This is a genomic window from Thiomicrorhabdus hydrogeniphila, assembly GCF_054656895.1.
In genome coordinates this window covers 230,685-1,153,430 of sequence record NZ_BAAHXL010000001.1, presented here as the reverse complement: position 1 = coordinate 1,153,430, position 922,746 = coordinate 230,685, and the positions used below count along the sequence as shown (strand labels likewise).

Below are 922,746 nucleotides of genomic sequence, written 5' to 3'. Positions count from 1 at the left end.
ATTGAACGTATTTTTAAACTGCTTTTGCCAAACCATTTTCTTGTTTTATTCGTTTATGGTCTAACAACTCTACAAGCTCCAATGCATGATTAAAATTATGCAGCTCTACCTGTTTTTTTAACTCTTGCTTGAATTCAGATGGGGTTTCATAACCATATTGCCTAGGAGTAAACTTCATTAACTCAGCCTCACTTGTAAAACACATCACATCACCATTAACTTGAACAACCAAGTCTTTGAAGTAATCATGATAGCCCACCATTTGCTCTGAAACTTTAGGTGTCATTATTTTTGCAAGATTCATCTGGTCTGGACCACACATAATTAGTCGTTTATTAAATTCGTTATAAGCAGGCTTATATTGTTCTCCTTGAACCCTAAATAAACCTTTTTTACAAAGGACCATACCCCTTAAGTCAGCCCCAACTCGAATCATCAAACCATATTGTTCATACTCATCTATGGTCTTTTTATCTTTATCAAATGTATCTTTACGCTCAATTTCATAATGATAGTTAAATACCGTTATGTCATCAGAACCATAGGCATAGTTGATAACATTTTTATGGTTACCACGTTTAAACCCATCATAAGAATTTTGCATTTCCTTAATATCAAGAGGCCTTTCTTCAAGACCATAGTTGATTAGAATATTTTTAAAATAAGCATGATCTGATAACTTACCAAGCCTCTGAGTTCTCTCATAGGCGTAAGCAATTAAAGCAAAAGCAATTCCCCCTGAACCAATCCAATACCACCACTCATAACCTTGGTTAAAAAATAAGTATGCCAGACCAGCAAAGGCTAGAAAAAAAGCATAAAGAGTCCAATTGTTATATTTAAGCTCACCTTTATAGTTAGACACTAAATCTGTTGTAGATTGGATTTCTCGCGATGAAGTAGCCGCTGCAACGTCATGATCGATAATATCTAGAAGTGCTGTGAATTCTTTATTACTCATTACATTTACCAAAGATGTTTAATTTTAACTTTTGAAATGCAATAAATTCATACTATAAATTCAACTTGCACCATTTTTAAATAAGCAACTATACCACCACCAGTAGCGATTGTAACCAATAAATAATAACGAATTTTCCTCAATAATCTCTCTTACAAATGCCTTATTGAAAAAAAGCTTAAATATCCAAACTCTCATAAATTTCCTTATAAATGAATTGACTCAATCGCATTGCCGCTTACAATGGCTAAATCAAATAATAAGCAAAATAATAAGTAAATATGAGCAAACCAATTCAGCAAGAAGAAAACCAATTTTTAGCCGACCTAGAGAAAAAACTTTGGACGAGCGCCAATAAACTCCTGCCCTCGTTAGATGCCTCACAATACAAACACGTTATGTTGGGTTTGGTGTTTTTAAAATACGTTTCTGACTCGTTTGGTATTCGTCGTGAAGAACTCACCGCGCAATTTAAAAACCCAGAGCATGATTACTATTTAGACCCTGCGGATTTTGGTGGTGCAGACAGTTCAGAATACCAAGATGAAATAAACACCGAACTTGAAGAACGCGACTACTACGCCGAAGCCAATGTATTTTGGGTGCCAATTCAATCCCGTTGGGAATTTTTACAAAACCAAAACAAAGTCGTCATTACCGGTGAAATTGAAGTTAAAGACGGCAACCACACCAAAAAAATCCGTTCGGTCGGTCAACTGATAGATAACGCCCTAGACGCCATTGAACTAGACAATCCAAAACTTAAAGGTGTGCTCAACAAACGCTACACCCAACTGCAAATAGACCAAGCCAAATTGGGCGAACTGATTGACCTGATCGCTACCATTCCTTTTGTACATAATAGCCTCAGCAGTAAAGACATTCTGGGTCATGTGTACGAATACTTTTTAGGCCAGTTTGCCCTAGCCGAAGGTAAAAAAGGCGGTCAGTTCTACACACCAAAATCCATTGTGAGCTTAATGGTGCAAATGATGGAACCGTTTAAAGGTCGGGTTTACGACCCTGCAATGGGTTCGGGTGGATTCTTTGTGCAGTCCGAACACTTTATTCGGGAACACCAAGGCCGCATTGGCGATGTCTCTATTTACGGTCAAGAATACAACCACACCACTTGGCAACTTGCCGCCATGAACATGGTGATTCGTGGTATCGACTTTAACTTTGGTAAAGAACCTGCCAGCAGTTACACCAACGACCAACACCCAGACTTACGTGCCGACTTTGTCATGGCCAACCCACCTTTCAACATGAAAGAGTGGGACACTGGCGTAGACGACAATGACCCACGTTGGGTTTACGGCAAACCGCCAACAGGCAATGCCAACTTTGCATGGTTACAACACATGCTCTACCACACCGCGCCTAATGGCAGTGTCGGGCTATTGCTGGCCAACGGCTCGATGAGTTCCAATACCAGCGGCGAAGGCGATATTCGCAAAGCCCTAATAGAAGCCGACCTCATCGAATGCATGGTCGCCCTACCTGGTCAACTGTTTACCAACACCCAAATTCCCGCCTGCATTTGGTTTTTAAGCAAAAATAAAAAAGCCAGAACCGCCGCCAGTGGTCGTGAATTACGAGATAGAAGTGGAGAAGTTTTATTTATCGACGCTCGTAATCTCGGTTATATGAAAGACCGAGTCTTGCGTGACTTTACCCAAGAAGACCTAACGCTCATTACCGATCTATTCCATAATTGGCGCCGGGCAGGAGCCCAAGTGTCGCGAAGTCCAGGGATGGACGAGAGCGACCAGACAAAAGTCGACTTTGAAAACCAAGCAGGCCTGGTAAAAAGTGTCAAACTTGACGAGATTCAAAAGCACGATTATGTGTTAACCCCTGGGCGTTATGTCGGTGCTGCAGAACAAGAAGACGATGGCGAACCCTTTGCAGAAAAAATGACCAGACTCACCGCACAACTCAAAACACAATTTGAAGAAAGCGACAAACTAGAAGCCGAGATCAAAAAGAACTTGGCGGGGTTGGGTTATGAGTAATGATTGGAATACTAAACCACTCGGTGAGTTAGCTGAGAATATTTCACGCCGTTTCGATTTTTCAAATAAAGAAAAAGTAATCTTCATAAATACTGGTGATGTATTGGAAGGTAACTTTTTACATCGCGAATATTCAGAATCTTCAACATTACCTGGTCAGGCAAAAAAAGCGATTAAAAAAGGGGATATTCTTTACAGTGAGATAAGACCTGGAAATAAGAGGTATGTTTTAATTGATTTCGATGCGGACGATTATGTAGTATCCACTAAATTCATGGTCATAAAAGCAAAAGAAAAAATCCTTCCTGAGTATTTATATCTAATACTTACAAGTCAAGAATGTGAACAAGAATTCAAATTAATAGCTGATTCCAGATCAGGAACATTTCCACAAATTACTTTTGATTCAGTGACTTATTATCCTATTAAATACCCTGTAAAAGAAGAACAACAAAGGTTAGTTAATATTGCAGGGAGTATTACAGGTAAAATCGAACTCAACCGCCAAACCAATCAAACCCTTGAACAAATCGCTCAAGCACTATTTAAAAGCTGGTTTGTCGATTTCGACCCCGTAAAAGCCAAAATCGCCGCCAAACAAGCAGGCGGCACCGCCGAACAAATAGAACGCGCCGCCATGGCCGCCATCAGCGGAAAAACCGAAGAAGAACTAGACAAACTGACCCTAGAACAATACACAAACCTAAAAACCACCGCCGCCCTCTTCCCCGAAACCATGAAAGACTCAGAGCTCGGTGAAATTCCAGAGGGGTGGGAAGTGAAATCATTTGGAAATTATTTAGATACTATTTCTAAAACTTACCCTCTAAAAGGTACGAATGAAGTTGTGTTCTTGAACACTGGTGATATTCAAGATGGTAAATTTCTGCATGAGAATTATTCTTCCTCAGAAAGTTTGCCTGGCCAGGCCAAGAAATCAATCCAAAAGCATGACATTCTTTACAGCGAAATTAGACCAATAAACCGTCGTTTCGCCTATGTGACTTTTGACGCCGATGATTATGTGGTCTCGACAAAGTTAATGGTGCTTCGATCAAATGGAAAAATTCCTTCAGAGGTACTTTATTTCTTACTAACGAGACAATCTGTTTTAGATGAATTGCAAATTGTTGCGGAATCACGGTCTGGAACTTTTCCGCAAATTCGTTTTGAAAACATATCTAAAACGGAGTTTATTGGCCCTGAAGACAATAAGCTTTTTGCATTCTTTAATCAGAATTTACTTTTGAATAATTTTGAACTCCAAAATACAAACAATTCAGAATCAAAAGAACTAGTGGCGGTAAGAGATGCGTTATTACCCAAACTATTATCTAACAATATTATTCGGAAGGTATGTGCGTAATGAAGAATGGATTTATTTACCCAATGGTTGATTCATTAGTTAAGTTTCTTTACTACTGTAACTTAGTTGAGCTTTTTAAATACATTGGAAGATATTACACTCACCTTTCTAATGCTCGTTCTGGTGAGAAAGTGTCAAGAGATGATTTAATTCAAGGTAGTAATATTGCCATAGACATATTCCAGGTTTCAAAATGGGTGTTGCTTATTTATTTGTGGGTAACTAACAACAATAGCACTACATCTTTCTTGATTATCGCCTATTTGATGTTCACTAATTTATTCACTTATTTTTACTATCATGTATGGGGAAGTAAGTTTTCACAAAGACTGGATAAAGATACTTTAAATAGAAAGTTCGTAAATTTTTTACTTGCAGTATCTTTTTATTTAGCTTGTTATGCGTATTTATATCACTGTCATTACAGTGATTTTATTAGTTGGCCCGATGGTCAAATAGACTGGGTAAATGCTACTTATCTCAGTGTTTCAACGACTTTTACTCTTACTTATGGAGGGTTCTCTCCTCTTACTCAACAAATCCGAATTATATTCATGACCGAGCTGGTCACAACGTTCTTATTTTTAGCAATTATTATAAGTAATTCAGTGCCCAACCATGCTCAACACCAAGCTAACCAACATGATACTCAGGAGAATGTAAAGTGAGTTATAGAAACAAAACATATATCATTTTTGATGCTGACAGTGATATGCACTACTACAGGTTGATGACCGCATGGAATAATAATGATAAGTTTGTTTTTAATTTCCATAATGCACACGATCTGAACAGTCTCACGTATCGAGCTTCTGAAGAACAAATAAAAAGGAAATTGCGTGAAAGAATGGCTCAAACTAAACAGGTTATAGTTTTAGTTGGTGAAAGTACAAAGAATTTACATAAATTTGTACGATGGGAAATAGAAGTGGCTATTAGCATGGATTTACCAATCATCGCTGTCAACTTAGACAAATCAAATTCTGCAACTGCTAAGACGCCCCCAATCCTCAAAAATGAAAGCTATTTTGTAAGCGTTCCTTTTGAAGTATTAAAAGTTAAATATGCGCTTGATAATTTTCCTTCAGAGTATCACCGTGAAAAAAATAACGTTCCAAGTTCAAGGAATTATGACTGGTCAAATAGAAAGCTATCATAGTAATTGAATGACAAAAGTTGAGAACAAATAAATGATCACTGAATGATTAGGGTAAGAGTTAAATTAATTTTATCAGCCACCAGGCCTGGTGAAATTTATTGAATTTAAAAGGGTTTTATATGCGTTTTACCGTGGGTTTAATTTTAGTTGGTTTTGTTGTTTTATGGGCTTTAGCCATTGCGTATTTTTCGGGTGGTTTGAGCCTGATTTGGTTACCTGAAAGTATTACTAAACTCAGCTTGCCTGCCAGCACGGCGGATTTAGGAAACTCGTTAACCGTGTTAGATGGTTTGTTTACGTCTATCGCCATCGTGCTTGGTTTAGTGGCGATTTTGTTTCAGGGTAAAGAACTTAAAGCCTCGACCGATGCTCAGACTTTACAGGCAAAGGCCCTGACTGAACAAATTAAACAACAAGAAGCATCGAATCAACTAGGTGCTTATTCGGCACGACTACAATTTTTATCGTCAGAAATTGAGCACATGGAAAATAGAGTTCCAGATATGGTACTCAAAGCAGAATCCTTAAAACAAAGTAATAAACCGGATGATGCCTCAGAGCAATGGAAGTTAATCAAAAATACCCGTGCAAAAATTGAACGCTTTCGTAAACAGGCAAACGAAATAGATACTCATATTCAATCGCTTTTAGAAGCTAAATAGATTAAGTCAGTACTAATTTAGTTATTTAATAAACTTACGTATTAGAACATAGAGAAATCGCATGAAAATCAGAACGATACTTGAAAAAATAGATGAAAAACAATTATTTGTACCTGCTTTCCAGCGAGAGTATGTATGGAAACGAAACGATGCCAAACAACTCATTGACTCTTTAATTAAAGAATACCCAACGGGTACTATGCTCACTTGGGAAACCTCTAATCCGCCTGAATTAAAGGGGCCTCATAAGTACAGCGAAACACAAGGTTCGGTTAAATTACTTCTAGATGGACAGCAACGTATTACGACGCTTTATATGCTTATACGTGGCGAAGTTCCTTCTTACTATGCTCTGCCTGAGATTCTAAATGATACTCGTGGGCTGTTTGTAAACTTAGACACCTTAGAGCTGTCTTATTACATGAAGACTAAAATGGAGAACAACCCCTTTTGGCAAAATATTACTGATATTTTTCAAAGAAAAATCCGTACAAGAGATATTGTTAGAGCTCTTGAAGAACAAGATGAAGATGTAACTAGAGACCTTGAAGATCGTATTGATGACAATACTAGATCAATAGAAAATGTTGTTGAAAGAGAGTTTCCAGAACAAATAATACCTGCTAAAGCCGCGATTAAAGAAGCCATTGATATTTTTTACAAGGTCAATGCAAGCGGGGTAGCTTTGACTGAAGCAGAATTAGCTTTAGCTCAAATTTCTGGTTATTGGCCAGAGGCTAGAGACCAATTTAAATCTAAGTTAAAAGATCTAGCACAACAAGGTTTTGTTTTTAAACTGGACTTTATGGTGTATGCATTACTTGGCTGTATGTACCACTTAGGCTCGGATATGCGTAAGCTACATGGCCCTGAAAATTTAACGTCTCAGGTTAACGAAAATGGTGATGTGGTCAGAGAAGGAATTAAAGAGGCCTGGGGTAAATTAGACAAATATATTCTTGATTACGTAATGAATTTAATGCGAACTAAAGCATACGTGGATCACTCCTCTGAAATTAACTCGGTTTACGCACTCATTCCTATTATTTCATTTTTTTATCATAAACACGGTGAAACGGTTGGTGAACCGCAATTGTGGCGGATTGTAAAATGGTTCTATTATTCTCAAATTAGAACTCGTTATGTCAGTCAGTTGCCTCAAAAACTGGATTTTGATTTACGCATAATAAAAGAAAGTGACCGTCCATTTGAACAGCTACTTGGCGTTATTGCTGAAGAACGTAGACTAGAAATAACGCCTGATGAATTTGTTGGTCGATCTATTTCTCACCCTCTATTCGGTTTAACAAAGTTTTACTTAAAAAGCCGTGGGGCAACCTGTTTTACAACTGGATTAGGCCTGCATAAAAACATGGGCGAGAAATACCAACTGGAAAACGATCATATCTTCCCTTCTGCCATTTTAAAAATCCATGGCTATGGTCGCGACAATCGACTTAAATATGCATTGGCACAAGAGTTAACAAATCGTGCTTTTTTAACTCAACTTGCCAATAGAAGAAAATCTGCAACACCAGCCGTTGACTACCTAAAAGAGATTAAAGAAAAATCTCCAGGTGCTCTAGAAAAACAGTGCATACCAACTGATGAGTCTTTATGGGAAATTGAAAATTATGAACAGTTTCTTGCTACTCGCCGCAATTTATTAGCAACAAATTTAAATAAATACCTAAGCGATTTGGCTAACATCACCGAAGAACAGTATGGGTCTGCGACTTTAGAAGAAATGATTTCTGATGGCGAAAGTGAAGAACTTGAGTTTAAATCTTCTTTAAGATGGGATTATAAAGAAGGTTGCATCAACAAGGTCTTAGAAGCTGTCATTGTTAAAACCGTTTCTGCTTTTGCTAATTCAGAAGGCGGTACGTTATTAATAGGTGTTGATGACGATGGTAATGCACTGGGATTGGAAAATGATTACGCGTCCCTTAAAGCCGATAAGGATAAATTTGAATTACATCTTAGAAATTTACTTAATGAAAATATAGGTGTGTCTTTTATTGCGAGCGCAGTAAAAATTCAATTCCCTTTAGTAAATAATATTGAAATTTGCCAGGTGGATATTGCTATGTCCAAGACCCCAATTGTGTTAAATGTTAAAGATAAAAATGGCATGAAGCACGAAAAAATTTATGTAAGAAGCGGTAATTCATCTCTAGAGTTGACCATGAGTGAATTTAATCATTACCGTAAAGGCCGATTTGATTAGGATATATGATGATTACCGAAGACCAACTAGAACAACTTAGCCTTGAATGGTTTAAATCACTAGACTATGAGTACGCCAATGGCTATGACATTGCACCCGATGGCATCACACCTGAACGCAGTGACTATCGCCAAATTGTTCTATTTGGTCGGTTATTAAATCAACTGCAAATCATTAACCCGCACATCCCTGCTTCGGTTTTAGAATCAGTCGCTCATCAAATCGCTAAACCTGAAACCCCAATACTGATTAAAAACAACAAGACCTTTCACCAATGGTTATTAGAAGGCGTTAAGGTCAGCTTTAAAGATCAAGGCGAAGATAAAACCGATTATGTGCAGCTAATTGATTTTAGCCACACTACTAATAATCAGTTTTTGGTGGTGAATCAATTTACCATTATGGGCACTAAAGGCAATCGTCGTCCCGATGTGATTGTGTTTATTAACGGCTTGCCATTGGCCGTTTTGGAATTAAAAAACCCAGCTGATAGCCATGCAGATATTTGGCAGGCTTACCAACAGTTACAAACCTATAAAGATGAAATCCCCGATCTATTTACCTTTAACGAAGCGTTAGTAGTCAGCGATGGTTTAAATGCCCGTATTGGGTCTTTAACCGCGAATAAAGAGCGTTTCTTACCTTGGCGAACAGTAGCAAATGAAGACGACCAACCTTTGTTTGAATATCGCTTAGAGACTTTAATAAAAGGTTTTTTTAACCCTGATCTATTTTTAGATTACATACATTTCTTTGTGTTGTTTGAACAAGACGGCGATAAAACCATTAAGAAGATTGCGGGTTATCACCAATTTCATGCGGTGCGTGAAGCTGTTAAAGCCACAATGATTGCCGCACAAGAAGTGAAAAGCAGTGTTGCTGAACCAAGAGCCAACTATGGGAATGAAGTGGTGCCTGGGTCTCGTAAGGCGGGTGTGGTTTGGCATACGCAAGGATCGGGCAAGTCGATTTCTATGGTGTGTTATGCAGGTAAATTATTAGCCCAACCCGAAATGAACAACCCAACCATTGTGGTGGTCACCGACCGTAATGATTTAGACGGTCAGCTCTTTAACACGTTTAAAATGGCCTCTGAAACCTTAAAGCAAACACCTATTCAGGCAGGTGATCGTGATGAATTGCGTGACATTTTAGCGTCGCGTCAATCGGGCGGAATTATTTTTACCACCATCCAAAAATTTGCGTTACTGGCAGAGGAATCACACCACCCTATTTTAAGTCAACGCCACAACATTGTGGTCATCAGTGATGAAGCACACCGTAGCCAATATGGTGACAAAGCCAAACTAAACACCAAAACTGGCGAATATACGTTTGGCTATTCCAAACATTTACGCGATGCCCTACCACAAGCCTCTTTTATTGGTTTTACAGGAACCCCAATTTCTGCCGACGATAAAGACACCCGAGCGGTATTTGGGGGTTATGTCTCTATTTATGACATTCAAGATGCCGTGGATGATGGGGCAACGGTTCCAATTTATTACGAATCACGCTTAGCAAAACTGGACATTAACGAAGCCGATATTGAGACCTTAAATGAAGATGTCGAAGAAGTCATGGAAGATGAAGAAGACATCCCTACCCGTGAAAAAACTAAATCTAAATGGGCGGCTTTAGAAAAGTTGGTAGGCAGTGCTCCTCGAGTGGAGCAAGTAGCTAAAGATTTAGTTCACCACTTTGAAAACCGGATTGCGACCATGCCAGGTAAAGGCTTAATTGTAAGCATGAGCCGTGAGATTTGTGTAGATATATATGATGCGATTGTGGCGATTAAACCGGAGTGGCATGATAGCGACCCGCATAAAGGTGCCATTAAAATTGTAATGACAGGTTCGGCTTCTGATAAAGCGAAACTGCAACCGCACATTTATAATAAAGAGATAAAAAAACTGTTTGAGAAACGGTTTAAAGACGTTAACGATCCACTGCAATTGGTGATTGTTCGCGATATGTGGCTAACAGGTTTTGATGCACCCAATTGCCACACCATGTATATCGACAAACCAATGAAAGGCCATAATTTAATGCAGGCCATTGCCCGCGTGAACCGAGTGTTTAAAGATAAGCCTGGCGGTTTAGTGGTGGACTACATTGGCATTGCTAGTGAATTAAAACAAGCTCTAAAAACCTATACCGACTCTAAAGGTAAAGGCACCCCTACCTTAGATACTCACGAAGCCTTTGCTATTTTGCTGGAAAAAATGGATATTGTTCGCGGTCTGTTTCATGGCTTTGATTACAGTGATTATGAAACCAAAGCGTTGCATTTATTACCTGGTGCCATGAACCATATTCTAGGATTAAACGATGGTAAAAAACGCTATTTAGATGTAATGGCGGCCATTAGTAAAGCCTTTACATTATGCGGCACCATGGATGAAGCAGAACCACTGAAAAAAGAAATCGCTTTTCTGTCTGCGGTTAAAGCGGCGATTACCAAATTTACTGTGGTGGATAAACGTCTAACTGACGAAGACAAAAATTCTGCCCTTAAGCAGATCATAGACAATGCGATTGTGGCTGATGGCGTGGCCGATGTCTTCGATTTAGCAGGCCTGGATAAACCCAATATTGGTTTATTATCGGACGAGTTTTTAGAAGATGTAAAAAACCTACCACAGAAAAACTTGGCAATGGAACTCTTAGAAAAGCTATTGCGTGATGAAATCAAAGCCCGTATGAAAACCGATATCGTTTCTGAAAAGAAATACTCTGATCGCATTATGGAAACGTTACGTAAGTACCATAACCGAGCGATTGAAACAGCTCAAGTTATTGAGGAACTGATCGCCCTAGCTAAAGAGATGGAAGCCGATTTGGAGCAAGCTGATAAACTTGGACTGAATCCCGATGAAATCGCCTTTTACCGTGCCTTGATTCAAAACGAATCGGCAGTGCGTGAATTAGGGGATAACAATTTACGAGACCTCGCCAAGTACATCACCGAGCATTTACGCAAAAGCACCACGGTAGACTGGCAGGTAAGAGACAGTGTAAGAGCCAAATTACGCAATCTAGTACGACGAGCCCTAAGAAGATGGAAATACCCACCCGATAAAGCCGAAGAAGCCATAGAGCTTTGTTTAAGACAAGCTGAGGCGTTAAGCCAGAGATGGAGTGCTTAAACAGTCCAAGAAGAAGGTCAAATTGAGTAACGGTCAGATTAATTCTGAAGGCTTCACTTTATTTAAATATTTCTAAATATATTTATAGTTCACTGCCATATTACTTTTTTCTTTTTTCGAGATAAGTCATAACGGCTAAATAGACCGTTAAGATAAATAATGGCCAAAACAAATTTGAATCTAGTATTTCCTGAAACATACACCCTCCTTTATTTTCGAGTTAAACTTGATGAGCACTTAGGACACGAAAGAACATAGTTAAAAATTTAATTTTCTAGATATTATTAATTGCAAGCATTTTGCATTTTGCAAAAAATGCATTTACATTCAAAAAAATGCTCTGCGAAAATTTGTTTTTGTCGAAGAGTTACTTCTGGAAACGCTTTAACTAATGCAAGAGAATCTTTAACTGAAAACTCAGAACCCAAATATGAAATTGTAATTTCTTCGCCTTCGCCTATATCCTCTAAAGCATGAATTTTCCCTATGCAGCTTGTTTCTGTTAGTTCATTTGTTACATAAGCATTTGGAATGCAAGAATGGTTCATTGCTGAAATAAACTCATATAGAACGCAGCCAAAATTATTTAATTTGTAGGTTAAAAAAAAGTTATTGGTTACGACTTTGTAATAAAGTTTTAGTACTTCGTTTATCCTATACCCCAGTTTTTGTTCAAGACTTTTTAAAATTTTTTTGTCTGTTTCATCCAATACAAACCCTGTGTTGGAATGAAGTTTCAGGAGTTCAAACCTATGTTTAAATTGGTGGTTCGAAATCATATTAAATAGTTCAAAAGTTAATACCCAGGGCCATCCAAATCTTTGTGCAAGTTCAAATTGAATTTGATGTTTTGAACTAACAATAGCAAAAGGTGATTCCTCAAGAATAATTTGCCCTTTTTTAATCGACGATTTTGCAACCAGACTTCTATAGCCTTTATTTATTTGAATCGATACTGTTTGTAACATTTTTTATTCCAGGAACTTAAACAATACAAAAGAAGTTAATTAGCAACCTTTTTAACACCCACAGGTACCCCCTTAAACCGACATATGCTTTGAAGAAATTTGAAAGATTTATTAGAAAGAAACTTTGGCTTATACATTCGGATTTGATTTTTGGGAGATGTGCTCCGTTCCATTAAGTATTCACAGATTTCAGTTTTTTGTTCAAGGGAACAATTAGGGTATTTAATGATAAACCGCTCATACGCTAACAGTAGTGCCTCCCATAATGCTAGTTCACCTTCTAGCGATTCTATTGGTTCTTGTGCAAAATCTGACACCCATTCAGAAAAACTCGCTGGTGGAATAAATTCACCGAAAGTTTGAAAAACTTTTTCTATTCGCTCGACTATTTCTGAAGATAGCTCATGTTCGTTTAAAGCTGGAACATAGATTTTATCAACTGGTAAATAAATCGAACCAGGTGTTTCAACACATCCTTCTGAAGGTTCTTCTATTACTGTATCGATTATTGTAGGAAGTATTTTTCCTAGTTTATCTAATGTGTTTCGATTACAACTAGACCCTGTTTCAATTCTCTTGATAGTGCGTTCACCAACACTTGAAAGCTTTGCTAATTTCTCTTGAGAAATTCCTTTTTCATTTCGAACATTCTTTAAACCTTTAATAAAATAGAGCATAATTTTCACCTAACCTATTGTTTTATATATATTTATTAATCATTTACTAGATTTACATTCTAAATCTAGAATCCTGTTTATGTCTAGGGCCACTTTTTTAAATAACAAATAAAGTGTAGAAAATGTATCCAATAAATTGCTCTGAATATATGGCCATTTTTTTCAACATCTACACTTTTATCTTTTTAATCTATTGCTTCTTTAACTCATATTGAGTTGATTGAAAATCTAAAACGACGAATGGCGTAAATTGCTCGTCAAATAGTACGATGAGAAGTTCGCCTTTTGCGTTAATGTAATATTCATCCTTTGTCATAAGTTGTTCATAACGTTCACGATTGAGACATTTCCTCATAATTTTGGGAAAACCCTTTACTAAAGCAAGCTGCCCCGAGTCGTTTAAATTAAAATCCACTGCCTGTATCTGAATTACAGGCTCTTGTGAAATGAATTCAATTTCTTTATTCGTTAGATTGCATACATCTATAACCATGTTTTACCTCCTTCAATTAATGTTTTGTTTCAATACGAAATTGAGTAGAATCGAAACGCATGATATCTATAACATTCCCTTCCGAATTCAGAATTTGAACTGTTAAACTGCCATCTTCGTGAAGATATGCTTTTTCCGAATAAACGGTATCTACTGACGTTTTTCCATGGTGGTTAGAAACGAGTTCTACAGCACTTTTGCTATAGTGTTTAAACCCTGATAAATTAAATGCAATTGTTGATAATGAAATTAACTTTACGTTTTCCATTGCTAGCTCCTTGGCTTTTTATTAGTTAATAAATACTCAAGATTAGAATGATTTTTTTATTATTGAATCAATCTCATCTCTTAAAGAAATAACGGAATTTCGCCCGGAAATACGACCCTAAATATGAAAGAAATTTAAAAAAATTAATGTTTTTTTCACCTTGATTGAAAGAATATAAATAAACTTAATTCAGATAAAAGCCGTTGTATTTTTTGATGGATGCTTAATCTCATACTCGGATTTTTACACCCTATTATTTTGCAGATAGATTATGTTTTACCTTTTAATAATCAGCCGATTTATGTACAAAGAGATGCTAAGAAAAAAGCTATTTCAAACTTTTTGTAATGTTTGTGAGATTAGTGAATGGCTTTAGCCATTCACTAATTGAGAGCATGAAATATTAAGATTAATATTGCATGCGGTTGTGAACAAAGTTAAGTGACGTCCAGGAACTTAAACTTTGTGAGAGTCAAAATAAAGCGTATGTTCAAGTAGCGTTTTTTGACGGTCGTGACGAACGAACAACCCCACGTTGTGAGAAGCCTTATTCCTCCCCCAGGCGGAATAAGGGTGTTGAGGAGAGCATAAAAACATCCCCAAGGATGTTTTAGCAGGTTTGTCGCCCACGACAAAGCTAGCGTTATGCAGAGCGCCCCTCGGCAAGCCGAGTCCGTTAGTCTGCAATAGGCTGAAACTTGCTCGTTTTGCCTCGCAAAAAAGAGCTAAGACTATCCATGGATATGGATGTCGGGTTGAAGCATTGCGGAGTAATGGACTCGGGTTGAAAACCCGAGGGGCGCCGGCAAAGGCGCACCCCGTTCAGAGGGTGCGACTGCGCAGATTTTTTGCTCCCAAAGCAGAAAATCGGAGGCAAAGGTTAAATTGTTCAAATTTAAGCTGCGCAGGCCTAGATTTATCTCGCACCCACTGTGCGAATAATCTCGGCCGAAGTTCAGGCTTTTTGTATTTTTGAATAAAAATCAAAAAGCTGTTTTTACAGGGCTAGCCAGAATATCTTCGGTGCACTGTATCTGACTTCACTATTTTCTAAATAAAGAAAATCACCACCCCGAATTTCCGAAACGAGAACCGGTGCGAGTAAGAATGAGGTATCTTTTCTCCAGTACTTATAAGAAAAATTCAATGACATTGGATATTTTCACCCTAATCCATTTTATGAAAACAATCAAAACACGGTGCGAACATTTAATGCACCGCGTTTTTTTGAAAAAAATGGAGAAAATAACTGATGAGATTGATTGGAGATAAACTTTTAAATTACGATGAATATTTAGACTTACAAACTAAACAAACTAAAACCTTTAATGAAAATCAAAGGCAAGGATTTCTAGCTAAGCAACTAGTTTGTGACAGCATATTTAGATTCAAGTTTTTAGATAAACCTGTATTGATGACCCTACTCAACTTTGATAAAAGCAATAATGGTGGGTTTTATCGCATTATGAAAAACCTACAAAAAGAAAACGTAGTTAAAGCATTAGAAAGCAAATACACAACATCCAAAACTGTTTACGCATTAAAACCAAAAGCATTCAGAACATATCTAAAAAATAAAGAACCATTTTTTTATCCTAAAAGTAATGACAAGCTTGGCATTGGGGTAAAAGCTACGCACAACTTAACTACAGCCAATATGATGATTCGAATGACTAGAAATACATATCTAAAATATCAATATTTGCCTAATTTTGTGACAGAACGCGAACTACGTGCAACCGCAGATTACCTTCCAAGAATGCCTGATGGCTTTATCAATATTAGTGAAAATGATAGCTATTTTATAGAATACGAATTTTCAGAAAAAAATAGAAGAGATAGGATAAATGCTTTGGTCAATGCCGACCGTAATGTTAGCTATTTACTTGATGACAAATATGAGTCTGAAGAATATACCGTAGAAACGATTTGGTACGTAAAAAATCAGCGTATGAAAAATCTTTACGAAAGAGAGATTAAACAACTAGCTTACAATGGTATTAATGTTCTCAACTTCGACAATATTCTCGAATTTTATCAACTAAACAAAAAGTACCATCATGTTTATGTTATGACTTAAGATTAACTAAACCTGTAATACTCAATCGTTAAAAAATTGCTAATCTTTGATTAGTGAATAGATAAAAAGAGCGCTCAAACGAATCAAGAAATGAAATTTTATTAAAAGAAAATTTCATCAAGCATGATTAAAGAAAAATAATAGATATTCTAAAGTTAAGAATAGAATGCACTGTCAGAATTATCGGTTTTAAACTTCCGTACTCCTGCTCATATATGTCGCTAAAGACATAATATGAGTAGGAGTATCGAGCATCATATACCAGATTTATAAAACATCTCTTTCTTGAGGGTGAGAAACTTCTAGGCCATTCACCATAAAATCATTCGGCATTTCACCCAAAAGTTTAAAGGCGACTCCGAGATTTTTAGCTCTTGGCTTAAGAATAAGCTCATCTCCACGCTTAAAAATTTCGACTTCTTTAACATCAAACTGAAACTCTTTTGGAATTCTGATGGCTTGACTATTTCCAAACTGAAAAATCTTAACTTCCATAATCACTCCTTTTATCGAAGTATACCCATGTAGTGATCAACTAATTCCGAACCTGAAAATACTAAACACTTTTCATTTTAAACATAATACAAAAATCAGAAGGAATCAAATAAAGCTTAAGGCCATTGAGCAAAATAAAGAGCCAAATCTTTCCGTGATTTACTCAATCAAGTTATTGCATTGGTGAGTTTTTATTGAATTATCTGTTTTCGTATTTAGTTACGTTTATGTCGTCCTTTATTCCTTGAATTAATTAAAAATCGAGGAATAAACTATGAATTCTGAAATGAAAACATTACTAAAATTAAACGCCATGAAACAAATTAAAGAAAACATAAACGATGAAACAATTAACGAACTCATCAAACTATTAGCGAGAATAACAGCTGAGAAATACATAAATGCTAAAGAAGAATAAGGAAAATAATTTGATTCTCCTTATTAACGGCAGTTTATATGTTTAGGTAGTTTATCTTAACCTCTTTCCGTTAGTGTTAAACCACACCTATCAAAACAATTAATTAAATTAGCCATATTAAGCTCTAACTAATTGAAATAAAACGATAAAAAATATAATTTCATACACAGGGTAATATTTCCGACGATTTTTCCGTTAATTAGATGAATGATTATCATTCTCTTACAATTCAATATAATAAGGAAATTTCACAATGGGAAATAGAGCCGTAATATACGCTAGATATAGCAGTGACATGCAAGATAAATCTTCTATAGATATTCAAGTTCGAAATGGAACAAAACATGCACAGAATAATAATCTAGAAATAATAGATATATATTCTGATGAAGCTATTTCTGGAACTACAACAAACCGCCCTGCTTACAAAAAAATGTTTGAAGATGCGGACAAGAGAAAATTTGACGTCATCATCATCGATGACCTCTCTAGATTTGGAAGAAGTGTTGAAAACAATGCTAAGGGTTTAAATATATTAGCCTGTTCAGGAGTTCGCGTTTTATGCGTTCAGGATAATTATGATTCTTTTGCATCTGACCCATCCAAAAAAATGTTGCTGCAATTCAAATCTGTTATTGATGAAGCATACATTGACAACCTGGCTTATAAAACTAGAAATGGCCTTGAGGATAAGTTTTTAAATGGGTTTGCGACAGGTGGTCGAATTTATGGGTATAAGACTGAGCCTGTAGGGGGTTACACAAAAAAAGGTAATCCAGAAGCTTATAAGTATGTAATAAATGAAACTGAAGCTGAGATAGTTAAAAGAATATTTAATTTATATATCAATGGATATTCATCCAGACAAATTGCAAAGCTTTTAAATGAAGAAGGCATTCCGAGTCCAACAGGTAAAAAATGGAATGGATCAACCATTCAACCTAATCTTAAAAAAGAATCAGGTCTTTTACTACAAACTATGTACATAGGAATAAGAGTTTGGAACAAACGAAGATTTATAAAGAATAATGAAAAAAACACACGAGTCCCAATAATGAATCCTAAAGAATCATGGCACACAATGAGCATGAAAGAACTTGCTATTATTGATGACGAAACATGGTCTAGGGCACAAAAAAGAATTCGGGCAACACACGAAGCTTCACACAGCATCAGAGAAGGTATAGACAAATCACAAGGAAAGAAAAGAGCTGGTCATTTATTAAGCGGATTATTAAAGTGCCCAGAATGTAAAAGCAATTTAATAGTTTCCGGTAGGAATCATTACGCATGTGGTACAGCAATTAATAAAGGTACTTGCACAAATAAAGAATATATTAAAAGAACCGATATTGAAGAAAGTATCATTGAAGCAATAATCAGCATCATTAACACTGATGAAATCTTAAATTCTTTTAAAACAGAAACATTAAAAATTGCTAAAGACATAGAAAATAAAGTATCTCCTCAAGTTGATTACGATCATGAAATTGAAAGTCGTAATTTACAAATAGAAAACCTTATTGATGCTATTGCAAATGGAACAGCAGTCGAACGTTTAAATCGAAAAATCGAACAGCTAGAAAATGAGATAAAAGATATTCAAACTAAAATGATTTCTGAAGAGCGTCATCAAAAGCAGAAAATCGAATTTGATGAATTGATATATAAGGAAGAACTAGAAAGTGCTATTTTAAAACTAAACCAATATAAAGAACATTTGCCTATTGCACAAAAACTTATGGCCTCGCTTATTGGAAAAAATGGAATAATTTTAGACAAAAAAAAAGCTTCTGAAATAGAAGCTTCTTTAGAAGTTGACCCGACAATTTTACTAGAAAATCAATCGTGTCAAGAAATAGTGGTAGCGGGGGCTGGATTTGAACCAACGACCTTCGGGTTATGAGCCCGACGAGCTACCAAGCTGCTCCACCCCGCGACAATTTGTAAACCGTAACGTTTCCGTTTCGATGTGGCGTATTATAGGGAGTTACAGAAATATTACAACCCTAAATAGTAAGTTTATTTAAGTTTTTTCTAATACCCTTTTTGGCTGCTACTTTTATAGGCTTTAAAACAAAAAAAGGGAGCTTTTAAAGCTCCCTTTTTAAATATTTATAATAGCGGTTATGCTGTAGTTTTTTTAATAAACTGTCTAAGATTATAACGGTAAATAAAACCAGGGAAAGCAAAGATCATAAACATGAATAAGGTAATTGTATAGAATTCCCAGCTTTGCTGAGTTACATGTCCCATGCTTTTGTTTTCAAGCATATAGGCAAAGAACCCTGTTACGATAAAGTATAGGAACCATTCTAGTAGGTTTATCCAAATTGATTTTTCTGGGACTTTTATAAAAACAAACAATCTGTTTGATAATATAAATGGAATATTAGCTAAAACAATTGCTGTAACAAGTAATAACCATACTGCTTGGTTGATATCCATAACTTTACCCTTAAACGTAAAAAGCCCGTTATTCGGACTTTATTTATTATTTATAATGCTTTTAAACTGTTGTAGCAGAGATCTATTAGCGAACTTGGCACTAGACCTAACACTAATAGAGCAATAGCAAACAAACTAACTGCAATATTTGAACTTGAGCTTGTAGTTTCAATAAGTGAATTATCTTCTGGTTTATCAAAATACATGGCTTTAACAACTTTTAAATAGTAGAAGGCACTAATAACAGCCATAATAACTGCAATAACCGCTATCCAAGTAAAGCCTGCTTTAATAACTTCTTCAATCACTATAATTTTTGCCCAGAACCCAATAAATGGTGGAATACCGGCCATTGAAAATAGTACTATAAACATCATAAAGGCTAGCCACGGATTACGTGCATTTAAGCCAACAAAGTCTGAAATCTTATCGAATTCATTACCTGTTTTAGATAGTGACACTATCATACCAAATCCTGCAACACCAGTTAATGCGTAAACTATGACATAAAACATGGCGGCTGAATAACCTTCTGGCGTAGCGGCAATGACACCTAGCAATAAGAATCCAACATGTCCAATACCTGAATAAGCTAGCATACGCTTGAGGTTATCTTGCACAATAGCAATCAGTGAACCCACAACCATTGATAGGATTGAAATCATAATAATAAGTGATTGCCAATCTTCTACCAGGCCTGGTAAAGCTTCTTCAAGAAGACGATATAGCATAGCGAAACCAGCTATTTTAGGTGCAGTACCTAAATAGAGTGTAACGGCTGATGGTGAACCTTGATAAACGTCGGGCATCCACATATGAAATGGTACAGCACCTAGTTTAAAGGCTAGACCAATGACAACAAAGACAACGCCAAAAGAGAGGACGACTTTATCAACATTACCTGATGCAATTATTTTTGCCATTTCTGGAAAGGTAATTGAAGCCGTTGCACCATAAATCATTGAGAAACCATATAGCAACATACCCGTTGCTAAAGCCCCTAATACGAAGTATTTAATCGCGGCTTCTAGTCCTAGACTGTAGTCTTTTCTTAATGCAATCATTGCATACATGGCTAATGACATGATTTCTAAACCAATGAACATAGTTATCATGTTATTGGCAGAAATCATAACGAACATACCTAATACACCAAACAGCCCTAGAATAAAGAACTCGCCAGTGTAGAATTTATGTTGTAGTAAATATTCACGAGAGAATAAGAAAATACCTAAACTCACAATAATAGTAAATAACTTGAGTACATCTGCAAAACTATCACGTACAAAACTACCGTCAAAGGTAATGATTTGGGTTGTTGTAAAACTTGATAGAATCAAATAACCTACAACGATCAGTGAAATTTGCGTAGCATAATATGTTGCAAATTGGAAACGTTTAGACCAAAAGGTATCTGCAACCAAGATAAAAGAAATGAGTCCTAAAAGCACCATTTCTGGAATAGCTGGTGCAAATGACGGAATAACAAAATTCATAAAATTAACTCACCTATATCCGATTAAAGTTTAGAAGTTGTGGCTTGAACTAATAAGTTCGCTACAGAAGTATGCATAACGTCCATAACTGGACCTGGATAAACACCTAGTCCAACAACCGCAACGGCTAACACAGCCATAATGGCAAATTCACGTTTGTTCAAATCGGTCAATTTTTCAACATTTTCATTGGTAACAGCACCAAAGTAAACGCGTTTAACCATCCATAATGTATAGGCAGCACCAATAATAAGTGTTAATGCAGCTAGAGTACCGTACCAAAGATTTGCTTTAAAGGAGCTAATGATAACCATAAACTCACCTACAAACCCTGATGTACCAGGTAAACCTACGTTAGCCATTGAGAATAGAACCGCAAAGAATACAAACCATGGCATTTTATTTACAACACCACCATAGGCAGATATTTCACGAGTATGCATGCGGTCATATAAAACACCAATTGCTAAGAACATGGCACCAGAAATGAATCCGTGAGAAATCATTTGCACCATGGCTCCTTCCATACCGATTTGTGCACCTTGCATAGAACCTGTATTTTGTACAATGTCATAGACCAAAAACATACCTAATGTAACGAAACCCATGTGCGAAATCGAAGAATAGGCAACGAGTTTTTTCATGTCACTTTGTACCATTGCCACAACACCAATATAAACAATAGCAACAAGAGACAAGGCTATAACTAACCAATCAAGAGTCATAGAAGCATCAGGGGTTATGGGTAAACTGAAACGAACAAAACCGTAACCACCCATCTTAAGCATAATTGCTGCTAGAACAACTGAACCTGCTGTTGGCGCTTCCACGTGAGCATCTGGCAACCATGTATGTACTGGAAACATTGGAATTTTTACAGCAAATGCGATAAGGAAAGCCAAGAAAATTAAGATTTGTACTGTCATGCCTAATTGCATTGACTGGAAATCTAAAATGCTAAAGCTTCCAGATTGGTAATACATGTAAATAAAAGAAATTAGCATGAATACCGAACCAAAGAAGGTATATAGGAAGAACTTCATGGTTGCATAAACACGGCGAGGCCCACCCCATTTACCAATAACGATAAACATAGGTATTAACAAGGCTTCCCAAAATACGTAGAAAAGAATGGAATCTAGTGCAACAAAAACACCAACCATAATACCGCCCATAATTAGGAAAGCACCAAAGTATTGCTCAACACGTTCTTTAATAACATCCCAAGCCGAAGCAATAACTAATACCTGTGTAAAGGTTGTTAGTAAAACTAAAGGCATAGATAAACCGTCTACCCCTAAATGGTAACTAATGTTAAACATTGGTACCCATGGGATATTTTCTTCAAACTGCATAGCCGCCGTTGTGACATCAAAATTAAACCACAAAGGAAGTGAAAGAATAAAGGTGAGGCCCGCAATTGCAAGTGATAACCACTTAGCAACTGTGTCGTTGTTACGACCAGCAAATAATACTAGTAGGCCACCAATTATTGGTAACCATACTAGTGTGCTTAAAATAGGATAGCTTGATAGCATGTAGTCTATTCCCTTCTTCTTATTCTTTTAATTACCACAGAGTCCAAACTAGCATTGCTAGCAGACCAAAAATCATTACAAACGCGTAGTGATACATAAAACCAGTCTGAGACTGACGTAAAGCAGAAGCTGAATTAGCAACTGCCATAAAGGCATTGGTTACCATACCTGTGTCAATTAATTTAACATCAACAACACGCGTAAAGAACTTACCTAATTTTTGACCACCTTCTACAAAAATGATTTCATTTAATCGATCAAAGCCGTAGGCGTTATCTAAAACATAATAACCACGAGGACACATGTTTTTAATTTTTCCAGGAATGGTTGGTACTTTTAAGTACATTAACCAAGCCAAGAAAACACCTGATAACGCTAGGATTACTGGCAATGTAACAAAGCCATGTAAGATTAGATTAATCACGCCATGGTAGTAATCATTGAATACCGCCAACATTACGTCATTTTGAGGAAGTATAGTAATGGATTCACCAAAATAAGTACCTGTTAACATTGATTCAATCATAGGCATACCCATTAATAATGCTGGGATTGCAAGTAATACTAATGGCACAGTAACCACCCAAGGTGATTCTTTGATTTCATGGCTACGAACATAGTCACTTTCTTTACCGTGGAAGACCAGGAAGAACATACGGAAACTATAGAACGCTGTTACAAAAACTCCCATCAATAAAAGAATATAGGCAAAACTAGCACCATATCTATCTGATTCGCCAACCGACATTAAGATACTCTCTTTTGAAAAGAAGCCTGAGAAACCTGGGAAACCAATCAAAGCAAGAGAACCAATTAACATAGTGATGTAAGTGATTGGCATATACTTTTTCAAACCACCCATATCACGGATATCTTGCTTGTGATGCATAGCAATAATCACTGAACCTGCCGCTAAGAAAAGCAATGCTTTGAAAAAGGCGTGAGTCAATACATGGAACATACCTGCTGCATAAGCCGAAGCTCCCATTGCGGCAGTCATATACCCTAATTGTGATAAGGTTGAATAGGCAACGACACGTTTAATATCATTTTGAATAAGCCCTAATAAGCCCATCATAAATGCTGTTAGAGCACCAATAATTAGCACAAAACTTAATGCCGTTTCAGAAAGCTCAAACGCTGGTGATAAACGCGCAACCATAAAGATACCCGCTGTTACCATTGTTGCAGCGTGAATTAATGCTGAAATAGGGGTTGGACCTTCCATCGATTCTGGAAGCCAAACGTGTAATGGCATTTGCGCTGATTTACCCATGGCACCAATGAACAATAAGATCAACATTAAAGTAATCATTGACCATTCAACACCTGGAACGATTTCAATCATGACATCTTTATTAGCCGCTAACTGAGCAAAAAACTCGTTATAGTCCATTGTATTAAAGTAAACAAACACAACGGCAATACCTAAAATAAAACCAAAGTCACCTACTCGGTTAACCAAAAAGGCCTTAAAGTTTGCTTGAATCGCAGACTCACGCTTCATATAGAAACCAATTAATAGGTAAGAGACTAAACCTACCGCTTCCCAACCAAAAAATAGTTGTAGGAAGTTATTAGCCATAACCAATGAAAGCATTGAGAATGTAAATAATGAAATATAACTAAAGAAGCGTTGGTAATAAGGATTGTCATGAACATAATCTTCATCATGATCCATATAACCCACTGTGTAGATATGAACCATTAATGAAACAAAGGTAACCACTAACATCATCGTTGCTGAAAGTTGGTCAATCATAAAACCAATTTCAAACTTAATACCATCACTAACTAACCAAGTATATAGACTTGCGTTATAGGCACTTGCCCCTTGTAAAACAAATTCATAAAACACATAAGCCGCTAAGACGGTTGATATACCAACACCAATAATAGTGGCAAAATGCGCACCCTTACGACCTACTTGCCTTCCAAATAAACCAGCAATAGCAGAACCAACTAAAGGGGCAAGTAAAATAACAATTAAAATTGTATGCAACATCAACAACTACCCCTTCAGTGATCCAAGATCATCAACATTGATGCTCTTACGATTACGGAATACTAAAACAATTATAGCCAAACCAATTGCTGCTTCAGCAGCGGCAACCGTAAGGATAAAAAACACAAAAATCTGACCCGTTACATCATTTAGATAATGCGAAAACGCAACCAAATTCGTATTGACAGCCAGCAGTAATAATTCAATGGCCATTAATAAAACAATAACGTTTTTTCTATTTAAGAAAATACCCGCCATACTGATCATAAATAGCACTGCACCAAAGATCAGATAATCCGATAAAGCGATCATTTGTCACCCTCCTCTTTAGTTACAATATCTTTTTCAGTTACGGTTTCCATTTTTACTATACGTACACGGTCAGAAGCTTGAGTTTTAACTTGTTTATCAATATTTTGATATAGAACTTCTGTAGTAGGACGGCGACGTAAGGTCAATGCAATTGCAGCAACAATACCTAGAAGTAACAACACCGCTGCCAATACAAACGCATAAGCATGCGTGGTATATAAAGGTATCGCAATAGCAACTGTATTACTGTAATCAGCGGCATGATTAACAGGATTCCCTGTAACTTCTAAACCAAAATGTTCTGGTCCTAAAACCATATACATCATGGCAAATATAGCAATTGCTGCCATAGCGCCTAAAGGCAAATACTTTGTAAAACCTTCTTTAAGAATGGCTAAGTTAATGTCTAACATCATGACCACAAATAAGAATAAAACCATTACAGCCCCAACATAAACTAAGATAAGGACTAATCCAAGAAACTCAGCTTGAGCTGTAATCCAGATACCTGCAGTAGATACAAAAGCAAGCACTAACCAAAGCGCTGCCTTTACTGGATTTTTTACAGAGATCATCATTAATCCTGCAACGGTAGCTATCGTTGCAAGGAGATAAAATATAAATTGTTCAAATGTCATAACTATCTATTTTCCTATTAACGATACTTAGCATCTGCAGCCCTATCGGCGGCAATTTGCTCTTCATGCTCATCACCAAAGGCTAATAAATCTTCTTTGGTACGAATGTGTGGCCCGCGTTCATGAAATTCATATTCAAATACACGTGTTTCAACAATGGCATCTACTGGACATGCTTCCTCACAGAAACCACAGTAAATACACTTGAACATATCAATATCATATTGTGTAGTACGACGTGTACCATCTTCACGTTCTTCTGATTCAATGGTTATCGCATTGGCAGGACAAACTGCTTCACATAATTTACAAGCAATACAACGCTCTTCGCCATTCTCATAACGTCGTAAAGCATGATGCCCTCTAAAGCGAGGTGAAATTGGAGTTTTTTCTTCTGGATAACGAACGGTTATCTTTCTTTTGAAAAAATATTTACCTGTTACTGAAAGCCCTTTAAATAGCTCAGTTAGACCCCAGGTTTTAATTTGATGTTTTAAAAATTTACCCATGTAAGCCTCTATTTAATTAAACCAAGGACCAAAGCTAAAGTATTTCATTGCGCCAACAACAAATACCCAAACAATAGTTACTGGGATTAATACTTTCCATCCTAAACGCATTAATTGGTCATAACGGTAGCGAGGAAATGTTGCTCGCAACCATAAGAACACAAATAGTAAGAACGATACTTTAAATGCTAACCAACCTAATTGAGGTACCCAAGCAAACATTGCATCTAAAACTGGAATACCTTCAAAGGGAGATAACCACCCACCTAAAAACATAATAGAAGTCATGAATGAAATCAAAATCATCATGGCATACTCAGCAAGCATAAATATACCAAAGGTCATTCCTGAATAATCAACATGAAAACCAGCTACGATTTCTGCTTCACCTTCTACTACATCAAAAGGCGTTCGGTTTGTCTCTGCTAACCCTGAAATAAAGTACACAAAAAACATTGGTAATAACGGCAATAAATACCAGTTAAAAACACCACCTTTTTGACCGTTAACAATGTCTGTTAGGTTCATGCTGCCAGCAATCATCAATACCGTCACTAAAGCAAAGCCCATTGCAATTTCATATGAAATTTTTTGTGCAGAACCACGTAAAGCACCTAAAAAAGCATACTTAGAGTTAGAAGCCCAACCTGCAATAATTACACCGTAAACTAAAATGGATGACACGGCTAATACGTACAAAATACCTGCATTAATGTCAGAAACAACAACCCCTTCTGAAAACGGAATAACAGCCCATACTGCTATAGCAGGCGTTATTGCTAATACTGGAGCAACAATAAATAAAAATTTATTTGATTGCGTTGGGAATATAACCTCTTTGGTCATTAACTTTAAGGCATCTGCAATAGGTTGTAACAACCCAAGTGGACCAACACGGTTTGGCCCCATACGAACTTGCATAAAGCCAATAACTTTACGTTCAGCATAAGTTAACCAGGCAACCACTAGCATAATAGGCAGTACAACGGCTACTGCTTGTAAAACTAGGGTAATCAGAATTGCTAACCAGTCAAATAAAAAGCCTGACAAAAAGGCTTGAAGTGCATCAAACATCGACTTTATCCTCTACCCATTGTTTCAACATTTGCATCAGGAGTAGCCTGAAGCGATGGTGAACGACGTACAATTGAATCTATCTGGTATGGAGAGACCATTTGCACCTCATTATCATTATTTGTTTTAGGCAATGAACACTTAAGAGTAAATAAATCAGCCTTATTAGCTACATTGTCTAATACTTCACTGAGTACTTCGTTTGAATGCGTGAAGTCAAAACCATCAACATTAAACATATTTCCTAATACACGCATTACCTTCCATGCGGCTTTTGCATCACCTTTTGGTTCAACGGTCATTTTAAATGACTGCTTTGAACCATTTGCATTTACAAATGTTCCTGCTGTTTCTGTAAATGTTGCAATCGGTAACATAACATCAGCGTAACTACGCTGTATTTCGCTATCAAAAGCAGTAAGATTTACAACAAACGCAGCATCTTGCATGGCTTTTATAGCTAAATCACTCTGATTAAAATCAGCTTCAGGTTCAATATTCATATTAATAAATGCTTGCATGCCATCAGCGATCATTTGTGAACTATTTTTACCATTAATCGGTAAAAAGTTAACCAAATGCGCGCCAACTTCGTTTGCTGCTAATGGCAGAATATTCAACTTAGCTTCCGTTGCCATTGAGATAATTGCGGTTAGCTTTTGAATAACTGCAAAATCAGAATGGTTTTGAGCTAACTGCCCAACCATAATTGATGGATTAGCTGAATCAATTAATTTTTGTGCAATTTCTTTATGCTGTTCATTAACCGTTACATCATTTAACCAGGCCTGGTCGATATTTTTAATATCACAAGCGGCTTTAGCAATACTTGCCAATGTAAACACCAAACCAGTGTCATTAGAAAGATCCGTTATTTTATAGTTAAACTCATATTTAGCAGGGTTAATAACAAACGCTTTTGCTCCTGCTTGAACAGCTTTACGAACACGATGATTTAAAATAGGTAATTCTTTACGAAGATAGGAACCGACAAGTAAAACTGAATCTATTTTTTCAACTTCACTTAATGAATGCTCTAAAGAAGGAGCATTAAAACCTGCTGTATCTGCCGTAAAGTCTGTTTGGCGATGTCTATAATCAATGTTCTCTACACCTAAACCACGAGCCAGCTTTTGAAGCGAATGTAACTCTTCTAATGTTGAGTTTGCAGAAGCCAACACACCAATATTTTTTGATGTTTTAAGAACCTCTTGAATGCCCGTTACGGCAAATGCAAGTGCGGTTTCCCAATCTGTTGCTTGCCATTCACCATTTGTTTTAATTAATGGTTGAGTTAGACGTGATTCACAGTTAATACCTTCATAAGAAAAACGATCTCTATCTGAAAGCCAAACTTCATTAATCTCTTCATTTTCGCAAGGTACAACACGTTTTACGTCATTACCTTTAGTATGAACAAGAATGTTTGAACCGATACTATCGTGTGCTGCAATTGATTTGTGTGCTTTTAGCTCCCATGAACGAGCGGTATAGCGGAATGGCTTTGAAGTCAAAGCACCAACTGGACATAAATCAATCATATTACCCGACATTTCTGAGGTAATTGATTTTTCAATATATGTCCCTATTTCCATCCATTCACTACGTCCTGTCGCACCTAATTCCATCATTCCAGCCACTTCTTGGCCAAAACGCACGCAACGGGTACAGTGAATACAACGAGTCATATCGGTTTTAATTAAAGAACCTGCCTCACGATCACTTACCACTCGCTTAGATTCTGAATAACGAGAAACGTCATCTCCATAATCCATTGCTACATCTTGAAGTTCACACTCACCACCTTGGTCACAAATAGGACAATCTAACGGATGGTTAATTAATAAAAACTCCATAACGGATTTTTGAGCTGCAATTGCTTTTGCTGATTTGGTATGAACTTTCATACCATCTGTTACAGGAGTTGCACACGCTGGAAGCGGTTTCCAAGCACCTTCAACTTCTACAAGACACATACGACAGTTAGCCGCAATAGACAATTTCTTGTGGTAACAAAAACGGGGAATCGCAATTTGAGCATCATCAGCGACATCTATTAACATGTCCCCTTCATGTGCTTCAATAACTTGACCGTTTATTTCAACTTTTACCATAATTCTATAACCTAAGTTTTCTAACTTATTTTACGCAATAATCTATATAGATTATTTACGTTCTAAAATACTGCAACCATGTTCAATATAGTGCTGGAATTCATGTTCATAATGTTCTAGTGCGCTAGTAAGAGCGATTGTCGCCGCATCACCTAAACCGCAAATAACATTACCCATAATTTTGCCCGTTACATCTTTTAATGCGGCAATATCTTCAGGACGACCTTTACCATTAACAATGCGAGTTAAAACACGGTATAACCACCCTGTTCCCTCTCTACAAGGTGTACATTGACCACAAGATTCGTCCCAATAAAAATGTGCTAAATTTTGCATTACTTTTACGATGTCGGTCTGATCATCCATAATAATGACGGAACCGGCACCTAAAAAAGAACCTGCTTTGGCAATTGAATCGTAATCCATATTCATTGCCATCGCTTTTTCAGCTGGTAAAATCGCAGTTGAAGCACCACCAGGAATAACCGCTTTTAATTCACGCCCCTTCCAAATACCACCAGCAAGTTCAAGTAAATCTTTAAAAGGTGTACCCATTCTTACTTCAAAGTTACCGGGTGAATTAATATGACCAGATACTGAATAACATTTAGTACCACCTGCGTTTTCAACGCCTAAGTCATTAAACCATTCACCACCTTTAGCTAAAATCATTGGGATAGAAGCCAAAGTTTCCGTATTATTAATGGTTGTTGGCTTTCCATATAGACCGTAACTAGCAGGGAATGGCGGTTTAAATCTTGGCTGACCTTTTTTACCTTCAATTGACTCTATTAATGCAGTTTCTTCACCGCAAATATAAGCGCCCGCACCTAAATGCGAATACAGATCAAAATCCCAACCTGTACCTAAAATATCTTTACCTAACAACCCAGCTTCACGAGCTTGGTTGATTGCGTTGTTAAAACGCTGATAAGGCTCCCAAAATTCACCACGAATATAGTTATAACCTGCAGAAGCGCCAATTACATAAGCGGCTATTGCCATACCTTCAACTAAGGCATGTGGATTGTAGCGAAGAATATCTCTATCTTTGAAGGTTCCTGGTTCACCCTCATCAGAATTACAAACAATGTACTTCTGACCAGGAGCAAAACGGTTCATAAAACTCCATTTTAAACCTGTTGGAAAACCAGCTCCACCACGCCCACGAATATTTGAAGCTTTAACTTCTTCAATAATTTCATTTGGTTCAATTTCACCTGCAACGACTTTTTTCCAAACATCGTAACCACCATTGGCGATATATACATCAATATCCCAAGAGCGATCTAAATGGTTTAAGCGGTAACAGTTTTCGTTTTGTACGACCATTTATTTTCCCCACTCTTCTAAAAGTAGATCAATTGAGTTTTCGGTTAGATTTTCGTAATACGTTTTACCAACCTGCATCATGGGTGCACCACCACAAGAACCTAAGCATTCCACCATCTTAATCGTGAAACGACCATCTTCCGTTGTTTCACCAGGCTTAATACCTAACTTAGTTTCTAAGTATTTAACAATGTCGTCTTTACCACGTAACATGCAAGAAATACTGTTACAAATACATAGTTTAATTTCACCCACTGGAGCATGTTCATAGTTACCGTAAAAGGTGGCTACTTCATACACTTCCATTGGCGTAATTTCTAAATATTCAGCAATTTGATCCATTAAATCATTTGTTAAATAACCGTTGTGGCATTCTTGAACAATTCTTAAGGCTGGCATAACTGCAGACTTCTTTTGATCTTCTGGATAATTTGATATCCATTTATCAATACGCGCCTTAACATCACCTTGAATAAAGTTAGCTGTATTAGTTTCTATCGAACTCATCGATCTACCTCTCCGAATACAATATCTTGTGTACCAATGATTGACACAACATCCGCTATCATGTGGCCTTTAACCATTTCATCCAAAGATGCTAAATGGGCAAAACCAGGTGCTCTAACTTTCATACGATAAGGCTTGTTAGCCCCATCAGAAACCATATAAATACCAAATTCACCTTTTGGGTGTTCTACGGCAGAATAGACTTCACTTTCAGGAGTTGTATATCCCTCAGTGTAAAGCTTAAAATGATGGATTAATGCCTCCATATTAGATTTAGCATCCTCTCGCGATGGAGGAGCCACCTTATGGTCATCCGTCATGACGGCGCCAGGATTTTCTTTTAACCAATCAACACATTGTTTGATGATTTTATTTGATTCACGCATTTCAGCAATTCGTACTAAATAGCGATCATAGCAATCACCAGTAACACCGACTGGAATATCAAAATTCATTCGATCATAGACTTCATAAGGCTGTTTTTTACGAAGATCCCATTCAATACCAGAACCTCTTAACATTGGTCCTGTAAAACCGAGTTGCAAGGCACGTTCTGGCGAAACAATACCGATATCTACAGTACGTTGTTTCCAAATTCGGTTATCTGTTAATAAGGTTTCATATTCATCAATATAACCAGGAAAGCGCTCAGTAAAGGCTTCAATAAAATCTAATAAAGAACCTTCACGAGTTTCATTTAACTGGTCTAGCTTTTTACCTGAATTCCATTTTGATTTTTCATATTTAGCCATAGTGTCTGGCAGATCACGATACACCCCACCTGGACGGTAATAGGTTGCATGCATACGCGCACCAGAAACCGCTTCATAGCAGTCCATTAAGTCTTCACGTTCACGAAATGCGTAAAGGAAAACTGTCATAGCACCAATATCTAACGCGTGAGCACCTAACCACATTAAATGGTTAAGAACACGAGTAATCTCGTCAAACATAACGCGGATATATTGTGCTCGCTCTGGAACCTCAAGCTCTAACATCTTTTCAATCGCCATAACATAAGCGTGTTCGTTGGACATCATTGATACATAGTCCAAGCGATCCATATAGCCAATTGATTGGTTATAAGGTTTATATTCAGCTAATTTTTCAGTACCACGATGCAATAAACCAATATGTGGGTCAGATCTTACAATGGTCTCACCGTCTAGTTCTAATACTAGACGTAATACACCATGAGCTGACGGATGCTGTGGACCAAAGTTTAAAGTATAGTTACGAATTTCAGGCATATTTGATTCCTAATTACACGTTATTTTGTGATTTCTTACGAATCACACGTGGGACATTAACTCTATTTTCAATAGAAACTGGCTCATAAATTACGCGGCCTTTTTCTGCGTCATAACGCATTTCCACGTGTCCAGTAAGAGGAAAATCTTTTCTTAAAGGGTGTCCAACAAAACCGTAGTCTGTCAAGATTCGACGTAGGTCAGGATGCCCTTTAAAAATAATACCGAATAAATCAAATGCTTCACGTTCAAACCAATTTGCAACACTCCATACATCGATAACACTATCAACCACTGGCATTTGTGTTGTTTCAGGGAACACTTTTACGCGAATACGTAGATTATTTTTTACTGACAATAAGTGATAAACAACAGCAAAACGTCGCTCCATAGAATCCGCTTCAGAGACTTCTTCCTCTTCAGCAAAGTCAAAAACCCCACGGCTAAAACCGCTGTTTACTGCGGTCATTGTTTCCCAGTTAGCTTGACCATAATCTAAATAATCAACACCGCACAAATCGATAAGTTGCTCAAAACCAAGACCATCTTTAAGTGTCGTAAACGCTTCTATAGCTGCATTTGGCAAAAGCTCAATCGTAAGTTCATCTAATTCTATTTTAGAAGAGACTATATACTCTCCTAAAGCTTGATTAACTTTGCCTTGTAAATCTAATACTGACTGTTTCATAGGTAATATTTCTTTTTCTTATCTAGCAATCGTATTGGTACGTTTGATTTTATTCTGTAGCTGAATAATTCCGTAAAGAAGTGCTTCAGCAGTCGGTGGGCAACCTGGAACGTATACATCAACAGGCACAATACGGTCACACCCTCTCACCACTGAATAAGAGTAATGGTAATAACCACCACCATTGGCGCAAGAACCCATTGAGATTACCCAACGAGGTTCTGCCATTTGATCATAAACCTTGCGTAAAGCAGGAGCCATCTTATTCACAAGTGTGCCCGCTACAACCATCACATCAGATTGACGTGGGCTTGGTCTGAAGATTATTCCAAAACGGTCTAAATCATAACGAGAAGCACCAGCATGCATCATTTCAACGGCACAACAAGCTAGTCCAAATGTCATTGGCCATAAAGAGCCTGTTCTCGCCCAGTTGATAAGTTTATCTGCAGAAGTGGTTACAACCCCTTCTTTTAAAACGCCTTCTACTCCCATTCAAGCGCTCCTTTTTTCCACTCGTAAATAAATCCAACGACAAGTAATGATAAAAACACACCCATAGCAAGTAAACCAAAAGTACCAATCTCATCTAATACTATTGCCCATGGAAATAAAAATGCTATTTCAAGGTCAAAAATAATAAACAGAATTGCGACAAGATAGAAACGTACATCAAATTTCATACGTGCATCTTCAAAAGCTTCAAAACCACACTCATAAGGTGAGTTTTTTTCTGAGTCGGGCTTTTGCGGCCCTAAAAGGTAACCGAGTAATATTGGTCCAACCCCAAATAGGGCTCCTAGAACAATAAAAACTAGGACAGGAAGATAATTTTCTAGCATGGGTTTTAGGCCTCGTCTAGCGTTTGATTAATGACTGCAACTTTGCAGTAATATTAAATATGGTGCCGATGGCCGGAGTCGAACCGGCACAGCTTGCGCCACTACCCCCTCAAGGTAGCGTGTCTACCAATTTCACCACATCGGCTGATGTCTTTATTCAGGCACAACAGGTGCTGTTGGAGTATTTGGCTTTTCTTTTATCTGTGTTTCAACAGGTGCTTTAGTCACACTTTGATAACCTTTTGATTGCTGACTACCGATATAAGCCAAAACCAGACTGGTAATAAAGAAAATAGTTGCTACAACAGCCGTCATTCTTGATAAAAACGTGGCTGAACCAGAACTACCAAATACTGACTGCGATGAACCACCGCCAAAGTTAGCCCCTGCATCAGCACCTTTACCATGCTGAACAAGAACAAGCACTATAAGAATAAATGCAATAATTAAATGTATTGTTAATACAATCCCAAACATGATTAGCCCGCCGCTTTACAAATTGCGATGAAATCGTCAGCGTTTAATGAAGCTCCGCCAATCAACCCACCATCGATGTCCGCTTGACCAAACAATTCTTTTGCATTGTCTGGTTTAACACTTCCACCGTATTGAATAATAACTTTTTCTGCAACAGCTGAATTTAACCCAGCCAATTTGCCTCGAATAAATGCGTGTACTTCTTGTGCTTGTGCAGGAGAAGCTGTAACACCTGTACCAATAGCCCAAATAGGCTCGTAGGCAATTACAATCTTGCCAAAAGCATCAATACCAACAACATCAAGTACGGCATCTAGCTGTGTAGCAATAACTTGCTCCATCACACCTGACTCACGTTCTTCTAATGTTTCACCAACGCATAAAATAGGCGTTACATTTGCTGATAATGCAATTTTTACTTTATTTGCAATTTCAGAATCGGTTTCACCATAAATGGCTCTACGCTCTGAATGTCCTAATATGACATAACCGCAATCAAAGTCTTTTAACATTTCAACTGAAACTTCACCTGTAAAGGCTCCTTGAATAGGCTCTTCTGCCATATTTTGAGCCCCTACAGAAATACCGTTACCAGTCAGTGTACGGTTAGCATAATCTATATAGATAGCAGGAGGACAAACAGCAACGTCAACATTACCTAGTTGATCTATCTGATTGTTTAAACCTGTTACCAAGCTCAAAATAGACGCTTTTGAACCATGCATTTTCCAGTTCCCTGCGACAAATGGCTTTCTCATTACTAATCTCCAACACAAAAGTTTTACAATATTAGCGTTTTCTTGACTGAAAAACAATATTGCAATTTTACGAAATTTCTGATTTCACTACATTAATTAATTCTTTTGCAATAGTTTCAACAAGCTCTTTATCCGCTCCTTCAACCATTACTCTAATCAACGGTTCAGTACCTGATGCGCGAACTAAAACCCTGCCTTTATCTGCAAGACGTTGTTCTGCCAAAGAAATTGCTTCTTTCAAACCCTTTGACTGCATAATAGTGGATGCATTATCTACCTTTTGATTCATTAAAACCTGTGGGTAAAACTCCACTTCTGACGTTAATTCTACTAATGTTTTTTGAGCCGTCACAAGCGCTGACATAATTTGTAACGCAGCAACAATTCCATCACCTGTTGACGTTTTATTTAGACATAAAACATGTCCAGAAGGTTCTGCACCAAAATTCCAGTTATTTTCTACGAGTTTTTGCATGACATAACGATCGCCAACAACAGATCGTTCAAATTTTATGCCTTTTTCTCGTAATGCATTTTCAACACCCAAATTACTCATAACCGTACCGACCACACCAGGTACTGGCAAAAGTGATTGTGTCGCTAAAATATAAAGAATCAAATCACCATCAACAATATGGCCATTTTCATCTACCATCATCACACGGTCACCATCACCATCAAACGCAATACCCAAATCAGCTTTTTGTTTAACAACTTCTAACTGCAGTGCATCTAGATGCGTGGCTCCGCATCCTTGGTTAATATTAATACCATTTGGCTCAACCCCAATCGTTATCACTTCAGCGCCAAGCTCTTCAAAAACATGAGGGGCAATATGGTAAGTTGCGCCATGGGAACAGTCGAGTACAATTTTAAATCCATCCAACTTAGTACTTGCCTGATAGGTGCTTTTACAAAATTCTATATAACGACCAGGAGCATCTTCAATTCGTTTTGCCTTTCCAAGCAACTCAGATGGTACAACTTCAATATTTTCTTCAAAAGCGGCTTCTACTGCCAACTCAACTTCATCACTAATTTTTTTACCTTGGGCAGAAAAAAACTTAATTCCGTTATCATGATGTGGATTATGTGAAGCACTAATCACAATACCAGCATCTGCATGAAAGGTTTGAGTGAGATAAGCAACAGCTGGCGTTGGCATAGGGCCAAGCAACATAACATCAATTCCTGCAGCAATAAAACCCGCTTCAAGTGCAGACTCAAACATATAACCAGAAATACGAGTATCTTTACCAATCATCACCCGTGTTTCACCACGCGCTTTCATAACCTTTCCTGTTGCCCAACCCAATTTCAAGATGTGGTCTGGACTAATCATTCCCGAACCCACTCGGTTACGAATACCATCCGTTCCAAAGTATTTTTTTTGTACTACATTCATACATAAACCTAATTTATAAACCTGGAGCTTATACCAAGTGAGCAATAACTTTTAGGGCGTCTACTGTAGGGGCTACATCATGCACTCTAACAATAGTGGCACCTTTCATACCAGCAAGAGCTGCTGCAGCAACACTTCCATAGATACGTTTCTCTAGCGGTGCATTATCAAGAAGTTCAGCTATCATTCGTTTACGAGATACGCCGACTAAAAGAGGATAGTCTAATTCTACAAATTCTGATAAATCTGTAAATAGCAGGGTATTATGCTCCAAAGTCTTGCCAAATCCAAACCCTGGATCAAGAATAATCTTATTTTTTGCAATTCCTGCTTTTTCACAAACCTGTGCACGCGTGAGTAAAAATTCTTTTACCTCTTTTACTACATCATTATACTCGGGTGCCATTTGCATATTTTCTGGCTCACCTTGTTTATGCATTAAACAAACTGAAACACCAAGTTTAGCAACCAGTTCAACAGCCCCTTCTGAACGTAATGCATTCACATCATTAATAATATCCGCCCCTGCGGCAACGGCTTGTTTCATTACCTCAGTTTTATATGTATCAATTGAAACGGGAATATCATAATGAGCTTTAATCCATTCAATAACAGGAATAACTCTTTGCAACTCAAGCTCTAATGAAACTTTATCTGCTCCAGGCCTAGTTGATTCTCCACCAACATCAATGATATCAACACCTTCCGCAATGATTTGTGCCACTCTTGATTCAATAGCAGCCTTATCTAAAAAATCACCACCATCTGAAAACGAATCTGGCGTTACATTTAAAATCCCCATAACCAACGGCATACCAGGCCTGGTAAAATTACTTTTTTGCATCTCTTCTTGTAAATCAAACATTACAAATTACTCGCTTCGCTTTTATAAATTTACCAGGCCTGGTAAATACTTTTTAGTTCAAAAAAAAACCCCGAAAACGGGGTTTTTTTATAATAACACAGTCTTTTTAATGAAGTTTTGGTTCACCAGATTCAGTTTCTTTAACTGAATCATCACCACTTAAATCATCTTTAACCATATCATCTTTTTTGACAGTTTCCACTTCTGCATCATCTGAAGCAGACATTGAAGAACCTGAATCTTTATCAACATCTTTGTCATCATCATGCCAATCGTGTGGCTCACCAGCCGGACGACCTTCCATAATATTTTTGATTTGATCTGCATCAATCGTTTCGTACTGCATTAATGCGTCTGTCATCAATTCTAATTCTTTAGAATGCTCAGTTAAGATATCAGTTGCACGTTTGTAATTGCGGTCAATTATGTTACGGATTTCTTTATCGATCTCTTTTGAGATTTCTCCAGAAACATTGGCATTACGAGAAGACCCCATAAAACCACCCTTATCTTCCTCTTCATACATCAAAGGTCCAAGGTTGTCAGACAAGCCCCATTTAGTAACCATATTGCGGGCAATCATCGTCGCTCGTTCAATATCGTTACTCGCCCCAGTTGTTACCGCATCTGGACCATAAATAATTTCTTCAGCAATACGTCCACCATATAAGCTTGATAACTGACTTTCAAGTTTACGTTTACTGTAACTATAACTGTCTTCTTCAGGTAGATACATAGTGACACCTAAAGCTCTACCACGCGGCATAATACTCACTTTATATACAGGATCATGCTCTGGAACTATCCAACCAACAATAGCGTGACCAGCTTCATGATAAGCCGTCATACGACGTTCTTTTTCGCTCATGACCATACTCTTACGTTCAACACCCATAAGAATTTTGTCTTTTGCTTTCTCAAAATGTCTTTGCGTTACTACTTTATCATTAGCTCTTGCCGCAAAAAGTGCCGCTTCATTCACTAAGTTAGCTAAGTCTGCACCTGAAAAACCAGGTGTACCGCGTGCAATATATGATGGTTCAACATCATCCGCTAATGGTACTTTACGCATATGTACTTTTAGAATTTGTTCACGGCCACGTATATCTGGTAGACCTACCGTTACCTGTCTATCAAAACGACCAGGACGTAATAAAGCAGGGTCTAAAACATCAGCACGGTTAGTTGCGGCAATAACAATAATACCTTCATTACCATCAAAACCATCCATTTCAACCAACATTTGGTTTAACGTTTGCTCACGCTCGTCATTACCGCCACCCATACCCGAACCACGGCTACGACCAACTGCATCAATTTCATCAATAAAGATAATACAAGGTGAATGCGCTTTGGCTTGTTCAAACATGTCGCGCACTCGAGAGGCACCAACACCCACAAACATTTCAACAAAGTCAGAACCAGAAATGGTAAAAAATGGCACTTTTGCTTCACCAGCAATCGCTTTTGCTAGTAAGGTTTTACCTGTTCCAGGAGGCCCCACCATTAAAACACCACGTGGAATACTTCCACCTAAGTTTTGGTATTTACTTGGGTCTCTTAAAAAATCAACAATTTCACCAACCTCTTGCTTGGCTTCATCTGCACCCGCTACATCGTCAAGAGTCACTTTGTTTTGGTCATCAGTAAGCATTCTGGCCTTACTTTTACCAAAAGACATTGGACCACCTTTACCGCCCATTCCACCACCAACAGAACGCATAAAGAATATCCAAACACCAATCAATAGAAGCATTGGGAACCATGAAATAAAGATTTGCATCAATACACTTTGTTGCTCTGGTGCTTTAGCACTGACTTTTACATGATAATCAAGTAAGTCACCCATAAGCCCTGGATCACCAGGATTATAGGTTGTAAAGGCATCACCATTCATAGAAACGCCACGTATTGTAGAGCCTTCAATAGAAACTTTACTCACTTGGCCTTGATGAACTTGCTCAATAAAATCAGAGTAGTCTAAACGACCTGAAGAGCCTTGGCCCTGTGTACTAAAATGATTAAATACTGACATAAGCACCATTGCTACGACAGTCCAAATCAGTACATTTTTTAACATATCATTTTTCATGATTAACCTTACTTCCTATTTGCCCTGTGACTATTTAACCACAAGTACATTCCTACAATTATGTATTGCACTACTTTAACACATTCTGCCATAAATTAAGCTTATAGACAAATAAGCTTAATTACTATTCATTACATTTTTTTGCCACGTGCCAAAAGATAAATTTCTTTACTACGAGCTCTTGAGGCTTGGGGTTTACGGGTAATAACTTTGCTATATTTAGATTTTAAATTTGTCATTAATTCATTGTAGCCTTCGCCTTGAAAAACCTTCATTAACAAATCTCCATCCTTCTTTAAGACTTGATCTGCTAACTCGACACACAATTCAACCAAGTACATAGCTCTTGGAATATCCACCCCTTTATTACCGCTCATATTAGGTGCCATATCCGACATGACTACATCCACATCACGTCCATTTAAGGAATTTAACAGCGAATCATATACATCATCTTCACGAAAATCACCTTGAATAAACGTAACCCCGGCAAAAGGTTCAACGGGTAAAATATCTAAAGCAAATACTTCACCATGACTGCCTGTTTTATGTGTTGTCCACTGCGACCAACCACCAGGAGCGGCGCCTAAATCGACAACACACATACCAGGCTTAAACAATCGGTCTTTATCATCAATCTCTTGTAGCTTATAAACCGCACGTGATCGCCAACCTTCTTGCTTTGCCTTTAATACATAAGGGTCGTCAAAATGTTCTTTTAACCAACCTGCACTCGATTTACTTCTCGCCATAATAAGATTTCAACTACAATATACAAAACTATAAATTATTAATAATGACTTCAACTGGAAAATTCAATGAGCCAACCTGAAAAACTAACAACTTCCCAAAAGAAATATCTGCGAGGAATTGCTCACAATATTAACCCTATGATAATTATTGGGGCTAACGGCGTAACTGAAAGCTTAATGAAAGAGCTAGAAAGTACACTTGAGCACCATGAAATTCTTAAAATAAAAATGGCATCTGCAGACCGCGATGATAGGAAACAAATTGTAGATTACATCTTAGAGAAAACTGGGGCTTTACTTGTGCAATCTATTGGTAAAATTTGTGTCATTTATCGTCAAAGCGATGAAACCGAACTGCCATTACCACGCTAAAATTACCAGGCCTGGTAAAATCTATTTAACCAGGCCGTTTATTTATACTAGCTGTGATAACCCTCTTTGCAAATCTTTCTTTATATCTTCAATTGACTCTAAACCAACTGATATACGTATTAAATTTTCAGTAATACCTATTTTTAACCTTACATCAGGTTCTACACGACAATGCGTTGTTGTAGCCGGATGAGTGATACTCGTTTTTACATCACCTAAATTAGCCGTAATAGATAGCATCTCTGTACTATCAATAACTTTCCAGGCTTCTGCTTGAGCCCCTTTAACTTTAAAGCTTACTAATCCACCGCCAGCTGATTGCTGTTTATTTGCTAAAGCAAACTGTGGGTGAGATTCTAATCCTGGATAAAAAACCTGTTCTACGGCTGGATGATCAGACAACCAAAGCGCCAGATTCATTGCGCTTTCGCAATGCGCTTTCATTCTTATTGAAAGCGTTTCCAAGCCTTTTAAAAACATCCAAGCATTAAAAGGACTCATTGTTGGCCCCGCCGTCCTCATAAAACCACGAACGTGCTCTTCAATAAAGTCTGCAGAACCCACAACCGCACCACCAATACCTCGGCCCTGGCCATCAATAAACTTTGTGGCCGAGTGAATAACAACGTCTGCCCCCTGCTCTAATGGTCTTTGAAGAATAGGGGTACAAAAACAATTATCAACAATTAACAAACTATTATGTGTTTTGGCAAGTTTACTGAGCGCGCTTAAATCAGCGATTTCTGTAAGAGGGTTTGATGGTGTTTCTAAAAAAAAGGCTTTAGTATTTGATTTAACGGCAGATTCCCATTCAGAAACATCTGTTTGTGAAACAAAACTTACCTCAACCCCAAATTTGGCTAAGTATTTAGTAAATAAAACCTTAGTTGTACCAAAAATACTCTGCGAAGAGACAATATGATCACCGGATTGACAGAACCCCATAAAGGTTGAAAGAATAGCTGACATCCCTGAAGCGGTACCCACACAAGCTTCTCCACCTTCCATTGCAGCAAGACGGTTTTCAAAGGCACGAACCGTTGGGTTAGTAAAACGTGAATAAACGTTTCCCTTATCCTCGCCACTAAAACGTGCCGCCGCCTGCGCGGCTGATTGATAACAGAAACTTGATGTGGTGAAAATCGCTTCACCATTTTCTTGTTCCTGTGTTTGCTTATAACCCGCTCTAATTGCTAGGGTTTCTATATCTAATTCATTCATGAATCCATTCCAAAAGGTTCATTATGCAAACCAACCGATTCTTGACCTTGTTCTTTTTTGTTTGATTGCGCTTCGTCATTACGACTTGTATCTAGGGATGCTAAATACTCTGGTGAAATATCACCTGTAATATATTCACCACTAAAACAAGATGTATCGAATTTAGGTATTTTTTCATTCCCAACACAAACGGATTCAATAAGATCTTCTAAATCTTGATAAATAAGTTTATCGGCACCAATAAATTCTGCAATTTCTTCTGTTGTACGACCATTGGCAACTAATTCCGAAGCCGAAGGCATATCAATACCGTATACATAAGGATAACGAACCGCTGGTGCAGCTGAAGCAAAATATACTTTTTTAGCCCCTGCTTCTCTTGCCATCTCGACAATTTGTCCAGATGTTGTACCGCGTACAATTGAGTCATCAACCAACAAAACATTTTTACCTTCAAACTCTAAGTTAATAGGGTTTAATTTTTGACGTACTGATTTTTTACGTTGCTGTTGACCTGGCATAATGAATGTACGCCCGATATAGCGATTTTTGATTAAACCTTCACGGTAAGGAAGGTCTAATTTAGAAGCGAGTTCAAGTGCTGAGGTACGGCTTGTATCAGGAATTGGCATAACAACATCGATGTCGTGTTCTGGCCATTCTCGTAAAATTTTCTCTGCCAGTTTTTCACCCATACGTAGACGGGTCTTATAAACAGAAATATCATCCATCATAGAATCTGGACGTGCAAAATAAACATATTCAAATATACATGGTGAGTATTGTGGGTTTTCAGCACATTGTTTGTAGTAAATATCACCCTGCTCAGTAATCACAACGGCTTCACCAGGCGCTAAATCTTTTTCTAAAGTAAACCCTAAGCCACTTAACGCAACGGACTCTGAAGCAATAATATAGTCAGTTCCCGTTTTAGTTACACGCTTACCAACAACAATTGGACGTAAGGCAAATGGATCACGAAAACCGACTACACCAATATTTGAAATAATGCCGACAGCAGCATAACCACCCTTTACACGTTTATGAACGGCTCGCACCGCATTAAAAACATCTTCATGATCAATAAACAACTTTTTACGTTGCATCAATTCATGAGCAAAAACGTTAAGCAAGACTTCAGAATCTGAATTGGTATTTAGGTGACGTAAATCAGTGCGATAAATTTCTTCTGCGACTTCTTCGGCATTGGTTAAATTACCGTTATGCCCCATAGCAATTCCGTATGGTGAATTCACATAAAATGGCTGGGCTTCAGCGCTCGATGAAGAACCTGCTGTTGGGTAACGAACATGACCAATTCCCATATTTCCGTGTAAATCACGCATGTGTCTGGTACGAAACACATCTTTAACCATTCCATTATCTTTACGTTGGTAAAAACGCCCATCTTTACAGGTAACGATTCCTGCAGCATCTTGACCACGATGCTGCAAAATGGTTAAAGAATCATAGATTTCCTGATTAACATAATTTCCAGATCCCGACACAATCCCAACAATACCGCACATTTTTGTATACTCTCTTAACTTACTAAATAAAACCTATGCACGAGTAAGGGACAGAAAAAATAAGATAAAATTGCCTGCTTAATGCAAAAGACTGAGCTACTTAGCAAAGTTTTTTAAAATAATCAGGCGATTTTAACGATTTTTATCTATTCATTTGTCTCATGTAAGGGTATCTAAATAACTTTAATTAACCATAATTTTATGGGAAGCCCACAATACAGGCTTTAAGGTAATTGCACAACCTCACCATTGGTATGCAACATTTTATCTAATTTTGCTTTGTCTTTGTCAGCTTTGACCTTAGAAAGATAAGGCCCAGTTCTAACTGAATAAATTTGAGTTTTTTCATAAAACTTAATATAAACCGCATAATTCGGCTGTAATTGCTTTAATAACTTCTTAGCTTCGTTAATATCACTAAAGGCTAAAAGCCTAACAATCCACTGACCTTTGTACTGATCATCATTGGCGATAGCATCGGCTTTTTTAATTATTTTTTGCTGCTGCTTAAGTTCATTAGTTGAAAGATTTTGTGACGATTCTGCCTTTTGCGGATGAATTTCATTATTTTTTAATATATCACGCTTAGATGCCTGGCCATCTGTAAGAGGCTCCTCATCACTATGTGGCAATCGATATGCATGATCAACCAAAGGTAAAGTGCTCTTTGATTCAGTTTGCGCCTTACCATCTGGCACAAAATTCACAGGATGGCTATACCATTGTGGAACAATCAAAACCAATAAAAACAACCAAATAGCTGCACCAATTAAACGATTTTTACTTATTGAATCCATGAACCTAATAACAACCTTTCATGTTTATTCACTGCCTTTAATAGAGGCAATCGCTTGTGAAACAGTAAAGAATGAACCCCAAACCAATACATCGCTATTACACATTTCTTTTACCGCAATAACCGCAGAATCAATAGAATTAAACTCAATTATATTTGCTTGATTAATACCTGCCGCTAACAAAATAGTTTTAAGATTTTGTAGTTTAGTCGCTCTTGGGATACCTAAATCAGCAATGGCCCAAGTTTTAACAAAAGGTACCATCGCCTCAACCATTGGCAGCATATCTTTATCATTTAAAGCTGAAAATATTGCAATACGATTTTGAGGTTGCACTTTTTGAGATTTTAAATAATCCGCTAACACTTGTGCTGACTGTGGGTTATGCGCTACATCAATTAACCAGGCCTGATCATTTATTTTTTTTGATTCTAACCGACCGGGGTGCTTAACAGCCTTTAAGCCGCTATTTATCTGCTCATCAGTTACCGGAAGTTGCTCTTTAATATTAAGCAAAAGAGCAACAACACCTGATGCATTTTGTAACTGAAAACGACCTAGCAAAGCGGGTTTTGCAAATAAATGTGCCGAACGATCATGGGCTAACTCTTTAAAAGACCAGGCCTGGTCTTGTGCGTTTTTCATTTCATATTCATAGTCGAGTGATAAACACGAAAAATTAACGCCAAGTTTTTTTGTAAACTCTAATAAAGTTTTTGGTGGATTAGGATCAGAACAAACTGAAACCTGACCTTTTCTCATAACCCCTGCTTTCTCTAAAGCAATCACATTACGATCATCCCCCAGCCAATCAATATGATCAACATCAATAGCAGTAATTAAAGTGGCATTTGCATCAACAATATTCACAGCGTCTAAACGGCCACCTAAACCAACTTCTAAGACAACTACATCCAGTTTAGCTTCTGTAAAAATAGATAATGCTGCTAGCGTAGAAAACTCAAAATAGGTAAGTTTTGTTTGTTTACGTTGTTTTTCAATCAAATCAAACGCATTGACAATCGTTTGGTCATCTACTGCACAATTGTTTATTTGTATACGCTCGTTAAACTCTAAAATATGAGGTGATGTGTAAGTACCTACTTGGTAACCGGCCTCTTTTAAAATAGCAGAGAGCATGGCGACACTAGAACCTTTGCCATTGGTACCAGCAACGGTAATTACATAAGGTGCGGGCTGATTAACGTGCATTTGATTGGCGACTAAACGTATACGGTCTAGCCCCAAATCAATTTCATCAGCATGCAGGTGAAGCAACCAATCTATCCACTGTTCTAGTGAAGATTGACTATTTGGAGTTTTCATCTATTAATTAAGATTCACTTGTAAGGTTCTTAGTCTCAAATTAGGCTGGTTTGTTTTGTAACATTTTACAAATATCTGCCAATTCATTTCGTAAATCATGGCGATGAATAATACGGTCAATTGCACCATGTTCTAATAAAAACTCACTGCGTTGAAAACCTTCAGGTAACTTTTCACGTACTGTTTGTTCAATAACACGTGGACCAGCAAATCCGATTAAGGCTTTAGGTTCAGCCACGTTTAAATCGCCTAACATAGCAAAGCTAGCTGAAACACCACCCATAGTTGGGTCTGTTAATACAGAAATAAAAGGCAATCCTTGAGCTCGTAAACGTCCTAAAGCGGCACTGGTTTTGGCCATTTGCATTAAAGAAAATAAAGCCTCTTGCATACGCGCTCCACCACTTGCTGAAAACACAATAAATGGTGTTTTACGCTCAATCGCTTCGTTAACTGCACGCACAAATTTTTCACCCACAACAGAACCCATTGAACCGCCCATGAATTTAAACTCAAAAGCGCCAACCATCACGGGTAATTGATTGATAGTTCCTGCACCAGTAATAAAAGCATCTTTTTCGCCAGTTGCTTTTTGAGCCTGTGAAATACGGTCTTTATATTTTTTAATGTCTCTAAATTTTAAAGCATCAACAGGTAATATATTTGCGGCTGTTTCAACAAAACTTCCCTCATCTAGAAAAACTTCTAAACGCTGACGACCACCTAAACGCATATGGTGATCACACTTAGGACAAACTTCTTGATTACGTGCTACTTCAGAACGATACAAAGTGTTTTCACACTTAGGGCATTTAGTCCAAAGCCCTTCTGGAACAGATTTTTTACGTTCTGTTACTTGCTTAATACTTGGTAAAATTTTCTCAAACCAGTTCATACTTTCTCCTGTTGAAATACCGTTGAATGGCACTTCAATTTAAATCTTTTAGGCTATTTATGTTCATCAGCGCGATCTAAAGCATCGCGGAATTCAGTCATTTTTTTGCCAATTTCTAAATAAATATCATAAATCCCTTTAGACTCGTTGGCTTCAATTAAAGTCACTAAAGCAGATCCAACAATAACGGCATCACCCAATTTAGCCATTTCATAAGCTATTTTACCGTCTTTAATGCCAAAACCGATTCCAATAGGCAAATTCAGCTGCGTGTTTAATCGCTCTAAGTGCTTAGCAACATCTTTAACATCAAGTTCTTTTGAACCCGTCACCCCTTTTAAAGAAACGTAATAAACAAATCCACTGCCTTTTTCATTAACCGCCGCTAATCGGTTTGTTGGTGTCGTTGGTGAGACTAAAAATATACGATCTAACCCATGAGACTCTAATGCTTCTTTATAACCTAAAGACTCTTCAGGAGGCATATCTACCGTTAATACCGCATCAACACCAACCGAACTTGCCGCATTAGAAAAAGATTCATATCCCATGGCTTCAATAGGGTTTAAATATCCCATTAACACAATCGGTGTTTTTTCATCTTTCTCACGAAACACTCGAACAAATTCTAAAACGTCATCCAAACTTACATTATGTTTTAAAGCACGTTCTACTGCTTTTTGGATAACAGGTCCATCGGCCATAGGGTCTGAGAAAGGGACTCCTAACTCAATAATATCCGCCCCCTTTTCTACCAATAAATGCATTAAATCAATAGTGGCATTTGGCTCTGGATCCCCTGCTGTAATATAAGGTATTAAGGCGGTTTTTCCGTTGGCTTTTAAATCTGTTAAGGTTTTTTGTAATCTACTCATGACTTATCTCTTATTAAAAATAACAATATATTTAATTCCTTTAAATCACTGTTATTTTTAAACTTCATAACCTTCAATTTGTGCAATGGTATTCATATCTTTGTCACCACGGCCAGAGAGGTTAATAATTATAGTTTGATCTTTGCGCATTGTTGGAGCAAGTTTTGTAACATAAGCAAGTGCATGGCTAGATTCTAAAGCCGGAAGAATCCCTTCAAAACGTGTTAAGTCTCTAAATCCTTGCAAAGCTTCTTCGTCATCAATAGCCACATAATTTACTCGACCAATATCTTTTAACCATGCATGTTCTGGCCCGACACCTGGGTAATCTAAACCTGCAGAAATTGAGTGAGTTCCTAAAATCTGGCCATTTTTATCTTGCATTAAATAGGTGCGATTACCGTGCAACACGCCTGGTGTACCTTTACATAATGGCGCAGCATGCTCACCTGTTTCTAAACCATGTCCAGCAGGTTCAACACCGTAAATTTCAACTAATTCGTCAGCAAGAAATTTGTGAAATAAACCAATCGCATTAGAACCACCACCTACACAAGCGACTAATGCATCAGGTAACTTACCTTCTTTTTCTAAAATCTGTTCACGAGCTTCTTGGCCAATAACAGCCTGAAAATCTCTGACCATTGCTGGATATGGATGAGGACCTGCTACCGTTCCAATAATGTAAAAGGTATCGTCAACATTGGTAACCCAATCACGCATCGCTTCATTTAAAGCATCTTTTAAAGTACGAGATCCTGATTCAACCGCCACGACTTTTGCGCCTAGCATTTTCATACGCATAACGTTAGGCGCTTGACGAATTACATCGTCTGCCCCCATATAAACGACACACTCTAAACCAAGTCGTGCTGCTACAGTTGCGCTTGCCACACCATGCTGGCCAGCGCCAGTTTCTGCAATAATACGAGTTTTACCAAGACGTTTAGCAAGCAAAGCCTGGCCAATGGTATTGTTTACTTTATGAGCACCCGTATGATTTAAGTCTTCTCGTTTTAAATAGATTTTGGCACCACCTAACTCTTTAGACCAACGCTCTGCATAATAAAGAGGAGTGGGACGCCCCACATAATCTCTTAAATCATTAGCAATTTCATCTAAAAATTCAGGGCTATTTTTTACACTTTCATATTCCTGATTTAGTTGTTCTAGCGCAGCCATTAAAGTCTCTGGCGCAAAAATACCACCATAAGGCCCAAAGTGTCCGTGCTTATCTGGAAATTTCGAAAAATCTACTGTCATTCAACTGTACTCATTACTTGTTGCATAAAATGCTTAATTTTTTCTGGTGATTTAATACCTTTTGAGGCTTCCACACCACCACTTACATCAACCGCCCAGGGTGATGCTTCATTAATCGCTTGTTTAACATTACTGGAGGTTAATCCCCCTGCAAGAATGATTGGTAAATCAAATTCCTTTGGAATCCATTCCCAATTAAACTTCTCGCCAGTGCCACCAGGAGTACCAGCAACATAAGCATCTAACAATAATCCACTCGACTTTTTAAATTCTTGTGCTAAAGCTGGCAAAGACGTTGTTGCCTGCATTCGAACCGCTTTAATATAAGGTTTACCAAACTGTTCACAAAACGTCGCAGTTTCATCACCATGAAATTGAATCAAATCAATAGCAACTGAATCTAACACCTTACGAACATATGCTTCACTTGGATTTACAAATAAAGCTGTTTTTGTCACAAATGCAGGAATAGATTGCGCAATTTCACAGGCCTGGTCAATCTCAACATATCGAGGACTCGGCTCATAAAAAACCAATCCTATCGCATCTGCACCAGCATTTATGGCTAATTTTGCATCTTTGGACGACCTTATACCACAAATTTTAACACGGGTTCTTATCGACATTTTATTGTGCTCTTGATTTTATTTTCATACTGCAAATCTACTGCCACAATACTTCATCTACCGCGACTCTGGGAATATTAAATTTATTTGGATAGATAGCATTTACAAAATACAAACCATGTGCCGGCGCTGTCGGTGCTGCAAGTCTTCTATCTTTGGCGATAAGCAATTCGGTAATCCACTCAACAGGTTTATGTTTTTTACCTATTTCAAGCAAAGTACCCGCTATATTTCTGACCATGTGATGTAAAAATGAATTCGCTTGAATATCAATAAATATCATATCCCCTTTACGAGATACTTTAATAGATTGAACTTCACGAACGGCATGATTCGCTTGGCAACCTGATGCTCTAAAAGAGCTGTAATCGTTCTCACCTAGTAATTTTTGCGCCGCCTCATTCATGAGGGCAACATCAATATCATATGGATCCCAAGTTACTCGACCATTTAAAATGGCCGAATTAACTTTGCGATTATAAATCACATAACGATACTGGCGCGCAATAGCTGAAAATCTGGCATTAAAATCTTCATCAACTTCTTGCGCCCAGCGAATCCGTATGTCGTCAGGCAACTTAGTATTTACACCGCGTATCCAGGCTTTATTAGGCCTGGTTACAGGTGTCTCAAAGTGTATAACTTGCCCAATAGCGTGTACACCTGTATCGGTACGCCCTGCACAACGCACTCCAACTTCATGAACGGCAATACTACTGAGCGCCTTTTCTACTTGAGCTTGTACAGAATCACATTCAAGCTGACGTTGCCAGCCACAATAATTAGTGCCGATATATTCAACACAAAGAGCAACTTTATTCACGAATTAAATGTAATCTTTAATTAAAACTTCGGCAATTTGTACGGTATTTGTGGCCGCACCTTTTCGAACATTATCTGCAACCACCCAAATATTTAAACCATTTGGAATGGTAATATCTTCACGTACACGACCAATATAGACGGGGTTTGTATTTGCCGCATCACTTACTGCGGTTGGGTAACCACCATCTTCATGCTTGTCAATCAAAACAATGCCTTCAGATTTTTCAAACAACGCTTTGGCTTGTTCAGCCGTGATTTTTTCTTTTGTTTCTATGTGAACCGCTTCACTATGACCATAAAATACAGGTACTCTTACCGCTGTAGGGTTGACTAAAATAGATTCATCACCCATTATTTTTTTAGTTTCCCACACCATTTTCATCTCTTCTTTGGTGTAGCCGTTATCCATAAATACATCAATTTGCGGTATGCAGTTAAATGCGATTTGTTTTGGATAAACCTTGGTTTCTACTGGTTTCATATTAAGCAAACTGGCAGTTTGTTTGGCTAATTCCTCAATCGCTTCTTTACCTGTACCAGAAACCGCTTGATAAGTAGCAACGTTAATACGGTCTATACCCACTGCATCGTAAATTGGCTTAAGGGCAACTAGCATTTGAATGGTTGAACAATTTGGATTAGCAATAATTCCACGGTTTTTATAATCTGCAATCGCCCCTGGATTCACCTCTGGTACAACTAAAGGGATATCATCGTCATAACGAAATTCAGATGTATTATCAATAACAATACAACCTGCTTCAGCGGCTTTTGGAGCATAAATTTTAGACACGCTTGCACCCGGTGAAAACAAACCAATCTGTGCTTGTGAAAAATCAAACGTTTCTAAATCTAATACTTTAATCCATGCGCCATTAAATTCAATTTTTTTACCTGCTGAACGGCTACTTGCAAGTGGATATAAGGTTCCAACTGGGAAATTACGTTCTTCTAAGACTTTTAAAATTGTTTCACCAACGGCACCTGTCGCACCCACTACTGCAATGTCATATAATTTTGTCATTTCTTTTCCTTAAAACGTTAAGAACTTAGCTTAACGTGACACTTAATTTTTAATATTTTTGATTTAATCTAAATTTTCGGCAATCGCAATTTAGTCCTGCAAATTTTCTGTCGCTTCAGCATCAATCATTTTTGATTCCACTGACTTTTGCCCACTCTTATCTTGATGTTTGGTTGGATTATTAAGTTGTGCAAATGTTTCAGGCAAGCTAACCACCATACCGCCTTCTGTCATCTCATGACTTTGGCCAATAAACTTACCACCGGTTTCAACCGTAAGTTCCCCACTAATTAGCTCACCAATTAACTTACCAGTTTTTAAAATATCTAATTTTTCGCAAGCCACTTTACCTTCAAGCACTCCGCTTAAAACAATACTTCTGGCTTTGACTAAACCTACCACGTGTCCAGACGTACCAACCGACACATCATATTCACTATCAATAACCCCGTCTACTCGGCCATCAATATGCAAAGAGCCTTTTAGTTCAGTGATTTCGCCGCTGATTTTACAGTTTTCGGCAATAATTGTTTTTCCACCTTCTGCACGACTTTTTTGACGTTTTGACTTAAAGATGCCCATGGTACCCCTTTAACCTTCGTAAAAATTCCATCATAATTTTTAATTGTCCATTTATCGAAAGGTAATGGATTTAATCTATGATGCAAAAACCAAACTTCATAATGTAAATGTGGACCTGTTGAACGACCGGTAGATCCAATTTCACCTATTTTTTGACCCTTTTGAACAATGTCACCTTCTTTAACTGAACGCTGACTTAAATGACCGTAACGAGTTCTAAATCCATTTGAATGTAAAATAGTAACCAAATTACCATAGCCACTTTTTTCGCTATACGCTGAATATTGTACAACCCCTTCAGCCGTTGCAAGCACAGGCTCACCAATTGGACCTCTAAAGTCTATCCCGCCATGAAACTCGCGTTTTCCAGTAATGGGATGAGTTCGATAACCAAAGGGACTTGTTATCCCTTCGTACTTAGAAACAGGATGCCCACTCGGCACCATATTTAACATTAAATTTTTACCTAACGTATTTAGCTGGACTAACTTTACACGCTCTTTATAAGGGAGTTTTTCAGGTTCTTCAGGATCAATACCTACTAAACTCTCTAAATCTTGTAAAGATTGGTCTAAAAAATCGACCTGTGCACTCTTCTTATCCAAATCTTTTTCAATATCACTTTTTTCACCTAGAAGACGTTCATAATCACTTTTTGTTTTTAACAAAACCTGATTATAAGTCTCAACCATTTGCTTATTATGCCTTTCCATTTGGTCAGCTTGGTATGTTAGCCACCATAAAGAAACCGCACCAACACTCCATATTAATAAAAATATTAATAGAATTAGCCAGGCAAATTTGCGAATAAAATACTTAAATGAGTAGTGGCGCGATCCATGTACATCACTAATCGTTACGGTAAAATAGTTTCTCATCTTTAAAGCTTAGTTCTTTTTAGCTTACAAAGCAGCTAAAACGGCATCACCCATTTCACTACACGATACACGTGTCATACCATCTGAATAGATATCACCCGTTCTTATTCCCTGGTCTAATACCTTACCAACGGCTGTTTCAATTTTAATTGCTAAATCTTCGCGATCTAAAGAGTAACGTAACATCATAGCGGCAGACAGAATCGTGGCTAATGGATTTGCCAAGTTTTTACCTGCAATATCAGGAGCCGAACCATGACTTGGTTCGTACATACCTTTATTGTTTGCATCTAAAGAGGCTGAAGCTAGCATTCCAATTGAGCCAGTCAACATAGACGCTTCATCCGATAAAATATCACCAAACATATTGCCCGTTACCATCACGTCAAATTGTTTAGGGTTAAGCACAAGTTGCATTGCCGCGTTATCCACATACATGTGATTTACTTCAACTTCTGGATATTCTTTAGCAATGTCATCAACAATTTCACGCCAAAGCTCGGTCACTTCTAACACGTTAGCCTTATCTACCGAAGTCAATTTTTTATTTCGCTTCATTGCGGCTTGAAATGCAACATGAGTAATACGCTTGATTTCTGATTCTGAATACACATAAGTATTGAAACCTTGGCGCTCACCATTTTCTAAAGTGCGAATTCCGCGAGGTTGACCAAAGTAAATACCACCCGTTAACTCACGTACAATCAAAATATCTAAACCGGCAACGACTTCTGGTTTAAGTGTAGAAGCATCAGCAAGTTGTGGATATAAAAATGCAGGACGAAGATTAGCAAACAATTCCATTTCTGAACGTAAACGTAACAAACCTTTTTCTGGGCGAACTGAAATATCTAACGATTCCCATTTATAACCACCTACAGCGCCAAGAAGCACGGCATCAGCCGCATGCGCTTTAGCCATTGTTTCATCTGCCAAAGGTACGCCGTGAACATCATAGGCAGCACCACCTACAAGATCTTCTGCCATATTTATATCTAAACCATCCGATACTTTTAAAGCTTCTAATACTCTTACTGCTTCTGCTGTAATTTCAGGACCAATACCATCACCAGGTAAAATCAATACTTCTTGTGTCATTTTTAAATACTCTTAATAATTTCAATTTTTTGGCATTTTACCAGGCCTGGTAAAATGCTTTTTATAACTTAACTCAGCCTTTAACCTGCAAATAACCACGGTGCCGTTTTTTTACGTTTCTCTTCATAGGCTTTAATGTCGTCTTGATACTGCAATGTCAAACCAATATCATCCAAACCGTTCATTAAGCAATGCTTACGAAAACTATCTACTTCAAAAGCAATGGTTTCGCCGTTTGGCTTAATAATTTGCTGGTTTTCTAAGTCGACCGTTAATGCATAACCTTCTTGAGCATGCACTTCATTAAACAGGCCATCAACAATAGATTCGTCTAAAATAATCGGCAAAATACCATTTTTAAAACTATTGTTAAAAAAGATATCGGCATAACTTGGAGCAATAATTACATCAAATCCGTAATCTTTTAATGCCCAAGGTGCGTGTTCACGACTTGACCCACAACCAAAGTTTTCGCGCGCTAATAAAATATTTGCACCCTGATAACGAGGCTGATTCAATACAAAATCTTTTCGTAATGGACGTTGTGAATTATCTGAATCTGGCTCACCTACATCTTCATAACGCCATTCATCAAATAGGTTGGGACCAAAACCACTGCGTTTAATTGATTTTAAAAACTGCTTTGGAATAATCGCATCTGTATCTACATTTGCACGATCCATAGGCGCCACAATGGCGGTTTTTTGTATAAATTTATCCATAATATTTCTCCGCTACAGTGTCTTAAAGGTAATCACGAACATCAACAAAGTGACCAGCAACCGCTGCAGCAGCTGCCATTTCTGGGCTTACTAAGTGAGTACGTCCACCAGCTCCTTGACGACCTTCAAAGTTACGGTTAGAGGTTGATGCGCAATGTTTTCCTGTTGGTAGTTTATCGGCATTCATTGCTAAACACATTGAGCAACCAGGGTTACGCCATTCAAAACCGGCTTCAATAAAGATTTTATCTAGCCCTTCCGCTTCCGCTTGTTGTTTCACTAGACCAGAACCTGGCACCACTAAAGCTTGTTCTACTTTATCTGAAACCTTTCTACCTTTTAATACTTGTGCTGCGGCACGAAAATCTTCAATACGAGAGTTTGTACATGAGCCAATAAAAACGTAATCTACTGGAATATCTTTAATAGGCATATCAGCCTGTAAACCCATATATTTTAAAGCGCGTTCAATACCGCCTGCTTTAACAGGGTCACTCTCATTCGCTGGATTAGGTACTGTACCATTTACATCTAACACCATTTCTGGTGATGTTCCCCAAGATACTTGAGGTTCTATTGTTGCACCGTCAAGTTCAACAACCTTGTCAAAATGCGCACCTTCGTCTGTTTTTAAATCTAGCCAAGCCGTAACAGCGGCATCCCAGTTATCACCTGTTGGTGAATATGGACGTCCTTCAACATACTCAACAGTTTTTTCATCAACTCCTACAAGACCAACGCGCGCACCCGCTTCAATCGCCATATTACAAACGGTCATACGGCCTTCAATCGACATATCACGGAAGACTTGGCCACCAAACTCAATGGCATGACCGTTACCACCGGCTGTTCCAATTTTACCAATAATGGCTAAAACCACATCTTTTGGCGTAACACCAGGTCTAAGCTTGCCATCAACCTTAATCAACATATTTTTCATTTTTTTCTGAATCAAACACTGAGTAGCCATAACGTGCTCAACTTCTGAGGTACCAATTCCGTGTGCCAAGGCACCTAAAGCACCGTGGGTTGCGGTATGTGAATCACCACACACTACGGTCATACCTGGCAAAGTCGCGCCTTCTTCTGGCCCAACAACGTGCACAATACCTTGACGAATATCGCCCATTCCGAACTCTGTAATGCCAAACTCGCGTGCATTCATACCCAAAGTCACCACTTGAATACGAGAAACAGGGTCTTTAATAGTCTCTGCGCCACCTGTTAATTTGGTTGTTGGCACATTATGATCGCAGGTTGCCAAGTTAGTCTCTACACGCCAGGGTTTACGATTCGCCAAACGCAGACCTTCAAACGCTTGCGGTGAAGTTACTTCGTGCAGTAACTGACGATCAATATAAATTAACGCCGTTCCATCATCTTCCTGACGCACAACATGTGCATCCCACAATTTATCGTATAAAGTCTTTGCTGACATTGCTGTAAACCCTACTGTTGTAAAATTAAAAAATAGTGCGAAATTATATCACTTCATCCCTTATCTGACATAGTAAAATAGCCACAGAAATTATCAATTTAAGGTAAAAGGAAACAAAAATGAGCTATTCGGTCAAAGAAGTATTCTACTCACTGCAAGGAGAAGGGTTTCATAGTGGGCGACCAGCTATTTTTTGTAGAATGAGTAAATGCAACCTTTGGACAGGCCGTGAAGCCGACAGAGCCGAGGCGATTTGCCAATTTTGCGATACCGATTTTATAGGTACTGACGGTCAAAACGGCGGTAAATTTAGTGATGCCGAAGCACTTTGCCAACACTTATTGCAATTTTGGCCTGCTAATAGCACACAACATCCATTTGTGGTGTTAACGGGCGGAGAACCTTTATTGCAAGTGGATGAATCGTTAATACAACAACTACATCAACATAATTTTGAAATTGCGGTTGAAACCAATGGCACTAAAGCAGCCCCAGACAATATAGATTGGATTTGCATGAGCCCAAAGGCCAATGCGCCCATTATTTTAGATTCTGGCCACGAACTCAAATTGGTATTTCCACAACCTGATTTATTGCCCGAAAAAGTTGTTGATTTAGATTTTGACTATTTTTACCTACAACCTATGGACGACCAAGATCCAAAAATAACCCAAAACAATATTAAACAAGCTGTGGCTTATTGTTTAGCTAATCCAAAATGGAAATTAAGCTTACAAACACATAAGTTTTTAGGGATTGATTAACTGCTTAAAGCCATTTAAAGCTAAGATAAATTTTATCAACTACAGGTTTTACCAGGCCTGGTAAAACCTGGGGCGATCATAATTTTTAAACCTAGAGCAGATTGATAAAACTTAAACACTTAAACACTTAAAATATCCAATCATCTACAAACACCTAAAAGGCATCAAATGCAAAACCAATCGCACAATCAAATACAAATCGAAAGCTTAAGCCACGACGGCCGAGGGGTTGCTCGCATAGATGGCAAAACAACTTTTGTGGCTCATGCCGTACCTGGTGATATTGTGAGTTTACGCATTACCAAACAGCAAGATAAGTTTGATGAAGCCAGTATTATTAATATTGAAAGCCCATCTAAAGACAGAACCACCCCGTTTTGCCCACTTTATAATGAGTGTGGCGGTTGCCAGTTACAACATGTCAATATTGATACACAACGCCATTGGAAAACGGAGAATTTTATTACCCGTTTAACTCAAGCCGTAAACGCTAAAAAAATTCGTATTGCTGAACCATTAATTGGTAATGACACAGGTTATCGTCGCCGTGCACGTTTTGGTTTATCGATTAGCAAGCAAGACAAAATAGCCCGTTTAGGTTTTAGAATAGAAGCCACTAATGAGTTGGTTGATATTGAACAATGCCCAATCTTAACGCCAAATTTAAATAAAACCTTACAAGAAAATCGCCCAAAATTACTGGAACAAGCAAGCCGTGCCTATAAAGAAATAACTTTTGTAGAAGCCGATAACGGCGTTTTTATGACCAATAGTGCGACAGATAAAACGAACGACTTAACACCAAAATACCAACTTAACGACTTAGAAATTCATTTTCCTGCTGATGGTTTTGTGCAAGTAAATGCACAACAAAACCAACGAATGGTCAATCAAGCAATCGACTGGTTAGAGTTAGATAAAAACCATACAGTACTTGATTTGTTTTGTGGTGTGGGCAATTTCACCTTGCCTATTGCTCAAAAAGCAAAAAGCGTTACGGGAGTAGAAGGTTTACTTGAACTGACGCAAACTGCACAACAAAATGCACTAACCAATCACATTGAAAATACCGAATTTTATAAAGCTGACTTATTTGACGAGTGTGTTAAATCGCCCTGGTTTAGACAAAAAAAATACAACCGAGTATTACTAGACCCAGGCAGACAAGGTGCATTTGAAATCAGTAAAAACCTACATTTAGTTAAAGCAGATATCATTGTTTATGTTTCTTGCAATGCGGCCACCTTAATAAGAGATATTAAAGAACTTGAAAAACAGGGTTACCAACTGCACAAAGTGGGCTTAATTGATATGTTTCCACATACCGTACATACCGAAGTAATGGTGCAACTTAAATTAGCCAAAAAACCAAAGAAAAAACCACGTGGTATTTTCAAAATTTAATTTAACGCGTAATAAACGTTAAAACTTAACTTAACGTAACGTAACGTAAAACAGTTTTCGACTTTAATTACAGTTTTACCAGGCCTGGTAAATCTGTAAAGCCACCCCTCTTTTAGAAAACACAGACAAACCAATTAATTTATTAGCCTTGACTAAGTTTTTATTTAGATTAAACTAATGTTTAAAATCATCAAAACCAGAATATTAAAACACCAAATTAAAACAACAACATACTAGGCAATAAATAAGCATGAGCACTTTTAAACACCTTTCACTACTTCTTTTTTTAAGCGTAGGCTTACTAACAACTAGCTTAAATACTCAAGCACAAACTAAATTTAATGTGGTCACCACCACGGGCATGATTGCCGATTTAGCTAAAAACATTGGTGGCCAATATGTTGACGTAACCGCTCTAATGGGTACAGGCGTTGACCCTCACCTATACAAAGCCACTCAAGGAGATCTTCGTAGGTTAACCAAGGCTGATATTATTTTTTATAACGGCCTACACCTAGAAGGCAAAATGCAAGATGTGTTTAATAAATTAGCTCGTAAAAAAGCCGTTTTTGCGGTGGCCGAAAAAATAGCCATTAGTGATTTACTTGAACACGGCAAACACCCTGATCCACATATTTGGTTTGATGTGAATTTATGGCACCAAGCTGGTCAGCGTGTTTTAGAAGTTCTGCAACTTGAAGACCCTGCCCACAAAAACTATTATCAAACACAAGCCGATAATTATTTTGCCAAAATGGATAGCCTAAATAACTGGGTAGCTGCTGAAGTTAAGAGTATTCCTGAAAAACAGCGAATTTTAATTACAGCACATGACGCTTTTGGTTATTTTGGTAAAGCCTATGGTATTAAAGTAATGGGATTACAAGGCATTAGTACCGCCGCAGAATTTGGCTTACAAGACATTAAAAGCCTAAAAGATGTGATTGTTCAAAATGAAGTTAAAGCCGTGTTTGTAGAAACCAGTGTTTCACCACGTTTTATTGAATCACTTGTTGCTGGCGTTAAAGCGGAAGGTCATCAACTTAAAATTGGTGGTGAACTGTATTCCGATGCCATGGGTCCAGAAAACTCTGCAACGGGTGATTATTTTGGTATGGTTAAACATAATGTAGAAACCATTGTTAACGCCTTAAAAAACTAAGAGATTTATATTTAGCTAGCATTACAAAGAATCAACCACGAAGACACGAAGATTTAATAAGGCTTAAAATGGTGTAACACATGGTAATTAGCCTGCTTATTCGCCCAACAAATAAATGTTAAATTTTATAATTCTTCGTGCTTTCGTGTCTTCGTGGTTAAATATTATTTCTATCCATTAAAATACAATTTACTCAAAAACTCACTTTAAAACTCAAAACCCAAAAAATATGACAAACCAAAACAACAATATATCCCCTCTTACGGTTGAAAACCTAAGCATGCGTTATCATCATAAACCAGTGTTAACTGACGTGAGTTTTAGTATTCCGGCAGGTAAAACCATTGCCATTGTTGGCCCAAATGGTGCAGGTAAATCGTCATTGCTAAAAGGCATTATGGGACTAGAACCGATTATTGAAGGCCAAGTGAGTTTCTTTGGTGAACCATTAAAACAAAAACGTTTATCTACCGCCTATGTTCCGCAACGAGAAGAGATTGATTGGGACTTTCCCATTAACTTAATGGATGTGGTTTTAATGGGCAGGCAAGGCCACTTAAAAGTGTGGCAACGCCCCAGCAAAATTGACATAGAAATTGCCGAACAAGCCTTAAAAGACTTACAAATGTGGGACTTTAGAGACCGTCAAATCAGTCAGCTTTCGGGCGGCCAGCAACAGCGTGTATTTTTAGCACGTGCGCTCGCCCAGCAAGCCACCTTATACTTAATGGATGAGCCTTTTGCTGGAGTAGACGTATCTACTGAAAAAGCCATTATTGAACTTTTTAAAAACCTAAAATCTCAAGGTAAAACGATTGTATGTGTCCATCATGATCTCAATACCGTGGGGGAATATTTTGACTGGATTATTTTTATTAATGCGCGTTTAGTCGCAGCCGGCCCTGTTGAAGAGGTGTTAACTAAAGAAAACCTAAACAAAACCTACGGGGGTCGTTTATCTCTACTTAATGACTTAACGGAAGAAATGTACCGCACCAAACTTAACCAAGCCCACGATACGGATTAACGATAATGGATGGTTTTACCTTAATTCAATCTAATTCTGCCTGGGATAATCTAGTCACCTTTTGGCAATTTGAAGATATGAATGCCTTATGGGTGTTAATTGGCGGAGTATTATTAGGTATGAGTGCTTCTGTTATTGGTGCTTTTGCTTTTTTACGCCGACGTTCACTCATTGGTGATGCGCTTGCACATGCGGCTTTACCAGGCGTAATGATGGCATTTTTGTTGTTTCAAACACGTGATCCATTAGTGATGTTTTTAGGTGCTGTAACCAGTAGCTTTATTGGCTTTTTTATTATTGATTGGCTCCCTAAAAATACCAAAATCAAACCCGATGCTGCCCTTGCCATTACCCTCTCTTTTTTCTTTGCGTTAGGCTTAATGTTGCTCTCTTATATTCAAGGTTTAAACGTTGAAAATAAAAGCGGTCTAGATAAAATCTTATTTGGTCAAGCCGCAGCAATGACGCAAGCCGACATAAAATTATTAGGCTATGTGGCCATTATTATTTTAATCAGTGTTGCCCTGTTTTTTCAAAAATTACGCTTAATAGCCTTTAACCGAAACTATGCAAAAACCCTTGGCGTAAATGTAGACGCTTATGAACTCTTACTGGCTTTACTGATTGTAATGTCCGTTGTGGTTGGTTTGCAATTAGTGGGCGTTGTATTAATGGCTGCAGTATTACTCACTCCCATTGCTGCGGCTCGGTTTTGGAGCAATGAGCTCAAATTTTTATTAATTTTATCTGCTATTATCGGTGGTTTTAGTGCACTTATTAGCACGCAAATTTCTTATCTTGCACCTGCTATGCCCACAGGGCCTTGGATGGTCGTCAGCTTATCGGGATTATTCTTTATCTCTTTATTATTTGCTCCTAATAAAGGCTTAATTAAAAACTTTTTAGAGCATAAAAAATTGCGTCAAAAAGTGGCCGAAGAAAATATTTTGCGCACACTCTTTAAACTCGTTGAACGTAATAATATTGACCAACAAGATTTTAATATCGCAGATATTCAAGCGTTACGTAGTATGCCGTTTTCTATCCTACAAAAAACCTTAAGATTACTGTGTAAAAAACAACTCATTAAATCATCTGCAAGAGGGTTTAGACTAACCAAAAAAGGGTTAGAAATGGCCACACAATTAACTCGCCGTCACCGTTTATGGGAAAACTACCTTAATGAACAAGCGCAACTCACACCAGAACAAGTACACAAACAAGCTGAACGTATAGAACATATTTTGACAGAAAGCCAAGAGCAACAATTACAAGATGAATTAGACAACGCCCATTTAGATCCGCATGGAAACCCAATTCCATTGCAAGGAAAATCAACTCCATCTAATAATGGAGGCATGGCGTAATGGAAAGTTCTGCAATGTTTAGTCAGTTAATACAACACATCAGCGAACTTGGGATGAATGATCTTTGGATTATTGCCACCGCTAGCTTGGTGGCGGCCTCTTCTGCATTGGTGGGTGTATTTTTAATTTTGCGCCGTCAAGCTTTAATAGGCGATGCCATTAGCCATTCTGTTTTATTAGGTATTGTTTTGGCATTTTTAATCACGGACAGTCGCTCATTGCCTATTATGCTGGCGGGTGCCGTTATTATTGGTTTGCTTACTGCTTGGTTAAGTACCACCTTACATCAAGTTAGTAAATTACAAAGTGATGCCAGTATCGGCATTATTTTTACACTGTTTTTTGCCACGGGTGTCATATTAATTTCACTGTATGCAGGGCAAATTGACCTAGACCAAGAATGCGTTCTTTATGGTGAAATTGCTTTTGTACCTTTTGATACCATCTCATTTGGAGGACTTGAACAAGGTGTCGATCTTGGCCCTAGAGCCTTTTGGGGTATTGGTATTGTCTTTTTAATTGTATTGGTCAGTATTGTTATTGGTTTTAAACGTTTAGAAACGATTGCATTTCACCCTGTTTTAGCCGCTTCATTAGGCATTAATGTCGTATTTTGGCACTACTTTTTAATGACATTGGTTTCTATGACTACGGTGGCTTCATTTGATGCCGTAGGCGCTATTTTAGTAGTGGCTTTATTGGTGATACCTGCCAGTACGGCTTATCTTTTGGCTTCAACATTAAAAACCATGTTATGGATTGCGGTAGCCTATTCACAAGCGGCCGTTCTTATAGGTTATAGCATCGCTTTTATTCTAGACAGCTCAATTTCAGCATCGATTGCGGTAAGCGCTGGATTATTACTGTTAATAACTGTCATAATTCAACAAGTCAAAAAAAGCACTCAACGGAAACGCCTAATTACTACGGCTTAATACAACGATTTAATATTAGTTAAAGCCAATTTATTAACCACGAAGACACAAAGACACGAAGGTTTAAAAAAGTAGACAACATTCCTTTAAACAAATGTATCTATTAGAGTTTTCGTTTTTACCAGGCCTGGTAAATCCAGCGGGGATTTGCAAAATATTTACTGCTTTAATATAGTGGCATTTAGATATTGGGCTACGCCATCTTCGGCATTTGATTTTGCAATGGGTAAATGTTCAAGTAAAGACTTCACCATATCACTGGCATTATCCATAACCACGCCATGACCAACTAAAGCTAACATTTCTTTGTCATTCATTCCGTCACCTAAAGCCATCACATTTTTAGATTGAATTTGTTTTTGTTGCAAAATCATTTGCAAGGCCTGGCCTTTTGATACACCTAAATTCATTACTTCAAGATACTCGGGTGAGGTAAAAGTAATCGTTAATTTATCACCAAGTTGTTTGGTTAACGTTTGTTCTAAATCCACTAAATTGTTGTGTTCTGCCGTAAAGTAAATCTTATCAATATGATTCAAATCTATATCAGAAAAATCTCTTAATTTATACTCAAAACCAGAAGTTTCATGTATTGCCAATAAGGCTTCGTGCGGTTCTTCTACTAACCATAAATCTTGTTGGTAAAGGTTACGATGAATATCAAAATGTTGTGACAACGCTAAGACCTGTTTAACCAAGTTAGCAGGCATATGATTTTCATATAACAAATCCCCTTTATGGTCATGTACTCGTGCGCCATTAGAGGTAATTAGGCACATCTCAATGTCAATTTGCTCTGCAATTAAATACACATCTTGGTAATGTCGGCCCGTTGCTAACATCACCTGAACCCCCTGCTTAACCAAGTCTTGTAAAACCTGTTTATTTTTTGAGGTTAATTTATGTTCTGGATTTAATAAAGTGCCATCGAGATCACACACAACCAAATGAATATTTTGATGGGAAGTTGACGTTATTAAGGGATTAACAGGCACAATCCTGTTTTTAGATTGAGGTTTTTTCATAGGGCAACTTTTATTGGTGTATTTCATTACCAAAGTAAGCTTGAATACCTCAAACAAACTTTCAATAGTAATAAATAAACAAAATGGCTAACGTCTTAATGTTCAGTACAATAAACGTTAAATTATGCCATTCATTCTGCTTTATTTAATTCAGTGATAAGGGTCTCTTTATGCTCTTTTGTAAGTTCAATTAACCGTTCCACTTGCATAATACAGCAACCACTTCCTTGACAAGCATAGGTTTGGTTACTCACTTCATCCAGTGTTTTAGCCCCGTTTAAAACACTGTTAATAATTTCTTGTTTAGGCACGTCATAACAAACACAAACGTTTCTAGACAAGTTTTTACTTAATTCTCTTGGTAAACTATCCTGCTCTACTTTAGAGTCTTTTTTATTAAGCATACTGTTTTAATCTTGATTAACTTGATGAAAAGCTAATTCTTGCGCCATTAAATATCTCACGATATGCGCTCTATCTTCTGAACTAATTTCTTGAAACTCAAAAGCCGTTCTATTATAACCTAAGTCATCACTTGGCTTGCTTTGATAAACACACAGCGCTTTAGCAAAAATAAGGGTCTCATCTAGTTTTAATAACAGACAGACTTTTTGGTTTAACGTAAAGTTTTGTTGGCTAAATATAGCCAAACCACCTTCACCTAAATTGACCTTTTCATGTGGCCAATTTTCAGTATCCGACAATTGACTATGCAGCTTTTTAAGTCGGTCTAGCATGCCTTCATAAGTATTTAATTTTTGTGTTAAATCCACAATAATTTTGGCTAACCAGTTACCTGATTCTGCTAAAGTTTCTAAACCACCAACGTAACTACGAACATTAAAAGGTTTAACCTCAGAATGACTGTAGATAAAAACACGGTCTGAAATAGAGTGCTTCATAACCAAACTTAACTCATCAATATATAAGTCTATACGATTAGATAAAGCCTGTAACAGTGGTAGTACCTTAGATGATTTATTAGAACTTGGGATAATAAATCGATGTTGATCTTGTAAGTGTTGCTGATATCTATCTGACTGTAACACATTAAGATTATTCATTAATGAATCTAAAAGCCAAACAAAAAAATCAAGTTTGTTATTAAGGCCTGTAAACACATCAACACTACCATTGTCGATGTGTTTGGCATCATGAAACAGCGTATCAATCGATTGATTTAATGCTTCAATTTTTTGTTTTTCTAAAGCAGAAACAATTTGACCACTTGCCACGTGAAAACAAGCAGAATCTTCATCTCTAGCCTCTATATAAAAAGGTAAAGTGACATCAAAACGAAAAAACATTCTCTTTTCTGCCGTCATTTTATTTCCTTCTTAATTGCATTTTAAAGTTTAGCAATACGATTATTGATACTTATAAATTTTATTATCTGCGCTTTCAGAGGCTCTATTTAAAGAAATGTGTAATGCCTTAACCAGCTCACTTAAATTTTGGCCTTTCTCATATTGCACAACCCCAATTCTTAGCGCTAGAGGATAGTCTAGATTAAAGTCATTTGTTTTAATTGCATAATGAATCTTTTTAGCTCGTAAATAGGCATCTTCTATTAGAGTATTTGGCATCACAATTAAAAACTCTTCGCCAACATAACGTCCAAATAAATCAACACTTCTGAGTTGGTTACCAATAATTACAGCACTCGATTGTAAGATTTCATCACCAAATGGATACCCTTTTTCTTCATACACTTTTTTTAAGTTTTCAATATCTAAAATCAATACCGAAAAAGGCTCATTAAATCGATTTGTACGGTTCATGACCTCAACAATACGACTCATTAATAATGATCTATTTGCTGTTTGCGTAACATCATCTTTTGCAGCCATCACATCTAATTTTAGCTTAAGTCTATTTAACTCTTTGTTTTTTTCTAAAACCTGATTTTCTAATTCAATATTATTGTCTTTTAATTCATTATTTATGTGTAACATTCCATCTTGGTAATTTATAAATACACGATAAAACATCAATGACATAAATACAGAAACAATGACTGCAATCAACATAGAAAACCACGTTATTTTATTCAAATGACGTAATATCTGTTCATGCTGCATTTTGATGTAATAGGCTCGAGTATCAATCTTATTTTCTATTGAATCTGGATAAAATCCACTGCCAATAATCCAATCACTATTAGGAACTTTTTTAACATATGCCATTTTTTTTTCAATTAAACCAGTGGCCGGATTAATCCAATGATAAGAAATAAAATTACTTTTTTTACTGTTCGCCCGCTTCAATATTTTGTGGTATATGCCTCGTATACTTAATTCAGTAGACTGGAGTGCATTTTGATTCACAATTCCTGTATTACCGTTATTAGCCAATACATTTCCTTGGGAACCTACAACATAAAAATAACTCGAATCTCCTTTACCAACTTGATTTATCGCTTCTAATAATTCTCTATTTGTATGTTTTCGAGCTGTATCTAAATATTCCGCTGACCCTAAATACCAATTGTAAATTCCAAACTTTTGAACATAAGCAAGTTGTTTAAACTGTTTTTTAGTTGACTCATTTGGCTTTGTAAACGTATCCCAAAGAAAACCGCTGCCTCTATTTTTGGTTATCGCAATTTCTTCTCGTATTATCTTTCGCCCTGTCGCATCTTTAAAATCAAGAATAGAAGTGCCTTCTAAATCCGTTAAATACTCTGGTGCTAGTTGAAAATTCCCATCAAAATCGAGTATCCATATAAAACTCTCACCGCTATTCCAAACCAAAGGCCGCAAAGCTTCAACAATCATCTTTTTAACTTCAGCTTCAGGCAGCTTATTGACATAATAATGATATAGAGAAAGACCTATTCTACGGGCATCATCCACTCTACTCTGAATACGATCATGAAGTTTTTGATTGATAATAGACTGTCTATAACTGACTAAATCAACCATATTGTCTACCTTGGACCGAATACGAGATTTTTCTGTTTCAAGATAATCGACCTTGACCTGCTCCATAGCCCTTTGATAGGTATTATTTTCAGATTCAATAATTAAACTTGATACAAAAAACACAATGGCCGGAATGATGATAACGGGCCCAATAGCCAATAGCTGAATGATTTTTTTGCTATTTTTCATTCCAAACCTCTTCAGCTAGATAAATTGAATACAGATATAGTTTGTTAAAGATATGCAGATGTATGTGTTGTGACATATTCAATATTAACTTTCATCTTTCTTAAAGATAGTCATCACGCATTAAAATACATTGATGCTATTTATAGAGACCTTTGCACGAGATCATAAACAAGTAAAAATGGCTAAAATTTCACTGCTTTTCGTTCTAAAACTTGTCAATAGCTAGCTATTAACTGCGTTTCAGGCCTTAAGTAGTAAAAATTTTCGCTCATTTTTCTTTTGCCCATGACTCGTGCAAAGGTCTCTTATAATAAATTCATTATCATTCAATCATAAAATAATAATATTCTTATCTATTTTATCGATAAATAACCCATAAGTAATAAAAAAGCACCCTAAGGTGCTTTATGCCACAATTAAATAAACGCTAAGCAGGCTACTTGTCTTCTTTACCGCTAATTGAAACATGGTAATGCGGATCTTCAGAAACATTTACTTCAATTAAATCTTTGGCATTTTCTAAAAGCACTTGGCATTCAGGACTTAAATGCTTAAGAGTTAATCTTTTACCTGCTTTTAAATACTTTTTGGTTAAGTTATTAATCGCCTCAATACCAGTATGGTCGTACACTCGAGAATGCATAAAATCAATCTTTACACAATCGGGATCATTTTTTGGGTCAAACATATCTATAAAATTTTGTGCCGATGCAAAAAATAACGGACCTTGCACTTTATACGTTTTAATTACCTTACCATCAATTTCTTCGGTTTTTTCTTCCAAAATAACGCGCTGTGCGTGCTGCCAAGCAAATACCAAAGCCGCCACAATCACACCCACAATAACCGCTATCGCTAAATCATACATAACGGTAAGAACGGTTACTAAAACCATAACAAAGGCATCCATTTTGGTCATGCCGCGCATAATATTCCAGCTTGACCAATTAAATGTGGCAATCACCACAAAAAACATTAACCCAACCAAAGCCCCAATGGGTACCATTTCAATCCAAGAGGAAGCGATTAAGACAATCACTAATAACCCAAGCGCGGCTGAAATACCTGACAATCGTCCAGTACCACCTGAATTTACGTTAATCATTGATTGGCCAATTAATGCACAACCACCCATTGTTCCAAATGCACCAGCTGTACAGTTTGCAGCCCCTAATGCAATACACTCTTTATTAGCCTTACCACGTGTTTCAGTAATATCATCAATTAATGTCATGGTTAATAAAGATTCAACCGAACCAACAATGGTTAAAATTACGGCATATGGCAATACAATCCACAATGTTTGCAGTGACCAAAAACCATCAGGCAACGTTGTAAACCAGCTTAACCCCTGAAAACCACCTTCAACACCATCGCCATAAATAAGCGATTCTAAAGTTCCAGATACCGAAGCTTTGTCACCAACTGTAACCGCATTAATATCAAAAAAGACCACCGCCAAAGAAACCAACACTATAGCAGCTAAAGCAGATGGGACTGCTTTGGTAATTTTAGGTAACAAATAAATTATCGCTAAAGTCGCAACAATAATCATAATCATAATATTTAAGCTGTCACCGCTCAACCAAGCACCAGAAGCATCTTTAAACTGCGTAAATTGCGCAAACAATATAATAAGCGCTAAACCATTTACAAAGCCAAGCATAACCGAACTGGGCACCATTCTAATAAACCGCCCCCACTTCATTAAGCCTATAAATATTTGCATTAACCCCATTATAATGACGGCTAAAAACAGAAAGTGAACGCCATGTTCCATGACTAAATGCATCATCACAACGGCTAAAGAACCCGCAGCGGCTGTAATCATCCCTGGGCGACCACCAAAAATTGCCGTAATCATTCCCACAATAATCGCGGCATAAAGGCCAACTAAAGGATGTACACCGGCAACAAATGAAAATGCCACCGCTTCTGGCACCAGTGCTAATGCAACCGTAATACCAGAAAGCGTGTCATTTTTATAAGTTCGCCAATGAAAAGACTGACTTGGACTGTCCATAAAAACTCCTAAAATTTAATGTGTGCAAATTCTATCAAAAAGACAGTACAATTGTCGGATATTCAACGCCTTAGTTGGCCAACTTACTTGTGTAAGAGAGATAGAGGATAATTTTTATGTGGATTCACCATATTGGCGAAATCGCCATGGGATTTTTTGTACTACTGATTTTGATTCATTTTGGTTTACATTTTCTTTTTAAATATCAAAAAAAGAAAAAAGATAGTCAACAGAAACAAAGTTAAGAATTTTTAACACCACTCAATGCATGACTACTACTGTAAAAACTTATAGAATAAGCGTTTTTACATAAAACACGGATATACCATGTCTAGCGAAACCTACCTTTCAACTTCAGCATTAAGTAAAAAAGAAAACATTAGTACTAAAGAGCTTTTTAGCTTACTTGAAAAAGCACAATGGATACAAAAAGCCAATGACTCCTGGGAATTAACAGATTTAGGCATTTCCCAAGGTGGCCGTTACCAAGAAAGTAAACGGTTTGGTAAATACATTGTATGGCCAGAGAACTTTTCAAGCGTAACTGCACAACCTCAACAAACAGCTCCCCTACAAGAATCACAATTAACATCTAAAACCATTGGTCAACACTTCCAAATCTCAGCTAACAAGACAAATCAAATCCTCTCTGAACTTGGCTGGATTAAAAAAGCTCTAAAAGGTTGGCAAGCAACAGCACAAGGTCTTAAATTAAAAGCAATTCAATCGGAGGACTATCGCTCTGGTATTCCCTATGTTCGTTGGCCGCAAGCAATTATTGAAAATAAATCTCTAATAGAGACTATTGAACAATTGAAAGGTAATAACAAAGAACCAAGTTCATTAGAAGAAACCAAAAAAGAATTTAGAGATAAGTTCAAAGCCACTCACAGAACAACAGATGGTCACATGGTACGTTCAAAAGCAGAAATGCTTATAGATAATTGGCTATATATGGCAGAAATTGTACATGCCTATGAAAGAAAACTTCCGATAGAAGAAGATGTGTATTCTGATTTTTATATACCAGCAGGAAAGGTCTATATTGAATACTGGGGGCTTGAAGATCAACCAAAATATTTAGAGAGAAAAAAGAAAAAAATAGAAATTTATAAAAAATATGGTTTTAACTTAATTGAACTAAAAGATTATGAAGTTCAGAATTTAGATGACCACCTACCAAAACTACTTTTAAAATACGGTGTTCAAGCTTATTAAAATTAAGAGTTAATGAAAAAAACGGGGGTCTGATACCATTATTTTTGTAAGGTATTTAGAAAGTCATCTATCAGCTTTTTTCTTAACTCAAAATTCATTCCTTTATGCGCACTAAGTAAGTTTTTTAATGGTGAAAATACCCCGCCATCAAGTCCATTTGTGGTGGTTGGGATTTGAAGCCGTTTGCGTTTTTGATAGGTAAATATAAATGCTATATTTGTTTTCAAACTTCGATAAGCGGATCTTACTCTACGATGTTTATAACTCCATCGATTTGAATGCTCATGAAATGTTTTTTCTTTTAAAAATGCTTCGTGTTTTGAAAACCATTCTTCCAACATTTCTTTAAATAAATCTTCGTCAACATATTGAATATATCCAGCGATTTCTTTTAAATCTTTTGCAGGTATTAGCTTGGGATTTTTTGTTAAATAACGGGTGATAGTCGCCTGTATGTGGAATAAACATAATTGAACAGGAATTCCTTCAAACGCTTGAATTAAGCCTCTTCGTCCATCGAGTACGACACCTTTTATATTGAATCCTTGATCCTCTAATTCTTGTTTTAAAACGATGTAATCTTGAATTGTTTCTGTTTGAATATAACGCCAGCAGAGTACCTTAGATGTGATGGCATCTTTAAACACAAGTACGCCAAACTTATCGATGCGTTTACCAAAAAAAGTCGCATCTGCAATGAGGATGATGTCACTTGGAATTGCGGTTGCTTTTGTTGGGGTATATTGTGAAATCCATGACCGAATAGTGGGGATGCTTACTTTGTATTTATCGGCCAAACATTGAAGTGTCTGTCTTTGATAGAAGTATTCCTTAAAGACTTTATCGATGTGTTTTTTAGGCTTTCGTTTGAGCTGGAATTTTGATTGGCAGACGTGACAAAAGTAACGCTGGATACCGTTACGCTTGCCTGCCTTTTTGGTTCTATTTGAGGTGCATTTAGGGCATTTTTTCGCAAACTTTTAAAACTCATTTTAAAACTTTACCTAAAAACCCTTTATTTTAAACAGGTTACATCTAAAAACAGACCCCTATTTTTTTCATTAACTCAAAATTAAATATAAACGCAATTTACCAGGCCTGGTATGCCCTGTGACCTGGATCGCAATGTAAACAGAAGATAAATTGCGTTTTTAATACCATTAATACTTAGAAATAACTATTGAATTACTCTGCAAAATAAGAGCAGCAGTAATCAGCAATATTATTCACTTTAATACCAAACTTAGAGTTTGCTGGTACATCAAAACTGGTACCATTTGGAATGGCTTTCCAGTTTGTTTCACCTGGTAATAATACTTCTACATCACCAGATTGCATTTCCATATTTTCTGCTAATTCCGTCCCAAATTCATATTCACCAGGCATCATAATACCTAATGTTTTTTTAGAGCCATCAGCAAATAAAACAGTACGGCTTGTTACTTTACCGTCAAAGTACACAGACGCTTCTTTTAATACGGTTACATTTTCAAATTTAGACATAATTATTCTCTTATTTTAAAACTAAAATCGGCCGAATTATAGCAAACAAGATTACAGCAATTCTATTTTAATCTTGGTTTATAAAAGACCGTTATTTGATGATTTATTTTCTAACGTGGTTTTCACCAATAAATTCAATTTGGTAGCCATCAGGATCTTCAGCAAATGCAATAATGGTATCACCCCCGTTCATAGGCCCAGCTTCGCGAATAATTTTACCGCCGCCATTTTTAACCGCTTCGGCAGCTTTATACACATCAGGGACTTCAATAGCAATGTGTCCGTAAGCATTGCCTAAATCATACGATTCTGTTCCCCAATTATAGGTTAACTCCAAAACAGTATTTTCATCTTCATTGCCGTAACCTAAAAACGCTAAGGTAAATTCCCCTTTTGGGTATTCTTTTTGGCGTAATAACTGCATGCCCATTACTTCTGTGTAAAACGCAATGGATTTTTCTAAATTGCCAACTCGTAACATGGTGTGTAATAAACGCATGAGGTTTCCTTTTTATTTTTTATAAATTTCAAACAGGTAAATACCATAATTTACAATGGTTCTTTTGTCCATTTTAATGCAATCAAAAATGCTACTATCACCATAATCACACTTAAACCATAAGCCAATGGTGCTCCGCCGTATGTCCAGGTGTAACCTGCCAACAACATCCCTAAAGCTCCGCCCAAACCATGGCTTGATGCAGCAAATATTGCTTGGCCTTTACCGTGATTATTGCCCTTAAAATAAGTATCAATTAAATAAATGGCGGCGGCATGAAACAAACCAAAACTGGCCGCGTGTAACAACTGAGCAAATAACATCCAAAAAACAGAATCGGCCAGTGAACCAATTAATGCCCAACGAATTATCGTTAAACCAATACTGAGTAAAATTAGCATACGAATTTTATAGCGCCTAAAAATTTGGCTCATCCAAAAAAATACCGCAATTTCAGCTAATACACCTAATGCCCACAATAATGAAATAATGGTTTTTTCATAACCTAATCCCGATAACTGAATGGTATAAAACGCATAATAAGCACCATGCGATAACTGCACTAAAAAGCTTACTATCAATAAACTCAAAACTTCAGGACGTTTTATTATTTGCATAAAGCCGTGACTTTCACCGTCATGTGGTTGACGCTTACCATCTTTGACTAAATAGCTACTGCCCCAAACAACCAATAATATAAGCAATAAATCTATTGGCACCCATTTGACTGAAAAGTGTTCTATTTGCCAACCAATGGCAACCACCGCCGTAATAAACCCAATGGAACCCCATAATCGGATTTGCCCGTAACGATGCTTATCTTTTTTGCCTAAACAGTTAAACGTGTACGACTCAAACTGCGGTAATGAAGAGTGCCAAAAAAAACTAAATACCATTAAGGTAAAAAATACCGCCCAATAGCTTTGAAACACAATTAAACCAATTGACGCTATTGCTGCTAATACTGTCGCTAACCGTACCCAGTAAATTGATTTACCATTGCGGTCTGCTAACCACCCCCAAATATTGGGGGCAATCACTTTGGTAAACATCATAATGCCAAGTAATTGCCCAATTTCTATGGCGGTAAAATGCAATGACTGCAAGTAATACCCCATATAAGGCACAGTGGTACCCAATACCGCAAAGTACAAAAAATAATGAAATGACAACTGTTTATAAGCTGTTTGATAGGAACAATTTTTCATATTGTTTTTACGACTAAACTCACTGTAGTATTTAGCTATCTATATTAAGTAGATATTGTGCCAGTATTGTAAAAAATTAACCACGAAGGCACAGAGACACGAAGGTTAAAAAATAAGTTTAGATTTTCTAATGCTTTGTATTTTCGTAGTTAAATTTTTTATCTATCTTAAAACAGGTTTACCCAAATATTTTTACCAGGCCTGGTAAATGGCTCTATTTAATATGTATGAAAGATGGTTAAAATGATAATTTAAGCCAAATAAATGTTAAATAAGGCATAAATAAAAACGGAGTATAAGATTTAGAAAATTAGACGTCACCCGCTTAGTGAAAACAAAATTAATTATTTGTTATCACATGCAATGTTTATTCGTTTAAAACTATAACCCACAATTAAGCTTTGTGTTTATGGCTAATTAAAACGGCAAACACCTAAGTTCCCCTTGTAATAAATGGTGCAAAGTTCTTAGCGTAGAGAACGGTTAAACAATCTCGACTGTTCGAAGCTGGGCTTGCTCAGCAAGTTGCGAGATTGTCAGTGAACAGCTTAGAACTTGCCCATTTATGGAGCGGGGTTTGTTTTTTGGTTACTTTTTGCCAAACTGCAAAAAGTAACGGGAAGCCTGAGTGAAGAAAACAAGGCAAAGTTATTTGATTAAAAAGGCTTCTCAACTTCTGTAAAAAGATTATGTTAAAAGCCCCTTACTCCGCTTTGGGTTTTACAGCCATTACTTTATTTATAACGAGCCTATTTATATGGCCTACAGCTAATTACATTACTGACCCGCGTGTGCTAAATCCATAATAGGTGCAATCACATCGCCGTTTTGTGCTCGGTTACGCATAAAATGGTCTAGTAACACAATGGCCATCTGCGCTTCGGCAATAGGTGTAGCTCTAATACCAACGCAAGGGTCGTGACGACCTTTAGTGACCATATCAACCGCTTCACCATCGGCATTGATACTTTTGCCTGGTGTCATAATACTTGAAGTCGGTTTTAAGGCGATATGCGCCACAATATCTTGGCCAGTTGAAATACCACCCAAAATACCACCAGAGTGGTTTGAATCAAATCCTTTTGGTGACATTTCATCACGGTGCTCTGTTCCACGTTGTGCCGCCACAGCAAAACCATCGCCAATTTCAATGCCTTTTACCGCATTTATGCTCATTAAAGCGTGGGCTAAATCGGCATCTAAACGGTCAAATACTGGCTCACCTAACCCAACCGGTACATTTTTAGCCACAATGGTAATTTTGGCACCCACTGAATCTTTTTGTTTAAGCAGGTTATCCATGTATTCACGAATTTCTTCACTCTTTTCTGGATTTGGGCAAAAGTATTCATTTGAGTTGTCAAATGGCCAGGTTACGTTTTCTACCGTTATTGGCCCAAGCTGTGAAAGATAGCCTTTTACTTCAACACCCAAACGCTCTTTTAAATACTTTTTAGCCACCGCACCAGCTGCTACTCGCATTGCGGTTTCACGTGCTGATGAACGCCCGCCACCACGGTAATCACGAAAACCGTATTTTTGGGTATAGGTGTAATCGGCATGTGACGGTCTAAAGGTTTGTGCCACTTTTGAATAATCTTGAGAGCGCTGGTCTTTATTGTGAATAATCATACCAATTGGTGTGCCTGTGGTTTTGCCTTCAAACACGCCAGATAAGATTTGCACTTCATCGTCTTCACGACGTGCCGTAGCATGTTTTGATGTACCAGGCTTTCTGCGATCAAGCTCTACTTGAATATCCGCTTCACAAAGTTCCAGGCCTGGTGGGCAACCATCAATAATACAACCCAACGCCAAACCGTGACTTTCGCCAAAGGTGGTGACTCTAAAATTTTGACCTAAAGTATTACCAGACATAAACCTGTTCTCAATATTCGTTATAATCGGACTATTCTACCTAAAAACCGCTTAAATTGCATTTTCACAGCGTTGAGTTTTAAATTGAGTAACCCCAAAATGACACAATTAAATTGGCAATACCCCAACCCTTTTATTTACCAACATATCGTTAGCCAAGATGACTTAGATTTTTTAGGCCATGTGAATAATAAAAGCTATTTGGCTTGGATAGAAAAAGTGGCTTGGGAACACGCAAAATCCGTTGGCATAAACCATGAAAAACAGCGTGAATTAAACCGTATTATGGCGGTGTATGAAAATGCTATGCAATATAAAGCGAGTTGTTATTTAGGCGATATATTGCATATTGCAACGTGGGTGGGCGAACAACAAGGCTGTTGTTTAAGAAAACGTGAATTTCAGATAATAAGAGAACAAGATTTTAAAACTGTATTTACGGCACAAGCCACTTATGTGTGTATTGATTTAGCCAATCATAAACCCAAGAAAATACCTAAAGCGTTTATAGAACCTTATCAAATATAAGAATAGGTATTCATTCTAAACTAAGATTCCGCTCTTACTAAAAAACCAACGACTTTACGAACCATAGGTGCAACAAAAATCACTATAGGAAACGCCACAACAAACGCCATTATCCAAGCTTTCATCCACATATGTAAAAAGTGTGGTGGAATACCAACGTTAAAAAAAGTGATAACTGCTGACATTAAAAACGACATAAAAAGAGCCATAAAAAAGGCAAATAAAATCGAATGGTATTTTGGATGGAACATGTAAATCTCTTTGTGGTTATTAAATTTGTCAAACACCAAAAGCACAAAATCCAAGTTTGCTTTTAGCAAACTTGGATAATACAGAATTGAATACAATCTGGCTATTAAAGTTAAACAAATTTATTTATTTTTTAACACCTTCAATATTTAAATCTAATTCTACAAATGCAGAAGCAGGCCCTAAGTTTTTAGTAATATTGTAATCCGCTAATTTAATTTTGGTACTACCACTAAAACCTGAGCGATAACCACCCCATGGATCTTTGCCTTCACCAATTTTATGGGCATTAATAGTAATGGCTTTAGTCACACCGTTTAACGTAAAATTACCATTCACTTTCATATTGGCGTCAGTACCTGTAATAGACGTACTTACAAAAGTCGATTTAGGGTGTTTATCTACATTTAAAAAGTCAGCACTACGCAAATGTTTATCACGCTCAGCATGGTTACTGTTTACACTGTTGGTATCAATTGTAATGTTGATTTTGCTGTTTGCTAAGTTCTCTTTATCGTAAACATAATTACCTGAAAAATTATTAAAACGCCCAGTTAACCAGCTGTATCCTAAATGTTGAATTTTAAAATTAATAGATGCATGCATGCCTTTGGTATCAACAACATAATCTACAGGTGCTGAAACGGCTAAACCAGAAACGGATAATAAAGCGGCTGATAAAAAAAGTTGCTTAATTCTTGTCATAATATTTACTCCAAATTTGTGTTTGTTATGGTTTTTAGTTACTTTGAGGTTTAAACATACGTTTTAAAGTATTATTTTTATTTACAAAATGATGTTTTAAAGCGGCTAAAGCATGCAGTAAAACTAAGCCTATTAAGGTAAAAGCAATCCATTCATGAATCTCTCCTGCTCTGTCAGCTTGATCAGCAATTGGCTCAAAAATGGCGGGGATTTCAAACCAATTAAAGACATAAACTGAATGAGATTCAGCCGTTGAAATCAAATAACCACTTAACCCTAAAGCAAATATTAAAAAATACAGAACCAAATGTACGGTTTTAGCAACTGCATTCAATTTAGGCGTGTCTTCTAAAGGCTCTGGCTTGGGGTTAAATGCGTTCCAAATCAGTCTAGCCAACATGGCCGCAACCAAAATCACACCAATCGACTTATGAATATTAGGTGCGGTGTGGTACCAGGTAGAATAGTAATCTAATGAAACCATCCACAACCCTAAAGCAAACATTGCCAATACACCAATGGCAATAGTCCAATGAAAAGCAATGGACACCCAACCGTATGATTTTGTATTGTTTATGAATTGCATTAGCGTACTCTTGCTTCAAAATATATTGTTTTCTTGAGCACAGTTTACAAAGAATTAACGTGACAAAAAACAACCAAAACAACAAAAGACCATTGCCTAAATAAGAACAATAATTAATAAGATTTGAAATAATGAAATATTAACAAAGAATAAATTTACCAGGCCTGGTATAGCCTGTAACGCTTTAAAGAATATAAGAGCGTAAGATTAGATTAGATCAAAATAAGAATTACCAGGCCTGGTATCTCCTGCGCCATATCTGCTATATAGGCACAGAATAAAATGAACTAATAATATTCGTATAAAGGCTGTTCTTCTTGAGGTTGCACAGACCAAGACTTAAGTAATGAACGTGAATGAATGTCTTGAATAGGCCTAGCATTTTCACCCATAACTTGTTTTAGTTGTTCAATCTGTTCAAACGAAGCTTCAATTGGATTTTTAAACACCATCCAATAAACACCTTCAGAACAAGGTGGCGTAGTTAAGGAACCACTGTATTTATAAAAATCGGTATTGCCAGGTATAAACATCATAGGGTTAATACTCGCTCCTCTATGAACTTCTTGTTTACCAATCTCTCTAGGCAAATTATCCAGCAGCGTTTGCACTTCAGGATTGGCTTCACCCTCTTTAAATATCATGGCCAAAACGGCTAAATTACCGTCGCCATCCTTATGAACTAAATGCACTTCCATTGGGTAGTTAAAGCCATTTATTTGATGTTCGCTTGGTGTATGAAAATGAAATTGCAATAATTCATAACGATGCCCGCCAATCTCAATATAGCTTCCTAACGGATAATTAACCTGCACGGTATGGCCGTTATTAATGATTTTAAGTGGCACATCTTGATAACGAATATCTAACTGTGGCAAACCATTTGTACCCACCCCTTCTTTATCATTTAAATTAATGGGCGACTGGTTTTTACCTATCTTGCATTGAATATTATCTGCAGATAAATCACCCCAATGCTCTGGACCCTCATCCCCTGTATAAGACCAATGTGCATTATGGTTATCTGCATGAACTGACTTGCTATTTGTTTTTTGAGTTGGTTGATTTGTGTCTAAGACAACAGGTGCTGGATTATGAGTAGTTGGAGCATGCTCTATTACAGGAGTTGTTGAAGTATTTACAGAAGAGGTTTGTGAACTTTTAATCCCTGATTTTGCTTTTAACTCTGCACCTAAATCAACCAATGGAGTTTTAGATTTAGTAGGACCGTGATCTTCGGACATTGCAGGCAAAGAACATAAACTCATTGCCACAATCAATGACTTTAAAAAAGGGTGCTTCATAAGGTACTCCAAGTGCTCAAACTGACAATAAATTGCTATTAAAATTAATATTGGAAGTAAGTAGCAATAAATTTGCCAGGCCTGGTATAACCACAAAGAATTAACAAAATAAATATTAAATTTTCGGTTAGAACTTAGTTAATCAGAAAGCCAAACAAAATAGAGTAACAATTAAACTACTCTTTCATCGAGTATGTCTTGAAACAATTCTAATTCATGTTTTTGAATAGCAAACACCCCTTCGCCACCATGTTCAAACTCAAACCAATACAAAGGCAGTTCAGGATATTCTTGTTCTAGAAAATATTGAGAAACCCCCACTTCTACCATTAACACACCATCTTCTTTTAAGTATTTAGGCGCTTCGGCTAAAATTTTGCGTACTAAGTCTAAACCATCATGTCCAGCGGCCAAACCAAGTTCAGGTTCTTGCTTAAACTCTTCTGGCAAAGCACCCATTTCAATCTCATCCACATAAGGCGGGTTTGAAACAATTAAATCGTATTTTTTACCTTCTAAAGCTGAATATAAATCCGATTGAATCGCATGCGCAAAATCATTTAAACCATATTGTTCAATATTAAGTTGTGCGACTTCTAAAGCCTCGGGCGATATATCCACCAAATCGACTTCGGCATTTGGAAACGCTTTAAGAGACGCAATACCAATACAACCACTGCCAGTGCATAAATCTAATACACGGGTAACGTTTTCTGGCTCTTCTATCCAGGGCGAATAGTTTTTGGCAATTAACTCTGCAATAGGCGAACGCGGTACCAGTGTGTTTTCATTAACAATAAAACGTAACCCAGAAAACCAAGCCTCGCCTGTTAAATAAGCGGCAGGTTTTCGGGTTTCGATACGGCGTTGAAACAGCTCAGTAACAGTATGCTTTTCTTGCGATGTTAATCTCGCTTTCCAGTAATTTTCTGGAATTTCAAAGGGCAAATTAAGCGCATAGAATACTAAAACACGGGCTTCATCAAAGGCATTATCTGTACCGTGACCAAAAAACAAATTAGCCTGTTTAAATAAAGTACCACCCCAACGTACAAAATCTAATACGTTTTCTAAGCCTTCGCTTTGATAGTTAATTTTGCTCATAATATCTTCCCTAAATGAGGTTACTGGCCACGGTGTTATTAAGTATGGCGTTACTTGCCTTGCTAAGCATTCGGTTTTTTAGCGTGTTTAGGTCTAAACCCTTTAACAAAACTGTCGTCTGTTTCTAGGTAAGGGCCTTCAATTAAATCAACACAATAAGGTACAGCAGGAAAAACAGCCTCTAAACATTCACCAATTGCAGAAGGTTTACCTGGTAAATTAATAATTAAACAACTACCACGTGTACCCGCTATTTGGCGTGACAATATCGCGGTTGGCACATATTTTAACGAGACTGCACGCATTTGCTCAGCAAAACCATCTAAAATCTTATCGCACACGTTTTCGGTCGCTTCTGGGGTAACATCACGTTTTGCTGGGCCTGTACCACCGGTGGTTAAAATCAAGCCGCAACCGTGGTTATCCACCATATCGATTAAGGTCGCTTCAATAACCTCTTGTTCATCTGCAATGATCTTAGCAACAGGTGACCATGAGTTTGTTAAAGCCTTAGTCATCCATTCTTGCATGGCTGGCCCACCTAAGTCTTCATATTCGCCTCGACTTGCTCTGTCGGAAACCGTTACAAACCCTATTTTAATTTCGTTATTTTGCATCTTTCGCTCTTGAATCTCTAAATTTATGTCCACATATAATACCGTATTATTCCTACTTTTAAAGTTTCAACGCCGAGACATAAGCAAAAAGATATGACAGACAAAACCAACAACAATGAATTACTAGACCAAACTGAAGTGGATGTAACAAACTCAACAAATGATGAGTTTGATCATTCAACGTCAAAACACGAAGTTGTTTTTGACGAGGCTGCAGACATTGAACTTATTGATGAAGAAGATGATGACTTTGAAGATAGCAATGTGAATGATGAAATTGATGAAGAACAAATCAAAATCGAAGTGAATGAAGCCTTGGCAAAAAAGCTAATTCAAACCGCTAATGCGGTACTTGAAGGCGAACATATTGTGCATAATCCTGGCAGTATTTTTGGTCAATTAGCCAAACCTGAGCTCACCATTCCGCGTGAAATCTTTTTGTTACCTGTAAAAGAACGTCCGTTTTTTCCTGGTCAACAGTTACCTGTTTTGCTAAATAAAGAAAGCTGGGGCGAAACCTACGAGGCGATTAAAGCAGGCAAATGTAAATACATTGGTATTATTTTTGTTAATACCGAAGACCATGACAAAGCCGAACCTAGCGACTTTTGTAAAATGGGTACGCTGGTCAAAATTCATGATCCAAAGGTTAAAGAAGATTACATTCAGTTAATTGCTGAAGGTGTGCAGCGTTTTGAAATTGACCAATGGATTTCTGGCAAAGCCCCTTATCGTGCTTTAGTGAATTATCCAAAAGACGTGATTGATGGTTCCGATAAAGAGTTTAAGGCGTATGGTTTAGCCATTATGAATGCCTTTAGAGAACTGTTGCCTTTAAACCCTTTATACAGCGAAGAATTAAAGTATTTCTTAAACCGTTACAGTGCCAGTGAACCTTCTCAATTAGCCGATTTTGCTGCTGGCTTAACCACCGCTGAAAACGAAAAACTACAAGATGTACTTGAGACCTTAAATCTGTCTGAAAGAATGGAAAAGGTACTGGCGTTATTTAAGCACGAGATTGAAGTCACTAAACTACAGTTTAATATTCGTGAACGAGTCGAAGAAAACCTATCGGATCATCAACGTGATTTCTTTTTACGCCAACAACTCAATGAAATTCAAAAAGAATTGGGCATGGTTAAGGACGATCAAACCTTAGATACTGATCGTTTTAGAGAACGTATTGAAAAATTAGCGTTATCAGAAGAAGCCACAAAAAAAGCCGAAGAAGAACTCAGCAAACTCAATTTATTAGACCCACAATCGCCAGAATATAATGTGGCGCGTAACTGGTTAGATTGGCTAACGCAGTTACCTTGGGGCAAACACAGCAAAGACCTATTAGATTTAAAGCGCGCTAAAAAAGTGCTTGATAAAGGTCACGATGGTTTAGAAGATGTTAAAGATCGTATTCTTGAATTTTTAGCCGTTGGTTCATTAAAAGGTGAAGTGGCAGGTTCCATTATTTGTTTAGTTGGCCCTCCAGGTGTGGGTAAGACCTCTATTGGGCGTTCTATTGCCGAATCTTTAGGGCGAAAATTCTATCGTTTCTCGGTAGGTGGAATGCGTGACGAAGCTGAGATTAAAGGTCATCGACGAACTTACATTGGTGCTATGCCAGGTAAATTTGTGCAAGCGTTAAAAGACTGCCAAACCGCCAACCCTGTCATTATGTTAGATGAAGTCGATAAAATTGGAGCCTCTTTCCAAGGTGATCCAGCGTCAGCACTATTAGAAGTATTAGATCCAGAGCAAAACTATGAGTTTATGGATCACTTTATGGACGTGCGTTTTGATTTATCAAAAGCGCTATTTGTCTGTACAGCCAACACTTTAGATTCCATTCCAGGCCCTTTATTAGACCGTATGGAAATTATTCGTCTATCTGGCTACATTACTGAAGAAAAAGTACAAATTGCTAAACATCATCTATGGCCAGCTTTATTAAAAGAAGCGGGATTAACCCGAGAACAAGTACAAATTACTCCTGCAGCCATTCGCCATGTTATTGAGGGATATGCTCGTGAATCGGGTGTACGAAACCTTAAAAAACAGTTGGCTAAATTGGTACGTAAACTGGCCTTTAAATTTGTGACAACGGATTTACAAACCACCAAAATTCACGTAAATGAACTGGAAGAAATGTTGGGACAACCACGTTTTGTACCAGAGAAAGTCAATCAACAAATTGGTACCGTAACAGGGTTAGCTTGGACTTCTATGGGCGGCGCAACTCTAACCATTGAAGCCAGTCGTGTGCATACTCTAAACCGTGGTTTTAAGTTATCAGGCCAATTGGGTGATGTGATGCAAGAATCGGCGGGTATTGCTTACAGTTTTATCTCTTCTAATTTAGAGAAATACAAAGCAGATCCAGAATTTTTTGACAAGGCCTTTGTGCATTTACATGTACCTGATGGCGCAACACCAAAAGATGGACCAAGTGCGGGCGTAACTATGGCAACCGCCCTACTGTCATTAGCACGCGATGAGCCGATAAAAACGGCTTTAGCCATGACCGGTGAACTGAGTTTAACAGGCCTGGTATTGCCCGTTGGTGGTATTAGAGAAAAAGTCATTGCGGCACGCCGTATTGGCATTAAAGAGTTAATTTTGCCAGAGGATAATCGCAAAGATTATCAAGAATTACCTGACTATTTACAAGAAGGTATGACCGTACATTTTGCCAAACACTTTGATGAAGTTGCGCGTATTACTTTTAATATTCGCAGCAAGTCATTGGCGTTAAAAACCTACTTGGCAAATAAACCTGTGGCAGAAGATATTAATACACAACACTAAACAAGTTGTTTGATTGCCTGTGTAAATACCCTGTTTTTACAATGATGTAAATACGGGGTTTTCTTTTTTATTCTATGCTCACAAACATTTATTGGCCACAGCACATGCCAGGCCTGGTATCTCTTTTGACCAACTAAAATCTAAAATTGTATAAACATAGAAATCAAATTCGTCATTATCGGGCTTGACCCGATAATCTTTTAAGAAAATAACAGATTCCCGTGTCAAGCACGGGAATGACAACTGTTTGTATATTTAGTATTAAACAACTAATAAAATAATTTACCCAATGCTCACTAAATTTAAGTGTGTTTTATGCTGTATAAGCACCGAAAAAAATCAAAAGTTGAATATTTTTCTTAGCTTTTGAGAAGCCCTTTTTAATATTTATAACTCTCCAAACTCATATTTTGGGCTTCCCGTTACTCTTTTTACTTGCCTAAAAAGAGTAACCAGAAAAAAGGCACCCCGCTCCATATATTGGCAAGTTCTAAAACTCATTCACTGAAAACGCTGAACTCGCTACGCTCAAACAGCAGCGTTTTTTAATCGTTCACTTCGTTAAGAACTTTGCACAATCTATTCCAAGGGGAATCTTGGCGTTCGTGGTTGGCTTTACTGAATAAAATAGAACTTACCCTATGCTCTCCATGTATCAATGACCACAGGACATGCCAAGCCTGGTAAAAAATACAGCACAATAATATCTAAACAATAGAAATACGGAATTAACGTAGTAAAACCTCCCTTTTGTAAGCAATCGTTATTTCACTTAGCGTAGAGGGCGTTAAAACGTTTCAACTGTTTGAGCGTAGCGAGTTTTGAAACGTTAGCCAGCAAGCTTAGTGAAATAGATTGTGTCAGCAGGGGGCCTTTTCTTTGCTTACTTGCTTTGGGCAAGCAAAGAAAGTAAGGGGAAGCCAGGGCCATTAAAACGAAGACCTATAAATATTAAAAAGGCTTCTCAATAGCTAAGATAAATTAAACCTTAAAACACAATTTACCAGGCCTGGTATGCCCTGTTAACAATCATATTATGATAAATCAACGATACAACTTGTGGTAAGTGCCGCCTTGTTCTAGTAGTTCGTCATGACTGCCTGATTCAATAATGTGTCCGTCTTCAAAGACCATAATTCGGTCGGCCTGGCGTATTGAGCTTAAACGATGCGCCACAATCAATGTCGTTCGGTTTTCTAGAAACTCCGCTAAATCTTCATAAAGACGTCTTTCAGTTTCCATATCTAAAGCTGATGTTGCCTCATCCATAATCACCACTTTAGGGTCTTGTAAAATCATACGTGCAATGGCCAAGCGCTGTCTTTGTCCGCCTGATAACTTAATACCATTACGCCCAACAATTGACTCTAATTGATCATCTAACGCTTTAATCGTATCTGCAAGCTGTGCTTGTTTTAAGGCGTGCCACAACTGTTCTTCAGGCAAATCTTGACCTAATGTTAAATTAAAACGAATGGTTTGGTGAAACAGCGCTGGGTGCTGTAAAACCGTAGCGACATTAGCACGCACCACTGACTGACCAATATTTGTAATGGGGATATCGTTATATAATACCTCACCTGCGGATGCTTCATAAAAGCCAAGTAGCAGTTGTACTAAGGTGGTTTTACCGCCACCACTGGCGCCAACTAATGCTAATTTTTCACCCGCTTCTATTTTAAAATTGAGACTTTTTAAAACCGATTCTGTTTTACCAGGATAATGAAAAGCCAAATCTTTAACCGCAACCGATACCGCTTTTTGATTTTTAAATGGATCAATTTCTTGCTTATATTTAGGTTCTTGTTTTAAATCTAAGACTTCATTAATACGCTGCAAAGCACCACTTGCCGCACTGTAACCATATTGAATAGCCAGCAGTTCTTGTACGGGCCCCATCATAAACCACAGGTAACCAAATACGGCCATCATCTGCCCAATTGATAAATCTGAGAACACCACCATCAGCATTCCCACACCACGAAATAAATCAAAACCGACCAAAAAAATCATAAATGAAAAACGGCTCATCGCATCACTTTTCCAAGTAAAAGCTTCTGAGTGTTTTTTAATAGAATGGGCGTTATTTCTTACTCGGTCAAAAAAAGTGGTATCTTGATTGGCGGCACGCACTTGCTGTAACGCATCTAGCGTTTCGGTTAACGATTGTTGAAAAGCGTCGACGGCACTGTTTTCATCTTTTTTAAGCGTTTTAACCTTACGCCCCATTATCATGGTGAAATACACCACCACAGGGTTAAACAGTAAAATAAAGACCGCCAGTTCCCAGTTTAGCCAAAACAGAATGACGCTAACCCCTACTAAAGAGAATAACGCCACAATTAATTTACTGACAGTTGTGCCTAGAAATGTGTCTATGGTATTTACGTCATTAAGCATGGTGGCCGATACACTGCCACTGCCCATTGTGGCGTATTGTGCCATAGAGACTCCTTGCACTCTGGACAGCAAATCTTTGCGAATTCTATAGGTGACATCTTTAGCAATGACCGTAAATTGTTGCATTTGCCATACACCTAAAATCAATCCCATGCCACGTAACCAAATGGTAATTAGCGTAATTGCGCCAATATAATACAGTGGTCCATACCAATCCGCTGGGGCTAAATTTTGTAAAAAGCCAACAATAACTCCCGGTTTATCAAGCAAGACTTCATCCACCAAAATAGGCAGTAATAAGGGTAGTGGCACCGTAGCCAACATAGCAAATAAGGCGATAATATTGGCTTTAACCAATTGTGCTTTATGCTGAACAACTAATTCATAAATACGTTGCCAAGTATATGAGCGGTCTGACAATGCCGTGACTTTTACTTTACCTGGTTTTTCCATTGCCATACTGCGCATATTGGTGCTCTTTTAGTTTGCTTTGATTTCGATTGTGAGTTTTAGTTCAGCTTGAACAATCTATTAAAATTATCTGTAGTGGCTTTAGCGACCGTTTCAAACGGCAAGGCTTTTAAATCGGCAATTTCTTGCACCACATATTTTGTGTAACCAGGCTGATTGGTTTTTCCTCTAAACGGCATTGGTGCTAAATACGGTGAATCGGTTTCGACTAACATTTTGTCTAACGGCACGACCTTAGCCACTTCTTTTAAGTCTTTGGCATTTTTAAAGGTCACTATGCCTGAAAACGAGATATAAAACCCAATGGCCATAGCACGTTCTGCGGTAGCTAAATCTTCAACAAAACAGTGCATAATGCCACCTGTTTCTTGCGCACCATGCTCTTCTAAAATGGTTAAACAATCTGGGGTTGAGTGTCTAGTATGAATAATTAATGGTTTATTAAGCTGTTTGGCTATTTTAATGTGCTGTTTAAAACGATCATGTTGCCAAGTCATATCTTGTTCACCTTCAAAGTGAAAATAATCCAAGCCCACTTCGCCAATGGCAATTACTTTTGGGTGCGAAGCAAATTTAATCAACTCTTCATCACTCACCACCACCTCTTTATCTTCGCATGGGTGTACGCCAATAGAGGCGTAAACACAGTCATATTTTTCAGCTAAATCAATGACCTCTTGCCATTGTTGTGGATTAATGGCTACACATAAAATGCGCTCAACACCTAACTCTTTCGCTTTATTAATAACGTCGTCGATGGTGCCTACTTTATCTTCGGGCAAGATATTAAGATGACAATGCGAATCTACTATCACGCTAACATTCCTTTTTGAATTTTGGTTGTAAATACGGTTTGCAAAGGCTCTTCACTTTGCTGAATACTTAACCATTCCAAACAAAGACTTTCTAATACCAACTCTTTATTGGCATTGGCAAGCCAGTTTTGTTTGGCGGTTAATACTGCCTGCTGAAAACGGAGCCAATTTTGTACTTGCGCATCTGAAACGGTTTGTTCTTGCGATGATTTTTGATACATCACTGAACGAACGGCCGATACCGTCCATTGATAAAAATAATCAAACACACGCTCTGGCTCTTTAAATTTTAGCCATTCCGCCACCGCTTGAGAAGCGGTTTTACGCCCTGTTTGAATTTGCTTTAAATCATTGCGCCATTGACCATCTTCTTCAAACAAGCCTTTTTCAATCCAAGCCAAAGCTTGCAAAGGTGCGCCCCAATTTAAACGTAAAGCACGTTTTACCAAAGCTTCATCCGCTTGTGGGGCTTGTTGATGTACCCAAGCAATGGCTTCTGGCATGGCTGGAGGTGTAAAGTTTAATAATTGGCACCGGCTTTTAATGGTGGCAGGCAATCTATCTATTTGGTGTGTGCTTAATAAAAACAGCGTATTTTCAGCAGGTTCTTCAAGCGTTTTGAGCAAGGCATTAAAAGCCGATTGGTTCATATATTCAACGCCGTCTATCCAGGTGACTTTATAACCACCTTGGTGTGATGTTTCGTTTAGCTTGTTAACAAGTTGCCTAACTTGATCAACTGAAATATCTTTTTTATCTTCCAAACGGGCTAGTTGATAATAATCTGGATGTTGTTGTGTCATAAATAAATGACAAGCTGAACAGCTACCACAAGCCTGGCCTGTTTGATTATTTTTACAAAAAACCGATTGAGCGACAGCTTGAATAAAAGCCTCAATACCAATTCCGCTTGGCCCTGAAAACAAATAGGCATGCCCCAATCGCCCAGAAAGTTGCTGCCACTGTTGCCACTGTTGACTTAACCAAGGATATTGATTTGTAATGGGGTCTATTGCAGACATTTATTGGCCTCGCATTTGTTGTAAACGCTTAACAATATCGGATTGCACCTTCTCTAAAGGCTGACTGGCATCTAAGACGGTATAGCGTTCAGGCGCCATCTCAGCACGTTTTAAATACGCAGAACGCACCTTTTCAAAAAAGTCTTGTTTTTCTTGTTCAAAACGGTCAGTTTCACCGCCACGAGAAGCCACTCGCGCCATACCAATCTCAATGGGTAAATCAAAAATAAACGTAGTATGTGGAAAAAACCCTTGTTGAACCCAGTGCTCAATCTCGGCAATGCGTTCAAAAGCCATGCCTCTGGCAGCACCTTGGTAAGCATAGGTTGCATCGGTAAATCGGTCAGATATAACCCATTTACCGGCTTGAATCGCCGGTAGAATTTTTTCTTTAAGATGTTGAGCACGGGCAGCAAACATAAGCAGTAGTTCAGTTTCGGCATGCATGGCGGTATATTCTTTGTTTAGTAAAACTTCACGAATGGCCTCTCCGATTTCTGTACCACCTGGCTCACGCGTCACAATATGCTCTATACCTTGTGCAGTTAACCACTCCTGAATAAACACTAAATTGGTTGATTTGCCTGCACCTTCGGTACCTTCTAGAGTAATAAACTGACCTGACATAATATGGTTTCCTACAATCTTGTAATTGGTTTTATTGGTTTAGGATTTATTGATTAACGTTTCAATAAATACTTTTGAACTGCTCGGTTATGTTCTTGCAAGGTGTTTGAAAAATAGTGTTGACCACCACCTTTAGCCACAAAGTATAACGCTTTGGTATGTTCTGGGTTTAAGGTGGCTTCTATTGCCTCTAAACTTGGTAAAGCAATCGGTGTTGGCGGCAAACCATCAATTTTATAAGTATTATAAAGCGTGGTTTTTAATAAATCTTTTTTGCGTATATTGCCATCGTAGTTGACACCAATCCCATAAATAACGGTTGGGTCAGTTTGTAAACGCATACCCTTTTTCATTCTTCTAACAAACACGCCCGCAATTAATGGTCGTTCTGGCGCATAACCTGTTTCTTTTTCAACAATTGAGGCCATAATCAACGCTTCGTACGGTGTTTTATAAGGTAAATTCTTTTCTCGTTTTTGCCAGGCCTGGTCAAGCTCTTGTTGTAATGATTTTGCCGCTCTTAAAACAATTTGTTTGTCACTATCACCCGCTTGATAATAATAAGTTTCGGGTAAAATTCGCCCTTCAAGAGTGGCGTATGGATAGGTTTTATTTACTTTTTTATCAATACCAAATAAAGCCTGTAAACTTTTAATATCGGTAATATCGAGTTCTTTTTTAATTTTAGGTAAGGCCTGAATCGTTTCTAAGGCTTGTTGAATGGTTTGCCCAGCCACAATGGTTACTGGGTATTGAATGGCTTTGGCGTTTTCTAAACCAGAAATTAATTCATCCACCGTCCATTGTGGCTGTATTTCAAACTCACCCGCTTTAACTAAATGTTGTTTTTGCAAAAAACGCACATATAAACTAAACCATTTAGGGTGAGCCATAAAGCCTTGTTGATGTAATTGTTGAGCCACTTTAGCCACTGAACTACCCGGCTTAATGGTTAATGCTATGGGTTGTTGTTGCTGTGAAATAGGCTCCGTTACAAAGGCATTATATTGATAATAAGCTACGCCTGCCAAGATTAGACCAGTAACATTTAAAACCATTAATAAACGCATAAACCATCTAACTTTTTTAATCGTAATCGGTGAATTATCGGATGATGAAGTTTGACTCATGTAATACTCTTTAAATTTTTGACAGCAACGGCATTATTTTTTTGCCAATTAGACCAGGCCTGGTGAATTTTTTTAGATTGTTCTGTGGAATATTCAATATCTAAGTACGCTTTAACAGGTTGTACACCCCTTACTGCATTGGTAAAAAACACTTCATCGGCCTGTTCAATATCAACCAGTGTGAGCCTTTGCTCTTTAAACTCAAAACCTAACGATTGTACTAAATTATTTATTTGAAAACGGGTTGTACCCGCCACACCACTTTGCTGAATTTTAGGGGTAAAAATCGTATTGGATTTAATCATATACAGATTAGATTGTGTACCGCAAATAACCTCATTATTGGCATTTAACATTAACCCTTCTGCATACCCTTTTTTAGCTATCTCAGTCCTGGCCATTACATTTTCAAGACGATTTACACTTTTAACCCCTGCCAAAGAACCAATGCTGGCCAACGTATTGCATAAGCCGATGGTCATTGGTTCAATGGCGGTAAGTTGATTTCGTTGTATTTGAATAGGACTGGGTTTTATATAAAACAGATAATTAGGTTCAATCTGTTCAGGCATTTGATAACCCATTCCACCTGAACCACGCGTAATGACTATTTTTAACACACAATCTTTTGCGCTATTTTTTTTAAAAAACGTATTTAAAGCCTGCTTTAGCCAATCGCTTAATTCATCCAGATTAGGCTGCGGAAACATTAACACTTCACAACTGTGTTTTATGCGCTGACAGTGGGCTTGCCAATTTAATACAGACTTATCCACAACCAAAATGGTAGTAAAAAAACCATCACCGTACTGCACCGCACGGTCTTGCAAGCTCAGTTGCGATTGCTCGATTCCATTAATCCAATACCCGTCCAATTGCTCCATTAATCGCACCCTGTTTGTAATGCATTAACCAATCCTTTGGCTTTATGGCGAGTTTCGATTAATTCACTTTGCGCTTGTGAATCGGCCACAATACCCGCACCAGCTCTAAACTGAACAATGGGCTTGCCCTCTTTCTCAAACTGAATCATAGTGCGAATTAAAATATTTAAATCCAACGAGCCATCTAAGTTTATATACCCCAAAGAACCGGTATAAGCTTCTCTTGGCATTTGCTCTAATTCTGCTACGATTTGCATACAACGAATTTTAGGGCAACCGGTAATGGTTCCACCAGGAAACAGCGCATGCACAATATCTAAGGGCGTTAAACCTTCTTGTAACTGGCCACGAACATTGGACACAATATGATGAACATGTTCATAAGTTTCCACCACCATCAACTCATTGACTTCAACCGTACCAGGCCTGCAAATTCGCCCTAAATCATTACGTTCTAAATCAATTAACATAATATGTTCAGCACGTTCTTTAGGATGTTCTATTAGCTCTGTAACCAACTCTTTATCAGCTTGTGGCGTGTTACCGCGTTTACGCGTACCTGCGATTGGACGAGTGTCTACCCAAGGAGATTTGTATTTTACTAGACGTTCTGGTGATGAACTTATAATTTGCCAGGCCTGGTCGGCGTTATTTGATTGTTTTGAACCTGTTTCAAAATATGCCAAAGCTGCAAACGGGGCTGGGTTAGATTTTCGCAAAGCGTGGTAAACATCTAAATAATGGGTATTTTTTTCTAACTCAACTTGCCACTGGCGCGATAGATTTACCTGAAAAACATCCCCTGACAAAATATATTCTTTAATGGCTTCTACACCACTTAAATATTTTTGTTCAGGTTCTTCTTGGTCTTTGGTTACAACAACAGGAACGGCCTGATTATTTAGACTTATTGCGGCGGCGATATCCGCTTCAACTTGCTGTAAACAGCTTTTAAAATCTGACTCAGCCACTAAATACACAGATTGACTTGCATGTTCAACAATAATACCAACAGGAATACGAGTAAGATTCGCTAATGGGAACTGTGATTTTGGTAACTGTAAAACAGGTTCAACCACTTGCGCATAGTCATAACTAAAATAGGCAAACCAACCACCAATAAAAGGCAAGTTTTTGCTATTTTGAATATTAGGATTAATCTTGGCAAACTGAGTCTGAACTTTGTGAATAAAAGCTTGTGCATCTGCTGGATTGTCTAGCTGGATGGTTTCTTGGGGATAAGCCATTAATACATCAAATTCACCCAAACCACCTTTAGCCACACTTTCTAATAAAAATGGGTAACGTGAAGGGTTTATCTTATGTAAGAGAGATAAATCAAGGTCATGAAAATTAGATTTTACCAGGCCTGGTAAATCCGAAAATTCAATCTTTTTTATAATAGGTGATTGAGTGCCTGTTGTGGCACTCGCCTGGCTATTAGCCGAAATAGTCATTAGTCTACAAACCGCTTAAATTCTGTTATTAAGAAAAGATACAGTTTACTTGAGTTTTAAGCTGTTTAACCAATAAAATTTAGACTTTTTTATATACAACAGATTTTAAACTTTACCTAAAACTAAGGTTGCGTTTGTGCCACCAAAACCAAATGAGTTTGATAAGGCGTAATCAATTTTTGCTTCACGTGCACCAGTAGACACATAATCTAAATCACAACCCTCTTGTGGGTTTTCTAGATTAATAGTCGGCGGTAGAATTTGATTTTGAATCGCTAAGGCGGTAAATACCGTTTCCATCGCACCCGCCGCACCTAAAGCATGACCCGTCATAGACTTGGTTGAACTCATGGTTAAGTTATAAGCATGATCGCCAAATACATCTTTAACGGCACTGGTTTCACATAAATCACCCGCTGGCGTTGAAGTACCATGCGCGTTAATGTAGTTCACTTTACTTGGGTCTAATTTGGCATTATTCAGCGCGGTTGTCATACAGCGAGCAGCGCCTTCTCCACCTGCGGCCGGCAAGGTCATGTGATAAGCGTCACCACTCATACCAAAACCTAATACCTCTGCGTAAATGGTTGCACCACGCGCTTTAGCGTGTTCATACTCTTCTAATACCACCGCACCAGCACCATCGGCTAAAACAAAACCATCACGATCTAGGTCCCAAGGACGACTGGCCGTTTGTGGGTCATCATTGCGGGTAGATAAAGCACGTGCCGCAGCAAAACCGGCTAAACCCAGTTCAGTCGTTGCATACTCTGCGCCACCGGCAACCATCACATCAACATCGCCATATTGAATCATACGGGCAGAATCACCAATGGAGTGTGTACCTGTTGCACAAGCGGTTCCAATGGCCATATTTGGCCCTTTTAAGCCAAACATAATAGAGAGGTTACCAGAGATCATATTAATAATTGAACTGGGTACAAAGAAAGGAGAAACTTTTCTTGGTCCACCTTTTAACATGGCATTATGTTGCTTTTCAATGGAACCAATACCGCCAATCCCAGAACCCATTGATACACCAATGCGTGGAGCGTTTTCTTCAGTAATTTCTAACCCTGAATCACGGATAGCTTGTGCACCAGCGGCAATTCCGTAATGAATAAAAGGATCCATTTTTTTGGCTTCTTTAGGAACAATATATTCAGAGACATCAAATCCTTTTACTTCACCACCAAATTTTACGGAAAAAGCATCAGTATCAAACTTAGTTAGGTAATCGATTCCACTTTTACCTGCCAATATATTTGACCAATTTTCTTCAACATTTAAACCAACTGCTGATAGAACTCCCAACCCTGTAATCACAACGCGACGCTTTGACAAAATAGCACCCTCTTAGACTTTAAACATATAGATCAAGACCTGATCTATATTTAGATTCATTTATAAACCGCAATCTTGTTCGTTTATTGTACGATTCAAAATTGGTTAACCGGTATTTAAATATAAAATTAAGACTTTTACACAAGTAAGGCGATAAATAAAAAACGTAGCAAGTACCCTAGATAGAAAAAGACATAAATTTATCTCATTCTCAACGTTACTCTATGGACTTAAAACGCTTTATTTAAGGCTGAAACCTTGTACAACACATCTACACATATTCAAATACAAAAAAAGCCGTTAAAAACGGCTTTTTAGCGTTTGACTGCAAAAACAGTCATACCTTACTCACTAACTTATAGGTTAGCTTCAACGTAAGAAGTCGCTTGAGCTAGAGTAGAGATTTTCTCTGCTTCTTCATCAGGAATTTCGCAATCAAACTCTTCTTCTAGAGCCATTACTAATTCAACTGTATCTAAAGAATCCGCACCTAAATCATCTACAAAAGAAGCATCTGCTGTTACTTGATCTTCTTCTACACCTAATTGCTCAACTACGATTTTCTTTACGCGATCTTCAATACTGCTCATGGAATTCTCCAATTTGTTTTTTTATGATAAAAATGAATGTGTTAAATTTGGACGTATTTTCCTCTTATCTTGTAAGATTTTCAAGCATTTAATGCATTTTTGATGAATTTGTCTTACGCCCAATAAATTTTAAACTAATAACCTTATGATTTTTAAGCTTTTTAATCAGCTTAAACCATATACATACCACCGTTCACATTTAGTGTTTGACCGGTAATATAAGAACCTCCATCACCTGCTAAAAAGGTAACTGTTCTTGCAATGTCTTCTGGTTGCCCAAGACTTTGCAATGGAATTTGTGCTGTTAAAGCCGTTCTTTGATCTTCTGGTAGACCTTTAGTCATATCAGTATCAATAAAACCTGGTGCAACGGTATTAACAGTAATATTGCGTGCGCCCACTTCACGAGCAAGCGATTTACTGAAACCAATAATACCCGCTTTAGCAGCAGCATAATTAGTTTGCCCAGCATTACCCATAACGCCAACCACAGAGGCGATATTTATAATACGGCCGCCTTTTGCTTTCATCATGCCACGTAAACACGCTTTACTCATACGATAAACAGAACTTAAGTTGGTTTGAATAATATCATCCCACTCATCGTCTTTCATACGCATTAATAAGTTGTCACGAGTTATTCCCGCGTTGTTTACCAAAATTGTTGGCACACCAAACTCTTTAGTGGTGGCCGCTAATACTTCAGTAATGGCTTCTGCATCCGTTACATTTAAACACTTGCCCGCACCTAAAGCACCTGCTTCAGTTAAATAAGTTGAGATTGCTTCAGCACCCTTTTCTGATGTTGCTGTACCGATTACAGTTGCACCTTGCGCTGCTAAATCTAAAGCAATGGCTTTACCGATTCCTCGGCTTGCACCCGTTACAAAAGCCACTTTTCCTGTTAACATTTTTTCCACCTTGTTTATTGCATGCTTTATTAAAAGCACATGAAACACGTTTATAGCTGTGCTTAATTCTGAATCATTTTATAAAGTTATTTATATAGTTGCCAGTGCTTTTTCTAGCGAGGCATTATCAAATACGGCTTGCATACCCATTTTGCGATCAATACGGCGATTTAATCCCATAAGTACTTTACCAGGCCCTAATTCATATAATGAATCAACGCCTTGTGATTTCATGGCATTCACTGTTTCTACCCATTGTACTGGGCGATATAACTGTTGAACCAACAATGTTTTAATGTCTTCTGGTGATTGTGCCTGACTAAAGTTTACATTATGTAAAACAGGCACACTTGGCATAACAATCTCTATTTCTGCTAGCTTTTCAGCTAATTGGTCAGCGGCAGGTTTCATTAACGAACAATGCGATGGCACACTAACAGGAAGTGGTACAACACGTGATGCACCTGCTTCGGTAGCCAGTTCCATAGCGGTATTTACAGCCGCTTTATTTCCTGCAATTACTACTTGACCTGGAGAGTTAAAGTTAACCGCTTCAACCACGCCATCAACTTGTTCGCAAACCGCAACAACTTGAGCGCCTTCAAGACCAAGCACGGCTGCCATAGCGCCTTCACCAGCGGGTACAGCAGACTGCATTAATTGGCCACGCAAAGCAACTAAAGAGACACCTTGTTGCAATGTCATCGCGCCACTGGCAACTAACGCGGTATATTCACCCAAAGAGTGTCCGGCCATAAAAGCAGGCGCAACCTCTTTCTGGGCACTTAATACGCGGTGTACGGCAATACCAGAAGCCAACATCGCTGGCTGTGTAATATCTGTTTGGTTTAACTTACCTTCAGAATCATTTTGCACAACATCCCACAAATCGTAACCTAAAGCGTCAGATGCTTCGCTAAAGACTTCATTAACTTGAGAGTGAGATTCAGCCAATTCTGCCAGCATACCTACTGATTGAGAACCTTGACCGGGAAAAACAAATGCATATGACATATTTTAAATTCCTATAACTTCTTGCAATCTTTACCGTTGTTTATGTAAAGATTTTTACACTTTTAAGACAGCTTACAAAACTAACTTAAAAGGCCACTGTTTTTACCAGGCCTGGTAAAAGGCATCGATAAAATCAGCGACCTATAAATTTGATTCAATCAATATAGTTAAACATGATTAAAATTAATATTTAATTAAAGCAGAACCCCAAGTAAATCCGCCACCAAAGGCTTCTAACAAGATGGTTTGTCCGCGTTTAATACGACCATCACGCACCGCTTCATCTAACGCTAAAGGTACTGAAGCACTTGAAGTGTTGGCATGTTTATTCACAGTAACAACCGTTTGTTCTTCTGTTAGTTTTAGCTTTTTAGCTGTCCCTTTAATAATTCTTAAATTCGCTTGATGCGGAACCAGCCAATCGATATCTTCTTTTTGAATATTATTCGCTTCTAAGGTTTCTGTAGCAATACGGCTTAAAGTATTTACCGCCATTTTAAACACTTCATTGCCTTTCATTTGCATTGAACGTTCTGCAATAGCATCAGTCGTTGGTAATTTAGATGGCCCAGAAGGTACATGCAATAACTCATCATATTGACCGTCGGCATGAATGTGTGTAGATAAAATACCCGCTTCTGCTGACGCTTCTAAAACAACGGCACCAGCACCATCACCAAATAACACGCAGGTGTTACGGTCAGACCAATCGGTAATTCTAGATAAGGTTTCAGCGCCAACGACTAAGGCACGTTTTGCCATGCCTGTTTTAATAAATTGGTCGGCAACACTTAACGCATACACAAAACCAGAACAGACCGCTTGCACATCAAAGGCAGGACAACCATGAATATCTAATCGGCTTTGTAGCAAACAAGCGGTACTTGGGAATATTTTATCTGGCGTTGTCGTTGCCACCACGATTATATCGATGGTGTTAGCATCAATACCTGACATCTCAATAGCGCGCAGTGAAGCTTGCTCGGCTAAATCACAGGTAGTTTGCTCTTTGGCTGCAATATGACGCTGCTCAATACCGGTACGCTCTCGAATCCAAGCGTCACTGGTATCGACCATTTTTTCTAGGTCAGCATTTGTAAGAATTTTTTCTGGTAGGTAGCCGCCCGTACCAATAATACGGCTGTAGATTTTTTGATTCATATTTTTATTTTCTGCTTAACAGTCAACGTAACTGCTCACAATACAACAAAAGACGGGGTTAAGTCACCAAAATTAAAGAAAAACCTTGGTAAACCAACACACCGTCTTTGGATTATGCCTGAACTTCTGCGGGGTTAACTTGCTTTTTAAGAAAAGTAGAAACTTCGGCAGAAATTAACTCAGGAACGTTCTTAATCACTTCTAAACGAGCTTCAGTGATTGCATGGAAAAATGAGAACTGATCCGCACCACCGTGACTTTTAATCACAATTTTACGAAGTCCCAATAAAGACGCCCCATTATAGCGACGTGGATCAACCTTGCTTTTAAATGACTTTAAAACGGGATAAGCAAGAACGGCCACCAACTTAGTTAATAAGTTTTTGGTAAAGGCCTCTTTAAGATAAAAAGAGATCATCTTTGCTACGCCTTCGCTGGCTTTTAAGGCAATATTGCCGTCAAAACCATCACAAGCCACAACATCGGTGTCACCTTTATAAATATCATCCCCTTCTACATAACCAATATAGTTAATAGAAGTACCATTTAAAAGTTGATGAGCATCTTTAATACGCTGATGCCCTTTAATTTCTTCTTCACCAATATTGAGTAAACCAACACGAGGGTGTGGATTATCGTCAACGGCTTGTGCCAATACAGAACCCATTAAAGAAAACTGCATTAAGTTTTCACCCGTACAGCCTACATTAGCGCCTAAATCTAACACATGAACATGACCTTTCATGGTTGGCATAGACGTACAAATAGCTGGGCGGTCAATACCTGGAATGGTTTTTAACACAAACTTAGCCGTTGCCATTAAGGCACCCGTATTACCTGCACTTACGCACGCTTGAGCCTCATCATCCTTAACTAAATTTAAGGCGAGACGCATCGAAGATTGACGTTTATTTCTGAGTGCTTTGGAAGGTAAATCATCCATTTCAACCACTTGTTCAGCATGTTGAACGGTAATGCGAGAAGCATCATATTGATGTTTGGCGAGTTCAGCCTCAACAAGAGGTTTTTGGCCAACTAAAACGATATGTAAATCAGGGTATGCGTTGATAGCATCTATTGACGCAGGAACAGTAACCACTAGACCGTGGTCACCACCCATTGCATCAATGGCAATTTTAATAGCCAAGATATATTACGCCTTATCTTGAACTACTTTTTTACCTTTGTAGTAACCGTCAGCCGTTACGTGATGACGACGGTGAACTTCACCAGTAGTTTCATCTACTGTTAAAGTAGGTGCATCTAGTGAGTCATGTGAACGACGCATACCACGTCTTGAAGGTGTTTTACGACTTTTTTGAACTGCCATGGCAATCTCCTAAGTTTATCTATCTTAAATTCTATTTTTTTAACTCTTGCAACATCGCAAAAGGATTCGGCTTTTGGGTGCTATCATCGATTTCACCCTGCTGATTGTTAGCATCTGCTTTATTTGAAGCACCCTTAATCTTAGGAAGAGAACGGCTTTCATCAATAGGCGCCAAAGGCACTGTTAATAAAAGCTCTTCTTCTACCAACTCAAACAGTGAAATATTTTCACCGTCAAGTTCGTAAACTTCAACATCTGCTGGTAAATCCTGTGTTAATGCCAGCGTTTCTGTAAACACTCCTTTTACTTCAGAGGTTACAGGCAAGTCAAATAATTCTAAAGAACGCTGACATTGCAAATTCAAACTGGTTTCTATTTTCATGGTAAAGGCCGGAAACCTTAAGACTTTATCATAAAAAAATTCTATCTGAACATCGACCTCACGATCGGCTTCATTTACCACTTCAACCAAACGCTTTAGGCGGCTTTGATTGACTCGCCCATTAAATCGTTTATTATGATTTACGGCGTATATAGGATCAATGAAATCAGGTAGCTTATTAAACATAGGCGCGAATCATACTCGGACAGCTTTAAGAAGTCAAAAAAAACTCTTTAAATATTCTAAAAAAATGGATATTTTTTAAATGCTTAGCCCATTTAGGTTTTTAGTGAGTGTTTACGATTAAGATGTGCCGAATTATTTTGGCTTTTTTAACCAAAAAAGCACCTATTAATATGTGCCAACCATTAAACAAAAAACAGAACTTTAAATTAAAACATGAATATAAAAAACACGACTAACACCAAAACGTTACCGCAAATTGTTCTTGGTTCAACCTCCCCTTTTAGAAAATTCCTACTTGATAAACTGCATATTCCGTTTATTCAAGATGCACCGAACATTGACGAAACACCACTCAACGCAGAGTTACCACAAGAAATGGTGTTAAGGTTAGCCAATCAAAAAGCCAAAGCATTTACAGACCAATATACACAACACATTATTATTACCTCTGACCAATGTGCGGTTTTTAATAATCAACCTATTGGTAAACCGCATACTGTAGAAAATGCAATCGCTCAACTTAAGCAGTTCAGCAATAAACAAATTACCTTTTTTACAGGCCTGGTAGTTACCAATACGCAAACAGGTAAAAACTATCAATACCTTGATACCACCGTGGTGCATTTTAGAGAACTTACGGATGAGGTGATTAAAAACTACATTGATATTGAGCAACCACTTAAATGTGCAGGCAGTTTTAAATCTGAAGGTTTAGGCGTCACACTCTTTAAACAAATAGACAGCCGTGATCCAAATGCACTTATTGGTTTACCACTTATGGCTTTAACAGATATTTTTTATGAAATGGGTTTTGCTTTACCGCTTGCAACAAACGCCAATAAAACAAACATATAAAATCAATACAGTAAATATAAAACGTTTTACCAGATACTGTGTTCAACATTAGATGTCAAGCACAGTTCTTATATTCTGGATCAAAAGGTTTGCCGTGCTTTAATACGGCAAACACAATATGAATAAGTTTTCTCATTATTGCCACCACTCTTTTCTTTCCTTTTACGCCGTTGGCTTTTAACCGTTCTGAAAAACGCTTAATGACAGGGTTATGCTGAATGGCACTTAATGCTGGCATATACAATGCCTTTCTGAGTTCGGCATCGCCCATTTTGGACATCTTTGAGCTATTCAATGAGCTACCTGACTGACGAATTAACGGAGCAAGTCCCATAAAACTGGCCATGTGCTTGGCTTTGTCAAAATACTTTATATCACGAATTCCAACTAACAACCGAGTGGCGGTGGCTTCAGCAATACCGGGTATGGTTTCGAGTAGCTTAACTTGGCTCAGCAATTCATCGTCTGAGCGTAAGCACTTTTTTATTTTGGTTTCAATTTTTTTAAGTTGTTGACTCAAATGCGCAATCTGTTCTTGTTCAAACTCTTGAATCTCTAACTCTAGGCTGCTACCCATTTGATTTTTAAGTTGAATCTCTTGTTTTATTAGTAGAGATTGTACTCTGTGCCATTCTTGCAGTTTACGCAGTGTTGGCGACGGTGGTTGCCATGGCTTTGGGCGTTGTGTCATGGCAAAGTCAGCAATAAGTTTGGCATCTTCTTTATCGGTCTTGGTTCGATTCAGTTGCGATTGTGCATATCGCTTGATTCGGGTTGGGTTAACGACACTAACCGAAATCTTTTGTTCATAAAGTACCAAAGCTAAGCCAAGCGAGTATTTGCCAGTGGCTTCCATGACAATGGCACAATTTTGATTAGGCATCCATTGGATTAGGGCTTTATAGCCAAGTTCATCATTTAAAAAGCGTTTAACATCGTTTGTTTGAGCAATAGCGACATCAAAGTATTCTTTTCCTATATCAACACCAATATATGTTGTCATAATTTACCACCTTTATGTTTTGTGATAAGGTAATTATTGCTTGGTAAAATCACACTATGAGCAGACTAACCTTATGAATACAGGCTAAACGACGGTTTGCCTAAGATACTGTTCAGTTTATAGTGTGTGGGGATAAAGGTCTTAATCTGATAACCTGGATCACTTCGGTGTCCTTGGCCTGGTAACAAGATCTCTCTATCCCTTTACTAAGCGTCCCTAGTAAATTCTCCATTTCTGAAGAACACTTTCAACATATAAGGCCTGGTAAAACCCATTACCAATAGAATCTCATTAATAATAAATTGGTAATGTGGTCAGTTATAAATTTACTTTACAAGACTTAATTAAATAAGTGGATTAAATATGATTCATTAACCACATATTTAATTCATTAAGAGAATCTAACGTAGCCACTGGATTATAAGTGTTTAGCACTTCTGTTTGATGCACGCCATGACTTAACGCCACTCTGTCCATATTTATATTTTGTGCCATTTCCATATCAAATGAGGTGTCACCAATCATGACCGCATCATCTACCGTTAAGTTAAATTCTTGTAAAATTTGCGTTAGCATTAATGGATCGGGTTTTGATGCTGATTCAATCGGGGTTCTTGTCATATCAAAATAGAGACCAAACCCCGTTTCTGCCAAAACCGCATTTAAGCCTTTTCGACTTTTACCTGTTGCAATAGCAAGCTTTAGCCCTTGTTGTTTTAAATTTAGCAACAAGGCTTCAGCACCGTCAAAAGGCACCATTTCTACATTGCTTTCTTCTAAAAAACATTGCGTATAGGCTTCTGACATTCTAACAACTTGCGATTGATCTAAATTTGGGTACAACCCTAATATAGCGTTTTCTAAACTTAAACCAATAATTTGTTTAGATTCATCATACGGCAACACAGGCAAGCCACACTCTTTTGCTGCCGTTTGTATCGCATCAACAATACGTGCTTCAGAATTCATTAAGGTGCCATCCCAATCAAAAATAATGGCTTTATATTGTTTAGTATTTTGCATAAATGTCGTCCGGTTTTACATTCTTTAAAATGAATAAAGCGCTATTTAAGCACTTTTTTATTTAATCTTTAACGTATCAATAATTTTTATAAAATCTGGCCAAAGTGGCGCTTCAAATAACATTCTCTCTTCGGTATTAGGGTGAGTAAATCCTAAAAACTGTGCATGTAAAGCCAAACGTTTCATACCAAGTGGTCGATATTTTTTATTAACCTCTCTATTACCATATTTATCATCACCCATTAAGGCACAGCCTTGTGATAAAGCATGCACACGAATTTGATGCGTTCGGCCAGTTTTTAGCTTTACCGAAACTAAATCAGCACCTTTTAAGTGTTGCTCTACCTTAAAATAACTAATGGCCTGTTTACCGTCTTGTGCGACTTTTACATGCCAACCGCCATCGGCAAGGTGATCTTTACGTAAGGGTAAATCTATTTTAGGTTTATTTTTGGGCCAAGCCCCCATAACAATAGCCAAATAACGTTTATCAAATTGATCGGCACGCATTTGGGCATGTAAATGCTTTAATACCGAAGCCTTTTTGGCGATTAATAAACACCCTGAAGTATCTCTATCTATACGATGCACCAACTCTAAACGTTTTGCTAAAGGGCGAAGCACTCTCATCACTTCAATTAAGCCCCAGTTAATGCCACCACCACCATGCACCGCAACACCCGAAGGCTTATTCACAACAATTAAATCGTTGTCTTCATAAAGAACACTCTCTTCAATTCGCTTTAGTTGCGCCACAGGAATATCAGAATCTAAAACCACCACTTTTTCAGGTACTTTAACGGGCGGAATTCTCACCACATCACCCGCTACTAAACGGGTACTGGCTTTAGCTCTACCTTTATTAATACGCACTTCACCTTTACGAATAATTCTATAAATAAGCGTTTTAGGTGCTTTACGCAAATGTCGCATTAAAAAATTATCTAATCGCTGACCTTCGTCTTCTGTTCCTACATCAACAAACTGTACTTTTGCATTCATAACCTAACCAACACTAAAAAACCTTTTAGGCATCTGCCTGTTTTATTTAAGATTTATCTAATAAAAAGAGAAGAACAAACTGGAGACAAGCCAATAACTCTTAATTTTTTTAGCCAAAAACCATCATTTTAACCATTTTCGGCACAGTTTACCCTTATATAGTAAAGTTGTCATTGCCAACACCTATAATGAATGATATATTTGCCGAGCTTATATTTTTAAGTTATGAACTCGTAGCACTCGATTAAGTGCAAGAATTTTTACGCCGATTGTGGTGAATAATAAAATATACATTATTCCCCACGATCAGATTTAGAAAAACTCTGAGCCATACATTTTAAATAAAAGACGATACAGCCCTACCCAATGACATGATAAAACATTCAAACTCATTGAGTACCTTAGCTTTAAACGCAAAGTTTAAAAGTGCAGTGCAAGTATGACTTCTTAACTCAGGTCAAAAACCTTTTAGTACAAGAACAAATCGCCATAAGACACTTTTAAATGATACGAGCATACTGGCTGAAAGAGGATTTTAAATTCAGGTAACCAACACTACCTGACGGCTAGAGCAAATTGGCCACAATAAACAATAAAAAAACACCAATTTGCTCGATAACAATGTTACACAAAACTGATGATGACCCCTTATTGCAATACGGCAGTAATTCAAAATTAAACCGGATAAAAAACACGTTTTAAATACGTTAGAGAGCCAACAAAGTTGTTGGCCATATTCAGCCTAACCTACGGTTTTAATCCACTTGTGCTAACAATTTGCCTTACACTTTCACCAGGCCTGGTAAAATCAGACACTCGTTTGCATTCGTCTATTTAAAATGTCGCTCAGCTCAATTATAAAGAGAAGAGCATGAAAAGAATGCTAATCAATGCGACTCAAGCAGAAGAGACGCGCATTGCCCTTGTAGATGGTCAAACCCTCTACGATCTAGATGTTGAAACACCAACACATCAAAAGAAAAAAGCCAATATCTATAAAGGTAAAATTACCCGTATCGAGCCTAGCTTAGAAGCGGCGTTTGTTGACTATGGCGCAGAGCGTCACGGTTTTTTACCTTTTAAAGAAGTCGCCGACGAATACTACCCTGACCAAAAACCCGATTCTGGTCGTTTTTCTATCAAAGACGTTCTAAAAGAAGGTCAAGAAATTATTGTTCAGGTTCAAAAAGAAGAACGTGGCAATAAAGGCGCGGCTTTATCAACACAAATCACCTTAGCAGGTCCTTATGTTGTCATGATGCCAAACAACCCAAAAGCCGGTGGTATTTCTCGCCGAATTGAAGGGGATGACAGAAGCGATATTCGTGATAACTTACGTGATTTAGAAACACCAGAAGGTATGGGTTTAATTATCCGCACCGCAGGTGTTGGCAAAAACACCGATGAATTACAATGGGGTGTTAACTACCTTATTCAACTTTGGGATGCCATTAAAACAGCCTCTGTTGAACAAGAAGCACCATTCTTAATTCATCAAGAATCTGACATTGTTATTTTGGCAATTCGTGATTACTTGCGTCAAGATATTGGTGAAATCATTATCGACAATATGGATGTATTCCATAAAGCGCGTGATTTTATTCAACACGTTATGCCGCAACAGGTTTATAAAGTTAAACCTTATCAAGATACCATTCCACTGTTTACCCGTTTTCAAATTGAATCGCAAATTGAATCGGCCTACCAGCGTGAAGTTACCTTACCGTCTGGCGGATCCATTGTTATTGATATTACTGAAGCCTTAACCGCCATTGATATCAACTCAAGTCGTGCCACTAAAGGTACCGACATTGAAGACACCGCATTTAGCACCAATATGGAAGCCGCTTGTGAAATTGCACGCCAATTACGTTTACGTGATTTAGGTGGTTTAGTGGTTATCGACTTTATTGATATGCACTCAAACCGACACCAGCGTGAAGTTGAAAACAAAATGCGTGAAGCGGTTAAAACAGATCGTGCTCGTGTGCAAATTGGCAAGATTTCTCGTTTTGGTTTACTTGAAATGTCACGCCAAAGACTACGCCCTTCTATTGAAGAATCTACGCAAATTGTTTGCCCACGTTGTCATGGTGTTGGGGTTATTCGTGGTGTTGAATCATTAGGTCTTTCTATCTTGCGTTTGCTTGAAGAAGAGAGCATGAAAGAAAATACCCGCCGTGTTACTGTGCAACTTCCTGTTGATGTAGCGACTTTCTTATTAAATGAGAAACGTAACCAAATCACTAAAATTGAAGACCGTCATAGTCTGCATATTTTAATTGTACCAAACGAGCATTTAGAAACACCGCAATACATTATTGAACGTACCCGTGTAGGCGAAGAAGCACCACAAAGTGCCAGCTATGAAATCAAAGAACTGTCTATGCCAGAACTTGACGTAACAGCCGAGCCTGAGAAACAAATCAAAAAAGAAGAACCTGCGGTTAAAAATTTACAACCAACCGCCCCAGCACCTACACCAACTGTAGCGGCTGCTCCGCAAACAACTGAAGCAACCGCAAGCAAACCTGGTTTATTTACTCGTGTATGGAATGCGTTATTTAGTAAAGGTGAAACAGAAGAGGAAGAAGTAAAACCTCGCCCTCGTAACCCTCGCCGCAATAACAACAACCGTCGTCGTAATAACAATGGTGAATCTCGCAACGATAATCGTAATAACGATAGTGAAGGACGTAACGATAAACGTAACAACCGTAATCGTAACAACCGTAACAACCGCAACGATGACAACCGTAAATCGCGTAACAACTCTCCAGAAGAGAATAATGTGGACAACACAACCACTCAATCTCAAACAGAGAAAACGCGTAAGCCAAAACGTAACAATCGTAATCGCCGCAACCGCGATGAAGAAAACAATGTGAATGATGAGGCGCTAAAAAATACCTCATCAAACATTGATGATAACTCTAATGAGAATAACGACTCAACAGAAAACAAATCATCAGAAGACAAAGGTAACAAAGGCCGCAATAAAACGACAGACAACAAACGTCGTCGTAGTCGTTATAACAGCCGTAGTTACAACAGTCGTAGACGTGCTCCAGCAGGTGCAGCAGAATTATCTGTTGATTCTCCAGCACCAGGTACAGAACACAGCAAAAACGAAACGGCTACAAAAGTAGAAAATACGACTGAAACCGCAGAAACAAATGTAGCAACGACTCCTGTACAAGCCCCAGAAGCCGTTAAAACGACTGAAGCGGTAGCAACAAGTAACGTTAGCACAGAAGAAACAACGCCAGTTGTTGTTGATACTCAGGCAACGATTCCAACGGAAACGATTACTGAAGCTGTAACTGAAGTAACGGCCACAGATACAGCTTCAAATACAGAAACTGAAACGGCCAATGACACAAGTTCAGATGTTGACGGTAATGTAGCGGTTTCAAAAACCGATACAGATAAAGAAGAGAAACCAAGACAAAGAAGACGCCCAAGAACACGTCGTCCTCGCCCTTCTGGTCCTCGTGGCGCTAAAAAAGCATCTTCAGAATCTTCGGAAAACACCCCGAAAAACACTGAAAATGCTGAACCAGCAAAACAAACAAGTACTGAAGAGTAGTTTTAAACTCTTTTCACCAAATAAAAAGCACCCTCAATATGTAAAATATTTTGGGTGCTTTTTTTTGCCTAAAATAACTGAATTTAGCTTAACGAAAACATCTACCAGGCCTTATATGTTGAAAGTGTTCTTCAGAAATGGAGAATTTACTAGGGACGCTTAGTAAAGGGATAGAGAGATCTTGTTACCAGGCCAAGGACACCGAAGTGATCCAGGTTATCAGATTAAGACCTTTATCCCCACACACTATAAACTGAACAGTATCTTAGGCAAACCGTCGTTTAGCCTGTATTCATAAGGTTAGTCTGCTCATAGTGTGATTTTACCAAGCAATAATTACCTTATCACAAAACATAAAGGTGGTAAATTATGACAACATATATTGGTGTTGATATAGGAAAAGAATACTTTGATGTCGCTATTGCTCAAACAAGCGATGTTAAACGCTTTTTAAATGATGAACTTGGCTATAAAGCCCTAATCCAATGGCTACCTAATCAAGATTGTGCCATTGTCATGGAAGCCACAGGCAAATACTCACTCGGCTTAGCCCTGGCGCTTTATGAACAAAAGATAGCCGTCAGTGTCGTTAACCCAACCCGAATCAAGCGATATGCACAATCGCAACTGAATCGAACCAAGACCGATAAAGAAGATGCCAAGCTTATTGCTGACTTTGCCATGACACAACGACCAAAACCATGGCAACCACCGTCGCCAACGTTGCGTAAACTGCAAGAATGGCACAGAGTACAATCTCTACTAATAAAACAAGAAATTCAACTTAAAAATCAAATGGGTAGCAGCCTAGAGTTAGAGATTCAAGAGTTTGAACAAGAACAGATTGCGCATTTGAATCAACAACTTAAAAAAATTGAAACCAAAATAAAAAAGTGCTTACGCTCAGACGATGAATTGCTGAGCCAAGTTAAGCTACTCGAAACCATACCTGGTATTGCTGAAGCCACCGCCACTCGGTTGTTAGTTGGAATTCGTGATATAAAGTATTTTGACAAAGCCAAGCACATGGCCAGTTTTATGGGACTTGCTCCGTTAATTCGTCAGTCAGGTAGCTCATTGAATAGCTCAAAGATGTCCAAAATGGGCGATGCCGAACTCAGAAAGGCATTGTATATGCCAGCATTAAGTGCCATTCAGCATAACCCTGTCATTAAGCGTTTTTCAGAACGGTTAAAAGCCAACGGCGTAAAAGGAAAGAAAAGAGTGGTGGCAATAATGAGAAAACTTATTCATATTGTGTTTGCCGTATTAAAGCACGGCAAACCTTTTGATCCAGAATATAAGAACTGTGCTTGACATCTAATGTTGAACACAGTATCTGGTAAAATCAATAATTACCAGGCCTGGTAATGTTAAACAACGCCTAATATCATATAAACAATGTCATATGCACGATATCACCTAAAACTAAGACAAATGCTTACTTTTAATATGATTAAGCAATCCTTCAGAAGCCGAATCTACTAAATCAAAAACATGTTCAAAACCTTGTGAACCGCCATAATAAGGATCTGGCACTTCTCTTTCTTCAAAATCTTGCGTGTAATCTAAAAACATTTGAATTTTTTCATGATGCTCAGGTAGCGCCATATCCAGCAAATTATGATAGTTTTCATCATCCATAGCCAAAATATAATCGTATTGGTAAAAATCACCAAAATCCACTTTACGCGCACGTAAATCCAGCATTTCAATACCACGATCTCTGGCCGTTTGCATAGAGCGTGTATCTGGGTGTTTACCAATGTGATAAGCGGCAGTTCCTGCAGAATCAATATCAATCAAATCTGCTAACCCTTGGTCTTGAACCATTTTTCTAAATACCGCATGTGCCGTAGGTGAACGGCAAATATTGCCTAGACAGACAAATAGAACAGAGACTTTGCTCATAAGTAATAAACCTTTTTCTTATTCAAGAAGCATTCGTATAAAATAGGCTCATTAGTTTACAAGGCTCACAAACAAAATGCACTCTTTGCCAACCCAACCCACTCTTCAATTTCAATTTGACCCAAGTTGGGTTTTGTATGTTGATGAGCACCTTATAATGGTTAACAAACCCAGCGGATTGCTTTCTGTACCAGGAAGAGGCCCTGATAGACAAGAATGCTTGGGTTACCATCTTGAACCACATTACCCTGACATAAAAATTGTACATCGTTTAGATATGGATACTTCTGGCCTTATGGTCTTAGCTCGTTCTGCAGAGGTACACAAATTATTAAGTCGTCAATTTCAAGAACGTCAAACCCATAAAACTTACCACGCAATTTGTAGCGGTAAACCCAGCCTACAATCAGGCCATATTAATCTGCCTATGCGTTGTGATTGGGAAAAACGCCCCCTACAAATGATTGATTTTAAACAAGGTAAAGGTGCACAAACTTTTTGGCAAATCCTGACTCAAGCAGCAGATCAGTTCTTAGTTCAACTTACCCCTATAACAGGACGTTCCCACCAACTTAGACTACACATGAAATCTCTTGGTCATCCTATTCTAGGAGATAATCTTTACGCAGATACGACAAGCCTAAATCAATCTAATCGTCTTATGCTACACGCTAAAACACTTAACTTTACTCATCCAATCACTCAACAACTCATGCAATTTGACTGCCCAAGCAATTTTAAAATTTAAACCCAATAGGCAAAATTAACTTAAAACGCTTCAAATAGACAAGCCAACCTATCGATGGCATGTTCCATGCTTATTCTTTACCATAATTTTATAAAACTAGATCATCAAAGCACGTATTAACAATAACTTTGAGTCACTTTAAAGAATAGGAAAACTCGTCATGTCAGAAATAGATTTAGCAAAAGATGACAAAGCCACTCAAGAAATGCTGTCCATGATGGGCGATTTGGATGAAAAAAATGCCGATTCTTTAGATGACTTAGAAGATTTTGATGCTGATGAGTTACTGAATGCACTTGATAACCTACCTGAAGATTCAGAACAACCCGCCATTACAGAAGCTAATAACGATGATTCATCACTTGAACTTGGAGATTCTATGGAAGATTTAGGCATTGATTTAGATGATTTAGATTCTTTAATGGCACAAACCTCTGATGAAGTAGAAACAGAAGTTGAAATCCAAAATCCAGAACCTGAAGATATGTCATTAGATGACATTGACCTAGATAACCTTGATGATTTAGACGAATTAACCGCTGACATGGCCGAGGTGTCTGAAAATAGTCCTTCTGCTGAAAATGAAATTGATGATTTAGATATAGATTTAGATGAACTTAACGAAATGGCAAGTTCTTTAGAAGAAGACAATACAGAAATTAGCCATACCAAAACAGAAGAAGCCGTTGATTTAAGTGATTTAGACGATATTGATGATATCCCTGACTTAGAAAGCCTGGATACATTAGATGACCTTGACGACATTGACCTAGAAGGCATTGATGACCAAGACATGACGAGTGAAACAGAGAGTAAAGCACCGATAGAATCTGATGAAGTACTTAATGACGAACTCAACGCAATGGATGAAGTTGAATCTTTGGATGAACTTGAAGCCATGGCCGAACTGAATGATATTGATTCAGAAGATGATATACAAACATTAATGCCAACTGAACCATCTGACGAAATGATAGCCGAACCAACCGATGCCCCTGTTGTTGAAGATGTGCCAAACTCTACAAGCGAAAACGACTCTAATGATGATATTGCTCTAATTAATCAAGCAAGTGACTCAGTCAGTACAATGGAAGAATCTATTGAAATTGACCAATCTATTCAAGAAATTGCACAACAAGTTAAAACAACAGCACAAGAGGCAACTCAACTGGCTATGGCAACATCGCAGCAGGCTCAAGCCTCTGCTGAAAAAACTCAACAAGCCATTGAAGCCACATTTGCCGCTGCAGAGCGCGCATTTGAAGCGGCTAAAAAAGCAGGTTATAGTGTCGATATGTCAAGCTTAAACTTGAATGAAAGCAGTGATGAGATAGCCGCAAAACTTGCTGAAATTCAAGAAAAAAATACCCAATTAAAATCCGTTAATGAAAGCATTAAAGCTAGAATTGCAGAGTTAAAAGCAGAATAAGGTCTTTCTATGAGCGATATTATGGACGATTTACTTGAAGAAGTTGAACAGCTTGAAAACTCTACTCAAGCGTTAGAATCAGCGACTCAAAATACCGCCAATCAAAAACAGAAATTGGTTGAAGCAAATAACACCGTTTCAGCTGAAGCAAACCTGTTAGCTTTAGAAACCGCAAAAACGGCACAAGATGCCGCAAACCAAAGTCATCAAGCAGCCAAAGCTGCAATTAAACAAGCTGAAACACTCAAAGAACAAGTATTAGAACTAAATGAATCCAACTTTCATTGGCGCCAAGCTGTACGTAATGCCAATAAAGAAATTGAGACCATAAAAGGGAAATTCTCTATTATGCTTATTATCTCAATTTTATTCAGTTTAATTGCTACTGGTGCAATGGGCTACTTGCTTTACGCTATGCAAAACAAAGAGGCCCAATTTAAAGGTGAAGTGTTTGATATGTTATCAACTGAAAACACCCTGCTTGATAAAAAAGTTACGCTTAAAATGGATGAGCTTGCTTCTGTTATTGAAATACTTACACACAAAGTTGCTCAAGGTGCAAACGTTAAAAATATCTCTGATGTAAGAAATCATAAAGAAGAAAGTATTGAAGAAATTGCCAATACAGATCAACAAGCGAATGAACACGTAGCCAATCTTGCTAAAGAGCTTAATACAGAACAACCTACAGAAAAAGCTACCGAACCAAAAACGGAACACGCTACAGAACAATCTGTTTCAAAAAATACAGATGAAAAAAATACGAATGCAAGTCTATCAAAAGAAGAATATACCGAGTTAAAACAACTGATAGAACAGGTTCTAACCGCACAAAAAAGTTTACAAAATCAAACCCATGTTACTAATACGGTAGGATTAACAAAAGATAATGTTAAAAAACTTAATGACATAAGCTGGTTAGTTAGAAAACAAGATAAAACACTCAAAACCATAGAATCGAAAATTGGCATAAACCAAAAGCAAAGCAACAAGCAATCAAACTCTAACAGTATTGTAAATGAACTTAAACAGCTTCAAAAACAACAAACCGCTTTGCAAAACCAACTTAACAATATGCAAGCGGCTATTAAAAAAATAGACAATCAAACGAAAGAACCAAAACCTTATAGTTACAAAGCGAAATAAAGGCCTGTCAAAAGGCCTTATTTAAGTGTAGAAAATTAGACTTAATCTGACAGTACAGGATAAATTAGTCGTTTTTATTAGAAGGATTCTTCTGTTGAAAACCTATAAGCCACAATTAATCTTTGTTCTTAAGTAAGTGCTTGGGCAAATACCCAAACTCCCCTTGGAATAAATGGCGCAAAGTTCTTAGCATAGAGAACGGTTAAACAATCTCGGCTGTCCGAAGCTGAGCTTGCTCAGCAAGTTGCGAGATTGTCAGTGAACAGCTTAGAACTTGCCCATTTATGGAGCGGGGTTTGTTTTTTGGTTACTTTTTGCCAAATTGCAAAAAGTAACGGGAAGCCTGATAGGAAATATCAAGGCGAAGTTATTAGATTACAAAGGCTTCTCAACTACTGTGTAATGTAAGATTAAGTTGAAATTTTTACAATTTAAGCTATCTAGCCCTATACATATCATATCCACTCATTCCACCCTACCCCCATTATCCAATCAAATTTAAGACAAATTCGCATAGTGGAAACACAGCAAAAAAATAATGAATTATTTCGTAGTTTATTAAAACTACCTTTTTAAAGACATAAAAAAACCCCGTATTAGCGACCTAATACGGGGTTTTAAAATTTGGCGATGGACTAGGGATTTGAACCCCAGGTGGGCTACAAACCCACAACAGTTTTCAAGACTGCCGCCTTAAACCACTCAGCCAGTCCACCTTGTTTTGATGTGGCGTATTATAGAGGTCTGAGCATTTTTTGCAAGACGTTTTATTAAGTTTTATTAACTTTTTTTTGTACAATGGAATGAATTCACCAGGCCTGGTAAAAATAAAATGATAAAACAACTTAAAAACAAGAGCTTAAGTTTTAATGAACAATGTTATGCACTGCTTATGTTAATACCTAAAGGTAAGGTAACAACCTATAAAGCGATTGCTAACGCTTTAAATACTAGGGCTTACCAAGCGGTGGGCAATGCTATGAATAAAAACCCAAACCCAATTACAGTGCCTTGTCACCGTGTAGTGAATAGCAACGGTGATATTGGCAATTATGCTTTGGGGGTTGATAAAAAAATTGCGTTATTAAACTTAGAAGGCGTAAAGACTGAAAACGGCAAAATAGCGGATTTTAAAGATTGTTTGTTTGAATTTAAAGCTGACTAAGACATAAAGCTAAAGCTTAAAATTAAGATATAAAAAAAGCATCAGGCCTGATGCTTTTAACGATGTTATTAAGGTTTGTTGAATATTACAAAACCTCAAGACCACCTAGGTATTTACGTAACACGGTTGGTACAGTAATCGTTCCGTCTTCATTTTGGTAGTTTTCTAGTACGGCAACTAAAGTGCGCCCTACTGCTAAACCGGAACCATTTAAAGTATGTACAAGCTGTGGTTTGCCTTCACCTGATCGGTAACGTGCCATTAAGCGACGAGCTTGAAAGTCTTCAAAGTTTGAGCATGATGAAATTTCACGATAGGCTTCTTGACCTGGTAACCACACTTCTAAGTCGTAAGTTTTGCAGGCTGAAAATCCAATATCACCGGTACAAAGACTCATAACACGATACGGTAGTTCTAATTCTTGTAGAATTTTTTCAGCATGCCCTGTTAAATCTTCTAACGCTTGGTGTGATTGTTCTGGGTGTACAATTTGTACCATTTCTACTTTTTCAAACTGGTGCTGACGAATCAAACCACGTACATCACGTCCGTAAGAACCTGCTTCTGAACGGAAACATGGCGTGTGGCCGACCATACGTATTGGCAGGTCTGCTTCATCAATGATTTCATCACGTACCAGGTTGGTAATTGGCACTTCTGCCGTAGGTATTAAATATAAATCACGGTCATTGGTATCGTGTTCATCGTTTTTGCTGATTTTATATAAATCGGCTTCAAACTTTGGTAATTGCCCAGTTCCACGCAAGCTATCTTGGTTGACTAAATAAGGAACGTACACTTCTTCGTAACCGCTCTGTGAGTGCGTATCTAACATAAACTGCGTTAAAGCACGTTGTAGCTTAGCCATAGGCCCTTTAAGTACAGAGAAACGACCTGATGTTACTTTTACTGCGGCATCGTTGTCATACCATCCACGTTGTTCAGATAGCTCAACGTGATCTTTGACTTCAAACCCAAATGACTTTGGTTCACCCCATTTGCGAATTTCTACGTTATCGTCTTCATTTAAACCAACAGGAACAGATTCATGCGGCAGGTTTGGAATACCTGCATAAATATCTTCAATTTGAGTTTGCACTGCTGCCGATGCTTTTTCAGCTTCGTCTAATTGTGATTTTAGGTTTTCAACTTCGGCCAATAAAGGTGCAATATCTTCACCTTGCGCTTTGGCTTTACCAATGCCTTTTGATCGACTGTTACGCTCGGCTTGTAAGTTTTGTGCTTTAACTTGAAGCTCTTTACGTTGCGCTTCTAATGCTTGTATTTGAGCGGTATCTAACTCAAATCCGCGAGTTTTAAGTTTAGTAGCAACCGTTTCTAAATCGGTTCTTAGTAGCTTGGCGTCTAACATGGTTTGTCTCTATTTTTTGTTTACTATATCGAATATGTTTTAAATGTATTTTGGATTATCTAATCAAAAGAGGGCAATTATATTTTAACCAATGCGTCTTTAACCCAAAAACATCTATTTAATTTGCGGACTATTTTATCATTTCTTTATTGGGTTTATGCGCCCTCTTCAAGCAAATCTATATCCACAATTAATTCATTGGCAAGTTCTTCTAAAATAGTTCTAATCTCGCTGGTTTTTACCGCTTGCGCAATGTGTATTTTTATATTGGCTTTAAATAGACGTTCACCCGACATGGACGCGTCTATTATTTCGGTTTCCAGTTCATCTACATTGGCGTTAATTTGCGTTAAGGCTGAAGAAATTCGGTGAATAATACCTGGCTGATCTTGACCAATAAGTTCTATTTCAAATTGATTTTCTTTGGAGCCTTTCGGCTCGTCTAAAACCTCTTCAAACAATACTTTTAAACCTAAACTTGTGGCATTACATAATTCTTTTTGAAAACTTGGGTATTCATCGGCTGGCAAATCAACACGTAAAATACCCGCAAACTTGCCCGATAAACTCGCCATTTGGCTTTCAACCCATTGCCCTTGGTGTGCCACAATAATTCTTGAAAGTGTTTTTACCAGGCCTGGTGAATCGTTGCCTAATACGCTAATAACAATTGATTTATTCATGTTTAGCTCTCCACTTGTTGGTTGGCATTTTTCTCACTGTTATCGTGTTCACTATTACCGCCTTCATTATCGCCGTGTTCATAAGCTGTTATAGGCGGACAAGAGCAAATTAAATGTCGATCTCCATACACATTATCGACTCGTCCAACGGGAGCCCAATATTTAACACTGCGTAAACTGTCTACGGGATAAGCCGCTAATTCACGGGAATAACTGTGATTCCAATTATTGCTGGTCACCACATTGGCAGTATGCGGTGCGTGAATAAGCGGGTTATCATGTTCATCCAACACACCATTCACCACATTAACCACTTCTTGTTTAATAGCAATCATGGCATCACAAAAACGGTCTAGTTCACTTTTAGATTCTGATTCGGTAGGTTCTATCATTAAGGTGCCAGCAACGGGAAACGACATGGTTGGCGCATGAAAACCATAGTCAATTAAACGTTTGGCAATATCATCAACACTAATGCCCGACTCTTCTTTAATAGGACGTAAATCAATAATACATTCATGGGCAACTAGGCCATTATCATCACTGTATAAAATGGGATAATGTGGCGCTAAACGTTTGGCAATATAATTGGCATTTAAAATAGCCACTGAGGTCGCTTGTGTCAGACCATCACGCCCCATCATGGCAATATAACTCCAACTAATGGGTAGTACGCCTGCACTACCCCAAGGCGCGCCAGAAACTGCACCTACGTGTTTTGGTTCATTCTTTTCTTCAATAACGGCATAACCTGGTAAAAATGGCGCAAGATGTTTGCCTACACCAATTGGCCCAATACCTGGTCCACCGCCACCGTGCGGAATGGCAAACGTTTTGTGTAGGTTTAAATGCGAGACATCGCCCCCAAAATGGCCTGGAGCGGCAACGCCTACCATCGCATTCATATTGGCGCCATCTATATACACTTGCCCACCGTGTTGATGAACCCATTCACATACCGTTGTCACGTTTTCTTCAAACACTCCGTGAGTTGAGGGATAGGTAATCATAATTGCCGCTAGTTTTTGCGAGTGTTTTTCAAGTTTGGCTTGCAGATCATCTAGGTCGATTTCACCTTTGGTATTGGTTTTTACCACCACCACATTCATACCTGCCATTTGCGCTGATGCGGGGTTAGTACCGTGAGCCGAGGCGGGAATTAAGCAAATATTACGATGCCCTTCTCCGCGACTCTTATGATAAGCACGAATGGCTAATAACCCAGCGTATTCACCTTGCGCCCCTGAGTTGGGCTGCAAAGAAACGGCATCGTAACCGGTTGCTTGGCAAAGCATCTCTTCAAGTTCAAGGCGCATTATTTGATAGCCTTTTGCTTGGTCTAAAGGCACAAACGGATGAATATTGGCAAATTCGGGCCAAGAGATTGGCATAAGTTCAGCGGTTGCATTGAGTTTCATTGTGCAAGAACCTAATGGAATCATGGCTCGATCTAAGGCCAAATCTTTATCCGCCAACATGCGCATATAACGCATCATCTCAGTTTCTGAGCGATAGTCATTAAATACAGGATGAGTTAAGAATTCTGACTCTCTAATCAATTCAGTGGGAATGACTTCTTTAAGACTTTGTTGAATGGTTTCTAAGTCAAGCTCGGCTGAACTTTGACCAATAATAATTTTCCATAGTTGTTCAATATCGGCTAGCGTGGTGGTTTCATCAAACGAGATACCAAGCGTGTCGTTATCAATGTTTCTTAAGTTATAACCTTTTTCAACCGCTTGTTGATGAATGGCTTTTACCCTATGCTCACAAGACTCTATTGCCACAGGGCTTACCAGGCCTGGTAATTTGATTTTTAAGGTATCAAAAAAGGCTTGGTTTTCTACCTGAACACCCTGATTTTTTAACCCTTGAGCAAATACTTGAGTGTAACGATGTACACGGTAGGCAATTTTAGTTAAGCCTTCAGCACCATGATAAACCGCATACATTCCTGCCATAACCGCCAGCAACGCTTGCGCGGTACAAATGTTACTGGTGGCTTTCTCACGGCGTATATGTTGTTCACGCGTTTGTAAGGCTAATCGATAGGCTTTTTGGCCATTGCTATCAACCGAAACTCCAATTAATCGCCCTGGCATAGAACGTTTAAATTGGTCTTTAGTTGCCATATAGGCAGCATGCGGGCCACCATAACCTAGCGGCACACCAAAACGCTGTGTATTGCCTATTGCCACATCAGCCCCCATTTCACCGGGTGGTTTTAGCAGTGTTAAAGCCAATAAGTCCGCCGCTACGGCTACCAAGGCTTTTTTGGAATGCGCTTGTTCAATTATTGAAGTTAAATCGGCCACATCGCCATAGGTGGTTGGGTACTGCAACAGCACACCAAATAGGTCGTAATTATCAAACCCAAGTTCTGGCTTACCGACTACAACTTCTATGCCTAAAGGTTCGGCACGGGTTTTAACCACTTCAATATTTTGCGGATGACAATCCTCGGCCACAAAAAACACCTGGCCTTTTGATTTACTCATGCGCTGACATAGCGTCATGGCTTCGGCACAGGCGGTGGCTTCATCCAACATTGAGGCGTTGGCAAGCTCTAACCCTGTTAAATCTGAAACCATGGTTTGAAAGTTAAGCATGGCCTCTAAACGGCCTTGAGATATTTCGGCCTGATAAGGTGTATAAGCGGTATACCAGGCGGGATTTTCTAAAATATTACGTTGAATGGTAGGCGGTATGAGCGTATTGTAATAACCCATACCTATATAAGATTTAAGCACTTTATTTTGACTGGCAATGGCTTTTAATTTGGCCAGCGATTGGTGCTCGGTTAAACCTTCGGCAATATCCATAGGTTGCTGGCGACGAATGGATTTGGGTAACACTTTATCTAATAAATCATTTATGGAATTTAGACCGAGCAACTTCAACATCTGTTGTTGCTCGGTACTGTCTGGCCCTAAATGACGTTTTGCAAACGATTCACTTTGTTGCAATTCATGTAATGAACAGTTTGCCAGTTTAGATAAAGTGCTGTTTACCATATTCAAATCTCCGTTGATTCTTTAATCTTTACTACAAAATATTCACCGTTCAATATTTTTATTACTTTGCGTTTAATATTGGCTATGCAATAGTCTGACCTTTAGAACTTACTCTTCAGTTAACAAGTCATAAGCGTCTTGATCCATTAAATCATCCAAGTCTGCTGGGTCAGAAAGCTCTACTTTTAAAATCCAGTTGGCCATTGCATCTTCATTGATTAACTCAGGCTCATCATCTAACGCATCGTTAACTTCAATAATGGTACCGTCTACAGGTGCATATAAATCACTTGCGGCTTTAACAGATTCCACCACGGAAATTTCTTCACCTTTGGTGATTTCGGTACCAATTTCAGGTAATTCTACAAACACTAAATCACCGAGTTGTTCTTGAGCAAAATCAGTAATACCAATCAAGACTGTGCCATCACCGTTATCTTGAATCCATTCGTGTTCTGCGCTAAATTTAATATTGCTCATTGAGTTTCTCCTCAGTGGTTTTTAGTTTGTTTAGTTAGTTAAGTGTTTATTGTTTGGTACTTTTAATGTCTGGTTTTAAAGTTGTTTTAAGCTTATTTTTAATCTTAATTTATTAAATTTACCAGGCCTGGTAAGTTCAAATTACAGTGAATGTTACCGTTTATCCACGATAATAATTTTGTTTTACAAAAGTTAATTTAACGATTTTTACAGGCACTTTTTTACCTCTAACCAAAGCGTTAAGCTCTGTGTTTTCTTGTGCTAAATCTGTAGCAATATAACCGATAGCAATTGGGCCACCAAAACTGGGACCAAAGCCACCGCTAGTGACCGTGCCAACTACGGTATCGTTTTCATCAACAATCTCAGCACCATCTCGCACGGGCATTTTACCCAAAGCTTGAATGCCTACCCGTTTACGACTTACGCCGTTGGCTATTTGTTGCATAATAATATCACCGCCCAAATAACCGCCAGGTCTAATACCATCGGCTCTTCTAGACTTAGATAACGCCCAAAGTAAACTGGCTTCTACGGGTGTGGTTTGGTTATTCAGCTCATGGCCGTATAAACATAACCCGGCTTCTAAACGCAAAGAATCTCGTGCGCCTAAACCAATCATTTCAACATTTTCATTAGCTAACAAAACACGGGCTAATGATTCGGCTTGATGATTAGCAACAGAAATTTCAAAACCATCCTCACCGGTATAACCTGAACGAGTTACAAAACATTCAATGCCATTTAAGGTTAATATTTTAGCGGTCATAAATGTCATTGTGGCTGAGTCAGAGTCTAATTCTTTCATCACCTCCGCCGCCTTTGGCCCTTGCAAAGCAAGTAAGGCTCTGTCTTCAAGTACCTCAATTTCACACTGGTTTGCTAAGTGTTGTTTTAGGTGGGCAATATCTTGTTCTTTACAGGCGGCATTTACTACCAAAAATAAGTGATCTCCCGCATTAGTAACCATAAGGTCATCCATAACGCCGCCTTGTTGATTGGTAAATAAGGCATAACGTTGTTGCATGGCAGGTAAATCAACAATATCTACAGGCACTAATGTCTCTAAAGCTAAAGCGGCTTGTGAACCTTTTAAGATAATTTGACCCATATGTGAGACATCAAATAAACCGGCTTTTGTTCGGGTATGAAGGTGTTCTTTTTTAATGCCGAGTGTATATTGAACAGGCATTTGATAACCTGCAAACGGCACCAATTTGGCACCTAATGATTGATGTAAAGCAAACAAGGCCGTTTGCTTTAAAGGGTGTGTAGCTTGGTTTTCAGTTTCAGAAGACATAAATTCCCTTTGCTATAAAAGGTAAAGCCTAACCATAAAGCTTAAAATTGTTTTGCGGCTAACATTCCTAGCCAAACGGCCACTAAACAAGTGATAACACTCACGCCGATATTGAGCATGGCTTTACTAAAATCGCCAATTTCAATGTACTGCATGGTTTCGTAAGAGAAAGTAGAAAAGGTGGTAAATGCACCTAAAAAGCCCACCATAATAAAGGCGCGCCATTCGTTAGAAACGGCCAGTTTTTCAACTAATAAAACAGCGGTTAACCCCATAATAAATGAACCAATGACGTTTACCGATAAAGTACCCCAGGCAAATTCTCGACCAAATATTTGGTATACCTGATGAGACACCGCAAAACGAGACATGGCGCCTAATGCTCCGCCCATCGCTATTGCAAACCATCCCCATGTACTTATCATTGTTATCACCTTTTGTTGTCGTTGTAACTTATTGATTACTAATTATTAATATCTTAATGATTCAAAATCACTCTAACAGATTTAGCAGGCCTGGTAACCTTATGATCGATAATACCTTGAAAGCCTACACTAAATTAAATTCATCGGCTACGGCGTTTATAAATCGCATTTTTATTCAGCGTTTGTAGATGTTCCATTTTGGCAGAAATTTTAATTTCTAACCCTCTATCAGCGGGTTGGTAGTACTCTTTTTCTAACATATCGTCTGGAAAGTAACACTCGCCAGCGGCAAAGGCTTCGGGTTCATCGTGTGCATAGCGGTAGCCTTGACCGTAATCTAACTCAACCATTAATTTAGTGGGAGCATTGCGTAAATGTAAAGGTACATCGTGCGAGCCATGTTCTTTAATATCGGCCAATACGGCTTTATATGCCATATACACGGCATTTGATTTTGGGGCTACGGCTAAATAACTAGCGGCATGGGCTAACGCTAAATCTCCTTCTGGTGAACCTAATCGTTCATAAGCTTCGGCCGCATTTACCGCTAATTGCAACGCTTTAGGATCTGCATTACCAATTTCTTCACTGGCCATTCTAATTAAACGCCTGACTAAATAACGCGGGTCGGCGCCACCATCTAGCATTCTAACCAACCAGTACAAAGCGGCATTTGCGTCTGAACCACGTATGGATTTATGCAGTGCTGATATTTGGTCATAAAAGGCTTCGCCACCTTTATCAAAACGTCTAACGCCACCTTGAATGACCTCTTTGCAGTTTTCAGTGGTTAATACAATTTGACTGGTATATTTTTGTGTAGATTCACCAGTGGCATCGGGTAAATGTTCATTTACGTCATACTCTGCAAAATCCATGGCTTGTTCTAAACTATTTAATAACCTGCGAGCATCGCCGTCTGCGGATTCTATTAAAAGTTCTCTGGCTTTTTCTTCTAGCTGAATACTGACCGAATTATTATCTTGCAATCCGCTTTCGCGATTAATATCTGCTTCTAATAGTTCTCTACCCCGCTCTAAAACTTGTGCAAGTTCATCATCTTCTAGCACTCTAAGCACATACACTTTGGCTCTAGACAATAAGGCATTGTTTAATTCAAAAGAGGGATTTTCTGTGGTGGCACCAATAAAAACAAAGGTACCATCTTCTACAAAAGGCAAAAACGCGTCTTGTTGCGCTTTATTAAAGCGGTGAACTTCGTCCACAAAAAGTAAGGTACCTTGCTTAAATTGCTCGCGGTGCAGTTTGGCTTTTTCAACCGCGGCTCTTACCTCTTTTACGCCATCTAATACAGCCGACAAGTTAATAAACTGTAAGTCAGACTGCAAAGCAATTAAACGTGCCAGTGTGGTTTTGCCCACACCTGGTGGCCCCCAAAAAACCATAGAGTGTAAACGACCCGAATTTAACATACGCGATAAAGCGCGTCGTTCACCGAGCAAGTGCGTTTGCCCAACATACTCTTCAAGTGTTTTGGGGCGTAATCGGTCAGAAAGTGGCTGGTAAACGGACATTACTGTGGCGTACCTACTAAGTCAGCACCTTCTGGCATTTTAAATTCAAAATTTTTGTATGGAATCACTTGATTAGATTGAATGTTTTTAAATTTTACATTTGTGACATTCGTAGGGCTTTGATACATTTTCACTTCAATCATTTCACCGTCTTTCATGCCTACGTCCATACTTTGAAAATAGGTTGGCGCTTTAGGTGTTAAGTTAAACCATTGCAAACCACTTTTGTCACCCGATTCAATAATGGTAAATTTATCTTGAATAGGGTCACGATATAGCAACCAGCTTAACGGAATTTCGGCTTTAATATCATTAATTGGGCGCACCGTTACTTGGTCTAAATCTTGGTCATAAACCCAAAGATTACGGCCATCGACTACTATTTTCTGTTGCTCAGGTTGAAAATATTCCCAAGTCAATTTACCAGGCCTGTTCAATTCAAAATGCCCGGTTGATTGGTTCGTTTCAAACAACTCTTCGTCTGGCTGAGTTTGCACAAAATCGGCATTAAAGGTTTGTAATTGATTTACATAATCTTGCAATGCTTTGCCTGTATTTTCTTTAGCATAAACTTGACTACTTATTGCCAAACTGCAGGCCATTAAAGCGGTAGAAAATAGTTTAAAAATTGATTTCACAGTGTAAGCCCTTTTATATTTTTGTATCTTAAATAGATTTATATAAACCTATGACTCTTGTGGTTTGGGTGCTAAAACTTCTCGATTACCATTTGAACCTGCGGTAGAAACAATGCCCGCTGATTCCATGGCTTCTACAATACGTGCCGCCCGGTTATAACCAATTTTAAAACGGCGCTGTATAGATGAAATTGAAACACGACGACCTTGTACAACAAATTCTACGGCTTCGTCATATAAAGCATCTTGTTCAGCATCACCATCTGTTGCACCACCATTTCCATCTGCAGCATTATTGGCTTGGGTAATACTTTCTAAATATTGTGGTTTGCCTTGAGATTTAACAAACTCCGCAACTCTATGCACTTCTTCATCACTCATAAATGCACCATGCACACGTCTTGGCGAACCTGAACCCGGTGGCATAAAGAGCATATCCCCCATACCCAATAACTGTTCTGCGCCACCTTGGTCAAGAATGGTACGTGAGTCAATTTTTGTATTGACCATAAATGAAATTCGGGTGGGAATATTGGCTTTAATTAAACCGGTAATAACGTTAACCGATGGTCGCTGAGTAGCTAAAATCAAATGAATACCAGCGGCACGTGCTTTTTGGGCAATACGTGCAATAAGTTGTTCTACCTCTTTACCAACCACCATAATCATATCGGCAAATTCATCAACCACAACCACAATGTATGGCAAAGGTTCTAAGGTAGGTGGCGCTTCGCTCATTTCATGACCAAAATTTGCCGCTTGCTGATACAGAGGATCAATAATAGGCTCACCTTTAGCAATGGCTTCATTCACTTTTAAGTTGTAGCCTGCAATATTTCTGACCCCAAGTTTGGCCATTAACTGATAACGTCTGTCCATTTCAAAAACACACCAACGCAAGGCATTGGCGGCATCGCTCATATCGGTCACAACGGGGGTTAATAAATGTGGAATGTCTTCGTAAACAGACAGTTCCAACATTTTTGGGTCAACCATAATCAAGCGCACTTGCTCTGCAGTACTTTTATAGAGCAGGCTTAATATCATGCTATTAACCCCTACTGATTTACCAGACCCTGTTGTACCCGCCACCAACAAATGTGGCATTTTACCAATATCAGCTACCACAGGTTTACCTGCAATATCTTTACCTAAAGCCACGGTTAATGGTGATGAAGCTGATTGAAAGGCTTCAGAAGCCAAAACATCTCTAAAACCAACTATTTCACGCTGTTCATTTGGAATTTCAATCCCTACTACTGCTTTACCAGGAATAACATCTACCACACGTACTGACTGTACCGAAAGTACACGCGCTAAATCTTTTGCTAAGTTGTTAATTTGACTGACTTTAACACCCGGTGCTGGCAGTATTTCAAAACGGGTTACTACTGGACCAGGTTGAACCGATTCAACTTGCACGGTAATACCAAACTCTAATAGTCGTTGCTCTAACAAGCTAGACAATGCTGTTAGCTCATCTTTACTAAACCCTTCATCATAACTTGGTGGCATATCAAGTAGATCTAATTTTGGAAGTTCAGCCTTTTCAATAATGGATGTAGCGGTTGAACTCGTTTGTTTTGTACCAACTGTTAAACCTTGTGCTGGCGCAGGTTTATTTTCAAGATTAGTAGGCTGAGAAGGTGTTGTATTAGAAGTCTGATTAACGGGTTTTGACTGGGCAACAGGCGCTTCATCATTAATTAGAGGTGTAATATGAATGGCTTCTTCAGCAACGGGTGAATTTGATGTCTCAGAAGCTGCACTTGTTGAATTTTTATCTTTAGATGGGAGTACTTTGGCTAGCCATTTTTTTCTGGCTTCTGCCGCATCATTATTAGAAGTATTGCTGGCTAAGTTACTAACCCCTTGTTTAACTTGGTTTTGAATTTTTTGCACACGATCTTTAACTTTATCGGATTCGATCACTTTATCTTTAAATAGGCCAGTTAGTTTATCGTAAATTTTAACCGCTGCTTCGCCCGTAAACTCAATAATCGTTAACCAAGAACAGCTGCTTAACATACTAAAGGCAACCGCAAACATCACCAGTAAAATTAAGGTACTGCCTAATAGATCAACAGAATGGACTAAAGCTGTACTTAATTCATAACCTAAAACGCCCCCGGCAGAGTACGGTAGAGCAATTAATGCGTCTGGTTGCATATATAAATTTGCCAGGCCTGCCCCAGACGTAATCATCAATAACAAACCAAATAAACTTAATATAAAGCGTAAATAATCTAATTCATTACCGGTTCTAATTTTAAGGGTGACCCAGCCTGCCAACAAAATACCAAACGGAATTAAAAAGCCAAATACGCCAAAAACATACAGCAACATAGAAGAAATCCAAGCACCTGTTTGCCCACCATAGTTGGCGAACTTTTGGCTTTCGCCCGCAGAATCGAACCCTGAATCACTCGGTGAAAAACTAAACAATACAATAAATAAGAAAAAAGCCAAGCCAATACAGCTTAAAACTACGCCGTCTTTTAAAATCCAACCAAACCGCTTTAGCGTAGTGACTTTGTCAGCGCTTTTCTCACTATTTTCTGTCATGGTTTTTCTCTGAAGTTTTACTGATTTAAAAGACATTTAAAATTGCTTGCACCTTAGTTAGATTATGTAACACTTAGCACGAACTTATTACAACAAACAAACCGTTATACCGCCAAACACCGAACATAACACCGTTTATATAAAGTTCACTTTATACTTAAAAACAAACCAGATATTTATCTCGTTTAGCTTTCAAAAACTGCTAAAATTTTAGCATAGAAAAATAAGAGAATCTGAATATAACCTTGATTTCATAGCAATCAAGGGTGTAACCTTCTCAGTTCTTATTCACAATACAAGCGATTCATATTTTATAAAAGGAAATTGTTATGGCCACAAAACATTGCAAATTATTAATTTTAGGTTCTGGACCTGCAGGTTATACAGCAGCCGTTTACGCTGCTAGAGCAAACCTAGATCCTGTTATGATTACCGGTATGCAGCAAGGTGGTCAGTTAACAACCACAACAGAAGTGGATAACTGGCCAGGCGACCCTGAAGGATTAACAGGGCCAGATTTAATGGTTCGTATGCAACAACATGCTGAACGTTTTGGTACTGAAATTTTATTTGACCATATTCATACTGCCGAACTTGGACAAAAACCTTATAAATTGATTGGTGACTCAGGTGAATACACTTGTGATGCTTTAATTATTGCTACTGGTGCTTCGGCTAAATATTTAGGGCTAGACTCTGAAGAAGCCTTTAAAGGTAAAGGTGTTTCAGCTTGCGCTACGTGCGATGGATTCTTTTATCGTAATCAAAAAGTTGCCGTAATTGGTGGTGGTAATACCGCTGTAGAAGAAGCTTTATACCTTTCTAACATTGCTGCAGAAGTTACTATCGTTCACCGTCGTGACTCTTTCTCTTCTGAAAAAATCTTAGCAAAACACCTTCAAGAAAAAGCCGACAACGGCAATATAAACATTGAGTTTAACTCAACACTTGATGAAGTTCTTGGTGATAACATGGGTGTTACAGGTTTACGCCTAAAAGACATGCACTCAGGTGAAACAAAAGAAATTGATGTTGCTGGAGTATTTATTGCCATTGGCCACACGCCAAATACAAGCATTTTTGATGGCCAACTAGAGATGGATAATGGTTATTTAAAAGTACAAAGCGGCTTACAAGGTAATGCCACACAAACATCAATTCCAGGCGTTTTTGCTGCTGGTGATGTAATGGATCAAATGTATAAACAAGCGATTACATCAGCAGGTTCTGGATGCATGGCAGCCTTAGATGCTGAAAAGTATCTAGATAATCTGTAAAACTTTAATACGAATGGATTCGTGAATAAGGCATCCCCCTCTAGCGGGTTATAACAATGCTCAAGACTCAACTAATTTGTATTCAGTTGAGCTTAATAACTTAAGTATGAGCTGTACTTGTATCTTGAGCATTTTAAATTTATCCATACTCCTTTCATACTCTGCTCGTAACAAAGTCTAGAATAAAACATTAATAAATTTACCCTGTGATCATCTTAAATTGTGTGAGCACAGGGTAGAATTATTAAAACCCATAATATTTCATATAAAATCAAAGGCAATTCTATGAAAAAGGTTCTTTTTTTATCATTAGGTTTACTTGCATCACAAAACGCATTCTCTGCAGACCCTCTCGCCACAACAGATCAAAAAGCTAGTTATACTTTAGGTACTGATTTAGCTAAAAACTTCACTCGACAAGGTTTAAATATAGACGTTAAAGCCTTTTCTTTGGGTTTAGAAGACGCTTTAAATAATCATAAACTTCGTTTAACTGAAAAAGAAATGAAAGATGCCGTTGAAGAAGTTAAAAAACGCATGATGCAAAAGCAGCTTGAAGAACGTAAAGCTGAAGGAAAATCTAATGCAAAAGAAGGTAAAGAATTTTTAGCCAAACACGCTAAAGAAGCCGGTGTTAAAACATTAAAAGATGGTATTCAATATAAAGTCATCACTAAAGGTAAAGGGAGTTCTCCAACCGAAGATGACACTATTTTTGCTAATTATGAAGGTCGCTTTATTGACGGTACAATCTTTGATAGCTCATACAAACGTGGTTCACCACTGAAGTTCCAAATGAGCAATGTAATACCTGGTTGGGGTGAAGTGCTTAAACACATGAAACCTGGTTCTAAATGGGAAGTTGCCATTCCTTCTAATCTAGCCTATGGCGAAAAAGGTGCTGGCCGTACAATTGGGCCAAATAAAACATTGTTATTTACAATTGAATTAATTCAATTTGCAAAAGATGATGCTCCTGCCAAATAAATCTAAAAAGTGACTTCACTTTATTTTAGGCAAAAAAAACCCCAGTTAAGACTTGCTTAAGCTGGGGGGTTCCATAATAAGGGGAACAATCTTAGCTCTTTTAGAGGAGTGTTGTAATGAAACAACAAGCCCATATTAATCTAACAAGAAAGACATATCAATAGTTTCTAATATAAAAGTATTACTATATTGTGATGCGTTACGTAGAAGCCATATGCCTTTTGTTTACCCTATACTATTTCGATTCCATAAATTGACTGCATAACGTAATCACATCAAACGCTGGCGTTTCATAAGGGTGTGCATCTTTTAGTGCCTGAATAACTTTATCAATATTCGATTTACTCACCACCATCTCAACTCTAAATTCATCCACTATTTCAATAGAATCTGTTTTGCCAAGAAAAGGGTTACTTCCTTTAAGAGGTCTAAACTGTCCTTGACCTTTTACTTGCCAACAACAACAATCATAATGACCAATATGCCCTGCTCCAACTTTAAACATGGCCGTTTTTACTGAGTCTAAATGAGATTCCGGTACATAAAATGTCACTTTATACATAATTACTCCTAAAAAGCTTTCTTAAGATTACAGAAATTAACTACAATATAACCAAATTCTTAAATCATACTAATTATAAAGGGTAAAAAATATGCGCTTAATTCTGGTTACCTATGCCGTCATTTTATTTCTAGGTATTACAGCCATGGTGACAGATTGGTATTATCTTGCCAATATTGCCGGTTTTATTTCTGCCGTTGGATTTATGCTTGTTTTCTTTAAAGACCGTCCAGATGATGAAAGCGAATACGCTATTAAGTTACGCCGTTACTGGTACGTGGTATTTGCTACAGGAATTCTTTTTAGTTTAATTTTTGGCAGCCTTTGGAACAATCAAATGGGCAACATGGCCTCTTAAACTACTTGAACTCAGTATAAAATCTATGCAAAAAAAATCCCCATATTAATACGTTAATATGGGGATTTCTTATTGAACAAATTCAAAACTGTCTGTTCAATAGCGTAAAATCTTTCAATTAATTTTAAGCATTAAAACAGTTCAATTTCACCTTCATCCATGCTTTCAGTATTAACACGGCTCATTCGATTTTGCTCAATCTCTTGACGTTTTTCATTTAAACGTAATCTAAACTCTTCTATACGTTGTTTATACTCTTCTTCTGACTGAGCCGGGTTTTCTTTATTGTCAGATAAAAATTCGCCTAGTTCACTTGAAAATTGGTTTAGATTGTCTAAATGACTCATTACCTGCTCTACTAGCTGTCTTACAATATCTTCAAACTGCAAAGAACGAACGGCATTAGATACACTGTGCTCAATTTCAGAAATCATACCTGATACATCGCCCAATTTAGATGAAATACCGCCATTCATTTCTTCAAGATCACCAAGCATAGTGCTCACTTTATTTTGTGATGAAACAGCGTGTTCCATATCTTTGCTTGCTGTCTCACTAACGATATTGCGAACTTGGTCAACAGTAACGCGTGCCTGTTCAGCTTGTTTACGAATTTGATCATTAAGTACATTAGAGTTTAAAGAAAGTTTGCGCACTTCATCAGCTACCACGGCAAACCCACGACCAGCTTCACCTGCTCGTGCTGCCTCTATGGCGGCATTTAATGCAAGTAAATTTGTTTGGTCTGCAATACCTTTTACATCTTCTAATAGATGGAAAATTGATTCAATTTGAACCACCATTTCATCAATTTTAGATACGGTTTCATTACTACGCTGGCTGGCATTGGTAAGCAGATCGATTAAATACTGTAAAACCACTTTAATTTCAGCTGAGAATTTTTGAATACTCATCTCATTAGAGTCTTCTCCACCCCCAAGATTATCTAACAATGAAACCACTAACTGATATTCTGCTTGCGTTTGTTCATGTAATCCAGAAAAGCTTCCATTAAGCGTATCAATAGCTTCTGCAACCAAGGTTTTAACTTGAATTAACTCTTCGCCGACCACTGAAACTTCTTGTTCAATAACGGTATCGACATCATTCATAATAAGCTGCATTGACTCATCAACCGTTTTTACACTAATTGAAGGCTCTTTTGAAAATGAGCTCAGCGATCGAGGAACAGCAACCTCTTGGATAGCTGGAACCTGAGTTGCTGACTGGGCAAGTTTTGCCACTTGCAGTGTCCAAACAATTGAAACAAGTAAAAGCATTATGCTCCCTATAAAGGGAATGTCCATAAAGCCTAAAATCACGCCTATAAACGTGATTAACCAGGCTAGCCAATATGTTTTTATGACATCAAGCATGAGATTTTTCCTTAATTTGTCTATTTAAGAGACTCAAAGCCCCTTAAACAACGGATAGTTAAATGTTGTTATCGCTATTAAAGCATTTAATATGCCAAGCATTTTTTTAATCATTTGTTTAAAACAATGATTAAACCATTTACTATAAATTCATCTATTTATAAAGTAAAAAAGCCTATGAAAGCGTAGTTTTCATAGGCTTTATGGGAATATCTAAATGTGCTTTTCCTGTACTTACAATAAAAATGGTTAAGAGTAAAAAACTAGGCAAGTTCCATAATTCTTGCAGCAACTTTATCTAGTGGAAGAACATCAACTGCAGCCCCTATTTTAACAGCTTCTCCAGGCATTCCCCATACAACGCTGGTTTTTTCATTTTGGGCAATCGTTGGTACACCACTGTCTTTTAGGGCTTTTAATCCTACAGCACCATCGGCTCCCATTCCTGTTAATAGAACACCAATTGCTCTATTTGCCCCTATATTCTGTAAAACGCTTTTAAACATTACGTCAACGGCAGGTTTATGGCGATTAACCGGATCACTATCATCTAAGCGGCATATTAAACCAGCACCACTTTTGGCAATCACCAAATGTTTATCACCAGGGGCAATATAAACATGCCCTGGATGAATTTCTAAACCATCTTCAGCGTGATGCACGGTCATTTCTGAGATTGAATCCATTCTTTTTGCAAAAGGTAAACTAAATGCCGCCGGAATATGCTGAGTAATTAGAATAGCTGGGGCGTTTGCCGGCAGACGACTTAGTACTTCTTTTATGGCCTCTGTACCGCCTGTTGATGCGCCTAAAGCAACAATTTTGGTACTATGTCTACCATTTGATTTTACTACGGCTGTCGCTTTTGCTTGGCTTGTTATACTGCTTCTTGATGGTGTATTCAATGTGGCCACAGCAGGTTTTTGTGTTTGTCTTGCAACATAACGTGCATACTGCTGTTCTAGCATAGAACGGCGGACTCGAGAGGCTGTTTTAACTTTACTGCAAATCTCAAGCGTGTAATCTTCAAAGGTATTAACCAAATCAAATTTAGGCTTTGTTACAAAATCTACCGCCCCTAAATCCATAGCTTCAAAGGTAACATCAGCACCTTTTTCCGTTAAGGTAGAAACCATAACCACAGGTACAGGGTGCAACCGCATTAGATTTTTTAGAAAGGTAACGCCGTCCATTTTGGGCATTTCAACATCCAAGGTTAATACATCTGGACGCAGTTGCTTTATTTTTTCTCGTGCATCAAACGGGTCAAATGCCGTACCAACGACGGTTATCATAGGGTCTGTTGATAACATTTCTTGTAACATTTTTCTGACTAAAGCTGAGTCATCAACAATTAAGACTTTAATGGGCGTAATCACTGTAATCCTTTTAATGCTTACTGAAATAGAAAGCTTATCTTGCTATTGTGGTCATCTCATACGAATGAGATTAATATATTTTTCTATAAATGGTTTGTCCAAGCAACTCAAATTGATCACTTACTTTATAAAGTGATTCTGAATGCCCTATAAATAAATGGCCATTTTTAGGTAAACGATCAGCATATCGTTTAAATAATCGGCTCTGCGTCGGTTTATCAAAATAAATAACCACGTTACGACAAAATATTACATCAATTTCGTCTTTTATAGGCCATTCTTCCATTAAATTTAATTGGCCAAATTCAATAATGCGTTGTAACTCAGGTTTGACTTTTACAAACCCTTCTTGAGCTCCAGAACCTTTTAAAAACCATCGTTTTTTGCGTTCTTCACTGACCCCTTTTAAGCGGTCTATTTTATAAACCCCCGCCTTACCCGTTTCTACAACATTTGAGTCTAAATCGGTTGCAATCACTTTAACGTCCCACCCTTGCGGTATAGATTCTTTTAAAGTTATGGCAATAGAATACGGCTCTTCTCCTGTTGAACAGCCTGCTGACCAAATCCTTATTTTCTTTTTAGCTTGGTTTGCTTTTACCAGGCCTGGTAAAACGGTGTTTGCAAGAAAGTCAAAATGATGATTTTCTCTAAAAAAGAAGGTTAAATTCGTGGTAATGGCGTTAATAAGGTGTACAAATTCAGCTTCACCTTGCGCTTCAACATAGCTTAAATATTCTGTAAAGGTGTGCATATCTAAAAATCGAATTCGTTTTGATAAGCGGTTATACACTAGATTTTTTTTAGATTCGTTTAAATCAATCCCTGCATAATCATACACAATCTTTTTTACACGATTAAAATCGCTGTCTTTAAAGTCAAATTCACGTTCGCTCATTGGTTTTGATACTCTATATAAAGTAGATATAATCTAATTAAGCAAAAAAGTAACCTAGTTGCTCGATTATGCTTTTTTATTGTACCTTTTTAGTCTTGGTAACGATTATATAAAACACTATTGATAGGGTTATTTACCATATTGGAGTAAATATTGTTTATATAAACGACTCTCTCATTCTATAATTGAATAACGCTTATTTATCTGTTTAAGGTCAGTATGGTTACTATAGTCAACAATACAGCTCAAAATGCACTATTAACGACCAGGCCTGGTAATTCTATTGATAGTTTATTAAAGGTAGGTCAAACGCTTACTGCTAACATTCAGCCTTTAAATAGTACTCAAGTTCAATTAACCATTGGTAGTCAAACGTTATTGGCAACAACCAAAACGCCTATTCAAGAATCTGGTTCTGTACAAGTTAAAGTAAGCCAAGTAACACCTGAATTAAAACTCACTATTATTGATAAACCCGTTCAAGCAACCAATTCCAGTAATATTTCTCAGACTGTGCAATCAGCATATAGGCAATTTATTCCATTACAGTCTCCTGTTACTCAAGTTTTTCAACAAATAAGCTTATTGCAATCTTTGCCGCCTAGTTTGCAAACATCGGTACAAGAGCTGATAAACTCTGTCACTAAAAACCAACAAGATGTAAATGGTCAGTGGTTAAAACAAAAGTTAATGGACAGTGGACTATTTTTAGAAGCTAAACTTGGTAAAAACCAATCGGCTACCGCCCCATCATTCAAGCAAGATGTTAAAGCACAAATTTTACAGTTACAACAACAAGTTAGCACTATTCAACAACAGTCAAATAATGCCAGTATTGGTAAATTATCCACTTTATTAGACCAAGCGTTAAGTCGCATTACTGTACAGCAGGTTCAATTGTTTGAGAATCCAAATATTACACCTTTAGAACTGCCATTTGAACGTCACAAAAGTACACACAATGACAGTGTTGAAATTAGAAAATCAGAACAAAAAGATGAAGAAAAATGGGAAGCCTATATTGATTTAAACCTCCCTCAAGGTATGCTATCCGTTAAGCTGAATTTAAATAGCGACAATCTGCTCGACTGCTTTGTCTGGACTGAAACGGACGACCTAAAAGAAAACGTTGAACAAAACATGAACTTACTAAAACAATCCCTGCAAATTGAAGACCTCACCCTTAACACTTTGCAAGTTGCGGTAAATAAACCCGTCAAAACAGATAAAACCAAAAAAATGGCCTTAATCGATATCAAAATCTAATTTTCATCCTTTTTGGCAACGTTATTGCTTGTTTCAAGAAAAGATTAAAAGTCGATTATTACTGTACAGTGGTGAATCCCTGTAACATTTATATTGATCTGCTTACAACAATTAAATTAACAGACATGTTTATTTTAATTGTTAAAAATAGGCTAACCAAAGAGAGACAACCAACATGGAAAACAGCTTGGATGCCATTCAAGAACACATTGAACAAAACGAATCGGTTGACGATCAAGTTTTGAGTTTTGTATTAGGCGCTGAAGAATACGGTGTAGATATCTTGCGAGTTCAAGAGATTAAAGGTTGGGAAAAGACCACAGCCATACCAAATAGCCCTGCTTATGTCATGGGGGTAATTAATCTACGTGGTTCAGTGGTACCCATTGTTGACTTGCGAGTACGCTTTGGCTTAGAAAATGTGACCTATAATGATTCTACAGTGGTAATCATTGTACGCTCTGAAGATAACAGTGGATCACAAAAAATTATTGGTTTAGTTGTTGATGGCGTATCTGATGTATACGCTTTAAACAAGTCGGAACTGCAAATTGCACCTGAAATGTCTGGCACAATTCATACAGACTATGTTAATGGATTAGCCACGGTTTCAGACAAAATGCTTATTGTTCTTCATGTTGATCAATTAATTAACGATGGCATCCTTGCATCGATTAAAAAAGCCTTAAATGTTGAATAGCCGTATGTATAATAAACGGCAATTAGCAAACATCCAAATAACAAATTAATCTAAAAGTGAGAGTATTAAGATGGCAAAGATATTAGCTGTTGATGATTCTAAATCGATGAGACAAATGGTAAGCATGTCGCTTAAATCTGCGGGGCATGACGTTACTGAAGCTGAAGATGGCGCGGTAGCTTTAGGTATTGCTCAACAAAATCAATTTGATTTAATCGTTACAGATATCAATATGCCAAATATGAATGGTATTGAACTTATTACAGCATTACGCGCTATGCCTAATTTTAAATTCACACCGATTCTTTGTTTAACGACTGAGTCATCTGGTGACATGAAAACTAAAGGTAAAGAAGCCGGTGCAACAGGTTGGATTGTAAAACCATTTAGTCCAGAAAAGCTTTTATCTGTTATTAACCGAGTATTGTAATTCACTCAACAATTTAATATAGAGTGCCGAGGTAAATATGAGTAATATAATTCAACTTCCTGAAAGCTTAACCATTCATCATATTGAAAGTCATTTCAATGAGTTAAATACAAAATTCAATGAGATAGACGATGAAATTATCATGGGTGCTTCTGCCGTTGAAAATGTAGATACCTCAGGCCTACAAACTTTACTTGTTTTAGTACAGACTGCCGTAAGTAATGGCAAAAGCATAACCTGGCAAGATGTTCCAGACGTATTAAAAACCGGTGCTGAAAAACTCGGCATTAAACAAGAACTCTCTATCTAATCTTTATTTAATAAAAAACGGCTTTAAGCCGTTTTTTTATATTCTTTTTTCACAACCGTATTTTTATTACCTAAAACTTTTACTCGTATTCATTTGTTCTAAAGGTAAATATGTCTCAAAAGAAAAACTTATCTGATTCATTTGCTGTTTCATTAGAATACCAAGGTTCTGGCGCGCCTAAAGTAACGGCAAAAGGTAGAGGTTATGTTGCTGAAGAAATCATTAAAGCGGCAAAAAAACATAATATCCCTATTCAAACGGATGCTGATTTAGTCAATCTTCTTAGCCAGGTAGAGCTTGACCAAGAAATACCTGAAGTACTTTATGAAGCCGTTGCTCAAGTGCTTATCTTTGCATATCAAATTAGTGGCAAATCACCATTAGACAACGTTAAAAGCCAGCCTGAAACACAATCCGAATAAAACCTAATTTTTGATTACGATAAAAAAGCCTTATTTAACTTAGTCATTTTAAACTAAGCTAAATAAGGGTTTTAAATGTAATGAATAAGGGTTACATAAACATATTATCAACATCAATTAAGATAATAACATTATCTTCAAAATGGGCTATTCCCTGAATATAAGGTGAAGTATGATCTTTAGTCGTCGACAAAGCTTCAAATTTATTTTCTGGGATATCTTTTACTTCCATAACAAAATCAACAAGCATTCCAACTGTTTTTTCGTCGTCTAACTCAACAATAATAATACGAGATAAATCATTGATTTCTTTACTGGGCATGCCATACATGACGCGTGCATCAATAACAGTAACAATGACCCCTCTCACATTAATTACACCAAGAATATTATGATCTGAACCCGCTACTTTTCGGATCGTACCAACTCTTAGCACTTCACGTATTTTTTTTACCTGAATACCATAAATTTCATTTTCTAACGTAAATAAAACACAGCGTGCACTCGGCCCGTTATATTCATCTTCATCATCTAAAGCAAGCGCACCACGCGAGGTAGATGAAAGTGATTGTTTAGCTAATGCCACTTTTTTCTCCTTACTGAAAACGTTGAACAACGCCTGGTAAATCTAAAATAAGAGCAATATTACCATTACCTGTAATGGTTGCTCCTGCGTAGCCGTATACATGTTTTAAACCAACACCTAATGGCTTAATCACCACCTCTTCTTGACCATTTACTTGATCAACCACCAAACCTGCACGCTGGTTTCCAATTGAGACAATAATAACCTTATCACCTCGATAATCATCTTTAACCGAACCTGGTGCTAGCCAATCGGATAAAAAGTATAACGGAACGCTTCGCTCTCGAAGCCTAACCATCATTGAACCATCAATCTTATTGGTTTTACTACTATCATAATCAAAAATTTCTTGCACGCTCGTTAGTGGAATGGCGTAACTATCGTTATCAAAAGAAACCATTAAGGTTGGTAAGATAGCAAGCGTTAAAGGCACTCTAATACTGATTTCTGTACCTTGACCTAAAACAGAGTGAATATCAATACTACCATTAAGCTTGGTAATCATATTTTTGACCACGTCCATACCTACGCCGCGGCCAGATATATCACTAATTTGTTCTGCCGTTGAAAATCCAGCCGATAAAATAAGCTCAAAAGCCGATTTATCATCCAATTGATTGGCTGTCATTTCATCCATCATGCCTTTCTCTACTGCTTTACGGCGCAACATGTCAGGATCCATGCCTTTACCATCATCAGTAATAGATAATAAAATATGATCACCTTCTTGTTGAGCAGAAAGCACAACCGTTCCATTTTTAGATTTACCGGCAGCCACCCTATCTTCAGGCATCTCTACACCATGATCAACCGAGTTACGAACTAAATGCACTAAAGGATCTGCTAGGGCTTCAACCAAATTTTTATCTAAATCTGTCTCTTCACCACGTAATTCCAGATCAATTTCTTTGCCTAATTTTCTTGCTAAATCACGTACAACACGAGGGAAGCGACCAAAGACTTTTTTAACAGGCTGCATTCGAGTTTTCATAACTGAAGCTTGTAAATCGGTTGTTACATGGTCTAAGTTGCCCACTGCATTTGAGATGGCTTCAATATCTGCTTCGCCACCTCTTAACGTGAGTAAACGGTTTCTCACCAATACCAACTCACCAACCAAGTTCATAATTTCGTCTAAACGTTTGGTATCAACTCGAACGGTAGATTCTGTATTATTTTTTGCTGGCGCTTTGGCTTCTGTTTGCATGGCCGATTTAGGTTGGCTTTGAGCGTGAACCACGGGTGCCTCAACTACTTTGGGCTCAATTTTAGGTTCTATATGAGGTATTGATGTTTCTGGTTCAGGTTCTGTTCCATAAATTTCAGCTTCTAAACTATCACGCTGGCCTAGAAGTGCTTCAAACTCTTCATCGCTCATATCGCCATCAGGATCAACCCCTTCTGCAAGAGTAAGTTCCTGCGTAGTTTCTTTTTCGGCTGAACCAGACATATCTCTTTGGTTTAGTAAGGCCTCAAACTCTTCATCGGTCATATCCCCATCAGGGTCAACACCTTCTGCTAAATGAAGAGATGGTTGTTCTACAGATTCTTCTGCCTTGTTATCACGCTGATTTAATAATGCTTCAAACTCTTCATCAGTCATATCCCCATCAGGATCAACCCCTTCTGCAAGATGAAGACCTTCTTCTTTTTTAGGTTCTTCAATAGGCGCTTCAGGCAAACTTTGCCCTTTTTTGGTCAGCGCATCTAGTTCGATAAGCAATTTCGGATCATTTTCAGGTAATTCGCGTTCGCCATCACTTAATAATTCAATTGAATCACTAATTACGTCAAATGCTCTTAAGATAACATCGGCTGCCACAGCATCGTAGTCAACGTCACCATTACGGATTTTGTCAAAAACGTTTTCTGCTCTATGGCAAACTTCAATCAGAGGAGTAATGCCTAAGAAGCCTGCCCCACCTTTTACGGTGTGAAAACCTCTAAAAACTGCATTGAGTAAATCGGAATCTTTAGGTGAGTGCTCTAGGTCGACCAACTGTTCATTAAGTTGGTCAACCAGTTCCGATGCTTCAACTAAAAAGTCTTGTAAAATCTCTTCATCCACAGCTTTTACCTCTTGGCTATTCTGGACACAATGCCTTTTAAAGCACCGCAATAATATTCAAGTAAAAGCAATCCTTATGCCATTTAGGACTGACAAATAGAATTCGGATGAGAAAGAAAAAGGCAAAGAAGTTTAAAATAAGAAATTTAGGTCTTAAATACCTAAATCACTTAATAGATCATCTATATCATCTTGCGATTCTACGATGTCTTTTTTAGAATTTTTTGTGACATTAGGCCCGACACCGTGCATTTCTTTAGACTTTTGTTCATCATTATTTACTGCACGATCAGGAATTGCATGATAGTCATGACCTGAGTTTTCGATTAATTGAATTAAGCTATGTTCAAGTGAGCTAATCACTAAAATAACTCGGTTTAAGACCTGGCCTGTTAAATCTTGATACGATTGTGCCAACATAATGTTGGTTAAAACTTCACTCACTTTATTGAGTTCTTCTTGAAGTTGCTGCATATCATTACTGGCTAACATTTCAGAGATTTTGTCTACACTTTGCAGAGCTTGCTCTGCAGCATCAAGAGTTTGGTTACTCGCTTCTTCTGTGGTTTGTATCACATACTCTAAACGTTCAGTTGCATCGGGTATATCATGTTTGGTTTGCATTAACAGTGAGTCACCGTCAATTTCATCAAGTGTTAGATGTAAATTAGTCGTTAATACATTCAGTTGTTGAAATAGTTCTGACTCTCTAATTTTGGTCATTTCATCAATTAATTTTGCAGCCTGCTCATGATCATTACTTTCAAGTGCTTCAACAAGCAGCTTGGCTTGATTAAGATCAATGTGGTTTGAGGTTGGCATATTGGCTGCTCCTTAAAAGGTATAAATATTCACTAAAAACTTAGTGGTTTTCTCTTTGTTTAAAAATACTATGAATTTTTTGATTCAATATGTCGGCGGTAAAAGGTTTTACAATATAGCCATCGGCACCAGCATCGGTTGCTTCTATAATTTGTGAGCGCTTTGCTTCTGCACTAATTAAGATAAATGGAATGTCTTTTAAAGAGTCTTTGTTACGAACCATTTTTAATAAGTCAACGCCACTCATATTTGGCATATTCCAATCACTAACGATTAAATCAAATTTGTGTTCATTTAACTTTTGCCAGGCATTTTCGCCATCGAATGCCTCATCAAAATGACAAAAACCAAGTTCTGACAACAAGTCTTTGACAATTTTTCTCATGGTAGAAAAATCATCTACAATCAAAATTTTTATTTCTTGATTAACTTGCACGGAAATTTTTCTCTTTTCTATAAGGATAGGTGCATAGAAGGTTTTGTAACATTAGACAATCAAATCCAATCAGTCATTCTTGAACGAATTCGTTTAATGGCTTGACTGTGAATCTGACTAACTCTGGATTCACTAACCTCAAGAACCTCTCCAATTTCTTTAAGATTAAGTTCTTCGTCATAATAAAGCGCCATTACAAGCTTTTCTTTTTCAGGTAAACTACCTATTTCTTTCGCTAAAGCGTCTTTAAAACCACTTTCTGAAAGCTCTGCAAATGGCGTGTGGCTTTTGCCAATAATTTTACCTTCAGAAAGTTCTTCATGATCTGGTTCGTCAATAGAAAGCAATTGTGCGGAATTAGTGTCTTGAAGAATCGTATGGTATTGTTCAATCTCTACCCCCATTTCAAGAGCTATTTCACTATCTTTAGCTTCACGGCCCTCTCTGGATTCTACACGTTGAATAGCACCACTTACTTCTCTTGATTTTCTATGAACAGATCTTGGTGTCCAGTCACCTTTACGCATTTCATCAAGCATGGCACCACGAATACGAATCCCAGCATAGGTTTCAAAACTGGCACCTTGATTGGCATTAAATTTTTGCATAGCTTCAATCAAACCGATAATACCTGACTGAATTAAATCATCTACAAACACACTATCGGGCAATCGCCCTTTAAGATGATAAGCAATACGCTTAACTAATGGCAAATATGACTCTAAATCAAGTAAGTCATTACTTGACTGTTTTTGAACCTGCTCATAAACGTGTGTACCACTCATGCTATTTTTGCCACCTTACTTAGTGCCCTGAATTAAACAGGTTTTCAACAAAAAACTGCAAATAACCTGTTATCCCTTTAGGGACAGGCCATCTTTCAATTTGTTTTGCCATTTGGTTAAATGACTGTGATGCAATACTATTAGGACGATAAACTGTTACAGGAACTTGTTTTTGTACAGATTCTCTTAAATCGTGGTCAAAAGGTACCGTTCCTAAAAAGTCGATACTAACATCTAAAAACTGCTCACAAACTTTAGCAAACTTTTCATAAAGCTGTCTGCCATGTGCCTGTGATTTACTCATATTTGCTAATAATCTAAACTGACTCAATTGATAATCTCTACTCAATACCTTAACTAAAGCATAAGCATCGGTAATTGAAGCTGGCTCATCCGTTACCACAACAACAACTTCTTGCGCGGCGCGACAAAAACTAATTACACTGTCGGCGATACCTGCAGCGGTATCCACAATCAAAATATCAAGATCATCACTTAGTTCTGAAAAGGCATTAATAATTCCTGCATTTTCCATTGCATTTAATTGTGCCATTCTGCGTACACCTGACGCCGCCGGAATAATTTTTAACCCACCAGGACCTTCAACTATAATTTCATGTAAAGTCTTTTCTCCATCAAGTACATGGGACAAATTATATTTGGTTTGCAAGCCGAGCATAATATCAACATTGGCTAAGCCCATGTCGGCATCCATCAACAAAACTCTATGACCTAATTTAGATAAAGAGACCCCTAAATTAACAGAAACATTCGTTTTACCAACGCCACCTTTACCGCTGGCTACTGCAATGACTCTAACGGGTTGCGTACCGCTTTTTGTAGGTGTTTTATTTGTTTGCATTGCACGTAATCCCGCTGCCTGATCATTGAGCATCTGAAACCTCCTTTCCCATTCCCAATCGGAAGGCTTGCTCATGTTTATTATGTTCTTTATTTTGTTGACCTAATACAATAAATCGATCAATAAATTCTCTGGTTCTCACCGATTCTAAATCCTCTGGCACTCTTTGCCCATTTGATAAATAGGCAATAGGCAACTGGTCTTCAATTAAAACAGTAAGCACATTACCTAATTGTACGGCCTCATCAACTTTGGTCAAGATGCAACCCTGTAAAACCACTTGGCCAAATGATTTTACGACATCTTTCATAACCGATAACTGAGTTGCCGCTGACATGACTAAATAATTTCTAACGGTTACAGCGCCTTCGTGCCCCGAAGTTACTTGTTGTGATAGCTGTAAATCTCGCTGACTGGTACCTGCCGTATCAATTAATATTAATTTTTTATGCGATAAAGATGCTAACAAAGCATATAACTCACCTTGTGTTTTGGCTACATGCACAGGTACATTAATTAAATCTGCAAACGTCTTTAACTGTGCTTGAGCGCCAATTTTATAACAATCGGTAGAGATTAATGCTAGTTCATTAGGGCTATTTCGCATAACAAATCGGCTGGCAATTTTTGCTATGGTCGTGGTTTTGCCAACACCTGTTGGCCCCACCAGTGCAAAAATACCACCTCGGTCAATAATGTCTCTATCTGCAGTCGGAATTTGTTCTTCCATTTGCATTAATATTGCTGACCAGGCCTGGTTATTTATGTGTGGTAATCCATTAACTAACTTTTCACTTAAATCCCAACCTACGCCTAATTTAACTAAACGTTTAATTAAATCAATTCGTGCAGGGTCATTTTGTTCTGTTTGGCTCCAAGCTAAACCAGAAAGCTGGTTTTCTAACATAGCTCTAACCGCTTTTAATTCTTCTGCCATTTGGCTAATATCAGGATTTTCTTGCTGTATTGACGAAGCATTAAACTGGTTTTGTGGCATGTCGGGCGCGTTATATGTGCTCCCTGCTGTACTTTGTTTTGTTTGTTGGTTCTGGTTTGAATCTGGATCTAAAGCCGCCACAATTTCAATACCATTACCAGTGTCTTTAGTCGATAAAATAACCGCATCATCACCGTGTTCTTCTCTGACAAGGTTCATAGCTTGACGCATGTTAGGAGCAAAATATCGTTTTATTTTCAACCTATCCTCCTTGCCCTACACTAGCAACCACACTAATCTGTCGGTTTTCTGGCACCTCTGAGTAAGCCAATATAGTCAAGCTGGGTAAACTGTATCTAAATAGCCTAGCTAACTGTGCTCGTATTTGCGGAGCGACCAGTAAAACCGCTGATTGACCAGACATTTCCATCTTTTGTGATTCTTCTTTTAATGTACTATGCAAACGTTCTGCCAAGCCTGGTTCAATTGCAAGTTGACCTTCGGGAGCCCCTTGAGTAGCTTGGAGCAATAACTGTTCCAAACTAGGCTCTAATGTAATGACTTTAAGCTCCTCATCTTGACCAACAAGATCTTGAATAATAGATCGCCCTAAAGCCGTGCGAACAGATATGGTTAATTCTGCTGCATCTTTTGTGGTATCTACTTTTTTAGTGAGCGTTTCTAAAATAGTACGCATATCTCGTATAGAGACTTTTTCTTGCAGTAAATTTTGTAAAACTTTGACTAAAATAGCTAATGAAAGCCTATCTGGCACCAGCTCTTCAACTAACTTAGGCGACACTTTTTTGAGCTTATCAAGTAATTTTTGTACTTCATCATGCCCTAATAAATCAAAAGCATAATCTTGAATAAGTTGACTAACATGGGTTGCTACAACGGTACTGGCATCAACAACCGTATAACCAAGTGCCTGAGCTTGATCTTGATCTGATGGAGTTATCCAAACCGCATCTAGACCAAACGTTGGGTCTTTAGTTTGAACACCTGCAATTTCGCCAAAAACTTGACCCGGATTAATTGCAAGTTCTTTATCAGGAAACACCTCGCCCTCACCTGAAGAAACACCCATTAACATGACACGATATTGATTTGGTTTTAAATCAAGATTATCTCTGATATGCACCGGCGGAACTAAGAAACCTAACTCTTGAGAAACTTTTCTTCTAACCCCTTTTACACGATCTAAAAGCTGTCCATTTTGTGCTTGATCAACCATAGGAATAAGTCTGTAACCAACTTCTAACCCCAAAACATCAACATTTTGTACATCATCCCAACTTAAATCAGCAGGCCTGGTATCTACTTCTTCGGGTATTTCTATTGGCTTTTGCTCCTCTTCTAATTTTTGATTCTGCTTAAAGATCAAAAATGCGCCGCCACCAGCCACACTAGCAAAAGCTAAAAAAGCAATATTAGGCATACCAGGAATTAATCCTAAAAAACCTACTACACCGGCAGCAGTAGCCAATGCCTTTGGATTTGCAAACATTTGAAGTTGAATTTGCTCACCCATGTCTTTCTTATCACCACCCGTAACACGGGTCACAATAATTGCAGTGGCAGTAGAGAGTAATAAAGCAGGTATTTGAGCAACTAATCCATCACCCAATGTTAATATGGTGTAAACCTGAGCGGCATCACCAAACGATAAATCGTGTTGTCCAACCCCTATGGCAAAACCACCAATGAGGTTAATGAAGAGAATAATAATCCCTGCAACTGCATCGCCACGAACAAATTTACTTGCCCCATCCATTGAACCATAAAATTCAGCTTCTGTAGCAATCTCAGAACGTCTTAGTTGAGCATCTTCTTGAGTAATTAAACCCGCGTTTAAGTCTGCATCAATTGCCATTTGTTTACCTGGCATTGAATCTAATGTGAAACGTGCTGAAACCTCGGCCACACGACCCGCACCTTTAGTAATAACCACAAAATTGATTACGACTAAAATGGCAAATACAACCAAACCGACAGCGTAATTTCCGCCGATAACAAATTCACCAAATGCTTCAATTACCTCACCCGCTGAAGCTGCACCTGTATGCCCTTCAAGCAAAATTACTCGAGTGGAGGCTATATTTAAAGAAAGTCTAAAGAGGGTTGCTAAAAGAATAATGGTTGGAAAAACCGCAAAATCTAATGGTCTTTTGGCATACAAAGTAACCATTAATACGACTAATGAAAGAGCGATATTAAATGTAAAAAATATATCTAATAAAAATGGGGGAAGCGGAATAGTAACCATACCCAACAGAACCAAAACCGCAATGGGTACACCTAAACTGCTCGAGAGACTCGTTTTAGCTTTATTGATAAGTTGAGTAAAGTTCATTAACGGATTACATTACCTGAGTGTATTAAATTCATTTATTCTGTTTTCATGTCAGGCGGAATTGGTAAATCACCAAAATCGACCTTGTCTGCTTTGCCAGATTCTTTAAGCTGATATACATAAGCTAGTACCGCGGCCACGGCTTTAAATAAATCAAACGGTATAGGCCGATCTATTTCTGCATTATAGTACAAAGCCCGCGCTAAAGGGGGGGCTTCTACTAAGGTAATATTATTCTCTTTTGCTATGGTTCTAATCTGGGCTGCCATAAAGTCTACACCCATCGCTAAAACAACCGGTTCTTGCATGGTTTCGGGGTTATATTTTAACGCAACAGCATAGTGTGTTGGGTTGGTAATAATCACATCGGCTTCTGGTACTTTTTGCATCATACGGCGTTGAGACATTTCTCTTTGCACTTGACGAATACGCCCCTTAACTTCAGGGTTACCTTCTTGTTGTTTATACTCTTCCTTGACTTCTTGCTTGGTCATTTTAAGTTGTTTAGTGTGATCCCATAGCTGAAAAGGAACATCAATAGCCGCCACAATCAATAACGATAAGCTTACAAAGATAAATGCTTGAACAATTAAACTACCTGAATGCGCCATTGCAAACTTTAAAGGTTCAATTCCAAGACCAATCACTTCATCAAATGTTGTATATAAAAAGTACGTTGCCATTATCATAACCAAAGAAAACTTAGCAAAAGCTTTTGTTAACTCTAACAAAGCTTTCACTGAAAACATTCTTTTTATTCCAGCAGCGGGGTTTAACTTACTAAACTTTGGTGCCAAGGCTTTAGTACTAAAAGACCAACCGCCAAGTAATGTTGGTGATAATAGAGCAATAATCACCATCACTAAAATAAAAGGCAGAATAAGAAAAATGCCTTGTACTGCTAAAGCAATCATTAAATCAATCATCTTTTGAGTATCAAACGCTACATTGCGGTCAAAACTAATACCCTTGGTGACCAAATCAATAAATTCCTGCATCATGACCCCACCATACATCAGCATAAAAATCGCAGCCGAAAAGGTCATTAATAACGTAGTTAATTCTTTTGAGCGTGGCACCTGCCCTTTTTCTCGAGCATCATCTAATTTTTTCTGGGTGGGTTCTTCGGATTTTTCACTGCCGTCAGCATTTTCAGCCATGATTTACTCCGTTAAACGTAATTGACTAAGTACATCAACTGCACTATGAATAAGTTCTTGAAGATGTGGCAAGACTAATGGGGTAGTCAGTGACAACATGACCAGGCCTGCTAATAATGTAACAGGGAAACCAACTGCAAAAATATTAAGCGATGGCGCCGCTCTGGTAACCACACCAAATGAAACGTTAATTAATAATAAAGCGGTAATGGCTGGCAATGCAATTAAGACACCTGCTGTAAACATGTAGCTTCCAAATTTAACCAATGTCCAAAGACTATCCGGGGTTAAGAAATTTGAACCTACAGGTAAATAATCAAAACTGTTTGCCACCACCTGTATAACTAATAAGTGACCATTTAAGGCCAAAAATAGCAAAGTAACAACAATGGTAAAGTATTGTGAAACCACAGGCGAGTTAACACCTGTACCAGGATCAACCATTTGTGCAAACGCTAAACCCATACCCATTGATATTAAATGCCCTGCTATAACAAAAGCTTGAAAAACAACAAGAAAGACTAAGCCCATGGCTAGACCAATAAGCACTTGTTGCACTATAAATAACACGCCTTGATTGGTAAAAGGATCGACAGGCGGTGGCAATGAAAGTGTTGGGGCAATAATTAGAGTTAGAAAAAAAGACAAAATAACTTTAGAGCGTACAGGTACGGAACTTAATCCATATAAAGGGATAATTGAGAGCATAGTCCCAATTCTGACAAATGGGTAAAAATATAGCCCTACCAGCTGTAAAAATTCTGGATAGCTAAATGACATATCGTTACCCAATCATGGCTGGAATATTTTGGTATAACTCACGGGTAAAAGAAATTAACGTTGTTAACATCCAAGGACCAGCAACCACCAAAACAACACCTACAATAGCAAGTTTTGGAATAAAACTTAAGGTCATTTCATTAATTTGTGTTGCCGCTTGAAACATACCGACTAATAAACCAATAATCAAAGCTGGAATCAATAAAGGTGCGGCTAACATGGCTGTCACTTCAAGCATTTTTTGACCAAGTGTTAATACAAATTCTTCTTGCATCATATACCTCCAGGTACAACAAAACTATTTGCCAAGGTACCAACAACTAAAGCCCACCCATCTATTAAAACAAATAACATGAGTTTAAAAGGTAACGAGATAATCATCGGCGATAACATCATCATACCCATGGACATTAACAAACTAGCCACAACTAAATCAATAATTAAAAATGGAATAAATAACATAAAACCTATTTGAAAAGCGGTTTTGAGTTCGCTAGTCATAAAGGCGGGTATCAATACTTTAAAAGGAACGGCCTCTGGATCCGTTAGGGTAACATCGGCCATTTCGGCAAACATGCCTAAATCGTCTTCTCTCGTCTGTTGTAGCATAAATTGATGCATCGGTTTTGCACCGAGCTCTACTGCTTTTTGAAACTGTATTTTTTCATCAAGGTATGGCGCAACAGCGGTGTCATAAACTTTGTCTAAAACAGGAGCCATAATAAAAAGCGTTAAAAAAAGCGACAAACCAATCAAGACTTGATTGGAAGGTGTTTGCATCGTACCTAATGCTTGTCTTAATAAGGCTAATACAATAATAATACGTAAAAAAGAAGTGGTGGCAATAAGGGCCGCAGGCAGTAATGTAAGCCCGGTCATTAAGAGTAGAATCTGAATGGTTAGGGTATAATCTTGATTACCAGTAGCATCTGTTTCTACTGAAAAAGCTGGAATACCAGGCATTGCCCAAGTCAATAGTGGAAATAATGAAAGAGCAAGAAATAGAGATGGTTTTAATATTTTCACGTGAAGGCCAATTACTTTCTTTTAGGTTTTAAGGCTTCTTGAAGCCGTTGTGAAAATTGACTTGATACAGGAATATTGTCTTTTACCTCTACAAGCTCTTCAAGCTGATGTAAACAACTGATTCGACTTGATGTCACACCGACCAATATTTGTTCTTTACCTACTTGTAGTAATAAAATACGCTCTCTTTGTCCAACAGATAACGCGCCTAATACTTTAAGATTACCATCAGCCACCCCCGGAAACCGGCCATAACGCCTTAGCAACCATGCCGCAATAAAGATAATAATCAATACTAAAGCTAAAGACAAAATAATCTGGCCAAAGTATTGGCTGGGCTGAGTTACTTTTTCTCCAATCATCGGTGCTTTATCTTCTGCAAACGCCCAAGTCATTTGCAATAATAAAAATAAAGTTAACCAACCCTGCTTAATTCGTTTCATTGAAAATCTTTGTTTAATAGAAACTTTACATTTTGGATAAAAAAGAAAATTAAACTCGCTTTAGCTCTTTTATACAAATTTGTTAATGCAAAATCTCTTAGTTATTTTAATTTTTTAATACGTTCTTGCGGACTAACGACATCAGTTAAACGCACACCAAATTTATCATTAATTACCACAACTTCACCGTGTGCAATCAAAGTGCCATTAACTAATAAATCTAAAGGCTCGCCAGCTAAACGATCCATTTCAACCACTGAACCTTGAGTATAAGACAGTAAGTTACGAATTGACACCTTTGCACGACCAATTTCTAGTTGCAAAGTGACTGGAATATCCATTAAGACATCCAAATCCACTTTATCTTTATTGCCACCACGTTCAGCATTAAGTTCATCAAAAGCTGCTGAGCTAATCGATTCGGCCTTTAATGCGTCAACGCTCGCTTGTTCAGATAACGCATCACCCCAACCATCATCTGCAGGTGCTTCCGTTTCTGCATCGGCTTGTTCTGCTAAGGCGTCGCCCCACGCACTTAAATCTTCTTCTTCACTCATCGTACCACTCCTTAACATTTTCTATCGTTCGCTCTTGATAAGCGGGGTGACGTAAAACTTGTTCAATTTTAACGGCTTTTTTATCATGACTTTCGCCAAGTTTGCCATGCATAATGGCAATATCTTCGGCTTTTACCGTGACTTGTTTTGGCATTTCTAATGGAATAATATCGCCTTTTTCCATTTTTAATAAATCATCAACATTCATTTTTAATTCAGCTAATGAAACACTTAATTCAATTTCAATATTTTTCGCTTCTTCTTTAAGCGTTCTAGACCAACGGTTATCACTTTCACCCTGAAGGTTTTGCATACCTTCTTCAAGTTTATCTCTAACAGGTTCAAGCATGGCGTAAGGCATAACAATGTCAACACGCCCTTCAACACCTTCAAAACGTACGTTAATTGGACTCACAACAATCATATCTGTTGGGTCAACAATTCCAGCAAACTTTGGATTCATCTCAGAATGCATGTATTCAATTTCAATATCCATTACAGGACCCCATGCTTTACGCATGTTCTCAGAAGTGATATCAAGAATACTTCTTACCATACTCATTTCAACGGGCGTATATTCTCGCCCTTCAATCTTAAATGGTAACAAGCCTGTTCCACCGAAGTAGATATCTACTGCGGTAAAAATAAGCTTAGAGTCCAGCGTAAATAAAGATACGCCATTTAAGGGGTTTATACGATAGATATTTAAACTGGTTGGAACAAATAGATTTCGTAAATAATCAATCATTTTAATGATTTTAACTTCACCAGCGGTTACTTCAACGCTGGCCATAATCATTTCATTAAAATGTCGTTGAAAACCACGAGCAAAGCGTTCATTAATAATATCTAAAGCTGGCAATCGCCCACGAACAATGCGCTCTTGGTTTGTAAAGTCGTAGACTTTGGCACTCTGTCCCCCTGAAGTATCATCACCTTCAGTTTCAACATCGCCGCCGCCCATTCCTTTTAAGAGGGCATCAACTTCATCTTGGCTTAAAATATCATCCATTTAAATCGCCTTACTGCATGACAAAACGAGTCATATATACATCTTCAACCAAATCTGGATAGATGTTATGTTTTTCGAGTACTTTACGCGTTACGTCTAAAATTTCTGCACGTAATTTATCAGGTCCATCAGGTTTATTTAATTCATTGTAGTGTTGATTTCTTAACAAACGTTCAATGTCATTTTTTAGAATTGGACGCAAGTTTTCCATTTCACCTGTATCGCCAACAACCTGTGGATAATAAGATAAGAACTTTAAATCAACCGCTAAAAATTTGGCTTGTCCATCACCATTGAAGTTCACAACAAATTTATCCATCGTAAAATAAACAGGATTAGCATCAGCGGCTGGTGGTTCAAATTGTTTATATTTTGGCGAATATTCTTTAGCATGCCCAACAGGTTCAGCATCACCATGCTCTGCAGAACCATGTACTTCTGCTTCAGCCGCACTAGCTTCTGAATGTTTATCACCACTTAGTAACATAAATGCCATTACGCCAATGCCTACCAATAGAAGAATAACAACAACAAGAAGAACTATAATCAGTCCCTTACCACCGCTTTTCTTTTCTGATTTAACTTCTTCTTCAGACATGGTTCATTTCCTTTATATTTTCTTCAGATTAATGAGGCGTAAGTTGCAATTGTTTACTTAAGTCTTCAACTGGAATAGCATCACTTAAACTTTTTAAACGTTGCTCTGCTTCTTTATTTAAAACAATAATACTAATTCTTCTATTTCTGGGATTATACGGATTTTCTTTATCAAACGGCACAGTATCAGCCATTCCTACTGCTTGTGCAATACGACTACCGTCTACACCGCCCTTAAGTAGCAACCTTCTTGCTGCGTTAGCACGGTCTGCAGACAGTTCCCAGTTAGTGTAATCGGAGCTATCATGATAACCCGATGAATCAGTATGCCCTGTAATACTAATTTTATTCTTAGTTGTAGACAAGACCTTACCCACCTCTTTTAAGAGTTTGGAAGCATAAGTTTTTGGTAAATCAACACCCGATTCAAACATAGGGCGCTTTCTATCATCTAAAATCTGTACCTGTAAACCATTAGGGGTTACATCTATTTTTAATTGGTCTTTAAGTTCATTTAAAGAAGCGTTTTCTGAAATTTGCTTTTCCAGTTTTTGCTTCATCGCTTCCATTTGAGCAATTTCTTCGGCCTTACCTGAACCATCTTCATCACCTTCTGTGCCTTTAGGGGAGTCTTTAAATCCGCCCATATCAATCACAGCATCTGAAGTACGTCCGGCTTCTTTTGATTCAACCAACGTCATTGGCGATGATTCTATTACCGATGGATCTCTAAAGAATTCAGCCATTGCTTTCATCTCTTCATCATTGGTTCCGCCTAATACCCATAACATTAAGAAAAATGCCATCGCTGCCGTCATAAAATCAGCAAAAGCGATTTTCCATGCTCCGCCATGTGCTGAGTGCGGGCACTTATTAAGGCGTTTTATGATTATGGATTGTTCATCACTCATGAATATTCAACTAACTTATTAATAACTATTTTTGACTTTGTAAAAATTCATCTATTTCTAAAAACGTAGGTCTGTCATGGCTTGGAATCGCTTTACGTCCAAATTCAACCGCTACTTGAGGAGCATATCCATTTAAGTTTGCCATTAAACACGTTTTAATTACCCCAAAAAAAGCACCTTCTGCATCCGCACGGTTAGCCAATTCTGACGAAATAGGCGCGATAAAACCATACGCAATTAAAATACCCAAGAAAGTTCCAACTAAAGCTACCGACATATGATGGGCTATTTCCATAGGCCCTGCATCTAAGTAGCTCATGGTTACAACAATCCCCAATACCGCAGCTACAATACCAAAAGCAGGCAGTGCTTCTGAGACTTTTCCAATGGCCGCACTGGGCATCATCGCTTCATGGTGGTGAGCATCTAATTCCATAATCATTAAATCTTCTAATTGATATGGGTTGCTTGCTCCACTGATCATTAATCTTAGATAATCGCAAATAAAATCTACCGCATGATGGTCAGCCGCGACTTTTGGCGCGCTATTAAAAAGCTCACTTGAATGTGGCTCTTCTACATCAGCCTCAATAGACATTAAACCTTCACGTCTGGCTTTGTTAAAAATCTGAAACATTAAACCAAGCAACTCCATAAAAAGTTCTTTATTCACATGATGTGGTTTTGCGAGCCCTAAACTTTTTGCAAAACCCGCTTTTACAACCCAGCCTGGATTAGCAATAACGTAGGCACCAATAGCTCCACCGCAGATAATAACCATCTCTAGCGGTTGAATCATTATACCTATACTACCGTGGGGCAAGTAACCACCCAATAAGGTACCAATTACGACTAATGTACCTACTATTGCCTTCATGTGTTTATCCTATTTTTACTGCTTAACATTAAGATTTTTGTCATTTAGCTACGTTGAATTACGCTCGCTAATTCTTCTTGAGCAGATTTTAACTCAGAAAGGTCTGCGACTATACCATTAAATATCTCATTTACACGGCTAGCTTGCTGTTGTGTTGAGTCAACTCGGGTTTGACCACTCTCCATAACTTGCACAGCATTACGAGCACGTTGTTGAAGTTCTTCAATAATCGTTTGAATTTCAGTCGTAGCTTGTTGTGTTTTACCAGCTAATATTCTTACTTCATCTGCAACAACAGCAAACCCTCTACCATGTTCACCGGCACGAGCAGCTTCGATAGCGGCATTTAATGCCAATAAATTGGTTTGTTCAGCAATGTCACGAATCAAGATCAAAACAGTTCCAATATTGCTACTATCTTCTTCAAGACGTTTTATAACACCCGAAGCATGAACAACTTCATCTGTGAGTCCACTCACTTCACTAATAACATTTCCTGCAGACTCCATCCCTTGACTTGAACCCATATTTAAATTTTGAAGTTTTGCAGACAATTTTTGAGAAAGAGCCACCAATTCACTATTATCAAAATGTGTTGGCATACTTGACGCTGACATTTCATTTTGTTGTGAATAACAAGCGGCTAAGGTTTCATTAAGCTCTTCCATTTGCCCTTCTAAATCCATAATTTTTGACTCGGCAGTAGATTTTTCAATCATCTCCTTAGTGATTTCGTTAGAAGCAAATTCTAAAAGGTCATTAATTACATTCAGTAATTTAGGATCGACACTGGCAAGATTTACCGTTGTTGCCAATTCTTTGTCATTGATTACTTTTTGCAACGCATTCACTAATTCTGTCTGATCGCAACTCCCCGCCTTAGCACAAGTTAATAAGTACACCAAAGAACCAGCAACTAATCCTGCAACCACCATTGCTATAGCCACAAAACCGCCAGTAGGAAGCCCGGCAATGGTTGAGCCTGCATAAGCATTTGTTGCTCCTAATGCAACAAATAAGGCAATACTTTTTACAAATTTCATTTCTCGCTCCTAGGCGTAAAAGTCAACGATATTATCGCTAATAATGGTAGTTTGGGCAGCTGGCTGTTCTATTAAATCGGGCTCAACATCACCTTGTGATAACTGAATATTATCAGAATCATTTTCTTGATTACTTTGGGCAAAGTTAGAATTATCTCCTACATCAACTGATGCTAAATTAATACCAGATTGTTCAAGCATTTCTCTCAATCGAGGAATGGCACTTTCCATCGCTTCTCGCGTTGTTACATGCTGTGCCGTCATTGTCACATGAGCTTGCTGATCTTTGTCTATATGTAATTTAACTTGTACAGGGCCTAATTTTTCAGGGTTAAGAGTAATTTCTGCTTTTTGAACTTGGTTATTGGCCATATAAGTGACACGTTGCCCCAAAGCTTGTCCCCACTGTGGCGATCTAACAGGGACGGCAATCGACTGTAAACCAGATGGCAATAATGAACGATTTTCTCCAGAAACAGGATTGGTAAGCAAACTTTCTTTGCCATCTGTTTTAGCAATAGAATCTGTTAACGTTTTAACCGCCATTTGCTGCTCTAAACCCTGTGCTCTCTTCTCTTGAAACTGATTAGATTGAACGGCAGCGACAAATTGCTGTAAACCACTTTGTGAATTATTACCTTGTGATTGACTATTTTGTGAACCTGTTTGAGCATTAGACTGATTATTTTGGCTAAAACTGGATGACTGAGAGGTATCAGAACCAGCAGTAGACCAATGTGTTGATGCATTCGCGTTAGTCGCACTAGAAATGGTAGGCGCAACTGTTTGAGCTGTAGGTTGAGTAGTAGGTTGAGTAGTATTTAAAGTTGCCGCTTGCTGTGTCGCTGCAGTATTACCGGTACTAGACATAGTGGCCTGAACCATTGATGTCGCGGTTTTATCCGAACTAATATTTTCAGCAACACTAGCAACAGAATTATTTTCTACCACTGTGGGTTGGTTACCCAATAATTCTGATGAATTTTGGCTAGCACTTTGCACTGTATTATTAATATCTACTGGTTTTAAATTTAATTCACTTTCCTCTACAGAAGTATCGTTAACAGTAGAAGTATCGTTAACAGTCGAATCCTTCGTCGCTTCTGTTAAAGAACTTGCTAAAGGCATTGTTTCAATTGCCATTTCATCGTTTGCAATATTATCAGTACCAAGCGGTGTTAATTCAGGGGAAAAAGGCTCTAAAGATGTTTGTGTTACAGATTCTGTTAGTTCTTCTGCCATTGGTGTATTAGCAGAATCTAGCTTAATTTGTTGCACTTTATCTACGGAGTTTTGAATAGGTATATTCAATGAAGCTTGGCTCAAACTTACATCTGTAGGTTCTGTACTAGGCAATTCAACACTCTGATTTTTAGCAAACTCTTGATAATTTAAATTTACCAGGCCTGGTAAATTAAGCGAATCATCTGTATTTTCTGTATTTAAAGAATCAAAATTAACGTTATCCGTCGAAGAATCGACTAATAAACTGTCTCCATTAAGTACATTTTCACCATCTATTGTTAGTGATGTTATAGGTGTTGATTGCAATAAATCTGAAGTATCGACAGGCTTAGTTAACTCTTCAATATTCGAATGTATCGATTTGTTTTTCAAGCTACTTACATCAACCGTTTTTGTTTCAGGTGACGTATACATTGAACTAAAAAGTTCTGAAAAAGACTTACCTTTAGGTAAACCTTGCTCAGCGCCTTCATCATTCATGACATCTACTGGCTGATATATTTGGGAAGTATTGGCATTAATAAGCATAAGCTGTCTCATTTATTTGCATTGCATCGTGAACTAATCAAAAGCAATTTACATGCCTAAGGGTAAAAAATGATTTGTAACAAGAGAAGACTAATGCGTATTTTGTTTATTTTGGATATATTTTTGTGCAGATAATTCATCAAGCATTTTTTGTTCTTGTTGGTTTAACTTAACTTGTTCACCATTAGAAATACGCTTAAACAAGGCTTCTAAAGATTTAACTCTAACCCGTTTTTCCATCCATGCTTTATTTGCTAACTCACACAATCTTTCAGATTCAACTACCTGTTTACCTTGGGCAACCAATGCTTGACTGAGTTTTTCTGAAAAAGCATTATAGGTTTGCAATTGAATCGGTGAAATAGACCCTTCAGAACTGGGCTTTTTAGCATAGTCTTCACAATAATCTTGTAGAGATTCTAACTGCTGTTGAGCGCTATTGAGTTGCGACTGCATATGACCATAAGTTTGCATCGCTTGGTCTAACTCAACTTGTGCAAGCTCTACCAGTTTTTCTACTCTTTGCAGTCTACGAGACACTATTTTTACCTCTAAAGTGATTAGATCAATAGCATGAAAAAATCTAATTATATATATCGTTCAGCTGAAAAAACCGCTTAAAAAAGTATTCATAACCAACAAATAACAATCGTTAGATAAGTACTAACTTAAGGCAAGTTTTAGCCCTTGTAGAGAAATATCCAAAGAAAATTGCTCATGAATTTCTTGCGATAAAAAAGCATTAAGTGCATCGTGTTTAGCAATGGCTTCATCAATACCTGGGTCAGCGCCTTTACGATAAGCTCCGACGCTAATCAAATCATGATTTTGTTGATAAGTTGAATAAATATTTTTAAATTTTCGAGCCAATAATAATTGTTCATTTGACACAATATCCACCATGACTCGGCTGATAGACGATTCAACATCAATGGCAGGATAACGACCACTATCCGCAATCTCTCTTGATAACAAGATATGGCCATCTAATACGCCGCGAGCAGAATCAACAATAGGATCTGACTGATCATCGCCTTCTGCCAATACAGTATAAATAGCCGTAATTGACCCACCTCCAGATTTACCGTTACCCGCTCTTTCAACCAACTGTGGCAATTTAGCAAATACCGAAGGTGGATAGCCTTTACTGGCAGGAGGTTCACCAACGGCTAAAGCAATTTCACGTTGAGCTTGAGCAAAACGTGTTAACGAATCCATTAACAATAAAACATCCTTGCCTTGCTCTCTAAAATATTCAGCAATAGCGGTTGCTAACATGGCACCATGCAAACGCATTAAAGGAGGATCGTCTGCCGGAGTTGCCACTACCACTGAACGTTTAAGCCCTTCTTCACCTAAATTATTTCTAACAAACTCATTGACTTCACGGCCACGCTCACCCACTAAACCAACCACAACAATATCGGCATTGGTATAACGAGTCATCATCCCTAACAACACACTTTTACCCACACCTGTACCAGCCATAAGCCCAATACGTTGTCCCTTACCAAGTGTCAATAATCCATTTATTGCTTTAATACCAACATCTAATGGTTCACTAATAGGATGACGACTAAGCGGATTTATTCGTTCTCCAGCTAACGCCACACTATCACTAACATCAATAGGCCCTAAATCATCTAAAGGCTCACCTGTACCGCTCACTACGCGACCCAGCATACCAATACCAACACCAACCCTAACACCGCCATCAATCGGCAAAACCTCTGCATTAGGTTCTAATCCATTCGTATCACCAATCGGCATTAAAAATAATCGTCCGTCATGAAACCCCACAACCTCTGCTTCAATAGGTGGTAAGCCGTGAGAACGCATTATCTGACAACGTGAACCAATGGGCGCAAAAGTTCCAACCACTTCTAATGTCATACCAACCATTCTCACTAGACGACCAGCAACCTTAAGCGATTTGGGCTTAATATTGTCCTTCATCAATCGAGCGAATCGATCGTTTAGATTTTGATTAAGTCGTTGAATGAGTTCCATATTTATCTTTTTAGCCTAATATAGAAAAAAGTGCATTAACCATGATCAGTAGCAGTATTTGAATTAGACTCTACTTCATCACTAACTTTGTGCGAGACTTGATTAACAATATCGTCATAACGAGCAACCCAACTATTTAAAATAGTTGAATAATCTTGCTTAACAATACACGTCCCTAATGCTAATTGAGCGTTTTCGTGGAGTGACCACTTTTCAGAAATGGAAGGCTGTGATATTTGTAAAAATGCTAAATCATCAGGGTGTAAATAGACTTTGATTTGAGAGGTTGATTCTGGCAAAGCGGCAATGGATTCAGTAATGGCATTCAAAATCCAATCTTTATCATTTTGCACTTCTTTTTTAATAACCGTTTGAGCTACATGTAAAGCAAAATCAACTAATTCTGAGTAGATTTTTTCTTCTATAAAATCGTATGGGGTTTTAAGAGAGGTCAGAATGGAATCAAACTGATCAATTTTAGGCTGTAAAGTAGCAATTAACTCCGCTTTTCCTTCTGATTCACCTTGACGTCGACCTTCATCTTGTCCTTGCGCCAAACCTTCTTGATAACCTTGTTCAAAGGCTTTATCGTAAGCATCTTTTTTTAAAAGCTCAGCCTGCTTTTGAATCTCTGGCTGCATCTCCTCTTTGATTTTATTATACATTTCATCGGAGATTTCTTTTTCATCTTGTTTATTATCATCTTCAAAGTTAGAAGGCTTCCAGGCATGGATATTGGGTGAATCTATTTCTGAAGATGGCACAAGAGGAGTAACCACCTCTTGATCGTCATCAGTAAATCCGGTACTTGCTTGAAAAGAATCATCAGCCACCTATACAAACTCCTCACCGCCACCAGGCATCATAATTTTCTCTTCATCTGCTAAGCGGCGCACAGTTTGTATAATACTACGTTGCGCATCTTCAACAGCACTCAGTTTAACTGGCCCACCTGTTTCTAAATCGTCACGCATAATATCGGCTTGGCGCTTTGAAAGGTTGGATAAAAACTTCTCTTTAATGGCTGTTTCAGCGCCTTTAAGGGCCACAATAAGAATATCACTTGGTACTTCAGCAACGATGGTCTGAATACCTCTGTCATCAATACCATCAATGTCATCAAAGACAAACATTTTGTCCTGAATGGCTTTACTGACTTCATCATGCTCAATTGAAATATCGTCAAGAATACGTGAATCGACACCACCACCCACTAAGTTTAAGATTTCAGCCGCACGTTTTTCACCACCAATCGTTGCAAGTTTACCGCCTTCACCATCGCTTGAAGCATTAACAAGAACATCATTTAAATCAAATAAAGCACGAGGTTGAATGGTGGTTAAAGTAGCAATACGATATATAACTTCTGCCTGAAAACGTTCTGGAATTCCTCGTAGAACTTCTGCCGCCTGATCTGAGTCAAAATAAGATAAAACAATTGCAACCACCTGAGGGTGTTCATTACGAAGCATATTTGAGATCGTAGATGGATGTTGCCATTTAAGTGCCTCTAAACCTTTAACCTGATCACCAAGCAGTGCTGCATCCATAAGATGACCACCACCATCACCCAAAGCATCTGCCATAAGAGATTGCGCGTATTCGCTTGGATCAACACCAAGTGCATCTTCGCCAAGTTCATTTAAAAAAGACTTCATGACAGTATGAATATCACTGTGTGACACATTATCTACGGTTGTCATCGCAGAACCAATTTGTTGCACTTCTCTAGGATTAAGGTGTTTTAACACTTTTGCCGCTGAATCTTTACCTAAAGAAAGTAACAATATGGCCGCTTTATCCAAATTGGAAATATCTTTTTCAGAACCCACTTCTTCAATTAGTGAACCAGCCATATTATTCTCCAGACATCCATTGCTTAATTACATGAGCTGCGACTTTCGGATCAGAAGCTACAATAGCTCTTACTTTCTCTAATAACTCGTGCTCTGCTTCTGACTCTGCTTCTGAAGCAACTGCAGTTTGCTCTACTTCCTCATTCATCTGCTCAAGCGCTTTAGAAATTTCATCTACGTTTTCTAGCTCTTCAACCTCTTCAGGTACATCTTCTGGGTACTCTAGATAGGTTTCTTCTTTCTTAGACAGATCTCTTAGCATTGGGCGTATTACACCTAAGATAATAAACAGAACAGCCAGGCCTGCTAAAACTTGTTTTACTAAATTCCAGAACCATGTTTCCTGCCAAATAGGCGCCATTTCGACTTCTTCAACCGGAGCAGTCACAAAAGAAGCATTCACCACACTCAAAGTATCACCGCGCGCCTCATCAAGACCAACAGTATCACTCACTAAACGTCTATAACGTAATAACTCTTCTTCATCGATTGGCTTTCTTACAATCTCACCATTTTCACCTAAGCTAGTTTTGTCATCCAAAACAACGGCGACTGATAAACGGTGAATATTACCCACTGAATTTTTAATATGGCTAACGGTACGATCTAGTTCATAGTTTTTGGTTTTTTTCTCACTTGAACTTTTAAGATTTGGATCATTACTTGAAGAATACCCTTCTTCAGGCGCTAATCCAGCTCGTGGAGGTTGGTTTGTTAAAGCTCCAGGGATTCCTGTTGGCCCTTGATCACGATTAATTTCTTTTACTTCTTGTTCAGATCGAATTGCTTCTGGATCTGGCTCATAATTTTCACGTGTTTGTTCTTGCTGAGTAAAATCAAGTTCAGCGGTAACCTGAGCTCTTACTTTGTTTTCACCACCAACGATAGGGGCTAATAATCTAATAATACGACTGGATAATGTTTCTTCTACTTGACGCGTGTAATCTAATTGCTTCATGCTCATATGAAGCATACCGCTACTGGCATTGCTATTCGTTAATAAGTTACCGTTTTGATCGACTACGGTGACAGATTTAGCATCCATATTAGGGACACTTGAAGAAACAAGATATGAAATGGCGCTAACCTGTTCTTCATTAAGTGTTCTACCAGGGTAAAGCTTTACAACAACAGAAGCTGATGGTTTTTGTTGTTTTCTAACAAAAACAGAACGTTTTGGAAGCCCGAGCATAACGCGAGCAGATTTTACAGAATTGATAGAAGCGACTGACTTGGCTAATTCACCTTCAAGAGCACGGTGATAACGAGTCGTTTCTTTAAATTGAGATATACCAAAGCCTTGTTCAACATCTAAAAGCTGATAACCCGTTGCGGCTTGTTTAGGATAACCTGCCGCTGCCAATTTAATACGTAACGAATGTACTAAATCATTAGGCACTAAAATTCCACCACTTGAGTTATCAATACGGTATTTCACACCTTCTTGCTCAAGAGTTTGTACAATTTCATTCATGTCTTTGGCATCGACACTCCCAAATAAAAGTGTGTAACTTGTATTTTGAGACCACAAAACAATCCCCACAACCAAAGCAAGTGATGCCGCTAAAGCAATGACCAAGCTGACTTGCTTGGCAACAGATAGTGAGGTGAGATTATTTAATAATGCAGAACCTGCGCCACTAGGAGGTGGTGTATTAAGGGTATTGTCGATAGACGCTTGTTGATCTGCCATATAAAATCTTCTTGTTTTTTATATTAATACGGTTAGTGAGTATGTAAAACACCCAACTAGATAGACATATTAATCACATCTTTATAGGCGTCAACGAGCTTATTTCTGACTTGAGTCATCGCTTGAAAAGACAGACTTGCTTTTTGAACTTGTAACATAACTTCAGACAGCTCCATTTCAGGATCACCTTCTTCAAACGCGTTTTTCATATCTCCAGCTTTATGCTGTTCACTATTTACAGACTGAACCGAATTAGCTAAAAGCTCGGCAAAATTAGCCGCTTTATCTTGACCACTTTCTGAAGTATTTGTTACATCAATAGCAGGCTTAGCTTCCGCTTGGGCAGCTAAAGATCGCATTTGCAACATTAAACTTTGTGTATCAATCGGGTTCATTTCTTAGTTCGCTCTATATTGGTTTTGGCCATTTCAACGGATTTATGAAAAAGTGAATTTTATTATCACACAGTTTCAAACCTCTTTCAGCAATTGATATGCCATTTTTGTGTCAAAAAATAAACATTTACCTAAACTTTTTAAAAACCTGGCCGTTAACCCTAGCTTTTTAGGGTACATCAACCCCTTGTTCTTTAAGTTTTGCAATTTTATAACGTAGAGTTCTTGGACTAATATTTAACGCTTCTGCCGTTTTTTGCCTATGTCCAGAATTTTGACGCAGTGTTTCTAAAATCATTTCAGTTTCGCGAGCTTTTAAATCCATAGGTAATTCTAGGGGTTTAAACTCTTTATTTTCTTCCGTATTTTGATGGCCATCAACGGGTTGCGATTCTTTCTGTTCTTCGCCTTCATTTTGCTCAGGATTCATTAAAGAATGCAATGAATCATAACCATCGTCCAGCATCACGTTCTGTGCTTGGATTGTATCTCCAGACATCATAACCAACGCGCGCTGAATGACATTATCTAATTCTCTAATATTACCAGGCCAGGTATATTGAATTAAACGTTTCATGGCTGGAGCCGATATCATGGGTTGAACTCTTGATGCACCACAATGTCTTTGAATTAAACGTTCTGCAATCGCAGCAATATCTCTTGGGCGCTCTCTTAAAGGAGGTAAATGCATTGGAAAAACATTTAATCGATAAAAAAGATCTTCTCTAAAATCGCCTGATGCAATGGCCTTTTTCATATTAATATTAGAGGCACTTAATACTCTAACATCTAATTTTACGGGTTTTGTACTACCAATACGTTCAACCTCTCGCTCTTGTAATACACGTAATATTTTTGCTTGTAAATCGGGTTTCATTTCACCGATTTCATCTAAAAAGATTGTGCCATTTTGTGCTTGTTCAAATTTACCAGGCATGGATTTAGCCGCACCGGTAAAAGATCCTTTTTCATAACCAAATAGCATGGCTTCTAACATGCTTTCAGGTATGGCGGCACAGTTAATAGCTACAAACGGTTGTTTTGCGCGGGGTGACTGCACATGAATATAACGTGCTAAAACTTCTTTACCTGTTCCGCTTTCGCCACTAATTAATACGCTGGCTTCACTTTCAGCTACTTTTTTAGACATGGTTTTTAGTTGCTGAGTAGCTGGATCTGCTACGACAAAGTCATCTTCTAAAGATGCATCTCGGTTAAAATATACTTTTGCTTTTTCTACCAAAACGCCTGCTTCAAAAGGCTTAACAATGTAATCCACGGCTCCTGCTTTCATGGCATCAACCGCTTGTTCAATTGTTCCATAGGCAGTCATTAACACAATGGGCAAATAAGGCTTAATCGCCCTAATTCTAGTCATTAACGTATAGCCGTCCATGCCATCCATTCGGATATCACTAAACACCATTCCTATCTCATCATTTAGCGCGGTCAAAGCTTCTTCTGCACTGCTTACGCTAATTACCTCAAAACCATTTAATGATAAGGTATCCTCCAAAGCTTCTTGTAGTTCTGAATCATCTTCTACCACTAATATTTTAGCAATGCTCATGAGATTTCCTTTCTAGATGTTATCGGTAAACGTAACCCAAATTGTGTGCCGTAGCCTACAATAGATTTAACCCATATCTCACCATTATGGGCTTCTGCTATGGCTCTTACAACAGCCAACCCTAGACCTGTTCCTTTTGCACGACTTGTATAAAAGGGTTCAAAAATCTTTTCTAGTTTACTGGATTCAATTCCTGGTCCTTTATCACTGACCACAATATCAATTCTGTCCGTTGATATTTGATTCACCGTAACAGCAATCTCTGCTTTTTGACCAACCACATCAATCGCATTACCAACTAGATTTTGTAGAGCCGTCATTAAAGCATCTTTATCACCGGTAATGACCAGGCCTGGTAAAAATGCATTAAAACGAATCTGACTTAAAGACTGGCTAACTTGACCTTCGACACTTTGTTGCAAGTGTTCAATCAAATCTTCAATTAAGATGGGTTTTTCACTGCCTTTTCCACCTTTAGCGTATTGAAGCATATCTTTCACTAGAGATTCTAAGTGGTTTAAGCTATTTAAAGCCTTACCGACAAACTTTTCTCTCTTGTCATCATCAAGATGTTCAGAGTTCATTTGTGATACATACAATAACGCTGATGAAAGAGGTGTACGAATTTGATGTGCTAAAGAAGCGGCCATTTCACCCATTGAGTGTAGGCGTTGATGACGGTTTACATGTTCTTGAAGTTGTCTAGCCGCAGAAACATCCTGAATTAATAAAACGCGACTAGAATCTTTATTGGCAGAGGTTTCTGATAGTTGATAAACCATTTTATTATGCGTAATCAACTCGCCGGCATCATTGGTCGTTAAAAAGACGTTTTTAATCACAATATCCCAATCACGATTCACAGCATCTTCACCCAAGATAGTTTGCGCACTCGGATTCATTTCTACAATAATATTGTTATCATTTAAAACAATAACCCCTGCTGGCAAAACGTCTAAAAGACGGCTTAATCGTTCTGCTACCCGTTTTTTTTCTTGATCACTTTTAGCAAGTTGATTTTGTAGATGTGCCGCCTGGTTCTGCAAAGCTTCATACGAAGTCGTAAGCTGAACAGACGTTTGATTAAACAGATTAAACGCAGCTTCTAACTCTTCTAAACGGGCTTTTTCTTGCATGTCACTCAAAACGTATCACTCACACTCGTAAACTATTATGAAAGGTCATACTTACGAATTTTTTCAACCAAGGTTGTTCTATTCGTTTGTAGTAATTTAGCCGCTTGTGAAACATTACCATCGGTCTGTGTCAGCGCTTTTTGAATTAATTGAACCTCCATATCCACTAAATAAGATTTTAAATCTAATCCTTCATCAAGATTGGGGGCTGCCATCATTTTTTCTACTGTTTCGGCATTATTATTCAATGTTTGAGATGTAGGCTGGATATTTTCATTTATAACAGCTATTTCAACGGCATCGTTTTCATTAGATTCATCTTCGGCAGCAACAATAAGCTGCGCTGAACCATCTATCTCTACCTGATATTTAGCGGGTAAATCATCATAATCCACGCCTAAACCTGGAAATAAAATTGATAAGCGTTCGGCCAAATTTCCTAACTCTCGGACATTGCCTGGCCATAAATACGTTTGTAAGGCAATTAACGCTTTTTCTGACAAAATCGGTATTTTTCTACCTTCGGACTGAATTCGATTGAACATATAATTTAGCAATTCAATAATATCTTCAGGACGTTCTCGTAAAGAAGGCATTTCAATTGGGAATACATTTAAGCGGTAATAAAGATCTTCTCTAAATTCACCAGCTTGAATACTATCTTCTAGGTTTCGATGGGTAGCAGCAATAATTCTTACATCACACTCAAAGCTTTTATTACCGCCAACACGTTCATATACACGTTCTTGCAATACTCTTAAAAGCTTTACTTGCATAGGCAAAGGCATATCACCAATTTCGTCTAAAAAAATAGAGCCTTTTTCTGCCATCTCAAAACGGCCTTTTCGAGCCGTAATTGCTCCCGTAAAAGCCCCTTTTTCATGACCAAAAAGTTCACTTTCTAATAATTCACCAGGAATAGCACCGCAGTTAATGGGTACAAAAGCACGATTTGCGCGTTCAGAAGCATTATGTAAGGCTTGAGCAACGACTTCTTTTCCCGTTCCAGATTCACCTAAAATCAGAACGGTCGCATCAGTTTGTGCTACTTGAAGAATGAGTTTTTTAACTTGTTGCATCGCAGAACTAGAGCCTACGAGTGAAGTAAAAATATCTTGGGACATTGAATTGCCATTTATTTGTTAATACCTGGTTAACCTTTATATACGGCTTTTCACCAGTTGTCAAAATATTGGCAATGTTTTTTGTAGGTTTATTTTAAATAAGATCGAATTGACGCGGTATTTTGTGTACTTTTTTCTAATTCACTAAGCATCGTTTTTTGAGATTCTATAATATTTTGCTGTATTTTTTTATTATCTGAAATTAATTCACTTGAAATAACATTTAAGTCACGACCGTATGCCATTTGGGCATTTTTTAACATACCAGGCCAACTTGATTCTAGCTCTGAATAACGTTCCCAATTATGGTTTTCAGCCGCTATCAACAAATTTTTAGAATAGGATAACAATACAATTTTTATTTTATCTAAGGTCATAACTTTATCCTCTTAGTCTATCTAATTGGTCTTTACTGGCATTTTTAATATTGTCTGGCATTTGCTGCCAAGCATTACTTACCGTTTGAATATGTTCCATAACTTCTTCAAGCATACTGAGATCATTTTCTACTGATGCTTTAAATAAAGTTCTATAGCAATATTCATATAAACCGTCTAAATTACGAGCAACCTCACCCCCTTTTTCTAGATCAAGGTCGTTACGCAGTGAGGCTAAAATAGCTAATGTTTTATTAATATGCACAGACTTTTTTTCAAAGTTCTTTTGCTGTATAAAAACTTTTGCCATATTCATATTTTTAAGAGCGCCATCGTAAAGCATTTGAATTAACTTATGTGGTCCAGCTTCAGATACTGCTGTTTCAACATAGTTATTGGCATATTGCTGAATAAACTGTTTTTTCATTGCCATATTCATAATCATTTACCTATTCAATCAATTCTAGCTATCACTACTTGAGAAAGTAGCGGTTAAAAAATCACTCGTATCTTGTGTACTAGATAATAACGACTGCAAAGTCGAAAACTGAAGCTGATATTTTAGTAATAATGCATCATAACGTGCATCTAATGTATCGGATTTATCATCATAATCCGACAACTTCGTGGTTAATGATTCAATTCTATCGCTTACTAAACCATTATCGTCGCTGAGTAAGTTTGAAATTGTCTCATCAACTCGACTAGCAAAACCTTGAGAAAATACAATATCACCGCGAGAGCCCGTTGTACCACCAAGAATATTAAATTCTAAACCTCTTACCGCAGCAGGTTCTGAAGCAATAATTGCATAATCTGAAATTTTAATTTTTCGACCATCTTCACTGTCGGCATAACCACCCAAACTTAACGTACCTGCATCGGTAGTGATTGTTCCGTCAACATTCTGACCTTGATCAGTTAAATCGGTACTAAATCCGGCATTTGCTGCATTACTAAAGTTGCTTAATGTGACATCAGAAGAAAACCCGTAACGATTAGAAACCACGCTTAAAACACCGCCATCTGTTGACACACTTACAGAAGCTCCACTTGAAGAAATATCCGTTATGCTATTAATTGATGTACGCATTTTTTCAGCAAATTCATTAAGTGTATATTTACCAGCATCAATGGTCGTTTGGGTTGCCGTTGAACCATCAATAGAAACATCAAAAGAAACTGCTCCACCAGAAAGATCCATCAGTTGTTCACTGGCATAATCAGCTGAACTAAATCCTTGGTTACCTAATAATGTGGCTGCCGATACATCAACGGTACCCGTTGAATTCGTAATTTCAAAACGCGCCTGCGACGAATCATAAGCCACTGTCACAGACTGACCCGTTTGGGTATTAATATCTGACTGCATTTGAGCGGCTACCAAATCTTTAGAGGCATAAGAGCCTTGTGTAAAGTTAACCTGTGTAGCTGCTCCGCCGTTAATAGAAATTTGAAACCCTGCTCCTGATTCAATATTTAACGCTTCTACAGGATCGTAAACATCACTACCCGCAAGACGATATTCATTTGCGGCAAATGTTGTAGCCCCGCCTGAAACAGTTGCCTTTTCAGCTAGCTGTGTAATATCAACCGAATAAGTTCCTGCTTGTGTTTTATCACTACTGCCACTAACAGTCATTAATGGATCTGTGGTCTGTCCATTTTTAGCAAAAACACTGGCTAAACCTTCTAAATTATTGGTTATTAGATTATTTAAAACCGTTGTATCAAGGCTTAATTGGCCTCCAGTATCAAACGACAAGCCTGCCGATGCCAACGTATTTGGATCCGTTAACTGAGGAATCGCGCCACTTAAAGATTCACGAATCTGACTTTTTAAGTCTCTTAATAATGAACTACCCGCTAAATCACCAAAATAAGCATTATCTTCTGATTCTGCTTCTTCATCCGTTAGTTCGCTATAAGAACCTAAATCATCCAAAATAGTATCGAGCTGATTATAAACATCCACAAAATCCGATATGGTATTGGTAATACCTTCAGAATCTGAAGAGACGGATAAGCTTTGCATTGATTGTGACGTCGATTTTAAATTGATTTGTAAACCATCAATCACACCATCAAACGTATTACTATTATTTGACACAACCAATCCGTTAATGCTCATTAAGGCATCTTGAGCTTCAGAGGTTGTGGTAAAACCACTGGTATCAAATTCTGTTAAACCACTGACACTGATTTCGGATGCCGCACCCGATTCTTTAGATGAAAACATCAACTGGTAATTACCACCATTATTAATAATGGAAGCACTTACGCCGTAATCACCGTTATTTATAATGCTCTGTAAACCCTCTAAGGTATTGTTAGAGCTATCAATCGTAATATTTTGTGTTTGACCACCAACCCCAATTGATAAAGTACCTGTTGAAAGTGTATCTGAAGCGGAACTAAATGTTTGATTGGCAACGAGCGTATGGGATTGCGCTAACTGCAATGACTGTACTTGATAAGAACCCGTTACAGGAACGCCATTAGATTGAACCGAAATAACGGAATCATCAGACGATTCAACCGAGCGGCTTTGGAATAACGTTGGCGAAGATAAGTCAGTTAAATAACTTTGAAACGCCTCTACATTAGACTGAAGATAACTCAACGCACTCAGTTCTGTATTAGCACTGGTTTGCTTATTTTCAAGAATTGAACGTGAACTGGCAACCCCAGCCTCAGCAAGCACCTTGGCCATATTTCCAGAATCAAAAGTACTGTTTGTTAATGTATTTAAAAGCGTTGTGCCAATTTCGTTAGCCATAACCGCCGCTCCTGGTCTTAGATAAGAATATTTTTATTATATTAGAATTTTTAGTTTAGGAAAGAACTAGCATCATAAATGCCAATTTTGCTTTCTTTATAATATATATAACGGCAATAAATAAAATACTTTAAGAAAATAACGATGATAGGTAAATATTAGACATAAAAAAAGCGGTCTAAAGACCGCTAAACACACAAGGGAAATGGTGCCACTATGTTATACAGTTTCGTTAGTAAACATACCAACGAGTGGCGAATTTTTATCAGAACTTTGCTTGCTCATATCTAAATATTGACTAATACTTGAAGATATTGCTAAAAATTCTTCTGTTGGAATCTGGCGAATAGTTTCACCAGTTTCTTTATCTTTAACAAAGATGATCATTCGTTCAGAATCTTCATCTTTTTCAAAACTTAAAGAGCTTTGAAGTTTTTGTAACTGTGAATTGGTACCCGCTAATTGGCTATCAATTCCAGTCGTATCAATTTGGCCATCAACCTCATTTGATTTGATTTCTGCAGTTTTTACATTTTGTTGCACGCTGTTTTGTGAAACATTTTGTTTTGCTGCATCACCCATTGCATTTGAGGTGATGGGAGTTGGTAGCTCACCAGAGGAGATCTTTATTGGGCTATCAGGTTGCACAGAATTTATCATTGCTATACTCCCTTCCTTTTATTCAAATCAATACCTATATGATTTCATTGAATAAGACGCCTGTCAAACCCTCTTTAGTTGTTGCTCTACTTTCTTGCACCGAATTTAGATAGTCTTGGATGTTTTTCATCATCTTTAACGAGTCTTCATTTGGGTATTGCTTAATTATTTCATCAGTCGTTTTATCAATCACTTTAACTACTGAAGACTGAGTATTTTCATCTACCGAAAAGGTTAACCCTAATCCAAGTTGACCCAATTGTGAATTCACTTGTTCAACTTGGTCTTGAATCGCCTGTTCGTTATCTTGCGGAGTCTTCATATTCGGAGAGACGACTGAGGCCTCGACCTGTTCTGACTTCACGCTTACAGCTACTGCCGGTGTTGCCACCGACTTCACTGTTTGCGTATCCATCACAGGGGATGACATAGAACTGTTAATATCCATTTCAATCCCTCCTTAATCAATGATGATCTTAACTTTATGATAAAGCGTTACTTAATTGTAGTTAGCTTATCGTAATAAAGTTAATACATTTTGTGAATCAGAGTTAGCTTGTGACAACATGCTCATACCTGCTTGCTGTAGAACTTGTGTACGAGCTAAGTTAGCACTTTCTGAAGCAAAGTCAGCATCTTGAATACCTGAACGTGCTGCCGAAACGTTTTCACTCACATTTTGTAAGTTAGCCACAGTGTGTTCAAGACGGTTTTGTACCGCACCCACACCAGAACGAGCTGAACTTAATACCGAAAGCTGTCCGTCTAAACCTGTAATTGCCGCTGCTGCATTAGCTGATGTATCGACACCCAGCGCTGTAACTGCTGATGCAATAGATGATCCACCAATCGTTGTAATGTTAATGGAGTCATTGGCATTGTCTTCCCAACCAACTTGCAGGTTAGTAGAAGTCGCTGTATCTAAAACAGATACACCATTAAATTTAGTGGTTGAAGAGATACGAGTTAATTCTGCTGATAAAGCATCAAACTCTTCATCCATAGACGCACGGTTAGCTGCAGAGTAGGTTCCGTTTAATGACTGCACCGCTAGTTCACGTTGACGTTGCATCATGTCGCCCATTTCTTCAGCCGCACCATCAATAGTTTGCGCCATAGAAATACCGTCATTTGCATTACGTACTGCCATATCAGTACCCATGATTTGTGAAGTCATGCCTGTTGCTACTGCTAAACCAGCTGCATCATCTGCCGCACTATTGATACGTAGACCAGAAGTCAAACGTTCCATAGAAACTGATTGTTCACGACTTGACGCATCAAGTTGGCGAGTTGCATTTAAAGAACTTACATTTGTGTTGATTACCATTGACATGATAAATCTCCTTTTTATAAAGAAATGTTAGTGTGTGCCTAGTTGGCTGCTAACTTTAAGTTATCCGCCAACTAGGTGGCGAATCCGGTTTGGGTTATCATTTCTTTATGAACCAATAACCTAAATTCTTTTTAACTTCTTTATATTTTCCAAGCCTTTTACCAGGCCTGGTAAATAATCTTCTACTGTAGAAGTTGTAATACGTTTTGTGAGTCAGTGTTGGCTTGAGACAACATGCTCATACCTGCTTGTTGCAGTACTTGAGTACGTGCTAAATCTGCACTTTCTGATGCAAAATCGGCATCTAAAATTGATGAACGTGACGCTGAAATGTTTTCACTTACGTTCTGCAAGTTTGCAACAGTATGTTCAAGACGGTTTTGTATTGCACCAACGCCTGATCGAGCTGAACTTAAGACCGAAATCTGACCATCCAAACCTGTAATGGCTGCGGCGGCATTAGCTGATGTATCTACACCAAGCCCTGATACAACACCTGCAAGTGCTGTTCCTGCAATACCTGTTACCGTAATTGAATCTGCTGCACTATCTTGCCAACCCACATGAATATCAATTTGTGTGGCAGTGTCTAGTACCGCTACGTCGTTAAATTTTGTTGTACTTGAAATACGTGTTAACTCTGCTGATAAAGCACTGAACTCTTCGTTCATAGAGGTGCGGTTAGCTGCAGAGTATGTTCCGTTTAATGACTGCACTGCTAATTCACGTTGACGTTGCATCATATCCATCATCTCTTCTGCCGCACCATCAATTGTCTGTGCCATTGAGATACCATCATTGGTATTTCTAATTGCCATATCTGTACCCATAATTTGGGTAGTCATTCCAGTTGATACGGCTAGTCCAGCTGCGTCATCTGCCGCACTATTAATTCTTAAGCCAGAAGTTAAACGTTCCATTGCTACTGACTGATCACGACTTGAAACATCTAATTGACGTGTTGCGTTTAAAGATGCTACGTTTGTGTTAATTACCATACTCATGATTTTTGCTCCCTGTACTTTATAAGTACCATTTGTGTGTGTTTTACTTGTATTGTGTTTTTTGTTATTTGAGGCAATGTGTCTTGCCTTCAATTAACTTAACGGAGCGTTTAAAAAAAACTTTAGATTTATTTTTAATTTTTTTAAAAATTTATTTCAGGCAAAAAAAAGCCATTCATAAAGAATGGCTTTATCCCCTTATTTAAAAGGGTTTGAGAGGGATTTTAGATTATTTATTAATTTTGAGAATTAAGAGAGTCTACATACTGTTGTATTGCAACTTGATCAAGCTGAGGATGATTTTCTACCTCATTTAATAAGATATTTGCAGGTTCTACTGATCCTAGTTCAATATAAAACTTAAGTAAATGAATAAAAGCCGCAGTATCTTGCATTAACAAAGGATACATTTTTAAAGCATCAATAGCCCCTTCTACATTACCCAATATAGCCAAAGACTCTGCAAAGGTTGGTACAAAACGAATATCTTGTTTGCACAAGTTCTCTAAACTTTCAATTCCAAGCTCAAACTCTTTTTGCGAAAACGCTAAAGTAAACAAACGTTTTAATATATAAGGCTTGGTTTTATTAGGGTCGGCTTCAAGATACTTTATAAGTGCCTTTTTAGGCTCATTTTGCATTTCAAGCAAAATACCTTCGGCATAGAGTTGAACCTCTTTAAACCTATCTTTTGGTAATTGGTTTAATTGAAGAATTACCTTTTCAATAGGATAGGTTAAATTTTGTTCACAAGACTTATCAACCTGAATAATATATTCCTGTGGATTTTTTAGACGTTCATTAAATCGAGCAACCAATTTACTGTTGTCGTGAGTCATTTCATCAAATGCTACTTTTAGCTTATTCACTTCATCAGGATAAGTATTTTGATAAAAAGCGTAATCGTGTTTACTTAAATGTTCTAACCAAACATAAAAACGACCAGGAATATTTTTGTTTAACCATATTTGAGCTAAATCCGTAAACTCGGTTGATTCATCTACCTCAATTTTTCTAAAGGCAATATCTTCTTTAACCAAACCAAGTTGTTCAATAAAACCTTCTGAACCTTTTTGTAACCCGCCAAAAAAACCTGACAAGGCATTTATCATCTCTTGATTAGACATAGACTCTTCAGAATCTACCGGGCTAAGAGATTGCATAAAGTCGGTGTAGGCGTAGTTCACCATAGTTTGATAATCTGTACCCACATCGTTTTCTAACTGCTCTTTTATTTTAAGCACTTCTTGAATTCTTTCAGACTGCTTTTTAGGGTCTTTAAATAAGATAGAGGTTAAATGTAAACCCTTCTTACCTTTTACCGCTAATTTATCAAGCCACTTAGTCGCAATATTTATTTCTGCTGTAAGAAACTGTAAAAACGATTTTTGCGATTGCGCATCATAATCAAGTAACGGCTTAAAGGCTTGAACCACATCAAACTTGTCATGGTTAAGCGACACCTCTTCTAAAGGTTGATAATCAATACCTTTTATCACTGCCGCGCATGAATTTAAATTAATGGCCTGTAAATTTGTCCAGGTTTTTGAAAGGTTATGTAACTGCTCTTCAAATAAGTTTCTTGCATCATAAAGCTGTATATTTGTGCCAACTTTTTCACCACGATAGTTTATGGCAAAGGTATCATTGTGATCTCTTATGCCCATATCCGATTCAATACTGCTCGACTCATGGCACACCCCTTCTAAGGTAAAGCAAAAATCGACACCAGCTAAATATATTTTTGAAACCCCTAAATACACCGCCATACCAAATACCGCATTGGTAACCGTTGGGCCATCTGATATAAAGTTTTCTTCACTTCTTTTTGCCCACGGAAAACGTCTACGAGTGTAGGTCTTTAACCCTTTCCATTGCTGAATCAATCGTGGATAAGGGTGCTCCCCTGTCAGTAATATGCTTTTATCTGCGAATTGATACATCTCTTTAGAGTATTCAAAAATTAAGGGCTGCGGATCTAAAGAGGCAATAAAGTCAGGCACAATGCCCTCTTTTAATAAACGATTACATATTCGACTAGCGGCAAAAATCCAAACTTTTTGTTGATTGTCTTTAAGCCAGGGAATCACATCATCTAAAGAAGGGCCACCGCCTAAAACAATACCAGGCACATCACCTTTTAATTTATCTTTTACAACGTGTAAAGGATGCATTAAATCGCAAACATTGGCCATTTGTTGGTCAAAGGCTTTTTTAAAATCTCGATTATCTACTCTATCGATTCTAAAACGATGAAAGTTCTCTTCTTCTCTGCCATAAATACCGTCATACAGCCCTTTACCTTCATCAACAATCAGCGACTTTAATAAAATAATCGCATTACGAATTACATAATCTTGGTGTTGTTCATAAAGCAGCTCAAATTCAAACTCTTCAAAACTATAAAACTCTATTTTATCTTCTGGCTTAATCTCAATTGTTTGACGTATAAAGGCAATCACCTCAGGAAAATCAACACAAACAAAACGTTGCCCAGAGGTCGCAATTTCTTGTAAGTATTTAACAAGCAAGCCTGAATCTGAGCCTAAAACAACATACAACTTATCTTCAGGTAAAGTGACACCCACATACTCTTTATAAATCGTTGTAGAAGCGGTTTGTTCTATTCGTGAAGGAAAGTACTCTTTTAATACAACTTCACCCGTTTGAGTTTTAATGGTTTGCATACCTAACCTTAAAATTGTGTGTTGCTAAATTTAGTGTTTGTTCTATTTTTTTAATAAAAACCAGTTAACGTCATCTAATGGAAAGCTTGAATCGGCATGATAAACAAATCCGTAATCAACGAGTTTTAAATCAGGATACAAAGCCATCATTTCGCCTGCAAAATCTCGTTTAAAGTATTTGCCGTCATTGCCACGATACTTTACCTCAACAGGCGTTGGGTTGTAAGATTCAGCAATTAAAACCCACTGTTGACTTGCTTCATAAATGTTTTTATACATTTGCGGCAGTTCATTCGGGTTAATGTGAATTAACACCCCTAAAATCATAGATAAATCATATTGATTTTTTGAATCAAAATCTAAAGCCGACTGGTGAAAAATCTCTTTACAACCGCCCCATTTTTCAAGCTGTTCTTTAGCGTAGGCATTAATTTCAATGGCTGATAATTCAGCACTAGGTAAAAGCTTTTGTATGCTTTGCAGGTTTAACCCAATATTAGAACCAAATTCAATGACAGAATTTACCTTGCCTGTGGTTTGAAAAATCTTAGAGAACAGAGCCGTTTTACTGATTAACAATTGTTCATCATTATTTCGTTGGCTGTATTCGTTACCAAATTCTCCCGCCCAAAAAGACTCTTGTTCCGTTTTATATTCCATCTTTTATTCCTAATATTAGGGTTATATTTCAAATCAATTAATTGTTTTTATTAATATTTTTTAAATTTACCAGGCCTGGTAAAACCATTTTTAATTCATCGTTTAACTATTAGCCTGCTATATGGTTAAAGCCAATCGTCATTAACAGGCGTACCGCGTTTTATATTTGTTGTGGCGGTTTGGCCAAGCACCTTATGCAAATACTTTGGTGCAAGCCCGTATCCAGGACGAATACTTTTAACGTGTTGCTCAGTAATCTTTTCGCCCGCTAAAACATCTTTTACAAAATATAAAGATCGACGAAACTGCACATTACCCTGCTCACTAGATTTTCTACCATAATCAATTTGACCTAAAGATTGCCAAGCGGTTTTCGCCCCCGTGCATAAAGCCGTTAATTCATTCTCTTCTAAAGAAAAGCTATCGTCAGGCCCGCCACCGTTGCGGTCTAAAGTGACGTGTTTTTCTATAATACAGGCCCCCAATGCCACGCTTGTGATAGCAGTGGTATTGTCTAAAGTATGGTCAGACAAACCAACGGGCAATTTAAAACGTGACTGCATATCTAAAAGCGTTTTTAAATTGTAATCGCCTGCAGGTGCTGGGTAACCACTTACACAGTGCAAAATAGCCAGTTCTTTACACCCACCTTCTCTAGCGGCATCAATCGCCTCTTGAATCTCTATTGCATCAGCCATGCCTGTAGAAATAATCATGGGTTTACCTGTTTGTGCTACATACCGAATTAAGGGTAAATCAACGGCTTCAAATGAGGCTATTTTATAGGCAGGTGCATTTAAATCTTCTAATAGGTCAACGGCAGTCGTATCAAAGGGTGAACTAAATATCGTTATATCTAATTTTTTGGCGTAATCAAATAGCGGTTTATGCCAATCCCAAGGTGTGTAAGCCCCTTCGTAAAGTTCATATAAACTTTGCCCATTCCACAAACCGCCCTCAATCATAAATTCTGGCGTATTCATATCCATGGTAATAGTATCGGGACGATAGGTTTGTAACTTAACGGCATCTGCACCAGCGCGTTTACCCATCTCTATAATTTTATAGGCATTTTCTATATTGCCATTATGGTTTGCTGACATTTCTGCAATGACATAAGGTAAATATTTTTCACCAATTAATCGACTGTTAATTTTCATAATTCAACACTTTACTTAATATTGCTTTTATTCTAGATAGAATATTCGAGATTTTTTATTGTAGTTTTTTATTCTAGCAACGTTGTTTGGTTAAAACCTAAATGGCTAATCGGGTCTACCCAAGCCAATTTATCAACAAATTGTTTACCTCGCTGCTGATAAACAGGTGGCTCCCAGTTCTGATAAATCAACTTAATATCTAAATCTTGAAAACGTTGTTCTTCATACTGTAAATAACTTTTTGAACCTTGGTTAGCCAAATACGAACTGGCATTCAATTCTGTAAGCAGATTCAGTAAAAGATCCGTTTTAATACCATTTATATTTAAATCTGAAGCTCTATAAAACGTTGTGCTTAATCCAAGTTTTTCAGAAACACGCGTAATTAAATGAATATTTAAATCAGCAAGATTTGTATGGCCTTCATCAAACGAGGCCTCAACCAACTCAAGCACTTCAGTTAAGAATGGTGTTTTACCTAAATAGGTTTTAATTGAATTGAGGTGTTTACGTTGCCAGTTAAATTTAGATGATGCAATTTTAATATCAAAAATTTTATCTTCTAACTTATGTGCCGCAAGCGGTACTGAAAGCCACAAATCACTATCTTGATTATCTTTAATACGATTTCGACTCTGCCAAGATTGTTTTTGAAACTGAACATTATCCAAAAACACAAATGAATCTACCGACTGAATCATTTCAAAATACCCCATCCAAGATAGGTAAGTTGGTTGACAAATTGCGACTTTAGACATGATATTTCACTACTGTTTTATAATCAGTTTTTCTCAATAAGCAGCTAAACTCAAAAGGAATTACCCCTGGTTTAATTTCATAATCATGATTGATTTGAACATGGGTTGTTATCTCCTCTTTACAAAAATTAAACACCCAACATGGATCAAAGTAATATAACCCTGGGCTTTGATAATCAACATAACAACTCAAACCATTAAAAACGATACCCTCTTTAGTATGAGCAAATAACTTTGAGATAACTTGTTGCATAAACTCTTGATTACAACCAATATCATTATTAAAAACACCGCTAATAAATACCCAATCAAATTTTTCTTCAATTGGCTCATCAAGAATGTTTTTTAATTCAAAGCGCCCTTGCGGATAACGTTGGCTTGCTAAAGCTAATAGCTCTTTAGAAATATCATAGCCAATATACTCTCCTTCAAAGCCCCTCTTCTCAAGTACAGATAATAAATGTCCGGTTCCACAACCAAAATCAAGAACCTTTTTTCCATCTAAATCATCAGCCATATCCACTAGAACATTTAACCGTTTTTCTTGTGTTTCAATGCTGCTTTGCTGTGTTGCATCAGGTGAATAGCCATGAATAAGACCCAACTTATCATAATGTTCGGATAACTCATTGAGCTTTGTCTCTAGGGTATTCATAACCTAAACCTCTGTTGTTTTTCTTAAATGAAAACAATCCAACACAAACTGTGCCGCCTTATCACTACTGTTAATATAAAAGTGATTTTGACAAGCTTTAAAAGCCTGCTGGCGAATGGCGATATTGTTCAATATATTATTTAGTTTTTTAGCAAAAATAATCTCTTCAAAATTATTAACGAGCCCAAAATCAAAACATAAATCTGCTTGTGCAAAATGTTCTGTTTCAATTTGTTCTGATTCAGTTAATGAAATCACGGCAGATGGTTTTCCTAAGTAGGCCGCCTCATACTTGGCTAAACCGCCACTTGTTATGCAGAAATCAGCCCAATCATAATGTTTATTAATCTCTGCTTGAAACGGTAATACATCAATTTGATGCGTTGATTGTTTAAGCCCTTTTTTATCCGTGATAACCCGTAAGTGAATTGGTTGTTGAATAGAATCTAGTGCCTTAATAATTTTGGGAATTAAATCAAATTTATCTCCGCTGCCAATCAGTATCAATATATTCTTTATTTCTCTGCAAAATTCATAAACAGGCTGAGACAATGACGGATTCGGTAAAAAGTATTTGGTCCCTAACGCAACAGTGCTAGCACCTTTTGATTGATAATCAAAGCTAGAAGCCATTAATGTAAAGTTAATAACGCCTGCAACAAGGTAATTTGTTAAACGGCAAAAATCATCTATAAGAACATAATTAAGATTAGGGTTTAAATCTTTAGCATCATATTGATAGCTATCTAAAACAACATTAGAGCAAGAAGGCAATACCGTTAATAACTCAGCAATATTCATTGAACTCTGCACAAATTCTAACTCGCTATTCTCTAACCACACTTGTCCTTTACTAGAGAAATCACCATAAAACTGAATATTTTGACCTGTTTTTTGTAAGCTTTTGGTTAAAGATATGCAACGTATTAAATGCCCTAACCCTGTACTTTCGTTGGATTGGCATACTATATAAATGGTTTCTTTTTTGTCAAAAGACATTAAAAATGTTCCAACTGCGAAAATACCATTTCGGCTAACTGCCAATCCTCTGGTGTATCTATGTCATGGGCTCGATATTTAGGTACTTGGATTGCCTTAACACGTTTATCATAAAATTCACCTGGGTTGTCCCATGCCGCTTGAGTACCAAAATAAAATTGCCCAACATCGTGATATAAAACCTCACAATCTTGGGTTCGATTATTCAGGTTTTTAATATTTTTCATTGCAAGCAGGTTATCACCGTTCATTTTCAATGCCTTTTCAAAAGGACAAGAATACGCAACGACAGGCATGACAAAATCCGCTTTGTCTTCTAACAAATACGTTAAAGCTTGTTGTAAGTTTTGAGGAGTATTAAATACTGCGGTTGGATAAATACAACAAGCCGTTTCTATTAAAGGGTCATCTAAAACATGTAAAGCGTGCTGAATCACAGGAATGGTCGGAGTGTAATCATTAGCGAGCTCTATAGGTCGTGTAAAGGGTACAGAAGCACCAAATGCTTTGGCAATTTCAGCGATTTCTGCATCATCTGTAGAGACCACTATCTTTTCAAAACACTCTGATTTTTTTGCAATCTCTATCGCCCATGCAATCATAGGTTTACCACAAAATTCTTTCATGTTTTTACGTGGAATACGTTTACTGCCGCCCCTTGCAGGAATAATTGCAATATTCATAATGTTTTTACCAACCGACGCTTAAACAACATAAGTTCTGAATGATAACCATCCACCGTTTTAAAACCATAAGGGTAAACATTCGTTTCTATCAAATCGTAATCTGGCAACATGCGTGCATAATCTTCCGAAAAAATAGGTTTATCCACACCAAATCGATTTTGTGAACGTAGCTGCTTACCTTCTCTCATATTGCGTAACAACACCCAATCAGCTTGTAAACGGGTCACGTTATCTAAATAATTTTGCACGATCTCTGGCTCCATCTCTTGAAATGAAATGAAATTTACAAATAAATCTATCTTTCCTTGAAGCTTTTCAATACACCAAGATGGCAAAATAGCTGCTTTTTTCAAGGTTTTCAGCTCAATCTGTTCAAGAGACTGTATATCTTTATAAGTTGAAACCTCCGCTTCTCCAAAAACTTGTTGAAGGTAATAACTTGAACAACATAAGGTTGGTGGAATATCAATGTCGATATATTGTGTTTTTGGAAGCGTTTGATACAAAATCTCTCCCAAGGTACCAAATCCGCCGCCAATTTCCATGACTGTTGTAAAAGAGGAAAGGTCTGCGTGTTTTTTAAGAAAGGATAAACCTGCCAAATAATTAAGAGCAGAACGGCTATAACGGTTGCCTTCAATCTCAAACTGTTCAAGCGGATTACCAAATTGGCTCTCACTAAATTGAGTTAATTTGGGAGCTTGATTAGCATTAAACTCTGATGCGATTAGAGTTCTGTAATCCGCTAAAGCAGCGCCATAACCAGAAGCAAATTGATTTAAATATGCAGTCTGCTTGTCGGGTAAATCTTGCTCTTTAATCCAGTTTTGAAGGCTATCCATTGTCTCTTCACTTAAAGCATTACCAGGATAACCGTAGGTTGGTACAAAAAAACTTAAAGAACTTGATAGGCTTCTAAACGTCTCAATCCCATGTTTATCCAAATCGTCGAGCATCACCTTTGAAGCCTCTTGCCAAAAAACGCCCGGCTGATAAAGCTTAGATTGTTTGGCCAATATTTGCATAAGCGTGTAACAATTTTGCATAGAGTTTCCTTTAGTAACCTCAGCAATATTTTTAAAATATTCAACTATAACGTTTACTTCTCTTTTTATTAATCAGAGGTATAACCGCTAAATAAACGTTTGTTTGTTTATTTTGATGTGAAGAGTAATAACTTATATAAAGATTACCCTCATGCTCAACTAATCCTGCATAACTGCAATCACCACTACTTGGCAATGTATGCCAAAGTTTAACGTGTCCGTTTTCTGGATTTAATTTATAAAGACGAGTATTTGCTGTCTTATATTTATACTTAATATGCCGAACTGCCATTACCCACTCGTTATTAGATAACTTCAAAAGTTTTGGCCCGCCAATCGCAATTGGCAACTTACACCAAGACCATATTTGATTATCATTATCGGATTGACCCAAAATCGATTTTGCTCCGCCAATCGCATCTCGACGACATAAACAGACTAAACGGTCACCGTCTGATACCAAAGTGCTTTCATTAGTAAAAACCTGTGTCTCTGGAAAAAATGGCTTTACCAAAGGTTTCCAATAAAGACCGTCAATAGAGCGATAAAGGCAACCATGTTTATCTAACCCCGAATAACCTACGCTATAAGCATAACGGTTATGCCAAGTGATCGACCAACGCCAAGTTCCCTCAGAGGTAGAGTCCATTATTGGAGGTGACCAGGACTGTAAATCTTTATCAAAAGGCCATGCGACTGAATAGAGTTTACTCGCAGTAGAACTTGGAATCGCCCAGCGAATACCCGCACTTAAAATCAATAGATTATCTGGAGTAATGCTTAATTTAGGGTCTCGTAAATCACCACCTTGCCAAGTTAAACGACTATGCTCTTGCCACTCTTTGCAATCCTTTGAGGTTAATACAATAATCGCTCCATCAAGTGACATATGGGTAGAGCCTTCACGAAATACGCAATACCAAACATGTTTGTATCGTATTATGTCTGTAAATCCTGAATGTTTTTCAGATTGCCAAAGTCGTTGTATTTTCAAACCTTGCCTCGAATGCTCAGTATATAACTCGCACAAATTTCACATGAATTTCCACTGATTTTATTCATCCACAGCTTCAATTTTTACTAAGAATTTTTTACCCTCTTTATAGAAAAAAGCTGGAAATCGATTAGGATCAGACACACGTAATAAATTAAATTGCTCATTAATGGTTTTATCTATATCTAACTCACTGTCTTTAGGGGTACGTTTTGGCCAATATGAAACAGAACGTTCTAAAGACTGCTTTACGGGTTTAACCGTATTAAAATTCTGTATAGCAAAATCCATTAACTGTAGTTCTGCTGAAAATATGAGTGAATTAATTTCATCATACAAAGCCGTTTTAGGGATTTTAATTTTTAATTTGCTCCAAATATCACCTGTATCCACTTTATCACCGGCTTCCAGTAAACTGACAACAATCTCTTCAGCACCTGCTAACAGTTTCCAAATATGGGGGCTCCAACCTCTTCCATTAGGCAAATCACTTGCATGTATTACTAATGTTTTTACAAATTTTTCTCTATCTGCAGCGGTAACAATTTCTTCACATGAAATTAAAAATAACAAATCACCACTTTGCAGTTGTTCTTTTGAACGTATCAAAGAAACTTGATGCTCACTATTTTGAGCAATCCATTTATGCAACCAAGGATTAATAGGATGTTGTTCTGATGTGTTTAAAATGCTTATTTTCACTGTAGTTTCTCAATAACTCTTGCAACGCCTTGGCCGTCAACAATATTAGATGACGCCAAAGTGATGGCTTGCCTGTTTTGTATAAGGTCCTCAAATGAGGTGCAAAATTTATCAAATTCGTGCGTTTCAAGCACTTTTACAGCACCTGCCTTTTTAAGGTTTTTAGCAATGCCCTTTTGATTTTCTGCCAATACAATAACTAAAGTTGGCAAACCTAAACAACATCGCTCCCAAGAGGTCGAACCTGACCCACCAATGGCTAAATCTGTGTTTGCCATGAGTTCAGCCATATTAGCTACATTTACTTTTACATTGACTTTAATATTCAACTCGCAAGACATTTGCTCTGATAACTCTGTAACGGCCTGTAAATGCGGAGCATTAGCGCCCATCACCACGGTTATTTTTAATTTCTCTGGTAAGTTGCATGTCTTTAAAGCTAATAAAACAGACGAAGTCACATTATCGGCATCAATACCGCCCAATGTTATAAGCAAGTGATTAAGATTCATTTGAGCTTGATGTTTAAGACTCAATTCTCGCCACTGAGAAAATTCTGGACGTAACAACGCATACTCGCACCCTATTAGTAGAGTGCTGTTTTGAGGAACTAAACCCTCATACTTTTCTGATGTATCGCCGTAAGTTTGATCTAATAAGATATCGCATAAATGTTGTCTATCACCAAGATCATCAATCACCATCAATTTTTGGTAATAAGGCTTTAGCTCTGATTGCCATTGCTGGTCAATGGCATAGTGATCAACAATTAACCAATTAGGTTTAATTTTATCTAAAATAGTCAGGCATTCCGCCGCATCTTGCTGTTGTGATACACCCAACCATGCTGAATGAAATAAGGATTTTTCAGATTTACCAGGCCTGGTAAAATGTTTTTTTTTGGTTTCGTTTACTATTGGCAAACTATGTACGTTAAAGCCATTTTCTTTTATATAATCAATCAAATGACCGCAATGCTCTCTGCAAATAAACTCAACCTGTGCATCTTGAATTTTTAAAGCATTTGCCAACGTTAAGCAACGCATAACATGGCCTGTGCCTATGTTGATTGAGGCATCAACCCTAAACACAACCTTCACTCAATATCGCCTGTTTTTTGTAACACTTGATACATCATTTCAGCACGAATCCAATCGTCCAGATTGTCTAAATCTTGAACTAAATAACTTGGCAAGATATAGGGTGAAGCGTCTTCAGAATAAAATCTTTGCTGTTGTTTAAATGCCTTTGCTGTGCCCCAATAAAATTGACCTGCATCGTGGTAGGCTTCTTCTAAATCTTGTGAACGAGTATTAAACATTTGCGGGTTAAACATCTCTATTCGATTGGATTCAGTGATTTTTATCGCTCTTTGAATAGGCGATGGATAAGCCGTTACCGTAAAACAAAATTCAGCTTGGCTGGTGATAAGCTGTTTATAAGCGGATTGTAATCTTTGCGGTGTTACAAAAGGTGCAGTGGCGTATAAACAACAAACGTAATCCACTTGTGTACCCTGTTCTTCAAACCATTCCGTAGCGTGTTTAATAACAGGGATTGTGCCTGCAAAATCGTTTGCCAATTCTTCAGGTCTTATAAACGGAACTTCAGCACCAAACTGTTTGGCAACCTTGGCAATTTCTTCATTATCAGTCGAGACAATCACTTTATCAAAACAACCGCTTTGTATTGCCGCTTGTATTGAGTAGGCAATAATCGGTTTGCCTAAAAAGTTTTTTATATTTTTTCTAGGAATTCTTTTGCTACCACCTCTAGCGGGAATCACACACAGTTTCATATTAAAACCAATCTCATATTAAAACCTGTTTGAGTATTTCTACAACACTGTCTTGCTGAAGTTCAGTCATCGCATGAAAAACAGGAATACTAATCACTTGTTGATAATAAGCTTCGGCAACAGGAAAATCGCCTTGTTTAAAACCTTGGTTTTGATAATACGGTTGAGTATGAACGGGAATATAGTGAATGTTGACCCCTAGCCCATTAAGACGTAACTCTTTAAACACTTGCGCTCGGTTTTTAAACGTTAGATCAGTTTGTATTAAGATTGGGTATAAATGAAATGAGGAATTTGTATCTTGATTTTGCAAAGGTAAAACCAACGGTAAATGCTGTAATAAATCATTGTAGCGTTGGGCAAAAGCAGTTCTTTTACTCACAAACTCATCAACACGCTGCATTTGGCTCACACCTAAAGCCGCTTGCATTTCAGTCATTCGGTAATTAAACCCTAAATCGACTTGTTGGTAATACCATTCACCTTCTAACTCTTTGGTCATTAAATGCGGTTCACGCGTTACGCCGTGGCTTCTTAATAATCGCATTTTTTCTGCCAGGCCTGGTTGATTGGTGGTCGCCATACCACCTTCACCTGTGGTAATAATTTTTACAGGATGAAAACTAAACACGGTAATGTCTGAATATTGACAACCGCCAATCGGCTGGCCTAAATACTTACCACCAATAGCGTGCGAGGCATCTTCAATAATTTTAAAACCGTACTCAAGACTTAATTCATAAATCCGTTTCATCTCGCAAGATTGCCCAGCAAAATGCACTGGAATTACAATTTTGGGTAATTGATTAGTCAGTTTGGCTTGTTTGAGTTTTTCTTCTAATTGAACAGCACAAAGATTGTAGGTATGCGGATTAATATCAACAAAATCGACTTTTGCCCCGCAATACAAACCGCAATTGGCCGATGCCACAAAGGTATTTGGACTGGTCCAAAGGTAATCTCCTTTGCCCAAACCTAAAGACAAACAAGCAATATGTAACGCAGAGGTTGCACTGTTTACGGCAACACCAAAATCCGCACCGCAGTAATTAGCAACGGTTTTTTCAAACAGAGGAACTTGCGGGCCTTGGGTTAAAAAATCTGATTTTAAAACCTCAACCACCGCATCAATATCGGCTTGTGAAATATCTTGTTTGCCATAGGGAATCATCAATTGAAACCCTATATCATTTGATTGTATTTTTTAACATCTTCCACACTCAAAAAGTCAGGATTAGTCCCTGAACAATAAGCAAAGCCTTGTTTTACAGGTTTACCTGTTTCGCCTAATGCATTTGTATTGTAGCTATTCCCTCTTTGAGTAAAGGTAATGGTGGGCGTAATCACATAAAAATCTTCAAACTCAATGGTGTGCATTGAATCATCTTCTGGGCACATCACTTCATGAAGCTTTTCGCCTGGTCTAATGCCAATAATATCAAGCTCTGCACCAGGTAACATAGCTTCGGCTAAATCGGTAATACGCATGGATGGGATTTTAGGCACAAAGATTTCACCCCCATGCATACGTTCAAAGTTTTTAAGCACAAAATCTACGCCATCTTGCAAGGTAATCCAAAAACGGGTCATTCTTGGGTCGGTAATGGGTAATTTAGTCGCGCCTTCAGCAATCAGTTTTTCAAAAAATGGTACCACTGACCCTCTTGACCCCACTACGTTGCCATAGCGAACGACTGAAAACTTAGTGGGTAAATCACCTGCGATATTGTTAGCGGCTACAAATAATTTATCGGACGCTAATTTAGTTGCACCGTACAGGTTTACAGGGTTAGCGGCTTTATCGGTTGATAACGCAATCACACTCGTGACCTTATTGGCTAAAGCGGCTTGTATCACATTTTCTGCCCCAATAATATTGGTTTTAATGCATTCCATTGGGTTATATTCCGCAACCGGTACATGCTTTAAAGCGGCGGCATGAATTACGTAATCAATACCTGACATGGCTTGTTTTAAACGCTCTGCATCTCTCACATCACCAATAAAATAACGCATTTTGCTTGATGAAAAGGTTTGCTGCATTTCATACTGTTTAAGTTCATCTCGCGAATAGATAACAATTTTTTTAGGGTTAAATCGCTCTAATAGGGTTTGCACATATTTATGTCCAAAAGAACCCGTGCCACCTGTAATTAAAATACTTTTATTATCAAACACAAAATTTCCCTTTTTTAAAATCGTAATACACCGCTAAGCTGCAAAATTTAAGAGTTCTTTGTAACGATTTTTTGCCTGCGTCACTTTTTCAATGTATTGTTTTGTTTCATCAGACTCATGTGAGTATCTTAAGGTACGATACACTTGGCTCGGGTGCAACCGATTAATGCGTTTTATTGCTTTTTCTGGTGTTTTGCCAAATAGTTTTAACACCGTCGATAAACCACCATTATATGCTGAGATAGCCACTAATTCTTTATTACTAGGATTACGAATATCTTTTAAGTACATATGATTTAATAAGCTCATATAGGCCGTGCCTACTCTAATGTTTTCTTTAGGATTAAACAATTCTGATTTAGTCGGTTGCCCTGCTCTTTGGTCTATATATTGATAAACATCTCTACCTGCAGCATTGGCTTTAACCTGCATTAACCCTAAAGCGTTAGATTGACTCACCGCTTTAGGGTTAAACGCACTTTCGACATGCATTATGGCAAAAATCAGTTCAGCAGAAACCTGATATTTTTTAGCATACTCTTTTACCCAGGCCTGGTAATTTTGAATAGACTTAGGTAATTGGTGTTCTGTTAATGGAATGGTAATAACTTTAAACTCGCCCTGCTCATCATGAATATTTTCAATATTATTTTGCACTAAATATTCTGCATATTTATAAGCTTGTGCCGGATAACGAATAGGATTTTTATATTGATCTAACGCTTTGCCATACAAATACGGTCTTAAACGTGTATTAATAACGTTGTTTGTTACTAAGTCATTCACATTTAAAGACTGAGACTGTACCAATAAGCGTGAAATCGCTTTTTCAATATCTCTATCAGTATAATCGGCCGTAAATTCAATAATGACCTCGTCTTCTAACTCAACCACTAACGGTAAAATTTTATCTGCCATAGGCGTTATAGATGTATTCTGATAAGCATTTGGTTTTGGTGGCGTTATTTCATGAATCACTTGAGGCTGGTATGTGACTTGATCTAAGATGGGTCGTGAATATGTGGATTGCTTAGTAAAAGACTCTTCTTGTTCTAGCGGTGTTTGTTTTTTGACAATCGCCACATTTTTATCCGCATCAGAGTTCTCTGGCAAAACAGACAACAAAGGTTTTGATAGATGATCTTCTGACACAATTGAACGAATACCTACCTGTTCAAAAACGTTAACAACCTGTTGTTCTTTATGGTTATTTAACGAGACTGAGTTTAAAGAAACCCAATTTTGAAATGGCGCAACATAGCTTGCACTGAGCAATACTAACCCAGACATAAAAACCGTTGTTGTTATCGTTTTGATTTGCTTATCCACAAAAAAACCTCCATATAGGAGGCTTTAGCAAAAAAAAGACCAAGTCTAGGTGGTTATTAGGTTTATTTTAAGTAATCAAATAAAGACATGCCTTGAACACGAGTAAACACTTGCTGAGCCATTTCTAATGCCGTTTGAGACTGTGTTAAATCTGTTACACCTTGAACCGTATCCATATCTTCTAATTCACTACGGCGCTCTTCTAAAGCGATTTTAAATTCTTCCCCAGCATCATATTGTGATTCTATACGATTTTGACGACCACCAATTTCAGCTCTAACTTGAGATAATGAATCAATTCCTGTATCCAAATCATCAGCGATACCCGCCGGCGGTTCATTACCTGCCATTAATGAATTTTTAAGCTCAACCAACACATTTAAAATATTTTGATCTGGTGTACCTGTAAACGTTGTTGTTGTGGCAAGGCCAAAGACCTTATCGCCATTATCAGAAATTCTTACGCGACTTGAATCGCCAGCATCATCGGCAGTAAGAGAGTTATCTGAATCAAAGCCGATTTGAACATATCTTGCGCCATAATTTGCTTGTGGATCTTCAACCGGGGTCACACCGTCAGATTCAACTTGCCCTGCTGCATTTGCGCTACCAATATAAGCATAGTAACCAGGGTTATTTACATCTTCAACAAAGGCTTGTTCTGCAAAAACACTATTGCCGGCAAACAAGAGTTCACCATCTGAATTTTTATAGTTCATGGCGTTTTGAACTTGCTGAATAATCTGATTAATTTCTTCACCCGCTGCTTGACGGTCTGAAGCGGAGTAAGTACCGTTTAACATTTGAACAGTTAGTTCTCTAGCTCTTTGCAGTGAATCAACGGTATCATCAATGGCCGTTTCTTCTTGAACCAGTTGCATATTCGCGTACTCACCATTTTTGGCGTATTGGTCAATAGTATTCATTGTACTATTTAATGAATTAATTTGAGTTGTGGCCACGGGGTCATCACTCGGTGCATTCACTTGTTTACCGGTGCTCAGCTTTAGCTGTGTATCCAAAACATCTTGTTGATGTTTTTGAATTGAGCTATACCCTTGATTATGAAACATACTGGTTGAAATTCTCATAATTTTATCCTCTGACCACGCCTAATAACGTTTGAAACAATGATTGTGATGTAGAAATAATTTGTGATGCCGCTTCATAAGCTTGCTGATATTTTACAAGATTGGTTGCTTCTTCATCTAAACTCACCCCAGAAATGGAATCATTTTGCTGCACTAACTGATCATAAACATTACTTTGTGCTGACTGCTGTATTTCTGAACTTCTTACATACATCCCCACATTAGAAGCCATTTTAGAATAACCACCCAACAAGGTTTCTGTGGCGTTTCCACCCTCATCGGAAAATAGTAATTTTGCAGACTGTAAACTTGCCATATTGGCAATATTTACATTATCACCATCTCCCGCAGGTGTAGGTGTAGTATCGGCAGGATCAGGAGATTGTCCGCGAGTGGCAAGCGATTTTTCATCTGTCATAGCAACCGCAAAATTTTGTAATATCTCTTGATGTGGTTTAACTAAAAAACTATCACCATCTACATTAGTGTTGGCACTTAAATCAAAGCTTAGTCCATCTAATTGATAAATATCTCCTGATACAGAAGTAGGTGTTAATTCTTCTTGTGTATTTTTATCATAAAATTTATAACCAGTACCATCGGCTTTTATTTCATATTCACGTGAAGCAAACTCACCTATTTGACTCATTGCATTATCTAAATAGGTTTGCTTATCTGCATAAGTTCCTGCTTCTGGTAAAGTATAAGGCGGTTCAGACACGCCTTGATTAGGGTTAAAACTTACCGAAATATTACTACCATCTTCTGTATTATTTTCTGACGCTAAGACGCCATCAATACTAAGAGGTTCAAATAAGTTTCCACCAGGCTGATCATTTGCATCATATCCCTGATAATTTTGCCAATTCATTGAGGCAACTAAGCCATTAAGCGTTACCCCCAAATCATTTTGAGCTTGGTCAAGCATATTGGTTCTAAAATCGAGCACGCCACCTAATTCACCGCCTGTAATACGGTCACTCACCACTTGAGTAGTCCCATTTACGGTCATATAAAGCTCAACGCGGTTTTCGTCTTTATACTCACTTAAATCCGCTTTAAGAGGAACAATTTTATTATCTGCTAATAAAGGTAAGCCGCCATCGCTTAAAAAAACATCCACCTGACCATCGCTATTTTCTGAGGATTTAATATCAATATACTGACTTAACTCCATTACGGCTTGATCACGTTCATCAAGCAAATCATTAGGGGCTTGTTGTGAATTATTTATAGAGTTGGCGACTTGTGCATTTATCTTTTGAATGGTCTCTAAGTGATTATTAATTTCGGTGGTTAAACCTGTAATTTGATTATTGACTTGATCTTGGGTGTCATTAAGCACTGAGGTTAGGTTTTCGATATGACTACTTAAACTACTCGCATCATCCAATACCAATTGACGACCCGTTGAAGAGGTTGGGTTATTGGCTAGATTTTGCAGAGAGTCAAAAAAGCTTTGCATAAACTCTTGAACACCACTGTCATTACCGGCAATAACACCTTCAACTTGATTAGATAAACTGACTTGAGAATCATAACGACTCAATATTGAATTACTATTAATTAGTTGAGACTGTAAGTAATCCGCATTAATTCGTTCGATTGACGTAACTGAAGAGCCACCACCCACATTTGCGCTGCTCGAAATTTCGGCACGTTGGCGACTGTAACCATCAGTACTTACATTGGCAACGTTATGACTTGTTACATCTAATGCATTTTTAAAAGCCATGGTTGCTGATGAACCTATCGTTAACATATCAGCCATAACGTACTCCTGTTTTAGTCAAAAGATATTCCATTCAATATCTGCTACTTTATATTTCTTAATTTTAGATTAGACTCGGTAGAAGCCTGTAAATCTAATTCTTTTAATTTTATGTTTTGTTGCGCATTAATTGATACTTCTTTCAGTTCACCTTGCTGCGGATAATGCTGAGTATTATTTAATGCTTTAAGCGATGGTTCTTGCCCACTTTCTGTTGATGCTTCTTTCGCATTTTGTGTAACAGGAAGACTAGGCAATAAATCCTCTACTATCTTATCGGCAAAACCTAAGGTTCCTTTAGCCGCTAAATCTTGAGAAAGCTGTTTATCGTGCCAATCTTTGTAAAAATCACCTTGATTTCCATCTAACCAACCATCGTCAAAACTCACTTTTCTGGCTTCTTTAAAAACCTGTTGAACAAACATCGCTTCAAACTGTTCGGCCACGGGTTTTAAGGCCGAACGTTGATCTTCTCGTGCTTGTTGCTTTAAATCATTTAGCCCTTGTATATTGGAGTAATTTTGATACGTTTTTGAAGCATCATTTTTAACGGGTAGATTTAATACATTGCTTGATATATCCATTTATCTTACTCCAGAATGATTAAATAATCATTAAATCGGCTTTAAGCGAACCAGCCTGTTTTAGAGCTTCAAGAATGGCAACCAAATCTCCAGGTGCGGCTCCCACTTTATTGACCGCTTGAACGATATCGTTTAAAGAGGCTCCTTTTGGAAACTTAAACATTCTTCCAGAACCATTTTGCTGAACATCAACAACCGAGTTTGGTGTAACGGCTGTATTTCCTCCAGCAAAGGCATTAGGTTGTGAAACCTCTGTATTTTCAGTAATTTTTACGGTTAAGCCACCATGAGTCACCGCAGCTGGGCTAACTCGAACATTTTGACCAATCACCACCGTACCTGTTCGCGAATTTACAATGACTTTAGCGGCACCTTCACCCGTGGTTACTTGAATATTTTCTAAAATTGAAAGAAATGCCACACGTTGATTTGGCAATCTTGGCGCCATAACTTCTACTGATTCGCCATCAAGAGCTCTCGCCGTACCAGCGCCTAATTCTTTATTCACGGCATTCACTAGGTTTGATGCCGTAGTAAAGTCTGCATCTTTTAAATTAAGGGTAATGGTATTGCCTAGGTCAAACCCGGTATTAACCGTTCTTTCTACCATTGCACCGTCTGGAATTCGTCCAACACTGGGTACATTAATCGTTATTTTTGAACCGTCTGCACCACTGGCATCTAAACCACCTACTACTAAATTACCTTGTCCTAATGCATACACATTTCCATCGACCCCTTTTAACGGGGTTAATAGCAAAGTACCACCACGTAAGCTTTTAGCATTACCTAATGATGAAACTGTAATATCAATTTTTTGTCCTGATTTTGCAAATGCAGGTAATTCTGCATGTACGGCAACCGCAGCAATATTTTTTGTTTTTGTTTTTTCTCCTGCCGGTAACTTTATGCCAAACTTATTTAACATACTAATTAAACTCTGTTCAGCAAAAGGCGTATTATCACCTGAGCCATTTAAACCAACAACCAATCCGTAACCAACCAGTTGGTTAGCTCTTACTCCGGCAACATCGGCAATGTCTTTGACTCTTTCCGCATAGCTACAACTACTCCACGAAATAAGTAATGTCAAAATGATGACTATCTGTTTACTGTACATTTCAATCCCCTGTATGCGGTTCTTTCTGGTTTTATGGCTTATTTTTATTTTATTTTCCGTTCAGTCTTTAATAAACGGATTTAGCTATTAATTATTAAGCATAGCCTATGCCAATAGAATCAAAAAATTAAAGAATAAATAAAGTCTGCCGATATCAATTTTTGGATTAATTTAAATCGATACGTTAATAAGTCTGTAAACACCAATTTACCAGGCCTGGTAAATCCTGTAACCATCTCTAAAAGACGAATATAATCGCCAGCAAATACATAAAGAATAATCGCGTAAAAACAAAAAAGGCTGTTAGTCCTAAAACTAACAACCTTAACAATGATTGATATTTTTTATTTTGTGAGACCTTTGCATGAGATAGGGTCGCAAGAAAAACAAGATAGAATCCTTTAGATTCAGGCTACCACTCTACAGTGGCCAATATTTATTAAGCCACTGTGTTGCAACACCTGGGCGCGCCGTATTACCAGTCATTCCTACATCTTTATAAACTAAACGTACATCAGCCACTTTTTCTGAAGTAATTGTGTTATCTGGCTGAATATCTTCTGGTCTAATAATACCCGCAAACTGAACAACCTCATCACCATCGTGAATCGTAATCCACTTTTCACCACGTATAACTAGATTGCCATTGGGAATAACTTCCACCACAGTAACCGCTATAGAGCCTGTTAAACTTGAGTTTTGTTTAACGTCACTTTTACCAGAAAAATCATTTTGAGACCCATAACCTAAACTTAACCCTTTTAAAGGTGAAGTTACTGCACTCACCGCATTACCCACAATATTATTGGGCGTGGTCACACTAAATGGCGTGGTTACCCCATAGTCTTGATTATTCGATTTATTATATTTTGCTTCATCTTTCTTTTTAGCTACCATACTTTCACTTAAAGCAATCGTAATAATATCGCCTACTTTATGGGCCCTGGCATCATTAAACAATGTCATTGCGCCATTTTGGTATAAAGAGCCATTTTTTGGCTGCGCTGGCTTTGGGATATTTAAAGGATAACTTGGTGCATAACTCATGTGTTGCATTCTTTCGGGGGTACTTGTTGTACAACCAGTTAACACCAAAGCACCAAGCAATAAACCAAAGGTAGCAATTTTTTTATTCATTAGCGTTTTCATTTTTCTCATCCTATTCTCTTTTACTCTAAAGTAAGTAGAGAGCTCTTTCGATCACTCCCTTATAAATTAGGTATTATTATTGAGATATTGCATCATGCCGTCAGCGGCAGAAATAGCTTTTGAATTCATTTCATAGGTTCTTTGCGCTTCAATCATGCCAATCAGTTCTTCAACTGTATTTACGTTTGAAGCCTCTAAAGCACCCTGCGTTACTGAACCCGCTTCTTCTGTTTGAGGGTTATTCGTATTAGGCGTTCCACTTGCAGTGGTTTCTCTATAAAAGTTATGCCCAATAGACTCTAAACCTGCTGGGTTAATAAAAGTAGCCAGCTCAATTTGACCTACTTCATTTTGGTCAACATTGCCAGGCTGAGATACCGTAACTACACCATCACTTGAAATAGAAATTTCGGTGGCATCTTGAGGTATGTTTATATTTGGCTCTAGTAAATACCCTGATGACGTCACAATGTCACCATCTTGGTTGACTTGAAATGAACCATCACGGGTATACATTAAGTCACCATTTTGGTCTAAAGTCTGAAAGAAACCTTTACCTTCAACCGCAATATCCAGTTGATTATCTGTCACCATCAAATTACCTTGAGTATGAATTTTTTGCACACCCACAGCTTTTACACCAGTACCAAGCTGTAATCCAGATGGCAAGGTATTTGCCTCATCTTGCGTGGCCTGAGCACCTGGCTGGCGAATGTTTTGGTACATCAAATCATCAAACTCTGCTCGCCCAGATTTGTAGCCATAAGTATTTGCGTTTGCTAAGTTATTAGAGATGGCGGCCAAACGAAATTGCTGAGCTTCTAAGCCCGTTTTTGCAACATATAATGCTCTATTCATTTTATTCCCCTAAATTAACTAATCGACAACAGTGAATCAGATTTTTGAGCATGACTTTTAGCCGTTGCCATCATCTTTACCTGCATTTCGTATTTTCTGGATAGTTCAATCATATTGACTAAAGCTTCGGCGGTATTCACATTACTGCCTTCTAAAGCACCGCTCACAATATTCACAGGTTCTTGGTTTAAAGCAGGCGCGCCATCTTTTAATCGAGCGTATCCGTCCAATCCCTTTTCTAAATCATCAACATTAGGTTTAACCAACCTTACTCGATCTAAAACAACCAACTGATTACTCTGTGAGTCTGCGGGTACGATAGAGATGGTGCCATCATCACCAATGGCAATACTTTTAACAGGAGGAATATTAATTGGTGCCCCCCCTTCATTTAAAATTGGATTGCCTTTTACATCGACCAAGCTTCCATCTTCCAATATTTGCATACTGGCGGTTTTTACATAAGCCTCATCACCAGCTGGTGATTGAACGCCAATAAACCCTTCTGAATTGGCCGCAATATCTAGTTCACGCCCCGTGACTTTTAATGCGCCTGCCGAAAAATCAGTAGCAGGCCTTTCATCCAGAGAGTAAGCACGTGAATCCCAGCCTGGACCTTCAACATCCTGCGCTCTAAAGATATTAAAATCTTTTTTAAAGCCATCCGTATTTGCATTTGCTAAGTTGTTAGCGTTGTTCGCCTGTGAAAGCATGACTTCTTTTGCGCCACTCATTGCGATATACAGCATACGATCCATGACATTGCTCCAAACTAGGTTGATGTATCTTTCAAAAAACTTTTAGTCAAAAAGAGGATGAGTATGTTTTACTCACCCTATTAACCTGAAACACATATATTTAGTTGGGTCTAATTGCCCGAAAGTGTTTCCCTTGTGCGTTAGCATTTTGACACGCTATTGCGCTCATCAAATTATTTAGCAGAGACTATGCCAAAATAATTGTTTTTATTACTCAAGTTTTTTAGAAAATGGTCGATAAACCTATATGTGGGAGTTTGAAGCGTAAATTTAAGATATAAAAAAGCCGGTAACAAAGTACCGGCAAGACCAGAAAACGAAAAACTTAACGCATTACAAGTTTAAAATTGTTTGCGTCAATGTTTGTGATGTTGAAAGAACTTGTGCAGAAGCTTGGTAAGTTCTTTGGGTTTGAATCATATTTACCAACTCAGCGGTTGTATCAACGTTTGAATATTCTAAAGAACCTGACACAATGGAACCAAATCCATTTTCTTCTGGTTGCCCTAATTGAACGGCACCAGATGAATAGGTTTGAGCATAAGTTTGCCCACCCAATTTTTCCATGGCATTTTTATCGGTAAACGTTGCTACTGCTAATTGTGCAACGGGAATTGAACGTCCGTTTGAATAACGCGCTTCAATCACACCACTAGAATCGGTTGTTAAACCAACTAAATCACCAATAGAGTAACCATTTTGAGTAGTACCACGCTGATTATAACTACCTGCAAACTGACTCATATCTCCAAAATCAAGAGATATCCCAGCGGCATCGCCCAATGGATCTGTTGCACCCGTTGATGGGTTATCTACCACAAAATCTAACGTTGGAGTAACCTTGACATCCGGTGTTGCACTTGTTGGGTCAAATGCACCTAAATACCCACCATTGGTATCAAAACGTAATTCATACACTTTACCCTGGTCACCGGTAGTGGAATCATGCCCAGTGTATGTTGTATTGCCCGAATCATCGGTTGCTGTTACCGTATACTGCGCCAACCATGAAGAGTATTTCACCCCTGAACCTGCGGCTACCGTATTACCATCCGCATCAATTAACGATGTGGCTTGTGGCTCTACTGAATCTTTATAAAAGTTGGCATTTAAAGTATGTTCACCCCCTAAACTATCATTAATCGTCATAGGGTAAAAATAGTCAGGAAAGCCATCATAAGCATTTGAATTATCATCACCAGGTGTCGTTAGTTGTGTTAAATCCGTACCAACAGAAACACCAGTAGAATCAACGTTATCAACTTCTTCACCATCAAGGTTAATGTCATAAACCATTTCAGAGGTTGCTTTTGGCTCTTTATTTAACGCATCTAAATCAATAGAAGAGAGAGCGGTACTAAATACAGGATCGGTTTCAGTTGATAAACTTTCATTTAATAAATACCCTTGAACTTCATTACCAGACTGGTCTGTCAAAAGTCCTTCTGAATCCAATTTAAATGAACCATTACGTGTATAAATATTGTCATATTTACCTGTTTGATCTTGTAGAACAAAAAAACCTTCGCCATTCATGGCCATATCTAAATCACGGCCAGTATCACTTACAGTACCTTGGGTAAAATCTTGGGTAATCGCTTCTACACGAACACCCGAACCTGGTGAGGTTTGTGCGCCAGAAAACATATCTGCAAATTCAGCACGAGAACTCTTAAAACCAACTGATTGCGCGTTGGCTAAGTTGTTAGAAATAACCGATAATCCGTTAGATGCTGCATTAATACCACTTAAAGCATTTAAATCAAATGAAGCCATGGTGACTCTCCCATTCTATGTGTTTTGTGTATTTATTTAGTTTGCATTTTCATAAATGCGTTAATTGTTTAACTTGTTCTATAGTTATAATTAATCAGCATAAAACAGATTAATTTACGGCTCTATTTACCCGCTAATCTCACGTACTGTATCCATAGCGACCTTCTCGCCAGTTGCTAGCGTTAACGTCATGCTACCGTCTGTATTTATGCCAATCGAATTCACTCTTGAAGGCACAACGGTATTGATAGACTGAAGATCTCCATCACTATTCGTTCCATAGGCCGTTAATGAATAAACACCTGATGTTTTAGCATTGTCATAATTATCTAAACCGCTCCAATCAACCACTTTGTCTCCAGCTTGCATATCACTCAAACTCATTTCTTTAACCACTCCATTTTCATCACTAATCACAACATTAACATCCGTTAATGGCTGGTCTGCAGATAATGTAAACTGAGAAATCGCGCCTTCTGTATGAGAAAAATCTTCACCATTGACTTGAACATTTTTACCAATAATTGAAGCCGCCTGCATAGTTTGTAGATTTTGAAAACCTTGAGTCATAGCCACAATCGAATCATTCATTTCCGTTGTTGCTTGAAGCTGACTCATTTGAGTTAAATCCGTAACAAATGAAGTTGCATCCATCGGATCAGATGGGTCTTGGTTTTGCAATTGCGTGGTTAATAGCGTTAAAAAATCTTCTTGCCCCATCACCGTATCGGTTCCTGAAAGACTTGAACTTGTGCTTTCTTGCAATGCTGTTAAGTAATCTGAATTACCCGATGTAATATCTGGAAAATAATCTGCCATAACTTACTCCTTAACCTATTGACCCAACTGAATGGTGCGTAGTAATAATTGCTTTGAGGTATTCATCACTTCAATGTTTGTTTCATACGAACGTGATGCCGACATCATATTTGCCATCTCTTCAACCACATTTACATTCGGTTTATAGATGTATCCATCCTTATCGGCCATTGGATGATTTGGGCTGTACTCCATAATAGGTGGCGCCTCGCTTTCTGCAATTTCTTTTACTCTAACACCACCAGTAGGTTCATTACCCTGGCCTTCTAAAATCGTTTGAAAAACAGGCTGTTTAGATTTGTATGTTTCATCTTTATTTGAACTCACACTATCTGCATTAGCCATATTAGAGGCAATGGTATTTAAACGAACAGTTTGTGCATGCATCCCCGAAGCGGAAATATCTAAAATATTGAACATTGACATTTTTATCTCTCTTTACTCATGGCTATTCACCACGAAGTGCTCCACGAATGCCTGAAATTTTGCCATTTAGAAACTCTAAGGTGGCTTGTTGTTGCAAGGCGTTTTCCATAAATTGTGCTTTTTCAATATGTGTTTCAACCGTATTGCCATCCAATGATGGCTGAGTAGGCTGTCTGTACATTAAATATTGTGATGTAGAGGTAAAACCACTATCACCACTAATATGACCAGAATCTGTTTTACTCATCTCTACTTCATAAGGGCTTTTACTTTGAGCACTGGCATCTTTCATCGCCGCTCTAAAGTCAATGTCTCTAGCCTTAAAATTAGGGGTATCTTCATTTGCCAAATTATTGGCTAACACCTGACCTCTTTCAGTTCTAATTTTTAAGGCGGCTTCATGAATACCAAAAATAGACTCTGACATTTAAGTTTCCTTATGATGTTTTAAGTGAAAGTATTTTTTGACACTTACACCCTTTAGTAATGTGAAGGTAGCAACAGAGATGCCAAACTGAACTTTTTTGCAATATTTACTTAAAAAAGACTAAAGTTTTTGAAAAAGTGTCGGTTATCGGCCGATTTTTAAAAACTTTAATAAAAAAGCGGAAAATATTGCCACCTACAATACGGCAAGAAAATATAACCATATAAAACAGGCAATTAGCGTAAAAAACAATTATGTAAAAAGTAATAAAAAAGAATTTTTTATCAATTTACCAGGCCTGGTAAATCCAATAGACATCTGCTTAATAACCACACATAATGCAGATAATAGCCCGCTATTATCAAGTTATTTAACGAATATTAGGTGATTTCTATCCATTTCTAACCGTGTTTTGATTCGTATAAATAGGCTCTTTTAGATATAAAAAAACCTGTTAAAAAACAGGCTTATTGATATTTATAAACTCTTACGTAGCTTCACCAAGCTCTAACTCTATCACCAACTTGAATTAGGCCTTTTTTGGCAGTTACCTCAGCAACAGCAAACTTTGGCAAAATACGAGTAATTTTTAAAAAGGCACCGGGTAATTGATCTGTCCCTAAGTCTTGGCCACCAAATCGTACAGGCCTACCTGTTTTATGATAAACCGCTAAATCATCACCAACCTTGGCTCCTGAGTTAGCATTAAGATAAATAATATATTCATTATCTCTAACATCAATCACTTCACTTTCAAAAGATTTACAATTTAAATAATCCATTGAATCAGTGACTTCTTGATTTAAAAGAGCATGAAATACCTTGCCGGTATTGGTTGCAAAAAAAGCATTAGAGCCAAAAGGTCGGTCTCTACCCACAACAACATCACCATGCACATCAAACCCACCTCGTGACTGATGTACAACCTCATTATTAATTAAATCTACCAGGTACCAATCGGCCTCAACAAAACGATCACTTGGTTTTACTTCTAAATCATAAAGACGTTTCATACTATTAAGAACAGTATCTTCTTGATGCGAAGAGATGGAGCGTATTACAGTTAACAATAAATACTGCGCGCCAGTTTGATTACGAATATTTAACAGAGATTCAGAATCTAAGTTAGGTGCTACTTGGATATTATCTTGCAAATCAACAGGTTCATTTAGTCGCGTATAGTTTTTATATCCTTGATTACGAATTCTACGCTCTAACTCAAGCTGATAGCCATTTAGTAAATTTGAGATATCATTGGCTTGATTGGCAAAAGGAAAAACAACTGGGGCAATAGCTAGACGTGTTTGGTATTTATTACCAGGTAGATTTGAACAAACACTACTGTCCTCGGTTAAACAGACCTTCATGGTTACTTCGTAATTTAACGGGCCTATTTTGGTTTTACCATACATATCACTGGCTTCTTCGTAGCCTTCTTTTAATACATCAAAACTTTTGACCTTACTGTTTGAAATGAATCGGCTGCTATCAAGCTTAAGTTGATACCCCTCAACAGACTGGTCTGTCTTAACCACTACATTATTTTTTAAACTGGCCTGCTGTAACGCATCTCTAATTGCCATTTTTCTGGCAAAAGCTTTACTTACACCGTCAGAACTAGCAGAACCTTTAACCACAACACACTGCTCTTGGCCATTAGCTACGGCAGTGTTTGCAGAACCGTTATTGGGATTTGATGAATTTGAAGACATTGAATTTGGTGAGTCTTGACCTAATTGGCCTGCTGAATAACCACCAGCATTATTATTTAAGCCGCCCGTTGAAGCATTAGCAGATCCGTTACCTGATTGACCGCCATTTTTATCGGCCGAGTTATTATCAATGCCATAATCTACAGCGCACTTATATTTTGGCGTATTGGGGTTTTCAATACAAACATCATTATAATTTAGCGCTGTCTCATCTGCATAAGACAACCCCATAAACATAAAAGTTATTGTTAATATGTGAATTAACGCTTTAGACAAATTCATTTTTAAGCCTGGTGCTGCTTCAGTTTATTCATTTCATCAATACGGTTAACAACGGTATTGGCTAACTCATCAGAATGCCATTTAGATAAAAAGACATTAGCCCCAACTTTTTCTGTTAAGGACTCATTAAAACCACCACTTAATGAAGAGTTTAGAACAACAAAAATATCCTTAAGGCGATCGTCCTTACGAATACTGGTCGTTAAGGTATAACCATCCATTTCAGGCATTTCGATATCTGATATCACCATTAATACACGTTCACTTACTTTGGACGAAATTCCCTTATCGGCATCATCAGCCCATTTTTTTAAAAATTCGAGTGCTAACTTACCATTATTTACTATCTTGTTGGCAATCCCCATTTTATCGAGAATATTTTTTAACTGACTACGCGCAACGGTTGAATCGTCAGCACCAAGCACAAAATATTCTTGATCTTTGGTTTTATCCATATGTGTTGAAATAAATTCATCAGACACCTCATTAGATAAACCTGACACTTCTGCCAAAACTTTTTCAACATCCACAATTTGTACTATTTGATCTTGGGCGCGAGTAATACCTGTCAAATAATTAACATTTTGTAAACTATCTGGGGGTGCCAAAATATCTTCCCAACGAAGATGGACAATTCGATCAACGTCTTCTACCAAAAAACCTTGAATAGAACTATTAAATTCAGTCACAATTGTTAAGCTTTCTGAATATTTTTTTGGGTCAACGGGCTCTAGATCTAAAGATTTGGCTAAATCAATCATTGGCATAGTATGGCCACGAATATCAGCAACCCCCACAACTCTAGGGTCTGCTTTAGGCACTGACGAGATCTCTGGTGTTCTAATCACCTCTCGTACTTTAAATACATTAATCCCAAAAAGCTGCTTGCCTTTTATTGTAAAAAGAAGAAGCTCCATTCGGTTCATACCTGCAAGAGATGTTCTTTGATCAACCCCTTTTAAAAAGCTCGACATGTTAAGGCCACCTTATTCCATTTAAATCTATTTGCATATCTATCGGTATTTCATACAGTTTATATTCAGTAACATGAATGATCTTGAATTAAACTACGTTGAATCTTTACCTAAGTTACTCTATCTTCATCACTTTCAAAGCCATTCACAGTCGTGTTAGACTGAGCGCATGAAAACAACTAAACTACTCACCATCTTAGTTATTACCACCAACATGCTATTGGTAAATAGCCATGTCCTAGCAAATCAAACAACAAAGATTGAAGCTTCACAACCCAAAACTGAAACACAATCATATCAGTCTTTAGATGAGATACACCAACTTGTTACTAAGCATGTTAAGCAAAAAATTGACCAAAAGATATTTGACCCTAAAATTCAGCTTAGAAAACTATCACCGCAATTGCATTTACCACAGTGCAAAACGCCACTGCAACTTGTTGACAAAGACCTAGAGAACATCGTTGGACGAATAACCATAAGCGTACTTTGTGAGCAGCCTAAATGGCGAGTTTATGTTCCTGTTATTGTTGAAGGCAATATGCCTGTCATTATTTCGACTCATGGAATTCTAAAACGTGCCGTTATAAAAGCTGAAGATGTACAAAAAACGTTATTAAATTATAAAAATGTACCATCAGGCGCGATGATTAATATCAACAAAGTCATCGGCATGAGAACGAAAAGTTCAATTGGACCAAATAGAGTGATTAAAATTAATGACTTACAACCTCAATTTTGGGTCTTTAAAGACAAACAAGTTGATATTATTACCCGCATTGGAGGTATTGAAGTTAAAACAAGAGGCACCGCATTAAATGATGCCGTTGCAGACGAACAAGTAAAAATTAAAAACAATGCCAGTGAAAAAATCATTAAAGGCATAGTTATTGCTCCAAACAAAGTCTTAGTTCCATAAACTTTTTTTAAAAAAAACGTATTTTTTTCTAAAGCTTTCAATTATTTGCCGTTACAAAGGTTAGAAAGAAAAAATAATACTGTTAAAATGACAGTAATTACTAGGTGAGGCTAGAAAATGGATATTAAAAATTTAACCGCTAACGTTGCTGCAAACAGAGCAAATGAATCGGTAAAACCAAATCTTAAAGGTATGGAAGAAGGCAATATGCAATCTTCTGGTACGACAGCAAGTACAGATAAAGTCACATTAACGGATGTGTTATCGCAAGTTATGGATTTAGAAACACAGTCTAAAAATGTGGATATTGATAATTCAGCAAAAGTTTCAGCGATTAAAGCAGCTATTCAAGATGGCTCTTATCAAGTTGATACTCAAACAATTGCAGAAAAACTTATTCAAACAGAAGCACTTTTTTCAAAGGCTTAATACTTTAGTATGACTGATCAAGTAAACGACTTACACTCTCCTCAATTTTCCTCACTCATTGAGGAACTGTGTCCGTTACTCGATCAGTTCTCTTCTACGCTCGATACCGAATCTGAGTGTATTAAAAAAAACCTTCCTGAACAACTTCTTGAAACGGCTAATATAAAAAACCAATTAGCGAACCAGTTAACAATTGTCACCACTAAAATTGAAAGTATTCTAACGCCTTCTGGTTTAAGTCTAAATACCCTGCAAAATAGCCCTGAATTTAATGCCTTAAAAAAAGTTACGCAAAATCATATTGCCGAAATAATGGTTAAACTTGAAATTTGTCACGATAAAAACTTATCCAATGGCATGTCTATCAAAATGATTAGCAACATCAACAAACATGTACTTGATTTAATTTCAGGCAAAAAACACGACGTAAAACTATACGGTTCAAAGGGTCAAAAAACCATTTCTAGCGGATCTCAAAGTTCACTGGGTAAAGCGTAACCTTTTCCCAAATACATTCTCTATAAATTCTTAAGTTAAATTTAGTGATAACTTTAGCCTGGCGTATTTAATGCTTAATATTCGATATTGTTTTAATCATCCCTTTTATTACAAGAGACTATTACACGAGTAAGATGCGCGGGAAATTGTGAAAAAATATGTAAATAAAAATGATTCCGTCATTTTGTTAGAACGTTTTAAAAATATTTCCTAACATTTATTTTGATTAAAGAGTTTTTAAATTCATACCCTTTTTTGTAATAAACTAACTTAATTATTATTGAGCTAATAATACATAATATTAACTCACATAACTTTGAAATGACTTAGAGAGACACCTTATGCGTAAAGACCAACGTTCTTATTATCGAATTGACGTCATCATGCCATGCAGTTACCGTATTTTGACAACAGAAGAAGCCGAAAACACATTGTTACCGACGTCACCTGATGCCAAATACATTGAAGAATACTTTATGGAAAACTTATCCCAACTGGATGAGCAAATTAATGAAGTTATCTCTCACATAAACCAAAAAAGTTCTTTACTCGCTTCTGCATTAACAGCCATGAACAGTAAAATCAATTTTTTACTGCAAACCGTTGATGAAAAGCAATTAACGAGAGCCATTCCTCAAAGATTGGTTAATTTAAGTGGAAGCGGTATTGCCATTGATGTTGAAGATGATGTGCAAATTACCGATAAAGTAGACTTACTAATCAAGCCTTTATCGAATGAAACTCCTATCTTAGTGCGTTGTGACATTGTTAAAATCACACCATTAGCAGATGGTTCTCCTGGCGTAACGATTGCACTTGCTTACCAAGCACTTTCTGAAGATGACCGACGTAAACTAGTGTATTTTGTTCAAGCTAAAGAGATTGAGTTTGCCCAAAAGAAACGTCATCAAGAACAGAATAAGTCGTAATTTGAGTCCTTTTTACGAGTGAGACACTTGTATAAAATCTGCCTAATTGCTACAAATAATGCCGATAACCGCCAGCTATTAACAAGTTGTTAAACCATAATCTGTTGAATTATAACCATTTTTAACGGTGCATTGACTCGTGCAAAAGTCTCAATTTCTAAATATTTGCCCAAAACACAACGTACATCACTCTCTTTTAGGTAAGTTAGTTTATGACTCACTTGCCTCCAAGATTTAGGCAAAAAAAAGCACCTTATTTCATAAGATAATGTATCTAATAAAATAAGATGCTTTTGCTAAAAATTTGAGTAAATGTCTAAATGCGTTAATCTAACTTTTGTGCGTTTTATCCATCTATGGATAAGCGTAACGCTTATCACTTCTTTCTGCTTTTTTGTTTGGAGACTTCTCTTCATCTATAAATTTAGAAAGCTTTTTTTCAAGCGCCTGTATTTTAGCCAAGCCTCTGTCAACTTTAACAGCACTTTCCTTTTGAGTTTCCGATGAATCTCTAATAACTTTATTTTGTTTGGCAACTTTACTTTCTAAAATTCTTACACGAGTACTAATACTTGCCGCATCAGCCACTCCTTGCCATACAAACATGGAAAGCATTAAACCTACAATGACTTTTTTGACTATCATACTATATTCCTTCTATCACTTAACTGATTACTAAATACATCATTGATGACACCTAGTAATTTGATAAATTTAGTATGAACCTATTTTATAAGCCGTTTCAGGATCAATAACATTTGTTCTTGAACTTGAATATACAAAAGCTTCTTCAAAGAATTTTTTGTCAACAAGTACCTCTAAAACGGTTTCATAGTTATGGTCAGCCATAGGGGTAACACTAACGACTTTTGCCCCTCTAACAACCGCATTAACACGCGCTCTAAAACTATCATTTTTGGCTGTTAACGTTGATACTGAAGTATTACTATCAATCTTAATACCATACAACTGTTCCGCTAAAGCTCTGTATGCATCAAGTTTAGAGGCACGAATTGCCATCAAACGTCTTTGACCAGATGTATAAGCGGCATAAGTACTTTCGGCACCGTAACCAATACCTGTAATTTTTAACAGTTCAGGCTTTTTTTCAGGTACTTTTTTAGGTTGCACAACCGTTGATGCTACGGGTTGAGCATGAACGGGTGTCATTGCCGTTGCATTTTGCTCATTTCCAACACAACCTGTTAGCGCAAAAGCACTGGCTAGTCCAGCAATTAAAATCGAACGCTTCTTCATGGTTTATACTCCACTTTTACTCAAATATTTACTCAAAATTTGTTTAATATTTATATTAGAAGGCTTTTTATAAAGCCTTTATTTACACTGTCCGCTCTCTGAACAGCTCATTTTATTTAGGTCGTAATCTTTACCGTATTCATAATCATTCTTTAACTGAGAAGTTGAATAATAATCTGGTTTTTTCATCGTATCTTCTTCAATCAACCCGATTGTTTCAGCCACGACTAAGGTTTTATTTTTTACCTTTGTTAAAAACGAATTTGAAGCACATCCCGATAGAAATAGAGATGTCACCACAATTATGTATAAAGTCCGCATCGTTTCATCCTTTTTATTAAGGATAAGAGTCGCCTACTGATTGGTCATAAAACCCACCATCTGGCGCTGTATATTGATATCTATTTTTATCCGCTGCTTTTTTGGCTTTTTCTTGTTTTGCCATTTTTTCAGCTTGTTCAACCAACACCTGCTTTTCTACTGTTTTAATGCTATGAATCAAAGTGGCATATTGAGCTTGTATCTTCTTCACTCGTGTATTCACTTCATTAATGCGTCTTTGCGCAGAAATTAATTTTTTATTTACCGAGCTTACTTTATTCATTAACTCTGAGTCTGCCACCCCAACCGATTTAGTTATTGCCGGTGACACTGGAGCACTTACAACGTTATTACCGGCATGATTTTTATCCGTAGCTGGCGCACTTAGTCCTAAAGGATCAATAATGCTATTTTCAGCAGGAGCCGCAACTTGACCTATTTTGCCAACATCTTCAGTTAATTGTTCTAATTGAAATGCCAAGGCATCTAACTTTTTCTCTACCGACTTAACCGATTTTTCGGCAGATTGTGCCGCTTGTCCATTATGTTCAGTTGAAACTTTAATGGTTTCTATTAATGTATGTGTATCTTCATCCATTCCTGCAGATGACGCCGATAAAGCGCCCCAAATACCAATACCTATTGCTATAAGCGCTAACACACTAAGAATAGAACCAAATATAATGATAAGTTTTTTTATAGAATCCATATCTTTCGCCGCTGCCTTAGAATTTTTTGATGATTGTGCTTTGCCACGCTTAACTAATATCTCTTCATTTGCCAATTGTTCAGTGTCTTTTTCTGGCTCTATATTCAGCTTTGGAATATCTTCTTTTGTGGCTTTGGCTGTTTTTACTACAGGCTCAGAAACACCGACTACTTCCGGCTCAGCATCTGGAGAAACCAAGTCATCTAACGAATCTAAAGAGTCCAATAAATCTTCATCCTCAGCACTTAAATTAGTTGATTCTTCAGGTATTTCTAAATTATCTTCTACTTGCTCACTGTCATCTAAGTTATCAGATACAGCCTCAAGCTCCGCCTCATCCAATAAGGCGTCGATACTTTCAAGATCGTTAGGATCAAATGTTCCGTCAGTAGTAGCCACTAAATACTTCCTTAAACATACATAGAGCAATCACTTTTCAGCAAAAAACTCAAAGTACAATTATTGTGGGTAAAAAAGGTGAAAGATGAAGGTTTGTTAGGTGCTTTATTCTGCTGAATTGCTAACAAATTTTTCAAAGACTCCATTATCTGCCCAGTAAACGTCTGGCAATAAATAGAATTGTCCATTGGCATTTCGAACATAAGTTCCTTTAGCCGTTTCAATCAGAGTATCTACCTGAGATGATTGATGCTCTGATTTAACAATTTCTATCGCCACACGTCCTAAAGCATAAAATAGGCCATTTTTGTTGGAGGATGGATTTTTTGAATTATTTTTAGATACATCAATCGCTAAACTTGCTGGCAAAATCGCAAATGTATCTTGCCATGCGTCTAAGTTATTTAACAAATAATATGCTGTGGGTGTTTTACTTGGATACCAAATCTGAGGAATCGATTTTGAATTAGAAATAAAGTTAATATACGGTGCAACTTGTATGGCCAAATTTTGCGGCACAAATGACACTATTGCTTCTATGTCTTGCCTAGGCCTTGGAGTAAATTTTAACGGAACATGTAAAACACTTTGTAACCAAGATTTACGGTCATTTGATTTATTAATATTTAACCCATTATCAATTGCTTGACCAACCGTTTTTTCTACATTTTGTGTAATATATTCTTTTGCTTGTGGGGTATTTGACCAGGCCTGGTCAAATGCTTGTTCAAGTTCTTGAGATGTTTCTTCTGGCTCTTTTAAAACGAGTATTCTTTGATAGAACGATTGATTTAATATTTGAAATACTTGCTCTAATCCTGCTTGTTTACTTGGTGATAAACTAAACTCGTATTGGGTATATGCGGTTATTTCATTAAAGTACAGTGTTGGTACACCCGTTTTAAGTGCTTGCCATTGGCTGATTTTATCTTTTTGTAAAGGCCCAAAAATAAATTGTGGGTCGTAATACTTTAGAATCTCCCAAGCTTCAAAAACAGAATCATAATTCGCTAAATCTATGGCGATAAGTTTTCCTGTAAACCCGGCTTGCTTTAACCCTATTTGCAATGATTTTTGAATGCTTTCGCCAGCAAAGCCATAAGGGCCAGAAACGGGCAACACAATAGCCACTACGGCATTTTTATCATGCATAGGAAAATCAATCGTTTTACTATGTGAAAAAAAAGAAAAAAAGGATGATTTTTGTTCGGGAATTGAATCTACATATTCATGTAAACGCTCTACCCTTCTTTTAAAGTCTGGTAAAACAAACTGTTTATCAAGCTGTCTTAAATATTGTCTAACTTGTTTTACAGCGCCATTTTTTTTAGACATTTCTGCACGTAAAATCATTATCTCTTGATCTAGCCGTTTTACTTGCTGAAGCCTAGAACTTGGTTGAACGTTATTTTGAGAGCCTCTTGAATCAATATTTTGATTATTTGCTCCACTAATAAGTTCATCCCACTCACCTGCATAGGCAAAGCTTGCCATAGGCAAACTGCATACAAAGCAAAAACTTACGACTGGCAAGATTCGCATATTTTTACTTATATTAAAACGGGGCTTACAGCGTTTTAGAAACAATTTCGTAGACATCTTTTGATAAGTTTTCAGTTTTTAAAATCATTTGTAAAGCTTGTTTCATTTTTATTTGACGTGCTTCATCATATTTTTTCCAATGCGTAAAAGGTGCCACTATTCTGGCAGCAACTTGTGGATTAATCGCATCTAGCTTACTCACTTGTTGAGCTAAAAATACATAGCCCTCTCCATCTGCTCTATGAAAACCTAGCAAGTTTAATCGCCCAAATACACCTAATACACTTCTCACTCTGTTTGGATTGGTATAACTAAAGTCTGGATGTGTTATTAAATCTTTAACATGCTCTAACGCGTGAATATGATGTGATGCCGCTTGTAAACTAAACCACTTGTCTAGAACCAAAGTGTCGTTTTGCCATTTTTTATAAAAAGCGTCTAAACTGGTTTGGCGCTGTATACCATCTGTATGCGATAAGGTTTCTAATGCAGCTAAACTATCGGTCATATTATTGGCTTGAGCAAGCTGATTGACCGCTAACTCTATATTATTAGCATTAACCATTAAATAACTTAAACAGACATTTTTTAATTTACGATTTGCAATATCTTCTTTGGTGTATCGATAAGTCTGCACTAATGCATTTAACTCCTCATACAGGCCTGTAAATTCATTGTTAAACTGAAGCGATAGCTCTGTTTTTAGCCAATGATGAACATGATAAATAGCGTCAACATTTACTTGTGAATATTGCTCACCAATATAAGTAAAGTCAGGCAGTGTTAACGCTAAGGATCGCAACGCATTATCAATAGAATTGTTGGTTAACACGCCTTTAAAAGCCGCTATAAAATGCTCTGAAATCTGCATAGCCTGATTTTGCTCATAAGCTAAGATATTACGTTTAATCTCTCTAAGCGCTAAAGTTTGCATGGATTCCCATTGCACAAAACTATCCGTATCAAACTGTACCAGGCCTGCTAAATCTGCATCGCTTTGTTGGTAATCAAGAATAACAGGAGAGGTAAATCCTCTTAACATTGAGACCACTGGCTCTAACTCAACGTTTTCAAAAACGACGGTCTGTGTATTTTGTGTCAAAGCAATTAAAGCTTCGTCATCAGAAACCGTAACAAATTCTGCACTCTCCTGAGGGAGTTTAAGAGGTAATTCTTGACCATCTTTAGAAAATAGCGCTACTTTAACTGGCATTAATAAGGGTTTAAACTTATTACCAAGTGCGGCAATAGATTGAGTAAGCTCTAACTGTAAACTTTGTGTCTTAGGATTATAAAGAGTATTAACCGTAAGTGTAGGCGTACCACTTTGTACATACCATTCATGCATTTGAGACAAATCAATATTATTGGCATCTGCCATGGCATTTCTAAAATCATTTACAGTAACGGCTTGGCCATCATGTCTTTCAAAATAAAGATTCATCCCCTTTCTAAAACCTTGCTCACCTAGCAAAGAGTGATACAAACGAACCACTTCAGCGCCCTTTTCATATACCGTCATGGTGTAAAAATTATTCATTTCTATATAAGATTGCGGCTGAATTGGGTGTGACATTGGCCCAGCATCTTCAGGGAATTGATTACTTCTTAGTCGCTTAACATCCTCAATTCTCTTCACAGCAGGTGATAACATATCCGCAGTAAATTCTTGATCTCTAAAAACCGTTAAGCCTTCTTTAAGCGTTAATTGAAACCAGTCACGACAAGTAACTCTGTTTCCTGTCCAGTTATGAAAATATTCATGCCCAATAACGGCCTCAATACCTTCGTAATCAACATCAGTGGCAGTATCTGGTTTAGCCAAAACAAATTTAGAGTTAAATACGTTTAAGCCTTTATTTTCCATGGCCCCCATATTAAAGTCATCTACGGCCACAATCATATAAATGTCTAAGTCATAAATCAGCCCAAAACGCTGTTCGTCCCACTGCATAGATTTCTTTAAAGACGTCATGGCGTGTTCACATTTATCGCTATTTTTAGATTCAACATAAATTCTTAAATCAACATCACGTCCATCCAACGTATGATATGTGTCTTGGATTAGCTCTAGATTACCCGCAACTAACGCAAATAGATAACACGGTTTTTTAAACGGATCTTGCCATACGGCATAATGTTTATTATTGGCTAAATCACCTGATTCAATTAAATTACCGTTAGAAAGTAAAACTGCGTTCTCAGATTTATCTGCAATTATTTTAGTCGTAAACAGCGAAAGTACGTCTGGTCTGTCCATAAAATAAGTGATTTTTCTAAAGCCTTCCGCCTCACATTGTGTGCAATAGTTGCCGCTTGTTCTATAAAGACCTTCTAAGGCTGTATTCTCTTGAGGAGCAATCTCTGTTTCAATCGTTAAATCAAAATTTACCAGGCCTGGTACTGGAACTTTCAACCCTTCTTCAGTCTGTTCACACTGTTGTGTAATATCTTGACCATCTATCATGACCGATAAGAGCTTTAACTGCTCTCCATCAAGCATCAGTTCCGTTTGTTCAACCAAGTTCAATATATTCATTTTATTCGTCACAACCGTTTGAGAGGGTTGTAAGTCAAACGTTAAATAAATTGAATTAATTGTAAATTCTGGTGCTTTATAATCAGATAAATGATGAACTAAAAGGGTATCGTTTTTCATAGGGTAACTCATGTAAATTTAAACAAAAAAGCCTTCCTGGCATTATGACAGGAAGGCTTCTAAAATACAGCCTGGTTTACTAAACGTTAACCAGTGATTTTGAATAGTGATTGTTGCAAAATAAAAATGGATTAATAATCAAACTCTGCACGACGGTTTTTTGCCCATGCCGCTTCATTATGTCCGTCATCAACAGGGTTATCTTCACCAAAACTAATTACCGTAATACGACTAGGACTCACACCTTCAGCAACTAAAGCATTTTGAACGGCTTGTGCACGTCTTTCACCTAACGCTAAGTTATACTCACGTGTTCCACGCTCATCACAATAGCCTTTAATTGTTACTTTAGCATCTGGCTCAAGTGATAAGAAATCAGCATTCGCTTTAATTACTTCATAGTTTGATGGGGCAATTTCTGATTGGTCAAAATCAAAATGAACAACTTTTCCATTAATCATTGCTTGTAATTCAGCTTTTTTGGCTGCTAAATCAGCCGCTGCTTGTTCTGCAGCTTGGCGTTTTGCCGCTTCAATATCTGTATTAACTTGCTCTGTTGCAACTTCTTTACTGTTGTCTGTATCTGTATCTGTTTTAGGGGTTGAACTACAACCAACTAAAGCAAAACCTAAAAAAACAACTAAAAATAACTGAGATAGATTCTTGTATGACATTTTATGCATCCTAAACTTTATAAATAATATTAATCATTAATATACCTAATTCTAGAACAAATAACCAATAAAATCATAAAAAAGTAAAAATTTAACAAAAATAGATTATTTGTACTTTTTACCGCATGGTTATATACAAAAGAAAATAGTCCTTTTTGTATACTTAAACGTCGTGTAAAAAATAAAAGGTAAACAATAGCGTTGTAACTTAATAAAAAACGGCAAGACTTTGCGCATCACTTAAATATTTAGATAGCAATAGTATCAAAATAGTTCAATAAGATTTTGAAACGAGGTATTAAATTTATTAAGAAAAAAAGACCCCAGTCAAAGACTGGGTAAATGGGCTACATTATGAAAAACGCATATCCAATTACAACGTTTCCATAGGTTTTATTAAACCATAGCCAACCCAAATACGAATTGATTGAAATCAATAATAACCACAAATTATATAGTCATATAAATTAAGTGGAGATTAACTTACCTCTTTACACTCTATACAACTGCTAATGCCCGCCACTTTTTTAAGTGCCGCTTCATTATAAATAATAACTTCTTTTTTCTTCCAACTGACAATCCCTTCAGCATTGAACTTAGCCAATATTCGAGATACTGTTTCTGGTGTTAAACCAAGATAAAGCGCAACATCTCGGTGAAGAATACTTAAACGAAACTCATCATAAGTATAACCACGGCTTTTATAACGGTCAGCCATATTCCAAATAAATTGTGCCACACGTTGATCTGCATTTCGCTTAATCAGCAATTCAGAGTGCAAGCGTCCATCCTGCATCTTTTTACTCATTACCATCATGATCTGTTGGTTAAGATTAGGGATTTTCATTGATAAATCACTAAGCTCATCATAAGGTAAGGTACAAACACTCGTACTATCTAACGCCATAGCATTATATAGATAATGGCCATCAACTAAACCATCAAAACCAACAACATCTCCAGGTAAATAAAAACCATGAACAATTTCTTCACCCAGATCAGAATAAGAAAAAAGCTTAATAACCCCTGCACGAATAGCAAAGATAGACTGAAATTTTTGACCTGCTTCGTAAACCAACTGGTTCTTTTTTAAAGGAGACTTTCTCTCCACAATAGTGTCTAAACGATCAACATCCGATTTTTGCAACCCCGTAGGGAAACAAATCTTTTGCAACCCGCAATTTAAACAACTTGCGTTAAACGCAGATTTAACTTGATTCATAGTAGCCCTAATGAATTTGAGATAGGATTATTATTTTTATATATTATTTTTTGATTGTATCGTTTTTAATTATTTTGTCATCTTTTACGGAATATTTTTTATTTTTTTGTACTTATAGGGGTATAAAAAATATATTTTACTTCTCTTTTTTGTCATAAAACAACGACTGCTTAATTTTTAGGCAGTCTAATGTTTTTTGGCTAATTTAAAGCACTTAAGAGATATTTACTAACTTTACACACAAAGTTATCCACAGGTTTTGTGGAAAAGAAATCAAATACTATGGTTATATAAAATAACGACATAAATTAAGCCTATACATTATATAAAACAATACCTTAAAAATTAAATATAATCCAAATTCTAAATAATAAAATCTAAGTATGGCTTAGAGGTTGTCAAGGTTTTTTTATATTTATTCACTTTTATTTAAAAAGACATCACCCACACACACAGATTAGCTATGTTAAAATTCTTGCCAATTTTATAGCGAACTTTTAAATCGTATTTATTACTTGAAACTGCGTGGTAATTAAATGACACTTTAATTACACTGTGAGCAGATATCACAAATTACGGAAGTAAAATATGTCAAAAATATTAGGCATTGGAAATTCAGTTTTAGACATAATCTTAAGTGTTGAGCATCACCCCCAAGAAGATGAAGAATTGCGTGCTTTAAACAAGCAAATTTCAACAGGCGGTAATGTAAATAATACTTTATATGTGTTAAATCAACTCGGCCATCAAACCGATATATGTACGACTGTTGCTGCTGATAGTGAGGCTAAACAGTTATTGACGGGACTGAATGAGCGCAATATTTCAACTGAGCACATACAAAAATTTATAAAAGGACGAACACCAACTTCTTTTATTACTCTCAATGCTCAGAATGGACATCGAACGATTGTTCATTATCGCGACCTTCCTGAAATTAGTTTTGATTTTTTTGCCAAGATTGAAATTGAAGAGTATGACTGGCTTCACTTTGAAGGCAGAAACATGCCTCACCTTCCAGGCATGATTAATATATCTAAAACATTTCTAACTCACCAACCCATATCTCTTGAAGTTGAAAAACCAAGGGATGGAATTGAGGCATTATTTTCGAGTGTAAACCTAATTATTTTTTCACACCATTATGCTAAAGCAAAAGGCTTTAGCAACGGTCATGAATTATTAGAAAGCCTAGACCTTGCTAACACCAACTTAGTTTGTACTTGGGGTACTGAGGGCGTTTGGCTACAACCTGCAGGTGGCACAATAGAACATATTGAAGCAGAAAAGGTAAGCCCAGTTATAGATACACTTGGGGCTGGAGATACTTTTAATGCTGGTTTAATTCATTCTCTAATTGAAAAAAAGCCATTAATAGATGCCGTTATTTATGCCAGTAAACTAGCGGCAAAAAAATGTATGCAACCAGGCCTGGGAAATTTATTAAAAGAAACTAAAGAAGAAAAGGCGCTGGCCAATATTAACCAATTAAGCAACGCTAAAGCTACCGTTGTGACGAGTGATAAAGGTCAATCGTTAGTGTTAATCAAATACGAAGATGGCGTACGTTGCTTTATAAACAATTGTCCACACCAAGACGTGCCTTTAAATGAAGCATATAAAATTGATGTAAACCCTTTTGAAAAAACAATGAAATGCTCAGTACACGACGCTTATTTTAATATAGACGATGGACTTTGTATTGAAGGCCCTTGTTGGGATGAATCGCTGGTAAGCGTGGCAATAAAATTGGATGAAAATGGAGACGTTTTTCTAGCTTAGATACAAAGAAAAATACTTTAATCGAACATCAAATAAAACAAAAAGCCATTTTACCCTATGCTCACACGTCATAGACGGCCACAGGGCTTGCCAGGCCTGGTAAAATGGCTTAAAGCAATAAATGGCACGTTTTATTTTAAATTGGCTTTTATTGCTCTTTGTCTAAAGGCCTCATATACCGTTACACCTGCGGCAACAGAAACATTTAAACTTTCTACTACGCCAACCATTGGAATCGCCGCTAAGTGGTCACAAGCTTCACGTGTTAAACGTCGTAAACCACTGCCTTCAGCTCCCATAACAACACCAATTGAACCTGTTAGGTCATGATCGTAAATTGTTCGATCAGTTTCACCCGCCAAACCAATCATCCACATACCTTCTTGTTGCATCTCTTTTATCGTTCTAACTAAGTTAGAAACAACAATCAATTTAACATTGTCGGCAGCACCAGAAGCCACTTTACGAACCGTTGGGTTCATGCCTACTGAATTATGTTTTGGAATAATAACGGCGTGAACGCCTACCGCATCTGCGGTTCGCAAAATAGCGCCTAAGTTATGTGGGTCTTGCACTTCATCTAAAAAGATAAATAGCGGATTTGAGACATCATCAATAAGTTTCTTTAAATCTGATTCAACTAAGTCTGCTTGTTTGGCAACGGTTGCCATAACACCTTGATGATTACCATCGATCTTGTTAAAGGCAGACTTACTAACCAATTCAATATTTAAGCCAACTCTTTTAGCTTGATCATGCAATGCTTGTTGACGATTATTTAATCGGCCTTTTAAAAAGCTAATGGTATAAACTGATTGAGGAGATTGTTTTAAAAACTTTTCAATCGCATGTAAACCATATATGACTTCTTGCTTCATTTAGTCAGCCTTTGGTTTTGAACCTGAACGTTTTTTCTTACGATAAAAACGCTTTTTGCGAGCTGGTTTTTTATCATCACCTTGATTCTCACCTGATTCATTTTCTTCAGATTGTGCTACTTCAGGCTCTACATGTTCCGTTAGGCTCTCAATAAAACGTAAATCGACCTTACGATCATCTAAGTTTACTTGCGCTACTTGAACTTTAATGCGATCACCTAAACGATATGTTTTACCTGTACGCTCACCTTTTAAGCAATGACGTGCATTATCGTAATGGAAATAGTCTTCACCCAACTCAGTTATGTGCACTAAACCTTCAACGTATAAAGGTTGAAGCTCAACAAATAATCCAAAGTTAGTTGCGGCTGATACCACCGCCTCATACTCTCCACCAATTCGGTGTGATAAGAATTCACACTTCAAGAAAGTTGTCGCGTCACGTGTCGCTTCATCAGCACGTCGTTCAGTATCAGAACAATGCTGACCTAAATCAACCATTTGGTTTTCAGTGTATTCAAATTTTTCAACACCCGATTTAGTCCATACATGACGAATAGCGCGATGAACTAATAAATCTGGATAACGACGAATTGGCGAAGTAAAGTGAGCGTAATGCTCATAGTTCAAACCAAAGTGGCCTTTATTTTCGGGCTGATAAACAGCCTGACTCATACTTCTTAGTAAGACGGTTTGCACTAGGTGCTCATGTGGCTCACCACTTACTTTAGCTGAAACTGCAGCATAATCATGTGCTGTTGGCTCATCGCCACCTTCTAACGTTAAACCAAAGTCAGATAAGAACGTTCTTACATTTTTAAGACGCTCTTCCATTGGTTTTTCATGCACACGATAAAGGATTGGCATCTTATGCCACTTAAGGTAACGAGCTGTCGCTACGTTAGCCATTAACATGCACTCTTCAATTAACTTGTGAGCATCGTTACGGGTAACAGGCACAATCTCTTGAATCTTACGTTCTTCATCAAAAACCATGCGTGTTTCAGTGGTTTCAAACTCTAAAGCACCACGTTCGGCACGTGCGACTTTTAGTACGTTATAAAGATCATGCAAGTCGTGAAGTAGAGGTACTTGTTCAGCAAATTCTTTACGATATTCACTTTTTTCATCTGTAAGAATCTCATTAACTTGAGTATAAGTTAAACGTGCTTTTGAGTTCATTACCGCTTGATAAAATTGGCTTCGCTCTAATTTACCGTCTTCAGTTAACGATAAATCTGCAACCATACATAGACGATCAACTTTTGGATTTAATGAGCATAAACCATCAGACAGTTTAGATGGCAACATCGGTACAACTCGTTGTGGAAAATAGACAGAGTTACCACGTTTAAATGCTTCTTTATCTAATTCAGTACCTGGTTTGACATAATGTGAAACATCAGCAATTGCAACCACTAAACGCCACCCATTTTTACGGCGTTTTGCAAAAACAGCATCATCAAAGTCTTTAGTATCTGCGCCATCAATAGTGACTAACTGAAGCGCTCGTAAATCCTTACGATCTTCTAAGTCTGCTTCAGTCACTTCATCAGGAATACTGGCCAACTCTGCTTCAAGTTCAGCAGACCAATCATTTGGTATACCGTAAGCATGGATAGCAGAATCAATCTCCATACCGGCGGCCATATAGTCACCAACCACTTCAATGATTTTACCAATTGGCCCTGAACGCATTGATGGCTGATGAATAATTTCAACTAAAACAATTTGCTCTTCTTTTGCGCCTAACAAACCATCTTGTGGAATAAAAACATCTTGCGTAATACGATTGTTATTTGGACGAACCCAAGAAAGACCATCTTCATGATTTAAACGGCCTAACACTTGTTGTGTATTGTGTTCTGTAACTTCTATGATAGCGCCTTCTTGGCGACCACGACGATCTTCACCAATAACTGAGGCAATAACGATATCGCCATGTAAGGCTTTATGCATTTCTTTTTCTGACAAGAAGAGATCTTTACCACCCTCTTCTGGTACTAAAAACCCGTACCCATCAGGGTGCCCTAAAACACGGCCTTTAATAAGGTCCATTTTTTTCAGTAAACCAAAAGCACCGCGACGGTTACGAATTAATTGTCCATCACGTACCATTGCTTTCATACGTCGCGATAGAGCCTCAAAACGCTCTTCATCGTCTTCTTCTACTTCAACGGCTTTAGCAACTTGATAAAGTCTTAATGGCTTTTGAGCCTTTTCTAAAACTTCTAAAATAAATTCTCTACTAGGAATTGGGTTTTCATACTTTTCAGCTTCACGCTGTGCATGTGGATCATGTTGACCCGATGTATTTTCTTTACTCACGAATACCATCTAAATTTAAAAACGCTTACACTCAATTATTTACAAATTCCACAAATAAATTGAGCTTGGAGCGTTATATTGAAAAAAATCATGCCGTATTATAGCAAATAGTTACTCAACATTATTGCATTACTGTCAACTCTGCCTTAATTACTCGTTCCTCCTCTGAATATAAGGCTTTGTAAAGCATATATAAGGCTGATTGAATCGCTTCTTCAAGCACGGGATGATAAAACGGCATTTTTATCAACTCTAAAACGGTCATTTCTTGCTCGATAGCCCATGCTAATAGATGTGTAAAATGTTCGGCATGAGGCATTAACATTTCACCACCAATCAAACGCTTACTTTCTTTATCTCCATACAATGAAATAACGCCATGATCTTCACCCATAACAATAGCTCGACCATTTTTACCTTCTAAATCGAAATTAACCACCTCGATTTTTTGTAAATCAAGATTTCGGTAGTTTTCTCCAAAAAAGCCAATATCTGGATCTGTAAACGCGATACCCAATGGCGTTTTACGCTTATAGGATGTTATTAATGGATAGTCCATTGCATTAAGCGTTGCAATTTTTCCTTCGTGACTAGCCTCATGTAAAATAGGTCTAAACATATTTACATCGCCAGCTATAAATATTGGTTTATCTTCAATTTGCATTGTATTTATACTAAAGAGTGGCATACCTCGTTTATCTAGCTGCACACCAGCTTTTTCTAGTTGTAGATTATCGATATTAGGACGTCGTCCTAAAGAAGCTAGAACAATATCAACCTCAAAACTTTGCTCTTCTAGATTTACTTTAACGCCATTATCCGTTTTCTCTAATTGTGCGGCCGCACCAAGGTGAATAGGAAATTCTTGACCAAACAATGCCAAAGCTTTATCAATCACGTCCGGTGAACTTAAACCACCAACCGTTTTTTGCATTTCAAAACCAATAACCTCTACACCTAAACGAGATAATGCCTGACCAAGTTCTAGCCCAATAATTCCAAGACCCACCACAGCAACACGTTTTGGCAAACCTTCCAGCTCAAAAATCTCATCACTGGTTAACAACCTATCTTGCAAAGCTTGCCATGGCGCCGGCACAACAGGCCTGGAACCTGTTGCAATAATAATTTTTTCAGCATAAATTTTTTCACCGTTAACTTCTAACGTATTTTCACCAATAAATACTGCATAGCCCTCTATAAACTGATTAGACTTTAAAGTCTCTGTTGACCCCATTTTTAAACCACCAGTAAAACGATCACGCAAACGTCTTATTCTTTGCATAACCTGTACAGTATCTACATCAAGATTTTCGCCACCATTAAGACCAAACTCATTTAAATGATTCTTTTGATGATATAAATTGGCCGACTGAATCATTGCTTTAGAAGGCATACAACCAACACGTGCACAAGTAGTGCCTAAAGAACCTCCATTAATAATGACAAAATCATCAGTTTGCTTTCTTATTATTCCTAATGCCGTTAAACCCGATGTTCCAGCACCTAAAATTGCATATTTAACTTTTCGCATTTAAGACTCCATATTTTTATACGCTTTAATTTTATATATTTTGATTTTAGCTTGTTTACACGATAAAAACGCATTTTAAATATTATAATTTTATGACTTTTGCTACAGAAAATGCTTTTATAAATAGCTATGACAAATTTTAAATAGAACACCTAGTTTTTTTTGGGTTTTATTAAAGCAATAACTCAACTAGAATAATCACTCGTTATACGCTATAGGAAAAGCTTTTGCGCAGCCCTAAATTTAAACCTAACCTTACAAATACAACACTGATGATTCTCATCAGCGTAATACTGTTTGTTAGTTTTAAAGCCAATGCAATTCCCTCTACAACAACATTAACCAAAGCCAAATCGATTAGTGAGCGTATAAACCAACCTTTTATTGGCGACCTAGACAAAATAAAAGAACGGAGAATCTTACGTGTTCTAGTAAGTTACAACAGAACCAATTTTTTCCACACCTTACGCGGTGACAGGGGTATTGAACACGATTTAATGAAGGAGTTTGAAAAATACCTCAATCGTGGCCCACTAAAAGAACGCTATAGAACCCATATCGTTTTTTTAGCACACCCATTTGAACAACTAATACCCGATTTAACAGCAGGTTATGGCGATATTGTCGCGGCAGGTATTACTATCGCTCCAGAGAGAGCGGCCTATATAGATTTTACAAAACCTTACATTACCAACGTCTCAGAAATACTTATCTCTAATAAAAACAAACCCGCTCCCAAAACCATTCAAGAACTCGCTGGCAAACAAATTATTGTAGTGAGTAACAGTAGCTATATTATCCATATACAAAGGCTCAATCAAGAGCTTGGTCGCTTAGGACTACCTGCTATTGAAATCGTAAAAGCTGATTCTCTTTTAGAGGCGGAAGATATTCTTGAAATGGTAAACGCAGGGTTATTTGACTACACCGTTGTAGATAACCATATCGCCGAAATATACCAAAATGTCTTTACCAATCTAAGATTACAAAAAAACTTTGCTTTTCATTATGGGGGAAACATTGCCTGGGCAATCAATCAAAATCTTCCTAAATTAAAAAAAGTGTTGAATGATTTTATTGTTAAGTATGCCATGCCGGGACGTTTTTTAGGAAACAGCTTATATAGAAAATACTTTAAAAACCCATATTGGATCAAACAACCATTATCGTTAAATGCGCTCGACGAAACCCCATGCTTACAATACTATTTTGAAAAATATGCTACGTTTTTTGATTTTGACTGGTATCTAATTGCTTCTCAAGCCTTTCATGAATCGGGTTTTAAACAAGACCTAAGAAGTCATGCAAATGCAGTGGGCATTATGCAAATTAAACCCTCTACTGCTCGTTCAAAAATCGTCAACGTGCCTAATATTTATAATTTAGAAGACAATATTTTAGCAGGTGTTAAATACCTAGCTTTTATTAGAGATTTTTACTTTGACAAACCAGAATATTCAAAAGAAGATAAAATTAACTTTACCTTAGCTGCCTACAATGCAGGGCCAGGTCGTATTAGAAAACTACAACGAATGACCGAAGCAAGAGGCCTTAACCCCTATAAATGGCATTACAATGTAGAAGTACTTGCAAGACAAGAAATTGGTCAAGAAACGGTTAACTATGTAACCAAAATACAAAAAACCAAAATCGCATTAAAACTTGCAAAAGAATTGGCTACAAAAAAACACCAATTTAAAGAAGAACAGCTAGAAGAATATCAAGAAACGCAGGCCGAAAATTCTGACTCAAATAATTAACGACCTCACTCAAGTTCTATAAATTACTTGAGGTAAAAACCGGACTTGCATTTACAGTGAATCAAACAGGTCTAAAAACCTTTACATTTTCAAACCCTGCATCACGCAAATACTGAGCATGCAATTGGCTCATGACCCCTTTATCACAATACAAAATATACTCATTTGATTGGTCTAACGTTTTAAATGTACGGTTTAATTCAGTAAAAGGGATATTTATATTCTCAATATCTAAAGGCGCATGATTCGCTTCTGATTCACGACGAATATCAATAACAATTGCCTGGCCAGGTGTATTCACAATATCTACCGGCGCAGCACTATTTACATCTTCAATAATTTTATCTACAGGAATACTGATTGACTTTTCAATAGCCGCATCCAACACTTGATAGTCAAATGCCTTGGCTTCTCGTTCCATTCGATTAAACGATGCATTGGTAACAGGGTTTTTAGAAATGACGCCACAATATTCTGGCATGTTTTCAGCATATTCACGTGTACCAATGTTATCGGCTATTTTTATAATTTCAGATTTATTCATCGTTGCCAAAGGTCTTAAAATTAATTTGTTAGACACTTCGTCAATTACCGCTAAATTTCGCAAGGTTTGACTACTCACCTGAGCCACACTCTCACCAGTAACAAGCGCATCCACGCCCATAGCGTCCGCCACTTTTTCTGAAGCCATAATCATCAATCGTTTTAATGTTACGCCCATATAGCTTTCGTGTGTTGATCTAAAAATTTCTTCAACAACCTCTTCAAAAGGTACAGTAATAAATTGCACTCTATGAGATGCACCAAACTGGCCCCATAAATAAAGGGCTACTTGTTTAACACCAACTTCATGCGCCGCACCACCTAGATTAAAAAAGATAAAATGCGTTTTTATGCCACGTTTCATGGTTAAAAAACTGGCCACGGTTGAATCAAACCCACCTGACATTAATGACAAAACCTCACCTTGAACCCCGATAGGGAATCCACCTAACCCCGGTTGCCTTTTTGTAATAACGTTTAATGTATTGTTATCAAGCTCAAATTCAACTTTTACTTCTGGTTTGCGTAAATCCACGCCTTTTGGCTTACCTTTATTAAATAAATGGGAGCCGACATAACGTTCAATGTCAAAGGAAGTCAAGCTATGCTCACCAGTTCTCTTAGCTCTTACTACAAAGGTTTTACCTTCAATTGAAGATAACTTATGTTCTGCCACAATTTGAGCAATCGCCTCTAAATCTTCACCCGTTTCATATTGAATAACTTCTAAATATTGCTCAACACCAGGAGTTTGTTTAAGAATTTTACGCACAGATTCAATGTTCTTTTCATCCGTCTGAACTTCAATTTTGTCAAAAAAACGTTTTATTTCTATTGTGTCATCTACTCTATATAACAAGGTGCGTAAGTTATCCGTGAGCATATTAATCATGCGCTTTTTAACTGGACCACCTTTAATCATAATTTCAGGAAACAACTTAACAATAAACTTCATTTTTTACTCTTTATTTAATACATTTCAATAAATTACCAGGCCTGGTAATTCAATAATTATTTGTTTGTGTTATGTAAAACACTATATGGGCAAGCGAATATAGCGACATTATATTTTTTTGTATTGTACACCACTCGTCACCTTGATTTTAAAGAGGATTAAAGTTCAATTTTATTCTATATAAGGTTGGCATCGTGGCGAATAAAGCAAACATCAAAATAGATGATTCATGATATTCAATTGATAAATGAACCCTGTGCATGTTAAAATCCAAAAAGTTTACTATTTCAATTTAAAACAGAGAGACCCTCGATGAAAAGATTAGATCAAGTACTAGCCGCTGATGGCATAAATGCTGAATTAGAGCTTGTTATCAAAGACATAATGGTTGCGTGTAAAGACATCGCATACAAATTAGGTCAAGGTGAATTAGCTGGTATCTTAGGCGCAACAGAAGACGAAAACATTCAAGGTGAAACACAAAAGATGTTAGATGTTATTTCTAACGACCTTTTAAAAGATATCTTGGTTGCTAACTCATTCGTTCGTGGTGTTGGTTCTGAAGAAGAAGATTACACTATTGCGGCTAATGCAGATGGTAAATACCTAGTAACATTTGATCCATTAGATGGCTCTTCAAACATCGACGTAAACCTTTCTGTTGGTACAATCTTCTCAGTTTTAGAAGCACAAGACAATACGCCTGGCGACAACCAAGAAGTGTTTTTACAAAACGGTCGTAAGCAAGTAGCTGCAGGTTATGTTCTTTACGGACCATCTTCACTATTAGTAATGACAACAGGTAATGGCGTTAACCTATTCACTTTAGACACAAACATCGGTGAATTCGTTTTAACTAAAGAAGCGCTTCAAATTCCTGCAGACACTGCTGAATTTGCAATCAACATGTCTAACCAACGTTTCTGGGAACCAGAGATGAAAGAATACATTGACCACTGCCTACAAGGTGAAGAAGGTCCTCTTGGTAAACGTTACAACATGCGTTGGGTAGCCTCTATGGTTGCTGAAGTTCACCGTATTCTTATTCGTGGTGGTATTTTCATGTACCCATACGACAGCCGTGACCCTTCAAAAGCAGGTAAACTTCGTTTAATGTACGAAGGTAATCCAATGTCAATGATTGTTGAACAAGCTGGTGGTGCTTCATCTACTGGTCGTATGGATATTATGGACGTAGCTCCAAAAGGTATTCATGACCGTGTACCAGTCGTTCTTGGTTCTAAAAATGAAGTCGCTAAAGTAGTGGCTTACCACAATAAATAAGCGTATTTAGCTTACTGAACTTAAAACACCCGCAAAAGTTAACCAATAAGGCACGAAGACACAAAGTTTTTGTTGTTTAAACGGAGAATTACTGCGGGTGTTTTGCGTTATAAAAACGATAAAACCACTCTAATAAAACACCACTGACCGAATCACACTTTTCTTTCTTCGTGTCTTCGTGTCTTCGTGGTAAAGACAAAAGGAAATAAAACATGGGATATTCAGCAGTTCCTGCAGGTAAAGACGTTCCTAATGATGTAAACGTTATTATTGAAATTCCTGCTTTTGCAGCACCAATAAAATATGAAGTAGACAAAGACACTGACCTTGTTTGGGTTGACCGCTTACAAGGTGCAACAATGTCTTACCCTGCTAACTACGGCTACATTAATGACACCCTATCTGATGACGGTGACCCTGTTGACGTTTTAGTCGTCACGCCACATCCTTTAATGGTTGGATCAGTGATTCGCTGCCGTCCAATAGGCATTTTTAAAATGACGGACGATGGCGGAGAAGATGCAAAAGTTATTGCTGTTCCTGTCGATAAACTTTCGCCAATTTATTCAAAAATTGAAAAAGTTGAAGATATTCCTCTTTTAAAAGAGCAAGTAGAACACTTTTTTAGCCACTACAAAGACCTTGAACCTGGTAAATGGGTAAAAGTAGAAGGCTGGGGTGATATAGATGCTGCACGTGAAGAAATTCTAAACGGTGTAAAAGCTTACCAAGCAAAATAAATTATTGCTCGTTTTAGCAAAGCACTATTAAAGCCCACCTTTTGGTGGGCTTTTTGTTTTAGAATTAAAAAGCAATACGAAACAGACATCTACACCTTTATTTTTTTATATTCACTGCTATGTGCTTAATTCATTGAAAATATCTGCTATAATTTGTTCCAATTTCTTTTAAAAATTGAGAGTAAAAATGGCAGCCAACATTCGTGATAAGCAGTTAAGAGCACGCGTCAAACTTCTAGGAATAATCCTCGGAAAAGTCATCACTTCACAAGTAGGTGTAGAGACTTATAATGCAGTAGAAAAACTACGTAAAGGCTACATAAGCCTACAAAAGAACGATGACCCAGAATTACGCAAAGAACTCACAGCTTTCATTGAATCCAGAAGTGCTGATGAATTAAATCTTATTATTCGAGCCTTCAATTTATACTTTAGTCTTGTCAACTTAGCCGAAGAAGAACATCAATATCATGAAAGACAAAGTCAATTAAAATCAGACGGCCCACTTTGGATGGGTTCAGTATTAAATACCATCGGTGAATTTAAAGAACAAGGCATGCAAGCCAACCAAGTTCAAGAATTACTAAACAAACTTCACTACATCCCCGTCTTTACAGCTCATCCTACAGAATCAAAACGCCGTTCAGTTATGGACAATTTAAGAAGAATCTTCTTAGACATAGGCACTCTTAATGAAGCCGATACCTATAATAATGAATACCGTAAAGAATCTCTTTATCAGCAATTAGAATCTCAGATTCAAGTACTTTGGCAAACGGATGAAGTACGTCGTCAAAAGCCAACCGTAGAAGATGAAATTCGTAATGGTATCTACTATTTCCGTAAATCGTTATTTAAAGCTGTTCCAACCGTTTATAGATACATGGAACGCGCGTTAGACAAACACTATCCTGAAGCAAATATTGCGACACCAGATTTTTTAACCTTTGGTTCTTGGATTGGTGGTGACCGTGACGGTAACCCATTCGTAACCCATGACACAACAATCAAAGCTCTTCTTTTACAATCACGATCCGTGATTTATGAGTACAAACAACGTGTATTTGATTTAAGTTCTAAATTAACGCATTCTCGCTATCTGTGTAATATTTCACAAGAAATTATCAACCGTACAACTATCGTAGATGCTGACCTAATTGAAGCCGTATTTAAGAAACGCCCAGAACGTTTTAGAGATGAACCTTATCGTCGCTTCTTATACATTATGGAAGGTCGATTAAATAAAAACTTGCAGTATGTTGAAGCTTGGTTAAATGACGAGAAAATCGAAAAGTCTTCTTTTGCTTATGCCTCCGAAGCTGAACTTCTTGAGGACCTTGAACTCATTCATAGTTCACTATGCAATCATGGTGATGAAAATGTTGCCAATGAGGAGCTACAAGACCTTATCCGTTTAGTTAGAACTTTTGGTTTCTATCTAATGCGTTTAGATATTCGTCAAGAATCTAACGTACATAGTGATGCTGTTGCGGATCTTTTATCTCATCTAGATATCGACTACAAAAAGTTAAATGAATCTGAAAAGCTAACATTACTTGCGAAACACGTAGCATCTGCAACCATTATTGATACCCAGCACCTAGCTTTAGACAAAATGACAACAGAAGTACTTGAAGTATTTAATGTTATTCGTCAAATGCGTAAAGAAATTAGCCCTAAAGCCTTTAACAACTATGTCATATCAATGACCCACGAAGCTAGCCATGTAATGGAAGTGCTATTCTTGGCGCATCAAGCTGGGCTGGCGGGATATAACGCAGGAAAACCTTACTGTGACCTTGAAATAGCACCATTATTTGAAACCATTGAAGATTTAGAACATATTGTTCCGGTCACTCAAGCACTGTTTGAAAACGCAACCTACAAAGCTTTATTACAAGCCTCTGGTAACCAGCAAGAGATTATGTTGGGTTATTCTGATTCAGCCAAAGATGGTGGTAATTTATCTTCCGCCTGGAGCCTATATCAAGCTCAACAACAAATTATGAAATTAGCCGATACTCACCAAGTGGATTGTCGTTTATTCCATGGTCGTGGTGGAACAGTTGGTCGTGGTGGAGGCCCTACTCACTATGCGATTTTATCGCAACCAACAGGCACGGTACGCGGTTCAATTAAATTTACCGAACAAGGTGAAGTACTTTCTTATAAATACAGTAACTCTGAAACAGCTATGTATGAGCTATCACTTGGGGTTACAGGCCTTATGAAAGCAAGTACTTGCCTTGTTTCAGACATTACTGAAGACAATCCAAAGTATCTAGAAATCATGAAAACGCTTGCCAAAGATGGTGAGCACAATTTCCGTGAATTAACCGACCATACTAAAGGATTCTTTGAGTTTTTCTATGAAGCCACCCCTGTTACGGAAATTGGTTTACTGAATATCGGTTCTAGACCTTCACACCGTAAAAAAGGCAACCTATCCAAATCTTCTATTCGTGCGATTCCATGGATATTTGGTTGGGCGCAAGCACGCTTGACGTTCCCGGCTTGGCAAGGAACAGGTTACGCACTTGATAATTGGATTAATCAGCATTCTGACGAAGAGCTTAAAGATATGCATAAAAACTGGCCTTTCTTTAACTCATTTATCAGTAATATCCAAATGACGTTATTCAAAACTAATTTAAAAATTGGTAAAGAATATAGCAAGCTTGGTCAAAACCAAGAGGAAGCTCTTAAAATCTACAACATGATTGCAGAAGAACACGAGCGTGCAGTAAGACGTGTATTGGAAATATCTGGTAATGAATATTTAATGGCAGACACCCCAACACTTGCTCTGTCTTTAAAAAGACGTAACCCTTACTTAGTGCCGTTAAACAATATACAAATAGCTTTAATAGCACGTTATAAAGCAGTAGATGCAACGGACGAAGAACGTGAATTATGGTTAAACCCTCTTCTTAACAGTATTAATGCTATAGCGGCTGGTATGCGTAATACTGGTTAAGCTGTTAACTTTATTGACTTTTAACCCTCGTTTATCGGGGGTTTTTATTGTCTATTAATTAGATATAATTTTATTTATATGTCAATAAACCACACTTAATAGTAAAAAGCTTAAAAAATAGCAGTATAATATCTGGCTGAAAATTATTGTTTTGCAGCTTACTGTTTACAGAGCTTTAAACTGATAAATGGCGATCCCATTCTTCAAACTAAAGAGAATACTATGCAAGTCACACTACTAAAATCAAAATTACATCGTGTTACTACAACACACGCCGAACTAGATTATGAAGGTTCTTGCGCTATAGATGGTCACCTGTTAGATGTAGCAGGCATTCGTGAATACGAACAAATTCAAATATATAATGTCAATAACGGTAAGCGATTCACCACTTATGCAATTCGTGCAGAAGATAACAGTGGAATTATTTCTGTTAATGGTGCCGCTGCACACAATGCAGACCCTAATGACTTATTAATTATCGTTACTTTTGTTTCTATGGAAGAAGCTGAAGCAGATACCTTTAAACCTAAAATGGTTTATTTCAACGATAAAAATGAAATTACCCATACGCGCAATACTATCCCGACACAAATGGCAGAAGCGACTAAAGCAAGTTAATTAGCTTTGGATTGTGTATAGATGTAAAAAAACCGGCAATATAATTTTTTATATTGCCGGTTTTTTTATTTAAAGACTCATAAATCAATATTTTATTTAGGTCTAAATTTCTCAGGTGTAATCAATATTTCAACCCGTCTGTTCTTTGCATAATCTTCTTCGGTTGTACCATTAGAAATAGGTTGAGTATCCGCTAAACCAATTGCTTGAGCCTGTTCAGGCCTAATTGCATTATCACTCACCAACTGCTCAATAACACTTGCCGCTCTTGCGCTAGAAAGCTCCCAATTAGATTTAAAACGCCCTCCAAAAATTGGTCGACTATCCGTGTGCCCCACCACTTGTAATGCAACTTTTTCATCTCTAAACTGAAAAAACTTGTCAAGCAACTCAATAAATCTTGGTTTTAAATTAGCACGCCCAGGATCAAAAGCAATTTGTTCTGGGAACACCAATCTAATTTGATTATTCTCACTATCGTAATGAATTTTTATTTCACTTTTTTTACCCGCTTCCGAGTAAGTCTCAATTAGATTTTCATAAAGGGGATGAAGATTATCAGTTACGGTTTCTTGACTATCCTTAGACTCTGGAGGCAGAGTTACTTTAGATTCCGAATCCATTGATAATTGAAGAGATTGAAAAAACTGTTCTTGTTCTGGAGTCAACTCACTGCCATTACCGAGTGCTTCACTTAATGATTCAACCACCGCTTTATATTTTGGTACATCGGCACTCGACATGGCATATAAAAGTACAAATAAAGCCATTAACAGGGACATTAAGTCGGCAAAAGTTGCCAACCATGCAGGACCACCCCTAGCCTTCCTGGCCACGATCTTTTACCTTTTTATTCATCTGTAAATAAGGGGCAAGTAAATCCCTCATAACAGAAGGGTTGTGACCTTTACCAATACTTTCAATTGCCTCAATAATTAATAACTCTCTTTCCGATTCATTTTGTGCCCAAGACTCAATTTTATCCGCTATTGGCAGAGCAAAAAGGTTTGCAATCATGGCGCCATACAAGGTTGTTAACATAGCAACGGCCATAGCAGGTCCAATTGCAGATGGATCACTGAGATTTGACAACATTTGAATCAAACCCACCAAAGTACCAATCATACCAAATGCAGGTGCGGCTTCACCAATTGAGCGAAACACGCCAGCACTGGTTTCAGCCTTTTCCATTAATAATTTATTTTTCTCTCGTAGCGTTTGTCTTACTAAATCAACGGAATATCCATCCACCATCATACGAATACCGGTTTGATAAAAGCTATTATTTACTTCATAGCTTTCCATGGCTAAAACACCTTTACCACGCACCAATCGTAATAAATCTTCTGTAACATCAACCAATTCATTAAAGTCTTTTATTTCTGAAGATACTTTTAATACATTAAATGACATGCCAATTGCTTTAAAACTGTCCGCCATAGAATAGCGGATCATGGTGGCTGCAACGGTTCCACCCACAACAATCATCATACCTGGTAAGTTTATAAACATACCAATAGATGACCCCATTGCCATGGCCAAAAGCACAATGACAATACCCGCAACTAATCCGATTAATGTTGAAAAGCTCATATATAGATTTTAAATATTGAATGGTTAATAATTAAATGTCCGTTGGTGAATAAACATTGATAAATAGCAAGCATAAATATCTCAAAAAGAAACAATGAAATATAAAACAGTGGTTGACTTACTAAGGTTCTAGCTATTTTTTAATAGCAAAATATTATCCAATAAACGGGTTTTACCCAAAATAACGACACCAAGAATGACAATATCTTGTTCATAATTAGTTACTGGAGCCAAAGTCTTAGCATCACGAACGGTTATATAGTCAACTTCATCAAATCCTTCCGCCAACAAAGAGTCAGTTGCCGCTGAACATAAATCAGAAAACTGGGTATTCCCTGATTCAATCGCATGGGCAATATCTTGCAACACTGTGTGAAATTTAGGTGCAACTTTTCGCTGTTGCACAGAAAGATATTGGTTTCTAGAACTTAATGCCAACCCATCTAAATCACGACCAATAGGAGCTGAAATAATGCCTATTGGTAATGAAAGCTCTGCAACCATTGTTTTAATAATCGCGAGTTGTTGATAATCTTTTTGACCAAATATTGCTTTATCAGGTTGCACAATATTAAATAGCTTACAAACCACCGTTGTTACACCATCAAAATGACCAGGTCGGATAGCCCCTTCCAATAAACCGGTTAAACTTTCAGTTGCTTGAACACGTGTTTGTTGAGTTCCATTTGGATACATTTCTTCAACAGAGGGATAAAAAACCGTATCTACCTGTGACTCAGAAAGTTTTTTTTGATCGAGTTCAATCGTTCGTGGATAGCTAGCATAGTCTTCATCAGGACCAAATTGTATGGGGTTAACAAACACACTTACAACCACTTTATCACAAGATTGCTGAGCCAATTTAACCAAGCTAAGATGGCCGTTATGAAGGTTTCCCATCGTGGGTACAAAACCAATAGAATACCCCTTCTTTTTCCACTCTAAAATTTGAACACGCAAAGCGTTAACTTGTTCAAAGACTTGCATACAAACTTATCCCTCTAAATTAATGTAAAATTAACCATCTAGACGACTACGCGACTACATGCTCTACGGAAGGAAATTTTTGTTTTTTCACTTCACTCACATAACAAGCCAATGCCTCTTGAACAGATCCAGTCTGTGCCATAAAGTTTTTAGAAAACTTAGGTGCATTCCCCACGGTTATACCCAACATATCGTTTAATACCAATACTTGTCCACTGGTATTAACACCTGATCCAATACCAATTATAGGTATAGAACAAAGTTCTGTAATTTCTTGAGCTAAAGCCTGCGGTACACATTCGAGTACAATCATGTCTGCACCTGCATTTTGTAATGCAAGCGCTTCATCACGTAAACGTTGCGCAGAAGAGTCATCCTTGCCTTGCACTTTATAACCATATTTTTCAACCGATTGCGGTAACAATCCAAGATGCCCACAGACAGGGATTCCCATTTCTGATAATGCTGTTATTGTGTTTACAACACGCATACCACCTTCAAGCTTAACCATATTTGCCCCGCCTTCTTTCATTAAGCGTGCGGCACTTTGTAGGGTTTGCTCAACAGAACAATCAGACATAAAAGGAATATCTGCAATACACCAGGCCTGGTAATTTCCACGTTGTACCATTTTAGTGTGGTAAACCATCTCATCTAAAGTAACAGGTAACGTTGTTGCATGACCTTGAACCACCATTCCTAATGAGTCACCAACTAAAATCACCTCTACACCAGCTTGTTCAATCCAATGCGCAAAACTTGCATCATAAGCTGTTAGACAGGTTATTTTTTCGCCCGTTACATGCATTTTTTTAAGCTTAGATAGCGTAATTGACATAGATACTCCTATTAGTAAAAGCCACTTTTATTCACAAGGCGTAATAAGGTTCAGGCAGATTGCCATTATATTGTTAGATTCTTTGAAAGGGTTAATAAACAGGAAAAAAAACTAATTATTCACATCGGCTAGAGCAATCAAATAAGACTTTTCAAGATTACCCAATAATGCTCTAACTTCACCTTTATTTGGAATTACCAGGCCTGGTGAAATTTCAGCTAACGGAACAAGTACAAAGTCTCTAACACTCATCTGTAAATGTGGAATCGTTAGGTTTTCTTCTTCAATGAGTTGGTCGCCATAAAGCAAAATATCGATATCAATTAACCGCTCACCCCAATGGCGTTTTTTAACTCTTCCCTGCTCTTGTTCTATCTTTTGTACAGCGTTAAGTAAAACCAATGGACTTAATTCAGTTTGAATTTTGCACACTGCATTCACAAAATCAGGTTGATCTTGAGGACCTAAGGGCTTAGATCCATAAAAAGAAGAAGATTTAACAAGTTGAGTTTGAGGTAATTCAGATATTGAATTAAGCGCCGTTTTTAGCTGCTCGACCGGGTTTGATAAGTTACTTCCTATCCCTAAATAAGCCGTGGTTTTTAGCATACAATTGACGACTTACTGACTAGCTAGCTGAATCAGCAGATTGACTGCGTTTTCTATAAAAATTACGGTTACGACGAACACGTTTTTTACGTTGTGGCTTTTCTACAGAGTTAGCAAAAGCAACTTGCTGAACCGGATCTTTTTCTTGATACTTTGTCCACCAATCAAATACAGAAGCCATTTCATCATCACCCGCTGCAACTCTAATACCTAAAAAGTCATATGCCGCTCTAAAACGAGGATGTTCAATTAATTTTTGAGCCCTATCACCATGTCGTTTAGGTAAACGGTGTTGTAAATTCCAAATATCACGCATTTGTGCCGTAAAACGTTTAGGAATTGCAGTACGCTTAATCTGTTGTTCAATAACATCATTTGCCGCTGCAAAAAATGCATCTTGATGGGCGAAACCTTCATCTAAAAAGTCTTGCTTACGTTTTAACATCGGTTCCCAAAGCATGGCTGAAAATAAAAAGGCTGGATTAACCGATTTACCATCTTGAATTCGACTATCCGTGCTTTTTAGCGCCTCTATAACCAACATTCTAGGAAAACCGTCTTGCTCTTCGGATAACACCTGTTCAGTAAGAGGAAATAAATGCTCAAACAAATCATAGTGACGAAGCTTTTCAAAAACTTCTACCGCAACACCACTATGAAAAAGCTTTAAGACTTCTTCAAACAAACGCGCATTTGAAACGTCTTGCATAAGAGGCGCTAATTTAACAATAGGTTTTTCTGTTTTTTTCTCAATATTAAAACCAAGTTTAGCAGCAAAACGAATGGCACGAATCATTCGTACAGGGTCTTCACGATAGCGAGTTTCAGGATCGCCAATTAAACGAAGTTGCCCTTTTTTAATATCTTCTAACCCATTTACGTAATCGGTAATCGCAAAGTTTCTAATATCGTAATACAACGCATTAACAGTAAAATCTCTACGCCATACATCCTCTTCCATTGTTCCGTAAACATTATCTCTTAATAAACGCCCGCTATCGTCAACCTGTCTAGCAGGGCCAGATAATTTTCCGTTGCGGCCAAAACGATCTTTTCGACCATCTCCATCACCTTGCCCTCTAAAGGTGGCCACCTCAATCATCATGCGACCAAAACGCACATGCGCTAAACGAAAACGGCGACCAATTAAACGACAACGCTGTTTAAAAACGGTTTTAATTTGATCTGGTTCCGCACTGGTCACCACATCAAAATCTTTAGGTTCAATACCTAATAATAAATCACGTACACATCCACCAACTAGGTAGCTATCGTAACCACCACGTTTTAAACCGTACAATACGTCTAATGCCGCTTTATCAATTTGTTGACGTGATATACCGTGTTTTTGACGGCTAACAACCACAGGTGAGTTTTTTCCAATTGAACCGTGTTCAGGAAGCGCTTTTGACCTTGAAAAAAAGGAACTGATTTTACGAATGATTCGTTGCATATAGGAATATAAATTTGTGTTCAAAGAATAGAGTTTCATTTTAGCGTGTTTTAGAGATACTGCAATGAATTCAACCTTTTTTTGACGTATTAAAACGGATTTATTAAATTGTTTGCATTATTAGAATGCTCATTCTAGAATATGTATTCTAAATAAAAATCATTACTACAAAGAAATAGATGATCAATGAAGACCTTTCTAAAAAACGACAACCTGTCCAAAACCCAATTACACATATTACAAAGTGCTTTAGAGTTATTTGTAAAAAAAGGTTTTTTTAACACATCTATACCTGACATAGTTGCACATTCAAACATCAGTACTAGTTCTATTTATCACGCTTTTAAAGACAAGCAAGCAATTGCTGAAACCTTAATGCAAACCTTGCTTAGTCAAGTTTTTCAAGAACAACAAGATATTTTAAGCCAGCACAACTCAAGCTGGCAACGCTTTTACGCCTTATCAAAATCGGTAATTGAAACCGCCGACAAACACCCTGCCGTTATGCAATTTATATTATCCGCTCGCCACAGAGAATTTATGCCAGAACTTCCACCCATCTGTTCTTCACAACCCTTTTTAACGCTTCGTAATGTTATTGCTCAAGGTATGCAAGAAGGTGAAATCATTGAAATGGATGTTATGGTCGCTACGGCGAGTAGTTTTGGTGGCGTTTTACGATTAATACAGCTTGGCTTAGACAATATGCTTGAAAACCCTTTACCAACCTATTTAGAACAAATTACAACAACAAGCTGGCGAAGTATTGCCAAGCAAAAAAATTAAAAACTTTAATTCGATATTTTATCGAAACCCATTAATGGCAGAGTTCAACAGTCAAAACAACCTCAATATGAAAGGATTTCATCATGAAAAACACTCTACTTTATAGCTCTCTCGTCTTTGCATTATCAAGTGTAAATACAGCTCAAGCACAAGATGTCTATACAGAAAGCTTTGCCAATTACGCCAAAGAAATGCAAGCTTTTCCTGGAGGAGATGGATTTTCTCAAAGCGTGACAAGCTATCAAAAAGAGGTCGAAAAAGTCACACAGAAAAAAGGATACATTGGTAAACAAATTACTCTGCCACAACCAATAAAAGTTGCCGATGGCGTGTACACCATTGTCGGAAGTATGATTTGGCATAACCCAGGTAACTTTGGTTTAAATAACAACCTTACCTTTATTGAATTTGAAGACGGTGTTTTTGTTTTTAATGCTGGCCCCAACCCTGCTGTTGCCCATGCGCTTCACCAAGTGATTAAAAAACACACCAATAAACCTGTTAAATGGTTAGCCGTAGAAAACAGTCAAGGCCACGCTTATTTAGGGGCAAGTTACTGGGTTGCTCAAGGAGTTAAAAACCTTTACTCACATAAAGTAGCCAATGATGACTTTAAAAACGGATTTAAACACATTAAAAAAAGCTGGGGAGATCGGGTTGGCCATGTAATTACAGATTCTGCAACCGATGTATCTGATAAATTCACCACCTTTGATGACAAACTAACCGTGGATGTTGGAGGTGGAGAAAAAGTTGAAATCATGAACTTTGGCGCAGGCCATACTCCAGGCTCAACTATTGTGTATCTACCTAAACGCAATATCGTTTTACCTGGTGATTTAGCCTACAACCAACGTATGATTGCTCTTTTTTCATATACCGACACTCAAAAATGGGTTACTACATTTGAAAAACTGATTCAAGCAATGCCTAAGGATGTCATTGTTATCCCTGGGCACGGTTCACCAACAAATATGCAAAAAGTAAAACAAGATACTTATGATTACCTTAAGTTTATGCAAAAAGAAGTTAAAGCCATTGTTGATGCTGGTGGCACACTTGAAGACGTAGATAAAATTGACCAGTCGGCCTATAAAGACCGCCCTGTTTTTGCCCAAACACACAAAAACAATGGCGTGCATATTTATAAAGAATATATGAAAGTAGGCTTTGACCAAAGTTATGAGTAAAAACTTAACCAACAAAACCTAAATATAAAGTTAAAACACTAAGCTCATATTTCATCACTCATTTACCGCCTCAATAGATATAATCTACTGAGGCTTTCTTTTTTAAAGAACAAAGCCCAATACAGACGCCCTTAACTTTATAAAGAGTAAAATCATGACAACAATGAAACATCCTATAGTTTCTTTTAGTTTAGTTGCCTTACAATTTGGCTTAATTGCACTTTTATTATTATTGCTTCCACTCAGCCTTAATGCCATTGTATTAACCGTTGAAGCTATTGCCGTTTTTATTGGTTTATGGGCTGTACAGACTATGCATTTAGGCCACTTTAATATTGTGCCTGACCCAATGCCCGATATTGAACTAGTTACCCATGGTCCTTACCGTTTTATTCGCCATCCAATGTATTTTTCAATTATTCTTTTCTTTTTGCCATTAGTTATTTTAGACCTTAGCTGGGTAGCTCTATCTCTTTACGCAGCTCTTTTTATTTCGCTATACATTAAACTTAGCTACGAAGAGTCACTCTTAGTCGAAAAACTACCTCACTATGTCATTTTTCAAGAGCGTACAAAAAAACTGATTCCCTTTTTATTATAAAGATTCATGCTCAATCCCCTTTGCACGCTAGTCTTTACGCACATAAAATGCGAAAATAACACACATTATTAAAGCAAATACAAAGATAACAAAAGAATGACAAACTCAAAACCTATACTATTTAGCGGCATTCAGCCTTCTGGCGATTTAATGATTGGTAACTATATCGGCTCAATTAAAAACTGGGTAACGATGCAAGACGATTATGACTGCCTTTTTTCATTAGTAAACATGCATGCCATAACCGTTGAACAAGACCCTAAACAACTTTACAACCGTAGTTTAGATTTTGTTTCACTCTACTTAGCCTCAGGCATTGACCCTGACAAAAGCAAAGTATTTGTTCAATCGCATGTACCCGAACATGCCGAGTTGGCTTGGGTACTAAATTGTTCAACCTATATGGGTGAACTCAACCGAATGACGCAATTTAAAGACAAGTCTCAAAAACACGCACAAAACATCAATGTAGGGCTTTTTGATTACCCAGTATTAATGGCCGCGGATATATTGTTATACCAAACCGAAATGGTTCCAGTAGGCGCTGATCAAAAGCAGCATTTAGAATTAGCACGTGATTTAGGTACTCGTTATAACAACCGTTTTGAAAAAGAAATCTTTAAAATTCCAGAACCGTTTATTCCTACAACAACATCGGGTGGGCGCATTATGAGCTTGCAAGACCCTCTTTCTAAGATGTCAAAATCAGATGAAAACAAAAACAATTTTATTGCCTTGCTTGATGACCCTAAAACCATTATTAAAAAGTTTAAAAAAGCCACAACAGATTCAGGTTCAGAAATACATTACGACCTAGAAAACAAACCCGGTGTCTCAAACCTTTTAACCATTTATTCAGTAATTAGTGGCAAAACCATTCCCGAAGTCGAAAAACACTTTGAAGGTAAAATGTATGGTCATTTAAAAGTAGAATTGGGTGAATTGGTTGTGGACTACCTAGAACCTATGCAAAAACGTTTTCATGAGATGCGTAGTGACGAAACTGAATTACGTAACATCCTAGCTAAAGGGGCTGAACAAGCACGTGAACAAGCTCAAAAGACACTTAAAAGCGTACATGAAGCCATTGGTTTTGTCTTACCTTAAATAACATCTTTGCAACAGCAAAAACCAATAAAAAAGCCTCAATAAACTGAGGCTTTTTAACATTATTCTCTTTTTACCAGGCCTGGTAAAATCGTTTTTTATTTATTCTGGTTGTGCTATTAATAAATTATACGCATTCTCATAAGCCAATTTTTTAGAGACTTCAGGCGGCAAATCGGCCAGCCAAGTATGTATATCCTTTATAACTGAATCAAATGTATTCCAGCGATTAACACTAAATGTATCTACCGCCACCATAAAATTATTTTGATAATCAATAAACAACTGCTGCCACTCTTTTGACAATCCACCATTTTCTAGCAACTGCTTATCGCGAACTGAAGTATCAATATACAAATTATGTGAGTATTTATTAAGCATATCCCTTAAAACCTCAGGCAGGGGTTTGGTTCCCATGTGTGCCCACAATATCGTCACATTAGGTGCTTGGGTAAATATTTCATCAATCACCTCTGGGTCACCATGCACTTGTAACATTAAATTATGTTTAACCGCAATCTTAACCAGTTTTTTTAACACCGGACTTTTACGCTCTTTAGCAAAAATATGAAACTCGCCTAACCCTCGGTAAATCCCTTTTTGTAAGGCTTCTTCAACCCGAGGAATCACGCTCATATCCCACATCCAATCACGTTTGTCACGTAAGGAACGATACAATCCTAAAAACGGAATAATTCGTTTAGGTGCATAATCATATAAAGCCACAGTGCCATCATTTATCGTACTAGAAACCAATGCATACTCTATGTTATTGCGGTCAAATATCTCAATAATCTGTTTAGGAGTATAGTGTTTTGCATCCTCAGTACCATAATGAAGGTGACTATCAAACAAAGGCTGTTGCGCTTGTGCAAGACTGGTAAACATTAATAACACGGCAAATAAAATCGTTTTCATAAAGCCAATCCTTTAGCTAAATTTACATAAACAAAATTCATTTTACCAGGCCTGGTAAAAGCGTTTAAAAAAGGTTGATTGACAAAAAAAGAGTAAGGCAAGAAATGGCAGACAATAAAAAAGGCCTGTAATGATTTCTCATTACAAGCCTTTAAAATATGGTGCGCCCGAAGGGAGTCGAACCCCTAACCGCTCGGTTCGTAGCCGTGTATAGTTTTTATATTAATTAATAACTTAGTTAATTTTTTTACCAAAACAATTCTTATTTATTAAAGCGTTTTTACAGGGTTTTAATGTTTTCTTTTGGTAAAAATTTATACCTAGTATATAATTTTATCATTTAAGTAAAGGTGCTAATTTTAATGTCTGATTTCAAATACATTTATAGATGTCATAAGTCCTTGTTTACACCTACTGAAATTCACTTTATGAAAATTCTTGAAGAATTGGCTGGCGATTCTTTCAAGGTTTATGGAAAAGTTAGAATTGCTGACATTCTTACACCTGCTGTTAATAAGTTTCAAAAGGGTAGTGGCTGGCATAAAATGTTCTCTCAAATTTCGCAAAAACATGTTGATTATGTTTTGTGCGATTGTGACTTAAAGATTATTTGTGCTATTGAACTTAATGATCCAAGTCATAATAGGCCGGATAGAATTTGGAGGGATGAATTTGTAGATTCCGCTTTTAAGTCTGCTGGTTTGCCACTTGTATGGGTTGAATCTGATTATTATTATAATATTGAGCAAGTTTCCAATCACATAGCTCGTGTAATTGTTGGGGATTTTTCAGAACAATCTAATAAAACAACTTCTACACCCCACCCTACTTCACCACATGGTTCAAAATCAAATTTAAAACTTACCAATGATTCAGATCACTTTAAAGACTCAGATAAAATTAAGTTAGGTATTATTTTTCTTTTTATTTTTTCTTTTATATTATTTATTAATTAGTACCATTTATTTAAAATTTTCTTTGCCATCAACTAACTTTCTGTTTTTCAGATTCTAGTTTAGTCATTGGGCTTATGTGCCCTTTCTCTTCGAATTCTTCTCCTGTTAATAACCAAATTCTATACTCCGGGTATTTTTCTCCAATTTTTTCTAATGTTTCATTAGACGCCTTTTGCTTTCTGTTTTCTAAACTTGATATTTCATTTCCTTTAAGTCCGCAAAATATTGAGAACTCAGGTTGGCTCATTTTTGTAGTTTTTCTAATTTTTTTAATTCTTTCGTAGATGTCCATAAAAAATCTTCATTTTTCATGAAATATTTCCTTGAAAATAATTTCAATGTGTTATATATTTAACCCATGAAATTAATTCATGAAAATATTCCATGCTTTATATTTTATTTATATATTTTGTTTCTGTTTTATCCCGATTATCTCATTAATCGGGCTTTTTCTCAAAATTACGAATTTTTACGAGGTACGAAAAAAATGAAAAATCAAGAAATTCTAAATCTTTATATTGATTCTCTAAAAAAAGCTGAAAAATATAGAGAAATGTTAGAAATAGAATTTACATCTGTTCCTGGCTATTCATCCCTCTCTTACGTTTACAATGAACGTTCCCATTGCATTTCTGTCTGTGACTTTCAGAAAGACATTACATACCCTCGCGTTAATTTTATTTTAAGTCCTGAAGATAATTCTATTTTATCTATTGAAAATGAAATTAATCGTGATCGATTCTTTTTTGATGATGATCTTCAAATTATTGAATCTTTACTCATTAACCAACTTGATACACCTGTTAATATATTCAAAACCTTTCTTTATGAAAATGACATTGATTTAGATGATCTAAGCTCTATTAGTGGTCTATGCACGTTTGAGCTTGAAGGAATGTTTGAAGATGAAAATACATTCCTCTTTGATGCTGTTATTGATAGATACAAAGCTGAACAAAATAATAAACAAAATATTGAGCGTATTCATCATTATCAATTATCGCAAATTGGTGATATTGAAGAGGAAGCTTCTCAAGTTACTGAGGGGGTTCAATAATGCAAATTGTAACTCAGGAAGTCCTTAAAACAGCTCATGTAACTAATCCTACTATCGAAGCTCTAACATTGGCTAAACAGCAAATTGAACGCTATAAAACCGAATGCCAACAAAACCCTAGGGTTAGATTTGGTTTCCAGGTTGTTTTTAAACTACCAGTAAGTAAACCATTCACAACAAGCACTTATTCTTTTCCTGATTCAAGTGCCATTACTCAATTTTTTAACAAAATGCCAGTCAACTTAAAACCGCGAATAGTGGGGTATGATCCTGTAAATCGAACAATCACATTAAAAGGTTTCTTTGTTGATTTTTTACTAACCATGATGATTCAAGATTTTAACCAATTCAATCAACGCAAATTTACTTATTAAACAAAAGAGGTGCGAAAAATGAAAATGCAAATGCAAGCTGAAGTTATTAACGTTCAATTTGGAACATTTACCCCAACTGATGAAAACGGAAAAACAACGGGCGATCCTATTATGTACGGTTCCGTTCAATACTTAGAACCTACTGATCCCAATGAAGGTTTTGCTGGTAAACGTGTTTCTAAAATGAAAATCATTGGTAATGAAAAAGAGGATTCAACATTAATAGCCGCTCGTATTCAAAGTGAAATAGCCCAAAAAGGTAGTCCTTTAATTCTAGATTTAGAAGGTGGTCAAAAGTTGGAACAAATTCATAAAAATGGAAAAACTGAAACAGTTCCTTTACTTGTTGTAACGGGTTTCACACCCAAACCAAATACCACTAAATAACAGGTTATAAAACTAGGTCGGGATTAGAAACAGAAAGTCTTTTTATTCTGTTTTTAATTCTGACCCGACAAACGAGAGTGCGTCAGTTTACTAAGAAAAGGAGTTAATTAAAAAAGCGGTGTTTATGGGGTCGAGTTTTTCTTGATTCGTACCTCGTCAAATTCGGGGCTATGAATGCCGCTCTTTTAATTAATTGAGGTACTAGAAATGGAACTACAAGTATTAACAGAAATTCAATTTAAGGAATTGCTTGAATCACTGATTTCTTTTTTTGGTGTTTTTATTTTTGCAATTTTGGTTATTGGTTGTTTGGTTAAAGAAGTTTTGTTAGATGTTTATTTCGACTATGTCAGACCTAAATTTTTTACTGATGCGCGTTTTAAATCGGACGATGTTGTTTATGTTGGTGATGATGAAAATAGTGTGCATTTAAATGCTTTGAAAATAATCCATTCAAAAGGTAATTACAAATGAAATTAAGAGTTCTTTTTTATATCGTTGTTTTAATTTTCGCTTTTTATGAATTTTATAAAATTTTTAAAGGTTGATTATGAAGTATTCAATAGTCTGTAATGTTGCAAGTAGTACAGATATATCTATTAAAACTATTTCTAGTCAAGATGTTTTATCTTGTCCAGTTGGCACACTTCAAGTTATTGAATATTCCCCCAGTATTTCGGAATTATCATCTTCTGATCGTACTGATCTTGTTGGTCTTTTCTTTTTGTTTATTTTGTTGGGTTATATAGCTGGCATTTCTGGTAAAGCTATTATTTCATTTATTTATAAATCACTTGGTTGGAATTAATCTCTTAAAGCATTTTTAAAGTGTTTTAAAAGATTCATTACGAATCATTCAATCATGTTTTAAAAAGGAGATACAACATGAAAAACTTACTTAAAAAAGGGCTGTTAGCTGTTTCTGCTTTCGGTGCTGGTTTAATGGCTACCGCTTCGCAAGCGGCTTTTGATGTTACAACAATTGCGGCTGAGAAAACTGATTTCTTAGCTAACGTTGATGTGGCTATTTTATTGGGTGTAACTTTCGCTCTTGTTATTGCTGGTGGTGGTGTGATCATGTCATTCATTCGCCGTGGTGCTCGTGGGTAATAATCCATGTTAACGCCTGAAGACGTCATTTTATTAGGTCAAATTTTAGGTATTTATCTATTTTTTAAAGTCCTTATTGGTCGTCTTTAGGCACTAAGGGCGTAAGCCCTTTTTTTATATTTAATTTTAAGAGTTTTAATCAAAATGAAAAAACATATTAATAAAATCCTTATGGGTTCAATTCTTTTTTTTATTTCGCTTAACGCTTTTAGTTTTGTTCCAGCCATTGCTTATGGTTTCACGGCTACTCAAGCATTAAAAGAAGCTATTGTTACAGCTGTTAAAAATCCCGCTTTAATTCAAAAAGCTAAAACGGCTGTTTTTGGTGGCGTTGAATCGGGAAAAGTCGGTATAGGTTTAAAAGGAGCGGGGATATTTGCGGGTACAACTGCGGGTTCTGCTCTTATTGCAGATGGTGTTTTTAGTCCTTCGACTTCTAATACTTTAAATGTAGCACCTGGTACGGTTATTGATTCAACTCCAATCTATCACCCTGATACAGGTGAACATTATTATGATGGTAGGGTTACGTATGTTGAAGAAAATCCAGGTGAGGGTTCATGCCTTTTTGAAAGAGTTAAGTTAGATGGCACCGTACAAAAATCTGTTGGTGTTTTTCCCTTAGGTTCATTTTATGAAGAGTCTGTTTATATAGGTTCTTATACCTGTCCTGGTGCTTCAGGTACTTTTGATTTTTCTAATTCAACTGCGGGCGATTATAATTTAATAACTGATTCAAGCGGTAATACTGGATATCTTGATTCAAGCGGTAATTTTGTTCCGATTTACATGGCAACTCCTGCTGAATTAGCTACTGCTTATGGCGATGAAACAGGCCAAGCTCAAAATTTTTTAAATAGTCTTTGGGATTCTGTACAAGATAAGCCAACGGAATATAAAGGTTTAACTTATTCTGAAGCTTTAGCGAAAGCTAATGGTTATACGGGTGAAAATCGACCTTCTTTAGATGATTACCCCATATTACCTACTGCCTTAAATCCTACTGGTTCAACTGATTATATAGACACTTCTGGCGATGGTTCTGCTGTTGTTCCTGATGTTCCCGCCGATGTTGCACCCGTTGCTCCTTCAGTTCCCCGAACATCAACGGGAACTACTACAACAAATACAACTATAAACAATGTGGATGGTTCAGTTACTACAAGTACAAGTACAAGTACAACTACTACTACAACGAATGAACCTGAAGTGATTGATTATAGGGGGTATTTGACCGGTATTTTGAATAATACGGGTAAAACTGCTACACATGCAAATGGTATTAAACAACTTTTATCCCAGCCTCCTGAGCAACCTCCTACACCTGATTTTACTGATCTTGCTTTAAATTTCGAAACTGAAGCTACAAAACAAGAAAATGATTTTGAAAAAGATGAAACAGGTATTGATTTAGATTCTTTTACTTATGAATCTAATTTAATTCCTGACACTCCATGCTCTAATTTAACTGTTCAAGTTACAGGGACTAATTTCACGATTAATCTTTTGCATATGTGCATTATTTGGCAAATGTTTTCTGTTTTTTTAGTTGGTTTTTCTTATCTTTGGGGTTTTGAAATTATTTATGGTGCTGTGAGGGGCTAATTATGAAAAGTTTAATTTCTGTTTTAGGTACTTTTTTAGTTTCAATGTGGAAAAGTTTAATTTCTACAAAATTAGTTAAATCTATTATTACTTTTTTTACCGTCGGTTTTTTATCAAAAATTCTTTTTGTATTGGGTATTAGTTTTATAACTTATCAAGGTACTCAATTTACTTTAGATTTTGCCTACAACGCTATGTTGCTTGCTTTTCAATCTATGCCTGATGCCCCTAGCCAATGGTTAACAGTTTTATTTATGGGTGCTAGTGAATTACGGGTTGATGATGCCTTAACAAATATCCTTACAGCTTATGCTGCGGCTTGGTCTATTGTTACAACTAAAGCATCATCGGCTTTGGCTCTTAAGTCAGCGAGTGCTTAATTATGGCTATTAATTTGATTACTGGAAATATGGGGAGTGCAAAAACGCTTTATGGTATTACTGAAGTTATTAGAATTCAAAAAGAATCTATTAAAAATGGAAAACCTAGAAAGGTTTATTATTCTAATATTATTAGGTTTGATCAATCTCATTCCTTATATTCCGATGTTTCAGAATGGATCCCTTTAAGTTTTAAAGAAATAACAGATATTTATGTTACACGTGAACAATTGTTAAGTGGTGAAACTAAATTAAATCTTGATTGGTTTGAAAATGGCTCCCTATTATTAATTGATGAAGCTCACATTCTTTATCCTCAAAAACACCACTCCGCTAAACGTTCTGAGCATGACGAATGGCTAACTCATTCAAGACATTCAGCAATTGATATCTATTTATTAACTCAATCCCCAACTTTTGTTGATTCTAAAGTCCGTGATATTGTTCAAACCCATAGGCACTTTACAAGACTTGCAAATTTAGAAGTTTCTAATTATTTAGAAAGTAAAGATAAGACTTTAGATAAGACTGAAGATTCAGCAAAAACAGGAGGGCAATTTAAGTTTCCTAAAGAATACTATGGTCTATATGAATCTTCTGTTGAGCACACTCAAAACAGAACTTTTACAAATCACCTCAAAGAATTACCTCTAAAAATAAAAGTTTTAGGCCTTGCAATACCCATTTCAATTTTTACGATTGTTTACCTTTTATACGGCTTACTTAACCCTGATACACCTGAACCTAAAGAAAGCCCCACTCATTCAATTGAACATAAAGAGCAACCTAATATAGCCCCTTCATTATCCTTTATGGGGGGCAAAGATGGCGAAGATGAACCCCATATTTATTTGGCATCAATCATCAAATCAAAAGATGTTGAGTTAGTCCTTTTTAATTATGTTAATCCCGATTCAACAAAAATTACCCTTACTTATCAAGACTTAATAGATATAGGCTTTAATTTAAAAAAAATTAGTGATGGTGTTTATACCGTAGATAACAACGTTATAACGTATTCACCTAAAGAATTTGAAGGTACGAAAAAAAATGAAAAAGATAATTAAAATTTTACTGTTATTAACAATATCAATTAATGCACATTCTGAAGGATTAAAGACTAATTACGAAAATGTACCAGTTTCTAGGCTTGTACCTATAATTTCAGACTTAACACAAAAATCTTTTACTTACTCACCCGATGTTTCAGATATTTCTATATCTTTATCTGTACCCAATGACAAATCAATAAATGAAACTTACGCTTTATTTAAAGACGCTTTAAGAGCATCGGGTTTAAAGGTTTATGAAGATTCTAATAATTTAGTAACAATTGTAAATCAAGACAATGAATCTTATTATTCTGCACCTGGCCATTTTAAAACCTTCATTATTTACTTACGTAATGCCAAAACAAAAGATGTTCAATCCGCCTTATCTCATTTAATTTCTTATGAAGGTTCTATTCAATCTGTTGGTGATCACTTAATTTTAATTACTGATACACAAGAAAACTTTAATACTCTTAATTCTATTATTAAGAAAATTGATTTAGACAGAGATGAATCAATTGTCACCGAGATACTTACGCTTAATAACGTTAAACCCTCTTTAATTAAACCCGTTGATGGTGTCACGATTGAACCTTATGACACCCTCCATAGGCTTCAAATAACAGGCAAAAAAAGCTTAATTCACACTTTTACTAAAAACGTCTATTCCCTAGATCAAAGTCTTAAAACGCTATCGGTAAAAATGCTCATAACTTCCGTTACAAAATCAAAAGACAAAGAATTTAATATTGTTCCTATTCTTTCTAATGGTGCTGTTCAATTAACCGGTACAGGCTTTGCCATTAATACAATTAAGGAGTTTACTTCTGGAATCAGTTTTCTTTTTAACTTTTTAAAATCAAAGCAAGATGTAACTATCCATAGTCAGCCCTTTATACAGCTATTAGAGGGTGAACAAGCATCTTTTAATGTTGGTCGGGAAGTACCTATTAGAACTAGCCAAATAGTCCAAGAAACTGGCCAAATAATAGATAACATAGAGCGTAAAAAAGTGGGCCTATCTGTTGAAGTATCTGCAACTGTTAGGCCTGACAATCTAATTTATTTAACACTCAATCAGAATTTTAGTTCAATTTCAGAAACTCAACTATCAACCGTTAGTGACATCATTACAGATGATCAAAGCCTATCTACTACTCTGTTGGTTTCTCCAGGTACTGTATACGCTGTTGGAGGGATTATTGATAAACGAAAAACTAACTCAGATTCAGATTTAGCTTTCTTTGATATTCCTATTTCTTCTAATGATTCTGATCTTTCTCAAGAAATTTACATTTTTTTACAAGTTGATGCAATTGCACCAAAGCCAATGTAACGCCGACGCAGTCGGTGTACATGGCTTGCGTCTTTGTAACACGCATTAACAAAAATACATAAATAAGAATAATTATTATTTGGAAATAAAAAATGACAAGACAAAAATATATTTTATCTGATAGAAAATCATTAAATTCTGAAACGGGACGTTTTGAAAATAATGATCATGGTTTTTATTTTAATAATGAATGTACCCCAAGAAACGAACCAGCCGATTTAACCAATTTTGAAATACTCCATACAGGAGTTGATACTTTAGAACCTAAATTCAAAGGCCTTTTAAAGCCTGAAATTGTTAATCAATTGTTTGTTGAAACCCAAATAGATGATTATTACGGCACAAAAAAAGAAGTTTTTAATGAATACCCTCGTAAAGTTATTTCATTAAATGGCTTAAAGTTTCGTTTTCATCGTGCCCCTTTCGATTCTGGTTACCGCTATCAACTTCAAAATGAATCTGTTGGCATTCTTATCTTTTTCGGCTATTTAAGTGACACACAATGGCTTATAGAGCAAACAGGACTTAAAATTAAGCTTTCACCCCAATTAATTTATAATGAAGGTTTACCTCGCTGTGCTGAAATAACAGACGATTTCGCAAATTTCTTTTTTGATAACTTTGAATATGCAGGTTTAAGGGGTGATTTATGCATGGACGTGCAAGGCTGGGAACCTGAGAGAGATTTTCTTTATAATTTACGCACTCGTTCACGTGTAAAGCGTGCTATTCCTTCGGCTGGCTCTTCAGAGGGTTTTATAGACCTCACAAAAACCGAATTAGATCATTCTGACATAGCTATCCGTTATGATCATGAAAAGTCCTTTCTAATTGGTAAACAAGGGGTTCAAACTCGTATTTACAGCAAGCTTGAAGAGTCAAAAAGGAGTAATAAATTTAAGTTTTGGGATTCTGTTTACAGCCAACATTTATGTTTTGATAAATCTAAAGATGTATTTAGGATAGAAGGCTCTTTTCCTTCCAATGTTCTTTTAAAATTGGGATTACCCGCAAAAGGCGGGGCAACTATTTCACATGAAATTAAATCAATCGCCGATTTTATACCTCACATACCCTCTTTGTGGCGTCATATGCTCTATGAACAATGCCGTTATGTTTACCCCGATTCAAAAGTTATTCGCCCCGAATGGCAATATTTAGCTGAATCGCCTTTTATGAACATAGAAGATGAAAAATATCAATATCAACGTTTAAGAGTTACTCATTCTGGCAATGATTCAGACCGTAACATTGCTCAATTATTAGGTCATTTAGCTTCTTATTGTGCAAAAGAAGACGTACCTAATGAAAAAATAGAAGAAATGCTCTATTCATTTCCTCAAATATCCGTTATTAACAAATATTTCAGGGAGAAAGGTCAGGATTCTGAGCAATGGATAAACGCATTTATTGAAAAGGTTGATGATAGAAGATTAGATCTAGCCCCTATCTATGAAACTCCTTTCAAAAATATTAAAAGTAAGTATCCCCAATCTTTAACCAAACCTGATGATGATTATATTCCAGGTTGGGAATAATTTTAAAAGGCTAAATTATGTTTAAACGTAAATTATTAAAAATTCTTGAAAAAAATGGTTCTGTTTCATTCACTGAATTTTTTAAAAATAAAGATGGTACCTTAAATAAAAATTACCTATCATCTCTTCAGCAAATTCAGTATGACAATATTGTTTCTTTATACTCCTCTCGTTTCGAAGCTGAAAAACATATGCTTTTTGTATTAGATTTCTTTGGTGATGATTTTGAAATTGTACATACTGAAAAAGAAAATCAAATCATTCTTAATTTTGATAAAACAACATTAAGGTCTTGATTATGTCTTTATTATCTTTTGAATCTTTAAGTGACTGGGTTGGTTATAAACGACCTTCAGACGTTGTTAAATTTCTTGATTCTATCGGTGTTGGTTATTTTTTAGATAGGCACAAACGTCCTATTACTACTACTGAAGCCTTAAATATAAATTTAGTTAAGAATAAAATTCAAAATGAAAATGAATGGGAAAAAGGTTTTGATTAATTGTAAAAACCCGCCTAAATATTGTTATTTTAGACATGGCCGTTGGGTTTATGTAGATTACAAAACAGGCCAAAAAATGAAAGAGTTCCCTTTAAGAGATGGTAGAAAACTTTTAAGAGAAGATTGCCCTTGTTCTGTAATCCATTCAATTGTTGAATCTATTGGTGAAACTCCTAGTGATACTATTACATTTCTGCTAGATCGCTATTTAAAATCGGATTATGTTCAAGGTTTATCACTATCAACTAATAAAGGTTACAGCTATTACTATCAGACTTTAACTAATATGCCAATGAAGAATGGTAAAACATTCGGTGATATGCCCTACGAGCTTGTAACTCCTGGAATTATTAGGTTATATTTTGATAAAAGATTAACTCAAGGCGTTACTACTGGGGCGAATCGTGAAATTGAATTATTAAGTGCTGCTTTTAACTGGTCTAAAGAGCGTGATTTAGCAACAAAAAACCCTTGTTTAGGTGTTAAGCATATTAAAGAAACAGCAAAAAAAGTTTATATTTCAGATTTTCAGTATTCTAAATTACTTGAACTCACAAAAAATACACCTTTATACTATGCCATTGAAATAACTTATTTATGTCGTGCTCGTGGTGCTGAAGCTTGGAATTTAACACTTTCTGACATCGATTTAGATAAAGGTGTATTTATTGAGCGAACAAAAGGTAGTTTGCCTGAATGGACTATTTTCACTCCACGATTAAAAGAAATTATTGAATCTGCTTTATCATTAAGAGAAGAAACTTTAACAGGCCTGGTAAATCAAGGGCATGTTGTTTTAAAAACAGATCATTTACTTTTAACCAAGTGGGGAAAACCTTATTCTAAAAATGCTCGTGATTCAGCTTGGCAACGTGTTTATACAAAAATGGTTTATTTGGGTTACGCTTCTATGGATAAAGATAAACGTTTTAGTTTTCACGATTTAAAAGCTAAAGGCGTTAGTGATCACGAACTCAATGAATCAGGTCATAAAAGTGAAAAAGCTAAGGCTGTATATTTAAGAAAAGTTAAGGAAGTTAAGGCTACCAAATAGTTTTTTTGGTATTTCTTTTGGTAAACAATAAAAAAGGCCTGTAACGAAAAACGCTACAAGCCTTTATATATATGGTGCGCCCGAAGGGAGTCGAACCCCTAACCGCTCGGTTCGTAGCCGAGTACTCTATCCAATTGAGCTACGGGCGCTTGGTTTGTTGAGGCGTATTATAGAGTGAATTTGCTAAGAGTCAACTCTTAATTTAATACAATTTTTCAACAAGTAGAAATGGCGGAGACGGAGGGATTCGAACCCTCGATAGAGCTACAAACCCTATACTCCCTTAGCAGGGGAGCGCCTTCAGCCTCTCGGCCACGTCTCCAATTTCTGTGGCGTATAATACAAGGTTAATGCTTTGTTGTAAACGAAGAATTGGCTTTTTTTGGTATTATTTATTTATCAATTTTAAATAGACGTTTGATTAGTTGAAACCAAGGGAATATTAATTGGATATTTGATTATTTAGACAACGTTTTTACAAACATCTATTTATCTACATACCAAGTAAATATACAACCTAACCTATCGCTTTATCATCACGAGAATCTAAAGTTTTATCCTCTTCGGACTTTAGTAACAATTCTGCACGATGAATAGGCACATCAACTGGTGCATCTATTCCTATGCGTACTTGACCACCTTTAACTGCCAATATCGTTAACTTGATATTATCACCAATGATCAGAGACTCGTTTTCCTTGCGAGTAAGCACCAGCATCATTATTCCCATAATATAACTAATCGAATTCTTAGTATAAAACTTTTATGACTTACGCATAATTAGTTATATTTATATCCATTCATTAGTATTTATAAAAACTTTTTATGGCTACATAAATAAATATCAATTTAGACGCCAAAAAAAACCTGCAAAAGCAGGCTTTAAGTAATAAATAATACTTGGATTTTATTTATCTAATTCAAAAGCTTCATGCAAAGATTGAACAGCAAGCTCTAAATTAGGCTCATCAATGACTACAGATATTTTAATTTCTGTTGTGCCAATCATTTGAATATTAATATTGTTATCCGCTAATGTTTTAAACATTTTACTGGCTATTCCCGCATGTGATTTCATACCAACACCTACCATTGAAATTTTAACAATACTATCATCAGACAAAATTTCACGAGCACCTAGTTTCAAAGAAATGCTTTGCAAGAGTTCAAGCGCAGTTTCCATATCATTACGGCTAACGGTAAAGGTAAAGTCAGTTGTACCATCAATACCTTGGTTTTGGATAATCATATCAATTTCAATATTTGCATCTGAAATAGGCCCAAGAATTTGAAAGGCGACACCGGGTTTATCTGGTACACCTAAAATCATCAATTTTGCCTCATCTCGGCTAAAAGCAATCCCTGAAATGAGTGGCTTTTCCATATCATTGTCCTTAAATTTATCTTCTAAAGTAATTAGAGTTCCACCGCCCTCTTTCATAGAGGACAAAACTCTTAACGGTACATTATATTTGCTGGCAAATTCTACCGAACGAATCTGTAAAACTTTTGCTCCTAAACTGGCGAGTTCAAGCATTTCATCATAGGTAACGGTATCTAAACGTTTGGCTTCTGGTACAACACGAGGATCGGTTGTGTAAACCCCATCAACATCAGTGTAAATTTGGCATTCATCAGCATTTAAAGCCGCCGCCAAAGCCACCGCAGTTGTGTCAGACCCACCACGACCTAGCGTAGTAATATCACCTTCTATTGAAATCCCTTGAAAACCGGCAACAACAACGACTTTACCTTGACTTAGCTGGCCTAAAATTTTAGTACCGTCAATCTTATCAATTCTGGCCTTTGAATAAGATTCATCGGTTTGAATGGGTACTTGCCACCCTGTATAAGAGACAGCAGGACAACTCAAATCTTGTAATGCCATACTTAATAAAGCAATAGTGACTTGCTCACCCGTTGTTAACAATACATCCATTTCACGTTTAGAAGGACGAGATTGCATCTCTTTGGCTAATGCCGTTAAACGGTTGGTTTCACCACTCATGGCAGAAACAACCACCACAATTTGATTGCCTTCGCTAACCGATTTAGCCACTTGTTTGGCTACGTGTTGGATTCGTTCTACGTTTCCAACAGAGGTACCGCCAAATTTTTGAACAATTAATGCCATTTTTTATTTTTCTTACTTAAAGAGCCACTGACTCTAGAATTTATATTATTTTGATTCTGCCCACGCTTGTACAGAGGCTAATGCTTCTGCAAGTTTGCTTGGATCTTTACCACCAGCTTGCGCCATATCAGGACGCCCGCCCCCTTTACCACCAACTTGCTGAGCAACATGATTAACTAACTCGCCCGCTTTAAATGTGCCTGTCACTTCTTTAGAAACACCGGCTACTAAAGACACTTTGTCACCATCAACCGCTGCTAAAACAATGGCGGCTGGTGCAAGTTTATCTTTTAATTTATCAAGTGTTTCACGTAATGTATTAACATCAGCACCTTCAAGTTGAGCAGCAAGAATATTCACCTCACCCACTTTTACAGCTTGGTTCGCTAAGTCATCCCCTTGAGAAGATGCCATTTTTGATTGCATTTGTTTAAACTGTTTTTCGAGCTCTTTGTGATCAGCAACCAACTGTGCGACTTTGGTTTCAACTTGGTGTTTATCAGATTTAACGGATGTAGCAATATTTAATAAGGTTTTATCATCTTCATAAATTGCTGCCCAAGCACCTTCGCCTGTTACCGCTTCAATACGACGAACGCCTGAGGCAATCCCTGTTTCAGAAAGTAATCTAAATGGACCAATTTGCCCCGTTGAACAGACGTGTGTACCACCACAAAGTTCAACCGAGAAGTCCCCCATATCAACGACTCGAACAATATCACCATACTTCTCACCAAACAGAGCCATTGCCCCTTTTTCTTTGGCCGATTCAATATCCATTTCATTGGTGCCAACTGGGTTATTAAGCATGATATTTTTATTGACTAACTTTTCAATTTCTAATAATTGTTCAGGCTTAATTGGCTCAAAGTGAGAAAAGTCAAAACGTAAACGATCAGGGGTAACTAAAGAGCCTTTTTGTTGAACATGCGTTCCTAAAGTTTCTCTTAAAGCAGCATGTAATAAATGTGTTGCCGAATGGTTACGTTCTGAAGAGCGACGACCGTCAACATCAATTTGTGAATGCAGAATTTGCCCAACAGAAAGCGTACCCGCTGTCACATTCCCCATATGCAAAAATGTTTTAGATTGTTTTTGAACATTATCAATATGAAAACTATTCATACCTTCAGTCAAACTACCTGTATCACCAACTTGTCCACCCGACTCGGCATAGAAAGGAGTCTTATCAAGAATTACAATCGCCTGAGTGCCTTCAGTAATGGTATCAACTGAAGTACCATCAACAAAAATAGCCATTATTGTTGAATCAGCATCATCATGGTTATAACCTACAAACTGAGTTTCACCAGAGTAGTCTATTTTACCTGCCGATTGCGCACCAAAATTACTGGCCGAACGTGCACGTTCACGTTGTGCTTCCATTGATTTTTCAAAACCAGCTTCATCTACCGTTAGGCCTTTTTCTCGCGCAACGTCAGCGGTTAAATCAAGTGGAAAACCATAAGTATCATAAAGTTTAAAAGCAATTTCACCATCAATGGTTTGCCCTTGCATGGTTGAAATATACTCTTCTAGTAACTTCATTCCATTTTCAAGTGTTTCAGCAAAACGCTCTTCTTCTAACTTTAACGCACGTTCTACATTTGCTTGTTCTTTGACTAATTCTGGGTAAGCTTCACCCATCTGCTCAACCAATACAGGCACTAATTTATAGAAAAAGGCATCGTTCATTCCTAACTTATAACCATGACGAATGGCACGACGAATAATACGGCGCAATACATAACCACGCCCTTCGTTTGAAGGTAAAACACCATCTACAATAGTAAAGGCGCAAGAACGGATATGATCGGCAATCACTCGTAAAGAGTTATGCGTTAGATCTTTTTGATTGGCTAAACGAGCAACTTCTTTAACAATCGCTTGAAACAGATCAATATCGTAGTTGTTATGTACGTTCTGCATGACCGCAGCTAAACGCTCTAAGCCCATACCTGTATCAACGGATGGTTTTGGAAGCGGTGTTAAAGTACCGTCTGACGCACGGTCAAACTGCATAAAGACTAGGTTCCAAATTTCGATATAACGATCACCGTCTTCGTCTGGAGACCCCGGAGGCCCACCAGCAACATCAGCGCCATGATCATAAAAGATTTCAGTACAAGGTCCGCAAGGTCCAGTATCGCCCATTTGCCAAAAGTTGTCTTTTGCACCACAACGAGAAAAACGTTGTGAGCTAATCCCCATCTCTTTTAACCAAATATCTGCGGTTTCGTCATCTTCTTCAAAAACGGTTACCCACAGTTTTTCTTCAGGTAGCTTTAACTCTTTTGTTAAAAAGTCCCAAGCAAACTTGATGGCTTCTTGCTTAAAATAATCACCAAAACTAAAGTTACCCAACATTTCAAAAAACGTATGGTGACGTGCGGTATAACCTACATTTTCTAAGTCATTGTGTTTACCACCAGCACGAATACAACGTTGCACACTGGTTGCACGTGTATAGTCGCGTTGTTCTTGACCAAGAAACGTCTCTTTAAACTGAACCATTCCAGCGTTGGTAAATAACAACGTAGGATCATTACCAGGCACAACGGGACTTGAATGAACGGCTGTGTGGTTTTGCTTAACGAAATAATCTAGAAAAGCTTTTCTGAGTTCGGCACTCGTCATAATGAAAATAACCTTAAATATAATAAATTTTGTAATTCTGTTTGATTCAGTCTTTGTAAACTAAAATCGACTTATTTTTAGATTTTAATTTTGTACGTTTTAACGAAACGCTTTCCAAATCGTACTAGGAGCAAACCCACGACTTTGTAAAAAACGCATTCGTTTGGCTTGCTCTTTTTGTTCTGTTGGCTTTTTACAATCACCGTATTTTTTTTCTAACGCTTGTTGAGCCAGTTCTGCCCAATCGGATTCATCCCAATCTAAAGCGGCAGAAATCAAATTATTGTCATAACAAGTTTGTTGTAATTTTTGCCTAATTTTTTGCGGGCCATGCCCTTTATTAACGTAATTACGTACAGCTTGTTCAACATAACGCTCATCGCTTTGCCAGCCATTTTTTTGGCAAAGTTTTAAAACATCGGCCACCATCCAATTTACCAGGCCTGGTTGCTCGCCATATTCGGCTAGTAACTCTGGGGTTTCTGGTATTTTGGTTAATAACTTTTGTTTTAACTCTTTAGAACCATGCTCTCGCATTGCAAGCAAAGCAACCGCTTTGGCCTCAATTTTTTTAGCTAACTCATCCAGTGTTTTAACTTGATGGTTTAAAGAATCAGGATTTAAAAAATCTGGCTCCCTGAAAGCAGAATGCGGACTAGGTTCTACACCTAAATCCGCGCCTGATTTCATATTCAATTCAGCTAAAAATTCTTCTGCACTTTTCAAGTTATCTCCTAGAGATTAATCAAGAAAATTATTCAGCCTCGTCTTCAGCAGCCGCTTTAACTTTTGGCTGTGGCATAGTCGCTATTTTAATTTTATCCATTAATTCAGCGGCAATTTCAGGGTTTTCAATTAAGTATTGACGTACGTTGTCTTTACCTTGCCCAATTTTGGCGCCATTGTAGGCATACCAAGAACCTGATTTATCAATGAATTTTTCTTTAACACCTAAATCAATGATTTCACCTTCGCGTGAAATACCTTGGCCATAAAGAATGTCAAATTCAACCTGTTTAAATGGCGGTGAAACTTTGTTTTTAACCACTTTAACACGCGTTTCGTTACCTAGAATTTCATCCCCTTTTTTAATGGCACCAATACGACGAATATCTAAACGAACAGACGCATAAAACTTAAGTGCATTACCACCGGTTGTGGTTTCTGGGTTACCAAACATTACCCCAATTTTCATACGAATTTGGTTAATGAAAATAACTAAGGTGTTTGTACGTTTAATATTGGCGGTTAACTTACGCAAAGCTTGTGACATTAAACGCGCTTGAAGCCCCATATGAGAATCACCCATATCACCTTCAATCTCAGCTTTTGGCGTTAAAGCGGCAACAGAATCCACTACCACCACATCTACAGCACCAGAACGTACTAATGAATCTGTAATTTCTAATGCTTGCTCACCCGTATCTGGCTGAGAAACCAATAAGTTATCCACATCTACACCCAGTTTTTCAGCATAGATTGGATCTAAAGCGTGTTCAGCATCAATAAAAGCTGCTGTTCCACCCATTTTTTGCATCTCTGCAATAACATGTAATGTTAATGTCGTTTTACCTGAAGATTCTGGACCATAAATTTCAACTACTCGACCTTTTGGTAATCCGCCTATGCCCAACGCCATATCAAGCCCTAAAGAACCTGTCGAAACCGCTTCAATATCACGTGGTACAGTGCTGTCACCCATACGCATGATAGAACCTTTACCAAATTGCTTTTCAATTTGGCCTAGTGCTGCTGTCAGTGCTTTTTGCTTATTTTCATCCATTTGATGCTTTTCCTTTTTGGTTTCGGCGTTGGATTTGATATTTCTATTACTTATTCTATTTTTCAATAAAAACCCCTTGTTTGTCGCGCTTTCATTTTTAACAACAAGCTACGCTCATTGCAAAACAAAATAGCCTCTAAAAACAAAGGGTTAAAATATTCATAACTTTTTTTAATTGCGTATAACAATGCTTAGCCAGGGAGTCATTTAAGATAACTCAACCGTTCAGCCCTCAACGTAAAATCAGTTTAAAAGTTAAACTAAAGTTCAAACCGAAATTTGAGCGCTAAATTATCCCATAATTTATTATTAAATCCTAGTCAAACTCGCGAGATATCAATAGATATTAAAAGATAATTTACGTTTTGAGAGTGAAAGGTAAAACAAATTAAACCTAAGTTAAACTAACACGCTTCTTTACCGTCTTTTATTGTCTTGTCTACAAATAAACAGATCTTAGTTTAATAACTTCATAATTCCCATTAATGCTACTTCGGTTGTTTTTTCACGCACGGCTTGACGATCGCCCTCAAAGTGACAAAGTTGCGAGACAACATCTTGCTGTCCTTGCACTGCCCAAGCCAACCAAACAGTGCCAACGGGCTTATCTTCAGAACCCCCTCCTGGGCCGGCAATACCGCTACAAGCCACACTCACTTTTGCATGCGATTGCTGTAATGCGCCTAAAGCCATCTCTTCAACACACTCTTGGCTTACCGCGCCATTTTTTTGTAAAGTAATTTCTTTTACGCCAAGCATTTCACGCTTAGATTCATAACTATATGTAATATAGGCTCTATCAAACCAGGCGGTACTGCCAGCAATAGAAGTTAATGACTCTGCAATCATGCCTCCCGTACATGATTCTGCTGTCACCACCATAGCATCATACTCAGCCAAAGCTTGTCCTACTTGCGAAACCAACAATTCAAACTTCACAAAATCACTCCTCGTTGCTTACAAACCTAATAATAGAGGCCTTTTAATAAACTCTCTGTTAAATAATACAGATATTTTTAGTACAATTTTTCAATGCTTTTTATAATGCACTTGCATACCTAATTAATAAGCCATAGCATACCTCTTTTTAACGGCTATTAAAATTCTAAAAACAGACACCCAAAACTCACTATGACAAAACCCACGCACACCCCAATGATGCAACAGTTCTTAGCGATTAAAGAACAACACCCAAATCATCTTCTGTTTTATCGAATGGGGGATTTTTATGAACTGTTTTTTGATGATGCAAAAAAAGCATCAGAACTCTTAGAAATTACCCTAACTGCACGCGGAAAATCAGGTGGCAATCCAATTCCTATGGCGGGTATTCCACATCATTCTGCAGAGGGCTATTTAGCCAAACTCGTTAAATTAGGTGTATCGGTCGCCATTTGTGAGCAAATCGGTGACCCTGCCACCAGCAAAGGGCCAGTAGAACGTAAAGTGGTACGCGTGATTACACCTGGTACTTTGGTTGAAGAAGCGCTATTAGAAGACAGACATGAAAACTTATTAGTTACCATTACTCAACAAGAACAGCACTACGGCATTGCCTATTTAGAAGTGTCTAGCGGTCGTTTTGAAACTGCACAACTTGAGTCTATTAACCAACTTTTATCGGAAGTTGAGCGCCTAAAACCTTCAGAACTATTAGTGCCAGATGATGACCATTTTAGAGAACAGTTACCTGAGAATATTTTAAATTTACCAGGCCTGGTAAGATATCCAAGCTGGCATTTTGATGTCGCCAGCTGTCGTAAACGATTAATTAGCCATTTTAAAACGCAAGATTTAGTGGCTTACGGTTGCAATAATCACCCTGCTTCAATCAGTGCCTCTGGTGTTATTTTGCATTATGCCCAAAGCATGTTGCAAAGCGATTTAACTTATATCTCTAGCTTACACAGCTATCAAACCACCGACACTTTGGTGTTAGACGCCATTAGCCGCCGTAACTTAGAAATAGATACCAATTTAAGTGGTGGCACCAATAATACCCTAGCCGCAATTTTAGATAACACCGCCACCGCAATGGGCAGCCGATTATTAAAACGCTGGCTTAACCAACCGTTACGCAATCGCGACATTATTAACCAGCGTTTAGACGCCATTGAAATCATTCTTGCTAAACATCAAGACGACGATTTACGCACAACCCTAAAACAAGTGGGTGATATGGAACGTATTTTAAGCCGTGTGGCTTTACGCTCTGCTCGTCCTCGCGATTGTTTACATATTGGCCGTACACTCAATGCCCTGCCTGAGTTTCAATCGCAATTAGAGCACCTGCAAGATTCTGCAAAATTGACCGAACTGGCTCAACGCATGAGCACCTTTCCAGAACTCGCTGAATTATTAGATAAGGCACTGGTAGAAAACCCACCGATGTTAATTCGTGATGGTGGCGTGATTGCTGAAGGCTTTGATACCGAGCTCGATGAACTGCGTAACTTAAAAAATGAAGCGGGTGATTATTTACTGGCTTTAGAACAACGTGAAAAAGAACGTTCGGGAATACAAGGTTTAAAGGTCGGCTATAACCGAGTACATGGTTATTACATAGAAATCAGCAAACTGCACAGTGACCAAGTACCCGCTGACTATATTCGCAGGCAAACCTTAAAAGGCCAAGAGCGTTATATTATTCCTGAACTTAAAACCTTTGAAGACAAAATATTAAGTGCGGGTGAAAAAGCGTTATCAAGAGAAAAATGGCTTTATCAAGAACTGTTAGAAACCTTAAACACTCAACTTGCTCAACTGCAAGCGTGCGCCAGTGCGCTGTCTGAATTAGATGTATTAGTCAATTTAGCGCAACAGGCCGAACGTTTAAATTTAACACGCCCCGTTTTAACCGATTTACCAGGCCTGGTCATTGAGCAAGGCCGCCATTTAACGGTTGAAGCGGTATCCAGTGAACCCTTTATTCCTAACGATGCCTTATTTAACGATGATCGCCAACTGCATATTATTACTGGGCCAAATATGGGCGGTAAATCCACCTATATGCGCCAAACGGCGTTAATTACTTTAATGGCATTTATGGGTAGTTATGTACCAGCAGACCACGCAGAACTTGGGCCAATTGACCGAATTTTTACCCGCATTGGCGCATCCGATGACTTAACATCTGGGCGCTCTACCTTTATGGTTGAGATGACTGAAACCGCTAATATTTTGCATCATGCTAGCCAAAATTCCTTAATATTAATGGATGAAGTTGGCCGTGGAACCTCTACATTTGATGGACTCGCCTTGGCGTGGGCTATTGCCGAACACCTGGCACAAAATGTGAAAGGTTTCTGCTTATTTGCCACGCATTATTTTGAGTTAACCACCTTGGCCGAACAGTTTAAAAACACCGTTAATGTGCATTTAGATGCCATAGAACACCAAGACAGCATTGTGTTTTTACACCAAGTACAAGATGGCCCGGCTTCACAAAGCTACGGTTTACAAGTTGCCGCTTTAGCGGGTGTGCCACAAAATGTTATTCAGTTAGCACAACAGCGCCTTATGCAATTGGAAAACCAAGCGGTGAATCAAAAAACAACCGCACAACCTTCGCAAGCCGCCGAACCTATACAACAGTTTGATATGTTTAGCTACCAAGCCAATCCTGCGTTAGAAAAAGTAGAGCAACTTCTGCAAGATATTGACCCAAATGAACTGACCCCTCGCATGGCTTTAGATGCGATTTACAGCTTAAAATCAACGCTAAAAAACACACAATAAAACCACTGAATAGATCACAATAGATTATAGAATAATAAGGAACAGCTCATGGCAGAAGCGATGATTATTGATATTACATTAAATAATGTCCAAGAAATGGTAATGCAAAATTCGCATCAACTACCGGTCTTAGTCAGTTTTTGGTCGCCACTTAATGAAAAAAGTAAACTCGCAAATACCATCTTGGAAAAACTTGCCCATGAATTTGCAGGTAAGTTTATTTTGGCCAAAATCAATACTGGCCAACAAACCGATTTAACCGCCAAATTAGGTTCGCCTAACCCGCCCTTTTACAAACTCATTAAAAATGGTGATATAGCGACTGAATACGAAGGCCTGTTAAGTGAAGACGCTTATCGTTCTATGCTTAATAACTTTATTCAAGACGACCCTTCTGAAATCATGCGCAAACAAGCAAACCAAGCGTTTGCCGATGGCGAATTTGACCAAGCGGTACAAATGCTGGGTGAAGCGGCTAAACTTAATGCAAACAACTTTCAAATACACTTAGATTTAGTACAAATGTATTTACATACAGGCCATTTAGAAAATGCCAAAAACCTATTTTATAAATTACCTGAAGAAGCGCAAAAAGACCCTAAAGGTAAAGAGTTGGATGGTATTTTGTATTTTTCAGAAGCCGTTGCCAATTCACCAGATATACAAACATTGCAAGCAACCTTGGCAGAAAACCCAAATGACTGCGTTGCGCTGCACTTTTTAGCAGGCCTGTTAATGTTAAATGGTCAAGCAGAAAATGCTTTACAAACGCTTTTAAAACTCTTTAGCATTGACCGCAGTTTTGAAGACGGGTTACCACAAAAATCGATTATAAAAGCCTTTGAAATGCTTACTGCAAAAGCCCCTGAATTGGTTACAATGTACCGCAGAAAGTTTCAAAGCCTTTTATATTAAAACTTTACATAAAATAATAAAAAAAGAACTAAAAAAACATAACCTAGAGGAGCATTATCATGCTAAAAAACACTGAAAATAGTTACGGCTTAATTTCTCGTGCCAACCACTGGCTAAGCGCTATTTTATTCATTGGCCTAATCGCTCTCGGCTTGTATATGAGTGATTTAGAAAAAAGCCCTGCAAAATTTGAATTATATGACCTACATAAATCACTAGGAATTGGTGTTTTTATGCTCATTATTTTGCGTTTAATCTGGTTAAAAATCAGCCCAAACCCAGAACAGCTTTCAAAAAATAAATTTGAGCACATCCTTGGGCACGCCGTAAAAGGTATTTTATATCTAGCCCTAATTATGATGCCGCTTTCTGGTTGGATAATGTCAAACTCAGGCGGTCATGACGTAGCGTTTTTTAACTTATTTACCCTACCTAATTTTGTAGGTGAAAACGATACCATTCATGAAATCTCCGAAACCTTTCATGGTCTTGCTGGAAAAATAATGATTGCCGTTATCTTATTACATTTTGCAGGTGCTTTAAAACACCACTTTGTTTACAAAGATTCAACCCTATTACGCATGCTAGGCATTAACAAACAAAAAGACTGAACTTATGAGCTTCTATCCCATCAATAAAAAAATGCTAAAAAACCTGGTTGGTTTAGGTGTTGCCGGCAATTTTGCTGGCCACCTTGAACAAGCCGGTGAAACGCCTGACTTTGAAAATGTGCAAACTAAGACAGCCGACTCACCCAAGGGGCTTTTCCCTTACTACGTCTTAGATTCCAACAAACAGTTAGGCCAATACCCTCTTTCATCAACAGAGATTCACTACCCTAAAGACCTAGAAGATAATGCTCACCTTCAAGCTGAACCTGAAGTTTGTATATTGTTTAACGTCACCTACGATGAAGGGCAAGTAACCCATTTAACACCCAAAGCGTTTGCAGCCTTTAATGATTGCTCTATACGTAAACCCGGTGCCAAAAAAATTAGTGATAAAAAGAATTGGGGGCCTTCAACCAAAGGCGTTTCAGAAGATTTTATTGAATTGAATAGTTTTGAACCAGGCTGTGAACTCGACACGTTTAGAATTGCCTCTTTTTTAAAACGTGAAGGCCTAATTCACGCTTATGGTAAAGACAGTTCGGTACTGAGCTACTCTTATTTTCATGAAAAACTTAACGACTGGATGATTGATAAAATCAACACTCAACAAGATTTTGGACCTTTAGAAAACTTACATCAAATTTTGCAACAATCCGGGTATCCGCAAAGCATTATGATTAGCTTAGGCGCAACCGCCTATACGGAGTTTGGTGAACAAGTATTTTTGCAACCTGGCGACGAAATAGCCATCTACGTTTACGATGCTGCTCAAAACAGTGCCGAAGATGTTTTTGCAAACCTAATTGGTGAACAAACCCCATTGATTAATAGCTCAATTCTTAAACAAACCATTGTTTAAGAATAATAGGAAACATGATGTCTAACCAAACGAATGAATCCATTATTAATAGCGTTAATCAATGGTTAGACCAAGTTGTCATTGGTTTAAACTTATGCCCATTTGCCTCTAAACCTTTTAGAGACAAACAAATTCGCTTGTCCATCTCGCAAAGTACCAGTGATGCCAACTTGCTAGAAGACTTGCAAACAGAGCTTAATTTACTGGCCGAAAGCAAACCAGAAAACATTGAAACCACCTTATTAATTGTACCCAAAATGCTGGCCGATTTTTACGACTACAATGATTTTTTAGAATACGTTGACGCCCTAATTGAAGACAACGAGTGGGAAGGCACGTTTCAAGTCGCCACCTTTCACCCAAACTATCAGTTTGGCGGCACAGAGCCAGAAGATGCAGAAAACCTAACCAACCGAGCCCCCTACCCAATTTTGCATTTATTGCGTGAAGAAAGCCTAGAAAAAGCCATCCAACACTACCCAAATCCTGAGCTCATTCCAGAACACAATATTGAAACGGTTTGCGGTCTAAGCCAAGAACAAAAAGCGGCTTTGTTTCCTTATTTATATAAATAAAACAATATTACTAATATTTCAATTACTGTGAGAATTTAATTTATGTCAAATTCATTAAACGCTTTTAACTCCGCAATATCAGATGCAAAAGAACTTATAGAATGTTACGACTACTTAAATAAAGATGAAAACTTTAAAGGCTCTGATGCTCTCAAAAGGTCAGCACTAATAATGGCATTAACAGCATGGGAAACTTATGTAGAAGATGTGGTTATTGAATTATTTGAATTAAAATTCGGTGTTTTACGAGGCTCTCAAATAGGTAGTTTTATGGAAAAGCAACTCGAAATCAAATTAAAGACCTTTCATAATCCAAATTCAGCCAAAACTAAACAAATATTTGAAGAGTTTTTTGGTTTTGATGTAACTAAATATTGGGAGTGGGATAATTTCAATCCGCCTTCCGCTAGAGAACAATTGAACAAATGGATAAGCAAACGTGGAGATGCCGTTCATCGTGCTCAAATTGATAATACTCAACCTCATATAGTAAAAAGAGAAGATCTAGATAAATGCGTTAGGTTTTTCGTAAATATTGTACGAACAACAGATAAAGCTCTCAATTTATAAATACGTCAATACGATTAAGCACATTTAATAAGGTAGCTTTCAGAAATGAACAGTAAATAATACTGTGTTTATTTACCAGACCTACTCATGTTAAACTCGCTTAAATTATCTTTTGTTAAAAAGACAGTCTAAACTTCATTTTTCATGATTTACCAGGCCTGGTAAATCTATTTTATTTGGCTGATGTAGCAATCATTTTCTGGTAACTAGCACCTAAAACCATACCAAAAATAAGATGTAGAATTAATGTCATTACAGGTGCCATCATGCCCATATTAACGGCAAATAAACCTTGTCCCATCATTGGCATAATAACAACCATCATCATTAACCATCCTAATAAACCTAATACCATGCCTTTTTTTAGACCACAATTAAATGGTATTTTATTAAACAATAAAGCCATTAATACACCATAACCAGCACCTATTACAAAGTGCATAATCCAACCCATTTGCATTGAGCCATCCATTTGCTGAGATAACATGGCTATAATATTTAATTCAGGCATTACCTGCATTTTTGCCTTAATCACCATCATGATTGAAAGTACAATCGTCGCAATAATTCCCGCTAAAATTCCTTTTAAAATATTCATTTTCATGTTCCTTTTTATTTTGAGACCTTTGCACGAGTGAGGTGCGTGGAAAATGCGATAACATTTAGGTGAGTTTTAGCCGTTTTTAACCGTGGTTTGACTCGTGCAAAGGTTTCATTTTGTTTACACGCTTTTCAAAAAAGCGTTGTATTTTTAAGTTCCTCATATAGTAGACCCGCCTATTTTTTAAAATCTTCCCTAATCAAAAATATTCCTAAATACATTTAACTCAAATTTTCATTTCAATGAATCCATTATTAATAGCGTTAATCAATGGTTAGACCAGGTTGTCATTAGTTTAAACTTATGCTCTTCTTCCTCTAAACCTTTTAAAGATAAACAGATTCACTTATCGGTTTCTTACAGCACTACCGATACAAATTTACTAGAAGACCTGCAAACTGAACTTAATTTATTTGTATTGGTCTAATAAAAACGGACACAGACTCCAGTTTTTTTCATTAACTCGCATATTTATAAATAAATTACCAGGCCTGGTAATTTATCTTTAAAGATTTACAAGTCAAAATAGAGTTCTAACATCTTAATAATCAAATAGATGTTCTAGCGCAAACCCACGATTTTCAAGTTCTTTAAGAAATTCATTCAACCTAGAAACATCAACCAACATAACTTGTCGAATCATTCCAGGTTTTGACACGATCTTTGAATCAAATAATAACTTACCGATACTTAAACGCTCCTTTGCTTCAATAGAGCCTATAAATGAAACTGCGATCTCTTTATTACCTGAAATCTCACTAATTTGTATTCCCTGTTCAAGCAATTTTGGAATGTTTTTAGTAAATTCTCCCCATCGTGGAACGGAAAGAATAACATTGTCAGAACCTCTATAAATCACAACAACGTTTTCAGGCAACTGGTTCATAGTTTTTTCTGGAAGAGAAGTGACTAAATAGATAAGACCATCACTTTTTTCATAAGTTGCTTCTGCTGCATTTTTAATTAAATTGGCATACCAAGATTTAAACCCGAATTCGAGAGTAAAAAATAATTTTCGCTCGATTTTACGCATTGCGTGCTCTCCCCAAAAATCGGTTTCTTGCCAAATACGTTCAACCCATTCATTGAAATTAAACATATACCAAGCTTCGTCAAATATTAAATTACTATAGGCTCTTTGAGCTTGAGCGATAATTTTGTCTTCTGGTGTATATTGGCCATTGGCGGTCCATAGAGTAAAACGGCCAATGGTATTTTCATACAGGCTTTTGTACATGTATTCAATGGTAGTGCTAATGCCAATCACTTTTAACATAGTCATATATTCACCATTCTCCTCTCCCATAGTTTGACTAATGGTTACTACACGATCGTACAAAGTCCAGTATTCATTCAAACTGGCAAGAAAAGGAAAATTACTTGGGTTTTGACCAGACTCTAAAAATTCAGCGTACTCTAACGGATTAAAGACCAAATACCACTCAGGAATGGTTAAAACGGTTTGGGCTTCATTTCGATAATAATCTTTTATCGCTTTTTTTCGTTTTGATAAATTGCTAGCAAAAGTATCTGCTTCATTAGGGTAATATTTTTTCCATAATTGATTGGTGAATCGATTGTCTGGATCTAGCTTAGCTTTTAATTTAAAAAACTCGCTTGCTCTCGGATAAGCCTTTTCAAACTGTTCTGCTGTAGCATATATCTGATATGGTAAATAGTATGTACCTCCAGCGGCAATCACCGCATCAATCATTTCTACGCTCCATTTTTTAACTTTTTCTTTAGACTTATTATCAGTACCCTGCTGATAATAAACCACAAAAGCAAATACATCTTTCCTTGCCCAAGAGAGTAAGTTTTCTGGTGCGGCCTTGGCGTGCCTAATTGAAACATTAATAATATTAGCCTGATTTCGATTAAAGATATCTTTCATAACGGGCACAAACTGATCAAAATTTTCTACAGGAATAAAGTACTCCCGCAGTACATAAGTTTGGTATTTACGATTGCTTGGCTCTAACTCTCGAACATCATAACTGGCTTCCCAGTTTCGCCACACCACGCGGTCAAAGGAATAGTAAACAGGGTCAATAATGTTTTTTCGAATGCTTTTACCAATATCATAATCCGCTACAAATTCCGCAGCTAATGGCCCCCACTTATAGTCATCATCACGCTTAATTAATCTATCTTCAATAGTCAGATTTTTATCGCTCTTTACCCAGGTAACATTTAAAACTTCGTCATAATTAGGGGGGTATAAATCTCCATTATGAAAAACTACATCCTGATTTCCTTCAATATTTTTGGTAAAGTATTCCTGGTATTCTGAAGCTTTTATAAGAGAGGTTTGCCTCTCCACTTTAACATTATCTGTCAAACCTAATGTTGCTTGGGTAATGACACCTAAACCACCATAACCGCCAATCACTCCATTAAAAATTTCAGGATTTATAGTTGGTGTTGCGGTAACTTCATCGCCATTGGCTAAAACTACTTTGAGCTCAAGGACTGATTTAATTAGAGGTCCTTCACCAATATAACGGCCATGCACATTCACACTCAAAGAACCGCCAACAGTAAAGTTAGCATAGGTTTGCATAATGCGTACGGAAAGGTTGTATGGGTCGATATACTCCTGAATATCACGCCAGGTAATACCTGGTTGCACCGTTATAGTTTTTTCTTTTTCATCAAACGCAATCACCTTATTGAAACTGCGCATATCTATATGCAGACTATCTTTATAGGCGATCTGCCCCCCCATACTATAGCGACCGCCGCCTATTGAAATTGGGCCCGTAGAATCTTGAATTGCTTGTATGATTTGTTGTGTTTTTTCAGGTCGAATCACCTGGTTGACGTGAATTGGATTTAGACCTGTTATATCATTAACCACCAAGTCATTCTTTGGTTGATATTGATAATCTGCATCGCCACTCAATTGAATAATGGCCGTAGTCGCTACGCCAGTTAACAAGACTAACACCCCCATCAACTTCAAAAAGTTCAGTGTGATTTTTTTCAATAACCGTTTCATAAAACCCTTTATTTATCATTAGATATAAAAACACTTGTATAATAACATCTACTTATAAAATTGAAATACATCACTTGTTAACACGTATTCAAATTAACTGTTTAAGGAGGGCCTTAAAGTGACAACAACGAGAAGAGAACTACTTTTAACAATTGGCGCAGCTCTAGCAAGCTTACCTTTAACCAACGTTATTGCCGCAACAGAAAAATTTAACTTACCTAGTGATGTCATTGGCAACTTTCAATACATCTACAGCAACAATGGCTATCGGCAAGAATTTTACGATTTTTTAGTGAATGTTTTTCACCTCTACCCAGAAGATGAACTGCACTCAGTTATTCACCTGCTAACAAAACAAAATAATAATGATCAAGAGATCTACAAAAAATTACAACAAAACCTAGCTCGAATTAAACCCCTATTAGCCGATATCACTTACGCACTGCCTGCCCTATCAAAACAAAAACAACTGTTGGCGCAACAAACTACCCAATTAATTGACACAAAAATTCCTTATGAAAACTACTTGGAAATTGGTTCAACAGGGCGCTATTTAGATACTTTAGAAGAAAAATTCACAATTCAAGGTGAGCGTTTTTTTCTAACCAACAAACCTGCCGGATACACCCCCGTGGAAATATTAGATAGAGGGCAAATTTTTAAAGCCGGAATCGATATTGATCTCAACAACTACCAAACAGATTTAGCCAAAACAATTCCAAATCAATCACTTGATTTGGTGTCCGTATTTATTGGTTTTCACCACTGCCCTGTTGATCAAAGAGAAGCGTTCATTAGTTCGATTAGAGACGCAATGAGCCACAACGCGATGCTGATTTTAAGAGACCACGATGCCCATAACCAAAAAATGCGCCGTATGGCCGCTCTGGCTCATGATGTATTTAATGCTGGCACACACGAAACCTGGCAAACCAACCAAGAAGAACTCAGAAACTTCTACTCATTAGCACAACTTGAACAAATGATGATTCAGTTTGGCTTCAAACCACTTGGCAAAAAACTCTACCAACCAGGCGACCCAACCTTAAATGCCCTAATGGCTTTTCAAAAAGCCTGATAATGAGACTCAAACAATAACATCCAACCAATAAAGGACAAATGATGAATAACTTAGAATATGCTGGTTTTTGGATTCGAGTCAGTGCATCGCTGATTGATACTGTGATTTTGTTATTAATTACCACCCCCTTATTATTCATGATTTATGGTGATACCTATTGGGATTCACAATCCTTTATTTTGGGCTCGTGGGATTTTGTTATTAGCTATATATTCCCTGCTATTGCCGTGATTGTTTTTTGGGCTTATAAATCTGCCACCCCCGGAAAAATGGCATTAAAACTCACTATACTTGATGCAAAAACTGGCCAAAAACCCTCTACTCAACAATTTATTATTCGTTATTTGGGGTATTTTGTTTCTACAATTCCACTCTTCTTAGGTTTAATTTGGGTAGGTATTGATAAACGCAAACAAGGCTGGCACGACAAAATGGCTGGTACAGTAGTCGTTAAAGATAACACGGTTGAACCGGTTGAATTTGAAGGGTAATTACCTCTATCGAGTTTTAACGTTGCTATAAATGCAATTAACTAATTTTTTATTAAACTTTATAAATAGAAAGGCTTGCAAGATTTACCAGGCCTGGTAATTTCTATTATTTTTTGGCTTTTGAGTACAAAGTCAATTCAGTAATAATAAACCCTATGAGACCTTTGCACGAGACAGTGGCACAAGAAAAACAAGATAGAATTCTTTAGATTTAGGCTAAAAAATACGCATAATAACGAGTTATTGGGCGGGTTTTTTAGCTTGAAGATAGAGGATTATAGCTGTTTTTATGTGTTCATTGTCTCGTGCAAAGGTCTCCCTATATTCTAATAAAATGCTTTGCGGTTTATAGTCAAATGATAACCACCATTCATCTAAATTCTTGTGTTATTTATGCTAATATTCTCCCTTAATTTTTATTCTATTTTTAACTTAAACAGGGCTTTTTATTATGTCTAATAACTACACAACTTCTGCTGACATTGTCAGTTACGGAATTGGTCGCCAAATGGGTGATCAATTAGCTTCTGACCCTTTTGATGGTGTAAATGCTTCAGCCGTAGCGGCAGGATTACTTGATGCTTTACAAGGGACTGCTAGCCCGATTGACGATGCGACCTTTGGTAAAGCATTTCAAGAAATTAATGAAATTATGCAAGCACAACAAGCTGAAAAGTCACAAGCCACTGCGGCTGATGGTGAAGCCTTTTTAGCTGAAAATGCTAAAAAAGACGGTATTTTTATCACTGAATCTGGTCTGCAATATGAAATTCTTACAGAAGGCAATGGCGATAAGCCAAGTGCTGAATCTACGGTTTCTACACACTATCACGGTATGTTAATTGACGGTACAGTGTTTGATAGCTCTGTAGAACGTGGTGAACCAACTCAGTTCCCCGTTAATCGTGTAATTCCTGGTTGGACAGAGGCTCTACAATTAATGCCTACGGGTTCTAAATGGCGTTTATATATTCCACAAAACCTAGCCTATGGCGCACAAGGTTCTGGCGGTAAAATTCCTCCTTATTCTGCATTGGTATTTGATGTAGAGTTACTAGAGATTGTTGCTTAATTCACATCGTTTTTTGTGACAACTCTTTTTCAGGCAAAGCGTTCTGTTTTGCCTGTAATTTAGATTTTTTATTCTAAAACTTCTCTGCTTAACCCTCTAGCTTTGCGCTCATAACAGATATTTTTATAAAGTCATTTTTGGTTTTACCAGGCCTGGTAAAATGATAAGCTCTTTATGATTAATTGCACTTGCTATGTGAATTCAAGTTAAGGTAAACAGCATGTCTTTATTTAAAAACAATTTTTTAGCTTCAATTTTAGTTTTACCAGGCCTGGTAATTTCACTGCTATTTTCTATGAATGCTTATAGTGATACCAGTGTTTTACCCATAGCAACCAATTTACAAACTCTAGGCCAAAAAGCCATTAAACAAAATATTCCTATTGCCATTTTATTTTCTGCAAAAGGGTTAAAATCAACCTCAAATTTAAAAGATGAGGCGATTGTGCCAACGCTTTATTCTGGTGCTTTAGATGGTTTTGTACTAATGACAGAAATCAATGTAAACGTGGATGAAACCACAATTGATTTTTATGGTGATAAAACGCCAAATAAAGAGTTTAAAGATTTGTACAATTTAACCAGTTTACCTGTGGTTGTTTTTGTAAATGGTGAAGGTGAAGTGATTACCGATCAACTACTCTCTGGTGCTTATGACTTTTATCCATATTACTTAAAACAGTCTATTAATAAAGCCCTAAAAGCCTTGAATAATACCAAACAAATTCCTAATTAATCTTAGTAACGCTTATTTAAAACCATCAGTCATATCATCCAAAAAGGGAAACTGGTGGCGTATTTGATTGGTTTGTTTAAGATCAATATTTGCCCACAAAATATCAGCGGTTTCATTTGCGTAGGCAATCACCTCACCCAAGGGTGAAATAACCATTGAACCGCCTAGATAATCTAGATTATTGCCGTCTTGCCCTATGCGATTAACACCTATCATAAAACATTGGTTTTCAATCGCTCTAGCCTTTAATAAAACCTCCCAATGCATTTGCCTTTGGGCTGGCCAGTTGGCAATCACAATTATGCCTTTTACTTTTTTAGCCACTTGCCTAAACAGCTCTGGAAACCGTAAGTCGTAACAGACAAACAAGGCAAAAGGTTCATTATTTATTTGAATAATTTGCGGTTTATAACCTGGCTCGTAAACAGCCTGTTCTTGTGCAAAACTAAATGGTTTTTGCTTAATATAACGACCAATATTTTGCCCTGTTTTATCAAAAGCTAAAGCCGTATTGTAATAGGTGACTTGTTTACCTTGGCAGTTTGAGCGCACGGTTTTTTGTGCCACGCCAGCCACAATATTACATTGATATTGTTGGGCTAAACGCATTAGACATTGGCTAACGTCGCCCTCTATAGATTCCGCAAAATAGCTCGGTTGCATTGAAAAACCGCCATGAAAAATCTCTGGTAAGACAATAACATCAGGTTTATTTTGAGCAACGATTTGACTTGGGTTCATTAATCTATCTATTGACTGCTTCAGCAAGGCCAAATTAGCGCTACTATCTTGCCAAATGGCCTGCCATTGTAATGCAACAATATTCATTATTAGTCTGACAAGTAGTATTCAACAGTAGAAACTACTCGCACTTTTTTAATTTGTGGATTATTTTTATCTCTTTCAAAAATACTAAATTGACCTTGTCTGGCTTTTTTAATTTTGCCTAGCTGACTATTTGAGTCTTTAGCAAACTTTTGCGCCACTTCTCTGGCTTTTCTGGTGGCTTCTTCAATCATCTCTGGTTTTACCGCATTTAAACGTGTAAAAAGATATTCTGTTTGGCTTTGATACCCGTTACCTGTAAAAATAATGCCTTGTTTACCCAATTCAGATAATTGAGTTTTAACAGCTAATACGCCATCTATATTTTTAGAATACACCGTAACGGTTTGATTACCTGAATAACGAAATTCTGGCTTATTGGCGTTGCTATATTGCTCCGCCGTTTTATCAATGATGTTGGGAGAGGCAAAGGTAATTTCAGAAGGCTTTATGCCATTTTTAATTAAAAACATTTTGATTTTTTGATTATTTTGCTCAATTTTACTGTATAGGTTTTCAACATGATTACTGGCAACAATAAAGCGAATTGGCCAGATAACAATATCAGCAGTAAATTCACGTTCTGATAAACCTTTTACCGTTACGGTTCTATCTAATTGCTTATATTCAAGTGCGGCATTGCCCAGTTGATAGCCTAAGGTACTCAAACCTAAAAAGATAAACACACCTAATAATAATGCGCTAATTTTGCTGTTAGTTTGCATATCCATCCTTCTTTTTATGTAGGTTTTTATCTTACCGTAAACTAAATTATAAACACAAAAAAACCGCCGAGCATAAGCATTGGCGGTTTTGTGTTAAACCCATTAAGGTTAAATAAACTTTTAAATCTTTGGGTTTTAGTCTTGAGTTGCTAAATACGACTCATAGTCGCCTCTAAAGTCTTCAACACCGTCTTCATTTAATACTAATAAACGTGTGGCAATAGACGATACAAATTCACGATCGTGAGAGACAAATATCACCGTACCAGGAAAATCTACCATGGCTTGGTTTAAAGATTCAATTGATTCCATGTCCAAGTGGTTTGTAGGTTCATCCATAATTAAAACATTTGGTTTTTGTAACATTAGTTTACCAAATAGCATACGACCTTGCTCACCACCCGAAAGCACTTTTACCGATTTATCAATGTCTTTTTGTGAGAACAATAAACGTCCAAGAACCGCACGGATTGCTTGTTCATCATCACCCTCTTGCTTCCACTGACTCATCCACTCCATTAAGCTCAAATCTTCTTCAAAGTCATGAGCATGATCCTGTGCGTAGTAACCTATTTTTACGTTTTCAGACCATTTAACTACACCTGTTGTTGGTTTTTCATCGCCCACAAGCGTTTTAAGAAACGTTGTTTTACCCACACCGTTTGGCCCAATAACCGCTAAACGTTCTTCAACTTCTAGCATAAGGTTTAGGTCTTTTAATACCTCATTCTTCTCGTCTTCGTTGTCATAGGTTTTACCTAACTTTTGTACTTCTAAAGCTAAACGGAACAATTTTTTATCTTGTTCAAAACGAATAAATGGATTAACACGACTTGAGGCTTTAACTTCACTTAATTCAATTTTATCAATCAATTTAGCACGAGATGTGGCTTGCTTGGCTTTTGATGCATTGGCTGAGAAACGACTCACAAACGCTTTAAGCTCATTGATTTGCCCTTGTTTTTTGGCATTATCAGACAATAATTGTTCGCGCACTAAGGTGGCTGCGGTCATGTATTCATCATAATTACCTGGGTACAAACGTAATTCACCATAATCTAAATCGGCCATATGTGTACACACACTGTTTAGGAAGTGTCTATCATGCGAGATAATAATCATGGTGCTTTTACGCTCATTTAACACGTTTTCTAACCAACGAATGGTATTAATATCCAAGTTGTTGGTTGGCTCATCTAATAACAGAATATCTGGGTCTGAAAACAGTGCTTGCGCCAGTAAAACACGCAATTTCCAACCTGGTGCTACTTCACTCATTGGACCAAAATGTTGTTCTACGGGTATTTCTAAACCCAATAGCAATTCACCGGCTCTTGATTCAGCCGTATAACCATCCATTTCGCCAAACTTAACTTCTAAATCAGCCACTAACATACCTTCGGTTTCTGTCATGGCTGGTAAGCTATAAATACGATCACGCTCTTTTTTTACTTCCCAAAGTTCAGGTTGCCCCATAATAACGGTATCAACAACACTAAATTCTTCGTAAGCAAACTGGTCTTGCTTTAATTTACCAACACGCTCATTTTCATCTACGCTAACCACACCACTGGTTTGCTCTAAATCGCCCCCTAAAATTTTCATAAAGGTAGACTTACCGCATCCATTGGCACCGATTAAGCCGTAGCGTTTACCGCCACCAAATTTAACGGAAATGTCTTCAAAAAGAGGTTTTTCACCAAACTGCATGGTGATATTAGCTGTTGAAATCAAAATGTTTGTCCTTGAGTGTGTGGGCTATACAAAAGAAAACTTTTAGGATGTATAGCGCTTAAATTTTGGCGTTATTGTGCCATAAATGAACTTATTTTTTTGAATATATTCATTAAGTTAAGCATTCGCCTAAGCACTGAGTTAGTTAATAAGTTAAGAATAGGGTAAATAGAGTTATTAAGAAAACAAAAAACCCAATTTACCAGGCCTGGTAAATTGGGTTTAATTTAAACAAGATTAAACAAATACATGTTTAATAAAGCTTAGTAACGCTTAGTAACGCTATTAAATCACTTCACTTAATAAAGTATTCATACGTTTAATAAACTCGGCAGGTTCTTCTAGCTGATCGCCTTCTGCCAACTGAGCTTGCTCAAGCAAGAACAATGACCATTCTTTTAACTTGGCTTCATCATCAATGTTTTCAAGCTTTTTAACTAAAGCATGGTCTGGGTTTAATTCTAAAACCGGGTTTTGTTTTGGAATTTCTTGCCCCATTTGCGCCATCATTCGTGCCATGTGGGCAGACATAGCGCCTTCTGCACTCACAACACACGCTGGTGAATCAGTTAAACGATGAGTGATACGAACATCAGAAACTTTATCTTCAATGGTCTTTTTCACTTTTTCAGTTAAGGCTTCACGTGCTTGTTTTTCATCTTCAGTAATGTCTTTATCCGATTCATCTTCAAACTCTTTTAAGTCTGCAGAGGTAATTGATTTAAGCTCTTTACCATCAAAATCGGTCATGTGAGACACTAACCACTCATCAATACGATCTGAAAGCAGTAGAACCTCAATACCTTTTTTACGGAACATTTCTAAATGCGGACTACCTTTTGCCGCCGCATGTGTATCAGCCACAATATAGTAAATCGCTTCCTGACCTTCTTGCATACGATCAACATAATTCTCTAATGAAACACGTTGTTCAGGCGAAGAGTTGTTTTCTGTTGAAGCAAAACGCAGTAGTTTTGCAATTTTTTCTTTGTTTGCAAAATCTTCTACCACACCTTCTTTAATAACTTGACCAAATTGATCCCAGAAACCATTGTAGGCTTCTTGATCTTCTGCCTTAGCTAATTTAGTTAACTGATCTAAAACACGTTTAACGGATGCTGAACGAATCTTATCGACCACTTTATTGCTTTGTAAAATTTCACGCGATACGTTTAGCGGTAAGTCCGCTGAGTCAATGACCCCACGTATAAAACGTAGGTAAGTTGGCATTAGGTGTTCTGCGTCATCCATAATAAAGACACGTTTAACATATAATTTAAGGCCATAACGACGCTCACGGTCATATAAATCAAACGGTGCATTCTTAGGAATATACAATAAAGAGGTGTACTCTAAAGTCCCTTCTACTTTATTATGAATATGCGCTAAAGGCTCATTAAAGTCATGCGATATGGTTTGGTAGAAGTTTTTATAATCTTCATCAGACAATTCAGATTTTGACTGAGTCCAAATAGCGGTGGCTTTGTTAATTTGTTCAAACTCACCAGTGGCTTTTGATTCTTTAGCCTCTTCATCCCATTCTGTTTTTTCCATTTTAATTGGAAAGTTAATATGGTCAGAATAAGTCGTAATAATGCTTTTTAAGCGAGTCTCATCTAGGAATTCATCCATGTCTTCTTTTAAATGAAGCGTGATTTCTGTTCCTTTCTGGGCTTTTTCTACGGTTTCTAAAGTAAATTCACCTTCACCTTTAGAGATCCATTTTGTGGCTTCTGCTTTATCTGTACCCGCTTTACGAGTAACTAGTTCAACTTCATCTGCCACAATAAAAGAGGAGTAAAAACCAACACCAAATTGACCAATAAGATTTGAGTCTTTAGCTTGGTCGCCAGTCATAGATTCTAGAAACTTTTTAGTTCCTGAATTTGCGATTGTACCAATGTTTGCAATTACTTCATCACGTGTCATACCAATACCGTTGTCGGTAATCGTGATAGTACGCGCTTCTTTATCAAACTCTAATTGCACGGCCAGTTCTTCTTCGCCTTCAGTTAAAGCATCGTTTGATACAGCTTCAAAACGTAGTTTATCTAAGGCATCTGATGCGTTAGAAACGAGCTCTCTAACAAATATTTCTTTGTTTGAGTAAAGTGCGTGAATCATTAGTTTTAATAGTTGGTTTACTTCGGTTTGAAACGCGTGAGTCTCTGTTGCACTCATTTATACATCTCCTAGTTTAGTTAATTCAGCTTGTATAATGTGCCAGCTTTATAGGGTTTAAAATTTGGTTTTCAAGCTTTTAAAACAAAAAAAGCACAGAAAAATCTGTGCTTTTTATAAAACTTGAATAACGGTAAATTAAAGTAAGCTGTCTGAATCTTTTTCAATTTTTTGATTATTTGCAACTGCAGTTAATGCATCTTTAATATCGTCTGGTGCGCTTGAGATACTCATAAAACTTCCAGACCCCATCATAGAAAGACTTGGCCAGTTAATAGCAATTCTAAATTTACCATTTAAAGCCATAACCTCATCACCATCTACTAAAATTTCATATGGAAAATGCGCGGCATGTGAATGTTTAGAAAGATCAATCTGCTTATCAATGTTGTTATCAGCAGCCGCTTTATAGTTAAGTGCTACACCAAAAACTGTTACGTTTTTACCTGGTAAATCTATTCGATATACTTTTTGGCTATTGGCTAATTTCGCTTTTAAACCATTTTCTACCGCATTAACCGCTTGTTGATAAGAGTCGTATTCTGCAAGTTCGTCTTCATCATCAAAATAAGGCATCATCATTTTATAATGGTAATCTCTTAAATCATCGGCAGAAATTCCTTCATCCGCCCCAAATTCAGTTTGCTTACCGAGGGCTTTTTCCATAGCCGATTGAATTGGCGTAATATCGCCTTTCATTCTATAAATATTCCATAGGTACGTTGGGTTGGTATAACTTATTTCAATTTTGCCAGATTTATTGGTTACAGCAATACGCTCCATTGCACCAAACCCACCATGTTTTGACAGGCCAGCTATTTTTTTAAGCTGTGCATTGGTAACAACAATGACATTACTATTTTGAGTTGGCGAATAACTTCCTACAACATCAAAACCGTTTTCTTTTAACGCTTGTTGTGCTTTTTCTGACGCGGCTTTGACTGTACTTTCTGAAGATGGATTACCTAAGATAAATGGCATTAACCCTGCGGCCATTGCGTTAAGTGGGATAATTAAGAATCCTAATAAAAGGGTTGCCAAAGTCATCTTTTTAGCTGGTTGATTAAGAGCTAATTTCATTATTGCCTCATTTTCTATTTTGTGAATATTATTTTTATGAACAGCCATTATCATTAGAATTACTTATTAAGTGAATTCAATTATTTTTATCTGTAAATAAAACGACAACCAAACTTTTTAATGAGGCATAAAAAAGCCCGCATTAGCGGGCTTTTAACAAAAAACAGGTGTCAATTAAAAGAATTCAATTTCTTCTTCTACGCTTTCTTCTTGGTGCATACGGTCACGCATGCGTTGTTTCATAATATCAATCGCTTCATTGGTTGGCACATGCTGGTCAAAAATAAGTTCAAATAACTCCTCTTCTTCACGCATGGTTGTGCCTTTACGAACACTGCTTTTAAAGGCTTCCCACTCAGATTCATTTTTGACTTTCATTTCATGAGAAACAATTTCTGCCAGGCCTGTTAAACCATGAGATACATGCTCTAAACGCTGACTTAATTTATCGTAAAACTGAAAAGCAATAATGGCTTGTTGCATTTTTGAAGAAAGCTCACCAGCTTCACTTAATAATTGATTTTTATGTCCATCCACTTCGCTAGAGCTATCAATCATATCAACTAGCTTTCCACCAACTTCTTGAATTTGCTGTATATGCTGTGACATAAAAGTGAATGAGTCAATTAAGGTATTGACTGAATTATCGCCTTCGGTAATGGATAAATCAATTTGAGCAATAGACAAATTTAAGACTAAAATCGTCTGTTGGACTTCTTTTGAACCCAACACATAATCTGTTTTTTGCTGTGCCATAATTTTCCTTTAACTCACTCAACGCATTCAATTTTAACGATGCTAACGGTTACATCTCTTTATTATGTTAAGCATTATGCAACATTCATATTGGCATTACCACCTTTATGAGAGGTCACGGTCTCTGTTACATCAAGAATAAATGAAACGGTACCATCACCTAAAATAGTCGCTCCAGCAATACCTTCTATTTTCATAAAGTTGGTTTCTAAACTTTTAATAACCACTTGCTGTTGACCTAATAAATCATCAACAAAAACACCGGCACGTTGCCCACCATCTTCAACCACAACTAATAAACCGTCTGTTAAATCTTTTTTGGCGTCTTTTATGCCTAATTTTTTATGCAAACGAATCACGGGAATATAGCTATCACGAAGTTTATATAACTCAGTTTCACCTGCAATACCCTTAACATGTGATTTATCAACTTGTATAGATTCAATAATTGAGATCAGTGGGAACACATAAGTTTGACTACCTACTGAACATAACTGGCCATCAAGAATAGCCAAGGTTAATGGTAGACGAATCGTAAAAACACTGCCTACGCCAGGCGTGGTTTTAACATCAACTGAACCACCTAGTCCGCGTATATTTCTACGCACTACGTCCATACCAACACCGCGTCCAGAAATATCACTTACCACATCTGCGGTAGAAAATCCTGCATGGAAAATAAGGTCAACAATCTCGTCTCTTGTGAGATTGTGATCTTCTTCAATTACGCCTTTTTCAATGGCTTTAGCTTCAATACGTTTGTAGTCGATTCCTGCGCCATCATCGGTAATTTGAATAAGGATATTTCCACCTTGGTGGAATGCGGCCATTTTAACGGTGCCTTTTTCAGGTTTACCTGCTGCGATACGTACATCTGGATTTTCAATACCATGATCTATAGAGTTACGAACAATATGCACCAATGGATCGGTTAACTGCTCAAGCATGGTTTTGTCTAATTCGGTGCCCTCACCTTCCATGACAAGCTCAATTTGCTTACCAAGTTTTTGACTAACATCATGCACAATACGTGGCATACGATTAAAGGCAAAACTCACTGGTAACATGCGAATATTCATTACCGATTCTTGTAATTCACGTGTGTGGCGTTCTAAATGCGTTAAGCCCTCTTTAAGCTTATCCACCCACTCCATATTGGTTTCTTGGCTATTATCTGAACTTTGCTCTGCCTGTTCACCAAATTGGCTTAACATAGATTGGGTAATAACTAATTCACCAACCAAATTCACCATTTGATCAATTTTACTTAAATCAACACGAATAGAACCTTCTTGTTTAGGTGCTTTATTTTCTGTTTGAGCGTTTGGTTTAGCTGCTGGTTTAGCTACAGGCTTGGCCGCTGGCGTTGTGGCAGAAGTTGCCACTTGTGCAACTGGCTCTGCCACTTTTTCAAGAACTTCTTCTTGAGGCTGAACAGCCGCTTCTATTGGACTAATATTGATCTGTGCGCCATCACCATCAATCCATTCAAAGACTTCTTTAATATCATCTTCATTGACTGAATCACCCGAAAGCGTTAAATTCCAGCTTAAATACAATGATTCAGGGTCAAAAGTGGCAACATTAGGCAAGCTATCCCAGTTAGCTTTAACCTCTAACTTACCTAATGTTTCTAATTCTCTAAAAATGCGTAAAGGCTCATTACCCGTTTGCATCAATTCTTTTTCTGGCAATATTTCAATTGCCCAGCCTGTTACAGCTGTTGATGTGGCGACAGTATCGGTTTCAATTTCATTATTAGAAGACACTTCTGGCTCTTCACCACCTAAAATGGCTTCTAATACATTTTGAACTTCAGTAGCACGTTCTTCATCAATAGGTTCATGATCTTGTAATTTAGTTAACATGTCTCGTAACACATCAACTGCGGCTAACATAGCGTCTATTGACTCTTGGGTGACATCACGGCGATTATCACGCATTTCATCTAAAAGCGTTTCTAATACATGAGTAAACCCTGCAATTTCACTAAAACCAAATGTACCGCTACCGCCTTTTATTGAGTGGGCTGCACGGAAGATTTCGTTAATCTTTTCGTTGTCAGGTGTTCCTGGAGGAAGTTCTAATAAACCTGTCTCCATAACATCCAAACCTTCAAAACTCTCTTCCAGGTAAGTTTGGCGAAAAGTTTCCATCATATCCATAGCAATTTCCTCAGAAAAGTTCTACATCGCCTTCTACAGGCTTAGATTTAATATTATTTATATAGCGACTTTCTTCATCAGCCAATGTCTGATTATGCATCGCATTTAATCGTCTTACTCGCACTCGCCCACTTAATGGATAGTACAAAATTTTTCGGGGGTAAATGTCACCAATATCTTGTGACACAACCTTAAAACCTTCGGTGTATATATAATCAAATACAAAGCCAATATTGTACCAACCAACATTGGTCATTGAACTCATAATACGCCCGCCCCCAAAAACTTTAAATTCAAGCCGTTCTCGCCTTGCCCCAGAACGCAATAGCGCATTGACTAGGTTTTCCATGGCAAAGTTGCCATATCGATTAGCATCTGACAATTCAGTGCCACTATCGGCATTTTTATTGACTGGTAACATAAAGTGGTTCATTCCACCTACACCAGCCACTGGATCTCTAACACATGCTGAGATACATGAGCCAAGAACGGTATCAATACGCTCGTTTTCTTTGGTAACATAAAACTCACCAGGCAATATGGTGATGGTGTTTATGCTTTCTGCTGGGTCAACGTGTTTTTTCATAATTGAATTTAAGTTTATGTGACCGGAATTATTGGTCAATTTATTTCAAAAAAGTAAATTCAGTTTAATTGAAACAGATGACTATATAAATAATACGTTACATATTTTATGTATTACATCATTTCATGCATTACATATTCTGTGTTGAATAAAGCAATAGGCAAGCCAGAAGTTAAATATTTATAAGGATTTTATTAAGAAACTGTTTACAGCTTAATTTAAATTTACATCAATATCTTTTAGTTTATTACGTTTTTTAAGCTTTTTAGCCGCTCTACGCTTTTGAAAAAATTGACTAATCTGTTGAGAACAAGCGGCTTGATTTACCCCAGATGTAATTAACAGCTGATGATTAAGCTTAGAGTTATCAACTAAATTAAATACAGATCCTGCCGCACCCGTTTTTTCATCAAAAGCACCAAATACCACTCTTTTTACCCGAGCGTGAACCATAGCACCAGCACACATAGGGCAAGGTTCAAGCGAAACATAAAGCGTTGTGTCAATTAAACGGTAGTTGTTTAATACCTCTCCCGCTTTTTTTAAAGCCATAACTTCCGCATGTGCGGTTGGGTCATTTTGAGTAATCGATTGATTCCAACCTTCCGCAATAAGTTGATTATCTAAAACAACAATTGCTCCCACAGGCACTTCTCCAATTGCCTCTGCTTTGGCGGCCACCGTTTGCACATAGTTCATCCAAAACTCATCTTGTTGATTTTGGTTTAAGTTTTGTGGGCATTCAATTGTCTTTATCATGATTTAGCATTATTACTCGTTGAAATTTTTACATAAAAAAGGCCTTAATAAATAAGGCCTTGTTTCTTGCTAATAACTTACTTCTTATTCCCATTCAATGGTAGCTGGTGGCTTACTTGAGATATCGTAAGTCACACGAGAGATACGCGGAATCTCATTAATAATGCGACCAGAAACATGTTCTAAAAAGTCATAAGGTAAATGTGCCCAACGTGCTGTCATAAAGTCAATCGTTTCAACTGCTCGTAATGCTACAACATAATCATAACGGCGAGCATCACCAACAACACCTACCGATTTTACAGGTAAAAATACAGTAAAGGCTTGTGAGGTTTTATCATATAAATCCCATTTAATAAGCTCTTCAATATAAATATTATCTGCTAAACGTAAAATATCAGCATACTCTTTTTTAACTTCGCCTAATATACGCACACCTAATCCTGGCCCCGGAAATGGGTGACGGTACACCATATTGTAAGGTAAACCTAAGGCAACACCCAATTTACGAACTTCATCTTTAAAGAGTTCTCGTAAAGGTTCAATTAAAGACATTTCCATATCTTCTGGCAGCCCACCAACATTATGATGAGACTTAATCACTTTTGCTTTGCCTGTTTTTGAACCGGCCGATTCAATAACATCTGGATAAATAGTCCCTTGAGCTAACCATTTAACCCCTTTTAGCTTAGCTGATTCAGCATCAAACACCTCTATAAACTCACGGCCAATGATTTTACGTTTTTTCTCAGGATCTACTTCACCCGCTAAAGCCTCCATAAAACGATCTTCAACGTCGGCTCGAATCACTTTAATCCCCATGTTTTCAGCAAACATGGACATAACCTGATCACCTTCTTTATAGCGTAATAAACCGTGGTCAACAAATACACAAGTTAACTGGTCACCAATGGCTTTATGCAATAAAGCGGCTACAACCGAAGAATCCACACCACCTGAAAGACCTAACATAACTTGATCAGTACCAACTTGTTCACGCACACGAGCAATACTGTCATCAATAATATTTTCCGTTGTCCATAGTTTTTCACAACCACATAGGTCTACTACAAAACGCTCAATCATGCGTAGACCTTGTTTTGTATGGGTAACTTCTGGATGAAACTGTATGCCATAGAAATTTTTATCTTCATTTGCCATACCTGCAATTGGGCAACTTGGTGTACTTGCCATCAATTTAAAGCCATTTGGCAATGCATCAACTCGGTCACCATGTGACATCCAAACATCTAGCATGCCAAAACCTTCTGGCGTGACTTCATCTTCAATATCCACTAAAAACTTGGTATGTCCATGAGCACGAACCTTGGCATAACCATATTCATGTTCAGAGGCATTAATAACCTGGCCACCCAATTGCTGCGCCATGGTTTGCATGCCGTAACAAATACCCAATACTGGCACATTTAAATTGAAAACAATTTCGGGGGCTGAAGGGGCATCATCACCAATAACGGTTTCAGGACCACCAGATAGAATAATACCGCGTGCGCCAAAAGCCTCAACATCCTTTGCATCAATATCCCAAGGCTCTACTTCACAGTAAACGCCAATTTCGCGAATGCGACGAGCAATTAATTGTGTGTACTGTGAACCGAAATCAAGAATAAGAATACGGTGGTCATGAATATTTGCTTGTGTCATAAGTTTTCCAAATCTGAAAATATTTATTAAGAGAGAGTTTTTATAAGACTCCTAGAGAATCTAATATATTTCTTCTCATAAAACAGAAGGCCTTTGCAACAAAGCAAAAGCCTTATAGGTTTACGCTGTTATTAAAACTAAACGCGGTAGTTAGGTGCTTCTTTAGTGATTGTAACGTCATGTACATGGCTTTCAGCCATACCTGCTGAAGACACTTTAACAAATGATGGTTTTGTTTTCATGGTCTCGATATCTTTACAGCCGGTATACCCCATACTAGAACGAATACCACCTACTAATTGGTGGATAATTGCAGACAGTGGACCTTTATAGGCTACTCGACCTTCAATCCCTTCTGGTACTAATTTATCTTCTGCATTTGATGCCTGAAAATAACGGTCGCTTGACCCTGAAGGTTGTGCCATTGCACCTAAAGAACCCATACCACGATAGGATTTGTAAGCACGTCCTTGCAAGTATTCAACTTCACCAGGTGATTCTTCAGTACCGGCAAACATAGAGCCAATCATACAAGAAGATGCGCCTGCAACAAGTGCTTTAGCTACATCTCCAGAAAAACGTAGACCACCATCAGCAATCAATGGAACCCCAGTACCTTCTAAGGCTTTTGCCACATTAGAGATGGCAGTAATTTGTGGAACACCCACACCCGCTACAATACGAGTAGTACAAATTGAACCTGGTCCAATACCAACTTTTACGCCATCTGCACCAGCGGCAACTAAATCTAAAGCGGCTTCACCGGTTGCGATGTTTCCACCAATAACCTGAACACTTGGAAAGTTTTGTTTAACCCAAGAAACGCGATCTAAAACACCTTGAGAATGGCCATGAGCCGTATCGACGATAATAACATCAACACCAGCTTTAACTAAAGCCGCTACACGATCTTCTGTTTCAGCACCTGTACCAACCGCAGCACCCACACGTAAACGACCTTCGTCGTCTTTACATGCATTAGGGTGATCTGATTTTTTCATCATATCTGAAACGGTAATCATGCCTTTTAACTGAAAATCGTCATTTACAACTAAAACACGTTCAATACGGTGGTCATGAAGTAAATCTAATACAACTTGTGGGTCTTCTTTCTCTTTAACCGTAACCAGTTTTTCTTTTGGTGTCATAATTCTTGAAATAGGTTTTGACATATCGGTTACAAAACGAATATCACGACTTGTCACAATACCAACTAAATCATTACCATCCATGACAGGAGCACTTGATACACGATTCTTTTTAGTCTTAATTAAGACCTCTTCAACGGTGTCATTCACTTGAACAGTAATAGGCTCTAAAATAACGCCGTGCTCATATTTCTTAACTTTACTCACAACATGAGCCTGCTCTTCAACAGTCATATTTTTATGAACAATACCAATACCACCTTCTTGAGCCATTGAAATTGCTAAACGTGCTTCTGTAACAGTATCCATCGCAGCAGAAACAAACGGAATATTCAAAGAAATACCTTTTGTTAGTTTAGTTTTCAAAGAGACATCTTTTGGCAACACAGTTGAGTGTGCTGGAACCAATAAAACATCATCAAAAGTTAATGCATCTTGCAAAATTCTCATTTTTTTCTACCTTATATAAAACTTATAGGCTAATCAGTTATTTTTCTAAAAAAAACCAAAAAACTTCAGTAAAAAGTCAATTACGTTATATTTCATAGAGTTAGCTATAAAATCACCCTATTAATATTAGAAAAATAACGTTATTTTCATCCAATACTGGGTATTATAAAGATTGACAGGACTGGGGTAAACTTAATAACGTATACATCTATACGAAAACAGTAAAAAAAGTGTTCGTAATAAGCTTTAACATTCTGTCAATAGCGATTACAATGATAGCGACAAAATAAAAACATATAAAATATATAACAAAATATATAAAAGCTTACTTAAAGCTAAAAGCTCTTAAACCTGGAGGATACCCAATGAAAAAATTATTTATCGGAACAGCACTTGTAACAGCACTAGGCATGGGTGGTTGTACAGCAAATGAAACAACACCTACAAATTATGCAGATATTGTCAGCAGTGCTAAAGCGGCTCACGCTAAAGCCGTAGCTGTTAACGATGTTTGGAAACAGAAAAAAATGAAAAAACCTTATGTTGATACTTATTTAGATAAAGCTGAAGCTGCTAAGAAAAAAGGCGATGACGCTACAGCAATGAAATATGCTAAAGAAGCATACAAAACAGCAAACGCTGAAGTATCACAAATGGAATCGTGGAAAGGTATGAAGCCTGCTTGGGAAAAATAATCCCAATCAGTTAATTGTTATACCTTAACAACACTTTCTGTAAACCGATGCATCTGAATAGAGCATCGGTTTTTTTATATCTAAAAACCGTCTTGTCTTCCGATTATTATCTGCTTTTCCACACTCAATAAAAAACACACAATCTACAGCAAGATTAAAACACTTTATTAAAACAATTGTACTTAAGCATTGCGTTACAACAGGTATAAATTAATTTTACCAGGCCTGGTAAATCCCATACTTTTATCTAAATATTAAAAACATAAGATAAACAAATAACATCTATCAAGCCATCCAATATCAACTCAAAATTAAATCTGGTGATTCATTCACATCAAACAACTTTTATTTAATTGTTTAATTTAACCACCAATTAAGGTTTATTTATTTTCCATTGATATAAGTTGAATCATGAAACGTTGCCACCCAAGTCGGTTTTAATAAAACAAAAGCCCCTAACAACATGCCGTTTATAAATCCTTCTGGCGTTGCCATAAGAGGGATGTACATAATAAAACTCTGTTTCAAAACAGCAAAACTATGCACCTCGTTTATCAACATGATTATGGCTCCCAAACTTAGAGAAACAACCACCCCAACCGCTGCAGATAAAAAACCGTTATAAAATAGGTAAACAAAAAAATTGGCCTCTAAAAACTTAGCCCCTATTCGGTACATAAACCAAGTAACAAAGATAGGTACAACGCCCATAATGAGGGCATTGACCCCCAATGAAAGCCAGCCTAAATCAGATTCAAACACCACTCCCATTAATGCCAACAACATGGCTAATATGGCAAATTGTGGGCCAAACATGAGCACCATTAATGTCATTAACAAAAAATGAAATGTAATACCATCATGTAAACTGGCACCCATTTGCCAAACCCAAAAAACAACAACGGCCATGCCTAGCAATACATGCTGAGCACCTTTATCGCCGTCTACCTTATGCCAAGGTGCCGTTTTTAACGCCCAAATCACAATCAGTGCAAAAAATACCCAACCGCCTACAAGTGTGCCTATACCAAGGCTTTGTGCCAATAAATTCAAGAAACTTACCTCTTATTTATTTCTTTTATCATTCTTATTTGTGTCTAAATTCGTAACGATTAAAGCTTTAATAACCTATTATTGGATAAGCGTTACCGTTACAATAGGACGCATTAATTAACTATCAATAACCGCAATTATAAGCCCTAATAATAATGATTGGATTCAAAATACTCTTTGCTAACCTATATGACCTTATTTTGCTGATTGCAATTTGGTTTGTTTTTGCTATTCCATTTGTTTTATGGCAAGGCAAATCCTTTGAAGATAATCCCGTAATGGTTTTTGCTTTTCAAGTCTATATTTTAGGCATAACTTACATATACCTTACTTACTTTTGGACACAAGGGGGGCAAACACCTGGTCTGAGAACGTGGAAATTACGAATCGTAAATAAAGACAGTAGCGCCATTACCCGATATAACGCCAATTTACGTTTTATTTTTACCATTATCTTTTTTCTAATTGGCTGGATTGGATTGTTTTTACCTAAAAACCAACTTTTGCAGGATCGTTTTGCAAAGACTAAAATAGTGATTGTTGAATACAATCAATCATCACATTAAATTAAAATACCCGGCAACATCGCACTATTTTTAGCACACTTTTTTATAGGATATCAAATGGCCACTCTAATTATTCATAGCAACACACTAAACTTTGAACAGATTAAAGTCATTGAACGCTCTTACGGCCAACAAGGTAAACCCACTAAAATCAACAACCACTTTCGTATTGAGTTTGAAGAAACCCCATCACGAGAAACAGCACAATCTCTTTCAAAAGAGATTGGTGTAGATATTACTCTTTTACCAAAAGACTTTAATGCGAATGAAATTAAATTAGTGATTAGCGACATGGACTCTACTTTTATTAGCATTGAGTGCATAGATGAAATTGCTGACTATATTGATGTTAAACCAGAGGTTTCTAACATTACAGAAGCCGCCATGCGTGGTGAACTCAACTTTGAAGAGTCTTTAATAAAACGTGTTGCCTTATTAAAAGGCTTAGACACTAGCGCGTTACAATATGTTTATAGCGATCGCTTAACTCTTAACCCAGGGGCTGAAAAATGTGTTTCTGCATTACATGATTACGGCATTAAATTTGCACTGGTCTCAGGCGGTTTTACCTTTTTTACCGATCGCCTTAAAAAAACCTATAACTTAGATTACACTCGTGCAAACGTACTAGGCGAACAAAATGGTAAATTAACGGGTGACGTAGTTGGTTCGATTGTTGGCGCACAAGCCAAAGCTGATTTTTTACATGAAATATGTCAAGAATTAGAAATACAACCACATCAAGTCATTGCCGTAGGTGATGGCGCTAATGATTTAGTTATGATGAAAGAAGCAGGCTTATCGGTTGCTTATCATGCTAAACCAGCTGTTCAGCAACAAGCAAGTGTTGCACTAAATTACGCTGGCTTAGATGCTATTTTAAATTTCATTGATGGTTAATTACCCTGCCTGTAAAAAGCAAAAAGCCGAGATTTTATTCTCGGCTTTTTTGTAAGTCTTTTTAAACTCAATCAACTTAGTTTAAACGGTTACTCGTGCACATTAAAACAAGTTCTGCTCTACTTCAGCAATCGCTACCACAATATATTTACCCATTGTTGATTCAAAACCTGGCCACTGGCTAGCAACGTTTTTCATAAACGGCTTATCCATAATGATTGGTTTCATTTCAAAATCAGATAGTCCTTCTTCGTATAATGCTTCAACGCTCGTATAAAGTGTTTCCATAAACTCTTTACCTTCGTTAATTAACTTCACACTGTCTGCCGTACCATGCATAGGAATGTAATGAGTCAAGTTTAAGTCTGCTAATGCTTGCAAGCCTTTAATACTGCCTACAAAAGAACCGTCTTCCATATTGGCAATTCGACGCATTACCATATCACCGGTATACATTGTTTTATGATTGACTACTTCTACTGCAATATCCGAAACAGTGTGCATTTTGCCATAGTGGTGAATTTTAAATGTGGTGTCACCTACTGTAATTTCTTCACCCCCATTTACCATTTTATTTGGTAAAGTCATTACCGTACCAGTAATTTTGTTATTGGTGCTTTGCTGCATAAAGTCAAACCAAAACTTGTCTGCCCCATTTTTTAGGGTTGATAAACAAGTAGGGTGTGAAATAATTTCTACATTAGGGTTGGCGGCAACAAAAGCGTGGTTACCTAACCAGTGATCACCATGAAAATGGGTATTAATTACTTTAACGACAGGTTTATCAGTCACTTTTTTAATTTGGCGTAAAACCATCTCACCAATTTGAACCGAGCTACCCGTATCAATCACCACCACACCTTCTGATGTTACAACAAAGCCTGGGTTACTAAACAATCCAAAGTTATCGGGTGTTGGATAAGGCCCTAAAGCAGGAATCATATAACAATTATCAACCACTTTAACAGCGTCTACATCAGGAACCGCTGGGCCTTTAAACTCAAGATTATCCATCGCATAAAGAGGATTTAATGCCGACATTCCAGCTAAACCTACAGAAAGCCCTAAAGCAGATTTTAAAAGATCACGACGTTTCATAATTACCTCAACTCATTAAATTTTATTTCTTTATTCTATAACGTGAATATTCTATCAATTTTACCATTATTTTTAATATATTATTGCTTAAGGCATTATAAAGCACTAAAAGTTAATGATTACTATTTTAAATAGCTTTAGAATAGATTTGCTCGAAAAGATACATAAAACTTTTTAATACTTTCTTAAGTATCTATACGAATATGGTATTAAAATAACCCGTCAAACTTAACGTTAAAATCATTCAATTTAAGGGATCAATTCAAAATGGAAATACTAAAAGCCTATTTAGACATCACTATTTTTGGCATTTTAGGCATTATGGGCTTTCTTGCTCTTTGGGTAACCATTGAAAGAATTCTTTTTTATCGTGCTCTTAAACTTAATACTTTTGCGAATGCAGAACTTCTTAATATTGCACTGACTCGTAACCTAACCGTTTTATCCATTATTGGTTCTAATGCCCCTTTTGTTGGTTTACTAGGTACAGTAGTGGGCATATTAATCACTTTTTATGATATGGGCCAAAATCAATCGCTTGATACTGGCTCTATAATGATGGGGTTAGCTCTGGCACTTAAAGCTACGGCGGCAGGTATTGCCATTGCCATTCCTGCTATTGTGGCTTACAGCGCCTTACTTAGAAAAGTTGATGTCTTTAAAGCGCTATATCGTTCACAGTCAGTTAACTAGGAACAGTAAATATTATGATGGATTCTGCTCCAAAACGGTTTGACAGTATGAACGTCATTCCACTTATTGACGTTATGTTAGTTTTACTAGCCATTGTTCTTATGACTGCCAGTTTTATTGTTAAAGACAATTTAAACATTGAGCTGCCTGAAACGGCTAATACCCAAAGCTATGTACCTCAAGACAATGAAAAAGTCATGCACTTTGCTATCAATGAGAGCAATCAATTTTTTGTAGATGAAGAACCGCAAAGTTTAGAAAGCATTCAAACCTTACTCGGTACACTAAACAACAAACAAGCTATTACCTTACAAGTAGATAAAAAAACAGATTTTGGCACATTTGTTTCACTGGTTGATGCCTTTAAAGGTCACGACCTAAACAACCTCACCATACTCACCAAATCGCAAAGTGAATGAACTCACCATCTAAACTTTCTTTTATTATTGCTTTTCTCTTATACGGCTTATTTATTGCCGTAGGTTATTGGATATGGACAGAAGAGCCTTTTAAACCGCAAACTAAACCTGCTCTTACTAAAGTGCCGGTAAATTTAGCCATGTTTGCCGAACCCGTTGTACAAGAAAAACCACCCATAGAGCAACCCACGCCTAAAGTAGAGCCCGTTGTTGAAGAAAAACCTATAGAAGAAAAAGTCATAGAAAAACCGGTGGTTAAAAAAGTAAAACCTGAAGTAAAACCTAAGCCTGTGCCAAAGCCAAAACCTATCAAAAAACCGGTTAAAAAAGAAATCAAAAAGCCTATCAAGAAGCCTATTGAAAAACCACCTGTTAAAAAGGTGGTAAAACCTGTTGAGCAAGTAAAACCGAGCCCAAAACCAATTGTAACCAGTAAAGAACCTGTTAAAAACGTACCAAAAGTTGAGCCAAAAAAACAAAGTGCTCCAAGTTATAGCAAGCAACAAACCGCCGATGCAGAACAAATATATTTAAGCGCATTACGCCAAAAAATTGTGCAGTACGCTCACGATACTTATCCAAGAAGAGCTAAAAGACGTCATTGGGAAGGCGATGTAACCATTGAGTTTAACTTAATGCCTAATGGCAGGATTACGGGATTAAAAATTGTAAATAGCTCAGGTCGCACTATTTTAGACCAGGCAGCCTTAGAGATTTTTCAGGTAAAAATGGCCAATAAATTCAAACCTTTTCCTAAAGAAGTAAACCGAAAAGTTTGGCAAATTAAAGTCCCTGTTTCTTACAATTTAAGATAATTCATTTAACAGGTTTTAATGACGCATGTCACCCATCTCTTTAGCAACCTTTTCTGCCGCTCGGTTAAATAGATGAAAAACATTGTACTTAAACTCATCAGGGTTAAAGCCATATTGAACAGGATAATAAAGGCTTAATACTATTTTACTAGGCGTTTTCATCGCCACTTTTGGCATCATATGATTTGCATTCCATTCATTTGCATACACAACTAAATCATCATAATAACTCGATTTAGTCGCAAACTGCGTACGTACTTGAATACTCCACAGGTTTTTATCTTTACCAGCCATGTTAAATATCACATAGCCTATCCAGCCTTTTTTGTTCATGGTATAGAGTAAGTCGCCGTCTTTATCTACCGTATATTTAACTTTCATTTTATCTAAGGTTTTCATAACGGCCGTTTTACTTGGCTTATATAATTTTGCAGATAATGATTTTTCGCCATGCAAAGTCATCGCAACACTTGGTTGGGCAATTAACATCAACCCGCAAATACAAACTCTAATAATGACTTGTTTCAAATGTCTAAACCTTATAAATAAAATAATAAACCTAGCAACGGTACCCACTAAAAATACGTAGTTAGATTACTGTATTTGAGCTTTTATTGCTATGCTTAAAAAGAAATAAACAACACCCTTTTGTAGCAAATACAAAGCCCTTATAATTTGGTAAACTATGCCGCATTAAAAATAAAAAGGACTTTCTTGTGGACTACACGGTTCCTGAAAAAAGCATTGAAGAAGTGCAAGCAGATTTAACTAAACGCTTTATGCACTTTGAAAACCCAAAAGATCGATATAAATACCTCATTGATATGGGTAAACAATTACAAAACTTAGATGATAGCTACCAAACTGAAGAAAACCGTATTCACGGCTGCCAATCTCAAGTGTGGATTCACATTGAAGAAAACAACGGGCGTCTATTTATGCAAGCCAAAAGCGATGCCGCCATTGTTTCTGGATTAATTGCTCTACTTCTCAGAATCTACAACGGTAGAACACCGCAAGAAGTCGCCACTGCCCCATTAGAATTTTTAGGTAAAATCGGCTTATTACAACAACTGTCACCCAATCGTTCTACCGGACTTTATCACATGATCAAACGCATTCAAGCCGAAGGTCAAAAACGCATCTAAATAACGCGGCTAAATGCAATTAGCCGTTTTTAACGTTTCTTTTTACCAGGCCTGGTATATCCTGTGAGTCTTTATCATTTAAAAACACAGACAAAAGAAATACCCTCACTTTCACCCTCAAATAAAACTATCTACCTTTTAAAACACCTCTAACTGACCAACACTCATCCCGCTTTTTACGCATTTATCACCCTACTTCAACCATAAACTACATAGCAATATCACATAAAAATATAACCACTAATCCTATTTATTTACCCTTTGTAATAATCATTTTTTGTACTATTTCGTTAAAACTCACTCAAAACAAAAAATAATAACTTCTAAAAAGCCATTTAAAACAGCAATATAAGCATTGTCATAAATAAACTAGATACACTCATAAATAAAACTTGAACTTTAAAAATAAAACCTTATACTAAACAAGAATTAAATACTTTTATAAGTACATAAGGAATAATTATCATGTATAGTCGCAATAAACAAAAAGACAAGAACCCAATGGGTGGATTTTTATCAGTTAAACTATTATCAGCTGGCGTACCAATGTCAGTTTTAAGTATTATTTACACATCTCTTTCTGCCTCTATCGGTAGCGCTGTTTAATTTAAATTCTCCTCAGTCTTAATTAAACTCCTCAAATATGGCTTATGATTCCTACTCTCTTAAGCCATATTCCTAATTTCATTGCAGTCTTGCATTTACAATTCAATTTCTCCTACTATCACGATTATTCGTTCACAATATCTATTGCTAGTCATTAACTGACCAGGCCTGGTAAATTATTTGAGAACTCTATATCTCATCCACAAAGACCTGTTAGCCAAACCACACCACCAAAAACCGTGTTATAACTTTAACTATTTTTTTAAATTTCTTACTTAAAGCGAATTTAAGCTCTTTCGTTAAAATTATTTTGTGTGTATCCTAGAAATCATTGTGATTCGTTATGTAAAAAAATAAAAAGGAGTTAAACGAATGTCTTATTTGAAGGATTTTCCCAATCAAGAAGGTTTTTTTGGTGATTTTGGTGGTGCGTTTTTACCGCCTGTATTAATCCCACATTTTGCAGAAATTAATAAAGCCTATATGGAATTAGGACGATCAGCAGACTTTCTAAACGAACTCAAATACATTCGTAAACACTACCAAGGTCGCCCAACACCTGTTTATTATGCCCACAACTTAAGTAAAGAATGTGGCGCCCATATCTACCTAAAACGTGAAGATTTAAACCACTCTGGTGCACATAAACTCAATCACTGCATGGCTGAAGCCTTACTTGCCAAACACATGGGCAAAACCAAACTGATTGCCGAAACCGGTGCCGGTCAACACGGTGTTGCTTTAGCTACCGCCGCCGCCTATTTTGGTATGGAGTGTGAAATTCATATGGGTGAAATTGACATTGAAAAAGAAGCCCCAAATGTAACCAGAATGAAATTATTAGGCGCAACCGTAGTGCCAGTTTCTTTTGGTGGCCGCAGTTTAAAAGAAGCGGTCGATTCCGCTTTTGAATCGTATGTACCGCAAGCCGATACCGCTTTATTTGCCATTGGCTCAGTGGTTGGTCCACATCCGTTTCCAATGATGGTGCGTAATTTTCAATCGGTTGTTGGACACGAGGCGCGTGAACAATTTTTAGAAATGACTGGTGAACTACCCGATGAAGTCGGTGCCTGTATTGGTGGCGGTTCAAATGCAATGGGTATGTTTTCAGGCTTTATTGAAGATGAAAATGTCAGCTTAAACGGCGTAGAGCCTTTAGGCAGAGGAACCAATATTGGCGAACACTCCGCCACCATGACATACGGTAAACCCGGCATGATTCACGGTTTTAAATGCTTATTACTCGAAGATGAAGAAGGCAACCCAGCCCCAGTACATTCTATTGCATCAGGTTTAGATTACCCAGGCGTAGGGCCAGAACATTCTTACCTAAAAACCATGGGCAAAGTAAATTACCATGCAGTAACAGATGATGAAACGTTAGATGCCTTTTACAAACTTTCACGCATGGAAGGCATTATCCCCGCATTAGAAAGTTCACACGCTGTTGCCTGGGCCATGAAACACGGAAAAGCCAATCCTGGTAGCACCATTTTAATCAACCTATCAGGCCGTGGTGATAAAGACATTGATTACGTAGCCGAAAACTTTGGTACAGGTGAATAAACACCGTTCAATTTAATAACTAAGCCCCTTAATTGGGGCTTTTTTATGTCTTAAATTTAGTTGCTATTTTAAAGTTACCAGGCCTGGTAAACTTGATTCTAAGGTTTAACTTATCTTATATGTTGAGAAGCCTTTACAGATATTTATATTCCTTTGTTATTGGCTTTTAGGCTTCCCGTTACTCTTTTTACTTGCCTAAAAAGAGTAACCAAACGAAGAACTTGGCTGAAGCGAAGCGGATAGACAAGACAAAAAAGGCACCCCACTCCATAAATTGGCAAGTTCTAAACTTGTTCACTCAAATCCCAAAACTCGCTTCGCTCAAACAGTTGGGATTCTTAACCGTTCACTATGTTAAGAACATTGCACAATTTATTCCAAGGGGAATCTTGGCGTTTGTGGTTAGCTTCAACTATTAAAAACACAAATTACCAGGCCTGGCAAAACTGGAAATTCACAGCTCAAAATAACTAAAATGAAATACTGAGATAACGTAGAAAAAGCCTCCCCTCTGTAAAAAATCGCTCTTTTACTTAGCGTAGGATGCGGTTAAAGATTCCCATTGTTTGAGCGAAGCCTGCGTAGCGAGTTATGGGAATCTGAGCAGACAAGCTTAGTAAAATCGATTACGTCAGCGGGGTTCGTTTTTTGGTTACTTTTTGCCGAACAGCAAAAAGTGACGGGAAGCCAGAGCTTTGAAATTAAAGACCTATAAATATTAAAAAGGCTTCTCAATCATTGTCGTTTGAATTTTTACCTTAACACCGATTTTCTATTTTTAAGATTTACTCATTACTTTTAAATTTTGGCCATCGATTATAACCAATCTCAGGGTCGTTTGATTTATACCCCTTTATTATTTCAGCTTCTTTTTTATTTATTTCTTCAATACTGTCAGAAATTAACAATATTTCTCGACGTATCGTCGTATCCATTCTATCTTCAGGAGAGAAATCATTTTCTATTAGTTCGCTTTTTGCACTACCCCAATAATTAATACTATTGGTCAGATCTTTACCTATATATATTTTTCCATTCGGATACGTAATTTTATAGATTATTTTACTGTTTGCATTCATTTATCCATCCTACTTGTAACTTTTCTCAAAAGATATTATTACCTAGTTAAGACTTACTATAAGTTTAAACGAGCCAATTGTTCCACACAATAAAAAAGCCCCGCTAGGAAATCCTATGCGGGGCTTTGATTTAGCTTTATAAAGCGGCTAAATTAAGCGACTTTTAACTGCTCTTGTGAAGTGGCTTCTAAACGTGCGATACGGTCTGACAAGTCTGGGTGAGACTTAAATAGATCGCCGAAAGATGATTTTTTAGCCGAGATACCAAATGCTGCTAACTGCTCTGGTAATTCACCAGGCTGCATGGTTTGTAAACGACGTAAGGCCGCAATCATATTCTCTTTACCCGCTAAATATGCCCCACCATTATCGGCATGGTACTCACGGTAACGAGAGAACGCCATGGCAATCATACTGGCCAAAATACCAAATAAGATTTGCGCAACAATATCTACAACGATAAATGCAATACTGTGACCTTCTGATTCGTTTTTAAGAACGACACGGTCAACAATATAGGCTACGATTTTAGCGAAGAAGATAATAAATGTATTTAAAACACCCTGTAAAAGAGCCATAGTTACCATGTCTCCGTTTGCAACGTGAGCCATTTCGTGACCTAAAACGGCCTCTACTTCATTTTGACGCATGCTACGTAACAGACCTGTTGAAACAGCAACCATTGAGCTGTTTTTAGTCATCCCTGTTGCAAACGCATTTGGCTCAGGTGAATCATAAATTGCGACTTCCGGTGTTTTAACTCCCGCTTTCGCAGCTTGCTTTGCAACGATGTCTAGCAACCATTTTTCATCTGCATTACGTGGTTCTGTAATGACTTTTGCACCTGTTGACATTTTTGCTAAAAACTTAGACATTGCCAAAGAGACAAAAGAACCTGCAAAACCAAAAATTAAGGCAAACATAAACAAGTTGCCTAAATCTAGGCTGGTACCTTGCATATAGTTGCCTACACCCAAGATGTTCATTACTAGCATAGCAACAGCTATAACCGCAATGTTTGTTAGTAAAAATAAACCAATACGCTTCATTATTTTCTCCTTAGAAGTGTTGTGTGGTATTTATCATTTTCTTAGCTATCAATATAAGGATTTTTTATAACCTTTCAAGCTTTATTATTGTTTTTTGTATAAAAAAATATTTTGTGTTTGAATTACCAGCTCCTATAACCTTTTAATAGGTATGGAAATCCAAAAAAAACCGCATAAATTAAGCCATAATTTAAGCGGTTCAAAAGCTTCTTTAAATCGTTTCATTATTAACTGAACTTATTAGAAAGCCACTTTATTTCTTTTTAAATGCGTTTTATTTAATTTAACTCAGCTTGTCTTTTAGCATTTTATTTACTTGACCAGGATTGGCTTGGCCGCCTGATGCTTTCATGATTTGACCCACAAAGTACCCCATCATTTTCTCTTGTCCTGCTTTATAAGCTTCGACTTGTGATGGGTTATTAGCCAAGACTTCATCCACTAAAGCTTCAATTGCGCCAGTATCGGTAATTTGTTTTAGACCTTTGGCTTCAATAATTTCATCAGCGGTACCTTCACCGTTCCACATAGCTTCAAAGACTTGTTTAGCAATTTTACCTGAGATGGTGTCATCCATTAATCGGTTAATCATACCTGCTAACATTTGTGCTGAAACAGGAGACTGTTTAACCGTTAGGTTATCTTTGTTTAGCGCTGCGGCAAAACCAGATGTCATCCAGTTGGCACAAAGTTTGGCATCTTTACCTTGGGTTTCAATGACTAATTGCTCAAAGAATTCGGCCATTTCACGCGAACTGGTAAGTACTTCAGCATCGTAATCACTTAAGCCAAAGTCGGCTACAAAACGTGCACGTTTAACATCTGGCAGTTCTGGCATGGTGGCTTTAACTGCGTCAATATCCTCTTGCGTGATAATAACAGGCAGTAAGTCAGGACATGGAAAATAACGGTAGTCATTAGCTTCTTCTTTTGAACGCATAGAACGAGTAGTATCGTTTTCTGAATCGTAAAGACGCGTTTCTTGAACGACTTGCCCACCGTTCTCAATCAGCTCAATTTGACGTTCAATTTCAAACTCTATCGCTTTTTCAATAAAGCGGAATGAGTTGATATTTTTTAATTCAGTACGTGTACCAAGTGGTTCACCTGGTTTACGAACCGATACGTTAGAGTCAACACGGAAAGAACCTTCTTGCATGTTACCGTCACAAATACCTAAGTACTGAACCAGTTCGTGCATTTTTTTGGCGTAGGCCACTGCTTCTTTAGCCGATGACATATCTGGATCTGAAACGATTTCTAATAATGGTGTACCTGCGCGGTTTAAATCAATTCCACTCATGCCTGGCACAATACCGTGATTGGATTTACCAGCATCTTCTTCAAGGTGAGCACGGGTAACACCAATGACTTTTTTAACACCATCAACTTCAATTTCTAATGAACCTTGACCCACAATTGGAAACTCTAATTGTGTGGTTTGATAACCTTTTGGTAAATCTGGGTACATATAGTTTTTACGGTCAAAAACAGACTTTAAACCAATTTCAGCATTTAACGCTAAACCAAGGCTAATGGATTTATTAATCACCCCTGCGTTTAATACTGGCAACATACCTGGCATACCTAAATCAATATTACAGGCCTGGGTATTTGGTTCGGCACCATAAGCGATTGATGATCCCGAAAATATCTTTGATTCTGTGGTTAACTGAGTGTGTATCTCTAAACCAATTACAACTTCCCAACTCATTTTGTTAACTCCTATTATTGATACTGTTCTGGCATTTGTTTATGCCAAGCCGTTGCTTGCTGATATTGGTGACCGATATTTAGCAATTTTGCTTCGCTAAAATATGGCCCAACAATGTGCAATCCAACTGGGCGATTATTTACAAAACCTGCAGGAACTGACAGGCCTGGTAAACCAGCTAAATTAACAGGAATAGTATATAAATCAGAAAGATACATACTTACTGGGTCATCTGATTTTTCGCCAATATTAAAGGCAGCACTGGGTGCGACTGGCCCCATAATGACATCACATGACTCAAACGCTTTGGTAAAGTCATCACGCACCATACGGCGTAATTTTTGTGCTTTTAAGTAATAAGCATCGTAAAAACCGGCTGATAAAGCATAAGCGCCTACCATAATACGGCGCTTAACCTCTGCGCCAAAACCTTCATAACGTGAACGTTTGTATAGGTCTTCTAAATCTTTAGGGTTTTCGCAACGGTGACCAAAACGCACACCATCAAAACGAGATAAGTTAGAAGAGGCTTCTGCTGGTGCTAGTACATAATAAGAAGGCACGGCCAAATCTTTATTTGGTAAATGCACTTCTACAATTTCAGCGCCCATCTTTTCAATTTCGGCAATGGCGTTAAGAATAATAATTTCTACGTCCGGATCTAAACCTTCTTCAAAGTATTCGGCTGGTACACCTATTTTTAAGCCTTTTAAAGACTGACCTAACTCTGCGGCGTAATCTGGTGTTTCACGTTCTAAGCTAGTTGAATCACGCTCATCAAACCCTGCCATGGCGTTTAGCATCCACGCGGCATCTTCTGCCGAACGAGTCATTGGCCCTGCTTGGTCAAAACTTGAAGCATAAGCCACAATACCAAAACGTGATACGGCACCGTAAGTTGGTTTAATACCGGTAATACCGCAAAAAGAGGCTGGCTGACGAATTGAACCACCAGTATCAGTACCCGTTGCTAATGGCGCTAAACCCGCAGCAATGACCGCAGCCGCACCACCTGATGAACCACCAGGTACTGCGTTTAAATCCCAAGGGTTTTTAGTTGGGCCGTAGTAACTGCTCTCTGAAGTAGACCCCATGGCAAATTCGTCCATATTGGTTTTACCTAAAATAGGCATACCTACTTTTTTTAGCTGACTCACAACATGCGCATCGTAAGGGGCAATAAAGTTGTCTAACATTTTAGAACTACAAGAGGTTTTAATACCGTCAGTACAAAAAATGTCTTTGTGGGCAATCGGAATTCCCGTAAGAAAGTCACCCTCACCTGCAGTCAGTTTTTTATCGGCCTCTTCAGCCATTGCAATCGCAAGTTCTGGGGTTACCGTAACAAAGGCATTAATATCCGCATCGTATTTAGCAATGCGGTCTAAGTAGTGTTGAGTTAACTGCACACTGGTAATTTCACCGGCGTGTAATTTCTCGCTCATCTGTTTAATTGTTAATTTATGCATTTTTGTGTTCTTCTCACTCAATCACTTGTGGCACTAGATACAAACCATTTTCAGTTGCTGGTGCAACCGATTGTAGTTTTTCACGCTGATTTTTTTCAGTCACTACATCAGGGCGTAAACGCTGAACCTGATCTAAGGGATGCGCCATTGGCAATACATCATCAGTATTAGCGGCTTGCATTTGTGAGAATAAATCTAAAATATTAGATAATTTAGCGGCAACATCATCAACTTCATTTTCTTTGACTTCAATAGCGGCTAAACGAGAAATGTATTCGACTTCAGTTTTTCCTAAAGACACACTTTACTCCTAATCGGATGCGGGATACGGTTGGCTACCCGTTTTGGTTGTTTTGATAACGTTTTGTACCGATGTTTTGTAATTGAGATCTTTTTTTACTACAAAAGCAAAAAAGCTCTCCATTGATCGGCATAAAAGGTCTATAACGGAACCCAAACCAGTAGAAAAATTTTGACCGTATAAAATACCATATTTACGGGTTTTTCTAAAGACTATTTACATTTTTTAGTGTGTATTTGTTGTTTTAAACACCAAAAAATCACTAAACATTCACGCGAAAACCATTGAGAACATTTTATCTTAAACATTGAGAAAGAATGGATTACCCCTTTGTCTTATCTGAGTTGATAATTAAAAGAAAATTAGTCTTCTAAGCGCCCTTAGAATAAGTTAAAATGCCAGGATTATTTTTAAGTCTAATTTTAAGGACCGCACTCAATGTTTCGCAAATTCATGGGACTATTCTCAAACGACCTCTCTATTGATTTAGGTACAGCAAATACGCTGATCTATGTACGTGGTAAAGGCATGGTACTTAACGAGCCATCCGTGGTTTCAATTCGCACAAATAAACGTGGAAGCAACAGCCGATCAATTGTAGCGGTTGGTGAGAGCGCTAAATTAATGTTAGGTAAAGAAAACCAAGATATTCAAACGGTTCGTCCAATGAAAGATGGCGTAATTGCCGATTTTGAAGTCACTGAAAAAATGCTACAAACTTTCATTAAAAAAGTACATGAAGCTAAGTTTTTTCAACCTAGCCCTCGTGTTTTAGTTTGCGTACCATGCGGCTCTACTCAAGTTGAACGACGTGCCATTCGTGAATCTGCCGCAGGTGCAGGTGCCCGTGAAGTCTACTTAATTGAAGAACCAATGGCAGCCGCTATTGGTGCTGGCATGCCGGTTTCTGAACCAACCGGTTCTATGGTTGTTGATATTGGTGGTGGTACAACGGAAGTTGCTACACTTTCGTTAAACGGTATTGTGTGGTCTGATTCAGTTAAAGTGGGTGGTGACCGTTTTGATGATGCCATTATTAAATATGTTCGTCGTAACTACGGCATGATTATTGGCGAAACTACCGCTGAAAAAATTAAAAAAACCATTGGTACGGCTTACCACGATGTAAATCCTGACACAATGGAAGTGCATGGTTCTAATATTGCAGAAGCGGTTCCTCGCCGTTTTACATTAAACAGCAATGAAGTATTAGAAGCTTTACAAGAACCTCTTTCAGCGATTGTGAGTGCGGTAAGAACGGCTTTAGAAAATACGCCACCTGAACTTGGGGCGGATATAGCTGAACATGGCATTGTATTAACGGGTGGTGGTGCTCTTCTTCGCAACCTAAGTACGCTTCTTTCTGAAGAGACTGGAATCCCTGTTATTATTGCTGATGACCCTTTAACTTGTGTAGCACGTGGTGGTGGCCGAGCTTTAGAGCTTATGGATGAAAAAGGAATTGATCTTTTCTCTTTTGAGTAAAAGATACTTTAATTTAACCTTTATTCGCTTAGGAGAACAACAATCAATCTAAACAGCTCATCCTCACAACAAGAAGGAATGCAATTTATTATTGCATTCATTCTTGCCATTGGGCTGATGGCCGCCGATCACTATGGTCAAATTTTAGACAATGTGCGTAATGTTCTTCTAACAACCTTAAGTCCCGTTGAAAGTGTTGCCACTTTTCCTAAACATGTTTATAAATTGGTTACCACCGATTTCAGCTCGATTAATTCACTTGAAATAGAAAACCAACAACTTAAAACTGAAGTGCTTTTGCTAAAGGCTAAGCAACAGCAACTCACAAACTTACAGCTACAAGTTGAACGTTTAGAATCTCTTTTAGGTACAACGGGTAAAATCACCAATCAAACAGTACAAATTGCTACCGTAACATTTTACAGTAGCAACCCTCTATCCCAATTTCTTACGCTAAATAAAGGCAGTTTAGATAACGTAAAAAAACATCAAACCGTTATTGATTCTCAAGGTATTGTGGGGCAAATTATTCAAACCACACCAAATACTTCGCGCGTATTATTAATTACTGATCCTGACCACCAAATCCCAGTAAGAATACAACGAACAGGACAGCGTGGAATCTTAAATGGAACTGGTCATGATAATGTTCAACTCAGTTTTATTCCCGTAAATAGCGAGGTTAGATCGGGTGATATTATTGAAAGTTCTGGGTTGGGTGGCGTTTTTCCTTCTGGATACCCTGTTGCAAAGGTAACCCAAATAGCTATGCAAGGTGATAAACCTTATCTAAATATTAGCGCTACTCCCATTGCTAGATTGAATCAGTCTCACAAAGTACTCATCATCTCGCAACAAGAAGATGAAGATTGGACCAATAATTTTGACTTGGATTTCAACTTAAAAACGAAAGACCAATCAATCAAACCAGGAGCTACCCCATGACGGATAAATTTGTCAATGTTCGCTCTAAACAAGCACGCTGGTTAATTCTGTTTTCTTTCGTTTTTGCTCTTATTATTGACAGCATGACTCTGCTTAATAGCACCTTACAATTTATTCCGCCAATCAGTCTAATTGCCATTCTGTATTGGAGCAGCCATTACTTAGATAAAACGTATTTTGTATCTGCTTTTATTTTGGGTATTTTGGCAGATGCTTTATACCAAACTACCTTAGGTGCTCACGCTCTTTTATTCTGTTTTATTCTGTTTATGATGATTCGTAATCGCTTAAAATTTAGAAGTTATCCTATTTGGCAACAAGCTTTTATTATTGGTATTTATCTTATGATTTACCAAGTTTTAAGCTATATTTTCTTTCATCCTGTTTTAACAGATGGCGTATTTGTTCCTTATTGGAGCATGCCGGCCGCTGCTATTCTTATTTGGCCTTTTGCGTCAATTACCCTGAATAAAATTACACAAAGCATTAGCTAAAGATGCAGGCCTGGTAAAAGCGATGAAAGAAACTCTAAACTTTAACAGTGACGCTGAGACCCACCAGAAGAAACGTTTATACCGTTTTAGACTGTACTTTGCCTATGGTTTTGTACTGTTATTATTTGCTTTTTTAATTGCCCGAATGGCGCAATTACAATGGTTTGATTACGACCGTTATCACGGACTAGCCGAAGGTAATCGAATTTCTGTTGAAACATTACCTCCTACACGTGGCAAAATTTACGACCGTAACCATATTTTATTAGCCGATAACCAGCCAGTTTATGCTTTAACAATGATTCGTGAAAACATGGATGACGTTCATGCTTTTGAATTGGCATTAATGAAACTACTCGACAACGTTAAACCCGAAAAAATTGAGGCCTATTTCAAAAAATTTGTAAAAAGAAACCGCTCTAAGTCTTATACCTTGCCATTTACTGTTAGCGAAGAACAAGCCGCTCGCTTTTCTGTTATTAGCTACAAATATCCAGGAGTCACTTTAACAGCCCGTTTAAAACGCGTTTATCCGTTTAAAAGTACGGGAGTACATGCCATAGGATATGTAGGCCGAATCAATATCAAAGAATTAAAAGGTCTTAACGAAAAAGAGTACTTAGGTACAAATATCATTGGTAAATCTGGCATAGAAAAATACTATGAAAGTGATTTGCATGGTTCGCCAGGTATTCAACAAATAGAAACCAATGCGCGTGGTCGAATTTTACGTAAATTAGAAACAATCCCTGCTATACCGGGTAAAGATCTACACCTTACTTTAGATATTAAACTGCAACAATATGCCGAATCTTTATTAAAAGGTAAACGTGGGGCTATGATTGCGCTTGACCCACAAAATGGTGAAGTTTTAGCGTTTGCCAGCATGCCAACCTTTGACCCTAACTTGTTTGTTGACGGTATAGATCAAAAAAATTATAGCCGTTTACTCAATGACCCTGATCGCCCTTTTATTAACCGAGCGATTAATGGACAATACCCTCCTGGCTCAACCATTAAACCTTTTGTTGCATTAGGTGCAATAGAGAATAACTATATATCGCCAACCAAAAAGATTTTTGATCCGGGTTATTTTGAGTTTGCCGGACACCGCTACCGTGACTGGAAACGTTGGGGTCATGGATTAGTTGATATGAACGCCGCCATTGCACAATCGTGCGATACTTATTTTTATGAACTTAGTTTAAAAATGGGTGTAGACAATATTCATGATGCCTTAGCACCATTTGGTTTTGGTTCTAAAACCAATATAGATATTAATGGAGAATCTACGGGTATTTTACCTTCACAAGCCTGGAAGCAAAAAACCAAAGGTAAGCCTTGGTACCGTGGAGAAACCATTATTTCTGCTATTGGGCAAGGTTATAACCTGGCAACGCCACTGCAATTAGCAAAAGCCACTGCAATACTGGCAAACCGTGGAAAAATCATTCAACCGCATTTGCTTAGAAATGACTTGAAAGATTCATCTTCGGAACAAATTCAAATTAATAAAATCTCAAACTGGGAAGCCGTAATCCAGGGAATGAAAGACGTTATGCATGGAGCAAGAGGGACAGCACGTAAAGAAGGTAAAGGCTTGCCATTTAAAATGGCGGGTAAAACCGGTACCGCCCAAGTATTTAGCTTAAACCAAGGTAAATACAATGCATCTGAATTAGCCAAACGATTACATGACCATTCATTATTTATTGGTTTTGCTCCGGTAGATAAGCCACAAATTGCCGTGGCTATTATTGTTGAAAATGGAGGAAGTGGTGCAGCACCATTAGCCGTAGACCTTATTAAAAGATACCTAAAAGATAAGCTTCCAAAAGAAGACGATGATTCCGATAATAAAAATAAGTCCGCTTCAAAATGAAATTAGAAAATACGCAACCACAACAAGTTTATCGTCGTAATAAAGGGCTATTAGAAGCACTGCACATTGATGGCTGGTTACTGCTGGGGATTTTACTTCTATTATCTGCAAGTATTGCCGTGGTTTACAGCGCTTCTGGCGGAAATGAAGATGTAATAATACGTCACATTATACGCATTGGATTTGCCTTGGGCTTAATGGTTATTTTTGCCCAAATCCCCCCCAATGTTATTTATATATTCACGCCTTGGCTATTTTTATTGGGCATACTCATGTTAATAGCGGTTATTCTTGTTGGTGATATCGGAAAAGGTGCACAACGTTGGTTAGACTTAGGAGTTGCTAAATTTCAACCCTCTGAACTTATGAAACTGGTTCTGCCGATTACCGTTGCTTGGTTATTTGCACACAGTCAATTTCCACCAAGCTATAAACGCTTATTACTCGGCATTATAACCATAGGTTTTACGGCTAGTTTGATTGTGGTACAGCCTGATCTTGGAACCTCTTTGTTAATTGCTATGAGCGGATTATTTGTTTTATTTTTTGCCGGCCTACCTTGGAAAATAATTCTTGCTGCCATTACCGCTGTCGTTGCTAGTGCCCCTGTTGCGTGGCATTTTATGCACACTTATCAAAAACAACGTGTTTTAACTTTTTTAAACCCTGAATCAGATCCTTTGGGAAGTGGTTACCATATTATTCAATCTAAAATTGCTATTGGTTCTGGCGGTATTCATGGTAAAGGTTTTTTAGGAAGTACCCAGGCTCACTTAGACTTTTTACCCGAAAGTACCACCGACTTTATTTTCTCTGTACTCTCAGAAGAATTTGGTTTAATTGGTGTCATTGCACTACTTTCTTTATATGCTTTTGTTATTGCACGTGGTTTATACATAGCATCGCAAGCACAAGACAACTTTACCCGTTTAATGGCGGCCAGCTTAACCATGACATTATTTGTGTATATTTTTGTAAATATCGGAATGGTAAGCGGACTGTTACCCGTTGTGGGTTTACCACTGCCATTAGTCAGTTATGGAGGCAGTTCTTTAGTGACTCTAATGATTAGTTTTGGCATATTAATGTCAATTCACACCCATAAACGTTTACTAATCGACTAAAGACCTCTATCTCATTTATAGATTTACCAGGCCTGGTATACCCTTTGGCCTTTTCTGCAGTGCGCGCGCAGAGTAAACCTATAAATGCGTTGGTAAACCATTCTTCTCAATAAAAATCTTTTAAATAGAAATCGCCAGAGACGTAAATTATAAGCATAAGACTTTTATCTTAGTTTGATTCTGCTTTTACTCATATATGACACAGTCATGCTTTCTCCCTAGTTCATAATGGATTTTAAGCCTTTTTGCCATTTAGATTTTACATAAAATATGTTAGATTAGGCGTCTTGAAAATAATTTACATATTCTTGTACATCATACCAACCACCAGGGAATCTAGACTCAGCCATGCTTACTCTAAAACAGACATTAACGCTTTTAATATTAAGCTTTTTTAGCCTATTCAACGTTGCTTATGCAGACAATCTGCCTACACCAACAGCCCCTACACCACACGTTATTCCGTCTGCGCCTAATATCGCTGCTAAAGCGTATCTTGTTCTTGATTTCAACAGTGGAGCCACTTTAGCCGAAAAAGATTCTCATGGTCGAATTGAGCCTGCAAGCTTAACTAAGATTATGACAGGGTTTGTTGTAATCAATGAACTTGCTAATGGCAATATTCACCTTGATGACATGGTAACCATAAGCAAAAAAGCCTGGCAAATGCCGGGTTCTAAAATGTTTATCGAAGTGGGTAAAAAAGTTTCTGTAAAAGACTTAATTAAAGGCATGGTTATTCAATCAGGTAATGATGCCAGTGTTGCACTAGCAGAACATATTGCTGGAAGTGAAGAGGTTTTTGCTGAACTTATGAATAAATACGCCAAAAGCTTAGGTATGGTGCATACTCATTTTGTAAACGCTACTGGTCTTCCTAACCCTGATCATTACAGTACGGCTTATGATTTAGCTTTACTAACAAAGGCATTAATTTCAAAATTCCCAGAAGAGTACAAGTGGTACTCACAAAAGAAATTTACTTTTAATGGTATTACCCAATACAACCGCAATAAACTACTTTGGCAAGACCAAACGGTTGATGGTTTAAAAACAGGTCATACTGAAAGCGCAGGCTACTGCTTAGTTTCTTCAGCCAAGCGCGAAGCAGATCGCTTAATTACAGTCGTTTTAGGCACAACTAGCTCTAAAATGCGTGTTCAAGAAAGTCAAAAATTACTTAATTATGGTTTCCGTTTCTTTGAAACACACAAACTTTACTCTGCAAACCAACGTTTAAACGATGTTAAAGTTTGGGAAGGAAATCGTGATTTAATTGGTGTAGGACTAGCCAAAGATTTATATATCACTATCCCACGTGGTCAATATAAAAACATTAAAATTCAAAGTACGGTTAACCCTGAAATCAAAGCCCCAATTAAAGCAGGAGCTCCTTTAGGCACTTTGCATATTACCTTAGGCGATGAAACGATTGCAGATGAACCTTTATTAGCTTTAGATGACGTTGAGGAAGGTTCTTTCTTTAAAAAATTATTAGACCAAGGTAAACTATTCTTTAACTCTCTAATTAGCTAATACTCCCTAATTTACAACCAGGCCGAATTATCCAATTACGTTTTAATTCGTTTAAACTGTTTAAGCCATGTCCATATTATTGGGCATGGCTTTGTCATTGCAGGAATCAAAAATGACCGACATTCTAAATCAACAAATCGCCTACTTAAACGGCCAATTTCTTCCCATTACAGAATCACAAGTTTCTACCCAAGATCGTGGTTTTTTATTTGGTGACGGCGTGTATGAAGTGATCCCCGTTTACAATCAAAAACTATTTCGTTTTAAAGAACATCTACAACGTTTTAAAAACAGCTTGCAATCCATCAATATTGTTAATCCATTAACAGATGATGAATGGCTACAAATGCTAAATACCTTAATTTCAAAACACAACTGGAAAGATCAGTTTGTTTATATTCAGGTAACCCGTGGTGTACAAATGCAGCGTGACCACACCCCTGCTGCGAATTTAACGCCTACCGTGTATGCTTACACCAATCCTCTTAAACCTGTGCCAGCAACCACACTTGAAAATGGTATTAAAATTATTACATTAGAAGATATTAGATGGTTACGTTGTGATATAAAAGCCATTACACTTTTACCCAACGTTATGATGAAAATGGCCGTAAAAGCACAAGGTGTTGATGACGCTATTTTAATCACTAAAAAAGGATTAGTTTCAGAAGGTACTGCGAGTAATGCTTTTATTGTTAAAGACGGTATACTCATTACCCCACCAAACAGCAATAAAATATTACCTGGCATTACACGCATGGTCATTGAATCCATCGCTTCTGAACACAATATGCCACTCATTGAACGAGATATCACCGAAGAAGAGTTAAATAATGCTGATGAAATTTGGTTATCCAGTTCTACCAAAGAAGCTTTACCTGTTACCCAAATGAATAATCAGCTTATAGGTAACGGAAAGCCAGGACCTGTATGGTTAAAAATGCGTGAGCACTATCAAGAACATAAACAACAATTTTTACAATCACAACAGTTAACTGATTAAACTTCATGTAACATTCAATTAACCACTGCGGAAACACAAGTGGTTAAAAAAGCATGAGCAAATAATGGACTCGTCCCTTACAAGACCGATACATCAAGGTTAATACATGACAAAAGATTTACACACCCCCGATAATGAATCGCTCATTGAATTTCCGTGCGATTTTAAACTTAAAGCCATGGGTAAAAACACAGATACATTTGTGGATGTGGTATTTGAGATTGCCTGTAAATATGCACCAAATACACCACGCGATAATATAAAAATCACCCCCTCAAAAGGAGATAAATTTGTTTCTGTCAATGTCACCATTTATGCGACTTGTTTAGAGCAAATTCATGGTATTTATGGCGATTTAAAAAAACATCCTGAAGTATTGATGTCGCTTTAAAAAGACGTTTAATTCATTTACATGACAATACTTATTAAGCAACTGGGTATACAACCATACGAGCAAACTTGGCAAGCGATGCAAGCATTTACTGATGCCCGTAATGAAACCTCTGCCGATGAACTATGGATAGTAGAACATCCAGCTGTTTTTACTCAAGGGCTAAACGGAAAGGCTGAACATATCTTACAAAGTTCAGATATACCTATTGTGCAAACAGATCGCGGTGGGCAAATTACTTATCATGCACCAGGGCAACTTATTGTTTATGTTTTAATTGATCTAAAACGTGCCAAACTAGGTGTTAGAGCTTTAGTCAGTAAAATTGAAAACAGCATTATTGAATACCTTGCCTCTTTTGATATTCAATCTCAAGCAAGAGCCGATGCACCAGGTGTGTATGTTAACGGTCAAAAAATTGCCTCTCTAGGCCTTAAAATTCGTAAACAAAAAAGTTATCACGGTTTAGCTCTCAATGTAAATATGGACTTAAGCCCCTTTCAACAAGTAAATCCATGTGGTCTTCAAGGTATGAAAATGACTCAACTTGCCCATTTATTACCACTTAAAGACACCCCAAACATTCAAGAAGCCGGATTGCAATTGTGTGATATTTTAAGCACACATATTCAAACCCCAATCGACTAGATTCGATTGCTAAAACGTCAGATTGCATAATCCTTTATAATACGTCTTACTCAAATTTAAGCGCGCGAGCAAACAGTATGTCTAACCCTCCACAAATTCAAGAAATTGGCCTAAATGATATTGGTAATCTTTCGAGCTTAAAAGCCAAAAATGATGCCATGCCTAAAGGGCAATACAAAACAAAATCTTTAAAGCACCGCCCTGACCCAACGGCTGAACGATTAAAGAAACCACGTTGGATCAAAGCGCAGTTACCTAAAGCCAAAGACATGCACCGTGTAAAAGAGCTTAAAAATATTATGCGGGAAAAGGGCCTACACTCAGTTTGCGAAGAAGCCTCTTGCCCAAACCTTGGTGAATGCTTTGGTCACGGTACCGCTACCTTTATGATTATGGGCGATATTTGTACCCGTAAATGCCCATTTTGTGATGTCACTCACGGCCGTCCAAAAGCACTAGACACCAATGAACCTAAACACCTAGCCGAAACCGTTAAAGCTATGAATTTAAAATATGTGGTCATTACTTCAGTGGATCGTGACGATTTACGAGACGGTGGTGCGCAACACTTCACTAACGTAGTGACTGAATTACGTTCTAGCCTGCCTAGCTTACGTATTGAAACCTTAGTGCCTGATTTTAGAGGGCGTTTAAGTGTTGCTCTAGAAACCCTGTCAGAATCTGCACCCGATGTACTTAATCACAACCTAGAAACCGTACCTCGTTTATACGAAGAAGCGCGTCCAGGAGCTGATTACCAGGCCTCTTTAGATTTATTAAAACGTTTTAAATCTATGAATCCAAACGTGGTCACTAAATCAGGTTTAATGGTCGGTTTAGGTGAAACGATGGACGAACTATTGCAAGTTATGCGTGATTTAAGAGCGCATAATGTTGAAATGTTAACGGTGGGCCAATATTTACAACCAAGTGAATACCACATCGCCATAAAAAAATATTGGACACCTGAAGAGTTTAAAGAAGTTGAAATAGCTGGCTATGAGATGGGCTTTACCAATGTGGCATCAGGGCCTATGGTTCGCTCGTCTTACCATGCCGATATGCAAGCCAAAGAACTTGCCCACTAATCAATAAATAAACAAATCAACATAATAATTAAGAGAATACGAATAGATGAATGCTGTACAACGTTTTTTATTTAAAGAATTAAACATTCGTGGCCAACATATTCAGTTACAAGAGAGCTGGCAGGCCATGATAAAAGACCGCCACTACCCTCAATCTATTATAAAATTATTAGGTGAATTAACTGCGGTTTCTATTTTGCTTGCTAATGGTATGAAACATAAAGGCCGAATTACCATGCAAATTCAAGGTTCAGGGCCTATCACTTTATTAGTGGTTGACGTCACTCACGATCTTAAAATTCGTGGTGTTGCCAAAACCAATAAAGACATTACTACCGAAAGCACTCTTGATGAATTACTGGGCGATGGTCAAATCTTAATGACCTTAGAAAATACCCAAACAGAACATCACTTTCAATCCTATGTAGAGCGTCAAGGTGATTCGGTTGCTCAAGCGTTTGAAAGCTATTTGAGTCAATCAGAGCAATTGCCGTCAAAATTATGGCTTGCAGCAGATGAAAATGCATTGGGTGGGGTGCTTATTCAAAAAATGCCCGAGACCGATGGCCACGATGAAGATGGTTGGGAACGCATTATGCACATTGCCACCACTGTACAAGAACAAGAATTAACTGAGCTACCCGCTCAAGAATTGTTACACCGACTTTTTCATGAAGAGGTAATAGAACTTTTTAACGCTGACAACGTTGAATATGAATGCCCGCAAGACAAAGAACGTGTTACTAATATGCTACTCTCTTTAGGCGAAGACGAAGTACGTAAAGTACTAAAAGAACAAGGCGAAATTGTTATTCACAATGAAATGTGTAACTACCACTTACGTTTTAATAAAGAAGATATTGACGAACTGTTTGCCAATAAAAACCCTGAAACCATACAATAATAATGGGGTTTTATTGGCATACCGCCATATTCAGTTAAAGATAAGTAACCATAATTTATTTCGCTTTATTTACTCATGTAAAATTCACTTTTAGGAGTTTCAATGAAACCTATACAAAGCGTTAAAAAAAGTCTTTTCATTTTAATCACAACATTCTGGTCAATGACCGTCTTTGCCAACCAAGATAAAACACAAATCATTGTCAGTGACGTCGGTTTTGAGACACCAGAATCTGTTGAATATTATGTGGATAAAGACCTCTATTTAGTCACCAATATTAATGGTAGTCCGTTCAATAAAGCAGACAATGGTTTTATCTCTAAACTGAGCCCTGATGGAAAAGTCATAGATCTAAAATGGATTGATGGTGCAAATAAAAATGTCACCCTAGATGCCCCTAAAGGCATGACGATTATCGGAAATAAACTACTGGTTGCCGATATTACTCAAATACGAGTGTTTGAACTGCCAAGCGGCAAGCAGCTTCCATCTATAGATGTAAAGGGCAGTAGTTTTTTAAATGGCATTACAGCCGGTAATGGTGATTTTGTCTATGTTACGGATTCGGGTATGAAGCCTGGATTTAAACCTGCAGGTAGTGAGGCTATTTTTAAAGTATGGACAAATGGTAAAATTGAAACTATTTTAAAAGCTAAAGAAATGGGTAGCCCAAATGGCATTCTTTACGATAACGGAAATGTTTACGTGGTTTTCTTTAATGTCCCTAAATTGATTAAAATTAATGATAAAGGCCATGTCACTGAAATGCCAAAACCCTTCTCAGCAAGACTTGACGGCCTAGTTAAGTTAAAAGATGGTAGTCTCGCTATGTCTAGCTAGGAAAGCTACTCTATTGAAACCTATAAAGATGGTGAGTACGAAACCATTGCTGAAGACTTAAATGCACCAGCAGATATGGATGTAGATACAAAACGTAATCGTTTGTTAATACCGCTTTTTAATGCCAATAAAGTTGTTATTTTGCCACTCTAGGTTAATAGCAATAATCTTTAGAATAACTTACGCCTTAACCAAGGCGTAAGTCTCAACAATCTGTATTCAACACTTCTTGTAAATCTTCAACGGCTGGGGCAAAAAAGTATGAACCGCTTATGGCTTTTGAATAATTAAGCAGTTGGTCAATCATGCCGTCTTCGGTTAGACCGTACATACTTTCTAATTGACTGCTAAAACGTTTAAGCTCGCAAGCAAAGGCTAAAAACATTAAGCCATTTTCTTGTACTGTTCCGTATGGAGCAGAACGGCGGTAGATTTTCATGGCAACGCCGTCTACTTTTAAATCGGTTCGACTTACGTGTGAATCAGCAGGCATAGCATCACCTTCTAACTCCTCGTTTTCAATTTTAGTTCTACCCACAATCGCTTCTTGGCAATGTACAGGAACGCCGTTCCATTTATCCATATCATGCAACCATTTTTCACTTAATACCAAACTCCCACCCTCGCCAGGTTGACCTTTAGGTATAACCGCCGCATCAATTTTTAATTCATCGGTTTTTGGATTGGCTGTACCGTCTTCAAAACCAATTAAATCTTGTTTATGATGATAATCAAACCCTTGCTGTTCTAAAACTAAATCTGCGACTGATTTCATACTATGATGAATTTTCATGGCTTGATCAAACACATCACCCATATTTAGGCCTTGTAACCAAAAGAAAATATCGGCCTGTGTACTTGGTGCAACATGGCCTTGCTTGCCATTTATGGTTGTAAAGTCTTCTAAGGTAGCGGGTGACCAATTAGGCTGTAATATTTGCCAGACACGCTTACCAAAACTCACAACTAGGGCTACCTCTTCTGGGTTATTGTCTTTCATTGCCATTTTTATCGCTTGCTTTAGCAATGTAATATCGTCAGTAGCCATGTTATATTCTAAAAAGTGCATGTGACGTTCTGTTTCGTGAAAAATACCTGCTTGCGGTGTTTTATGACTCATCTTTATTTATCTCAGTTTAATCATGATTAATCTTCAATTTTTCGGGTAAATAACCAATCCGTTTCAGAGGATAGTTCGGCATTAAATTGATAGCCATCTGTATCAAAATATTTTAAATCCTCAGCATTTTCAACTTGGTTATCAGCGGCATAACGCGCCATTAAACCTCGGGCTTTTTTTGCGTAAAAACTAATAATTTTATATTGACCGTTTTTCCAATCTTTAAAAATCGGTGTAATAATTCTGCCATTAAGCTCTTTCTTTTTTACCGCTTTAAAATATTCATTAGACGCTAAATTCACCAAGGTCTTGCTCCCTTGTTCTGCCATAATTTTATTTAACTGTTCGGTAATTTGGCTACCCCAAAATGCGTATAAATCTTTACCTTTTTGATTGGCAAACTTTGTTCCCATCTCTAAACGGTACGGCAACATATCATCACACGGTTTTAATAAACCGTATAGCCCCGATAAAATGGCTAAATGATTTTGAAGGTAATCAATGCCTTTTTCATCTAAAGAATAAGCATCTAAGCCTTGGTAAACATCCCCTTTAAATAACCACGCCGCTTGTTTAGCTTTATCTGCGGGAAAAGGCATCTTCCATTCTTGATAGCGCTCATAATTTAATTCAGACAGTTTTTCACTAATGTGCATCATTTGTCCAATTTCAACTGGGCCAACACCTTTTAGCTCATCCATTAACTCCGCTGCTTGTTTTAACAATGCGCCTTGTGTATGCAATGTAGTTTGCACAGGTGTCTTTTCATCTAAAGCTTTTGCGGGTGATACAACCATTAACATGTGTCTATCCTTTTGTGTCTGTACGAATAAAACTGATTATAAACGATGCAAACCCAACTCTGGTTTGTAATGATTCATTATGATGATAGTTTTTTACGTTTAAGCGTTTTCTAATGCGTTAGATTTTTTACTGGAATGCCATACAATGCCAAGCAACCATTCATAAACTTAAAGTTTACTTTTCTATTTATAGGATAAAAACATGTCTCCAGATGTATTAACCAAAGTTGTTTTGCCATTATCACTTTTCTTAATTATGTTTGGCATGGGCTTATCTTTAAAACTTGCTGATTTTAAAAACGTTGCTAAATCACCCAAAGCGGTCGCCATTGGCTTATTAGGGCAAATCATATTACTGCCTATTGTTGCCTTTATTATTGCCATTACTCTAAAACTACCTCCAGAAATTGCCGTTGGATTAATGATTATTGCCTTAGCCCCAGGTGGGGCAACATCCAATATGTTTACCTACTTATCAAAAGGTGACACCTCTTTATCCATTAGCTTAACAGCGGTTGTAAGTATCATTACGCCATTTACCTTACCTATCATAGCGGCATTAAGTATGGGTTATTTTATGGGCAGTAGTGCCGAATTCAGTCTGCCTATTATTAAAACCATTATTCAATTATTAGTCATTACCTTAGTTCCAGTGGCTTTAGGAATGTTTGTGTTTTCTCGCTGGCCCAATGCTTCACTTAAAATAGAGAAATTTTTAAAATGGTTTTCTATTTTATTTTTAATGCTCATCATTATGTTAATTGTGCTTAAAAACAAAGACAATGTTTTAGACTTTTTTGCTCAAGCAGGCTTTGCGACTTTACTGTTAAATGCACTGGTTCTCATAATGGGTTATCAATTAGCTAAGATGGCTAACCTCAGTCAACCACAAGCGGTTTCTATTGGCTTTGAAGTGGGAATTCAGAATGGAACTTTGGCTTTATTGGTAGCAGGTACACTGATTGGCAACGATGTTATGATGATTCCAGCTGTAACCTATTCATTAATTATGTTTCTAAGTGGTGCTGCATTTGGCTGGTGGGTAAAAAAACAAAATCTTAACAATAAGATTAGTGATTAAATTCAAACAGTTAAAATTTTAAAAGCCAATTTGAGAATTGGTTTTTTTATTTTTATATTGTCATTTTAATTTCACTTTAATTCTTTATAAATCTGTATATAATGATTTTTGTAAGATTTAAATGCACTATTTTTTGTTTTCCATTTCGTTCGTTAACGCTACGGTCTGATTTTCAATAAGTAACTGCTAAATCTAACAGAATGTCTGCCTGAATATTCAGGCAAGTTTTACTTATTAAAAGACCTTTGCAAAATAAATTGCACAAAGGTCCATGAAAATTTAGGATTAGATTATGTCTACTACTGGCACCGTAAAATGGTTTAACGAAACAAAAGGCTTTGGTTTTATTGCACAAGATTCAGGACCTGATGTATTTGCTCACTTCAGTCAAATTACAGGATCTGGCTTTAAGACTCTTGCAGAGGGTCAGAAAGTTAAGTTTACTGTTACTGACGGTCAAAAAGGACCTCAAGCAGAAAACATTGAAGTTATCGAAGGATAATCCTTTATACTTCATGGCATAAAAAAAGGCCTGAATGGTTTTCCATTCAGGCCTTTTGTTTTTGTGTAGACTTATTTTTATTAGTAACAATAATCAACACAACCTACCAACTGTTTAGTAAAAACAACATCCTTGTCATTTCCACTAACAGCTGATTAAACCGTTTCTGGTGTTAAGCTTACCGCTTCTAAAAAATGACGTAGCTTAGTAATTTCTTCTTTATCTGCCAATTCATGTCCGTGGTGAGGTAACCCTACAATTAATTCTTGATCTTTCATAAAGATTTTAGCTTTATTACTATTAGACAATTCAATCGTGGCACCAAAATGCTCTAAAGTATGCTGCAATTTTTTCCAATCCACGTTAGTAGCGATTGGGTGGGCAAATACTTTTTCAATAATGGCTTTATGTTTATGGCTCATGTTTTTTCCTTTTTTATATGAGTTCTTGATTTATTGAGACCTTTACTGATCTCTATTGGCTTAATTTCATTTTAAATCTCTAGCGAATAAAACCAACTGTTTTTTACTCAAAAGTTATCTCAAGTTAACCATTAACTGCCATCTTGACTTAACGCCTCTTAAAGGTCTAACAATGTAAGTAAATCGTGGGTTTGTTTATCCGTTAAAAGGTGAGTTTGTCCTACGGGAATTTGCTCCAAAGTAAAGTTCATAATCTGTATTCGTTGTAAACGCATAACTTGATACCCCAAAGCTTTACACATCCTTCGTATCTGCAAATTTAACCCTTGAGTTAACGTTATTTCAAAACACACATCACTGATTTTTTTAGCCTGACACGGCAAAGTAACCGTATCTAAAATCGCTACACCAGATTGCATGTGGTCAATAAACTCTTTACTCAGAATTTTATTTACCCAAACCCGATAAATCTTGGGTTGTTTATTTTCTGCACGCATAATTTTATTGACCGCATCACCTTGATTAGTCAATAAAATTAACCCTTCGGACTCTTTATCAAGCCGCCCTACTGCAAACACTCTTTGCGGGTAATTAATGGCCTGTTCTATATTATTTTTAACACTTAAATCATGGGTACAAACCACGCCAATAGGTTTGTGATAAAGCAAAAATATCGCTTTTGGGCGATTATTTACAACCAGACCGTTCACTGCAACAATATCTGTTGGAGAGATTTTTTGCCCGACAAAAGCGGGCGTATTATTAACACTAACACGCTGTTGGGTAATCCATAAATCAGCCTGTTTACGCGAACATACGCCCATTTCGCTTAGCCATTTATTAATACGAATTGCTGTATTTGAAGTCAAAATAAATTTACCAGGCCTGGTGTTTTATATAAACAAGGTAAGCCGTTCATTATGTAAATAATTATGGACAAACAATGGCTTCAGTTGCTTGCAGTCTTTCAATTGTGCCTATGTCTGACCATAACGCATTTTCTAACTGCCCAGTTATTGTTTGCTTTTGCATGGCTTTACGTAAGATGGGAGCCAATGGAAGAAAATCAACCGCAAGTCCTGCAAATAATTTTGGGTGCAAAATACTAAAACCTGCAAAGGTATACTCACCATGTTCAGTCACATATTTGTGGCTGTCTAAACCAAAATCGCCTTTGGCATTATGTTCTGGACTCGGCACTAAAACTAAATGCCCAAGTCGTTTAGTATTTGGTTCTAATTGCATTTTTATAGCCTGTTTTACCAGGCCTGTATAATCCATTTCGGAATAAATATCGCCATTAATCACTAAAAAGGGGTCTGACCCTATTAATGGTAAAGCGTTAATAATACCGCCTGCGGTTTCTAGGCCACCTTCTGGCTCGGGTGAATAGCTTATTTTAATATTCCAACGTGAACCATTGCCCAAGGTTTCTTCTAACTTATGGCCAAGCCAAGCGTGGTTTATAACAATATGCTCTACACCTGCTTTGGCCAGTTTTTCAATATGATATTCAATTAACGGTTTACCGCACAATGCCACCAAGGGTTTGGGTATTGAATCGGTAATGGGGCGTAATCGTTTGCCGCGCCCTGCCGCTAAAATCATGGCCGTTACAGGTGCTGTCGTTAAAGATTTTGCTAAAGACATTGTTAACCTTTTTAATTAAATTTTGGTAAAACTCTGTTTTCTACCAAATCGACCAGACTGTGCATTTCTGAATAATGAGCGCCTACTTTGGCAATGTAATTAAGCGTTAACGGAATATCCTTTAAATAGCCGTCTTTACCATCACGATGATATAACCTAGCAAAAATACCCGATGCTTTAAGATGGCGTTGAATTCCCATTAAATCCATACTTTTTTGAAAACGAGACCACTCATCACGTTTCATTACGTTTTTATCACATAACTGTAAAAAATAATTACGTTGCCATTCTGTTACTTGCTGTTCTGGCCAAGAGATATAACAGTCTCTTAGTAAAGAAACTGCGTCGTAACTTATTGGTCCTTTTACCGCATCTTGAAAGTCTAAAATACCCGGATTATCATCCTCAGTAACCATAAGATTACGGCTATGATAATCGCGATGTACATACGTTTGAGGTTGCTTTAAAGCTGATTCAATTAATATGTTTTGTGTATTTTGCCAGGCCTGGTGTTCTAAAGTGTTTAAACCAATATTTAAATGCTTATCTAATAACCAATCTGAAAACAGTGACATTTCAGTGCTTAAAAGCTTTTCATCGTAGACCGGTAAATTTTGTGCCGCTTTATCACCTTGAGTTTGCAAAGTGACTAATGCACTTAATGCATCGCCATAAAGCTGGTCTGTTTGGCTTTCATTACGTTTGGTTAACTCTGACAGATAGGTCACATTACCTAAATCACTTAGCAGTAAAAAACCTTGATCTAAGTTTTGTTCTAACACTTTAGGTACATTTAATCCCATCTCAACCAATTGGTTAGAAACGGCGATAAATGGACGGCAATCTTCATGTTCTACAGGGGCATCCATAATAATATAGCTTTGCGAACCTGTAGCGCATTGCGCTTGGATTCTAAAGTAACGCCTAAAGCTGGCATCGGCTGAAGCAGGTTCTGGATGTGTCACATCACAGCCTTGTAAAAGTGGCAATGTATCAAGCCAATTTAACATCATTTGAAATCTTTCATTCATAAGGTAAATACTCGGTTAAAATAAGCGGTTCGTGAATAATTAATGATTCTCTATTAGATGTCAAATCCTGAGTCACATTTTGTAATGCAAAAAAATCCTAAACAATGGCTTATTAGGCTTCAATACCTATCTAAAAACAAGTCAACAAACCCGTTAAAAGCATTACTTATTGTTTTATGTTTAACGCCACACCAGGCCTGGTCAAATTCCAGTACACCTTCAGCCGCTATTAACAACGATAAATCATTAAATCCAAATGCGCTGCAATTAAATAATAATCCCTGCGCACCAGCATTAATTGCTGAACCACAAGTGATTCCGCCTTTAATCAAAGGGGCAAAATCAAACGCACCTTCTGAACAACACCTTGAAGCGGATAAGTTAACGCAGCCTAATAGTAATCAGTATTTTTTATCTGGCGCAGCCGTCTTTACGCAACCTGGGCTTGTGGTATTAAGTGATACCGCCACATTTAATAAACAACAAAAAACCGCTCAATTTGACGGCAATATAGAATTACATCAACCCGAAATTACCATTCTAGCCAAACACGCCCACATCAATAACAACAGTAAAACAGCGGTATTGGATGAGACTCAATACCAAATGTTACCGAGTCGTGTTCATGGTAAGTCTAAACAAATTACCATTAATGAAAAAGACCAACAAGCGGCATTGGCAAAAGCGTCATTAACGACCTGTAAAATCAATAAAGATCAATCAACCGATTGGGATTTAAAATTTGATGAACTTAAAATTGACAATAAAACCCGTAAAGTAGTTGGTAAAAACACCATTTTATACTTTAAAGATATTCCTGTTTTTTACACGCCTTATTTTGAATACCCTTTAGATGATAGAGCGAGCGGTTTGCTGTTTCCAGAAATTGGTAGTTATAAATCATTAACCCAAACCTCTACCAATCAATATCTTAAAATTCCATATTACTTTAATATTGCGCCGAATATGGATGACACCTTAACGGCGATTCCTATGACTCAACGTGGTTTAGCCTTAGAGAATGAATTTAGATATATTCGTCAAGATTACGGTGTAACCCATCAAGCACAAATTACTTTAACAGGCCTGCAAGATCAACTTACAAAATCAGAAGGCCTGGTATCAGCAGACACAGATGGTAATTTGGTTTATGGTGATAAAGTCACCGACCGTTGGCGTGCAAGCATTAAAGCCCAACAAAATTGGGGGTATGGTTTTAGCAGTAATATTGATTGGGACGAAGTTTCAGATGAAAACTTTTTTGCCGATATCCCAGTGCAAACTGAGTTAAAAACCGCCACTCAAAAACTGAGAACTGCACAGCTTAATTACAATGACGGTAACTTTAGTTCTTATATTCAATTATTAAGTTATTTACGTCTACAAAATGCCGAAGTTAACTATGAAAAACGTCCAGAGATTGGCGCCACTTACAGTAAATACATAGGCAACTTTAATTTCGATTTAAATGGTACAGCGACTGAATTTGTAAACCCCGTATCTTCTGCCGGCAAAGCAGAAGGTACACGTTTAAATTTTTCACCAATACTGACACATAAACTGCAAAATAATTATGGTTACCTACAAACCTCCATGGTCGCTAATGCAACGCAATACAACATGAAAGACAATGGCTACAACCCTTCCAATAAAACAACCATAGACCGATTTATTCCGCAATTTGCGGTACGTGGTGGTTTAACGTTTGAACGTGACATAAATTTAGCAGGTCAAAGCTATACTCAAACCTTAGAACCAGAAGTTCAATACCTTTATACCCCTTATCAAAATCAATCCGATATCACCTTATTTGATACCGATAATAGCAGCCTTGCTTTTAGTAACTTGTTTGCCTTTAATCGTTTTACAGGTTACGACCGCATTGGTGACACATCACAAATTTCTGCCGCCTTAACGACCAAACTATTAACGTCACAAGGCTTGCAAGTTGCCGAAGCGGGTATTGGGCAAATTGCCTATTTATCTGATCGTAAAGTCACCCTTGATGACGTACCAGAAACAAATGATTTTTCGGATATTTATGTAAAATTTGGTTTAACGTTACAAGATTGGTATGCCTCTTCGACCATGCAATTGGATCGCACTGATTACACTTTAACCAATGCCAATAGCCGTATTAGATGGCAACCAACTAATAAAACCACCGTATTAATCAACCACTCGTTATATAACAAATATGAAGACGATGAAACAGAGATGCTTTCAATGGGCGGTTACACCCAAATCAATGACACATGGAACCTGGGTATATACAGTAGTTACGACATGCGTGAAAAAGATTTATATGAAACGCAAATCGGTTTACGATACGACTCTTGCTGTTGGGCGGCAGAAATTATTGCAGAACGCACACAACTTTCAAATGGCTTGTATAATGACGGCATTGGAATCCAATTTGAACTTAAAGGGCTAAGTTCAAGCGGTAGCAAATTTAAACAAGAACTAAATGATAAACTTAATTTTTAAACATTCTTCAATACAAAAGCTTTAAAAGGCAAACGCATGAAAAAAACTCTACATTCAGCACTCTTTTCGCTCTTTACGGTTTTAGCAACCTTGTCATCGGTAGGTTTATACAGTGCAACCGCTAACGCCAGCGAAGAACTTTTAGATAAAATTGTCGCGGTAGTCAATGACCATGTTATTTTACAAAGTCAATTAAGCGAAAAAATGTATCAACAAACGCGTCAAATGGCGGCACAAAATATCCAAGTTAATGATGTAGATGACTTAAGAAAAAAAGTCCTAGACTCTATGATATTAGAAGAACTTCAAATTGAACGTGCTAACGAGTTAGGCTTAAAAGTGCCTGATGATGAAATTAATGCACGTTTAAAAAGTGTCGCCGATAAAAACAATATGAGTTTAATGCAATTACGTAATCGTTTAGACATTGAACAGCCTAATGGTTTTCAAAAAGCGCGTGAAAGTATCAAAAAACAAATCCTGATTCAAAAATTACGTGACGAAGAAGTGATTAGCAAAGCCTTAGTCACAGAAAATGAAATTCAAAACTACTTAAAACGTCAACAATTAGCCGATAAAAACGTAGAAGTTAGACTAAACCACATTTTAGTTGCTCTACCTGAATCTGCTACGCCAGAACAACGTCAGCAAGCTTTAGATAAAATCACCAAACTTAAACAGCGTATTCAGGAAGGTGAAGATTTTTCACAACTAGCGGTACGAGAGTCTAATGGTGGTAAAGCTTTACAAGGTGGTGATTTAGGCTGGATGAAAGAATCTGAAGTACCGACCTTTTTTGCAAAAGCCATTGAAAATATGAAAGTCGGCCAAGTGAGCGATATTATTCAAAGTGCCAGTGGGTTTCATCTAATTAAACTGGCTGATAAAAAAGACACCAGTCAAGCAGATGAGATTACTGAATATCATTTATACCGTTTTATTATTTTAAGCGATGATGTTGATAAATCACTGGTGCCTAAAGATCTAATGACATTGACGCAATCGATTCATAGCATGCAAGCATTTCAAGCTTTAGCAACAAAATATCCAGATATTCCAGCGCAGGTAAATGCCGATAGCGATTTAGGTTGGCGTACAATTGATAAAATCCCAGAAGTGATTCGTGAGGATGTAAGACAACAAGCTAACAAAACCGCTTTACCGCCGTTAGCAACCGATAAAGGTTGGATGATTCTATACCTTGATGATAAACGAGAAATCAGTAAATCTGATACAGACCAAACTCAAAAAGCCATTCAAGCAATACGTATTCGTAAAGCAAATGAAATGTTTGATGTTTGGTTACGCCGTTTAAAAGATGAAGCCTATGTTCAAATAAAATAGAACTCGGGTGGTGGTTTATAGAATAAATTCCTTTTCATTCTATAAACTGCCTACACTAGAGCATGTCGCAGAATACTTAACCCTCTCCTTTTACGAGAGTTGATAAAGGTTCTGCTTTTTATTTTTAGTACCTTTCATTTTCAATCAACATAAATATCAAACTCAATATAAAAACCATCACCAAGCATTAAAAAGTGAACCTATTATGACTCAACGTTTAATTATTACCTCTGGCGAACCTGCTGGAATTGGTCCAGATCTTGTTTTACAACTTGCCCAAAAAGACTGGCCTATTGAGCTGGTGGTTATTGCCGACAAGGCCTTATTGCAACACCGTGCGCAATGTTTAGGTTTAGAAGTAAACTTTATTGACTATGATGCCAATAAACCCGCTCAACCTAGTAAAAAACAACAGATGGTAATAGACGAAATCAAAACGCCTGAACCAGTTATTGATGGCCAACTTAATACCGCAAATGCGGCTTATGTCATTAAGATGCTAAAACGCGCTATTAAAGGTTGTATGAATCATGAATTTGCAGGCATGGTCACAGGGCCCGTGCACAAAGGGGTGATTAATGAAGCAGGTCTACCGTTTACTGGGCATACTGAATTACTGGCTGAAGACAGCAACACCAAACAAGTTGTTATGATGTTGGCAACCCCCGGTTTACGAGTCGCTCTTGCTACAACCCATTTACCATTAGCAGATGTATCCAAGGCCATTACCAAAACCTTGTTAAACGATGTGTTAACCATTACCAATGATTCACTTAAAAACCAATTTGGCATTGAGAAACCACATATTTTTGTAACGGGGCTTAACCCTCATGCAGGCGAAGGCGGTCACATGGGACGTGAAGAAATTGACGTTATTGAACCCGTTTTAGAAACATTACGCTCTAAAATGCATTTAACAGGCCCATTACCAGCTGACACTTTATTTACCCCAAAATACCTAAAACATGCCGATGCTGTTTTAGCCATGTACCATGACCAAGGGTTACCAGTGTTAAAGCATATGGGTTTTGGTAATGCGGTTAATATTACCTTAGGCTTACCGTTTATTCGCACTTCGGTTGATCATGGAACAGCTTTAGATTTAGCAGGGTCTGGCAAAGCCGACGTAAGAAGTTTTGAATACGCTATAGAAGTGGCATTACAAATGGCACAAAGCCAAGCGAATTCTTAATCTCTTTTTATAAAAGACCTTTACACCAAAATATCTCTACAATAATCACACCCAAATTAAAGAGCACAACAATATGGCACAACAAAAATCAGGTCGTTCTTCAGGGCACAAACACAAGAAACAATTTGGGCAAAACTTCTTAAATAATGGCCGAGTTATTGATCAAATTGTAGCGTCTATACGCCCTAAACCTGATAATCACATGGTAGAAATTGGCCCTGGTGAAGCGGCACTAACGACACCGTTAATAGATGTCGTTAAACGTTTGGATATTATTGAGATAGACAATGATTTAATTGGTCCACTAAAAATACGTTTTGCTAGCAAGCCTGCATTTCATCTTCACCATACTGATGCCTTAACCTTTGATTACAGTACCCTCTTAGAATTTGAACCCGAACAACCGCTGCGTATTGTGGGCAACTTACCCTACAACATATCTAGCCCGTTGATGTTTCATCTATTAAATTACAGTGATCATATTCTTGATATGCACTTTATGTTACAAAAAGAAGTCGTTGATCGTATTACCGCAAAACCTGGCATTAAAGCTTACGGGCGTTTGAGTGTCATGATTCAATATGCTTGTGAAACTGAATATCTATTTACCGTTGGGCCAGAGAACTTTACACCTCCCCCTAAAGTAGAATCGGCCATTGTGCGTTTACTACCCTATAAACAAAAACCGTTTATTGCGGATAATGAACAGGCGTTTGCAGATTTAGTTAAACAAGCTTTTAGCCAAAAACGTAAGACCTTGCGAAACACATTAAAAGGCACTTTGGATGCAGAGCAAATTGAATCTTGCGGCATTAACCCAACGGCACGAGCAGAAACATTAAGTGTTGAAAAGTTTGTTGAATTAGCTAATCTTTATCATCAAATTACATTACAATCTGCACAATAACAATTCAAAAATCAACCTAATTTAATGGCGAACTTTTCTTATGACAACCTACGTAATTGGTGATCTACAAGGCTGTTACGATGAACTTCAACAGTTATTAACCCAAATTAATTACCACCCCGATCATGACCATTTATGGTTTGTGGGTGATATTGTAAATCGTGGCCCTAAATCACTAGAGTGTTTACAATTTGTTAAGAAATTAAGCCAACAAGGTAAAGCCAATATTGTTTTGGGTAATCATGATTTTCACCTACTTGCGGCTTACTGTGGCTTACAAAAATTTGTTTCAAAATCAGACACCTTGCAACCTATATTAGAACATCCACAAGTGGATGAACTTATGGACTGGCTACGCAAACAACCATTGATGGTTACCCACCCTCTTTTTAATTCCGTTATGGTTCATGCTGGTATTCCGCCACAGTGGTCTATTAGTGAAGCTCAAACCTACGCTTTAGAAGTACAAAAAAGACTAAAAAAGGATGACTGGCAAGATTACATCGTCAACCATTTATTTGGTTCTGAACCTAATAAATGGAAAAACAGTTTAACTGGCCATAAACGCCTACGTTATATTGTTAATGCTTTTGCACGCATGCGTTATTGCGACAGTAACGGTAAATTAGATTTTGACTTAAAGTCCGTGCCTTCATCTTCTAAAAATAATGAGTCTGAGTATCAACCTTGGTTTGTTTTTTCAAACCGACGTAATAAAGACTATGAAATATTTTTTGGGCATTGGTCAACGCTTGGTGCGATAGATGCTTATCATGTACACTCCACTGATACAGGGTGTTTATGGGGCGGAAAAATGACCGCCTATGCAATGGAAAGCAAACAGCGCTTTACGCTTGACTGCAAACAACAATGTAAACCTAAACTTAAAAAGAAAAAATAAGACTAAAAAAACCTATGGAAGAAGAGCAGCAATTAGACGTTGAACAAATGCAACATATCCCTTCCGCAGAAGAGATGATTAGACGCCTAAAAAATGTAGACGTTCAACAATTTAATATTCAGACAATTGCCACCGAACTGAAAGGCAATAAGATTTGGGTATCTATTTTAACCATACCTGTTAGCACCATTATTTTGGTTCTTATTACCCTACTCGGTAGTTTTATTTTTGACCAACCTATTGCTAGCTTTATTGTTGGCGCTGTGATTTTATTTTGGGTAAGTAAAATGTTTGAAGGCCAAGAACGAAATTACAGAATTGCAGCCCGTCATGAAGTCATGCTGCGTATTAAACAGACTGAGGGGGATTTTGGACTTATCCCGCACTTTAAACATTTTTTACCTAATAAATATCGACATCTTTGGCAGTCTTTAAAAAAAGGTCACTATCAATATATTGAACAATATGTACAGGCAATCTTACTTTTGCAAAATAAATTAGACTCCGAACACTTTAGCCGAATTTGGTATTTAACGTACCCAGAAATTGATCCCGAAAGAGAAGAAAACTTTCAAGATCCTGTCGCTTAAAACACACTCTTTTACACTACGTTAAAATCGTGAATTTATCGTTTTACCAGGCCTGGTAAAACCGTTTAATAATGTAAAAAGAAGATTCAACACCCTTCAAATCACCTTAAAACCTTAATATTAATGACCACCCGTGCACTTAGGTGATTTAGGCGCATTCTGTTCTGCTTCAAGCCATTCTGCTGGAGTATAAGTGTGCAACGCCAAAGCATGAAATTGTGGCATTAAATCAACCAATACTTTATATATTGCTTGCTGTCTTTTTACCTTATTTAAACCATCAAAACTCGTCGACACTAATGTGAGCTTAAAATGTGATTCAGGCGCTGGCCCAGAATGCATATGACTTTCATTTAATAGTTCCATAAACTGAACATCAAAATGCGTATTGATGGCTTGCTCGATTTGCGGTTGAATCATTTTTTAAATCCTTTAAACGTTTTAATGGTGAAGTTTATAATAAACTCAGCTAATCATAGATATAAACAATTTTATTACAAGTTCGCTTTTTAATGTGAGATTTCAACATACAATAAAGTCGTTCACACATTTTAACAACGTTATAAGCTAAGGGTGAAAGCCAAGCGGACAAACCCAAACCTTACTTTTTAAAGTATAGACCAACGTTGTAAACCAAAGTTATAAGGAAAACCTATGCGTTTATTTATTACAGCAATATTGAGTTTTAGCGTGTTTTTTTCTAGCTTTGCGGTTTATGCCGCAGATACAGCAAAAACAGACACCACTGCAAGTCAACACACATTAAAGTTAACACCTGAAGTGACTGGACCAACTAAAGATCGTTTTCCGGGTGATCCTCCAACCCACAAAGCGGTTTATATGTTTGATAAATCGGATGCCGATTACCAAACTCATATCTTAAACTCAATTCAAGCGTTAATTCAACTTTACGGGGACGATGTGTCTATTGCCGTTGTTGCTATTGGGCCAGGCATACATGTGTTGGCTAAAAAACCATTACGTAAGGTTGACCCACTCACTTATGAACGCGTTGAGAGCTTAGCTAAAGATTATAATGTTCGCTGGGTTGCCTGTGGCAATACCATGAAAACAATTGGTTGGACAGATGCGGATATTCGTCCATTTGCAGAATACGCTGAAGTTGGTGCGGCGGCATTAATGACACTGCAAGAAAAAGGCTATAAATTATTAGTTTGGTAAATAACACCCTCAAAACACTATTTACTCACTGCTTTTAAATCAAGAGAAACATCATGACAAAGCCCATGAACAATGCAGATGATTTAAATGAACATCTTATGACGGAGCACTACAGCCACCGAATGGGTTGGCTTAGAGCGGCTGTTTTAGGGGCAAATGACGGCATAATTTCCGTTGTTAGCCTAATTGTTGGGGTCATTGCTGCTAATGCAGAACGTGACTATATTTTACTGGTCGCCATTGCCGCTTTAGTGGCAGGCGCATTAGCAATGGCTGCGGGTGAATATGTTTCCGTTAGTTCACAATCAGATACCGAACAAGCCGATTTAGAAATTGAAAAAAAAGCCCTTGAGGAAGACTGGGAAACTGAGAAAAAAGAGCTTGCTCTCATTTATATGCAAAGAGGTGTTAGTAAAGAAACGGCTATGCAAGTGGCTCATGAATTAATGGAACACGATGCTTTAGACGCACACCTTAAAGATGAAATTGGTTTATCAGAGATTCATAGCGCCAACCCAATTCAAGCAGCTTTAGCCTCTGCAGTATCGTTTATGACAGGCGGTATTATTCCTGTTATTTTGGTGGCCGTATTACCCATGTCTAACATGGGTACAGTCATTATTATTTCCTCTTTAATACTGTTAGGTATTTTAGGGGGATTATCCGCTTGGGTAGGCGGAGCTAACAAAACAAAAGGCGCTTTACGTGTTGTTATTTGGGGAAGCATTGCTATGGCAATGACCTCATTAGTCGGCTCGTTTTTTGGCGTTGCGGCTTAATTTTTATTTAACATATTTTCTGCTAACGTAAAAATAATTAACCTATCGATAAGCAAGCAAAGTTAAATCAGCTATAAAAAAGGCCATTAATTTACATTAATGGCCTTTTTATTGTTTATAACACACGCGTTTGTTTTATTTATTTATAGATTGTTGCGCTAACAAGGTATCCAGTTTTTGATGTAACAAAGCAATTTCAGCCTGCATTTTTTGTTCATGGTTTTGAATGTCATTAAACTCTTCAGCAACAAGCTTATTTTTCGATTCATTTTCCGCTTCCATTTTTTTATGCTCTTCATCAAGCACTTCTACGACAATGCCTATCATCATATTTAAAAACACAAAAGCCGAGAAAAAGATAAAGGTAATAAAATAAATCCAACTAAGGCTGTATAAAGTCATCGCTTCATACATAACATCAGTCCAATCTTCAAAGGTCGCCACCCTAAACAACGTAAGCAGGGACACACCTAAATCGCCCCATAAAGTAGGATTAAGTTGCGAATACAACATGTTTCCAATAACGGCATATAAATAAAAGATAATAAACATCAACAGTGCAACATAGCCCATTCTTGGTAAGGCTGAAATTAACGCACTCACTAATACTCTCAGTTCTGGAATAAATGAAATTAAACGCATGACACGGAACAGTCTTAGCATACGTGCAACTAACGCGTATTCAGAGTCATCAAGTGGGATTAAACTGACCACCACAATAACAAAATCAAAAATATTCCAACCCTTTTTAAAGAAGTCTCTAAAACGATCTTCAGCGGCCATTCTAATTGTAATTTCTATTACAAAAAATAGCGTGACGGCGTAATCTAAAGCAATTAAAGCGGTTTCTAAGGGGCTAGGTAAATGATAGGTTCGTATTCCAATCATTAAGGATGAAAAAATAATAACGGAGATAACAAACAGTTCAAAAACTTTATTGTCTCTAATTTGTTGAAAACGGTTTTGAAAATCTAACCAAGTCATGGCTACGCTTACTCACTTATTAAATGAATGATATTTTAGGTTTATTTTGGGTTTATTTTGGGTTTTTACCAGGCCTGGTAAGTCCTATGGTCTTTTTTGCTATATAGGATAAAACTCAAATTTTAGCTATTTTACTGTATTCATTAATTTTTTTAATCCTTTAAATAAAAAATCTTTGGCCAAAACATATTCAACTTTCAAAATTATTAGAGAAACCTTATTTTCTTTACCTTACGCTCACGTGCAAATAGAGTATTAAATTGCTAAAATAATTTTTTTAAATGAATTTAGGAAACGTAACGTCATGGCAAAAATTACAGTAGTAGGACAAGGTGAATGTGAGTTTGATGGTCAATTTTCAATGTTAGAAGCGTTGGATGAAAATGGTTTTGATATGCCCTACAGCTGTCGTGGCGGAAACTGTGGTGCTTGCACCGTACGCCTAATTTCTGGAGAAGTTGAAGAGATCCAGAGCCCGGCCTATGAATCTAGAAAAGGTGAAATTCTCACTTGCAGTATGATTCCTATTACCGATGTAGTTATTGAATTAATCTAATCATTTTTACCAGGCCTGGTAAATTTTTTCCTTTTCACAAAACCTAAAAAACCCCGATAAACGGGGTTTTTTATTGTGCTTTAAAACTAAATCACATTAGTTTGTGGTTAAAAAAATTTGCACTTGTTTAACCAAACCAACTTAATTTATTTTAACTTAGCTAATTCTTTAGCCGCAAAGTCTGCAGGTAGAGGGATATAACCATCTTTAACTACCGCTTCTTGACCTTGTTTAGAAAGAACTAATTTAATAAATTCTGCAATAACAGGTTCAGCGGCTTTGTTTGGCGCTTTGTTTACATAAACATAAAGCACACGTGAAAGAGGGTAAGTACCATTTAAAGCGTTAGCAGGTGTTGCATGAACCGCTTTTTTACCTTGTTTTTTAGAAATCGCAAGTGCTTTAACGCCCGCAGTTTTATAACCAATACCAGAGTAACCAATACCGTTTAATGAAGCTGATACAGACTGTACAACAGAAGCAGAACCAGGCTGTTCATTTACAGATGACTTGTAATCACCTTTACATAATGCATGCTTCTTAAAGTAACCGTAAGTACCTGATACAGAGTTACGACCATAAATTTGAATGGTTTTATCTTCTAAAGCGCCTGTGGCACCAACTTGTTTCCAGGTAGTCACGTCTTCTTTATCACCACATTTACGTGTTGAAGAGAAAATAGCGTCAACTTCAGGAATTGATAAACCGTCAATTGGGTTATCTTTGTTTACATATACGGCTAAAGCATCAATCGCCACACCAACTTTAGTTGGTTTATAACCATATTTAGATTCAAACATAGCCACTTCTTTGCTTTTCATCTGACGGCTCATTGGGCCAACATTAGAAGTCCCTTCTGTTAACGCTGGAGGTGCAGTAGAAGACCCAGCAGCTTGAATCTGAATATTTACATTAGGGTAAGTGCGCTTAAACTCTTCAGCCCATAACGTCATTAAGTTTGCTAAAGTATCAGAGCCTACTGAAGATAAGTTTCCAGAAACGCCCGATACTTTTTGGTAAGTTGGTAGCTCAGAAGCTTGAGCCGTTGTTGCAGTACCAACCGTAGCGGCTAATCCCATTGCAAGTATAAGTTTTACTTTTTTCATAATAATGACTCCGATATTTTTTGCATGAATTTGTTTAACACCTGGCAAATTATAGAAATCGTTCGTAAAACTAAATTGACACAAATATGACACTTTCGTGACATGCAATATACGTACAAAATCGTAAACCAATCATACTCTTAGTACATAATCTAGCGATTACAAGCACCTGATTAATCATTAATTAAAAGTCATTAGTAAATTTTCTGTAATAAAATCTCTTTTACACGTCTATTTTTAATACAATGCGCATACCATCCTAATCCAAAGATATAGAGTTAAAGCTATGGAATTTCGTGATATTAACGAGTTTGAAAACGCCACCTCTCGTGGCAGAAAAGAAATGTTTCGTTTTGGTAGTGCTTTACTATTCATTATTCTGATTATTTTGTTTGCATCAAACATCCAAACAGGAAGCGGAACAGTTAGCATTGAATTAGTGGTAGCCGCCATGATTGGTGGTTATATGGCTATTAATATTGGTGCTAACGACGTTGCCAATAACGTTGGCCCAGCGGTTGGCTCTAAAGCCTTAACCCTAACAGGTGCTATTATTATTGCCGCCATATTTGAATCTGCTGGTGCATTAATAGCCGGTGGTGATGTAGTAAGCACCATTAAAAAAGGCATTATTGACCCTGCCCTTATTGGTGATAGCGACACTTTTATTTGGTTAATGATTGCCGCCCTACTTGCTGGTGCTATGTGGCTAAACGTAGCAACTGCAATGGGCGCACCAGTTTCAACTACACACTCAATTGTAGGTGGTGTACTGGGGGCAGGAATTGCGGCCGCTGGATGGAATATTGCTAACTGGGATCAAATGGGTGCTATTGCAGCAAGCTGGGTTATATCACCAGTTATTGGTGGAATCATTGCTGCTGCTTTTTTGTACTGGATAAAACGAACCATTACCTACCGAGACGACATGATTGCAGCATCCCAAAAGATGCTTCCCATACTCGTGGCTATTATGGCGTGGGCTTTCTCTACGTATTTAATTATGAAAGGCCTTAAGCACATTTGGAAGGTAGACTTTCTTACCGCTACTCTTATTGGTTTTGCCATTGCTTTACTAGTTTACATGGTTATTAAACCTATTACGAAACGTAAATCTGCAACATTAGAAAATACCAAAGCCAGCGTAAATACACTGTTTACTGTACCGCTTATTTTTGCAGCCGCTTTATTAAGTTTTGCCCACGGTGCTAACGATGTGGCAAATGCCGTTGGGCCTTTAGCCGCCATTAACGATGCTGTACAAAATCACGGCGTTTCTACTAAAGCTGAAATTCCGCTTTGGGTCATGCTAATTGGGGCTGTTGGTATTTCATTAGGTTTATTATTATTTGGCCCTAAACTTATTCGTACTGTGGGTTCTGAAATTACAGAACTTGACCAAATGCGTGCCTTTTCTATTGCAATGGCAGCCGCAATTACGGTTATTGTTGCCTCACAATTTGGACTACCAGTAAGCTCAACACACATTGCTGTTGGTGGTGTATTTGGGGTTGGTTTCTTGCGAGAATACCTAAAACGTAGTTATGCCAAAACCATTCAATCCATTCGTGATCATCATCAAGGTTCTGATCAACAGGAAGTTGAAGAATACATAATTCGTTTTGAAAAAGCATCACTCATTGAAAAGAAAGATATGCTTGCGCAGTTAAAAGCAAAAGAAGCTGAAGTTGATTTAAGTAAAAAAGAACGTAAATCATTAGATAAAGTTTATCAAAAAGAGCTTGTAAAACGTTCGGCCTTCTTAAAAATTGTTGCTGCTTGGGTCATTACCGTACCAGCGTCTGCAATTTTGGCGGCGTTAATTTACTTTACGATTAGAGGCATGATGTTACCTTAGTAATCTATCGCGTTTAACAGCCAATAAAAAAGGGCGTGTGACTGATTCACACGCCCTTTTTTTATTCTCTTTACAGATAAAACCATTAATCTCAATTGTTTTTACCAGGCCTGGTAAATTGTAATCTATAACTTTATATAGAAATTAGCACACACCATTATATTGTACATAACATTAGCCAAACTTAACTTTAGAAGACCTTAAATAAAACAAACGCTATCACGCTTAAATACCGCTCTGTGTTGGTAAACACAACGGCCTTTAATTTTACTTTTTGGCAAACACACAACGAAAGGTACTTCCCTTACCCAAAACACTATTTATTGTTAGCTCAGCATCGTGTTTTTCTAATACATGTTTTACAATTGCTAACCCTAAACCTGTACCCCCTGTTACACGAGAACGGTCTTTATCTACTCTATAAAAACGTTCTGTTAATCGTGGGATATGCTCAGAAGAAATTCCTAAGCCGTGATCTTCTACTTCAAAAATTACACTCTTTTTCTTAGCGTACCAGCGCACATAAATATCGCCCCCGTCGGGCGAATACCGTACAGCATTTGAAACAAGATTCATAAAAACACTTTTTAAGGCTTCTGGATAACCTAATATTTTGAGATTTTGGTCAACTTCAAAAATAAAGTGGTGATTGTCGCCCCCTAATTGAACAGCTTCCACTTCAAGTTGTTGTAATTTTTTAGGAACATCCACTTTCTCTTTATGTGCGGTAATCGAGTCCGATTCTATGGTAGACAGTGTGAGCAAGTCTTCAATAATTGATTGCATTCTATGCGATTGCGTTTCCATATGCTCAAGCGGTAGCTTCCAGTTTTCCAAATGCTCACCAGGGGTATCCAACATGACTTCCAAGTAACCTCGTAATACCGTCAGCGGAGTGCGCAGTTCATGAGAAGCATTGGCAATAAAATCACGGCGAACTTGAGCAAGTTGATAAAGCTCTGTAATGTCCTTAACCACTAATAACTTGTGGTTCTCAAAATAAGGAATTATTTGCATTTGATAGGTACGAGATGGCCGATAGGATGAGTTAACCGTGAGCGTTTTTGAAAAATCTTTTTCTTTAAGATATTGAATAAATTCAGGCTGTCTAATAACAGACTCTATCTTACTGCCTTGATCTTGTCGTCTAATACCTAACAAGGTTTTAGACACCGTATTAAACCATTCAATATTATTATTTTGTTCTAACGATACAATGGAATCAGGAATAAGCATTGACGCCGCTTTAAACTGTTCAGATTTATATAAATGAAGGTCTGCGTGTTTTTCTAAAGCGCGTTGTTTTTTTGAAACGAGATAGGTTAATTCACTCCAAAATCCAGATGTTGGAGGGTAGGCATTTAACTTACGTGCATCCATCCAGTTTTCAAAGCGTTTAATGCTCCATAACTGACGAGCAATATAGACCATAATAAATAAAAATAGGGACACTAACCAAAAATCAGTTACCCAAGCAAAAAATAGCATTAACCAAGCGGTTGTTATCAGCCAGGTTAGCTCTCGTTTAATACCATTAGAAAACAATGTTAAGCCTCAACCACAGAAAAACGGTAACCAGAACCTCTAATTGTTTGAATGTAATCGGCCACGTTGGTTGGCTCTAATAATTTACGAAGTCGTCTAATATGCACATCAACGGTACGCTCTTCAACCACCACATTTACACCCCAAACGTGATCTAAAAGCTGTGTTCTTGAAAATACACGATTTGGATGTGACATAAAGAAGTGCACCAAATTAAACTCTGTTGGGCCTAATTTAACCTCTTGATCACTGACATAAAAACGGTGCGATTCTAAATCTAAACGCATATTGCCTGCCGTAAACTGGTTATGCTCAACTTTATCGTTAGTTTGACGTCTTAATAAGGCTTGAATTCGTGCAATAAGGGCTCTTGGTGAAAAAGGTTTAATGACAAAATCATCCACACCTGAATCAAACCCTTTAACTTGATCTTCTTCTTCACCACGTGCGGTTAACATAATGATTGGAATCGCTTTGGTTTTATCATTTTGTCTAAGTCGTTGAGCTAACGCAACACCTGGTGTACCGGGCATCATCCAATCAAGCAATATAAGATCAGGTGTATCATCGAGCGCTAATTTCCAACCTTCTTCGGCATTACTTGCTTCACTGACAAGGAAGTTTGATGCGGATAAAGTGAATTTCAACATATCACGAATAGCCGCTTCATCCTCAATCACTAAAACTTTACTCTGCCCCATAAACACTCCTTAATGGTTTTATATAATACTTAATCGTTGGTTAATGAATTTAAAAAAGACTCAAGCTTATCATTATTCATATAACGGACTTGTTTGCCTTTAACCAAATAAATCACACTTTCTGCAACATTAACAATATGCGCTGAAATACGTTCACAGGCTCTAATTGAGATAAACATCTGCATAATATACTCAGCTAACTCATCTGTATTATTATTCAAAGATGCATTAATTTCTATTAATGCTTTCTTTTTTATCTCTGAAATACGTTCGTCATCATCAAACACTTCAGACAATTCACTTAGGTCTAATTGCGCAAATGCATTTAAGGTTTTTTTAAGTATATCTAAATTAATGGCAACCATTTCAATAAGAGCGCTATAACCAGGCAAAATATCACAAGGTACTTCTTTGGTTTTTGACATTTTAGTTGCTAATTTTGATGCGTTAACCGCTTCATCACCAATGCGTTCTAAATCAACCGCAATACGAATAGAGCTTACAATTAAACGTAAATCTGAAGCCGTTGGTTGCTGGCGCGCTAAAACACGTGCGCACAAGCTGTCAATTTCAAGTTCTTCTTTATTAACAATTTTATCAATTTGCTTAATCTCTTTTGCTAGGCTTTTATCTTCACATTTAATTGCCTCAATTGTATTTTTGATTTGTGCTTCAACCAACCCACCCATAGATAAGATTTGATTAAATAACTCTTCTAAATTTTGGTTGTACTGCCCTGAAATATGGCTGTTAAAATTTTTTCTTTCCATTGTAATTTCCTATTCAATTTATTTATAAATAAACGCTTTTGTACAACCAAAAGGCTTAACCATAACGACCTGTAATATAGTCTTCGGTACGTTTTACTTGGGGGTTGGTAAACAAACTATCTGTATCGGTGTATTCAATTAAATCGCCCATATACATAAAAGCGGTATAGTCCGAAACACGCGCGGCCTGTTGCATATTATGAGTAACAATTAAAATCGTAAATTCTTTTTTAAGTTCAAAAATTAACTCTTCAATCGCTAAGGTTGAAATAGGGTCAAGTGCTGACGTTGGTTCATCTAGTAATAAAACTTCTGGCTTAATCGCAATGGCGCGAGCAATACACAAACGCTGCTGTTGACCACCAGACATACCTAAAGCATTTTCATCCAAACGATCTTTAACTTCTTCCCAAAGGCCTGCGCCTTTTAACGCCCACTCTACGGCTTCATCAAGCACATTTTTATCTTTAACGCCTTGTAAACGTAAGCCATAACAAACGTTTTCATAAATCGATTTAGGAAACGGATTAGGCTTTTGAAACACCATGCCAACACGACGACGTAATGCTGATACATCCATGTTTTTGGCATACATATCATCACCATGCAATTCCATTTTTCCATCAACATTGACAATATCAATTAAGTCATTCATGCGATTAAAACAGCGCAACAAGGTTGATTTACCACAACCAGAAGGACCAATAAATGCTGTTACGCGATTTTCTGGTACATGCATATTAATTGAATTCAAGGCCTGCTTTTTACCGTAGTAAAGATTCCAGTCTTTTACTTCAATGGCTATTTTTTCATTGGTTAAAGACATAGCTCGGTCTTCTCTTTCTAATGAAATGGATAAGCTTTTATCGCTCATAAAATATTCCTTTTAGACGTATTTATTAAATAAATCGCCCTATCGTATTTAAATATTAATTGGACATAAATGCATTATGTCCACTTAGATTTAGTTAAATTTGGTTAATGTTTTAATGTTCAAGCGCTTTGTATTTTTCACGTAAACGGTTACGAATCGTAATTGCGCCAATGTTTAGGCCAACAATAATAATGACCAACAGTAATGACGTGGCATAAACCAAAGGCTGTGAAGCTTCTACGTTAGGGCTTTGGAAACCGACGTCATAAATATGGAAACCTAAATGCATAAACTTACGGTCTAAATGAATAAACGGCGCAATTGAATCAACAGGTAATTCAGGTGCAAGCTTAACGACACCTACCAACATTAAAGGCGCTACTTCACCCGCAGCACGCGCAATGGCTAAAATAAGCCCTGTCATAATGGCTGGCGTTGCCATAGGTAAAACAATTTTCATAATGGTTTCAGACTTAGTTGCCCCTAATGCCAAACCACCTTCTCTTAATGATCTTGGTATACGAGATAGACCTTCTTCAGTTGAAACAATTACCACTGGTAACGTAAGTAGTGCCATGGTAAGTGACGCCCATAACAGACCAGGGGTACCAAATGTGGGGCTTGGTAGTTTATAGCCGTAAAACAGTTCATCAATGGAACCACCGAGTATATAAACAAAGAAACCTAAACCAAAAATACCAAAAACAATAGATGGCACACCTGCCAGGTTATTAATAGAGATTCTGACCATTCGAAGTACAGGACCATCTTTAGCGTATTCACGCATATAAATGGCTGCTATAACCCCCATAGGTGTCACTAAAATCGTCATTAATAGCACCATGGTGATGGTTCCAATCATTGCAGGGAAAATCCCCCCTTCTGTATTGGCTTCACGTGGATCATCTAATAAAAAGCTACTGATTGAATGTCCAAAAAATCCTATTTTTTGAGCAAAATTCATATTATTAGGTTGCCAAATATCAACGACTTTTTTAAACGGAATGGTCAGTTTTTTACCACCACTAATAACAAGCGTCATATCGCCATATTGCTCAAGTTGCTTATATAAAATTTGGGTTTGAGTTTGATATTCTGCAAACTGCTTTTGATAAGCATCTCGTTCAGCCTTTAAACGCGCCGCTTCTGCATCCGTAAATGCATTTCTAATTTTTAGTTTTTTCTCTTCAAAACGAAGTTGCTCAATTTTGTAATTAATTTCCCCTATTTTCACTTTTTCTATATGGTGAATTTTGTCGTGGGTTTCTGTACTTCGTTCAAGTTGAGCTTGAATTAAGGGCAATAACGTCGCTTGATCTGTCTCTTTTTGACCATTAATGGTTGCACTCACTAAATGGCCAAAAACATTACCATATTCATAGCGTTCAACCACCATGACATCTTTAGAAAGTTCACTAACCGGTCCATCTAGATCATTACTGTTAATCCATCTAAAATCTACACCGTATACATCACGGTTTCCGATTTTAATCAGATACTGATCAACAGGTGTCTCTACGCCCGTTATTGGATCCGTTGCATGACCTTTTTTCTGGTCTCTTAATTCACCAATAATCGTCTGTTTTTGACCATTTTCATCTAAGTGAATTTGATACACAGCATGTGGCCAAAAATGCACCGCACCTTTGTATGTAATTAATCCCATCAAACCAAGTACTAACACCACGCTAATACTTACCATGGCAGAACTCATCCAAATCCAATGTTCGCCTTTATTAAACCAATCTTTCATCTCATAGCTCCTATAGTGAACCGTATTTACGACGCATACGTTGGCGAACAACTTCTGCAAGGGTGTTAAAAATAAAGGTAAATATAAACAGTACCAGGCCTGCTAAAAATAGCACTCGATAATGCGAACTGGCGACTTCAGCCTCTCCCATTTCAACCGCTAAGTTGGCGGCAAGCGTTCTCATTCCTTCAAAAATATTCACTTCCATTAATGGCGTGTTACCTGAAGCCATCAATACAATCATGGTTTCACCAACCCCTCGCCCAAAACCGAGCATAATGGCCGAGAAAATACCTGGACTGGCCGTTGGCAAAACCACACCAACCAATGTTTGCCAACCACTTGCTCCTAAAGCTAAAGAGCCGTTAACTAAGTAACTTGGTACGTTATAAATTGCATCTTCAGTTACTGAGAAAATTGTCGGTATTAACGCAAACCCCATGGCAAAGCCAATTACCATGGCATTACGTTGGTCAAAATCAATCCCTGCTGAGGCGGTTAACCAGTGACGCATATTGCCGTCAAACATTAGGTTTTCAATTGGCCCGCTCATTTTTAAAGAGAACCAACCTAAAAAGATAACAACAGGAATCATTAAAACGGCGCGTTTACCCACAGGCAGCATTAAACGAATGTGCTCTGGCAATCTAGACCAACCAAAACCAAAACCGATAATGCCGAGTGGCAACACAATGAGAATGGCAAAGAATCCTGCTAAGTTCGCCTCCATATAAGGGGCTAACCACAGGCCTGCTAAAAACCCTAAAATAACAGTGGGTAAAGCTTCAATCATTTCAATGGAAGGTTTAACCCATTGGCGAGTGGCTTTATCCATAAAAAAGGCAGTATAAATCGCTGCTAAGATCGCAATTGGAATCGCAAATAACATGGAATACAATGCGGCTTTAATCGTACCGAAAGTTAATGGCATTAAAGAAAATTTAGGTTCAAAGTCGGCACTGGCTGAAGAGGACTGCCAAGTGTAAGAAGGTTCTTCATACCCTTCGTACCACACTTTGCCCCATAAGCTGTGAAAAGATACGTCAGGATGTTCGTTATCAATTTCATAATGTGTTAGCAAACCATTGGTACTTTCGACCAAGGCACCATTTGCACGCGGTGAAATTGTCACTAAATTCGTATCTGCATCTGTCACTTTTACAGAGGCTAAATGGCGTTCTGAGGTTGAGTGATACAAATTAAAATTACCATTTAAATCTGAGGTAGCAAACCCTTTACGAGATAATTCAATACCAATAGATTCAATGGGGGAATCACTTACTTTAAATTGACGAATTGATTGTAAAAAGAAATCATTATGCTGATCTCTTACTGGGAACCATTGATGAACGACCCCTTTATCCGTACCAATCAATAAGGAATAGTCACCTAATAAAAAGCGAATTGTGGTTGGCGTTTCATTGTCTGGAACAAGATTAACCAATTGAATTAATTTAGGGTCTGAAAAATTCGAAACATCATAATAGTTGGTAACCCCTTTATCTGAAATTAAATATAAATTTCGGCCACTTCCATCCAACATAAGCCATTTAATCGGTATATTGCTTTGAAAGTTTGAAGATACGTCCTCTTCTAAAGAAACATTGTCTGATAGCATTGACACGGTTTTAGAATAAGACTTAATAAAAACCGTTTTTTCACCTTGTAATTGATAAGCCAATTTAAGTTCAGAGTCATAAGATTTTACAGCAAGTGCCGTAATGGCTTTATCGGCAAGTTCAATACCATCCTCACCAAACGGATACGTTACCTTAGGGGTGATTTTACGTTTATCATTTGGGTAAGTTACGTCATAACCATACTGAACAAATAAAACGCGCCCATCTGATAAACCAAAAGCTAAGATACGCTTGATTTCATCAACCACTTTATACGTTGTAATCTCAGCACCATTAAGTGGCAATGTACGATTAAAGGTTACTGCACCATCCTTAACATTAAAGCCAATTAAATCCCCTTTTTGGGTAAAACGAATAGCGGTAGTTTGATATTCGTCAACGCCGTAATACAAGGTTTTTTCTTGCTGACCACCTGGAACAGAGTATTGTGCCGTTTTATCTACGGTTGCCGGTACAAATAATGGCAATACCACATAAAGTAAAAAAAACATAATGAGAAGAACCGCAAATATAACGCTCAACCCACCGATTGAAATACCATATTTAGAAACAGTATCTTTTATATTTCTTCGTCGGATTCGCTTATCAAAAGCTTTTCCGCTCAAAGCCGCATCTAACTTAGTTTGAATTTTTACAGCCATCTTTTCATTAACCTGTTTATAATTTCATTTAATTTTTGCACACACCATTTGAGGCTATAACACCTTTAAAATGAGGCGTGCTTCAATATTTAAACGAATATTAACAAGTGAATATGACAGGCAAATTGCATTTTTAGTCTTTCAATATACTGGCTGTAATAAAACTGTAATACTGAGACAAAAAAACACATTGATAGTAGCAGTCAATAAACGCATTATTGCACCAAGTTTTTTAATGAATTGCACCAATTTAATTCATTTTAAAATTTAATTGCCATTCATAGAAATACCATACCCGAACATAACCTCTTGATAAAAAAGGTCTTTAAAACATTCGAAAAAATTATTGGATTCCTGGCACAGTTCACGCTATTATCATCATGTTATAAATTTTATATTCACTAGATGAAAAAGGACATTAACAATGCCACAAGCTATTTTTGACATGATCAAAGAAAACGACGTTAAGTGGGCGGATTTACGCTTCACAGATACACACGGTAAAGAACAGCATGTAACAATCCCTGCTAAGAGCATCGACGAAGATTTCTTTGTGGATGGCGAAACATTTGATGGTTCATCTATTGAAGGCTGGAAAGGAATTAACAACTCTGACATGATTCTTATGCCACAAACTGACGGGTATGTTTTGGACCCTTTTACTAATGACCCAACAATCATCATTCGTTGCATGATTATTGAACCAGCTACGATGGAAGGTTATGAAAAAGATCCTCGCGCTATCGCTAAAAAAGCAGAAGCTTATTTAAAATCTACTGGCGTTGCAGATTCGGCATTCTTTGGTCCTGAACCAGAATTCTTTGTCTTTGATGACGTTCGTTGGGGAGCCGACATGTCTGGTTCTTTCGTTAAGATTGACGCTGACGAAGCCGCTTGGAACTCTGAAAAAACATTTGCCGACGGTAACGTTGGTCACCGTCCTAGCATCAAAGGTGGTTACTTCCCAGTTCCACCAGTTGATCAACTACATGAACTACGTGCTGATATCTGCGCAATGGCAGAAGCAATGGGGCTAGATATTGAAGCTCATCACCACGAAGTAGCGACTGCTGGTCAATGTGAACTTGCTGTTGCAGGTAACACATTAACAGCTAAAGCGGATGAAGTTCAAATTCTTAAATATTGTGTGCACAACACAGCACACGCTTTAGGTAAAACGGCAACATTTATGCCTAAGCCAATTGTAGGTGATAATGGTAATGGTATGCACATCAATATGTCTTTATCTAAAGAAGGTAAAAACATTTTTGCTGGTGATGTTTACTCAGGCCTTTCTCAAGAAGCTATTTACTACATTGGTGGTTTAATGAAACACGCTCGTGCATTAAACGCATTTACTAACCCTGGTACAAACTCTTATAAGCGTTTAGTTCCTGGTTTTGAAGCGCCAATTTTATTAGCCTACTCTGGTTCTAACCGTTCTGCTTCTATTCGTATTCCTTACGCACCTTCAGAGCGTTCGCGTCGTGTAGAATTGCGTTTCCCAGATCCTACTGCTAACCCATACCTAGCATTTGCAGCGTCAATGATGGCCGGGCTTGACGGTATTATCAATAAAATTGACCCAGGTGCACCTTCTGAAAAAGATTTATATGACCTTCCTGCAGAAGAAGAAGCAACTTACAAAACAGTTTGTGCTTCTTTAGAAGAAGCTCTAGACGCTCTTGACCAAGACCGTGAGTTCTTAAAAGCAGGTGGTGTTATGACAGATATTGCTATTGACGCTTACATTGAACTTAAAATGGAAGAAGTTACGCGCTTACGTGCTACAACTCACCCAATTGAGTTTGACATGTACTACTCTGCATAATCTAAGATTATCTTAGTTATAAAAAAACCGCCAAAACAAGGCGGTTTTTTTATGTCCTAAATTTATGCATTAAAAGAAAGAATCAAGCCTTAATCACAAGGCTTTGTCATTAAGACATAAGATTCCTTTATTCAATTAACTGCTTCCATATAGAACTTACAGCTTCTCTCTCTTGTAAATAACAGGTTTGCTTAACAATCGCTTTATCATTTTGCAGTGCCACTCTATGATATTTTGAACGGTATGTTTTATATACTGTCGTTAACTTTTCAACCTGATCGGGCTTTAACAAACCTACAGAAGCAATCGTCTCTAATATTCTAATATTATCTGAAAACTCCGTAATAGCTTCATATTCGTGCGCATAGGCCAAAACTAGATATTGCACCATAAATTCAATATCAACAATTCCTCCAACCCCCTGCTTTAAATCAAATAGGGTTTCGGTTGATTTATCTAGAGACTCACGCATTTTATTGCGCATATCAACCACTTCTAGTTTTACCGCATTTTTATCACGCGTCTGCTGTAAAAAGGTCTTTTTAAATGTATCAAACGCTTCTCGACTTTGCGAATCACCCACCACCGCTCTTACACGAGTTAACGCTTGATACTCCCAATTCCAGGCTTTATTTTCTATATAAGACTTATAACTCTCAAAATCCGTTACCATCATCCCTGAAGCACCATTAGGCCTTAGACGTGTATCTACCTCATAGAGAACACCTGCTGGCATTAATGTCGTTATGAGTGAAATAATTTTTTGCCCCATTCGTACAAAAAATAAGGAATTTTCTAATTGTCGACCACGCTCATTTGTGGCTGATGCACTTGGGCTAAGACCTTCATACAACATTACAATGTCTAAATCAGAACCATACCCCAATTCGATACCGCCAACTTTTCCATAACCTAAAACTAAAAAAGGGTTTCTTGGTTGTTTGGGATCCAAACCTCCTGGCAAACCATTTTTATCAAGCATAAGTTGCCACGCAAATTCTACAACCCCATTTAATACAGCTTCAGCAATCCAAGTTAAGTAATCACTTACCTTCATAATTGGCACATTGCCTGTTACGTCTGCAGCGGCTACTTTAAAAACTTGTGCATGTTTCCACTGCCTAATTTGCTCCATAAAACATTCTTCATCACCACTACAGCCTTTAAGAATAGCGGATACTTCACTATTTAAAGAATCTAATTCTAACGGTGCATACAAAGAACGTTCGTCAATAAGCTGATCCATTAAGGCTGGATATTTTGCCAGCATATCGGTTAACCAGGGACTGACCTCAATTAACATAACCAAATTTTTCAGAGCCTGTGGATTTTCATTTAGCAACACTAAATACACACTTCGCTGCACCACATTTTCTATGATTTTTAATGCTCTAACGAGCATAATTTCACTGTAACCTTGTTCAAATAATTCGTTAAGTAACAAAGGCATAAATGCATTTAAACGCTCAATACCTTCTGTTCCTAAATGTGCAACAGATCGACTTTGTTTAAAAGATTGAATGTGCTTAATAAAAGCACTTGGATCATCTAAATTAAAATCACTAACATCTTCTTCGCTATCAATTCCACTTAGCCAAATTTTGCTCCAGTTATTTACTTCTAAACTCGTTTCTTCTACTGCAAAGACTTCTTTAAATTGCGCTTCAACAAAATGACGATGTTTATTTAAAACCTCTAAAAAATCCTGGTAATTGGCAAACCCCATTGAATTTGCTAAACAGGCTTGCTGATATTCATCTGAAGGTAAATCATGCGTTTGTTGATCATTCCATTCTTGCAATCTATTCTCAGCTCTACGCAAGAAAATATAAGCCTCTAATAATGCATCATGTTCTTTTTTCTCAATAAACCCTCGCTCTAAAAGATGAGCAAGAGTCGGAATTAATCGACGGCCTTGAAGACCATGATCACGCCCGCCATGCACCAACTGAAAAGCCTGAACAATAAATTCTACTTCCCGAATCCCACCTGGCCCAAGTTTGACATTTTGTAACATACCCTTCTTTTTAACTTCGGCCATAATCATTTGTTTTAATTCACGTAATGATTCCATGGCACTAAAATCAACATAACGGCGGTAAACAAACGGCCTAAGAATTTGAAACAGAGATTCACATTCATCTTTATCGCCGGCCATAGCACGGGCTTTAACCAAGGCATAACGCTCCCATGCTCGCCCGTGAATCTCGTAATAATGCTCTAAACCTGAAAACGTAATTGCTAAAGGCCCCGCGTCACCAAACGGGCGTAATCGCATATCAACACGATAAACAAATCCGTCTTCTGTGTAGTCGACTAATGATTTATTAACCGCCTGCCCTAAACGGATAAAAAACTGATCATTTGGAATGCTTCTAGTCGTTCCCTGAGTTCTACCCTGTTCGGGATAGGCAAAAATCAGATCAATATCAGAAGAGAAATTTAATTCTTGCCCACCTAGCTTACCCATACCAATAACAATCAATTTTTGCGGCAAACCAGATTCACTGCCTATCGGCGTACCATAACGTTCGCAAAACTTAGCATAATGCCAATCCAACGAGGCATTAACTAATGAGTCCGCTAACTCTGAAGCGGCCAACATAACTTCTTCTAACTCAGATAAGCCCATTAAGTCTCTTAAAGCAATGCGTCCCATTTGCCAATTACGCTGTACACGCAACCTTTTTACCAACTCTTTGTCATCCTGAGCCTGAGTCGCATCAGTATAAACCTGTTGATATAACTCACCTTGTGGCCATTGATTTATATAATTTTCTTCTTCTAAAAGTTCAGGAAACTTTTGTGTCAAACGTTCCGTAAAAGGGCTCCAAGACAAGGCTTCGGCAACAGAATAAGTCATTTTTTCTCCATAAAATCAATTCTATTTTGATTCATTTAACGGTTTTACCAGGCCTGGTAAAACCGTATTTATATACAATTTAATGCTTTTTTAACTGGTGTTTTTACTATTTTTTGTATGTTTTTTACTGTTTATAAACTGATCTGCTAAATAATTTAGAGTAAATGTGGCGTTTTATAATGAATAAAACACAAATTCTACACAGGCCGAGCTCTTAAATTTTTGGCTGATTTTCCAATACTGAATAATTCATCACAGTATATAAATACACATGACTTCTTCCTATAACTTCATAAACGATAAATATACAATATTGTTTTACGTTCGTCAGACAATTCCCATATCTCACTTGGTTCTACTTCTGGCACAGCAAAACTATTACTCACAAAGGTTGAACCGGGCAACATTTCATCTTTTACTTTTTGCCATAACTTAGGCATGGGTTCTGGTGAAAGAAAAGCATACACAAGATCATAATATGCAAGCTCCGTTTTCCAAATATCCATCGCGTATGTTTGCCCACCTCTGAACATCGTAATCCATTTTGAAACAATATAGGGCAAAGGAGCGGTTTCTACACCGTGAGACTCAACCACGGCCTTTTGCTGTGACATAAAAGCAACATTACCTCCTAAACCACAACCCAAATCTAAGAATCGAATATTTCGGCTTCGTTTTACCAACGTTTTTAATGCTTCTCTGGTGGTTTGATTCGTTAAATATAGTGGGACTCTTTCTTTTAATGTATTAGCAAAAATAAGCCAAATTAACACAAATAAAACCAAAGCCCAAAGTGGATTAAAATCAATTAATACACCAATATAAAGCCCTATTGGTAATAAAAACTGGATCCATCGCCACCAACAAGGCAAACCCAATTTACAACTGATTGTCGCTGCTATAGTTGCCTGAATAAGAACCAACAACCAGTAAGGATAAGGAGGAGCGATAAAGTATTGAACCACATACACACCACCTGCAATAAATACCAACACGAATAATTGAATAAATATAGCCAAAAAAATTTTAGGAAATTTACGCAAAAAAACCACCATTATTAAAACGCACCAAAATAAACAAGATAAGCACCACAATTAAACCAAGAGCGCTTAGCATTTTCGTTAAATGACAACTAAAAACGCCCCAATTACATTATAAGTTGTTGTAAATATTCTACTTTAAAATAACTGGCACACCTAACGCTATTACACTTACGAACATATTATATTTAATAAATCCGAGGGGTTAGTATGAAACTGGTAGTTGCAATTATCAAACCTTTTAAACTCGATGACGTACGCGAAGCACTTCATGATATTGATGTGCAAGGTATGACAGTAACAGAGTCTAAAGGTTTTGGCCGTCAAAAAGGTCACACTGAAATTTATCGTGGAGCTGAATATGCGATTGAATTTCTTCCAAAAATCCGTTTAGAAATCGCCGTAAGTGATGACAAACTTGATAACGTTATTGAAGCGATTAGCACATCTGCTAAAACAGGCAAAATTGGTGACGGTAAAATCTTTGTTATGCCTCTAGAACAAACTGTGCGTATTCGTACGGAAGAAACTGGCGACATCGCTCTTTAAGAAAGGAATTTGATTATGGAACAAATATCACAATTAAGTTACGCACTTGATACCTTTTATTTTCTAATGTCTGGTGCATTAGTTATGTGGATGGCAGCTGGTTTTGCCATGCTAGAAGCAGGTCTTGTACGTACAAAAAACACAACCGAAATCTTAGCTAAGAACGTCGGTCTTTTTGCCATCGCTTGTATTATGTACATGCTTGTTGGTTATAACATTATGTACCCTGGTGAAGCAGTAAATAGTTTCTTCCCTGGTATCAGCTTCCTAATTGGTGGTGACAACACAGCAGCAGCAGTAATGGCTGGTGGCGATGACGCTCCTTACTATTCAGGTATGTCTGACTTCTTCTTCCAAGTAGTGTTTGTTGCTACTGCGATGTCAGTTGTTTCTGGTGCGGTCGCTGAACGTATGAAGCTTATGTCATTCTTTGCTTTTGCCATTGTTTTCACTGCATTCATTTACCCAATGCAAGGTTTCTGGAAATGGGGTGGTGGTTTCTTAGATGGTCTAGGTTTCCTTGACTTCGCAGGTTCTGGTGTTGTTCACATGGCTGGTGCTTCTGCAGCTTTAGCGGGTGTATTACTACTAGGCGCTCGTAAAGGTAAATATGGTCCAAACGGTGAGTCTCGCGCTATTCCTGGTGCTAACCTACCTTTAGCAACTTTAGGTACATTTATCCTATGGTTAGGTTGGTTTGGTTTCAACGGTGGTTCTGAGCTTAAAATCTCTAACGTTGACGAAGCAAACGCTGTAGCAATGGTTTTTGTTAACACTCTTATGGCTGCCGCAGGTGGTGTAATCGGTGCATTAATCATGTCTAAACTTAAGTTTGGTAAAGCAGACTTAACAATGATGTTAAACGGTGCTTTAGCGGGTCTTGTTGCTATCACAGCTGAACCACTAACTCCAACAGCCGTTGAATCAACTCTAATCGGTCTTGTCGGTGGTATCATCGTAGTATTAGCTATCTTATTCATCGACTCTAAACTTAAAGTTGATGATCCAGTAGGTGCTATCTCAGTTCACGGTGTTGTTGGTATCTTTGGTCTTATCGCAGTTACTTTCACTAACCCTGATGCAACTCTTGTTGCTCAGTTAACAGGTATGGGTGTAATCTTTGCATGGGTATTCATTACAAGCTTAATTGTTTGGGGAATCATCAAAGCGGTTATGGGTCTGCGTGTTACTGAGGAAGAAGAGTACGAAGGTGTTGACCAATCTGAATGTGGAATGGAAGCTTACCCAGAGTTTACAAAATAACATTCAAGATTCAAATAAACGATATAGTGTTTATCTAAAAAACACAGTCTCTTTATTGACTTAAATCAAACCCCGCTCCCGCGGGGTTTTTTTATATCTAAACTATCATAAATAAGCACTTCTAAAGCAACGTTAAGCAAGTTAAAATACGTTAATTACACAGCTTGCCAAATCAAAAGCAACTTAAATTAGAGCATATTAAATGAATCAACAACTCCTAACATCAAGACCTTTAAAGCAAGTATTTAGCATTTTATTACTGTCTATCTTTTGTTTATTACCTACTTACAGCCAAGCAAGCGATGAAGCAGAAGCAACCCCTTATTCATCTAAATACAAGCAGTTTGAAGCACCTGAAGAAAAAGTGCCTAAATATTTTTCGATGGATAAAATCGTGGTGAATTTTAGAGGTGAAGGTAAAGCCAAATTTTTAGCGGTCGACTTTAAATTTATGACTTACTATCCGCAACTGATTGAAGAAATGGAGTACTTACGCCCTATTTTAAAAAATGATATTGATCGTTTATTACGCAACCAAACTTACACAAAACTTAAAACACCAGAGGGTCCCGATCAATTGAGAGCAGAGGCACTGGAAGTGGCTAAAAAAATATTAGAAAAACACAACTTATATCCTGGATTACTAGAAGACGTATATTTAGACCGTTTTGTTATGCAATAACCGCACAGTAAATCAATCATCTGACAATACTTAATAAAAAAGCCCTCGTTAAACACATGGTTTAACGAGGGCTTTTATTTAGAAACTTAGCCATTCTGGCACTTTATCAATTTTTAATATTTTACCAGGCCTGGTAAAAATTAATAAATAGGTATTTAAACAAAAGTTTAAAGCGTCCTTAACTTATATAACCACTTTAACCAGATCATTTTAAGGCTGGGCTTTACTTCTATAGGGTGATTAAAATGCAGTAAAACTGCAGTTTCATTCTCGTTATATAAAGGGTGATTTTTCCAAGCCATTAAATCTTCATAAGAAAACCCACTGTCAAAAGCAATAATCTGCCAAGGGTAGTCTTTATATTGGCTATCCCCTACTGGAACAGGCCCATTTTCAGTGAAGGTTAATACAATTTTTTCTTCTAAAAAAACAGGTTTAGCTTGGCCATTTTCCATCCAAATGCGTACTGTTTCACCTGGTTCTAATAAAGTGCCATAGGGTAAAAATTGATAGGTTGCATTTAAATTAGTCACCGCATTATCCACCAAAGGCGGACCTTCTGGAAATTTAAACTGACAGTAACTACCTGAACAACAAGACATTCTGCTTTCCTTAATTCTGTAAAAAGCGTAAACTTAAATTATATATAACGTTAATGAAAGGAGATTTTAGCATGGCAATTAGCGGTTATTCTTCAATTTCGTCAAACATGTACACGCCCAACGTCAGTTCTACGGCACAAAGCCTTGCGAGTGGGCAACGCATCAACCAAGCGGCAGATGATTCTGCAGGCTTAGCGGTTATAAATGCTTTAAACACTCAAATTAATACACAAGATATTGGTGTACAAAATGCCAATACAGGTATTTCTATGCTACAAACGGCAGACAGTGCCAGTAACTCTGTTAATAGCTACTTGCAACGTATGAATGAATTAGCCATTCAAGCATCAAACGGCACCTTAAACAGTAGCCAACAAGACAGTCTTAATCAAGAGTTTCAACAAAATTTACAAGCGATTGACCAAATTGCACAATCAACCTCATTTAATGGCCAAAACTTATTAAATGGTGACTCCAGTTCAATAAGTTTAGCTTTGGGTGATTCTACTACAGATGTAAACTTGCCAACCTTAACCTCTAGCGGCTTATCTCTTTCTGGTTTAAACATTGGCAGTACAGGTGACACCAGCACCGCTTTGCAAAATCTGGGATTGGCTATTGAGCAGGTTAGTAATCAACGTAGTGAATTTGGCGCTCAGCAGAATGCATTGAGTTCTTATATTGATAATGGGCAAAATCAATCTGTAAACAGTTCAGCTGCTAGCAGTCAAATTAGCGATACTGACTATGCTAAAACCGTTGCGGATCAAGTTAAACAAGATGTTTTACTAGACAGTTCTATTGCTATGCAAGCTCACACGAATCAAGCACGAGCATCGGTATTACAACTTCTTAATAGTTAATATTGCTTTAGTGGCTAATAACAACCCTCGTCATTAGCCACTAACCACCTTGTAACACCGTTATTAAATATTCCTTAGTTATCCAAAAACACAAAACAATCAAACATTTTATTTTTCCGAAATTACCAGGCCTGGTAATTTACTTTTATACCCAATCAATAAGCTTTGTTTAGTATAAAAAATTTATTTCTAAGCATTAAAGTAAAAAAATCCCATTAACCTATTCAGTTAGTTAAGACAATACGTTCCTCGATTGCTATAATCTTTCGATTATTATTTTTTAAAAATTACAAGCAGATTAAGAGTTCTATGGAAAAGCATTTCGACCCCAATACAATCGAGACAAAATGGTATCAGACCTGGGAAAACCAAGGTTACTTTAAACCTCAAAATCCAGACGCCGCACCTTATAGCATAATGATTCCGCCACCTAACGTGACGGGCAGCTTGCATATGGGACATGCTTTTCAAGATACCATTATGGATACCTTAATCCGCTACAACCGCATGAAAGGCAATGACACTCTGTGGCAACCTGGTACAGACCATGCTGGTATTGCAACGCAAATGGTGGTTGAACGCCAATTAGCCGCACAAGGGTTAACACGTCATGATTTAGGCCGCGACAAATTTATTGAAAAAATTTGGGAATGGAAAGAAGAGTCTGGTGGCACCATTACAAAACAGTTACGCCGCATGGGTGCTTCACCAGACTGGAGTCGCGAACGCTTTACTATGGATGACGGTCTTTCTGAAGCCGTTAAAGAAGTCTTTGTAAAACTGTATGAAGAAGACTTAATTTACCGTGGTAAACGCCTAGTGAACTGGGACCCTGTTTTACATACTGCAGTTTCTGATTTAGAAGTTATTTCTGAAGAAGAGCAAGGTAATTTATGGCATATGCGATACCCTCTTACCGATGGTTCTGGTTACTTAGTGGTTGCAACCACACGTCCAGAAACCATGTTTGGTGACCAAGCCGTTGCAGTAAATCCAGAAGATGAACGTTACCAACACTTAGTAGGTAAAACCATTACCTTACCTTTGGTTGGTCGTGAAATCCCAATTATTACGGATGATTATGTTGATTTAGAATTTGGAACAGGTTGTGTAAAAATCACCCCTGCACACGATTTTAACGATTATGAAATGGGTAAACGCCACAACTTACCTATGCTAAATATTTTTACAGCTGACGCATGTATTAACGAAGAAGCCCCAGAAAAATATCAAGGCCTAGACCGTTTTGAAGCGCGTAAACAAGCTATTGCTGATCTTGAAGCATTAGGCTTAATGGAAGACATAAAACCGCATACATTAATGGTACCTCGTGGCGACCGATCGCACGCGGTTATTGAACCTTTTTTAACTGACCAATGGTATGTAGCCGTTGAATCTCTAGCCAAACCAGCCATTGATGCCGTTAAAAACGGTGACATTGAATTTGTGCCTAAAAACTGGGAAAACACCTATTTTGAATGGATGAATAATATTCAAGACTGGTGTATCTCTCGTCAAATTTGGTGGGGTCACCGCATTCCAGCCTGGTATGACAATGACGGCAAAGTGTATGTTGGGCATGATGAGGCAGCCGTTCGCGCTAAATACAATTTAGATGCCGACTTTGAACTAAATCAAGACAATGATGTATTAGATACTTGGTTTAGCTCTGCACTTTGGACTTTCTCTACTTTAGGTTGGCCAGAAAAAACGCCTGAGCTAGAAAAATTTCACCCAACATCGGTCTTAGTGACTGGTTTTGACATTATTTTCTTCTGGGTAGCCAGAATGATAATGATGGGCTTAAAGTTCACGGGTGAAGTACCGTTTAAACAGATTTATGTACATGGTTTAGTACGAGATGCCGAAGGCCAAAAGATGTCTAAATCAAAAGGAAACGTTTTAGACCCGATTGATTTAATTGACGGTATTGAATTAGAAGACTTAGTTTCTAAACGTACATACGGCATGATGCAGCCTGAAAAAGCTGCCAAAATCGAAAAAGACACTCGTAAACAATTTGCCGATGGTATTCCCGCTTTTGGTACCGATGCGATTCGTTTTACCTTTGCTTCACTTGCCTCAACAGGGCGTGATATTCGTTTTGACTTAAACCGTGCCGAAGGGTATCGCAATTTCTGCAATAAACTATGGAACGCCACACGTTATGTGTTAATGAACACCGAAGGGTTTGACACAGGTGTTGATGAGTCTTTAGACATTGAACTCTCTTTAGCAGACCGCTGGATTACCTCTCGTTTACAAGAAGTTGAAACAGAAGTTGCCAAACATTTTGCAACTTATCGTTTTGATTTAGCCGCAACCGCATTGTACGAATTTACCTGGAACGAATACTGTGACTGGTATTTAGAACTGGCTAAACCCATTCTAAATAAAGAGAGTTCAGATGCGGCGAAACGTGGCACACGTAAAACACTGGTTCGTGTTTTAGAAACCTTATTACGTTTACTGCACCCTATCATTCCATTTATAACTGAAGAAGCTTGGCAAGCCGTTGCACCTCTAGCTGGTAAACAAGGTAACACCATTATGTTACAAGCCTACCCAGAAGCGGATGAAAGCAAAATAGATACCGCCGCCATTGCAGAGCTTGAATGGGTTAAACAGTTTATTGTTGGTGTACGTAAAATACGTTCAGAAATGGATATTGCACCAAGTAAAGCACTTAATGTATTACTTGCCGGCTTAAATACAAATGACCAGGCCTGGTTAAATAATAACCGCGTGTACTTACAGTCTTTAGCTAAGCTAGAAACCATTACTGTTCTTGAAGATGAAGCCAAGGCACCTGAATCTGCCGTGGCTCTTGTTGGCGAAATGAAAGTATTGATTCCTATTGCTGGCTTAATTGATAAAGATGCCGAACTTGCTCGTTTAAGTAAAGAAATGGGTAAACTTCAAGGCGAAATCAAACGTCTAAGTGGTAAATTGAATAATGCTGGTTTTGTTGCAAAGGCGCCAGAAGACGTTGTTGCCAATGAACGCAAAAAATTAAGCGATTATGAAACCGCTCTTAAAAATCTAGAGGCTCAAAATGACAAAATTCAGCAGCTATAACCCTTTACACAAAAGCGCTCTTAGCTTAGCGATTATTGCCGCTATTGGCTTTAGTGCACCTATTTCTAGCGCAAATGCCGCAGAAAAAGGCTATACAAACTACATTAGTGACTCTTTAAAAGTCCCTATGCGACGTGGTGCGGGTTATAAATACAAGATTTCTCGTATGCTTAAATCTGGTGAAGCCGTTAAAATTCTTGAAGTAGATAAAGATGGCTGGGCACAAGTACAATACAAAAAATCAGGTAAAACGTACCTTGGCTGGTTACCTTCTGTTGTCTTGCAAAGCCAACCTGTTGCAATAGATCGATTAGCGGCTCAAATTAAAAAAACAACAGATGTTGAAGAGAAATATCACGGACTTCAGCAAGAATTAGATACTTTAAAAACACGCTATACCGAAACAGACAGCGAACTTTCTACTACCAAGCAAGAAAAATTTGAGTTAAGTAAAGAGCTAGAACGTCTTAAAGCGATATCAACCAACGCGGTTGAGCTTGACCAACAAAACCAAGATATGAAAGCACGCCTTAGCCAATTAGAGAACCAAAATGCCATTATGAAAGAACAAATTGACGAAGCAGGCGACTCTGTAAAACGTCAGTGGTTCTTAACAGGAGGTGGCGTTTTACTTCTTGGTTTAATATTAGGACGTTTCTTTAGAGCTCCTTCTAAACGTAAAAAATGGGGTGAGTTATAACTCAAACATGTCATTTTTCTAGTTAAAAAAGCGGCTTTATGTCGCTTTTTTAATATATCTACGCCCAATCTTACCCTCTACTTGTTATTAAATGTAATTAATTGTTTACATTTAATAACAAACAATACCTGAATTTACCTTTAAAAACCCTCTTTAAAACCTTAACCTACTGATTTTAATAACCTTTAATTCATCTGGTTCAAATACTGCAATGTTATTGGTCAGTAGCCTCTCTTTATATACTACTAAAAATTTTAGCTCATCTATTTAAGGTTAACCCGACAACGCCGTCATTCAACCTTTTCTTTCTACAATAAAAGGATATAAACCATGTCAAATTCGTTGTTAATTAATGCTGCAAACTTAGAGCAAATCTGCCAAAACGAAAAAGTAGTGCTTATCGATACTCGTTCACCAGAAGCATATTCTATTGGTCACATCCCAAATGCCGTCAATATCCATGACATCTTTACATTTTTAGCAAGCTCTACTCCTGAAGGTGTGCTGGAACTTAAAAGTAAATTTGCAGAGATGTTTGGCGCGGCGGGACTATCTGGTGAAGAAACCGCTACCCTTTATGAAGATTCACTCGACACAGGATTTGGCCAGTCTTGTCGTGGTTATTTTCTACTGAGTTATTTAGGTTATGAAAAAATTAAAATTCTGCAAGGCGGTTATCAAAGCTGGGTTGCTGAAGGTTTAACAATTAGCAAAGAACCTTCAACGCCAGAACCTAAAACCTTTCCTGTTAAAGACAGTGGTAGTGAATATATGGTTGATAAAGACCAGGTACTTGAGGCTTTAGGCAGTGAAATAGCTCTATTAGACGTACGTGACGTAGATGAATGGATTGCCGAGAGCTCATCCCCTTATGGTAAAGACTTTAGTCCAAGAAAAGGCCGCTTACCTGGTGCGGTATGGATTGAATGGTATAGAATGATGAAGCCTGGTGCAGTGCCTATGTTTAAATCACCTGACGAAATTTTAGCGGAATGTAAAACCGTAGGCATTACTAAAGATACACCTGTTTATCTTTATTGCTTTAAAGGTGCTCGTGCATCTAACACCTTTGTTGCGTTGAAATCTGCAGGTATTAAAAATGTTAAGATGTATTTTGGTTCTTGGAATGAATGGTCAGTAGATCCTTCATTACCAATTGAAGAAGGCCTGCCTTTCTAAAACAAAGAGTACATTTATGCAGTTAATTGACCTGCTTGCCATATCCATTCATATTATTTCCGCTACCCTATGGGTTGGCGGTATATTTTTAGTTTATCAAGTCTTTAGACCTGCGGTAATGCCCATGCCGTCCAATATTAAATTACCGTTATTTGTTGCTATCTTTACTCGGTTTTTTAAATGGGTTTGGTTGTTTATTGTACTGTTAATTATAACGGGCTATTTAGACTGGCAATATCGATTTACTGCTACAGACACGACCCCTTTATACCTTCATTTTATGCACATTTTGGGTTGGGTAATGATTATTCTCTTTGCTTGGCTTTACTTTAAACCTTATCAACAACTAAAACTGGCTGTTGACTCCTCTTCTTTTCCTGAAGCAGGAAACATCATTAACACTAAAATGCGTCCCATTATTATCATCAATCTTTTTCTAGGAATCTTTGAAGCCATTATTGGTGTTACAGGACCTTACTGGTAATAGCAAAAAACCAGCGTTAAGCTGGTTTTTATCGTTTTAAATATATTACTTTTGTCAGTTAAGATACATTTAACATCTGAATAAGCTTTTTAGCAGGTACATAACCTGGTAATAAATCTCCACTTTCTAAAATAATATTAGGCGTACCATTTACCTCAAAAATTTCAGCTTGTTTAATGTGCTCTTTTATAGGATTTTTACAGGTTTTGCTCTGAATTGGCTCACCTTGCATCGCCTTATCCATTGCGGTCTTTTTATCGTCCGCGCACCAAACAGATACCGATTTTTTATACGATGGCGAATCAACACCATCTCTTGGAAAAGCAATATACCTTACTGTGACTCCTGCCGCATTTAACTCTGGTACTTCTTTATGCAGTTTGCTGCAATATGGGCAGTCAATATCTGAAAATACAGTAATAGTATGCTGGGTTTTACCGGCTTTTCCGGGATAAATAATCATACTGTTCTCAGGAATGGCCGTTAATGCAACTTTACGGGCTTTAGCTTGCGCTTCACGAGTCAGATTAATTTGTGTATCTAAATCTACCACATTACCATTAACTAAATACTTACCATCTTTAGACATATACACAACAGTCATTCCCAGCTGTATTTGATAAAGTCCATCTATTGATGTTTTAGTAATCACAGCATGCTTGGCATTTGTCGGAATAATGGTCTGTAAGCGTTGCTTAATTATTGCAGTATCGTCAGCAGCTTGGCTTAAAGGCGCTCCTGTTAATAAAACGGCTCCCGTTAAAACGCCTACCCATATTTTTTTTTGCATGATCTTAATCATCGACTGTGCCCTTAATAAATAATTAATTAGTTTTATTGGGTATGTAAATTTTGTGATGGTTAGCTTTAAAACTAAAACTTAATAACTCATCAGGATAGTAATTGAGAAGCCTTTTAATTAAAATTTCTTTGCCTTGCATTTCAATAATAGGCTTCCCGTTACTCTTTTTGCTTGCCCAAATAGAGTAACCAGAAAAAAGGCACCCCACTCCATAAATAGGCAAGTTCTAAGCTTGTGAACTGAAAACGCTGAACTCGCTACGCTCAAGCAGCAGCGTTTCTTAACCGTTCACTACACTAAGAACCTTGCACTTTTTATTCCAAGGGGAAATTGCCGTTGCTCGAAAGTTCATCATTTATATTTATAACTCTAAAATAATCACGAAATTTACATACCCGTTTTATTTAACCATAATACAACAATCCGCTAAGCCAATACTTGCGCAACTCTTGAAACCCAAGTGTATAAAGTTTTAACCGCGTGGATGATGTTGTTGATGAAGTTTGTGTAGTCGCTCTTTAGCGACATGTGTATAAATTTGCGTGGTTGATAAATCGCTATGCCCTAATAACAACTGAACCGTTCTTAAATCGGCTCCGTGATTAATAAGATGTGTTGCAAACGCATGCCGTAATGTGTGTGGTGAAAGCTTGGTATGAATACCTGCATCAAAGGCTAAGTTTGTTACCCTATGCCACAAGGTCTGCCGAGTCATTTGACGACCAATGCGCGATACAAACAAGCTATGAACCCATTTATTTTTTACCAAACTAGGCCTAGCTTCTTTAATATATTTTTCTATCCACTCAACCGCGAGCTCACCAATTGGTACAATGCGTTCTTTATTACCTTTACCTGTAACCTGAACCAGTCCTGCTGATAAATTAACCTGTTCAAATGGTAACTCAACAACTTCAGATACTCGTAAACCACTGGCATACATTAACTCTAATATCGCTCTATCACGAATACCTAAAGGCGTATATTCATCGGGAGAAAACAACAAAGCTTCAACCTGTTCTTCTGTAATCGTTTTAGGGATACTTTTAGGTAACTTAGGGCCTTTTACTAAAGCGGTAGGGTCAGCATCAAAATACTCATTCATTCCACCCCATTGATAAAAACGCTTAAGCGTAGAAAGCAAACGTGCATTACTTTTCTCTTTACGTCCTTCTGTTTGTAAATACAGCATAAAAGATTCTATGCCTTCAGTAGAAATGTGTTCAACGGTTGTTTGTTCTACATCAAGTAACCAGGCCTGGTAAAGTTTTAGATCTGTTTGATAAGCAGAAATTGTATTCGTACTTAATCCTTCAGAAAGAGCCAAGTATGTTAAAAACTCAGCCATTTTAGGATGCAGTACGGTTTCAATTTTTTTAGGCTTTGGTTTTATCATGTGACATAGTATAGCGGAGACGGCTTAACTGCGTAACACTCTTAACTTGCATAGCATTAATATTCTGTTACTTGTTACATGTTTCTTATTTATTCATCCGCCAATTGTAGATAGGATAAAAAAAACAAGTTATATAGGGCTATAAACCTCATTAAGTTGCTTTAATAATTCAGAATCAACTTCTGGTAACGCTTCATAACCTGGCTTTGCAAATAGATATCCCTGTAACAAATACACACCTTTACTTGCAAAATATTGAGCTTCAGCAAGGGTCTCAACACCTTCGGCCAAAATGGTAATTTTTAATTGACGTGCCATCTCTAACATACAACCAACAACAATTTGTTTTACCTTATCTTGGTCAATATTTTTAACCAACTCAATATCAAGCTTAATGATATTGGGTATAAAATTAACCAACATATTTAACCCAGCATGCCCGGCACCAAAGTCATCTAAAGCGGTTACAAAACCTTTGCTTTGGTAATAATCAAAAATCTTTTTCATGTGTTGCACATCATAAACCTTTTCAGATTCTGTCACCTCAAACATAATTTTATTAAGAGGAAATCCACAAGATTCTGCAGCACGAATCGTACTTTGTATACAGTGCTTAGGTTCATAGACGGCATTAGGTAAAAAGTTAATACTCAATACTTTATCTAAACCAAGTTGATTAGCAATAGAAATCGCTTTTACACGGCAAGTTTGATCAAACGAATAACGGTTTTCAGCATTCACCTTATCCAATACGGCTCTTGCAGTTTTGGTCACTCGATCTCTAACTAATGCTTCATAACCAAAAATTTCTTGTTTACGAATATCCACAATTGGCTGATAGGCGAAAGTAAAATCTGAATCTTTAAATGTGCCACACTTTGTGCAACCTTCCTCTATCTTTTCTATTTGAAATACCGTATCCATACTAAACACTCTATTTGAAGGTTAAACATATTTAAATATAAAAAACCGATTACTCTAATCAATATATTTTTTACATATTAAAGCATCAATTATTGTTTTCAAGTTTATTCATTTAAACAAACAAAAACGCCCCGTAATCAAAAAGATTACGAGGCGTTTTTAATACAAGAAAAATCTTGAATCGACTTCGAAGTAAAACTTCTAAACGATTATACTTTTTCTTTAATACGTGCTGCTTTACCAGATAGATCACGTAGATAGTATAGTTTAGCACGACGTACAGCACCTTTACGTTTAACTTCAATGCTATCAACTAATGGGCTAAAGGTTTGGAAAGTACGTTCTACACCAACACCGTGAGAAATCTTACGCACGATGAAGTTAGAGTTAATGCCACGGTTTTTCTTAGCAATAACAACACCTTCATATGCTTGAAGACGTTCGTTTTTACCTTCAACAACTTTAACTTGTACTACAACTGTGTCACCAGGAGCAAAAGAAGGAATTTCCTTAGTCATTTGCTCTGCTTCAATACGCTTAATGATATCGCTCATTTTAAGCTTCTCCATTTATATGGCTCGTTCATTTAAGATTATGAGCCTGAGACATTTTTGTCTCTTAACTTTATCCAACATTACCTAACTGAGTTAGCCAGAGGTTGAATCCGAATTTTTACTTTTTGGTTCCAGACAGTAAATCTGGCCGACGTAGTTGTGTTCTTGCTAATTTTTGTTCTTGTCGCCAAGCGTCAATTTTAGCGTGATTGCCTTCTAATAAAACCGAAGGAACCGTCATTCCATCAACCACTTCTGGTCGCGTGTAATGCGGACAATCTAACAAACCGTCAGAAAATGAATCTTGTTCTGCTGACTGGTTATGCCCTAATGCACCTGGAATCAGTCTAATCACTGCATCCATTAACATCATGGCTGGGAGCTCGCCCCCACTCACAACAAAATCACCAATGCTGATTTCTTCATCTACCGATGATTCAATCAACCGCTCGTCCACACCTTCATAGCGCCCACAAAGCAAGGTAAGATTTTTATGCTGAGTTAACTCAACCACTTTTTGCTGAGTAAGAGGTTGACCTTGTGGTGATAAATACACCACGTGCGGCTTAGAGCCATTATCAACCTCACATTCAGCTTCAATCGCTGTCAGCGAATCTTTTAACGGTTGATACATCATGAGCATACCTGGCCCGCCCCCGTAAGGACGATCATCAACCGTTTTATGTTTATCTAAAGTAAATTGACGCGGATTCCAGGTTTTGAGTTGGTACAACCCAGATTGATTTGCTCTACGACTGACACCTGATTCCGTTAATGCTTTAAACATTTCCGGAAACAGGGTAATCACATCAAATCTCACTGTCAGTTTCCACTTCCCAATCCACTACAATCTGTTTTTTATCAGTATCAACGCTCAAAATAAAACGATCCATGACAAATGGAATCAATTCATTATGTTCGCCAGTAACACGTAAAACATCATGTACACCCGTTTCTACCAATTCACTAACAGTACCAATGACTGTGCCGTCTTGTAACAACACTTGGCAACCGATTAAATCAATCCAGTAGAGTGAATCTTTGCGGTTTTTTAATTGAGATTCTTCAATCGCAATTTCACACCCCATATATTCACGGGCTAAATCTCGGTCATCTACTTTATCTAGCTTGGCCACCAAGGTTTTACCACCTTGTTGAACCTTTGAGTCAACAATGCTGACTTGTCGCCATTCGCCTTTGCATTTAATCCACCAAGGCGAATAGCTAAGAATATTTTCGCGTGGGTCGGTATGAGAAAAAATCTTTACCCACCCATTTACGCCAAAAACACCATTTATTGAACCGACAATCAGTTTTTCTGCAGACATTTATCTACTCCGTTGTCGGTTAAACAATTAGGCTTTTTTAAGAACGTTTTTTACACGTGGGCTAACTTGAGCGCCTTGAGCAACCCAGTAATCAACTCTCGCCTGATCAACACGGATTTTTTCTTCTTGTCCACGAGCGATTGGGTTATAAAAACCAACTTGCTCAATGAAACGACCAGTAGCACTGAAACGCTGATCAGCAACAACTAACTTGTAAAAAGGACGCTTTTTAGAACCACCACGGGCTAGACGTACAACTACCATAATAATATTCCTTATATTTATCAGGCGATGAGAGGAATTCCCCCCAACAATTTCTTTTGTTTAATATATTCACCAACAAGACTTGGCGAATCGCGGGATTATACAGAACAAACTCCCGGATATCAATTATTTACCTAAAATTAGTTTATCAGCTTATCTCTAGCACCGAGTTATAAACACAAAAGCCTTTAGTTAAAGACAAATATTATTAAAACAATGACTTAACTAAAGGCCTTTTTACTTTTACCAGGCCTGGTAAAAGCAGATTAACTTTACGTTTACTTTACATTTAGCGCATTCCTGGTGGTAAGCCACCCATGCCGCCCATACCTGGTGGTAATTTTCCTGCTAGACCACGCATCATATTTTTCATGCCGCCGCCTTTCATTTTTTTCATCATTTTTTGCATTTGGGTAAACTGTTTTAATAGCTTGTTTACATCTTGTACAGATGTACCAGATCCCGTAGCAATACGACGTTTACGAGAACCTTTAATGACCGCAGGAAAACGACGTTCTTTTTTAGTCATTGAGTGAATAATCGCCTCAAGACGTTTAAACTCTTTGGCAGCAACATCTTCATCAACCTGGCCTTTAAGTTGTCCCATTCCTGGCAACTTGCCCATTAAACCGCCTACACCACCCATGCTGTTAATTTGTTGTAACTGTTCTAAAAAATCTTCTAAATCAAACTCGCCTGATTTTTTAATTTTTTGGGCAAACTTTTGCGCTTTTTTATGGTCAATTTTAGCTTCGGCGTCTTCAATTAAACTTAATACATCGCCCATGCCCAAAATACGGCCAGCCATACGATCTGGGTGAAACGGTTCTAAAGCATCGGTTTTTTCACCGGCACCAATAAACTTAATCGGTTTACCCGTAATTTCGCGAATAGATAAAGCCGCACCACCACGTGCATCACCATCTGTTTTGGTTAAAATTACCCCCGTTAATGGCAAGGCATCATTAAAGGCTTTGGCCGTATTAGCCGCATCTTGCCCTGTCATTGAATCAACAACAAACAAGGTTTCACATGGGTTAATGCTAGTGTGCAGTTTTTGCACTTCTTGCATCATCTCATCATCAATATGCAAACGACCTGCTGTATCTAAAATTAAAACGTCAGCAAATTGTTTTTTGGCTTCTGCATGTGCGTTTTTAGCAATCGTAATTGGGTCTTGATCTGCCGTCGATGGAAAAAACAACACATCAACTTGCTCAGCCAAGGTTTCTAACTGTTTAATCGCTGCGGGGCGATAAACATCGGCAGAAACCACCATAACTTTTTTCTTTTCGCGCTCTTTTAACCATTTAGCCAGTTTTGCAACCGATGTGGTTTTACCTGCACCTTGTAAACCTGCAACCATAATGACCGCTGGTGGCTCAACATTAAAGTTAAGTGGTTCGGCTTCTTTACCCATAACATCGGCAAGTTGCTCACGCACCACTTTAATAAAGGCTTGGCCAGGGTTTAAGCTAGTAGAAACTTCTTGGCCAATGGCGCGTTCTTGTACTTGGGAAATAAAACTTTTGACGACAGGTAGCGCGACATCAGCCTCTAATAATGCACGGCGAACATCTCGCAAGGCATCTTTAATATTTGCTTCGGTCAAACGCCCTTGGCCACGAATGGCTTTAAAGGTTTTGTTTAGACGATCCGATAAATTGTCAAACATGAAAACTCCTAAAACAGACCTCTAGCTTATAGACCAAACGTCCTGCTGAAGCCGTCTTGTAAAAAACGAAAAATAGATTCGCATTATTATAGCGGAAATAGAAGTAAGAATCTTCATTGACTAACTTGTAACAAAAAAACCACCTTAATCAAGTCACTCAAAATAGAAATTACACGAAAAAAATGCTACAAACACTCTTTAGAGAGTTTATTTACGTATTCACTGAGTTACAATAGGTTTACACTTAATTCCTGTCATTTTATACATAAGGTTTACATTCAATGTTATTAACCGAATTTAGTTCAGTCCTTGCTAGCTTATTTTACTTAGTAGCTAGTGCAATTATCTGGAAAAAAATTCAGTCTCCTACTCAAAAAGACATTCGACCAACTATTATTAAAATTGTTGCCATCGCGATTATCTTGCACTTTTTTGTGTTAAGTCATTCTATTTGGGTTGATTCAAGCATTTATTTTGATATTGGTAACGGCTTATCTTTAGTCATGCTTTTAGCCGCCATTATTTTACTGACCTCGCATTTAAATAAACCCACCGAAACCTTAGGAATATTTGTTTATCCCATTGCCGCCTTTAGCACGCTTCTACCGTTATTAATTGATGAACGTATGCAATTGCCATTAACATTAGGCAGTCATATTCTTATCTCTATTGCGGCATACAGCATTATGGGGATTGCCACAGCGCAAGCTATTTTATATGGCGTGCAAGAACGTAACTTTAAAGCGAAACGCTTGACCAAACTTATGAAGGCCCTACCACCATTACAAGTAATGGAAAGCACTTTGTTACAACTCGTTAAAATTGGTTTTATCTTTTTAACCTTTGCTTTAATAAGTGGTGCTTTTTTTGTAGAAAACTTATTTGAACAACATCTTATTCACAAAACATTTTTTGCGATTTTAGCTTGGGTGGTTTATGGCGTATTTTTATTTGGACATGCTAAGTATGGTTGGCGTGGGCAAACAGCGGCTCGATACACAATTTGGGCATACTTTTTACTCATATTAAGCTATATAGGCACAACCATTATTTTGGAATTTATTAACGCTTAATTTGTATTAACGCAATACATCACAAACATCATAAAATGAATTTACCAGGCCTGGCATACCCTGTGGCCATCTATACATTGCATGCATAGGGTAAATTCATTTTTTATATCCTTAAATTGTCTAAAATACTGTTAAGAGTTGGCTATTGAAACGTTTTAGAACAAAACAAATAACTCAACGTTCTAAGGGCTAAGTCGAGAAAGGTAGTGAATTTTAGCCACGTTTACTTGTTTGTAACTTCAGGCAAAAGTTTCTTATATAACAATTTCTTATAACTTTATTAATCTTTGGTTGGTGCAAAAGATTTTGAAAAGGTATAATTCTCTTTCATTCATAACACAACCGAAAGACATTGAATTCTTTAGATATTCCTATCCTTTTTGGGATTTTAGCCCTTCTTATTATTCTTTCTGCTTTATTTTCAAGCTCAGAAACCAGCATGATGGCGCTAAACCGCTATCGTCTTAAGCACCATGCTAAATCTGGAAACAAAGGCGCTAAACTCGCTCAAAAATTGCTCAAAAAACCTGACCGTTTATTAGGCGTTATTCTTCTAGGAAATAACTTTGTTAATATTTTTGCCTCCTCCATTGCCACAATTATTGCCATGCAATTAATGGGTGAAGCCGGCATTGCTTTAGCCGCTGGTTTACTGACTATGGTGGTATTAATTTTTGCAGAAGTTGCGCCTAAAACACTCGCCGCTCTTTATCCTGAAAAAATTGCTTATCCAGCGGCATTTGTTTTAACCCCTTTATTAAAACTTTTATCGCCTATCGTTTGGTTTGTAAACTTTTTTGCAAATGGTTTTTTAAAAATATTTGGTGTCAATATTCACAACGTTGAGGATGCACACGCCCTGTCTCATGAAGAATTGCAAACTCTTATCTATGAAGCAACCAGCCAATTACCAGAGCAGTATCGCTCTATGCTATCAAGTGTATTATCTTTAGAATCAGTCACGGTAGAAGACGTTATGATCCCTAAACAGGACATGTATGCTGTTGATGTTGACCAACCAATTGAACAAATCTTAAAAGATATTCAAAAATCACCCTACACTCGCGTACCCATTTATCGCTCCTCTTTAGACGAAGACTTAATTGGTATTTTAAATTTACGACGTGCTTTACCTATTTTAATGCGTGATGAAGTTACCCTAAAAGACATTATTAAAATTACACGCCCTGCTTATTTTGTACCTGAAACAACCTCGCTTAACGTGCAACTTGGTAAGTTTAATGAGAACAAACGCCGAATGGCATTGATCGTAGATGAATATGGCGATTTACAAGGCTCTCTAACTATGGAAGATTTACTAGAAGAGATAGTCGGTAAACTTTCTACCGATGCTAAAGCCAAACCCATTGAAGACACTGTTGCATTACATGACGATGGCAGTATGACCATTGATGCTTCTGAGTTTATTCGTGATTTAAATAAAGAATACGATTTAGAGCTACCAACCGATGGCCCAAAAACCTTAAATGGCTTAATTCAAGAAGTATTAGAAGAACTGCCGTCACCAGGTACCTGTATTAAGATTGAAGAGTACGTTTTAGAAGTAGTAGAAACCTCTACCAATGCGATTGAATCGGTAAAACTTACTACTTACGCCTCTAAAAATAAAGAAAAGGTAAGCCATGACTGACTCCTTAAAAAATAACCATCCATTTAGCCAAGAAGCCGAATGGCAAAAATTACTTTTAGGCATAAAAGAAATGGCAAAAACCGAAGTTCTCGCTCGGTTTGAACAAGTTACAGCACAAGAAAAACCAGACGGCTCTCTACTCACAGAAGCCGATACAGAAATGCAAATTAAGACTCAGGCTTTTTTAGCAAAGCACTGGCCACAATTTGCTTTTTTAGGTGAAGAATCCACTCAACAAGAACAAGAAACAGCCATGAACAGTGATTCTGGTTGTTGGATTCTTGACCCTGTTGATGGCACCAGTAACTTTGCTATTGGTATACCTGTGTATTCAGTTTCTTTAGCCTTAATGGTTAAAGGCACCATTTTAGCAGGCCTGGTCTATGACCCAAGTCGAGATGAAATGTTTTCAGCCCGTATTGGTCAAGGTGCAAACATAAACAACAAACCGCTAAAAGTCAGCACACCTAAACAAGCATTAAAACAGTGCAGCGGCATTATTGACTTCAAACGTCTTGCTGCGCCATTAGCCACTAAACTGGCCACACAATGTCCATACTCTTCGCAGCGTAGTTTTGGTTCTGTGGCCTTAGACTGGTGCTGGATTGCCGCAGGTCGTGGACAAATTTATTTACATGGCGCACAAAATATTTGGGATTATGCCGCAGGTTGGTTAATTTTGCATGAAGCAGGCGGTTATAGCTCTACATTAGAAAATGAATGTGTTGTTATTGCTAAAGTTGAAAAACGTTCCGCCGTTGCCGCAACGACCCAAAACTTATTTACAGAATGGCAACAATTCTTAGGAATTAAATAATAAAATTTTAAATAGCGACTTTAAAAAGCAAATTTACATTTACTATTGCCGAAAATTTGCATTTTATGACCACTTTTTTAACATCGCCTTTAAGTCGACCACATTTATTGGTTTACTTAAATAATCATTCATTCCCGCCGCTAACACTGCTTCATGACCTTCCTCAAAACTATTTGCCGACAAGGCAATAATAGGAATATTATTCATACTGGAATTAAGCATTCTTATATGTTGCGTTGCTTCTATACCATTCATTTCTGGCATTTGCATATCCATTAAGACTAAATCAAATTGAGTATTGTTGGCTTTCAATGTTTCAAATGCTTCTAATCCATTATTTGCGATTTCAACGGTATAACCTAATTTATTTAAAATGGTCTTTACTAAAAACTGGTTCACTTCATTGTCTTCGGCCACTAAAATTGTAAGCGGTTTTATATGATCCGTTTGGCTTTCGTACGAGTTATTTAATTCAGCCGGCTTATGGGTTTCTATAAAAGGGATTTCAAACCAAAAAGTACTGCCTTGTCCTTCTTTACTAAGCACACCAATTTGTCCATTCATGGCTTCTACTAATTTTTTACTAATAGATAAACCCAACCCTGTACCACCAAATTTTCTTGATGTTGCGGCATCGGCCTGCGCAAACTCTGTAAACAATTTTGAGATGTTTTTTTCTGCTATTCCAATACCTGAATCTTTAACTGCAAAGCGAATCATTTGACCTGATTCAGTGCTATCAACACAAGTTACCTCAACAAACACGCCGCCCTGTTGAGTAAATTTAATGGCATTACCGACTAAATTTAACAATATTTGTCTTAGACGACCTTCGTCTCCTAAATAGTATGTCTGTATCTTCTCTGCGATTTTATATTCTAAAGAAATGTGTTTTAACTTAGCATTGACTAATGACATTTCAATAACGGTTTTAATTTGTTGAAGCAAGTTAAAAGGCTTTTTCTCAAGTTCAAACTTACCCGCTTCAAGCTTATTAAAATCTAAAATATCATTAATCAAAAATAATAAATGATCACCAGAACGCTTAATCATTTCAACTTGTTCTGCTGACTGTTGATCTAAATTTTCACTTAATAAAAGGCTTGCATTACCAATCACTGAGTTCAATGGCGTTCTTATTTCGTGGCTCATAATTGATAAAAAATCAGATTTTGCTTTTGTGGCTTGTTCGGCCATGTTTCTAGCCGTTTTTAATTCCTCTTCAAATTGCTTACGTTCAGAAATATCTAAAGCAAAACTTAATAGCCAGGTTTCATACTTATCATTTAGCTGTTTAACATGCATAGGTACTTTGCCGTTATATAACCATATATTTTTTTGGTTAATAACCGTTTCTTCTTCATAAAACAAAACCAATTCTTTTTCTTGTACTTCTTGGTCTTTTGCCAAACGCGATTGAAGTTCTTTAATAGGAAAAACCTCAAAATCAGTACGACCTACTACCTGACCACGCAAGATTCCTTGTAACTTCTCGGCTTCTTTATTAAAAAAACGATAACAGCCTTGAGCATCTTTTACATACAAGCTAATCGGCAAAGCATCGAGCATTTGTTCAATTAACACTTCACGCTGTTTTAATTGTGCAGAAGCTTGTTTTCGGTCAGAGATATTATTTAATATACCAACCAAACGTATGGCTTCTCCATCTTGCCAAATAGCCTGGCCTGTCAGACTAATCCATTCATATTGCTGATGAATATTTCGTATTCTAAATTCAATATTTAAAGGCCATTTATGCAGTAAATGATCTTCAATGGCATTTTCAACGGTTTCAACTTCACTTGTATGAATTCTGGACAACAGCCCTTTATAATCGGGTGATAAATCACTCCCGCTTAAACCAAGCACCTCATAAGCTCTTTGGTTATATTGAATAAAATTTTTTTCTACATCCCAGTCAAACACACCAAATTCAGCTGAATCGATTATTAAGGAGTTTATATCCAAGCTTTTTTCAGTTACCGTTTTGTCTTCAAAGCGAGTTTCTTGAGAATAGGCTAAAAACTGAACAAGCACCGCATCTTTATGTGGCGTAGCAATAAAACGAAAGGTATCAAGAGCGCCGGGCACTTGATAATCAAAAGTGGATGGAGCGACCTTAGACAAAGCATCCATTAATTCGAGTTTAAAACGAGGATTTTGAGTTAAATCAAATTCGTTCCAAAGGGCTTTTGCTGAAGGATTTTGCCATAAATTATGCCATAAACCATCATCATCTCTTTCAAATAAAGCGGTAGCCACTGGGAGTGAAACATACAAGTCTTGAACTTGTTGCTGAAATGATTGCATAAAGGGCAAAACTCTTTTTTGTAAAAGCTTGGTAAAGGGATTTACACGCTTTGTAGGTTGAATAATTTATTTTAGCTTAACCACTCGCTTTTATCCAATTATGCTTTTTTCTCGGTTTAAAATACAAAAAAGGCCTGTTAAAAATTAACAAGCCTTGCTAAAAATAAAGAATTTACCAAACCTTTTTTTAAATTTACCAGGCCTGGTACTTTTTATTGATTAAGAATTAATATTTCCAAACCACTTGGGCACTAAAGATATCAACCGATGCGTTGTAACTACCTACTAAATATTGAACTCCATCAGTAGTGTAATTTACCTTTGTCTTATCCGCAAAAAGATGACTATAGCCTACATCTAAATCCATTGATGGTGTTAATTTATACCCCAGACCTAAAGCGATCCATTTACGATCTGAATCTGGTGTACGTGGGCTACGATGCGTTTCATTAGAAACGGGTGTTTGGTCAAATGCCACACCCGCTCTTAATTTCATGTCATCATTTAATTGGTAAATACCCCCTAATGATAAACGCCAGCTGTCTTTAAGTTTTTGATTTGTATTCGTGTTAGCCTGACTAGAATCATAGTTAATAACTAAGTCGTTATATTCGCTCCATTTTGTCCAGGTTGCACCAGCTAAAAGCTGTAATTTACTATTATATTGATGTGATAAAGATACTATAGCGGTTGCGGGTAAGTTAACCGTTGATTTAACATTGGCATTAATAAGCCCTTTAACCGCAGCATTTTGAAGGACAGGATCGACATTTTTGTACTTAATCTTTCCTTTGGCAAATTGAGTTACCGTTGAACGATAAGACGCACCGAAGTTAGTACTTGGCGTAATTTTATACAACAGACCTAAGTTATAACCAAACCCCCAACTATTTGCCTTAATTTCCCCTTCACCATCGCTAGTTATGGTGCCCATACCGTTGTATGGAGCAGGAAGAAATCCAACTAAAGAGTTGTTAATTTTACTTGATAAAACTAAGTCAACATATTGCGCATTTAAACCAAACCCTAAAGAGAGTTTATCATTTATTTTTTTAGCAATATTAGGGTTAAAATTAACCGTTTTTAGATCGGTTTCTGTCGCTTGATAACGTCCAGCCCAGCCATCTTTGTAAGAAATATGTTGTCCAAAAGGCGTATTAATTCCAAAACCAATATCATAGTCTCCTACTTTAGTCTTCCAATAAACATTTGGAACTACGCCAATCGTAGCACCATCGTCACCACCACCGCCAACCTTGTTAAGAGGTGAAGCTGCATAACTTCCATTATCACTAAATTTTGCTGTTGGAGAAATAATATGTGCGCCCACAATCACTTGACTGCCTTTAATTTCAGTTAACCCTGCTGGGTTAAACCACATTACACTGGCATCTTCTGTATTGGCAGCTGCACCAGCATAGGCAGTTCCTTGACCACTTGCGCTTTGTTCAATTAATGCAAAGCCTGACGCATTGGCGGCCTGTGAAGCTAGTGCAAATAAAAGTGCACCTGTAAGCTTGTTTAATGACATATATATTCCTACCTTCTTTCTATGCTACTTATAGACGAGGCTCATTCTAACACCTGTTAATTAACACAAACATTAAAAGTAGTAGGGACTATGATAAGTAAATTAAATTACCAGGCCTGGTAATTTATGTTTGAAGTTTATAAAAAATCCAACGCTTGCTGTAAGCTTTTAACGCCCATAATTTCCATACCTGAAACGCCGTTTTTAGGCACATTACCTATCGGAACAATAGCGCGTTTAAAACCATGTTTAGCCGCTTCAATAATGCGTTCTTGTCCACTTGGTACAGGACGTATTTCTCCAGCAAGCCCTACTTCACCAAAAATAATTAATTCTTGAGATAAAGGTTGGTTTCTCATACTGGATAATATTGAGCATAACACAGCTAAGTCGGCACTGGTTTCTGAAACCTTAACACCACCAACCACATTCACATATACATCTTGGTCACTGGCTTGAATACCACCATGTCTGTGCATTACGGCCAACAGCATGGCCATTCTATTTTGATCTAGCCCTACCGTAACACGCTTAGGTGCACCGTAGGGAGAGTCATCGACCAAGGCTTGGATTTCAACTAATAAAGGTCTTGAACCCTCCCAAACAACCATTACCACAGAGCCTGGAGCTGGATCTTCCCCGCGTGATAAAAATATTGCCGAAGGGTTTTTAATTTGTTTCATACCTTTTTCAGTCATGGCAAAAACACCCAGTTCATTCACTGCACCAAAGCGGTTTTTTATGGCTCTTAAGGTTCTAAAACGACTATCAGATTGACCCTCTAAAAAGACCACGGTATCCACAATATGTTCTAACACTCGTGGCCCCGCAACCTCACCCGATTTGGTCACATGACCTACCAAAAAGATAGCCACGTTATTTTGCTTGGCATAACGCGTTAAGTAGGCCGCACTCTCTCTAACCTGTGACACGCCACCCGCTCCACCACTGACTTCTGCCAACTGCATGGTTTGAATGGAATCCACCACCATAACTTTGGGTTTTTCATTGTCTGATGCCACTGTAATGGCTTCAACATCCGTTTCGGTAAATAACCTTAGCTCTTCATCAGGTAATTGCATGCGTTTCGCTCTTTGAGCGACTTGTTGCAAAGATTCTTCGCCCGTGACATAAAGCACTTTTTGCTGGGTACTTAAATAACACATCACTTGTAATAAGATAGATGATTTACCCACACCAGGGTCACCACCAATTAATACCACCGAACCCGGCACAATGCCACCACCTAATACGCGGTCTAATTCTGACATACCTGACGTAATACGTGGCACTGTTGAAAGGTCAACATCATTAATACACTGTACTTTATTATCGGTAGTACCGGAGTAGCCCTTAGATCCCGTTGTAGTGGTTTTTTTGGCTGGTGATACCTTAAACTCTTTTAGAGTATTCCAAGCATGGCACGCTTTACACTGCCCTTGCCATTGTGAGTATTCTGCACCGCAATCTGTGCATACGTAAGCTGTTTTATTTTTTGCCATAATTAAGAGTATTTAACCTAATGAATGTAAGAGAATAATACTATTTTTCATCGATAGGTATTCCCTTAAAAGCTGAATTTTGTGAACGAGAAATGGTTTCTGGGTGAAGTTCAGCGTAGGATTTTGATAAACCAGAAGTTTGTACTTTACGAATCTCGTTACGGCTAAGTTGCCTTGCTTCCTGTACGCCACAAGAGTGGGCAATAAGACTGACTTCTTTCACGAGATTATCATGATAACTGGCCACTCTATTTGATTTTCTTTTAGGGTCTAAGCCACTATGTAATCGCTTATTATGAGTCGTAATACCTGTTGGGCAGCGATCTGTATGGCATCGCATAGACTGAATACAGCCCAATGAAAATAGGTAACCTCTTGCTGAGACAATAAAATCTGCCCCCATTGCTAATGCCCAAGCCACCATGGTTGGATTAATTAACTTACCAGAGGCAATGACTTTTACATTTTCTTTTAATCCAAATTGATTTAAAGCATCTATAGCATAGGGTAATGATTCAGAAATAGAAAGACCAACATCATCCATTAAACCAACAGGCGCTGACCCTGTACCGCCTTCACCACCATCAATGGTAATAAAATCAGGTATATATTCATCTCCCATTGCAATCATTGTTTCGCAAAGCATATCAAACCAAACAGGATTACCCATTACGAACTTAAAGCCTACCGGCTTGCCTGTTACTTCACGTATGTGATGAACCATTTCTAATAACTTTTCATTACTATCAATTTCAGGATGTCGGTTAGGACTAATAGAATCTTCACCTTGTTTAATTCCCCGAATTTGTGCAATCTCTTCATTCACTTTTATACCAGGTAAAATTCCACCTTTACCTGGTTTAGCGCCCTGACTAAGTTTAAGCTCAAACATTTTTACTTGTTCATGAGCGGCGACCTCTCTCAATTTTTCATCACTCAGGTTACCGTTTTTATCTCTGTAACCATATTTAGCAGTACCAATCTGGGCAACCAGATCTGCTCCACCTTGTAAATGATAAGGAGAAACACCACCCTCTCCTGTATTCATCCAACAACCGGATTTTTTAGCGCCTTTACTTAGGGCGAGTACTGCGGGTTTGGAGAGCGCTCCGTAGCTCATCCCTGAAATATTAAAATATGAATGTGCCAAAAAAGGATTTTTACAATTCTTACCAATGATGACAGGTGGAGAGTTCACACCATCTTTTTGAAGAGTTGGGAAAGCACAATTGGTAAAAATAATTCTTCCCGTAGAATTAATATTTTTGGTTGATCCAAAACTTTGATTATTGGGTATGTTTTTTGCCGCTCGATAAACCCAGCTTCTTTCAGCACGATTAAAAGGAAATTCATCTTGATCTGGGTCAAATAAATACTGTCTAAAAAATTTACCTAGATATTCCAATAAATATCTAAAGTGCGCAATAACAGGATAATTATGTCTAAGAGCGCTACTGGTTTGAGTACGGTCAATAATAAAGGTTACGATTAATACAATCATAATTAGACCGATCAAAAAGATAAACGTAATTGAAAACCAACTTAGCGTTAATTCAATCCAGTTTTCGTGCAAATCTTTCATTAAAGCGCCCTCTGTGCATTTTGATTTAATCTATTTGAGACCTTTTACGAGTAAAGCGCGTACAAAAATTACAATCAATTTGCCTGGTTGTGGCGAATAGCCAGCCATTAGCAAATTATTCAACAAAAAGCAGGTGAATTTTAGTCATTTTTAATCGTATTTTGACTCGTGCAAAGGTCTCATTTATAAACATTTTTAGTCAATTGAAATACATATAATCTATGTAAAAGACACTTATCCACAATAAAATCTTTCAAACAAATAAAAAGACCCGCAATTGCGGGTCTTTAAATTAGGCTTAAATTAATTAGTGTTTAATATCTCGCCAATACTCTTTTTTAAGCAAGTAGGTCAACAGCAATAACACAAGTAAGAAAGCGATAACTTTCCAACCTAAATCTAAACGTTGAAGTTTAGCTGGTTCACCAACATATTCCAAAAAGTTAGAAATATCACGAGCAGCTTGTGCATACTCTTCTGGTGTTGAGTGACGCTGAATACCTTCTAGAACATTTGGCATAGAAGTGCCTTTAAGCACGTGATTATCCCATTGGCCTTTCTCATTTTGATAATAGTCCGTTAAAAAAGTATAGATATAATCTGTTCCTTTTAAACGTGCCATTAAAGACAAGTCTGGCGGAGTGGTGCCAAGCACTTCTTGCGCAACACCATCAACCATTCTAGTTTGTACCGTATCAACCACTTTATTTAGTCCGTGAGCCATCTTTTTAACAACTTCATCGTCTGTCCACCCTAAATCACGCGCAATTCGGTTATAACGCATGTATTTAATAGAGTGACAAGCCATACAGTAGTTTGAAAACAATACTGCTCCACGTTGTAAAGAATCTTGATCACGTAGATTATTTTCAGCTGGTTTTAATTCAATTCCGTGTCCCCCTGCTGCTTGCACAGGTGAAACAAATGGCAATAACATTAAGCTAAATACAGTCAGTAACTTTTTCATTATTGCACCCTCTCTGGAACTGGCTTGGTTCTTTCATGTTTAGAGGTAAAAGGTAATACCAAAAAGAACATAAAATATAAAGCGGTAAAAATTTGTGCTAATTTTGTTAGTTCAGGTGTCGCTGGTTGAGTACCTAACCAACCTAATACAACAAAACTGATAACAAGCATGGTTAATAGCAATTTAAATGATAAACCACGGTAACGTATCGACTTCACTTTACAACGATCTAACCAAGGCATAGCAAATAATACAGCGATTGCGCCTCCCATTGCGACCACCCCTAAAAACTTATCTGGAATAGCACGCAAAATGGCATAAAACGGTGTGAAATACCACACTGGTGCTATATGATCTGGCGTCTTTAATGGGTTTGCCGGTTCAAAGTTAGGCGGCTCAAGGAAATACCCGCCACCTTCTGGCATATAAAACAGCACTATGGCAAACAAAGTAATAAAGAACACCGCACCCATTGAATCTTTTACTGAATAATATGGGTGGAATGGAATACCGTCCATTGGTAAACCTTTCTCATTTTTAACTTTTTTAATTTCAACACCATCTGGGTTGTTTGACCCAACCTGATGAAGTGCCACGATATGCATAACAACTAATATCAGCAAGACCAATGGTAAAGCAATAACATGCAAGGCAAAGAATCGATTTAAAGTTGCATCAGAAATAATAAAGTCACCGCGTACCCACAAGGCTAAATCAGGACCAATTCCTGGTATTGCGCCAAATAGGGAAATAATAACCTGCGCACCCCAATAAGACATTTGTCCCCAAGGTAGTAAATATCCCATAAAGGCTTCTGCCATCAATACTAAAAACAGCAGCATACCAATAATCCACACCAACTCACGAGGTTCTTTATAAGACCCATAAAGCAAGCCGCGCATCATGTGTAAATACACCACAATAAAGAAGGCTGACGCCCCCGTAGAGTGCATGTAGCGAATGAGCCAACCCCAATTGACATCACGCATAATATATTCTATTGAGTTAAACGCTTCTGCCGCGCTTGGCTTATAACTCATGGTCAGCCAGATACCCGTGACTAATTGGTTAACTAAAACCAATAGAGCCAAAGAGCCAAAGAAATACCAAAAGTTAAAGTTTTTAGGTGCGTAATATTCACCTACATGCTCATTCCATGTGCTTACTAATGGATAACGGGCATCAAACCACGCAAGTAAAGTTCCCTTTTTAGGTTGCTTACTATCCAATTCATTCATATTGTTTTCAGACATTATGCCGCCCCTTGTTTTGCATCTTCACCAATACGAATAATGCTATCAGTAAGATAATGATGAGGAGGAATTACTAAGTTAGTTGGTGCTGGAACAGATTGAAATACTCGCCCAGCTAAATCAAATCTTGAACCATGACAAGGGCAAAAGAAGCCACCTTGCCAATCTGCGCCCACATCGGGCGAACCAATTGCAGGACGATATAATGGAGCACAACCCAAATGCGTACACACACCCACTACAACCAAATATTCACTTTTAATTGCACGATCTTCATTCTGACAATATTTTGGCTGTTCCGATTCTTTTGAATGCGGATCACGAAGTTCTTTATCTAATGGTGGTAAACCATCAAGCATCGCTTCTGTACGGCGTACAACCCAGACAGGTTTTCCACGCCAAGCTACCGTCAACATTTGACCTGGTAGTAATTGGCTGATATCGGCATTTACAGGTGCGCCTGCCGCCTTAGCTTTTTCACTAGGCTGCCACGAGCTTACAAACGGAACGGCTAAAAACGTAGCGCCCGTTGCACCCACTACTCCCGTTGCACCCGTTAAAATCTTACGGCGCTGGAGATTAACACTAGGTGCTTTTTGTTCTTCTGTCGACATAGGTTCGTCTTCCCTTTATATGCAAGCAAATTCTGATTATTTTACCTAACCTTGCGGTCAACTTAAATCAGTATCTTCTTATACTGCCATCAATATCTACTTATGACACGTCATAAAAAACTTATTAGCATTATATATCAATAAGTTATTTTAAAAATAAATCCCACATAAAAATAAATTTAATTTATACAGGGTTGTTAATATCCACAAAATGACAGGTTAAATCAAATTTTTGTGCTAAATGTTCACCCAAAGTTTTGATTCCTAATCGCTCTGTGGCATGGTGCCCAGCGGCTAAATAATGTATACCGCACTCTTTGGCTAAATGCGTCGTTTGTTCTGAAACTTCACCGCTAATATAGACATCTGCTTGCCACTCAATAGCTTGGTCAATATAACCTTGCGCACCACCACTACACCAAGCAATGGTTTGTACTTGTTGTGGTCCACCAGGAAGATACAATACTTCTCTCTTTAAACTGTGTGAGACTTCTGTTTTAAAATCGTCTATTGATATCGCTTTGGGCAATTTACCTAATTTTACCAGGCCTGGTAAAGGGGTAATATCTTGTAAATTCCATAACTTACCTAATAAAGCGTTATTACCTAATTCTTCGTGCGCATCTAAAGGTAGGTGATAACCAAATAGATTAATATCATTGAGTAACAGACTTTTAATACGCTTTTGTTTAAATCCGGTAATCACTTCTGGTTCACTTTTCCAGAAATAACCGTGATGCACTAAAATAGCATCGGCATTTAACTTAATGGCTTCATCTATAAGAGCCTGACAAGCAGTAACGCCAGTGACAATCACCTTAATATCTTCGCAGCCTTCAACCTGTAAACCATTTGGTGCATAGTCTTTAAAATCGGCCACTTTTAAATAATTTTTTAAGTAGCTTTGTAATTCTGAACGCAACATAATTTGGCTCCATTTATCAGCACGGCAACTTTAATTACCAGTCTATCTGTAGGGGATTCGAAATCAAAACGGGTTTATTCTTTCATAAAACCAGAATCATAAAATTTCATGCTTATGAGTGCGTTTTTACGAATCCAATCAATGAAAAATAATATGTTAGTAAAATCTTTGTTTATTCACCATAAAAAAACCACCAGGCCTGATAAAAGCCATGGTGGTTTAATATAAATGTACAACTAGGATATAAAGAAAACGTTAATCCTTCACTCGATAACGGGCTGACATAGCATGTGCTTGCAAACCTTCACCATCCGCTAAAATACCGGCAACCTTACCTAACATATTAGACCCTTCTGGAGAGCACATAATTAGGCTTGAACGTTTTTGGAAATCATACACGCCTAATGGTGATGAAAAACGCGCGGTACGAGATGTTGGCAATACGTGGTTTGGCCCGGCACAGTAATCACCTAAAGCTTCAGCCGTATAACGTCCCATAAAGATCGCACCCGCATGACGAATCTTTGGCAGTAAGGCTTTTGGATCATCAACCGATAACTCTAAATGTTCTGGTGCAATCAGATTAATCATCTCAATCGCTTGTTCTTCGTTATCCACCACAATAATGGCACCACGATCTTGTAGCGCAGTACGAATAATCTTTTCACGTGGCATAGTTGGTAATAAGCGATCCATACTTTCATAGACTTTTTCTGCAAATTCAGCGTCTTGAGTCACGAGAATAGATTGTGCATCTTCGTCGTGTTCTGCTTGAGAAAATAAATCTACCGCAATCCAGTCTGGGTTAGTTTGGCCATCACAGTACACCAATATTTCAGATGGACCCGCAATCATATCAATACCAACCGTACCAAATACCATGCGTTTTGCGGTTGCCACAAAAATATTACCAGGCCCTACAATTTTATCTACCGCAGGCACCGTTTCAGTACCATAAGCAAGTGCAGCAATAGCTTGCGCACCACCTAAAGTAAATACAGCATCAACATCACAAATAGCGGCCGCAGCTAAAACCATGTCATTCACTTCACCATCTGGTGTCGGTACAACCATAATCAATGTTTCAACGCCTGCAACCTTAGCTGGTACGGCATTCATAATAACCGATGACGGATAAGCCGCTTTACCACCAGGTACATATAAACCAACACTATCAAGTGCCGTTACTTGCTGACCTAACATCGTGCCGTTAGCTTCTTCATAGCTCCAAGAATTTTGTACTTGTTTTTCGTGATAGTCGCGCACACGGTCAGCAGATAATTGAAGTGCATCGCGTTGCTCAGCTGGAATACGGTTTAAAGCTTCATGCAGGCGCTCTTTAGAAATTTCTAATTCAGAACCTGACTGCAAGGTTAAACGGTCAAAACGGGCGGTATACTCTAAAAGAGCCGCATCACCTTTAGTACGAACATTATTAACAACTTCTTTAACGATATCGTTAACTGAATCATTAGAGACCGTTTCCCAGGCGAGTAAACGATCTAATTCCTCTCTAAATCCTTCTGCATTGGCAGATAAACGACGAATATTAAGCATTTTCTTTCTCTATCACTGTTTTAAACTGTTGAATAATTGTATTGATTTGATCAAACTTTGTTTTATAAGCATGCTGGTTCACAATTAAACGTGAACTAATATCAGCAATATGCTCCATAGGCACTAAACCATTGGCTTTTAATGTATTACCGGTATCAACCAAGTCAACAATACGATCTGCTAAATCAATTAAAGGGGCAATTTCCATTGAGCCATACAGCTTGATTAAATCAACCTGCTCACCTTTTTCAGCGTAATAAGCTTGTGCCGACTTTAAATATTTAGTGGCTATTTTAAGACGATGGCCGTGCGCTTTTTCAATTTCTGGCCCTGCTACCATCAATTTACATTTGGCTATCTGTAAATCTAATAACTCATAAAGGTTATCACTTGGTGCTTCCATTAATACATCTTTTCCTGCCACACCAATATCTGCAGCACCATGTGCTACGTAAGTAGGTGCATCAGTAGCACGCACAATCAACAAACGTACATTAGGTTGATTGGTTGGTAAGATTAACTTACGACTCTTACTTGGGTCTTCTAAAGGTTCAATACCCGCCGCTTCAAGAAGTGGCAAGGTATCTTTATAAATACGCCCTTTAGACAGCGCAATGGTTAATTGGTCTTTCATAGTTCGGTAAACTTTTTAATCATTATAAATAAGGTTATTGTAGAGAGCATACTCCGTTTTGCATAATTGAAGCAAAACATCTGTAAATTCACTACAGTAAAATTTGTTTTTTTGGTTTATTTAATCGTTGTTAATTAGACAAACGATAAATATGCGCGCCAATTTTATGAAACTTTTCTTCAATTAACTCATAACCACGGTCAATATGGTAAACGCGGTTAACCACGGTTTCGCCTTCAGCAACCAGGCCTGCTAAAATCAAACTAGCCGATGCACGTAAATCCGTTGCCATTACTGGTGCGCCACGTAATGTTTTAACGCCTGTAATATGCGCAGTATTGCCTTCTACACGAATATCGGCACCCATTCTGGCTAATTCTGAAACGTGCATAAAACGGTTTTCAAAAATCGTTTCTTCAATGGTTGATTCACCATCGGCTAAAGCATTCATGACTAAAAATTGCGCTTGCATATCGGTAGGAAACAATGGGTATGGGTCCGTCACAATATTAACAGGTTGTAACTGTCTATCACGCATATCTAAAGTAATACTGTCTGCTGTAGTGGTTACTTCAGCACCCGCTTCTTTAAATTTATCCAACACAGCACCCAAATGACTTGGGTTAACTTTGGTTACCGTAACTTTGCTGTGTGTTACTGCGGCAGCCGCTAAATAAGTACCAGCTTCAATACGGTCAGGAATCACTTCGTAGTTCACACCGCTTAAACGCTCAACACCCTCTATCACTAAAACATCGGTGCCAATCCCGCTGATTTTTGCACCCATTTTAACTAAAAATGAAGCCAAGTCGGTAACTTCTGGTTCACGAGCTGAATTACGTAAAGTGGTGACTCCATCAGCTAAAACAGCAGCCATTAATAGGTTTTCAGTACCCGTCACAGTAACAGGTTCCATCGTAATATCAGCACCTTTTAGGCGACCGTTTGATTTAGCAACAATATAGCCTTGCTCAACCTGAATATCCGCACCCATTTTTTCCATACCGCTAATATGAATATTAACGGGACGCGAACCAATGGCACAACCACCAGGCAATGAAACTTTGGCTTCACCAAATCGACCAAGTAAAGGCCCTAATACTAATATAGAAGCACGCATAGTCGTCACTAGATCATAAGGCGCTTCTTTGCTCGTTACATTTGAGGCATCAATTTCAATGTTTAACTCTTCGTCAAACATGATTTCAACGCCCATAGAAGCGAGTAACTGAATGGTTGTGGTTACATCCATTAAATGCGGAACATTTGACAACTTAACAGGTGTTTCGGCCAACAGACACCCCATTAAAATAGGAAGTGCGGCGTTTTTTGCCCCTGAAATTTCTACACGGCCAGAGAGTTCTTTTCCCTGATTATCAATTACGAGTTTATCCATTAGATACTGCTTTTGTTTCGTCTATTTTGAGTTTTTAGTACGTCTCTTAAGACGAAACTAAAATGTATTTATTAAGGCGTTTGAGCTTTAATTGACAAAGCGTGTAGCTCACCAGTTGCAAACTGCGCTTTAAAGATGTCATTTACCATTCTATGACGCTGAATTGGGCTTTTACCTTCAAAAGCACTACTAATTACAGTAATAGAAGACGTACAGTCTTCACCACTTAATTCAACAACAGCACCTGGAATCTCGGCTTCAATCATCGTTTTAATTTGATCTGGAGTCATTTTTTGAGCTTCCTATAAAAATTTATTGGCGTATTTTAACGCCTTTATTCAATAAAATCAGATTTATCGCTGAAACCAAAACCACAAACATGCTTGTAACCGTTAAACTTAGGTAAACAGACACATCTGACTGTTCAAAAAAACCGTAGCGGAATCCATCGACCATATAAAAAAATGGATTAAAATGCGAGATATCTTGCCAAACTTGCGGTAAAGCATGAATAGAATAAAACACGCCGCTTAAAAACGTTAAAGGCATAATAACAAAATTTTGAAATGCCGCTAAATGGTCGTATTTTTCAGAAATAATTCCAGCAAGCATTCCTAAGCCCCCCATCATTGCTGCACTTAAAATAGCAAAAACAATAATCCATAGAGGCTGAATCCAAGTTAAATCAAACCAGATAATACCAACCAATAAAATACCCAATCCAACCGCTAAACCACGCACAATAGAAGCCGCCACAAATGCCATATACAGTTCAAAAGGCGAGATTGGGCTTAATAAAACAAAGGTTAAATTTCCGTGCATTTTTGATTGAATCAAACTCGATGAGGTATTTGAAAACGCATTTTGTAAAATCGCCATCATTACCAGGCCAGGTATTAAAAATTGACTGTATGAAAGTCCTGTATAAACCTCAATCTTAGAATCTATAACCTGTCCAAACACCAATAAATATAACAAAGTAGAAACCACAGGAGCAAAAACAGTTTGCACCACAACTGAATAAAAACGGCGAACCTCTTTAATAAAAAGCGCCCAAAACCCAGTAAAATTAAAACTAAACATTGAAGACATTATTTATCCCCCTCTGCCGTTAGGTCTAAAAAGACCTCTTCTAAAGTGGCATCTCGGCTACTAACATCGGTAACATCTAATCCCTGCTTGTCAATTAACCCTAATACATCCGTCATTGAACTCTCTTTGTCTATTTGAAACACATACCCATTATGTTCTTGCTCAACAAGCAAGTCCGCTAAAGCGCCGGTAAGCTTGGGCAGTATTGTAGATACATTGACACGTAAATAACGATATGGATGTTTTGAAAGCAGTTTTTGCGTATCATCCAGCGCTTTAATTTGGCCTTTTTGCATAATCGCCACACGGTCACACAAGGCTTCGGCCTCTTCTAAATAATGCGTGGTCAAAATAATGGTATGCCCTTGTTGATGAAGTTCTTTTGTAAAATCCCAAAGAGTACGTCGTAAATCAACGTCAACGCCAGCAGTTGGTTCATCCAAAACCAATACCTTAGGTTTATGCACCAAAGCCATCGCAATCAATACTCGACGTTTCATACCGCCCGATAGTTGACTGGTATTTGCATTCGCTTTATCGGCTAAAGCCAACCTTTCCAGTAACTCGTCAATCCACTTTTTTTGTTGTGGCCCTTTCATTCCAAAATACCCAGATTGAAGTTCCAGCAATTCTTTAATAGAAAAGAAAGGATCGGCAATTAACTCTTGAGGCACTAAACCTAAAATACGGCGCGCTTGACGATAGTCATGAATCACATCATAACCATGAACTTTAATATCACCCGACGTCGGTACAACTAATCCAGACATCGAATTAATAAGCGTTGATTTACCTGCTCCATTTGGCCCTAACAGACCAAAAAAAGCGCCCTCTTCTACATCAAAAGAGACACCTTTAAGCGCTTGTAAATCAGCATATTCTTTAACCACATTGTTAAATTGAACCGACAATGCCATGCAAAATCCTTTTTCTTTAAAATAAAAATAGGGCTTTTAAAGCCCTATTTAAAATGCATTCTAGAATGAATGAAAAATCTTGTTTATAAATTGAGTTAAATATACTTGGAGTGAACTTGCAATCATTAACAAGCAAGCCTATTACACCAACTCAATAACGTCCTCTAAGCCGTAAAGAGTAATTAACGTTTTTAACTCTTCGGGTAACTGAATAATTTTTAGTTTGTCGGTTACGTTTGCTGACCAAATCAATAATACAGCCAAAATAGCACTATCGGCCTTAGTAACCTTAGAAAAATCAACTTTTTTAACCGGTAATAATAACCACTTATTTTGTTTAAGCACTTCTGCCAACACATCAATACTGATTGTTTCTGGCAACACCAAGGTCGCTTCTGATTCAATCCAGTTTTCAGAGGTTTTTACGATATTGTTAGCCACAACTATGCTTTTCCGTTAAATTCAGCATTTTTAGACTGCATTTCTGTAATAACGGCATTAAGACCTTTTTTAGAGATATCCGAATCATACGCTTTACGATAGCTCAGCAACATGCTAATTCCTTCAACTGAAATATCGTATAACATCCATTTATGTGTTTTTTTATTCAAATAAAGTCTATATACCACTTCTGAACGGTTGCCATCTGACTGTAATACACTTGAGGCCACCGTTGCTCTACCAGGCTTTTCTTCTTGTGCATTTTTAATATCAACAGAGTCGATATTTAACTTAAGTAAACTCTGTGAATAGGAGCGAATTAACGTATTGGTAAACGCATCAACAAATTGTGTTTGCTGTTGATCATTAGCACTACGCCAGTGTTTACCCATTACATAACGCGCCATTTTATCGGTATCGATATAAGGTAAAACATAAGCTAAAGCAAACTCTTTAATCTTAGCGGGATTACCCTCCAAAGCCTCACGATTTTGATTTAATTGGGTAATAACAGTATTTGAAAGATCTAATACCATTGTTTTAGGATCGTCTTGTTTAATAACCAGTGCACTCGCAAAAGTTAAACTGCTAAACAAACTCATAAAAACAGCGGCTAAAAATAACTTAATCGTATTTGAATGAACTAAAGGCATAGATTGCATATTATTTATCTCCACTATCACTAAACTTGACTAAAAATTGACTGATTAAGTTTTCTAAAACAAGTGCAGATTGTGTTAGTTCAATATCATCACCGTCTTTAAGCACATCTGTATCTCCACCAATATCTATTCCAACATATTGGTCACCTAATAACCCTGACGTTAAAATTGAAGCCGAAGAATCTAATGGCAAGTCATTATAAGTTTCATCAATTTTCATATTAACTCGTGCTTTAAAAGATCTTGGGTCAACAGTAATATCCGTTACACGACCTATAACAACACCACTCATTTTGACTGGCGCTCTTACTTTTAAACCACCTATATTGTCAAATAGCGCATGAACATGATAGCTTGGTTTTTCTTTAAATGCGCTGAAGTTACTCACCTGAAAAGCAATCATCACCAAGGCAAGAATGCTCATTAATACAAACGCTCCTACCCAAATTTCAATTTTTGCTTGTCGTTTCATGGGGATTTCCTTAAATATCGTAAAAATATGTATTGAATTAATTAAACATTAACGTTGTTAAAATAAAGTCTAAACCTAGAACACCAAGAGAGCTATGAACCACAGTTCGAGTGGTTGCATTACTCACCCCTTCAGAAGTTGGAATGGCATCAAAACCTTGGTACAAGGCAATAATTGAAATCAAAATCGCAAATGCGACAGATTTAATAATGCCGTTCATTACATCTTCACTCCAATCAACATGACTATTCATTTGTGACCAAAAAGACCCTTCATCCACACCTAGCCAACCTACCGCAACTAAATAACCACCAATAATACCTAAAGCAGTAAACAATAGCGTTAATAAAGGTAAAGCAATAATCGAAGCGGTAAGACGTGGCGCGTAAATGTATTTTAACGGGTCAATAGCCATCATTTCTAAAGCAGAAAGCTGTTCTGTTGAGCGCATTAAACCAATCTCTGCTGTTAAGGCTGAACCCGCACGGCCTGCAAATAATAAAGCCGCCACTACAGGGCCAAGCTCACGCAATAAAGAAAGTGCGGTCATGGTACCAACGGCTTCTGCAGAATTATAATCAACTAATACATTGTATCCTTGCAAACTTAATACCATGCCAACAAACAAACCTGCGGTAAGAATAATTGGCAACGATAAAACACCCGTAACATAGATTTGTTTTGTTAATAAATCCATACGCCATAAAGAGTACGGTAATGCAGGAATTAAAGACAATAAGAAAAATGTTCCACGGCCAAAAGCGCCGAATATTGACAATGTATCTCTACCCAACGATTGTAAAAACCCCAAACCAAGCATAGGCTTAGCTGTTGTTTTATTGTGATTTGATTGGCTCATTGTGATTAATTCATCTCTGTATTAAATATGTTGGTATTTCAATTTTAAACTGGGCAGAATAAAGCCTTACTTAGACATATCATCCATATAAGATTCACTCGAATAATGAAATGGAACGGGGCCGTCAGGTAATCCATGTATAAATTGATTCACATAACCTGTTTTTTCTTTTAACAAGTCGTCTTTAGTTCCCTGAGCAATAATTTTACCTTCAGAAATCACACAGACATAGTCAGCAATAGATAAGACTTCATTTACATCATGTGAAACCACAACGCTAGTGAGTTTTAAGCTGTCATTTAATTCACGAATCAATTTTACTAACACACCCATTGTAATAGGATCTTGACCAACAAAAGGTTCATCATAAAAAATCATTTCTGGGTCTAAGGCAATGCCTCTTGCTAATGCAACTCGGCGCGACATTCCGCCAGAAAGTTCAGCTGGCATTAAATCTTTAGCACCACGTAAACCCACGGCTTGCAACTTCATTAACACCAATGGATAAATAACCGATTCTGGCAATTTTGTGTGTTCTCTTAACGGAAAAGCCACATTATCAAATACGTTTAAATCCGTTAATAAAGCACCACTTTGAAACAGCATGCCCATTTTACGTCTTAATTGATATAGGTTTTTGCGAGGCAATTTATGTACATTTTCACCTTCAACATAAATTTCACCTGAATCTGGCTGTAACTGACCCGCTATGAGTTTTAGAAGCGTTGTTTTACCTGAACCACTTGGCCCCATAACCGCCGTAACTTTACCTTTGGGAATACTCAAAGAGATATCGTCAAAGATTTTTCTATCACCGCGCGAAAACTTTAAGTTTTTAATTTCAATTAATATCTGTTCTTGCATACTTAATCATTATTAGAAATCATTACATTTTTTCTTATGTAAAAACTTCTATTCAGCCTTATTTTAAGCCTTTAAACATAAAAAATATTTTCAAATTCCTATGCTAAGGTTGCTATATAAAAAGCATTTTTAAATTACCAGGCCTGGTATTTTATCGCATTTAATTAATGCTTAATATAAAGATAGCCAATTCTATTCAATATATTTTTTATCACTCATCTTTTTTTAATTTTATCTAAGCGTTTTAACTAAAGACTAATGAATTAATACCCCAAAAACTCACCTATAGTCTTAAGATTAAAGGTTTGCTTCATATCTATTTCATCTGCTTTAATTAATAAAGGTGCCCCTGTAATCTCTTTAGGTAAAGATTCCATAAAACTTTGCAATACTTGCGTTTGCTGTTTGGGTTCTAATTCTTGCTGTAACAACACACCGCAAATAGCACCCGAACAGGTTGTTTGATTATACGTCCACTGCCAGCCTGTTAATTTTTGTGTATTTGAAACCTGCGTAACGGGTAATGGACGATACAAATGTACATCAACTTTATCTTCAGTAAACACCACCACGCCACATGCACGCTCTTTAAACACATCTACAATGTGTGCTAGTTGCTTGGTTAGCATTTCATTTGCACCATTAAAGCTTGCTAAAACTTCAAAATAAAAACAAAACTCGCCTTCTACAGCATCACAAGTTTCTTCCATTTCATCCTTATCCCAAGCTAGCCATATAGATTCTGGAACAAGTACCGTTCGATAAGTATTACCGTAAAAATCTAACATCCATTCCATTGGTAGCTCTTCGGGATAAAAATAACCTCGCCAACAATCATATTGCCAACCGTAAGTACCTATTTGTAGATTTTCTATCTTTTTATTCATATTGCCACGCCCATTACTCGCTCATTGAATTTTGTTTTTACCTAGCCCACCAACACTTAATCTTAAACATTGTAAAAAGCCCTGGGAATCATATTATGAAGCCTTTAAACGAAAATAAAACATTATCAAATGAAATTCTGTATAAAATCAAATGATGGAGCAACCATAAACAAAGTTTATTTCCATAATTATTTTAGTTATAATCCTCGCTCAGATTTTTGACGAACACACAAAAAGGCAGATGGGTATGTTATCAACACTATTGCTACCAAGCGTCCTTCTTATTATTGGACTTATACTCCTTGTTTGGAGCTCCGATATTTTTATTGAAGGCGCTGCAAGCACAGCAAAACACCACTCAATATCGCCTTTAGTTATCGGGGTTGTTGTACTTGGCTTTGGAACATCAATGCCTGAAGTTGTAGTCGCAGTTCTTGCTTCACTAAACGGTAGTCCCGGCCTGGCCATTGGTAATGCCGTAGGTTCTAATATCGCTAATATCGGTTTAGTTTTAGGGGTTACCGCTCTTTTAGTACCTATCGCCGTTAAGTCCTCTATTATAAAACGTGAACTTCCCATTTTGCTTGCCATTTCAATTGGTGCTTACCTCTTAGTTCTTGATGGTGAATTATCCATTCCAGACGGTATTATTTTAGTTTCTGCGTTAGTTATTGTGATGATTTGGATGATTAAAGCCAATAAAACCGTTGATAAAAATGACCCCATAGCAACAGAAACGCAACACGAATTAGATGACTTACCAGAACTGGGTAAAAACAAAGCGCTTATTTACCTGATTGGTGGGTTAATTATTTTGATGTTAAGTGCAAAAATGATGGTATCTGGTGCAGAAAGCATTGCTCACTATTTTGAGGTGCCTGATGTGGTGATTGGTTTAACCATTATCGCTATTGGCACAAGCTTACCAGAGCTGGCCGCTGCTATTGCAGCTGCACGTAAAAACGAAGCCGATTTAATGATAGGTAATATTGTCGGTTCTAACCTATTTAACATTTTAGCCGTTTTGGCCGTGCCAGCCTTATTAGCGCCATCGGTTCTAGATACTGACGTATTAAATATTGATTTACCCATTATGCTTGGCTTTACTTTGCTTATGCTAGTAATGGCTTTACCTAGAAAAGGCTCTGCTGTCATTTCTAAAGGTAAGGGGTTATTACTACTTGCTTTATTTATCACTTACCTCATCACGCTTTACTTCCGCTCAACAGGTGTTTAAAGTATAAGCCAAACTTAATGAGTCTCTTGCAGATCAGATGCAATAAAACTCATAATAACTTACTTTAAGGGGATTAAAATCCTCTTAAGGCATGCAAAAGGCTTACTATGAACATTCCTGAACACCTAATTGAAAAAGCACAAAAAATTAAACTTCTTATTTTAGATGTTGATGGTGTCATGACCGACAATCGCTTGTTTTATAGCGATGACGGCATAGAATACAAATCATTTAATACTCGTGATGGTCATGGCATGGTGCTTTTACAAAAAAGCAATGTCGATATAGGCATTATTACCGGTCGAAAATCTCAGCTTGTTACTAACCGCATGAATGACTTAAAGGTCAAACACGTTTATCAAGGTGTGCCAGACAAGCTTCCTACCTTTTTAAAACTCGTTAAAGAACTCAACTTAGAGCTTGATGAAATTGCCTATATTGGTGATGATATTCTCGACTTGCCGATTCTATTACGAATTGGTTTAGCCGTTACCCCTGCCGATGGCGATAATGAAGTAAAATCAAGAGTACACTACATTTCTCAATTTTGCGGTGGTCAAGGTTGCGTAAGAGAAGTTTGTGAAATCATTATGCGCTCACAAAATACATGGCAAAAACACATGGATTTCTTTTTAAGAGATCTTAGCTGATAAATCAGCGGTAATCATTCATGCGTTTTTCACGGTTAAAAATCATACTTTTTACTCTTGCTCTGAGTGCGGTAGCTTTATGGCTAACAAATCTACAGCCGAAAAATACAGATAACTCAAATCTACACAGTAAAAAAGCGCTCGGCTATAGTTGGCAAGCAACCAATACCACTGTATGGAACATTAAACCTACCGAACCAAACAAACAATCTATTGTTCAAGCACAACGAATTGCTTATAAAGACAATGAACAAAAAAGCGAATACACAAAACCGCATGTTGAAATCATTGATTCAAATGGCTTATCAACCCTTACAAGCCTCTCTGGCGAAAGCCGAGAAGATACTATGTTAAAGTTTAAAGACCAAGTTATTATTAAACAAATACCCAACGATCCTACTCAAAACCCAACCACTCTCACCACCGATACCATAAATTACAATTTGCAAACTAATGAACTAACAACAGATGCAAATGTCATCATTACACAATACAATGGGCAAACTACGGGAACAGGGTTAAAAGCAAATTTAAAAACGTCTAACTTAGAACTTTTGTCTAATGTTAAAGGCACTTACTACCCACAAACAATGCAAAAAAACGTTCAAGAAAAAGAGCCATAAACCCATGAACACATCGCACAATCCAATATTTCGTTTTACACTAACGGCCATTTTAGCCCTGGCTAGCCTTGCTATATCGCCATTTGCTATGAGTGAAACAAACAGCACTTTGCCTGACGAACAGCAACCAGTGAACATCATTGCAGACAGCCTTCTTGCCAGTGAAAAAACAGGTAAAAGCGTTTATACAGGCAATGTGGTTATTACCCAAGGAAGCTTAACGCTTAAAGGGGATAAGGTTAATATTTCACACCCCAAAAACCAATTAACCCGTGTTATTGCCACAGGAAACCCAGCCACATTTAAACGTTACAGCCAAGTTGACCAGGCCTGGTTAAAAGGTAAAGCTCAAAAAATTGAATACAATGTACTCAATAAAACGGTTTTACTTATTGGTAACGCCTTAGTTGAGCAGCCAGGCAAGCATCTTATATCTGGGCCAGAACTGTTTTACAATATTGATAAACAAACTTTACAAGCCCAAAGCACCAAAACTGAAAAAAAACGTATTTCGGTCACGCTTAACCCTGCAACGACAGACAAAAAAAACGCCGTTAAAGACAAGACCACAAACGACACTAAAAACACCCCAACACAACAACCCCCATCAACCGAAGCACAGGCACAATAAAATGGCTCACTTTTACGCTCGCAAACTTGCCAAAAGTTATAAAAAACGCCATGTTGTTACCTCAGTTGACATTGATGTTTTTAGTGGTCAAGTTGTTGGTTTACTTGGCCCAAATGGCGCAGGTAAAACCACGACCTTTTATATGATGACAGGCCTGGTAAAAAACGATGATGGTCAAATATTTTTAGACGATCAAGATATCACCAGCTTAGCCATTCATGAGAGAGCCAAACTCGGTATAGGTTACCTTCCACAAGAAGCATCCGTATTTAGAAAACTCACCGTTACAGAAAACATTATGGCCATCTTAGAAATGCGCCCAGAGCTCTCTCGTGATCAAAGAAACGCCTTATTTGAAAACCTAATTGATGACTTACAAATTGGCCATATATTAGAACAACTAGGCCAAGCCTTATCCGGCGGAGAACGTCGTCGTGTAGAAATTGCCCGTGCGCTAGCCATGGAACCCAGTTTTATTTTATTAGATGAACCCTTTGCGGGCGTTGACCCAATTTCAGTAAAAGATATTCAAAATATCATTACGCATCTTAAAGAAAAAGATATTGGTGTACTCATTACCGATCACAATGTACGTGAAACATTAGGCGTTTGCGATAATGCCTATATTTTGCATGCAGGCACCATTTTAGCCGCTGGCACACCACAAGAAGTGCTCGCTCATAAAGAGGTTAAACGTGTCTACTTAGGTGAGAACTTTACCTAGTATAATTAAGTCATAAAAATAAATGATAATGAAAGAAAACCCCATCTTGTTGTATCTATTCATTTTTATCAACTTAGACTCTTTCTCTTCAAATTTTCTTAATAATTCCCTACTCACATTTTAAAATCTTGGTGTTATACTGAAACTGAACTCAGGGAATTTAACAGATTAAAATTCATTCTCGGGCATGAAAATGATTACGCCCAAACCTGAGCAGAATCGCAAAGACACAATATAAAGGAGCGATACTATGCAAATAAATATTACTGGCCACCATATCGATGTTACCGATGCTCTTCGTAACTATGTTTCAGAAAAAATGGGAAAACTTTCAAGACACTTTGATCATGTAACCAATACACACGTTATTCTTACCGTTGAAAAACAGTCCCAAAAAGCAGAAGCGACTGTTCACGCATCAGGTACTGATTTATTTGCACAACATGACTCAGAAGACATGTACGCATCAATTGATGGTTTAGTAGATAAGCTAGATCGACAAATTGTGAAACACAAAGAAAAAATTACGAGTCACAATAGAAAATCAGGCGGCGTGAAAAGCATGCCCGCTGAAGAAGCTTAACGTTAAAAGCCAATATTAAGCTCATTCATAGAAAACGTCCTAACTTTTGTTAAGGGCGTTTTTTTATATCTAAAATTCCCTCTAAATAACACCAAATACAAACCCCAAATACCTAACCAACTGCTACAATATTAACCACATAGCGTATTACGTTTTATTCAAGTGGTTCATTCATTAATTTTACTTGAATAATCAATTAAATTGACCAACGTTAGCAATATTACTGTTAACCAATAAAGTATATTTGTTATGTAAATTTTCTTAAATTTGATTGAATAAGCTTGCACAACTTACCATCACAGTAAACGAATGGTAATTTAGAGTTATAAACTCTGCAAAATCTAATCAATCTTGTTTTTTAAAGATTTTTTCATCAGCCGCAAGGAGATGGCTATGACACAAAACCATTCTGCCATTGATAAAGCCAAGCTGACTGAGCAGCTACTTGCTGCCGTTGAATCAAAAAACAAAGTACAAATTGATGACCTCTTCTCACAATTAGTTGCCGAAGAGATCGCTGAAATTCTAGAGTCGACGCCTTTAAAAGAACGTCAAATTTTATGGGAAGCCGTTAATAAAGATCGTCAAGGTGAAATCCTTACCCACACCAATGACGAAGTAACCGCCAACCTTTTAGAGTCATTAAAACCACACGAAATTGTTGATATCACCGAAGACCTAGAAACCGATGATATTGCCGACATTGCTCAATCTTTAGATTCATCAGACCAACAAACCTTATTATCCGCTTTAAAAGAAGAAAGCCGTACCGCAGTAGAAACCGCCCTAACCTACGCCGAAAACACCGCCGGTGGTTTAATGAGTACGGATTTAATCACCGTACGTGCTGACGTTAGTTTAGATGTTGTATTGCGTTACCTACGCTCTTTAGGCGAACTACCTGAATCTACCGCTGAACTCTTTGTTCGTGACCGTGAAAGCAAATTTGTAGGTACTTTAAAACTCACCGTTTTACTTACCCATGATGAAGATACGCTTGTTCAAGATGTTTTAGACTCACGCATTCCTGGTATTAGAGCTTTAACATCGGCTAAAGAAGTAGCACATATATTTGAAAAAAATGACCTATTATCCGCTGCCGTAGTCAATGAAAACAACCAGATTTTAGGGCGTGTCACTGTTGATGACGTGGTTGATATTATTCGTGAAGAAGCCGAACACGCACAGATGGCCAGTGCGGGTCTTGATGAAGACGAAGATATTTTTGCCCCTGCAAAACGTGCAGCAAAACGTCGTACCTTTTGGTTAGGTATTAATCTAGTCACTGCTATTTTTGCCTCTTTAGTTATTAACCTATTTGACTCATCTATTGAAAAGGTAGTGGCATTAGCGGTACTCATGCCCATTATTGCCAGCATGGGTGGTATTGCAGGTACACAAACGGCCACCATTGTGATTAGAGCCTTGGCAACCGGTAAACTTGCTCGCAGCAACAGTCGTTCACTGTTAATTAAAGAAACAACGGTAGGATTATTAAACGGATTAATTTGGGCGGTATTTACAGGTCTTGGTGTTTATTTGTGGTTTGATAGCACGGAACTCAGTTTAATTTTTGCTTTTGCAATGATGATCAATCTTTTAGCGGCGGCCTTTGCTGGGGCGATGATACCAATTATGTTACAACGCATGAAAATTGACCCAGCCCTGGCTTCGGGGTTAATGCTAACAACAGTAACGGACTCATTGGGCTTCTTTGTCTTCTTAGGGCTTGCGACTATTGTGTTGCTCTAATTAGAGTAAATACAACCTCTTTTTAAAATAGTCGTTTTAATTTTACCAGGCCTGGTATTCCTGAAAGCAATGCCTCTCAGTTAAGTATCAAAATCGACTTAATCACCTAATCACTTGAAAATCTATATCATATCCACTATAACTATCCATACTATAAACATTACCTTACAAAATAAAAGACGCTGAATAAAAGCTCTTTTAACGGTAAATATGGATAAATATGATTTAATAAATCGTATTTAAATAATGGAGATTCATTGAAATCGAGTTTGGGCTACTCAAAATTTCCTTATTTTTTTCATATTTCGTGTGTACCCTATAATTACGTAAAGAATAAAAAAACATATAATTAATCCCTCTAATTGGAGATGGAACCATGAATAAAAAACTTATCGCCGCTATTGCAACAGCGTCACTTATTTCTATTACCACCGGTTGTACAACTATGAATGATCCAAACCGCTCTGTGCAAGAACGTGAGCAAGAACGTAATGTTCTAACGGGTGTAGCGGCTGTGGCTGGTGCTTTAGCAGCCAATGCCTTAGGTATGGATAATAACGTGGGTAAAGTGGCCGTGGGTGCTTTAGCAGGCTATACCGCTCGCCAGGTTTATGGTGATGTAAAAGCAGGTACCGCAAACGATCCAAATACTGATGTTTCTGCCGTGCAAATTGGTGGTCAAGAATATGTTCAGGTTCAGGTAAAAGACGTAAACTTCCGTTCTGGTTCAGCACAATTAGAACCTTATGAATTAAGTCGCCTAAAACCTGTTTTAGATACAATGAGCAGTCATCCAAATACAAAAGTATATGTAGAAGGTCATACTGATTCAGATGGTTCTACAGCCTACAATCAACAACTATCTGAAAACCGTGCTAAAAATGTAGCAATCTACTTAATGGATAATGGAATTGCATCTAACCGTATCGTAACTTATGGTTATGGTGAAGAACGTCCTATTGCCAGCAACCAAACTGCCGAAGGTAAACGTTTAAACCGTCGTGTAACATTCTTAATCAGTGAAATCTAATCTGTTTTAAGTTACCAGGCCTGCAAAATCTGTTTTTACCAGGCCTGGTAATTTTAAAATACGAGAGTTAATGCAAAAACGATTAAAATTTAATCAATAAAAAAGCCAAGCAATATCATTTGCTTGGCTTTTTTATGGGTATGCTTACTTGGCTTACTCGACTTACTCGGTTTGAGTAATCATTCATTTAAAAAATAAACATTACATCATGTTTATTTTTTAGATTACTCATCTCACAAAAAATTAGTGCTCACGAGTAGCAACAAATTGTAAGTTAGGCCAACGCTCTTCCGTTAAGGCTAAATTTACACGAGTTGGTGCAATATACACCAATTCATCTGCCGCATCATACGCTACGTTTTCACGTACTTTTGAAGTAAATTTTTCAATCTCTGCTTTGTCGCCAATCACCCAACGTGCGGTGCTGACGTTAACGGCTTCAAATAAACAGGTAACGTTATATTCATCTTTAAGACGCTGAGCCACCACTTCAAACTGAAGAATACCCACCGCTCCTAAGATTAAATCGTTATTATTCACAGGGCGAAATAATTGCGTTGCACCCTCTTCTGATAACTGAGTTAAGCCTTTTTGCAATGCCTTCATTTTCATTGGATCTTTTAACTGAGCACGACGAAATAATTCAGGTGCAAAGTTTGGTATGCCAGTAAACTTAAGGTCTTCACCTTGCGTAAAGGTATCGCCAATTTTAATGGTTCCGTGATTATGCAAACCAATAATATCACCAGGGTACGCTTCTTCAGCTTGATCACGTCGGTTAGCTAAAAAGGTAATGGCTTTAGCAATTTTTACGTCTTTACCAATACGTACATGCTTAAGTTTCATACCCTTATCATACTTACCTGACACTATGCGCATAAACGCCACGCGGTCACGGTGAGCGGGGTCCATATTGGCTTGAATTTTAAAAATAAAGCCAGTTAAATTCGTTTCTTCAGGTTTAACCGTACGTGTTTCTGTTTCACGTGCCATTGGCGTTGGGGCATATTTAGCAAAACCATCTAATAACTCTTGTAAACCAAAGTTATTTACCGCAGAGCCAAAGAAAACAGGGGTTAAAGTACCGGCTAAAAAGGCCTCTAAATCAAACTCATTACTGGCGCCTTGAACCAATTCAACTTCTTCACGCAGTTCTTCGGCTTGATCGCCAATTAATTCATCTAGGCGTGGGTTATTAATGCCTTCAATTAACTCACCTGCAGAGGCATTTTGACCATCCGCCACTGAAAACAAACGGATCGTATCATTATATAAATGATATATACCTTTAAAACGTTTACCCATACCAATTGGCCAAGTCATTGGAGCGCAATCTATTTTAAGAACGCTTTCCACTTCATCCATTAAATCAATTGGATCACGACCTTCACGGTCTAATTTATTTATAAACGTTAAAATGGGCGTAGTACGTAAACGACAAACTTCCATTAATTTAATGGTTCTGTCCTCAACCCCTTTTGCAACATCTATTACCATTAAGGCCGAATCCACTGCCGTTAAAGTACGGTAGGTATCTTCAGAAAAGTCTTCATGCCCTGGAGTATCTAGCAGGTTTATCATTACGTCTTTATATGGAAACTGCATAACCGATGAAGCAACCGAAATACCACGTTCTTGCTCCATTTTCATCCAGTCTGAGGTTGCACCTCGGTCGGTTTTTCGGCTTTTTACCGCACCCGCCATCTGAATCGCACCACCATATAACAGTAACTTTTCAGTTACCGTGGTTTTACCTGCATCGGGGTGGGATATAATCGCAAAGGTACGACGTTTGCTACTTTCGAGTTGTAATGACATAACGATTCAATGTGTCTCTGTAAAATGTGTGGCGATTATACAAGCTGTATGATATTAACGCAAAAAACCAATTTCAATATGAGAGATAAAATGTTTGTATTCTCACTAAAACACAGTGTTAGTCAAAAACTATCAATTTCTTCATTTTAATTGATTAGACATTAATCATTTTGGGCACTATTCTAAAGGCGCTGGAATAACACTTTTTTTGTTCGCTTAAACATGATGTTTCAGCCAGGTAATAGCGGGTTTACTTCATTTCCCAATATTGCTTGTTGATTGAGTTGTTATGATGAGTATCACAACAGTTATTGCTAGAAATTCATTATGACAACAACATCTTTAATCCGCCTACTCTCATTAGGCGGATTTCTCCATCCAAAACATTCCACAATATAATTCCAACTCATTTTATTCTAGCGTTTATTTTAATAAAACAATTTAGATACCTTTATCTATAAAACAAAATGATGATATTTGCGCATAAAAAAACCAACATTAAGTTGGCTTTTATAATTTACCAGGCCTGGTAAATTTAATGAGATGAATATATAGCAAGCTTTAAAGCAAACTTATAATTCCTCTTCATCCAATTTTTTACCTTGCTTGGCTAACTTAGCTTCACGCTTGGCTTCAGCTTCTAAAAATGCACGTTGCATTTCTGCTTCTTGCGCTTCACGATCAATTTCTGCTGAAGGTGCTTTCATTAAGTCTTCTTTAGAAACACCTAACCATAATGCAATGGCACTGGCTACATAAGTCGATGAGAAAGTACCAACAAAGATACCCACAATTAATGCTGCCGCAAAACCGTGAATGATTTCACCTCCAAGAAAAAACAACGCTAATAATACAATCAAGGTTGTCATAGAGGTCATTATGGTTCGGGCTAACATTTGGTTAATGGCTACGTTAGTCACCTCAACCGGGCTACTATTACGCATGGTTCTAAAGTTTTCACGCACTCGGTCAAAAACAACAATCGTATCGTTAAGCGAGTAACCTATAACCGCTAGTAAAGCCGCCAGCACGGTTAAATCAAACTGCATTTGGGTCCAAGCAAAAACCCCAACCGTAATAATAACATCGTGCACCAAGGCCAAAACCGACCCTACCGAAAAACGCCACTCAAAACGTAAAGCAACATAGATTAATATACCAAATAAGGCATATAAAACCGCTAAAGCACCATCTTGAGTAAGTTCGTCCCCCACTTGCGGACCAACAAACTCAACACGGCGTAAAGTAATATCTTCATCCGTAGAGGCTTTAAGTGTGTCCATAACATTATTACTTAACTGTGCTGAATTTAATCCTTCACGCGGTGCGATACGTATTAACACGTCTTCGGCTGAACCAAAGTGTTGCGCAACCGCTTCACCATAATCTGCCTTAACTAAATCAGCACGTAGCTCTTTTAAATCAACTGGGCTTTGGTAAGACAGTTCAATAATTGTACCGCCTGTAAAGTCGATACCAAAGTTTAGCCCCTTGTACCATAACCCTACAAAAGAGCCGATAATCATAATAATTGAGAAAGCCACGGCAATACCGCGCTGTCCCATAAAGTTTATATTTGTTGTTTCTTGCATTTCATTACTCATAACGTCACCTTAAATTGAGATTTTCTCAACACGCTTATTGCCATACAGCAGGTTAATAATCGCACGAGTTCCAAGAATCGCAGTAAACATTGAGGTAATAATCCCAATCGTTAAGGTAATGGCAAATCCTTTAATAGGTCCTGTACCAAAACTAAACAACACAACAGCCGCCAATAGCGTGGTGATATTGGCATCGGCAATCGTTACAAAAGCTTTTTCATAACCAGCATAAATAGCCGTTTGAATTGAGCTATTACGCATCTCTTCACGTATTCGCTCAAATATCAGCACGTTGGCATCTACTGCCATACCGACGGTAAGAACAATACCTGCAATACCTGGTAGGGTTAAGGTTGCTTGCAGCATAGAAAGTACCGCCACAATAATAATTAGGTTAAGCAATAACGCCACATTGGCGACCATACCAAACACTTTATAACGCCAAGCCATAATCACCAGCACTAATAAGAAACCAACCACAACTGACATAAAGCCTTGGTTAATGTTGTCTTGCCCTAAGCTTGGCCCAACGGTACGTTCTTCAACAATTTCCATTGGTGCGGCTAAAGCACCGGCACGCAGTAGTAAAGCTAAATCTTGTGCTTCTTGTGGTGAATCTAAACCTGTAATTTGAAAACGATTAGCAAACTGGCCACGAATGACCGCCGCATTAATGACGTCTTTAGTAACCACACGTTTTTTAACTTTTTGGCCATTCACTTCAATGGTATTTACGCGGTTTTCGATATAAACAACCGCCATGCGATTGCCCACGTTTTTCTTGGTGGTTTCTAGCATTTTATTACCGCCAGCACCATCAAGTGTTACGTTAACCATGGCAGAACCATGCTGTGAATCAATGCCCGATTGTGCATTAATAACGTTGTCACCACTTACAATAATGTGTCGTTGCAATAAGATTGGTCGGCCATCACGAAATTGGTAAAGAATTGAACCATTAGGAGCGTAACCTGTTTTTTCTGCTCGGTATGGGTCACCCTTTTCTTCAACTAAACGAAATTCTAATGTGGCTGTTGCCCCTAAGATTTCTTTAGCACGAGCGGTATCTTGCACACCAGGTAACTCTACAACAATACGACGTTCGCCCTGTTGCTGAATAACAGGTTCAGCCACACCTAACTCATTAATACGATTACGCAAAGTGGTAATGTTTTGTTGTAAAGCGTATTTTTTGGTTTCTGCTATTGTGGCTTTAGATAAAGTCAAAATCGCTTTAGGCGCCGCAGTTGTTTCATCCGTAGTAATGGTAAAGTCTTTACTATAATCTTCGTTTAATTTAGCCACACCTGCTTCTAAAGTGGACTTATCTTTAAACTGAATATCTAACACACCTTTTTCAATTTCAACCGACACATAGCGTATTTTTTCTTTACGTAATGAGGTTTTAATTTCATCAACATAACGTTGATAAACTTTATCAACCGCCGCTTCCATGTCCACATCCATTAAGAAGTGAACGCCCCCTCGTAAATCTAAACCAAGATACATAGGTGAAGCATATAAATCTCTTAAAAACATAGGGGTAGCTGGCGCCAAGTTTAAGGCAACAACCGCTTGACGACCCAGTGCACTTTTTAATAATGATTTTGCTTTTAACTGATCTTCAGTCTTGTCAAAACGAATTAAAAAATTACCGTTTTCAAAAACAGATGATTTTACTTTTAACCCTGCTTTGTCTAAAACACTAGCAACTTGCGTTTGCGTTTCCGCATTAAAGGTGACAGATTTTGCTGGAGAGATTTGTACCGCTGGATCATCACCAAATAAGTTTGGCATGGCGTAAGTCAAACCAATAACGGTGACGACAACCAATAAGATATATTTCCATGCAGGATAACGATTGGCTATGATCTTTTGTTGATTTTGAAACATAAGTTCGATTCCGATTTCTAAATAATATGAGGCTTTTGTACTAAATAACGTGTATAAACGAATTTTAGTACAAAGGCCTCTGAGAGATAAAGCACCTCTCCTAGAAGCACAAAAGGGGCATTAAAACCCTATTGGCTCTAATGACCCCTTAAGGAAAGCGTATTAAGTTCGCTTTCCAATTAAAAACGAATTATTCGCCTTTAAGTGTCCCTTTTGGCAGTAAGCGAGAAATATTTTGACGCTCAACTTTAACCACAACATTGTCAGCAATTTCTACTTCACAGAAGTTATCACCCATGTCGCGAATTTTTCCCGCAAGTCCGCCGTAAGTAACGACTTCATCGCCTTTTTTAATGGCCGCAACTAAGGCTTTATGCTCTTTTACTTTTTTCTGTTGAGGACGAATTAATAAAAAGTAAAAAACAACAAATAATAAGACTAATGGAATAATACCTTCCCATCCGCCGCCCGCTGCCGCTGTTGTTCCTTCTGCCATTGCATCGCTAATAAAAAAGCTCATATGTTTTACTCCTAATATCAAAAAAATCAATCGTTGTATTTTGGCACAGCTAGCTTAAAAAATCTAAGCTAAATACGTTCAAAAACGGATTAAGTAACTATTATGTAACGATTGAATCAAATTCATATCGCACTCAACCTAAAATATTGCCTAAAACCCTGTAAATAACCAAGTACACAAGCTTTTTACCAGGCCTGGTAATTCATTTATTCGCCATGTTTTCGTAGCGTAACCACTTATCTATAAGGGGTTTTAATGCATTTTAAAGTGTAAACCTTAAATTAAATGTGTTTTTAATCATTTTAGCCAAACATTTTTAATCTAATGGCGGTACTGGACGCCCTATTCCATCATAAAAATTTTGTACAAACGCATCTAACGCATTGGCAGCAATCGCATCACGCATCCCTTGCATTAAATCTTGGTAATAATGTAAGTTATGAATGGTGTTTAAACGTGCCCCTTGAATCTCTTTGCACTTATCTAGGTGATGTAAATAGGCCAACGTGTAGTTTTGGCAGGTGTAGCAAGTGCACTTTTCATCTATCGGTTTTAAGCTGGTTTTATGTTTGGCGTTACGTAGCTTAACCACGCCTTCTCGGCTAAATAAAAATCCGTTTCTAGCATTACGCGTTGGCATAACACAATCAAACATATCAATACCACGGCGAACCGATTCGACTAAATCTTCTGGTTTACCCACGCCCATTAAATAACGGGGTTTGTCTTTTGGCATATGAGGTTCAGTAAAATCTAAGGTAGCCATCATCTCTTCTTTAGGCTCACCTACCGAAAGACCGCCAATGGCATAGCCATCAAAACCAATGTCTTTTAAGCCTTTAATAGATTCAATGCGCAAGTCTTCATACATACCACCCTGCACAATACCAAATAAAGCGGCTGGACTATCACCATGCGCCGTTTTTGAACGTTCTGCCCAACGCAAAGATAATTCCATAGAAACACGTGCGGTTTTATGGTCAGCAGGATACGGCGTGCATTCGTCAAAAATCATCACAATATCCGACCCTAACTTGCGCTGAATCTCCATTGATTCTTCTGGCCCTAAAAAGATTTTGGCGCCGTTTACCGGGCTATTAAAAGTCACACCCTCTTCTTTTATCTTGCGCATTTTACCCAGACTAAACACTTGAAAACCGCCAGAATCCGTTAAGATGGGGCCTTGCCAATGTGTAAAGTCGTGTAAATCACCGTGCAGTTCAATAATGTCGGTACCAGGGCGTAATGCTAAATGAAAAGTATTACCTAAAATGATTTGCGCCCCCGTTTCTTTAACTTCTTCAGGGGTCATACCTTTTACAGAACCATAAGTACCTACAGGCATAAATGCTGGGGTTTCAACCACGCCACGTGCAAACTTTAAACGCCCTCTGCGCGCACGGCCATCGGTATTATCTAATTCAAATTCCATTATTGTTCCTATTTAATTCTGTATAAACATTCATTCTTAAAATTATGATTGGCTTTTGGGAAAAACTAACATCGCATCACCATAACTAAAAAAGCGATATTGCTGTTCTACGGCATGTTGATAAGCCGCCATGGTTCTGTCATACCCGGCTAAAGCGGATACCAGCATAATTAAGGTGGATTCTGGCAGGTGAAAATTAGTTAACAAAACATCCACTTCTTTAAATTGATATCCAGGGGTAATAAAAATATCGGTTTCACCTTGGTAAGGCGCAATGTGGCCGGTTTCGCTAAACTTGGCGGCACTTTCTAAACAGCGTACAGACGTTGTACCCACCGCAATGACTCGGCCACCGTTTTTACGTGCGGTCTCAACCTGTTTTACCAGGCCTGGTAAAACCTCTAAATGCTCTGAATGCATAACGTGTTCAGCAATATTATCTACCTGAACAGGTTTAAATGTACCTGCGCCTACATGCAAGGTTACAAAACCAATATCAATACCTTTGGCTTTAATATCAGCCATTAACTCATTATCAAAATGCAAACCCGCTGTGGGTGCCGCTACGGCTCCAGGTTTTTGCGAATAAACGGTCTGATAACGCTCTTTATCGGCTTCTTCATCTTCTTGGCGCTCAATATAAGGTGGCAATGGCATATGACCATGCGCCTCAACCAGTTCTAAAGCGGTTTTTTCAGACAAAACTTTAACAATAAATAAAGCGTCTTGGCGGCCAAGCACCTCAACATCAAACGCATTTTCTATGGTTAAAATGGTGCCGGGTTTGGGCGAGCGACTTGAGCGAATATGCGTTAATAAGGTTTGGTGATCCACCACTCGCTCAATTAACAGTTCAATTTTACCACCCGATGCCTTTTGCCCAAACAAGCGTGCAGGAATCACTTTGGTATTATTAAAAACCAATAAATCATTAGACTGTAAATAGTTTAGTAAATCTGGGAATTTAGCGTCTACTAACGCATAATCCGCCTGGGCATCCGACATCACTAACAAACGACTATCGCGTCGTTGTTTAGGTGGTTGTTGAGCAATCAGATTGTCAGGAAGGTCAAAAAAGAAGTCTTGTCGTTTCACAAAAGTATTAAATCAGCGGTTTTTTAGTGGTTTTAAATAATGGTTCAATCACTTAAACAAAAAACGCCCATTTATCCATAGAATAAAGGGGCGCTATTTTCGCTGATTGTGTCTTTATTTTCAAGCTGTTATATTGCCTAGGCTCAACAAAACAAGGTTATTAAACAAATCGTAGCTATAAAAACTACACTAATATTAATTTTGCCAAGTTATTTGGGGCAACAGGGCGACTAAATAAGTAACCTTGACCAATATCGCAACCTAGATCAAATAGCACTTGACGTTGCTCTTCAGTTTCTATGCCTTCTGCTACCACCACCAAGTCCAAATCATGGGCTAGATTAATAATTGATTTTGCAATGGCAAATTGACGTTTATCTTCAATAATATTAATCACAAATGCCCGGTCAACTTTAAGCGTATCAAACGGAAATAACGTTAAATAATGTAACGATGAAAACCCAGTACCAAAGTCATCAAGCGCAATCATAAACCCTTGAGACTTTAACTCTTGAATTTTCTCTAAACTGCGCTGAGTATTATTAAGCAAAACACTTTCGGTTAATTCTATTTGTACCGTTGTAGGATCTACGCCAATACTTTTAAACTGTAAAATGGCTTGGCTACAAAAATTATCATCCGCAAACTGTCTAGCGGAAACATTAATAGAATATTTAATTTGAATACCCTGGTTCTGCCAAGCCACAATATCTTGTCCAGCTTGGGTAATCATACTTTCGCTCAGCGCCCAAATTAACCCTGTTTCTTCTGAAACCGGAATAAAAACACCTGGCGATGGTGCCGCACTGCCATCTTCTGTTATCCAGCGAGCCAGTACCTCTACCCCAATTATTTTGCCTGTTTTTAAATCGACCAAAGGCTGATAATACGGCTTAATTAACCCCTGAGTTAAAGCGCCGCGTAAGCGACTTTGTAAATCTAACATTTCAGCGGCGTGAGAAGTCATTTCTTGCGAAAAGAACGTCATGCTTAACCCTTGGCTTTTGGCTTTAAACATGGCGGCATCGGCATTTTTTATTAATTCTTCTGGGGTTAATCCATCTCGTGGATAAAGCGCCACACCCGCGGTAACACCAATACTTAAACGGTGACCTTGAATTCTAAACGGTTTTTCTAACAAACTATTCATGTGCAACACACAGTTTTGCACATCTTCATTGGTCACGCTATTACGCGTTACTACAACAAATTCATCGCCACCAAATCGTGAGATCATCGCTAAATTAGAATCAACACAACTTGTTTTAAATCTTCTGGCCACTTCCTTAAGAAGTTCATCACCAACTGTATGGCCGTGCGCATCGTTTACATATTTAAAACGATTTAAATCAAGAAAGAAAACTGAAAAACTCTCCTCCCCTTTTCGCACTTCACTCTGAGTAATTAACTTACTCATATAATCATTTAAAAAACGGCGATTAGGCAAACTTGTTAAAGGATCATATAACGCTAAGTCTTCAACTTTTTGAGCCTCGACTTTTCTATCCGTTATATCAATATTAATTGACCTTACCCCAACAACTTCACCGTTATGATTGTGAAACGGGCCACATAAATGCTCTAACCAACGAACCTTACCTTGTTTGGTTAAAATTCTAAATTCAATCTTCTCTGGCTCCCCATCATCATCCACCAAATGCACATGAGAAGACCAAAATTTTCTATCTTCTGGATGAATAATCGCATCCATAAAACTTGGCGTATTGTAAAAATCTTGTGCCGTATACCCTGTTAAATGCAATACTGCGGGTGAAACGTATTCATAATGACCATCTAAAGTTCTTACATAAGTAAATTCTAGTGATAAATCGACAACGGCTTTAAATATACGGTGCTCTTTAAACTTAACGCGCAATAACTTAAATGTAAAAGTAACAACTATGCCAATAATCATTGAAGCAATAACGGCCGTTAACCATTCAGTCCAATACATAGTCATATCTGTAGCCATTGTTTTTAACAATACGTAAACAATAAAAAGCACCATCCCCCACAAAAAGGGCCTTATTAACTGCTTTATTAATGATTCACGTCCAAACACCCTATTCACAAAATAACACCCAATAATAAATAAAATTTGGCAGAGTATTCGTGATTTCAATCCTCACGTCAACACAGCTTTTTTTATCATGCACATAAAAATATAAATATACGTAATTTATCAAAACCCCAAATCGCACACTGGCTTAGTTGCTTTTCTGCATTAAAATTAAGATAAATCACACCATATAAAACCAACAAGCCAATACCAATTCAATCAACATTTAAATTTGACAGGCCTGGTATAACGCCCTATAATTCGCGACCACAAGTCAATGCCAGTGTGATGAAATTGGTAGACATGACGGATTCAAAATCCGTTGCTAGTGATAGCGTGGCGGTTCGAGTCCGCCCACTGGTACCACATTTACTTGTTCCCTATATTGTACGACCGTAGCTCAGTTGGTTAGAGCACCACCTTGACATGGTGGGGGTCGGTGGTTCGAATCCACTCGGTCGTACCAATCACTTATCCTTAAATGACCTCACAGAACACCTTTAATCTCTATAAAAACCTTAAATATTGCAAAATCTTTGTAAGCTTTACCTGTATCTAATATTTATATACTTTTTCTATTCTTACTTTGTTATTTATTTAACCTTAGATTTATATTCAGATTTACCAGGCCTTATATGTTGAAAGTGTTCTTCAGAAATGGAGAATTTACTAGGGACGCTTAGTAAAGGGATAGAGAGATCTTGTTACCAGGCCAAGGACACCGAAGTGATCCAGGTTATCAGATTAAGACCTTTATCCCCACACACTATAAACTGAACAGTATCTTAGGCAAACCGTCGTTTAGCCTGTATTCATAAGGTTAGTCTGCTCATAGTGTGATTTTACCAAGCAATAATTACCTTATCACAAAACATAAAGGTGGTAAATTATGACAACATATATTGGTGTTGATATAGGAAAAGAATACTTTGATGTCGCTATTGCTCAAACAAACGATGTTAAACGCTTTTTAAATGATGAACTTGGCTATAAAGCCCTAATCCAATGGATGCCTAATCAAAATTGTGCCATTGTCATGGAAGCCACTGGCAAATACTCGCTTGGCTTAGCTTTGGTACTTTATGAACAAAAGATTTCGGTTAGTGTCGTTAACCCAACCCGAATCAAGCGATATGCACAATCGCAACTGAATCGAACCAAGACCGATAAAGAAGATGCCAAACTTATTGCTGACTTTGCCATGACACAACGCCCAAAGCCATGGCAACCACCGTCGCCAACACTGCGTAAACTGCAAGAATGGCACAGAGTACAATCTCTACTAATAAAACAAGAGATTCAACTTAAAAATCAAATGGGTAGCAGCCTAGAGTTAGAGATTCAAGAGTTTGAACAAGAACAGATTGCGCATTTGAGTCAACAACTTAAAAAAATTGAAACCAAAATAAAAAAGTGCTTACGCTCAGACGATGAATTGCTGAGCCAAGTTAAGCTACTCGAAACCATACCCGGTATTGCTGAAGCCACCGCCACTCGGTTGTTAGTTGGAATTCGTGATATAAAGTATTTTGACAAAGCCAAGCACATGGCCAGTTTTATGGGACTTGCTCCGTTAATTCGTCAGTCAGGTAGCTCATTGAATAGCTCAAAGATGTCCAAAATGGGCGATGCCGAACTCAGAAAGGCATTGTATATGCCAGCATTAAGTGCCATTCAGCATAACCCTGTCATTAAGCGTTTTTCAGAACGGTTAAAAGCCAACGGCGTAAAAGGAAAGAAAAGAGTGGTGGCAATAATGAGAAAACTTATTCATATTGTGTTTGCCGTATTAAAGCACGGCAAACCTTTTGATCCAGAATATAAGAACTGTGCTTGACATCTAATGTTGAACACAGTATCTGATAAAAATAGATAAAAGCAGTTTAAGCTTTAAAAGAGATGCAACAGAAACAAAAAAGCCCCAGTCTTGCGACTAGGGCTTTAGAATTTGGCTCCCCAACCTGGACTCGAACCAGGGACATACGGATTAACAGTCCGGTGTTCTACCAACTGAACTATTGGGGAATAGTTATAAAGAGCGTGCTCTGTATGGGTGCGTATTATAGGGATTTATTTAAACGGTGCAACATATTTTTTAGTTTTTTTTTAAGTTTATAATGATAAAAAACAACCTGTAAATAAATCAATTAGTTAGCAGTGCTTAATATTTTGAATTATTTTCATAAAAAGTTAATTCTCTATTTTATTTAAACAACAACTACAAACAAAAGAAAAAACAGTACTATTATAATGTTTAAGGAATCAAGCTTGGTGCAAAGCACTGCACCAATAAAAAACAATAGACCTTGTTAAAACGCAACTTTATTTATTTTTTATTGGTTTTCTTGTTGTTTACGGCTGTTTTTTATTCATTTATTTTCAGACAGTTAATAACTTTTGTAGCCAATTTAGATTTACACTGGCTTGCATATTGCTACTTACTTGTTACTTGTATTATGCAAATATACTCGATTATTTGGTTCAATTTGATTGAACATAAAGCGCTCTTAATACTTAATTTAGAGTTGAATTTTAATAAAGTTTCACTAAAACTTCATTTACTTAAGCCACTAATCGCAGTAAAGTACGATTCATTACTTATTTAATTTTTTACTATAAAATTCTTAGGATTTATCTATGCCATCACTTCGTAAAGTTATTATTCCCGTTGCAGGACTTGGAACCCGTTTTTTACCTGCTACTAAAGCTATTCCAAAAGAGATGATTACGTTGGTTGATGAACCTCTTATTCAATATGTCGTTAGAGAAGCCGTATCGGCTGGTTTTACAGACATTATTTTGGTCACCCACTCTTCTAAAGGTGCCATTGAGAACCATTTTGACCATAACTTTGAATTAGAGAAAACCTTAGCGTTTAAAAATAAAACCGATTTATTAGAAAAGGTTGGCCATATTTTACCGAATGATGCCAATATCATTTCAGTACGCCAACCGCAGGCGTTAGGTTTAGGGCACGCGGTATTATGTGCAGCCCCTATTATTGGAGATGAAGATTTTGCTGTTATGCTGCCGGATGTCATATTAAATAATGAGTCGATCGATTTACGTAATATGGCGGCGGCCTTTAGAAAATCTGGTCACAGCCAAATAATGGTAGAACCCGTTCCTAAATCTGAGGTTGATAAATACGGAATTGCAGATTGTATGGGTGAAGAATTAAAACCAAGTCAATCAAGCAAAATGGCCGCCATTATAGAAAAACCTAATATTGAAGATGCGCCATCTAACCTTTCTGTTACTGGACGTTATGTTTTAGAAAACAATATTTTAAACCTGCTTAAAGTCACACCAAAAGGCGCTGGGAATGAAATTCAATTAACCGATGCGATTGCCCAGCTGATGGAAATTTCTGACGTAGATGCCTATTGCTTAGCTGGCAAAAGTTATGATTGTGGTGATAAGCTAGGTTATCTAAAAGCCTCCGTTCAATTTGCTGTTCAGCATCCAGAGTTGGGTGAAGAATTTAAAGCATGGTTAAAAGAGTACAGCCTATGAAGAAACTTGCTTCTTTCAGCACATTACAAGCACTGAGTGAGGTTGCCAAGCAACGTCATTCAGCCAGCCTTTTTACCGAAAATACCAACCGATTTGATGATTTTAATGTCAAATTACCAGGCCTGGTACTTGACTACTCTAAACAAAACATCACCATTGAAGAGCGTGATCACTTAATTAAATTGGCTGAAGAAGCCCAATTAAGTGAGTGGATTGAAAAGCTTTTTACTGGCGAAAAGGTTAACCAAACCGAAGGCCGTGCCGCAGGGCATACCGCCTTACGTGATGTAAAAAACCCTAAACCCGAAGTAAAACAACAATGGCAAAAAATGCAAGAAATTGTTGAGCGTATTCACAACAAGCAATTAAGAGGTTATTCGGGTAAAGCGATTACTGACGTGGTTAACATTGGGGTTGGTGGTAGTGATTTAGGCCCGTTGATGGTGACTCATGCGCTAAAAGGCCAAAGAACACAACATGCTCCAGAGTTGCATTTTGTCTCTACCTTAGACGGTAAACAGTTACAAAGAATCTTACGCACCCTTTCTGCAGAAACCACCTTATTTATTGTGGCTTCTAAATCTTTTACTACCATTGATACCTTATCATTAGCCACTACGGCTAAAGAGTGGATTGAAGAATATTCATCAACTCACGCTGGCACAATGCAGCACTTTATTGGTGTATCAACCAATGAACCAATGATGAATGAATGGGGTCTTTTACCAGAACATCAGCTTCTATTTTGGGATTGGGTTGGTGGTCGTTTCTCTTTATGGTCTACCATTGGATTAACCATTGCTTTGCAACAAGGAATGGAAGGTTTTAATGCCTTTTTACAGGGCGCAAATGAAATGGATATTCATTTCAGAGAAACGCCTTTTAAAGACAACGTACCTGCCATACTGGGTTTAATTAGTGTTTGGAATATTAACTTTTTAAATTTAGCAGGCCAGGCTATTTTGCCTTATGACTCACGCTTAAAATATCTCGCTAGCTACCTAGAACAATTGGTTATGGAAAGTAATGGTAAACACGTTAACCGCCAAGGTGAAAAAGTAGATTACCGTACCTGCCCTATTTTATGGGGTGAAGTTGGCCCTAATGCTCAACACGCTTTTTACCAGCTCATGCACCAAGGTACCGAACGCGTAATGGCTGACTTTATTCTTTATGCTCAAGCACATGGATCAACCGAAAGACATGTTTTTCACCATAACTTAAATGTGGCTAACTGCTTAGCGCAAAGTCGTGCCTTAATGGTGGGTCAAAAAGGTGAAGATCCACATAAAGACTACCCTGGTGGCCAGGTTTCTAACACCTTATTATTTGATAAACTCGACGCCAAACACCTAGGAATGTTAATAGCACTTTACGAACACAGCGTGTTTGTGCAATCGGTTATTTGGAATATCAACCCATTTGACCAATGGGGTGTGGAACTAGGTAAAAAAATCGCCATGGAAATTTTACAAAAAATTGAAGTTAAAGACTCAGCCAACCTAGACTCCTCTACTCAGGGCATTTTAGAGACAATATGGAGCCAACAAAATGAAAATTAATGTATTTGGAGATACTATCAGCGCCATGGTAAGTGCGGGTTGTTTAGCCGAAACAGGTAACAACGTTACATTAATTGGTAAACGCATTGGCGATCAAGCCGAACCAGGCCTGGTAGAATTATTGGACACTCAAATAGAATCTGGCCGTTTAACGATTTCTGAATCATTCAATGATCAAGCGGAATGCCATATTATTGCTTTAAGCCCAGATGATTGCTATAACGCAAGGTTAATAGCCAAAGAACTCGGCAAAAAAGCCTTAGCCGATAGCACCATGATCGTCCGGAGTAACTTTACGATTGGTTTAGCTAAAGAGTTAGCCCAAACCGCTAACTTAGAGTTTGCAGTAAATCCCGACTTTGCTGCAGATGGCCATGCAATTCAACGTTTTACACGCCCAGATAGAATTATTATTGGTACTTCAAGCCTTAAAATTAAAGAACAGCTTAAACAAATTTTTGCCCCTTATAACCGCAACCGTGATGTAATTATTAATATGTCACCCGCTTCTGCCGAATTAACTAAATATGGCACTAACGCCATGTTAGCTACTCGCATTTCTTTAATGAATGAGCTCGCCTCAATTGCAGAAAATATTGGCGCCGATATTGAAGAAGTTCGCTTAGGTTTGGGGGCTGATAAACGTATCGGTCGCGCTTACCTTTACCCTGGTATTGGTTTTGGTGGTGATAACTTTACCCGTGATTTAGAACGTATTCAGCTATTATTGCCTACGGCTCATCAATACGGTGGGCAAAGTTTATTGCAAGCGGTGATTGATATTAATGAAACGCGGATTCGGATAATAACTGCAATTTGGAAATAGGAAGAGCCAGTTGAGCTAAACTCACAGGCTTTTCCCGACCAAGAGAATTGCAAAATGAGTTATAGCCAACTGACTGAGTGTCAAAGATACCAGATTTACGCATTATTGAAAGAGAGATTGTCACAAAAAGCGATTGCCGAAAATATTGGATGTCATCCTTCTACCATCAGTCGAGAATTAAAGAATAATCGTGGTAAGCGTGGTTATCGCCCTAAACAAGCTCATTCCTTGAGTGTGAAGCGACGTAAAACCGCAAAAAAACGAATCAAATTGATTCCAAAGGTACAAGAAGCGATACGAAGTCTCATTAAACAAGACTTAAGTCCAGAACAGGCGGCAGACTACATTAAAAAACAGCTCAACATTTCGCTTCATCATGAAACTATCTACCAGTTCATTTATGAGGATAAGGCGGAAGGTGGACAGCTCTACAAGCACCTGCGTATAGCCAATAAACCCTATCGTAAGCGTTATGGAGGTTATGATTGTCGAGGTCAAATTGTTAACCGAGTCTCGATTGATGAACGACCTAAAGTCGTCGATGAAAAGATTCGAATTGGAGACTGGGAAGGCGATACGATCATTGGCAAAGGTCATAAAGGTGCACTATTAACCCTCGTGGAGCGAAAGACGCTTTACACCATTATTGTGCCATTACAGGGTAAGTTCGCAGACAAACTCAAAGAAGCCGTTATTGCTGTATTAGAACCACTCAAAGAGCGTGTGCATACGATAACGTATGATAATGGCAAAGAGTTTGCAGAACATAAGGCCATGGCAGAGGCATTGGACGCACAAGTGTTTTTTGCCCACCCTTATGCCTCATGGGAAAGAGGCATAAACGAAAATACGAATGGATTGATACGGCAGTATTTTCCTAAAGGCACTGACCTAAGGAGCATCACTCAAGAGCAAGTTCAATTTGTGATGGACAGATTAAATAATCGTCCTCGAAAAACACGAGGTGGTAAAACACCCAATGAATTATTTATGGGGCTGCAGGTAGATTTACTTGCAGCATAATTTAGAAATTGCGGTTATTACTTGAATCCGCGAAAACCAAAAAGAGCTATTTTTTAGAAAACTTTGGCAACATTTTGATTGCGATTTACAAGGTAAAACCATCTCACTTTGGGGGTTAGGTTACAAACCCAACACCACATCAATACAAAGCTCTGCCAGCTTAATGTTAATAAAGGCATTTATTAGCCAAGGTTGCTCGTTAAAACTGCACGACCCTTTTGCGTTAGATGCCGTTAAAACCTGGGTACACAAACACCTATCACCACACGATCAACATAAAGTCTCTTTTCATACCGAAATGTATGATGCAACCCACAATGCGGATGCACTTTGTGTGTTAACCGAATACAAAGCCTTTTGGTCACCTGACTTACAACAACTAAAAGAAAACATGAAAACTCACATTCTTTTAGATGGTCGTAACCTTTACAATAAGTATTGGGTTGAAGACAATCAATTTGCTTATTACGGTGTTGGCCGTTAACAGTTAAAATCACTATTTTTTGGTTTTACCAGGCCTGGTAAAACCAAATCAATGCTAAATTAAACGTTAATACATTTACAGAAACCTCTTAAACATCACCAATCTACCTAAAGAAAATACTGCTATGAAAAAACTACCTGCTTTTAAAGCCTATGACATTCGCGGCATTGTGCCACAAGACTTAAATGCTGATCTTGCCTATAAAATTGGTCGTGCATTTGCCAGCGAATTTACCCCCCAAAACATAGTCATTGGGCATGATATTCGTTTAGAGAGCCCAGAGTTGTCAGACGCCTTATGCAAAGGTTTAATGGATTCAGGCGTAAACATTATTCATTTAGGTTTATGCGGTACTGAAGAAGTGTATTTTGGCACATCACACTACCAAGCCGATGGCGGTATTATGGTAACCGCAAGCCATAACCCTAAAGGCCATAACGGCATGAAAATGGTCTCCAAAGGTTCACAACCTATTAGCGGTGACTCGGGTCTTAAAGCCATAGAACAGCGCGTATTAAATGAAGACTACATCGACCTCGCCAAAACAAAAGGCACTTTGTATTCAAAAACCGATAAAAGTGCCTATATTGATCATTTATTAACCTATATTGATGTAGAGAATTTACCTGAATTTACCATAGTGGTAAACGCAGGTAATGGTGCTGCAGGACCAACATTTGACCAGCTCGCTGAAAAACTGCCTTTTAATATTGTACGTTTACACCACGAAGCGAATGGCGACTTTCCACACGGTGTGCCTAACCCAATGATTGTTGAAAATCGAGCCATTACTTCACAAACCATTTTGGAAAGCAAAGCCGATTTTGGTGTGGCTTGGGATGGCGATTTTGACCGCTGTTTTTTATTTGATAAAGACGGCAATTTTATAGAAGGTTACTACCTAGTTGGTTTGCTTGCTGAAATGCTTTTGAAAAAACACCCAGGCGAAAAGATTGTGCATGATCCACGCTTAACCTGGAACACCATTGAACAAGTTAAACAAGCTGGCGGTGTACCCATTCAGTCTAAAACCGGTCATGCCTTTATTAAAGAGCGAATGCGTTTAGAAGATGCCATTTATGGTGGCGAAATGTCTGCCCACCACTATTTTAGAGATTTTGCCTATTGTGATAGCGGCATGATTCCGTGGCTATTAATTGCTGAATTAATGAGCACAACGGGTAAAAGTCTTTCTGATTTAATTACAGAACGTATGCAAGCCTATCCATGTAGTGGCGAGCTAAATTACAAAGTAAAAGACAGCGCTAAAATTCTGGCCGAAGTACAGCAAAAATACCAGGCCGAAAATCCAGTATTAGATGAAACCGATGGTATCAGTTTAGAGTTTAGTAACTGGCGAATGAATATTCGTTTGTCGAATACAGAACCGTTATTACGTCTTAATATTGAATCGCGTGGTGATGCAGAATTGGTTCAACAAAAAGTCAAAGAAATTGAAGCGATTATTTACAGTGAATAATGATTCTCTAGGGCTTTAAACTCAACTAAAACAATTCATTCTCCAATTCAAAATAAACCCCGTCATTATCCAGCTTGACTGGATAATCTTGCTTTTGTCGTTCAAGATTATCGGAGCAAGCCCGATAATGACGACTAAGGTTAGTTTATGGCTTCTACTGTCAGTATTAATTTTAAGCAAATTTGTTTTTACCAGGCCTTATATGTTGAAAGTGTTCTTCAGAAATGGAGAATTTACTAGGGACGCTTAGTAAAGGGATAGAGAGATCTTGTTACCAGGCCAAGGACACCGAAGTGATCCAGGTTATCAGATTAAGACCTTTATCCCCACACACTATAAACTGAACAGTATCTTAGGCAAACCGTCGTTTAGCCTGTATTCATAAGGTTAGTCTGCTCATAGTGTGATTTTACCAAGCAATAATTACCTTATCACAAAACATAAAGGTGGTAAATTATGACAACATATATTGGTGTTGATATAGGAAAAGAATACTTTGATGTCGCTATTGCTCAAACAAACGATGTTAAACGCTTTTTAAATGATGAACTTGGCTATAAAGCCCTAATCCAATGGATGCCTAATCAAAATTGTGCCATTGTCATGGAAGCCACTGGCAAATACTCGCTTGGCTTAGCTTTGGTACTTTATGAACAAAAGATTTCGGTTAGTGTCGTTAACCCAACCCGAATCAAGCGATATGCACAATCGCAACTGAATCGAACCAAGACCGATAAAGAAGATGCCAAACTTATTGCTGACTTTGCCATGACACAACGCCCAAAGCCATGGCAACCACCGTCGCCAACACTGCGTAAACTGCAAGAATGGCACAGAGTACAATCTCTACTAATAAAACAAGAGATTCAACTTAAAAATCAAATGGGTAGCAGCCTAGAGTTAGAGATTCAAGAGTTTGAACAAGAACAGATTGCGCATTTGAGTCAACAACTTAAAAAAATTGAAACCAAAATAAAAAAGTGCTTACGCTCAGACGATGAATTGCTGAGCCAAGTTAAGCTACTCGAAACCATACCCGGTATTGCTGAAGCCACCGCCACTCGGTTGTTAGTTGGAATTCGTGATATAAAGTATTTTGACAAAGCCAAGCACATGGCCAGTTTTATGGGACTTGCTCCGTTAATTCGTCAGTCAGGTAGCTCATTGAATAGCTCAAAGATGTCCAAAATGGGCGATGCCGAACTCAGAAAGGCATTGTATATGCCAGCATTAAGTGCCATTCAGCATAACCCTGTCATTAAGCGTTTTTCAGAACGGTTAAAAGCCAACGGCGTAAAAGGAAAGAAAAGAGTGGTGGCAATAATGAGAAAACTTATTCATATTGTGTTTGCCGTATTAAAGCACGGCAAACCTTTTGATCCAGAATATAAGAACTGTGCTTGACATCTAATGTTGAACACAGTATCTGGTAAATTTGCCCTGTCATTCCTGTCATTCCTGTCATTATCCTGCTTGACTGGATAATCTATCTTTGTCGTTCAAGATTACGGAGCAAGCCTGATAATGACGACTATGGTTAGTTTATGGATTTGTGGTTCACTCAAAAAACCAATTCTCTTAATCTACCCTTCTTAACCACCACCAAGAACCCACCAATAAAATCAAAGAAGGCCCTATTGCGGCTAAAATGACTGGGAACTGATATACCACGGCAACATTTCCAATGAGTTGGTTAAGCAAATGAAAGCCCATGCCTATCATGACCCCTAAAAAAATTCTTTGCCCAACACTCACTTGACGCATTGAGCCAAAAATAAGTGGAAACACAACCACGATCATGGCCAACACCATGATTGGCGTGTCTACTTTGCGCCAGAAAGAGAGTGCATAGGCACTGGAATCTAATCCATTTGCTTTTAAAAATGAGATGTAATGGTATAAATCCCAACCACTTAAATAACGGGTTTCAATATCAAGATTGGTTAAATCTTCTGGTTTTAACGGAAACGTTTTACTTAAATCGTCAAAACGTTTAGTGGCGTAATGCAAAGAATCTAACCTGTTTTCTGGTTGCTTAGTTAAAGCTAAGTCTACCTGTTTAACATTGTGAAACTTCCAGCCATTATCAAAATTTGCAGTTTTAGCTTGAACTAAACTCTGTATACGACCTTTATTTAAGGCATAGATTTCAATATTTCTTAACTCTGTGCTCGAAAGAATGCGCCCAACATGAATATATTGCGCCTCGTCTCTTATCCATAAACCATCTGAAGAACCTACCGAAAAGGTTTGATTTAATGCTTCTGCACGCATTTTTTTTGCGTAGGCTTCACTACTTGGTGCAACAAACTCTCCAACTAAAGCCATAACTAACCATAATAAAAAAGCCGTTTTAATCACCGCCCATAAAATTCGTCTAATGGACCAACCCGTCACTCTTAAAACAGTCAGTTCTGAATGATTTGCCAGGCTTCCTAAACCCATTAAGGTACCGATTAATAACGCAATGGGAAAGACTTCAAAACTGTAAACGGGTACTTTTAATAATGTATAAAACGCCCCCAAACCTAATGTATAGGTGTCGGTTAATTTGCCCACTTGATTCATAAATTCAAAAAAAGAAAAAATGACCATGAGCACTAACAACACCAATAATGTGTAACTAAGCACAACGCCGCCAAGATAACGTTCTATTCTGTTCATGCTTTTTTACTCCCAGCGGGAATGAATTTACTTAAAGTTATTTGTTTAAAGTCTGTTAATGCAACCCAACCAAATAATAAGACAACTGGCCATAATCCTAACCATACAGGCCAAGCCCCGTTTTCTAATCCATCTCGTCCAACCACCAGTAATTGGTTGTATAAAATATACATAACCAATGCAAAAAATATTTTGCCAAAACGCCCTTCTCTTGGGCCTGTTTTACTCATTTTTAAACCCAACAAGCCAAGTACCAAAATTCCAAATGGCGTCACTAATCGCCATTGCAACATAGACTGCTCTTTTAAATCATCTGATCCAAAAAGTTCGATTGTCGGCTTTTCATAGATTTTGGCGTGTAATTTAGCGGGTGTTAATTCAGGTAAATAACCTTCAAAACGTTGATATTTTTGTACCGTTACATCTTCATTACCATGTAAACCGCTGTAGCTATAACCATTTTCTAGAACTAAAACCACTCGGTTATTAATCCATTCAAACTGCCCTTTTGGCGCAACCAAAAGTAAGTCATCATCTTTAGATTCATATTTAAGCCAAACCGCTTTCATTTGGCCTTTGTCATTAATAGACTTGGCGTACAACACGCCTTGGTTATTAGGTAACGGATTAAATTTACCAGGTACCAATCCCACTAAAGGTGAGATAGTTTGAGCTTGAGAAATAATTTCACGTTCTTGTTGATAAGACCAAGGTGTTAAAAACAGACTAATGCCTGCTGTAATGAAAGCCACGGGCAATAAAAAAGCAAAGGTCATTTTTTTAAAGTACTTGGAGCCTATAGCACAACTATTTAACACCACCATTTCTTGATCTTGATATAAACGTCCCATGGCTAACATAACGGCTAGCAAGGCCACTAAGGGCAAAATAATTTCAAGAGCCGCGGGTATTTTTAACAATAATAATTGCATAACGACAGAAGCAGGTATATCGCCCTTCATGGCATCAGCCAAGAGCTTTGTGGCCTCGCTTCCAAAGGTAATTAACAACAATACCAGCAGCACAGCAATAAAGGTAAAGCCCAACTCTTTAAAAATATATTTATCTAGAATTCGCAAAAACTCGTCCACTCAATTAAAATAACTTAAATACGCACAGTTGAGACCTTTGCACACACCACATTCGTACAACGGTTTCAGTTAAAACGCTTTTACTTACGATTTTACTTAATGCCAGCCATTATACCTAACCTAAGATTAACGGCTTACATATTCAAAGTGAATCAAACGTAATCAAAGCAACTCACAATACACGGTAAAAAGGCAACTTATCCATGAAATCTATTCAATTTTCTTTTGCAACAGACTTAAATACTATCGACACATTGATTTTACCAGTAACCGATAATGGCACCTTGCCACAGGGTATTGATAACATTCCTTTTCTGCCGCAACTTGAATCTTTTATAGAAGAACTGCATCTAGCAGGCGATTTTTCTGGCAAGGTAGGCTCAACGTTACTGTTAGTTAAACCCAAAGACATTGCTGTAAAACGTCTTATTTTAGTGGGCATGGGCAATGCTGAAGAGCTATCAACCAAAAGTTATTTAACTGCTTTACAAGCGGCCGCCGATTCTCTTGATCATTGTGGCACTTTAGAAGCCATTAACGCCTTAATCTTTGTGGCTCCAAATACTATTGGTACAAATTTCCAGGCCTGGTCAGTCATGCAAAACGCCCAAGTCTTTCAAAGAAGTTTTTACGACTATGATCACCAAAGCCGTGGTGAACATACTGCCAAAGATCCTAAATTAGCAAGCATGATTTTTCCGTGTGCACCACAAACTGAAGCGCTTGAACAAGGTCAAGCTACCGCTTTAGGTATGGCATTAACTCAAGATTTAGCCAATATGCCAAGTAACTTTTGTACACCAAGCTATTTAGCCGACACGGCAATTCAATTAGGAAAAGACTACGGTTTTGAGGTCAATATTTTAGACCGTGAAGAGATGATTGAAATGGGCATGGGTTCATTTATGGCCGTTGCTCAAGGGGGTTCTACTCCGCCAAAAATGATTTGCATCTCTTACAACGGCGGCGAAGCTAATGATGCGCCAATTGCTTTAGTGGGTAAAGGGGTTACTTTTGATACAGGTGGAATTTCTCTTAAACCTGGCCAAGCAATGGATGAAATGAAATACGATATGGGCGGTGCCGCCACCGTGTTAGGTGTGTTTAAAGCTCTTGGTGAATTAAAACCAAACATTAACGTGGTTGCGGTCATTCCATCAACTGAAAACATGCCTTCTGGCGAAGCCATTAAGCCTGGTGATGTTGTGACTTCTTTATCAGGACAAACCATTGAAGTGCTAAATACCGATGCCGAAGGTCGTTTAATCTTATGTGATGCTTTAACCTATGCACAACAAACTTATAAACCTGCAAAAGTGATTGATATGGCCACCTTAACAGGCGCTTGTATTATTGCATTAGGTCACCATGTTTCTGCCATTATGGGTAACAACCAACAACTAGTAAGCGATTTATTAACGGCGGGTGAAAACACTTATGATCGTTTTTGGCAAATGCCTTTAGGCGAAGAGTGGGACGAGCAACTAAAATCTAACTTTGCAGATATGGCCAATATTGGTGGGCGTCCTGGTGGATCAATTACTGCCGCACAATTTTTAGCTCGCTTTACAAAAGAAGTCGATTGGGCACATTTGGACATTGCGGGAACGGCTTGGGTAAGTGGTGCAAACAAAGGCGCAACAGGTCGTCCTGTGCCTGCTTTGGTTGAATTTTTGTTAAATGAAACGCACAAAGCATAATGGCGTTAAATGAATAACACACAAACCAAAAACACAACAAATCAGGCTAATAACACGCCAGAAACACAACCCGCTGATGTGCTGTTTTATGTATTAAGCACCACTCAGCCTTCTGAGCGAGAAGCATTTTTAAGCAAGTTGCTAAACACCATTTGGAAACAGCAACGGTTGTGTGATGTGCGTTTTGCTAACCAGCAAGATGCACAGCGTTATGATTTAACTTTGTGGGATGCCAAACCACAAAGTTTTATTCATCACAGCTTAGAAAACACAGTTAAAGCCCCTATTCAATTATTTGGTGAAACCGTTCATTCAAAATGCAAAGACGTACTAATCAATCTACACCCTGAGTTTCCGACTATTTATAATCAATATCAAAGAACTATTGAAATATTGGACCAGTCTGACTATTTAATCAAAATGGGTAGAGAGCGCTGGAAAGCTTATAAAAAAGCCGGTATAGAACCCACTATTCATAAAATATAATTTTTTTAATGCCGTAACCAAAGTCTGTTTTAACAGGCCTGGTAAACCTTCTATCTGTCTATATTTTTAAGTATAGGGTAAATTGGCATTAAACAAAAAAACATAGCCTAAAACGACACTCTCTATTATGATAGCTAAGCAAATTACCTATATAGTTATACGTATAAAGAACTTTGTGCAAGATGGCGACACAGAGTCTTGTGTATTTTTTATGAACTGTTCTGGAGTTAAATTTACATGGATATTACCCAATTACTTGAATTTAGTGTGCAGCAAGGTGCATCGGATTTACACCTATCCGTTGGTCAACCACCTATTATTCGTAAAGACGGTGACGTACAACGAATAGAAGCACCTAATCTTGAGTCAGAACAGCTGCAAACCATGATCTACGACATTATGAATGATGAACAACGTCGTGGTTTTGAATCTGAACTAGAATCTGACTTCTCTTTTGAACTTCCACAAATTGCTCGTTTCAGGGCAAATGTATTTATGCATAACCGGGGTATTGGGGCGGTCTTTCGTACCATTCCTAGTAAAATAATTACCCTAGAAGAGTTAGGTGCACCTGAAAGCTTTAAAAGTATTGCCAGTTTTCCACGTGGTTTGGTTTTAGTTACAGGGCCTACGGGTTCGGGTAAATCGACCACCCTTGCGGCCATGATTGACTTTGTAAATAAAAAAGATGCCGCACATATATTAACGGTTGAAGATCCAATAGAATTTGTTCACCAACCCATTCGTTGCTTAATTAACCAACGTGAGGTGCATCGTGATACTAAAAGTTTTACTAATGCCTTACGTTCAGCCTTGCGTGAAGATCCAGACGTTATTCTAGTAGGTGAGATGCGTGACCTTGAGACCATTCGATTAGCCCTGACTGCGGCCGAAACCGGTCACTTAGTATTTGGTACTTTGCACACCAGTTCAGCGGCTAAAACCATTGACCGTATTATTGATGTGTTTCCTGCTGAAGAAAAAGAGATGGTTCGTGCCATGTTATCGGAGTCTTTACAAGCCGTTATCTCACAAACACTTCTTAAAAAAACGGGTGGTGGGCGTATTGCCGCACATGAAATCATGTTGGTCAATTCCGCCATTCGTAATTTAATACGTGAAGCCAAAATACCGCAAATGTTTTCCGTTATACAAACTTCAAAAGCAATTGGTATGCAAACCATAGATCAAAACTTGCAAGACTTGGTTGCGCGTAACGTAATTTCACGTGATGATGCCCGTGCTAAAGCGGTAAATAAATCGCTATTCCAATAGTCTATAAATGGCCTCGTAATTAAATATGGTAATAAAACATGACGAATGATCACGAAAACTTAACTGAGCTACAAAAGTTATTGATATTTTTCACCAATAAGGGAGGTTCTGATTTATTTATAACCGCTGGCCGCCCCGCAACCATGAAAAAAGATGGTCATTTATATACCTTAACAGAAGACAAGTTAACCGCTGATACAGCTCAATCTCTAGCCTTTCAGGTTATGAATCATGATCAATTGACCACATTTCAAAATACGCAAGAGAGCAACTTTGCCTACCATATTAGTGGTATTGCTCGTTACCGTGTTAACGTTTTTATGCAACGTGGCACCCCTGGTATGGTTATTCGTTCTGTTCATACTGAAATACCAAAATTTGAAGACTTAAACCTACCGCCAATTTTAAAAGAAACGGTTATGGACAAGCATGGCTTAGTTCTTATTGTGGGTGGAACAGGTTCTGGTAAGTCAACAACACTAGCAAGTTTGGTTGATGTACGAAACTCAACTCGAGATGATCATATCATCACCATAGAAGATCCAATTGAATTTGTACATCGCCACAAAAAAAGCATTGTCACTCAACGTGAAGTGGGCGTTGATACCGACAGTTACGACAGTGCGCTAAAAAACACCTTGCGACAAGCGCCTGATGTTATTCTTATTGGTGAGATTCGTAGTAGAGATACCATGCAACATGCAATTGCGTTCTCTGAAACAGGTCACTTATGTTTATCAACCTTACACGCCAATAACACCAACCAAACTTTAGACCGAATCATTAACTTCTTTCCGGCAGATCAGCGCCAACATATATTGATGGATTTATCACTTAACCTTAAAGCGGTGATTTCTCAACGCCTTATTCCTAAAATAGGTGGCGGACAAATTGCCGCCGTAGAAGTATTAATTAATACCCCTCGTATTGCTGAATTGATTTTTAGCGGTAAAGTTAATGAAATTAAACAGCTTATGCAAAATTCAAATGCATTAGGTATGCAAACCTTTGACCAAGCCTTGTTTGATTTATATGAAAATGGTCTTATTACCTATAAAGATGCCTTGCGTGGGGCAGATTCAATGAATGATTTACGTTTAAATATCAAATTAAATAGTAAACTACCGCAACCTCAAGATAGTAGCAATAATGACTCAGCTGCTGATTCAATTTCATTTAGTTTAAAAACGGATGAAACGTAAACTAAACCTTAAAACAATAAAGAATTTACATGCTTTCAAAAACACTTTGGTTATCACTTTTCGCATTTTACCAGGCCTGGTTCGTTTATGCTTCGGCCAACACAACACCCAGTACCCAGCCAAACAATACAGCAATGACCAACGGTCAAACCGCTAAAATTGAAACGAGCAATAACCAAGCAATAAAAGACTTTTGTTTAGACTTATCTAAAAAATTACGCACCGTAAAATATCAAGGATGCTTAGATTTAGATTTAAAAGAAACCGGTTATAAGAGTGTACAAGGCAGACTTTTAACTGAGCGTCACTTTAAACCTAACGCAAAATTTAAAGACTTACCTAAAGGCCGCATTTTATTTATTAGTGGCATTCACGGTGACGAATATTCGGCAATAAGTATTACCTACCTGTGGATGCAAAATATGATTAAGCATCAAGCTGACACGCGTCAACATTGGTTGTTTTTTCCTCTGGTGAATCCTGATGGTCTATTTAGAAATCCAGCCACTCGCATTAATGCCGATAATGTTGATTTAAACCGTAACTTTCCATCACCCGACTGGGATGAATTAGCAATTGATTATTGGACAAAATATTATAAAAAGAATAAACGACGTTACCCAGGTAAATCCGCTAATTCAGAACCAGAAACCCAATGGCTAGTTAAAACCATTGAAGAATTTAAACCCGATGCCATTATCTCTATTCATGCCCCTTACGGCTTACTAGACTATGATGGACCAGACCATGCCGTACCCAATAAAATTGGCGGTTTAAAACACCGAGAACTTGGAACCTACCCGGGTTCATTAGGGCGCTATGCAGGCGAATACTTAAATATACCTGTGTTAACCTTAGAACTACGTTCTGCGGGCTCAATGCCTAGCCAAAAAGAGATTTATACCATGTGGCAAGATGTTGAAAAATGGACTATGACTAAAATTCAAGGATTAGATGAAAACTCCATTAAACAAACTTACCGTGTTGGCGATGCACCTAAAGGCATGAAATACCAATCAAAGTAATTTAAAAATACACATAAAAAAGGCCTGGTTTCGCATTCGTGAAACCAGGCCTGTAATTTTAATAATTTAAAACTTTGTATAAAATGGCTTATACAACATAGAGCCAAAAGCTAAACGTTTATTTGGTTGCCATTTGAATATTATTTTTAGACTGTACCAAAACCTTCCAATCACCATCTGAATCACGTTTCCAGTATTGCTGTACCAAAGTATTTTTTTCAGTGCCAGGAAAGGTAATATAGTATAAATTTTCTTCATCAGGATAGCGGTAAACACTAACATCTTGCCAATTTACTACGTGTTCATTATCAGCCAACCACCCTTTTACATCTTGCAGTAACTTTTGCTTACTTTCTACAAAACCAGAATTGGCATGTTTTTGATCTACAATAAGTACAGGGGTTGAGTAAGGTAGTTGGTAATCAGCTAAGAGTCGTTTCATTGCTGTATTATTTAATACAACACAGCCACGGCTGGCTTTTGGGGCTCGAATATACGTATCGCTAGGTACACCGTGCAACCAAATTCCAGACCCTGTTTTACCGTGTTCTTTATCCCAGTCATTAGGATAATTTAGCGGTAAAGCCCCCACGCCATAAAGATCTGGCAAACTAGAATCGGGTAATAAGTCAACAACATGATAAACACCAATAGGCGTTCGGTTATCCCCCTCTTTTTGTTTACCACTGCCTTTACGTCCCATGGTAACGTAATAATCTGCAACGCGCACCATTTGCCCTTTACTGTTACGCTCAAATAAATACAAACGACTCTCTTGAAGAGAAACCAAAACAATATTTTTTTGGTGGGCTGTTTTTAATACAAAGTCATCAAAATGGGCATTGTTTTTTAAACTTTCTTTAGAAAACTGCCAACGCACTTCCGCTTCAGCCAATAAACTATCTACGGATTTTGGATTTTTTTTATAAACGGCTTTTTGTAGATTTGTTTGACCCGTTTTAGCCGCTAATAAATCGGCTTTAATCAATTGTGCTAATTTATATTTTGGATATTCTTTTTCTAATTCAGAAATATTAGATAAAGCCGTATCTAACTGTAAGTTTTGTATATCATTTAATGTCGATAATAGCTTTTGTTCTGCTTTAATTACCTCATCTGCCAATACGTTATGAAATAGCGTTGAAACAAACGATAAGGTCACCCCTGCAGACATCGATAAAACCGATTTACGAAATGATTTACGTCCTGGCTTACTTACCGACAATACTGAGATATTACTTTTGGCCATACATCACAACCTCTTGAATGATCTTCCAAGTACCTTCTGTCTTTTTCCAAAGTAAAACTTTATATACATCGTCTTTAAAACGGTCTGAATGGTAGCGCTGTAAAAAGCGTGTACGCATCATTGTTGATGAAATTGGGGTGATTTGAATATCGTCTAAAAATACTTTAATAAACTTAGGGTTTTGTAGGCTACGGTAACGCCCTTTTTCCCATGTAGAATAGCGCATACCGTTTTTAGGTAAAAAATTATTTTTATCATAAAAAGATAAATACGATTTTACGTCTTGATTAGCCCAAGCATGTCGCCATTGTTCTAACGATTTTTTAACCACTCGCAAGCCATCTGCATTTTTTGCATCAGTGATTACATTGTCTGTTGGTAAGGTAGCTTGTTTAACATCAAAATATAGCCATTTAGCCGAAGGTTGTTTTACCGCCGTTTCTTTAAAGATTTTTTGATACGCTTTCTGGGCGTCGTATGCATAAATTTCATTTAAATTATTTAGGGTAACTGCGACTTGTGCATCAGCCTGTAAAGCGGTATCTAAACGTTTTTTAGCCTCTTCATACTTTTTTTGCTTCATATAAATAACGGCAATATTATTTTCAATTGCACGTTTTAACTCTGGAACTAATTCACTTGAATCACTTAATGTTGTCCAGATTTTTAAAGCTTGATCATATGAACCTTTTTTGGCTAAATTTAAACCATTTTGAAACTGTTCCGCCTGGTTAACGAGTTCATTTTTAACAGGCTCTTTAGCGAATACAGAGAAACTTAACGTCAATAAGAAACACGCGTTTAACGCAATAAAAATATCGCGTATTTTGTTTGTTAATATAAAATTTGAATTTGTATTTTTATACATAAAAATGAATTTAAACCATGCGTTAAATAGATAAAACCTTACAGGTAAAAGTATTGCATAAAATACCGAACTTACTCTTTTAAACAACTTTTTAGTAGAGACTTTATAAATTATATTGTAATTTTAAAATAACGGGGTATTTTAGCGTAAATCTCCAATGCCAACCATATTAGTTTTGAGTGTTTTTAGTTCATCACGTAATTTTGCAGCTAACTCAAAATCTAGTTCCTTGGCCGCTTTATACATCTGTTTTTCTATTTTTTTAATTTGAGTGGCTTGTTCTGCGGGTGATAGCCTTTTTTGTGGCTCATAATCCACATTATTTTCAGCCACTTTTTTAGATTTACCAGGCCTGGTAGATTTAGCTGCATAAGGTGAATCATCTAAGATATCACTGACTTTTTTATTTAAACCTTGTGGTGTAATACCACGCTCAAGATTATATTGAATTTGTTTTTCTCTACGCCGTTCAGTTTCGCCAATTGCACTTTCCATCGACTTGGTAATTTTGTCAGCATATAAAATGGCTTTACCTTCTACATTACGTGCCGCACGGCCAATGGTTTGTATTAGCGAACGTTCAGAACGTAAAAAACCTTCCTTATCGGCATCCAAAATAGCCACTAAGGCTACTTCAGGAATATCCAACCCTTCTCTTAATAAGTTAATACCAATTAAGACATCAAACTCACCTAAACGTAAATCACGAATAATTTCTATACGCTCTACCGTATCAATATCTGAATGCATATAACGAACACGTACACCGTGATCTTCAAAGTATTCGGTCAGATTTTCGGCCATACGTTTGGTTAAGGTAGTTACTAAAATACGCTGCCCTTTTTCTGCCCTCCATGTAATTTCACCCAATAGGTCATCTACTTGCGTTAAGGCTGGACGCACTTCTATAATCGGGTCTAACAAACCTGTTGGTCGCACCACTTGCTCAACCATAGTGGAACAATGTTCGGCTTCATATTTACCCGGCGTGGCAGACACAAAAATACTCTGCGGCATCGCTCGTTCAAACTCTTCAAACATCATTGGGCGATTATCTAAGGCTGAAGGCAAACGGAAGCCATAACCTACCAAGTTTTCTTTACGAGAACGGTCGCCTTTATACATACCACCAATTTGCGGGATGGTCACATGGCTTTCATCAATCACTAGCAAAGAATTTTTAGGAAAGTAATCCATTAAAGTCGGTGGTGGTTGCCCTGCTTCTCTGCCCGACAAATACCGAGAATAATTTTCTATACCCGTGCAGTAACCCAGCTCTACCATCATCTCTATATCAAGTTTGGTACGTTCTTCTAAACGCTGGGCTTCAACTAACTTATTCATGGTTCGAAGTTGTTCTAAACGTTCTTTAAGTTCAACCTTAACCTTTTCTACCATCTCCAAAACACGCTCTTTGGGGGTAACGTAATGCGATTTTGGATAAACCGTTACTCGAGTTGGTCTTGTTAACACTTCTCCGGTTAAAGGATCAAACCAAGCAATACTTTCCACTTCATCATCAAATAACTCAATACGTACTGCGTATTCTTCCGCCTCAGCAGGGAAAATATCAATCACATCGCCACGTACTCTAAAGTTACCACGCCATAGTTCAATATCGTTACGGTTATATTGCATTGAGGTTAAGCGAGTAAGAATATCGCGTTGCGTAATTTTATCGCCCAAACGTACTTGCAAAATCATCTTGAGATACATTTCCGGATCACCCAAACCATAAATCGCGGAAACGGTGGCAATTAAAATCACATCTTCACGCTCTAATAAGGCTTTGGTGGCCGATAAACGCAACTGTTCTATCTGTTCATTAACCGAGGAGTCTTTAGAAATATAAGTATCTGAAGCGGGAACATAAGCTTCAGGCTGATAATAATCATAATAAGAAACAAAGTATTCCACCGCGTTATTAGGGAAAAACCCTTTCATCTCACCATAAAGTTGCGCGGCAAGCGTTTTGTTATGCGCCAAAATAATGGTAGGTCTTTGCACGGTTTTAATGACGTTAGCAATGGTAAAAGTTTTACCCGAACCCGTAACCCCTAAAAGGGTTTGATACGCCTCTCCATCTTCAATTCCCTCAACTAATTGAGCAATTGCAGAGGGTTGGTCACCATTGGGTTTATACTGTGAAACTAATTCAAATGCTTTTGACACATTTTTTCCTTTAAAAATACCTATAAAATCCAGTAGAATGGAAGGCATTAACTATTTATGAGCTCTAGTGGGGTTTTTGCGCAATTTTCGCAAAGATTTCTTTATTATACCTGCTCAACCACCTGTGGAGAAATTCAATCAATGGCCAACTTATCTGACCGTGTCAATCGTGTAAAACCCTCTCTTACGCTTGTTATTACAGCCAAAACTCAAGAATTAAAACGCGCAGGTAAAGATATTATTAGCCTAGGAGCGGGTGAACCTGACTTTGACACCCCCGAGCACATTAAAGCTGCTGGCATTGCCGCCATTCAAAATGGTCAAACCCGTTATACGGCAGTGGATGGTACGGCCGATTTAAAAGAAGCCATTATTGCAAAATTTAAGCGTGATAACGGTCTAGACTACCAAATGAATCAAATTTTGGTTTCTTCTGGTGGTAAACAAAGTTTTTATAATCTTTGCCAAGCGATATTAAATGATGGTGATGAGGTTATTATTCCAGCACCTTATTGGGTCTCTTATCCAGACATGGCATTGTTGGCGGGTGGCGAGCCGGTTGTAATTGAAGCGGGCATTGAGCAAGGTTTTAAAATCACTGCTGCACAATTAGAAGCCGCCATTACACCTAAAACCAAAATGCTAGTATTAAACAGCCCATCCAACCCAACAGGTGCGGTTTATTCTGCTGATGAATTAAAAGCCATTGGCGATGTGCTGGTAAAACACCCAAATATCATTATTGCCTCTGATGATATGTATGAACACATTATGTTAAGTGATGTGAAGTTTACAAACTTATTAGAAGTTAGCCCAGAACTTTATGACCGCACAATCGTTATGAATGGCGTTTCTAAAGCGTATTCAATGACAGGTTGGCGTATTGGTTATGCCGCAGGTTCAGTAGAATTAATTGCTGGAATGCGCAAAGTGCAATCGCAAAGTACGTCTAACCCGTGCTCTATTTCTCAAGCCGCCGCAGTAGAAGCGTTAAATGGTCCACAAGAATGTATTCAAACCATGTTAGTTGAGTTTAAAAAGCGTCATTTATATGTGGTTGATCGCATTAACACTTTACCTGGTTTTGAGTGTATTCATGCAGATGGTGCGTTTTATGCGTTTATGGATATTTCTGAAGCCATGCAAATGAAAGGTTACCAAACAGACACCGACTTTGTAGCGGCACTGCTTGATCAAAAATTAGTCGCCGCTGTACCAGGTTCGGCGTTTGGTGCTGATAAACACATGCGTTTTTCTTTTGCGACCAGTATGGAAAACTTAATTAATGCACTAGATCGTGTTGAAGCGTTTATGAAAAGTTAGACTAAGGTTGAACTCACCATATTTTCATAAATACCCAGGTCAGGCATGCCCTGTGACAGGCTTATATTTTATGAGATTAGGGTAACCTTAGAAATAACGTCTAATAACAACCAGGCCTGTTATTTTTTTAATTTGTCGTTTAAAATAATTTAACAGTACGACCTTAATCACGCCATATTTGGCTAAAGTCTATACTTAAATCACACTCTTTAATTTTAAAGTCAAACTGCTCATTGCTAAAATCGGCTTCTTTAATAAATCGCCCTTCATGTAAACGATACACTTTAGCCATCTTTTCATTTGGGTATGCCAAGATATAAAACTTCACCCCTTCTTGCTGATAAAGTTCAAACTTAGTTAACTCATCACGTTTTGCCGATGTAGGTGACACAATTTCAACAATTAACTCTGGCGTTTTTGTGAGTTTTTCGCCCTCAATATTACACGCAATTAATATATCAGGGCGAACCACAGTATCATCTGAACTTTGCCAGTCAACCTCACTTAATGCCTCACAAGTTGAACAATTTTTTAATCCATTATAAAGTTGAACAGCAATTTCTTGTTCAAGTCTTTGATGTGAAATCGTCGGGGACGGTGCCATAGCGTAAGGCGCTCCATGAATCAACTCCCAATCACCCTCCCAAAGTGCATAGTCTCTAACGGTATAGTGCTCTGAATAGGCTAATGCCATGACAACTTCCTTTTATAATTCATTACTATCATACACTTAAATTGTAATTTTGTTAAAGCGAACAATGCAAGATAAATACTCACTCCTGCACAACTCGCTCTCTTAAAAACACCGGAAAACGTGGCAAGCCTTTTTTGGTTAAACCGATATACTGAAAAGTTATCACACTGCCTATTTTTGGCGGATGCAATCTTTGATAATCGCTTAATCCGCTTCCCACTTTAATGATTTGTTGCTTTTTGGTTTTCATTCCATTCAGCGTACTCAGTTCATTCAACTTTGGAAACAACCTTGTTACCTGCTCTGGAATTAATTCACACTCAATGGCCCCTACCAGGCCTGTAAATTTTCCCTGACCTTTTGTGTAAGACTTAACAACACATTCTGCATCTTGTTTTTGTTTGATCTTTAAAGCCGTAGATAAACGCCCTGTTTGATATGCCATGCTTGGGTTTCTCACCACTAGACCTTCACCGCCTAACGCCAATATTCGCTTGAGCTCTTTCTCTATATCTTGATTAGATTTGATGCTTTTTTGTTCTATGATTTTGATAAACGAATTTGGGGTGTGTTTTAAAAAGGCCTTTAATATCGATAATCTTTCTAACAAACCGCCTTTTTGATTGGGTACTTCAAAAATATTATAAGTAATCTGCTTCCAGCGATTATCTGGCGTTTGTTGACGAACAATCGACACCGTTTCTTGAAACTGCCCTCTTGCTAACCAAAGCTCACCGTCCAGCTCAAACGGCGGAAAGTTTTGAGTAAACCACTTAGGCGAAGCATACACATTACCTTGACGACTAATGAGATGTTTACCATCCCAATAAGCACGCACGCCATCTAACTTTTCGCTCATTAACCAACCTGTAATGTCTTGATTAGGCTGATACGTTTTTAATAGCATTAAATTGGGCTTAAGGCTATCTGCTTTAGCCGTGAGTGAAAATAACAAGAACACCATAAAAAGAAATTGGCAAAATAGCAAAAAGCCTGGCAATTTAACCAGGCTTTTGTATCTTGTATTTTTAAGAAATTTTGAAGAAAAAAACATCAATTTTGTTTCTTTGTTCAGTTAATTTTATGATGATAAATACGATTATTTAAATCGTAAATCAGCAGATATTTTGGCTAGTGTTTTTTCACCAATGCCTTTTACAGCCAATAAATCGTCTGCTTTTTTACATTTCGTTTTTTTACAATGTGTAGAAATAGCCATGGCTTTGGCAGGCCCAATTCCTGATAATGAAGAGGCTATTTCTTCTGCCGAAGCCTTATTAACATTAACGGGTGAAGCTGAAACAATAAAACTAGCTAGAGACAAAAGCATTACGGCAAAGATAGAAGTTAAATTCTTAATCATTTTGATATTCTCCAAAGGTTTAAATAAACACAAAAAATTTACGTTAAAAAACATAAACTTAAAAAAAGAATAACATAATTAAACTAACTACTTAAGTAATTTTATATATACTGGTATAAATTTATTCTTATTTATACAGTAAAAAACACAAAAACAATAATTACCCATACCCAAGCTGGATAATAATGGTTGTAGCGTTTGTCATCCTCGGGCTTGACCTGGGGATCTCCAGCCGCAAAAACAGATTATCGGATCAAGTCCGATAATGACGATTATACGGTCTGTCATCCTCGGGCTTGATCCATGATCTCCAACAGAAAAAACAGATTATCGGATCAAGTCCGACAATGACGATTATACGGTTTGTCATCCTCGGGCTTGACCCGGGGATCTCCAACCGAAAAAACAGATTATCGGATCAAGTCCGATAATGACGATTACAGTTTTAGATTGTTAAATTAAGTCTGATAATGACTACTATCGTTTTAGAGTATGAAATCAAAACTAATAATTACGATTATACGGTTTGTCATCCTCAGGCTTGACCTGGGGATCTCCAACCGAAAAAACAGATTATCGGACTTGATCCGATAATGACGATTACGGCTTTAGATTGTTAAATTAAGCCCGATAATGACTACTATCGTTTTAGAGTATAAATCAAAACTAATAATTACGATTATACGGTTTGTCATCCTCGGGCTTGACCCGGGGATCTCCAACCGAAAAAACAGATTATCGGATCAAGTCCGACAATGACGATTACGGCTTTAGATTGTTAAATTAAGCCCGATAATGACTACTATCGTTTTAGAGTATAAATCAAAACTAATAATTACGATTATACGGTTTGTCATCCTCGGGCTTGACCCGGGGACCTCCAACCGCAAAAACAGGCTATCGGATCAAGTTCGATAATGACGATTACGGCTTTAGATTGTTAAATTAAGCCCTATGTTTGGAAGGGTTATTGCAAATAATCCACAATCTCTGATGAATGCCTAAAGCCTGAAACCAATTGCTCTAACTTTTTAGATACACTTTTATACTCATGATTTTCAAGAAGTTTAGAGATTGAATTCAGCTCCTGTTTTAAAGTCTGATAATCAATATAATCTTCATGTGCCTTCATAATTCTTGGATGATCTGTACCGTCAACATTTTCGCCTATCAATAGCTCTTCAAATAGCTTTTCTCCAGGCCTCAAACCCGTATATTGAATTTCAATATCGCCATGCCCTTCGGAATCTATAATTTCAAGTCCAGAAAGTTTAATCAATTTTTCAGCTAGATCAGCTATTTTGACAGGCTCTCCCATATCTAAAACAAATACATCACCACCAACGCCCATAGAACCCGCTTGAATCACCAATGAAGCGGCTTCAGGAATAGTCATAAAATATCGGGTGATTTCTTTATGTGTCACCGTTACAGGGCCACCGTTAGCTATTTGTTGTTTAAATAGTGGAATAACGGAACCAGAGGAGCCAAGCACATTGCCAAAACGCACCATTACAAAACGAGTATTTGGGTATTCATCTTGTAACGCTTGCAAACTTAACTCTGCCATACGTTTACTTGCGCCCATAAAATTGGTGGGGCGCACCGCTTTATCGGTAGAGACCAAAACAAAGTTTTTAACCTTATTTTCTGCCGCTACTTCTGCAACGGTTAAGGTGCCAAAACTATTGTTGTAAATACCTTCAGCAATATTATGTTCAACCAACGGCACATGTTTATATGCTGCGGCATGATAAATCGTTTCAACTTGATATTGTTTAACCAAATTATCTAACTTAGTTTTGTTTTTAATATCACCTAAAATCGAGATTAACTCTATCTGCTTATTAGATTTAGCATTAAGCCCAATAAGTTCATGTTGAATGGAGTACAAAGCAAATTCACTCAGTTCAAAAATAATTAACTTTTGCGGTTTTTGTCGAATAATTTGCCTGCAAAGCTCTGAACCAATTGAACCACCACCACCTGTTACCATGACTACATTATCGGTAATACATTCACTTAATAAATTATCTTGTGCAGGAACGGCATCTCTACCTAAAAGATCTTCAATGCTCACTTCTCTAACATCAGAAAAAGAGACAGTTCCATCCACAATTTCTTCCATACTTGGGAGTGTAGACACTTTAATAGGAAAAGGCGCCAACCAATTTAGCACGCCCTTACGCTCTTTTGATGGCATACCAGGCGTAGCAAGTAGAATTTCTTTAACTTGAAAACGGTTGATTAATTCTTGTAAATCCGCACGTTCATAAACCTTGATAGCACCAATTTTTTGGTGATGTAGACTTTTATCATCATCAATAAACGCTACGACTTTTTTATGTGCAATTCCAGAAAGAGCCTGCATTAATTGACGACCGGCATCACCCGCACCAAAAATCACAATAGAATCACATAGCTCATTATCACCATTTAATCTAAGCAAAAACCACCGAATAATTAAACGAGACCCCGTTATATACAATATCGCCATTAACCAAGCAATAATTAACGCCGAACGCGGATAAGCTAAATCGAACATTAAAATTGCGGTTGACCAAATTAAAAAACTTAACGATACGGCCGTAAATACAACAAACATAAATCGATGAGTAATGTAACGCACGACTGCTCGGTAAAGACCTAATTTAATAAATACTGGCAGGGCTAAAAATGGCAGAATAAAAATGGCAAATGCAAACTGATGTGGCAGGTCTACTGTGCCTAAACGCAACCATACCGCTATTAAAGAAATGAAAATAAGGCTAACAAAATCCGTTGCAACAGAAATTATTCTTTTTTGCCAACGCGGTAATGGAATTAACCAATCAAAACTAAACATTAGTGTGAAACTCCATCACGCTTAACGACTTTTAAAAAAGTAAGCCAAATAATATAAATATCAAACCAAAACCCCTGCTTAGACATATATTCAACATCTAAAGCGACTTTTTCAGGAATCGGCAATTCATCACGACCATTAACCTGTGCCCAACCCGTTAACCCAGGAATTAATTCATGCACCCCTTGCTGAGTTCTTAATTCTATTAAATCATCTTGATTAAACAACGCTGGGCGTGGCCCCACAAAACTCATATCACCTTTTAAAATACACCAAAGTTGTGGCAACTCATCTAAACTCGATTTACGTAAAAAGTTACCAATTGGAGTCAATACACTTTTAGGATCTTGTAAAAGATGAGTCGCTACGGCAGGAGTATCAATTTTCATACTACGAAACTTAGGCATTTTAAAAATTGTATTATTTATACCAACCCGATCAGACCAATATAAAACAGGCCCTTTTGAAGTCAGTTTAACCAATAATGCCACAATCACAGCGGGAACAATTAACAGGCTAAAGGCAATGAGAGCCAAAAAAATATCAAAAATTCTTTTCATTTAACAGCCATAACTAAGTAATTACACGGTGATTATAAAGGTGTTGGGCAAATTAGGAGATGTACGGTAAGGAACCTAATAGACTTCGTCATGTGTACCCACATCAATAGGAATAATTTCTTGCTCTGTGAGAATAAAATCAATCACAATCCGATAATTCAAGTTGATAGATACACTATGAAAATCATGAAGCTTACCCTGCAATTTATGCAGCCTTAGTGATGGATGAAATGGATCAACCTCAAGAATTTCAATAGTTTTAACATAACGTTCAAGTGCATCTGGATGCTTTTTAATAAACTTTTTCAGCTTCTTAAAATAGGTATCCGTTTGAATGATTTTATAAGGCATCCATCAACTCTTTAACATGGTCGGCAGACGTTTGCTTTTTGTAACGCCCTTCTTGTATATCTTGCATCACCTTAAAGTGTGCAAGCTCGAGTTCGTTTTGTCTAAACTCATTGTAGCGTTCAATATCCAGTACTACATACTTGTTTTTTCCACGCACATTAATAATGAGTTCATCGGCTTTATCAAGCACCTTACCAAATAACGAAACCCCTTTGGTTTTGATTTCATTAGCTGCAATAATCATAATCGTATCCTTTAGAGTACTATTAAAAGAATTTTAACACGATTATGTAAACAAAGCCCAATTATTAATTTCCCGTAAAAATAAATAGTCTCCAGAAAACATAGATTACCCCGACACTACGTTTTCGACTTCCCCCTTCTAGCGTAGAGTAGAGTAAAAAAGGGTCGGTATCTTTGGGTACCGTCCCTAATTCTCAATTCTCAATTCTCATATTATTCGTAATGACTCCAAAGACGTAAAATTTTTACTATGTTTTGCTCTTCAAAAACTTCATATACAATTCGGTGCTGAATATTAATTCGTCTAGAATATGCACCAGCTAAATCCCCAACAAGCTTCTCAAAATGTGGTGGATTTTGAAAAGGGTATTTTTCTATAAGACTTAACAATTGTTGTGCCTTTGGTTTTAAACCTCCTGCACTTAATTTTTTAGCGTCTTTCTGTGCCTGCTTTGTATAGACCAAAACCCACTTTTCTGGTTTATTTACCATTCAGTAGCTACCATTCTAGACTTTGACTACACTCATCAAGAGGTGTTTTCATACCGTCAAGAATCGATTCACGCATGCCTTTAATATTTAAAAGCGATAACGTTTCATTTATGGCACTCCAATCGTCTTCAGAAATTAGCACCGCATTACCTTTTTTACCCGTAATCGTCACTGGTTCATGAGATTCATTAACTTGAGCAATTAACCCATAAAAATTTGAGCGTGCCTCAGTAGAATTTAATGTTGTCATAATTTTAACCTCCAATTCTAACGATAATTATCGTACGTTAATCCGTTCGCTTTTACAAGATATCGTTTTTAAAGCGTAAAATTACATATCGACCACTACGTCACTTCTTTCTTCATAACCCCAACGTCATCCTCGGGCTTGACCCAAAGATCTCCAAAGGCAAAGCAGAGTATCGGATGATCGATATTCTCACAATAACTCACCAAGCCTGGTATGCCATCCGCCATTTTTTTGAAAGCATGTATTTAAAAACTTCGTGACTTAGTGTCTTCGTGGTTATCTTTAAATAAATCTGCGGTTTTCTTTAATTGCTCATCCATTGTAGTGACAGGTTTCCAACCAAGTAAATCACGGGCTTTAGAGCTATCAACTTGCAAAGAACCAAACAGTCTATTAACAACAACCCCTTTCCCTAATAACTTAGCCATAAAAGTCATTAACCAAACAGGAATAGGTAGTAGCATTGCTTTTCTATTAAAGGCTTTAGCGACTTTTTGTAATAGCTGAGTAGTAGAAACATCCTCACCATCCGAAATCAAAAACACCTGATTCGCCGCTTTTGGTGATTTCTCTCTATCTGCACACAAAGAAATAAAATCGACCAAGTTATCTAAAGCAACTAAAGAGCGTTTATTGTGCACAGCACCAAATGGCAAAGGAACACCCTTATTAACCCAATTCATCATAGAAGAAAAATTGGCCTTAACACCTGGTCCATAAACCAATGGAGGACGAATAATCACGACCTCCATGTCTGTCTCTTTTGCAATCTTTAATAAACCCTGCTCAGCCTCATATTTAGATAAGCCATAAGGGTCAGTAGGAATGTATTTATCATCAGGTAAAAAAGAATTACCAGGCCTGGTAAATTCACCATTCACCTTAATCGAACTCAAAAAAACAAAACGTTTAACACCAGATTCAGCCGCCATTCGCGCCAAAACCAACGTCGCATCCCGATTCATTTTACGATATTCCTCTAAAGGATTAGCTGCTTCCTCTTGCATAATATGAGCTCGTGCAGCGGTATGTACTAACACATCAACACCCTTTAAAGCAGATACCAGCTTACTATGTCTGGATTGCTCCAATACCTCATCTACTAGCTCTGTCAGATCACAAATTACCTGGTCAACAACATGAGGTAAATCTAATGAAGGGGAACGAAGTAATGCGCGAATAGAATAATCATATCCAAGTAATGATAAGACTAAAGCTTTCCCAATAAAACCAGTAGCACCTGTTAATAATAATTTCATCAAAATACACCAAGTAGCAACATCACTAATAATGCATATGCATCTCTAGTACGTCTTCTTAACTGCCAAAAATGTTTAATTAAAAAATTTCTGTCTAGAGTAATTTCACTCTTATCTGATTGATTGGTCAAATTGGTAATTTTTTTAACTTCTGAACGGTACCATTTATCTTTGACCATTGTAATTCGTTTCAAGTATGCCTTTAAACCAGAATTAAAACCTACTTGATTAGAGCTATGTTGTCTGTACTTCATCAATGGTAAATTATCAATATGCCACGTCATGTCATTAGAACGACAAAAGGCATAAATCATCCAATCATGTAAGGCCACCTGATTAACTTCTTCCCAATTTTCAATTAAAAATGTCTTAAATTTCTGTAGTGTTTGACAAGAAAAAACATAAGTACATCCAGGACCCGCTGCTTCAAAATAATAGTCAAATCGCTTTTGCGGATAAGATTTCTTAACAAGCTTTGAGCGACCATTTTCCCAAAAAGCAACAACATCACTAGAATAAGCATCTACTTTTTTAAGTCTAATGACTTCACAAGCTCGTAATAATTTACCGTCTAGCCAAATATCATCGTGATCTGATAATGCAATGAAATCATATTTCGAAAAGTCTACATCTCTGATAAGACGAAAAAAATTTTTAGCCGCCCCACCAAAACGCCCACCGTAATTCAGAATATGAATATTTTCATGTTCAGCTTCAAGTTTCTTACAGTATTCATAAGTACCATCATTAGACAAATCAACGCTAATAAATACATCAACCACAACACTTTTCTGGTTTAAAATAGATACTATTTGTTCCTTAAGCCAATTACCCGCATTATATGCAGCGAGTAAAACAGCAACAGAAGGCAATGCATTTAAGTTAGTCATTTACTTCCCAGACGTTCACGCTGATAACTACCATCTTGCACATGTTTACACCAAACCTGATTATCTAAATACCATTGCACGGTTTTTCTAATCCCACTCTCAAAAGTTTCTTTTGGAGACCAGCCCAATTTTTTTTGAATTTTAGAAGCATCAATTGCATAGCGCATGTCGTGGCCTGGGCGATCTTTTACAAAGACCTTTAGGTCTTTGTAATGCTGGATGTTGGATGTTGAATTTTGAATGTGTTTATTTTCTGCTATTGGCGCAAGTTCATCTAAAATGTCACAAATTGTATTTACCACATCTATATTTTGTTTTTCGTTGTGGCCACCTATGTTGTATGTTTGACCTATTTTTCCTGTGGTTGCCACTAAAATTAAAGCACGTGCATGGTCTTCTACATATAGCCAGTCACGGATTTGATTGCCCTTGCCATAGATTGGTAGAGGTTTGCCTTCTAAAGCATTCAATATGACTAACGGAATCAGTTTTTCTGGAAAGTGATAAGGACCGTAGTTATTTGAACAGTTGGTAACAAGCGTTGGTAAACCAAATGTTCTGTTCCATGCTCTTACTAAATGATCACTACCTGCTTTACTGGCTGAATAGGGTGAACTAGGCTCATACGCTGTTTCTTCTGTAAACAGTGGAAGACTGGCTTTTTCTGAATCTGCCAAATAATCTGGATGAGGAAGATCTCCATAAACTTCATCAGTAGAAATATGGTGAAAGCGGAAGTTGGCTTTTTTATCGCTTTCTAATGAATTCCAATAAACTCGTGCTTGATCAAGCAACGTGTAAGTACCCACAATATTAGTTTGAATAAATTCACCTGGGCCATCAATAGAACGATCAACATGGGATTCTGCAGCTAAGTGCATAATGATATCTGGTTGATGTTGTTCAAATACACGTTTTACTTCATCTGCATCGCAAATATCGACTTGTTCAAATTGGTACCTTGGATTTTGATCAATTGTAGATAAGGACTCTAAGTTACCCGCGTAAGTGAGTTTATCTACATTCACAACATGGTGATTTGAATGATTGATGAATTCACGTACTACCGCAGAACCAATAAATCCTGCTCCACCAGTGACAATAATTGTTTTAGCTTCCATTTATGCTTGTTCCTGTAGCTTTTGTAGACAAACCTTTAGTGAGTCTTTCCAATAGGGTATTTCTAAATGATAGGCTTGTTTAATTTTTGCCTTATTCATTAAACTGTAATGTGGTCTTTTTGCCGGTGTTGGATAGTCTTTGGTTTCAATTGGATTAACATTACACTCAATGCGACTTAATTCAAAAATGGCTTTGGCGAAGTCATACCAACTGCAAACGCCTTCGTTTGAAAAATGAAAGACTTCATTTTTAGTGAGTACATCACCCTCTGTCATCGCGAGCGTAGCGTGGCGATCCATCTTAAACCCACTACTGGCTTCATAGATTGCCACGTCACTTGCGCTCCTCGCAATGCCAGTGCGGTCTATTATCTGCAAAATAGCTTCTGCCAAATCCCCTGCATAGGTCGGTGTGCCTACTTGATCAAAGATGATTCCTAGCTGGTCTTTTTCTTTGCCTAGTCGCAACATGGTTTTAACAAAGTTATTACCAAACTCTGAATACACCCAGCTTGTGCGAATAATACAACCTTTAGGGTTAATGGCTTCTATCGCTTGCTCGCCTTTTAGCTTAGTTTCACCATAAACGCTTTGCGGATCTGTTTTATCTGATTCAATGTAAGGTTTGTAGTTTTGACCATTAAACACGTAATCAGTACTGATATGAACGAGCATTGCATCTTGTTGTTTGGCAATTTCAGCCAGTTGTTTTACGGCTAAATGATTGATTTGATTTGCCAGGCCTGGTTCGGATTCGGCTTTATCTACTGCAGTGTAAGCGGCACAATTGATAATGACATCGTATTCATTATTCGCAAAATAGGCTTCGATTGATTCTGTATTAGATAAATCGAGTTCGTCTCTTGCTACAAAATCAAAAGTGAGATACGGGTAGTTGGTAGAGAGTTGTTTTAAACTCTGACCCAGTTGACCATTTTTACCTGTGACTAACACTCGTTTACTTTGATTAGGCATAGTAATCAATACCGTATTCAAAACAACTGCCTAAATTTACCAGGCCTGGTTGTTTTTGGTCTTTATCCGATAGTTTTAGGTCTTCTGCTGGTATTTGCCAATCTATGTTTAATTCAGCGTCATTGAACGCTAACCCTCTATCGCATTCTGGAGAGTAGTAGTTATCAACTTTATAAGCAAATATGGCGGTTTCACTTAATACGACAAAACCATGTGCAAATCCTCTTGGGATAAACAGTTGATGTTTGTTTTCTGCACTTAGTTCAGCGATCACCACTTTACCGAAAGTTGGACTACCTTGGCGGATATCGACCGCTACATCTAATACCTTACCCTCTATCACTCTCACTAATTTGCTTTGTGCATAAGGTGGTAACTGAAAATGCAAGCCTCTTAATACACCTCTAGTAGACTTAGATTCATTATCTTGTATAAAGTTAACTTTATGGCCTACGGCTTTTTCAAACTTGTCTTGACGAAAAGTTTCTACAAAATAACCTCGGTCATCACCAAAAACTTTAGGTTTTATCAATAAAACGTCTGGAATGACTTGTTTAATAAACTTCATTACGCACGACCTTCTTGTGCACGTTTTAGTAGGTATTGGCCATATTGGTTCTTTTTGAGCGGTTGTGCTAGTTCGATGAGTTGTTCTTTGGTGATATACCCCATCTCAAAAGCAATTTCTTCTATACAGGCGACTTTTAGACCTTGGCGTTTTTCAATGGTTTCAATAAAAGATGAGGCTTCTAAAAGACTTTCATGGGTTCCTGTATCTAACCAAGCATAACCTCGCCCCATGGTTTCTAGTTTTAGGCGACCTTCCTCAAGGTACATTTGGTTTACAGTGGTGATTTCTAACTCACCACGATGCGAAGGTTTAACGGCTTTGGCTTTTTGAATCACATCATTGGGGTAGAAGTAAAGACCTGTTACCGCGTAGTTAGATTTTGGTTTTTCTGGTTTTTCTTCTAGAGAGATGACATTTCCGTTTTGGTCAAATTCAGCCACACCATAACGTTCTGGATCATTTACGTGATAGCCAAAAACGGTGGCTTTGTTTTCTTGTTTGGCATTTTTTACCGCATTGGCAAGTGTAGAGGTGAGGTCATGACCGTAATAGATATTATCGCCTAAAACTAAACAGGCATCTTCATCACCTAGAAACTCATCACCTAAAATAAAGGCTTGGGCTAGACCATCTGGTGACGGTTGTACAATGTATTCAAAAGACATACCGATTTCTGAACCATCGCCTAATAGGCGTTGAAAAGAGGTTTGGTCTTCTGGCGTGGTAATAATTAATACTTCAGAAATTCCAGCCAACATTAAAACAGACAAAGGATAATAGACCATTGGCTTGTCATAAATTGGGACTAGCTGTTTAGAAACCCCTTTAGTAATTGGGTATAAACGTGTGCCTGATCCGCCTGCTAAAATAATGCCTTTCATAAGAGTGAACCTAAATAAATTAAGATCTTATATAATATCGACATTCTTCATTGATAATCGATATCCATATAGCTGGATCATTTGTTACAAAACCTGGAGGTATGGATTCAATGCCACTAAAAGCATCCTTAGTTCCAAGAACTGGCAAACCTCTAACTAAACAATCTATAACTTTAACTTTTACCCCCTGACCAGTAAACATAGGAGCTACAGCTAAATCATAGTTTGTAGGAAGAATATCTAAATCATCAACAAATCCAATATAATTTATCAAAGGATGCACTATCTTTTTTTTACTATGCCCGACAATATCAAGTGAAACAAAAATTCCATTAATTATATTATTGACAAACCAACTTATCGCCTCGTAGTTTTCTTCACGATCTAAAGAACCAATAAAAACTAACCGCTTGATTTTAGGCAATACAATATCTAAGTTAGCTACCGCTCCAAAGATGGGTTCAAAGCTATTTACCACTTTAGGGGCTGGTAAATTGTAATATTCTGTTACTACACGGTAATCTCTATTGCTTAAAACATAAACTTTTGATGCTCTTCTTAGTAAATATCCCTCACTCCACAGTACCCATTTTTTAAGCTTAAAAGATCTATGAAACTGCAAGTCATGACAAATTAAAACTGCGTTTTTATTATAAAAGGCTAACCCAAAAGACTGGCTAAAATTAGCATAGGTTTTTTTTCCAAAAAAATAAAAAGAGCTATATCTTGTAAAGATTGGGTGAATAAAAGGAAGCGTAATAAAACCTAATATTTGAAATAGAAGCTTCATTAGATACGACTCTTTACGAACAATAAACTTATAATCCCTCCCTAAATAATTCAAAAATTTTCTTGTAACAAATCCACCACCACATTTTGATTCTACTGGCACAGCCGTTACAAAATATTCTTTATTTAATTTCACTGTAAACCCTTTTATTTTTGAAGGTACTTGTTTAGGGCTTTTGCAAAGCGAGCTTCACCTCCAACAAATGGAGTGTTAACCGTTTTTATTACTAGATTAAGCATGTTGTTTAAGCTCCGCTTTAAGTGGAAACGTTAAAGTTTTCTTGAACATGACTCTTTACTTAAATAAATTAGAGGTGTGCTTTATATTTCTATACTTAATAAGTAACCTTTTACTTATTAGCAACTTTACTAAATGTCTAAAACTTTCTACTACATAAAGTTTACAAGACAGATAAAAATTGTAAAAGTTATTAAGCTTGCCAATTCTAACTGTATAGTGCTCAATAGCTCTTTGTAAAATGGAATTATAGACTTCTGAAACGCCGCCTAACTGCATTTTCACGAACATAAAATTAGAAAAGTAGAAATCTACTCCAAAATGATTCAATCTGTAAATCAAATCATAATCACCACAAATTTTATATGAATCATCAAACCTACCCCAAACCTTGTAAACTAATAGAGGTATAAAAGTAGATGGATGGTTACAAGGCATAGTATAGTCAATAAGTTTATTAAACGATTCATTATTAGACTCTAAAATAAACTCATGTGCTTCATCATATTTTATAACACCGCCAGTTAAAATAGCGGTTGGTTTATTCGATAGAAAAAAATCACCTACTTTAATTAAAGCATTATCTACGAAATAATCTCCGCAGTTAAGAAGTGATAAGACTCGTCCAGTAGCCAATAAAATACCTCTATTCATTGCATCGTAAATACCTTTATCTTTTTCACTTACCCAATAATCAATGGCATGTTCGTATTTACGGATAATATCTAAAGTACCATCAGTAGAGCCACCGTCGATAATTATGTATTCGACATTGTCATAAGTCTGATTGATGACACTAAGAATGGTTTTTTCTAAAAATTGTTCACCGTTGTAGACAACCGTAACAACGGTGACAAGTGTTTTATCTTCTTGTTTTTTTTTGAAGTGGCCTTGAGTACGCAAACCACCCTCGCCTTGTCGACCTTCGCCTTCTGGTAAAAAAAGCACGGTTTCAAATTTGTCTTCTGGCTTATATGCTGCTTTTATTTCTGCTATGACTAACTCTGCGTCCATCTTTTGCACGCGGCGGGTAGTGCTGTAATTTTTATTAAGTTCTATCATAGGGCCAATCATTTTTATCTTTATTTAAATACCCAATTCAATTAAGAATAACAAGTATGTTTTTCCAGGATTTACCAGGCCTGGTAATTTTAATTCAAAACTTCTTTATAAAGCTGAATGTACTTTTGTACAACCACCCTGCAATCAAAGTCACGCAAGTATTTGTCACGAGCGTTTTTGACGACTTGCACGCGATGTTGTGTTGCAATATCAAATAATACCATTAGCGAGGCCTTGAGTATCGAAAGGTTGTACAAGGTAGCCGGTTTATTGGTGATCGACTATTCTAAGTAAACCCGTTTCACCAAAGGCAACCACAGCGAACCGCACGCCATCGATTCAGAAGCAGTTTGTACCAAATGCTTCCTGCAAACTAGGGAGCACCATCACATCCACTGCACTGTAAAGCACATTATCATGCAAATACCCAAAATAATGGATTTTGCTTAAAACCTTTTATGCGAAATCAACTATTTAAACCATATAAAGGCAAAACCCTCGAAACAGGTGAAATTGAAGTCGCACAAAATAAATTAACCCCTCTTTTTTTTAAACAAGCTTTTAACTCAGGAACAACCTCCTTCATCCCTGCATTACCGCTTGCAGTTGGATGCACAGAGTTTTTTTTAGTTATACCGTAGAAACCGCCTTCGGGTTTCTTATCCGGTATATAAGTTGAGTCAACTTGAAAACCATCCACTTCGTAAAAATACCGCCCACCAAAATCCAAACCGTGAACTACAATTTTTTCAAAACCTGCTTTATATGCCAAAATGATTGAAGTCACCACGCTCGATGTCAGTTGCGGCAAATAATCGGTTCGATCAGAAAGCATTGCTTCAATAACGGAGTCAAGATACTTTTTGTCTAACATTGGATAAATTCTATCTTTGATTGGCGTGGCAATGCCTAACCAATTATTGTTCACAAATTCCATATCGTTTTTATCTTCCCATAAGTTTTTAAAGAAGATTAAGTTTGTATGTTTTGATACATAGTCTTCAACAATAGACAAATGTTGATGTGAAATATTTTTTACCGTGTCGCCACCAAACTCTACAAAATAAACATCAAACGGTATGCCTATAAGCCCTGCATAATTGAAGCCTATTACAAAGTCCTTATCAGAAATAACCGTGACAGATTCATGTAAAGACCAACCAGAGCCGATGATATGACAAACCTTCGATCCTTTGTTTACTTTTGCAGATGTAACTTTGGATACTAATTCTGACTGAGCAAGTATTTTGCCTGATTTAAGCTTTGATGTTTTTTTACCGAAGTACAACTTACTTCTAAAAAGCTGAAACTTTATATAACTCATATAAAAATTTTTATTTAAAAGTAGTAGTTTTTTAATAAATTCTTTCATGCTAAATCACACTTTTGAGATTCAATAAACTATGGATCTCTTTACTTTGGCACCAGGCCTGGTTGTCTTTGACTTCGGTCCATTGGGTAAGAAAGATGAAGTCTAGAGCTGCGGCTTGGGCAGCTTGGTAATCGTATTTGCTGTCGCCAAGGAATAAAGCATGCCTGGTGATATTGCTGCTTTTGATTTCACGTGCAAGTATGATGTCTTTGGTGTCTGGGCTACCGTAGATACCGCCATCAAAATAATGGTCTAGACCACGGGCTTTAAATACCTCACGCAATTCTTCTTGATCGCCGCCGGAAACAATTAGCCAATTGGCGTGTTTTGTTTGCTCACGCAGTTCATCTAAACCATCGGCTACTTCACAGGTCATTAACGCTTTTTTTACCTCATCTGCAAAGCTATCCAATAGTTGATTTAACTCCGTTTGATCAACTGGTTTTTTAAGAATCTCGGTCAGCAGGAATTCAAATTTTACAAACCGTGAAATTCCACCATTTTGCACGTGAAAATCTTTTAAGGCCTGCGCAGGTTCGTGACCGTAAACCTTGGCGACATCATAAAACGCTTGGGTTTTGATTTTATTGGAATTCAGCACCACGCCATCGCAATCGAAAACGATGGTTTGGTATTCGGTTATTGGTTTATTCATGCCATAACGCCTTTAATGCGATTTCTACTTTCGCCACATCTTCTGGCACATCCACAGCTAAACTGCCTGGCCGAGTTGGTATCATTCTGATCGGTTGATTCCATTCTAGGTAGCGAATGATTTCGATATCCTCTGATTGCTCTAATGTACTTTTTTTGCCGCATGCACCAAAGTCTAATAGTTCTTTTCGGTTAAAGGCGTAAATACACACTTGCTTGTAATAATGTTGTGGTGCGTTTTTTTGATCTTTAAAACCGGGTAATGCTTGTCTTGACATATAAACAAGTCGTTTGTCTTCGGTAAAAATCACTTTAGGAATATTCACACTGTTCGGGTCTTCATTTTCTCCAATAATGGCATAACCGTTAATAACTTCATTGGGGTAAGCTTTTTTGGCTTCAATAACCTTAAGAATATCATCTGGATTAACCAACGGCTCATCACCTTGGACATTGATATAAATATCCGCGTCGACTTGTTGCGCGACTTCCGCGAGGCGGTCAGTTCCGGTTAAACAGTGTTCTGACGTCATCACAACTTGGTAACCCATGTCTAATACCTCGGTTTGGATTTTTATGTCATCGGTGGCGATATAGACATTTTCTTGGCCTACTGTACGAGCACTTAGCTCCGCCACCCATTGAATCATAGGCTTACTAAGTAATTTCACCAACGGTTTGCCTGGAAAACGACTGGATTTATAACGTGCGGGAATAACGATAATGGTTTTCATGTTAAAAGTCCGTAAATCGATTGGGTTTTAAGTTCATAACGTGTCGGGGTAATCGAGTTAATCTCGATGGCCTTAGTTTGCGCTTGATAGGTTTTGATCAAGGTTTCCATTTCTTTATAGCGTGGATCGTCAGCACAGTAACCATCAAAACCGGCAAAGTAAATTTTATTGGCTTGCCCTGTCGTCGCAATTGCTAAAGCATAGGCCACAACCAATGAGGTTGGAAGTTGCGCATAACATTCGTGGAATTCAAAGCCTGCGTTATTTACCGCGATACCAAAATCCAATAGGGTTTTGGTTTTGAGTTCTTGCTGTACATCTTTGGGCAACATGTTCGCTGGCGTAATCAGTGGTTGAGGCAATTTAAGATGTTCGTGGCAATCGGCGAGTAAACGCACAGGGTGACAAGCGGCACGGGCATCGATTAAATCTTCACGCAGATTTTTTTGGGTATTGAGTGCGATCACATAAGGCTGTTGCTGTTCAATAAAAGCTTCAATTGCATTGCGGTATTTAGCCACACCAGGGCCAGTTCCGACAATCAACACATCTCGCCCCTGCATCACAGATTTAGGTGACCAAGTGCCACGAGGTTCGCCTGAGTAGAAATGACGTGCGGCTTCGAGGGTATCAAGACTGAATTTTTTACCACCTTCGATTTTTAAATGGTCAATCACCGCAAGAATGTCTTCATCGCTGTAGCGCGAGTCTTGCAGCATTTCTTGGATATAGCTCGGGTGAATGCCATATTGCCCCGCCATGTAGTAATAGGGATTGGTTCCCCAGCCATAGTGATTTTGCATCGACTTAAAGTGTTTGCGAATCAGTTCAAATACTTTGGTGGGGTTACCTTTCGATTGGCGATAAGGTTCGAGCGCCATCGCTAGGTATTCGGTTTGGGCATTGCCTGGCCCGCGTCCCATGCCTGTGACAGTCGAATCTATACAAGTTGCTCCATCTTGAATGGCTTGTAAGCTATTGGCTATTGCTTGCCCCATATTATCGTGGGTGTGAATACCCAGTGCACCCTGCCAACCTGCTCTAAAGGCTTGAATTATCTTAGATACATCATTTGGTGACAAACTACCCATTGAATCAGCGAAATATAAGGCATCAATCGGGTATTCGCTGGCTTTTTGCGCGAGCTGAGTGATTTCTTCAGCCGAACGATCTGCGACTTGCATGAGGTTAAAGCCGACTAAATAGCCCTGTTCTTTTAGCCAAGTGGCGGCGGGTAAGCAGACTTCAAACTCCTGAACATGGCAAGCGATACGCACTAAAGTGACAGGCGATTGGGATTTTGGGGCAAAGAGTTTTTCTAATGTGTAAACCAGGCCTAGTTGTTGGTTGGTTAATTCAGAACCATTGATCATTACGCCGATTTTGGTGCTGAGTTCCGATGGAACCGGCAAACTGTTGATAAACGAATCAGTGCTAAAGGCATAGCCGCCTTTAAAACCGTCATTTTTTAAACTGCGGAAACCGATTTCGACAAAATCGACTTGCAACGCCGCCATAGCTTGCAAATAATCCGCCACCAAGTCGGGGGCAAAATCCCAATCGTTGTAATAACCGCCATCGCGGAGAGTGCAGTCAAGATGAAAAGTATTTTTCATTAAAAGACCTTCATTATTAGTGCCCTATTGACAACTTTTGCAAGCTGATTTAGATCTTTATCGAAGTAATTCATAAAATAATTTGCAACAATCAATGAAACCAAGGTAGCTATGGCTGCCCCTTCAATCCCGTAAATAGGGAGTAAAATATAGTTCAGAACAACATTTAGTGACATTGCAACAATCATTCTAACTGCAAGCTTCTTTGCTTTATTTTCAACAGTTAAATATCGTGCTGAAACAGACCCTAGTGCAGAGAAAGCTCCAGCCCAAATAATCAAAATTAAAACCATAGCAGATTCCTTATAATTTGGACCAAATGTTACGTCAATGATAATTTGACTCGTGAACGAAACGAATATCGCTACGGTTATTGAAAGCCAAAAAACAAAAGCAAATAGTCTGGAAAGATCTCTTTCATAAACCATTCGATCAAGAGATTTTCTTTTTACAATAGCTGGCAATAATGACATGCTAATGGTAAAAGGTATTATTAACCAAGCTTCATAAATTCTAACAGAAGCCGCATATAAACCTACCTCCCTACTACCTAATAATTCGTTAATCATAATCTGGTCAACTTTCATATACACCATTGTTGCGAGTAACGTAAATATCATTGGCCAAGAATCTTTGAGTAGTTGTTTGGCGCTGCTGAGGTCAAAGTATTTGTAGAACGCCGGATTTTTGCAGAGCTTGTAGGCGATAAAATAGCTGACCGCGAGGCTGAATGCGTCAAACGCAGTTACCAGCACAAACCAAATTAAGTCCGCCCCAGTAAGCACGAGATAAATTTTAATAACAGATGAGAGTACTAACTGGATGACTTTACATATGGAAACGATTTTTGCAAGCACTTGCGATTGAAAATAAAACTCCACAACCTCAAAGCTTTGAAAGACTAAGCCTGCGGCAATGATGAAGATAAATGTATTGGTCGTAGTATCATTTGAGGTAAACGGCACTATTGCCGCCATTAAGGCCATGACAATAAATGCACCAATAACTTTAAGCCAAAAGGCTGTGCCAAGATAGACGTCTCGTTTTTCTGGATGGTTAACCAGTTCACGCACCATAATGCCGTCTAAACCCAGTTTGGCGATACCACCAAAAATTGCGGTGAAAGCTAATACATAGCTAAACAAGCCAAATTGCTCTGGCCCTAAATAACGTGCCACCCAAATCCCAACAAACAAGCCTGCAAGTATGCGCAGAAATTGTTCAGCCATCATCCAGCTTGTATTTTTAAAATAACGAATAAAACCATTGTGATTTTTAAGAGATTGGAGTTTAGTTAACATGTGTTACTTACGATACTCATCTTGATGAGCTAAAAACCATTCATAAGTCGCAGTTAAACCTGCTTCTAAACTGGTGTTTGCTTTCCAGCCTAAACGCTCTAATCGAGATACATCCATCAATTTGCGTGGTGCACCATCGGGTTTGGTGGTATCCCACTCAATTTTGCCAGGATAACCAACCACTTTTGCTACCGTTTCGGTTAACTCTTTAATGGTGCAATCAATACCTGTTCCCACGTTAATGTGTGACAGCATAGGCTGAGTTTCTTTTTGATAGGTTTCATTATCTAAATTCATCACAAAGATAGACGCTTGTGCCATATCATTTACATGTAAAAACTCACGCATTGGTTTACCTGAACCCCAAGCCATGACCACAGGATCGTCATTTAATTTCGCTTCATGAAAACGTCTTAACAATGCAGGTATTACATGCGAATTCTCTGGGTGGAAGTTGTCATTTTCACCATACAAGTTGGTTGGCATTACCGAACGATAATCACGTCCATATTGGCGGTTATAACTTTCACATAGTTTTATTCCAGCAATCTTAGCAATGGCGTAAGGTTCATTGGTGCATTCCAATTCACCCGTTAATAACGCCTCTTCTTTCATTGGTTGTGGGGCTAGCTTTGGGTAAATACAGGAAGAACCTAAAAACAGCAGCTGTTGCACATTATTTAGATGTGCAGCATGCACAATATTGGCTTCCATCATTAGGTTTTCATAAATGAATTCCGCAGGGTATTCATTATTAGCGTGAATACCACCCACTTTAGCCGCCGCTAAATAGACTTGGTCAATGTCATTTTTAGCAAAAAAATGATTTACCGCTTGTTGATTGGTTAAATCCAATTCAGAACGGGTAGCGGTAATAATAGTGTTGTTTGCATCTTGTTCTAATTGACGAACAATAGCTGAACCTACCATACCTCTATGGCCTGCTACAAAAATGTTTTTCATTATTCAGCCCTCATTATTCTGGAAGTTTTTCAGTAAAGCTTATTGATGTTTTATCTAATCTAGAAAATGCAAACCATTTTTTCCCGAGATCTTTAATACTCGCACCTATATGATAAATGACATCATCTATTATTAAAAACCGATCATGAGATTCTTGAAAAAGGATGATTTTGATAGGTGGATATTGTTGGTTGTGTTTTTCTAAGTCAAGCAATAGTGATTTATTAGCGTTTTTTGTGTAAATTTTAGCGGGAATATTAGGCATTCTCTTAGAAAGAATGACCAGAACACTTTCATCTATATAGTTATCGATTAATACAATAGATTTTGTAGCTGATTTAATTAAATCGACTACAAAAACATAGGCATCAAATATCTGTCCATTAAAGAATACGCCCTGTTTTGTGTTACCTATTGGACTGGAATCCAAAGCATTAAATATCTGATTAAATTTTTTATCAGTTTCTAAAATGTGTTTTCTTTGTATACTTTCTAAGTAGTCAATTTGCTCAAAAAGGCTTGCATTGTTATTAATGAATCTTTTCATTTTTACAAAGCTTTTAATGATTTCAATACTTACTTGAATCGCGGTTTCACTCTTTAATGCAGCACTTAGCATTGAGACACCTTGTTCTGTAAAGACGTTAGGAAGCTTTCTCAAACCAAGTAGCTCTTTATTGGAAGTCGCATTTTGCGACTTCCAATCTTCTAATTCCTTTTTTGTAAGTTGAAACATAAATTCTTCAGGAAACCGTTGGACATTTCTTTTAACTTGCTCATTTAAACGCTTCGTTTCCACACCATACAAATCAGCCAAATCCCTATCTAACATTACTTGAACGCCGCGAATGGTATAAATCTTATTTTGAATAACGTTTTTATCAACGAGCATTAAAGATGTCAAAGCCTTTACTCCACAGACACAGGAACATCATGTCCGTGTTCTTTTAGTAAGGCATGGCGTTGTGCGATTTTTAAATCGGTTGCTACCATTTCTGCACACATTTCTTGCACGGTAATCTCTGGTGTCCAGCCCAGTTTGGCTTTGGCTTTACTTGGGTCACCCAATAAGGTTTCAACCTCAGCAGGACGGAAGTATCTTGGGTCGATTTGTACAATCACATCACCCACCTTTAACGCAGGGGCTTTATCACCCTTAATGGCGACAATCGTGCCTTTTTCATCAATACCTTCACCAGTAAATTCTAGCGTAATCCCTAACTCTTCAGCAGACCAGGCGATAAACTGACGAACCGAGTATTGAACACCCGTTGCAATCACAAAGTCTTCAGCTGTGTCTTGTTGCAACATCATCCATTGCATACGCACGTAGTCTTTGGCGTGACCCCAGTCACGTAATGCATCAATATTACCCATATATAAACACTTTTCTAAACCTTGGGCTATATTGGCTAACCCACGGGTGATTTTCCGGGTAACAAAGGTTTCACCACGGCGAGGGGATTCGTGGTTAAACAAAATACCGTTACAGGCATACATGCCATAAGATTCACGGTAGTTCACCACAATCCAATATGCGTACATTTTTGCAACCGCATAAGGTGATCTAGGGTAAAAAGGCGTGGTTTCTTTTTGTGGAATCTCTTGTACTTCACCATACAGTTCAGAAGTAGAGGCCTGGTAAAATTTTGTTTTCTTTTCTAACCCCAACAAACGAATCGCTTCTAACAAACGTAAGGTTCCCATACCATCGACATCAGCAGTATATTCTGGCGATTCAAACGAAACGGCTACATGAGACTGTGCACCCAAGTTATAGACTTCATCTGGTTGTACTTCTTGCAAAATACGCGTTAGGTTAGATGAATCCGTTAAATCACCGTAATGCAGAATAAAGTTTTTATTATCGACATGTGGATCTTGGTAAATATGATCCACTCGCTGAGTGTTAAATGAAGAAGCACGGCGCTTAATACCGTGAACCTCATAGCCTTTTTCTAATAAAAACTCGGCTAAATAAGAACCATCTTGGCCGGTGACACCTGTTATTAGGGCTTTTTTCTTCATAATTATTCTACCGTTACTGATTTTGCTAAATTTCTTGGTTGATCCACATCCGTGCCTTTAATTAAAGCTACATGGTAACTCAGTAGCTGCAAGGGGATATTAAAGGTGATTGGTGCGGTAATTCTACCAACATTAGTCGTGGTTTTTACCACTTTAAAGTCTTTATCTGAACTAATATCAGACTCTTCATCTTCAAAAATAATCATTTGCCCACCACGCGCTTTAACTTCTTGTAAGTTGGATTTAAGCTTTTCAAGCAAGTCATCTTTTGGCGCGATAGCGACGACTGGGATTTCATCATCAATTAAGGCTAAAGGTCCATGCTTTAACTCTCCTGCCGGATAAGCTTCGGCGTGGATATAGCTTATTTCTTTGAGCTTTAACGCTCCTTCCATTGCTATGGGATACATGGTTCCACGGCCTAAAAACAGTGCGTTGTTTTTATCTGCAAAGGTATTGGCTATTTCTTTGATTTTATCTTCATGTTCTAAAGCGCTTTTTACCAGGCCTGGTAATTTTAATAGTCCGTGAACAATTTTTTGCTCTTGCTTTTCATCCATTAAATTAAGTGTTTTACCAATTGAGGTTAACAATAAGGATAAAGCAACCAACTGTGTCGTAAAGGCTTTGGTAGAAGCCACACCAATCTCTGGCCCTGCATGAGTTAAGAAGGTTAAATCACTTTCTCTGGTTAGGCTTGATTCCGCTACATTACAAATCGTTAGAGTTGGGATATTTTTTGTTTTTTTCAGCTGTTTAATTTGTTGTAAAGCGGCTAGCGTGTCTGCCGTTTCACCTGATTGGCTAATGGTCACAAACAGGGTATTATCTTGAACAACTGGGTTTCGATAGCGATATTCACTGGCCACTTCTACTTGGCATGACATACCAATAATATCTTCAAACCAGTATTTTGCTACCAAACCTGAGTGATAAGAAGTACCACAGGCAATGATTTGAACTTGCTTAATGGATCTAAAAAGAGATTCGGCATTATGGCCAAATGCTGAGGTTAGAACCGAATCCTTGGTAATTCGCCCTTCTAAGGTATCTATTACCGCTTGAGGTTGTTCAAAAATCTCTTTATGCATGTAGTGACGGTGCTCACCTAGTTCTACTGCATTAGCTGATAATTGTGATTGTTTAACAGAACGTTCGACTATCTCGCCATCTACGTCATAGATTTTAACGTCATCTCGTGTAATTTCGGCAATATCGCCTTCTTCTAAAAAGATAAAATTTTGGGTGACCGGTAATAAAGCTGAAACATCTGAGGCAATAAAGTGTTCGCCGATACCTACGCCAATAACCAGAGGGCTACCTTTTCTTGCGGCAATCAATATTTCTGGAAATTCAGGCGAAATAACACCCAGCGCATAAGCGCCTTTAAAAAGCGCAACGGCATTTTTAACGGCTTGTAATAAGGTATTGGATGATTGAAGCTGGCGATGGATACAGTGAGCAACCACTTCGGTATCCGTTTCTGAAGTAAAAAGGTACCCCTCTTCAATTTGAGTGGCTTTTAAGCTTTGATAATTTTCAATGATTCCATTATGAACAACGGCAACTTGGTTATTACAGATATGCGGATGGGCATTGTTCTCGGCTGGCACGCCATGCGTGGCCCAACGAGTGTGGGCGATGCCTATACTGCCACTAAACTCTGTATTTTGAGATTGAATTCTATTCTCTAGATTAACAATCTTACCTATAGAACGAATGCGTTGAATATGAGCATTAGCATCTAAAAGAGCAATTCCAGAAGAGTCATAACCTCGGTATTCGAGGCGCTTTAATCCCTCTAACAGAATAGGAACAATATTTCTTTCTGCTACACCACAAACAATTCCGCACATAACCCAACTCAACACAAACAAAATAAGGTTGGTATTTTATCTTAAAAGCGATGCTTTCTGTATTTATTTCCAGGAAAATACGTACTCCTCTCCCCCAAAAAAACATTGAACCACGAAGCCACTAAGACACGAAGTTTTTAAAGATTTAATTTAAATAAGCCTATCCATCTCTTCCAGCTTTTTAAAGTTATCTTGGCCTAGAGTGGCTCGAGATTATCGGGTCGATGCCCGATAATGACGATATTTTTTTGTTTTTCTTCGTGTCTTTGTGCCTTAGTGGTGAATGTTTTTACATTTGGATTGACCAGGCCCGCATTGCCATTGCGAACGGCTGGCGAGACAATCACTCGCTTGTAACCTTGCATTTATAGCTTCATACAAAGCTGAGAACCATTTAATGTGTACTCAACTTCTCCGCTTGATCTTGAGCCTTCATCTAATTGCGATTCTATTGCACTGGCCAAGTTCACATTAATATCAGTAATACACAACTGATTTTCACCCGCGATTAAGCCATAGTTTGCTCCACTACTGCCACCCCAAGTTGCTTTAAACGCTTGGCCTATTGATGGCTTTGGGTTCACTTTTTTACTCAACCCCGCTTGATAAATATCATAGAAAAAACCTTCGGTTGGAGAATTGTCTGATGATAAAACCGTTTTGAATCTTCCTGGTTTATCAGTGTCTTCGCCGGGTAATTGAGACAACTTATCTTTATACAAAAGAGTAATTACTTTAAATTCTTTAAGTTTTTTAATGTCAGCATGTATTTGAGCATTTTCAATCATAGCCTGTGCTTTCAAGGTTGCGCCAAGCAACAACCCAACAATCATAAGGACAATGCTTAACTCCACCAAAGTAAATCCAGACTGTATTCGTAACATATTTCTTCCTTAACTCAAGGCATTAAATGTACGTATTTAATCTAGCATAATAAGAGTTTTTATACAAAATTGGATTGTTATCCAAAACTGAGATATAAAAAAACCACCAAAATAAGCGGTTAACTTAAATTGATGGCTTTTCTATAGAGAATAAGGCTAAAAAAACTGTAAAAAAGGGTTAGCCTTTAATGGTAATTGGCTCTAATTTCCAAATATCATCGTTATATTCTTTCATCGTTCTATCTGTTGAGAAGATACCGCTACGAGCTGAGTTAATAATACTCATACAAACCCAATGCTCTTTATCTTGATAGGCTTGTGCAGCATGTTCTTGCGCTTCGACATAACTTTTAAAATCAGCCAAGGTCATCCAAGGGTCATTTGCACTTTTGATTGAGTTGATAATGTCATTAAAAATTCCGGGTTCAAAATGATTAAAGTGCCCAGACTCCAACAAGCCCATTACCGCTTGTAAATCAGTGCTTCCATTAATGTAACTTTGTGGCTGGTAATGATGACGCAATTCTTCTACTTCTGGTGTTTGTAGCCCAAACAGGAAGAAATTTTCATCCCCTACTGCGTCGCGTATTTCAACGTTTGCACCATCTAATGTTCCAATAGTTAAAGCACCATTCATCATAAATTTCATATTACCTGTACCAGACGCTTCTTTACCTGCAGTAGAGATTTGTTCTGATAAATCGGTACCAGGGCAAATTACTTCCATTGCAGAAACGCGATAGTTGGGGAAGAAAACCACTTTTAGCTTGTCGCCTACATCTGGATCAGAATTAACGATTTGTGCCACGTTGTTAATTAATTTAATAATATTTTTGGCCATTACGTAACCAGGCGCGGCTTTACCGCCAAAAATAACACTGCGGTTTGTCCAGCCCGTTGTGTCGCCACGTTTAATACGTGAATACAGGTGAATAACATGCAGTACATTTAATAATTGACGTTTATATTCATGAATACGCTTAACTTGAACATCAAACATTGAATCAACGCTTAATACAACCCCGGTCTCTTTTTTAACCAAATCCGCTAAACGTTTTTTATTTGCTTGTTTCACGTCATACCATTTGGCTTGAAAATCTTTATCGGATGATAGTGGTTCTATTTGTTGTAAATCCGTTAATTCTGTTATCCAATTTTCACCAATATTTTCTTTTAATAATGCACGCAATTTTGGATTACAACCCGCTAACCAGCGACGTTGCGTTACCCCATTCGTTTTATTATTAAATTTTTCAGGCCACAACTGATAAAAATCATTAAACAGACCTTCTTTTAATAGCTGAGAATGCAAAGCAGCCACACCATTAACAGAATGACTCCCCACTATAGCAAGATAAGCCATACAAACGTTATTATGCTCATCAACAATTGACATACGTCTTAAACGATCATTATCAGCTGGCCATTTCATCGACACTTCGATTAAAAAGCGGTGATTAATTTCATAGATAATTTCAAGTGGACGTGGCAGTAATTTTTCAAATAAACCGACCGACCATTTTTCTAAGGCCTCTGGCAATAAGGTATGGTTGGTATATGCCATTGTTTTAGAAACAATTGACCAAGCTTGATCCCATTCAAGGCCTTCTTTATCAATAAACAAACGCATTAACTCGGCTACCGCCAAACTTGGATGCGTATCATTAAGCTGAAAAGCATTACATTCGGCAAAATCATCAAAGCTTTTATATTTTGATTTCCACTGCTCAACCACGTCTTGCAATGACGCTGAAACAAGAAAGTACTGTTGTTTAAGACGTAATTCTTTACCATTTTCACTGCTATCATTTGGATAAAGAACCATAGTGATATTTTCAGCTTCGGATTTTTCTACCACCGCTTCATGGTATGAACCGGCATTAAACTCAGATAAATTAAACCCTTCTTGAGCCTGCGCAGACCATAGGCGTAAAGTGTTAACGGTGCTATTTTTAAAACCTGGGATTGGCACATCGTATGGAACGGCCTCAACCACCTCTGCATGTTCCCAATGCACAATAAGTTGCCCAGTGTGTGGGTCTGTATACTTTCGAGTTGTACCACCAAACTTGATAACACGAGTATATTCTGCTCGTTCAATTTCCCAAGGATATGGTCCTGTTCCTAACCAATGGTCTGGTTCTTCAATCTGAAAACCATTTTGAATAAGTTGTCGAAACATACCGTATTCATAACGTAAACCATACCCCATAACAGGTAATTGCAAAGTAGCGCAACTGTCCATAAAACAGGCGGCAAGTCTGCCTAAACCACCATTTCCTAAACCAGCATCACGTTCAGCTTCCTCAATCTCTTCAAGATTTAAGCCTAAGTCATACAAGGCTTCTGCGGTTTCATTTTCGACCCCAAGGTTTAATAGGTTATTTGTTAATGAACGACCAATCAAAAACTCCATTGAAAGATAGTAGGCTTTTTTAAGTTTTTTATCGTTATAAGCTTCCCAGGTCTTTTTCCAATGTATCATTAAGCGATCACGCACTGCGTATGAGAGCGCTTTAAATAGATAGTAATCTTCTGATGTTAAATTTCGGCCTAATGTATGGCATAAATAACGTAAAAAATCCGCTTCAACATCTTCTTTTTCCATACCAATATGCTGCAGCATATCGGCTATAATTTCCATTCTTCTTGCTTCCGTGGTCGTTGGCATTTATTTACTCTCCGAATAAAGTTCTACATATTTTTTTGCACTATTCTTCCAATCCAAAGACAGTTCCATACCTGTTTTTTGAATTTTTTGCCAAGTACGTTTTTTTCCAAATAAGTGCAAAGCATGCAGTATGGTTGATTTTAATGCGTGGCGACTTGGATCATAGAATACAAACCCTGTTGCTGTGCCCGCTTTAATATTTTCATCCGTGGCATTAACAACGGTGTCAGCCAGTCCACCAGTATGATGAACAATCGGAGGCGTGCCGTACGCCAAACTATACATTTGGTTTAATCCACAAGGTTCAAAACGAGAAGGCATTAAAAACATATCCGCCCCTGCTTCTACTCTATGCGCTAAGGATTCTGAATACCCCATAAAAGCCCAAATTCTGGTTGGAAACTGTTTAGCTAACTGCTTAACTTGCGCTTCATAATGTTTTTCACCGGCTCCAACAATCACAAAATTGGCATTGGTTTGTTGAATAATCTCTGGCATAACGTCTAAAACTAAGTCCATGCCTTTTTGCCCAACCATGCGACCTACAAACCCAATTAATGGTTTATCTAAACAGTTCGCTAAACGGGCGTTTGATTTCTTTTCTTTTTCACCGCGATACAAGCATAACTCACTTAATAAGGCTTCTTTGTTTGCTAATTTAGCGGCCATACGCCCTGTTTTGGCCGAATAGTTTTGCACAATTAAATTATCTGTTTCAGGGTTCCAAACTTGATCATCTATACCATTGAGAATACCAACCAAACGCCCTTCTTCATCGCGTTTTTGCAGAACCCCTTCTAAACCATAAGCAAACTCTGGATAACAAATTTCTTTAGCATACGTTGGACTTACTGTCGAAACCCAATCCGCCTTAATTAAGCCCGCTTTAAGCATAGAAAAATGTCCGTAAAACTCAACACCTTCCATACCCCAAAGCTTCCAAGGTAGATGTAAATTATCAAATAATGATTTTGGAAAGTTTCCAGGGTAAGCCATATTATGAACCGTAAACACCGTTTTAGGCGCATCGATTTCTAAGCTTAGCAATGCAGGTACTAACCCCGTTTGCCAGTCATTAGCGTTTACAACATCTGGCTTCCATTTTAAGCCTAATCGATTCATAGCAATTTCATTTACCACCATAGAAAAGGCCGCAAAACGTTCGCCGTTATCCCACCAATCCGTGCCATCTTCAGCTAAATACGGATTACCAGGCCTGTCAAAAAGTTCTGGGATATCTACAAACCAAACGGGAAAATCTACGCCTTTAAATGCACCAACCTTAAGCTGTAAAATATGTGCTGTTAATGTTTTTTTACAGCCATTAATGGTTAATTCAGCCACCTTTTTAAGTGTTTTAGGCGGTATTTTTTTCATTACCGATTGATACGCTGGCAAGACTAAACGTGCTTTGTGTTTAAGTGCCACTAATGCATTGGGCAAACTACCCGAAACATCTGCTAAGCCACCTGTTTTAATAAATGGGTGGGCTTCAGATGAGGCAAAAAGAATTTTCATGCAATTTCCTGAGTTTTCTAATATTTACTATGAATGTTTAAATTTAACCACGAAGACACTAAGGCACGAAGTTTTTTATAAATGTAAAACGGTTATTCACAACTATTGAGACCGTTTAATGAAAAACGATTACTCACCCTTACTCAAGCCTTAAAACCAAGACACTAAGTGGCGGTAATGTTAATTCAGCTGAATAAGGTTGATTCATCCATGGTTGCTCTTCACTTACCACTAATCCCGCATTACCAATATTGGCCCCGCCAAAAATTTCAGAATCTGAGTTTAAAACTTCAATATAATTACCCGCTTGTGGTAATCCAATTCTGTAATGATCTCTAGGCACAGGCGTAAAATTAAAGACACATACGACCTTTTGGTTCTCTGAATGCCGTATAAAACTTAATATAGATTGTTGATAATCATGGCAATCTATCCATTCAAAACCATTTGCATCAAAGTCACGTTCATAAAGGGCTGAGTGTGATTTATATAATTCATTCACTGACTTGGCTAACAGCTGAACCCCTCTGTTTAAAGGTTGATCACACAAGTACCAATCTAAAGAACGTGATTCACTCCATTCGCCCCATTGAGCAAATTCACAGCCCATAAATAGCAGTTTTTTACCTGGATGCAGTGCTTGATAGGCCAACAACAAACGTAAATTGGCCGCTTTTTGCCAATTGTCGCCTGGCATTTTTTCAATTAAAGAGCCTTTTAAATGCACGACTTCATCGTGCGATAAAGGTAATACAAAGTTTTCGGTATAGGCATACATCTGGCTAAATGTCAGTTGATTATGATGATACTGCCTAAAAATAGGGGCTTTTTCAAAGAAATCTAGAGTGTCATTCATCCACCCCATATTCCATTTCATAGAAAACCCTAAACCGCCCATCCACGTTGGTCTTGAAACCATTGGCCAAGAGGTAGACTCTTCTGCCATAACAACGGTACCTGGGCACTGAAAATGCACTTGTTCATTGAGCACTCGTAAAAAATCAATGGCTTCTAAATTCTCTCGGCCACCGTGTTTGTTTGGTAACCACTGACCTGCTTCTCTTGAATAATCTAGGTACAACATTGAGGCTACGGCATCGACTCTTAAGCCATCTATATGCAACTCTTTTAGCCAATATAATGCATTGCTAATTAAAAAATTACGCACTTCATTGCGGCCAAAGTTGAAGATATAAGTTCCCCAATCTTGATGCTCACCTCTGCGTGGGTCTTCGTGTTCGTATAAAGCACTACCGTCAAAACGACCTAAAGCAAATTCATCTTTTGGAAAATGGGCAGGCACCCAGTCTAAAAACACACCAATTTCATTTTGGTGACAATAATCAACAAAATATTTAAAATCATCAGGCGATCCAAAACGACTGGTTGGCGAAAAATAACCTGTGGTTTGATAACCCCACGACTCATCCAATGGATGTTCTGAAATAGGTAACAATTCAATATGGGTGTAACCCATCCATTTTACGTATTCAACCAAACGGTGTGCTATATCACGATAATTTAAAAACTCACCATCATCCGCTCTTTGCCAAGAACCTAAATGCACTTCATAAATATTAATCGGAGATTTTTGCCAATCAAATTCGGCCAATTGATTTTGCCAGGCCTGGTCATTCCATTTATGTTTTGATTCATAGACCACACAGCCTGTTTTTGGGCGAAATTCCATAGACATGGCATAAGGATCTGTTTTGGTAAAGCAATGACCCGTTTGGCGATTACGAATTTCAAATTTATAAATATCACCTGCTTGTAAGCCTGGAATAAATAATTCCCAAACACCAGAACCGCCATTAACACGCATTGGGTGACGTAAACCATGCCAGCCATTAAAGTCACCCACAACAGAAACACGTTCAGCCGCAGGAGCCCAAACAGCAAACTCTACACCCGAAATACCGTCAATTACCTTAGGGTGCGCACCTAAAACATCATATAAATTCCAATGTTGCCCTTCAGAAAACAGGTGTAAATCTAACTCGCCTAATTGTGGCCAAAAAGTATAAGGAGAAACGGCTTCATGCTGAGAATTATCTGATTCAATCCACTTTACCGAAAAGTGTTTTGGCAAGGCTTCTTTTTGTTTATCGGTAATAAAGGCCATAAACATATCCGAGCCTTCTACTCGTTGTAAATCAATGCCTTCTATACTTGCTGATTCTGCCGTTGGTAACCAGGCACTTAATGTCCAACCGTTTTCTTTATGGTCTTGTTTTTCTGCAGGGTCAACAGGATGACAACCTAAAAAGTGAAAAGGGTCATGGTGTCGGCCTTCAGCGAGTACCCGAATGTTTGTTTGTAACAATTTATTCAGTGTTTGCCAGCTTATTTGCATGTATCGTTTACCATTTTTTTGTTTTGACTTAATTTTTTATAATGACTTAAAAAAATAGAGTCTATAAATTCTATAAATAAAGTGAATTTGAATTTTATTTAGCGCCCTGAAGCTTCAATTAAAATACGAATATTAGGTGCTAAATTCTCAGGTACTTGAGACCAGCTAAACTGCCAGCGCCAATTACCTTCGCACACGCCTGGAATATTCATTCGGTTTGAGCTATCTAGCATTAAAAAATCTTGCATTGGCACAATAACTCTTTGTGCAACCGATTCAAAAGCCGCAATAATTAATGGCCAAGGCATAGTATGAGCATACTCCTCTAATAATTCAGTTTCTGCTAATTTTTTCTCTGCTAATGGCATTAACTGCTGCATTACCCAAGATTTTGTACCGTCATTTTCGTTTTCAAACCAACCTAAAGAGGTATCGTTATCATGTGTTCCTGTATAGGTTACAGAGTTTTCAACCTGTTCATTTAAGGCATGTGGGTTATCAGGCAAGCCATTAAAACCAAATTGCAAAACGGACATACCTGGTAAACCATACTTTTCTTTAAGTGCAACGACTTCATCGGTAATAATACCCAAATCTTCGGCCACTAAGGGTAAGTCCGGAAAATCTTCTTTTAATGCGGCTAACAATTCATCGCCGGGAGTTTTAACCCACTCACCATTTATAGCGGTTTCTTCATTGGCATTAATCTCCCAAGAGGCTTCTAAGCCTCTAAAGTGATCGATTCTAACCAAGTCAAATTGCGTTAATGCTTCGGCAACGCGCTTACGCCACCAGCTAAAACCATCGGCCAACATAACATCCCAATTATAATGTGGGTTACCCCAACGCTGACCTGTTTCAGAAAAATAGTCAGGCGGCACTCCTGTAACAACCGTTGGGTTTAAATTCTCATCCAATTTAAACTGTTCAGGATTGGCCCACACGTCTGCGCTATCAAATGCCACAAAAATTGGCATGTCACCAAAAAGCGTTATTCCCCTCTCATTGGCATCTTGTTTTAATTTTGCCCACAGCATTTTTAATGCAAATTGCTGCTTTTTTAACGCCAAGAGTTCTAAGGCATGGTTCTCTGTAAATTCGGTTAAAACGGCAGGCTCTCTGTGTTTTAAACCATGCGGCCAAGAAACCCAAGTGGCGTGTTGCTGACTTTCTCTGATTGCCATAAATAAGGCATAGTCTTCTAACCAATGTGGTGGCTGATTTAAGTAGTCAGCAAAACCGACTTCATCAAAATTAGCTGACCAATTATTGGGTAAAAAGGCTGGGTTTAATGCAAAAGCGGAAACCGATTGGTAAGGCGAAAGATCATCATGAGGTTGAGTTAAAGGAAGCATTTGCCATATTGACAAGCCTGCTGTTTGCATCCAATCCAAAAACAACCAGGCCTGGTCATTTAACTGGCCTGGTTGATTGTTCTCATTTGGTAATGAGGTTGGATGAAGTAGAATTCCACCTTGTCTTTTATTCACACAGTTATCTCTACACTATATATTTAAAAGCTTAACCACGAAGACTCAAAGTCACGAAGAAAAGTCCCGTTACGTCTAAAAACATAAAATCTTCACAACACCATTTGCTCAAAGTACTTTTAACCAAAAATGAACAGCATTGTCTCAATATTGAAAACTTTTTAATCTTTGTGTCTTGTTGTAACTCTAAACATCACAGTCATTGCGAGGTCGAAGGCCGTGGCAACCCTTTGCTCTCGGCAAAGCACCGTATCAAACCTTAACCATGGGTTACTTTGCTTTGCTCGTAATGACCAATAACTTGGTTCTCGTCTCTTCAGTCGTGTGTTTTATTTCATGTTCATTTAATGACCATGAATACCTTTCAATATCAATTACGACGCATGGTGCCAGAGTTTTCCATATCGCCACCACCGAAAGAGATTGGTACATTTAAACTGTCTGGTGGCATCTGTTTTAGTAAGTCATACAGACGCGTTAAGTGTCTACGATACAGCTTATCAAAGTCCTGCACACTACCTGATGGATTATAACCACCAAACCACCAGAACCAATCTGAACCTTCACAAATGGCTAACTGTTCAGTGGCTTGTTTTATCTCTTCTTTAGACAAAACCTTGGAATCCATTACTTGATCAAAACACTGTTTGGCCTCGACCAGTAAATCCCATGCTTTATTTTTATCTTCGTCGCCAATCCAGGTAGAAAAAGAACCATAAACCCAACTACCTGCTTTTAATACCGGTAAATGACGAGTCTTAGCACCGTTTTCTAATGACTCAGAAAAAGTGGTCATTTCAATATGTGGGTGACTAGATAACTTGTCATATAAAGCGGTTAAAAAGTGATTGGCATTTTCTGGATAATATTCCCAAGCATTTTCACCATCTAAAATAACAGAAACAACGTGTTCTTCAACTTCACTGCTTAAAAAATTGGCTATATTATCCATGTGTTGCGCAAAATCATTAGCCGCATCGATTGGGTTCCAATCTTTATATTGAAAGCCCACCATATCTGACAAACCATCATCTCTAAAAAACATCGCGCAGTCTTGGGACGCGTGTTGCAATGGTTGATATAACGCTCTTTTACTATGTAAATCGTGCTGATTAATACACGAAGCTTCACAGGAATGACGCCAAACCCCTTCACCTGAAGCCGTCCATTTAATACCGTATTCATCAAGTAAACCGACTGCTTCACTACTAATAGCCCCTTCAGACAACCAAACCCCTTTAGGTTTTGTTCCAAAATGGTGTTTATACACTTCAAAGCCGTGTTCCATATGCCATTTTGAGCGTTCATATCCGTCAGGATAACTTTCATACGACGGAGCAGGCGCATCGGGTAAAGCGTCTCTCATTGAAGTAAAATCTATGAGTAATGGGACAATTGGATGACCATAAGGCGTCATTGAAATTTCAATTTGACCTTTTTCCATTAAACCGCGATAGCGAGGAATAATACTTTCCAAACAGTCGGCCATAATTTCAATCAATATGCGTTGATCTTGCTTTGTAAAAGAGCCTTTTTTAGAAATTAGTGACTTTAAACGGGCGTCATTTTCTCGTAAACTTTCCCCCATCCAAGCTAGGTGATACCAAACCAAAATATCGGTAAAAAATTGTTTGTTTAAATAGCCTAATTGATGATTATCACCAGGCGCTAACTTGGGATTATAACGAGCAAAATCAAGGAGTTTTTTGTATTCTGGCAATACATCAATCATCGTTGGGCCATGCGCTCGCAGGCAATCACTAACAATTTGCTCTCGGCCTTCAATCGTTGTTGGTATAGACGTTTGACCTGCCACAAAATTAAGTAAAGGATCTTGCATGGCCGCATTATTTGTTAACCAATTACGCATCTGCACGGCATAATCATCTAGCTGCTCAAGTAAAACAGGTGCAAAATTTACAACCACTTTAGCCGCTGGGCATTTTTCAAGGTGCCAAACCATATCGGCATAATCTTTAATCGCATGCAAATACACCCAAGGTAATCGGTAAACGCCATCTAACCCATCTCTATAATGGGGTTGATGCATGTGCCAACATAAAACAACCTTTAACTTTTTCTTTTCCATAGCCCTTTCTTTGAAATCGTTGCGCTTTAGCGGCAAAGGTTTCTTATCATTTTTATTTTAAATTTTTAGCTTCGTTAACTTATCGTAAAGTATGTAGTTTTTGCCCTAGCATTTCTGGTGTAACCAATACAATGCCTGAGGGTTCTTCAATGTAAAAACGTTTTGCATCTTCAATCGGATCTTCTCCAATAATCATGCCATCGGGAATAATAGAGCCTTTGTCAATCACGGCATTTTGAATTCGGCAGTTACGTCCAACCTCAACTCTTGGTAGCAGTACAGAATCTTTAACATGTGAATAACTATGCACGCGTGATCCACTACTAATCACCGAACGCTTAATTCTTGCCCCAGAAATAATACAACCACCCGCCACCATAGAATCTATTGCTTCACCACGACGTCCTTCGTCATCAAAGGTAAATTTTGCTGGAGGCATTTGTGCTTGATAAGTCCAAATTGGCCAATCACGATCATATAAATTCAGCTCAGGTTCAATAGAACATAAATCTAAATTGGCTTTCCAAAAAGATTCAATGGTTCCTACATCACGCCAATAAACAGGTAGATTATTATCATCTACAAATGGATACGCCTGTACATTTCTGTGTTCTATTATGGATGGAATAATATCTTTACCAAAGTCACGGGATGAATTTGGGTTATCACTGTCTTCAATTAACTTTTGAAATAAAAATTCTGTTGAAAAGATATAAATCCCCATTGAAGCAAGCGCTTTATCTGGCTTACCTGGCATAGAATCTGGGATTGCTGGTTTTTCGGTAAACTTAGTAATTTTAAAATTTTCATCCACTGACATCACACCAAAACCAGTGGCTTCTTCTTTGGGTACTTCAATACAACCTATGGTTACATCCGCACCAGAATTGGCATGATTAACCAGCATTTGACTGTAGTCCATAGAATAAATATGGTCACCACCCAAAACCATGACATATTCCGGTGTATGACGACGCAAAATATCTAAGTTTTGATACAGAGCATCTGCGGTGCCTTTATACCAATCTTTATCAACTCGTTGTTGTGCGGGAAGCAGTTCTACAAACTCACCCACCTCATAACGCATAAAACTCCATGCACGTTGAATATGACGAATTAATGAATGCGATTTATATTGAGTTAACACGCCTATTTTACGAATACCAGAATTAACACAATTTGATAATACAAAATCAACAATACGGTATTTACCACCAAATGGCACAGCAGGTTTAGCACGCCAACGCGTTAACGCTTTTAAGCGACTACCTTCACCCCCAGCTAATACAATCGCTAACGTCTTACGAGTCAATTCTGTTGCTGATTTAGTTTCGCAATAATATTTCATATAGCATTCCTCATACCAATTAGGGAAGTTAAAAACCTTTTAAAAACAAGAAACAACTTTAACTCTACTATTTTTAAATAAGAATTCACTTCAAAAAATAAGATAATGTCTTCTGACTTTATTTAGTCATGTTTTTTTGAGCCGCTTGCATAGCACCTTTAAGACCCAAAGCCTCATTGGTTACTAAATAAATTGGCATATTTTTCACTACTTTAGACATACGCCCTTTTTCTAAAAAAGCGGTAATAAAATAATCGGTTTTCATCCAACGAAGTATTTTTAAAGCAACTCCTCCTGCCAAGTAAATTCCACCATTAGCATTCCAAACAAGTGCAACTGACCCTATAAACGCACCATAAATTGTCACCAATTCAATTAAGGCTTTTTGTGCCACAACATCTCCTGTTTCAGCAAGCGCTTGAATATCAGATGCGGTTAGCGGTGTAAATGGCTTATTTAAACACTCCGCTCTATAAGATAAGCCTACCTCTTTATTTAGTGTTTTGGCCATCTTATTTATATGAATATTTTGTGAACTTGCTTGAGAATAAGTATTGGGCAAATCATGCTTAAAAAAGAACTCATATAAAGTTTCCAGGCCTGGTCCAGAAAGCACTCTTTCGTAAGAAACATGTGGCCATTTTTGCCAAAGCCAGCTTAACAATTGTTGTTGAGTTTCAGAGATGGGGGCAAAGTCAAAATGCCCGCCTTCCGATGCTTGAGGAAGGAAGTTTTTACCATCAAAAAACACAGGCGCCACGCCTAAACCTGTACCTGCGCCAATCACTAAGCGATTTGCATTTACATTATTGAGTGTATTTTCTGGTTGATAAAGGGTTAGCGTTTCTTCTGACGTTAAAGCATTTACACCTAAGGCGGCAGCATAAAAATCATTAACAAATGTCACTTTTTGAATATTACAGGCCTGTTGAATAACATCCGCATTTACTACCCAAGGTAAATTCGTTAATTCAACCACTCGGCTATTTACCGGGCCTGGTAAACCAAAGCAGGCTGAAGTAATTTCGGTGCTAGACCAATCAATATCGGGTACAGAACTTAGAAAGGTGTGAATAATGGATTCAAGCGAATCGTATTCGTTGCATAAATAACGCTTTTCAGCAAGGCATTGTGTAGAGAGGGTTTGTTGAGAAATCTGCGAATTTGAAGTAGAGGCACTAGATGATATTTGAACCAGTTGAAGTAATGCTTTTGTTCCTCCAATATCTCCAGCCAAATATATCATTTACATGCCCTTATATTTGATGACAAATGCGATTCAGCCTGTTGAATCGTTTGCGGTTGCAATAAATAAGATTGCCAATATTTTGCATATGGTTTTTATTCTGCATAAATCGAATCCAACCCTTCGCAAACAAGATGGTTAAAAAAGCTATGAGCTTCTTGAATACGTGCCGTGGCCAAGGCATCTACTTGTAAACAAAAATCGGCTTCAGCACTCATTCTACTTTGTTCTTTACCTGTAAGTGCCACGCTAATGCAGTCGCATTGTTTTGCCATTTCAATCGCATTAATGACATTAGCACTATTGCCCGATGTTGACATGGCAATCACAATATCACCAGGCCTGCTAATTCCTTGAATTTGTCGGGCAAACACTGTATCAAATTCATAATCATTAGCATGCGCCGTTAAAATAGAACTGTCGGTTGTTAAGGCAATAGAGGCAATGGGTTGTCTATTTTTAACATAGCGTACCATTAATTCAGCGGCCATATGCTGTGCATCTGCAGCACTGCCACCGTTACCTAGCCAAATCACTTTACCACCGGCATCCACTGATTTTTGAATCGTTTGAACAACCGTTTTTACCAGGCCTGCATTTTCTATTACAGACTTTAACGCCTGCTGACTTTCTGCTAATGCTTTTTCAAATTGAATAATCGGCTGTGATGACATAAATTCTTAATTTCTTTTGTTTATTGTGTTCTATATTTTAATGATTAAAAATGACAATAAAGAGTGTCACTCATTTTCTTCCGCTTGAATTTTATCCACCAAACGGCTCGTTGAATAACCATCCCAAAAAGATAACACGGCGACTTGACCACCAGCATCCCAAACACATTGAGAGCCCGCTATTTCTTCAGGTTTATAATCGCCGCCTTTTACCAGTACATCGGGCAACAACTTGCAGATCAAACGCTCTGGCGTTTCTTCATTAAACGCCACAACCCAATCTACGCAACTTAATGCAGACAATAATTCCATTCGGCCCTCTAGTCCAACAATCGGTCTAGAATCGCCTTTGAGTTTTTTTACTGACTCATCGGAATTAACCGCAATAATTAAGCGTTCACCCAGTTTTGCGGCTTCATTTAAGTAGCGTACATGACCACTATGCAATAAGTCAAAACAACCGTTAGTAAACACAACTTTTTCACCGTTTTTTTGCGCTAAACGAATCAGTTCTAATAACTCGTCTTCACTCATGGCCACATAACCTTTATGGCGCATGTCCGCTTTAACGGCTTCATCTAATTCGGCTTTAGACACCGTTGATGTACCCACTTTACGCACCACAACGCTGGCGGCCTGATTAGCTAAATGCACTGAATTTTGCCAAGATAATCCACTGGCAAAACCCGTGGCTAACGCCGCCATAACCGTGTCACCTGCTCCTGTAACATCATACACTTCTTGCGCTTGAGACTTTAATAAGTAAGGCTGGTCGTGTTGCGTAACTAATGCCATGCCATGTTCGCTGCGTGTAACCAATATGGCCTCAAGTGACAAATCGTTAATTAACTGATTGGCTTTTTCTACTACGGTTTTTTCATCCGATGCTTCACCTACAATCGCTTCAAATTCGCTTTGGTTGGGTTTTATTAAGGTGGCGTTTTGGTAGCGTGAAAAATCTAACCCTTTTGGATCAACCAAAACGGGTACATTATTTTCAACCGCAATAGCAATCATTTGCTCAACAAACTGCAAAGCCCCTTTGGCGTAATCTGACACCACTAAAACATCATAATCAGCAATATGTTTGTTAACTAAATCAACCAAATTTTGTGCAGGTGCTTCTGGCACAGGCTCTTCAAAATCCATGCGAATCAGTTGTTGATGGTGACTTAATACTCTTAATTTACAAATCGTACCGCTTTCTGACAAAGACCAATCGGTTTTAACACCTGCTTGATGCATTAATTGGGTAAGTTTTTGACCATGAGAATCTATATCGCCCGTTTGAGTCTGACCCACCACACCCAAGATACAAGTTTGCGCACCTAAAGCGGCAACATTTAATGCCACGTTAGCCGCACCGCCCGCTCGCATCTCTTCATTTGCCACTTTTACTACTGGAACTGGCGCTTCTGGCGAAATTCTGCCTGCACGGCCATTCCAGTATTGGTCTAACATCACATCACCCACTACAAGAATTTTAGATTGTGAAAAGTCGTGCATAAGATTCCTTGTGTACTAAAAGTTTGTAAATAGCAGTAAAAATAAAGCTCAATAGACCCCACAGAACATTAAAAACAAAAGTTTTTGTAATTTTGTTCTGCACACTCTCGTGCTTAAGGCTTATATAGATTAAAATGTGCCAACAGTTTATCAGGAATCTTTTACATGCAAAATTCAAAAACCACTTTTTCTCTTGTTTTAAGTCTATTAATTTCATTTTTAACGTTGCTACCTTCTAGCTCTTTTGCCAGTAACTCAAATAATGGCCCAATGTCTTTTGCCATTTTAGGTGCCATTGGCTCTTTGGGTTTTGCTTGTTATGAAGGCAAACCGCCTTGTGTTTTAGGCTCGCAACTGAATACCGACAAACTTACCTTTAGTGCCGACATGGGTGAAGATAACACCTTAAAACATCAACGTATTGCCATTGGTGCGGATTGGAACCAAAAAGTGTATGAAGCAAAAAACTGGGAAATCGTTGGTCGTTGGGATTTAAGCTTTCATCACTGGTACTCTGATAAAAAGAATATAGTGAACGATTCTGGTTATATTCTTGGTTTAACACCCGTATTTCAGTACCAATTAAAAAACCTTTCTTATACGCCATTTATTGAAATGGGTGGTGGGCCACACTTATTAAGTGATATTCACTTAGAAAATGACTACAAATCAACCCAGTTTCAATTTGGTAGCATTTTTGGTTTAGGGGTTAAACGTGGTAATTTTGAAGTGAGTTATCGCTACTTGCACATTTCTAATGCTGGAATTGAGATGCCAAATCCAGGCACAGACATTCACAACTTGCATATTGGTTACCATTTTTAATAACACGATAATTAACCAAATAAGAAATAAATCGCAAAAAACAAACAACAAGGTTCGTACAGATTATGTCTATTGACTATAAAGCCATTGCAAAACAAGTTTTTGATATTGAAGCCGAAGCCGTTTTACATCTTAAAACCTTAATTGATGATAATTTTTCTGGCAGTGTTGATGCCATCTTCAACACACAAGGTCGAGTGGTTATATGTGGCATGGGTAAATCGGGGTTAATTGGTAAAAAAATCATGGCCACCTTTGCCAGTACAGGTACGCCTTGTTTCTTTATGCATCCAGGTGAAGCGTTTCATGGTGACTTAGGCATGGTATCACCTAAAGATATCTTTTTAGCTTTATCAAATTCAGGTGAAACTGAAGAAGTAATTCGCCTACTGCCTTTTTTAAAAGACAATGGCAATCTTGTTATTTCGATGACCAGTCGTACCGATTCTACGCTGGCGATAAATTCTGACTTTCATTTAAATATTGCCGTTCCTAAAGAAGCTTGCCCACACCAACTTGCTCCCACGTCATCGACTACAGCAACTTTGGTTATGGGTGATGCTTTAGCGGTTGCTTTAATGGAAGCGAGAGATTTTCAACCACACCAATTTGCCCGTTTTCACCCAGGAGGCAGCTTAGGTCGTAAGTTATTAACCCGTGTTAAACACGAAATGACCAGTAAAAATTTACCTATGGTTGCGGAAAATGCATCCGTTCAAGATGTGATTCACACCATGAATGAAGGCCGCTTAGGTTTGTGTATTGTAGAAAACGGTAAAGGCATTATTACCGATGGTGATTTACGCCGCCACATGGAAAGCAATGCCAACAAATTTATGCAGTTAACTGCTCAAGACTTAATGGGGTTAAATCCAAAAACCATTGATGCAGAAGCACGTTTAAATGAAGCGGAAGATATGATGAATGACAATAAAATCACCTCATTACTGGTAACGGAAAACAGCCAAGTCGTTGGCGTTATTCAAATTTATGATTTAAATGGTTAAACAAGCACATACTCATATGTTTTATGAATTAGAGCGGCTTTACCCTAGTTTGGCAATCGACGTAATATTGCCAAACTTAGTCGTCACTTCACATTTACCAGGCCTGGTATGTCCTGTGGCCATATTTTCAGTGAGAGCATAGGATAAAATGAACTTATTCGGCTATCGTCTTCTAACCACTCTTGCAATGCCCTTAATTGCTTATTCGGGTTGGAAACGGTGCCGTAAACATAAGTTACAACAAAAACATAACCCTGACTTACCTGATTTACCGGACTGTTTCAAAAGTCGCTTTGGCTTTAATTCGCAAATCTACCAAACGGGTGGCGTATGGATTCATGCCGTATCGGTTGGTGAAACGCGTTCTATATTTCCTTTATTATCGGCATTAAACCAACAGCACCCAAACCTAGCCTTAACCGTTACTAATGGTTCTACACAAGGTGCCTTACAAGCTCTACAATTTTCACCCGTCCCCATTCAGCATCAAATGCTACCTTATGATTACCCTTTTGCGGTTAAGCGTTTTTTAAATCAAATCAAACCTAAATTAGTCATTATGGTCGAAACTGAAATCTGGCCAAACCTATACCAGGCCTGCAAAAATCAAAATATTCCTGTGGTCTTAATTAATGCACGTTTAAAAGTTTCATCCTTTAAAGCTTATAAAAAATGGGGCGGAAAACTGATTGCCAATGCACTTAATCAAACTGAATTTATTGGCGCGCAATTCCCTGCTGATGCAGACCACTTTAAAGCTTTAGGCGCACAAACATCTAAAGTAAAGGTGGTAGGAAATCTTAAATTTGATTTAACTATCGAGAATGACTTAGTACAAACCGCGCAACAGTGGCGTACTGATAACAATCTAAATAATCGCCCTATTTGGGTAGCGGCCAGCACACATGCGCACCCTAACAGTGATGACATTACACTTAGCGAAGAACAGCTTGTTTTAGATGCGCATAAAAAACTATTACAAAGCCAGCCTGATGCATTATTAATTCTTGTACCCAGACATGCCGACCGTTTTATACAAGTGGCCGAATTATTAAATAACAGTGAATTAAATTGGCAACAACGTAGCCAACAGCAAGAGCCAAATGAAACAACACAAGTCTATTTAGCCGACACCGTGGGTGAATTAATGCAATGGTTTGCCACAAGCGATGTGTCTTTTATTGGTGGTAGTTTAGTACCATTTGGCGGGCATAATATTTTAGAACCTGCGGCACTTAATACGCCAGTTATTTCTGGTAACCACTATGCCAATCTTAAGGCTTTATTTGAGCCATTTATTGAAGCCAATGCCATTACAACTGTTAACAACAGTAATGAGCTTGCACAGCAGTTAAATCAATTGATTCAAAACCCACAACAAGCTCAAGGCTTAGCTCAAAAAGCACATAACTGCTTTGCCCAACAAACAGGCGCATTACAGCGTACTTTAGGCCTAATTAAACCTTATTTATAATAATTTTGTACGCGGTTTCGAATAATTAGTCAGTTTTGTAAAGAATCAACCACGAAGACACAGAGTCACGAAGGTTTAAAAAAGAGTAAAAACGACTCAAAACGACATCATTCAAATATTTTAATTCATACATCTTAAGTAGCTTTTTTATATGGATTTATAACCTATTTCACATAAACGTTACTTCTGATTATTCACTCAAATAAAACAGGTGTTAGATTATAAAATTCTTCGTGCTTTCGTGTCTTCGTGGTTATTTTTTTGTTTTTATCAATCATAAAATGCACTTCCCCAACCTTTCTTACAAAGAAATATTAGGCACAAAAAAGCCCAATTTAAATTATTTAAATTGGACTTTTTACTGGCTTATTTTTTTAGGCATTAAATGCTAATTATTCAAAACCTAGCTAATATATCTAATTGATAACGCTAAAAACTTAATGTTTTTCATACGCTTTATGCGATAAATATAACGCCAAAGAAACCATCATAATCGCCAATGAATAATACAGTAATTCAAGTGGTGCGGTTGGTTTTAAGAAAATGGCCTGTTCAAAAAACATAACAATTAAAATCAACACAATCACTTTAGCCAAACGGTCTTTTAAATCGTCTAATGAATTAATAAATAAAATATTATTAGCGCCATGCTTACTGCCTGCTATATCAATTTTAGAGATAAACAATTCATACAGACCTAAAGAGAAAATTAATAAAATCGCCCCCAGTAAATAGCCATCAACCGAACCGACAATATGCGCAACCGTTTGTGCTTTTAACAAAGCACGGCCATCATCATCCAACTCATGATAATGAATCAAATGGGTAATGGTGTAATACACATCTACTGTTGTAGTGTAAAAAATAGCAAAGGCCGCAAATAAACTGGCTATAACAGCAACCATTACAATAAAACGGCTATTCCATAATGCCGATTCAATTACCGTTTCTGCCATACTTTGATCTTTAACCGTACAAACCAATTCTGGTTCATTACTGCTGTCTTTAACTTCATGACTAGCCATAAACTCTCCTAAATTTTAGATTTACCAGGCCTGGTAAAATACTAAAATTATATTTATTTAACTTAACTCTTCAATCGTTAAATTATGGTTGGTGTAAATACATAAATCACCGGCAATATGTAACGATTTCTCAACCACATCTCTTGCTGATAATTCTGTGTTATCCATTAAAGCTTGGGCTGCAGAATGCGCATAACTTCCGCCAGAACCAATGGCAATAAAGTCATCTTGTGGCTCAATAACATCACCTGTTCCTGAAATTAGTAGCATATTATCTTTATCAGCCACCAACATCATCGCTTCTAATTTACGCAAGGCACGATCAGTGCGCCAGTCTTTAGCCATTTCTACAGCGGCACGCATTAACTGACCATTATGCGTTTGCAAACGCCCTTCAAAACGCTCAAATAACGTAAACGCATCGGCCGTTGCACCAGCAAAACCAGCAATGACTTGACCATTATATAAACGACGCACCTTACGTGCATTGCCCTTCATAACAATATGACCCAAAGTCACCTGACCATCGCCACCAATAACCATCTGGCCACCGCGTTTAGCACACAAAATTGTTGTTCCGTGAAAAGACATATCTTTCCTTTTTATTTATTCTAAATTTTAGTTGATGCTATTTTAAATGAATTTGATTTAGATAAAACAGAATTTGTATTTTTTGAATATTCCAGGTTTACCACGAAGTCACGAAGACACGAAGTTTTATAGACAAAAAACCATTTTACGATGTACTCGCGAACTAAATTACCAGGCCTGGTAAAAAGAGTAAAAGGCACTATCTTGGTTTAATAATTCTTCGTACTTCACGTTTTTTAATTCACCACGAAGTCACGAAAGCACGAAGTTTTATAGACAAAAAACAATTTTACGATGTACTCCCAACTAAATTGCCAGGCCTGGTAAAAAGAGTAAAAAAACACTATCTTGGTTTAATTATTCTTCGTACTTCAAGTTTTTTAATTCACCACGAAGTCACGAAGACACGAAGTTTTAAAAGCAAAAACCATTTTACGATGTTCTCCCAACTAAATTACCAGGCCTGGTAAAAAGTGTAAAAGGCGCTATCTTGGTTTAATTATTCTTTGTACTTCAAGTTTTTTAATTAACCACGAAGACACGAAGGCACGAAGTTTTATAGACAAAAAACCATTTTACGATGTACTCCCAACTAAATTACCAGGCCTGGTAAAAAGAGTAAAAAACACTATCTTGGTTTAATTATTCTTCGTGACTTCGTGTCTTCGTGGTTCAAAACAAGGCTTAAAATACAGAGTTTGACGTTCGCAAAACCGTTACTTAACTAAAAGCGTCACGAGAACCTCAAAATCAGCTCTCCAACAAAGAGTTTGAGGTTCGCAGTAGCTTTTATTTGGTTTTGTAAAAATAACATAGGAGCGTAATGAGAAACCTAAAATCAAGGCAAAAATCTATTTTTGCACGGAGCGTACATAAAGTACGTGAGTACAAAAATAGATTTTTAACGCAGAGGTTGGGTTTAGCACAATATTAGCTTAACTAAAAGCGTAGCGAGAATTTCAAAATCGCGGCGGAGGGCTGATTTAAAAGCGGAGTTTACTTTAGTAAATGAGCATTTTAAATTGGCTCTCCAACAAAGAGTTTGACGTTCGTAGTAGCTTTTATTTGGTTTTGTAAAAATAACATAGGAGCGTAATGAGAAGCCTAAAATCAAGGCAAAAATCTATTTTTGCACGGAGCGTACATAAAGTACGTGAGTACAAAAATAGGTTTTTAACGCAGAGTTTGGGCTTCGCAATAGCTCCTATTTTATTTTTTTGGCTCTGGGATGTGCCTTGTCATACACCTGGGCTAGGTGCTGCATATCTAACTTGGTATAAATCTGTGTAGTAGAAAGGTTGGCGTGCCCTAAAATTTCTTGCACGGCGCGTAAATCACCGCTGGATTCTAAAACGTGTGTTGCGCAAGCATGGCGTAATCTGTGTGGTGACATTTTGGTTGGTAGGCCTGCAGCAATAGTGCGTTTATCAAGCTGAGTTTGAATTGAACGTACACTTAAACGACTACCACGTTGGTTAACAAATACGGCTTGCTCATTGTCTTGTGCATATTCATGTCGAATTTGTAACCAATTTTGAATAGCGGTTTGGGCTTTTGAACCCACTGGCGCTAAACGTTCTTTCTGCCCTTTACCTAAGACCCTTACCCAACCAGATCCCATTTCATCCAGGCCTGGTGAAATATCTAATTCTGCGCATTCGGATACACGCAAGCCTGCTGAATAAAGTAATTCAAAAATGGCTTGATCTCGTATATCGTGCCAGGTTTCTAAAGGTTGATCTAATAAACGTGACATCCAATCCACATCAACACTTTTGGGTAGTGGTTGTGGTTGTTTTGGGGCTTTAACGCCTTTAGCTGGATTTTTTAATACAATATTTTTTTGCAGTAAATAGTCGTAAAAAGAGCGAATGGCTGAGAGTTGTCTGGCCAGGGTTCTAGCGCTTATACCATGTTGAACACGATAAGATAAAAAAGCGCGAATGGCTTGGGAATCAATCACTGCCCAATCATTAAAACGTTGAATCATTTCATGCAAAGCGATAACAGCATTACTCTCGGTTGTTTCAATATCATCAGCCAAATAGAATTTTAAAAAATCTTCTATATCTCGGTGATAATTTGAGACTGTATGCACAGATTTATTTTGTGCTTGCAGGTGACGAATAAAGGATTCTAGCGCAGTAAAAGTCATGATAAAAACATCACTTGGTAAACAGGTGGTTTAAACGAGCGGTTACCAATTCTGACATCATATTTAAAAAATAAGTGCCTAAATCGGGGTGAAAACGATCGGTTTTACTGCCTAGAGCCAATACACCCCACACACGTTCTGATCCTAACGGCAATAAACAAACGGATTGCATGGGTTGATCTGTATGAAACAAGCCTTTTTGCCAAGAGTCTTCTAGTAATCCACATATAGGTTTATGCACCACTAATGCGTTTTTTAGCGCCTCATTCCAAGATTGACTAACCCCTAATTGATGTAAGCCATGTAGGCTTTTTTCTGGCACATCCCAAGAAACCATGGCTACTTGGTCAACATCAAACACGGTTTTCATTTGTTCGTAAACCGTATCAACCGTTGTTTGGTCAGATTGAGCCGCCATTAAAGCTTTAGTAAATTGCTGAACCTTGTAAAAAAGCAGACCGTTTTCTGAAGCAATATCCATGAGATTATCTACTTCAATCTGCATAGCATCTCGCTGTTCTCTCAGTTGATAAACTTGTCTTTCTAATAAAGAAACCGCCTTGCCCGATTTTGGGTGCGGAATACTTAACTTATCTAATAAACGGGGAAAAACATGAAAAAAAGTTGGATTATTATTTAAATAATCCACCACTTCTTCGGCTGTTAGCTTGGTTTTACTTAAGGGACCGCTTACTGCTTTCATGTTCATACTACAATCTCTCCTTCAAATACCGATATTGCAGGCCCACTCATCCAAACGGGCGAATTTTCATTACCGTCCCATTTAACCAATAAATCCCCCCCTTTTAGAGAGACTGTAACCTCATCATCCACTTGCTGCCATTGTCTTAATACCGCCATGGCCGCGCAAGCACCTGTGCCACAAGCCAATGTTTCTGCCGTACCGCGTTCATAAACACGTAATTTAATATGTGTTCTATCAATCTTTTGGGCAAAGCCCACGTTAACACGCTCTGGAAAACTAGGATGCGATTCTATGGCCGCCCCCAATTTACTCACTGGTGCAGTATTGACATCATCCACCGTTAAAACTGCATGAGGATTACCCATTGAAACGGCACCAATTAATAAGGTCTCGCCTAAAACATTAAGAGCATATTCGTCCGCTTGTTCATCAACTAAAAACGGTAAATCAACCGGGTTAAAACGTGGCTTGCCCATATTTACTCTAACCAAACCTAGGTCTTCAATATAAAGCACAATAATGCCTGATGCGGTCTCTACGGTAATTTCTTTTTTATCCGTTAGACCTTTGTCATACACAAAACGCGCAAAACAACGGGCGCCATTACCGCACTGCTGAACTTCTGAACCGTCTGCATTAAAAATGCGATAACGAAAATCCACATTGTCTTGAGTGGCATTTTCAACCACCAAAAGTTGATCAAAACCGATACCAAAATTACGGTCTGACCATTCACGAATCTTTGAGGTTTCTAATTTCACCGATTGATGGATAGCATCAATCACCATAAAATCATTACCTAAGCCATGCATTTTAGTGAATGCAATTTTCATATTTACCTCTAAAATCAACAGACTTGATTGTTTTTCCAATCAAAACCAATTCACAATCTAACATAATCAATTCTGCAAATTATAACAGAATTACAAACAATCAAACGGACTCAGCACCCCCAGCCCGCCCTGTTTTAAAACATGCATGTAAATCATGGTAGTTTGCAAATTAGTATACCTCTTACCAATGCAATCGACTACGCACTTCATCTAGTCACACTAGATATTTTAAGGTATTATTCGTAAAATGCTTTTTTATAATGACAGGCTATCCAGTCAAAGCAACAAGCCTAAGAAAAACAAAGGCAAAACAGCCCAAAAAGCACCGCAATACAAAATAACAAGGCAATAGTGCCTTATACTAAATGTTATGCTCTATAAAATAGGAAGGATGTATAAATGGTAAGTAATACAGTTAAAGTCTTATCTGTTTCTCTATCGCTACTGATGGCTGGCTGTGCTGTTACCACAGCAAAGCAACCTTATCAACATCATAATGCTGAAGAAATGATGATCTATGGGAAAATGCAGGGGGGTCAACTCGATATTTATATCAATGCGGAGCAGGTTATTGATAGCTCAATCCTGCACTTTGATGAAGTAATGACAGGAAAGTACAAAGAGCATGATGTAAAGGCTCAGTGTAAACACACAAAACACTTTTTTAGTGTAGAAAACGAATGTGATGTATATATTGATGGTAAGTTTGCAGCCAATTTATATCTACGTTAGAAAAAGCATAACCAAACGCACCAACGGACTCCGTAATATTTATAGGTTAAAGGTACAGAAACCACCTCAAACATCACGCTTTAACAAAGCACTTAAGCGGACTGCGCTAAAGCGCAGCTTGCTTAGTTTAATCGTTAGAAGACCTGAGATACTTCAGTAATGGAAGAAAGCAATAAAATAGTCGCCACACTTGGAAACCTGTTTAAAAGAGAAGGTCTGCTACCTGAGTTTGAGGTTTTGTCAGAAGGTGCGTGTGTGATCGAACAAACCGGCTACGATAACTGGGATGGAGGAACCGATATATATGGAATATTTTGTAGGGTGCCTCTTGATGTTTATTCCAAGTATGAGTACGAACTAAAATCTATTGAAGAGAGCATCAAGAATAAGGCAGAAAAAATCTTTCGTACATTCCCTGGTTGTTGGATTGGTGAAGTTGTAATTTCACCTGAGTTATCAAATGAAATCCAAGGAAAGACTTATAAAATTTCAAATGAAGAATTGCTAAAACTACTAGAGGCGCAAAAAGCTCTAATGGTGTCTGTATCAACTGGCGGCCCACAAATTAAAAGCGTAAACGATCAATATCTGGAAAGAGTTAATGATATTGACGTGGGGCTATCAGAGCGAGGAATTAGTAATACTAACTCATTCAATGATCTTTGGGCATGGTATGGAAAATGGAGTGATGGAACATTACCTAAGTACAAAGACAGAAGGTTGTTTATATCAGATATATTTGATCCATTAGTAGGCGCTATCAACAATTCAAATAAGAAGAGTATTAACCCAATATTTGAGGAGCCTACAGGGTGGGCAAGAGTGGACAGAGGCTTAGGTGAAGTAAAACTTAGACTAGTTCAGGCTTCGACCGAGGAACAATTTCAGGCAATTGGGCTGCTGTGCAGAGAAGTCTTAATATCATTGGCTCAAGTTGTCTTTATAGAAGGAGAGCACAAAACCCTCGACGGAGTAAAGGCAAGCAAAACTGACGCTAAACGTATGTTAGAGGCATATATATCTCATATATTACCAGGGAGCCAAAATGAAAACGTTCGCAGGCATGCCAGAGCCTCATTATCATTAGCTAATGATTTAACGCATAAAAGAACGGCTGAATTTCGTCTAGCTGCAATGTGTGCAGAATCGACGAATGCAGTAATGAATATAGTGGCGATAATTTCTGGAAGGCGAGATCCAAGATGAACGGCCTTCTAACAAAGCAAATCAACTCAGACGCCTACAGTCGCTGCGCTCCTCTCGGCTCCGGTTATTTGCGGCATTATATATTTGGAAAAATATGGAATCAAAAGTAAAGCAAAAACTAAATAATTGGGATCATATATGGACACGCCCTAGATTTCAAGCAATAAAATTCCATTAATGCATTTTTCAGCATTTTAAATTCACTAGTTACCTTTTTGCGCAGCTTCGCCGGCTAGGGTTAAAAGCGAGTTAAGCGGTCGTATATTCGGCTCTTAAGTGTCGGGCTTAAGGCACCCGGCTAGCCATCATGTTATCCGCACCTTGGCTCCTCATCAGACTCACGAGACCTATGTCTCAGACCCCAAATTCAGGCCTTGCCAAGGTGGGATTAACCCGTTTTACCATGAGCTTTGCTTTTCAAGGTAAGTTGTTAAAGTGAAGTAGTCTAGTAACAGAGTTTAACTACATCACTTGGTACTCTTTATTGTGTGCCATTAATGACCACATAATTCTTGCTGTCTTATTCGCTAGGGCAACCGCGGCTACTTGAATACATTTGGCTTGCCGTAACTTTTTGGCCCAAGTGACTTGGTTATCATTGCCTTTACTTCGAGCAATCGCAGTTAATGCGCCTTGAACTAACAGCCGCCTTAAATAACCATCACCTCGTTTGCTTATACTAAGCAAGACATTTTTGCCCCCTGTGGAGTTTTGTTTTGGAACGAGACCTAGCCATGCAGAAAATTGGCGACCGTTTTTAAACTCCAGAGGATCACCGACAGAAGCCGCAATGGCTGAAGCCGTTAAAAAGCCCACCCCAGGCAGTTTTTGTAATTTAGATGCCACCGGATCTTGCTGTGCTAAACGTTCAATTTTTGCACTTTGTTCACTAAGACGTTGATCCGCTTGTTTTAACTCCTGATAAAGCAGATAAAACTGCTCCCTTGCTAAAGGAGATAAACCATTTTCAGGATCTTCCAAGGTAAAAGGCAGTTCGGCCATCAAACTTTTAGCACCACCTTTAATCACAATGCCGAATTCGGCCAATAACCCTCGAATTTGGTTGATGAGTGCGGTTTTCTGATTGACCATACGTTCACGAACGCGATGGAGCATCAGAACATCTTGCTGTTCGGTGGATTTTGGTGAGACATAACGCATAGTGGGTTGGTTTGCGGCCACGATAATGGCAGTCGCGTCATTAAAGTCATTCTTATTGGACATCACAAACGGTTTTACAAAGGCAGGGTTAATGAGCTTTACCTCGTGGCCTGCCTGTTGAATGGTCCGAGCCCAATAATGACTGGTGCCACAGGCTTCAAGAACAAATGTTGTTATCTCATGAGTTTGGATGAGTTCTTTAAATTTTGACCGATTCAATTGCTTACGCTGAATCGGTTTACCTTGTTGATTAGCAAAGACTAAATGAAAGGTATGTTTTGCAATATCAACACCAATAGTAGTAATATCTTTAGTCATGGGCACGCTCCTTTGTTTGAGATTACACCTTTATCATACTGGCTCAATGCATTCGTAAAGCCGTTTTGTATGATGGGCGTGTCCATACCATCAGAGTAAAATTAAAACCATAACCGTATAATATTTATAGTTAATTCAACAATAACTTTACTCTGCCCCCATTTAAATCGGAGATAAACTGAATGAGTGTTACAGGTTCTTGTTTATGTGGAGAGGTTAATTTTGTCATTGATGGTGCTTTTGAAAGTTTTTATCTTTGCCATTGTCAGTATTGTCAAAAAGACACAGGTTCAGCACATGCTTCAAATTTATTTTCTTCTGTAGCAAAACTTGTATGGCAATCGGGTCAAGATAAAATAACAACGTATAAATTGCCTTCAACTAAGCATGTCAAAAGCTTTTGTTCTATTTGTGGTTCGCCCGTGCCAAGTTTACAAGCCAATGATAACCTGCTCGTTGTTCCTGCCGGCAGTCTCAATCAGGATTTATCAATCAAACCTAATGCACATATTTTTACTTCTAGTCGCGCTAGCTGGGAGAGTGAATTAGAAAACATTAAATCATATGAAAAGCTACCACAATAGAATGTGCGTATCTATTTACTCTTGTATTTTCTTTAAATAAAGCAACTGAGCAAGCTGGCCTTTGGTTTGTCTTTAATATTCATCCAAATTTAACTAGACTTTAAGCCATCGACGTAAACTGGTTAAGCGAGTGTTACGTTATCCCTTATGACTTGAATCATGCAACCATCAGCACACAAAGCCACTATTTTTCCTTTATAATGCTTCTTTATTTTACATATTTGTTTAAGGACTATTTTTTGATGATGACGCCAAAAGAAATCGTTCACAGTTTAGATTCTCACATTGTTGGTCAAGCCGACGCTAAACGTGCCGTAGCCATTGCTCTTAGAAATCGTTGGAGACGTAGCCAACTGGGTGATGATTTACGCTCAGAAGTAACGCCAAAAAACATTTTAATGATTGGCCCAACAGGTGTCGGTAAAACTGAAATTGCACGCCGTTTAGCTAAATTAGCCAATGCCCCATTTTTAAAAATTGAAGCCACTAAATTTACAGAGGTAGGTTATGTGGGGCGTGATGTTGATTCTATTATTCGTGATTTAGCTGAAAGTGCGGTAAAAATGACGCGTGAAAACGCCATGCAAAACGTGCAACGCCAAGCAGAAGATAAAGCCGAAGAACGTATTTTAGATATTCTTTTACCTCCTGCGCGTGGTCGTGAAGAAGAGAGTTATGACAATATGTCAGAGACTCGTCAAAAATTCCGTAAACGTTTGCGTGAAGGTGATTTGGACGATAAAGAAATTGAGTTGGATTTATCTGCCACCCCTGCACATGTTGAAATCTTAGGCGCGCCAGGCATGGAAGAAATGACTCAACAGCTGCAAGGCATGTTTGAAGGCATGGGCAAAGACAAAAAAGAGAAACGTAAACTGCCTATTAAAAAAGCCTTAAAAGCCTTAACCGAAGAAGAAGCCCAGCGTTTGGTTAATGAAGAAGAGATTAAAACTCAAGCCATTGAAAACGTAGAACAAAATGGTATTGTGTTTATTGATGAGATTGATAAAGTGGCCAAACGCCAAGATGCTGGTGGCGGCGATGTTTCACGTGAAGGTGTTCAGCGTGATTTATTACCGTTAATTGAAGGTAGCACTATTTCAACCAAATACGGCATGATTAAAACTGACCATATTTTATTTATTGCTTCTGGCGCATTTCATTTGGCAAAACCATCTGATTTAATTCCAGAACTTCAGGGGCGTTTGCCTATTCGTGTTGAATTAAAGTCATTACGTGTTGAGGATTTTGTACGAATTTTAACGGAACCTAAAGCGGCGTTAACCACGCAAGCCATTGCTTTATTAAAAACCGAAGGGGTTGATTTAACCTTTACGGAAGACGGTATTCAACGTTTGGCAGAAATTGCTTACCAAGTAAATGAAAGCACAGAAAACATTGGTGCTCGTCGTTTACATACCGTGCTTGAACGTCTGTTAGAAGACATATCCTTTGAAGCTCCCACTATGTCTGGCGCTAAAATTGAAGTAAATGCCGCTATGGTTGAAGAGCGTTTAGGCGAACTGGCGATTGACCAAGATTTATCACAATATATTCTGTAAAAAATGAGATTGTATGCCGCATCCTACTGACATTAAATTGCATCAAAAATCAAAAGCCCTAGAAGTGGCTTTTGATACAGGTGAAACCTTTACCTTTAGCTGTGAGTTTTTACGTGTGTATTCACAATCAGCGGAGGTTACAGGGCATGCACCTGGCCAAGAAGTATTGCAATTAGATAAACAAGATGTGAATATTGACGATATTACTCCGGTAGGAAATTATGCCATCAAGCTCCACTTTAATGATGGTCACGATACTGGCCTTTACACTTGGGAACGCCTTTACGATTTAGGCAAAAATCAGCAAGATTATTGGGTTGATTATTTACGCCGTGTAATGCGTGCGGGTCATAAACACCCTGAATTAGAAAAGTTAAAACAATCAATTAAGTCAAACGTTTAAATGAATCAAAAGGTTCTGTTATGAGTCAAAATAAAAACACCATCGATTTTGGATTTACGGAAGTTCCGTTAGAAGAAAAAGTCAAAAAGGTCAAAGGCGTATTTGACTCGGTAGCGGGCAACTACGACATTATGAACGATGTAATGTCATTAGGCATTCACCGTTTATGGAAACGTAAAACCATTGAGTTAAGTGGCGTACGCCCTGGTAATACGGTTTTAGATTTAGCCGGTGGCACGGGCGATTTAACCAAAGCATTTGCTCAGCGAGTAGGTTCTGCAGGCCAGGTAGTGTTAGCGGATATTAACGAAAGTATGGTGCGTGTAGGTCGCGATCGTTTAATTAATGAAGGCATTGCAGGCAATGTAGATTACACCATTACCAATGCCGAAGCTTTAGGCTTTCCCGACAATACGTTTGATGTGGCAACCATTGCTTTTGGTTTACGAAATGTCACCAATAAAGACAAAGCCCTAGAAGAACTTTACAGAGTGTTAAAACCAGGCGGTCAACTATTGGTTTTAGAATTTTCTAAAGTCACTCAACCACTATTAGCTAAATTCTATGATTTTTATTCGTTTAATATTTTACCTAAAATGGGTAAAGTCATTGCCGATGACGAAGCCAGCTATCAATATTTAGCCGAATCGATTCGTATGCACCCAGATCAAGAAACGCTGAAACAGATGATGTTAGATGCTGGGTTTGATAAGGCGGAGTACATAAACATGAACGAGGGAATCGTAGCCTTACACCGTGCCTGGAAGTTTTAGTTATTTAGAGATGCCTTTAGACGCAGTATCTCTTTGTCTGGGTTCGGTCATGTACATTTGTACACTCCCTCGCCCATCCTTGACCTACTGCACCTAAATGCCCTCTAAATTAACTAAAACCATTAAATTAATAACACTTATCTTTATCAATTTACATTGGGATTTATGTCATGAATAAACAACCAGGCCTGGTAAATTTGGGGTTAACCAAATCATTTGAAGTCGCTATGAATATGGCTATTTATTTAGATGATAACAAAGGACGTGCTTTTGAAAAGCTTGATGGTAAGGTGGTTGAGCTGTGGATTGCACCTTCAAAAACGCCGTTGTTTTGTTTAATTAACCAAGGAAAGGTTTCTACGCAAGGCGTGTTAAATGGCGAGGCTGATGTCACTTTAAAAACAGGGATGCGCCAACTTATTGCTTTAAGCCAGGGTGAACCTTTTGAGCATAAATTTATTAAGGGCGATAGACAGATAGGCCAAGATTTTGTAAATGCCATGCAAAATTTAGAAATTGATTGGGAAGAACACTTATCGCATTACACAGGCGATTTAATTGCTTTTAAAGTCGGTCATGGTATTCGCTCTTTTATGGAGCGTAAGCAAAATACAAAACAACAAGTTGGCGACACTATTCGTGAATACTTGCATTTTGAAATCAATACCTTACCTACTCGCAATCAAGTAGAACATTTTGTAAAAGACGTAGAGCAAACGCATCTTGATATTGAAACTATGGCTGAACGCATTAATCAACTTAGTGCTCAACTCAAAAAATAAACATTACTTATAAGACACTGACTTCATGAAGCTATTTAAAAAACTTGCCCGTATTATCAAAATCAACCGAGTGCTAACGCACTATCAAATCGATAAATTGATTTTGACTGACACCAAATATTCATGGTTAATTCTGCTTAATAAAATTTTTCCATGGAACTGGCGTACGGGTTCAAATGCTTCACGTGGAGAACGTATTCGTTTAGCTTTAGAAGAATTGGGACCTATTTTTATTAAATTTGGTCAAGCGTTATCTACTCGTAAAGATTTAATGCCCCATGACATCTCTCTTGAACTTGCCAAATTACAAGACGACTGCCCTCCTTTTGACGAAAATCACTCATTACAGCTCATTGAAACAGGTTTAAAACAATCGGTAGAAGAGGCTTTTGCTACATTTAATCCTGTACCAATGGCATCTGCGTCTATTGCTCAAGTTCATGAAGCTACTCTGCATTGCGGTACAGAAGTTGTGGTAAAAGTGGTTCGTCCAGATATTAAACCGGTTATTGAGCAAGACGTTTCAATTATGTTTAGTTTGGCTAAACTCATAGAATCCGCAGTAAAAATAGCGCGTCGTTTGCACCCTGTTGAAGTGGTTGCCGAGTTTGAAAAAACCATACTTGATGAACTTGATATGATTCGTGAAGCGGCGAATGCTGGTCAATTAAGACGTAACTTTGAAAACTCTGAACTACTGTATGTGCCAGAAATTTACTGGTCTCACACGTCTGAAAGTGTCATGACCATGGAGCGTATTCGCGGTATTAGAATTAGCGAAACCGAAAAGCTGATTGAAGCGGGTATTGATTTAACCGACTTAAGCGCTAAAGGCGTTATTATCTTTTTCACTCAAGTTTTTAAACATAACTTTTTTCATGCCGATATGCACCCAGGCAATATATTTGTACTGCCTGACGGCCGTTATGCCGCCATTGACTTTGGGATTATGGGAACGCTTACCCCTGAAGATCAACGTTATTTAGCCGAGAACTTTTTGGCGTTTTTTAACCGTGATTACTTACGTGTTTCAGAACTGCACATTGAATCAGAATGGGTACCGCATGATACACGTGTTAATGAATTAGAATCTGCCATTCGCTCTGTCTGTGAACCTATTTGGGATCGCCCTCTTAAAGATATCTCTTTTGGTTTGGTATTAATGCGCTTATTTCAAACCGCACGTCGTTTTGGTATGGAAGTACAACCTCAGCTGGTTTTACTGCAAAAAACGCTGCTTAATATTGAGGGTTTAGGCCGACAATTGGATGACGAACTCGACTTATGGGATACCGCAAAACCTTTCTTAGAAGATTGGATGCAAGAACGTGTTGGCCCTAAAGGTTTAGCTAAAAAGATTAAAAGTAATTTACCTTTTTGGATGGAACAAGCGCCAGAATTACCAGGCCTGGTACATAGCACTTTAAGTAAACTATCTCACCAAGGGTTAAGCATTCAATCACAACAAATTGCTAAAATTGAAGCCCAACTAGAACAGCAAAACCGCCAACAACGTCAAAGGGCCATTGGTTTTGTACTCATCTTATTTGGATTGCTTCTGCCTATTGAATCTAGCTATCAAGATTGGATTCAACTAGGGTTACTGATTTCTGGCGGACTGTTTTTAATTAAAAAATAACCGCTTACTTTGAAATATTTAATCATATTCAGGGTCTTTTTTAATACTACCAGGCCTACTAAATTGGGTAAAACAAAGGATTTTTAATGAGAACCACATTATTTATATTGGCCTTATTAAGCTTTTTAACAGGCTGTGCAAGTACGTACCCTTTAGGTATGAGTGAAGAACAGTGGAAATCTATTACTCCAGAAGAACGGCAAGCGCTGTTATTAAAACAGCAACAATATGAAGAAGAGCAACGTACTATACGTATAAAAGCCGCTGCCGAACAACGTAAGTTGCAGCAACAACAAGATATGGCTGAAAGAGCGCGTTTAGAAAAACTCTATAACCAACCTCAAAACGGTAATGTCATTATGATTAACCTGTTAGGGGGTAATTATCTACGTGGTAAAACCGTAAAACGAGTGGTTGAAGAATCTTATCAAATTGCCCGTGGTGAAACTAAACAGATTGAATTAGTACTTGAAGATCCAAAAAAACACTACAACACAACAGAAAGAGCCTATTTACAATACAGTTTAAATGGCAATGCAATTTACCTATTTTTGGACAATCCAAGCAGCAGTAACTATAAACGCATTGCATTATTAAGAGATGGTCGTTGGAACTGCGGTACGGACTATATTAAAAATTTAAACACCTCTTATAAATCTCTGCACAAAATGCGTTTTTTTGTAAAAGAAATCGGTAGCTCTTGTAATTCACAAAGACGCCACCATTAATATCATAAGTAATCACTATTTAAACGAGGCATATAAAGATGCACACTAAACTTATCAGTATCGGTATCGCACTATTTTTGTTATTTACTTCAGTAAATTCAAAAGCAGGTGCCATTTTACCTCTTGCGGTTGACCTACAAAAAACGGGCGCTACAGCAGAAAAATTCAATATTCCAGTGGTTATTTTTTATACCGCTACGTGGTGCAACTATTGTAAAAAATTAGAAGAAAACATCATCTACCCGTTAATAGAAACGACCGACATTGAAAGTTATGCCGAGTTTAGACAAGTTATTTTGGATCGACCACACTGGGAGATGAAAGACTTCTCTGGTAAGAATATTGAGATGAAAACACTAGGACCATCACAAAAAGTTATGGTCGCTCCAACAACCCTAATATATAACTCTAAGGGTGAGCAAATTGCAGAGCCCATTATAGGACTCACCCTTGAAGAGTTTTATCCTGGAAACCTAGAAAAAGCCATTAACCAAGGCTTAAAAGCACTAGGCAATGAAAAACGTTTAGACATTTATAAAATGGTAAGAGAAAGCAAAGTTAAATATTAACCACTGTTTAATTAAAAACAAATGCATTTTAAAAAGGCCTCAATTCAAATTGAGGCCTTTTTTATACTTTTACTTCCTCTCCCTTGGCTCACTTAATAACGGTAAAGCCAGCTTTACATCTTTATCTCTATCCAATGTTTGAATTAACAAATCATAAGAATCGGTTGTGCGAACTTCTACAATCATAGATTCTGGATTAGGCAACGGACTAACGGGTAAAAAACCATAACGCTTAACCACCTTTTGCAAATCACGTTTGTGATAAACCTTAATTATAAATGTGCCTGTTACCACCGCATTATGCCCTGTTTTTTTATTTAACAGCACAGGCATAAACAACACATTTGAATCATCTATTAAAGACTTTTTAATTAAAGGCGCGCAGGTTTCTTTTGTAAACCAAGGCTTATCTGCTTGATACACATACCAAGCACCGTGGTTTTCTAATAAATCTAAATTCCATTGTTTAGGAATATCCGCAGGCGTATTTAAACTCGCTATGCGATTAGGCTCTTGCTTATATTCTTTATTACCAGCCATTTCAGCCACGAGTTGACAAGGTTCAGAAAAAGACCAGGCCTGGTAACTTTGAAAAGATAAACCCAACAATAAAGCTAAACGTAATTTATACACAAACAAAACCCCAAAATAAAAATAATCATAACAGAAGTTTTAAATAGCAAACTAGAACTATAGAGTCGCGGATTCAAGTAATAACCGCAATTTCTAAATTATGCTGCAAGTAAATCTACCTGCAGCCCCATAAATAATTCATTGGGTGTTTTACCACCTCGTGTTTTTCGAGGACGATTATTTAATCTGTCCATCACAAATTGAACTTGCTCTTGAGTGATGCTCCTTAGGTCAGTGCCTTTAGGAAAATACTGCCGTATCAATCCATTCGTATTTTCGTTTATGCCTCTTTCCCATGAGGCATAAGGGTGGGCAAAAAACACTTGTGCGTCCAATGCCTCTGCCATGGCCTTATGTTCTGCAAACTCTTTGCCATTATCATACGTTATCGTATGCACACGCTCTTTGAGTGGTTCTAATACAGCAATAACGGCTTCTTTGAGTTTGTCTGCGAACTTACCCTGTAATGGCACAATAATGGTGTAAAGCGTCTTTCGCTCCACGAGGGTTAATAGTGCACCTTTATGACCTTTGCCAATGATCGTATCGCCTTCCCAGTCTCCAATTCGAATCTTTTCATCGACGACTTTAGGTCGTTCATCAATCGAGACTCGGTTAACAATTTGACCTCGACAATCATAACCTCCATAACGCTTACGATAGGGTTTATTGGCTATACGCAGGTGCTTGTAGAGCTGTCCACCTTCCGCCTTATCCTCATAAATGAACTGGTAGATAGTTTCATGATGAAGCGAAATGTTGAGCTGTTTTTTAATGTAGTCTGCCGCCTGTTCTGGACTTAAGTCTTGTTTAATGAGACTTCGTATCGCTTCTTGTACCTTTGGAATCAATTTGATTCGTTTTTTTGCGGTTTTACGTCGCTTCACACTCAAGGAATGAGCTTGTTTAGGGCGATAACCACGCTTACCACGATTATTCTTTAATTCTCGACTGATGGTAGAAGGATGACATCCAATATTTTCGGCAATCGCTTTTTGTGACAATCTCTCTTTCAATAATGCGTAAATCTGGTATCTTTGACACTCAGTCAGTTGGCTATAACTCATTTTGCAATTCTCTTGGTCGGGAAAAGCCTGTGAGTTTAGCTCAACTGGCTCTTCCTATTTCCAAATTGCAGTTATTATCCGAATCCGCGAGTTAAATTAATGCAAATTTCAAAAAAAGCACAAATGTAATAATGCATTAAAAATAACTTTGAGCCATTTAATCCAAAAGAATTGCGATGTTTGCAATCTACAATATTGAAGCGCGAGGTTTTCGAGATAATTAGAAACTCTAAAATGTGTACATTCACTCCACGAAACAGAGCATATGGGTTCTCATAAAAATATTGCTCAAAGTAAAACAGTGATCATACAAGCTAGCATTAATTAAAAGTAAATAGCACAGGTTTAGATATGTATTGAAAAATGCTTCATGTATATGAAAATGCCTAAATCTTTCATTCTTTTTAATTTATGAGACATCCTGTAATCACCTTACCTATTGATCCCCCAATACAAGCCGCCTACTACCTCATTAAGATACACAAAGTAATTTAACTGCCTTTATACATAACAATTGTCCTAGTTACCCTTAATGACCTTCTGGCTTTTACTATTGAAGGTGGCAATCAAATTGCTTTTGTAAAAAAGAAAACAGTACAAGATGCCATGTAACCATCGTCAACCAACAAGATCACCTCGGTCAAGAAACGACCCCTAACTCAAAACCATGCTAGAAATTACTCTATTAAGCCTGTGAGGATAAACAAGCTACATGTTATTAACTCGTTTACAAAGCAAATAACAAAAACCAAAACAAATTTACCCTGTGATTACATAATTAGAACAGACACAGTACATTCCAGACCAGGTAGATTATTTTTCTGACACAAAAAAGCCCGCTCTTAATAAATAAGTGCGGGCTTTAAAATATGGTGGCTACACCGTAATCCAAACAAAAACGATTTCATAGGGTTTATAGGCCATTTTTTAGCCTATTTACTGAAATCGTATACAAATTGTATACAGAGCACCTAATTTATTCGATATTTAATATAAAGTGATATATGACCTATCATTAACGACTTATAACAAATAATTTGTTATAAAGCCCTCATACTCTAACCACACGCCACAATGTGATTACTTTTTCACAAAGTAATGCTCTTTACCACTTTCATCAATAATGACTGGAACTCCATTATTATTTGATGCTGGTAAATAGAGGTAAAACGTCATATTTGTTCTTTTTTGAACCATAATCGCCAGAACTTCTTTTAAGGTCTGAGTGTTATCTACTATGTACCCTAAATCTGTTTTTGGATCATATTTTTCAAATTCAATAAATCTTACCTTGCCTAAATCCAATCCTTTTTCAGATTGGTTAACAGGTTTAAGAAGGGTTGGAAAAGACTCATAAGATAAATTGTATGTGAAGTCATAACCTCCACTAGAAACCAAAAGACAATCTCTTTTTTCTAGTGAACAATTATTACCATCAATGTAATACCTTCCATCAACCAACTTTACTTCTTTATCAATACCAAGTTTTTTATAGGCCTCATTATAAGAACTTAAAAAATCATCATTAACCGGCCAAATATTTTCATGATGCTTATAATCTTCTTCACGGAAAGTGACTATAAAGTTAGGCTTATTAAGTTTGTTGTAATCGTCTTTATACTGAGTAAAGGCATCATTTTGTAAGATACCAAGAGAAACCAACCCTCCAATACCCCCAGCCATATAATTTATAATATGACGGCCAGAAGAAGAATTGAATTTTTGTAAAAGGCTTTCTGGAACACCGATTTTTGCAGTTTCTGGTGAATTACCATCAACTAAATATTCAGTATGATTTTTAACGCCAGCAATTTTCATTAATTGTTTAGCATCAGAATCTCCAGTTTCTTGTTTAATTGTTTTAACACCGCCACAACCCACTAACGAAACAGCCAACAACGCCGCTCCTGATATTTTTAAAATATTTTCAAAGTAATAACTATTCCATGGAGAATAAGGTCTAGTACCCTTTATAATTTTTGCAACCATTCTCATTCCCCCACTGACACGCTCTCTTAAACAAACTTAATCCTTTAGTTTTGTCTCTCTGCACGCCACCTTGACCGTTATAGTAAATGACACCTAAATTATTTAGCGCATTTGAAAAACAAACGTTATCATCACTGGTACGATCTGGATTCTCTATTGTAGCTATGTACCATCTAACTGCCAGAGAATAATTTCTTGTTACTCCATAACCATGTTTATATAAATCGCCTAAACGAGCTTGTGAACAGATTTCGTTGTGTTTTGCTGCCTTCTTATACCATTCAAAAGATTTCTTAGCATTTTTTTCAACTCCTCTTCCTTTATCGTATAAGACACCTAAGCTAGCTTCAGCAAAGACAACACCTTGTTCTGCTGCTTTTTTATACCACTTAAATGCTTCATCGTAGTTCTGTTTAACCCCATCACCTTTATCATACATAGCCCCTACATTATTCTGGCTTAATGAATGTCCTCGGTCAGCTGCTTTTTTAAACCAGCGGTAAGCAACAGCTGAATTTTGAGAAACACCAACTCCACGATGATACATATCACCAATTAAAAACATAGCTGTTAAGTCATCCATCGAAGCCGCTTTATTATAAAACTTCATAGCTTTTGTATAATTTCGTTCTACAAATTTCCCTTCAAAATAAATAATACCTAGCTCAATGGTTGCCTTTATACTTTGCAGCGCAGCGGCAGATCTAAAGTGTTTTATAGCAACTTGGTGATTTCCTAAATTTTGATTTAAAACCGCTATTTTATATTCATAATCAGACTTTGCTAACGTACCTTTTTCATAAGCTAATTGAATTCTTTTAGAAATTTCTTCTTGTACCAACTGCTTCAACTTAGGCATATATGCAAACTGTTGCAACAAAATATAACCATTATCATTTGTGAGCTCAAGATTAGCTCCAGCCTTAATTAAAAATTTTGCAAAATCAACATCATGATATTCAGTTAAAAAGGATAAAGCGACTAAGCCATCAATATTGATTACATTAATATCAGCACCCAACCTAATAAGCTCCTTTACAGAAGCTAATTCACCGTTCTTAACAGCTAACATCAAAGGAGTTACATTATTGCTATCAATATCATCTAGATCGTAACCAGCACCTTTAAAAAAGCTAATTAAGGATGTTTTTTTATTCGTAATAGCATAATGCACAGGATACCTAGATTCATTTTTTCGAACCATTCTAGTACTTATATACCCTCTACTCTCCATTTCTTTGAGACTATCAAGATCGTTGTTTTGTATAGCTTCTAAATATCGCTCTTCATACAAAAGATTATTATCGTTTTTTACTGAGCTACTTTTACCACAACCGAACAAAAATAATGTAGTGATAGCTATCAAAAAAAGTTTAAAAAAATGCATCAATAGGCTCCAAAATTTGATTTTAAAACCAACTTTTAGAAACAAGGGGATTCAAAACTACAAGATTAGCTTTGAGCAACCTGGCAATCTTACTTCTTTGTAAGACCCATGGCTTTCCGTCCTTATTTCACAATAAGTTTGGCCGTTGATTTGATTACGCTATAAAGCGTACTTGACTCTTATAATACACATTTTTTTAAAAAAAATATTTTTTTAACAATTTATTTTGAAATTATTTTTTTAGGCGTTTTCTTCTAACTGACTAGCAATGTATTCGAGTATTTCATCAATTCTCACTGTATCAACTTTATCATTGAGATTTCGATAATAATCTAATCTTTTCAATAACCGTGATTTTTTGCGCACAACATCAAAAAGACTATCAAATTCAGAAATCACATTCCACTCTGATTCAAAGGCTCCCGTAAAACTACTCTGTGTGTACCCTAATCTTTTGTTGTATTTTAAGTACCTACCTTTAATTTTTTTTCGTTTAGCCTCAGATAAATGTATTGCTTTATTCCTAACAGAGTAATCTTTCCAATAGATATAAACACCATCATTCTTAATCGTAATGGAAGGGTAAAACTTGGGAATAAAATCATTATTCCGTGCCACAATTTTAATCACCTCCTCATATTGTTCGTACAATAGTAGCGCAACGTTATATAGTTCAACCTGTTCAATCTCTTGGATTTCAATCAACATTTCATTTAATTCTTTTTCTTCTAATACTGTAGTGGTCTAATAAAACCGGACACAAACTTAGGTGATAAAATTCACCTACAGAAAGAGGTGTTCAATGAAAAAATCAAGACGCAATTACACGCCCGAATTCAAACATGAAGCAGCAAAACTAGTTTTAGATGAAGGCTACACAATAAGTGAAGCCTGCCGTTCTCTTGGCGTGGGCGATACTGCTTTAAGACGATGGGTGGAGCAACTCAATAATGAACGAGGTGGCATAACGCCTACCAGCAAAGCTCTTACACCCGAACAACAACGCATCCAAGAGCTTGAAGCTCGTATAAAACAACTTGAACGAGAAAAATCCATTTTAAAAAAGGCTACCGCTCTCTTAGTGGCGGACGAAATCAAACCTATGTACTGATTGAGGCATTAAGAGAGCATGAGCCAGTGGAATTACTTTGCAAACTCTTTCAAGTACCCAAATCATGCTTTTATGAACATAAGCAACGCCATAAAAAAAATTGATGTTGAACGCCTGAAATTGCGTGCTGTCGTAACTGAAAAGTTTACGCTAAGTCGTCATTCAGCAGGTAGTCGAACCATTAAAGCCATGCTCAATGAAGACGGTATTACCATTGGCCGTTTTAAAATCCGTCGGCTTATGAAAGAATGTGGACTGAACTGTAAACAACCTGGTTCTCATTCCTACAAAAAAGTAACAGAAGAACGTCCAGATATACCAAATAGGTTAAATCGAGAATTCGATGTTGAAGAACCGAATCAAATATGGTGTGGTGATATAACCTACATATGGGTTGGTAACCATTGGAGCTATTTAGCGGTAGTCATCGACTTATACTCTCGTCGAGTAATTGGTTGGGCTATGTCAGAACGGCCAAACACCTCATTAACCCTAAAAGCATTAGACCACGCTTATAGCGAAAGAGGTCAACCTAAAGATGTCCTATTCCATTCAGATCAAGGTGTTCAATATGGGAGCTTGCAGTACCGCCAGAGACTCTGGCGTTACCAATTCAAACAGAGCATGAGTCGTCGTGGTAACTGTTGGGATAATGCACCAATGGAAAGAGTCTTTAGAAGTTTAAAAACAGAATGGATACCCACTACGTGGTATTGTTCGATTAACGAAGCACAAAAAGACATTAGTCGTTATTTAATGGATTATTACAACTGGAAGCGTCCCCATAGCTATAACGATGGAATTGCTCCAGCAGTTAAAGAAAAGGTTCTTAATTTATCGTCCGGAAATAGTTGACCACTACACCCTCCTTGTCTGTTATTTCCTCCTAGAAAGAAATGTATAGTTAAAATTTTGTATACAAGAAAAGCTTTTGATTTTGTGAAAACTCATTTTGTATACAAAAAATATACAGAAGGGCCCCTTTTTTCTCTATTTAATTCAGCAAAAAAAGTACAAAAAAAGTGTGTTTTTTAGACATAATTAAATTGACAAGCGATATATAGTTTTATTGTAAATAGGGGCGTTGGGAGAGAGGTGATATATAAAATAAAAGGAAATAAAAAAGCCCCAACGATGTGGGGCTTTTAAAATATGGTGGCTACACCGGGATTTGAACCTGGGACCCCATCATTATGAGTGATGTGCTCTAACCAGCTGAGCTATGTAGCCAAAATGTGCGCGTATTATAAAACCTAGGGGAAATATGTCAACCTAAACGACTGACTATTTGACACTTTTTTTACAGAGGGTCTTGTGTTTGTACCAGGCCTGGTAAATTAAGGTAATAAATTAAAGAGCCTTTAGTTTATAAAACCCAATTTTGTTGTTATTGGGAGCTTGAAGTCGCTCAAGACAAGGCAGAAAACTTGAGCTTACACATGTAAGTGATGATTTTCTAACGCCGTATTGGGTTAGCTGAAGCTCTGAGGAAGAGTAAAATTTTAAATTTAGAGTTTATTGTTTTCTAAGTAGGTGCTAGGCAAGGTAGGAAATGCGAGCTTACGAATTGTAAGTAAGCATTTCCTTAACGCAGAATAGTGTCTGCTTAGGAAGCAATAAAACTAAATTTTAGACGTTGAAGCGAAAGTGCATCACATCGCCATCTTGCACAATATATTCTTTACCTTCTAGACGTTGTTTACCTGCGGCTTTTGCCCCTGCGTCACCTTTGTTATCTACAAAATCTTGATAGGCAGTCACTTCGGCACGAATAAAACCTTTTTCAAAGTCGGTATGAATCACACCTGCGGCTTGTGGTGCTGTGGCACCTTTTTTAACTGTCCAAGCACGTACTTCTTTTACACCAGCGGTAAAGTAGGTTTGTAAACCAAGAATCTCATAACCGGCTCTAATAACACGGTTTAAACCAGGTTCATCCTGCCCCATTTCTTCTAAGAAATCAGCTTTATCTTCATCATCGAGTTGGGCTATTTCTTCTTCTAAAGAGGCACAAATTGCGACTACAGTGGCATTTTGTTCTTCAGCTAACGTTTTAACCGAGTCTAAAAGCGGGTTGTTTTCAAATCCATCTTCATTAACGTTGGCAATATACATCATTGGTTTAACAGTCAGTAAGTGTAAATCTCTTAATTCTTTAATCTCGTCATCCGATAAGCCCATTAAACGAACTAATTTACCTTCTTCTAGCTCTTTTAAAACTTTTTGCAGTATTGTCATGCGTGCAGTGGCTTCTTTATCACCACTTTTGGCAATACGTTGTACTTTTGCTATGGCTTTTTCGATGGATTCCATATCAGCAAAAATAAGTTCCATATTGATAATTTCAATATCAGAAAGCGGATCAACTTTACCTGCCACATGCACAATGTCATCGTTTTCAAAACAGCGAACTACCTGAACAATGGCATCTGTTTCACGAATATTTGCTAGAAACTTATTACCAAGCCCTTCACCTTTTGATGCGCCTTCTACTAGGCCTGCAATATCCATAAAGTCTACAGTTGCAGAGAGTACACGCTCGGGTTTTACAATTTCTGCTAATGCCTCTTCACGCGTATCGGGAACAGGGACAACACCTACGTTTGGCTCGATAGTACAAAACGGGTAGTTGGCTGATTCAATACCTGCATTGGTTAATGCATTAAATAGAGTGGATTTACCTACGTTTGGTAAACCGACGATACCGCACTTAATTGCCATGCTGTGTCTCCTGGGAACAGAATAATAATGAGATAAACGTTTAGTTAAAATAAATAAACGTTTAATTGTTATGTTTAAAACTTATGCTTTAGTATGCAGTTCTTGCATTGCGTTTGCTAGATTGCCTTTAACTAAATCAGGTACCACTCTAGTGGCCTCGTAACTCGCATCATCAATAAGCTGACGATCACTTTTTGAAGGATTTTTTAGCACGTAATCTACAACCAAATCTTTATGACCTGGGTGCCCTACTCCAATCCGTAAGCGTACAAAGTCTTTACCCATTGCTGCAATAGTGTCACGCAAACCATTGTGCCCGCCATGACCACCACTTTTTTTTAATTTGGCAGTTCCTGTTGGCAAATCAAGCTCATCATGAGCAACTAGAATTGATTCAACGGGGATTTTGTAGAATTTAGCTAGGGCTTGTATAGATTGACCACTACGGTTCATAAAGGTGGTTGGCTTTAATAGCCAAAAATCTAAACCGTTTGATTGAACCCGTGCCGCTAATCCTAGAAATTTGGTTTCTGGACGAAACTCTACACCGTATTGTCTAGCAATTTCGTCCACAAACCAAAAACCGGCGTTATGTCGGGTCTGTTCATACTTATCGCCTGGATTTCCCAGACCAACAATTAATTGAACAGATGACATAACGCCGGCTCTCTTTTCTGTCTTGAATAAAACGATCTTAATTTAGCAAGCTAAAGAAAAATCGTATTAAACATTACTTACGCTTAGGTGCGCCAATGTTAACAACGGCTTGGTCATAGTCAGCATTACCGTGAGATAGAGCTGTAATCACTACACCTTTAGGCATAACTAACTGAGAAAGACGCATACTTGTTGAAGCTTCCATTGCTGAAACATCAACTTCAATTTTAGTAGGTAAGTCTTTTGCTAAACAGCTTACTTCAACAGTAGACTGTAAGAAAGACATTAGACCACCAAGCTTAACACCAGGTGACTTAGCTTGACCAACAAATTGTAAAGGTACTTTTTTAGTTAATTTGTTATCTTTACCTGCGCGCTGTAAATCGATATGAGATACTTCACCAGTTGATGGATGACGCTGAATATCTTTAACAACACAAGACTCTTTCGCTCCACCGTTAACATCAATAGTTAAAACTGAGTTAAAGTTATCACTGTTTTGAAATGCTTTTTTAACGAAGTTTCCTGAAAAAGATACAGATACTGCATCTTTACCAGCACCATAGATAATTGCTGGTACTTTACCCGTATGACGAAGGCGGCGGCTCGCACCTTTCCCTTCTTCTGTACGGATTTCTGCTGTCCAATTTTGGCTCATTTGCTTTCTCCAAATATCGTAGTTTTATATTTTTAATATGGTTTAGAGATTAATTCTTAACCAAAACTACTGAATTAATAGGTTCTCACGTTCGCGACCAAACATGAGGGAAGCGGGCATTATACTTAAAACTCAACAATTTACCAGTATTTTTATCTGTTTTGCATACAAAATATTTAGCCTATAAAGTCATCTAAAGACTTTAGTAAGATTAAATAAAATGCCCTTTTAGAAACAAAAAAACACTCTTAAAGAGTGTTTTTAGTTACCAACTTCAGTAAATAGGTTGGTAATTTAGTGCTGCATTAACGCAGTAACAGATTCAGCTTTATTTACACGACGAATTGTTTCACCCAACATATTTGCGATAGACACTCGACGAATTTTGGAAGAACCTATTGTTTCAGCACTTTCAGGAATTGAATCAGTTACAACCAATTCTTTTAATACTGAATTTTCAATATTTTCAACGGCTGGGCCAGATAATACGGCATGAACAACATACGCAGAAACACTTTTAGCACCACGATCCATCAAGGCAGAAGCGGCTTTGCATAATGTACCAGCTGTATCGACCATATCATCAACAATAATACAATCATGACCTTCAATGTCACCAATAATATTCATAACCTGAGCAACATTTGCTTTTGGTCGACGTTTATCGATAATGGCCATATCGGCATTAATGGCTTTTGCAACGGCTCTAGCACGCACGACCCCACCCATATCAGGCGATACAATTGTGACATTATCCAAGTTATAATTTTTTTGCATATCCTCTACCAATAATGGCGAGCCGTAGATATTATCTACAGGAATATCAAAGAAACCTTGAATTTGATCTGAGTGCAAATCAACCGTAATCACACGGTCAGCACCAGCTGCTGTAATCATGTCTGCCGCTAATCGTGCAGTTATTGGAACTCGTGCAGAATAAGGACGACGATCTTGACGTGCAAAACCATAATAAGGTATTACCGCAGTAATACGGGCAGCAGAAGCACGTTTAAGTGCATCAATCATCACAAGCATTTCCATCAAATTGACAGCTGGTTCGGGTGTACACGTAGGTTGCAACACATAGACATCTTGTCCACGAACAGATTCTTTGATTTCGACCATGATTTCGCCATCACTAAAACGGCCAACATCAGCTTTACCTAATGGTAGGTCTAGATACTGTGAGATTTTTTCTGCGAGACTGACATTTGCATTCCCTGCAAATATCATGACATTTTTGTTAGCCATTTAAGGCGCTCCTGTTCGAGGAAAAAATGACTTGAGAATTCGGTAGGATATTGGCAGGGCTGGCAGGATTCGAACCTGCGGTACACTGGATCAAAACCAGATGCCTTACCGCTTGGCTACAGCCCTTTAATATCATTGTCGTTAAAGACAGGTGCGTATTATCCATTTATTTTTCATAAGTTCAAGTCTAATTTTAAAACTTTATTAAAAAAATAATTAATCCACATCCTTACTTTGTTGTTCCTAGTTCCAACTCATTGATTAAGTTCTGAACTCTGTCATTTTGTAAAAAATTCTTGTGATATTTTTTCCATAATGATTTTGCTCGGTTGACTTCTTTATTTTGCCAATAGGCACTGACTAGATGAATTAACACCTCATCATCTTCTTTAATTGAAAAAGCTTTATTCAGATACTCTAAAGACTTATCAAATTCTTTAACTTGATAATAATACCATCCCAAACTATCTAAAATGTAATAACTCTCTGGTTCTAACGATATCGCCTTATTTAATAGGACTTTTGCTTGGTCTAGTTTTATTTTTTGTTCAACATAAAAATAACCTAAAGCATTTAACGCATCAACATCATTATTATTAACCTTTAATATGGTTAATAAATTAGCTTCATAATTTTCATATTCTTTTAAATTATAAAAAATCAAAGACTCAGCTTTTAAGATTTCTAAATTTTCTGGTTCAATTTCTAAAGCCTTATCATAATAACTAATCGCTTTTGTAAACTTACCTTCTGCGGTATTAAAGATAGCATTAGCTCGTAATAGCTTTATTTTTTCATCGTCATTTTTTGGTGTTATTTTATTTAAGACAGCAAATGCTTTTGTAATATCTTTTTCAGAAAAATAGATTTCAGCCAAATGTAATTGTGAATCTAAAAAGTAATTGCCTTTTTCTATTTTTTCAAAGGCCTGTACGGCTTTTTTATTTTGATCACTTTCTTGATACAACACACCTAAATAATAATTAGCAACCGATTGATAGGCTTTATTTTCATTAATCAGGTTTAAGTTCTGCTCTGCCTGTTTAAACTTACTTCGCTCAATTTGAATTAAAGCTAAAGATAATCGTGATGTTAGCGCATTGGGTTGAGACTTAAGAATTTTTGTATAGCGTTCCTCTGCTGCGTCATATTGGGTTGCTTGAACCTCTAAGCGAGCAATGCGTTCTTGAATTAATAAATCTTCTGGATGCTTATTTGCATAAGGCGTTAACGCTTTAATTCCGTTCTCGGGTTGATTATCCATAAGATAAAGCTGTGACAACAGATTATAAAAAACGGGCAATGATTTTTCTTCATCATCACTAGGCAGAAGCGGTTGGGCTTTATGCATGGCAACAATACCCACTGCAGGGTTGCGATATACCGCTGAAACCATAGCTAAACCATAGAATGAAGCCCATTCATTTGGATATTTTTCTGTTAATGCTTGAAAAAACTCAGTTCCAGACTCTTTAGGTACCGTGCTTGACACTTTACTTGCCGCATTAATCAACTCTGAAGACAAGCTTTCATCACTTAAAGAACGATAAGTATCCCATTCTTCTAGCGCTCGAACGACCTCATTATGTCTTAATGTTAATAAGAATGAAGCGCGCCAAGCCACGGCTGATTTGGGTGAGACTTCTTTCCATAGAGCGGTGGCTTTTTCTATATTACTTACATTAAAACTTTCCATTGCAACTTGAAAAGTTCTTTCCGCTAAATTAGGATCTCGGGTTTTTAGGGCAAGTGGGTAAAGAACCTCAAAGGCCTGAGCTGGAAGCTTCTTTTGTACCATCATTTCTGCGGCCAAAATATTAAACATCGTTCTTGAGTCTAACTGTTCTGCATGACCAACCACCGCAGTCTGTTTACTATCGTCAGAATTTTCTTGTGTTAGAAGCGTGGCTGGGGAATCTTGATGATTTGCTTTTTGTTCATTGGATATTGAAGAGCACCCTGATATAAAGAGCGACCCACCCAAGACAGAAACAAAAATTGTATTTTTATTCAAAAATAAACGTTTAGCGGTATGCACAAACGTGAACGACTTTACTTTGCTATCTAACATTGATAACCATTTTTGAGTTTTTAATTCATTTAGATCCACAGTCTAAAGACCCTTGTCTTATTGCAATAAGTTGCTAGAGATTTATTCTAGGCGATTTAAAAGTAAATTTGCGAAAATCTCTAACCTTTTAAATATAAAGTAATACTTACAATTTTTAACTAGGGCAACTACCGCTCTTAGTTGAGTATATTTTTACCTCTAAAAAATAAGGTAAAAATACCCATTTAAACGTATTATTCAGATTGAATGCACTAAAGGTGACTCCTTTTTACGTCAAATACTTGCAATTCTCTAGTTTTTTTAGCAAAATTACGCCTCTTTAGTTGCAGATATTTCCTGCCAAATCTAAATAACGGTAAAGCCCTATATTTTATGAAACTATGTACCCTTGGCGTAAATCACGAAACGGCACCTGTCGATATCCGTGAAACAGTTTCATTTTCAAGCGAATCAGCTCTGCAGGCTATCGAGCAACTTAAAGCTCAAGACCTGGTTTCTGAATGCATTATTTTATCAACCTGTAATCGCACAGAGTTGTATTGCATACTTAAAGAAAGTCATTTAGAAGAATCTGTTCATAATTGGTTACATTCTTTTTTTGATCTTGATACAAAATCACTAACACCTTACTTATATATTCACCATGATTTAGATGCCGTAAAACATATTATGCGAGTGGCCAGTGGACTTAACTCCCTAGTATTAGGTGAACCACAGATTTTTGGGCAAATTAAAGAAGCCTATAACTCCGCTCATAAGGCGAATAGCATTCATCAAGTTTTAGAAAACTTATTTCAGCACATATTTAAAACCGTTAAACAAGTCAGAACTGATACAGCAATTGGTAACAGTCCAATTTCCGTTGCTTTTTCCGCCGTTTCTCTTTCTAAGCAATTTTTTGGTGATTTATCAGAACAAACAGCACTTCTTTTAGGCGCAGGAGAAACGATAGAATTGGTTGCCCGCCACTTAAAAGAAAACAATATTGGTAACTTAATCATTGCTAACCGTACGTTTGAACGCGCCCATAAATTAGCTGCGAGTGTTGGAGCTTATGCTATTCCTTTAGATGAAATTGATGCACATTTACATGAAGCTGATATTGTCATTGGTTCAACGGGTAGTCCACAAGCTATTCTCATGCAACACTCTGTTAAAAATGCATTAAAAAAACGTAAGAATAGTCCTATGTTTATGGTCGATATAGCAGTCCCCAGAGATATTGAAGCAAACATTGGTGATTTAAATAACGTTTATTTATATACCGTTGATGATTTACAAGAGATTATTGAAAGCAGTAAACAGTCTCGCCAAAGTGCTGCATTAGAAGCTGAAGAAATTATTGAACTACAAGCCCAGCATTTTGTTACTCAGTTGCAGGCTACCCAACAAATCAAGCCAGTTATTCAAGCCTTTCGCCAACAATCTATGCAGATCAAAGAAGCTTCTTTAGAGCATGCCCTTCATCAGTTAGAACAAGGTGTAGATTCAGAAGAGATTATTAAACGCTTGGCGAATCAGCTAACAAACAGATTGATTCACACCCCAACCAAACAACTCAACCAAGCTGGAATGCAAGGCGATAAAACCTTAATTTCAGCGGCTGAAACCCTTTTAATTTGTGATGAAGACCCTAAAATTCTAAACAAATAAATTCTAAAACATTGGTTATATAAGACCAGTACAGATAAATATTGAGAAAAGCCCGTGAAAGATTCAATTCGCACAAAACTAGAACTTTTAGCGGAACGCCTGGATGAAGTAAATGCACTTATGTCTGATCCAGCAGTCATTAGTGACCAGAAAAAATTCACCGCTCTAAATAAAGAATATGCTCAGATCACCCCCGTTGTAGAAACCTTTAAAGCTTATATTAATACCGAAAGTGATATTGATGATGCTAAAGAGATGATGCAATCGGATGATGCTGACCTAAAAGAAATGGCACAAGAAGAATTGCCAGAATTAGAAGCTAAAATTGCACAGTTTGAAATTGATTTGCAAACCATGATGTTGCCAAAAGATCCAAATGATGATGCGAATATTTTCTTAGAAATTCGTGCCGGAACTGGCGGTGATGAAGCCGCTATTTTTGCAGGTGATTTATTTAGAATGTACAGCCGTTTTGCAGAAAAAATGCGTTGGCAAGTTGAGGTAATTAACACCAATGAAGGCGAACACGGTGGTTACAAAGAAATTATTGCCCGTATTATTGGTGATGGAGCTTATTCTCAACTTAAATTTGAATCTGGCGCACACCGCGTTCAACGTGTACCAGCAACTGAAACTCAAGGGCGCGTTCATACCTCTGCCGCTACTGTCGTAATTATGGCTGAAGCCCCTGACGTTGAACAAATTGAACTAAACCCTGCTGATTTAAAAGTAGACACCTTTCGTGCATCTGGCGCAGGTGGTCAGCACGTTAACAAAACCGATTCTGCGATTCGTATTACCCATATACCAACAGGTACGGTTGTTGAGTGCCAAGATGAGCGTTCTCAACATAAAAACCGTGCGCGTGCTATGTCACTATTAGCTGCACGTATTATGGATGCCAAACAGCAAGTACATGATGCTGAAATCGCACAAGAACGTAAAAGCTTAGTGGGAACAGGTGATCGTTCAGATCGAATTCGTACCTATAACTATCCACAAGGCCGTGTTACTGATCATCGTATTAACTTAACCTTGTATAAGTTGGATGAAGTGATGAATGGTGGTTTAGATCAAGTGGTTGGTCCTTTAGTTCAAGAACACCAAGCTGAACTATTGGCTGCATTAAGTGGTGAGCTTTAATTGGTCAATTAAGACCAATTAATGTAGTTTGCTCATGTTAAACATTCAAGAAACCCTGCAAACCGCACAAGAAAAATTAAAATTAGCAGGCCTGGTAGATTCCCCAACCATTGATGCTGAACTTTTATTATGCGAAGCTCTAAAGGTCAATCGCACCTACCTCTTTACCTGGCCTGAAAAAAACCTTGATGCTAACCAGACTCAAAAATTTAATCAATTATTACAATTACGATTACAAGGCAACCCCATTGCTCACATACTTGGGCAACGAGAGTTTTGGGGGTTAAATTTACAGGTTACCACCGACACACTCATCCCTCGACCCGATACTGAAACACTCATTGAAGCCGTTTTAGACTTAAATTTTTGTAAAACAGCACACTGTAAAATCCTAGATTTAGGAACGGGTAGCGGAGCCATTGCTTTGGCACTTAAAAGTGAATATCCAAACTGTGATGTAACAGCCATAGACCAAAGCCAACCCGCTCTAAAAGTGGCTAAACAAAACGCCCAAAATTTGGGTTTAGAAGTATCATTTTTAGTCAGCAACTGGTTTTCAGCCGTCGCGAATCAACAGTTTCAATGCATTGTTTCCAACCCGCCTTATATTGAAGAAAATGACCCTCATCTTTCGCAAGGTGATGTACGTTTTGAACCCATTACCGCGTTAACATCGGGTAGCGATGGTTTAGATGATATTCGTTTAATTATTTACCAGGCCTGGTCTTTTTTAGAAACGGAGGGTTGGTTATTTATAGAACATGGCTATAATCAGGCTGAAGCTATTAAGCAAATTTTTACAGAATCGGGTTATCAAAATATAACCTTAAAACATGATTTAAGTGGCAATCCAAGAGTGAGTTTTGCACAAAAAATTTGATTATTGCATTAATGGCAATCCATAATCACTAACAAATAACACTATAGAGTAATCCTATGACATCAAAAACAGAATTAAATGATGAAGAGTTATCACGTTATAGTCGTCAAATTTTAATGCCTGAAATTGATTACACTGGTCAGTTAACCCTATCACAATCACATGCCATTATATTTGGATTAGGTGGACTGGGTTCTCCTGCTTCTTTATATTTAGCTGCGGCAGGTGTTGGCAAACTGACTTTGGTTGATTTTGATGAAGTGGATGACTCTAACTTGCAACGCCAGATTGTGCATCGTGAAGCGAATATCGGTCAAGCTAAAGTTGAATCTGCAAAGCAAAATCTAATTAGCTTGAATCATCATATTGAAATAAAAACCATTGCCAAAAAGCCCAGCGAACAAGACGTTATAAACTTAGTCAAAACTGCCAATGTCGTTTTAGATTGCACTGACAATTTTGCTTCTAGATTCGCACTGAATCGCGCCTGTTTTCAAGCTAAAGTTCCACTGATTTCAGGTGCCGCTATTCGCTGGGAAGGCCAGTTATCTACTTATGATTTTCGTAAAGAAAATAGCCCTTGCTATCAATGTCTGTATCCGCAAGATTCAGGGCAAGAACTAACTTGTAGCCAAAGTGGTGTATTATCACCCGTTGTAGGTATGATTGGCTCAATGCAAGCCATTGAAGCCATTAAGGCATTATTAAACTTGCCTACTTTAACAGGTAAGTTAATGATTATTGATGCCTATACAATGATGATTAGAACATTAAACTTAAAGAAAGATGAAAACTGCAAACATTGCAGTTAGTTACCATAAAAACAAGATTACAAATTGAACACTCGCTATTGAGTTTGTCCATTAAAATCAAGTGCCGATTCTGGTCGTTTATCCACTAAAATAATCACCCTGCGATTTAGCGAACGACCATAAGCCGTTGCATTTGAGGCCACTTCTTCATTATCCCCCTTACCTTCAATTGTTAATAGACGCTTATCTAATCCCATATAAATAAAGGTTCTAGCCACGGTAGAAGCACGTGCTGCAGAAAGTTCCCAATTGGATGGAAACTGAAAATTATTAATCGGTACATTGTCGGTATAACCGGTAATAGTAATCGGTTGATTTCTACCCGCTAGAGTTTCGCCGAGTTTTTCTACATTTTCTCTAGTTTTATCACTAATTGTGGCACGTCCACTTTCAAAAAAGCTGTCTGACTTTAAGGTAATTTTGGTGTATTCAGGGGTTTCTTCAATCTTAATATCTTTTGGGTCAACATCTTTCATTGCCTCTTCAATTTCATTTTTGCTCGCAGGTGGCTTTAAATCGAGCTGTATAACGGCCTCTTGTGGAGGCAACAGTTTTTCATCTTGAATCTCCGCACCAATTGGCGGTATACCCACAATACTGTTTACAAACGATTGACGTTCAACTGGATCTACAACAGAAATCAGCCACATAACAAGAAAAAACACCATTAAAACGGTCATTAAATCCGCCAGGGCTATTTTCCAAGATCCACCATGTGCACCGCCCTCATCATGCCCTCTTCTACGCGACATAAAGAACCACCTTATTTAGAGAGATATTCATTTCCTTCTTCCCTCTTATTCTTCTTCACGTGGAATTTCAAATTCTGGCGGAACACGTTGTCGACCTATTTCGACAGCAAGGTTAGGAGAAACACCATTAGCATAAGCCGATAAAAAAGAGGCTGTCATCTCAAATAATGATTTATCTTGGCGAATCATGACTTCTACAGCATGAACAAAAGGAGCTAAAACTGCAAAGGCAAAAAATACACCTGTTAATGTACCTACTAAAGCGGCACCAATTGCCGTACCTATCTTAGCAACATCCATGTCACCGCCAAGCAGTTCCATAGTCAAAATGACCCCTAAAACAGCCGCTACAATACCAAAGCCTGGCAACCAGTCAGCCACTTTACCAACCGATTTTGGTACTTCACTCATTGAGTCGTAAATATCATAAATTTGATTTTCAAGATGGTGGTCAAACACTTGAGATTGTGGTGGGTTTAGCAAAAGATAACTAAAATTATCAACAATAAATTTCTTTAAATCTTTATGTTTTAAAACTAAAGGATATTCTAAAAAAATAGAGCTATCATCAGGAGCAGTAACATGCTTTTCTAAAGCTAAAACACCCGATGATCGAGAGAGCCTTGCCAGCGCTTCAAGCAATCCAAGCGTTTCTGCATAAAGGTCTTTAGAAACTTTTTCACCTGAGAAATATCGCCCTAAAAATCCAAGCGTGCGCCACCAAACAGATGTTGGAGTCGCAGACAAAAACGTACCTAATGCAATTCCTAAAATAACAACCAATTCGGATGGATGCCATAAAGAAAGAAGGTTTCCTCCCATTAATAGGAAGCCACCAAAAAAGCTTAAGGTAATAACAAGAATACCAATAGGTTTTGCAAACATGAGTTTCACTTATTTGTTCTATACACAAGCCATACGATAAAATTCACCGTAAACTGAATAGGCATGAGACTAGAGAAAATTTAAATTTTTTAACAATGGATTGCGACAGTTTCCTGACGCAACATTGAATTGAAATTGATAAAGCAACAGCTATACCAACTAATTGACATGAATCGTAATAACTACTCTGAAAGAGTTATTTGTGTAACATTTTTTAATGTTCTAGGTAGCACAATCCCTTTTTTAGCACGTGCTGCAAACGCTTCTTCTATTGCTGTTGGGCCAAATACTTTTTCATATTTACCTGCCTGAACGACAATTTTAGAACCTTCATTAAAAGCAAAAATAGCTTTAACATCCTCACCCTTAGGCAATTGGATTAACTTATTACCTTTACCTTTGGCAAGTTCGGGCAATTCTTCAGCTTTAAAGACCAACATACGTGGTTCGCTAGTCACCACCACAACCCATTGTGTACTCTCAACCGTTGCAGGTGTAAGTACCCGACTACCTTGTGGCAATGAAATCGAGGTTTTACCCGATTTATTTTTAGAATACAGGTTTTCTAATTGAGTAATAAAACCATAACCTGCACTAGAAGCTAAAATAATTTTTTCTTCAGGAGCCCCTAATAACACATGTGAGAATTGACTTCCCGCTGGCGGATTTAAACGTCCCGTTAGTGGTTCACCATGTGAACGTGCCGACGGCAAACTGTGGCCAGGCAATGCGTAAGCACGACCTGTATTGTCGATAAACACAGCCATTTGTCGACTCTGACCCATAGCTTGTGAACAGAAACCATCACCTGACTTATAACCTAAAGCTCGTCCATCAATATCGTGGCCCTTAGCTGCACGAACCCAACCATTATCTGATAACACAACAGTTATGGCTTCCGATGGTAATAAATCTTGCTCACTCAAGGCTTGCGCAGTTCGTGCTTCAACTAACGGTGATTTGCGGTCGTCACCATACGCTTCGGCATCGGCCATGAGCTCTTTTTTAACCAAAGTTTTAAGTCGTGCTTCACTCCCTAGCAGTTTTTCAAGCTTATCTTTTTCGGCTTCTAACTCTGCTTGCTCGGTTCTGATTTTCATCTCTTCAAGACGTGCTAAGTGTCTTAATTTAAGCTCTAAAACCGCTTCGGCTTGAATATCCGTTAAACCAAATCTCTCCATTAACGCTGGCTTTGGCTTTTCTTGTTCACGAATGATGGCAATAACTTCATCTATATTTAGAAAAGCAATCATCATCCCGTCTAAGATATGTAAACGAGCCAAAACTTTATCTAAACGATATTGCAATCTACGACGCACTGTTTCAACACGATACACCAACCATTCGGTTAACATCATCTTTAGATTTTTAACTTGAGGCCGGCCATTTAAACCAATAACATTAAAATTTGCACGATAACTTTTTTCTAAATCCGTAGTGGCAAAAAGGTGCAACATTGCCGTTTCAACATCAACTCGTTTTGAGCGTAATTCAATAACAAAACGTACCGGATTTTCGTGGTCAGATTCATCACGCAAATCAACAACCATTGGCAGTTTTTTTGCACGCATCTGTGCGGCCACTTGTTCTAATAACTTTGAACCAGAAACCTGGTATGGTAAAGCATCAATAACCACATTTACGCCATCTTCAACACGATAACAAGCACGTTGTCTAATAGAGCCATGACCCGTTGTGTAAAGTTTTTCTAGTTCGGCTTTAGGGGTAATAATTTGAGCTGCATTTGGGTAATCCGGTGCAGGTATAATCTCTATAAGTTCTTCTAAAGGCAGGTTGGGATTGGTTAGTAATGCAATACAACCCTCAATCACTTCTCGTAAATTATGTGGGGGGATATCTGTTGCCATACCCACTGCAATACCCGATGTACCATTTAATAATATATGCGGCACTCGTGCAGGAAGCACAAGGGGTTCATCAAGAGTACCATCAAAATTGGGTGTCCAATCGACAGTACCTTGGCCAACCTCTTCTAACAATAATTGACTAAATTTAGATAATTTTGCTTCGGTATAACGCATCGCGGCAAACGATTTAGGGTCATCCATTGATCCCCAGTTACCTTGCCCATCAACCAAAGGATAACGAAAAGAGAAGTCTTGAGCCATTAAGACCATCGCTTCGTAACAGGCACTATCACCATGTGGATGAAATTTACCTAATACATCCCCTACAGTACGAGCGGATTTTTTAAACTTTGCAGAGGCCTTTAAACCCAACTCAGACATGGCGTAAATAATACGTCGTTGAACGGGTTTTAAGCCATCACCAATATGCGGTAATGCTCTATCAAGAATGACGTACATGGCATAATCTAAATATGCCTTTTCTGTAAATTCAGCTACACTTTTTTGTTCAATACCTTCGTAGTTGATTGTTTGCTGGGCCACTCATCCTCTCCTGAATTGCACATTGGAACTTTTACAGGTCAAAAACAAAGAATAAACGAACACGTTTTTCAGATTTTGGTTAAAAACCACACCGAATAGTTGAATTATTGGGCAAAGTTTCAAGCCTAAAGATGGATAAATATGGCCGTTTCTAATTGTTCATAGACTCTTGCAAAGTCTCTCAATACTTATTTTTTTACCTTTGTGCTAACAAAATCCAAGCATTGGATTATTCAAGTTAGCTTAGTTTTTATTTTTATCTGCGTTTGAATTTTACTTTATTTATCTTCCGTAGATGAAGAATCGGTCATTTTTCCTACCGCGCAAGAAACAAATGACTTTGCCTTAGCGCTCGCTGCTTTTATACCTGCAACACTGCCTACTTCAGGGTAACCCATCGCTTGAAGTTTTTGCTTTACCTTAGTTAAGGCCAAATCTTTATTATTATCTGCAAATTGACAAGTAACCTTACCGGCTTCCACATCCACTTCTACTTGAGATACACCGTCAATTTTGTTCAGGTTTTGCGTTATTCCATTAGCACAACCGCCACACTTTATATTTTCAACAAATATATTTTCCATCTATTTACTCCTTTTGGCTGGCGGTTTTTAAGCATAAACAAGTACAGAATGTAACCTATTGTTTAAACGCTATTTTTAAATGCCACCTGAATCTAATTAGATAATTTACCATATATTTAACTATTTTTAATGTGATGCAAAGCAGAAAAGATTTACCAGGCCTGGTATGTTCTGAGTACATTCACTTTTAACCAGTAAAGAAGAGGCTTAAACGCCTAATCTCATAGCAAACTACTTGGTTATTATTTACATTCGCTTAACGTTGAATGTTAAGATTTAAACTCTCTTTCATTACTATCATTATAAATTTTATGCCTAATACACAACCTGCTATTTTTAGCCAAACATACACCACCTTACCCAATCATTTTTACAGTATGGTAAAACCAGAAAGTATGCATGGCGCACAATTACTGCATAAAAACCAAAGTTTACTCGATAACTTTGGTATTAATATACCAGATGAACTACTACTTGATATGACGTCAGGTCGCTGTTTTCCAGAGGGGTTAACTCCCCTTGCTCAAAAATACACAGGTCACCAATTTGGTTATTACAACCCTGATTTAGGTGATGGTCGTGGTGTCTTACTTGGTCAGGTCAAAGATAAAGACGGTCAAAACTGGGATCTTCACCTTAAGGGTTGCGGTAGAACGCCTTATTCTAGACGAGGTGATGGTCGTGCTGTTTTACGCTCTGCCGTACGTGAATATTTAATTGGCGAGGCGCTTACCGCTCTAGGCGTACCAAGTACTCGCTGTATTAGTTTATGCGCCAGTTCAGAACCCGTAAGGCGTGAACAAATTGAAGCACGCTCAACCTATATTCGTCTAGCAAAAACACACATTCGGTTTGGTCACTTTGAATGGCTTGCTCAACAAGGCGATATTGATGACCAAAAACAGCTTGCCGATTACGTTATTGATACTGTTTACCCAGAATTAAAAAGCCACTTAGATGATGAAACTCGCTATGCCGAATTATTAAAAACCATCACCACTAAAACAGGGCAACTTATTGCTGGCTGGCAATCCGTTGGATTTTGTCATGGTGTAATGAATACCGATAATATGTCTGTAGCCGGTGAAACATTTGATTTTGGCCCTTATGCGTTTTTAGATGATTGCAATCTACATTACATTTGTAACCACTCTGACACCGAAGGACGATACGCTTATAGCCAACAACCTAATATTGGCCTATGGAACTGCCAAGTATTGGCACAGGCATTTAGTCAATTGGTATCTGCAGAAGCAATTGAAACCGCTATTGATTCTTACATTAATACCTTTAACCAACAATACTTATTAAAGATGGGCTACAAATTTGGCTTTGTTCAACCTAAAATTCAAGATAAACATTTTATAGCTGAGACGCTGTTATTAATGGACAAATCTCAACTAGATTTCCATTACTTCTTTTATCTTTTGGCATTTTTTGAAAATGAAAACCATCCTAGAGAACAGGAGTTTCTCTCTTTTATTTTAGATTCAAAAGAGTGGCAAGAATGGCAACAGAAATACCGCAACCGTTTGGCCGAACAAGATAATGATCAGCGTAACAATCATTTAGAGCAGCGACCTTTACCCATTATTATTTTAAGAAACTATATTGCACAACAAATTATTGCCGATATTGAACAAGGTGATTTAAGCTCTTTAAACAATTGGATGTTATGGCTACAAGACCCAAGCAACCCCAAGGAAGAACTCATGAATCATTATAACGATCTCTTACTTCCTCCAAACTCTTGTCAAAAAGGGTTAGCATTAAGCTGCTCTTCTTAAGACTCCAATTATTTTGCATACAGATCGTTAAATTGAACTCGATTTTTAGCGAGATTTAATATGTTAATTTAAAAAACTACCCCTACATAAATACGCCCTATATGGGTATTTTCTTACTGTCAGATGTACTTACTATACAAATAAGTACATTTATGTACCAAATAATTTACATTGTATCGATATTCAATTAAAATCAATTAGATAAATTCTCTTTAAAAAAATAAAAGAGTAATTTCCATTCTAAATTAAGGTTATTTGTGTCTAAGAATGTTGTGCTTTCCCTCAAGTTTACCCCTGTATTAATTGCGGTAATCTTATCAATACTGCTTGTAAGTGCTGCTATATTATGGCCCGTTCTTCAGCAATATAAAGCCAATACTATTCAAGACCTAGATAACCAAACAACCACACAAATTAACACCCTTAAATCGCTATTAATTCCTGTTGAACAAAATTCTACCGAATGGTCAAAAAACCGTTTACAAAAAGAAGTCATTAATCAAATAAAAATGCTCTGGGAAAATAATACAAATGATTTTTCAAATATTCGATATTTCTTAATCGCCAAAACAGGCCAATCTTCTACGCCAGAAATACTATTAGATATTGGTGAAAACAATATAAATCTTAATCAAGAGTTCTTTAAACCAGTGCTTAAACGTGTATTTACCGAAAAAAGCACATTCAATATTTCTGAAGATTATTATTTATCTATCTCACCTATTCTTAAAGATCGTTTTAGCTTAATGATCCTTTATAAACAGCCTGACATTAGACTTGTAATCTTTAGTATTGCGCCCTACTTAGGCATTGCCTTTTTGTTTGCTATCTTTGTGTCTTGGGTTTCATTAAAACTGTGGCAAAACATTATGGGCGATAAGCTAAGTCACTCTCAATCACGATATAAACAGCTTGCTGAAAGCTCAATGGATTGGGTTTGGGAAACCGACCAACATGGCAACCTCACTTTTTGCAGTGATCAGTGCTTCAATCTTTTGGGATATTTGCCTAAAGAGATGATTGGTAAACCGATTTTTTATTTTTTGCTCAAAAATCAGGCAAAAGAATATGAACAAGAAATCATGAAATTCATGAAAAGCAATGACGATATTTATAACCTAGAAATCCCGTTTGAATCAAAAACAGGCTCAAAAGTTTCGGTATCAATGCAAGGCCAAGCTTATAAGAACAAAAAAGGTAAAACCATTGGTTATCGTGGCATTAATAGAGATATTACCAAGCAAAAAGAAAAACATGAAAACATTCTTAATATGGCGTTTTTTGACCCTCTAACAAAACTCCCAAATAGAACCAACCTAATTAATAAACTAAATCAACATTATGATGACATCAGCAAGAATAAAGAAGTACCACTCTCTGCCTTATTGTTTATAGATTTAGATGGTTTTAAAGAAGTTAATGACACTCAAGGACATGAAGCAGGAGACCAACTACTACAAACATTAGCCCAACGAATGCAAGCTCTGTCAGGTGAATTTAATCAAGTTTTTCGTTTAGGTGGTGATGAATTTGTTGTTTTAATTCGCTGTAAAAGATATCGATTTATGCCTGATTTTCAAAGCTTATTACAAGAGTATCTTAAACGCCTTCTCCTTAGCATTAACAAACCACTTATTATTGATAATCATAATACAATGGTTTCAGCCAGCATTGGTATTGCCATGATTCCTCAGGACGGCAAAACCAGCTCTGAAGTTTTAAGCCATGCCGACAGTGCAATGTATCAAGCTAAACGAGACGGTAAAAACTGTTTCCGTTACTTTGATGCCAGTATGCAAAAAATAGAAGATTTGCGTAAACAAACCATTGCTGAAATAAAAAAGGCTATTGAAAATAATGAGTTTGAACTTTATTACCAATTACAAATCGATTCTCAAAATCAAAAAATATATGGAATGGAAGCGTTAATTAGATGGAATAACCCTTCTCGTAAAGACTTAATGCCTTCAAGCGATTTTATTTCATTAGCCGTTGAATCCAATAATATTCAAGCTATTGATGAATGGGTAATTCGTCAATCGACTAAAGATATCGCGCAAATGCAGCTTATTACACACCGCTCCATTCCGGTGTCTATCAATTTATCTGCCAAAACATTAGAAAATCCAAAACTACCTGATTTAATCAATCAATCAATTAAAGAGAATTTTTTAGTGCCTGCAGATTTAAGGCTCGAGGTCACGGAAACCAGTTTATTAAAAAATCTTGAAAAAGCAGTCTCCTCGCTTCAGACTTTAAGAAATCAAGGAATCGAAACCAGTATTGATGATTTTGGAACAGGTTATTCTTCTTTATCTTATTTACAAAACTTACCCGTTGATACACTAAAAATAGACAAATCTTTTATTGATAAAATTGTAAACAGCAATAGCGATTTAAAAATCTGTCGATCCATTATTCAACTAGCCAAATCATTGGATAAAACCATCATTGCCGAAGGTGTTGAAACAGAAAACCAACAAAAAATTCTAAACACTGAAGGGTGCTATATTATTCAAGGTTTCTTATATTCAAAACCCCAACCTATGTCTGATATTATTAAACTTCTCATGAATCCAACAATTAAAGATAACTCAAAAATAACAGACAAAAACGCTAATTTAGTCGACACGAATGAACAACACACACCAACAAAGCCTAAACTTAAATTAATCAAAGACATTTAGACAGTCTAATCGGGTTACACTGAGTTAATACAGATTATCATTAAGGAATAATGGTATGAAACAACCATATAACCGCCAAATTAATATCAATCTAATTATTTTGGTAATTGTTTTTGCAATTACCTTTGTAAGTTTGTTTACCTATTTTCCTATCTATGCAAATACGCTTGAACAAAAAACTCAAGAAATGAAAGAAGATACGGAAATACAGGCCATTTTGCTTAAACAAATTCTTAGCCCTGTGATAAAAGCCAAAACTCGCTATTCCAAAGAAAAAGAAACAAAAAGAGCGTTAAAAGAGATTAAAACTCTCTGGCTTGAACTTGAGTATAAAAACCCAAATCAAGAGTTCTTTTTAGTTCGCAAAAACCCTAATAATAACAAATTAGAATTGCTTCTCTCCTCCAAAGGAAGACCACCACTATCTGGCCATGTACGCCTTATAAAACCAACCATGTATATGGCTTTAAGTGGCCAAAATGGCGTGCAAAGCATTACCGATATTGCCGATAATACGGTTTTGGCCTCCTATGCTCCAATTATTAATAACGAATGGGGAGTCGTTATTATGTTTGAGCAAAGTGCGATTAGACCTTTTTTAATAGAAAATCTTGCCTATACGGTTTTTTCTGCATTACTCATCACCTTAATCATTTGGCTGGTTTTACGCATAACCTTACGCAACCTAAATAGCAGAGTTACGGCTTCTGAAAAACGTTATCAACAACTGCTTGAAACAACCCCTGACTGGGTTTGGGAAACCGACAATAACGGCAATATTACCTATTCAAGCCACCAAGTGTTTGACTTACTGGGCTATAAAGTAGAAGAAGTACTTTCACACCCTATTAGTGCTTTATTTGCCAATATAGATACAAAAACAAGCAATCTTGTTTGGCAACAAAAGTTGATGCTATCCGAACCCTTTCACGATCTACAAATGGACTTTAAAAGTGCAGACCATCAACGTATTAACCTACAATTAAGCGCACAACCTATCTATAACAAGCGTAATAAAATGTTAGGTTACCGTGGTATAGCGCGAGACATTACCTCTCTTAAACAGCGTGAAGATAAAATCATTAACATGGCTTATTTTGATAATTTAACGCTACTTGCCAATCGTAAACTTTTTGTTGATAAGCTTCATCAGCGTCTTCAAAGTAAAATCGTTAACGAGCAAAAACCTAATGCGGTTATTTTGATAGATTTAGATAACTTCAAAAAAATCAATGAAACCCAAGGCCATTCAACAGGTGATAAATTAATTAAAATTATTGCCCAACGCATTCAAGCACAAATGCTAAAAACCAATATTTTGTCACGCTTTGGTGGAGATGAATTTGCCATTTTAACCAAAGAAACAAAAGAGATTATTCCGTCTGAGCATCACAACCAAATAACCGCTTATGTCACTCGAATACTTGAATCAATCAATGTACCTATCATTATTGAAGATAATACGGTTCATTTAAGTGCAAGCGTGGGAATTGCCATGATTCCTAAAGATGCGAATAGCGTTGCAGATATTCTAAAATGTGCTGATAATGCCCTTCTTCAAGCTAAAAAAGCGGGTAAAAATGGCTTTCAGTTCTACAGCCAAGCAAATCAAAATAAAGCAGATGAACGTATTAAAAATGCCAAACAACTTACGCAAGCACTCGCAGAAAACCAGTTTGAAATCTATTATCAATGCCAGTACGACACCTTAAATAATAAAGTTATTGGTATGGAAGCTCTATTGCGATGGCATCACCCAGAGACCCACAAAATATTGCCTGCTTTTGAATTTTTAAAAAATGCCTATGAATATAATAATATTCTTAAAATAGATGAATGGGTCATAAAAACAGTCGCCAGAGATATATCTCGTTTTAGAAAAACAGGCATGGTTGTTCCACCAATTTCTATTAACTTATCCTCTCAAAAGCTTGAAGAGGTCAATTTACCCAAAATGTTTGAAGAGACAATAAAACGCCACTTTATTTCAGCCTCGTCCATTAAGGTAGAAATTACAGAGAGCAGTCTTTTACATGATTTAAATAAATCCATGAAAACATTGCAGCAACTTAGAAACTTAGGCATTAAAGTCTGTATTGATAACTTTGGCACAGGCTACTCAAGCTTATCTTATATACAATCATTACCAATTGAATCCATTAAAATAGATAAATCTTTTATTGAAAATATTGCTACCAGTAAAAGTGATATTCAAATTTGTCGAACATTTATTCAATTGGCTAAATCATTACAACTTTCTGTTATTGCCGAAGGTATTCAATCTGAAGTTCAGAGTGAGATTCTTAAAAATGAAGGTTGTCATATCCAACAAGGTTATCTTTATTCTCGACCAGAACCTATTGATAAAATCATGGCTGAATTAAACCAAAACTTACTTTCAACTTAGCCACAAGCTTTGCTTAAAAAAAGGTAAAAATCTGTAAATTAGAATATGATATTAATTAAGCACTAAATATAAACTTACCTACCGTGCACGATAATTAGCGATACGATCAATTTTAAGCCATAATCAACCATCGCATTTTTACCGACTATTTCGCTTATTTAAAGGCCTTTTATGGAAACATCTAGCTACAAAACCAATCGTAAAGCTAAATTGATTGGTAAAAATGGTTCTGCCGATGTACAGCTGGCCGAATTATCCATTAAAGACGCTGGTGTAAGAACATTGCGTGGCGCTAAAGAAGGCACTGAACTAGAGCTTGAATTTGAGATTCCAGCCTTTGGTGAATTTACTAAACTTTGTATTGCTACCACGGTTACTCAACGACACCACTCGGAAGATAATATTTTTTTAAAACTGCAATTCATTCACCTAAGCGATTTTGAATTTTCTGCTATTAATGATTTTTTAGAATACAAAGCACGGTTAATTAAAATGGGCATTCATAACCATTCAAGTTAATGACTTTAACCACCTTATACTTAGATTTATAACCATCCTAAAATAAAAAAGGATTTACCAGGCCTGGTAAATCCTTTAAAGAAGTTCTAAATTAAACGCTATCTTACGTTTAATAACGCATTATATTCTTCTACAATTTATTGCAAACAATACATTAAAAACATAGCGATTCGTTAGGCTTTAATAAATCACCCAAGCCATTTAATGAAAACTTGATTATTTTAGTGTCTAAAGTTCTATGCGATAGCTGTACCTTTATGGCTTGCCCTTTTTGCATTTTATCAATCAAATTGTGGTACTGCTGTTCCAATACTTGCATAGATGAACCTCTTTTAGCCACCAGTTCTATGCGTATTTTATTAGAGAGTTCATCCACGGTATCTACCGCTTTGAGTATGGCTTGTAGAGCCATTTTTTGTTCAACACCATCAATAAATAGTTTTGCCGACAGTAATTTAGGGGTTTCAGACATGATGTTATCATCAAACAAAATCACTTGTAACATTGGAAGCGGTGATTGACTAGAGCACGTTAAACCAAAAAATATACGCTTATCTTTTTCTTTAGTAAACAACTCAACGCCATCCAATGAACCTTGTGCATCTTGATACATTGTCATGTGATAATCTTTAAGCATTTTACTTTCATCAGAAAATACCAGGCCTGGTAAAAAACTGATGACCGCAATCAACATCGTAATAAATGCCTTAATTCTTGTTACATTTAACATATATAACGTTTTAACCCCACTTGCATAAAAAAGGCTCTATTTTTATAGAGCCTATAATATTGAATCTTTCAAATATGTTTAAAATTTAAGCTAAATAACCTTATTCTTTTATATAATTTTGTGATTATATTTCAGCTAAATCGCCTTTGTCTTCTAACCAAATTTTACGATCTCCCGCACGTTTTTTGGCTAAAAGCATATCCATTATTTCATTAACGTCTTGTGGCCCTTCTAAATTAAGCTGAACCAAACGGCGCGTCTCTGGCAACATGGTGGTTTCTCTTAGCTGTGGAGGGTTCATTTCACCCAAACCTTTAAAGCGTGTTACTTGAACTTTACCAGGCATTTTGTCAACGGCAATACGGTCTAAAATACCTTGACGTTCTCCTTCATCTAAGGCGTAAAACACTTTTTTACCAACGTCAACACGATATAACGGCGGCATGGCAACGTATATATGCCCTTCAGCCACGAGGTCTGCAAAATGTTTAACAAATAAAGCGCAAATTAAGGTGGCAATATGTAAACCATCAGAGTCGGCATCAGCCAAAATACAAATTTTACCGTAACGTAAACCGCTTAAATCATCTGAACCTGGGTCAACACCAATGGCTACGCTAATATCATGTATTTCTTGCGAAGCAAGAACCTGCCCCGATTCAACCTCCCAAGTATTTAAGATTTTGCCTCGCAACGGCATAATGGCCTGAAAGTTTTTGTCTCGTGCTTGTTTGGCTGAACCGCCCGCTGAGTCACCCTCAACCAAAAAGAGTTCAGTACGAGTTAAATCTGTTTCCGTACAATCAGCCAATTTTCCTGGTAACGCCGGGCCTGATGTAATTTTCTTACGAGTAACTTTTTTAGCTTTTTTGCTACGATTTGTAGCGTTGTTAATGACTAATTCAGCAATTTTTTCGGCCACTTCAGTGTGTTGGTTTAACCAAAGACTTAAAGCATCTTTTACAACGCCAGAAATAAATGGCACACATTCACGGGACGACAGTCTTTCTTTAGTTTGCCCAGCAAATTGTGGCTCACGCACTTTGGCCGATAAAACATAGGCCACATTTAACCAAGCATCTTCTGGCGTAATTTTTACCCCTCTTGGTATTAAATTACGAAACTCACAAAACTCTCTAATAGCATCTGTTGCCCCAGCTCTTAAACCGTTAACATGAGTTCCACCTTGTGGTGTTGGTATTAAGTTAACGTAGCTTTCCATTAGGTTTTCATTTGGCTCAATTAACCACGTTATAGCCCATTCAACCCCTTCGTTATCGGTTTGACTGCTGCCAATAAAACCTTCCAAGGGTAAACGATCTTGACCATCTAAGGCGTCATTTAAGTAATCTTTTAATCCATTTTCATAAAACCATTCTTGCGTTTCATTGGTGGTTTCATCGGTAAAAATTATTTTAAGGCCTGGACTTAATACCGCTTTAGCTCTAAGTAAATGTGTTAAACGACCAAGTGCATATTTAGGTGAATCAAAAAACGAGGCGTCTGGCCAAAAACGTACATAAGTTCCCGTGTTCTTTTTGCCAACTTTGCCTATAACTTCTAATGGTTCTAGTAAATCACCGTTTGCAAAACTAATGGTATGTAATTTAGCATCACGTTTAATTTGAATTTCTACTTTTTTAGAGAGCGCATTAACAACCGAAATACCCACACCATGCAAGCCACCCGAAAACTGGTAAGCTTTATTAGAAAACTTACCACCTGCATGCAAGCGCGTCATAATGACTTCTACGCCTGGTACGCCTTCTTCAGGATGAATATCCACAGGCATACCTCGCCCGTTATCTTGAATACTCATTGATCCATCGGCATGATGAATAACCGTTATTTCATTTGCAAAGCCCGCTATGGCTTCATCAACACTGTTATCGATGACCTCTTGAGCTAGATGATTTGGGCGGGTAGTGTCGGTATACATCCCTGGACGCTTGCGAACTGGGTCTAAACCGGTTAAGACTTCTATTTCAGATGCGTTGTAGTTTTCACTCACAGAGAAAATTCCTGGTGATAAAATGGTATGGGTACCTCGACTAACCCTTGATGAATTCAGGCAACGCCAAGTTAGCCATATCAAGGCGTGAAGATGAAGGAATGTCTAAACCTTGCAAATCTTCACAACGTAGAGATGGTTAACTTGGCTAAGCCCCTTCGGGCGGGACTTAAAGGTCTCTTCTTCTTTGTTATGAATCTTGATCTTAGAATACTAAGGTCGGCGTTTCATGCCTTGAATAAGAGGTCTTTAAATCCCGCTGAAACATAGAACTCGGCGAAGAGCCGAGAATTTCATCAGGGGTTAATCGAGGTGCCCACATAACTTTTAATTCAAAATGATATCACATTATTATGCCAAATCGAGACTACCATCAAGAACGCCGTGAATACGAGTTTACTAAACTCACTAGAGAAGAGCTTTCATTAGACCCAATAATGCAGTTTTCACAATGGATGGATGAGGCTGTAAGCCAAAAAATCATTGATCCAACCGCCATGTCTGTTTCTACCGTGGACAGTAACAATAAACCTCATAGTCGCATTGTTCTGTTAAAAGAATTAAGTGAAACTGGATTTGTTTTTTACACCCATTATGACAGTGCCAAAGGCCAACAGATTGAATTAAACCCGCACGCTAGCTTGCTGTTTTTTTGGCCACAAATGGACAGGCAAATTCGCATAGAAGGCGTCTTACAAAAAATCTCTAGAGAAGAGTCACAAACCTACTTTCATTCTCGCCCAAGAGATAGCCAGTTAGCAGCGGCAAGTTCAAATCAGAGCCACATTGTTCCTGGTCGTAAAACTTTAGAATTAAACTATGCTCTTCAGCAGGCTGAATATGAACATATTGCTATTCCATGCCCAGATCACTGGGGTGGCTATCGTTTGATCCCTAATCAATTTGAATTTTGGCAAGGTCGTCCAAATAGATTGCATGACCGTTTTAGCTATACCTTAGAAAAGAATCATACAGATTCACTATCCTGGTTAATTGAACGCTTAGCTCCGTAATATTTTTTGGATAAAAACCATGAACAGTGACACAACATTCTCAGTCGATAAAAGCTGGTTACCTTATTTGCAAGATGAGTTTACTCAGCCCTATATGCAATCCCTTAAAACATTTTTGGTAAATGAAAAAGCGGCCGGCAAAACCATTCTACCTAAAGGCAATCAATGGTTTAATGCTTTAAATAGCACGCCATTAACGTCCGTTAAGGTGGTCATTTTAGGCCAAGACCCTTACCCAACTATTGGTCATGCACATGGTTTGTGTTTTTCTGTACAGCCTGAAGTTAAACCTCTGCCTAAATCGCTATTAAACATAAACAAAGAACTGGTGGAAGATTTAGACGTTAATAACCAACATACTGGATTTTTACAGCCTTGGGCAGAACAAGGCGTGTTGTTGATTAATGCCATATTTACCGTAGAAGCTGGCAAGACCAATGCACATCAAAATAAAGGCTGGGAACAGTTTACAGATGCCGTCATTCAAACCGTAAACGATCAAACCGAAAACACCGTATTTATTCTTTGGGGTGCTTACGCTCAAAAGAAAGGCAAAATTATTGATAGAAACAAACATCTCGTGATTGAAAGCCCACACCCATCGCCGCTGTCGGCATACCGTGGTTTTTTTGGTAGCAAACCCTTTTCTAAAACCAATGATTACCTAATTAAACATCATAAAAGCCCTATTGAATGGCAATTACCTTAATCTACAAAAACTGTTTTTTATTTTTACCAGGCCTGGTCTTTTTGAAAAGACGCGCTAATTAAGACATTAACTCGTCTATTTAATGTTTTACCTTGTTCAGTCTTATTAGAAGCAATAGGCTGCCATTCGCCAAAGCCTAAAACCGAAAACAGATTGGCGGGTAAGCCGCTTTGTTTATATAAAGCCTGCATCACCTCTTCTGCTCTTAAGGTACTTAAAAAGAAGTTATTTCTTAGTCTTGATTGCGGGTCTATTTTGTCATTATCAGTATAGCCTTCAACTACGACTTCTGGCAGCCAAATCATGCCATCTTGTTTGGCATGTTCAACCACATTGCGGTCTTCCTCAGACTTTTCAATATTAAGCAATGGGGTTTTAGCCAATAAACCGCTGATGACACTAAGCTCTTTTTGTAACTGTGCTGTTGGGGTAAATTGACCACTTTCAAACGCATTGTCGCTTTGTAAAGTTAACAACACACCTTTTGCGGTTCTTTGAATAGTAATGACTTTTAGATTTTGTTCTTTGGCTTGGGTTTCTAATACTTGGTAACTCTCGGTAATTTTTTGATCTACCCATTTTTCGATTTTTGTTATCTCACCTTTATTTAAGGCAATAGTCATAATAAAAAAAGTAATTAACAAAGTAACCACATCACCAAACGCCAATAACCAGGCCGATTTAGCCCGCTCCATCACCACATTCATTGGGTAGTTTCCGTGGCAAGTGGTTCATTTACTTTAAGCTGAGAAGCGTCTTTTACAAGCGGTTGCAGGTAAATTTCAATGCGTCTATTTTGTTGGTCTTGCGGATTTTGGGTTAATGGATGAAAACTGCCATAACCCGCTATGGCAAACATGCTTTTTGGTAGGCCTGTATGAATTCGTAACCATTCCATCATGGCATAAGCTCTAAAAGTACTGAGTTCTACGTTATTTTTAAAGCGAGCATTTTCGGCCATGGGGTAAGAATCTGTATGACCTTCAATTCTAATAATAAAAACCACTCTATCACCTGTCGCTTCAATTCCTTGAATCAGTTTGCGATTATGCTCATTAAAATGCTCAACGTCCAAAGCCAAAATAAGATTGGCGATATTCTGTAAATAGGGTAGAAATCGAGGATTAATTTTGGCACGTGCCGATTCAAATAATGAGGCATTGGCAATGAGATTTGTTGGCAAACTCAACTCTATGCCCTTACTTAAGGTGTGATTTACTTTTAACCAAGTATTGCCTTCTTTATTAAGTTCTACATTGACCTCTTGATTAAGGTTTTGTATAAGTTTTTGATAATTGCGTTTTGAGGTAGAACCTTCAAGTTCTATTAAACTGATAATCAAAATAAAAAAGGCTAATAACGAGGTAAATAAAGAGATATAGGTCAATAGCCATAAACGATTACGTTTAACTTGTTGGGCATCGGCATTATTTGAATTTACCAGGCCTGGTAAATCTGATTTTGAAGATTTGTCTTTATTAAGTAGAGAGATTAGAAGCAAGGACATAATCGCACCTTACTTTAAGGTTTCTAATTTTTGTTTGGTTTTTTCATTTACAAATGCCAGCAATTGCTCTTTAACTAATAGAGTAGATTCGGAGCCTTTAAGCGTTAAAACACCCTGAATAATCATTTCATTTCTAAGCACTTCGGCATCAGTTAAAACTTTAAGCTTGCCTGCTATAGGCAAAAAAACCAAGTTAGAAAACAGTACGCCATAAAAGGTTGTAACCAACGCCAACCCCATACCACTTAATAAACTGCCCAGCATATCTTGGCCTTCACCACCATAAGGATTGCCTGCATCGGTTACTTGGGTGGTCATCATAATAATCAACCCCATTACCGTTCCCATCATGCCAAAAGCAGGCGCATAAGAGGCCATATTGCCATACACTTCTTGGCAAGAAAGGTGACGTAATCGCATATTAAATAATCTGTTTTCAAGGCTTTGTTTTAGTACTGAAACATCTTGATAAACCAACATTTCTGTTAACGCAAATTGAAAAAATCTGTCATCAATAAAATCAATTTGATTCTCAATGGCCAATAAGCCTTTTTGTTTTGAAAGATGACTCAAACGCACCATCTCTTCAACCACGTCAGTATAGATTGCAGGTTCTGAGGTAAGGACTTTAACAAAGCCTTTAAAGATACAGCCAACTTGGCTGAAAGGATAGTTAATGAGAATAGCGGCAAAAGTGCCCCCTAGAACCAGAGCCAATCCTTGCCAGTTAAGAAAGGCATAGATAAATTGACCTTGCTGGTAATCAATCATGCTCAATATCAACATAATTGAGCCAATTAATATGCCTAAGATTGTCGCTAATTTACTCATTTATGATTATTGGCGGGCCTCCTCTTTCTCCGCATCACGCGTTTGTGATGATGATAAGTGTTGACTCAACCAGCTCTCTACCTGTTGGTTAATTTGGGAAGCGGTCATTTCTGCCACATCTATTGGCGCACTGATATAAACATCAATGCAACCTGGTCTTTTAATAAAACTGTTTTTTGGCCAAAATTCACCGGCATTATGCGCCACTAAATACACCGGCGCTTTTGCTTTTGAAGCCAACATGGCTCCGCCAATATTGATTTTGCCTAATTCGCCTGCAGGCATTCTTGTACCTTCAGGAAACACCACCACCCAATCGCCTTTGGTTAAACGATCTTTGCCTTCATTGACCAATTGGTTTAGCGCTTTTCGGCCAGCCCCTCTATCAATAGCAATAGGGTTTAATAACGCCATACCCCAACCAAAAAAAGGCACTTTTAATAGTTCTTTTTTTAAGACGTAAGCTTGTCGTGGGAAAATAGCCTGAAAGGCAAAGGTTTCCCATGCTGATTCATGTCTAGCAAGGATTAAGCCAGCCTGTTTTTTATCTATCGTATCGGCACCGTGAACCCGATAGGTTACGCCACAAGTCCATCTTACCCAAACCACCACAAACTTTGCCCAACGGTGCATAAAAGCATAGCGAGTAGCAAATGAAAACGGTCGGGTTAACTGACCGAAAACTGAAAACAAAATGAGTGTTGTTATTTGCCCAATTGCAAACAAGACTGAACGAAAAAACCAAATGATTTTCATGCTAATAAATCCTCTACAACCTGCTGTAAACTTTTAAAAACGGGTACTTCTTTTAGAATATCATGCCCGCTGTCAAGTGTTCTTTGACCTTTACCTGTTTTAACCAATATGGGTTGCATACCCATTGCTTTAGCCACTTTAATATCTGCTAAAGTATCACCTACCATTGGCGCATTTTTTAAACAACAATTAAACCGTTGTTCAATGGCTTTTAGCATGCCTGTACCTGGTTTTCTTGCTGGTGAATTATCTTCTGATAAATACGGTGCGTAACTTATCCAATCTATTTTTTCACCGTCTAATAACTGCATAAACTTTTGGTGCATTTCACTTAAGGTTTGACGAGAATAGTAACCCCGTCTGATACCCGACTGATTAGTGGCTACTGCTACAATCCAACCGGCCTTTTTTAGACGCTTTAATGCTTCAATACTACCAGGAACAGGTAACCATTCATCGGCCGATTTAATAAAATCATCCGAATCCTCGTTAATAACGCCATCTCGATCTAAAACAATAATTTTAGTCATTTTTTACCTGTCGATTTTGTGAGACCTTTGCACGAGTCAAGCCACGGTTAACAATGGCTAAAATTCATCTGATTTTTGTTGAATAACTTGCAATAACTAGCTATTGGCTGCTTTATTCGCCGCAATCAGGCAAATTTTTTCGCATTTTTCCCACGCACCTCACTCGCGCAAAGGTCTCTTATATAAAAACTCCCGCAAAAGCGGGAGTATAAACATGCTGTTTTTTTACAAAAGTGTTGTTAATGAATAATAAACAAATCACAAACGTGAAACATCAGCCACCTGCATAAACAAATTATAAATTTGATTTAACAAGGCTAAACGATTTTGTTTAACCGCTTCATCATCCGCCATAACCATAACATCATCAAAAAAGGTGTCTACTTCATTACGAATTGAAGCCAGTTCAGAAATGGCCGTAACGTAGTCACGAGCAGCAATATAATTACTTACCGTTTCTCGCAAGGCTTCTAAGGCATTCCAAAGATTGGTTTCAGCTTGCTCGGTAAACAGATCGGTATTGACGGTTTCTGCAATCGGTGTTTCTACCTTTTTAAGAATATTGCTAATACGTTTATTGGCGGCACTTAAACTGTCGGCACCTTCCATCTGACTAAATTGCTTAACCGCAGCAATACGCTTTGCAAAGTCAATGGGGTGTGCAGGACGACATACACGTACCGCTTCAAACTGTTCTGCAGAAATACCTTGATCAGCATAATAGGCACGTAAACGACTCACAACAAAGTCGTAAATATCATCAACCAACTTATCGTTTACGTCTACTTTTTCATGCAGTTCTAAGCTGAATGTAATTAATAAACGTAAATCTAAGTCTAGATTTTTTTCAATCATAATACGCAATAAGCCCAGTGCTGCACGGCGTAATGCAAATGGGTCTTTATCACCCGTTGGCACTTGTCCAATACCAAAAATACCGGTGATAGTATCCAGCTTATCTGCAATCGCTAAGGCTTGTGCCACGCCTGATTCTGGTAAATTATCGCCCGCAAAACGTGGCTGATATTGTGCATCAATCGCTTCGGCAACTTGCGCATCTTCATTTTGTGCCGTGGCGTAATAACGCCCCATAACACCCTGAAGATCTGGGAATTCACCTACCATTTCTGACATTAAGTCACATTTAGAAAGGCGGGCTGCTCTTTCACATAAAGCACCATCTACACCGAGTGGTTTGCCAATTTTTACCGCTAAAGTTTCAAGTCGTTCTACTTTGTCAAACAACGTACCTAATTGCTGTTGAAAGACAACGGTTTTTAAACGGGGTAAAAAATCATCTAATGGGTTTTTACGATCTTGATCCCAAAAGAACTTAGCATCCGCTAAACGTGGACGAATAACACGCTCATTACCGTATTTAACAGAAGCTGGATTAGAGCTTTCAATGTTACTAACTGTAATAAAGTTAGCCATTAACTTGCCGTCACGATCTAACATGTGAAAGTATTTTTGGTGACCAGCCATTGCTGAAACCAAAGCTTCAGAAGGTACGGCTAAAAAGGTCACATCAAACTCACCCACTACAGCAGTTGGCCATTCATTAAGTGCTGTGACTTCTTCTAATAAGTCAGCATCAATAACCGCAGTACCGCCTGTTTTTTGAGCAACTTCATTCACTTGTTGTTCAATACGAGCAGAACGTTTTTCAAAGTCGGCTAAAACATAACCTTCTTTTTCTAATTTGGTGACATATTCACTTGGCTCAGTGATTTTTAGCAGGCCTGGTGCATGAAAACGATGCCCTTTAGTGGTATTAGAGGTTTGATGTCCTAGGATTGTGGCTGGAACAATATCACTACCCAATAACATTAACGCCCAGTGAACAGGTCGTACAAACTCTACGTCAGAACTTCCCCAACGCATACGTTTTGGAATCGGCAATTTGGCTAAAGACTGATTAACAATGTCGCCTAAAAGTTCGGTAGCTGGCTGACCTTTTTGTTCAAGGTTATAGGCCATCCACGTACCTTTGTCGGTTTCGATTTCAACTAAATCTGCCACTTCAGCACCACAACCACGGGCAAAACCTTGCAACGCTTTGGTTGGATTACCGTCCGCATCAAAGCCTGCTTTTTTGGCAGGCCCTTTACGCTCAACCACTTTATCGGCTTGTGTTAATTGCATGTTATTAATCATGACCGCTAAACGACGTGGTGCGGCATAGATCGTCACATTGCCATAAGCTAATTCCGCTTCTTGCAGACCGCTTTCGATACCCGAGGCAAATGCGTTAGCTAATTTTTTTAAGGCTTTTGGTGGCAACTCTTCTGTACCAATCTCGACTAAAAAATCTTCGGTATTCATGCTCATTATTTAGCCTCCTTAACATTGGTCTCTTTTTCTTTATTGTCTTTAACGAGAGGGAAACCTAATGCTTCACGACCTTCGTAGTAAGATTGAGCAATTTGTCTTGCCATAGTACGCACTCGGCCAATAAAGCGGGCACGTTCTGTAACAGAAATGGCATGACGTGCATCTAGCATATTAAACGCATGCGAGGCTTTAAGCACTTGCTCATAAGCTGGCAGAGGTAATTTATCTTCAACTAATTTAGCAAAAATTTGTTCACACTCATCAAAGGTGCGAAATAATATGGCTGTATCGGCTTTTTCAAAGTTGTAAGTAGACATTTCTACTTCATTTTGATGAAACACATCGCCATAGGTGACTTTGCCGCCTGGGCCATCTACCCAAACCAAATCATAAACCGAATCGACACCTTGTAAATACATGGCAATACGTTCTAAACCGTAAGTGATTTCACCGGTAACAGGACGACACTCTAGGCCTCCAACTTGCTGAAAATAAGTGAACTGAGTCACTTCCATACCGTTCATCCAGACTTCCCAACCTAGACCCCAGGCACCTAAAGTGGGTGATTCCCAGTTATCTTCTACAAAGCGGATATCGTGCTCTAAAGGATCAACCCCCATCACTTTTAACGATTCTAAGTACAGTTCTTGAATATTATCTGGCGAAGGCTTTAACATAACCTGAAACTGGTAATAGTGCTGTAAACGGTTTGGGTTTTCACCATAACGGCCATCGGTAGGACGACGACAAGGCTGTACATAGGCTGCTCGCCACGGCTCTGGGCCAATGGATCTTAAAAATGTAGAGGGATGAAAAGTACCCGCCCCCATTTCATTGTCATAAGGTTGCATAACAACACAACCTTGCTCTGCCCAGTAAGCTTGAAGAGACTGAATTAGCCCTTGAAACGTGCGAATATCTGTTGCTGCTTTTGCCGACACCGTCAAAACCTCTTTAAAGAATATCTTTGTCTTTTAATCGCTATTTTTCTTTATACAATTCAATGTAAAATTAAATGTATGAAAAACACGATTTTGGTTAAAAAATTCGCATAATTATAACGTATTTTGCATAATCATTAATGACCAAAAAACGGATAACAGCAACTTTTTTAACGAAAAATTCCGTTGACTGCTTAACAAACCTAAATAACACGAAATGAAACACTCTCAATAGGCTTTAATATGACTGACAAACTAAATGAAGAAAACCATAAAATCGCGGACTTTGTTATTGAACATACCATAGATGCTAAAGGGCTAAAATGTCCAATGCCAGTCATTAAGCTACAACAACAAATAAGAAAGACCAGGCCTGGTAAATTAGTATTAATTGATTGTACCGACCCTGGAGCTGAAAAAGATATTGGCAGTTGGTGCCGAGTAAATAAACATAATTTATTACAAGTTATAAAGACAGATACAGGATGCCAAATGATTATTAAAGCAAAAGACGATAATGCTTAATCTTACCTAATTGTTTGCGACTAAAAACACAAAAATACATAGTTAAAATAGTATTAAAAAAACGGTTGTTTCCCTGGAAGATGCGCCCTATTTAGTTATAATGAATTTCAAATTTCCACACTCACCACAATAAGACATCCCATGAACAATAGACATCTGTCTCATAAAATTTCAAAACTTGCTATGTCCTTAAGCATCATAGCCAGCTCTTTTATGTTTACGCCAAGCGTAACCTTTGCTAACTCATCATTAAAAACAACAATACTTCCTCTTCCAGAACTTAAAAAACCAATTGCTAACCCATCCGACAACAAGCAGATGGATAACGATACTCAAGAGACATCATGGCAAGAGCATACGGTAAAAATTGGTAAAAATGATTCTTTAAGCACCGCTTTAGACAAGGTAAAAATCAACGCTTCTACCACCTATACTATTGGTCGGTTAAAAAACAGTAATCTGATTACTAATTTAAGAGTGGGTGATGAGCTAAAAATTTGGGTGGATAAACACGATAATCTTCAAAAAATACTTTACCCAAAAAGCAAAACCTTAGCCTATGAAGTTCTTAAAACCAGTGATGGTTACCAAATCAAAGAAAAGAAAGCTCAAGTAGAAATTCGCACTGAAACCGCTTATGCCACGATTAATGGTGCGTTTTATATCTCCGCTCAAAAAGCGGGGCTAAGTGCTAAAAGCATTATGAGCATTGCTGATATGTTCGCTTGGGATATCGATTTTATTCGTGAACTTCGCAAAGGCGATACCTTAAAAGTCATTTATGAAACACGTTACTTAAATGGTGAATATTTAGGTGATGGTGATATTTTAGCCGCTCAAATCACCACTGACCACGGTACAAATGTACACAACGCTTTTATCTTACGTGACAAAAAAGGGGTTATTGGTTTTTATGACGAAAAAGGCCACAACCTTAAAAAAGCCTTTTTAAGAGCTCCTGTAGATTACGTTCGCATTACCTCAAAATTTACTAATCGCCGTTTTCACCCCATTTTAAAAAAATGGCGTTCACATCGAGGCGTTGATTACGGTGGCCCTTTAAATACGCCTATTCACGTGACTGGTAACGGTAAAATAATTGCTCGTGGTAAAGCTCATGGTTATGGAAATTATATTAAGGTTCAACATGCGGGTAAATATATGACCGTATACGGACATCTAAATAAATTTGGTAAATACAAAAAAGGCCAATTTGTTAAACAAGGTGATGTTATTGGTTACATGGGACAAACAGGCTTAGCGACTGGCGTACATTTACATTATGAGTTCCGTATTAATGGTAAACACGTTGATCCGCTAAAGGTTAAATTCCCTGCTGCAGGCCCTGTTGATAAAAAATATAAGGCAGAATTTAACAAAAAAAGTCATTTTTTGCTAACACAACTTAATCGTTTAAATGCTCAAACACAAATTGTTAGGAGTTTTGAGTAATGAAGCAAAAGCACTACTTTGTTGGCTTAATGTCTGGCACCAGTGCCGACGGAGTAGATGCGGCTTTAATTGAAATAAATCAAGACAAACTCACTCTAATTGACTTTATTTCAGAACCCCTACCTATTGAACTTAAAAATGCACTCATTGCTTTAAATACCCAACCCACCGTCCATTTACACGCACTTTGCGCTTTGCAAAAACAAGTAGCTGATATTTTTAGCCAAACCACTTTAAAACTGCTAAACCAATGTAAATTAGAGACAAAACAAATCACGGCAATTGGTAGCCATGGGCAGACTATTTATCACGCGCCCGATATTCCCATGTCTATTCAAATAGGCCATCCTGCTTTTATTGCAAAACAAACAGGCATTACAACCGTTGGTGATTTTAGAATTGATGATATGGCCTTAGGAGGCCAAGGTGCACCTTTTGCCCCTGCATTTCATAGCCAATTATTTGCCTCAGATGCTCCAACCTTTGTTGTAAATATTGGCGGTATTGCTAATATCAGCTACCTTGCTCCAAAACCTGACGATATGCAGATTTTAGGTTGGGACACAGGCCCTGGCAATGCGTTAATGGATGATATTTGCCAAAAACAATTACATATCGCCTATGACCCTTGTGGGCAAAATGCCAGAAACGGTTCAATCCATACAGCATTACTCAGCACATTGCTAAACCATCCCTATTTTGAACTGTCCGCACCCAAAAGCACAGGCAGAGAAACCTTTCATACGGACTGGATTCAAACCATTATTGTTGAAAACAACTTAAACATTAGCACCCAAGATTTACTTGCCACTCTATGCGAACTAACAGCAGTCACCATTGCCCAGCAAATCCAAACTGTAACCATAGAAGAGCCAACTGATAAAACGCCTGTATGGATTGTAGGTGGCGGAGCATTTAATGATTATTTAATCAGTCGAATTCAAGCCCATTTACCGCAATATAAAGTGACTAGTAGCACAAAAAACCAGGTTAACCCAGATGCGGTTGAAGCTATGATGTTCGCTTGGCTTGCACATCAACGCTTACAGCAAAAAACTGTACCACTTGCTCTTGTAACTGGAGCAAAACGTAATGGTGTTTTGGGGGCTATTTGGCATTCTTAACGTATCATTCATAGCTGTACCGTTTTAAAACTAAAACAACATTCAACAACAAAGCGATTAATACAATGTGCTAAAACCAAAAAGCCTGGTTAAATTATATTTAACCAGGCTTTTTGGTATTTGTTTTTTATGCTTAAGCTGTTAAGCCAAGTAATTATAAAAATTCGTGCTCACCTTGTCCACGTTGTTCAACAGGGATATAACAGGCTTTACCTGCACCTGTATAAACTTGCGTAGGTCTAAAGATTTTATTATTTTGTAATTGTTCACGCCAATGCGCCATCCAACCTGCAGAACGAGCTACCGCAAAAATTGGCGTAAATAAACCAGGATCAAAGCCCATTTCTTTATAAAGAATACCTGAATAGAAATCAACATTTGGGTAAACACCCTTATGCCCTAAAAGTTCTTCGCAAACTTTTTCAACTTCCATAGCCGTTTCAAATGCCTTACTTAACTTACCTGCATTTGATTTTTTTTCTAATAAATTCATAGACAGTTTTTGCAGAATAGAGGCGCGAGGATCTTTGGTTTTATACTCTCTGTGACCCATACCCCAAATAACTCTTTTCTTAGCTAGACGATCTTCAATATAGGCTCTGGCATTTTCAGGCGAACCAATTTCATCTAACATTTCAATGACTTTTTGGTTTGCACCACCATGTAATGGCCCAGATAAAGAGGCAATAGCAGATGAAATAACAGAACACGGGTTAGCTAGGGTTGAACCTGTCACCATTGTGGTAAATGTTGAAGCATTAATCGTATGCTCTGCATGCAAAATTAAAATCGCATCTAAGAGTCGAGCCCAATCTTTATCTGGCTCTTCACCACTAAGCATATATAAAAAGTTTTCTGCGTAATTTAAATCTTTACGTGGCTGAATAGGATCATAACCATTTCTAACGTGCTCCCAGTTAGCGACAAGCGTACCCATGTGGGCAATAATTTTAACGGTTACATCATTAATATAATCCTGGTTTTCTGACGCCCCTTTCATATATTCTGTGCTTGGATAAAAACTCGCTAAACTGGCTACAACGACTTGCAACATGTGCATTGGGTGCGTTGTTGAAGGCAGGTTTTGCATTATTTGACGAATATTAAACTTAATTCGGCGATTATTTCTTAGTAAATGATCAAAGCGCTCTAATTCATCTGCCGTTGGTAAATCGCCAAATAAAAGCAATAACGTGGTTTCTTCAAATGAAGAGAACTCCGCTAGCTCTTGAATGTCGTACCCACGATAGGTCAATAACCCTTTTTGGCCATCGATATAAGAAATTTTTGATTCAGTTGCTGGCACACCAGCTAACCCAGGAATGTATTCCATAGACCGCCCTAAAAATAAGTAAACCTCAATCGGAAAATTGAGGCAATAATACAATAAGAAATTTTGTGGTTATTCAGCTAGCTGATTAAACGCTAAAAGAAGAACCGCACCCACATGTCGTCGTTGCATTAGGGTTTTCGATTACAAAGCGAGCACCTTGTAAGTCTTCTAAGTAGTCAATTTTGGATCCAACCAAATATTGAAAACTCATAGAATCAACTAATAAAGTCACATTACCTTTAGTGACCACTGTATCGTCATCTGCTTGGGTTTCATCAAAGGTAAATCCGTATGAAAACCCTGAGCAACCACCACCTGTTATATAGACTCTTAACTTTAAGTTTGGGTTTTGCTCATCTTCAATTAATCCGCTAACTTTACCAGCTGCTGCTTCTGTAAAATCGAGAGGTTGTGGAATATCAGACATTTCTGTTTCCTTTTATTTTATATTTTTGGTTCAACTAAGATTTAAAAATCTTGTTTAACTCAAATTATTAATGTAGCCAAGAAAATATTATAACAAAAAAACGCGAATTCACTCTTTGTAGTTTTCTTTTCTAAATTCCTGAACCAAATATTAAAAATGTTTAACCGAAATTAAGGTAACAATGCCACTTGATTTAAACCTGCGTCTTCGTCAACATCAAACATAATATTCATATTTTGTACGGCTTGACCGGCAGCACCTTTCACTAAGTTATCTATAACCGAAGTGACCACAACCACATCACCACCTTCTGGACGATACACGGCCATACGACACATATTTGAACCTTTAACCAAACGCGTATCGGGCAGACTATTGGCGGGCATTACGTCAACAAAAGGTTCTTGTGCGTAGGTATCTTCAAATAATGTTTGCAACTCTTCTTGCGAAATATTTTTGGTTAATTTACCGTATAAAGTCGCTTCAATCCCACGGATAGTTGGTATTAAATGAGGCACAAAGGTTAGATTTACTTGTGTATCTGACATCAGTTCTAAGCCCTGTTTAATTTCAGGTAAATGACGATGCCCATTAACACCATAGGCTTTAAAACCTTCACTTATTTCAGCCGCTAAAGAACCTACTTTAGCACCACGACCTGCACCGCTCACGCCCGATTTAGCATCGGCAATTAGGTGATCAACATCAATTAAACCCGCTTTTAATAATGGCTGAAAACCAAGCTGAACAGCCGTTGGGTAACAGCCTGGATTGGCAATGACTCTGGCGTCTTTAATTTTTTCACGGAACAATTCAGGCAATCCATAAACCACTTCATCCATAATACTTGGGCAAGCGTGTGGCATGCCGTACCAGGCCTCCCAAACATCTAAGTCTTCTATACGAAAATCCGCAGCTAAATCAATAACCTTAACACCTGCTTCTATTAAATCTGGTGTCATACTCATTGCCACACCATGTGGTGTTGCAAAAAACACGACATCACACGTTTTAAGAACTTCTAAATTTGGTTCTGAAAAAGCTAGGTCATAAAATCCACGTAGGTTTGGAAACATCTCCGCAACAGGTGTACCTGCTTCACCACGTGAAGTAATTGCTTTAACCTCTGCATTTGGATGGTTGGCCAATAAACGTAATAGTTCTACGCCGGTATAACCTGTACCACCTACGATGCCGACTTGTATTTTTGTCATGTGTTTACTCTGTGTTCAATAATTAAGATAATTTCTATTTTACAAGCATCTCCTTTTGAATAAAAACTTTTGAACGCTTATTTGGTCCCTTAACTCAGATTAATTAGCAACTTTGGTCAGCTTTGCTACAAATTATTAGAAAAAATACTTAAACGAACTAAGAAACCTAGCTTAAAGTCATTTTTTAAGTGGATAATTGAAAGAAGTGCATTGGGTGATGTGTCACAACAATAAATAAGTGACAAAGAGATATCTCATTTGTACTTTAAAGAGAAGTTCGGCGCTGAGTTTTCTCTTGATACATATTTTTATCTGCCTGGTTTACTAATGTTTCTACGTCTTGGCTGCCATCAATTAAAATACGACCAATACTTGGGTTACAGACAATTTCATGTTTAGTAAATATATAGGTTTTATTCAATGCTTTTCTGTAACGTTGAATCGTTTCGTTTAATGATTCTTGGGCGCTGTTTTTTTCTTTACCTAAATGCTTTAATAAAATAATAAACTCGTCTCCTCCCATTCTTGAGACAACATCAACCTGCCTAGAAAGTCTGGTTAGACGGTCTGCAAATTCTTTGAGCAAGGCATCTCCAACATCATGACCATAGGTATCATTTACATGTTTAAAACCATTAAGATCCATATATAAAATAGCGCTACATTCTCCTTGTTGTTTTGCTTCATCAATCGCAATGCTCACTTCTTTAAATAGTTTCCTACGATTTGCCAGGCCTGTTAGCATGTCATGTTGAGATTCATGTCTTAATTTTGAAAATAATCTACCTTGTTTAGCTTGGCTATGTAAACCAAACCACAACACGGCTAGCCAAAACACAAATAACACCGTAAAAACCATAACGCCATCTAGCATTCTTTTTTGTTTAAAAATATTCATCACAGCGGTATTTTCGACAACGACCACCCTCCAACGACTATTAGGTACATCGGCACTCACAAGAGCGTACTTAATTTCATTTTTACTTAATCTTGGATTACGTTTTAATGTATCACGTACGCCATCTGAAGAGACTTCGATTAAATTAGGAATATCTTTTCGCACTAAATAAGAAAAGTGTTTAGAAATAATATTTTCTTTAAGGATTCGACTTAAAACAATCGCTTTAAAACTCATGTAAAAAACCAATTCCTTGCCCTGTACAAGCATAGGAATCATGACATCAAAATGGTAAGCACCAGCTTTGGCATGTAAGTAAGGTTTATAGTCAAAGTAAGCAACTTCAGGGTCAAACATACTGGCCACACGTTTAATATCATGTTTACATGCTTCACTAACAAATAGATCTATATCGCCACCTAACTGTTCACCCTTATCGGATGAAATTGAATAGGCATACATCGTAGGAAAATACAGTTTGAGTCGGTCACGCATAGATTCTTGAACAGTCAGAAGCGCGTTAAATTGAGAAAGGTCTGTTAACCATGAGCCGTCTAAACTAATGGCTGACATTTGATTACGAATAAAATTAATGCGGTTATTTATGTGTTTAGCTGACTGGGTAGCTTGTTGTTGCATTAAAGTCTGCTGTAAGTCTCTATACTGCGTTATTTCACTCTGATACCTTTGCCATAAAATAAAACTTAAGGCAAACAAAATCAGTAACATAGTTACAGTAAATATCCATTTTGAGCGAAACATAAAAGCCATTTTATTGATCCTTCAACAAAACCGTGCATTTGCTTTACTTACAGCATTCACCATGCCACATTCAAACACTTAATGTCAAAACGGATTTACTGATACGCTCAACGTCCTATTTTATGATTAAGCCAAACGTTCTTTAAAAAATGAAAAATTACACCACGCCTTGTGCTTTAGCTGTAAATTCATTTTTATTTACCAGGCCTGGTTCGTTTACCCATAAAGCGTTGTGGCTTTCTTGCCAGACTGGGCGGTTTTTCATTATCGCCTTAAAAAAATCGGCACTTAACAAGCCATTAAGCCAAGCCTTTAGGTATGGGTAATTAGCTTGTTCAAACCACACTTTATCTACATTAACAAATTGGCGTATAAATGGAAAAATGGCAATGTCAGCCACCTACCACAGTTCTCCAATTAACGATAGCGGCTCAATATTTTGATTTGTCTCTTGATGATTGTTAGCTAAGGTCGTTTCAATTGCATCTAAAAATTGGCAACCTTGTTCTCGGTAATACGTTTGCGTAAACTCAGGAAACCGATCAGCGTATTTATAATGATCTAAATGGGGTTTAAAATCAGTATCACAACAGTCTATCCAATCATTTAACTTTAGTCTTTCAGCTGAATTTTCAGTAAATAACCAGGCCTGGTAAATTGATTTACTGGTGGAATTTTTAAACGCCCACGACATAATATCCCGGCTTTCATCAATCACGGTACTATCTGGCAAAACGAGCACAGGCACGGTACCTTTAGGTGACGCTTGCAGCATAGCTTGTGGTTTATCCCAAAACACAATTTCACGTTGTTCAACCTGAATTTGAGATAAATAAATAGCCATACGAGCGCGCATAGCATAAGGACAACGTCGGTAAGAATATAAAACTGGATGTGTTTCCATAACTTCTATTCACTTTAATTAATTTATCAAAATTACCAGGCCTGGTAACTTGAATACGTTTGTAACGTATAAAAAAGGGCTTTGCACGAGTCATGGACAAAAGAAAAATGTAAAAAAACTTACTGATTCTGAACTTACCCATTCGTGCGTCAAGCTCTTAGTTTAAGGCTTAAAATACAGCTAATAACGAGAATTTTTGACAAGTTTTAGAACAAAAAGCAGTAAGATTTTAGCCTTTTAATCTCGGCTCTTCGTCGAGTTCTTGTTTTTTTATGATCTCGTGCAAAACGCTTAAAATTTATTAAATACAAAAAAGCCCGCATTTAACCAGTAAATGCGGGCTTGTAAGATATAAACAAAATGATTTTTTTGGTTATATCACTTCCAAGTTAATCTTTAAATAAGAAAAATATTTCATCTATTTACAAAATTCATCTAAAAGTGATAATCAAACAAAATTACATCATTCCGCCCATACCTCCACCCATACCAGCGTCTGCAGGTGCAGCATCTTTAGATGGAATATCTGCAATAGCGGCACCTGTTGTTAATACAAGACCCGCAATTGACGCTGCGTTTTGAAGAGCTGAACGTGTGACTTTAGCTGGATCAATAATCCCCGCTTCAATCATATCTGTGTAAACTTCTTTAGAGGCATCAAAACCAAAGTTACCTTCGCCTTCCATTACCTTGTTTACAATAACAGACCCTTCTAAACCACAGTTAGCGGCAATTTGACGCATTGGTTCTTGCATTGCACGTAGAGCAATTTGAATACCGACGTTTTGATCGTCGTTATCACCCTTAACTTGTACTTTTGATAAAGCACGTACTAGAGCAACACCACCACCAGCGACAATACCTTCTTGAACCGCTGCACGTGTAGCATGAAGCGCATCGTCAACACGGTCTTTTTTCTCTTTCATTTCCATTTCAGTAGCAGCACCTAATTTAAGTACGGCAACACCGCCAGAAAGTTTGGCTAAACGCTCGTTCAATTTTTCAGAATCGTATTCAGAAGTAGTGGTTGCAATTTGAGATTTAATTTGCGCACAACGACCGTCAATATCTTCTTTAGAACCTGAACCATCAATCAGTTTGGTTGTGTCTTTACCCACTACGGCTGATTTTGTTTCACCAAGCATATCTAAAGTAACAGATTCTAAACTTAACCCTACTTCTTCAGAGATAACCGTACCGCCAGTTAAGATAGCCATATCTTGAATCATCGCTTTACGACGCTCACCAAAACCTGGTGCTTTAACGGCTGCAACTTTAACGATGCCACGCATATTGTTGATTACCAATGTCGCTAATGCTTCACCATCAACATCTTCAGCAATAATCAATAATGGACGACCCGTTTTTGAAACTGCTTCAAGGGTTGGTAGCAAGTCACGAATGCTTGAGATTTTTTTGTCATATAAAAGTACAAATGGGTTCTCTAACTCTGCAATCATTTTTTCTTGGTTTGTTACAAAATATGGAGATAGGTAACCACGATCAAATTCCATACCTTCTACAACAACAAGTTCATCTTGTAGTGAAGAACCTTCTTCAACCGTAATAACACCTTCAGTTGAAACACGTTCCATTGCTTCGGCAATCATTTTACCAACGGCTGCGTCTGAGTTTGCAGAGATAGTACCTACCTGTGCAATTGCCGCAGAAGTTGAACAAGGAACAGCCATTCCTTTAATTTCTGCAACAACCGCTTCTACCGCTTTATGAATACCACGGTTTAAATCCATTGGGTTCATACCAGCAGCAACTGACTTCATACCTTCGCGTACAATTGATTGTGCTAATACGGTTGCAGTTGTTGTACCATCACCAGCAACATCATTGGTTTGAGAAGAAACTTCTTTTACCATTTGGGCACCCATGTTCATAAACTTGTCTTCAAGTTCAATCTCACGTGCAACGGTTACACCATCTTTAGTCACTAAAGGTGAACCAAACGATCTTTCTAAAACAACGTTACGCCCTTTAGGCCCTAAAGTAACTTTAACGGCATCAGCAAGGACATTAATCCCTTCCACCATTTTCTCACGAGCATCTATACCAAATCTAACGTCTTTTGCCATGTTTCTAATTCCTTAATTAATTCGTTGTCTGACTAAAATATTATTCTACGATTGCGATAATGTCGTCTTCACGCATAATGATTACTGGCTGACCTGCGTCATCTTTCACTTCTTGGCCAGAATACTGTGCAAACATTACTTTATCGCCTACCTTTACAGTCATTGCGATAATTGAACCTGAATCAGAGGCTTTACCTGGTCCAACCGCAACCACTTCACCAATGTTTTGTTTTTCTTGTGCAGAACCTGGTAATAAAATACCACTAGCTGTTTCTTTCTCTTCTTCTACACGACGTACAACAACACGGTCTTGTAATGGTTTAATATTCATAGGTTTCTCCTAAAAGTCTGTTAAATTTCATAGTCGTACAAACAGAAAAATTGCACTTAGTTTTTTATAATTCTCACAAACCAAGCTGCAATTTTTCATAAATTAGCACTCTTACGTTTAGAGTGCTAACAATTTTAGCCATCTAATTGCTTGTGTCAACTGAATATAGGTATGAATCTTTACAATTCAAGCTGTTAATCTAAAAAATATAATAAATGACTCTTACTTATACGTAAAAAAACAGACTGACCAAGGCGATTTTAAATTTACCAGGCCTGGTAAATTTAAATAAAATTAAGCAGATGCTCGACTGATGCACATGTAATTTATCGTTTAAAACAACACAAAAAAAACCGTTAGCTGCCGAAACAGACTAACGGTTTGATTATATTAACCAATGTAATTTAAGAAACTAGCGGTTAAACAATAAACGCTGACCTGGCGTAAACTCAGCAAACTCACCTTGGTAATATTTTATTTGACCAGACACAATGGTACTCACAACACTTGATTTAAACGTATGCCCTTCCCAAGGTGACCACTGACACTTATATAAATTGTGCGCTTTATCATCCGTGTGTGGTTTATTCATATCAACCAAAACTAAATCAGCCCAATACCCTTCACGAATATAACCACGGTCTTCAATTTGGTAACGAATCGCCACATTATGGGCAATTTTTTGCACAATGGTTTCAATATCAAATACGCCATCATGCACCATATCTAACAATGCCGTTAATGATTGCTGAACTTGCGGCAAGCCTGCTGGCGCCATAAAGTAGCTATTTTGTTTATCTTCATCACTATGCGGAGCATGGTCTGTAGCAATAATATCAATGCGCCCTTCTTTGACTGCTTGACGAATCGCATCTCTATCCGACTGTTTTTTAATGGCTGGATTACATTTTATGTAAGCACCTTTAGTTGCATAATCTTCTTCGGTAAACCAAAGGTGATGCACACAAGCTTCGGCCGTAATTTTTTTACCTTCAACCGGGCCGGGTTCAAACAAGGCCATTTCTTCAGCTGTTGTAAGATGCAGTACATGTAAATCTGCCCCTGTTTCTTTGGCCAATTCTATTGCAAAAGAAGAAGATTTATAACAGGCTTCACGACAACGAATTTCTGGATGCGCCGACATAGGAATATCATCACCATATTGTGCTTTGTATTTTTCTTCTTGCACCTTAATCATTGGCGTGTCTTCGCAATGCGTGGTAATTAGGGTTGGGCTATGAGTAAAAATATCTCTTAAAGCCTGTTCTCTATCCACCAACATATTCCCCGTAGACGCCCCCATAAAGATTTTTACGCCGCAAACATTTTTAGGGTTTACTTTTTTCAGCTCGTCAAGGTTGTCATTAGTGGCACCGAAGTAAAATGAATAATTGGTCCAAGCTTTTTGTGCACCAATTTCATATTTGGCTTCTAGGTTTTCAATAGTTGTTGTTGTTGGCTTAACATTAGGCATATCCATAAAACAGGTTGTACCACCTGCAATAGCCGCTTTAGATTCTGTAGCAATATCACCCTTTGAAGTTAGCCCTGGATCTCTAAAATGCACTTGGTCATCAATAAAACCCGGCATAAGTACCAATCCTGTCGCATCAATGACGGCATCTACTTTAACTTCAATTTTTTCTGCTATTTTTTGAATTCTACCGTCTGCAACCAACACATCTCCTACAAACTTTTTACCCTCATTAACAATCGTTGCTTGCGAAATAAGAAAGTTTTGTGTTTTTGCATTCAATAAAATAGACGATAAACTCGACATAATAATTCCCTTAAAATTCGTTAAACCAATACCTTAACTAGACGTTATTGAATTACTTTAAACTGATTTACGCTGCGGTACTTAAAAAAATAAACCGCCAGCCTTTGTTTATTTGCTATTCTAGCGTGAATCATTGTAATATTTTGTATAGTTTTTACAGACCAAATCCAACTAAACCATTTGTACTAAGCGAGCATCCAGACTGTGTTTATTAAAAAAACCACTCAAAATATTTTGCGATTAGCTTGCTTGCTTGCTTGTTTTTCTGGATATTCTTATGCAAATGATGAACCCCCTCAAACTAAAGCCACCTCAAATCCAACCTTACCGGTATGTGTCTATATTGCATCTTACTCTCCAGATTATATCTGGCAAAGTGGTATCGAAAGAGGCCTAAAAAAGGTATTAGATGGCAAATGCCATTTAAAAACCTTTTTTATGAATACCAAAAAAGTCTTTAAAAAATCGTCTCTGGATAGCATAAGCCTTCAAGCCGTCGACTATATCGCGACCAACAAACCCAATATTGTCATTGTCTCTGACGATAATGCCGTTAAGTATGTTTTAGAAAGATACTATAAAAACAGTGATATTCCGTTTGTGTTTTGTGGTGTAAACAATACGGTAAAAAACTACGGTCTACCATATAAAAACACCACTGGTATGGTTGAAAAAAACCCCACTAAGGCTGTTTTAAAGCTGTTATTTGATATTACGCCATCAAAAACACGCGTTGCGATGATAACCACTTTTGGAACAACCGCCAATTCAGACGCTGTTGAGTTTAAAAAACTCACTCAAAAGTTAGGGTTAAAAAGCAAAGTTTACCAAGTTAAAAATGAGCAAGAGTGGCGTAAACGCTATAAAGAAATACAAGAAGGTGATGATTTTGACATTCTATACCTTGCTAATCGTTCAACCTTCAATAGCTGGGACCATAAAAAGAATTATCAATGGGCGTTAAAATACAATCAAAAATTTTCATTTACATTACAAGATTGGATGGTGCCTTATGCAGCAATTGGCCTAACAAAAATACCTGACGAACAAGGTATTTGGGCTGCCAAAGCTGCTTTGGATATTTTAAACGGAACCAAGCCTACTGACATTGCGATAGTTCCAAATCAAAATTTTCAGTTTTGGATAAATAAACAAATAGCCAAGCGGTTTGAAAACTTATTACCTGAAAATATTTTTTCACAATCACTGATTTACAATGAAAAGCCTTCTAAATGAAAACTAGAACGCTTAAAACATTATTTAAACTGTCTTTTACTCAAAAGATCTTAGTCACTGTTATTGGTTTGATTTGGTTATTATTAGTTAGCGCCTATGAAATCCGTACCCAGTATGAACATCAAAAAGAAGTTTTTCATGAACATATTGATGAATTTACTCAAGCAGAAACATTAGACCAACAACGCTCTGAAACCATATTAAACGCATTGACGGAGTATTATACTTCTCAAGCAATTAAATCAAATTCAGATTTTAGACACTTTGCTCAAGGATTATTAAACAAAAACATTCCTGATTACGGGATAGGGTTAGCTGAACTTGTTGCTCGTAACAAACAAAAACAAATTGAAGCTAATTTACATGAACTGGGTTTTGAATCTTTTCATATTTCAAATTCAGGCTTATTTCGTGAACAACAAGCCAACGATAAATTAGGCTTCTTGACCATTACCAATATTGCACCACTTGACCCAAAACATTCGGTATATCTTTCAGAAGATCTTTTTAGTATCCCTAAAATTGTCACCAAATTCACACACGCTTTACGCAATAACAAACCACAAGTAATCTTATTGACCAACAATAAAACGCAACAACTTCAAAAGTTAATTTTTACTCCTGTATATTTAAATTCACCAGATACGCTTAATATTAAACAACGATTACATCAAGTTAGAGGGATTGTATTTATATTACAACCCGTTCAAGCAACCTTAAAACAACAAGCCGCTAAGTTTTTTAATCCAGAAAACACCACAATTATCGTGACTCATCACGATAATAAAACCATTATTCAAAACGCTGACTTAAAAACAAATAACTTTTTAGACCACTGGCTACAGTTAAAAAACTCAGCTCAATTTATTTTTTCAGGATACAACGCAAAAGACACCATTGAGGTTCAATCTCTTTGGCATTTATCGGAAGTAAATAAAATTGAATTATTTAAAGCTCTTTTAATTAACTTTTTTCTTTTTTTATTATCAATTAGCTTAATCTTAACGTTAAGCCGGTATACAACAAGCTTACTTATTACTCAAACCCGACTTTTACAAATATTAGAAACCTCGCAAGATGCCGTTATTATTACCGATGAAAATGGCTATATTTTAGATTGGAACCCTGAATCAGTATCTTTATTTCATCATACAAAAGACCAGGCGATTGGTAACTGTATTATTCAATTGATTTTTGATACTCCAGACGACTTAACGGCCAGTAACTCTCAATCAAAGTATATTGACTACTTTTATCGCACCCTACAGTTATATGGCAATGGTCCCTCCCATAAAGTAGAGGTTACATTAGTAGACCGCGATAAAAATAAAATAACGGCAGAAATTGCTACCTCAATTTTAAAGGTACAAAATAAAACTGAAATTAGCCTTTTTATTAAAGACATCACCTATCAACGTCAAACCGAAGATGCCATGACTCAAATGGCATTTTTTGACCCTTTAACACAGCTTGAAAACCGTACTTTTTTTAAACGAAAAGTTAATGAATTAATTAACACAGACCCTAATGGTCATTTTGCGATACTTTTTTTAGACCTAGATGGCTTTAAACAAGTTAACGACACTCTAGGCCATAATATAGGAGATGAACTCTTAAAAGTGGTTGCTAAACGCATTCAAAATACCTTACGTAGCAATAATGATGAATCTCATATATGTCGATTTGGTGGTGATGAGTTCGTTGTATTATTAAAAAATAGTAAAGAAAAAACAGGGTCTCAAATTTCATTAAGGTTGCTAAATCAAATTGAGCGCATTATTAAAATTGAAGACGATGAATTACAAGTTTCTACCAGTATTGGTGTCGCTCTCTACCCACAACATGGTAAAGACATTGATACTTTATTACGCCATGCTGATACCGCAATGTATCAATCTAAATCAGTAGGAAAGAACACCTACTCTATTTATCACGATGCCATGGAAGAAAGTGTTGCTGAAAGAAGTTTACTTGAAAAACACCTCCGAAAAGCGATTGAGCACGATGAATTTCATTTAGTTTATCAACCACAAATGAATTTACAAACCGGTAATATTATTGGTGTTGAAGCCTTAATTAGATGGAATAATCCTGTATTAGGTTTTGTACCACCCGATAAATTTATTCCCATCGCCGAAGAAAGTCATTTAATACTAACCATTGGAGAATGGGTAACCAAAACGTGCATTGCTCAACTTGAAGCTTGGAAAGGAACAGAGTTTGATTCACTGCATATTGCAATGAATGTGAGTAGTGTGCAATTTGAAAACCCATATTTTATTGGCTTTGTTAGAAAACTTATGGAAACAGCAGGCGTACATAACCATTTACTAGAAATTGAATTAACTGAACGAACGGTTATGAATAACGTTAATGAAAACATTTCGCGTTTTAACCAAATCAGATCAAGCGGTTTTGGTTTATCGGTGGATGACTTTGGTACAGGTTATTCTTCGTTAAGTTACCTTAAAAAATTCCCGTTAAGTATTTTAAAAATTGATAAGTCGTTTATTGATGGAATACCTCAAGATGATGAGGATATTATTATTACCTCGGCTATTTTAAATTTAGCCCACAGTTTAAGTATGCAAGTAGTGGCCGAAGGTGTTGAAACAGAAGAACAGCTAGATTATCTAACAAAAGCTAAATGCAACTTTGCCCAGGGTTATTTAATTAGCCGACCATTGACCATAAATGATTTAGAAGATTGGTTAAATGACAACCATTTAAACTTTTATTCAAACCATAACCTTTTACTTTTTAAGGAAGATGATGCGTAACCCTCTTAGCTGGCTAGTCATTGGCTTAGTCCGTTTTTATCAATTATTTATAAGTCCTTTATTAGGGCCTAGATGTCGTTTTTATCCAAGTTGCTCAACTTACACCATTGATGCCATAAAAACGCATGGATTAATTTGCGGTTCATGGCTCGCCATAAAACGTATCAGCCGTTGTCATCCCGCCAACCCTGGCGGCGTGGACCCTGTTCCTACTTGTGGTTGCAAATCTTCTTGCAAAGAACCTAAAAGCAATTCAGATAATGACGCTGACAAAGATTAATTGATTTGTCACAATAAATTCTTATTAGTAACCTGCTTTCCCTCTTTAAAAGAGCTAGAATAAAATAATTACATTCTAGTTATCTATAAATTAAAAACTGAGCATTAAAAATGTCTGAAAACCAAACTATCGAGCCTCTACCTGATTTAGAAACCACGACTGAAACAACTGAAACTTATCCACGTTATATTAACCGTGAAAAAAGTTTGCTCGAATTTAATAGACGTGTCTTAGCACAAGCCAAAAATGATGACATTCCATTATTAGAACGCTTAAAGTATTTGTGTATTTCTAGTAGCAATATGGATGAATTTTTTGAAGTACGTTTAGCGAGCTTGCTTGAACTTGCTAAAGATCCAAATGCGTTAACATTTCCAGATGAGCTGAGCGCGAGCAGTGTTGTGGATTGTTTGTGTGAAACAGCCCATGACATTGTTGAAGATCAATACCATACACTTAACCATATCCTTATCCCTGCATTAGAAAAAGAAAAAATTCGTTTTGTCCGTCGTAATCACTGGACGGAACAACATCAAGAGTGGTTAAGAAACTATTTTGAACTCTCGTTGCAACCTGTATTAAGTGCCGTAGGGTTAGACCCATCACACCCGTTTCCAAAAGTACTAAATAAAACACTTAACTTCATTGTTTCTTTAGAAGGTAAAGATGCCTTTGGTCGTTCAAATGGTTTGGCCATAGTACCCGTACCACGTTCTCTACCACGTATTATTAAACTACCACCAGAAGCGACCGATGGCGAAAATGATTTTGTATTTTTATCATCCATACTTCACGCCAATGTTTCTAGGCTATTCCCTGGAATGACAGTAACAGGCTGTTATCAGTTCCGAGTAACCAGAAACACCAACCTCTTTATTGATGAAGAAGAAGTTGACGATTTAATGAGTGCCTTACGGGGTGAATTGAGCAGTCGTCAATATGGCGGTGCTGTGCGTTTAGAAGTGGCTGACAACTGCCCACAACACATAATTGAATATTTATTAGATCGCTTTAAATTAGATAAAAAAGCACTTTATGAAGTGAATGGCCCGGTTAATTTACACCGTTTAGACTCGGTACCAGGCATGGCAAATCGTCCTGACTTACTATTTACACCGTACATTCAAAAAAATATATCCATGAAGCAACGGCCGTCTAAAAGCGCGTTTAAATTGTTTACTCGTCATAAAGAAACTAATAACTTATTTGATAAAATCAAACAAAAAGATATTTTACTGCACCATCCCTATGATTCATTTACACCCGTTATTGATTTTTTAAATCGTGCGGCAACCGACCCGAATGTGCTTGCTATTCGTATGACGTTATATCGTACAGGCCAAGATTCACAAATCATTAAAGCCTTAGAAAAAGCGGCGCAAATCGGTAAAGAAGTCACGGCCGTAGTAGAACTTAGAGCGCGTTTTGATGAAGACAATAACATCTTACAAGCCACACGTTTACAAGATGCGGGTGTGCATGTAGTTTACGGTGTGGTTGGCTATAAAACACACGCTAAAATGATTTTAGTTGTACGCCGTGAAGGTGATTTAATTCGCTACTATACGCACATGGGAACAGGAAACTATCACCACATTACTACGCGTTTTTATTCTGACTTTGGTCTAATTACCGCTAACCAGGCGATTGGTCGAGATGCCTCTAAAATATTTCAGCAATTGACCAGCTTAGGCGACACCAAAAATTTAGAAGTATTACTGCAATCTCCTTTTACCTTAAAAAGTGGCATGATTGAACGCATTAATCGTGAAGCTGACAGTGCGATACAAGGCAAACCAGCTAAAATTATCGCCAAAATGAATGGGCTTGAAGAGCAAGGTGTCATTGATGCCTTATATCGAGCATCTCAAGCTGGGGTTAAAATTCAGTTGATTGTTCGTGGTATTTGTAGCTTAAGGCCTGGTATACCAGGCCTGTCAGAAAACATTACAGTCACCTCAATTATTGGTCGTTTTTTAGAACACCACCGCATCTATTATTTTGAAAATGATGGCCATAAACCTGAGCTATATTGTTCTAGTGCTGACTGGATGAGACGAAACCTGTTGGCTCGTGTTGAAACCTGTTTTCCTATTTTAGATCCAGATTGTTTTCAGCAAGTTTATACCGAAGGTTTAGCCATGTATTTGCAAGACAATACGGGGGCTTGGATTTTACAACCTGACGGGTCTTACCAACTCAAACAAGATGATATAAATCCACCTTACAGTGCACAAACACTTTTAATTGAAAAATACAGTCATTAATTTTTTACTTAGTGCCGTTTTCTCTCCGTTTAATGTGGTTACACAGGACATGGACGAGTAAAAACGGTAAACTAACGCAAAATTATGACACCAAAGATTTACTCAGAGCAAAGCTTACAGCTTGCATGCATACCAAATTCAATACATTGAACCTAATATGACAGATAAAACGCCCACCTCAAACGATAACCTATTTGCTGCAATAGACTTAGGTTCTAATAGTTTTCACATGATTGTTGCCCGCGAAGTTCATGGGCAAATGCAAGTTATCGATAAACACAAAGAAATGGTTCGGTTACGTTCTAGCTTAGATAAAAACGGAAAGCTCACCGAAAAAGCGTTTGAAGAAGGCATTGCTTGCCTTGAACGATTTGGTCAACTCATTAAAGATATCCCTAAAGAAAACATACGAGCAGTAGGTACAAATACCTTACGCAACGCCCGTAATAGTCGTGAATTTTTAAAACAAGCCCGAGAAGCGCTAGGCCACAGTATTCAAATTATTGCTGGTCAAGAAGAAGCCCGCCTAATATACCTTGGTGTAGCACATGCATTAGCCAATAGTGAAGAGCAACGTTTAGTTATGGATATTGGTGGTGGTAGCACCGAATACATAATTGGTCAGCAATTTGAAAACAGTCACTTAACAAGCACAGAAATGGGCTGTGTTAGCATTACACAAACCTATTTCCCTAAAGGTAAAGTCACTGAAGAAAACTTTAATTTAGCGGTCGCTAAATGCCGCCAAATACTGCGTCCACACCGCCGAACTCTGCGTAAAAAAGGCTGGGATATTGCTATTGGCGCATCAGGCACCATTAAATCAATAGGCACTATTTTAGAAATTAACAGTTGGTCAGAATCGGGCATTACCTTGCAAGGTATGTTTGATTTAAGTAAGGCGCTCATTAAAGAAGGTTCTGCTCAAGCAAAAATTGCAGGGTTAAAAGAAGAACGTCGTCCAGTATTGATTGGCGGTTTAGCAATTTTAATGGCCACCTTTATTGAGCTAAATATCGAACATATGCAGGTGTCACAAAATGCCTTGCGTGAAGGTTTAGTGTTTGACACACTTGGACGTTTAAATTCAGAAGATGTGCGTGAAACCAGTGTTGTCGCTATGCAAAAATGGATGAAAGTAGATATTGAACAAGCTGATATGGTTGCTAAAACCGCCAAATCGCTCTTTAAACAAAGCCATAATCTTTGGCGACTGCATTCAGATGACTACGATTTAAGACGCCTTTTAAAATGGGCTTGCCGTTTACATGAAATAGGCATTGCAATCAGTTTTAAACGAGCACGTCATCATGGTGCCTACATTATTGCACAAGCAGATATGGCTGGGTTTAACCAACAAGAAAAAATGATTATGAGTTCTTTGGTTTTAAATCAACGGGGTAAATATTCAACTGAAAGTCATGAAGAACTGGATGATAACATTGCTGCTGTAATGCCTTATTTAACCGTTCTTATGCGTTTATCCGTACGAATTCACCGTGGTCGTGATTTAGAACATGTTGATCCAACTCTCGTTATTTCAGAAGACGACACATTATGTTTAGAGTTTGAAGATAAGTGGTTAGATGAGCACCCTTTAACTCGTTTAGATTTAGAGTCTGAAGCCAAACATTTAGCACGTTTTGGTTTTACTCTATCCTTTACCTAAAAACAAAAAAGCAATTTACCAGGCCTGGTAAATTGCTTTTAGTCTAGACGTACTTTTGTGTAAATACATAAAACACAATAACGTAAATTAATGCTAATACACATCCATTTGCAAACGCTTTTGCTTTCTTAATTGATGCCAATAGCTATCTGCTGTTTCAGCATCAAAACCACCAAACTCTGCAAATATCTCAAGCAAAGTCAGCTTAACCGACTCAGCCATTGTTGTTTGACTGCCACAAATATATAAATGCGCACCTTCATTAATTAAACGCCAAACCATCTCTTTGTTTTGTTTAATTCTATCTTGCACATAAATTTTTTCAGTTTGATCTCGTGAAAACGCATAATAAGTTTGCAATACACCTTGATTTTGCCATGCCTCTAGTTGGTTGCAAAGCAGACAATTGGTTGCTTGATAGGTTTCACCAAAAAATAAAACATTAACGCCATTATTTTCTGACTCTACAGCTTGTTTTGATCTTTGCTCCATAAAACCGATAAATGGCGCTAAACCAGCCCCTGAACCAATCATAATAATAGGTGTAGAGATTTTTTGCGGTAATTTAAATGTAGGGTTAGATTTAAATTCCACCTCTAACTCTTGACCCTCCTTAACATCTGCCAACATACTGCTAGCTACGCCAAAACGCTGTCTTCCATTTGTTTGATAGACTACTTTTCGATATAAAAGTGATACGGTGTTATTTTTATCGGGAGCAGAAGCAATAGAGTAATAACGAGGTGCTAAAGGCGAAAGTAAAGCCAAAAAATCAACACCCATCTTTTGTAATTGCGGAAACAATTCTAATAAATCAACAATATCTTTACCGTAAACATACTTTATCATTGCATGACGATCTTGCCATTCATCAAAACCAAACTGCCTTTGCAGTTTATTTAAAATGGCTGGATTTATTTGCGTTAACTCTAAGTGAAATTCTAGTGCTTCGCTAACCGTTACTAGCCCTGCTCGTCTAAGTTCAATGCTTTCACGCCCTGTTAATTCCAATAAATTAAGAACGCTATACACCATATCACCGTGATTTTTAGCTCTAACCGTCAACCAATCACCTGGCGCATAAGTATGCTGTGCATCCATATTTTTAGGCAGTTTAAAGGTTAGATAATAAACCTCTTTATCTATAGAATCAGGTGTAATACAAGCGTTTTGGGCGACTGAAATAAGCATAAAAATAAGAATCTTTAAGAATGATATATTTATATTTTAGCATGCTATTTATCAAGACATAAATAACGTCAGAGTCAACAATATTGGCAATAAATACATCTGCCAATAAACAGTAACTATTTGTTAATTCATAAGAGAAAGTTTAAAAAAATCAAAACAATAAAAGTGAATCAGAAATCATTCATCATAAATTAAACCTTATAAGAACAAGCCATAACGTGCAAATTTGAGCTAAATTCAATCCGTCATTCGCCAAAATTTCAACACTATGTAATCCGTAATAAGACTTTCGTTTTTACTTAAAAAGGCGGTGATTTAACGTAAGCTTTCCATTAACATCGTCACCCACGGTGCTGTTACTATAATCGTTACTGCCGACATTAAGCCTGCCATTAAACCAATACCAATTTGTGGTACTAAATTATTTTGTTTAATTTCTACGGCAGCCATTTGACGTTCTACTGAGGCAAAAAGATCAACCTGTCGTTTTAATAAAGAGTTCAAAGTTTTGATTTGTTTAAAAAGCAATTGCTGCTCTTTTTCAATGGTTAAACGTGATTTTTTAGATTGTTCATCCAGAGTTTTCATTTGATTCGCTAGCTGGCCAATGGAAGCATCCATTTGCTTAACCAAACTTTCTATGGCGGTTTTATCTTCTTTTAACCAATCAAAATCGGGGGTAATCATGTCAGACATATCTATATCATCAAATTTATCTTGCCCGTTAGCCGTACGTTTTCTACGCATCGCTTGTTCAAGCAAAACACTTTTTGAACCTAGAGGTTCAACCTGTCTTAAATCAATGGCCATAATTTATCCTTGGTGTCGTTGCGATATCGTTCGTTAAGAAACCTAACGTTGATCGTCATTATTTTGTCGATTGGTATCTCTACCACTCTTTTTAAGAATTTAATGCATAAAATGTGCCAACTAAGTCACAGATTTATTTTATTTGTTAAAATCGCCACATAATAGAAATTAACACCAAGAAATAACAAAGGTAATTGCATTATGAAATACATTGGCGCACACGTTTCAGCCGCAGGTGGAGTAGAAAACGCCCCAATTAGAGCCCATGAAATTGGAGCCACGGCATTTGCTTTGTTTACTAAAAACCAGCGACAATGGGTAGCAAAACCGCTCACTGAAAAAAGCATTGATGCCTTTAAAGAAAACTGTGAAAAATACCATTATGGTGTCAATCAAATTTTACCGCATGACAGCTATCTAATTAATTTAGGGCATCCCGATTTAGACAAGCGTCAAAAATCATTAGATGCCTTTATTGATGAATTAGAACGTTGTCAACAACTTGGCATTAATCGCCTTAACTTTCATCCCGGCAGTCATTTGCGTGAAATTTCTGAAGAGCAGTGTATGGATTATATTGCCGAATCGATTAACTTTGCTTTAGATCAAACGCAAAGCGTAATTGCCGTATTAGAAAACACCGCAGGGCAAGGCTCTAATCTAGGTTACAAGCACGAACAGCTTGCCTATATTATTGATAAAGTGGAAGATAAGTCACGGATTGGTGTCTGTATTGATACCTGCCATGCTTATGCCGCCGGCTATGATTTAAAAAATGATTACACAGGTGTTATGGCTGATTTTGAATCCGTGGTGGGCTTTGAATATTTAAAAGGCATGCACCTTAATGATTCTAAAGCCAAGCTAGGTCAAAAACTTGACCGTCACCACAGCTTAGGAGAAGGCGAAATTGGCTGGCCTATGTTTAAACAGCTTATGCAAGACACTCGCATTGACAATATCCCTATGACATTAGAAACCATTAATCCAGAAATATGGAGTGAAGAAATTAAACAACTTAAAGCCTGGTTACCAAAGTAATATTTTACGGTTTATTAAGATAGAACTTGCTACATAGAAAATGAATGGAGTAAGATAATCTTTCATTCATCAAAAAAACACTGCTCAATGAACAAAAACCAATTTATTGAATTCGTAATGCAAACTGGCGTTTTAAAACTCGGCGAATTCACCCTTAAATCTGGACGTATTAGTCCTTACTTTTTTAACGCTGGCTTATTTAATACTGGCGGCCAACTATCTCAACTAGCAAAAGGTTATGCAGGTGCTATTGCGCAATCTGGTTTTGATTTTGACGTACTATTTGGCCCAGCTTATAAAGGGATTCCTTTAGCCGCAACCACCAGCGTATCATTGGCCAATGATTTTAATATTGATAAACCTTATGCGTTTAACCGTAAAGAAGCCAAAGATCATGGTGAAGGCGGTAATATTGTGGGCCATGCCTTAGAAGGTAATGTGCTTATTATTGACGATGTAATTACCGCTGGTACCGCCATTCGTGAAGCAATGGATATTATTACTGCAAACGGGGCAAAACCCGCTGGCGTTGTGATTGCACTTGATCGTATGGAAAAAGGCAAAGGCGAATTATCAGCCATTCAAGAAGTTGAACAAGAATACGGTATTCCTGTTATGAGCATTATTACTCTAAACGACATTATTGATTATTTAGCACAATCTGATGACCCACAAAGTCAACACTATTTAGATGCCATGAAAATATACCGTAGCCAATATGGTATTGGTTAATTCTGGGTTTAATGATCTAGTCATAGGATGATTTTTAAATGGGGTTTAATAAGATTGCAAACAATTCAATCGCTTTGGAGGTATATAAATGGCCAGTAAATTGCGTGAATTAATGTTGCTTAGACATGCTAAATCAGACTGGAAAGATGCAGATTTGGCGGACATAGATAGACCTTTATCTGACAAGGGTAAAAAGAACGCCGCTAAAATGGGGAAATGGCTAAAAGATAAAAACCTCATGCCAGACCTTATTTTAGTTTCCCCCGCCGTCAGAGCTCAACAAACACTAAAGCGTATTTGTAACGAATGTTCTGCCAACGCCATTACGGTAGACTCTTTATACCTAGCTGATCTTGAACAATTACGCCAAGTTTTATCTGATGCACCACAAGCAGAACGCATTATGCTCATTGGTCATAACCCTGGTTTAGAAAAGCTGTTTAATTTGCTTATTCCAAAAACCGACCCTTCCCATGTTCAATTATTCCCTACTTGTGGTTTAGCACATTTAATTTTACCTGGTGACTGGAGCAATATAGAATCTGGAGATGGTAAGCTGCAACAATTTATTACCGCAAAAGACATTAAGAGTACTGTTTAACCCTTATTCAATAAAATCGTTTTTACCTTTGAAAATTCAAAAAAATCACATCAAAAATACTTAATCTGTTGTAAAAATAACACAGATTTTATTTAATGCAGTAAAAACCCCACAATTCCAGTTTGCTCGCTACATATCCCTATGATTAAGTAAATATACATGTTATATTTTATGAGTAAATTAAATTTTATAGCTAAATTTAAAAAAATAATAAGGATATGTTCATGAAAACAAAATTACTTCCTCTGGTTGCGGTTATCGCTATGGCGTCTGCAACAGCTGTTCAAGCCCATTCATCAGTTCCAGAAAAAGGTGACATTATGGCAGAAGGTACTTCTGCATATGTTGTCGATTCTTGGGGTCGTATCGTTCGTGACAACGAAAACCGTTGTGTACGTTCTATTGACTGGTCAAAAGACACTGCTATCGCTAAATGCGAAGGCTGGAAAGAAGAAGCACCAGTTGTAGCTGCTCCTGTTGTAGCTGCTCCAGCTCCAGTCGTTGTTGAAGAAGAAGTTGTTGTAGTTGAAACACCTGCTGCACCAGCTAAATACATTGGTCACTTTGATTTTGATAAAGCAAAAGTTGATAACGTTCCAGAACTAAACACGTTTGCTAACTACATGAAAGAAGTTGATGGTAGCAAGGTTTCTATTACTGGTTACACAGACAGTACTGGTCCTGAAGCTTATAACCAAACACTTTCTGTTAAACGTGCTCAAGACGTAGCTGATTACCTATCTTCAATGGGTATCTCTGCTGACCGTATGATGGTTTCTGGTGGTGGTGAGTCTAACCCAGTTGCTAGCAACAAAACAAAAGCTGGTCGTGCTGAAAACCGTCGTGTTGAAGTTGAGATTGTTCAGTAATTTACTGATCTGTTAGTCTGAACTAAACGAACAAGCTTTACTAAAAATACCTGCACTCATTTGAGTTGCAGGTATTTTTTTGTCTAAAAGAAATGATTACTAAAATCAAACATCTCTTTTAATGCATTTAAAGATTAGAATAAAACAATTTACCAGGCCTGGTAAAACCCAAAGAACAATAAAAAGGTATCTATCTTAACCTTAGCCAATCAGGTGAACGCTTTTATGATTAATGAGATTCCCACCAATACAGTAATGATTTCAAAACTGCGTTTAACTAAACGGTTACCTTTAACAATGGCATAGTGTGCACCCAAATAACCGCCTATAAGCGAACCTAAAATCAGTGCAGGTAACCAACTCCATTCAATATTACCTAAAAATCCTAAGGTAATCGCCCCAGATCCGTTCCAAAATATACCCACTAAAATGAGCGTATAGCCTACCGCGGTTTTGTAGTCTAAACCAAACCAACGCACCAACCATAAAGTAACAAACAAACCTGTTCCAGAGGTTAAAGAGCCATTTAAAGCACCTATAAAAAAGAGTACTAGACCACCAATGACCAGGCCTGATAAATCTCTGTGCTGTATTGCTTCTATTTGCCCTAGCTGTGGTTTAAACCAAGAATACAAACCCAACCCCAAAGTAAGCAAACCCAATAATCCTTGAGAGATTCGATCATCAACTTGCAAAATAATACTCGCACCCAACACAACGCCTGGTAAGCCTGTGGCTAAAATTAGGGCCGAGAATTTCCAATCAAAGCGAGATGATTTTAAATGCCTTGCGGTTGCGCCTAACCCTAAAAACACACTTGCTACTTTATGTGTGGCTAAAGCGGTGCCAAATGGTAAACCTAAAAAAAGTAATGCAGGTAATTGAAGTAAGCCAGCGCCCCCTCCCGCTAAAGCAGAAAACAGGTTGGCGACAAGTGAAATAATAAATAAGATGAGTTGTTGTAATAGATCCATTTGACTATTGTATGCTACAACGCCCTAGTACACTGAATTTAAGGCATAAAAAAACCACTCATAAGAGTGGTTTTTTGTTCTAGCGTTTTAATATTTAAACGCTAGATGACCTAAACAAAAACTTAAGCTTCTGTTTTATGTAGGTGAACATCCATTTGTGGGTAAGGAATCGAGATTCCCGCTTCATCAAATGACATTTTAACTTTTTCGTTCATATCCCACAGTACCGCCCAATAATCACCAGACTTAACCCAAGGACGAACGACAAAATTAACACTGCTATCACCTAGCTCTGATAAAGCAATCACAGGAGCAGGATCTTTTAAAATACGCTCATCTGCGGCCACTAAATCGGCAAGAATTTCTTTTGCTTTACGAATATCGTCGTCGTAACCAATACCAAATACCATATCAACACGACGTGTATCACGTGCTGAGAAGTTGGTAATAGCGCCACCATAGATTCCACCGTTTGGCACAATCACTTCTTTATTATCACCAGTACGCATCGTTGTGCTAAAAATTTGAACCTTTTCAACAACACCCATTACACCACCAGCATCAATAAAGTCGCCGCTTTTAAATGGCTTAAATACTAAAATCATAACGCCCGCTGCAAAGTTTTGCATTGAACCTTGTAATGCTAAACCAATAGCTAAACCGGCTGCGGCAATAAGCGCAACAAGTGAAGAGGTATCTACACCTAATTGATTTAACGACGCAATAATGACAAATAACAACAATACCGCGTTAACAATTGAACCAATAAAGTTAACCAGCATTTCATCAACAGAGTCAGAACGCGTAAGTAGTTTTTTAACCAAATTAACAATAATTTTGACTACCCATTTACCAATTACAAAAATGGCAATCGCTAGTACAACTTTGATCCCCCAAGGAATGGCGTAATCATTTAATAGAATGTCCAAATCCATCATAAATATCCCTCATATTTAAATATTAACCCCTCATTTAGAAATCATATATTTAGAATTGAATGAATCCAATTGTAAATAATCAAGATTTCTAACAGTAGATATGTTCAGTAGATTTTCTTAATACATAACTAAGTAAATTATAACATTGTATAAGGATATACCGAATTATTTTATAATAAGAGGTTTATGTGTTTTTTTAAAATCAAGGCGCTTAGACAGAATAGAGATCTTTTGATTTCTACAGAAATAATTACTGAACAAGACATAATAGAAAATAAAAAACGTTGCTGTAAACAACGTTTTTTTAGTTGGAATAAATGTGTATTACTAAACTTAATTACCGAGAGGTAATTAAAGTACCCACACCTTCATCGGTAAAGACTTCTAACATAACGGCATGTGGTACACGGCCATCAATAATATGTGAGCTTTTAACGCCACTTTGTACGGCATCTAATGCACACTGAATTTTGGGTAACATACCACCATAAATAGTACCATCTGCAATCAAAGCATCAACTTTTTCGGCATTTAACCCCGTCAGTAATTGGCCTTGTTTATCTAGCAAACCTGCTGTATTGGTCAATAACATTAACTTTTCTGCTTGTAAAGCTTCGGCCACTTTACCCGCCACAAAATCGGCATTAATATTATAAGAGCGACCATCTTCACCTACCCCAACAGGGGCGATAATAGGAATAAAGTCATCCTTAATTAACATGTCTAATACTTTGGTATTAATGCGAGAAACTTCACCAACATGACCTAAATCAATAATTTCTGAGGCTTCTAAATCTTCATTAAAAGCTTTCATATCTAATTTACGAGCACGAATTAAATCACCATCTTTACCCGTTAAACCAACGGCATTACCACCATGTTGATGAATTAAATTTACAATTTCTTTGTTTACTGAACCACCCAAAACCATTTCAACAATATCCATAGTTTCAGTATCGGTTACACGCATTCCTTTAATAAATTTAGTTTTTTTGCCCAACTTTTCAAGTAATTCACCAATTTGAGGGCCACCACCGTGAACCACAACCGGGTTCATGCCTACCAGTTTCATTAAAACGATATCACGAGCAAAGCCATTTTTTAAAGACTCTTCTGTCATGGCATTACCGCCATATTTCACAACAATCGTTTTACCTGCAAAACGTTGAATATAGGGTAAAGCTTCAGATAAAACACTGGCAATATTATGGGCTTGTTCTTTGTTTAGGTTCATCGATTTTTGGACTCTCATTGAATGTTGGCCTTAATCTCTAAAATTATTAAATTGTAAAGGCATCTCTAAATCTTCCATGCCTTTTAATAGTTGCATCACTTGTTGTAAATCATCACGTTTTTTACCTGTTACACGCACGCTATCACCTTGATTAGCGGCTTGTACTTTGATTTTTGAGTCTTTAATCGCTTTGATAATTTTTTTCGCTAAAGGGGCATCCAAGCCCTCTTTCATTTCAATAACCTGCTTGGCGGTTTTTAGCTGAACATCAGGATCTTTAACCTCCATACACTTCACATCAATACCACGGCGATTGGCTTTTTGTACCAAAATATCAAACATTTGATCCAACTGAAAATCCGATTGCGTGTTCATAGTCACGGTGGTGCCTTTTACGTCAAAACTAGAATCGGTTCCTTTAAAGTCATAACGGGTTGTCACTTCTTTATTCGCTTGATCTAACGCGTTTTGCAGTTCGTGCTTATCTAATTCTGAAACAATATCAAATGAAGGCATGTTTTCTCCTTATTTTTACCAGGCCTGGTAAAGTGCCAAGCTAGGTATCTTAATGTAATCTTATATAAATTTATGGCGTATTTTACCACTTGCTTTTCCTGGCAAAAAGAATAGATTCTTTTGACTAAACTCTTTTTACTATTCTCTTTTGAGTAATCTGTTTTTACTTAGCGTTTTAGCTTTATAATTTAATGAAATAAATCAAAAGTTTCTTACTATGACAAACACGCACAGTTCAAAATTTTCACCCCAAATTTCTACCCTTTCTGCCGCTATTCAACCGTTTCATGTTATGAAAATATTGGGTGAAGCCAAAGCATTAGAAGCGCAAGGCAAATCGATTATTCATATGGAGATTGGCGAACCTGATTTTGCCTCATTAAACTGCGTGCATGATGCGGCTTATGAGGCCGTTAAAAAAGGTTTTACCCATTACACGCCAACACTCGGTTTGCCAGCATTAAGAGATAAGCTTGCAGACTTTTACAACCACTTTTACCATGCCAAAGTGGCTAGTCAAAACATAATGATTACCCCTGGCTCATCTACTGCATTGCAATTGGTATTAACTGCCATTCTTAATCCAAATGACAAAGTCATTTTATGTGATCCAACCTATCCATGTAATCGCCAATTTGTGCATTTATTACAAGCAGACCTGCTTTCAATCCCTGTTTCACATGAAACCAACTACCAATTAACCTTTGATTTGCTACAACAGCATTGGCAACAGGGTGTTAAGGCGGTTATGGTCGCCTCTCCTGCTAACCCAACAGGCACGATTATTGAGCAGGCAGAACTGGTTAAAATGGCAAATTTTTTAGCCCAAAATAATGCTTATTTTATTGTCGATGAAATTTATCAAGGCCTGGTTTATGATCGCCCAGCTGAAAGTATTTTAAGCAACCCAAACTTGCCTGAGAATGTGATTGTGATTAACTCATTTTCTAAATTTTTTGGTATGACAGGTTGGCGTTTAGGTTGGACGGTTGCCCCAACACATCTCATGCCTATTTTAGATCGCTTGGGGCAAAACCTATTTTTAGCCGCTCCCACGCCATCGCAATATGCGGCACTGCGAGTGCTCGATGCCGATGCTTTGGTACAGCTAGAAAAACGTAGAAGCATTTTTGAACAACGCCGTAATACCTTAACCAAAGCTATGCAAGCGGCGGGCTTTACCTTAAAAAACCAACCACAAGGTGCGTTTTATTTATATTGGGATGTGTCTAGCTTTACAGATAATGCCGCTGACTTTTGCAGTCAATTACTCCAAAAAACAGGTGTCGCTATTACGCCAGGTAAAGATTTTGGTGACTACAAAGCCAATCAACATATTCGTTTGGCTTACACCACGGATGAGTCGCAACTAATTAAAGCGGTAGATAAAATCAAAAACTTTATTGATAACGATTACTCAAACTAGAAATTTAGCCACCATAAGTTCAATATATGTGACAGCCATTATTTAAATTTACCAGGCCTGGTAAATTTAAATAATTATGCCGTTTCTGTTTGTTATATGTTTACTTTGTACCCGTTGATCCAAAACCACCTACGCCACGTTCGGTAGCATCACCAAACTCTTCTACTTGAGTAAAAACAGGTTGAAGCACTGGTACTATCACCATTTGGGCAATGCGTTCACCTACTTCTACTTTATAAGGCGTATCACCACGATTCCAAACCGAAACCATTAAGGGTCCTTGATAGTCTGAATCAATTAAGCCCACTAAATTACCTAAAACAATACCGTGTTTATGTCCTAATCCAGATCGAGGTAAAAGCATTGCTGCTAAGCCAGCATCGTCTAAGTGAATCGCCATACCTGTTGGTATTAAAACGGTTTGTCCTGGCTCAATGGTCATATCGTCTTCAATACAAGCACGTAAATCTAGGCCCGCAGAGCCTTTTGTGCCGTAATGTGGCATTTCAATTTCATTGCCTAAGCGTTTATCTAAAATTTTGTATTCCACTTGAATCGTCATGTATTCTCCTTAAAAACGGTATTACTATTTCAACGTTATTATTTTCTGGCTATTTTACCTGACTCACACTTTTAACAAGCAGCCTTTTTTGGTACTGTTTGGCTTACAGAAAATAATCCTTTAGACTGGCTTTACATTACTGTTAAAAAACAACCACCAAGGAATAGGTATGTTTAAAGTTCACCCTCCCGAAACAGCCCTAAACCGGCTACAAACCTTAGGCGAAGAAATTGCCAATAGCCTAAGTCATGGCTTTGGTTTGCTGGCCATAATCATTGGTACTCCTTTTTTAATTGTTCATGCCGCTCACAGTCCACACACTGGTTATTTGGTGGGCGTTTGTATTTTTACTGCCAGCATGATTTTGCTTTATTTAGGTTCAACCCTGTATCACGCCGTGCCCAATGGTCGGTTAAAAAATGCCTTTCAGGTCGTTGATCATTCTATGATTTTTATTTTAATTGCGGGTACTTACACCCCGTTTACTTTAGGCGTTTTATATGGCGGTTGGGGTTGGACGTTATTTGGTATTACTTGGGGGTTAGCCACCCTTGGCATTTTATTAAAAATATTTGGTGGCGCTATGAATCGGCCTATTTTTGATAATGTTTTGTATTTGGTAATGGGATGGATTATTGTCATTGCCATTGAACCTCTTCTTGCTAACTTATCTAGCATTGGACTGTTTTGGTTGGTAGCCGGAGGTATCTCTTATAGCTTAGGCATCGTGTTTTATCTTACCGATACTCGACTTGCTTACGGTCATTTTTTATGGCATTTATTTGTTTTAGGCGGAAGCATTAGCCATTTTTTTGCTGTTTGGTACGCGATTCCTGCGTAGCCAAAACTCTCACCAGGAAATTAAATGAGTCAACATATAAAAGATTCAGAACCGACATTCATCACTAAAACTTACGAACTTCTAACGGGTGATGAAGATGCTCGTGTTTGTAAAGAGATACCCGAACAATCCTGTCAACATCAACCTCGTAATTTTTTTGGGTATTTAATGGCCAATTTTTTAGGTAAAGTGGCCGATGAATTAGCCAGCGCCAAACTCATTTTACCCTGGTTAATGGGAGCCTTAGGTGCGCCTGGTGTTTTGGTTGGTTTTTTAGTTCCAATACGTGAATCAGGCGTGCTGTTACCCCAATTATTTGTGGCCGCCGCTGTACGCCACAGACCTAAACGTAAATGGGTTTGGTTGTTAGGTGCGGCACTGTCTGGTATGGCATTATTAGCCATGGCATTGACCGCGATTACATTAACCGGAGCCGCTGCGGGCTGGGCACTCATTATTGCATTGGTGGTTTTTAGTTTAGCGCGGGGTTTATGTTCCGTTTCCGCAAAAGATGTACTGGGCAAAACCGTATCTAAGGGACAACGCGGTCTTTTAATGGGTGTAAGTGCAGGTTTAGCAGGCCTGGCAACTTTAGCAGTGGGTCTTTATATAGAATTTTTTAACTCTACACCTCCCGTTAACCTACTTGCCTTACTGCTATTAATTGGTGGCATATTATGGTTTATCGCACTGTTCTTTTTTAACACCATTAACGAACATGATGGTTCAACTCAAGGAGGTGGCAATGCGTTTGCCGTTGCCGTTAAAAGCTTTTCTTTACTCAAAACCGACCGCCCATTTAGACAATATGTGATTGGCCGTATATTGCTATTAAGCAGCGCTTTAGTCCCGCCTTTTTATATTTTATTAGCACAACAATATAGTGCCCAACAACTTACAGGGTTGGGCATGCTCATTATAAGTAGCGGTATTGCCAGTATGCTCAGTGCGCCTATATGGGGTAAGTTAAGTGATTATTCTAGTCGCCTAGTTATGAGTTTAGCCTCTTTAGGCACCGCCGTTATTGGTATTGCTTTATTTATACTGGTTGAAATAAATAGCGAACTGCTAATTCACCCTATTATGCATGCACTCTTTTTCTTTGCCGTTACCATATTTTATGGTGGCGTTAGACTGAGTCGTAAGATCTATTTGGTTGACTTAGCCAATGAACAAACTCGCGCCAGTTATGTTGCGTTAAGTAACACTGTGATTGGCATTGCCATGTTGGCGGGTGGTTTAATTGGGATTTTAGCCGATATTATCTCAATACAATTTGTCATTTTATTTCTCAGCATTATCGCCATTTTAGCCGCAGTATGGAATGCTAAACTGAAGGAAGTAAGCAATTAACCTTGTTAGACGTGTAATCAAACTCTATAAAGAGCAATACAAAATCAATAATAGATTGTAGACAATTTTATATTTTTACTCGACATTACCTCTAAAGCTAGGTAACTTAATGGACACACACAAATTTTAAGGGCACATTGAGTTATGGAAAACATTAACGGCATACTTTCAACCGCAAGTAGTTGGGCTTGGGGCCCTGCTATGCTTATACTTTTATTAGGTACAGGTATTTTCTTAACCATTCGCCTAAAGTTTTTACCACTTCGTCACCTGTTTTATGCTTTTAGTCTTCTTTGGAAAAGCCGAAAATCAAAAGAAGATGGTGACATTACGCCATTTAGTGCCTTAATGACCGCCATGGCGGCTACGGTTGGTACTGGTAATATCGCTGGGGTTGCTGCCGCTCTATTTATCGGTGGCCCTGGGGCTATTTTTTGGATGTGGGTAACAGCCATAGTAGGTATGGCAACCAAATACAGTGAAGCGGTGTTAGCCGTAAATTACCGCGAAATTGATGAAGATGGTCGTCATGTAGGTGGCCCAATGTATTACATTAAAAATGGTATGGGCGAGAAGTGGAAACCACTTGGATTTGCCTTCGCTTTATTTGGAACCATCGCCGCTTTTGGTATTGGTAATATGGTTCAAGCCAATGCTGTTGCAGGCGCAATGGAAAGCGCTTTTCACATAAACAATCAAATCACAGGTTTAGTTTTAATGGTTTTGGTAGGCCTGGTATTATTTGGTGGAATTCAACGTATTGCTAAAACCGCCACGGCATTAGTGCCAATTATGGCACTGTTTTATATTCTGTTTGCTTTATATATTTTAATCACCCATGCTGACGCTTTACCAAACGCATTTAACACCATTGTACAAAGTGCCTTTACAGGTAGCGCCGCTGCGGGTGGTTTTGCTGGTGCAAGTATTATTTTAGCCATTCAATTTGGTGTCGCTCGAGGCATATTTTCAAATGAAGCTGGTTTAGGAACCGCCCCTATTGCCCATGCCGCTGCAAAAACCAAAGACCCGGTACAACAAGGGCACATCGCAATGTTAGGCACATTTATTGACACCATTATTCTTTGCACCATGACCGCCTTAGTGATTATGGTTACAGGTGTTTGGCAAAGTGGAGAAACTGGCTCGCCCTTAACCGCATTAGCCTTTTCAACCGGTTTAGGCTCAGATTTTGGTGCAATAGTGGTTGCTATTGGCTTAGCTATTTTTGCTTTTACTACCTTATTGGGCTGGAGTTACTACGGTGAACGTTGTGCTGAATATGTGGCGGGGGTCAAAGTGATTACAGGCTACCGAGTGTTGTGGGTTATTGCGGTTTTTGCTGGTGCGGCACTCTCAGACTACTTTAATACCGTTTTAATATTGGCTGATATACTGAATGCCTTAATGGCTGTTCCTAACCTCATTGCCTTACTCGTTCTTTCACCCATTATTGTAAAGTTGAGTAGGCAAGCTAAACGTTAAAACACTCCAGCTCTTAGCATGTAGCTATCTAACTTCAATTTAACGTAGCGCCGTTAATAAAATGAACCAACTTTTTGGGGTTACTTCAAACCTGCTTTTTTGCAGGTTTTTTATTTTTAAGCATTTCAATCTCAACGCTATGTCATTGTTATAGAGACTAAATCTCAACTTTACAATAAATTATAGTAACTATAACGCTTTGTTCTACTAAACAGATTTATAACGAGTAGTATAGAAAGTCTATTTATTACTAAAATTGATAAGTTTTTATTATGTTTATTAGCGTTTTTGATATTTTTAAAATTGGTGTAGGCCCTTCTAGTTCACACACTATGGGGCCTATGATTGCGGCTGAAAATTACATTCAACGCGTAAAAGAACAACTGCAACAAAACCCTAATCTAAATATTGCTCGAATTAAATGCACTTTAAAAGGCTCTTTAGCATTCACGGGGCATGGTCATGCTACGGACTCTGCCGTTTTATTGGGTGTTCATGGTTACAAACCAGCTGATTTAATTGATGTTGATATCCCTATTTTATTGGGTCAGTTAAAACAACCTACCTTAATTTCTCGTTTATCAACTCAAGTTGTTTTTGATTTTGAACGCGATATCTTTTTTGATTTTGGTGATCCTTTATTTCAGCATCCAAATGGCATGATTATGGAATGTTTAGATAAAAATAATCAACGCATCGATATGGAGATTTACTTCTCAATTGGTGGAGGATTTATCACCACGATAAATGAAATAAATTCAATCGAAGCACCGATAATCGGGGAACCTGCGCAACTATTCCCATACCCATTTAACAATGCCGAACTCATGTTAACACTCGCGAATGAAAACCAAAAAACCATTGCCGAGATGAAATTAGTAAATGAAAAAAAGCATCTCTCAGAAGCCAAAATTAATAAAAACATTGATGCAATTTGGCAAGCGATGGAACGCTGTGTAGAAAATGGCCTAAATACTGAAGGTATTTTACCTGGTGGCTTAAATGTAAAACGTCGTGCAAAAAACCTTTACCGTCAGCTAAAAAATGAACCTGAAACAGGCAATGTAAATGACTGGCTTTGCGCCTATGCCATGGCAGTAAATGAAGAAAATGCCGCTGGCCACATGGTTGTTACCGCCCCCACAAATGGGGCTGCTGGTGTCATCCCCGCTGTTTTATATTACTTAGTACACCATGAAAAAGGCACCACTGAACAAATTAAAACCTTTTTGCTTACTGCGGCCGCGATTGGCGGTTTAATTAAGCACAATAGTTCAATTTCTGGTGCTGAAGTGGGTTGCCAAGGTGAAGTAGGTTCAGCATCGTCAATGGCGGCAGCGGGTTTATGTGCCGCAAAAGGTGGTACGCCAGAGCAAATTGAACAAGCCGCAGAAATGGCTTTAGAACATCATTTAGGCATGACCTGTGACCCCGTAAAAGGTTTAGTACAAGTACCATGTATTGAACGTAATGGTTTTGGTGCTATAAAAGCCTATACCTCTTCATCTATCGCCTTGCGTGAAAGTGGTGTACATATTATGCCGTTAGATAGTTGTATCGCCGCAATGAAAAAAACAGGCGATGAGATGTCTCACAAATACAAAGAAACCTCTTTAGGCGGTTTAGCAGTAACCTGGGTTGAATGTTAATTAGACATGTATTGAGACCTTTGCCTAAGAACAATGTACTCTCGATACTTAACAAGCTTAGCTAAATCATAAATAATGATTGGAAATCAAGCCAAAAAAAAGCCTCAAGTCACATTTAACTTTGTGACTTGAGGCTTTTTTCATTCACTTCTCATAACGAGTTTTATTTAACTCGCTACTCACACTCTTATCGTAATACGTGTAAGAAATGCATGTGTTTATGGTAGTGATCAATAATGTCATTAATAATCGCGGTTTTTGACCAACCCATCACATCGTAATCTTGACCACCTTCACGTAAGTGAATCTCAGCACGATAATAGTGTGCGCTTTCATCCATTTCTTCTGATGGAACTTCTACTTGTGTGAATTCAGGACGTAAATGTGAACGGCTACGTACTTCATAAATAAAGTCAACCTCTTCACCGTGACGAACAATTAAACGAATACGATCAAGCTCTTTTTCATTTTCAATTTCAACAACTAAATCCTGTTCACCTAATTCTTTCGCTACCTCATTAAATGCCGGACTAACCGTTTTTTGAATATAACGTCCTACCGCTGCACGACTTGGATAATCGACAATATTATGCAAACGTTCTTTCCAACTGTTGTCTCCATTTTCTGTGGGTACAGGTGTGGTATTGGTAAGCAAACTATCGCGTTTGGCAATATCAACCCTTAAGGCTTTAATTAGCCCGTAGGTGGTCATTAATAACACAATCGAAAATGGCATCGCACTGGCAATGGTCATGGTTTGTAACGCAGCTAAACCGCCTACTAACAATAAAATAACCGCAATTAACCCAATACCTATAACCCAGTACATACGTTGCCACATTGGCGTGTCATCACGACCATTTGAACACAACATATTTACCACTAAAGCCCCAGAATCGGCCGAGGTTACAAAGAAAATAACCACCATAACAATAGCGATTCCTGATAACACCTCACCAAACGGAAACTGATTTAAAAAGACAAATAATGCAACAGAAACATCGCTAGAAACTTGAGTACCTAAACTGGCTAAACCTTGGTTTAAAATCATATCAATGGCTGAATTACCAAATACCGTAAACCACATCATACTAAAACCAACGGGGACAAAAAGCACACCAATAACAAACTGGCGAATACTACGACCGCGAGACACTCGAGCAATAAACAAACCAACAAACGGAGCCCAAGCTAACCACCAAGCCCAATAGAATATAGTCCAACCACCAATCCAATCGGTTTTCTTATAAGCGTACAAGTTAAAAGTCGCACTGACAATATCCGATAAATAGGCGCCCGCGTTTTGAATTAGTGCTTGTAATAAAAAGACCGTTGAACCTAGAGCGAGCACCAAAAACATTAATATAACGGCTAAACTCATATTGAGCTCAGACAAGCGGCGAATCCCTTTATCTAAACCTGTGGCAACTGACACAGCAGCTAATGACATGACTGCTACAATTAATAACGTTTGTGACAATGTATCAACTGGCACACCAAACAAATAGTTTAAACCAGTATTCATTTGTAAAACGCCGTAACCTAAAGAGGTGGCAATACCAAACACCGTACCTATAACAGCAAAGATATCTACCGCATGACCAACTGGGCCATATATTTTTTCACCAATTAGCGGATACAAAGCAGAACGTAATGTAAGAGGTAAACCATGTCGATAACTAAAGAAGGCCAGAATTAATGCCACAATAGCGTAAATGGCCCAAGCATGAAGTCCCCAGTGAAAAAAGGTAATTCGCATCGCTTCACGTGCAGCCGCTATAGTGCCGGCATCGCCAACGGGTGGTGCTAAAAAGTGCATTACAGGTTCTGCAACACCAAAAAACATTAAACCAATACCCATACCTGCAGAAAACAGCATAGAAAACCAAGTAATATTAGAATAATCTGGCGTAGCATGGTCTGGCCCTAGCTTAATTTCACCGTAGCGGGACAAACCTAAAAACACAACGGTAATAAAAAGAATAGCAACCGTTAAAATATAAAACCAACCACCATTATCAACCAATATAGCTTGTAAACCCTTAAAAAATTCACCTGCCTGAGTAGGCAAAAATGACGTGTAAACTAACAATAAAACAATAATAGCTGATGCGCTATAAAACACAGGGGGATTTAATTTTGCAGGTTCGATATTTTTGGTTTCACTCATAAAAAATTACCTTTGAGTCTTACATTTTGACTTGAGGGCTTACGCCCCCGTTATAAATTTTGCCTAGATTGACCATTAAAAATAAAGCGTTTAAAAGTTATGGTTTAAGTTCTTTGCATGAATCAAGTTCGTGCAAAGGCCACACTTTAGTAATACCAATCCATAGAAAGGTAAAGCGCTTTAAATTCATAATCATCATTTACTACGTCACCATAACGATCGATATACCCGTTTTGTGTTAAGTATTCAGCATAAATCCAACCTGGGCCATAGTCATAACTGACGCCTGGTGCATAGGCGGCAATCATATTATTGTTATTACCTTTGGTACTAGAATCCGCCCAGGTAGCATCAAGATAGTATCTCCAGTTACCCGTAGTACGACCTACTTCAAAAGCATAACGCATGGTTTTATGTTTACTGGCAATACCATCAACGGCAACCAAATCACTAGGCATTGAACGCTCAGTCTGAATCGCTTCTGCATTGACAAACGTTGGGCCAAATGTCCCTTTATAGTAAATAGCCGCCGCCGTCTGGTCACCGTCTGATTCATTTCTATTATTGAGTTTTGTTAAAGGATTAGAACGCTCGCCAGTTAAATCTTGTAACTGACCCGTTTGCAATGACACGCCCACTGTATGGTTTGGTGTAACCGCCATATTCACGTCGGCAACAAAAGTATTTTTTTTGCTATACGTGGTTGAAGAACCCCAGTGACGGTTGTCGTCGGTGGTATCGGTACTGGTTGCCCACCAGTCATCTTGAAGATAATAGGCTAAGTTATAGTTTAATTTACCTTGCTTGGATTCGAGTTTTAAACCCACATCCATTTGGTCGCCATAGCCTGCTTGATACATATCACCAGGCCAAAAATTGGTGGTTTTCCAACCAAAAGGAACTTGGCTTTTACCAATAATCAGTTTGTAATTATCATTAAAATCAAAACCAATCCAGGCTTTATGTAGTGATATTTCATCACCTGTTGAGTTATTAAAAGTATCTGTAAAAGAACCAGGGCCAACTCGTAATTCGGCCGAATATGACCAATTACCTTGACCTTTTTCAGCCGCACCATCGGCATAAAGAATAACCGCGCCATTTCCAAAATCACCGTTCGCCGTGTAACTATTACCAGGAAGATTATCGTTTTCATTGGCATAGTTATACCAAAGGCCTAATGTTAAATCATTAGAAGCCAAAACTTGATTGGCAAACAGTGCTGATAAAATCCCTGCTGAAACGGAGGAAATATGATTGAACTTCATGAAAACGCTATCCCTAATTTTGATTTATTCTTTTTACCATAACAAATCAAAACTACAGATACAAACCGCAAAACTCTCACTTTTAAGGCTTTGCGCCCTAAAAATTGCCGTTAGGCAGTATGGAAGCGTTATCTAAGAGAAAGTTGGAATATCTTATATATTTTCAGAAATGATGCTTAACAATGCAATCGCTTGTTGAGCTTTAGATGAAGTTGGAAATGTTTGTTGTTGAGATTCTGTTATCACCGTTAACGAATTAACATCAGTTTCAAAACCTTGATTTTTACCTACTTGATTAGCGCAAATCATGTCTAACTTTTTACGCTGTAACTTGTCTTTAGCGTATTCAATCACATTTTGTGTTTCTGCCGCAAATCCAACAATAAAAGGTTTATTTTCTTGTTGAGCCACCCAAGCCACAATGTCTGGATTTTTAACCAACTCAAGCGTCATTTTGTCACTTTCAGCCTGTTTTTTTATTTTTTGCTCAGCAACTTCTGCCACTCTAAAATCGGCCACCGCTGCGGCACTTATAAAACAATCGGCACTTGCATAACTTTGTTGTACAGTCGCAAACATTTGTAAGGCAGAACGCACATCAATTCGTTTAACGTTATTAGGCGTTGCCAACTGAACAGGCCCCGCAATTAATGTCACATTAGCGCCTAATTTAGCGGCAATCTCCGCAATCGCAAAGCCCATTTTTCCTGAACTTCTGTTACCAATAAATCGTACGGGATCAATATCCTCATAGGTTGGTCCTGCGCTAATTAACAATGATTTACCTTGCCAATGTTTTTTTGAATTTTGCCAGTCCTCGTCATCCGCTTGTTGCTGCATTGCCACAGCCATAACGGCATTAAAAATATCTTGCGGTTCAGGCATTCTGCCCTCGCCTACTTCACCACAAGCTTGCTCACCAGAACCGGGTTGTAATAATGTCCAACCTCGCTGTTTTAAAACCGTTACGTTTTCTTGAGTGGCTTGATTGTTCCACATTAAACGGTTCATAGCGGGGGCTAATACAATGGGTTTGTCGGTTGCCAAAACCAAAGTAGTTAACAAATCATCTGCACGCCCCATCCTAAATTTGGCAAGCGTTTCTGCTGAGGTTGGTGCAACCACAATCACATCTGCCCAGCGTGCCAATTCAATGTGACCCATACCCGCTTCTTGATTGGCATCAAATAAACTGTCGCGCACAGGGTTCCCCGACAAGGCTTGAAAAGAGAGTGGTTGAATAAACTCTTTTGCACCCGCCGTCATTACCACTTGCACTTGATGCCCCGCTTTAATAAAAAGCCGAGTCAGTTCTAACGATTTGTAAGCAGCAATGCCGCCTGTAACCCCAATCAGTATTTTCATATTTGTTCAGATTTAAAATAGTAAATTACGTTTATGATACCGAGATTTGCTCTTTATGACTAAATTTCTAAAAATATTAAAAACAAAAAAAGCCAATCCGTCATTTTAACGATTTGGCTTTTTATAATTGCGTGTTCTATATATTTAAAGGCCTAAAGACTTTTGCACGAGATTACAAACAAGTAAAAATGGCTAAAAGTTCAGCCAATCAATACTAATTTTTAAATTTACCAGGCCTGGTAAATCTTAACCAAAGGTATCGGCAAAGAGGTTATTAGCCCATTTCAACATGGGTTTAAGATAAACCTCACTAGGTTCTGGCGCCACATTACTCGCACTCACAACCATTGTTTGTGTGCCTGAATCATACCGCCAAGCTTTACCCGCCCAATTAATTTTGGTTTGGGTCACTGGAGCCGAGCAGCCTACCGTTGTAATTGGTGTGTCATAAGGTAATTGACCTGCCATTATTCTTAAAATAGCATCCGCACAAATTTTTGCTTGCGCATTAGCAGTTTGCCCTCCTTTTACTTGCGCTGTAGCTTGAGAGTCACCAATAACGTAAATATGTTCTTTACCCGATACGGTTGATTCATAAGTCAAAGGATTAATTGGCGCCCAATTATCAACATTTAAACCCGCAGTAAAAATAATAGAACCAGCTTTATGATCTGGGATTAAATTAATCACATCCGCTTCAATAGTTTGATTTACACCACTAGATTGACTAAAAGTAATAGAACGACCATTGCCTTCTGCATCGCCAGAATTAACACTAACCACTTCTATATTAGGGCGATAATCCACACCAAACTCACTATATAAAGCTCGAAACATATCCGCTTCAATAGAAATGTCCGGTTGAGCATCTAAAACAATCACATTTGCTTTTTTATTATTTACTCTTAAATAATCGGCTACCGTACTCGCACGTTCATAAGGTCCAGGAGGACAACGATACGGCAGTTTTGGCACTTTAATAACCAAAGTTCCACCTACTGGAAAATTAACCAGTTGTTGTTGGAAATTAACCAGTTGATCTCTTCCACTCCAAGCGTGCGGTAATTTTGTTTTATCCCAACCTGGTACATCAATAAAATCAATTCCAGGAGCTAGAATTAAATGGTCATAATTCATGGTTGTTACACCATCGGATAAAGTTACAGTTTTAAGAGCTGAATCAACCGCTATCACTTGATCTTTAACAAGGTTTACACCATGAATACCCGTTAAACGACTGTAACCAAAATCTAATTTTTCAACCTCTAATTGACTAGTAACCACCATGCCGCTCAAGATGGGCGAACTAAACTTAGTATTAGGTTCAATCAAAGTCACATTAACTGTATCTTTGCCCCAAATTTTTAAATATTTAGCGGCGGTAGCGCCACCAAAACCGCCCCCCACCACAACAATTTCTGGAACAGCAGCAAAGGCTTTTACACTAGTCAATCCTGATAAGCCCGCCAATACTCCTGCACCCGTTTTGAGTAACTGACGACGAGACCAAATGGCTTGACTGACTTCTAATCTAACGGTTGATTTACTCATTTCTAACCTCCTACCGGGTTGTAATTTATTTTTGAATAGTAGGTTTTTAGTAAATCCACTTCAGCAGAGGTATAAGCCAAAGCATGCATATGCATCAGATTATCAATATATGACAAGTCTTGATAATCTGTCATAGCTGTTCCCACTGAACCCGGTCCATATAAGTCAGGCCAAGATGCTACGGCAACACCAAAAGTTCCATGGCATTGTGCGCATTGTGAAGCTAATAATCTTGCACCGGCGTTTAACCCTGATGCACTTGCATCTAAACTTATTGCACTATAATCAACACCATCAATTGGAAAATAAATACCACTATCACTCATTTCTTCAGAAGATGATGATTCAAAACATCCCGAAATAGATACGGACATAATCAACACGCCTAACAATCTCATAAAATGAATGATGTATTTGCTTGTTCCCTTCATGACTCCCCCTCTTTTTTATTTGTACTCAAAGTTCCATTACATTTCTGACCAGATACGGTAAAAACCTTAATGCACTCATAATATTACACAGAGGAAAAAAACGTCTTCACCCGAAATGATTAACTATTTTTGTATGAATTGAATAGATGATTTAAATCAAGAATTAAACAAAGTTAAAGTACAGAATAGAAAACGTCGTGCCCAAGATTTTGGGTATAAAGGAGTCAATAAGAATTAAAACGGTGAAAGAAAAAGCCTCTTTATTCAGAGGCTTTTAATATTAGATTTGAATTAGAGTAAAAGAGTTAAATTCGCTTTTAAGGCATTATGCGTTTAAGCGTATCGTCTTTTAAAAAGTAATGATGAAACAATGCGGCAACAGCATGCAAGCCAATTAACCAATAACCAATCGTACCAAGGGTTTCATGAATTTCTTTTAATGTGTGTGCTAGGTCTTTGTCAGGATTGATTAGTGCCGGTAAATCAAAGCCATAAAAAGGTGTGACCTTATCGGCACCACTTAAAATCAGCCAACCCAAAATAGGCATAGCAAGCATAAATAGATATAGAACCACTTTCATTGCCTTGGCAATTTTTTGCAAGGTTTTATTTGGCGTTGGTGTTATTTCAGGATTTTTTTGCGGTAACATAATCATTAAACGCGCAATCACTAAAACAAGCACTGTTAAACCTAAACTAAAGTGAATCAACTTCATTAAATCTCTAGCGTCAGTTCCTTTTTCAAATAAGCCCTTAAGCTCTATACTGGCAAAAGTCATGGCAATCACCAAAAACATGAGCCAATGCAACCATATTGATAAAGAACCATAACGTTCATTGTTGTTTAGTAAAGCCATGAAACCTCCAAAAATAAAATATTAACCATAAAAAATATTGTTTAATTATGCTGTCAACGATACAACTAAAACCTGAAACGAAAATGAATTTTGCAAAATATAACTATGAATTTGATTGGGTTATCGGTTTAATAATACATTGAGACCTTTGCACGAGTGCATCTACGTTTAAAAATCGCTAAAATCTGCGAGTTTTTTTCACATTTTTAATTCGCACCTCACTCGTGCAAAGGTCTCACATTCAAATATTTAAGAGGCTAATTAAATGCGACTCACCCTAATTATTGCAGGGATTCTAGCCATTTTGTTTTTTGGGCAAGTTGCAATGGCCACAACAGTAACAACGCCATCATCTTCTACAATAGACACAACCTCTTCAAGTACTGCCATACCAGCGTTAACCCAAGCTGTGAATCAATCGAGCTTATCCGATGAAGAAAAAAACGATCTTATCTTGCAATTACAGCAAGCTTCATCTTGGATTTTATCTAATAGTAAAACCTTAGATACATTAAACACTCAACAACAAAATGTTGAATTAGCTGATAAACGAAAAATCACCCTAAATGATAATCTAGCAGGCCTGGAAAAAAGACTTGAAGACATTCAAAACATTACGCAAGACTCTATGTCTGATGAGCGTCTAAACCAGCTATTAAATGATGCTCAAACTGCGTTAGATTTAGCAAACAGTAATTATTTAAAATGGGATCGCTCTCTTAATCAATTACAAGGTTTAGCCGCTAATGGCGCAAATCAAAAATTTACTTTAGAGCAAACGCTAGAAACACTTACTGAAGTTGTTTCTAAAAAGGTCATGAACAAATCAAATGACATTACTAGCCGAGTTTCTAACTTAAGCCTTCTAAGTCGTAAAGAGCTATTAAAAAATAATTTAAAACTACTAGATTTTCAGCTTGATAACTTAGGTGATTTATCTAAAAACGCCCAGATTGAACGTGATTACTGGCAAAAAGATAAAACGATTGAACTTCAAATAGTGAACCACCTGCAAAATATTTTACAAGTTCAAAAAACACAACAAGCAGAAAGTGAATTACAACAAACGGTTAAGGAACAGCTTGATCCATCTAGCCCACTTTACTCTATTCAAGAAAACACGATTAAAGTTCAGCAAGAAAAAGCTAACTTAATCAATCAAGAGCAACAAATTCAACAACGAATAAACTACATTATCAGTACCAATAATGCCATTGAAGCGGATTTTAGCCGCGACAAACAAATTGTGGCTTTAGAAGGTTCAAGAGAGATTATCGCCCAGGTATTGCATAAACGTGTTGAAAGCTTAGCCAATTATAGTGTTAAAGAATCGACCATATTAAAAATTAAAGACCAGCTAAATAATATTATTTTATCTCAAATACTGTTAAGTGAAAAATTAAGAGAAGCAAATCAACAAAGTGCAGCTGCTCTTATTGCTAAAACCCTTTCTACACACGATTTTAAAGACCCTATTGCGCAACATAAAATAGAATCACAATTACTGACAATTCAAGCAAATTACATTGATTCTGCTAATGAATTACAAAGTTTGTATCCCGACTTTATTAGCAAACTTTCTGAATTAAATTCGTTGTATAACAAACGCCAACAATTAATTGGCAAATACTCCCATTTTTTACACAACAACCTATTATGGCTACCTAATGTACAAGCCAGTTCACTTTTGTCTGTTAATGCATTAACAAGTAGTATTAACTGGTTTTTTGACCCAAAAAACAGTAACGCCCTTTTCTCTGATCTTAAAGAAGGAATCAATAAACAAAAGACCATGATTACTGGTTGGTTGCTTTTTGTTATGGCTCTAATCTTTTTAAGAAAACGTTTTATACGAGGCTTAGAAGAAACGGCATCTCAAATCATCTCTGTTCGTACCGACTCATTTATTTACACGTTAAAAGCGGTTGGCTTTACATTAGCCATCTCTATAACAGCACCCATAATTTTTGCGGGGTTTGCTAGTTTACTTAATGATTTAAGCAACCCTTCAGAATATTCTCAACGGCTTATTAACAGCTTTTTTAATGCGAGTATTTTGCTTTTTATTTTGGGTGGTCTACAACAAATTTGTCGCAAAAATGGTTTAGCACAAAAGCATTTTCGCTGGCAACAAACCACCTATCAATCCATTTATAGAGTACTAAAATGGGTTGTACCCATTGCAGCAGTACTTATTATTTTAATTGGTTTAAATACCGACTCTACGGGGCCATCCGATAGGCAAGTATTAGGGCGTCTTGGCTTTATTGGCTTAATGATTTTAATAGCGATTGCATTGTTTAAAATATGGGGATCGTCAAGTAACATTGTAAAAAACTCTTATTTACAAACACCTAGAAACAGCTTAATGCAACTGCATTTTATATGGTTTCCATTGTTATTATTAATACCTGCCTTTTTAATTTGGAGCACCATATCAGGGTATTACTACTCGTCATTAATGATTGCAGAACGTCTAAACTGGACAATTGGTCTGATTCTTACCACTTATATTTTTAGAGAACTTCTACTACGAAGTATTTATATTTCTGAACGCAAACAACACTTTTTAGAAAAGGTAAAACAGCAAGAAGCTCTTTATGCCACAAGACAAGCTGATGACCAAAACAGCCCTAAAGAGAGTGCCGATATTCCTCCCATTGAAGTGGATGAAATTAATTACGACAAACTCAGCAATCAAATTAGACAAACCGTAAATCTAGGATTTATTATCGCTTTATTTGTTGGTATTTGGTTAGTCTGGAGCGACTTATTATTGGCGCTAAACTTAGTCAATGACAGCACTTTACCACTCACCAAATCACAAGTCATTGATGGCGTAATTCAACAAGTCCCCCTTACTTTGGGAGACCTTTCTCAAGGACTTATACTTGGATTTGTTACCTTATTATTAGCTAAAAACTTACCGGGTATTTTAGAATTTACTCTGCTTAAATACCTGCCTATTAGCAACGCCGCACGTTACGCTGTCAGCTCACTCACTCAGTATGTTATTGCCATTATTGGTTTTGTGCTTATTTTTAGAGCGATGGGCATTGAGTGGTCTAACATTCAATGGTTAGTGGCAGCGTTATCGGTTGGTTTAGGGTTTGGTTTACAAGAAATTGTGGCTAACTTTGTAAGTGGTATTATTTTATTATTTGAACAGCCCATTCGAGTTGGCGACATTGTCACCGTAGACGGTGTTACAGGTAAAGTTTCAAGAATTCGTATACGCGCCACCACCATCGTAAACTGGGAAAGACAAGAGTTGGTAATACCCAATAAACAAATCATTACCGGACAATTAATTAACTGGACACTTTCAGACCCTATTAACCGCGTAAAAGTAGAAGTAGGTATTGCTTACGGCAGTAATGTTGAACAGGCGATGAAACTGATGCTAGAAGCCGCTAATGAACATCCTAGCGTATTAACTGATCCAGAACCTACGGTTGTATTTGATGCATTTGGTGATAATTCACTTAACTTTATATTGCGTTGTTTTGTTGATGACCTAGACCAAATGATTATTACGCGTTCGAGTTTGCATGAAGTCATTAATAATAAATTTTCAGAAGCAGGTATTGAGATTTCGTTCCCACAAAGAGATGTACATTTAAATACCTCGAGTCCATTAGAAATACAGGTAACGCAGCAAGAAAAACACGCTAAATAAAAGCACTTTTTTGATTTTACCAGGCCTGGTATGACTCAAAAGCATTACACCGCGAGTGGTATAGATTCAAAATAAATATAGCGATTGTTGAAAACGTTTAACGGAATTTTATAGCAAACGTTCTAAGGCATCAAAAACGGTTGGACGACCCTTTTCATTTAAAGCCACACCTAATGTACGTGCTTTAAGCATAAGCTTATCGTCTGATTTTCTATAAATATGTTGAATAAAAGCATATTTAACACGTGATTCTTTTTCGACTTCAACGGTAATATAAAAATGATGACCTGGTGTTAAAGACTGCTTATAGTCAAGCTCTGCACGCACCACCACTAAATGAATGCCTGCATGAGTTAATTCTGCAAAATCAATATTATTTTCCAATAAAAATTCATGTCTACTGAATTCTAAATAATTTTGATAAACGGCGTTATTCACCACGCCCTGCATATCACATTCATAATCACGAACTTTCATTTCAACTTTAAACATTGCTTTACTGCGTCCTTATACGTAATATAAAAATCAAGATTACCAGGCCTGGTAAATTTAAGATTCGATATTATCAAAAACATCGATAAAGAGATAGACAACCATGGCAATAAGCGATTGGCACGAAAACGACCGACCACGAGAAAAACTCATTAAATTTGGTGAGCAAAATTTAAGTGATGCAGAACTGCTCGCTATTTTTTTACGCGTGGGCGTTAAAGGTAAAAGTGCGGTAGATTTAGCCCAAGACTTACTGAATGAGTTTGGCAGTTTGCATAATTTGCTTAATGCTAATGAAACTGAATTCTGCAAAGCAAAAGGACTTGGTCAAGCTAAATATGTGCAACTGAAAGCGGTATTAGAAATGTCACGTAGGCATTTTCAATCTGGCTTAGAAAAAGGCAATGCTTTTACTAGCCCAGAACTGGTCGCACAGTATCTTGCTCACGAACTGGCGCATCAACAACGAGAACGTTTTGCCCTATTATTGCTTGACCAACAACACCAATTAATAGAACTGCAGATTCTCTTTGAAGGCACGCTTAATCAAGCTGAAGTACATGCTAGAGAAGTGGTAAAAGCCGCTCTAAATGCCAATGCCGCGGCGGTTATTTTGTCTCACAACCATCCATCTGGTGACCCAACGCCCAGCCAAGCAGACATTCAACTCACACAATCACTAAGCTCTGCTTTAGAACTAATTGAAGTAAGAACCCTAGATCATATTATTATTGGTGATAAAGGTCGTTGGCACTCTTTAGCACAACATAATCAAATGCCATAAAATAAAACGTTCAATGACTTACCTCAACCCATTATTAAGCGATTTGATAGCCTTCTTTATGCCATATACCAATCACGGTTGAGCGTGCAACATTTCCGTAAGGAAAGTTTGAATCACCTTTTTCGCCAGGATGTTGTATGCCCACAAAAAGGGTCTTTTTATCATGGCTATAGGCAAACCCTGTCACTTCACACTCTTTGGGACCAACCATAAAACGTTTTATTTCTCCCGTTTCAGGATTTGCTAACAACATCTGATTATTGCCCATGCCTGCAAAATCGTCTTGATTAGAATATTTGCCATCTGTTTGAATCCAAAGCTTGCCTTGGCTATCAAAATGCAAGCCATCGGGTGCGTTAAACATATTACCGCTATGCACATTGTTTGAGCCCGCCAACAGCCCTTCTTTATGCACTATTGGGTTTCCCGCTAAGACAAACAAGTTCCAATTAAAACGCTCTGCGGCGTGATTACTGTTGGTTGGTATCCAGCGCACCACTTGCCCATACTGATTTTTTTCACGTGGATTAACACTACTCACGGGTTGAGTGTCACCCCCTTTATTGGGTTTTTCTCCACGATTTTTATTGTTGGTCAATGCACAAAACACCTCAGACTTATTTGGGTTTACAGCCACCCACTCAGGTCTATCCATTGTGGTTGCCTTTACCTTAGAAGCGGCTTGTCGGGTATGAATACAGATTTCGGCTTGACTCATCCCTGTTGTTTGTGGCGTTAATGCGAGCCACTCTCCCAAACCGTCATCATAAAACTTTGCGGCATATAAAGTACCATTGTCCATAAGGTCATCAATATCTGCGCCCTCTTGGTAGATATTTTTTGAAACATAGCGATATAAATATTCACCACGCTCATCGTCTCCTAGGTAAATGACCACATGCCCAGTTTTGGCAATAACAATTTCCGCATTTTCATGTTTAAAACGCCCTAAAGCGGTTCTTTTTTTAGGTTGACTTTGCGGATTTTTTGGATCAATCTCCACCACATAACCCGAACGGTTTGGTTCATTTGGTGTCACCGCTAAATCAAAACGTTCATCATACTTTCCCCAAGCATAACCTCTATCTTGGTGAGACACGCCATAGCGTTTAAGTTCATCACTTATCGCAAACTCAGGGTTAGAACTCAAATAAAAACCGTTAAAGTTTTCTTCACAGGTTAAATAGGTTCCCCACGGGGTTTCACCGCTACCGCAATTATTCCAAGTTCCTAATGATTTAACCCCCTTAGGATCAGCGTGAGTTTGCATAAGTTTATGCCCTCTTGCAGGCCCCGTAATTTGCATTGGAGTAAGTGCATGAATACGGCGATTAAATTGAGAATCTTTAACAACCTGCCAACCATTTTCAGCTTGCTTAATCTCAACAATCGACACCCCCACAGCCAATTTTGCTTTTAACGTATCCTCTTCATTTTCAGGCAATCCAGAGGTGCGATTACTATAAAAAGAGCTAAAGTTAATATATTCATTATTAATCACCAATAACTCTCTGCCCTGAAAACTAAAATGCTTCATACCATCATTATTATCCCCAAAAGCCAAAGCTTGCGACTGGGCTGATACTAACGTTTTTGAATCAAATTCAACACCAGTTGACCATAAAGGGTCGCCCCAACTGACTAAAGGTTTCCAAGCATAGCCTGTAGGCAAGGTAATCGTGTCGTCACTATTGGCTTGAACATCCTCAAAAGCGTACATATTAAAAGATTTTGAAACGATTTGAGATTTGGCCGAAACGAATGTAGATTGCGCAAATAACCCGCTTCCAAATAATAAGGCACTGCCCTTAAAAAAGTCTCTACGGCTCATGCCTGAATCAACAATCCCCTCAAATTCAACCTGTTCAGCAGGCGGACGAACGACTTCATCAAACTCATCACACGACAATTCAGACAAGGCTTTAACACTCTTTTTATATAAATGAGACATTTTGAAAATTCCAAATAAACAATTTGACCAATTATCTAAAATTTAACACAACCAATTATTAATCTTTAATGACAGCCTACGATAGACCTTTACATAAGTCAGAATCAAAACAAAGCTCTCATCACAGAGCTCAGAAACAAAGAACTCTGTGAAAAGCAGAGAAAGAAAACCCCACCTTTGGCAATCATTTTTAAATTAAATGTAATTAAACTTGCAATCACATCGAGTATTGTGGATAATTCCGCTTCTTATTTTTAACGTTACCCACATAACGTTATGAATATAGAAATATTCGAATATTTTTATTTATTTGGGTCCCTTTTGGGGTTCAAAAACTGTTTTTAAGAAGGATTGTGAAATGTCTAAAGTATGCCAAGTTACAGGAAAACGTCCTGTCGTAGGTAACAATGTTTCTCACTCTCACCGTAAAACTCGTCGTCGTTTCTTACCAAACTTGCATACGCATCGTTTTTGGTCTGAAGCTGAAAGCCGTTTTGTTAAGTTACGTGTTACCGCTGCCGGTATGCGTATCATCGACAAAAATGGAATTGACGCTGTGATCGCAGATATGCGTTCACGTGGTGAGAAGGTCTAAGGAGACTAACCATGCGCGATAAAATCAAATTACAGTCAACTGAATCTGCTTATTTTTATACAACGGATAAAAATAAAAGAAACATGGCTGGAAAATTCGAGATCAAGAAATACGATCCAGTAGTTCGTAAACACGTCTTGTTCAAAGAAGCAAAAATCAAATAAATCTTATCCAGATAAATTTGAGACCAACCCGGTTCAAAAGACCGGGTTTTTTTATGTCTAAAGAAAGCCGAGTTCAAGCTTTTCGCCTTCTTGAATTGGCATTGAATAATTCTTGAATTACAGTTAAGTTGCTGTAAACCGCTTTAATTAATCCAATTACCAATCATGTTCGTGTTAAGAATCCTCTTTTTGTGAGTGAATCATGACTTGGTTTCGGCCATTTTGTTTTGCTGAATAGAGCGTTTTGTCTGCTTGTTTAAATAATTTTTCAGCATGTAATTGTTTACTATCTTCCACATAAACACCCCCAATGGAAATAGTCACAACCCCAATTGGTGCTTGTTTATTTTCAATCTTCAGTTCTTCAACTTTTTGGCGAACTTGCTCTAAATAAACTTTAAATTCATCTCGTGTTTTAAAACGACAAATCACAACAAACTCTTCTCCTCCTACTCTAAATACATAATCAGTAGCGCGGTTAAAATGATCTTGTAAAAGCTGCGAGATTTGTTTTAAGACTTTATCTCCGTGAGGATGTCCGTAGGTATCATTAACCATTTTAAACAGATCAATATCAAGCATCACCAACCCTAATGACAATCCTTCACGCTGACTACGCCTCACTTCAAGATCAATAATATTATTGTAATGGCGGCGGTTATACAGACCGGTTAAAACATCACTAATAGAGAGTTTTTCTATCCGTTTTTTATCGGTGATATTGACACGGGTTGCTAAAATTTTGGTTACGTTACCCCATAAGTTTTTAGTGGGCGACAAGGTGAGTTCAACCCAATAATGTTCACCTGTCTTTGTTCTGGCTTCCATTTCACCAACCCAAGTTTTACCCGACAACATCAGTTTATTTAAATACTCTACAAACTCTGCAGGAATATCTTCACGAGCCAATTTTAAATAAGGCATACCTTGCATTTCTTCTTTGGTATACCCCGTTAATGCTAAAAAGGATTCACTTGCCCATAAAATGGTGCGCGTTCGCAAATCTATTTCTGTGGCTAAAGAGAGTTCATATATTTGTCGGAGATACGCTTTATGTAAACGTTTTTGGTAGATGTAAAAAATGAGCAACGCCAGTAACCCTAAAATAATAGATAGGGCTGGTAAGATAATTTGTAATAACTGCTTTTTATCTAAATTATTAACAACCTTAAATTGTACCCAGCGAGAAAATATCTCTGCCCGCTCTTCATCAGTAATTGAGTTGAGTGTTTTTTCGATAATTCCAAACAATATTGGATCAGTTTTTTGAACCCCTATAGCAAGTTCATAACGCTCTTTAAATTGCCCAACAATTCGAATACCTTCTAGGCCATGTCTACGCATAGTAAAATTTATTACCGCTAAATTCCCTAAATACCCATCGGATCGACCATCCACAACCGATGACAGCCCATCCTTAACAGATGACACCACCATAAGCTTTATGTTTGGATAATTATTTTTTAAAAACTCATAAGCCCAATAGTCCCTTACAACAGAAATGGTATGCCCTTCTAACTGTGAATATTCACCAACATAAGATGTTTTTTCGGTAGCGGCTAGTGCCATTGGAAAAGAGAGATAAGGTTGGGTAAAGCGCATATATTGGCTACGTTCAGGCGTTGCTACAGCACAAGAAAAGAGATCAACTTTTCCTTGTTCTGCTTCTTTAACAATCCTTGTCCAAGAACTTGAAAACTTCGCTTTAAAATGTACACCCAACTTGGCTTCAAATAATTTGAAATAATCAGCAGCCATTCCCTGATAGCCGCCAGTTGTATCGTAAAACTCAAACGGTGCCCAGTTACCGTCTGCTGCCATTGTAATAACGGGGTGTTTGTGTAAATATTCTATTTCTTGTTTGGTAAATGAAGTGCGTTCCACATCAAATACAAATTTTTGCATATTGAGCTTTTTTAACTCCTCTCTGGTGATTAAGCCTATATCTTTGGCTGTTATGGCCATTGACATGAGTTTTAATGGTTCTACCGTACCAATAGGTGTGTCTCCTGTCACAACGTATTGAGTTGTGAGCCTTGCTTCATCTATCAACGCATTTCTACTTTTAACCACTTGATAGTGTTGCATTATGTAGTCAACCATCTCTTCTTGATGAGAAATAGCATACTTCCAACCTTGGATACTAGCCTTTTTAAACGCCTCTACCATTAAGGGATGTAAATTGGCATTTTTTTCGGTTGTAATAACAAGATCACCATAGTTTTGAATACCGTAGGCTTTTGGGTCAAGAAGGTAATAAGGAATATTCTCCTTCTTTAATCTATAGGGTTCATTAGTGGCGTAAGCCGCGTAAAAATCAACTTTGCGACTGATAAAATCATTTATATTTCCAGACGATTTTTGCTCAATAATGGATTCTTTAACCGAATAATCGGCTTTATTAACAATGCCACTTATTTGCATCCCATTGTCATACATTACCGTTTTGCCCGAAAGTTGAGATAGATCTTCAATACGCTCATGTGCCAATAACACTAGAGGTGAATATTGAAAAGATGCCATCACTAATGAAATTGGGCTGCCTTTGGCATAGGCGGCTAATGCATTGCCTTTAGCCACACCAAAATCAGCACGACCTTCCACAACTTCGTCAACAACATTAATACCTTTATGCCAATTTTTAACAGTGACATCTAAACCTGCTTTTTGATAATAACCTTGCTTAATTGCGGCGTAAAAACCTGCAAACTGAAATTGATGTTTCCAATTAGTTTGTACCGAGATAGGCGTTAAAGACGTGCTGATTACAGAATTATCTTTGTCTGTTTTTAGATGTGCTTGTTGGGAGGCTAACGCTAAGGTGATATTAGAAAAGAATAAGAAAAAGACTAAAAAAACCCTTAATGGCTTACACCAATGAATGATTTTATAAGTTAACGTTCTATTTAATAATTTACTTTTCATTTGTTTAGTATATGTAAGATTTATTACAAATGACATCAGAAAATGACAAAATGTATCTTAAACAGAAACTTACAACGCTTTTTGACCTGCATACATCGCTTTTGCAGCTCTAATTGCCGGAGGCGTTTTATCATAAGCACTTAAAACTGGCCTATCTTCCAACGAGCGTTTAGCTTTAAAAGCTTCTTCACTACTGGCAAAAGCTGCAATCACCCTTACCCCAAATAAGATTACATAGTCACTGCCATTATATTCAACAATATAATGCGTGTTAGAAATAGAGTTTGGCATAAAGTCCTCCCTTACTTTTCACCTTAATGTATAAAGTCGTTATCGGCCAAAAATCCAATAACTGATTAATAATATTTAAAGACCTTTGCAAAAGTAAGGTATCTGGGTGTGGCAAATAATTCAAACAGTAGCCAGCTATTAGCAAGTTATTCAACAAAAATCGATAGAACTTTAGACATTTTAACCATGCCGAGCCTTGAGTCGTGCAAAGATCTCTTAGACTAAACACATTCTATGCCTAAACGGTAATCTTTAAGTTTACGTTTTTCTGACGATGGATTAATTGATTGTTTACAATATGGCCAATTAAACCTATTTAAAAAGTTCGTTACCATGCCAGAATTACCAGAAGTAGAAACCACCCGAAAAGGCATTACCCCAAAAGCCAATCAACAAATCATTACTGAATTTATTGTGCGTAATGCACGTTTACGCTGGCCTATTGATTTAACGTTAAAAGACAAATTACCAGGCCTGGTCATTCAATCAATAGACCGTAGAGGCAAGTATTTATTACTTAAAACAGAATTAGGTACTTTATTAATTCATTTAGGCATGTCTGGAAACCTACGAATTTTACCTAAAAATACCCCACCACAAAAACATGACCATGTAGACATTGTGTTACAAAACGGTTATTTGGTTCGTTTAAATGACCCGCGCAGATTTGGTTCCGTATTATGGCACTCTGCGGACAGTGGGCCAGTTGAGCAACACAAGCTATTAGCCAAACTGGCACCCGAACCATTAAGCGACGCTTTTAATGGCAATTATTTTTTTGAAAAAATACATCACCGTAAAGTAGCCATAAAAACCTTAGTAATGAATAGTGCGGTGGCAGTGGGAGCAGGTAATATTTATGCAAATGAATCTCTTTTTATGAGCAAAATTCACCCACAAACGCCAGCGAATACATTAACTAAAAAACAGTGCACAACATTGGTAAATAATATAAAACAAGTTTTACAAGCGGCTATTGAACAAGGTGGAACCACCTTAAAAGATTTTATGTCGCCCGACGGCAAACCCGGTTATTTTGTACAAAAACTCAATGTTTATGATCAGCACGGAAAACCTTGCCCAGTATGCGGTACAACAATTGAGCGAATGATATTAAATCAACGCGCTTGTTATTTTTGCAATAAATGCCAAAAAATGAAATCTCAAAAATAACGCTCACAAACAGTCGCTCTATGTCTTTAAAAAAGATTATGATAACAGTTAAAATATCTTATTAATAACAGCGTAAATCATGCGGATGCATCATGGATAATTTAAGAGAAAAACACTGGCATCACCATCCTTTAGCAGAAATGGATAAGCTGTTAGAAACCAATACTGCTGAAGGTTTAGATAATTTAACGGTTAAAGAAAGACAGCTTTTATATGGTGCTAATAGATTAACACCGCAAAAGGGCAAAAGCCCTATTACGCTTTTTTTATTGCAGTTTCACCAACCACTTGTTTATATTTTATTAGCGGCCGCTATCGTCACCTTCTTATTGCAAGAATGGGTAGATAGTGGTGTTATTTTTGGTGTTATTTTTGTTAATGCGATTGTTGGCTTTATTCAGGAATCCAAAGCACTAAAAGCGATAGAAGCTTTATCTAGAAGCATGGAAGGCTCTGCAACCGTTATTCGTGCTGGCACAAAAATAACCATTCCCTCTTCTGAATTGGTTTTAGGCGATATTGTTCTATTACAATCTGGTGATAAAGTGCCTGCCGATTTGCGATTAGTTCGTTGCCGAGAACTTCAGGTGGATGAATCGGCATTAACAGGTGAATCTGTCCCATCACAAAAAAACTTAACCGCCTTACCATTAGAAACCCCTTTGGCAGATCGCCATAATATGACCTACTCATCAACCTTAGTGACCTATGGCACTGCCACAGGTATTGTGGTTGAAACGGGTGATGGTACAGAAATTGGGCAAATCAATACACTGATTGCGAATGCAACCATATTAGCGACTCCCTTAACTAAAAAAATATCCGAATTTAGTGAACTGCTTCTTAAAATTATTTTAGTTTTAGCAGGCCTTACTTTTGTTGTAGGTTGGCTTCATGGACAACCTGTTCTAGAAACCTTTATGGCGGCCGTTGCTTTGGCTGTTGGTGCTATTCCTGAAGGGTTACCTGCCGCCATGTCTATTATGTTGGCGATTGGCGTAAATAAAATGGCTAAACGTCATGCTATTATTCGCAAAATGCCTGCTGTTGAAACCCTTGGCAGCACAACAGTTATTTGTTCTGATAAAACAGGCACGCTTACTCAAAATCAAATGACGGTACAGCTAATATTTGCTGACCAAGACTCGTATGATGTAACAGGGACGGGCTATATACCTAAAGGTGACATTCTACTCAACAATCAAAAACTAGATTGCCAGCCTGATTTTCAGCTTGATATTCAACAAAACACATCATCACCAGCCCAATTTATCGCTTTATATGAAACCCTTAAAGCAGGATTATTATGTAATGATTCAAGACTACTTGAACAAGAAGCACAATGGAAAATAGATGGTGACCCAACCGAAGCGGCACTAATCTCATCGGCACTTAAAGCCAACTTTAATCCTACTGAACTCGACCAAATATTCCCAAGATTAGATACCCTACCTTTTGAATCGCAACATCAATATATGGCTACTCTACACAAGCCAGCAACAGAATCTTCCACTGAACCTGAAAATTCAGTCATCTATATAAAAGGTTCGGTCGAAAGTATTTTAAAGCGCAGTACAACCGCTTTAAATAATCAAAATCAACTCATTGATATCGATACTGACCGTATTTTTAAAGAAATTGACCGTATGGCGGCAAAAGGCTTACGAGTATTAGCGTTTGCCCGAAAAATAGTGCCAGCCAATACTCAACAAGTCACACACGAAACTGTTGATAGTCAACTCACCTTTTTAGGCTTACAAGCCATGATGGACCCACCAAGACAAGAAGCGATTTCTGCCGTAAAAGCCTGCCAAGCGGCCGGAATTCAAGTAAAAATGATAACAGGTGACCATGTTGCAACAGCGGCGGCGATTGCTAAGCAAATTGGGTTAAAAGGTTCAGCACACAATACTCCAGAGCAATATGCTTATAGTGGCCATGCTCTGGCCGAATTAAGCGATGAAAAATTAGTAGAAGTCGCCGAAAATTCAGCGGTATTTGCACGAGTAACACCAGAACAAAAATTACGTTTAGTAGAAGCGTTGCAATCTAAAGGGCATATTGTTGCCATGACAGGCGATGGCGTTAATGATGCCCCTGCTTTAAAACAAGCTGATATTGGTATTGCGATGGGCTTAGGCGGAACAGAAGTCGCCAAAGAAGCCGCTGACATGATTTTAACGAATGACAACTTTGCGACCATTGAAGCAGCGGTTGAAGAAGGCCGTTCCGTTTTTGATAACCTGGTTAAATTTATTACCTGGACACTTCCTACTAATGCAGGCGAAGGTTTGGTTATTTTAACCGCTATTGTGTTTGGCTTAACCTTGCCTATTACGCCTGTGCAAATACTGTGGATTAATATGACCACGGCACTATTACTAGGCTTAATGTTGGCTTTTGAAAACAAAGAACCCGGGTTAATGAAACAACCGCCACGCAAACCTGGTTCACCCATTATTAATTTAGAACTTTCATTCAGAATCATCACCGTAAGTGTCTTAATGCTGGCTGGGGCTTATGGGCTATTTAACTGGGCACTGTATACTCAACACAGTTTAGAAACTGCCCGTACTTTAGCGGTAAATATGTTTGTCTTTGGTGAGATTTTCTATTTATTTAACTGTCGTTCACTGCGTTTTTCTATGTTTAAAATTGGATTCTTTTCAAACCGTTGGCTACTTATTGGCGTAACGGCCATGATTGCACTGCAAGTGTTGTTCACCCATTCTACAATTATGAATAGTACCTTTGGTAGCGCGCCTCTCAGTCTGTCACAATGGGCGGCTGTTATTGTATCTGCACTCACAATATACTTCGTTGTTGATATAGAAAAACGTTACCGAAACCGCAAAAACGTACAAAATCTTAATTAATTGTATCCTGTTTACAACCGTAAAAACCTACCTCAAAACAACAAACTACCGGCACTAACACCTTAGTCAGTGCTTTTTTTTCAAAAAATATAAAAAAAATCTTGAAACAAACAATATCAATATGCTTTAATACACCCATCGATATGTTTTTCAAAACATATCGAAATAGAAGCCTTATTTGATTAAGGTTTTTTAAAAAGTTCGATATATACAAACATATACTTAGAGCTTGTTTTAACTACTTAAATAATTGATACCAGGCCTGCTAATCTTAACAAGCCTGATTTTATGCAACCTTTTGTTTTCTGTCATTTAGCAAAAGCGCATGGCTCAGAACTTCAGATACTCTGAGCCTTTTTAAGTGTTAAATAAAAAAAACCTTACATCAAATTTAGTGCACGCAATCACATTACCGACTCAGTCAAAAGCTTTCATAATGATACGGTTAATACACACATCATTATTAAAGTCGTACTAGAGATCGAAATTGCATCTATGCTCGCCAAATGTTCAGCCAAAAACTTGGCTAATCATTGGTAAACCTACGCTTTTCAACAAGCTGTAGTGTTATATGTTTGCGGTTGAATAAACCCATTTTTCTTTGTTGCTTTAACACCTTAGCCCGACTTAAATCGGGCTTTTTTTTGTTTGCTAATAGCCTTCTTAAATACGCTATAAGCACAATATTTTCCTTTTATTAAACATTAAAAGAAACAACATGATCTATTTTCAAACACATGAAATTGAAGCCTGGATTAATGAAGATGCCCCACTCATTGATTTAACCAGTCATTTATTAGATATTAACGACCAACCCGCCCTGCTTACCGTACGCTCTAGACACAAAACAACACTTACCTTAATGGAAGAAGCCGCACGTATTTTTGAATTATTAGGTGCCAAAGTAGTTATGCAACTCCCATCTGGAAAGGTCGTGGATGCTGATGAAATTATTCTACAAGTTAGTGGACGTGCAGATGCCTTACATCGTGGGTGGAAGGTTGCGATGAACCTATTAGAATATTTTTGTGGCATTGCCACTCAAACAACTCAAATGGTAGAACAAGTGGCCAAAATAAGCGATATACCACTATTAGTCACTCGCAAACACCTACCAGGCCTTAAAAAACCAATGATTAAAGCCATACTTTCTGGTGGCGCACACCCCCATCGTTTAGGATTATCCGAAACCATTTTAGTTTTTGAAAACCACCTAAATATAATTGGTGGACGAGAGAAATTAGCACAAAAAATATCGGCGATAAAAGTAACGGCGTGTGAGAAAAAAATTGCCATTGAATGTGATAATTTGGATCAGGCACTACAAGCTGCACAAGCGGGTACAGACCTAATTCAATTTGATAAAGTTGAGGTAAACCAACTTGCTTCTTGGGTAACACAGTTAAAAATGCAATACCCATTACTGACCATTATTATTGCCGGTGGCATTAATGCTCAAAATATTCAAAGCTACGCTAAAACTGGAGTAGATGGCATTGTTCTAAGCTCAGTTTATCACGCTAAACCCGCAGATTTGGGTGTAACAATAGAGCCTACCTAAAAAGAATCATTAAACAAAATAAAAGCTCATCGCTCATTTATTCAAAGCGACAACGCCTTGTATTTATGATCTCTTTATTGACACCTTAACCATTGAAAAAGTTAGGTGTCACTTTTTAGTGCTTTGAATAAAAGCTTATTCCGTCATAGCGACTGTTTTAATTAAAGCAAAAACGACCAGGCCTGGTAAAAGATGTAAACGTTTAACTGACTTTTTAGTAATTTCGGCAAATAAATGCTGTCCATCGTCTAAAAACAAACGTACTAAAACACGATGTTCTCCTTGTGGAATAAGCTCGCCTACTTTAACTTTTAAATGATTAATAATACTCAAGTTCTCAGGATCAGCTAAACCGATACTGACATCTCGCGCTAAAATTCGCACTCTGACTTGTGGTTTTTGAACCAATAGATGCTGCCCAACCCAAAGTGAGTGCTTAGTTATACCTTGGCTATTTTGATTAATTTCTATTCGTTGCAAACCATCTTCAACTTGTTGTGGCGAACCTAATAAAACCGAAACAGCACCCTGCTCATCAAATAACGGAGAATCTGGTCTTGCTAAAGCCTCTTGTAGAGTTTCCATGCGCTCTACTTTGCCTTCTTTCATAAATAAGACTCGGTCGGCTAATCGTTCTACCTCTGCTGGTGCGTGAGTAATATATAAAACAGGTAATGAATATTGCTCAATAATCTCTTCTATTAAAATAAGCAATTCAGCTTTTGAGCGCCAATCTAATGCTGATAATGGTTCATCCATACAAAGTAACTTTGGTCGCATTAATAAAGCACGAGCAATTGCCACTCGCTGTCGTTCTCCACCAGATAAATAGGTGACTTTACGATCAAGCAATTCCAAAATACCTACGCGGATAACAATGTCGTTAAAGTCCGCCGCTTCAATCTGCTTGTCTAAACGCTTAATGCCATATTCCAAATTTTGACGAACCGATAAATGAGGGAAAAGAGCGGCATCTTGAAATACAAATCCAATATCTCGTTTTTGTACAGGCAAAGATTTATTGTCTTTTTGCCAAAACTGACCTTTTACGACTAAGCTGCCACGTGTTCGTTTGTCTAAACCAGAAATAGCTCGTAATAATGTGCTCTTACCACTGCCAGAACGTCCAAATAAAACGGTCACACCTCGCAGTGGAATATTAAAATCGCCACTATCTAAAGCAAAACCGCCTAAATCAAGTTGTAAATTTCCATGTAACATCTATTTACCCTACCTTGACGCCAAAACGACGGTTAACACCATAAACTAACATTAATACCGCCAGCGAAAAGATAAGCATCATCGCTGATAAAATATGAGCTTGGTCATATTCCATACTTTCTACATGATCAAAAATATCAATCGATACCATACGAGTTTCGCCAGGAATATTCCCCCCCATCATCAGCACAACACCAAATTCGCCCACGGTATGGGCAAAGGTCAAGGTTGCAGACACTAAAAAACCTCTTTGAGATAATGGCATCACAATTGTAAAAAACCGATCTAAAAACGATGCACGCATAGTGGCTGCGGCATCTAATAAACGAGATGGAATCGACTCAAAGGCATGCATTAAAGGTTGCACGGCAAATGGCAATGAATAAAAGACTGATCCAACAACTAAACCCGCTTTACTAAAGGTTAGCTGCCCTTCAAACCCTAATAGGTGCATGGTTTCAGTAACCACTCCATTAGGATTAAAAATAATAAGCATATAAAAACCTAATACCGTTGGCGGTAACACTAAAGGCAAGGCCACTAATGCTTCAAGAAGTACTTTGTTAGATGAACGCATTTGCGACATCCACCACGCTAAAGGCGTGCCTAAAACTAATAGAGCAACCGTTGTAATACTTGCAACTTCTAATGTAAGCCAAATGGGATTTAGGTCAATCTGAGTGCCTAAAATTTCTAGCATAAAACAGTCCTTACACAAATAAAAAAGCAGGTGAATCACCCGCTTTATAAGCTTAAAACGGCCTTTGATTTATAAACAAACGTAGCCGTTAATTTAGTTAAATGACACTGACATTATCAGAAACTGCGCATCTGTCATATAAGCGGGTATTAATTTACACCGTAACCATAACTTTCAATGATTTTAATCGCTTCTGGACTTTTCATAAAGGCCATAAAGTCATTAATTGCCGCATTGTCTTTACCACGTTTAGTAATCAGTGCTCCTTGGTTAATTGGCTTATAGTCCGCTTGTGGTACAACCCAGTATTCACCTTTTTTATAGACAGGGCTTTGTGGGTCAACAATTTGAGATAAGGCAACAAATCCAATAGCGGCATTACCCGTTGCAACATACTGAAAAGCATGCGAAATACTTTCGCCATTTACAATTTTAGCTTTAACGCCATCATATAAACCCTGGCTTTTTAAAAAAGCTTGAGCGCGTTCACCATAAGGTGCTGTTTTTGGATTAGCGATGGCCAAGTGATTAAATTTAGCCGCTTTTAGTACTTTAATTGGTTCTTTGGCAACAGGGAACTTACTGCTGTATAAAACGATTTTACCTTGCGCATAAACAAAATAAGAATCCGCTTTGCCCATGCCTATTTCCATTGTTTTTTTAGCGCGTTTTTCATCTGCGGCAAAAAAGGCATCAAACGGTGCGCCATTTTGAATTTGTGCAAATAACTTACCCGTTGGCCCAAAAGAGAATTTAATGTGGTGTTCAGGATGATGTTTTACAAACGCTTCGTTGACCACTTCAATTGTTTTGGTAAAGTTAGCTGCTACTGCAACAGTCGCATTTTGTGCATAACTTTGTGCACTGAACGTTAAGCCTAAAAACAAACCCGCAACCGGCATGATTTTTTTCATTGTTTTTTTCATTTTTTCCTCCGTAAAGGCACTTGTGTTTTTAATCACCCAAGTGGCCAACTAAATAAACCTTAATACATATAACCTTTTATACATATCGATAACTAAAAAAACAGGTTATTTAGATATAACCAAACAACCTAGATTTATAATCTTTTAGCGCAAATTAATCTGAAACAGCCAATAAAACATGACTTGATTTAATTAATGCACAGCAACGGCCGCCAACGACTAAATCAAGCATTTCTACACTTGGGTTAGTTATAACAGCCGATATTTTTTGTCCGCCACCCACATCCATTGTGATATCGCTATTTACTGCCCCTTTTTCAATGTGCGTAATCTCACCACAAAATTGGTTGCGTGCACTGGTTTTCAAAGCGCCATTAATATCTTCAGTTAAAATAACAAAGCTAGCTTTAATTAAAGCATAGGCATCGGTACCTACCTCTAATGCTAAACGCTCTACACTTTCTGGGGTAATGTGTGCAACCACGGTCATTTCATGACCAATCGCTAAAATAACCTCACAGTTCACAGGACCTTTGGTAATTTTAGTTACCGAACCGTGAAATAAATTTCTTGCACTCGTTTTCATGGATACCTTCCTCATAATTTCAAGCTGACTTAAGACACCTGGAGAAATATCTTCTAACTCTCTCATCCAATGCTGCATCTGTTCTGAAAATAGTTGGTAAGCGGATACTAAAGATTCACCAGCTGCCGTGAGTACCATGCCGCCACCGCCAGCACCACCTTTTTGTGCATTCACTAAAGGGGTTTCGGCGGCTAAATTCATAGCTTCTACTGCTTGCCAAGCCCCTTTATAACTCATACCACACGCCTTAGCCGCTGCAGAAAGAGAGCCCAAAGAAGCTATTTTATTTAACAATTCTAAACGTCTTTGCCCTGATCGAGATTGTTTAGAACCCATTAAAAATGACTGAACAAGTTGTTCTGGATGTGAGTCGTTCAATTCGCTATTACCAAATATACATATTGAAACGAATTATAACCCGACTGAATTTATTGTCAACCATGTTCAAAATGAAGGTTTTTTATAAAATCTAATTTTTAGAAGTAGTAACGTAATCTTGCATTACACAAATTGATAAGCCTTTTTAATCTACTGATTTTACCTTGCTTTTCCTCGTCTCTACGGTGGAGATTCTTGTAAATTTAAAGACATATCACCCGTTTTCTACACTCTAACTTGGTTGCATTTATTCCAAAAAATTAGAGTAATTGTAGGTGTCTTTACTCCAAGCTTAAAGCTTAATAATGGCTTATAACCTTACAATCGATATATGCGTTTAATGCCTTCAATAACGCTCATCACTCATTCTTAATAAAGGATAAAATTTAATATAATAAGTGGTTTAGCATAATGAATTTAATGATTAAAACATGGATATATCGTTAAATTACCAGGCCTGGTATTTACAGGGCTAACAATAGATGTAACTATAGTGAACAATATTAATTGACTACTAAAATATGAACCTAAATTTTGACCGTTTTTCAACAATGGCAAAGATTGTCATTTCTCAATTTAACCGCCCGGCAAGCCACAGTGAAAAAATAATTTCTGCCGTAGGTGGGTTTATCGCAATTTTTGCTGTCATGATAATTAGTGAACGCTTTTTAGGTTTTGATGCTAGCTGGGGAATTATTGCATCCATGGGCGCTTCTGCCGTACTGTTATTTGCTGTGCCTCATGGCCCTCTTTCGCAACCATGGTCCGTGTTTGGCGGTCACATGTTTGCAGCCTTTATTGGTGTAAGTTGTGCTTTGCTGATTAAAGACCCGTTTATAGCGGCCAGTGTCGCTGTTGGCTTAACCATTGCTGTTATGTATTACTTAAATTGCATTCATCCACCAGGTGGCGCTACAGCCTTAACTGCCGTGGTAGGCGGTGAAACGATTCACCAAATGGGTTATGCTTTTTTAATTACGCCCGTATTGCTTAATGTGGTGAGTATTTTATTTATTGCCGTACTCTTTAATGCGCTTTTTCATTGGCGACGTTACCCGGCTTTTTTACAGAAAAATCTATCTACTGAACCAGCTAATATTCAGGCTGAAACCATATCTCACGAAGATTTTTTATCTGTATTAAAAGAAATTGACACCTTTGTGGATATTAATGAAAACGAGTTGCGTCGTATTTTTGAACTACTGAATTTAAACACCCATAAAATTGAACTTAAGGTGCATGACATCCAACTAGGTAAGGTTTATAGTAATGGGCAAGTAGGTAAAGATTGGAGTATGCGTCAAATAATTGATGAATCTGCTCATAACCATCCTAATAAAGATTTTGTCATTTTTAGACAAATTGCAGGCCAAGCAAAAAAACGAAGTGATTGTGTAACACGTGAAGAATTTGCCCGTTGGGCCAAGTATGAAATGGTTCAGCAAGAAGGAAAATGGGTACGCAAAGACTCAACACCGCTGTAGCCCATAAAAGTAAACTAAATAACGGCACTATAATGAACAAAACGGGTTAGATTAAATAAAAATTTAATGAACGTTAAATAAGAAAGACAACCATGACAAAACCTCTAAATACAATCTTACTACTCTCTTTTTTTGTAGCCACGCTTTTGTTACAAGGCTGTTCAGATTCTGGCGATAGCAATATTACACAATGGCCAATATCAAAAACATGTAATCTACACAAAGCCAGTTGTGAGTCTCAAATGGGTGATGCAGTGGTTTCTTTAAAAATCAGTCCACACCCTATTCCAATCGCCCGTCCATTAGGTATAGAAGTACATGTAAAGAATCTTGATGTTCAAAGTATGGAATTAGATATTTCTGGAATTAATATGTACATGGGCTATAACCGAGTAGAGTTAACAAGAATTAATGCAAACCGATTTGTAGGTACATCTATGCTGGCATTTTGTACAAACCAAAAAATGGATTGGCAAGTAACGCTAATGATTCACCAAAAAGATGGAAAACAAATCCAAATACCGTATTCGTTAGTCACAGTAAACCGTCGTTAAAAACGACAACGCACAAACAATAAAATTACCAGGCCTGGTATACCCTATGACGATTGCTGCTATGTAAGTATGGGGTAAAATCCACACTTTTCACAGACATCAATAGCATTACACCATTTATATAGCGCAATGATTGTTTCTCTATAAGCCTTGTTTTTCTTTTAAAGCTTTGCCCACAACGGGGTGCACAAATTCAGAAACATCTCCACCTAAGGCTGAAATTTCTCTGACCAAACTCGATGAAATAAAAGCATATTGTTCCGCTGGTGTCATAAACATAGTTTCAACTTCTGGGGCAAGTTTACGGTTCATAGACGCTAATTGAAATTCGTATTCAAAGTCAGATACCGCACGTAAACCACGCAATAAAACATTGCCATTAATTTCTTTTACAAAATCAACCAGTAAGCCACTAAACCCAATCACCTCAACATTAGGTAAGTTTTGCGTTACCTCTTTGGCTAAAGCGACACGTTCTTCTAACGTAAATAATGATGACTTATTGCGATTATCCGCAACAGCAATCACTAAGCGATCATAAAATCGAGCGGCTCGTTCAATCAAGTCAAAATGACCACAAGTAATTGGGTCAAAAGTCCCTGGATAAACTGCTGTAATAGACATAATTGCCCTTTGATATTAAAAGAAGCCCTTTAATGTTGCGCTTCTTATACGTTTAAAATTAATCTTTTTCATGGTTTAAGGAACCAGAAGAATATCTCTATTTAGTTCATTATTTTTACACGCTAGAAGGCGGTAATGGTCAAGTAAAAACAGCATTTAATCAAACTCTTTTTTAAAAAGTCCAAACTTAACTTGAGAAGTATTTTTTTCACGATGAACAATCCAACCCGCTGGCAAAACGGGCCAATCAAGTTGTTTTTCTTGTTCTAAATAGAGCCAAGAGTGATCATGTATATAACCATTTTTAAATAACAAATCAATTGATTTTTGCATGAATTCTTTATGAAAGGGGGGATCTAAAAACACCAAATCATATGCTTGGCTACATGGCTGTTGTAACCAAACTAAACTATCTGCTTGTTGTACGTCAGCATTAACAACCTTCAATGTACTTAGATTTTTTTGTAATTGTTTGGTATTTTGCGCATTGAATTCAAGCAATGTTGTCTGTTTTGCTCCACGTGAAATCGCTTCAAAAGATAAAGAGCCAGAACCTGCAAAGACATCTAAACATTTAGCCCCTGCAATTTCAAACTGTAACCAGTTAAAAACGGTTTCTTTTACTCGGTCAGAAGTTGGTCGTAACCCTTCTGCAGACAATACAGGGAGTTTACGACCTCTAAACTCTCCGCCAATAATACGAACTTCACCGGTAGAAGCTCTGTTACCTTTATGGGTATTGATAGGTGTTTTTAAAGCGCGATTCTTAGCCATGTTTAATCACTTTTACTCTATTTCTGCCACTCTCTTTTGCCAAATACATGGCTTCATCTACTCTAATAAGCAAAGAGCTTATATCGTCTTCATGATGCGATTCAATCACGCCAAAACTTGCGGTAATTTGACCAACCGGTTCAAAATGTGTACTGGCTATTTTTTTGCGGATTTTTTCTGCAACAATCTCAGCTTCATCATGACCTTGCATGGGGAGCAAAATAATAAACTCTTCACCACCTACTCTAAAAAGTCTATCAGTACTACGTATTTGTAAACGGCTGGTTAATGCGATATGTTTAAGCACTTCATCCCCTACCGCATGTCCGTAGTTATCATTCACTTGCTTAAAATGGTCAATATCAAACGAAATTAAAGAACAGTTAAATCCATTACGTTTGGATAACATTAATTCTCTTTGTAAAGTTTCATTAAAACTTCGGCGGTTACCTACTTGGGTTAATTCATCAATAAGACTTAACTGGTGTAGTTTCTGATTAAGGGTTTCGCTTTCCGTAATATTGTTTAATACAACCACATATTCATTGCTTGCTTGTTTAAGCAGTCTTGCTTTAACTTGAAAAACAATATTTTTTCCATTGTGGATAATTGAAATTTTATTTTGTTTCTCGGTGTTTTGAATCAAATAATCAATCCACAAAACGCCATTCATGTTTTTTTTGTAAAAACCCATCACCATCTTCAAAGAAATCGCAAATACAGCATTCTCGACTATTCATCAAGCTAGGAAAATAAGAGAGTAACTGCGTATTTGCATCTGACCATTGTTCTCCATTAGTGACCAATACGGCTTCTTCTTCATAGTTAAAGATATCTTGATAATATTGTTTTTGTGAGCGAACAAAAAAGAGTGCTAATCCCATCAACAAAACGATTGTAACAATCACACAGGCCATCACAATGTAGTTTTTTGTGTTTAAAAGAGAAATATATTCTTCTGTTTGGCTGGTAAGCTCTGAAACGGAAGAGATACCGAAAACATAAGCATGTATTTTATTATCAATCGACTTCAACGGATATTTAACAACCAATTCCCCTTGCCATAACCAATAGTTTTCAGGTCTGTTTTGCCAGTCATCAATCAAGCTTTCATTTAATTTTTTTACTAACGAGCGATTAGGGTGCAAATTTGAGAGATAAAAAGAACCAATATGATTTGGGCTAAAGGGAGTGGTGACTAATTTAGATCGTTCTTTTGTCGCAATAACAAAAGAGTCAATTTTTTTGGTTTCTAAACCAACTTGAATAGAGTTAAATTCTGAAATAAAGTCTAAAAAACCCACAATCTTATTCTGTTGAACAATAGGGGTTACGGTTTTTAAAACGACACCAAACTTGCCCGATGCAATGGTATTTATAACGCCGTTTTTTTGTAAGGCTAAATTAAATTCGGGATGAACTTTAGATAGGTCTTCATGTAAAGACGTCCATGAACGATAAAGAACCATTCCGTCTTTATCGACAACTTGTACTCTAAAATTTTTATAGGCAGAATGTTTTTGAATTTTGACAATCAATGCATTAAATTTAATATTTTGAGCAAGATTCTTTTCTGTTAACTCCAACTCTGAAAGATCGTGAGTTAAAGCAAAAGCAATGGCCATTGTGGCCCTTTGTTTGTTTAAAATGCTTTGGTTAATTTCATTATCAATTTTTTGGGCTAGGCTCTGTAAATGCTGTTGCTTCATCATTGATGAATATTTTGAAGCAATATAAAACGTCGCTACTTGCAATAGCAATATAAAGCCAATTGCTATAAACCAATATTTATATTTTATAAGAAATTTATACATAATCTGAGTTTATCAAAATTCTGAATATAAACCTAAAGCAATGTAATTTTATCAGGCGTAATATCAATTTTTTTCGCCTTATAAAGTCGGCCTAACGCCTTTTTATAACTGGCTTTACTCACGCGATAACGATCAAAAATCTGCTCTGGGGTACTTTTATCCGTTAAGTTAGATTCACCATTATGTGCTTCTAATACTGCCAGAATCATCATACCCAATTCATCTTGCGCTTCTTGGCCGCGCTTTTGCAATGTGAGATTGATTTTATGGTCGGGACGAATACCTTTGATATAACCCTGCATTTTTTGCCCCATGCGTAAAGGTTGTAAAATATCAGAGTTATGAATCAACCCTAAATGCGTTCCGTCAATTAATGCGGTGTATCCCAAACTACTTCTGCTAACGACCATCAATTTAACGGGCTGACCACTTTTAAAGTTATCGTTAGTTTCTTTAAGATGTAGACTCAATTTACTTGAAGCGGCAATACGACCACTTAAATCAATATAGAGAAAAACGCAGTATGACCTTCCTTCTTCCATAGGTACACGTTGTTCTGCAAACGGAACAAATAGATCTTTAGGCATTCCCCAATCCATAAACGCACCAGTACGATTTACATCAGTAACTTTTAAATAAGCCACTTCGCCAATCTCTGCCAAAGGTTTGTCCGTAGTCGCTACTAAACGGTCTTGGGAATCTAAATGTATAAAAACCTCTAACATTTGACCCACTTTTGCTTTAGCAGGCACATAACGCAATGGCAATAAAATTTCGCCCAACTTACCACCATCTAAATACAGTCCAAATTCGACTTCTTTTACAATTTTTAATTGATTGATTTGTCCTACATTGACCGACTGTGACATGTTAATCCTTAGCGTGTTATTTACTGACACGAGTTACTAAAACGAGTTATATTTGCTCGTTACTCGCATTGGCTACTCTCTTAAGTAACCAATAAAAACGTTATTCTATCAAGGCTAGCGTAAATACGCTTTTATTTATCCTTAACTTTGGCTATTCGTCTTTTACTCTTCTTGATGTTTCATTTAGTTAATCTGTAATAACTACTGTGCACTATCCCCTCTTTGGGTGAGTGTTATTTAAAAGTGTTTTGCTAGACTAATAAGTAGTTTTATATATTCATTTAGTCTAATCATTTCTGGAGCTTCGCTATGAAACCAATTCTACTTTTACTCTCGTTCTTTTTAACTTCCGTCGCTTTGGCTCAAGATAACCCTTGGGATCAAAAGTTACCCTTTAAACAAGCTACCATTAGTTATGATTTGAGTGGCATGTTAAAAGGCCATAAAACTTTATACATTAAAGATTACGGTAAAACAACCGCACTGCATATAGACACTGCAATGACGGTTTTTGGCATGAAGCAAGTGCAAAAAGAGCTAGAAATTACTACGCCTGACTGGGTATATTATTATGATTTAACTTCAAACACAGGTAGTAAACAAGCCAATCCTATTAAATTTTTTATTGCAGAATTTGAGTCTTTATCTTCTGCTGAACAGAAAATAGTTGCCACAAATGCTGAAAAGTTTGGCGTGAATATGATGGAAGGTTTAGATGGAGAGGTCGTAAAAAATGCCGCAACCATTCTTGGTTTTAAATGCGACAAAACCAAAGCGATGGGAACCGAAGTTTATAGCATAAAAGATAGTGGTATCCCTTTAAAAATAATAGGGAATACAATGGGTATTAAATACAGTGAAGTGGCGACAAAGGTAGATAAAAGTAATGTGTCAAACAGCTATTTTAAAGGCCCTGAAAATATTACACTGCGTTACGATCCTTATGCTGATGAAGTTTTGAAAAAACAAGCAAAATCAGTTATTCAAAACTTACTTGAAGGCAAGCCTCCGGCACAGAATAGTCAAACAACACCTCAAGAAGAGAAAATTAGCCCAGAACAACAAGAACAAATGAAAAAGATGTTAAAAATGTTTGGCGGTTAATTAAACGGTTAAATCAAACGATCAAACGGTAAAACCTTAAACCAATAAAGGCCTGCTTATGAATATAAACAGGCCTTTATACAAACTTAAAATACGTGTTATAGAGACTATTTAGGTTTACCCACCATAATTTCTACCATATCCTTAGGGTGAATATGTTTTTGCCAGGCCTGTAAAATATCTTTTTTGGTTACTTTGGCAATCAACTTTGGAAAGGCATCTAAATAATCTAATGGTAAATTATAAAAACCTATCATTGAGATATAGCCTAAAATCTTGCCATTGTTGTCTGCTCTTAATGGAAAACCACCAATTAAATTATCTTTAATCGCTTGCAGTTTTTTATCTGAGAAGTCTTTTAAAAAGCTATTCAACGTTTCTCTTACCACTTTATCTGCTTCGTTTGCCGTCGAGTTTTTGGTAGAAAGCCCAATAATAAAAGGCCCGGTCACTTTTTCTGGTGCAAAATAACTGTATACGCTATATACCAAACCACGCTTTTCACGCACCTCTTCCATTAATAATGAACCAAACCCTGCCCCACCCAATAAATGGTTACCTACAAACAAAGGTACGTAATCTGGATTACCGCGTTCTATTCCTAATTGCGCTAAGGTGTAATAGGTTTGAGTTGAGTCAAAATCAACTTTAATCGTTTGCTTTTTAGGTTCTTTTGTAGGATTTACCAGGCCTGGTGGTTTTGTTCCACGTGGCAAGTTTTTGGTTAATTGATTAGCTAACGCTTTGGCTTGGGCTTTATCTACATTACCCACAATGGCAATAACCGCATTACTGGCCACATAGTATTTTTTATAAAACGCATTAATTTCATCTAAATTGATTTTATTAACCGATTCAAGTGTTCCCGAAACAGGATGTCCGTATGGATGATTGCCATAAAGACTCTTCCATAAAAGTTCATTAGAAATTACTTGCGGTTTAACCGATTTTTGTTTTAAAGCGATTTTTAACCGTTGTATTTCTCGGTCAAAAATGGCTTTTTTAAACTGCGTATCACTGACTAAGTTGGCAAAATTATTCACTGCCGTTTTCATTATTTCAGGTCGTGTTAAGGTACGTAATGAAAGTGATGCATTATCACGTGAAACATCAGAACCAATTTGTGCACCAATATTATTAAAGGTTTCTGAAACCTGTTCTTCGTTTAATTTAGAAGTCGCAGTTCCCATTAACGTAGATGTCATTGCCGCTAACCCCCAAACATCGCCATCTCTTGCGGATCCCGCATCAAAGGTCATTTGTATATCGAGCATAGGCAATTGTTTAGCTTGCACATACATAACTTTAGCGCCATTGTCTGTTTGCCAACTTTGAATATGCACACCAGCAAAGGCTGACACACTTACCAACATAATCGCTGCAACAGACCAGGCCTGGTAAAATGATTTTTTTAGAAATAATGCCATTAGTGTATATCTCCTAAATGCATACCCGCTCCAAATTTTCTTTGTATGGTTTTACCATTTGGCAATAATGTCGCCACGGTAACTTTATCTTTTTGTAAATACTTTTTAGCGACTGCCTGCACTTCTTGCGGAGTCACTTTACGTAGTTCATCAACCCAATTATCAAGCGTATCTGCTGGTAACCCTACACTTACTAAAGAACCTAAAACAATTGCCTGTGACTGCACGGAGTCTTGATGATAAATATACTGAGCTTCGGATTGAGCCAAGACTCGATCTAACTCCGCTTGCGTAACAGGTTTGGTTTGCAGGTTTTCAATCTCTTTCCAAATAGCTTGTTCGGCCTGTTCGGGTGTTACGCCTTCAGACGGTGTGGCACTAAACATAAACAAGGTCATTAAACGATCCGTACCGTCATAACCTGCCCCTGCATTTGCGACAATTTGCTGTTTTCTCACTAAATCTTTCGTTAAACGAGAAGAATCATCTCCGTCTAAAATTGAACTTAATACTTCTAAAGCAAATACTTCTTTGCGCTGTTCTGCCGTTTTTGCGGTAACTAACGTTGGCGCATGAAAGCCCATTAATAAACTTGGCGTTTTGGTTGCCCCTTTTAACACAATGCGTCTTGGTCCTTCTTGTTTAACCTCCGTTTGCGGTTCTGGCGGTGTAATTTTTTCTTGCTCTATATGTCCATAATACTTTTGCGCCAGCTTATAAACTTCTTGTGGATTAACATCACCCACAACAACAAGTGTGGCGTTATTAGGTGCATACCAGCGTTTATACCAATTACGCACATCATCTGCTGTCCAGCTTCTAATATCTGGCATCCAACCAATTACAGGATGATGTGGCGGGCTATTCATAAACGCGGTCGCCATAAATTGTTCATATAATTTTCCAGAAGGCTTATCTTCTGTACGCCAACGACGTTCTTCGGTAACCACGTTACGTTCTTTTTTAAATTCCGCATCCGTTAACACCACATTGCGCATACGGTCGGCTTCTAATTCCATAACTTTTGCTAAATGTTGTTTGCCAATGACTTGGTAATAAGCCGTGTAATCGGTAGAGGTAAACGCATTTTCTTGACCACCCATTTTTGAAACAATTTTAGAAAATTCACCAGGCTTCAGTTTTTTAGTACCTTTAAACATCATGTGCTCAAGCATGTGCGAAATACCGGTTTTACCACTATGTTCAAAGTTAGACCCAATTCGATACCAAACTTGGTGAACCACAACAGGCGCACGATGGTCTTCTTTAACAATCACTTTCATGTGATTATTTAGGGTAAATTCAGTTACCTTAGCAAACGTGGGTAAACTGATTGTAGCAAGCACTAAGGCCGATGCCATCGTGACTGCAAACCTTTTTATAGCCATGTAAAAATGCCCTTTAAATTGTTTATTTCAAATTAATAAATACTGTTTTACACAATATTATGAAAAAAAGCCCCAGCAACAGATTTTTACTGAACTTTTGTACAGAGATTGTGCGGTCTGTTAAGCCAAACTCTATATGATTTCATTTATAATACCGAGAGTTTTTGTTTTAAGTATGAATAAAACTTGGATTTATAGAGTAAAAACCCCATAAAACCAAAAGATGCTCTACACTTAATCATTCAATAATTATTCCACTCAGTTTCAGGAAAATGCATGTTTAGCTTTTTGCGCCGTAAGAAAAAAAATGAAGAATCTTCAGATATTACAGCTGAAGACAATAATCAAAGCTTTGAAGAAAACGCCACACTTCAGTCCAAAGAAAACGTACTGCCACAAGATGAGTCTGAACAACAAAATGAAACCGATGAGGTAAGCAAGCTCACCGAACAGCAAAAAGAACAAACAGAATCACTAAACGAGATGATTGCAACTGCTCAAGCTTTAGAAAATTCTGAAAACACAAAACCAACCGACACTGTTACTGAACTTGAAACTGAAGTTCCAGTTAAAACGCCGCTAGAAACAAACCATCAAAATGAATTGGTCGCGATTGAAGAACCAAAAAATGAAACGGATATAGAAGCTGAACCAATTAAAAAAGAAAGCTTTTTTACTCGTTTAAAAAAAGGGTTAAGCAAAACTCGTCATAGCTTTACCGAAAGTTTAGCAGGCCTGGTACTTGGCCGTAAAGAGATTGATGAAGACCTATTAGATGACTTAGAAATGGTGTTATTAACTGCTGATGTAGGTATTGATGCTACTGATAGAATAATTAAAAATCTAACTGACCAAGTCTCACGAAAAGAGCTTAAAGAACCAGAAGCGTTAATTCATGCGCTTAAAGTTCAGTTACAAGACATTATTGATCCAATGTCGCAAACTTTGGATATTGATGCTCACCTTGCTAAAAATGTAGGGCCATTTGTTATTTTAATGGTCGGTATTAACGGCGTAGGTAAAACGACCACAATTGGTAAATTAGCTAAAAAGTACCAGCTTGAAGGTAAATCAGTCATGTTAGCTGCAGGTGATACATTTCGTGCTGCGGCAGTAGAACAGCTACAGACTTGGGGCGAGCGTAATAATGTACCTGTTATGGCTCAAAAAACGGGGGCCGATTCTGCTGCCGTAATTTTTGATGCGATTCAGTCAGCTAAAGCCAAAAAAATTGATGTTTTAATTGCCGACACGGCCGGCCGTTTGCACACCCAATCAAACTTAATGGAAGAGTTAAAGAAAGTTAAACGTGTTATTGCTAAAGTCGATGAAAGCGCACCACATGAAGTGATGTTGGTCATTGATGCCGGAACAGGACAAAATGCACTAAACCAAGCACAGCAATTTCAAGAAGCCGTTGGTGTTACAGGTATTACATTAACAAAGTTAGATGGTACGGCAAAAGGTGGAATTGTGTTTGCTTTAGCTGAACAACGTCAAATACCCATTCGTTTTATTGGTGTGGGTGAATCCATTGATGATTTACGTAACTTTGACAGCAAAAGCTTTACAGAAGCTTTGTTTGACCAATCCAAAAGCAGTTAATCAATAGGCTACATTTCTCGCTATGCAGATGCCCGATACGGACAATATAGACCATCAATACGCTTTTAAAAAAGGCTATAGAATGGCTATTGAAGGCAAAAGAGTTACAAGCATGCCAAGTAATATCCGTAGAGACATGGGTATGCGTGATTATTTTCAGCAAGGTTGGGAACAAGCAATTGATGATATGACCATTGCTAGCCAAGAAGCGAATAAACCAGAATGGCGTAAACGATTTGTGTGGTTTATGTTTATGATTATTGGTGGTCTAGCTACTGCAAGTTTAATGATACATGATATTGAAGAACGTCAAGCTGAACAGCAAGCACTTATTTATAATGATAAAAAGTCTCATCTATCTTTACCAGAAGCAACTAACACCACGAAAACGGCTGCAACCCAAACGAGTCAACACATTCAATCCTCAGCTAAACAATTTTCTCCTGACCTTGCTCTATTATCATCAAACCAAAGAAATGATTTAGCGCTTACCAAACAAAATCAATCTGAGCATACACCGATTCCTCTTCCCCCTATTGTTTCAAGCCCTATTACGGTTAACAATGCCGTGATAAGTGAATCTGTGCAAGATCAAACGCCTATTAAAGTATTGGCTGATGATATTCCAAAATATATTCGCAAAATATATTTTTATACTGAAATTTCTCATGCAAAAGGGCAAAAAATTTATCATCGTTGGCGAACTAATGATCAAATTTTAGCAACCATTGAGTTACCTATTACAAGCAATAACTTTAGAACATGGTCATCAAAACAACTGACCAGCGCTTGGTTAGGACAGTGGTATTTAGAAGTGCTAGACAGTCAAAAAAATGTAATTTACCGAAAAACTTTTAACTATGGGACAAAAAAATGATGAGCCTTAAACGCTACACTCTTATTGGACTCAGCTTCATTGCTTTGATTATGGCTGGCTGTAGCAGCACTCCACCACCTAAAAGTACCTATGATAATTTATGCTCTATTTATTATCACGACGATGACTGGAAAGAAGCGGCTAAAAAATCTTATAGAAAATGGGGTACGCCGCCTTATGTATTAATGGCGATGATTCATCAAGAATCACGTTTTAAACCCGATGCTCAAGCACCAAGAGAATACGCTTTAGGTGTTATTCCTTTGCCTAGAAAATCATCAGCATATGGTTACCCACAAGCCAAAGATGGCACTTGGCATGATTATATGAAAGCCACTGGTAATTGGGGGGCTTCGCGCTCTGATATTGAAGATTCAATGGATTTTATTGGATGGTACAACTACCAGTCTTATAAACGATTAAAAATCTCGCGTAAAGACACCTATAAACTATACTTGGCTTATCATGAAGGACAAGGCGGTTACTCGCGAAGAACTTACTTAAAGAAAAAATGGCTACTCAAAGTCGCCAAAAAAGTATCAAACCGTGCCCGTATGTACCAAAGACAATATAGAAAATGTGGCTAGTGCTCGCTTAAAAAATCACTCTACGCTTTTATTCAATAAGAAATAATAATTTAAGAATATTAGACATAAAAAAACCGAGAAGAACAGTTGTTCAACTCGGTTTTTTTATTTACCAGGCCTGGTAAATTAACTTAATTAAATGCTTATTAAGCAAAAAGCATAATTAGTCTTTATAGCGTTCAAATATTACAGATGCGTTTGTACCACCAAAACCAAAACTATTACTCATAATGCGGTTCAAACCTGCATTATCAATACGCTTAGTTACAATTGGCATACCCTCACACTCTGGATCAAGATTGTCGATATTAATTGAAGGACAAATAAAGTCTTTTTCTAACATTAATAGACTATAAATAAGCTCATGAACACCTGCCGCACCTAAAGAGTGACCAGACATTGATTTAGTAGAGCTGATTTGTGGGATCTTATCACCAAACACTTCACGAATTGCAGCTGCTTCTTTAGTATCTCCTACCGGAGTTGAAGTTCCATGTGGATTAATGTAATCAATCTCACCATCAACAGTATCTAAAGCCATCTTCATACAACGTACAGCACCTTCACCAGATGGCGCTACCATATCGTAACCATCAGAGTTTGCACCATAACCAGTAATTTCAGCGTATATTTTTGCACCACGAGCTAAAGCATGCTCTAACTCTTCAACAACAACCATTCCGCCGCCACCAGCAATAACAAAACCATCACGATCAACATCATAAGCGCGAGAGGCTTTATCAGGGGTATCATTATATTTGGTTGATAATGCACCCATTGCATCAAATAAAACAGACATTGTCCAATGAAGCTCTTCACCACCACCGGCAAAAACAACATCTTGTTTACCTAACTGAATTTGTTCAACAGCAGTACCAATACAATGCGCCGAGGTTGAACATGCAGAACTGATTGAGTAGTTAATCCCTTTAATTTTAAAAGGTGTCGCCAAACAAGCAGAAACCGTTGAACCCATAGTACGAGTAACCATATAAGGCCCAACACGTTTAACACCTTTTTCACGAGCTGTTTCTACCGCTGCAGTAGAGTTTGAGTTTGAACCACCACCAGAACCAGCAATTAAACCAGTACGTGGATTAGAAATTTGATCATCAGACAAACCTGAATCTTCAACTGCCTGCTTCATGGCAATGTATGAATATGCAGCCGCATCACCCATAAAGCGTAATTGTTTACGGTCAATGTGATCTTTGAATTCAAGATTTTTTACTGCACCATGTACCTGAGAACGTAATCCGTTTTCAGCGTATTCAGGGGCAAAGACAATTCCAGACTTACCTTCATAAAGTGATTCTAAAACCTCTTCAGAATTGTTTCCTAAACTCGAAACAATCCCAATACCTGTAATGACAACTCTTTTCATAATTAAAAACTATCCGTATTAGTAAATAGGCCAACCTTAAGGTCAGACGCACTATAAATTTCACGTCCATCAACAAACATTTTAGCATCACCCATGCCCATATAAAGTTTACGTTTGATGACACGTTTCATATCAATGACATATTCTACTTTTTTAGCTGTTGGTAGAACTTGGCCATAAAACTTAACTTCACCTGAACCTAAAGCGCGCCCACGTCCTGGACCACCAGTCCAACCTAAGAAGAAACCAATTAATTGCCACATAGCATCTAGTCCTAAACATCCAGGCATAACAGGGTCTTCATTAAAATGGCATTCAAAAAACCATAGATCTTCTGAAATATCTAATTCGGCACGAATCTGGCCCTTGCCATAGGCACCACCCTCTTCTGAAATATGAGTAATGCGGTCCATCATTAACATTGGAGGTAGAGGCAATTGTGCGTTGCCTGGCCCAAAGAGTTCTCCACGGCCACTTGATAAAAGTTCTTCTGTTGTATAACTAGACTGTTGTTCCATTCGGCTTACCAATTTCAGTATCAAATATTCTGCATTATAACAGGTCGTTAAAGCACAGTACAATTCGTGTTTATATAACAAAAAAGCCCGTAATTTAAGAGAAAATTACGGGCTTTAAAATATGGTGCCGACATCAAGACTTGAACTTGAAACCTACTGATTACAAATCAGTTGCACTACCAGTTGTGCTATGTCGGCGAAGTTGCTGCGTATTATAAGGAGATATTAAAATGAGTCAATAACTTTTTATAAAATAATTACTGTTTTTTTACACTTTCTTCAACATTAACCATTCCTTGCAAAACAAGATCAGGAATATAGTCAAATTCATAATCAATCAGACGGCATATATTTAAAGCTTCACCACCTGTAATAATCACTTTAAAGCGTGTTTCTAACTGATTATTAAGATCTAAAATGACTTGGTTAATAAAAGAAGCCATCATATATAGAGTACCGCCTAATATACCATCTACAGTATTTGTGGCTAACACTTGCGTATTATCGATATTTGCACTCATACTGCTTTCATTAACCATTGGTAAGGAATTTGTGTTTAATGCCAATGAAGAACGCATTGAGTGTAAACCAGGGACAATAAACCCACCTAAATGCACACCATCTAAAATGGCGTCAATCGTTAAAGCCGTTCCTGCATCGACAATAATAACCGGTTCATTATATATCCCTACTGCACCGAGCATTGCAAACCAACGATCATCACCTAACTGACTAAATTCTTTATATCCTGATATTAAATTACAACACTCTTTTTGAGATGTAAGTTGGGTCGGTATAACTTGCCATGTTTTTTGAATTAATTGCTTTAGTACATCAATACGATGAACATCTCCAACAGCAGAAAAATAAACTACATCTGGCGCACCGTTAATTTCAAATAAACCCAACCCAACTTTATCAATATCATCAAAAGAAATTGCATCATACACTTCATAGGTGTCATTAATAACGGACGCCCATTTTATATAACTGTTACCAATATCCAAAAAAAGCTTATACATAACAAAATTAACCAGAGTGATAACTAAAAGCAGTATCAATATTAAATAAAGCAGTAAATACAAACTGCAAAGTAGCCAATATCATACACGATAGCCTTCAAAAAACAGTACTATATTTACGAAAATAAACAGGTATATCCCTTGAGTTTAGCGGATTTACTCAAATATTAATCCATTCAAAAAAACAAATTTTTAAACTTAAAAAAAGGCAAAAAAAAACCCGCTATATCTAGGATATAACGGGTTTTTAGAATATAAGCTTGGCAATGACCTACTCTCACATGGGACCTCCCACACTACCATCGGCGCTAAGACGTTTCACTTCTGAGTTCGGAAAGGGATCAGGTGGTTCCATCTTGCTATTGTCACCAAGCAATTTGGTGTTACGGGCTGATTGGTATCAACCTCGTAAAATTCTTTGGAATAGATCGTCTATTCATAAACCTGATTTCTCAGCCTTACTTTAATTTGGTTTCATATATATTCTTGAATACTCAAGGTATACCATAACTACTTTAAACTCTTAGTTACGTTCTCTTCTTCACTTTTACAAAAGTTACTTTTGAGTTGTATAGTTAAGCCTCACGGGTAATTAGTACAAGTTAGCTTCATACATTACTGCACTTCCACACCTTGCCTATCAACGTCATAGTCTTTAACGGCCCTTCAGAAGACTTATAGTCTAGGGAAATCTAATCTTGGGACAGGTTTCCCGCTTAGATGCTTTCAGCGGTTATCCTTTCCGAACGTAGCTACCGGGCAATGCTATTGGCATAACAACCCGAACACCAGCGGTTCGTCCACTCCGGTCCTCTCGTACTAGGAGCAGCCTCCCTCAAATTTCCAACGCCCACGGCAGATAGGGACCGAACTGTCTCACGACGTTCTAAACCCAGCTCGCGTACCACTTTAAATGGCGAACAGCCATACCCTTGGGACCGACTTCAGCCCCAGGATGTGATGAGCCGACATCGAGGTGCCAAACACCGCCGTCGATATGAACTCTTGGGCGGTATCAGCCTGTTATCCCCGGAGTACCTTTTATCCGTTGAGCGATGGCCCTTCCACACAGAACCACCGGATCACTAGAACCTGCTTTCGCACCTGCTCGACGTGTCAGTCTCGCAGTCAAGCACCCTTTTACTCTTGCGCTCATTGCACGATGTCCGACCGTGCTGAGGGTACCTTCGCGCTCCTCCGTTACTCTTTAGGAGGAGACCGCCCCAGTCAAACTACCCACCATACACTGTCCCTGACCAGGATTCACTGGCCTAGGTTAGAACCTCAATAATATCAGGGTGGTATTTCAAGATTGGCTCCACTCTAACTGGCGTTAAAGTTTCAAAGCCTCCCACCTATCCTACACAGATAGTATCAAAGTCCAGTGCAAAGCTGTAGTAAAGGTTCACGGGGTCTTTCCGTCTAGCCGCGGGTACGCAGCATCTTAACTGCGATTTCAATTTCGCTGAGTCTCGGGTGGAGACAGTGTGGCCATCATTACGCCATTCGTGCAGGTCGGAACTTACCCGACAAGGAATTTCGCTACCTTAGGACCGTTATAGTTACGGCCGCCGTTTACCGGGGCTTCGATCAAGAGCTTCGCCTAAGCTAACCCCATCAATTAACCTTCCGGCACCGGGCAGGCGTCACACCGTATACGTCATCTTTCGATTTTGCACAGTGCTATGTTTTTAGTAAACAGTTGCAGCCACCATTTTATTGCAACCCTCTAGAGCTTACGGAGCAAGTCCTTAACCTAAGAGGGCGTACCTTCTCCCGAAGTTACGGTACCATTTTGCCTAGTTCCTTCACCCGAGTTCTCTCAAGCGCCTTAGAATTCTCATCCTGACCACCTGTGTTGGTTTGGGGTACGATTCTTTATTACCTGAAGCTTAGAAGCTTTTCTTGGAAGCATGGCATCAATCACTTCGTCCAAAAGAGGACTCGTCATCACATCTCAGCATTAAAAGTCCGGATTTACCTAAACTCTCTGCCTACTTGCTTAAACTTGGACAACCATCGCCAAGCTGATCTAGCCTACTCCGTCCCTCCATCGCAGTAATAAAAAGTGCAGGAATATTAACCTGCTTCCCATCGACTACGCCTCTCGGCCTCGTCTTAGGGGTCGACTAACCCTACGTCGATTAACGTTGCGTAGGAAACCTTGGTCTTTCGGCGAGGGAGCTTTTCACTCCCTTTATCGCTACTCATGTCAGCATTCGCACTCGTGATACCTCCAGGACACTTTACAATGCCCCTTCGCAGGCTTACACGACGCTCCTCTACCATGCCTTACGGCATCCGCATCTTCGGTATATTACTTAGCCCCGTTAAATCTTCGGCGCAGGCCGACTCGATCAGTGAGCTATTACGCTTTCTTTAAAGGGTGGCTGCTTCTAAGCCAACCTCCTGACTGTCTGAGCCTTCCCACATCCTTTCCCACTTAGTAATATTTAGGGACCTTAGATGGCGGTCTGGGTTGTTTCCCTCTTGACTACGGACGTTAGCACCCGCAGTCTGTCTCCCATGATTGCACTTGTTGGTATTCGGAGTTTGCAATGGGCTGCTAATCCTTGACGGACCGCTAGACCATAACAGTGCTCTACCCCCAACAGTGATACATGAGGCACTACCTAAATAGTTTTCGAGGAGAACCAGCTATCTCCGGGCTTGATTAGCCTTTCACTCCGATCCACAGCTCATCCCCGCATTTTTCAACATACGTGGGTTCGGTCCTCCAGTACCTGTTACGGCACCTTCAACCTGGCCATGGATAGATCGCCCGGTTTCGGGTCTACACCATGCAACTATTCGCCCATTTAAGACTCGGTTTCCCTACGACTCCCCTATTCGGTTAATCTCGCTACATAATGTAAGTCGCTGACCCATTATACAAAAGGTACGCAGTCACAGAACAAGTCTGCTCCTACTGCTTGTACGTACACGGTTTCAGGTTCTATTTCACTCCCCTTCAGGGGTTCTTTTCGCCTTTCCCTCACGGTACTGGTTCACTATCGGTCAGAAGAGAGTATTTAGCCTTGGAGGGTGGTCCCCCCATGTTCAAACAGGATTTCTCGTGTCCCGTCCTACTCGATTTCACTGATAAAAGAATTTCGCATACAGGACTATCACCTTGTATCGTTGGACTTTCCAGACCATTCTACTATTCTTATACCAGCTTAAGGGCTGGTCCCCGTTCGCTCGCCGCTACTTAGGGAATCTCGGTTGATTTCTTTTCCTCCGGGTACTTAGATGTTTCAGTTCCCCGGGTTAGCCTCCTGCAAGCAGGATATCCATAAATGGATGGGTTTTCCCATTCGGAAATCCAGGGATCAAAGTATGTTTACTGACTCCCCCTGGCTTATCGCAAGTTACTACGTCCTTCATCGCCTTCTTCTGCCTAGGCATCCACCGTGTACGCTTAGTCACTTAACTATACAACTCAAAAATAACCTTATGCCTTTTGTTCACTCCACATGCTCTGGTAGCTATACCATTTATTGAACATGCTTCTGTGTATAAGGTCTGATGAGTGTACGTAACTAAAAGTTTTAAAACGAACGACATGACTCGTTCGTTTTCGCTGTCATGATATACGCTTGAGTATTCTCAATTATATATTTTACCTATACTTGATAATTTCTAAGCCTAAGCTTAAAAACTATCCAGTTTTGCGTGGTAAGCACCTGGAAGGGATACTTACCACACTCACCTCTCAAATTGTCGGCTGAGAGGTGAGCTTCTCATTGATTGAGTTTTTAAACCAACTACATCTTAAATAAATAAGAAGCTTGTATCTAAATGCCTCAATCGAGAGATCTATTCCAAATTGTTAAAGAACTTTTCAGTTTTTTCAGTATTGTTTGTTTACTCAACGTAAACATCCAATGCTACTGTTAATAAACTCTCAATTGAACCAAGAAGGTTTCTTCTTCATCCAACTAAAACTCATTAAGAGTAGTATTGGTGGAGCTATGCGGGATCGAACCGCAGACCTCCTGCGTGCAAGGCAGGCGCTCTCCCAGCTGAGCTATAGCCCCAATAGGGTAATTTTGAGATGGTTTGGATATTTTTAAAATCGAAGTTTGTTATTTACAAACGAGGTTTTTAAAAGATTCAAAACAGCCAAAATTGGTGGGTCTGGGTGGATTTGAACCACCGACCTCACCCTTATCAGGGGTGCGCTCTAACCAACTGAGCTACAGACCCGGGTCGTTCACTATACTTTCATGTAATTCAGAGACAATTTATGTGAAAACTCACTTAAGCTCGTAACCATCTTTATCTTAAAGGAGGTGATCCAGCCCCAGCTTCCGCTAGGGCTACCTTGTTACGACTTCACCCCAGTCATGAACCACAAAGTGGTAAGCGCCCTCCCGAAGGTTAAGCTACCTACTTCTTTTGCAATCCACTCCCATGGTGTGACGGGCGGTGTGTACAAGGCCCGGGAACGTATTCACCGCGACATTCTGATTCGCGATTACTAGCGATTCCGACTTCATGGAGTCGAGTTGCAGACTCCAATCCGGACTACGAAGGGTTTTTTGAGATTCGCGCACTGTTGCCAGTTGGCTGCTCTTTGTACCCCCCATTGTAGCACGTGTGTAGCCCATCCCATAAGGGCCATGATGACTTGACGTCGTCCCCGCCTTCCTCCGGTTTATCACCGGCAGTCTCATTAGAGTTCTCAACTAAATGGTAGCAACTAATGATAAGGGTTGCGCTCGTTGCGGGACTTAACCCAACATCTCACGACACGAGCTGACGACAGCCATGCAGCACCTGTATCCAAGTTCCCGAAGGCACGAAACTATCTCTAGTAACTTCTTGGTATGTCAAGGGATGGTAAGGTTCTTCGCGTTGCATCGAATTAAACCACATGCTCCACCGCTTGTGCGGGCCCCCGTCAATTCCTTTGAGTTTTAATCTTGCGACCGTACTCCCCAGGCGGTCAACTTATCGCGTTAGCTTCGTTACTAATCTTTTTAATAAGACCAACAACTAGTTGACATCGTTTACGGCGTGGACTACCGGGGTATCTAATCCCGTTCGCTACCCACGCTTTCGCACCTCAGCGTCAGTTTTAAGCCAGGAAGTCGCCTTCGCCACTGATGTTCCTCCAGATATCTACGCATTTCACTGCTACACCTGGAATTCCACTTCCCTCTCTTAAACTCTAGACTACCAGTATCAGATGCAGTTCCCAGGTTGAGCCCAGGGCTTTCACAACTGACTTAATAATCCGCCTACGCGCGCTTTACGCCCAGTAATTCCGAATAACGCTTGCACCCTCTGTATTACCGCGGCTGCTGGCACAGAGTTAGCCGGTGCTTCTTCTAAAGTTAACGTCAAACAATATAGGTATTAACTATACTATCTTCCTCACAATTGAAAGTGCTTTACAACCCTCGGGCCTTCTTCACACACGCGGTATGGCTGCATCAAGCTTTCGCTCATTGTGCAATATTCCCCACTGCTGCCTCCCGTAGGAGTCTGGGCCGTGTCTCAGTCCCAGTGTGGCTGATCATCCTCTCAAACCAGCTAGAGATCGTTGCCTTGGTAAGCCATTACCTTACCAACTAGCTAATCTCACGCGGGCTCATCCTATAGCGATACCTTCCAAGGAGAGGGCACCTTTACTCCGTAGAGCATATTCGGTATTAGCATACGTTTCCATATGTTGTCCCCAACTATAGGGTAGATTCCCACGCGTTACTCACCCGTCCGCCACTCGACGCCTAGAAAAACAAGTTTCTCTATCGTTTCCGTCCGACTTGCATGTGTTAAGCCTACCGCCAGCGTTCATTCTGAGCCAGGATCAAACTCTTCAGTTTAATCTTGCTGATATATTTTAATTCCATCTCTGGAAATAAACACTCGGAATTGACAAAGTGAACATGATAAATAAATAATAAATTATTTATTACCAAATACATAATTTGTCAAAAATCGAGATTTTTTATTTGGTTACTCACTCAAGGAGTTTCCACATAAATTATCTCTGAATTACCTGATTTTTAAAGAACTTAGGTCTCTTCGAGAAGACTAAACAAGGCGACTCAGTCGCTTGCTTTTCCTTCTCGGTAAGCCGCCCATTATAAGTTGTTTTCTAATTCGTTGTCAACAATTTATTTTAAATTATTTTCAACTCGTTTTCTTCTCAACTTAAATAACGTTGTGCTTAACACGCCGTTATTTGGCGGTGTTCTCAACCACTTCTTTCTTCCTACTTCGTAGGTCGTTTTCTGTGTCTGCGTTGGAACAGGTGCGTATTCTAGTCATTTCCACAAACAACGCAACCCTTTTATTCACTTTTTTATACTTTTTTTACGTTTTTATTAAAATATCCTTTTAACCCCACCTTACCCACTACTTATCCACAGAGTTATTCACATTTTGTTGTTTTTTGCTGGATTTTGGATTTAAGAGATTCTGTAGATGCTTATTTATATAGATTGCTTTTATCTTAAATAATGAGTCTTTTATTTATTCAATAGCACTCATTAGGCACAAATCAAAAAGGCGATGTCTGTCGACATCGCCTTTTATTGCTTTAACCCTATAAAGATTTCACTCTTTAGATAGAGTCACTATGCATTTTATCTAAGCAGTAATTGTAATTTTGGCAAACTTGCGTTTACCCACTTGATAAACCGCTGTGGTATCTATTGGCATGATTTGACGACTATCGTCTACCTTTTCACCATTAATCTTGACGGCACCTTGTTTTGTCATTCTGTGCCCATCAGAGGTTGAACCTACCAGGCCTGCTTCTTTTAATAAGTTAGCCAATGGCATTTCACCTGTAATGGTTAATTCTTCAATATCATCTGGGATGGCATTTTTTGAGAATTTGGTTTCAAAATCTTTTAATGCATTGCCTGCGGCTTCTTGAGAATGGAAGCGAGTTATTAATTCTAACGCCAGCTTAACTTTTACATTACGTGGGTTTTCACCATTAGCGATTGCTTCTTTAAGCCCTTCAATAGTTTCAATTGACTCAAAACTCAATAATTCATAATAACGCCACATCAAATCATCAGAAACCGACATAACCTTACCAAACATATCATTTGGCTCATCTTTAATACCTATATAGTTATTTAAAGACTTAGACATTTTTTGTACACCATCTAATCCTTCAAGAATAGGCATGGTTAATGTACATTGTTGCGGTTTACCGTAAATACCTTGTAAAGTACGCCCCATTAGCAGGTTAAACTTTTGATCTGTTCCGCCTAGTTCAATATCGGCATCCATGGCAACTGAATCGTAACCTTGAACTAATGGGTATAAAAACTCATGAATGGCGATTGGCGTATTAGAAGCATAACGATCCCCAAAGTCATTACGTTCTAACATTCTGGCCACAGTTTGTTTACCCGCTAACTGAATCATATCGGCGGCAGACATTTTAGACATCCACTCAGAGTTAAACATAACTTTGGTTTTAGCTGGATCAAGAATTTTGAAAACCTGTTCTTTATAAGTTTCAGCATTTTGAGCCACTTCTTCAGCGGTTAGCGGAGGACGAGTTGTACTTTTACCTGTTGGATCACCAATCATAGCGGTAAAATCACCTATAAGAAAAAGCACTTCATGACCTAAATCTTGAAATTGTTTTAACTTATTAATAAGTACAGTATGCCCTAGGTGCAAATCGGCTGCGGTTGGATCAAACCCTGCCTTTACGCGAAGCGGTTTACCACTCTCTAACTTTTCGATTAATTCTTTTTCAACCAGAATCTCTTCTGCACCACGTTTAATAACGGCTAATTGTTCTTGTACTGTTTTCATATTACTTTCTTTTTTAAATCTAAAATTCTTTTAATTTACCAGGCCTGGCAAATCTTTAAACGACACCACACAATACTGTATCGGTATTTAATTGTAACTGACCTGTCATTTGTGAAACCGAGGTATAACCATTAGCTTGCATATATTGTGCAATACCTTTATTCACTTTTTTAACCAGTAGCGGATCTTTTGCGATAGCCGTACCAATAGCAACCATTGAAGCGCCTGCTAAGAAAAATTCAATTGCATCTTCTGCACTGGCAATACCGCCTAATCCAATAATAGGGATATTATGCTGTTTGGCGACTTGATAAACCTGATGTACTTTTAACAAGGCAACAGGCTTTATAGCGGGTCCAGACAACCCACCTTGGTTATTCCCTAAGGTTGGCTTACGCGTATTGGTGTCAATTTGCATTCCCATTAATGTATTAATAGCGGACAAAGCATCGGCGCCCGCTTCAATCACTCGTCTTGCGCCTTCGGCAATATCGGTTTGATTAGGTGATAACTTAACAATTAACGGTTTAACGGTACTTTTTCTACAAGCTTCAACCACTCTTGCAGCCATATCTGGATCATTACCAAAAGCAGCGCCACCCTTTTTAACATTTGGACAAGAGATATTGACTTCAATAGCGGGTAAATCTGTATCATTAAATAAACGCACTACTTCGGCATACTCTTCAATACTTGAGCCCGATACATTAATAATAAAGCGTGACTCACTTAAATCCAACTTAGGTAATAAATCATTAATAACCGATTGAGCCCCTGGATTTTGTAGACCAATAGAATTTAATAAACCGCTTGGTGATTCCATGACTCTATCAGGCTTATTGCCTAATTTTGGCTCTAAAGTTGTGCCTTTTAAAAACACAGCACCCACATCTCTATTGGAAAAGCCAGAAACAGCCTGGTATTCTATGCCATAACCAGCGTTTCCCGATGCCATGGCTACTGGGGAATTAAAATGAATACCACAAATATCAACTGATAAATCAACCACAGAAACTTTCCTATATGTTACATATTATTCTTTATGAACCTGAAATCCCACAAAACACCGGGGCGTTAATTCGCCTAAGTGCCAATATGGGTGCTCATTTACACTTAATTCACCCAATCTCTTTTGATTTAAGTGAAAAAAAAGTAAGAAGAGCAGGTTTAGACTACGCTGAACTGGCACATGTTTACGAGCATGCAAACCTTGAAGCCTGTTTAAACAGCATTAAACCTAATCGAGTTTTTGCGTTAACCACCAAAACAACTCAATATTATACCGAGCCAAAATTCGAAAATGGGGATGCTTTTATGTTTGGCCCTGAAACTCGCGGACTGCCTGCAGATGTTATTGCAAGCCTTCCAGAAGAACAGCGCTTAACGATTCCGATGATGCCGGGCGGAAGAAGTTTAAACTTAGCCAACGCAGTATCTGTAGTCGCTTATGAGGCTTGGCGTCAGCTTGATTTTAATATGACGCTTTAAATACTTTCATTTAAAACAAGGCTTTAATTGGCTATTGCCACTAATATCAAGATTTACCAGGCCTGGTCATTATCCATTTTTACCAGGCCTGGTAAATCTTGAATATAACTAGTTTATTCAGACTTACCAGAGCGTGACATTAAAGCATAAACAGCTTGTTTAGGTGAAATGGCCTCTGTAACCAATAAATAAACCTGTTCCATTATAGGTAAATCTAAATTTAGCTTATCAGACAATTGTTTTACGGTTTTAACCGCTTTAACCCCTTCTACCACTTGACCAATTTCATTCATCACTTGTTCTGAAGACAAAACTCCACTTGCCAAACCAAAGCCAAACCGACGGTTTCGAGATAAGTCATCGGTACAAGTCAACACCAAATCACCTAAACCAGCCAACCCCATCATGGTTTCAGTTTGCCCGCCTAATGCCTGACTAAGACGCATCATTTCAACCATTCCGCGCGACACTAACGCCGCACGAGCATTTGCTCCCATACGCAAACCATCACTCACTCCAGTAGCAATAGCCATAATATTTTTATAGGCGCCGCCAACTTCTACGCCAACCATATCAGATTGCGTATACATCCTAAAGACATCATTGTGAAACAGATCAGCCCAATATTGAGCTTCTTGCTCTTGATTTGATGCACTTACCATGGCGGTTGGCAAACCTTTAGCCACTTCATTTGCAAAAGTAGGCCCAGATAACACCGCCACACTGGAGGTTTCACCCAAAACTTCAAAAGCCACTTCATGCAATAACTTCTGACTCACAGGCTCAAACCCTTTGGTTGCCCACGCAAAATGGCAATGATCATTTACCAATTTAGTTTTTACAGCAACCAACGTTTCTCTAAAAACATGACTTGGCACCACAAATAGCACCGCATCAACATCAATTAGAGCCAAATCTAAATCCCATTGGGGATTTAGATTTGAAGGCAGAGCAACACCAGGCAAATAACGTGCATTCTCGTGATTTTTGGCCAGTTCTTCAGCCTGCTCTTTGCGGTGAGTCCATAAGTTAACCGAATGCCCAACCTTAGCAAGATGTATCGCTAATGCTGTACCCCAGGCACCTGCACCCAAAACCGTAATTTTTTGACGTTTGCTCAATCTATGCTTCTTTTAATTTATTGCTCTGTTGCTTCCGCATTAGCCTGAGCCGCTTCCATGTGCTCACGATAAATCATTTCAAAACTCACTGGTTCTAGTAATAATTGCGGGAATCCACCACGTGCCACTAAATCTGAAACCGCTTCACGCGCATAAGGAAATAACGCCGTTGGGCATTGAACACCAAGCATATAACCAAGTTCAGCATCATTAAATCCAGAAAGCGTAAAAATACCCGCCTGCTCAACTTCACATAAAAACGCGGTTTTATCTTCCATCTTAGTGGTTGCAGTAACACGCAAAATAACATGAAAGATATCACCTTCAAGGTGCTTACTTTCCACATTTAAATCCATACCTAATTCTGGTTGAAACTCGGTAGCAAATAATTCTGGCGTATTTGGTGATTCGAAAGAAATATCTTTAGTGTAAATTTTTTGAATAACAAACGCTTGCTCTGGTGCTTCAGACATTTTGATTCCTATTATTTTTTATAATCTTTTATATTTATTGATGAGACCTTTATACAAACTTATTCAAAGATCTCTTTTAAGGTTTTTAGGCTTGTAGTAAAGGGTCAATTTCGCCACGTTTATCTGCAGCTGAAAGATCATCAAACCCACCTATATGATGTTCACCAATAAAAACTTGTGGCACGGTATTTCGACCTGTTTTCGCTTCTAAATCGGCCCATTTTTGAGCATCATTACCAATATCAATTGATTGGTACTCAACGCCTTTTGCGTCAAATAAACGTTTTGCCATATTACAGAATGGGCAAGTCGCGGTGCAGTAAATAACAACTTTAGACATTTTATTTTCCTTTGCGGGTAAATCGACCACACTCTCAGCTTGAGCGGCTGTCGATTTCACCTGCTTCACTTTTTTTTGTTTTTTTTTGACTTTTCACGCCCAACAGGTAAACCTGCGGCTTTCCATGCATTAATTCCACCAGATAAATTATTAACATTGGTGTAACCATTTTTAGCCATTGTTGATGCAACTCTTGCAGAACGCGCACCACTTAAACAATAAACCAACACAGGCGCATCTTTATCTTTTGGGAGTTTTCCCATATTTGAAGCGACTTCTGTAGAAGAAATATTGACAGCATTACCAATATAACCATCTTTATATTCACTGGCCGAACGTACATCTAAAACAAAAGCATCATCATTATAAAGTCGAGTTGCTGCGTCAGTATTGACTGACTTGTAACCGGCTATCTTATCGCCAACATAGCTATAAACAAGCATGGCTACAACCACAACAACAGCAACAAATAATGGCCACTGCTCTTGAAAGAATTCATTAAACATTTATATTCCTTTAGTAAGCTAATTTTTAAACCTAATGATTTTAACAGCGAAAGTCGATACAATAAACCGAATTGACTAATTATTTATATGGTAGAAAAAAATGTCTCAGGATTTAAAACCAAAGATCAAAATCAAATATCGTCCAACTGGCCTACTCATTCTTGATGGTTGGGGTTACAGAGAAGAACGTGAATACAATGCAATTGCTCAAGCCAACACGCCTGTTTGGGACAAGCTGGTTGCTAACAACCCTAATACATTAATCAGCACATCTGGTTTAGATGTTGGTTTACCGCACGGTCAAATGGGTAACTCAGAAGTGGGTCACATGAACCTAGGCGCTGGCCGCGTGGTTTATCAAGAACTCACTCGCATTCAAAAAGACATTGACGATGGTCGCTTCTTTAATAACAACGCGTTATTAAGCGCGGTTGACAAGGCCACCGAACGTGATCGCTCTGTTCACATTTTAGGCCTACTTTCTGATGGTGGTGTTCACTCACATATTAGCCATATTAAAGCCGCATTATCTTTAGCGGTTGATCGTGGTGCAAAAACCTTTTTACATATATTTACCGATGGTCGCGACACCTCTCCACAAAGTGCTTTAGAGTATATTGCTGACGTTGAAGCACACATTAAAGAAATTGGTGGAAACTGTACAATTGCCTCTGTAATTGGTCGTTTTTACGCCCTAGACCGCGATAACCGCTGGGAACGAATTCAAGAAGCGTACAACTTAATTTGTTGTGGTGAAGGCAAGTATAAAGCCGGCAGCGCTAAAGAAGCAGTAGAAATGGCTTATGAACGTGGCGAAACAGATGAATTTGTTGAAGCAACCGCAATTTTAAACAAAAAAGACAAAGCCACTAAAATCAAAGATGGTGACTCTATTATCTTTATGAACTACCGTTCAGATCGTGCGCGCCAAATTACAAGTGCATTTATTATGCCTGACTTTGGTGATTTTCACCGTTGTAAAGCCCCTGTTTTATCTGCCTTTGTCACGCTGACTGAATACAATAAAAACTTTGAAAACTTTGGTGCTACGGTGGCGTTCCGCCCAACTAAGTTAAAAAATACCTTTGGTGAAGTTATTGCCAAAAACAAATTACGCCAGCTACGTATTGCTGAAACAGAAAAATATGCACACGTTACCTTTTTCTTAAACGGTGGTGTAGAAGCGCCTTACTTAGGTGAAGACCGAATCTTAGTGCCATCACCGCAAGTTCGTACCTATGACTTACAACCTGAAATGAGTGTAGGTGAGCTAACTGAGAAACTTGTTGAAGCGGTTGAATCTAGTAAATATGACACCTTTATTTGCAACATTGCAAACCCAGATATGGTTGGACATACAGGTAACTTTGAAGCCTGTGTTAAAGCCGTTGAAGCAGTTGATGAAGCCTTAGGTAAAATATTAGACGCTATTGAAAAAGCTGGTGGTCAAATTATCGTAACGGCAGACCACGGCAATATGGAGATGTTAGTTGACCCTGAAACAGGCAAGCCATTAACATCCCACACCACGTGCCCTGTACCATTAGTTTACTTTGGTCCACAAAAACTTGAGTTAAGAACAGGTGGAGCATTACCAGATGTTATGCCTACGCTTCTTGATTTAATGGAAATCAAACAGCCAGAAGAGATGACCGGTATTTCGCTTCGTAAGAAGTAATTCCCAATCTATTTTTGCAATATAACCAGGCCTGGTAAATTCTAAATTTACCAGGCCTGGTGCTTTCTGCTTTTTAAATTTCTTATTGGTCTTTTATAGACTATTTGTATTATTCATCTTATTCTAACGGCATCAACTTTTCCATTGGAGTTCTGAATGACGATACTAAGTGACTTAGATCACCTATCTGTTTGGCTATTCTTGTTATATACCTTTCTGGTAATCAGCTCCATACTGCATATTCTTTACCAAAGACGTTCACCGCAAAATTTAATGGCCTGGTTATTAACCATTTTATTACTGCCTGTTTTTGGGCTTATTCTTTATGCCGTACTAGGTTCACGTAAATTTTTTAGCAAACACAAAAAACCCATTATTAAACTCCCCGACATTGAGAATGACACACCTCATGGGCTTCTGGGTAAAAGCATTAATAACATCCTTACAGCTAACAACCTACCTGGAGCAACTCAAAATAACAGCATTCAAACATTTATTACTTCAAATGCGGCATTTGACGCTTTTATGGATGAAATTGAATCGGCTAAAACGAGTATTTACATACAAACTTATATTTTTGAACTCGATGATACGGGACAAGCTATTTTTAACGCTCTGATTAAAAAAGCAAAAGATGGCTTAGACATTTGTTTATTAATCGATGCTATTGGTTCCTTTGCTTTATATCGGAATCAAAAAAAGCTGCTTCCTTTTATAAATGCAGGCGGAAAAGTTGCTTTTTTTCAACCGCTATTCAAATCGGCGATAAATAGTCAAATCAACTTAAGAAACCATCGCAAAATTTATCTGTTTGACAGTCATACATTACTTACTGGTGGTATGAATATTTCAAGCGATTATCTAGCACCAGAAACTTCTATAAAACCCAATAAACAATGGAAAGACTTACTGTTAAAAATAACAGGCCCGTCAACATTACTGTATCAAAACATTTTTAATGCCGACTGGGCGTACTCAACCAACACAGAAGTTAAACCTAGTATTTCAGTAGACAGAAAACCCGCTAATGTCTTAAATAAAAACGAAATCATTCAAGTCATTCCTGCAGGCCCAGACATTGAAAAAGATGTACTTTTTGAAGCCATTTTACAAAGTATTTACTCGGCAAAACATCGCATAGACATTGTTAGCCCGTACTTTATTCCTGATAACTCACTCATGAATGCCATTTTAGTCGCCATAAAAAGAGGGGTAAACGTCAACTTAATTACCCCAAACCAATCTGACCATATTGTTTTTGATTTAGGTCGCAGCTCTTATATGAGAGAGCTCTACGAAAATGGTGGTAAAATTTATTTAGATCAGTCTGTTATGTTGCACGCTAAATTAATGATGATTGATGATAATTGCGTTGTTATTGGTTCAGCTAATTTAGATTACCGATCCATGTTTATTAACCATGAAATTGTTAATTTTATCTATTCAGCACCCCTAATTAGTGAAATGAAAAACTGGATTAATGAGTTAGTCAGTCAAGCTAAACCTTACAAATCTAGCCCCAAAAAACATCACCGTTTATTAGAAAACTTAACGCGTATTTTTGCCCCTATTTTATAAAAAACACTCATTATGCTAAAACCTAAATACACACCAATCTCTCAGTTTCACACAAGCCAAAATACAACCGATGTATTGCCAAAGTGCTTTACCGTTTTAGCCTGGAACCTTCATAAAATAGATTTTATTCACTTTACACATCGCAGTATTAATGAGTTACTCAAACAACCCATTCTTAACCATGAACCGCATATTTTGTCACTACAAGAAGCCAACACCCTGCCCTACCAAACTTCTTTTTTTAATCAATCTTTTGTTATGGCGCCTAATATACAAACCAAAGAAAATCACTATGGCGTACTAACCGCCTCAAGCACCATAATAAAACCGCTGCAACAATGTTTAACGCATAGTCGAGAATTTGGCTGGGCAACCCATAAAACTGCTCTAATTACTCAACACAAACTCAACAATCAAGAGGTTCTTACGCACATTAACATTCACTCTGTTATTTTTGTTTCACACAGTGTATTTCAGCGTGAACTCTCTAAATTGTTACACTACTTAGAACACATAACAGGCCCGGTGATTATTAGTGGCGATTTTAATACTTGGAATAAAAAAAGAACCAAAACACTCACACAAGCCACTCACAAACTTGGCTTAGAAAAAGTCTCCTATACTGACCCACGTGTCATTAAATCCATTTTAAAACAGCCGCTTGACCACATATTTTTTAGAGGTTTGACTCTTCAATCCTCAATGGTTTTAGACATAACACACATCTCAGACCACAACCCCATACTGGCAACCTTTTGCACCAATTCAAAGCCTTAGCAAATAATCAAACACAAAATGTACCATACAACACAATAAACCAACGTAAACGGGCTAAAACAATGGTAAAATTTGATTCTAATTGCCTTAATAAAGTATAATTCCGCTCTTATTTTTACTACTTGAACGCGCTGAAACGAGACAAATCCCTTGCATATCAACAGGTTAACTAAATTTAACCAAGATTTGTTTGTGCAAAATTTGATAGACAGGAAACCGAATATGAACCCAATACAATCCTCAAATGGTCTTAACATCACTGGCCTATACTCTCCCGAGTTTGAAAAGGAGAACTGCGGTTTTGGTTTGATTGCCAATATGGACGACAAACCAAGCCATTGGCTTGTTAAAACGTCTATTGAATCACTCGCCAACATGACCCACCGTGGTGGTGTTGCCGCTGACTGTTGTACAGGGGATGGTTGTGGTTTATTGATTAAAAAACCAACTGCCTTTTTAGCGTCTATTGCCAAAGAGCACGGTTTTGAATTAGCCGACACTTACGCTGCGGGTATGGTTTTTTTAAACCAAGATACTGATAAAGCACAAACAGCGCGTTCGTTTTTAGAAAAAACCTTAACAAACAAGGGCCTAACAGTAGCAGGCTGGCGTAAAGTCCCTGTACGTTCAGAAGTGCTTGGTGCACAAGCGGCTGGTATGGAACCCGTTATTGAACAAATCTTTGTTAATGCTCCTGCTGATATGGACGAAGCTCAGTTCAACCGTTTACTATTTACAGCGCGTCGTAAAACAGAAATGGCTATTGAACCAAATGACAACACATTTTACGTTGCTTCATTAAATTCACAGTTATTAGCCTATAAAGGCTTGGTCATGCCTAAAGAACTTCCAGAGTTCTATCTTGACCTTAAAAATGATGCTTTTGCATCATCATCAATCTCTTACCATCAGCGTTTTTCTACGAATACAACACCACAATGGCGCTTAGCGCAGCCGTTTCGCTTTTTAGCACATAATGGTGAATTAAATACCATTCGTGGTAACCGTAACTGGGCACTGGCTCGTCAGAAAAAGTTTGCAACGCCTTTACTACCAGATTTAGGTGAACTTAAGCCTTTAGTAGCTCAATCAGGTTCTGACTCAAACTCTTTAGATAATATGATGGAAATTTTAATGATGGGCGATATGCACATCTTCCAAGCATTACGTCTATTAGTACCACCTGCTTGGCAAAATATTCCATCTATGGATGCCGACAAAAAGGCTTTCTTAGAGTACAACTCTATGCATATGGAACCTTGGGATGGACCAGCAGGTATGGTTCTTAACACAGGTAAATACGCTATTTGTGGTGTTGACCGTAACGGCTTGCGCCCTACTCGTTATGTGATTACCAAAGATCGCCATATTACATTTGCTTCTGAAATCGGGGTTTATAACTATGCGCCAGAAGATGTAGTAGAAAAAGGTCGTCTAAAACCTGGCCAAGTGATTGCTGTTGATTTAGAAAACGGTACTTTAATTAAACCTGAAGACATTGATAATCAGCTAAAAAATGCGAAACCTTATCGTAAATGGATGGACGAAGGTTACATGCATATCGAAGAAAAACTTAAGCAAGAAGAAAAAACGCTAGGTTGGGATAGTAAAACGGCTGATATTTATCAAAAATACTTCCAAGTTACCTTTGAAGAACGTGATGCTGTTATTCGTATATTAGCTGAAGACGGTCAAGAAGCAACGGTATCTATGGGTGATGATGCACCTTTACCTGTGTTTTCGCATAAAGCACGATCAATTTTTGACTACTTCCGTCAAATGTTTGCTCAAGTAACAAACCCACCAATTGACCCATTACGTGAAAACATCGTTATGTCTTTAAATACCTGTTTTGGTAAAGAGCTAAACATGTTTACTGAAGGGCCAGATCACGCAAAACGTTTAGAAGTTCAGTCTCCAGTTTTAAGTCCATCAATGATGGAACAACTGCTATCAATTAAAGTAGACGGTTACGCAAACTGCAAAATATCACTGCATTATAACCATGAAGAAATGGGCTTAGAAGCAGCTATTAAAGCGGTTTGTGCACAAGCAGAAGCGGAAGTAAAAGCCGGTAAAACCATTCTAATTTTAAGCGATTTAGACATTAAAAATGGTCATACAACCATTCCTGCAGCCATGGCAACAGGTGCGGTACACCATTACTTAATTGATAAAGAACTTCGTACAGAAGCAAATATTGTCGTTGAAACGGCAACCACTCGTGACCCACACCACTTTGCGGTGTTATTTGGTTACGGTGCAACTGCGGTATTCCCATATATGGCTTACGAAAGTATTCAAGACATGCTTCGTACCAATGAACTTAGTAAAGATATTTCTGTCACTAAATACATTGGCAATTACCGTAAAGCCATTAATAAAGGGTTATTTAAAATCCTTTCTAAAATGGGTATTTCAACCATTACCTCTTACCGTGGTTCACAATTATTTGAAGCCGTTGGTTTAAGTTCAGAGATAGTTGACCTTTGTTTCAAAGGCACACCATCACGTATTCAAGGTACAAAATACGAACACATTGAACTAGACCAACGCCGCCTAGCCTGGGAAGCATTTAACCCACGCAAGCCTTTACAGCAAGGTGGTTTATTTAAGTATGTTCACGGTGGTGAATACCACGCCTTTAATCCAGAAGTGGTTAACAGTATTCGTGAAGCGGTGCAAAAAGACGATCAAGCCAAATATAACCAATTCCGTGAATTGGTAAACAACCGTCCAGCAATGACGATTCGTGATTTATTTACCTTTAAAGAGGGAATTAAACCGATAAACTTAGATGAAGTTGAGCCAATTGAATCAATCTTTAAACGTTTTGATTCTGCAGGTATTTCATTAGGTGCACTGTCACCAGAAGCACACGAATCACTTGCTACAGCAATGAACCGTTTAGGCGCACGCTCAAACTCAGGTGAAGGTGCTGAAGACCCAGCGCGTTACGGCACAGAAAGAATGTCTAAAATTAAGCAAATTGCCTCTGGACGTTTTGGCGTAACCGCACATTACCTACGCAATGCTGAAGTACTACAAATTAAAGTTGCACAAGGTGCTAAACCTGGTGAAGGTGGACAGCTTCCTGGTCACAAAGTAGATGTAACCATTGCTAAATTACGTCACTCTGTACCAGGAGTTACCTTAATTTCACCTCCACCGCATCACGATATTTACTCAATCGAAGATTTAGCCCAGCTAATCTACGATTTAAAACAAATTAACCCTAATGCATTAGTATCGGTAAAACTGGTTGCAGAACCAGGCGTAGGAACTATTGCCGCAGGTGTGGCTAAAGCATACGCTGACCTTATCACTATCTCAGGATATGACGGTGGTACAGGTGCCTCACCAATGACATCGGTTAAATATGCAGGTAACCCATTTGAAATGGGTCTAGCAGAAACACACCAAGTATTACGTGCTAATGACTTGCGTGGCCAAGTTATCGTACAGGCAGATGGTGGTCTAAAAACAGGGCTAGACGTTGTTAAAGCTGCTATTTTAGGTGCCGAGTCATTTGGTTTTGGTACCGTACCAATGATCGCGCTAGGTTGTAAATACCTACGTATTTGTCACTTAAATACTTGTGCAGTAGGCGTTGCAACACAAGATAAGCGTCTACGTAAAGAACACTTTATTGGGATGCCTGAAATGGTCATGAACTACTTCAAGTTTGTTGCCGAAGAAACCCGTGAGTGGATGGCTAAACTAGGTGTATCGAGTTTAGAACAACTTGTTGGCCGTGTTGATCTATTAAAAATGATCGATAACCCATTAACTGAAAAACAGAAAAATATCGATTTATCTGCCTTTATTACTGATGCAGGTATTCCGGCTGATAAACCACATACTGTTCAAGTTAAACGCAATAATCCTTGGGATCACGGTGATATCGCAGAACATATGGTAAGAGAAACCTTACCAACTATCGAAGCGAAAACAGGGGGTACTTTTGAATTTAACCTTGTAAACACAGGCCGTTCAATTGGTGCTCGTGTTGCTGGTGAAATTGCAGAACGTTATGGCAATACCGGAATGAAAGATGCGCCAATCACCCTAAAACTTACAGGTATTGCGGGGCAGTCTTTTGGTGTATTTAACGTTGATGGCTTAAACCTACACCTAGATGGTGATGCTAACGATTACGTTGGTAAAGGTATGGCTGGTGGTGAGATTGTTATTCGCCCACCTGCTGGCAGTACATTTAACCCTAAAAACACGCCAATTGTTGGTAACACCTGTTTATACGGTGCAACAGGCGGTAAATTATTTGCTAACGGAACTGGTGGTGAACGCTTTGGTGTTCGTAACTCTGGTGCCACGGCCGTAGTTGAAGGCTTAGGCGATCACGGTTGTGAATACATGACGGGTGGTACCGTTGTAAGTTTAGGTGAAGTAGGCGTGAACTTTGGTGCCGGTATGTCAGGTGGTATGGCCTTTATTCTTGATGAAACTACATCACTACCTGATTGTCTGAATACAGAAATGGTTGAAGCCATTCGTATTGACACTGAATGCACCGAAGCATACCGTGTTTATTTAAAAGAGTTAATAACAGAATACGTTGCTAAAACCAACAGTGCCTGGGGTCAAGAAGTGCTTAACAACTTCAGCGCCTTTATTGGCCAATTCTGGTTAGTTAAATCGCGTGCTATTGACGTAGATAAACTCTTCGACCTATTTGTTAAAGCTGCTGACTAAGGAAGACTGAAAATGCCAAATGTTAGACAATTTTTAGAATTAAACCGCCAGCTTCCTGAAAAGAAAGCGGCGAATACCCGAAACAAAGAATTTACGGAAATCTATTCTGCATTCAAATTAGAAGATGCTATTGCGCAAGCAGATCGTTGTTTGCACTGCGGTAACCCATACTGCGAATGGGCTTGTCCAGTTCACAACTACATTCCAAACTGGTTAAAGTTAGTGGCGGAAGGCAACATTATGGAAGCCGTTGAGATTTCCCACAAATCTAACTCACTTCCAGAAATGTGTGGTCGTATTTGCCCGCAAGACAGGCTGTGTGAACAAGCTTGTACCTTAGAAGACACCAATTTTGGTGCCGTAACTATTGGACAAATTGAAAAATTCATCACCGATACCGCCTTTGCAGCCGGTTGGACTCCTGATATTTCTGACGTAGTCATGACCGATAAAAAAGTCGCTATCGTAGGTGCTGGTCCAGCAGGTATTGCTGCGGCTGATATTTTAATTCGCAACGGTGTTAAACCCGTTGTATTTGAAAAACAACCAGAAATTGGTGGCCTACTTACTTTTGGTATTCCACAATTCAAACTAGACAAAGACATTGTAAAACGTCGTCGTGAAATCTTAGAAGGCATGGGGATCGAATTCCGCTGTAATACTGAGATTGGTAAAGATATCTCTTTCCAATCATTAGTAGATGATTACGATGCCGTTTTCCTAGGAATGGGAACTTACAAGCCAATGGCAGGTCGCTTCCCGGGTGAAGATCTTCCAGGTGTTTACAAAGCATTAGACTTCCTAATCGGTAATGTTAAACACGAACTTGGCATGGAACAAACACCAGAACCATTCGTAAGCATGGCAGGTAAAAAGGTGGTTGTACTTGGTGGTGGTGATACCACAATGGACTGTACACGTACCTCAATTCGTCAAGGTGCTGATGATGTTTACTGTGTCTATCGTCGTGACGAAGCCAACATGCCTGGTTCACGTGCCGAAGTACAAAATGCTAAAGAAGAAGGTGTTCAATTCAAATTTAACCTTGCGCCAGTAGAAGTTGTTGGTGATGGTAAAGTAGAAGGTCTTAAAGTCATTCAAACTCGTATGGGTGAGCCAGATGAAAATGGTCGTCGTCGTGCAGAGATGGTTGAAGGTTCTGAAACTATTATTCCATGTGATGCGGTTATCGTCGCATTCGGTTTCCAACCAAATCCACCTGCTTGGTTTAAGGATTATGGAATCGAAATCAATAACTGGAATGGTGTTGTAGCATCTAACAAGTCTTTATACCCTTTCCAAACCACCAACCCAAAAATCTTTGCGGGTGGTGATATGGTTCGTGGTTCAAGCTTAGTAGTAGAAGCCATTGCCGAAGGTCGTTCAGCCGCAGAAGGGATTTTGGACTACTTAGAAGTTTAAGTTTTTTTCAAACTCACCAGGCCTGGTAACTTTATTCAGGCTCAAATAAAAAGCCCGCAAGGATTTCCTTAGCGGTTTTTTTAAGTTTTGACTCTAAACTTTTGCAAATTGTGTAGCTTTCCATTTTTTTTAATCAATCCCAACCTTACATTATCATGTTCAATAAGCATGGAATACCTTTCTTTTATTTCATCATTATCTTTTAAAAAAACTTCAAGTCCAGAAGAGTCTCTATTGCGCGGATTCAAGTAATAACCGCAATTTCTAAATTATGCTGCAAGTAAATCTACCTGCAGCCCCATAAATAATTCATTGGGTGTTTTACCACCTCGTGTTTTTCGAGGACGATTATTTAATCTGTCCATCACAAATTGAACTTGCTCTTGAGTGATGCTCCTTAGGTCAGTGCCTTTAGGAAAATACTGCCGTATCAATCCATTCGTATTTTCGTTTATGCCTCTTTCCCATGAGGCATAAGGGTGGGCAAAAAACACTTGTGCGTCCAATGCCTCTGCCATGGCCTTATGTTCTGCAAACTCTTTGCCATTATCATACGTTATCGTATGCACACGCTCTTTGAGTGGTTCTAATACAGCAATAACGGCTTCTTTGAGTTTGTCTGCGAACTTACCCTGTAATGGCACAATAATGGTGTAAAGCGTCTTTCGCTCCACGAGGGTTAATAGTGCACCTTTATGACCTTTGCCAATGATCGTATCGCCTTCCCAGTCTCCAATTCGAATCTTTTCATCGACGACTTTAGGTCGTTCATCAATCGAGACTCGGTTAACAATTTGACCTCGACAATCATAACCTCCATAACGCTTACGATAGGGTTTATTGGCTATACGCAGGTGCTTGTAGAGCTGTCCACCTTCCGCCTTATCCTCATAAATGAACTGGTAGATAGTTTCATGATGAAGCGAAATGTTGAGCTGTTTTTTAATGTAGTCTGCCGCCTGTTCTGGACTTAAGTCTTGTTTAATGAGACTTCGTATCGCTTCTTGTACCTTTGGAATCAATTTGATTCGTTTTTTTGCGGTTTTACGTCGCTTCACACTCAAGGAATGAGCTTGTTTAGGGCGATAACCACGCTTACCACGATTATTCTTTAATTCTCGACTGATGGTAGAAGGATGACATCCAATATTTTCGGCAATCGCTTTTTGTGACAATCTCTCTTTCAATAATGCGTAAATCTGGTATCTTTGACACTCAGTCAGTTGGCTATAACTCATTTTGCAATTCTCTTGGTCGGGAAAAGCCTGTGAGTTTAGCTCAACTGGCTCTTCCTATTTCCAAATTGCAGTTATTATCCGAATCCGCGTTGTTTAAAGACTTAAACTTATTGATATATTTTTCAATTGTCTCTCTTGCACATGCAATTTCATCAACCATTAATTCTCTAGTTTGAATGTGGACGTCACTTAAACAAGTTATATATATTCGCATAGACTTTAATAAATCAATGCTTTCAGGCAACTCATTTAAAACTCTTTTATTAAAACGATTGTCTTTTAAAAGTTCTTTTTTTCTTGCGTAAAAAGAACTGTGATACTCGGTAATAGAAGCTTCTTCATTATCAATATGTTTAATCCCATTACTCCATGAATGGATTGGTAAATTATGATGCTGCACAGTATTCCTCAAGGCCTCGATAAATCTATATTCAATATTACTGTCATATTGAGCAGACAAAAACTCACGAATATCAGCAGAAACATCACGTCTACCCACGCACTTTTTAGCATCAGAAGCAATGCTATCTATGTATAGCCTTGCCATAGTTAGTACCGCCAAAAACCTCCTATTTATTATTGCTCTTCGTTGGTAAAACATAAAAAAACTACAATCCCAACTTACAATATTTTCTAGTGTTAATCCAAATATATCTTTTTCCAAATCGACGTAATTAGAAATTAATAGGTCATATTTTTCTTCAAATTTAAAAGCACTATCTAAAACAGATTTAGAGCTCTTTAATAAATTAAACTCTTCAGAGGTTAAATTTATTTTTTCATGTGTTCCATAACAATCAATATCAAGATAGTATTCCAAAAGTATCAACCTTATTTAGCATAAACATTAGACGATTCATTAAAATTCTAATGTAATATTATCCCGATGTAATAATAAATTTAATCATTTTGTTAAATTAAAGGGGTCAAAGTGAAGTTCCCCCAATAAACTGGACGCTTAGACTTTATCATAAAAAGAAAAACAGGGACGCTACCCAATGCCATTAAGTTAAGCTGTAAGTCGTTGTTTTATAGGCATGATTTATACTCAATTGGCAGTTCTAATTTCTCTTTACTTCTCAAAGTCCTATTGAATTTTCGACCTTTTCTAATGGCCGTTACTGATAATGCTATCTTATTAATTAGCCTTCGAAGTTCTTTATCTAATTTACGAGTTGGTCCGTGAGCCAAAAAAATAAACCTGACTAGTGAGTGTTTCATTTTAGAAACCGTCTGTGCAAAATTAACTCGATATTTGAGTTTGCGTTTTTTATCTTTTCGGTTCACTTTTTTCTGTGCTACCCAGCTGTGTATTTCTGTTAGATTAGCTGCTAAGATTTTGGCAAAAAAATCCTGTCTGATTGACAACGCAGTCTTGCCTGAAAAGTTGGTAATTTCTAGCCATTGTTTTAATCGCTTATAGTTTTCTTCAATGCCCCAACGTAAAAAATAAAGATGTTTAAAGCAACTCGTTGGATAATGTCTTTCATCCATTAAATTGGTGATTAATACCTCAACCTCTGAGTCTAGGTCTACCCGAATTAAACGCAGTGTAATAGGGGCAGCATCCAATTCATTTTGTTGACATTGATTGGCAGAGTATTTTGAGGGCTTAAGCGTGACCACTTGTTGTTTAGCACCGCTCTTTACAAAAGCTTGAGCGATCTTGAGTTGGTTTACCTTTACTCTTGCACAAAACTTTCTATTGCATTGTTGATGATAAGCATAAATAGGGAAGCCACCATAGCCTCGGTCATATAACACTAAATCTTTGTTGGTTGAGTAATGAAGGTGTTCAATTGCGCAAGTTCTCTCTGATGTATGAATCGATTCAATGGTTGAATCGATCACTACGCGGTTTAAAACATCATAAAATACAGAACAAAGTGCCATAGGGCAGCCCTCGGTTGAATTCTGTCCTTTATGTACGCCAAAATTATCGACTATATTTTTTGATTTGGGTAGTCGCATCATAGAGCCATCAATGGCTGCTAATCGAAACCCTTTCCAATGCTTTAAACGTTTAGATTCAGCATAAACATGATTGACCAAGTGGTTGTTTAACGTTTTGAAGGTCAATGAGCATAACTGACTTCTTGCCTGAGTTAAAGCAGACTGCGAAGGTAATCGGCGAGAAGAACTAGACTGAACATGTTCAAAGAACTGATTGAGTTCTGTTTGCCCTGTTTGTTTTCTAAAATTGAGTAGAAAAAGAACTAAACTGGAAAAATCTAAGCTGCGATTTCGAGTGAAAGCAGTTTTGGATAGACGGTGTTGTTTTATGAAAGAAGGTCTAGATAAAATATTATTAATAAGGGTATAAGTGTTTTTAAATGAAGTTTAAAGATGACATTTGTTAATTCCTTTTCTATAACCAAAATGTAAGCTTTATCTTAACATAATCAATGCGTTACAGCTTAACTTAATGGCATTGGGACGCTACCCTTTTATTTCGGATATTCAGTTAAAACATCTTTTTGATTTTATTGCTTTGCCTTAAAGCCATACTAATGGTTTACCTTATTCTCGGCTCTACGCTACAACTGGAAACAAGGTAAGCCAACAAAGTCATTTCTATAAGATACACATACATTAGAAATCAATGATGCTTGCATTTATGTTTTTGTTCTCTGCTATGCTTTAAGTGTAATTACACTTTAATGGGAGGGAAAGAGATGAAAACGCTATTAACAGCTATTCTATTGATTTTTACCTTAGCACCAGCTTTAGTGCTTGCCGAAAAGCCCACAGACTCTCGCGCCATTGTAGGTATGCAAACAGGAAAAATTCTTTGGGATATCACACTTGCTGATCCACAGAAATTAATTTCACGTTTGAATGTTATTGAAGAGACCTATCAAGATATGGTTCGTCAAGGTTTACAACCCAAAATGGTTTTTGCATTTCGCGGTGGCGCAGCCGGTTTAATTACTAAGAATATAGAGAGTTTAAATTTAGAACTTGCAACCGATGTTCTGATGCTACACGAACGGATAAAACAAATTCAGAAACTTGAAGGCGTACACATGGAAGCCTGTACGATTGCTACTCGACGTTACAATCTTGAACAAAAAGACTTATTAAGTGGCATTACTATGGTTGGTAACACCTTTTTATCCATTATGGGTTATCAAAACCAAGGGTTTGCAACCATTAAAATTGACTAAAAAAGACAGAAACAAAGATTAACTTTTGGTTCGTTTAGATAACCGCAAGACTTACCAGGCCTGGTATGCCCTGTGATCAAATCGTTTTGTGGGCGTAGGGTAACTTTATCTATAAAGTGGTTATGAGCTGTAGAAAATTAAACTTAATCTGACAGTACAGGATTAATTAGTCGTTTTCATTAGAAGCATTCTTCAGTTAAAAACCTATAAGCCACAATTAAGCTTTGTTCTTTAGAAAGTGCTTGGGCAAATACCCAAACTCCCCTTGGAATAAATGGCGCGAAGTTCTTAGCGTAGAGAACGGTTAAACAATCTCGACTGTCCGAAGCTGAGCTTGCTCAGCAAGTTGCGAGATTGTCAGTGAACAGCTTAGAACTTGCCCATTTATGGAGCGGGGTTTGTTTTTTGGTTACTTTTTGCCAAACTGCAAAAAGTAACGGGAAGCCTGATAGAAAATATCAAGGCGAAGTTATTAGATTAAAAAGGCTTCTCAACAACTGTGTAATGTAAGATTAAGTTGAAATTTTTATATATGAGCCTAGTTTTGAGGAATTGCCAGCCCTAAATTATTTATCTGTGGCGTTTTTGACGTGATGCTTGGCGTTGTTTTTCTTTTTGTTCCTGTTTTTTAAGTTTATTTATAATAATGCTTGAAGCCATATCAGCACCAATGTGATTTTCGCCGCGCTGCTCTGCTAATTCCATTTGTTTTTGACGTTCTTCAAAACGGGCTTTTTGTTCTGGTGTTGTATTATCAAAACAATGCGGGCAACTTACGCCATGTTGGTATTTTTCACTTAATTTATCTTGCTCGGTAATTGGCATACGACAACCATTACACAACTCATAAGTGCCTTTTTCTAAGGCGTGATTAACGGTAACACGTTCATCAAATACAAAACACTCCCCTTCCCATAAAGTATCTTGTTCTGGCACTTCTTCTAGGTATTTTAAAATACCGCCTTCAAGGTGATAAACCTCTTCAAACCCTTGTTCTTTTAAATAGGCCGTTGATTTTTCGCAACGAATACCACCCGTACAGAACATGGCGACTTTTTTATTTTTACTTGGATCAAGATTGTCTTTTACGTATTTGGGAAACTGTCTAAAACTTTCGGTATTTGGGTTTAATGCATTTTTAAAAGTACCCACTTGCACTTCATAATCGTTGCGAGTATCCACCAAAACAACATCTGGGTCACTGATTAACGCATTCCAATCTTTAGGTTTAACATAAGTGCCAACCGATCGTTTTGGATCGATGCCTTCCACTCCCATTGTGACAATTTCTTTTTTGAGTTTTACACGAGTGCGTAAGAATGGCATCTCATCAACAAACGATTCTTTAAAACTTATATTAGCTAGACGTTCATCCTTTTGTAAAAAATCTAATAGGGCATCAATGTCGGCCCGAGAACCTGCAACGGTGCCATTAATACCTTCATGGGCAAGTAACAAAGTGCCTCTTACGTTATAAGCATGCATAAAACTCAATAATGGAGCCTGTTTTTCTTGGTAATTTTCTAGCGTGACAAATTTATACAAGGCACACACAACGATATTAAACATAACTTTTCCTGAATTTTTAGCGTATTGCGTCGTATTTTACGTTGAATGAGTAGCTTTGTCTTAAGTAGTTAAGAGTGAAACTGAATTACGAGTTTATTTGGGATAGGTTCGGGTAAGAAAGGTTTGCCTTTACAAGGCGTAATAGACATAGAATATACCAGGCCTGGTAAATATTCGGGAGCAATATTGTGTAAGCAAAACAAACCTTACTCTAGCCAAACATCATCTTTATATTGCTCTGTTTTGGCGTTAATAAGATGGTAACCCGCCGTACCAATATCGGTACTGGTTTGTTGCAATGTAAGTTTACCAGTTACTTGAAATGGAAAATCTACCATGTGCATTTTAATACCCTCTCCAGGTGCGGTAGTTACCATAATAGTTTGATTAACAGGTGGGGCTGGCACGTGAATACATGCGCCAAAATATGGCACTAATAGAAACTGATTTACAACGCCATTTTTTATACCAACTGGCGCTATAAACCCCGCAATAGAAACCGTTTGACCATCTAGCTTTTCATTAACGGGCGAACTAGCAATAATGTTTTGTAATTTTTGCAGTAACGCTAACCCCTCTTCACTATTGTCGGGCAATTCATTTATGCGATTAATATCGTCTTCGTACTGTTCTAATAGTTTTTCAGGTTCATAGCCTTCTGGAATAAGATTACTCCAGTTTATTTTTTTAACCTCGGTATCTGCCGCCCAAACCGAACCAGAAAACACCGTAAAGAGTAATAATATTGCTAAATTTTTAATTAATAGTTTGTAAGCCATTACCTGCTTAACCCTTTATTTAAACTGGTTTTGTAAGCCATGATACCTGGAATTAAACTAATAATCACACCTAACAACCAAGCAAAACCAATAAAGGCCATTTGTTGTCTATCCAACCAAGTTAATGAAATAAACAATCCATAATGCTCGGCTAACCAGGGTGATAACAACGCAAGGCCACCATAAAGAGCCAACACACCAAATAGCGTACCAATCACCATAATAAACAGCGCTTCTAATGCAAAAAGAAAAATCACATCATAGCCATGAATACCTATGGCTCGCAAAATAGCAATTTCGGGTTGGCGTTCTTTTAAGGTACTAAATAAGGTAATTAACATACCAATTAACCCTGCCAACAACACCATAGCCGCAATGGCTAATAAACCTTGTTCAAAAGGCGCCATTATTTGCCATAAACTGGCCAAGGTTGCACCAGGTAAAATCGCTAATAATGGCTCTGCGGCAAACTCGTTAAGCTTACGTTGCATTTTAAAGGTGGTAAGTTTGCTTTTTAAACCAACCAATACCGCAGTAATGGTTTGAGGTTGTACAATGAGTTTTCTAGCAAGATCCGCTGAAATTTTTAAAGGCGATTGCATACCGCCTTGCCAATCTATATGAATAGCTTCAATGGCATCTAATGACACTTGTAAACTGTTATCTATGGGCGTACCTGTGGTTTGCAAAATACCGCTTACTTTAAACGGTTTGTCGGCGTGCTTTGGCCCCAAACCATTACTTGAAATACCGTGCGCTAGTACAATTGGGTCACCTATTTTATAGCCATATTTTTGTGCTACTTTTGCCCCCAAAACTACATCATATAAATCCGTAAATGCATGCCCTTTTTTAAAAGCGAGTGCTTGTTGATCACCGTAATGATAGTGTTGGTAAAAGTTAGGCAAAGTACCAATTACCCTAAACCCTCTATGTGAATCACCCAATGAAATAGGCACAATCCACTCAATTTCAGGCATGTTTTTTAAACTTAAATACGTTTTGTAATCAATATTATTGGTGGCATTACCAATATGAAACACGCTATATAACAGTAAATTTACAGGCCCGCTACGTGCGCCAACAATTAAGTCCGTTTGTGATAAGGTGTTTAAAAAGCTGTTTTTGGTTTCTTTGCCAAGCGTATCCACCCCCAGCAATAAAATCACACTAATCGCAATTGAAAAAGTCGCCAATAGTAAACTGGTTTTACGGCTCCAGGCACTTTTTATGGCAAGAGAAAAAATATGCATATTGTTACTCCTTACCTTTGTGTGCTATTGCTTGCTGATACTTGATTGAGTAAAGATAAATCAAGCTGTTGTGTAAAGTGTTTAGCCAGGTGAGAGTCATGGCTTACAAAAACCAACGTGGCATTAACGGCATCTGCGGCAGAAAACAAACATTCAATAAAGCGATCTCGGTTATCTGTGTCTAAAGCGGATGTGGGTTCGTCAGCAATAATAAGTTCTGGGTTCCCCATTAAGGCTCGTGCCACAGCAACCCGTTGTTGCTGGCCAATACTCAGTTGATTAACAGGGCGTTTTATTAAGGCTTGAGGTAACTGTAAAAGTGCAAGAAGTTCTAAAGCACGCTCTTTTGGATGAGGTTCACGCTGTTGACGTCGTTTAGAAAAACTCAGTGGCAATAGAATATTTTCTAAAGTGCTGAGATAAGGCAGTAAATTAAATTGTTGAAAAACCACACCAAGATGGTCGCCACGAAATTGATCACGTTTAAGCGCCGACAAACTAGAGAGTTCCGTATCTAAAACTTTAAGCTGTCCTTTTTGCGGGGTAAATATACCCGATAACAAATTTAACAACGTAGTTTTACCACTTCCGCTTGGCCCTTTTATAAATAAATGATCACCCTGCTTAACGGTTAAGCTAGGCAGGTTTAGACAATCTTCAGTTTGTGTTGGCCAGCGAAAATGTAAGTCTTTAATATCAATGACATTAACGGCGGTCACTTTAATTTAACCTGCGCCTGTTGACGAGTGGCTGTAGCACTAGATTGCAGATTGCCAATAACCCATTGGGTTCTCACTTGCTCTAACTGTGGCCAATTTTTAAACAGTGGTTGCAAATTAATTTGTGATACAGCTTGTGGGTTTTTGCATGTAAACGTGTATTCCACATGAATATCTCGATGATTATAATGACCTTCATGGTCATGGTCTTCATGGTCATGATGATCGTCAGCAAATGGGTTTTTAAGCTTTGTTTCTTTAAGCTCGCAGTTTGCGTCCGTATCAAACAGAACCAAACCACCGCTATTCATGGTTTTTAAACGGGTTTTAACCAGTGCTTTTTCTTGTTCTGTATGTGGCTTGTGTTCAAAGCCAAAAACATTAAAAGCTGGGCTGGTAACTTCCAACACTACATTGCTCTCAATTTGCACAAGGTTCATTTGAGCCACACCATGCTCATGCGCGGCATGGGTTTCAGCAAAAGCGTCAACAGACATTAAGCAAGCACTCGAAAACAAAGCCGTTCGCAAAATACGTTTTGATGTCATAAAACTTCCTTTTTAAAATTCGTTTTGAATAGCTTTATAGCCACTCACTAACTGATTATTTGCTTGAACAACCGATTCTGAAAACTCCGATAAACTCACCGTTTTTTCTGGAAACTGACTTAAATCCGTATGGCGGTCAATATGAGCTGTTGAAGGCACATAAAATCCGTGTGGTAAATCACAGCCGTCAACAACAGAATTATGGCGAACCACAACGTCATTGCCTACCTTACAATTAAATAACACACTGTTAAAACCAATAAACACCCCGTAGCCAATTTCACAGGGGCCATGAATAATAGAACGATGTGCAATTGAAGTCTTTTCTCCAATAATAACGGCTGCTCCAGCTTTAGAGTGAATAACAACACCGTCTTGAATATTAGAATGAGCTCCTATCGTAATAGGTTCCATCTCACCTAATTCATTCACTTCATCCGCTCTAATAACGGCATAAGGACCAATAAATACATTTTCGGATACAATCACTTTTCCGCATAAAATAGCCGTTGGATCAACAAATGCAGAAGAATGGATTTGGGGTAAATCCCCACTTGGGTTACGTCTAATCATAATTTAATCTCTAATCAATTAAGCTGACAACTTTGACAAATACCATGTATCTCCAAATTGGGTTGTTCAACCTTAAAATTCGTTTGTTTAGCTCTTTGTATCAGTGTTTTCCACAAAGACTCTGTTATAGGTACTTCTTCAATATGCCCGCAGTGATCACATATAAGAAATTGAGTGTATACACTATGATGCTCATCTTCTAAATGATGACAAGCCACATATTGCCGTGTAGAAACAAGCTTATGAATAAATGATAAATTCTCAAGAAAACTCAGCGCCCTGTAAATAGTCATGGGTTGTGAGCCACTTTTTTCACTGGCTTTATATTTTTCTAATAAATCATAAGCACTCAGTGGTTTATCAGCCTGCAAGAGTATACGTAGCACTTTTTCTCTAATGGCCGTTAAGCGTAGCCCTTGTTGCTGGCAAACCATTTTTGCTTGTTGAATATGGCTATCTAAAGTATTCATGCTTTATCTCTCATTACGTTTTTGGCATAAAATCAACCTGCCTTAGGTTCAATTTTAGGTTCGGCAAAAGGGTCTGGCATTTGCATCCAATATTCTACGCCAGCATACAGTTCATCTTCGGTTAATAAACAAGATTCTAACTGATTTATGGTTTCTTGTTTGTCTAAACCTTGCCCTATAAATACCAATTCTTGACGCATATCACCAAATGGTTCTACCCATTTGGATTGTATGAATTTTCTGGATTCCTCATCGGTTGGCCAACGATCTTCTGGTACAGCTTTCCAAAACATACCAGCCCAGTGATGATGTGCAATACCACCTGCTTGACTCCAAATACCCGCCATTTGTGGTTGGCTTGCTAACCAAAAATAGCCTTTTGAACGAATTAGCTTACCTTTTGCCCAAGGTTCGGTAAGAAAACGGTGAAATTTAAGTGGATGAAATGGCTTACGTGAAGTAAACGTAAAACTACCAATACCGTATTCTTCTGTTTCTGGTACATGTTCACCACGCATCTCTTTTAGCCAACCGGGGGCTTGTTGCGCTTTTTCAAAATCAAACTTTTTGGTATTGAGTACCTTCTCTAACGGAACTTGCCCTTTTTGCATGCCTACAATCTCAGCATCTGGATTAAGTGAATGTAAAATAGCGTGTAGTTCTTTAACCTCATCATCGGTCATTAAATCGGTTTTACTAATCAGTAATATATTGGCAAACTCAATTTGATCAATCAATAAATCGGCAATACTTCTCTCATCTTCTTCGCCTAAACTTTCGCCAGCGTCTTGTAGAGATTGAGCTTGTCTAAAATCTTTTAAAAAATTAATCCCATCCACCACAGTCACTAAGGTATCCAAATCTGCAACTTCGGACAATGAAGAGCCATCTTCGTCTTCAAAAGTAAATGTTTCGGCCACAGGTAAAGGTTCTGAAATCCCTGTTGATTCAATGACTAAATAATCATAACGCCCAGACTTAGCCAGCTTAGAAACTTCAATAAGAAGATCTTCTCGTAATGTACAGCAAATACACCCATTAGACATTTCAACCATTTTTTCTTCAGAACGGTTTAGGCTCACTTCACCCTCAACCAAACTGGCATCTATATTAATTTCGCTCATATCATTCACAATAACGGCCACCCTAAGATTTTGACGGTTATTAAGCAAATGATTCAGTAAGGTAGTTTTGCCTGCGCCAAGAAAACCAGATAAAACCGTAACAGGTAATTTTTTCATAATACAACCTCTTTTAAAGAAGTTTATTATGTTACAACATAACATTTATAAAGTAATCTTTTTTGTTACAACATAACAATAATATTGCACGCTATTTCATACTTTACCGTTTGCGAGTTATTTTTAAGTCACTCAGTCTGATCAGTCGCCTGACTCGCGTTATGTTGTAAACATTGAATAGCCAGAAATGAGTAAGCTCTCAACGAACAAACGCACGAATCCAGTGAGTGTTGTGCCCCAGTTCGGGCAGTAACATGGATAGAGGTCTAATAATGCAATCCTGCTCGGCAAGATCTCTCCATTCAATGGTTGGAGGTAAGGTTTCTATTGCCAGCTTTGATACTAAGGCAATGCCTAAACCGACTCTTACAGATTCTTTTATTGATTCGGTACTGTAAAGCTCTATTACAGGTTCAATTTCAAAATCCAGCTTTTGTTTAAATGCCAACTCTATCATTTCACGTGTACCAGACCCCGATTCTCTTAGTATGATTGGATACTCAATCAATGATTTAAGCGTTATGTCTTTAACGCCTGTTAATGGGTGGTTTTGCGGCATAATAACAATCAATTCATCCTGTCGCCACGTTACTGGATAGAAGCCTGTATTTTTTATACCTCGCACTGGCCCTTCTACAAAAGCCGCATCTAAGGTGGTGATATTATTTAAAATCTTTTGAGTATTTCCTACCAAAACATCTACCTTAATCATAGGATAATTTTTATGAAATTGCGCAATTAGCCTTGGCAAAGCGTAATTGGCTATGGTGGTTGACGCCCCTACTTTTAAAGTGACAACTTGATCATTTTCTATTTGCGAACGAAACGTTTCGGCATCAATTAACAATTTGGTTTGTCGCTGTGCATAAGGCAGTAAAGATAGCCCTAATTCAGTTAGCTCCACCCCCATTCCTTTGCGTTCATACAAGGGTTCAGAAAACGATTCTTGCAAACTTTTTAATTGGCCTGATACGGCGGGTTGTGAACGGTGCAAGGCTTCTGCAGCAAGTGTAATGTTTTTTAACTCCGCAACCTTGGCAAAGGTGAGTAGATAGTTAGCCTTAATCATCAGAAATTCCGATAGTATATATAAATTAATAAGATTTTATTATATCTAGACTTTTCTAAAATGAAACTTGAAATCCATTATTCATCAACCTCTTATCCATCAACCTAATGAGAAAAGTTATGACACTATCCACTCCATTCCCTAGACTAGACACCTTAAAAGGCATTTTACTGGTCGCCTTATTTGCCATTGCCGCTCACTCTATTGCTCAAACAGGATTTATTACCCAATTAGGTTTAAGTCCATTAATTGTGGGTATTTTACTGGGTGCTTTGTATGGCAATACGCTACATCAACACATACCGCAAGAGTGGCATTCTGGTATTAGCTTCTCTGCACGTAAAATCTTGCGTTTGGCAATCATTCTTTACGGATTTGCGATTACCTTGCAGGAGATTGCTTCTATTGGATGGCAAGGGATTTTATTGGCGGCATTAGTCGTATCAACGATTTTATCGGTTGGTTATATGATTGGTACTAAATTCTTAAAAATGGATTCAGAAACGGCATTGCTTACCTCGGCAGGCAGTGGTATTTGTGGTGCGGCGGCAGTATTAGCATTAGAACCTGTCACCAAAGCGCAAGGCCACCAAACATCTGCCGCAGTTGCTACGGTAGTGGTTTTTGGAACCATATCGATGTTTTTATATCCTATTTTAGATGGCATGCACTTTTTTCAATTAAGTAACGAAGCAAAAGGACTCTATTTTGGCGCTACCATTCACGAAGTGGCTCAAGTGGTCGGAGCTTCAAGCATTTTGCCTCAAGATGCACAAGACTATGCCGTCATTGAAAAAATGACGCGAGTTCTTATGATTGTGCCAGCCATCCTAGTCGTCAGTTGGTTTATGAGTCGTAAAAAATCAGAAAACCAAACAGAAAAATCTTCTTTTGTCGCAGCGATCCCTTGGTTTGCCATTGCCTTTTTAGCGGTTGCCGCATTTAATTCATTACATCTATTACCACAACACATTGTTAGCTCTATTCATGAAGTAGATACTTTTCTATTAACCATGGCCATGGTCGCTTTAGGCATGGAAACCCAAATAAGCAAAATGAAACAAGTGGGTGGTAAAGCGTTTATTTTGGCAGCAATACTGTTTTTCATGCTGTTAATTGGTGGTTATTTCTTGGTTAAATTACTTGTTGTGTAATCTCAGTTATCGCGACTTACCCTATGCATACAAAACATGAATAACCACAAAGAATACCTGGCCTGGTATATTCTATAGATTCCCCAGGTTCAAAAAGGAATTGAAGTGGAAATCATAATTTTAGTAAAGAAAATACTGATTCCATTCAATTAATTAATTAAAAATTTTGGTGTCGAGGGCGATGCCTATACTGGCACCACAATACAACACATTTAATTACTTAAAAAAGATGCGACTCGAAAAACATTCGACAAATTTATTTAATTCAAATATAAGCGCTTAATTTACATACTTGGTACTCAATCGCATATTGGAAAACAGGCGGTGATTCAATTGATGGCACTGCGCTTTCCCTGCATTCAAATTGAAAAATTTCAAAAAGGCATGATAAAAGAATTAGTTAAAAAGGATGACCAAGGTAAGCTTATTCGTAAGCTTGGCGTGATGGGAGTTGTATTAACCAATGCTGTGACTACTCCCCGCCCGTCGCTTAAAGGCTATGGGCGGGGAGTAGTCACCCAAATACTTTTTGCATCACTTCTTCAAACTCAACTTTATTAGTAGGCTTAGATAATACACCACTCATACCAGCGGCCAAACAATCCTCTTAAAAACTGAGACTATCGTTGCTACTTAAAGAGACTATTGGTACAGAAACGCCCTGTTCTTTGAGATTTTTAGTACACTCCAGACCATCTACTTCTGGCATAACCATATCCATTAAGATCACATCAAAATCCTGTTTACTTAATAATTCCATAGCTTCCCTGCAGCCTTCAGTAGCAATAACATTATGTCCATAGCTACTGATTATAGGGATTTGTATACGTCGAAGAACCTCATTATCATCCACCAATAAAACTCTTAATGAATGCATTATTTTTTATTTAATCCATATTTTTCAAACTCAAGAGTCTGACTAGGCCCTGTATCAAAATACGCCATCTCTTTTTGCAGAATTTCTGCTTGTTGTCTGAGGTTATCTGCCGATGCACTCGTTTCTTCTACTAAAGCCGCATTCTGCTGAGTCACACTATCGATTTGATTAATAGCAAGGTGCACTTGGTGCACACCTTCTGCCTGTTCTTTAGAGGCTCCAGCTATTTGTGCAATCATATTTGCTACTGAATCAATTGATAGATTAACCTCATTTAACATTTCTCCCGATTCACTAGCCAAAGAAGAACCTTGGCTTACTCGTACAACCGTTTCATCAATTAATTTTTTGATGTCTTTTGCCGCCTCGGCTGATTTTTGTGCCAAGCTGCGAACCTCACCGGCAACCACGGCAAAACCTCTACCATGCTCCCCTGCTCTAGCCGCCTCTACTGCAGCATTTAACGCCAATAAGTTCGTTTGGAAAGCAATACCATCAATAAGTGAAACAATGTCAGCGATTTTATGGCTAGACTCTTCAATAGCACTCATGGCTTGGATGTTCTGCTGCATAATATCCATGCCTTTATCAACTTTAGATTTAACTTGAGTAGAGACATTACTGGCTTCTTGAGCATTGCTACTACTGCTTTGCAACTGGGCATTCATTTCTTCCATTGTCGCCGATGTTTCTTCTATCGCTGCAGCCTGATCTTGTACACGACCACTTAGATCTAATGAACCTTGAGAGACTTCTGCAGCGGCGTGGCTTACCGTACTTGACACCTCTATAGCTAACGCCACTACTTGTTTAATTTTTGTTGTTGAGAAATTAATCGCACTTTTCATGTCATGAACTTGGCCTTTAAAAACACCAGGCGGTAATTCTTTAGTTAAATCACCCGACGCCTGAGCCATCATCACCTCACTGATTGAACTCATGACACCACCAAGCGTAATCATGGTGCTATTAATAGCATGCCCAAGCTCTTCTAAATCGCCAGGAAATACTTCAACACGGTAATTAAAGTCACCTTCTTCAATGTGTTTAAGCACTCGGGTAATATCGTTAATATTCTTGATGATATTGGTTTTATCAAGCCACTCAACCACATAACCCATTTTGAGTTTATTACGAATAATAGGTACAACGGTCAATTGTAAGACCAAATCACCTACAATTAGATCTCCTGTCCAAGGCTCTTGCAAAGCTTGAACCATTTTTCGTTGGTGAGCAGGATTTTTATGAAACACATCCATATTTGATCCCACTACATCCTTAGCTAAAAAATTTGGTAATTCTTGTTGTATGCTTTTTTCGTTGCGCGAAAACATTTCCTCTAAAGAGCTGTTGATACTTTTGATATTAAAGTCTGAGTCCGCCACCATTAAATTGGTACTCGCACTATTCATGGCCGTATTTAAAATGGCAGAAGATTTGGCTGCATCGTAATTTTTTGCCGCACTTTCCGCAACTCTCGAACGAACCATGTTCATTAAAAAGCCTAATTCCGTATTATCTTGAATACGTTCTTTAAATTTACCGTTGGCGAGGTTCTCAATACCTACTTGTAAATTTTTAGACAATGAAGAAGATTTATAAACCGACCAAGCCGCAACTAACATGGCTAAAATTCCAGTCCCTAAGAAGGCATTCACCGTTGGCGTCAATTCAGCTTGTGTGGCTAAACCCAAAAAGGCTAACAAGCCAACAAAAATGCTGGCGTAAGGTAAAAATAATTTTTTCAATTTAGATTGCTTGCGCGTCCAAGGAAACGTAGCGGAACCCGATTTAATGGCTGCGTAAAGCTCCGTGGCGTGTTGCTTTTGTGCTTGAGTAGCAGGGTAACGTACTGACAAATACCCTGTTACTTTACCATTTTCAATAATTGGACTGGCATTAGCCATAACCCAGTAGTATTCACCATTTTTGCGTTTATTTTTGACCATTCCTTGCCAAGGATCACCATTTTGTAAAGTGCTCCAAAAATCTTTAAACGCTTCTTTTGGCATATCAGAATGGCGCAAAACATTATGTGGTTTACCTTTAATTTCTTCATCGCTATAACCAGAAGCCTCTCTAAAGCCTTCGTTATAATCTAAAATATTACCTTGCAAATCGGAAGTTGAGAGGATGACAAGGTCATCGGGTAGCTGATATTCATTCATACTTATGCTCTTTCTGATGTTTTGCAAAGATGTCTTTGCAATTTTTTTTGTAAAATCTTTTAAACCGAAATACTGACAATATTCTAAATATTAATAAATAATTCAATTTAGTTAAGCTATTCTTCAAATAATTAGTTCAATAACTACCTGGTATTGCGTTTAATTTTAAAAAAGCAAAATTTATACCAATAAAAAATAAATAATGACCTTGTCATATTAATCCGTATAACACCATTTGCTACCGTACAATATACAGAATGACGTCACCTCCTTGGTTAAATTCGATTTATGTTAGCTACATTTACTATTCTGTTCCCTGTTTTTGCGTTAATCGCCACAGGTTATATTAGTTATAAAACCAAAATTCTGGGCCCTACCTCGGCAACAGAATTAAACCGTTTTGTAATTTGGTTGGCTCTGCCCGCTTTATTGTTTGAAATTATGGCCGAAAGCGATTGGAACGCCATGTTTCAACCTGACTTTATAGCGGTTTATATTATTGGCTCTTTTGCGGTATTTTTATTGGTTCTGTTTTGGCGACTGAGCCAAGGCAAAGATTTGGCCGAATCTAGCATTGATAGCATGGCCGCTTCTTACGCCAATACGGGATACATTGGTTTTCCACTTATGTTTTTAATATTTGGATCGGCCAGTGAAGTACCTACGGCTATTTCTAGCATTATTGTGGTTTCGCTGTTATTTGGGTTTGGAATAATCTTAATTGAAATTACCTTACATGCTACGTTAGGTTGGCGCTTACGCACCATGAATGTTATTAAGGCGGTGTTTAAAAACCCATTAGTTATCGCCCCCATTGCAGGAGCCGTATTTTCAGCCACACCTTATACCTTGCCAAAAAGCATGGAAACATTTTTAAGCTTGTTAGCCGATGCCGCAAGCCCTGCTGCATTGGTCAGCTTAGGCTTGTTTTTAGCACACTCGTCCGCTCAAGAATCGTCACATTCGGCCAAAGTTCGCAACACGGCAATATCCTTAACCATCGCAAAATTGATCATACAACCATTATTAGTTGCTTGGCTTGCATTTAAAGTTTTTGATATGCCAACTGAACTCGCAATGATGGCAGTAATGTTAGCCGCATTACCTACCGGTACAGGGCCATATATGCTAGCTGATTTTTATAAAAAAGATGCCTTAGTCACCGCGCAAACCATTATGTTTTCAACCGTGTTTTCACTACTGACTTTATCGTTTTTATTACATTACGTGAAGCCTTAATCTTTAATCACCACGCTAAAATAGCTTTTTTTCAGTTAATTACGGTAAAGATTAACCAATCCATAATACAATAAAGAAATAGGGTTTATATTCACGATTTTAGGTGCTTAGGTTTCATTATGTTACAGCTATATTTTGTTATACAAAAACATGCACAATACTAATTTTATGTTATTTCTATTTTTAAACACCGCGTATATTCACGCCAAATGAACGATTTGCGTTGCCACTCTACTTGGTTATCAATAACGGTACTTTGCTTAAGCTTTTTACTGTTGCCTTATAATGCCTATGCTGAAGAGGTTCAACCTAAACCGGTTAAGAGTATTAGTAAAGAAGCGACCAATAAACCCTCTGCCACACACCCCAAATTAGAAGTAACCATTAAATTTACCGACAGTAGTGATAACAAACTAAAAGAGCGTTTAATTAGTGAGATTTCATTAGGTAATTTAAAGCGTGATGAATACCCTGCGCAAACAGACTTTTTATTTAACCGTGCTCAACAAGAAATTTTAGATACCTTACGAGCATTGGGTTATTACCAAGCTAGCCTAACCAAAACTTTAAAACGTACTGCTAAACAAACCTTAGCCAACTTTTCTATTACCTTAGGTAAAGCGGTAAAAATTCGTAAGATTGATATTGTTATTGAAGGTGAAGGCAAAAGCTTAGAGGCTTGGAAACAGTTTAAAAAGTTTCAAATGCCACTTAAAGTTGGCGAACGCTTTACCCATGAAAACTATACCGATACCGTTAATGCTTTAAATAATTTAGCCTTAAATGAAGGTTTTATGGATGCGGCGTTTACAGAACGTAATTTTAAAGTTTACCCACATTTACATGCCGTAGACATACACTTACATCTTGACACCAAAACTGCGTATCAATTTGGGCAAGTCACGTTTCATGGTAATCAAAAAATAGAAACCGCTTTTTTAGCTAAATTTGCTGAATTTAAGCCTGGTGATACTTTTAAAAATTCCGATATTGTCGCTTTGCAAAAAAGCCTGATTGATAGCCATTATTTTGGTTCTATTCGCGTTATTCCGCAATTCACTGAACAAAAGAATAAACGTATTCCAGTATCGGTAGAAGTTGAAGAAAGTTTAAAACATCATTACGACACGGGTATTGGTTACGGAACCGACACTGGCGCACGTCTTTTATTTGGTTTTGAAAACCGGCTCATAAACAAGCAAGGTCATAGTTATCAAGTAGACAGCCTGTTTGGTGAACGTTCTCAATACTTTAATTTTAACTACCATATTCCTGGTGACCGACCTGCGGTACAACATTGGAACATTGGTTTTGGTTATGAATCAACGCAATCCGACACACTTGACCTCACCCAAAAATCGGTAACCGCTGACTATAATTTTCAGGCAACGCCAAGATGGTTAATTAACCCCTTTGTCTCATTTGAATCTGAAAACTATCGCTACACAAACAGCTCAGAAGATATTATTCAAACCTTATTATTTGGTATTAATCTTAAATCACGCTGGGTAAATAACGACGCATACCCTACGTCTGGTTATAGACACAGCGCAACCTTGCGCGGAAGTTTTGACGGCATTGCTTCTGATTCTCAGTTTGCACAAATCGAGCTCGCAAGTAGTGGCGTTTTATCCATAATGGATTTTTGGCGTCTACACGCCAAAGCTAAAATGGTATTAACTGCCGCCGATAAAGATGAAGTCGTACCAGCATCTTATCGCTATTTACTCGGTGGCGAAAATTTACGAGGTTATGGCTTTGAATCCATTGGTATAACTTCTAGCACAGGCACGATTGAGGGTGCAGAAAACATGGTATTAGGCTCTTTAGACACTGACTACCGCCTGAGCGAATATGTTGGGGTCGGGGCGTTTGTCGATGCAGGTCAACTTTTTAACCTTGAAGAGTCAACAGATGTAAAAGTAGGCGCTGGTTTTGGTTTACGAGGTTACACACCCGTTGGTATCGCTAAGTTAGACATTGCTTGGCCTGTTTCTGAGCCTGGTAGACAAGATTGGCGATTGCACTTCTCATTGGGGTTTGATTTATGAAAACAGATCCTAACCAATCAAGTGTTCAGTCAAATATTCCGTCAAACACAACAAAGCCTGAACAAACGGCAAAAAACGCGCAACTTAATAGTCTTATCGTTCGTTCTTATCTTTGGTTTAGCCTGGCTTCATTAGGGTTATTTCTCATTGTCTTTTTTACACTTGGTATATTGTTAAGTTTACTGCTTTTTAACTCAAATACCGCGCAAAAAGCCCTACCGTATATTTCAAGTTGGACAAATGGTCAATTACAAATCGAATCCGCTCAAGGTCGTTTAATTGATGGTTTAACGCTGCACAATATACAGTTTAAAAATGACAATACTGACCTACAAATTGACAATATTAGCTGGCATTGGCAACTTAAAGACTTGTTTACAAACCGTGTGCAAATTGATCAATTAATCGTGTCTAACGTTAACTTACAAACAATTAGCACACCAAATCAAACTGCCAGTACAGAAAGCCCGCTGGCCGCTCTTTTTGAATTGACTAAAAACTACCACACTCAACTACATATAGACGATTTTCAGCTTAAACAAGCTAGCCTACAAATTGATAATCAGCCAGCAGAAGAAATTAAGCAACTGCATGCCGCTATACATTGGCACAACCAACAACTTAACGTAACCAATTTAACAGGCCTGTATCAACATTATAAAATAGCCACCACCTCTGATTTTACCCTGTTAAACGCTCGTAAATTTTCAGCTAACTTAGCTGTTGAGTTAACCGATTTAAGCTCCACTGACACCGCAAAAAAAGTGGCTGCACCCTCACCCTTTAAATCATTACAGTTTACAAGCCAAATACAAGGTAGCCTTAATTCGGTTCAAATTCAGCTAAACACCACATTACCTTATGTTAGTCGTTCGCAACACACGCTAAATATTCAAGGCAATCTCATTCGTGTTGATTCACACTGGCAAGAATTTAAAGCTAAACTTAATAACCAATGGCAACTTGAACAGGCTCAAGGTAAAACTCAAACTCAATATGACATTGATAGCAACAAGCTCACCACTCATGGTCAGTTAGATATTGGATTTAAAACCCGTCCGCAAGCCAAAGTAATTTTTGATGTAACAGCACCTTTATCGTCATTAACAATCAATACAGCATTACCACAAACAAAAGCGGCTAAACCCGAAAACATGGTTTTTACGCTACAGAGTCAATTTGCCAATATGGGTTCACTGCAAGCGCAAGGTACTGGCAACTTAACCAATAATAAACTTGATATTCATTTCAACACTCAACAGCTCAATTTACAGTGGTTTAATCCAGAAAATAACTATCAATTGACCAGTCAATTTAACTGGAAACTAGTCAATTTAGACCAACGAAAAAGTCAATTTAATATTCAACAATTTGATTTAACAGGCCTGCCAAAACCGCTCTCTTTAACTGGGCAAATTAACACCCAACTTAATTCAATGGCTCAAAACACATTAGCAATAAAAGACGCTAAAACCACGCAAGCCCATTATCGTATTGATATTGCCAACACACATCTTAAATACGCCGAACATGCTGGTACGATTCAAGCTCAACTCTCATTAGCGGACGATTTCTCGTCCGGAAAAATACAACAAGCACATTTAGTCTTAGGCGATAACCAGGCAGATTTATCAGGACAATGGGCAAAAAACTTTGACATTAACCTCAATGCAAACCTAAACCAATTAAAGCAAATTTATACGCCTTTAAGCGGTTCTGTTAAGCTCAATATGAGTACAAAAGGTCAATTTAAAAAAGACTTTTCTGAAATTTACCAGGCCTGGTCAACGGTTAAACTTAGTGCCAATAAAATAGGTTATCAATTACCCGCTATTAAAAATAAACCGGCTCAAACTCTGTATGCTAAATCGCTTAGTTTCAATGGGCATATTCCATTGCATCAATTAGCGCAAAGTGAACTGCATTTTCAAGCCAAACACATTGAACAAAAAACAGGGTTATATCAAAACCAGCTATTGCTTTCTGCTCTTGATATAAACAGACAAGGCAATCAAAAAAATAACGCTACGACAAATGGTTTTATAAGCCATATTCAACTCACACATCCAAACTTAAGCATTCAAGCAAAAACGGTTGAGAATAAACCCTCTTTAGAAAAACAAACCATTCAATTACAGCAGTTTGATATTAAACAAACCAATACAAATAAATCCAATGTGGGTGATTGGTCATTAAAACAAGCAACCGACATTCATTGGAAAAGCCCTAACCAACTGCAATTTAATAACCTTTGTATTGCATCGCAAAAAAACCCAAGCTCTGATTTTTGCATAAATAGTGACACAAATCAGGCACATTGGAGCATGCATGACCTGCCTATTTTTAACTGGTTAGAACCTTGGTTAAATTCAAATATCACTCTCAAAGGACTGTTAAATGGTAAAGGCCAAGCTAACTGGAAAAACACACTGGTTGCCAGCCAATCGTTAAGCATTCCACAGCTTGATATTGCGATTATAGAACAAGGTTTTGTGTTTCCTATTAACGTTAAAAACTGGCAAGCACAAGCCAAAATTAACAACAATAAAGCCAGTTTAATAAGCCAAGCACAACTGAATGAAACGGGGCTTTTAACCGCTAAAATAGACAGCCACAAAAAAGCCAATCAGACCTGGTCAAATGCTCAATTACAAGGTGATATTACAGCTAGCCTTAATGATTGGACATTAAATAAGCGCGCATTAGAGTTTGTAAAACTGCATAAAACCGCCCTAAAATTACACACACAACTTTCTGGGCAATTAAATGCTCCGCAACACAATACGCAAGCCACTTTAGATGTAAACCTTGACCTGCCGTTGCTAGGTCTATCAGATCAAGACATTAACCTTACCGCCAATGTTACACCTGAAATTATTGCTGCCACAGGCCTATGGTCACAACCTAATAATCGACACGCTGACTTAACCGTTAATCTGCTAGATTTTCAAACCCAGCCTAAACTGTTAGCCAATTTCAAAACGGACACCATTGAATTACTTAAAACCCAATTTACCGAACTGAATACCGCAGCAGATATCGACGTTACATTACTAGAAGGCGCCACCCATATTAAAGGCTTTGCAAAACTTCACGACAGTAGCCTAAATTTAGACAAAATGCCTTTACATGAACACACTGCAACCAGTGATGATGAAATCATTATTGATAAGCAGGGCAATGTTGTGCCCAAACAAGAAACCATTAGTCAATTAAGCTACGATATAAAAATTGGTTTTGGCAAAAATGTAAAAATCAACGTGCGTGATGCACAGACCTTTTTAGGTGGCGTACTGCAACTGGTTAAACAAGGCGACAGCCCTGATCTTCAAGCTTTGGGCGAAGTTAACTTACTGAATGGCTATATTAACCTTGATGCACGTAACCAAGTACAAATAGCCAAATCTAGCTTTACCTTTAATGGCGCTATTGCCAACCCCGCTTTAAATGTAAATTTATTTAGAGTGGTCGGTCAAACCACCGCACGCCTTAATATTACAGGCAGTGCTACCCAACCGCAGTTTGCCTTTTATTCAGACCCATCGGCCTCACAAGCTCAAGTAATCAACTACCTGATATTTGGTCGTGCCAGTGATTCATCACAAGAACCCGACTACCAATCTCAAGTATTAAGTGCTTTCTATAAATTTGGGATTCAAAACAACACCCCTGTACTCAATACCCTAACCCGAACCTTAGGAGTAGAAGATGTGTACTTTGATGTTAAAAACCAAAAAGTCAGCAACCTATTAGTTGGTCGTGCCTTAACGGACAAACTGTATGTTCGCTACGCCAAAGACCTAACCGGACAACAAAATAACGCCGTACAATTTTTCTATCAACTTACCCAAAAGCTACTGCTTAAAAGCAATAGTGCTGACGACAGTAGTTCTATTGATCTAATTTATCGATTAGAACGATAAGATAGCTTATTTCTGTTTTTATCAGGCCTGGTATAACTTGCTAATAAAGACAAAAATCAATCTAATCAAAATGATAGGTTTTGAAATACCCACCAATTGCAGTAAAATTCTTTAAGAGTGGCTTTTCGTTTTAAACCACATCTTTAAAAAGGCTGTTTATCATGAGTTTTCTACGCGCAGAATGGATAAGTGTTTTAGTCATAAACCTGCTCGCTTTATCTGGATGCGGCAGTAACGATGATACGGATAAACTGTCACGCACTGAATTAAAAGTTACCGCAACCGCTTACACCTCTCACGAAGCACAAACCGATAAAACGCCTTTTTTGGCGGCATGGAACAATCCTTTAAAACCAGGAATAAAGTCCATAGCCGTTTCTAGAGATTTACTTAAAAAAGGCCTTAGAAATGGCTCTAAAGTCAAAATCGAGGGGTTGCCAGGTGAGTATTTAGTGCTTGATAAAATGCACAAACGTTGGAAAAACAAAATCGATATTTATATGGGTACTGACTATAAAAAAGCCAAAGCCTGGGGTAAACAAAATGTCGTCATCAGTTGGAACACGCCCACTACGGCCTTAAATTCAAAATAGAGTACAAACAGCCTTATGAGACACATTGTAATTACTGGGGGCAATAAAGGTATTGGCCTTGCCCTAACGCAAAAATTTGTAGAAGCGGGTGACACCGTGCAAATTATTGCCCGAGACTTTACTAACCAAGAAGATTTTGATTACCAAAACCATCCACAAGTCACTTGCACCGAGTTTGATTTAACCGATATTGACAATTTACCAGGCCTGGTAAATTCGATTCAACAGATTGATGTGTTAATTAACAACGCGGGTTTATTGCAACCCATTACCGTAGATAATTACCCAGACGATGATCGTGATTATTCTTTGCAGTTAAACATTATATCGCCAGTAAAACTCACGCAATTACTTACCGACAAACTCAAAACCACCTCAAATTACACGCCAAGAGTGGTGAATAACGCCTCAATTGCGGGGCAAATTGGCCACCCTGATATTTGGTACGGCATAGGCAAAGCAGGCTTAATTAACGCTACCAAAAGTTTTGCCAAGTTTTTTCAAGGTGAAATTATAGTAAATGCGGTAGCGCCCAGCCCGGTTGAAACCGAAATGCTGAATAATATTCCGCAACATCGCCAACAGGCTTTTTTAAGTAATACCATTGATGGCCGCTTTGCGACTGCTCAAGAAGTGGCAGAAACCATGTACTGGTTAGCAACCAGTTCGCCCGAATACATTAATGGCAGTTGTATTGATATTAACAATGGGTCTTTTCCACGTTAAATAAACGAGGTATTAACTAAAGCCATGATTAAGTACAACCATGATTAAGTAAGCCGTTCTAAAATGGTTCTAAAATGCTTCTAAAACAGTTTTAAAGTAGCTTTAAAAGAGAGCTTAAGATTTACGGGATTCAGCACGTTTTGCCCATGATGAGCTGTTTTGGTTTGATTCTTTAGGTTTATCAACCATTTTTATTACGGGTCGCTGTAATACTAGGTTATTTGGGTAGGCTATGATTTGATTGTCTTCATCTATTAATAAGACTTGAAACAGAGTAATTTCTGTAATGGTGCCTTTTATACGCTGCGCGCCATCCACAATTTCTACGGTATCGCCAATACGCGCGGGAAACGCAAAAAATACAATCACCCCTGCGGTAATGTTGCTAAGAATTGACCATTGAGCCACCAACGCCACACCGATTACGGCCAATACCGATGATAAAAACACCAGCATCCCTTGGTAATCAACGCCCCAAACCATCATTAGGGTTATAAACAGCATAAGAAACAGAATCAAAATAAAGTAGTTGGTTACATTTTTAATTCGTACTTCGGGTACTTGTTTGGCTTGCCCGAGTTTGGTTAAAATTTTAACCAAACTCCATTTACTAACAAAATACCCAGCAATTAATGCAAGAGTTAACCCAATTTGAACATAATAACTTTCCATGAATTTCCTTGTTATCTAGCGCCTTTTATACAGACACTTTTGCACTGACATGGTGTAACGATAAACTAAATAAGATTAAGTGAATATAGGGAGGATCTAAATTTAACGGCTGATTAACCATCTCAACAAGCCTTAAATTTTAGAAATGGTATTAACCTCTTTCATGGCTTCAAAATAAATCACGGCAAATTCTTGATATTGATCAGCACGGTTTATTTCAAAACTTTTTGCAGCCTTGAGTAAACGTCCGTATTCACCTTCACCTTTAAGTAAACCTTGTTTAATTTTAGTGTTAAGTGGAATTTGCTCTAAAGCTTCTTTTAATTCTTGCCCTAAAATAACATCAATCATAGAGAACAGGCCTGCTAAATAATAACTATCAACTAAAGGTAAGCCCTCCTGTTGTGCAGCATTGCGCATAAAAATTGCTCGCAAACGAGCTAAATTAAACACTTCAGGTAAAACGTCTTCTAAAGCGGTCATAGAAATCATGGTTGCCCAAGACTGCACTCGTTTTAAACCAAATAACGTCAAAACTTCTTTTAGTGAACTGAAGTCTGGCATCGTTTGTGTTCTATACTGTCTGGCCAGCTTCATGATTTTAATGCTTAAGCCAATATCTTTTTCAATAATGGCGGTTAAGTCATCTAAGTGCAGGGAGTCATCAACCACTTTTTCTAATAACTCAAGCAAATTGAGTTTTGCTACACCCAGTTTTTTGCCTGTTACCACCTCTGGCTTTGCAAAATAATAACCTTGAAAAAGGTCTGCTCCCGCTTTTTTACAGCGCTCAAAAACGTCTTTTGTTTCTACTCGTTCGGCAAGAATCGTAATGTCTTTTATTTTTTTTATTTTTTCAAATAACGGTTTGATATTTTCAGGTTTAATGTCGAGTACATCAAATTTAACAATGTCAGCAAGCTTAATAAAAGGAATAAATTTTTTGTTAAATATAAAGTCATCTAAAGCAATCATAAACCCTTGCTTTTTTAGATGCTTAACCCCCTCAATAACCTCTTTGGTTGGCTCTACCGTTTCTAATATTTCAATGACCACTTGGGAGGGATGAAAAAAAGGGTCTCGCATATCTAAAAAAAAACGATTCGGGGAAGTTAATAAACGCTTTATCATTACCAACCAATTGGCTTAAACCTATATGCATCATCGCATTACACACTACGGTGGCGGTTGCCTCTCTTGCCGATTCAAACAAAGCTTCATTTGGGTTTAAACCACCTCTAAATAGCAATTCATATCCATATATATGATTCTCTGAATCTAAAATAGGTTGTCTACCAACAAAATAATCTTCTTTCGTATCTAGCTGCACTTTTCACTCGGTCCCAAATAGTTCATCTTTTATTGTAGTCTATATTTTGATGTTATCAATATCGCTCATTACCAAAAAAATGACTGTTTCATGAATCGTTTTAAAACATACGCTATTTTGGAAAGCATTGTTTTACAATTAACTAATTCACATATTACTCAAATTTATTATCAAGAGGTTTTTATGAGCAATTTACGTACCGATGCCTTGCATTATCATGAATTACCCAAGCCAGGAAAATTAGAAATTGCTCTTACTAAACCGTGTGACACTCAGCGAGATTTAAGCCTTGCGTATAGCCCTGGCGTGGCAGAACCGGTGCGAGAAATTGAAAATAACCCTGATGATGTTTACCGCTATACCGGCAAAGGCAATTTGGTTGGCGTGATTTCTAACGGCACAGCCGTTTTAGGTTTGGGTAACACCGGTGCTTTGGCGAGTAAACCGGTTATGGAAGGCAAAGGTATGCTATTTAAGCGTTTTTCTAATATTGATGTTTTTGATATTGAAGTCAATTGCACCGATACTGAAGAACTGATTCAGACCATTGCCAATATCGCCCCCACATTTGGTGGCATCAATTTAGAAGATATTGCCGCACCGCAATGTTTTGAGGTTGAACAAGCACTTAAAGCCAGACTAGATATCCCCGTATTTCATGATGATCAACACGGCACCGCCATAGTGGCGTCTGCGGGATTAATTAACGCTTTAGAATTACAAAATAAAACCCTTGAAAATGCCCGTATTGTTTGTGTTGGTGCAGGTGCAGCAGGTATTGCTTGCATGAACTTATTAATGGCAATTGGTGCTCAAAAAACCAATATTACGTTAGTGGATAGTAAAGGTATCGTAACCACGCACCGCACAAATTTAAACCGTTATAAAGAGGCTTTTGCACAAGACACCACAAAAACGACTCTAGCCGATGCCATGGTAAATGCCGACGTGTTTTTTGGCGTGTCTGGCAAAGATATTTTAACGGTGGACATGTTATTAAGTATGGCCGCTAATCCTGTTGTATTTGCTATGGCTAATCCAGACCCAGAAATAGACCCTAACCTAGCACATAAAACAAGAAATGATGTTATTGTCGCCACAGGTCGAAGTGATTACCCCAACCAAGTAAATAATGTTTTAGGGTTTCCGTATATTTTTAGAGGTGCCTTAGATGTAAGAGCTTCTGAAATTAACTTGCCAATGCAAATTGCGGCGGTAGAAGCCTTGCGTAAGCTAGCACACAGCTCGGTACCGCAAATAGTTCTAGAGGGCTATGGTTTAACCGATTTGTGTTATGGCAAAGAGTATATTCTGCCCAAACCCAATGACCCAAGATTGATTAATGTCATACCTGCAGCCATTAGCCAAGCGGCTATTGATTCTGGCGTTGCACGTATCACGGGTATTTAATATCACTATTTTATATCTCTATGTAACCCTTATTTTAGCCTGTGGATAACTATGTATAAAACTCAATTAAACTTAAAACTCAATCCTTTATTTATCGGTATGTTTTCTGTATCTTTTTTACTTAGTGGTTGTAGTTCTCAATCTGTACAAACCACGCCTCTGGTTACAGAGGTTAAATCAAGCCAAGTTGCAATAACTCAAACACATACAAACAAAATACAACTTGCCGATGCTTATGACTACTATTTAGTCAATCAACAGCAACAACCTATTTCTTTAAAACAACTCATTAGCGAGTTAAAAGACACGGATATTGTGTTTATTGGTGAGTTTCATGGCAACCATGCGTCAGCATTATTAGAAATGCAGGTTTTAGCAGGCCTGTATCAACAAAACTCTAATCTTATTTTAAGCATGGAAATGTTTAACCGTGATCAACAAGAGATTTTAAACCAGTATTTAGATGATGAAATTGGCGAGGTTCAACTGATTAAAAAAGCGCCTGCCTGGAGTAACTACGTCGCCAGCTATCGTCCGTTAGTCGAATTTGCTAAACAACATTTTATGCCCGTAGTTGCGGCCAATGCCGCAGCCGATATTGTGCGCTGTGTTGGAAGAGAAGGGCAAAGCTATATTAAAAAATTAAATACACAAGAACTTAACACCATTGCTAAACAGCCATTTGCAGAAATACCCGAATACGAGAACAAGTTTGAACAATTATTAAGCAAAATGCGCAAACTCACTAAAGAACGCAAGCACAATAGCTATTTAGGGCAAATAACCCGTGATAATACCATGGCCGAATCAATTTACCAGGCCTGGTTAAATAATCCACAGAGTAAAGTCGTACACGTTAATGGTAGTTTTCACAGTGAAAACCATCTAGGAACCGTAGCCGCTTTACAACGTCTTGACCCTAACTTAAAAATAAAGGTAATTACCCCAATTAGGGTTGAGAATACAGCGCAAATTAAAACCTTTAATAACAAGACGGATAACGCTAAAGACGACTATCTTTACTTTATAAAACCGCAACCCGAACAATATGTAAATGCGGCTTATAAAATGAAAGACCGACAAGCGATGTTTAAAAATGCCGATTCAAAAAAATGTAAATGACTACCTCGCTAAGCATAAAAAACTAAGTGTATTTTATGATTGAAAGACAAGAAAGTTCACCACGAAGACACGAAAGCACGAAGAAATCAAAAACTAACACTCGTTTTATTTGGACGAATAACCAATTTAAATTCAATACATTATTGGTTATAAAACAAGTACTGATTAACTGCTGACTAACTGCTGATGGCCTATAAGTTAAAATATATAATCTTCGTTATCAAATAAGTTCTTAATTAATTGTTAACTCTTCGTGCCTCCGTGTCTTCGTGGTTGATTTTTTTTACAATACTGAAAGATCAATCACAAAATATGAATATCCATAAAAAATTTACTGCAAATACAAGTAGTACATACCTGATTTAAGTTTGAGTTGGTCTAGCAAAGGAATATCAACAATTTTCCAGGCCTGGTCTGGCGTGTTTGCTTGCATAGTGGGTGAATAACTTGTGGCGTTGGTATTTTGTTTAAAACGATATGTCACCACTTTGCAGTCTTTACTGTTTGCCAGTTTACAAGCCTTTTTAGTGGCATCACTTAAATAGCCTAATGAATCAATTAATCCGTTTTGTACCGCTGTTTTGCCCGTAAATACCCTAGCCGTTTTTAGTACCGCCATTTGTGAATCTGACAGCTTTCGTTTGCTTTGTACAATGTCATAAAAACGGGTGGCCATTTGATCTACCAGGCCTTGAAAAACTTGTTTATCGGTTTGGCTTGCTGCTTTAAACGGTGAGCCCATATCTTTGTTTTCACCCGTTTTATATACATTGACCTTAGCCCCTATTTTTTGCATAGTGCCCGATAAGTCTGGATTAATAATAATTACGCCCATAGAACCCGTAATGGTGGATGGGTGAGCCTGAATATGGTCGGCGGCCATGGCAACATATAAACCGCCAGATGCAGCCACATCCATCATTTGTACATAGATTTTTTTATGCGTACGCTCTTTAAACGCCATTAACTCATGATACAAAATATCGCTCACGGTTACCCCGCCACCCGGGCTATTAATTTTGAGTAATACCGCTTTAATATTTTTGTCTTTTTCGGCTTTTTTAAGCTGCATCATCACCGAATCTAGCAAGCTAGGTGCGGTAGATAGCAAACCTGTTTTTGGGCTATCGCTTAATAGACCGTTAATATTAATTATCAATACTTTATCGTCACTTTTACCCTCTTCAATCACTTGTTCTTGAATGGGTTTATCGTAAGATTGGCCTAACTTAATTGTGGCACAACCAGAGAGTAAAACCGAACTTAGCAAACCGATAACGAGCAGACTTGATAATTTGTAGCGCATGATTCCGAGGCTAAAGTAAGCCAAATTAATGTGTTTCACAAGTAACCTCATTTTCTAAACAACTCGTGGTTTCTGGGTTATTGAGATATTCATGAATATTTGCGGTAGTGGTTTGTGCAATATGGGTAAGTGCTTCTTGTGTAAAGTAGGCTTGGTGTCCAGTAATTAAAACGTTTGGAAAGGTCAGTAAACGTTCAAAAGCGTCATCCTGAATAATTTCACAAGAGTGATCTTCAAAAAACAGAGCGCCCTCTTTTTCATAAACATCCATACCCAAGTAGCCAATTTTTTTGCTTTTTAAGCCCGCAATTAATGCCGTGGTGTCCATTAAGGCACCGCGACCAGTATTGATAAGCATAACGCCATTTTTCATTTGCTCGATGGTTTGTGCGTTAATAAGGTGATTGGTTTCTGCGTTTAACGGGCAGTGTAGTGAAATAATGTCCGATTCAGTAAACAGCTCAGTGAGCTTAACCTGTTTAATACCTAAATCTTTACAGGCCTCGCAGATGTATGGATCGTAAATCAAAACGTCACAACCAAACGCTTGCAACATACGCCCCACTAAACGACCTATTTTACCTGCACCTACAATCCCTACGGTTTTGCCATACATATCAAAACCTAACATGCCGTTTAAAGAGAAGTTGCCCTCTCGTACTCGGTTATATGCTTTGTACAGTTTGCGGTTTAAACCCAGCATTAAAGCCACCGTATGCTCCGCCACCGCATAGGGTGAATAGGCAGGCACTCTTACCACCTTAATACCTAACGCTTTGGCGGTGTCTAAATCAACATGATTAAACCCCGCACAACGTAGGGCGATAAGTTTGGTGCCACCCTCGGCAAGTAACTTAAGTATTTTGGCATCTAAACGGTCATTAACAAAAACAGAAACCACCTCGGCTTCTTGCGCATAGGCAACTGTATTTAAATCTAAAGGTACTTCTAAATACAAGGTTTCCCATTGATGATGAAACTCTCTACACAAAACCTGTTTATCGTATGGTTTGGTACTAAAGGCAACAATTTTCATTCACAAAGACCTTCTTTATTTTGAGGTAAAATAATGTGCGCTTGATTTCGTCCATTGTTTTTAGCTTCATACAACGCGCTATCCGCAACTCTATAGATACAAGCTAGACTATCAAAGTTTTCTATTTTGGCTGAAAAAATACCAATTGAAATGGTGATGTATTTTTCAGGTGCTTTTGTTGAATGAACAATTTTTAAACCCTCAACCTCTTCTTTAAGTTTAGAAATCCATTCGCTGGTTTCTTGTGGTGATTCAGTTACTAACAAGCCGCCAAATTCTTCGCCCCCTAGTCTAAAGACTAAGTCATCTTTACGTTTAATATAGTTGTGCACCGTTGCGGCAACTTCTTTTAAAACTTCATCACCTTGCTGATGTCCATATTCATCGTTGTACAATTTAAAATAGTCAATATCTGAAATAAAAAACGTTAAATACAAATCGGTATTTTTTAATTCTTGTAATTTTTTTCTAACACTTCCTGCAAATAATGACGGTTATATAATTCAGTTAATGCATCAATGGTTGATAAACGCTTCAACTTTTTTACATACACTTTTTCAGTTTCTCGTTGTTTAGAAATCTTACGATTCAATCCTGTGTTATTCACTTCTATTAATACGGCTAAAACAACACTTGTTAATGACGCTAAAATAAAACGAAACAAACTCGTTTCTGTCCAGTAAAGATCATTCCAATGGCTTAATCCCCAAGTTACCATTGAAAACATAATGACATAAAAAACAAGAAGATAACGTAATCCGGTTTTTAAACCAACCATTGCAATAGTCATAAAAGGCACAAATAAGCCAAAGATAAGGCTATATTGAGCCCCTTTATTCACATAAGTAAACACCAAAAAGTAACTGATAATCAGCACAGTCATAATATGTCCTTGACTGCCCATTTTTTTGGTTTTATACAAACTAAACAATAAAACAATGCCAATGAATCCCACAACAAAATTGAGTATGGCAAGTTGATATAACCCTGTTACAAAAATGTGTAATAACAAAAAGGCATAAAGAGCGATGACAATCATCACCATTATTCCCGCACTCAACAACTGCCTAAAAGCCTCATAAGGACTATTCACTAACATGTCTGGGCTAACAAACAATCCTTGTAAATAACTTTTAACTTTATCTAAAGATAACACCGTATTTCCCTTTATCTTTATGCACTTCAACTGGATAATAATTGATTAAGCTATCGATTTTTATCAATAACAAAGCGGTTTCTGCCATCGTGTTTAGCTTTATATAACGCATCATCCGCATTTTTATATAATTCTTCCATACTGACTTGTTTGCTTGATTTCATTGAACTCACGCCACCCGAAATGGTTACCCAAGGCAAACTTACGTTTGGTGCATGTTTTATTTTAAGGGCGGCAATCTCATCTGATAGCTTCGCTAACCATTCTTCCATTTGTTGCGCATCTCTGGCCATCAATAAACCGCCAAATTCTTCACCACCTAATCTAAACACCAAGTCGTTTTCACGGTGAATATAGTGCTGAATCGTTGCGGCTATTTTCTGTATAACCTCATCCCCTGCTTGATGTCCATAGTAGTCGTTATAAGATTTAAAGTAATCAATATCTACTATAAAAAACATCAATGAATGAGAAGAGTTTTCAAGTTCTTTTACTTTTTCTGCAAAAATTTGGTTGAAATAATGACGATTATATAACCCTGTTAATCCGTCCGTTCTTGACATGATTTTAAGTTCATCCAAATACAAAAGTTCTTTTTTACGCAGTTCTACTTCGCGCTTATGACCACACACTTGGGTAAAATCAACTAATAATGCAATGATTAATGCCAATGTTAATGTGGCAATAAAACGGTATGCATGAATACTGTTCCAATCACCTGATTCCCATACGCCAATATTAAGATACGCTAACGGAAATACAACCGCGTAAAACGAGAGTACATACCAAACCCCCTCTTTCCAGCCGTTAACCAAAATAATTAAAAATGGTACAAAAATCACCCAAATTAAACTCATGTTTTCATTTTGAGTAACGACCATAAATAAATAGTAAAGAACCACCGTACCAACGGCCATAATATGACCAAACAACTGTATTGATTTTTTAATTCTTAAGTGTATAAAAAGCCCTACAATAAAGCCCAATGCCACCACATCGATTAAACCGATAAGATACATCTTTGTAAAAAAGAGATGGTAGGTTGCAAAAATAATCATCAATAAACCAACAACAACCAAAAGCGCATTAGCAAACAGCAGTCTAGAAAAAACCTGTGTATCTTCTTCTTCAATGTTTAATGTTAATAACTTTAACCAAAAAGACTTTTTATTAATGTCTTTTAAGCAATGAATCATGCTCTGTCTCCTATACCCATTTGTTGGGCGGTGGGTAACTTATCATTCTCTCTTAATTTCAGTATAGTCTTTTTACGGCAATTAAAAACATCATAAAAGGCTCAAAAACGCTCACTGGCAACCTATAAAAACCCTAAGCTTACCAGGGTTTAAATATAGACCATTCTATCTGTTTTATAAAGGGTTTAAATACGTGCTATCAATTATTGATTTGTGTCTTAATGATAAGAAAGACTTTTGCAATAACATATAGCAAGATCAAACAACCTCTTAATCATGCATCAATAACTAAAAAACCACGTTATTTAACCTCGTTCGTTAATAAAAATTTAGGCATAAAAAACCCACTTTACCAGGCCTGGTAAAGTGGGTTTTGATTTAGAGACCTTGACTCGTACAAAAGTCTCAATGAATACACTTGTTAAAATTGGTAAAGCACATTTTAAAGTGAACGTGCTCTTACAAATGCTTGCTCTGAAACCGCTGTCCACTGCATCACTTGTTCTTTAAAGGCTTTTTGCGATGCCCAAACTTTAGTCGACAATGGATCTTTGGCTGCTTCTTCATCAATCACTTCTTCTGATAATTTTTTAAGTTCTTTTAATACATCATCAGGGAAGTTTCTTAGTTCAACATGGTGTTCATGAATTAACGTCTGAAGTGCTTGCTCATTACGTGCGGTGTATTCTGACAACATATCTGCGTTAGCCACTTTCATGGCGTTACGTACAATGCTTTGTAAATCCGCCGGCAACTCATTAAATGCCGCTTCGTTCATCATACATTCCATTGTAGTTCCTGGCTCGTGCCAACCTGGTGTGTAGTAGTATTTAGCCACTTTGTAAAAACCAAATGCCAAATCATTGTAAGGGCCAACCCATTCAGACGCATCTATTGCACCTGATTGCATTGATGGAAATAAATCTCCACCTGGCAAAGTAACAGGGATTCCACCTGCACGTTTTAATACTTCACCACCAAAACCTGGCATACGCATCTTAAGACCTTTTAAGTCTTCTAATGAGTTGATTTCTTTATTAAACCAACCACCCATTTGCGTACCCGAGTTTCCTCCCGCATTAGGAATTAAACCAAAGGGTTTATAAGCTTCTTCCCACAACTCCATACCACCGCCATAAAATAACCAAGAGTTCATTTCTTGAGCGGTTAAACCAAACGGTACGGATGAAAAGAACGGCGCTGATGGGATTTTGCCTTTCCAATAATAGGCTCCAGCATGACCAAGTTGCGCATTACCACGAGAAACCGCATCAAAAACTTCAAAAGCACCAACTAACTCGCCAGCTCCGTAAACTTTAACGTCAATACGACCACCAGACATTTCGTTAATTAGTTTGGCAATATTATTTGCGCCGGTACCTAAACCTGGAAAGTTTTTTGGCCAAGTGGTGACCATCTTCCATTTATAAACTTTTTGCGGTTCAGCTACTTTGGCAGCGGTGGGTGAATCTTCTGTACCACATGCCGTTAAAGCCGTTGCCGCCGTGGCACCAGCCATAGCGCCAATAAAATCTCTACGTTTCATTATTCAATATACTCCTTGCTTATGTATTTATACATTTTAAGCAAAAATGGTAAGTCAGATGGTCTTTTTTAAAATACTAACCTAAGTTCTTTACCTTGGTTGCTTTGTCAGCTTTGACAAAAACGATCTACAAAACTGTAAATAAGCCAAATTAAAGGCCACTAAATTCTATTTTTTACCTAAAAATCAACTCTTGGATTAAATGGCATTTGCTCGGCCATTTTTTCATATAACGCTTTATCTTCGTCAGTAGCCACTGGTGGCGTATGGATTTGTACAATCACATACTGATTACCTGGTGTCGCGCCTAAACCACGACCTTTAATACGCAATTTAGTACCCGATTGTGTACCCGCTGCAATGGCCATTCTTACCTTGCCTTTTAGGGTTGGTATATCTACTTTTGCACCCAAGGCAGCCTCCCACGGGGTAACAGGTAAATCTAAATAAACATCTTTACCATCTACTTTGTAATGTGGGTTTTTCTCTAGCTTAATTTGAATAAACACATCGCCATTTGGCCCGCCATTCATGCCAGAAAAGCCTTTGCCTTTTACTCTAATTTTTTGGTCTTGAATTACGCCTGCAGGAATACGCACTTTAAGAGGTGTTGTATCATAAGAATAACTGCTCGAATGCGGATTACCTGTCTGAACATTAATGGTTCTTTCTGTTCCTTCAACCGCTTCAACCAATGTAATCATAATATTAACGGTTTGATCTTCACCTTTGCGCGGGCGTGCTTGTTGTTGGCCAAAGCCACCAGCTGCACCGCCAAAACCGCCACCACCGAACATATCGCCAAAAATATCGCTGTAATCGGCACCGCCACCAAATCCGCCAGCACCACCGCCAAAACCACCTGCACCACGCTGTTGGTAATCAGAACCAAACTGGTCATACATTGATCGTTTTTCAGGGTCACTTAACGTTTCATAAGCTTCGCTAATTTCTTTAAACTTGGTTTCATCACCAGTTGGTTTATCTGGGTGATATTTTGCCGCCATTTTACGATAGGCTTTTTTAATTTCTGCGTCACTCGCACTGCGAGAAACGTCTAAAATCGCATAATAATCTTTGCTCATACTTTTCCGCGTCTCTTAAATTCTTTAATTGCCTTGTAAATAAGGACTTTAATCGCTGTTTTCAAGGGCTAACAAATAATTTTTACCATTTTACCCTGTGCTCACAAAAATAGGTATGGCCACAGGGCGTGCCCTGTGCTCACAAAAATGGGTATGGTCACAGGACGTGCCCTGTGCTCACAAAATTAGATATGCCACAGGGCGTGCCCTGTGCTCACAAAATTAGATATGCCACAGGACTTGCCCTGTGCTCACAAAATTAGATATGCCACAGGACTTGCCCTGTGCTCTCAAAAATGGGTATGGCCACAGGACTTGCCCTGTGCTCACAAAATTAGATATGCCACAGGACTTGCCAGGCCTAAACCTAAAAAGGTTTTACCCATAAAACAATAAAAAAAGGCCTGGGATTTTTACAAATCACCAGGCCTGGTAAAAACTAAATTCGCTTTCTTTTTAAATCATTAAAAATCCAAGCTGCCTTTTAATTGAATGTTTCTACCTAAGTTAAGCGTATAGCCTTTGTAGGTATTTAAAAAATCAACATACGGTGTGTCAAACACGTTTTCTACTGCGGCACTTAACTGCAGTGTTTGTTTGTCTAGTTTTACTGCCGTTTGGTAATTTACGTTCCACAACGCATAGGCATCGGTAGATGATGTACCAATGGACATATTGTCAAACTGTGAAAACGGTTCATACAAACCTGGCGAGCTTTTCTCAGCAACCATTTTTACGCCAACGGTGAATTTTTGTTGGGTTAAACCTGCAAAATCTTGCGGATGATAATGCACATTTACCTTGGCATTATTAGCAGGCATTAATGGTAAACCTTGGTTATTTTTAGTATCTACCCCATCAATTAACTCTAAGGCTAAGTCAGTTGACCAGGCCTGGTTAAATTCATGTTTTACACTAAACTCAAACCCTGTAATTACGGCATCGGTTTGCTGAGCCTTCATTTCAGGAATCATTCCTGCGCCTTGTGTAGAATATTGTACGGTTTGATCGCCATTACCTTCAGAATAACGGTAATAACCCGTATTTGCCAAATAGATATAGTTATCTATCCAGTTTTGGTAAATCGTCGCCACCATTTGCGTTTTAGGTGCCTGCCAACGTAGAGATAAATCGGTATTAATAGCCGTCTCTGCGTCTAAGTCAGGGTTACCAATTTGGTAAGCCTGTACTCCACCGTGCTCTCCCCCTGCATATAAATCAAATATACTTGGTGCTCTAAAGCCTCTGGCAATATTACCTGCAACACTCCATTGGCTATCTACTTTATAAGTTGCACCCAAAGAACCTGTAAATACATCAAAATCACGACTATTATTACTCCCATCAAAAATGCCAAGGTCAACAAAGTGTGTATTGTTTCCGTCTAAATCTGCATTGACTTCATGCCAATCATAACGTGCGCCAAATTGTACTAGCCATTTATCGTAATCGGCTTCTTCAAAAATATACATGGCACGTTTGCTTTCATGTGCGGTTGGCGTTAAATGTCCAGAACGTAAATCTTGCTGTTTTTCAGTGGCTTCAAAGCCAATTTCACCTTCAAAATCACCCACTTTTGGATGTTCTAAAGCCAGTTTAAAATCATCACGTTTAACCAATAAATCCAAATATTCATCACTACCTTTATCTTCAGACATGGTTTCATAAGGCAAATCATGCGCGGCTTCACGACTGTTACGAGTATGAGTCCAACTTGGTTTAATGACCCAATCGTTATCGGTATAAAATTCAGCACTTAACTGAGTTTCATCATTTTGCAGTTTTTGCCCAGTGGCTAAAGCTTCAAATTCAGATGTTGAGTTGGCCGCTTCTACACCTAAAAAGTTTTGTTGAGATATCCATTGCGTGTGGCGCAGTTCTATTTTGCCCCAGTCATCTTGATAACCTAAACCAATATTACCTGCGCGGTTTTTAAAGTTGGTATATGGCACTTCACCATCAAATAATGGCTTATCACTCACAGCGCTACTCGGCGTAGCGCCTGAACTCGTTGAGGTATTTGGTACGGTAAAGTTATCCGCTTCACGAATAGCAACACCGGCATTAATCGCAAACTTTTTAGAACCCGCACCGACTTTAGCACCCACCATTTTTTCTTGGTTATTGCTGTTATATTCACCCGCTACCTGGCCTTTAAACTCTTGACCATAAGGCAAATCAGGCTGAATCAAATTCACCACACCACCCATGGCTTCTGAACCATAAAGTACACTTTGTGGGCCACGAATAACTTCAACACGTTCAGCCAAATACGGTTCTGTATTTGGGTTATGACGTGTACCGTATGCTTGATAATCGGTTGATTGACCATTTGAGAGAATCTTAACGCGGTCACCTGTTAAACCACGAATAACGGGTTTACCTGCTTGCGCACCTGCCGATTGATTATTTACTCCAGGAATACTTTCAAGCATTTTCCCTAAAGAACCGCTCTCTTGAACCATTTTTTGATCACCGTTAATACTGTCAATTTGCGATGGTACTTCAAATGCCTCGTGTTCGTGAATAGGTGAGGCCGACACGGTAACTTCAGGCAATACGGTATTATTAGTTTGTGAATCTTGAGCTTGTGCCACGGCACCTAAGCTGTAAAGTCCTGTGGCGCAATATATGGCCACGGTTAACTTCTTTAATTTCATGATTTGTCCTTTTTACATTATTTAGCTTAGGCTAAATATCTTGAATTTATAGTCAAATGGTTCTATTTAATTCAGCATGCTTTACACGTAAATTAGCCAAAGCAACAAACAGACATAAAGCCTACTGAATTAACACACTGTGATGAAATTAAAGAGAAATAGGCGGAGCACGCCCAAAGAAATGCGCAGTAAATCGTGCTTTAAACACGGAAACCAAAGCAAATTCATAAGGAATAATCAGATCGAGTTTAAAAAAACTAAATTTGTATAAGTAACCACTATCAACAGGATGAGCAAGTTGTTCAAAGTGTTCACAGCTAGCGGTATGTTTATGAAACGGATGAATTTCAGCATGCAACAATCCTGCCGTTTGCGATAGCGCAAATAGCAAAATAAGCCCAGCAATCCAGCGACCTAAACTGGACACCTTTAAGATCTGACTGGCTTTAGCATTTAAAACACATAAAGGATAAAACAAAATTGAAAACTCGTTGCCCGTAAATATACGGCTAATTGTTATTACATAACATTATATAGAATTATTACGCATTCATGTTTTTAGAATCATTAAATTCTCAAACAAAATAAGACTTAACCTTTGCTTTACAAAAAACTACTACAATCCCTTACTAAAAAAACGTAATATAGATTTCAATAAAGAGGTTCAGTATTCACTTTAAAATACGAACTCCGTTTGCATAAATACCTCATAAAAGCGAGAAAATCATGGCCAACTCTCCATACGCAGGCAAAAAAGCCCCTTACAGTCTTTTAGAAAACATTCCGTTATTAATGGCAAACTATTACAACTTTACGCCAGACGCAAGCAACCCTGACCAAGCCGTAAGTTTTGGAACCAGCGGCCACAGAGGTTGTTCAAGCAAAACCACTTTTAATGAAAACCACATTGCCGCTATTTGCCAAGCCATTGTTGAATACCGTCGTTTAGAAGGCTTTGTTGGCCCTATGTTTATTGGTATGGACACCCACGCATTATCCGAAGCCGCGCATGCCACGGCCATTGAAGTATTTGCCGCCAATGGTGTTAATGTCATTATTCAATCAAATGGTCGTTATACACCAACCCCCGTGGTTTCTAACGCTATATTAAGTTACAACAAAGGCCGCCAAGGTGGATTAGCAGACGGTGTCATTATTACGCCATCACACAACCCACCTCAAGATGGTGGCTTTAAATACAATCCACCAACTGGTGGGCCTGCTGATACCGATGTAACAACTTGGATTCAAGAACGTGCCAATGCCATGATTGTAGGCGGCATGAATGAAGTTAAGCGTATGTCGCTTAAAGACGCGATGACATCAGACTTTGTTACCCCAACCGACTTAATTACCCCTTATGTAGAAAACCTAGATAAAGTCGTTAATATGCAAGCGATTAAAGAAGCAGGTTTAAAATTAGCCATTGACCCAATGGGCGGTGCGGCGGTTGATTTTTGGCAACCGATTGCTGACCATTACGGCTTAAATTTAGAGATTGTTAACCCGCAAGTGGATGCCACTTTTTCATTTATGCACGTCGATAAAGATGGCAAAATTCGCATGGATTGTTCGTCACCTTATGCTATGGCGGGGCTAATTGATTTAAAAGATAACTATGACTTAGCGTTTGGTAATGACCCTGACGTAGATCGCCACGGCATAGTCACAAAATCAGTCGGTTTAATGAATCCTAACCATTATTTGGCAGTGGTCATTCAATATTTATTTAGCCATCGTCCAAACTGGCCTAAAAATGCGGCCGTGGGTAAAACATTGGTTTCAAGTTCTATGATTGACCGCGTTGCAAATGCCATGAACCTTAATTTAAACGAAGTACCCGTTGGTTTTAAATGGTTTGTAGATGGTCTGCAAACTGGTGACTTTGGTTTTGGTGGCGAAGAGTCTGCTGGCGCGTCTTTTTTATGTTTTGATGGTTCGCCATGGAGTACCGATAAAGACGGCATTATTTTAAATTTACTGGCCGCCGAAATCACTGCGATTACAGGCAAAGATCCTGGTGTACTTTACCAAGAACTCACTGAAAAATATGGCAACCCTATTTACAGCCGTATTGATGCCCCTGCCAACCGTGAAGAGAAAGCGATTTTAAGTAATCTATCGCCAGAGATGGTTAAAGCCGATACTTTAGCGGGTGAAGCCATTACCGCTAAGCTGACTCATGCTCCAGGTAATGGTGCGGCCATTGGTGGTCTAAAAATCACCACCGAAAACGGCTGGTTTGCCGCGCGCCCTTCTGGAACAGAAGATATTTATAAAATATATGCAGAGAGCTTTAAAGGTCAAGCGCACCTAGACGCTATTTTGGAAGAAGCTAAAGCGATTGTTTCTGACGCATTAAAATAATTATCGCCAAAAATTTACAGGCCTGGTATGTCACGTTATACAACCAGGCCTGGTAAAAACTGGATAAACCAACATGACATCAACACATAAAAAAAGCGTGTCACTAGTATTAGGCAGTGGCGGTGCCCGTGGTTTGGCACATATTGGTGTTATTCGCTGGTTAGAAGAGCATAACTATGAAATTCACACTATTTCAGGTAGTTCAATTGGTGCCGTAATTGGTGGTATTTACGCCTGTGGCAAGCTAGATGAATATGAAAATTGGCTTGCCACTATGGGCAAAACCGATTTTTTAGCTTTACTCGATATTGCTTGGAACCGCAGTGGGTTAATTAAGGGCGATAAACTCATGACGGCTTTAACCGAAATGATTGGTAACCCAAACATTGAAGACTTACCCATTCCATTTACTGCCGTGGCAACTGACATTAATCAAGAAAAAGAAGTTTGGTTACAAAAAGGCTCCTTGCTAGATGCTATGCGTGCCTCTTTTTCTTTACCCATGATTTTTATGCCACATAAATATAATGGCTTAACGCTTATCGATGGTGGCGTATTAAACCCAATACCTATCGCGCCCACTTTTGGACAAAACTGCGATTTGACCATTGCGGTTAACCTGGGAGCAAAACCAAAAATTAAGCCCTCCACAGACAACACCGACACGAAACAAAGCCAACACGATGAAGGTTGGCTGGTCAGTTTTGACAATTTAATTGGTAATGTTAAAGAGTACTTTACGGATGAGGCCACTGAATTAGAAACGCCGTTTAGTTGGGATGTTTATGATATTAGCAATAAGGCTTTTGATAGTATGCAAAATAGTATTGCTCGTCAGCAATTAGCCGCTTACCCACCCGATATTACCGTAGAAATACCACGTGATGCTTGTGGCATGTTGGAATTTTCACTTGTTAAAAAAATGGTCAAACTCGGCTACGATCGTTGCCAAGAAGAACTGGGCAATAAAGATTAAAACCTACAAATAGCTCGATTTATACTTGCTTTCTAACCCCAAAATACTGAAAATATCCTCACTTTTAGACAAGCTGTTCTAAAGATGTACATGTAACCCTTTTTACACAATCTTGTCCCTCTTTTCTCACAATTTTCTTATGCAAGGAACCCCACATGCCAAAAATTAATGAACTCAAAAAAGGCAGTGTTGTTGAAATCAATGGCGTACCACACATTGTTAAATCTTATGACGTACGCAACCCATCCTCTCGTGGCGCATCCACCATGTATAAGGTACGTTTTAACAACCTTAAAACAGGGCAAAAGGTAGATGAAACCTTTAAGGGTGAAGACATGATTAAAGAGGTCGAAACCACTAAAGTTTCGGTTATGTATTCATACATAGATGGCGATAACTATGTATTTATGAACAATGAAGATTACACGCAGTACTTGTTAAATGCAGATGAACTAGAAGACGATAAAAAGTTTATTACCGAAGGTTTAACCGGTATTACCGCTTTATTATACGAAGACCAAATTTTAGCGATTGAACTGCCTACCAATGTAGATTTAGAAGTCATTGAAACAAACCCAGGTACCAAAGCAACAGGCGCTGGTCGAACCAAGCCTGCCGTATTATCTACAGGTTATGAAATTCAAGTACCCGAATTTATTGAGCCCAATGAAGTGGTTAAGGTAAGCACTCTAACAGGTAAGTTTTTATCACGCGCGTAAACTCAATTCTTTATATTTTTTAAGTTTCATGCTTGCAATGATGCTTAATTACCCTTATTTACTTAAAAGTGTGATTTTGTTAACCAATAATTAACCTGTAATGCTTTATTTTAAAGTTAGCAAACAAAACCATTTTTACAGGCCTGGTATATTCAATGAGACCTTTGCACGAGTAGGGTGCAAAGATCTCTCAATGTTAATTCCTTTTTATTTAAAGGTATTAATAGGCTCAAATAACATGTAATACATTGTAAAAATAGTACGTTGTTAATAGACTTTGCCGTCATCATCTCTTTTAAAAAACCGATTACGGTCAAACAACTACCTCAGCAATTCTAAAGGAAAACACAATGCTTGAAGCGGGACTCATGATTATCGCCTTAATGGTTACGGCTCTAATCATTCAAGAAAAACTTAAAATACCGTTACCTATTAGCTTAATCAGTATTGTTTTTCTGCTTTCCCACTACAACATTCACCCAATCGATATTAATGCCGAACGTTTTGACCAGTTGCTGTTATTACTGCTGCCCTTAATGTTAATTGGTGATGTACTGCAACTTGATACTGAGGATTTAAAAAAACATTGGTTAAGTATATTTGGTACAGCAGGTATTGCTGTGGTGTTGTCGGTTTTGGCAGGTGTACTATTGCAAGACGTGATGTTACCCGGTTACGCCATAGGTATCCCTGCTATGGTGGCTTTAATGGCCATGGTTGTCGCTACTGACCCTGTTACCGTTGGCTCTGTTTTCAGTACCACTAAAATTCCACATAACTTAAAGTTTTTGGCTGAATCTGAATCGTTATTTAACGATGCCAGTGCTTTTGCCATCTTTAGTGTTGCCATTACCTTAATGCACCAACCACTTGGTACCTTAGACATTGCATATAGTTTTGTATTTTCGGCTGGTGGCGCTTTAATGACAGGCGCGATTATAGGAATATTGGGCATGTACGCCCTAAAATTATCTGACAACCCTGTAACCGAAACCGGTATTATTTTAATGATTGCTTACAGCGCATTTTTACTGTCAGAACATTACAACTTTGCGGGTATTTTTGCCATTGTGGTGTCAATGGTTTTAGCCAAGGCCTTAATCACCTCTAAAGAAAAGTTATTTGAAGAACCAGAGCTGGTTACAGACCACACAAATCAATCGATATTTAATGAACGTAAAGAAATTACACAATCTAAATTTCGTACACTAAAACAGTTTATGAGTTTAAAACACTTAAAGGCAACACATAAAAATGGTCAAGAAATCATTGGCTTCATTAGCTTTACCGCCTTGTTTGCTAATGTGATTCTATTTGTCTCTATTTCAGAAATTATAGACCTAAATTTACTCCACACTTACTGGAAAGAAATTCTGTCTGTCTTTATTGTTACAACCTTAATTCGAGCTTTTGTTTTAGGGCAATTTGCATGGGTCTCTAATCGTTCTAAAACCATGCAAAACGTGAGCTTTGATTGGTGGGCAATACTACTTTTTGCAGGCGTAAAAGGTGGGCTTTCTATCTTAATGGTCCACATGATTCCAAGCAGTTTTGAATATAAAACCATGTTTGAAGCGATCGTAGTGGGTAATATTATTCTGTCAATATTTGTTTACGCCCCCATAATGATGCTTGTCATTAAAATCAGAAAACAAGCATTATCAAGCTCTTTTGAAGCACATTAAACAAACAGAAAATGAAACTGATGATGACAGATAAAGACTCCTATTTGAGCGCCATGCTTTATTTGTCGTTACCTAATAATTGATTTAACTCTTCTTGAGTCAGTATAGATTGAGGATTATAAAAATCTGCATTACGAGGGCGATGACGCCTATCATCGCCTTTGCGACGATCTAAGCCAATACGTGGTTTAAAAATAGATTTAATCCAATGTTTTATTGAACGCACACGCCAAACCGACTCGCGAACATCTTCACGGCGTTCATTGGCGGTACGTCTATCAGGCCCTCTATTTACCATTTTAGATGGGTCACGCCGCTGTTCTTCTTTATGATCACAGAACTTTTGACTTACTGACATTTACTTCTCGATTAAATATTACAATTAAAGGTCTTAGTTATCCTAACCTATTAAAATTACATTTAACCAAATATATACCTTTCTAGTAAATAAGCAGTTATTCGCACTATCAAGAATCGTTTAAAAGGGAATTTATTACCTTAATATGCTCTGGGTCATCCCATTCTGTTCCGCCAAATAAAGCAAAACGGATCTTACCGTTTTTATCAATTAAATAACTACTTGGGTAGGCAAACACTTTCCACTGTTTGGCAGTCATAGTGCCTTTATCTAATAACACTGGAAAATTAACAGGGTGTTCTTTTAAAAATGCTTTAACCTGGCCAGCGTCTTCACCCAAGTTTGCGGCCAAGATTTCAAAATTTGCATGGTTAAAATGTGATTTTAAACGTGCCATTGAAGGCATTTCGTGCACACAAGGCGGGCACCAACTTGCCCAAAAATTAACCAAAACAACTTTGCCTTTATAATCCTTTATATTATGTTGCGTACCCAACATATCATTTAGTTTTAATTCTACATTTTGTGCACCTTGGTAGCTAGCTAACCCAGTCGATTTTTTCTTTTCAGCGTGTTTATTAGGTTTAACAACAAGAGCATGTAACGTTCTTTGCTTAGCCATATACGGTAATTGCATTTGCATGGCTTGTCTTAAATGATTGGCGAGTTTTTGAGCTTTAGCTTGTTCAATCGGTAAGGCGTCTGGTCTAAAATAAAAACGGTCTCTTACATTGGTAATTAACTGTGTAAATACATTACTTCCTGCCACACTAAGACGCTGACTTAAATTGGCCACATTAAACTTCCATGGCGACAGTTCTGACTGAATAATGGTAATTGGCAAGTTGATATTATTTGTTTCTGGCCAATACTCTGCTGTTAAACCAGGAGCAGGTGTTTTTATATATAAATTAGGGTTAATCAATATCAATCCCATGTTTTTACCAGGCCTGGTAAAAAGAGTTTGTACCCCTTTTACAGCTAATTGCGCCGATCTATTTGGAGCAATAATCCATATAGGTACATCACTCTTATTTTGAGCCAGTTTTATAATTTGTTCTGTCCATAACGGATTTACTTTATCTACTGCGCTGGGTGTAGGTGCTAGAAACATCGCTTCATAAAAATCCGGAAACCACGTTTCTATCCCATGTTTAGCAAGCTGGTGTGCGATGGCTTTTTCTTGAGGTAAAACACCGTATTCTGAAGGCAGCCAAACAATTCGTGCTTTTGGTGTTAAAAAAGTATCTTTAGGACTTGTTGCTTGAACAATTTCAATATTTATTGAAGTACTATCAAGGTCAATGGTTTGATTTTTTGCAAAAACTTGATTAGAAATCAATACGGTAAAAATAACTAAAAAAATAGTTTTCATAAGTACTTAAAGGCCTTTGCACGAATAAAGGGACGGTAAAAAATAAAGTTATAACAAGGGTTTATAATAGAACTAGGGTAAAAACAAGCTATTTTAGCTTGGTAATTGTACTTTTATTCTAGAGACCTTTGCACGAGTGTAAATTAGGCTCTTTTTCTTTCGGTCTCGTTTATTCTATTCTTCCAACATTTTGGTACATGCCAGCTGTTTAACCATTTTGGCATAAGTTCTGGCGCCATAGGTTTTGCTATAAAGTAGCCTTGACCATAGTTACAACCTAATTCTGCTAGCATACAACCATGTTCTTCGGTTTCAATGCCTTCGGCTACCACTTTACGATTAAGCGATTTTGTTAAACCAATCATTCCTTCTAATAACGTAATGTCTTCGGGGTCATCAAACATATTGCATATAAAAGATTGATCAATCTTAATGGTATCTATTGGCAGTCGTTTTAAATAAGACAATGAGGCAAAGCCCGTTCCAAAGTCGTCTAAAGCAAAGGATATTCCTTTGCTTTTGCAGTCTGTAATTAACTCTTTAACCGACATCACATCTTCTAAAGCAGAGGTTTCTAACACTTCAAGTTCAATCATACTATGTTCAACAGTTGGGTGTTCTTCAAGCAAGCCGACAATCCAGTCAACAAAGTTTGGTTTTTGTAATTCCATTACCCCAATATTAATACTAATAGGCAGTTTAATACCTTGTTTTTCCCATTGTTCAATCTGCGTTAACGCTTTGTTAATCACCCATTCACTCATTTTTATCGACAATTGAGTATGTTCTACACAAGACAAAAAGTCCCCTGGGTACAACAATCCACGCTGAGGATGCTGCCAACGAATTAATGCCTCAACACCAATGACTTCATCTCGGTGCATAGACACCTTAGGCTGATAGTGAAGTATAAATTCGTCATTCAATAAAGCCTGTTCAATATTGTTTAAATTTCTTATTAAATCACGATTAGAAGCATCTTTATCAACGTCAAAAACGTGATATCTATTTTTGCCAGACTGCTTGGCTTGATACATAGCTTGATCTGCTTGCCTAATCAGTTGCTCGCCGTCTAAATTATTTTCTTGAGGATAAAATGTAACCCCCAAACTGCCACTGACTTGAAGCGTTATATCGCCTTTCTCAATAGGGGTTGCAATAGCGTTTAATAACTTATTTATAATAGGATATGCTTCATCAGCTTGATGCAATCCACCAACCGCTGCAACAAACTCATCGCCACCAATACGCGCCACGGTATCGGTTGATCTTAATGCGCTTTTCATATCTTTTGCGATATTGACTAAAAGGTAGTCTCCCATATCATGGCCATAGGTATCGTTTATCTTTTTAAAACCATCTAAATCAATAAACACGATAGCTAACACATGTTTATTTCTTCTGGTTTCTTTCATGGCTTGTTGAATACGGTCATTCAATAAAAAGCGATTTGGCAAGTTAGTTAGCATGTCGTAATGTGCTGAATTCTGTAAACGTTTTTGGTACTGTTTTTCTAAGGTAATATCATTAAACATCCACACATAATGCCAACTGTTGCCGTGCGGATTATTCACTCGAGTAATGGTTAAAAAAGATAAAAATAACTCACCTGTTTTACGGCGACTCCATACCTCTCCATACCAATGATCTTTACTGTGTAACTTTTCAAATAAATCTGTATAAAATTCTTCAGAATGCTTACTAGATTCAAGCAAGCTCGGTTTTTTACCTAAGGCCTCATCATGCGTTATTCGAGTAATCAATTCAAATTCATTATTAGCATCAATAATTAAAAAATTCTCGTCGGTTAATATAATGCCTTCATTCGCATGCGTAAATACAGATGCCGCCATTTCTAACTGAAATGCGCTCTCTTTTTGCGTTGTAATATCACGAATAAAAGCACAAACTTGTTGAGTCGCTTCAACGGGCATTAAACTTATTTCTATATAGTATTGAGCATCCCCAATATTGGATTCAACTTCTAATTTTCTGTAACCCGTCGTAAATAGGTTGGTGATAACATTAGTAATTTTTTCATCTTGCTCGTAACTAAAGATTGACCCAAGAGTATGGCCACCAAGGTAGTTATCGGTACTATGCAATACATGGTAAAAAGCGTCATTACATTCCAAAATAAGACCATTGCGATCCATTAAAGCAAAGCCATCCATAGAACAACTTAACACACTGGTATATCGTTCTAAACTCTCGGTCAACTCAATTTTGGTTAATTCTTTATCATAGTTTTCTTGTTCAAGTTTTTGCAGAGTTTTGTCTAATTTTTCATTGGTTTCTTTTAATTCTTGTGTATGAAGTTCTTTTGCCAAACGTGCCCGCGCTAAAAAAAATGCCCCCAGCACAATAACGATAAAACTAATAAACACCCCCATATAAATTGGAGCTCGTGCTGAACGCATCAAACTTACAACATCTTGTTTAGGGGTAAAATAAACAATTTTCCAAAAGTAAGGCGAAGAAGAACCTTTTTGATTAGGCGCCGTGTTTGCATCTAGCGTTACTGCATCCGTGACAATGCTCTTTTTACTCTTAACATTAAAGCGCGACGACTCTTTTACAGGATTAATGGTATCAAAATGCCACATACCATTTTGGTCCGTAAAATGACCTTTTTCTAGAGCATTTATTTTTGACCAAGCGTTAGGATAACGGTGAGCCAGAGTTAGGGTTGGTTGGTTATACATAAACCCCCATTCATCCCCAGCTGTTTCACCTAATAACCAGTAACTTTGGGCATTATTTACCCACAATTTTCGCTGAGTGTTGCTGGTAATCTGTTTAATATTTTTCAACATGTTTCCGCCAAGGTAATTTAATACTATGACGCCACGTTGATGTCCAAAAGAATCTACAACAGGTTTTGCCAAACGAATCATGGGTTTTCTAGGTGTTTCAACAACCCCGTTTTCGATATTTAAATCAAAGGGTGAAAAATAAAACTGGTCATTTTTTAGCTTCATGGTTTTAGAAAAGTAATAACGATGACTTTTATTTTGCAGGTTTGCCTCTGCAACTCGCTCAACTTTTCCATTAGCGTGATTAATACGTAAACGCTCTTGTCCGTTAGAATCAATCCAACGAATCTGATCATATACAGGGGAACTTTCCATTAAAACAGTCCAATCCTGGGCGAGTTCATTTAGCGCTTTTTTAACTTTTGAGGGGGAAGTAACCGAAGAGTCTAAAACTTTTTTTAATAACTCACTTTGCGAAATATACAAGGTATCACGAACCATTAAATCTAAATTACTTACAGCCATAGATTTTGCCGCAACGACTTTTTCGTTTGCATCAGCATGTAATGTATCGATTTTTTGTTGTTGAGCTTGTTTCATACCAATAAACGCCACCACCGCGACCAATAAAATCGCGGGCAAGAAGTAGCGTAAAAAGTATCTAAAAAACAGCATAGTTGGCATTTTCAGCATAAATAAATAACAAAATTTAATGTTAATAGTTTTATCATACACCTAGCCATAACCGTTAACAACTAAGTCACAGCACCCTTTCACACATAATCTTTATTGTCTGTAAAAATTCTTTTATATTAGAAAAGGCTTACTTAAAATGCGTTTTCGTTTATTTAAAAACCATCATATTTTTGTCATCTAACGGTCACCAAGGCTTCACCCTTACTTGTAACAATGTTGTTTACCTTTTTTAGATTGAGACAACTGCTAACATGTTGAATATTGAAGCCGCTATTGCCCAAAAACACCCTGAATTACTTACCAAAAAAACCGGTAAACTTGCCATAAGTTTAATTAAAACGCTTGCTCATGAAAACGAAATAAATCAATTCATTGACAGCAATCAACATCTTAAGGGATTTGCTTTTTTAAACGCTGTATTAGACTACTTTCATTTTAGCTACAACATCAGCTCTAACGCCATTAAACGCATACCCGCTCATGGTCGAATAATTATGGTTGCTAACCACCCTATTGGTTCTTTAGATGGTCTTGCATTATTAAAAATGGTACGCACCATTAGACTAGACGTAAAAATTATAGCCAGTGATGTACTAAATCATATTGAACCACTTAAGTCTCTGTTTTTAGGGGTCGATAATCTCAGTCAAAAACCAAATCACAAGCTACAATTTAAAACAATCGTGAAAGCTTTAGAGAACGAACAAGCGGTGATTATTTTTCCTGCGGGAGAAGTATCTCGTATTCGTCCTAATGGTGTTCGCGATGGTAAATGGAAAGGCGGGTTTTTAAAGTTAGCCAAAAGAACCAATGCACCCATCCAACCCATTTATATTGATGCCAAGAACTCATCGTTATTTTATGCGTTATCCACTCTTTATAAACCGCTCGGTACCTTAATGCTGGTTAAAGAGATGTTTAATAAAAGCCATCAACAAATTCAGTTTTTTGTGGGCAAACAAATCCCCTGGAAATCCATAGAAAAAAATGAACTTCCAACCAAACATTTAGCCAATCAGTTTCGCAAACAACTCTATTTATTAGATAAAGAGAGTAAACACGCTAAAAAAGGAAAACATGCCTATTTTAAAACCATAGAGACCATTGCCCACCCTGGCGACAAACAAGCTTTAAAAAAAGCACTTAAAAAATCCCCTTTATTAGGGGAAACTCAAGACGGCAAAAAAATCTACTTATACGATTTTGAAGACGATTCACCTGTTATGCATGAAATAGGTCGCCTAAGAGAACTTACCTTTCGCATCGTTGAAGAAGGAACGGGCTCAGACATAGATTTAGATCAATACGATGTACGTTATCGTCACTTAGTTCTTTGGGATGATGAAGAGTTGGAGATTGTTGGCGCTTATAGAATTGGCGAATGCAAAGAAATTGTTGCCACGCATGGCAATAAAGGCCTATACACCAGCACACTCTTTCACTTAACACCTAAAATGGACGATTATTTACCGCATGCCCTTGAATTAGGACGCAGTTTTGTACAACCAAAATACTGGGGAAAACGTAGCCTAGACTACTTGTGGTACGGCATTGGCGCTTATGTTTCGCAACATCCCAATATTAAATATCTGTTTGGCCCTGTTTCATTAAGTGACGCCTACCCGCAAAATGCCAAAGAATTAATTATTGGTTTTTTTGAACAACAATTAGGCTCAAATCAAGATTTAGCCAAAGCTGTTCGCCCGGTATCCTTAAGCAAAAACAACCAACATATTGCCCAAGAAATATTTAATGGCGAGTACAAAGAATGCTATAAAAAACTCAATGCTCTACTTGAATTAGAAGGCGTTAAAGTGCCAACACTGTTTAAACAATACGCCGAAGTCACAAACAATAAAGGCTGCCGTTTTATTGATTTTAGTATAGATCCTGAGTTTAACGCCTGCATTGACGGTTTAATTTTGGTGGAACTCGACAAACTCAAACCCAAAAAACGTGAACGCTATATTGGCAAAAAATAAAACGCCAACCGCCGTCATTACAATTCAAAATCAAACACCTTCATTAAACATCAACTAACGTCATTAAACATCAACCCACGTCATTATCGGGCTTACCGGATAATCTCAGTGTCTTATTGAAATTTCCGTGTTAAGCACGGGAATGACGGTGGACGTTTATGAATCGTTATGACAATTCAATATAAAGCACTCAAAATCGAAAAAACACCATCATTAAAAGCCAATCATCGTCATTATCGGGCTTACCGGATAATCTCAGTGTCTTATTGAAATTTCCGTGTTAAGTACGGGAATGACAGTGGACGTTTATGAATCGTTATGACAATTCAACATTCAACATTAAATATCTAGTATAAAAATTCAAATTTACCAGGCCTGGTATGTCTATATGCCCCTACTTTTTACAAAAACGCATAGGTTATTTTTTATTTTTTTTGAATAAAGCCCTTGTTTTAAATAAATTTTGCACACTTTTTGCTTAATATACTCAATCATTATTATTTATTGCTTGGTAGGAGAAACCTAAATGCAAGAATCCATTCGCCTTATTGCTCGAGTTGATGCCAATGGCATTATTCAATACATCAACCAAGAATACATCGCTTGGCTTGGCTATTCAGCAGAAGAATTAGCTGGAGAATCTACTATCAAGCTACGTGCTCCCAACTGGGAAGAGGCAATTCAAGAAGCGATTGTTGATCAATGTTCAAAGAACCTGCCCGTTAATATACCCATTTGTGAAATGAAAAAAAATGGCGAAACCTACTGGGTTGATATGCGCATACAGCCTATTCATGAAAATGGCACTTATCAAGGCTATACTTCGGTAAAACGTATCATTACTGATTCAGCTAAAATTCAACAAGCAGAAGCGTTTTATCAAAAAGTAAACCAAAAGAAACTGGTCTTTTTTAATGGTGAATGGGTTAGCAAAACCAAACATACATTAAGCACGTTAATTGGTTTTCATAAAGCATCATTAAACCAAAAAATTATGATGATAACGTCCTTTGCATCGCTATTTATATTGGCATTAACTTTTGCCTATATGCAAGCCAGCAAAACCTCCATTAAAGAGCACGCTGCAGAAAACTATGTGGAAGGTATTGCCGATGTTATTGATAGTGAAATGCGTAAAAAATCACAACTTGGTTTAACCAATGCCGTAGGGATTACGCATTCAAAAGGTATACAACAAGCCGCCATAAACATGGATCAATACGCTTTAAGCCAAGAACTACAAGGCATTAGCGCAAACTATAAAGCCATGAGCCCACTTAACAATGTTAAGTTGCACTTTACTAATGCGAATGGCCTCTCTTATTATAAATCCTGGAAACCGCTTGATAAACAAGTGATTGATGACATATCCAGCCGTAGTTACCTAAAGAAATTGGCAACTGAGCAAAAGCCTCAAGTCGCTTTAGCCGTAAGTTCATTAGGGTTCAATATTAAATCTATTATCCCAATTATTTATCATGGCCAATTTGCCGGTGGTGTAGAGTTTATTCAAGGCGTGGGTTCTATACGTAATGATTTAGCCACGAGTGGTCGTGAATATTTAATTGCCTTATCAAAAGACTATATTTTAGCGGGCGATAAATACCGCCAAAAGAATGCTGCAAACATTCCTCTTTCTGCCAATAAAAACTGGGTGGTTGGAAATAATGATCACTTTTCAATGGAGAAGTCAGGCAAACAAATCAACGCGTTACGAAAAATTGATTTAAATACGTTATTTAAACAAGGCTACCTTATTACTGATACGCAATTTCACTTTGCCAAACCTATTTTTGATGGCACAAATAAGCTGATAGGATATCACGTCATTTCTGAAAATATTAGCCGTTTCAACACCATTCTTCAGAAACAATATAACGTAGCAGACGCCGCATTTTATCAAGTTATTTTAACGTTGGTTTCTATCATGATAATCATGCTCACTCTGCTATGGTTTATGATTATTAAACCCATTAGAAAGTCACAAGACACAATGGATGCATCGGTTGCCGATTCGGATCTTTTTGCCCGTGTAAATAGCTATGGTAATGATGAAATTGCACAAATGGCAAAAGCCTATAACCGCCAATCAATGTTATCTCAAGTTGCAATTGCCGAAACCTCTGCCGCTATGGAAGAAATTCTTGCCGGACGTTTAGACTATGTTATTGAATACCCATTTAAATCTGACTTCGGCATATTAAAAGGCCGAGTAAATAGTACCAGCAGTTCATTAAAACAGACCTTTGAAAAAATTGGTGAGGTGATGACTGACTTGCAAAATGGTGAATTTAGCAACAAACATCCAAATGACTTACATGGTGCTTATGCCAAAGTTATTGATGATTGCTTAAACTCAATGCAAACGATGTCTGAGTCTTTTGCCGAAATAAATACCGTTATGGAATTTGCCGCACGCGGTAAATTTGACGAACGTATTCAAAATATCGCCAAAGGTGATATGGCAAAATTACAAGAAACACTTAATGAAACGTTAGAACATATCGAGACAGGGTTTACCGATATTGTAAATGCTGCAGAACGTATTGCACATGGCGATTTAACGCAACCGATTACCCACCAATATGAATACACTATTGACCAAGCTAAACAAGCCATTAATGAAAGTATTAATAGCTTAACAACAACACTCTCTCAAGTAACCAGTATTGCTTATCAAGTCAAAGACGGTGTTTCAAGTGTGGCCGAAGGTGCTCACAATTTAAACCAGCGTACTCAAGAGCAAGCCGCAACACTAGAAAAAACCTCTGCCGCAATGGAAGAAACCAATTCACAAATTCACAACAACCTAGACAATACACGCATGGCCAGCTCAATTGCAGAAACACAAAACACCATGCTAAATGAAGCCAATACAGTAATGGGCGATACTAAAAATTCAATGAACAATATCCAAGATGCCTCTAATAAAATTAGAGAAATTACAGGATTAATTGATTCCATTGCCTTCCAAACCAATCTACTTGCGCTTAATGCTGCAGTAGAAGCCGCTAGAGCAGGTGAACATGGGCGTGGATTTGCCGTAGTCGCTGGCGAAGTTCGTAATCTAGCAGGTAAATCAGCAGATGCCGCCAAAGATATTAGTAACCTAATCGCACAAACCTCAAATGCAATTAATATTGGAGTAACGCAGGTCGATAAAGTCGGTACATCTTTAACCGAAGTGACCAGTGAAACCCAAAAATTACTAGAAATTGTAAGAGAAGTATCAACCGCCTCTCAAGAACAATCTCAAGGGGTGAGTGAAATTAACGATGCGATAACATCCATTGATAACAATACACAACAAAACGCCGCGCTTGTACAAGAAACCACGGCCACTGCTGAAGCCTTGCTAGAATCATCTGAACAACTGCAAAACTCAGTCAGTGAATTTCAGTTGCAACGTAAATAAAACTGAAACAAGTTTACACAAGCCAAATCAATACGATTTGGCTTAAACCCAACACCAGATTATCAAACTCAATTCCACACTATCAAACTCAATTCCACACTATCAAACTCAATTCCACACTATCAAACTCAATTCCACACTATCAAACTCAATTCCACACTATCAAACTCAATTCCACACTATCAAATCCAATTCCCTATTATCAAACCCAATTCCCGATTATCAAACCCAATCCGTCATTATCGGGCTTGACCCGATAATCTAACCGATTATTGGAGATTCCCGTGTCAAGCACGGGAATGACGTTAATATTTAGAGTGACGTTAATATTTAGAGTGACGTTGGGGTTTAGAATGAATTTGGAGTTTAGAATAACCTTGGGGCGTGATAGTGTTCTTTTAACCACCTATTCTTTTCTAGAATGTCATAAATTCAATTATTTTTACTCTGGTTTTTAAGATTTACCAGATACTGTGTTCAACATTAGATGTCAAGCACAGTTCTTATATTCTGGATCAAAAGGTTTGCCGTGCTTTAATACGGCAAACACAATATGAATAAGTTTTCTCATTATTGCCACCACTCTTTTCTTTCCTTTTACGCCGTTGGCTTTTAACCGTTCTGAAAAACGCTTAATGACAGGGTTATGCTGAATGGCACTTAATGCTGGCATATACAATGCCTTTCTGAGTTCGGCATCGCCCATTTTGGACATCTTTGAGCTATTCAATGAGCTACCTGACTGACGAATTAACGGAGCAAGTCCCATAAAACTGGCCATGTGCTTGGCTTTGTCAAAATACTTTATATCACGAATTCCAACTAACAACCGAGTGGCGGTGGCTTCAGCAATACCGGGTATGGTTTCGAGTAGCTTAACTTGGCTCAGCAATTCATCGTCTGAGCGTAAGCACTTTTTTATTTTGGTTTCAATTTTTTTAAGTTGTTGACTCAAATGCGCAATCTGTTCTTGTTCAAACTCTTGAATCTCTAACTCTAGGCTGCTACCCATTTGATTTTTAAGTTGAATCTCTTGTTTTATTAGTAGAGATTGTACTCTGTGCCATTCTTGCAGTTTACGCAGTGTTGGCGACGGTGGTTGCCATGGCTTTGGGCGTTGTGTCATGGCAAAGTCAGCAATAAGTTTGGCATCTTCTTTATCGGTCTTGGTTCGATTCAGTTGCGATTGTGCATATCGCTTGATTCGGGTTGGGTTAACGACACTAACCGAAATCTTTTGTTCATAAAGTACCAAAGCTAAGCCAAGCGAGTATTTGCCAGTGGCTTCCATGACAATGGCACAATTTTGATTAGGCATCCATTGGATTAGGGCTTTATAGCCAAGTTCATCATTTAAAAAGCGTTTAACATCGTTTGTTTGAGCAATAGCGACATCAAAGTATTCTTTTCCTATATCAACACCAATATATGTTGTCATAATTTACCACCTTTATGTTTTGTGATAAGGTAATTATTGCTTGGTAAAATCACACTATGAGCAGACTAACCTTATGAATACAGGCTAAACGACGGTTTGCCTAAGATACTGTTCAGTTTATAGTGTGTGGGGATAAAGGTCTTAATCTGATAACCTGGATCACTTCGGTGTCCTTGGCCTGGTAACAAGATCTCTCTATCCCTTTACTAAGCGTCCCTAGTAAATTCTCCATTTCTGAAGAACACTTTCAACATATAAGGCCTGGTAAATCGTAAAATGGGTTATGACAAACAAGTGGTATATGACTGTTTATGGCTGTTTTTGGTTATTTTTACCTGAGTTTTTAAATAACCAAGTCACCGCAAAATGCAGTAATAAACTCACTATTAATGAACCCCCAGCCACTAACCATAAATGATCTAAAGCCCAAGCTGACCAACCCATATTTATTCCTTTTACTACTTAATACCTTTGCACGAAATCATAAAACTTAAACTAAAAAGTATAATTTACCAGGCCTGGTATGCCCTCTAGTAATCAATTTTTTGCAAGCATCGGGTAAAAACTTTTTAAGTTGATATTCATTAAATCAAACAATAACACCAACCATTATTTCTGTTTTTGTAACACGTCTAACTTTAAGCGTTGGCGTGGATCAAATAATTTTCGGCAGGCAAGCCTAACGGCAATTAAAGTACCAAATCCGGTAGAGCCCGTCATTAAAAGCATAATCATGATTTGATATTTCACGGCATCCATTGGATCTACACCCGCTAAAATTTGCCCTGTCATCATGCCAGGTAACGAGATAATGCCCGCAGCAACCAACATATTCATAATCGGTATCATGGCCGCATGCAAACTCTGCTGACGAATAAAACTCATGGATTGTTTAGCCGTTTTTCCGAGGGCTAATTGCGCTTCTATTTTAGCTTTAGATTGCACAGCACTACGGTTCAAAGTATCTAATCCCAACCCTATGGCTGTCATACTATTACCCAATAACATGCCTAAAAGAGGAATGGCATATTGCGGTTCATACCAAGGCGTAGGTTGAATAATAATGGTTAAAACACCAACCAATAGCACTAAAGTGGTCATGGATAAGGCTAAAAACCCAACTAACCAGCCATTTAGTTTTTTAAAACGATATTGTTGGCGTTTGCTAATTTCGTACCCTGCAGCGGTAAGCATGACCAGACCTACTAAAATAATCCAAATAGGATTATCGGCATAAAATACATAGCTTAGCCAAACCCCCATAAACAACAATTGCACAATCATTCGTGCGGCTGCTATCCACAATTGTTTGACTTTATTAAACCCGTTTAGCCACAAAAATACGCCTAATAAAAACACCAAAATAGATAGGCTGGCTAAATCCCAATAACTGATTAAAATCATAAACTCGCCTCACTTATTTGGGTGGCGTTTACTGGTGTTCTTTTATTGAATTGAGCTTGAATATAAATATCCGTCTTAGTAAAGACCATCGTTTGATCTGCCATACGGGAAGTTTGCGCAGGATTATGACTAATCCATAATACTGAGGCATGATTTTTCTGAACATAATCAGCGACCATCTGCTCAACCAGCTGTTCACTTACTGGGTCTAAATTGGCGGTAATTTCATCCAGTAATAACACTTTGGGGTGATACTGCAAACCGCGCAACAACGCTAAACGCTGTTTTTCTCCTGAAGAAAGAGCGTCTGGATTGGCGTTTAATAAATTGGCATTTAAGCCAATTTTTTGCAACATTTCGGTTGTGGGTAAAGTGTCAAAATGCAAGGCAACTTGGTCGTCCCACCAAGCCGTTTCAGCAGAAAAATACATCACTTGTGAGCGCCAAATTTCTGGACTGCATTCTTCCATAGTTTGTTGTAATAATTGCACTTGGCCTTGGTGCTCTATTAAATCAGCAAGTGCTTTAAAAAATTGCGATTTACCGCTACCCGAAACACCTGAAACCATGCAAATATCTTTTTGATTCAACTCAAAACTTACCGCTTTTGGCATGCCTTGAGCCTTAAAATTTTGCACACTTAAGTATGTATTGGGAGGATCGGTTTGCAGCATTATTTAGCCTTTTTTCTCTAAATTGGCATAAGCGGTTACCAACCATTTTGAACCGGCGTGGGTAAAGTTGATTTGAATACGAGCATGATCGCCACTGCCTTCTGTGGCCACAACCATGCCATCGCCAAATTTTTGATGAAACACGCTTTCACCCACATTAAAGCCCGTTTCATTCACGCTGGCACTTAATCCAAAAGCCGGTTGTTGTGAATAACCACCAAAAGATGGTGCAACACTACCCGACATACGTACCACTTCTATACAGTCTTGCGGAATTTCTTTAATAAAACGTGATGGCGTTGGAAACAGCTCTTTACCATGCAATCGACGGCGTGTGGCGTAGGTAATCATTAATTGTTTTTCAGCACGCGTTACGCCTACATAGGCCAAACGGCGTTCTTCTTCTAAGCGACTAGCATCCTCGTGCGATTGCTGTGATGGAAACAAGCCTTCTTCAACACCAATCATAAACACCAGCGGAAACTCTAACCCTTTAGCGGCATGCAAAGTCATTAATTGCACCGACGACTCCCATTCATCAGCCTGACGTTCGCCCGCTTCTAAAGCGGCTTGTGCCAAAAATTCGGACAATGGATTATCAAAAGTTGGTGTAAGCATAATGGTATTGCCATCTTCATCTATGCTTTCAACCGTATTTTGCGTGTTTTGCTGAGTAAATGCTTGTTGTTCAGTTTCTACACCCTCGGCATTTTGCTGTGCATTGGCTTGTTTAAATTGGCTGGCGGCATTAATAAGTTCGTCAATGTTTTCTAAACGCCCTTTACCTTGTTCTGAACTGTCTTTTTCAAAATGCGCTTGCAGTCCAGATTGTGATACCACTTTAAGCATCTGGTCTTCTAAATTAAGCGTTTTAGTCACGTCATCTAATTGTGTAATTAACTCTAAAAAACTCAACACTGAACTCTTGGCTCTAGGTGTTAAACCGCTTTCAACCAATTGTTGGGCGGCATCCCAAAGGGATATTTGATTGTGTTTTGCGACTTCACGAATACTGTCTGCGGTTTTTTGGCCAATGCCTCTTGGTGGATGATTATAAGCTCGCTCAAAGGCGGCATCGTCTGCTCGGTTAACCAATAAACGTAAATAACTTAAAACATCTTTAATTTCAGCACGATCATAAAAACGTAAACCACCATAAACACGATACGGAATTTGCGCTTGCATTAAGGCTTGTTCTAAAATTCGAGATTGGGCGTTTGAGCGATATAAAATAGCGGCTTCATTTCTTGCGCCACCGTCTTCACACCATTGCTCTATTTGGTTACAGACATAACGGGCTTCGTCCATTTCATTAAAGGCTTCATACACCTTAATAGGTTCGCCCTTTTCTCCTGCGGACCAAAGTTCTTTACCCATGCGCGAGGTATTATTGGCAATTAAGCCATTGGCGGCGGTCAAAATTGTTTCGGTTGAACGATAATTCTGTTCTAAACGCACCATTTTTACATTGGCAAAGTCTTCATCAAACTGACGAATATTTTCGACCTTAGCCCCACGCCAACCGTAAATTGATTGGTCATCATCACCTACCACAAACAACTTACCAGCACCACCTGCTAACACGCGTAACCAAGCGTATTGCAAGCTATTGGTATCTTGAAACTCATCCACCAAAATGTGCTTAAAACGTGCTTGATAATGCGCTAAAACCAATGGTTGTTTTAACCACAGTTCATGCGCTCTTAATAACAGTTCGGCAAAATCTACCAGGCCTGATCGTTGGCATTGCTCTTCATAGGCTTTATAGACTTGTACCATTTTACCCACAAACGGGTTATGCCCAATATCAATGTGATGCGGACGTCTGCCTTCCTCTTTTTCACCATTTATAAAGGCTTGAATTTGCTTATGCGGCCACTGAGCCTCATCTAATTCCATTGCTTTTAGTAAACGTTTAATCACCCGTTTTTGGTCATCAGAATCTAAAATTTGAAAATCTCTTGGCAAGCCTGCCTCTTGATGATGCTGACGCAAAATACGGTAAGCAATTCCGTGAAAAGTTCCCATAGTCAGTCCACTGGCTTGTTGACCAATAAGCTTTTCTATACGGCCGCGCATCTCATTAGAGGCTTTATTGGTAAAGGTTACCGCCAACACATTATAAGGAGAATGCCCCATAACTTGAGTTAACCAGGCAATACGGTGTACCAAAACACGCGTTTTACCACTGCCTGCACCCGCTAAAATTAAGGCATGAGTTTCATCAGCCGTTACCGCTTCACGCTGTGCATCATTTAAGTCATTTAATATAAAAGAGATATCCATCAAAAAGTCCGAGTTCATCATTTAAAGTATTTTAGCCATTTTGATTAGAATTCTATCTATCAACTAACATGGCATTAACGACCACTGGCTCAAAACTTTAAATGCAAAATATAGCCTAAAAAAACCGTAAACACATAAATAAACGGTTAAAAAATTCAGGCTTATTCAATAAAAAAATTATGCTCATATCGTACGATAATTCTTCTTTCATTTGGCAGTTTTCGCACTTTAAAGCAGCCTAAAACCACCTTAAATCACACAAAGTTCTTTTTTAGGTATTCAAAAGATATACGCCCACAAGACACTCAAAGCCTAGTATTTTTTAAAAAAATATTTATATTGATAAAAAACATCACCTTTTTCTAATCTTTTTAGCATTAATGCTTGATATTTAAAATTTCTTGCTGTAATGTTTGTTCAATATCAAAAAACAATATAATTTTTGTCAAAGCGAATTTTAGTTGGTACCAACAAGTTCGATATCACATCAAAAAAATCCGTACAGCTCCTACACTTTCAATCTGACGCAATCTACTCCCAAAAGAGTGTTCGTAATTAAGTGTATCTGTATGATAATTAGAGTTAGGAGAAAACATGATCTCAACAAGCGATTCAAACTTTGAAGCAGAAGTATTACAATCAGACCTTCCAGTATTAGTCGATTTTTGGGCAGAATGGTGTGGCCCTTGTAAAATGATTGCTCCAATCTTAGATGACATTCTTACTGAATATGAAGGCAAATTAAAAATTGCCAAGTTAAATATTGATGAAAACCCAGCAACACCACCTAAATATGGTGTACGTGGTATTCCAACTTTGATGCTATTTAAAAACGGTGAAGTAGATGCAACCCAAGTTGGTGCTCTATCTAAATCTCAGCTAACGGCTTTCTTAGACGGTAACCTGTAATATTTAACTCCTAAATAGCGAGTCTATTTAGGAGAAACACTCCCCCCATCGTTTTAGTCACTAGAACTTCAATAAGAAACTCAAAAACTCAATAATTGAACGAACTTAGATTCATTCATCACATCAAGAAACCACCAAAAAATATAAATTATGAATTTACTCGATTTAAAAAAACAATCTGCCGCTAAACTTCTCGACCTTGCAGCCACGATGGGGTTAGACAATTTAGCTCGTTTACGTAAACAAGACATTATCTTTGCCATCTTAAAAGCACACTCTAAAAAGGGTGAGGACATTTTTGGCGAAGGTGTTTTAGAAATCTTGCCTGATGGTTTTGGTTTCTTACGTTCTGGTGACGGCTCTTACTTAGCTGGCCCTGATGATCTTTATGTTTCTCCTAGTCAAATCCGACGTTTTGGATTACGCAAAGGGGATACCATTCAAGGTAAAATTCGTCCTCCCAAAGAAGGTGAACGTTATTTTGCATTGTTAAAAGTTGAAAAAATTAACTTTGAAGATCCAGAAGTCGCTCGCAAAAAAATTGCCTTTGAAAACTTAACCCCTTTACACGCTCAAGAGCGTTTAAAAATGGAAATTGGTAACGGCAGTACGGAGGATATTACACCTCGTATTATCGATATTGCGGCACCATTTGGTAAAGGTCAACGTGGTCTAATCGTCGCACCGCCTAAATCGGGTAAAACGGTTATTCTTCAGCAAATTGCACAATCTATTGCTGAAAATCATCCCGACGCTTATTTAATTGTATTATTGATTGATGAACGTCCAGAAGAAGTCACCGAGATGGAGCGTACCGTTAAGGGTGAAGTCATTTCTTCTACCTTTGATGAACCTGCTACTCGTCACGTTCAAGTTGCCGAAATGGTGATTGAAAAAGCCAAACGTTTAACAGAACATAAGACTGATGTAATTATCTTATTAGATTCTATTACCCGTTTAGCGCGTGCTTATAATACGGTTGTACCTGCTTCAGGTAAGATTCTAACAGGTGGTGTAGACGCCAATGCTTTACACCGTCCAAAACGTTTCTTTGGTGCGGCACGTAACATCGAAGAAGGTGGTTCTTTAACCATCATAGCAACCGCATTAGTTGATACCGGTTCTAAGATGGATGAAGTTATCTTTGAAGAGTTTAAAGGTACGGGTAACATGGAACTGCATTTATCTCGCAATATTGCAGAAAAACGCATCTTCCCTGCTATTAACCTAACTAAATCTGGTACGCGTAAAGAAGAACTTCTTACAACACCAGAAGAACTACAAAACATTTGGATTCTTCGTCGTTTCCTACAATCAGTGAATGAGGTTGAAGCCATTGAAACATTGATTGGACAAATGAAAGTATCCAAAACAAACGAAGCATTATTTGATGCAATGAAAGGCTAATTTGATTTAAAAATCAATATGAGAGCTTTGCACAAGATCATAAACGAGTAAAAATGGCTAAAACCTCACTGCTTTTCGTTCTAAAACTTGTCAATAGCTAGCTATTAACTGCGTTTCAGGCCTCAATCAGTAAAATTTTTTCACATTTTTCATTCGTCCATGACTCGTGCAAAGCTCTCAACATGCAAATCAATGCATTAAACCTTGATAAAAGTTAAAAGCAAGTTTATATAATTAAGCTTGCAATTCTTATTTTTATCAATATAATGCTCTTTTTTTATAGAATTAACTTATTATTGGACCGTCATCATGAAAGCAGGCATTCATCCAGAGTACAAAGAAGTAGTTTTCCAGGATATCTCAACTGGCGAAACATTCATTACTCGCTCAACAATTGAAAAGACTTCTGGCGACACAATTACTCTAGACGGTAAAGACTACCCGCTAGTTCGTGTTGAAGTTTCTAGCGCATCTCACCCTTTCTACACTGGTAAACAAACTCTTGTAGATACTGAAGGTCGTGTTGAGAAATTCAAGCAGAAATACGCTCGTCGTTAATCAAATCTTTTTGGTTACACGTAAAAGCACTACAGGTTTATCCTCTAGTGCTTTTTTTATATCTAAATTTTACCTCTAAACACTTTAATCGTTTCTTTCCTATTTGGCGCATCAATTGCTTGGTATTTATTCTTAAACTCATTACAATCAATGCCATGAAACTAAATATATTACGCCTACTCTTTTCGCTTATTTTAGCCAGCTCTACGTATTCATTTTCTGCCTTTGCTGCAGACGAACAAAGCTGTAAAGTTGATACCAACAAATTAGTATGGACTAAAGCCGAATATGCTCTGTCTGGGGATACCTTGGTTATTAACAAACAAGTGGTTAGGCTTATTGGTATTCATGCACCTAAAATAGCCAAAGAACAAAAGTTTAATAGCTCTGGCGAGCCTTTGGCTAAAGAAGCCAAAACTTTTTTAAACAAGTTATTGGCCAATAATGACTTAGAAATTGGTGTTGAGTTTGACACTACGCGTTTAGACAATCGTAATAGGCAACTGGTTCATCTATTTTTAAAAGACGGCACCAGTGTTCAGCAAAAGATTTTAGCAAGCGGTTTTGCAGTTAACCGCACTATGTATAACAACCTAAAACATGCAAAATGCTATTATCAAGCTGAACAAAAAGCTCGCAAAAACGGTTACCAAATCTGGGATTATTTAGCCAAACACCCAGAAAGTCATTTTCCATTGGTAGACAGTTCAAAACTCAATACGCTAGATACTGGGTTTAGAATTATTAAAGGCAAAATACTTAAAGTTGATAAATCATCAAGCAACTATATTCTTAATATGGATACTACGGGTATTCGTATTCCCAAAGAATATTGGGATCGTTTTGACTATCAAAAACTCAAAGCTCTTGAAGGACAAACGATTGAAGTCCGAGGCTACGCCTATCTCTATAAAAGAGTCATGTACATGATTATTAAAGAGCCCTATGCATTCTCTAACTTTAACCCTCTGGGAAAATAGTGCTGTATTACGAGACTTTATCCCTTATTTCAACACTTTCTAACCACTCCTATTCACCTAATCCCTTGCTTTAAGGCTACTTTCCGCTAAAATAACATCCTTATTTTTAACGTGTTAATAGAAAGGGCCTAGCTATGGCAGAGTTACAAAACGATCGTTTTTTACGTGCACTTCTTAAACAACCTGTTGACCGCACGCCCGTTTGGATGATGCGTCAAGCAGGTCGTTACTTACCTGAGTATCGTGCCACTCGTACCAAAGCTGGGTCTTTTATGGACTTATGCAAAAACAAAGAACTCGCTTCTGAGGTTACTTTACAGCCGCTTGAACGCTACCCTTTAGATGCAGCCATACTGTTTTCTGATATTTTAACCATTCCAGATGCTATGGGCTTAGGTTTACGTTTTGAAACAGGCGAAGGCCCAGTGTTTGATAAACCAATCAAAACTCAAGCTGACGTAGATAAACTGTTTGTACCAGACATGGGTTCTGACCTTAGTTATGTTATGGATGCGGTTAGCACCATTCGTAAAGATTTAAACGGTCGCGTACCTTTAATTGGTTTCTCTGGTAGCCCGTGGACTTTAGCCACTTATATGGTTGAAGGTGGCTCAAGTAAGCAGTTTGGTAAAGTTAAGGGCATGATGTTTGAACAGCCTAAAATGATGCACCAAATTTTAGACGTATTAGCAGACTCAGTAACGGCTTACTTAAACGCTCAAATTGAAGCAGGCGCACAAGCGGTTCAAATTTTTGATACTTGGGGTGGTCTATTAACACCTCGTGACTATAAAGCTTTCTCTTTAGACTATATGGCTAAAATTGTAGATGGTTTAATTAAAGAAAAAGATGGTAGAAAAGTGCCTTGTATTCTTTATACCAAAGGCGGAGGCCAGTGGTTACAGGCTATGGCGGATGCCGGTGCAGATTGTTTAGGTATTGACTGGACAATGGACATGTCTGATGCACGAGCTCAAGTAGGTGACCGCGTTTCTTTACAAGGAAATATGGATCCAACCGTTCTTTATGCTTCTCCTGAGCGTGTTCGTCAAGAAGTGAAAAGTGTATTAGATAGCTACGGTAAAGGTGAAGGTCATATCTTTAACTTAGGCCACGGTATTCACCCTGGAATTGATCCTGAAACGGTAGATGCCTTTATCAATGCCGTTGTAGATTACAGCCCTGAATACCACAAATAGTCAGCCTGCAATTTACCAATAAAAACGCCCTCAATTGAGGGCGTTTTGCTTTGTGACCTATAATTTCAATAATGACTGCTTAACGTCGTTTACCAGCTCACTTTTTAGTTACTTCTTTTTCCCCACATCAACGGTTTCAGCAAACTTCATGGCTTGTAAATACATCTTAGAAGCTTCGGTTGGTGTAAGCCCTTTTGGTACTAGAAAATCCGTTCTACCTCGCTCTAAACCTTTCACCATAGTCAACACTTGACCTAAATCACCTTGCTCTTGCAATAAGGCGGCTTCAATACGCGTTTCTAAGCCCAGTTTTTTAATTAACACGGCAAGATCAGTATCCATAACCGCATCTAAACATGAAAACAAACCAACCGTAAAATAACTATCAATTGAGGAGCTACCAATTTTAGCCCCTACAAATTCACAAAATTTAGCTCTCGTTAATGCCGTAGTAAACAATTCAAAAGGTTTATCATCTACACCAGACAATACCAACATACTGGCCCAGCTCTTTAGGCGATTTAAACCAAAACGCAAAACGGCATCATGTATTGAGGCTATTTGCACACCTGTATGATTTGTTTCCGCTACAAATTTAAGCAGTTTTTGGCTAAGTGATACATCTTGTTTAATAATATCCGTTAAGCTGTGCATATCAACATCTGGGTTGTATACATTAGATAATAATTCAAGAATCGTAAGCTTATTGTTTGCTAATCTTTTGCCTTCAATAATTTTAGGTCTCGCAAAAAAGTAACCCTGAAAATAATCAAACCCAAGCTTTGAACAAAACTCAAATTGTTCACGAGTTTCTACTTTTTCAGCTAATAATAAAATACCTTGAGCCTTTAATCTTGCTGCATGTTCTGCTAGTTTTTTAGGGCCTACTTGAGTAATTTCAACTTTGATAATATCCGCAAATACCTCAAGAGGTTCAAGCTCGGGATTAAAGATGTAGTCATCTAAAGCAATGGTAAACCCCATATCTTTGAGTTTACCTAAAGAATCCATAAGCTCTGGGGTCACTTTAATGTCTTCTAACACTTCAATCACAATTTTTCTTTTCGGAAAAAACGGATGATATTCTCTAAGCAATAAGCCTTCCGTAAAGTTAATAAACCCTTTATGACTCCCTAGAACTTCATCCAAGCCCATTTCACCAAAGACATTCATCATCACTTGAGCAGAGGCGGCATCACCCCCTAAAATAACAGCATGATTATTTTGTGAACCTGTGCGAAATAGAAGTTCATAAGCAATGACTTCTAAATCCCTATTAAAAATAGGTTGACGACCAACATAGATATCTACAAAGTGAGTCACTAACTTTTCCTTAAGGCTTATCTTTAAATAAAAATCATTATTAACTTATTTAAAATAACTTAACCCAAAAACCCGATTAAACAGACTTAAATTCTTCAGGCATTTCAATATCCTGATCATCAAATAAAAACTTTTGCATCTCTTCTAATAAAAAAGTACGCGCTTTTGGGTCTAAGCTCGACAAACGGTATTCGTTAATTAAAATCGTTTGCTGACCAAGCCATTGTTTCCAAGCTTCTTTAGACACATTGTCATACACTTTTTGACCTAATTCACCAGGGAAAGGCATAAAATCTAAACCGTCCAGCTCTTCACCCATTTTTACACAATTTACTTTTCTACTCATAATTTACTCCGTAACCCATAACAATTTATTTTATATTTTTAGCTAAATTGAACCATCACATAAACGCATATCTAACAGTGTAATCAATTTACTAACTGGGGCTGGCAAGCCCACTTCTTTATTTTTTAGTGCCTCTAACGTATACCAAGTTTTTATGGATTTACTACCATTTTTATTAGCTTGATTATCTAAATTATCGACTAAATCCAAGGGTAAGTCAGTGCCATACAACACACTATTTTCGGCAACTTTAACGGCCAGATTCTCGTCATTTTCTACCTTTAGATACATTGGATGAATATCTAAATGATAATGCGAAAATGTATGCCTGAATACATCCCATTCTATCAAAGTATGCTGGCTTATGGTTTGGCTTTGTGCAAATTGCTCACACAAGCTCATACTTGTAAACTCTGGCAAACTCCATAAACCTCCCCAAATACCTTTTTGAGGGCGTTGTTCCAGCAAAACTTCATCACGTTGATTTGTATAAATAAGTAACCAGGCCTGCTTAATTGGCTTATCTTTTTTAGGTTTTTTATACGGAAAATCGGCCACTCTATTTTGTTTAAAAGCTTGGCAATTTTCTTGCTGAGGACAGGCCTGGCAATTTGGTTTACTGCGTGTACACAGTGTTGCCCCCAAATCCATAATCGCTTGCGTGTAATCGGCAAAACGTATTTCTGGGGTTAAATCCTCTGCTAATAACCATAATTTATTTTCTATGGCTTTTTCACCAGGCCAACCTTCAACCGCGTAATAGCGACTTAACACTCGTTTAACATTGCCATCTAATATGGCCTGTTTTTGTTGCAAAGCAATGGCTAAAATAGCCCCTGCGGTTGAACGTCCAATACCTGGCAAAGACACAATATCATCAAATTTTGCCGGAAAAACGCCCCCATATTCATTCACAATTTGCTGTGCGGCTTTATGTAAGTTTCGGCCTCTAGCGTAGTAACCCAAGCCAGCCCAGTGTGATAGCACATGCTCTTGGCTAGCATTAGCTAAATCTTGAACAGTCGGAAAACTCTGCATAAATTTAAGGTAATAAGGAATCACCGTTTTAACCTGAGTTTGTTGCAACATAATTTCTGATACCCAAACTCGATAAGGGGTTACATTTTGTTGCCAAGGTAGTTCATGGCGACCGTATTGGTCAAACCAATCGAGCAGTCGAGTTGAAAATGAGGGAGTCTTTTGTTTTGACATGAATATTTTTAACCTAAGATAAACGTGTTAAATCACGCTTATAGAATTGTATTTTTTGATTTACGTTATACTATACGCATTCAAAATTAACTCAAGCCAATAACTTTAATCATGAACCGCATCATCTCAAAAGGTTCACTAAATACTCTAGAAAAATTATGACTGAAAATACCAAACCAGAAGCCGCTCAAGACAATAGCCAACCGACTATGACACATCGTATTAAAAGCTTTGTTTTACGCCAAGGACGCTTGTCTGCCGCACAACAAAAAGCCATAGATACACAGTGGCCAAAATTTGGTTTAACGGTCAGCGATCAACTTTTAGATTTTACTGAACTATTTGGACGAGATGCCCCTACTATTGTAGAAATTGGTTTTGGTATGGGTAAAAGTTTGGCTGAAATGGCTGAAGCTAACCCGCAACAAAACTATATTGGTATTGAAGTTCACCGCCCTGGTGTTGGTGCTTTATTAAAGCTTGTTGAAGAGAAAGGGCTAACCAATATTCGGGTGTATAACCACGATGCGATTGAAGTATTAGAAAAATGCATTCCCAAAGATTCTTTAGCGGGTGTTTATCTGTTTTTTCCTGATCCTTGGCATAAAAAACGTCACAATAAACGTCGTATTGTACAACCAGCTTTTGCACAAACTATGGCAATGCATCTTAAACCAGGTGGTCAGTTTCACATGGCGACTGACTGGGAAGATTACGCGATACACATGATGGATGTCATGAGCCAAGCGGAAAATTACCGCAATATTAGCGGTGAGGGGCAATACACCCCACGCCCAGATTATCGTCCGCTCACTAAGTTTGAAGTACGTGGGCATAATTTAGGACACGGTGTTTGGGATTTAATTTTTGAACGAATCTAAAAACTAGCGATACATAACCGTTACTGTAAAAGCGACTGTAAAGCTTTTAATGTTGGCGATTTTTCTATCGCCTGCGTACTTAAATCGGCAAGGTCAACTGACCAACTTGGTTCTCTTATATTACCCTTAAACACTAATGGCACGGTAACGCCTTTTAGCCCTGACAATGAATCGGACGGTTTTACAATCAGTAATCGCAATGTGCCTTGTACTTGTTGAGTTGCTAAGTTAAGCAAGCCGTTTCCAGACCCTTTAAAACGTTCAGCAACAGCGGCTAAATGTTTAGGGGTAAAAATACCGTTTACAAACTGCCCTTTTACCGTAATTTGATTAAAAGCCGTAAAGGTATTTTGAGTATCTTTTAAATTAAATTCGCCTTGCAGTATTTTATTTAAATCTAAGCCATACACCTTGGCTTCAAGTAAATCTGCATTAAGACTACCTTGTAAATTCTCTGCCCACTGTTCTGGAGTGTACCCATTGGTTTTTAAGGTAAAGTAGCTATCTAACAAACCGCTAACCGATTGCTTGGGTATAAATTGTGAAGGGTTTTCTACTGGCTGTTTCGATACATTCGCTAACTGTTTAATTGCTAAAGATTTGGTTCTACCTTTCCATAAATAGGCGGCATTAGAACGCGACAAATCCGCCAATAATTTTGACTCAATCAGCCCATTCGCTACCTGAATATCAAATGGCGCAAGCTGTAACTGACCGTTATGGCTTTCATAGTTTATAGTGACTTTTTTAGCTTGAGTATTTAAAGCGGTAAAGTTAGTTAAGGTTAATAAACCTTGTGCATTAAGAGTTTGTAACAAATCTAATGGAATCGGATATACCGTCTGTTTTAAATTAGCAGGCCTGGTCGGTAGAGTTTTTTTTTGCGTATTTTGAGCCTTATCGCTACTGGACAACGGTTCAGGAGCCTGAGAATTTTTTATATTGTTTTGACCTTGTGGCATTTGCTCAGTAAGAATTAAATAATTCTGTAAGTTTAAATCCTTAACCTTCAAATCAAATTTAACAGGCCTGGTAGAGTGTAATGGCACAGTTAACTTTCCTTGAATTTTAGCGTCATCCACTTGGGCTTTTACTTGGTCAAGTAAAAGTTCTTTGCCATCCCATTCCCAATTAAAAGTACCATTTGCCTTAGACAAGGCTTTTTTATTTTCCATTTTAGGAAAAGGAAAACCTAAATGCTCTACCCAAGATTTTAGATCTAATTCATTTGCTTTAAAGTCCCCTTTATATTTAGGCGTTGCGCCAAAGTTTCCATCAAAACTTGTTTGAACTTGAGAGTTTAAACCTTCTAAAACGGCATTTTTAACGTAGATTTGTTGTTGCGAAAAATCAATCATCAAATTTTCACCGTGCGTGGTTAAGCGAACATCTGGACGGTTTTGTGTTTTAGGTAATTGCATACGAAACACACCTTGCCAATTAGATAAATGCAATTGACTAAACTGTTTGGCTAATAACATATTTGCGTTGATTTCAAAATCAAACACCCTATCTGATTGACTATGTTTATAAACAAAATCGCTATTTACCTGAAAAGGTTTATTAGGCTCAATATCAAAAGAGAGTAAATTTACCTTATTCAAACTCACTGAATAATTTTGTTCTTTATCGGTGTAATCGATTTGGCCATTTTTAATTAATAGACTTTTTAAACTCCAATCATTATTTACTACACCTAGGTTTACACTTTTAGCATGCGTATCACTGGCCGTTTTTACCAGGCCTGGTAAATTGTCATTGCTATTTACAGATGAATAACGCAGATTTTGCGCGTTAAAAGTCCCACTATGAGAACTCAATTGGCTTAATGTTTGTGGCCGATTTTTAGGCAAAATAGTCGCTAAAAATTGAATATCGGACCAGTTATTTTTGTTAGCCAATTGTACAAAGTGTATTTTGGGTTCAATGAGTTCTAAACTAATGACTTTAATTTTTTTATGCAAAAATAACGCTTGTAAAGAGAGCTCTATTTGCGCTTCTTTCATGGTCATTAGGTTATTTTCATTGCTCGCGTCAGAGGTTTTACCATCAAAATCGGCTTTATTTTTTAATTTCATGTCTCCCAAGTGAAACATAAACGGCAAGATAGAGACTTTGACTTCACCATCAATTTTAAAATTACGATGCGTCAGGTCTGCCACCTCTTTTTCTATTTGAGGTTTATATTGATTAAAGTCAATTAAACTTACCGCGCCAGCAAAGCCTAAAAACAACAGTATTGGAATAATTGCTAATATTAAAATGGCTCTTTTAAACCATTTGGTTGTAGTTTTGGTTTTGCTCACAAATTCACTCTTATACAGTCTAGTTTTTATCACCAGTTACTGGTATCAAAAAAGTTAATCCTAGTTTAATTACTAGTTTTATTATACGTATTACTCGTTTAAAAAAGCACTGACGACATCATTGAGATATTGTTGTCCTTTTGCCGTTAATTTTAGCCAATTTAAGGTATTGATAGTAATCAAACCTTGCGTTTGTAATTGCTCTAAAGTTTGAGTAATTTTATTTTGTTTTAAGCCCGTTCTTAATGCAAACAAGGTTAAATCAAAGCCCTGTTGCAAACGTAAGGCATTCAGCATAAATTCAAAAATGGCATCTTCATCTTCTAACCAATGGGTGCGCCCTGCATTGGGTGATTTCATTGCTTCAATATAACCACCTGGCGATGCGGGCATTTGGGTTCTAAAGATTTTGCCCTCTGGCGCCATGGTAATTTTGCCGTGCGCGCCAGCACCCAAACCAATGTAATCACCAAACTGCCAGTAATTTACATTGTGTTTACACTGGCGATTTTTTTGAGCATACGCCGACACTTCATAATGTTCATAACCCGCTTCTGCAATGATTTGTTGGCACGTTTGTTGAAATTCCCAGGCCAGGTCATCATTAGGTAATACAGGCGGATTTTTATAAAACGGCGTATTAGGCTCTAGCGTTAATTGATAATGCGACAAATGCGGTGGCTGATAACTTAATGCTTGTTTAACATCGGCAACGGCCTGTTCTAAGGTTTGATTTGGCAAAGCAAACATTAAATCTAAGTTAAAGTTTTTAAAGCCCGCTTCTTTAGCGGCCATAATCGCTTTATCGGCTTCATTGGCCGAATGAATACGTCCTAACGCGTTGAGTTTTTCATCATCAAACGATTGAATCCCCATCGACAGCCGATTAATTCCTGCCTCATAAAACCCTGCAAACTTTTCAAAATCAACCGTGCCTGGATTGGCTTCTAACGTAATTTCTATCTCTGGCGAAAAACCTAATAACGCACGTGCTTGAGATAAAAATCGGTTTAATCCTTTTTCAGAAATCAAACTAGGCGTACCGCCACCAAAAAAAATCGACACAATTGGTCGCCCCCAAATTTTCGGCAACAATTGCTCTAGCTGTCGCAACATAGCATCAATATAGCCGGCTTCATCAATCTCTTTTTTTAAGGTGTGCGAGTTAAAATCGCAATATGGGCATTTTTGAACACACCAAGGGTAATGCACGTACAAACTAAGTGGAAGCGGTTGAGTAAAATTCACACAGTCATCTCTCTTAAGGGTCTTTTAATGAAATTACCAGGCCTGGTAAAAACCTGCCTGATGTTACCAGCCCCATATTCTACCGTTTTATCGTATTTTATTAGTGTAAAAACAGATTATGAATAGAGTAAGGAGAAAATTTCTTTATTACTTTAACTAGACCTTGCCTAACTATTATCAATAACGATTTGTATTGAATATTGAGCAAGTATTAAGAGATACTAATATCTAAACTAGAGGGAATACATATGCTTTATAAACGCACGATAACCTTAGCCATCTCTTGCCTTAGCTTGGCATTTTTAAGCACTCATAGTTCCGCAGCAGAACAAACCCGAGCCATTTTATTAACCCCCATTCAAGGCCAACCAACTCAAGCCAACCCTTCCCCAGTAAATCTCATGATTGTTAACGGCCAAGCTAAAGGCTGTAAAGCGCAGGGTACAGCACATCTTAATAATCAGCGTTTACGTTATGAATATAAATTGCAACCCCTTAACTGTATTAAACAAGGCCAGGTTATCCCAGTTGGCACGGTTGTACGCGGCCAACATAATATAAAAGGAACAATGGCAAATAGTGGTATGGGCCGAGATTATTTAATCACCAATAAAGGGGTAACGGTCACACTTACTTACGAATAGCACATGTTTACAGCCCGTTTTTATAGTAAACCGTAAATAACGTTATTGATATTGATTTAAAGTATGTGTTTCTTTTAATGACTATGATAATCTGAAAAACTACTCCATCAAAGAAGAGGAATTTATCATGGTTGCTATTCAATCGTTTGGTGCGGCAGAAACCGTAACAGGCTCATGTCACTTTTTACAACTTAAATCTGGGCCAAAAATGCTCATTGATTGTGGTATGTTTCAAGGTCATACCGATCACGATTCTACTGACCCTTTTGGCTTTAATCCTCAAGATGTTGATATTTTACTCATCACTCATGCGCATTTAGACCATGTTGGTCGTATTCCAAAACTGGTAAAAGAAGGTTTTAGCGGTCGTATTATTGCGACTAGAGCCACAATGGATTTAGCTGAAGTGGTGTTGTTAGACAGTGCAAAGATTGCGCAAGAAGACTATAAAACATCGCTAAGAAAAGCCAAACGCCGTGGTGATGAAAGAGAAGTGCCAGAACCAATCTACGCCATTGATGATGCCCATGCCGTTTTTGATATGAATATTCAATATGCTGAATATGACAGCCCTATTCAATTAGCGCACGGTGTTTCTGCAACCTTTAGAAATGCTGGACATATATTAGGTTCATCCACCATCCAAATTGATTTTAATGAAGATAACCAAAATAAAACTGTCGTGTTTTCTGGCGATTTAGGTGGCTGTATAGACACGGTTATGCAAGCCCCCGAAAACGTACCTAAAACCGATGCCTTATATATAGAATCAACCTATGGTGACCGTAATCACCGCGCTTTAAATGACAGTGTAGAAGAGTTTAAATCCGCCATTTTACAAACCCTAAAAAACGGTGGTAACGTCCTTATTCCTTCATTTGCGATTGAGCGTACTCAAGAAATTTTAATCTTAATAAAACAAATGTATTACGACAAAGAATTGCCAGAATGTAAGGTCTTTGTTGATTCACCTATGGCCATAAAAGCCACCGCAATTTACAATCAAAATCATCATATTCTAAACAAGGCCGCACAAGAGTTATTTAATAAAGACGGCTCTGTATTTGATTTTCCGTATTTGGAATACACCATAAGTGGTGCAGATTCTATGCAAATTAATGAGGTGGAATCTGGCGCTATTATTATTGCCGGTAGTGGTATGTGTAATGGTGGGCGAATTCTACATCACTTTAAACACCGCCTATGGAACGAAAAAAACACCCTAATTTTTGTAGGTTACCAGGTGGAAGGCACACTTGGCCGACATCTTGTTGATGGTGCAGAATTTATTCGCGTATATGGTGAAAAAATCAAAGTGCGAGCCAATCGCTTAATGATTAACGGTTTCTCTGCCCATGCAGATCAAAAAGACATGCTTAAATGGATGGGTGGATTTGAAACCCTAGATAAAGTCTTTTTGGTACATGGTGAACGAGATAAACAAGAAATCTTTAAAAAAGCCATAGAAGACCAATTACATAAAACCGTACATATTGTGGAATACGCTGAAGAAATTTGGGTTTAGTCTGTCCAATCTTTTGAACCACGAAGACACGAAGTCACGAAGAAATAAAAAGTTTAATCATTACTCATATTGTAAATATGTAGCTTGCAAATAATTAACTGTTTAAGGCTTAAAGTCACCTCCTCAAATTAAAAAAACTTCGTGCCTTCGTGACTTCGTGGTTCAAAAAACCTGTTTTAATATTCTCAAGCACCACGTCTTAATTGCATAACCAAGCCATTTAAGGCTTGGGCTCTATGACTTACTTGGTTTTTTTGTGTTTTAGGCATTTCAGCCGCTGTTTTTCCAAACTCTTCTACCCAAAAAATAGGGTCATAGCCAAAACCACCGTCACCGCGTTTCTCGGTCAAAATCTCACCATACCAGCGCCCTAAACCAATAATAGGGGTTGGGTCATTAGCGTGCTCAACATATACCATGGCGCAGTAATAACTGGCTTGTCTTTGGGTGGCATCTATTCCTTCAAGTTCATTTAATAATTTTTGTAAGTTGGTTTCATCACTGGTTTTATCGCCATAAATATCTTGTGAATAGCGTGCTGAATAAATTCCGGGCTTACCCTGTAAGGCAGAAACCTCAATACCTGAATCATCCGCAATGGCGGGTAAACCTGTTTTTTGTGCAGCGTATCGTGCTTTTAAAATGGCGTTTTCTATAAAGGTTAACCCTGTTTCTTCTGCTTCAGTATCAAAAAAATCAGACTGCACTTTTACTTGCCAACCATGAGGTTGCAAAATATCAGACATTTCTTGTAACTTACCTTTATTACCCGTAGCCAATACAACCGTTTTTGCCATGCTATTTCCTTTTACGCTTAGTCTTGCTAAATTACCCATATTATAATTCAACCACTACTAAAAAATTAGGCGTTAAAAATGAGCAATCTAAATTACCACGTAAACAGCATGACAGCCTTTGCTCGTACTCAACAGAATAGTGATTTTGGCCAAATTAGTTGGGAGATTCGTTCGGTAAACCAACGCTATTTAGAAATAACGCCACGTTTACCCGACTCTTTTAGACACCTAGAAGCCGATATACGCAACCTAATTAAACAACAGATTGCACGAGGCAAATTAGAGATTTCATTACAGGTTGATATTGCACAAAATTCACAGGCTATGCAGGTTAATCAATCTCTTTTAGATTCACTAAATATCGCTATTAACCAAGTACAACAATCGCTTATTGAAGCCACACACGTTAATCCTTTAGAAATTTTGCAATGGCCAGGGATCTTGCAAAAAAACACTCAAATTCAAGATCAAGAATCTATGGATAACATTGTTTTGAATGATTTAAAAAATGCGCTTAAATCATTTTCTGAACACCGTTTGCGAGAGGGACAAGGTCTGGCGCAAATCATTAACCAACGTTGTAAAACCATTAGCGAACATATTGCGCAATTAGAAAAACAGCTGCCTAACATTTTAGAAACCCATACCCAAAACTTAAAAATTCGCATTATTCATTTAACCGAGGGACTTTCAGATAATTTAGTAGACGAATCTAGCCAACAACGCTTTTATCAAGAAGTGGCCTTTTTAGCCCAAAAAATGGACATTAATGAAGAAATTGAACGCATTAAAATACATTTAGATGAAGTTATGCTCATAATAACCAACAATCCAATCAAACAGACTACCCAAAACACAGGCATACTTAACCCTATTGGCCGACGTTTAGACTTTTTAATGCAAGAATTAAACCGAGAAGCTAATACGCTTGGTTCTAAATCAGTGAGTGCCTATACCTCACAAATCAGTGTGGAGCTAAAAGTGTTAATAGAGCAAATGCGTGAACAAGTACAAAACATAGAATAGTCTCATATTTAGCCACCTTATTTTTTAAACGGAATACCTTTTACTTACAGTTCTGCTAATAGGTGTAAATAGATAAAACCGATATTTCTAATCTGTCATAAACGGTGTCACCAAAACCATAAAATAATCTTGCTCAAATGTGTTCTGTAAACTTGATATAAATCAATATTAAAAGGCTAATTTTATTGAAATTTAGGCATAAAATCAGTATAGTTCAGGTTGATATAAAAAATATAAAATTTTGTTGAGGCTTTAAATCATGAGTATTTTAGTACAAATGTTAATAACACTTACCATTGCCGTGGTTATTCCATTAGTGGTTCTTTTAGGTATTTGGGCAGACATCATTCCGCAATCAGTACAAATTGCAATTGGTCTTGCTGGTGTTGCATTGGCAGCAGCTTATATTGTAATTGGTAACCTATATCTGATGTATAGCGATATCAAAACTGGTCGTTATAGCAAATAATCAAGTTTGTTATTGATTACGCTTAAAACCCAGCTTCTGCTGGGTTTTTTCGTTTTAAAACGAATAGAAAACACACTTATCTGAGCCCTTTTTAATTAAGTGCTTTTAGTAAGCCTCCTCTTTGTATTTACTTCCTCATATTTCTTCAACAATTCAATCGTAAATTGCCTATCTAATTAATACGCAAAAAAGCTATAATAGATCACTATTTAAAACAAAATTATTTAGACCTTTTTACATAAGCAAGCAAGCCATTACAAATAGCATAACAAAACGTTAAAAGCATACGAGCAGAGTCGATTCATGAGCGAAGAAAACAATCCAACTATTGAACTAAACAATGATATGGCTCAACGCCCTACTCAAGAAAGCTCCACTTCTCAAGAACCACCCACACAACCGCCTAAAAAACCTTTTAAGAAAAAGCGCCGTTTCTTTTTGTGGTTTTTTGCTATTAGCTTTGTTATTTTTGGCCTTATTATCCCGGCTATTAGTGCAACCTATTACTACTTAACGATATATCCAACGCTGCCAGATGCATCGGATCTTAAAGATGTTAGCTATCAAGTTCCACTTAGAATCGTTACTAAAGACAATAAGTTAATCAGTGAAATTGGTACAAAAAAACGCCTGCCATTAGAGTATTCAGAAATTCCAGAGCGTATGACTCAAGCCATTATTTCAGCTGAAGATGAACACTTTTTTGAACATGGCGGAGTCGATTTTCGTGGTTTAGGACGTGCGGTTTATCAGTTAGTAACCACAGGTAAAAAACAATCCGGTGGTTCTACCATTACCATGCAGGTTGCTCGTAACTTCTTTTTAACCAAAGAAAAAACTTACCTACGTAAACTGAATGAAATCATTTTGTCTTACAAAATTGAACACGAACTAAGCAAACAAGAAATATTAGCGCTTTATCTCAATAAAATCTTTTTAGGTTACCGTTCTTATGGTGTTGCTGCGGCTGCCCAAACTTATTATGGCCGCCCAATTTCTGAATTAACTCTAGACGAATACGCAATGATTGCCGGTCTACCAAAAGCCCCATCGGCCTACAACCCTATTGCGAATCCTAGCCGTGCAAAACTACGCCGTGATTATGTGTTACGCCGCATGCATGAACTTAACTTTATTACTGAAGATGAAATGAAAGCGGCGCAAGCCGTTGAAGTACATGCGGATAAACATGCTGCCATTGTAGATGTTGAAGCGGATTATGTAGCGGAAATGGCACGCTCTTTTGCACTCGAAAAATTTGGTGAAGAGGCATTGCAAAATGGCTTAACCATTGTGACGACCATTGACAGTAAATTGCAAGATCAAGCAAACCGAGCTGTGCGTGAAGGTTTACAACGTTATGAGCGTCGTCATGGTTACCGAGGGCCTATAACCAATATAGATTTAAGTTCTTTTGAAGATCAAGATGCCATTTTAGAAAACCTAAAAGACACATCCAACTATGGCGATTTACAAGTTGGTGTGGTTACTGATTTTAATAAAACCGATACAAAAGTCTTAATGGAAAATGGGGATTCAATCACCATTCCTTTTAAAACAATGGAATGGGCGGCCGAATTTAAAACAGTAAACTACAAAGGTAAATCACCTAAAAAACCACAAGATGTACTTAAAAAAGGTGATGTAATTTATTTAGAATTACTGGATGGTCAATGGCAATTGGCGCAAAACCCGGCAACAGAATCTTCTTTAGTTTCAATTGACTCTCATGACGGCCATATTTTCGCTTTAGTGGGTGGTTACGACTATTTTAGAAGTAAGTTTAACCGTGCAACTCACGGTCGTCGTCAAGTCGGTTCAAACATTAAACCATTCCTCTATTCAGCGGGATTAGATAGCGGATTAACAGCGGCATCCACCATTAACGATGCACCCGTTGTATTTCATGATAAAAACCTTGAAGACGTATGGCGTCCAGAAAACTACTCTGGACGTTTTTACGGGCCAACTCGTTTACGTAACGCACTCGCTTTCTCTCGAAACCTTGTGTCCATTAGACTTTTAAGTAAGCTTGGTATTAGTACCGCGTCTGACTATATAGAGCGATTTGGCTTCCCTAAAGAAGAGCTTGATAAACACCGTGATTTATCGCTTGCATTAGGGAGCGTGCAGTTTACACCATGGGAAATGGTTCGCGCCTACTCTGCTTTTTCAAACACAGGTTATTTAATAGAACCGCACATTATTGATGAAGTTCGCGACTTTAATGGTGATATTCTTTACAAAACAGTACCTAAACTGGCGTGTACTGACAATCAATGTGTTGCCGGTGATGAACAAAATGCCCCACGTATTATTGAACCACGTAATGCCTATATTATGGATACCATCATGCAAGATGTTATTCGCATAGGTTCGGGTAAAAAAGCTCTGGCACTTAAACGAGTTGATATTGCAGGTAAAACGGGTACAACCAATGATCAAAAAGATGCTTGGTTCTCTGGCTTTAACTCAAATATGGTTACAACGGTGTGGGTAGGGTTTGATAGCCCAACAACCTTAGGTCGTAGTGAAGTTGGTGGTCGCGCCGCATTACCTATATGGATGGACTACATGAAAGTGGCTTTACAAGCCTATCCTAACGTACCGTTTACTCAACCTGATGGCATTGTAAATATTCCAATCGATAGAGAAACTGGGCAGGCTGTTCCGGTAAATACGCCAGGTGCTTTAATGGAAATTTTTAGAACTGAAAATGCGCCTGAAATACCAAAAGTATCGCAAAAACAAATTGAAGACATTACTGACGACCTGTTTAACTAATTGAGTAAAGCAAAGTGAGTGATTTAAAATCACACCACTCACTTTGCCTTTATACATGGTAACCTTGGCACAAAGCATTAATGTTTTGCACCAAGGTTTGGCATTAAACGTAAGCAGAGAATCATTATGAACTGGCATGACTTTTCACAACACCTGAGTGAACAGCTTAGCGAATCAATTGAAATTATTACCACACATTCTGTTACTGGTGGTGATATACACCAGGCTTACCAATTACACACCAATCAAGGCAATCTATTTTTAAAAATAAATCAGGCTGGCTTGTTTCCTCTTTTTGAAACCGAATCTCACAATCTTCAGGCCATAAATCAATCCAATACCGTACGTTGTCCAAAAATAAAAGGCGTGGATGTTTATCAAAATAACCTGGCCTGGTTATTAATGGAAAACCTGCAATTAACCCATGCTGGCGATGACTACCAACGTGGCCGTGACATTGCCTTTATGCATCAACAAATTCACTCAGCCAGCCAACCTTTTGGCTGGTTTGAAGATAATTACATTGGTCACACTTTGCAAAAAAACCAATGGCACTTTAATTGGATTGATTTCTATGGCAACCAACGTCTTAAACCACAACTAGAATTGGCGCAACTGCGAGGTGCCGATAACGCTCTTTTTGATTTAGGCCACCAACTTATAGAAGCCCTACCATTTTGGTTTACCGGCTACACACCAAAAGCCTCTTTATTGCATGGCGACTTATGGGGTGGTAATAGTGCTTTTGCGTTAGACAATAACCAACAACCCGAAGCCGTTATTTATGACCCTGCAAGTTATTATGGTGACCGAGAAACCGATATTGCCATGACCGAATTATTTGGCGGTTTTAGCCCCGATTTTTATACCGGCTATCACTCAGTTTTTCCATTAGATTCAGGCTATTCCAAAAGAAAACCGCTCTACAATTTATACCACGTAATTAACCACTTTAATTTATTTGGCGGTGATTATGAGCAACAAGCCCTTCAAATCATTCAAAAGCTATTAAAACAAAGTAAAAATGCCTAAAACCATCATTAAAACAGCCATATAACAAGCCAAAATAGCACCTAAAAATAAGTATTTTTTAGATTTACCAGGCCTGGTAAAAGCAAAAAACAGCTAAAACAGGCATTAGCTTTTATGCAACTCAGAAACACCGTATAATATTGCCAACTTTTTTCTAAACATTAGGATTTGCAATGAAATTTATTCTATTAGGCGCACCAGGTGCAGGTAAAGGAACTCAAGCCCAGTTCTTAACCAAACAATTCAATATTCCACAGATTTCTACTGGCGATATGTTACGTGCGGCAATTAAAGCGGGTACAGAACTTGGTAAACAAGCCAAAGCGGCTATTGATGCAGGCCAGCTTGTTACTGACGAAATCATTATTGGTATGGTAAAAGAACGCATTGCAGAACCTGATTGTGCAAATGGTTTTCTATTAGACGGCTTTCCACGCACCGTACCACAAGCCGATGCCGTTGCAGAAGCCGGTGTTGAAATTGATGCCGTAATTGAAATTGATGTACCTGATGAAGAAATCGTAAATCGTATGTCTGGTCGTCGTGCTCACTTACCATCTGGCCGTACATACCACGTTGTTTATAACCCACCAAAAGTAGAAGGTAAAGACGACGCAACAGGTGAAGACCTAGTGCAACGTGATGATGACAAACCAGAAGTTGTTAAAGACCGTTTAAATGTCTACCACGCACAAACAGCACCTCTTATTACCTACTACACAGAAGTAGCGGCTAAAAACCCAGCGTTAAAATACATTAAAGTAGACGGCACACAACCTATTGACCAAGTAGAAGCCGCGATTATTGAAAATTTAAAATAAAATTTTCAATAAGACTTGCTTACCAAGCCCGTCAAGTATTTGCTTACGGGCTTTTTTATTACCTTTTTTTTCATGCCACTAAGGGTTCATTAAACACAAAATCTAATCTAGATCTGCTTAATCTTTGTACCTTTTTAACTTACGCAGGTAACAAAAAAACCACGTCATTACCCGACTTGATCGGGTAATCTTTTCGCAACATTAGATTATCGGGTTAAGCCCGATAATGACAAGAAATCAATACTGCCATACCATGACTTGACTAGAGAACATCCCAAGCAAAGTTAAAAATAGGGCTATCGACTTTCTTCTAGTTCTTGTACTTTTGCATACACATTTATCCACAACAGTACGCCTACAAACCACATTAATAGCATTGACAACGCCATGAGTTTTAAAGAGTCGTGCGTAAGTGGCACTATAACAATAGCAACAAGTGCCGCAGCGCCCATTTGCATAAAGCTTTGTACCGAGGTCGCCATGCCTCTTTTTTCTGGCAAACAATCTAACGCAAAGGTAACCAAAATAGGCAAGCCAAACGATAACCCAAACGCAAATACACTAATAAATGGAATCACACTCATAACAGAGGGTTCAAACAAAAAATCGCTTATTAAACCTGCCATAGCAGCCAAACCTGTAATTGTAAATGAGGCCGTAATCATGTGCAGTGGTGAATATTTATCCGTCATTCTATGAGCTGTCATTGAGCCTAAAATCATACCACCCACCATAGGCACAAATTGTATCCAAAAATCTTCTGGGCCCAGATTTAAATGATCAAATAACAGACTTGCTGAACCCGCAATATAGACAAATATACCACCAAAGATTAAGGATTGAGAAAGCACTAATCGTAAAAATATGGGATGTTTAATAGTATGTAAATACGATGCCATCAACTGTTTAGGCTGAATAGATTGCACCGTATCTTTATGCTGAGTTTCTTTAATAAAAAACAAAACCACAATCAATGTAATAAATGCATACAGTGTTAAAAACCAAAAAATGCTTTGCCAATCAAAATGCGTCTCTAAGTACCCGCCAACAATAGGCGCAAGCGCAGGTGCAATGGCAAAAAGCATCATAACAACCGCCATAGTCTTTTGGGCTTCTTTGGGTGAAAAGACATCTCTAATCATCGCTCGGCTACCAATAATCACTCCGCCCGCTAAAACACCTTGCATAACTCTAAACATCATAAAACCATCAAAGGTAGGTGCTAAAGCACAACCCATTGAGGCGATTCCAAACCCAAATAAAGAGATAATCGCCACAGACTTGCGACCAAACCTATCTGCAAACGGCCCCCATACTAAGGTGGTAATGGCAAAAGCCGCTAGATATACACCCATAGATGACGATAAAAGTTCACGCGAAACTCCGTAATAACTCTCTATTTCAGGAAAAGAGGGTAAATAGGTATCCGTTGAAAAAGGGGCGATCATACCTGCTAAAGCGGTAAAAGTGATTAATAAAGCTCTGTTCATTTAGTCCTACAGGTTAAAAAGAAATACAGAAATGTTAGGACAGTAAAGCCCTGAATATGCAGTAACAATTTACCGCAACGATATAAAACAATTATGTATTGTAATACAGAAATCTTCACTCAAAAAAGGATTCCGAGTGCGAGAATGGAGAACTTCTTATTTTTAGAAGCCAAAAGTAATAATAACAGAATTTTACGGTTCTGTTTTATAAACGCCCTTGCAATCTACTTACGTAATTTGTGGCTGATTTTTTACGCATTAAAAAAGCCCAGTCCGGCATAACGGCTTCGCTTTGTGTATTAAGGTTGAAATCAACAGTATAAATAAGCTGCTGAGTTAAACTGCCCACTCCGTTAAGCGACCAATTGTGATGTTGACTGCTAATACGAGCTAACACCTTTTCTTTTTCAAACTCGGTTTCAATTTTTATAGCAGAAAAAACATTGTTCATTACCGATAAATTATCAACTTGCAGATCGGCATCTAACGCTGTAAACCAGTGTTTATTTAAAATATAAACACCATTAAGCTGGTTCACACTAACCAGGCCTGATAAATTTTGTAAAACAGGTAAAGTCGCTAATTTAGGTAGTTGTATAGTTTGACTAAGCTGACTTAAATTGGCCTTGCCCGTTACCTCTTTAAACAGAACAGAACGTGATTCTTGCGATCTAAATATTTGAGTAGATACCAGGCCAGTTAAATTTGAACTCGCCAAGTTCCAGTTAAGCTCCATAGCCAATTTATTTAACAATAAAGAGCTTAATTGCCAGTTCCAATTTACAGTACCAATAGAAAAATCATTTATAACTGAATTGGCTCTTTGTTCCGTTTTACCAGGCCTGGTAATTTTAGTTTGAATCGCTAAATCAACCTCTCCGTGCCAAATCGTTCCACGTGAAGCCAATATATGAATATGATTTGATTGCGTGGCTGTTTTATTAAACGGCTGTTCAATAAGTTGTTTAACGCTAGGCTGAGACAAAACCCAACTGGCTGGCAGTTGTATCAAAACAAACAGCAAAAATGCCATAACAAACAAAAAACCGAATCCAATCCACTTATTTTTATTCACATTTATACCAATTAGTTTGTTTTAAACTGCATATCTGCTTTTACCAGGCCTGGTTCTAACCAAACCATTTGTAAGGTTGCAGGCACCGCCCCTTGTTGTTCAATAAGACTTAACCACTTAAATAAACGTGTGGCATTTACTTTTTCAAAGGTTACATTGCCCCCTTTTGCCACGCCTTCTAACGTTTTAACATCCTTAAATAAGTTTTGTTCACGCAAACTATTTTGTAACAAGCTCATTAGGCTATTTTGTGACGTCACTTTTATTTGGTTTACACCACCCATTGACGATTGCAATGCTTGTGCAGCGGGTACTTGTTGATTAAGCCATTGCCATTCTTGTTGGCTATTTTTCAATTGTGTTTCTGCTTGTTTTTTATGACTCGTAATGGGCGACCAAATAAATAAATACAGCAGTACCAGCAATAAAAAACCTGCCAAAACTTTTAGCAGCATTTGCTCACGAGCATCTAAACTTAACCAGGCCTGGTTAATTTGCATCCACATAAATCACCCCTTTTGCCTCTTCATTTGACACGCTTTTTAAGCTTAATGTCATAGTCACTTGGCGGTTGTTAGATTCTTTATATAAGCTAATCACTTGCTCTAACTCTTTAGAACTTGGCGCAGTCACATTTAAGGTTAATGCCTTTTGTTTTTTATCGGCTTGCCATTGAAGTTGTTCAACTGTAACCGTTTTAGCCTGATTAAACCAAGGCTCTATTACTTGCAGAACAGCCATAACAGATTTTGTATCTGTCGCCGTTTTATTGGTTTGTTTTAAATACGTTAAGGCTTGCGATTTAATATTTACAATACGTTGAGCCTGCGGAAACATTGCCTTAAATAAATGCGTATTTTGAGCTTGCACATAAGTCGCTTGCTGCTGTAATTGCTGTGTTTGTATAACCTGAGTCACCAAATACACACCTAAAGTAATTACAGCCAATCCAGCAACCCATCGCCATTCGTACCAACTTCCTTTTTGACTGGCATTGGTTTTATAGGCAAGCTGACTCAAACTTAAAGGCAACACCTTAATAAGGTTTTGCGCATGGCTCGTCAATAAAGACGGTTCATCTACTTTTGTTTCATTAATTTCAAAATCCATCTCTTTATTTTTTAGATAATGTTGATGAACAGCCTGACCTTTAATCGCCTGATACCAATCTGCATTACCTGCAAAACCTTGGTAAGCACTGGTGCGAACAACCATGCAATTATCTTGTTGATACACGGCCCAGTTCTGAGAATCTTCGGCTAATTCACCATTTTTATTTTCTAACCTAAAACAGTCAGGAACCAACTGTGCATGTTGCAAACCAAACGATTCAAGCACGCGTTTCCAGTTTTTCATGTCTTCATGACTGGCCACCGCTACTGACATTAGGCCGTCTTGTGCGCGGTGATAATGAACAATGTGATAACTCTCAATGGATTCCGCCAAACTCTCTTCTAATGCAAACGGCAATGCTGCCATCCAGTGAACTTTACGCTTACCTGGCACAATGACTTCTGTCATAACAATTTTTTGAGTAGGCACCCATACAATCGCAATTTCTTTGGCCAATCGGTGGCTCGAACTCAATTTAGCAATCACCTCTTCGGCTTTGAGTTGTTGTCCATTTTGCGAGTGAACAAGCAACTCTCCCTTTAAAGAGAAGCTGACTACAAGCGAGTTGGATAAGATTCCATCTGCGTCTGCTGGTTGTAACTCACTTTTATTTTGGCTATGACCCAACACTTAACCACCTTTGCACTAATATCACTTCTTTCTCGCTTTTACGATTAAAAATGGATGAAACAACTTGTTCTACATCGCCATAATCGACTTCGGCTTGTAATAAAAAATAACTACTTTTCACATCTAATACCTGACTAGGAATATCAGTCTCAATCTCAGCTAAACCAAACCCGGTACTTTCTACTAAAAATGCCAAAAAAGTATGCACATCTTCCGCGGGTTCGGTTTTTCTATGCTCAATCCATTGTTTAACAATATCTTCGGTTAACCAATCGGCCAAAGACATTAATATGGTGCTATCTGCCGTATTTACATTAATCGCCGTTATATCAGGTAATGCGGTTAAATCACTCTCTATTGTTGCCAAGTTGCGAGCACTCATTTTTTGCATGCCTTGTAACTTTTGCAACTCACTTGGCATTACCATCGGTGTATTTGCGGCTCGATAAGCCGGGTCATTTAATAAATACGATTGGCTTTCTGCACCAGAATCTTGAATATCGTCATCGGCATCAACCCAATCTTGTAATACATCACCAAACCCTGCAAAGTTTTCAGTTGGCAAACGTATTGCCAGGTAGCGCTCCAGCATTTTTTTCCAAAACGCACGAATCTTGGCGTCTTTTTCTAACACATTGTTTACATTAAAACGTGCTTGTAAATCTAATAATCGCCCACTTACCGTACCTTGTGCAAATGGAATAGGTGCTAACGGTTGCGCCCACTGTTCATTTAAATTATCCGTTTTATTATTCTCTAAATCGGCCATTAAGCCTTTTTTTACCCAGCCTTCAAAGCCATAGGCTACCGACATTGAATGCGCCTGGTGAATCATGTAAGTGCTACGCTGAATATGCACTTGTTGGTCATACAATAGCTGGCTAGAAACCATGCTCACCAAAGCCACAACCAATAACACCGTTAACAAAGCAAATCCCGATTGAGACTTCGGTTTTTCTCGGTTTTTAGCCTCTACGTTTTGTTGGTTATTATTACCGTTTATTGGCATTATCCCACTCCTAAAAACAGGCGGGATATTGTGCCTAAGGTTTCGATTTTTATTGTCACCTTAACGGCTTTAGGCAAAGCATCCAAAGACTGATTAGGCGCAGGCCAAGATTTAACCCATTGGCTACTGCTATTTAATAATTCAATATCAAATGCTGTTACATTGTTTAGCAATACTTTCTTTTTAACTTTGGTGTCTGGCGCTCTATCCATTACCGGCCAAGTTAATCGATACAACACCTTATCTTCTAAAAAATAGCCAACTCGTAATAATCCACCATTGGCATTAGGCGTTGTAAATTGTGCATTTCGACTTAGCTCTACTCCAGTATCGTCACGATAAGTAAATGCCGCTAATTCAGACCCTAATTCATCGGCAATCGGTCTTGGTACTAACTGAATAAAATCTTGCTCCATCCACCACATAGCACGTTGCAATTTTTCAGTTTGTGTTGAATGTGCCTCAACACGGGTTTTTACATTTACCATGCTATCAATGGATTGGTAAGCCAATACAGCAATAACAACTGACACCCCTAAAGCCACCAATAATTCAATCAGTGTAAAACCCTTTTGCGTTTGAATTCGCATCTGTTTTTGATTGGCTACGGCTTGCGATATACGAACCAATGATTTAGTCATCTTGGGTCACAACGCTAAATAAATTGGCGGATACTTCATCACTGCCTTGTACTGTAACCTTAACGGATAACCTAAAAATATCAGATATAAATGTGGATTCTGTTTCAGTTTCTACTGACCATTGTCTATTAAGCATATCAACAGTTTGCTTATTTGTATTATTGCTTCCAGGTGCTATTTGCTGTTGCACAATGGCATTTTCTGCAACCCACGTAGCTATTACTCGCGACTCTAAATGCGATTGGTTAGAAACCGTTACCCCCAAACTCCGACTTACAGCAGATAACGCAATGGCCACAATGGCCAAAGCCACCATAACCTCAATTAAAGTAAAACCAGCTTGGCCTCCACCTTTTTTACTGTTAAACATTTTAGGGTCATTAGCCATTACTTCTCTAACTCCCGCGTAAAGGTTAAGTTTTCATCCCAACTCAAAATTAGTGTCTGGTTTTCTGTTGAGTGACTTGAGTCCTCATTTAAGCTCGTTAAACTAATTTGACCTGGCAATACATCGCCACTCGGCCAAAATACCCAACCTGACTTAGTTAATTTTTGTTGTTCCGCATATTGTGTATCCAGAGACCAACTCACTGTAAAACCCGACTGCCAAATTAAATTTTCAATTTTATCGGCAGGCTGCCACTCATAGTCTTGGTAACGGTACGCGGTTAAGCCTTCATTAGAAGGTTCAATTAAATACATTTTTTGGGTAAAAGCCGATTGATCAGCCACTTGTTTAAAATAGCTCTCAATTTTAGCCTGTTGGTTTTCTGCTAAATCTTGATTAATTCGCCCTAATGAAAGCACCCCAACTGAAACAACTACGCTCATAATAACCACAACAACCATTAACTCAATCAGCGTAAAACCTTGTTGTTGGCTTCTCTTTTTACACTGACCCAATGTCGTTGTTGTTATTAAAGTGGCCGAACCAGTCATGGCACTTTTCATTTTATTTAATGACTCTATTTACTAAAAACTTTATTGAAGATTCCATTGGCCAATCGTGGCATTAATACCTTCACCACCATCTACTCCATCGGCACCATAAGTAAACACGTCAAAAGCCCCATGTTCACCAGGCGACAAATATAAATACGGATTACCCCAAGGATCAAGAGGCACATTATCTAACAGATTTTTCCAATTTTTAGGCACAGGATCTGAATCCGGTTTATGCACTAAAGCCTCTATACCTTGATCGGTAGTTGGGTAAACAAAATTATCTAATTTATACAGTTTTAAAGCCGATGAAATCGCCGAAATATCTTGTTTAGCTTTTACAATACGCGCTTCATCAGGTCTATCCATTAAATTAGGGACTACCAGGCCTGCTAAAACCGCTAAAATCACGACAACCACCATTAATTCAATGAGCGTAAACCCTCTTTGAAACGTTAATTTTGGTTTATTTATTAATGTTTTCATAAATACTGTTCTCATAAATATTGCCTTTATTAATCTCATGATTTGTATGGATTTTTATATAAACCTAACTGCCAACCATTTGGTTCATTTCAAAAATAGGCATCATAATCGCCAACACAACCGTTAATACCACGGCCCCCATAATAATAATTAAAAGAGGCTCTAATATACTCACCAAAGTATTGGCGGCAGTTTCAACAGAAAATTCATAATGCTTTGCACCTTTTATTAGCATGGCATCAAGCTGTCCTTTACCTTCACCCGTTCTCACCAAATTTAATAAAAGCGGCGGAAAAAACCCTGCTATTTGCATAGATTTTGCAACCGATTCACCTTCTCTAACGTCTGTGACCATTTTTAATACTGCTTTTTTTAGCGGTTCTAAAGTAACCACCTCAGCAGAAATTTTTAAAGCATCTTGAATTGCTACCCCACTTGAAAGCAATACCCCCAAAGTTCTAGCCCAACGTGCGGCAGATGAGTAAATTAAGAACCGTTTAACACCAGGCGTTTTAAGTAGGTACGAATGCACTTTATAGCGACCTTTTTCTTGGCGCATAACCCAAATAAAAAAGCCCCAAATTCCAACCGCAAAAACTAACAACCAACCCCATTGATGTTGAATAAAATCGCTAAAACTCAGCATACCTCTTGTTAGTGGTGGCAGCGTTTGGTTCATATTGTCAAATACCTTAACCACTTTGGGCACCACGTAAATCATTAAAAAGAACACTATAACCACCGCAACTACCACCATTAAAATAGGGTAAATAAGCGCCGTTTTCATTTTTTTATTTAATTGGTCACGCTGTTCTATGGATTCCGCTAAACGCGATAAAACTTTATCTAAATAACCACTCTCTTCACCCGCTTGAATGGTTGCAATGACATCGGCAGGTACTTTAAATGGCGCTTGATTCAATGCGCTTGCCAAGCCATGCCCTTCAAATACCTTGGTATGTAAACTGGTCACAAACCGTCTCATTTGTTTTGTTTCCGCCTGCTGCGCCATAGATTCTAAGGCTTCATTAAGGGGGGTACCCGCATCAAGCAATGTATAAAGTTCACGAATAAAAAGCGATAAATCTGCTGTTTTAATTGGCGACAAAAATAACGAACGATTACCAACCAAGCCCGTTTTAGGTGTTTGGGCTAGCGCCTCAATCTCTGTGGGCACTAAACCTTGATCTCTTAACATTTGACGAATCTGTTTTTCAGAATCACCTTCTAAAAACCCTTTTTTGAGTTTTCCTGTTGCGGTTAATGCTTTGTATTCAAAAGCTGGCATGTAAAAAATCCATAGTCTTACTAAACCTGTGTAACACGTTGAACTTCAGATAAATTGGTTTGGCCATTTAGCACCGCTTGATACCCGTTTTCTTGCAAAGATTTTGTGTGTGTTCTTAAAACGGCTTGAATCTCATCTTCTGTCATATTGGAATAAATCATCGAGCGCAGTTTTTCGTCCATTAAAAACATCTCATATAAACCCATACGCCCTTTGTAACCGGTAAAACGACATGCTTCACAGCCATTAGGTTGGTAAATAGTAGCTTTATCAACGCCTAAAATTTCGCACTCCACTTTGTCTGCCTCATGCGGTGTTTTACAATCACATAACTCACGCACTAAACGTTGTGCCAAAACCCCCACAATACTGGATGACAACAAAAACGGCTCAACCCCCATATCTCGTAAACGTGTTACCGCCCCCACCGCAGAGTTAGTATGTAAGGTAGATAAAACCAAATGCCCGGTTAACGAGGCCTGCACGGCAATATTGGCGGTTTCGGCATCACGAATTTCACCCACCATCACCACATCAGGATCTTGACGCAAAATAGCTCTAAGCCCTTTTGCAAAGGTCATATCCGCCTTGGTATTGACTTGCGTTTGGTTAATGCCGTCTATGTGATATTCAATTGGGTCTTCTACTGTCATGATATTCCGTTCTGAATCATTCAGCAGACTTAACCCTGCATATAAGGTGGTGGTTTTACCCGAACCTGTTGGCCCAGTAACTAAGAAAATACCGTGGGATTTTGACAAGGCTTTCTCTACGCCTTTTTCGACTTGCTCTGGCAGTTTGAGTTCTTTTAGATTTAAACGTCCAGCACTTTTGTCTAGCAAACGTAAAACGACTCGTTCACCGTAACTCGAAGGAATGGTTGAAACCCTTAAATCGACCGCACGACCACCTAGCTTTAATGAAATACGGCCATCTTGTGGTAAACGTTTTTCAGCAATATCTAAACGCGCCATAACTTTAATACGAGAAACCAACATAGAGGCCAAACCAATTTTAGGTGTAAGCACGGTTTTTAAAATACCGTCAATTCTAAAACGAATACGTAACTGGTTTTCAAAAGGCTCTATATGAATATCCGAAGCACGAGAACGAATGGCTTCACCTAAAATGGCATTAAGCAGTTTAATAATAGGCGCTTCATCAGCGCTATCCAATAAATCCTCGGGTTCGCCTACCTCGGCAAATACCGATGCCAAATCTTCTGTTTCAATGGCCTCAATCGCCTCCATTGACTCTTGTCCGCGTGATGAGTAGTTTGATTGAATTTCCATATCAAACTTGGCTTGATCAATTTTATTAAGCTTAATTTCACAACTGGCAAATTGTCTTTGCAGTTCCAGTAAAGCACTAACTGGCGTTTGGTCGGTATATTCAACCAATAAATCAGCCTCTACATTTTTAAGTAGCACCCTGTTTTTATTTGCAAAACTAAACGGTAAAGTAACATTCATTTTTTATGGCCTTACAGTCCCAATAATTCTTCAGTACTCATGTCTTGAATCAAATTATCGTTTGTTTTAGAGGGTTGAGTTTCTTTTGCTTTAGCCGTTTCTTTAACCTTTTGCTCCTTATCAAACGGTATGGCAGGCTCACTGTTTTTCCACTGTTTTAAAGTCGGTAATCTTGGGCGTAAACCTTCTAACAGTTGCCCCTCTTTTTTATGCAACATGTCATCTTGTTCTTGATAAATATAATTATATTTTCGGTTACTGTAATAATCACTCATCTCATTATTACGAATAATAATTGGGCGTAAAAACACCATTAAATTTACTTTTTCACGTGTGTCTTTAGACGAACTAAATAAGCCTCCAATTCCGGGTATATCTCCCAGGCCTGGTACTTTTGATTTTGACTGACTGGCTTTTTCACTTAGTAACCCACCTAACACAACCATCTTGCCATCACCCACAATGACTTTTGTTTTAATTTGGCGTTTAGAGGTTTGTATATCTACAGCCTGGCCTTTATCTATGACATCAGAAACCTCTTGATCAATATCTAAATAGATTTCATTACCTTCATTAATTTGTGGTTTAACTTTTAGTTTTAGCCCTACGTTTTTACGCTCTATGGTACTAAACGGGCTTGTAATTGAAGTTCCTGTACTGGCGTAAGTTCCCGTTTGAAAAGGCACTTCTCTACCAACCAAAATTTCAGCTTCTTCATTGTCTAACGTTAGTACAGAAGGCGTTGCTAAAATATTGGACGATGAATCTGTATTTAAGGCACTTATTAAAGCTCCCCAACCGTAACCATCAGAATCTACACTACCGCCAGCTAAAGTAATACCTGAACCAATAACACTTGATTGAGCCAAGGCATCGCCTGAATTACCAATTAATGCCGGTATTGCACCCGAAAAGTTAATAACGCCCGCACCGCCTTCTCCATTTAAGCCCCATTCAACACCCAGAGCCGCCGCTTTATCGGCCGCAATTTCTACAAATATCGCCTCAATTAAAACTTGAGCACGGCGAATATCTAATTGCTTAATCACTTTTTTTAAGCCATTTACCACTGCCGTTGGCGCACTGATAATTAAAGCGTTCATACGCTCATCGGCTTCAATACTAATTTTTTCTTGTAACTCATTTTTACTAAAAACAGACATATTTAAACCAGTCACTTGCTCTGGAATCCCCGCAACCGTTTCTGTTGTATTAACCGCAGGCCCATTGGTCGTAGTCGTTTCTTCACTTATCTGAACCGCCTGATTACCTGATATTTTTTGTAATATGGGTGCAATATCAGTCGCTTTTGCATAACGTAAGTAAATAACTTGCACACCACCTTCGGCGTCCATTGGCACATCTAGCTCAGCAATTAAAGCACGTAACATCATGCGTTTAATTTCATCACCACTTAAAATAATACGGTTAGAACGTGCATCAAAACCTACTGTGGCATCAATACCACCCTGGTGTTTAGGCATCACACTTTTAAGTGTTTTTGCTAAATCAACCGCCGATGTATTAATTATAGGAATGACTTCAAAAGCCCCTTTTGAATCGACATCAACACGTTTTAAAATGCTTTTTAAGCGTTTAATATTTGATACTGTATCTGAAACAATCAATTTATTACTTTCAGCCAAGGCAACTAAATGCCCTTCTTTTGCCACTAAAGGACGCAATACCGCCACTAGCTTACTGGCATCAACATTGTTTACACTAATAACTTCCGTTACCCAGTCCTCGTCATATTCTGTCCAACTGCGGTACGGTATTTGATCTCTAGCTACATTAGCTGGCACAACTTTAATAACGCCATCACCAGGTACAGCCACATAACCATAAACGTTAAGTACCGCTAATAAAGAATCGTAAAGTTCATTTGGTTTCATACCCTCTGGCGCAATAAAGGTCACATTACCTTTAACACGCGGGTCAATAATAAAGTTTTTGCCTGTAATTTTAGCCACGGCTTCAATAACGGTTTTAATGTCTGCCTGCTTAAAATTTTGTTTTAACGTACCTTCTGCCATTGCCATTTGGGTGCTAGCCATAAATAACGCTAAACTCACCAAAAGCGCCACAACCAATTGCAAAATAGGCTTTATGAACCATCGATTTTTAAACAACACTTTTGTTTCTGTGCAGCTTATATTGTGTGCCATATTCATAATCTAATCCTATTCATCTAATCCAGTTGAACCAACACGCTTTGTGTTTGGCCATTTCTTATCATCGTTAAATCTAAATTGGTTTTTTTCAACATCGTTTGCCAAAGTGCTGGCGACTGTGTCAGTTCTGCTACAGAATGACCATCTACAGACGTTAATTCATCGCCAGGCATTAAGCCTAGAGAACGAAAAATATCAACCTCTTTTCGAGGCCAAACCTTCACAGAGGTAACCTTGCCTTCTTTTTGAATCATCTGAAAACGTACGTAACGCATAATAGAAATTGGATTTTTTAAGGCATTTTCTTTGGCATTTTGAAGAATGGTTTCTTGTCGAGGAGTCAATTCGGGCGACGTTGTATCGTGTGTAAACACGCTCTCATCGGTAATCATTTGCAGTTTTTCTAATAAACCATTGTGGCTAATAACAACATAATCAGGATAAACCTCTTTTAAAACCACACCCTGTTGAATGGTTTCGTCCAAGCCGTAACTTTCAGATTTACCCGCATTTTCAATAATAGCTACACCCCATTCTGGGGTCACTAAAACGCCTAATAACTTAAGATTTAAACGGGTTTTTTGCACATTTTCATCAGATTTACCAGGCCTGGTATTTTGCTCATCAGCAGTACGCCCAAACAGCGTAATAGGAGCAATAACATTAGCTTTTGATTCACTGATTTTAGAATATTGGATAGCAGGCACCACCAGCTCTTGTTTAGAACCATCCACAACAGTCCAAAACAAGCTGCCTAGCATCCATGCTATAAAAATAATCAATAGAACTAACAACGTGTTGATAACTCTATTTCTAACAAAAGTATCCAAATAAACCTCAAAATGATTTTATATTTTTTGGGTGCTATGTTTTACGGTCACTTAAATATACAAACCCTAACAACCCTTTTAAATAATTCAAAGAAACTCTAAATCACTATTATTTACCCTAAGCCGTATTAAATAATTTTACAATTATCATATAACCACACGCCCTACGACTCAAAACTAGCGTTGTATAAGTTATTTGAAATCAAAAATTTAGACTACAAAGTAACCAGCGTAGCACATTAGATAAATGTTTAATTCAAGGTTAAATAAATCGTAATAAAACCGACACAACCCAACTGCCAAAAGAATACTAGTATATATACGAAAAACAAATCCCTCAATCACCCGTAAGGATGAGGAAAATTCAAGTTAACATGACCATAAAAAACCAACTAAACTTAGCATGTAACTTATTAAAATTATTAAAAATTAATTGAACGTATAAGGAAAAATGTATATAATTGCGTATAACAATGTCTACTTTCAGTACAAATACGCATCGAGGTGTATTGCATAAAAGCACCCCTTAGGCGGTAAGTTTAGGCCTTAAAGACATAATTAAAATTCACTATTGTAGGAGCATATCGATGCGTAAAACAGTAACCACACTAGCATTAAGTTTAAGCTTAATTGCACCATCTGTCTTTGCAGATGAAAGCACATTATCAGCATTGCAAGCAGCAGGCGTAGCCTTAACAGATGCTCAAGCAACGTCAATTCAAGGCGCCTCTTGTTCTGCAGAAAGTTGTGCAGAATTAACAGAACAAATTTCAGCACTTATTGCATCAAACCAAACAAACGATGCAACGGTTGAATCTATTTTAAGAGCAGCCTCTTCAGCACATCCTGAAAACGCAAACCAATTTGGTGACGCGGCAATGGCAGCAGCACCAGATCAAACTGCCTTAATCGCAGGTCTTATGTCTGAGTTAGCGCCAACAGCTGCAGGTGGCAACGGTCCAATTAGAGCTCGTATCCGCGCTAACTTTAATAACAACATTCCAACATCTCCAGGTGGAGGTGGTTCATCTAGCCCAAGCTAATAAACTATTAGTGGCTTCTTATAGCCTGGCAACATCTCGCCAGGCTACAAATTTAATGAATAAAATTCAATCTCGTGCGGGATTTCTTTCTCGTAGCTTCATTGTGGATAAAGTATTATGAATAAGTATAAACAAGTACAACTAGCAGTGGCTTTAGCGACAATAAGTAGTGCCGCATTTGCAATCGACCCTGCTTCACTTGACTTTGAAGGCATAGAAGTAACGCCTACTCTCGAAGTAAGCGGAACATATGATGATAACTATCAGGCAACCAGTGAAGAAAAATCGTCATGGATTACAAGTATTACACCTGCTGTAAACGTTGCAATTTATGGTCGTAATGCAGTCTACAACATCAACTATGCTCTAAATCACCAACTATATGAAGCTTCAGGTTCGCAAAACTTAACAAACCACCATTTAAACGCCACAGCAGACTATCAATTTGATATAAGAAACGCTTTAACCGTTGAAGCTGGATACAACAAAACCGAAAGTGCAACATCTACCTACACCCCTGGTGAACTAAACAGCTTTAGTACAAAAAACCTAGGCGCAAGTTACACATACGGTGCTCCAACAGCAACTGGCAACCTTGAGCTAGGTGCTAACTATGAACAATATCGTTCAGAAAACGGAGTCAACTTAGACCAAGAAAGAAACTCAACTTCTGCATCAGCAACTTTTCTTTACAAAATTACAGACAAAACTAAATTAACCGCTGAAGTTAGAGGCACACAATTTGACTACATTGAAAGTACAAGCTTACTAGACAGTACTAACTTAGGTTATTTTGTGGGTGCACGTTGGGAAGCAACGGCAAAAACAGAAGGCCATATCAAAATCGGTAAAGAAAATAAAGACTTTGACAGCTCAAGCTTAAAAGACACCGACCTTAACTCATGGGAAGTCAGTGTAGATTGGGCACCACTCACTTACTCAGTAATAACCTTAACAAGTAACCAAAAAATTGATGAAGGTAGCTACGATTCAAGTTACACAAATACAACAAACAACGAAATAAAATGGGTACATGATTGGGGGCGCGGTTACTCTTCAAATGTTAACTACACAAACACAAATAGAGATTATGTCACCACCAATCGTGAAGATACCATTAACGCCTATGGTATTGGCTTAACATACGAAGCTAAACGTTGGATGGACATTGCATTTGATTACCAAGCAAGCCATCAAGACTCAACAGACACAAACTATGACTTTAATCGCAATATCTTCCAGCTAACTTTAAACATTAGCTTGTAACATTAAGCTTATAATAAAAACATCGGAACCACTCCATTTAGAGTGGTTTCATTGTTTTAGCCTAAAAAATCCAGGAGTTGTGACTGCATGAAGTTTTATGCCCGTCTATTAATCAGTTTATTCATCCTCATTTCATTAAACACCTATGCAAGCGGTAGCACCACGAGTAGTAATGCCAAATATGAACTTTCATCTGGAGATGTTATCTCCATTACCGTATTTGCAGAACCTGACTTAAGCATCGATGAAATTAAACTGAATGAAACGGGTAGCTTCTCCTACCCTTTTATAGGTGAAATTAAAGCTCAAGGCTTAACTGCACCAGAACTTCAAAAAAAGATTACAACGGCCTTATCTGGCGACTATCTAATCAATCCAAAAGTCACTGTTAGTATTCTTAAATATCGCCAATTTTATATCAGTGGCGAAGTCAAAAACCCAGACGGCTACCCTTTTCAGCCAGGCTTAACCGTTCGTAGAGCAATAGCTCTAGCGGGAGGCTTAACCGAGCGTGCATCTGAACGAAGAATGTCCATTATTCGTGAGACCGACCCACGAAAAATACCAAAAACTGTCAATATGGAAGATTTAATCATGCCAGGGGACACCGTTACAATTGATCAAGGTTTCTTTTAATGGAAAACACATTGCCATCACAACAAAATAAAAGCATTGCAACAAACTCCCTATCCGCTCCAACACAAGAAAATAGCGATGTCATTGACTTATTACCGCTTTTTAAAACCGTATGGCGTAAAAAGTGGAGCATACTTGGTCTAGTCTTTATCGTTATGCTATTAACGACTTTAGTGGTTATGAGCATTATCCCAACCTATCGCGCATCTACAACCATGCAAATAGAGCAACAGCAATCAAAAGTTGTTTCGTTTGAACAGATTTACGGTCTTGATTCAAGCAGTGAATATCTACAAACCCAGTTTGAACTATTAAAATCACGTGCTTTAGCTGAAAAAGTCGTTAAATTATTAGACTTAACACACCATAAAGAGTTTGATCCAGCTCAACAAGAGCCACCACTAATAGACATTAAAGCCTTTATTCGTAGCCTGCAGTTAAGCAAAACATTACCAGGCCTGGTACCCGAAAGCTTTGATAACCCAACACCTCCAACAAAAGCAGAAATTCTAGACAACGTTGTAAAAGCCTTTAGGGATAGAATCAGTATCTCCCCGATCAAAAAAAGCCAATTAGTCGTTATAAATGTTGATATGGCGGATGCAAAAATGGCTGCAAAAGCAGCAAACATGATTGGTGAAACGTTTATAAACAGCCAACTTGATGCATCTATGGAAGCCACCGTTAACGCTTCTAAATGGATGAATTCACGTTTATCTGATCTCAAAAAGACCCTTCAAGCAGCAGAAAATAAACTTCAAGCATTTAAAGATAAAGAAGGCCTGATTGATGTTGACGGAATTGTTACCGTATCGGCAAATGAACTTTCTGCTATCAATGAACGTTTGGTTGATGCAAGAACCAAACGTGCCGAAGCCGAGAGCCAATACCGTCAAGTAAAAGGCATCCGAAAAGATGATTGGAAAAAACTAGCCTCTTTACCAGCCGTGTTAAGCAACCCTTTAATTCAAACCTTTAAAACTGAAGAAGCCAAAGCACAAGCCAAAGTCGACGAACTTTCTAAACGTTATGGTAAACGTCACCCAGCAATGCAAAGTGCACTTAGTGACCTAAAAGCCTCTCAGGCTAGCTTAAAATCTCAAGTTTTACAAATTGTCGCAGGTATTCAAAGTCAATATCAAATTGCGAGCGCAAATGAATACTCTCTAAATAATTCAGTAAAAGCAAACAAAGAACAAATCAAAGACATTTCTAAAAATGAATTTAAACTGCGTGAATTACAACGTGAAGTAGATTCAAACCGTGCTATCTTTGACACCTTTATGACTCGTCTTAAAGAAACGACCGCCACTTCTGACTTAGATACCACCAATGCAAGAATTGTTGACCCAGCAGTTGTGCCTAATGCACCCATTAAACCTAAAAAAGCCTTAATCATTATTATTGCTGGATTCTTAGCTGGTCTATTTGCGGTATTTTTAACCCTACTGTCTAATGCGTTAAACAATACCTTTAAATCGGCTGATGAAATTGAAGCCAAACTCAATCTACCCGTATTAGGTATTTTGCCATTGGTTAAAGCCAAAGACAGAAGAGGAGTTGCCGAACTATACATAGGCAATGAAAACCGCCCCTTTACCGAGTCAGTTAAAACTATTCGCACATCCATCATGTTATCCAGTATAGATAACCCACATAAAGTCTTAGTGGTTACCTCCTCTATACCTGGCGAAGGTAAAACAACCGTTTCAACTAACTTATCCATCTCACTGGGTGAAATGGAAAAAGTACTACTAATTGAAGCCGACATGCGTCGCCCAACTATGGCCAAAACTTTTCAATTACCGGTAGGCACACCAGGCCTGGCAAATCTTATTGCTGGTACATCCGAGTTAGAATCATGCATTCAACAAGTCGATGGTGTCGATCTAATGGTGGCAGGAATCGTTCCACCAAACCCGCTAGAACTTCTATTAACAGAAAAATTTAAATCCATTTTAGAAGAACTAATGACTGTTTACGATCGTATAGTCATAGACTCACCTCCAGTACATGCCGTAAGTGATGCTCAAGTACTCTCTACCTTTGCAGATTCACTCATCTACGTGGTTAAATCAGATTCAACGGTAAGAGACAATGTAGCAAAAGGCGTGGGGCAATTACTCCAAAATAATGCACCAATAAAAGGCATTGTATTAAACCAAGTAGACATTAAAAAAGCCCAAAAACAAGGCTACTCTTACAGTGGATACTATGACTACTACGGTTACAGCAATGGTAAAAAAGGTTAATGAAAAGCACTGAGAGCAACTAACGTGTATGACTTACACAACCATCTTCTCCCTGGTATTGATGACGGTGCACCCGACATCAATACCTCAATTGAGTTGGCAAAAATAGCCATAGAAGAAGGGATTACCCACATGGTATGCACACCGCATATTCATTCAGGGCGGTTTGACAACAACCTATACATCATTAATAAAGCATTAAATAAATTTAAAACAGCACTCTCGCAAGAAAACCTAAATTTAAAAGTAGCGGCAGCAGCAGAAGTCAGAATTGGGCCAGAAATCATTCAAGCCGCAAAACTCAACACCCTACCCTTTTTAGGCGAATGGAATGGCAAAAAAGTTCTGCTACTAGAGCTGCCCGCCACAACCATTCCTGTTGGAAGTGATAATTTAACCAAATGGTTAATTTCACAAGACATACTACCCATTATTGCGCACCCCGAGCGTAATCAAGCCATAATAGACAATCCCAATAAACTTAAACCCTTTCTAGATCAAGGTTGTTTAACACAGCTTACCGCAGGTGCTTTAACAGGAAACTTTGGCCAAAGCAGTAAACGCATAGCAGAGCAATTACTAAAAGAAAACAAAATTACCATTATGGCAACAGATGCACACAACCTTAAATACAGACCACCTCATTTAACAAATAGCTTACAAGCAGCAATAGAATTAATAGGTGAAGTCAAAGCAAAACAACTGGTAATAGACAACCCAATGGAAATGACTAAAAACATATTTTAAAAAGCAGAGATTACCCGATCAAGTCCGATAATGACGAATTTAGTGCAACCGTCATCCCCGGGCTTGACCCGGGGATCTCAAACGGCAAAACATAGATTATCCTGTCAAGCTGGATAATGACGTAATTGAAGATATTACCCGATCAAGTCGGGTAATGACGTGTTGGGCTGAATAATAACGTAACGGGAAAGATTATCGGATCAAGTCCGATAATGACGAATTTGGTGCCACCGTCATCCTCGAACTTAACCAACACCGTCATCCTCGGGCTTGACCCGGGGATCTCAAACGGCAAAACATAGATTATCCAGTCAAGCAGGATAATGACGTAATTGACGAGATTACCCGATCAAGTCGGGTAATGACGTGATGAGTAATCACAAACCATCCATCGTCATCCTCGGGCTTGACCCAGGGATCTAAACAACCAACAAACATAGACCAGTGACTAAAAATGAATAACAGCCAAACTCACATAAGTAATAAGATCAAAGCGGCAAGCCTACTATTAATAGCAGGCCTGGTAATTTATCTCAGTGTGCAAATGTTTCTGTCTAGTCTTTATTCATTACAAACCAACCTATTTTTAAACGACTGGCAAAACAAAATAAATACATCGCAAGAGGTTACATTTAAACCCAGTGATCAAGCCTGGTTAAATGCCAACCAAGCCAGTCAAAAAGCCATTAACAGTTATCCCGTTAACAATGGATTTTTACAAGAACTAGCCGGCAAAGTTTATCAATGGAAAACGTACGACCAACCCATTGCAGACAGTAACGCTCAACAAAACCGCTTACAAGCATTACAAGCGTATCGCAAACAAACCACAATAACTCCGTTATGGCCAAAGGCCTGGTTAAACCTATTAAGTATAAAAATTGAACTTAACCAATATGATAACGAGTTTTATCACGCCTACAACCAAATAAAACTCACATCAAATCACAATCCAGAAATTACCCCGTTATTTATTCAACTTGGCATACAGGCCTGGCAAAATCTAAATAACAAAACCCAAAGTGATATGCTTAAAATAATCACCCAACAAGCCACATCAAGCCAAACAAATGCGCTAACACTTAAACCCATTTTACAAGCCAACAACCTACTTGCGCTTACCTGTGTTTATGCTAAAGCCACAAAACAAAACACATATAACTTATGCAAAGAGTAAACGCCTTACAAAAAAGGCTACACAACACCGCATTAACACATTAATTTAAATCCATTTAATTACGCATTTTTATTTACCCAATGCTATTTACTGGTAAAATAAACGCAAAAAAAAACGTAGGGAATTAACATGAAAATCGCAGTCGCTGGAACCGGATATGTAGGCTTATCTTTAGCTGTTCTATTAGCCAAACATCATGAAGTGGTTGCACTCGATATCGTGCCCGAGAAAATAGACCTACTTAAACAAGGTATCTCTCCCATTCAGGATGATGAAATCGAAAAACATCTTGCTGAGTTTAAAACGGCGGGCAAATTAAACAATGGCAATTCAGCATCTCAAGCTGGCCTAACCGCCACATTAGACAAAGACCAGGCCTACCAAAATGCCGACTTTGTGATAATAGCCACGCCAACCGATTACGACACCGTTACCAATACGTTTAATACTCGCTCAGTAGAAGCCGTTATTGCCGATGTATTAGCCATAAACCCAAATGCCGTTATGGTCATAAAATCCACCATTCCTGTTGGCTATACCGATGACTTAAAAAAACAATTAAAAAGTCAAAACCCATCATTAAACATTAAACTCTTCTTCTCACCAGAATTCTTAAGAGAAGGTAAAGCCCTTTACGATAATCTTTATCCATCACGCATTATTGTGGGCGAAGAATCTGATCAAGCCAAAATGTTCGCAGACTTGTTAGTTGAAGGTGCAAATAAACCCGCCGCCGATATTCCCGTTCTGTTTACTAACAGCACAGAAGCTGAGGCCGTTAAACTTTTCTCTAATACTTACCTAGCCATGCGTGTCTCATACTTTAATGAACTAGACACCTATTGTGAAAGTCATGGTTTAAGTGCCAAACAAGTCATCGAAGGCGTAGGATTAGATCCGCGTATTGGTAATCACTACAACAACCCCAGTTTTGGTTACGGAGGTTACTGCCTACCAAAAGACACCAAACAACTGTTAGCCAATTATCAAGATGTACCTAATAATATTATTAGAGCCATCGTCGATTCAAACACCACCCGTAAAGATTTTGTAGCAGAACAAGTTATTAAAAAACTTCAGAACGATCCTAGCTTTGATATTCAAAATCCAACCACAGGCAATGGCATAGTGGGAATCTACCGCCTAGTAATGAAACAAGGTTCAGACAACTTTAGAGCCAGCGCTATTCAAGGCATTATGAAACGCATTAAAGCCAAAGGGATTGAAGTTGTTATTTACGAACCCGTTTTAACCGAAGAAGGCAAAACCGAATTCTTTCACTCTAAAGTCATCAGTGACTTCAATGAATTTAAACAACAAAGCAACGTCATTATTGCCAACCGCATGATTGATGATTTATTAGATGTAGCGGATAAAGTCTATACTCGTGATTTGTTTGGGAATGATTAAATCTCATAACCCTAAATTACCAGGCCTGGTAAAAACTTAGAGTGTAAATTATGTCTTTAAAAAATCAATACTAGATGAATAGTTTCAAGATTGGTGCAATAGCAATGCTTAGTGAAAAAGTTGTCAAAATGGCAACTCAACTAGGCATGCTAGTTTTATTAGCTCACTATTTAGGGCCTGAAAAACTTGGCATACTAATGTACTGCTTTGCCATTGCATCAATTTTTGTTTTTTTAAACAATCTTGGCCTAGACACACTTCTTGTAAAAAGATTTGTAGAATTCACAAGTAAACAACACTCCTATTTAATGCATGCATTTAGTATGCGTTTAATCGCGGCATTACTTAGTATTGTGCTAGTAAATACTGCTGGCTACTGGCTTATAGATGAAGAATATAGATTACTGCTATTCATTATTTCTCTTTACCACATTTTTTTACCTATTAACTTGTTTGAGTGGCTTTTTCAAGCACAAGGCAAAAGCACTTTATCTGCAATAGGGCTAATAACAGGACATCTGTTTGGTTTTGCTTTCAGGGCCTTTATTTTATATTTAGGCGGCGATTTGATATGGCTTGGATTAGCATATTCAATTGAACTAGCGGTAACAGGCTTTGTTTACCTATATTTCTTTAATCAACAAAAAAACAAAAAACAACTGAAAATAATCTCTAAACAAAGAGCTCTAAAATTACTTAATGAAGCCAAGCCTTTAATTATAAGTGGTGCCATTGTTTTGCTTTACATGAAAATGGATCAAATCATGTTAGGTTTAATGGTTTCACCAACTGAAGTTGGTATTTATGTGGCAGCAACAAGGCTAAGTGAAGCCTGGTATTTTGTGGGTTTAACTGTTATTGCTGTATTTTATCCAAAGTTTTTAATGCTCAAAAAGAACCATGGTGAAACGGCCTATGAAAATGAAATTGTCAGAATTGGTCGATTAATTGTATGGGGTGCAATCATACTAGCTTTCATTACCAGTTTTATATCACCCTACATAATAAACATACTTTACGATAAAGCTTTTGCACAATCAGCCCAAGTTTTAACCGTAGCAATGTGGGCAATCCCTTTTGTTTATTTAGGCACCATTTCTACAAAAATGCTGGTAACCGCTAATAGGCAAGATTTAGTCTTGTGGAGGAGTGTTACAGGTTTAGTCGTAAATTTAATATTAAATTTAATATTAATCCCTAAATATGGGGCTTTGGGTGCCGCAATCAGTACAGTTATTGCACAGGCCATGAGTGGTTTATTGTTCAATTTACTTGGCAAGACAAAACTGATATTTAAGATACAACTAAAAATCGTTAGCCTTTTATGAAACCAAACATTTTAAATCAATAAGAAACCTAACTTAATATGCATAATTTTAGAGTTTATTTGTATACCTTATATTACATTACGAATGTAGTGATTGCTTCAGATTTAGAGCTCTTTGCTTACACTTTGCCTGTTTTTATGGCTGTAATACTTGGTGTAGCGAGTATAAAAAGTCAACGCTTTCATCTATTAGATATATTTTGGTTTGTATCCTATTTAATGTTTGTTATACGCCCGCTTCAGATGGTTAACTTAAATGTCTACAAATTTATAGATGGCCCAACAGCAGGCTATAACTTTAATCAATCTGATTTCATTACCGCTACATTGATTCTGAGCTTGTTTTATTTCATTGTGTACTTCATGACGAGAAAACTTGCCAATACAAACCAACCACGTAGTACAACAGCCACCATATTACCCGTACAAAAACTAATGATTTTATTGTTCGGCTTTATCCTAACATATGTAATTTACATAAAAATGGCTGGTGGATTTTCAAATGTACTCCTCCCAAGAAGTGAAAAAATAAAAGATAATATCTCTCAGGGTGCTTTTGCACTCTTTGGCTTATTAACAGTCGTATACTTCTATTTTTTTTATATATATTTAACATTAGGTTTAAAACTTAAAGTACAAATTTTTCCTATTATATTAATATTAACAGGATTGCTTTTAATAATATCTAACCCTCTTAACACCCCAAGATTTTTCCTGCTAGCCACATGGGTACCAATATTTTTCTTGCTCATGAAAGACAATCTTTCTGTTACTAAATCGTATCTTTCAGCGTTTTTTGTAATAATTTTTATATTTCCCATATTAAGCCTTAGTACACGGTTTGGATTGGAAAGAGCATCAACAATCGACATAAATAGTCTGTTTTCTAATATGTGGAAACTACCTTATATTGATACGTATGACATGCTAATTTATCTAATTCATCGGCTCGCTGATATAGGATTCAGATACGGAGAAAGCTTAATTGGTATGATTTTCTTTTTTGTACCACGTGCCATTTGGGAAGGAAAACCTACACTAATTGCCTTAGATCTCGGTGATGAACTATTTTATGAGGGATATGCAGGCACACCTAATCTATCAATGTTTTATGCAGGTGAACTATATATGGATTTTTGGTATTTTGGTGTTTTACTAGCTGCTATTGCAACAGGCTGGATCCTTAAAGTTCTCCATGCTAAAAGTCAATTTGATAAAGAATATAACTCAATATTAGTGTTAATTATACTAAGCTCTGTCCCCATAATAATTAGAGGCCCTTTTGCCGCTGTAATCGGCTTAGTATTTTTCCAAATCCTTTCATTTTATTTAATTCGTAAGTTTTTACAAAAGGGCTGGCTACTTAAATGACAACAAGAAATAAACTTACAATAGTTCAACCCTATCTAACAAAATACCGTCTGCCTGTCTTTAAGGTTTTGGCCGAAAAATACGATGTTTGTTTAATTGCATCTGAATCTAAAGACTATGGTGAACTTGATTTACCTGACAATATCAAAACTGTAATTCTTAAACAGAAGTCGGTATTAAGTAACGCTTTATTTTGGCAAATTGGCTTAGTATCGAAAATTTTAAAAGAAAAGCCGCAACTTCTATTTATTACCGCAAATCCCAGGTACCTAAGCACATGGTTAACCATATTTATTGCGAAGCTTTGCGGTGTAAAAGTACTTTTACACGGACAAGGTCTTTACAGAAAAAAAACCATTAGTTTTTTTAATAAAGTGGTTTATTTTTTATTTAACCTTTTATCTGACAGATATATCGCTTATACAGAACTATCTAAGGATTCATTATCAAGCCTTCCTATTTATAAGAAAACACGAGTCGCTGACAATTCAATCGTTAATCAATATCCCGTCCACCACAAAAACACTAATGCAAATGGTATTTTATTTGTTGGTCGGTTAAGGAACGGCGCAAATATTGAACTATTAATTAATGCCGTTATTAACGTAAATGATGACACCTCTTTTAATAAACAATCAATAGAACTTTATATTGTGGGCGGCGGCACCTCACTTGAAACCTACAAGTCTGAATACAAAGAATACCCTTTCATTCATTTTCTAGGCGAAATTTACGATACAAAAGAAGTTTCAAATATTTCCCTAAACTGCTTTGCGAGCTGTTATCCAGGTGATGCAGGCCTCAGTGTTTTACACTACCAATCGTTAAGCTTGCCCCCTATTATCCATTCAGAAATGCATTCACATATGGGTCCAGAACCTAGCTATGTTGTTAATAATTTTAATGGTATTTATTTTAAACGTAATTCTCTTAAATCCTTACAGGAAGCTATTTCAAAATTAGTAAACAATCCAACTCAATTATCAAACATGCAGCACAATACTTTCAAAACTTACACCAAGCTCACCAATCCTTCTTTACCAGAACGCTTTGATGCAATAATTCAAGAGGTTTTAAACGAAAATGAAAATACTTAGAATTGTTCCATCCCTAGACCCTAAACAGGGAGGAGTTGCTGAAGCGGTTCGATTGTCGGCGGTTACATCCTACCCTGCAGATATAACAATTGATGTCGTTTGTTTTGATGAACCTACTTCAGATTGGATTATAAATGAAAAACATTTTAAGACATTTGCATTAGGAAAAGGCAAAACAGCTTACGCATTCCACTTCAAATATTTAACTTGGTTAAATCAAAATGTCAAAAAATATGATGCTGTCATTATTGATGGATTATGGATGTTTCATGTTTGGGGTGGCTACATTTGTCGCATGAAAAACGTACCCTACTTTGTTTATTCTCACGGCATGTTAGACCCTTATTTCAACCAGGATCATTTGAAATACCTAAAAAAACTACCTTTTTGGTTTTTAATAGAGCGTAACGTTCTTCAATTAGCAAGGTCTGTAATTTATACCTGTGAAGAAGAAAAGATACTCGCACAAAAATCATTCCCATTATTTAAAGCGAAATCTAGCATTGTTAGCTTAGGAATTAAAACACCTTCAGAAAAAAAAGAGGTATTAACAAATGCATTTCTAGAGGTATACCCACAATTCATTAATAAAAAGTTCGGCCTATTTCTGAGTAGAATTCATCCTAAAAAGGGAATTGATTTATTAATTAAAGCCATTGCAGAACTTGATGATGAACTACCTAATGAATTTATGATTGCCATTGCAGGCACAGGTGATGATGCATACATCAAAACTTTACAGAACCTAGCTGAAAAACTGAATATTGCTAAACGTTTTCAATGGCTAGGAATGATTACGGGTAACGTAAAATGGGGTGCTTTTAGTTCTGCTGATTTTTTTATCTTACCCTCGCATCAAGAAAACTTTGGAATTGTGGTAGCCGAAGCCTTAGCGGTAGGCACTCCTGTTTTAATCTCCGATAAAGTCAATATTTGGCGTGAAATTCAAGAAATGCATACAGGCCTGGTAAAAACAGATACTTTAGAAGGCACTAAAGAACTTATCCAGGCCTGGCTAAACCTTTCTGATGAACAAAAACAAACTATGCAAAAAAATACCGTTATTTGTTTTGAACAAAAGTTTGATATTGCTCAAGCCACTAAAAATCTAATTGGCTTAATTCAGGAAGATACAAAATGAAAATCGGCATATTAACTTTTCACTTCAGTAAAAATTATGGCGCTCTATTTCAAGCGTATGCCTTAAGAAAATGGCTACAAGAGCAAGGGCATGAAGCTGAATTTATTAATTATCAACCTGAACACTTGGAATCAGGTGGGAAAATTTCATTTAAAACCCTGTTTTCCAAATCAACGTTAAAGGTAGTTTTTCTAAAAACGATTGAATTACGTGAAAAGTTATTTGGTAATAAGAATGTTAAACAGGGATTTGATAAATTTCATGAAAACGTATTAAGTGTTAAAAGAACGGCTTTTAAATCCAAAGAAGAGTTAGAGGCTTGCAACTTTGAATTAGACCTTTTGATATGTGGCAGTGACCAAATTTGGAACCCTTCAGATCACTTTGGAGTCGATCCAGTTTATTTTTTAGATTTTAAGACACATAGTTCACCAAAAAAAATATCCTATGCTGCAAGTTTTGGGCGCTCAGAAATACCCAAATATTTTCATGATGAAATTTCAGCATTAATTAACAAACTAGATGCCATTTCAGTAAGAGAAAAATCTGGCGTCGAACTTGTTGAAAAACTTACTGGCAAAACGTCATCTCTAGTTCCAGATCCGACCTTGTTACTTTCTGATTACTCGCAGCTATTTGAGCCTTATAAAACTAAATCGGAAGATTTTGTATTCTGCTATTACTTGAGAAGTAAAAAAACAGTGGACAAAGTAGCTCAGCATGTCAGTGACTTTTATCAGTTGCCAATTTATTCACCACATAACCCACATCGACGTTGGACTGAAATTGGCGAAACCATCTACCCTTCACCAAAACAATGGTTATACCTTTTAAACAAATCTAAGTTTGTTGTGACGAATTCATTTCATGGTACGGCTTTAAGTATTTTATTAAATAAACCTTTCGTAGTGGTTGGTATTGGTGGCGGAAGAGCTAAATATAATGAAAGAGTTTTAAACCTTTTAACGCAGTTAGGATTGGAATCTAGAATTATTACTGAGTATTCAACTAAATCAGTCGCTGAGTTGATAAAGATCGACATTGATTGGGATTTAGTGAATCAAAAGGTACAAACCTTAAGGTCAACTGGTGAAGCATTTCTGTTATTTAATTTGGAACAAATAAATGAAGAAATTTGAAGGCCGAAGCTACATAGATACTATGCCGAAATCACTTAAGGCTAAGAGGTTAATTTGGGAACTGTGCTATTTTTTACTATTTCGACCTACACCACGTGTTGGCTTTAATAGGTGGCGAATATTTTTATTGCGATTATTCGGTTCGAAAATAAAAAAAGGATGTCGCGTTTTACCAACCGCTAAAATATGGGTTCCTTGGAATTTAACAATGGGTGAATATTCAGTAATAGGTGATTCAGTTGACTGTTACTGTATGGATAGTATATCTATTGGCGATAGAGTTACCGTGAGTCAAAGAGCATACTTATGCACTGGCTCACATGAAATTACTTCACTGCGACTGCCTCTAATAACAGCTCCGATTGTTATTGAAAACTATGCTTGGATTTGTTCAGAAGTTTATATTTCACCTGGTGTGACTGTTAAAGAAGGCACTGTTATTGGTGCAAGGTCTGTACTGGTAAAAACAACAGAATCTTGGTCTGTTTATGTTGGTAATGCCGCTAAAAAAATCAAGAAGAGAGAAATAACTGCCTTGGATGGGAAAAATGAATAGTTCAATTGATTCTATAAAAACTGTTGTTGAAAACAATTGCTGTGTTGGTTGTGGAGCTTGCGCTTATGTATCTAGTTCAAATATGACAATAAACCAATATGGGGAATACATTCCAAATAAACAAACTCTGAATACCTCTTTAGAACTTGCAAATGATGTTTGTCCTTCTCTTAAACCTGAACTAAATGAAAATATTTTAGCTGAAAATTTATTTTCTAATGATTGTAAGTATGAGCCTAGCTTTGGTTATTACATGGATTGCTTTGCAGGTTACTCTCTTGAAGAGGATATTAGAAATAAAGGGACATCCGGGGGAATGACAACCTGGGTAGCAGCCGAACTTTTAAGATCTAATCTAATAGACGGCGTTATTCATGCTAAACAGGTCGATCATAGTAAACCGACTGACCCATTTTATAAATATGGTTTGAGTTTCAGCGAAGAAGAAATTAAAGAGTCTTCAAAAACAAAATACCACGTAATGGAGATGAGCGAAGTCTTAAAGGAAATTGATGGAATAGATGGACGTTTTTTATTAATTGGCGTCCCTTGCATGATTAAAAGCCTTAGAAGACTTCAAAAATTTAACCCGTCTCTAAAAGAAAAAATACCTTATACAATCTCCCTCGTTTGCGGGCATTATAAGAGCATTAATTGGAGTCTGTCTTTAAGCTGGGGAGCAGGTATTGCACCAGGCTCATCTAAAGCAATTCAGTACAGAACAAAAGATTATGGTATTCCAGCTCGAGCATATGTATTCAGAGCAGAACCTAAAACAGGTGAAATTATTCAAAAAAATGCCGCTGAAGTAGCTGGTGGCAAATTCAATGCTGGAGCCTTAATGTTACCTGCCTGTGAGTTTTGCGATGACGTAATAGGTGAAACTGCTGATCTCACTATTGGAGATGCTTGGTTACCAAAATATGAAGCTGATGACAGAGGTACTAACCTTTTAGTGGTCAGAAATAAACAAATTCTAGAAACGTTATTAAAGGGTCAAACTGACCATAGAGTTTTTCTAGATCAAATCACTTCTGAAGAAGCAATGGCTTCACAATCAGGGGGGTACAGACAACGAAAAGAAGGTCTTTCTTACAGGCTGAGCAGGGAGAAAGACAAAGGAAATTGGGTACCCCAAAAAAGGGTAGCTCCAGGTGCTTACCTAGTCACTAAATCTCGAAAGAAAATCTATGATATGAGGAGTGAACTTACTACTCTATCAAGAGAATACTTTTTAGACGCTTTAGATAAAAATGATTTTTCAATTTATGAAAATAAGATAGGCGCACTTTCTAAAAAACTAAGACAAACGGAAATACGTAACAATTTTTTTAAACTCGCGCTAAATAGATTACAAAGACTTATTAGAAAACTACCTAATAGAGTGATGAAATCATAATGGAGATTTCCTCAACCAATATAAGCGTAATAATTCTTACATTTAATGAATCGTTACACATTGAACGAAGCATTAACGCCTGTTCAAATTTGAATGCTCGAGTTATTGTTGTAGATTCGTTTTCTACTGATTCTACCTGTAAGCTTGCAGAAAACTTAGGTGCCGAAGTTTTTCAAAATCCATTTATTAGCCAAGCCCAACAGTTTCAATGGGCAATGGATAATTGTGATGTCAATACCGAATGGGTTTTACGCTTAGATGCAGATGAAACCATTGATGAAAAATTAGTACAAAACATTAATACTTTTATTAATAGTGATGGTTTTGGCAATAATGGGGCTATTTTTCACCGTAAGCACATCTTTTTAGGCAAATGGGTTAGGTTTGGCGGTCGATATCCATTGGCTATGTTGCGTTTATTTAGAAATGGAAAAGCCCACGTTGAACAACGTTGGATGGACGAACATATTGTTTTGGATGAAGGTACATCAACCTTTTTAAAAGGTGGTTTTGAAGACAATAATTTAAACTCCGTTTCTTGGTTTATTGACAAGCACAACAAATACGCTACGCGTGAAATGCTTGATATTATGCTCAAAAAACATGGTTTTAGTTCTGATGATTCTATTTCTGAAGGAACAGGCCTGGCTATTCGATTAAAGCGCTTTTTAAAGCAGTCAATTTATATGAAACTGCCCTACTTTGTTCGCCCATTTATCTACTTTAATTTTCGTTATTTTATTCAATTAGGCTTTTTAGATGGTACAAGAGGTTTTGCTTACCATTTTATGCAAGGCTTTTGGTACAGAGCTTTAGTAGATTTAAAGTGCTTAGAAGTTGAAAGAGAGCTGAGTAAAATCACGTCTAGTAATGAAAAAATTCAAATTTTAGAGCAGTTTACTGGTTATAAGCTGGATGAATATAAACAATGAAAATCCTTTTAATCTCCACTAACTACTCTCCAGAGCTTACGGGTATAGGAAAATACTCAGGGGAAATGGCCCAGTGGTTATCTAAAAATGGGCATGATGTTCGGGTGATTTGTACTCCACCGTATTATCCTGAATGGAAAGTAAGTGAGGGTTATTCTGCATGGAAATATCAAAAACAGACTGCTGAAAACCTCACGGTTTACCGTTGCCCTATTTGGGTGCCTGCTAAGCCTTCTGGTTTAAAGCGTTTGGTTCATTTGGCTTCTTTTGCGTTAACCAGTTTACCTGTGGTTTTACGTCATATTTTTTGGCGAGCTGATGTGGTGATTTGTGTTGAACCACCCTTGTTTAATAGTTTTGGTGCTATTTTAACGAGCAAGTTATCGGGTGCTAAATCTATCTTACATATTCAAGATTTTGAAGTGGATGCGGCTTTTGAATTAGGTATTGTGAAAGCCAATTGGTTAAAACGTTTTATTTATGGTTTTGAACGTTTTTTAATGCGCCGCTTTGATAGGGTTTCGACAATCTCTGAAGCCATGTTAGACAAGCTTAACCAAAAAGGGATTGCTAAAGAGAAACAATTGTTTTTTCCAAACTGGGTAGATACTTCTTTTATTCACCCTTTGGACACCGTTTCTGAATATCGTGCTGAGTTAAACATTCCGCTTGATCAGCCTGTGGTTTTATATTCTGGCAATATGGGTGAAAAACAAGGTTTGGAGATTGTGATTGAAGCGGCTAAAAATCTAGCGGAAGACAATATTCAATTTATCATGTGTGGCTCGGGTGCAGCTTTAGAACGATTGCAAACTTTAGCAAAAGGTTTAGATAATATTCTTTGGTTACCTTTACAGCCTTTTGAACGCCTTAATCAGTTTTTAAACCTAGCCGATATTCACCTATTACCTCAACAAGCAGGTGCGGCTGATTTGGTTATGCCATCTAAGCTTACGGGCATTTTATCGTCTGGTCGCCCCGTTGTGGCCACCGCTCAGCAAGGTACTCAAGTAGCTTGTGTTATTGAAGGTAAAGGCATAGTCGTTGAACCAGCAGATAGCGAAGCGTTTACTGCAGCCATTAAAACCCTAGCAAATGACTCAAATATGCGTGCAGAACTAGGACGTAAAGCTAGAGCCTATGCAGAAAATAGCTTAGAATATAGCGCAATTATGCGTAATTTTGAATCCGAATTAAAAAACGAATTAGAAAAACCAATTTAAAACCCTTTTAGCGAGAAGATCAACATGAAGAAAAAAGCCCTAATAACAGGTGTCACCGGCCAAGATGGTTCTTATTTAGCCGAGTTTTTATTAGAAAAAGGCTATGAAGTTCACGGTATTAAGCGCCGAGCCTCTTCATTTAATACGCAACGTGTTGACCATATCTACCAAGATCCACATGTCGATAATAAAAACTTTATTCTGCATTACGGTGATTTAACCGATTCTTCTAACCTAACGCGTATTTTGCAAGAAGTGCAACCGGATGAAGTGTATAACTTAGGTGCACAGTCTCACGTAGCGGTTTCATTTGAATCGCCTGAATATACCGCCGATGTGGATGGTATGGGAACTTTACGTTTATTAGAAGCGATTCGTTTGTTAGGGTTAGAAAAGAAAACAAAATTTTACCAGGCCTCTACTTCTGAACTGTATGGTGAAGTACAAGAGATTCCACAAAAAGAAACCACCCCTTTTTACCCTAGATCACCGTATGCGGTTGCAAAAATGTATGCATATTGGATTGTTGTGAACTATCGTGAATCTTATGGTATGTATGCCTGTAACGGTATTTTGTTTAACCATGAATCTCCTCGCCGTGGTGAAACCTTTGTAACCCGTAAAATCACCCGTGGTTTAGCCAATATCGCCCAAGGTTTAGAACAATGTTTATACATGGGTAATATTGATGCCTTACGTGACTGGGGTCATGCCAAAGACTACGTACGTATGCAATGGATGATGTTGCAACAAGATGTCGCAGATGACTTTGTGATTGCAACGGGTGTGCAATACTCTGTACGCCAATTTATATCTTGGTCTGCAGAAGAACTGGGTATTACGCTAGAGTTTACTGGCGAAGGTCTTAATGAAAAAGGTACGATTGTAGCGATTAATGGCGATAAAGCCCCAGCGTTAAAAGTGGGTGATGTGATTGTACAAATCGACCCAAGATACTTCCGCCCTGCTGAAGTAGAAACCTTATTAGGTGATCCATCAAAAGCCAAAGCCAAACTAGGTTGGACACCAGAAATTACCGTACAAGAAATGTGTGCCGAAATGGTTGCGGAAGATTTAAAAATCGCACAACGCCATGCTTTACTAAAAGAACACGGGCATGATGTTCCAGTGTCTGTGGAGTAACTTTTACTACAAAGATTTTTACCACTAAGGCGCGAAGACACGAAGCTTTTTGAGTAAACCTAAAAGCCGTTATTACCCGATAGCACACGTCATTACCCGACTTGATCGGGTAATCTCATAATTTACCAGGCCTGGTAAAAGTGCTGGAGATCCCCGGGTCAAGCCCGAGGATGACGGTAGTTGTTGGCATGAGGATGACAGTAGTTATTGGAACGAGGTTAATAAAAAAGAATACGTTATTACCCGCGACCACAGGTTATTATCTGAGACCATAGATCATTACCCGATAGCACACGTCATTACCCGACTTGATCGGGTAATCTCTTGCAGTTTTAGCCATTAACGGTCTTAACCCTATAATCTTTTAAGGTAGAGTTTAAAACATGAAAAACATTTTTGTAGCAGGCCATAGAGGAATGGTTGGTTCTGCGATTGTTCGTCAATTAGAACAAGATGCAAACAACACTATTATTACCGCTACCCGTTCTGAATTGGATTTAACCAATCAACAAGCGGTAAACAACTTTTTTGCTGAAAATGACATTGATCAAGTCTATTTAGCGGCGGCTAAAGTGGGTGGTATTCACGCTAACAATGAATACCCTGCGGAATTCATTTATGAAAATCTAATGATGGAAGCCAATATTGTGAATGCAGCACATCTAAACAATGTACAACAGCTGCTGTTTTTAGGGTCTTCGTGTATTTATCCTAAGCTGGCTCCCCAGCCAATGAAAGAAGATGCACTTTTAACAGGCCTGTTGGAATGTACGAATGAACCTTACGCGATTGCGAAGATTGCCGGTATAAAACTATGCGAAAGCTATAATCGTCAATACGGCCGTGATTACCGCAGTGTCATGCCAACCAATCTGTATGGTGAAAATGATAACTTTCACCCAGAAAATTCACATGTGATTCCAGCGTTATTAAGACGTTTTCATGAAGCGAAAATAAACAATGACCCTGTGGTCATGGCTTGGGGTTCAGGTAAGCCCATGCGTGAGTTTTTACATGTAGATGATATGGCACAAGCCTCTATCTTTGTGATGAATTTAGATAATGCAACCTATCAAAAAGAAACTCAGCCTATGCTGTCTCACATTAACGTGGGAACAGGTGTGGATTGCACCATTAGAGAGTTAACGGAAACGGTGGCAAAAATGGTAGGTTATCAAGGTAAAATAGAGTGGGATACCACCAAACCAGATGGTGCGCCAAGAAAGTTAATGGATGTATCTCGTTTAGAACGTTTAGGTTGGAAGGCAAACACCAGTTTAGAAGCAGGTTTAACAGTTACTTATGAATGGTTTTTAGCACATCAAAATGACTATAGAGGATGAAAAATTCTTCACTTCGTTCAGAATGCCAAGATTGCAGACGAAACCGAAAGAATGGATTGGTTTAAAGCCAAAACCCTAGTTAGAATAAACTTAATCTTGAAGAATTAAACTTTCATTTAGAATGATAATAAATATGTCAGAAAAAAGGAGTTTTTGATGTTAATCGATACGCAAAAAATAGATAAACTGTCTTTAAGTGGTCAAATTGAGCTAATGGAAGCTGTGATGGGGGCTTTAGGTAAAAATCAACCTGACTTTAAATCTCCTGCTTGGCATTTAGATGAATTAGAAGCTCGCGCTCACGAGCTTAATGAACCTGAAAAATGGCTGAGTTTTGAAGAAGTTCATGAAACACTGAAGTCATGACTTTCACTATTCGCTTTGCACCTTCTGCACAAGAAGATTTGAAAAAAGCCAAGTCCTTCTACTCGCAGACAGATCCTGCTTTAGGTCAGTACTGCACTGATAGCTTAATGTTGGATATTGAACGCTTACGTTTTTTTGCTGGTACTCACCTTAAAATCCAAAAAAATTTTCGTATGGTTGCAAGAACTTTTCCATTTTCCATTTACTACCAGGTAAGAGGGGAACAAGTTTTAATCATAGCCGTACTGGACAATCGTCGTGATCCTGAGAATGACTTACAGCGACTTTCAAGTTATTAAATGCTTTCTGAAATAGACTTTAAACAAGTGGTACAAAACGCACCGCTGTTTGCCATTGATTTAGTCGTAATAAATGATAAAAATCAAATTCTAGTCGGCAAACGATTAAATTCTCCTGCAAAAGGCAGTTGGTTTGTGCCAGGTGGTAGAGTTTACAAAAATGAATCGTTAGAAAATGCTTTTAAACGTATTTCAAAAGCAGAATTAGGTTTTGAAGTAGAAAAACACCAGGCCTGGTTACTCGGTTTGTATGACCATTTTTACGATGATAGCTTCTTTAGCTCTGAAATATCAACACACTACATTAATGCCACACATGTTCTTAAACTTTCAAGTAAACAACTTAACTTACCCAAAGAGCAACACAATCATTATCAATGGATTGCAATCGATTCATTAAACGTGAACAATGACGTTCATCAATACAGTAAAATATTTTTACCCGAATTAAACAAGTGGATGAAAACCCATGATTAACATTATTTTATGCGGCGGTTCTGGAACACGCCTTTGGCCTTTGAGCCGTACTATGTTGCCTAAGCAATTTGTGCGTTTATTTAATAATCGCTCTTTGTTTCAAGATACGGTGTTAAGAAACCAGCCTGTATGTTCTCATGCATTTGTGGTGTCTAATAATGAGCAGTATTTTTTGGCGGTTGATCAGTTAGACCAAATATCAGAGATTGAGATCCCCGGGTCAAGCCCGAGGATGACGAGTGATTTTAGTCGTTCACAATTTTTATTAGAACCCGTTGGCCGTAATACCGCCCCTGCGATTGCGTTGGCGTGTATGGCGTTGGATTCTGACGATTTAGTGTTAGTCACCACTTCTGACCATTTAGTAAAAGATCAAGCCGCTTATGAAGCCGCAATTGCAGAGGCTAAAGCCTTAGCGGAACAAGGTCATTTAGTGACCTTTGGTATTAAACCGACTTACCCAGAAGTGGGCTTTGGTTATATTGAAGCCAATGGTCATGATGTTTTATCGTTTAAAGAAAAACCCGATGCTGATACTGCTCAATCTTATATTGACCAAGGTAACTATTATTGGAATTCTGGCATGTTTTGTTTTAAAGCGGGCGTGTTTTTGGACGAGCTTAAACAATATGCACCAGAGATGTACCAGGCCTGTGAAAATGCTTTAGATTCCCGTGTCAAGCACGAGAATGACGTAAAAGACAATACTACTAGCACCACCAACGTCATTACCCGACCTGATCGGGTAATCTTAGAACGTGAAATCCGCATTGATATGGATGCCATGAACGCCATACCAGAAGACAGTATTGATTATGCGGTAATGGAACAATCACAAAAGGTAAAAGTGGTGCCTTGTGATATGGGTTGGTCTGACCTGGGAAGTTTTGATGCGTTATATGATGAAGTAAAACAACCAGGCCTGCAAAATTCTGTTGTATCACGTTTAGATGATTCACCTGAACCGATTTGTGTTGATTCTACCAATAATTTAATTGTGGCTAGTGAACGCCAAATTGCTTTAGTAGATGTGGAAGATCTCTTAGTGGTGGATACTTCTGATGCGATTTTAATTTCTAAAAAAGGCAGTTCACAAAAGGTAAAAGCCGTTGTTGCTCAAATCAAAAAGAAAGATCCAGAATTAACGGAAATTCATCGCCTAGCTTTTCGTCCTTGGGGTTCTTATGAAGTCTTAGTAAACACCGAAGGCTATAAAGTAAAACGCATTATTGTGAAACCTGGTGGACGTTTATCGTTACAAAAACATTTTCACCGTAATGAACATTGGATAGTAGTTTCTGGTACCGCAACCGTTACGGTTGACGATAATCGTTGTTTAGTTAGACCCAATGAATCAACCTACATAAAAATGGGCCAAACCCACCGTTTAGAAAACGAAGGCAAAATCGATTTAGTCATGGTAGAAGTGCAAGTAGGCGAATACACTGGCGAAGATGATATTGTACGAATAGAAGATGTTTACGGACGATAAGCATTAAAGGAAAATAATGAAAGTATTGGTTGTTGGCGGTGCGGGTTATATTGGCTCTCACATGGTAAAAATGTTAGCTCAGTCTGGGCATGATGTGATTGTGTTAGACAACCTTTCTACTGGTTTTAGGCAGTCGGTTAAATATGGCAAACTGGTTGTGGGTGATTTGGCTGATATTCACCTTTTAGAAAACCTTTTTGCTGAACATGATTTTGACGGTGTTATGCATTTTGCTGCCAATAGTTTGGTGGGCGAATCTATGACTTTGCCTTCAAAATACTACCGTAATAATGTCGCCAATACCTTGAACCTGCTTGATGTGATGGTTCGTCATAATGTAAAACATTTTATATTTTCTTCTACCGCAGCGACTTTTGGCGAACCTGAGTATTCGCCCATTGACGAGAAGCATCCGCAAAACCCGATTAACCCTTATGGTTCTAGCAAGTTGATGGTTGAGCGAGTTTTAAAAGATTATGCCGATGCTTATGGTTTAAATTCAGTCTGTTTACGTTACTTTAATGCGTGTGGTGCTGACCCAGAAGGCGAAATTGGTGAGCTTCATGACCCTGAAACGCATCTTATACCGTTAATTTTGCAGGCCGCCTCTGGGCGTAGAAAATCAATCACCGTTTTTGGACGTGATTACGCCACCGATGATGGTACTTGTATTCGTGACTATATACATATTAACGACTTGTGTTCTGCTCATGCCTTAGCTCTAGAATTTATTCAGTCAGGCAAGGGTTTTGGTGCTTTGGCTTATAACTTAGGCAATGGACAAGGTTTCTCGGTGCAACAAGTGATTGATGCGGTGGTTAAAGTAGTCGCAAAAGATCGTTATAGCTTAACGGTTGAAGACGGCGAACGTAGAGCTGGCGACCCTGCTATTTTGGTAGCTGATGCAACTCAAGCTAAAAATTTACTCGGCTGGAAACCAAAATATGCTGATTTAGAAACGATTATTGAACATGCCTGGGCTTGGGAGAAACAAGTCTGTAATAGCAAATAATAAGATAAGGTAGGTGCGTTGTCATTACCCGATAACCCAACGACATTACTCGGCTTGATCGAGTAATCGAGTCGCAGCACCGTCATTATCGGACTTGCTCGGTTAATCGAGTCGCAGCACCGTCATTATCGGACTTGATCCGATAATCTCTCTTTGCCTTTTTAGATCCTCGGGGCAACCGCGAGAATGACGGTAGTGGTGAATCCTGGAGATGACTTATAAGATGTATTTCCCCTTTGCAAAAATTTTATTTTTTTACACTATCATTTAATTATATTCTTTACTTATTTTTACTAATTACTTATAACATCGTATGCTAAAATTTGGCTTTTACATCGATGTATATTTACGTTGTTAGTGAATTACTCAATTTCGTCTTCTGTATTCAATCAATTTAAGTGGGTTAGGAATGCTTCAAGGTACCACCGGATTACGGTCTAATGATAATGCGCCTGCAATTTTTCGCATATTTGATATCTCTATTTTGATAGTGACACTTATTATTATTGTTAGTCTGTACGGCCTAACTTTTGACAATAATTATGTAACGATTCTTACCCTTACTTTGGTATTTTTCTTATATTTAACCGAAGCCATGGGACTTTATCGTAAACTCCGTTTAGACCAATTTACTAAACGAGTAATGGTAATTTTTGCATCAACAACCTTAAGTTTTTTATTAGTTACCTCAACCTTATTCCTACTTAAAGAAAGTGAAACCTTCTCCCGTTTTGTTATTTTTAGTTGGTATATATTCTCTTTAATTAGCTTTATTAGTTGGCGAATCATTTATCGTCACACGAAAAGAAATTTATATAAACAAGGCATCAATTTAGAGTTAATGAAAAAAACGGGGGTCTGATACCATTATTTTTGTAAGGTATTTAGAAAGTCATCTATCAGCTTTTTTCTTAACTCAAAATTCATTCCTTTATGCGCACTAAGTAAGTTTTTTAATGGTGAAAATACCCCGCCATCAAGTCCATTTGTGGTGGTTGGGATTTGAAGCCGTTTGCGTTTTTGATAGGTAAATATAAATGCTATATTTGTTTTCAAACTTCGATAAGCGGATCTTACTCTACGATGTTTATAACTCCATCGATTTGAATGCTCATGAAATGTTTTTTCTTTTAAAAATGCTTCGTGTTTTGAAAACCATTCTTCCAACATTTCTTTAAATAAATCTTCGTCAACATATTGAATATATCCAGCGATTTCTTTTAAATCTTTTGCAGGCATTAGCTTGGGAATTTTTGTTAAATAACGGGTGATAGTCGCCTGTATGTGGAATAAACATAATTGAACAGGAATTCCTTCAAACGCTTGAATTAAGCCTCTTCGTCCATCCAGTACGACACCTTTTATATTGAATCCTTGATCCTCTAATTCTTGTTTTAAAACGATGTAATCTTGAATTGTTTCTGTTTGAATATAACGCCAGCAGAGTACCTTAGATGTGATGGCATCTTTAAACACAAGTACGCCAAACTTATCGATGCGTTTACCAAAAAAAGTCGCATCTGCAATGAGGATGATGTCACTTGGAATTGCGGTTGCTTTTGTTGGGGTATATTGTGAAATCCATGACCGAATAGTGGGGATGCTTACTTTGTATTTATCGGCCAAACATTGAAGTGTCTGTCTTTGATAGAAGTATTCCTTAAAGACTTTATCGATGTGTTTTTTAGGCTTTCGTTTGAGCTGGAATTTTGATTGGCAGACGTGACAAAAGTAACGCTGGATACCGTTACGCTTGCCTGCCTTTTTGGTTCTATTTGAGGTGCATTTAGGGCATTTTTTCGCAAACTTTTAAAACTCATTTTAAAACTTTACCTAAAAACCCTTTATTTTAAACAGGTTACATCTAAAAACAGACCCCTATTTTTTTCATTAACTCTCAATTTAAGAAAAGTAGCCATTATTGGTCTTAACCCTATTGGTCGTACATTGCTTAAAGAGGTTGAGAAATACCCTGAATTGGGTTTAGAGTTTGTCGGTTTTTACGATGACCGAAATCAAGAACGTTTAAAAGGCGATTTAAGCCAACTTAAAGGTAATGTAAATGATGCCTTAAAATTGGCTCAAGATGGTAGCTTAGACAGTGTTTATATTTGCATACCTTTAATAGCCGAAACCCGTATAGCACGCATTATTCACACTCTAAGTGATTCCACTGTAAATGTATTTATGGTGCCTGATTTTTTATTAAGCACCTTAATGCACGGAAATATTGGAACTCTAGGCAGCTTAGACACCATTAGTGTTTTTGAAGAACCACTCTCAGGCGGTAAGGAATTTTATAAACGCTCATTTGATATCTTGTTTAGTACAATGATTTTAGTTTTAATTTCACCGATTCTACTGGCGATTGCAATAGCCATTAAAGCAACCTCTAAAGGCCCTATTTTGTTTAAGCAAGATCGTTATGGATTAGATGGTAAAAAGATTGGCGTTCATAAGTTTAGATCTATGACCGTTATGGAAAATACCGATAAAGTAACTCAAGCAACCAAAAATGATACCCGTATTACCAAAGTGGGTGCTTTTTTACGTAAAACCTCTTTAGATGAACTGCCACAATTTTATGATGTATTAATCGGCAGAATGTCAGTCGTTGGCCCTCGCCCTCATGCCGTTTCTCATAACGAAGAATACCGTAAATTAGTTGATTACTACATGCTTAGACACAAAGTAAAACCAGGCATAACCGGTTGGGCTCAAATCAACGGTTGGCGTGGCGAAACGGACACCATTGAAAAAATGGAAAAGCGCATAGAATACGATTTACAGTACATTCGCAACTGGTCATTATGGTGGGATATAAAAATCGTATTTATCACCGTTTTTAAAGGCTTTATTAATAAAAACGCCTATTAATTAGCGATGCATGCTTTAGATCCCCGGGTCAAGCCCGAGGATGACGGTGTGAGATTGACTATCACCAGGATGACGAAAGAATCGTCATTGCGAGCCCTTAGGCGTGGCAATCTCTTCACAGGTTGTCATTACCCAATAATCCAACGTCATTACCCGACTCGATCGGGTAATCTCCCTGCAGGTCGTCATTATCTGACTTGGTCCGATAATCTTCCTTTGCCGTTTTAGATCTCCGGGGCAAGCCCGAGGATGACAAATAAAAAACGTTATTACTCAGTAAGCAACGACTCTTACTATTCGATTCCCATCTAAATCTTTCATTATTCATGCCGAAATCTAACAACGTAATTATTAACAAACCCTGTTTTGCTTATAAAATAGTTGTACAATAAACAGAACAACTAAACACTTAAATAAGAGAAATACCATGCAACAAGTAACCTTTAGTGATGCAAGATCCCACTTTAAAGAAGTCTGTTCTCGTGCGGTTGATGATCAAGATGCTTTATTGGTAACCCGTAGGGATGCAGAAAATGTGGTGTTAATGCCACAGTCCTTGTTTGAATCATGGCAAGAAACGATTTATTTACTTAAATCACCAGCTAATGCTGACATGCTTGCTAGGTCTATTGAGCAACACCAAAAAGGCCAAACCTTAAAGCATGAATTAGTCAAAACTGATGAAGCTTGAATGGACTCAAATTGCCTGGGAGCAATATGTATATTGGCAAGGTCAAGATAAAAAAACTTTGAAACGTATTAATAGATTAATACAAGAGGTTTTAAGAGCCCCATTTGAGGGTATTGGTAAGCCAGAACCATTAAAAGAAAATTTAACGGGCTATTGGTCAAGGCGTATAGACGATTCTCATCGTCTTGTTTATTTTGTAGACATTGAAAGAGTAACGATTATTGCTTGCCGATACCATTATTAATCACCTAAACGCTTAACAATCGCCCCCCCAAATGTCATTGCCCGACACTCCACACACATTAGCCAACACCTAACGTCATTACCCGACTCGATCGGGTAATCTTTTTCAACTTACGTCACTACTCGACACCCCTGCGTCATTATCGGACTTGATCCGATAATCTCGCTTTGCCGTTTTAGATCCCCGGGTCAAGCTCGAGGATGACAGTAGATGTTGGTATGAGGATGACGATAGGTATTGATACAAGGGTGACGGTGATTATTGGCACTAGGATGTCGGTTGGAAATTATCTGCCTAAGACATCAAGACGGTAATTGGTTTGCCATTACTCAACTTAATTGGGTAATCTTAATTTTTACTATACAATTACCAGGCCTGGTCATTTCTCTTTCCCTTTTCAGAGACCTTTGCACGAGTGAGGTGCGAATTAAAAATTGACGTAAGTACCCCTTGAGGGTAAAAAATTCCGCAGATTTTAGTCAAAAAATACACATAATAGCGAGCTATTGGGCGTATTTTTTGGCTGGAAGATGTGGGGTTTTAGCCATTTTTAAACGTAGATACACTCGTTCAAAGGTCTCTTTTAGTAGGCTTTAATGTGCACTTTCTATATCGTATTCGCTACTTTTTGTTTTTAGTTTGTTTAGCTATATTGCTTTACGGTATTTTGCGCCCTGAAAGCCCACCAAATTTATTTGCTTATTCAGATAAATACCAACATTTTATTGCCTTTTTTGGCTTTAGTTTAGTCACCCGTTTTGCGTTTTGTAATAAAGGTATTTGGTTAGTTTGGATTGCACTGTTTTTAAGTGCACCAGGCCTGGAATATTTGCAGCATTATTTACAAGCTAGCCGTGAATTTAGTATGGGTGATATGTTGGGGAATTTTAGTGGTGTTTTAACTGCATTTATTCTTTGGAAGTTGCTTTTAAAACGGCATTTTAACCGCTGTTTAAAAAATGTATAACCACTGATTAACCATTGTACAAAGCCTATTATTTAACATATAGCAAACCAGCAACTTTAAAAAACATAGGTTTTTAGATAATTTGTTTTCTTTGTTTTTTATTTTTATGCGTATTGGCTAAAACGGCAATGGCGGCTACAACAACGTAAGTCATGGCATTGGCTGGGATTTGTAAATTAAAGTCCGAAGCGGAGTGAATAATAATGGCTATCATCGCCATAGCGGCTCCAAACCCAATACCACTGCGGTAGTTGGATTGTTTGTTTTTTAAGGCTCTAAACGCTTGGTATAAAGCGATGAGTGTAAATATCACCAGTGGCAAGCTGCCAATAATTCCGTATTCTACCCAAAACTGAATATAGTCATTGTGCGCCTTGTCAAAATGACCACCAAAATTTGGCCCTGCGTGACTCATAAAGACAACTTCAAAACTGCCAGCACCGTGCCCTATCCACGGCTTTTCTTCAGCCAATGGTATTGAATTGGTAAATGCCAGGCCTCGTAAATCGTTTATATCAAAAACTAATTTACCATCGGCTTCTTGGCTTACGCTGACTTCTGTATTAACTAACCTGTCTTTTAGGCGTTCTAAACCAAAGTATTGGCTGATAACAATCATGTCGATAATGATAAAACTGACGAGTAACACACTATTGCGCAGGCGATGTTCTTTGGTGATTAATATAAAGATACTGCCGACAATAATTAAACTACTAAAAAAGCCTGCATTTCCCATTCGGGATTGGGTCATCACTAGACCAATAACCATAATCACTAATGCGAGTCGTAATTTAGTTTTTGGCCCTAATAACAGTTCAATAATATTGTGCCAACGAAAAGCTTTTCCATCTCTTAAAGCCAACATTAAGCCAATACCTAAGCCAATGGTCATCTCTAAATAACCGGCTAAATGGTTACGGTTTACAAAGGTTCCGGTGGCTTTGCCTAGGTAGTGTTCTTTGGGAATACCAAACAGCCATTCAACTTGAGAGAGCACCATTGATGCGCCCCAAAAAGCTTGCAAAGCCCCACTGGCGATTAAGACACTAATTAATACGGTTAAGCGTTTACGGGTGTTAAATAGACTAATAACCATTAAGAAGAGTAAGGTGTAACTAATGCCTAACATAAGGTATTGAAAGGTTTCACCAGGCCTGGCAGAAAGGTCAAACACCCACTGAAAACCCACCCAAACTTGAGTAAGAACCAACATAAGCAACATGACCAGGCCTGGTAATTTTAGTTTTTTGTTTGAAGCTTGGTTTCTAAATAACTGAATTGCCCATAAAAAAGCAAAAACACCCACCCACAAAATAAGTAACGAGGCCGACCAATCACGGTTACTGCCTAAAGGCAAAGGTGCCCAAACCATTAACGCCAAAAGCCCTGCAACAATAAAACGTTCTAATTTTGACTTTTCAACGGGTTCTATATGTGGCATTAATCTGTTTTCCAGAGGGCTAGAGAATTTAAAAAGATTAATTATTGTAAATGATTGAGATTTTTACGTAACAAAAACAACCAACAACTTCATAAAATCCATTAATCGAAGCTTTTACAGCTTTAAGCAAATCCTAAATTTATCTTGTATTCACAATGAAAAATATGCTCAAAATGTAAAAACAAGCATTAATATTACCAGGCCTGGTAAAAATTAAGTATGGATTATCAGGCCAAGCAAAGATGGTGGTTGGTTTATCATTACTCGACAACCAACGTCATTACCCAACCCCCAACGTCATTGCCCGACTTGATCGGGTAATCTCCCTGCAGGTCGTCATTATCGGACTTGATCCGATAATCTCTCTTTGCCTTATGAGATCCCCTGGTCAAGCCTGGGGATGACATGGGAGGTTCGTCATTACTCGACAACCAACGTCATTACCCGACTTGATCGGGTAATCTCCCAGTAGGTCGTCATTATCGGATTTGATCCGATAATCTCGCTTTGCCGTTTTAGATCCCCGGGTCAAGCCCGAGGATGACGGTGGTTATTTGGGTTTTTATACTAAATCAAAAAGCTTTGTACGAGTGAAGTGCGAATTAACAATGTGAACAATACGAATAATAATGAACTATTGGGCGTATTTTTTAGCTGAAAGATATGGGTGTTTAGCCATTTTTAACCGTAGATGCACTCGTGCAAAAATCTCTATACCGCTGTTCTACGCACGTATTGGTTATTGGCAATTAATGCTCCAATCACTAAACTTGCGCCTATCAGTTCGGCCAGGCTAAAGTGGTGGCCGTAAAACACGCCAATGATAAATGCGGTAATCGGTACAAAGTTAATAAATAGCACGCCATTTACAGCACCGATTAATTTAATGCCTATATTCCAGCTTAATACAGCCAATACGCCTCCAAAGACAATTAAATAGAACAGTGACCAATGCAAATCAATCATCGTTGCTAACGTAGGAACTTGCAGAGTACCTAGCACAGTTAATATCAAAGTCACTGCACCTACAGATAATGACCCTAATACACTGGTAATGGTTGTGTAGCGTAACGGCGACCAATTGCCAAACCACTGAGCGCCCATCGTATAACCCACCCAACATAAAGCACCCACTAAAAACAATGAATCCCATAAAGCAGTACCTTTAGAAAATGCGTGGCTAATATGCCCTTCTGTAATCACTAAAAATACACCCAAAAAAGCGGTTATTAAGGTGATTAGGGTAAAAAGTTTGGGTTTTTGTCCTTTTAAAAGCCAAGTTAACAATAGAGCCAACATGGGCTGTAACGCCATAATTACCGCACCATGTTCTGGTTGAGAATGCATTAAGGCGCTGAACGCCAATAAATTAAAGCCTGCAAACCCTAAAAAGCCCAAAAACAAAAGTTTTAAAAATTGACCATCCAGTTTTAAGGCTTTAAGCCCTTCAAACCCAATAAGCATAACAACAAAAATAACCGCCACTGCGCCATAACGAATAAGCGTCATGTAATACGGATCCATAAAATCCAAAACATGCTTAGCAACTGGAAACATACCGCCCCAAAACATGGTTGCCATTAACAAAAGAACAATCGCCAACCCAAGTTGATTACTTGCCATTATTTTCTTATTCCTTTTTAGATTTTTTAGTTTTTTACCAAACTCAACTGTTTAATTAATTGCATACCAAGACGTACCGTTAAACCGCTTGATGTTGCGGCTACTCCGGCTTTTTCTGCAATGGTTCCTAAGAATTTATGGCTAATTTCTTTAACCAGTTGTTCGGCCAGTGCATCTGTTGCGTTTTGTAGTAATACGTTTTGCCACATCATGGTGAGCAGTTTGATATTGCCCAACACACCTGGTCTTACACCGTAGAGCTGGCTTATTAATCGCAAAACTCTTAAATTGGTCCAAAGCAAGGTTAGCGTTTGAATGAACTCATTTGGACTTATAAAGGTAACGCCACCAGAGCGCATAGCTTCTTGTTTAAGGATTTCTTTGGCTTTTCTAATTAGCGGTTCTTCTACATTGCTTATGTACATATCGATAACATCATCGTTGTTGTGATGTACTTGTATACTGGCAAAAAACCGCTGGTTAAATGAGGTGGCCGTTTGGCTTTTATGTTGCGATTTTGCATGTTCTTTTAGTTTTTCTTTGGTGACTTTTAGGTTGTTTTGTTGTCTTAATTCTTCTAAGTGTAAAGTTTGCCCTAACTGTTTTAAGCTAAAAAAACCTAATACTTCTTTTGTAATGCCATAGCCAATTAAGGCAATAAATCCTACTGAACTCACCCCCATTAAAATGGCTAACGATGGACTACTTTTATAGGCTTCTAATACAGTTGTGCCTAAGGCGTAGCCGTTAAACAGTAAAAAGCTCATTGCTGCAAAAAATAACAACCAAAAAACCCAGGATATTTTTAGTTTTACTGGTGCAACATCTTCACCATTATTTTTGGTTAAACCTTGATCTGAAGAGCTGTTTTTTAAAGCGTCTAAATTTAGATCGGCTGAATCTTTTTGGTTTATAGAGCCAATATTGTAGAAATCAATATCGGCTTTAGTGTCCGTTGATTTTATATTATCTGTCATCTTTTAGACCACTCATCATATACTCCAATAACCGATCAATGTTCTGACTGGCTAGGATTTGTTGTTTAAACTCTTTAGAAGGTACAGGGTTTGGCGTGATGTATTTTTCGCCTTGCTGAAGTTCACTCATTTTTGCGGGTAGCGGTTCAACCGCAAAGAAACGAGGTTCGTTATTTTTATTAAGATAGATGACTTTACCTGGGTACTTATCATCTTCTTTAGTCACTCTAATTGAGGACAGTAAAAAATGGTTAAAGGTAATGTCTTGTTCTTCAAATTTAGACCGTGCGCCTGAACTGACGTCTTTTAATAAAGACAGTAAATTTTGATTTTGTGCGCTAGGTACCAAATCGACTTTTGTAGCGACAAAGGCGACTTTGGTCATAACCGATTTACCCAACATTTTTTGAAACCAAGTTTGACCATTAATAAAGGTGCCCGCTAAATTACTTAACGATTCTTTAAGCTGCATAAGGTGCTGGCGACTGTGTCTTAGACCTTCAAATAAATCGACTAAGATAACTTGGCTGTCAAAATCACTAAAATATTTTTGTTTAAGTTGTTCTAACCAGGTGACTTGATAAGCACTGTAATTGGCGCTCATTATTTTCATCCACGGGTGTTTTAAATCACAGGTTATTTTTGCTGGAAGTGGTACAAAACCATGTTTTTGCCAGTTATACGGTGTTTTATCGAGTAAATAACCGCCTGGTTGCAACATAGAAATACCCGCTGCCTTTGCTTGTACTAAATAGTCTCGATAGCGTAAGACAAGTTCTTTAACCAATGCTTCAGTTGGTTGTAAATCAAAATTATATGTCTCTAAAAATTTTAGCCATTCTGCAGCCAACGTTTTTTGTGGTTCTGTGGTTTGCTGAGCCGTAACTTTATGACACCATTGTTCAAAAGTTAAATCTAACATGGGTAAATCGGTTAACCATTCGCCAGGATAATCATAAAATCGAAAGCGCGTAATTTGATGTGAGCGGCCTAAAAGTTTTTTTAATCTTGCTGGTTGTTTAGAGGTGACTTTAAGTTCAAAACCATAAATTTGATCTGTCGCAGTTGGCCATTTTTGGTTTTCTAAGGCATCAATACAATCCGAAATAGGAAATAACGCCTCACCCAATATAGGTAATATGTCAAACGACACAATGGAATCCATTGGTAAACTTTTTAATAGCGGTAAGGTATAAGAGCCGCCTGATTTAACCTGAGCACGTTCATTTAATTGAATAATTAAAGAAGTAAATAGCATAGACTTACCACTACGGCTTAAGCCTGTAATGGCAATTTTGTGAATATCGGTGGCTATTTTTTGCTCAATAAAATCTCCTACAACTTTTGAACCTGATTCGATTTTATTAAAGGTATTTGTAAAAAATTGTTTCATAAACAGTACACTACTCATTCTAGACTTGGAGCGCTTTTTTAGCGGAAAACACAGAAAAACGATATCGTATTCATGACAATATCCTAACTTCTCTGGCTTTTGCTGTTCTACATCTGAACATATTAACGTTATAATCTCCTCACTTACTCATTTTTTTTAATCATTTAGACAGATAAATATGGCACCTAAACAACCACAAAGCTTAGATTTACACATTGGGAAAATTATTAATAATGCCCGAAAAAACCAAAACCTAACCATTGCTGATATTGCCCAGCAGTCTGGCATCAGTAGAGGTATGTTGAGTAAAATCGAAAACGGTCAAGTTTCGCCTAGTTTAGATTCTTTACAAAAAATATCTCGCGCTCTAGGTGTGCCTATATCAGCATTTTTTAAAGAGTTTGATAATGAAGAGAGCCAAGCACAATTAGTTAGAGCTAATGAAAAGCTAGAAGTTGTGCGCAGAGGCACTAAAGTTGGCCACACCTACCATTTATTAGCTTACAACAATGGCCCACATAAAACATTTGAACCATTTCTTATTTCATTAGATAACAAAAGTGAAGTCTTTCCTTCTTTTAGCCACGAAGGAACGGTGTTTATGTATTTGCTTGATGGTGAAATGGTTTATCGTCACGGAAAAAAAACCTATCATATGAAACCGGGTGATTCATTAACTTATGATGCAACCATTTCTCATGGACCTGAAGAGCTAATTGAAGTTCCTCTACGTTTTCTAAACATTACTCTTTACAACCAATCTGCACCAGAATAGAAAAAACACACTCACATCAAGGTGCAACTTTTATTCCTGTTAGGAATAAAATTGCGCTTTTTTTCTATAACCTACTGATTTTTAGTAATTTTTAATTACTGGTATTAAACTTCCTTTATTCTCCCCGGTATTTGTTCCATACCACCTTGAATCAAGCTATTTACGATTAATGGCTTGGTTCATTCTCATTTTGTTTGTCTTATTACTTAGGGGTCGCTACATGAAATTAATCAAAGCGGTCATAAATCCTTACAAGCTGGATAGCGTACGCGAAGCTCTTACCGAGTTTGGAGCATTTGGGCTTACCGTTACAGAAGCTAAAGGTTATGGTCGTCAAAAAGGTCATCAAGAAATATATAGAGGGGCGGAATATCAAATTAATTTTGTGCCCAAAGTTTTACTAGAAATTGCAGTATCAGATGACGTTTTAACAGGCGTTATCGACGTAATAATAAATAGTGCTCAAACTGGAAAAGTTGGAGATGGGAAACTTTTTGTTTTGCCATTAGAACAAGTCATTCGAATCCGCACCGATGAATCAGGTGATGTTGCATTATAGTTTTTAAAGATGGAGTAGATTATGGAAGGGAATTTTTTACAACTATCCTATGCATTGGATACGTTTTATTTTTTAATGAGTACTGTACTTGTAATGTGGATGGCCGCCGGCTTTGCCATGTTAGAAGCTGGGTTAGTTCGCAGTAAAAACACAGTTGAAATTTTAACAAAGAACGCGTTACTGTACAGCGTTGCTTGTAGTGTATATTTACTTGTTGGTTACAACGTAATGTACCCTGCCGAAGCAATTAATGCTTACCTACCGAACCTAAGCTTTTTATTAGGTGCTGACAATACGGTTGAAGCGGTTATTGCGGGTGGCGAAGACGCTCCATATTATTCAGCCATGTCTGACTTTATTTTCCAAGCCGTGTTTGCAGCAGCAACCATGTCAATTGTGTCTGGTGCGATTGCTGAAAGAATGAAGCTTTGGCCTTTCTTGATATTTGCGGTGGTTATGACTGCTGTAATTTATCCTGTTGAAGGTTACTGGAAATGGGGTGGAGGTTGGTTAGACCAACTTGGATTCCAAGATTTTGCAGGTTCTGTTGTTGTTCACATGGCTGGTGCTGCAGCGGCTTTAGCAGCTGTCATTATGGTAGGCGCTCGTAAAGGTAAATACGGACCAAAAGGACAAGTTAATCCAATACCTGGTGCTAACTTACCAATGGCAACATTAGGTATGTTTATTTTATGGATGGGTTGGTTCGGATTTAACGGTGGTTCAGAATTAATGGTTTCAAACGTGACTGAAGCCAATGCCGTTGCTTCAATTTTTGTAAACACTAACGCCGCTGCTGCCGCAGGTATGATTGCTGCCGCTTTGCTTAGTAAATTTATGTTTGGTAAAACAGACTTAACAATGGTTTTAAACGGTGCTTTAGCAGGTCTTGTTGCTATTACAGCTGAACCGCTTGCTCCAACACCTGGTCTAGCTATGTTCATTGGTGCTGTGGGTGGTTTAGTGGTTGTAGTCTCTGTTGTGATGATGGATAAACTAAAATTAGATGATCCAGTAGGTGCTATCTCTGTTCATGGTACTGCGGGTATCTGGGGTATCTTTGCGGTATTGTTCAGTAACTCTGATGCAACGTTCATGGGTCAGTTAATTGGAACCTTGGCAACTTTTGCTTGGATGTTTATTGCTTCAATGATTGTCTTGTATATCATTAAGAAAACAGTTGGTCTTCGCCCTACGGAAGAAGAAGAACAAGAAGGTATGGATTGGGAAGAATGCGGTATGGAAGCCTACCCAGAATTTACTCAAAAGTAATTTCTACCTTACCTTAGAGACCTTTGCGTTCCATACGTGCAAAGATCTCTTTTATAAAAAGGCCGCAATGAAAGCGGCCTTTTTTATTACTCATAATTCCTAAGACATAAGTTAGTTTGCTATTTAAGGATAACAATCATGAAAATTAGAGCGGCTGAACGCAAAGATATTCCAGAGATGATTCAGTTACTAAAAGATTTATTTGAAATAGAAGTTGATTTTGAGTTTTCGCCAGAGAAACACCACGCTGGATTATCCGCTATTATTATGGATAAAAATTGCGGTGCTGTTGTTGCTGAAAATGATCATAAAAACATTGTTGGTATGTGTATGGCGCAATGGGTTATCTCTACCGCAACCGGTCAAAAATCGGCCTGGATGGAGGATTTAATTGTTGCTCATGAATATCGTGGCAAAGGGATAGGAAAGCAATTAATCGAATCAATTCAGGGATGGGCGATAGAACAAGGTTGCAATAGAATTCAACTTGTCTATGACCTTGCTAACCAACCTGCCATTACGTTTTATGAAAAGGCAAAATTTAATCACACTCAACTGGGAGTTTTTAGCAAACCTTTATAAATTTTTAGGCAAAAAAATAGCCCATTTAAAGGCTATTTAATTCTAGGAAACTAGGTTTAGTTTAACAATTGTTTACTTTGTTTTTGTAATAAAATCGAGCATTTTTTCTAGCTGATTTTGAGCCTGCGCCACTTTTTTATCTACATCTACAAACATTTGTTCTGGGGTGTGAACAAACTCGCCTTGAACCATCTGTTCACCAATTTCATCCACCCAATCTTGAATAATTTCAGGCGTTACTTCAGGATGACATTGCAATCCAATGACCTTCTCACCATATTGAAAACCTTGATTTTCACAGGCCTGGCTTTTCATTATAGGTTCCGCTCCAGTAGGCAAAGCAAAGGTTTCTCCGTGCCAGTTAAAAATTGGCATTTGTTCAGGAAACTGAAATATTTTTTTATTTGATGTACTGTTTGAAACAGTATGCCAACCAATTTCAGTCTCTTTATTTAAGGTTACCGCTGCACCCAATGCATTAGCAATCAGTTGACCGCCTAAACAAAGGCCTAATATAGGCATGTCTAACAATAAAGCTTCTTTGACAAATTGTTTCTCCGGAACTAGCCATGGATACTCCTCTTCATCATTTACACTCATCGGGCCACCCAATAAAACAATTAAATCAAACGTTTTAGGGTCAGGAAAAACAGTAGATTCGTATAAATTAAGATACACAACCTCCGCTTGTTTTTTTTGCAGCCAAGCGGTCATATTCCCTTCTTTTTCAAAAACGGCATGTTTAACAATAAGAACTTTCACAATATATCCTTTAATCTGAGCGCTTTGCATAAACAATGAATTCAGGCAAAGTTCTTTATACACAAAAGCAAAAAAGCCGTATTCAAAATTGAATACGACTCCTTGAAAACAAACTAATAACCATTGTTTTATTTAATGCTTAAACCCCTTCACGACGCTCACATGACTTAAGCGTGTTTTCGAGCAAAGTCGCAATAGTCATAGGACCAACACCACCAGGCACGGGAGTAACATGTCCTGCCACATTGATTGCATTTTTATCAACATCTCCGGTTAGAGAACCATCCTCTAAACGGTTGATACCAACGTCCAATACAATTGCACCAGGTTTAATCCATTCTGCTGGTATAAAGTTTGGCTTGCCAACGGCTGTGACAAGTATATCTGCCATACCCACATGTAATTTGAGATCTTCAGTAAAACGGTGACAAACGGTTGTCGTTGCCCCAGCTAACAAAAGTTCTAATGACATAGGGCGCCCTACAATATTAGACGCTCCAACAATCACCGCATGTTTACCTTTTGCAGATAATCCGTAATGGTTTAGCAAACTCATACAGCCAAATGGCGTACAAGGTCTTAACGTTGGCATTCGCACGGTTAAACGCCCAATATTATATGGATGAAAACCATCCACATCTTTATCAGGGTGTATCGCTTCAATTACCGTTTCAGTATCAATATGATCTGGTATCGGTAATTGAACTAAAATACCATCAATAGAAGAATCTTCATTTAATTGTTTTATTAAATCCAATAACTCTGTTTGTGTTGCGGTATTTGGCCAATGCCAAGCTTTAGAAACCAAGCCTGCTTGTTCGCAGGCTCGTTTTTTACTATTTACATAAACAGCTGATGCCGGGTCTTCACCAATTAAAATAACCGCTAGACCAGGAGCTCTTAACCCCTGTGACTTGCGCATTTCAACTGTATTTGCCACCCTTTCTCTTATGGACTTAGCAACTAACTTGCCGTCAATAATTTGTGCAGTCATGATCTTATGAGTACCCTTGTTTACCTGGAATCCAATCTGTACCTGCTAAAGGCACACCTGCCATAGCCGCAGCTTCGACATTTAAGGCTACCAAATCTTCAGGCTCTAAATTGTGTAAATGAGATTTACCACACGCTCTTGCTAGCGTTTGAGCTTCTAACGTTAGTACGTGTAGGAAATTTGCTAAACGACGTCCAGCATCAACGGGATCTAAACGCGCAGCTAGCTCTTCATTTTGAGTCGAGATACCCGCTGGGCATTTACCGTCTTGATAGTCATCATAGTATCCAGCAGCAGAACCAATTTTTTTGTATTCTTCATCCCATTTAGGATGGTTACACCCTAAAGCGACAAGTGCTGCAGTACCAATGGCTACCGCATCAGCGCCTAATGCCATACATTTAGCTACGTCAGCACCACTACGAATACCACCCGAAACAATTAACTGTACTTTACGGTGCATACCCATTTCTTGTAATGCACGAACCGCTTGCGGAAGCGCTGCCATAGTTGGGATACCAACGTGTTCAATAAACACATCTTGCGTTGCTGCTGTACCACCTTGCATACCATCTAATACAATGACGTCTGCCCCAGCTTTTACAGCCAGTTTTACATCATAATAAGTACGAGTTGCACCGATTTTAATGTAAATAGGTACTTCCCAATCTGTGATTTCACGCAGTTCTTGAATTTTAATGGCTAAATCATCTGGTCCAGTCCAGTCAGGGTGACGACAAGCACTACGTTGGTCAATTCCTTTTGGTAGGTTACGCATATAGGCTACTCGGTCAGAAATCTTTTGACCTAATAACATACCACCACCACCTGGTTTTGCACCTTGTCCAAGTACGACTTCAATGGCATCGGCTTTACGTAAATCATCTGGGTTCATGCCGTAACGAGAAGGTAAGTACTGATACACAAGCGTTTTTGATGTTTTACGCTCTTCAGGCGTCATACCACCATCACCTGATGTCGTTGACGTACCTGCAATGTTTGCTCCGCGACCCAATGCTTCTTTTGCATTGGCCGATAAAGCACCAAAACTCATACCTGCAATGGTGACAACCGTATCTAATTTGATTGGCTTTTTAGCAAAACGGGTACCTAAAGTCACATCCGTTCCACATTTTTCACGATACCCTTCTAATGGGTAACGTGACATACTTGCACCTAAGAACAGTAAATCATCAAAATGCGGTACTTTTCTTTTAGCACCAAATCCACGGATATCATAAATCCCGGTATCTGCTGCACGTTGAATTTCATTAATCACATCTCGGCTAAACGTGGCCGATTCTCTCAAACCTGGTTGTTTATCAGTCATGATAGACTCCTTATTCTTTGTATTTAGTATGCTGAAGCGTTGTCGACTTTAAAGGTATAGAGCTGGCGAGCAGAACCATAACGAGTAAAGTCTTCAGGTTTATCATCAAAACCTGCTTCAGTTAATAAGGCTTGCAGTTCTTCAATATGCTCTGCACGCATCTCTTTTTGAATGCAGTCAGCACCTAGAGAAGCCACTTTACCTTTTACATATAGATGTGCTTCATAAAGTGAATCACCCAAGGCTTCACCTGCGTCACCACAAATAACCATGCAACCAGACTGCCCCATAAAAGCACTCATATGGCCAACAGAACCTTTAACAACAATATTGACACCTTTCATGGAAATACCACAACGAGCGGCAGCATCACCTTCAACAACTAGCATTCCACCATGTGCAGTTGCCGCAGCAGATTGACTAGCGTTACCCTTTACATGAACCTTTCCTGACATCATGTTTTCTGCAACACCTTGACCAACGTTACCGTTAATTGTGACGTTAGCATGCTGGTTCATACCTGCGCAGTAGTAACCTGCATGACCTTTCATTTCAACATTTACTGGAGCATTAAGGCCCACACATAAATTATGATCCCCACTGATTCCTTCGACTACAACAGATTCAGTAGAAGATTCAGGCAAATTATGAAGTGCTTGATTTAACTCTCTTACACTTTGTTCTTTTAGATTAAATTTCATAGTATTTCCTTTAACTTAAACCTTAAATGTTTACTCTTTACCCCAGTAATACACTTTGCCTGGATCAGGCTCCCAAAGTTTGGCATTTTCGATGCCTGGTAATGTTGATAAAGCATGGTATTCAGAAGCCATTGCAACGTAATCATCTGTTTCTGCAATAATGGCTGGCTTACAAGCAATAGGATCTCGAACCACTGCAAAACCATCTTTTGTACCAACAGTAAATGTAAAGAACCCGTCTAAATCATCAATTGCACTTTCTAAGGCTTGCTTAACCGTGTCACCTTCTTGTAATCTCCAAGTTAGGTATCCGGCGGCGACTTCAGAGTCATTTTCTGTTTCAAAAGTAATGCCTTTGGCTTTTAACTCTTCTCTTAAACGGTTGTGGTTTGAAAGTGAGCCGTTATGTACTAAACATAAGTCCATACCGGTTGTAAAAGGATGAGATCCTTCCATGCTTACACCACTTTCTGTTGCCATTCTTGTATGACCAATGATGTGAGAACCTTTCATGCCTTTTAAGTTAAATTTCTTAACAATTTCTTCTGGCAGGCCAATTGATTTTAGGATTTCAATAGATAAACCCACGCTCATAATTTTGACATCTGGAGCATACTCGGTAATGGCTTCTCTCACTAAAGCTTCATCACCTTTCATCTTAAACACAGCAGCATTGGCATTATGAAGAACAGAAACAGAAGTATTAAAATCTTCTTCTAAATGTCCTGCTAAGTTGTGCCAAGGGTAGTCTTCATCTTCATGTTGAAGCGTAACTTTAACCATATCTTGTTCTACTTCGTCACCGTAAATAGCAAAACCTGCGCTATCTGGACCACGGTCTGTCATGGCAATTAACATAGGTTCAAACAACTCACCTAGTTGATTTTCCATATTTTTATTTTTAAGGTATAAACCTACAATTCCGCACATAATTTTTTCTCCTTAAAAGAATTCCACATAACGGTTAATTTCCCAATCTGATACATGTCTTTGGTATTCAACCCATTCCATGCGTTTTATATCTATAAATTCTTTAACAAACTCGTCACCAAACTGCTCATGAAATACAGTACTATTTTCTAATGCCGTTACCGCTTCGCCCAGTGACTGTGGTAATGTTTCAATCCCTAAATCAGCAAGTTCTTCTAATGACAATGCATAGTGATTGATATTTTTAGGTGTACCTGGATCTAATTTTTTCTCTATTCCGTCTAAACCAGCAGCAATAATGGCGGCTGTTACTAAATAGGTGTTTGAACCAGAATCTGGCAATCTAAACTCTATACGACCTTTTGGAATACGTAACATCGCCGTACGGTTGTTATCACCGTAACTAATAAACGCAGGTGCCCATGTAGCACCAGACAATGAACGCCCAACTACAAGTCTTTTATATGAGTTAACGGTAGGTGCTGAAAAGGCACACAATGCTTTAGCGTGGTGAATAAGGCCACCCATAAAGTGATACGCCATCTCAGATAATCCAAGATCTTTTTCATCACTATCATCAGCAAATAAGTTTGTACCGTTTTCATCTGTCACAGATAGGTGATAGTGAAAACCGTTACCTGTTCTACCTGAGCTTGGTTTAGGCATAAATGAACAGGTCATTCCCATTTCATTAGCAATTTCACTGCCTGCCATTTTTACAAAAGTAATTCGGTCTGCTGATGTTTTAGCGTCGCTGTAGGTGTAGTTAATTTCAAACTGACCATTTGCGTCTTCATGGTCAATTTGGTAAACATCAAAACCAACCTGTTGTAATGAATCTACAAACTTTTCTAGAAACTGACGTGAACGAGACATACCTTTGTAGTCATAGCATGGTTTTTCTAAGGTATCTGAATCATCAAATGGAATCATCTGCCCTGTTTCGTCTTTTTTTAGTAAGTTAAACTCTGGCTCAATACCGGTATTAAGTGTCCAACCTTTAGCGCTCAGTCTTTCAATTTGCTTTAACATAATATGGCGCGAATCAAATGCATAAGGTTCGCCATTTACATGGCCTGTACAAGCTATTCGAGCGTAACCTGGTTGCCAAGGCACTAAAGATAATGTACTTAAATCCCCTTTTGCAATGTAATCACTCTGATGAGGTTCTAACCCTAATCCCCAAACTGCAAAACCTGCAAAACCTGCACCACTATTCACAACATCTTCTAAACAATGAACAGGAACTGATTTGGTTTTAGCTACACCATGAATATCAACAAATTGCGCTAAAATATATTTAACGTCATTATCTTTAAGTAGTTTTTTTGCTTCTTCTAAAGTCATTTGGGCACTCCTAATTTAAAAATGGGGATGTATGGATCTGTTTTTCTAAGGTCTCAATAAAATACTCACCATAAGTTGGGTCACAACCTATCGTGACGGGCTCTCCCTCTTGCGGAATCAGCATCCAGGCACCGACACCTGCTATTAAAACCATTACAAAGTCACCAGGTTTAGCTTGTCTGAAATCAAAGACACAGACTTCAGTCATTAATTTGCGCCAATCGCCTGATAAGGTAATCACCACATCCCCTCGTTGGAATGCATACTGTTGAGTTTCAAGTTGATCGTGTGAAAAGCTTGAATGATTAATAAGAATCTCTTCTTGCCCTAGGTTTGCAATGAACTCACTGTTATTACCCATCTCATATTTGAATAATTCTGGATGTGGTATTTCAAGTTTAGTAATTAATTGAGGCAAATTCTTACCTCTTAAAACCGTTAAGTTTGGATATTTTTTTTGCGTTAATTGAATACTCATGCGACTTCTCCTTCGGGTAGTTCCTCAGGGGTTTGCTTAGCACCTTTTGGATCATAAAAAGGTAATGCAACAACCTTAGCCTTAATAAAATTACCGCTGGTTAGTTTGATATTTAGCACAGTATCTATTTCTGAAAACTCTAAGGAAACATCGGCTAAACCAATGGTTTTTTGTAAAGTTGAGCTATAAGATACACTGGTAATTCTGCCGGCCATTTCGCCTTGTTCAATAAACAAGTTAGACTCAAGAGGTTTTTCGCCAACAGGTTCTTTTACAAGTTCAAAACCGACCAATTTACGTTTTTGTAAGGCCTTTAGTTTTTCTAAACTTGGCTTACCAATAAAGTAAGGTTTTTTAAGATGAACTGACCAAGACATGGCGGCTTCAAATGGGTTCATTAAGCCATCGGTATCTTGACCCACAATAATGTGACCTTTTTCAAGTCTGAGCATACGCTGAGCTTCTACACCAAACGGTTTGATATCAAAGGCTTGTCCTTTTTTCATAATTTCATCCCAAACTTCAGCCGCGTTTGTGGATTCAAGATGAATTTCATACCCCAACTCACCCACAAAACCAACTCTAATAAGGGTAGCTTTATGTCCACAGATTTCTGTTTCACGCATTGCTAAATAAGGGAAGGCCTCATTGCTTAAATCTAATGACGTAAGCTGTGACAAAATACGACGACAATTTGGCCCTGCTAAGTTCATAGCTGCGAGTTGACCTGTGCGGTTTAGCACTGTGACATCTAAGCCCCATTCAATAATTTTCATCTGAACTAATCGGTAAGCGGCATCTGAACTACTTGTTGTGGTTGTTACATAAAAATGTTCTTCGCTGTAGCGAATGGCAACACCATCATCAGTAATCACACCCGTATCATCAACCATTACGGCGTAACGACTTGCACCAACCTTCATATTTGACATACGCATGGTGTAAAGACGATCCATTAATTCTGCTGCATCTTTACCAAAGATTTCTAACTTACCTAAAGTAGAAACATCAATCAGTCCTACTGAACTTCTTACAGCATTAACTTCTGCATTGATACAGGCCTGTCTATCTGGTTGACTTTGATAATATTCTGGTCGTAACCAGTTTCCGGCTTCCATAAATTTGGCTTTGCTAGCAATATGCTGGCTGTGCATGGCTGTTAAACGCTCTGCTCTAAAACGCATACCTGCTAAATGAGAAACTGGAACGGGATGAAACATAGGTCTTGCCGTTGTTGAACCGGCTTCATCAATGGTTCTGCCAGTTAATTTAGCCAGAATACGAATACCATTCATATTGCTGTGTTTACCCTGACTAGGCCCCATACCAATGGTAGAAAAACGTTTCATTAACTCAATATTGTCAAAACCTTGAGCAATGGCTGCATTTAAGTCTTTAAATTGAACGTCTTCATCAAAATCAACAAACGCTTTGCCTTTAGGATGATTCCAAATAGGATAAAAATGAGAGTGTGCAATATTTGAAGTTAAATCTACAGTTGGTGTTAAAGTTTGATTTTTAACGTATTCAGCTGCATTTAACCCTGCTTGCTCACCGTCTTTTAATTGGTCTTCAATATCAAAAACCCCATTAATACGGCCACAAGAGAATAGACCTTCAGGTAACGTTTTAGGCGTAAGTTGGTGTACTTTGTCATCATAAGAAAAGCTACCACCTGATTGATAAATGGGTGCGCCAGCAGGTGCCCAACCCATACTCATAAGCAAGCCATCACAATCAATAGAATGATTTTTACTGTTTACCGTAAACATCACACCATCTAATGATTTTTTACCTAAAGCTTCAATATGTTCAATATTTCTATATACAGGTATTCCTGAAGCGGTAACGGCATCACACCATTCGCCTTTTGATTCCCCCGTATCTAAAACCGCTAAAACAAGAATGCCGGCTTTATGTAAATCAAGCGCTGCTCGATAACCTTCAACATTTGAGGTAAATACCACAGCTTTTTGACATGGTGCAACGGCGTAGCGAGAAATTAAACGTTGCGCAGCACTGGCGTTCATAACACCGGGTAAATCGTTATTACGAAATACAGCAGGCTGTTCAAATACACCCGTTGCTACCACAATAGACAAGGCTGAAAGTTTAATTAAACCTTCTTTAGTATTGACCGCTAACCACTTATCACCATACACACCCGCCACATAAGATGATGTTTGCACATCAATATTAGGCATGCTCGCAATAGTCTCTTTTAATGCTTTTCGGTTTTCTGCTTGAGATTCTTCATTGGCATATTGATAATCTAAAGAACCGCCTATATGAGCGTTTTCATCTATTAAGCAAACGTCTAAACCTTGTTGTGCTGCTTTAATTGCGGCTTTCATTCCTGAAGGGCCTGCACCAATGACAACCACATCACAATACTGATAACGTTTGTGTTTTCTTTTTTCTGTCCAACGAGTATCTACATTACCTAAACCCGCCATATGTCTAATTAGAGATTCCCATTTTGGAAATAAAAATTTAGGCGAATAAAAAGCTCTGTAGTAAAAACCAACAGGTAAAAACTTACCTATTAGTTCAACTAATGAACCGGCATCTTTATTTAGATTACCAAAAGTATTAACAGATAATAGACTTTGCTGATCTGCAACTTCAACCACATCACCACGAATATTTACCTCATCAGAAGATTGGTATAAGGCATTAATATCATGGTTAGCCATGGTTAAAACACCACGACGACGATGATATTTAAAACTACGACCAAGTACTTTGGTGCCATTAGCCCAAAGAGCACTCGTTATAACATCGCCTTTAAAACCGCTTACTTTTTGTCCCTCTAGCTGAAAGGTGAATTCCGTACTTCTATCAATCCACTCTAAAGGTTGTTTGTTTAATCTAAGTTTCATTTAACAATCCTTTTCTGCAATGCTGACATGGCTAATAACATCCGTTAACGTATTTCTTTCAAAGAAAAACCACATACCTGTTGAACGGTGATACCACCACTCTTTTTGTACCTGTGGGTGACTATGACGGTAGAACACATGCTCTGCCCATGCCTTTTCAGTTATGCCTTCAAACTCTGGTTCATTTTTAACCAAGCCGCCATAAGTGAATTCACTTAAGGCTCTTCTTCCAATTGGTGGACACGTTATAAATTTCATACAATCTCCTTAGTGGCCGACCGAAGCCGCCCCTTTTTCGCCAACAAGTTGGAATGACTCAAAACGATCCAGACTAAATGGTTTGATTAACTCATGCGTTTGATCTGTTGCGGCTGTATAAGCCATCGTTTTGCCACTGATTGGTGTGGCTTTAAACCCCCAAGTTCCCCAGCCACTATCTAAATAGAAACCTTCAACATTGGTCTTACCCATAATGGGTGCAAAGTCTGGCGTAATATCACTCATACCGGCCCACTGACGCATAATTTTTAAGCGACTGGTAAACGGAAATAAGTCCATCATTTGGTCCGTTAACCCCTCAACAAAATCAAGACTTGAACGGGTTGAATGTAGCTCGGCAGGGTCAACCGATGCACCCATAACCAATTCACCCCTTGAAGATTGGCTGACATAAACATGCAAGCTTCCTGACACGACAATAGTGTTCATAAAGGGTTTAACTGGCTCAGTAACACAGGCCTGTAAAGGAAAGACTTCGATAGGTGTTTTGATATCCAACATATTCGTAATACGAGGAGATGAACCTGCCACCATAGAAATAACTTTTTTAGCTTTAACAAAGCCTTTATTGGTTTCAACACCAACCACTTTACCGCCAAGGGTTCTGATGTCCGTTACTTGAGTTTTTTGGTGAATTTCAACGCCTCGCATTTGAGCACCGCGTGCGTATCCCCAAGCGACAGCGTCATGCCTAGCTACAGAACCTGGCGCGTGATAAAGTGCGCCCATAACAGGGTGCTGGCCATTACACTCAACATCCATATAAGGAATATCTTTTTGAATAGTTTCGGTATCAACCACTTCACTATCAATGCCGTGGTGTTTATTTACCTCAGATCTCCAGCGCATTGTTCTTAAAGAACTATCTGTGTGAGCTAAGGTGTAATGACCACGAGTGGAATAAAAAATATTTAAATCAAAGTCTTCACTTAAATCATTAAATAATTTAAGACTTTCATCGTAGAATTTAACGCCTTCAGATGTTAAATAGTTTGAACGGACAATGGTTGTATTTCGACCTGTATTCCCGCCACCGATATAACCTTGTTCTAACACTGCTACATTGGTAATACCGTGCTCTTTAGCTAAATAATAGGCGCACGCCATACCATGTCCACCGCCACCGATAATAACAACGTCATACTCTTTTTCTAATGGTTTTTCTTCAGGGAAAAAACGCAATTCATCTTCTGGTTTTTTCCAAGCGTACTTTATTAATCTAAGTGGCATATCAAACTCCTAACCAAATACAACTGTTTTATTACCACTTAAAAGAACACGGTCTTCTAGGTGGAACTTAAGACCACGAGCTAAAGCGTTCTTTTCAACGTCTTTCCCTAGCATTACCATCTCATCAGCTGTTTCACTATGTGAAACACGTCTAACTTCTTGCTCAATAATCGGTCCGGCATCCAAGTCTTCAGTAACATAATGACAAGTCGCACCAATTAATTTCACGCCACGATCAAATGCTTGGTGATAAGGTTTTGCACCAATAAATGAAGGCAGGAAGCTATGGTGAATATTGATAATTTGTCCGGGATATTTTTGACATAAATCTGGTGGAATGATTTGCATATATCTTGCGAGAACAATCGTATCCGCCTCATAGTGATCAACCCACTTAACCACTTCTGAAAAAGCATGCGGTTTATTGTCTGGCGTTACGGGAATATGCACATAAGGAATTCCGTGCCATTCTACAAGCTCTTTTAAATCAGGATGATTTGAAATAACACAAGGGATGTCATAATCCATTTCACCTGATTTCCAACGATATAGCAGGTCATGTAAGCAATGGTCTTGCTTGCTTACCATAATAATTACGCGCTTCTTTTTAACAGTTGAAGTCAGCGTCCAATTCATTTCGAATTCTTTTGCAATCTCACTAAATTCCTCTCTAAATTCCTCTTCTGAAATATTTAGGTTTGAAATTTCATTACGCATAAAAAACATGCCTTGCTCAGTATCGGCATGGTGATTTGCTTCATTTATCAAACAGTTTTTTTGAGCTAAAAAACTAGATACTTTAGATACAATTCCTGTCTTATCAGGGCAAGAAATCGTTAATATAAATTGGCCTTCGATCATAATAGTTTCCTCCAGTGAACTTTTAATTACTAATATACAGAATAATTATTTCATTACAAGAATTTTTTATTATTTTTAATAACAAATATCCAATAAAAACCAATTTTTGTTCAAAATACGCATTTAGGAATAAATTTAGATGAGATGAGTGTGATTTGACTTCGTTGCTATTGAATAAAATTTAAGGCTCTAAAAATAAAAACCGAGAACATCTCTTGCAACAACAAATAACTTTATGATTAGCTGAAATGATTATGAATGCTTTGGAACGATTTTCTTAAAGGATGAGGTAGTGAAGAATCAATTTAAGAGTTAGAAACGCTTTGCACGAGACCATAAACAAGTAAAAAAGCTAAAATTTCACTGCTTTTGTTCTAAAACTTGTCAATAACTTACTATTAACTGCACTGTAGGTCTCAAATAAAGAACTCGACGCCCTAAGGTCGTATTCGAGAGCCAGTATAAATTTTATACCTCTAAAGGGATGCTTACGTCTATTTTTCTTTTGTTCATGACGCCTACAAAGGTCTCCGCCAAAGAAAAAACAATATTGATATTGGGATATCTCGTTAAACAGTGTTCATTTTTTAAAACATAAGATATGTGCATAAAAATTATTCCGTTACATTGGCATAGTAACGAATATTTTCAGCGTAATACTTAGCCCCATAAAGCATTAAACCCACAAAAGAGTGGGTTTAATAACTTCTACACAGAATACTAGCTTGTTTTTAACTTAATCGAGAATATCGTGTTCATCAATATCAGTGACTAGCGTATCTTTTAATACAACTTCGTATATGGTTCCGTCAGCTGTTGATTTACCATTTGAATCGATGGTAACTTTTGTATCGTTACCATCTTGCGCAAATGATAAATACTCATTTAATGAGTTAGCATCCGTAATTTGATTTGTTCCTTCCAACACTTCAGAAAGATCTAATAAATCACTACCTTTGACAAAATCATTAATTGTGTCGGTTGTACCTGCATCATCGGTTGTCAGTTTAAAAGTATCTGCTCCATCGCCACCGATTAATGTATCAGCACCTGCACCGCCAGCAAGAATATCATCTCCTTGTCCACCGTATAAAACATCAGAACCAGCCGCACCATGAATCGTGTCTGAACCATCAGAGCCATAAAGCGTTTCGTCGGCACTCGAACCATCAATGTCACCAGTGGCATCAACGGTAAGGTTAATTGACACACTTTCGCCTGTTGATGATGTTGACGTATTACTGTCAATATCATAAACATCCGAATTGGTTTCACCAGTGCTTGTTAAGGTAGAAAATGCTTCTACATTAAAGCCATCAGTTTCTGTTCCGTCGGTTGAGGTGGTTATAAGTTTAACATCACCATTTTCAAGCGCCGTTAAAGCATCTTCATAATGTGCATCGGTTGGTGAACCTAAATCAATAAGCCAATCTGCTCCATCCTGAGTAGCTGTAACGCCTGTTGGTAAAGTAGACTCATCTAAGGTTACGCTTGAGGACAATCCTGAAATACGTACAGAAAGACTTTCTGAACCATCTTTATCTGCTAAATCTAAGTCCGATATGACTAATGGAATTTGATAACCTTCACCCGTAACATAATTTGCACTGTTATCCACATTTTGAGTGGTAACACTATAAGGTGTTACGCCACTTGCGTGCTCATAAAGTGTGAGTACAAAAGAACCTGTTTCTGGCGTAGTCGAAGTGTTGCTATCACCATCAACTGTCCAAGCAGAAACATCTATATTGATATCGCCTTTTAAGCCTTCAACGGGCTTGGCTACAATATCTTTTATGTCGTCAAACGCAACACCGGTAACAGTGTAGGTTCCCGTGTCTGAGTCATAAGTTACATCAGAATGTGGTACTCCTCCTACTTCAAATGTCATGCCTTCAGGCAGAGTTGTGCCGTTACCTGTTAATGTAAATGACACGGTTTCAGAACCATCAACATCATCCATTGAGATATTTAAATTTATTGGAAGCTCAGAACCTTCTGTTCCAAAAGTATTAGTAGGTTTAATGGTTAAAGGATTAGCTATTGGATCAATCGTGACATCCAATAGTGTTGAGTTTATTGTCATGTCATTAATTGCATTACCAGCGGCATCGGTTTCAGAGCTATATACACTCAAACCTAAGCTTGCTAGAGTTCCACTGTAGTATGTAGGCGCTTGAACATATATATCTGGTAAAACACCATCGACTAATGAAACACTCCATTTATTTGTCGCTCCACCATCCGTAGAACCGGTATTTTGTGCTAATTTATAATCACCATTTGAATCAACATAATAAATCAACACACCATCTGGAACTTCATCGACAGACGCTGAAAATATTTTTTCTGAACCATCAATATCAATCCCTGTTGTACTGAATACTAATGGAATTAACTCTCCTTCATTACCTATACTGTTGTTATTAGCCTCAACATCAAAACCATCGTTAACCGCTTGAATATCAATCGGAATAGTTTGAGTTTGGCTAACAATATTAGTGGCACCCGTTTCTTTAATATTTTCTGTAATACTAAACGTCACTTTGCCAGAAGCATCAGCTTCAGGCACAAATTGAAGTTTATCTAAATCAGCAACAGGTATTGTCCAGTCGCTTCCATTTAATGTGTAGGCAACACCCGTTTCAGAATTATATAAAGTTCCATCAACTTCACCATCCGTTGATAAAGTTACAGAAGATACCAGAGTTCCAGACGCATCAACATAATCAAATGAGCTGTCTGGCGTGGTCACTCCAATATTAATCTCTGTACGACCATCTTCTTGTGAACTGCTCACTTCATTTCCACCAGTAGCGGCATCGTAAGCCGTTAAATCAGGTGTTATTTCAAACGGATCAGTAATCGGAACAATGGTAATAGCTGCGTCTGTTTCTGGTGTTTCTGTTGTAGAACCATCAGGATTATTTGTAATGGTTTTACCGACTAAATCAAAACTTTCACCAGCATAATCATTTTGGTTGTAGTTATCAGCAAAAACAACCGTTGCAGTGTCAATTGCATCTTTGCCTACAACCCAAACAACATCACCATTATCCATAGTCTGTTTAAAACCACCCGTAACCGTTGCGTCATCAGGCACGCCAGACAAAATAAGCGAATAATCAGGATCACCATCCACAGGGTCTAATGTAAAGGTAAAGACATCGCTAAGTGCTAGCGTTGTATCTTCATTAATCATTACTGGACTTGCACTAATACTAACCGCGTCAAATGTTTCACCATCACCGCCACCAGTACTTTCTTCTCCGGTAAAGTAAATAGAGACAGGAGCTGATTGCGCTTTACTATTATCATGGTCAAGGTTATGCCCTACAACGGTAATCTCATTAACCGCTTCTATATCAGCCGCCGTTGTAAACTGAAATGTAACGTCTTGCGTAGACACGCCATTTGAGGTTGAACCGCTTGCTGGTAAGTACCAAACACCTTCTCCACCAAATGCGGCACCTTCAACAATTACTCCGTCAGGTACATTGGTAAAGATATAGTAATCTTGTACTTCAGAACCATCTAAATCATCTGATGCTAGGTTTAAGGTAACTGTGGCTGTGCGACTTGTTCCAAGATCATAAACCGTAACATCTTGACCAGCATCATTTTGAGCAATGACAGTATCCAAAGTTGACGATGGAGTAACTGTTGGTATATCTGCAACCGCTGTAACCGTTGCACTATAAACAGTATCATCCGATACGGTTGCTGTTGGTACATCTGGTGATGTATTTGTATGATCGGTTACTTCATACTTAACGGTTAAGCTGTAATCGTCATCACTTTGCGCTGTTAAGGTAGAAACAATGTTATTAATGGCTGAGCCAGTAATTTCATAATAACCATCGACTAAGTTAACATCAGCATTACTTGTTGCCTCTGTTGCTAAGTCAGAACCACCTGACACACTTAAGGTGACGTCCGAAGGAATTGAGGACTCTTTGATATAGACTTTAGTAAGCTCTTCATTACTATCGCCATTTTGATTGATTGAAAAATCAAGAACCTGAGGCACATCTTCAACCTGATTTAGTGTCGTGTTAACGACTGAATCTTGTTGAGGCGTAATCCAAACTGAAACCTCTTCTGTTCCTTGAGTACGGCTACTTCCTGTTTCTTCAGTTGTTATATATTGAACTGTAAATGGTAGCTCACCACTGTAGTTTTTAGGTACCGTAATTAGAACGTTTTCTATATCAGTAGCAGAGACACTCCAAGATCTATCCTCACCCGTTCCACCTATAAACGTAGCATTTTTTACTGCAAAACCAACAGGTAAATCACTAATAACAATATTCAACTGTTCGCTGTCAGAATCGTAAGATTTAATCTCTGAATTAGGGTTAGCGGCACTGTAAATATCGGCTAAATTTATGGCATTAGTCGCATCGACCTCGTTTTCATTGTAAACCGCTTCATAGTCTTGACCATTAATCGTAACCGTATTTAAATCGACGCCTTCAGGTACATCAGCAATACCCAGAACATCTACTTTTAACGTAACATTACTAGGTGTGCCCGTCTGATCACCATCTTTTGTTACAGCTGATACATCTAATGAGTATGTTCCATCACTGTTGTGTGGCGGAATAAATATAGGTTGATTATCATTGGTATAACCATCAATAACGACTGACCAAGTATCATCAGCATTATTTGTTACCGTAATGCCAGAGACTGTACCCGTTGATGAAACCGTACCTGTTTCATCTATTAATAGCGTATTGCCTGCGCCATAATCAAAATACAGTGCACCGCCGTCTGGTAATTTATCAATCGTGACTTCAAACGTTTCTGATCCATCAACCGAATTAACTTTAATATTTAAGGCTTGACCTGCTGAAGGATTATCAATAATAGAAGGATCTACCGAACCTTCATCATTATAGGTATTACCATTTGAACGCCCAGCATCTTCATTTACAACAACCTGAGAGACACTTAAGATGGCATTATCGGCAACGGGTGCCACATTAATCGTTAAGGTATCACCTTCAGAAATAACTGTAGATGTAGCTTCTGGATTACTTGCATCATCATCTGAATCGATGGCTTTAATTTGTGTCGTTAACTCTAAAGTTCCACTGTAGTTTTCTGGCGCTTTGACTTCTAGATTTTCTAATTCACTAGAAGGAATTTCTACAGCTGTTCCATTAAAATAAATCGTGGTATTGCCATACTTAAATATAGTTCCAATTAATGCGTTTGTACCATCTGTTGGTGTAAATAAGACACTTGTGGTTTCACCACTGTCTTCATTGGCTACCGATAATCCAAAATTAGTGTTATTTAAAGCAAAGTACACATCTTCTTCTGCGCTGACAGCATAAGTATGACTACCTTGCGTGATAATGTCATTTACGCCATCGCCATCAGAATCCGTTTGAGTTGACTCTGCTACAGGGCTTAATACAATAGTTTTATCTGCTGTTTTATGGCTGACAGCAGTATCAACAACTCCATCAATCGTTGCTGTATCTGTTGTTTCCACTAAATAGGTTAATGTAATATCTGCACTGCTATGTGCTGGTGGCGTAATTTGCGCATCGGCATTATCAAAAACGTAGTAATCCGTACCATCAAAATTAACGGTTGAATAACTTGAACCAGAGATAGTTGCACCATCCGCAAGTAGCGCATCTATTTGAGATTTTAAAATACCAAATTGAGAAATACTCTCTGAACCATCTGTATCACTTAAGGTGAAAATACTGTTGCCATTGCTTTGTTTAAACAAATAGACAGCTTCATCTTCAATTTTATTTTCAGGCGTTGAAATAGTGACATCAGAAGCAACGGGAGTCACATTCAAATTAAGTGTTACTGAATCAACGGTGTCATAAATAGTGGTATTACCAAGAGTTGTTGTGCCTACCGTTGAACTATCAGTATGAGTCGAATCTGTATCCGTATCATGAGACACTAATTTAACGATAATATCATTAATATCACCACTGAAATTTTCTGGTGGTGTAATTGAAATAGTTGGAAGATTGTTATTTCCAGTTCCTGTTAAATCAATCTCATAACTACCACCTGTAATGGTTTCACCATTTACAATCATGCCATCAGGCAGGCCTTCTAAAACGATTGATCTATTTTCACTACCGTCAATGTCATTAAAGACATTTGTGCTCAATAATGCCGATAAATCTAATGCCGAATCTTCACTAATTGTGGTGGTATAAGAGGTATCATCGCCATTAATTTTAAGGTCTACAGGGTCTGTTACCGCAAGCACATCTACTTCAACTTTAATATTGCTATTCGCTTTAGCAATACCCGTTAATGGTGTTCCAGCATCATCTACTTCGTAACTGTCTACCGATAGTTTTACTTTTAAATCTTTTGCACTGTCTGCCGCTGGCTTAACAACTAAAGATTCAAACTGATCGATAGTTAAGCTTAAATCCGTCGTTAAACCTGCAGTGTGGTAATCCGCACCCGCATCCGTTAATTGAATGGTGACATTATTGTCAGAAGCCGTTGCTGTAAACAGCACGTTACCTAAACTGTCTTTTATTTCTGTACCTTCAGTTAGTCCACTTAATGTAATGGCGCCTAAACGTTCTGGGTTATCTTCATTGGCTACGGTTGAATTATCAATTTGGTCTTTTAATACCGGTGTATTAAAACCAAGCGCGATTTCAGAGTCTTCCAGAATATAAACTTTAGCAGCATCTCTACTTACGTCTGGAGCATCTGCCACTGGTGTAACATTAACCGTTACTGTTGTGGTGGTGACAGTTCCGTCTTCATTCGTAGAATCATAAGTAAATGTATCTGTACCACTGAAATCAGGGTTTGGAACATAGGTTATCGTACCATTTTCGTTAACCGTTGGTGTTCCGTGACTAGCACCACCGATATTGGTAATACTTCCATCACTATCATCAGCAGTGGTGTTAAAGGTGATTTCTTCATCCTCATTCACCGTAATCGTTTTCGTGTCCTGAGGAACATCGTCCACAATCGTTACAGTAAAGTTATCTGAAGTATCGTTAGAGTTAACAATATCACCATCGGTATCACTGGCTGTAAAGCTAAATGGAATAACAATATTTCCAGATGAATCAATATCATCACTTGTATGATCAAGAGGCTTAATTAAAGTAAATGTGTAGTCTTTTCCGTCAACTGAAGCATCCGTTGGATCGTTAATGACAACCGTAAATACAGGATTTGAAATATCGCCAGTATATCCTGTGAGGGTATGGCCATCTGCACTCAAGCTAAATTTAACATCTTCTCCTCCAGATTGATAAATAGAGTTTCCAGAATTTACCAGGCCTGGTTGATTTGCATTAAATACCACGTCTGCAATATTATCTGTTCCTTGAATAACATCTAAATTACCAGTTTGACTTAAGGCACTGTTATCTGGATCTGAACCTAATACCAAATTAGCTTCGTACACAGTTTCATTTTCTGGTATACCAATTGTAGGGTCTGCACCATCTTCCAACGTAATTGTAAAGCTTGTTGTATCGGTATCACCATTTCCATCGGTTACCGTGTAATTAATAATGTCTTCAGGTAACGGTTCACCAGCAAGTTGCTGAACAGATTGATTTGGTGTGTATAACCAGGTTCCATCAGCATTTACTGTGATTTTTCCATATTGTGTGGTTGTTTCTTGACCAACGGTACCTGTCGCTGTTTTACCAGAAGTGTTTGTGTAGGTAAATGAAGTAATTTCACCTATTGCTGTACCTAAGTCATCGCCATTTAAAAGGTTACCCTCAACCGTATTTGAGTTTGTATCAACGGACGTTTCATCAACTGAACCTTGACCTTCTACAACGTCAATAGCATTTGGAATTAAGTCTGGATTAGCGTTCACTTTAATGGTTGAGATAGCCGTATTACTGTCTAATGCACCGTCATTAACCGTTACTTCGATAATACGTTCGGTTTCATCTGGCGTCTGTGAGCTATTGCTAAAAGTAATGGCTTTAATTGCTTCTTGATAGTCCGCTTTATTGTAGCTACCAGTTAGAGTCACAGTGATTTGACCCGCCGTTGATGTATCTACAGTAGCACCAAATTTAGGGTCAACGTCACCAACATTAAGGAAATCATTGGCTTGTGCATTGGTTAGTACGATTGTGGCACTCTCAAGATTACTATCATCCACATCAGACGCTTCAATATCACTGTCGGCAATGCTTACTGCAGCACCATCTTCATTAAAGATATTCGTATAGTTTTGACCTGAGTCTGTTGAGTTATCTTTATCTAGGTCAATTACAGGTGCATCATTGGTTCCAGTAATAGTTATGTCTACCACTTTAGTATCTGTGCCACCATTACCATCATTTACAGTTACATCGTAACTAAACGTTAAGGTTTCACCTTCTGCTAGAAATTGAACGTCTGAGTTGCTAACCGAGTAATCCCAGCTATCTGCATCAACAGTAAAACCAGATGTAATCGTTGCAATATCAGCAGCAGATAAACTTCCTCCACTCCAAACTAGATCACCTTTATATTCTGATGACATTGTGTGAGTGTCAGTAGTGTCTACATCAGTAAATGATAAAGTACCTGAATCAGTTAAGTTTGGTGTACTGTCATCTTCTGTTACAGCACCACTGGAATCAGCTGTTAATACTGGAATATCATTCGTTCCAGTAATGGTCATTTCTACAACTTTTGTATCAGTTCCACCGTTATTATCTTCTACCGTTACATCATAACTAAAGGTGATAGTTTCATCTTTTGCTAAGAATTGAACAAGAGAATTGCTCACTGAGTAATCCCAACCATTAGCATCTACACTAAAGCCATTTTTGATAGTAGCTATATCCGCGTTAGATAAAGTACCTCCATCCCAGCTAATATCATTTTTATAGGTCGCAGTTACAGTATGCGTATCATTAATATCTACATCAGTAAAAGAAAGCGTGCCTGAATCAGTTAGATCTGGACTACCCGCATCTTCAACAACCGAACCGATAGTATCTACTGTTAATATTGGGTTATCATTAGTCCCTGTGATGGTCATTACCACCACTTCTGTATCAGTTCCACCATTTCCATCATCTACTTTTACATCATAACTAAAAGTAATCGTTTCATCTTTTGCTAAAAATTGAACGGCTGAGTTGCTAACCGAGTAATCCCAACTATCAGAATCAACAGTAAAACCTGATGTAATCGTTGCTGTATCAGCAGCAGATAAAGTACCTCCACTCCACACTAGGTCATCTTTATACGCTGTTGTTATTGCATGTGTGTCTATAAGGTCTACATCGACAATAGATAGTGTGCCAGTATCAGTAAGGCTTGGTGTACTATCATCTTCTGTTACTGAGCCACTAGAATCTACAGTTAGTACTGGTACGTCATTGGTGCCTGTAATGGTAATAGTAACGGCTTGAGTCACTGTTCCACCTTTTCCGTCGTCTACTTTCACTTCGTAGACTTGGGTCAGTGTTTCACCAGCCGCTAGATAGTCTATGTCGGCATCTTCTACTGCATAGTCCCATTTAATTGTGCCTGCACCATCACCTGTTGAAACATCAGTAATGCTGGCCGTTAAGGTACCTAAATAGTTATTAGCATCTGGAGTAACAGTTAATGTGTGAGCATCACTTAAGTCAACATCACTAAACTCAATCGTGCCTGTATCGGTTAATGTTGTGGTGTTTTCACCTGCCGCACCATCAGCAATTTCTGTAACAGATCCTGTATCATCTGCACTTTCAATCACTGGTACATCATTGGTACCTGTAATAGTAATGGTTACAGCTTGGCTAACTGTGGCACCGTTATCGTCTTTGACTTCAACTTGATAGGTTTGTTCTAAAGTTTGACCTTCAGTTAGGTAATCAATCGCACTGTCTTCAACGGCGTAGTCCCATTTGATGGTACCTGTTCCGTCACCGGTTGCGTCGTCGATGATAGTTGCGGTAAGTGACCCTAGATAGTTGCTGTTATCTGGCGCAGTGACGGTTACTGTGTGTGCATCACTTAGGTCAACATCACTAAACTCAATCATGCCTGTGTCGGTTAATGTTGTGTTATTTTCACCTGCCGCACCGTCAGCAATTTCTGTAACAGATCCTGTATCGTCTGCACTTTCAATCACTGGTACATCATTGGTACCTGTAATAGTAATGGTTACAGCTTGGCTAACTGTGGCACCGTTATCGTCTTTGACTTCAACTTGATAGGTTTGTTCTAGAGTTTGACCTTCAGTTAGGTAATCAATCGCACTGTCGTCAACGGCGTAGTCCCATTTGATTGTGCCTGCACCATCACCTGTTGAAACATCAGTAATGCTGGCGGTTAATCCACCTACGTAGTCTGTGGCATTTGGGGTTACGGTTAATGTGTGAGCATCACTTAAGTCGACATCAGTAAACTCAATTGTCCCTGTGTCTGTTAGTGTGGTGGTGTTTTCACCAGCCGCACCGTCTGCGATTTCTGTAACAGATCCTGTGGCGTCGGCACTTTCAATCACTGGTACGTCATTGGTGCCTGTAATGGTAATGGTAACGTCTTGAGTCACTGTTCCGCCATTGCCGTCGTCTACTTTGACTTCGTAGACTTGGGTCAGCTGTTCATCTGCCGCTAGGTAGTCTATGTCGGCGTCATTTACGGCGTAGTCCCATTTGATTGCGCCTGCACCATCGCCCGTTGAGGCATCAGTAATACTGGCGGTTAATCCACCTACGTAGTCTGTGGCATCTGGGGTAACCGTTAATGTGTGGGCGTCACTTAGGTCGACATCGCTGAAGTTGATGTTGCCTGTGTCGGTTAACGTTGTGGTGTTTTCACCGGTCGCGCCGTCAGCGATTTCTGTAATGGCTCCTGCATCGTCTGCACTTTCGATTACCGGTACGTCATTGGCTCCGACAATATTAATAGTTAACGTTGTGCTCGCACTATCACCATTACTATCAGTAATTGTATAAGTAAATACATCAGTGACCTTTTCACCTTCGGCTAATCCATTGGTATCCGGATCAGAGTTATTTAATACATAGGTATAGCTACCATCACTATTAATAACTACGCTTCCATAAGTACCAGTAACCGAAGTAGCAACACCACCAACTACATCTGTGCCACTGGCTCCAGCTTTTACGCCTGTAACAGGAATTGCAGAATTAGATGCATCAAGACCTATATCATCATTTCCAAATACATTTCCGTAAACAGTATCAATTAAAGAATCTTCAACAACCGTATTAGGATTATTATCCGCAATCGCTTCTGGAGTACCATCAATCACACCAACATAACGTGGCGTATTTACAACAGCTTGATTTCCTACACCTGTATCAAAACCTGAAGTAACATTACCAGACAAGGCGATTCGCTCTACAGTCACACCCCCATCAGAAGCACTTCCAACAACTAGAGCCTCACCTGCGGCCGTTGCTTCAAGAGCATCAAAATTCCCTTCTAAAACGGCCTGTTGTAATGCGGCAACGTCAACAGCCCCTTCCGTGCCTGTATCAACCGAGCTCGACGGATTAGATACATCATCATCTAAACGCATCTGAGTATCTCGCCCAAGAGTCAACAAAGTACCGTTAGCCATATCCACAATCACTCCGCTCTTAGCGGATGTCTGTAATATTTCCCCCTGGTAAACAGGGCTACCAGCTTCTAGAATGCGAACCTCTCCAGTTACTGGATTGATTGCTCTAACAACACCTTCTATTTTTGAAACATTACCAACGATTATTGACATCTTGTACCTCATACTTGCCTTGACTTACAGGCTATTAAAATTCATAAGTACATAATACGCTCACAAAAAGGTACTAACTACTGTACCAACGGACAATACAACCGATGAATGTCCAAAAAAAAACACTAATTATATTGATTTCAAAGTGTCGATAACCCTCTATTTCTGGCGTTTTCTTGCATATTTACAAGATTAACTTTAATTGCAATATTTATTATCCCGGGATATAAAATTCCACATTTTCTTCACATTGTTGTAGAAAAAACTTTTGTCAATTTCATTAAATCTATCGCAGATTTGTATAAAAGTTTCTAATTAAAAACTTTAATAAACTCTTTACTCAATCATTATTAAGATGAAAGCATTGGGTTAAATGGAAGACAAATAAACAATATTGTTATAATTCTTATATACAATGAAAAGATATTAAAAATAAGATATATAAAAAGATGCCTAGCAATACACCTTTAGTGAACATGCCTATATTAGACAATATGGATGGCCAGCCTTTTAATGAACAAGACTGGATGTCTGTACTACAAGCTGTGGAAGATTCATACTCACAGTCTTTAGAGTACCAAACACAGGTTGAGCAGCAGAACGACGAATTACAAAAAGCACATCAGTTCATTTCAGATATTATTTCGGCCATGTCTGACGTACTTATCGTAACCAATAAAGAATTAATGATTACGCAGGTTAATGACTCCTTTTTAACCATGACCGGCTACGATGAACAGGATGTAATTGGTAAACCCGTTAGAGATTTTCTAACGTCCAAAGACGTTCCAGAAATGGAGCCAATCTTAGCCTCAGAACAGATTCATGACAAATTAATGACTTTAAAAGGTCGTAACCAAGAACTGTCCATAACAATAAATTGTAATTGCCAAATAGACAAAGCCAAAGCATTTGATGGACGAGTCATTGTTGGCCGTCCTATTGGCGAGATTTTAGAAGCTTATGATGCGTTAAAAAAAGCACATGAAGAGCTGGCTTTAACAAAAGAAAAAATGATTCATTCTGAAAAAATGGCGGCTTTAGGACGCCTAGTTTCTGGCGTTGCGCATGAACTTAACACCCCTATCAGTGTTATTCAGGGTAATTTGTGGTCTTTACAACAATACTTTCAAGATGTTGAAAACATTGTGCATCAAAATCAGAGTGTTCAAAACCAACTCGATACGACAGAACGTGAAACCTTTAATGAAATCATCAATGATTGTCCCGCCATATTTGAAGATAACAACAAAGCGCTAGACCAAATCTCTAGCATTGTTAAAGATTTAAAATCTTTTAGTCACCCAAACGGAGAAAAACAAGTTTTATTTAGTATTAATGATTCCGTAAACACAGCCATAAAATGGGTGGAAAGAGATACCGCGAATCAGCGCAATATTAAAATTGAGTTTCAACCAAGCCAAGATATTGATTACCTGGCAATGGGCTCCACCAATCAATTTCAACAAGTCATTATTAACTTACTGCAAAATGCTGTTGATGAATTACAAAATTTAAATATTAAAGATAAACAAATTAACGTAAAAGTCACTGAATCAGACTCTGGAATATCTGTTCAAGTTCGTGATAACGGTAACGGCATACCAGAAGGTATGCTACCTAATATTTTTGACCCATTCTTTACCACGAAAGATGTAGGCAAAGGAACTGGATTAGGGTTAAGCATGAGTCACCAAATTATTGAAAACATGCATGGTTCACTAACAGCCTGGAACAAGGTTGAAGGTGGTGCTGTCTTTGAAATTAAACTCCAAAAAAGTGCCCCAACATTATGAATATTCTTTGGATGCAGTCAGGCGGATGTAGTGGTTGTACGCTCTCTTTTTTAGGTTTAGAAGAGATGGATTTACTTAACTGGTCACAAGAAATGGACTTAAACTGGCTATGGCATCCTTCTTTAACTGAACACTCGTCCGACGAAACACAAGCCATTTTACAGGATGTAATTAGCGGCAAAATTCCTCTCGATATCTTCTGCCTAGAAGGTTCCGTAGTTATGGGTCCGAATAATACTGGCCGTTATCACATGATGTCAGGTATGAATATGCCTGGTAAAGATTTAATTGAACAACTCGCCAAACAAGCCCAATACGTTTTAGCAGTAGGTACTTGTGCGGCTTACGGAGGAATAACCGCTTCTGGCGATAATATTATTGATGCAACAGGCCTGCAATATAATCAAAATATCTCTGGTAGTCTTTTACCAAGCGATTTTCTTTCTCATGCTGGCTTACCGGTCATCAATATCTCAGGCTGCCCTATTCACCCTGCTTGGGTAGCTGAAACAATACAATTAATTACATTAGGAAAGCTAAAATCCTCTGATTTAGATCCATTAAGTCGCCCTAGGTTTTATGCCGATAAACTGGTGCATCACGGATGTAGTAGAAATGAGTTTTATGAATTCAAAGCAAGTTCAGTTAAATCATCTGACTTAGGTTGCATGATGGAAAATATGGGGTGTGTTGGAACCGTTGCACACGCCGATTGCAATGAACGACCATGGAATGGTTCTGGATCTTGCACTAGCGGTGGCTATCCATGTATCGACTGTACTTCTCCTGACTTTGGACATCTTAATCACTCTTATCAAGAAACCCCCAAAGTTGGAAATATCCCCGTTGGACTACCTACAGATATGCCTAAAGCTTGGTTTATTGCCTTATCTACTTTAGCAAAATCAGCAACTCCAAAAAGATTAAAAGAAAATGCAACGGAAGATCACATTGTTGTTAGCCCACAAATTAAAAGGAAAAAACTGTGAGCCGAATTATTGTTGGTCCATTTAACCGAGTTGAAGGTGACTTAGAAGTTCAATTAGAAATGGAAGGAAATCAAGTCGCCTCTGCCTTTATAAAACCAACTCTTTTCCGAGGGTTTGAAACCATGCTTGTTGGAAGAAATCCAAACGACACGCTAATTTATGCTCCAAGAATTTGTGGCATTTGTTCGGTTTCACAATCGGTTGCTGCGGCAAAAGCCCTCTCCCAAATCTATGGCATAACACCAACCGATAATGGCCAAAAAGCCATTAATTTGATGCTTGCAAATGAAAATGCGGCTGACTTATTAACCCATTTTTATCTTTTTTTTATGCCCGACTTTGCTCGAGAAACTTACCGTGATACGCCTTGGTTTAATAAAGTAGAGGAACGCTTTAAATCAGTAACAGGTAAAGCGGCAAGCAAAGCCGTTGAGGCAAGAGCCAACTGGTTAAAAATGATGGGCGTTTTAGCGGGCCACTGGCCACATACCTTAGCCATTCAACCTGGCGGCACGAGTCGCGCTATTTCAGAAAATGAAACCACTAAGTTACATTTAATGGCTCGTAAACTTAGACGTTTTTTAGAAGAACATTTAATAGGCGATAAACTTGAAACCTTTTTAAACCTTGAAAATGAAGGCGACTTTAATCAATGGCTTAATAATAAAAATGTCGCCCAGTCTGACTTTGGCCTTTTCTGTGAAGTGGCTAAATACCTTAACTTAGAAACATTAGGGAAAAGCCCTGGCAGATTAATGAGTTATGGCAGTTTTAGTCATGAAGAACATTTATCCTTTTTACCAGGCCTGTATATTGACGGAAAAATAAGTGACATAAATCCCAGCGCTATTACCGAAGATATTAGCCATTCTCACTACCAAGGAGCACCATCTGCAAGACCTTGGAATTCTACAACTCAACCAGATATAGATAAACCAAACACTTACAGTTGGTGCAAGGCCCCGCGTTTAGATCAAAAGGTCGTTGAAGTAGGCTCGCTAGCAAGACAAGTCGTTAATAAAACGCCTTTAATTGATGATTTAATGAAGCAATATGGCAGCACGGTTTACACTCGAATTGTGGCACGTGTTTACGAGTTAGTGAAAATCATTACCTTAGCCGAAACCTGGCTCGATACAGGATTTACAAATGAAAAAGCATTTTGCCTGCAACCTCAAGGCATTCAATCTAACCGAGGAATTGGTCTGGTAGAAGCCGCAAGAGGAAGTTTAGGTCATTGGCTAGAGCTTGAAAATGATGTCATTAAAAACTTTCAAGTGATTGCACCAACCACTTGGAACTTTTCACCTCGTGATCAAAATGGAATACCTGGCCCCTTAGAACAAGCTTTAGTAGGCGCTTTAAAACGTCAAGATGAAACCAGCCCAGTATCTGTTCAGCATATCGTGCGATCATTTGATCCGTGCATGGTTTGCACGGTGCATTAAGCCCGTTGTAACAACAATAAAAACTAATGAAATTTATGACTTACGGCTTTTATAAACGTGTCTAAAAACGCCTCCATATAAGAAGGTAAAAAACGTTTTTTTAAATACGCATAATAGGTAGAAGAATAACCAACTTCTGCCCCTAGCCGATAGGTCTTAAAATGTTTAGTATCCTGGTCTTCTAATGCCATTTCAGCAATGATTCCTATGCCAAAACCATTCTTTACATAGGTTTTAATCACATCCGCATCTGAAGCCACAATATCAAACTCAAATCCTGGCTGAACCTCTCTTAATGCATGTAATACCTTATCACTGTGGGTAAAGCCTTTTATATACGACAAAATAGGATAATTCACACAACTTTCAATAGATAAATTCCCTTTCCATATAGGATGATTATGTGGCGCAATCATAACGTGTTCCCACTCATAGGCTTTTTGAGAAACCAAGTCATCCTGTTTAGAAATTAACTCTGAACAAATTGCAATATCAATTTGGTCTCTCTGCAAAAACGAATATAGATTTTCTGGCGAACTCTCTTCAATATGCAATTTAGTTTGCGGATGTTTTGTTTTGTAATTCATTAATACATTTGGAAGAATATAACGTGCCTGAGTATGCGTGGTACCTAAACGAATACTGCCCTCCATATTTGGATTAAATGAATCAGATAACATTTTAATATTGCGTTCAGCCAAACAAATCATTTTTGCCTGTTCAAGAACCTGTTCTCCTGCCTGAGTAAATTCCGCCAATCTGTTCGCTTTTCTAATAAAAATGGGAAAACCCAATTCTTCTTCAAGTAGCTTTAACTGGCGACTACCTGCTGATTGAACGATATTTAATTTTTCAGAGGCCATCGATAAATTCAGTCCGTTTTTATACAACTCAATTAACAGCTTTACTTGATTTATAGTCACAACTTAAACCCTTATAGGTATCTTTTTATATTATTTATCATCTTAACCATCTCATAAAGTGATGGTTACATCTATATTCATCAATCACAAATGTGTTAATTACCCATAAAATCCTCTCTACATTAAAGAGGAATATAAAATGATTTTTACAATTTATCACGCAACGCCCTATAAAAAGTGGCTTATACCTATTTTTTTAATCACTCTATTTTTAAGCATTTGGCTATACACAGGTAACCAAGGCAAACTGCTTCTTACGGGCTTTTTAATTGGTTTGGTCTTTATACACTTTCACTTTGGCTTTACAGGTTACTGGCAAGATTTTTGGTTACACAAAAAAACCTTAGGCACTCGATCTCATTTATGGCTTTTGGCCTTAGGTTCTTTACTGTTTTTTCCTGCATTAAATCTTTTACCCCAATTTGGGTTTAATGTTGCAGGAGCCATTAGACCAATAGGCATTAATGTTGCACTTGGCGCATTTATGTTTGGTATAGGCATGACCATAGCAAGTAGCTGTTCATCAGGCACGATTCGCTTACTTGGCGAATTTAAAATACGCTATTACTGGGTTTTCTTATGGATGATTATTGGTGGTACTTTTGCCGCCTCACACATAGAAAAATGGTTAAACCTTCAAACTTGGGGCGTATTCTCTTTTGCGACCAATATACCTTGGGGATTAGGTCTTTTCGCTAACTTAAGTATTATCTCATTACTTTACTATGGCTTAGTTCAGTATGAAAAACATCATCACACTGTGGTTTCACCCTTATTTGAAACTAAAAACTCATTAAAAACACTTAAAATATCACCTGTATTTTGGGCTCCATTTCTATTGGTTGTGTTAAATTTTGTTGTTTTGTTATTGTCCTCTCACCCGTGGTCAATCAGCTGGATTTTCCCTAAATTAGGTATTATCGCTATCCAAGAAACGGGCTTGCCCATTGAATGGGATTTTTGGGAGTTCACGGCGATTAATGACGCTGCATTATCAAAGAACTGGACAAATGACAGCATCTTATTAACCACACTAGGAATGTTTCTTGGTGTAGCAAGCTATCACCTTTCAAAAAACCTAACGCATGTTAAATCCAGCGTTAAAACCCAAGGCGTTCGCAGTATTCGCTTCTCAAATACCTTAATTCCTATTATAGCGGGCTCTCTAATGGGCTATGGAGCAACCGTATCTTTTGGTTGTAATATTGGCGGCTTCTTCAGTGCCATTATATCTGGAAGCTTACATGGTTGGTTATGGCTGGTGAGTGCCTTTTTAGGCATGGGGTTCACGCTGTTAATTAAACGCATATTTTTGGTTAAATAACCTTGTTTAAACCATAAAAAAAGGGCGTATAAAACGCCCTTTCCGTTAAGCGTAATAAACTACACTTTTTCTGTCCAAGTATTTTCCGTTGATGATTGGCCTCTTAATGGCATTATCCACATCTGATATAAAGAGGTAAAAAGCATAATCGCAGATGCCAGGCTATATCCAAAACCGCCAATAATAACAAAGTAGGCAAAGTTTGGATTCATTTTGGTTAACCACCAAGAAGCGATATCTAAAATCAAGAAAGCAAACGGTATAAAAATAATAATGGCTTTAGTAATTCGATTAAAACCAACCGCCATTGAAAAAATTAACCCAACAAAAAAGAAGATAAACGAAATACCAAATAAATGAATATGTGAAACACGGGTTAAAGATGTGTAATCAGCCCCATGATCAACAGCAGCCACTTTTTCAAGCTCGTCAAATTTAGTGATATTAGGGATTGTTGGTATATGAGCATGACACATGGCACATTTAGCATCAACAATGGGTTTTATTGTTGTTTGCCATTCTGTTTTTTCTGCACCGTTTCGTGCCCATTTAATCATGGTTAAGCGTTCTTCTGGTGTAGCGTGTTCTTTCATAGAACCATTCAATTTACTTTCTAATTTAGAGCCATCGCGGTTTCCATAATAACTGTACACAATATCATCAACAGATAAACCAAACTTACCGTCAGCCATACCATGGGTCAGCATAATTTGAGCACCCGCCATCATTAAGCCTAAACCAACAACAAATATATACCCTGTAAACAAAGCCTTAACAGGCATTGATAAACTTGGTAAATTTAACCATGAATTCTCTTTCATAAAATATACACCCTAAATAAAATTAAAAATAAAATTAAAAAACACCATTAGCCAAGCAACATTTTGCTACCTACAAAAACCGATACCAGGCCTGCTAAAGTAAAAATATTGCGAACATTCTTTTGACTCGTAAGTAATTTTTCATTAATCGCGGCAATAAATAATCCAAAGACCATGAACACTACAAAAACGCCTGCAGAAAAGCTAACAACCATCCACAAACTCACAACCTGACCAGATAATGCTGCCAAAGTGATTAACATACCTCTTACACCGCCAATCCCCATTAAAGAACCAATAGAGATCGCTGATGCCAACATGGTTTTGTCTTTAGCCTGAACATCATGCTTATGTTTTTTACCAAACCAAATATGCACATGTTCTTTCTCTCCATGCATATGCTTGTTAAGGTGAATTCTATTCGTAAAAACCATAAACAACAAATAAGCGCCAATGCCTAGAATAACACTTGATGCAATCACATCGCCATAACCTAGAATGGTTTCAGATACTTCAAAGGTTTGTAAAATTTTGGCAAAAATAAATAACGACAAGCCATGTGCAATAGCAAAACTAGCGGTTATCATTAGGGTTTTTTTACGGTTTTTACCAATTGCAAAATCCGCAATTGCCGTTAAATGGTCTGGCCCAAAAGCATGCAAAATTCCGTAGTAAAAAATAATTAATAAACCAAATTCCATATCAACACTCCATTAACAAATTCTAGGCAATTGCTCGCCAACTAGCATGTCTACAACACGTTTACCACCAAAGTCTGACTGCATCACCACTCGGCCAGCATGATCTTCTACAATTTCAGCCACAATACAGCTGTTTTGTCCTGCTGGATGATTACCCATAACTTCAACCGCTTTTGCGGCATATTCAGCGGGTACCACAGCAGCCAACTTACCCTCATTTGCTAAGTAAAGAGGGTCTAAACCTAAGACTTCACAAACGCCTCTTACCTCGGTTTTCATCGGTATTTGAGCTTCTTGAATAAGAACCCCCAAATTAACACCTTGAGCATACTCATTCAGTACTGTCGCTAATCCACCTCGGGTAACATCTCGCATGGCTTTAATTGGAATACCTTCCGCTAACAAAGTCTGAATCAAACCATTTAAGGGCTGACAATCCGAAGTAATCGTTGTTTGTAAATCCAATTCACCACGAGCGGCTAAGATAGCTACGCCATGGTCACCGATATCACCATTAATAATGACTTTATCGCCCACTTCTATATTGGGAATTCGAATATTTAAGGAATTATTTACGACACCAACACCAGCCGTATTAATAAACAGTTTATCGCAACTGCCCCTGTCTACCACTTTGGTGTCACCTGTTACAATTTTTACTTTAGCTTGCTCTGCGGCTTCAGCCATATCGGCGATGACTTCAATTAATTCTTTGAAAAGCAGCCCTTCTTCAAGAATTAGTCCACAGGTTAAATACAATGGAATAGCACCTGAAACCGAAATATCGTTAACCGTTCCATTTACCGCTAAATGTCCAATACTACTACCAGGAAACTGCAAGGGCGTGACTACATAAGAGTCCGTCGTTAACGCAATAGAGTGATTAGGATAGGCCGATAAATCAAAAATCGCTTGATCTTCTAATGGGCCTTGGTTTGGTTGACCAAAGAATCCTAAAATAACTTGATCAATCAGCTTCTGCATTGCTTTACCACCACTTCCGTGTGCAAGCGTAATAATTTCAGATCCAATCTTTTCTATTAAGCTATTTTTTTTGTCCTCAATATCACTCATCTGCCAACCTCCGATAACGGAATCTCAATCTGCCCATAGTGATAGTGCGCTGCACACGCGCCTTCTGTTGAAACCATTAATGCGCCAATCGGCGTTTCTGGCGTACACGCTTTACCAAACAATTTACATTCATTCGGTTTAATCACACCTGTTACCACTTCTCCACACTGTGCGGAATCTGGGTCGGCAATTTTGAGTTTAGGTAGCTCGTATTTCAGTTCTGCATCATATTGAGCATATTTAGGTTTTATACGCACACCAGAATGATCAATAGAACCTAAGCCCCGCCATTCAAAAAACTCTCTTAACTCAAAGACTTCTGCAATAGACTGTAAGGCCACTTTATTGCCTTCTGGTGGCACAATGCGTTTATATTGATTTTCTACCTCACAACGCTTCTCTAATAGCTGTTTAACGAGCATATATACCGATTGTAAGATGTCTAAAGGTTCAAAACCTGCATTCACCAATGGTCGGTGATAATCTCTCGCTATAAATTCATACGGCTGTGTGCCAATCACCATACTGACATGACCAGGCCCTAAAAATCCGTCTAAACGCATATCTGGCGAATCTAACATGGCTTTAATGGTTGGAATAATGGTTATGTGATTACAAAATAAAGCAAAGTTATTAATATTTTCTTTGTCTGCTTGCAAAATAGTTAAAGCGGTACTTGGCATGGTGGTTTCAAAACCTAACCCAAAAAACACAACTTCTTTATCTGGATTATCTTTTGCTATTTGCAAAGCATCAAGCGGAGAATACACCATTCGAATATCAGAGCCTTCTGCCTTAGCTTGCAATAAACTTTTTTTAGACCCTGGTACACGCATTGCGTCACCAAACGTTGTAAAAATAACATTGTCTCTTTCTGCAATAGAAACACAATCATCCACCACGCCCATGGGTAAAACACATACAGGGCAACCTGGGCCATGAACAAACTCAATTTCATCAGGTAAAAACTGGGTTAAACCATAGCGAAAAATTGAATGTGTATGTCCGCCACACACTTCCATAAACTGCAGAGGTTCTTTTTTAGATACGCCTAATTCTTTAACCAAGGCGCTAATTTTTTTGGCGATTTGACGAGCTTGCTCACCATCACGAAATTCATCTACATATTTCATTATTTGTTTACCTGACTTTGTCGATCATTCGCAAGTAGTGAATGAACTAAATCCCATAAAATGTGATAGGTTGTTAAGTGGCTTTCTTGAATTCGATGAATACTACTTGAGCCAACAATTAAGTTAATATCCACAAACCGACTTTGAGCCATATCACCACCATCCATTCCAGAAAACGCAATGGTATGTAACCCTAATTCTTTGGCTTTTTTAAAACCATTCATTAAGTTTTCTGAACAACCACTTGTTGAAAAACCAATTAATACATCCCCTTCTCTTGAATGTGCAATAAGCTGTCTAACAAACGCATTTTTATAGCCTAAATCATTACTTGCCGCAGTCACCATTGTGGAATCTGCACCTAAATTTATAGCGGGCAATGCTGGTCTTCCTGCGGTAACGGGGTGTAAAAACTCAACCGCTAAATGAGAGGCATCGCAATTTGAACCTCCATTACCCATCGTTAACATTTTTCCTTTTTGACGGTATACATGGGCAATCAGTTTAGAAGCCTCTAACAGTGCCGTTTCATTCTCTTTAAAATAAGTCTTTTTAACGTCTAAACTTTCATTTACTTTTTCTTGAATTGACGTAATGAGTACCGAATCTTCAACTTCAAAATTACCAGGCCTGGTAATTTCATTTTGTGAATCTTGCAAAGTTTCTTTGCTACTTTCCTTTGGTTCTGCAAAAGGGTATAGCGCTTTAAGAATATCGGTTTCTTGAGACATCGTTCTATACTCTTAGAGATTCTTGGCTTTTATGCATCGCTTCTAACTCTTCTTGTACCTCGCCGAGCTCTTCAAGAATGGCCAATGTTTTTTTCGCTTCTTCTTCATCAATTCGGCTCATAGCAAAGCCAACATGAATCAATGCCCAGTAACCAATACAGCTTTCTACTGGCTGACCAGTTTCTACAACGCACGCAACATTCACCTCTCGCTTAACGCCTGAAACTTCAACCAAAGCCAACTGATTTTCTGAATCGGTAATTTCAATAATTTGTCCTGGAATACCTAAACACATGTTGTTCTCTCTTCTTTAAAGTAACCGTTAAACTGCAATAGCTTCTTGCTTGCCTTTAACTGAGGGCTTAGCTGTCTCTTCTATTCCAAAACGTTCCATTTTTTGTCTTAAACCAACACGAGATAACCCTAATTCTTCAGCCACTTTGGTTTTATTCCAACGAAGTCGAATTAAAGACTCTCTAATAATTTTTTCTTCTAGCTGTGCAACTTTGTCTTTTAATGAACCATTTACACCCGAAATCCAGTTCATTTCCATTTCCATTTCTTCTGGAACAGCCTGTAAAACTCTTGGCGTTAAAAACTCTGCTCTTAGTGGCTCATTGGCAGGTGTTAACATAAATGTTCTACCAATCTCATTTTGCAGTTCACGAATATTGCCAGGCCAGCGATAATCCATAAGACATTTCATGGTCTCTTCGGTAAAGCCGTGATTGTCGCGTCCATACTGTTGGCATAATTGCTCTAAGTAGCTTTTGGCTAATAATGGAATATCTTCTTTACGTTCATTTAATGAAGGTAAGTAAATAACGTACCCCACTAAACGGTAATACAAGTCTTCTCTAAAGCGACCCGCTTTAACTTCTTCTTCTAAATTACGATTGGTTGCTGCAACAATGCGAATATTTACTTTTCTCGGTTTTGATTGACCAACAGGGCGTATTTCTCCCTCTTGGAGTACACGCAATAATTTCACTTGAAAGGCGGGGGAAACCTCGCCGATTTCATCTAAGAAAAGCGTTCCACCATTTGCTTGCTCAATTAAACCAACATGGTCCATATAAGCACCTGTAAATGCGCCTTTTTTATACCCAAACAGTTCACTTTCAAGCAACTGATCCGGCAAGGCGCCACAGTTTTCCGCTAAAAAAGGTTTATTTGCTCTATGTGAGTTGTAATGTAAAGCTCTAGCAAACAACTCTTTACCCGTTCCTGACTTACCTGTTATTAAAATTGGCATGTCATAGTTAGTGACTTGGCAAAGTTTATCTATCGCTTTATCAAGCACGCCTCCTGTTGAACGAATAATGTCATCACAAGAATAGACTTGAGTCAGTTCTTCACGCTTACTTTCATTCTCTTTTTCTAATAAGGTCGGCGCTACTTTCAATTCAACAGAAAGTAACCGGTTTTCTCGTTGTAACTCGTAAAGCTCAATGGCGTTTTGAACCACCATGAGTAGTTGTTCTGGTTGCCATGGTTTTTCAATATATTGATAAATTCCAGCATCATTAATACCTGAAATAGTATCTTCAAGACTTGAATAACCAGAGATAAGCATACGAATCACTTCTGGCCATTTTTCTTTGACTCTAACGAGAAGTTCAACACCAGTTTCACCAGGCATTCTGTGGTCACTTATGACAACTTGAATATATTCTGCTCGTAAAATCTCTTCCGCGTCTTCAGCAGAGGTGGCTGTAAACACTTGATAATGACGTTTTAAAGTACGCTTAATAGTTTCAACCGACTTCATATCGTCATCGACAACGAGAACACTTGGCTTTTCTTGTAACATTTTAGGCCTCAATAGCTTGTTCTAAAGCATTCATTTGCGCTTTCATTTTTGATTTTTCTGCTTGCAAACGAGCTTTGCGTTTATTTAATAACCAGTTAACCCAGTCATCCATTCCTTCACCGCTCTTAGCTGATACTTGAATCACTTCAATTTCAGGATTCACTTTTTGTGCATAACGAATACACGCATCCACATCAAAGTCTAAATAAGGCAGTAAATCCACCTTATTCAATAACATTACGCTCGAAGCTGCAAACATATCTGGATATTTAATTGGTTTATCTTCACCTTCGGTGACAGAAAGAATGGCCACCTTATGATCTTCACCCAAATCAAAAGCAGATGGACACACTAAATTACCTACATTTTCAATAAACAATACACTGTAATTATCAAGGCCTAAATGTTCTGTAGCATGACCAACCATATGAGCATCTAAGTGACATCCTTTGCCCGTATTCACTTGAATAGCGGGAACCCCTGTTTCTCTAATACGATCAGCGTCATTAGCCGTTTGCTGATCACCTTCAATCACCGCTAAAGGCAATTTATCTTTTAGGCGTAACATAGTGTCTGTTAACAACGTTGTTTTTCCTGAACCAGGGCTTGAAACAAGGTTTAGGGCAAAAATACCTTTATGCGCAAAACTATGGCGATTTTGGTGAGCATACTCGTCATTTTTAGACAGAATATTTTGCTCAATTTCTACCATTCTGCTTTGACTCATTCCTGGAGCATGGGCATGCGCTGGACCTGCCCCGTAATTTAAATCACCATTTTCTTCTTGTGCATGGGTATGTTCATGACTATGTTCATGACTATGTTCATGACTATGTTCGTGATTATGATCATGTGAATGGTCATGATTGTGTGAATGATCATGATGATGAGCATGACTACCTTCAATTGAAACTTCGCCTTCACCGCATCCGCAAACTGTACACATAACTAATCTACCTCTAATTCTTTAATTTTAAGCTCTTCGCCACCCGTCACTTGAAGCATATGGCTTCCACATAAAGGGCAATCATCATATCTATTTACAATATCAACAGTGGTTGAACATCCAAGACACCACGCTTGACCCGCTATATCATTAATAATAAGTTCTGAGTCATGAGCAAGTGTATTTTTGGTAACCACTTCCCAGCCAAACAATAACGCCTGTTTTTCAACACCCGCAAAAGCCCCGATGTCTAACCAAACTTTTTTAACTTTTTTAAAACTTTGAACGCTAGATTGCTCTTCTAATGTGAGCAAAATCCCTTCACAAATCGACATCTCATGCATAACTTATTTCCTCAATTTCAATGGGTACACATGGGTCAATTAATTGTGCAATCAAACGAGCATTTTTATTCCATTGTGGCCCTGCATCGAGTTGAGATAACCACTTATGCGCAACCCCATTAGAATGAAAATTCCATTCTGTTGGCGCACAAATCGCATAGTCTTTTACAATATTTGTTTGCTTATCAAGTTTAGCTAAATGCATTAAACGGCCTCTTGCCGTTTCTACCCAACTTAATACAGCCTTTTCATTCTTAAGAACACCAAACAGATTACTATCAGACAAGGTGTTGTTATCAAATAAATCTACCTTTAATTCTTTAAAGATGTTTTGAGCATCAATGGCTTTGGCTAATACTCGGGCAAAAAAAGCATTTGTTTTTTCAATTTTTTCTATCCAAGCATGTCTGTTTTTTACTCTTGTAAAAACCGAATTTTCCATAGCAACACCGTCTAAACTTGGTTTAGCCACCCATATAGTCCAATCATTAGCATTTAGAATACTTTGCATAACCGTTTGATTTTCATAAAAAGAAACTACCTCAAATGCAATATTATTTAATTCATTATTATTCCAAATTTGTGCAAGTGGCCCTGTGTTATTAAGCAAAAATTTTAGTTCGTCATCAAAATCGACCTCAAAAACATCCATTTTTAATAAGTCATTAAATTGCACACGAATCTGTTTTAACAGCAATTCAAACTCTTTTGGTGTAGCACTTCTTTTTGCCGTTGCTGTCCAATGACCAACGCCTTTTAACGCTAAAGACAATTGTGCTGTCGTTAATATTCCCTGAGTATTAAAAAGTTGCGCGATGGATAGGTAGTGCTCTTTTAACACTTCAATACACACCAATTTTTTAAAGCTCCTTTTTTTACTCTCGGTAATGTCAAATAACGCTAAAGTAGATGCAAATTTTTGAGCTTCTCCGCACAAACTATATGCTAATCCCACAAATTCATTTACTTGTGCAGGGCTTTTCCCTGTAAATATTTTTTGTAACTTAAACGGCCTTCTTGATTCAATAGCCAAAGGAGAGCGTTCAATATTCACATGGCCTTGCATGATTATTCTCGGTTCTCTATTTCAGGGTTATCTTGACCTTTTAAACCAAACATCCCTCTTCTTGACACAGGTGTGTCTAATTTTTCTTGCACTGTTTTTGTTGGTTTAGGTTTAGGCTTATCGACAACTTGAATTTGACCATCTTGCGATTCCTCAATCATCGCTTGTCCCATTCTGATTTTTTTAATGGCTTGTTGTTGATTGGTTTGCTCTTTAGCCTCTTCATTAAAAATCAATTTAAAACACTCTAAAGCAAAATCAACAGCGACTTTATGGCTCTCTAGCGCGTGCATGTCAGACATTAAGGAGCAAGTATAAAAATAGCCAACCTCAGGTTGATAATTCACAATAAACTCATATTGACCAGACGGAAACTTTAACGTAACACATTCAGAAACTTTGGCGGTAAATTGCGTTTTATGAGCATCATTACCTTCTTTATCTACTAACTTAAATACTGCATTAATAAACCAAGGGGTTACAATAACACCTAAATAACGGCCATCGGCAAGCTGTTGTAATACGGGTATTTCAATTAAAATGGTTGAGTTGCAAATGGGGATTGCTTTCATACTTTTCTGATAAACAGAGTCGTAATGCTTTTGCATTAAATTTACCCATTCATTAGCATCAAATCCATTTTGCATAACTAATCCTTAATAACCATAAACTGGTCTTTTTCGCCATCACATTCAGGACAACGCCACTCTGCTGGCAACCGAGTAAATGCTGTTCCTGGTTGCACCTGCCAATAATCATCACCTTGTGCAGGGTCATATACATACCAACAGATTTTGCATTCCATTTTGGTTTCATCGGTTATTTGTGAATCATCACCAAGATAAGAACCCTCAAAGCTTTTACTTATCATTTGTCTTTACCGACTCAACCATTTCAGTTATACGCCCGCTACTCTCTCTAATATCTTCTATTGAGGCTTGAGTGACGATTGGAACATCTACAACTTCAAGAGTATTTAAAATTAATTTATCTTCTGAATTAAAATATTGAACCCACCATACATGTTTTAAATTTGTTGAAGTCACTCGGCAGCTACCATAACCTCGGCTTAAAAAAACTGTTGGTCCTTCACCAAGGTATTCGCCTAACATATCCAAATCTTCTGGAGACTGAGGTAACAGTGTTAGATTAACAACATGTGCTTCATCGCCAACAAGGTATGCAAAAGATTTATCGCTCAACTCGGTTAATAGAGACGGCGCATTAATTGTGCCTGCAGGCTGCTCTTTAGGAAGCGTAATAATTGAATTTGCCTTTGCAAAAGTATCATTTCTAATGGCAACAGGAACCGTTCCAACTTCAATAGCTTGAATAATATTGCCATCTTCATGCCCTGCAATACGCCAAACACCGGCTAAAACCGTTTCTTGAATTCTTAACTGACGATTCTCTTCATTAAAAATAACAGCAACTTCACCCTCACCTAAAAACTTATTTATAAACTGAATGTCTTTTTCTTCAAACGTTGCAAAATCAAAACGAACAGCATCATCACCTTCTTTAAAATGAGTAAGCGCATTCATTAACTGATTCATTAGGTCTTCAACAACAGGGTAGGATTCGATATTATCGTCCATAATAATTGGGGCATTAAAGACACTCATATCATTTGGCATTTTCATATAATCTAGCTGCATGCCATCTTCTTCACTAGGCTGTGTGCCTGGCCCTACAACACTGACTGGTATACTTAAATCTGTGTACTGACTCATATCATTAGTTCCTTTAATTGACTTCTACACTAATACCAATTGATGGCGCATAAGACGGTTCTTTCTCTAAAATAATAGGAATCTCACGCATATAATCCGACCAATCTTGAATACGGGTCATCATGTCGATATATTTCCCATTTTTTAAAAAAATAAGAGCAGGCCACATATTAAAACCATATTTTTTAGATAACTCTTGTTCATCGTCCTCTGAAACAACAGCAACGCTAAATTGGTTCTTAAATGCTTTTTCAAGCTCTGGTAAAACAACAATAACGTCATTTGATTCAGGGTATCTTTTTGGATCACCGCCAAAATAAATAACAGAAACTTTTTGATTGTTTACAAATTCATCGTAGTTATCGCTATTTAAAACAGGGTAACCATAATCGCTTGTGATTTGTTTAATTAAACTTCTAGGCATAGTCTTTACTCTTATTTGTTCTTTAAAAAATCTGGCAATTCAGGCTCTCGACCAACAAGATCAGCAAAATATGCATCTACATCACCACCATTTAACGCTGCAAACATAGCCTTTCTTGCCTGAAGCACCGATTCTAATAAGTCTGGCTCAATAACTTCTCGAGCCGCCCCCATAAAGACTAAAACCCAGTCGCCTGCTTTTTGTGTCCCTATCAGGGATAGATCAACAGTTTCATCTCTATTTTCTTCATCATTACGACAAACAGCGACCAATTCATCACACGATAAAATTTTCATTGGAACACCAATACACATTACGACTTACTCTCAAAAAGTTTACGCCCATCAATCGGTACGCTTTTAACATTGCTAATACCTTGGTGTAACGGCTGGTCTCTTAACTTAAATTGATCATCAACAAGCACGCGTTCATCACCAACACGTAAAGCCACGTCTTCAGCAGGTCGCTCCTGTTCATACTTTGTTTTATCTAATTCTTTCTGCACAAGACTTAACTCAGGTTCTGGGCGCTTAATAACATCTACCCCCCAGCTTTTAACAATCTCAACAGCTATTTCAATACAGTTTTCCAATTGCGCTTCTACTTTAGGCGTTAAAGACCCACCAAAGTCTTCAATCAATTCTGGCTGCACCCCAATAAGTGCTATATTTTTTGGATAACTTTCCATCAATTTTGCTGTTGATAGAACTTCTTGAAATCCTGTTTGATGCAAACTGACTTTTTTACACCCCATAAAATTAGGCACTTTATCATCACGAATCACCTTAACTTCGCCCGGCTCAAGTCCATAATCAATTGCATCAAATACAATTAAATTATCAGTATCTTGAACATGGTGAACTAAATAAATACCTTGGGTACCACCATCCATAAGCTCTACAGAGTCATCAAATTCATATAGTGCATCCATAGCTTCTACACAACGAATTCCAAAACCTTCGTCAGCCCAAAGCAAGTTCCCTATTCCGAGTATTAAAGTTTTCACTTTTATTCCAATATGTATACTTAGTTTTCACAATGATACGAATTAGTCTTTTTTTATTCCAATCAAAAGTTACTATACCCACATAAACAAAACTAAAACCTAAGTACAATTATAGAAATACAAAATTACGAATACTTAGTTACCGTTTAAAACAATAAATGGAAATAACTATCTCAATTTATTTTTGCCATTTTTACCATTTTTTAACCTATCTTATTGTTTTTTATAACTAAATGGGCTTTTGGCACTTCCACTGCTGGATTACCTCCAGATTTTCAGATTTCATTCTGGAATTAATTCATGAGATGTCAGCACAAAAATAAACCGTGACTGGCATTCTAAAAAAATACTAGAGGATTACTTATGTCATCATCTGTTGAAACATTTTACGAAGTCATGCGCCGACAAGGAATTACACGTCGTAGCTTTTTAAAATATTGCAGCTTGACTGCCGCAGCGCTAGGCCTTGGACCAGCCTATGCAAACAAAATTGCCACAGCAATGGAAACCAAACCTCGTACTCCTGTTATTTGGTTGCACGGGTTAGAATGTACCTGTTGTTCTGAGTCATTTATTAGAGCAGCTCATCCTTTAGCTAAAGATGTTGTGTTATCAATGATCTCTTTAGATTATGACGATACGTTAATGGCCTCTGCCGGTCATCAAGCTGAAGCGATTCTGAGCGAAATCAAAGAAAAATATAAAGGCAATTACATCTTAGCAGTTGAAGGTAACCCACCTCTTAACCAAGATGGAATGTCTTGTATCATTGGCGGTAAACCTTTTTCTGAACAGTTAAAATGGATGGCTGAAGATGCCAAAGCAATCATCTCTTGGGGTTCATGTGCTTCGTGGGGTTGCGTACAGGCCGCTAAACCAAATCCTACACAAGCAACCCCAGTACACAAATTTTTAGGTGCAGGCTATGACAAACCTATTATTAAAGTACCTGGTTGCCCACCTATTGCAGAAGTTATGACAGGTGTTATTACCTACATGCTTACATTTGACCAGATTCCAGAACTTGACCGACAAGGTCGTCCTAAAATGTTTTATTCACAACGAATCCATGACAAATGCTATCGCCGCCCTCACTTTGACGCAGGTCAATTTGTAGAAGAATGGGATGATGAAGGCGCTCGCAAAGGTTACTGCTTATATAAAGTAGGCTGTAAAGGCCCTACAACATATAACGCATGTTCTACTGTACGCTGGAATGAGGGAACATCTTTCCCTATCCAAGCTGGTCATGGTTGTATTGGTTGTTCAGAAGATGGCTTCTGGGATAAAGGCTCTTTCTATTCTCGTGACACTGAAATGAATGCATTTGGTATTGAATCTACTGCCGACAAAATTGGTACCGCCGCTGTAGGTGTTGTTGGTGCCGCCGTTGTTGCACACGCTGCAATGAGTGCAGTCAAAGCTTCTCAGAAAAAGGGAGATGAATAAGCATGTCTATTTTAAAAACACCAAATAATTATGAAATGAATAACGGTGGACGCCGAGTAGTGGTTGACCCTGTTACTCGTATCGAAGGGCATATGCGCTGTGAGGTAAACGTTGATGAAAACAACGTGATTCAAAATGCCGTATCAACAGGTACTATGTGGCGTGGTTTAGAAGTTATATTAAGAGGTCGCGACCCTCGTGATGCATGGGCTTTTGTAGAACGTATCTGTGGTGTATGCACAGGTTGTCATGCACTTGCTTCTGTTCGCGCCGTTGAAGATGCTCTAGATATAGAAATCCCTCAAAACGCCGTCTTAATTCGTGAAATCATGGCAAAAACATTACAAATCCACGATCACATCGTTCACTTTTATCACCTGCATGCACTTGACTGGGTTAACCCTGTAAATGCACTTAAAGCAGACCCTAAAGCAACGTCTGAACTACAAAAAATTGTATCGCCATCACATCCAATGTCTAGCCCTGGCTACTTTAAAGACATTCAAACTCGTATTCAAAAATTTGTTGAATCTGGTCAATTGGGTATTTTTAAAAATGGTTACTGGGATAGCACTGCTTATAAATTATCGCCAGAAGCAGATTTAATGGCGGTTACTCACTATTTAGAAGCGTTAGATTTCCAGAAAGAAATTGTTAAAATTCACGCTATTTTTGGTGGTAAAAACCCACACCCTAACTATATGGTTGGTGGTGTTCCTTGCGCAATTAACCTTGATGGTGATATGGCGGCAGGCGCGCCAATTAACATGGAACGTCTAAACTTTGTAGAAGCTAAAATTCAAGAAGGACGTAAATTCAACACAAACGTATATGTACCTGATGTTATTGCTATTGCCGCTTTCTATAAAGATTGGCTATATGGTGGCGGGCTTTCTGCTACCGATGTAATGGATTATGGCGCTTATCCTAAAGCGTATGGTGATAAATCAACTGATCAGCTACCTGGTGGTGCAATCATTGGTGGTGATTGGTCTACTGTTCACCCAGTCGATCCAAAAGATCCAGAACAAGTTCAAGAGTTTGTCACTCACTCTTGGTATAGCTACCCCGATGAAACCAAAGGATTACATCCTTGGGATGGTATTACTGAACCTAATTATGAACTTGGCGGAAATACCGTTGGTACAAAAACGGATATTAAAGAACTGGATGAATCTGCTAAATATTCATGGATCAAATCTCCTCGTTGGAGAGGCCATGCTGTTGAGGTTGGGCCTCTTGCTCGTTATATCTTGGCATACGCACAAGGTGTTGAGTACGTTACGAATCAAATTACAACGTCATTAGATCGTTTTAATGCTGTATGTCGTATTCTTGATCCAAACCATACTGACATCACTGATCTAAAAGTCTTTTTAGGCTCAACCATCGGAAGAACTTTAGCCCGAGCTTTAGAATCAGAATACTGTGGCGATATGATGCTTGATGATTTCAACCAACTTATTAGCAATATTAAAAATGGCGATTCATCTACAGCAAATACCGAGAAATGGGATCCTGTCACTTGGCCTAAGTTTGCTAAAGGGGTTGGAACGGTTGCCGCTCCACGTGGAGCACTGGCTCACTGGATTGTTATTGAAGATGGCAAAATCAAAAACTATCAAGCCGTTGTTCCAACAACATGGAACGGTTCTCCTCGTGATCCAGAAGGTAATATTGGGGCATTTGAAGCCTCTCTAATGGGCACTCCAATGGCTAATCCAGAACAGCCAGTTGAGATCCTTAGAACCTTGCATAGTTTTGACCCTTGTTTAGCTTGTTCAACTCACGTTATGAGTGAAGACGGCCAAGACATGGCAACAGTAACGGTTAGATAAAACGGATTGCTCTCTTAGGCAACTAAGAGAGCATAAAGGAGAATAAAATGTCTCATGAAAACTTAACAGGAGTTGAAAAGGTTTATGTCTATGAAGCTCCTGTACGACTATGGCACTGGATTAATATGCTTGCCATTCTTGTACTTGCGGTAACAGGTTACTTTATTGGTAATCCTTTACCAACTCTTAGCGGTGAAGCGTCGGACCATTATGTAATGGGAACCATCCGCTTTCTTCACTTCTCTGCAGCTTATATATTTGCCGTTGGCTTCTTAGGAAGAATCTATTGGGCGATTGTCGGTAATTCTCACGCTAGAGAATTATTCTACATCCCTATTTGGCGCGCATCATGGTGGGCCGGCTTTATTGACGAACTCAAATGGTATGCATTCTTAAAGAAAGAACCAACAAAACATGAAGGACACAACCCAATGGCGCAGTTTGCTATGTTCTTTATTTTTGTTTTAGGTTCAATCATGATGATTTTTACTGGCTTTGCTCTGTATTCAGAAGGTGCAGGCTTAGGCAGTTGGCAGGACACTCTTTTTGGCTGGGTAATTCCACTATTTGGTCAAAGCCAAGATGTCCATTCATGGCACAGACTTGGATTATGGATAATCACTGTTTTTGTCATTGCTCACGTTTACGTTGCCATTCGTGAAGATATCATGTCTCGTCAATCAATGGTTAGCACCATGATTAGCGGTTGGCGTTTCTTTAAAGATAAAAGATAGTCCCACATAATTAAAAATTAATAGTAGTACCCTCCCTCAGTCTTACCTCGTAGTTACTGCGAGGTTTTTTTATGTTTGATTTCAAATATTGGTATTAAAGATTTTACCAGGCCTGTAAAAAACAAACCTCACCTTAAAAAACTTACTTAACGGCTTGGCCTATTGCTATTGACTGATCATTAGCAGGCAAAATTCGATGTTTTAAAACAACAATCTCTTTTGGCATTGCGTGTTCAATTAAATAAATTAACCAACTGTTTTGGCAAACCCCACCACTAAATACAACCGAATCAAATTCATATTCATTTTTTAGTTTACTAATCATACTCACCATTCCATTAGCAAAACCAATATGAAAACGACAAGCAATATCCTCTAACAAAACGCCCTGCTCAATATCAACTAAAACCGCTTTAAAAATAGAACCAACAGAAAGCAGGTAATTTAATTCCGGTTCACTTTCGCGACTATTACCCACAATCTCACATAAATAACCCAAGTCTTTATTTTTAAGAACGCCTTCTTTTGAAACATAAGCCTCAAACTCTGTAGCCGCTTGGCCTTCATAACTCACTTGTTCAAAACAGATATTACATAAAGCAGAAACCGCATCAAATAAACGGCCCGCAGATGAAGACATTGGTGAATTAATAGACTGTTTAAACATCTGTTCCAATAAATCAATCGGCTTGTTTTTGAGTTTTACCAAACTTTGTGCCGATTTATATTCATTCAATAAAACATCTAACCCAGCAAAATCTTTTAAATCTCTTAAATAAGCATATAAATTTCGCCAAGGCTCTTTATTTGCTTTATCGCCACCCAATAACGGCTTAGCTTGAAGTGAAGCCACTCTGTTAACGGCATGATAATTACCATACAAAAACTCACCACCCCAAAAATGATTTTCTTCACCGTACCCCAAACCATCAAGAATAACACCCAAGTAATTTGTACTCGAATTTGGTATACCATTTTCAACCATACAAGCATTAAAATGCGCGTGGTGATGTTGAACAGGATTGTTTTTTAAACCATGATTTCGACTAAAATCATCCATAAATCCACTTGAAAAATAACCTGGATGCAAATCCGTTTGAATTTTTTCAGGCTTTAATTGATACAGCTTAGTCAAATCATCCAACGCTTCTTTGTATGCGGTTTGTACATCAAAATTAGCTAAGTCTCCCAAATAGTGAGACAGAATAATTTGCCCGTGATGCCTAATGGCTATTGAATTTTTTAAATCACCACCCGCAGAAATCGTAGCAGTATCTACTTCAAATCCTTTAGGTAAATTCACTTTAAAAGGCGAAAACCCTCTAGACTGCCGCAACACCAAAAAGTCATCATCTGGCGTAATTAAAACAACCGAATCTTCTAAACGTCTTACAATCGGACGATTATGAGTCAGTAAATGATCCGCCAAATCTAATAAAGCCTTTTCATGTTCTTGCAAATAAGCTTGCGGCATGCCAGAACGGTTTGCAGAAGTAAAAACCAACACTCCATGCCCCGACTCTTTTTGCCACTTTTGCATTAATAAAATATGCAATGGATTACTTGGCAACATAAAACCAAGTTTTGATTGATTAGGAGCAATGGCTTCTGAAAGGGAATATGGTGAAGTTTCTTTGGTTAACTTAGGCATTAAAACAATAGGCGATTGCACCGAACTTAACCAAGTTTTAGCGCTGTTTCCAACATCACAATAATGGCCAACACTTTCAATGTCTGCCGCCATTAAAGCAAATGGTTTAGCTGGGCGATATTTACGTTCACGCAATAGATTACAAGCTTGATTATTCATTGCATCACACACCAAATGATAACCACCCAAACCTTTTATCGCTAAAATTTTGCCTTGTTTTAAAAATAAGCAGGCCTGGTCAAACATTGAATCAGAATCTAAATCCTCAAATGACCAGGCCTGGTAATTTTGATTTTCTTTTATTTCGCCGTGTTTAGCCAAATACAATTTAGGCCCACAATCAGGGCAAGCATTGGGTTGTGCATGAAAACGTCTATCCGCAGGATTGTTATATTCAGCCAAGCATGAATCACACATCTCAAAATCAGCCATAGATGTCTGTGCTCGATCATAAGGCATGTTTTTAATAATGGAATATCTTGGCCCGCAAAGTGTGCAGTTGGTAAACGCATAACCATAACGTCTGTTTTTGGGATCATTTATCTCAGAACGACATAAATCACAAGTGGCCGCATCAGGTAATACAACCGTATTCATCACGCCTGTTTTACTTTCTACAATATCAAAACCACTTACCGTGTTTAGCTTTTCAATATGTTGAGGCCTAACAATATTCGTTACGACTACCGCTTCAACACTTGCCAAAGCCGGAGCATTTTTTTTAATCTCATCAACAAAGCGCTGTAACTGTACATTATGTATTTTGATATCAATCAAAACACCTTCCGAATCATTTAATACCCAACCCGTCGCTTCAAACTGTTTTGCTAACTGCCAAATAAACGGCCTAAATCCTACACCTTGAACACAGCCAGTTACTCGAATATTGCAAAAAGCAAACATCTAATAAGGCCTAACTATTGAACCGTTTGATGTTGCATACTTTCTATCAAACCAATCACTTCTTTAGCCTTGGCATTTTCTTTTAACGTTGTTGGTAACGCTTGAATAAGTTGGCTAGCCAAGTCGATAAGATTCATTTTTACCGCAATAGCTATTTCAATCAATTTTACTTCTTGATCTAGCGGGTATTTAGAGATGTAAATTCCAACAATACTTTGCGCTTCTTCAAACTGTTCTGAAGCCAGTAATATCTCAATTTGTTTTTCTAAAACATGAATACGATGTTGTTGCTCTGTTAAAACATAAGGCTCTAATAATTTATCTATTTGCGCCTTAGACAACACACCCTTAGCTTGCGCCACAAGTTCTTTTTTATGAAACAATTTTAAATCAGGAATCGACTCTACCTTACAGTCATCTAAAACTTGATCGACCTCTTTATCATCAATATCAATAACCGCAATATTAAGACGCTCTTCATATTCCTTGGCAACGGTTTCTAACAATGCATTCACTTCCTGACAAGGCTCGCACCAACTTGCCGTAAAAAAAACGGCTATGGGATTATGCAAAGAACTATCAATAACGGCTAGCTTAAAATCAGATGCTGGAATTTGTTTAATGCTCATAAAAAAACCTTAAAAAGTAAAAGAGCCTTAGCTAAAAAGGCACCATATTAATACAACAAAATACCCTTAAATTTTAACAGAAACAGCATTTAAAAGCGCTGCTTTCACAGCAAATAATTAATTAATTTTTAAGGATTTTTACCTCTCAAAACGACTGCTTCATAAAACAAATTTTAAGCCTTTAGTTTTTTCTAAAATTAATAAATACCAATACAATTCCAAGTTGTTTTTTTAAAAATAAGTAAACTCACGGCATTTAACTTAAGCTCAATATCCCTCCTGTCAAAGCCTTACATTAACAAAGTCCTTTGTTTTCAATTTGACACTGATTTGTCGCACAAAGAAATTTAAAGATTTCTTCAAATAAAATTTGACACTGGCAAAGCCCCTCTATACAATACGCCCATTCTATTTTGGCCACATAGCTCAGTCGGTAGAGCAAGGGATTGAAAATCTTTTACAGCACACCTTAATAAAATTATAAAAACCGACAAAAATACACTTAAACCTGCTTAATTGCGGGTTTTTTATTGCCTAAAAAATATGAAATGAAATCAGTTTAAATAAAATTAAACTTAAATAACCGGGAAGAATGGAACTTTTTAAGCGGTAGAAATAGAGATAAGGACTGTGCTATGATAAAACACGCACTAAGAAGATTTACGAAATAAGAGGAAGAACCCCAGGGCTCTAGCACTGCCGCATGGACAGGAGAAGAATACACTGGGTTTACACCTATTATTATATGGGTAGACTAGGATAATGCAAGATTGTAAATACCGACAGAATTATTGAAGTACTGTATCAAAGTTTACCAACAAGACCGTGCAAGCAATGAGACTGCACTTGCTCGTTATACCTTGAACATGGCTTTATGTCAGTCACTCGATCCCTTCCCTTCATTTGTGCGAAATAAGTATTAGGAATAGCATTCACTTTCATTTCACCAAAAAATAGTCATTAAAAATGTCGAAATACGATGAATTACGCAAGAATCTCTTTTATGCTGACTACTACTCGCTAAAGGCTAAAGTTGACTCTTCAAACCCTTTTCTATCTGCACCAAACGTGACTAAAAATGAAGCAAGAAAACTGTATGTTTTTTTTCATCCACCAACAAGAAAAAGTTTTTTACAGGATAGAAGAAAGCCCAATTTAGATGGAGAAAGAAAGAAGAAAAAATACTCTCCGCATACACTCATTTTTATTGTCGATGCACTAACCAAGCTTAAAGATACTTATTATGATTTACTACAATATACAGAGTTCGCTGAGAAAAATTCAATACATCCTGATTTAATTGAACTTCAAGAGATTGCCAACAAGGCGATTCCTTATTTTCAAAAACTCGCTGAAACACATCCGACACTTTCTTTTAAAAGATACATTAACAGCCTTCGAAAAGCACTTCCAGAAATAAATTCATCTGAGTCTGACAGACAAGTTAAAAAAGCCATTAGAGGCATCCATACAAACCATCCAAGATATTCTTGTTTCATTCATCCATTAATCGAAACCCCAAACAAAAAGCTACAAGAATTACTTATAAAACACCAGCTCATAAATGGCATTATTTGGAACACTTACCTACATAATCGCTACCACCTCTCAGCCCACCAAACAGTAGAGCAAGCACTTCGCTCTATTGAAGAAGCCGACTTAATAAACTTAAAGAACTTTGGGGAGTTAAGCTCTCATCATGGCCTCATATCACTATTACAAAAACATGGAAGTGACAAATTCAAAGAAATCATCAGTTTTTTAAAACGTTTAGATAAGATTGAAAAATCAAGCCCTTCAGAAAACCGTAAAAATAAAAGTACCAAGAAACATGCACCTCATCAGCATAATTACTGGATTGAAACGGTCGCTAACACTCAAATTATTCATGTTGGTGAAGAAGAAGATGGACTATTAGTCATTCGTAAACACCCATCAATTGAGAGCGAAGAGTTAGAAGATTTAGCTGACGATGAATTGATTGAAAATGAATTTATTCAAGAAATCCCTGGTGAAGAAACGTCAATGCCTGAAGCAAAAGTGGTGAACCTTGCCCACAAATTGAATCATTTGGCGAATTTCAATCAATTTCTAAAGGACGAACTCACGCCAACAGAAGTTAATACTATCCTTCAATACGCTGATAAAAAAAGTCTCCAAAAATCAACAACTGAAGCCGAGTTAAGATCCTTAATGTTGTTACTGGTTAGTTTAGCCTGTGGATATAACCTTCATCAAAGCCATTTTTTGAGATGGTTAAAAATCAACCCTACCCCTAGCTCTCAAATCGTTTGTATTTCAGAAGACTGTGATACCTTGTTTATTCCCATACCAAGATATGAATACCTAAAGCTACTCAATGAAAAAAATCAAAATCTTTACTACAAAGCAGATCGATTAATTGCCCTACCGTTGCCGCCTCAAATTCAAAAAATATTATTAAACTGCCTACAAAACTATTACCAAAACAAAGACAAGGCTGGGGATGCTGCTTCAGCAAAAAACAAAACAAAGTCTGTAAAAAATGCACTCAAAAGAACCCTTGCTAATATTGGGTTAGATAAAAGGGTCACCATCACTCTTATTCAAAATCATACGCCCTTTAAAGCCCTAAAATATGCAAAAGGTGATTTGTGGACAATCTCTTTATTTTCTGGTCGTGAAGATATCATGTCATCGACACATAAACACTATACAACCATAGATGTTTTCCATGCACTTAAGGTTTATCACAAAACAGTAGAAGAGGTCTTTGGTTTTTGTCTTTTCATAGACAAGCCTAAAAACCAAAAGGCCTATAGAGGTATCGGAAACCCTCTTCGCCCACAAAAACATCATGTTGTATCATGGCTTAATCGTGTATCAAAAGTGCTGTCAAACTCTATAAATTCGGACCCTAAAACCATACCAACAGAAACGCTAGTTCACAACATGAACCTAATCACAGGTTACTGTGAGACCTTTCTTTCTTTTTTCATTGCTACTCGCAACACAACTAATCCATATATATATTCAAGCCAAATGCTACCAAATGGTTTTGTCACCCTAAATGATAAAAACACAAACAACGGTTACAACACCCATTTTGTTTATGTACCTAGCCAAGTTAGGACATTACAGCAGCAATACGAATCTTGGGTATGGGAAGCGATTCGAGTATTACGAGCTCGAAAACTCATAAATATCGAAGAGCTGTTTAGCGAAAAACTTCAAACAGTCCACAAATGGAAAACACTACATAAAACAAATAGTCGTTTTCCGGGATTCTTTTTAATCGAATACTTGCTTAGACCAACACCAAAAGAGACCAAGTTAAAGGTAGTGATAAAACTAAAGCCCTATACTCGCGGCAATCTTCATAAAATTTTAGAGCAACAAGTAAACGAACTTGCTCCACCATTATCTTTTTTTGAAAAAAACATCAATCGACACTTCTTACGATCAAGCCTTTTGGAGCGTGGCGTTAATCCTGAATACATTGATGAGTACATGGGGCATAGACATTGGGGAACCGAGTCTTGGAATCGTTTCGGTTTATTCAATCCAATAGACTATCAAGAAGAAATAAAGCAAGCTATTGAGAAGGTTATTAAGGATTTTAAAGTCGACTCTCCGTTTAAGGAGAAAAAATGAAAACGCCTTTATTGCTACCCTATTACTACCAAAAACAGATTGAACATTTCTGGAAAGGACTTTTACCAGAGGCCCTAACAGATGATATCGATACGAAAACAATTCATTTCGTCTACACGTTATTAAAACAAGAAACTCGAAACAAAAAACAGTACAGTCTTGTTCATTTTTTACTCGGTTTAAACGAACTATCAGATTACTCTGCTCAATATTCGGTAAGGTTCGAAGACAGTCAAAACACTCTGCCAAAATTGCTCGGTAAATTAAAACTTAAGCTAGAAAACTTAATTGAAGCGATACAACTACTCAATGCCTTGATTGATTATGGCAATGTAAAGGGGTTTTGGAAGCTCAACCTGATTCTCAAAGTTGAAAAAATTCCATTGATTAAAAACCCAATGGGCTTAAACGATGATTGGCAAAAAATGCTCTATTGCAGTCAGCTTGTTGAGAAAACTCTGTCTTCAGAAGAACCAAATATCGGATCAATGACAACCTCTCAGCAATTAGGTTTAATTGTTATTAGCCTTATTTTTGATAGCCAGATTATTCGACACCAAAACCTATTAACGATACTTGGCAAAATACAGAGTGAAGATAACTTTAATTATCTGAATGGAAACTTGTTCTTTCTAGTACCGCCTGATGACTATAACCCACCTAAAAAAATCTTTATTGCCAAAAAGACTGAGGTCCTAATTTACCAAACAGGAATGAATTTAAACATTCCTAAAAACGCCTCCGAGCAAGAGATATTAAAACAGTTAAGTCTGTCTATTAAAGACTATTTAAAATCATTGAAAATCGCTTATAGCGCTCTACCCAAAACGCTATTTAAATGGTGTCAATGGGCTTATGTATTTCATCACCAAAACACTCCACCTTTGATAGTTAACTATCAATCTGGGTTGAACCAATCACACTCTCTAAACCCTTCTGCCAGTGCAAGAATCTATAGCATTGAGCAACATGAATCAGGCGAATTTAAGAGTGTAAAAGCTGTAAACAATTCAAAGATGCGCAACACGAGCTATGCTCTAAAAGTTATTCAACAGCTTTTTGATATCAAAGTTAAAATTAAAGATGCTTTCCACATCAAGCAGTCAATTGAAAGTTCTTCTGCAAAAATCATCCATCAACTTCCCAATAACCATCAACTCATACTTAACTGGGGGCTCTCACTATTAGAGATAAATAAAGCCAAAAAATTTAAAGTCGGTCCCTCGCAAATCTTAAATAAAATTTACAGTATCGCTCGCCACTTAATCGGTATAGCAAACCAAAATGCCATTCATTCATTAGTACCGAGCGAGCGAATGAGTTTATATGACACTGTAACAGAACAGGCCGTTTCTACCAGAAATCGAGAGACCATTCTATACAACTTAAAAGCCTTTAATACCTGGTTAGAAAAATCTTACAAACTCAATCCAATACCCAACAAAGAGGACTACTTCGGTCATCCAAAAGTGACTGACATGACGGTAAACGCCAATTTAATTCACTTTGATGAATTTGAAGAAATTAAAAAAACTATTTTGGATTTAGTTGAAAAAAATCCATTCAATCCTGTTTTTAAAATGATGTTAATGGCTTTAATACTGGGGTTTAGATGTGGACTAAGATCAAAAGAGGTTTTTCAATTGAAGTTTGATGACTTTATTTTTTGCGACACCTCACCACAAATTGCCATTAGAGAAAGTGAAAACAGAGAGCTCAAAACCAGCAACGCCAAACGATTTTTAAAGCTAAAAGATCATATGCCAATCGATGAAGTGGTTATGTTAAAAAACTGGTACTTAACAAAACATTCTGAAATCCAATCCATAAACACTTCACACATCAATCTTGAGGAAATTCAAGGACAATCATATTTTTTTGCCTTATCGAATCAGAATGATAAGCATATCAACTTTGAGAAAGTGAAAGCACCCTTGATGAATATCGTTCGACAAGTCTGCCAAGATACCTCTCTAAATTTTCATCATTTAAGACATAGCTTTGCAAGCTGGTATTTTTTGTCAGCTTGCATCTCTGAATTCGATATTAATACCTTTTCACTATTTAATCACTTACCAAAAACCAAAGACTGGTTAATGCAAGCTGACTTGAGAAAGCAACAGCATCTACCGACTCATTTAAAAAGCAAGAAATATCCATTCTGGATTTCTAAAAAAATGGGGCATGCTAGCTTTAACACCTCTTTTGAACATTATATTCATACAGCAGACATCGTTACCGCCAACCTATTGCAACAAGCATCAGAGCGTTACACAACCCAACAAGTCGCTTATTTTGCTAACCTTTCCATCAGCACGCTAAAAAAACAAAAACAGGCCCTAGAATACGCGCTTAATAGACATATCAAACAGTATAAAAAACTCAACAAAGCACGCTTAGATTCTTTAGTGCCCAAACAAGTTTGGCAAGCACCTAAAATAAACTTAGATGAATTCACCAATCCAATGGAAGAGTTCAGTATGTACAACATGATGGAAATATTTCATCTCGCATCTGAAAACAACTTAAGTGAAGAGCATGCTTTACATTTAGGGTTTTCACAACAACGCACTGATGAAGTCATTGAACTCTTTCAATCTAATCCAAAGTACCGGTTAAGACGCCCTTACAGCCAGGAGTTAATTGAACTACATCGCTTAACTGAGGTTGTAAAAAACCTATACAAAATCGACTTCAACTGCCTAAATAGTCATGTCGAATTTTTAAGTTTACTGAATACTTTTTCAAACAGATTCTTTCCGTACAAGAGAGATTTAGACAGCTTAAAAATTCAAGATAATTACCATCTAGTCTTTAATGATATGACAAGCGGTAACATTCTCATGAAGCTGATTAAAAAATTGAACATGCCATTTCGCATAATACTAAGACACACTAAAAAATGGGATAAAAAAGAATGTCAGAGCTCACGCAATTATTGGCGAACACAACTCAAGTTAACACCAAAGTTCAGAATAGAAATGAAACAAGACAGTAAAAAAGCCATCGGTCCAAACGGTCGTATCGAAATTGTTATTAATAATACAGCAGCACACAGAAACCACGCCTTTTATTACCTATTTGCGATGTTGGCGGCCTGGACTGAACTTAATCATGTCATTCGTTGATTCATATTTCCTATTATTGAAAACCGAGTCTATTTAGAAAACACATCTTCTTAAAGCAGTAAATTCAATTAATATGCGAATACAAGGAAGTTTATGATCTATACCAAGCCTAATAGTAAACATCCCCTAACATGAAGGATCAATTTATATTGATATCTATCCTGAAAAACGATTTCTTATTATTTCTGTTATGCCAGATAATAAATTCTCGGAAATACTCTATATTAAGCAAAAAGAAGTTATCAATATTGTTCCAATTACAGAAGTTCATATTAAAAAATGGTTTAGGCCAGCTTAAAATATGCTACTGTTTTTTAGACAAAATAATCCAACAGAAGGCCTCCTGATATGCAAAATTTTAGAGCCTCGTTTTTTCATTAACTCAACTAATTAGATAATTTATGTTTAATAACGACTTATAGAATATGGATTCAGCCTTTAGAGTTTACAGTGCTAATCATGGTTACTTTAGTGAAAGCATAGCAGCCACTGACATCAAAAGCAGCTCTCATGCCCGTAAACTTGCGCCCTTTGTTGACGACAATAATCAGCTTGTCTATTGGGTACGCTGGGGTAAGCGGAAAGCTGACGGAAAGACTATTAGAGCGCACTTTAGAAGCTATCCGAAACACACTACCCACTCCCTAAAAAAACAACTCCATGATGAAATTTCTTCCCGCCAGAGTGAATCCAGCGAAAGTTCAAAACACAAGGCGGCCAAGTTAGCAGTTCAAGCGGCTTTACAAGCATTGATTGATTCAGGAAAACATTTGCCTTGGTCAATTATTGATCCAGAAATTTCCGATTTTCCGATGACCGGTGATTTACTGGCCAATGTCGCTTCTATTGAAGTGGAGCACTCTCTTAAAACACCATTCGACAATCAAGAATACAGGCTGGATGTAGCAATCTTAGGAAGAACAATAAAAAACCATCCCATTGTTTTAGCCGGCATTGAAATTGAGTTTACCCATACCTTCGATTTCAGCAAGGCACTTATTTGCAAAAGCCTCGGATTTCCTCTGGTAAGCCTCAACATAACCGAATTAGAAGAAAGTGAAATCACACAGGAGTGGGCGAAAAAAGCCCTGATGGAAACGACTCATAACAGCTCGGACGGACTTAGACGAAACTACTTCTATATCCACCCCTTACTCTCCACTGTTTACCTAGATTTACCCAAAAATCCTCATTATGAATCGCGTCATCAGTATGTGATTTTCTGCCCTCAAGAGGATGAACTCTATAAATGGATCATTCTTTTAAGATCAGAACTAGGTTTAACGGATAAAGTGGACATTCATCCTGTTAAGGCAAAAAACAGCCAATTAAAAATGCAGGTTGAAAATGCAGGAGAACTCGCCGGAGAAGAATGGTCAAACCATAATCCAAACGGCTATATTCAGCTTAGTATTGATAAGCCAATTGGGAAATGCGGCGATTTGTACCTATATCATTTGATTTTGGCCAAGCTATGCAATTCTGTTTTTGACTGTTTGGTTGGTTACAAGTATCAAACAGGCGAACGTCATTACAAGGGTGATCCACCAATGTGGAAATTACCTAAATTTGATGAAAATCGGAACCTAGTCTCCAAGAAGAATCTAGCCGCGAAAAGAGTAAGTGAACCAGTACGTCAGATACTCTCTAAAGTCGATGATTTAAATCGTTAATTGGTGCAATAATATTGCCATTCCAGTAACCAAACCAATTTGTTCGGATTCCAATGATTACAAGGAAAACAGGTCTCCTTGGAAGCTTTCTATGCCATTCTTCTAAATCAATGCTTGAAGGGCTAGCAGAGACTTCTGGATGGGAGTGCCACTCTCCAACATAAGAAACAATTCCATCTGATTTATTCCAAACGCTAACGGCCTTATTGATATGTCCTAATGAACACCTTTCAAACCGATAACGGCTTCGTGTATCGTCTGGCTGAGGAATAGTATAATCAGTAATTTCAATATTTTTTCCTCTCATTGACCCTAATAGAATTCCACCGGATTCGGGTAAAAGAGCTGTACTTTGTCTGTATTTTTCCAATTCCAAAAGCAAGCGCTGGGGAAAAACTACTAACCCATCTTGCGTACTAAAAACTAAATCTGACAACAGGGACACCCTTTAGATTTTTTTACATCGCGTGAACGTAAATTTCTCACATCGCTTCCAACTGTGATATTTGAAAATCTTGGCTGTGAAAACCCTCCTATAAAAGATATAGCTTTACTTAATCCAAGCCCCGCAGCAGTCATAGAAACATCAGCAGAGAACTCAAAAAATGAAGAGCCTGCACAACTTCTTCGAATAGCTTTTGGATTGGCATCTTCCTTAAATGGTTTAAGTTCAGTTATATAATGTATGCAGTGATAACACGCCGCATTATCGTCATCAATTAATGCCCGCGCTACCTGTCCTGCGGCATCAATCCATACGTGTATTAAAGCAGCTGATCGAGATTGCTTATTTGATTTATGCCATTGATGACTCAACAAAGTCGAGAAGTTTCTATTACCCGTAGCATCCATGACTAAATCAACCGTGCCACCAGTATTTATGTTTTTGTAATCAAACTCACTAAACGCTTCTAAGTTTGCTTGAGAATAATGATAGTCTGAACCAATAAAATGACATATAGCTTCTGATTTATTCTGTAATAAATACCTTGTACCTAATATATGGCGACCAATATTACCGCTTGTGAGAACATCAGAGTCATAAATATGTAGATAACCACCGCCAAACCCAGCTCCGTTTTGGACTAACAAATGGGCAAGGTATCCCCCAATAGTTCCGGCACCAATTAATACTATTTTTTTACCAATTAAACTCGCTTCAGCATTGCGTCCCAAGATGAAATCAGAACTAGAATCCTCAACATAAATTCTCTCGAAATTTTCGAACGACTTTTTAGACTTTAATAAAGCTTCAAGGGCTGAATGAGATGACTTTCTCCTAATACATTCATCTATCGCTGTAGCTCGGTTTTTTGACTTCTTTAGTTTTATACCAATAATGTGTTCGCCTGAAAAACGAAAAAAAATGCTCAACCTTAGTTTTTGAAAATTTTTTCTTATTAAGAAAAACAATTTTCCATAGGCACTTGGGTCAATACTTTTATACCATCTTAAAAACTCTGAGAAATTATCAGGTGGCCAGAGTTCTCCAGGCGAAATTAATGGCATTTTATTAGATTCAATATAAATTGCATTTTCCGGCCCCTCAATACTATTGGGGTCAACAAACTCTGCTAAATTAGAAAACCACGACGACTTGGCTTCAATATCGTTTTTCGGCAAGTAAACTAAAAGTTTTTTAGCATTTCTTCCATCGGGCAATTGATCTCTTTCATATGTATAAACATGACCAATTTCCGCTCTAGATGCAAGGATTCCAATTGAACCGGCCGAATTCCAATATGCACTGAATTCATAAGCATGCTCTTCTGCATGCTCGTTAGCACTGCGATCAATAGTATCTCTAAAAGTCTTATGTAGTTGTTCTATAATCTGGATAGTAGAAGCTTTTAAATCAAAAGGGTCTAAGAAAACCCCTTCAACGTCCAAATAACAAATTCTGTTATTTGCCTCAAAATGAGGCATTCTTTCAGGTACTTGATCAGGCAATTTTATTATCACAACCTGCGGTGGCTTTATAAAATCAACTTGACCTTCATCAAACCTCATCTCATGGACAAAACGATGCCCTAAGTATTCATATACACCTCTATAACGGTGTTTATTAATTTTTGTATCAAAGAATAAATCGACATATTTATAAATCTTTAATACTTCATGAATATCTTTGTTAATCATCCTGAAACTAAGTTCTTCTCCATATCCTTAGAAGGATGGCTAAATTTTAAAGCTACTTCAGCTCTGACTTGTTCGGCTGCGACATCGCTATTAATTGAGATTAACTCAGGTGTATTGGGAACTCTATCACCAAATGCTTCAATTAACCTATTTACGGCATCCTGCTCATTGGTGGCACTCTCTAAAGCACAACAAACACAAAATTGAAGATTCAGTGCATCATCTTTTAATTTATTTTTATCTTCCTCAGAATTATGAGGTTTTGGATAAAGCTGTTCACCATTGACGGGAAGAGTAACTTTGTCGAGCTGAGAAGATAAGTTTTCAACAACGCTTTTCAGTGCTTCAGACAGGGTATCAAAAGGACCATGATTTTTAAATGTATCTACAGTACAGGCCATTAGCGCAATAGATGAAATGGAGCCATTATCCCAATGATAATCACGCCAAGCCTTTAAAAATCGACTCACTGTTTTTATATGTTGACCATGTTCTGAAACCTCAATCTTGAACCAATCACTAACCTCTCGAGGATCCGATTGTTTCCAATGCTCTTCATTTCTTACAGCTAGATAAACTTCATCAGGATTTAAAACAACTTGCCTTGCAGAGTCATACGCTTCCATTTTCTCAGAAAGCGCAACGGATTCGAGTGTTACGAACTTTTCTTCTGGAATCGCATACAGTGGAACATCAATATGAACTAAATCATCAACAACTATTCTAGAACATGTATTTTTAGTGCAATCGTGCTTCCAACCATTATCAGAACATAATTTACGAAGTGCACTATCTACAATCTTGAAAAAAGCATCTTTTGCAACAACAGGCTGCCCTTCAAAAACTTTCATTGGTAAATAAACACCATCGTCTATGTCTATTTGCTGCGGAGGGGTTTTTGCGGGTTGGTTTAAAGTTCCATAACTCATTGAACCTTGAGTCCAAAACCTTGGTGTCAAAGTTTTCAAAACCTGAATAGTTACATCTTCCCTATCTGTTGTTCCAGAGAAATCAATCTCCGTAATCATGGATAAAGCAGCATAATTTTTACTTTTAAGAGCGAGCTTTACCTCTGAGAACTCCTGCTTTACTGCTGTTCTTACCATTGTTTTATATTCTTGCAGCCTTTGCATATTTTCTTCATCAACAGAAATCCCATTTAAAAAGCTAATTTTTCGACCCGCTAACAGTTTGTCTGCATTGAACTTTAATGCCATGGTTATACCCCTCCGTTATCCATGATTGTTCTATCACCTAAATAATCAAATATTTTTTGCTTTTCTAACACCTGCATCATGTTTGATGCTGCATGAATTCCATTAGACTCTAGAATCTCCAGAGCGCTTGATGAAGCCTTATCTAAATCAATATTTTTTACTTGTTGCTCGTTTGGTTTTGCTTCAATTTCAATAAACCTGTCACCAATAATCTGCTTAGACATGAAGTTTTGCATTGCCTCATTAGCAGACATCGTTAATGAGATTAAGTTTTTTCCTCCCCTCCAAGTACCAATATACCCGCCAGAGGAACTTAAATTTTGATCTATAGAAAATCCTGAGCTCATTGTGCCAATGGATAAAACATGAATATTCTTGTACTCCACACCTAAACGATTAATAGCTTCATGAACTCCCATAAGCGCAGGCGAATTTGCAATCAAACCGCCATCAGCATACCGAGCTCCTTCCATTTTGTGCAAAGGAAAATATGTTGGGGCTGCACTTGTTGCTAATGCCACGTCAACCAATTTATATCGTTGATCTATTGTGAAATCTGGTAAGAAATTAGTTTTAAATGCTTTTGGATAGCCAGTGGTAGTATTAATAGCAGGTATTATTAAAGGTACTTTCAAATCAGCTATGGTGGCATCACCAAAAATTTCTACTAGAAGTGTTTTTAATGGCTCAGGGTCATATAAAGGGGCATAAAATCGACGAATAAAATTTCTAATAGTATTTCTAGGGGGAAAAATATTTGGCCCTGTGATTTTCAAGTGCTCTAATAATTCATTAGGTCTTAACCCATATGCCAGTCCTAGTGCAAGAATACCTCCAATAGATGTACCACAAATCATATCGAAGTGATCAATAACTGTTTTTCCTTCTTTACAGTATTTCCTTTCTAGCTCTTCAAGAACTTTAGCGGTAAAAACACCTTTTATACCGCCTCCATTCAAAGACAATATCTGAAATCTGCAATTGTTATTTATCATCTTTTCACCTGATCTTTCGATATTAAATCCAACATTTTTTATAGGTTCAAGATACATGAGTAATCGTAAAACTCAAAGAATCAATAAACACTTTCAACTCCGATTCTTCATAATCATAATCCTGAAACCCACCGGTCATTTCATTCAGAAGAAAGTCTAGTTTTTCCGGCTTGGAAAAAAGTGCATCATTCAGATAATCAAAGACTTCTTGATTTAACTGGATTGCTGCATCACGCCCTAAAATCGAAGCTGAAGCACGCTGTTCATCCCACCCTTGAGCTTCCATATCGCCTTCTTCATAAATACGATCAAATATCGTTGGAATTTTGGAATAAGTCCGCATCAAATAGCGAATATCTTTAGCGTCTTTTGAACGAATAGCAGGCTCTCTTTCCAGCCAAGAAATAAGTTTTAAAAAAGCCATACTAGCAGGTGCAGCAACCTTTATCGAAAATTGATTATCACTATCCCCTAACTGAACAGTTAAAGAATGCTCAAAAGCTTCATCAAATCCTAAAACAGACATCTCAATGGATTCATCTGGCGGCCACTTAATACAGCCATTTTCGTCAGCAAGCTCACCAAAGGGCACTATATCAACTTCCCAACGAATCCCATCTTCGTCATTCAAAAAGAAACGGTGTGCCAGTTTATCAGCCTTGGTAAACCCCTTTTCAATCAAGCCTGCTGACAAATCCTGAAATGCTTTCCAGTCTTTTACTTGCACCGCAAAATCAACATCACGAGTACCACGCTCTAGTCTTGCATCAAACCCATGAACTAACACTAAGTCTCTGGCCATTGCACCTACAACCAATGCTTCCAATTGAAGCTCTCCGGCAGCATCAAATACCTCACGGTAAATCTTCACTATACCTGAAGGCAATTTTCCAGTTACATCAATCAAGGTACTGTTCATAAATTCGCTTCGCTGTATCCAAGTTACGTGCATCTTTAGAGTGAATCAAATCGGCATACACCAATAAAGGCGGAGCCAAATCCCCTTCTCCACTTGCTGTACCCTCTGCCCAAAACGGTTCGATTAAATCAATACAAATCCCTTCATCATTGGCTTTGCGTTTTTTTAACCTTGCTGATTTCAGAAGAGAAGTCTTTTGCAGTTCGGGAATAAAAACGATCGCATCTTTCGCCTGCAAGTAATTGGTATAGGTCTCGGCGGCAATTTCACCACCCCACAAACCTTCAAAATTGGTTATATCGACCTCCGTCCACCATTTTGGATTTTCAGTCGTAAAACGCCCCAAAAAATGTTTCTGCTTTAATAGAGGATATTCCTCAACCCATCGTTGTAATAACCCTTTTCTGTCTTTAAAGATTCTTTCTTTACCGGTCATTTGGATATATCCATGATAAGTAAGGTCTTCCAATACTCCACCAACACTTCCCAAAGCAACACCAGCCTTCTCTGCTATTTCTCGGTAAGCTTTATGGATTAAGCTTGGATTCTGCAAAAGAGCAAAAACCACCTTCAAACCTGCATATTGGAACGCACGGCCTTTTTTGATTACCGTCGCTTCACTGGTCGGCTTATTACCTTTGATAAAAACATAAAGCGGCAGCTTTTGAATAAACACATTACCCGCTGCATCAAGACAGAAGACTTTTGCCTCTCTCAATTTCTCCATTAAATTCGGATTGATATATGGGGCTACCAATATTTTTAGTGCTCCATAGTTCTCTTGGGACATTTCGTAAATGACTGATGCAAGATTTTGCTGTGTTAATGTCGATTTTACATAGGCTTCAAAAGGCTCTCTTACCCCTTCTACAATTAAGAACATAGAATCCTTTGCAGAATTTTTATTGTCTGGATAGATTGATAGACCAGTTTGCTTACCAAAAGCAGTAACAGCCGCATCAATCAATTTTGCATTTTTTAGCACTGCACTCATCATCATTCCTAAAACACGTCTTGTTCAAGATAATAACATGTTCATTTTTATTGAACAATAAAAAATAATGAACAAGCACTTAGGTAAGTATATCCTCAGTATACAAAACTAGTTTTAAAGCCTTACTACCATACTTCAGGTTTTCCATCGCAAGTTGCAATAAGAACACACTTCTTTCAGGAGGTACTTTTTCCAGCTGACAGAAACGAGCTACCGTTTGCACCAATCTTAAGCGATGGTGAAATTCGCTATGCGTAGCTTGAATAGAACCTTCACGTCTCCTATAGACATAATTAACTGCTGGAAAAACAGTTCGGCTATAGCCATTGTTTAATAGCTGAAGCACCAACAAAACGTCACCATATACATTAGAGTCTAATGACATCGGATGTTTAAGTAGTATCTCACGCTTAACCACAATGGCATTACAGACCGAGCGTGGAGCTAGAATCAACTCTTCAATTGTTAACCCAACTGCTGGCTTCACCCTATCCAAACGACCAAAGCAAACATCTGTTTCCATAGTCGTTGGCAGAGCTAATAACTGGTCATCTGAGTCCACACGACAAATGTAATCACCCTGCGCTTCCTGCACTCCTAAATTAAAAGGTGTTCCGTCATAACCAGATTGATATTCTGTTTTTAGATAACGAAAACCACTAGATTTTGCATAATCAACCAGTTCATCTTCTGTAGAACAATCATCCACTAAAAGCACTTCAAATGGATTGAGCTTTTTTAAAGCCTCAACACATTCTTTGAAGTAGTCTAATGGCGGGTTATAGAAGGGAACTACAACAGATATTTTTAACATAAAAACGTCTTTATAAACTTATAAGCCATTTCTCTTTTAGCTAAATTTGCCAACCGGAAGTAACAATTTGCATCATCTGTTCATTGTTACGAATGTCGTTGTTATCTGGTTTCCAGATACCTTTTTCACTTGCAAACGCACTCATCTGTTGCACAATTAAATCAATATCAGCGTTTGTCATGTAGCTCCCATCATTCAACTCAATGCGTTCAATCTGATTGTCGTCTTTGGATTGACCAGCAATCGTCACGCTATCAGTATCGCTATATTGGAGATAAAGACGGGCGTTTTGCATGAAGAAACTAATATCTTCTTTTCCTACACCTTCTCCAAACTGAATCGTATCAAAACCTCCTGTATCACGAATTAGATCTATACCGTCTCCTTTAGTGAAACCATAAACATCATCGCCGTTACCGCCTTTTAAGATGTCTTGACCTGTGCCACCGACAAGAAGGTCGTTCCCATTTTGAGCATATAACTGATCATTACCCGAACCGCCAACGAGTGTATCGCTACCTTGACCTCCGTATAGGTAGTCAGCCTGATTATCACCATAAAGATTGTCATCACCAGAGTCACCATATATATAGTCTCTACCATTACCGCCGATAATAGTATCGTTTCCGCCAAAACCACTAATATCATCAGAACCCGAACTACCTAATAAAACATCTGATTGATTACCACCAAATATCCAATCACTATACGATGAACCATCAATGAGATTATTTACCCCATCATCACCAAATGTCCACCAATCCCAGGGAGTCATCTGTGTGATAACGTCTTTAGCTAGGCTAATGCTCCCCTGATCAGTAACAATCTCTTCAACACCCGATAGTACATCAACAAAATAGTTACTTAAGGTAACGGTTGCTTCATCTCTTACTCGAATCGATAAGGCATCCCCTTGGCGGCTAAATTGAAGATCTCTTTTTTCAACACCATTCATAACAAGGGTATCACCGCCACTATTATCATTGATGATCAAGTCTTGACCTTCATACTGATAACCTTCAACCGTAAAGTTTAAAGTTGTTGTTACGTTGCCACCATTACCATCGTCAATCATAATTACAGCACTGTCATCACCATTAAATGATGCATCGGCACGATAATTCCAATAACCATTTTCATCAATCACAAGCGAACCATTTTCTGGAGAACCTTGTACCGAATAAAGCAAACTATCTCCGTCAACATCGCTGGCTTCGATTCTACCACCCACATCTCGGATGTTAGTCAACGTAAAGCTCTCACTCTCGGTTGTCACAATTGGTGCATCATTCACCGCCTCAATTGAAAAACTTAAGTTTGAAGATGAGCTTAATCCATATTCATTAGTTACTTTAATCGTAACAGTATCTTCTCCGTTATAGTTTGCCGAAGGAGTGTAATTCCAGTGACCAGAATTATCGAACATTAGCTCACCATGTTCAGAGCCTGAAACCAACTGAAAGGTGAGTTCACCGCCAATAGGATTAATTACATTGAAAACACCATCTGTAGTGCCATCTTCTTCGAGAAAAATCGAACTATTCGCCAAGCTTGGTGAAGAGACATTAATATCAAAATTCAACGTTTTCGTGACTGTTCCACCTAAACCATCATCTACCGTGATAACCGCAGAATCTTGACCAAGATAAAGTGCATTGGCTTGATAGTTCCAATTCCCTTCAGAATCGAGACTTATAACACCATTAACCGCTTGTTCTGTAACGACATAACTTAATAAATCACCTTCTACATCAAAAGCATTCACTTTGCCTTGTGATGAGCGAACATCTTGAAGCAATACTGTTTCTTGGTCATTATCTAAAACAGGTGCGTCATTCACCGATTCAATATTAAAATTGAGTGTTGAAGTCGCACTTAAACCATACTCATTTGTCACCTTAATTGATATTGAGTCTGAACCGTTATAGTTATCGTTTGGTGTGTATTCCCAATTACCTACACTATCCAATGTTAACGCTCCATTAGCAGAGCTAGAAACTAATTCATAACTTAAATCTCCACCCACTGGATTGACGACATTAAAAGCACCGCTAGCTTGATTATCCTCAAGTAACATCACCTCATTATCATCAAATACTGGTGTTGAGACACTAACATCAAAATTCAGTGTTTGAGTAACAAAACCTCCTTGACCATCATCCACAGTGACAACAGCTAAATCTTGACCTATGTAAAGATCATCCGCTTGATAATGCCACTGGCCTTCCGTATCAATCGTTAAAGAACCATTTAAAGCTTGTGTGGAAACTGAATAATTTAGAGCATCTCCATCCACATCAGATACGCTAACAACCCCATTCTGTGAACGAATATTTTGAAGAAGGATAGACTCAGCAGAGTTATTTACTGTTGGAGCATCATTCACCGACTCAACATCAAAAGACAATACTTCAGTATCGGTTTGTCCTTTTGCATTGGTTACTTTTACAGTAACAGAATCCTGTCCGTTAAAATTTTCATTAGGAGTATAGGTATATTGACCATTTTCATCTATTGAGAAACTCGCAAACTCAGAACTATTCTCCACTTCGTAGATAAGTCCATTGGCATTACCGTTCACACTCAATTGACCAGAAAAAGATTCATCTTCAAGAAGTGATACCGAAACCGAATTAATATCAGGGACATCGTTATGATTTAACTGAATTAGTTCACCAGAATACAGTTCAATCTGTTCAATTTGAAATCCAGCAATAAATTGACCTTCAATACGAATCAAGTCACTCAATTCAGAAATAGACTTGCCTTCTTCTGTGATGCCTATCAACAAGTCATAACCATCTTGCTCAATAATGACATCTTCTTGTGTAATGCCCTCTCCAAACACCAAACGGTCATATCCAGAAAAATCTTGAATCAGATCTTTACCATCGCCACGACTATAAAGGTAGTAATCATTACCTGACTCACTGTATAAAGTGTCATCGCCTAAACCACCTTCAAGGGTGTCATTCCCAGAGCCAGCTAACAGATAATCATCACCAGACAAACCTCTTAAGTAATCATTACCGGCCAGACCTTCTAGCTTTTCCTCTCCCTCAGCACCATAAAGTACATCAGCAAAGTCTCCGCCCGCAAGCTCGCCATTCGTATCTAAAACTCGAGCATTTAATCCTTGAGATTCGGCGAGTGAAGTATATTGTTCATACAACGATTCACGGCTAAGAACTGAACCATCAGCAAACTCAAACGTCTCGATAGCACCGCTATCCTCAAACCAGTCATGAATTGCAATTTTATCTGTAACGTCATAAATGGATGATGCATCATCCGCACTTTCTTTAACACCAATAATCAAACCATTGTTGGTTTTATCCCAACGCACAATCAGTTGTTCTGGGGTAATATTTTCACCAAAGACTAATCTATCTGAGCCGTCACCATTATCGTTAATAGTAACTACGCCATCTCCAGAATTGAAAACATAGGTATCATCTCCGTCTTCACCAGATAGCAATTGACCATAAAATTTTGTAGATAAGGTATCGTTATTGGTAATGGTATCTAGGGCGTTATAAACAAAACCTACATCACGAATAATGCCTGTAGTGCCATCAACTCCCATGTAATTCGTCTCATTTAAAATCGTATTACCATTCTCTTGGCGTTGTTCAAAAGTGATACCGCTATCAGAATCAAGATAAATTGCAGTGACTTCACTCAATTGAATATTGGTCAACTCACCCGCTTCAGATTTACCATTTTGGTTATAATCTTGCCACAAAGATAAGTTCCCGAAGAGAACATCTTGACTATCAATGACACGGTCTCCATTGCTGTCATATTGTTCCAATGCTTCATAACCATTTTTCGCTCGTGAACCATCCGCTAATAGGGTGAAATCACCAAAGATTTCAGTTCCATCACTGATTTTTCCATCAAAATTCAAATCAGCAACAAGCTGAGCATCACCCTCTTCTTGCCAAGCAGTATGCTCACGATTGCCATCTCCATCATAATCAAAATAGGCATTTGACTCGTCAATAGAAATTGAGGTAGTACCATTGCCGTTCAGATCTAAAACTAAAGGGGTCAAAAGTGTTTGATGATTCTCAAACGTCAACGTTTGCTCTAAAACTCCACCATGACCGTCATTAACAGTAATTGTGAACTCATCATAGAAGTCGTAGTTTGAGCCTGCTATATAAGACCATGACCCATCTTGGTTAAGACTAAAATCGCCATCCAACACCGAGTCAACTTCAGTTGCTAAATCCCAACTGAAACTTAATGTATCACCATCAGGGTCATGAATATAATCAAAATTCCTTGAAAGAGTTTCGCCTGACCAAAGTATAAAATCGGTTTGAGGAGAAACCTCTTGACCAACTTTATTGCCTAATGCATCAAACTGCTGGTAGTAAACGCCATCATCAGCCGTAAAAGAAAGAGCATAGCCCCCATCATTTAACTGCGTAACATCGGCTGAATCAGGAGTCGCTTTCTTAAAATAGTTTGCCTTTCGTTCATCTCCCAACTCATGAAGTTCGCTATCAAATCTTTGTGTAAAGATGTCCGAGGTTCCGCCATAATAGCCATCACTTGATTCCCAAGCAATAACATACTCACCACCATCTAATAAAGTTACATCAACAATATTCAAACTATAGTTATCCGTGTTATTTACGCGATGTTCTTCACCCACTTTTTCAGCCTGAGAATCATGTCTTTGTAAATAAACACCTTCACTTGATCCATCGTCATTTATAGCAACCCATGCAGAAATAAACCCTCCATCTTCTAACGGAATAACCTTGGGTTTACTGGTGTAAATATTCACGACATAATCAAAATTCTGTTCTTGACCAACTAAAAGTCCATCTTGATCATATTTTCTGACATGAAAATGTTTTGTACCGCCGTCAGCTCCAATAAAGGTAACAGCAAAACCTCCATCGGAGAGTCCTACAAATTCACCAATGTATTGGTTGTCATCGGTATCCGTGTGAACGCGCTGCTCAGCACCTACTTTATTACCACTCGAATCAAATACTTGCATGTAAGCACCAGAACCGGAGCCATCCTGATCGTAAGAATTCCAGCCTACGACATAGCCTCCTCCAGCCAATGAGGTAATAACAGGTGAATCTTGATGGTTATCAATATAAGTATTAACTTGCGTTTCACTTCCAGATTTTTGTCCATCATCTGTAAACTGCTGAAGAAATACGCCGTCAAAAGAACCATCTTGACCTCTTGAAGCCCACACAACAACATATCCACCGTCTTCAATAGGGGTAATCATAGGCGCAAACTGGCTATCATCAGTATAGGTATTAACCTGAACCTCTTCACCTACTTTTACACCTGTACTGGTGAATTGCTGTAAATACACACCACTATTAATGCCGTCTTGATTGAATGAAGTCCAGAGACTGACATAGTCACCCGAGGTTAAAGTCACCATATCTTGAATAGTTTGATCATTTTCTAGATAAGTATTAACTTCAATATTTTCACCGACCTTTTCGCTGTTGCTATCAAAAACCTCTAAAAGAACGTCGCTATTCAAGTTATTGTTGCGAAAATACTTTAAATCCCAACCAATGACAAAACCACCATCGGATAGTCCGGTAATTTGAGAATTAGTTGCGTTATAGAAATTAACTGCACGTTTTTCTGGAACATCATTAACGATAACGGGTTCCCGGTTTTGTGATGACTGAACAATCTGCTCAACCTCATCTGCACTCAAAGATGACCCGTCATCAAACACAACAGCTTCAATTCGATACCCATTATTTGCATACCAGTTCTGTACCGTGAGCCTATCCTCACTGGAAATAGCAATAACAAGATCATTCTCCTCCTGCGAGAAAATGACAGAACCTGAATCAATGCCTTCACCGAAACGAATAACATCACTGTCAGTTAAATCTTCCGAGAAATCACTTATAACGTCATATCCGTCTCCTAAATTGAAGATATATCGATCACTACCGACACCACCCTCAAGATAATCGTTATCAACGCCTCCACTTAAGGTGTCATCGCCTTCACCACCAATTAAAGAGTCTTCACCGCTGCCACCCTGCAATTCATCATTACCTGCATTTCCTAGGACCGTATCATCGCCACCTTGGGCAAAAACAATATCGTCACCTGCTAAAGCATCAACATAATCAGCATTATTAGAGTAAATGAGAACATCATTATTTTCGGTTGGTTCAGGAGTCAAATAGTTTGCTATATCCAAGACGGTTCCATCTTGCAGTACAAAGTTTTCAACACGTGTATTTGCCTTAGTCCAGTCTTTCAGTAATAAAGTATCCTGAAGCCCATCAAGGTCTTTGCCTTCTTCTTTGATATAGACTTTTAAGTCTCGTTGATTTTCAGCAATTACAAAAATCAAATCATTTGCACCAATGCCATCACCAAACTGTAAAGTATCATTACCCGCATCATAATATGATGTGTCATCATCTTTTTGACCATAATCATAAACTGTGTCATGACCATCACCACGATTAAACACATAGGTATCATCACCTAAACGACCATAAAGCGAATCATTACCAGACAATCCTTCTAACGTATCGTTTTGGTTAAAACCATAAATCGCATCATTTTCAGAAGAACCGATGTTCGCAATAATATCAGCCATATTCCAAACGGTGCCATCAGCAAAAGAAAATTGCTCAACGGTATAGTAAGCTCGACTGTAATCACGAGAATTTTCTTGGTCATAGGTAGACCATTTTTTAAGCGTAATCTTGTCTGCTAACTGTTCAAAGGTTTTACCTTCTTCACTTAACCCAACAATTAAGTCTTCACCCTGTTGCACCAGAATTATGTCTGCGGAAGAAACTCCTTCTTTAAATTTCAGTGTGTCTTTACCAGTCGTACCCCAGTCATTAAAATTATCTTCAATAACGGTATCTTGGCCATCACCACGACCAAAGAGGTAAGTATCATTACCTTCTGCACCATATAGAGTATCAGTACCTGCATCGCCAGAAACAACATCATCGCCAGAACCGGCATAAAGCTGGTCATCACCGTCATTACCCGCTAATACATCATCTCCACCACCGATATAAATAGTGTCGTTGCCAGCTAAGGCATCAATATTATTGTTTTCATCACCATACTCTAAAGAGTCATCTTGCTCAGTTGGCTCAATAATTAAATCAGCGATTGATATAATATCCTGTCCATCTAAGGCCAAATATTCGACACGGCCATCTATACCTGTAAACCACTCTGTTAAGGTAACTTTATCCGATAATTCCGTAAAAGATTTTCCATCTTCGGCTAAAGCAATAACTAGGTCGTTATCAACTTGTTCAAATAGAACTTCCTCTTGTGTAATACCGCCATTTAAGACAAGTGCATCGACACCCTGAGAATCTATGATTATGTCTTGACCATCACCACGTTGAAACACATAAGTATCATTGCCTTCACCACCATTAAGCGTGTCATTGCCAGCTTGACCAACTAAACGATCACTGCCGTTATAAGCATTAACTACATCATTACCAACACCTGCTTCAATCACTTCAGAGAATTGAGAACCTGCAATAACGTTGTCTTCTGCACCATAAATGTAGTAACGACTGGTAATCCAGTTTTCATCAAAACTCAGCTTTCGATTAATCGCAGTTTTATCTATGGCAAGAATTTCACCATCGGCAAAAGAAATAGATTCAATTCCTCGATTAGCCTCTTGCCAATCACGAATCACTACATAATCTTTAAGTTCTTGATAGGTATCGTGTCCAGCATCAATTTTAATGATCAGGTCTCTACCTTGAATACCAAGAGTGACTTGGTCTAGAGTAATATCTTCAAACTGCAAGATATCGTTTCCAGCATTAATCTGAATATCTTCGTTGTAAACTCCATCATCAATAACGACAGTGAAGTCACCTTTTTTATAGACATAGGTATCATTACCCAAGCCACCGCGCATTTCCGCACCATTTTTACTGAACAAAGTGTCTGGATTTAGATTTAGAATTGTGTAGGCAAGTGCAGCAGAATCAACACTTATATCATTTGTAAACTGAAGAGATTCAATATTGGTTGCTTGATTAAACCAATCGATAATTGTAATTTTGTCAGAAAAGTCAGCAAAGGATTTACCGTTCTCTTGTATGGCAATAATAAGATTAGAACCATCCTGCTTAAAAGCTAAATCTTCATATACAATGCCTTCACCAAAGAAAATTTGGTCTGTGCCAGCTTCATCAGAAATGACATCTTTTCCGTCCCCTCTACTGTAGAAATATGAGTCATTCCCCACACCTCCACTAAGATAGTCATCTCCTTGGCCTCCGGTAATATCATCAGCCCCAGCATTTGCATAAATCCGGTCATTCCCAGAGTTACCCAAAATAACATCATTCTCTTGACCAGTAGAAACATCATCATTACCAGCTAAGCCGTCTATGACTATTGCCTCTTGCTCATAAGAACTTAAAGTATCGTCACCTTCTGATGCTTGCAACAACATATCATTTAACTTGATTTTTGTTCCATCGTTTAAAATGATACTTTCTATTTTGTCATACACATAATTTTTAATGATAACTTTATCTTTTAATGCATCAAAAGCAACACCACTTTCTTTTAATGCAACAATTAAGTCATTTCCAACAAATCTTGCTATTAACTGCTCAACACCAATACCTTCTGCTATCTGTAAAGTATCGTTTGCACTGCTATTAAAAATGGTTTTGACACCATCGGCATGATTAAGAATATAAATATTTTCTTGGCTATCTTGATCAGGTATAACTACATTTTCACCTAAAAACTTTAAAGCCATATCTATTAAATCAACGTTTGTGCCATCATCAAAAACGATGTTTTCAATCGCATTATTTGAATCTTCATAATTCTTAATAGTTATTGAGTCTTCTGTATTTGCAATTTTTATTACTAAATCACTGTCTTGAAGAATAAATAACAAATCTTCTGGTGTAATTCCTATACCAAATTTCAGCGTATCATTTCCTGCATTTGTTTGAAACCTAGAATCTCCTCCCCTAATTTCGTCATGATCATATATTGAATCCTTGCCATCCCCAAGGTTGAAAACATAGGTATCATTACCTCCACCACCTTCAAGCTCGTCATCGCCTTTACCACCGATAATGGTGTCATCCCCTAAACCAATTTTTACTATATCATTGCCCTCCAAAGCATCAAGAGTCATATCTTCATTGCTCGAAAGGTAGGTAATTTGATCATTTCCGCTGGTTATTTGGTTAACCATACTATCAATGTCAACCTGAGTACCATCACTCAAAAGAATATTCTCTATTTTATTTCTGCTATCAAAATAATCTCTTATCGTTACAGCATCTCCTACAATGTCTCCACTTGTGTTTCTAGCAGCAATTTGACCTTCATCATCTTTGACGTAAATAACAATATCTCTTGAACTACTAGAAAAACTTTTTGTTGAGATTTTCACTTCGATATCATCTAAAGCAATACCTTCTCCAAATACTAAAGTATCGATCCCTGCATCTTTTTGTGGCGTAGAACTACCGGTAATTTTTGGATAGGTTGTATACATGCCATGGTACATATTAGTATCTGGTACATAACCATCTCTGTTATCATCAAAAATCGTATTGTTTCCATCACCTCGATTAAAGATATATGTATCATTTCCATCGCCACCGAAGAGGTAGTCAATTCCTACCCCACCATTTAAAATATCTTCACCGTCTCCTGTGTGAATGTCATCATTTCCAACGTTTCCAAAAACATCATCATTTCCATTACCTGTGTGTATAAAATCATGACCTTGTAGCGTGTCTATTGATATATTTTCTTCAAAAAACAGTATATCGTCCCCAGTAGTTGCAACCGTAGCATAACCGTATGCACTTTCAGGGAGTGTAATGTCAACTTCATTTCCATTACTTAAAACAATATGTTCTATTTTATTTTTATCATCACCATAATTTTTAATTGTAATAACATCATTCAACTCACTAAACGGTTTATCTCCCTCCTTGATTCCTATCATCAAGTCTGCACCATAGTATTTTATAACGATATCATCACTGGTAATGCCTTCACCTAAAAGTAAAGAATCATTACCGGCATCCTCTTTTAATGTATTGTGGTAACCAAAGCTATAGTCGTCAAAAATAGTATCCTTGCCATCACCTCGGTTAAAAATATACAGGTCATTACCTCTACCACCTTCAAGAGTGTCATTACCTAGGTCACCTTCAAGTACATCATTTCCACCATTTGTAGAGATAACATCATTACCGTCATTACCATAAATTGAATCATCGGCATCGCTCGTTGTAACAGTGTCATTACCTGCAAGCAAGTCAACATCAACACCTTTATCAATGTAAATCAGCTCATCGTCTTCAATGGTTGGCTTATTTAATAAATCTTGAATGTTAACTCGAACAAAACCGTCCAAGAACACAGATTCGATAGAAGCGTCAGCATTGTTAAAGTTTTGAAGAGTTATTACATCGGCCAATTGATCAAAGGTTTTACCCTCTTCATTAATCGCAATTTGTAAATCAGCCCCTTTAAAACGTGCAACCAAATCGCCAAACTCAACTCCAGCCTCAAACTGCAAAGTATCATGGCCTTCACTGTCAACAACCGTATCTTGTCCATCTCCGCGACCAAAGTAATAGGTATCATTACCAGAACCACCAATCAAGCGATCATCACCTTCAGAACCCGTTAACTTATCATTACCACCACCCGCATTAATAACATCATTACCCGCTTTACCATCAAACGTATCATTACCGGAACTCAACTCAACAACATCAGTGCTATCTGAGGCTTCGTATTGTTCAAATACATCTTGCAGCCTCAGAGTTGAACCATCTGCAAATTCAATAACCTCAAGCCTATTATCAGGCCTCATCCAATCGACCATTAAAACTCGATCAGTCAATTCATCAAATGGCTTATCGGTTTCTTTGATTGCAATAATCAAATCTGCATTACGCTGTAGCTTAACTTCAACATCATCACGGTTTATACCATCACCAAAGACAAGTCGATCAGTACCTCCAATATCACCAATAGTGTCAAAACCATCTCCACGATTAAATAAATAATATTGATTACCAGTGTTTGAAATTACTTTGTCATCACCTTCTTTAAGGTAAACGTGTTGATTAGTCTGGTCATCAGATGTTTTAAGATTAATGACATCGTTTCCAGATGAACCTAAAACGACGTCTCCCAAAACAGAGACCGCTTCTTCTCGTTCAAAATAAGATACTGAGTCACCAATAAGGGTTTCAGCAATTAAAGACTGTAAAATCGAGTTGGTAATACCCGACAAAATTCCATCAACATTAACCTCAAGCTCACCACTTCTTTGATACAAGGTATGAGCTAAATACACTTTTTCATCAGTGGAATATAAGTCACTATTAAGATAATCAATAATCTGAGCAGTAAAGACTTCAGGGTCAGAAACACTGTATTTATTTAATTCTTCGTTATATTCCAAAACAGTAGAAACATCATTAAATACAGACTGTAATGCAAAGCCACTTTCAAGTTGACTTAACATATATTCATAACTTGCCAGTATTGAAGACGATAATCCGGTTGTAGCAGAAACCGAGTCGATATTTCTAAATGAGTTTTCATACTTCTGTTGAATAGCATTGACCGTTTCAAAATCGCCCTCAAAACGGCTATAAACCCAAAGTGTTTTATCATCTTCGAGCATATCAACATCATCAACACTAAAGCGCTCTTTAAACTCATTGATATAAGCGTTATAGCCTGAATAACTATCCATAAAGGCTTGAAAGTTAGTAGCAATATTTAATGGATCAGAAGCAAGTTCTTCAGCTATAGCTCTAAACTCTGGGTCAAGGTTATATTGAATGAGTGCATCATAAACTAAGCCAGAGCCTTTAAACTGTGGTAATAAACGTGTGGAATCATCAATTTCCAGCCCTAGAATATCTCCTATTTCAACTTTTGTATCTTTTTGATCGGCTGCCAATTGAATATCTGCGGCTAATTCACGATTTCCTTGACTATCTGTATAGCGGCTCGCTTCAGTTAATCTATTACCATTTAGATCGATATCCGTAGAGACATAATTTAACCCAATATTCTCAACACCTGCTGCTTGCAAACTTTGAAGTTCACCATCTTGAACCAACCCATCTTGATTTAAATCATTCCAAGTTTGCAGTTGGTTAAAAAGCTCATCTTTACGGTCAATAACATTATCAAAGTTTGAGTCGGCAACTCGTTTAAGCTCATCAAAACCGTTTTCAGAGAGATTGCCAAAAACTTCATCAATGCCATCAATTTGTCCGTTTTCGTTTCTATCATACGCAACAAGGGCATCTTCACTTTTTATCCAACCAACCCTTTCACGAAGTCCGTCACCAGTTATATCAAAATAGGTACCTGAATCTTCAAGAGAGGTGGTAGAGATGACACCATCTTTATTCGTATCTAAAGCAAGCGGATCAAGTCTTTTTTTATCATCATCATCAACAATAGTGCCTTGCCCATTTTCAATTTCTACATCTTCAGGTTTACCGCCTGTAAAGCTGGCTATAGAAGCATCAATAGATATTTCTCTATTAAGCTCCCATTTTTTATTATCTGTCCATGTATAGGTATAGTTTTTTGTTTTTTCTCCAGGTGAGAAAGTAATCGTTTCCCCTTTTACATCTAAGCTTAACTCTTCGCCATCATTCAAAGCCCTTGAAAGCGAGACGTTAAAAGTCATTGTTTCAGAGGCTTCTAGAGCGGAGTTATCTTCTATATTGACTTTGATTTTATTATTTAGCTCAATCCCCAAGCCTTGTTGCTTGTCACTATCCCAGTTTTCAATGGTAAAAGACTGTCCATCTTTAGTAACAGTAAGAGTACTGCCATCTTCTTTATAGGTATAGCCCATATCATCGGTGTATTCGTTTTCAGCATCTTCTTTTTTATTTTTAACGCCGCTTAAATCTTCACCTTTAAAAATGACCTTACCGTCTAAATCATCATCCGTAATTTTATCGCCATCACCCACATAATAAGTGTCAAAACCTGTACCACCGTTTAAAGTATCTACTTCATTATCATCAATAGTTTTATTTGAATCTTGATACCCACCTATTAAAATATCTTTTCCATTTCCACCAACTAAAGTATCTTCTCCTTTTTGGCCTAACAGAATGTCATCTGAATCATCACCATTTAATATATCCTTGCCATAACCACCTTCAATACGGTCTCTACCTTTACCACCACTTATAGTGTCATCACCACCCATTCCATAGAGTTTATCAGCTTGATTTCCTCCTTGAATGTCTTCTCCTAATTCAGAACCGAAAATGACTTTTTTGCTGTCTTCAAAATAGCTATAATTTGATTCTGCGCTTAAATTAAAATCTTCGGTTAAATCGCTGTAAGTTGTATTTATTAACCCTGCACTAATACTTTCATCATAATCCTTACCTTCAATATTAAACTGAATGAGGGTTCTTAACATTTCAGCACGGTCGGTTAAATACTCATCAGTAAGCTGACCTTCCCCTGTTTCTGGATTATATAAATCCAATTCACCATTTTGGTTATGAGAATCGTATAAAGAATCATCGCCTGTAATAGCAAACGGGTTGAGATTGGCTAATGCGTAGCGGTAGGCGATATTGGTTTGGGCGAGTGAAACGAGATTGCCGAAATCCTCAATAATAGAAAAATTGTAAGCTCCTTCAATATATTTTGAAGCACTTTTAATATTAGAGATTACGCTATATAATGCCTCTCTATTAATAAATTCTCCATTGCTATCTATATCGATTGATGAATTTTCTAAAAACAAACTGGATATTGATGAAACAATACTTTCTAATGTCGTTTTATCCTTATTTGAGCTGACTTCAAAAAACCTAGTTAATTCAGGTAAAGCAAAATCAATCGGTGAGTCTTGTAAGTTGGCATCAAGCTGTATCAGTAGGTCATAAACTGCTGCACTATCAGTCATTTGAGAAGAGCCATGCCCGAAGGTATTACCAAATAAATCAGGTTGCTCTATATATAATGCCGTATGTTGCCCAGGTTGAATCAGTCCCCATTCTTGGTTCATGGTCACAAACTCGTACATATCTTCACCAAATACATTAAAAGTATCAGAGGGAATAAATGTATCTGCTCCACCGAGTAGGCTAAAGAGGTTTTGTATATTAAGCTCAGCATTTCCTGTAAGCCCTGGAGTACTACCTGTTGGAAAACCTGCACCATTAACGGTTAATGCCTCTGCACCCACTTCAGGAAAAAGTCTTACAAAACTGCTTGCTAAGTGCCCACCTAATGAATGACCCGTTACCGTTAAACCATTGGCTAAAATTTGCTCTTGTAGGCCTAAACCTAAATCTGATGAGGTTACATAATTAATCGTGTAAACAGCAGTATTATCAAATATCACATCTGGACGACTTTTTAAAGCATCAATCGCCTCTTGTGCTAATTCTCTAATTTGCACATCGTTAGAAGAAAGTTTTAACGTTGCTTCAATATAAGCTTCTGTTTCAGCGGATAAATAATCTAGTTTGGCAATAGAGTAAGCTTGCCCTAGTGGCGAAATAATCCGTTGCCATTCATTGTACATATCCACAATTTGTTTAATGGCAAGCCCATCGGTAACGATGTCGCCTATGTCTGCAGACCATAAATCATCACTCTTAAGACCTTCGGTACCACGAAAAGCTAAAACAAAGCTACCATCTCGATTTTGAAATAACGTAGAGGAATAGCCGCTTTCGGTATTAGGAAGATGACCTTCTGAAACAATATTCCAGCTTTCCAACAATAAATCAGCTTGTTTATCACTAAATGATTCCTCAGGTTCTTCACTTTTGTTTTCAAGAGCTGACTTTATTGCAACTTTTGTTAATTTATTTGGATCAAAATACGCATAACTCGCTTCTGCTAACTGGGTTAATTGAAATACGTTTTCTGCAGTAATCATCTTAGATCTCTCCTAATATAATCTTCAAAGTTGTAATATTCAGATTTTTTTTGTTCTTTGCATCGTTGACCAAATGAAAAGCCAAAGACTTTTTCAATCCATAATGCATTAATATAAAAAACGTGTTTTGCTAAAACTTCCTCAGTTTCAATATCTAAAATTTCTGTCGTAATCTTTCTAATTAAATAGAAAGGGTATGATGATGAATGCACCTCAGCAAGTCGATTTGTTATATAGTAATAGTTAGTATTGGGATTTTTCTTAAAATCTACATACTCTAATTTATTAACTCTTTTACCTTGATCAATGACGAACATAACACGCCAACTAGACCCATCAGGTAGTTCAAAATCGATATATTTTTCTGTTATGTTTTTAGGTTTATTTTCTACCTCCTTAACCCTGGTCTTATACTTCCATGGCAAATCCTCATATTTAAAAGGTTGCATAGCTTCAGGGTGTTCTTTTATCCATTGTTCTGCATCAACATAAATGTGTACTCCGGCATCTTTATTACAGTAATAATTAAATAAAATATATGATGGAATAAGATCCCATAGAACAAGGTTGTACATAACCAGCCCCGTAAATAAACCCCACACCCAACCGCGACGGTTAAAACGACGAGCAACAACGACTGCAATCCGAATAGCAATTAAGGTGATTACAAGATACACAGATATAAAAAAAATAATTGCTATACCTAACACTTTAGATCCCTTCTAATCATTTATTACTACCTCTCTCTAATACTTTCATTTTGATAACGCAACAATGGTGTTAGCAAGTATTCAATAATACGTCTCTGTCCCGTTTTAATCTCCGCAGTCACTTGCATGCCTAGTGAAAGATCAACATATCGATGGGGTCAGACTCGACTGATTTATGCTTTTTCGGTCCATTTATCATATTTACCTCTCTCTAATACTTTCATTTTGATAACGCAGTAAAGGCGTTAGCAAATATTCAATAATACGTCTCTGTCCCGTTTTAATCTCCGCAGTCACTTGCATGCCTGGTGAAAGATCAACAAGCTTGTTATCCACATACACATTGTTTTTTTCTATTTTTAAACGCATTGCGTATACAAGCCCTAAATCTTTATTTTCAACCGCATCCCGCGAGATATTGCTGATTTTGGCATCAATCACCCCGTATTTGGTGAAGTTAAAGGTATCGATTTTGACTTCGGCATTTTGGCCTTCATGCACAAAACCAATGTCTTTGTTTAACAACATGGCTTCTACTTCTAGCTTTTGATTTTTTGGCACAATCACCATAAGCTCTTGTGCAGAGGTGACGACTCCACCCACGGTGTTCATGGCGAGTTGTTGTACGGTGCCATTAATAGGAGATTGAATAACATATTGTTTAAGGCGTTGTTGGGCTTTAATGTAATCTTGCTCGGCAAGGTCTTTTTGGCGTTGGGTATCTAACAATCGTTGCATTAAGGTTTGTTTGGTGTGGCTACGTAAGGTGGCTTGTTGCGATTGCATTTGTTTGAGCTGTGCTTGAATACTTTCAATTCTTAAAGATTCAATTTTTAGATCTTGAGTTTGCTCAATGAAGTTTTGTTTGATTTGTAGAAACTGATCTTCTGAGATAAGACTTCTGTCAAGTAGCTTATGACTCGATTGCATACGCTTTTTGGTAATGGGTAGCACTTTTGAGAGTTTGGTTTGTGAAGCTTTGGCGGATTTAAGATCTGCCTTAAAACGAGCTTGTTGGTCTTTGATCTCTTCTAACTGTTGGCGATACTGCATAACCTCTTGCTGTAAAAGCAGTTGATGTGAGAGATTGAGATCTTTAGGTAATACCATCATGCTATTGAGAGGTTGTTCAATCAGTTGTAGAACATGTTTGGTACGAAGAAGATCGGCTTGCAGTTCATTGATTTGTTTTTTTAATTGAGTGACTTCGGCTTGAACGGAGGTACTGTCAAGCTTGATTAACACATCACCTTTTGAGACTTTATCGCCGTTATTGACTAGAATTTCAGTCACTTTAGCTGGCTCTAAAGCTTGAATAACTTTGCTTTTGCCCGTTGGCACAATTTGACCTGTAGCAGTGGCGACAATGTCTATTTTGCCGAACCACGCCCAAATAAAGGCCAATACAAAAAACAAGATAATGACCCAAATAATAATACGACCGAGTGGTGAAGGTGGTGTACGTTGGATTTCAAGTGCCGCAGGTAAAAACTCATGCTCATCCCTAAAGTCTTTAGGCCTAAACAGCTGAACGACTTTTTTAGCTTTACTGGCTTTGCTTGTCTTATTCAGTTTATCGTCTTTTAGTTGATTAACACCCTGTGAATCAATCTGAGGTTGCTCATTCATTACACACCTCCTTCGGAGGTTCTTTGAGCATCAACAGGCCTGATAGAAATAGGCTTTCTATTTTGATGCTGCCAAAGCTTGGCGTAGTAACCATTCTGTTTTAACAAGCCATCATGATTACCCTGTTCGATGAGTTGACCGTTTTCCATAACGATAATTCGATCTGCATCTCTCACGGTGGTTAAACGGTGAGCAATGATAAAGACGGTTCTGCCTTTACAAATATCGCGCATATTATCTTGAATAATAGTTTCAGATTCATAATCTAAGGCCGATGTGGCCTCATCAAAAATCAGAACTTTTGGGCGATTAATTAAAGCACGAGCAATGGCGAGGCGTTGACGTTGCCCACCGGATAGGTTGGCACCTTGCTCTTCAATCACGGTGTCATAACCTTCTTCAAGTTCTAATATAAACTCATGTGCACCCGCTAATTTTGCAGCTTGAATAACGTTATCGACTGGCACGCCTGGATCGGTAATGGCAATGTTCTCTCTAACACTACGATTAAAGAGAAAGTTTTCTTGCAACACCACACCTATCTGTTGTCTTAACCAACCGGTATCAATCATATTTAAGTCAATACCGTCAATTAACACTCGACCTTGCGTTGGGGTATAAAGACGTTGCAGTAGTTTTGTTAAGGTACTTTTGCCTGAACCCGACTTACCCACAATACCGATGACTTGGCCTGGTTGAATATCAAGGTTAAAGCCTTTTATAATTTCTTTACCGTCTGCTTTATAGCGAAAGGCGACTTGATCAAACTTTACCTGCCCTTGTAATTTGGGTAAGGAAGTTCTGCCAGGATTGTATTTTGGTTCAGTTGGGATATTAAGAATGTCGGCCAATCGTTTTACGGAGATACCAGCTTGTTGGAAGTCTTGCCAAAGTTGCACTATTTTGAGAATAGGCCCGCTTACACGACCTGCTAGCATATTAAAGGCAATAAATTGGCCCACGGTTAAGCTACCATCAATAACGGCATGTGCCCCAAAGTACAAAATACCCAACATCATCACTTTACTGATGAATTCCGCTGAAGAGTTAGCAATATTATTGAGGTTATTGGCTTTAAAAGACGATTTTACAAAAGCAGATGAAGTATCTTCCCAACGACGTTGAGCATCTGATTCTACGGCTAGAGATTTGATGGTTTCTACACCCGAGACCGACTCTACTAAAAACGATTGTCTGTTTGCTCCGTGTGCAAACTTTTCATTCAGGCGTGTTCTTAATATAGGAGTAACAAAAATCGCCAATAAAATATAAAAAGGAATGGCCGCTACAACAATAGTGGCTAAAAAAGGACTGTATAAAAATAGCACGCCAATAATAATTAAAGTAAAGACTAAATCAATACTGAGAGTTAAAGCGGACCCCGTAATAAACTCGCGAATACTATCTAACTCTCTAACACGAGCCACGCTATCCCCGACTCGTCGACTCTGAAAATAAGAAAGGGGTAAGGCAAGTAAATGATTGTATAGTTTTGCACCTAATTCCACATCTACTCGGCTAGTAGTGTGCGTTAACATATAACTTCTTAATCCACTCAATACCACCTCAAATAAAGCAATGGCCAATAACCCCATTGCTAAAACATCTAGCGTAGTAAATCCTTTATGAACAAGCACTTTATCCATAACCACTTGGAAAAAGATTGGGGTAAGCAAAATAAAGAGCTGAATAAAGGCCGAGGCGATTAAAACCTCATAGATAAGTTTTTTGTATTTAAGCAGTGCAGGAATAAACCATTTAAAACCAAAAGCTTCTTCACTACTTAAAATGGATGCTCGCTTTGTGGTGAGAATTAATTCATGGTTCCAGTTTTGTTCTAACCATTCTTTATCTGCGACAGTCGGCTCTTGACCTGGATATTGAATGAGTACACTTTCAAAGTGTCCATCTGCATCTGGCTTGGCTTTCGCCATAATAAAAAAAACACCTTGATTGTCTTGAGCGATAGCAGGAAGAGGCGATTTTAAAATTTTATCTGATGTACTTTTAACTAGCCGTGATTTTAAGGCGAGTGACTTAATCATTCGCACCACATCCATTGCAGATGCTTTTTCAGTCGGCTTTACATACTGCCGTTGCAACTGTTTTGCATCAGCGGCTACGCCATAAAAACGCGAAATTAATTGTACGCAACCGATTCCAGAATCCACAAAAAGTCCAAGTAATTTATTATGTTATATAATATTATTAGGCATAATAAACAAAGCACCAGGATAAGTAAATAGAAGCATGCGTTTTTTTACTTAAGTAAGTTCTAATATCTAACCTTAATTTGAACAATTTACACCACAGGAAACCGAATTTTGCAGCGTAAAAATCAATCTTGGAAATTATTATTACCACTCAAAACTTTTCAGGGTTATATGCATGGCTACCAGTATTCTTCGATTGAGTTTACCTTAACAGGGTCTGAGCTTAACCCGAAACAAAGAGCACAGTTAATAAACTGGTTTAGCATACAAGGGATAGAATTAGACTCAAAAAACAATTTATCTTTATACCTTAATCAGGCTCAAGATGGTTTTTGGTCAAGCACGATTGAGCTTTTATTAACGTGCCTGAATACACTTCAACAAACCGCTAACCTAGGAATATATCAATCCTCTAAATTCAGTAACATAACCGAGCACAAAGCGGTGATTACTGTACCTTCTTGGCAACGGAACTTTAACGTCATTATTGACCTAATAAACTGGCTGGTTAAGGTATTTTCACACTACTCAAATAAAGATTCCGACTTAAATATCTCTCCCTCTCTTAAAGAGGTTACCGACAAGCTACAGAGAAATGCATTAAAAGGCTCTAATCGCGGAAAGTTTATTGAAGCGGCATTTGAGCTAAAATTTCCATTTATAGAAATGGAATACCAAGCAATCCAAATTGGTTATGGCAAACAATCCATCTGGTTAGATGGTTCTTTTACCAGTAAAACGCCCGTTATCTCTTCTAAACTTTCTAAAAACAAATACATTACATCCAGCCTTTTAAAAAGAAGTGGACTGCCTGTTGCGATTAATAAACCTGTTTTTAATGAACAACAAGCACTTATAGCGGCTAAAAGGATTGGATTTCCATTAGTTATAAAACCAGCTGACTTAGATGGTGGAATTGGAATTACAACCAACATCAATAACACTAAAGAGCTGATAGTTGCCTATAAAAAAGCAAGCGAGTACTCGCAACAAATACTGATCGAAAAACACTACCAAGGAAGAGATTATCGGATTACCGTTTTAAACGGCAAAAGCGTATGGGCGGTTGAACGCATTCCTGGTGGTGTTATAGGCGATGGTCAGCACAATATAAAAGAGTTAATAGACATACAAAACCAAAACCCTAACAGAGGTAATGACGGTAACCCCCCTCTTTATCCTGTGTACTTGGATGACGAGGCCATTAAACAACTTCATAAACAGAGACTTGATACCCGATTTATACCTAAAAACAATCAATTTATACGCCTAAGAAGTACCGCCAACATAGCCAGCGGAGGTACGCCCAAGGTTGTATTTAAAGAGATGCATGAAGATAATAAAAGGCTTGCTGAGCGTGCAGCTGGGGTTTTAAGATTGGATTTAGCCGGGGTTGATCTTATGATTCCAGACATCAAGAAATCATGGCTAGACACAGGAGCTATGATCTGTGAAGTAAACGCCCAACCCAATATTGGACAAACCACCACCGCGCAACTTTACCCGCAAATTTTACAGACTTTAGTTAAGTCAAACGGACGCATACCGATTATTTTAATCTTAGGAAATGACCCACAACTCTCTCATGATTTGACTGATGCTTATATTGATGAAGGTCTTAATATTGGTCACTTTGATGGTTTATGTGTGTATCACAACAAAAATCAAATCACCCAATCTGGTGTAAGCTGTTTTATTGCTGGGCAAAGCTTACTTTTAAATTCAGAAATCGACATGATTATTTACTCGGGCCACTCTAAAGAATTACTAAAAACTGGAAGCCCTTTTCCTTCTTATGACTTATGCGTTATTTCTACAACTGAATACAGTGATAAAAATGAGGCATATTTTTCAGAACTGTTAAATGTATTAATACCTGCATGCAACGGAGAGCTTATCTATACAAGTACTTTGCCAGACATAAACGATGAGATATCAATTCCAAAACAGAAGGTTGAGCCTAGTAATTTAATCCACACCATCAAACAAGCACTGTCTTCATGAGTGTGTCCATGACAATAATTAAAGACTTGTTGGATTACGAAGACATATTTGAACAACGAGGTAACTCATATCATCAAGCAATGACATTGTTTCCAGATGCTCGTAAGCAAGAGTTTGAACAGCTAGTTTCTAGAGCAAATCTAACACCCAATTGCACGGTTGCCGATATTCCATCTGGTGGTGGCTACTTAAAAAAATATCTGCCTGACTCAGTCATCTATCAAGGACACGAGCCTTGTACAAACTTTGATAACCACTCAACAGCATGCTCAAGCCTTCAATCTTTATTGCCATTGCCTTGGAAAGACGAAAGCGTTGACTGCACATTTAGCCTGGCGGGTGTTCATCATTTAAGTGACAAAGAACGACTATTTAAAGAAGTTCATCGAATTACCAAACCTGGTGGCACTTTTATTTTATCCGATGTTGCAGAAGGCTCTAAAACAGCGGACTTTTTGGATAATTTTGTGGGTACTTACAATAGCACTGGACACAATGGGCTTTATTTAAAGCACATTACGATTAAAGAACTGGAAAGTACGGGTTGGTCAATTATTTCAAAAGAAAACATTGATTTTCATTGGGAATTCGATAATGAAGAACAAGTAGCCGATTTTTGTAGATTACTTTTTGATCTAGACAACATTGATAACACTCAAATCATTGATGCGATAGAACGTACATTAGGCTTAATATTTTCTGATGGAAGGATAAAGATGAACTGGTCGCTGACAACGATTACTTCAATCGCCAAATAAATTACTTATGAGTTACAAGTGCGTTTACTTGCAGAATAATTTATAAATTACCGTTTTTTCAATAAAATAGGTTTAAAGCCAGTTCGTTCAGGAGATACATTTGTCTCTTCTTTATCTGAATGAGTTGTTCGACGTGCTTAAAATATTTTTATTACCCGATATCAGCCTTATTGGGCTGCCTGACCCTCATCCTTTTTAGCAAGCTCAATATATGAAATTACTATCATTAATAGGCCGAGTAGCAAGAATACAAATGCGATAGTTGCTATATCATCAGCTGGATTCTCTTTTAATGAATTGAGCTCTGTCTCTGAACAAGAAATATTAGGAGAAAAGGCGAGAAAACCTGAAAGGGCACCTTTATTTCTATAGTGCAGTATTCCTTGAAAACAAACTAAGTTTTTAGCAGACTCTTCAGAAACACTATACTTTGAGGCAACTTTTTGCGTAATTAGATGTTCTTGTTGAATTGATTTATCTATCTGTACTATAAAGACAATTGCGGATGCGATAACAAGGATGATTCCATAAAGAAACCCTGCATAAAACCCCACTTTGGTGCCTTTAACCATTGTTTCTAAAGTTTTCATATTAAGTCTTCCATTAGTTAAGTGTGGATAATTGAGGGGGACACGAATATAAGTTCAATATATTTAATTTTTTGAAAAATAATAGCATATTCTTTTGCATGCTATACATCACGTGCCACCCATATTTGAAAATAAAAGGGTGCATTAATTCAAACGATTAAGGTAATGTTTGTTGGCCCCAATATTGAGTTCAGCAAAGTGAAAATATTCTGGTTTGTCTTTAAATGCCATGCTTCTTAGGGATGCAGAAGTACTGAGCCTATCTGACATCTTAATGGCATTGCCTGACACAAAACGACAGGCGCCTTGTTTTTCTGTCCAAGTTAATAGGTATTGCAACGTCTCAGCTCCTTCTTTCCAATATTCTTGCAAAATATTGAGAGGCTCGGCAAGTAGCATGAGTGTGAATTGCTCATGGTCAATCAGCCGTCCTGTTGAGGTGTGTTGAGTTGGCCCAATTGTTTTAACTTTCCCCACGTCATGCAACAGTGCCGCAATAACGGCAACTTCTTTTTCCTTCCTTGAAACATCAATAAGTGACTCCACCGTTTGCTGGGTCATCAAGGCACACTCTAACGAATGCATCAGTAAACCTCCTGGAAAACTGTGATGATGACGTTTACTGGCAGGTATACTCACAAAAGCCATCATTAGTGATTTATCCATCAATATTTCTCTTGCAAACATTCTCAGAGGAATGACTTTTAAACTCTCTACCAACTCAAAGAGCTGACAGAACGAGTCAAAGTCATAACAGGACTGGTAGATTGGAAAAATCTGTTCAAGCGTTAAGGTGCTTTTGAATAATCGCCAGTTGAGTACAGAACCATCCGTAGCTTGCTCTAACCAGAGGTAGAGGGATTCATTATTTTGAAGCTTTAGGCTTTCATATCGCTCGTTGATGTCAATGTAGTCTTGGCTATCGACCTGTATGTAGTGAGTAAGGTGATGCTGATCTACTAAACTAACCTGACACCAACCGTAATCGGTACAACCTAAATCTTGTCCAAATATGCCAGCATAGCCAATAAGCTGTTTACCATTGCCGACTTGTAAGCGTTTTTGTTGGCTGTAAAGCATAATCGGATTCATTGATAGACCTCCATCATCATTTGTTGTTTGAGTTGACTGACAAGATGCTCAAGCACATCGTCTTGACTGATAGGGTTGTCTGCCAAGGCTTCTAACACCCAATACTTGATGGCATCTCTGTTGTTAGTGCATTGACCCTGTCCTAATACGAAAGTTAAGTAATCACCATCTTGTATATTGAATAAATACATAAGATTATTCACTAAACGATTTATAACTCTTGGATCTTCAACCTCAATCGGCTTTTCTAAGATTGCAGACATCGATGGATGCTGTCTTTTTAAAAAAGGCGAAGTATTTAAAGGTAATGTTGATTGATAGTCTTTTAGATGTAGTTGCATTAATGATGTCCTCCCATTGAAGAAGTGTTATTGGGTGTTAAGAATTGATCCCAAAAAGCCAATTCTTGCGTTTCATCTTGTTGCGATTGGTTCACAGATACACTGAACCCTTCATCAGTCTGATTTTCAGCAGGCGTTGTTGGTTCATGAAAACCATCGATATTAGAAGCTAACAGTCTTTCCATCGCTGAACCGTCTTTACGTGTTAAGTTAGGCACGTAACGGGCATACACTGTGAATAACATTACTGTAGTCGAATGCCCCATCTGTTTAGCAATCCAGTTAGGGTTTTCTCCAGCCGCCAACCAAATCGTGGCGGCCGTGTGACGGGTTTGATACGGCTTACGGTATTTAATCTTGAGATAAGCTAGCAAGGGCGTCCAAACTCGTCTTAAAAAGTTCGGTGTATGCACGGGTGAGCCGTTATTTGCGTGAAACACCACCTCACAAGAAGTATCACGATGTTTATAACGCTCTAGTAGAGTGTTATAAACCAATGTCGACATCTCAATCTCGCGTTGAGAACCGTCGTTTTTAGTGTATTCCCAACGCCCCATTGAGAAGGTTTCTCGCACGAGAATCTCACGTCGTTCAAAATCCACGTTTTCCCATTTAAGACCATCAATCTCACCAGTGCGCATCCCCGTAAAGAATCTCACAAGCAAATAATCACGCCAATCAGGCCGGACGTTGGCCAATATCAAGTTCACTTCTTGAATAGAGAGCGGCTGAATATGTACTTTCTCTTCTTTAAGAGGCTTGATATTTAAATGAGGTGGCGTAAAATTGTATCGGTCAGCTGCTTCATTCATAATCATATTGAGACACTTAATAAACTTATTAATGGTCTTTGGCTTTAATTTACCGTCCGATTGTTTGGCGACGTTAGAACGGTATTTTAAAATATCTGCTTTGGTGATTTGGCTGACTTCCATTTCTCCAAAATATGGAATAAGCCGATTCTCCAAATACCTAAGATAGGTTTGAGCGGTCGAAGTTCTCCATGTTGGTTCCATTTCTGAATACCATTCTTGTGCAAACGCTTTAAACAAAGGTGTTTTTGTGTAACCCGGTTTCATTTCCGCTTGAAGCTTATGAATTTTTTCCACCATTGGACTTCTTGGAAAATACTTTTCGTATTCAAACGTACCGAGCGTAATTTCAGCTTCAATACGTTCCATAACCGTGACTAACCTTTTACGGTTTGGTTTTGTATCCGGTAAAAGGGTTTGTTCACGACAACGCAATTTTAGGAACTGAAAATCAAAATATAAATTTTTCGAATCTTTTCTTGCTCTAATGTGTCCCATAGAAAGCACCTCCATTAGCCATTGGTACAGCAAAAGCTGCGTTGTTTGAAGCCAAATACATATCTTCTTCAATATTTTCCCAAATAAACAAAATCTTGCGCTGTCCAAACGGACGAATGTAATGACGTCCCTCTAGTAAGACACTGTCTTTAAGCTCATTACGAATTGTTCTAGCGTTATATTTAATACGCTCAGATAATTCTTCAGTGGTTAGATAGGTTAAACTCATGTTAAAATCTCCTATTGTTCTATAGTAAATAGTTTTAATCTACAGATTGTCTTAAATGACCTCCTGTAGAACATAATTTACCATAAAAACTAATCTGTGCAAGGTTTTTTTAATCTATAGGAGGTTATTTTGTATGATTAAGTGTCATTTATCTAAGATAATGGGAGAAAAGAAACTCAAAATTTCAGATGTTGCTAGTGCAACTGAGATTAACAGGGGGACATTAACAAGGTTATATAAAGAAACCGCGACTCGAATAGATATTGATGTAATTGATAAACTATGTGTTTTTTTTGAATGTGATGTGGCTGATTTATTTGAATATAAGTCCAATAATGACAATTAATTTAGGTTAGTTCGTCCTTATGTCAAAATTACAAATCACTAAAGTTTTCTGTCTCAGATTTGTCACAAATTTGTCGCGGAAAGAAATTTAAAGATTTCTACAAATAAAATTTGACACTGGCAAAGCCCCTCTATACAATACGCCCATTCTATTTTGGCCATATAGCTCAGTCGGTAGAGCAAGGGATTGAAAATCCCTGTGTCCCTGGTTCGATTCCAGGTGTGGCCACCATATTTTATAAGGTGTTTAATTTATTAAACATCTTATTCGCGGGAGTGGTGGAATTGGTAGACACGCCAGATTTAGGTTCTGGTGCCTTTGGTGTGAGAGTTCGAGTCTCTCCTTCCGCACCAATTCAAAAAGCTAGGTTATTGATTAACCTGGCTTTTTTTATGTCTAAATTTTAAGCATACCGCTATTTATACCGTAATACAGCTCGAACTCTTTATGCCTTCACGCTCTTCTTGATTATTCATTCATCTCATATTTTTAGCTTTTAACACTTTATACACTCATTACATAGCCAATCTAAAGATAAATTTTAATGACTTTTTACTTTTACCAGGCCTGGTAAAACCATTTTTCTGATTTTTTAAACTGTTTCTTTTTGAGCTAATTACCTCGATGACCTCTCTTTAAAGTAGAAAACGTTGAAAAGAGTTTCTACCTTAGGCTAAAAGCATTGATTGTAATTGGCGTTTTTAAAACAGGATGCGATTAAGTCATGCGCAAAAGATTAAGGGTTTAGGTATTTGTCATTAAAAAAACAAAGAGGCCTTACGGACCTCTCATATTAATGACTACCCTTTTGGCAAGGCGTCTTGGCTAAGATAAACTTTGGTTTGTTTGCCTTGGACTTTTTTGATGGGTAGCTGGTCGTTTGTACTTAGCCATTGTTGTATGGCATTTTGTTTGCTTTGGCCGGTGATGAGTTTAATGACTAAATCACATTTGGTTAAGGCAGCGTAGCTCAGACTAACTCTTTGGCTTGGCGGTTTGGGTGAGTCGTTTTCTATAATAATGGGAGCGGATTGCTCGATTATTTGGTTTACTGAGTTCTCAGAATTTTCGGCAAAAACGGATTGCACGGCATCGCTATTTTCGTGCCCTGGAAATAGGCTTGCGGTGTGACCATCTTCGCCCATACCTAAAAGACACACATTAAATGAATCGACAGATGCGATTAAATTGGCGTAGCTTTGAGCAGATTTATTGGCACCCGCTTCGGTATTGATAAAATGAATATTTTTGGCGGGTATTTGCTGCTTGTTTAGCCAGTGTGTCAACAGAGCTTGTGAATTACGTTCTTCATTATTAAAAGGTAAAACGCGTTCGTCACCCATATAGATGTGCCAGTGTTGCCAATCGGCTTGCTGTTCACTTAAGAGTTGATAACAGCGGTTAGGTGTAGAGCCGCCCGCGGTGATAAAGTGAAATGCACCATTTTGTTGAATGGCTTTATCTGCTATCTGTAAAATCTCTTGTACACAGTGTTGCGCTAAAGATTCAGCATCATCAAAGAGTTGCCAATTTTGAGGCAATTCTGCATTCACATTAAAACCCTATTCTTTACAGTGTGGATTAATATAAGTACGCCAATATTGCTCTGTGTCGTCAAACAATTTATGAGAACCTTCTGGCCCCCAACTGCCTGATGGGTAAGTATCAATATAGTCGGTTTGGCTTGCCCATTCGGTTAAAACCGGATCAACCACATCCCAGGCGGCTTTGACTTCATCAAAACGTAAAAACAACGATCTATCGCCCTTAATAACATCTAACAAAAGCTCTTCATAGGCGTCTATTTTGGCATTTTCGTCATAGCTCATAGCGGCATCTAAACTAATCTGTTCGGTATTAATTTCCAGGCCTGGTTGTTTCGCTATCATCTCTATTTTTATGGATTCATTCGGTTGAATACCAAACACAATCCAGTTAGGTTCCATTTTTTTAACTTGAGAATCTCTAAAAAACTGTTTAGGTGGATGTTTAAAACAGATAGAAACCAGGGTTTTAGACTGTTTCATATTTTTACCGGTTTGAATATAAAACGGCACCCCTTCCCAACGCCAATTATCAATATAAAGTTTAAGTGCAGCATAGGTTTCTGTTACCGAATCTTTGGCAACATCTGGCTCTTCTAAATAGCTATTAACTTGGTTGCCATGAACAATACCTTTGCCATATTGTGCACGATAAGCTTGGCCTTTCACTTGTTTTTTGGTAATTGGGCGAATCGATTTTAACAATTTAACTTTTTCATCACGTAAAGATTCGGCATCCATTGAGGCGGGTGGTTCCATAGCCACTAATGCCAACAACTGTAAAAGGTGACTTTGTATCATGTCACGCAAAGCACCACTGTGATCGTAATAACCTGCACGTGAACCCACGCATTTATCTTCGGCATGCGTAATTTGAATATGATCAATGGTATTGCGATTCCACAATGGTTCCATTAGGGCGTTGGCAAACCTAAACACCATAACGTTTTGTACCATACCTTTGCCAAGATAGTGGTCAATACGGTAGGTTTGCTCTTCAGATAATGCTTGGCTAATTTTGTTTTGTAGTGATTTGGCACTTTCTACGTCGTAGCCAAATGGTTTCTCTAAAACGACCCGTTTCCAGCCATTAGATTCTTCAAGTAATCCATGCTCTTTTAGTTCATGGGTTACCTGGGCAAACAGATCTGGACCAAGTGATAAATAAAAGGCTATTTGTGATGGAAACTGGGGTTGCGCTAAGGTCTTTGTTAAGGTGTCATAACAATCTTTGTTTGATATATCCATTTGCACGTAGTCCATACGCTCTGCAAATGCCTTAAAAACATCGTGATCAATACCACCACGCGCAACGGGTTCTATGTAATTTTTGATTTCTGAAAGTAAATCTTCTAACTGCCATTCGCGACGGCCAATTGCCACAATACGCATGCCATCAGGCAAACGTCCCACACACTCTAAGTGGTAAAAAGCGGGCATGAGTTTGGTTAGCGATAGGTTTCCTGTTGCTCCAAACACCACATAAGTACAGGGTTCAATCATGATTAAACCTCGTAAGTCGTAGAGCTGACATTACCGCCAGATTGAATCCAATCGGTATGAAAAAACTCTCCACGTGGAGCATCAACACGTTCATAGGTATGCGCACCAAAGTAATCACGCTGTGCTTGCAATAGATTTGCTGGTACAACCTCGCTACGATAACCATCAAAAAACGCTAACGCCGAGCTTAATGTTGGAGTAGCAATTTGCTGTTCAATGCCAAATACCACCGCTTTTCGCCAATGGTTTTCAGCGGTTTTAATGGCATTTTCAAAGAAAGAGGCTTGCAGTAAATTTGCCAGGCCTGGTTCTTTTTCATAAGCGTGCTTAATTTCTTCTAAAAAACGGCTACGAATAATACAACCACCGCGCCACATAAGTGCAATACCACCGTAGTTTAAGTCCCAAGTATAAGCTTTAGCCGCTTCGGCCATCAACATATAACCTTGAGCATAAGAGATAATTTTAGAGGCATAAAGTGCATCGTGAATTGAGGCAATAATGGCTTGTTTTTCTTCTGCTGAATAGGTTTTTGCGACTGCGGTTCTTGGGTAAATTTTAGAGGCCTGTACACGCTCTGTTTTCAGTGCCGATAAACAACGCGCATACACAGATTCGGTAATTAAAGTAACCGGAATACCTAATTCTAGAGAGCTAATACCTGTCCATTTACCTGTCCCTTTTTGGCCTGCAGCATCTAAAATTTTATCAACCAACGGTTCACCGTCTTTATCTTTAAAGGTTAAGATTTCTGCGGTAATTTCGATTAGATATGAATCTAAAACGCCTTTATTCCAATCTGCAAAAACAGCCTGGCATTCGTCAGCGGTCATGCCTAAGCCTTCACGCATAAGTTGATAGGCTTCTGAAATTAACTGCATGTCGCCGTATTCAATACCGTTATGCACCATTTTTACATAATGCCCAGCACCATCGTCACCCACCCAATCACAACACGCTTCATCACCTGATTTGGCCGCAATAGCTTGAAAAATTGGTTTTACGCTTTCCCAGGCTTTTTTATTACCACCAGGCATAATTGACGGCCCAAAACGCGCACCTTCTTCGCCCCCCGAAACGCCTGTACCAACGAATAATATGCCTTTATCTGCAAGGTCTTTGGTTCGGCGATTAGAGTCAATATACAGCGAATTACCACCGTCAATAATAATGTCGCCTTTATCTAATAGCGGTACAAGCTTATCAATAAATGCATCAACCACCTCTCCTGCTTTAACCATTAACATGATCTTGCGGGGTGCGGCTAATGAATCCACCATTTCTTGTAAAGAGTATGCGGCACTAATCGGAAAACCTTGTGCTCGGTTTTGAATAAACTCATTAGTCTTTTGCTCCGAACGGTTGTAAACACAAACATGAAAGCCATGTTCGGCCATGTTAAGCACTAAGTTTTGCCCCATAACGGCAAGGCCAATTAAACCAATATCTGCAGCTGACATACTCTATTCCTCTGTGTAATTATTTTGCTCATTTTGTGTGTAAACACTCTACCAGCGGTTGGTTATCCACAACGTTTGGTAAGGTTCTAAGGTAAATTCACCGTAAAGATCATCGATCATTTGCCCGCTAATAAGTTCTTTCCAGTTATCCATATCAATTAAGTTTAATTGTGCCAAGCTTAATGTTTGTGATTGATTTGTGACATTATTTATGACAAAAATACTTTGATGACGCATTAAGCTTTGACGCCAAAAACCAAACAATTCATCCGGTAAATGCAAGGTAAATTGCGTGGCATTAGGGTGAAAGGCCGACTGCTGTTTACGTAAAGCAATTAACTTATTTAATCCATTTAATACTTTAGCATTTACGCTATCTGAATTCTCTAATATGGTGCGTAACGCATTGCTTTGCCATTTATGACGATTTATATCACGATTATGCTCGGTTTGTTCTAACATTTCATAATCGTTTTCAGTCGCAAAAAACGAGTGTATATAAATGGCAGGAATACCCTCTAAAGCAATGGCAATGGCGTGGGCGGATAGCATACGTTCTACTTGGTAATCATCTTCCCCTTCGGCCGTACCTTTAAAGGCATCAATAAGGGCAATATTGATTTCATATGGGTGCTTTTCACCATTTAACCCAGTTCGCCAAGAAACTTTTGCCCCAAAAGATTGTAAGGCATAAATCATATTTTGTAGTTCTTCTGGATCAAGAATCCCTTCAACAGGTCTAACACCAATGCCGTCATGACTGGCAATAAAATTTAAATACGCTGTACCCATTTGCGCAGGCGGCATAGACATTAACCAGTTTTTTAAATACTTGGCTGAACCGGTAATCATGGCGTTAATTAATAACGGCGGTAATGAAAAGTTATACACCATGTGTGCTTCATTGGCATTACCAAAATAGGTTAAGTTTTCACGCTTGGGCACATTGGTTTCGGTAATGATAATCGCATCTGGCAAACGATATTCAATTAAGGCTCGCATTAGCTGAATAGCCATGTGTGTTTCTGGCAAATGAATACAGGTTGTGCCAATAATTTTCCATAAAAAACCGATGGCATCTAACCTAAAGATGCTCGCCCCTTTATCAATGTATAGCGAAATTAATTTCATAATCTCTAACAATACAACCGGGTTAGCAAAGTTAAGATCGATTTGATCGTGGCTAAAGGTACACCAAACGTATTTTTCACCTTCTGGCGTGTGGGTAATTCGTAACAAGGGTGTGGTACGCGGGCGAACAACAGCGGATAGATCATCCGTTGGACTGGCTTGCACAAAATAGTCTTGGTATTTGGGATCTCCCGCTTCAAAAGCTTTAAACCAAGGGTGTTCACTTGAACAGTGATTAATCACTAAGTCAGCCATGATTTTATAATCATGGCTAATTTCGGTGACATCAGACCAATCCCCTAAATCGGGGTTAATAATTTCATAATCCGATACCGCAAACCCTCCATCAGAAGTGTATGGGTAATAGGGCAAAATATGCACCATAGACACACTTTCTTTAAGGTAAAAATCGAGTGTCTTTTTTAAAGTTTTAAGCGGTTTTTCACCCTCCTCAAGCACGGAATCACCATAGGTAATGAGCATAATATCTTGCTCACTCCAATGTGATTGATGTGACAAAGGTGTTTGGCAATTTTCGGCATCAATACCAGTAATGGCTATTAACTTTACCGCCAATGCAGTGGCATCTTCATTTGGGTATAAAGCTTGCACTAAGGGTGTAATTCGGTCAACCAATACGCTACAGGCTGATTCACTTGAAAATGTTGTTGGCATAAAACCCCCAGTTATTAGAAACCTTTACACGAGATTATGACGGTGCATTCACTCGTGCTATTTTGTCATTTAGATTTAAACTCTTCCATATCGGCTTTAACCGCTTCTGTAATTTCTTGCAATATATCTGGAAACGCCGATGAAACACGGTTCCATGATGGAATGAATGGTGTTTCCATTGGTGCATCTAAAAAATGCGCCCCCGCTTTTATAATATTTTCGGCAAACAGCTCAACCGCAATTTCTTCTTTATGCACATCCAGTGTTAAGCCGTTCATAATGGCATCATTTCGGTAAGATTCAATTAAATCCAAAGCAATTCGGTAATAGGTGGCTTTTAAGGTTCTAAAACCTTCTTGTGTAAAGGTTACGCCCTCTGCGGCCAACTTACGATAAAACGCCTTAGCAATATCTACCGACATTTTAGACAAACCACTTTGTGCATCTTCTGCCGATAAATCTTGATGTTTATGGTCATAAATATCCGCAATATCCACTTGGCAAATTCGGTTAGAACTGATGTTTCTTTTCATCTCTGAAAGCACACCAATTTCTAGGCCCCAGTCAGACGGAATACGCAAATCTGAAATAACGCCTGTTCTAAATGCAAACTCTCCCGCCAAAGGGTAGCGATAAGAATCAATGTGGTCTAAATATTCATTGGCTCTTTCGTTTTGTTCGCCAGCGGTTTTTTGTAAGGCTCTAATTAAAGGGGTAACCAATAGTCGAGTAACACGCCCATTCATGGTCTTATTGGCAATACGAGTATAAAAACCTTTGGCAAACGCATAGTTAAATTGCGGGTTAGCCACCGGATAAATTAAACGGGCTAATAATGAACGGTCATAAGTCACAATATCGCAATCGTGCAACGCCACCGATTCAACACGGTCTGAACCCAACACATAACCAATCATGTACCATACATTTCGGCCTTTACCTGGTGCTTCTGGGGCAATACCTTCATCAACCAACTTTTTATGTATCGCTTTCATTCTTGGGCCATCGTTCCAAATGACCTTAACGTCTTGCGGTAACACTGAAAAATACTCTAATGCATGTCTATACTCTTCCTCATTCGCTCTATCTAAACCCACCACAATTTCTTCTAGATAAGGCACCGATTTAAGCTGCTCAACAATCGTGGCTAATGCTGGTGTTTGTAGCTCAGAATATAAACTAGGCAAAATCAAACCCAGTGGACGATTTTTACTGTATTTAAGTAAGTCGGCCTCCATGTCCTCTATGGGTCTATCCACTAAATTATGTAAGGTGGTGATTATGCCATTTTGGTAAAAGTCCATACTTGCTCCTTCCCATCTTTGGGGATTGCATTAAATTTTTTGTTAATTACGTTGATACAGCTGTCGGTTTTGTTGATATTGGCTTTAACCAATGCAAAACGGCATTATTCCAACCTTGTGGCCCATATTCTTTAGTAACAATAACTTTTGAATGGTTCACCTTAGGTGGAGGGTTAACGGGCGAACGAATAATAACTGGATAGTCACTTTTTTCTAAAAGCGGAACATCGTTATTACCATCGCCCAAGGCCATGGTTTCAATCGGTTCTTTCCAGGCCTGGTGATAATAAGCAGTCAAAAACTGTAAAGCCAAACCTTTATTACTTAATCCCATCAAATGCACAAAACGCCCACCTTTAATGACTTGTAAACCAAAAGGTTTAAGGTGACGAGCAAATTGATTTAACTGCTCATCGGTATCCTGCCAAAGCAAAGGCTCTGAAAAATGACGCTGTTTTGCTTTAGCCGCCTGCTCTATGGTTAGCCCCGTACAATCGGCGACTTGTTGATTACTCATCTCTGAAAAAGAGGTAAAAATAAGATTAAATTGTTTTCTAAAACGTTGTGCTAATTCCAACATTTTAGACATTGAAATAGCATTTAAACTAATAAACTCATACTCTCCATGCCAATCTTCTATTTCTATATTCTGTAACCACTCTCGCTTAAATGCATCTGAAAAAACCATACTCTGTTTTGGCCAAAAAATACCTGCACCATTTTCAACAATAAAAGGATAGGTATTATTTAACGTATTTTTAATATCTAAAACTTCTTCGGCCGTTTTACTGGTGGTTAAAATCCAAGGTATATTTTGTTCATTTAAAGACTGTAAAGCAGGTAACGCTTGAGAGTAGTCGTAATTATGATGATCTAATAAAGAACCATCTAAATCAGTAAACAACAACTTCCTCATCTCTATTCCTTTGCTTTTTAAGCCATTTAAAACGTAAAACTTTACGCTGTAACCAACGCTGTTACAAATGTCTTATTGCAATCATTGTGCCAATGATTTTTTAAGGTTCATAAAAAAAGACCAATAGAACACCTATTTACTACTTAGTAAAAAATACAATAAAAACTACTATATCAATAATTTAAACTAGATTATTCTTAATAACCCAAAAATAAGCGTAAAGTATTTGTTATGTATTTTTTTATTTAAAAACCCCATAAAAGCCTAAAAAAATGACACAAAAAACATCCCTAAAAAATACCGCTATCACCATTTTGGTGCAAAAAGAGATTTTACGCCTCCGTATACAGGCCTGTAAAAAGTAATTTAATTTAATATCTTATTGATATTTATTAACTTATCATAGAAATACGTACTATTTGCTGTACGCATTTAAAAAGTGAGGTCAATATGCAAATAGAAAAAAACTACTCAAGCACCGACTTTTATGATGAATCGATTGATTCGACTAAAATGCCAAGATTAGCTGCCAAAGAACTGTTTCAACATCTTAATAACCTCGGTTATGAAGAATTAGGTTTACGCCAACAAACGGCAGAAAAAACCATTGCCCAAATGGGTATCTCTTTTACGATTTATAGTGATAAAGGCAATATTGATCGCTTATGGCCTTTTGATTTAATACCTAGAACCATTGAATCTTCCGAGTGGGATAAAGTGGCCGAAGGTCTAAAACAGCGTCTTAAAGCTTTAAACTTATTTATAGAAGACATCTATAACGATCAAAACATTCTTAAAGAAGGCATTGTGCCTGCGGATATTATCCTTACCTCAAAAGACTACCGCGAAGAAAGTCGAGGCATGAAATTAAAACATCATGCTTGGGCCTGTATTTGTGGCTCTGACTTAGTCCGTGATGATGAGGGCGTTTTTTATGTTTTAGAAGATAATCTGCGTGTTCCTTCTGGTGTTTCTTATATGTTAGAAAACCGTGCCGTTTCTAAAGCGGCTATGCCAGAAGCATTTCAAGACATTAATATTCAACCTATGAACCAATATCCTTATGAATTGCTTAAAATGTTGCGTTCTATTTCACCTACCGATTCTGACGACCCAGAAATTGTGGTATTAACACCGGGTATCTTTAACTCGGCGTATTATGAGCATGCCTTTTTAGCCCATGAAATGGGGGTTGAGTTAGTTGAAGGGAGTGATTTAATTGTAGGTGATGATGATTGTGTTTACATGCGCAATATTGATGGCCCACAAAAAGTAGACGTTATTTATCGACGTATTGACGATGATTTTATTGATCCCGAAGTATTTCGTGAAGATTCAGCCTTAGGCGTACCCGGCCTTATGCGCGCTTGGCGCAAAGGCAATATTGGTATTGCCAATGCGCCAGGTTGTGGCGTGGCCGACGATAAAGTGCTTTACGCTTACGTACCTGACATTATTCGTTTTTACCTAAAAGAAGAACCTTTAATCTCTAATGTACCAACCTACCTTTGCAGTAAGCCAGAAGATAGAGAATATGTGCTTGAGCATCTTAATGAACTCGTGGTTAAACCCGCTAATGAATCCGGCGGATACGGTTTATTAATTGGCCCTAAAGCCAGTCAAGAAGAGCTAGATACCTTTAGTAAATTGATACAAGAAAACCCTAGAAATTATGTCGCACAACCTACTTTAAAACTCTCTACCGTGCCCACTCTTTGCGAAGATGGGCTTGAAGGTCGACACGTTGATTTAAGGCCCTTTATATTGCACGGCGAACACAGTTATGTCACCTCTGGAGGCTTAACACGCGTTGCCATGGTTAAAGGTTCGCTGGTAGTAAATTCGTCACAAGGTGGCGGCAGTAAAGACACTTGGGTTGTAAAACTGGAGGATAAATAATGCTATCACGTGTTGCAGAAAGAATATATTGGTTAGCTCGTTACATTGAACGCATTGAAAACACGGCACGACTTGCTAAAGTGCATTCACAACTGATGTTTGATATGCCTAAATCGGTTAAATTATCTTGGTTTACATTAATCCAAATTACCGATAATGAAGACTTTTTTAACGAGCATTACGATGCTAAAACAGAAAAAAATTGTTGCTGGGCAATTTTAGGCGACAAAGATAACTCCGCTTCATTGCTCTCTTCACTTTGGTGGGCAAGAGAAAACGTGCGCACCACACGTGATAGTTTACCTAGAGAAGCCTGGATTTATGTCAATGAACTGTACCTTTTAGTAAAAGACAATCAGGAAGATTTTAATACCCGAAGCAAACGTAACACTTTATTAGAGCAAATTATCCGTTCATGCCAAGCCATTGCTGGCATGATGGACGGTACGATGCGTTTAAATAAAACCTTTCAGTTTTTACAATTGGGTACCGCCATAGAAAGAGCCGATATGACATCTCGTATTTTAGATGTTGGTGGTTTTTTTGTGGCGCAAGAAGAATTAGAATCTCAAGAAATTAAACAATTTGACAATATCTTGTGGGCAAATATATTAAAATCCGTCAGCGCTTACTTTATGTATCGTCAAGCAGTGCAAATAGAAATCAATGGAAAATCGGTTATTCGCTTTCTAGTCAATGATCCGCTTTTATTTCGTTCTATTAAACACTGCGTTGGTATGATGCAAACGCAAGTTGCTACACTGCCAGGATCAACCGATGTAACTAAGGCGATTGATAACTTACTCGACCTGATTCATCAAAAAATTCCGTTTGAAATTGGCTCTCCCGTGTTACATAACTATTTAGATGACATTCAAATGCATCTGTCTTTAATACATAAAGAGTTTTACCGTACCTGGTTTCACCCTGTTATTGTACTTCCAGACACCCCACAGCAAACACAGTAAGGATTATAAGAAGTTGAAGCGGTTTTATTGCCAATGCAAACATGAGATTTTCTTTAATAATGCATTTTGCGACAAATGTGGTCGTGACTTAATTTACGACCCCGTCGCCCAAACAATGTGGAGCGGTGTGCTTACTGACACCCGTTTTGTAGCACACTCTAATAATAGCGGTTCTAAAGAAGCGCCTTTTATTCTTAAGCCTTGTAATAACAGAACCAGTGCTATTCATTGTAATTGGGCTGTTTCTTCTGAAAATGACGTGCAGTGCATTTCTTGCAAAACGACACGTTTTATTCCTGACCTATCCATACCTAAAAATAACCAACGTTGGTTAATTATTGAACGTGCTAAACGTCAATTAATTTCAACATTAATTAGCCTAAATTTACCTATTGAAAACTACCGCGAAAAAGAAGGTGGGCTGGCCTTTGATTTTTTAGAAGATAAACGCACAAATCCCAATGTCAATATTGATTGTGTCTTAACCGGCCATTCTGATGGTGTAATCACCATTAATGCGGCTGAAGCAGATGAAGGCTTTTTGCACGTTATGAAAGAGCAAATGGGCGAACCTTACCGCACTATTCTCGGTCATTTTAGACATGAAGTAGGTCATTATTACTGGAAGCAACTCGTTCAGACTGACTACCAATTACGTGCCTTTAGAGAATTATTTGGCGACGAACGACAAGATTATCAACAAGCTTTAGAGCGCTACTATCAACATAAAAAACCCAATTTTAAAAGTAGTCAATTTATTTCACCTTACGCCAGTAGCCATCCATTTGAAGACTGGGCGGAAACCTGGGCACATTACTTACATATTGTTGACACTTTAGAAACTGCTGTAAGTTATGGTCTGAGTAGCTATGAACCAAAAATCAATGACTTTAATAGCTGGTTTTCTGAATGGGCAAGAGTGGCACAAATCATGAATGCTTTAAACCGCAGCATGGGATTAACGGACGCCTATCCTTTTGTTTTAACACAAATTGTACGTAATAAATTAGAGTTTATTGATTCACTGATTGACGGCTATGCAGATTTTCCAAGCAATCATAGTCAGCCACCAAAATAAGTAAAACCTTATTAACTCATTTCACCCTGCTTATTAGATTATGTTATCCTTGGTTTTTTTAAAAGCCATGAAATTATTGCGCACTCAAACTCCGCTTTTTATTCAAACAACCTTTACATAAAGTGATTGTTTAATTGCTTTGTTATATAAGGGCAAAAAAGGAAATAAAATGATTCAAATAAAAAGTTCACTAATAAAGCTTCCTATTATGGCTTTATTACTTGCCATAATGGTTTCTTTAACCGCTTGTTTTGGTGATTCAAAACCCTCAGAAAGTGACGTAAAGACCATGGCGGCGCAATACTTTGATAAAGAATACAGTGGGTTATTTACGGCCAGCAATGTTATTAAAAACAATGGTTACAAACAAAATGACACCCACTATGTGGCCGAACTAACCATTACGGGTACCGCTTTAACCTCTTTAGAAGACTATGCCAAAAGCATCATGAACGATACAAGTATGTCGGGCATAGAAAAAATTACCAGCACCATGTCAATGGGCATGCTAAAACTAGCTATGCCAGCCTTTCAAAAAGGCGATCAACTTGATTTTGAAAAGCACTACTTATTTATTAACACCGACAATGGCTGGCAGCTTAAAAAAGAGCTAGACCGCAATAATGACACCCATCCATTGCCACAATAACAAACATTAATTTTCACTAAGTCACTTAATATTAGGAAACCACTATGCCATTACTAGACAGCTTTACCGTTGACCACACGATTATGAATGCACCAGCCGTACGTGTTGCCAAAACAATGACTTCACCTTCTGGTGACACAATCACAGTGTTTGACTTACGTTTTAATAAGCCAAATGAAGATATGATGAGCGAAAAAGGGATTCACACTTTAGAACACTTATTTGCTGGTTTTATGCGTAACCACTTAAATGGTGACGGCGTAGAAATTATTGATATTTCACCAATGGGTTGTCGTACTGGTTTTTACATGAGCTTATTAGGTTCTCCAGCAGAAGACCGTGTAGCCACAGCTTGGTTAGCCTCAATGAAAGATGTGCTTGAAGTAAAACGCATGGAAGATATTCCAGAACTTAACGAATACCAATGCGGTACGTTTGTTATGCACTCTTTAGAAGAAGCTAAAGCGATTGCTCAAGGTATTATCGACCACGGTATTGGTGTTAACAAAAATGCTGATATCGCATTAAGTGAAGACACACTTAAATCGCTTGGTAACGAGGTTTAGAAAACAGCATGAAAATCGCTATTATTGGCGCTATGGAAGAAGAAGTTACTCTACTTCGTAGCAAGCTAGAAAATCAAACTACCGAAATTTACGCTGGTTTTGAATACTACATTGGACAAATTGCCGACAAGCAAATAGTTTTGTTACGCTCTGGTATTGGTAAAGTTAACGCCGCGATTAGCACCGCCATTCTATTGCAGGTTTTTAACCCTGATTATGTTATTAACACCGGCTCTGCGGGTGGTTTTCATACCGATTTAGAAGTCGGTGATATTGTGATTAGTAGCTCTGTTTGCCACCATGATGTTGACGTAACACCGTTTGGATATGACCTTGGACAAGTACCAGGCCTGCCAGCCTGTTTTTTGCCAGATCAAATACTTATTGATGCTGCAAAAAACAGCATTGAATCACTAAAAGAAGTGACTCATATGCATGGTTTAATTGCTACGGGTGACCGCTTTATGCATCAGCCAGAAGATGTAAACAACACACGCAAAAACTTCCCTGAAATGATTGCTTGTGAAATGGAAGCAGCGGCAGTAGCTCAAGTTTGTCATACCTTTGACAAACCGTTTGTGATTATTCGCTCTTTGTCAGATATTGCTGGTAAAGAAAACGCCAAAACCTTTGAACAATACCTAGAGCAAGCCGCCACTCACTCCGCTAAAGTCATATTAGGTATGTTAGACCGCATTTAATCTATTTAATATCTGAGATATTTGCACAAAAAAACGCCCGCAATTTATTCAAATTAGCGGGCGTTTTTATAGGTTTTTTAATTTACCTTATGCTTAGTAAAGCAATATTATCCACTGGGTATACCAGGCCTGGTAAAACTAAAAACATAAGAATGAAATCTTAATATACCAGCCTGTTATAGGTATTTAATACCTTAAGAAATATTATTATTTGTCGCTAAACGATGCAAATATTGGTTAATCATATACATGGCTTCGCCATTTTCACCTTTAAAAGCCACTAACTTCACTTGGTCTAAAATTCCACGGAACAAGCCTTCTTCCTCACGCTGTTCAGCAATAAAGTATTGCAACATATTAAAGGTGTTGTAGTCTTTTAAATCCATTGCTTTTTCAGCCAAAGCATTAATCATTTGAGTAACCTTAAGCTCATGTTCAAATGCTTTATTAATCACATCTACCAAATTTTTAAACTCCGTTGGTGGTGCATCAACACCGCCAATCACAACGGTTGCATCGCACTCAATTAAATAATCAATTAATTTGTCACGATGGGCTAACTCTTCTGGAACATGCTGTCTAAAAAAGGCTCCGGCACCAGCTAAGCCATGCGTTTCACACCATGCCGACATTTGTAGATATAGGTTTGAAGCGTACATTTCAGCGGTAACTTGCTTGTTTAAATCGGTAATCATTTCTGGTTTTAACATAAAAACTCTCCTTAACAAATGTCCTAAAAACGAGGTCATTCTGCTTTTTTAATAAGGCTTGAAATAGAAAATTTTTCAAACGTGAAATTAGAACGCTACAAAACCAAAATTAGCATTAGCGTCCAATTTAAAAACAAAAAATACGTTCAAAATTTTACAACTTAATTCTATTAAACATTGGTAAAAGTCATCATTTATTCATTTATACATCAGACCAACGTCTAAGCAGGTTGTGATAAACACCGGTAAGACGTAGTAAATCAGAATCGTCTTTGGCTTTTTCAAGCGATAAAGATTGAATAGATTGATCAAGGTCATACAACATGGTTCTGGCTTGTTCTTCTTTAATTAAACTCTGCATCCAAAAAAATGATGAGATACGCGCGCCTTCCGTTACAGGGGTAACATGGTGTAGGCTACTTGATGGATAAAGCACCATATCCCCTGCTTTTAGCTTTACTTGCTGTGCACCATATTGGTCTTCAATAACCAATTCACCCCCTGCATAATCTTCGGGTTCGGATAAAAATAGTGTGGCAGATAAGTCACTTCTAATCATTATGTTGGTACCAGGTACTTGCATAATAGCGCTATCAACATGTTCACCATAATAACCACCATCTTGATAACAGTTAAATTTTGGTGGATAAATTTTATTAGGCAAGGCGGCGGATATAAAGTCCGGATTATTGCCCAACTTTGTCAAAATATGATTTCCTAAAGAAACCGCAATATCAGAAGATTCATTAATCTGTAAATTACGTTTTACCGAACCCGACAAGGTACCTGCAGTGCTTAATCCATCTTGCCATTCAGAACTGCTATCTAAATGTTGGCGAAATTGCGCGACTTCATCTTGAGTCAGTACTTGTTCAATAATAGAAATCATCTTTTTTCCTTATTTTTAGCGTTTGTTTTGCAAGCTGTAAATGCAGTATCTGTTTAATTTAATCCAACTTTTTACACACAAAAGAATCAGAAACGATGTTCATAAAGTGCCTGTTGATTAATATCTTCAATACTGGCACAGCCCGCCATAGCCATGCAAACTTCTAACTCTTCTTGTAATAATTTAAGAAGATGGGCAACTCCCAAAGCACCAGATACTGCTAAAGCATAAACTTGTAAGCGCCCAATCAGTACGCTATTGGCGCCGAGTGCTAATGCTTTAAAAATATCTTGGCCTGAACGAATGCCACCGTCAAATAATAAAGGATAGTTTTTACCAACTGCTTTTCTTATAAGAGGTAAAACATCCAAACTCCCTGGTGCGCCATCTAGCCCTCGCCCACCGTGATTAGAAACCACAATTCCAGCAATACCCATCTCTTTTAAACTTACTGCATCCTCGGGATGCATAACCCCTTTAACGATAATTGGGAGTGTAGTTTGTGTCTGTAACCATTGCAGATCTTGCCATTGCGGTGCGTCGGCCATAATGCCTTGAAAAACCATACTGTCATCGCTAGTTAATGTCCTTTGCTCAAGGTTCAATTGATTTTGAACATTTACCGCCATCAATTCTTGTGGCATAACAAAACCCGCTTTCTTAGCCTGAATACTGGCTACTTGTATGGTTGCATCTAATGTGACTACTAAAGCAGAATAACCTGCTTGTTCAGCCCGTTTTACAAGAGCAAGCGTTGCTTCAGCTGTAGGTTGAAAATACAACTGAAACCATTTTATTTGCTCTGTTTGTTGGGCAACATCTTCTAATGTTTGGCTTGCCAGTGTGCTTAAAATAAGCGGTGTATTCATAGCTTCTGCCGCTTGTGCCGTTGCTAATTCACCTTGTGGGTGAACCAGCTTTTGATAGGCAACTGGCGCCAATAAAATAGGAGAACGCAGCGAATGGACCAGTATTTTTGTTTGGGTCGATCCTTGTGCGCAATCCTGCAAAATTCGAGGAAAGATTTGACGGTTTTTAAAACTATTTACGTTTGCTAATAACGTCAAATCTTGACCGCTACCCCCTGAAATATAGGCATAAGTAGCGGGTTGTATAAACTTTTTAGAAAGAACCTCATAATCCTGAGCACAAAATATCTCATTAGAAATGGTCTGTAACGCGGGTGATAAAGGTTCAATCGTCATTTTAGTCATCTTTAATTTGTGAAACTTTAATCATAAAAGTCTCTTTAAATGGTTATTTAAAACTCATATTCAACAGTTAATTGAACATTACGACTATCACCAAGGTAAGCAAATGAACCGCTTCTGTATGCCGCTAAATAATAAGTTTCGTCGGTAATATTACCAATATTTAAACGGGTAGATAATTTAGGCGTTACGTCATAACTCGCAAAAGCATCATAAACAGTATAGCCAGGAATTTTTACACTGTATTCGCCAGTTGTACTGTTATAACCTGCCGCGGTATCTGGCTGACCTGCATAACTTTCGCTTGAATAGGTTGCGCTTCCACCAAATGAAAACTTAGGTGTCGCTTGGTAACGTAACTGTAAAAAGGCAGAGTTATCTGCGAAATTACTTAATGTTTTACCTTCATTAGCTGGCGTATTTGATTTAAGTACCTCAGCTTCCATAAACGTTAATGCAGCTTGTGCTGAAAGTTTATCTGTTAAGTTACCACTCAAGCCAAACTCAATCCCTCTTACTTGGTTTTTGCCTGTATTAAATGTACCCACAGAATCATAATCAGCCCCTTCCATTACATCAGACTTGGTAATTTGAAAAACGGCGGCTGTTGCCAGTAGTTTTTCATTAAAGATATTCCACTTAGTACCTAATTCATAGCTTTCGGTGGTTTCTGGTTTTGCGCTTGCAACGCTACCGTCATATACCACTAAACCGCCATAACCACTGTTGGTACCCACATCTGACTCACCACCATTAATATTTGCTGCGGTGCTATAACTGGCGTAAATATTACCCTGTTCATTAATTTTATAAACCGCACCTAAGTGCCCGTTCCATAAATCATCAGAATAGCTGTATTTAGTCACCACACCACTACGTTGTATTTTGTTTGTATAATCAAAGTGATCTAATCGAATACCAGCAAAAACCGATAAAGCATCCGTTACTTCTACCGTATCCATTGCCGATAAGGATGTCGTTTTAATATTATAATCTGAGTCATAGTCACCTTTAGAAATACTGCGACCCATTACGCCGTTTAAGTTAGCAATGGTATTGCCGTTGATATCTTGTGCACAATAACTTGCTGTAGGGCCACCTCTTCCATTAACAATACAGTTAGTGACTCCGGTGTTATTAATGTCATACACCCCATTTTTTACATGCATGTCTGAAAATTCAACGCCAAAAACCATTTCGTTCTTTAAGCCACCAATCTCTTTTTCAACAAACGTATTGAGTTGGTTTACAAAATACGAAACATCTTGCCAACCTTGGTGTGTACTTAATGACTGAGTTTCATACACCCCATTAGGGTCTGTTGCATCGGTTGTTGTACCTTTCATTCCTGTCGCAACATAACCGTTACTTGTTGTACCGTAACGTGTCGAGTTTTCTACACGAACAGAGTCATTGACTTTATATTTAACACGCAATGTTCCTGTATCAACATTCGATTTTAAGAAATCTTGATCTTGTAAATAAACCGGAATATCGCCATGCGGTTCATTATCTTTAATATAGCCACCTAAATCAGGCTTATCATTCGCTTCTAAGTGATAAACATCTGCAGTAATTTGCAATTTATCACTTGGTTCATATACACTAGAAAGAGCAAAACCTTGACGTTTTCTTTCTGCTGGCGAGCGATCTGGTACTGTTTCAGAATGATCTAAAAGGTTTAAACGTACCGCAAATTCATCGTTAAACTTATGGTTAGCATCCAGTTCATAACGACGGTAATCGTCAGTACCGATACCCCCTTTTATTTTAGTAAAATCATATTCAGTACTCGCTTGTTTGGTTACGCTATTGATTGCCCCACCCGTTGAACCTCTACCTGCAAATGTTGAACTTGGCCCTTTAGTCACTTCAACTTGTTCAGTGGCAAAACTTTCACGAATGGTCATCCCTGGATCTTTTAAACCATCAACAAACACATCACTGCGTGCTTCATGACCACGAATAATATAACGATCACCAAATGCATTACCGTTTTCACCGGTACCAATGGTAATACCTGGTTGTGCTTGTAAAATTTCTTTTAGGTCTGTTTTACCAGACTCATCGATTTGAGTTTTGGTTAAAACCGTAATGGTTTGTGGTGTTTCAGCTAATGGTTTTACATGACGGCTATCACCCGAAAATTTAGCTTTATAAGGCGCACCAGGTTCTGCGTAGGGATTTGTATCAATTGTACGTTCTTCAATTTGTAAAGTATCCAAATTAATAACATCGTCTTGAGCAAAAGCGCCTGTTGTTAAAATAGATGAAATACTTAACGCTAAAACGCTTTTACCACTTGGCATTTTGCCTGATTTTTCTGTGCGCAAACTCTTAGGCTTAAGCACCTGTCTTTTTACTAAATTAGTCATATTGTCCCCTTAACTTTATAACTTATTGGTTATTAATGAGTATTCGACCGGTATCGCTATCGTCAACGAATCCCGTCCAAACGATTTTGGTATTGGAGGTAATGGATTAGCCTTTTGCAACATATCTAATGCGGCTTGATCTAATTTGGCATTACCCGATGATTTTTTAATTTTAGAATGGGTAATATTCCCATCTTTGGTAAAGGTAAACTGCACCTCAACCGTACCTTGCTGTTTCGCTTTTTTAAGCTCAACAGGGTATTCTTTATGCTGATTTAACCAATGCGTTAATTCTGCAAAATAGCTTTTTACATTGCCTGTTTTACTCCCTGAACGACGGTCACTTTTTGACCCTGTCGCCTTGTTCATTTGTGGCAATGATTTTGTTTTTTGTGCCACAGATTGCTCTGCGGGTTGTTCTGTCTTTTGCACTTTTTGTGTTGTTGTAGGTTCAACAGGCTGAGTTTCTATAGCAACTTCATCTTTAGTCAGCTTTTGATTTGGCTCTGCCTGTTCAGCAACTTCAATCGCCTTTTTGGGTTTATTAGTCAACTTGCTTATTTTAGGAACTGGCTGAGTAACGCTTTTAGTTATCACCTTTTTTTCAATCTGTTGCTTTGGCTTAACCTTGGGTTTTGGTTTAACTTCAGCCTTTTTTACCTTCTCTTTTTTTACTACAACTTTTTTAACTGGTTTTTTTACAGGTTCTTCAACCGCTTTTTTTTCAACCTTTGGTTTTGGTGGGTGCAAAATTTCTTGGTAACTGCCCTGCATACCCAAGCCCACTTTAATCCCACCTTTACCTTCATCTTCAGCCATATTAGGTACTTTGTTTTCTGGCATTTTATAAATAGCGTAAACACCCGCTATATGTAAAACTAAGGCTGTAAATAAAGCGATAACGAATGTACGTGACATTATTCAGAATCCTGTAATTGGCTATACAGCAATATGTTTTTTACTCCTTGCTCACGCAAAGCTTGTAATACTGGGTGTAATGTTTTTGCAGTGGTGTTTTGATCTGCTTTAATAACCACTTGTTCCAATGGCTTATCACCCACAACCAACTCTGCCAACCTAATTGGCTTGTCATTAAGCAAAATCTCTTGCTGTGCATTAATTTGAATTACCCAATTATCTCTATCTAAAGGCGTTTCACTTGAACTGCTTGGTGGCGTAATTTCTTGTGTATCTGTTGCACTGATTTGCCCAGCAACCATAAAAAATATCAACAATAAAAAGACAATGTTAATTAGAGGAATTAAGCTGTCTTCCGCGTTAGGACGGCGGCGCTCAAAAAGCTTTAAATCCATTATTTATTTCCCTCTGCCGAATCTTCTTGATAAGGGTCTCCTAGTGAGACTTCGCTCAATCCAATCTCACGTAATTTTTCAATAACAGAAATCATTAATTGCAACTTAACTTCAGGAGCAGGTAAAAGTAGCACTGGGCGCGTACTCTCTAAATCGCCCCATACATTTGTCGATAATTCTAAAAATGACACCGACTGGTCTGCTTTGTGTAGCGGATATACCAGTCCTTCAGTTGTTAACACAATAAATTGTGGCAATGTAGGTGTTGATGTTTGTACTTCACTTACAGGGCTATCAATCTGAATGGTTTTCCACTGTTCAAAACTGGATGTCAGCATAAAAAACATCAACATAATAAAAACAACATCAATCAGTGCTGTTAGACCAATCCGGCGTCTTCTAGGGACATAAGCAATAACGGAGTTCATTAAACGTTTTCCATGCTGGCTGATTTTTTATGCGCCATCTTGCTAGAAAAATGTGTTGATATACGGGCTAAATCATCCTGAATCGCTAGAGTTTCACGCTCAACTTTACGTTCAAAATAGCTATGAACCATAGACACAGGAATGGCAACAGCAAGTCCTACCGCCGTGGTTAATAAGGCTTGCCAAATACCACCCGATAAAATGGCTGGATTCACATTTTTACCTGCCGCCTCCATTGCCTGAAAAGCCTCAATCATGCCCAAAACCGTACCAAACAACCCAAGTAACGGCGCAATGGTAGCAATGACTTCTAAAGGTCTTAAATAGTCATCCAGTTTTGCAATACTTTGCCGTGCACTGCGTGCCAGCTCTTGTTTAATATCAGCAACGGACATGGACTGCTTTTCAAATAAATCAACTGCTTGCGAAATCAGTTTTGCACGTGGATTTACCTGCCCTTTACTCATGAGTTTGGCCTGACTGATCTCTGATTTTTCAACCAGACTAATCAGTTCACTCGGTTCAGCGCCTTTCACTTTTCGCATACGAAAAAACTGCCACAGCTTTAATAAAGCCAAGGTGGTAGCCACAACAGAAAAGCCAATCAAAATAAGAACAACAGGCCCGCCAAAGTTTAAAAATGCGAATAAATCCTGAATCATAAAAAAACCTCAAGTAATAACGTTACTGATAATGATTCGCATTCTACACACTAAAAAAAGGAAAAGCTACTCATTTTCAAATAATAACGATTATCATTAATCAAAGTATTTTATTTATAAATTAAATAATTTTATAAGGGAGAGATAAAAGGTGATTGAGGATGCGACCTAACAAAAAGGTAATAAAATAAAGATAAATAGAATCATTTATAGAAACCTTTGCACGAGTGAAAGCAGAGATTAAGTTAGATTAGGTTAAATTAAGCCTATTTAGAGTGAATTAACGTCTTTACTTTATTCGTGCATTTAGCGTTTACACAAAAAGCCGTTATTTCATTAAATTAGCGGGCATTTTTATCGTTTGTTTTGATTTTACCAGGCCTGGTAAATTAGCAAACCTTTCCAAATAACAATGGTTTAACAACCGTATTTATCGCTAAATCCTGAAAGGATTCTCTTTAAATAGACTATTCAATATAAACACAATAATGTATTAAAAGCCTTATATTTAGGACTAAATTTCTATATTACAAACCCATTAAACAATTCTATTACGTAACAAAAATAAACCCAATAAATCACGCCATAACAATGCTAGTATATTCACGTAATGAAAATAAAAAAACCTTATAAAACAAAGGTTTTATAAGGTTTTTCCTCCGGGGTATTGCTCTAATACCCTCTCTTTCCTAGGTTTTAATTTTATTTAAAAACCTAGGGTTTTTTAATTTACCAGGCCTGGTTAAACGTCTTCCCAACCACCCCAAAACATCCAACCGACATACTTCATTTTTTTCATTTCACAATCTAACCCTTCGTAAGAACGTTCCCAGTCAAGAATTGGACCAAAGAAAAAAGACATCATTCGCTGAAAGAAATTCATATGCAAAGCACTTCTACGTGAAATATCTAAGCAGCTTTCATAACGCTCTGTACCACTGTCATTATAAGAAAGACAACGTGACATGCTTGAATTTGCCTTATTGGTACTAGCAATACAGGTGCCTTTATATCCAACGTAAAAGCTGTCATCCAATACAACATTTGAAAGAGAGGAAACAAAAAAATTACTACAAGACTTTACAGAAAACGAGCCTGAACAACGATAGTCACTCTTTGCTGAGGAAGGGGATATTTCATACTTTCTAAAGGTGCTTTGGTCTTGTTCATAAGCAATTTTTTCATCTGATGAACTCCAGGGCATAAAAGCCGTCATCATATCCTTCATTGCAGAAAACATACCACCCGTTTTATATAAAGGATCTTCGCCATCATCAATTGCTAACGGTTTATGTTCTAAAATTTTAGAAAAAGCACTATCACTATAACCTTTTGAATAAAAAATAAAAAAATCGCTCGTATCAGGTTCACGCCCTATCCAACCATCATCAAATTGAGCCCAAGGGTATTTGGTTGAGTTTACATTACTGGATTTTGAAGCCGTATAACCATAGTTGCAATAATTTTTGCGTTCATCAGACCCTTTAACGGCAATCAAAGCCGCTTCTGATAACGGAATTGGGCTTAAATCTGCTGCCGTTAAATCCATATCTAAACACGCGGTATAACGATTTTTACAATAACAACTAGAATCTGCATTTTGATCAGAATCAGACAAACCATATATCGCTTTACCTTGCGGGGTAAAACTGTAAAAACTTGAAGTACTCCAAAGCTGAACGGCAACGGCACTAAAATCCTCAGGCGTTTGTGCGGCTTTTGGATTACTTGCATTACTACCTAAAGGTTTAAAATCGCCATTTGCATCCAAATTACCAAACGTAATTTTTTTAAAAAGATTAGCTGCATGATTATCGGTTGAGTTTGCATACATATTGACTTCCGTAAGCAAACTGTCAACAACAGTATTGGTTTGGTCAACACTCATTGTGCCGGCATCAATACCCGCTTTGGTTATGGCTAACTCTGAACGCAAGGCCACATTAGCGACTGTGCGCGCATAATTATCTAATTCGCGATCAAGTAGTTTGGCATTACCATATTGCAGAACTTGATTAAATCCAAACAACCCAAGTCCAATAGCCGCAGCACCCAAAATAGTCACGGATCCACGTTGTTTATATATATTGTTTACTAATTTCATCATCGTTCAGCCATCGTATTAAGCAATTTTAAGTTGTTCATTGCTTTGCTATTTAATGGGTCTTTTTGCAAGGCCTGTTTAAAATAGGTTTTGGCTTTGGCATATTTTTGCTGCAACATAGATGAAAAGCCCAAGTTGTTTAATCCACTCACTTGAACAACCACATTATCTGAATTTAACCAGGCCTGGTAAATTGAATTTGCAAGCAAAAATTGATTTTGCATCAAGGCTAAACGTGCTAATTGCGCTTCATCTTTAGTGGTTTTATTCGTTGATTTATTCACTTGCTGCCAGGCAACTAATGCCAAATCAGGCTTATTTTGAGCTTCATAAACTTGACCTAATAAACGATAAGTACGGTTGTCGTTGTGATCGATTTTTCTGAGTTTTTGTAATAAACCTTCAGCACGATCATAACGCTGACGTTTGATTTCTAAGCGTGCTAAATCCATGGCAAACTCATATTCATCTTTATCATCTAAATCTGTTGCCAAAGGTTTTGATTGCGGTTGTTGATAAGCTTGTTTTTGCATGTCGGCTAATTTAGAGGGGGTTTGTGAACACCCCCCTAAGAAGGCAATAGCTAAACCACTTAATAATATGGTTAATTTATTTTTTAAATTCATTTTAAAATCCTCGACCCATCATGACCATTCGTTCACTCACCAGCAAAATCAAATAGGGCACCATTAAAAAAGGCATAATCACCACAGCCATTTTGGCTGAGGTTTTGGCTGCCTTTTCTTCTAAAAACTGCTCTCTTTCTTCATACATTCGTCGAGAAAAACCATTAAGTGCTTCACTTATTGAACTCCCTAACTTTTCATTCTGAATCAATACTTGCACTAAATTTTGAATATCCTTGGTAGGGTTTCTCTGTGCAAACTGACGCAACGCATCAGTACGAGCTACCCCTATTTGAATTTGCTCTAAAAGATACTCAAACTCATAAGAAATTTCTGGATGAACCTCTTTAAGTTCTTGAGAAACACGTTTAATGGCAACCAAATAACTTAAACCAGCATTCATACAGACGTTACACATATCTAAAAAGTCGGGTAAATTGGTACTGACCTGCTCCAAACGTTTTTTTCCTAAATAAATCAATACTTTTTCAGGTAATAAAATCATAATAATAACGGCTAAAATAGCCCATTCTAAACTAACCGAAAACCAGCTCCATAAGGCTAACATGCCTAAAATAGTCATCAGCAAGACACTGTATTTAATAAAAAAATAACCACCTATATTTTTGTCATTACGAAATCCAGCACTGACTAATTGCTGTTGTGTTTTAGCGAGTTCTTTTGCGCTTTTAGGGGCGAATGCTTTACCCAAAGTACACCACCAGCAATTTGAAAAACTTTGTTTTTCTATGCTGTATTTATTGTTCAACCCAACTCTAGACTTTAGGTGTTCAATTTCAATTTGCTTGGCTTGTAAATTCATCACTCGCTTCACCAATAACCAAACGGAAAAAAATGATAAAGAACCAACAATTAATAACAATATTGCGATATTCATTTGAATTAAAATCTCATTTTTAACATGTAACGCAGAATTAAAATCCCGGCTGCAATCATAATTAACGAAAATATAAAAAGTTTAAAACCAAGAGGGTCGTACAAGAAAAAGTTCATTGAATCTTTATCAAAAACGTATTTATACAAAATATAAAGGATAGGAGCTCCGCCAATAAACCAAGCTGTAAAACGTGATTCTGCCGTTAACGTTTTAAGTTTTGCTTGAAAGTTATCCCGACGACGCATTAACCTTGAAAGTTCAGCCAAAATAGACGCAAGCTGCCCACCTGTTTCACGCTGAATGATTAATGTAATAACAAAATATTGGGCTTCTGGTAGGGCCACTCTGCGTTGAAACTCTCTTAAAATATCACGCATGCTTATTCCTAATACCAGCTGTTTATTAACCTCTTTCATCTCTTCAGCTAAGGCACCATTCATATCTTCGCCAATTGCACCAATCGCGCCATCAATTCCGTAGCCTGAATGCAGTGAACGAACAATTGAATCGAGCATTTCTGGAAACTGCTTACGAAGCTCTGTTTGGCGTTGACGAATTTTAATAAACAGATAAACGGCTGGAAACAGTGGCAATAACACGCTTGAAATAATATGTTTATCTGTAAGGGTATTAAATTGAGTGGATAAGACAAAGGCACTAAGAAACAGCATAAATGCCTGAATAACCATTAATAATATTATGTGTCGTTTATTTGAGATCCCTGCTTTTTTAAACAGCCCTGTTAACCATATAAACCAATTTTTATCTTTATTTAACATCAGTTGATTTGTTAACGTTTTGGCTTTTTCAGACTGCATGCCGACTCTTAACATCAATAACTTTATTTGCTGTTGCTTTTGACGTTGTTGTTGAGCTGAAAGCGTAAAACTAACCAATAAAATCGGAAAAATAATCGCTAATGCGACAATCACAAAACCTAAATCCATTAAAAAACATCCTGTGAAAAGCTAAATAAATCATTTGGAAGTGTGTAACCCACTGACTCGCATTTTTTATTACACGCTGGGCGTAACCCAGTGGCTTTAAATTGGCCACGCATGCTACCAGTAACTTTGTCGTATTTATTTTCAAACACAAAAATTTCTTGTAACACCACATTTTCTTCTTCAATACCTACCACTTCTGTTACCGACTCAACACGACGTTTACCGTCTTTACCGCGGTTAACATAAATAATTAAATCAATTGCACTGGCAATTTGTTTACGAATAGATGCGGCGGGGATATCAACACCACTAAGGTTAATCATTAGTTCAAGACGAGCGATACTATCTCGTGGGTTGTTAGCATGCAGCGTTGCTAAAGAGCCATCATGGCCTGTATTCATGGCTTGCAACATATCAAGCACTTCACCTCCACGAACCTCACCCAAAACAATTCGGTCTGGGCGCATACGGAGAGCATTTTTAAGTAATTCACGTTGCGTAACTTCCCCCACTCCCTCGGCGTTAGGAGGACGAGTTTCTAAACGAACAACGTGGGTTTGCTGCATACGTAATTCAGCACTATCTTCAATCGTAACCGTACGTTCATTTTCTGGAATTAAACCCGAAAGCATATTTAAAGTAGTGGTTTTACCCGAACCCGTTCCACCACAAACCAACATGTTTAAGCCCGCTTTAACCGCATAATCTAAAAAGGTAAACATTTGTTCTGTCATAGAACCAAACGAGATAAGGTCTTGCGGTCGTAAATGCTTTTCAGGGAAACGACGAATAGAGACACTAATACCATCAACCGCCAATGGTGGAATAATGATATTTATACGTGAACCATCGGGTAAACGGGCATCAACCAAAGGTGAAGACTCATCAACACGTCGTCCTGTGGCATAAAGCATACGATCGACTTTATTTCGCAGATGCTCTTCACTGATAAATCGAACATCAGATAGCTCAAGCTGGCCGCTACGTTCAACGTAAATTTGGTTATAACCATTTATCAAAATATCTGAAATGCTAGGATCAGTTAATAAAGGCTCAATAGGACCTAAACCATAAATTTCGTCTAATAGTTCAATCCCTAATTGACGAACTTCTATTTCAGAAAGCGGGTAGCCTAAATCAGCGGCATGCTCTCTAACTAATTCTTCTAGGCGAGGACGTAATTCTTGACGAGTTTCTTTACTGTCAGCTTGATAAAAGGCCTCATCTTCTGCGGCCTTTTTTTGACATCGTTTTTTAATTTCTAGCAACGTAGGATTTTGAGCTAGATTAGATTCAGATAAACCGCGCTTTATACTCACCTGGCCTTTACTTACATCACCTGTCTGCGGGGTTGATTCGCGGTGATTTTCGGCCTGCTTTAAACGATCTTGCAGTCTCATTTAAGACACCACCATTTTGTCGTTTAAAACCTTTATACCTTTTTCTGAGTTTTGCTCCACTCGCGTGGATTTATTCTCTTTATTAAATATTTTACTAAACCAACTTTTCGTAAAATATACACCTTCTGTTTGCTCATCAATTTGTTGAGAAACACTACCGTTATGCAACATATTAGCGATATTGTGTAACTGTTTATTAACCACTGAATCCGGGTTATAGTCTTTAAGTAAAACGCCTTCTTTTAATGATTCATTAAAATCGACATAGGCGTTATTCACTTTAATAAGGTTATCAACATCAAATGAATGAATCACTTCATTTAACATTGCATCATCATCTCTAGAGCTTCGATTTATGATTAATTTAATTGACTCTTTGACATAACCCAATTTTTGCGTGAGTTGCAAAGTAGAATTCACCGCTCTAAGCGAAGAAAGAGATGGTTCTGAAACTAACACAATATTATCAGACTCATCCAAACAGCTTATCGTCATGTCTGATAAATCACTGGCACAATCAATAATTACATGGTCGTAATAAACCCTTAAAGATTGAATAATGGTTTTGATAACATTGCCATTTAAGTTTTCGAGCTCAGTTACATCGGTAGGTAAAGAAAGAATATATAAACCGGATTCATGCTGGCTAAGAGATTTATATATTAAGTTTTCGTCAAATCGATTTAAGTTATAAACAAAATCCGTTAACGAATACAGACGTTGACCTTCCATATTAAGATATAAAACGGTATCACCCAATGGCATATTTAAATCAACTAATACCGTTCTACCCTCGGTCATATCATTTAAATGTGAAGCCAAATTGGTGGCTATTGCTGTACAGCCAACCCCTCCTTTTAAACTAAATAACGAAGAAACATTACCGTTTTTACCTAATCGTCTTCTATCTTGCATATGCAAAATAGAAAGAATATGTAACACTTCATTAGGACACTCTATAAACCCTTGCACACCTTGATGCGAGGCCTCAATAATAAAATCGGCATCTTTATTCTTCAGTAAAACATAAAGAGGCACGCCTTTTGCCAAAGTCAAAATCTGATTAATTTTTGCCAAGGTTGCAACTGAATCATCGCTATACTCAAGAAAAACCAAATCAATTTCTTCAGGCCATATATGAGGAATATCGTCCATAGATTGAAGGCCATATTTAGACTTAATAGAATCTCTCACTGCCTCCATTAAGTCTTTATCACAACCAAAATACAGAACCTGCTTAAGTGCAATCTCACTTGTAGATAACTTAGTCATTATGGAGTCTCCAAGCCAATTTTGACGGAGGTTTCAGGCAAAACACTCTCACCTTCGGGAAGAAGTTTTGCAATTTTTCCATGCCAAAAACCGTTAAACGCACTAGGACGATCCATGTTTTCTCCTGGCAAAATGACTTTTTTATTTTTTTCAATCGGTGTAACAAAAGTTGGTGTGACTAAAATAGCCAGCTCTGATTGATCTTTTTCATAACTCGTTGATCTAAATAAAGTACCAATAATAGGAATGTCTGACAAAAACGGCACTTTGGAAACAGAACTGGAAAGGTTATCTTGAATCAAACCACCAATAACAAAACTCTGCCCCGCTTTCATCGTAATGGTTGTATTCGTTTTTCGAGAACGGAAGCCTGGCACCACAATATTTCCAGATTGATAGCCAGCACTTGAATCAATATTGCTAACTTCAGGGGCAACAGTCATCTGTATATCTCCCGATTCAGTAATAATAGGACTGAAACGTAAACGAACACCAAACTCCTTATACTCAACGGTAATGGTATTTTGATCCTGAGCAACAGGAATAGGCACTTCACCCCCCACTAAAAAGGAAGCTGTCTCACCCGATTGCACAATTAATTCTGGTTTAGCTAAAACGCGTGCTAAGTTTTTACCTTCTAAAATAGATAACACCCCAAACAGGTCACTGCCTGTTGGATTAATACCAATCTGAAAGCCGTCAGGGTGTGGAAAAGCCATACTTGAGGTCGTACCTGCTGCAACGTTTTCAACATTTAATAAAAAGCTTGCGGTTGAACCTAAGTTTCCAGGTGGAAAAAGTCCAAAACGATCTCTTTTGTCTCTTGTAGCAAAACCACTTCTAAATGGATTGCCTTTTACGACTTCTGCAACGCGAACAGATAACTTTATTTGCTGTGGCCCAGTTACGTTAATCATATTAACCACACTTAACCCCAAAGCTGAAATAACCGATTGAATGCGTTTTTTCTGTGCTTTATTAGGCACATTACCACTCAATAAAACCATATAGTTTCCAGCTAAAGGCTGTGCATCTAACTGCCCTGCATTTGTTGCAGTTTGCAAGACCTCTTTGTCTTTTCGTTTAGCCTGTTTTATAGAGCTATCGCCATCAATTTGATTACCAATCTCATCAACTTGTCTGCGCACAGATCCTTCAGAGTTAATCCAGATATTTTTTAGATCAAACTTTACGGTTCCTTCTGGATTTAAATTCGCTAATAAACCTTTTAAAGTTTGTTCAATCTCATCTCGACGAGATTGGTCTGGTGAGACATTTAAGACAATTTTATGGTCAGTATTTGGCGTGTCACGATAAGTCACAATTAACTGGGTACGCCCCGCTTCTTTACCAGTGATTAATAGTTCTTTATTACTCAACACCTTTACAGTGGCAAGGTCTGGGTTAGCAACCAAAGCACGTTTTAATGCTTTATCAAATTTTATAATTTGGCTATCGCTTTCAAACAATTTATACATTTTCGCAACATCAGCAACAGCATTCATTGAACAAAAACTTAAGGTGAATCCAACACTACTTATAAGCGCTGGCGTTAACCATTTAGATAAATATTTCATCGTGTAAGAACCTCTTGAACTTTGTCACCTTGCATAATTTGTATGACATCACGTTGTTGTTTTGGTTTGTATTTTGGTGCTCTTTGCTTTTCACGTTCCATCACTTGTATATTCACACCATCTGTTTTTACCAGTGCCACATCTGCTGGGCCACGTAATGCAAGATGAACCGCTCCCACATTCATTGCTAAAGCCAATTTTTCGGCCTGCTGAGTATCTACATTCAGAGCAACCATTGAGGCTTTTACAAAAGCTTCACCTTCTTTATTTTTTTCAGATTCTTGGCGCTGCTCTTTTTTTAACTGACCCATACGATTGGTCTGACCAATAGAAAGTACTTCTATATTCTGCAAAATAGTACGGCTAATCATGCGTTTTCCATCGGCACTTTCAAACACGCTAATCACATCCACATGATCACTTGGGTTTAGCATACCCAATAGTCCACTTTCGGCAGATACAGGAATTCGCATTGCACGCTTACCTGTTTCTAAGAGTGATTCAATACGACCACCATCGTCATCTTTTAAACCAAATTTTTGTTCAATCAACCATTCGCCTGCATAGATATGCTGTTTAGCAATATGGCCAACAATCTTATTGGGATCAGTAACGACTCCTGAAGTAATCACTCCTTCTGTAGGCACATTCAGCACTTTAATATCGTCAATATTGATTTTTTCACCACGATATAAGTCACGATTAGCAACAACAACAGAACGTAATTCTGGTTTTTCAACTACGGTTATTGTTTTAACCTCGGCGTGACTTTGTGCTTCTGATACACGGTTTTCTACATAACCATATACCAAGCTCACTGCTAACAAAGATGAGAGCAGAGCAACACCATACAGAATCAAATCACTGCGTTGAATTTTCATAAAAATCTCTTAAAAATTGGGGCGATAATAATAGTAATAAGCCTTCTAAGACTCGCAACTATCTTTAACACTGATTACTGTATCGACATTAATCGGTAATAATATTGAAAACATATTGGGGAGAACTAAGGTATTGGCAGTTCCCGAAAAGTTTACGACATAGACATCAAAACCTGAGACAACACTCTTAGTGATTTTAGTTACACCTGGGTCAGAACCCGTAAAAGTAATATGCTGTGAAGCAAGCGCAGTTTTGACAATGTTATTGATTGAACTATTTACACCCGTAGGTAACTCAACCTTGTCATCTGAGCCGCAGGTTGCATACTTTATGGACGGATCCAATGCTTGGCCAGCTTCTAAATTACTGACCGTTGAAATCTCACTTAAAATAGTGGAATGCACATCCGTTAATACATCATTTACGGCAAAACTATTCATTGCATAACCAATAACTTCTACAGTTAATAAAACCACCGCAAGCATGACTGGTAAAACATAAGCCGTCTCAAGCATGACGGCTCCCTTTTGTTTATGCAATTTGTGCTTAGACACTATATAACCTTAAGATTATTCAGCAGAGGTTGGAATTGAACCTTCAACAAATGTCTTAATCTTAGTGCCAACAGATCCACCATCTGTACCACCAAACAAAACACCCGCAATAATAGCGATACCAGCAACAACTAGAGCGTATTCGATCATGGTTGCGCCTTTCTGTTTTTTCTGGTTCTTAGCTTGTAACATCTGGGTAACTTTTGCTTTATCTAACATGTCTCTTCCTCGTTTAAATCATTTATTAATTTTATTAGTAGATCCTTATAAGATCTTGGTGGCTATTTAAAATCATCACTTTTACTAATTCAATATATTTATAGCGAAACATAAACAAAACTTCTGATTAGTTCATAAGTATTTCTTCTGACCTATTTATAAACCAAAAAAACCTTTATAACCCATTGTTATTTAAAGAAAAATTATTTTAAACCCCTCATCAGCCTGGTTAATTACAGTAATTTCTAATATTAGAATTTGCTGTAATTAATACCCTTATAAGCTGAAAATTTTGAACTAAACCTAAAAAAATAACACCAAAATGAAATAGATTTAGATAGTAAAATCGAATTTAAGGAACAATTTGACGAGGGATTTTGAATAGTTTTAGATTGTTTTTTTAGCGGAAAGATTAAGAATAATCTGCAATTTTTGATATTTTTATTTTAGAAAAGACAAGGGTAATCGATTGTTAATGTAAAACTCTAGTGGCCGAAAGCGATTTATGAAAAAAGGTAGTTTTACATATTTTTTTATTTAAGTCATACACTTAAAAAAGTCATTAAGAAAGATTGGCTATTTGCCTGTTATGTATTTTAGAAAGAAACACAACACCGAAAATAGCGCCTAAAAGCGCATAACCCATATCAGATTGAGTATCCCATACATAACCTTGAGTGCCTAAAAAAGCTTCGGCAGCTTCTTGTGATGTGATTGCCACCCACCATTCTATGAGTTCATAAAACGCACTGAAGGCTAAGGCAAGACTAATACTTAATATGTTTACCCAAGTTTTACCATTCACAATGTGTTTACGTATTAGAATTTCTCTTGCCAATATCACAGGAATAAGGCCTTGCGCAAAGTGACCAACTTTATCGTAATTGTTTCGACTCCAATCAAAGCTGTATTTTAAGGTATCAAAAAAAGGTACCTCGGCGTATGTGTAATGCCCGCCAATCATAAGAATAAAACAGTGAATCAAAATCAGAATATAAAGCAATTTGGTTAATGGAAAACGGTTGCGAGTTGAAACGATTAATACAAATCCAATTAAGGCGGGCACAACTTCTAAAAACCAAATAACCCCATCTTTGGGTTGAATGGCTGACCAAATTAACACCGCAAAAAAACTCACTAACCACAAAATTTGATTTTGATTAACCTGTTTAAGCATACGTTTTCCTTTAGCGCCCAGTTAGCATGACTTTATCACACGATATTAAAAGACAAATTGATGGTTTGATTTTCATTTTACCAGGCCTGGTAAATTCAAAACAAACGTATAAAACATTTGTTTTATTGTTTATGCGTTAGCTCTTTTACGTTATTTCTTTTTCTTTATGAGACCTTTGCACGGGACAGGGGCACAAGAAAAGCAAGATAAAAGATTATAGCTGTTTTTATGTGTTCATGGTCTCGTGCAAAGGTCTCTTTATACATAAAAAAATCCCATTACGGGATTTAATTATTTACAGCTAAAACTTTTCTTAAAGAGACCTATGCAATCACCGTTAACTCGTGCGTAATAGCCTCCTGAAGTTCCGTGGCAGCAACAGGTACAGACCAAGCTTGCCCTTGAGCCATAGAACACCCCATAGCACGATATTGTTGTGCTTGCTCATTGCTTTCTACACCAGTAACAATGACACATAAGTCTAAACTTTTAGCCATTTGAACCAAAGCTTGAACCCATTTTTGACCTTTATCTGTTTTCATACTGCTTTGTAACCAGTCACGATCTAATTTAAGTTCTTGCAGATTTAATTGCGCTAGCATTCCTAAATCAAGCGGTACTTTTCCGACTTCGCTTAATGTAATCTGATAACCAGCCGCACTGAGTGTATTTAATATTTCATGCAATTCTGGTGTTTCATTAAGAGTTTGAATGGAAAACTCTAATTGCACTTGCGAGGCTTGTACGCCATAAAAAGCAAAACGTTCATTAAGCACTGTTACTAAATCTTGTTGTTGCCATAATGCATCTACCACAGGTACCGATACAATCATGGCATCATTAAATTGCTGCCACTGTTTTAAATAAAACAGCCCAGAATCCATTAACCAAGCTCCTACGGTATAGGCGGCTTTAGAATCATTGAGTATATCCATCCAACTGGGTAAGTAGGGAGTATCAAGCTGTTTTTGATTCCATTTAGCGGTAATACTCGCGCCGACAATAGAGCCTGAAACTAAATCGATTTGTGGCTCAAATAAAGTTTCAATTTGCCCTTGCTCAACCGCATCTTGCAAAAAATCAATTAATTCGTGTCGTGGTGAAACAGCTTTGTCGGTAATTTGATCGTAAAAAAAGTAGGTTTTACGACCATTTTGTTTTGATACATATAATGCTTGGTCAGCATGCTCTAGAAGCTCAGTTGAGGTTTTTCCATCAAGTGGAAAACGTGAAATACCAATACTGGTAGAAATCTCAACATCATCACCATTAATCCAATAAGGACGGCTGACTTCTTTAATAATACGATCACAGACACACTGTATTAACTCTTTATCAGCAACATCAGCTAGCAAAACAACAAACTCATCACCACCAATACGGCTTACAATATCGCCTTCTCGCAAAGCAGACATTAAACGCGCACTAACATTACGTAATAACTCATCACCCGCTTGGTGACCTAACCTATCGTTTACCGCTTTAAAACCGTCTAAATCTAAAAATAGCACACCAAAATCAGTTTCTGCTTCTTTAGCTTTAACCACCAATTGTTCTAATGTTGTATGAAAATATGCTCGGTTTGGTAAATGGGTTAAAGCATCATAATTTGCTTGACGAAACAATTCACGAGTACGCATTTGCACTTGTTTTTCAACCATTTCAGCTATTTCGCTAGAGATGTCACCCGTATGCGAAAAGCGATCTTGCAGCGCACGCATCATTTTTTTAACACTAAAACCACTAACCTCTTCATGACGTTCAATTGTTTTTTGTGTGCGACTACGCTCAGATTGCAAAAAACGCTCTACTTCTAAAGAAGTGGCTTCTTCTGTTTTTGCTGGGCTACTTATCTCTAACATGGTGTTTAACCTCGTGTTCCGTTGAGCGATACTGCGTTTTAAAAATACCGTATAATGCACATTGTTTAAAACGACCGCTTAGCGGTAGTCACTTTTTTATTCATTTAAAAATGAAAAAGTAATTTTATTTTCTAAAGTTTCTTAAACTGCGGCCGATACATTTGGCCTTGATTTTCTTAAATACCATTAAGCAAAGGAGATGCCATGTTGAGCATTGGTACACCATTTTCTTCTACTGCCGTACGCGTTTTATTATGTGGAGCGGGTGAGCTAGGCAAAGAAGTCGCCATTGAACTACAACGTTTTGGTGTAGAAGTCATTGCCGTAGACCGTTACCCAAACGCCCCTGCCATGCAGGTTGCAGACCGTAGTCACGTAGTGGATATGCTTGACGGCAATGCTTTAAGAAAAGTAATAGAACTTGAAAAACCACACATGGTTGTGCCCGAGATTGAAGCGATTGCCACCGATACTTTAGCGGCTATGGAACAAGAGGGTGTCAAAATAATACCAACGGCTCGCGCCACACAATTGACAATGAACCGTGAAGGTATTCGCCGCTTAGCAGCAGAAGAATTAAACATCCCAACTTCACCCTATGAGTTCTGTGACACACTTGAAGATTTTACCGATTCAGTAAACCGAATTGGCATGCCTTGTGTGGTAAAGCCCATTATGAGCTCATCGGGTAAAGGTCAAAGTGTGATTAAGACGACCAAAGACATTCAAACCGCCTGGGATTACGCTCAAGAAGGTGGAAGAGCCGGCAAAGGCCGAGTGATTGTTGAAGGGTTTGTGGACTTTGATTATGAAATCACCTTATTAACCGTACGTCACGAAAACGGCATTAGCTTTTGCGAACCCATTGGCCACCATCAAGAAGATGGCGACTATCGTCAATCTTGGCAACCGGCGGCAATGAGTGCCGCTGCTTTAGCATTATCAAAAGAAATTGCTGAAAAAGTCGCCAATAACCTATGTGGCAAAACTGGCCGGGGCTTATTTGGCGTAGAACTGTTTATTAAAGGCGATAACGTCTATTTTAGCGAAGTCTCACCGCGCCCACATGACACAGGTTTAGTCACATTAATGTCGCAAGACTTATCTGAATTTGCCTTACATGCTCGCGCTATTTTAGGATTGCCGATTCCAAACATTACTCAGCATGGATTTTGCGCTTCTAGCGTAATATTGCCAACAGGCACATCAACAAAAACGGCTTTTTCAAATTTAGAAGAAGCCTTGGCAGACAAGGACACTCAAATTCGTTTATTTGGTAAACCCGATATTAACGGGCGCAGAAGAATGGGCGTTGCCATTGCCAGAGCCGACAGCATTGAACTTGCCATTCAAAAAGCCAATAAGGCAGCAAATGCCGTTAAAGTGTCGTTTTAAGGTAAACAAACTTTTTATTAACGGGGTTTATAATTCTTTTTTATAAACCCTTTTGACCATGTCTCATTCACTCATAACAGCCTTAACAGTTAACAATAGCCTAGTGTTTATTCGTCATTATTAAGCAAATCTTACTGTTATTCTTTTCTCTATTTTTTGACACTTTATCTTTTTACCAGGCCTGGTAAATTCTTTTTTTACACCGGCAACCCGCTTAAACCTAATTAAAAATATATTATTTACATATTAATCAGTACATAAAAACAAACCTAATTAACCTATATTTATCAATTGGTTAATTAACAATATCATCAATATTACTCACATCAAACTCCAGTAAAAAACCATTCTATTTTCTTTTTGGCATACCTAATGCTGTACGACAGATATAGCAAAAACTTGAGTAAAAAATTCAAGACTTGCCACACAAACACAAGACAAAAGCGAATACCGCTAAACACACTAGGGGAATCACATGACTTTAAATAATAATACGGCGGCTGAAGTAAAAGCGCCTATTTTAGAAGAGTACCGCAGAAACCAGGACGTTGAAAAATCACTGGCAGAAAACCCACGCAAAACAATTTTATTACTTTTACAAGGTGCCGTAGATAAAGGCAACCTGGCAAAAGTTTGCCACCAAAGCCAAGCGTTAGTCGAAAAAGGCTTTCACTTAGGTCGCATGACCACAATCTTAGATGCATTGCGTGACCGTTTAAGCTTTACTGCTGAAACGCCATTAGCTTATGATTTAGAAGAACTATATCGCTATGCTGACCAAAGTATTCAAGAATCAGTTTATGAAAAAGACACTTTTTACTTAGACAGCGCAATTGAAATACTCACCGAATTACGCGATGCCTGGCTAGAGATGATGCAACAAACGGGTCAACTACCAGAAAACGCATAATCTATTGATATAACCTTTAAAATTGATTTTACCAGGCCTGGTAAAATCATCTTAATTTTGAATCTGGCTTGTTTTAACTTGAATCTGCGTTGTTATAGACAGGCCTTTCAAATCAATACTGCAGTGCAAAATTGACTTCCTCCCCGCCCTAAAGGACGAGGATTCCTAACTGGCGTTATGCCGTTAAGAGCAGGTTTGTATTGCTACTGCCTACTGGTTCCTGCTTCATAGTCGAGGCCAATGCCTCAACTCCACAGGCTAATAAGCGATGTCCTCGCTCAAGTACATTCAAAGCACCCACCAAGTCGGCATTGGCTTTAAATCCACATTCTGTACACTCAAAAGCACTTTGGCTTTTGCGGTTGTCACAACTAACATGTTGACAGCTAGGGCAGGTTTGGGAGGTGTATTGAGGGTTTACCCTCAACACATCTCCACCTGACCAGGCCTGTTTATACTCCAAAAACGAAACGAACATTCCCCATCCTTGGTCAAGGATGGATTTGTTTAGACCGGACTTCGCTTTTACATTTTTACCAGGCCTGGTCATGTCGCCTTTCGCTGACTTAGACATGTTTCTTACCTTTAAACCTTCAACGACAATCATTGCGTGGTTTTTGCTGATTTGGGTTGAGGTTTTGTGTAAGAAGTCTAAACGAGCATTGGTGATACGCTCATGCAGTCGTGTAATGATTTGTTTCTGCTTTTTCCAGTTAGCAGAGAAACGGACTTTTTTAGACAGCTTGCGCTGTTCAAAAGCCAGTTTCTTTGACAACTTACGAAAACTGTTTAAAGGTTCTACATATGAGCCGTCTGACAAGGTCGCAAAACGGGTAATGCCCATGTCCAAACCAGCCATTGACGTTGACTCATGACGCTTTATATCAGTCTCGTACTCGGTTTGAATCGACACATACCAATGCTTTCCCTTGCGAGAAATAGTCATGTTTTTAACATCGCCGATAACTTGTCGAGAGTTTCGGTATTTCACCCAGCCAATTTTCGGAAGAAAAACCTTATTACAGGTCTGGTCAACTTTTACGCCTTGAGGATAACGAAAAGAGTCTGAACCACCTTTGCGCTTAAACTTAGGAATACGCTTTAAAGGCTGCTTTTTATCAAAGCCGTCTTTAAACGCTTTCTCAAGGTTTTTAAGGGTTTGCTGTAAAGGCTGAGAATGGCACTGTTTTAGAAAGCCATATTCTTCCGAAGATTTCCAAAATTTTAGCCAGAACGCTAATTCGTTATACCAAAGCATCGACTGTTTATTCTCAAGTCGAAAAAGATTCATGGCCAAAGCTTTATTCCAGACAAAGCGATTCATCCCGGCAAACTCAACCATCTTCTGTGTTTGGTCAGAACGTGGATTAAGTCGGAATTTAAAAGCTTTGCGAATCGTTTGTTTCATATAAATACTGTAACATAATTCAAAATGAACTGCTATACAAAGAAGAAACAGGCTTCGCCTGTGCGCTTATATCCCCGCCCTGAAGGACGGGGTTTTACGCACTAACGGATAAAAAAACTGAACTGTAACGTGTTTGGTTTTTTATTTAAATAGTTTGTTTACACGCATCACCCATTTATTTAATCCAATAATCCTTCATTATCTTGTTCATACTCTTAAATAAATACAATTATTTTTACAAAGCCGTTAAATAACTAACTTATTGTTTTTATTAATTTTTATTCTTTTTATTAAATTAAACATGCTTAGACAGTTGAAAGAGTGTGAAACCATTTAGCACTCTCTTGCAATGAGTGCTAAAAATAGAGTATATTAACGATATTAAAAAGTATTTATGGAGGGATATGTTATGTCACAGACAATTACAACTTACCCAAAAGCAATGCAGAATTTACCTGCTGCTGAGGCCATTGCCCACCAATTGGCGCCTGGCCAAAACTTAGAAAGCTATATGCACACAATTAAAAGCGTGCATCAGTTAAGTGCGGCCGAAGAAAAAGCGCTTGCCGAAAAACTTTACTATAATGAAGACGTTGAAGCGGCTCGCCAGCTTATTTTGTCGTCTTTGCGTTATGTTGTGCCCGTTGCACGCTCTTATAATGGTTACGGTTTGCCATTGGGTGATATTATTCAAGAAGGTAATATTGGCCTAATGAAAGCGGTAAAACGTTTTAACCCAGAAGAAAACGTACGTTTAATGACGTTTGCTGTGCATTGGATTCGTGCTGAAATTAATGAATACGTAATTAAAAACTGGCGTATTGTTAAAACCGCTACCACTAAAGCACAACGTAAATTGTTTTTTAAATTACGCAGTACCAAAAAATCACTTGAATGGTTTGGTGATAAAGATGCTGATTCAGTAGCCGAAGAATTAGGCGTTACTCGTAAAGACGTTCTAGAAATGGAAACCCGACTTTACGGTAAAGACTTATCGGTTGATTTACAGATGGACGACGATAATGAAAATACGACGTTTCCTGTTTTAATTAGCCAAGAAGCCGACCCTGAAACGGCTTTGGTTCAACAAAACCACGCAGAATATGAATTGGCACGTATGCAACAAGCTTTATCAAGCTTAGACGATCGTAGCCGCGATATTTTGCAAAAACGCTGGTTAACGGACGATAAAGTCGGTTTAAAAGAGCTATCTGCAGAATATGGTGTTTCTATGGAACGTATTCGCCAGGTAGAGCAACAAGCGTTAAATAAACTAAAAAATCTACTCGTCGCGTAGACTTAACGATACCAACCCAATAAGTTTAAGGCTGTTACACAACTTGCCCTTATCCTTATTGCGAGGCAACTACCAGGCCTGTTAGAATTTCTAGCAGGCCTTTTTCATTCTTGGAGCTTAAATGCCCTACCCAATTCGTGAGCAAATCGAAAACGATTCTGACTTTAAAGTTTCTCTGACTAAATTATACTGGATAAGCTTTATTATGACGCTTATTGCCGGTTATATTAACAGCGCAATGTTAATAGAATTTGGTATACCCGTAAGCCAAATGACAGGCGTAAGCTCTCGCATTAGTGATGCCGTAATTGATGTAGATTGGGTTGAACTACTGAAAAACCTTATGATTTTATTTGGATTTTTTGCTGGCGCAATTTTATCAGGCCTGCTTGTAGGTCAGTCAAAATACAAAACTACACCCAATTATGGCTATGCACTTCTTATAAATAGTGTGCTTCTCACTTTTGCCGCTATGTTAAGTTTTGTACAATCAGAAATCTCTATATTACTAGCCGCCATTGCTTGCGGCCTGCAAAATGCCCTAGTTGCCAGCTACCGTGGTTTGCAAATTAGAACCACACACGTAACAGGCACCGTAACCGATTTAGGTGTACATGTTGCCCACAAAATCAAAAATAAAACGCCTTGGTCTTGGCAAGGTAATGTATTAATTATTCTGTTTCTAGGCTTTTTAATTGGCGGTATTATCGGCATATTCGCCTATCGTCTGTTTCCAAATTGGTCGCTTATTTTTCCTGCGGGGATTAGCTTACTGTTGGGCTACCTTTATCTGCAAAAACTTAAACACCTTACAGTACAAAACTAACGCTCCATTTTTACCATACATAAATTATACAAAACCTATACAAAAACTACTCAGCATCTATACAAAACTTCTTTGATGTATTCCTCTGTATTGTTTAGAATGAGTTAACTAAACTTATTCGGACATAAGCAATGATTTCTAAAGAAGATTTAATTACCCAATCACCACAACTCTTATCAGGCGACATTGAAAGCAAACGCCAAGAAATAAAATCTTACTTTAACCTAACTTATGATGCCTATGAAGCGCTGTTTTTAACTTTAAAATCAGACGATGCTTTTTACGAACGACCTTGTTCACTGCGCCACCCTTTAATTTTTTACTTTGGTCACACGGCCACCTTTTTTACCAATAAATTGATGTTGGCCAAACTCTTCCCTGAGCGCATTAACCCAAAAATTGAATCCATGTGCGCCATAGGGGTGGATGAAATGTCTTGGGATGACTTGGATGAAACCTTTTACGATTGGCCAAGTGCAAATGATGTTCGGGCTTATCGTAATCAAGTTCGCCAAGCGGTTAATACCTTAATTGATACGATTGAATTTACCTTCCCTATTGACTGGCAAAGCCCCATGTGGCCAATTTTAATGGGAATAGAGCATGAACGCATTCATCTTGAAACCTCATCGGTGTTAATTCGCCAATTACCAATTGATTCTGTTCAATCTCACGATCTATTTCCAATATGTGATCGTTTTGATGATGCGCCACAAAACACACTTTGCGAGGTACCAGCGGGCGAAGTCAAAATTAATCACCATGACCCTGCTCCCGTATACGGATGGGACAATGAATACGGCCAACATCAGGCTAAAGTCTCAGCTTTTAAAGCCGCATCTTTTTTAGTAACCAACCAAGAGTATTTAACGTTTGTAGAAGACGGCGGTTATGACAAAGCCGAATATTGGGATAACGAAGGTAATCAATGGCGTACTTTTAGCCCGGTTAAACATCCAACGTTTTGGGTTAAAAAAGACCAAGCCTGGTATTTACGCTGTATGACAGAAGAAATTGCCATGCCATGGAATTGGCCTGTGGAAGTAAATCAGCTTGAAGCACACGCTTTTTGCCAATGGAAAGCACAACAAACAGGCCTGCCAATTCGTTTACCGAGTGAAGATGAATACTTGCGCTTAAGGGAACATAGTCGGGCTTTAGATTACAAACATCAAGCTAATTTCAATTTACAAAAATGCGCCTCATCAACCCCAGTAGATGAAAATAAAACGGGCGATTTTTATGATGTTTTAGGCAATGTATGGCAATGGACACAAACACCTATTTACCCTTATGAGGGCTTTAAAGTTCACCCTATTTATGATGACTTTACCATGCCGACTTTTGACAATAAACATAACTTATTTACAGGTGGTAGCTGGATATCAACGGGTAATGAAATTAATGGCTACTCACGTTATGCTTTCCGTCGCCACTTCTTTCAACATGCTGGGTTTCGATATATAGAATCAGAAGCGCAAGTACAAACTGAATTTTCAACCTATGAAACCGATCAATCCGTTTCTCAGTATTGTGAATTTCACTATGGTGACGAATATTTTGGCGTACATAACTTTGCCAAAGCCTATGCCGATATTGCGATTAAAACCATACAGAAAGACCAATGCTTTGCCCATAAAGCAAACTTAAGCGTACTTGAAGTTGGTTGCTCGGTTGGTAGAGCCAGTTTTGAACTCGCCAAACACTTTACAGAAGTAACAGGCCTAGATTTTTCGGCGCGTTTTATACAAGTTGCCAACCAACTTAAAGAATCTGGCAGTGTGCGCTATACCATCCCTCAAGAGGGAGAAATTATGGACTTTAAATCACAAAACTTAGCCGATTTACAACTTGATGCTGTGGCTAAACGCTGTACGTTTATGCAACAAGATGCCACAAATTTAAAACCAAGATTTAGCGATTACGATATGGTCATTGCCATTAATTTAATTGACCGACTTTACGAACCCACTAAATTTTTAAGTATGATTCATGAACGAATAAATCGCCAAGGCTACTTAATTATTGGTTCGCCTTATACTTGGTTAGAAGAATTTACCGAAAAATCTCGCTGGTTAGGTGGTTATAAAGACGACAAATCAGGTGAAAATGTCACCACCTTAGAAGGTTTGCATAATGTTTTAGACCAACACTTTACCCGTGTTGCTGAACCCTTTGATGTGCCATTTGTGATTAGAGAAACAAAACGAAAATATCAACATTCACTCTCTGAATTCACAATATGGAAAAAAATTACATAAATAAGGACTCAATAATGGTAAGCTATGACGATTCAACAAAACCCAATCTGTTGGTTACCGACAAAGCACCTGAAACAGAATCTATTGAGAACTTAGCAAAGATGTTTAACTTTAATCAATCCATTTCAAGGATTGGCACCCACGCCGAAAAATACGAGCTACGCCAAGCCTTATTTGGCACAAACGACGTTATCCCCATGTGGGTGGCAGACATGGATTTGCCAACCCCACCATTTGTAATGAACGCCCTTAAATCACGTTTAAACCATGCAATATTGGGCTACACCTTAACGCCAGAAGCCGTGTACCAATCGATTATTCACTGGCAAGCACAAAACAATTACACAGTACAAAAATCACAAATTGTATTTACTCATAATGTCGCTAACGGCTTTTTTATGGCCGTTTCCGCTTTTACCAGGCCTGGTGATTCTGTTTTGGTACAACCACCAGTCTACCCACCCTTTTTAAAAGCACCAGAAATCAATGACCGAAAACTTGTAGAAGCACCTCTTGCTTTAGTTGACGGTCGTTACCAAATTGACTTTGAGACTTTTGAAAAAGCCATTGTGGATAACTCTGTAAAACTTTTCTTATTCTGCAATCCACAAAATCCATCTGGACGTGTTTGGCTAAAATCAGAAGTGGAACAGTTGGCCAATATTTGCTTAAAACATAACGTTATTATTGTTTCAGATGAAATTCATTCTGATATGGTCTATGCACCTCATAAACATATCCCTATGGCCTCTCTATCTGATGACGTTGCCAATATCACCATTACCCTAAGCTCGCCAGGAAAAACGTTTAATTTAGGCGGTTTGCAAATTGGTTACGCCATTATTGCCAACCCACAACTAAAAGCTGACTATGTAAAAATATGCCAACAAAATGCCATTGATAGCGTAAACCTGTTTGGTCAAATAGCCATGGCTGCCGCTTATACAGACCAAGGTAAAGAGTGGCGAGATGAACTGCTTAATCACTTTACCCAAAATATAGATTTGCTTGAGAATTTTTTAGCGAAAGAACTTCCACAAGTCAAACTAATGCGACCAGAAGCATCGTATTTAGTATGGTTAGATTTTAGAGAAATGTTTACTGAGCAAGCAAAACTTAAAGAATGGTTAGTGACCAAAGCCAAGCTTGGCTTAAATGACGGTGAAAGTTTTGGCGGACAAAGTAAAGCAGGTACAGGCTTTATGCGCATTAACCTTGCTGTGCCAAAACCGACTTTGGATAAAGCTTTACAACAACTTAGACAAGCGCGTTACTCACTGCCTGCTTAATGAAAATAATCGCACGTAGAAGTGGGGGGTTGTGTTCATACCCTCAAATCTCCTGTTTTAAACTAACTAAGCGCGGTATTATTAATCTTTAATAAACCAACCCCACCTAACTCATTGACTCTAGAAATTCAAGACACAAAAAAGCCCGCATAAAACGGGCTAATTTTTAAATATGGTACAGCCACGAGGACTCGAACCCCGAACAGCCCCTTAGGAGGGGGCAGTTATATCCAGTTTAACTATGGCCGCAAAAATTTGCGCCTATTTTAACAGGTTTAGCAAATAATATTAACGACGAATTATCGTTCTAAAGATCTCTTTATTTGTATTATTGATAAGCTTTGATTTTAATTTTACCAGGCCTGGTAAAATTCATATTTTGGTCACAATAATTATTAGTTGATATGCTATTGTGAATTTATATTTCACCTGCCAATAGTTAACGATTTCAAAAGGATTCTTATGATTTACAACCCGTTAGGCCATTCTAATATACAAGTAAGCCGTATATGTTTAGGAACCATGACTTGGGGCGAGCAAAATACGCAAACTGAAGCCTTTGAACAGATGGATTATGCCTTAGAGAATGGCGTTAACTTTTGGGACACCGCAGAGCTGTATGCCGTACCGCCAACAGCAGAAACTTATGGCGCAACTGAAACGATTATTGGTAATTGGTTAGCCAAAACAGGTAAGCGTGATCAAATCGTTTTAACCTCTAAAATTGCTGGGTCAAGTAGTTTTACACAACATATTCGTGGTGGCCTAAGTCGTTTCAATCGTCAGCAAATTCATGAAGCTCTTGAAGGTTCTTTAAAACGCCTAGGTACCGACTATTTAGACTTATATCAACTGCATTGGCCTGAACGTCAAACCAATTTTTTTGGTGTTTTAGGTTTTGATGCACCTGAGACTGACACCCCTGATATGACGGACTTTGAAGAAACATTAGAAGTATTAACTGAATTGGTTAAAGCGGGCAAAATTAGGCACATAGGTTTATCAAACGAAACAGCTTGGGGCACAATGAAGTTTTTGCAGCTCGCCGAACAAAAAGGCTTAGAAAAAATTGTTACGGTTCAAAATCCCTATAGTTTATTAAATAGAAGTTTTGAGGTAGGTTTGTCTGAAGTAGCGTACCAAGAACAGATTGGTTTATTGGCTTATTCACCTTTAGGATTTGGCGTTTTATCAGGAAAGTATTTAAATGATGCAAGACCAGAAGGGGCTAGAGTAACGCTGTTTCCGCATTATGATCGTTACTTAAATCAAAGTGCTATTAAAGCAACTGAAGCCTATGCCTCTTTAGCAAAAGAGAATAATCTCACGCCTACACAACTGGCATTAGCCTTTGTAAACAGCCGTTCATTTGTAACCGCCAATATCATTGGCGCTACAAATATGAGTCAACTAAAAGAGAATATTGATTCTATCAATATTACGCTTGATGCAGAAACGCTTCATCAAATAGAGCAAATTCATGCTCTTTATACAATTCCATCACCTTAACAATTGGCTACTTTAGGAATTTACTTTGATTAATCTATTTTGGTTGATCAAGAGCACCAAGACGAGCGGTACTATAATCGCCCGTACTGGTGTCTAGAGTATAAATATTAAAGTTAGTATCTATATCAAACTCAGGCAACCGAGTTGCGTAATTGGTTGAAATACTGCCCTCGGGTGAATGCACGCGGTGAAAGACATGCTCTGGCCAACCTAAAATGGCCGCACCATCGTAAATCTTTTGGCTATTGTGGTAAACCGCTTCTGGCGTTACTTCAAAGTTTTCTACCTGGCCGTGTTTTACCGAATAAAGTTGAACCAAACGTCGTCCTTGATGCACAACCAATTTATCTTCTTGATCAGTATGCATATACCAATACCAGGTGTCATCACCAGCAATTAACGGGCTTTTACCACCTGGCTCATGCATCACTAAATCAATGCCCGATAAATCATCGGCAACACCTTCAATAGAAAAGAATGAAACATTTGGCGTATTTCTTAACGTTTTTAAAGGAAGAATAAAACATAAGCCATCAATATAATGACTTTTACTACCAGCTTCTAGCGCGAGCATTTGAACCTCAATACATATACATTTTTAGAGACTTTTACACGAGAGAGATACGTGGAAAAATGCAAAAAACTGGCCTAATTGCTGCGAAGTCAATTGCTAATAGCTGGCTATTAGCAATTGATTCAACAAACGTAGAACTTGGCGAAGAGCCGAGAAAAACCAGATGAATTTTAGCCATTTTTAACCATGCATTGACTCGTGCAAAGGTCTCTTTTAATAACAAAAACCCTGAAAATATTTTTTCAAGGGTCATACAGCATCGCCTTTGACGCAAATAATTTAACATTTAATCGCTATGGGCAGACAAACGATTGTCATCCCCATATTACAATTTATTTAAGAAGTCGATTTTACAGAGTATTTAACACTTAATAGGTGCTCAGAATACACGGGGACATTAACAACGTTATCTAAAACATTACCGCTCTCTACACACGCAAATTCTAACCAGGCCTGGTCATCTATGTCTGCAAAACCTTTAACAATTTCAGGACCTGGATTCCATACAACACTGGATTGTGAATTACGTTTTTCAATCTTAATTTCACGAGAATTATCACTGTCTAAAATCGTAACATCTCCCGCTTGATTTAAATAAACCGAATCTTTAGCCGGGTTTAATACCAGAATGTCTTTTTGAATTTCTGCTGGCGCATTGTCAGCTAACTTATTTAAATGCGTACTGTTTTCTAAACCTTTAATGGCCAAACCAACTGGATTGCCAACGGCAAAATAAGTGTGCAAGGCTTCTGTTATTTCAAAGGCTTCATCACTTAGGTTTACTGTAGTCAGTGTTAAGGTTAAGCTGCTGTTAATTTGTACACAAAGTTTAAGTTCAAATTCATGAGGCCATATTTTTAAAGTGTCTTCATTGGATTTACACACCAATAAAACGCGTGTTTCACCGTCTTCTAGCTGTGCCACCTTGTCTACTTGCCACACCATATTTCTAACAAAACCATGTGCAGGCAAACCTGGAGTGGTCGCTGCGCCAAACCATGGCCAGCAAACAGGAATACCGCCTCTTACAGGCTTAGAGCCATCATAAATAGCCGTACTACTTACCCATAGAACATCACGCTCACCATGTGGTATAAAACTTAAAACCGTTGCTCCATAGGTAGTAATGGTTGCCTTAGCAAATTGGTTTTCGATATGAATCAATTCAACCCCTTCACGAGTCGTAAAGGTTACGCCTTCTACATCAAATTGCTTTGCATATTTACTTGTCATCTTTACACTCCATGAAAACGGTTTACTTAATTGTAAGCTCTAAATTTAACGCCATTCGGTTAATGTTTGCTCTAATAAAGCCTGAGGATAATCGCCTGTTACATACGCTTTACCAATGGTTTTAAGCAATACTAATCGAACAGTACCCGCCTGTACTTTTTTATCGCCAGCCATTAAACCTAAATATTTTTCATTACTCATTTCAGTAACAGACGGTGGTACTACTGGTAGCTTGGCACGTTCAAAAAGTGCTTTTATACGATCTTCATCAACTTGCGACAGATTGCCTAATAATTTAGACATATATACGGCCTGCATAGACCCTGCGCTAACGCCCTCGCCATGCAACCAATTGCCATAACCCATACCTGCTTCAATGGCATGACCAAACGTATGGCCTAAGTTAAATAAGGCACGTAAGCCAGCCTCTTTTTCATCTTTAGCGACAATATCCGCTTTATCTTGGCAAGAGCGTTCAATGGCATAAGACAAGGCTTCTGGCTCTCTATTAAGCAGTTTTTCAAGATTGTTTTCTAACCATTCAAAAAACTCTGGATCTTGAATTAAACCGTACTTAATCACTTCTGCCAGGCCTGCAGAAAGTTGACGATCTTCTAAAGTATTAAGTGTTTCGGTATCAATCACCACACATTCAGGCTGGTGAAATGCGCCAATCATGTTTTTACCTAAAGGATGGTTTACGCCTGTTTTACCGCCAACAGAAGAGTCTACTTGAGATAATAAAGTTGTCGGCATTTGAATAAAGTTTACGCCACGCTGAAAAGCGGCTGCAGCAAACCCTGTCATATCGCCAATAACACCTCCGCCCAAAGCAATTAGCGTGCAGCTACGGTCAAAACGGTCACCGATTAACTTATCAAATACCAAATTAAGCGTTTCTAAATTTTTATATTCTTCGCCATCAGGCAAAACAACCGATTGAACATTAAAGTCAGCAAATGTTTTTTTACAGGCCTCTAAATAGAGTGGTGCTACCGTTGTATTGGTAACAATTAAAACTTGTTGGCCTTTTACAAAAGGCTTAACCAGTTCGGCATTGCCCATTAACCCTTGACCAATAAAAATAGGATAACTTCTATCCCCTAATTCAACCTTTAATGTTTTCACGATATATCTCTTACTTTATTTTCTTCATCATAGACAATCTAAACAATTTGTTCAGATTCTAAACAATCAATAATTTGTTTTACCACTCGGTGTACAGGTACTTGCTGAGTTTCAATAACCAAATCGGCCATTTCTAAATACCACGGTTCACGGCGTTTCATTAAATCACGTAATACTTGAGCGGGGTTTTTGGTTTGTAATAATGGGCGATTGCGATCATGCTTGGTTCGCTGAATTAACGATTCAACAGGCGATTTTAAATAGACAACAAAACCACGAGAACGTAAATGCTGACGATTTACTTCTGTTTCAACAACACCACCACCTGTCGCTAACACAACCTCATCACGTGCAGACAATTCATCAACCACGGCGGCTTCGCGTAATCTAAAACCGTGCTCACCTTCGATATCAAAAATCATCGGAATTGTTGCGCCTGTTCGGGCTTCAATCTCATGATCGCTGTCTACAAAACGGTAATGCAGTTTTTCTGCCAATAACTTACCTACTGTAGACTTTCCAGCCCCCATAGGGCCGACTAAAAATATACTTTCTTTATGCATACAATCATTATAAATAGATTTCAAAAATTTACCGTGACTTATACACGCTAATCGCATAAAAATTTATATTTTTTACTTTCTTCTTGGTTTTAGAGCCACTAACAAAGCGTGGCAAGGCTTACCTTAATATTTTAGTAACCCTTTTATTTAAAAAATAAATAAAATACAAGCATAGAATAGACAGCCCAAAGCAATTTAATTCTCTGTTAAAATACGCGACTACTTCATATTTATAAATACCGGAGAAGTTCTTATGAGCGGTTTACTGTATATTGTTTCAGCCCCTTCAGGTGCTGGCAAAACATCTCTTGTTAGCAAATTAATTGAACAAGATAGCCGCATTGTGGTTTCTGTTTCAACCACTACACGTGACAAACGTCCTGGCGAAGAAGACGGTGTAAACTACCATTTTTCAACCGTTGAAGAGTTTAACGAAAAAATTGCACAAGGCGATTTTTTAGAACATGCAAAAGTGTTTGATAACTTCTATGGCACATCAAAAAGTTCTGTTGAAACCCAATTAGAAGCACGCAGAGATGTCATTTTAGAAATTGATTGGCAAGGCGCTCAACAAGTTAGAAAACTCATGCCAGATGCGATTTCAATCTTTATCTTGCCACCATCACGTGAAGAGCTACGCAAACGTTTAACTAATCGCGGAACAGATAGCGCGGAAATTATTGAACGCCGCATGCAAGACGCGGTAAGTGAAATGTCGCATTATGCTGAATTTGACTACATTGTGATAAACAATAACTTTGAAATTGCTTTAAACAAACTACAAAGTATTTTTACCGCTAATCGCTTGCGAAATGATAAACAAATTGCGTTACATAAAAACATGATTTCCGCTTTACTTGAAACAGAATAAAAAACACATTCAGCCAGCTTAATTAACTATATTTAAACGTTTTACCCATTTTTAGGAGTATGTAATGCCAGGTTTTGAGATTTTTGATGAATCCGAAAAACAACAAGTCAATGAAGTCATGGACAAAGGGTTTACCTTTCGTTACAACTTTGACGGTATGCGAAATGACGTTTGGAAAGCGCGTGAATTAGAAGGCATGATTTGTGAAACCATTAAGGTTAAACATGCTCATTTAGTTTCAAGTGGTACAACGGCCTTAACAACGGCTTTAGCGGCTGCGGGCATTGGTGCTGGCGACGAGGTCATTGTGCCGCCTTTTACTTTTGTTGCCAGTATTGAAGCCATTGTTTTAGCCGGTGCTGTGCCTATTTTTGCTGAAATTGATGAAACCTTAACCCTTTCTGCCGAAGGCATTGAAGCGGTAATTACCCCAAAAACTAAAGCGGTTAACTTTGTACACATGTGCGGTTATGGTGGGCACATGGATAAAATTAAAGCACTGTGTGATAAACACAACTTAGTGCTTCTAGAAGATGCTTGCCAAGCGACTGGCGCAACCTATAAAGGTCAAGCACTTGGCACCATTGGTCAAGTAGGTACTTATTCATTTGATTCTGTAAAAACCATCTCTTGTGGAGAAGGCGGAGCCGTTTTAACCAATGATGACACTATCTATAACAACGCACACATGCTCTCTGATCACGGCCATGACCATATTGGTATGGACCGTGGTGCAGAAAGCCACCCTATTATGGGAAGCAACTTCCGAATTTCTGAAATGAATGCGGCGGTAGGCGTTGCGCAATGGAAAAAACTAGACCGTATCTTAGATATCCAACGCCGTAACAAAAAAGCATTAAAAGACGCTCTTAAACAATATCCAGAAGTTGATTTTCGAGTTATTACCGATGAATCAGGCGATAACGCAGGCTTTTTAAGCATTATTATGCCCACAGAAGAACGCGCAAAAGAAGTTGTGGCAGCACTGGGTGAACAAAAAGTACCCGCTGTATTTTATTGGTATGCCAATAACTGGCACTATCTTAAAAACTGGAAACACATTCATGAAATGAAAAGTTCAGCCAAATTGCCAATTGATTTAATTGCCGATCGTCCAGATTACACGCAAGTAAAAACGCCAAAATCTGATGATATTATGAGCCGTACAATTTCTATGTTAATTCAATTATCCTGGACAGAGGAAGACATTCAGTTCAGAATTAACGCATTCTCAAACGTATTTAAAAAATAAGTTAGCTTTATTGCAGCCTACTAGGAAACCAATATTATGAAATACCGTAATTTTAAAACCGTGCCCAAGATGATTTTTGGTCGCGGATCATTTGACCAACTTGACGATGTACTTGCCGAAGAACGTAAAAGCACAGACGATTTTGTGGTCTTCCTAGTAGATGAAGTACATAAAAATAAGCCCTTAGCAGAACGTATTCCTGCAACGGGTAAAGATATGATTATTTGGTTAGATGTTACCGACGAGCCAAAAACCACCTATGTAGATGCTTTAACCATTGAAGTGCAAGAATACTCAAAAGCAAACATTGATGGTCGCAATCCTGTCAGCGTAATTGGTCTTGGTGGTGGTTCATCTTTAGATTTAGGTAAAGCGGTTGCCTTAATGTTAACCAATGAAGGCGGCTCTGCCTCTTACCAAGGTTGGGACTTAATTAAAAATCCAGCCGTACATCACATTGGTATTCCAACCATTTCTGGTACGGGTGCGGAAGCATCAAGAACTACCGTATTAACAGGCCCTGACAAAAAATTAGGCATGAACTCTGACTTTACCGTTTACGACCAAATCATTATGGACCCTGATTTAATTCAAGGCGTTCCAAAAGATCAGTGGTTCTATACAGGTATGGATTGTTATATTCATAATATCGAAGCCTTAAACGGAACCTATATCAACGAATTTGCTCGTGCATTTGGCGAAAAATCATTAGACCTTTGTTACGAAATCTTTTTACAAGATCACCCTGATTCAGATGAAAAACTTATGATGGCCTCTTATATGGGTGGACAAAGTATTGCCTATAGCCAAGTGGGTGCATGCCACGCTTTATCTTATGGATTAGCTTATGTTATGGGCTATCACCACGGTATTGGTAACTGTATTGTCTTTAATGTACTGGACGATTTTTATCCAGAAGGCGTAAAAGTTTTCCGTGAAATGATGGCAAAACACAATATCACTTTACCAACAGGCATTACCAAAAACCTTACTGAGGAAGAGATGGACAAAATGATTCGTACCGCCTCTGGTTTAGCACCGCTTTGGGAAAATGTTTATGGCCCAAGCTGGAAAGAGAAAGTCACACCAGAGTTATTACGCTCTTTATATTCTAAAATGTAAATTTTGGTTCGCCACTTTTTGGTTTTGGCGTTGTTGTTGAATCGGTTATTGAGTAATACTCAACTCCCTCATCAACGCCTAGCCAAATCTCAAAAATTGACTTCCAAAATCCATTAAACCTCAAAATGTTAACCTACCTAAAAAGCCTTCTACTATGAACACTTATGTTTTTATTCCTGCTCGTTACGGTTCTTCTCGTTTACCTGGTAAGCCTTTAAAACTGATTGATGGCAAACCCATGATTCAGCATGTGTATGAACGTGTCTCTAAGGCAAAAGGCTTGGCAGGCGTTTATATTGCAACGGATGATGAACGCATTAAAAATGTGGTTGAAGCCTTTGGTGGTAAAGTGATTATGACCCCAATTGAAGCGGCATCTGGCACCGATAGAATTTCTGCTGCTGCCAATGCTTTAGAGTTAAAAGAAGATGATTTAATTGTAAATGTACAAGGTGACCAACCGCTGGTACATCACCAATCTATTGAAGACGTTATTGCGCCGTTCTTAGCAAAAGATTACGACAAAAGCTTTGAAATGAGCACTCTGTCCTTCAAAATCATTAATGAAGCTGAAATCACCAACCCTAAAGATGTAAAATTAGTGACTGATGTCAATGATTTTGCACTGTACTTTTCTCGTGCCACCATTCCGCATGGTCGTGATTATTGGGATCATGATAGCTTTAAGCATTTAGGTGTGTACGCTTATACAAAAAGGTTTGTAGATATCTTTAACGAGTTGCCAATGGGTAAGCTTGAAGATATTGAAAAGCTTGAGCAACTTAGAGCCTTAGAGTATGGCCATAAAATTAAAGTTGTTCAAAGCCAATTTGACTCTCCAGAAGTAGATTTACCCGGAGATATAGCCATTATGGAAGCCCTTCTTCAAGCTGGCCACTAATTTTTACCAGGCCTGGTAAAATCAACATAAACGAGTTATTTTAATGCCTATTTATCAAATATTAATTCGCGTACTCAGCCCATTTATTTGGCTGATTGTGATTATTGAGGCCATTAAAAACAAAGCCGGCTGGGCGTTTATCTCTCAAAAACTAGGCTTGCACTATAATACTCCGCCAAAAACTCTACAGAAACCCATCTGGATACACTGCGCTTCAGTAGGTGAAGTAAAGGCGGCTGAACCATTGATTCGTCACTTGATTCACCAACACAATATCTTGCTCACCACCAACACCAAAACCAGTGCAAACCTTGTAAAAGAGCTATTTACCGATGAAGTTTTTTTCTGCTACCTTCCTTTTGATTGGCCTTTTGCTCTAAAAAGATTTGTTAACACTTACAAACCTAGCCGACTTTGGATTATTGAAACAGAAATTTGGCCAAATTTATTTAGAGTTGCCAATAAAAAACACATAGAAATCACCATTATCAACGGTCGTCTAACACCTAAAACATTTAAAACACCACGTTGGCTACAAGCCGCTTATCGTAATAGTTTACGTCGTATTGACAAGGTCATTGCTCGCTCGCAACAAGATGCCAAAATGTTTGTAAAACTCGGTGCAGAACCACATAAAATTGAAGTACTCGGCAACTTAAAATATGCAGCCCAACCCGAGATGCAAAACCAAGTTAATCCGCTTAATAGAAGCTTTATATTAGCGGCCTCTACACATAAGGATGAAGAACTAAACATTACAGAAACTTGGTTAAAAATGAACCGACCTGAACTTTTAGTTATCGTACCTCGCCACCCTAAGCGCAGTGCTAAAATTCAAAAACAACTTGAGTTTTTAGGAAACAAACTCGCTGTTGCAAGCAAAAATCAACAACCCAACGATAATACTTTGGTGTATCTTGATGACCGAATAGGCCGCTTATTACCGTTATATGCACATGCAAAAATCGTTATTATGGGAGGCAGTTACACTCCAAAAGGGGGGCATAATATTTTAGAGCCCGCTGCTTTTAAAAAAGCCATTATTACTGGACCTGATAGCTGTGACTTTGAAGATGAAATGAGTCTACTTAAAGAGCATAAAGGCATTATTCAAAATAATAATTATGCAGAATTAGAATCAGATTTACGCATTTTATTAACCCATCCAAAACAAGCTCAACAACTTGGTGATCATGCTTACCAGGCCTTACAAAAACAAAAAAATACACTGCAAAAATACTTAACAACGCTAAATATAAGATAAGATTTTTACTTAAAAATTATCTTACACCTTATTTTTTAGCCTTTTTTTGGCTAAAACCCTGCAAATATTATAGATTTACATAGCTAAACCAGCGTTATTTAGGTTAAAATAACTCCTTACCTTTGAAATTTACCGTATAGGATTACAGATTATGGCTCGCGTCACAGTAGAAGATTGTTTAACTCAAGTAGAAAACCGTTTTGAATTAGTTATTTTAAGCTCTAAACGTGCTCGTCAATTAGCTAACGGTGCTGAAGCAACTTTGGATTGGGATAAAGACAAACCAACCGTTATGGCATTACGTGAATTAGCGGAAAATACCATTGACGGTAAAGTGGTTATGGCGGATCCAGATACTCCTCCATTCTTTAACTAAACAACCTTTTTATATAGAATTTTATTTTTAGCTAAAAGGTTCAACTCCCCCTATGCCAACTCCAATTTCAATTGATGGTCTTATTAAAAAAGCGTCTGCCTACCTCACTCCAGAGCAGGTAGAGCTTATACAATCAGCCTATGAATTTGGAGCTCTTGCACACCAAGGTCAAACTCGAAAATCGGGTGGTGACTATATCTGGCACCCTGTTGCCGTTGCTGAAATATTGGCAGAAATTCAACTTGATAAAGAAAGTTTAATTGCCGCTATTTTGCATGATGTAGTTGAAGACACGCCCTATACCAAAGAAGACATCGTAGAACGTTTTGGCGAAAGTGTAGCTGAAATTGTGGATGGTGTTACCAAACTAGGTAAACTTGAATTTGATAACCCGCAAGAAGCTCAAGCCGAAAACTTTCGTAAAATGATTTTGGCTATGGCGCGTGATATTCGCGTTATCTTAATTAAACTCGCCGACCGACTTCACAATATGCGCACTTTAGGCGTAATGCGCCCAGATAAACAACGTCGAATTGCCCACGAAACCTTAGACATTTATGCCCCAATCGCTGGTCGACTAGGGATTAATGCGGTGCGTATTGAACTTGAAGATCTTGGTTTTAAAGCCATGCACCCTCTACGTTTTGCCGTATTAGAAAGTGCCGTAAAAAAAGCACGTGGTAATCGTAAAGAAGTGGTTGAGCAAATTAGCGAAACCATTCACAACCGCTTAAACCAAGAAAACATTCATAGCGATGTTGTTGGTCGAGAAAAACATCTTTATAGCCTTTATAAAAAGATGAAAAGCAAACGCCAAAATTTTAATGATATTTTAGATATTTTTGCGTTTCGCATTTTGGTTGATACGGCCGATGAATGTTATCGAACTTTAGGTACCGTTCATTCGTTATATAAACCTTTACCAGGCAAGTTTAAAGATTATATAGCCATCCCAAAATCAAACGGCTACCAGTCATTGCATACTGGTTTGTTTGGCCCTTATGGTGTGCATTTAGAAGTACAAATTCGTACAGAAACCATGCACGAAGTGTCCGAACACGGTATAGCAGCACACTGGCAATATAAACAAAACCATACGGAACAAGACAACTCTTTTTCAAATGTAGATTTACGCGCTCAAGAGTGGGTTAAGAACCTATTAGAAATTCAACAAAGTGCTGGTAACTCTTTAGACTTTTTAGAAAACGTGAAAATTGATCTCTTCCCAGATGTCATTTACGTATTTACACCTAAAGGGGACATTATCACTCTACCGACCGGTTCAACGCCTGTTGACTTTGCCTATGCAGTACACAGTAATATTGGCCACAGTACCTTGGGTTGTCGTATAGACAAAAAACTTGTCCCTCTTAGAACCCCATTAGAAAGTGGTAAAACCATCCACATTATTAAAGGTGCGGATGCAGAACCAAATCCGGCGTGGTTAAACTTTGTTAAAACGGCTAAAGCGCGTTCTCAAATTCGCCACTTTATGAAAAACCAACAAACTGGCGAAGCGATTAATCTTGGTCAAAGAATGCTTACCAAGTCGCTCCGCCATTTTAATATGTCTTACGACGGGTTAACCGATGATAATCGAACCCATTTGATTGAAGAATTAAAACTCAATGATTGGGAACAGCTGTTAAGTGAATTGGGTACGGGTAACCGCATGGCACCATTAGTTGCCAAACAAATTCATGACATTGTACTGGGTGCAGATGATGAAATTGGTCCTAAAAATGCCAATCCAGATGCCGCATTACCTATTTCTGGTACAGAAGGTATGGTGGTGCATTTTGCTAACTGTTGCCACCCAATTCCAGGCGATGAAATCGTTGGTTTTGTTAGTACGGAAAAAGGTTTGGTTATTCATAGAGAAACCTGCCATAACATTAAAAATATTCGCAATCAGCCAGAAAAATGCTTAGACGTTCAATGGGATCAAGATTCGGAAGCGACCTTTTTTGCTGAAATACAAATTGAAGCAATGAATCAACGCGGCACCCTTGCCACTATTGCAAATGAAATTGCCAAAACCAATACCGATATTGAACGTGTACGTTCAGAAGACAAAGATGAATCTTATAGTTTAATGCACTTTGTTGTTAACGTGCGAGACAGAGTGCATCTTGCTCAAGTGTTAAAACGCTTAAAACATCTTTCTATTGTTGAAAAAATTCAAAGACTCTAGACTTCTGTGCATTTAAAATAAATGCCATTTTTTGAAGCCTAAATAAAACTCAATGAATCAGTTTTTTATAAAAAGCTTCATTCATACATGAAATAAGGAATCACTATGCGTCAAGTCATTGCTACCGAAAATGCTCCTCAAGCTATCGGAACCTATTCTCAAGCCGTTCGTATTGGCAATACCGTTTATCTTTCAGGGCAAATCGCCTTAGTTCCAGAAACCATGGAATTAAAAGAAGGTGATATTTCAGAACGCATTCATCAAGTGTTTAAAAACTTAAGTGCCGTTTGCGAAGCTGCAGGTGGTTCTTTACAAGATATAGCAAAATTGAATATCTTTTTAACGGATATGGCACACTTCGCAACCGTTAATGAAATTATGGCACAATACTTTCAACAACCATATCCAGCTCGTGCAGCGGTTGCTGTTAAGCAATTACCTAAAAACACCGACGTTGAAATGGAAGGAGTCATGGCTCTTTCTTCATATTAAGTACAACTCAACGCTAATAAGCCCTCTCTACGAGGGCTTTTTTATACGCTATATCTTTTATTTACCCTTTTATAGTTTGGCTATAACAGTTCAATATTCCATTCATTCACTCATTTTCTTTTCTTTAATTATGTTTTTACCAGGCCTGGTAAATTAAAAAAGCGTTGTCGTTATTTGCCTTTTCACCGAGTTATCACTTAATTTCTGAAAGAAATAAGTCTTAATACGGTTTATAACAATAGCAAATCGTTTTAAACTGGAACAGTCTTTAATTATTACGTTGCGTTTTACTTAATACATTTATAACCAACGCAACTAAACTTGGCTTTAAAACGTAATATAAGAATCAAAAAAGACAATAAAGTTCGTAACAAAACCCTTGCGGGCCATACAAATACCCAAACGGTTTTACAGGAGTGATTATGTTTACAGCACCCAACACACTAACAGGTTCTGGTTTAGGCTTACGCCGTGACTTTATACAAGAAGTGATTGATGGGCCAGATTTGGCAGTTGATTTTTTTGAAATCGCTCCTGAAAACTGGGTAAACCTAGGTGGTAAATGGCGTCGTGAATTAACAAAAATCAGTGATCGCTACCCATTAGTGTGTCACGGTTTATCGCTAGATTTAGGCGGTCCGCACGCCTTAGATTTAGACTACATTAAAAGCCTTAAAACCTTTTTTAAACAGCATAATGTTATTCATTACACTGAACATTTAAGTTACTGCGGTGACCAAGGGCATCTTTATGACTTAATGCCCATTCCTTTCACAGAAGAAGCCGTTAAATATGTTGCACAGCGCATTCGCATCGCTCAAGATATTCTAGAACGCCCTATTGGGGTTGAAAACATCTCTTTTTACGCTTTGCCATCTTCACAAATGAGTGAGGCTGATTTTGTAAACGCCGTTATAACCGAAGCGGATTGTGCCTTACTACTTGATGTGAACAACACCTATGTGAATAGCGTTAATCATGGTTATGATCCTGTTGATTTTATTGACGCTATGCCTAGTGAACGTATTTTGTATTTGCATATGGCAGGGCATTATGACGAAGCGAGTGATTTAAAAATTGATACCCATGGCGAAGCGGTTAATGCTGAAGTTTGGTCTTTATTAGAGCATACCTATCAAAAACATGGCGTACATCCTACATTGTTAGAACGTGATTTTAATATTCCGCCATTAAGCGAATTATTAGAAGAAATGAATGAAATTAATATTCGTCAGCAAGCTCAATTTCAAATAGGAGCAACGGCATGACAACGGATATTTCTCAAGCAAATAAAATAAATCAAATTCCCGAAATAACTGAAACTCCGCAATTTCAGTTATTACAACAAGCGCTTACAGCTCATATCCGTGATCCTGAAAATGTACCTTATAAGCCTGACTTTACACAACAAGATGTTTTACCGATTGAGGCAAGACGATTAAAAGTTTATCAAGAACTCTTCTTTAATAATATCTCTGGGTTTTACGCCAATTTATTTCCTGTTATTCATGATATTTTAAGCGAGGAAAAACCTCAAAATAATTACCAAACCTGGTCTGAACTCATTCGTGATTTTATGCGCCATCACCATTCTCGCACGCCATTATTTCACGAACTTGGCCAAGAATTTTTAACCTATTTACACAGTGATAAAGCTCCACTAAATCGTTTACCACCTTTTATCTTAGAACTCGCGCATTACGAATGGGTTGAGCTGGCATTAAGCATTGATGAAGCTGAATTAACGCCTAATATTAGTGATATACAAGCAGACTTAACCCAGGCCTATCAATTATCTCCTTTGGCTTGGCCAGTAGTTTATCAATGGCCTGTCGATAAAATTTGCCTAGAGTTTCAACCTAATACACCACCCGAATCACCTACTTGTTTATTAGTATCTCGCTCGGCAGAAGACCGCATTGATTTTATGCAATTAACCCCCTTGCTCTATCACCTTTTGGTTAGCTTGCAAGAAAACAATAACGAAACAAGTGCAGCACAAACTTTACAAGAACAACTACATACCTTGGCAACGGCCTCTGGTTTAACCGTTAACGAATGTGAAACTTTTGGCCTGCAAACGGCTAATGAATTCCTTAAAAAACAGTTAATCCTGCCACTGTAATCTCAGTAAATTAACTTCTGTTGTAAAGCTTTTAACAACAATAATATTTGTTCATTATTGCTGTTAACAAGTTAAACAAAATCTATATACCCATAAGCCTATTTTGTGCGACAATTTGCCACATTTTCTTTATGCACTATTTACTTAATAATTACGCATTAAATTATTAACTCAGCTTAAAGAAACCAAAATGAAGAAAAAAATCCTAGTCTCTATTATTGCCGCCTTAATGTCGCCGACCATTTATGCCGACACGCTTCCTCAAATACAAGTTGTCGATTCTCCTGAAGAAATGAATCAACAACAGATTTCTAAAAAAACAATTGAATCTAACGTTAGCGCCACCAGTGATGTAGTCAATATTCTTACTCAATCACCCAGTGTATCTGTTAATCAAGCAGGAGCCGTTTCTGCCTTTCCAGTAATTCGAGGAATTGCTGACCATCGCTTAAATGTTGAATTAAACGGAATGCCTTTACTGGCCTCTTGTCCAAATCATATGAATACACCTTTATCGTATGTTTCGCCTTCACAGTTAGATACCGTTGAAATTTATCCAAGCATTACGCCTGCAAGTGTGGGTGGCGACAGCATTGGTGGTAGTATTTTAGTGAAGACAGATAAACCTTATTTTGCCCCCACTTCAGAAGTAGTAACCAAGGGTGAGATAGGTGCTTATTACCGTAATAATGGTGATGCTAAGGGTGGTGATGTTTCTGTCACAACCGCAAATGATAAATTTAGTTTGACTTATAAAGGTTCAAAAGCAGTATCGAATAATTACTATGCGGCTGATGACTTTAAAGACTTTACAACGACAGCTGTTGATAAAGGTACTGAGTTTACTTCTGGCACAAACGTTGGCGACTCTACAGATTTAGATGAAGTCGCAGGTACAGCTTTTGAAACAATTAATCATAGTTTGGGTTTTGCTTATAAAGGTGATAATAATCTTTTTCAAGCCACCGTCACAAAACAAGAGATGCCTTATCAGCAGTACCCTAACCAACGTATGGATATGACAGGCAATGACAGCACTAAGCTAAATCTTTCATATGATCAAGCGATGAGCTGGGGTGACCTAAAACTGCAAGCTTATACAGAAGAGGTCGACCATAAAATGGCATTTATGGATTATAAAACATCAATGCAAATGCCTATGGATACCGAAAGTGAAACTAAAGGCATTAAAGTTTCAGCATTAATCCCTCTAAATGATTCAAACGACATGAATATTGGTATCGAACTTCAACAATACACATTGGACGACTACTGGGTTGCCAATCCAGCAGCACCAGGCATGCAACCAAATACCTTTTGGAATGTCAATAATGGTACACGTGATCGTAATGCAATTTTTGCAGAGTGGATTAAAGACGTTAACCCTAAATGGAAAACTCGTTTAGGAGCACGTTATGAATTGGTTAATATGAACGCTGATGAGGCGCAAGGCTACCATGATGCTAATACTTTCACAAAACCTCCGATGATGGGTGGCGGTACAGTAAAAACTAATGAGTTAGATGAGTCAAATGCCTTTAACGCTTCAAACCGTTCAGTTTCCGATAACAACTTAAACCTAACGGCATTAGCTAGCTATAAAGCCAGCAACACTTTTGATATGGAGATGGGCGTGGCTCGTCAAGTCCGCTCACCAACTTTGTATGAACGTTATACCTGGTCAACATGGAGCATGGCGGCCATCATGAATAACTTTGTGGGTGATGGAAACGGTTATGTGGGCGACATCAACTTAAAACCTGAAACAGCTTATACTTTGAGTACCACTTTAGATTGGCATGCGGCGAATCAAAAAGATTGGAGCATTCAAGTGATGCCCTACTTTAGCCATATTGAAGATTATATTGATGCTCAATTAGTGAAAAGTTATGGGGATTTTGGTGTTTATAAATACGTTAATGAAAGTGCCCGCATTTATGGTTTAGATATCGCGGCTAATACCCAACTGGCTAAAAATAGCTTTGGTAATTGGTCTGCCAAAACCAAAATTAATTATGCTCGTGGTACTAATTTAGAAACCGATGATAATCTGTATAACATCATGCCCCTTAATGCGACCATTGGTGTAATGCAACAGCTGAATCGTTGGAACAACAGTGTTGAATTGATATTAGTAAGCGATAAAACCGAGGTTTCTGAAAACCGCAATGAATTAAAAACAGCAGGTTATAGCTTAGTCAATATTAAAACCAGCTATAACTTAAAAAACCTGCGTATCGATTTTGGTATCGATAACCTATTCAACCAAGCCTATGATCTACCAACTGGTGGAGCTTACACCGGAGAAGGCAGCACTATGTCAATTGGTGGCATTCCGCTATTAGCCGTAGCAGGAGCAGGCAGAACGGTTTATGCTGGCTTTAATATGCAGTTTTAATCTAAATCTTTAATTCTCAAACTAAAAAAAGCCCGTCAAGGGCTTTTTTTATACCTCTAATTTATGAGTTACATCATTGGATAAATTGACGCTAACTTATCAAATTGCTTTACAGTAAGCACTTTTTTCATATTGTCACGACAATCAATTCTAGTTTCTGCAATAGTTTTACGCATATCTAAGGTTTTTTGAAACTTAGTCATTAACTCTGATTTTGGCAGGCCTGCTAATGCATCTTGAATTAATGCTTTTTCAGCTAAATTAACCGCTTGAAACAGACGTTTCATCTCATCACCATGCTTGCTAGTCCAAGCTTTAAGATTGCTGACTTGCTCTTCACTCAAACCTAGTTCTTGGGCATTTTTAATCGCAATGCCGGTTAAGTTAGGAAATGCTGGATTAGCATGCATAACTAATTGCATTGGATTGGTGTTTCTACCATTTGTAAGTTGTTTACCCATCATGCCCATTTTCATACCTTTCATTGGCATTAATGGACGACCTTTGGCTTCAATCGTTTTTGTAGAACCGTCATCAAACGTTAAATCAATTTTAATGTTTTGATCTTTTTGAACTGGCGCGTCTAAACCAATCAACATAATATGAAAACCACCAGGTTTTAATGCGGTTGATTGGCCTGCAGGCAAATCAATTTTTTGCACTTGTCGCATACGCATCACGCCATTGTCGTGAATATGGTTATGCAACTCAGTGGTTTTATTAATATAGGCCTTAGCTGAAACCAAAGCGTGGTCTTTACCACTGGTATTCTTTAATTCCATAAATGCCGCTGTTGCTGGTGCGGTTGGCGGAACCATACGAACATAAGGGTCAGAAACCTCTATGCTATCGGCTACTGAAGCGGCAAAAACTTGACCAGAGAAGATTAAGCCCGCAGCGAATCCCCAACTCATAAAGATACGTCTTTTCATAAAATCATCCTTTGTATTTTTTAAAATGAAACAGATACAATTATCAAAGGATATTTTAAACGGAAATAAAATTATTTACTTATTTGAGAATGGTTTTTAGATAAAATATTATTTTTCAACAGGGCGTTTTTGGAGTTTTCGTTGCAAGGTACGGCGATGCATATTTAAAGCTTCAGCCGTTAGACTGATATTGCCATCATGTTCTAGTAATGTTTTTTGAATATGCTCCCACTCTAAGCGCTTAACAGACATAGGTTGAAACTCTTCTGATTCTACTTCTGGAACAGAATCTTTTACATCATTAAAAATGCTCATAATTTGTTGAGCCGTTGCTGGCTTGCATAAATAATCTCTAGCACCTAAACGCATGGCTTCTACGGCCGTTGCCACGCTGGCATATCCCGTTAAAATAAGCACGTCACAATGCGGCTGTTGAGCAAGTAGTTGTTGCATAAGATTTAAACCGCTTTCGCCATCTAAATTTAAATCTAAAATAGCGTAATCAAAACGGTGCTGTTGTAATTTGATTAATGCTTGTTCTGCTTCTGTAGCGGTAATTACCCGCCAATTTTCTAATTCTAAAGTTCGGGTAAGAATACTCAAAAATACATCGTCGTCATCTACAAGCAAAACGGTATAAATCTGATTTGCTTTAGAATTCATATCTGAACCTCTTTTAGCATGGGTAATTCAATACACACTCTTAGCCCTTTTTTATCTTCAATCATAATATTTTCAAATTTTAGTTTGCCGTGAAAACGTTCAATCATCATTCGGCTTAAAAACACGCCCATACCAATACCGTGATAGTCTTCAACCAAACCTTCACCAAGATGATTTAAATCACTATCAGATAAACCGCCCCCTTGGTCTTCAATAAAAAAATGCCAAAACTTTCCAGAATGTTCTATTCTTAATCTCACGCAATCAGGGCTATAACGCGCGGCATTATCAAGTAAATTTAATAGGGCAAGTTTTATACTGACATCACCCATAACTTTGCCCTTTGGCACAACAAAATCAATATCTAACTTACTTTTGGGATGAAGTAAGGCAAATTCTTTATACAGTTGATTAACTAAATCTTCTAATATTAAGCCGTGTTTATTGGGTGTCGTCGCTTCTTCTGCTTTTGCCCGTAAACTATGCAATTCTTCTATACAACGGTTCAACTGTGTATTAGCGGAATGAAGATATTCCTTGCCATTCGCCGTAACGACTTCTTTTTCTAGCAGTTCATGTAATAACATCAAACTATTTAAAGGGGTACTTAGGTAATGCACAGAAGCCGATGCCATACTGGTAACAGACAGCATATATTCATTTTGCAAGGCACGTTGATATTGTTGGTTTAAGGCTTGTTTTTGTTTTTCTAGACGTTGTTTAAGCGGTAAAATCCACACCGCTAACATAATAACTATGAGCATAAAAACCCACATAGAACCATGTAAATACCATGCAAAAAAAGCAGGTAAACTCGCTACTTTCATAGACATCAACGGTACATAAAACTGACTGAGAATAAAGTATAAAACTGATGTTAATATGGCCAATCCAATAAAGGCTTTAGAAGACAGAACCCACATGGCCAAAACAAGTGGTAATAACAATAGATGAATTAATGGATTAATCGTACCGCCCGTTTCGTAGAGCAGACCAGCATTCATAATAAGTGTCCAAGAAAGCAAAAGAAACCAAGCCGTTTGCGTTTTATGCGCCATAAATTTAAATGGCCATTTAAAAATCACTACAACAGCAAAAGTAACACTTAACAAGACAACCCAGAATAGCACCATGAGGTGATCAAAATGCATCTCTAAATGCAATGAAAACCAAGTTAAAATACCGCTCCATAACACTATTAAACTTAATAACATAGCTAAAAAGTAGTGTAATTCAGGTATTTGCTTAGTCAAGATAGAGCTCGGGAGAAATTGCACAGATAATGTCTTTTTAACAAATAGTGACCCATTGTAAAAACCACAGGCACTCTATTCTACTGAGAGAAATAAATTGTAATCATGTTGTCATACTTAAAGACGGCACGAATACTAAATAATTGGATGAGTCACCATTATTTTATTTGCAAGAGAACAATAGCTCAACCTTATTATTTACAGACTCAAAGGCTAAGCAAAATGATTGGTTGCTACTCTAAAGCTTAAAGTAAGCAATATCATCACTTAAAATTTCTGATTGCTCATTAAGATTTCTTGCATTTGCGGTGGTATTTTCAACCATTTTGGCATTTGCATGTGTTGATGATTCTAAATGGCGTATAGAATTATGTACCTCATTGATCCCTTGGGCCTGGTTTTGTGAAGCATCGGCAATATGAGAAATCATTTTGGTAACTTCAGAAATCGATTCATTTATACTTGATAAAACTAACCCAGACTCACTGGCCATTGTTGAACCTTGGTTCACACGAGATACCGTTTCATCAATTAATATTTTAATATCCTTAGCCGCTTCCGCTGATTTTTGCGCCAAAGATCGTACCTCACCAGCAACAACCGCAAATCCCCGCCCTTGTTCGCCAGCACGAGCTGCCTCTACTGCGGCATTAAGTGCCAGTAAATTGGTTTGAAATGCAATACCATCAATAAGCGCAACAATATCAGCTACCTTTTCACTTGATTCTTGAATGCTCGACATTGCATTAATGGTTTGCTGCATAACCTCAACACCTTGATTGGCCTTATTTTGAACCTCTTCAGCGACTTGGTTTGCTTTTTGAGTATGACTAGACGTCTCTTGTACAGCACTATTCATTTCATCCATCGTGTTTGATGTGTGCTGTAATTCTTTAACTTGTTCATGAACACGGTCATTCAAACTAATCGCATCATTTGATATTTCTTCAGCTGAATCTTTAACAATACTCGCTGCTTCTGAAGCAACACTAATGACCTCTTTTAACTTCGCTACCATATTTTCAATTGCATGGCTTAATGTCTGAACATCTTCATCATACAATGTAGGCTTGTCTTTATTTGAATGTGACATCAACTTAACCGCCAAATCACCTTGAGCAATGGCCGAAATCGTATTTGCAACATCTTCTACAACCTTATTTAATAATTGCGCATTTGAGTTTGAACCAATATCGGTTGCATACTTAATCACTTTTACTACGTTGCCTTTTGCATCCATAATCGGGTTATAGCTGGCTTCTAACCAAACACGCTTATTGTTTTTTCCTAAACGACAATAAGTTCCAGTAAAAGCTTGTCCTGCTGATAAAGATGACCAAAAAGCTTTATATTCTTTACTGGCTGCATAATCTGAATTAGCAAACATTTTATGATGTTGCCCTTTAATTTCAGAAAGAGAATAACCCATTGTTTTTAAAAAATTGTCATTAGCGTTTAAAATTGTTCCATCAGGCTTAAATTCAATTACGGCCATAACATTATTGATTGCGGCAATTTGTGCTTTTG

General features: G+C 37.8%; 811 protein-coding genes, 16 tRNA genes, 3 rRNA genes, 3 pseudogenes and 1 riboswitch (1 of these 834 cut by a window edge). Of the genes and pseudogenes, 304 read left to right on the top strand and 529 right to left on the bottom strand.

What is annotated here, in order from left to right; genetic code table 11:
• Positions 1 to 13 precede the first annotated feature (13 nt).
• The gene (locus tag ACYQ0E_RS05115; RefSeq protein WP_460187165.1) at positions 14 to 961 is read right to left on the bottom strand and encodes a hypothetical protein; all 948 of its coding nucleotides are present in this window, start codon (positions 959 to 961) and stop codon (positions 14 to 16) included.
• 281 nt (positions 962 to 1,242) lie between these two features.
• On the opposite strand from ACYQ0E_RS05115, the gene ACYQ0E_RS05110 reads away from it, so the two are divergent.
• From ACYQ0E_RS05110 to ACYQ0E_RS05080, 7 genes are all read left to right on the top strand, one after another.
• Positions 1,243 to 2,979 (top strand): class I SAM-dependent DNA methyltransferase, encoded by a 1,737-nt coding sequence (locus tag ACYQ0E_RS05110; protein ID WP_460187164.1) that lies wholly within the window; start codon positions 1,243 to 1,245, stop codon positions 2,977 to 2,979.
• On the top strand, positions 2,972 to 4,345 hold the full coding sequence (locus ACYQ0E_RS05105; protein ID WP_460187163.1) for a restriction endonuclease subunit S: 1,374 nt from the start codon (positions 2,972 to 2,974) through the stop codon (positions 4,343 to 4,345). The genes ACYQ0E_RS05110 and ACYQ0E_RS05105 overlap by 8 nt, the downstream gene beginning before the upstream one ends.
• Positions 4,345 to 5,013 carry a hypothetical protein gene (locus ACYQ0E_RS05100; protein ID WP_460187162.1) on the top strand — a complete coding sequence of 223 codons (669 nt, stop codon included), beginning with the start codon at positions 4,345 to 4,347 and terminating at the stop codon, positions 5,011 to 5,013. The genes ACYQ0E_RS05105 and ACYQ0E_RS05100 overlap by 1 nt, the downstream gene beginning before the upstream one ends.
• Positions 5,010 to 5,504 (top strand): TIR domain-containing protein, encoded by a 495-nt coding sequence (locus tag ACYQ0E_RS05095; RefSeq protein WP_460187161.1) that lies wholly within the window; start codon positions 5,010 to 5,012, stop codon positions 5,502 to 5,504. Before ACYQ0E_RS05100 ends, ACYQ0E_RS05095 begins: the two co-directional genes overlap by 4 nt.
• A gap of 119 nt (positions 5,505 to 5,623) precedes the next feature.
• The gene (locus ACYQ0E_RS05090) at positions 5,624 to 6,166 is read left to right on the top strand and encodes a hypothetical protein (protein ID WP_460187160.1); all 543 of its coding nucleotides are present in this window, start codon (positions 5,624 to 5,626) and stop codon (positions 6,164 to 6,166) included.
• Positions 6,167 to 6,227: 61 nt separating this feature from the next.
• Positions 6,228 to 8,396: a GmrSD restriction endonuclease domain-containing protein gene (locus tag ACYQ0E_RS05085; protein WP_460187159.1), complete on the top strand. Its 2,169-nt coding sequence runs from the start codon at positions 6,228 to 6,230 to the stop codon at positions 8,394 to 8,396.
• Between the two features lie 8 nt (positions 8,397 to 8,404).
• The gene (locus ACYQ0E_RS05080) at positions 8,405 to 11,545 is read left to right on the top strand and encodes a type I restriction endonuclease subunit R (RefSeq protein ID WP_460187158.1); all 3,141 of its coding nucleotides are present in this window, start codon (positions 8,405 to 8,407) and stop codon (positions 11,543 to 11,545) included.
• A gap of 284 nt (positions 11,546 to 11,829) precedes the next feature.
• On the opposite strand, the gene ACYQ0E_RS05075 is transcribed toward ACYQ0E_RS05080, so the two are convergent.
• From ACYQ0E_RS05075 to ACYQ0E_RS05060, 4 genes are all read right to left on the bottom strand, one after another.
• On the bottom strand, positions 11,830 to 12,513 hold the full coding sequence (locus tag ACYQ0E_RS05075) for an SET domain-containing protein (RefSeq protein ID WP_460187157.1): 684 nt from the start codon (positions 12,511 to 12,513) through the stop codon (positions 11,830 to 11,832).
• A 35-nt stretch (positions 12,514 to 12,548) separates the two neighbouring features.
• Positions 12,549 to 13,190: a helix-turn-helix domain-containing protein gene (locus ACYQ0E_RS05070; RefSeq protein ID WP_460187156.1), complete on the bottom strand. Its 642-nt coding sequence runs from the start codon at positions 13,188 to 13,190 to the stop codon at positions 12,549 to 12,551.
• A gap of 190 nt (positions 13,191 to 13,380) precedes the next feature.
• Positions 13,381 to 13,683 carry a hypothetical protein gene (locus ACYQ0E_RS05065; protein ID WP_460187155.1) on the bottom strand — a complete coding sequence of 101 codons (303 nt, stop codon included), beginning with the start codon at positions 13,681 to 13,683 and terminating at the stop codon, positions 13,381 to 13,383.
• Between the two features lie 16 nt (positions 13,684 to 13,699).
• Positions 13,700 to 13,951 carry a hypothetical protein gene (locus ACYQ0E_RS05060; RefSeq protein WP_460187154.1) on the bottom strand — a complete coding sequence of 84 codons (252 nt, stop codon included), beginning with the start codon at positions 13,949 to 13,951 and terminating at the stop codon, positions 13,700 to 13,702.
• A gap of 1,252 nt (positions 13,952 to 15,203) precedes the next feature.
• Between ACYQ0E_RS05060 and ACYQ0E_RS05055 the strand changes: the two genes are divergently transcribed.
• The gene (locus tag ACYQ0E_RS05055; RefSeq protein WP_460187153.1) at positions 15,204 to 16,031 is read left to right on the top strand and encodes a hypothetical protein; all 828 of its coding nucleotides are present in this window, start codon (positions 15,204 to 15,206) and stop codon (positions 16,029 to 16,031) included.
• A 267-nt stretch (positions 16,032 to 16,298) separates the two neighbouring features.
• Here ACYQ0E_RS05055 and ACYQ0E_RS05050 read toward each other — a convergent pair whose 3' ends face one another.
• The gene (locus tag ACYQ0E_RS05050; protein WP_460187152.1) at positions 16,299 to 16,526 is read right to left on the bottom strand and encodes an antitoxin; all 228 of its coding nucleotides are present in this window, start codon (positions 16,524 to 16,526) and stop codon (positions 16,299 to 16,301) included.
• A gap of 274 nt (positions 16,527 to 16,800) precedes the next feature.
• Here ACYQ0E_RS05050 and ACYQ0E_RS05045 point away from each other — a divergent pair, with 274 nt between their 5' ends.
• On the top strand, positions 16,801 to 16,944 hold the full coding sequence (locus ACYQ0E_RS05045; protein WP_460187151.1) for a hypothetical protein: 144 nt from the start codon (positions 16,801 to 16,803) through the stop codon (positions 16,942 to 16,944).
• A gap of 253 nt (positions 16,945 to 17,197) precedes the next feature.
• On the top strand, positions 17,198 to 18,850 hold the full coding sequence (locus ACYQ0E_RS05040) for a recombinase family protein (protein WP_460188700.1): 1,653 nt from the start codon (positions 17,198 to 17,200) through the stop codon (positions 18,848 to 18,850).
• On the opposite strand, the gene ACYQ0E_RS05035 is transcribed toward ACYQ0E_RS05040, so the two are convergent.
• The 23 genes from ACYQ0E_RS05035 to rlmE all read right to left on the bottom strand — a co-directional run bounded on the left by ACYQ0E_RS05035 (position 18,807) and on the right by rlmE (position 40,046).
• Positions 18,807 to 18,883: transfer RNA gene (locus tag ACYQ0E_RS05035), tRNA-Met, on the bottom strand. The two genes, ACYQ0E_RS05040 and ACYQ0E_RS05035, sit on opposite strands and share 44 nt — an antisense overlap.
• Before the next feature lie 188 nt (positions 18,884 to 19,071).
• On the bottom strand, positions 19,072 to 19,392 hold the full coding sequence (locus ACYQ0E_RS05030) for a DUF2818 family protein (RefSeq protein ID WP_460187150.1): 321 nt from the start codon (positions 19,390 to 19,392) through the stop codon (positions 19,072 to 19,074).
• Positions 19,393 to 19,442: 50 nt separating this feature from the next.
• Positions 19,443 to 20,888: an NADH-quinone oxidoreductase subunit NuoN gene (gene nuoN / locus ACYQ0E_RS05025; RefSeq protein ID WP_460187149.1), complete on the bottom strand. Its 1,446-nt coding sequence runs from the start codon at positions 20,886 to 20,888 to the stop codon at positions 19,443 to 19,445.
• 23 nt (positions 20,889 to 20,911) lie between these two features.
• Positions 20,912 to 22,426 carry an NADH-quinone oxidoreductase subunit M gene (locus ACYQ0E_RS05020; protein ID WP_460187148.1) on the bottom strand — a complete coding sequence of 505 codons (1,515 nt, stop codon included), beginning with the start codon at positions 22,424 to 22,426 and terminating at the stop codon, positions 20,912 to 20,914.
• A gap of 31 nt (positions 22,427 to 22,457) precedes the next feature.
• The gene (gene nuoL, locus ACYQ0E_RS05015; RefSeq protein WP_460187147.1) at positions 22,458 to 24,431 is read right to left on the bottom strand and encodes an NADH-quinone oxidoreductase subunit L; all 1,974 of its coding nucleotides are present in this window, start codon (positions 24,429 to 24,431) and stop codon (positions 22,458 to 22,460) included.
• A gap of 6 nt (positions 24,432 to 24,437) precedes the next feature.
• Positions 24,438 to 24,743: an NADH-quinone oxidoreductase subunit NuoK gene (nuoK, locus tag ACYQ0E_RS05010; protein WP_029407865.1), complete on the bottom strand. Its 306-nt coding sequence runs from the start codon at positions 24,741 to 24,743 to the stop codon at positions 24,438 to 24,440.
• The gene (locus ACYQ0E_RS05005; protein WP_460187146.1) at positions 24,740 to 25,381 is read right to left on the bottom strand and encodes an NADH-quinone oxidoreductase subunit J; all 642 of its coding nucleotides are present in this window, start codon (positions 25,379 to 25,381) and stop codon (positions 24,740 to 24,742) included. The genes nuoK and ACYQ0E_RS05005 overlap by 4 nt, the downstream gene beginning before the upstream one ends.
• 17 nt (positions 25,382 to 25,398) lie before the next feature.
• Entirely contained in the window at positions 25,399 to 25,890 is a 492-nt protein-coding gene (gene nuoI, locus ACYQ0E_RS05000) for an NADH-quinone oxidoreductase subunit NuoI (protein ID WP_460187145.1), read from the bottom strand.
• Between the two features lie 12 nt (positions 25,891 to 25,902).
• Positions 25,903 to 26,964, bottom strand: coding sequence for an NADH-quinone oxidoreductase subunit NuoH (gene nuoH, locus ACYQ0E_RS04995; RefSeq protein ID WP_460187144.1), 1,062 nt, complete (start codon positions 26,962 to 26,964; stop codon positions 25,903 to 25,905).
• Between the two features lie 5 nt (positions 26,965 to 26,969).
• Positions 26,970 to 29,078 carry an NADH-quinone oxidoreductase subunit NuoG gene (gene nuoG / locus ACYQ0E_RS04990; protein WP_460187143.1) on the bottom strand — a complete coding sequence of 703 codons (2,109 nt, stop codon included), beginning with the start codon at positions 29,076 to 29,078 and terminating at the stop codon, positions 26,970 to 26,972.
• 51 nt (positions 29,079 to 29,129) lie between these two features.
• Positions 29,130 to 30,410 carry an NADH-quinone oxidoreductase subunit NuoF gene (nuoF, locus tag ACYQ0E_RS04985; protein WP_460187142.1) on the bottom strand — a complete coding sequence of 427 codons (1,281 nt, stop codon included), beginning with the start codon at positions 30,408 to 30,410 and terminating at the stop codon, positions 29,130 to 29,132.
• Positions 30,411 to 30,917: an NADH-quinone oxidoreductase subunit NuoE gene (gene nuoE / locus ACYQ0E_RS04980; protein WP_460187141.1), complete on the bottom strand. Its 507-nt coding sequence runs from the start codon at positions 30,915 to 30,917 to the stop codon at positions 30,411 to 30,413.
• The gene (locus tag ACYQ0E_RS04975) at positions 30,914 to 32,167 is read right to left on the bottom strand and encodes an NADH-quinone oxidoreductase subunit D (protein ID WP_460187140.1); all 1,254 of its coding nucleotides are present in this window, start codon (positions 32,165 to 32,167) and stop codon (positions 30,914 to 30,916) included. Before ACYQ0E_RS04975 ends, nuoE begins: the two co-directional genes overlap by 4 nt.
• Positions 32,168 to 32,180: 13 nt before the next feature.
• Positions 32,181 to 32,855, bottom strand: coding sequence for an NADH-quinone oxidoreductase subunit C (locus ACYQ0E_RS04970; RefSeq protein ID WP_460187139.1), 675 nt, complete (start codon positions 32,853 to 32,855; stop codon positions 32,181 to 32,183).
• Between the two features lie 18 nt (positions 32,856 to 32,873).
• The gene (locus ACYQ0E_RS04965) at positions 32,874 to 33,350 is read right to left on the bottom strand and encodes a NuoB/complex I 20 kDa subunit family protein (RefSeq protein WP_040728184.1); all 477 of its coding nucleotides are present in this window, start codon (positions 33,348 to 33,350) and stop codon (positions 32,874 to 32,876) included.
• Positions 33,341 to 33,697 carry an NADH-quinone oxidoreductase subunit A gene (locus ACYQ0E_RS04960; protein WP_460187138.1) on the bottom strand — a complete coding sequence of 119 codons (357 nt, stop codon included), beginning with the start codon at positions 33,695 to 33,697 and terminating at the stop codon, positions 33,341 to 33,343. Before ACYQ0E_RS04960 ends, ACYQ0E_RS04965 begins: the two co-directional genes overlap by 10 nt.
• A gap of 60 nt (positions 33,698 to 33,757) precedes the next feature.
• Positions 33,758 to 33,842, bottom strand: a tRNA-Leu gene (locus tag ACYQ0E_RS04955).
• An 8-nt stretch (positions 33,843 to 33,850) separates the two neighbouring features.
• The gene (gene secG / locus ACYQ0E_RS04950; RefSeq protein ID WP_460187137.1) at positions 33,851 to 34,174 is read right to left on the bottom strand and encodes a preprotein translocase subunit SecG; all 324 of its coding nucleotides are present in this window, start codon (positions 34,172 to 34,174) and stop codon (positions 33,851 to 33,853) included.
• 2 nt (positions 34,175 to 34,176) lie between these two features.
• The gene (gene tpiA / locus ACYQ0E_RS04945) at positions 34,177 to 34,932 is read right to left on the bottom strand and encodes a triose-phosphate isomerase (protein WP_460187136.1); all 756 of its coding nucleotides are present in this window, start codon (positions 34,930 to 34,932) and stop codon (positions 34,177 to 34,179) included.
• Between the two features lie 67 nt (positions 34,933 to 34,999).
• On the bottom strand, positions 35,000 to 36,337 hold the full coding sequence (glmM, locus tag ACYQ0E_RS04940; RefSeq protein ID WP_460187135.1) for a phosphoglucosamine mutase: 1,338 nt from the start codon (positions 36,335 to 36,337) through the stop codon (positions 35,000 to 35,002).
• Between the two features lie 28 nt (positions 36,338 to 36,365).
• Positions 36,366 to 37,202, bottom strand: a complete 837-nt coding sequence (gene folP / locus ACYQ0E_RS04935; protein ID WP_460187134.1) for a dihydropteroate synthase — start codon at positions 37,200 to 37,202, stop codon at positions 36,366 to 36,368.
• A 106-nt stretch (positions 37,203 to 37,308) separates the two neighbouring features.
• Positions 37,309 to 39,294, bottom strand: a complete 1,986-nt coding sequence (gene ftsH, locus ACYQ0E_RS04930) for an ATP-dependent zinc metalloprotease FtsH (protein WP_460187133.1) — start codon at positions 39,292 to 39,294, stop codon at positions 37,309 to 37,311.
• Positions 39,295 to 39,425: 131 nt separating this feature from the next.
• A complete protein-coding gene (rlmE, locus tag ACYQ0E_RS04925) occupies positions 39,426 to 40,046 on the bottom strand; it encodes a 23S rRNA (uridine(2552)-2'-O)-methyltransferase RlmE (protein ID WP_460187132.1) in 621 nt (206 codons plus the stop codon).
• A 66-nt stretch (positions 40,047 to 40,112) separates the two neighbouring features.
• Between rlmE and yhbY the strand changes: the two genes are divergently transcribed.
• On the top strand, positions 40,113 to 40,418 hold the full coding sequence (gene yhbY / locus ACYQ0E_RS04920; RefSeq protein ID WP_460187131.1) for a ribosome assembly RNA-binding protein YhbY: 306 nt from the start codon (positions 40,113 to 40,115) through the stop codon (positions 40,416 to 40,418).
• A 42-nt stretch (positions 40,419 to 40,460) separates the two neighbouring features.
• On the opposite strand, the gene ACYQ0E_RS04915 is transcribed toward yhbY, so the two are convergent.
• The 15 genes from ACYQ0E_RS04915 to leuC all read right to left on the bottom strand — a co-directional run bounded on the left by ACYQ0E_RS04915 (position 40,461) and on the right by leuC (position 55,517).
• The gene (locus ACYQ0E_RS04915; RefSeq protein WP_460187130.1) at positions 40,461 to 41,639 is read right to left on the bottom strand and encodes an O-succinylhomoserine sulfhydrylase; all 1,179 of its coding nucleotides are present in this window, start codon (positions 41,637 to 41,639) and stop codon (positions 40,461 to 40,463) included.
• Positions 41,636 to 43,168 (bottom strand): amidophosphoribosyltransferase, encoded by a 1,533-nt coding sequence (gene purF, locus ACYQ0E_RS04910; RefSeq protein ID WP_460187129.1) that lies wholly within the window; start codon positions 43,166 to 43,168, stop codon positions 41,636 to 41,638. Before purF ends, ACYQ0E_RS04915 begins: the two co-directional genes overlap by 4 nt.
• Positions 43,169 to 43,392: 224 nt before the next feature.
• Complete coding sequence (locus tag ACYQ0E_RS04905) at positions 43,393 to 43,965, bottom strand: SPOR domain-containing protein (protein ID WP_460187128.1); 573 nt, start codon at positions 43,963 to 43,965, stop codon at positions 43,393 to 43,395.
• Positions 43,966 to 43,989: 24 nt separating this feature from the next.
• Positions 43,990 to 45,291: a bifunctional folylpolyglutamate synthase/dihydrofolate synthase gene (locus ACYQ0E_RS04900; RefSeq protein WP_460187127.1), complete on the bottom strand. Its 1,302-nt coding sequence runs from the start codon at positions 45,289 to 45,291 to the stop codon at positions 43,990 to 43,992.
• 40 nt (positions 45,292 to 45,331) lie between these two features.
• Positions 45,332 to 46,186 (bottom strand): acetyl-CoA carboxylase, carboxyltransferase subunit beta, encoded by an 855-nt coding sequence (accD, locus tag ACYQ0E_RS04895; RefSeq protein WP_460187126.1) that lies wholly within the window; start codon positions 46,184 to 46,186, stop codon positions 45,332 to 45,334.
• A gap of 53 nt (positions 46,187 to 46,239) precedes the next feature.
• Positions 46,240 to 47,061: a tryptophan synthase subunit alpha gene (gene trpA / locus ACYQ0E_RS04890; protein ID WP_460187125.1), complete on the bottom strand. Its 822-nt coding sequence runs from the start codon at positions 47,059 to 47,061 to the stop codon at positions 46,240 to 46,242.
• 57 nt (positions 47,062 to 47,118) lie between these two features.
• Positions 47,119 to 48,324, bottom strand: a complete 1,206-nt coding sequence (gene trpB, locus ACYQ0E_RS04885; RefSeq protein WP_460187124.1) for a tryptophan synthase subunit beta — start codon at positions 48,322 to 48,324, stop codon at positions 47,119 to 47,121.
• Positions 48,321 to 48,950 (bottom strand): phosphoribosylanthranilate isomerase, encoded by a 630-nt coding sequence (locus tag ACYQ0E_RS04880; RefSeq protein WP_460187123.1) that lies wholly within the window; start codon positions 48,948 to 48,950, stop codon positions 48,321 to 48,323. The genes trpB (ACYQ0E_RS04885) and ACYQ0E_RS04880 overlap by 4 nt, the downstream gene beginning before the upstream one ends.
• Before the next feature lie 37 nt (positions 48,951 to 48,987).
• Positions 48,988 to 49,773 (bottom strand): tRNA pseudouridine(38-40) synthase TruA, encoded by a 786-nt coding sequence (truA, locus tag ACYQ0E_RS04875; RefSeq protein ID WP_460187122.1) that lies wholly within the window; start codon positions 49,771 to 49,773, stop codon positions 48,988 to 48,990.
• Positions 49,774 to 49,776: 3 nt separating this feature from the next.
• The gene (locus ACYQ0E_RS04870) at positions 49,777 to 50,799 is read right to left on the bottom strand and encodes an aspartate-semialdehyde dehydrogenase (protein WP_460187121.1); all 1,023 of its coding nucleotides are present in this window, start codon (positions 50,797 to 50,799) and stop codon (positions 49,777 to 49,779) included.
• Between the two features lie 90 nt (positions 50,800 to 50,889).
• Entirely contained in the window at positions 50,890 to 51,381 is a 492-nt protein-coding gene (locus ACYQ0E_RS04865; RefSeq protein ID WP_460187120.1) for a bactofilin family protein, read from the bottom strand.
• A complete protein-coding gene (locus ACYQ0E_RS04860; RefSeq protein ID WP_460187119.1) occupies positions 51,282 to 52,259 on the bottom strand; it encodes a M23 family metallopeptidase in 978 nt (325 codons plus the stop codon). Before ACYQ0E_RS04860 ends, ACYQ0E_RS04865 begins: the two co-directional genes overlap by 100 nt.
• 24 nt (positions 52,260 to 52,283) lie before the next feature.
• Positions 52,284 to 53,357, bottom strand: a complete 1,074-nt coding sequence (gene leuB / locus ACYQ0E_RS04855) for a 3-isopropylmalate dehydrogenase (protein ID WP_460187118.1) — start codon at positions 53,355 to 53,357, stop codon at positions 52,284 to 52,286.
• 80 nt (positions 53,358 to 53,437) lie between these two features.
• On the bottom strand, positions 53,438 to 54,079 hold the full coding sequence (gene leuD, locus ACYQ0E_RS04850) for a 3-isopropylmalate dehydratase small subunit (RefSeq protein WP_460187117.1): 642 nt from the start codon (positions 54,077 to 54,079) through the stop codon (positions 53,438 to 53,440).
• A gap of 22 nt (positions 54,080 to 54,101) precedes the next feature.
• A complete protein-coding gene (gene leuC / locus ACYQ0E_RS04845) occupies positions 54,102 to 55,517 on the bottom strand; it encodes a 3-isopropylmalate dehydratase large subunit (protein WP_460187116.1) in 1,416 nt (471 codons plus the stop codon).
• A 119-nt stretch (positions 55,518 to 55,636) separates the two neighbouring features.
• Here leuC and queE point away from each other — a divergent pair, with 119 nt between their 5' ends.
• The 6 genes from queE (at position 55,637) to ACYQ0E_RS04815 (ending at position 62,176) form a co-directional block, all read left to right on the top strand.
• Positions 55,637 to 56,281 carry a 7-carboxy-7-deazaguanine synthase gene (queE, locus tag ACYQ0E_RS04840; protein WP_460187115.1) on the top strand — a complete coding sequence of 215 codons (645 nt, stop codon included), beginning with the start codon at positions 55,637 to 55,639 and terminating at the stop codon, positions 56,279 to 56,281.
• A gap of 168 nt (positions 56,282 to 56,449) precedes the next feature.
• The gene (gene rlmD / locus ACYQ0E_RS04835; protein ID WP_460187114.1) at positions 56,450 to 57,685 is read left to right on the top strand and encodes a 23S rRNA (uracil(1939)-C(5))-methyltransferase RlmD; all 1,236 of its coding nucleotides are present in this window, start codon (positions 56,450 to 56,452) and stop codon (positions 57,683 to 57,685) included.
• Positions 57,686 to 57,935: 250 nt separating this feature from the next.
• Positions 57,936 to 58,847 carry a metal ABC transporter solute-binding protein, Zn/Mn family gene (locus ACYQ0E_RS04830; protein WP_460187113.1) on the top strand — a complete coding sequence of 304 codons (912 nt, stop codon included), beginning with the start codon at positions 57,936 to 57,938 and terminating at the stop codon, positions 58,845 to 58,847.
• Positions 58,848 to 59,076: 229 nt separating this feature from the next.
• Positions 59,077 to 59,874, top strand: a complete 798-nt coding sequence (locus ACYQ0E_RS04825) for a metal ABC transporter ATP-binding protein (RefSeq protein WP_460187112.1) — start codon at positions 59,077 to 59,079, stop codon at positions 59,872 to 59,874.
• A gap of 5 nt (positions 59,875 to 59,879) precedes the next feature.
• On the top strand, positions 59,880 to 61,241 hold the full coding sequence (locus tag ACYQ0E_RS04820; RefSeq protein ID WP_460187111.1) for a metal ABC transporter permease: 1,362 nt from the start codon (positions 59,880 to 59,882) through the stop codon (positions 61,239 to 61,241).
• Positions 61,241 to 62,176, top strand: a complete 936-nt coding sequence (locus tag ACYQ0E_RS04815; protein WP_460187110.1) for a metal ABC transporter permease — start codon at positions 61,241 to 61,243, stop codon at positions 62,174 to 62,176. The genes ACYQ0E_RS04820 and ACYQ0E_RS04815 overlap by 1 nt, the downstream gene beginning before the upstream one ends.
• A gap of 158 nt (positions 62,177 to 62,334) precedes the next feature.
• Here the strand turns inward: ACYQ0E_RS04815 and ACYQ0E_RS04810 are convergent, their stop codons facing one another.
• The 5 genes from ACYQ0E_RS04810 to ACYQ0E_RS04790 all read right to left on the bottom strand — a co-directional run bounded on the left by ACYQ0E_RS04810 (position 62,335) and on the right by ACYQ0E_RS04790 (position 68,337).
• Positions 62,335 to 63,201, bottom strand: a complete 867-nt coding sequence (locus tag ACYQ0E_RS04810) for a Cof-type HAD-IIB family hydrolase (RefSeq protein WP_460187109.1) — start codon at positions 63,199 to 63,201, stop codon at positions 62,335 to 62,337.
• A 131-nt stretch (positions 63,202 to 63,332) separates the two neighbouring features.
• A complete protein-coding gene (locus ACYQ0E_RS04805) occupies positions 63,333 to 63,605 on the bottom strand; it encodes a (2Fe-2S)-binding protein (RefSeq protein WP_460187108.1) in 273 nt (90 codons plus the stop codon).
• Between the two features lie 6 nt (positions 63,606 to 63,611).
• Positions 63,612 to 64,526 carry a PilZ domain-containing protein gene (locus ACYQ0E_RS04800; protein WP_460187107.1) on the bottom strand — a complete coding sequence of 305 codons (915 nt, stop codon included), beginning with the start codon at positions 64,524 to 64,526 and terminating at the stop codon, positions 63,612 to 63,614.
• Between the two features lie 42 nt (positions 64,527 to 64,568).
• Positions 64,569 to 66,314 carry a sensor domain-containing diguanylate cyclase gene (locus ACYQ0E_RS04795; RefSeq protein ID WP_460187106.1) on the bottom strand — a complete coding sequence of 582 codons (1,746 nt, stop codon included), beginning with the start codon at positions 66,312 to 66,314 and terminating at the stop codon, positions 64,569 to 64,571.
• A 436-nt stretch (positions 66,315 to 66,750) separates the two neighbouring features.
• Positions 66,751 to 68,337: a SulP family inorganic anion transporter gene (locus ACYQ0E_RS04790; RefSeq protein WP_460187105.1), complete on the bottom strand. Its 1,587-nt coding sequence runs from the start codon at positions 68,335 to 68,337 to the stop codon at positions 66,751 to 66,753.
• A 327-nt stretch (positions 68,338 to 68,664) separates the two neighbouring features.
• On the opposite strand from ACYQ0E_RS04790, the gene ACYQ0E_RS04785 reads away from it, so the two are divergent.
• Positions 68,665 to 69,555, top strand: a complete 891-nt coding sequence (locus ACYQ0E_RS04785; protein WP_460187104.1) for a hypothetical protein — start codon at positions 68,665 to 68,667, stop codon at positions 69,553 to 69,555.
• Positions 69,556 to 69,593: 38 nt separating this feature from the next.
• Here ACYQ0E_RS04785 and ACYQ0E_RS04780 read toward each other — a convergent pair.
• The 5 genes and pseudogenes from ACYQ0E_RS04780 to aroC all read right to left on the bottom strand — a co-directional run.
• Positions 69,594 to 70,511 (bottom strand): annotated as a pseudogene (locus tag ACYQ0E_RS04780) (IS256 family transposase, variant Zn-binding type); the annotation flags it as partial.
• A gap of 229 nt (positions 70,512 to 70,740) precedes the next feature.
• Entirely contained in the window at positions 70,741 to 71,058 is a 318-nt protein-coding gene (gene ppnP, locus ACYQ0E_RS04775) for a pyrimidine/purine nucleoside phosphorylase (RefSeq protein WP_460187103.1), read from the bottom strand.
• Positions 71,059 to 71,161: 103 nt separating this feature from the next.
• Complete coding sequence (gene gloA / locus ACYQ0E_RS04770; protein ID WP_460187102.1) at positions 71,162 to 71,557, bottom strand: lactoylglutathione lyase; 396 nt, start codon at positions 71,555 to 71,557, stop codon at positions 71,162 to 71,164.
• A gap of 50 nt (positions 71,558 to 71,607) precedes the next feature.
• A complete protein-coding gene (locus tag ACYQ0E_RS04765) occupies positions 71,608 to 72,765 on the bottom strand; it encodes an MFS transporter (protein WP_460187101.1) in 1,158 nt (385 codons plus the stop codon).
• Positions 72,766 to 73,542: 777 nt separating this feature from the next.
• Positions 73,543 to 74,643, bottom strand: coding sequence for a chorismate synthase (gene aroC, locus ACYQ0E_RS04760; RefSeq protein ID WP_460187100.1), 1,101 nt, complete (start codon positions 74,641 to 74,643; stop codon positions 73,543 to 73,545).
• Positions 74,644 to 74,742: 99 nt separating this feature from the next.
• Here aroC and ACYQ0E_RS04755 point away from each other — a divergent pair, with 99 nt between their 5' ends.
• On the top strand, positions 74,743 to 75,171 hold the full coding sequence (locus ACYQ0E_RS04755) for an acyl-CoA thioesterase (protein ID WP_460187099.1): 429 nt from the start codon (positions 74,743 to 74,745) through the stop codon (positions 75,169 to 75,171).
• A gap of 20 nt (positions 75,172 to 75,191) precedes the next feature.
• On the opposite strand, the gene ACYQ0E_RS04750 is transcribed toward ACYQ0E_RS04755, so the two are convergent.
• From ACYQ0E_RS04750 to mog, 6 genes are all read right to left on the bottom strand, one after another.
• A complete protein-coding gene (locus tag ACYQ0E_RS04750) occupies positions 75,192 to 75,422 on the bottom strand; it encodes a DUF2798 domain-containing protein (RefSeq protein WP_460187098.1) in 231 nt (76 codons plus the stop codon).
• A gap of 124 nt (positions 75,423 to 75,546) precedes the next feature.
• Positions 75,547 to 76,125, bottom strand: coding sequence for a YceI family protein (locus ACYQ0E_RS04745; protein WP_460187097.1), 579 nt, complete (start codon positions 76,123 to 76,125; stop codon positions 75,547 to 75,549).
• Between the two features lie 34 nt (positions 76,126 to 76,159).
• The gene (locus ACYQ0E_RS04740; RefSeq protein ID WP_460187096.1) at positions 76,160 to 76,711 is read right to left on the bottom strand and encodes a cytochrome b; all 552 of its coding nucleotides are present in this window, start codon (positions 76,709 to 76,711) and stop codon (positions 76,160 to 76,162) included.
• 287 nt (positions 76,712 to 76,998) lie between these two features.
• Entirely contained in the window at positions 76,999 to 78,015 is a 1,017-nt protein-coding gene (locus ACYQ0E_RS04735) for a carbonic anhydrase (protein ID WP_460187095.1), read from the bottom strand.
• A 171-nt stretch (positions 78,016 to 78,186) separates the two neighbouring features.
• Positions 78,187 to 79,119: a 50S ribosomal protein L3 N(5)-glutamine methyltransferase gene (gene prmB / locus ACYQ0E_RS04730; protein WP_460187094.1), complete on the bottom strand. Its 933-nt coding sequence runs from the start codon at positions 79,117 to 79,119 to the stop codon at positions 78,187 to 78,189.
• A gap of 62 nt (positions 79,120 to 79,181) precedes the next feature.
• Positions 79,182 to 79,736 carry a molybdopterin adenylyltransferase gene (gene mog / locus ACYQ0E_RS04725; RefSeq protein WP_460187093.1) on the bottom strand — a complete coding sequence of 185 codons (555 nt, stop codon included), beginning with the start codon at positions 79,734 to 79,736 and terminating at the stop codon, positions 79,182 to 79,184.
• Positions 79,737 to 79,829: 93 nt separating this feature from the next.
• On the opposite strand from mog, the gene lon reads away from it, so the two are divergent.
• A complete protein-coding gene (gene lon / locus ACYQ0E_RS04720) occupies positions 79,830 to 82,541 on the top strand; it encodes an endopeptidase La (RefSeq protein ID WP_460187092.1) in 2,712 nt (903 codons plus the stop codon).
• A 1,044-nt stretch (positions 82,542 to 83,585) separates the two neighbouring features.
• On the opposite strand, the gene ACYQ0E_RS04715 is transcribed toward lon, so the two are convergent.
• The 15 genes from ACYQ0E_RS04715 to ACYQ0E_RS04645 form a co-directional block, all read right to left on the bottom strand.
• The gene (locus tag ACYQ0E_RS04715; protein ID WP_460188699.1) at positions 83,586 to 85,400 is read right to left on the bottom strand and encodes an ABC transporter ATP-binding protein; all 1,815 of its coding nucleotides are present in this window, start codon (positions 85,398 to 85,400) and stop codon (positions 83,586 to 83,588) included.
• A gap of 50 nt (positions 85,401 to 85,450) precedes the next feature.
• On the bottom strand, positions 85,451 to 86,227 hold the full coding sequence (locus ACYQ0E_RS04710; protein ID WP_460187091.1) for a TatD family hydrolase: 777 nt from the start codon (positions 86,225 to 86,227) through the stop codon (positions 85,451 to 85,453).
• On the bottom strand, positions 86,224 to 87,249 hold the full coding sequence (holB, locus tag ACYQ0E_RS04705) for a DNA polymerase III subunit delta' (RefSeq protein ID WP_460187090.1): 1,026 nt from the start codon (positions 87,247 to 87,249) through the stop codon (positions 86,224 to 86,226). The genes ACYQ0E_RS04710 and holB overlap by 4 nt, the downstream gene beginning before the upstream one ends.
• Positions 87,250 to 87,876, bottom strand: a complete 627-nt coding sequence (gene tmk, locus ACYQ0E_RS04700) for a dTMP kinase (protein WP_460187089.1) — start codon at positions 87,874 to 87,876, stop codon at positions 87,250 to 87,252.
• Positions 87,877 to 87,929: 53 nt separating this feature from the next.
• On the bottom strand, positions 87,930 to 89,006 hold the full coding sequence (gene mltG / locus ACYQ0E_RS04695) for an endolytic transglycosylase MltG (RefSeq protein WP_460187088.1): 1,077 nt from the start codon (positions 89,004 to 89,006) through the stop codon (positions 87,930 to 87,932).
• Positions 89,003 to 89,890, bottom strand: a complete 888-nt coding sequence (gene pabC / locus ACYQ0E_RS04690) for an aminodeoxychorismate lyase (RefSeq protein ID WP_460187087.1) — start codon at positions 89,888 to 89,890, stop codon at positions 89,003 to 89,005. Before pabC ends, mltG begins: the two co-directional genes overlap by 4 nt.
• Positions 89,890 to 91,347 (bottom strand): aminodeoxychorismate synthase component I, encoded by a 1,458-nt coding sequence (locus ACYQ0E_RS04685; protein WP_460187086.1) that lies wholly within the window; start codon positions 91,345 to 91,347, stop codon positions 89,890 to 89,892. Before ACYQ0E_RS04685 ends, pabC begins: the two co-directional genes overlap by 1 nt.
• 105 nt (positions 91,348 to 91,452) lie before the next feature.
• Positions 91,453 to 92,691: a beta-ketoacyl-ACP synthase II gene (fabF, locus tag ACYQ0E_RS04680; protein ID WP_460187085.1), complete on the bottom strand. Its 1,239-nt coding sequence runs from the start codon at positions 92,689 to 92,691 to the stop codon at positions 91,453 to 91,455.
• 356 nt (positions 92,692 to 93,047) lie between these two features.
• Positions 93,048 to 93,281, bottom strand: coding sequence for an acyl carrier protein (gene acpP, locus ACYQ0E_RS04675; RefSeq protein ID WP_029407252.1), 234 nt, complete (start codon positions 93,279 to 93,281; stop codon positions 93,048 to 93,050).
• Between the two features lie 170 nt (positions 93,282 to 93,451).
• Entirely contained in the window at positions 93,452 to 94,192 is a 741-nt protein-coding gene (gene fabG, locus ACYQ0E_RS04670) for a 3-oxoacyl-ACP reductase FabG (RefSeq protein ID WP_460187084.1), read from the bottom strand.
• A 90-nt stretch (positions 94,193 to 94,282) separates the two neighbouring features.
• The gene (gene fabD / locus ACYQ0E_RS04665; protein WP_460187083.1) at positions 94,283 to 95,206 is read right to left on the bottom strand and encodes an ACP S-malonyltransferase; all 924 of its coding nucleotides are present in this window, start codon (positions 95,204 to 95,206) and stop codon (positions 94,283 to 94,285) included.
• A gap of 183 nt (positions 95,207 to 95,389) precedes the next feature.
• On the bottom strand, positions 95,390 to 96,367 hold the full coding sequence (locus tag ACYQ0E_RS04660) for a beta-ketoacyl-ACP synthase III (protein WP_460187082.1): 978 nt from the start codon (positions 96,365 to 96,367) through the stop codon (positions 95,390 to 95,392).
• Between the two features lie 112 nt (positions 96,368 to 96,479).
• Entirely contained in the window at positions 96,480 to 97,514 is a 1,035-nt protein-coding gene (plsX, locus tag ACYQ0E_RS04655; RefSeq protein ID WP_460187081.1) for a phosphate acyltransferase PlsX, read from the bottom strand.
• 6 nt (positions 97,515 to 97,520) lie between these two features.
• Positions 97,521 to 97,697: a 50S ribosomal protein L32 gene (gene rpmF / locus ACYQ0E_RS04650; RefSeq protein ID WP_029407247.1), complete on the bottom strand. Its 177-nt coding sequence runs from the start codon at positions 97,695 to 97,697 to the stop codon at positions 97,521 to 97,523.
• A gap of 31 nt (positions 97,698 to 97,728) precedes the next feature.
• Positions 97,729 to 98,265 (bottom strand): YceD family protein, encoded by a 537-nt coding sequence (locus tag ACYQ0E_RS04645; RefSeq protein WP_460187080.1) that lies wholly within the window; start codon positions 98,263 to 98,265, stop codon positions 97,729 to 97,731.
• 213 nt (positions 98,266 to 98,478) lie between these two features.
• Here ACYQ0E_RS04645 and ACYQ0E_RS04640 point away from each other — a divergent pair, with 213 nt between their 5' ends.
• Positions 98,479 to 99,120 (top strand): Maf family protein, encoded by a 642-nt coding sequence (locus ACYQ0E_RS04640; protein WP_460187079.1) that lies wholly within the window; start codon positions 98,479 to 98,481, stop codon positions 99,118 to 99,120.
• Positions 99,121 to 99,175: 55 nt separating this feature from the next.
• Here the strand turns inward: ACYQ0E_RS04640 and ACYQ0E_RS04635 are convergent, their stop codons facing one another.
• The 3 genes from ACYQ0E_RS04635 to ACYQ0E_RS04625 all read right to left on the bottom strand — a co-directional run bounded on the left by ACYQ0E_RS04635 (position 99,176) and on the right by ACYQ0E_RS04625 (position 102,148).
• Positions 99,176 to 100,123, bottom strand: a complete 948-nt coding sequence (locus tag ACYQ0E_RS04635; RefSeq protein ID WP_460186573.1) for an IS110 family RNA-guided transposase — start codon at positions 100,121 to 100,123, stop codon at positions 99,176 to 99,178.
• A gap of 357 nt (positions 100,124 to 100,480) precedes the next feature.
• The gene (locus ACYQ0E_RS04630) at positions 100,481 to 101,146 is read right to left on the bottom strand and encodes an HAD family hydrolase (RefSeq protein ID WP_460187078.1); all 666 of its coding nucleotides are present in this window, start codon (positions 101,144 to 101,146) and stop codon (positions 100,481 to 100,483) included.
• 57 nt (positions 101,147 to 101,203) lie between these two features.
• On the bottom strand, positions 101,204 to 102,148 hold the full coding sequence (locus tag ACYQ0E_RS04625) for an RluA family pseudouridine synthase (protein ID WP_460187077.1): 945 nt from the start codon (positions 102,146 to 102,148) through the stop codon (positions 101,204 to 101,206).
• 871 nt (positions 102,149 to 103,019) lie between these two features.
• Here ACYQ0E_RS04625 and rne point away from each other — a divergent pair.
• The gene (rne, locus tag ACYQ0E_RS04620) at positions 103,020 to 105,737 is read left to right on the top strand and encodes a ribonuclease E (RefSeq protein ID WP_460187076.1); all 2,718 of its coding nucleotides are present in this window, start codon (positions 103,020 to 103,022) and stop codon (positions 105,735 to 105,737) included.
• Positions 105,738 to 106,106: 369 nt separating this feature from the next.
• On the top strand, positions 106,107 to 107,054 hold the full coding sequence (locus ACYQ0E_RS04615; protein WP_460187075.1) for an IS110 family transposase: 948 nt from the start codon (positions 106,107 to 106,109) through the stop codon (positions 107,052 to 107,054).
• Positions 107,055 to 107,165: 111 nt separating this feature from the next.
• Here ACYQ0E_RS04615 and ACYQ0E_RS04610 read toward each other — a convergent pair whose 3' ends face one another.
• The gene (locus ACYQ0E_RS04610; RefSeq protein WP_460187074.1) at positions 107,166 to 107,648 is read right to left on the bottom strand and encodes a low molecular weight protein-tyrosine-phosphatase; all 483 of its coding nucleotides are present in this window, start codon (positions 107,646 to 107,648) and stop codon (positions 107,166 to 107,168) included.
• 76 nt (positions 107,649 to 107,724) lie between these two features.
• Between ACYQ0E_RS04610 and ACYQ0E_RS04605 the strand changes: the two genes are divergently transcribed.
• The 3 genes from ACYQ0E_RS04605 (at position 107,725) to ACYQ0E_RS04595 (ending at position 110,971) form a co-directional block, all read left to right on the top strand.
• Positions 107,725 to 108,396: an RluA family pseudouridine synthase gene (locus ACYQ0E_RS04605; protein ID WP_460187073.1), complete on the top strand. Its 672-nt coding sequence runs from the start codon at positions 107,725 to 107,727 to the stop codon at positions 108,394 to 108,396.
• A gap of 160 nt (positions 108,397 to 108,556) precedes the next feature.
• On the top strand, positions 108,557 to 109,825 hold the full coding sequence (locus ACYQ0E_RS04600; RefSeq protein WP_460187072.1) for a hypothetical protein: 1,269 nt from the start codon (positions 108,557 to 108,559) through the stop codon (positions 109,823 to 109,825).
• A 9-nt stretch (positions 109,826 to 109,834) separates the two neighbouring features.
• The gene (locus ACYQ0E_RS04595; protein ID WP_460187071.1) at positions 109,835 to 110,971 is read left to right on the top strand and encodes a hypothetical protein; all 1,137 of its coding nucleotides are present in this window, start codon (positions 109,835 to 109,837) and stop codon (positions 110,969 to 110,971) included.
• A 625-nt stretch (positions 110,972 to 111,596) separates the two neighbouring features.
• Here the strand turns inward: ACYQ0E_RS04595 and ACYQ0E_RS04590 are convergent.
• Positions 111,597 to 111,687 (bottom strand) — tRNA-Ser (locus ACYQ0E_RS04590).
• A gap of 116 nt (positions 111,688 to 111,803) precedes the next feature.
• Here ACYQ0E_RS04590 and ACYQ0E_RS04585 point away from each other — a divergent pair.
• On the top strand, positions 111,804 to 112,136 hold the full coding sequence (locus ACYQ0E_RS04585; RefSeq protein ID WP_460187070.1) for an MGMT family protein: 333 nt from the start codon (positions 111,804 to 111,806) through the stop codon (positions 112,134 to 112,136).
• An 85-nt stretch (positions 112,137 to 112,221) separates the two neighbouring features.
• Here the strand turns inward: ACYQ0E_RS04585 and serS are convergent, their stop codons facing one another.
• The 9 genes from serS to ACYQ0E_RS04540 form a co-directional block, all read right to left on the bottom strand.
• Positions 112,222 to 113,508 (bottom strand): serine--tRNA ligase, encoded by a 1,287-nt coding sequence (serS, locus tag ACYQ0E_RS04580; RefSeq protein ID WP_460187069.1) that lies wholly within the window; start codon positions 113,506 to 113,508, stop codon positions 112,222 to 112,224.
• Between the two features lie 155 nt (positions 113,509 to 113,663).
• Positions 113,664 to 114,191: a glycine cleavage system transcriptional repressor gene (locus tag ACYQ0E_RS04575; RefSeq protein WP_460187068.1), complete on the bottom strand. Its 528-nt coding sequence runs from the start codon at positions 114,189 to 114,191 to the stop codon at positions 113,664 to 113,666.
• A 2-nt stretch (positions 114,192 to 114,193) separates the two neighbouring features.
• The gene (gene gcvP, locus ACYQ0E_RS04570; protein ID WP_460187067.1) at positions 114,194 to 117,205 is read right to left on the bottom strand and encodes an aminomethyl-transferring glycine dehydrogenase; all 3,012 of its coding nucleotides are present in this window, start codon (positions 117,203 to 117,205) and stop codon (positions 114,194 to 114,196) included.
• A 108-nt stretch (positions 117,206 to 117,313) separates the two neighbouring features.
• The gene (gene gcvH / locus ACYQ0E_RS04565; RefSeq protein WP_460187066.1) at positions 117,314 to 117,685 is read right to left on the bottom strand and encodes a glycine cleavage system protein GcvH; all 372 of its coding nucleotides are present in this window, start codon (positions 117,683 to 117,685) and stop codon (positions 117,314 to 117,316) included.
• Between the two features lie 160 nt (positions 117,686 to 117,845).
• Positions 117,846 to 118,985 carry a glycine cleavage system aminomethyltransferase GcvT gene (gene gcvT, locus ACYQ0E_RS04560; RefSeq protein WP_460187065.1) on the bottom strand — a complete coding sequence of 380 codons (1,140 nt, stop codon included), beginning with the start codon at positions 118,983 to 118,985 and terminating at the stop codon, positions 117,846 to 117,848.
• Positions 118,986 to 119,026: 41 nt separating this feature from the next.
• A complete protein-coding gene (gene crcB / locus ACYQ0E_RS04555; protein WP_460187064.1) occupies positions 119,027 to 119,410 on the bottom strand; it encodes a fluoride efflux transporter CrcB in 384 nt (127 codons plus the stop codon).
• A 140-nt stretch (positions 119,411 to 119,550) separates the two neighbouring features.
• The gene (locus tag ACYQ0E_RS04550) at positions 119,551 to 120,945 is read right to left on the bottom strand and encodes a replication-associated recombination protein A (protein WP_460187063.1); all 1,395 of its coding nucleotides are present in this window, start codon (positions 120,943 to 120,945) and stop codon (positions 119,551 to 119,553) included.
• Complete coding sequence (gene lolA, locus ACYQ0E_RS04545; RefSeq protein WP_460187062.1) at positions 120,945 to 121,583, bottom strand: outer membrane lipoprotein periplasmic chaperone LolA; 639 nt, start codon at positions 121,581 to 121,583, stop codon at positions 120,945 to 120,947. Before lolA ends, ACYQ0E_RS04550 begins: the two co-directional genes overlap by 1 nt.
• A gap of 48 nt (positions 121,584 to 121,631) precedes the next feature.
• A complete protein-coding gene (locus ACYQ0E_RS04540; RefSeq protein ID WP_460187061.1) occupies positions 121,632 to 124,148 on the bottom strand; it encodes a DNA translocase FtsK in 2,517 nt (838 codons plus the stop codon).
• Between the two features lie 329 nt (positions 124,149 to 124,477).
• Here ACYQ0E_RS04540 and trxB point away from each other — a divergent pair, with 329 nt between their 5' ends.
• Together trxB and bamJ (ACYQ0E_RS04530) are read left to right on the top strand one after the other, a co-directional pair.
• Positions 124,478 to 125,425, top strand: coding sequence for a thioredoxin-disulfide reductase (gene trxB / locus ACYQ0E_RS04535; RefSeq protein ID WP_460187060.1), 948 nt, complete (start codon positions 124,478 to 124,480; stop codon positions 125,423 to 125,425).
• Between the two features lie 285 nt (positions 125,426 to 125,710).
• Positions 125,711 to 126,412, top strand: coding sequence for a BamJ family beta-barrel-assembly machinery protein (gene bamJ / locus ACYQ0E_RS04530; protein ID WP_460187059.1), 702 nt, complete (start codon positions 125,711 to 125,713; stop codon positions 126,410 to 126,412).
• 235 nt (positions 126,413 to 126,647) lie between these two features.
• Here the strand turns inward: bamJ (ACYQ0E_RS04530) and ACYQ0E_RS04525 are convergent, their stop codons facing one another.
• Complete coding sequence (locus ACYQ0E_RS04525; protein ID WP_460187058.1) at positions 126,648 to 126,974, bottom strand: YqfO family protein; 327 nt, start codon at positions 126,972 to 126,974, stop codon at positions 126,648 to 126,650.
• 91 nt (positions 126,975 to 127,065) lie between these two features.
• Here ACYQ0E_RS04525 and ACYQ0E_RS04520 point away from each other — a divergent pair, with 91 nt between their 5' ends.
• The gene (locus ACYQ0E_RS04520; RefSeq protein WP_460187057.1) at positions 127,066 to 127,332 is read left to right on the top strand and encodes a hypothetical protein; all 267 of its coding nucleotides are present in this window, start codon (positions 127,066 to 127,068) and stop codon (positions 127,330 to 127,332) included.
• 131 nt (positions 127,333 to 127,463) lie between these two features.
• Here ACYQ0E_RS04520 and ACYQ0E_RS04515 read toward each other — a convergent pair whose 3' ends face one another.
• From ACYQ0E_RS04515 to ACYQ0E_RS04505, 3 genes are all read right to left on the bottom strand, one after another.
• Complete coding sequence (locus ACYQ0E_RS04515; RefSeq protein ID WP_460187056.1) at positions 127,464 to 128,708, bottom strand: methyl-accepting chemotaxis protein; 1,245 nt, start codon at positions 128,706 to 128,708, stop codon at positions 127,464 to 127,466.
• A gap of 263 nt (positions 128,709 to 128,971) precedes the next feature.
• On the bottom strand, positions 128,972 to 130,084 hold the full coding sequence (locus ACYQ0E_RS04510; RefSeq protein WP_460188698.1) for a protein-glutamate methylesterase/protein-glutamine glutaminase: 1,113 nt from the start codon (positions 130,082 to 130,084) through the stop codon (positions 128,972 to 128,974).
• Between the two features lie 73 nt (positions 130,085 to 130,157).
• Positions 130,158 to 130,985 (bottom strand): CheR family methyltransferase, encoded by an 828-nt coding sequence (locus ACYQ0E_RS04505; protein ID WP_460187055.1) that lies wholly within the window; start codon positions 130,983 to 130,985, stop codon positions 130,158 to 130,160.
• Positions 130,986 to 131,204: 219 nt separating this feature from the next.
• Here ACYQ0E_RS04505 and ACYQ0E_RS04500 point away from each other — a divergent pair, with 219 nt between their 5' ends.
• The 5 genes from ACYQ0E_RS04500 to ACYQ0E_RS04480 all read left to right on the top strand — a co-directional run bounded on the left by ACYQ0E_RS04500 (position 131,205) and on the right by ACYQ0E_RS04480 (position 134,113).
• The gene (locus ACYQ0E_RS04500) at positions 131,205 to 132,251 is read left to right on the top strand and encodes a flagellar hook-length control protein FliK (RefSeq protein ID WP_460187054.1); all 1,047 of its coding nucleotides are present in this window, start codon (positions 131,205 to 131,207) and stop codon (positions 132,249 to 132,251) included.
• A gap of 175 nt (positions 132,252 to 132,426) precedes the next feature.
• Positions 132,427 to 132,951, top strand: coding sequence for a chemotaxis protein CheW (locus tag ACYQ0E_RS04495; RefSeq protein ID WP_460187053.1), 525 nt, complete (start codon positions 132,427 to 132,429; stop codon positions 132,949 to 132,951).
• A gap of 70 nt (positions 132,952 to 133,021) precedes the next feature.
• Entirely contained in the window at positions 133,022 to 133,381 is a 360-nt protein-coding gene (locus tag ACYQ0E_RS04490; RefSeq protein ID WP_460187052.1) for a response regulator, read from the top strand.
• Positions 133,382 to 133,418: 37 nt separating this feature from the next.
• Positions 133,419 to 133,691 carry an STAS domain-containing protein gene (locus ACYQ0E_RS04485; RefSeq protein ID WP_460187051.1) on the top strand — a complete coding sequence of 91 codons (273 nt, stop codon included), beginning with the start codon at positions 133,419 to 133,421 and terminating at the stop codon, positions 133,689 to 133,691.
• Between the two features lie 110 nt (positions 133,692 to 133,801).
• A complete protein-coding gene (locus tag ACYQ0E_RS04480) occupies positions 133,802 to 134,113 on the top strand; it encodes an EscU/YscU/HrcU family type III secretion system export apparatus switch protein (protein WP_460187050.1) in 312 nt (103 codons plus the stop codon).
• Between the two features lie 91 nt (positions 134,114 to 134,204).
• Here the strand turns inward: ACYQ0E_RS04480 and ACYQ0E_RS04475 are convergent, their stop codons facing one another.
• The 64 genes from ACYQ0E_RS04475 to ACYQ0E_RS04160 all read right to left on the bottom strand — a co-directional run bounded on the left by ACYQ0E_RS04475 (position 134,205) and on the right by ACYQ0E_RS04160 (position 198,483).
• Positions 134,205 to 134,699, bottom strand: a complete 495-nt coding sequence (locus ACYQ0E_RS04475) for a chemotaxis protein CheW (RefSeq protein WP_460187049.1) — start codon at positions 134,697 to 134,699, stop codon at positions 134,205 to 134,207.
• A 10-nt stretch (positions 134,700 to 134,709) separates the two neighbouring features.
• Positions 134,710 to 136,767: a chemotaxis protein CheA gene (locus ACYQ0E_RS04470; protein WP_460187048.1), complete on the bottom strand. Its 2,058-nt coding sequence runs from the start codon at positions 136,765 to 136,767 to the stop codon at positions 134,710 to 134,712.
• Between the two features lie 153 nt (positions 136,768 to 136,920).
• A complete protein-coding gene (locus ACYQ0E_RS04465) occupies positions 136,921 to 137,589 on the bottom strand; it encodes a protein phosphatase CheZ (protein WP_460187047.1) in 669 nt (222 codons plus the stop codon).
• Between the two features lie 40 nt (positions 137,590 to 137,629).
• A complete protein-coding gene (locus ACYQ0E_RS04460) occupies positions 137,630 to 138,025 on the bottom strand; it encodes a response regulator (RefSeq protein WP_460187046.1) in 396 nt (131 codons plus the stop codon).
• Positions 138,026 to 138,084: 59 nt separating this feature from the next.
• On the bottom strand, positions 138,085 to 138,810 hold the full coding sequence (locus ACYQ0E_RS04455; protein WP_460187045.1) for an RNA polymerase sigma factor FliA: 726 nt from the start codon (positions 138,808 to 138,810) through the stop codon (positions 138,085 to 138,087).
• 19 nt (positions 138,811 to 138,829) lie between these two features.
• Positions 138,830 to 139,705, bottom strand: a complete 876-nt coding sequence (locus tag ACYQ0E_RS04450) for a MinD/ParA family protein (RefSeq protein ID WP_460187044.1) — start codon at positions 139,703 to 139,705, stop codon at positions 138,830 to 138,832.
• Entirely contained in the window at positions 139,695 to 140,828 is a 1,134-nt protein-coding gene (flhF, locus tag ACYQ0E_RS04445; RefSeq protein WP_460187043.1) for a flagellar biosynthesis GTPase FlhF, read from the bottom strand. The genes ACYQ0E_RS04450 and flhF overlap by 11 nt, the downstream gene beginning before the upstream one ends.
• 43 nt (positions 140,829 to 140,871) lie before the next feature.
• Entirely contained in the window at positions 140,872 to 142,965 is a 2,094-nt protein-coding gene (flhA, locus tag ACYQ0E_RS04440) for a flagellar biosynthesis protein FlhA (protein ID WP_460187042.1), read from the bottom strand.
• A gap of 35 nt (positions 142,966 to 143,000) precedes the next feature.
• Positions 143,001 to 144,125 carry a flagellar biosynthesis protein FlhB gene (gene flhB, locus ACYQ0E_RS04435; RefSeq protein WP_460187041.1) on the bottom strand — a complete coding sequence of 375 codons (1,125 nt, stop codon included), beginning with the start codon at positions 144,123 to 144,125 and terminating at the stop codon, positions 143,001 to 143,003.
• A gap of 3 nt (positions 144,126 to 144,128) precedes the next feature.
• Positions 144,129 to 144,905 carry a flagellar biosynthetic protein FliR gene (gene fliR, locus ACYQ0E_RS04430; protein WP_460187040.1) on the bottom strand — a complete coding sequence of 259 codons (777 nt, stop codon included), beginning with the start codon at positions 144,903 to 144,905 and terminating at the stop codon, positions 144,129 to 144,131.
• Between the two features lie 4 nt (positions 144,906 to 144,909).
• On the bottom strand, positions 144,910 to 145,179 hold the full coding sequence (gene fliQ, locus ACYQ0E_RS04425) for a flagellar biosynthesis protein FliQ (protein ID WP_460188697.1): 270 nt from the start codon (positions 145,177 to 145,179) through the stop codon (positions 144,910 to 144,912).
• Positions 145,179 to 145,931: a flagellar type III secretion system pore protein FliP gene (fliP, locus tag ACYQ0E_RS04420; RefSeq protein ID WP_460187039.1), complete on the bottom strand. Its 753-nt coding sequence runs from the start codon at positions 145,929 to 145,931 to the stop codon at positions 145,179 to 145,181. Before fliP ends, fliQ begins: the two co-directional genes overlap by 1 nt.
• A gap of 11 nt (positions 145,932 to 145,942) precedes the next feature.
• Positions 145,943 to 146,374 (bottom strand): flagellar biosynthetic protein FliO, encoded by a 432-nt coding sequence (gene fliO / locus ACYQ0E_RS04415; protein WP_460187038.1) that lies wholly within the window; start codon positions 146,372 to 146,374, stop codon positions 145,943 to 145,945.
• A 101-nt stretch (positions 146,375 to 146,475) separates the two neighbouring features.
• Positions 146,476 to 146,931, bottom strand: a complete 456-nt coding sequence (fliN, locus tag ACYQ0E_RS04410; protein ID WP_460187037.1) for a flagellar motor switch protein FliN — start codon at positions 146,929 to 146,931, stop codon at positions 146,476 to 146,478.
• A complete protein-coding gene (fliM, locus tag ACYQ0E_RS04405; protein ID WP_460187036.1) occupies positions 146,924 to 147,943 on the bottom strand; it encodes a flagellar motor switch protein FliM in 1,020 nt (339 codons plus the stop codon). The genes fliN and fliM overlap by 8 nt, the downstream gene beginning before the upstream one ends.
• A gap of 10 nt (positions 147,944 to 147,953) precedes the next feature.
• Positions 147,954 to 148,541, bottom strand: a complete 588-nt coding sequence (locus tag ACYQ0E_RS04400; RefSeq protein WP_460187035.1) for a flagellar basal body-associated FliL family protein — start codon at positions 148,539 to 148,541, stop codon at positions 147,954 to 147,956.
• A 28-nt stretch (positions 148,542 to 148,569) separates the two neighbouring features.
• On the bottom strand, positions 148,570 to 149,451 hold the full coding sequence (gene motB, locus ACYQ0E_RS04395; RefSeq protein WP_460187034.1) for a flagellar motor protein MotB: 882 nt from the start codon (positions 149,449 to 149,451) through the stop codon (positions 148,570 to 148,572).
• 25 nt (positions 149,452 to 149,476) lie between these two features.
• Positions 149,477 to 150,328 carry a flagellar motor stator protein MotA gene (gene motA, locus ACYQ0E_RS04390; RefSeq protein ID WP_460187033.1) on the bottom strand — a complete coding sequence of 284 codons (852 nt, stop codon included), beginning with the start codon at positions 150,326 to 150,328 and terminating at the stop codon, positions 149,477 to 149,479.
• Between the two features lie 44 nt (positions 150,329 to 150,372).
• Complete coding sequence (locus ACYQ0E_RS04385) at positions 150,373 to 151,371, bottom strand: methyl-accepting chemotaxis protein (protein WP_460187032.1); 999 nt, start codon at positions 151,369 to 151,371, stop codon at positions 150,373 to 150,375.
• A 9-nt stretch (positions 151,372 to 151,380) separates the two neighbouring features.
• On the bottom strand, positions 151,381 to 153,156 hold the full coding sequence (locus ACYQ0E_RS04380; RefSeq protein WP_460187031.1) for a flagellar hook-length control protein FliK: 1,776 nt from the start codon (positions 153,154 to 153,156) through the stop codon (positions 151,381 to 151,383).
• A gap of 78 nt (positions 153,157 to 153,234) precedes the next feature.
• Positions 153,235 to 153,684, bottom strand: a complete 450-nt coding sequence (gene fliJ, locus ACYQ0E_RS04375) for a flagellar export protein FliJ (protein WP_460187030.1) — start codon at positions 153,682 to 153,684, stop codon at positions 153,235 to 153,237.
• 123 nt (positions 153,685 to 153,807) lie between these two features.
• On the bottom strand, positions 153,808 to 155,154 hold the full coding sequence (fliI, locus tag ACYQ0E_RS04370; protein WP_460187029.1) for a flagellar protein export ATPase FliI: 1,347 nt from the start codon (positions 155,152 to 155,154) through the stop codon (positions 153,808 to 153,810).
• A gap of 35 nt (positions 155,155 to 155,189) precedes the next feature.
• A complete protein-coding gene (locus tag ACYQ0E_RS04365) occupies positions 155,190 to 155,987 on the bottom strand; it encodes a FliH/SctL family protein (RefSeq protein ID WP_460187028.1) in 798 nt (265 codons plus the stop codon).
• Positions 155,988 to 157,010 carry a flagellar motor switch protein FliG gene (gene fliG / locus ACYQ0E_RS04360; protein ID WP_460187027.1) on the bottom strand — a complete coding sequence of 341 codons (1,023 nt, stop codon included), beginning with the start codon at positions 157,008 to 157,010 and terminating at the stop codon, positions 155,988 to 155,990.
• A 1-nt stretch (position 157,011) separates the two neighbouring features.
• Positions 157,012 to 158,703, bottom strand: coding sequence for a flagellar basal-body MS-ring/collar protein FliF (gene fliF, locus ACYQ0E_RS04355; RefSeq protein WP_460187026.1), 1,692 nt, complete (start codon positions 158,701 to 158,703; stop codon positions 157,012 to 157,014).
• A gap of 56 nt (positions 158,704 to 158,759) precedes the next feature.
• The gene (gene fliE, locus ACYQ0E_RS04350; protein ID WP_460187025.1) at positions 158,760 to 159,098 is read right to left on the bottom strand and encodes a flagellar hook-basal body complex protein FliE; all 339 of its coding nucleotides are present in this window, start codon (positions 159,096 to 159,098) and stop codon (positions 158,760 to 158,762) included.
• A 169-nt stretch (positions 159,099 to 159,267) separates the two neighbouring features.
• The gene (locus ACYQ0E_RS04345; protein WP_460187024.1) at positions 159,268 to 160,668 is read right to left on the bottom strand and encodes a sigma-54-dependent transcriptional regulator; all 1,401 of its coding nucleotides are present in this window, start codon (positions 160,666 to 160,668) and stop codon (positions 159,268 to 159,270) included.
• On the bottom strand, positions 160,665 to 161,804 hold the full coding sequence (locus ACYQ0E_RS04340) for a two-component system sensor histidine kinase NtrB (RefSeq protein WP_460188696.1): 1,140 nt from the start codon (positions 161,802 to 161,804) through the stop codon (positions 160,665 to 160,667). Before ACYQ0E_RS04340 ends, ACYQ0E_RS04345 begins: the two co-directional genes overlap by 4 nt.
• A 35-nt stretch (positions 161,805 to 161,839) precedes the next feature.
• A complete protein-coding gene (locus ACYQ0E_RS04335) occupies positions 161,840 to 162,928 on the bottom strand; it encodes a sigma-54 interaction domain-containing protein (RefSeq protein WP_460187023.1) in 1,089 nt (362 codons plus the stop codon).
• Positions 162,929 to 163,017: 89 nt separating this feature from the next.
• The gene (locus tag ACYQ0E_RS04330) at positions 163,018 to 163,305 is read right to left on the bottom strand and encodes a hypothetical protein (RefSeq protein ID WP_460187022.1); all 288 of its coding nucleotides are present in this window, start codon (positions 163,303 to 163,305) and stop codon (positions 163,018 to 163,020) included.
• A gap of 4 nt (positions 163,306 to 163,309) precedes the next feature.
• Positions 163,310 to 163,744, bottom strand: coding sequence for a flagellar export chaperone FliS (gene fliS, locus ACYQ0E_RS04325; protein WP_460187021.1), 435 nt, complete (start codon positions 163,742 to 163,744; stop codon positions 163,310 to 163,312).
• Between the two features lie 24 nt (positions 163,745 to 163,768).
• Positions 163,769 to 166,084 carry a flagellar filament capping protein FliD gene (fliD, locus tag ACYQ0E_RS04320; protein ID WP_460187020.1) on the bottom strand — a complete coding sequence of 772 codons (2,316 nt, stop codon included), beginning with the start codon at positions 166,082 to 166,084 and terminating at the stop codon, positions 163,769 to 163,771.
• Between the two features lie 219 nt (positions 166,085 to 166,303).
• Positions 166,304 to 166,744 (bottom strand): flagellar protein FlaG, encoded by a 441-nt coding sequence (locus ACYQ0E_RS04315; RefSeq protein WP_460187019.1) that lies wholly within the window; start codon positions 166,742 to 166,744, stop codon positions 166,304 to 166,306.
• 34 nt (positions 166,745 to 166,778) lie between these two features.
• Positions 166,779 to 167,174, bottom strand: a complete 396-nt coding sequence (locus ACYQ0E_RS04310) for a flagellar protein FlaG (protein ID WP_460187018.1) — start codon at positions 167,172 to 167,174, stop codon at positions 166,779 to 166,781.
• An 84-nt stretch (positions 167,175 to 167,258) separates the two neighbouring features.
• Entirely contained in the window at positions 167,259 to 168,080 is an 822-nt protein-coding gene (locus ACYQ0E_RS04305) for a flagellin N-terminal helical domain-containing protein (protein WP_460187017.1), read from the bottom strand.
• A 182-nt stretch (positions 168,081 to 168,262) separates the two neighbouring features.
• Positions 168,263 to 169,084, bottom strand: coding sequence for a flagellin N-terminal helical domain-containing protein (locus tag ACYQ0E_RS04300; protein WP_460187016.1), 822 nt, complete (start codon positions 169,082 to 169,084; stop codon positions 168,263 to 168,265).
• A gap of 236 nt (positions 169,085 to 169,320) precedes the next feature.
• Positions 169,321 to 171,771 (bottom strand): 6-hydroxymethylpterin diphosphokinase MptE-like protein, encoded by a 2,451-nt coding sequence (locus ACYQ0E_RS04295; RefSeq protein ID WP_460187015.1) that lies wholly within the window; start codon positions 171,769 to 171,771, stop codon positions 169,321 to 169,323.
• Between the two features lie 42 nt (positions 171,772 to 171,813).
• On the bottom strand, positions 171,814 to 172,431 hold the full coding sequence (locus tag ACYQ0E_RS04290; RefSeq protein WP_460187014.1) for a pseudaminic acid biosynthesis-associated methylase: 618 nt from the start codon (positions 172,429 to 172,431) through the stop codon (positions 171,814 to 171,816).
• Between the two features lie 125 nt (positions 172,432 to 172,556).
• Positions 172,557 to 173,591, bottom strand: a complete 1,035-nt coding sequence (gene pseI, locus ACYQ0E_RS04285) for a pseudaminic acid synthase (RefSeq protein WP_460187013.1) — start codon at positions 173,589 to 173,591, stop codon at positions 172,557 to 172,559.
• Positions 173,592 to 173,659: 68 nt separating this feature from the next.
• Positions 173,660 to 174,349, bottom strand: coding sequence for a WbqC family protein (locus tag ACYQ0E_RS04280; protein WP_460187012.1), 690 nt, complete (start codon positions 174,347 to 174,349; stop codon positions 173,660 to 173,662).
• On the bottom strand, positions 174,342 to 175,004 hold the full coding sequence (locus ACYQ0E_RS04275) for a class I SAM-dependent methyltransferase (RefSeq protein WP_460187011.1): 663 nt from the start codon (positions 175,002 to 175,004) through the stop codon (positions 174,342 to 174,344). Before ACYQ0E_RS04275 ends, ACYQ0E_RS04280 begins: the two co-directional genes overlap by 8 nt.
• Positions 175,005 to 175,007: 3 nt before the next feature.
• The gene (locus ACYQ0E_RS04270; RefSeq protein ID WP_460187010.1) at positions 175,008 to 176,003 is read right to left on the bottom strand and encodes a hypothetical protein; all 996 of its coding nucleotides are present in this window, start codon (positions 176,001 to 176,003) and stop codon (positions 175,008 to 175,010) included.
• A complete protein-coding gene (gene pseF / locus ACYQ0E_RS04265) occupies positions 176,003 to 176,686 on the bottom strand; it encodes a pseudaminic acid cytidylyltransferase (protein ID WP_460187009.1) in 684 nt (227 codons plus the stop codon). Before pseF (ACYQ0E_RS04265) ends, ACYQ0E_RS04270 begins: the two co-directional genes overlap by 1 nt.
• The gene (locus ACYQ0E_RS04260; RefSeq protein WP_460187008.1) at positions 176,683 to 177,735 is read right to left on the bottom strand and encodes a putative sugar O-methyltransferase; all 1,053 of its coding nucleotides are present in this window, start codon (positions 177,733 to 177,735) and stop codon (positions 176,683 to 176,685) included. The genes pseF (ACYQ0E_RS04265) and ACYQ0E_RS04260 overlap by 4 nt, the downstream gene beginning before the upstream one ends.
• A gap of 40 nt (positions 177,736 to 177,775) precedes the next feature.
• Positions 177,776 to 178,624 carry a hypothetical protein gene (locus ACYQ0E_RS04255; RefSeq protein ID WP_460187007.1) on the bottom strand — a complete coding sequence of 283 codons (849 nt, stop codon included), beginning with the start codon at positions 178,622 to 178,624 and terminating at the stop codon, positions 177,776 to 177,778.
• A gap of 165 nt (positions 178,625 to 178,789) precedes the next feature.
• Positions 178,790 to 179,431 carry a formyltransferase family protein gene (locus ACYQ0E_RS04250; RefSeq protein WP_460187006.1) on the bottom strand — a complete coding sequence of 214 codons (642 nt, stop codon included), beginning with the start codon at positions 179,429 to 179,431 and terminating at the stop codon, positions 178,790 to 178,792.
• A complete protein-coding gene (pseG, locus tag ACYQ0E_RS04245; RefSeq protein ID WP_460187005.1) occupies positions 179,428 to 180,531 on the bottom strand; it encodes a UDP-2,4-diacetamido-2,4,6-trideoxy-beta-L-altropyranose hydrolase in 1,104 nt (367 codons plus the stop codon). Before pseG ends, ACYQ0E_RS04250 begins: the two co-directional genes overlap by 4 nt.
• Positions 180,528 to 181,229: a pseudaminic acid cytidylyltransferase gene (gene pseF / locus ACYQ0E_RS04240; RefSeq protein WP_460187004.1), complete on the bottom strand. Its 702-nt coding sequence runs from the start codon at positions 181,227 to 181,229 to the stop codon at positions 180,528 to 180,530. The genes pseG and pseF (ACYQ0E_RS04240) overlap by 4 nt, the downstream gene beginning before the upstream one ends.
• Positions 181,230 to 181,242: 13 nt before the next feature.
• Complete coding sequence (pseC, locus tag ACYQ0E_RS04235) at positions 181,243 to 182,400, bottom strand: UDP-4-amino-4,6-dideoxy-N-acetyl-beta-L-altrosamine transaminase (RefSeq protein ID WP_460188695.1); 1,158 nt, start codon at positions 182,398 to 182,400, stop codon at positions 181,243 to 181,245.
• A gap of 11 nt (positions 182,401 to 182,411) precedes the next feature.
• Positions 182,412 to 183,407, bottom strand: coding sequence for a UDP-N-acetylglucosamine 4,6-dehydratase (inverting) (pseB, locus tag ACYQ0E_RS04230; protein WP_460187003.1), 996 nt, complete (start codon positions 183,405 to 183,407; stop codon positions 182,412 to 182,414).
• Between the two features lie 33 nt (positions 183,408 to 183,440).
• A complete protein-coding gene (locus tag ACYQ0E_RS04225) occupies positions 183,441 to 184,736 on the bottom strand; it encodes a murein transglycosylase domain-containing protein (protein WP_460187002.1) in 1,296 nt (431 codons plus the stop codon).
• Between the two features lie 62 nt (positions 184,737 to 184,798).
• Positions 184,799 to 185,827: a flagellar hook-associated protein FlgL gene (gene flgL / locus ACYQ0E_RS04220; protein ID WP_460187001.1), complete on the bottom strand. Its 1,029-nt coding sequence runs from the start codon at positions 185,825 to 185,827 to the stop codon at positions 184,799 to 184,801.
• A 4-nt stretch (positions 185,828 to 185,831) separates the two neighbouring features.
• The gene (gene flgK, locus ACYQ0E_RS04215; RefSeq protein WP_460187000.1) at positions 185,832 to 187,598 is read right to left on the bottom strand and encodes a flagellar hook-associated protein FlgK; all 1,767 of its coding nucleotides are present in this window, start codon (positions 187,596 to 187,598) and stop codon (positions 185,832 to 185,834) included.
• Positions 187,599 to 187,642: 44 nt separating this feature from the next.
• On the bottom strand, positions 187,643 to 188,182 hold the full coding sequence (locus ACYQ0E_RS04210) for a rod-binding protein (RefSeq protein WP_460186999.1): 540 nt from the start codon (positions 188,180 to 188,182) through the stop codon (positions 187,643 to 187,645).
• 19 nt (positions 188,183 to 188,201) lie between these two features.
• Positions 188,202 to 189,302: a flagellar basal body P-ring protein FlgI gene (locus tag ACYQ0E_RS04205; RefSeq protein ID WP_460186998.1), complete on the bottom strand. Its 1,101-nt coding sequence runs from the start codon at positions 189,300 to 189,302 to the stop codon at positions 188,202 to 188,204.
• A 420-nt stretch (positions 189,303 to 189,722) separates the two neighbouring features.
• Complete coding sequence (locus ACYQ0E_RS04200) at positions 189,723 to 190,451, bottom strand: flagellar basal body L-ring protein FlgH (protein ID WP_460186997.1); 729 nt, start codon at positions 190,449 to 190,451, stop codon at positions 189,723 to 189,725.
• 66 nt (positions 190,452 to 190,517) lie between these two features.
• Positions 190,518 to 191,309: a flagellar basal-body rod protein FlgG gene (gene flgG, locus ACYQ0E_RS04195; protein ID WP_460186996.1), complete on the bottom strand. Its 792-nt coding sequence runs from the start codon at positions 191,307 to 191,309 to the stop codon at positions 190,518 to 190,520.
• A 14-nt stretch (positions 191,310 to 191,323) separates the two neighbouring features.
• Positions 191,324 to 192,067, bottom strand: a complete 744-nt coding sequence (locus ACYQ0E_RS04190; protein ID WP_460186995.1) for a flagellar basal body rod protein FlgF — start codon at positions 192,065 to 192,067, stop codon at positions 191,324 to 191,326.
• A gap of 333 nt (positions 192,068 to 192,400) precedes the next feature.
• Positions 192,401 to 193,843: a flagellar hook protein FlgE gene (locus ACYQ0E_RS04185; protein ID WP_460186994.1), complete on the bottom strand. Its 1,443-nt coding sequence runs from the start codon at positions 193,841 to 193,843 to the stop codon at positions 192,401 to 192,403.
• A gap of 126 nt (positions 193,844 to 193,969) precedes the next feature.
• Positions 193,970 to 194,662 (bottom strand): flagellar hook assembly protein FlgD, encoded by a 693-nt coding sequence (locus tag ACYQ0E_RS04180; protein ID WP_460186993.1) that lies wholly within the window; start codon positions 194,660 to 194,662, stop codon positions 193,970 to 193,972.
• A gap of 15 nt (positions 194,663 to 194,677) precedes the next feature.
• On the bottom strand, positions 194,678 to 195,088 hold the full coding sequence (gene flgC, locus ACYQ0E_RS04175) for a flagellar basal body rod protein FlgC (RefSeq protein ID WP_460186992.1): 411 nt from the start codon (positions 195,086 to 195,088) through the stop codon (positions 194,678 to 194,680).
• Between the two features lie 22 nt (positions 195,089 to 195,110).
• The gene (flgB, locus tag ACYQ0E_RS04170) at positions 195,111 to 195,515 is read right to left on the bottom strand and encodes a flagellar basal body rod protein FlgB (protein ID WP_460186991.1); all 405 of its coding nucleotides are present in this window, start codon (positions 195,513 to 195,515) and stop codon (positions 195,111 to 195,113) included.
• Positions 195,516 to 196,012: 497 nt separating this feature from the next.
• The gene (locus ACYQ0E_RS04165; protein ID WP_460186990.1) at positions 196,013 to 197,509 is read right to left on the bottom strand and encodes a hypothetical protein; all 1,497 of its coding nucleotides are present in this window, start codon (positions 197,507 to 197,509) and stop codon (positions 196,013 to 196,015) included.
• Between the two features lie 2 nt (positions 197,510 to 197,511).
• Positions 197,512 to 198,483, bottom strand: a complete 972-nt coding sequence (locus ACYQ0E_RS04160) for a chemotaxis protein (RefSeq protein ID WP_460186989.1) — start codon at positions 198,481 to 198,483, stop codon at positions 197,512 to 197,514.
• A 169-nt stretch (positions 198,484 to 198,652) separates the two neighbouring features.
• On the opposite strand from ACYQ0E_RS04160, the gene flgA reads away from it, so the two are divergent.
• The 4 genes from flgA to ACYQ0E_RS04140 all read left to right on the top strand — a co-directional run bounded on the left by flgA (position 198,653) and on the right by ACYQ0E_RS04140 (position 201,258).
• Positions 198,653 to 199,402, top strand: a complete 750-nt coding sequence (flgA, locus tag ACYQ0E_RS04155) for a flagellar basal body P-ring formation chaperone FlgA (RefSeq protein ID WP_460186988.1) — start codon at positions 198,653 to 198,655, stop codon at positions 199,400 to 199,402.
• Between the two features lie 117 nt (positions 199,403 to 199,519).
• Positions 199,520 to 199,831 (top strand): flagellar biosynthesis anti-sigma factor FlgM, encoded by a 312-nt coding sequence (gene flgM / locus ACYQ0E_RS04150; protein WP_460186987.1) that lies wholly within the window; start codon positions 199,520 to 199,522, stop codon positions 199,829 to 199,831.
• Between the two features lie 9 nt (positions 199,832 to 199,840).
• On the top strand, positions 199,841 to 200,329 hold the full coding sequence (locus ACYQ0E_RS04145) for a flagella synthesis protein FlgN (RefSeq protein ID WP_460186986.1): 489 nt from the start codon (positions 199,841 to 199,843) through the stop codon (positions 200,327 to 200,329).
• Between the two features lie 341 nt (positions 200,330 to 200,670).
• The gene (locus tag ACYQ0E_RS04140) at positions 200,671 to 201,258 is read left to right on the top strand and encodes a PilZ domain-containing protein (RefSeq protein ID WP_460186985.1); all 588 of its coding nucleotides are present in this window, start codon (positions 200,671 to 200,673) and stop codon (positions 201,256 to 201,258) included.
• 89 nt (positions 201,259 to 201,347) lie between these two features.
• Here the strand turns inward: ACYQ0E_RS04140 and ACYQ0E_RS04135 are convergent, their stop codons facing one another.
• From ACYQ0E_RS04135 to fnr, 9 genes are all read right to left on the bottom strand, one after another.
• Positions 201,348 to 201,479, bottom strand: a complete 132-nt coding sequence (locus ACYQ0E_RS04135) for a hypothetical protein (protein WP_460186984.1) — start codon at positions 201,477 to 201,479, stop codon at positions 201,348 to 201,350.
• Between the two features lie 133 nt (positions 201,480 to 201,612).
• Entirely contained in the window at positions 201,613 to 201,903 is a 291-nt protein-coding gene (locus ACYQ0E_RS04130; RefSeq protein WP_460186983.1) for a hypothetical protein, read from the bottom strand.
• A gap of 69 nt (positions 201,904 to 201,972) precedes the next feature.
• Positions 201,973 to 202,515: an LPP20 family lipoprotein gene (locus ACYQ0E_RS04125; RefSeq protein ID WP_460186982.1), complete on the bottom strand. Its 543-nt coding sequence runs from the start codon at positions 202,513 to 202,515 to the stop codon at positions 201,973 to 201,975.
• Positions 202,516 to 202,593: 78 nt separating this feature from the next.
• Positions 202,594 to 202,836, bottom strand: coding sequence for a hypothetical protein (locus ACYQ0E_RS04120; RefSeq protein WP_460186981.1), 243 nt, complete (start codon positions 202,834 to 202,836; stop codon positions 202,594 to 202,596).
• A gap of 16 nt (positions 202,837 to 202,852) precedes the next feature.
• Positions 202,853 to 203,944 (bottom strand): hypothetical protein, encoded by a 1,092-nt coding sequence (locus ACYQ0E_RS04115; RefSeq protein ID WP_460186980.1) that lies wholly within the window; start codon positions 203,942 to 203,944, stop codon positions 202,853 to 202,855.
• A gap of 105 nt (positions 203,945 to 204,049) precedes the next feature.
• A complete protein-coding gene (locus tag ACYQ0E_RS04110) occupies positions 204,050 to 205,438 on the bottom strand; it encodes a penicillin-binding protein activator (protein WP_460186979.1) in 1,389 nt (462 codons plus the stop codon).
• A 73-nt stretch (positions 205,439 to 205,511) separates the two neighbouring features.
• Complete coding sequence (gene pepN, locus ACYQ0E_RS04105; RefSeq protein WP_460186978.1) at positions 205,512 to 208,145, bottom strand: aminopeptidase N; 2,634 nt, start codon at positions 208,143 to 208,145, stop codon at positions 205,512 to 205,514.
• Between the two features lie 131 nt (positions 208,146 to 208,276).
• Positions 208,277 to 208,819 carry a peptidoglycan-associated lipoprotein Pal gene (pal, locus tag ACYQ0E_RS04100; protein ID WP_460186977.1) on the bottom strand — a complete coding sequence of 181 codons (543 nt, stop codon included), beginning with the start codon at positions 208,817 to 208,819 and terminating at the stop codon, positions 208,277 to 208,279.
• A 478-nt stretch (positions 208,820 to 209,297) separates the two neighbouring features.
• Positions 209,298 to 210,041 (bottom strand): fumarate/nitrate reduction transcriptional regulator Fnr, encoded by a 744-nt coding sequence (gene fnr / locus ACYQ0E_RS04095; protein WP_460186976.1) that lies wholly within the window; start codon positions 210,039 to 210,041, stop codon positions 209,298 to 209,300.
• A 588-nt stretch (positions 210,042 to 210,629) separates the two neighbouring features.
• Between fnr and ACYQ0E_RS04090 the strand changes: the two genes are divergently transcribed.
• A complete protein-coding gene (locus tag ACYQ0E_RS04090) occupies positions 210,630 to 211,823 on the top strand; it encodes a PfkB family carbohydrate kinase (protein ID WP_460186975.1) in 1,194 nt (397 codons plus the stop codon).
• 131 nt (positions 211,824 to 211,954) lie between these two features.
• Here ACYQ0E_RS04090 and rlmB read toward each other — a convergent pair whose 3' ends face one another.
• The 3 genes from rlmB to ACYQ0E_RS04075 all read right to left on the bottom strand — a co-directional run bounded on the left by rlmB (position 211,955) and on the right by ACYQ0E_RS04075 (position 216,563).
• The gene (rlmB, locus tag ACYQ0E_RS04085) at positions 211,955 to 212,701 is read right to left on the bottom strand and encodes a 23S rRNA (guanosine(2251)-2'-O)-methyltransferase RlmB (protein WP_460186974.1); all 747 of its coding nucleotides are present in this window, start codon (positions 212,699 to 212,701) and stop codon (positions 211,955 to 211,957) included.
• On the bottom strand, positions 212,702 to 215,038 hold the full coding sequence (gene rnr / locus ACYQ0E_RS04080) for a ribonuclease R (RefSeq protein WP_460186973.1): 2,337 nt from the start codon (positions 215,036 to 215,038) through the stop codon (positions 212,702 to 212,704). It abuts the gene before it with no gap.
• A 112-nt stretch (positions 215,039 to 215,150) separates the two neighbouring features.
• Positions 215,151 to 216,563 carry a dihydrolipoyl dehydrogenase gene (locus ACYQ0E_RS04075; protein ID WP_460186972.1) on the bottom strand — a complete coding sequence of 471 codons (1,413 nt, stop codon included), beginning with the start codon at positions 216,561 to 216,563 and terminating at the stop codon, positions 215,151 to 215,153.
• 227 nt (positions 216,564 to 216,790) lie between these two features.
• Here ACYQ0E_RS04075 and ACYQ0E_RS04070 point away from each other — a divergent pair, with 227 nt between their 5' ends.
• On the top strand, positions 216,791 to 218,323 hold the full coding sequence (locus tag ACYQ0E_RS04070; protein WP_460186971.1) for an MltF family protein: 1,533 nt from the start codon (positions 216,791 to 216,793) through the stop codon (positions 218,321 to 218,323).
• 61 nt (positions 218,324 to 218,384) lie between these two features.
• Here the strand turns inward: ACYQ0E_RS04070 and thiI are convergent, their stop codons facing one another.
• Positions 218,385 to 219,821 (bottom strand): tRNA uracil 4-sulfurtransferase ThiI, encoded by a 1,437-nt coding sequence (gene thiI / locus ACYQ0E_RS04065; protein WP_460186970.1) that lies wholly within the window; start codon positions 219,819 to 219,821, stop codon positions 218,385 to 218,387.
• 312 nt (positions 219,822 to 220,133) lie between these two features.
• On the opposite strand from thiI, the gene ACYQ0E_RS04060 reads away from it, so the two are divergent.
• The 4 genes from ACYQ0E_RS04060 (at position 220,134) to panD (ending at position 225,443) form a co-directional block, all read left to right on the top strand.
• Positions 220,134 to 221,105: a class 1 fructose-bisphosphatase gene (locus ACYQ0E_RS04060; protein WP_460186969.1), complete on the top strand. Its 972-nt coding sequence runs from the start codon at positions 220,134 to 220,136 to the stop codon at positions 221,103 to 221,105.
• Positions 221,106 to 221,317: 212 nt separating this feature from the next.
• A complete protein-coding gene (ppa, locus tag ACYQ0E_RS04055; RefSeq protein ID WP_460186968.1) occupies positions 221,318 to 221,845 on the top strand; it encodes an inorganic diphosphatase in 528 nt (175 codons plus the stop codon).
• 187 nt (positions 221,846 to 222,032) lie between these two features.
• Positions 222,033 to 224,822, top strand: coding sequence for a phosphoenolpyruvate carboxylase (ppc, locus tag ACYQ0E_RS04050; RefSeq protein WP_460186967.1), 2,790 nt, complete (start codon positions 222,033 to 222,035; stop codon positions 224,820 to 224,822).
• Between the two features lie 222 nt (positions 224,823 to 225,044).
• Entirely contained in the window at positions 225,045 to 225,443 is a 399-nt protein-coding gene (panD, locus tag ACYQ0E_RS04045) for an aspartate 1-decarboxylase (RefSeq protein ID WP_460186966.1), read from the top strand.
• Positions 225,444 to 225,535: 92 nt separating this feature from the next.
• On the opposite strand, the gene ACYQ0E_RS04040 is transcribed toward panD, so the two are convergent.
• From ACYQ0E_RS04040 to pcnB, 6 genes are all read right to left on the bottom strand, one after another.
• A complete protein-coding gene (locus tag ACYQ0E_RS04040) occupies positions 225,536 to 226,279 on the bottom strand; it encodes an OmpA/MotB family protein (protein ID WP_460186965.1) in 744 nt (247 codons plus the stop codon).
• On the bottom strand, positions 226,263 to 227,036 hold the full coding sequence (locus ACYQ0E_RS04035) for a motility protein A (RefSeq protein WP_460186964.1): 774 nt from the start codon (positions 227,034 to 227,036) through the stop codon (positions 226,263 to 226,265). The genes ACYQ0E_RS04040 and ACYQ0E_RS04035 overlap by 17 nt, the downstream gene beginning before the upstream one ends.
• Positions 227,037 to 227,165: 129 nt before the next feature.
• On the bottom strand, positions 227,166 to 228,023 hold the full coding sequence (gene panC / locus ACYQ0E_RS04030) for a pantoate--beta-alanine ligase (protein ID WP_460186963.1): 858 nt from the start codon (positions 228,021 to 228,023) through the stop codon (positions 227,166 to 227,168).
• Between the two features lie 46 nt (positions 228,024 to 228,069).
• The gene (panB, locus tag ACYQ0E_RS04025; RefSeq protein WP_460186962.1) at positions 228,070 to 228,861 is read right to left on the bottom strand and encodes a 3-methyl-2-oxobutanoate hydroxymethyltransferase; all 792 of its coding nucleotides are present in this window, start codon (positions 228,859 to 228,861) and stop codon (positions 228,070 to 228,072) included.
• 111 nt (positions 228,862 to 228,972) lie between these two features.
• Positions 228,973 to 229,470, bottom strand: a complete 498-nt coding sequence (gene folK, locus ACYQ0E_RS04020; protein WP_460186961.1) for a 2-amino-4-hydroxy-6-hydroxymethyldihydropteridine diphosphokinase — start codon at positions 229,468 to 229,470, stop codon at positions 228,973 to 228,975.
• A 19-nt stretch (positions 229,471 to 229,489) separates the two neighbouring features.
• Positions 229,490 to 230,947, bottom strand: coding sequence for a polynucleotide adenylyltransferase PcnB (gene pcnB, locus ACYQ0E_RS04015; protein WP_460186960.1), 1,458 nt, complete (start codon positions 230,945 to 230,947; stop codon positions 229,490 to 229,492).
• Between the two features lie 162 nt (positions 230,948 to 231,109).
• On the opposite strand from pcnB, the gene ACYQ0E_RS04010 reads away from it, so the two are divergent.
• From ACYQ0E_RS04010 to trpS, 4 genes are all read left to right on the top strand, one after another.
• Positions 231,110 to 231,709, top strand: a complete 600-nt coding sequence (locus ACYQ0E_RS04010; RefSeq protein WP_460186959.1) for a TetR/AcrR family transcriptional regulator — start codon at positions 231,110 to 231,112, stop codon at positions 231,707 to 231,709.
• Positions 231,710 to 231,792: 83 nt separating this feature from the next.
• A complete protein-coding gene (locus ACYQ0E_RS04005; protein ID WP_460186958.1) occupies positions 231,793 to 232,899 on the top strand; it encodes an MBL fold metallo-hydrolase in 1,107 nt (368 codons plus the stop codon).
• A gap of 154 nt (positions 232,900 to 233,053) precedes the next feature.
• Positions 233,054 to 233,500: a methyltransferase family protein gene (locus ACYQ0E_RS04000; RefSeq protein ID WP_460186957.1), complete on the top strand. Its 447-nt coding sequence runs from the start codon at positions 233,054 to 233,056 to the stop codon at positions 233,498 to 233,500.
• 96 nt (positions 233,501 to 233,596) lie between these two features.
• Positions 233,597 to 234,607, top strand: coding sequence for a tryptophan--tRNA ligase (gene trpS / locus ACYQ0E_RS03995; protein ID WP_460186956.1), 1,011 nt, complete (start codon positions 233,597 to 233,599; stop codon positions 234,605 to 234,607).
• Positions 234,608 to 234,709: 102 nt separating this feature from the next.
• On the opposite strand, the gene ACYQ0E_RS03990 is transcribed toward trpS, so the two are convergent.
• A complete protein-coding gene (locus tag ACYQ0E_RS03990; RefSeq protein WP_460186955.1) occupies positions 234,710 to 235,525 on the bottom strand; it encodes an amidohydrolase family protein in 816 nt (271 codons plus the stop codon).
• A 362-nt stretch (positions 235,526 to 235,887) separates the two neighbouring features.
• On the opposite strand from ACYQ0E_RS03990, the gene ACYQ0E_RS03985 reads away from it, so the two are divergent.
• Complete coding sequence (locus ACYQ0E_RS03985; protein WP_460186954.1) at positions 235,888 to 236,481, top strand: DUF2726 domain-containing protein; 594 nt, start codon at positions 235,888 to 235,890, stop codon at positions 236,479 to 236,481.
• Between the two features lie 28 nt (positions 236,482 to 236,509).
• Here ACYQ0E_RS03985 and ACYQ0E_RS03980 read toward each other — a convergent pair whose 3' ends face one another.
• On the bottom strand, positions 236,510 to 236,773 hold the full coding sequence (locus ACYQ0E_RS03980; protein WP_460186953.1) for a helix-turn-helix domain-containing protein: 264 nt from the start codon (positions 236,771 to 236,773) through the stop codon (positions 236,510 to 236,512).
• Between the two features lie 195 nt (positions 236,774 to 236,968).
• On the opposite strand from ACYQ0E_RS03980, the gene ACYQ0E_RS03975 reads away from it, so the two are divergent.
• The 14 genes from ACYQ0E_RS03975 (at position 236,969) to ACYQ0E_RS03910 (ending at position 246,876) form a co-directional block, all read left to right on the top strand.
• Positions 236,969 to 237,538 carry a hypothetical protein gene (locus ACYQ0E_RS03975; RefSeq protein WP_460186952.1) on the top strand — a complete coding sequence of 190 codons (570 nt, stop codon included), beginning with the start codon at positions 236,969 to 236,971 and terminating at the stop codon, positions 237,536 to 237,538.
• Entirely contained in the window at positions 237,538 to 237,912 is a 375-nt protein-coding gene (locus ACYQ0E_RS03970; RefSeq protein WP_460186951.1) for a hypothetical protein, read from the top strand. Before ACYQ0E_RS03975 ends, ACYQ0E_RS03970 begins: the two co-directional genes overlap by 1 nt.
• A gap of 18 nt (positions 237,913 to 237,930) precedes the next feature.
• Entirely contained in the window at positions 237,931 to 238,299 is a 369-nt protein-coding gene (locus ACYQ0E_RS03965; protein WP_460186950.1) for a hypothetical protein, read from the top strand.
• Positions 238,300 to 238,506: 207 nt separating this feature from the next.
• On the top strand, positions 238,507 to 238,773 hold the full coding sequence (locus ACYQ0E_RS03960; RefSeq protein ID WP_460186949.1) for a hypothetical protein: 267 nt from the start codon (positions 238,507 to 238,509) through the stop codon (positions 238,771 to 238,773).
• A 76-nt stretch (positions 238,774 to 238,849) separates the two neighbouring features.
• A complete protein-coding gene (locus ACYQ0E_RS03955; protein WP_460186948.1) occupies positions 238,850 to 239,107 on the top strand; it encodes a hypothetical protein in 258 nt (85 codons plus the stop codon).
• Positions 239,108 to 239,184: 77 nt separating this feature from the next.
• Positions 239,185 to 239,409: a hypothetical protein gene (locus ACYQ0E_RS03950; RefSeq protein ID WP_460186947.1), complete on the top strand. Its 225-nt coding sequence runs from the start codon at positions 239,185 to 239,187 to the stop codon at positions 239,407 to 239,409.
• Positions 239,410 to 239,553: 144 nt separating this feature from the next.
• Positions 239,554 to 241,014, top strand: coding sequence for a hypothetical protein (locus tag ACYQ0E_RS03945; protein WP_460186946.1), 1,461 nt, complete (start codon positions 239,554 to 239,556; stop codon positions 241,012 to 241,014).
• A 2-nt stretch (positions 241,015 to 241,016) separates the two neighbouring features.
• Entirely contained in the window at positions 241,017 to 241,394 is a 378-nt protein-coding gene (locus ACYQ0E_RS03940; protein WP_460186945.1) for a DUF2523 family protein, read from the top strand.
• Between the two features lie 2 nt (positions 241,395 to 241,396).
• Positions 241,397 to 242,461 carry a zonular occludens toxin domain-containing protein gene (locus ACYQ0E_RS03935; RefSeq protein ID WP_460186944.1) on the top strand — a complete coding sequence of 355 codons (1,065 nt, stop codon included), beginning with the start codon at positions 241,397 to 241,399 and terminating at the stop codon, positions 242,459 to 242,461.
• Positions 242,445 to 243,782 carry a type II secretion system protein GspD gene (locus ACYQ0E_RS03930; protein ID WP_460186943.1) on the top strand — a complete coding sequence of 446 codons (1,338 nt, stop codon included), beginning with the start codon at positions 242,445 to 242,447 and terminating at the stop codon, positions 243,780 to 243,782. The genes ACYQ0E_RS03935 and ACYQ0E_RS03930 overlap by 17 nt, the downstream gene beginning before the upstream one ends.
• A 92-nt stretch (positions 243,783 to 243,874) precedes the next feature.
• Positions 243,875 to 245,320, top strand: coding sequence for a hypothetical protein (locus tag ACYQ0E_RS03925; RefSeq protein ID WP_460186942.1), 1,446 nt, complete (start codon positions 243,875 to 243,877; stop codon positions 245,318 to 245,320).
• Between the two features lie 17 nt (positions 245,321 to 245,337).
• Complete coding sequence (locus tag ACYQ0E_RS03920) at positions 245,338 to 245,616, top strand: hypothetical protein (RefSeq protein WP_460186941.1); 279 nt, start codon at positions 245,338 to 245,340, stop codon at positions 245,614 to 245,616.
• Between the two features lie 2 nt (positions 245,617 to 245,618).
• Positions 245,619 to 245,822 (top strand): hypothetical protein, encoded by a 204-nt coding sequence (locus ACYQ0E_RS03915; RefSeq protein ID WP_460186940.1) that lies wholly within the window; start codon positions 245,619 to 245,621, stop codon positions 245,820 to 245,822.
• Positions 245,815 to 246,876, top strand: coding sequence for a site-specific integrase (locus ACYQ0E_RS03910; RefSeq protein WP_460186939.1), 1,062 nt, complete (start codon positions 245,815 to 245,817; stop codon positions 246,874 to 246,876). Before ACYQ0E_RS03915 ends, ACYQ0E_RS03910 begins: the two co-directional genes overlap by 8 nt.
• A gap of 72 nt (positions 246,877 to 246,948) precedes the next feature.
• On the opposite strand, the gene ACYQ0E_RS03905 is transcribed toward ACYQ0E_RS03910, so the two are convergent.
• From ACYQ0E_RS03905 to ACYQ0E_RS03870, 8 genes are all read right to left on the bottom strand, one after another.
• Positions 246,949 to 247,025, bottom strand: a tRNA-Arg gene (locus ACYQ0E_RS03905).
• Between the two features lie 80 nt (positions 247,026 to 247,105).
• Positions 247,106 to 247,198: transfer RNA gene (locus ACYQ0E_RS03900), tRNA-Ser, on the bottom strand.
• A 195-nt stretch (positions 247,199 to 247,393) separates the two neighbouring features.
• A complete protein-coding gene (gene csrA, locus ACYQ0E_RS03895) occupies positions 247,394 to 247,594 on the bottom strand; it encodes a carbon storage regulator CsrA (RefSeq protein ID WP_460188694.1) in 201 nt (66 codons plus the stop codon).
• Positions 247,595 to 247,783: 189 nt separating this feature from the next.
• Entirely contained in the window at positions 247,784 to 249,010 is a 1,227-nt protein-coding gene (locus ACYQ0E_RS03890; RefSeq protein WP_460186938.1) for an aspartate kinase, read from the bottom strand.
• 45 nt (positions 249,011 to 249,055) lie between these two features.
• Complete coding sequence (gene alaS / locus ACYQ0E_RS03885) at positions 249,056 to 251,647, bottom strand: alanine--tRNA ligase (protein WP_460186937.1); 2,592 nt, start codon at positions 251,645 to 251,647, stop codon at positions 249,056 to 249,058.
• Positions 251,648 to 251,746: 99 nt separating this feature from the next.
• Positions 251,747 to 252,373 carry a regulatory protein RecX gene (locus ACYQ0E_RS03880; protein WP_460186936.1) on the bottom strand — a complete coding sequence of 209 codons (627 nt, stop codon included), beginning with the start codon at positions 252,371 to 252,373 and terminating at the stop codon, positions 251,747 to 251,749.
• 28 nt (positions 252,374 to 252,401) lie between these two features.
• Complete coding sequence (recA, locus tag ACYQ0E_RS03875; RefSeq protein WP_460186935.1) at positions 252,402 to 253,430, bottom strand: recombinase RecA; 1,029 nt, start codon at positions 253,428 to 253,430, stop codon at positions 252,402 to 252,404.
• 456 nt (positions 253,431 to 253,886) lie between these two features.
• Positions 253,887 to 254,369: a CinA family protein gene (locus tag ACYQ0E_RS03870; protein ID WP_460186934.1), complete on the bottom strand. Its 483-nt coding sequence runs from the start codon at positions 254,367 to 254,369 to the stop codon at positions 253,887 to 253,889.
• A 192-nt stretch (positions 254,370 to 254,561) separates the two neighbouring features.
• Between ACYQ0E_RS03870 and mutS the strand changes: the two genes are divergently transcribed.
• The 6 genes from mutS to ACYQ0E_RS03840 are packed head-to-tail and all read left to right on the top strand — an operon-like array spanning position 254,562 to position 260,698.
• The gene (gene mutS / locus ACYQ0E_RS03865) at positions 254,562 to 257,168 is read left to right on the top strand and encodes a DNA mismatch repair protein MutS (protein ID WP_460186933.1); all 2,607 of its coding nucleotides are present in this window, start codon (positions 254,562 to 254,564) and stop codon (positions 257,166 to 257,168) included.
• A 48-nt stretch (positions 257,169 to 257,216) separates the two neighbouring features.
• On the top strand, positions 257,217 to 258,083 hold the full coding sequence (locus ACYQ0E_RS03860) for a tetratricopeptide repeat protein (RefSeq protein WP_460186932.1): 867 nt from the start codon (positions 257,217 to 257,219) through the stop codon (positions 258,081 to 258,083).
• 59 nt (positions 258,084 to 258,142) lie between these two features.
• On the top strand, positions 258,143 to 258,694 hold the full coding sequence (locus ACYQ0E_RS03855; RefSeq protein ID WP_460186931.1) for a cytochrome b: 552 nt from the start codon (positions 258,143 to 258,145) through the stop codon (positions 258,692 to 258,694).
• Positions 258,695 to 258,698: 4 nt separating this feature from the next.
• The gene (locus ACYQ0E_RS03850) at positions 258,699 to 259,553 is read left to right on the top strand and encodes a DUF5718 family protein (protein ID WP_460186930.1); all 855 of its coding nucleotides are present in this window, start codon (positions 258,699 to 258,701) and stop codon (positions 259,551 to 259,553) included.
• A 17-nt stretch (positions 259,554 to 259,570) separates the two neighbouring features.
• The gene (locus ACYQ0E_RS03845; protein WP_460186929.1) at positions 259,571 to 260,128 is read left to right on the top strand and encodes a DUF1415 domain-containing protein; all 558 of its coding nucleotides are present in this window, start codon (positions 259,571 to 259,573) and stop codon (positions 260,126 to 260,128) included.
• A gap of 42 nt (positions 260,129 to 260,170) precedes the next feature.
• Entirely contained in the window at positions 260,171 to 260,698 is a 528-nt protein-coding gene (locus tag ACYQ0E_RS03840) for a HEPN domain-containing protein (RefSeq protein ID WP_460186928.1), read from the top strand.
• 172 nt (positions 260,699 to 260,870) lie between these two features.
• Here ACYQ0E_RS03840 and ACYQ0E_RS03835 read toward each other — a convergent pair whose 3' ends face one another.
• Positions 260,871 to 261,296, bottom strand: coding sequence for a DUF6789 family protein (locus ACYQ0E_RS03835; RefSeq protein WP_460186927.1), 426 nt, complete (start codon positions 261,294 to 261,296; stop codon positions 260,871 to 260,873).
• A gap of 208 nt (positions 261,297 to 261,504) precedes the next feature.
• Here ACYQ0E_RS03835 and ACYQ0E_RS03830 point away from each other — a divergent pair, with 208 nt between their 5' ends.
• Entirely contained in the window at positions 261,505 to 261,726 is a 222-nt protein-coding gene (locus ACYQ0E_RS03830; protein WP_460188693.1) for a DUF1415 family protein, read from the top strand.
• 114 nt (positions 261,727 to 261,840) lie between these two features.
• Here the strand turns inward: ACYQ0E_RS03830 and ACYQ0E_RS03825 are convergent, their stop codons facing one another.
• On the bottom strand, positions 261,841 to 264,300 hold the full coding sequence (locus tag ACYQ0E_RS03825; RefSeq protein WP_460186926.1) for an FAD-binding oxidoreductase: 2,460 nt from the start codon (positions 264,298 to 264,300) through the stop codon (positions 261,841 to 261,843).
• Between the two features lie 118 nt (positions 264,301 to 264,418).
• Between ACYQ0E_RS03825 and ACYQ0E_RS03820 the strand changes: the two genes are divergently transcribed.
• From ACYQ0E_RS03820 to ACYQ0E_RS03805, 4 genes are all read left to right on the top strand, one after another.
• The gene (locus tag ACYQ0E_RS03820) at positions 264,419 to 265,378 is read left to right on the top strand and encodes a class I SAM-dependent methyltransferase (RefSeq protein ID WP_460186925.1); all 960 of its coding nucleotides are present in this window, start codon (positions 264,419 to 264,421) and stop codon (positions 265,376 to 265,378) included.
• Between the two features lie 44 nt (positions 265,379 to 265,422).
• Positions 265,423 to 265,872, top strand: a complete 450-nt coding sequence (locus ACYQ0E_RS03815) for an RDD family protein (RefSeq protein ID WP_460186924.1) — start codon at positions 265,423 to 265,425, stop codon at positions 265,870 to 265,872.
• Positions 265,873 to 266,323: 451 nt separating this feature from the next.
• Positions 266,324 to 266,944, top strand: coding sequence for a BamJ family beta-barrel-assembly machinery protein (gene bamJ, locus ACYQ0E_RS03810; protein ID WP_460186923.1), 621 nt, complete (start codon positions 266,324 to 266,326; stop codon positions 266,942 to 266,944).
• 220 nt (positions 266,945 to 267,164) lie between these two features.
• Entirely contained in the window at positions 267,165 to 267,680 is a 516-nt protein-coding gene (locus ACYQ0E_RS03805) for a hypothetical protein (RefSeq protein ID WP_460186922.1), read from the top strand.
• Between the two features lie 12 nt (positions 267,681 to 267,692).
• On the opposite strand, the gene ACYQ0E_RS03800 is transcribed toward ACYQ0E_RS03805, so the two are convergent.
• The 11 genes from ACYQ0E_RS03800 to guaB form a co-directional block, all read right to left on the bottom strand.
• Positions 267,693 to 268,508 carry a nitrilase-related carbon-nitrogen hydrolase gene (locus ACYQ0E_RS03800; RefSeq protein WP_460186921.1) on the bottom strand — a complete coding sequence of 272 codons (816 nt, stop codon included), beginning with the start codon at positions 268,506 to 268,508 and terminating at the stop codon, positions 267,693 to 267,695.
• Between the two features lie 2 nt (positions 268,509 to 268,510).
• Positions 268,511 to 269,230 carry an SIMPL domain-containing protein gene (locus ACYQ0E_RS03795; RefSeq protein ID WP_460186920.1) on the bottom strand — a complete coding sequence of 240 codons (720 nt, stop codon included), beginning with the start codon at positions 269,228 to 269,230 and terminating at the stop codon, positions 268,511 to 268,513.
• Positions 269,231 to 269,365: 135 nt separating this feature from the next.
• Positions 269,366 to 270,964, bottom strand: coding sequence for an ABC-F family ATPase (locus ACYQ0E_RS03790; RefSeq protein ID WP_460186919.1), 1,599 nt, complete (start codon positions 270,962 to 270,964; stop codon positions 269,366 to 269,368).
• Positions 270,965 to 271,249: 285 nt separating this feature from the next.
• On the bottom strand, positions 271,250 to 273,145 hold the full coding sequence (gene htpG, locus ACYQ0E_RS03785; RefSeq protein ID WP_460186918.1) for a molecular chaperone HtpG: 1,896 nt from the start codon (positions 273,143 to 273,145) through the stop codon (positions 271,250 to 271,252).
• A 138-nt stretch (positions 273,146 to 273,283) separates the two neighbouring features.
• Positions 273,284 to 274,225 carry a hypothetical protein gene (locus ACYQ0E_RS03780; RefSeq protein ID WP_460186917.1) on the bottom strand — a complete coding sequence of 314 codons (942 nt, stop codon included), beginning with the start codon at positions 274,223 to 274,225 and terminating at the stop codon, positions 273,284 to 273,286.
• A 174-nt stretch (positions 274,226 to 274,399) separates the two neighbouring features.
• On the bottom strand, positions 274,400 to 274,981 hold the full coding sequence (locus tag ACYQ0E_RS03775; protein WP_460186916.1) for a hypothetical protein: 582 nt from the start codon (positions 274,979 to 274,981) through the stop codon (positions 274,400 to 274,402).
• Positions 274,982 to 275,055: 74 nt separating this feature from the next.
• Entirely contained in the window at positions 275,056 to 277,146 is a 2,091-nt protein-coding gene (locus tag ACYQ0E_RS03770) for a chemotaxis protein CheA (RefSeq protein ID WP_460186915.1), read from the bottom strand.
• A gap of 10 nt (positions 277,147 to 277,156) precedes the next feature.
• On the bottom strand, positions 277,157 to 277,732 hold the full coding sequence (gene cheD, locus ACYQ0E_RS03765) for a chemoreceptor glutamine deamidase CheD (protein ID WP_460186914.1): 576 nt from the start codon (positions 277,730 to 277,732) through the stop codon (positions 277,157 to 277,159).
• Positions 277,733 to 277,945: 213 nt separating this feature from the next.
• Positions 277,946 to 278,491 (bottom strand): tRNA adenosine(34) deaminase TadA, encoded by a 546-nt coding sequence (gene tadA, locus ACYQ0E_RS03760; RefSeq protein ID WP_460186913.1) that lies wholly within the window; start codon positions 278,489 to 278,491, stop codon positions 277,946 to 277,948.
• An 84-nt stretch (positions 278,492 to 278,575) separates the two neighbouring features.
• Positions 278,576 to 280,156, bottom strand: a complete 1,581-nt coding sequence (gene guaA / locus ACYQ0E_RS03755; protein ID WP_460186912.1) for a glutamine-hydrolyzing GMP synthase — start codon at positions 280,154 to 280,156, stop codon at positions 278,576 to 278,578.
• A 137-nt stretch (positions 280,157 to 280,293) separates the two neighbouring features.
• Entirely contained in the window at positions 280,294 to 281,754 is a 1,461-nt protein-coding gene (gene guaB, locus ACYQ0E_RS03750) for an IMP dehydrogenase (protein WP_460186911.1), read from the bottom strand.
• A 365-nt stretch (positions 281,755 to 282,119) separates the two neighbouring features.
• Here guaB and ACYQ0E_RS03745 point away from each other — a divergent pair, with 365 nt between their 5' ends.
• A complete protein-coding gene (locus ACYQ0E_RS03745) occupies positions 282,120 to 282,449 on the top strand; it encodes a hypothetical protein (protein ID WP_460186910.1) in 330 nt (109 codons plus the stop codon).
• A 384-nt stretch (positions 282,450 to 282,833) separates the two neighbouring features.
• Here the strand turns inward: ACYQ0E_RS03745 and ACYQ0E_RS03740 are convergent, their stop codons facing one another.
• Positions 282,834 to 283,502 (bottom strand): energy-coupling factor ABC transporter permease, encoded by a 669-nt coding sequence (locus tag ACYQ0E_RS03740; RefSeq protein ID WP_460186909.1) that lies wholly within the window; start codon positions 283,500 to 283,502, stop codon positions 282,834 to 282,836.
• Positions 283,503 to 283,657: 155 nt separating this feature from the next.
• On the opposite strand from ACYQ0E_RS03740, the gene ACYQ0E_RS03735 reads away from it, so the two are divergent.
• Positions 283,658 to 284,068, top strand: coding sequence for an RDD family protein (locus tag ACYQ0E_RS03735; protein ID WP_460186908.1), 411 nt, complete (start codon positions 283,658 to 283,660; stop codon positions 284,066 to 284,068).
• Between the two features lie 57 nt (positions 284,069 to 284,125).
• Positions 284,126 to 284,968, top strand: a complete 843-nt coding sequence (gene serB, locus ACYQ0E_RS03730; protein WP_460186907.1) for a phosphoserine phosphatase SerB — start codon at positions 284,126 to 284,128, stop codon at positions 284,966 to 284,968.
• Between the two features lie 102 nt (positions 284,969 to 285,070).
• On the opposite strand, the gene ACYQ0E_RS03725 is transcribed toward serB, so the two are convergent.
• Entirely contained in the window at positions 285,071 to 286,066 is a 996-nt protein-coding gene (locus ACYQ0E_RS03725; protein ID WP_460186906.1) for an MBL fold metallo-hydrolase, read from the bottom strand.
• A gap of 267 nt (positions 286,067 to 286,333) precedes the next feature.
• On the opposite strand from ACYQ0E_RS03725, the gene exbB reads away from it, so the two are divergent.
• Genes exbB through ACYQ0E_RS03710 form a run of 3 tightly spaced genes read left to right on the top strand, consistent with a single transcriptional unit; the run spans position 286,334 to position 287,993 of the window.
• On the top strand, positions 286,334 to 286,759 hold the full coding sequence (gene exbB, locus ACYQ0E_RS03720) for a TonB-system energizer ExbB (protein ID WP_460186905.1): 426 nt from the start codon (positions 286,334 to 286,336) through the stop codon (positions 286,757 to 286,759).
• Positions 286,760 to 286,773: 14 nt separating this feature from the next.
• On the top strand, positions 286,774 to 287,178 hold the full coding sequence (locus ACYQ0E_RS03715) for a biopolymer transporter ExbD (protein WP_460186904.1): 405 nt from the start codon (positions 286,774 to 286,776) through the stop codon (positions 287,176 to 287,178).
• Positions 287,175 to 287,993 carry an energy transducer TonB gene (locus ACYQ0E_RS03710; RefSeq protein ID WP_460186903.1) on the top strand — a complete coding sequence of 273 codons (819 nt, stop codon included), beginning with the start codon at positions 287,175 to 287,177 and terminating at the stop codon, positions 287,991 to 287,993. The genes ACYQ0E_RS03715 and ACYQ0E_RS03710 overlap by 4 nt, the downstream gene beginning before the upstream one ends.
• Before the next feature lie 15 nt (positions 287,994 to 288,008).
• Here ACYQ0E_RS03710 and ACYQ0E_RS03705 read toward each other — a convergent pair whose 3' ends face one another.
• Complete coding sequence (locus ACYQ0E_RS03705) at positions 288,009 to 288,521, bottom strand: YbjN domain-containing protein (RefSeq protein WP_460186902.1); 513 nt, start codon at positions 288,519 to 288,521, stop codon at positions 288,009 to 288,011.
• A 188-nt stretch (positions 288,522 to 288,709) separates the two neighbouring features.
• On the opposite strand from ACYQ0E_RS03705, the gene ACYQ0E_RS03700 reads away from it, so the two are divergent.
• The 3 genes from ACYQ0E_RS03700 (at position 288,710) to trpB (ACYQ0E_RS03690) (ending at position 291,316) form a co-directional block, all read left to right on the top strand.
• Positions 288,710 to 289,141, top strand: coding sequence for a SufE family protein (locus ACYQ0E_RS03700; protein WP_460186901.1), 432 nt, complete (start codon positions 288,710 to 288,712; stop codon positions 289,139 to 289,141).
• Positions 289,142 to 289,606: 465 nt separating this feature from the next.
• Positions 289,607 to 289,747 carry a hypothetical protein gene (locus ACYQ0E_RS03695; RefSeq protein WP_460186900.1) on the top strand — a complete coding sequence of 47 codons (141 nt, stop codon included), beginning with the start codon at positions 289,607 to 289,609 and terminating at the stop codon, positions 289,745 to 289,747.
• 372 nt (positions 289,748 to 290,119) lie between these two features.
• Positions 290,120 to 291,316 carry a tryptophan synthase subunit beta gene (gene trpB / locus ACYQ0E_RS03690; RefSeq protein ID WP_460186899.1) on the top strand — a complete coding sequence of 399 codons (1,197 nt, stop codon included), beginning with the start codon at positions 290,120 to 290,122 and terminating at the stop codon, positions 291,314 to 291,316.
• Positions 291,317 to 292,101: 785 nt separating this feature from the next.
• Here the strand turns inward: trpB (ACYQ0E_RS03690) and ACYQ0E_RS03685 are convergent.
• The 5 genes from ACYQ0E_RS03685 to gatC form a co-directional block, all read right to left on the bottom strand.
• Positions 292,102 to 292,395 (bottom strand): GIY-YIG nuclease family protein, encoded by a 294-nt coding sequence (locus tag ACYQ0E_RS03685; RefSeq protein ID WP_460186898.1) that lies wholly within the window; start codon positions 292,393 to 292,395, stop codon positions 292,102 to 292,104.
• A 152-nt stretch (positions 292,396 to 292,547) separates the two neighbouring features.
• Positions 292,548 to 293,444, bottom strand: a complete 897-nt coding sequence (gene htpX, locus ACYQ0E_RS03680) for a protease HtpX (protein WP_460186897.1) — start codon at positions 293,442 to 293,444, stop codon at positions 292,548 to 292,550.
• A 283-nt stretch (positions 293,445 to 293,727) separates the two neighbouring features.
• The gene (gene gatB / locus ACYQ0E_RS03675) at positions 293,728 to 295,158 is read right to left on the bottom strand and encodes an Asp-tRNA(Asn)/Glu-tRNA(Gln) amidotransferase subunit GatB (RefSeq protein ID WP_460186896.1); all 1,431 of its coding nucleotides are present in this window, start codon (positions 295,156 to 295,158) and stop codon (positions 293,728 to 293,730) included.
• Between the two features lie 14 nt (positions 295,159 to 295,172).
• Complete coding sequence (gatA, locus tag ACYQ0E_RS03670) at positions 295,173 to 296,627, bottom strand: Asp-tRNA(Asn)/Glu-tRNA(Gln) amidotransferase subunit GatA (protein WP_460186895.1); 1,455 nt, start codon at positions 296,625 to 296,627, stop codon at positions 295,173 to 295,175.
• A gap of 13 nt (positions 296,628 to 296,640) precedes the next feature.
• A complete protein-coding gene (gatC, locus tag ACYQ0E_RS03665; protein ID WP_460186894.1) occupies positions 296,641 to 296,928 on the bottom strand; it encodes an Asp-tRNA(Asn)/Glu-tRNA(Gln) amidotransferase subunit GatC in 288 nt (95 codons plus the stop codon).
• A gap of 438 nt (positions 296,929 to 297,366) precedes the next feature.
• On the opposite strand from gatC, the gene ACYQ0E_RS03660 reads away from it, so the two are divergent.
• The 12 genes from ACYQ0E_RS03660 (at position 297,367) to ACYQ0E_RS03605 (ending at position 309,268) form a co-directional block, all read left to right on the top strand.
• Positions 297,367 to 298,413, top strand: coding sequence for a rod shape-determining protein (locus ACYQ0E_RS03660; RefSeq protein ID WP_460186893.1), 1,047 nt, complete (start codon positions 297,367 to 297,369; stop codon positions 298,411 to 298,413).
• Between the two features lie 78 nt (positions 298,414 to 298,491).
• Positions 298,492 to 299,358: a rod shape-determining protein MreC gene (gene mreC / locus ACYQ0E_RS03655; protein WP_460186892.1), complete on the top strand. Its 867-nt coding sequence runs from the start codon at positions 298,492 to 298,494 to the stop codon at positions 299,356 to 299,358.
• Positions 299,355 to 299,852 carry a rod shape-determining protein MreD gene (gene mreD, locus ACYQ0E_RS03650; RefSeq protein WP_460186891.1) on the top strand — a complete coding sequence of 166 codons (498 nt, stop codon included), beginning with the start codon at positions 299,355 to 299,357 and terminating at the stop codon, positions 299,850 to 299,852. The genes mreC and mreD overlap by 4 nt, the downstream gene beginning before the upstream one ends.
• 22 nt (positions 299,853 to 299,874) lie before the next feature.
• A complete protein-coding gene (gene mrdA / locus ACYQ0E_RS03645; protein ID WP_460186890.1) occupies positions 299,875 to 301,734 on the top strand; it encodes a penicillin-binding protein 2 in 1,860 nt (619 codons plus the stop codon).
• Positions 301,731 to 302,858, top strand: coding sequence for a rod shape-determining protein RodA (gene rodA / locus ACYQ0E_RS03640; RefSeq protein ID WP_460186889.1), 1,128 nt, complete (start codon positions 301,731 to 301,733; stop codon positions 302,856 to 302,858). Before mrdA ends, rodA begins: the two co-directional genes overlap by 4 nt.
• Before the next feature lie 348 nt (positions 302,859 to 303,206).
• Positions 303,207 to 304,394: a D-alanyl-D-alanine carboxypeptidase family protein gene (locus ACYQ0E_RS03635; RefSeq protein WP_460186888.1), complete on the top strand. Its 1,188-nt coding sequence runs from the start codon at positions 303,207 to 303,209 to the stop codon at positions 304,392 to 304,394.
• 112 nt (positions 304,395 to 304,506) lie between these two features.
• Positions 304,507 to 305,397, top strand: a complete 891-nt coding sequence (locus ACYQ0E_RS03630) for a D-amino acid aminotransferase (protein ID WP_460186887.1) — start codon at positions 304,507 to 304,509, stop codon at positions 305,395 to 305,397.
• Positions 305,398 to 305,503: 106 nt separating this feature from the next.
• Positions 305,504 to 305,788 (top strand): YbeD family protein, encoded by a 285-nt coding sequence (locus ACYQ0E_RS03625; RefSeq protein ID WP_460186886.1) that lies wholly within the window; start codon positions 305,504 to 305,506, stop codon positions 305,786 to 305,788.
• 21 nt (positions 305,789 to 305,809) lie between these two features.
• Entirely contained in the window at positions 305,810 to 306,436 is a 627-nt protein-coding gene (lipB, locus tag ACYQ0E_RS03620) for a lipoyl(octanoyl) transferase LipB (RefSeq protein ID WP_460186885.1), read from the top strand.
• A 77-nt stretch (positions 306,437 to 306,513) separates the two neighbouring features.
• Positions 306,514 to 307,524: a lipoyl synthase gene (gene lipA / locus ACYQ0E_RS03615; RefSeq protein WP_460186884.1), complete on the top strand. Its 1,011-nt coding sequence runs from the start codon at positions 306,514 to 306,516 to the stop codon at positions 307,522 to 307,524.
• Positions 307,525 to 307,570: 46 nt separating this feature from the next.
• Positions 307,571 to 308,428, top strand: coding sequence for an Hsp33 family molecular chaperone HslO (gene hslO, locus ACYQ0E_RS03610; RefSeq protein WP_460186883.1), 858 nt, complete (start codon positions 307,571 to 307,573; stop codon positions 308,426 to 308,428).
• A gap of 102 nt (positions 308,429 to 308,530) precedes the next feature.
• Positions 308,531 to 309,268, top strand: coding sequence for an NHL repeat-containing protein (locus ACYQ0E_RS03605; RefSeq protein WP_460186882.1), 738 nt, complete (start codon positions 308,531 to 308,533; stop codon positions 309,266 to 309,268).
• A gap of 205 nt (positions 309,269 to 309,473) precedes the next feature.
• Here ACYQ0E_RS03605 and ACYQ0E_RS03600 read toward each other — a convergent pair whose 3' ends face one another.
• Positions 309,474 to 310,388, bottom strand: a complete 915-nt coding sequence (locus ACYQ0E_RS03600; RefSeq protein WP_460186881.1) for a Dyp-type peroxidase — start codon at positions 310,386 to 310,388, stop codon at positions 309,474 to 309,476.
• 26 nt (positions 310,389 to 310,414) lie between these two features.
• Entirely contained in the window at positions 310,415 to 311,191 is a 777-nt protein-coding gene (yaaA, locus tag ACYQ0E_RS03595; protein ID WP_460186880.1) for a peroxide stress protein YaaA, read from the bottom strand.
• A gap of 202 nt (positions 311,192 to 311,393) precedes the next feature.
• Between yaaA and ACYQ0E_RS03590 the strand changes: the two genes are divergently transcribed.
• Positions 311,394 to 312,272, top strand: a complete 879-nt coding sequence (locus ACYQ0E_RS03590) for a bile acid:sodium symporter family protein (RefSeq protein ID WP_460186879.1) — start codon at positions 311,394 to 311,396, stop codon at positions 312,270 to 312,272.
• 289 nt (positions 312,273 to 312,561) lie between these two features.
• Positions 312,562 to 312,774 carry a cold-shock protein gene (locus tag ACYQ0E_RS03585; protein ID WP_460188692.1) on the top strand — a complete coding sequence of 71 codons (213 nt, stop codon included), beginning with the start codon at positions 312,562 to 312,564 and terminating at the stop codon, positions 312,772 to 312,774.
• A 155-nt stretch (positions 312,775 to 312,929) separates the two neighbouring features.
• On the opposite strand, the gene ACYQ0E_RS03580 is transcribed toward ACYQ0E_RS03585, so the two are convergent.
• The 4 genes from ACYQ0E_RS03580 to ACYQ0E_RS03565 all read right to left on the bottom strand — a co-directional run bounded on the left by ACYQ0E_RS03580 (position 312,930) and on the right by ACYQ0E_RS03565 (position 315,877).
• Positions 312,930 to 313,196 (bottom strand): hypothetical protein, encoded by a 267-nt coding sequence (locus tag ACYQ0E_RS03580; protein ID WP_460186878.1) that lies wholly within the window; start codon positions 313,194 to 313,196, stop codon positions 312,930 to 312,932.
• A gap of 158 nt (positions 313,197 to 313,354) precedes the next feature.
• Positions 313,355 to 314,065 carry a pseudouridine synthase gene (locus tag ACYQ0E_RS03575; protein WP_460186877.1) on the bottom strand — a complete coding sequence of 237 codons (711 nt, stop codon included), beginning with the start codon at positions 314,063 to 314,065 and terminating at the stop codon, positions 313,355 to 313,357.
• A 61-nt stretch (positions 314,066 to 314,126) separates the two neighbouring features.
• Positions 314,127 to 314,846 carry an N-acetylmuramate alpha-1-phosphate uridylyltransferase MurU gene (gene murU, locus ACYQ0E_RS03570; protein WP_460186876.1) on the bottom strand — a complete coding sequence of 240 codons (720 nt, stop codon included), beginning with the start codon at positions 314,844 to 314,846 and terminating at the stop codon, positions 314,127 to 314,129.
• An 11-nt stretch (positions 314,847 to 314,857) separates the two neighbouring features.
• Complete coding sequence (locus ACYQ0E_RS03565; protein ID WP_460186875.1) at positions 314,858 to 315,877, bottom strand: aminoglycoside phosphotransferase family protein; 1,020 nt, start codon at positions 315,875 to 315,877, stop codon at positions 314,858 to 314,860.
• A 57-nt stretch (positions 315,878 to 315,934) separates the two neighbouring features.
• Here ACYQ0E_RS03565 and ACYQ0E_RS03560 point away from each other — a divergent pair, with 57 nt between their 5' ends.
• The 6 genes from ACYQ0E_RS03560 (at position 315,935) to ACYQ0E_RS03535 (ending at position 323,298) form a co-directional block, all read left to right on the top strand.
• Positions 315,935 to 318,364, top strand: a complete 2,430-nt coding sequence (locus ACYQ0E_RS03560) for an LPS-assembly protein LptD (RefSeq protein WP_460186874.1) — start codon at positions 315,935 to 315,937, stop codon at positions 318,362 to 318,364.
• 36 nt (positions 318,365 to 318,400) lie between these two features.
• Complete coding sequence (locus ACYQ0E_RS03555; protein WP_460186873.1) at positions 318,401 to 319,708, top strand: peptidylprolyl isomerase; 1,308 nt, start codon at positions 318,401 to 318,403, stop codon at positions 319,706 to 319,708.
• 205 nt (positions 319,709 to 319,913) lie between these two features.
• Complete coding sequence (gene pdxA, locus ACYQ0E_RS03550; protein WP_460186872.1) at positions 319,914 to 320,900, top strand: 4-hydroxythreonine-4-phosphate dehydrogenase PdxA; 987 nt, start codon at positions 319,914 to 319,916, stop codon at positions 320,898 to 320,900.
• A 73-nt stretch (positions 320,901 to 320,973) separates the two neighbouring features.
• Positions 320,974 to 321,807 carry a 16S rRNA (adenine(1518)-N(6)/adenine(1519)-N(6))-dimethyltransferase RsmA gene (rsmA, locus tag ACYQ0E_RS03545; protein ID WP_460186871.1) on the top strand — a complete coding sequence of 278 codons (834 nt, stop codon included), beginning with the start codon at positions 320,974 to 320,976 and terminating at the stop codon, positions 321,805 to 321,807.
• Positions 321,808 to 321,847: 40 nt separating this feature from the next.
• Entirely contained in the window at positions 321,848 to 322,708 is an 861-nt protein-coding gene (locus ACYQ0E_RS03540) for a symmetrical bis(5'-nucleosyl)-tetraphosphatase (RefSeq protein ID WP_460186870.1), read from the top strand.
• Between the two features lie 14 nt (positions 322,709 to 322,722).
• Positions 322,723 to 323,298 (top strand): hypothetical protein, encoded by a 576-nt coding sequence (locus ACYQ0E_RS03535; protein ID WP_460186869.1) that lies wholly within the window; start codon positions 322,723 to 322,725, stop codon positions 323,296 to 323,298.
• A gap of 120 nt (positions 323,299 to 323,418) precedes the next feature.
• On the opposite strand, the gene ACYQ0E_RS03530 is transcribed toward ACYQ0E_RS03535, so the two are convergent.
• Positions 323,419 to 323,718, bottom strand: coding sequence for a BolA family protein (locus tag ACYQ0E_RS03530; protein ID WP_460186868.1), 300 nt, complete (start codon positions 323,716 to 323,718; stop codon positions 323,419 to 323,421).
• A 234-nt stretch (positions 323,719 to 323,952) separates the two neighbouring features.
• Here ACYQ0E_RS03530 and ACYQ0E_RS03525 point away from each other — a divergent pair, with 234 nt between their 5' ends.
• Positions 323,953 to 324,480, top strand: a complete 528-nt coding sequence (locus ACYQ0E_RS03525; RefSeq protein WP_460186867.1) for a DsrE family protein — start codon at positions 323,953 to 323,955, stop codon at positions 324,478 to 324,480.
• 53 nt (positions 324,481 to 324,533) lie between these two features.
• Entirely contained in the window at positions 324,534 to 325,259 is a 726-nt protein-coding gene (locus ACYQ0E_RS03520) for a VIT1/CCC1 transporter family protein (RefSeq protein ID WP_460186866.1), read from the top strand.
• Positions 325,260 to 325,394: 135 nt separating this feature from the next.
• On the opposite strand, the gene ACYQ0E_RS03515 is transcribed toward ACYQ0E_RS03520, so the two are convergent.
• Positions 325,395 to 326,243 carry an ion transporter gene (locus ACYQ0E_RS03515; RefSeq protein WP_460186865.1) on the bottom strand — a complete coding sequence of 283 codons (849 nt, stop codon included), beginning with the start codon at positions 326,241 to 326,243 and terminating at the stop codon, positions 325,395 to 325,397.
• Between the two features lie 304 nt (positions 326,244 to 326,547).
• Between ACYQ0E_RS03515 and ACYQ0E_RS03510 the strand changes: the two genes are divergently transcribed.
• Positions 326,548 to 326,799, top strand: a complete 252-nt coding sequence (locus ACYQ0E_RS03510; RefSeq protein WP_460186864.1) for a 2Fe-2S iron-sulfur cluster-binding protein — start codon at positions 326,548 to 326,550, stop codon at positions 326,797 to 326,799.
• A 146-nt stretch (positions 326,800 to 326,945) separates the two neighbouring features.
• Here the strand turns inward: ACYQ0E_RS03510 and ACYQ0E_RS03505 are convergent, their stop codons facing one another.
• The gene (locus ACYQ0E_RS03505) at positions 326,946 to 327,905 is read right to left on the bottom strand and encodes a PstS family phosphate ABC transporter substrate-binding protein (RefSeq protein ID WP_460186863.1); all 960 of its coding nucleotides are present in this window, start codon (positions 327,903 to 327,905) and stop codon (positions 326,946 to 326,948) included.
• Positions 327,906 to 328,191: 286 nt separating this feature from the next.
• Between ACYQ0E_RS03505 and ACYQ0E_RS03500 the strand changes: the two genes are divergently transcribed.
• A complete protein-coding gene (locus tag ACYQ0E_RS03500; RefSeq protein WP_460186862.1) occupies positions 328,192 to 329,763 on the top strand; it encodes an inorganic phosphate transporter in 1,572 nt (523 codons plus the stop codon).
• Between the two features lie 267 nt (positions 329,764 to 330,030).
• On the opposite strand, the gene phoR is transcribed toward ACYQ0E_RS03500, so the two are convergent.
• The 6 genes from phoR to ACYQ0E_RS03470 form a co-directional block, all read right to left on the bottom strand.
• Positions 330,031 to 331,308: a phosphate regulon sensor histidine kinase PhoR gene (gene phoR, locus ACYQ0E_RS03495; protein ID WP_460186861.1), complete on the bottom strand. Its 1,278-nt coding sequence runs from the start codon at positions 331,306 to 331,308 to the stop codon at positions 330,031 to 330,033.
• 2 nt (positions 331,309 to 331,310) lie between these two features.
• The gene (gene phoB, locus ACYQ0E_RS03490) at positions 331,311 to 332,009 is read right to left on the bottom strand and encodes a phosphate regulon transcriptional regulator PhoB (protein WP_460186860.1); all 699 of its coding nucleotides are present in this window, start codon (positions 332,007 to 332,009) and stop codon (positions 331,311 to 331,313) included.
• A 29-nt stretch (positions 332,010 to 332,038) separates the two neighbouring features.
• The gene (phoU, locus tag ACYQ0E_RS03485) at positions 332,039 to 332,779 is read right to left on the bottom strand and encodes a phosphate signaling complex protein PhoU (protein WP_460186859.1); all 741 of its coding nucleotides are present in this window, start codon (positions 332,777 to 332,779) and stop codon (positions 332,039 to 332,041) included.
• A gap of 55 nt (positions 332,780 to 332,834) precedes the next feature.
• Positions 332,835 to 333,605: a phosphate ABC transporter ATP-binding protein PstB gene (gene pstB / locus ACYQ0E_RS03480; protein ID WP_460188691.1), complete on the bottom strand. Its 771-nt coding sequence runs from the start codon at positions 333,603 to 333,605 to the stop codon at positions 332,835 to 332,837.
• Positions 333,606 to 333,765: 160 nt separating this feature from the next.
• Complete coding sequence (pstA, locus tag ACYQ0E_RS03475) at positions 333,766 to 335,406, bottom strand: phosphate ABC transporter permease PstA (RefSeq protein ID WP_460186858.1); 1,641 nt, start codon at positions 335,404 to 335,406, stop codon at positions 333,766 to 333,768.
• A 10-nt stretch (positions 335,407 to 335,416) separates the two neighbouring features.
• On the bottom strand, positions 335,417 to 337,687 hold the full coding sequence (locus tag ACYQ0E_RS03470) for an ABC transporter permease subunit (protein ID WP_460186857.1): 2,271 nt from the start codon (positions 337,685 to 337,687) through the stop codon (positions 335,417 to 335,419).
• A gap of 424 nt (positions 337,688 to 338,111) precedes the next feature.
• On the opposite strand from ACYQ0E_RS03470, the gene glnA reads away from it, so the two are divergent.
• The gene (gene glnA / locus ACYQ0E_RS03465) at positions 338,112 to 339,518 is read left to right on the top strand and encodes a type I glutamate--ammonia ligase (protein WP_460186856.1); all 1,407 of its coding nucleotides are present in this window, start codon (positions 338,112 to 338,114) and stop codon (positions 339,516 to 339,518) included.
• A gap of 127 nt (positions 339,519 to 339,645) precedes the next feature.
• Here glnA and glnE read toward each other — a convergent pair whose 3' ends face one another.
• Positions 339,646 to 342,381, bottom strand: coding sequence for a bifunctional [glutamate--ammonia ligase]-adenylyl-L-tyrosine phosphorylase/[glutamate--ammonia-ligase] adenylyltransferase (glnE, locus tag ACYQ0E_RS03460; RefSeq protein WP_460186855.1), 2,736 nt, complete (start codon positions 342,379 to 342,381; stop codon positions 339,646 to 339,648).
• Positions 342,382 to 342,671: 290 nt separating this feature from the next.
• Positions 342,672 to 343,424, bottom strand: a complete 753-nt coding sequence (locus ACYQ0E_RS03455; RefSeq protein WP_460186854.1) for a hypothetical protein — start codon at positions 343,422 to 343,424, stop codon at positions 342,672 to 342,674.
• Positions 343,425 to 343,631: 207 nt separating this feature from the next.
• On the opposite strand from ACYQ0E_RS03455, the gene ACYQ0E_RS03450 reads away from it, so the two are divergent.
• The 3 genes from ACYQ0E_RS03450 to ACYQ0E_RS03440 all read left to right on the top strand — a co-directional run bounded on the left by ACYQ0E_RS03450 (position 343,632) and on the right by ACYQ0E_RS03440 (position 345,915).
• A complete protein-coding gene (locus ACYQ0E_RS03450; protein ID WP_460186853.1) occupies positions 343,632 to 343,970 on the top strand; it encodes a P-II family nitrogen regulator in 339 nt (112 codons plus the stop codon).
• A gap of 15 nt (positions 343,971 to 343,985) precedes the next feature.
• Positions 343,986 to 345,233, top strand: coding sequence for an ammonium transporter (locus ACYQ0E_RS03445; RefSeq protein WP_460186852.1), 1,248 nt, complete (start codon positions 343,986 to 343,988; stop codon positions 345,231 to 345,233).
• Between the two features lie 202 nt (positions 345,234 to 345,435).
• Positions 345,436 to 345,915 carry a flagellar basal body-associated FliL family protein gene (locus ACYQ0E_RS03440; protein WP_460186851.1) on the top strand — a complete coding sequence of 160 codons (480 nt, stop codon included), beginning with the start codon at positions 345,436 to 345,438 and terminating at the stop codon, positions 345,913 to 345,915.
• Positions 345,916 to 346,082: 167 nt separating this feature from the next.
• Here ACYQ0E_RS03440 and ACYQ0E_RS03435 read toward each other — a convergent pair whose 3' ends face one another.
• Positions 346,083 to 346,517 (bottom strand): hypothetical protein, encoded by a 435-nt coding sequence (locus ACYQ0E_RS03435; protein ID WP_460186850.1) that lies wholly within the window; start codon positions 346,515 to 346,517, stop codon positions 346,083 to 346,085.
• Between the two features lie 71 nt (positions 346,518 to 346,588).
• Between ACYQ0E_RS03435 and ACYQ0E_RS03430 the strand changes: the two genes are divergently transcribed.
• The 5 genes from ACYQ0E_RS03430 to ACYQ0E_RS03410 all read left to right on the top strand — a co-directional run bounded on the left by ACYQ0E_RS03430 (position 346,589) and on the right by ACYQ0E_RS03410 (position 352,821).
• Complete coding sequence (locus tag ACYQ0E_RS03430; protein WP_460186849.1) at positions 346,589 to 347,380, top strand: flagellin N-terminal helical domain-containing protein; 792 nt, start codon at positions 346,589 to 346,591, stop codon at positions 347,378 to 347,380.
• Between the two features lie 309 nt (positions 347,381 to 347,689).
• Positions 347,690 to 350,458, top strand: coding sequence for a valine--tRNA ligase (locus ACYQ0E_RS03425; protein WP_460186848.1), 2,769 nt, complete (start codon positions 347,690 to 347,692; stop codon positions 350,456 to 350,458).
• On the top strand, positions 350,436 to 351,158 hold the full coding sequence (locus ACYQ0E_RS03420) for a TIGR04211 family SH3 domain-containing protein (RefSeq protein ID WP_460186847.1): 723 nt from the start codon (positions 350,436 to 350,438) through the stop codon (positions 351,156 to 351,158). Before ACYQ0E_RS03425 ends, ACYQ0E_RS03420 begins: the two co-directional genes overlap by 23 nt.
• Positions 351,159 to 351,488: 330 nt before the next feature.
• A complete protein-coding gene (locus ACYQ0E_RS03415) occupies positions 351,489 to 352,337 on the top strand; it encodes a sulfurtransferase (protein ID WP_460186846.1) in 849 nt (282 codons plus the stop codon).
• Positions 352,338 to 352,353: 16 nt separating this feature from the next.
• The gene (locus tag ACYQ0E_RS03410; RefSeq protein WP_460186845.1) at positions 352,354 to 352,821 is read left to right on the top strand and encodes a CopD family protein; all 468 of its coding nucleotides are present in this window, start codon (positions 352,354 to 352,356) and stop codon (positions 352,819 to 352,821) included.
• Between the two features lie 58 nt (positions 352,822 to 352,879).
• On the opposite strand, the gene ACYQ0E_RS03405 is transcribed toward ACYQ0E_RS03410, so the two are convergent.
• The 8 genes from ACYQ0E_RS03405 to ffh all read right to left on the bottom strand — a co-directional run bounded on the left by ACYQ0E_RS03405 (position 352,880) and on the right by ffh (position 359,764).
• On the bottom strand, positions 352,880 to 353,623 hold the full coding sequence (locus ACYQ0E_RS03405) for a DsbC family protein (protein WP_460186844.1): 744 nt from the start codon (positions 353,621 to 353,623) through the stop codon (positions 352,880 to 352,882).
• Positions 353,624 to 354,095: 472 nt separating this feature from the next.
• Positions 354,096 to 355,019 (bottom strand): site-specific tyrosine recombinase XerD, encoded by a 924-nt coding sequence (gene xerD / locus ACYQ0E_RS03400; RefSeq protein WP_460186843.1) that lies wholly within the window; start codon positions 355,017 to 355,019, stop codon positions 354,096 to 354,098.
• Between the two features lie 129 nt (positions 355,020 to 355,148).
• Complete coding sequence (locus tag ACYQ0E_RS03395) at positions 355,149 to 355,943, bottom strand: EAL domain-containing protein (RefSeq protein WP_460186842.1); 795 nt, start codon at positions 355,941 to 355,943, stop codon at positions 355,149 to 355,151.
• A 209-nt stretch (positions 355,944 to 356,152) separates the two neighbouring features.
• Complete coding sequence (rplS, locus tag ACYQ0E_RS03390) at positions 356,153 to 356,497, bottom strand: 50S ribosomal protein L19 (RefSeq protein ID WP_460186841.1); 345 nt, start codon at positions 356,495 to 356,497, stop codon at positions 356,153 to 356,155.
• 118 nt (positions 356,498 to 356,615) lie between these two features.
• A complete protein-coding gene (gene trmD / locus ACYQ0E_RS03385; RefSeq protein WP_460186840.1) occupies positions 356,616 to 357,317 on the bottom strand; it encodes a tRNA (guanosine(37)-N1)-methyltransferase TrmD in 702 nt (233 codons plus the stop codon).
• Entirely contained in the window at positions 357,307 to 357,825 is a 519-nt protein-coding gene (gene rimM / locus ACYQ0E_RS03380) for a ribosome maturation factor RimM (protein ID WP_460186839.1), read from the bottom strand. Before rimM ends, trmD begins: the two co-directional genes overlap by 11 nt.
• Before the next feature lie 27 nt (positions 357,826 to 357,852).
• Positions 357,853 to 358,089, bottom strand: a complete 237-nt coding sequence (gene rpsP, locus ACYQ0E_RS03375) for a 30S ribosomal protein S16 (RefSeq protein ID WP_460186838.1) — start codon at positions 358,087 to 358,089, stop codon at positions 357,853 to 357,855.
• A 289-nt stretch (positions 358,090 to 358,378) separates the two neighbouring features.
• Positions 358,379 to 359,764, bottom strand: coding sequence for a signal recognition particle protein (gene ffh, locus ACYQ0E_RS03370; RefSeq protein ID WP_460186837.1), 1,386 nt, complete (start codon positions 359,762 to 359,764; stop codon positions 358,379 to 358,381).
• A 281-nt stretch (positions 359,765 to 360,045) separates the two neighbouring features.
• Between ffh and ACYQ0E_RS03365 the strand changes: the two genes are divergently transcribed.
• From ACYQ0E_RS03365 to ACYQ0E_RS03355, 3 genes are all read left to right on the top strand, one after another.
• Positions 360,046 to 360,837 (top strand): cytochrome C assembly family protein, encoded by a 792-nt coding sequence (locus ACYQ0E_RS03365; protein WP_460186836.1) that lies wholly within the window; start codon positions 360,046 to 360,048, stop codon positions 360,835 to 360,837.
• Between the two features lie 352 nt (positions 360,838 to 361,189).
• Positions 361,190 to 362,488, top strand: coding sequence for an HlyC/CorC family transporter (locus ACYQ0E_RS03360; protein WP_460186835.1), 1,299 nt, complete (start codon positions 361,190 to 361,192; stop codon positions 362,486 to 362,488).
• On the top strand, positions 362,481 to 363,305 hold the full coding sequence (locus ACYQ0E_RS03355) for an inositol monophosphatase family protein (RefSeq protein WP_460186834.1): 825 nt from the start codon (positions 362,481 to 362,483) through the stop codon (positions 363,303 to 363,305). Before ACYQ0E_RS03360 ends, ACYQ0E_RS03355 begins: the two co-directional genes overlap by 8 nt.
• Before the next feature lie 63 nt (positions 363,306 to 363,368).
• Here ACYQ0E_RS03355 and ACYQ0E_RS03350 read toward each other — a convergent pair whose 3' ends face one another.
• The 20 genes from ACYQ0E_RS03350 to ACYQ0E_RS03255 form a co-directional block, all read right to left on the bottom strand.
• Entirely contained in the window at positions 363,369 to 365,615 is a 2,247-nt protein-coding gene (locus ACYQ0E_RS03350) for an ATP-binding protein (RefSeq protein WP_460186833.1), read from the bottom strand.
• 226 nt (positions 365,616 to 365,841) lie between these two features.
• Positions 365,842 to 367,146, bottom strand: coding sequence for an OmpP1/FadL family transporter (locus ACYQ0E_RS03345; protein WP_460186832.1), 1,305 nt, complete (start codon positions 367,144 to 367,146; stop codon positions 365,842 to 365,844).
• 137 nt (positions 367,147 to 367,283) lie between these two features.
• Positions 367,284 to 368,648 carry a DNA repair protein RadA gene (gene radA / locus ACYQ0E_RS03340; protein WP_460186831.1) on the bottom strand — a complete coding sequence of 455 codons (1,365 nt, stop codon included), beginning with the start codon at positions 368,646 to 368,648 and terminating at the stop codon, positions 367,284 to 367,286.
• A gap of 40 nt (positions 368,649 to 368,688) precedes the next feature.
• Positions 368,689 to 370,230 (bottom strand): FMN-binding glutamate synthase family protein, encoded by a 1,542-nt coding sequence (locus ACYQ0E_RS03335; protein ID WP_460186830.1) that lies wholly within the window; start codon positions 370,228 to 370,230, stop codon positions 368,689 to 368,691.
• A gap of 307 nt (positions 370,231 to 370,537) precedes the next feature.
• Positions 370,538 to 371,197 carry a cytochrome c1 gene (locus tag ACYQ0E_RS03330; RefSeq protein WP_460186829.1) on the bottom strand — a complete coding sequence of 220 codons (660 nt, stop codon included), beginning with the start codon at positions 371,195 to 371,197 and terminating at the stop codon, positions 370,538 to 370,540.
• Positions 371,197 to 372,450, bottom strand: coding sequence for a cytochrome b (locus ACYQ0E_RS03325; RefSeq protein ID WP_460186828.1), 1,254 nt, complete (start codon positions 372,448 to 372,450; stop codon positions 371,197 to 371,199). The genes ACYQ0E_RS03330 and ACYQ0E_RS03325 overlap by 1 nt, the downstream gene beginning before the upstream one ends.
• Positions 372,450 to 373,064 carry a ubiquinol-cytochrome c reductase iron-sulfur subunit gene (gene petA / locus ACYQ0E_RS03320; protein WP_460186827.1) on the bottom strand — a complete coding sequence of 205 codons (615 nt, stop codon included), beginning with the start codon at positions 373,062 to 373,064 and terminating at the stop codon, positions 372,450 to 372,452. The genes ACYQ0E_RS03325 and petA overlap by 1 nt, the downstream gene beginning before the upstream one ends.
• 184 nt (positions 373,065 to 373,248) lie before the next feature.
• Positions 373,249 to 373,989 carry a Nif3-like dinuclear metal center hexameric protein gene (locus tag ACYQ0E_RS03315; protein ID WP_460186826.1) on the bottom strand — a complete coding sequence of 247 codons (741 nt, stop codon included), beginning with the start codon at positions 373,987 to 373,989 and terminating at the stop codon, positions 373,249 to 373,251.
• 255 nt (positions 373,990 to 374,244) lie between these two features.
• Entirely contained in the window at positions 374,245 to 375,546 is a 1,302-nt protein-coding gene (gene hisD, locus ACYQ0E_RS03310; RefSeq protein WP_460186825.1) for a histidinol dehydrogenase, read from the bottom strand.
• The gene (hisG, locus tag ACYQ0E_RS03305; RefSeq protein WP_460186824.1) at positions 375,539 to 376,180 is read right to left on the bottom strand and encodes an ATP phosphoribosyltransferase; all 642 of its coding nucleotides are present in this window, start codon (positions 376,178 to 376,180) and stop codon (positions 375,539 to 375,541) included. The genes hisD and hisG overlap by 8 nt, the downstream gene beginning before the upstream one ends.
• Before the next feature lie 130 nt (positions 376,181 to 376,310).
• Positions 376,311 to 377,576 (bottom strand): UDP-N-acetylglucosamine 1-carboxyvinyltransferase, encoded by a 1,266-nt coding sequence (gene murA / locus ACYQ0E_RS03300; RefSeq protein WP_460186823.1) that lies wholly within the window; start codon positions 377,574 to 377,576, stop codon positions 376,311 to 376,313.
• A 71-nt stretch (positions 377,577 to 377,647) separates the two neighbouring features.
• The gene (locus ACYQ0E_RS03295) at positions 377,648 to 377,866 is read right to left on the bottom strand and encodes a BolA family protein (protein WP_460186822.1); all 219 of its coding nucleotides are present in this window, start codon (positions 377,864 to 377,866) and stop codon (positions 377,648 to 377,650) included.
• Positions 377,867 to 377,888: 22 nt separating this feature from the next.
• Complete coding sequence (locus tag ACYQ0E_RS03290; RefSeq protein WP_460186821.1) at positions 377,889 to 378,668, bottom strand: ABC transporter permease; 780 nt, start codon at positions 378,666 to 378,668, stop codon at positions 377,889 to 377,891.
• On the bottom strand, positions 378,668 to 379,585 hold the full coding sequence (locus ACYQ0E_RS03285) for an ABC transporter ATP-binding protein (protein ID WP_460186820.1): 918 nt from the start codon (positions 379,583 to 379,585) through the stop codon (positions 378,668 to 378,670). Before ACYQ0E_RS03285 ends, ACYQ0E_RS03290 begins: the two co-directional genes overlap by 1 nt.
• Before the next feature lie 141 nt (positions 379,586 to 379,726).
• Positions 379,727 to 380,026, bottom strand: a complete 300-nt coding sequence (locus ACYQ0E_RS03280; RefSeq protein WP_460186819.1) for an STAS domain-containing protein — start codon at positions 380,024 to 380,026, stop codon at positions 379,727 to 379,729.
• A 2-nt stretch (positions 380,027 to 380,028) separates the two neighbouring features.
• Positions 380,029 to 380,688 (bottom strand): MlaC/ttg2D family ABC transporter substrate-binding protein, encoded by a 660-nt coding sequence (locus ACYQ0E_RS03275; protein WP_460186818.1) that lies wholly within the window; start codon positions 380,686 to 380,688, stop codon positions 380,029 to 380,031.
• A 1-nt stretch (position 380,689) separates the two neighbouring features.
• Positions 380,690 to 381,160, bottom strand: a complete 471-nt coding sequence (gene mlaD, locus ACYQ0E_RS03270) for an outer membrane lipid asymmetry maintenance protein MlaD (RefSeq protein WP_460186817.1) — start codon at positions 381,158 to 381,160, stop codon at positions 380,690 to 380,692.
• Positions 381,161 to 381,197: 37 nt separating this feature from the next.
• Positions 381,198 to 382,019 carry a lipid asymmetry maintenance ABC transporter permease subunit MlaE gene (mlaE, locus tag ACYQ0E_RS03265; protein WP_460186816.1) on the bottom strand — a complete coding sequence of 274 codons (822 nt, stop codon included), beginning with the start codon at positions 382,017 to 382,019 and terminating at the stop codon, positions 381,198 to 381,200.
• A 66-nt stretch (positions 382,020 to 382,085) separates the two neighbouring features.
• Positions 382,086 to 382,883: an ATP-binding cassette domain-containing protein gene (locus tag ACYQ0E_RS03260; RefSeq protein ID WP_460186815.1), complete on the bottom strand. Its 798-nt coding sequence runs from the start codon at positions 382,881 to 382,883 to the stop codon at positions 382,086 to 382,088.
• A 263-nt stretch (positions 382,884 to 383,146) separates the two neighbouring features.
• The gene (locus tag ACYQ0E_RS03255) at positions 383,147 to 383,770 is read right to left on the bottom strand and encodes a DUF72 domain-containing protein (protein ID WP_460186814.1); all 624 of its coding nucleotides are present in this window, start codon (positions 383,768 to 383,770) and stop codon (positions 383,147 to 383,149) included.
• Between the two features lie 247 nt (positions 383,771 to 384,017).
• On the opposite strand from ACYQ0E_RS03255, the gene ACYQ0E_RS03250 reads away from it, so the two are divergent.
• The 8 genes from ACYQ0E_RS03250 to ACYQ0E_RS03215 all read left to right on the top strand — a co-directional run bounded on the left by ACYQ0E_RS03250 (position 384,018) and on the right by ACYQ0E_RS03215 (position 391,000).
• Positions 384,018 to 385,007 carry a calcium/sodium antiporter gene (locus tag ACYQ0E_RS03250; protein WP_460186813.1) on the top strand — a complete coding sequence of 330 codons (990 nt, stop codon included), beginning with the start codon at positions 384,018 to 384,020 and terminating at the stop codon, positions 385,005 to 385,007.
• Between the two features lie 107 nt (positions 385,008 to 385,114).
• On the top strand, positions 385,115 to 385,657 hold the full coding sequence (locus ACYQ0E_RS03245; protein WP_460186812.1) for a KdsC family phosphatase: 543 nt from the start codon (positions 385,115 to 385,117) through the stop codon (positions 385,655 to 385,657).
• 20 nt (positions 385,658 to 385,677) lie between these two features.
• Positions 385,678 to 386,280, top strand: a complete 603-nt coding sequence (gene lptC / locus ACYQ0E_RS03240) for an LPS export ABC transporter periplasmic protein LptC (RefSeq protein ID WP_460186811.1) — start codon at positions 385,678 to 385,680, stop codon at positions 386,278 to 386,280.
• A 4-nt stretch (positions 386,281 to 386,284) separates the two neighbouring features.
• Positions 386,285 to 386,911 carry a lipopolysaccharide transport periplasmic protein LptA gene (gene lptA / locus ACYQ0E_RS03235; RefSeq protein WP_460186810.1) on the top strand — a complete coding sequence of 209 codons (627 nt, stop codon included), beginning with the start codon at positions 386,285 to 386,287 and terminating at the stop codon, positions 386,909 to 386,911.
• A gap of 1 nt (position 386,912) precedes the next feature.
• Positions 386,913 to 387,635: an LPS export ABC transporter ATP-binding protein gene (gene lptB / locus ACYQ0E_RS03230; RefSeq protein ID WP_460186809.1), complete on the top strand. Its 723-nt coding sequence runs from the start codon at positions 386,913 to 386,915 to the stop codon at positions 387,633 to 387,635.
• Between the two features lie 250 nt (positions 387,636 to 387,885).
• Entirely contained in the window at positions 387,886 to 388,218 is a 333-nt protein-coding gene (gene hpf, locus ACYQ0E_RS03225; RefSeq protein ID WP_460186808.1) for a ribosome hibernation-promoting factor, HPF/YfiA family, read from the top strand.
• A 393-nt stretch (positions 388,219 to 388,611) separates the two neighbouring features.
• Positions 388,612 to 389,970, top strand: a complete 1,359-nt coding sequence (gene mgtE / locus ACYQ0E_RS03220; protein ID WP_460186807.1) for a magnesium transporter — start codon at positions 388,612 to 388,614, stop codon at positions 389,968 to 389,970.
• A gap of 376 nt (positions 389,971 to 390,346) precedes the next feature.
• Positions 390,347 to 391,000, top strand: coding sequence for an OmpA family protein (locus tag ACYQ0E_RS03215; protein WP_460186806.1), 654 nt, complete (start codon positions 390,347 to 390,349; stop codon positions 390,998 to 391,000).
• 243 nt (positions 391,001 to 391,243) lie between these two features.
• Here ACYQ0E_RS03215 and ACYQ0E_RS03210 read toward each other — a convergent pair whose 3' ends face one another.
• The 7 genes from ACYQ0E_RS03210 to ACYQ0E_RS03180 form a co-directional block, all read right to left on the bottom strand.
• Entirely contained in the window at positions 391,244 to 392,818 is a 1,575-nt protein-coding gene (locus ACYQ0E_RS03210; protein WP_460186805.1) for a peptide chain release factor 3, read from the bottom strand.
• Positions 392,819 to 393,390: 572 nt separating this feature from the next.
• Positions 393,391 to 394,422 (bottom strand): protein translocase subunit SecF, encoded by a 1,032-nt coding sequence (secF, locus tag ACYQ0E_RS03205; RefSeq protein WP_460186804.1) that lies wholly within the window; start codon positions 394,420 to 394,422, stop codon positions 393,391 to 393,393.
• Positions 394,423 to 394,431: 9 nt separating this feature from the next.
• Positions 394,432 to 396,315, bottom strand: coding sequence for a protein translocase subunit SecD (gene secD / locus ACYQ0E_RS03200; RefSeq protein WP_460186803.1), 1,884 nt, complete (start codon positions 396,313 to 396,315; stop codon positions 394,432 to 394,434).
• 190 nt (positions 396,316 to 396,505) lie between these two features.
• Complete coding sequence (gene yajC, locus ACYQ0E_RS03195) at positions 396,506 to 396,835, bottom strand: preprotein translocase subunit YajC (RefSeq protein WP_460186802.1); 330 nt, start codon at positions 396,833 to 396,835, stop codon at positions 396,506 to 396,508.
• 316 nt (positions 396,836 to 397,151) lie between these two features.
• Positions 397,152 to 398,267, bottom strand: coding sequence for a tRNA guanosine(34) transglycosylase Tgt (gene tgt, locus ACYQ0E_RS03190; RefSeq protein WP_460186801.1), 1,116 nt, complete (start codon positions 398,265 to 398,267; stop codon positions 397,152 to 397,154).
• 42 nt (positions 398,268 to 398,309) lie between these two features.
• Positions 398,310 to 399,362, bottom strand: a complete 1,053-nt coding sequence (queA, locus tag ACYQ0E_RS03185; RefSeq protein ID WP_460186800.1) for a tRNA preQ1(34) S-adenosylmethionine ribosyltransferase-isomerase QueA — start codon at positions 399,360 to 399,362, stop codon at positions 398,310 to 398,312.
• A 184-nt stretch (positions 399,363 to 399,546) separates the two neighbouring features.
• Complete coding sequence (locus ACYQ0E_RS03180) at positions 399,547 to 401,322, bottom strand: putative bifunctional diguanylate cyclase/phosphodiesterase (protein WP_460186799.1); 1,776 nt, start codon at positions 401,320 to 401,322, stop codon at positions 399,547 to 399,549.
• Between the two features lie 378 nt (positions 401,323 to 401,700).
• On the opposite strand from ACYQ0E_RS03180, the gene ACYQ0E_RS03175 reads away from it, so the two are divergent.
• The 3 genes from ACYQ0E_RS03175 to ACYQ0E_RS03165 all read left to right on the top strand — a co-directional run bounded on the left by ACYQ0E_RS03175 (position 401,701) and on the right by ACYQ0E_RS03165 (position 403,258).
• Positions 401,701 to 401,787: transfer RNA gene (locus ACYQ0E_RS03175), tRNA-Leu, on the top strand.
• A gap of 23 nt (positions 401,788 to 401,810) precedes the next feature.
• Positions 401,811 to 401,887: transfer RNA gene (locus ACYQ0E_RS03170), tRNA-Val, on the top strand.
• A gap of 423 nt (positions 401,888 to 402,310) precedes the next feature.
• Complete coding sequence (locus ACYQ0E_RS03165) at positions 402,311 to 403,258, top strand: IS110 family RNA-guided transposase (RefSeq protein ID WP_460186573.1); 948 nt, start codon at positions 402,311 to 402,313, stop codon at positions 403,256 to 403,258.
• 112 nt (positions 403,259 to 403,370) lie between these two features.
• Here ACYQ0E_RS03165 and ACYQ0E_RS03160 read toward each other — a convergent pair.
• Positions 403,371 to 403,446, bottom strand: a tRNA-Asn gene (locus ACYQ0E_RS03160).
• 612 nt (positions 403,447 to 404,058) lie between these two features.
• On the opposite strand from ACYQ0E_RS03160, the gene galU reads away from it, so the two are divergent.
• The 7 genes from galU (at position 404,059) to ACYQ0E_RS03125 (ending at position 411,716) form a co-directional block, all read left to right on the top strand.
• Positions 404,059 to 404,937 (top strand): UTP--glucose-1-phosphate uridylyltransferase GalU, encoded by an 879-nt coding sequence (gene galU / locus ACYQ0E_RS03155; protein ID WP_460186798.1) that lies wholly within the window; start codon positions 404,059 to 404,061, stop codon positions 404,935 to 404,937.
• On the top strand, positions 404,934 to 406,499 hold the full coding sequence (gene pgi, locus ACYQ0E_RS03150) for a glucose-6-phosphate isomerase (protein WP_460186797.1): 1,566 nt from the start codon (positions 404,934 to 404,936) through the stop codon (positions 406,497 to 406,499). The genes galU and pgi overlap by 4 nt, the downstream gene beginning before the upstream one ends.
• Positions 406,489 to 407,325, top strand: coding sequence for a hypothetical protein (locus tag ACYQ0E_RS03145; protein ID WP_460186796.1), 837 nt, complete (start codon positions 406,489 to 406,491; stop codon positions 407,323 to 407,325). The genes pgi and ACYQ0E_RS03145 overlap by 11 nt, the downstream gene beginning before the upstream one ends.
• Positions 407,326 to 407,379: 54 nt before the next feature.
• A complete protein-coding gene (locus ACYQ0E_RS03140; RefSeq protein ID WP_460186618.1) occupies positions 407,380 to 408,348 on the top strand; it encodes an IS30 family transposase in 969 nt (322 codons plus the stop codon).
• 25 nt (positions 408,349 to 408,373) lie between these two features.
• The gene (locus tag ACYQ0E_RS03135) at positions 408,374 to 408,832 is read left to right on the top strand and encodes a UDP binding domain-containing protein (RefSeq protein ID WP_460188690.1); all 459 of its coding nucleotides are present in this window, start codon (positions 408,374 to 408,376) and stop codon (positions 408,830 to 408,832) included.
• Between the two features lie 124 nt (positions 408,833 to 408,956).
• Positions 408,957 to 410,312, top strand: a complete 1,356-nt coding sequence (locus tag ACYQ0E_RS03130) for a phosphohexomutase domain-containing protein (RefSeq protein WP_460186795.1) — start codon at positions 408,957 to 408,959, stop codon at positions 410,310 to 410,312.
• 456 nt (positions 410,313 to 410,768) lie between these two features.
• Entirely contained in the window at positions 410,769 to 411,716 is a 948-nt protein-coding gene (locus ACYQ0E_RS03125; protein ID WP_460186573.1) for an IS110 family RNA-guided transposase, read from the top strand.
• Positions 411,717 to 411,890: 174 nt separating this feature from the next.
• Here the strand turns inward: ACYQ0E_RS03125 and lptG are convergent, their stop codons facing one another.
• Positions 411,891 to 412,976, bottom strand: coding sequence for an LPS export ABC transporter permease LptG (gene lptG / locus ACYQ0E_RS03120; RefSeq protein ID WP_460186794.1), 1,086 nt, complete (start codon positions 412,974 to 412,976; stop codon positions 411,891 to 411,893).
• Positions 412,973 to 414,055 (bottom strand): LPS export ABC transporter permease LptF, encoded by a 1,083-nt coding sequence (lptF, locus tag ACYQ0E_RS03115; protein ID WP_460186793.1) that lies wholly within the window; start codon positions 414,053 to 414,055, stop codon positions 412,973 to 412,975. Before lptF ends, lptG begins: the two co-directional genes overlap by 4 nt.
• Before the next feature lie 215 nt (positions 414,056 to 414,270).
• On the opposite strand from lptF, the gene ACYQ0E_RS03110 reads away from it, so the two are divergent.
• The 5 genes from ACYQ0E_RS03110 (at position 414,271) to ACYQ0E_RS03090 (ending at position 419,755) form a co-directional block, all read left to right on the top strand.
• The gene (locus tag ACYQ0E_RS03110) at positions 414,271 to 415,767 is read left to right on the top strand and encodes a leucyl aminopeptidase (protein ID WP_460186792.1); all 1,497 of its coding nucleotides are present in this window, start codon (positions 414,271 to 414,273) and stop codon (positions 415,765 to 415,767) included.
• A gap of 9 nt (positions 415,768 to 415,776) precedes the next feature.
• Entirely contained in the window at positions 415,777 to 416,253 is a 477-nt protein-coding gene (locus tag ACYQ0E_RS03105) for a DNA polymerase III subunit chi (protein WP_460186791.1), read from the top strand.
• A gap of 237 nt (positions 416,254 to 416,490) precedes the next feature.
• The gene (locus ACYQ0E_RS03100) at positions 416,491 to 417,528 is read left to right on the top strand and encodes a type IV pilus twitching motility protein PilT (protein ID WP_460186790.1); all 1,038 of its coding nucleotides are present in this window, start codon (positions 416,491 to 416,493) and stop codon (positions 417,526 to 417,528) included.
• A 38-nt stretch (positions 417,529 to 417,566) separates the two neighbouring features.
• Positions 417,567 to 418,730 carry a PilT/PilU family type 4a pilus ATPase gene (locus ACYQ0E_RS03095; RefSeq protein ID WP_460186789.1) on the top strand — a complete coding sequence of 388 codons (1,164 nt, stop codon included), beginning with the start codon at positions 417,567 to 417,569 and terminating at the stop codon, positions 418,728 to 418,730.
• A gap of 29 nt (positions 418,731 to 418,759) precedes the next feature.
• The gene (locus tag ACYQ0E_RS03090) at positions 418,760 to 419,755 is read left to right on the top strand and encodes a M14 family zinc carboxypeptidase (protein ID WP_460186788.1); all 996 of its coding nucleotides are present in this window, start codon (positions 418,760 to 418,762) and stop codon (positions 419,753 to 419,755) included.
• 118 nt (positions 419,756 to 419,873) lie between these two features.
• Here the strand turns inward: ACYQ0E_RS03090 and ACYQ0E_RS03085 are convergent, their stop codons facing one another.
• The 3 genes from ACYQ0E_RS03085 to uvrB form a co-directional block, all read right to left on the bottom strand.
• Positions 419,874 to 421,004, bottom strand: coding sequence for a L,D-transpeptidase family protein (locus tag ACYQ0E_RS03085; protein ID WP_460186787.1), 1,131 nt, complete (start codon positions 421,002 to 421,004; stop codon positions 419,874 to 419,876).
• Positions 420,991 to 421,791 carry a L,D-transpeptidase Cds6 family protein gene (locus ACYQ0E_RS03080; RefSeq protein WP_460186786.1) on the bottom strand — a complete coding sequence of 267 codons (801 nt, stop codon included), beginning with the start codon at positions 421,789 to 421,791 and terminating at the stop codon, positions 420,991 to 420,993. Before ACYQ0E_RS03080 ends, ACYQ0E_RS03085 begins: the two co-directional genes overlap by 14 nt.
• A gap of 222 nt (positions 421,792 to 422,013) precedes the next feature.
• Positions 422,014 to 424,044 (bottom strand): excinuclease ABC subunit UvrB, encoded by a 2,031-nt coding sequence (uvrB, locus tag ACYQ0E_RS03075; RefSeq protein WP_460186785.1) that lies wholly within the window; start codon positions 424,042 to 424,044, stop codon positions 422,014 to 422,016.
• Between the two features lie 141 nt (positions 424,045 to 424,185).
• On the opposite strand from uvrB, the gene ACYQ0E_RS03070 reads away from it, so the two are divergent.
• Positions 424,186 to 425,367, top strand: a complete 1,182-nt coding sequence (locus ACYQ0E_RS03070) for a pyridoxal phosphate-dependent aminotransferase (RefSeq protein ID WP_460186784.1) — start codon at positions 424,186 to 424,188, stop codon at positions 425,365 to 425,367.
• A 163-nt stretch (positions 425,368 to 425,530) separates the two neighbouring features.
• On the opposite strand, the gene ACYQ0E_RS03065 is transcribed toward ACYQ0E_RS03070, so the two are convergent.
• The 37 genes from ACYQ0E_RS03065 to hldE all read right to left on the bottom strand — a co-directional run bounded on the left by ACYQ0E_RS03065 (position 425,531) and on the right by hldE (position 466,257).
• Complete coding sequence (locus ACYQ0E_RS03065; protein ID WP_460186783.1) at positions 425,531 to 426,061, bottom strand: Uma2 family endonuclease; 531 nt, start codon at positions 426,059 to 426,061, stop codon at positions 425,531 to 425,533.
• Between the two features lie 79 nt (positions 426,062 to 426,140).
• Complete coding sequence (locus ACYQ0E_RS03060) at positions 426,141 to 427,025, bottom strand: DNA ligase (protein ID WP_460188689.1); 885 nt, start codon at positions 427,023 to 427,025, stop codon at positions 426,141 to 426,143.
• A 135-nt stretch (positions 427,026 to 427,160) separates the two neighbouring features.
• Complete coding sequence (locus ACYQ0E_RS03055) at positions 427,161 to 427,424, bottom strand: ComEA family DNA-binding protein (protein ID WP_460186782.1); 264 nt, start codon at positions 427,422 to 427,424, stop codon at positions 427,161 to 427,163.
• Positions 427,425 to 428,391: 967 nt separating this feature from the next.
• Complete coding sequence (locus ACYQ0E_RS03050; RefSeq protein ID WP_460186781.1) at positions 428,392 to 430,269, bottom strand: polysaccharide biosynthesis protein; 1,878 nt, start codon at positions 430,267 to 430,269, stop codon at positions 428,392 to 428,394.
• The gene (locus ACYQ0E_RS03045) at positions 430,269 to 430,829 is read right to left on the bottom strand and encodes a sugar transferase (RefSeq protein WP_321324705.1); all 561 of its coding nucleotides are present in this window, start codon (positions 430,827 to 430,829) and stop codon (positions 430,269 to 430,271) included. Before ACYQ0E_RS03045 ends, ACYQ0E_RS03050 begins: the two co-directional genes overlap by 1 nt.
• A 75-nt stretch (positions 430,830 to 430,904) precedes the next feature.
• Positions 430,905 to 431,180 carry a type II toxin-antitoxin system RelE/ParE family toxin gene (locus ACYQ0E_RS03040; protein ID WP_460186780.1) on the bottom strand — a complete coding sequence of 92 codons (276 nt, stop codon included), beginning with the start codon at positions 431,178 to 431,180 and terminating at the stop codon, positions 430,905 to 430,907.
• Complete coding sequence (locus ACYQ0E_RS03035; protein ID WP_460186779.1) at positions 431,170 to 431,424, bottom strand: prevent-host-death protein; 255 nt, start codon at positions 431,422 to 431,424, stop codon at positions 431,170 to 431,172. The genes ACYQ0E_RS03040 and ACYQ0E_RS03035 overlap by 11 nt, the downstream gene beginning before the upstream one ends.
• A gap of 212 nt (positions 431,425 to 431,636) precedes the next feature.
• Positions 431,637 to 431,915, bottom strand: coding sequence for a Txe/YoeB family addiction module toxin (locus ACYQ0E_RS03030; protein ID WP_460186778.1), 279 nt, complete (start codon positions 431,913 to 431,915; stop codon positions 431,637 to 431,639).
• Between the two features lie 7 nt (positions 431,916 to 431,922).
• Positions 431,923 to 432,165 (bottom strand): type II toxin-antitoxin system Phd/YefM family antitoxin, encoded by a 243-nt coding sequence (locus tag ACYQ0E_RS03025; protein ID WP_460186777.1) that lies wholly within the window; start codon positions 432,163 to 432,165, stop codon positions 431,923 to 431,925.
• 245 nt (positions 432,166 to 432,410) lie between these two features.
• Positions 432,411 to 433,424: a UDP-glucose 4-epimerase family protein gene (locus ACYQ0E_RS03020; protein ID WP_460186776.1), complete on the bottom strand. Its 1,014-nt coding sequence runs from the start codon at positions 433,422 to 433,424 to the stop codon at positions 432,411 to 432,413.
• Positions 433,424 to 434,314, bottom strand: coding sequence for a glycosyltransferase (locus ACYQ0E_RS03015; RefSeq protein WP_460186775.1), 891 nt, complete (start codon positions 434,312 to 434,314; stop codon positions 433,424 to 433,426). The genes ACYQ0E_RS03020 and ACYQ0E_RS03015 overlap by 1 nt, the downstream gene beginning before the upstream one ends.
• The gene (gene rfbB, locus ACYQ0E_RS03010) at positions 434,311 to 435,435 is read right to left on the bottom strand and encodes a dTDP-glucose 4,6-dehydratase (RefSeq protein ID WP_460186774.1); all 1,125 of its coding nucleotides are present in this window, start codon (positions 435,433 to 435,435) and stop codon (positions 434,311 to 434,313) included. Before rfbB ends, ACYQ0E_RS03015 begins: the two co-directional genes overlap by 4 nt.
• Positions 435,436 to 436,431, bottom strand: a complete 996-nt coding sequence (rfbD, locus tag ACYQ0E_RS03005) for a dTDP-4-dehydrorhamnose reductase (protein WP_460186773.1) — start codon at positions 436,429 to 436,431, stop codon at positions 435,436 to 435,438.
• Positions 436,403 to 436,978, bottom strand: a complete 576-nt coding sequence (rfbC, locus tag ACYQ0E_RS03000; protein WP_460186772.1) for a dTDP-4-dehydrorhamnose 3,5-epimerase — start codon at positions 436,976 to 436,978, stop codon at positions 436,403 to 436,405. The genes rfbD and rfbC overlap by 29 nt, the downstream gene beginning before the upstream one ends.
• A complete protein-coding gene (gene rfbA, locus ACYQ0E_RS02995) occupies positions 436,978 to 437,862 on the bottom strand; it encodes a glucose-1-phosphate thymidylyltransferase RfbA (RefSeq protein WP_460186771.1) in 885 nt (294 codons plus the stop codon). Before rfbA ends, rfbC begins: the two co-directional genes overlap by 1 nt.
• 19 nt (positions 437,863 to 437,881) lie before the next feature.
• Positions 437,882 to 438,787 carry a glycosyltransferase gene (locus ACYQ0E_RS02990; RefSeq protein ID WP_460186770.1) on the bottom strand — a complete coding sequence of 302 codons (906 nt, stop codon included), beginning with the start codon at positions 438,785 to 438,787 and terminating at the stop codon, positions 437,882 to 437,884.
• 159 nt (positions 438,788 to 438,946) lie between these two features.
• Positions 438,947 to 439,963: a glycosyltransferase family 2 protein gene (locus tag ACYQ0E_RS02985; protein WP_460186769.1), complete on the bottom strand. Its 1,017-nt coding sequence runs from the start codon at positions 439,961 to 439,963 to the stop codon at positions 438,947 to 438,949.
• Between the two features lie 77 nt (positions 439,964 to 440,040).
• Positions 440,041 to 440,175 (bottom strand): hypothetical protein, encoded by a 135-nt coding sequence (locus ACYQ0E_RS02980; protein ID WP_460186768.1) that lies wholly within the window; start codon positions 440,173 to 440,175, stop codon positions 440,041 to 440,043.
• A gap of 242 nt (positions 440,176 to 440,417) precedes the next feature.
• Positions 440,418 to 441,323 (bottom strand): hypothetical protein, encoded by a 906-nt coding sequence (locus ACYQ0E_RS02975; protein WP_460186767.1) that lies wholly within the window; start codon positions 441,321 to 441,323, stop codon positions 440,418 to 440,420.
• Position 441,324: 1 nt separating this feature from the next.
• On the bottom strand, positions 441,325 to 441,978 hold the full coding sequence (locus tag ACYQ0E_RS02970) for an HAD family hydrolase (protein WP_460186766.1): 654 nt from the start codon (positions 441,976 to 441,978) through the stop codon (positions 441,325 to 441,327).
• Entirely contained in the window at positions 441,971 to 442,711 is a 741-nt protein-coding gene (locus ACYQ0E_RS02965) for a 3-deoxy-manno-octulosonate cytidylyltransferase (RefSeq protein WP_460186765.1), read from the bottom strand. Before ACYQ0E_RS02965 ends, ACYQ0E_RS02970 begins: the two co-directional genes overlap by 8 nt.
• Positions 442,708 to 444,327 carry an aldolase catalytic domain-containing protein gene (locus ACYQ0E_RS02960; RefSeq protein WP_460186764.1) on the bottom strand — a complete coding sequence of 540 codons (1,620 nt, stop codon included), beginning with the start codon at positions 444,325 to 444,327 and terminating at the stop codon, positions 442,708 to 442,710. Before ACYQ0E_RS02960 ends, ACYQ0E_RS02965 begins: the two co-directional genes overlap by 4 nt.
• Entirely contained in the window at positions 444,327 to 445,628 is a 1,302-nt protein-coding gene (locus tag ACYQ0E_RS02955; RefSeq protein WP_460186763.1) for a flippase, read from the bottom strand. The genes ACYQ0E_RS02960 and ACYQ0E_RS02955 overlap by 1 nt, the downstream gene beginning before the upstream one ends.
• A 3-nt stretch (positions 445,629 to 445,631) precedes the next feature.
• Positions 445,632 to 446,591 carry a GDP-L-fucose synthase gene (gene fcl / locus ACYQ0E_RS02950; RefSeq protein WP_460186762.1) on the bottom strand — a complete coding sequence of 320 codons (960 nt, stop codon included), beginning with the start codon at positions 446,589 to 446,591 and terminating at the stop codon, positions 445,632 to 445,634.
• 13 nt (positions 446,592 to 446,604) lie between these two features.
• Positions 446,605 to 447,495, bottom strand: a complete 891-nt coding sequence (locus ACYQ0E_RS02945; protein ID WP_460186761.1) for an ORF6N domain-containing protein — start codon at positions 447,493 to 447,495, stop codon at positions 446,605 to 446,607.
• Between the two features lie 5 nt (positions 447,496 to 447,500).
• Positions 447,501 to 448,619, bottom strand: a complete 1,119-nt coding sequence (gene gmd, locus ACYQ0E_RS02940; RefSeq protein WP_460186760.1) for a GDP-mannose 4,6-dehydratase — start codon at positions 448,617 to 448,619, stop codon at positions 447,501 to 447,503.
• Between the two features lie 2 nt (positions 448,620 to 448,621).
• Positions 448,622 to 450,475, bottom strand: a complete 1,854-nt coding sequence (gene glmS, locus ACYQ0E_RS02935; RefSeq protein WP_460186759.1) for a glutamine--fructose-6-phosphate transaminase (isomerizing) — start codon at positions 450,473 to 450,475, stop codon at positions 448,622 to 448,624.
• A gap of 365 nt (positions 450,476 to 450,840) precedes the next feature.
• Entirely contained in the window at positions 450,841 to 451,359 is a 519-nt protein-coding gene (locus ACYQ0E_RS02930; RefSeq protein WP_460186758.1) for a type II secretion system protein, read from the bottom strand.
• A gap of 178 nt (positions 451,360 to 451,537) precedes the next feature.
• On the bottom strand, positions 451,538 to 454,030 hold the full coding sequence (locus ACYQ0E_RS02925) for a glycogen/starch/alpha-glucan phosphorylase (RefSeq protein WP_460186757.1): 2,493 nt from the start codon (positions 454,028 to 454,030) through the stop codon (positions 451,538 to 451,540).
• The gene (glgA, locus tag ACYQ0E_RS02920) at positions 454,031 to 455,548 is read right to left on the bottom strand and encodes a glycogen synthase GlgA (RefSeq protein WP_460186756.1); all 1,518 of its coding nucleotides are present in this window, start codon (positions 455,546 to 455,548) and stop codon (positions 454,031 to 454,033) included.
• 139 nt (positions 455,549 to 455,687) lie between these two features.
• On the bottom strand, positions 455,688 to 457,904 hold the full coding sequence (glgB, locus tag ACYQ0E_RS02915; protein WP_460186755.1) for a 1,4-alpha-glucan branching protein GlgB: 2,217 nt from the start codon (positions 457,902 to 457,904) through the stop codon (positions 455,688 to 455,690).
• 98 nt (positions 457,905 to 458,002) lie between these two features.
• Positions 458,003 to 459,394, bottom strand: a complete 1,392-nt coding sequence (gene malQ / locus ACYQ0E_RS02910; RefSeq protein ID WP_460186754.1) for a 4-alpha-glucanotransferase — start codon at positions 459,392 to 459,394, stop codon at positions 458,003 to 458,005.
• 370 nt (positions 459,395 to 459,764) lie between these two features.
• Complete coding sequence (locus tag ACYQ0E_RS02905; RefSeq protein WP_460186753.1) at positions 459,765 to 461,483, bottom strand: glycoside hydrolase family 57 protein; 1,719 nt, start codon at positions 461,481 to 461,483, stop codon at positions 459,765 to 459,767.
• A 79-nt stretch (positions 461,484 to 461,562) separates the two neighbouring features.
• The gene (gene glgC, locus ACYQ0E_RS02900; protein WP_460186752.1) at positions 461,563 to 462,831 is read right to left on the bottom strand and encodes a glucose-1-phosphate adenylyltransferase; all 1,269 of its coding nucleotides are present in this window, start codon (positions 462,829 to 462,831) and stop codon (positions 461,563 to 461,565) included.
• 118 nt (positions 462,832 to 462,949) lie between these two features.
• Positions 462,950 to 464,077, bottom strand: a complete 1,128-nt coding sequence (locus ACYQ0E_RS02895; protein ID WP_460186751.1) for a glucokinase — start codon at positions 464,075 to 464,077, stop codon at positions 462,950 to 462,952.
• A gap of 95 nt (positions 464,078 to 464,172) precedes the next feature.
• Positions 464,173 to 464,751, bottom strand: a complete 579-nt coding sequence (locus tag ACYQ0E_RS02890) for a D-sedoheptulose-7-phosphate isomerase (RefSeq protein WP_460186750.1) — start codon at positions 464,749 to 464,751, stop codon at positions 464,173 to 464,175.
• A 66-nt stretch (positions 464,752 to 464,817) separates the two neighbouring features.
• Positions 464,818 to 466,257, bottom strand: coding sequence for a bifunctional D-glycero-beta-D-manno-heptose-7-phosphate kinase/D-glycero-beta-D-manno-heptose 1-phosphate adenylyltransferase HldE (hldE, locus tag ACYQ0E_RS02885; protein ID WP_460186749.1), 1,440 nt, complete (start codon positions 466,255 to 466,257; stop codon positions 464,818 to 464,820).
• A 165-nt stretch (positions 466,258 to 466,422) separates the two neighbouring features.
• Between hldE and ACYQ0E_RS02880 the strand changes: the two genes are divergently transcribed.
• The 3 genes from ACYQ0E_RS02880 to waaA all read left to right on the top strand — a co-directional run bounded on the left by ACYQ0E_RS02880 (position 466,423) and on the right by waaA (position 469,563).
• On the top strand, positions 466,423 to 467,082 hold the full coding sequence (locus ACYQ0E_RS02880) for an acyloxyacyl hydrolase (RefSeq protein WP_460186748.1): 660 nt from the start codon (positions 466,423 to 466,425) through the stop codon (positions 467,080 to 467,082).
• 65 nt (positions 467,083 to 467,147) lie between these two features.
• Complete coding sequence (locus ACYQ0E_RS02875) at positions 467,148 to 468,089, top strand: KpsF/GutQ family sugar-phosphate isomerase (protein WP_460186747.1); 942 nt, start codon at positions 467,148 to 467,150, stop codon at positions 468,087 to 468,089.
• A 148-nt stretch (positions 468,090 to 468,237) separates the two neighbouring features.
• Positions 468,238 to 469,563: a lipid IV(A) 3-deoxy-D-manno-octulosonic acid transferase gene (gene waaA, locus ACYQ0E_RS02870; RefSeq protein WP_460186746.1), complete on the top strand. Its 1,326-nt coding sequence runs from the start codon at positions 468,238 to 468,240 to the stop codon at positions 469,561 to 469,563.
• Between the two features lie 437 nt (positions 469,564 to 470,000).
• Here waaA and ACYQ0E_RS02865 read toward each other — a convergent pair whose 3' ends face one another.
• The 5 genes from ACYQ0E_RS02865 to dapF all read right to left on the bottom strand — a co-directional run bounded on the left by ACYQ0E_RS02865 (position 470,001) and on the right by dapF (position 474,873).
• Positions 470,001 to 470,588, bottom strand: coding sequence for a YqhA family protein (locus ACYQ0E_RS02865; protein WP_460186745.1), 588 nt, complete (start codon positions 470,586 to 470,588; stop codon positions 470,001 to 470,003).
• 57 nt (positions 470,589 to 470,645) lie between these two features.
• Complete coding sequence (gene hslV / locus ACYQ0E_RS02860; protein WP_460186744.1) at positions 470,646 to 471,179, bottom strand: ATP-dependent protease subunit HslV; 534 nt, start codon at positions 471,177 to 471,179, stop codon at positions 470,646 to 470,648.
• Between the two features lie 1,204 nt (positions 471,180 to 472,383).
• Positions 472,384 to 473,334 carry a tyrosine recombinase XerC gene (gene xerC, locus ACYQ0E_RS02855; RefSeq protein ID WP_460186743.1) on the bottom strand — a complete coding sequence of 317 codons (951 nt, stop codon included), beginning with the start codon at positions 473,332 to 473,334 and terminating at the stop codon, positions 472,384 to 472,386.
• 10 nt (positions 473,335 to 473,344) lie between these two features.
• On the bottom strand, positions 473,345 to 474,043 hold the full coding sequence (locus tag ACYQ0E_RS02850; protein WP_460186742.1) for a DUF484 family protein: 699 nt from the start codon (positions 474,041 to 474,043) through the stop codon (positions 473,345 to 473,347).
• Complete coding sequence (gene dapF / locus ACYQ0E_RS02845) at positions 474,040 to 474,873, bottom strand: diaminopimelate epimerase (protein ID WP_460186741.1); 834 nt, start codon at positions 474,871 to 474,873, stop codon at positions 474,040 to 474,042. Before dapF ends, ACYQ0E_RS02850 begins: the two co-directional genes overlap by 4 nt.
• A gap of 399 nt (positions 474,874 to 475,272) precedes the next feature.
• Here dapF and ACYQ0E_RS02840 point away from each other — a divergent pair, with 399 nt between their 5' ends.
• Together ACYQ0E_RS02840 and ACYQ0E_RS02835 are read left to right on the top strand one after the other, a co-directional pair.
• Positions 475,273 to 475,605 (top strand): hypothetical protein, encoded by a 333-nt coding sequence (locus tag ACYQ0E_RS02840; protein WP_460186740.1) that lies wholly within the window; start codon positions 475,273 to 475,275, stop codon positions 475,603 to 475,605.
• A 159-nt stretch (positions 475,606 to 475,764) separates the two neighbouring features.
• Positions 475,765 to 476,811, top strand: coding sequence for a hypothetical protein (locus ACYQ0E_RS02835; RefSeq protein ID WP_460186739.1), 1,047 nt, complete (start codon positions 475,765 to 475,767; stop codon positions 476,809 to 476,811).
• Between the two features lie 462 nt (positions 476,812 to 477,273).
• On the opposite strand, the gene ACYQ0E_RS02830 is transcribed toward ACYQ0E_RS02835, so the two are convergent.
• Complete coding sequence (locus ACYQ0E_RS02830; RefSeq protein ID WP_460186738.1) at positions 477,274 to 478,290, bottom strand: IS110 family RNA-guided transposase; 1,017 nt, start codon at positions 478,288 to 478,290, stop codon at positions 477,274 to 477,276.
• A 182-nt stretch (positions 478,291 to 478,472) separates the two neighbouring features.
• Here ACYQ0E_RS02830 and ACYQ0E_RS02825 point away from each other — a divergent pair, with 182 nt between their 5' ends.
• The 8 genes from ACYQ0E_RS02825 (at position 478,473) to ACYQ0E_RS02790 (ending at position 485,330) form a co-directional block, all read left to right on the top strand.
• Positions 478,473 to 478,874: a GFA family protein gene (locus tag ACYQ0E_RS02825; RefSeq protein ID WP_460186737.1), complete on the top strand. Its 402-nt coding sequence runs from the start codon at positions 478,473 to 478,475 to the stop codon at positions 478,872 to 478,874.
• A gap of 242 nt (positions 478,875 to 479,116) precedes the next feature.
• Complete coding sequence (gene hslU, locus ACYQ0E_RS02820) at positions 479,117 to 480,436, top strand: ATP-dependent protease ATPase subunit HslU (protein ID WP_460186736.1); 1,320 nt, start codon at positions 479,117 to 479,119, stop codon at positions 480,434 to 480,436.
• 13 nt (positions 480,437 to 480,449) lie between these two features.
• Positions 480,450 to 480,839 carry a gamma-butyrobetaine hydroxylase family protein gene (locus tag ACYQ0E_RS02815; RefSeq protein WP_460186735.1) on the top strand — a complete coding sequence of 130 codons (390 nt, stop codon included), beginning with the start codon at positions 480,450 to 480,452 and terminating at the stop codon, positions 480,837 to 480,839.
• Positions 480,840 to 480,859: 20 nt separating this feature from the next.
• Positions 480,860 to 481,612 (top strand): bifunctional demethylmenaquinone methyltransferase/2-methoxy-6-polyprenyl-1,4-benzoquinol methylase UbiE, encoded by a 753-nt coding sequence (gene ubiE, locus ACYQ0E_RS02810; protein WP_460186734.1) that lies wholly within the window; start codon positions 480,860 to 480,862, stop codon positions 481,610 to 481,612.
• A gap of 170 nt (positions 481,613 to 481,782) precedes the next feature.
• A complete protein-coding gene (locus ACYQ0E_RS02805) occupies positions 481,783 to 482,394 on the top strand; it encodes a ubiquinone biosynthesis accessory factor UbiJ (RefSeq protein ID WP_460186733.1) in 612 nt (203 codons plus the stop codon).
• A 25-nt stretch (positions 482,395 to 482,419) separates the two neighbouring features.
• Positions 482,420 to 484,033: a ubiquinone biosynthesis regulatory protein kinase UbiB gene (gene ubiB, locus ACYQ0E_RS02800; RefSeq protein ID WP_460186732.1), complete on the top strand. Its 1,614-nt coding sequence runs from the start codon at positions 482,420 to 482,422 to the stop codon at positions 484,031 to 484,033.
• An 86-nt stretch (positions 484,034 to 484,119) separates the two neighbouring features.
• Positions 484,120 to 484,761 (top strand): hypothetical protein, encoded by a 642-nt coding sequence (locus ACYQ0E_RS02795; RefSeq protein ID WP_460186731.1) that lies wholly within the window; start codon positions 484,120 to 484,122, stop codon positions 484,759 to 484,761.
• Between the two features lie 38 nt (positions 484,762 to 484,799).
• The gene (locus ACYQ0E_RS02790) at positions 484,800 to 485,330 is read left to right on the top strand and encodes a hypothetical protein (RefSeq protein WP_460186730.1); all 531 of its coding nucleotides are present in this window, start codon (positions 484,800 to 484,802) and stop codon (positions 485,328 to 485,330) included.
• Positions 485,331 to 485,399: 69 nt separating this feature from the next.
• Here the strand turns inward: ACYQ0E_RS02790 and ACYQ0E_RS02785 are convergent, their stop codons facing one another.
• The 5 genes from ACYQ0E_RS02785 to ACYQ0E_RS02765 all read right to left on the bottom strand — a co-directional run bounded on the left by ACYQ0E_RS02785 (position 485,400) and on the right by ACYQ0E_RS02765 (position 491,114).
• Positions 485,400 to 485,963 (bottom strand): hypothetical protein, encoded by a 564-nt coding sequence (locus tag ACYQ0E_RS02785; protein ID WP_460186729.1) that lies wholly within the window; start codon positions 485,961 to 485,963, stop codon positions 485,400 to 485,402.
• Between the two features lie 98 nt (positions 485,964 to 486,061).
• Positions 486,062 to 487,030 carry an IS30 family transposase gene (locus ACYQ0E_RS02780; protein ID WP_460186618.1) on the bottom strand — a complete coding sequence of 323 codons (969 nt, stop codon included), beginning with the start codon at positions 487,028 to 487,030 and terminating at the stop codon, positions 486,062 to 486,064.
• Between the two features lie 1,080 nt (positions 487,031 to 488,110).
• On the bottom strand, positions 488,111 to 489,019 hold the full coding sequence (locus tag ACYQ0E_RS02775) for a hypothetical protein (protein ID WP_460186728.1): 909 nt from the start codon (positions 489,017 to 489,019) through the stop codon (positions 488,111 to 488,113).
• Positions 488,991 to 490,406, bottom strand: coding sequence for an ankyrin repeat domain-containing protein (locus ACYQ0E_RS02770; RefSeq protein ID WP_460186727.1), 1,416 nt, complete (start codon positions 490,404 to 490,406; stop codon positions 488,991 to 488,993). The genes ACYQ0E_RS02775 and ACYQ0E_RS02770 overlap by 29 nt, the downstream gene beginning before the upstream one ends.
• A 71-nt stretch (positions 490,407 to 490,477) precedes the next feature.
• Positions 490,478 to 490,559: riboswitch (cyclic di-GMP riboswitch) on the bottom strand.
• Positions 490,560 to 490,646: 87 nt separating this feature from the next.
• Positions 490,647 to 491,114, bottom strand: coding sequence for a hypothetical protein (locus ACYQ0E_RS02765; RefSeq protein WP_460186726.1), 468 nt, complete (start codon positions 491,112 to 491,114; stop codon positions 490,647 to 490,649).
• Between the two features lie 94 nt (positions 491,115 to 491,208).
• On the opposite strand from ACYQ0E_RS02765, the pseudogene ACYQ0E_RS02760 reads away from it, so the two are divergent.
• Positions 491,209 to 492,372, top strand: a pseudogene (locus tag ACYQ0E_RS02760) (IS3 family transposase).
• Positions 492,373 to 492,670: 298 nt separating this feature from the next.
• Here ACYQ0E_RS02760 and ACYQ0E_RS02755 read toward each other — a convergent pair.
• From ACYQ0E_RS02755 to ACYQ0E_RS02725, 7 genes are all read right to left on the bottom strand, one after another.
• Positions 492,671 to 492,747, bottom strand: a tRNA-Met gene (locus ACYQ0E_RS02755).
• 399 nt (positions 492,748 to 493,146) lie between these two features.
• Entirely contained in the window at positions 493,147 to 494,238 is a 1,092-nt protein-coding gene (gene ychF / locus ACYQ0E_RS02750) for a redox-regulated ATPase YchF (RefSeq protein ID WP_460186725.1), read from the bottom strand.
• An 81-nt stretch (positions 494,239 to 494,319) separates the two neighbouring features.
• A complete protein-coding gene (gene pth, locus ACYQ0E_RS02745; RefSeq protein ID WP_460186724.1) occupies positions 494,320 to 494,895 on the bottom strand; it encodes an aminoacyl-tRNA hydrolase in 576 nt (191 codons plus the stop codon).
• 73 nt (positions 494,896 to 494,968) lie between these two features.
• Positions 494,969 to 495,553, bottom strand: coding sequence for a 50S ribosomal protein L25/general stress protein Ctc (locus ACYQ0E_RS02740; RefSeq protein WP_460186723.1), 585 nt, complete (start codon positions 495,551 to 495,553; stop codon positions 494,969 to 494,971).
• Positions 495,554 to 495,847: 294 nt separating this feature from the next.
• Positions 495,848 to 496,804: a ribose-phosphate pyrophosphokinase gene (locus tag ACYQ0E_RS02735; protein ID WP_460186722.1), complete on the bottom strand. Its 957-nt coding sequence runs from the start codon at positions 496,802 to 496,804 to the stop codon at positions 495,848 to 495,850.
• Between the two features lie 51 nt (positions 496,805 to 496,855).
• A tRNA-Gln gene (locus tag ACYQ0E_RS02730) sits at positions 496,856 to 496,930 on the bottom strand.
• A 103-nt stretch (positions 496,931 to 497,033) separates the two neighbouring features.
• On the bottom strand, positions 497,034 to 498,914 hold the full coding sequence (locus tag ACYQ0E_RS02725) for a tetratricopeptide repeat protein (protein WP_460186721.1): 1,881 nt from the start codon (positions 498,912 to 498,914) through the stop codon (positions 497,034 to 497,036).
• Between the two features lie 333 nt (positions 498,915 to 499,247).
• Between ACYQ0E_RS02725 and hemA the strand changes: the two genes are divergently transcribed.
• From hemA to ACYQ0E_RS02705, 4 genes are read left to right on the top strand one after another with little or no spacing between them, the layout of a single operon-like run.
• Positions 499,248 to 500,528: a glutamyl-tRNA reductase gene (gene hemA, locus ACYQ0E_RS02720; protein WP_460186720.1), complete on the top strand. Its 1,281-nt coding sequence runs from the start codon at positions 499,248 to 499,250 to the stop codon at positions 500,526 to 500,528.
• 54 nt (positions 500,529 to 500,582) lie between these two features.
• Positions 500,583 to 501,671: a peptide chain release factor 1 gene (prfA, locus tag ACYQ0E_RS02715; protein WP_460186719.1), complete on the top strand. Its 1,089-nt coding sequence runs from the start codon at positions 500,583 to 500,585 to the stop codon at positions 501,669 to 501,671.
• A gap of 34 nt (positions 501,672 to 501,705) precedes the next feature.
• The gene (gene prmC / locus ACYQ0E_RS02710; protein WP_460186718.1) at positions 501,706 to 502,551 is read left to right on the top strand and encodes a peptide chain release factor N(5)-glutamine methyltransferase; all 846 of its coding nucleotides are present in this window, start codon (positions 501,706 to 501,708) and stop codon (positions 502,549 to 502,551) included.
• Between the two features lie 56 nt (positions 502,552 to 502,607).
• Positions 502,608 to 503,363, top strand: coding sequence for a HesA/MoeB/ThiF family protein (locus ACYQ0E_RS02705; protein ID WP_460186717.1), 756 nt, complete (start codon positions 502,608 to 502,610; stop codon positions 503,361 to 503,363).
• A gap of 35 nt (positions 503,364 to 503,398) precedes the next feature.
• Here the strand turns inward: ACYQ0E_RS02705 and ACYQ0E_RS02700 are convergent, their stop codons facing one another.
• The 4 genes from ACYQ0E_RS02700 to ACYQ0E_RS02685 form a co-directional block, all read right to left on the bottom strand.
• Entirely contained in the window at positions 503,399 to 504,115 is a 717-nt protein-coding gene (locus ACYQ0E_RS02700) for an OmpA/MotB family protein (RefSeq protein ID WP_460186716.1), read from the bottom strand.
• Between the two features lie 45 nt (positions 504,116 to 504,160).
• Positions 504,161 to 505,000 (bottom strand): motility-associated protein, encoded by an 840-nt coding sequence (locus ACYQ0E_RS02695; protein WP_460186715.1) that lies wholly within the window; start codon positions 504,998 to 505,000, stop codon positions 504,161 to 504,163.
• Between the two features lie 182 nt (positions 505,001 to 505,182).
• Positions 505,183 to 507,411 (bottom strand): DNA topoisomerase IV subunit A, encoded by a 2,229-nt coding sequence (gene parC / locus ACYQ0E_RS02690; protein WP_460186714.1) that lies wholly within the window; start codon positions 507,409 to 507,411, stop codon positions 505,183 to 505,185.
• A 278-nt stretch (positions 507,412 to 507,689) separates the two neighbouring features.
• Positions 507,690 to 507,995, bottom strand: coding sequence for a heavy-metal-associated domain-containing protein (locus ACYQ0E_RS02685; RefSeq protein WP_460186713.1), 306 nt, complete (start codon positions 507,993 to 507,995; stop codon positions 507,690 to 507,692).
• A gap of 311 nt (positions 507,996 to 508,306) precedes the next feature.
• On the opposite strand from ACYQ0E_RS02685, the gene ACYQ0E_RS02680 reads away from it, so the two are divergent.
• From ACYQ0E_RS02680 to ACYQ0E_RS02665, 4 genes are all read left to right on the top strand, one after another.
• Positions 508,307 to 509,782 (top strand): protein adenylyltransferase SelO, encoded by a 1,476-nt coding sequence (locus ACYQ0E_RS02680; protein ID WP_460186712.1) that lies wholly within the window; start codon positions 508,307 to 508,309, stop codon positions 509,780 to 509,782.
• Positions 509,783 to 510,039: 257 nt separating this feature from the next.
• Positions 510,040 to 512,469 carry a sensor domain-containing protein gene (locus ACYQ0E_RS02675; protein ID WP_460186711.1) on the top strand — a complete coding sequence of 810 codons (2,430 nt, stop codon included), beginning with the start codon at positions 510,040 to 510,042 and terminating at the stop codon, positions 512,467 to 512,469.
• A gap of 55 nt (positions 512,470 to 512,524) precedes the next feature.
• Positions 512,525 to 514,876, top strand: coding sequence for a putative bifunctional diguanylate cyclase/phosphodiesterase (locus tag ACYQ0E_RS02670; protein ID WP_460186710.1), 2,352 nt, complete (start codon positions 512,525 to 512,527; stop codon positions 514,874 to 514,876).
• A 171-nt stretch (positions 514,877 to 515,047) separates the two neighbouring features.
• On the top strand, positions 515,048 to 515,395 hold the full coding sequence (locus ACYQ0E_RS02665) for a hypothetical protein (RefSeq protein ID WP_460186709.1): 348 nt from the start codon (positions 515,048 to 515,050) through the stop codon (positions 515,393 to 515,395).
• A 154-nt stretch (positions 515,396 to 515,549) separates the two neighbouring features.
• Here the strand turns inward: ACYQ0E_RS02665 and ACYQ0E_RS02660 are convergent, their stop codons facing one another.
• Both ACYQ0E_RS02660 and parE read right to left on the bottom strand, forming a co-directional pair.
• Complete coding sequence (locus ACYQ0E_RS02660; RefSeq protein WP_460186708.1) at positions 515,550 to 516,089, bottom strand: hypothetical protein; 540 nt, start codon at positions 516,087 to 516,089, stop codon at positions 515,550 to 515,552.
• A gap of 160 nt (positions 516,090 to 516,249) precedes the next feature.
• On the bottom strand, positions 516,250 to 518,136 hold the full coding sequence (gene parE / locus ACYQ0E_RS02655; RefSeq protein WP_460186707.1) for a DNA topoisomerase IV subunit B: 1,887 nt from the start codon (positions 518,134 to 518,136) through the stop codon (positions 516,250 to 516,252).
• A gap of 353 nt (positions 518,137 to 518,489) precedes the next feature.
• Between parE and pdxH the strand changes: the two genes are divergently transcribed.
• Together pdxH and ung are read left to right on the top strand one after the other, a co-directional pair.
• On the top strand, positions 518,490 to 519,149 hold the full coding sequence (pdxH, locus tag ACYQ0E_RS02650; protein WP_460186706.1) for a pyridoxamine 5'-phosphate oxidase: 660 nt from the start codon (positions 518,490 to 518,492) through the stop codon (positions 519,147 to 519,149).
• Between the two features lie 19 nt (positions 519,150 to 519,168).
• The gene (ung, locus tag ACYQ0E_RS02645; protein ID WP_460186705.1) at positions 519,169 to 519,858 is read left to right on the top strand and encodes a uracil-DNA glycosylase; all 690 of its coding nucleotides are present in this window, start codon (positions 519,169 to 519,171) and stop codon (positions 519,856 to 519,858) included.
• A gap of 23 nt (positions 519,859 to 519,881) precedes the next feature.
• Here ung and ACYQ0E_RS02640 read toward each other — a convergent pair whose 3' ends face one another.
• From ACYQ0E_RS02640 to glyQ, 7 genes are all read right to left on the bottom strand, one after another.
• Positions 519,882 to 520,565, bottom strand: coding sequence for an OmpA/MotB family protein (locus ACYQ0E_RS02640; RefSeq protein WP_460186704.1), 684 nt, complete (start codon positions 520,563 to 520,565; stop codon positions 519,882 to 519,884).
• Positions 520,562 to 521,365 carry an OmpA/MotB family protein gene (locus tag ACYQ0E_RS02635; protein WP_460186703.1) on the bottom strand — a complete coding sequence of 268 codons (804 nt, stop codon included), beginning with the start codon at positions 521,363 to 521,365 and terminating at the stop codon, positions 520,562 to 520,564. The genes ACYQ0E_RS02640 and ACYQ0E_RS02635 overlap by 4 nt, the downstream gene beginning before the upstream one ends.
• Before the next feature lie 9 nt (positions 521,366 to 521,374).
• The gene (locus tag ACYQ0E_RS02630; protein WP_460186702.1) at positions 521,375 to 522,196 is read right to left on the bottom strand and encodes a motility protein A; all 822 of its coding nucleotides are present in this window, start codon (positions 522,194 to 522,196) and stop codon (positions 521,375 to 521,377) included.
• Positions 522,197 to 522,202: 6 nt separating this feature from the next.
• Positions 522,203 to 522,952, bottom strand: coding sequence for a lysophospholipid acyltransferase family protein (locus tag ACYQ0E_RS02625; RefSeq protein WP_460186701.1), 750 nt, complete (start codon positions 522,950 to 522,952; stop codon positions 522,203 to 522,205).
• Entirely contained in the window at positions 522,949 to 523,482 is a 534-nt protein-coding gene (gene gmhB, locus ACYQ0E_RS02620; RefSeq protein WP_460186700.1) for a D-glycero-beta-D-manno-heptose 1,7-bisphosphate 7-phosphatase, read from the bottom strand. The genes ACYQ0E_RS02625 and gmhB overlap by 4 nt, the downstream gene beginning before the upstream one ends.
• A gap of 258 nt (positions 523,483 to 523,740) precedes the next feature.
• On the bottom strand, positions 523,741 to 525,813 hold the full coding sequence (glyS, locus tag ACYQ0E_RS02615) for a glycine--tRNA ligase subunit beta (protein ID WP_460186699.1): 2,073 nt from the start codon (positions 525,811 to 525,813) through the stop codon (positions 523,741 to 523,743).
• Positions 525,813 to 526,757, bottom strand: a complete 945-nt coding sequence (gene glyQ, locus ACYQ0E_RS02610) for a glycine--tRNA ligase subunit alpha (protein WP_460186698.1) — start codon at positions 526,755 to 526,757, stop codon at positions 525,813 to 525,815. Before glyQ ends, glyS begins: the two co-directional genes overlap by 1 nt.
• A gap of 243 nt (positions 526,758 to 527,000) precedes the next feature.
• On the opposite strand from glyQ, the gene ACYQ0E_RS02605 reads away from it, so the two are divergent.
• The 3 genes from ACYQ0E_RS02605 to ACYQ0E_RS02595 all read left to right on the top strand — a co-directional run bounded on the left by ACYQ0E_RS02605 (position 527,001) and on the right by ACYQ0E_RS02595 (position 529,858).
• A complete protein-coding gene (locus ACYQ0E_RS02605) occupies positions 527,001 to 527,282 on the top strand; it encodes a sulfurtransferase TusA family protein (RefSeq protein WP_460186697.1) in 282 nt (93 codons plus the stop codon).
• A 141-nt stretch (positions 527,283 to 527,423) separates the two neighbouring features.
• Positions 527,424 to 528,734, top strand: a complete 1,311-nt coding sequence (locus tag ACYQ0E_RS02600) for a peptidoglycan DD-metalloendopeptidase family protein (protein ID WP_460186696.1) — start codon at positions 527,424 to 527,426, stop codon at positions 528,732 to 528,734.
• Positions 528,734 to 529,858 carry an anhydro-N-acetylmuramic acid kinase gene (locus ACYQ0E_RS02595; protein WP_460186695.1) on the top strand — a complete coding sequence of 375 codons (1,125 nt, stop codon included), beginning with the start codon at positions 528,734 to 528,736 and terminating at the stop codon, positions 529,856 to 529,858. Before ACYQ0E_RS02600 ends, ACYQ0E_RS02595 begins: the two co-directional genes overlap by 1 nt.
• 154 nt (positions 529,859 to 530,012) lie before the next feature.
• Here ACYQ0E_RS02595 and ACYQ0E_RS02590 read toward each other — a convergent pair whose 3' ends face one another.
• The 9 genes from ACYQ0E_RS02590 to ACYQ0E_RS02550 form a co-directional block, all read right to left on the bottom strand.
• Complete coding sequence (locus ACYQ0E_RS02590) at positions 530,013 to 531,191, bottom strand: citrate synthase (protein WP_460186694.1); 1,179 nt, start codon at positions 531,189 to 531,191, stop codon at positions 530,013 to 530,015.
• An 85-nt stretch (positions 531,192 to 531,276) separates the two neighbouring features.
• Positions 531,277 to 531,618, bottom strand: a complete 342-nt coding sequence (erpA, locus tag ACYQ0E_RS02585; protein WP_460186693.1) for an iron-sulfur cluster insertion protein ErpA — start codon at positions 531,616 to 531,618, stop codon at positions 531,277 to 531,279.
• A 170-nt stretch (positions 531,619 to 531,788) separates the two neighbouring features.
• Positions 531,789 to 532,832: an N-acetyl-gamma-glutamyl-phosphate reductase gene (gene argC / locus ACYQ0E_RS02580; protein ID WP_460186692.1), complete on the bottom strand. Its 1,044-nt coding sequence runs from the start codon at positions 532,830 to 532,832 to the stop codon at positions 531,789 to 531,791.
• A gap of 265 nt (positions 532,833 to 533,097) precedes the next feature.
• Positions 533,098 to 534,501: a GGDEF domain-containing protein gene (locus ACYQ0E_RS02575; protein WP_460186691.1), complete on the bottom strand. Its 1,404-nt coding sequence runs from the start codon at positions 534,499 to 534,501 to the stop codon at positions 533,098 to 533,100.
• A gap of 148 nt (positions 534,502 to 534,649) precedes the next feature.
• Complete coding sequence (locus ACYQ0E_RS02570) at positions 534,650 to 534,892, bottom strand: glutathione S-transferase family protein (RefSeq protein WP_460186690.1); 243 nt, start codon at positions 534,890 to 534,892, stop codon at positions 534,650 to 534,652.
• Entirely contained in the window at positions 534,893 to 535,396 is a 504-nt protein-coding gene (locus ACYQ0E_RS02565; protein ID WP_460186689.1) for a glutathione S-transferase N-terminal domain-containing protein, read from the bottom strand.
• A gap of 458 nt (positions 535,397 to 535,854) precedes the next feature.
• Positions 535,855 to 537,483: a chaperonin GroEL gene (groL, locus tag ACYQ0E_RS02560; RefSeq protein WP_460186688.1), complete on the bottom strand. Its 1,629-nt coding sequence runs from the start codon at positions 537,481 to 537,483 to the stop codon at positions 535,855 to 535,857.
• Positions 537,484 to 537,523: 40 nt separating this feature from the next.
• Positions 537,524 to 537,814, bottom strand: a complete 291-nt coding sequence (locus ACYQ0E_RS02555) for a co-chaperone GroES (RefSeq protein ID WP_460186687.1) — start codon at positions 537,812 to 537,814, stop codon at positions 537,524 to 537,526.
• A 412-nt stretch (positions 537,815 to 538,226) separates the two neighbouring features.
• A complete protein-coding gene (locus ACYQ0E_RS02550; protein ID WP_460186686.1) occupies positions 538,227 to 539,594 on the bottom strand; it encodes a dihydroorotase in 1,368 nt (455 codons plus the stop codon).
• 204 nt (positions 539,595 to 539,798) lie between these two features.
• Here ACYQ0E_RS02550 and ACYQ0E_RS02545 point away from each other — a divergent pair, with 204 nt between their 5' ends.
• The 5 genes from ACYQ0E_RS02545 (at position 539,799) to ppx (ending at position 547,826) form a co-directional block, all read left to right on the top strand.
• Positions 539,799 to 540,830 carry an ABC transporter substrate-binding protein gene (locus ACYQ0E_RS02545; RefSeq protein WP_460186685.1) on the top strand — a complete coding sequence of 344 codons (1,032 nt, stop codon included), beginning with the start codon at positions 539,799 to 539,801 and terminating at the stop codon, positions 540,828 to 540,830.
• Entirely contained in the window at positions 540,827 to 543,610 is a 2,784-nt protein-coding gene (locus ACYQ0E_RS02540) for a sensor domain-containing protein (RefSeq protein ID WP_460186684.1), read from the top strand. Before ACYQ0E_RS02545 ends, ACYQ0E_RS02540 begins: the two co-directional genes overlap by 4 nt.
• Positions 543,603 to 543,890: a membrane protein insertion efficiency factor YidD gene (yidD, locus tag ACYQ0E_RS02535; protein ID WP_460186683.1), complete on the top strand. Its 288-nt coding sequence runs from the start codon at positions 543,603 to 543,605 to the stop codon at positions 543,888 to 543,890. Before ACYQ0E_RS02540 ends, yidD begins: the two co-directional genes overlap by 8 nt.
• Positions 543,891 to 544,000: 110 nt before the next feature.
• Complete coding sequence (gene ppk1 / locus ACYQ0E_RS02530; protein WP_460186682.1) at positions 544,001 to 546,157, top strand: polyphosphate kinase 1; 2,157 nt, start codon at positions 544,001 to 544,003, stop codon at positions 546,155 to 546,157.
• Between the two features lie 121 nt (positions 546,158 to 546,278).
• Complete coding sequence (ppx, locus tag ACYQ0E_RS02525; protein ID WP_460186681.1) at positions 546,279 to 547,826, top strand: exopolyphosphatase; 1,548 nt, start codon at positions 546,279 to 546,281, stop codon at positions 547,824 to 547,826.
• 93 nt (positions 547,827 to 547,919) lie between these two features.
• Here the strand turns inward: ppx and ACYQ0E_RS02520 are convergent, their stop codons facing one another.
• Positions 547,920 to 549,017, bottom strand: coding sequence for a flavodoxin domain-containing protein (locus ACYQ0E_RS02520; protein WP_460186680.1), 1,098 nt, complete (start codon positions 549,015 to 549,017; stop codon positions 547,920 to 547,922).
• A gap of 315 nt (positions 549,018 to 549,332) precedes the next feature.
• A complete protein-coding gene (locus ACYQ0E_RS02515) occupies positions 549,333 to 549,827 on the bottom strand; it encodes a hypothetical protein (protein ID WP_460186679.1) in 495 nt (164 codons plus the stop codon).
• Positions 549,828 to 550,028: 201 nt separating this feature from the next.
• Here ACYQ0E_RS02515 and nfo point away from each other — a divergent pair, with 201 nt between their 5' ends.
• The 4 genes from nfo (at position 550,029) to ACYQ0E_RS02495 (ending at position 553,070) form a co-directional block, all read left to right on the top strand.
• Complete coding sequence (gene nfo / locus ACYQ0E_RS02510) at positions 550,029 to 550,868, top strand: deoxyribonuclease IV (protein ID WP_460186678.1); 840 nt, start codon at positions 550,029 to 550,031, stop codon at positions 550,866 to 550,868.
• A gap of 87 nt (positions 550,869 to 550,955) precedes the next feature.
• Positions 550,956 to 551,600, top strand: coding sequence for an orotate phosphoribosyltransferase (gene pyrE / locus ACYQ0E_RS02505; RefSeq protein WP_460186677.1), 645 nt, complete (start codon positions 550,956 to 550,958; stop codon positions 551,598 to 551,600).
• An 88-nt stretch (positions 551,601 to 551,688) separates the two neighbouring features.
• Positions 551,689 to 552,201 (top strand): SixA phosphatase family protein, encoded by a 513-nt coding sequence (locus tag ACYQ0E_RS02500; protein WP_460186676.1) that lies wholly within the window; start codon positions 551,689 to 551,691, stop codon positions 552,199 to 552,201.
• A 224-nt stretch (positions 552,202 to 552,425) separates the two neighbouring features.
• Positions 552,426 to 553,070: an OmpA family protein gene (locus ACYQ0E_RS02495; RefSeq protein WP_460186675.1), complete on the top strand. Its 645-nt coding sequence runs from the start codon at positions 552,426 to 552,428 to the stop codon at positions 553,068 to 553,070.
• Between the two features lie 209 nt (positions 553,071 to 553,279).
• On the opposite strand, the gene ACYQ0E_RS02490 is transcribed toward ACYQ0E_RS02495, so the two are convergent.
• The 4 genes from ACYQ0E_RS02490 to ACYQ0E_RS02475 all read right to left on the bottom strand — a co-directional run bounded on the left by ACYQ0E_RS02490 (position 553,280) and on the right by ACYQ0E_RS02475 (position 556,732).
• Entirely contained in the window at positions 553,280 to 554,044 is a 765-nt protein-coding gene (locus tag ACYQ0E_RS02490; RefSeq protein WP_460186674.1) for a sulfite exporter TauE/SafE family protein, read from the bottom strand.
• Between the two features lie 122 nt (positions 554,045 to 554,166).
• Positions 554,167 to 554,979 carry a mechanosensitive ion channel family protein gene (locus tag ACYQ0E_RS02485; protein WP_460188688.1) on the bottom strand — a complete coding sequence of 271 codons (813 nt, stop codon included), beginning with the start codon at positions 554,977 to 554,979 and terminating at the stop codon, positions 554,167 to 554,169.
• 340 nt (positions 554,980 to 555,319) lie between these two features.
• Positions 555,320 to 556,234 carry an acetylglutamate kinase gene (gene argB / locus ACYQ0E_RS02480; RefSeq protein WP_460186673.1) on the bottom strand — a complete coding sequence of 305 codons (915 nt, stop codon included), beginning with the start codon at positions 556,232 to 556,234 and terminating at the stop codon, positions 555,320 to 555,322.
• 12 nt (positions 556,235 to 556,246) lie between these two features.
• Positions 556,247 to 556,732 (bottom strand): YajQ family cyclic di-GMP-binding protein, encoded by a 486-nt coding sequence (locus ACYQ0E_RS02475; RefSeq protein WP_460186672.1) that lies wholly within the window; start codon positions 556,730 to 556,732, stop codon positions 556,247 to 556,249.
• A gap of 217 nt (positions 556,733 to 556,949) precedes the next feature.
• Between ACYQ0E_RS02475 and ACYQ0E_RS02470 the strand changes: the two genes are divergently transcribed.
• Entirely contained in the window at positions 556,950 to 558,158 is a 1,209-nt protein-coding gene (locus ACYQ0E_RS02470; RefSeq protein WP_460186671.1) for an aminotransferase class I/II-fold pyridoxal phosphate-dependent enzyme, read from the top strand.
• 100 nt (positions 558,159 to 558,258) lie between these two features.
• Here the strand turns inward: ACYQ0E_RS02470 and dut are convergent, their stop codons facing one another.
• The gene (gene dut / locus ACYQ0E_RS02465) at positions 558,259 to 558,720 is read right to left on the bottom strand and encodes a dUTP diphosphatase (RefSeq protein ID WP_460186670.1); all 462 of its coding nucleotides are present in this window, start codon (positions 558,718 to 558,720) and stop codon (positions 558,259 to 558,261) included.
• A 169-nt stretch (positions 558,721 to 558,889) separates the two neighbouring features.
• Between dut and trhA the strand changes: the two genes are divergently transcribed.
• From trhA to ACYQ0E_RS02445, 4 genes are all read left to right on the top strand, one after another.
• Entirely contained in the window at positions 558,890 to 559,561 is a 672-nt protein-coding gene (gene trhA, locus ACYQ0E_RS02460; protein WP_460186669.1) for a PAQR family membrane homeostasis protein TrhA, read from the top strand.
• Positions 559,562 to 559,585: 24 nt separating this feature from the next.
• Complete coding sequence (locus tag ACYQ0E_RS02455) at positions 559,586 to 560,914, top strand: MFS transporter (protein WP_460186668.1); 1,329 nt, start codon at positions 559,586 to 559,588, stop codon at positions 560,912 to 560,914.
• A 144-nt stretch (positions 560,915 to 561,058) separates the two neighbouring features.
• Entirely contained in the window at positions 561,059 to 562,399 is a 1,341-nt protein-coding gene (locus ACYQ0E_RS02450) for an alanine/glycine:cation symporter family protein (protein ID WP_460186667.1), read from the top strand.
• 272 nt (positions 562,400 to 562,671) lie between these two features.
• A complete protein-coding gene (locus tag ACYQ0E_RS02445) occupies positions 562,672 to 564,048 on the top strand; it encodes an L-serine ammonia-lyase (protein WP_460186666.1) in 1,377 nt (458 codons plus the stop codon).
• A 187-nt stretch (positions 564,049 to 564,235) separates the two neighbouring features.
• Here ACYQ0E_RS02445 and betT read toward each other — a convergent pair whose 3' ends face one another.
• The 6 genes from betT to ACYQ0E_RS02415 form a co-directional block, all read right to left on the bottom strand.
• On the bottom strand, positions 564,236 to 566,218 hold the full coding sequence (gene betT / locus ACYQ0E_RS02440; RefSeq protein ID WP_460186665.1) for a choline BCCT transporter BetT: 1,983 nt from the start codon (positions 566,216 to 566,218) through the stop codon (positions 564,236 to 564,238).
• A 146-nt stretch (positions 566,219 to 566,364) separates the two neighbouring features.
• Positions 566,365 to 567,486, bottom strand: coding sequence for a hypothetical protein (locus tag ACYQ0E_RS02435; RefSeq protein ID WP_460186664.1), 1,122 nt, complete (start codon positions 567,484 to 567,486; stop codon positions 566,365 to 566,367).
• Positions 567,487 to 567,639: 153 nt separating this feature from the next.
• Positions 567,640 to 568,851 (bottom strand): bifunctional phosphopantothenoylcysteine decarboxylase/phosphopantothenate--cysteine ligase CoaBC, encoded by a 1,212-nt coding sequence (gene coaBC, locus ACYQ0E_RS02430; RefSeq protein WP_460186663.1) that lies wholly within the window; start codon positions 568,849 to 568,851, stop codon positions 567,640 to 567,642.
• 246 nt (positions 568,852 to 569,097) lie between these two features.
• Positions 569,098 to 570,402, bottom strand: coding sequence for an FAD-dependent oxidoreductase (locus tag ACYQ0E_RS02425; RefSeq protein ID WP_460186662.1), 1,305 nt, complete (start codon positions 570,400 to 570,402; stop codon positions 569,098 to 569,100).
• A 2-nt stretch (positions 570,403 to 570,404) separates the two neighbouring features.
• A complete protein-coding gene (locus ACYQ0E_RS02420) occupies positions 570,405 to 570,776 on the bottom strand; it encodes a c-type cytochrome (RefSeq protein ID WP_460186661.1) in 372 nt (123 codons plus the stop codon).
• A 374-nt stretch (positions 570,777 to 571,150) separates the two neighbouring features.
• Complete coding sequence (locus ACYQ0E_RS02415; protein ID WP_460186660.1) at positions 571,151 to 571,690, bottom strand: cytochrome b; 540 nt, start codon at positions 571,688 to 571,690, stop codon at positions 571,151 to 571,153.
• Between the two features lie 265 nt (positions 571,691 to 571,955).
• Between ACYQ0E_RS02415 and ACYQ0E_RS02410 the strand changes: the two genes are divergently transcribed.
• Entirely contained in the window at positions 571,956 to 575,369 is a 3,414-nt protein-coding gene (locus tag ACYQ0E_RS02410; protein ID WP_460186659.1) for a mechanosensitive ion channel domain-containing protein, read from the top strand.
• A 108-nt stretch (positions 575,370 to 575,477) separates the two neighbouring features.
• Here the strand turns inward: ACYQ0E_RS02410 and ACYQ0E_RS02405 are convergent, their stop codons facing one another.
• Entirely contained in the window at positions 575,478 to 575,861 is a 384-nt protein-coding gene (locus ACYQ0E_RS02405) for an acyl-CoA thioesterase (RefSeq protein WP_460186658.1), read from the bottom strand.
• 103 nt (positions 575,862 to 575,964) lie between these two features.
• Here ACYQ0E_RS02405 and radC point away from each other — a divergent pair, with 103 nt between their 5' ends.
• Positions 575,965 to 576,645, top strand: coding sequence for a RadC family protein (gene radC / locus ACYQ0E_RS02400; RefSeq protein ID WP_460186657.1), 681 nt, complete (start codon positions 575,965 to 575,967; stop codon positions 576,643 to 576,645).
• A 34-nt stretch (positions 576,646 to 576,679) separates the two neighbouring features.
• Here the strand turns inward: radC and ACYQ0E_RS02395 are convergent, their stop codons facing one another.
• On the bottom strand, positions 576,680 to 578,596 hold the full coding sequence (locus ACYQ0E_RS02395) for a PhoX family protein (protein WP_460186656.1): 1,917 nt from the start codon (positions 578,594 to 578,596) through the stop codon (positions 576,680 to 576,682).
• Between the two features lie 358 nt (positions 578,597 to 578,954).
• Here ACYQ0E_RS02395 and rpmB point away from each other — a divergent pair, with 358 nt between their 5' ends.
• The gene (gene rpmB, locus ACYQ0E_RS02390) at positions 578,955 to 579,191 is read left to right on the top strand and encodes a 50S ribosomal protein L28 (RefSeq protein WP_029408318.1); all 237 of its coding nucleotides are present in this window, start codon (positions 578,955 to 578,957) and stop codon (positions 579,189 to 579,191) included.
• A gap of 11 nt (positions 579,192 to 579,202) precedes the next feature.
• Positions 579,203 to 579,355 (top strand): 50S ribosomal protein L33, encoded by a 153-nt coding sequence (gene rpmG, locus ACYQ0E_RS02385; RefSeq protein WP_029408319.1) that lies wholly within the window; start codon positions 579,203 to 579,205, stop codon positions 579,353 to 579,355.
• A gap of 174 nt (positions 579,356 to 579,529) precedes the next feature.
• On the opposite strand, the gene ACYQ0E_RS02380 is transcribed toward rpmG, so the two are convergent.
• Both ACYQ0E_RS02380 and ACYQ0E_RS02375 read right to left on the bottom strand, forming a co-directional pair.
• On the bottom strand, positions 579,530 to 582,280 hold the full coding sequence (locus ACYQ0E_RS02380) for a transporter substrate-binding domain-containing diguanylate cyclase (protein WP_460186655.1): 2,751 nt from the start codon (positions 582,278 to 582,280) through the stop codon (positions 579,530 to 579,532).
• 69 nt (positions 582,281 to 582,349) lie between these two features.
• Positions 582,350 to 582,571, bottom strand: a complete 222-nt coding sequence (locus tag ACYQ0E_RS02375) for a hypothetical protein (RefSeq protein WP_460186654.1) — start codon at positions 582,569 to 582,571, stop codon at positions 582,350 to 582,352.
• A gap of 333 nt (positions 582,572 to 582,904) precedes the next feature.
• On the opposite strand from ACYQ0E_RS02375, the gene mutM reads away from it, so the two are divergent.
• The 3 genes from mutM to modD all read left to right on the top strand — a co-directional run bounded on the left by mutM (position 582,905) and on the right by modD (position 588,181).
• Positions 582,905 to 583,744: a bifunctional DNA-formamidopyrimidine glycosylase/DNA-(apurinic or apyrimidinic site) lyase gene (gene mutM, locus ACYQ0E_RS02370; protein WP_460186653.1), complete on the top strand. Its 840-nt coding sequence runs from the start codon at positions 582,905 to 582,907 to the stop codon at positions 583,742 to 583,744.
• A gap of 92 nt (positions 583,745 to 583,836) precedes the next feature.
• On the top strand, positions 583,837 to 586,620 hold the full coding sequence (locus ACYQ0E_RS02365; RefSeq protein WP_460186652.1) for a cation-transporting P-type ATPase: 2,784 nt from the start codon (positions 583,837 to 583,839) through the stop codon (positions 586,618 to 586,620).
• Between the two features lie 718 nt (positions 586,621 to 587,338).
• Positions 587,339 to 588,181, top strand: a complete 843-nt coding sequence (gene modD, locus ACYQ0E_RS02360) for a ModD protein (RefSeq protein WP_460186651.1) — start codon at positions 587,339 to 587,341, stop codon at positions 588,179 to 588,181.
• A 135-nt stretch (positions 588,182 to 588,316) separates the two neighbouring features.
• On the opposite strand, the gene modC is transcribed toward modD, so the two are convergent.
• The 4 genes from modC to ACYQ0E_RS02340 all read right to left on the bottom strand — a co-directional run bounded on the left by modC (position 588,317) and on the right by ACYQ0E_RS02340 (position 591,992).
• Positions 588,317 to 589,402: a molybdenum ABC transporter ATP-binding protein gene (gene modC, locus ACYQ0E_RS02355; RefSeq protein ID WP_460186650.1), complete on the bottom strand. Its 1,086-nt coding sequence runs from the start codon at positions 589,400 to 589,402 to the stop codon at positions 588,317 to 588,319.
• 4 nt (positions 589,403 to 589,406) lie between these two features.
• Complete coding sequence (gene modB, locus ACYQ0E_RS02350; RefSeq protein ID WP_460186649.1) at positions 589,407 to 590,102, bottom strand: molybdate ABC transporter permease subunit; 696 nt, start codon at positions 590,100 to 590,102, stop codon at positions 589,407 to 589,409.
• 149 nt (positions 590,103 to 590,251) lie between these two features.
• A complete protein-coding gene (modA, locus tag ACYQ0E_RS02345; protein ID WP_460186648.1) occupies positions 590,252 to 591,028 on the bottom strand; it encodes a molybdate ABC transporter substrate-binding protein in 777 nt (258 codons plus the stop codon).
• Between the two features lie 154 nt (positions 591,029 to 591,182).
• Positions 591,183 to 591,992, bottom strand: coding sequence for a TOBE domain-containing protein (locus tag ACYQ0E_RS02340; RefSeq protein WP_460186647.1), 810 nt, complete (start codon positions 591,990 to 591,992; stop codon positions 591,183 to 591,185).
• A 521-nt stretch (positions 591,993 to 592,513) separates the two neighbouring features.
• Between ACYQ0E_RS02340 and ACYQ0E_RS02335 the strand changes: the two genes are divergently transcribed.
• Both ACYQ0E_RS02335 and ACYQ0E_RS02330 read left to right on the top strand, forming a co-directional pair.
• Positions 592,514 to 593,476 carry an HPP family protein gene (locus ACYQ0E_RS02335; protein WP_460186646.1) on the top strand — a complete coding sequence of 321 codons (963 nt, stop codon included), beginning with the start codon at positions 592,514 to 592,516 and terminating at the stop codon, positions 593,474 to 593,476.
• Between the two features lie 92 nt (positions 593,477 to 593,568).
• Entirely contained in the window at positions 593,569 to 594,030 is a 462-nt protein-coding gene (locus tag ACYQ0E_RS02330) for a hypothetical protein (protein WP_460186645.1), read from the top strand.
• Positions 594,031 to 594,171: 141 nt separating this feature from the next.
• On the opposite strand, the gene coaD is transcribed toward ACYQ0E_RS02330, so the two are convergent.
• The 5 genes from coaD to ACYQ0E_RS02305 form a co-directional block, all read right to left on the bottom strand.
• Positions 594,172 to 594,654 carry a pantetheine-phosphate adenylyltransferase gene (coaD, locus tag ACYQ0E_RS02325; RefSeq protein ID WP_460186644.1) on the bottom strand — a complete coding sequence of 161 codons (483 nt, stop codon included), beginning with the start codon at positions 594,652 to 594,654 and terminating at the stop codon, positions 594,172 to 594,174.
• A gap of 156 nt (positions 594,655 to 594,810) precedes the next feature.
• Positions 594,811 to 595,428, bottom strand: a complete 618-nt coding sequence (gene rsmD / locus ACYQ0E_RS02320) for a 16S rRNA (guanine(966)-N(2))-methyltransferase RsmD (RefSeq protein WP_460186643.1) — start codon at positions 595,426 to 595,428, stop codon at positions 594,811 to 594,813.
• On the bottom strand, positions 595,421 to 596,101 hold the full coding sequence (locus ACYQ0E_RS02315) for a GGDEF domain-containing protein (RefSeq protein WP_460186642.1): 681 nt from the start codon (positions 596,099 to 596,101) through the stop codon (positions 595,421 to 595,423). The genes rsmD and ACYQ0E_RS02315 overlap by 8 nt, the downstream gene beginning before the upstream one ends.
• Positions 596,079 to 597,188 (bottom strand): hypothetical protein, encoded by a 1,110-nt coding sequence (locus ACYQ0E_RS02310; protein ID WP_460186641.1) that lies wholly within the window; start codon positions 597,186 to 597,188, stop codon positions 596,079 to 596,081. The genes ACYQ0E_RS02315 and ACYQ0E_RS02310 overlap by 23 nt, the downstream gene beginning before the upstream one ends.
• 86 nt (positions 597,189 to 597,274) lie before the next feature.
• Complete coding sequence (locus tag ACYQ0E_RS02305; RefSeq protein WP_460186640.1) at positions 597,275 to 598,111, bottom strand: CvfB family protein; 837 nt, start codon at positions 598,109 to 598,111, stop codon at positions 597,275 to 597,277.
• Between the two features lie 309 nt (positions 598,112 to 598,420).
• Between ACYQ0E_RS02305 and ACYQ0E_RS02300 the strand changes: the two genes are divergently transcribed.
• A complete protein-coding gene (locus ACYQ0E_RS02300; protein WP_460186639.1) occupies positions 598,421 to 599,215 on the top strand; it encodes a hypothetical protein in 795 nt (264 codons plus the stop codon).
• Positions 599,216 to 599,322: 107 nt separating this feature from the next.
• Here ACYQ0E_RS02300 and ACYQ0E_RS02295 read toward each other — a convergent pair whose 3' ends face one another.
• Complete coding sequence (locus tag ACYQ0E_RS02295; RefSeq protein WP_460186638.1) at positions 599,323 to 600,642, bottom strand: M16 family metallopeptidase; 1,320 nt, start codon at positions 600,640 to 600,642, stop codon at positions 599,323 to 599,325.
• The gene (locus ACYQ0E_RS02290; protein WP_460186637.1) at positions 600,642 to 602,030 is read right to left on the bottom strand and encodes a M16 family metallopeptidase; all 1,389 of its coding nucleotides are present in this window, start codon (positions 602,028 to 602,030) and stop codon (positions 600,642 to 600,644) included. The genes ACYQ0E_RS02295 and ACYQ0E_RS02290 overlap by 1 nt, the downstream gene beginning before the upstream one ends.
• Before the next feature lie 276 nt (positions 602,031 to 602,306).
• Here ACYQ0E_RS02290 and ftsY point away from each other — a divergent pair, with 276 nt between their 5' ends.
• The 3 genes from ftsY to ACYQ0E_RS02275 are packed head-to-tail and all read left to right on the top strand — an operon-like array spanning position 602,307 to position 605,099.
• The gene (gene ftsY / locus ACYQ0E_RS02285) at positions 602,307 to 603,635 is read left to right on the top strand and encodes a signal recognition particle-docking protein FtsY (RefSeq protein WP_460186636.1); all 1,329 of its coding nucleotides are present in this window, start codon (positions 602,307 to 602,309) and stop codon (positions 603,633 to 603,635) included.
• 22 nt (positions 603,636 to 603,657) lie between these two features.
• Entirely contained in the window at positions 603,658 to 604,512 is an 855-nt protein-coding gene (locus ACYQ0E_RS02280) for a DUF2914 domain-containing protein (protein WP_460186635.1), read from the top strand.
• A complete protein-coding gene (locus ACYQ0E_RS02275) occupies positions 604,509 to 605,099 on the top strand; it encodes a transglycosylase SLT domain-containing protein (protein ID WP_460186634.1) in 591 nt (196 codons plus the stop codon). The genes ACYQ0E_RS02280 and ACYQ0E_RS02275 overlap by 4 nt, the downstream gene beginning before the upstream one ends.
• 163 nt (positions 605,100 to 605,262) lie before the next feature.
• On the opposite strand, the gene fabB is transcribed toward ACYQ0E_RS02275, so the two are convergent.
• The 11 genes from fabB to ACYQ0E_RS02220 form a co-directional block, all read right to left on the bottom strand.
• Positions 605,263 to 606,483 carry a beta-ketoacyl-ACP synthase I gene (fabB, locus tag ACYQ0E_RS02270; protein ID WP_460186633.1) on the bottom strand — a complete coding sequence of 407 codons (1,221 nt, stop codon included), beginning with the start codon at positions 606,481 to 606,483 and terminating at the stop codon, positions 605,263 to 605,265.
• A 2-nt stretch (positions 606,484 to 606,485) separates the two neighbouring features.
• Positions 606,486 to 607,001, bottom strand: coding sequence for a 3-hydroxyacyl-[acyl-carrier-protein] dehydratase FabA (gene fabA / locus ACYQ0E_RS02265; RefSeq protein WP_460186632.1), 516 nt, complete (start codon positions 606,999 to 607,001; stop codon positions 606,486 to 606,488).
• Positions 607,002 to 607,123: 122 nt separating this feature from the next.
• A tRNA-Thr gene (locus tag ACYQ0E_RS02260) sits at positions 607,124 to 607,199 on the bottom strand.
• Positions 607,200 to 607,258: 59 nt separating this feature from the next.
• Positions 607,259 to 608,023, bottom strand: coding sequence for a type III pantothenate kinase (locus tag ACYQ0E_RS02255; protein ID WP_460186631.1), 765 nt, complete (start codon positions 608,021 to 608,023; stop codon positions 607,259 to 607,261).
• Between the two features lie 258 nt (positions 608,024 to 608,281).
• Positions 608,282 to 608,396, bottom strand: a 5S ribosomal RNA gene (gene rrf, locus ACYQ0E_RS02250).
• 198 nt (positions 608,397 to 608,594) lie between these two features.
• Positions 608,595 to 611,458: ribosomal RNA gene (locus tag ACYQ0E_RS02245) — 23S ribosomal RNA — on the bottom strand.
• Positions 611,459 to 611,987: 529 nt separating this feature from the next.
• Positions 611,988 to 612,063: transfer RNA gene (locus ACYQ0E_RS02240), tRNA-Ala, on the bottom strand.
• A 92-nt stretch (positions 612,064 to 612,155) separates the two neighbouring features.
• Positions 612,156 to 612,232 (bottom strand) — tRNA-Ile (locus ACYQ0E_RS02235).
• Positions 612,233 to 612,311: 79 nt separating this feature from the next.
• A 16S ribosomal RNA gene (locus ACYQ0E_RS02230) occupies positions 612,312 to 613,857 on the bottom strand.
• Together the 16S, 23S and 5S rRNA genes with 2 tRNA genes alongside form the textbook arrangement of a ribosomal RNA operon.
• 769 nt (positions 613,858 to 614,626) lie before the next feature.
• Positions 614,627 to 615,820 (bottom strand): tyrosine--tRNA ligase, encoded by a 1,194-nt coding sequence (gene tyrS, locus ACYQ0E_RS02225; protein ID WP_460186630.1) that lies wholly within the window; start codon positions 615,818 to 615,820, stop codon positions 614,627 to 614,629.
• A 55-nt stretch (positions 615,821 to 615,875) separates the two neighbouring features.
• Positions 615,876 to 616,829 carry a dihydroorotate dehydrogenase gene (locus tag ACYQ0E_RS02220; RefSeq protein ID WP_460186629.1) on the bottom strand — a complete coding sequence of 318 codons (954 nt, stop codon included), beginning with the start codon at positions 616,827 to 616,829 and terminating at the stop codon, positions 615,876 to 615,878.
• A 14-nt stretch (positions 616,830 to 616,843) separates the two neighbouring features.
• On the opposite strand from ACYQ0E_RS02220, the gene ACYQ0E_RS02215 reads away from it, so the two are divergent.
• Complete coding sequence (locus ACYQ0E_RS02215) at positions 616,844 to 617,308, top strand: tRNA (cytidine(34)-2'-O)-methyltransferase (RefSeq protein WP_460186628.1); 465 nt, start codon at positions 616,844 to 616,846, stop codon at positions 617,306 to 617,308.
• A 113-nt stretch (positions 617,309 to 617,421) separates the two neighbouring features.
• Here the strand turns inward: ACYQ0E_RS02215 and ACYQ0E_RS02210 are convergent, their stop codons facing one another.
• The 4 genes from ACYQ0E_RS02210 to ACYQ0E_RS02195 form a co-directional block, all read right to left on the bottom strand.
• Positions 617,422 to 618,429: an NAD(P)H-dependent glycerol-3-phosphate dehydrogenase gene (locus ACYQ0E_RS02210; protein WP_460186627.1), complete on the bottom strand. Its 1,008-nt coding sequence runs from the start codon at positions 618,427 to 618,429 to the stop codon at positions 617,422 to 617,424.
• 17 nt (positions 618,430 to 618,446) lie between these two features.
• Positions 618,447 to 618,902 carry a protein-export chaperone SecB gene (gene secB, locus ACYQ0E_RS02205; RefSeq protein ID WP_460186626.1) on the bottom strand — a complete coding sequence of 152 codons (456 nt, stop codon included), beginning with the start codon at positions 618,900 to 618,902 and terminating at the stop codon, positions 618,447 to 618,449.
• 85 nt (positions 618,903 to 618,987) lie between these two features.
• On the bottom strand, positions 618,988 to 619,302 hold the full coding sequence (gene grxC, locus ACYQ0E_RS02200) for a glutaredoxin 3 (RefSeq protein WP_460186625.1): 315 nt from the start codon (positions 619,300 to 619,302) through the stop codon (positions 618,988 to 618,990).
• Positions 619,303 to 619,307: 5 nt separating this feature from the next.
• Positions 619,308 to 619,748 (bottom strand): rhodanese-like domain-containing protein, encoded by a 441-nt coding sequence (locus ACYQ0E_RS02195; protein WP_460186624.1) that lies wholly within the window; start codon positions 619,746 to 619,748, stop codon positions 619,308 to 619,310.
• A gap of 100 nt (positions 619,749 to 619,848) precedes the next feature.
• On the opposite strand from ACYQ0E_RS02195, the gene gpmI reads away from it, so the two are divergent.
• The 5 genes from gpmI to ACYQ0E_RS02170 all read left to right on the top strand — a co-directional run bounded on the left by gpmI (position 619,849) and on the right by ACYQ0E_RS02170 (position 629,916).
• On the top strand, positions 619,849 to 621,426 hold the full coding sequence (gene gpmI / locus ACYQ0E_RS02190) for a 2,3-bisphosphoglycerate-independent phosphoglycerate mutase (RefSeq protein WP_460186623.1): 1,578 nt from the start codon (positions 619,849 to 619,851) through the stop codon (positions 621,424 to 621,426).
• 156 nt (positions 621,427 to 621,582) lie between these two features.
• On the top strand, positions 621,583 to 623,004 hold the full coding sequence (gene cls, locus ACYQ0E_RS02185) for a cardiolipin synthase (RefSeq protein ID WP_460186622.1): 1,422 nt from the start codon (positions 621,583 to 621,585) through the stop codon (positions 623,002 to 623,004).
• Between the two features lie 12 nt (positions 623,005 to 623,016).
• Positions 623,017 to 623,781, top strand: a complete 765-nt coding sequence (locus ACYQ0E_RS02180; protein ID WP_460186621.1) for an endonuclease/exonuclease/phosphatase family protein — start codon at positions 623,017 to 623,019, stop codon at positions 623,779 to 623,781.
• A gap of 222 nt (positions 623,782 to 624,003) precedes the next feature.
• Positions 624,004 to 628,494 (top strand): glutamate synthase large subunit, encoded by a 4,491-nt coding sequence (gltB, locus tag ACYQ0E_RS02175; protein WP_460186620.1) that lies wholly within the window; start codon positions 624,004 to 624,006, stop codon positions 628,492 to 628,494.
• Between the two features lie 12 nt (positions 628,495 to 628,506).
• Positions 628,507 to 629,916, top strand: coding sequence for an FAD-dependent oxidoreductase (locus ACYQ0E_RS02170; protein ID WP_460186619.1), 1,410 nt, complete (start codon positions 628,507 to 628,509; stop codon positions 629,914 to 629,916).
• Positions 629,917 to 630,185: 269 nt separating this feature from the next.
• Here the strand turns inward: ACYQ0E_RS02170 and ACYQ0E_RS02165 are convergent, their stop codons facing one another.
• From ACYQ0E_RS02165 to ACYQ0E_RS02155, 3 genes are all read right to left on the bottom strand, one after another.
• Complete coding sequence (locus tag ACYQ0E_RS02165; protein ID WP_460186618.1) at positions 630,186 to 631,154, bottom strand: IS30 family transposase; 969 nt, start codon at positions 631,152 to 631,154, stop codon at positions 630,186 to 630,188.
• 40 nt (positions 631,155 to 631,194) lie between these two features.
• Positions 631,195 to 631,974 carry a hypothetical protein gene (locus ACYQ0E_RS02160; protein ID WP_460186617.1) on the bottom strand — a complete coding sequence of 260 codons (780 nt, stop codon included), beginning with the start codon at positions 631,972 to 631,974 and terminating at the stop codon, positions 631,195 to 631,197.
• A 209-nt stretch (positions 631,975 to 632,183) separates the two neighbouring features.
• On the bottom strand, positions 632,184 to 633,458 hold the full coding sequence (locus tag ACYQ0E_RS02155) for an IS4 family transposase (protein ID WP_460188687.1): 1,275 nt from the start codon (positions 633,456 to 633,458) through the stop codon (positions 632,184 to 632,186).
• A 371-nt stretch (positions 633,459 to 633,829) separates the two neighbouring features.
• Between ACYQ0E_RS02155 and ACYQ0E_RS02150 the strand changes: the two genes are divergently transcribed.
• Positions 633,830 to 634,321 carry a DsrE family protein gene (locus ACYQ0E_RS02150; protein WP_460186616.1) on the top strand — a complete coding sequence of 164 codons (492 nt, stop codon included), beginning with the start codon at positions 633,830 to 633,832 and terminating at the stop codon, positions 634,319 to 634,321.
• A gap of 570 nt (positions 634,322 to 634,891) precedes the next feature.
• On the opposite strand, the gene trhO is transcribed toward ACYQ0E_RS02150, so the two are convergent.
• From trhO to ACYQ0E_RS02100, 10 genes are all read right to left on the bottom strand, one after another.
• Entirely contained in the window at positions 634,892 to 635,890 is a 999-nt protein-coding gene (trhO, locus tag ACYQ0E_RS02145) for an oxygen-dependent tRNA uridine(34) hydroxylase TrhO (protein ID WP_460186615.1), read from the bottom strand.
• Between the two features lie 68 nt (positions 635,891 to 635,958).
• Complete coding sequence (locus ACYQ0E_RS02140) at positions 635,959 to 636,093, bottom strand: hypothetical protein (RefSeq protein ID WP_460186614.1); 135 nt, start codon at positions 636,091 to 636,093, stop codon at positions 635,959 to 635,961.
• 3 nt (positions 636,094 to 636,096) lie between these two features.
• The gene (locus ACYQ0E_RS02135; protein WP_460186613.1) at positions 636,097 to 636,669 is read right to left on the bottom strand and encodes a DUF3299 domain-containing protein; all 573 of its coding nucleotides are present in this window, start codon (positions 636,667 to 636,669) and stop codon (positions 636,097 to 636,099) included.
• Complete coding sequence (locus ACYQ0E_RS02130; RefSeq protein WP_460186612.1) at positions 636,669 to 637,922, bottom strand: ABC transporter permease; 1,254 nt, start codon at positions 637,920 to 637,922, stop codon at positions 636,669 to 636,671. Before ACYQ0E_RS02130 ends, ACYQ0E_RS02135 begins: the two co-directional genes overlap by 1 nt.
• An 11-nt stretch (positions 637,923 to 637,933) precedes the next feature.
• The gene (locus ACYQ0E_RS02125) at positions 637,934 to 638,641 is read right to left on the bottom strand and encodes an ABC transporter ATP-binding protein (RefSeq protein ID WP_460186611.1); all 708 of its coding nucleotides are present in this window, start codon (positions 638,639 to 638,641) and stop codon (positions 637,934 to 637,936) included.
• Positions 638,638 to 639,189, bottom strand: a complete 552-nt coding sequence (locus ACYQ0E_RS02120) for a ZrgA family zinc uptake protein (RefSeq protein WP_460186610.1) — start codon at positions 639,187 to 639,189, stop codon at positions 638,638 to 638,640. Before ACYQ0E_RS02120 ends, ACYQ0E_RS02125 begins: the two co-directional genes overlap by 4 nt.
• A gap of 12 nt (positions 639,190 to 639,201) precedes the next feature.
• A complete protein-coding gene (locus tag ACYQ0E_RS02115) occupies positions 639,202 to 639,762 on the bottom strand; it encodes a gamma carbonic anhydrase family protein (RefSeq protein WP_460186609.1) in 561 nt (186 codons plus the stop codon).
• Positions 639,763 to 639,776: 14 nt separating this feature from the next.
• On the bottom strand, positions 639,777 to 640,232 hold the full coding sequence (locus ACYQ0E_RS02110) for a transcriptional repressor (protein ID WP_460186608.1): 456 nt from the start codon (positions 640,230 to 640,232) through the stop codon (positions 639,777 to 639,779).
• A 32-nt stretch (positions 640,233 to 640,264) separates the two neighbouring features.
• The gene (gene zigA / locus ACYQ0E_RS02105) at positions 640,265 to 641,473 is read right to left on the bottom strand and encodes a zinc metallochaperone GTPase ZigA (RefSeq protein WP_460186607.1); all 1,209 of its coding nucleotides are present in this window, start codon (positions 641,471 to 641,473) and stop codon (positions 640,265 to 640,267) included.
• 199 nt (positions 641,474 to 641,672) lie between these two features.
• Positions 641,673 to 642,542 (bottom strand): LysR family transcriptional regulator, encoded by an 870-nt coding sequence (locus ACYQ0E_RS02100; RefSeq protein WP_460186606.1) that lies wholly within the window; start codon positions 642,540 to 642,542, stop codon positions 641,673 to 641,675.
• A gap of 119 nt (positions 642,543 to 642,661) precedes the next feature.
• Here ACYQ0E_RS02100 and ACYQ0E_RS02095 point away from each other — a divergent pair, with 119 nt between their 5' ends.
• Entirely contained in the window at positions 642,662 to 643,696 is a 1,035-nt protein-coding gene (locus ACYQ0E_RS02095) for a YeiH family protein (RefSeq protein ID WP_460186605.1), read from the top strand.
• A 324-nt stretch (positions 643,697 to 644,020) separates the two neighbouring features.
• Positions 644,021 to 644,257, top strand: coding sequence for a hypothetical protein (locus tag ACYQ0E_RS02090; protein WP_460186604.1), 237 nt, complete (start codon positions 644,021 to 644,023; stop codon positions 644,255 to 644,257).
• A 46-nt stretch (positions 644,258 to 644,303) separates the two neighbouring features.
• Here the strand turns inward: ACYQ0E_RS02090 and ACYQ0E_RS02085 are convergent, their stop codons facing one another.
• Positions 644,304 to 644,573 (bottom strand): response regulator, encoded by a 270-nt coding sequence (locus tag ACYQ0E_RS02085; RefSeq protein WP_460186603.1) that lies wholly within the window; start codon positions 644,571 to 644,573, stop codon positions 644,304 to 644,306.
• Entirely contained in the window at positions 644,573 to 646,741 is a 2,169-nt protein-coding gene (locus ACYQ0E_RS02080; RefSeq protein WP_460186602.1) for a methyl-accepting chemotaxis protein, read from the bottom strand. Before ACYQ0E_RS02080 ends, ACYQ0E_RS02085 begins: the two co-directional genes overlap by 1 nt.
• 288 nt (positions 646,742 to 647,029) lie before the next feature.
• Between ACYQ0E_RS02080 and ACYQ0E_RS02075 the strand changes: the two genes are divergently transcribed.
• The 5 genes from ACYQ0E_RS02075 (at position 647,030) to ACYQ0E_RS02055 (ending at position 655,273) form a co-directional block, all read left to right on the top strand.
• Positions 647,030 to 647,980, top strand: coding sequence for an AEC family transporter (locus ACYQ0E_RS02075; protein WP_460186601.1), 951 nt, complete (start codon positions 647,030 to 647,032; stop codon positions 647,978 to 647,980).
• A gap of 209 nt (positions 647,981 to 648,189) precedes the next feature.
• Positions 648,190 to 650,031, top strand: a complete 1,842-nt coding sequence (locus tag ACYQ0E_RS02070) for an autotransporter assembly complex protein TamA (RefSeq protein ID WP_460186600.1) — start codon at positions 648,190 to 648,192, stop codon at positions 650,029 to 650,031.
• Entirely contained in the window at positions 650,028 to 653,954 is a 3,927-nt protein-coding gene (locus tag ACYQ0E_RS02065; RefSeq protein WP_460186599.1) for a translocation/assembly module TamB domain-containing protein, read from the top strand. Before ACYQ0E_RS02070 ends, ACYQ0E_RS02065 begins: the two co-directional genes overlap by 4 nt.
• A 161-nt stretch (positions 653,955 to 654,115) precedes the next feature.
• Entirely contained in the window at positions 654,116 to 654,547 is a 432-nt protein-coding gene (locus tag ACYQ0E_RS02060; protein WP_460186598.1) for a 3D domain-containing protein, read from the top strand.
• Between the two features lie 15 nt (positions 654,548 to 654,562).
• Complete coding sequence (locus ACYQ0E_RS02055) at positions 654,563 to 655,273, top strand: SDR family oxidoreductase (protein WP_460186597.1); 711 nt, start codon at positions 654,563 to 654,565, stop codon at positions 655,271 to 655,273.
• A gap of 114 nt (positions 655,274 to 655,387) precedes the next feature.
• Here the strand turns inward: ACYQ0E_RS02055 and ACYQ0E_RS02050 are convergent, their stop codons facing one another.
• The 3 genes from ACYQ0E_RS02050 to ACYQ0E_RS02040 all read right to left on the bottom strand — a co-directional run bounded on the left by ACYQ0E_RS02050 (position 655,388) and on the right by ACYQ0E_RS02040 (position 657,275).
• The gene (locus tag ACYQ0E_RS02050) at positions 655,388 to 655,945 is read right to left on the bottom strand and encodes a mechanosensitive ion channel domain-containing protein (RefSeq protein ID WP_460186596.1); all 558 of its coding nucleotides are present in this window, start codon (positions 655,943 to 655,945) and stop codon (positions 655,388 to 655,390) included.
• Positions 655,946 to 656,077: 132 nt separating this feature from the next.
• A complete protein-coding gene (locus ACYQ0E_RS02045; protein WP_460186595.1) occupies positions 656,078 to 657,031 on the bottom strand; it encodes an EAL and HDOD domain-containing protein in 954 nt (317 codons plus the stop codon).
• A complete protein-coding gene (locus ACYQ0E_RS02040) occupies positions 656,991 to 657,275 on the bottom strand; it encodes a YuxH family protein (RefSeq protein WP_460186594.1) in 285 nt (94 codons plus the stop codon). The genes ACYQ0E_RS02045 and ACYQ0E_RS02040 overlap by 41 nt, the downstream gene beginning before the upstream one ends.
• A 183-nt stretch (positions 657,276 to 657,458) precedes the next feature.
• Here ACYQ0E_RS02040 and ACYQ0E_RS02035 point away from each other — a divergent pair, with 183 nt between their 5' ends.
• Both ACYQ0E_RS02035 and ACYQ0E_RS02030 read left to right on the top strand, forming a co-directional pair.
• On the top strand, positions 657,459 to 658,685 hold the full coding sequence (locus tag ACYQ0E_RS02035; protein WP_460186593.1) for a malic enzyme-like NAD(P)-binding protein: 1,227 nt from the start codon (positions 657,459 to 657,461) through the stop codon (positions 658,683 to 658,685).
• A 51-nt stretch (positions 658,686 to 658,736) separates the two neighbouring features.
• Positions 658,737 to 659,807 carry a ChaN family lipoprotein gene (locus ACYQ0E_RS02030; protein ID WP_460186592.1) on the top strand — a complete coding sequence of 357 codons (1,071 nt, stop codon included), beginning with the start codon at positions 658,737 to 658,739 and terminating at the stop codon, positions 659,805 to 659,807.
• Between the two features lie 331 nt (positions 659,808 to 660,138).
• On the opposite strand, the gene sppA is transcribed toward ACYQ0E_RS02030, so the two are convergent.
• The 9 genes from sppA to ACYQ0E_RS01985 form a co-directional block, all read right to left on the bottom strand.
• Positions 660,139 to 661,152 (bottom strand): signal peptide peptidase SppA, encoded by a 1,014-nt coding sequence (gene sppA / locus ACYQ0E_RS02025; protein ID WP_460186591.1) that lies wholly within the window; start codon positions 661,150 to 661,152, stop codon positions 660,139 to 660,141.
• On the bottom strand, positions 661,139 to 662,149 hold the full coding sequence (locus ACYQ0E_RS02020; RefSeq protein ID WP_460186590.1) for a 2-hydroxyacid dehydrogenase: 1,011 nt from the start codon (positions 662,147 to 662,149) through the stop codon (positions 661,139 to 661,141). The genes sppA and ACYQ0E_RS02020 overlap by 14 nt, the downstream gene beginning before the upstream one ends.
• Positions 662,146 to 662,586, bottom strand: coding sequence for a GGDEF domain-containing protein (locus ACYQ0E_RS02015; protein WP_460186589.1), 441 nt, complete (start codon positions 662,584 to 662,586; stop codon positions 662,146 to 662,148). The genes ACYQ0E_RS02020 and ACYQ0E_RS02015 overlap by 4 nt, the downstream gene beginning before the upstream one ends.
• A gap of 11 nt (positions 662,587 to 662,597) precedes the next feature.
• On the bottom strand, positions 662,598 to 663,305 hold the full coding sequence (locus ACYQ0E_RS02010) for a hypothetical protein (RefSeq protein ID WP_460186588.1): 708 nt from the start codon (positions 663,303 to 663,305) through the stop codon (positions 662,598 to 662,600).
• 50 nt (positions 663,306 to 663,355) lie between these two features.
• Complete coding sequence (locus ACYQ0E_RS02005) at positions 663,356 to 664,501, bottom strand: GGDEF domain-containing protein (RefSeq protein WP_460186587.1); 1,146 nt, start codon at positions 664,499 to 664,501, stop codon at positions 663,356 to 663,358.
• A gap of 442 nt (positions 664,502 to 664,943) precedes the next feature.
• The gene (locus tag ACYQ0E_RS02000) at positions 664,944 to 666,047 is read right to left on the bottom strand and encodes a TRAP transporter substrate-binding protein (protein WP_460186586.1); all 1,104 of its coding nucleotides are present in this window, start codon (positions 666,045 to 666,047) and stop codon (positions 664,944 to 664,946) included.
• A 179-nt stretch (positions 666,048 to 666,226) separates the two neighbouring features.
• Positions 666,227 to 667,132 (bottom strand): DnaJ C-terminal domain-containing protein, encoded by a 906-nt coding sequence (locus ACYQ0E_RS01995; RefSeq protein ID WP_460186585.1) that lies wholly within the window; start codon positions 667,130 to 667,132, stop codon positions 666,227 to 666,229.
• Positions 667,133 to 667,596: 464 nt separating this feature from the next.
• A complete protein-coding gene (locus ACYQ0E_RS01990; RefSeq protein WP_460186584.1) occupies positions 667,597 to 669,792 on the bottom strand; it encodes a TonB-dependent receptor in 2,196 nt (731 codons plus the stop codon).
• Between the two features lie 148 nt (positions 669,793 to 669,940).
• A complete protein-coding gene (locus tag ACYQ0E_RS01985) occupies positions 669,941 to 670,270 on the bottom strand; it encodes a hypothetical protein (RefSeq protein WP_460186583.1) in 330 nt (109 codons plus the stop codon).
• A 248-nt stretch (positions 670,271 to 670,518) separates the two neighbouring features.
• On the opposite strand from ACYQ0E_RS01985, the gene pgm reads away from it, so the two are divergent.
• The 4 genes from pgm (at position 670,519) to ACYQ0E_RS01965 (ending at position 675,539) form a co-directional block, all read left to right on the top strand.
• The gene (gene pgm / locus ACYQ0E_RS01980) at positions 670,519 to 672,159 is read left to right on the top strand and encodes a phosphoglucomutase (alpha-D-glucose-1,6-bisphosphate-dependent) (RefSeq protein ID WP_460186582.1); all 1,641 of its coding nucleotides are present in this window, start codon (positions 670,519 to 670,521) and stop codon (positions 672,157 to 672,159) included.
• Between the two features lie 73 nt (positions 672,160 to 672,232).
• Positions 672,233 to 673,135: a patatin-like phospholipase family protein gene (locus ACYQ0E_RS01975; RefSeq protein ID WP_460186581.1), complete on the top strand. Its 903-nt coding sequence runs from the start codon at positions 672,233 to 672,235 to the stop codon at positions 673,133 to 673,135.
• Between the two features lie 155 nt (positions 673,136 to 673,290).
• A complete protein-coding gene (gene efpL, locus ACYQ0E_RS01970) occupies positions 673,291 to 673,854 on the top strand; it encodes an elongation factor P-like protein EfpL (RefSeq protein ID WP_460186580.1) in 564 nt (187 codons plus the stop codon).
• Between the two features lie 350 nt (positions 673,855 to 674,204).
• The gene (locus tag ACYQ0E_RS01965) at positions 674,205 to 675,539 is read left to right on the top strand and encodes a cation:proton antiporter domain-containing protein (RefSeq protein ID WP_460186579.1); all 1,335 of its coding nucleotides are present in this window, start codon (positions 674,205 to 674,207) and stop codon (positions 675,537 to 675,539) included.
• 58 nt (positions 675,540 to 675,597) lie between these two features.
• Here the strand turns inward: ACYQ0E_RS01965 and ACYQ0E_RS01960 are convergent, their stop codons facing one another.
• From ACYQ0E_RS01960 to ACYQ0E_RS01950, 3 genes are all read right to left on the bottom strand, one after another.
• The gene (locus tag ACYQ0E_RS01960) at positions 675,598 to 675,897 is read right to left on the bottom strand and encodes a hypothetical protein (protein ID WP_460186578.1); all 300 of its coding nucleotides are present in this window, start codon (positions 675,895 to 675,897) and stop codon (positions 675,598 to 675,600) included.
• 109 nt (positions 675,898 to 676,006) lie between these two features.
• Positions 676,007 to 677,272: a TlpA family protein disulfide reductase gene (locus ACYQ0E_RS01955; RefSeq protein ID WP_460186577.1), complete on the bottom strand. Its 1,266-nt coding sequence runs from the start codon at positions 677,270 to 677,272 to the stop codon at positions 676,007 to 676,009.
• A 143-nt stretch (positions 677,273 to 677,415) separates the two neighbouring features.
• Entirely contained in the window at positions 677,416 to 680,721 is a 3,306-nt protein-coding gene (locus ACYQ0E_RS01950; RefSeq protein ID WP_460186576.1) for a putative bifunctional diguanylate cyclase/phosphodiesterase, read from the bottom strand.
• A gap of 254 nt (positions 680,722 to 680,975) precedes the next feature.
• Here ACYQ0E_RS01950 and olsF point away from each other — a divergent pair, with 254 nt between their 5' ends.
• Both olsF and ACYQ0E_RS01940 read left to right on the top strand, forming a co-directional pair.
• The gene (gene olsF, locus ACYQ0E_RS01945; RefSeq protein ID WP_460186575.1) at positions 680,976 to 682,706 is read left to right on the top strand and encodes a bifunctional ornithine lipid synthase OlsF; all 1,731 of its coding nucleotides are present in this window, start codon (positions 680,976 to 680,978) and stop codon (positions 682,704 to 682,706) included.
• 526 nt (positions 682,707 to 683,232) lie between these two features.
• On the top strand, positions 683,233 to 686,121 hold the full coding sequence (locus ACYQ0E_RS01940; RefSeq protein ID WP_460186574.1) for a methyl-accepting chemotaxis protein: 2,889 nt from the start codon (positions 683,233 to 683,235) through the stop codon (positions 686,119 to 686,121).
• A 490-nt stretch (positions 686,122 to 686,611) separates the two neighbouring features.
• On the opposite strand, the gene ACYQ0E_RS01935 is transcribed toward ACYQ0E_RS01940, so the two are convergent.
• From ACYQ0E_RS01935 to uvrD, 5 genes are all read right to left on the bottom strand, one after another.
• Positions 686,612 to 687,559: an IS110 family RNA-guided transposase gene (locus ACYQ0E_RS01935; RefSeq protein WP_460186573.1), complete on the bottom strand. Its 948-nt coding sequence runs from the start codon at positions 687,557 to 687,559 to the stop codon at positions 686,612 to 686,614.
• Between the two features lie 309 nt (positions 687,560 to 687,868).
• Positions 687,869 to 688,003: a hypothetical protein gene (locus tag ACYQ0E_RS01930; protein ID WP_460186572.1), complete on the bottom strand. Its 135-nt coding sequence runs from the start codon at positions 688,001 to 688,003 to the stop codon at positions 687,869 to 687,871.
• A 165-nt stretch (positions 688,004 to 688,168) separates the two neighbouring features.
• Positions 688,169 to 688,963, bottom strand: coding sequence for an ABC transporter permease (locus ACYQ0E_RS01925; RefSeq protein WP_460186571.1), 795 nt, complete (start codon positions 688,961 to 688,963; stop codon positions 688,169 to 688,171).
• Complete coding sequence (locus ACYQ0E_RS01920; protein ID WP_460186570.1) at positions 688,960 to 689,637, bottom strand: ABC transporter ATP-binding protein; 678 nt, start codon at positions 689,635 to 689,637, stop codon at positions 688,960 to 688,962. Before ACYQ0E_RS01920 ends, ACYQ0E_RS01925 begins: the two co-directional genes overlap by 4 nt.
• A gap of 3 nt (positions 689,638 to 689,640) precedes the next feature.
• Positions 689,641 to 691,923, bottom strand: a complete 2,283-nt coding sequence (gene uvrD, locus ACYQ0E_RS01915) for a DNA helicase II (RefSeq protein WP_460186569.1) — start codon at positions 691,921 to 691,923, stop codon at positions 689,641 to 689,643.
• Positions 691,924 to 692,517: 594 nt separating this feature from the next.
• Here uvrD and trxA point away from each other — a divergent pair.
• From trxA to hemE, 5 genes are all read left to right on the top strand, one after another.
• Entirely contained in the window at positions 692,518 to 692,832 is a 315-nt protein-coding gene (trxA, locus tag ACYQ0E_RS01910; protein ID WP_460186568.1) for a thioredoxin TrxA, read from the top strand.
• A 150-nt stretch (positions 692,833 to 692,982) separates the two neighbouring features.
• The gene (gene rho / locus ACYQ0E_RS01905) at positions 692,983 to 694,239 is read left to right on the top strand and encodes a transcription termination factor Rho (RefSeq protein ID WP_460186567.1); all 1,257 of its coding nucleotides are present in this window, start codon (positions 692,983 to 692,985) and stop codon (positions 694,237 to 694,239) included.
• A gap of 309 nt (positions 694,240 to 694,548) precedes the next feature.
• On the top strand, positions 694,549 to 694,797 hold the full coding sequence (locus ACYQ0E_RS01900; protein ID WP_321325841.1) for a type B 50S ribosomal protein L31: 249 nt from the start codon (positions 694,549 to 694,551) through the stop codon (positions 694,795 to 694,797).
• A gap of 155 nt (positions 694,798 to 694,952) precedes the next feature.
• Positions 694,953 to 695,777 carry a thermonuclease family protein gene (locus ACYQ0E_RS01895; protein ID WP_460186566.1) on the top strand — a complete coding sequence of 275 codons (825 nt, stop codon included), beginning with the start codon at positions 694,953 to 694,955 and terminating at the stop codon, positions 695,775 to 695,777.
• A 134-nt stretch (positions 695,778 to 695,911) separates the two neighbouring features.
• Positions 695,912 to 696,976, top strand: a complete 1,065-nt coding sequence (hemE, locus tag ACYQ0E_RS01890; RefSeq protein ID WP_460186565.1) for a uroporphyrinogen decarboxylase — start codon at positions 695,912 to 695,914, stop codon at positions 696,974 to 696,976.
• A 108-nt stretch (positions 696,977 to 697,084) separates the two neighbouring features.
• On the opposite strand, the gene ACYQ0E_RS01885 is transcribed toward hemE, so the two are convergent.
• The 3 genes from ACYQ0E_RS01885 to mutY form a co-directional block, all read right to left on the bottom strand.
• Positions 697,085 to 698,299 (bottom strand): EAL and HDOD domain-containing protein, encoded by a 1,215-nt coding sequence (locus tag ACYQ0E_RS01885; protein WP_460186564.1) that lies wholly within the window; start codon positions 698,297 to 698,299, stop codon positions 697,085 to 697,087.
• Positions 698,300 to 698,375: 76 nt separating this feature from the next.
• On the bottom strand, positions 698,376 to 698,645 hold the full coding sequence (locus ACYQ0E_RS01880; protein ID WP_460186563.1) for an oxidative damage protection protein: 270 nt from the start codon (positions 698,643 to 698,645) through the stop codon (positions 698,376 to 698,378).
• Positions 698,646 to 698,687: 42 nt separating this feature from the next.
• A complete protein-coding gene (gene mutY / locus ACYQ0E_RS01875; RefSeq protein ID WP_460186562.1) occupies positions 698,688 to 699,857 on the bottom strand; it encodes an A/G-specific adenine glycosylase in 1,170 nt (389 codons plus the stop codon).
• A gap of 158 nt (positions 699,858 to 700,015) precedes the next feature.
• On the opposite strand from mutY, the gene trmB reads away from it, so the two are divergent.
• On the top strand, positions 700,016 to 700,738 hold the full coding sequence (gene trmB / locus ACYQ0E_RS01870) for a tRNA (guanosine(46)-N7)-methyltransferase TrmB (RefSeq protein WP_460186561.1): 723 nt from the start codon (positions 700,016 to 700,018) through the stop codon (positions 700,736 to 700,738).
• 20 nt (positions 700,739 to 700,758) lie between these two features.
• Here the strand turns inward: trmB and ACYQ0E_RS01865 are convergent, their stop codons facing one another.
• On the bottom strand, positions 700,759 to 703,044 hold the full coding sequence (locus ACYQ0E_RS01865; protein ID WP_460186560.1) for an AsmA family protein: 2,286 nt from the start codon (positions 703,042 to 703,044) through the stop codon (positions 700,759 to 700,761).
• Positions 703,045 to 703,134: 90 nt separating this feature from the next.
• A complete protein-coding gene (gene hemW, locus ACYQ0E_RS01860; RefSeq protein WP_460186559.1) occupies positions 703,135 to 704,292 on the bottom strand; it encodes a radical SAM family heme chaperone HemW in 1,158 nt (385 codons plus the stop codon).
• Between the two features lie 248 nt (positions 704,293 to 704,540).
• On the opposite strand from hemW, the gene ACYQ0E_RS01855 reads away from it, so the two are divergent.
• Together ACYQ0E_RS01855 and ACYQ0E_RS01850 are read left to right on the top strand one after the other, a co-directional pair.
• Positions 704,541 to 704,936 carry a hypothetical protein gene (locus tag ACYQ0E_RS01855; protein WP_460186558.1) on the top strand — a complete coding sequence of 132 codons (396 nt, stop codon included), beginning with the start codon at positions 704,541 to 704,543 and terminating at the stop codon, positions 704,934 to 704,936.
• A gap of 127 nt (positions 704,937 to 705,063) precedes the next feature.
• Positions 705,064 to 706,461, top strand: coding sequence for an MBL fold metallo-hydrolase RNA specificity domain-containing protein (locus ACYQ0E_RS01850; protein WP_460186557.1), 1,398 nt, complete (start codon positions 705,064 to 705,066; stop codon positions 706,459 to 706,461).
• Between the two features lie 185 nt (positions 706,462 to 706,646).
• Here the strand turns inward: ACYQ0E_RS01850 and rdgB are convergent, their stop codons facing one another.
• Positions 706,647 to 707,258: an RdgB/HAM1 family non-canonical purine NTP pyrophosphatase gene (rdgB, locus tag ACYQ0E_RS01845; protein ID WP_460186556.1), complete on the bottom strand. Its 612-nt coding sequence runs from the start codon at positions 707,256 to 707,258 to the stop codon at positions 706,647 to 706,649.
• 78 nt (positions 707,259 to 707,336) lie between these two features.
• Between rdgB and ACYQ0E_RS01840 the strand changes: the two genes are divergently transcribed.
• The 5 genes from ACYQ0E_RS01840 to adk all read left to right on the top strand — a co-directional run bounded on the left by ACYQ0E_RS01840 (position 707,337) and on the right by adk (position 713,390).
• Positions 707,337 to 708,284, top strand: a complete 948-nt coding sequence (locus ACYQ0E_RS01840; protein ID WP_460186555.1) for a YicC/YloC family endoribonuclease — start codon at positions 707,337 to 707,339, stop codon at positions 708,282 to 708,284.
• 259 nt (positions 708,285 to 708,543) lie between these two features.
• Positions 708,544 to 708,753, top strand: coding sequence for a hypothetical protein (locus tag ACYQ0E_RS01835; protein ID WP_460186554.1), 210 nt, complete (start codon positions 708,544 to 708,546; stop codon positions 708,751 to 708,753).
• 303 nt (positions 708,754 to 709,056) lie between these two features.
• A complete protein-coding gene (locus tag ACYQ0E_RS01830) occupies positions 709,057 to 711,537 on the top strand; it encodes a penicillin-binding protein 1A (protein WP_460186553.1) in 2,481 nt (826 codons plus the stop codon).
• A 126-nt stretch (positions 711,538 to 711,663) separates the two neighbouring features.
• Complete coding sequence (locus ACYQ0E_RS01825) at positions 711,664 to 712,569, top strand: fructosamine kinase family protein (RefSeq protein ID WP_460186552.1); 906 nt, start codon at positions 711,664 to 711,666, stop codon at positions 712,567 to 712,569.
• 173 nt (positions 712,570 to 712,742) lie between these two features.
• The gene (gene adk, locus ACYQ0E_RS01820; protein ID WP_460186551.1) at positions 712,743 to 713,390 is read left to right on the top strand and encodes an adenylate kinase; all 648 of its coding nucleotides are present in this window, start codon (positions 712,743 to 712,745) and stop codon (positions 713,388 to 713,390) included.
• 296 nt (positions 713,391 to 713,686) lie between these two features.
• On the opposite strand, the gene ACYQ0E_RS01815 is transcribed toward adk, so the two are convergent.
• From ACYQ0E_RS01815 to gspC, 13 genes are all read right to left on the bottom strand, one after another.
• Entirely contained in the window at positions 713,687 to 714,880 is a 1,194-nt protein-coding gene (locus ACYQ0E_RS01815; RefSeq protein WP_460186550.1) for a multidrug effflux MFS transporter, read from the bottom strand.
• A gap of 205 nt (positions 714,881 to 715,085) precedes the next feature.
• Positions 715,086 to 715,955 (bottom strand): type II secretion system protein N, encoded by an 870-nt coding sequence (gspN, locus tag ACYQ0E_RS01810; RefSeq protein ID WP_460186549.1) that lies wholly within the window; start codon positions 715,953 to 715,955, stop codon positions 715,086 to 715,088.
• 11 nt (positions 715,956 to 715,966) lie between these two features.
• Positions 715,967 to 716,461 (bottom strand): type II secretion system protein M, encoded by a 495-nt coding sequence (locus tag ACYQ0E_RS01805; protein WP_460186548.1) that lies wholly within the window; start codon positions 716,459 to 716,461, stop codon positions 715,967 to 715,969.
• Positions 716,445 to 717,698, bottom strand: a complete 1,254-nt coding sequence (gspL, locus tag ACYQ0E_RS01800; protein ID WP_460186547.1) for a type II secretion system protein GspL — start codon at positions 717,696 to 717,698, stop codon at positions 716,445 to 716,447. Before gspL ends, ACYQ0E_RS01805 begins: the two co-directional genes overlap by 17 nt.
• Positions 717,685 to 718,707: a type II secretion system minor pseudopilin GspK gene (gene gspK, locus ACYQ0E_RS01795; RefSeq protein ID WP_460186546.1), complete on the bottom strand. Its 1,023-nt coding sequence runs from the start codon at positions 718,705 to 718,707 to the stop codon at positions 717,685 to 717,687. Before gspK ends, gspL begins: the two co-directional genes overlap by 14 nt.
• Positions 718,707 to 719,348, bottom strand: coding sequence for a type II secretion system minor pseudopilin GspJ (gspJ, locus tag ACYQ0E_RS01790; RefSeq protein ID WP_460186545.1), 642 nt, complete (start codon positions 719,346 to 719,348; stop codon positions 718,707 to 718,709). The genes gspK and gspJ overlap by 1 nt, the downstream gene beginning before the upstream one ends.
• On the bottom strand, positions 719,341 to 719,736 hold the full coding sequence (gene gspI / locus ACYQ0E_RS01785; RefSeq protein ID WP_460186544.1) for a type II secretion system minor pseudopilin GspI: 396 nt from the start codon (positions 719,734 to 719,736) through the stop codon (positions 719,341 to 719,343). Before gspI ends, gspJ begins: the two co-directional genes overlap by 8 nt.
• The gene (locus ACYQ0E_RS01780) at positions 719,736 to 720,287 is read right to left on the bottom strand and encodes a prepilin-type N-terminal cleavage/methylation domain-containing protein (RefSeq protein WP_460186543.1); all 552 of its coding nucleotides are present in this window, start codon (positions 720,285 to 720,287) and stop codon (positions 719,736 to 719,738) included. The genes gspI and ACYQ0E_RS01780 overlap by 1 nt, the downstream gene beginning before the upstream one ends.
• 42 nt (positions 720,288 to 720,329) lie before the next feature.
• A complete protein-coding gene (gene gspG, locus ACYQ0E_RS01775; RefSeq protein WP_460186542.1) occupies positions 720,330 to 720,791 on the bottom strand; it encodes a type II secretion system major pseudopilin GspG in 462 nt (153 codons plus the stop codon).
• Positions 720,792 to 720,840: 49 nt separating this feature from the next.
• A complete protein-coding gene (locus tag ACYQ0E_RS01770; RefSeq protein WP_460186541.1) occupies positions 720,841 to 722,064 on the bottom strand; it encodes a type II secretion system F family protein in 1,224 nt (407 codons plus the stop codon).
• Between the two features lie 20 nt (positions 722,065 to 722,084).
• Positions 722,085 to 723,536 carry a type II secretion system ATPase GspE gene (gene gspE, locus ACYQ0E_RS01765; RefSeq protein WP_460186540.1) on the bottom strand — a complete coding sequence of 484 codons (1,452 nt, stop codon included), beginning with the start codon at positions 723,534 to 723,536 and terminating at the stop codon, positions 722,085 to 722,087.
• A gap of 11 nt (positions 723,537 to 723,547) precedes the next feature.
• Positions 723,548 to 725,710: a type II secretion system secretin GspD gene (gspD, locus tag ACYQ0E_RS01760; protein ID WP_460186539.1), complete on the bottom strand. Its 2,163-nt coding sequence runs from the start codon at positions 725,708 to 725,710 to the stop codon at positions 723,548 to 723,550.
• A 17-nt stretch (positions 725,711 to 725,727) separates the two neighbouring features.
• Complete coding sequence (gspC, locus tag ACYQ0E_RS01755; RefSeq protein ID WP_460186538.1) at positions 725,728 to 726,504, bottom strand: type II secretion system protein GspC; 777 nt, start codon at positions 726,502 to 726,504, stop codon at positions 725,728 to 725,730.
• A gap of 623 nt (positions 726,505 to 727,127) precedes the next feature.
• Between gspC and ACYQ0E_RS01750 the strand changes: the two genes are divergently transcribed.
• From ACYQ0E_RS01750 to ACYQ0E_RS01635, 24 genes are all read left to right on the top strand, one after another.
• Positions 727,128 to 727,583: a hypothetical protein gene (locus ACYQ0E_RS01750; RefSeq protein ID WP_460186537.1), complete on the top strand. Its 456-nt coding sequence runs from the start codon at positions 727,128 to 727,130 to the stop codon at positions 727,581 to 727,583.
• Between the two features lie 117 nt (positions 727,584 to 727,700).
• Positions 727,701 to 728,849, top strand: a complete 1,149-nt coding sequence (locus tag ACYQ0E_RS01745) for an outer membrane beta-barrel protein (protein ID WP_460186536.1) — start codon at positions 727,701 to 727,703, stop codon at positions 728,847 to 728,849.
• 87 nt (positions 728,850 to 728,936) lie between these two features.
• A complete protein-coding gene (locus tag ACYQ0E_RS01740; protein WP_460186535.1) occupies positions 728,937 to 729,485 on the top strand; it encodes a polysaccharide biosynthesis/export family protein in 549 nt (182 codons plus the stop codon).
• Positions 729,485 to 731,737, top strand: coding sequence for a GumC family protein (locus tag ACYQ0E_RS01735; protein WP_460186534.1), 2,253 nt, complete (start codon positions 729,485 to 729,487; stop codon positions 731,735 to 731,737). The genes ACYQ0E_RS01740 and ACYQ0E_RS01735 overlap by 1 nt, the downstream gene beginning before the upstream one ends.
• 24 nt (positions 731,738 to 731,761) lie before the next feature.
• Entirely contained in the window at positions 731,762 to 732,484 is a 723-nt protein-coding gene (locus ACYQ0E_RS01730; RefSeq protein WP_460186533.1) for a tyrosine-protein phosphatase, read from the top strand.
• A gap of 454 nt (positions 732,485 to 732,938) precedes the next feature.
• The gene (locus ACYQ0E_RS01725; RefSeq protein ID WP_460186532.1) at positions 732,939 to 733,661 is read left to right on the top strand and encodes a hypothetical protein; all 723 of its coding nucleotides are present in this window, start codon (positions 732,939 to 732,941) and stop codon (positions 733,659 to 733,661) included.
• A gap of 129 nt (positions 733,662 to 733,790) precedes the next feature.
• Positions 733,791 to 735,071: a nucleotide sugar dehydrogenase gene (locus ACYQ0E_RS01720; protein WP_460186531.1), complete on the top strand. Its 1,281-nt coding sequence runs from the start codon at positions 733,791 to 733,793 to the stop codon at positions 735,069 to 735,071.
• Positions 735,072 to 735,175: 104 nt separating this feature from the next.
• Entirely contained in the window at positions 735,176 to 736,399 is a 1,224-nt protein-coding gene (locus tag ACYQ0E_RS01715; RefSeq protein ID WP_460186530.1) for a flippase, read from the top strand.
• 89 nt (positions 736,400 to 736,488) lie between these two features.
• The gene (locus ACYQ0E_RS01710) at positions 736,489 to 737,769 is read left to right on the top strand and encodes an oligosaccharide repeat unit polymerase (RefSeq protein ID WP_460186529.1); all 1,281 of its coding nucleotides are present in this window, start codon (positions 736,489 to 736,491) and stop codon (positions 737,767 to 737,769) included.
• Positions 737,766 to 738,866 carry a glycosyltransferase gene (locus ACYQ0E_RS01705; protein WP_460186528.1) on the top strand — a complete coding sequence of 367 codons (1,101 nt, stop codon included), beginning with the start codon at positions 737,766 to 737,768 and terminating at the stop codon, positions 738,864 to 738,866. Before ACYQ0E_RS01710 ends, ACYQ0E_RS01705 begins: the two co-directional genes overlap by 4 nt.
• On the top strand, positions 738,853 to 740,007 hold the full coding sequence (locus ACYQ0E_RS01700) for a glycosyltransferase (protein WP_460186527.1): 1,155 nt from the start codon (positions 738,853 to 738,855) through the stop codon (positions 740,005 to 740,007). Before ACYQ0E_RS01705 ends, ACYQ0E_RS01700 begins: the two co-directional genes overlap by 14 nt.
• Complete coding sequence (locus tag ACYQ0E_RS01695; RefSeq protein WP_460186526.1) at positions 740,004 to 741,146, top strand: polysaccharide pyruvyl transferase family protein; 1,143 nt, start codon at positions 740,004 to 740,006, stop codon at positions 741,144 to 741,146. Before ACYQ0E_RS01700 ends, ACYQ0E_RS01695 begins: the two co-directional genes overlap by 4 nt.
• Entirely contained in the window at positions 741,133 to 741,702 is a 570-nt protein-coding gene (locus ACYQ0E_RS01690; RefSeq protein ID WP_460186525.1) for an LbetaH domain-containing protein, read from the top strand. Before ACYQ0E_RS01695 ends, ACYQ0E_RS01690 begins: the two co-directional genes overlap by 14 nt.
• Positions 741,695 to 743,101 (top strand): Coenzyme F420 hydrogenase/dehydrogenase, beta subunit C-terminal domain, encoded by a 1,407-nt coding sequence (locus ACYQ0E_RS01685; protein WP_460186524.1) that lies wholly within the window; start codon positions 741,695 to 741,697, stop codon positions 743,099 to 743,101. Before ACYQ0E_RS01690 ends, ACYQ0E_RS01685 begins: the two co-directional genes overlap by 8 nt.
• Entirely contained in the window at positions 743,101 to 744,033 is a 933-nt protein-coding gene (locus ACYQ0E_RS01680) for a glycosyltransferase family 2 protein (RefSeq protein ID WP_460186523.1), read from the top strand. The genes ACYQ0E_RS01685 and ACYQ0E_RS01680 overlap by 1 nt, the downstream gene beginning before the upstream one ends.
• Positions 744,030 to 745,256, top strand: a complete 1,227-nt coding sequence (locus ACYQ0E_RS01675; protein WP_460186522.1) for a glycosyltransferase WbuB — start codon at positions 744,030 to 744,032, stop codon at positions 745,254 to 745,256. The genes ACYQ0E_RS01680 and ACYQ0E_RS01675 overlap by 4 nt, the downstream gene beginning before the upstream one ends.
• 24 nt (positions 745,257 to 745,280) lie before the next feature.
• A complete protein-coding gene (gene gmd / locus ACYQ0E_RS01670; RefSeq protein ID WP_460186521.1) occupies positions 745,281 to 746,399 on the top strand; it encodes a GDP-mannose 4,6-dehydratase in 1,119 nt (372 codons plus the stop codon).
• Between the two features lie 383 nt (positions 746,400 to 746,782).
• Entirely contained in the window at positions 746,783 to 747,742 is a 960-nt protein-coding gene (gene fcl / locus ACYQ0E_RS01665) for a GDP-L-fucose synthase (RefSeq protein ID WP_460186520.1), read from the top strand.
• Between the two features lie 156 nt (positions 747,743 to 747,898).
• Complete coding sequence (locus tag ACYQ0E_RS01660; RefSeq protein WP_460186519.1) at positions 747,899 to 748,108, top strand: addiction module protein; 210 nt, start codon at positions 747,899 to 747,901, stop codon at positions 748,106 to 748,108.
• A complete protein-coding gene (locus ACYQ0E_RS01655; protein WP_460186518.1) occupies positions 748,105 to 748,407 on the top strand; it encodes a type II toxin-antitoxin system RelE/ParE family toxin in 303 nt (100 codons plus the stop codon). The genes ACYQ0E_RS01660 and ACYQ0E_RS01655 overlap by 4 nt, the downstream gene beginning before the upstream one ends.
• Positions 748,408 to 748,884, top strand: a complete 477-nt coding sequence (locus tag ACYQ0E_RS01650; protein WP_460186517.1) for a GDP-mannose mannosyl hydrolase — start codon at positions 748,408 to 748,410, stop codon at positions 748,882 to 748,884. It begins immediately after the preceding gene.
• Positions 748,877 to 750,376 (top strand): mannose-1-phosphate guanylyltransferase/mannose-6-phosphate isomerase, encoded by a 1,500-nt coding sequence (locus ACYQ0E_RS01645; RefSeq protein ID WP_460186516.1) that lies wholly within the window; start codon positions 748,877 to 748,879, stop codon positions 750,374 to 750,376. The genes ACYQ0E_RS01650 and ACYQ0E_RS01645 overlap by 8 nt, the downstream gene beginning before the upstream one ends.
• Positions 750,377 to 750,392: 16 nt before the next feature.
• On the top strand, positions 750,393 to 751,388 hold the full coding sequence (gene galE / locus ACYQ0E_RS01640; RefSeq protein ID WP_460186515.1) for a UDP-glucose 4-epimerase GalE: 996 nt from the start codon (positions 750,393 to 750,395) through the stop codon (positions 751,386 to 751,388).
• A gap of 409 nt (positions 751,389 to 751,797) precedes the next feature.
• Entirely contained in the window at positions 751,798 to 752,250 is a 453-nt protein-coding gene (locus tag ACYQ0E_RS01635) for a hypothetical protein (protein WP_460186514.1), read from the top strand.
• A gap of 5 nt (positions 752,251 to 752,255) precedes the next feature.
• Here ACYQ0E_RS01635 and ACYQ0E_RS01630 read toward each other — a convergent pair.
• Positions 752,256 to 753,173, bottom strand: a pseudogene (locus ACYQ0E_RS01630) (IS256 family transposase, variant Zn-binding type); the annotation flags it as partial.
• A gap of 33 nt (positions 753,174 to 753,206) precedes the next feature.
• Between ACYQ0E_RS01630 and ACYQ0E_RS01625 the strand changes: the two are divergent.
• From ACYQ0E_RS01625 to ACYQ0E_RS01610, 4 genes are all read left to right on the top strand, one after another.
• Positions 753,207 to 754,265, top strand: coding sequence for an undecaprenyl-phosphate glucose phosphotransferase (locus tag ACYQ0E_RS01625; protein WP_460188686.1), 1,059 nt, complete (start codon positions 753,207 to 753,209; stop codon positions 754,263 to 754,265).
• 427 nt (positions 754,266 to 754,692) lie between these two features.
• Positions 754,693 to 754,956 (top strand): type II toxin-antitoxin system Phd/YefM family antitoxin, encoded by a 264-nt coding sequence (locus ACYQ0E_RS01620; protein ID WP_460186513.1) that lies wholly within the window; start codon positions 754,693 to 754,695, stop codon positions 754,954 to 754,956.
• Entirely contained in the window at positions 754,946 to 755,200 is a 255-nt protein-coding gene (locus ACYQ0E_RS01615; RefSeq protein WP_460186512.1) for a Txe/YoeB family addiction module toxin, read from the top strand. Before ACYQ0E_RS01620 ends, ACYQ0E_RS01615 begins: the two co-directional genes overlap by 11 nt.
• A gap of 598 nt (positions 755,201 to 755,798) precedes the next feature.
• The gene (locus ACYQ0E_RS01610; RefSeq protein ID WP_460186511.1) at positions 755,799 to 756,167 is read left to right on the top strand and encodes a VanZ family protein; all 369 of its coding nucleotides are present in this window, start codon (positions 755,799 to 755,801) and stop codon (positions 756,165 to 756,167) included.
• Positions 756,168 to 756,240: 73 nt separating this feature from the next.
• On the opposite strand, the gene ACYQ0E_RS01605 is transcribed toward ACYQ0E_RS01610, so the two are convergent.
• From ACYQ0E_RS01605 to ACYQ0E_RS01590, 4 genes are all read right to left on the bottom strand, one after another.
• Positions 756,241 to 757,608, bottom strand: a complete 1,368-nt coding sequence (locus ACYQ0E_RS01605) for an O-antigen ligase family protein (protein ID WP_460186510.1) — start codon at positions 757,606 to 757,608, stop codon at positions 756,241 to 756,243.
• Positions 757,609 to 758,319: 711 nt separating this feature from the next.
• The gene (locus ACYQ0E_RS01600) at positions 758,320 to 759,231 is read right to left on the bottom strand and encodes a DMT family transporter (protein ID WP_460186509.1); all 912 of its coding nucleotides are present in this window, start codon (positions 759,229 to 759,231) and stop codon (positions 758,320 to 758,322) included.
• Between the two features lie 26 nt (positions 759,232 to 759,257).
• Entirely contained in the window at positions 759,258 to 760,208 is a 951-nt protein-coding gene (locus tag ACYQ0E_RS01595; protein WP_460186508.1) for a DUF697 domain-containing protein, read from the bottom strand.
• Positions 760,198 to 761,601, bottom strand: a complete 1,404-nt coding sequence (locus tag ACYQ0E_RS01590) for a YcjX family protein (protein WP_460186507.1) — start codon at positions 761,599 to 761,601, stop codon at positions 760,198 to 760,200. The genes ACYQ0E_RS01595 and ACYQ0E_RS01590 overlap by 11 nt, the downstream gene beginning before the upstream one ends.
• A 178-nt stretch (positions 761,602 to 761,779) precedes the next feature.
• Here ACYQ0E_RS01590 and ACYQ0E_RS01585 point away from each other — a divergent pair, with 178 nt between their 5' ends.
• The 4 genes from ACYQ0E_RS01585 (at position 761,780) to ACYQ0E_RS01570 (ending at position 764,789) form a co-directional block, all read left to right on the top strand.
• Positions 761,780 to 762,376, top strand: a complete 597-nt coding sequence (locus ACYQ0E_RS01585) for a helix-turn-helix domain-containing protein (RefSeq protein ID WP_460186506.1) — start codon at positions 761,780 to 761,782, stop codon at positions 762,374 to 762,376.
• A 220-nt stretch (positions 762,377 to 762,596) separates the two neighbouring features.
• Positions 762,597 to 762,935, top strand: coding sequence for a P-II family nitrogen regulator (locus tag ACYQ0E_RS01580; RefSeq protein ID WP_460186505.1), 339 nt, complete (start codon positions 762,597 to 762,599; stop codon positions 762,933 to 762,935).
• Between the two features lie 21 nt (positions 762,936 to 762,956).
• Positions 762,957 to 764,207 (top strand): ammonium transporter, encoded by a 1,251-nt coding sequence (locus tag ACYQ0E_RS01575; protein WP_460186504.1) that lies wholly within the window; start codon positions 762,957 to 762,959, stop codon positions 764,205 to 764,207.
• A gap of 138 nt (positions 764,208 to 764,345) precedes the next feature.
• Entirely contained in the window at positions 764,346 to 764,789 is a 444-nt protein-coding gene (locus ACYQ0E_RS01570; protein ID WP_460186503.1) for a GNAT family N-acetyltransferase, read from the top strand.
• 72 nt (positions 764,790 to 764,861) lie between these two features.
• On the opposite strand, the gene ACYQ0E_RS01565 is transcribed toward ACYQ0E_RS01570, so the two are convergent.
• The 12 genes from ACYQ0E_RS01565 to ACYQ0E_RS01510 all read right to left on the bottom strand — a co-directional run bounded on the left by ACYQ0E_RS01565 (position 764,862) and on the right by ACYQ0E_RS01510 (position 788,305).
• Positions 764,862 to 765,551: a type 1 glutamine amidotransferase gene (locus ACYQ0E_RS01565; RefSeq protein WP_460186502.1), complete on the bottom strand. Its 690-nt coding sequence runs from the start codon at positions 765,549 to 765,551 to the stop codon at positions 764,862 to 764,864.
• Between the two features lie 139 nt (positions 765,552 to 765,690).
• Positions 765,691 to 766,545 carry a bifunctional methylenetetrahydrofolate dehydrogenase/methenyltetrahydrofolate cyclohydrolase FolD gene (folD, locus tag ACYQ0E_RS01560; RefSeq protein WP_460186501.1) on the bottom strand — a complete coding sequence of 285 codons (855 nt, stop codon included), beginning with the start codon at positions 766,543 to 766,545 and terminating at the stop codon, positions 765,691 to 765,693.
• A gap of 4 nt (positions 766,546 to 766,549) precedes the next feature.
• Positions 766,550 to 767,875, bottom strand: a complete 1,326-nt coding sequence (locus tag ACYQ0E_RS01555) for an FMN-binding glutamate synthase family protein (RefSeq protein ID WP_460186500.1) — start codon at positions 767,873 to 767,875, stop codon at positions 766,550 to 766,552.
• A 23-nt stretch (positions 767,876 to 767,898) separates the two neighbouring features.
• A complete protein-coding gene (locus ACYQ0E_RS01550; protein WP_460186499.1) occupies positions 767,899 to 768,576 on the bottom strand; it encodes a GltB/FmdC/FwdC-like GXGXG domain-containing protein in 678 nt (225 codons plus the stop codon).
• Positions 768,577 to 768,606: 30 nt separating this feature from the next.
• On the bottom strand, positions 768,607 to 769,506 hold the full coding sequence (locus ACYQ0E_RS01545) for a class II glutamine amidotransferase (protein WP_460186498.1): 900 nt from the start codon (positions 769,504 to 769,506) through the stop codon (positions 768,607 to 768,609).
• Between the two features lie 12 nt (positions 769,507 to 769,518).
• A complete protein-coding gene (gene glnT, locus ACYQ0E_RS01540) occupies positions 769,519 to 770,853 on the bottom strand; it encodes a type III glutamate--ammonia ligase (RefSeq protein ID WP_460186497.1) in 1,335 nt (444 codons plus the stop codon).
• Positions 770,854 to 770,863: 10 nt separating this feature from the next.
• The gene (locus tag ACYQ0E_RS01535; RefSeq protein ID WP_460186496.1) at positions 770,864 to 771,331 is read right to left on the bottom strand and encodes a hypothetical protein; all 468 of its coding nucleotides are present in this window, start codon (positions 771,329 to 771,331) and stop codon (positions 770,864 to 770,866) included.
• Positions 771,328 to 774,213 (bottom strand): glycine cleavage T C-terminal barrel domain-containing protein, encoded by a 2,886-nt coding sequence (locus ACYQ0E_RS01530; protein ID WP_460186495.1) that lies wholly within the window; start codon positions 774,211 to 774,213, stop codon positions 771,328 to 771,330. The genes ACYQ0E_RS01535 and ACYQ0E_RS01530 overlap by 4 nt, the downstream gene beginning before the upstream one ends.
• A complete protein-coding gene (locus tag ACYQ0E_RS01525) occupies positions 774,214 to 774,471 on the bottom strand; it encodes a sarcosine oxidase subunit delta (protein WP_460186494.1) in 258 nt (85 codons plus the stop codon).
• Between the two features lie 9 nt (positions 774,472 to 774,480).
• Complete coding sequence (locus ACYQ0E_RS01520) at positions 774,481 to 775,722, bottom strand: FAD-dependent oxidoreductase (protein WP_460186493.1); 1,242 nt, start codon at positions 775,720 to 775,722, stop codon at positions 774,481 to 774,483.
• Positions 775,723 to 775,731: 9 nt separating this feature from the next.
• Positions 775,732 to 776,583, bottom strand: a complete 852-nt coding sequence (gene purU, locus ACYQ0E_RS01515) for a formyltetrahydrofolate deformylase (protein WP_460186492.1) — start codon at positions 776,581 to 776,583, stop codon at positions 775,732 to 775,734.
• A 736-nt stretch (positions 776,584 to 777,319) separates the two neighbouring features.
• Positions 777,320 to 788,305, bottom strand: coding sequence for a retention module-containing protein (locus tag ACYQ0E_RS01510; RefSeq protein WP_460186491.1), 10,986 nt, complete (start codon positions 788,303 to 788,305; stop codon positions 777,320 to 777,322).
• A 449-nt stretch (positions 788,306 to 788,754) separates the two neighbouring features.
• Between ACYQ0E_RS01510 and ACYQ0E_RS01505 the strand changes: the two genes are divergently transcribed.
• Genes ACYQ0E_RS01505 through ACYQ0E_RS01495 form a run of 3 tightly spaced genes read left to right on the top strand, consistent with a single transcriptional unit; the run spans position 788,755 to position 792,538 of the window.
• Complete coding sequence (locus tag ACYQ0E_RS01505) at positions 788,755 to 790,101, top strand: ATP-binding protein (protein ID WP_460186490.1); 1,347 nt, start codon at positions 788,755 to 788,757, stop codon at positions 790,099 to 790,101.
• The gene (locus tag ACYQ0E_RS01500) at positions 790,098 to 791,090 is read left to right on the top strand and encodes an NADH-quinone oxidoreductase subunit B family protein (RefSeq protein WP_460186489.1); all 993 of its coding nucleotides are present in this window, start codon (positions 790,098 to 790,100) and stop codon (positions 791,088 to 791,090) included. The genes ACYQ0E_RS01505 and ACYQ0E_RS01500 overlap by 4 nt, the downstream gene beginning before the upstream one ends.
• A complete protein-coding gene (locus ACYQ0E_RS01495; protein ID WP_460186488.1) occupies positions 791,087 to 792,538 on the top strand; it encodes a nickel-dependent hydrogenase large subunit in 1,452 nt (483 codons plus the stop codon). The genes ACYQ0E_RS01500 and ACYQ0E_RS01495 overlap by 4 nt, the downstream gene beginning before the upstream one ends.
• 23 nt (positions 792,539 to 792,561) lie before the next feature.
• Here the strand turns inward: ACYQ0E_RS01495 and ACYQ0E_RS01490 are convergent, their stop codons facing one another.
• The gene (locus ACYQ0E_RS01490) at positions 792,562 to 793,461 is read right to left on the bottom strand and encodes a LysR substrate-binding domain-containing protein (protein WP_460186487.1); all 900 of its coding nucleotides are present in this window, start codon (positions 793,459 to 793,461) and stop codon (positions 792,562 to 792,564) included.
• Between the two features lie 139 nt (positions 793,462 to 793,600).
• Between ACYQ0E_RS01490 and ACYQ0E_RS01485 the strand changes: the two genes are divergently transcribed.
• Positions 793,601 to 794,785 carry a YeeE/YedE thiosulfate transporter family protein gene (locus ACYQ0E_RS01485; protein ID WP_460186486.1) on the top strand — a complete coding sequence of 395 codons (1,185 nt, stop codon included), beginning with the start codon at positions 793,601 to 793,603 and terminating at the stop codon, positions 794,783 to 794,785.
• A gap of 59 nt (positions 794,786 to 794,844) precedes the next feature.
• On the opposite strand, the gene ACYQ0E_RS01480 is transcribed toward ACYQ0E_RS01485, so the two are convergent.
• The 16 genes from ACYQ0E_RS01480 to ACYQ0E_RS01405 are packed head-to-tail and all read right to left on the bottom strand — an operon-like array spanning position 794,845 to position 806,577.
• Positions 794,845 to 795,606, bottom strand: a complete 762-nt coding sequence (locus ACYQ0E_RS01480) for an elongation factor-1 alpha (RefSeq protein WP_135795453.1) — start codon at positions 795,604 to 795,606, stop codon at positions 794,845 to 794,847.
• Positions 795,607 to 795,653: 47 nt separating this feature from the next.
• Positions 795,654 to 796,307, bottom strand: coding sequence for a hypothetical protein (locus ACYQ0E_RS01475; protein WP_460186485.1), 654 nt, complete (start codon positions 796,305 to 796,307; stop codon positions 795,654 to 795,656).
• A gap of 12 nt (positions 796,308 to 796,319) precedes the next feature.
• Complete coding sequence (gene hypE / locus ACYQ0E_RS01470) at positions 796,320 to 797,381, bottom strand: hydrogenase expression/formation protein HypE (RefSeq protein ID WP_460186484.1); 1,062 nt, start codon at positions 797,379 to 797,381, stop codon at positions 796,320 to 796,322.
• A complete protein-coding gene (hypD, locus tag ACYQ0E_RS01465) occupies positions 797,378 to 798,514 on the bottom strand; it encodes a hydrogenase formation protein HypD (RefSeq protein ID WP_135795450.1) in 1,137 nt (378 codons plus the stop codon). Before hypD ends, hypE begins: the two co-directional genes overlap by 4 nt.
• A complete protein-coding gene (locus ACYQ0E_RS01460; protein ID WP_460186483.1) occupies positions 798,514 to 799,245 on the bottom strand; it encodes a D-sedoheptulose-7-phosphate isomerase in 732 nt (243 codons plus the stop codon). Before ACYQ0E_RS01460 ends, hypD begins: the two co-directional genes overlap by 1 nt.
• A 4-nt stretch (positions 799,246 to 799,249) precedes the next feature.
• The gene (locus ACYQ0E_RS01455; protein ID WP_135795448.1) at positions 799,250 to 799,540 is read right to left on the bottom strand and encodes a HypC/HybG/HupF family hydrogenase formation chaperone; all 291 of its coding nucleotides are present in this window, start codon (positions 799,538 to 799,540) and stop codon (positions 799,250 to 799,252) included.
• Positions 799,541 to 799,567: 27 nt separating this feature from the next.
• Positions 799,568 to 801,058: a sigma-54-dependent transcriptional regulator gene (locus ACYQ0E_RS01450; RefSeq protein ID WP_460186482.1), complete on the bottom strand. Its 1,491-nt coding sequence runs from the start codon at positions 801,056 to 801,058 to the stop codon at positions 799,568 to 799,570.
• A gap of 1 nt (position 801,059) precedes the next feature.
• Positions 801,060 to 802,004, bottom strand: coding sequence for a hydrogenase nickel incorporation protein HypB (gene hypB, locus ACYQ0E_RS01445; protein ID WP_460186481.1), 945 nt, complete (start codon positions 802,002 to 802,004; stop codon positions 801,060 to 801,062).
• Between the two features lie 2 nt (positions 802,005 to 802,006).
• Positions 802,007 to 802,348 (bottom strand): hydrogenase maturation nickel metallochaperone HypA, encoded by a 342-nt coding sequence (hypA, locus tag ACYQ0E_RS01440; protein WP_460186480.1) that lies wholly within the window; start codon positions 802,346 to 802,348, stop codon positions 802,007 to 802,009.
• Positions 802,341 to 803,414, bottom strand: a complete 1,074-nt coding sequence (locus tag ACYQ0E_RS01435) for a hypothetical protein (RefSeq protein WP_460186479.1) — start codon at positions 803,412 to 803,414, stop codon at positions 802,341 to 802,343. The genes hypA and ACYQ0E_RS01435 overlap by 8 nt, the downstream gene beginning before the upstream one ends.
• A 2-nt stretch (positions 803,415 to 803,416) precedes the next feature.
• Positions 803,417 to 804,061, bottom strand: a complete 645-nt coding sequence (gene hybE, locus ACYQ0E_RS01430) for a [NiFe]-hydrogenase assembly chaperone HybE (RefSeq protein WP_460186478.1) — start codon at positions 804,059 to 804,061, stop codon at positions 803,417 to 803,419.
• 2 nt (positions 804,062 to 804,063) lie between these two features.
• Positions 804,064 to 804,285, bottom strand: coding sequence for a rubredoxin (locus ACYQ0E_RS01425; protein WP_460186477.1), 222 nt, complete (start codon positions 804,283 to 804,285; stop codon positions 804,064 to 804,066).
• The gene (locus ACYQ0E_RS01420; RefSeq protein ID WP_135795441.1) at positions 804,275 to 805,147 is read right to left on the bottom strand and encodes a hydrogenase expression/formation protein; all 873 of its coding nucleotides are present in this window, start codon (positions 805,145 to 805,147) and stop codon (positions 804,275 to 804,277) included. The genes ACYQ0E_RS01425 and ACYQ0E_RS01420 overlap by 11 nt, the downstream gene beginning before the upstream one ends.
• Before the next feature lie 13 nt (positions 805,148 to 805,160).
• Entirely contained in the window at positions 805,161 to 805,571 is a 411-nt protein-coding gene (locus ACYQ0E_RS01415) for a thioredoxin domain-containing protein (RefSeq protein WP_135795440.1), read from the bottom strand.
• Positions 805,572 to 805,582: 11 nt separating this feature from the next.
• Positions 805,583 to 805,885: a HypC/HybG/HupF family hydrogenase formation chaperone gene (locus ACYQ0E_RS01410; RefSeq protein WP_135795439.1), complete on the bottom strand. Its 303-nt coding sequence runs from the start codon at positions 805,883 to 805,885 to the stop codon at positions 805,583 to 805,585.
• The gene (locus tag ACYQ0E_RS01405; RefSeq protein ID WP_460186476.1) at positions 805,885 to 806,577 is read right to left on the bottom strand and encodes a HyaD/HybD family hydrogenase maturation endopeptidase; all 693 of its coding nucleotides are present in this window, start codon (positions 806,575 to 806,577) and stop codon (positions 805,885 to 805,887) included. The genes ACYQ0E_RS01410 and ACYQ0E_RS01405 overlap by 1 nt, the downstream gene beginning before the upstream one ends.
• Positions 806,578 to 806,940: 363 nt before the next feature.
• On the opposite strand from ACYQ0E_RS01405, the gene ACYQ0E_RS01400 reads away from it, so the two are divergent.
• From ACYQ0E_RS01400 to cybH, 3 genes are read left to right on the top strand one after another with little or no spacing between them, the layout of a single operon-like run.
• The gene (locus ACYQ0E_RS01400) at positions 806,941 to 808,026 is read left to right on the top strand and encodes a hydrogenase small subunit (protein ID WP_135795437.1); all 1,086 of its coding nucleotides are present in this window, start codon (positions 806,941 to 806,943) and stop codon (positions 808,024 to 808,026) included.
• Between the two features lie 2 nt (positions 808,027 to 808,028).
• Entirely contained in the window at positions 808,029 to 809,864 is a 1,836-nt protein-coding gene (locus tag ACYQ0E_RS01395) for a nickel-dependent hydrogenase large subunit (RefSeq protein ID WP_460186475.1), read from the top strand.
• Positions 809,865 to 809,911: 47 nt separating this feature from the next.
• The gene (gene cybH, locus ACYQ0E_RS01390; protein ID WP_135795435.1) at positions 809,912 to 810,598 is read left to right on the top strand and encodes a Ni/Fe-hydrogenase, b-type cytochrome subunit; all 687 of its coding nucleotides are present in this window, start codon (positions 809,912 to 809,914) and stop codon (positions 810,596 to 810,598) included.
• A 142-nt stretch (positions 810,599 to 810,740) separates the two neighbouring features.
• Here cybH and hypF read toward each other — a convergent pair whose 3' ends face one another.
• The gene (gene hypF / locus ACYQ0E_RS01385; RefSeq protein ID WP_460186474.1) at positions 810,741 to 813,152 is read right to left on the bottom strand and encodes a carbamoyltransferase HypF; all 2,412 of its coding nucleotides are present in this window, start codon (positions 813,150 to 813,152) and stop codon (positions 810,741 to 810,743) included.
• Between the two features lie 14 nt (positions 813,153 to 813,166).
• The gene (locus tag ACYQ0E_RS01380; protein ID WP_460186473.1) at positions 813,167 to 813,781 is read right to left on the bottom strand and encodes a thioredoxin family protein; all 615 of its coding nucleotides are present in this window, start codon (positions 813,779 to 813,781) and stop codon (positions 813,167 to 813,169) included.
• Positions 813,782 to 814,747: 966 nt separating this feature from the next.
• Between ACYQ0E_RS01380 and ACYQ0E_RS01375 the strand changes: the two genes are divergently transcribed.
• From ACYQ0E_RS01375 to ACYQ0E_RS01365, 3 genes are all read left to right on the top strand, one after another.
• Positions 814,748 to 817,414: a hypothetical protein gene (locus ACYQ0E_RS01375; protein ID WP_460186472.1), complete on the top strand. Its 2,667-nt coding sequence runs from the start codon at positions 814,748 to 814,750 to the stop codon at positions 817,412 to 817,414.
• Positions 817,411 to 820,542: a hypothetical protein gene (locus tag ACYQ0E_RS01370; RefSeq protein WP_460186471.1), complete on the top strand. Its 3,132-nt coding sequence runs from the start codon at positions 817,411 to 817,413 to the stop codon at positions 820,540 to 820,542. Before ACYQ0E_RS01375 ends, ACYQ0E_RS01370 begins: the two co-directional genes overlap by 4 nt.
• A gap of 425 nt (positions 820,543 to 820,967) precedes the next feature.
• Positions 820,968 to 822,215: a hypothetical protein gene (locus tag ACYQ0E_RS01365; protein ID WP_460186470.1), complete on the top strand. Its 1,248-nt coding sequence runs from the start codon at positions 820,968 to 820,970 to the stop codon at positions 822,213 to 822,215.
• Here ACYQ0E_RS01365 and ACYQ0E_RS01360 read toward each other — a convergent pair.
• The 11 genes from ACYQ0E_RS01360 to ACYQ0E_RS01310 form a co-directional block, all read right to left on the bottom strand.
• On the bottom strand, positions 822,190 to 822,651 hold the full coding sequence (locus tag ACYQ0E_RS01360) for a Mov34/MPN/PAD-1 family protein (protein WP_460186469.1): 462 nt from the start codon (positions 822,649 to 822,651) through the stop codon (positions 822,190 to 822,192). The two genes, ACYQ0E_RS01365 and ACYQ0E_RS01360, sit on opposite strands and share 26 nt — an antisense overlap.
• On the bottom strand, positions 822,639 to 824,354 hold the full coding sequence (locus ACYQ0E_RS01355; RefSeq protein ID WP_460186468.1) for a ThiF family adenylyltransferase: 1,716 nt from the start codon (positions 824,352 to 824,354) through the stop codon (positions 822,639 to 822,641). The genes ACYQ0E_RS01360 and ACYQ0E_RS01355 overlap by 13 nt, the downstream gene beginning before the upstream one ends.
• On the bottom strand, positions 824,351 to 825,571 hold the full coding sequence (locus ACYQ0E_RS01350; RefSeq protein WP_460186467.1) for a CBASS cGAMP synthase: 1,221 nt from the start codon (positions 825,569 to 825,571) through the stop codon (positions 824,351 to 824,353). Before ACYQ0E_RS01350 ends, ACYQ0E_RS01355 begins: the two co-directional genes overlap by 4 nt.
• Before the next feature lie 2 nt (positions 825,572 to 825,573).
• Positions 825,574 to 826,623 carry a CBASS cGAMP-activated phospholipase gene (locus ACYQ0E_RS01345; RefSeq protein WP_460186466.1) on the bottom strand — a complete coding sequence of 350 codons (1,050 nt, stop codon included), beginning with the start codon at positions 826,621 to 826,623 and terminating at the stop codon, positions 825,574 to 825,576.
• Positions 826,613 to 827,485 carry a nucleotidyl transferase AbiEii/AbiGii toxin family protein gene (locus ACYQ0E_RS01340; protein WP_460186465.1) on the bottom strand — a complete coding sequence of 291 codons (873 nt, stop codon included), beginning with the start codon at positions 827,483 to 827,485 and terminating at the stop codon, positions 826,613 to 826,615. The genes ACYQ0E_RS01345 and ACYQ0E_RS01340 overlap by 11 nt, the downstream gene beginning before the upstream one ends.
• A complete protein-coding gene (locus ACYQ0E_RS01335) occupies positions 827,466 to 828,479 on the bottom strand; it encodes a type IV toxin-antitoxin system AbiEi family antitoxin (RefSeq protein ID WP_460186464.1) in 1,014 nt (337 codons plus the stop codon). The genes ACYQ0E_RS01340 and ACYQ0E_RS01335 overlap by 20 nt, the downstream gene beginning before the upstream one ends.
• A 79-nt stretch (positions 828,480 to 828,558) precedes the next feature.
• Positions 828,559 to 829,293 (bottom strand): glycosyltransferase family 2 protein, encoded by a 735-nt coding sequence (locus tag ACYQ0E_RS01330; RefSeq protein WP_460186463.1) that lies wholly within the window; start codon positions 829,291 to 829,293, stop codon positions 828,559 to 828,561.
• Positions 829,294 to 829,333: 40 nt separating this feature from the next.
• Positions 829,334 to 844,261, bottom strand: a complete 14,928-nt coding sequence (locus ACYQ0E_RS01325; protein ID WP_460186462.1) for a cadherin-like domain-containing protein — start codon at positions 844,259 to 844,261, stop codon at positions 829,334 to 829,336.
• Entirely contained in the window at positions 844,258 to 844,971 is a 714-nt protein-coding gene (locus tag ACYQ0E_RS01320) for a YrzE family protein (RefSeq protein WP_460186461.1), read from the bottom strand. Before ACYQ0E_RS01320 ends, ACYQ0E_RS01325 begins: the two co-directional genes overlap by 4 nt.
• A 201-nt stretch (positions 844,972 to 845,172) precedes the next feature.
• Positions 845,173 to 846,600 carry an HlyD family type I secretion periplasmic adaptor subunit gene (locus ACYQ0E_RS01315; RefSeq protein ID WP_460186460.1) on the bottom strand — a complete coding sequence of 476 codons (1,428 nt, stop codon included), beginning with the start codon at positions 846,598 to 846,600 and terminating at the stop codon, positions 845,173 to 845,175.
• Positions 846,600 to 848,771: a type I secretion system permease/ATPase gene (locus ACYQ0E_RS01310; protein WP_460186459.1), complete on the bottom strand. Its 2,172-nt coding sequence runs from the start codon at positions 848,769 to 848,771 to the stop codon at positions 846,600 to 846,602. Before ACYQ0E_RS01310 ends, ACYQ0E_RS01315 begins: the two co-directional genes overlap by 1 nt.
• A 153-nt stretch (positions 848,772 to 848,924) precedes the next feature.
• Between ACYQ0E_RS01310 and ACYQ0E_RS01305 the strand changes: the two genes are divergently transcribed.
• A complete protein-coding gene (locus tag ACYQ0E_RS01305) occupies positions 848,925 to 850,817 on the top strand; it encodes an ATP-binding protein (protein ID WP_460186458.1) in 1,893 nt (630 codons plus the stop codon).
• Positions 850,818 to 850,825: 8 nt separating this feature from the next.
• Positions 850,826 to 851,575: a class I SAM-dependent methyltransferase gene (locus ACYQ0E_RS01300; RefSeq protein ID WP_460186457.1), complete on the top strand. Its 750-nt coding sequence runs from the start codon at positions 850,826 to 850,828 to the stop codon at positions 851,573 to 851,575.
• A gap of 167 nt (positions 851,576 to 851,742) precedes the next feature.
• On the opposite strand, the gene ACYQ0E_RS01295 is transcribed toward ACYQ0E_RS01300, so the two are convergent.
• From ACYQ0E_RS01295 to ACYQ0E_RS01275, 5 genes are all read right to left on the bottom strand, one after another.
• A complete protein-coding gene (locus ACYQ0E_RS01295) occupies positions 851,743 to 852,165 on the bottom strand; it encodes a hypothetical protein (RefSeq protein WP_460186456.1) in 423 nt (140 codons plus the stop codon).
• Between the two features lie 144 nt (positions 852,166 to 852,309).
• Positions 852,310 to 853,257 carry a TraI domain-containing protein gene (locus tag ACYQ0E_RS01290; protein ID WP_460186455.1) on the bottom strand — a complete coding sequence of 316 codons (948 nt, stop codon included), beginning with the start codon at positions 853,255 to 853,257 and terminating at the stop codon, positions 852,310 to 852,312.
• The gene (locus ACYQ0E_RS01285) at positions 853,254 to 853,598 is read right to left on the bottom strand and encodes a hypothetical protein (RefSeq protein WP_460186454.1); all 345 of its coding nucleotides are present in this window, start codon (positions 853,596 to 853,598) and stop codon (positions 853,254 to 853,256) included. The genes ACYQ0E_RS01290 and ACYQ0E_RS01285 overlap by 4 nt, the downstream gene beginning before the upstream one ends.
• A complete protein-coding gene (locus ACYQ0E_RS01280; protein WP_460186453.1) occupies positions 853,598 to 854,908 on the bottom strand; it encodes an Arm DNA-binding domain-containing protein in 1,311 nt (436 codons plus the stop codon). Before ACYQ0E_RS01280 ends, ACYQ0E_RS01285 begins: the two co-directional genes overlap by 1 nt.
• On the bottom strand, positions 854,895 to 855,137 hold the full coding sequence (locus ACYQ0E_RS01275) for a hypothetical protein (protein ID WP_460186452.1): 243 nt from the start codon (positions 855,135 to 855,137) through the stop codon (positions 854,895 to 854,897). Before ACYQ0E_RS01275 ends, ACYQ0E_RS01280 begins: the two co-directional genes overlap by 14 nt.
• Positions 855,138 to 855,270: 133 nt before the next feature.
• On the opposite strand from ACYQ0E_RS01275, the gene ACYQ0E_RS01270 reads away from it, so the two are divergent.
• From ACYQ0E_RS01270 to ACYQ0E_RS01260, 3 genes are all read left to right on the top strand, one after another.
• Positions 855,271 to 855,483 (top strand): helix-turn-helix domain-containing protein, encoded by a 213-nt coding sequence (locus ACYQ0E_RS01270; RefSeq protein WP_460186451.1) that lies wholly within the window; start codon positions 855,271 to 855,273, stop codon positions 855,481 to 855,483.
• Between the two features lie 155 nt (positions 855,484 to 855,638).
• A tRNA-Phe gene (locus tag ACYQ0E_RS01265) sits at positions 855,639 to 855,714 on the top strand.
• A 38-nt stretch (positions 855,715 to 855,752) separates the two neighbouring features.
• A tRNA-Leu gene (locus ACYQ0E_RS01260) sits at positions 855,753 to 855,836 on the top strand.
• A gap of 447 nt (positions 855,837 to 856,283) precedes the next feature.
• On the opposite strand, the gene pgl is transcribed toward ACYQ0E_RS01260, so the two are convergent.
• The 6 genes from pgl to ACYQ0E_RS01230 form a co-directional block, all read right to left on the bottom strand.
• Positions 856,284 to 857,036, bottom strand: coding sequence for a 6-phosphogluconolactonase (gene pgl / locus ACYQ0E_RS01255; protein ID WP_460186450.1), 753 nt, complete (start codon positions 857,034 to 857,036; stop codon positions 856,284 to 856,286).
• Positions 857,037 to 857,045: 9 nt separating this feature from the next.
• Positions 857,046 to 858,530 (bottom strand): glucose-6-phosphate dehydrogenase, encoded by a 1,485-nt coding sequence (zwf, locus tag ACYQ0E_RS01250; protein ID WP_460186449.1) that lies wholly within the window; start codon positions 858,528 to 858,530, stop codon positions 857,046 to 857,048.
• Positions 858,531 to 858,532: 2 nt separating this feature from the next.
• Complete coding sequence (gene gnd / locus ACYQ0E_RS01245; RefSeq protein ID WP_460186448.1) at positions 858,533 to 859,990, bottom strand: decarboxylating NADP(+)-dependent phosphogluconate dehydrogenase; 1,458 nt, start codon at positions 859,988 to 859,990, stop codon at positions 858,533 to 858,535.
• A 48-nt stretch (positions 859,991 to 860,038) separates the two neighbouring features.
• Positions 860,039 to 861,796, bottom strand: coding sequence for a sugar phosphorylase (locus ACYQ0E_RS01240; protein WP_460186447.1), 1,758 nt, complete (start codon positions 861,794 to 861,796; stop codon positions 860,039 to 860,041).
• A 65-nt stretch (positions 861,797 to 861,861) separates the two neighbouring features.
• Complete coding sequence (locus ACYQ0E_RS01235) at positions 861,862 to 863,100, bottom strand: glycosyltransferase family protein (protein WP_460186446.1); 1,239 nt, start codon at positions 863,098 to 863,100, stop codon at positions 861,862 to 861,864.
• A 46-nt stretch (positions 863,101 to 863,146) separates the two neighbouring features.
• On the bottom strand, positions 863,147 to 864,016 hold the full coding sequence (locus ACYQ0E_RS01230; protein ID WP_460186445.1) for an HAD-IIB family hydrolase: 870 nt from the start codon (positions 864,014 to 864,016) through the stop codon (positions 863,147 to 863,149).
• A gap of 450 nt (positions 864,017 to 864,466) precedes the next feature.
• On the opposite strand from ACYQ0E_RS01230, the gene ACYQ0E_RS01225 reads away from it, so the two are divergent.
• From ACYQ0E_RS01225 to mtnN, 6 genes are all read left to right on the top strand, one after another.
• Positions 864,467 to 865,915 carry a circularly permuted type 2 ATP-grasp protein gene (locus tag ACYQ0E_RS01225; RefSeq protein WP_460186444.1) on the top strand — a complete coding sequence of 483 codons (1,449 nt, stop codon included), beginning with the start codon at positions 864,467 to 864,469 and terminating at the stop codon, positions 865,913 to 865,915.
• Entirely contained in the window at positions 865,915 to 866,883 is a 969-nt protein-coding gene (locus tag ACYQ0E_RS01220) for an alpha-E domain-containing protein (protein ID WP_460186443.1), read from the top strand. Before ACYQ0E_RS01225 ends, ACYQ0E_RS01220 begins: the two co-directional genes overlap by 1 nt.
• A 13-nt stretch (positions 866,884 to 866,896) precedes the next feature.
• Entirely contained in the window at positions 866,897 to 867,961 is a 1,065-nt protein-coding gene (locus ACYQ0E_RS01215; protein ID WP_460186442.1) for a zinc-binding metallopeptidase family protein, read from the top strand.
• 169 nt (positions 867,962 to 868,130) lie between these two features.
• Positions 868,131 to 868,610 carry a hypothetical protein gene (locus tag ACYQ0E_RS01210; protein ID WP_460186441.1) on the top strand — a complete coding sequence of 160 codons (480 nt, stop codon included), beginning with the start codon at positions 868,131 to 868,133 and terminating at the stop codon, positions 868,608 to 868,610.
• A gap of 44 nt (positions 868,611 to 868,654) precedes the next feature.
• The gene (luxS, locus tag ACYQ0E_RS01205; protein ID WP_460186440.1) at positions 868,655 to 869,176 is read left to right on the top strand and encodes an S-ribosylhomocysteine lyase; all 522 of its coding nucleotides are present in this window, start codon (positions 868,655 to 868,657) and stop codon (positions 869,174 to 869,176) included.
• A gap of 8 nt (positions 869,177 to 869,184) precedes the next feature.
• Entirely contained in the window at positions 869,185 to 869,877 is a 693-nt protein-coding gene (gene mtnN, locus ACYQ0E_RS01200; protein ID WP_460186439.1) for a 5'-methylthioadenosine/S-adenosylhomocysteine nucleosidase, read from the top strand.
• 194 nt (positions 869,878 to 870,071) lie between these two features.
• Here the strand turns inward: mtnN and ACYQ0E_RS01195 are convergent, their stop codons facing one another.
• The 20 genes from ACYQ0E_RS01195 to ACYQ0E_RS01100 form a co-directional block, all read right to left on the bottom strand.
• Entirely contained in the window at positions 870,072 to 870,587 is a 516-nt protein-coding gene (locus ACYQ0E_RS01195; RefSeq protein ID WP_460186438.1) for a ferritin, read from the bottom strand.
• Between the two features lie 202 nt (positions 870,588 to 870,789).
• Positions 870,790 to 871,476, bottom strand: coding sequence for a Fe2+-dependent dioxygenase (locus ACYQ0E_RS01190; protein ID WP_460186437.1), 687 nt, complete (start codon positions 871,474 to 871,476; stop codon positions 870,790 to 870,792).
• Positions 871,477 to 871,562: 86 nt separating this feature from the next.
• Positions 871,563 to 872,681, bottom strand: coding sequence for an alpha-hydroxy acid oxidase (locus ACYQ0E_RS01185; RefSeq protein ID WP_460186436.1), 1,119 nt, complete (start codon positions 872,679 to 872,681; stop codon positions 871,563 to 871,565).
• A 56-nt stretch (positions 872,682 to 872,737) separates the two neighbouring features.
• Complete coding sequence (locus tag ACYQ0E_RS01180; protein WP_460186435.1) at positions 872,738 to 875,062, bottom strand: TonB-dependent receptor; 2,325 nt, start codon at positions 875,060 to 875,062, stop codon at positions 872,738 to 872,740.
• A gap of 15 nt (positions 875,063 to 875,077) precedes the next feature.
• Positions 875,078 to 875,980, bottom strand: a complete 903-nt coding sequence (locus ACYQ0E_RS01175; protein ID WP_460186434.1) for an energy transducer TonB family protein — start codon at positions 875,978 to 875,980, stop codon at positions 875,078 to 875,080.
• Positions 875,980 to 876,375 carry an ExbD/TolR family protein gene (locus ACYQ0E_RS01170; protein ID WP_460186433.1) on the bottom strand — a complete coding sequence of 132 codons (396 nt, stop codon included), beginning with the start codon at positions 876,373 to 876,375 and terminating at the stop codon, positions 875,980 to 875,982. Before ACYQ0E_RS01170 ends, ACYQ0E_RS01175 begins: the two co-directional genes overlap by 1 nt.
• The gene (locus tag ACYQ0E_RS01165; protein WP_460186432.1) at positions 876,375 to 876,803 is read right to left on the bottom strand and encodes an ExbD/TolR family protein; all 429 of its coding nucleotides are present in this window, start codon (positions 876,801 to 876,803) and stop codon (positions 876,375 to 876,377) included. Before ACYQ0E_RS01165 ends, ACYQ0E_RS01170 begins: the two co-directional genes overlap by 1 nt.
• Positions 876,803 to 877,465 (bottom strand): MotA/TolQ/ExbB proton channel family protein, encoded by a 663-nt coding sequence (locus ACYQ0E_RS01160; protein WP_460186431.1) that lies wholly within the window; start codon positions 877,463 to 877,465, stop codon positions 876,803 to 876,805. The genes ACYQ0E_RS01165 and ACYQ0E_RS01160 overlap by 1 nt, the downstream gene beginning before the upstream one ends.
• A 742-nt stretch (positions 877,466 to 878,207) precedes the next feature.
• Complete coding sequence (locus tag ACYQ0E_RS01155) at positions 878,208 to 879,572, bottom strand: hypothetical protein (protein ID WP_460186430.1); 1,365 nt, start codon at positions 879,570 to 879,572, stop codon at positions 878,208 to 878,210.
• Entirely contained in the window at positions 879,569 to 880,195 is a 627-nt protein-coding gene (locus ACYQ0E_RS01150) for a tetratricopeptide repeat protein (RefSeq protein ID WP_460186429.1), read from the bottom strand. The genes ACYQ0E_RS01155 and ACYQ0E_RS01150 overlap by 4 nt, the downstream gene beginning before the upstream one ends.
• A 1-nt stretch (position 880,196) precedes the next feature.
• Positions 880,197 to 881,093, bottom strand: coding sequence for a type II secretion system F family protein (locus tag ACYQ0E_RS01145; RefSeq protein WP_460186428.1), 897 nt, complete (start codon positions 881,091 to 881,093; stop codon positions 880,197 to 880,199).
• Positions 881,094 to 881,098: 5 nt separating this feature from the next.
• Complete coding sequence (locus tag ACYQ0E_RS01140; RefSeq protein ID WP_460186427.1) at positions 881,099 to 882,040, bottom strand: type II secretion system F family protein; 942 nt, start codon at positions 882,038 to 882,040, stop codon at positions 881,099 to 881,101.
• Positions 882,040 to 883,440 (bottom strand): TadA family conjugal transfer-associated ATPase, encoded by a 1,401-nt coding sequence (locus ACYQ0E_RS01135; RefSeq protein WP_460186426.1) that lies wholly within the window; start codon positions 883,438 to 883,440, stop codon positions 882,040 to 882,042. The genes ACYQ0E_RS01140 and ACYQ0E_RS01135 overlap by 1 nt, the downstream gene beginning before the upstream one ends.
• On the bottom strand, positions 883,441 to 884,712 hold the full coding sequence (locus tag ACYQ0E_RS01130) for a CpaE/TadZ family protein (RefSeq protein WP_460186425.1): 1,272 nt from the start codon (positions 884,710 to 884,712) through the stop codon (positions 883,441 to 883,443).
• Entirely contained in the window at positions 884,712 to 886,289 is a 1,578-nt protein-coding gene (locus tag ACYQ0E_RS01125) for a type II and III secretion system protein family protein (protein ID WP_460186424.1), read from the bottom strand. The genes ACYQ0E_RS01130 and ACYQ0E_RS01125 overlap by 1 nt, the downstream gene beginning before the upstream one ends.
• Complete coding sequence (gene cpaB, locus ACYQ0E_RS01120; protein ID WP_460186423.1) at positions 886,286 to 887,170, bottom strand: Flp pilus assembly protein CpaB; 885 nt, start codon at positions 887,168 to 887,170, stop codon at positions 886,286 to 886,288. The genes ACYQ0E_RS01125 and cpaB overlap by 4 nt, the downstream gene beginning before the upstream one ends.
• Positions 887,171 to 887,215: 45 nt before the next feature.
• A complete protein-coding gene (locus ACYQ0E_RS01115) occupies positions 887,216 to 887,725 on the bottom strand; it encodes a TadE family protein (RefSeq protein ID WP_460186422.1) in 510 nt (169 codons plus the stop codon).
• A gap of 15 nt (positions 887,726 to 887,740) precedes the next feature.
• Positions 887,741 to 887,944, bottom strand: coding sequence for a Flp family type IVb pilin (locus tag ACYQ0E_RS01110; protein WP_460186421.1), 204 nt, complete (start codon positions 887,942 to 887,944; stop codon positions 887,741 to 887,743).
• A 562-nt stretch (positions 887,945 to 888,506) separates the two neighbouring features.
• On the bottom strand, positions 888,507 to 889,121 hold the full coding sequence (locus tag ACYQ0E_RS01105; RefSeq protein ID WP_460186420.1) for a DUF2238 domain-containing protein: 615 nt from the start codon (positions 889,119 to 889,121) through the stop codon (positions 888,507 to 888,509).
• A gap of 323 nt (positions 889,122 to 889,444) precedes the next feature.
• Positions 889,445 to 890,983 carry a putative bifunctional diguanylate cyclase/phosphodiesterase gene (locus tag ACYQ0E_RS01100; protein ID WP_460186419.1) on the bottom strand — a complete coding sequence of 513 codons (1,539 nt, stop codon included), beginning with the start codon at positions 890,981 to 890,983 and terminating at the stop codon, positions 889,445 to 889,447.
• A 204-nt stretch (positions 890,984 to 891,187) separates the two neighbouring features.
• Here ACYQ0E_RS01100 and purT point away from each other — a divergent pair, with 204 nt between their 5' ends.
• Together purT and ACYQ0E_RS01090 are read left to right on the top strand one after the other, a co-directional pair.
• Complete coding sequence (gene purT / locus ACYQ0E_RS01095; protein WP_460186418.1) at positions 891,188 to 892,378, top strand: formate-dependent phosphoribosylglycinamide formyltransferase; 1,191 nt, start codon at positions 891,188 to 891,190, stop codon at positions 892,376 to 892,378.
• Between the two features lie 475 nt (positions 892,379 to 892,853).
• Positions 892,854 to 893,288: a flagellar export chaperone FliS gene (locus ACYQ0E_RS01090; RefSeq protein ID WP_460186417.1), complete on the top strand. Its 435-nt coding sequence runs from the start codon at positions 892,854 to 892,856 to the stop codon at positions 893,286 to 893,288.
• Between the two features lie 175 nt (positions 893,289 to 893,463).
• Here ACYQ0E_RS01090 and ACYQ0E_RS01085 read toward each other — a convergent pair whose 3' ends face one another.
• A complete protein-coding gene (locus ACYQ0E_RS01085) occupies positions 893,464 to 894,696 on the bottom strand; it encodes an RNA-guided endonuclease InsQ/TnpB family protein (RefSeq protein ID WP_460186416.1) in 1,233 nt (410 codons plus the stop codon).
• A gap of 442 nt (positions 894,697 to 895,138) precedes the next feature.
• On the opposite strand from ACYQ0E_RS01085, the gene rpoH reads away from it, so the two are divergent.
• The 4 genes from rpoH to ACYQ0E_RS01065 all read left to right on the top strand — a co-directional run bounded on the left by rpoH (position 895,139) and on the right by ACYQ0E_RS01065 (position 900,369).
• Complete coding sequence (gene rpoH, locus ACYQ0E_RS01080) at positions 895,139 to 895,993, top strand: RNA polymerase sigma factor RpoH (protein WP_460188685.1); 855 nt, start codon at positions 895,139 to 895,141, stop codon at positions 895,991 to 895,993.
• A 121-nt stretch (positions 895,994 to 896,114) separates the two neighbouring features.
• Positions 896,115 to 896,819, top strand: a complete 705-nt coding sequence (locus ACYQ0E_RS01075) for a YoaK family protein (protein ID WP_460186415.1) — start codon at positions 896,115 to 896,117, stop codon at positions 896,817 to 896,819.
• A 131-nt stretch (positions 896,820 to 896,950) separates the two neighbouring features.
• Positions 896,951 to 899,080 carry a 5-histidylcysteine sulfoxide synthase gene (gene ovoA / locus ACYQ0E_RS01070; protein WP_460186414.1) on the top strand — a complete coding sequence of 710 codons (2,130 nt, stop codon included), beginning with the start codon at positions 896,951 to 896,953 and terminating at the stop codon, positions 899,078 to 899,080.
• Positions 899,081 to 899,094: 14 nt separating this feature from the next.
• Positions 899,095 to 900,369 carry a PatB family C-S lyase gene (locus tag ACYQ0E_RS01065; protein WP_460186413.1) on the top strand — a complete coding sequence of 425 codons (1,275 nt, stop codon included), beginning with the start codon at positions 899,095 to 899,097 and terminating at the stop codon, positions 900,367 to 900,369.
• Between the two features lie 173 nt (positions 900,370 to 900,542).
• On the opposite strand, the gene ACYQ0E_RS01060 is transcribed toward ACYQ0E_RS01065, so the two are convergent.
• A tRNA-Arg gene (locus ACYQ0E_RS01060) sits at positions 900,543 to 900,618 on the bottom strand.
• Between the two features lie 213 nt (positions 900,619 to 900,831).
• Between ACYQ0E_RS01060 and ACYQ0E_RS01055 the strand changes: the two genes are divergently transcribed.
• Complete coding sequence (locus tag ACYQ0E_RS01055) at positions 900,832 to 901,878, top strand: NADP(H)-dependent aldo-keto reductase (protein ID WP_460186412.1); 1,047 nt, start codon at positions 900,832 to 900,834, stop codon at positions 901,876 to 901,878.
• A 34-nt stretch (positions 901,879 to 901,912) separates the two neighbouring features.
• On the opposite strand, the gene ACYQ0E_RS01050 is transcribed toward ACYQ0E_RS01055, so the two are convergent.
• The 5 genes from ACYQ0E_RS01050 to aroK form a co-directional block, all read right to left on the bottom strand.
• Entirely contained in the window at positions 901,913 to 902,452 is a 540-nt protein-coding gene (locus ACYQ0E_RS01050) for a hypothetical protein (protein ID WP_460186411.1), read from the bottom strand.
• 34 nt (positions 902,453 to 902,486) lie between these two features.
• On the bottom strand, positions 902,487 to 902,705 hold the full coding sequence (locus ACYQ0E_RS01045) for a hypothetical protein (protein WP_460186410.1): 219 nt from the start codon (positions 902,703 to 902,705) through the stop codon (positions 902,487 to 902,489).
• An 83-nt stretch (positions 902,706 to 902,788) separates the two neighbouring features.
• A complete protein-coding gene (locus ACYQ0E_RS01040; RefSeq protein WP_460186409.1) occupies positions 902,789 to 903,685 on the bottom strand; it encodes a D-hexose-6-phosphate mutarotase in 897 nt (298 codons plus the stop codon).
• A 45-nt stretch (positions 903,686 to 903,730) separates the two neighbouring features.
• A complete protein-coding gene (gene aroB, locus ACYQ0E_RS01035; RefSeq protein ID WP_460186408.1) occupies positions 903,731 to 904,813 on the bottom strand; it encodes a 3-dehydroquinate synthase in 1,083 nt (360 codons plus the stop codon).
• Positions 904,814 to 904,851: 38 nt separating this feature from the next.
• Positions 904,852 to 905,400, bottom strand: coding sequence for a shikimate kinase AroK (gene aroK, locus ACYQ0E_RS01030; protein WP_460186407.1), 549 nt, complete (start codon positions 905,398 to 905,400; stop codon positions 904,852 to 904,854).
• Positions 905,401 to 905,629: 229 nt separating this feature from the next.
• On the opposite strand from aroK, the gene gmk reads away from it, so the two are divergent.
• From gmk to ACYQ0E_RS00975, 11 genes are all read left to right on the top strand, one after another.
• Entirely contained in the window at positions 905,630 to 906,247 is a 618-nt protein-coding gene (gmk, locus tag ACYQ0E_RS01025; RefSeq protein WP_460186406.1) for a guanylate kinase, read from the top strand.
• Positions 906,248 to 906,311: 64 nt separating this feature from the next.
• Entirely contained in the window at positions 906,312 to 907,499 is a 1,188-nt protein-coding gene (locus ACYQ0E_RS01020) for a DegT/DnrJ/EryC1/StrS family aminotransferase (RefSeq protein WP_460186405.1), read from the top strand.
• Positions 907,500 to 907,535: 36 nt separating this feature from the next.
• Positions 907,536 to 908,621, top strand: coding sequence for an iron-containing alcohol dehydrogenase family protein (locus tag ACYQ0E_RS01015; protein WP_460186404.1), 1,086 nt, complete (start codon positions 907,536 to 907,538; stop codon positions 908,619 to 908,621).
• Between the two features lie 154 nt (positions 908,622 to 908,775).
• Complete coding sequence (kdsB, locus tag ACYQ0E_RS01010) at positions 908,776 to 909,522, top strand: 3-deoxy-manno-octulosonate cytidylyltransferase (RefSeq protein WP_460186403.1); 747 nt, start codon at positions 908,776 to 908,778, stop codon at positions 909,520 to 909,522.
• A 43-nt stretch (positions 909,523 to 909,565) separates the two neighbouring features.
• Positions 909,566 to 910,786 carry a 3-deoxy-D-manno-octulosonic acid transferase gene (locus tag ACYQ0E_RS01005; RefSeq protein ID WP_460186402.1) on the top strand — a complete coding sequence of 407 codons (1,221 nt, stop codon included), beginning with the start codon at positions 909,566 to 909,568 and terminating at the stop codon, positions 910,784 to 910,786.
• 151 nt (positions 910,787 to 910,937) lie between these two features.
• Positions 910,938 to 911,162: a DNA-directed RNA polymerase subunit omega gene (rpoZ, locus tag ACYQ0E_RS01000; protein ID WP_460186401.1), complete on the top strand. Its 225-nt coding sequence runs from the start codon at positions 910,938 to 910,940 to the stop codon at positions 911,160 to 911,162.
• Between the two features lie 52 nt (positions 911,163 to 911,214).
• Positions 911,215 to 913,356 carry a RelA/SpoT family protein gene (locus tag ACYQ0E_RS00995; RefSeq protein ID WP_460186400.1) on the top strand — a complete coding sequence of 714 codons (2,142 nt, stop codon included), beginning with the start codon at positions 911,215 to 911,217 and terminating at the stop codon, positions 913,354 to 913,356.
• A 105-nt stretch (positions 913,357 to 913,461) separates the two neighbouring features.
• Positions 913,462 to 913,848, top strand: coding sequence for a RidA family protein (locus ACYQ0E_RS00990; RefSeq protein WP_460186399.1), 387 nt, complete (start codon positions 913,462 to 913,464; stop codon positions 913,846 to 913,848).
• A 422-nt stretch (positions 913,849 to 914,270) separates the two neighbouring features.
• Positions 914,271 to 915,116 carry an HvfB family MNIO-type RiPP peptide maturase gene (locus tag ACYQ0E_RS00985; RefSeq protein WP_460186398.1) on the top strand — a complete coding sequence of 282 codons (846 nt, stop codon included), beginning with the start codon at positions 914,271 to 914,273 and terminating at the stop codon, positions 915,114 to 915,116.
• The gene (locus ACYQ0E_RS00980) at positions 915,113 to 915,973 is read left to right on the top strand and encodes an HvfC family RiPP maturation protein (RefSeq protein ID WP_460186397.1); all 861 of its coding nucleotides are present in this window, start codon (positions 915,113 to 915,115) and stop codon (positions 915,971 to 915,973) included. The genes ACYQ0E_RS00985 and ACYQ0E_RS00980 overlap by 4 nt, the downstream gene beginning before the upstream one ends.
• A gap of 190 nt (positions 915,974 to 916,163) precedes the next feature.
• Positions 916,164 to 918,371 (top strand): TonB-dependent receptor, encoded by a 2,208-nt coding sequence (locus ACYQ0E_RS00975; protein ID WP_460186396.1) that lies wholly within the window; start codon positions 916,164 to 916,166, stop codon positions 918,369 to 918,371.
• Between the two features lie 68 nt (positions 918,372 to 918,439).
• Here ACYQ0E_RS00975 and ACYQ0E_RS00970 read toward each other — a convergent pair whose 3' ends face one another.
• The 4 genes from ACYQ0E_RS00970 to ACYQ0E_RS00955 all read right to left on the bottom strand — a co-directional run.
• Positions 918,440 to 919,303 (bottom strand): copper chaperone PCu(A)C, encoded by an 864-nt coding sequence (locus ACYQ0E_RS00970; protein WP_460186395.1) that lies wholly within the window; start codon positions 919,301 to 919,303, stop codon positions 918,440 to 918,442.
• Positions 919,304 to 919,411: 108 nt separating this feature from the next.
• Complete coding sequence (locus ACYQ0E_RS00965; protein ID WP_460186394.1) at positions 919,412 to 919,966, bottom strand: response regulator transcription factor; 555 nt, start codon at positions 919,964 to 919,966, stop codon at positions 919,412 to 919,414.
• Positions 919,963 to 921,219, bottom strand: coding sequence for a sensor histidine kinase (locus ACYQ0E_RS00960; protein WP_460186393.1), 1,257 nt, complete (start codon positions 921,217 to 921,219; stop codon positions 919,963 to 919,965). The genes ACYQ0E_RS00965 and ACYQ0E_RS00960 overlap by 4 nt, the downstream gene beginning before the upstream one ends.
• Positions 921,220 to 921,457: 238 nt before the next feature.
• Positions 921,458 to 922,746: the 3' portion of a methyl-accepting chemotaxis protein gene (locus ACYQ0E_RS00955; protein ID WP_460186392.1), read on the bottom strand. It continues 424 nt past the right edge of the window; 1,289 of the gene's 1,713 nt are visible here — the last part of the coding sequence; its start codon lies off the right edge, out of view; it ends in the stop codon at positions 921,458 to 921,460.

What these genes read in the sequence shown, in the direction of transcription:
- gcvP (WP_460187067.1), bottom strand. Translation starts at nt 117,205, where the DNA reads ATGGTAAACAGCACTTTATCTAAACTGGCAAACTGTTCATTACATGAA.
- radA (WP_460186831.1), bottom strand. Translation starts at nt 368,648, where the DNA reads ATGGCAAAAAATAAAACAGCTTACGTATGCACAGATTGCGGTGCAGAA.
- thiI (WP_460186970.1), bottom strand. Translation starts at nt 219,821, where the DNA reads ATGAAGTTTATTGTTAAGTTGTTTCCTGAAATTATGATTAAAGGTGGT.
- kdsB (WP_460186403.1), top strand. Translation starts at nt 908,776, where the DNA reads ATGAACACTTATGTTTTTATTCCTGCTCGTTACGGTTCTTCTCGTTTA.
- yidD (WP_460186683.1), top strand. Translation starts at nt 543,603, where the DNA reads ATGCGTAACCCTCTTAGCTGGCTAGTCATTGGCTTAGTCCGTTTTTAT.
- ACYQ0E_RS03440 (WP_460186851.1), top strand. Translation starts at nt 345,436, where the DNA reads ATGAATCAACAACTCCTAACATCAAGACCTTTAAAGCAAGTATTTAGC.
- gnd (WP_460186448.1), bottom strand. Translation starts at nt 859,990, where the DNA reads ATGTCAGCTGCAGATATTGGTTTAATTGGCCTTGCCGTTATGGGGCAA.
- rfbC (WP_460186772.1), bottom strand. Translation starts at nt 436,978, where the DNA reads ATGAAGTTTATTAAACAAGTCATTCCAGACGTTTTATTGATAAAACCT.
- ACYQ0E_RS03695 (WP_460186900.1), top strand. Translation starts at nt 289,607, where the DNA reads ATGTATAGTCGCAATAAACAAAAAGACAAGAACCCAATGGGTGGATTT.
- ACYQ0E_RS03515 (WP_460186865.1), bottom strand. Translation starts at nt 326,243, where the DNA reads ATGACTTGGTTAGATTTTCAAAACCGTTTTCAACAAATTAGAGACAAT.
- gspK (WP_460186546.1), bottom strand. Translation starts at nt 718,707, where the DNA reads ATGCCAATAAACGGTAATAATAACCAACAAAACGTAGAGGCTAAAAAC.
- alaS (WP_460186937.1), bottom strand. Translation starts at nt 251,647, where the DNA reads ATGACGAGTGCCGAACTCAGAAAAGCTTTTCTAGATTATTTCGTTAAG.
- ACYQ0E_RS01840 (WP_460186555.1), top strand. Translation starts at nt 707,337, where the DNA reads ATGAGCAATCTAAATTACCACGTAAACAGCATGACAGCCTTTGCTCGT.
- ACYQ0E_RS04970 (WP_460187139.1), bottom strand. Translation starts at nt 32,855, where the DNA reads ATGAAACAGTCAGTATTAGATTTACAAGGCAAAGTTAATCAAGCTTTA.
- ACYQ0E_RS03580 (WP_460186878.1), bottom strand. Translation starts at nt 313,196, where the DNA reads ATGAGCCATAAACATAAAGCCATTATTGAAAAAGTATTTGCCCACCCA.
- ACYQ0E_RS03130 (WP_460186795.1), top strand. Translation starts at nt 408,957, where the DNA reads ATGAAAAAACTACCTGCTTTTAAAGCCTATGACATTCGCGGCATTGTG.
- ACYQ0E_RS01210 (WP_460186441.1), top strand. Translation starts at nt 868,131, where the DNA reads ATGATTCAAATAAAAAGTTCACTAATAAAGCTTCCTATTATGGCTTTA.
- ACYQ0E_RS01505 (WP_460186490.1), top strand. Translation starts at nt 788,755, where the DNA reads ATGCCTAGCAATACACCTTTAGTGAACATGCCTATATTAGACAATATG.
- ACYQ0E_RS01750 (WP_460186537.1), top strand. Translation starts at nt 727,128, where the DNA reads ATGCGTAAAACAGTAACCACACTAGCATTAAGTTTAAGCTTAATTGCA.
- dapF (WP_460186741.1), bottom strand. Translation starts at nt 474,873, where the DNA reads ATGAAAATTGCATTCACTAAAATGCATGGCTTAGGTAATGATTTTATG.
- glgA (WP_460186756.1), bottom strand. Translation starts at nt 455,548, where the DNA reads ATGAAAATTCTTTTTGCCTCATCTGAAGCCCACCCATTTATTAAAACA.
- galE (WP_460186515.1), top strand. Translation starts at nt 750,393, where the DNA reads ATGAAAGTATTGGTTGTTGGCGGTGCGGGTTATATTGGCTCTCACATG.
- ffh (WP_460186837.1), bottom strand. Translation starts at nt 359,764, where the DNA reads ATGTTTGACAATTTATCGGATCGTCTAAACAAAACCTTTAAAGCCATT.
- ACYQ0E_RS04275 (WP_460187011.1), bottom strand. Translation starts at nt 175,004, where the DNA reads ATGAATACCCTAGAGACAAAGCTCAATGAGTTATCCGAACATTATGAT.
- ACYQ0E_RS04865 (WP_460187120.1), bottom strand. Translation starts at nt 51,381, where the DNA reads ATGGGCATCTTTAAGTCAAAACGTCAAAAAAGTCGTGCAGAAGGTGGA.
- ACYQ0E_RS02550 (WP_460186686.1), bottom strand. Translation starts at nt 539,594, where the DNA reads ATGTCGAGTTTATCGTCTATTTTATTGAATGCAAAAACACAAAACTTT.
- ACYQ0E_RS04310 (WP_460187018.1), bottom strand. Translation starts at nt 167,174, where the DNA reads ATGTCATCCCCTGTGATGGATACGCAAACAGTGAAGTCGGTGGCAACA.
- ubiE (WP_460186734.1), top strand. Translation starts at nt 480,860, where the DNA reads ATGAGTCAAAATAAAAACACCATCGATTTTGGATTTACGGAAGTTCCG.
- ACYQ0E_RS04160 (WP_460186989.1), bottom strand. Translation starts at nt 198,483, where the DNA reads ATGTCGAGCTTTTTAAAAGGGGTTGATCAAAGAACATCTCTTGCAGGT.
- serB (WP_460186907.1), top strand. Translation starts at nt 284,126, where the DNA reads ATGGCCACTCTAATTATTCATAGCAACACACTAAACTTTGAACAGATT.
- ACYQ0E_RS01680 (WP_460186523.1), top strand. Translation starts at nt 743,101, where the DNA reads ATGGAGATTTCCTCAACCAATATAAGCGTAATAATTCTTACATTTAAT.
- ACYQ0E_RS01500 (WP_460186489.1), top strand. Translation starts at nt 790,098, where the DNA reads ATGAATATTCTTTGGATGCAGTCAGGCGGATGTAGTGGTTGTACGCTC.
- ACYQ0E_RS01290 (WP_460186455.1), bottom strand. Translation starts at nt 853,257, where the DNA reads ATGAATCCGATTATGCTTTACAGCCAACAAAAACGCTTACAAGTCGGC.
- ACYQ0E_RS05070 (WP_460187156.1), bottom strand. Translation starts at nt 13,190, where the DNA reads ATGCTCTATTTTATTAAAGGTTTAAAGAATGTTCGAAATGAAAAAGGA.
- flgM (WP_460186987.1), top strand. Translation starts at nt 199,520, where the DNA reads ATGGATATTAAAAATTTAACCGCTAACGTTGCTGCAAACAGAGCAAAT.
- ACYQ0E_RS04330 (WP_460187022.1), bottom strand. Translation starts at nt 163,305, where the DNA reads ATGACCTTAGATAAAATAAAAATTGTATTGTTATCCTATTCTAAAAAT.
- ACYQ0E_RS03955 (WP_460186948.1), top strand. Translation starts at nt 238,850, where the DNA reads ATGAAGTATTCAATAGTCTGTAATGTTGCAAGTAGTACAGATATATCT.
- ACYQ0E_RS02630 (WP_460186702.1), bottom strand. Translation starts at nt 522,196, where the DNA reads ATGAGTAAATTAGCGACAATCTTAGGCATATTAATTGGCTCAATTATG.
- glgC (WP_460186752.1), bottom strand. Translation starts at nt 462,831, where the DNA reads ATGAAATATTATTGCGAAACTAAATCAGCAACAGAATTGACTCGTAAG.
- ACYQ0E_RS03845 (WP_460186929.1), top strand. Translation starts at nt 259,571, where the DNA reads ATGTCTAACCAAACGAATGAATCCATTATTAATAGCGTTAATCAATGG.
- ACYQ0E_RS01525 (WP_460186494.1), bottom strand. Translation starts at nt 774,471, where the DNA reads ATGAAATTTATAACGTGTCCACCAATTGGAAGAAGAGCCTTAAGTGAA.
- ACYQ0E_RS02070 (WP_460186600.1), top strand. Translation starts at nt 648,190, where the DNA reads ATGAACGATTTGCGTTGCCACTCTACTTGGTTATCAATAACGGTACTT.
- ACYQ0E_RS02500 (WP_460186676.1), top strand. Translation starts at nt 551,689, where the DNA reads ATGGCCAGTAAATTGCGTGAATTAATGTTGCTTAGACATGCTAAATCA.
- ACYQ0E_RS04255 (WP_460187007.1), bottom strand. Translation starts at nt 178,624, where the DNA reads ATGTCACTTGATGGAGCGATTATTGTATTAACCTCAAAGGATTGCAAA.
- ACYQ0E_RS01065 (WP_460186413.1), top strand. Translation starts at nt 899,095, where the DNA reads ATGGTAAGCTATGACGATTCAACAAAACCCAATCTGTTGGTTACCGAC.
- ACYQ0E_RS04830 (WP_460187113.1), top strand. Translation starts at nt 57,936, where the DNA reads ATGAGCACTTTTAAACACCTTTCACTACTTCTTTTTTTAAGCGTAGGC.
- ACYQ0E_RS02330 (WP_460186645.1), top strand. Translation starts at nt 593,569, where the DNA reads ATGACAAAACCTCTAAATACAATCTTACTACTCTCTTTTTTTGTAGCC.
- cpaB (WP_460186423.1), bottom strand. Translation starts at nt 887,170, where the DNA reads ATGAAAATTCAACGCAGTGATTTGATTCTGTATGGTGTTGCTCTGCTC.
- rpmB (WP_029408318.1), top strand. Translation starts at nt 578,955, where the DNA reads ATGTCTAAAGTATGCCAAGTTACAGGAAAACGTCCTGTCGTAGGTAAC.
- mutM (WP_460186653.1), top strand. Translation starts at nt 582,905, where the DNA reads ATGCCAGAATTACCAGAAGTAGAAACCACCCGAAAAGGCATTACCCCA.
- ACYQ0E_RS01595 (WP_460186508.1), bottom strand. Translation starts at nt 760,208, where the DNA reads ATGACAGATAATATAAAATCAACGGACACTAAAGCCGATATTGATTTC.
- ACYQ0E_RS04595 (WP_460187071.1), top strand. Translation starts at nt 109,835, where the DNA reads ATGAGCGATATTATGGACGATTTACTTGAAGAAGTTGAACAGCTTGAA.
- ACYQ0E_RS03685 (WP_460186898.1), bottom strand. Translation starts at nt 292,395, where the DNA reads ATGAATGCAAACAGTAAAATAATCTATAAAATTACGTATCCGAATGGA.
- ACYQ0E_RS02815 (WP_460186735.1), top strand. Translation starts at nt 480,450, where the DNA reads ATGCCGCATCCTACTGACATTAAATTGCATCAAAAATCAAAAGCCCTA.
- ACYQ0E_RS03605 (WP_460186882.1), top strand. Translation starts at nt 308,531, where the DNA reads ATGAAACCTATACAAAGCGTTAAAAAAAGTCTTTTCATTTTAATCACA.
- ACYQ0E_RS03295 (WP_460186822.1), bottom strand. Translation starts at nt 377,866, where the DNA reads ATGACTCCAGATCAAATTAAAACGATGATTGAAGCCGAGATTCCAGGT.
- ACYQ0E_RS01570 (WP_460186503.1), top strand. Translation starts at nt 764,346, where the DNA reads ATGAAAATTAGAGCGGCTGAACGCAAAGATATTCCAGAGATGATTCAG.
- secF (WP_460186804.1), bottom strand. Translation starts at nt 394,422, where the DNA reads ATGAGTAATGAAATGCAAGAAACAACAAATATAAACTTTATGGGACAG.
- ACYQ0E_RS03285 (WP_460186820.1), bottom strand. Translation starts at nt 379,585, where the DNA reads ATGGCATTGTCGGTTCAATTTAACAATGTGGTTAAAGAATATGCTGAT.
- glgB (WP_460186755.1), bottom strand. Translation starts at nt 457,904, where the DNA reads ATGCAAATAAGCTGGCAAACACTGAATAAATTGTTACAAACAAACATT.
- ACYQ0E_RS03365 (WP_460186836.1), top strand. Translation starts at nt 360,046, where the DNA reads ATGTTATTAACCGAATTTAGTTCAGTCCTTGCTAGCTTATTTTACTTA.
- pth (WP_460186724.1), bottom strand. Translation starts at nt 494,895, where the DNA reads ATGTCATCTGTTCAATTAATTGTTGGTCTGGGAAATCCAGGCGATAAG.
- ACYQ0E_RS01435 (WP_460186479.1), bottom strand. Translation starts at nt 803,414, where the DNA reads ATGCAAGGCCATGTGAATATTGAACGCTCTCCTTTGGCTATTGAATCA.
- fabB (WP_460186633.1), bottom strand. Translation starts at nt 606,483, where the DNA reads ATGAAAAGAGTTGTCATTACAGGTATTGGGATTGTTTCGAGTTTAGGA.
- ovoA (WP_460186414.1), top strand. Translation starts at nt 896,951, where the DNA reads ATGATTTCTAAAGAAGATTTAATTACCCAATCACCACAACTCTTATCA.
- hslU (WP_460186736.1), top strand. Translation starts at nt 479,117, where the DNA reads ATGATGACGCCAAAAGAAATCGTTCACAGTTTAGATTCTCACATTGTT.
- nuoK (WP_029407865.1), bottom strand. Translation starts at nt 24,743, where the DNA reads ATGATCGCTTTATCGGATTATCTGATCTTTGGTGCAGTGCTATTTATG.
- ACYQ0E_RS01580 (WP_460186505.1), top strand. Translation starts at nt 762,597, where the DNA reads ATGAAATTAATCAAAGCGGTCATAAATCCTTACAAGCTGGATAGCGTA.
- cybH (WP_135795435.1), top strand. Translation starts at nt 809,912, where the DNA reads ATGTCTCATGAAAACTTAACAGGAGTTGAAAAGGTTTATGTCTATGAA.
- ACYQ0E_RS01295 (WP_460186456.1), bottom strand. Translation starts at nt 852,165, where the DNA reads ATGAAAACTTTAGAAACAATGGTTAAAGGCACCAAAGTGGGGTTTTAT.
- ACYQ0E_RS03095 (WP_460186789.1), top strand. Translation starts at nt 417,567, where the DNA reads ATGACGAATGATCACGAAAACTTAACTGAGCTACAAAAGTTATTGATA.
- ACYQ0E_RS01975 (WP_460186581.1), top strand. Translation starts at nt 672,233, where the DNA reads ATGACATCAACACATAAAAAAAGCGTGTCACTAGTATTAGGCAGTGGC.
- ACYQ0E_RS03100 (WP_460186790.1), top strand. Translation starts at nt 416,491, where the DNA reads ATGGATATTACCCAATTACTTGAATTTAGTGTGCAGCAAGGTGCATCG.
- ACYQ0E_RS04480 (WP_460187050.1), top strand. Translation starts at nt 133,802, where the DNA reads ATGTCTCAAAAGAAAAACTTATCTGATTCATTTGCTGTTTCATTAGAA.
- gspI (WP_460186544.1), bottom strand. Translation starts at nt 719,736, where the DNA reads ATGGCTAATGACCCTAAAATGTTTAACAGTAAAAAAGGTGGAGGCCAA.
- ACYQ0E_RS04860 (WP_460187119.1), bottom strand. Translation starts at nt 52,259, where the DNA reads ATGAGAAACTATTTTACCGTAACGATTAGTGATGTACATGGATCGCGC.
- ACYQ0E_RS02485 (WP_460188688.1), bottom strand. Translation starts at nt 554,979, where the DNA reads ATGGATTTGGACATTCTATTAAATGATTACGCCATTCCTTGGGGGATC.
- ACYQ0E_RS02640 (WP_460186704.1), bottom strand. Translation starts at nt 520,565, where the DNA reads ATGAATGTGGTGATGGAGCGGGCTAAATCGGCCTGGTTATTGGCGTTT.
- ACYQ0E_RS01270 (WP_460186451.1), top strand. Translation starts at nt 855,271, where the DNA reads ATGATTAAGTGTCATTTATCTAAGATAATGGGAGAAAAGAAACTCAAA.
- ACYQ0E_RS02835 (WP_460186739.1), top strand. Translation starts at nt 475,765, where the DNA reads ATGGAAGAAAGCAATAAAATAGTCGCCACACTTGGAAACCTGTTTAAA.
- ACYQ0E_RS03890 (WP_460186938.1), bottom strand. Translation starts at nt 249,010, where the DNA reads ATGGCATTAATTGTTCAAAAATTTGGCGGTACCTCTGTTGGAAACGTA.
- ACYQ0E_RS02515 (WP_460186679.1), bottom strand. Translation starts at nt 549,827, where the DNA reads ATGGCCATTGATTTAAGACAGGTTGAACCTCTAGGTTCAAAAAGTGTT.
- ACYQ0E_RS04295 (WP_460187015.1), bottom strand. Translation starts at nt 171,771, where the DNA reads ATGCAAACCATTAAAACTCAAACGGGTGAAGTTGTATTAAAAGAGTAC.
- ACYQ0E_RS01925 (WP_460186571.1), bottom strand. Translation starts at nt 688,963, where the DNA reads ATGATTTTAATCAGTTATTGGGATTTAGCCAGCCTATCTATTTTGGTG.
- ACYQ0E_RS04795 (WP_460187106.1), bottom strand. Translation starts at nt 66,314, where the DNA reads ATGAAAAATAGCAAAAAAATCATTCAGCTATTGGCTATTGGGCCCGTT.
- ACYQ0E_RS02735 (WP_460186722.1), bottom strand. Translation starts at nt 496,804, where the DNA reads ATGGCTAACAAAAATGTCATGATATTTGCAGGGAATGCAAATGTCAGT.
- phoU (WP_460186859.1), bottom strand. Translation starts at nt 332,779, where the DNA reads ATGGAAAGAAAAAATTTTAACAGCCATATTTCAGGGCAGTACAACCAA.
- ACYQ0E_RS02740 (WP_460186723.1), bottom strand. Translation starts at nt 495,553, where the DNA reads ATGAGCCAAAATTGGACAGCAGAAATCCGTACAGAAGAAGGGAAAGGT.
- ACYQ0E_RS02850 (WP_460186742.1), bottom strand. Translation starts at nt 474,043, where the DNA reads ATGAACATGAAAGCAGTAAGCGGTCCCTTAAGTAAAACCAAGCTAACA.
- ACYQ0E_RS01395 (WP_460186475.1), top strand. Translation starts at nt 808,029, where the DNA reads ATGTCTATTTTAAAAACACCAAATAATTATGAAATGAATAACGGTGGA.
- ACYQ0E_RS01740 (WP_460186535.1), top strand. Translation starts at nt 728,937, where the DNA reads ATGAAGTTTTATGCCCGTCTATTAATCAGTTTATTCATCCTCATTTCA.
- motA (WP_460187033.1), bottom strand. Translation starts at nt 150,328, where the DNA reads ATGAAGGCAATAGTAGGTACATTAGTCGTAATTGGTACCTTATTGGGT.
- ACYQ0E_RS04490 (WP_460187052.1), top strand. Translation starts at nt 133,022, where the DNA reads ATGGCAAAGATATTAGCTGTTGATGATTCTAAATCGATGAGACAAATG.
- ACYQ0E_RS05050 (WP_460187152.1), bottom strand. Translation starts at nt 16,526, where the DNA reads ATGGAAGTTAAGATTTTTCAGTTTGGAAATAGTCAAGCCATCAGAATT.
- nfo (WP_460186678.1), top strand. Translation starts at nt 550,029, where the DNA reads ATGAAATACATTGGCGCACACGTTTCAGCCGCAGGTGGAGTAGAAAAC.
- rplS (WP_460186841.1), bottom strand. Translation starts at nt 356,497, where the DNA reads ATGAGCGATATCATTAAGCGTATTGAAGCAGAGCAAATGACTAAGGAA.
- ACYQ0E_RS02890 (WP_460186750.1), bottom strand. Translation starts at nt 464,751, where the DNA reads ATGTCATCACAGCCGATTATTCAATTTGAAAAAGCATTAGCAGAAAGT.
- trpB (WP_460186899.1), top strand. Translation starts at nt 290,120, where the DNA reads ATGTCTTATTTGAAGGATTTTCCCAATCAAGAAGGTTTTTTTGGTGAT.
- panB (WP_460186962.1), bottom strand. Translation starts at nt 228,861, where the DNA reads ATGTCAATTACGCTATCTAAGCTTAAAAAAATGCATGTAACGGGCGAA.
- trhA (WP_460186669.1), top strand. Translation starts at nt 558,890, where the DNA reads ATGTTTAAAGTTCACCCTCCCGAAACAGCCCTAAACCGGCTACAAACC.
- modA (WP_460186648.1), bottom strand. Translation starts at nt 591,028, where the DNA reads ATGAAAAAAACAATGAAAAAAATCATGCCGGTTGCGGGTTTGTTTTTA.
- ACYQ0E_RS04805 (WP_460187108.1), bottom strand. Translation starts at nt 63,605, where the DNA reads ATGCTTAATAAAAAAGACTCTAAAGTAGAGCAGGATAGTTTACCAAGA.
- trpS (WP_460186956.1), top strand. Translation starts at nt 233,597, where the DNA reads ATGACAAACTCAAAACCTATACTATTTAGCGGCATTCAGCCTTCTGGC.
- ACYQ0E_RS01330 (WP_460186463.1), bottom strand. Translation starts at nt 829,293, where the DNA reads ATGTTAAAAATATCTGTTGTAGTTCCCTTCTATAACCCGCCATTAGAC.
- ACYQ0E_RS01460 (WP_460186483.1), bottom strand. Translation starts at nt 799,245, where the DNA reads ATGTCTCAAGAAACCGATATTCTTAAAGCGCTATACCCTTTTGCAGAA.
- ACYQ0E_RS03275 (WP_460186818.1), bottom strand. Translation starts at nt 380,688, where the DNA reads ATGCAATCTATGCCTTTAGTTCATTCAAATACGATTAAGTTATTTTTA.
- ACYQ0E_RS01040 (WP_460186409.1), bottom strand. Translation starts at nt 903,685, where the DNA reads ATGACAAGTAAATATGCAAAGCAATTTGATGTAGAAGGCGTAACCTTT.
- ACYQ0E_RS03965 (WP_460186950.1), top strand. Translation starts at nt 237,931, where the DNA reads ATGAAAATGCAAATGCAAGCTGAAGTTATTAACGTTCAATTTGGAACA.
- ACYQ0E_RS05085 (WP_460187159.1), top strand. Translation starts at nt 6,228, where the DNA reads ATGAAAATCAGAACGATACTTGAAAAAATAGATGAAAAACAATTATTT.
- lptA (WP_460186810.1), top strand. Translation starts at nt 386,285, where the DNA reads ATGAACACATCGCACAATCCAATATTTCGTTTTACACTAACGGCCATT.
- ACYQ0E_RS04345 (WP_460187024.1), bottom strand. Translation starts at nt 160,668, where the DNA reads ATGAGCATTGCTAAAATATTAGTGGTAGAAGATGATTCAGAACTACAA.
- uvrD (WP_460186569.1), bottom strand. Translation starts at nt 691,923, where the DNA reads ATGGATATCTCTTTTATATTAAATGACTTAAATGATGCACAGCGTGAA.
- ACYQ0E_RS05045 (WP_460187151.1), top strand. Translation starts at nt 16,801, where the DNA reads ATGAATTCTGAAATGAAAACATTACTAAAATTAAACGCCATGAAACAA.
- ACYQ0E_RS00985 (WP_460186398.1), top strand. Translation starts at nt 914,271, where the DNA reads ATGTTTACAGCACCCAACACACTAACAGGTTCTGGTTTAGGCTTACGC.
- ACYQ0E_RS04110 (WP_460186979.1), bottom strand. Translation starts at nt 205,438, where the DNA reads ATGGCAAGCTTTGCCTATGCAGGTGAGTGGGATGAACTTATTAGTGGA.
- ung (WP_460186705.1), top strand. Translation starts at nt 519,169, where the DNA reads ATGAACAGTGACACAACATTCTCAGTCGATAAAAGCTGGTTACCTTAT.
- ACYQ0E_RS04515 (WP_460187056.1), bottom strand. Translation starts at nt 128,708, where the DNA reads ATGCTTGATGTCATAAAAACATATTGGCTAGCCTGGTTAATCACGTTT.
- ACYQ0E_RS01805 (WP_460186548.1), bottom strand. Translation starts at nt 716,461, where the DNA reads ATGTGGATGCAAATTAACCAGGCCTGGTTAAGTTTAGATGCTCGTGAG.
- hemE (WP_460186565.1), top strand. Translation starts at nt 695,912, where the DNA reads ATGGCAGAGTTACAAAACGATCGTTTTTTACGTGCACTTCTTAAACAA.
- rpmF (WP_029407247.1), bottom strand. Translation starts at nt 97,697, where the DNA reads ATGGCAGTTCAAAAAAGTCGTAAAACACCTTCAAGACGTGGTATGCGT.
- ACYQ0E_RS02770 (WP_460186727.1), bottom strand. Translation starts at nt 490,406, where the DNA reads ATGCATTTTTTTAAACTTTTTTTGATAGCTATCACTACATTATTTTTG.
- ACYQ0E_RS03290 (WP_460186821.1), bottom strand. Translation starts at nt 378,668, where the DNA reads ATGTCTTCAATGTTTAGTTTTAATTTTACTGGGTTTTGGGCGCTTTTT.
- pseF (WP_460187004.1), bottom strand. Translation starts at nt 181,229, where the DNA reads ATGAAACTGTGTGTGATTCCCGCTAGAGGTGGTAGCAAAAGAATTCCT.
- ACYQ0E_RS02865 (WP_460186745.1), bottom strand. Translation starts at nt 470,588, where the DNA reads ATGGCTAGTCATGAAGTTAAAGACAGCAGTAATGAACCAGAATTGGTT.
- csrA (WP_460188694.1), bottom strand. Translation starts at nt 247,594, where the DNA reads ATGCTGGTGCTTACTCGCAAGGAAAACGAGTCTCTGATCATTGGTGAT.
- ACYQ0E_RS05065 (WP_460187155.1), bottom strand. Translation starts at nt 13,683, where the DNA reads ATGGTTATAGATGTATGCAATCTAACGAATAAAGAAATTGAATTCATT.
- ACYQ0E_RS03015 (WP_460186775.1), bottom strand. Translation starts at nt 434,314, where the DNA reads ATGACTAACTTAAATGCATTGCCTTCTGTTGCTGTTTTACTCGCTGCA.
- pepN (WP_460186978.1), bottom strand. Translation starts at nt 208,145, where the DNA reads ATGAAAAACGATACCCTTTTAGTTCATCATTTATCTGATTATAAAGCA.
- groL (WP_460186688.1), bottom strand. Translation starts at nt 537,483, where the DNA reads ATGGCAAAAGACGTTAGATTTGGTATAGATGCTCGTGAGAAAATGGTG.
- ACYQ0E_RS02035 (WP_460186593.1), top strand. Translation starts at nt 657,459, where the DNA reads ATGAGCAATTTACGTACCGATGCCTTGCATTATCATGAATTACCCAAG.
- ACYQ0E_RS01105 (WP_460186420.1), bottom strand. Translation starts at nt 889,121, where the DNA reads ATGCTTAAACAGGTTAATCAAAATCAAATTTTGTGGTTAGTGAGTTTT.
- ACYQ0E_RS01140 (WP_460186427.1), bottom strand. Translation starts at nt 882,040, where the DNA reads ATGGATTTAGGTTTTGTGATTGTCGCATTAGCGATTATTTTTCCGATT.
- ACYQ0E_RS00965 (WP_460186394.1), bottom strand. Translation starts at nt 919,966, where the DNA reads ATGAATTCTAAAGCAAATCAGATTTATACCGTTTTGCTTGTAGATGAC.
- flgK (WP_460187000.1), bottom strand. Translation starts at nt 187,598, where the DNA reads ATGGCTGATATGTTAACGATAGGTTCATCAGCAACCATGGCTTTTAAA.
- ACYQ0E_RS02780 (WP_460186618.1), bottom strand. Translation starts at nt 487,030, where the DNA reads ATGAGTTATAGCCAACTGACTGAGTGTCAAAGATACCAGATTTACGCA.
- ACYQ0E_RS01530 (WP_460186495.1), bottom strand. Translation starts at nt 774,213, where the DNA reads ATGAAACTTAGATTAAACAAACAACCTTTAGAGTGGATTGATAGAAGT.
- ACYQ0E_RS02680 (WP_460186712.1), top strand. Translation starts at nt 508,307, where the DNA reads ATGCCTAATACACAACCTGCTATTTTTAGCCAAACATACACCACCTTA.
- ACYQ0E_RS03315 (WP_460186826.1), bottom strand. Translation starts at nt 373,989, where the DNA reads ATGTTGCGTTCAGAATTACAAAGCTACTTAAAAAATTATTTAAAAGTG.
- ACYQ0E_RS02315 (WP_460186642.1), bottom strand. Translation starts at nt 596,101, where the DNA reads ATGAATGGCGTTTTGTGGATTGATTATTTGATTCAAAACACCGAGAAA.
- ACYQ0E_RS01335 (WP_460186464.1), bottom strand. Translation starts at nt 828,479, where the DNA reads ATGAGTGCAGTGCTAAAAAATGCAAAATTGATTGATGCGGCTGTTACT.
- ACYQ0E_RS02555 (WP_460186687.1), bottom strand. Translation starts at nt 537,814, where the DNA reads ATGAATATTAAACCATTACAAGACCGTGTTGTTGTACGTCGTGTAGAA.
- nuoN (WP_460187149.1), bottom strand. Translation starts at nt 20,888, where the DNA reads ATGAATTTTGTTATTCCGTCATTTGCACCAGCTATTCCAGAAATGGTG.
- rodA (WP_460186889.1), top strand. Translation starts at nt 301,731, where the DNA reads ATGAAATTAGAAAATACGCAACCACAACAAGTTTATCGTCGTAATAAA.
- ACYQ0E_RS02960 (WP_460186764.1), bottom strand. Translation starts at nt 444,327, where the DNA reads ATGAAAAATACTTTTCATCTTGACTGCACTCTCCGCGATGGCGGTTAT.
- ACYQ0E_RS01275 (WP_460186452.1), bottom strand. Translation starts at nt 855,137, where the DNA reads ATGAGTTTAACCTATCTAACCACTGAAGAATTATCTGAGCGTATTAAA.
- ACYQ0E_RS02085 (WP_460186603.1), bottom strand. Translation starts at nt 644,573, where the DNA reads ATGCATTCATTAAGAGTTTTATTGGTGGATGATAATGAGGTTCTTCGA.
- ACYQ0E_RS01075 (WP_460186415.1), top strand. Translation starts at nt 896,115, where the DNA reads ATGCCCTACCCAATTCGTGAGCAAATCGAAAACGATTCTGACTTTAAA.
- ACYQ0E_RS01655 (WP_460186518.1), top strand. Translation starts at nt 748,105, where the DNA reads ATGACTTTCACTATTCGCTTTGCACCTTCTGCACAAGAAGATTTGAAA.
- ACYQ0E_RS03450 (WP_460186853.1), top strand. Translation starts at nt 343,632, where the DNA reads ATGAAACTGGTAGTTGCAATTATCAAACCTTTTAAACTCGATGACGTA.
- pgm (WP_460186582.1), top strand. Translation starts at nt 670,519, where the DNA reads ATGGCCAACTCTCCATACGCAGGCAAAAAAGCCCCTTACAGTCTTTTA.
- mlaE (WP_460186816.1), bottom strand. Translation starts at nt 382,019, where the DNA reads ATGAGCCAATCAAATCACAATAAAACAACAGCTAAGCCTATGCTTGGT.
- ACYQ0E_RS04145 (WP_460186986.1), top strand. Translation starts at nt 199,841, where the DNA reads ATGACTGATCAAGTAAACGACTTACACTCTCCTCAATTTTCCTCACTC.
- ACYQ0E_RS04625 (WP_460187077.1), bottom strand. Translation starts at nt 102,148, where the DNA reads ATGAATGCAAAAGTACAGTTTGTTGATGTAGGAACAGAAGACGAAGGT.
- ACYQ0E_RS03445 (WP_460186852.1), top strand. Translation starts at nt 343,986, where the DNA reads ATGGAACAAATATCACAATTAAGTTACGCACTTGATACCTTTTATTTT.
- ACYQ0E_RS03435 (WP_460186850.1), bottom strand. Translation starts at nt 346,517, where the DNA reads ATGTCTTGTTGTTCAGGTAGTTACTGTCAGTTTAAATTTCCAGAAGGT.
- fliR (WP_460187040.1), bottom strand. Translation starts at nt 144,905, where the DNA reads ATGTCATTTAGCTATCCAGAATTTTTACAGCTGGTAGGGCTATATTTT.
- ACYQ0E_RS03085 (WP_460186787.1), bottom strand. Translation starts at nt 421,004, where the DNA reads ATGGCCAAAAGTAATATCTCAGTATTGTCGGTAAGTAAGCCAGGACGT.
- ftsY (WP_460186636.1), top strand. Translation starts at nt 602,307, where the DNA reads ATGTTTAGCTTTTTGCGCCGTAAGAAAAAAAATGAAGAATCTTCAGAT.
- ACYQ0E_RS00990 (WP_460186399.1), top strand. Translation starts at nt 913,462, where the DNA reads ATGCGTCAAGTCATTGCTACCGAAAATGCTCCTCAAGCTATCGGAACC.
- ACYQ0E_RS04090 (WP_460186975.1), top strand. Translation starts at nt 210,630, where the DNA reads ATGTCAAAAATATTAGGCATTGGAAATTCAGTTTTAGACATAATCTTA.
- ACYQ0E_RS05110 (WP_460187164.1), top strand. Translation starts at nt 1,243, where the DNA reads ATGAGCAAACCAATTCAGCAAGAAGAAAACCAATTTTTAGCCGACCTA.
- argB (WP_460186673.1), bottom strand. Translation starts at nt 556,234, where the DNA reads ATGAGAGTCCAAAAATCGATGAACCTAAACAAAGAACAAGCCCATAAT.
- ACYQ0E_RS01900 (WP_321325841.1), top strand. Translation starts at nt 694,549, where the DNA reads ATGAAAGCAGGCATTCATCCAGAGTACAAAGAAGTAGTTTTCCAGGAT.
- ACYQ0E_RS04495 (WP_460187053.1), top strand. Translation starts at nt 132,427, where the DNA reads ATGGAAAACAGCTTGGATGCCATTCAAGAACACATTGAACAAAACGAA.
- gmd (WP_460186521.1), top strand. Translation starts at nt 745,281, where the DNA reads ATGAAGAAAAAAGCCCTAATAACAGGTGTCACCGGCCAAGATGGTTCT.
- ACYQ0E_RS02405 (WP_460186658.1), bottom strand. Translation starts at nt 575,861, where the DNA reads ATGTTTAAAGTTGAAATGAAAGTTCGTGATTATGAATGTGATATGCAG.
- ACYQ0E_RS01100 (WP_460186419.1), bottom strand. Translation starts at nt 890,983, where the DNA reads ATGTTAGAGATAAGTAGCCCAGCAAAAACAGAAGAAGCCACTTCTTTA.
- tadA (WP_460186913.1), bottom strand. Translation starts at nt 278,491, where the DNA reads ATGATAAAGACAATTGAATGCCCACAAAACTTAAACCAAAATCAACAA.
- queE (WP_460187115.1), top strand. Translation starts at nt 55,637, where the DNA reads ATGAGCTATTCGGTCAAAGAAGTATTCTACTCACTGCAAGGAGAAGGG.
- ACYQ0E_RS03025 (WP_460186777.1), bottom strand. Translation starts at nt 432,165, where the DNA reads ATGACAACATTAAATTCTACTGAGGCACGCTCAAATTTTTATGGGTTA.
- ACYQ0E_RS02905 (WP_460186753.1), bottom strand. Translation starts at nt 461,483, where the DNA reads ATGGAAAAGAAAAAGTTAAAGGTTGTTTTATGTTGGCACATGCATCAA.
- ACYQ0E_RS03405 (WP_460186844.1), bottom strand. Translation starts at nt 353,623, where the DNA reads ATGATTAAGATCATGCAAAAAAAAATATGGGTAGGCGTTTTAACGGGA.
- ACYQ0E_RS02445 (WP_460186666.1), top strand. Translation starts at nt 562,672, where the DNA reads ATGTTTATTAGCGTTTTTGATATTTTTAAAATTGGTGTAGGCCCTTCT.
- ACYQ0E_RS02520 (WP_460186680.1), bottom strand. Translation starts at nt 549,017, where the DNA reads ATGCTTATTTCAGTCGCCCAAAACGCTTGTATTACACCTGATTCTATA.
- ACYQ0E_RS03930 (WP_460186943.1), top strand. Translation starts at nt 242,445, where the DNA reads ATGAAAAAGATAATTAAAATTTTACTGTTATTAACAATATCAATTAAT.
- ACYQ0E_RS02565 (WP_460186689.1), bottom strand. Translation starts at nt 535,396, where the DNA reads ATGGAAACACATCCAGTTTTATATTCTTACCGACGTTGTCCTTATGCT.
- ACYQ0E_RS02280 (WP_460186635.1), top strand. Translation starts at nt 603,658, where the DNA reads ATGCAGATGCCCGATACGGACAATATAGACCATCAATACGCTTTTAAA.
- hslO (WP_460186883.1), top strand. Translation starts at nt 307,571, where the DNA reads ATGAATGCTGTACAACGTTTTTTATTTAAAGAATTAAACATTCGTGGC.
- gspJ (WP_460186545.1), bottom strand. Translation starts at nt 719,348, where the DNA reads ATGACTAAATCATTGGTTCGTATATCGCAAGCCGTAGCCAATCAAAAA.
- murU (WP_460186876.1), bottom strand. Translation starts at nt 314,846, where the DNA reads ATGTCTTTAGCAAAATCTTTAACGACAGCACCTGTAACGGCCATGATT.
- prmC (WP_460186718.1), top strand. Translation starts at nt 501,706, where the DNA reads ATGTTAAACATTCAAGAAACCCTGCAAACCGCACAAGAAAAATTAAAA.
- secB (WP_460186626.1), bottom strand. Translation starts at nt 618,902, where the DNA reads ATGTCTGAAGCACCAGAGCAAGCGTTTGTTATTCAAAAAATTTACACT.
- ACYQ0E_RS03330 (WP_460186829.1), bottom strand. Translation starts at nt 371,197, where the DNA reads ATGAAAAAGTTACTGACTGTATTTAGCTTAATGTTATTGCCATTTGTT.
- ACYQ0E_RS01825 (WP_460186552.1), top strand. Translation starts at nt 711,664, where the DNA reads ATGAACTGGCATGACTTTTCACAACACCTGAGTGAACAGCTTAGCGAA.
- ACYQ0E_RS05090 (WP_460187160.1), top strand. Translation starts at nt 5,624, where the DNA reads ATGCGTTTTACCGTGGGTTTAATTTTAGTTGGTTTTGTTGTTTTATGG.
- rpoZ (WP_460186401.1), top strand. Translation starts at nt 910,938, where the DNA reads ATGGCTCGCGTCACAGTAGAAGATTGTTTAACTCAAGTAGAAAACCGT.
- ACYQ0E_RS02495 (WP_460186675.1), top strand. Translation starts at nt 552,426, where the DNA reads ATGAAAACAAAATTACTTCCTCTGGTTGCGGTTATCGCTATGGCGTCT.
- ACYQ0E_RS03430 (WP_460186849.1), top strand. Translation starts at nt 346,589, where the DNA reads ATGGCAATTAGCGGTTATTCTTCAATTTCGTCAAACATGTACACGCCC.
- erpA (WP_460186693.1), bottom strand. Translation starts at nt 531,618, where the DNA reads ATGTCTGATATTCCACAACCTCTCGATTTTACAGAAGCAGCAGCTGGT.
- hpf (WP_460186808.1), top strand. Translation starts at nt 387,886, where the DNA reads ATGCAAATAAATATTACTGGCCACCATATCGATGTTACCGATGCTCTT.
- ACYQ0E_RS03795 (WP_460186920.1), bottom strand. Translation starts at nt 269,230, where the DNA reads ATGCAAACTAACAGCAAAATTAGCGCATTATTATTAGGTGTGTTTATC.
- ACYQ0E_RS01645 (WP_460186516.1), top strand. Translation starts at nt 748,877, where the DNA reads ATGATTAACATTATTTTATGCGGCGGTTCTGGAACACGCCTTTGGCCT.
- ACYQ0E_RS03125 (WP_460186573.1), top strand. Translation starts at nt 410,769, where the DNA reads ATGACAACATATATTGGTGTTGATATAGGAAAAGAATACTTTGATGTC.
- ACYQ0E_RS02805 (WP_460186733.1), top strand. Translation starts at nt 481,783, where the DNA reads ATGAATAAACAACCAGGCCTGGTAAATTTGGGGTTAACCAAATCATTT.
- ACYQ0E_RS04300 (WP_460187016.1), bottom strand. Translation starts at nt 169,084, where the DNA reads ATGAGTATGGTAATTAACACAAACGTAGCATCTTTAAACGCAACACGT.
- ACYQ0E_RS03065 (WP_460186783.1), bottom strand. Translation starts at nt 426,061, where the DNA reads ATGGCATTAGCCTATTCAGAGCACTATACCGTTAGAGACTATGCACTT.
- ACYQ0E_RS01880 (WP_460186563.1), bottom strand. Translation starts at nt 698,645, where the DNA reads ATGAGTAGAAAAGTAAATTGTGTAAAAATGGGTGAAGAGCTGGACGGT.
- rnr (WP_460186973.1), bottom strand. Translation starts at nt 215,038, where the DNA reads ATGGTATTCGTGAGTAAAGAAAATACATCGGGTCAACATGATCCACAT.
- mtnN (WP_460186439.1), top strand. Translation starts at nt 869,185, where the DNA reads ATGAAAATCGCTATTATTGGCGCTATGGAAGAAGAAGTTACTCTACTT.
- acpP (WP_029407252.1), bottom strand. Translation starts at nt 93,281, where the DNA reads ATGAGCAGTATTGAAGATCGCGTAAAGAAAATCGTAGTTGAGCAATTA.
- ACYQ0E_RS04335 (WP_460187023.1), bottom strand. Translation starts at nt 162,928, where the DNA reads ATGTCCCAAGATATTTTTACTTCACTCGTAGGCTCTAGTTCTGCGATG.
- ACYQ0E_RS03060 (WP_460188689.1), bottom strand. Translation starts at nt 427,025, where the DNA reads ATGGTGTTCTTGTTATTTTCACTCACGGCTAAAGCAGATAGCCTTAAG.
- mgtE (WP_460186807.1), top strand. Translation starts at nt 388,612, where the DNA reads ATGACACAAAACCATTCTGCCATTGATAAAGCCAAGCTGACTGAGCAG.
- nuoI (WP_460187145.1), bottom strand. Translation starts at nt 25,890, where the DNA reads ATGGGTAAATTTTTAAAACATCAAATTAAAACCTGGGGTCTAACTGAG.
- ACYQ0E_RS04900 (WP_460187127.1), bottom strand. Translation starts at nt 45,291, where the DNA reads ATGAAAACTCCAAATAGTCAATCTTCACTAGAACAGTGGATAGATTGG.
- ACYQ0E_RS01345 (WP_460186466.1), bottom strand. Translation starts at nt 826,623, where the DNA reads ATGTATCTTGAACCTATAAAAAATGTTGGATTTAATATCGAAAGATCA.
- aroC (WP_460187100.1), bottom strand. Translation starts at nt 74,643, where the DNA reads ATGTCTGGTAATACTTTAGGTCAAAATTTTAGAGTCACCACCTTTGGC.
- ACYQ0E_RS01485 (WP_460186486.1), top strand. Translation starts at nt 793,601, where the DNA reads ATGATTTTTACAATTTATCACGCAACGCCCTATAAAAAGTGGCTTATA.
- ACYQ0E_RS03985 (WP_460186954.1), top strand. Translation starts at nt 235,888, where the DNA reads ATGTCTGATTTCAAATACATTTATAGATGTCATAAGTCCTTGTTTACA.
- ACYQ0E_RS04905 (WP_460187128.1), bottom strand. Translation starts at nt 43,965, where the DNA reads ATGGATTCAATAAGTAAAAATCGTTTAATTGGTGCAGCTATTTGGTTG.
- ACYQ0E_RS02020 (WP_460186590.1), bottom strand. Translation starts at nt 662,149, where the DNA reads ATGAAAATTGTTGCCTTTAGTACCAAACCATACGATAAACAGGTTTTG.
- ACYQ0E_RS04870 (WP_460187121.1), bottom strand. Translation starts at nt 50,799, where the DNA reads ATGACAAAATTATATGACATTGCAGTAGTGGGTGCGACAGGTGCCGTT.
- ACYQ0E_RS02965 (WP_460186765.1), bottom strand. Translation starts at nt 442,711, where the DNA reads ATGAAAACCATTATCGTTATTCCCGCACGTTATAAATCCAGTCGTTTT.
- glmS (WP_460186759.1), bottom strand. Translation starts at nt 450,475, where the DNA reads ATGTGCGGAATTGTTTGTGGTGTAGCAGAAAGAAATATTGTTCCTATT.
- xerC (WP_460186743.1), bottom strand. Translation starts at nt 473,334, where the DNA reads ATGACTTTTACTGCGCTAGAATCCTTTATTCGTCACCTGCAAGCACAA.
- ACYQ0E_RS01280 (WP_460186453.1), bottom strand. Translation starts at nt 854,908, where the DNA reads ATGGGACACATTAGAGCAAGAAAAGATTCGAAAAATTTATATTTTGAT.
- ACYQ0E_RS02790 (WP_460186730.1), top strand. Translation starts at nt 484,800, where the DNA reads ATGCACACTAAACTTATCAGTATCGGTATCGCACTATTTTTGTTATTT.
- ACYQ0E_RS04455 (WP_460187045.1), bottom strand. Translation starts at nt 138,810, where the DNA reads ATGAGTGGTACACACGTTTATGAGCAGGTTCAAAAACAGTCAAGTAAT.
- ACYQ0E_RS01850 (WP_460186557.1), top strand. Translation starts at nt 705,064, where the DNA reads ATGGTTGCTATTCAATCGTTTGGTGCGGCAGAAACCGTAACAGGCTCA.
- ACYQ0E_RS01555 (WP_460186500.1), bottom strand. Translation starts at nt 767,875, where the DNA reads ATGACTGATAAACAACCAGGTTTGAGAGAATCGGCCACGTTTAGCCGA.
- accD (WP_460187126.1), bottom strand. Translation starts at nt 46,186, where the DNA reads ATGAACTGGTTTGAGAAAATTTTACCAAGTATTAAGCAAGTAACAGAA.
- modD (WP_460186651.1), top strand. Translation starts at nt 587,339, where the DNA reads ATGATCTATTTTCAAACACATGAAATTGAAGCCTGGATTAATGAAGAT.
- ACYQ0E_RS02115 (WP_460186609.1), bottom strand. Translation starts at nt 639,762, where the DNA reads ATGATTAGACGTAACCCAAGTGGGGATTTACCCCAAATCCATTCTTCT.
- galU (WP_460186798.1), top strand. Translation starts at nt 404,059, where the DNA reads ATGCCATCACTTCGTAAAGTTATTATTCCCGTTGCAGGACTTGGAACC.
- ACYQ0E_RS01155 (WP_460186430.1), bottom strand. Translation starts at nt 879,572, where the DNA reads ATGATGAAATTAGTAAACAATATATATAAACAACGTGGATCCGTGACT.
- ACYQ0E_RS01720 (WP_460186531.1), top strand. Translation starts at nt 733,791, where the DNA reads ATGAAAATCGCAGTCGCTGGAACCGGATATGTAGGCTTATCTTTAGCT.
- yhbY (WP_460187131.1), top strand. Translation starts at nt 40,113, where the DNA reads ATGAGCCAACCTGAAAAACTAACAACTTCCCAAAAGAAATATCTGCGA.
- ACYQ0E_RS03805 (WP_460186922.1), top strand. Translation starts at nt 267,165, where the DNA reads ATGTCTTTATTTAAAAACAATTTTTTAGCTTCAATTTTAGTTTTACCA.
- ACYQ0E_RS03055 (WP_460186782.1), bottom strand. Translation starts at nt 427,424, where the DNA reads ATGATTAAGAATTTAACTTCTATCTTTGCCGTAATGCTTTTGTCTCTA.
- flgA (WP_460186988.1), top strand. Translation starts at nt 198,653, where the DNA reads ATGAAAACAACTAAACTACTCACCATCTTAGTTATTACCACCAACATG.
- ACYQ0E_RS02045 (WP_460186595.1), bottom strand. Translation starts at nt 657,031, where the DNA reads ATGCGAGACCCTTTTTTTCATCCCTCCCAAGTGGTCATTGAAATATTA.
- ACYQ0E_RS04735 (WP_460187095.1), bottom strand. Translation starts at nt 78,015, where the DNA reads ATGAAGCACCCTTTTTTAAAGTCATTGATTGTGGCAATGAGTTTATGT.
- ACYQ0E_RS04810 (WP_460187109.1), bottom strand. Translation starts at nt 63,201, where the DNA reads ATGAAAAAACCTCAATCTAAAAACAGGATTGTGCCTGTTAATCCCTTA.
- ACYQ0E_RS03560 (WP_460186874.1), top strand. Translation starts at nt 315,935, where the DNA reads ATGTCAAATCCTGAGTCACATTTTGTAATGCAAAAAAATCCTAAACAA.
- ACYQ0E_RS03215 (WP_460186806.1), top strand. Translation starts at nt 390,347, where the DNA reads ATGAATAAAAAACTTATCGCCGCTATTGCAACAGCGTCACTTATTTCT.
- ACYQ0E_RS03735 (WP_460186908.1), top strand. Translation starts at nt 283,658, where the DNA reads ATGATTGGATTCAAAATACTCTTTGCTAACCTATATGACCTTATTTTG.
- ACYQ0E_RS04000 (WP_460186957.1), top strand. Translation starts at nt 233,054, where the DNA reads ATGACAACAATGAAACATCCTATAGTTTCTTTTAGTTTAGTTGCCTTA.
- ACYQ0E_RS00970 (WP_460186395.1), bottom strand. Translation starts at nt 919,303, where the DNA reads ATGAAAAGACGTATCTTTATGAGTTGGGGATTCGCTGCGGGCTTAATC.
- ACYQ0E_RS01705 (WP_460186528.1), top strand. Translation starts at nt 737,766, where the DNA reads ATGACAACAAGAAATAAACTTACAATAGTTCAACCCTATCTAACAAAA.
- ACYQ0E_RS04960 (WP_460187138.1), bottom strand. Translation starts at nt 33,697, where the DNA reads ATGCTAGAAAATTATCTTCCTGTCCTAGTTTTTATTGTTCTAGGAGCC.
- mog (WP_460187093.1), bottom strand. Translation starts at nt 79,736, where the DNA reads ATGCAAAATAACGAAATTAAAATAGGGTTTGTAACGGTTTCCGACAGA.
- ACYQ0E_RS03110 (WP_460186792.1), top strand. Translation starts at nt 414,271, where the DNA reads ATGAAATCTATTCAATTTTCTTTTGCAACAGACTTAAATACTATCGAC.
- ubiB (WP_460186732.1), top strand. Translation starts at nt 482,420, where the DNA reads ATGAAGCTATTTAAAAAACTTGCCCGTATTATCAAAATCAACCGAGTG.
- ACYQ0E_RS04260 (WP_460187008.1), bottom strand. Translation starts at nt 177,735, where the DNA reads ATGCAAAATTGTTACACGCTTATGCAAATATTGGCCAAACAATCTAAG.
- glmM (WP_460187135.1), bottom strand. Translation starts at nt 36,337, where the DNA reads ATGAATGTAGTACAAAAAAAATACTTTGGAACGGATGGTATTCGTAAC.
- purF (WP_460187129.1), bottom strand. Translation starts at nt 43,168, where the DNA reads ATGTGCGGTATTGTTGGGATTGTGTCGGGATCTGGAAATTATGTTAAT.
- ACYQ0E_RS02415 (WP_460186660.1), bottom strand. Translation starts at nt 571,690, where the DNA reads ATGGCTTTACTAAACAACAATGAACGTTATGGTTCTTTATCAATATGG.
- ACYQ0E_RS02795 (WP_460186731.1), top strand. Translation starts at nt 484,120, where the DNA reads ATGAGAACCACATTATTTATATTGGCCTTATTAAGCTTTTTAACAGGC.
- lon (WP_460187092.1), top strand. Translation starts at nt 79,830, where the DNA reads ATGACAGACAAAACCAACAACAATGAATTACTAGACCAAACTGAAGTG.
- rsmD (WP_460186643.1), bottom strand. Translation starts at nt 595,428, where the DNA reads ATGGCTAAGAATCGCGCTTTAAAAACACCTATCAATACCCATAAAGGT.
- ACYQ0E_RS03145 (WP_460186796.1), top strand. Translation starts at nt 406,489, where the DNA reads ATGAAAATTAATGTATTTGGAGATACTATCAGCGCCATGGTAAGTGCG.
- leuC (WP_460187116.1), bottom strand. Translation starts at nt 55,517, where the DNA reads ATGTCAGCAAAGACTTTATACGATAAATTGTGGGATGCACATGTTGTG.
- ACYQ0E_RS02365 (WP_460186652.1), top strand. Translation starts at nt 583,837, where the DNA reads ATGGATAATTTAAGAGAAAAACACTGGCATCACCATCCTTTAGCAGAA.
- tmk (WP_460187089.1), bottom strand. Translation starts at nt 87,876, where the DNA reads ATGTCAGGTCAGTTTATTACTCTAGAAGGTACCGAAGGTGCAGGCAAA.
- ACYQ0E_RS01615 (WP_460186512.1), top strand. Translation starts at nt 754,946, where the DNA reads ATGAAGCTTGAATGGACTCAAATTGCCTGGGAGCAATATGTATATTGG.
- secD (WP_460186803.1), bottom strand. Translation starts at nt 396,315, where the DNA reads ATGTTTCAAAATCAACAAAAGATCATAGCCAATCGTTATCCTGCATGG.
- ACYQ0E_RS03960 (WP_460186949.1), top strand. Translation starts at nt 238,507, where the DNA reads ATGGAACTACAAGTATTAACAGAAATTCAATTTAAGGAATTGCTTGAA.
- folP (WP_460187134.1), bottom strand. Translation starts at nt 37,202, where the DNA reads ATGTTTGATTTACAAGAAGAGATGCAAAAAAGTAATTTTACCAGGCCT.
- prmB (WP_460187094.1), bottom strand. Translation starts at nt 79,119, where the DNA reads ATGAGCAAAATTAACTATCAAAGCGAAGGCTTAGAAAACGTATTAGAT.
- flgL (WP_460187001.1), bottom strand. Translation starts at nt 185,827, where the DNA reads ATGAGAATTTCAACCAGTATGTTTCATAATCAAGGGTATAGCTCAATT.
- ACYQ0E_RS04630 (WP_460187078.1), bottom strand. Translation starts at nt 101,146, where the DNA reads ATGCAAAATACTAAACAATATAAAGCCATTATTTTTGATTGGGATGGC.
- olsF (WP_460186575.1), top strand. Translation starts at nt 680,976, where the DNA reads ATGTTGAATATTGAAGCCGCTATTGCCCAAAAACACCCTGAATTACTT.
- lipB (WP_460186885.1), top strand. Translation starts at nt 305,810, where the DNA reads ATGACAATACTTATTAAGCAACTGGGTATACAACCATACGAGCAAACT.
- ACYQ0E_RS03350 (WP_460186833.1), bottom strand. Translation starts at nt 365,615, where the DNA reads ATGCAATCATTTCAGCAACAAGTTCAAGACTTGTATGTTTCACTCCCA.
- ACYQ0E_RS04465 (WP_460187047.1), bottom strand. Translation starts at nt 137,589, where the DNA reads ATGCCAACCTCAAACCACATTGATCTTAATCAAGCCAAGCTGCTTGTT.
- folD (WP_460186501.1), bottom strand. Translation starts at nt 766,545, where the DNA reads ATGACTGCACAAATTATTGACGGCAAGTTAGTTGCTAAGTCCATAAGA.
- ACYQ0E_RS03415 (WP_460186846.1), top strand. Translation starts at nt 351,489, where the DNA reads ATGTCAAATTCGTTGTTAATTAATGCTGCAAACTTAGAGCAAATCTGC.
- ACYQ0E_RS04610 (WP_460187074.1), bottom strand. Translation starts at nt 107,648, where the DNA reads ATGAGCAAAGTCTCTGTTCTATTTGTCTGTCTAGGCAATATTTGCCGT.
- mreD (WP_460186891.1), top strand. Translation starts at nt 299,355, where the DNA reads ATGACGGATAAATTTGTCAATGTTCGCTCTAAACAAGCACGCTGGTTA.
- ACYQ0E_RS04485 (WP_460187051.1), top strand. Translation starts at nt 133,419, where the DNA reads ATGAGTAATATAATTCAACTTCCTGAAAGCTTAACCATTCATCATATT.
- ACYQ0E_RS04305 (WP_460187017.1), bottom strand. Translation starts at nt 168,080, where the DNA reads ATGTCAATGGTAATCAACACAAATGTAAGTTCTTTAAATGCAACTCGC.
- ACYQ0E_RS04525 (WP_460187058.1), bottom strand. Translation starts at nt 126,974, where the DNA reads ATGTATAAAGTGACATTTTATGTACCGGAATCTCATTTAGACTCAGTA.
- ACYQ0E_RS02605 (WP_460186697.1), top strand. Translation starts at nt 527,001, where the DNA reads ATGACTGACAAACTAAATGAAGAAAACCATAAAATCGCGGACTTTGTT.
- hypF (WP_460186474.1), bottom strand. Translation starts at nt 813,152, where the DNA reads ATGTTTGCTTTTTGCAATATTCGAGTAACTGGCTGTGTTCAAGGTGTA.
- ACYQ0E_RS01150 (WP_460186429.1), bottom strand. Translation starts at nt 880,195, where the DNA reads ATGAATTTAAAAAATAAATTAACCATATTATTAAGTGGTTTAGCTATT.
- ACYQ0E_RS04755 (WP_460187099.1), top strand. Translation starts at nt 74,743, where the DNA reads ATGACACAATTAAATTGGCAATACCCCAACCCTTTTATTTACCAACAT.
- ACYQ0E_RS03035 (WP_460186779.1), bottom strand. Translation starts at nt 431,424, where the DNA reads ATGATTATTGCAGCTAATGAAATCAAAACCAAAGGGGTTTCGTTATTT.
- ACYQ0E_RS03920 (WP_460186941.1), top strand. Translation starts at nt 245,338, where the DNA reads ATGTTTAAACGTAAATTATTAAAAATTCTTGAAAAAAATGGTTCTGTT.
- ACYQ0E_RS03990 (WP_460186955.1), bottom strand. Translation starts at nt 235,525, where the DNA reads ATGAAAACGATTTTATTTGCCGTGTTATTAATGTTTACCAGTCTTGCA.
- hldE (WP_460186749.1), bottom strand. Translation starts at nt 466,257, where the DNA reads ATGCACGACTTTTCACAATCTAAAATTCTTGTAGTGGGTGATGTGATG.
- rlmE (WP_460187132.1), bottom strand. Translation starts at nt 40,046, where the DNA reads ATGGCGAGAAGTAAATCGAGTGCAGGTTGGTTAAAAGAACATTTTGAC.
- radC (WP_460186657.1), top strand. Translation starts at nt 575,965, where the DNA reads ATGGCAATAAGCGATTGGCACGAAAACGACCGACCACGAGAAAAACTC.
- fliE (WP_460187025.1), bottom strand. Translation starts at nt 159,098, where the DNA reads ATGAACCCGATTGATACACAAAGTTTAATGTTGCAAATGCGATCTTTA.
- ACYQ0E_RS04130 (WP_460186983.1), bottom strand. Translation starts at nt 201,903, where the DNA reads ATGATAGTCAAAAAAGTCATTGTAGGTTTAATGCTTTCCATGTTTGTA.
- ACYQ0E_RS02635 (WP_460186703.1), bottom strand. Translation starts at nt 521,365, where the DNA reads ATGTCCTTGCTTCTAATCTCTCTACTTAATAAAGACAAATCTTCAAAA.
- ACYQ0E_RS01380 (WP_460186473.1), bottom strand. Translation starts at nt 813,781, where the DNA reads ATGAGCATTAAACAAATTCCAGCATCTGATTTTAAGCTAGCCGTTATT.
- ACYQ0E_RS02685 (WP_460186713.1), bottom strand. Translation starts at nt 507,995, where the DNA reads ATGGAAAATATATTTGTTGAAAATATAAAGTGTGGCGGTTGTGCTAAT.
- purU (WP_460186492.1), bottom strand. Translation starts at nt 776,583, where the DNA reads ATGATCGAAGGCCAATTTATATTAACGATTTCTTGCCCTGATAAGACA.
- ACYQ0E_RS03165 (WP_460186573.1), top strand. Translation starts at nt 402,311, where the DNA reads ATGACAACATATATTGGTGTTGATATAGGAAAAGAATACTTTGATGTC.
- ACYQ0E_RS01190 (WP_460186437.1), bottom strand. Translation starts at nt 871,476, where the DNA reads ATGATTTCTATTATTGAACAAGTACTGACTCAAGATGAAGTCGCGCAA.
- pgi (WP_460186797.1), top strand. Translation starts at nt 404,934, where the DNA reads ATGAAGAAACTTGCTTCTTTCAGCACATTACAAGCACTGAGTGAGGTT.
- ACYQ0E_RS04715 (WP_460188699.1), bottom strand. Translation starts at nt 85,400, where the DNA reads ATGGCAATGGAAAAACCAGGTAAAGTAAAAGTCACGGCATTGTCAGAC.
- fliQ (WP_460188697.1), bottom strand. Translation starts at nt 145,179, where the DNA reads ATGCAAGAAGAATTTGTATTAACACTTGGTCAAAAAATGCTTGAAGTG.
- ACYQ0E_RS01660 (WP_460186519.1), top strand. Translation starts at nt 747,899, where the DNA reads ATGTTAATCGATACGCAAAAAATAGATAAACTGTCTTTAAGTGGTCAA.
- ACYQ0E_RS00995 (WP_460186400.1), top strand. Translation starts at nt 911,215, where the DNA reads ATGCCAACTCCAATTTCAATTGATGGTCTTATTAAAAAAGCGTCTGCC.
- ACYQ0E_RS02305 (WP_460186640.1), bottom strand. Translation starts at nt 598,111, where the DNA reads ATGTCACAGTCGGTCAATGTAGGACAAATCAATCAATTAAAAATTGTA.
- ACYQ0E_RS02925 (WP_460186757.1), bottom strand. Translation starts at nt 454,030, where the DNA reads ATGCCAACGACCACGGAAGCAAGAAGAATGGAAATTATAGCCGATATG.
- ppnP (WP_460187103.1), bottom strand. Translation starts at nt 71,058, where the DNA reads ATGTCTAAATTTGAAAATGTAACCGTATTAAAAGAAGCGTCTGTGTAC.
- ACYQ0E_RS03725 (WP_460186906.1), bottom strand. Translation starts at nt 286,066, where the DNA reads ATGAAACGTCGTGATCTTTTAAAATCTGCTTTAGGGCTTTCTGTAGGT.
- ACYQ0E_RS02955 (WP_460186763.1), bottom strand. Translation starts at nt 445,628, where the DNA reads ATGTTAACTAAACTCCAATCTCTTAAAAATCACAATGGTTTTATTCGT.
- nuoF (WP_460187142.1), bottom strand. Translation starts at nt 30,410, where the DNA reads ATGGTCGTACAAAACGAAAACTGTTACCGCTTAAACCATTTAGATCGC.
- ACYQ0E_RS01600 (WP_460186509.1), bottom strand. Translation starts at nt 759,231, where the DNA reads ATGGCAAGTAATCAACTTGGGTTGGCGATTGTTCTTTTGTTAATGGCA.
- ACYQ0E_RS03180 (WP_460186799.1), bottom strand. Translation starts at nt 401,322, where the DNA reads ATGACTATGTATTGGACTGAATGGTTAACGGCCGTTATTGCTTCAATG.
- ACYQ0E_RS01815 (WP_460186550.1), bottom strand. Translation starts at nt 714,880, where the DNA reads ATGAACAGAGCTTTATTAATCACTTTTACCGCTTTAGCAGGTATGATC.
- ACYQ0E_RS01585 (WP_460186506.1), top strand. Translation starts at nt 761,780, where the DNA reads ATGGCACCTAAACAACCACAAAGCTTAGATTTACACATTGGGAAAATT.
- ACYQ0E_RS03915 (WP_460186940.1), top strand. Translation starts at nt 245,619, where the DNA reads ATGTCTTTATTATCTTTTGAATCTTTAAGTGACTGGGTTGGTTATAAA.
- cheD (WP_460186914.1), bottom strand. Translation starts at nt 277,732, where the DNA reads ATGAAAAAACACGTTGACCCAGCAGAAAGCATAAACACCATCACCATA.
- ACYQ0E_RS01015 (WP_460186404.1), top strand. Translation starts at nt 907,536, where the DNA reads ATGAAATACCGTAATTTTAAAACCGTGCCCAAGATGATTTTTGGTCGC.
- rlmB (WP_460186974.1), bottom strand. Translation starts at nt 212,701, where the DNA reads ATGAAGCAAGAAGTCATATATGGTTTACATGCGATTGAAAAGTTTTTA.
- ACYQ0E_RS03555 (WP_460186873.1), top strand. Translation starts at nt 318,401, where the DNA reads ATGAAAAAAACTCTACATTCAGCACTCTTTTCGCTCTTTACGGTTTTA.
- ACYQ0E_RS01935 (WP_460186573.1), bottom strand. Translation starts at nt 687,559, where the DNA reads ATGACAACATATATTGGTGTTGATATAGGAAAAGAATACTTTGATGTC.
- ACYQ0E_RS02215 (WP_460186628.1), top strand. Translation starts at nt 616,844, where the DNA reads ATGTTACATATTATTCTTTATGAACCTGAAATCCCACAAAACACCGGG.
- ACYQ0E_RS03715 (WP_460186904.1), top strand. Translation starts at nt 286,774, where the DNA reads ATGATGGATTCTGCTCCAAAACGGTTTGACAGTATGAACGTCATTCCA.
- ACYQ0E_RS04880 (WP_460187123.1), bottom strand. Translation starts at nt 48,950, where the DNA reads ATGTCGATAAGAACCCGTGTTAAAATTTGTGGTATAAGGTCGTCCAAA.
- ACYQ0E_RS03855 (WP_460186931.1), top strand. Translation starts at nt 258,143, where the DNA reads ATGCTAAAAAACACTGAAAATAGTTACGGCTTAATTTCTCGTGCCAAC.
- gatB (WP_460186896.1), bottom strand. Translation starts at nt 295,158, where the DNA reads ATGAGTTGGGAAGTTGTAATTGGTTTAGAGATACACACTCAGTTAACC.
- ACYQ0E_RS02600 (WP_460186696.1), top strand. Translation starts at nt 527,424, where the DNA reads ATGAACAATAGACATCTGTCTCATAAAATTTCAAAACTTGCTATGTCC.
- waaA (WP_460186746.1), top strand. Translation starts at nt 468,238, where the DNA reads ATGAACTTATTCGGCTATCGTCTTCTAACCACTCTTGCAATGCCCTTA.
- ACYQ0E_RS02625 (WP_460186701.1), bottom strand. Translation starts at nt 522,952, where the DNA reads ATGAAAATCATTTGGTTTTTTCGTTCAGTCTTGTTTGCAATTGGGCAA.
- flgC (WP_460186992.1), bottom strand. Translation starts at nt 195,088, where the DNA reads ATGTCAATGTTCAATATTTTAGATATTTCCGCTTCGGGGATGCATGCA.
- ACYQ0E_RS04120 (WP_460186981.1), bottom strand. Translation starts at nt 202,836, where the DNA reads ATGCGGACTTTATACATAATTGTGGTGACATCTCTATTTCTATCGGGA.
- ACYQ0E_RS01855 (WP_460186558.1), top strand. Translation starts at nt 704,541, where the DNA reads ATGCTTTATAAACGCACGATAACCTTAGCCATCTCTTGCCTTAGCTTG.
- ACYQ0E_RS02825 (WP_460186737.1), top strand. Translation starts at nt 478,473, where the DNA reads ATGAGTGTTACAGGTTCTTGTTTATGTGGAGAGGTTAATTTTGTCATT.
- ACYQ0E_RS02575 (WP_460186691.1), bottom strand. Translation starts at nt 534,501, where the DNA reads ATGGCTTTTATGTTTCGCTCAAAATGGATATTTACTGTAACTATGTTA.
- fliO (WP_460187038.1), bottom strand. Translation starts at nt 146,374, where the DNA reads ATGAAACGAATTAAGCAGGGTTGGTTAACTTTATTTTTATTATTGCAA.
- fcl (WP_460186520.1), top strand. Translation starts at nt 746,783, where the DNA reads ATGAAAAACATTTTTGTAGCAGGCCATAGAGGAATGGTTGGTTCTGCG.
- ACYQ0E_RS03535 (WP_460186869.1), top strand. Translation starts at nt 322,723, where the DNA reads ATGGAAGAAGAGCAGCAATTAGACGTTGAACAAATGCAACATATCCCT.
- ACYQ0E_RS02660 (WP_460186708.1), bottom strand. Translation starts at nt 516,089, where the DNA reads ATGTTGATTGCGGTCATCAGTTTTTTACCAGGCCTGGTATTTTCTGAT.
- ACYQ0E_RS01940 (WP_460186574.1), top strand. Translation starts at nt 683,233, where the DNA reads ATGCAAGAATCCATTCGCCTTATTGCTCGAGTTGATGCCAATGGCATT.
- ACYQ0E_RS01695 (WP_460186526.1), top strand. Translation starts at nt 740,004, where the DNA reads ATGAAAATCGGCATATTAACTTTTCACTTCAGTAAAAATTATGGCGCT.
- ACYQ0E_RS04605 (WP_460187073.1), top strand. Translation starts at nt 107,725, where the DNA reads ATGCACTCTTTGCCAACCCAACCCACTCTTCAATTTCAATTTGACCCA.
- ACYQ0E_RS02290 (WP_460186637.1), bottom strand. Translation starts at nt 602,030, where the DNA reads ATGGCTATAAAAAGGTTTGCAGTCACGATGGCATCGGCCTTAGTGCTT.
- ACYQ0E_RS02975 (WP_460186767.1), bottom strand. Translation starts at nt 441,323, where the DNA reads ATGAAAGAATTTATTAAAAAACTACTACTTTTAAATAAAAATTTTTAT.
- ACYQ0E_RS01160 (WP_460186431.1), bottom strand. Translation starts at nt 877,465, where the DNA reads ATGATTCAGGATTTATTCGCATTTTTAAACTTTGGCGGGCCTGTTGTT.
- mrdA (WP_460186890.1), top strand. Translation starts at nt 299,875, where the DNA reads ATGAAAGAAACTCTAAACTTTAACAGTGACGCTGAGACCCACCAGAAG.
- pdxA (WP_460186872.1), top strand. Translation starts at nt 319,914, where the DNA reads ATGACTCAACGTTTAATTATTACCTCTGGCGAACCTGCTGGAATTGGT.
- panC (WP_460186963.1), bottom strand. Translation starts at nt 228,023, where the DNA reads ATGCAAGTCTTTGAACAAGTTAACGCTTTGCGTGTTCAAATTTTAGAG.
- pseI (WP_460187013.1), bottom strand. Translation starts at nt 173,591, where the DNA reads ATGAAAATTAACAGTCGATTAATTGGTGAAAAATATTTACCTTATGTC.
- fabA (WP_460186632.1), bottom strand. Translation starts at nt 607,001, where the DNA reads ATGGAACAACAGTCTAGTTATACAACAGAAGAACTTTTATCAAGTGGC.
- fliS (WP_460187021.1), bottom strand. Translation starts at nt 163,744, where the DNA reads ATGAATATGGCAATGAAAAAACAGTTTATTCAGCAATATGCCAATAAC.
- ACYQ0E_RS02475 (WP_460186672.1), bottom strand. Translation starts at nt 556,732, where the DNA reads ATGCCTTCATTTGATATTGTTTCAGAATTAGATAAGCACGAACTGCAA.
- ACYQ0E_RS02395 (WP_460186656.1), bottom strand. Translation starts at nt 578,596, where the DNA reads ATGTCTCATTTATATAAAAAGAGTGTTAAAGCCTTGTCTGAATTGTCG.
- ACYQ0E_RS03925 (WP_460186942.1), top strand. Translation starts at nt 243,875, where the DNA reads ATGACAAGACAAAAATATATTTTATCTGATAGAAAATCATTAAATTCT.
- ACYQ0E_RS03030 (WP_460186778.1), bottom strand. Translation starts at nt 431,915, where the DNA reads ATGGTAAATAAACCAGAAAAGTGGGTTTTGGTCTATACAAAGCAGGCA.
- gpmI (WP_460186623.1), top strand. Translation starts at nt 619,849, where the DNA reads ATGTCTCAGGATTTAAAACCAAAGATCAAAATCAAATATCGTCCAACT.
- ACYQ0E_RS03935 (WP_460186944.1), top strand. Translation starts at nt 241,397, where the DNA reads ATGGCTATTAATTTGATTACTGGAAATATGGGGAGTGCAAAAACGCTT.
- lptG (WP_460186794.1), bottom strand. Translation starts at nt 412,976, where the DNA reads ATGAACAGAATAGAACGTTATCTTGGCGGCGTTGTGCTTAGTTACACA.
- ACYQ0E_RS04180 (WP_460186993.1), bottom strand. Translation starts at nt 194,662, where the DNA reads ATGGCAGATTATTTTCCAGATATTACATCGGGTAATTCAGATTACTTA.
- pabC (WP_460187087.1), bottom strand. Translation starts at nt 89,890, where the DNA reads ATGGAGCAATTGGACGGGTATTGGATTAATGGAATCGAGCAATCGCAA.
- ACYQ0E_RS01145 (WP_460186428.1), bottom strand. Translation starts at nt 881,093, where the DNA reads ATGAATATCGCAATATTGTTATTAATTGTTGGTTCTTTATCATTTTTT.
- htpG (WP_460186918.1), bottom strand. Translation starts at nt 273,145, where the DNA reads ATGAGTGCAACAGAGACTCACGCGTTTCAAACCGAAGTAAACCAACTA.
- ACYQ0E_RS02985 (WP_460186769.1), bottom strand. Translation starts at nt 439,963, where the DNA reads ATGATTGGCCCTATGATAGAACTTAATAAAAATTACAGCACTACCCGC.
- ACYQ0E_RS02065 (WP_460186599.1), top strand. Translation starts at nt 650,028, where the DNA reads ATGAAAACAGATCCTAACCAATCAAGTGTTCAGTCAAATATTCCGTCA.
- ACYQ0E_RS04575 (WP_460187068.1), bottom strand. Translation starts at nt 114,191, where the DNA reads ATGAATAAATCAATTGTTATTAGCGTATTAGGCAACGATTCACCAGGC.
- flhB (WP_460187041.1), bottom strand. Translation starts at nt 144,125, where the DNA reads ATGGCTGAAAATGCTGACGGCAGTGAAAAATCCGAAGAACCCACCCAG.
- ACYQ0E_RS01520 (WP_460186493.1), bottom strand. Translation starts at nt 775,722, where the DNA reads ATGCCACTTAGATTAATAAAGTACGCTTGGAAAAAACCAGAAGATGAA.
- rho (WP_460186567.1), top strand. Translation starts at nt 692,983, where the DNA reads ATGAATTTACTCGATTTAAAAAAACAATCTGCCGCTAAACTTCTCGAC.
- ACYQ0E_RS04190 (WP_460186995.1), bottom strand. Translation starts at nt 192,067, where the DNA reads ATGGATCGTATGCTGTATATCGCAATGAGTGGCGCAAAAGAAGTCATG.
- lptC (WP_460186811.1), top strand. Translation starts at nt 385,678, where the DNA reads ATGCGTTTTTCACGGTTAAAAATCATACTTTTTACTCTTGCTCTGAGT.
- ACYQ0E_RS03335 (WP_460186830.1), bottom strand. Translation starts at nt 370,230, where the DNA reads ATGAAAGATTTGCACGAAAACTGGATTGAATTAACGCTAAGTTGGTTT.
- guaB (WP_460186911.1), bottom strand. Translation starts at nt 281,754, where the DNA reads ATGAGAATTTTGCAAGATGCATTAACTTTTGATGATGTTTTATTGGTT.
- coaBC (WP_460186663.1), bottom strand. Translation starts at nt 568,851, where the DNA reads ATGAAAATACTGATTGGGGTTACAGGCGGCATTGCTGCTTACAAATCG.
- ACYQ0E_RS03945 (WP_460186946.1), top strand. Translation starts at nt 239,554, where the DNA reads ATGAAAAAACATATTAATAAAATCCTTATGGGTTCAATTCTTTTTTTT.
- hypA (WP_460186480.1), bottom strand. Translation starts at nt 802,348, where the DNA reads ATGCATGAGATGTCGATTTGTGAAGGGATTTTGCTCACATTAGAAGAG.
- ACYQ0E_RS02180 (WP_460186621.1), top strand. Translation starts at nt 623,017, where the DNA reads ATGCTAAAACCTAAATACACACCAATCTCTCAGTTTCACACAAGCCAA.
- ACYQ0E_RS03630 (WP_460186887.1), top strand. Translation starts at nt 304,507, where the DNA reads ATGACCGACATTCTAAATCAACAAATCGCCTACTTAAACGGCCAATTT.
- fcl (WP_460186762.1), bottom strand. Translation starts at nt 446,591, where the DNA reads ATGAAAAACATTTTTGTAGCAGGCCATAGAGGTATGGTAGGTTCAGCT.
- ACYQ0E_RS02880 (WP_460186748.1), top strand. Translation starts at nt 466,423, where the DNA reads ATGCAAAATTCAAAAACCACTTTTTCTCTTGTTTTAAGTCTATTAATT.
- ACYQ0E_RS03660 (WP_460186893.1), top strand. Translation starts at nt 297,367, where the DNA reads ATGTTTCGCAAATTCATGGGACTATTCTCAAACGACCTCTCTATTGAT.
- yaaA (WP_460186880.1), bottom strand. Translation starts at nt 311,191, where the DNA reads ATGTTAATGGTTGTATCACCCGCAAAAGCTTTAGATGAAAAGACACCT.
- ACYQ0E_RS03070 (WP_460186784.1), top strand. Translation starts at nt 424,186, where the DNA reads ATGGCCAACTTATCTGACCGTGTCAATCGTGTAAAACCCTCTCTTACG.
- ACYQ0E_RS01535 (WP_460186496.1), bottom strand. Translation starts at nt 771,331, where the DNA reads ATGAGTATTCAATTAACGCAAAAAAAATATCCAAACTTAACGGTTTTA.
- ACYQ0E_RS05115 (WP_460187165.1), bottom strand. Translation starts at nt 961, where the DNA reads ATGAGTAATAAAGAATTCACAGCACTTCTAGATATTATCGATCATGAC.
- ACYQ0E_RS01400 (WP_135795437.1), top strand. Translation starts at nt 806,941, where the DNA reads ATGTCATCATCTGTTGAAACATTTTACGAAGTCATGCGCCGACAAGGA.
- ACYQ0E_RS02830 (WP_460186738.1), bottom strand. Translation starts at nt 478,290, where the DNA reads ATGACTAAAGATATTACTACTATTGGTGTTGATATTGCAAAACATACC.
- ACYQ0E_RS05055 (WP_460187153.1), top strand. Translation starts at nt 15,204, where the DNA reads ATGAGATTGATTGGAGATAAACTTTTAAATTACGATGAATATTTAGAC.
- ACYQ0E_RS03525 (WP_460186867.1), top strand. Translation starts at nt 323,953, where the DNA reads ATGCGTTTATTTATTACAGCAATATTGAGTTTTAGCGTGTTTTTTTCT.
- ACYQ0E_RS02420 (WP_460186661.1), bottom strand. Translation starts at nt 570,776, where the DNA reads ATGTCCGTATCTATTTCGGGATGTTTTGAATCATCATCTTCTGAAGAA.
- adk (WP_460186551.1), top strand. Translation starts at nt 712,743, where the DNA reads ATGAAATTTATTCTATTAGGCGCACCAGGTGCAGGTAAAGGAACTCAA.
- ACYQ0E_RS04750 (WP_460187098.1), bottom strand. Translation starts at nt 75,422, where the DNA reads ATGTTCCATCCAAAATACCATTCGATTTTATTTGCCTTTTTTATGGCT.
- ACYQ0E_RS03635 (WP_460186888.1), top strand. Translation starts at nt 303,207, where the DNA reads ATGCTTACTCTAAAACAGACATTAACGCTTTTAATATTAAGCTTTTTT.
- ACYQ0E_RS01315 (WP_460186460.1), bottom strand. Translation starts at nt 846,600, where the DNA reads ATGAATGAGCAACCTCAGATTGATTCACAGGGTGTTAATCAACTAAAA.
- ACYQ0E_RS03355 (WP_460186834.1), top strand. Translation starts at nt 362,481, where the DNA reads ATGACTGACTCCTTAAAAAATAACCATCCATTTAGCCAAGAAGCCGAA.
- ACYQ0E_RS02055 (WP_460186597.1), top strand. Translation starts at nt 654,563, where the DNA reads ATGAGACACATTGTAATTACTGGGGGCAATAAAGGTATTGGCCTTGCC.
- ACYQ0E_RS01635 (WP_460186514.1), top strand. Translation starts at nt 751,798, where the DNA reads ATGCTTCAAGGTACCACCGGATTACGGTCTAATGATAATGCGCCTGCA.
- gcvT (WP_460187065.1), bottom strand. Translation starts at nt 118,985, where the DNA reads ATGTCTTCTGAAACTGAAAACCAAGCTACACACCCTTTAAAGCAAACG.
- mlaD (WP_460186817.1), bottom strand. Translation starts at nt 381,160, where the DNA reads ATGAAACGACAAGCAAAAATTGAAATTTGGGTAGGAGCGTTTGTATTA.
- ACYQ0E_RS04600 (WP_460187072.1), top strand. Translation starts at nt 108,557, where the DNA reads ATGTCAGAAATAGATTTAGCAAAAGATGACAAAGCCACTCAAGAAATG.
- ACYQ0E_RS02295 (WP_460186638.1), bottom strand. Translation starts at nt 600,642, where the DNA reads ATGGCATTATTTCTAAAAAAATCATTTTACCAGGCCTGGTCTGTTGCA.
- ACYQ0E_RS03625 (WP_460186886.1), top strand. Translation starts at nt 305,504, where the DNA reads ATGACAAAAGATTTACACACCCCCGATAATGAATCGCTCATTGAATTT.
- ACYQ0E_RS04765 (WP_460187101.1), bottom strand. Translation starts at nt 72,765, where the DNA reads ATGAAAAATTGTTCCTATCAAACAGCTTATAAACAGTTGTCATTTCAT.
- ACYQ0E_RS05100 (WP_460187162.1), top strand. Translation starts at nt 4,345, where the DNA reads ATGAAGAATGGATTTATTTACCCAATGGTTGATTCATTAGTTAAGTTT.
- ACYQ0E_RS02130 (WP_460186612.1), bottom strand. Translation starts at nt 637,922, where the DNA reads ATGCATATTTTTTCTCTTGCCATAAAAAGTGCCTGGAGCCGTAAAACC.
- ACYQ0E_RS01965 (WP_460186579.1), top strand. Translation starts at nt 674,205, where the DNA reads ATGCTTGAAGCGGGACTCATGATTATCGCCTTAATGGTTACGGCTCTA.
- ACYQ0E_RS03840 (WP_460186928.1), top strand. Translation starts at nt 260,171, where the DNA reads ATGTCAAATTCATTAAACGCTTTTAACTCCGCAATATCAGATGCAAAA.
- ACYQ0E_RS02875 (WP_460186747.1), top strand. Translation starts at nt 467,148, where the DNA reads ATGTCTATTGACTATAAAGCCATTGCAAAACAAGTTTTTGATATTGAA.
- ACYQ0E_RS01425 (WP_460186477.1), bottom strand. Translation starts at nt 804,285, where the DNA reads ATGATAAGTAAAAGCTTTGAGGGTTCTTATCTTGGTGATGATTCACAA.
- ACYQ0E_RS01455 (WP_135795448.1), bottom strand. Translation starts at nt 799,540, where the DNA reads ATGTGTTTAGGTATTCCAGGACAAATTATTGAAATTACCGATTCAGAA.
- ACYQ0E_RS02930 (WP_460186758.1), bottom strand. Translation starts at nt 451,359, where the DNA reads ATGTTACGAATACAGTCTGGATTTACTTTGGTGGAGTTAAGCATTGTC.
- ACYQ0E_RS03850 (WP_460186930.1), top strand. Translation starts at nt 258,699, where the DNA reads ATGAGCTTCTATCCCATCAATAAAAAAATGCTAAAAAACCTGGTTGGT.
- ACYQ0E_RS01575 (WP_460186504.1), top strand. Translation starts at nt 762,957, where the DNA reads ATGGAAGGGAATTTTTTACAACTATCCTATGCATTGGATACGTTTTAT.
- ACYQ0E_RS01005 (WP_460186402.1), top strand. Translation starts at nt 909,566, where the DNA reads ATGCCTATTTATCAAATATTAATTCGCGTACTCAGCCCATTTATTTGG.
- ACYQ0E_RS03710 (WP_460186903.1), top strand. Translation starts at nt 287,175, where the DNA reads ATGAACTCACCATCTAAACTTTCTTTTATTATTGCTTTTCTCTTATAC.
- ACYQ0E_RS02490 (WP_460186674.1), bottom strand. Translation starts at nt 554,044, where the DNA reads ATGGATCTATTACAACAACTCATCTTATTTATTATTTCACTTGTCGCC.
- yajC (WP_460186802.1), bottom strand. Translation starts at nt 396,835, where the DNA reads ATGAGCTTTTTTATTAGCGATGCAATGGCAGAAGGAACAACAGCGGCA.
- recA (WP_460186935.1), bottom strand. Translation starts at nt 253,430, where the DNA reads ATGGATGAAAATAAGCAAAAAGCACTGACAGCAGCACTAGGCCAAATT.
- ACYQ0E_RS03505 (WP_460186863.1), bottom strand. Translation starts at nt 327,905, where the DNA reads ATGAAAAAAGTAAAACTTATACTTGCAATGGGATTAGCCGCTACGGTT.
- fliM (WP_460187036.1), bottom strand. Translation starts at nt 147,943, where the DNA reads ATGGATGATATTTTAAGCCAAGATGAAGTTGATGCCCTCTTAAAAGGA.
- glyS (WP_460186699.1), bottom strand. Translation starts at nt 525,813, where the DNA reads ATGAGCATGAATACCGAAGATTTTTTAGTCGAGATTGGTACAGAAGAG.
- ACYQ0E_RS03835 (WP_460186927.1), bottom strand. Translation starts at nt 261,296, where the DNA reads ATGAATATTTTAAAAGGAATTTTAGCGGGAATTATTGCGACGATTGTA.
- ACYQ0E_RS03565 (WP_460186875.1), bottom strand. Translation starts at nt 315,877, where the DNA reads ATGAATGAAAGATTTCAAATGATGTTAAATTGGCTTGATACATTGCCA.
- ACYQ0E_RS01135 (WP_460186426.1), bottom strand. Translation starts at nt 883,440, where the DNA reads ATGAGACTGCAAGATCGTTTAAAGCAGGCCGAAAATCACCGCGAATCA.
- ACYQ0E_RS01895 (WP_460186566.1), top strand. Translation starts at nt 694,953, where the DNA reads ATGAAACTAAATATATTACGCCTACTCTTTTCGCTTATTTTAGCCAGC.
- ACYQ0E_RS04185 (WP_460186994.1), bottom strand. Translation starts at nt 193,843, where the DNA reads ATGGCTTCATTTGATTTAAATGCTTTAAGTGGTATTAATGCAGCATCT.
- gspE (WP_460186540.1), bottom strand. Translation starts at nt 723,536, where the DNA reads ATGAATGTTACTTTACCGTTTAGTTTTGCAAATAAAAACAGGGTGCTA.
- ACYQ0E_RS03425 (WP_460186848.1), top strand. Translation starts at nt 347,690, where the DNA reads ATGGAAAAGCATTTCGACCCCAATACAATCGAGACAAAATGGTATCAG.
- ACYQ0E_RS03420 (WP_460186847.1), top strand. Translation starts at nt 350,436, where the DNA reads ATGACAAAATTCAGCAGCTATAACCCTTTACACAAAAGCGCTCTTAGC.
- ACYQ0E_RS01325 (WP_460186462.1), bottom strand. Translation starts at nt 844,261, where the DNA reads ATGATTACTGCAGAAAACGTATTTCAATTAACCCAGTTAGCAGAAGCG.
- ACYQ0E_RS02595 (WP_460186695.1), top strand. Translation starts at nt 528,734, where the DNA reads ATGAAGCAAAAGCACTACTTTGTTGGCTTAATGTCTGGCACCAGTGCC.
- ACYQ0E_RS03210 (WP_460186805.1), bottom strand. Translation starts at nt 392,818, where the DNA reads ATGTCATTACAACTCGAAAGTAGCAAACGTCGTACCTTTGCGATTATA.
- flgG (WP_460186996.1), bottom strand. Translation starts at nt 191,309, where the DNA reads ATGAATAGAGCATTATATGTTGCAAAAACGGGCTTAGAAGCTCAGCAA.
- ACYQ0E_RS01605 (WP_460186510.1), bottom strand. Translation starts at nt 757,608, where the DNA reads ATGCCACATATAGAACCCGTTGAAAAGTCAAAATTAGAACGTTTTATT.
- hisG (WP_460186824.1), bottom strand. Translation starts at nt 376,180, where the DNA reads ATGAAAGACCAATTAACCATTGCGCTGTCTAAAGGGCGTATTTATAAA.
- ACYQ0E_RS04210 (WP_460186999.1), bottom strand. Translation starts at nt 188,182, where the DNA reads ATGGATATATCAAGCAATGTATTAAATCTACCCGTTAAAAATGATGCT.
- ACYQ0E_RS02380 (WP_460186655.1), bottom strand. Translation starts at nt 582,280, where the DNA reads ATGAAAAGTAAATTATTAAATAGAACGTTAACTTATAAAATCATTCAT.
- argC (WP_460186692.1), bottom strand. Translation starts at nt 532,832, where the DNA reads ATGACAAAAATACAAGTCGGCATCGTAGGTGGTACAGGTTATACCGGC.
- ACYQ0E_RS03780 (WP_460186917.1), bottom strand. Translation starts at nt 274,225, where the DNA reads ATGAAATTAGCTCTTAATCAACCAGCTAAAAAGATGACTTTGGCAACC.
- ACYQ0E_RS03045 (WP_321324705.1), bottom strand. Translation starts at nt 430,829, where the DNA reads ATGAAAAGAATTTTTGATATTTTTTTGGCTCTCATTGCCTTTAGCCTG.
- gmhB (WP_460186700.1), bottom strand. Translation starts at nt 523,482, where the DNA reads ATGACTAAAATTATTGTTTTAGATCGAGATGGCGTTATTAACGAGGAT.
- fliG (WP_460187027.1), bottom strand. Translation starts at nt 157,010, where the DNA reads ATGGCTGGTTCACTAATTGAAGAAGTGGGTTCTGAAAAAGATATTTCC.
- ACYQ0E_RS03260 (WP_460186815.1), bottom strand. Translation starts at nt 382,883, where the DNA reads ATGCAAGAACAGATATTAATTGAAATTAAAAACTTAAAGTTTTCGCGC.
- folK (WP_460186961.1), bottom strand. Translation starts at nt 229,470, where the DNA reads ATGCTAAAAACCACGGCTTATTTAGGGATAGGAAGTAACTTATCAAAC.
- ACYQ0E_RS01220 (WP_460186443.1), top strand. Translation starts at nt 865,915, where the DNA reads ATGCTATCACGTGTTGCAGAAAGAATATATTGGTTAGCTCGTTACATT.
- ACYQ0E_RS01650 (WP_460186517.1), top strand. Translation starts at nt 748,408, where the DNA reads ATGCTTTCTGAAATAGACTTTAAACAAGTGGTACAAAACGCACCGCTG.
- ACYQ0E_RS01180 (WP_460186435.1), bottom strand. Translation starts at nt 875,062, where the DNA reads ATGACTAATTTAGTAAAAAGACAGGTGCTTAAGCCTAAGAGTTTGCGC.
- flhA (WP_460187042.1), bottom strand. Translation starts at nt 142,965, where the DNA reads ATGAACTTTACTCAACTTATCAATAAAGCTAAAACGAGTCTCTCGAGC.
- ACYQ0E_RS02540 (WP_460186684.1), top strand. Translation starts at nt 540,827, where the DNA reads ATGAAAACTAGAACGCTTAAAACATTATTTAAACTGTCTTTTACTCAA.
- fliN (WP_460187037.1), bottom strand. Translation starts at nt 146,931, where the DNA reads ATGAGTGAAGAAGAAGATTTAAGTGCGTGGGGCGACGCCTTAGCAGAA.
- nuoE (WP_460187141.1), bottom strand. Translation starts at nt 30,917, where the DNA reads ATGAGTTCGATAGAAACTAATACAGCTAACTTTATTCAAGGTGATGTT.
- ACYQ0E_RS01415 (WP_135795440.1), bottom strand. Translation starts at nt 805,571, where the DNA reads ATGCCTAGAAGTTTAATTAAACAAATCACAAGCGATTATGGTTACCCT.
- ACYQ0E_RS01375 (WP_460186472.1), top strand. Translation starts at nt 814,748, where the DNA reads ATGTCGAAATACGATGAATTACGCAAGAATCTCTTTTATGCTGACTAC.
- purT (WP_460186418.1), top strand. Translation starts at nt 891,188, where the DNA reads ATGTTGAGCATTGGTACACCATTTTCTTCTACTGCCGTACGCGTTTTA.
- ACYQ0E_RS04915 (WP_460187130.1), bottom strand. Translation starts at nt 41,639, where the DNA reads ATGAATGAATTAGATATAGAAACCCTAGCAATTAGAGCGGGTTATAAG.
- ACYQ0E_RS01085 (WP_460186416.1), bottom strand. Translation starts at nt 894,696, where the DNA reads ATGAAACAAACGATTCGCAAAGCTTTTAAATTCCGACTTAATCCACGT.
- ACYQ0E_RS02450 (WP_460186667.1), top strand. Translation starts at nt 561,059, where the DNA reads ATGGAAAACATTAACGGCATACTTTCAACCGCAAGTAGTTGGGCTTGG.
- ACYQ0E_RS03940 (WP_460186945.1), top strand. Translation starts at nt 241,017, where the DNA reads ATGAAAAGTTTAATTTCTGTTTTAGGTACTTTTTTAGTTTCAATGTGG.
- ACYQ0E_RS03980 (WP_460186953.1), bottom strand. Translation starts at nt 236,773, where the DNA reads ATGGACATCTACGAAAGAATTAAAAAAATTAGAAAAACTACAAAAATG.
- ACYQ0E_RS03775 (WP_460186916.1), bottom strand. Translation starts at nt 274,981, where the DNA reads ATGGCACAGCAAAAAACAGATTATGTGTTGGGTTCAAAAGAAGTCCAA.
- rpsP (WP_460186838.1), bottom strand. Translation starts at nt 358,089, where the DNA reads ATGGTAGTTGTACGTCTAGCCCGTGGTGGTTCTAAAAAGCGTCCTTTT.
- zigA (WP_460186607.1), bottom strand. Translation starts at nt 641,473, where the DNA reads ATGAAAAAATTACCTGTTACGGTTTTATCTGGTTTTCTTGGCGCAGGC.
- ACYQ0E_RS01475 (WP_460186485.1), bottom strand. Translation starts at nt 796,307, where the DNA reads ATGGAATTTGGTTTATTAATTATTTTTTACTACGGAATTTTGCATGCT.
- fliF (WP_460187026.1), bottom strand. Translation starts at nt 158,703, where the DNA reads ATGGCAGATCAACAAGCGTCTATCGACAATACCCTTAATACACCACCT.
- ACYQ0E_RS03745 (WP_460186910.1), top strand. Translation starts at nt 282,120, where the DNA reads ATGAAAAAATTATTTATCGGAACAGCACTTGTAACAGCACTAGGCATG.
- ACYQ0E_RS01410 (WP_135795439.1), bottom strand. Translation starts at nt 805,885, where the DNA reads ATGTGTATTGGTGTTCCAATGAAAATTTTATCGTGTGATGAATTGGTC.
- ACYQ0E_RS04165 (WP_460186990.1), bottom strand. Translation starts at nt 197,509, where the DNA reads ATGAATTTGTCTAAAGCGTTAATTCACATATTAACAATAACTTTTATG.
- lipA (WP_460186884.1), top strand. Translation starts at nt 306,514, where the DNA reads ATGTCTAACCCTCCACAAATTCAAGAAATTGGCCTAAATGATATTGGT.
- ACYQ0E_RS01170 (WP_460186433.1), bottom strand. Translation starts at nt 876,375, where the DNA reads ATGGATTTAAAGCTTTTTGAGCGCCGCCGTCCTAACGCGGAAGACAGC.
- ACYQ0E_RS03540 (WP_460186870.1), top strand. Translation starts at nt 321,848, where the DNA reads ATGACAACCTACGTAATTGGTGATCTACAAGGCTGTTACGATGAACTT.
- guaA (WP_460186912.1), bottom strand. Translation starts at nt 280,156, where the DNA reads ATGACACAAGCAAATATTCATGACCACCGTATTCTTATTCTTGATTTC.
- ACYQ0E_RS01960 (WP_460186578.1), bottom strand. Translation starts at nt 675,897, where the DNA reads ATGTCAGTAAGTCAAAAGTTCTGTGATCATAAAGAAGAACAGCGGCGT.
- petA (WP_460186827.1), bottom strand. Translation starts at nt 373,064, where the DNA reads ATGTCGACAGAAGAACAAAAAGCACCTAGTGTTAATCTCCAGCGCCGT.
- luxS (WP_460186440.1), top strand. Translation starts at nt 868,655, where the DNA reads ATGCCATTACTAGACAGCTTTACCGTTGACCACACGATTATGAATGCA.
- ACYQ0E_RS03600 (WP_460186881.1), bottom strand. Translation starts at nt 310,388, where the DNA reads ATGAGTCATAAAACACCGCAAGCAGGTATTTTTCACGAAACAGAACGT.
- ACYQ0E_RS02695 (WP_460186715.1), bottom strand. Translation starts at nt 505,000, where the DNA reads ATGTTTGCAAAACCTATTGGTATTCTTGTTATTACCTTAAGCTTTTTT.
- ACYQ0E_RS04790 (WP_460187105.1), bottom strand. Translation starts at nt 68,337, where the DNA reads ATGGACAGTCCAAGTCAGTCTTTTCATTGGCGAACTTATAAAAATGAC.
- ACYQ0E_RS01620 (WP_460186513.1), top strand. Translation starts at nt 754,693, where the DNA reads ATGCAACAAGTAACCTTTAGTGATGCAAGATCCCACTTTAAAGAAGTC.
- ACYQ0E_RS04685 (WP_460187086.1), bottom strand. Translation starts at nt 91,347, where the DNA reads ATGACTATTTCGGCTAATAGCCAGGCGAGTGCCACAACAGGCACTCAA.
- modC (WP_460186650.1), bottom strand. Translation starts at nt 589,402, where the DNA reads ATGTTACATGGAAATTTACAACTTGATTTAGGCGGTTTTGCTTTAGAT.
- serS (WP_460187069.1), bottom strand. Translation starts at nt 113,508, where the DNA reads ATGTTAGACGCCAAGCTACTAAGAACCGATTTAGAAACGGTTGCTACT.
- nuoH (WP_460187144.1), bottom strand. Translation starts at nt 26,964, where the DNA reads ATGTTTGATGCACTTCAAGCCTTTTTGTCAGGCTTTTTATTTGACTGG.
- ACYQ0E_RS02075 (WP_460186601.1), top strand. Translation starts at nt 647,030, where the DNA reads ATGTTAGCTACATTTACTATTCTGTTCCCTGTTTTTGCGTTAATCGCC.
- hypD (WP_135795450.1), bottom strand. Translation starts at nt 798,514, where the DNA reads ATGAAATATGTAGATGAATTTCGTGATGGTGAGCAAGCTCGTCAAATC.
- ACYQ0E_RS01365 (WP_460186470.1), top strand. Translation starts at nt 820,968, where the DNA reads ATGGATTCAGCCTTTAGAGTTTACAGTGCTAATCATGGTTACTTTAGT.
- ACYQ0E_RS04585 (WP_460187070.1), top strand. Translation starts at nt 111,804, where the DNA reads ATGATAAAACAACTTAAAAACAAGAGCTTAAGTTTTAATGAACAATGT.
- ACYQ0E_RS02135 (WP_460186613.1), bottom strand. Translation starts at nt 636,669, where the DNA reads ATGGCTTACAAACTATTAATTAAAAATTTAGCAATATTATTACTCTTT.
- ACYQ0E_RS01450 (WP_460186482.1), bottom strand. Translation starts at nt 801,058, where the DNA reads ATGTTACAAGAAAAGCCAAGTGTTCTCGTTGTCGATGACGATATGAAG.
- ACYQ0E_RS01735 (WP_460186534.1), top strand. Translation starts at nt 729,485, where the DNA reads ATGGAAAACACATTGCCATCACAACAAAATAAAAGCATTGCAACAAAC.
- rfbB (WP_460186774.1), bottom strand. Translation starts at nt 435,435, where the DNA reads ATGGAAGCTAAAACAATTATTGTCACTGGTGGAGCAGGATTTATTGGT.
- ACYQ0E_RS02005 (WP_460186587.1), bottom strand. Translation starts at nt 664,501, where the DNA reads ATGATTCATTGCTTAAAAGACATTAATAAAAAGTCTTTTTGGTTAAAG.
- ACYQ0E_RS02030 (WP_460186592.1), top strand. Translation starts at nt 658,737, where the DNA reads ATGTATAAAACTCAATTAAACTTAAAACTCAATCCTTTATTTATCGGT.
- rsmA (WP_460186871.1), top strand. Translation starts at nt 320,974, where the DNA reads ATGGCACAACAAAAATCAGGTCGTTCTTCAGGGCACAAACACAAGAAA.
- ACYQ0E_RS04975 (WP_460187140.1), bottom strand. Translation starts at nt 32,167, where the DNA reads ATGCCTGAAATTCGTAACTATACTTTAAACTTTGGTCCACAGCATCCG.
- ACYQ0E_RS03800 (WP_460186921.1), bottom strand. Translation starts at nt 268,508, where the DNA reads ATGAATATTGTTGCATTACAATGGCAGGCCATTTGGCAAGATAGTAGC.
- mreC (WP_460186892.1), top strand. Translation starts at nt 298,492, where the DNA reads ATGCAATTTATTATTGCATTCATTCTTGCCATTGGGCTGATGGCCGCC.
- ACYQ0E_RS05040 (WP_460188700.1), top strand. Translation starts at nt 17,198, where the DNA reads ATGGGAAATAGAGCCGTAATATACGCTAGATATAGCAGTGACATGCAA.
- ACYQ0E_RS02970 (WP_460186766.1), bottom strand. Translation starts at nt 441,978, where the DNA reads ATGAATAAACCAATAACCGAATACCAAACCATCGTTTTCGATTGCGAT.
- ACYQ0E_RS04785 (WP_460187104.1), top strand. Translation starts at nt 68,665, where the DNA reads ATGTCTAGCGAAACCTACCTTTCAACTTCAGCATTAAGTAAAAAAGAA.
- ACYQ0E_RS05075 (WP_460187157.1), bottom strand. Translation starts at nt 12,513, where the DNA reads ATGTTACAAACAGTATCGATTCAAATAAATAAAGGCTATAGAAGTCTG.
- ychF (WP_460186725.1), bottom strand. Translation starts at nt 494,238, where the DNA reads ATGGCAATTAAGTGCGGTATCGTCGGTTTACCAAACGTAGGTAAATCC.
- mutS (WP_460186933.1), top strand. Translation starts at nt 254,562, where the DNA reads ATGACAAAACCCACGCACACCCCAATGATGCAACAGTTCTTAGCGATT.
- ACYQ0E_RS04075 (WP_460186972.1), bottom strand. Translation starts at nt 216,563, where the DNA reads ATGCGAAAAGTTAAATATGCAATTTTAGGTGCTGGAACATCGGGTTTA.
- ACYQ0E_RS04660 (WP_460187082.1), bottom strand. Translation starts at nt 96,367, where the DNA reads ATGAATCAAAAAATCTACAGCCGTATTATTGGTACGGGCGGCTACCTA.
- ACYQ0E_RS01780 (WP_460186543.1), bottom strand. Translation starts at nt 720,287, where the DNA reads ATGACTGGTTCGGCCACTTTAATAACAACAACGACATTGGGTCAGTGT.
- ACYQ0E_RS03040 (WP_460186780.1), bottom strand. Translation starts at nt 431,180, where the DNA reads ATGCCTTATAAAATCATTCAAACGGATACCTATTTTAAGAAGCTGAAA.
- gspG (WP_460186542.1), bottom strand. Translation starts at nt 720,791, where the DNA reads ATGAGAACAGTATTTATGAAAACATTAATAAATAAACCAAAATTAACG.
- ACYQ0E_RS02095 (WP_460186605.1), top strand. Translation starts at nt 642,662, where the DNA reads ATGACACTATCCACTCCATTCCCTAGACTAGACACCTTAAAAGGCATT.
- ACYQ0E_RS02255 (WP_460186631.1), bottom strand. Translation starts at nt 608,023, where the DNA reads ATGTATAAGCTTTTTTTGGATATTGGTAACAGTTATATAAAATGGGCG.
- ACYQ0E_RS04800 (WP_460187107.1), bottom strand. Translation starts at nt 64,526, where the DNA reads ATGACGGCAGAAAAGAGAATGTTTTTTCGTTTTGATGTCACTTTACCT.
- coaD (WP_460186644.1), bottom strand. Translation starts at nt 594,654, where the DNA reads ATGTCTATTACAGCAGTTTATCCAGGGACTTTTGACCCAATTACTTGT.
- ACYQ0E_RS01125 (WP_460186424.1), bottom strand. Translation starts at nt 886,289, where the DNA reads ATGAAATATTTATCTAAATGGTTAACGCCAGCGCTTATAAGTAGTGTT.
- ACYQ0E_RS02080 (WP_460186602.1), bottom strand. Translation starts at nt 646,741, where the DNA reads ATGAATGAATATCAGCTACCCGATGACCTTGTCATCCTCTCAACTTCC.
- holB (WP_460187090.1), bottom strand. Translation starts at nt 87,249, where the DNA reads ATGTCTGCAATAGACCCCATTACAAATCAATATCCTTGGTTAAGTCAA.
- tgt (WP_460186801.1), bottom strand. Translation starts at nt 398,267, where the DNA reads ATGGAATTTGAATTAGATAATACCGATGGCCGTGCGCGCAGAGGGCGT.
- hslV (WP_460186744.1), bottom strand. Translation starts at nt 471,179, where the DNA reads ATGTCTTTTCACGGAACAACAATTTTGTGTGCTAAACGCGGTGGCCAG.
- ACYQ0E_RS02895 (WP_460186751.1), bottom strand. Translation starts at nt 464,077, where the DNA reads ATGATATATTTGGCTGGAGATATTGGAGGAACAAAAGCATTACTTCAA.
- ACYQ0E_RS02670 (WP_460186710.1), top strand. Translation starts at nt 512,525, where the DNA reads ATGAAACAACCATATAACCGCCAAATTAATATCAATCTAATTATTTTG.
- rimM (WP_460186839.1), bottom strand. Translation starts at nt 357,825, where the DNA reads ATGTCTGCAGAAAAACTGATTGTCGGTTCAATAAATGGTGTTTTTGGC.
- pseF (WP_460187009.1), bottom strand. Translation starts at nt 176,686, where the DNA reads ATGAATATTGCAATTATTCCTGCAAGGGGCGGCAGTAAACGTATTCCA.
- ACYQ0E_RS02170 (WP_460186619.1), top strand. Translation starts at nt 628,507, where the DNA reads ATGCCAAATGTTAGACAATTTTTAGAATTAAACCGCCAGCTTCCTGAA.
- hybE (WP_460186478.1), bottom strand. Translation starts at nt 804,061, where the DNA reads ATGCAAAATGGATTTGATGCTAATGAATGGGTAAATTTAATGCAAAAG.
- ACYQ0E_RS04540 (WP_460187061.1), bottom strand. Translation starts at nt 124,148, where the DNA reads ATGACAGAAAATAGTGAGAAAAGCGCTGACAAAGTCACTACGCTAAAG.
- ACYQ0E_RS04270 (WP_460187010.1), bottom strand. Translation starts at nt 176,003, where the DNA reads ATGTCTTTTGACAAAAAAGAAACCATTTATATAGTATGCCAATCCAAC.
- pal (WP_460186977.1), bottom strand. Translation starts at nt 208,819, where the DNA reads ATGTCATACAAGAATCTATCTCAGTTATTTTTAGTTGTTTTTTTAGGT.
- ACYQ0E_RS04740 (WP_460187096.1), bottom strand. Translation starts at nt 76,711, where the DNA reads ATGCAATTCATAAACAATACAAAATCATACGGTTGGGTGTCCATTGCT.
- ACYQ0E_RS04290 (WP_460187014.1), bottom strand. Translation starts at nt 172,431, where the DNA reads ATGGAATATAAAACGGAACAAGAGTCTTTTTGGGCGGGAGAATTTGGT.
- ppa (WP_460186968.1), top strand. Translation starts at nt 221,318, where the DNA reads ATGGGATATTCAGCAGTTCCTGCAGGTAAAGACGTTCCTAATGATGTA.
- ACYQ0E_RS02425 (WP_460186662.1), bottom strand. Translation starts at nt 570,402, where the DNA reads ATGAGTAAATCAACCGTTAGATTAGAAGTCAGTCAAGCCATTTGGTCT.
- nuoL (WP_460187147.1), bottom strand. Translation starts at nt 24,431, where the DNA reads ATGTTGCATACAATTTTAATTGTTATTTTACTTGCCCCTTTAGTTGGT.
- pstB (WP_460188691.1), bottom strand. Translation starts at nt 333,605, where the DNA reads ATGTCTTTAACCAATGAAAAAATAGCCATTGAAGTAAAAGACTGGAAT.
- ACYQ0E_RS02110 (WP_460186608.1), bottom strand. Translation starts at nt 640,232, where the DNA reads ATGAATACTTTAGATAGCCATATTCAACAAGCAAAAATGGTTTGCCAG.
- ACYQ0E_RS02840 (WP_460186740.1), top strand. Translation starts at nt 475,273, where the DNA reads ATGGTAAGTAATACAGTTAAAGTCTTATCTGTTTCTCTATCGCTACTG.
- ACYQ0E_RS03140 (WP_460186618.1), top strand. Translation starts at nt 407,380, where the DNA reads ATGAGTTATAGCCAACTGACTGAGTGTCAAAGATACCAGATTTACGCA.
- ACYQ0E_RS01510 (WP_460186491.1), bottom strand. Translation starts at nt 788,305, where the DNA reads ATGTCAATAATCGTTGGTAATGTTTCAAAAATAGAAGGTGTTGTTAGA.
- ACYQ0E_RS04635 (WP_460186573.1), bottom strand. Translation starts at nt 100,123, where the DNA reads ATGACAACATATATTGGTGTTGATATAGGAAAAGAATACTTTGATGTC.
- ACYQ0E_RS04060 (WP_460186969.1), top strand. Translation starts at nt 220,134, where the DNA reads ATGAAAAGATTAGATCAAGTACTAGCCGCTGATGGCATAAATGCTGAA.
- mutY (WP_460186562.1), bottom strand. Translation starts at nt 699,857, where the DNA reads ATGTCAAAACAAAAGACTCCCTCATTTTCAACTCGACTGCTCGATTGG.
- ACYQ0E_RS01055 (WP_460186412.1), top strand. Translation starts at nt 900,832, where the DNA reads ATGATTTACAACCCGTTAGGCCATTCTAATATACAAGTAAGCCGTATA.
- hemA (WP_460186720.1), top strand. Translation starts at nt 499,248, where the DNA reads ATGAAACTATGTACCCTTGGCGTAAATCACGAAACGGCACCTGTCGAT.
- ACYQ0E_RS01835 (WP_460186554.1), top strand. Translation starts at nt 708,544, where the DNA reads ATGAGTATTTTAGTACAAATGTTAATAACACTTACCATTGCCGTGGTT.
- ACYQ0E_RS01950 (WP_460186576.1), bottom strand. Translation starts at nt 680,721, where the DNA reads ATGCTGAAAATGCCAACTATGCTGTTTTTTAGATACTTTTTACGCTAC.
- gspD (WP_460186539.1), bottom strand. Translation starts at nt 725,710, where the DNA reads ATGAATATGGCACACAATATAAGCTGCACAGAAACAAAAGTGTTGTTT.
- pseC (WP_460188695.1), bottom strand. Translation starts at nt 182,400, where the DNA reads ATGATTCCCTATGGCAAACAAGATATTTCACAAGCCGATATTGATGCG.
- ACYQ0E_RS03815 (WP_460186924.1), top strand. Translation starts at nt 265,423, where the DNA reads ATGAATAACTTAGAATATGCTGGTTTTTGGATTCGAGTCAGTGCATCG.
- ACYQ0E_RS02000 (WP_460186586.1), bottom strand. Translation starts at nt 666,047, where the DNA reads ATGAAACGTAGAGATTTTATTGGCGCTATGGCTGGTGCCACGGCGGCA.
- ACYQ0E_RS03245 (WP_460186812.1), top strand. Translation starts at nt 385,115, where the DNA reads ATGAACATTCCTGAACACCTAATTGAAAAAGCACAAAAAATTAAACTT.
- ACYQ0E_RS04820 (WP_460187111.1), top strand. Translation starts at nt 59,880, where the DNA reads ATGGATGGTTTTACCTTAATTCAATCTAATTCTGCCTGGGATAATCTA.
- trmB (WP_460186561.1), top strand. Translation starts at nt 700,016, where the DNA reads ATGACTGAAAATACCAAACCAGAAGCCGCTCAAGACAATAGCCAACCG.
- ACYQ0E_RS04745 (WP_460187097.1), bottom strand. Translation starts at nt 76,125, where the DNA reads ATGACAAGAATTAAGCAACTTTTTTTATCAGCCGCTTTATTATCCGTT.
- ACYQ0E_RS02705 (WP_460186717.1), top strand. Translation starts at nt 502,608, where the DNA reads ATGACATCAAAAACAGAATTAAATGATGAAGAGTTATCACGTTATAGT.
- ACYQ0E_RS02980 (WP_460186768.1), bottom strand. Translation starts at nt 440,175, where the DNA reads ATGGTATTATTTGATATTGCAACACAACATCGCGTGCAAGTCGTCAAA.
- ACYQ0E_RS02665 (WP_460186709.1), top strand. Translation starts at nt 515,048, where the DNA reads ATGGAAACATCTAGCTACAAAACCAATCGTAAAGCTAAATTGATTGGT.
- hisD (WP_460186825.1), bottom strand. Translation starts at nt 375,546, where the DNA reads ATGCTTAATATTCGTCGTTTATCTGCCAATGCAGAAGGATTTAGAGAG.
- ACYQ0E_RS04200 (WP_460186997.1), bottom strand. Translation starts at nt 190,451, where the DNA reads ATGAAAACGCTAATGAATAAAAAAATTGCTACCTTTGGTTTATTGCTT.
- ppk1 (WP_460186682.1), top strand. Translation starts at nt 544,001, where the DNA reads ATGTCTGAAAACCAAACTATCGAGCCTCTACCTGATTTAGAAACCACG.
- ACYQ0E_RS01715 (WP_460186530.1), top strand. Translation starts at nt 735,176, where the DNA reads ATGCTTAGTGAAAAAGTTGTCAAAATGGCAACTCAACTAGGCATGCTA.
- ACYQ0E_RS03510 (WP_460186864.1), top strand. Translation starts at nt 326,548, where the DNA reads ATGGCAAAAATTACAGTAGTAGGACAAGGTGAATGTGAGTTTGATGGT.
- xerD (WP_460186843.1), bottom strand. Translation starts at nt 355,019, where the DNA reads ATGATAAAACCAAAGCCTAAAAAAATTGAAACCGTACTGCATCCTAAA.
- fliI (WP_460187029.1), bottom strand. Translation starts at nt 155,154, where the DNA reads ATGGAACTCATTCAACGACTTAATCAAAATCTAAACGATCGATTCGCT.
- ACYQ0E_RS04140 (WP_460186985.1), top strand. Translation starts at nt 200,671, where the DNA reads ATGCGTAAAGACCAACGTTCTTATTATCGAATTGACGTCATCATGCCA.
- ACYQ0E_RS01725 (WP_460186532.1), top strand. Translation starts at nt 732,939, where the DNA reads ATGAATAACAGCCAAACTCACATAAGTAATAAGATCAAAGCGGCAAGC.
- ACYQ0E_RS05080 (WP_460187158.1), top strand. Translation starts at nt 8,405, where the DNA reads ATGATTACCGAAGACCAACTAGAACAACTTAGCCTTGAATGGTTTAAA.
- ACYQ0E_RS02150 (WP_460186616.1), top strand. Translation starts at nt 633,830, where the DNA reads ATGAAAACGCTATTAACAGCTATTCTATTGATTTTTACCTTAGCACCA.
- ACYQ0E_RS01020 (WP_460186405.1), top strand. Translation starts at nt 906,312, where the DNA reads ATGCCAGGTTTTGAGATTTTTGATGAATCCGAAAAACAACAAGTCAAT.
- trpB (WP_460187124.1), bottom strand. Translation starts at nt 48,324, where the DNA reads ATGACAGTAGATTTTTCGAAATTTCCAGATAAGCACGGACACTTTGGG.
- ACYQ0E_RS04385 (WP_460187032.1), bottom strand. Translation starts at nt 151,371, where the DNA reads ATGAAATTTGTAAAAAGTATTGCCTTATTTGTTGCATTAGGAGCAACA.
- ACYQ0E_RS04965 (WP_040728184.1), bottom strand. Translation starts at nt 33,350, where the DNA reads ATGGGAGTAGAAGGCGTTTTAAAAGAAGGGGTTGTAACCACTTCTGCA.
- ACYQ0E_RS01930 (WP_460186572.1), bottom strand. Translation starts at nt 688,003, where the DNA reads ATGGGTTGGTCAGCTTGGGCTTTAGATCATTTATGGTTAGTGGCTGGG.
- ACYQ0E_RS02165 (WP_460186618.1), bottom strand. Translation starts at nt 631,154, where the DNA reads ATGAGTTATAGCCAACTGACTGAGTGTCAAAGATACCAGATTTACGCA.
- htpX (WP_460186897.1), bottom strand. Translation starts at nt 293,444, where the DNA reads ATGAAGCGTATTGGTTTATTTTTACTAACAAACATTGCGGTTATAGCT.
- ACYQ0E_RS00975 (WP_460186396.1), top strand. Translation starts at nt 916,164, where the DNA reads ATGAAGAAAAAAATCCTAGTCTCTATTATTGCCGCCTTAATGTCGCCG.
- ACYQ0E_RS03470 (WP_460186857.1), bottom strand. Translation starts at nt 337,687, where the DNA reads ATGGCTGTAAAAATTCAAACTAAGTTAGATGCGGCTTTGAGCGGAAAA.
- hypB (WP_460186481.1), bottom strand. Translation starts at nt 802,004, where the DNA reads ATGTGTACAGTTTGCGGATGCGGTGAAGGCGAAGTTTCAATTGAAGGT.
- ACYQ0E_RS04315 (WP_460187019.1), bottom strand. Translation starts at nt 166,744, where the DNA reads ATGATAAATTCTGTGCAACCTGATAGCCCAATAAAGATCTCCTCTGGT.
- ACYQ0E_RS02275 (WP_460186634.1), top strand. Translation starts at nt 604,509, where the DNA reads ATGATGAGCCTTAAACGCTACACTCTTATTGGACTCAGCTTCATTGCT.
- ACYQ0E_RS03395 (WP_460186842.1), bottom strand. Translation starts at nt 355,943, where the DNA reads ATGGATACGGTATTTCAAATAGAAAAGATAGAGGAAGGTTGCACAAAG.
- ACYQ0E_RS02410 (WP_460186659.1), top strand. Translation starts at nt 571,956, where the DNA reads ATGCGACTCACCCTAATTATTGCAGGGATTCTAGCCATTTTGTTTTTT.
- ACYQ0E_RS02060 (WP_460186598.1), top strand. Translation starts at nt 654,116, where the DNA reads ATGAGTTTTCTACGCGCAGAATGGATAAGTGTTTTAGTCATAAACCTG.
- ACYQ0E_RS04380 (WP_460187031.1), bottom strand. Translation starts at nt 153,156, where the DNA reads ATGAGACAGCTTATGCTTATTAATGCCAATACTTCCCAAATATATCAG.
- ACYQ0E_RS03860 (WP_460186932.1), top strand. Translation starts at nt 257,217, where the DNA reads ATGGCAGAAGCGATGATTATTGATATTACATTAAATAATGTCCAAGAA.
- ACYQ0E_RS01235 (WP_460186446.1), bottom strand. Translation starts at nt 863,100, where the DNA reads ATGGACTTTTACCAAAATGGCATAATCACCACCTTACATAATTTAGTG.
- leuD (WP_460187117.1), bottom strand. Translation starts at nt 54,079, where the DNA reads ATGGATAAATTTATACAAAAAACCGCCATTGTGGCGCCTATGGATCGT.
- ACYQ0E_RS01545 (WP_460186498.1), bottom strand. Translation starts at nt 769,506, where the DNA reads ATGTGCGGAATTGTAGGTTTATACCTTAAAAATAAAAATATGGAAAAT.
- pdxH (WP_460186706.1), top strand. Translation starts at nt 518,490, where the DNA reads ATGCCAAATCGAGACTACCATCAAGAACGCCGTGAATACGAGTTTACT.
- ACYQ0E_RS02435 (WP_460186664.1), bottom strand. Translation starts at nt 567,486, where the DNA reads ATGAAGTTCAATCATATTTCCTCCGTTTCAGCAGGGATTTTATCAGCA.
- ACYQ0E_RS01675 (WP_460186522.1), top strand. Translation starts at nt 744,030, where the DNA reads ATGAAAATCCTTTTAATCTCCACTAACTACTCTCCAGAGCTTACGGGT.
- exbB (WP_460186905.1), top strand. Translation starts at nt 286,334, where the DNA reads ATGGAAATACTAAAAGCCTATTTAGACATCACTATTTTTGGCATTTTA.
- ACYQ0E_RS04550 (WP_460187063.1), bottom strand. Translation starts at nt 120,945, where the DNA reads ATGTCCGTTTACCAGCCACTTTCTGACCGATTACGCCCCAAAACACTT.
- ACYQ0E_RS03950 (WP_460186947.1), top strand. Translation starts at nt 239,185, where the DNA reads ATGAAAAACTTACTTAAAAAAGGGCTGTTAGCTGTTTCTGCTTTCGGT.
- rne (WP_460187076.1), top strand. Translation starts at nt 103,020, where the DNA reads ATGAAAAGAATGCTAATCAATGCGACTCAAGCAGAAGAGACGCGCATT.
- ACYQ0E_RS01955 (WP_460186577.1), bottom strand. Translation starts at nt 677,272, where the DNA reads ATGAAAACTATTTTTTTAGTTATTTTTACCGTATTGATTTCTAATCAA.
- ACYQ0E_RS04520 (WP_460187057.1), top strand. Translation starts at nt 127,066, where the DNA reads ATGCGCTTAATTCTGGTTACCTATGCCGTCATTTTATTTCTAGGTATT.
- ACYQ0E_RS01420 (WP_135795441.1), bottom strand. Translation starts at nt 805,147, where the DNA reads ATGAGTCAGTACACAGATTTAAGTATACCAGTCAGTGTTGTAGGGCCA.
- ACYQ0E_RS02100 (WP_460186606.1), bottom strand. Translation starts at nt 642,542, where the DNA reads ATGATTAAGGCTAACTATCTACTCACCTTTGCCAAGGTTGCGGAGTTA.
- betT (WP_460186665.1), bottom strand. Translation starts at nt 566,218, where the DNA reads ATGAGTGAAACCAAAAATATCGAACCTGCAAAATTAAATCCCCCTGTG.
- gloA (WP_460187102.1), bottom strand. Translation starts at nt 71,557, where the DNA reads ATGCGTTTATTACACACCATGTTACGAGTTGGCAATTTAGAAAAATCC.
- hypE (WP_460186484.1), bottom strand. Translation starts at nt 797,381, where the DNA reads ATGAGTGATATTGAGGACAAAAAAAATAGCTTAATAGAAAAGATTGGA.
- ACYQ0E_RS04815 (WP_460187110.1), top strand. Translation starts at nt 61,241, where the DNA reads ATGGAAAGTTCTGCAATGTTTAGTCAGTTAATACAACACATCAGCGAA.
- bamJ (WP_460187059.1), top strand. Translation starts at nt 125,711, where the DNA reads ATGAAAAAGGTTCTTTTTTTATCATTAGGTTTACTTGCATCACAAAAC.
- fliD (WP_460187020.1), bottom strand. Translation starts at nt 166,084, where the DNA reads ATGGCTAACGAAATTGGCACAACGCTTTTAAATACATTAACAAACAGT.
- ACYQ0E_RS01230 (WP_460186445.1), bottom strand. Translation starts at nt 864,016, where the DNA reads ATGAGGAAGTTGTTGTTTACTGATTTAGATGGTTCTTTATTAGATCAT.
- ACYQ0E_RS01770 (WP_460186541.1), bottom strand. Translation starts at nt 722,064, where the DNA reads ATGCCAGCTTTTGAATACAAAGCATTAACCGCAACAGGAAAACTCAAA.
- ACYQ0E_RS02455 (WP_460186668.1), top strand. Translation starts at nt 559,586, where the DNA reads ATGAGTCAACATATAAAAGATTCAGAACCGACATTCATCACTAAAACT.
- ACYQ0E_RS02700 (WP_460186716.1), bottom strand. Translation starts at nt 504,115, where the DNA reads ATGTCGCGTAGAAGAGGGCATGATGAGGGCGGTGCACATGGTGGATCT.
- ACYQ0E_RS01550 (WP_460186499.1), bottom strand. Translation starts at nt 768,576, where the DNA reads ATGAAATTTAATCTAAAAGAACAAAGTGTAAGAGAGTTAAATCAAGCA.
- efpL (WP_460186580.1), top strand. Translation starts at nt 673,291, where the DNA reads ATGCCAAAAATTAATGAACTCAAAAAAGGCAGTGTTGTTGAAATCAAT.
- gatA (WP_460186895.1), bottom strand. Translation starts at nt 296,627, where the DNA reads ATGCATAAATTAACAATTAAACAGATGAGCGAGAAATTACACGCCGGT.
- ACYQ0E_RS01225 (WP_460186444.1), top strand. Translation starts at nt 864,467, where the DNA reads ATGCAAATAGAAAAAAACTACTCAAGCACCGACTTTTATGATGAATCG.
- tyrS (WP_460186630.1), bottom strand. Translation starts at nt 615,820, where the DNA reads ATGAAAACAGTACAAGAACAATTAGCCGTTATTAAACGTGGTGCAGAA.
- ftsH (WP_460187133.1), bottom strand. Translation starts at nt 39,294, where the DNA reads ATGAAAAATGATATGTTAAAAAATGTACTGATTTGGACTGTCGTAGCA.
- ACYQ0E_RS04340 (WP_460188696.1), bottom strand. Translation starts at nt 161,804, where the DNA reads ATGCAAGAAAAAGCCCGTTTAGAAGAGTTAGAAGCTGCGTTTAATCTG.
- ACYQ0E_RS04645 (WP_460187080.1), bottom strand. Translation starts at nt 98,265, where the DNA reads ATGTTTAATAAGCTACCTGATTTCATTGATCCTATATACGCCGTAAAT.
- bamJ (WP_460186923.1), top strand. Translation starts at nt 266,324, where the DNA reads ATGTCTAATAACTACACAACTTCTGCTGACATTGTCAGTTACGGAATT.
- ACYQ0E_RS03975 (WP_460186952.1), top strand. Translation starts at nt 236,969, where the DNA reads ATGAAAAATCAAGAAATTCTAAATCTTTATATTGATTCTCTAAAAAAA.
- ACYQ0E_RS01185 (WP_460186436.1), bottom strand. Translation starts at nt 872,681, where the DNA reads ATGACGATTGAACCTTTATCACCCGCGTTACAGACCATTTCTAATGAG.
- ACYQ0E_RS05105 (WP_460187163.1), top strand. Translation starts at nt 2,972, where the DNA reads ATGAGTAATGATTGGAATACTAAACCACTCGGTGAGTTAGCTGAGAAT.
- leuB (WP_460187118.1), bottom strand. Translation starts at nt 53,357, where the DNA reads ATGACACAAGAAGTATTGATTTTACCTGGTGATGGTATTGGTCCTGAA.
- ACYQ0E_RS04125 (WP_460186982.1), bottom strand. Translation starts at nt 202,515, where the DNA reads ATGAAGAAGCGTTCGATTTTAATTGCTGGACTAGCCAGTGCTTTTGCG.
- gmd (WP_460186760.1), bottom strand. Translation starts at nt 448,619, where the DNA reads ATGAAGAAAAAAGCCCTAATAACAGGTGTCACCGGCCAAGATGGTTCT.
- ACYQ0E_RS03590 (WP_460186879.1), top strand. Translation starts at nt 311,394, where the DNA reads ATGTCTCCAGATGTATTAACCAAAGTTGTTTTGCCATTATCACTTTTC.
- cls (WP_460186622.1), top strand. Translation starts at nt 621,583, where the DNA reads ATGACGATACTAAGTGACTTAGATCACCTATCTGTTTGGCTATTCTTG.
- ACYQ0E_RS04035 (WP_460186964.1), bottom strand. Translation starts at nt 227,036, where the DNA reads ATGAGCTTTTCAACATTAATCGGATTAGTTGCGGGTATTGTCATTGTG.
- ACYQ0E_RS04005 (WP_460186958.1), top strand. Translation starts at nt 231,793, where the DNA reads ATGAAAAACACTCTACTTTATAGCTCTCTCGTCTTTGCATTATCAAGT.
- rpoH (WP_460188685.1), top strand. Translation starts at nt 895,139, where the DNA reads ATGCAGAATTTACCTGCTGCTGAGGCCATTGCCCACCAATTGGCGCCT.
- ACYQ0E_RS01285 (WP_460186454.1), bottom strand. Translation starts at nt 853,598, where the DNA reads ATGCAACTACATCTAAAAGACTATCAATCAACATTACCTTTAAATACT.
- ACYQ0E_RS01110 (WP_460186421.1), bottom strand. Translation starts at nt 887,944, where the DNA reads ATGTTAGATAAAGCAAAAGTTACCCAGATGTTACAAGCTAAGAACCAG.
- rdgB (WP_460186556.1), bottom strand. Translation starts at nt 707,258, where the DNA reads ATGGCAAAAACGGTTGTATTGGCTACGGGTAATAAAGGTAAGTTACAA.
- ACYQ0E_RS04640 (WP_460187079.1), top strand. Translation starts at nt 98,479, where the DNA reads ATGAATATAAAAAACACGACTAACACCAAAACGTTACCGCAAATTGTT.
- ACYQ0E_RS01045 (WP_460186410.1), bottom strand. Translation starts at nt 902,705, where the DNA reads ATGACCCTTGAAAAAATATTTTCAGGGTTTTTGTTATTAAAAGAGACC.
- ACYQ0E_RS03970 (WP_460186951.1), top strand. Translation starts at nt 237,538, where the DNA reads ATGCAAATTGTAACTCAGGAAGTCCTTAAAACAGCTCATGTAACTAAT.
- ACYQ0E_RS03325 (WP_460186828.1), bottom strand. Translation starts at nt 372,450, where the DNA reads ATGTCTGAAAACAATATGAATGAATTGGATAGTAAGCAACCTAAAAAG.
- rpmG (WP_029408319.1), top strand. Translation starts at nt 579,203, where the DNA reads ATGCGCGATAAAATCAAATTACAGTCAACTGAATCTGCTTATTTTTAT.
- ACYQ0E_RS01195 (WP_460186438.1), bottom strand. Translation starts at nt 870,587, where the DNA reads ATGTTAAAACCAGAAATGATTACCGATTTAAACAAGCAAGTTACCGCT.
- ACYQ0E_RS02050 (WP_460186596.1), bottom strand. Translation starts at nt 655,945, where the DNA reads ATGGAAAGTTATTATGTTCAAATTGGGTTAACTCTTGCATTAATTGCT.
- murA (WP_460186823.1), bottom strand. Translation starts at nt 377,576, where the DNA reads ATGGATAAACTCGTAATTGATAATCAGGGAAAAGAACTCTCTGGCCGT.
- flhF (WP_460187043.1), bottom strand. Translation starts at nt 140,828, where the DNA reads ATGAACCTTGTCAGAGAAGAACACGGTGATGATGCGGTTATTTTATCG.
- ACYQ0E_RS01990 (WP_460186584.1), bottom strand. Translation starts at nt 669,792, where the DNA reads ATGAAATTAAAGAAGTTAACCGTGGCCATATATTGCGCCACAGGACTT.
- ACYQ0E_RS03345 (WP_460186832.1), bottom strand. Translation starts at nt 367,146, where the DNA reads ATGTCATTAAACAAGCTTACAGGTGCACTTTTATTTGCACTAGCTTCA.
- ACYQ0E_RS01240 (WP_460186447.1), bottom strand. Translation starts at nt 861,796, where the DNA reads ATGCCAACAACATTTTCAAGTGAATCAGCCTGTAGCGTATTGGTTGAC.
- ACYQ0E_RS03770 (WP_460186915.1), bottom strand. Translation starts at nt 277,146, where the DNA reads ATGGATATGATGGAAACTTTTCGCCAAACTTACCTGGAAGAGAGTTTT.
- ACYQ0E_RS00980 (WP_460186397.1), top strand. Translation starts at nt 915,113, where the DNA reads ATGACAACGGATATTTCTCAAGCAAATAAAATAAATCAAATTCCCGAA.
- ACYQ0E_RS02765 (WP_460186726.1), bottom strand. Translation starts at nt 491,114, where the DNA reads ATGTTGATTGAAATCCAAGAGATTGAACAGGTTGAACTATATAACGTT.
- ACYQ0E_RS03020 (WP_460186776.1), bottom strand. Translation starts at nt 433,424, where the DNA reads ATGAAATTATTATTAACAGGTGCTACTGGTTTTATTGGGAAAGCTTTA.
- trxA (WP_460186568.1), top strand. Translation starts at nt 692,518, where the DNA reads ATGATCTCAACAAGCGATTCAAACTTTGAAGCAGAAGTATTACAATCA.
- ACYQ0E_RS04615 (WP_460187075.1), top strand. Translation starts at nt 106,107, where the DNA reads ATGACAACATATATTGGTGTTGATATAGGAAAAGAATACTTTGATGTC.
- ACYQ0E_RS04205 (WP_460186998.1), bottom strand. Translation starts at nt 189,302, where the DNA reads ATGTACAGTAAACAGATAGTCATCATTTTGACATTACTTATTTCGTGG.
- ppc (WP_460186967.1), top strand. Translation starts at nt 222,033, where the DNA reads ATGGCAGCCAACATTCGTGATAAGCAGTTAAGAGCACGCGTCAAACTT.
- ACYQ0E_RS01700 (WP_460186527.1), top strand. Translation starts at nt 738,853, where the DNA reads ATGAAAATACTTAGAATTGTTCCATCCCTAGACCCTAAACAGGGAGGA.
- pstA (WP_460186858.1), bottom strand. Translation starts at nt 335,406, where the DNA reads ATGAAAGATTGGTTTAATAAAGGCGAACATTGGATTTGGATGAGTTCT.
- ACYQ0E_RS01480 (WP_135795453.1), bottom strand. Translation starts at nt 795,606, where the DNA reads ATGAAAGAGAATTCATGGTTAAATTTACCAAGTTTATCAATGCCTGTT.
- ACYQ0E_RS03255 (WP_460186814.1), bottom strand. Translation starts at nt 383,770, where the DNA reads ATGAATAAAAAGATAGAAAATCTACAAATAGGTACTTACGGTTGGCAA.
- ACYQ0E_RS05005 (WP_460187146.1), bottom strand. Translation starts at nt 25,381, where the DNA reads ATGACATTTGAACAATTTATATTTTATCTCCTTGCAACGATAGCTACC.
- ACYQ0E_RS02590 (WP_460186694.1), bottom strand. Translation starts at nt 531,191, where the DNA reads ATGGAATACATTCCTGGGTTAGCTGGTGTGCCAGCAACTGAATCAAAA.
- ACYQ0E_RS01355 (WP_460186468.1), bottom strand. Translation starts at nt 824,354, where the DNA reads ATGATTAACAAAGATATTCATGAAGTATTAAAGATTTATAAATATGTC.
- fabD (WP_460187083.1), bottom strand. Translation starts at nt 95,206, where the DNA reads ATGTCATATGCATTTGTTTTTCCCGGTCAAGGTTCTCAATCAGTAGGT.
- ACYQ0E_RS05020 (WP_460187148.1), bottom strand. Translation starts at nt 22,426, where the DNA reads ATGCTATCAAGCTATCCTATTTTAAGCACACTAGTATGGTTACCAATA.
- ACYQ0E_RS04400 (WP_460187035.1), bottom strand. Translation starts at nt 148,541, where the DNA reads ATGTCTGAAGAAGAAGTTAAATCAGAAAAGAAAAGCGGTGGTAAGGGA.
- ACYQ0E_RS04450 (WP_460187044.1), bottom strand. Translation starts at nt 139,705, where the DNA reads ATGCTCAATGATCAGGCAGCGGGATTACGTGCAATGCAAACAAATAAA.
- ACYQ0E_RS03825 (WP_460186926.1), bottom strand. Translation starts at nt 264,300, where the DNA reads ATGAAACGGTTATTGAAAAAAATCACACTGAACTTTTTGAAGTTGATG.
- ACYQ0E_RS05060 (WP_460187154.1), bottom strand. Translation starts at nt 13,951, where the DNA reads ATGGAAAACGTAAAGTTAATTTCATTATCAACAATTGCATTTAATTTA.
- secG (WP_460187137.1), bottom strand. Translation starts at nt 34,174, where the DNA reads ATGTTTGGGATTGTATTAACAATACATTTAATTATTGCATTTATTCTT.
- ACYQ0E_RS03520 (WP_460186866.1), top strand. Translation starts at nt 324,534, where the DNA reads ATGACAAAGCCCATGAACAATGCAGATGATTTAAATGAACATCTTATG.
- ACYQ0E_RS01685 (WP_460186524.1), top strand. Translation starts at nt 741,695, where the DNA reads ATGAATAGTTCAATTGATTCTATAAAAACTGTTGTTGAAAACAATTGC.
- phoB (WP_460186860.1), bottom strand. Translation starts at nt 332,009, where the DNA reads ATGGGGCAGAGTAAAGTTTTAGTGATTGAGGATGAAGCGGCTATTCGT.
- ACYQ0E_RS01370 (WP_460186471.1), top strand. Translation starts at nt 817,411, where the DNA reads ATGAAAACGCCTTTATTGCTACCCTATTACTACCAAAAACAGATTGAA.
- crcB (WP_460187064.1), bottom strand. Translation starts at nt 119,410, where the DNA reads ATGATAAGTACATGGGGATGGTTTGCAATAGCGATGGGCGGAGCATTA.
- ACYQ0E_RS03530 (WP_460186868.1), bottom strand. Translation starts at nt 323,718, where the DNA reads ATGATTCAACCGCAAATCGAGCAAGCCATCAATACGCATTTTGATGTT.
- fnr (WP_460186976.1), bottom strand. Translation starts at nt 210,041, where the DNA reads ATGAATCAAGTTAAATCTGCGTTTAACGCAAGTTGTTTAAATTGCGGG.
- trhO (WP_460186615.1), bottom strand. Translation starts at nt 635,890, where the DNA reads ATGTTTAATATCGTTGTGTGTGCCTTGTATAAATTTGTCACGCTAGAA.
- nuoG (WP_460187143.1), bottom strand. Translation starts at nt 29,078, where the DNA reads ATGGTAAAAGTTGAAATAAACGGTCAAGTTATTGAAGCACATGAAGGG.
- ACYQ0E_RS02335 (WP_460186646.1), top strand. Translation starts at nt 592,514, where the DNA reads ATGAACCTAAATTTTGACCGTTTTTCAACAATGGCAAAGATTGTCATT.
- ACYQ0E_RS01350 (WP_460186467.1), bottom strand. Translation starts at nt 825,571, where the DNA reads ATGGCATTAAAGTTCAATGCAGACAAACTGTTAGCGGGTCGAAAAATT.
- panD (WP_460186966.1), top strand. Translation starts at nt 225,045, where the DNA reads ATGCAAGTCACACTACTAAAATCAAAATTACATCGTGTTACTACAACA.
- ACYQ0E_RS01920 (WP_460186570.1), bottom strand. Translation starts at nt 689,637, where the DNA reads ATGCTGCAAACCGATCCTCCCAATACATACTTAAGTGTGCAAAATTTT.
- ACYQ0E_RS02300 (WP_460186639.1), top strand. Translation starts at nt 598,421, where the DNA reads ATGAAACCAATTCTACTTTTACTCTCGTTCTTTTTAACTTCCGTCGCT.
- ACYQ0E_RS01175 (WP_460186434.1), bottom strand. Translation starts at nt 875,980, where the DNA reads ATGTCACGTACATTCGTTATCGCTTTATTTACAGCCTTAGTTTTACAT.
- ACYQ0E_RS05030 (WP_460187150.1), bottom strand. Translation starts at nt 19,392, where the DNA reads ATGGATATCAACCAAGCAGTATGGTTATTACTTGTTACAGCAATTGTT.
- ACYQ0E_RS01050 (WP_460186411.1), bottom strand. Translation starts at nt 902,452, where the DNA reads ATGCTCGCGCTAGAAGCTGGTAGTAAAAGTCATTATATTGATGGCTTA.
- ACYQ0E_RS02470 (WP_460186671.1), top strand. Translation starts at nt 556,950, where the DNA reads ATGACAAACACGCACAGTTCAAAATTTTCACCCCAAATTTCTACCCTT.
- ACYQ0E_RS01130 (WP_460186425.1), bottom strand. Translation starts at nt 884,712, where the DNA reads ATGACTAAGTTATCTACAAGTGAGATTGCACTTAAGCAGGTTCTGTAT.
- flgB (WP_460186991.1), bottom strand. Translation starts at nt 195,515, where the DNA reads ATGTCAGAGTCTATTTTTGGTATTCATGAAGCCGCCTTAAAAATTAGA.
- ACYQ0E_RS03050 (WP_460186781.1), bottom strand. Translation starts at nt 430,269, where the DNA reads ATGTTTAGTTTTGATTGGTTAATTCCATTACCGCGTTGGCAAAAAAGA.
- ACYQ0E_RS04505 (WP_460187055.1), bottom strand. Translation starts at nt 130,985, where the DNA reads ATGAGCGAACGTGAATTTGACTTTAAAGACAGCGATTTTAATCGTGTA.
- glnT (WP_460186497.1), bottom strand. Translation starts at nt 770,853, where the DNA reads ATGACTTTAGAAGAAGCAAAAAAACTACTTAAAGATAATGACGTTAAA.
- gcvH (WP_460187066.1), bottom strand. Translation starts at nt 117,685, where the DNA reads ATGAGCAATATTAAATTTAGCGCAGAACACGAATGGATTCAAGATAAC.
- zwf (WP_460186449.1), bottom strand. Translation starts at nt 858,530, where the DNA reads ATGATTGAACCCTGTACTTATGTGGTGTTTGGAGCAACAGGAAACCTA.
- glnE (WP_460186855.1), bottom strand. Translation starts at nt 342,381, where the DNA reads ATGACTTATTCTGTTGCCGAAGCCTTGTCTTGGAGCCCTTTTACGGAA.
- ACYQ0E_RS01830 (WP_460186553.1), top strand. Translation starts at nt 709,057, where the DNA reads ATGAGCGAAGAAAACAATCCAACTATTGAACTAAACAATGATATGGCT.
- ACYQ0E_RS01745 (WP_460186536.1), top strand. Translation starts at nt 727,701, where the DNA reads ATGAATAAGTATAAACAAGTACAACTAGCAGTGGCTTTAGCGACAATA.
- trpA (WP_460187125.1), bottom strand. Translation starts at nt 47,061, where the DNA reads ATGAGTAGATTACAAAAAACCTTAACAGATTTAAAAGCCAACGGAAAA.
- gltB (WP_460186620.1), top strand. Translation starts at nt 624,004, where the DNA reads ATGAACCCAATACAATCCTCAAATGGTCTTAACATCACTGGCCTATAC.
- ACYQ0E_RS04825 (WP_460187112.1), top strand. Translation starts at nt 59,077, where the DNA reads ATGACAAACCAAAACAACAATATATCCCCTCTTACGGTTGAAAACCTA.
- ACYQ0E_RS02775 (WP_460186728.1), bottom strand. Translation starts at nt 489,019, where the DNA reads ATGGTTGCAAAAATTATAAAGGGTACTAGACCTTATTCTCCATGGAAT.
- ACYQ0E_RS01300 (WP_460186457.1), top strand. Translation starts at nt 850,826, where the DNA reads ATGACAATAATTAAAGACTTGTTGGATTACGAAGACATATTTGAACAA.
- ACYQ0E_RS04500 (WP_460187054.1), top strand. Translation starts at nt 131,205, where the DNA reads ATGGTTACTATAGTCAACAATACAGCTCAAAATGCACTATTAACGACC.
- ACYQ0E_RS02195 (WP_460186624.1), bottom strand. Translation starts at nt 619,748, where the DNA reads ATGTTTAATGAATTCTTTCAAGAGCAGTGGCCATTATTTGTTGCTGTT.
- ACYQ0E_RS04010 (WP_460186959.1), top strand. Translation starts at nt 231,110, where the DNA reads ATGAAGACCTTTCTAAAAAACGACAACCTGTCCAAAACCCAATTACAC.
- ACYQ0E_RS01995 (WP_460186585.1), bottom strand. Translation starts at nt 667,132, where the DNA reads ATGAGCAAAGATTATTATGCGATTTTAGACGTTTCTCGCAGTGCGAGT.
- ACYQ0E_RS01165 (WP_460186432.1), bottom strand. Translation starts at nt 876,803, where the DNA reads ATGAACTCCGTTATTGCTTATGTCCCTAGAAGACGCCGGATTGGTCTA.
- pyrE (WP_460186677.1), top strand. Translation starts at nt 550,956, where the DNA reads ATGAACAAAAACCAATTTATTGAATTCGTAATGCAAACTGGCGTTTTA.
- ACYQ0E_RS01340 (WP_460186465.1), bottom strand. Translation starts at nt 827,485, where the DNA reads ATGAACAGTACCTTGATTGATGTAACTGGAAAATTGCCTTCAGGTATA.
- lptB (WP_460186809.1), top strand. Translation starts at nt 386,913, where the DNA reads ATGGCTCACTTTTACGCTCGCAAACTTGCCAAAAGTTATAAAAAACGC.
- motB (WP_460187034.1), bottom strand. Translation starts at nt 149,451, where the DNA reads ATGAGTGATGAACAATCCATAATCATAAAACGCCTTAATAAGTGCCCG.
- ACYQ0E_RS03090 (WP_460186788.1), top strand. Translation starts at nt 418,760, where the DNA reads ATGCTTTCAAAAACACTTTGGTTATCACTTTTCGCATTTTACCAGGCC.
- trxB (WP_460187060.1), top strand. Translation starts at nt 124,478, where the DNA reads ATGGCCACAAAACATTGCAAATTATTAATTTTAGGTTCTGGACCTGCA.
- modB (WP_460186649.1), bottom strand. Translation starts at nt 590,102, where the DNA reads ATGCTAGAAATTTTAGGCACTCAGATTGACCTAAATCCCATTTGGCTT.
- ACYQ0E_RS01090 (WP_460186417.1), top strand. Translation starts at nt 892,854, where the DNA reads ATGACTTTAAATAATAATACGGCGGCTGAAGTAAAAGCGCCTATTTTA.
- fabG (WP_460187084.1), bottom strand. Translation starts at nt 94,192, where the DNA reads ATGTTAACAGGAAAAGTGGCTTTTGTAACGGGTGCAAGCCGAGGAATC.
- ACYQ0E_RS03410 (WP_460186845.1), top strand. Translation starts at nt 352,354, where the DNA reads ATGCAGTTAATTGACCTGCTTGCCATATCCATTCATATTATTTCCGCT.
- ACYQ0E_RS03500 (WP_460186862.1), top strand. Translation starts at nt 328,192, where the DNA reads ATGGAATTTCGTGATATTAACGAGTTTGAAAACGCCACCTCTCGTGGC.
- ACYQ0E_RS01690 (WP_460186525.1), top strand. Translation starts at nt 741,133, where the DNA reads ATGAAGAAATTTGAAGGCCGAAGCTACATAGATACTATGCCGAAATCA.
- ACYQ0E_RS02375 (WP_460186654.1), bottom strand. Translation starts at nt 582,571, where the DNA reads ATGCCAAACTCTATTTCTAACACGCATTATATTGTTGAATATAATGGC.
- tpiA (WP_460187136.1), bottom strand. Translation starts at nt 34,932, where the DNA reads ATGAGAAAGCCATTTGTCGCAGGGAACTGGAAAATGCATGGTTCAAAA.
- ACYQ0E_RS04280 (WP_460187012.1), bottom strand. Translation starts at nt 174,349, where the DNA reads ATGTCTAAAGTCGCAATTTGTCAACCAACTTACCTATCTTGGATGGGG.
- rfbA (WP_460186771.1), bottom strand. Translation starts at nt 437,862, where the DNA reads ATGAAAGGCATTATTTTAGCAGGCGGATCAGGCACACGTTTATACCCA.
- ACYQ0E_RS03105 (WP_460186791.1), top strand. Translation starts at nt 415,777, where the DNA reads ATGAATAACACACAAACCAAAAACACAACAAATCAGGCTAATAACACG.
- ACYQ0E_RS01590 (WP_460186507.1), bottom strand. Translation starts at nt 761,601, where the DNA reads ATGAAACAATTTTTTACAAATACCTTTAATAAAATCGAATCAGGTTCA.
- dut (WP_460186670.1), bottom strand. Translation starts at nt 558,720, where the DNA reads ATGACGATTCAAGTGGAATACAAAATTTTAGATAAACGCTTAGGCAAT.
- rlmD (WP_460187114.1), top strand. Translation starts at nt 56,450, where the DNA reads ATGCAAAACCAATCGCACAATCAAATACAAATCGAAAGCTTAAGCCAC.
- mltG (WP_460187088.1), bottom strand. Translation starts at nt 89,006, where the DNA reads ATGAGTCAAACTTCATCATCCGATAATTCACCGATTACGATTAAAAAA.
- ACYQ0E_RS02120 (WP_460186610.1), bottom strand. Translation starts at nt 639,189, where the DNA reads ATGACATCAAAACGTATTTTGCGAACGGCTTTGTTTTCGAGTGCTTGC.
- glnA (WP_460186856.1), top strand. Translation starts at nt 338,112, where the DNA reads ATGCCACAAGCTATTTTTGACATGATCAAAGAAAACGACGTTAAGTGG.
- gmk (WP_460186406.1), top strand. Translation starts at nt 905,630, where the DNA reads ATGAGCGGTTTACTGTATATTGTTTCAGCCCCTTCAGGTGCTGGCAAA.
- ACYQ0E_RS03250 (WP_460186813.1), top strand. Translation starts at nt 384,018, where the DNA reads ATGTTATCAACACTATTGCTACCAAGCGTCCTTCTTATTATTGGACTT.